The following is a 913,084-nucleotide window of genomic DNA, read 5'->3' on the forward strand; positions in this document are numbered from 1 at the left end:
CGGGCGGGCCGGGAGGCCCTGGCGCCCGGCGCGGCGTACCGTGACGTGGACCGTGCGGCACGGGTCGTGCTGGAGGCCGCGGGCCACGGTGAGCGGGTCGGACCCCGCATCGGCCACGGCGTGGGGCTCGAAAACGACGAGGACCCTCGGCTGGCACCGTCGGCAATGGGTAAACTGGACGCTTGCGTGCCGGTCACCGTAGATCCGGGAGTCCACCTCCCGGGACGGGGCGGCGTCCGGATCGATGACACGCTCGTCGTTCGCCCCGAGGCGGACGGCGGACCCGAGCTACTCACCATTACGACCAAAGAGCTGCTCGCGCTCTAGCGGGGCGCATCGCACTTTCTGGTTCCACCAGCCCAGGAGATACCGCAACCGTGGCATCCACGAACGACCTCAAGAACGGCATGGTGCTCAAGCTCGAAGGCGGCCAGCTCTGGTCCGTCGTCGAGTTCCAGCACGTCAAGCCCGGCAAGGGCCCCGCCTTCGTCCGTACGAAGCTGAAGAACGTGCTCTCCGGCAAGGTGGTCGACAAGACCTTCAACGCCGGCGTGAAGGTCGAGACGGCCACCGTCGACAAGCGGACGATGCAGTTCTCGTACATGGACGGCGAGTACTTCGTCTTCATGGACATGGGCACGTACGACCAGCTGATGGTCGACCGCAAGGCCGTCGGCGACGCCGCCAACTTCCTGCTCGAGGGCTTCGAGGCCACCGTCGCGCAGCACGAGGGCTCCGTCCTCTACGTCGAGCTCCCGGCCGCGGTCGAGCTGGTCATCGAGCACACCGACCCGGGTGTCCAGGGCGACCGCTCCACCGGCGGCACCAAGCCCGCGAAGCTCGAGACCGGCTACGAGATCCAGGTCCCGCTCTTCATCACCACGGGTGAGAAGATCAAGGTCGACACGCGCACCGGCGATTACCTCGGCCGGGTGAACAGCTAACCGTGTCCGCCCGCAGCAAGGCACGTAAGCGCGCCTTCCAGATCCTCTTCGAGGCCGACCAGCGCGGTGCCTCCGCGCAGAACGTCCTCGCGGACTGGATCCGGCATGCCCGGTCCGACGACCGTCAGCCGTCGGTCAATCCGTACACGATGCAGCTCGTCGAGGGCTACGCGCAGCACGTCGCGCGGATCGACGAACTGATCGCCACCTACGCGGTCGACTGGGACCTGGACCGGATGCCCGTCGCGGACCGGAACATCGTCCGGCTCGGCGCGTACGAGCTGATCTGGGAGGACGAGACCCCGGACGCGGTGGCGATCGACGAGGCGGTGCAACTCGCCAAGGAGTTCTCCACCGACGACTCGCCCGCCTTTGTCAACGGCCTTCTGGGCCGTTTCAAGGAGCTCAAGCCGAGCATTCGGCGCTCATAAGGCACAGACGCCGTAACGCACAACCGCCGTGGGGCGGGAAACCCGGCCGGGTTTCCCGCCCCACGGCGGTTTGTTATCGGCAAAAGTAAGGCCTGGCGGCCCTGGTGACCGCTACGCGTCCTCGTGCTGCACGGCACGACGCGCGTCGGCGTCCAGGACGCCCCAGCTGATCAGCTGCTCGGTGAGCACCGAGGGCGACTGGTCGTAGATCACGGCGAGGGTGCGCAGGTCGTCCTGACGGATCGAGAGGACCTTGCCGTTGTAGTCGCCGCGCTGGCTCTGGATGGTCGCGGCATAGCGCTGAAGCGGGCCCGCCTTCTCGGCCGGGACGTGGGCGAGCCGCTCCAGGTCCAGGACCAGCTTCGGCGGGGGCTCGGCGGCGCCGCCGGGCGTGGTGCCGGGCAGCAGCTCCTGCACGGGCACACCGTAGAAGTCGGCCAGCTCGGCCAGGCGCTGCACGGTCACGGCACGGTCGCCGCGCTCGTACGAACCCACCACGACGGCCTTCCAGCGCCCCTGGGACTTCTCCTCGACACCATGGAGGGAGAGGCCCTGCTGGGTGCGGATGGCGCGGAGCTTGGCCCCGAGCTGTTTGGCGTATTCGCTGGACATAAAGCTCCCCGGACGCTGTATCGACGTGCGACGGCGTCTTCTGCGACTGCCGCGTGTCTGGTAACTCACTGTGAGGTTACGCAGCGTAATCTCGGTTCGTCAAGCCGAATGCCGCCCGCTCTGGGCCGTCAGGGGGTGATGGCAAGAGGCGCCCGGCGGTGCTGGTACGGTGAAACATGTAAATCCGACGTCCTTTAAAGTCCGTCCCGTGAGGCGGAGAAGGAGGTCCGTTTCGTATGGACGCAATTCCTGCTGCGCGTCCCGTGCTGGAAGCACCGGACATCGCCCGGGTCCTGACCCGGATCGCTCATGAGATCGTCGAGCGCGCCAAGGGCGCCGACGACGTCGTACTCCTCGGCATTCCCACGCGTGGCGTCTTCCTCGCCCGGCGGCTGGCGGCCAAGCTCGAGGAGATCACCGGCGGCAAGATGCCCGTCGGCTCCCTCGACATCACCATGTACCGCGACGACCTGCGGCTGCGCCCGGCCCGTGCCCTCGCGCGCACCGAGATCCCCGGCGAGGGGCTCGACGGCCGTCTCGTGGTCCTCGTCGACGACGTGCTCTTCTCCGGCCGCACCATCCGCGCCGCGCTCGACGCCCTGAACGACATCGGTCGTCCGCGCGCCGTCCAGCTCGCGGTCCTCGTCGACCGCGGCCACCGCGAACTTCCCATCCGTGCCGACTACGTCGGCAAGAACCTCCCCACGTCGTTGCGGGAGACGGTCAAGGTCCAGCTCACCGAGGAGGACGGGCGCGACAGCGTGCTCCTCGGCATGGGCCCGACCGCCCCGGCCGACGGGCAGTAGTCCCCCGTCACGGACCCGGTGATCCCGGGGCCGTGCCGCGGCATGCCCGTCCGTACCCCCCGCATACCTCCTCAACCACGGAGCAACCGGATGCAGCGCCATCTCATCTCGGCCGCCGACCTCACCCGCGACGACGCCGTCCTGATCCTCGACACCGCCGAGGAAATGGCCCGGGTCGCCGACCGGCCCATCAAGAAGCTGCCGACCCTGCGCGGCCGCACCGTCGTCAACCTCTTCTTCGAGGACTCGACGCGGACCCGTATCTCCTTCGAGGCCGCCGCCAAGCGGCTGTCCGCCGACGTCATCAACTTCTCCGCCAAGGGCTCCTCGGTCTCCAAGGGCGAGTCGCTCAAGGACACCGCCCTGACCCTTGAGGCCATGGGCGCGGACGCGGTCGTCATCCGCCACCACGCCTCCGGCGCCCCCTACCGGCTGGCGAACTCCGGCTGGATCGACGGCGCCGTCGTCAACGCCGGCGACGGCACCCACGAGCACCCCACCCAGGCCCTGCTGGACGCCTTCACCATGCGCCGCCGCCTGGTCGGCCGGGACGCGGGCCTGGGCAAGGACCTGGCCGGGCGCCGCATCACGATCGTCGGCGACGTGCTGCACAGCCGCGTCGCCCGCTCCAACGTGCTCCTGCTGCACACCCTGGGCGCCGAGGTCACGCTGGTCGCGCCGCCCACGCTGGTGCCGGTGGGCGTCGAGAGCTGGCCGTGCGAGGTCTCCTACGACCTGGACGCGGTGCTGCCGAAGTCCGACGCCGTGATGATGCTGCGGGTGCAGCGCGAGCGGATGAACGCCGCGTTCTTCCCGACCGAGCGTGAGTACGCGCGCCGCTACGGCCTGGACGGCGACCGCATGGCGAAGATGCCGGAGCACTCCGTCGTCATGCACCCCGGCCCGATGAACCGCGGCATGGAGATCACCGCGGAGGTCGCCGACTCCCCGCGCTGCACGGCCGTCGAGCAGGTCGCCAACGGCGTCTCGATCCGCATGGCCGTCCTCTACCTGCTGCTCGGCGGCTCCGAGCCGGCCGTCACCACGAACACCGCCCGCACCGAGGAGAACAAGTAACCATGACGAAGATCCTGATCCGTGGTGCGAAGGTCCTCGGCGGCGAGCCGCAGGACGTCCTGATCGACGGCGAGACCATCGCCGAGGTCGGCACCGGCCTGAGCGCCGAGGGCGCCACCGTCGTCGAGGCCGAGGGCAAGATCCTGCTGCCCGGCCTGGTCGACCTCCACACCCACCTGCGCGAGCCCGGCCGCGAGGACTCCGAGACCGTCCTGACCGGCACCCGGGCGGCCGCGAGCGGCGGCTACACCGCCGTCTTCGCCATGGCCAACACCTTCCCCGTCGCCGACACCGCCGGCGTCGTCGAGCAGGTCTGGCGCCTGGGCAAGGAGTCCGGCTACTGCGACGTGCAGCCCATCGGCGCCGTCACGGTCGGCCTGGAGGGCAAGAAGCTCGCCGAGCTCGGCGCCATGCACGAGTCCGCCGCCGGGGTCACCGTCTTCTCCGACGACGGCAAGTGCGTCGACGACGCCGTGATCATGCGCCGTGCGCTGGAGTACGTGAAGGCCTTCGGTGGCGTCGTCGCCCAGCACGCCCAGGAGCCCCGGCTCACCGAGGGCGCCCAGATGAACGAGGGCGTCGTCTCCGCCGAGCTGGGCCTGGGCGGCTGGCCGGCCGTCGCCGAGGAGTCGGTGATCGCCCGCGACGTCCTGCTCGCCGAGCACGTCGGCTCCCGGGTGCACATCTGCCACCTGTCCACGGCCGGCTCGGTGGAGATCGTCCGCTGGGCCAAGTCGCGCGGCATCGACGTCACCGCCGAGGTCACCCCGCACCACCTGCTGCTGACCGACGAGCTCGTCCGCTCGTACAACCCCGTCTACAAGGTGAACCCGCCGCTGCGCACCGAGCGCGACGTGATGGCGCTGCGCGAGGCCCTGGCCGACGGCACGATCGACATCGTGGCCACCGACCACGCCCCGCACCCGCACGAGGACAAGGACTGCGAGTGGGCCGCGGCCGCCATGGGCATGGTGGGCCTGGAGACCGCGCTGGCGGTCGTCCAGCACACGATGGTCGAGACCGGGCTGCTGGACTGGGCCGGCGTCGCCGAGCGCATGTCGTTCAAGCCCGCTCGCATCGGAAGCCTCTCCGGTCACGGCCGCCCCATCGCCGCCGGGGAGCCCGCCAACCTCACCCTCGTCGATTCCGCTTACCGTGGTGTCGTGGACCCCGCGGGCTTCGCCTCCCGCAGCCGTAACACCCCCTACGAGGGTCGTGAGCTGCCGGGTCGCGTCACCCACACCTTCCTGCGGGGCCGGGCGACGGTCGTGGACGGGAATCTCGCGTGACATCTGCACTCATCAATCTGGCGGCCGAGCAGAAGTCTGCCGACGTCACCGACTGGGCCGCGCGCATCGGCTGGGTGGTCGGGCTGCTGCTCTTCATCGCGCTGGTCTACTGGCTGATGCGCGAGGGATGGAAGTGGCGCGGCACGCTCCAGGGCGGCCTGCCCGAGCTGCCCGCGGCCCCCGCCGAGGCGGGCGAGCCCACCCTCGTGACGACCGGCCGCTACCACGGCTCCACCACCGCCGGACAGTGGCTCGACCGCATCGTCGCGCACGGCCTGGGCACCCGTAGCAAGGCCGGGCTCACCCTGACGGAGCAGGGCGTGGCCGTCACGCGGCCCGGCGCCCAGGACTTCTTCATCCCGGCCGCCGCGCTGCGCGGCGCCCGGCTCGACAAGGGCATCGCGGGCAAGGTCCTCGCCGAGGGCGGCCTGCTCGTGATCACCTGGCAGCACGGCGACACCACGATCGACTCCGGCTTCCGCTTCGACCGGGCGGCCGAGCACACGGACTGGGCCGAGGCCCTGACCACCCTGCACAACCAGCACAGCACCGACATGGAAGGCGCACGATGACGACCTCCACCAGGGGGACCGGCAAGCTCCCCGCCGTACTTGTCCTGGAGGACGGACGTACGTTCCGCGGACGCGCCTACGGGGCCGTCGGGGAGACCTTCGGCGAGGCCGTGTTCTCCACCGGCATGACCGGCTATCAGGAGACCCTGACCGACCCCTCGTACCACCGCCAGGTCGTCGTCATGACGGCCCCGCACGTCGGCAACACCGGCGTCAACGACGAGGACCCCGAGTCCGCCCGCATCTGGGTCGCCGGCTACGTCGTCCGCGACCCCGCCCGCGTCCCGTCCAACTGGCGCTCGCGCCGCTCCCTGGACGAGGAGCTGGCCAAGCAGGGCGTCGTCGGCATCAGCGGCGTCGACACCCGCGCGCTCACCCGCCACCTGCGCGAGCGCGGCGCGATGCGCGTCGGCATCTTCTCCGGCCAGGCGCTGCCCGACGAGGGCATCATGCTCGCCAGGGTCCGCCAGGCCCCCGAGATGAAGGGCGCCGACCTCTCCGCCGAGGTCGCCACCAAGGAGACCTACGTCGTCCCCGCCATCGGTGAGAAGCGCTTCACCGTCGCCGCGGTCGACCTGGGCATCAAGGGCATGACCCCGCACCGCATGGCCGAGCGCGGCATCGAGGTGCACGTCCTGCCCGCGACCGCCACCGCCGAGGACGTCTACGCCGTGAACCCCGACGGCGTGTTCTTCTCCAACGGCCCCGGCGACCCCGCCACCGCCGACCACCCGGTCTCCGTGATGCGCGAGGTCCTCTCCCGGAAGACCCCGCTGTTCGGCATCTGCTTCGGCAACCAGATCCTCGGCCGCGCCCTCGGCTTCGGCACCTACAAGCTGAAGTACGGCCACCGGGGCATCAACCAGCCCGTGCAGGACCGTACGACCGGCAAGGTCGAGGTCACCGCCCACAACCACGGCTTCGCCGTCGACGCCCCGCTCGACGCCGCGACCGACACGCCCTACGGACGGGTCGAGGTCTCCCACGTCTGTCTCAACGACAACGTGGTCGAAGGCCTCCAGCTCCTCGACCAGCCGGCATTCAGCGTCCAGTACCACCCCGAGGCAGCCGCAGGACCGCACGACGCCGCGTACCTGTTCGACCGCTTCGTCTCCCTGATGGAGGGCCAGCGTGCCTAAGCGCACCGACATCCAGTCCGTTCTGGTCATCGGCTCCGGCCCGATCGTCATCGGCCAGGCCGCGGAGTTCGACTACTCCGGCACCCAGGCCTGCCGGGTGCTGAAGGCCGAGGGCCTGCGGGTCATCCTGGTCAACTCCAACCCGGCCACGATCATGACCGACCCGGAGATCGCCGACGCCACGTACGTCGAGCCGATCACCCCGGAGTTCGTGGAGAAGATCATCGCCAAGGAGCGCCCCGACGCGCTCCTGCCCACCCTCGGCGGCCAGACCGCGCTCAACACCGCGATCTCGATGCACGAGAACGGCGTCCTGGAGAAGTACGGCGTCGAGCTGATCGGCGCCAACGTCGAGGCCATCCACAAGGGCGAGGACCGCGACCTGTTCAAGGGCGTCGTCGAGGCGGTGCACGCCAAGATCGGCCACGGCGAGTCCGCCCGCTCGGTCATCTGCCACACCATGGACGAGGTCATCGCGGGCGTCGACGAGCTCGGCGGCTACCCCGTCGTCGTCCGCCCCTCCTTCACCATGGGCGGCGCCGGCTCCGGCTTCGCGCACGACGAGGAGGAGCTGCGCCGCATCGCCGGCCAGGGCCTCACGCTCTCCCCGACCACCGAGGTGCTCCTGGAGGAGTCCATCCTCGGCTGGAAGGAGTACGAGCTGGAGCTGATGCGCGACAAGCACGACAACGTCGTGGTCGTCTGCTCCATCGAGAACTTCGACCCGATGGGCGTGCACACCGGCGACTCCATCACCGTCGCCCCGGCGATGACGCTGACCGACCGCGAGTACCAGATCCTGCGGGACGTCGGCATCGCGATCATCCGCGAGGTCGGCGTCGACACCGGCGGCTGCAACATCCAGTTCGCGGTCAACCCCGAGGACGGCCGGGTCATCGTCATCGAGATGAACCCGCGCGTCTCGCGCTCCTCGGCGCTCGCCTCCAAGGCCACCGGCTTCCCGATCGCCAAGATCGCCGCCCGCCTGGCCGTCGGCTACACGCTGGACGAGATCCCCAACGACATCACCGAGAAGACCCCGGCGTCCTTCGAGCCCACGCTCGACTACGTCGTGGTCAAGGCGCCCCGCTTCGCGTTCGAGAAGTTCCCGGCCGCCGACGCCACCCTCACCACGACCATGAAGTCGGTCGGCGAGGCCATGGCCATCGGCCGTAACTTCACCGAGGCCCTGCAGAAGGCGCTGCGCTCGCTGGAGAAGAAGGGCTCGCAGTTCGACTTCGTCTCCGAGCCCGGCGACAAGGCCGAGCTGCTGGAGAAGGCGGTCCGTCCCACCGACGGCCGGATCAACACCGTCATGGCCGCCATCCGCGCCGGCGCCACCGCGGAGGAGGTCTTCGACGCGACGAAGATCGACCCGTGGTTCGTCGACCAGCTCTTCCTGATCAAGGAGATCGCCGACGAGCTGGCCGCCGCCGAGAAGCTGCAGCCCGAGCTCCTGGCCGAGGCCAAGCGCCACGGCTTCTCCGACGCCCAGATCGGCGCGATCCGCGGCCTGCGCGAGGACGTCGTCCGCGAGGTGCGTCAGGCCCTCGGCGTCCGCCCGGTCTACAAGACGGTCGACACCTGCGCCGCCGAGTTCGCCGCGAACACGCCGTACTTCTACTCCTCCTACGACGAGGAGACCGAGGTCGCGCCGCGCGAGAAGCCCGCCGTGATCATCCTGGGCTCGGGCCCGAACCGCATCGGCCAGGGCATCGAGTTCGACTACTCCTGCGTCCACGCCTCGTTCGCGCTCAGCGACGCCGGCTACGAGACCGTGATGGTCAACTGCAACCCCGAGACCGTCTCCACCGACTACGACACCTCCGACCGGCTCTACTTCGAGCCGCTCACCCTGGAGGACGTCCTGGAGATCGTCCACGCCGAGCGGCAGGCCGGCCCCGTCGCGGGCGTCATCGTCCAGCTCGGCGGCCAGACGCCGCTGGGCCTGGCCCAGGCGCTCAAGGACAACGGCGTGCCGATCGTCGGCACCTCGCCCGAGTCCATCGACCTCGCCGAGGAGCGCGGCGCCTTCGGCCGCGTGCTCACCGAGGCGGGCCTGCCCGCGCCCAAGTACGGCACGGCCTACTCCTTCGACGAGGCCAAGGGCATCGCCGCCGGCATCGGCTACCCGGTCATGGTCCGCCCGTCCTACGTGCTCGGCGGCCGCGGCATGGAGATCGTCTACGACGAGCCCTCGCTGGCCGGCTACCTCGAGCGCCACGCGGGCCTGATCTCCGAGCACCCGGTGCTCATCGACCGCTTCCTCGACGACGCCATCGAGATCGACGTCGACGCGCTCTACGACGGCCACGAGCTCTACCTCGGCGGCGTCATGGAGCACATCGAGGAGGCCGGCATCCACTCCGGCGACTCCGCCTGCGCGCTGCCCCCGATCACCCTCGGCGGCTTCGACATCAAGCGGCTGCGGTCCTCCACCGAGGCCATCGCCAAGGGCGTCGGCGTGCGCGGCCTGATCAACATCCAGTTCGCGATGGCCGGCGACATCCTCTACGTGCTCGAGGCCAACCCGCGCGCCTCCCGCACGGTCCCCTTCACCTCGAAGGCGACCGCCGTGCCGCTGGCGAAGGCCGCCGCCCGCATCTCCCTGGGCGCCACCATCGCCGAGCTGCGCGAGGAGGGCATGCTGCCCAGGACCGGCGACGGCGGCAGCCTGCCGCTGGACGCGCCGATCTCCGTCAAGGAGGCCGTGATGCCGTGGTCGCGCTTCCGCGACGCCTCCGGCCGCGGCGTGGACACCGTCCTCGGCCCGGAGATGCGCTCCACCGGCGAGGTCATGGGCATCGACAAGGTCTTCGGCACGGCCTACGCCAAGTCGCAGGCCGGCGCGTACGGCGCGCTGCCCACCAAGGGCCGCGCGTTCGTCTCCGTCGCCAACCGGGACAAGCGATCGATGATCTTCCCGGCCCGTGAGCTGGTCGCCCACGGCTTCGAGCTGCTCGCCACCTCCGGCACCGCCGAGGTCCTGCGGCGCAACGGCATCAACGCCACCGTCGTGCGCAAGCAGAGCGAGGGCGAGGGGCCGAACGGCGAGAAGACCATCGTCCAGCTCATCCACGACGGCCAGGTCGACCTGATCGTCAACACCCCCTACGGCACCGGCGGCCGCCTCGACGGCTACGAGATCCGCACCGCCGCCGTCGCCCGGGCGGTCCCCTGCCTGACCACGGTCCAGGCGCTGGCCGCCGCCGTCCAGGGCATCGAGGCGCTGAGCCGGGGCGAGGTCGGCGTCCGCTCCCTGCAGGAGCACGCGCGGCAGCTGACCGACGCCCGCGAGGCGTAAGGCTCCCGCATCGAGGGGGACACCGGAAGGTGTCCCCCTCGGCATGCGCCCCGTCCGCCCCTCCCGCCCCGGAAGGCCCGCCATGTACCGCCTCTTCTTCGACCTGATCTTCAAGCGCATGGACCCCGAGAAGGCCCACCACCTGGCCTTCGCCTGGATCCGCGCCGCCGCCCGCGTACCCGTCCTGCGCACGCTCGTCGCCGCGGTCCTCGCCCCCCGCCACAAGGCGCTGCGCACCGAGGCCCTGGGCCTGCGCATGCACGGCCCGTTCGGCCTCGCCGCCGGCTTCGACAAGAACGCCGCCGCCATCGACGGCATGAGCATGCTCGGCTTCGACCACATCGAGATCGGCACCGTCACCGCCCAGCCGCAGCCCGGCAACCCCAAGAAGCGCCTCTTCCGCCTCGTCGCGGACCGCGCGCTCATCAACCGCATGGGCTTCAACAACGACGGCTCCGCGGCCGTCGCGGAGCGCCTGGCGGCCCGCGAGGCGATCTTCAGGACGACGGTCGGCGTCAACATCGGCAAGACCAAGGTCGTTCCGGAGGAGGAGGCCGTCGCCGACTACGTCACCTCCACCGAGCGTCTGGCCGCCCACGCCGACTACCTCGTCGTCAACGTCTCCTCGCCCAACACGCCCGGCCTGCGGAACCTGCAGGCCACCGAGGCGCTGCGCCCGCTGCTCGCCGCCGTCCGCGAGGCCGCCGACCGCACCGTCACCTCGCGCCGGGTGCCGCTGCTGGTCAAGATCGCCCCGGACCTGGCCGACGAGGACGTCGACGCCGTCGCCGACCTCGCCGTCGAGCTGGGCCTGGACGGCATCATCGCCACCAACACCACGATCGCCCGCGACGGCCTGGGCCTGAGGACGCCGAAGGGCACCGTCGAGGCGATCGGGGCCGGCGGGCTGTCCGGCGCCCCCCTCAAGGAGCGCTCGCTGCAGGTCCTGAGCCGCCTGTACGCCCGTGTGGGCGACCGGATCACCCTGGTGGGTGTCGGGGGCATCGAGACCGCCGACGACGCCTGGGAGCGCATCCTGGCGGGCGCCACGCTGGTCCAGGGCTACAGCGCCTTCATCTACGAGGGCCCGTTCTGGTGCCGGAAGATCCACAAGGGCCTGGCCGAGCGCCTGGCCGCCAGCCCCTACGCCACCCTCGCCGAGGCCGTCGGCGCCGAGACCCGGAAGAAGGCAGCCGCATGACCTCCCCCGAGCCCTTCGGCGCCCGGCTGCGCCGCGCCATGGACGAGCGCGGTCCGCTGTGCGTCGGCATCGACCCGCACGCCTCCCTGCTCGCCGACTGGGGCCTGTCCGACGACATCGCGGGCCTGGAGCGCTTCACGTACACGGTCGTGGAGGCCCTGGCCGACCGGGTGGCCGTCCTCAAGCCGCAGTCGGCCTTCTTCGAGCGCTTCGGCTCGCGCGGCGTCGCCGTCCTGGAGCGGGCCGTGGCCGACTCCCGTGCCGCCGGCGCGCTCGTGCTGATGGACGCCAAGCGCGGCGACATCGGCTCGACCATGGCCGCGTACGCCGCGACCTACCTCGACCCCGCCTCCCCGCTGTTCTCCGACGCGGTCACCGTCAGCCCGTACCTGGGCTACGGCTCCCTGCGCCCGGCGCTGGACCTGGCGCGCGAGAGCGGCACCGGCGTCTTCGTCCTCGCCCTCACCTCCAACCCGGAGGGCGCCGAGGTGCAGCACGCGGTGCGGGCGGACGGCTCGAGCGTCGCGGCCACGATGCTGGACCACCTGCGGGCCGAGAACGCGGACGCCGCGCCCATGGGCTCGTACGGCGCCGTCGTCGGGGCCACGCTGAGTGACTCCCTGAGCGCCGCGGGTGCCGATCTGGCCATCAACGGCCCGCTGCTCGCCCCCGGCATCGGGGCGCAGGGCGCCACCGCCGCCGACCTGCCCAGGGTCTTCGGCGCGGCCGTGCGGGACGTTGTCCCGAATGTGAGCCGTGGAGTGCTCCGGCACGGGCCGGATACGGCCGCTCTGCGCGAGAGCGCGGCGCGTTTCGCCGCCGAGGTGCGCGAAGCGGTGGCCGGGTAGCGCGTCCCAGGCCGGAGGGAGCGGCGAGTTAACGCCAAAGACCAAGGAAAATTGTCGGTCATTATGTCCGGAAAAGTCCGGGTCGATCGAGGCTGACCAGGACTTTTCGCTTGTTCTCGCTGACTGGAGCGGGATCGGCCGCTAGTCTCCGACGAGAGCGAACGTGCAAGCGCGTTGCTCGTTGCTCCGCAGGTGTGGGCCGACTAGGTTCCTCACCGGTCCGTATCCGACAGTTCGACATCCGAGGTGACGTAGGCGTGGCTCTTCCGCCCCTTACCCCTGAACAGCGCGCAGCCGCGCTCGAAAAGGCCGCCGCGGCTCGCCGGGCCCGCGCCGAGGTCAAGAATCGACTCAAGCACTCCGGCGCCTCCCTGCACGAGGTCATCGAGCAGGGCCAGAAGGACGACGTCATCGGCAAGATGAAGGTCAGCGCCCTCCTGGAGAGCCTGCCGGGCGTGGGCAAGGTCCGCGCCAAGCAGATCATGGAACGGCTCGGGATCTCCGAGAGCCGCCGGGTGCGCGGCCTCGGCTCGAACCAGATCGCTTCCCTGGAGCGCGAGTTCGGCGGCAAGGCCGCCTGACGGGTGGCCCGCGGGCCACCCGGCGGCGGCCCGGCGTTCCCAGGCACTCCCGGGAACCGGGATAATCGCTGCATGAGTACTGCAGTCTCCCGGGGGACGTCCCCCGTCCCTCCGGCCGGACAACCGCGGCTGACCGTGCTCTCCGGCCCCTCCGGGGTCGGTAAGAGCACGGTCGTCGCCCACATGCGCAAGGCCCACCCCGAGGTATGGCTCTCGGTCTCCGCCACCACCCGTAAGCCGCGTCCCGGTGAGCGGGAGGGGGTCCAGTACTTCTTCGTCGAGGACGAGGAATTCGACAAGCTGGTCGCCAATGGCGAACTGCTGGAGTGGGCCGAGTTCGCGGGCAACCGCTACGGCACTCCGCGCAAGGCCGTGCTCGACCGCCTCGAGGCGGGCGAGCCGGTCCTGCTGGAGATCGACCTCCAGGGCGCCCGGCAGGTCCGCGAGACCATGCCGGAGGCCCAGCTGGTCTTCCTCGCGCCGCCGAGCTGGGACGAGCTGGTCCGCCGGCTCACCGGCCGGGGGACCGAGTCGCCCGAGGTCATCGAGCGCCGGCTGAAGGTCGCCAAGATCGAGCTGGCGGCGGAGTCGGAGTTCGACACCACGCTGGTCAACACCTCGGTCGAGGACGTCGCGCGCGAGCTGCTAGCCTTGCTGAGCTGAACATCTTTCTTCACCCCCCTTCGGAAGGCAGAGAGTGTCCTCTTCCATCACCGCGCCCGAGGGCATCATCAACCCGCCGATTGATGAGCTGCTCGAGGCGACCGACTCGAAGTACAGCCTGGTCATCTACGCCGCCAAGCGCGCGCGTCAGATCAACGCGTACTACTCGCAGCTCGGCGAGGGCCTGCTGGAGTACGTCGGCCCGCTGGTGGACACCCACGTCCACGAGAAGCCGCTCTCCATCGCGCTCCGCGAGATCAACGCGGGCCTGCTGACCTCCGAGGCCGTCGAGGCCCCGGCGCAGTAAGCGCAGATTTTTTCGGCATTTCGCCACCACGGGCCCGGCAGCGCCCCTGCCGGGCCTTTGGTGTGTCATAGACCCGTACACACGTGCGTGTGTACCGGGATCGTGGGGAGAAGCGAGAGCGATGGACAAGCCCAAGATCGTCCTGGGGGTCAGCGGCGGGATCGCCGCCTACAAGGCGTGCGAGCTGCTGCGCAGGCTCACCGAGTCGGGGCACGACGTACGGGTCGTACCGACCGAGTCGGCCCTGCACTTCGTCGGCGAGGCGACCTGGTCCGCGCTCTCCGGCCACCCCGCCGTCACCCAGGTGTGGGAGACCGTCCACGAGGTGCCGCACGTGCGGATCGGCCAGCAGGCCGACCTGGTCGTGGTGGCCCCCGCCACCGCCGACATGCTGGCCAAGGCCGCCCACGGCCTGGCCGACGACCTGCTGACGAACACCCTCCTGACCGCCCGCTGCCCCGTGGTCTTCGCGCCCGCCATGCACACCGAGATGTGGGAGAACGCGGCCACCCAGGAGAACGTGGCGACGCTGCGCCGCCGCGGCGCGGTCGTCCTCGAGCCCGCCGTCGGCCGGCTGACCGGCGTCGACACCGGCAAGGGGCGCTTCCCCGAGCCGGGCGAGATCTTCGAGGTCTGCCGCCGGGTGCTGGCCCGGGGCGCCCAGGCGCCCGACCTCGCGGGCCGGCACGTGGTCGTCAGCGCCGGCGGCACGCGCGAGCCCCTGGACCCCGTCCGGTACCTGGGCAACCGCTCCTCGGGCAAGCAGGGGTACGCCCTGGCCCGTACCGCCGTGGCCCGTGGGGCCAGGGTGACGCTCGTCGCAGCCAACAGCGAGCTGCCCGACCCCGCCGGCGTGGACGTGGTGCACGTGGGCACCGCCGTTCAACTGCGGGAGGCCGTGCTCAAGGCGGCGGCCGACGCGGACGCCGTGGTGATGGCCGCCGCCGTGGCCGACTTCCGGCCCGCCCGGTACGCCGAGGGCAAGATCAAGAAACGGGACGGCCAGGAGCCCGAGCCGGTCGCGCTCGTGCGCAACCCGGACGTCCTCGCGGAGCTCTCCGCGGACCGCGCGCGCCCCGGCCAGATCGTCGTGGGCTTCGCCGCGGAGACCGACGACGTCCTCGCCAACGGCCGCGCCAAGCTCGCCCGCAAGGGCTGTGACCTGCTCGTCGTCAACGAGGTGGGGGAGCGCAGGACCTTCGGTTCCGAGGAGAACGAGGCGGTCGTGCTGGCCCCCGACGGCACCGAGACCCCGGTCCCGCACGGCCCCAAGGAGGCCCTCGCGGACACGGTCTGGGACCTGGTCTCCCCGTGCCTGACCTGACCCGCGCAGGGGGTGACCTGTCGCGTTCTCGTGACGGGAGTCACAGGACGTGCCCCATGTCATGTGGGGCGGGATGTCCGAAGCCACAGAACGCCGGATAAACTGGCTCCGGATCCGGGTCGAGCGCAGCTCTCGGCAGGATCCGTCAAATGATCAGCCAGCAGCCGCTGCAACCCCAGGGAGCATTGTGTCCCGTCGCCTTTTCACCTCGGAGTCCGTGACCGAGGGGCACCCCGACAAGATCGCTGACCAGATCAGCGACTCCATTCTCGACGCCCTCCTCAAGGAGGACCCGACGTCCCGCGTCGCCGTCGAGACCCTGATCACCACCGGCCTGGTGCACGTGGCCGGCGAGGTGACCACCAAGGCGTACGCGCCGATCGCCTCCCTCGTGCGCAACAAGATCCTCGAGATCGGCTACGACTCGTCGAAGAAGGGCTTCGACGGCGCCTCCTGTGGCGTCTCGGTCTCCATCGGCGCCCAGTCCGCGGACATCGCGCAGGGTGTCGACGCGGCGTACGAGTCGCGCGTCGAGGGCGACGAGGACGAGCTCGACAAGCAGGGCGCCGGCGACCAGGGCCTGATGTTCGGCTACGCCTGCGACGAGACCCCCAACCTGATGCCGCTGCCGATCGAGCTGGCGCACCGGCTCTCGCGCCGCCTGTCGGAGGTCCGCAAGAACGGGACCATCCCCTACCTGCGCCCCGACGGCAAGACCCAGGTCACCATCGAGTACGACGGCAACAAGGCCGTGCGCCTGGACACCGTCGTGGTCTCCTCCCAGCACGCCTCGGACATCGACCTGGACTCGCTGCTGGCACCCGACATCCGCGAGTTCGTCGTCGAGCACGTCCTCAAGGAGCTCCTCGAGGACGGCATCAAGCTCGACACCGACGGCTACCGCCTCCTGGTGAACCCCACCGGCCGCTTCGAGATCGGCGGCCCGATGGGCGACGCCGGCCTCACCGGCCGCAAGATCATCATCGACACCTACGGCGGCATGGCCCGCCACGGCGGCGGCGCCTTCTCCGGCAAGGACCCGTCCAAGGTCGACCGCTCGGCCGCCTACGCCATGCGCTGGGTCGCCAAGAACGTCGTCGCCGCGGGCCTGGCCGCCCGCTGCGAGGTCCAGGTCGCCTACGCGATCGGCAAGGCCGAGCCGGTGGGTCTGTTCGTCGAGACCTTCGGCACCAACACGGTCGACACCGAGAAGATCGAGAACGCCATCGCCGAGGTCTTCGACCTCCGCCCGGCCGCGATCATCCGCGACCTCGACCTGCTCCGCCCGATCTACGCCCAGACCGCGGCCTACGGCCACTTCGGCCGTGAGCTCCCCGACTTCACCTGGGAGCGCACCGACCGCGTCGAGGCCCTGAAGAAGGCCGCGGGCCTGTAGGCCCGGCCGTTCCGGCTTGCGAAGGCGCCCCCGTTTCCGAGCGGGGGCGCCTTTCGTCGTCCGTGCTGGTTGTCAGTGCCCTCTGGTAGGACTGGAGCCGTGAGCAGCAAGAACGGGCGGTCCGAGCGGGAGGCTCCCGAGGTGGAGCAGCTCGCGCTCATCCGGGAGAGCGTGCGCAAGGCCAAGGTGCCGCGGGCCAAGCCGCGGACGTGGCGGGGGGCGGCGCTGGCGGCGGAGCTGCCGGTGGCGCGGGTGCTGGTGGACAAGGGGCCGGTGCACCTGGACCGGCTGTGGGACTACGCCGTGCCCGCCGAACTGGACGCCGACGCCCGGCCGGGGACGCGGGTGCGGGTGCGGTTCGGTGCGGGCGCGCGCAATGTGCGTGGAGGGCGGCGCGAGGGGGGCGGGCTGCTCGACGGGTTCATCGTGGAGCGGGTCGCCGAGTCCGACTACCAGGGGCCGCTGGCCGCCATCGCCCAGGTGCTCTCGCCCGAGCCCGTGCTCGGCCCGGCGCTGCTGGGGCTGTGCCGGTCCGTCGCCGACCGCTACGCCGGCTCGCTCGCGGACGTGCTGCAGCTGGCGGTGCCGCCCCGGCACGCCCGGATCGAGGCCGAGCCCTCGCCCGAGCCGCTGCCGCCGCCCGCCGTGCCGGAGGCGGGCAGCTGGGCGCGGTATCCGGCCGGGCCCGCCTATCTGGACGCCGTCGCCCGGGGCGACTGCCCGCGGGCGGTGTGGACCGCGCTCCCCGGGCCGCACTGGGCGGCCGAGCTGGCCCGGGCCGCCGCGGCCGCGCTGGCCTCGGGGCGCGGCGCGCTCGTCGTCGTGCCGGACGGCCGGACCGCCGCCCGTGTCGACGCGGCGCTCACCGCGCGGCTCGGCGAGGGGCGGCATGTGCTGCTGACCGCCGACACGGGTCCCGAGGAGCGGTACCGCCGCTGGCTGGCGGTCAGCCGGGGCGCCGTGCGGGCGGTGGTCGGCACCCGGGCCGCGATGTTCGCGCCCGTGCGGGACCTGGGGCTCGCCGCCATCTGGGACGACGGCGACTCCAGCCACAGCGAGCCGCACGCTCCCCAGCCGCACGCCCGCGAGGTGCTGCTGTCGCGCGCCGCGCACGAGAAGGCGGCGTTCCTGCTGGGCGGCTTCGGCTGCACCGTGGAGGCGGCCCAGCTGGTCGACACGGGCTGGGCCCTGCCGCTGGCCGCCGACCGGGAGCGGCTGCGGGCGCTCGCGCCCCGCGTGCGCACGGTGGGGGAGGCCGACGAGGCGCGGGACGCGGCCGCGCGGGCCGCCCGGCTGCCCACGGTCGCCTGGGAGGCCGCCCGCGAGGGCCTCAAGCACGGGCCGGTGCTGGTGCAGGTCCCGCGCCGGGGGTACGTACCCCGCCTGGCCTGCGAGCGGTGCCGGGAGCCGGCCCGCTGTGTGCGCTGCGCGGGGCCGCTGGAGGCGCGGGGCGAGGGCGGGGCGCTGCACTGCGGCTGGTGCGGCGAGGAGGCCCGTGACTGGCACTGCGGCGAGTGCGGAGGCTTCCGGCTGCGCGCGCAGGTGGTGGGGGCCCGGCGGACGGCCGAGGAGCTGGGGCGGGCGTTCCCGGCCGTGCCGGTACGGACCTCGGGGCGCGACCACGTCCTGGACACCGTTCCCGACCGGCCCGCGCTGGTCGTCTCCACGCCCGGCGCCGAGCCCGTCGCCGAGGGCGGCTACGCGGCCGCCCTGCTGCTGGACGGCTGGGCCCTGCTGGGCCGCCCGGACCTGCGGTCGGGAGAGGAGGCGCTGCGCCGCTGGCTGGGCGCGGCGGCGCTGGTGCGCGGCGCGGAGGCGGGCGGCACGGTGGTCGTCGTGGCCGATCCGACGCTGCGCCCCGTCCAGGCACTGGTCCGCTGGGATCCCGCCGGGCACGCGGTGCGCGAGCTGGCCGACCGGGCCGAGCTGGGCTTCCCGCCGGTGTCCCGGATGGCGGCCGTCTCCGGGCCGCCGGCCGCCGTCGCGGAGCTGATCGGGATGGCGGACCTGCCGGACGGGGCCGAGGTGCTCGGCCCCGTGCCTCTGCCGGAGCCCCTGCCGGGCCGGCCGCGGCGGGCGGGGGATCCTCCACCGGGGAGCGGTGGGAGCGCGCGCTGATCCGGGTGCGCCCGGGCCAGGGCGCGGCGCTCGCCACCGCGCTCAAGGCCGCCCAGGCGATACGGCTGGCTCGCCGCGACGGCGAGCCGGTGCGGCTGCGGGTGGATCCGCCGGACATCGGGTGACGCGATCCCGTCAGGGGTGCGGGCCGACCCGCCGGGTGCGTGCCTGGGGGCCGAGGACCGTCGCTCAGTGGCGCCGCCCCGGTGCCGGGCGGCTCAGCCGTTGCGCGGGCCGGGGAAGGCGGAGGCGGGGCGGGGCTCCTCGCGGTGCACGGGGGCACCGGGGCTGGTGCGGGCGGCCGGGACGACGGGGACGGTGGCGGGTTCCGCCGCGCGGACGGCCTCGGCCGGCTCGGGCGTGCCCTGCGCGCCCGCGCGGCGGGCGCCGTAGCGGCGGTGCACCGCCTGCTTGGTGACGCCGAGCGCCGAACCCACCGCGTCCCACGAGAAGCCCAGCGAGCGGTCGAAGTCCACCGCCGCGGTGACCAGCGTCTCGACGCTGTCCCGCAGCTCCTGCGCCAGCCGGACCGTCGGCGCGGGGGCGCGTCCGTAGACGACGAAGCCCGCCGACGGGCCGGTGCGGCGTGGGCGGTAGACATTGCCCAGCTGAGCGGTGAGAGTGCGCAGCGCGTCCACCTGACGGCGGACCCTCTCGATGTCCCGGACCAGAAGATGCAGGCTGGCCCGTGCCTGGGCGTCGTGGGTTGCGTGGTCGGGCATGAACAAGCCTCTCGGACCGGCGGTGAAGGGGACGGAAAAGGACGCAAGTTGACGCGTGGACAACCAACGCGGGGGAAGCGGGCCGCTGTTGCGGCCCGGTTCGGTCAATCTCTCTTGACCCAACGCGCCACAGGCCGCTGGGTCACGGTATGGGGGCGTACATCCGCCGGAATGGGGCGCGCGTCATCCCGCACGCCCCCTGAGGGTGTGGCCCCTCTAGACTTGGCCGTTGCCCCGCGAGAGAGGTTGTTCGCCACCCATGAGGCTCGTCTTCGCCGGTACCCCCGAGGTCGCCGTACCCGCCCTCGACGCCCTGATCGCCTCGGACCGTCACGAGGTCGTCGCCGTCGTCACCCGGCCCGACGCGCCCGCCGGGCGCGGCCGCCGGCTGGTCGCCAGTCCCGTCGCCGAGCGTGCCGAAGAGGCGGGGATCGAGGTGCTCAAGCCCGCCCGGCCGCGCGACGAGGACTTCCTCGCCCGGCTCCGCGAGATCGCCCCCGACTGCTGTCCGGTCGTCGCCTACGGCGCCCTGCTGCCCAAGGCCGCGCTGGAGATCCCCGCCCACGGCTGGGTGAACCTGCACTTCTCGCTGCTGCCCGCCTGGCGCGGCGCCGCCCCCGTTCAGCACGCGATCCTGGCCGGTGACGAGGTCACCGGCGCCTCCACCTTCCAGATCGAGGAGGGCCTGGACTCCGGGCCCGTCTACGGCGTGCTGACCGAGCTGGTGCGCCCCACCGACACCAGCGGCGACCTGCTGACGCGCCTCGCCTTCGCCGGGTCCGGGCTGCTCGCCGCGACCATGGACGGCATCGAGGACGGCACCCTCGAGGCCGTGCCGCAGCCCGCCGACGGCGTCTCGCTCGCCCCGAAGATCAGCGTCGAGGACGCCCGCGTCGACTGGGCCGCGCCGGCCCTGCGCGTGGACCGCGTCGTGCGCGGCTGCGCCCCGGCCCCGGGCGCCTGGACCACCTTCCGCGGCGAGCGCCTGAAGCTGATGTCGCTGGCCCTGACGCCGGACCGCGGTGACCTCGCCCCCGGCGAGATGGCCGTCGCCAAGAGCTCCGTGCACGTCGGCACCGGCTCGCACGCGGTGCAGCTGCAGTGGGTGCAGCCGCAGGGCAAGAAGCCGATGCAGGCGGCGGACTGGGCCCGCGGTGTCCGCATTTCCGCAGGCGAGCGGCTCGGCGCGACGGAACGGGCGTAGTCTGGAGCCCTTCGCCGTCACAGCTCCGGAGCACCTTTCGTGAACGATCAGGCCCCTCGCAAGCGCCCCGCAAAGCCCTACCGCCGGCCCAAGAAGGACCCGGTACGGATGCTCGCCTTCGAGGCGCTGCGGGCCGTGGACGAGCGGGACGCGTACGCGAACCTCGTGCTGCCGCCGCTGCTGCGCAAGGCCCGGGAGAAGGAGGGCTTCGAGACGCGCGACGCCGCGCTCGCCACGGAGCTGGTCTACGGCACGCTGCGCCGGCAGGGCACCTACGACGCGATCATCGCCTCCTGCGTCGACCGGCCGCTGCGCGAGGTCGACCCGCCGGTGCTGGACGTGCTCAGCCTGGGCGCCCACCAGCTGCTCGGCACCCGGATCCCCTCGCACGCGGCCGTCTCGGCCAGCGTCGAGCTGGCCCGGGTGGTGCTCGGCGACGGGCGCGCGAAGTTCGTCAACGCGGTGCTGCGCAAGATCACCGCCCATGACCTGGACGGCTGGCTGGAGCGGGTCGCGCCGCCCTACGAGGACGACCCCGAGGCCCACCTGGCCATCGTCCACTCCCACCCGCGCTGGATCGTCTCGGCGCTGTGGGACGCGCTCGGCGGCGGCCGGGCGGGCATCGAGGACCTGCTCGAGGCGGACAACGAACGCCCCGAGGTCACCCTCGTCGCCCGCCCCGGGCGGTCGACGCCCGAGGAGCTGCTTGCGGCGGTGGGGGAGGACTCCGGCCTGCCCGGCCGCTGGTCGCCGTACGCCGTCCGGCTCGCCGAGGGCGGCGAGCCCGGCGCGCTGGAGGCGGTGCGCGAGGGCCGCGCGGGCGTGCAGGACGAGGGCAGCCAGCTCGTGGCCCTCGCCCTGGCCGAGGTCCCGCTGGACGGGCCGGACGAGCGCTGGCTGGACGGCTGCGCCGGCCCCGGCGGCAAGGCGGCCCTGCTCGGCGCGCTCGCCGCGCAGCGCGGCGCCGCCCTGCTGGCGTCCGAGAAGCAGCCGCACCGCGCCCGCCTGGTCGAGCGCGCGCTGGCCGGCAACCCCGGCCCGTACCAGGTCATCGCCGCCGACGGCACGCGTCCGCCGTGGCGCGAGGGCTCCTTCGACCGGGTCCTGGTCGACGTGCCCTGTACGGGCCTGGGCGCCCTGCGCCGCCGCCCCGAGGCCCGCTGGCGCCGCCGTCCCGAGGACGTGCCCGGTTTCGCCCCCCTGCAGCGCGACCTGCTGCGCGAGGCGCTGCGCGCCGTGCGCGTCGGCGGCGTCGTCGGCTACGCCACGTGCTCGCCGCACCCGGCGGAGACCAAGGCGGTCGTCGACGACGTGCTCAAGCGCGAGGGCGTGAGCGCCGAGTGGATCGACGCCCGCCCGTACATGCAGGGCGTCCCGGTCCTGGGCGACGGCCCCGACGTGCAGCTGTGGCCCCACCTGCACGGCACGGACGCCATGTACCTGGCGCTGCTGCGACGCACGGCGTGAGCCGTGCCGGGCGGCCGGCGTCCGGTGGCGGGGGCCTCGCGGCCCCTCCCGTGTCACCGCCGCCCACGCGGCATGGCAGGCTTGGGGGCATGGCCGCGCAGATCAACCCCAGCATCCTGTCCGCTGACTTCGCCCGCCTCGCCGAGGAGGCGGAGGCCGTCAAGGGCGCCGACTGGCTTCACGTCGACGTCATGGACAACCACTTCGTGCCCAACCTCACGCTCGGCATGCCGATCGTGGAGTCGCTGCTCAAGGCCACGGACACGCCGCTGGACTGCCACCTGATGATCGAGGACCCGGACCGCTGGGCCCCGCAGTACGCCGAGGCGGGCGCGGGGTCGGTCACCTTCCACGCGGAGGCGGCCGCCGCCCCCGTGCGGCTGGCCCGGGAGATCCGGCGCCAGGGGGCCCGGGCGTCGATGGCGCTCAAGCCCGCGACGCCGATCGAGCCGTTCGAGGACCTGCTGCCCGAGCTGGACATGCTGCTCATCATGACCGTCGAGCCCGGCTTCGGCGGCCAGGCGTTCCTCGACATCATGCTGCCCAAGATCCGCCGTACCCGGGAGCTGATCTCCCGGCACAACCTGCAGCTGTGGCTCCAGGTCGACGGCGGGGTCTCCGAGTCCACCATCGAGCGGTGCGCCGAGGCCGGAGCGGACGTGTTCGTGGCCGGATCCGCCGTCTACGGTATGGACGACCCGGCGGCGGCCGTACGCTCGCTGCGCGCGCAGGCGGAGCGGGTCACCGCCGGAGCACCCTGGGCCTGCGCGCACTGACCGCCCGGCCGCTCGCCCGAATTGCCGAGGGCGAAGGTCAAGGCCTGATCAAGGGCCGTCGTATCTGACAGGATGACGGTCGAGTCCACAACTCCAGAGCTCTCCCCGGGACAGCTCTTGAACACATAGTGAGGAGACCGCGGTGTCGACGGGCCGTTCAGCCACGCCTATGGGGCCCGCCGAGCTGGTGCAGGCGGCGGCGATGGCGCGCCGCTTCTACCTCGAGGGCAAGTCGAAGATCCAGATCGCCGAGGAGTTCGGCGTGAGCCGCTTCAAGGTCGCCCGGGTGCTGGAGACGGCACTGGAGCGCGATCTGGTGCGGATCGAGATCCGGGTGCCGGCGGAGCTGGACGCGGAGCGCTCCGACGCACTGCGCGCCCGCTACGGCCTGCGGCACGCGGTCGTCGTGGAGTCCCCGGCCGACGCGGCCGACGACGCGCCCGACCCCGAGAACCTCGGCGAGGTGGCAGCTGACCTGCTCGGCGAGCTGGTCCACGAGGGCGACGTGCTCGGCCTCGCCTGGGGCCGCTCCACCATCCACATGGCCGCGGCCCTGCACCGGCTGCCGCCGTGCACGGTCGTCCAGCTCACCGGCGTCTACGACGCCGGCACCGCCGAGCGCGGCTCGGTGGAGGCCGTCCGCCGGGCGGCCCAGGTCTCGGGCGGCGAGGCCCACCCCATCTACGCCCCCATGCTGCTGCCCGACTCCGCCACCGCCGCGGCGCTGCGCGGCCAGACGGGCATCGCCCGGGCCTTCGACTACTTCGACAAGGTCACCGTCGCCGCGGTCTCCATCGGCTCGTGGGAGCCGGGCATCTCGACCGTCTACGACATGCTCACCGAGGAGGAGCGCGCCCACTACGCCTCCCTCGGCGCCGCGGCCGAGATGTCCGCGCACCTCTTCGACGCCGAGGGCCGGCGCATCGGCCGGGACTTGGGCGAGCGCTGCATCACGGTCGAGGCCGACCGGCTGCGCCGTATACCGGAGGTCGTCGCGATCGCCGGCGGGCAGCGCAAGGCGGCGGCGATCGGGGCGGTGCTGCGGTCCGGTCTGGTGACCAGCCTGGTCACGGACACGGCGGCGGCCGACTATCTGCTGCTGGAGACCGGCCCCGGTCCCCGCCCGGCGCTGGACCGTGCGGACCCGGACGGCTCGTAGCGGCACGTTCGTTCCACGATGTGAGGGCGGCTCCCCCGGAATCATTCCGGGGGAGCCGCCCTCGTCGCGTAGGGGGACCGGAAGTAAGAGGGGTCAGACGTAGGGGACCGGACGTAGGGGAACCGGAGGGGACCAACTGTTTTGAGCCAGCGCTATTTTGTCAATCGTTGACACTTTGTTGGTCAGAGCTTTACCGTCGGATCTCGCGGCACGGGGGCGCACCCGAGCCGCGCACTTCCCACCTTTCGGAGGTCCGTCATGGAACAGCTCATCAAGAAGATGGCCCAGGACACGGTCTGGCAGGGCTGGGTCGCCGCCAACTCGGCGAGCGCCGCCGCCAAGGACGGCTGCATCAGCGCCGCCCCCAAGGACGGCTGCATCAGCGCGGCGCCCAAGGCCGGTTGTATCTCGTAACGCCCGGTGCTCCACGCCTCGGAGCGGGCGCCGCGGACCGCCTCCGCACACCGGCCGCCCGCTCCGGGGCATCGCCCCGGGGTCCTCGCCCCGGGGTTCTCGTTGTCCGAGCTCACCTTGGGGGTGGCAGTGAACGGTCAGCCGGCCGCGGACGTCGTCGAACTGATCAGGGATGTGCCGATCTACCGGACCTCGATCGAGCGGGGCCACTTCCCGATCCTGGAGAAACCCGAGATAGCCCGCGGCTTCCCCGACAACTGGATGACGCCCGCCCTCGCCGCGGCGCTGGAGGGGGGCGAGGCGGAATTCGTGCTCTCCACGGGCACCAACCACGCCCGCATGCAGATCATCCGGCCCCCGTACTTCCTGCTCGACTCCTACTACCGGCTGTGGAGCGAGCACCCCGACATCCATGACACCTGGGACGAGGGATGCCGGCGCGTCTCCCTCACCACGGTGCTGGCCACCGAGCACGTGGCCCGCGTCAACGCGAAGAAGCGCGGGGCGGACCCGTCGCCCGTTCCCACGCCGGACGAGCGCCGGCTCGACGCCCGTACCGTCTACCTCAATCTCCGGCTGGACCCGGCGCTGTGGGAGCGCGAGGACGTCGAGCGCATGCTCGGCGAGATCAGGGCGGCCGCCGCGGCGCATCCCCGGGGCCGGTACCACCTCGACTGCTCCGGCTACCACCTGGCGCATCTGGTGCACAAGGTCGGCGAGTGGGGCCTGTGGGACGCCTTCCCGGCGCCCGCCAGCATCATCCACGCCTACGAGTACACGCCGGTGAACGTCCGCCGCTACCTGGGCCGGCACTTCGCCTGCCCCGTCGTCGACCTCTTCGGCAGCACGGAGCTGGGCTACCTCTACTACAGCGACCGCCGCGGCCGGTACCGGCCCTACCTCGACAAGATGAGCGTCGAACTGATCCCCGTCGCCCCCGGCAGCGAGATCTTCGGCCTCATCGTCACCAGCGTCCGCAACCCGCACATGCCGCTGATCCGGTACCGCTCGGGGGACTGCGCGCGCACGCTGGACGGCACCCCGGACCCGGCCCGCATCTCCCGCTTCTGCGGCCGGGAGAAGGAGCTGCTGGACACGCCGCGCGGGCCCGTCGCCCAGGCCGACCTCGACGACCGCATCGCCGACGCCTCCCACCGGGTCTTCCTCCACCGCCTCCACGTGGACGGCGGCGACCGGGCCCGACTGCTCGTCACCACCTTCGACGGCGCCCCCCTCGACGCGGCCGAGGCCGCGGTCCTCGCGGAGAGCACCGGCGACCTGACCGGCCGTCACTGCCGCGTCGAGCGCGTCCCGCACATCCCCATCGGGGCGTCCGGGAAGTACGCCTGGCTGGTGAAGGACCTGTGACCCCCCGGACGGAAGAAGCCATGAACCGACAGCCGCACGTCCGCGCCGACGACCTCACGGCCCTCCTCGGCGCGTCGCTCCACGAGGAGGTGGTGCGGCACTTCGAGCGGTCCACCGGGGCGGACCGCGCCCACGTCGAGCGCCAGGTCCTCGAATGCCTGCGGTACCTCTACCTCGTCTCCCGCCACCGCGAGCGGCTCGGCGGCCTGTTCCTGCCCGTGGAGCAGGAGATCGACGAGATATGGCACTACCTCATCCTGCAGACGCGCGAATACCGCGCGCTGTGCGAGGAGAGGCTGCCCGGCCGGTTCTTCATAGAGCACCGCAGCATCGCCTACGAGGAGTACGAGCAGGAGCCGGGCCGGGAGCAGGCGGCCGAGGAGGCCCTGCGCTGGATCCCGTTGTACTGCCGGGAGTTCGGCCCGTTCGACGAGGGGGCGCTGCCGCACTGGACGATCGTGCGCTTCCTGCACGAGCGGATGGAGATGACGCTGGAGGACATCTCGGCGCTCGAACCGCTGGGTTCATGAGCGCCGGCACCTCCGAAGTCCGGGGAGCGGCAGCGGACTTCGCACACGACGAGCCCCCCGAGCAGCGGCGGATCCTGACCGTGCTGGTGCTCGCCCAGCTGCTCAGCGGCGCGGGGCTGGCGGCGGGGATCACCGTCGGCGCGCTGCTCGGCGAGGAGATGCTGGGCTCCACCGGCCTCGCCGGCGTGCCCAGCGCCCTGTTCACCGCGGGCGCAGCCCTCGGGGCCGTCGGCGTGGGGCGGCTCTGCCAGCGGTGGGGCCGTCGCCCCGGGCTCGCCGTCGGCTACGCGACCGGCGCGGTCGGCAGCCTCGGGGTCGTCGCGGCGGCCGCCCTCGACAACGTGCCGCTGTTGTTCCTCTCGCTCCTGGTCTACGGGGCCGGGACCGCCACCAACCTGCTGGCCCGGTACGCGGGCGTGGACGTGGCCGCGCCAGCGCGCCGGGGCCGGGCCGCGGGCATGGTCCTGTTCGCCACCACGCTCGGCGCGGTCGTCGGCCCCACCCTGGTGACGGTCACCGGCGAGGTGGCGCACGACTGGGGCATCCCCCGCCTCGCCGGGCCGTTCCTGCTGGCGGTGGGGGCCTTCGCGGCGGCCACCGTCATCCTGGGGGTGTTCCTGCGCCCCGACCCGCTGCGGCTGGCCCGCGAGCGGGCCGCCGGCGCGGCGCCGCCCCCGGCCCCGGGCGAGGAGGAGAGCGCCCCGGCCGGGCGGGGACACGCGCGCGGCGTCGCCACCGGCACGGCGGTCATGATCCTCAGCCAGCTCGCGATGATCGCGATCATGACGATGACGCCCGTCCACATGCGGGCGCACGGCCACGACACCCAGGCCGCCGGGCTCGTCATCGCCCTCCACGTGGGGGCCATGTTCCTGCCCTCGCCCCTGACCGGCTACCTCGTCGACCGCCTCGGCCGGGCGCGCGTCGCCCTCGCCGCCGGCGTCACCCTGCTCGCCGCCGGGCTCCTCGCCGCCCTGGCCCCGCCGCACTCGACGGCCGCGCTCGCGGTGGCGCTCGTCGTGTTGGGCCTCGGCTGGAACCTCGGCTTCGTCAGCGGCACCGCCATCGTCACCGACTCCGTACCGCTGGCCACCCGCGCCTCGACGCAGGGCCTGGTGGACGTCGGCATCTCGCTGGCCGGCGCGACCGGCGGGATGGCATCGGGCCTGGTCGTCGCGCACGGCGGCTTCCCCGTGCTGGCTGCGGGCGGGGGAGTCCTCGCGCTCGCGATCCTGCCCGTCGTCGCCCTTATGAGCCGGCCGTCACGTCCCCTTGGCGAAAGCCACAAACGCCCTCCCGGCGACCCTGGGAGAAGTCACAGAATGTGACTCATATTGGCCAGAACGCAGGAGCATCATGGATGATGGGTTCAGGAACCTCAGCCCGATCCGGCGCTGGTTCGGTGCTGACTCCCCACCCGCTTAGTCGTCAAAACCGCAGGTGAGAGAGCCAGTATGCGTTTCCTTAACGATCAGAAGCCGCCGTACGACCTGACGTACGACGATGTGTTCATGGTGCCGAGCCGCTCCGCGGTCGGTTCCCGTCAGGGTGTGGACCTCTCCGCACCGGACGGCACGGGCACGACCATCCCGCTCGTCGTCGCCAACATGACCGCGATCGCCGGCCGCCGCATGGCCGAGACGATGGCCCGCCGCGGTGGCCTCGTGGTCATCCCCCAGGACATCCCGATCGAGGTCGTCACCGACGTCATCTCCTGGGTCAAGAGCCGCCACCTGGTGCTCGACACCCCCATCGTCCTCGCGCCGACCCAGACCGTCGCCGACGCGCTGTCGCTGCTGCCCAAGCGGGCCCACGGCGCAGGCGTCGTCGTCGACGACCAGCACCGCCCCGTCGGCGTCGTCACCGAGCACGACCTGACCGGCGTGGACCGCTTCACCCAGCTGTCCGAGGTCATGTCCACCGAGCTGCTGCTCCTGGACGCCGACATCGACCCGCGCGAGGCCTTCAACACCCTCGACGCCGCCCACCGCAAGCTGGCGCCCGCCGTCGACAAGGACGGCAAGCTGGCCGGCATCCTCACCCGCAAGGGCGCCCTGCGCGCCACGCTCTACACCCCCGCGACCGACGCGGACGGCAAGCTGCGCATCGCCGCCGCCGTCGGCATCAACGGCGACGTGGCCGGCAAGGCCAAGGCGCTGCTGGCGGCCGGTGCGGACACGATCGTCGTGGACACCGCGCACGGTCACCAGGAGTCGATGATCGCCGCGATCAAGGCCGTCCGGGCGCTCGACCCGCAGGTCCCGATCGTCGCGGGCAACATCGTCGCCGCCGAGGGCGTGCGCGACCTCATCGAGGCCGGCGCGGACATCATCAAGGTCGGTGTGGGCCCCGGCGCCATGTGCACCACCCGCATGATGACCGGCGTGGGCCGCCCGCAGTTCTCCGCGGTGCTCGAGTGCGCTGCCGAGGCCAAGAAGTACGGCAAGCACGTGTGGGCCGACGGTGGCGTCCGTCACCCGCGCGACGTCGCCATGGCCCTCGCGGCCGGCGCGTCCAACGTGATGGTCGGCTCCTGGTTCGCGGGCACCTACGAGTCCCCGGGCGACCTGCAGCAGACCGCCGACGGCCGGCTCTACAAGGAGTCCTTCGGCATGGCCTCCGCCCGTGCCGTGCGCAACCGCACCTCGGAGGAGTCCGCCTACGACCGGGCCCGCAAGGGTCTGTTCGAGGAGGGCATCTCCACCTCCCGCATGTTCCTCGACCCGGCCCGCCCGGGCGTCGAGGACCTGATCGACTCGATCATCGCGGGCGTCCGCTCCTCCTGCACCTACGCGGGCGCGGGCTCCCTCGAGGAGTTCGCCGAGCGTGCCGTCGTCGGCGTCCAGAGCGCCGCCGGCTACGCCGAGGGCAAGCCGCTGCACGCCAGCTGGCAGTAGATCTCCACCTGGCGGTAAGCCTCCCGGGCTCCCGAAAGGGGCGCGATCCGATTCCGGATCGCGCCCCTTTTTCGCGCTCGATGTACCGATTCATAACGCGACGAGCAACGATCGCCCGTTTCGACTCCCCGGACGCAATGATCCACCGGGCATACGCAAGAATGGTGCATTACGAGCGCAGCCCCTCACCTCGTAGGGTCTGCGCAGAACGTGGAGTGGCGGGTACCGCTTGCTCGGCGGTACCCCTCGCTACGGGTTTGCTCTGCCATGCCGGCGCGCCCTGGGTACCGCCGTCGGCCGTCGCTCCCGACCGGATCCCCCCGACCGGCAGTGATTGAACGGAGCGACCCCTGTGGGAGCGACCCCAGTGTTGGACAAAGGCGCAGCGTCAGCCGCCATCGGCGACGACCAGCGTGCCCCGCTGCCGACCACCGGCTTCGGCGCGCGCCTGATGCGTCGCAAGCCCGTCGAGCGCCTGGTCGCCGAGGGCGGCCAGGGCGAGGGCGGCAACCTGCGCCGCTCGCTCGGCATGTGGCAGCTGACGATGATCAGCATCGGTGCCACCCTGGGCACCGGCATCTTCGTCGTCCTGGGCTCGGCGGTTCCCCACGCCGGTCCGGCCGTCGTGATCTCGTTCGTGATCGCGGGCCTCACCGCGCTCTTCTCGGCCCTGTCCTACGCCGAGCTCGCCGGCACCATCCCGGTCTCCGGCTCCTCGTACTCGTACGCCTACGCCACCCTGGGCGAGATCGTCGCCTGGGTCTGCGGCTGGTGCCTGATCCTGGAGTACGGCGTCTCCGTCGCGGCCGTCGCCGTCGGCTGGGGCCAGTACCTCAACGAGCTCCTCGAGGGCACCATCGGCGTCACCATCCCGACGTGGATGGCCAACCCGCCCGGCGTGGACGGCGGCGTCTTCAACCTGCCGGCCCTGCTCGTCGTGCTGCTGTGCATGGCGTTCCTGATCGGCGGCGCCAAGGAGAGCGCCCGCGCCAACACCATCATGGTCTGCGTGAAGATCGCGGCCCTGCTGCTCTTCTGCGCCGTCGCCTTCACCGGCATCCGGGCCGGCAACTACAGCCCGTTCATGCCGCTCGGCCTCGGCGGCGTCAGCGCCGCGGGCGCCACGCTCTTCTTCTCGTACATCGGCTTCGACGCCGCCTCCACCGCGGGCGAGGAGGCCAAGGACCCCAAGCGGGACCTGCCCAAGGCCATCATGCTCTCGCTGCTGATCGTCACCGCGCTGTACGTGCTGGTCGCGGCGATCGCGGTCGGCGCCATGCCGTGGGACAAGTTCGAGGGCTCCGAGGCCGCGCTCGCCGGCATCATGAAGGACGTCACGGGCCACGGCTACTGGGCCGCCCTCCTGGCCGCCGGTGCCGTCATCGCCATCGCCAGCGTCGTGCTGACCGTGCTCTACGGCCAGACCCGCATCCTCTTCGCCATGTCCCGCGACGGACTGGTCCCCAAGTCCTTCGCCAAGGTCACCAAGAAGGGCGTGCCGCTCGCCAACACCGTGATCGTCTCGCTCTTCTGCGGCGTCCTGGCCGCGGCCGTCCCGCTCGCCAAGCTCGCCGACGCCACCAGCATCGGTACGCTCTTCGCCTTCGCGCTGGTCAACGTCGCCGTCATCGTGCTGCGGTTCACCCGCCCCGCCATGAACCGCACCTTCCGGGTACCGCTTTCGGGTGTGCGTGTTCCCTTCGGCGACACCACGGTGCCGCTGGCCCCGGTCTTCCCCGCCATCGGCTTCGGTCTGTGCGTCTACATGATGTTCAAGCTGGACGTCGTGACCTGGGAGGTCTTCGGCGGCTGGATGCTCCTCGGCCTGGCGATCTACTTCGCCTACGGCATGCGCAACTCCCGTCTGGCCCGTGAGGCCACGGGCGAGCAGGTCACGGCCGAGGTGGCCCAGGAGGCGGAGGCCGCGCAGAAGGCGCCCGAGGCCGCCGTGAAGGCGTCCGAGGCCCCCGCCAAGGCGTCCGCGACCGCCGAGAAGGCGACCCAGGCTCCCGCGAAGGCGAAGAAGGCCCCCGCGAGCCCCCGCAAGGCCGCCGGCAAGGCTCCTTCGAAGGCCCGGAAGACTTCTGTGAAGAAGTGATCTTCGCCCGCCGCGCCCTATGATCCCTGGCTGCCGGGTCCGCTCCTCGCGGACCCGGCAGCCATTCGGGCATTCGACGGCCCCGGCCCGGCCGACCGGGGCGCGGAAGGGATCACATCCGATGAGCAGCCCCCACCTCCTGCTGACCGGCGACCGCCTCGCCCTGGGCATGCCCCGGGACGCGATGCTCGCCGAATATCACAAATGGGAAACCGACCCCGGCACGATCCTCGGCCGGGGCAGCCGCTTCCCCCAGGCCTGGGAGGCCCACGCCGAGGAGTGGGACCGGCAGCTCGACGACCGCGACCACGCCCGGTTCGAGATCGTCCGCCTGAAGGACAAGCAGGCCATCGGGCTGACCGCGCTGCGCGTCGACCCCAGGGAACGCAGGGCCGAGTTCACGATCTTCCTGGCCCCGCACCAGCGCGGGAAGCGCTTCGCGGAGGAGGCCACCCGGCTCACCCTGGACTGGGGCTTCCACCTGGCGGGTCTGCGGGCGGTCTGGCTGAAGGTCCTCGAGCCCAACCGGGCCGGGATCACCGCCTTCGAGAAGGCCGGTTTCCGGCCCACCGGCCGCTTTCGCAAGTCGGGCCACTGGCTGGGCCAGTACGTCGACGAAGTGCTGATGGACGCCCTGGTCGAGGACTTCCCCGGACCCTCCGCCATGTGCACCGCACTGGGCACCTGACGTCCGGTATGCGCACCCGCCGGGCGGGATCACCCCCGGGCGCGTGATCTACTGCTGGTAACGACAGCAGGTTCCCGTAGAAATGTGATCCACCCGCCGTGCGATTGAATGAGCTCGACGAACGCATCGTGCATGCCCTGGCCGAGGACGCCAGGCGCTCCTACGCCGACATCGGCGCGGAGGTCGGCCTGTCGGCCCCAGCCGTCAAACGGCGCGTGGACAGGCTGCGCGCCGAGGGGGCCATCACGGGATTCACCGTCCGGGTGGACCCTGCGGCGCTCGGCTGGGAGACCGAGGGCTTCATCGAGCTCTACTGCCGCCGCAACACCTCGCCCGAGGCGATCCACCGCGGACTCAGCCGCTACCCGGAGGTGGCGTCCGCCTCCACCGTCACGGGCGAGGCCGACGCCATCGTCCAGATCTTCGCCTCCGACATGCGCCACTTCGAGCGGGTGCTGGAGCGCATCGCCGGCGAGCCCTTCGTGGAGCGCACCAAGTCGGTGCTGGTCCTCTCGCCGCTGCTGCGCCGCTTCAGCTCCGGCGCGCCGTCCTGACCGCTCCCCACGTGGCGGTCGGCTCGGCGGTCAGCCCCGCGGCAGCGGCTGCGGCTCCCACCGCGCCACCTGGAAGTCCCCGGTCTCCACGATCTCGTACGGAGCGGAGCTCAGGCACTTCGGTACCTCCTTCATGCCGACCGGGTCGTTGGTGGCCGCCCAGCTGTAGCCGAGGCGGTCGCGCCTGCCCTTGCCCTCGTCGGAGACGGTGAAGCCGACCCGCTTGCCCTTGAGGCCGGGTTTGTCGGTCTTCGTCACGATTCCGGTGGCCACGGCCACCTTGCCGCCCGATAGCAGGCAGTCGATCCTGCCCTCGGCCGAGGCGCCGCCGCCCTGGACGAAGCGGTGGCTGAAGCGGAACGTGCCCTGTGCCTTCTCGCCCGCGCCATGGGCGTCGAAGGCGAAGTGAACGGTGTCGCCGGAGTGGCGGTACATCTTGGCGGAGCCCGTGAGGGCGGGCTCCTTCGCGAGCGGGGCGTTGGCGGAGGAGTCCGCCGCGATCGCCGACCCGACGGCCGTGGCGCTGAGCAGCAGGGCGCCGGCGACGGCGGCGAGACGGGTGCGCGAGGGACGGTTCATGGCTGGCCCTTTCGGTGACGGGGCGTGGTGTCCGGCCGGTGATCACCGGCCGGACACCCAAGATCCCGCGCCACCCGCCGTGGGCACATCGGGCCGCCGGACGATCACCGCTCAGCCGCATGGCGGGCCGCCGGACGATCCCCCTCGGCCGTACGGCGGGCAGCGCGTGCGACCCCGGCTGTACGGGCCCCGGTCCCGGTCCGTGGAACGCCGCGCAACGAATCGCCGCACCGGGCCCCGAACGCGCAACGTTTTTGCCGTCGCCGCGCAACGTCCATGCCTTGTCCAGGTCAGAGCCGGAACCGTACCGTCGAGACGTTTACACGAAAGTGTGTTTGACCCGGCTCCGCCGAATGGACCCCCCGCGAAAACCCACCGCGAAAGAGGACGCATGACGCCGCTGCGCATCGCGCTGTACCAAGGCCCCAGCGGCGTTCCCACGTCCACCGCCGACAGCCTGACCGCGCTGGCCGACGCCGCCCGCCGGGCCGCGGCCGCCGGAGCCCGGCTGCTGCTCACCAATGAGCTGTACCTGACCGGCTATGCCCTCGGGTCCGCCGTCCGCGACCTCGCCGAGCCCGCCGACGGCCCCGCCGCGCGGGCGGTCGCCGCGATCGCCGCGGAGCACGGCCTGGCCGTCGGTTTCGGCTATCCCGAGCGCGACGGCGAGGCGGTCTTCAACTCGCTGCAGATCGTCGGCCCCGACGGCGGTCTCCTCGCGAACTACCGCAAGGCCCATCTCTTCGGCGACTACGAGACGACCTTCTTCACCCCCGGCGACCAGGCCGTCGTCCAGGCGGACCTCGACGGCGTCCGCCTGGGCCTGCTGATCTGCTACGACGTGGAGTTCCCCGAGGCCGTGCGCGCCCACGCGCTGGCCGGGACGGAGCTGCTGCTCGTGCCGACCGCCCTGATGCGCCCGTACGAGATCGTTCCGCAGACGATCGTGCCGGCCCGGGCGTGGGAGAGCCAGCTCTACATCGCGTATGCCAACCGCTGCGGCGACGAGGGCGACTTCGCCTTCGCCGGGCTGTCCTGCCTCGCCGCCCCCGACGGGACCGTACGGGCCCGGGCCGGCGCCGGCGAGGACCTGATCGTCGCCGACGTGGACCCGGGGCTGCTGAAGGCCTCGCGCGCGGAGAACACCTACCTGAGCGACCGCCGCCCCGAGCTCTACGGCTCGCTCACCTGAGACCACGGGCCCTGCCCGCCCCCTGCCCCACCCCCTTGCCAGTAGGAGAGTCCAGCCGATGACGTCCACGGTGCCCACCGCCGTCCACGACGAGCACGAGCAGGCGCAGCCCGTCGAGCCGCCGATCACCATGTTCGGCCCGGACTTCCCCTTCGCCTATGACGACTTCCTCGCCCACCCGGCGGGCCTCGGCCAGATCCCGGCCACCGAGCACGGCACCGAGGTCGCCGTCATCGGCGGTGGTCTGTCGGGCATCATCGCGGCGTACGAGCTGATGAAGATGGGCCTCAAGCCCGTCGTCTACGAGGCCGACCAGATCGGCGGCCGCCTGCGCACCGTCGGCTTCGAGGGCTGCGACGAGGAGCTGACCGCGGAGATGGGCGCGATGCGCTTCCCGCCGTCCTCCACCGCCTTCCAGCACTACATCGACCTGGTGGGCCTGGAGACCAAGCCGTTCCCCAACCCGCTCGCGCCCGAGACCCCCTCCACGGTCGTCGACCTCAAGGGCGAGTCGCACTACGCCGAGACGGTCGAGGACCTGCCGCAGGTCTACCGTGACGTGGCCCAGGCGTGGAACGCCTGCCTGGAGGAGGGCGCCGACTTCTCCGACATGAACCGCGCCATGCGCGAGCGCGACGTGCCGCGCATCCGGGAGATCTGGGCGAAGCTGGTCGAGAAGCTCGACAACCAGACCTTCTACGGCTTCCTCTGCGAGTCCGAGGCCTTCAAGTCCTTCCGGCACCGCGAGATCTTCGGCCAGGTCGGCTTCGGCACCGGCGGCTGGGACACCGACTTCCCCAACTCCATCCTGGAGATCCTGCGCGTCGTCTACACCGAGGCCGACGACCACCACCGCGGCATCGTCGGCGGCAGCCAGCAGCTTCCTCTGCGGCTGTGGGACCGCGAGCCCGCGAAGATCGTCCACTGGGCGCCGGGCACCTCGCTGTCCTCGCTGCACGGCGGCACCCCCCGCCCGGCCGTCACCCGTCTGCACCGCACGGCCGGCAACCGCATCACCGTCACCGACGCGAGCGGCGACATCCGCACCTTCAAGGCGGCCATCTTCACGGCGCAGTCCTGGATGCTGCTGTCGAAGATCTCCTGCGACGACTCGCTCTTCCCCATCGACCACTGGACGGCGATGGAGCGGACGCACTACATGGAGTCGTCCAAGCTCTTCGTGCCGGTGGACCGGCCGTTCTGGCTGGACAAGGACGAGGAGACCGGCCGGGACGTCATGTCGATGACGCTCACCGACCGCATGACGCGCGGCACCTACCTGCTGGACAACGGTCCGGACAAGCCGGCCGTCATCTGCCTCTCCTACACCTGGTGCGACGACAGCCTCAAGTGGCTGCCGCTGTCGGCGAACGAGCGCCTGGAGGTCATGCTCAAGTCGCTCGGCGAGATCTACCCCAAGGTCGACATCCGCAAGCACATCATCGGCAACCCGGTGACGGTCTCGTGGGAGAACGAGCCCTACTTCATGGGCGCGTTCAAGGCCAACCTGCCGGGGCACTACCGCTACCAGCGACGCCTGTACACCCACTTCATGCAGGACCGTCTGCCCGAGGACAAGCGCGGCATCTTCCTCGCGGGTGACGACATCTCCTGGACGGCCGGCTGGGCCGAGGGCGCCGTCCAGACCGCGCTGAACGCGGTGTGGGGCGTCATGCATCAGTTCGGCGGCGGCACGGACGCCACCAACCCCGGCCCGGGCGACGTCTTCGACGAGATCGCGCCCGTCGAGCTGCCGGAGGACTGAGGCACGGGGCCGGTGCGGGGAGGTCCGCCCCCGCACCGGCCGCCCGGCCGCTTCGGGCCGGGCGTTCAGCCCAGGGGAGTGAGCAGACATCGCCCCACCATCCCCACGCTCGCGTCGACGCGGTCGGTGAACTCCTCGGCCAGGTCGGGCAGCGTCCGCAGCGCCCACAGCGCGCGGAAGGAGGCCCAGGCGGCGTTCCGCGCGGCCTCGAGCGTCCAGGAGCCGACCAGATGCGTCAGCGGGTCGGCCACATCCAGCAGATCCGGGCCGGGCATCAGCTCCTCCCGGATCCGCTCCTCCATCATGACGAGCAGCTCGCCGATGCGGTGGAAGTCGCCCTCCAGCGCGCGCGGCTCCATGCCGAGCGCCCGGCAGGTGTCGGTCAGGGCCAGGGCCAGGTCGTGGCCGATGTGGGCGTTGATCCCCGCGAGCGCGAACTGCAGGGGCCGTACGGCCGGGTGCCCCCGCAGCTGGAACAGCGGCCGCCAGCAGGCCGGCGCCGGGCGTCCCGCGGCGACCTGGTCGACGGCGTGCAGATAACGCCCGGCGAAGCGCACGTCGAGCTCGGCCGCCGCCCGGTGGTCGCGGAAGGCGCCCGCTCTCACCCGGCGGCCGATCTCCTCCGTGACCGACAGATAGACGCGGTTGAAGACCGCCACCCCGTCCCCGGGCGGGAGCCCGGCCTCGAGCCCCCGCATTCTCGCCACCACCCCGTCGATGCCGACGGACACCGCCGGCCGCGCCCCCACCTTCGCCATGGACACAGAGTGACAGATGAACACGGAGCGTAGGCGATTCGGAGCTCTATTTAGCCCGAACGGGTGAACGGTTCTGGCGAAACGATTCCTTCAGACCTCGCCCCGCCCCTTCAGACCCCGCCCCGCCCGGGGCAGGGCCCGGCGGGGTCAGGCCCCGCGCGGTTCCGGGCCCTCGCCGGCCGTGCCGTCGGCCGCCCCGTCGTCGTAGCCGCTGGTGCCCGCGTCCAGCAGCGGTTCCTGCGTCTTGAGGTGGGCCGGGGCCAGGGCGCGCAGCGTGTGATAGCCGGTGATCACCACGATCGTGCCGAGGGCGATGCCGCTCAGCTCGAAGTTCTTGCTGATCTTCAGGCTGACGCCGCCGACGCCGATGATGACGCCCGCCGCGACCGGCACCAGGTTCAGCGGATTGCGCAGGTCGACCTTGTTGTGCACCCAGATCTGGGCGCCCAGCAGGCCGATCATGCCGTAGAGGATCACGGTGATGCCGCCCAGCACACCGCCCGGGATCGCGGCGACGACCGCGCCGAACTTCGGGCAGATGCCGAAGAGCAGGGCGAAGCCCGCCGCGGCCCAGTAGGCGGCGGTGGAGTAGACGCGGGTGGCCGCCATGACCCCGATGTTCTCGGAGTAGGTGGTGTTGGCCGGGCCGCCGACCGCCGTGGAGAGCACCGTGGCCGCTCCGTCCGCGGCGATCGCGGTGCCCAGCTGGTCGTCCAGCGGGTCGCCGGTCATCTCGCCGACGGCCTTGACGTGACCGGCGTTCTCCGCGATCAGCGCGATGACGACAGGCAGCGCCACCAGCGCCGCCGACCAGCCGAAGCTCGGCCCGTGCAGCGAGGGCAGGCCGATCCAGTCCGCCGTGCCGACGCCGGACAGGTCCAGCCGCCAGTGGTCGACGGCCTGCGTGCCGCCGTGCACCGAATGGATCTTCCCGAAGAGCTCGTCGAGGAGCCAGGAGAGGGCGTAGCCGAAGACCAGGCCGAGGAAGATCGCCACGCGGGACCAGAAGCCGCGCAGGCAGACCACGGCGAGCCCGGTGAAGAGCATCGTCAGCAGCGCGGTCCACTGGTCCTGGGGCCAGTAGACGGTCGCGGTCACCGGCGCCAGGTTGAAGCCGATGAGCATCACGACCGCGCCGGTGACCACCGGAGGCATCGCCGCGTGAATGATCCGGGCGCCGAACTTCCGTACCGCCAGCCCGCTCAGGAACAGCGCCACGCCGACCACGAGGATCGCGCCCGTGACCGCCGCGCTGTCCCCGCCCTGGGCCCGGATGATCGCCGCGACCCCCACGAAGGAGAGGCTGCAGCCGAGGTAGCTGGGCACCCGGCCGCGGGTCGCCAGCAGGAAGATGACCGTGGCGACGCCCGACATCATGATCGCGAGGTTCGGGTCGAGGCCCATCAGGACGGGCGCCACGAACGACGCGCCGAACATCGCGACCACATGCTGCGCGCCCAGGCCCGCGGTCCTCGGCCACGAGAGCCGCTCATCCGGTCTGACGACGGCTCCCGGGGCGGGGGTGCGCCCGTCTCCGTGCAGGGTCCAGCGCACGCCGAGGCCCATGGCTGCTCCATATGTCGCGTTGTGGTGATCCGGACCATGCTAAGCCGGGCCGCGCGGTGCTCCGTCTCGACGGTGGAGGGGGCGGGTGTTGCTGCGATCGGCGCAATTAGCCCCCCGTAGGACTGTACGACCAGGAACACCGGCTGTTTATCAGTTCATGGGAGGTATGCGTGTTGTGTCCGATTTCCTGCAATTCAGGAGACACACATGCGTAACCTCGTCGGCCGCACAGCGGCCGCCGCGTTCATCGCCGGCGCAACCATCATTCCGCTCGCCGGAGTGGCCCAGGCCGCGCCGCAGATCGCGTCGGGCGCCCAGTCCGCGAGCTGGGACGACGACCACGACCGAGGCCGGGACAAGGGCCGCGACCGGGACTGCGACCGAGACAAGGGCAACCGCCACGACCGCGACAAGGGTCGTGACAAGAACAAGGACCGCGACAAGGACCGCGACAAGGGCCGGGACAAGGGCCGCGACCGCGACCGCGACCGTGACCGGGACTGCGACCGTGACCGCGGGCGCGACCGCGACCGCGACCGTGACTGCGACCGCGACCGCGGGCGCGACCGCGACCGCGACCGGGACGACTGCGACCGCGGGCGTCACCACCGGGACAACGACCGGGACGACTGCGACCGCGGCCACCGCCACGGCGGCTGGAGCCACGACTACAGCTGGAGCCACAGCAGCCACAACAACTGGGGTGGCAACTGGGGTGGCATCTTCATCGGCAAGTGGAAGAACAACGGCTGGGGCGGCCACGGCGGTTGGGGCGGCCACGGCGGCCACAACGACTGCGACCACAACAACTGGGGTGGCGGCCACCACCGCAAGTCGGACGACTGCGACGACAAGTGGGGTGGCGGCCACCACGGCGGCCACGACCGCGGCCACGACGACTGCAACGGTCACGGCGGGCACGGCGGCCACTGGGGCGGCGGGCACGGCTGGGCCATTGTGATCTGACCCTTCCGCGCCTGACGGTTCCCCTCCACCGCGGGCCGTGACCGACCCTTCGGGGTCCGGTTCACGGCCCGCGGCGGCGTGTCGTACGGGCGAGGGCGGGGGACGGCCGGGCGGCGGGCGGCACGCGCAGGACGCCCGCCCCCGCGACCAGTCCCGCCGCCAGCACGGTCACCAGGGCGAAGGACACCACGAGCGACGTGGCGTTCGCGATCTGCCCGATGACGGCCGGCGCCACCAGCGCCGAGGAGTAGACGATGGTCGCCACTCCGGCGATGGCCTGGTCCGGCCGCGGCCCGCCGCGCCCGGCGGCCGCGAAGGCCAGCGGGACGACCACGGCGATCCCCACGCCCAGCAGGCCGAACCCGGCGATCACCGGCGCCGGCCCGGCCGAGGAGACCACCAGCGCCCCGCCGAGGACCGCCACGACGCCGCTCGCCCGTACGGTCCCCACCGGCCCGAACCGCCGTACGACGGCGTCGCCGGCGAAGCGGGCCAGCGCCATCGCGCAGGCGAACGCCGTGGTGCAGGCGGCGGCCGTGCCCGGATCGGAGCCGATGACATCGCGCAGGTAGACGGCCGACCAGTCCAGGCTCGCCCCTTCGGCGAAGACCGCGCAGAACCCGACCGCCCCGATGGCCAGCGCGGACCGCGGGGGCGGCGAGAACCGCGGCGGGGGCCGCTCGTCGCCGGCCGGGCGCAGGTCCAGCACCCCCTGGCAGGCGGCCACGCCGAGCAGGACGAGCCCACCGGACGCCAGGGCGAAGTGGGGCCGGGCGTCCGTCCCCGCGTGCGCGGCGAGCGTGCCCGCGGCGGAACCGGCGAGCGCGCCCGCGCTCCACATCCCGTGCAGCCCCGACATGATCGAGCGGCCCAGCCGCTCCTCGGTGCGCACGCCGAGCGCGTTCATGGCGACGTCCGCCATCCCGGACGTCGCCCCGTACACCGTGAGCGCGGCGCAGAGGGTGAGCAGGGAGGGGGCCAGGGCGGGCGGCACCAGCGAGACGCACCACAGGACGAGCAGCAGGCGCAGCCCGGCCCGGGTGCCGAGGCGATGGGCGACGCGCCCCGCGAGCGGCATGGCGACCGAGGCGCCGACCGCGGGGCAGACGAGCGCGAGGCCGAGCAGGCCGGATCCGATGCCCGTGTGCTCCTGGATCCAGGGGACGCGGGTGGCGAAGCTGCCGGTGACCGCTCCGTGGGCGGCGAAGACCGCCGCGATCGCGATCCGTGCCCGGCGCAGCCGGGGGTCCCCGGGTTCCGCAGGTGTGTGCATGCCGCTCCCGTTCGCCGTCGGCCCGCTCGTGCGCTCTCAGTGCATCAGCAGGAGCCCTGGTCCTGCCAGACCCCCCATGGGCCGGTGGTGCCGGGCTCCTCGCCCCGCGTCCACCACTTGGCCTTCCAGGAGCGGGACTTCCACGAGACGGTGGCGCCGCCGTTGTAGGCGGCCTCCCGGTCCCAGGCCGGCGCGGTGCAGGTGCCGCCGGTGGGAGTGCCGGTCGGGGTTGCCGTCGGGGTCGCGGTGGGGGTTCCCGTCGGGGTGCCGGTCGGGGTGCCGGTCGGCGTGGGCGTCGGTCCGCCGGGGTCGACCACGGTGGTGCCCCGGGCCAGGTCGCCGGCCAGGGCGTACGTCCTGCCGCCGAAGCTCACGGTCCAGTTGGAGGGCGTGGACGTCGGCAGGTAGTAGACGAAGTCGATGTCGGCCGAGGCACCCGGCGCGAGCGGCTGGGAGGCCGGGAGCTTCGCCGAGACCCGGTGGTAGTCGCCCTTGAGGCCGCCGACGTTGCCGGTCCCGGGGTGGTCGCTGCGGATGACCTTCAGGCCCCAGCCCGACTGGTCCTTGGCGTTGCCGGGCGCGGAGGTGGCGTAGTCGAACTGCAGCTCGGCACCGCCGGGGATGGTGGTCTTGGTGTTGTTGATGAGGTGGATCTTCGGATTGATCGGGTAGTTGGAGTCGCCCAGCGGGAAGCCGGTGACGTCGACGCCGAGGTCGATCGCCTGGCTCGGCAGGTCCGTCGTCGCGCGCCGCGCGCCGTAGCCGGGGGCGGTCCTGAACGCGTCGTACAGGGCCGTGGTGAGCGTGGAGCCGGGCTCGTACTGTCCCTTGCCGGCGTTCCAGCCGTAGTCGCCGGCGAGCTCCCAGATCATGGTGCCGCCGAGCCCCTTGTCCACGACGTACTGGGCCTTGGCCTTCACCGACTGCTCGTCCTCGGTGGAGAGGAAGACCTTCTTCTCGGCGTTCCACAGCCAGGGGGCGGTCAGCGTGGCGTCGTAGCGGCGGGCGTAGGTGCCGGTGAGCTTGGTGCCGGCCGGGAAGCCGTACGCGGGGGCGTAGTCGCCGACGACGCCCTTCTCCAGGTTCTTCGCGTGCCACATCGGGTTGGACCCGGCGGGCGACTCCTTGCCGTCGTCGTCCTTGTCGTGCCAGAGGTTGTCGATGCCCACCGCGCCGTCGCCGCAGGTGGTCAGGCCCGAACCGGCGGGACAGGAGGACGACTTCGCCGTTCCCCACAGGCCGTCGGTGCCGCCGGTGACGTTCTTCCAGCCGCGTGTGTAGTACGGCAGGCCGAGGTTGACGCGGCCCGGCGGGAGGGCGCCGCGGAAGTAGTGGTACGCCCAGTCGCCGTTGAGATAGCCGATGCCGCCGTACTGCCCGGCGGTGTAGACGCCCCACTTGGCGAGTTCGGCGTCCTTTCCGTCGTCGTACAGCACCGCGTTGGGGCCGACGAACTCGTTCCAGGCGCCGTGCAGGTCGTACGACATCACGTTGACGTAATCCAGGTACTGCGTGCTCCGGTACGTCTCCATGCCGCGCAGAAGATAGCCGGACGAGGGCGCGGCGACGGAGAGGAGATAGTGCTTTCCGTCGGTGGCGCCGGCCCGGTCGAGTTTCTCGCGCAGCGTTTTGAGAAGGGCCGCGTATCCCTTGTTGAGACCGCCGCGCCGGGCGTTGGCGAGGGCCCAGTCCTTCGGGTGCCCGGCGTCCTTCATCGAGGTCGGGTACTCGTAGTCGATGTCGACGCCGTTGAATCCGTATGTCTTGACGAACGCGACGGCGGAATCCGCGAAGGTGTCGATACCGGTCTGGTTGACCGAGCCGTCGGCGTTCGTCGCGGTCTTGTAGAAACCGCCGGAGTCGACGCGCTTGCCGTTCTCGTCGATATAGCCGCCGGTCTCCGCCCAGCCGCCCACGGAGATGAGCGTCTTCACCTGCGGGTGCCGTTTCTTGTACGTTTTCAGCAGGTTGAAGTGGCCCTTGTAGGGGAGGGCCGGGTCCATGTCGGCGCCGGGGACGCCGGGCCAGGTCATTCCGGTCGCCGGATTGTTCGCGCCGTCCGCGCCGACGGAGATCCTGTCGTCGGCGCCGACGTGCGCGAAGGCGTAATTGAGGTGGGTGACCTTGTCCCAGGGAATGTCCGGGGCGAGATAGGCGGGAGTGCCGTCCTTGCCGGTGCGCCAGCCGGTGAAGTAGCCGATGACGCGGCGCTGGTGGTCGACGCCCATCTTCTCGCGGCCGGCGGCGTCGTAGACCGAACAGTAGGGGACGTCGACGCCGGGTGTGGCGTACAGGCCGTCGGGGCGGCAGGCGGACTGGTCCTCGGCGTGCGAGGGCGTCGCGGAGAGCGTGCCGGCCAGGAGCGCGGCCACGGCGGTGGCCGCCGAGGCGAGGGCGACGCGCCCTCGGACGCGGATACCGGCCGATCGGTTTCCGGTGGGTCTGCCGGGGGTTCTCGTACGGGACAACACGTTCGGTTCCTCCAGTGGGGGGCTCGTGACCGAGCGATGCGGGGGGTGTGCGACGTGCTGTGGCCCGTGGTGCGCGCGCACCGGCGGGCCGTACTCCTCGGAGGTGTGGCAGAGGTTAAAAGGACTAGACCAGTGCGTCAATAGGTATGGACCAAGTGCGCGGCGATCCGGCGGGCCCCTCGGGGTGTGAGCCCGCGCACTCTGTCAAGTCCCCGTGGACACCGCGGCGCCGTCCGGCGTACGCTCGGACTCGTCGGAGCTGCGGCATTTGATGAATCCGCAGGTCAGACACCTTGTACTGTAAAATTGATCGAATTTACGCAGCGCACTCCGGGGTCGGTGAAAGTCCGAACCGGCGGTTATAGTCCGCGACCCGACCGCACGCCAGCGGCCGGTTGACCAGGTGGAATTCCTGGACCGACGGTTAAAGTCCGGATGGGAGGCAGTGCGCGGCGGGCACGCATCGGCACACCGTCACAGGTGGCGCGGAGCGGGCGCCCCTCGTGGCGTACCCGCATTCCCGTCCCCCCTGCCCGGTGATCATCCGCTGCGGCGTACCCGCTTCCTCGTCGTCCCGTACGACAGCCCCGGAGTCCGTGCCCGAAGAGGCAGGAGGACCCCGGTGGCCACCGCTACCGAAGCAGACGCGATGCGACGCGCCATCGTGCTCGCGGCCCGCGCCCTCGGCTCCACCAGCCCCAACCCCGTCGTCGGCTGTGTCCTCCTCGACGCGGAGGGCCGCACCCTCGGCGAAGGACTGCACCACCGCGCCGGCGAGCCGCACGCCGAGGTCAACGCCCTGCGCGCCGCCCGGGAGGCGGGCCACGACGTCCGCGGTGCCACCGCCGTCGTCACGCTGGAGCCCTGCGACCACACCGGCCGCACCGGCCCCTGCACCCGCGCCCTGATCGAGGCCGGCGTCGCTCGCGTCGTCTATGCCGTCTCCGACCCCACCTCCGACGCCCGCGGCGGCGCGGCCACGCTCGCCGCCGCCGGCGTCGACGTCGAGGGCGGCCTGCTGGCCGATCGGGCCGCGGCCGGCAACGCCGCCTGGCTCTCCTCCGTCCTGCACGGCCGCCCCTTCGTGGTGTGGAAGTACGCCGCCACCCTCGACGGCCGCAGCGCCGCCGCCGACGGCACCAGCCGCTGGATCACCTCCGCCGAGTCCCGCGCCGACGTCCACCGGCTGCGCGCCGAGGCCGACGCCGTCGTCGTCGGCTCCGGCACCCTGCGCGCCGACGACCCGCACCTGGCCGTCCGGGGCGCGCCGCCGCAGCGCCACGAGCCCGTCACCCAGCCGCTGCGCGTCGTCGTCGACACCAACGCCACCGTCAAGCCGGGCGCCCGGGTCCTGGACGACGCCGCCCCCACCCTGATCGCCGTCGCCGAGGACGCCGACACCACGCACCTGCCGGGCGTCGAGACCGTACGGCTCCCGCGCGCCGCGGGCGCCCCCGGCCTCGACGTGCGCGCCCTGCTCGGCGCCCTGCACGAGCGCGGCGTCTGCTCCGTCCTGCTCGAGGGGGGCTCCACCCTCGCCGGCGCCTTCCTGGCCGCCGGCGCCGTCGACCAGGTCATCGGCTACCTCGCCCCCGCGCTGCTGGGCGCCGGTCCGACCGCCCTCGGCGACGCCGGAATCGGCACCATCGCCCAGGCGTTGCGCCTGGACGTCACCGACGTCGCCCGGCTCGGCCCCGACCTGCGGATCACCGCCACCCCCCAGGCTTCTGCCTTCGCCACCGCCCCCGCCTTTGCCAACGCCACCGAGGAGAACTGAAGTGTTCACCGGAATCGTCGAAGAACTGGGAGAGGTCGTCACCGTCGAGAAGCTCGACGACGCCTCCCGTTTCCGGCTGCGCGGCCCCCTCGTCACCGAAGGCGCCAAGCACGGCGACTCGATCGCCGTCAACGGCGTCTGCCTCACCGTCGTCGACACCGAGGACGGCGAGTTCACCGCCGACGTGATGGCCGAGTCCCTGAACCGCTCCAGCCTCGGCGCCCTCGTCCCGGGCTCCCGCGTCAACCTCGAGCGCCCCATGGCGCTCGGCGGCCGCCTCGGCGGTCACCTCGTCCAGGGCCATGTGGACGGCACCGGAACCATCCTCGAGCGCATGCCCGCCGAGCACTGGGAGATCGTCAGGATCGGCCTGCCCGAGGGACTGGGCCGCTACGTGGTGGAGAAGGGCTCGATCACCGTCGACGGCATCAGCCTCACCGTCGTCGCGGCCGAGGCCGACTGGTTCACCGTCAGCCTCATCCCCACCACCCTCGCCCTGACCACCCTCGGCCTCAAGCAGGCGGGCGACCCGGTCAACCTCGAGGTGGACGTCCTCGCCAAGTACGTCGAGCGGCTGCTCGGCCACCGCGCCGGTCAGGAGGGTGCCGCGTGAGCGCCCTCGCCTGGCTCAACGGAGAGGCCTTCACGGCCTTCGGCCAGCATGTGATCTGGTCCGACATGATCGGCAACTCCGTCGGCCTCGCCGCCCTCGCCCTCGGCTGGCGCCGCTCGATATGGACCTGGCCCGCCCAGTTCCTCTCGGGCGTCATCCTCGTGGCCGCCTACGCCTCCGCCCACCTCAGCGGCGGCATCGGCAAGCAGCTGCTGGTCATCGGCGTCGCCACATGGGGCTGGCGGCAGTGGACGCGCGGCAGCCGCGGCGCCCAGGACGGCTCCATCGCCGTCCGCTTCGCCACCTGGCGCGAGCGCGCCGTGCTGCTCGCCGGCACCGCCGTCGGCACCCTCGCCGTCGGCTCCCTGTTCACCGCCGTGCCCGAGCTGTCCTGGAACCCCTGGCCGGACGCCTACATCTTCGTCGGCACCCTCGCCGCGATGGTGGCCCAGGCCCGCGGCCTGGTGGAGTTCTGGTTCGCCTGGCTACTCGTCGACGTGGTCGGCGTCCCGCTCGCCTTCGACAGCGGGCTCGCCTTCTCCGGCTTCGTCTACGTCGTCTATCTCGTCCTCGTCCTGTGGGGCATGCGCGACTGGTGGCTCCGGTCGCGCACGAGCCTCAAGGCAGCGTCCGTCGCGGAAGGAGCAACGGCATGACCGCCGTGCAGAGCTGGTACGAGACCGAAGGCGGGGACGCCGACGTGCTGGCCCTCGACCCCGTCGAGCGCGCCATCGCCGACATCGCCGCCGGCCGGCCCGTCGTCGTCGTGGACGACGCCGACCGTGAGAACGAGGGCGACCTCGTGGTGGCCGCGGAGAAGATCACCACGGAGATCGTGGCCTTCATGATGAGCGAGTGCCGCGGCCTGATCTGCGTGCCCCTGGAGGAGCCGGACATCGACCGGCTCGACCTGCCCCAGATGGTCACGCGCAACACCGAGTCCATGCGCACCGCCTTCACCGTCTCCGTGGACGCCTCCCGCGCCCACGGCACCGACACCGGCATCTCCGCCGCCGACCGCGCCACCACCATCCGGCTGCTGGCCGACCCGGCCGCCGTCCCCGGCGACTTCGTCCGCCCCGGACACGTCTTCCCCCTGCGCGCCAAGCGCGGCGGCGTCCTCGCCCGCAACGGCCACACCGAGGCGGGCGTCGACCTCGCCCGGCTGGCCGGGCTGCGCCCCGCCGCCGCCATCGTGGAGATCGCAGGGGAGGACGGCGCGATGCTGCGCCTGCCCGAGCTGGTGCCCTTCGCCCGCAAGCACGGCCTGTCGATCATCTCCATCGAGGACCTGATCTCCTACCGCAGGTCGGCCGAGCCCACCGTCCGCCGCGAGGCCGAGACCCGGCTGCCCACCGCCTTCGGCGACTTCCGCGCCTACGGCTACCGCTCCACCGTCGACGGCGTCGAGCACATCGCGCTCGTCGCCGGCGACCTCGGCGAGGGCGACGACGTCCTGGTCCGCGTCCACTCCGAATGCCTGACCGGCGACGTCTTCGCCTCGCTGCGCTGCGACTGCGGCCCCCAGCTGCACGCCTCCCTGGAGCGGATCGCCACCGAGGGCCGCGGCGTCGTCCTCTATCTGCGCGGCCACGAGGGCCGCGGCATCGGCCTGCTGCCGAAGCTGCGCGCCTACGAGCTCCAGGAGGACGGCCGCGACACGCTCGACGCCAACCTCGAACTGGGGCTGCCCGCCGACGCTCGCGACTACGCCGCCGGCGCGCGCATCCTCGCCGACCTCGGCGTGCGCTCGCTGCGCCTGCTGACCAACAACCCCGACAAGACCGCGGCCCTCGTGCGCCACGGGCTCAAGGTCACCGGCCGCGAGCCCATGCCCGTACAGGCCGGCGAGCACAACCTGCGCTACCTGCGGACCAAGCGGGACCGCATGGGGCACGACCTGCCCTGGCTGGACACCGAGCGCGTGTCCGCCTGCGGCAACCAGTGATCACACCACACCGACCGAGGAGTACAGACACGTGAGCGGCAAGGGCGCCCCCCAGCTGAGTGTGAAGAACTGCCAGGACCTGCGGGTGGCCGTGATCGCCGCGCAGTGGCACGAGAAGGTGATGGACGGACTCGTCGACGGCTCCCTGCGGGCCCTGCACGAGCTCGGCATCGACGAACCGACCGTCCTGCGCGTCCCCGGCAGCTGGGAGCTGCCCGTCGTGGCCAAGGTCCTCGCCGGCCGCGGCTACGACGCCATCGTCGCCCTCGGCGTCGTCATCCGCGGCGGCACGCCGCACTTCGAGTATGTGTGCCAGGGTGTGACCGAGGGCCTGACCAAGGTGTCCGTCGACACCGGCGTCCCCATCGGCTTCGGCGTACTGACCTGCGACACCGACGAGCAGGCCCTGGACCGGGCGGGGCTCGAGGGCTCGTCGGAGGACAAGGGCCACGAGGCGGTCACCGCGGCCGTCGCCACGGCGGTGATCCTCCGTTCGGTGTCCGAGCCCTGGCACTGACGGCGGGGCGGACCGGCGTAGGGTAGGACCACCATGTCCAAGAAGACGTTCGAGGAGCTCTTCGCCGAGCTCCAGCAGAAGGCCTCCGCCGACCCCGCCACCTCCCGTACCGCCGAGCTGGTGGGCAAGGGCGTCCATGCCATCGGCAAGAAGGTCGTCGAGGAGGCGGCCGAGGTGTGGATGGCCGCCGAGTACGAAGGCGCCGAAGCCACCGCCGAGGAGATTTCCCAGCTGCTGTACCACCTTCAGGTGATGATGGTGGCCCGGGGCATCTCCCTCGACGACGTATACGCTCATCTCTGACCGGTAGGACGTCGCACTTCCCGCCCTTCCGGCTCATCCGGCACAACAACCCCACGCACAAAGGAAACCGCCCTCATGCTGCGCATCGCCGTCCCGAACAAGGGTTCTCTCTCCGAGCCTGCGTCGGCGATGCTCCATGAGGCCGGCTACCGCCAGCGCAAGGACCGAAGGGAACTCGTCCTCGTCGACGCCGAGAACGAGGTCGAGTTCTTCTTCCTGCGCCCCCGCGACATCGCCGTCTACGTCGGCTCCGGCAAGCTCGACATCGGCATCACCGGCCGCGACCTGCTGCTCGACTCCGGCTCCCAGGCCGAGGAGATCATGCAGCTCGGCTTCGCCGGCTCGACGTTCCGCTACGCCACCCGGCCCGGCACCGCCAAGGACGTCGGCGACTTCGGCGGCATGACCATCGCCACCTCCTTCTCCGGCCTGGTCACCAAGCACCTCGCCGACAACGGCGTGGACGCCGACGTCGTGCACCTCGACGGCGCCGTCGAGACGGCCATCCAGCTCGGCGTCGCCGAGATCATCGCGGACGTCGTCGAGACCGGCACCACCCTGCGCAACGCCGGGCTCGAGGTCATCGGCGAGCCCATCCTCACCTCCGAGGCCGTGGTCATCCGCCGGCACGGCGCGCCGGTCGACGACCCCAAGGTCCAGCAGTTCCTCCGCCGCATGCAGGGCGTCCTCGTCGCCCGCCGCTACGTGATGATGGACTACGACATCCGGGTCGAGCAGGTGGACCGCGCGGTCGCCCTCACCCCGGGCCTGGAGTCGCCGACCGTCTCCCCGCTGCACCACGAGGGCTGGGTCGCGGTCCGCTCGATGGTCCCCTCCCGGGACGCCCAGCGCATCATGGACGAGCTCTACGACCTCGGCGCCCGGGCCATCCTCACCACGGGCATCCACGCCTGCCGCCTCTGACCGCGTCCCGCGCCCACCGAGACCACCGAGAGAGCACCGAGAAAGAACGTACGACGTGTCCACCCCCGTGCCCGTGAGCGGCCTTCCCCTGCTGCCCGTCACCTTCCGCCCGACCCGTACCCGGATCGTGCTGCTGAGCATCGGCACCGCCCTGCTGGTCGCGCTCACCGTGATGTCGCTGCTGCTGGAGACGCTCACCACGGGGGACCGGATCACGTTCATCTGCACCGGCCTGCTCGGCCTCGGCGTGCTCGCCCTGCTCAGCCGCCCCAAGGTCGTCGCCGCCGAGGACGGCGTCACCGTCACCAACCTGACGACCACCCGGCGGCTGGACTGGGCGCAGATCGTCCGCGTCAACCTGCGCTCGGGCGACGCCTGGGTCCACCTCGACCTCTCCGACGGCACCAGCCTGCCCGCCATGGGCATCCAGCCCGGCATCGCCCGGGACCGGGCCATCGCCGACGCGCGCGCCCTGCGCGCGCTGGTCGAGGCGCACGGCACAGGCCACTCCGCGACCTGAATCGCCGCCACTCCCACTTCCTTGATTACTCTGGTGCCACGGGCACACACGTGCCCCGCCCCACGACCGGGGCACCTGCGGACCAAGGAGTGACTCCCTCCGGCGATGGACGGATCGTCCTGTAGTACCTGCGCCGCCCCCCACGGCGAGGCGGCGTCATGAGTATCACCGTGTCCCTGCTGCTGCTCGCGGCAGCCCTGCTCCTCATCCTGGCGAACGGCTTCTTCGTCGCCGCCGAGTTCGGTCTGGTCACCGTCGAGAAGCCGGAGGCCGAACGGGCCGCGGCCGACGGCGACCGCCGCGCCGGTACCGTGGTCGCCTCCCTGCGGGAGCTGTCCTTCCAGCTCTCCGGCACCCAACTGGGCATCACCATCACCTCCTTGGTGGTCGGCATGCTCGCCGAGCCCGCGCTCGGCCGGCTGCTCACCGTCCCGCTGACCGCCGCCGGCCTGCCGGACGGCGCCGCCCCCGGCGTCGCCGTCGTGGCCGGCATGCTGCTGGCGTCCGCCGTGCAGATGGTCGTCGGCGAGCTGGTGCCCAAGAACTGGGCCGTCTCCCGGCCGCTGCAGGTCGCCCGGTTCGTCGCCGGCCCGCAGAGCGTCTTCGCCCACTTCTTCCGGCCCGTCATCACCCTGCTCAACACCGTCGCCAACCGCCTGGTGCGCGCCCTGGGCGTCGAGCCCGCCGAGGAGCTGGCCTCGGCCCGTACCCCCGGCGAACTCGTCTCGCTCGCCCGGCACTCCGCCCGGGCCGGCGCGCTCGAGCAGGACACCGCCGACCTGTTCGTCAGAACCCTCTCGCTCGGCGGCCTGACCGCCCAGCATGTGATGACCCCCCGGGTGAGGGTCAGCGCCCTGCAGTCCACCGCCACCGCGGAGGACGTCCTCAACCTCACCCGTGCCACCGGCCTCTCCCGTTTCCCGGTCTACCGGGAGCGCCTGGACGAGGTCATCGGCATGGTGCACCTCAAGGACGCCCTCGCCGTGCCCGGCCACGACCGGCTGCGCACCCCCGTCGGACGGATCGCCGTGGCCCCCCTCCTCGTCCCCGGCAGCCTGCCGGTGCAGCCGCTGCTCGAGCAGCTGCGCAGCAGGCAGCCGATAGCCGTGGTCGTCGACGAGTACGGCGGCACGGCCGGAGTGGTGACGCTGGAGGACATCGTCGAGGAGCTCGTCGGCGAGGTCCGCGACGAGCACGACGCCCTGGACGCCGGCCGGCCCGACCTGGCCGCCGTCCCCTGCGAGGACGGCCGCCCGGCCTGGGAGGCCGACGGCGCCTGCCGCGTCGACGCGCTGCGTCGCATCGGCCTGGAGGCGCCCGACGGGCCCTACGAGACCGTCGCCGGGCTCGTCGCCGGCCTGCTGGGACGCATCCCCGTTCCCGGGGACGGCGTCGAGCTGCCCGGCTGGCGGCTGTCGGTGCGCAGGGTCGGCCACCACCGGGCGGAGCGCGTGCGCTTCGTCCGGGCGGACGTCCCGGCGGGAGCGCGCCGATGAGCGTGCTGCAACTCCTCCTCGCCGTGCTCCTGGTGCTGGCCAACGGCTTCTTCGTGGGCGCGGAGTTCGCCCTGGTGTCCGTACGCCGCAGCCAGATCGAACCCCGGGCCGCCGAGGGCTCGGGCCGGGCCCGCACGGTCCTGACGGGCCTGGAGAACCTGCCGCAGATGATGGCGGCCGCGCAGTTCGGCATCACCGTCTGCTCGCTGACGCTGGGCGCGGTCGCCGAGCCGACCGTGGCGGAACTGCTGGAGCCCCTCTTCCACGCGGCCGGTCTGCCGCAGGGGCTCATCCACCCGCTGGGCTATGTGATCGCGCTGGCTCTGGTGATCTTCCTGCACCTGGTCATCGGCGAGATGGTGCCGAAGAACCTGGCCATGTCCGCGCCCGACCGGGCCGCGCTGTGGCTGGGCCCCGGGCTGGTCACCTTCGCCCGGCTCTGCCGGCCGGTCACCCGGTTGCTCGGCGCGTGCGCGCACGGCGTGCTGCGGCTGTTCAGGGTCGAGCCCAAGGACGAGGTCGAGGCCGTCTTCACCAGCGAGCAGCTCAACCGCCTGGTCGACGACTCCCGCCAGGCCGGGCTCCTGGAGCCGGAGCAGCAGGAGCGGCTCGAGGACGCGCTGGGACTGGGCAGCCGGCCGGTGACGGAGGTGCTGCTCGACCCGGCCACGCTGGTGACGGTCGACCCGTCCGTGACGCCCCGGCAGATCGAGGAGCTGACCGTGCGCACCGGCTACTCCCGCTTCCCGATATGCACCTCCCCGGGCGGTGCCTTCATGGGCTACCTGCACGTCAAGGACGTCCTGGACCTGGAGGACCGGGAGCGGGCGGTGCCGCAGCACATCTGGCGGCGCGTGCAGACCGTACGGGCCGAGCTGCCGCTCGACGACGCGCTGACCGTCATGCGCAGGGCCGCCGCCCACCTGGCGGCGGTGATCGACGCGTCCGGGCGGGTGCTGGGGCTCGTCGCGCTGGAGGACGTGCTGGAGATGCTCGTCGGCGAGGTCCGCGACCCGGCGCACCGGGAGGTCCCGGAGGCACGGGCCCCCGAGACGCAGGGCGCCATGGCGGGCTGAGGCGCGGGGTGAGGGGGCCGGATGCGGCCCCCTCACGGCGAGGGGTCCTGCGGGTCGCGCGCGTCGCCCTGGCGGCGGCGCGGAGCCCCCCAGCCCGGCCCCGAGAGGATCTCGCCGTACGCCTGCATGAGGTCGGGCAGGCGCAGGGTCGCGAGGTCGTCGCGGGTCGGCGTGCCCGGGTACGCCGACAGCCGCAGATCGCGGTACGCGCAGCTCTTCTCGTACAGGGTGCGCAGGAAGCGGCCGTTGCCCAGCTCGTCGATCCAGCCCTGGTCGACGACGTGGCCGCTGATGCTGCGGAGCTCCTCCAGGGCCTCCTCGTCCCACGCGTCGCCGTTCTCCGCGGCCAGCACCTCGCCGATCGAGGTGAGCTCGACGGGGCGGTAGCTCGGGAAGTCCACCCGGGTGGTGAAACGGGAGTGCAGTCCGGGGTTGGCGGCCAGCAGGCGGTCCATGCCCTCGGGGTAGCCGGCGAGGATGACCACCAGGCGGTCGCGGTTGTCCTCGGCGCGCTTGAGGAGCACCTGCAGCGCCTCGTCGCCGTAGGCGTCGCCCTTGCTGTAGCCGGAGTTGGAGAGGCTGTACGCCTCGTCGACGAAGAGCACCCCGCCGAGGGCGGAGTCGATCAGCTCGTTGGCCTTGACCGCCGTCTGGCCCAGGAACTCGCCGACCAGGTCCGCCCGCTGGGCCTCGACCAGATGGTCCCCGCCGAGCAGACCGAGGGCGTAGAACACCCGGCCGAGGATGCGGGCGACCGTGGTCTTGCCGGTGCCGGAGGGGCCGGAGAAGACGAAGTGACGCTTGGGCGGCTGGACGGGCAGGCCCTGGCCGGCCCGCAGCCGGGCCATGTGCAGCTGCGCGGAGAGCGCTCGCACCTGCCGCTTGACGGGCTCGAGGCCGACCATGCGCTCCAGCTCGGCGAGCGCCCTGGCCAGCAGCACCGGGTCCGACCGGCCCGGCAGCGGCGCCGGACCGCCCTGGGCCGGGACACGGAACTTCTCGCGCACGCCGTCCGCCTCGACGGGGGCGCTCCCGACGGGGTCGGTGTCCGGGCCGGTGCCCGTGAGGACGTCGAGGGCGTCGGGCACCCCCTGCGGCTCGCCGTCGGCGGCCGGATCGGCGGCCGGGCCGCCCAGCGGCACGGAGGCGAGGTCCAGGTGGTCGTCGTCGAGGCCGTCGCCGTCCGCGTCGGCGATGGCGGTCAGCCGGGCCGCGGTGTCCATGAAGGAGGGGTCGACGCGGTGCACGGCGCGGTAGAGGGGGAGGGCCGCGGCGCTGCGGCCGGTGCCCTCGTGGGCGCGGGCGAGCCAGTAGCGCAGCTCCTTGCGCTGCGGCTGCTCGCTGCGGCAGCGCATCAAGGCGGCGGCGAGCAGCGGCTCGGCGTGTCCGTACATCTCCAGCCGGACCCGGGCCATGCCGCCGAAGAGCCCCGCCTCGATGCCCAGCAGCGGGTCGTCGAGCAGGGGTTCGGTGTGCCGTACGAGCTGGTCCCAGTCCTTGACCAGGTAGGCCCGGCACGCGTGGAGGAAGCGCACCTGGGGGTCCGCCTCGACGGGCGGGCAGTCGGCCAGCGCCCGGTCCAGCTCGGGGACGTGCCGGCCGTCGAGCCAGTGCGAGGCGTGGGCCAGCAGCAGGTCGCGGCCGCTCTCCAGCACCGGCTGAACCCACCAGCCCAGCCAGTACCAGGAGTTGAGCGGGCGCCGGTGGCGGGCGCGCTGCTCGCCGAAGCGGTCGCGGTGCCGGTACATGCGCAGCAGCGCGGTGGTGGTCTCGGCGCGCAGCGCGTGCAGGCCGAGCCAGGCGTCCGCCATTCCGGGGTCGGCGCGCACCGCGGCCCGGAACTCCTGCTCGGCCTCGGTGTAGGCGCCCATGGTGTAGGCGTCGACGGCGCGCAGCCAGGCGAGATCGGCCGGGGCGGGCGGGCCCTGCATGCCGAGTTCCATCACGTCCCCCACAAACCTGCCCCCGTAGCGTGCAGTGCCGCCGGGCGAGTGCCTTGGCCGCGCCTTTCCGAACCATTGTGCTGTGGACGGGAGTTGACCATCACTGTCGAGGTGCCGGCGCGCCCGGACCGGCGGTGCCCGCCGACGGGTGCGCCGCCTCGCATCGTACCTGCGCGATCGGTGTCGGCCGAAGGGTGCGGGGGCGCGCTTGACAGCGGGAACGCGAGCCGGGGGCGGTCGTGGAAGCGCCCCGGAGAGTGGTCACGGTGGGTGACACGGGGGCGGACCGGACGGTGAGGCAAAGCGCTCAAATCATGACGCGGCGGGCAGTACGAAGCCCCCGATCACGGGGGAACAACCGGGGGCTTCGCGTCTGCAAGCGGCCTGGGTGGGCCGCACATTGAGAACGTAAGACCTGTACGGGCCCTGGGTCAAGCCGAGTTGGGGCAGTAGGCGGGGATCGTTCGCAGGGGCGGCACCGGCCGGCCGCCGACGGATCACGGACGGTGAGGGAGGGGGCCGGTCAGTCGGTTTTCCGAAGCCCCGGAAGCAACTCGTACCCCTCGTTGCCCTGCAGCACCAGGAGTTCGGCGTAGGGCCGCGAAGGGTCGGTAGTGAAATGGGCGCGCTCCGCTCGCTTCCAGCCGTCCCAGAATTCGGTCAGTTCGGGGCCGTCGCGAAGTTGACCCCTTTCCCAGGAGCCCTCGTTGGCCAACTCCATCCACAACAGACAGGCCAGATAAGGGCGGAGAGCCCTCCGGCCCGCGCCGACGCCCTCCACCAGCACCACCGGCGCCGCCGGCAGCTCCCGCTCCGCTCCGAAGCGCCGCGCCACCCAGTCGTACGCCCGGTACCGCGCGCTCTCCCCCCGGGCGAAGGGCGCGAGGACCCACTCGGTGAGCCGTCCGGTCCACTCGAACAGCTCCTCGTGCGTCGCGAGATCGTCCAGATGCAGGACCGGAGCGCCGCCCAGGGCCGCGGCCAGCCGCTCGCCGAAGGTGGTCTTCCCCGATCCCGCGTGCCCGTCGACGGCGACCAGGCGCACCGGGCCGACGGACGGCGGCAGAGCACGCAGCCGGTGGGCGAGCGCGGCGAGCGTGCCGGGGCCGGTCGGGCCCGTGGGGTCCGGGTGGTCCGAGGGATCGGACGGGTCCGAGGGGTCCGGGCGGTCCGAGGGGTCCAGGGGCCGGAATTGATCGTTCACCGGACCACCCTAGGACCGCCCCGCGCCCCGCACGGCATTCCCGCCGGTATCGGGGACGCGCCGCGCGGGCATCACTGGCCGTGGACCGCCGCAGCCGCGATAGTGGTCCGGCCGGTGCGGACCTCCACCGGGCCGGACCGCGCCCGCAGCCCCATCCACCGACGACTGGGGGACCACCGTCATGACCAGCAGACCCACGCCCCGCCGAGCCGTGCTCACCGCCGCCCTCGCCGTCGCGGCCGCCGCCTCGCCCTTCGCCTCGGCCACGCCCGCCTTCGCGGGCGCGTCCGGGAGCGGCCCCGGCCCCGCCGAAGGGGCCGTCGACCACCGCGCCTGGGCCACGTTCCCGCAGTGGTCCGCCGGCCGGGGCGCGGGCACCCGCGTCATCGGCGGCACCCGGCCCGGGCTGGTCATCGGCGACCCCATCGGCACCCACGAGTACCGCGACCCGCACACCGGGACGACGGCGGCATGGGAGTACGCCACCTGGCTCTCGCCCGTGCGCACCCTGCCCGCGCCCGCGACCGAGGTCGTCGTCTCCTTCAACGCCCGCACCCCCGCCGGCACCTGGCTCCAGACCGAACTGCGCGGCACGTACACCGACCGCACCCGCACACCCTGGTACGTGATGGGCCGCTGGACCTCCGGCGACGCGGCGGGCGACATCCGCAGGACCTCCGTCGACGGCCAGGGCGACGGAAAGAGCAGCGTCTCCACCGACACCCTCGCCGTCGACAACCCCGCGAGCGGGCTGCGCCTGGCCTCCTACGAGCTCCGGCTCACCCTCTACCGCCGGCCCGGCACCCGTCTGACGCCGACCGTCTGGCGGCTGGGCGCGATGGCCTCCGACATCCCCGACCGCTTCACCGTCCCCGCCTCCAGGCCGGGGGAGGGGGCCGGCCACCGGCTGCGGGTGCCGCGCTACTCGCAGGAGATCCACAAGGGGCAGTACCCCGAGTACGACAACGGCGGCGAGGCCTGGTGCAGTCCCACCTCCTCGCAGATGGTCATCGAGTACTGGGGCCACCGGCCGAGCCGGGAGGACCTCGCCTGGGTCGACCCCGCCTACGCCGACCCCCAGGTCTGCCACGCCGCCCGGCACACCTACGACAACCAGTACAAGGGCTGCGGCAACTGGCCCTTCAACGCCGCCTACGCCGCCACCTACCCCGACCTGCAGGCCGTGGTCACCCGGCTGCGCTCGCTGAACGACGCCGAGCGGCTCGTGCGCGCGGGCATCCCCCTCATCACCTCGCAGTCCTTCCTCGCCTCCGAGCTCGAGGGCGCCGGATACGGGACGGCCGGCCACCTGATGTGCGTGGTCGGTTTCACGGAGAGCGGCGACGTGGTGGCCAACGACCCGGCGAGCCCCTCGAACGCGGCCGTCGAGCGTGTCTACCGGCGCCGGCAGTTCGAGAACATCTGGCTGCGCACCAAGCGCCACAACGCCCAGGGGGAGGTCAGAAACGGCTCGGGCGGTATCTGCTACCTGTACTTCCCGCTGCGCCCGACGACACGTCAGGCGCGGGCGCTGGCCTCGGTCGGGGTGCGCTGAGCCGCGCCCGGGCGGCGGCCCGCCGGCCGCCGCCCGGCACCCCCGCACGTACGGTGCATAGCTCCTTCATGTGATCATTTGCTTCAGTGACCCGATGAAGCGATCAATGGTGTGACGTTCGGCGCGTTCCGGCGCCGGGCCGGCACGGCCCGGATTCCCCGGCGAAGGAGATGCATGTCACGCGGTCGGGTGGTTTCGAACCGCCCTGAATGACACACCCGCAGGAGGCGAAGGTGAGTGGTGGCCGAATGCGGATCGCCCATTTCCGCTTGCTACTTCCATTCGAACGGACGATCAGTAGCCTCTGCTCAACACCCCTGAGATGAGCTGGAGACACAGTCTGATGGAGCGTTCCACCCGGGCCCCCCAGGGCATCGACCCGTCCGTACCGAACGAGCCGGGCCCGGCGGTCCGCGCACGGGGGGAAGGATGGCGGGGTGCGGGCCGAGCGGTCGGTTCTGCATCGTTGATGGGCCCTCAAAAAGGCGGTACGCGCGGCGCCGCGGAGCGGCGGCCGGGGGCGGTCGCGGCGGCCCCGGCCGCGTATGCCGGACCGGCAGGGGTGGGGCGGAAGCCGTGAGCCGAGTGAGCAGTGGCAGAATGCTGCCCGTGAATCAAACCGCCTCCCCGGTTTCGTACGTCGCCATGGGTTCCTCCGGGACCGCCGTGGAGGCCGTCGGCTCCGATGCCCGGGACGACCGGCTGAGGCGCTTCGCCGCCATCTGGAGCCGCGCGGTCCACCCCGCCCTGACGGCACCGGCCATGGCCCGCGCCGAGTTCGAGCGCTACCTCGTCCCGCTCGCCCGCACGCTCAGCGACGCGCTGAGCGCCCGGCCGTTCGACCCCCGGCCCGCCGCCTCGGTCGGCGAGGCCCTGGTCCGGGCGCACTGCACCGACCCGGACGCCCTGCCCCTGATACTCGGCGTCATCGACGCCTACCTCGTGCTCTACTGCCCGCCCGACCGGCCCATGCCCGCCGAGGAGAGCCGGGCCCGCTGCTCGCGGCTGCAGCACGCCGTCGCCGCCGGCTTCGCCCGCGCCCTGCACGAGCGCACCCTCGTCGAGCAGGAGGCCGTCTGCGGCGCCGCCCTCGCCGCCCAGGCCGAGACCGAACAGGCCCTGCACCGCAGCGAGGCCCGCTTCCGCGCGGTCTTCGAGGGAGCGGCCGTCGGCGTCGGCATCGCGGACATCGAGGGCCGCATCATGGACGTCAACAAGGCGACCCTGCGGATGTTCGGCAACCTCCAGAGCACCCCCACCGGCCGCAACGTCGGAGAGCTCGTCCACCCCGACGACGCCCCCGACTTCTGGGCCCTCTACCACCAGCTGGTACGCGGCGAACGCGACCACTACCGCGTCGAGAAGCCGTACTACCGCAGCGACGGCAGCGTCCTGTGGACCGACCTGTCCGTCGCCCTGCTCCGCGACGCCTCCGGCCGGCCCCAGTACCAGCTCGCGCTCATGGAGGACATCACCGAGCGCCGGCAGCTGCACGAACGGCTGCGCTACGAGGCCACCCACGACGCCCTCACCGGCCTGCCCAACCGCACGCTCTTCTTCGAACGCCTCGACCACGCCCTCGAACCCCGCGCCGACGGCTCGCGCCGCGTCAGCCTCTGCTACCTCGACATAGACGGCTTCAAGGCCGTCAACGACAGCCTCGGCCACACCGTGGGCGACCAGCTGCTCGTCGCCGTCGCCGAACGGCTGCGGGCCTGCGTCACCGGCTCCGGCGAGCTCGTGGCCCGCCTGGGCGGCGACGAGTTCGTGGCCCTGATCACCGGCCCCGCCGCCCCGGGCGACGCCACCGCCCTCGCCCGCCGGATGCTGGCCGCCCTCGCCGAGCCCGTCCACCTCGACGGCCGCCACCTGTCCGTACGCGCCAGCATCGGCGTCGTCGACGGCGCGGCCGGCAAGCGCGGCGCGGCGGAGGTGCTGCGCAGCGCCGACATCACCATGTACCGCGCCAAGGCCGCCGGCGGGAACCGCTACGAGCTCGCCGACGCGGACTCCGACGCCCGCGCCATCGCCCGGCACAGCCTCACCAACTGCCTGCCCGCCGCGCTCGACAACGGCGAGTTCTTCATCGAGTACCAGCCGCTCGTGCGCCTGTCCGACGGCACCGTACGAGGCGCGGAGGCCCTGGTCCGCTGGCTGCACCCGGCCCACGGCGTGCTCGGCCCCGACCAGTTCATCCCGCTCGCCGAGAGCACCGGGCTGATCGTGCCGCTGGGGCGCTGGGTCCTCGAGGAGGCCGCCCGCCAGGCCCGCTCCTGGAAGTCCGCCGGCCAGTACGAGGGCCCGCTGCGCGTCAACGTCAACCTCTCGCCGTCCCAGCTGCGCTACCCCGGCCTGGTCGCCGACACCGTCGCCGTCCTCGACGACGCGGGCCTGGACCCCACCGCCCTGTGCCTGGAGGTCACCGAGAACGCCCTCATCGGCGCCGACGAGGACGAGCTCCGCCCGCTGCGCGAGCTCGCCGACCTCGGCGTCGACATCGCCCTCGACGACTTCGGCACCGGCTACTCCAACCTGTCGTACCTGCGCCGGCTGCCGGTCAGCACCCTCAAGCTCGACCGGTCCTTCACCCGCGGCATGCAGCGCGCGCCCGCCGACCCCGTCGACGTGAAGATCGTCGAGGGCATCGTCTCCCTCGCCCACACCCTCGACCTGTCGGTGACGGTCGAGGGCGTGGAAACGGGTACCCAGGCCGACCACCTGCGTTTACTGGGCTGCGACACCGCCCAGGGCTGGTACTACGCCCGGCCCGGCCCCCCGGAGCGCCTGCACACGCTCTCCCTCGCGGACGCGTCCTCGTCCTGAGGGAGGCCCGCCGCACCCGCGGCGGCGTTCCCGTCGCCGAGGACCCGCGCCTCGTGATCCGTCAGCAGCCGCGAACGGATCAGGAAGCGCACCCCCTCGGGGGCCTCGAGCGAGAAACCGCTGCCGCGCCCCGGCACCACATCCACCGTCAGGTGGGTGTGGCGCCACCGCTCGAACTGATCGGCCGACATCCAGAACCCGACCGGCTCGTCCACCTCCCCGACCACCAGCTCGGCCAGGAGCACGTCGGAGGCGCCCGTACGGAACTCGCCGCGCGGGTAGCACATCGGTGAGCTGCCGTCGCAACAGCCGCCTGACTGATGGAACATCAGGGGTCCGTGCCGGGCGGTCAGGTCGCGGACGAGCCGCGCCGCGGCGGGCGTCAGCGCGATCCGCGACACGTCGGGTAAGCGTGCGTTCATGGGCCATCCCTCCTTATTGCGTCTCGAATCGTGTCGAGAGAGGTCAGCCTGCCCCGTGCCGGTCCTGATCGCCAGAGCAGGGCCCGGGCCGCCCGGCACGGGAGAGAAAACCGCTGGTGGCAGGGGCCGCACCGGGCCGAGAATGACCCGCATGGCACAGCAGTGGGACCACCTGGTCGAACAACACTCCATCCTCACCGTGGTCGTGGGGTCGCGTGCCTTCGGGCTGGCGACCGCCGGATCCGACACCGACCGGCGCGGCGTGTACGTGGCCCCCACCGAGGACTTCTGGCGGCTGTCCAAGCCGCCCACCCACCTCGAGGGCCCCCTCCCGGAGCAGTTCGCCTGGGAGGTCGAACGCTTCTGCGAGCTCGCCCTGTCCGCCAACCCCAACCTGCTCGAGGTCCTGCACAGCCCGCTCGTCGAGCACCGCACACCGCTCGGTACGGAACTCCTCGAGCTCGCCCCGGCCTTCCTCTCCCGGAGCGTCCACCAGACCTTCGGCCGCTACGCCCAGACGCAGTTCGCCAAGGCCCGCTCCGCCCGGGAACGCGGCGGCGAGCCCCGCTGGAAGAACGTCGTCCATATGCTCCGCCTGCTGATCAGCGGCTCCGTCCTCCTCGAGACCGGCACCCTGCGGACGGACGTCGGGGACGACCGGGACCGCCTCCTCGCGGTGCGCCGGGGGGAGGTGCCCTGGGAGGAGGCCCAGGCCTGGCAGGAACGGCTCGCCGCACGCCTGGACCGGGCGCTGGAGCACAGCCCGCTGCCCGAGCGGCCGGACGCCGCGAGGGTGGAGGAGTGGCTGATCGCCGTACGGCGCCGGGCGCTGCGTACGGGGCTGGGCGAGTGACATCACCGGAGCACCACATACACGACCAGCACGACACGCATCGCGAGACTCGGAAGCATCAGATCCGCGCGTCGTACACGGACTCCACGGTCACCGTCTACCAGGCGTACGCCCCGGCCATCGGGCTGCCCGCGGCCCGCGACGGACGCTTCCCCGGCAGCTGGAAGCGCGACCGCATGACATGGATCAAGCCGTCGTTCCTGTGGATGATGTACCGCTGCGGCTGGGCCGCCAAGGAGGGCCAGGAGACGGTCCTGGCCGTCGAGATCAGCCGGGAGGGCTTCGAATGGGCCCTCCGCAACGCCTGCCTGTCCCACTATGAGCGCGCCCTGCACCCGGACGCGGCGGAGTGGAAGCGCCGGCTCAGGCAGGCGCCCACCCGCGTCCAGTGGGATCCGGAGCGCGACCTCCACCTTCAGGCCCTGCCGTACCGCTCCCTGCAACTGGGCCTCGCGGGCGAGGCGGCCCGCCGCTACGCGGACGAGTGGACCGTCTCGATCACCGACGTGACGCCGCTCGCGGCCGAGATCCGCCGCCACGTGCGCGAGGGCGCGCTGGACGACGCCGCCCGCCTGCTGCCCCACGAGCGCCCCTACCCGGCGGACGACGCCCTCCTCGGCCACCTGCGGGCCTGACCGGCCGGGCGGCCCCGACCGGCCGGGTGACGTCGGATCAGGACTGCCGTGGTTCTCCCGCCGCCACCGCGGTGCCGCTGCCGCTGCCCGTTCCGCTGCCGGAGCCACCGCCCGGTGCGACCGGGCCGGGGACGGCGTGCCCGGTCCCCGTCAGGTAGGCGGAGACCACCACGTTGGCCTTGTACTCGCGCTGCGCGCGGTCGTAGTCGCCGCCGCACGTGATCAGGCGGAGCTCGGCGCGCTTGGTGTCCGCCGGCCCGTAGACCTTGTCGACGTCGAACTTGTCGTTGGCGACGAGGGAGACGTCGTCGACGGTGAAGTTGGCGGTGCTGCCGTCGGAGCGTACGACGGTGATCGCCGTGCCGCGCTTGATGTTGCTGAGCTCGTAGAAGACCGCCGGTGAGCGCTTGGTGTCCACATGCCCGACAAGGACGGCCGCGCCCGGGCTACCGGGCTGGGGACCGTCCTGGTACCAGGCCACCGCGTTCGGCCGTTCATAGGGTGGCGCCTCGACCCCGCCCAGCTGATCGAGCCCATGGGCCTCGATCGGGGCCCGTAGGCCCAGGGCTTTGATGATCAGTGCTTGGGGGCCGGCCCCCGGCACGGGTACGTGTACCGGGGGCAGGCCGAGCGCGGGGGGGCGGTCTTCGGCGGCGACGACGTCACCGGTCTTCGGAGCCTTGGCTATCGGCTCCTCGACGGTGTCGTTGCCCACCAGCCACAGGGCCAGCATCATCGCCGCCCAGGCCACCCCTGTCAGCAGGCGGCTCCCGCCGCCTGTGCGCTTGTCTGACATCACTCCGATTCGCTCCCTGTTACTGCTTGGCCGCGTTGGCGCGACGGCGGTACCAGATCAGCCCACCGGTGGCGACACCCAGGGTCGCGCCCGCGAGGACCATGGCGGAGGTGTCGGGAGACTCCGACGCGGCCAGGGACGCGGTCGCGCCACCACCCGCGTGCGCGTGGTGGTGGGGCCGGCCGTGCTCGTGGTGGCCGCCCTCGTGGTCGCCTCCCTGGTCCCGGCCGTGCTCGTGGCCGCCTCCGTGCTCCTTGCCGTGGTCGCCACGTCCGTGCTCGTGGTCGCCTCCGTGGTCCCGGCCGTGCTCCTTGCCGTGGTCGTGGTCCCGACCGTGGTCGTCACGCCCGTGGTCGTGGTCGCGACCGTGATCGTCGTCCCGGCCCTCGTGGTCACGTCCGTGGTCGTTGTCCTTGCCGTGGTCGCGGTCCCTGCCGTGGTCGTCGTCGCAGTCGTCGTCGTCCCGGCCCTCGTGGTGCTTGCGACCGTGGTCGTCGCGGCCGTGGTCGTCGTCGCAGTCGTCGTCGTCCCGGCCGTCGTGGCCCTTGTGGTGGTCACGGCCGTGATGCCGGCCGTGGTCGTCGTCGCAGTCGTCGTCGTCGCCGTGCTGCCCGGCGGGTACGCCGGCCTTGACGGTGGAGAGATCGACGTGCGCGGCCTTGGCGGCCGGGTCGTTGAGAGCGTAGGCGGCGGGGGCCGCGCAGACGGCGAACGCCGTCAGGGTGCCGCAGACAGCGGTACGGATTGTTTTCACGGGTTGTACCTCCTTGGTCCGAGGTTCACCCGCCGCCTCCACAGGGGCATCCGCAGAGTAGCCGTATTGCTCCATTCGGTAGCCAATTCGCTTCGGCTTCAGCGAATCCGCAGCTCAGAGGGGGTATGGAGTGCCAGTCGACCCTTCACCCGCACGGCCGCGCCGACGAGGCGCCAGGGCGGGGGCAGGCGGTCGGCGGGGTGGCGGCGGCGACTCGATAAATGCCCCAAATTGCGATAACGCCCGGATCGGGCCTGGGCAAGGCGACAAGATCTGGCCCCGAGTTCTAGTGGATGCGTCGCTTCCGCGCACTCGTGATCCTCCCCGAGGATCGTGGGGCATCCGGAAGCACTCAGTCCGCTTCGTCGCCTCTGTACTCCGATGAGGACTCATGTTGGCCCCACTCGACCCCCATGCCGCTCCTTCTTCGTGGAGATCCGGTGAAGGTTCCGCCTTCGGTGCGCCTCGAGGGCGAGGTGCCGTGGGCGAGAACACGTGGCGGTACGCCCGGCAGGAGTCATGGCGCTCGGCGGACGGGGGAGCGCTGTCCCCTTGAGATTCCGGATCGGTCGTGCCAGCAGCACACCCGCGCACCTGCCTCCAGAGGAACCGGTACCCGTCCAGGCCGCCCAGGCCGTACGGGCGGCCGGAGAGCCGGAGGTCGTCGAACCGCCCCTGTCGGACCACGAGATAGGCCTCATCAGGGCGTCCCTGGCGGTGGTCGAGCCGCTCGCGGGGGAACTGACGGTCTACTTCTACGCGATCCTCTTCGCCCGCTACCCCGAAGTCCGTCCGATGTTCCCGCACGGGATGGACGCCCAGCGCGACCGCCTGCTGCGCTCGCTGTTGCGCATCGTGGACCTGGTCGACGACCCCGAGAACCTCGTCCGCTTCTGCGGACACCTGGGCCGTGACCACCGCAAGTTCGGCACCCTCCCCGCGCACTTCCCGGCCGTGGGCGAGTGCCTGCTCGCCTCGCTGGCCCGGTACGCCGGCCCCGCGTGGACCCGGGAGATCGCCGCCGCCTGGACGAAGGCGTACGGCACGGTCGCCCAGGTCATGATCAGCGCGGCCGAGGAGGACGAGGCGGTACGGCCCGCCGTGTGGCCCGCCACGGTCGTGCACCGCGTCCCGCGCGGTAACGGCATCGTCGAGATCACCGTGAGTCCCCACACCCCGTACGCGTACGCCGCCGGCCAGTACGTGAGCGTCGAAACCCCCTGGTGGCCGAAGCGGTGGCGCTACTACTCCGTCGCCAACGCGCCGCGCGAGGACGGCACCCTCACCTTTCACGTGCGCGCCGTGCCCGGCGGCTCGGTCAGCGAAGCGCTGGTGCACCGGGCGGCCGTGGGCGACGTGATCCGGCTGGGGCCCCCGATGGGCGACATGGTCCTGGACGCCGCCGACCACAGCGACCTGCTCTTCGTGGCCGGCGGCACCGGCCTCGCCCCGATCCGCGCACTCATCGAAGAGGTCGCCCGCCGCGGGGGGCGCCATCAGGTGGAACTCTTCATCGGCGCCCGGACCGGGGCCGAGCTGTACGGGGTCGACGAGATGCTCAGGATGGCCCAGAGGCACCACTGGCTGACCATCAGGGCCGCGGTCTCCCACGAGTACATCCCCGGAATCCGTGGATCCCTGCCGGAGGTACTGGCGGAGTACGGGCCGTGGTACGAGCACGACGTCTTTCTCAGCGGCCCCGTCCACATGATCGCCACGGCCAGAGAGACGCTCGCCCTCCAGGGCACCCCGCCCGGCCGCATCCATCACGACCCGTTCGAGACGCCCGTCCTGTCGACGCCCTGAGCCGCCTTGCGAACCACACCCGCGAGCCGCCCCGTGGCCGTCCCTCCGAGCCGTATCCCTGAGCCGTCCAGCGATTCGCATCCCCTGTCCGCCCTGCCAGGAGCCCCCTCCGTGACCTTGCCTTCGCCGCCTTTCGGATCAGCGGGCGAACACCATCTGCAGCAGCAACTCGGCACCGCCGACCGCGCCGCCCGGTTCTACGACCAGCAGGTGCGTCGCCACCTCACGCCCGAAATGCGGGAGTTCATCGGCCGCCAGGCCATGGTCTTCCTGGCCACCGCCGACTCTCGTGGCGAGTGCGACGCCAGCTTTCGGGCCGGGCCGCCGGGATTCGTCCACGTCATCGACGACCAGACGCTCGCCTACCCCGAATTCCGCGGCAACGGCGTGATGGCGAGCGCCGGCAACATGGTCGAGAACCCGCACCTCGGCATGCTCTTCGTGGACTTCACCCACCATCACGTGGGCCTGCACGTCAACGGCGTGGCCCATGTCTACCGCGACAGCGACCTGCGCCGCCTCCACCCCGGCCTCCCCACCGACGTCGCACCCGGGCGCAGTCCGGAGGTGTGGGTCCGTATCGCCGTCGAGGAGGCCTACATCCACTGCTCCAAGCACATACCCCACCTGGAACCGGCCCCCGCCCCGCCGGCCGCGAAGCGGGCCGCCCCCAGGACTCGGACTACTTCACCAAGCCCCGTACGGAACACTGGCCGAGCCTTCCGTGAACGTGAACAGGGGGGGGGGCGGCGCGGCGCCGTCCTCATCAGTGCCCGGCGCGTCCTTCCCCGGTGGGTTCCGCGGCGCCCTGGTTCTCCTCGTGCAGCCGGTGCGCCAGCAGCGAGTGGGCCATGGCACCTCCCGCGCTGACCGCCGAGGCGACGAAGGCGACCTCCGTCATCTCCTGGCGGGTCGCACCGGCCTCGGCGGCGCCACGGGTGTGGGTGTCGATGCAGTAGGCGCAGCGGGTCGACGTGGCGACAGCCAGCGCGATCAGCTCGCGGTACTTGAGCGGCACCGCCCCGCCCTCGCGGAAGACGGCCGCGTGGAAGTTCAGGAAGGCGTTCGCCTCGGTCTTCGCCAGCTCCCGGACAGCGGGAATACGGTGCAGGTCAGAGGGTTGTTGGTAGCTCATGAAGCGATGGAATCAGGAGGCCCGCGACCCGGTCCAAGACCGTTTCGGTCGCCCTGCCAACGCGTTCGATATCGTCTTGGGCGTGGACATGCGCAGGCTTCAGTACTTCGTCGCGGTAGCGGAGGAGGGCAACGTGGGCAGGGCCGCCCGTCGGCTGCTCATGTCCCAGCCGCCCCTCAGCCAGCGCATCCGCGAACTCGAGGCGGACCTCGGCTGCGCACTGTTCGTCCGTACTCCGCACGGCATGACGCTCACCCCGCCGGGCGAGGTGCTGCTGACGGAGGCGCGCCGGCTGCTCGAGGGCGTCGAGCGCGCCCGCGACCTGGTGCGCCGGGCAGCCGGCCGGCGAGTGCTGCGCGTGGGCGTCGTCGGCCCCGGCGAGGCGGCGCTGTCGGCCACCATGGCCCGCACCTTCGCACAACAGCATGAAGACGTGGAAGTCAGCCTGATACAGGGCGACCTGAGCGACCCGACCGTCGGCCTGGCGGCCCAGAACGTGGACGCGGCGATCACCTTCACCCCCTTCACCCGGACCGGCCTGGCCACACGCACCGTCCGACAGGACCGGTGCTACGTCGCCGTACCGTCCGCCGGCCCCCTGGCCGCCGCCCCCACCCTCTCCCGCGCCGACCTGCGCGGCCACCTCTCCATCCGCCTGGCCGACGACACCGACCCCCTCTTCCGCGCGCACTGGCAGCCCGACGCATCGTCGGAGGGCCCGGTGGTCCGCTCGCTGGACGAGTGCCTGCACGCCGTCCTGTGGCGCAAGGCCGTGGCACTGGTCCCCGAACAGGTAGTACGCGGCCACCGGATCGAGGGCATCACCTACGTCCCCGTCAGCGACCTCCCCCCGGTCGACCTCGTCCTCGCCTGGCGCCGCTCCGACCGCAACCCCCTCGTAGCCCACTACGTCGAAGCCTTCTGCGCGGCGGTCCGGTCGCGGCCCGGGACCTGAAGGAACTCACCCGATTGCGCGGCGGGCTTGTGCGGGGATTCGGCACCGTTCTCCTGAGCCGTGACAGTGACCGCTGTGGCGACAACTTGCGGTGGGATACGCAGGTGACCGAGGAATACGGAACACTCTGGTCGATCCGACGGACCTCGACGCCTTCCTGACACACAACGCGGGCCGACACCTCCTGCCCGAAGCCCCGCCCACGTGATCGAGCAGAGTCTCACTGTCGGCCGGTGGTCCACATGGGGCCGGGATCGCGAACTCCGAAGGCCCTCACCGATTGAGCCGGACTCCCGGCTCGATCTGCGTCCGCAGCCCCTACCCTGAACGGGTGCTGTCTTCCGCTGCGACGGCCGTTCCCACCCCGGCCGCAGCTTGCGGGCCGCCGTGCATGCGCCCTCTCCCTGGCCCCCCGGCCGCTAGCGGACGAAGGAGTACACCAGCACAACCAACACCAGGAGGCCCAGCCACAGCGGGACACCAGTCTTCGTGAATCGTCCCGGTTGTCCCTGGGTTGTGGCCGTCGACGCTCGGCAATGCCGGACCCCCCACGAGCTCGTAGCAGGATCTTGGTCAGCGTTGCTGGTCGAGCGTGACTCGTACGACGATTCGGCCGTTCGTGAGGGTGTGAGTACCAGGCCGTGGATCGTGGACGACGACTTGTGGGCGCTGATTGAGCCGGTCCTGCCGCCGCGGCCGAAGCGTTCGCCGGGTCCGCGCCCGGTGGATGACCGGCGGTGTCTGCAGGGCATCCTCTACGTGCTGCACTGCAACATCACCTGGCAGCAGCTTCCGTTGGAGCTGGGCTTCGGCTCCGGCCAGACCTGCTGGCGCCGGCTCGGACGCCGGCACGAGGCCGGCGTCTTCGACACACTGCACCGCCTGCTGCTGGCCGAGCTGAACGCGGCCGGAGAGCTGGACTGGACGCGTGTGTGCGTGGATGCCTCCCATCTGCGCGCGAAAATGAGGGCGAGGCGACGGGCCCCTCGCCGGTCGACCGCCGCAAGACCGGCAGCAAGCACCACGTGATCTGTGACGGCAACGACACCCCGTTCAAAGTGATCACCACGCCGCCAACGTCAACGACGTCACCCAGAACGACGGCGAATCACACTCCACGGGGCGATCCCACAGCTACGGCGGAGGTGATAGCGAGACGGGGGGATGGTCGACTAGTTGGCAAAATTCCGTCAACAGTTCGATTGGTAATTCTGTGACGCGCGGCGAGACAGTATCCCGGGTCTATGAATTCACGGTCGAGCCGACACAAATCCAATCGCTGCCGCCCACCGGACTCATTTTGATCGAGACGAGTCCGCAAAGCCGCCGCGTCGTGTTCGGCGACTGCAACCCTGCCATCACCCTCCTACCGCACGTGGCCGACGCCCCACGGCTACCCGAGTAGGGAGGCGATCGCTGTGACAGACTGCGGTGAGCCCGGCGCCTCTTCCAGCAAGGCATCGATGATCTTAGAGGGCTTCCGGTTTCACCGGCTGCTGGACATCCCCCGGCAGGCTCCCGAAGACCAAGGGCCGGACCGTACGCCGGCGGAGTTGTTCGCCGCACTCACCGCCGCACGGGCCGAGTTCAACGATCGTCCAGGGGCGGCACTGGCAGTGGTGTGGCATCGGGCCCCCGGCAGCCAGCAGCTCGATGTCCTGGTGGGAGGACGTCCCTTCGTACCGTTCGCAAGAGACCACGGCCAAGCTACCGGCACTCGCGGCTACCCCCTGCTCTACCCGCCAGGTGCGGTGGCCGTGCCCGCCCATGTCCCCGACTTGGCCAGCTTCACATCCTGGGCCCGCTGCCGGGGACAGGCCGATCCTTTGTGGACGCCGGCGGCGGACCGGCCGAAAGTCATGCGCGGCGGCTTCGATGACCACGTCGGCCACATGCGTGACCCGTTCGCCTGGATGGTGCTCGCGGAACCGCTCAGCGATGAGGCGCTGGAGAGGGAGCGCGTGGCCCTGACCGGGAGAATCCCGGGGCTCAGGCAGCGGGAGAACTCCGAACTGGACCGTGTCGCCCTCGAACGCGCCCAGGCCCGGTACCGGGAGCTGTCCAGGGCCCGCCCCAGCGGGATGTGGAACATCCACGTCCTGGTCGGCTCACCCGACGCGCCCACCACCCGCCGAGCGGCCGCACTCCTGTGCAGCTCCGCCGACCTGGACGAGCACCCCTACACCCTCATACCCGGACCGCCGGTCGGAGATCTGGCACAGGCATGGCACGCAGCAACAACCCCGGCCAGCGAACCAGCCTCCCCCTTCCCTGCGAGCACCGAGCTGCTGGCCGCGCTGGCTCGTCCACCGCGCAAGGAACTCCCCGGCGTCCGTCACGTCGAGCGCGCCGACTTCGATGTCACCCCCGAATCAACCGGAGACATTGTGCTCGGCTCGGTTCTTGACGAAGCCGACCAGCCGATCAGTGCCCTGGGAATCACCACGGACACCCTCAACCGGCATGCCTTCGTCACAGGCGCTACCGGCTCCGGAAAATCACAGACCGTACGGCACCTGTTGGAGTCCCTGCACGACATCGAGGTCCCTTGGCTGGTCATCGAGCCGGCCAAGGTCGAATACGCGAACATGGCAGGCCGACTGGCCGACCGCGCAGAAGTCACAGTGATCCGCCCCGGCGCCCCCGATGGTGTCCCCGTGGGCCTGAATCCGCTCGAACCGGAGCCCGGGTTCCCGCTGCAGACCCACCTCGACCTCGTCCGAGCCCTCTTCCTGGCCGCTTTCGAGGCCACGGACCCGTTTCCCCAGGTCCTCAGCCAGGCACTGACCAGGTGTTATCAGGAGATGGGCTGGAACCTGGCGTTGGGCACCCGCCGAGGCGTGCCAAGGGCACCGCGCTATCCCGGTCTGGCGGACGTGCAGAAAGCCGCCTTGGAGGTCGTGGACAACATCGGATACGGCAAGGAGGTCGCCGACAACGTACGCGGCTTCATCGACGTACGACTCGGATCGCTCAGGATGGGCACCCCCGGATGGTTCTTCGAAGCCCACCACCCCATCGACATGAGCAGCCTCCTGGACCGAAACGTAGTGCTGGAGATCGAAGACATCGGCAACGACCAGGACAAAGCGTTCTTCATCGGAGCCGTACTGATCCGCATCTACGAACACCTGCGAGTCCACCGCACCGACACCACCGGAGGCGGCGGGCTGCGTCATGTCACAGTGATCGAGGAGGCGCACCGGCTGCTCAAGAATGTCTCGCCGGGCAGCCCGGCCGCCCACGCAGTGGAACTCTTCGCCTCGCTGCTCGCCGAGATCCGCGCCTACGGCGAAGGCATCGTGGTCGCCGAGCAGATCCCGTCGAAGATCCTGCCAGACGTCGTCAAAAACACCGCACTGAAAATCGTCCACCGCCTCCCGGCAGCCGACGACCGCGAGGCCGTCGGCGCAACGATGAACCTCACCCCCCAGCAGTCCCGGCACATCGTCGCCCTCCCCCCAGGCCGCGCGGCCGCCTTCGCGGACGGTATGGACCGCCCCCTGCGTATCGCTGTACCGCTGGGACTGGCCCGCGAGAGCACAACACAAGCCACCCGATCCGTTCCCACCCTGACGAACCCGCACTCCGCACCGGGACATCTGGAGCGGCTCCGACCCCATACACTCCGCGAGATCAGCCTGGGCAAAGATCTGGCAGAGGACCCAGCCCTCACCCTCTGGATCGAACTGCTGACGATCGCGCATATTTGCGGCTTGCCCTCTCCGCGGCCCCACGCATCCTGGTTCGAAGAACTGCGGAACCGAGCGAACGAACGGATCCTTGAGTGCGCCATTGCTGCGCGCATCAACGCAGCCGTCGACGACCGGTCGGCAGGGCTATCGGACTTCTATCCACCGGAGAATCTCCTGGAGCACCTGACAGCCTCAGCGATGCGTGTCCTGGCCGGAGGCAGCGCCTGCTCACGCGGTGAAGTCGAGTGGCAGGCAGGCACCTGGCGCTGGGCAGACGTATACCGAGCACTCAAGGCGGCCGACACGTCGAGCGAAGCCCCCCACCCTGACACGACCGCATGGGCCGCCCGCGGGCTGCAGTTGCCGGGCCGCACAGTCGCAGAACAACTGGAAGCCTGGAAGGCACACCCTGACACCTGGCGCCCCTCAGAGACCACGGTGCGCGGCGTATCCATGGCCTGGAGCCAAGCGTGTGATGCCCTGCACAACGCGAGAGAGTCCCAAGAGCGGCTGAAGAAGGCAGCTTCCTTCCTCCAAGCGCCCTGGTGGCCACTGAAGTCGTTTGTACGGGCGGTAGCCACAACAGGCGGGGGGAGGACATGAGCGCGGACGGCCCCGCAAGGCCGGTTGAGCAGGAGATCCCGAGGGCACCCGACAACGGCTCCTCCCAGGGCGACGACGGACCCGACCACACCGCAATGGAGGATATTGATGCCACGGACTCCTTCCGTGGTGACGTCGAAGGCGACAGAGACAGCGACAGCGCGTCGCACGGCCCGGAAATGCCGGTCAATGAAGACGGAGAGACGGAGAAGCCGAAGGGGGAGGCCGACGGCGACGATGCGTCGGCGGAGCCGATCGACAGCGAGTATCCAGACCATGATGAAGCGGGGCACGTGGCGGCAGGGGATATGGATGCCTTAGGTGACGCTGATGATGACGCTCGCGACGGTGATGTGTGGGACCGTCCGCTGACATCAGAGGACCTGCTGTCCGCCCCTGCAGACGATGGATCCGCCATCGGGGGAGACCTGGATGAACAGGGCAGCCCTGGCAAGCCGTCTGTTGAAACCGCGGTTGCCGGTGAAGGGGCCTCTCCGCCGGAGACTGCGGGTGATGAGGAGCCGGCCGCGCAGGAAGAGGCGAGGGATACGACCCCTCGTGAGGAACCCGCAGAACATCCGGGGCCGGATGATGGCTTCGCAGATGTACGAGGCAGGGACGACTCTGCTGAAGATCCGCGGCCAGAGAAGACCCCCACCGCTGGCGAGCAGGAAGCACCTGGCGAGGCTCTTGAGGGACAGGGGGATTCTGCGGACACGTCCAGAAAGGCCGGGGAGCAAGCCGAACCCCCGCCATTGACACGGGTGGGCATCGCGACGACCTGACCGGCGGCCACGGTACAGGAGAGTACGAAGACCACACCGGCGATCATTCCGGTGCCCAGAAGGACGACGGCGAGGCAGAGGATGCGAACGAGCCTGACGCATCGTCGGAGGAGGACGGCGAGGCCGGCGATCCGAAGTCGGGGGATCAGTCGGAGAACCCGCTGGCCGACGTGGCGGAGGCCCTCGGCGAGCGGCATCCCGAGGTGGCTTCGGTGATCACCAAGCTCGGTGCGGACGATGCGAACAGGCTGAACGTGATCGAGAACCTGAAGGACCCTGAGGCCGGGGGCGAACGGACCCTGGAGATCATTCAGGAGCTCGCCGTGGGGGAGACCCTGGAGGGACGCTCCTTGGAGGAGTACAGGTCCGAGAACCCCGGGCGCGGCCCCCTGTTCGAGCCCGTGGAGCATGAGGTGAACCACGCTCCCGACGGGACGTTCCGCAAGAACGCTTACGTCGAGCAGACCAAGGTGGACGACCCGGTGCGAGCCCTTGGAGCCGCCATCGAGGACAGCGACCGCGCCGCCCTGGACGACTACGGCATGAGGCTGCAGAACGAGGTGGAGCCAGCCGTCTACGAAGACGTGACGAGTCTCCTTGAGGAGGCTGGCGACGCCGACGACGCCGAATTGAGCATCCGTACGAAATCCGCAGACGGCCTGGTCGACAAAGTGAAACGAATGACAGAGGGGAGCGAGGGCCGAAAAGCCCGCCCGGATTACGAGATCGGGGACGTCATCGATGCCGTGGGTGCAAGAATTACCGTCGATAATACCGCCCGGCTCGAAGCCGTTCTCGAAAAGGCCAAGGAGTACTTCGGTACCGGCGAGGGCGGGCGCCTGCTGGAGGTCGAGAACATGTACGCCGAGCCCAAGAGCGGCAATCCGAGCTACCGCGTCATTCCCATGGTCGCAGCCATCGAGGTCGGCGGAAAGCCGTACACGTACGAACTTCAGCTCACGACCAAGCGGGCTTCCGTGGCCGCTGACCTTGAGCACAACACCGTGTACAAGCCGCATATCGAAACGACTTCGAAGGAACGCGATGTGATGCGTAAAATGCAGGCAGAAGCAGCGGCGTTGGATCAGGAAGAAACTCGCAGGAGGTACCCGTGACAGATGAGGCAGGCCCGAAGTTCGTCATGATCTCGACGTTCCGCAGAAGGACTGCGGACGGATTCATGCTCGCGGCTTTCGTCATCGACGAGAGGGAGTGCGAGTCTCCTGCGGAAATGAAGTCGATCAGGAACGAAGCTCTCACCGAGATCCAGCGCCGACGCATCGTCGGAGAGTTCGAGACCCGCAGGGCGAAGGCCGACGAGCTGCCCTCGACCCTGCCTCGGTGGGCGGAATACAAGAGGCAGCTGGAAGCTGCGGATCAGGAGTCGTCTTGACCCATCGGGTGTTCGGCGCGTGGCACGACTGGGACACCGCCCGCCGGCAGTTGGCGGTGCTCGCTCCAGAGGTTTCGGCGCAGCGCCTCGGGGAGGCCGTCGCGTTCGCCGAAGAGGCCCATGGGGATCAGAAGAGGCCCGCCGGTGAGCCGTACGTGGAGCACCTCCTGGAGGTGGTGGAGATCCTCGTCTCGGGCGCGGGTTTCCGCGACGAGGACCTGCTGGTCGCGGCCATACTCCACGACGTCGTGGAGGACACCGACCGCACGGCCGGGGAGGTCAGTGAGCGGTTCGGCCCCCGGGTCGAGGAACTGGTGGGCTGGGTGACGAAGCCGCACCCCGAGGCCCACGAGGATCCTGCGGAGGTGCGTGACCGCTACCTTCTGAGCCTGCGTTCCGCCCCGCCGGAGGTCCTGCTGCTCAAGCTGGCGGACCGGTTCAGCAACGTGCAGCGGCTCGACACGCACCCGCGGCCCGAGAAGCGGCGTTCCTACTACCGCGAGACGTGCCGCCACCTGGTACCCCTCACCGCGGGGGTCCCGTGGTTCGAGGCGGCCTTCGAGGAGTGGCGGGAGTTCTACCGCCACCTGGAGGACGGGGCGCCCGCGGCGACGGCCTGACCCCGCCGTCGGCGCGGATGCCACTGGCGGGCCCGCAGCCATGCACGCTGCTCCGCCCGGGCACTGGCCATGAGGGTCGTCACCGCGGCGTCCGACCCGGCGCAGCGGCGGCTGTGCTTCTCGTGTGCCGGCGACTTCACCGACACCGAGTTCACCGGCCTGCCTCCGACCTGCTCCGCCGCAGGTCGGAGGCCCTACCCATCACCCCTAGAAGAACCCCCAGCTTCTTCGCCGAGTAGCTCACCAGCAGGTTCTTCGTCTACTCGGGGTGCTGACTTGTCACCTGTCTGACCTGCGGAGGGGTTACTGATAGAGGCACACCGTCGATGCTGGCCCGCACATGGTCCGAATCACGAATCATCCAGCGCATTGAGCAATGTTTCAGTCGCCATGCAACGGGAGTTGCGAGTAGTCGGGTTGTGAACTGCGGTAACCGTCCCGAGCTCAGCTCGGGACGGGCCGACAACGGTAGGTCGCACGCGTCTGTAGACACGACCCGATTTGCTTGCAGAAGTCCTACAGGCAGGGCCTCCGGCAGACGAGTATGCCGCCCAGGCAGGTGACACGAAACCCGCCCTCTGCCTGAATGACTTCATTGACCCGCTCTCGCGCGCGCTCGATCGTCTTCCGAAACGGAACGCCCATCTTGTCCGCCCAGGCTTCGTACGAGGCCAAGTGGGCGACGACCGGTTCAGCATCAGTCACCTCGATCACCCCCGGAAGGGGGATCGTACGGATGTCGGCGAAGACCGCGCCGAGGATCGCCGGGGCGTCCTCCAGGGTGAATCGGGCGGACAATTGCACTCGGGCCGGCCCCTCCGGAATGCCCAGCACATCGCCTGCGGCCTGGCGCCAGAGGTGCTCCAGTTCCCGCTTGTCGGTCTGGCTGTTGGTGGAGACGATCGCGATGCCGTCGGGCGCCAGGACGCGACCCAGCTCCCACACGGCCTGGTCCTGGTCCTCGACGTGGTACAGCATGTGCAGCGCAAGGACCGCGCCGAGGGCTCCATCTGCGATGGGCAGCTGTTGCACGTCCGCGACGACGGCTCCGGGGATGGTGCCGAGAATGCCGTGAGAGACGTCCATGGGGAGCACGGTCAGGTCGGGACGGTCCTCCCGCACCCGGGCGACGAACTTCCCGTTGCCGCAGCCCACATCCGCGACCGCGCCGCGTATGTCGGTCAGTTCGTTCACGACGATGCCCGGAAGATCGTGGCGCGGGGTCTGCCACTGATAGAGAGACTGGCGAGCGGCCAGGTGCTGACCCGTGCCATACGCCTTGGTGGAGAGGAGGCTGCGGTCGGTGACCAAATGATCAGGCGTGGGCTGGGCGGTCATCGTGGCTCCGTGGGGTTGCTGGCGAGATCGGGCCGGCGGGTCACCTCGTGGATGTGTGCGCGGAGGTCGACTGCCGACTGTGCGTCACGGTACGGCTCGCTGCCGAGGAGCGCGGCCAGATTGCGCAGCCTGATGGTGATGCTTGCCGTGTATGCCTCGGCAGCGAAAACCTGCGAGAGCTTCACGCCGGCTCCTTCGACCTCGCCGCTCGCGAGGTAGGCCGTGGCCAGGTCCAGATGCGCGGCCTGTAGATCGCCAGGGGATCGGTCTTCTTCCGGACCGGCCTGGTACAGCTCTACGGCGTGGTTGGAAGCGGTGATGGCCTGCTGGATCTGCTCGTTTCCCCCAACGGCCAGCAGGGTGGTACCGGTGTAGGCCCACTGCTTGGCCTCGGGAAACGAGAAGACCCCGGACAGCTCGTCGGGTCCCGCAGTGCTCCGTGCCTCATGGGCCAGAGCGAGGGTTCGCAGCGCGCCGCGGTTGTCTCCATCGGCTGCGCGGGCACGTGCCTCCAAGCTCAGCAGCCGGGCCTTGATCGTTCCTGTGCCGGGGCCTCGGTCTTCGTCATGCCCGGCCTGCGCAAGCTCTGCTGCCCGCCGGTAGTCCCCCGCCCAGTAGGCGGCCAGTGACTGGAACGACCGCGCCCAGGCCCGTAGCTCCAAGTGCCCAACGACCTCCGCGCACTGCACCACGGTCCGGACATGGGTGGAAGCGGCGGAGCGGTCACCGAGGTCGAGCGACACATGCGCCGCAAGACCGCACAGCCAGCCTGCGACCACGTACAGATGACGAGTCTGGCCGGGATGCTGGCGGCCCTCCAGCAATCGGAACACCTCCGCCCGAACGGTGCGGATCTCCGGGACCAGGAGAGGCAGAGGCCGGCTGACATAGTCCCGAGCGAGTCGCTCAACGTCAGCGTCGAACTGCTCCAGTACGAGGGAGTTGACGTTGGTCTCCGCTGCGTACCGGGCCAGCCGGGCAGACAGCTCCGTATCGGCGGCCAGGGATCGGACATCGTCTGTCGGAGCCTTTGGGGTGGGCTTTCCTCCTTGTGCGGCGGACCCCTTCGGGTAGAGGCCCAGTTCCACCTCGCTGGCTACCTGAAACACCGCGCACAGGGCTGCCCTGTAGTCGCCGGAAGGCCAGGTGATGGCTCCACGCTCAAGGCGGGAGATCCAGTTTGCATCGAGCTCCGGATCGCGTCCGGTGACGGCCTGGACCTGGGCGCACACGCGTTCCGCGGCCTGCTCCTGAGTCCACCGACGAGCGCGTCTGTGCTTGCGAAGAGCCTCGTTCGCCATCATCCCGCCGTCCACTGGTCGAGTTGGGCGCCGAAAGCGTAGCCGGGTTCTGCCTTCTGAGTGCCTACAACCTGCCTAGCGGAATGCCCTGTTCGGGGTCTGGCCAGCGGCGTTGACTGGTCACAGCCGCTCGGAGGGGCGGCCCAGCAGTGCAGTGCCCGACCCAGACCAAGGAGAGGTGCCGTGTCTCCTCAGAGCCGTAATCGTCAGCGTCAGACCATTCCCGGCTGGGTCAGCGAAGGCACCCTCATTCACGACCCGCTCAAACGCCGGACCGGCGTCGTGCAGTTCATCGGAGAGTTCGAGGACCCGAAGACCCGCGTGGTCATCCAGAACGCGGTCTTCGCCCGGCCCGAGGGCGGTGGGGTGGAGTGGGTGGTCGAGGACCCCTCCAGTCTGGAGCGCGGCTGAACGAGCGCGCCCCGTTGGGCCGGCGCCAACAGCTCGCCGTTCTTCTCCACGTCGCTGCTGTCAGCGTCTTGGTGGTCGCCTTGGCCCTCGCCGGCAACCCCAGCCGCTGACCCACTGATCTCCACCCCGCATTTCCCGAGTACGTCCCGGGGCGGTTGCACCACCCGCAAGACCCCCGGCCGGAACCCCGGTGGGACCCAGCAAGGTCAGGAAGGAGTACGTGATGAACGAGAACGCTCCCACCGAGCAGAACAGCGGTCTGCTGATCGGTGTCCGCCGCATCACCGCGGCCCGCTCGCGTGCCGAGGAAGCCTCGGACAACACCGGCGGCAAGTCGGACATGAACGACACCTGATCGACCGAGGAGACCCACGGTGATCGAATCCGCATCGTGGGCGGAGCGTCTGGGCGGGGACACGTTCCTCGCCCAGATGTGCTTCCGCGCCCACAAAGTGATCCGTTCCAACGGCATCACCTTCTCCGCGCCGCTGACCTGGGACGACCTCAACGAGATCGTGGCCGCTCACCGGCTCGAACCGCCTCGGATGCGGCTCTCCCGCGACGGGGGAGCCGTCCCTGCCGCGGCGTACTCGATCCTCCGCACGAACCGTCGTGGGGTGTCCTGGTACCAGCCCCAGCCCGCCGAGTTCCACGCCCGGCTCGCCGAAGGCGCGTCCCTCGTCATCGACGCGATCGACCAGATCCACCCGCCCGTCCGGGAAGCCGCCGCCGGCCTCGAACGGTTCTTCCGCACTCCCGTCCAGGTCAACGCGTACGCCTCATGGACCGCTGAGGAAGGCTTCGGCACCCACTGGGACGACCACGACGTGGTGGTCCTCCAGCTCGAAGGCTCCAAGCGGTGGAAGATCTACGGCCCCACCCGCCAGGCCCCTGCCTGGCGCGACGTCGAAGTGCCCGAGGCGCCGACGGGCGAGCCGATCACGGACATCGTCCTGACGCCCGGCGACATGCTCTACCTGCCGCGCGGCTGGTGGCACGCCGTGAGCGCCGACCAGGGTACCGCCTCGCTCCACCTCACCTTCGGACTCGCCGCACAGACCGGCGCCGAGTTCCTCGGCTGGCTGTGTGACGACCTTCGGGCCAGCACGACCGTCCGCGCCGACGTGCCCCGCTTCGGCACACCTGAGGAGCGGAGGGACTACCTGGCCGCCGTACGGAAGGAGGTGCTGGCCGCCCTGGAGGACCCGAGGGTTCTCGAACGCTGGGACAGGTCGCTGGACACCACCCACCCGGGTCTTCCGCGCTTGTCCCTGCCCTACCTCACCGCCGTTCCGCCCCAGCCGGGGATCACCGTCCAGCTCACCGCTCCCCGCGCTCGCATCGACCAGGACGACGACGCGGTGACGTTCTCCGGCGCCGGGAACGAATGGACCTTCGCCCTACCCGTCGCCCCGGCGCTCCGCCTCCTGGCCGACGGGAAGCCGATCACGCTCGAGGTACTGGCCGTCGAATCCGGCCTCAGCGTCGGGCAGACGGCCGAAGTCGTCACCGCCCTGGTCATGGGGCAAGCCGTCGCCGTCGTCGGGGGCTCCAGGTGACCGCTGCCCTCGGACTGGGGACGTACCGGGTGCGCGCTGTCGAGCAGGCGGCGCGCACCGCGTGCGCCGACGGATTGGTGTGGATCGACACCGCCCCCAACTACAAGGACGCCCACCAGCTGCTCGGACCCGTCATCTCCCATCACCCGCGCGCCATGGTCGCAACGAAGACGGGGTTCTTCAGCAAGGCTGAGGGCGAGGCCGCAGTACAGGCCGGACTCCTCACCCCGCAGCAGGTAACCGCCGGCCACACCCTCGGTCCTGCCTTCACCCGCTGGCAGACGGACCGCTCCCTTGCCGCACTCGGCCGCGCCGACCTCGTGTTCGTCCACAACCCCGAGCACTCCCACCTCGACCGCGCCGCACTCCACGAGCGGCTGCGTGCCTTGTTCGCCGTCCTGGAGGAGTTCGCCACCGCAGGCAGGATCGGCGGATACGGCGTGGCCACCTGGTCGGGATTCCAGCACGGTGCCTTCACCGTCCCCGAACTTCTGGGCCTGGCGAAGGAAGCCGCCGGATCGGGTGAACATCACCTGCGAGCCGTCCAGCAACCAGTCAGCCTCGTCATGGCCCGGCCGATCGCCCTCGCTCTCGACGGTCGGGGCCCCCTGGTCCAGGCCCGTGCCGCGGGCCTGATCACCTTTGGCTCCTCGCCCCTGCACGGCGGCGAACTCCCGGCCCTCACCACGCCCGAACTCGCCGGATTCATGCGCCCTGGGGCCTCGCCGGCCGCCGCCTGCCTCCTCGCTGCGGCCTCCTGCCCGAGCCTGGACGTGGTACTGCTATCCGCAAGCACTGGACAGCACTGGGACGCCGCGAAGGACGCCATCGCCTCCCCGCTCGACCCGGGCCAGCTCAGGAAGGTCACCGATGTACTCGCCCAAGGATGAGACCACCAGGGCACGCATGGAGGACGCCTTGGCGCACGCCGCTGGAAGGCTGTCCACCACGACGACCGGGACACCGGCGTGGGGCTGGCTGGGCCGTACCATCGGCAGCCGCACCGAGGGCGGCCACTGGCTCCGCGTCCACTGCGGCGAGGCGTCCAAGACCCCTGCCCAACGGAACGAGGGCATTGCGCTCGCCGAGGAACGGGTGTCCGACAAGGTCTCCCGCCCGCACCTCCACGACCTTCACCGCTGGGACGGAGGGGAGTACGTCTTCGAGGCGGAGCTGATCGACTACATCGCCCAGCCGGTCATCTCTCCGGAGACGCCCGACCTCACCGAGGACCCAGGGCTGCCGGACTCCTGGTGGACGACCCTGCGGGAGAGCCTGGACGCCCTGAGCACCGCCGAACCGCCCCGCGAGACCATCCGTCAGTCCTGGGCAGACCGGGTCTTCCCCGAGTTCCTGGGCATCCCCGCGCCGGCCATCACCGAACGCATCACCGGCCACGCCGATCTCCAGTGGGCCAACCTCACCCACGACCCCCTCGTCATCCTGGACTGGGAACGCTGGGGCGCCGTCCCCGTAGGCTACGACCCGGCCATGCTCTACGTGAACAGCCTCCGCGTCCCCGCCGTAGCCGACCGCATCCGTGTCGAGTTCGCCCATATCCTCGACACCCCGGCCGGCCGGATCGGCGAACAGATCGCCCTCGCAGAAATGCTCCAGGCCGTCGGTCGCGGCTGGTACGTCGAGCTGGCCCCGATCCTGCGACAGCGCGCGGAGGAATTGACCGGCGTCCGCCCTCCGGCCTCGGCTCCAGCCAAGGCAACCGCCTGATCTCCCCTCCCGCCCAGGCCCCGGACGCCTGGCGAAGCGCCCCCTGTGGCCAGCGCCATGGGGGCTTCCCTTTTAGCCCTACTTCGGCATCGGCCAACTGGGCGCGTCCGTCGTTTCGACCGGAGCGTCGAGGCGATGTTTCTGGTCTGCATCAAGGGGCCTCAGACCCGCTCCGCCGCAGGTCGGAGGCCCTCCCAACTCCCCTAGAAGAACCCCAGCTTCTTCGCTGAGTAGCTCACCAACAAGTTATTCGTCTCCTGGTGGTACAGCAGTGGCACCCATGCCGACCGGGGGAAGCGGTAGTTGGTGCGGCCTTCTGGCGGGGCTGGTCCGGAAATGCTCCGGATCTTGGTGCGTGCGGTGCTCGGCGACAGCGGTGATCGGGTGGATGGGCGCGCCCTGTGGGAAGGTCGACACGCGACTGACCGAGGGGATCCCGCTCGGCCGGCTGCCGATCGGTCGCGCCATTACGGCCGTACCATGACCGCGCCCGCTCTGCACACCCGCCGTCCGCCAACCCCGGGAGACGGCGCGGCGCGTCGAAGGGGGAGCGGCCAGGGTCACTAGGCGTTGCTCCACCCGGCTGTGCTGGAATACGAGTCAAGCAGGTCGACCACGAAGACCAGGGTCGAGCCCGGCGGGATCAACGGCGAGGGCGACTGTTTGCCGTAGCCGAGACGCGGGGGAACGATGATCTCGCGCCGACCGCCGACCTTCATCCCCCTCACCCCCCGGTCCCAGCCCTTGATGACCCTGCCACTGCCCAGGGCGAACTTGAACGGCTGGCCCCGGTCCCAGGAGGCATCGAACTCCTTCCCGGACTCGAAGGTCACCCCGACATAGTGGACCCTGACCACCATGCCCGGCTTCACCTCGGCCCCGTCCCCGACGACCAGGTCCCGGATGGTCAGCTCGGTGGGAGCGTCACCCTCCGGAACCTCGACCTCGGGCTTCGTCGGTTCACTCATTGCAGCCTCATCACTCTCCGTCGAAAGCCCCGGCACGGACCAGCCGGACACGTGGGCACCCCATGCAGCAGATGGTCACGCTACCGAGAATGCCGATTCCCGGTGCACACCGAATCCAGCGGCCACACATGATGACTTTCGCATAGCCGATGAACGCGACCTCGCGCGCACGGGTCACGCAGCAATCGCCCGAACCGAAACAAGGCGCAGACGGCTGCCGGCGCACTGCGAGATGTCTTGATTCGCTCGGTCGACAGTCCGGCGTCATGGCTGAGCACCTTATGTCGACCGCGTCGTGGATCAGCCCAACAATGACCGTCCAGGCATGGCGACGGCGCGTGCCTCGAGACCGCGTTGGTTGCGCAAGGCTGACATTGGTCCGTGACTGGTCCGGAAGCCTTGATCAGGCGGATGGGCAAACTGGGTTGAAGCATCTCAAATAGGCTAAGCGGCATGCTTACGCCTTGCTGGGCTGTGGGAGGAAGCTCGGCTCTCAACTCCGCCGTTTGGCAGCTTCGTTGCTCGCTTGCAAGCCATTTCGTTTGGTGTGATCTTGCGGGATCGTGGTGGGGTGACGACGAAGCTTGTTGAGAGGTTGGTGCCGGACGGGTTGTGGGAGTTGTTCCAGCGGGTCGTGCCGCCTGCGCCGGTACGCCCGCAGGGCGGGGGCCGGCGGCGGCACGGCGACCGTGAAGTGCTGGCCGCGATCGTGTTCGTTGCCACGTCAGGATGCTCATGGCAGCAGCTTCCGCCCGGGTTCGGGCCCTCTGGAGTCACCGCCTTCCGGCGGTTCACCGAGTGGTCGCAGGCCCGGGTCTGGGCCAAGCTCCACCGTCTGGTCCTCGATGAGCTGGGTGCCCGGGGCGAGCTGGACTGGTCGCGGTGCGCGATCGACTCGGTCAGCGTCCGGGCCCTCAAAGGGGGCGGCTGACGGGACCGAATCCGACCGACCGGGGCAAGAAAGGGTCCAAGATTCACCTCATCGTCGACCGCAACGGCCTGCCACTCTCGATCGGCATCTCCGCGGCCAACACCCACGACAGCCAGGGCTTCGAGCCCCTCGTACGCGGCATACTGCCCATCCGCTCCCGCCGCGGACCCCGGCGACGCCGACCCGCGAAACTGCACGGTGACAAGGGCTACGACTACCCCCACCTGCGGCGATGGCTCCGATCCCGGGGCATCACGCCCCGCATCGCCCGCCGGGGAGTCGAGAACTCGGAGCGTCTCGGCGACGGCGGCTACTTCAACATCCGCGCGCTGCTCGTCGTGCTGCTTGCCATGGTTTTCCTGCTGGGCGGAGTGAAGGAGAGCGCCAGGGCCAACACGGTCATGGTTGTCGTGAAGATTGCGACGCTCGTGCTCTTCTGCACGGTGGCTCTGATGGGTGTCCGCGCGGGCAACTTCTCGCCCTTCATACCGCTGGGCGTGGCTGGTGTCAGCGCTGCTGGCCGACCTTGTTCTTCTCCTACGTCGGATTCGACGCTGCGTCGACAGCGGGGGAGGAAGCGCGAGACGCGAAGCGTGACATGCCGCGGGCCATCATGCTCTCGCTTGGCATCGTCACTATCCTGTACTGCCTCGTTGCGGCGGCGGTGGGTGCCATGCCGTGGCAGGGCTTCGAGGGTTCGGCGGCTGCACTCGCCAGCATCATGAAGGACGTCACCGGACAGAGCTCCTGGGCTGTGCTGCTGGCGGCGGGCGCTGTGGTGGCGATCGCGAGCGTGGTCCTGACGGTGTTGTACGGACAGACGAGGATCCTGTTCGCGATGTCGAGGGACGGCCTGGTGCCGGCTGTGTTCTCCAAAGTCTGTCCCCGTACGGGTGCTCTGCGGGCGAATACGGTGATCGTGTCTGTGTTCTGCGGTGTCCTGGCGGCGGCCGTGCCCCTGAAGCAGCTTGCGGATGCGACGAGCATTGGCACTCTGTTTGCCTTCGCGCTTGTCAACGTCGCGGAAATCGTTCTCCGACGCAGGCGTCCGGAAATTCCGCGCGCCTTCCGGGCTCCCCTGTTTCCGTTCGACCCTGCCGTTGGGTTCATCCTCTGTGTGCGGAGGATGGGTGATCTGGGTGCCGTGACATGGCAGGTTTTCGGGATCTGGGCGGCCGTCGGTCTGGCCATCTACTTCGGCTATGGCAGGCAGCGCTCCCGATTGGCTATGGCAGAGATGGGGTCGGCCAGCCATGCCCAGGGCGAATGAGATCGATGAGGCCATAGTGTGTGCCCCGTCTGCGGACGCCCGCCGGTCGTACGCCGATATCGGCGCGGAGGTAGGCCGTTCAGCGCCAGCCATCAAGCGCCGTGCGACAAGCTGTGCGAGGAGGGCGCGATCCTGGGCTTCACTATCTGTTTCGACCCGGTCTTGCTTGACTGGCGGACCGAGGGAATCATCGAGCTTTACTGCTGCCGCAACACGGCAATGGGAATGATTCAGTGCGCCTTATCGCACTACCCTGAGATAGTTCTGCTTCGACTATCACGGGTGAGGTGGATGCCCTGGTACAGGTCTCTGCTTCAGACGCGAGGCATTTTTATCAAGTGCTGAAGCTCATAGCGGCCGAGCCTTTCGTTGAGCGCACAAAATCGTCGCTTGCCCTATCCCTTCTGATCTGCAGAACGCGTCGGAACTCAATCCGCTGATAGACCGCTTCGCAGTGAGGTGTACTCCGCTCAGCTCACCTCTTTTATTGAATGAGAAACAACCTCTCGTGGTGGCCGGGAAACCCGGCCACTATTTTTTGCAGCCCAGTCGCCGCAAGGGTGGATTTCGCGCCAGCGGTGCACGTTTCAGCCATATCGTCTTTTGTGCTCGTAGTGTGCTTCACGTCACAGCTTCAAGATCATCTCGGGCTGTAAGGTTTCAATCGCCGCCCGCGCAATCAGTGGCGGATATTTCTTGGTCGGCATGTACGTGCCGTTGCTTAAGGATGAAAGTTGATCAGAACTAAGCTCATTATTACGGGCGCCGCTGTTGCTGTTGGCGCCACGATCTTTGCTGCTACGGCGGCTTCTGCCGATCCCGTAGCATCTGCCTCTCAGGACGAGACCACCGCAATTGCTTTCCGAGAGGTCTCGGCCGAACCGGAAAAGGTTGTTGACGGCGAGGCGGCGCCGGCTGGATGGGGGTCTTTCGCTGCAAAGGCTGCTGGCGCTTTCATCGGTAACGCGGCTTGGGAAGGTGCGAAGCAGGTTGACTGGGGCGCACCCGCGCGCAAGGCAGGAGACAACGTGAACTTCCGACGGGGCGGTGCTGCTGCTCATCAGGAGACCAGCGGAAATGGTTTGTCCCGCGCCTTCGACTGACAGCAGTACATGAACATTTCTGTGCGGCGGGCGCCTCGATCTGGCCCGCCGCACAGGCGTTACCCCGGAAGGCAAGTAGCAGTGGATAGTTCGGATTCCCAAAGAGCATCGATCGTACAGTGGAGCAGAGCCAAGCGATCGGCCTTTGTTGCAGCCGGGGCCATGATGGTCCTGGCCCTGGCTTTTCATTTCTCGATGACGGCTCTTTACAACACCCCCTTTAATCCGATCAAAGAGAAGTATGGTGAGGAAATCAACTCCTATATGTCCCCGCACTTTAGTCAGGACTGGCATCTCTTCGCCCCGAATCCTGTCGACACGGACTCCGGAGTGCTCATCAGGGCGAAGAAGAAGAGCCCGGACGGATCGGTTGTGGTGACCAAATGGTCCGATGTCACTTCACCGAATCTCAAGAAGCTGTACGCGGAAAGGTTGTGGCCTTCGAGGGCCACACGCGTACCCAGTGGCGTGGTCCATCAGTTGGAGTCCTGGCAAGATCCGGAGCTTGAGAAGCTGCGGAGCAAAAAGGAGGAGGACGGCGCCGACGGCACAGGCTCCAAGATACAGGAGCGAAAGGATAGCGATCCTCCGCTTTCCCAGGCTGAGGAGAAAGCCCGGGACGAGGCGATTCGATTCACTCAGGGATTCGTCGGCACGGAAGCTGAGAAGCGGTGGGGAAAAGGCATCGAATATGTGCAGGTAAGGATTGTTCGAAACGAGTATCCGCGATTTTCCCAGCGGTACGCGCGGGAAACAAAGGGAAAGATCTCCTACTACGATCTGGCTTGGATGAAGCCGGTTAAGGTCAAGCGGTGAACAGCAGCATTAGCGGCACGGGGGCCGGGGCCCTGATCCTTGACGCCAAAATAAGGATCTACTCCTGGCTGGAATATTTCAGCGGTAGGCGGTATGGGCTTATCGGCGCTGCACTCGCGCGGGTTGTGCTCGGCGGTGTGGGTCTCTACTTTTATCTGCGGGATTACTTTGATCGCAGTTTTCTCTGGGGTCCGGAAGGCGTGTGGCCCTGGCGAAATTTCACGGCGCCCGAGAATGAAGCCTTCTCTCTTTATTCTGTCGCAAAAACTGACGCCTGGTTCGAGCTCGTATTCCACGTTGGCGTCATCGTCGCCCTGCTGTTTACGCTGGGCTGGAAGACGCGCATAACAACGGCGCTTCACTACGTCTTTCTGTGGTCATTGCAGCAGAGGAACCCGCTGATTCTGGATGGTGGAGACAATGTTACTGCCATAGTCCTAGTCTTCTTCATATTTATTGACTCAAGCGCATGCCTGTCTCTCGATGCCCGCATAAAAAGGCGGAAGGAGGTGAGTTCCGAAGGTATATCGATGCGGAAGAGGATTCTCTCTCCTGCACCATGTCGGCCTCCTTGCTGTAATTCTTCAAGTGTGCACCGTCTACCTAGTTTCGGGTATGTACAAAGTTCAAGGTGAGCGCTGGCAGAACGGCACAGCGATTTACTACATCCTTCGTGTCGGTGAGTTCGGGTGGCCTGGGGTAAATCGCTTTATCTATGAACACGCCACGCTTGTCGTTGCGGCCACGTATGCGACAGTGTTCTTCCAAATTGCATTCTCATTCCTCCTCCTGAAACGTTCACTGCGCCCCTTTGCTGTCGCCGGAGGGATCCTCTTGCATCTGGGCATCGGACTTTTCATGTCCGGTCTCGTGACTTTTTCTGCCACCATGATCGCCCTGGAGCTGGTCATCATGGGAGACGGTCACTACAAGCGGCTCGCCGACAGGGTCCGTAAGGCTTTGGGGAGCCGCAAAGACCTAGCGGCAACAGTTCTGGCTGAACCCGTTAAATCTTCCTAAGAAAGGTGACTAGTGTGCGGCCGACCCGATCGTGGAAAAAGCAATGGTGGCTCCGTATTTTTGCCTCACTGGGCGTGTCGGCCTCAATCACCTTGACGGCAGTCGCATTCCTCGCACCGCGTCCGGCTCACCTCAGTGGCAGGACTACAGGGGATCGTCAGCTCGCGGAGCGCGTTCGTACGGCTGTGGGGGCTTCTCCGGGTTACCGCGGGCTTTCGGTCGCGTTCCTCGACCGTGATCAAATCCGTCTTGCAGGCCTGGGGGACTCAGGTAATCCAGAACGACCGGATGTCGACGAGTCCACCGTATTTGAGGCAGGCTCGCTCGGGAAACCCATGACAGGGATGCTGCTCGCCGAGCTTTCAGAGCACGACGGTCTACCGCTTGACTCTCCGCTGGAGAGGCTCTTGCCCAGCATGCAATTCGATGACCCAGCGCTGAAGGCGGTCACCCTCAGAGACCTGGCCAGCCACCGGTCGGGGCTGGACCAGATGCCGTCGAATATCGACATGTTCCTTCGCGACACGAGCTCACGAATATTTGGCAATGATCCGTACCGAGGATTAACGGAGAAGCACGTCTTTGCTGCGGCAGAGAATGCTGCTGTCAGCAGTGTCGGAAGATTCCAGTACTCTAACCTTGGTATGGCTCTCGCAGGCCATACCGCTGCCCGTGTCGTGGGAAAGCCCTATGTCGAACTGCTGAAAAATAATGTGCTTACGCCATTGCAGATGAACAGCACCAGAATTGTGCAACGCGAGGCTGATATTCCAGCCAGAAGTGCGACGGGGCAGAAGGCTGCAGGGGCCACCATGCAGCACTGGATCGCCTCGGGCTACTCACCAGCCGGCGACATCTGGACCACCAGCAAGGATATGGCTCTCCTGCTGAGGTCCGTGGCACTCGGCGTCGGCCCGGGTGCAGACGCGGCCACGCCGCGGTTCGACGCCGGTCACGCCCGGCAGATCGGCCTGGGCTGGTACACCACCTCCATAGAAGGCCGGGACATCACCTGGCACGACGGCGCTACCGGCGGCTTCACCTCCTACATGGGCTTCGACCGGAACAGCAAACAGGGCGTGGTGGTTCTGTCGAACACGGACCAGCCGGTAGTGGCGATCGGCCAACGGCTCCTGGGACTCACTCCAGACGGCCCGCAGCCACGCTCGCCCCGCACGGCCGTCACCCTGCTGTGCATCGCCGGCGCCGCCCTTCCCGCCCTCTACGTCATGCTCCTCAGGCGCCCCACGGCTCTCTACCGGACATACCTCATGCTGAGTCTTGCCTTCGGAACGACGCTCCTCGTGCTGGTGCGCCGTCTCGGAGACTGGCTCACCGTCCCGCCGACATCGTGGGCTCTCGGGTGCGGTCTACTCGCACTCGCTGCATGCCAATCGGCCACGAAACAAACCTCGACAGCCAGCCACCCGCATGCCCCTTCTCCACTCAAGACAACGTTGCTCGGGAGCCGGTACGCGATGCTTCTGCTGGCCCTCCTCCTGCTCGCCACCGTCGCTGTTCTCTAAAACAGCGAATGGCCATACCCCCATGCTGCTCACAGCACCGCCCGACTCCCGTCACCACAACACGTCACCCGAGCAGCGAAAACGCCTCAGGAGCCCCTATGAGCCAAACAGACGTAGCGGTGGTAGGCACCGGTCCCAACGGCCTGGCCGCCGCAGCAACCCTGGCCCGCGCTGGACTCCGCGTCGATCTTTACGAGGCCAAGGAGTCCATCGGCGGCGGTCTGCGCACCGAGTCTCTCTTCGACACAGACGTCGTACACGATATCTGCGCAGCCGTACACCCCATGGCTGCGGCTTCCCGGTTCTTCCGCGAGTTCGACCTCTCCGCGCGCGGCGTGGAACTCCTGCAGCCCGAGATCAGCTACGCCCACCCCCTGGACGGCCGCCGCGCCGCCCTCGCGTTTCACGACCTGGACGCCACCTGTGAGCACCTGGGCCCAGACGGAGCCCGGTGGCGGGCCATGATGGAACCACTGATTCGTCACAGCGCCGGTGTTGTCGACCTGTTCCTCTCCGGGCAGCGCAGTATCCCCCGCGACCTCCTGGCTCCTCTGCTCTTGGCGCCCTGGGTCCTCGCCCACGGCAGCCCGCTCGCGCCCAGGCTGTTCCGTACAGAACAGGCACGTTCGTTGCTGACGGGCGTCGCCGCGCATGCCGTCGGGAGGCTGCCCAGCCTCGCCTCCGGCGCGGTCGCCCTGCTGCTGGGACACCTCGCGCACGGCACGGGCTGGCCCATACCGCAGGGCGGCAGCGCCCGCATCGCCCAGACACTGGCCGACGACATCACTGCACATGGCGGCAAGATTCACACCGGGCGACGCATCACCGATCTGAAGCAACTTGGCCACGCAAAGACCGTGCTGCTCGACACCAGCCCGAAGGGCTTTGTGCAGATCGCCGGCAACAGGCTACCCAGCCGCTATACGCGCAGCCTCGCGCGCTTTCGCTACGGGCCTGCTGCCGCCAAGGCCGACTTCCTCGTCTCTGACCCGATCCCCTGGAGCGATCCCGAGGTCGCCAAGGCAGGAACAGTCCACCTCGGCGGCACACAACGCGAGATGTTCCTCCAGGAGACCCTCACCTCGAAAGGCGTCGCCACCACCGAGCCCTTCGTGCTGGTGGTCGACTCCATGGCGACCGACCCCGGGCGAGGGCTACCCGGCAAGCGCCCCGTATGGGCGTACGCGCACGTACCCAACGGCGACACGCGCGACCCGCTCGAGATCGTGCGCGCCCGCATCGAGCGCTATGCCCCCGGTTTCACCGACACAGTGATTGCCCAGCGCGGCATCACCGCCTCCGCATACGAGTCGTACAACCCGAACTATGTCGGCGGGGACATCGGATCCGGTGCCCTCACACTCACCCAGAGCATCCTGCGGCCTATGCCTCAGATCGATCCATATCGCACGCCCCTGCCTGGCGTATACCTGTGCTCCGCTTCCACACCGCCCGGTCCCAGCGTGCACGGCATGTCCGGCTACCTCGCCGCCCTCTCTGCGCTGCGCCGCGAGTACGGAATCCGCACGCCTCCGTCCCTCTCGCCGCGCTCCCCCGCTTCCAGGTCATTTAGCGACAAAACCGAGCCAACACCCTGAAAAGGAATACGGTGATACGCACCCACGCGCAGGAACGCCCTTACGACCTGCGCCATGCAGGTATCTCGTTTTGGCTCCACTCCGGCGTCGATCCAGCGGAGTGCGCGCGGCGCGCTAGCCAGAGCGTCGAGGTCCTGTTCAGGGTGTACGTCAAGGTACTCGCGCATTCATAGGAGCGCGCTAACCAGCGCATCGAGGCCGCCATGCAGGCGTGGCGTGAGCGTTAGCTTTGAGCTTCCCGGCATGCTATTGGAGGCACAGTTAAATAGTCGTGAACAGCACTTTTTCGGCTGCCATGACCATGAGGATCAAGGCGCTTGCGAGAAGGTATCGCGTGGCGCGCTGGAGTTTGGCGGCTCTCAATTGATGGACGCATATACAGCGCCAGAGCTCGATAATTGCAGCATCCGTGACCTCTTCAACTCTCTGTGCAGTGAAGCAGACTTGGAAGTCTTCTGGCGAAGTGATTTCGTCTGTCGTGTCCCTGTAGCTGAAGGCGATCGATAGCGCAGATCCCGTGGGGCGGGACAGCGACGGCGTCGGGGGCTCGTGAGCACGCCGATGGCCTGAACAGTCGAGTATGCGCCTATTGTCAGGGCGATAAGCGCTGTTACTCCTATGGCGAACGCCCCAGGTGAGGATGAGGAGCCGGAGGTGAAGACAATTCCAGCGATCACAAGGGCGTTCGCGCTCAGTAAGGCGCTCGCGCGGGTTACCAGCCCGAGACGAAGCTGATCAGACCGGCTCAGGTGCCATTGGGCGAGATCGAGCATCTCCTTGGCGGACATGGTCTCGCTCACTGGCATCGCCGACCTTCCGGTTCTGCGCCGCATACGCTCGCCAACGATCTGACCGTGCCCGGAACTGTTGCTCGGTAACCATGTCCGGAAGTGTTCATGCGGCCACTAGTCGACGCTTGTCGAGCAGCTGACTGCGACTTGTCTCATCCGTGGATTCGGCGACCTGCAGCACCGTTCGAGTGTTTCTGGTGGACAGCTTGGCCCGTGACTGGCCCGCAGTCGCTGGTCAACCCTGGGATCTGGGTGAGACAGATCGGCATATAAGCCCTGAATCAACAATCCTGATTCATCGGCACCTTCCGCCGTGGCGAAGAGCCTCCGACTGCTTCCCTACAGGTCGGAGGCCCTTTTCCGTACTCCTAGAAGAACCCCAGCCGCTTCGCCGAGTAGCTCACCAGCAGGTTCTTCGTCTGCTGGTAGTGGTTCAGCATCATCTTGTGGGTTTCCCTGCCGATGCCCGACTGTTTGTAGCCGCCGAAGGCGGCGTGGGCCGGGTAGGCGTGGTAGCAGTTGGTCCAGACTCGGCCTGCCTGGATGGCTCGGCCGGCTCGGTAGGCGGTGGTGCCGTTGCGGGTCCAGACGCCGGCGCCCAGGCCGTAGAGGGTGTCGTTGGCCAGGGTGACGGCGTCGTCGAGGTCGGTGAAGGAGGTTACGGCGACGACGGGGCCGAAGATCTCCTCCTGGAAGATCCGCATGCGGTTGTTGCCCTCGAAGATGGTGGGCTGGACGTAGTAGCCGCCGGCGAGTTCGCCGTCGAGGTGGGCGCGGGCGCCGCCGGTGAGGGGGCGGGCGCCTTCCTGGCGGGCGATGTCGAGGTAGGAGAGGATTTTTTCCAGCTGGTCGTTGGAGGCCTGGGCGCCGATCATCGTGTCGGTGTCCAGGGGGTGGCCGGGGCGGATGAGTTCGGTGCGGGCGACGGCGGCGTCGAGGAAGGCGGCGTAGTGGCCGCGCTGGACGAGGGCCCGGGAGGGGCAGGTGCAGACCTCGCCCTGGTTGAGGGCGAACATGGTGAAGCCCTCGAGGGCCTTGTCGAGGAAGTCGTCGTCGGCGGCGGAGACGTCGTCGAAGAAGATGTTGGGGCTCTTGCCGCCCAGTTCGAGGGTGACCGGCTTGAGGTTCTCCGAGGCGTACTGCATGATCAGCCGGCCCGTGGTGGTCTCGCCGGTGAACGAGATCTTGGCCACCCGGGGGCTCGAGGCCAGCGGCTTGCCGGCCTCGACGCCGAAGCCGTTGACGACGTTCACCACGCCCGGCGGGAGCAGGTCCGCCACGAGGTCGAGCCAGATGTGGATGGAGGCGGGGGTCTGCTCGGCCGGCTTGAGGACGGCGGTGTTGCCGGCGGCCAGGGCGGGGGCCAGCTTCCAGGCGGCCATCAGGATGGGGAAGTTCCAGGGGATGATCTGCGCGACGACGCCCAGGGGCTCGTGGAAGTGGTACGCGACCGTGTCCTCGTCGAGTTCGGAGAGGCCGCCTTCCTGGGCGCGTATGGCGCCCGCGAAGTAGCGGAAGTGGTCGATGGCGAGCGGGATGTCCGCGGCGAGCGCCTCGCGGATCGGCTTGCCGTTCTCCCAGGTTTCGGCGACCGCCAGGATCTCGAGGTTCTGCTCCATGCGGTCGGCGATGCGGTGCAGGACGAGGGCGCGTTCGGCGGGGGAGGTGCGGCCCCAGGCGGGGGCGGCGGCGTGGGCGGCGTCCAGGGCGCGTTCGACGTCCTCGGCGGTGCCGCGCGCGATCTCGGTGAAGGGGAGGCCGGTCACCGGGGTGGGGTTCTCGAAGTACCGGCCCTGCTTGGGCGGTACGTACTCGCCGCCGATCCAGTGGTCGTAGCGCGGCCGGTAGCTGACGATGGCCTCGGGGGAGCCCGGGCTGGCGTAACGGGTCATGCCGCGGACGCTAGACCCGCGCGGGTTGCGCGAACGTTGCCCGCAAGCCCCGCGCACGCGCCGCCACCGCGCCGCGGTGCGGGGCGCTCTCCGGCAGCGCCGCCAGGAGCCGCTCCCACACCTCCAGGTCGTCCTCGCCCCACGGGCTGTCGGCCCACAGCTGGAGCGCCGCCGCGTCCCCGCTGCCCAGGACCGCCCGCCGCAGCCGGTCCTCCAGCAGCCGGCGCAGCCGGCACACGCCCGGCGCCTCCGACGCCGGCAGCAGCGGGCCGTCGTACGCCCGGACCGCCGCCCGCAGGTCGCCCTCCGCCAGCCGCCGCTCCACGTCCGCAGCGTCCGTCTCGACCCGTCCCGTCACCCGGTACGGACGGGAGGCCAGCAGGTCGCCGGCCAGCCGGCGCAGGCGCGAGATCTCCGCGCGCAGCGTCACCATGGGCACCGGGCGGTCCCCGTACAGCGCGTCGGACAGCCGTTCGCCGGTCAGGCCGTCGGGGTGCGCGGCCAGCAGGACCAGGATTTCGCTGTGCCGCCTGCCCAGCCGTACGCGCCGTCCGTCCGTCGTCAGCAGCGCCTCGTCCCGGCCCAGTGCCGACAGCGCGTTGCGGGGGACGGGGGCCTCGGCCGCCAGGTGGGCCTCGGCCGCGCGCGCGGTGGCCTGGACCAGGGCCAAACTGTGCGGGGCCGCCAGGTGGTCGCCGCCGGTGATGTCCACCGCGCCCAGCAGCCGGCCCGTGGCGGGGTCGTGGACGGGGGCGGCGGCGCAGGTCCAGGGCTGGGCCAGGCGGTTGTAGTGCTCGGTGGCGAAGATCTGCACGGCGTGGTCCAGGGCCAGCGCCGTGCCCGGCGCGTTGGTGCCGGCGTGCCGTTCGTCCCAGCGGGCGCCGGGGACGAAGTTCATCTGCTCGGCGCGGCCGCGAACGCCCGCGTGGCCCTCCACCCACAGCATCCGGCCCGAGGCGTCGCAGACCGCGAGGAGGTGGGCCCCGTCGTCGGCGATCGAGCCCAGGAGCTCGCGGAAGAGGGGCATCGCGCGGGCCAGTGGGTGTGCGCGGCGGTAGCCCTCCAGGTCGGCGTCGGTCAGCTCGAGCGGTGCCACGAACTCCGGCGCGGGCAGCGCCGCGGCCGAGCGGCGCCAGGAGTCGGCGACGACCGTACGCAGCGCCGGGTCGATCTCCCGGCCGGAGACGAACGCGCCGAGCTCCCCGCCGGAGACGAACGCCGCGTGCGCGGAACCGACCGCGCCCCTGCGCTCGGCGGGATCGACGCCGGACGCCATCGCCAGCCACGGGTTGACCACGTGGCCCTCCCCTCCCATGGAGTCGGCCGCCCGCCGAACGATACCGCTCAACTCCGGTGCCGTTGAGGGTCGTCGCGGGTACAACCACGTCAGGGAAAGCTTGCGGTGCACACGTCACAGCGGCGACGCTGCCCCCTGCAGCAACGGCAACTCCCTTACGTACGAGCAGAATCCAGCACTTCCGAATGTCAGCACTCCCGAATGGAAAGACAGCCATGCGCCAGGTCCTCGCCGACATAGTCGAACGCACCCTCGCCGCCTACGTGACCACATTCCTCGGTCTGATCATCGCCGACGGGTTCGACCTCACCGACGTCTCCGCGCTCAAGGCCGCGGCCATCGCCGCGCTGCCCGCCGCGCTGTCGGTGATCAAGGGCGCGATCGGCAGCCGCATCGGCGACAAGGGCAGCGCGGCCTGGCTCCCGCGGCGCGCCGACCGGGACGCCTCGTCCGGGGCGCGGTAGCGGAAGGGCGTCGTTCTAGTCGTTCTAGCGGTAGCGGAACGGCGTCGTTCACACGGGGTGTGCGCGGAGCACCCGCGCACACCCCCTCGCACACGCTCCCGCCCGGCGCCGGTACGCGGTTGACTCGATCTCGCGAGTCCCACTGGCGCGACGGGACCGGGTTGCCGGTCATTCCCCCCGAGCCGGCGGCCCACCGCCCCGTACCGCCGGGCGGACGGTACGGGGCGGAGCCATGCGCCCGGGCGGGGGGTCGTACGGGCATCTTCGCGCCCCCGGTGTCGGGCCGCGGGGGACGGGTGCAACGATGTCCCCGTCATGAAAGAAGGGCAGCAGACCGGACAGGGGCCGCGCACGCTGCGAGCCGGTGTGTTCGCAGCGGTCTGTGTGCTGCTCGCCGCCCTGGGCCACGCCGTCATGTCCGGGACGACCGTCCCGTGGTGGGCCATAGCCGTCGCGCTGACGGTGACGGGAAGCTGTGCGTGGTTCCTCGCGGGCCGCGAGCGCGGCCCGCTGCTGATCACGCTCGCGACGGTGGGCGCGCAGACGGGGCTGCACTCCTTCTTCTCACTCGCCCAGAACGTCGCCCGGAACGTCGTGCTCACCGCGGCCACCCCGGGCTCCGGCCCCCTCCCGCAGGTACCCGGTGACGCGACCTGCGGCGGCATTCCCCCGGCCGACCCGGCCTCCGGCATGGGCGTGCCGCCCGTGCCCCTGGACCCGGGCATGAGCATGGGCGGCATGCACGCCGGCCACGGCGCCTTCGGCATGTGGTCCGCGCACATCCTGGTCGCCCTCGTCTGCGGCCTGTGGCTCTCCGGCGGCGAACAGGCGGCCTTCCGCCTCGGCCGGACCCTCGGCGCGCGGCTCTTCGCGCCGCTGCTCTTCCTCTTCCACGACGTACCGGCCCGCCCGGGCCCGCCGCGCGTCCGCGCCTCCCAGGCGCGCGCCGCGCAACGGCTGCGGCAGCTGCTGTACGCCCACGTCCTCGCCCAGCGGGGTCCTCCGGCGGCCCTCGTCGCCGTCGCCTGACGGCGGCCGACAGGCCGTATCCACGTCACCGGGCCGGCCCGCCCATGAGGCCGGGCGCCCGGATTCCAGGAAGGACCCAGGGCGATGACCCCTGCCCTCATCCCGCCGGCGCCGCCGGAACCGTCACCTTCGCCGAGCCGTTCCCGCCGTTCGGACCGTTTCCGCCAGCCCTCGTCCGGCCGCTCACGCCAGGTCGAGAGCCGCCGCGAGGACTCTCAGCCGGCGCGCCCGTTCGCCCCAGCCGTGGCAGTCGGCGCATGCGTCCAGATGCGCGTCGAGCGCCTCGGGACGGACATCCGGCGGCAGCTCCTCGCCGTCGACGCGGGCGGATATGGCGGTACGGGCCTCACTGCAGTGCACCCCGCCATCGTCCCCGGCGGCCGCCGCGCCCCGCGCACCACCCCCCGTGCGGGAGGCCGACGTGCGTGACGACGAGAGTGTGACCGCCTGGGCGCTCGCCGCGCGCGGCGGCGACGCCGACGCGGTGGAACGTTTCATCCGCGCTACGCAGAACGACGTACGGCGCTACGTGGCCCGCCTGAGCAACGATCCGCAGGGCGCGGACGACCTCGTACAGGAGACGTACCTGCGGGCCCTGCGTTCGCTGCCGCGCTTCGAGGGCCGTTCCTCGGCCCGGACCTGGCTGCTGTCCATCGCCCGCCGGACGGTCGTGGACCGGCTGCGCTTCCAGGCCGCCCGCCCGCGGCTGTCCGACACGGACGACTGGCAGTCGGCCGCCGAGCGCGCCCAGTCCGCGGAGCTGCCGGGCTTCGACGAGGGCGTCGCGCTCTCGCAGCTGCTCGACCGGCTGCCCTACGAGCGGCGTGAGGCGTTCGTCCTCACCCAGATGCTGGGGCTGCCGTACGCGGAGGCCGCGATCGTCGCGGGCTGCCCGGTCGGTACGGTCCGCTCCCGCGTGGCGCGGGCGCGCGAGGCGCTGATCGTGCAGCTGGAGACGGCCGAGCGGGCGGTGAGCGCGTCCGCGCCGCCCGCGGTGCGGATGCCCGCCGTCCCTGCCGTCCGCGCCTCCGCGCGGGCGGCGCGCGTCCCGGCGCTCGCGGGGTAGCGGCCCGCCGCACCCATGACGAGGGGGGCCACGGTATACGGACGTACACCGTGGCCCCCCTCGCGCGTCCTCGGCGCCCTCAGCTGCCCGGGCGCACGACCACCGCCTCCGCCCGGACCACACCGCTCTCGCGGAAGCGCAGGACGAGCGGGAGCCGCTCGCCGACCTGCAGCTTGGGCGGCCGGTAGACCATGATGTCCAGGCCGTGCGGCGACATCTCCAGCGTGCCGCGCGCGGGGACGGTCGCGGAGCCGACCATCTTCATGGAGCCGGCGCCGTTCTTCACCACCGTCCGGCTGAGCATCGCCCCGCCCGCCGTCGGCACGTCGACGCCGACGAGCTCGTCGGCCACGTCGCCGGTGTTGCGCAGCCGGACCGTCGCCGCCGTGTTGTCCAGGCCGAAGGGGAGCAGGACGCGGGCGTCCTCGACCGTCACCGACGCCGGGCGGCCCGCCGCCCCGGACGCCGTCCAGGCGGTCAGCCCGCCCAGGGCCAGGGCGCACGCCGCCACCGGGACGAGGGCGGCCCGGGCGGTGCTGACGAGCGAAGCCGTCGAGTCGTTCATCGGATGCCACCTCGTGCCCGTGCCGGTGTCTGTTCCTGCGCCTGTACCTGTGCCGGAGTCTCCTCCGGTGCCTGTTCCCGCGCCGGAGTCCGCTGGGGCGCGTTCCGTGCGGGCCTGTTCCGCGCGGCGCCCGCGGGGCGCGGCTGCCAGCCGCGCAGCCGCAGGCTGTTGCCCACGACCAGCAGCGAGCTGGCGGACATCGCCGCCGCCGCGAGCATCGGGCTCAGCAGCCCGACCGCGGCGAGCGGCACGGTGACCAGGTTGTAGCCGAACGCCCAGAGGAGGTTGGACCGTACGGTCAGCGAGGTGCGCCGGGCGAGGCGGACCGCGTCGGCCAGGGCGCTCATGTCCTCGCGTACGAGCGTGACGTCCGCCGCCCCGATGGCCGCGTCGGTGCCGCCGCCCATCGCGATCCCGAGGTCCGCCCCGGCGAGCGCGGCGGTGTCGTTGACCCCGTCGCCGATGACCGCGACCCGGTGGCCGCGCTCGCGCAGGGTGCGGACGAGGTCCGCCTTGTCCTCGGGGGTGGCCCGGGCGTGGACCTCGGTGATGCCCAGCTCGGTGGCGACGGCCCGGGCGGCCGCCTCGCTGTCGCCGGTGGCCAGGACCGGGCGCAGCCCGAGGCGCTTGAGGTGGTCGACGGCGCGGTAGCCGCCGGGGCGGACGGTGTCGCCGAGGGCGATGACGGCCTGCGGGGTGCCGTCGATCGTGACGACGACGGCGGTACGGCCGTGCTCCTCGGCCCGGCGCAGGGCGTCGGCGAGCGGCGGCCGCAGGGCCGCCGGGCCCTCGGCGTCGCCGGCCCGTTTCCCCTCCGGCCGGACCACCTCCACCACGCGGCCGTCCACCACGGCCCGTACGCCCACGCCCGGGGTCGCCACGAAGTCCGTCGCCGCGGGGAGGGGGGCGGAGGCCGTCGCCGACGCGTGGGCGTGGATCGCCCGGCCGACGGGGTGTTCGGAGCCGGACTCGGCCGCGGCCGCGAGGCGCAGGATCTCCTCGTCGCCGACCGGAGCGGCGGCCGGCGTGCCCGGCGCCGTCTCGCCGGCGCCCATGACCTCCGCGCCCATGACCTCCGCGCCCGTGTCCCCGGCGGCCGTGACCTCGGTGACCGTCATCGACCCGGTCGTCAGCGTGCCGGTCTTGTCCAGCACGACGGTGTCCACGCGCCGCAGGCTCTCCAGCGCCTGCGGGCCGCTGACCAGGATGCCCAGGCCGGCGCCCCGGCCGGTGGCGGCCAGCAGGGCGGTCGGCGTGGCCAGGCCCAGGGCGCACGGGCAGGCCACCACGAGCACCGCGACGGCCGCGGTGACGGCCGCCTGCGGGGAGGCGCCCGCGCCCAGCCAGAAGCCGAGCACGGTGACGGCGACGGTCAGGACCGCCGGGACGAAGACGCCCGCGATCGCGTCCGCGACGCGCTGCACGCGGGCCTTGCCCGCCTGCGCCTCCTCCACCAGGCGGGCGATGCGGGCGAGTTGCGTGTCCGCGCCGACCGCCTCGGCCCGTACCTCCAGCAGGCCGCCGGAGTTCACCGCGCCGCCCACCACGGCCGAGCCCGGCCCGGCCTCCACCGGTGCGCTCTCGCCCGTGACCAGCGACAGGTCCAGCGCCGAGCTGCCGGCCACGACCACGCCGTCGGTCGCCACCCGCTCGCCGGGCCGGACGACGAACCGGTCGCCGACCCGCAGCCGCCCGATCGGCACGCGCTCCTCGGTGCCGTCGGCCGCGCGCACCACCACGTCCTTGGCCGCGAGCGAGGCGAGCGCCCGCAGCGCGGAGCCCGTGCCGCGCCGCGCCCGTGCCTCGAGGAGCCGGCCGGTCAGCACGAACAGCGGGACGCCGACCACCGCTTCGAGGTACACGTCCGCCGTGTCGCCCATCGCCGTCGGCACGAGCGTGAACGGCATCGTCATCCCCGGCTCCCCGGCGCCGCCGAGGAAGAGCGCGTACGCCGACCAGAGGTAGGAGGCCAGGACGCCGAGGGAGACGAGGGTGTCCATGGTGGCGGCCGAGTGCCGCAGCCCGCGCAGCGCCCGCTGGTGGAACGGCCACGACCCCCACACGGCGACCGGCGAGGCCAGCACGAAGCAGAGCCACTGCCAGTTGCGGAACTGCAGCGCGGGCACCATGGACAGCACCAGCACCGGAACGGACAGAGCGGCCGTGATCATCAGCCGGTTGCGGGCCGGGGCGTCCGGCCTGCCGCCGTCGTCCTCGGCCGGCGCGTCCGGGGCCGGCGGCTCGGGCAACGCGGCCGTGAAGCCCGCGCCCTCGATGACGGCCACCAGGTCGGCGACGGTCACGGACTCCGGGTGGCTGACGCGGGCCCGGCCGGTGGCGAGGTTGACGGTCGCGCTGACGCCCTCGAGGCGGCCGACCTTCTTCTCGATGCGCGCCACGCACGCCGCGCACGTCATCCCGCCGACGACCAGTTCGGTCGTGGTGACGGCGGGGTCGGTCGTCGTACTCATCAGTGCCTCATCCCCGGCATGCCGCCCATGTCCCCGCCGGATCCGTTCTGCGAGCCCCCGCCGGAGCCGGTTCCCGACCCGGTTCCGGACCCGGAGTCGCCACCGCCGGTGCGGTGCATACCCGGTGACACCGGGCCGGCCGCCGAGCCCGCCGCGTAGGACACGCCGAAGACGGCGGACAGCAGCAGGACGAAGCCGGTCAGGGTGGCGTACGGACGAAGAGGAGGGCGTGTTCGGCGTGCGGTCATCGCCGCATCGTGACACGCCGCGAGCCGCCCGCGTCCTTCCGCGCAGCCCGCTCGGCGCGTGAGGATTATCCCTTTCGCACCCGGGAACCAGCGGGCCCCCGCAGCCGACTACCCAGAGATTGCGGCAGGTGCTTCCGCTGCTTCCGCATACGCGTACGAACCCCCGGGAACTCGCCCCGCGTTCCGTACGACTTCCTTGGGGTCCACGACTTCGCGAGGAGATCCCCACCGTGTCCCTGCCCGACCCCGTACCTCTCTACGGCCCCGAGTACAAGCGCGATCCGTACCCGCTGTACGAGCGGATGCGCGCCGCCGGCCCCGTCCACCGGGTGCTCTTCCCCAGCGGGGTCACGGCCTGGCTCGTCACCGGGCACGCCGCCGCCCAGAGGACCCTCGCGGACCCCCGGCTGGGCAAGAACCACGCGCTCGGCAACGATCGCTGGCGCGAACGCGCCTCGATCATGCCGGAGCCCCAGCACTCCCAGCTCCAGGTCCACCTGCTCCACCAGGACGCGCCGAAGCACACCGCCATGCGCCGCCTGATCACCGACGCGTTCGCGCCGCGCCGCATGGAGGAGCTGCGGCCGCGCTTCCAGGAGATGGCCGACGCGCTCGTCGATGCCATGCTCGTCGACGCCATGCCCGCCGAGGAGGGGACGGCCGACCTCGTGCGCTGCTTCGCGGCCCGCTTCCCCTTCCAGGTCCTCGCCGAGGTCATCGGGCTGCCCCCGCACCTGGCCGCCCGCTTCCGCCGCGACTGGGGCAAGGTCGTGGCGCCCGTCGGCCCCACCGACCCCGGCCGCCCCGCCTACGAGGCGCTGCTGCGCGAACTGCAGGAGTACATCGCCGAGGTCGTCGCCGACCGCCGCGAGCACCCCGGGGACGGCCTGCTCAGCCGCCTGGTCACCGCCCGCGACGAGGGCGAGCTGAGCGCGGAGGAGCTGGACTCCATGATCTTCCAGCTGCTGGTGGCGGGTCAGGAACCCGTCACCAACCAGATCACCACCGCCCTGGTGTCCCTGATGCGCCATCCGCGGGCGATGGAGCGGCTGCGGGCCGAGCCCGACCTGATGCCGGGCGCCGTCGAGGAACTGATGCGCCTCGACAGCGCCTTCGAGCTCACCACCTGGCGCTTCCTCGCCGAGGACGCCGACCTGCACGGCACCCGCGTCCCGGCCGGCGACTCCGTGATCGTCTCGCTGTGCGCCGCCAACCGCGACCCCGAGCGCTTCCCCGACCCCGACACCCTCGACCTGGACCGGGCCCAGGGCCCGCACCTGGCCTTCGGGCACGGCGTTCACTTCTGCCCCGGCGCGGCCCTGGCCCGCATCGAGATGCAGGTCGCCCTCGGCACCCTCCTCGCCCGGCTGCCGGGCCTGCGCCTGGACGTCGACGACGACGAACTGCGCTGGATCCCCGCCGTCCTCGGCCGTGGCACCGCCGAACTCCCCGTCGCCTTCGAGGGGCCCGTGTGCCCCCGCTCCCGTGGATGACCGCCGCATGTCCCACACCACCCTGACCGCGAGCCCCGTGGCCTCCTTGGCCTCCACGACCACTCCGACCACGCCCTCCGTGGCCTCCGTCGAGACGCGCATCCTCGGTCTCCTCCTGCCGTACCACCGCACCACCACGGCGCCGGCCCCCGACCCGGCGGACCACCCCGAGCAGCTGCGCCAGATACGGCACTTCACCGACGCCGGCGAGCCCGTCCTCTTCACCCTCCCGGGCTTCCCCTGCAAGTCCCCCAACCCCGCCAAGGTCCTCGGGCACCTGCCCGACGAGGGCGAACGGCTCTCGCTCGCCTTCCTCGACCGGCTGTGCGCGCGCATCGGCGAGATATACGCGCCGGGGGCCCGCATGCTCATCTGCTCCGACGGCCACATCTTCGGCGACCTCATCAACGTCCCCGACGAGCACATCGACGCCTACGGCGACGCCCTGCACGCCCTGATCCACGATCAGGGCCTGCGCCACCTGGACACCTTCGACCTGCGCCACGTCCACGGCGACGCCGACTACGACACCAAGCGCGCCCTGGTCACCGAGGCCTACGCGCCCTCCCTCGAGGCGCTGCGCGCGACGGCCCGCACCGACGACGAGACGGCCCGCCTCTACCGCGGCATCACCCGCTTCCTGTTCGAGGACACCGCGGACTTCCCCGGCACGCGCTCCGCCCTGCAGCGCGAGTGCCGCAGCCGGGCGTACGGAGTCATCGCCCGCAGCCGGGCGTGGGGCGACCTCATCGCGGACCACCACCCCCGGTCGGTGCGGCTGTCGATCCACCCCCAGCGGCCGGGCGCCGAGAAGTTCGGCATCCGCCTCCTGGAGGCGGCCGACGCCTGGGCCACGCCCTGGCACGCCGCCGTGCTGCGGGAGGCAGGGGGAGCGGCACGGCTGATGCGCCGCTCGGACGCCGAAAGGCTGGGGCGCCTCGTCCTGCGGGACGGGCACCCCAGCCACTACGAAGCCGGCCACGACGCCGGCGCGGCGGTCAGCTGACCGCCACCGCCTCGACGGAGGCCGGCGCCCGGTGATCGAAGGCGATCAGCGGGTCGCCGGTCAGCGGGTGCTCGACCACGGCCGCCCGCACCCCGAACACCTCGGCCAGCAGCCCGGGGGTGAGCACCTCGCGCGGCGTCCCGGACGCCACCACGGCCCCGTCGTGCAGCACGTGCAGCCGGTCGCACACGGAGGCGGCGGCGTTGAGGTCGTGCAGCGCGAGCAGCGTCGTACGGCGCTGCTCGCGCAGCAGGGCCAGCAGCTCCACCTGGTGACGGACGTCCAGGTGGTTGGTCGGCTCGTCCAGCACCAGCACCTTCGGGTCCTGGGCCAGCGCCCGGGCCAGCAGCACCCGCTGCCGTTCGCCGCCGGACAGCGCCGAGAAGCGCCGCCGGGCCGCGTGCGCCATGCCCACGCGGGCCAGCGCGCCGGCCACGGTGTCCCGGTCGGCCGCGTCCTCGCCCGCGAAGGCGCGCTTGTAGGGCGTACGGCCCATGGCGACGACCTCGCGGACCGACAGCTCGAAGTCGGTGCCCCGCTCCTGCGGCAGGGCCGCGACCTGCCGCGCGGACTCCACGGGCGTCAGCCGCCGGATGTCCGTACCGCCGACGAGCACCCGCCCGGCGTGGGGCGCCAGGTGCCGGTAGACGGTGCGCAGCACGGTCGACTTGCCGCTGCCGTTGGGGCCCACGAGCCCGGCGATCTCGCCGTCCTCGGCGAGCAGGTCGACTCCGGAGACCACCGTCCGCCCGGACAGCCTCACCTCGAGTCCCTCGATGGCGATCCTCACGGCCGCTCCAGTCGTCGGTCCAGCAGATACAGCAGCGCCGGCGCGCCGATCAGCGAGGTGACCACGCCCACCGGCAGCTCCTGGTCGGGCAGCGCGGTGCGGGCCACCAGGTCGACGACGGTCAGCAGTACGGCGCCGAACAGCGCGGACACCGGCAGCAGCCGGCGGTGGTCGCCGCCCACCAGCATCCGGCAGGCGTGCGGCACCATCAGCCCCACGAACCCGATCGCCCCGGACACCGACACCAGAACGCCCGTCAGCAGACTGGTGACGACGAACAGTTCGCGCCGCAGCCGGGTGACGTCCACGCCCAGCCCGGCGGCGGTCTCGTCGCCCATGAGCATCGCGTTGAGCGGCCGCGCCCGGGCCAGCAGGACGGCGGTCGCCAGGACGGTCGCCGCGGCGGGCAGGGCGAGGGTGGACCACTGGGCGCCGCCGAGGGAGCCCATCAGCCAGAACAGCGCGCCGTGCGTCTGCTGCTCGTCCCCGGTCTGCAGCACCAGGTAGTGGGTGAAGCCGGACAGGAACTGCCCGATGCCCACGCCCGCCAGCACCAGCCGCAGCGGCCGGAAGCCGCCCCCGCGCCGGGCGAAGGTCCACACCAGCGTGAAGGACGCCAGCGCCCCCACGAACGCCGCCGAGGACAGCCCGAGCCCCAGCGCCCCGCCCGCGCTCGCCCCCAGCACGATCGCCGAGACCGCGCCCAGCGACGCCCCGCTGGAGATGCCCAGCAGGTAGGGGTCGGCCAGCGGATTGCGGACCAGTGCCTGGACGGCCGTGCCGACCAGGCCCAGCCCCGCCCCCACCACGGCCGCCAGCAGGGCCCGGGGCATGCGCAGCTGCCACACGATCAGGTCCTGGGTGCCCGGCGCGGGCTCGCTGCCGCTGATGCCGCGGGCCACCGCCGACCACACCTCTCCCAGCGGCACCGAGGTCGAGCCCAGGCACACCGAGGCGGTCAGCGCCACGAGCAGGGCGACGCCCAGCGCGGCGCCGGCCCAGCCGGCGCCCACCGTGCGAACGCCACGCTCCCGCTCCTCCTCCGCCTCCCCGGCGGTGGTGAGCGCCGTCATCTACTTGACCCGGTCCGGGTGCAGCGTGTGCGCGATCTCCCGCACCGTGTCCGCGCTGCGCACCCCGCCGATGGTGGTCTGCTCGGAGCGGATGCGCAGGAAGCGGCCGTCCTGGACGGCCTTGAGGTCCTTGGTGGCGGGGAAGGACTTGAGGAATTCGGCCGCCTCGTCGAAGGCCTTGGCGTTGGCCTCCTCGCTGCCGCGGTTGCGGACGGCCAGCTGGATGAAGTCGGGGTTCTTGGCGACGACGTCCTCCCAGCCGACGGGCTTGAAGTCGCCGTCGCAGTCGGCGAACACGTTGCGGCCGCCGGCCTGGGTGATCACGGCGTTGGCGACCTGGCGGTTGCAGACCGCCATCGGCTGCTTGGTGCCGGCGTCGAAGTCGAAGAGGAAATAGGTGGGCCGCTTGTCCTCGGGCACGTCCTTGAGCGCGTCGCGCACCTCGCCCGTCTTCCTGCGCATCCCCGCGACCAGCTCGCCGGCGCGCTTGGAGGTGCCGGTCACCTTGCCGAGCTCCTCGATGTCGGCCTCCACGCCCGACAGGTCGGTGCGCGGGGACTTGTTCATCGACGCGCAGGCGGAGGACTTCAGGAAGACGTGCCGGATGCCGGCGGCCTTGAACTCCTCGGCGGTCGGGGCGTCGCCCATCTTGCCCATGTTCTTCATGGACGAGAACGAGTCGACGTACAGGTCGGCGCCCGAGCCCAGCAGCTTCTCCTTGGAGATCACGGTCCTGCCCAGCACCGGCACCTTCGCGCCCGCGCCGGCGTACTCGCCGGGCAGCGCGCCCTTGCCGGGCGGGAAGCCCGTACCGACGACCTTGTCACCCGCCCCCAGCCACAGCAGCAGCTCCAGGCCCGCGGCATTGCTGGTGACGATCCGCCGGGGCGCCGACTCGAAGGTCGTCTTCGCCCCCATGCAGTCGCCGACGCTCACCGGGAAGCCGGCCCGGCCGGCCGCCGCCGCTCCCGCGTCGTCGGCCTTCTTCCCGTCACCGCCGCCACAGGCCGTCGCCGAAAGGGCCACAGCGGCCAGCACACCGCACCACGCACGAGGGCGCATCAGTAAACACTCCAGAGTCGGACGTCATCGCATTCACCGGGGCCGCCGTTACGGTCCCGGACCAGATAGTCGGACGGCGCGTCCGCCCGGTTCCCGCGTGTCGCGAAGAGGGGTGAGGAAAAGGGCACGGAAGGACGCATACGCTGGCCAGGGGCTCATCGGCCGGCTCGCCGGCCGGATCCGTCCACCGGCTCATCGCCCGCCTCGCCCGAGGAGTTCCCATGACCGAGCAGCTCGCCGAGATGCCCACCGACTGGCGGCGGGCCCTGGCGATCGTCGCCCACCCCGACGACCTCGAGTACGGCGGCTCGGCCGCCGTCGCCGCCTGGACCGACGAGGGCCGCGAGTGCGCCTACCTGCTGGCCTCGTTCGGCGAGGCGGGCATCGACACCATCGGCCCCGCCGAGGCCGCGCCGCTGCGCGAGCGCGAACAGCGGGACTCGGCGGCCGCCGTGGGGGTGACGAGCGTGGAGTTCCTCGGCCACCTCGACGGCGTCATCGAGTACGGGGTCCAGCTGCGTCGCGAGTTCGCCGCCGCCATCCGCCGGCACCGCCCCGAGCTGGTGATCACCCTCAACCACCACGACACCTGGCCCGGCGGCACCCACTGGAACACCCCCGACCACCGGGCCGTGGGCCGCGCCGTCCTGGACGCCGTCGCCGACGCGGGCAACCGCTGGATCTTCCCCGACCTCGTCGAGGACGGCCTGCCGCCGTGGCAGGGCGTGCGCTACGTGGCCGTCGCGGGCTCGCCCCACCCCACGCACGCCGTCGACGCCCGGGCCGGCCTCGAGCGGGCGGTGCGGTCCCTGCTCTGCCACCGCACCTACATCCAGGCGCTCACCCGGGACGACCCGGAGACCTACTGCCGCACCTTCCTCGAGGGCAGCATGGCGGCCGTCGCCGAGCGGTTCGGCGGGCGGCCGGGCGTGGCCTTCGAGCTGTTCGTCACCGGCTGACCCACAGCCCCCTCGTACGCGGGCGCGTCAGGCCCGGGAGCCGCCGGCGCGCGTTCCATCACCAGCACCGCCACGTCGTCCTGCAGCCTGCCGCCGGTGTGCGCGGCCAGGTCGGCCCGCAGCCGCCGCAGCAGCTCGGGGGTGGGCAGGGCGGCCCAGGCGTCCAGCCGCTCGGCCAGCGGATAGAAGCCGCCGTCCCCGTCGCGCGCCTCGGTCACCCCGTCCGTGCAGGCCAGCACCCGGCAGTCGGCGGGCAGCGCGATCCGCCGGGCGGGCCGGGGCGCCGCCGCGAGCTCGCCCAGCCCCAACGGCAGGCCGGGCTCGGGCGGTTCCAGCTCGCGCACGCCGCCGTCCGCGCCGATGAGGAACGGCGCCGGATGGCCGCAGTCGACGAAGACCACCGGCACCTTCCCCTCGGCGGTGGCCGGCCCGTCGCCGTCGTGCTCCGTCCCGATGACCAGCGCCGTCACGAACTCCTCCGCCGCGTGCGCCTCCGGCGTGCTCGACCGGTACTCGTGCGAGCGGTGGTAGCGGGACAGTCCCTGCTCCATCGCCACCACCCCGCTGTCCAGCTCACGCCGGTGGTACGCCGCCTCCCGGAACGCCGTCAGCACCGCCGCCCCCGCCCCCAGCGTGCCGAGCCCCTTGCCCCGCACGTCGCCGATCAGCACCCGCGTCCCGTACGGGGTGTCGAGGACCTCGTAGATGTCGCCGCCGACCAGGGCCTCGCGCTGGGAGGAGACGTAGAAGCCGTCCACGACCATGCCGTGCGTGCGCAGCGGCAGCGGCCGCAGCAGCGCCCGCTGCGCCGCCTCCCCGGTGGCCCGTACCCGCTCCAGCAGCTCGTCGCCGTCCCGCCGCAGCCGGGCCACGGCGATGCTCACGCCGACCATGAGGGCGTTGCCCACGAAGGAGCCCACGCGGTTGACGGCCGCAACGTCCCCGGGCAGGACGCCGTGGTGGGCCACCATCAGGGAGAAGTCGGCGATCCCGATGAACACCGTCTGCGGGTAGGTGCACAGGACGGAGGCCGTCACCGGTGCGAGGGCGGCGTAGACGTCGAACCGCAGGTCCGCAGGTGTCACCAGGTCGATGACGACGATGATCAGGAGATAGGTCAGGAGGAGCGCGAAGGGCAATCTGCCCGACATCGACAGCGTGCGCGACACCGCGGCAGGACCTCCGGCCGGAAGGGGAAGGGGAACGTGCGGAAACGGAACACGTCGACATTTCCAGACTTCGGCGGCGAATGCGTGGCGGCCGCCGCCGTGTCGGCGCTGTCTGTTCGGTTATTTCCGGACACCCTTGCTGACGCGGCGGCTTGACGCGGTGGCCTGACGCGGGGCGTCAGATCTTGCGGTACGTCCGCGCGTCGGCGGTCGCCGCGAGGACGGCGTCGAGGTCGCCGCCCGCCGACGCCGTCACCACCGCCGCCACCGCGCCCTCGACGAAAGGCGCGTCCGCGATGTGCGCCCCCTCGAACTCCTTCTCGGCCAGCAGCGTCCTGACGGTCAGCACCGCGCTGCCCATGTCGCACACCACCACCACGCCGGCCCGCTGGTCGGCTTCCTCGACCGCGCGGCGGATCAGTTCGGCGTTGGTGCCGATGGACCCGTCCGGCAGGCCGCCCGCCGGTACGGCCGGCGCCGGGTCGCCCGTGCCGACCAGGGCCCTGGCCAGCGCGGCGGTCGACTCGGCCACCTCGCGGCTGTGCGAGACGAGGACGACGCCGACCCGCCCGGCCGGCCGCTCCGGCGCGGCCCCGCTCGTCACCGAGGCTTCCGTCTCGGCTTCCGTCTCGGCCTCCGCCTCGGCTCGCGGCGCGGCGGCGCACAGCGCCGGGTCCGTGGCCTCGTGGAGCGCGGTGACCAGCAGCGCGGAGGAGGTGGCGCCCGGGTCCTGGTGGCCGATGCTGCGCTCGCCCAGATAGCTGGCCCGGCCGCGCCGGGCGCGCAGCGGGATCGTCGCCTCGGCGCCCGCGCGGGCCGCCCGCGCGGCGGCCTCGAGGGCCGCGGCCGCGTCGCCCTCGCCGAGGGCCTCGGCGTAGGCGTCGGCGGCCGGCTGCAGCGCGTCGACCATCGTCTTGTCGCCGGGGGCCGAGTCGCCGAGCCGTCGTACGCTCGCCACGGCGGCGGCCAGCGCGCGCCCCAGGACGGCGGGTTCGACGACGGGGTCCTCGCCCAGGATCTTGCCCATGCGGCGCAGGACCGTGCCGTACAGCGGCCCCGAGGCGCCGCCGACGGTGTTGGTCAGGTGGGCGCCCTGCTGACCGCCGTCAGCAGGGCGCCGGGGGTGGCGGGCGGGTCGGCGGCGAGGGCATCGGCGGCGGAGGTGAAGCCGCGCTTGAGGTTGGCGCCGTGGTCGGCGTCGCCGATGGCGGCGTCGAGTTCGGTCAGGCGAGCGGACTCGGCGACGATGACGCGCGTCGCACGGTCGAGGAAGCGCTGGAAGAAGGCCAGGTCGAGCGTGACGGTCATGGGCGGGCGGCTCCTTGTGCGGGCTCGGGTCCGCTCAGGGTAGTTGGGCCGGGCCGCCCATGACCGGATCGGAGGCGGGGGCCTCGGATCAGTTGATCGCCTTGATCAGTTCGCCGTTCGCGGTGTCGCCGCTGAGCTCCCAGAAGAACGTGCCGCCCAGGTTCTGCCGGTTCTTGTAGGCCATCTTCCCGGCGATGGTCGCGGGGGTGTCGTAACTCCACCAGTCCGCGCCGCACTTGGCGTAGGCAGTGCCGCCCACCGTGCCGTTGGCCGGGCAGGTGGACTTCAGGACCTTGTAGTCCTCGAAGCCGGCCTCGTAGGTGCCCTTCGCCGGGCCGGTGGCCGTTCCACCGGGGGCGGACTGGGTGACTCCGGTCCAGCCGCGGCCGTAGAAGCCCAGCCCCAGCAGGAGTTTGGAGGAGGGGATGCCCTGCGCGAGGAGCTTGGTGACGGTGGCGTCGGTGGAGAAGCCGGCCTTGGGGATGCCGCTGTAGGAGGTGAGGGGCGAGTGCGGGGCGGTGGGGCCCTTGGTCTCCCAGGCGCCGAAGTAGTCGTACGTCATGGGGTTGTACCAGTCGACGTAGCGCGCCGCGCCGGCGTAGTCGACGGCGTCGATCTTGCCGCCGGGGGAGGCGTCGGCGGTGATGGCGGCCGTGACCAGGTTCCTCGTGCCGAACTTCGCGCGCAGCGCCGCCATCATGTCGCGGAAGGCGGTGCGGCCGCTGGTGTCGCAGGTCAGGCCGCAGGCGTTGGGGTACTCCCAGTCGATGTCGATGCCGTCGAAGACGTCGGCCCAGCGCGGGTCCTTGACCAGGTCGTAACAGGACTCGGCGAACGCGGTGGGGTTCTTGGCCGCCTCTCCGAAGCCGCCGGACCAGGTCCAGCCGCCGAAGGACCAGACCACCTTGAGGTTCGGGTGCATCTTCTTGAGCTTGCGCAGCTGGTTGAAGTTGCCGCGCAGGGCGCCGTCGTCCCAGGTGTCGGCCTTGCCGTCGACGCTGCCGGCGGCGTCATAGGCCTTGTCGTAGTCGGCGTAGGCGTCGCCGATCGCGCACTTGCCGCCGCTGACGTTGCCGAAGGCGTAGTTGATGTGGGTGAGCTTCGCCGCGGAGCCGGAGGTCTCGATGTTCTTCACGTGGTAACCGCGTTCGTAGACGCCCCAGTTGGTGAAGTAGCCGACCACCCGGTGGCCGGCCGCGGTCTCGTCCGTGCCGCCGTCCGCCGTGGCCGGCGTCGCCACGAGGCTAGCCGCCAGAAGGGCAGCGCCGGCGGCGGTCGCGGTGATCAGGTTGCGGGGGTGATGTCCGTGCGTTCTGGGCATGGGGGGGTCTCCTCGATGGGGTGGGGAGAGCGCTCTTGACATGGACGCGTTGAACAGTGGGGAAACCGTAGAAGGACTAGACCAATACGGTCAATGGTTCGGACCAAAACACGGTCCGGCGCTGGTCATGATCGGCTGACCCGTGACGCCGGGGCCCCGATCGGGCATACTCCAACCCGCCACAGCCGCAGGTCACCGGATTCCGCGACCCGGGACGGGACCATCGGCCTGGGCACCCACCGGCGACGGCGCCGACACCCTTGCGCGCCCGCCGCCGTAGCGCCCGACAGGGAGGAGAGCCGCCGTCATGACCGATCACGGCCCGCAGCCGGTGGAGCGTCAGCTGCCCACCGAGGAAGCCCGCGACCTGATCTCGCTCGTGCGGGAACTGGTCCAACGGGAGATCGCACCCCACGCGGCCGAGGAGGAGGACGCCGGACGCTTCCCGCGCGACCTCTTCCGGCTGCTCTCCGGATCAGGCCTGCTGGCGCTGCCCTACGCCGAGGAGTCCGGCGGCGGCGACCAGCCCTACGAGGTCTACCTCCAGGTGCTGGAGGAACTCGCCGCGGCCCGGCTGACCGTGGGACTCGGCGTCAGCGTGCACACCCTCGCCTGCCACGCGCTCGCCGGCTACGGCACCAAGGAGCAGCGGGCCGAGCACCTTCCCGCCATGCTCGGCGGCGGACTGCTGGGCGCCTACTGCCTCTCCGAGCCGTCCTCCGGCTCCGACGCCGCCTCCCTGCGCACCCGCGCCACGCGCTCGGGCGACACCTGGACCATCGAGGGCACCAAGGCGTGGATCACCCACGGCGGCATCGCGGACTTCTACACCGTGCTGGCGCGCACGGGCGGCGAGGGGGCGCACGGCATCACCGCCTTCCTCGTGCCCGGGGACGCCCCCGGCCTGTCCGCCGCGCCCCCCGAGCGCAAGATGGGCCTGAAGGGCTCGCCCACGGCCCAACTGCACTTCGACGGGGTGCGGGTGGCCGACGCCCGCCGCATCGGCGAGGAGGGACAGGGCTTCGCCATCGCGCTGTCCGCCCTCGACTCCGGCCGGCTGGGCATCGCCGCCTGCGCGATCGGCGTCGCCCAGGCGGCGCTGAACGAGGCCCTCGCCTTCGTCGCCGGACGACGGCAGTTCGGGCGCCCGGTGGCCGACTTCCAGGGCCTGCGCTTCATGCTCGCGGACATGGCCACCCAGATCGAGGCCGGCCGCGCGCTGTACCTGGCGGCCGCCCGGCTGCGCGACGCGGGCCGGCCCTTCTCCAAGGAAGCGGCCATGGCCAAGCTCTTCTGCACCGACGCCGGGATGCGGATCACCACCGACGCCGTCCAGCTCATGGGCGGTTACGGCTACACCGCGGACTTCCCCGCCGAGCGGTACATGCGCGAGGCCAAGGTCCTGCAGATCGTCGAGGGCACCAACCAGATCCAGCGGATGGTCGTCGCCCGGCACCTCGCCGGTCCCGAGTCCCACTGACCCGGCCCCCACCGGTCCCGGCCCCGCCGGGGCCACCACGGCCCGGCGGCCGACGGCACCTCACGGTCCGCCGGCCCCGGGCCCGCGCCCGGCGCCCGGCCGCGCTACGACGCGCGGCGCATCCCGGGAACGCTGCGGGGCTGCGAGCCCGGGCCGCCGATGTGCGAGAAGGGCTGCGTCCGCCAGTCCAGGCTCTCCGGCAGCGTGAGCAGCCCGGCCGCGTCCAGGCCCTGGGCGTCCAGGGACTCGTCGGCCCACGTGGCGTCCTCCACGCCGCGCCCCGAGCCCGGGCAGACCGTGAGCCCGAAGGGGTTCCACGGCGACGGGCACAGCGCGTGCTCCGGGAGCACGTCCTCGTCCGCGAGCAGCGCGATGGGCCGCGCGCAGTCCGGGCACGTCACCCGGAACATGTCATAGGTGTCGGTCTCGAACAGGCCGCCTTCGCCGTCGTTGTCGAGGCGTTCCAGGCTGGGCATAGTGTTTCTCCCCCTCGGATGGGCCGGCCAGGCCTCCCGGCCTCGGCCACAGCAAGCACTTCCCTATTGGATGGCCGGGTAATCGCCGCACCCGACAGGACACGGGTGCGCGCATGTGGCATTTGTCACATGGGTTGTGCGCCTGTGGTACCGCCGACTGTGCCGGGCGCACCGGGACGCAGTAGGTTGATCCATGTGGAGGAGTTGGACAGAGAGATCGTGGAACTGCTCGTCAAGGACGGGCGGATGAGCTACACCGACCTGGGGAAGGCCACGGGCCTGTCCACCTCGGCGGTGCACCAGCGCGTGCGCCGGCTCGAACAGCGGGGCGTCATCCGCGGCTACGCCGCGGTCGTCGACCCCGAAGCCGTCGGGCTGCCCCTCACCGCGTTCATCTCGGTGAAGCCGTTCGACCCCAGCGCGCCGGACGACATCGCGGACCGGCTCGCCGAGATCCCCGAGATCGAGGCGTGCCACAGCGTGGCGGGCGACGAGAACTACATCCTCAAGGTGCGCGTGGCCACGCCCCTGGAGCTCGAGCATCTGCTGGCCCGCATCCGCTCGTTGGCGGGGGTGTCGACCCGCACCACCATCGTGCTGTCCACGCCCTACGAGGCGCGGCCGCCACGCGTGGGATGACGCGCCCGGGGCCGGGCCCCCGGTGACGGCGACGGGCGCCCGGAGCGGCAGACTGAGGGCCATGAGCGAGCGTCCCGAGAAGACCGTCCTGCTGCGAGGCGGCGACGTGCACAGCCCCGCCGACCCCTTCGCCACCGCCATGGTCGTCGAGCGCGGCCACGTCGCCTGGGTCGGCTCCGAGGGCGCGGCCGACTCCTTCGCCGACGGCGTCGACGAGGTCGTCGACCTGCGCGGCGCCCTGGTCACCCCCGCGTTCACCGACGCGCACGTGCACACCACCGCCACCGGGCTGGCCCTGACCGGCCTCGACCTCACCGGCGTGGACACCCTCGCCGGCGCCCTGGAGCGGGTGCGGGCGCACGCCGCCGCCCGGCCCGCCGACCGCGTGCTGCTGGGCCACGGCTGGGACGCCAGCGCCTGGCCCGAGCGGCGGCCGCCGTCCCGCCGGGAGCTCGACGAGGCCGCCGGCGGCCGGCCCCTCTACCTCACCCGGGCCGACGTGCACTCCGCCGTCGTCACCACCGCCCTGCTCGACCTCGTCCCGCACGCCCGGACCCTGTCCGGATACGCCCCCGACGCCCCCCTGACCGGCGCCGCCCACCACGCCGTGCGCGCCGCCGCGTACGACAGCGTCACCCCCGCCCAGCGCACCGAGGCGCAGCGCGCGGCGCTCGCCCGCGCGGCGTCCCTCGGCATCGGCTCCGTCCACGAGTGCGCCGGCCCCGAGATCTCCGGCGCCGACGACCTCACCGGCCTGCTGCGCCTGGCCGCCGAGGAGCCCGGCCTCCGGGTGACCGGCTACTGGGCCGAGGTGATCACCTCGCCCGCCGGCGCCGCCCGCGTCCGCGAGCTCGGCGCGACCGGCGCGGCCGGCGACCTCTTCGTCGACGGCTCCCTCGGCTCCCACACCGCCTGCCTCCACGAGCCCTACGCCGACGCCCCGGACGGCACCGGCTCCGCCCACCTCGACGCCGACGCCATCGCCGCCCACGTCACCGCCTGCACCGAGGCGGGCATCCAGGCCGGCTTCCACGCCATCGGCGACGCCGCGCTGAGCGCCGTCGTCGAGGGCGTACGGGCCGCCGCAGACCGGCTCGGCCTGGCGCGCGTGCGCGCCGCCCGGCACCGCGTCGAGCACGCGGAGATGCTCGGCCCCGAGCTGATCGCCGCCTTCGCCGAACTCGCCCTGACCGCCTCCGTCCAGCCCGCCTTCGACGCCGCCTGGGGCGGCGAGGAGGCGATGTACGCCCAGCGGCTGGGCCGGGAGCGCGCCCGCACCCTCAACCCCTACGCCGCCATGCTGCGGGCCGGCGTCCCGCTCGCCCTCGGCTCCGACAGCCCCGTCACCCCCCTCGACCCGTGGGGCACCGTCAGGGCCGCCGCCTTCCACCGCACCCCCGAGCACCGGATCTCGGTGCGCGCCGCCTTCACGGCCCACACCCGCGGCGGCTGGCGGGCCATCGGCCGGGACGACGCGGGCGTGCTGGTGCCGGGCGCTCCGGCCGACTACGCGGTGTGGGAGGCCGGCGACCTGGTGGTGCAGGTGCCCGACAACCGGGTCGCCAACTGGTCCACCGACCCCCGCTCCGGCACCCCCGGACTGCCCGACCTCACCCCCGGCGTCCCGCTGCCCGTCTGCCTGCGCACGGTCGTGGGCGGGCGCACGGTCCACGCGCGCCCGAACGGGTGACGCGGCAAGATCCGCGTACCGCCGAACGACGTGCCCCGGCCTGTCGCACCGCCCCGTCATCTGCCGTACTGACCTGCTGATTTGAACGAGGCGCGCAGGTCGGAAGGGTGTTGACACGGTGCGGGCGGCGGCCGGTAGGTTCTCCGCTGTCCACCACAGGACGTCCGGCCGGGGAACCTCCACGCAGTCGTCGAACGCCGCTGGGCCATGGGGCGGGGTGCCGAGCAGGCGCGCCGCCACTGGGAGCCAGGTCCAGCGCACGAGGGGCGGGGGAGGTTCGGCCAGGCCGGCAGGTGCGACCCGGGTGGGGCCCGGAAGTTCAGTAGACAACGGCTCTCGGGCGACCCGCAGCCAGCGGATCCCAGGCCGGCCCGAAGGACGCCGGGCCCCCATTCCGCCGTTCCGCGAGGGGCCGCCCGAAGCACACCCGGCGGGCCGCCGGGCGGCCGGAGCGAGGTACGGTCAGCTGATACTCCCGAAAGCTCCAGGAAGGCCGCCGACCGTGCCCTCGGGCCCCGAAACCACTCCAGAAGCCGCCGTGAGCCCCCCGGCGGCCGCCGGCGCGCCCCGCGACGCGGTCGCGGACGCCCGCCCCGGACGGGCCGCGCGTCTGGCCCGCCTCGTCCGCCGCGAGGCGCCCCGCACCGCCCTGGCCGCCGTCGGCGGACTGGGACTGGCGGCCGCCTTCCCGCCCTACGGCCTGTGGCCGCTGTCCGTCGCGGCCGTCGCGGCGCTGGCGCTGCTGACCCGGGGGCGCACGGCACGGCAGGGCGCCTGGACCGGTTTCGCCTTCGCCCTGCCGTTCTTCTTCGTCCTGCTGCGCTGGCTGCACGTGGTCGGCTACGACGCGGTGGTGGGCCTGTCGATCGCCGAGGCCCTGTTCGTGGCCGCGCTCGGCGCCGGGCTCGCGGTCACCTCGCGGCTGCCCGCGTGGCCGCTGTGGGGCGCCTGCCTGTGGATCGCCCAGGAGTGGGCCCGGGACCGGGTGCCGTTCGGCGGCTTCCCGTGGGGTCGCCTCGCCTTCGCCAACACCGGCTCGCCCTTCACCCCGCTCGCGGCCCTCGGCGGCGCCCCCGTGGTGACCTTCGGCGTGGCGCTCGCGGGCGGTCTGCTGGCGTACGCGCTGTCCGCCGCCCACCGGCTGCGGGCCGGCGGCCCCCGGACCGTGCGGGCGGCGCTGCCCGCCGTGGAGGCGGTGGCCCTCGCGGTGGCCGTGACCCTCGTGGGCTACGCCGTGCCCGTGCCCACCAAGGCCGACGACACCGCCGACATCGCGATCGTCCAGGGCAACGTGCAGAACCCCGGCATGAACTTCCTCGGCCGCCCGATGATGATCCTCGACAACCACGTCAACGCGACGCTGCAGCTGGCGCGGGACATCAAGGCGGGCAAGGTACGCAAGCCGGATCTGGTGATCTGGCCGGAGAACTCCTCCGACCTCGACCCCTTCCAGTACCCCGAGGCCTACGACCGGATCGAGGAGGCGGTCAAGGCCGTCGGCGTCCCCGTCCTCGTGGGCGCCCTCATCGACCACCCCGGCAAGCAGGGGTACATAGACAACAAGGGCATCGTCTGGGACCCGAGGACCGGCCCCGGCGCCTCCTACGCCAAGCAGCACCCGGTGCCGTTCGGCGAGTACGTGCCCTTCCGGGCGCAGCTGAGCAAGGTCATCACCCGCCTCCAGCGCGTCCCCCGCGACTTCTACCCCGGCGACCGCACCGGCGTGCTCCAGGTCGGCCCGGCCCGGCTCGGCGACGTCATCTGCTTCGAGGTCGCCTACGACGAGATCGTCCACGAGACCGTCAGGGCCGGTGCCCGCGCCCTCGTCGTGCAGACCAACAACGCCACCTACGGCCGTACCGGCCAGCCCGAGCAGCAGCTGGCGATGTCGCGGCTGCGGGCCGTCGAGCACGGCCGCGCGGTGGTCACCGCCGCGACGAGCGGCATCAGCGCCGTCGTCTCTCCCGACGGCCGGGTGCTCCAGCACAGCGAGGAATTCACCCGGGACGTGATCAGCGCGCGCATCCCGCTGCGGGACGGCACGACCCTGGCCGACCGCGTGGGTGCGGGCCCCGAATGGGCGCTCGCTATCGTGGGGCTTCTGTCCTGTGCGGCCGCTTTCCTGATCGGTCGTCGGGTCCGGCCGGAGGGAACCGAAGAGGATATGGACAAGAAGGGCCAGCTGTGAACGACGGTGGTCAGCGGAGATACGGTCCGCTCGGCACGACCTTGGTGATCATTCCGACCTACAACGAGGCGGAGAACATCAAGCCCATCGTCGCCCGGGTGCGCGAGGCCGTGCCCGAGGCGCACGTCCTCGTGGCCGACGACAACAGCCCCGACGGCACCGGCAAGCTCGCCGACGAGCTGGCGGCCGACGACGACCACGTCAAGGTGCTGCACCGCAAGGGCAAGGAGGGCCTGGGCGCCGCCTACCTGGCGGGCTTCCGCTGGGGCCTGGACAACGGCTACGGCGTGCTGGTGGAGATGGACGCCGACGGCTCCCACCAGCCCGAGGAGCTGCCCCGGCTGCTGACCGCGCTCAAGGGCGCCGACCTGGTGCTGGGATCCCGCTGGGTGCCCGGGGGCCGGGTCGTGAACTGGCCGAAGTCGCGGGAGATGCTCTCCCGGGGCGGCTCGACGTACTCCCGCCTCATGCTCGACGTGCCCATCCGCGACGTCACCGGCGGCTACCGGGCCTTCCGGCGGGAGACGCTGGAGGGGCTGGGCATGGACGACGTCGCCTCCCAGGGCTACTGCTTCCAGGTCGACCTGGCCTGGCGCGCGGTGAAGGCCGGCTTCCATGTGGTGGAGGTGCCCATCACCTTCGTCGAGCGGGAGCTGGGCGACAGCAAGATGAGCCGCGACATCGTCGCCGAGGCCCTGTGGCGCGTCACGTCCTGGGGGCTGGGCTCGCGGGCCGCGAAGGTGCTGGGCAAGGACCAGCAGGGCCCCCGGCCGTAAGGGCCTCATAAGGGCCCTCCGCCCGTTTTTCGGGCCTCCGGGCACACTTGAGGCATGACGTTCGGAGCGCAGCAGCAGACGGTGAACAGCGGGCCGCCCCGGCGGAGCCGGGCCCGCAGGATCGTTCCCCTCGTGGTGGCGGTCTGGGTGGTGCTGGAGGTGTGGCTGCTGACGCTCGTGGCCGGCGCGGCGGGCGGCTGGACCGTCTTCGCGCTGCTGGCCGGGGGAGTGATCGCCGGCTCGTATGTGATCAAGCGGGCCGGCCGCCGGGCCTGGCAGCGGCTGACGCAGTCCCTGCAGACCCCGGGCGCGGCTCCCGCGCCCGCGCCCGCGGAGGGCGGCGGCAACGCCCTGACGATGCTGGGCGGCCTGCTGCTGATGGTGCCGGGCCTGATCTCCGACGTGGCCGGGCTGCTGTGCCTCTTCCCGCCGACCCGGGCGCTCCTGCGCGGGTCGCTGGAGCGGCGGCTGCGGCGGTCGGGGACGCTGGGCGAGGCCTTCCAGCAGGCCCAGCAGGCGCAGCAGACACGGATGGGCGAGGGCAAAGTCGTGCAGGGCGAGGTGATCCGGGAGGACGCGCCGCCCGCACCCCGCCCGGGCGACCCGCAGCTGCCCCGCTGACCGGCGCCGGCCGCCACGCAAGGCGGCCACCGGGTACGGACAAGGGCCCGGGCCACTGCTCAGTGCAGTGGCCCGGGCCCTTGGTGGTGCTGTGGAGCGCGCGGTCCGTCGTCAGGCGGACTTGCGCGTGTCGCGCGGATGCACGGCGATGTTCATGGCGCCGGAGCGCAGGACGGCCAGCCGTTCGGCCAGCACCTCCTCCAGCTCCTCGCGGGTCCGTCGCTCCATGAGCATGTCCCAGTGCGTACGCGCGGGCTTGCCCTTCTTCTCCTCAGGACCGTCGCCGTCCACCAGGAGTGCCACGGCGCCGCACGCCTTGCACTCCCACTCCGGCGGAATCTCCGCCTCTACCGAGAACGGCATCTCGAATCGATGGCCGTTCGGGCATGCGTACTCCACCGCCTGGCGCGGTGCCAGATCGATGCCGCGGTCGGTCTCGTAGCTGGTCACCACGAGTCGCGTGCCGCGGAGAGCTCGCTCACTCATGAATTGTGCCTCCCGGGCTTTGTCGCCCACAGGACAGGTGTCGCTGTCGTCGTCATCCGGTCAACGTCCGGTCGGCGGTGAAGATTCCCCGTTGAGGGACATGCGTCGCCCGTCGTGCCGCCCCTTGTTGTACCCACCAACGCCCGTTTTGTCACATCCGGCAACAGATGTCACCCTGTGTTTCCGCTGCTTTAGCGCGCAGTAACGGTCCGTCCGGTGGGTCGAAGGCGTACACTACCGGGCTGCCGGTTTCCCACCTAAACCGGGTCCGGAACTCCGCGGGCCGCGCCCTCCTCGGCGGCCGTCGCGGGGGGTGCCGCCGAGGGCCCCGCCGCGACCACCGGGCTCGGCTCCGGCCCGGCGAACAGGCGCAGGAAGAACTGCGCCAGCGGGCCGATCGTCACCGCGAAGAGCACCGTGCCCACGCCCACCGAGCCGCCCAGCGCGAAGCCGGTCGCCAGCACGGTGACCTCGATGCAGGTCCGCACCAGCCGCACCGAGCGCCCCGTCCTGCGGTGCAGCCCCGTCATCAGCCCGTCGCGCGGGCCCGGGCCGAAGCGCGGGGTGATGTAGAGCCCCGTCGCGACCCCGCACAGCACCACCGCGAACAGCAGCAGCGGAATCCGCACCCACAGCGTGCCGGGCGGCGCCGGCACCACGCTCAGCGTCGCGTCCACCGCCAGGCCGATCACCAGGACGTTGGAGACCGTGCCGAGCCCGGGCCGCTGCCGCAGCGGGATCCACAGCAGCAGCACCAGCGCGCCGATGGCGATCGTGACCGTACCGATCGACAGGCCCGTGTGCCGGGAGACTCCCTGGTTCAGCGCGTCCCACGGCGACAGCCCCAGCCCCGCGCGCAGCTGCAGCGCGATGCTGATCCCGTACAGCATGAGCCCGCCGTACAGCTGGACGAGACGGCGGGCGAGCGCGGACCGTGGCCCTGATCCCTGTGGCGCGGACAAAGAATCCCCCTGTGGTGGTGCGAGTGGCTTGAGCCATGACAGTCTGTGGACTGTAGAGCAGAAAGATCCATGGCCAATCCCGGGAAGGTGGACCGCAAGCCATGACCCAGTGGACCTCTTCGGTCGGAGCGCCTCAGCTGGCGCGCCTCCTCGGCTCGCAGCACACGCGCGACACCGTCACCCCGCTCGGCGGCAGACGGCTGCCCGCCTACCGCTCGCTGGCCGACGGCATCCGGCTGCTCGTCCTCGAGGGGCGCGTCCCCGTGGCCGCCCGGCTGCCCGCCGAGCGCGAGCTGGCCGCCGCCCTGTCGGTGAGCCGCACCACCGTCGCCGCCGCCTACGAGGCGCTGCGCGGCGAGGGCTTCCTGGAGTCCCGCCGCGGCGCGGGCAGCTGGACCGCCGTCCCCGCCGGGAGCCCGCTGCCCACCCGGGCGCTGGACCCGCTGCCGCCGGAGGCCGCCGCCTCGGTGATCGACCTCGGCTGCGCGACGCTGACCGCCCCCGAGCCCTGGCTCACCCGCGGCCTGCAGGGCGCCCTCGAGGAGCTGCCGCCCTACGCCCACACCCACGGCGACTACCCCGCCGGCCTGCCCGCCCTGCGCCAGGCCGTCGCCGACCGCTACACCGCCCGCGGCGTGCCCACCATGCCCGAGCAGATCATGATCACCACCGGCGCGATGGGCGCCGTCGCCGCCATCTGCCGGCTGATGGCCGGGCGCGGCGAGCGGGTCGCCGTGGAGTCGCCCTCCTACGCCAACGTCCTGCAGCTCATGCGCGACGCCGGCGCCCGGCTGGTGCCCGTGGCCATGGCCGACCGGCTCGCCGGCTGGGACCTGCCCGCCTGGCGGCAGGTACTGCGCGACGCCGCGCCCCGTATGGCCTACGTCATCGCCGACTTCCACAACCCCACCGGCGCCCTGGCGCCCGAGGAACAGCGCCGGGAGCTGGTCGAGGCGGCCCGGGCCGCCGGCACGCTGCTCGTCGCCGACGAGACCATGTCCGAGCTCGCCCTGGAGGACGGCCTCGAACTTCCCCGGCCCGTCTGCGCCTTCGACCCCGCCGGCAACGCCGTCATCACCGTCGGCTCGGCCAGCAAGTCCTTCTGGGCCGGCCTGCGGATCGGCTGGGTGCGCGCCGCCCCGGACGTGATCCGCAGCCTGATCGCGGCCCGCGCCTACGCCGACCTCGGCACGCCCGTCATCGACCAGCTCGCCGTCACCTGGCTGCTGAACACCGGAGGCTGGGACGCGGCCCTGCAGATCCGGCGCGAGCAGACGCGCGAGAACAGGGACGCCGTCGTCGCGGCCGTCCGCCGGCACCTGCCCGAGTGGGAGTTCACCGTCCCGCGCGGCGGCCTCACGCTGTGGGCGCGCACCGGGGGGCTGTCCGGTTCCCGGATCGCCGAGGCGGCGGAGCGGCTGGGGGTGCGGGTGCCGTCGGGTCCGCGCTTCGGCGTCGACGGCGCCTTCGAGGGGTACGTGCGGCTGCCGTTCACCGTGGGCGCCCCGGTCGCCGAGCAGGCCGCGACGCGGCTGGCCGAGGCCACCCGCCTGGTGGCCAGCGGGGCCACCGCCGCCGTCGAGGTGCCCCGCACGTACGTGGCCTGAACCGGCAGCTACGTAGCCTGAAGCCGGGGGCCCGGCGGCTACACGCCCTGGACCGGCAGCATCCCGTCGCCCTCCGCCGCGCACCGGGAGGCCGCGGCGCCGGGCCACTCCGGCAGCAGTCGCAGCACCGCCTCCCGCTGGGCGTCGGCCGTCTCCTCGTCGTACGGGTCCGGGGTCGCCGGCACCTGCAGCCGGTGCACGGGCCCCGGGCCGAGCCGTGCGTAGCCGCGCCCGGGCGGCGTGTCCTCGGCGGGAGTGGTGTGCGGGGCCGTGCCCAGGGCCGCCGCCGCCTCCTGGGCGGTGGCCGGGCCCAGCGCCACCCGGGCCCCGGTGTGGGCGAACAGCGTCTCGCCGAGCAGCCCGGCCGCGTCCAGCCGCTCGCCGACGACGACGGTGACGCCCGCGGTCCGGCCGTGCTGCAGCGGCACCTCGAGCAGCTCCTGCGGATCCCGGCGCCCCTCGGCGGCGGCGAGCCGGCTGAGCGCGGCGGGCCGGTCGACGACGATCCACAGGGGGCGCCGGATGTCGTCGGGCGCCGGACGGCCGTTGCGGCGGGCGTAGGTGGCGGCCTTCAGCCGCCGTTCCGTCTCGTGGCAGGCCCACTCCAGGACGGCGAGCGCGTCCGGGGCCGTGCACTCCACGGCCAGCACGCCCTCGCGGCCGGCCAGGCAGGCGTAGCCGCCCGTGCCGCCGCCGTCGAGGATCACCGCGTCGCCGTGGTGCAGGGCCTGCAGGGCGACCGAGCGCAGCAGGGTGGTGACGCCGCTCCCGGGCCGGCCCAGGGCCAGCAGGTGGGGTTCGGTGGAGCGCGGTCCCGTGCGCCAGACGACCGGCGGCGCGTCGCGGGTGCTCTCGCCGACGGTCACCGGCAGCGTCCGCTGGACGGAGGCGGGGTCGGTGAAGCCCAGGACGGTCTCGCCGGGGGCGGTCACGAAGTACTGGGCCCCGATGCCGGTGGGCAGCGGGGAGAGCGCGCTCAGCTCGAGGTGGTTGGCGGCCTCGTCCCAGTCGAAGCGGTACTCCCGGCCCCGGCCGGCCTTGAGCTGCAGCAACTGCTCGATCCGGGTACGGGCCGGGCCCTCGCTGTCGGTGAAGTAGCCGGGGTAGCGCAGCCGCAGGGAGGTCAGCCGCCCCTGGTCGTCGAAGGCGTGCCCGTCGAAGACGGCGCCCCAGTCGCCGCCGTGCTCGTACAGCGGACTGGGGTCCTCCGGGGCGGTCAGGTAGGGCACCAGCGCCTCGTACAGCGCCTGCAACCGGGCGCTCTCCGCCTCGTCCGGCTCCTCCTGCTCCGGCGCCCGCTCACGGCCGGCCCAGGCGCCCGCGGCGACCATGACCGCCGCGGCCAGTGGCGGTCCGTAGGGCACGAGTGCCACGATGACCAGGGAGGACCCCAGCAGGAGCAGCGAGGGCCCGCGCCGGTCGGCGGGCATCCGCAGCCAGCCGCGTACGCCCGCAGCGGCCAGCCGGCGCAGCCCCCGCGCGACCACGAACAGCGGATGGAGGGTGTCCCGGGTGCTCTCGGCGGCTCCGCGCGCGAGCTCCCTGCCCCGGACGAGCGAGGTGCCGCCGCCGGTCGTCGGGATGCGGGGGAGCGAGCGCCGGCCCACGTCGGCCTCCTGGGTCGCTGCGGCGGGGTCGGACTAGAACTTGATGCCGCCCAGCAGGCTGGCGAGGCTCGCGCCGCCCGCGCGGATGCTCGGAGCGATGCCGGTGCTCGCGAGATAGAAGCCGAACAGGGCGCAGACCAGCCCGTGCGAGGCCTTGAGGTTGTCCTTGCGGAAGAAGAGGAAGACGACGACACCGAGGAGCACGACGCCCGAGATGGAGAGGATCATTGGGTATCTCCTGCGGAACTGGGGGGCGGTCACCATGAGTCCCTCCAGCTTCACAGAAAGTATTATTCCGGCAACTGGGGATACCCCCGTACGGAGGATGGCAGACCATGACCGGACCGAGGCCCGAGACCGAAGAGCCCGCCCACGACCCCGAGGTGCTGCAGCTCGCCGCCAAGGTCTTCGACCTGGCGCGGCACGGTGACACCGCCACCCTCGCGGCCTATGTGGACGCAGGCGTTCCTGCGAATTTGACCAACGACAGGGGCGACTCCCTCGTCATGCTCGCCGCCTACCACGGTCACATCGACGCCGTCATCGCACTGCTCGAGCGCGGCGCCGACCCCGACCGGCCCAACGACCGGGGCCAGACGCCGCTGGCGGGCGCCGTCTTCAAGGGCGAGACCGAGGTCGTCCGCGTGCTGGTGGCCCATGGCGCGGACCCCGCCGCCGGCATGCCGTCCGCGCTCGACACCGCCGCCATGTTCGCCCGCCAGGACCTGCTGGAGCTGCTCCAGGGCGAATGACCGCCGGGGCGCTGAGCGGCGCGACGGCGCGCCGCTCAGCGCCCCCGCCCGGCCGGCAGGGGCCGGGGCGGCACGAAGGCCTACGAGGGCCTGCCCGGCGGCTGCGTCGACGCGAAGCTCAAGGGGGACGAGAAGTCGCGGCGCCTGTGCCCCGCCACGGTGAACGTCAACCCGTAGCGCCCAGCGCCAGCACGGCCTCCACCGTGTCGGCCTCCGCCGCCGTCTTGTCCTCCCGGTACCGCACGACCCGCGCGAAGCGCAGGGTCACCCCCGCCGGATACCGGGAGGACCGCTGCAGACCGTCGAAGGCGATCTCCACCACCAGCTCCGGCCGCACCGTCACCACATGGCCGTCGTCGCCCACCGCCAGCTCCCGCAGCCGCTCGGTCTGCCAGGCCAGCACCGCGTCCGTCAGCCCCTTGAACGTCTTGCCGAGCATCGCGAACGAGCCGTCCGGCCGGCGCGCCCCCAGATGCAGGTTCGACAGCTTCCCCCGGCGCCGGCCGTGCCCCCACTCGGCGGCCAGCACCACCAGGTCCAGGGTGTGGACCGGCTTCACCTTCAGCCACGCCGCCCCGCGCCTGCCCGCGCTGTACGCCGCGTCCAGCGCCTTGACCATCACCCCCTCGTGCCCGCGCCGCAGCACCTCCTCGGAGAAGTCCTGCGCCGCCGCCCTCGCCCCCTCGGCCGACGGATCCGCCACCACCAGGCGCCGCACCCGCATCGGCTCCGGCACCACCCGGGCCAGCACCGCGTGCCGCTCGGCCGTCGGCATCGCCAGCAGCTCCCGGCCGTCGACCGCCAGCACGTCGAAGAACACCGGCGACAGCGGGAAGGCCGCCCCCGCCCCCGCCACGTCCAGCCGCGAACCCACCCGGCCGGCGATGTCCTGGAAGGCGTGCGGGCGCCCCGCCGCGTCCAGCGCGATCACCTCCCCGTCGAGCACCGCCGAGTCCACCGGCAGCGCCAGCGCCGCCACGGCCACCTCCGGCAGCCGCTCGGTGATCTCGTCCAGCGTCCGCGTGTAGACGCGTACGTCCCCGCCGTCCCGGTGCACCTGCACCCGGATCCCGTCCAGCTTCTCCTCCACCGCGCACGGCCCCAGCCGGTCCAGCGCCTCGTCGACGTCACCGGCGCTCTGCGCCAGCATCGGCAGCACCGGCCGTCCCACCCGCAGCCGGAACTCCGTCAGCGCCGCAGGGCCCCGCTCCAGCAGCACGCGGGCCACCGCGCCCAGCGAGCCGCCCAGCATCACCGCCCGCCGTACGTCCTCGGGCGCCGCGCCGGCCGCGGCCGCCAGGCCCTCGACCGCGAGCGCGTCCAGCGCGCCCTGGCGCAGCTCGCCGCCGATCAGACGGAAGAGGAAGTCCTGCTCCTCGGCGGTGGCCGCGCCCAGCAGCTCGCCGACCAGGCGCCGGCGCTCGGCCTGCGCGCCCGGGCCCGCCACGGCCGCGATCGCCGTGAACGCCCGGTCGACGTCGCCCACGGTCAGCGTGGGCGCGGCGGCCGGGGCGGGCGCGTGGCGCAGGGTGCTCCAGCCGACGCCGATCCTGCGCTGCGGCAGCCGGCCGGCGAGGTAGGGGATGACGAGGGGGGCCTCGTCGGGCTCGGCGTCGCGGAAGAGGCCGGCCAGCAGGGCGGTCTTCCGCGTACGGGCGCTCGTCGCCGCGACCTCCCCGGACACCCGTGCGACCTCGGCGAGCAGCATGACTCCATCGTGCGGCGGCCGCGAGCGGGCCGCAGGCCGGGGTGCTCGCGAGCGGGGCTCTGCTCAGCCACCGGCCCGCGCGGCCTCGTCCTCCGCCCGCCCCGCGCTGTCGCTGATCCTGATCAGCAGCGCCACCATCAGCCAGTTGGCCACCAGCGACGAGCCGCCCTTGGCCAGGAACGGCAGGGTCTTGCCGGTCAGCGGGATCAGGGCCAGCACACCGCCCGCCACCACGAACACCTGCAGCGCCAGCGCCGCCGCCAGGCCCACCGCCAACAGCTTGCCGAACGGGTCGGGCGTACGCAGGGCCACGCTGAGGCCGCGCTGGACCAGCAGCGCGTACAGCACCAGGACGGCCATCGTGCCGGCGAGCCCGAGTTCCTCGCCGACGGTGGTCAGGATGAAGTCGCTGCGGCCGGCGAAGCGGACGAGCTCGGGGTGGCCGCGGCCCAGGCCGCTGCCCGTGACGCCGCCGCTGCCGAAGCTGAAGAGGGCCTGCGCGGCCTGGTCGGAGACGCCGCTGCCCTCCTTGAAGGCGTCGAAGGGGTGCAGCCAGGCGTCGATGCGGCCCTTGACGTGCGGCTCCAGCGAACCCACCACCCCCGCCCCCACCACGGCCATCAGCAGGCCGCACACCACCCAGCCGGTGCGCTCGGTGGCCGCGTAGAGCATCACCACGAACAGCCCGAAGAAGATCAGCGAGGTGCCCAGGTCCCGCTCGAGGGCCAGCACCAGCAGGCTCAGCACCCACACCGTCACGATCGGTCCGAGCTGGCGCCCCGGGGGCAGCCGCATGCCGAGCGCCTTGCGGCCCGTCAGCGCCAGGGCGTCGCGATGGGTGACGAGATGGCCGGCGAAGAACACCGCGATCATGATCTTGACGAACTCGCCCGGCTGGAAGGACAGCGGGCCGATGAGGATCCACCGTTTGGCGCCGTAGAGGTCCCCGGGGAAGAACGCGGGCGCCATCAGCAGCACCAGCGCCACGGCCATCGTCAGATGGATGTACCGCCGCAGTCGGCGGTGGTCCGGCAGCAGCGCCACCACCACGACGCACAGCACCACCCCCAGGACCGTCCACACCAACTGCCCGTCGGCCGTCGGACCGGCGTCGTACCGCCTGGCATAGGCCGGGTCCAGGCGGTACAGCAGCACCAGCCCCAGCGCCGAGAGCAGCACGGCCAGCGGCAGGATCAGCGGGTCCGCGTGCGGCGCCCACTGACGCACCGCCAGATGCGGGAAGAGGGCCAGGCACGCCATGACCCCCGCGAAGGCGGGCAGCCCCGCGGGGACCTCGCCGGCGGTCGCCAGCCCGGTGTACGCGTACCCGGAGCAGCCGGTCAGGACCGCGAGGACCAGCAGCACCGCCTCGCCGAGGCGCCTGCCGGACCCCGGGGGGAAGGCCGCCGCGGGCACACCGCTGTCGCCGCCTCCCTCGACTCGTACGGTTTCCACGGTCACACCCGTCATGATGAGCGGCCGGACCGGAAGAAGCCCGCACGACCCGAAGAAGTCGCCGGAAACGCTCCACACGCGGACCACCCGTCAGAAGACCGCCAGGACACGTCGCACTGCGCGGCTCGTATGAACATGGGCGGGTGACGGTGCGTGATGTCGCGCACACTTAGTGGAATTGTCGTAACCGGCCGGAGCCGCGCCGAGTTGTGGCACCGGCACCGCAGGACCGACGACGCAGGACGGAGCAGTGGTTCAGCCATGAGCAAGCGCCAGAAGGGCCGCCGACACCGCAGGATCAACCGCACCCCACGCCCGGTGGGTGCCTCCCGACCGGCCACCGCGCGGCCGGAGCCGAAGCGCGACGCGCGCCACGAGCGGCCCGAGGCCGCCCCCACACCCGCCGCCCTCGGCCGCCACGAGGCCCGCACCTGGGACGGGCTGCGCGCCTTCGGCGACGACGGGGCCTCCCTGGACGAGCTGTGCGCCTCGGTCGGCTACCAGCCGCGCACGATCGCCAAGCACGTCAACGGGCTCGCCGGCCACGGCCTGGCGGTGCTGCGCGGCGACCGCTGGTACGCGAGGGCGGAAGAGCCCCTCGTGAGCCGGTGACGGCCGGCCCCGGGCCGCACGGGACGCGCCCGCGCCCCCGGCCCGGGGCCCCGCGCGGCTCAGCCGATCCTCGGCGCGCCCCCGCTCTCGCGGCGCTTGCGCGCCAGCGCGGCGAGCACGGCCTCGTGGCCCAGCAGCGATTCGGCCGCGCGCTCCAGCGACCGGGCGGCCGTCTCGGCCCGGTCCGCGTGGGTGAGGATCCGCTGCCGCAACACCGTGCCCTCCTCGCCCAGGAGCGTCACGGCGTCGGCGCTCGCGCGCAACCGCCCCGCCTGCTCGCGCAGGTTGTCGGCCTGCGCCCGCACCGACCTGGACCAGGGCACCCCGCCGGCCCCGTCGGGGGCCGTCACCGCGTCCTCGCCCAGGGCGCGAAGGCGTTGCGCACGCCCTCCAGGGCCGGGGCCAGCTCCGGGTGGTGCCGCAGCAGGACGTCGCGCATGGTCGTACGGTCGATCCACTCCATGCCCTCCGGGGTGTAGATCTCGGGCCGGTAGTCGGTGGTGAAGAAGCGGTCGCTCTTCAGCCGCCGGGACGCCATCAGGACGAACACCCGGAACGCCGTGTCGCTGAAGGCGAAGCCGCGCGGCCGGGGTTCGGCGTACATCCCCACCATGGTGTCGACCCGGTCCAGGCGCCCGTCGTAGACGTCCCGCAGCTCGGCGGCCAGGTGGGCGTTCCCGCCGGTCAGTTCCTCGAAGCCGGTCACCGGCGGCCGGTGCAGCGCGGCGCGGAAGGCGGTGTAGCGGGGCACGCCGCGCTCACGGTCGCGCAGCACGTCCACCGTGCCGAGGTCGACGTGCTCCCCGGAGACCCGCACCAGGTCGCGCAGGCAGTCGGGGTGGTTGTGCAGGGTGATGGCGCCGGGGTGCATGGTGCCGAAGGAGTACAGCAGGTCGGTCATGCCCCACCGGTCCACGGCCTTGCGGGTGGCCAGCGCCTGCAGCGGCTCGAAGCCGGTGACGTCGATCAGCGCGCCGTCACGATGCGAGCGGATCTCGTACTCGTCCCGGATCAGCGGGTGCAGTCGGTAGGAGGTGACGAACTCCTCGGTCATCGAGTACGGCGCCGCGTGGTGCGCGGTGGGGGAGCCGGGGATGCCGAAGAACGCCTCGCCCCGGCCCAGGCGCCCCACCCGGCGCCGCAGCCGCGCGGGAAGCACCCCGTACCAGTTGATGTGCATGGCCGCCCGCGTCACCGGACGGTCGATGACGGCGGGCGTCCACTCCACCGTATGGATCTTGGCCATCACGGCGGCGTTCACCAGCCTGGCCACCTGGAACAGACGCTCGTCGTCCCAGGTGGGATGGGCGGATTCCACCCGGGCGCAGATCGCGTTGTGCTCCTTGGCGAAGAGCGTGTGCAGCAGCGACAGGCCGACCCAGTAGTTGTCGTTGAAGCCGGTGGCGTCGATGCCGGCCAGCCCCGGGCGCGTCTCGTCCGGCAGCCTGCCGTCCACGACGGCCAGCCGGCCGCCCTCGCCCGTGCGCAGCGAACGGCACCGCTCCTCGTCGGACCCGTAGATCTGCGAGCCGTCCCACCAGTGGGAGACGGTGTTCTCGTACGTCGGAGGACGGCCGGGCCCGGTGTGGGCGACGGGGTCGGGCCGGCTGCGGCGGACCAGCATGGGGCAGCGCGACCAGTCGTCGTTCGCGGCCAGCGGGACGTCCAGGGGCGCCTCGGCCCTGTTGTCGCCGTGGCTGAACCAGCCGTGGTTCTGGAACTGGATCCAGGCCGCCGCCAGCAGGTTCAGCGACACGGCCGGGCGGAAGCCCCGCGAGCGGGCCAGCAGGCGCCGGCTCACCTCGCGCGGACCGGGCGAGAACAGACCGTGGTCCTCGGGCTCCGGGAAGGTCTGCGGCAGCGCGCAGTTGCGGTCGAAGCGGGTGCCCGCCCGGCCCATGTCCACGTCGTCCGGGTCGTACCCGGACCCGTCGTAGCTGCGGTACGGCAGCAGGACCGGGCTCGGGGTGCGGGGCCGTTCGCCGCCCGCGCCGAAGGTGTCGTGCAGATTGTGGGCGCGCAGCAGGTCCCGCTGCCGTTTGATCTCCAGCAGCGCCAGGGGGAAGGGCAGCGAGTGCCACTCGCGGCGGCGCCGCGGTGCCGGTGTCATCGATCGCTCTCCAACGGGGGGTAGGGGGCGGGACGGTTCAGCGGTCGTGGAGCCGGAGGACGACGGTCTCCTCCACCCGGCCCCGGTACGGCTCGAGCAGGGCGTCCACCCGGTCGCGCGCCTCGGGCACCACGTCGTCGAGGCTCTGCGCGTAGACGCCCGCGTTGTGGCACTGCGGGAAGTCGTGCGAGCGGTCCACCCAGGTGATCTCCAGCCAGTCGGCGGGCACCGGGAAGACGGAGACCGGGCTGCGCCCCTCGAGGTTGGGCACCACGTCGTGCTCGTTGACGAGGCTGACGACCCGGGTGGCCGGGTCGAGGGGGCGCTTGAAGTCGACGGGGGAGCCGACGGCGACGGCGTGGGTCAGCCGCCACCGCCGGTTGACGTCGGGCAGTTCGGTCAGGTTCAGGGCCGTGATGCCGCCCAGGCTGTGCCCGACCAGCGCGACCTCGGTGCCCTCGGGGACCACCCGGGCCAGGGCCTTGCGCACGGCCCGGGTGTACGGGGAGTCGTTGCGGCCCACCGCGGTGACCGCGCCCACCAGGTCCTGCGGGGTGGCGTTGCGGGGCCGGCCGAAGGCCATGCCCGGCAGCACCACCACATGCCGCGTGACGCCGTCCGGGCCGGTGACCCGGTGGATCAGCATCCGGCCGTCGGTGCCCAGGACCGCGATGTCACGCAGGTGGCCGCTGACGCTCGTACCGGGATCCAGCCGCGCCAGCAGGGCCGGGTCCGCCGGCAGTACCTCGGCCCGGCCGGCCCCCCGGTCCCAGCGCGCCCAGGCGCCGATGGACGTGCCCAGCAGGGGATCGCCGTCCGGCCGGGTGCCGGTGACGATGTGCCAGGCCGCCGCGTCGTTGAACGGGTTCTCGTCCACCAGCGCGTTCCACGCCATCACCTCGGTCAGCGACGGCGCGAGGCGTGCCAGGGCCCGCTCGCCGCCCTGCTCGCGCACGTTCTGCCGCAGCACCCGCAGGGCGCGCAGCTGGCGGTCCGCCGCGATGGCGTCCAGCAGCCGCCGCACCGGGCCGTCCTCGGCGAACTCCGGGTGCCGCACCGAGCACAGCCGGATGCGCAGCTCCAGCGAGGTCACCGCCACGGCGACCGCCAGGCTCTCGCGGCTGGTCAGTACCCCGCCCAGCCACGCCGCCCGGCCCAGCCGCCCGCCGTCGGGCGCGTAGCCCAGCCCGGTGGCCGAGGTCAGGGCGCCGGCCAGGGCCCGCACGGCCCGCAGTCCGGTGCGCGGCGAGCGGCCCAGCGAGGCCGCCAGCGCCGGGTCGGTGGCCACGGCCGTCAGCGCCCGGCCCGCCGCCCGGATCTCGCCCGCCGCCTTCCCCAGCGCCCGGGCCACCGGGGCCAGGGCGGCCACGTCCGGCCCGGCGGCGCGGATGCCGCCGCCGGACGTCATGACGCCCCCGGAGTGCGCTGGGCGCGGTAGCCGATGCGCAGGCGCGTCGCGTCGAAGGTGTACGGCAGCGGCCGGGCGGGCCCGAGCCGTACCCCGGCCACCGCCAGCTCCCCGCCGCGCAGGAACTCGGCGACGAAGCCGGTCGCCAGCAGCAGCCCCAGCTCCATGCCGCTGCACTGGGCCTCGCCCCGGCTGAACGGGCTGACGGCCCAGTCCTGCGAGGCCGTGCCGTCCAGCCACTTCTCGGGCGCGAAGCGGTGCGCGTAGTCGACGCGCTCCGCGTCGCGGGCGTGGAAGGCGGCGGGCACCAGGACGTTCATCCCGCCCGGCGCCACGGCCCCCCGCCAGCGGGTCTCCGCCGTCGTACGCCGCATCAGGCTCGGCACCGGCGGCCACAGCCGTGCCGCGTCCTGGACGCAGGCGCGCAGGTACGGCAGGGCCTCGAACCCCGCCACCGTGTGCGCCCCGTGCCGGCGGTCCGCCGCCGCGACCTCCTCCAGCGCCCGCCGGTAGTGCGCCGGATGCGTGGCGAGCAGGGCCAGGGTCTGCGTCACGGCCGCCTGCACGACCCCCAGCGCCATGAACCAGTGCGCGACCTGCCCCTCGGGAGCGGTCTCCGGACCCCGGGGGGCGGTACGGAACAGCCCGGTCAGGCTGCGCGGGTCGGCGTCGCACAGATACCGGGCCTGACGCTGCGTCATCTTCCGCCGGATCCGGCGGGTACGGGCCCTGCGCCAGCGCCGCGCCCCCATCCAGTTGGCCTCCGTGAGCAGCTCCTCCAGCAGCCGGGAGAACTCCGTGTCCTCGGCGGCCGCCTCGCCCAGGAAGCAACGCCGCCCCGCACGCTCGAGCCGCGCGCGGACGTCCCCCGCCGACAGCCCCGACTCCGCCCGGGGGCCCAGCAGCGCCCGGGCCTCCTCGCCCACCACCCGCAGGAAGTGCCCGGCCAGCCGGTGCACCGGGCACCCGGCGTCCAGGACCGCGTCGTTGAACGCCCGCCGCGCCGTGCGCTGCCGGCCGTGCGAGGCGACCAGCGCCTCGGGCTGCACGGCGGCGAAGCCGCTCACCTTCTCCCAGGTGTCGACCGCGTACACCTCGACCGGCCCGGCCAGCACCTGCCGGGCGTCCTCGGCGTCCAGCACGAGCAGCGTCGGGCCCGAGGTACCGCGCACCACCACGGGACCGCGGCCGTGCCGCCCCCGCAGGGAGCGCATCAGCTCCATGCCGCGCCGGTTGGGGTCGATCCGGGCGACCAGGCGGGCGGCCCGGGGCCGGGGACGGAAGACGCCCCGGAGGTAGTTGGGAAGGAAGTAGCCCAGCGTCAGGCGCAGGTTCTCGCTCCGGGTGGCCGTCGGCAGCGCCCCCTCCGGGAGGGCGTCCGAGCCGGCGTCCGTGCCGCTGCCGAAGGTCTCGCTCGTCCGGCTCATGCCAGCACCTTCCCCGGGTTGAGCAGACCGTCGGGGTCCAGCAGCCGTTTGATGTCCCGTTGCAGGCGCAGGCCGCGCGGCGGCAGCTCCCGGGCCAGCCACTCGCGCTTGAGCACGCCCACGCCGTGCTCGCCGGTGATGGTGCCGCCCAGCTCCAGGCCCGCGGCCATGATGGCGTCGTACGCCTCCCTGGCCCGCCGCACCGCCGAGCGGTCGGCGCGGTCGAAGAGGACCGTCGGGTGGAGGTTGCCGTCGCCGGCGTGGCCGACGGTGGCGATGTACAGGTCGTACTCCCCGGCGATCTCCTCCACGCGCTCGACGAGGTCGGCCAGCCGGTCGCGCGGCACGGCGACGTCCTCGACGAAGGCCGTCATCGCGCCCGGCAGCCCCTTGGCCACCGCGCCCAGCGCGGGCATCACCATGCGCCGGGCGTCCAGCACCTGCCGGCACCGCTCGTCGTCCTCGGCCACCGCGACGGACAACGCCTTGGCCTCCCGGCACAGCTCCGCCATCGCCCGCACCCGGGCCGCCGCGTCCGGGGCGTCGCTGGCCACGATCAGCGTGGCGCCGCCCGCGCCGGCCAGCAGCGGATGGCCCAGCGCCGCGACCGCCTCGGTCGTCGCACGGTCCATCAGCTCCAGGGCGGACGGCACATGCCCCTCCCGGATGATCGCCCCGGCGGCCGCGCCCGCGTCGCGGGCGCTCGCGAAGGAGGCCAGCAGCGCCAGCTCCGGAGGCCGCGGCGGCCGCAGGGCCAGCGTCGCCTCGACGATGACGCCGAGCGTCCCCTCGGAGCCCACGAACAGGCGGGTCAGGTCGTACCCGGCAACCCCCTTGACCGTGTCCCGCCCCACCCGCAGCACCTCGCCGTCGGCCAGGACGACCGTCAGGCCCAGGACGTAGTCGGCGGTGACGCCGTACTTCACACAGCACAGTCCGCCCGCGCCGGTGGCGATGTTGCCGCCGATCGTGCACGTCTCCCACGACGCCGGGTCCGGCGGGTAGCACAGGCCCTCGCCGGCGACGGCCGCCGCGAGATCGGCGGTGATCACCCCCGGCTCGCAGCGCACCAGGCGGTTCGCCCTGTCGATCTCCAGGATGCGGTTCATCCGGACCATGGAGAGCACCACACAGCCGTCCACGGCGTTGGCACCCCCCGCGAGCCCGGTACGGGCGCCCTGCGGCACCACGGGAACCCCCAGGGCGCGCGCGACGCGCAGCACGTGGCGCACCTGTTCCACGGTCTCGGGCCGGACCACCACGGCAGGTCTGCCCGCCTCGCTGAACGGGGCCGCGTCGTAACGGTGCAGGGCCAGCTCGACGTCCGCCGTGCCGAGGGCCTCCGGAGGCAGGGCCTCCGCGAGGGCCGCGAGCAGCGGATTGCCGACAGGAGGGGTCATGGGCAGCTCCATGCGATGGGGCCCGGAAAGGGCGAGTGGGAAAGGCGTGGAGAGAGCGTTCGACGGCGTGAAGGGACGACCGCACGGCGGTGGCCGCCGGGCGGGCGGAGAAGGGGTGGGGTGAGGTCAGAGCGTCGGCGGGACGGTCGTGACCGGGGCCTCGATCAGTACGGGCCCCTCGGCGCCGGCGGTGGCGGCGCCGACGAGCTCGGCGAGGTGCGCCGGATCCGTGGCACGGTGGGCGGGCACCCCGTAGCCGCGGGCGAGGGAGCACAGGTCCAGCCCGGGAAGATCCAGACCCGGCACGCCCGGCGTGTTTTCGAAGCGGCCGAACCACTTGAGGATGGCGTACTCGCGGTTGGCCGGCACCACGAACGTCACCGGCACCCGGTAGGCGGCCGCCGTCCACAGCGCGGTGATCGCGTACTGCGCGGAGCCGTCGCCGATCAGGGCCACCACCGGCCGCTCGGGACGCCCCAGCTGCGCCCCGACGGCCGCCGCGAGGCCGAAGCCCAGGCCGCCGCCGGTGGTCATCAGGAAGGAGTCCGGGCGGTCGACGCGGACGTGGTCGCGGAACAGCTGCAGATTGGAGGGCGACTCGTTGACCCACACCGTGTCCTCGGGCGCCGCGCTCGCCACGGCGGCCAGCGCGATGGCGGCCGACATCGGCTCGCCGTCGGCCTCCGGCACCTCCACCGCACAGCGGGCCGGCCGGGCGGGAACGGCGTCGCCGCGCTTGTCCACCAGCTCCGCGAGCAGCTCCAGCGTGGGGCGCAGCCCCGCGACCAGGGCGTCGCCGACGGGCGCCCGCGCGGCCTCGCCCGGGTCGCTGGTCAGCAGCACCAGCTCACAGCCCTCGGCCAGCAACGGACCCGGCACATAGGGGTAGTACCGGAAGACCGGCGCCCCGACCACGAGCACCAGGTCATGCCCCGCGAGCGTCCGGGCCAGCGGGCCGATCGCCGGGGGCAGCACGCCCTGGTACAGGGGGTGGTTCTCCGGGAAGCCCACCCGGCCCTCGACGGGCGACGCCCACACCGGCAGCTGCCGGCGCTCGGCCAGCGCCACGGCGGCGGACCAGGCCCCTTCGGCGTCCACCGAACCGCCCGTCACCAGCACCGGGTTGACCGCGGCCTCCAGCCGCCGGGCGAGCGCCTCCACGCACGGCCGGTCGGCCGCCGTCAGATCGTGGACCCGCCGCACGGCCGCGTGCCGCGCGGCCCGTTCCGCCGCCTCGTCCAGCTCCACGTCCCAGTCGTCCATCGGCAGGGAGAGGAACACCGGCCCTCGCGGCGCGGTCTCGGCGATATGGAAGGCGCGGGCGAGGGCGGCGGGCACGTCCTGGGCGCGCGGCGGCTCGTAGGCCCACTTCACGGCCGGGCGGGGCAGGGCGGTGGCGTCCGCGTTCGTCAGCAGCGCCTCCATGGTCATCATGGCCCGCACCTGCTGCCCCGCCGTCACCACCATCGGGGTGTGGTTGGCCGCGGCGGTCACGATGGCCCCCATGGCGTTGCCCACGCCAGGCGCGGTGTGCAGGTTGACCAGCGCGGTGGTGCCCGTGGCCTGGGCGTATCCGTCGGCCATGCCGACGACCACGGCCTCCTGCAGGCCCAGTACGTACCGGAAGTCCGCGGGGAAGTCCTGCAGGAAGGGCAGTTCGGTGGAGCCCGGGTTGCCGAACACGGTGGTCACTCCGCGGGACCGCAACAGCTCACGCGCCGCTGCGCGTACGGTCGTCATGCCTGGCACCTCTTGGGGTCGATGGGCCGTTCGGGGAGGGGGAGCATTGCCACTTCCCGACCGGCGAAGCCATGACGCCGGAAGATCACCTGAGTATTCATCCGCGCGAGTGAATGCCCCCTGGCCTGCGCGGTATTACCGCGCGGCGGGTTCTACCGTCGCCCGCATGCCTGACATGGATGAGATCATCCGACGTATCCGACGGGATATGGACACGGAGTTGCGCAAGCGTGCGAGGCGGGCCCTGGATCGCCCCGCCGGCTGGTCCGTCACGGGGGAGGCCGGCGCGGACGGCGGGGACGACGCGCCCGCCACCGCCGGCAATGCCGGGGCGGTGGCGAGGGAGTAGGAACGGCGACACCCCGCCGCGGGACGCGGCGGGGTGTCGCGGGCGGGTCGGCGGCCCTACCTCTCAGGACGGCCGGTCACCGACGGGCACCGGCCATGCCGCGGGTGCCGCGTACGACGCCGAACCCCGCCAGGGCGAGGGCGGTCAGGCAGCACACGATGCCGACCACGGCGTTGCTGACGTTGGCGGCGGTGATGAAGGCGTGGCCGGAGACGATCCAGGGAGCCATGATCGTCCAGGCGCCGAGGCCCAGCGCCGCCCAGCTCGAGGAGTGGGTGCGTTCATAGGCCGGACCGAAGCCGCCGACCAGGCAGGCGAAGGCGACACCGGTGATCAGATTGTTGATGGTCAGGGTAGTCGCGCCGTTGAAGCCCACAATCCATGGTGAGGCGGCCAAATAGACGCCACACAGAAGGGCGATTGCCTCGACGGCCTGGGCGGCGGGGGTCGCCGTCGTCTCCTCGGAGTGGGCGCGGAGCGCCAGGATGTCCGGGTGCTGATCGATCCCGGGCGACGTGCGGGGGACGGTCACGTCAGCCACCTTCTTTCCGTACCGGTGCGGACCTGGTTGCATTTTATCCCAATTGACCGCGAATTCACCCTATTGGCGGTAGGAAGTGACGCCTGGTCCGAAGAAGCTGCTTATCGGGCAGGCAGACGGGGAAGGCTTGTCCTTCGGGGGCGCAAGGGGCTGCGGAAGCAGCAGGAACGGTACTGCAGGGGGAGGAGTCACCATGGACGATCCCGAAATGACCGAAGAGCGCGTACAGGACGCCACCGGAACGGCCGCGGAGCGGCCCGCACGGTCGGCGGCGGACCCCGCACGGGCCCGCCACGAACCGCTCACGCCCGACGAGGACGACCCCGAGCCGCATATCGTGCGGGGCGTGGACTGACGCTCACGGGACGTTCCCCGGGCGGAAAGATCCACGTGGCCCGCGCCACGTGCCGATGGCCGACAACACCCGTATGCGTGTCGTCATCGTCACCGAATCGTTTCCGCCCGACGTCAACGGCGTCGCGCACTGCGCCTGGCAGACCGCCCGGCACCTCGCGCTGCGCGGCCACGAGCCGCTCGTCGTGACCCCCGCCGGGGCGCGCGGACGCCCCGGCGAGGACCACGACGCCGGGCCCTGCCCGGTCCTGCGCGTGCCCTCCCTGCCGCTGCCCGGATACCCGCAGGTCCGCGTCGCGCTGCCGAGCCGCCGCCCGGCCGCCGCCCTCGCCGCGCACCGGCCCGACATCGTCCACCTCGCCGGCCCCTTCGTCCTCGGGGCACGCGCGATGACCGCCGCCCGGCGAATGGGCCTGCCGGCCGTCGCCGTCTACCAGACCGACCTCGGCGGCTACGCCCGCACCTACCTCGGCACCGGCGAAGGCGCCGCCTGGCGCCGCATCCGCGCCGTCCACCGCGCCGCCGACCGCACCCTCGCGCCGTCCACGGCCGCCGTGCGCGACCTCGCGGCCCACGGCGTGCCCCGCGTCCGGCTGTGGCCGCGCGGCGTCGACTCCGAACGCTTCCACCCCGGCCGCCGCGACCTCGAACTGCGCCGAGCACTCGCCCCCGCAGGCGAGCTCATCGTCGGCTACGTCGGGCGCCTCGCCCCCGAGAAACGGGTGGAACTCCTCGCCCCCGTCTGCGCCCTCCCGGGCGTCCGCCTCGTCATCGCCGGCGACGGCCCGCACGCCGGCCGGCTCCGGGCCGCCCTGCCGGGCGCCCGCTTCCTCGGCACCCGCACCGGCGACGAACTCGCCCGCATCTTCGCCTCGCTGGACGTCTTCGTCCACCCCGGCCCCCAGGAGACCTTCTGCCAGACCGTCCAGGAGGCCCAGGCGAGCGGAGTCCCCGTCATCGCCCCCGCCGCCGGAGGCCCCCTCGACCTCGTCGACCACGCCCGCACCGGGCTTCTCGTCCCGCCGCACGACGCGGAGGCCCTGCGGGACGCGGTGCTGACGCTGGAGACCGCGTGGAGGGCCCGTACGGAGTATGGGCGGGCGGGGCGGGCGGCGGTTCTGGCGCGGACGTGGGCGGTGGTGGGGGACCAGTTGCTGGCGCACTACGCGGAGGTTCTGGCGGGGTGGGGCGGGGGGCGTCGGGCGCGGGTTCCGGTGCGGGTGCGGTTCGTTGTGGGGCGGGGCCGGGGCGGGAGGGGCCGGGCCCTTCCGGGGCTGGATTATTTACGGCCCGGAACCGTCCACCGCGCTGATCACCCCGCACCCGGGCCGCAAATAACCCTTACGCCCCTACCAGGTCCCGTCCCCTCCCACCCCGGCCCCTCACGCGACGCGGCCGGCGGCTCCCGCACCCGGGGGAGGGGGAGGTGGGGAGGGGCTGGGGTGGGTGGGTTCCCTCAGGTCACGGCGCCGGGTACGCGCCCGGGAGGGGAGGGGGGGTCCCCTCACGCCGCCGGGGCGGCACCCGGCAGGGGGAGGGTTCCCCTCAGGCCACAGCACCGGTCCGCATCCGGGAACGGGGAGGGGGCGGGAGCGTAGGTCCCCCTCAGGTCACGGGGCCGGGTGTGGCCCGTACATTCACCTCACCGCGCTGCTGCGCCCCGAAGGCCCGCCCACCCTGGGCACCGGCCCGCACCCGGAGGCCCGCCCACCTTGGGCACCGGTCCGCACCCTGGTGGCCGGCCCGCACCCCCTGGTGACTGGCCCGCCCACCCATCCGGAGGCCCGCCCACCCTGGGACCGGCCCGCCCACCCTGGGCACCGGCCCGCACCGTCTCGTCGACGTGACGGGAGGGGGTCGGGGGCGCAGGAGGGTGTTCCGGAATGCTGCCGGATATTTGTGGGCCCAATGTGAGGGCACGCATCACGTGAGACGGCGACGGGCCCGTAAATATCCGATTCCGGAACACCCTCCGGAGCCCCGGCCCCCGCACCACGACAACGGCGCTCAGCCCACGAACCCCGGCAACCCTCAGACCCGCACCGGAACGAACCGCACCGAAGCCCCGGCACCGCCTGCCCCGCCACCGCCAGCGAAGCCTCCGGCACCACCCCGATCACCGGGTAGCCCCCCGTCGTGGGGTGGTCGGCGAGGAAGACCACCGGACGCCCGTCCGGCGGGACCTGGACGGCGCCCAGCGGCATCCCCTCACTAGGGAGTTCGCAGGAGCCGGCAAGGGCGGCCCGGGCGAGGGCCGGCCCCTCCGTACGCAGCCCGATGCGGTTGCTGGCGGGCGAGACAACGAACCCGGGTCCGGCGAACGTCCGCAGGGCCTCAGGCGTGAACCAGTCGTCGCGCGGCCCGAGCACGACCGGTAGGACCAGCCCCCCCGGCGGCGGCGCCGACCAGAGCGTCACGTCGGCGGCGGAGCCGGCCGGCGGCCCGTACGGCTCGCCCAGCGGCAGGGACATGCCGTCGAACAGCGGCTCCGGCCCCAGGCAGGACAGCAGGTCCCGCGAGCGGCTGCCGAGCACCGCCGGCACGGCGATGCCGCCGGCGAAGGCGAGGTAGCTGCGCAGCCCGGCGCCGGCCGGCCCGGCCTCGAGGACGGCTCCGGCGGGGACGCGCACGGGCGCGCCCCAGGCGGCGGGGCGGCCGTCGACCCGTACGGGGCAGGGCGCGCCGGTCACGACGGCGGTGACGGCTGTTTCCGGGCGCACGGCGCAGCCGTTGACGGTGGTCTCGAGCGTGGCGCACTCCACGGGATTGCCTGCCAGCCGGTTGGCGAGCCGGTGGGCGGGCTCGTCCAGGGCTCCGGAGCGGGGTACGCCCAGATGGGCGTACCCGGCCCGGCCCAGGTCCTGGACGGTGGTCAGCGCTCCGGCCCGGACGACGGTCAGGGCGTTCACGGGCGCTCCTCGAAGCGGACCCGGGTGCCGGGGGAGAGCAGGGCGGCCGGGTCGCGGCCGGTGTCCCACAGGATGGCGTCGGTGCGGCCGATGAGCTGCCAGCCGCCGGGGGAGGAGCGCGGGTACACGCCGGTGTAGGGGCCGGCGAGGCCGACCGAGCCGGCCGGCACGGTGGTGCGCGGGGTGGCCCGGCGCGGCACGTGCAGCCGTTCGGGCAGCCCGGTGAGGTAGCCGAAGCCGGGGGCGAAGCCGCAGAAGGCGACGCGGAACTCGGTTCCGGAGTGGATGCGCGCGACCTCGTCCTCGCCGACGCCCCACAGGGCCGCGACCTCGGCGAGGTCGGCGCCGTCGTAGCGCACGGGGAGCACGACGGGCGGCGCCTCGGCGGCGGGCAGCGGAGGCACCGTCCAGTGGGCGAGGTCGGCGGCGAGGGCGCGGGGGTCGGCGAGGCCGTCGAGCAGGACGGTCCGCGCGGCGGGCACGATCTCCCGTACGGGCGGCAGGGTGCCGGCGTCGCGGCGCCGGAGCAGTTCGGCGTGCAGGGCCTGGGCCTCCCGCGTGCCGGCGACCTCCACGAGCAGGGCGTGCCGTCCGACGGGCAGGGCCCGCAGGGGGGTCGGCAGGGGGGCCGGCCCGGGCCCGGTCATGTGAACGCCTCCACGCGGACGCCCGCGGCCTCCAGGCCTTCGCGCACGCGGCGGGCGAGGAGCGCGGCTCCCGGGGTGTCGCCGTGGACGCACAGCGAGCGGGCGTGGACGGGGATCTCCTCGCCGGTGAGGGCGGTGACCGAGGAGAGGCAGGCCATGCGGACCGAGCGGGCGATGACGGAGTCGGGGTCGAGGACCACCGCGCCGGGTTCCCCGCGCGGCACGAGGGTGCCGGCGGCGGTGTAGGCGCGGTCCGCGAAGGCTTCGGAGATCACCGGCAGTCCGGCGTGCTCGGCGGCCTCGTGCAGGCGGGAGCCGCGCAGGCCGAGGACGGGCAGGTGGCCGCCGGCCCGCAGGATGCCGGAGACGACGGCCATGGCCTGTTCGGTGTCGGTCACGACCCGGTTGTACAGCGCGCCGTGCGGCTTGACGTAGGTGACGTCGGTCCCGGCGGCCTGTGCGAAGACGCGGAGCGCGCCGATCTGATAGGTGATCTCGTCGGCGAGTTCGTCGGGCGGCACGTCCATGGCGCGCCGGCCGAAGCCGGCGAGGTCGCGGTAGGAGACCTGTGCGCCGATGCGCACGCCGCGCTCGGCCGCCCGTTCGCACACCCATCTCATCGTGGAGGGGTCGCCGGCGTGGAAGCCGCAGGCGACGTTGGCGCTGGTGACGAGGGACAGCAGGGTGTCGTCGTCGGTCAGGCGCCAGCGGCCGAAGCCCTCGCCGAGGTCGGCGTTGAGATCGAGCACGGGTTCCATCAGGGGCGTCGTCATCGGCCGGCCTCCCGCATCGCGTCGAGGATGAGCCGGAGGGCGTCATCCAGATAAGTGGTCAACTCCGCCTCGGCGCGCCCGTACTCGCCCTGTTCCAGGAGGGCGGCGAGTGTGCGGTTGCGTGCCATGAACGGTTCGTGGAAGCGGCGCGGCGAGGGCATCTCGTGGAAGGCCAGGCGCAGTTCGGCCATCAGCCGGTCCATGGCCGCGTCGACGCGGGCGCTGCCCGCGAGGGCCGCCAGGGCCCGGTGGAAGCGCAGGTCGGCGGAGCCGACCTCCTGCCAGTCGCCCTCGCGGGCGGCCTGTTCGGCCCGGGTCACGGCCTCGGAGACGGCCTCGCGGGCCGCGTGGGGGGCGGTGGCGGCGGCCCGGACGCCCGCGGTCTCCAGGGCGCCGCGCATCCGGTAGATGTCGTGGACGTCGGCGGGGTCCAGGACCCGTACGAAGACGCCGCGGTTGAGCCGGTGGACCACCAGGCTCTCGTGGACGAGCAGCCGGAAGGCCTCGCGCAGCGTGTTGCGGGAGACCCCGAGGTCGCGTCCGAGGGCCTCCTCCGACAGCTGGGTGCCGGGCGGCAGGTCGCCGCCCTCGATGCGGTCGCGCAGCGTCGTGGCGACGCGCTGCGCGGTGGATCGGGCCATGGCGTCCCCCATGGGTGGCGGTGGCGGCCGGGCGGCGGGTGGCCCCGTGCCGGCGCGGGGAATTCCGGTGACAGCATTGCCTATTGAGGATTGTTGAACAATATCTTAGCCTCCTCGCCAGTCGCCTCACCTGATCGAGTGAGGTCCGAGAGCGCGGAAGGCGGACGCATGCTCGTACTGTTAGGCGTCCTCGTGGTCGTGGTGGGCTTCGCGACCAGGCGCAATCCCCTGCTGGTCGTGGGCGTCACGGGCGTCGCCACCGGCCTGCTCGGCGGCCTGTCGCCCCAGAAGGTGCTGGCCGCCTTCGGCACCGGCTTCGCCTCCAGCCGCGCGGTGACCATCTTCGCCATCACCCTGCCGGTCATCGGCCTCCTCGAGCGCTACGGGCTCCAGGAACAGGCCCGCCGCCTGATCACCCGCTTCGCCGGGCTCACCGCAGGCCGCTTCCTCGCCCTCTACCTCCTGCTGCGGCAGATCACCGCGGCCCTCGGCCTCAACGGCGTCTTCGGGCACGCCCAGACGGTACGGCCGCTGGCGGCGCCGATGGCCGAGGGCGCCGCCGAACGACGCCACGGGCCGCTCACCGAAAAGGCCCGGGAGAAGGTGCGCTCCTTCGCCGCCAGCGCCGACAACGTGGGCTTCTTCTTCGGCGAGGACGTCTTCCTGGCCGTCGGCTCGATCCTTCTGATCACCGGCTTCGTCAACACCACCTACCACACCCACCTGGAACCGCTGCGGCTCGCGCTGTGGGCAATCCCCACTGCCCTGTGCGCGCTCGCGGTGCACGGCTGCCGGCTGCTGCGCCTGGACCGCACCCTGGAACACGCGAAGCCGGACCTGGCGGGAGCGGCCAAGTGATCAAGGCGGAGTGGTTCTTCTGGCTCGTCGGCAGCCTCTTCCTGGCCATGGCCGCGCAGATGCTCGCCGACCGCACCAACCCCCGGCGCGTGGGCACCGCCGCCTTCTGGGGACTGCTGGGCGCCGGGTTCGTCTACAGCACCTGGGTCGTCGACAAGACGGCGCCCGCCGAACCGCTGGGCGCGGCGGTCCTGGTCATGGTCTGCCTCGCGGGCTTCGGCCTCACCGGCCGCGGCACGGCCCGTACCGTCACCCCCGAGCAGCGGGAGGCGAGCGCGCGGCGGCACGGCTCCCGGCTGTTCGTGCCCGCGCTCACCATCCCCGTCGTCGCCCTGATCTGCGCGGTCGGGGTGAAGAAGCTCCACGTCGGCGGGGAGCCGGTGCTGCAGAAGGGCAGCGAGACCGTCCTGGGGCTCGGCATCGGATCCGTCGTCGCGCTCGCCGTCGGCATGGTGATGCTGCGCGAGCGGCGCCCCTCGACGCCGCTGCACGCCGGGCGGTCGATGCTGGAGTCCATGGGGTGGGCCATGCTGCTGCCGCAGCTGCTCGCCACGCTCGGCGCCATCTTCTCCGTCGCCGGGGTGGGCGAGCAGGTCCGCCGGATCACCACGACGGTGCTCCCGGACGGGTCGGCCTTCCTCGGGGTCGTCGCCTACTGCTGCGGGATGTTCCTCTTCACCGTCGTCATGGGCAACGCCTTCGCCGCCTTCCCCGTGCTGACCGCCGCCGTCGGCTGGCCGGTGCTGGTCGAGCAGCACCACGGCAACGCCCCGGCGGTCCTCGCCGTCGGGATGCTCGCCGGCTTCTGCGGCACCCTGGTGACGCCCATGGCGGCCAACTACAACTTCGTGCCCGCCGCCCTGCTGGAGCTCAAGGACCCGTACGGGCCGATCAAGGCCCAGATGCCGACGGCCTTCATCCTGCTCGGCTGCAATATCGCCATCATGTCCGTTTTCGCCGTGTGAGGGGCGGCGGTCGCCGGGCGGGCCCCGCGGCCCGGCGAGCCCGTGCCGTTTCGTCCGTTGTCGGGGTGACCGCCTACTCTGTGCGACGTGACTTCTCCAGCCCCGGCGGCCGTTCCGCCCCAGCTCAACGGGCCCCTGCGCCCAGCCCCGGGCCCGGCCGCCGACGAGGGCCTGGCCCGCAGGCTGCGCGCGCTGGCCTGCACCGCGCCCCTGCACGACCTCGACGTGCGCAAGGCCAACCTCGCGGGCGAGTACGGCGTCTACGCCATGGCGGAGGTGGCCCTGGCCGCCATCGACCTCGTCACGCTCACCATGGACTTCGACACCGGGGCCGACCACGAGCAGATAGTGGCCAGGCTCCAGCCGCGCGTCGCCGCCCAGGCGCCCGGGCGGCCCCACGGCGAGCACGAGCGCGTCGCCCGCTGGGTCCTGGAGAACCTCATCAACGTCGGCAGCGTCGACCGCGGCTTCCGCGCGGTCTACGGCACCTTCGGGGCCGACGGCGCGTACGTACGCCGCGACTACGACTTCAAGCTCATCGAGGAGGTCCCCGGCCCCGGCGGCACGGTCTTCCTGCGCACCACCGACGAGGCCGTCAACGTCCTGGTCGGCGCCCTCGACACGGACGTCACCAGCGCGCAGATCGCCGCCGAGGTCAAGCTCGAGGTCCTCATCAGCCGAGGCCGTCTCGCCGACGCCCAGCTCGCCGCCGAGCAGGCCCGCTACCGCACGGTGCAGTACGCCGAGACGCTCCGCAAGACCCTCGACGCCACGCGGCGCAACGTCCGCGCGGTGGACTGGCTGCGCGCCGTCCCCGACATGATCGCCGAGGCGCTCGAGCACGTCGCCGACCGCTACCGCCACGAGAACGCGATCCTCACCAACATCCGCAAGGCGCGCGACGAGGCGGAGGAGCCCGAGAACAAGCGCCGGGCCGCCGAGCTCGTCGACATCGTCAAGGACTGCATCCGCCGCCACACCCAGCTGCAGTCCCGGCTGCTGGAGGCCGGACCGCTCTTCCGCGCCGAGCAGGACCGGCAGGCCTTCGCCACCCCCGCGGCCCGGGCCGGCCTCGACCTGTACGGACAGCTCCTGGCGCCGCTGCTGCCGCTGCCCCTCGAGCAGGCGGGCCGCGTCACGGACGCCTTCTTCGCGCGCGGCACGGGCCTGCGCACGCCGGTCTCGGTGCGCGTGGGCGACCTCGTCGAGATGCTGCTGAGCCCGCCCGCCGAGCGCGAGCACCTCGGCGCGGAGATGCCCGAGCCGGACCTCGTCGAGACGCCCGACGACAGCCGCTTCAGCGAGGAGCAGCTGGCCGTCGCCATGGAGCTGCTGTCCCTGCCGCCGGACGCGCCCCGCCGCCTCTCCGGCCTCCTGGCCGACGCCCGCCGCCAGGACCCCGAACTGCCCTACCTCGTCGCCCTGCTGGCCGTCCACGCCGCGAGCCCCTCGGTCGGCACGGCCTACCGCCAGGGCGAGCAGTCCCTGCTGTTCGCCGTCGACGACGGCACCGTCCTCGACGACCCGGAGTTCGGCGGCGCCGACCTGATCGTCGGCACGGCCCTGCTGGACGCGGTGGGCATGGCGGCGGACCGTTCGGAGGCGACGTGAGCCCCGTCGGCGCGCGACCACCCCTGTCCGGCCGGCGGTGCCGAACGAACCTCACCCCATGGACCCCCAGCAGGAGCACCAACCGTGACTGAGTACGACGCCGACCTCCCGGCGCAGCCGGACGCCGTCGGCGAGGCGGAGGCCCCCGCGGCGAGCGGCCCGGCGAGCGGCACCGCGCCGGTGACCCCGGCCGACGCGGCCGACGCCGCGCGTCTGATCGCCTTCGGGCTGCAGCCCAAGCTGCAGCCCGCCCGCGACGCCGAGTACGCCGAGCTGCTGCGCCGCCACCGCGACGACCCGGCGTTCGCCCGCCTGGCCGACGCCGTCGCCGCCGGGCTCGGCCTCGTCGTCCTCGAGGTGTCCACCCGCGCCGGCATGGCCGTCACCGCCGCCGAGGACTCCGTCTTCGCCGTCCGCATGGGCGACTACGCCCGCCGCGCCACCGCCGACTCCGGCGACCGCTTCCTGCACGGCGTGGCCCACCTCGCGGTGGCCGCGATGGCCTTCCCGCGCCCGGAGGACCTCGCCGACGACGGCTACATCGGCCGCGTCACGGTCAACGGCGTCGACGCGTTCGTACGCCAGGCCTGCCGCCGCCTGGAGGAGCAGGCCGCCGCCCAGGGCGAGAACACCGACCCCACCACCGACGCCCCCGGCCTCGAGGCCGCCTGGCGGGTCTACGCCCGCCGCAGCGCCACCGGCGCCACCAAGGACGCCCGCCGCCTGGCCGGCTCGACCACCGGCATCATCGCCAAGGCCGTCGCCTTCCTCGTCGACTCCGGCTTCCTCCAGCGCACCGGGGACGACGCCGGCGGCACGTACCGCACCACCGCCCGCTACCAGCTCCAGGTCCGCGACATGGCCGGCACCGCCGCCATGACCGAGCTGCTGGAGCTGGGCATCGTGCCGGTGGCCGACGGCAGCGCCACGCTGCTGCCGCCGGACGACGCCGACGACCTCGACCTGGTCGCCGACGCCGGTCTGCCCTTCCACTCCGCCTGACGGCCCCGCCCCCTCCGCCCGACCCACCGCTACACGAGAGTCCGCCGCCATGTACGAGCTGTCCCGGGTCCGCCTCTACTCCATCGGGCCGGCCGGTGCGCGCTACGCCGACACCGTGCTGGACCTGCGCGGAGTGGGCGCGCCCGTGCCCTCCCCCGCGCCCACGCAGGCGGAGTTCTTCGAGGACGAGCCCGTCGGCCCGCCGCGCCGCCCCGCGCCCGCGGGCGTGCTCTTCCTGGAGAACGGCGGCGGCAAGTCCGTACTGCTCAAGCTGATCTTCTCGGTGATGCTGCCCGGCCACCGCAACACCCTGGGCGGCGCCAGCTCCGGCGTGCTGCGCAAGTTCCTCCTCGCCGACGACTGCGGGCACGTCGCCCTGGAGTGGCAGCACGTCCTCACCGGCGAGTCCGTCGTGGTGGGCAAGGTCAGCGAGTGGCGCGGCCGCCAGGTCTCCAACGACCCGCGCAAGTTCGCCGAGGCCTGGTACTCCTTCCGCCCCGGCCCCGGGCTCAGCCTCGACTCGCTGCCGGTCGCCGAGTCCTCCGCGATGCGCCCCAGGGCGGACGGCGGCTCCGGAGCGCGCGGCCGCCGCCGCACCATGAAGGGCTTCCGCGACGCCCTCACCGAGGCCGGCAAGGCCTACCCCAACCTGGACGTGGTCTGGGAGGAGGTCCACGAGCGCTGGAACGAGCACCTCGGCGAGCTCGGCCTGGACCCCGAGCTCTTCCGCTACCAGCGCGAGATGAACGCCGACGAGGGCGAGGCCGCCGGCCTCTTCGCCGTCAAGAACGACTCCGACTTCACCGACCTGCTGCTGCGCGCGGTCACCGACACCCGTGACACCGACGGCCTCGCCGACCTCGTGCACGGCTTCGCCCACAAGCTGGGCCGCCGGGCCGAGCTGACCGCCGAGCGGGACTTCACCGCCGGCTCCCTCGAGCTGCTCTCGCGCATCGCCGAGTGCGCCGACCGGCGCGAGCAGGCGCGCGGCGTGCACGCGGGCGCCGAGCGCCGTACCCGCGTCCTGGCCCGCCGGCTCTCCGCGCGCGGCGCCGAGGAGCGCGGCCGCGCCGCCGAGCTGGCCGGGCAGGTCGCCGCCGCCGCGCACGCCGTCACCGACGCCGACGCCGAGCGCGACCGCACCTCCCTCGTGGCCGCCGAGATCGCCTACCGGCACGCCTCCCTCGCGCTCGCCGCCGCCGAGAAGGCCGCCGCCGCCCAGCGCCGCGAGCTCCTCGACGCCCGCACCCTGCACTCCGCGTGGCAGGCCGCCGAGACCGTGCTGCGCCACCGTGCCGCCGCCGACCGTTCCGCGCGCGTGGCCGCCGCCATCCACGAGGCCGAGCGCGACGCCGCCCCGGCGCTGGCCGCCCGCGCCCAGGCGGCCGCCGAGCTCGTCCGCGCCCTCAACGCCGCCGCCGAGAAGGGCGAGCAGCTCGCCAACGAGCAGGAGGAGCGCTCGGCGACGCTCCAGGAGACGAGCGAGGCCGCCCACCGCGACGCCACCGCCGCCGCCACCGAGGCCCAGCGCGCCCGCAGCGAGGCGGGCCACCTCCGCCAGCGCCTGACGGAGGTCGAGCAGGAGACCGCCGAGGCGGTCAGGGCCGGCTGGCTCGACGACACGGAACCCGACGCCGACCCCGCGCGCGCCGCGCTCGCCGCCAGCGACGCCGAGAAGCCCGCCGTCGCCGCGTACGAGACGGCCCGCGAGGCCGCCCGGCAGGCCGCCGACCGTGCCAAGGAGGCCTCGGCCGCCGAGAGCCGCGCCGAGCTGTCCGCGGCCCGCGCCGCCGACGCCGCGAGCGCCGCGGAGACCGCGTACGACGCCGAGCGCCGCGCCGCCGAGTCGATCGGCTCCGACCGGCGCCTGATCGAGCTGCTGGGCCTGCCGCAGCCGGCGGCCGCCGGCCGGGTGCCGGGGCAGCGCGCCGCCGGTGACGCGGACGCGCCGGCCGGGGAGGCGTCCCTGACCGCCGAGGAGCTGGACCGCAACGCCGACGCGCTGCGGGAGCTGCTCGACGACAACGTCGCCGCCGCCGAGCGGCAGCTGTTCGAGCTGCGGACCGCGGCCGCCGACGACTCCCGCATCCTGGGCGCGCTGGGCGACGGCGGCCTGCTGCCGCCCAGCGCCGACGTGCTGGCCGCCGTCGAGTTCCTCGGCGAGCACGGCATCCCCGCCCTGCCCGGCTGGCGCTACCTCGCCCAGTCCGTCGACCCCCCGGCACGCCGCCGTCCTGGCCGCCCGCCCCGAGCTCGTCGACGGCGTCGTCATCACCGACGCCGGCTCCCACGCCCGCGCCCGCGAGGTCCTCGGCGCGGCCTCCCTGCTGCCGCGCTCCGCCGTGGCCGTCGGCACCGCCGCCGCGCTGCTCGCCCCCGCCCCGGCCCGGGACGCGGGGAGACGGGCGTCTTCCTGGTGCCGCCGAACCCCGCCATGCACGACGAGCGCGCCGCCGACGAGGAGCGGCACGCCCGCGAGCGGGCCATGGCCCGCGACGAGGAGATCCGCGCGGTGGCGGCCCGGCTGACCGGCGACCGCACGCTCGCCGCCCGCCTCGCGTCCTGGCGGGCCGGCTGCCCGGCCGGCCGCCTCGCCGAGCTGGCGGACGCGGCCGGGCGGGCGCGTACGGCCGCCGACGCCGCGCGGGAGGTCCTCGCCGAGGCCCGTACCCTCCGCGCCGAGGCGGAGGAGAGTGCCGCCGAGACGGCCCGGGTGCGCGACGAGCGGCAGGAGACGGCCCAGCGCGCCCGCCGGGTCGCCGACGCTCTCGCCGGCCTCGCCTACCGGCTGCGCGAGCGCGCCAACTGGCAGAGCCGGGCGCGCGAACTCGCCGAGGAGGCCGCCGAGGCCGAGGAGCGCGCCGAGGCGTGCGTGGACCGCGCCCGCGCCGCGGACGAGGACCGCCGCGCCGCCCAGCGCGCCGCCGACGACGCGCGCCGCACGGCCCGCGCGCTGCGCGCCGAGCGCGCGGAGATCGCGGGCGCCCCCGACGAGATGGGCGACGGCGCACAGCCGCCCGCCATCTCCCTGCCCGCCCTGCGCGAGGCCTACCGCGCCGCCTCGCAGCTGTACGAGAAGGTCGGCGTCGGCGCCGACCTGCGCGCCGAGCAGGCCCGCGCCGAGAGCGACGAGAGCGCCGCCCGCGCCGAGCTCGACCGCCTGACCAACAAGGTGCGCACCCGCGCCGCCCAGCTCCTGGAGGGCACCGACGGCGCCGACGGGCCGTCCCGCCAGGCCGCGGCGGCCCGCGCCGAGTCGCTGGTGCAGATGCTGGAGACCCGCGCGTCCACCGCCAGCGAGCAGCTGGGCCGGCTGCGCGGCGAGGCCGAGCGGCTGGCCCCCGCCGACGGCGACGCCCACACCGAGCTTCCCGAGGAGCTCGTGCCCGCCGACGCCGAGCGGGCCAGGGAGCTGCTGCGCACCGCCACCGCCGAGCTCGCCGCCCGCACCGACGCGCTGCAGACCGCCCGTACCGTCCACGCCGACCTGCTGCGCGCCCACCGCTCGGCGGAGGACGCGGCCGGCGGCTTCGACGACACGGCGGCGCTGCTGCGCGACCTGCTGCGGGACAACTCCCCGGAGGAGGGCGCCGAGTCGCCCGAGCCGTACGCCGGATCCCTCGAGGAGGCCCGGCAGGCGGCGGCCGAGGCCCGGCGCTCGCTGCGCGGCTGCGCGGGCGACCTGTCGGCGGCCGAGGCCTCGGTCCGCGAGGCTGGCGACGTGCTCGTCCGCCACGCCAACTCCACCCGCTACGAGCAGGTGCGCACCCCGGCCCGCCAGCAGATCCGCGAGCTGCCCGCCGCGGCGCTGCCCGAGCACGCCGCCGCCTGGGCGGAGGCCTTCGCACCCCGTCTGCGCGTGCTGACCGACGAGCTGGAGCAGCTGGAGCGCAACCGCGACAGCATCGTCGACCGGCTGCGCGGCCTGGTGGAGTCCTCGCTGACCACGCTGCGTTCGGCGCAGCGCCTGTCCCGGCTGCCCGAGGGGCTGGGGGAGTGGTCGGGCCAGGAGTTCCTGCGCATCCGCTTCGAGGACCCCGACCAGGCCACGCTCACCGAGCGCCTGGGCGAGGTCATCGACGAGGCCACCCGCTCGGCGGTGAAGAAGAACTCCGACCTGCGCCGCGACGGCATGTCGCTGCTGCTGCGCGGCGTGCAGGCGGCGCTGCTGCCGCGCGGCGTGGCCGTGGAGATCCTCAAGCCGGACGCGGTGCTGCGCGCCGAGCGCGTGCCGGTCCGGCAGATGGGCGACGTGTTCTCCGGCGGCCAGCTGCTGACCGCCGCCATCGCGCTGTACTGCACCATGGCCGCGCTGCGCAGCAACGACCGGGGCCGCGACAAGCAGCGGCACGCGGGCACGCTGTTCCTGGACAACCCCATCGGCCGGGCCAACGCCACCTATCTGCTGGAGCTTCAGCGGGCCGTCGCGGACGCGCTGGGCGTCCAGCTGCTCTACACCACCGGTCTCTTCGACACCACGGCCCTGGCGGAGTTCCCGCTGGTCATCCGTCTGCGCAACGACGCGGACCTGCGGGCGGGCCTGAAGTACATCAGCGTCGAGGAGCACCTGCGGCCGGGGCTTCCCCAGCAGCGGGCCGGCGAGGACGGGGCGGCCGAGAAGGTGCACGGCGAGATCACGGCGACGCGGATGTTCCGCCGCCCCATGGAGGAGACGGCGCCGACCGGGGCGGTGCCGGCCGGGCGGTAGCGGGCCGCGCGGAGCCCGCGCCTCCCCGGCGGACGATCCGTCAGGGGAAGCGCGGGCTCCGTGTGCCGCGTACGGGCCGCGCGGTGCTGCTCGGCACGGACACCACGCCGTGCCGCTGGAGCCACACCTGACGCGTCACCCACACGTCGAGCACGGCCCAGGTCGCCGCCACCGTGCTGGCCACCGCGCACAGCACGGCCGGGAACGCGTACCAGGAGCCGGCGAGCGCGAACAGTATCGTCACCAGGGTCACCACGAGTGTCACCGCGATGATCAGACCCGCGCGCACGGCGGAGGACCGCACGGGATCGGGCATCCGCGGTCTGCGGGCCGGCTCCTCGACCCACAGCGGCCGGCGCGCACCGTACGACGGGACGTCGCGCGTGCGGTGATCGTGGTCCATCGGCGGCTCACCTCCCCCAGTGGCTGCCCCACCCGGGCGTTCCCCAAAAGCACCCGGAAACTATGAGCGAACGGCGGCGCCCGGAGGTTCCCGTGCCGGGACGAATTCCGGCGTGCGGGGGAATTCCGGCCAGACCACCGTCCGTCCGCCGCACTGGCCTTCGAGTCACGTACCCCGCAGTAGTAGGCTCACGCCGCATTACTGTCGGAACACCACCCCCGTGCGCCGGGGTTGACGTAGGGGAGGCCATGCGCTTTCGCGCGAAGTCGATCCGCCGGAAGATCGTGGCGCTGTTGCTGGTGCCCCTGGTGTCGCTCACCGGGCTGTGGGTCTTCGCCACGGTCATCACCGGCACCGAGGCCGCCCAGCTGCTCTCCGTCGCCGACGTGATGCGCAAGGTCGGTTACCCCGCCGAGGACATGGCCCGGGCCCTGCAGAAGGAGCGCCGCCAGACGCTCGTCCACCTCGCCGACCCCCGCCGCGCCGACGCCCTGGCCGAGCTGCGCTCCCTGCAGCGCGGCACCGACAGGACGGTCGCCTCCTTCCGCGCCGGCGTCGAGGGCGGCGTGCGCGACGACATGAGCGACGACTCGGCGAAGCGTTTCCGCGCCATCGAGAAGAGCCTCGACAGCATCGAGGGCCTGCGCCGCCGGGTCGAGGACGACACCATCACCCGCTACAGCGCCTTCCAGGCCTACAACGAGCTCATCGAGCCCTACTACGACTTCCTCGGCAGCCTCAGCGCCCTGCAGGACGCCGACATGGACAAGCAGGGCCGCGCCCTGGTCGGCCTGACCCGCGCCCGCGAGGCGGTCTCCCGCGAGGACGCCCTGCTCGCCTCCGCCCTCGCCGCCGGCAGCATGAGCCGCCAGGATCTGCGCGCCTTCTCCGACCGCGTCGCCGAGCGCCGCATCCTCTACAGCACCAACCTGGCGCTGCTGCCCGTCGCCGACCAGAAGACCTACGACGACTACTGGCGCGGCGGCGACGCCCAGACCCTGCGCGCGGCCGAGGACGCCGTGGTCCTCGCCGGCGCCTCGCGCGCGGTCCACATCATCGACGCCCAGCGCTGGCAGGCCGCCGTCACGCCCGTCCTCGAGGACCTCGGCCGGATGGGGACCGAGGCCAGCGACCGCTTCGGCGACCGCGTGGAGCCCGTCGCCATCGGCGTCCTGACCAAGGCCGCGGTGGCCGGCGTCCTCGGCCTCGCGGCCCTGGTCTGCTCGCTCGTCATCTCCCTGCGCGTCGGCCGCGGCCTGGTCCGGGACCTGCGCCGGCTGTGCAAGGAGGCCCACGAGGTCTCCGGGGTCCGGCTGCCCGCCGTGATGCGCCGCCTCGCCGCCGGCGAGCGGGTCGACGTGGAGACCGAGGCCCCCCGCCTGGCGTACGGCCCCGACGAGCTCGGCCAGGTCGGCCAGGCCCTCAACACCCTGCAGCGGGCCGCCGTGGAGGCCGCCGTCAAGCAGGCCGATATGCGCCGCGGCGTCTCCGCCGTCTTCGTCAACCTCGCCCGCCGCAGCCAGGTCCTGCTGCACCGTCAGCTGGCCCTGCTCGACGCCATGGAGCGCCGCACCGAGGACACCGACCACCTCGCCGATCTCTTCCGCCTCGACCACCTCACCACCCGCATGCGCCGCCACGCCGAGGGCCTGGTGATCCTCTCCGGCGCCACCCCCTCCCGGCAGTGGCGCAGGCCCGTGCGGCTCATGGACGTCGTCCGCGCCGCCGTCGGCGAGGTCGAGGCCTACGAGCGCATCGAGGTGCGCCGCCTGCCCCGGCTGGCCCTGAGCGGCCCGGCCGTCGCCGACCTCACCCACCTCCTGGCCGAACTCCTGGAGAACGCCACCGTCTTCTCCCCGCCGCACACCGCCGTCCAGGTGCACGGCGAGCGCGTCGCCAACGGCTTCACCCTCGAGATCCACGACCGCGGCCTGGGCATGAGCCCCGAGGCCCTCGGCGAGGCCAACCTCCGCCTCGCCGAGACGCCCGAGTTCGAGCTGTCCGACACCGACCGCCTCGGCCTGTTCGTGGTCAGCCGGCTCGCCCAGCGCCAGGGCGTGCGCGTCTCGCTGCAGACCTCCCCCTACGGCGGCACCACGGCCGTCGTGTTCCTCCCCGCCACGCTGCTCACCCAGACCGAGCCCGCCCGCACGGCGGCGCTCATCGACGAGGACACCGGCCCCCGCCCCGTCGCACGGCCGAGGGCCGGCGCCGAGCGCGCGGCGCCGGCCCTCCCCTACCGGGAGGAGCCCGGCCCGGTGAACGGACCGGCCCTCGACGGCCTCTTCGACATGGACGCCACGCCCTCCCCGTACGAGGCCGGGCCGGGCGACGGCACGGACGGCTCCGGCGGCGGCACGGTCGGCGGCATCCTGCGCCGCCTGGCCCAGGAGCCCCCGACCGGCGGCGAGCACCAGCAGGCGGACGACGGCCCCGCCCCGCTGCCGCGCCGCAGGCGCCGGCCGGCGGACGGCGCGGCACGGGAGGACACCCCGAGCGGCGGACTGCCCCGCCGCGTACGCCAGGCCAGCCTCGCTCCCCAGCTGAGGGAACCCGCCGCCCGGTCCCGGCCCGTGCCCGACCCGGCGGGCCCGGAGGACGACCGCGACGCCGACGAGGTACGGGCCAGGATGACGGCCCTGCAACGCGGCTGGCAGCGGGGCCGGGAGGACAATGGGGACACGAACCCGCCGAGCACACCAGCACCAGGAACGACAACTGAGGGGGACGGTCGATGACCGCACCGAAGGCCGCGATACGCAACGCTCCGTCAACAACCGGCCCGGACCGGCCGGCCACCGCCACGGGAGAGCTCAACTGGCTCCTCGACGACCTCGTCGAGCGGGTCGGCAGCATCCGCAAGGCGCTCGTCCTGTCCGGCGACGGCCTGGCCACCGGCACGTCGAAGGACCTCAGCCGTGAGGACGGCGAGCACCTGGCAGCCGTCGCCTCCGGCTTCCACAGCCTCGCCAAGGGCGTGGGCCGGCACTTCGACGCCGGCGACGTCCGCCAGACCGTGGTCGAACTCGACCAGGCCTTCCTCTTCGTCACCGCCGCCGGCGACGGCAGCTGTCTGGCCGTCCTCGCCGACGCCGACTCCGACATCGGGCTGGTCGCCTACGAGATGACGCTGCTCGTCAAGCGCGTGGGCGCGCACCTGGCCACCGCTCCGCGGGCCGGCGCCGCCGGCGAGTGACGGGCGGCATGACCGGAGACCATTGGTACGACGACGCGGCGGGCCCGGTGGTCCGCCCGTACACCATGACCCGGGGCCGCACCCGCGGCCCCGGGGAGGACCGGCTGGACCTCATCGCGCTCGTCGTGGCCGAGGACTTCCTCACCGACCACCCCGACGACGTGCACGCCGCCGCCGACCGGACCCTGTCGCCGGAACACCTCGACATCGCCGGTCTCGTCCGGCACGCCCCCCAGTCCGTCGCCGAACTCGCCACCGGGCTCGACCTCCCGGTCGGCGTGGTGCGCGTGCTGGTGGGCGACCTCATCGACGGCGGGTACGTGCGCGTCGCGCGCCCCGTCCCGCCGGCCGAACTGCCCGACGAGGGCGTCCTGCGCGAGGTCATCGAGGCCCTGCGCGCACTGTGACCCACCCGGCCGGCCTCGGGGCCGGCCGGGGGTTGTCCAGCGGCGGCCCTTACGGAACGATCACTACCGCGGGGGAGCGCGATGACGCACAGACCCTGAATCGGAGGAAGAACCCATGGTGTTCGGGCGCACTGACCGCCGCAAACAGAACGCGATCACTCCCGTGGCCCTCAAGCTCCTGGTCGCCGGCGGCTTCGGCGTGGGCAAGACCACCCTGGTCGGCGCCATCAGCGAGATCAAGCCGCTGCGCACCGAGGAACTGCTCACCGAGGCGAGCCGGCCGGTCGACGACACCTCCGGCGTCGAGGCCAAGCGCACCACCACCGTCGCCATGGACTTCGGCCGCATCACCCTCCGCGACGACCTGGTCCTCTACCTCTTCGGCACCCCCGGCCAGCACCGCTTCTGGTTCCTGTGGGACGAGCTGGCGCAGGGCGCGCTGGGCGCCGTCGTCCTCGCCGACACCCGGCGGCTGGAGGACTGCTTCGCCGCCGTCGACTACTTCGAGCGCCGCGGCATCGCCTTCACCCTCGCCGTCAACTGCTTCGACGGCGCCGAGCGCCACTCCGAGCAGGCCGTGCGCGAGGCGCTCGACCTCGACCCGCAGGTGCCGGTCATGATGTGCGACGCCCGCGAGCGAGAGTCGGTGAAGGAGGTCCTCGTCTCGGTCGTCGAGCACGCGCTGGCCGGCGGGGCGGCCCGCAGCCCCGCCGCGGTGTGAGGGCGCTCAGCGGACGGGGAAGTCGAAATACGTGCCGGGGTACGGCTCCCCGCGCAGGGTGTAGTGCCACCACTCCTCCGCGAGGTTGTTGAACCCGGCGTTCTCCATCGTGGACTTCAGCAGCATGCGGTTCGCCCGTCGCTGCCCCGTCACGCGCGGGTCGAGGGTGTGGGAGAGGGTGTCGAAGCAGTCGAAACCGGTGCCCATGTCGACGGAGTCGTCCGGGAAGCGCACCGCCTTCGGCGCGAAGCACGGCACCAGCGGCTCACCGGGCACGTACGGCCGCGTGGGCCAAGCGGGCAGCCGCACGATCGTCAGGTCCATCGTGCTGCCCCGGCTGTGCCCCGACTTCTCCGCGATGTAGCCGTCCTCGAACAGCCGCGACTTCTCCACGCGCGGATAGAACTCCGTCTTCATCCGCTCGTCCTCGAGGTCCTTCGCCCACGCCACGAAGTCGTTCACCGCGCGCTGCGGGCGGTAGCAGTCGTAGACCTTGAGCGTGTAGCCCTCGCGCAGCAGCACCCGCTGCGCCCGGTGCAGCGCCTCGGCGGCCGGGCGGGTGAGCAGGCAGCGGGGGCGCAGGTAGCCCTCGACGCGGTGGCCGGTGAAGTTGTGGACGGTGGCGTAGCGCATCTCCTGGAGGATCGTCGGGTCCACGTCCGCGAGCGCCACGAAGCCCGGCGGCGGGGCGGGGGCCCGCTCCCGCGCACCGGCGGCGGGAGCGGACGTCACGGTGGCCAGAAGAGCCGCCAGCGACAGGGTCATGACACGCCATACGGCGGAAGGACTCGGCATGACCCTCCACTTACCAGCCGCACCGCCCCGCACGGAAGAGGCCCGCCCCCACCTCGCCCCCGGCTCAGCCGCGCATCCGCACCCGGTACGCCACCTCCGGCACCCCCCTGCTCCACCGTCACCACCCCGCCCCGCGCCCGCGTGGTGAAGCGCACCACCTCCGGCCGCCCCCATCCCGCCCCCGCGTCCGTGATCAGCACCCCGCCGCCCGTACGCCCCGCGGCCGGCGCCCACACGTCCAGCTCCACCCGCCCGTCCTCACCCGCCACCGGCACCACCGAACCCGCCCGCGCCAGCACCGGGATGCGCGAGGGCGGCGCGTCCAGCAGCACCTGGCCGGGCCCCTCGTGCGCCTGGCCCGTCGCCGTGTCGTACCACCGCCCGCGCGGCAGCCGCACCGCCCGACGGTCCGCCCCCGCCTCCAGCACCGGAGCCACCAGCAGCGCGTCACCCAGCAGGAACTCGTCCTCGCAGTCGCGCAGCGCCCGGTCCTCCGGCGATCGCCACCACACCGGCCGCACATACGGCGCCCCCGTGCGCTGCGCCAGATGCGCCAGCGTCACGAAGTACGGCAGCAGCCGCGTCCGCTCCCGCATCGCCGCGCCCGCGTGCTCGAGCACCTCCGCGCCGAACTCCCACGGCTCCCGCCGCCCCGCCGTCATCGCCGCGTGGGTACGGAACAACGGCAGGTACGCTCCCAGCTGGAACCACCGCAGGAACAGCTCGGGAGAGGGAAACCCGGTGAACCCCCCGATGTCCGGCCCCGAATACGGCACTCCGCACAGCCCCAGCCCCAGCACCAGCGCCAGCGAGGCCCGCAGCCCCGGCCATCCCGTCGCCACGTCGCCCGACCATGTGCCGCCGTACCGCTGCATGCCCGCCCAGCCCGAGCGCGAGAAGAGGAAGGGCCGCTCGTCCGGCCGCAGCGCGCGCAGCCCCTCGTAGCCGGCCCGCGCCATCGTCAGCCCGTAGACGTTGTGCGCCTCACGGTGGTCGCCGCTCCGCCCCTCCAACGCGTGCCGGGACGACCGCGGCAGCGTCGGATCGCCGAACGCGGCGAAGGACACCGGCTCGTTCATGTCGTGCCAGAACCCGGCGAAGCCCTGCGCCAGCCGCTCCTGGTACAGCCCGCCCCACCAGCGGCGCACGCCGGGATCGGTGAAGTCGGGGAACACCGCCTCGCCCGGCCAGACCTCGCCGCGCACCAGGCGCCCGCGCGCGTCCTTCACGAACGCGTCCTCCGCCACCCCCTCGTCGTACACCGCAAGCCCCGGCTCCGCCTTGACCGCCGGATCCACGATCGACACCAGCCGCACCCCCCGCTCCCGCAGGTCGGCCGCCATCCCCGGCAGATCGGGAAACCGCTCCCGGTCCACGGTGAACACCCGGTGCCCCCGGTAGTGATCGATGTCCAGGTGCAGCGCCGACAGCGGAAGCCCGCGCTCCAGATACCCCTCCGCCACCCGCCGCACCTCCCGCTCGCTGCCGAAGCCCCAGCGGGCGTGCTGATACCCCAGCGCCCACGACGGCGGCAGCGCGGCCGCGCCCGTCAGCGCCGCCCAGCCGTGCAGCACCCGCGCCGGCGTGCCCACCAGCACCCAGTAGCGCAGCGGCCCCCGTCCATCCGGATCTCGCAGCGCCCCGGCCGGTCGTGCCCGGACCCCGCGCCCTCCTCGCCCTCCCACAGCGTCACGCGCCCGTCCCAGGTGTTGTCGTGGAACACCAGGTGCGTCCCCGCGTCCGCCACCACCAGCTGCACCGGCATCGTGATGTACAGCGGATCCTCCCCGGGCTCGAAGGCCCCCGGGTCGGTGTTCCACAGCCGGTACGAGCCGTCCCGCAGCCGCGGCCCCGCCGACCGGCCGCCCAGACCGAAGAACCGCCCGTCCGCCGCCACCTGCGACCGCTGCGTCCACCGCGGCCCGCCCGGATCCCGCGCCTCCGGCTCCCACCAGCGCGGCGGCAGATCACGGCGCAGCAGCAGCCCGCCCGGCGTGCGCACCTCCACCGCGCCGTGCCGCGACACCACCACCAGCACCCGCTCGGACACCACCCGCCAGCCACCGTCGGTGTCCGGCTCCAGCACCGCCCGGTCGTCGGCCTGCGGAAGGCGCCCCTCCAGCGCGTACGACGGCTCCGGCGCCGCGTCGTCCCAGCCGCAGAACACCGCGCCGCCCGCCGCCACCCGCACCCGCAGCGACGACCGCGCGAACCGCACCACCCCACCGCCCGGCTCCGCGTCCGCCCCCACCACCGCGCCCGGCACCCGCGCCCGCCCCGCCCCCGGCCGGGGCAGCCCCACCGCGTCCACGCGCTGCCTGCGCCACGCCGACCGCACGGACCGCAGCCCCTGAGCGCTCCCCACCACCCGCAACGCCGCCATCCACTTCTCCGACCGCACAAGGTCACCAGCGTCCATGCCGCTCACCCTGCCACCGGCCCCGACCGGCGCGCCCCCGTTCATACGCCGTTCACCCCCTCAGGGCCGCCCCCACCGACGTGATCTGCGGCGCCAACCCTGGTGCACGAGTCGATCACATGGCATCGTCCTGGTCAGTCACGCCCGCGCGCACACCCCGCCGTGCGCGCGGCGCCGCCCACGACGCGCAGAAGCCCGGGAGCAGCCATGACCACCGCACCGCAGCCCGCCGACCGGCCGGAGCCCCTGTGGACCCCCGGCGCGGACCGCATCGACCGCGCGCAGGTCACCCGCTTCCACGCCTGGGCCGCGGACCGGCACGGCGCGCCCGCCCCCGTCCCCGGCGACCCCGCGGCGAGCTACCGCGCACTGCACCGCTGGTCGGTGGAGGAGCTCGAGCGCTTCTGGCAGGCCGTCACCGAATGGTGCGACGTCCGCTTCGCCACCCCCTACGAGCGGGTGCTCGGCGACCGCGACATGCCCGGCGCCCAGTGGTTCCCCGGCGCCACCCTCAACTACGCCGAGCACGCCCTGCGCGCCTCCCAGGACCCCGCCCGGGCCGGCGAGGCCGCCCTGCTCCACGTCGACGAGACCCACGAGCCGCGCCCCGTCACCTGGAGCGAGCTCCGCCGCCAGGTCGGCTCGCTGACCGCCGAACTGCGCCGCCTCGGCGTACGCCCCGGCGACCGCGTCAGCGGCTACCTGCCCAACATCCCGCAGGCCGTCGTCGCCCTCCTCGCCACCGCCGCCGTCGGCGCCGTGTGGACCTCCTGCGCCCCCGACTTCGGCGCCCGCAGCGTCCTGGACCGCTTCCAGCAGGTCGAGCCCGTCGTCCTGTTCACCGTCGACGGCTACCACTACGGCGGCAAGCGCCACGAACGCGCCGACGTCGTCGCCGAGCTGCGCGCCGAACTGCCCACCCTGCGCGCGGTCGTCCACATCCCGCTGCTCGGCACCCCCGCCCCCGAGGGCACGCTGGAATGGGACGCCCTGACGGCCTCGGACACCGAACCGGTCTTCGAGCAGGTCCCCTTCGACCACCCCCTGTGGGTGCTCTACTCCTCCGGCACCACCGGCCTGCCCAAGGCCATCGTCCAGTCCCAGGGCGGCATCCTCCTCGAACACCTCAAGCAGCTCGCCCTGCACTGCGACCTCGGCCCCGGCGACCGCTTCTTCTGGTACACGTCCACCGGCTGGATGATGTGGAACTTCCTCGTGTCCGGCCTCCTGGTCGGCTCCACCGTCGTCCTCTACGACGGCAGCCCCGGCCACCCCGACACCGCCGCCCAGTGGCGCATCGCCGAACGCACCGGGGCCACCCTCTTCGGCACCTCCGCCGCCTACGTCATGGCCTGCCGCAAGGCCGGCGTCCACCCCGCCCGCGACTTCGACCTCTCCACCGTCCGCTGCGTCGCCACCACCGGCTCCCCGCTGCCGCCCGACGGCTTCCGCTGGATCCACGACGCCTTCCACGAGGACGGCGAGGACGGCCGCGACATGTGGATCGCCTCCGTCAGCGGCGGCACCGACGTCTGCAGCTGCTTCGCGGGCGCCGTCCCCACCCTCCCCGTGTATATCGGCGAGCTCCAGGCCCCCTGCCTGGGCACCGACCTGCAGGCCTGGGACGCGCACGGCAAGCCCGTCACCGACGAGGTCGGCGAGCTCGTCGTCACCAACCCCATGCCCTCGATGCCGGTCCGCTTCTGGAACGACCCCGACGGCAGCCGCTACCGCGAGAGCTACTTCGAGATGTTCCCCGGCGTCTGGCGGCACGGCGACTGGATCACCCTCACCTCACGCGGCACCGTCGTCATCCACGGCCGCTCCGACTCCACCCTCAACCGCCAGGGCGTCCGCATGGGCTCCGCCGACATCTACGAGGCCGTCGAACGCCTCCCCGAGATCCGCGAATCCCTCGTCATCGGCGTCGAACAGCCCGACGGCGGCTACTGGATGCCGCTCTTCGTCCACCTCGCACCCGGCGCCACCCTCGACGACGCGCTCCTCGACCGCATCAAGCACACCATCCGCGAGCAGCTCTCCCCGCGCCACGTCCCCGACGAGGTCATAGAGGTCCGCGGCATCCCCCACACCCTCACCGGCAAGCGCATCGAGGTCCCCGTCAAGCGCCTCCTCCAGGGCACCCCCCTGGAAAAGGCCGTCAACCCCGGGTCCGTGGACGACGTCACCCTCCTGGACTTCTACGAGCAGCTCGCACGCGAACGCCGCTGACCTGCACCGACGCGCCGCCGACCGGCCGTTGTCAGTACCCCCCGCTACGGTGAGTGAGCATCGATCACGCGCGCCGAGGGCAAGGGGGAGCTCATGCCGCACACCGACAACGGCCGGAACCGGAAGCGACCGGACCCACGCCGGCGACCGAACGCACGCCGCACGCTGCGCAGCGAAACACCCAGCACCGTGGCCGTCCTCGCCGACGAGAAGGACTTCGCCGCCATGCGGCGCTACGCCTCCTTCCTCTTCGACGACCACGCCACCTACCTGCGGCACGTGGAGGGACTGCTGCGCTCCCTGGCCGCCCAGGGCACGTACACCAGCGTCGCCCTCTTCGACCCCGACGACTACGAGCGCTACTGCACGGGCCGCCATCTGAACCCCGACACGGCCCTCAGCCGCACCCGCTACACCGCCGACGTCGCCGCGGCCGGCACCAGACTCCCCTACGAAGGCCAGCCCCTGGCCCGCCTGCTGCCCCGCCTCATCGACGAGGCCGAACAGCAGGCGACCTGGGAGTACGCCTCCGCTCTGCTCTCCGCCGGCGGCGACTGCGCCACCTGCGGCGAGGACATCGGCCGGGCCGCCTTCGCCCGGGCCTCCAGGGCCCTGCGCCTGATCCTCGAGGCCGTGGGGGAGGGGGCGCACCACCTCGTCTGCAGCGTCCCCGCCGACGAGGAGACGCCGCTGATCGCCGTGCTCCACGCCGAGTGCCGCGACGGCGCCCTCCACCTGGGCGAGGCCGCGGCCCTGGTGTTCTGCACGGTGCTCGCGGCCGGCCTCGCCACCGACCGGCCCGGCGGCATCGTCCTGCGCTCCACCCTCCCCGACCGGCCCGACACGGTCCGCGGCTGGGGCCTCAGGGGCGGCGGACTACGGCCCCTCACCGAGGCCGAGGTCTTCGCCGCCTACTGCACCGACGCCGAGACCGGCGAACCCGTGCCACCCGAGCACGGCGTCGAGTACCGCGCGGGCATCCCGCTCGACCTGGACGGAGACGCGTAAAGGGAAGGAGTGGGGGGCTGGAGGAGATAAAGAGGAAGGGGTGCCCCCACCACTGTGGGCGGGGGCACCCCTCACATCACGCGGACCGCACGCGCGGCCTCACACGCCGGTCATACGGCCCGGATCACTCGCCGGACAGCACGGCCTGAGCGGCCAGACGGGCCTCCTCGGCCGTGTCCGTGGCACGCGCGGCAGCGGCGGCCCGCTCGCACTGGGCGAGCGTGTGCTTGGCCAGCGTGGCACGGACATAGGGGATCGACGCGGCGCCCATGGACAGGCTCGTCACGCCCAGACCCGTCAGCACACAGGCCAGCAGCGGGTCGGAGGCGGCCTCACCGCACACGCCGCAGCTCTTGCCCTCGGCCTTGGCGGCCTCGGCCGACATGGCGATCAGGTCGAGCAGCGCCGGCTGCCACGGGTCCTGCAGACGCGAGACCGCGCCCACCTGACGGTCCGCGGCGAACGTGTACTGCGCGAGGTCGTTCGTGCCCAGCGAGAGGAACTCGACCTCCTGCAGGATCGAACGGGCCCGCAGCGCGGCGGAGGGAATCTCCACCATCGCCCCGAACTTCGCCCGCAGCCCCGCCTCGCGGCAGGCGTCGGCGAAGGCCCTGGCGTCCGTACGGTCCGCCACCATCGGGGCCATGACCTCGAGGTAGACCGGCAGCCCCTCGGCCGCCTTCGCCAGCGCCGTCAGCTGCGTCCGCAGCACCTGCGGGTGGTCCAGCAGCGTCCGCAGACCCCGCACACCCAGGGCCGGGTTCGGCTCGTCGGCCGGCGTCAGGAAGTCCAGCGGCTTGTCCGCGCCCGCGTCCAGCACCCGCACGACCACCCGGCCCTCGGGGAACGCCTCGAGCACCTTGCGGTACGCCTCGACCTGCTTGGCCTCCGACGGCGCCTTCGCGCTGTCGTCCAGGAAGAGGAACTCGGTACGGAACAGGCCCACGCCCTCCGCACCCGCCTCGACCGCGGCCGGCACGTCCGCCGGACCGCCGACGTTCGCCAGCAGCGGCACCTTGTGCCCGTCGGACGTCGCGCCCGGACCGGACGACGCGGCCAGGGCCGCCTTGCGCTCCTCGGCCGCCTTCGTCAGCTCGGCACGCTTCTCCTCGCTGGGGTCGACGAAGATGTCGCCCGTGCTGCCGTCCACGGCCACCACCGTGCCCTCGGCAAGCTCCCCGGCGCCCGGCAGCGCCACGACCGCCGGCACCCCGAGCGCACGCGCCAGGATGGCGGAGTGACTGGTCGGCCCGCCCTCCTCGGTCACGAAGCCCAGCACCAGCGTCGGGTCCAGCAGCGCGGTGTCGGCCGGCGCCAGGTCCCGCGCGATCAGCACATACGGCTCGTCGCTGTCCGGCACGCCCGGCATCGGCACGCCCAGCAGGCGCGCGACGATGCGGTTGCGCACGTCGTCCAGGTCGGCCACGCGGCCGGCCAGGTACTCGCCCGCGTTGGCGAGCAGCGCGCGGTAGGCGGCGAAGGCGTCGTACACCGCGCGCTCGGCGGTGCTGCCGACGGTGATGCGCCGTTCGACGTCGGCCATCAGCTCGGGGTCCTGGGCCATCATCGCCTGGGCCTCGAGCACGTGCTGGGCCTCGCCGCCGGCGAGGTTGCCGCGCGCGATCAGATCGGCGGCGACGGCCTCGACGGCCTGACGCGCCCGCCCCTGCTCACGCGGCGCCTCGTCCGTCGGAATCTGCTTGGCCGGCGGCTCCAGAACCGCCGTGCCCATGTGCCGCACCTCGCCGATCGCCACACCGTGGCTCACGCCGACGCCTCGCAGCGTTGTCTCCATTTCACCCGTCTCCGGTTGGATGCGGCGAACCGTGCCGCCGCAGTGGATGTCGTACGTGCCGTCGGCCGTCGGTGATGTCGTCACCAGAGACGTCGACGGCGTGGGGTCACTGCAGGTGAAACGTCACTGCCAGGTGAAGAGGGTGTCGCCGGCCTTGAGGTCGCCGTCCTCGCGGACGTCGGCCAGGGCGTCGGGCGTGGCCTCGAGCGCGACGATCGGGCAGACCGGGGACTTGCCGGCCTCCTCGACGGCGACCGGGTTCCAGCGCACGATGTCCTGGCCACGGGTCACGGTGTCGCCCTTGTTGACGAGCAGCTCGAAGCCCTCGCCGTTGAGCTGCACGGTGTCGATGCCGAGGTGGGTGAGCACGCCGTGCCCGTCCGCGTCGACGACGACGAACGCGTGCGGGTGCAGCGAGACGATGACGCCGTCGACCGGGGAGACCGCGGTGGCGGGCTCACGCACGGGGTCGATTGCGGTACCGGGTCCCACCATCGCGCCGGAGAAGACCGGGTCGGGCACTGCCGCGAGTCCGATGGCGCGTCCGGCGATCGGGGACGTCACGGTGGTCATGGGAAGCCTCCCAGAGGTGGAGATTCATCACGCGCCGTCACTACCTGTCCTGGACGGCGCACTGGTCGGAAGCCTAAGTCATAGGAACTGAGGATTCCGCACGAGCGTGCGCGCGGGAGCTCATGTGCGCTGAGTAATCGATTTGCCTCGCCTCTGGGAGGCATGTACTGTCAGATCCCTGCCCACGACCGAGGCCCGCAGTCACCTGCTGGCAAGGCGAGGGCGGCCTCCATTCGGATGAGATCCATTCCTGGATCCGCTGGTGTTTTCTGCATGCCTCCGTGCATGAAGAGAAACGGGCGGTGAACGGGCCGGAAAAGTCCTGATAGAGTGGTGGAACACCGAAGGGAAGCGCCCGGAGGAAAGCCCAGCGAATATCGCCAGGGTGAGTACAAAGGAAGCGTCCGTTCCTTGAGAACTCAACAGCGTGCCAAAAGTCAACGCCAGATATGTTGACACCCCGTCCATCTCGATGGATGAGGTTCCTTTAAAAGTCCTACCGGGTCCGATTACGGATCGGGTGGGCACACACAGCGAGGACGCTGTGAACGACCGGGCCTATTCCGCCTGGTTGTTCCGCTCAACGCGAGTGTGAACCGGATTACCGGTAAACATTCACGGAGAGTTTGATCCTGGCTCAGGACGAACGCTGGCGGCGTGCTTAACACATGCAAGTCGAACGATGAAGCCCTTCGGGGTGGATTAGTGGCGAACGGGTGAGTAACACGTGGGCAATCTGCCCTGCACTCTGGGACAAGCCCTGGAAACGGGGTCTAATACCGGATACGACCTTCGAGCGCATGCTTGAAGGTGGAAAGCTCCGGCGGTGCAGGATGAGCCCGCGGCCTATCAGCTTGTTGGTGGGGTAATGGCCTACCAAGGCGACGACGGGTAGCCGGCCTGAGAGGGCGACCGGCCACACTGGGACTGAGACACGGCCCAGACTCCTACGGGAGGCAGCAGTGGGGAATATTGCACAATGGGCGAAAGCCTGATGCAGCGACGCCGCGTGAGGGATGACGGCCTTCGGGTTGTAAACCTCTTTCAGCAGGGAAGAAGCGAGAGTGACGGTACCTGCAGAAGAAGCGCCGGCTAACTACGTGCCAGCAGCCGCGGTAATACGTAGGGCGCAAGCGTTGTCCGGAATTATTGGGCGTAAAGAGCTCGTAGGCGGCTTGTCACGTCGGATGTGAAAGCCCGGGGCTTAACCCCGGGTCTGCATTCGATACGGGCAGGCTAGAGTTCGGTAGGGGAGATCGGAATTCCTGGTGTAGCGGTGAAATGCGCAGATATCAGGAGGAACACCGGTGGCGAAGGCGGATCTCTGGGCCGATACTGACGCTGAGGAGCGAAAGCGTGGGGAGCGAACAGGATTAGATACCCTGGTAGTCCACGCCGTAAACGTTGGGAACTAGGTGTGGGCGACATTCCACGTCGTCCGTGCCGCAGCTAACGCATTAAGTTCCCCGCCTGGGGAGTACGGCCGCAAGGCTAAAACTCAAAGGAATTGACGGGGGCCCGCACAAGCAGCGGAGCATGTGGCTTAATTCGACGCAACGCGAAGAACCTTACCAAGGCTTGACATACACCGGAAACGGCCAGAGATGGTCGCCCCCTTGTGGTCGGTGTACAGGTGGTGCATGGCTGTCGTCAGCTCGTGTCGTGAGATGTTGGGTTAAGTCCCGCAACGAGCGCAACCCTTGTCCTGTGTTGCCAGCATGCCCTTCGGGGTGATGGGGACTCACAGGAGACTGCCGGGGTCAACTCGGAGGAAGGTGGGGACGACGTCAAGTCATCATGCCCCTTATGTCTTGGGCTGCACACGTGCTACAATGGCCGGTACAATGAGCTGCGATACCGCGAGGTGGAGCGAATCTCAAAAAGCCGGTCTCAGTTCGGATTGGGGTCTGCAACTCGACCCCATGAAGTTGGAGTTGCTAGTAATCGCAGATCAGCATTGCTGCGGTGAATACGTTCCCGGGCCTTGTACACACCGCCCGTCACGTCACGAAAGTCGGTAACACCCGAAGCCGGTGGCCCAACCCTTGTGGAGGGAGCCGTCGAAGGTGGGACTGGCGATTGGGACGAAGTCGTAACAAGGTAGCCGTACCGGAAGGTGCGGCTGGATCACCTCCTTTCTAAGGAGCACATAGCCGACTGCGAGCGAATGACTCGCACGGTTGCTCATGGGTGGAACGTTGACTATTCGGCACAGTTCTTGAGGGATCACTAGTACTGCTTCGGCGTGGAACGTGAATCTTGAAAGACTGGGCCGGGCACGCTGTTGGGTATCTGAGGGTACGGACTTCGGTCTGAACCTTCGCGATGCCGGCCCCGGTAAAGCTTTGCTTCGGCAGAGTGTGACGGGTGGCTGGTCGTTGCTTGAGAACTGCACAGTGGACGCGAGCATCTGTGGCCAAGTTTTTAAGGGCGCACGGTGGATGCCTTGGCACCAGGAACCGATGAAGGACGTGGGAGGCCGCGATAGGCCCCGGGGAGCTGTCAACCGAGCTTTGATCCGGGGGTGTCCGAATGGGGAAACCCGGCAGTCGTCATGGGCTGTCACCCGCTGCTGAACACATAGGCAGTGTGGAGGGAACGCGGGGAAGTGAAACATCTCAGTACCCGCAGGAAGAGAAAACAACCGTGATTCCGGGAGTAGTGGCGAGCGAAACTGGATGAGGCCAAACCGTATGTGTGTGATACCCGGCAGGGGTTGCGCATGCGGGGTTGTGGGATCTCTTTTTCATGGTCTGCCGGCCATGAGACGAGTCAGAAACCGTTGGTGTAGGCGAAGGACATGCGAAAGGTCCGGCGTAGAGGGTAAGACCCCCGTAGCTGAAACATCAACGGCTCGTTTAAGAGACACCCAAGTAGCACGGGGCCCGAGAAATCCCGTGTGAATCTGGCGGGACCACCCGCTAAGCCTAAATATTCCCTGGTGACCGATAGCGGATAGTACCGTGAGGGAATGGTGAAAAGTACCGCGGGAGCGGAGTGAAATAGTACCTGAAACCGTGTGCCTACAAGCCGTGGGAGCGTCGCGCATCAAGCTTGCTTGGTGCGTCGTGACTGCGTGCCTTTTGAAGAATGAGCCTGCGAGTTTGCGGTGTGTTGCGAGGTTAACCCGTGTGGGGAAGCCGTAGCGAAAGCGAGTCCGAATAGGGCGATTGAGTAGCGCGCCCAAGACCCGAAGCGGAGTGATCTAGCCATGGGCAGGTTGAAGCGGAGGTAAGACTTCGTGGAGGACCGAACCCACCAGGGTTGAAAACCTGGGGGATGACCTGTGGTTAGGGGTGAAAGGCCAATCAAACTCCGTGATAGCTGGTTCTCCCCGAAATGCATTTAGGTGCAGCGTCGTGTGTTTCTTGCCGGAGGTAGAGCACTGGATAGGCGATGGGCCCTACCGGGTTACTGACCTTAGCCAAACTCCGAATGCCGGTAAGTGAGAGCGCGGCAGTGAGACTGTGGGGGATAAGCTCCATGGTCGAGAGGGAAACAGCCCAGAGCATCGACTAAGGCCCCTAAGCGTACGCTAAGTGGGAAAGGATGTGGAGTCGCAGAGACAACCAGGAGGTTGGCTTAGAAGCAGCCACCCTTGAAAGAGTGCGTAATAGCTCACTGGTCAAGTGATTCCGCGCCGACAATGTAGCGGGGCTCAAGCGTACCGCCGAAGTCGTGTCATTCACACAATAACCCCAACGGGTGTGTGGATGGGTAGGGGAGCGTCGTGTGCCGGGTGAAGCAGCCGCGGAAGCGAGTTGTGGACGGTTCACGAGTGAGAATGCAGGCATGAGTAGCGATACACACGTGAGAAACGTGTGCGCCGATTGACTAAGGGTTCCTGGGTCAAGCTGATCTGCCCAGGGTAAGTCGGGACCTAAGGCGAGGCCGACAGGCGTAGTCGATGGACAACCGGTTGATATTCCGGTACCCGCTTTGAAACGCCCAATATCGAATCAGGCGATGCTAAGTCCGTGAAGCCGTCCTGGATCCTTCGGGTGAAGGGGAGTGGTGGAGCCGACGAACCAGACTTGTAGTAGGTAAGCGATGGGGTGACGCAGGAAGGTAGTCCAGCCCGGGCGGTGGTAGTCCCGGGGTAAGGGTGTAGGCCGTGTGATAGGCAAATCCGTCACACATTAAGGCTGAGACCTGATGCCGAGCCGATTGTGGTGAAGTGGATGATCCTATGCTGTCGAGAAAAGCCTCTAGCGAGTTTCATGGCGGCCCGTACCCTAAACCGACTCAGGTGGTCAGGTAGAGAATACCGAGGCGTTCGGGTGAACTATGGTTAAGGAACTCGGCAAAATGCCCCCGTAACTTCGGGAGAAGGGGGGCCATGTCCGGTGATGAGTCTTGCACTCTGAGCTGGGTGTGGCCGCAGAGACCAGCGAGAAGCGACTGTTTACTAAAAACACAGGTCCGTGCGAAGCCGTAAGGCGATGTATACGGACTGACGCCTGCCCGGTGCTGGAACGTTAAGGGGACCGGTTAGCTCTGTTTCGACAGGGCGAAGCTGAGAACTTAAGCGCCAGTAAACGGCGGTGGTAACTATAACCATCCTAAGGTAGCGAAATTCCTTGTCGGGTAAGTTCCGACCTGCACGAATGGCGTAACGACTTCTCGACTGTCTCAACCATAGGCCCGGTGAAATTGCACTACGAGTAAAGATGCTCGTTTCGCGCAGCAGGACGGAAAGACCCCGGGACCTTTACTATAGCTTGATATTGGTGTTCGGTTCGGCTTGTGTAGGATAGGTGGGAGACTGTGAAGTCATGGCGCCAGCCATGGTGGAGTCGTCGTTGAAATACCACTCTGGTCGTGCTGGATGTCTAACCTCGGTCCGTGATCCGGATCAGGGACAGTGTCTGGTGGGTAGTTTAACTGGGGCGGTTGCCTCCTAAAGAGTAACGGAGGCGCCCAAAGGTTCCCTCAGCCTGGTTGGCAATCAGGTGTTGAGTGTAAGTGCACAAGGGAGCTTGACTGTGAGACCGACGGGTCGAGCAGGGACGAAAGTCGGGACTAGTGATCCGGCGGTGGCTTGTGGAAGCGCCGTCGCTCAACGGATAAAAGGTACCCCGGGGATAACAGGCTGATCTTCCCCAAGAGTCCATATCGACGGGATGGTTTGGCACCTCGATGTCGGCTCGTCGCATCCTGGGGCTGGAGTCGGTCCCAAGGGTTGGGCTGTTCGCCCATTAAAGCGGTACGCGAGCTGGGTTTAGAACGTCGTGAGACAGTTCGGTCCCTATCCGCTGCGCGCGCAGGAGTCTTGAGAAGGGCTGTCCCTAGTACGAGAGGACCGGGACGGACGAACCTCTGGTGTGCCAGTTGTCCTGCCAAGGGCATGGCTGGTTGGCTACGTTCGGGAGGGATAACCGCTGAAAGCATCTAAGCGGGAAGCCTGCTTCGAGATGAGGACTCCCACCCACTTGATGGGGTAAGGCTCCCAGTAGACGACTGGGTTGATAGGCCAGGTGTGGAAGACCGGTAACGGTTGGAGCTGACTGGTACTAATAGGCCGAGGGCTTGTCCTCAGTTGCTCGCGTCCACTGTGTTAGTTCTGAAGTAACGAACTCGCCTTGCTGGCTGGAGTTCTAACTTTATAGTGTTTCGGTGGTCATAGCGTTAGGGAAACGCCCGGTTACATTCCGAACCCGGAAGCTAAGCCTTTCAGCGCCGATGGTACTGCAGGGGGGACCCTGTGGGAGAGTAGGACGCCGCCGAACTCCTTTTGAAGAAAGCCCTGGCAGGGTTACCCTGCCAGGGCTTTCTTGCGTTTCCGGCCATGTTTGCGGCCGGCCTCCCTCCCCCTCCGCACGGTCCCAACTCGGCTGGGGGTAAAGTCATGGGACATCGTTGGTACATATCCCCACAGGAGGCCCCCGGGTGGAGGTCCAGGAGACGCGCGTCCAGACCGACCGCGTCCTCACCATCCCGAACATCCTCAGCATGGCGCGCCTGGTCGGCGTACCCCTCTTCCTGTGGCTGATTCTTCAGAAGCACGACGGATGGGCACTGGTCGTCCTGGCCCTGAGCGGCGTCAGCGACTACCTCGACGGCATGCTGGCCCGGCGCTGGAACCAGATCAGCAACCTCGGCCGGCTGCTCGACCCGGCCGCCGACCGGCTATACATCCTCTCCACCCTCTTCGGCCTGACGTGGCGTGAGATCCTTCCGCTCTGGATCACGGTCGCACTGCTCGCCCGCGAGGCGATGCTGCTGGTCATGGTGTGGATCCTGAGGCGCCACGGCTATCCGCCGCCGCAGGTGAACTTCCTTGGGAAGGCCGCGACCTTCAACCTCATGTACGCCTTCCCGTTGCTGCTTCTCAGTGACGGAGAGGGCTGGTTGTCGTCGCTCGCCGCGATTTTCGGATGGGCGTTCGCCGGATGGGGTACAACCCTCTATTGGTGGGCAGGGATCCTCTATGTGGTTCAGGTCCGCCGGCTGGTCAAGGCGGACGCCACGGCCGACTGATCTCGCCGTGGCCCCGAGCGTTCCGGGGCCTGACCGAAGTCGAGGCGTGAAAGCCGGCAAAGACCGTCGTCTCTCAAGGAGGACGCTTCCGACATGAAGGCCGTCGTGATGGCCGGTGGCGAAGGAACCCGACTTCGCCCCATGACCTCGAGCATGCCCAAGCCGCTCCTGCCGGTGGCCAACCGGCCGATCATGGAACATGTGCTACGGCTGCTCAAGCGGCACGGGCTCACCGAGACCGTGGTCACCGTGCAGTTCCTCGCCTCCCTCGTGAAGAACTACTTCGGTGACGGCGAGGAACTCGGTATGGAGCTCTCCTATGCCAACGAGGAAAAGCCACTCGGCACCGCGGGGAGCGTCAAGAACGCGGAAGAGGCGCTCAAGGACGACGCCTTCCTGGTCATCTCCGGCGATGCCCTCACCGATTTCGATCTGACCGATCTGATCCGTTTCCACAAGGAAAAGGGCGCCCTCGTCACGGTCTGCCTCACCCGGGTGCCCAATCCGCTGGAATTCGGCATCACCATTGTCGACGACGAGGGCAAGGTCGAGCGGTTCCTGGAGAAGCCCACCTGGGGCCAGGTCTTCTCCGACACCGTGAACACCGGCATCTACGTCATGGAGCCGGAGGTCTTCGACTACGTCCGGCCCGACGTCCCCGTCGACTGGTCGGGCGATGTCTTCCCGCAGCTGATGAAGGAAGGCAAGCGTGTCTTCGGCTATATCGCCGAGGGCTACTGGGAGGACGTCGGCACTCACGAGAGCTACGTCAAGGCCCAGGCCGACGTGCTCGAGGGCAAGGTCGACGTCGATCTCGACGGCTTCGAGATCTCCCCGGGGGTCTGGGTCGCCGAGGGCGCCGAGGTGCACCCCGACGCCACCCTGCGCGGCCCGCTCTACATCGGCGACTACGCCAAGGTCGAGGCCGGCGCCGAGATCCGCGAGCACACCGTCGTCGGGTCCAACGTCGTCGTCAAGTCCGGCGCCTTCCTGCACAGGGCCGTGGTCCACGACAACGTCTACGTCGGCCAGCAGAGCAATCTGCGCGGCTGTGTCGTCGGCAAGAACACCGACATCATGCGGGCCGCCCGGATCGAGGACGGAGCCGTCATCGGGGACGAGTGCCTGATCGGCGAGGAATCGATTATTCAGGGGAACGTCCGCGTCTACCCGTTCAAGACGATCGAGGCGGGCGCCTTCGTCAACACGTCCGTCATCTGGGAGTCCCGGGGGCAGGCGCACCTCTTCGGTACCCGGGGCGTCTCCGGCATTCTCAATGTGGAGATCACCCCCGAACTCGCCGTGCGGCTCGCCGGCGCGTACGCCACCACGCTCAAGAAGGGCGCGACGGTCACCACGGCGCGTGATCACTCCCGTGGCGCGCGGGCGCTCAAGCGCGCGGTGATCTCCGCGCTGCAGGCGAGCGCGATCGAGGTGCGGGACCTGGAGAACGTACCGCTGCCCGTGGCCCGGCAGCAGACGGCGCGGGGCAGCGCCGGCGGGATCATGATCCGCACCTCGCCGGGCGTGCCGGACTCGGTGGACATCATGTTCCTCGACGAGCGCGGCGCCGACCTCTCCCAGGCGGGGCAGCGCAAGCTCGACCGGGTCTACGCCCGCCAGGAGTACCGGCGGGCCTTCCCCGGGGAGATCGGCGACCTGTCCTTCCCCTCCAGCGTCTACGACTCGTACACCGGCTCGCTGCTGCGGTCCGTGGACACCACCGGAGTCGCGGAGGCCGGGCTCAAGGTCGTCGTGGACGCCTCGAACGGCAGCGCCGGGCTCGTTCTGCCCAGCCTCCTCGGACGGCTGGGGGTGGACGCGCTCACCATCAATCCCGGGCTCGACGAGGCACGTCCGACCGAGACCGCGGACACGCGCCGTTCGGGGCTGGTGCGGCTCGGGGAGATCGTGGCGTCGGCGCGGGCGGCGTTCGGGGTGCGGTTCGACCCGGTGGGGGAGCGGATCTCGCTCGTCGACGAGCGCGGGCGCATCGTGGAGGACGACCGGGCCCTGCTGGTGCTGCTGGACCTGGTCGCGGCCGAGCGGCGCAGCGGGCGCGTGGCGCTGCCGGTGACGACGACACGTATCGCCGAGCAGGTGGCGGCGTACCACGGCACGCAGGTGGAGTGGACGACGACGTCGCCGGACGACCTGACGCGGGTGGGCCGGCAGGATTCGACGATCTTCGGCGGGGACGGCCGGGGCGGGTACATCATCCCGGAGTCCAGCAGCGTCTTCGACGGTACGGCCGCGTTCGTACGCCTCATCGGGCTGGTGGCGCGTACGCAGCTCACGCTCAGCCAGATAGACGCGCGGATTCCCAGGGCTCATGTCCTGCGCCGTGACCTGGCGACCCCTTGGGCGGTGAAGGGCCTCGTCATGCGGCATGTGGTGGAGGCGGCCGGGGATCGTTCGGTGGATACGACGGACGGTGTGCGCGTGGTGGAGGCCGACGGGCGCTGGGTGATGGTGCTGCCCGATCCCTCCGAGGCCGTGACGCACCTGTGGGCGGAGGGGCCTGATGACGCCTCCGCCCAGGCGCTGCTGGACGAGTGGTCGGCGGTCGTGGACGGCGCCGGGCGCTGACGGCGGGAAGGGCGTCGTCTCCTGAGGTTCGCGGAGTGTCCCGGATCTGTCCCGGATCCGGCACGCCGGTGGGGCCATTGGGAGACGACGGCCCCGACGTGCGACGATGTGCGGCATGTCGCAGCAGCCCCCCGTTCGGAGCACCTCCTCACCGCCGCCGCGTCCCGATGCGTCGATGTCGCTGCTGACGAATGCCATGCATCACAGCCTCGACGAGGGGTACGCGGAGGCGGCGGCCAGACGTGCCGAGGGTGGCAAGGGGCTTCCCGGCACCCTGCGGGCGAAGTTGGGTCTGGCCGGTGCCCTGTTGCTGGCCGCCGTGGTGGTGACGCTGGGTGCGGCGCAGGCGCAGATATCGGCACCGACGCTGGCCAAGGAACGCGAACAGCTGATCCAGCGGATCGAGAGGGAGACGTCGGCCGCCGACACGCTGCAGCGGAACGTCGACTCCCTGCGTTCGACGGTGGGCAGCAAGCAGCGCGACGCGCTGCGGAAACATGGTGGGGACAAGGCCGAGTTGGTGTCCCTGCTGGCCGGTGCGACTCCGGTGCACGGGCCGGGGGTCAAAGTGGTCGTCGACGACGCGAAACAGGCCAAATCCAGCGGTGGCGGCCCGCGTGAGAGCACCGGGTTCTCCGACACCGGACGGGTGCGCGACCGTGACATGCAGCGCATCGTCAACGGCCTGTGGCAGTCCGGCGCCGAGGCGATCGCGGTCAACGGGCAGCGCCTGACGTCGCTGTCGGCGATCAGGGCCGCGGGGGACGCCATACTGGTCGACAACAAACCGCTGGTGCCGCCGTACACGGTGCTGGCGGTGGGGAACGGGCAGCGGCTGAGCACCGCTTTCCAGGACAGCGTCGACGGACAGTATCTGCATGTGCTGCAGCAGAACTACGGGGTCCGCGCCAGCATTTCCGCTCAGGACGAGGTCCGGCTGCCGGCCGCGCCGAGTCTGATCGTACGCATCGCAAAACCAGGGAAGGGCACATCGTGATCGCCGTATTGGGCCTCATCGTGGGAGTCGTGGTCGGACTGGTCGTCCGCCCCGTGGTGCCGACGGCGGTCGAGCCCTACCTGCCCATCGCCGTCGTGGCGGCGCTGGACGCGGTGTTCGGGGGCCTGCGGGCGATGCTGGACGGGATCTTCGACGACAAGGTCTTCGTGGTGTCGTTCCTGTCCAATGTGGTGGTGGCCGCCCTGATCGTGTTCCTGGGCGACAAGCTCGGCGTCGGCGCGCAGCTGTCCACCGGTGTGGTGGTCGTCCTGGGCATCCGCATCTTCTCCAACGCGGCCGCCATCCGGCGGCACATCTTCCGGGCGTGAGACCGAATGAGCACTGACGACACCCCGGACACGTCCGGAGCGCAGGACCGGCCCGAGGGGCCGGAGGGGACGGAGAAGTCCCCGATGTCCGAGAGCGGCAAGAAGCCGGAGAAGCCGGCGGGGCGCGAGGAGCCCCGGCCGGTGGAACCCGCCGGCGAGTCCGGTGAGTCCGGCGGGACCGCCGGGAAACCCGGGCCGCGGCCGCGTCCGGAGCCCGCAGCGAAGCCGGAGCCCGAGGCGGAGCCCGAAACGGAATCCGAAGCGGAGCCCGGACCGGAACCCGAGAAGGAGCCGGAACCGGAGCCGGTGGCCGGTCCCGGCCTCGAGCCCGTCGAGCCGTCCGCGGGGGAGCCCGGGGCGGCGAGGCCGTTGACGGGACGTCAACGGCTGGCGAACGGGCTGTGGCCGCCTAGGCTGACGCGGGCCCAGCTGACCGTGGCGGTGCTGCTGTGCGTGCTCGGCCTCGGTCTGGCCATCCAGGTCCGGTCGACCAGCGACAACAGCGCGCTGCGCGGTGCCCGGCAGGAGGACCTCGTACGGATCCTGGACGAGCTGGACAACCGCACCAAGCGGCTCGAGGACGAGAAGCGCCGGCTGGAGAACCAGAAGACGGAGCTGGAGAGCAGCTCCAACCAGGCCGCCGAGGCCCGTAAGCAGACGGCGCAGAAGGAGGACCAGCTCGGCATCCTCGCCGGTACGGTGGCGGCCCAGGGGCCGGGCATCGAGCTCACGGTGAGCGACGGCAAGGGGGCCGTCGAGGCCGACAAGCTGCTGGACACCATCCAGGAGCTGCGGGCCGCGGGCGCGGAGGCGATCCAGATCAACGACGTCCGCGTCGTCGCCGACACCTACTTCTCGGGCTCCGCCGGAAAGGTGGAGATCGATGGCAAGAAGGTGTCGCAGCCCTATAAGTTCAAGGTCATCGGCAAGCCGCAAGACCTGGAGCCCGCACTGAACATCCCCGGCGGTGTGGTGCAGACTCTGGAGAAGGAGCAGGCCGGGGTCAGCGTCTCCCGGTCTGAGAAGATCATCGTGGACGCCTTGCGCCCGGCGAAGCGGCCTGACTACGCTCGGTCGTCATCGCAGTGAGACGGGCGCCCAGGCGGGGCCCATGGGGAGGGCGGGAGGTTGCGGGGGGTCGGCGCACCAAGTTCGGGGCGCGTCATGGAAACTGTCTGTTGACCTCGGACGTTGTAGAGATGTCCAGGTCGGATGGTGTGTGCAGCAAGGGTTTGTCCTGCCCCACGGGCGGGTCTGTAGCGGTCAAGGGGAATCGCCCGTGAAGTTGTTTGCGAAGTTGTTCGGCAAGAGCGCACGCCAGGACGGCGGCGGCGCACGGCATCGGGCGTCGGGCCCGGTGGACGGCGGCGAGGGGGCCCAGGAAGGGCGTCCGCTGTTCCGGGACCAGATGGATGCGCACGGCGCACCGGGTGGCGACATTCCGGGCGCTCAGGGCGCGTCCTCTGTTGACCCTGCCCAGGCGGGGCGCATAGGTTTCGGGGCACCAGCGACCTCGAGTGCGGGTGGAGGGTTTGCCTTGCCGGTCTGTACGAGGTGTGGCCACCGGAACGGCGAAGCCAGCCGGTTCTGTTCCAACTGCGGTGCGCCGCTGCGGCCGGGTGCCGTGGCCGAGCGCGCGTCGGAGACGACCTCGACCATCTCCATCTCCGGTCTCGAGGCGTACGACTCCGAGACCACCGGCCAGACGGCGATCCCGGCGCTCTCGCCCGAGGCGCAGGCCGCCGTCGACGCGCTGCCGCTGGGCTCCGCCCTGCTGGTGGTGCGCCGGGGTCCCAACTCCGGCAGCCGTTTCCTGCTGGACGCCGAGGTCACCACCGCGGGTCGTCACCCACAGAGCGATATCTTCCTCGACGACGTCACCGTCTCGCGCCGGCACGTGGAGTTCCGCCGGGAGCAGGACGGCTCGTTCACCGTCACCGACGTCGGCAGCCTCAACGGCACCTACGTCAACCGCGAGCAGATCGACTCGGTCGCGCTGTCCAACGGCGATGAGGTGCAGATCGGCAAGTACCGTCTGGTCTTCTTCGGTGGCCAGCGGGGCATCTGACCCTCCCCCGGACCGGGTCCGGGGGGATCTCCAGGGAAGGGCCACATGCTTCGAACACCGTCGGGCGGCACCGGGTCCTCCGGTGCCGTCGGCGCGGAAGGCCGGCTGATGAGCATCGGCACGGTGCTCAATGTGCTGCGCGAGGAGTTCCCCGAGGTCACCATCTCCAAGATCCGGTTCCTGGAGTCGGAGGGCCTGGTCGAGCCCCGGCGCACCCCGTCCGGCTACCGCAAGTTCTGCGCGGAGGACGTGGAGCGGCTGGGGTACGTGCTGCGGGTGCAGCGCGACCACTACCTCCCGCTCAAGGTCATCCGTGAGCAGTTGGACGCCCTGGCCCGTGGTGAGCGCGTGCAGCTGCCGGCTCCCGCCCAGCCGCGGGACGCGCTGGACCTCGTGGAGGGCCTGGAGGGGGTCGCGGCGCCCGACGGGGACCACAGTGGCCCCGAGGGCCCCACCCTCACCCGCGTCGGCCGTGCGGAGCTGCTGGCCACCGTGGGCGCCACCGAGGAGGAGCTGGCGGAGTGGGAGTCGTACGGCCTGGTCGTCCCTCATCCGGACGGCGGGTTCGACAGCGATTCCACGACGATCGCCCGGCTCGTGGCGGAGCTGGGGCGTTTCGGCCTGGAGCCCCGGCACCTGCGGGCCGTCAAGGCGGCCGCCGACCGTGAGGCCGGCCTGATCGAACAGGTGATCGCGCCACTGCGCAGGCACCGCAATCCGCAGACCAGGGCGCACGCCGAGGCGACCGCCCGTGAGCTGGCCGCCCTCTCCGTTCGACTGCACGCCGCCCTGGTGCGCGGGGCCCTGCACCTGCGGGGACAGTGACCGCGGACGGCCCGACTACCCAAACCTGCCGGGCACGGCCTAGGGTTGCTGTGTGAACGAGCTCGATGTCGTGGGCGTCCGGGTGGAAATGCCCTCCAACCAGCCGATCGTGCTCCTGCGGGAAGTGGGAGGCGACCGTTACCTCCCGATCTGGATCGGACCGGGGGAGGCGACGGCGATCGCCTTCGCCCAGCAGGGCATGGCGCCTGCCCGCCCGCTGACCCACGACCTGTTCAAGGACGTGCTGGAGGCGGTCGGACAGCAGCTCGCCGAGGTCCGGATCACGGACCTGCGCGAAGGCGTGTTCTACGCGGAGCTCGTCTTCGCCAGCGGGGTGGAGGTCAGCGCGAGGCCCTCCGACGCCATAGCGCTGGCGCTGCGCACCGGCACGCCGATCTACGGCAGCGACGGGGTGCTGGACGACGCGGGGATCGCCATCCCGGACGAGCAGGAGGACGAGGTGGAGAAGTTCCGCGAGTTCCTCGACCAGATCTCGCCGGAGGACTTCGGCAGCGGCAATCAGTGAGACCCCGGGCGGTCCTCGAGGACCGTCTCTCGACCGGGGCGTCGCCGGGCGATACGAGCCCATTCGAGTAGCTTTTCCCGCTACGCGGACACGTGAAACCACTCTCAGGGTGATTATCACTCGGCGTGCCGAGTGTGGCGATCGTTGACGCACCCCGAGCGACTGCCTACCGTCGAGAAGGCAGGTCAAGGACGGAGGTCGGCGTGAGAAGCACGGGCGACGGTACGGCGGTCGGCGGTCCGTATCCGCTGCATGGGGGAATGGTCGAACCAGTGCCCCGTTATTCCGCCACGCCAGCGGTCACCACTCCGCGGGGGCGGGACTCCGAAGGCGAGAGCGCCTCGCGTGGTCCGGACAGCATCGGATATCGGGGGCCGACCGCGTGCGCCGCGGCCGGCATCACCTACCGGCAGCTGGACTACTGGGCGCGTACGGGGCTCGTGGAGCCCAGCGTGCGGCCCGCGTACGGCTCGGGCAGTCAGCGGCTCTACAGCTTCCGGGACGTCGTGGTCCTGAAGATCGTGAAGCGGCTGCTGGACACCGGTGTCTCGCTGCAGAACATCCGCACCGCGGTGCAGCATCTGCGGGCCCGGGGCATGGACGACCTGGCGCAGATGACGCTCATGAGCGACGGCGCCACGGTCTACGAATGCACCTCGCCCGACGAGGTCGTCGACCTCCTCCAGGGCGGGCAGGGGGTCTTCGGGATCGCCGTGGGCGTGGTCTGGCGCGATGTCCAGAGCGCACTCGCGCAGCTGCACGGCGAGCGCGTGGACACGGGCGAGACGCTCGTGGGCCACAACCCCGCCGACGAGCTCGCCCGCCGCCGCAACCGGGCGGGATAGGGCTCTCCGAGCGACATCGAAGCGCCCCCGCCGGGTGCCGTGAGGCATCCGGCGCGGGGCGCTTCGTCGTGCTCCGGACCGGCGGAAAGCCCGATTGTCAGTGGTGTGCGGGAGCATCGGTCGTGTGAGGGGTGTGCCGACGATCCTGCATCTGGACATGGACGCTTTCTACGCTTCGGCGGAGCAGGCGGCCAAGCCGAGCCTGCGCGGAAAACCGGTGGTCGTCGGCGGCATCGGCCCGAGGGGCGTGGTGGCCACGGCGTCGTACGAGGCGCGGGTCTTCGGCGTGCGGTCGGCCATGGCCACGGCCCAGGCCCGCCGGCTCTGCCCGAACGCCGCCTACCTCACCCCGCGGTTCGGTCTCTACCAGCACATCAGCCAGATCGTCATGGAGCTGCTCCGCGAGCTGTCGCCCCTGGTGGAGCCGCTGAGCCTCGACGAGGCGTTCGTGGACCTCGAGGCGGGCGGCGTGGAGCCCACGCCCGCGGCCGTGCGGGCGGTGGGGGAGAAGCTGCGCCGCGACATCGCCAGGGCCACGGGACTCACGGGATCGGTGGGGCTCGCCGGTTCCAAGATGCTCGCGAAGATCGCCTCCGAGGAGGCCAAGCCCGACGGCCTGCTGCTCATCGCGCCCGGCACGGAGCTGGGGATCCTGGGCCCGATGTCCGTGCGCGCCATCCCGGGCGTCGGCCCCGCCACTGCCGAAACGTTGAGGCGGGCGGGGATCACCACGGTGGCCGAGACCGCCGAGGCGGGTGAGGACGAGCTGGTGCGGCTGCTGGGCCGGGCGCACGGCGGGGGCCTGTACGCCCTGGCCACCGGCCATGACGACCGGCCCGTCGTCGCCGACCGCGACGCCAAGTCCGTCTCCGTGGAGGACACCTTCGCCGAGGACCTCACCGACCGGACCCGGGTCGAGCTGGAGCTCGCCCGCCTCGCCGACCGGTGCGTACGGCGGCTGCGCGGCGCCGGGCGGTCCGGGCGCACGGTCGTCATCAAGGTGCGGAGCTACGACTTCTCGACGCTGACCCGCTCCGAGACCCTGCGCGGCCCCACCGACGACCCGGCGGTCATCCGCGAGGCGGCCGCCCGGCTGCTCGACGGCGTGGACACCACGGCGGGCGTGCGGTTGCTGGGCGTCGGCGTCTCCGGGCTCGCCGACTACACCCAGGAGGACCTCTTCGCCCAGGCGGCGAGCGCCCCCGACGAGACGCCGGAGGCGTCGGCGGACGAGGAGGGCGAGAGCGCCGGCGCCCAGCAGCCGGCGGATCCCGCCCCGCCCCGGCGGTGGCTGCCGGGCCTGGACGTCCGGCACGCGGAGTACGGGCCGGGATGGGTGCAGGGCAGCGGCCTGGGGCGGGTCACCGTCCGCTTCGAGACGCCCTGGTCGGCGCCCGGCCGGGTGCGGACCCTCGCCGTCGACGACCCGGCGCTGGAACCGGCGGAGCCGTTGCCGCTCGTACGGGACACCGACGGGCCGGACCCGGTGGATCACGGCGGACCGGCGGATCACGGTGGACCGGGGGGTCAGGACGGCCCGGAGGGCGTCCCCGGCTCCGGGGGTTCGCCGGAGTCCGCCGGCGCCGGGGCCTGCGGTGCGGGCAGCTCGAGACCGTAGTGCCGGTAGAGCCGCAGCTCCTGCTCGGGGGAGAGGTGGTGGCCGACGCCGAAGCCCGGCGCCCCCTTGATCAGCGCCCGTTCGTAGGGCACGTGCAGTGCGTCGTCCTCGACCCGGCTGGGCGCCAGCGGCACGAAAGCGTCCCGGCCGAACAGGCCGGTGCGCACCGCCGCCCACTCCGGCTCCCCGGTCGCGTCGTCGAGGTACACCTCGTCCACGGTGCCGATCTTCGCGCCCTCCCGGTCGAAGACCTTGCGCCCGATCAGGCTCCGCGGATCGATGTCGCTCCGCACGATTCCTCCCTTGGCTCCTCCGCCCCGGACATCGCCCTGACACCACGAAAGTGCACAAAACCGGAACCGGCCACTCGGGAGAACCGCCCGGAAAGACGCGCTGGTAGGCTGGCGAATGGCCGCAGACCCCGTGCGGGAGAGTCCTCCTCGAGGCCCGCAAGGGCACCGGTGAGGCGCCGAAGGAGCAAATCCTCCCCGGAATCTCTCAGGCACCCGGTACCGCACGGACGAGGTCACTCTGGAAAGCAGGGCGGGCCCAGGTCAGGCACCTCACCGAAGCCCCTCCTCACCGACGGTGAAAATCGGGTCGTCCGCCATGGCCCGGTGAAGCTCTCAGGTTGAGATGACAGAGGGGGAGGCCGTCCGGGTACCCGCGCCGTGGTACCCCTCGCAGGTCGTATTGACCAGGAGGCCTCCGCAGATGAACGCCCACCGCATCGCTCTCTCCGACCTTGAGCGTGGTACCCCCTTCGAGGCCCGCCACATAGGGCCCGACGGCGAGGCCCAGGCCAAGATGCTCGCCCAGGTCGGCTTCGGCTCGCTCGACGAACTCACCGCCGCCGCCGTGCCGGACGTGATCAAGAACGCCGAGGCGCTCGACCTGCCCGAGGCCCGCACCGAGGCCGAGGTCCTCGCCGAGCTGCGCTCCCTCGCGGACCGCAACGAGGTCCTCGCCCCCATGATCGGCCTCGGCTACCACGGCACGTTCACCCCGCCGGTGATCCTGCGCAACGTCATGGAGAACCCCGCCTGGTACACGGCCTACACGCCGTACCAGCCGGAGATCTCGCAGGGCCGCCTCGAGGCGCTGCTGAACTTCCAGACGGTCGTCGCCGATCTCACCGGCCTGCCCACCTCCGGCGCCTCCCTGCTCGACGAGGGCACGGCGGCCGCCGAGGCCATGTCGCTCGCCCGCCGGGTCGGCAAGGTCAAGGGCGGGGTCTTCCTCATCGACGCCGACGCCCTGCCGCAGACCATCGCCGTGATCGAGACCCGCGCCGAGCCCACCGGCGTCGAGGTCGTCGTCGCCGACCTCTCCGCGGGCATCCCCGACGAGATCGCCGAGCGCGGCGTCTTCGGCGTCCTGCTGCAGTACCCCGGCGCCTCCGGCGTCGTGCGCGACCTGCGCCCGGTCATCGACCGCGCCCACGAGCTCGGTGCGATCGTCACCGTCGCCGCCGACCTCCTGGCGCTGACCCTGCTCACCTCGCCCGGCGAGCTCGGCGCCGACATCGCGGTCGGCACCACCCAGCGCTTCGGCGTGCCCATGGGATTCGGCGGACCGCACGCCGGATTCATGGCCGTCCGCGAGAAGTTCGCCCGCAGCCTCCCCGGCCGCCTCGTCGGCGTCTCCGTCGACGCCGACGGCGACAAGGCCTACCGCCTGGCCCTGCAGACCCGCGAGCAGCACATCCGCCGCGAGAAGGCCACCAGCAACATCTGTACGGCCCAGGTGCTCCTCGCCGTCATGGCCGGCATGTACGCCGTCTACCACGGTCCCGAGGGCCTGGCGGGCATCGCCCGCCGCACCCACCGCTACGCCACGCTCCTCGCCGAGGGCCTGCGGGCCGGCGGCGTCGAGGTCGTGCACGGCAGCTACTTCGACACCCTCACCGCGCGCGTGCCCGGCCGGGCCGCCGAGGTCGTCGAGGCCGCCCGCGAGCGCGGCGTCAACCTCCGCCTGACCGACGCCGACCACGTCGGCATCGCCTGCGACGAGACCACCGACCGCGCCCGCCTGGCGTCGGTGTGGGCCGCGTTCGGCGTGGAGGCCGACGTCGAGGCGCTCGACGCGACGACCGCCGAGGCCCTGCCCGAGGGTCTGCTGCGCACCGACGAGTACCTCACCCACCCGGTCTTCCACCAGCACCGTTCCGAGACGGCGATGCTGCGCTACCTGCGCCGCCTGGCCGACCGCGACTACGCGCTGGACCGGGGCATGATCCCGCTCGGCTCGTGCACCATGAAGCTCAACGCCACCACCGAGATGGAGCCGGTGACCTGGCCCGAGTTCGGCGCGCTGCACCCCTTCGCGCCCGTCGAGCAGGCCGGGGGCTACCTCACCCTCATCACCGAGCTCGAGGAGCGCCTGGCCGAGGTCACCGGCTACGACAAGGTCTCCATCCAGCCCAACGCCGGTTCCCAGGGCGAGCTCGCGGGCCTGCTGGCCGTCCGGGCGTACCACCGGGCCAACGGCGACGAGCAGCGCACCGTCTGCCTGATCCCGTCCTCCGCGCACGGCACCAACGCCGCCAGCGCCGTGATGGCCGGCATGAAGGTCGTCGTCGTCAAGACCGCCGACGACGGCGAGGTCGACGTCGAGGACCTGCGCGCCAAGATCGAGCAGCACCGCGACGAGCTGTCCGTGCTGATGATCACCTACCCGTCCACCCACGGCGTCTTCGAGGAGCACGTCGCCGACATCTGCGCGGCCGTGCACGACGCGGGCGGCCAGGTGTACGTCGACGGCGCCAACCTCAACGCGCTGGTCGGCCTCGCCAAGCCGGGCCGGTTCGGCGGCGACGTCTCGCACCTGAACCTGCACAAGACCTTCTGCATCCCGCACGGCGGCGGCGGCCCGGGCGTCGGCCCGGTGGCCGTCCGCGCCCACCTCGCCCCGTACCTGCCCAACCACCCGCTGCAGCCCACCGCGGGCCCGGAGACGGGCGTCGGGCCGATCTCGGCCGCGCCGTGGGGCTCCGCGGGCATCCTGCCGATCTCCTGGGCGTACGTCCGTCTCATGGGCGGCGAGGGCCTCAAGCGCGCCACCCAGGTCGCCGTGCTGGGCGCCAACTACATCGCCAAGCGCCTCGAGCCGCACTACCCCGTGCTCTACACCGGCCCGAACGGGCTGGTCGCGCACGAGTGCATCGTGGACCTGCGGCCGCTGACCAAGGCGACCGGGGTGAGCGTGGACGACGTGGCCAAGCGCCTGATCGACTACGGCTTCCACGCGCCGACCATGTCGTTCCCCGTCGCCGGCACGCTGATGATCGAGCCGACGGAGAGCGAGGACCTCGCCGAGCTGGACCGGTTCTGCGACGCGATGATCGCCGTCCGCGCGGAGATCGAGAAGGTCGGCTCGGGCGAGTGGGACAAGGACGACAACCCGCTGCGCAACGCCCCGCACACCGCCGCCTCGGTGGCCGGGGCGTGGGAGCACCCCTACACCCGTGAGGAGGCCGTCTTCCCGGCCGGGGTGTCGGCGGCCGACAAGTACTGGCCGCCGGTGCGGCGCGTCGACGGCGCCTACGGCGACCGCAACCTGGTCTGCTCCTGCCCGCCGCTGGACGAGTACGACGGCTGATGACGACCGACGTCGGCCGCCACGGCTGACGTCACGGGCCCGGACACGGGTCGGGGCCGGTTCGGCGTTCGCGCCGGGCCGGCCCCTTTATGTGCTTTCTGCGCCTGTGGTGCTGCTCGTGCTGCCGTGGGTCATGCCGTGACGTGCCGCGTGGCGCGCCGCTAGGCGGCGGTCACCACGTGGTCGGTGCCCAGGGGCCGGTGCGGGGCGATGATCTGCCCGTCCGGCAGCAGCTCACCGGTGTCCTCGAAGCAGAGGACGCCGTTGCACAGCAGGCTCCATCCCTGCTCCGGGTAGGCGGCCACGAGATGGGCGGCCTCCCGGTCGGCGGAGTCGGCTGACGGGCACGTGGGCTGGTGCTGGCACATGGAAGGGATCTTTCGCTCTGTTGTGGTGGCTGTCCTGCGGCTCGATGCGGTGGTCATGCCGCCCCCCGTAGTGATTCGTCGGTCGGTCCCAGTGTTGCCCTACGGGCGTTGTTCCGCAGGCATTTCACCGTGACGCTCCTCACAGGAGGATGACGCATCACCCATGCGGGCGGTTGCTTCCAACTCCGCAGTCCCTTTGGGGGTTCGGCATGGCCGGGGTGGGCTAGTCCGGTGGGGTGAGGGCGGGGACAGAGATGCGCCCCGCGCCTCCTCGGACTGCGGGGGCGCGGGGCGGGTGGCCGGCGTCGGCTCAGGCGGTCGCCTTGAGTTGGGGTCCGGGGCCAGCCGGAGGGTGAGGACGGGCAGCAGATCGCTGACCCGGTGGGGGCGGTGCGCGGCGATGCCCGGCGGTGCGGGGGCGAGGGGTACGAGGAGGTCGCCCGGCGCGAAGAGTTCCGAGGCGGCGTCGGCCGTGATGTCGGCGTGCAGCCAGAGGGTGAGCATGTAGAGCTCGGGCACCGACAGCAGCCGCGGCTGGTACGGCGTCGTCAGCGCCTCGGCCTGCCGCAGGGCCAGTTGGGTGGAGGCGAGGTAGGGGCCCTCGAAGAAGTGGGAGAACGCCCAGCCGTCGGGCGTGGGCCGCGCCTCGCCGGCGGCCACCGCCCGGCCGTCCTCCGCGATGAGGAAGCGCCAGCCCGAGAGCCGGGTGCGGGGCGTCCCGCCGCGCGCGGTGACGCGCTCCAGCACATGGACGGGCAGCGGGAGTTCGGCGGTGAGCGGAGTACGGGCGGACCGCAGGGAAGGCGTGCGGGCCTCGCGGACGGCGGCGGGGGAACCGAGGGCCGTGAGGACGCTGCTGAGGGCAGGAGCGGGCGCAGGGGGGACATGCAGCGGCATGGTGAGTCGCCTCTCGCTTGGGAGACACACGGTGGAGCTGGGCAGGTGCGACGACGCTGTCGGCGAGCGGAACGGGGTCAGAGGGGGGCCGGACCGACTCCGGGGACGCCTGCTCTCTGCCTCATTACGGAGTTTATACGACACGTGTTCACACAGTGTTTCGCCTAGCTGTCCGCAGCATTTCCGGCAAGGGGAAAACAGGGCGCGTTCGGAGGGTGATTTCGGTGATTTTGCGGCCTATTTACGAGCGTGACCTCGGCGTCCCCGTCGCATACGGTAGGCCGGATCTCATCGGTGTTTATCACCAGCGCATTGCACCGTAGTCGGGTCTCCCCGTTATGCCGACGGAATGTGCCGGAGTGCGCTCGGGGGAAGCCTACCGGGTATGCGCTCGCCGCGAGGCGTTATGGATCGTCCCGTCTGGGCATCATCGACCGTGACAAGGCGGCCGGCGCCAGGGGCGACCCGGTTGAGGGAGGGACGCTTGAATGGGTGAGAAGGTCGCGGCCATGGGGTTCGACCTCGCCGACCGCCGGCGGTACCGGGACAAGCTCCGGCAGTGCCTGGAAGGGTTGGCGAGGCTGCTGGAGGAGAAGCGGTTCGATCGTCCCCGGAATCTCATGGGGCTGGAGATCGAACTGAATCTCGCGGGCTCCGACGGCATGCCGAGCATGGTGAATGCGGAGGTGCTCGAGCGTATCGCGAGCGGGGATTTCCAGACCGAACTCGGGCGGTTCAACCTGGAAGTGAACATCGTCCCGCACCGGCTGTCGGGCCGGGTTCTGGACCAGCTCGCGGAGGAGATGCGCACCGCCCTGTCGTACGCCGACCGCAGGGCCATGGAGGTCGATTCCGGAATCGTCATGATCGGGATCCTGCCGACGCTGACCGGCGCCGACCTGGTGTCCGCCAACCTCTCCGCGGCCGACCGCTATTTCCTCCTGAACGACCAGGTGGTGGCCGCCCGGGGCGAGGAATTCACCATCGACATCGCCGGGGTCGAGCACCTGACCTGCACCGCCCGCTCCATCACCCCCGAGGCCGCCTGCACCTCCGTCCAGCTCCACCTTCAGGTCACCCCCGGCCGGTTCGCCGCCGTGTGGAACGCCGCACAGGCCGTCGCCGCCGCGCAGATAGCCGTCGGCGCCAACTCGCCGTTCCTCTTCGGGCGGGAGGTGTGGCGCGAGTCCAGGCCCCCGCTGTTCGTCCAGTCCACCGACACCCGGCCGCCCGAGCTCCAGGTCCAGGGCGTACGGCCGCGCACCTGGTTCGGGGAGCGCTGGATCACCTCGGCGTACGAGCTGTTCGAGGAGAACCTGCGCTACTTCCCGCCGCTGCTGCCCATCTCCGCCGACGAGGACCCGCTGCGCGTGCTGGACGAGGGCGGGGTGCCCTGGCTGCACGAACTCACCCTGCACAACGGCACCGTCTACCGCTGGAACCGCCCGGTCTACGGCGTCGCCGACGGCGTCCCCCACCTGAGGGTGGAGAACAGGGTGCTGCCCGCCGGGCCCACCGTCACCGACGTCATCGCCAACACCGCCTTCTACTACGGCCTGGTCAGGGCGCTGGCCGAGGAGTCCCGGCCGGTGTGGACCCGGCTGCCGTTCGAGGTCGCCGCCGAGAACTTCGACCTCGCCTGCCGCCACGGCATCGACGCCGTGCTGCGCTGGCCCCGGCCCGGGCGCGGCGGCACCCCGGCGCGGGTTCCGGCCGTGCGGCTCGTACGGGACGAGCTGCTGCCGCTGGCCGCGGCCGGGCTCGACGCCTGGGGCGTCGAGCCCGCCGACCGCGACCACTACCTGGGCGTCATCGAGGAGCGCTGCCGGCGCGGGGTCAACGGCGCGTCCTGGCAGGCGGACACCTACCACCGGGCGCTGGAGCGCGGGCTGGACCGCCGGTCCGCCCTGGCCGCCACCACGCGCCGCTACTGCGAGCTGATGCGCACCGGGGAGCCGGTGCACACCTGGCCGACGGGCATCGCCTGACGCGGCCCGCCGCACCCCCTGTTCGTACCGGCCCAGGTCGTCGGGCAAGCTGTGACGACCGTGACCATGGGCAGGCGGGAGACGAGGGTGCGGCACAACGCTCCAGACGGTGAAGCGGGCGCCGGGACGACGGCGCCCGGCGAAGGGCCGTCCGGTGGCGGGCCGTCGGGCGGCACCGGGCTGTCCCGGCGGACCCTGCGCGCGGAGATACTGATCGTCCTCGCGCTCTCGCTCGGCGCCAGCGCGCTGTCGTCGCTGATCAGCTTTGTCGGCGCGGCCACCCGGCCCGGCGGGCTCAAGGACCAGGCCGCCACCCTCAACGCCTCGCACGCCCCCGGCCGGCCCTGGCTCGACCTCGCCTGGCAGGCCTTCGGCATCACGACCGCGCTGGTGCCCGTCCTGCTCGTCGTCCACCTCCTCGCGCGCGAGGTGCCCGAGGGCGGCGCCCTGCGGGCCATCGGCCTCGACCGCGGCCGGCCGGGCCTGGACCTGGCCCGCGGCGCGGGCCTCGCCGCGGCCGTCGGCGGCAGCGGGCTGCTGTTCTACCTCGCCGTACGCGCCGCGGGCTTCAACCTGACCGTGGTGCCGGAGAACCTGCCCGACGTGTGGTGGAAGCTGCCCGTGCTGGTCGCCTCGGCCCTGCAGAACGCCGTGCTCGAGGAGGTCGTGGTCGTCGGCTATCTGCTGCGCAGGCTCGGGCAGCTGGGCTGGACCCCGGCCGCGGCCCTGGCCGCGAGCGCGGTGCTGCGCGGCTCGTACCACCTCTACCAGGGCATCGGCGGCCTGGTCGGCAACATGGTGATGGGCGTGGTGTTCGTCCTGTGCTACCGCCGGTGGGGGCGGGTGGGACCGCTGGTCGCCGCGCACGCGCTCATCGACATCGTGGCGTTCGTCGGCTACGCGCTGCTCGCGGGCAAGGTGGCCTGGCTGCCCACCGCCTGACCCGCCACCGGTCGGCCCCGCCCCCGGTCCGGTCCGCTGTGGCCCGGTCCCGCTAGGCGAGCAGCTCGCCCTCGATGACGGTGACGGCCGAACCGGTCAGCAGCGTACGGTCGCCGCGCAGCGCGGTGCGGACGAGGCCGGTGCGGGCGGAGGCCTGCAGGCCCGTGAGGTCGTCGCGGCCCAGCCGGGCGGACCAGAAGGGGGCCAGCGCGGTGTGGGCGCTGCCGGTGACGGGGTCCTCGTCGATGCCCACGTTCGGGAAGAAGCAGCGCGAGACGTAGTCGTAGCCGCGCGCCGGGTCCTCGGCGCGGGCGGTGGCGATGACGCCCCGGCGGGAGGTGCGGGCCAGCGCCGGGAGGTCCGGGGCGAGGGCGCGGACGGTCTTCTCGTCGGCCAGCTCCACCAGCAGGTCGCCGATGTGCTCGCTGGTGTCGAGGACCCGCAGCGGCGTCGTGCCCAGCGCCTCGGCCAGCCCGGGGACGGTCATGGGGGTGAGTTGTGAGGTGGGGAAGTCCAGGGTGATCCGGCCGTCCTCGTGGGCGGTCGCGGTCAGGACGCCGCAGCGGGCGGCGAAGCGGACGGTTCCGGTGGCGAGGCCGGTGGCGTGCAGGACGTGTGCCGTGGCGAGCGTGGCGTGGCCGCACATGTCGACCTCGGTCGTGGGGGTGAACCAGCGCAGCGCCCAGTCGGCGTGCGGCGTGCCCTCGGGGAGGCGGTGGGCGAAGGCGGTCTCGGAGAGGTTGACCTCCGCGGCGATCTGCTGGAGCCGGTCGTCGGCGGGGAAGGCGCCGGTGTCGAAGAGCAGGACCCCGGCGGGATTGCCCGCGAAGGGACGGTCGGTGAAGGCGTCGACGATGCGGATCTTCATGGCTGGAGCGTAGAGGCCCGAAGGGGCCACCGGCCATGGCCAATCGCCGGGAACTGGACTGATATGTGGCCTGCCGGACGGATCCCCGCCGCTCCGCCGGGGTTCCTTGACCGACCGTCAGGACCTGCCAGACTCCGGAGGGGGCCGACAGAAACGGAGCCCGGTCATGGCCCCGCGCCCCCGCCTCGGACGCCCCGCCGCCGCACTCGCGGCCGTCGCCGTCTGCGCCGCCCCACTCACCGGCTTCCCGGCCGGGGCGGGCGGCGAGCCCCTCTACCGCGACGCGCGGGCCGGCGTGGACGACCGCGTCCGCGACCTGCTGGGCCGGATGACGCTCGAGGAGAAGATCGGGCAGATGACCCAGATCGCCGTCGTCCGGCTGCAGGGCGACTGCCGCGAGAGCGGCGGCGAGCTCACCGAGGCCTGCCTGCGGACCGTGCTCCGCGGCCACGCGGTCGGCTCGGTGCTCTCCGGCGGCGGCATGGGCCCGCCGGTGAACACGCCGCGCGCCTGGGCCCGCATGGTCAACGCCGTACAGAAGTACGCCCTGGACCACAGCCGGCTGCGCGTTCCCGTGCTCTACGGCATTGACGCCGTCCACGGCCACCACAGCGTCCTCGGCGCGACCGTCCTGCCCCACCAGCTCGGCCTCGCCGCGGCCTGGGATCCGGAGCTCGTGCGCGACTGCGCCGGGGCCACCGCCCGGGCCGTCGCCGCGACGGGCATCGACTGGAACTTCGCCCCCGTCGCCGACCTGGCCCGCGACCGGCGCTGGGGGCGCTACTACGAGACGTTCGGCGAGGACCCGCTGCTCGCGGGCGCCCTGGCCGCGGCGGCCGTGCGCGGGACCGAGGACGCGCACGGCGCCAAGGACGTCGCGTCCACCGTCAAGCACGTCGGCGGCTACTCCGAACCCGCCAACGGCCACGACCGGGTGCCCGCCGACGTCTCCCCGCGCTACCTCCAGGACACCCTCCTCGCCCCCTACCGCACGGCGGTCGAGGCCGGGGCGAAGAGCGTGATGGTCAACTCCGGCGCCGTCAACGGCGTGCCCGCGACCGCCTCCCACCACCTGCTGACCACGATCCTGCGGCAGCGGTGGGGGTTCACCGGGGTCACCGTCAGCGACTGGCAGGACGTCCGCGCGCTCTGGACGACGTACAAGGTCGCGGCGGACTACCCGCACGCGATCGCCCTCGCGGTCAACGCCGGGGTGGACATGGCGATGGAGCCCTACGAGGCCGGCGAGTTCACCGAGGGGCTGCGCTCCGCCGTCCAGGGCGGACTGGTCTCCCGGCGGCGGATCGACGAGGCGGCCGGACGCGTCCTGCGGCTGAAGTTCACGCTCGGGCTCTTCGAGCGGCCGTTCACCGACGCCGAGCGGGCGGACGGGGAGGTCCTGGGCGCCGCCCAGGACACGGCCCGCCGGGCCGCGGCGAGCTCACTGGTGCTGCTGCGCAACGAGAGGAACATCCTGCCGTTCGGGCCGTCGGCCAGGAGGATCGTCGTCGCCGGATCGTACGCGGACGACATCGCCGCCCAGACGGGCGGCTGGACCGTCGGCTGGCAGCGGGTGCCCGAGGACGTGAAGGTGCCCGGTACGACCGTGCTCGCGGGCATCGAGGCGGCCGCCCCCGCCGGAACCCGCGTGGTACGGGCCCGCGACGCCGCCGACGCGGTGCGGCAGGCCCGTACCGCGGACGCGACCGTGGTGGTCGTCGGCGAGCGGCCGGCCGCCGAGGGCGAGGCCGACAGCCCCCGGCCGGAACTCTCGCCGGACCAGCAGGAGCTGGTGAGGTCCCTGAAGGAGACCGGCCGGCCGGTCGTCGTGGTCGTGATCGCCGGGCGCCCCCTGGCGCTGGGCGAGGCGGCCGGCACCGACGGGCTGCTGATGTCCTGGCTGCCGGGCACCGAGGGCGGGCACGCCGTCGCCGGCGTGCTGTTCGGCGGCGTGAACCCCGGCGGGAGGCTGCCGGTGTCCTGGCCCCGCCGGACCGGCAACGAACCGCTGTACTACCAGCAACTGCCGGGCACCAACGCGGGCGCGGAGTCCACGCACGACGTGGCGTACGACTTCGGCGACGGCCTCTCCTACACCACCTACCGCTTCGAGGCCCTCGGGCTGGAGGCGGCCACCGTCCCCGCCGGACGGGACGCGCGCGTGACGGTGCGGGTCGCCAACACCGGCGGGCGCGACGGCGATCTGGTCGTACCGGTGTACGTCTCCCGGCCGGTGAGCCGGGTCCTGGCACCCCGGCGCCGGCTGGTGGCCTTCACCAGGACGCGCCTGAGGGCGGGGGAGTCGTGCACGCTGCGTCTCACCGTCCCCGCCCGGGCCCTGGAGGTGACCCCGGGCGACCTCGACGGGGCGGGGACGCCGCGCGTCGAACCCGGCACGTATACCGCCGCCGTGGGGGCGCGCACGGCCACGCTGACGATCACTTAGGGCGCACCGGGCGGCCCGTGCGCCCCTGAGACGGGCGTGGCAGCCCTCCTTCTGAAGGATGACGAGCCGGCCGGCACACCCAACCGGCGTCGGATGCCCGAATGCAACCCTCCGGGGATGCTCTCATCACACGGGACTGATGGGGTGGGAAGGTGCAAAGCCGTACACCAGCCGACACCGGACGGGCCGGGGCCGCGAGCGAGCTTCCGCTGAGCGCGGAGCTGGCCGCGGCGGTCTCCGGCGCCCGCAGGCGCGCCGCGCGCGACGGCGACCGCCAGGCCGACACCGCCCACCTGCTGCACACCCTCCTGGAGGCCGACCCCGAGACGCGCGGCGCCTTCCACGACGGGCCCGCCCAGGTCGCCCGGCTGCTCGGCTACCTGGTCCAGCGCACCATCGGCTACGGCCTGCGCTGGAGCGACGCCGTCGAGGACTCCGTGACCCCGCCCGGGCCGGCCGGCGCCGGGGTGCCCGGCTGGTCGCACGCCGCCGCAGGCGCCATGCGGAACGCCCGCGACCGGGCCCGCTCGCGCGGCGCCGGCCGGGTCGAGGGGCTCGACCTGCTCGCCGCACTGCTGCGCGACCCCCGCTGCCGGGCGGTCGACGTGCTGCGCCGGGCCGGCGTCGACACCGCCGCGCTGGCCGCCGGACTGGCGTGGTACACCTGCCAGGAGTGCCGCTGATCACGACAGGACCATCGCTAGTGACGGTCATGTCCATTGCTGCCATGATGCACCGATGCAAGCAACTCCTGGGAGAAGCACGGGTCTGGGCCTCGCCCTGACGTCCGCGCTGGCGTTCGGTGGATCGGGTGTGGCGGCCAAGCCGCTGATCGAGGCGGGGCTGGACCCGCTCCATGTGGTGTGGCTACGCGTGGCCGGCGCCGCCCTGGTGCTGCTGCCGGTCGCCTGGCGCCATCGCGCCCTCCTCATACGCCGGCCCGCGCTGCTCGCGGGCTTCGGGCTGCTGGCCGTCGCCGGCGTGCAGGCCTGCTACTTCGCCGCGATATCCCGGATCCCGGTGGGGGTCGCCCTGCTCCTGGAGTATCTCGGGCCGGCGTTGCTGCTCGGCTGGGTGCGGTTCGTCCAGCGGCGCCCGGTGAGCCGGGCCGCGGCGGTGGGCGTGATCCTCGCGGTGGCCGGCCTCGCCTGCGTCGTCGAGGTGTGGTCGGGGCTCGGCTTCGACGCCCTGGGCCTGGTGCTGGCCCTGGGCGCGGCCTGCTGCCAGGTCGGCTACTTCGTGCTGGCCGACCACGGCGCCGGCGGCGAGACCCCCGCCGACCCCTTCGGCGTGATCGCCTACGGCCTGCTCATCGGCGCCCTGTTGCTGACCGCCGTCGCGCGCCCCTGGGAGATGGACTGGACGGTGCTGGGCGGGGCCGCCGAGATGAACGGCACCGAGGTGCCGGCCGCGCTGCTGCTGAGCTGGGTGGTGCTCGTCGCGACGGTGGCCGCCTACCTCACCGGCGTGCTGGCGGTACGTCGCCTCTCCCCGCAGGTCGCCGGAGTCGTCGCCTGCCTGGAGGCCGTCGTCGCCACCGTGCTGGCCTGGGTGCTGCTGGGCGAGCACCTGTCCGGGCCGCAGCTCGTGGGCGGCGGACTGGTGCTGATGGGCGCCCTCATCGCCCAGAGCTCCACGCCCAAGGCGGCGTCGGCGGAGCCGGTGGCCGGGGGAGACGGGTTGGTCGTGGCCGGCGGGGACGAGGCGGTCGTGGCCGGCGGGGACGAGGCGGTCGCGGGGGTGCCCGCCCGGCGGGAGTTGTCCGGCGACACCCGCCCGGCCTAGTCTGACGATCATGCCGATGACTGTTCTGCCGCCTCCCGCCGCCTAGCGCGGGCGGCCGCTTCCAAAGGACCGGAGCCGGGGAGGACCACCTCCCCGGCCGATCGTCGCTGCCCGCAGACGGGATCACACGATCATCCACGTCTTCCGCGGGAGAACACTCATGCACGACTCCGCTCTTTCGGCCTGCCCTGAACGCGGCGGCCACCTCACCGGCCCGGGCTCGTCCGGCGACGACCGCCCCGGCGGCGCGCTGCCCGGCGGCCAGGCCCGGATGTCCGTCGGACGCGGCCTGGCCTGCGTCACCGTCGCGGCGGCCGGCTGGGGCACGGCGGGCGCGACCGCCGCGCTGGTCTTCGACTCGAGCGGTCTGGGCCCCATAGCGCTCACCTTCTGGAGGATGGCCGGCGGCCTCGTCCTGCTGCTGGCCGTCCGCGCCCTGCTGTCCCGGCGCACCGGCACGGCACGGCGGCGGGAGCCGGCGCGGAGCCGCGCGGCCCGCGTCCTGATCACCGGCCTTGCCCTGACCGTCTTTCAGGCCGCCTATTTCGGCGCCGTCGCCGGGACGGGGACGGCCGTCGGCACGGTCATCACGCAGGGTGCCGCGCCCGTGCTGGTGGCGCTGGGCGGCAGGCTCTTGATGGGGGAACGGCTGGGCGTGGGCGGCGGCGTGGCCGTCGCCGGGGCGCTGGCCGGGCTGGCGGTGCTGATGCTGGGCGGCGCCGGGACGGACGCGGTGCGTCCGCTGGGCGCCGCGATGGGGCTGCTGTCGGCCGCCGCCTACGCGGTCGTCACCCTCTACGGCCGGTCCCTGGGCCGGCATGGGCGGGGCACCGACGCGTTCACCACGACGCTGACGTCCTTCGCCGTGGGGACTGTGTCCCTGCTGCCCCTGGCCGCCGCCGAGGGCCTGTGGCCCCGGACGGAGGGGCTGGGCCGCACGCTGGGACTGATGGCCTATCTGGTGTCGGTCCCGACGGCGCTGTCGTACGGGCTGTTCTTCGCGGGGCTGGCGACCGTACGGGCGACCACGGTCACCGTGATCACCCTGCTGGAGCCGGTGACGGCGGCGGCCGTCGCGGTCGGCCTGCTCGGCGAGCGGCTGACCGCGCCGACCCTGCTCGGCACGGCCGTGCTGCTGGGGGCGGTGGCGGCGCTGGCCGTCGCGGAGACGCGCGGAGCGTCGGCTTCCGTGCCGCGTGAACCGGCCCCCGTGCCCGGGCCGGTGGGGCCTGAGGAGGACGCTCAGCCGCCGGTGAAGCCGGTGAGGTAGGCCGGCACGGGGATGCCGGGGGCGAGGTCGTCCGCCGGGACCGGGGCTCCGTAGGACCGGGCCACGGGGACGACACCGCTCCAGTGCGGCAGGGAGAGGTCCTCGGGATCGTCGTTCGGGCCGCCCTCGCGGACCTTGGCCGAGACCTCCTCGAGGTCGAGGCGCAGCACGGCCGTGGCGGCCAGCTCCTTGGGCGACGCCGGACGGGAGTCGGCCGCCCGGCCCGGCACGACCTGGTCCACCAGCGCGTCGAGGGCGGCGGTCAGCTCGGCCGGGTCGGTGACCTGCCGGGCCCGGCCGTGCACCACCACGGAGCGGTAGTTCAGGGAGTGGTGGAAGGCCGAGCGGGCCAGGACCAGGCCGTCGACGTGCGTGACCGTGACGCACACCGGCATCCCCTCCTCCCCGGCGCCGCCCGCGGCGCGCAGCGGCCGCGAGCCGGTCGAGCCGTGGACGTACAGGCGCTCGCCGATCCGGCCGTAGAGCGTGGGCAGGACGGCGGGAGCGCCGTCGCGGACGAAGCCGAGGTGGCAGACGTAGCCGGCGTCGAGTATCGCGTGGACGCGCGCACGGTCGTAGGAGGCGCGTTCGCGGGCACGGGTGGGGGTGGTGCGCTCGGTCTGCTCGTACTGCCCGGGAACCGTGGAAGAAGGCATTGCGCTCTCCATTGAACTAGTGCATAGTGTTGTTTGTGCTAGGAGAGTATCGGATCGAAGGGCGTCGCGCAGCGGACATTTCCGCGAGCGTGGAGCGGGCGGTCGGCGAAGGCAGACTGGCCCCGGGTGAACTGCTGCCTCCGCTGCGGGAGTTGGCGGTCGAGCTGGGCGTCAATCCCAACACCGTCGCGGCCGCGTATCGTGCGCTGCGCGACCGCGGGGTGATCGAGACGGCGGGCCGCCGGGGGAGCCGGGTGCGGCCGCGCCCTGCCAGCACGCCCCGCGAGATGCTGCGGGTGGAGGCGCCGGAGGGGGTCCGGGACGTCTCGAGCGGCAATCCCGACCCGGCCCTGCTGCCCCCGCTCGGCGAGGCGCTGGCCGCCGCGGCCGCCCGCTCCCGCACGGCTCCCGTGCTCTACGGCACCCCGGCCGTCGACAGCGAGCTGGAGCGGATGGCCCGCGAGGCCTTCACCGCGGACGGCGTCCCCGAGGGGCCGGTCGCGGTCACCTCGGGAGCGCTGGACGGCATCGAACGGGTGCTGAGCGCCCATCTGCGCCCCGGGGACGCCGTCGCCGTCGAGGACCCGGGCTGGGGCGGCCTGCTGGACCTCGTGCCGGCGCTCGGGCTGCGGCCCGTGCCCGTGGCCGTCGACGACGACGGCCCCCTTCCCGGGGAGACCGAGCGGGCGTTGCGCGCGGGCGCCCGGGCGCTGGTCGTCACCGACCGGGCGCAGAACCCCACGGGCGCGGCGATCGGTGCGGCGCGCGCCCGCGAGCTGCGCGCCGTGCTCTCGGGCCATCCCCAGGTCCTGCTCATCGAGGACGACCACGGCCACGGCTTCGTCGATCTGCCGCTGCACCCCCTGGCCGGCGCCACCACGCACTGGGCGCATATACGGTCGGTCGCCAAGGCCTACGGGCCCGACCTGCGGCTCGCGGTGCTCACCGGCGACGCGGTGACGGTGGACCGGGTGCTGGGGCGGCAGCGGCTGGGGCACGGCTGGGTGAGTCATCTGCTGCAGGACGCCGTGCTGCACCTGTGGCGCGCCGGGGCCGTGGACCCGCGCGTGGTGGCGGCCTCGTACGGGCGGCGCCGCGACGCCCTCCTGGCGGCGCTGCGGGAGCGGGGGATCGCGGCGCACGGGCGCAGCGGGGTGAACGTATGGCTGCCGGTGCCGGACGAGACGGGCGCGGTGGCGAGGCTGCTGCAGGCGGGCTGGGCGGTGGCGCCCGGGGCGCGCTTCCGCCTGGACTCCCCGCCCGGGGTGCGGATCACCGTCTCCTCGCTGTCCCCGGACGAGATAGGGACGGTCGCGGACGCGCTGGCGTCCGCGACCGTCCCGGTGCCCGCGGGGCGTTACGACTGAGGGGTGCGCTCGTCGGCGCGCTACGGCCGGGCGGCCTCGGCCTCCGGGGCGGCGGTCGGCTCCGGGGCGGCGGCGGCCTGGCCGTCCTCCGAGCGGGCCGCCGTGCGGGAGGCGCCCGCGCCGCCGCCCCGGCTCTGGGTGAGCGCCGCCCCGGCCAGGACGATCAGCGCTCCGACGGGCGTGTTCCAGGTCAGGTCCTCGCCGAGGAGGCTGACGCCCGCCGTCGTCGCGACGACGGGGATGAAGTAGGTGGTCATGGTGGCCGTCGTCGGCCCGACCTCGGCCACCAGCGCGTACTGCAGGAGGAAGGCGAGGCCGGTGCCCAGCGCGCCCAGCGCGAAGACGGCCAGCAGCGGCACGACGGGGAAGGAGGACGGCAGCGGGCTGACCAGCGGGGCGACGACGGCGAGCTGGGCGGCGCCCAGCAGCAGCTGGCTGCCGGACTTCGCCAGGTGGGAGTCGCCGGTGTCCGACAGGGTGCGCCGGACGTAGATCCAGCCGACCGCGTAGCTCAGCGACGCGATCAGGGCCAGCAGGGTGCCCTCGGCGTCCTGGCCCGAGAAGCCCTGCCAGGCGCCGAGCACCACGAGCACGCCGATGAAGCCCAGCCCCAGCCCGGCGAAGCGGCGCCGGGTCGGCCGGTCCTCGGAGAGGGCCACGAGGGAGAGGAGCATGCCCCACAGCGGGGTGGTGGCGTTGCAGATGCCCGCCAGGGTGGTGGAGATGGTCAGTTCCGCGTAGGCGAAGAGCGTGAACGGCAGGGCGTTGCACAGGAACGCCGCGACGGCCAGGTGCGCCCACGTCCGGCCCCGGCGCGGCAGCCGCTGCCGGGTGGCCGGCAGCGTCACCAGGAGCACCACGGCCCCGAAGAACATCCGGCCGAAGGAGACGTACATCGGGGCGAAGCCGTCGGTGCCGAGCTTGATGAACAGAAAGCTGAAGCCCCATATGACGGACAGGACGCCGAACCGTATGCGCCAGTCCACGGCGGGGCGGGCGGAGGGGTCGGCGGGGGATCGAGGCGGGGCGGCGGTGCTCATGATGACTACGATGCAGGCACATAACAATTAGAACAAGCAAATATTTTTGGATGAAACCGCGTAGCATCGCTTACATGTTGAACCTGGAGCGCCTGCGCACCCTCCATGCCCTCGCCCGCCACGGCTCCGTCAGCGCCGCGGCCGACGGACTGCATGTGACGACCTCGGCCGTCTCCCAGCAGCTGTCCAAGCTGGAGCGCGAGACCGGCCAGCGGCTGCTCGCCAAGAACGGCCGGGGTGTGCGCCTCACCGACGCCGGGCGGCTGCTCGCCGAGCACGCCTCGCGCATCCTCTCCCAGGTGGAGCTCGCCCAGGCCGACCTGGAGGCGCAGCAGGGCCAGGCCGTCGGGGAGCTCCTGCTGGGCGCCTTCCCCACCGCGGCCCGCGGCCTGTTCCCCACCGCCCTCGCGGGGCTGCGCCGCGACCACCCCCAGCTGCGGCTGCGGCTGGAGGAGATGGAGCAGGACGACGCCGTGCCGCGGGTGGTGCGCGGCGACATCGACCTCGCGGTGGTCCTCGACTGGTACAACAAGCCCCTGCCCGTCCCGGCCGAGCTGGCCAAGCAGTGGCTGCTCGACGACCCGGTCGACGTCGCCGTCCCCGTCGGCCACCCGCTCGCCGACCGGGAGCACGTCGCGCTGGAGGACTTCGCGGACGACGAGTGGATCTCCTGGCCCAAGGGCGAGTTCTGCCACGACTGGCTGATGCTCACCCTGCGCGGCAAGGGCGTCGAGCCCCGCATCTCGCACATGGCCGAGGAGCACCACACCCAGCTCGCCCTCGTCGCCGCCGGCCTGGGCGTCGCCGTCGCGCCGCGGCTGGGCCGGGGACCGGTGCCGGAGGGGGTGCGGGTGGTGCCCGTGCGGCACACGATGTGCCGCCATGTGTACGCGATCTGGCGGGCGGACGCGGGCCGCAGGCCCTCGGTCCGGGCCGCCGTCGACGCGCTGTGCGCGTCCGGCGCGGCCGTCGCCGGCCGCGAGCATGCCGGCTAGCCGCCCGCGAGCTTGCGGAAGTCCCACGAGGCGACCGTCCGCGGCACCAGCCGCAGCCAGGCGTGCCGGCCGTCGTGCGGCATGGCGGCCATGCCGAAGTACTTGCCGGCGAAGAGCCGCTCCGCCTCCTCGAGCTCCGGGCATGCCTCGCCCGAGCGCGGTGCCTCGCCGACCGGTACGACCGAGCCCGACAGCTCGGCCCCGCGCAGCTCGCCGTAGGCGTGGCCGTCGTCGACGAGCACGGCCACGCGCGGGTCGCGTCGAAGGTCGGCCCAGCGCCGGCTGCGGGTGAGGGAGTACAGCCACAGGGCCCGGCCGTCCCACGCGTACCAGAGGGCGCTGGCGTGCGGACGGCCGCCCGGGCCGGCCGTCGCCACCCGGCAGACGCGCTGCCCGGCGAGGAAGGCGTCCAGCTCCGCCGGCGTCATCATGATCCGGCGGCCGCGTCGCTGTGTGCCGGTCATCGCGCACCCCACCCTCCGCATAGCTGACTGAGCGTCAGAAAGCATGGGTGCACAGCATGGGCCCTCTTCCCCCGCCGCGCAATGCCCGCTAGCCTCACGCGCACCATGGCGCCGAAGGAACCGCCCGCCGACGAGAGCGACCCGGCGACCACCGTGCTGCTGACCGTCGAGTGCCAGCGCGGCGTCGTCGGCCCCGACAGCGCCATGCCCGAGCTGGCCGCCGTCGCCCGCGCCTCGGGCGCCCTGCTCAACGTAGCCCGCCTCGTCGCCGGGGCGCACGAGGCCGGCATACAGGTCGTGCACGCCCTCGCCGAGCGCCGCCCCGACGGCCGCGGCGCCGGGCGCAACGCCCCGCTCCTGCGCGCCGTCGAACGGCTGCCCGTACAGCAGCTGACCGGCACCCTGGCCGTCCGGGTCGCCGAGCCGATCCCCGTGGGGGACGGCGACCTGGTCCTGCGGCGGCTGCACGGCCTCTCGCCGCTGGCCGGCACCGGGCTGGACCCTCTCCTGCGCAACCTCGGCTGCCGCACCCTCGTCGTCACCGGCGTCTCGGCCAACGTCGCCGTGCCCAACGCCGTCTTCGACGCCGTCAACCTCGGCTACGCGGCCGTCGTCCCCTCCGACGCCATCGCAGGAGTGCCCGCCGACTACACCGGGGCGATGGTCCGCCACACCCTCGCGCACGTGGCCGCCCTCACCACCACCGACGCCCTGCTGCGCACCTGGCGGCAGCGGCGACGGCCGCCCGGCTGAAGGAAGCGGGCCGGCGAGGGCGCGGCGGACCGGCCGGCTCAGCCCAGGGTGAGGGAGTCCCCGTCGACCGACACCCGGCGCGCCGCCAGCGGCTGCCGCGCCGGCCCGCCGCGTACGCTGCCGTCCGTCACCGAGAACCTGCTCTCGTGGCAGGGGCAGTTGATGGTCCCGTTCGCGACCTCCTTCACCAGGCAGCCCTGGTGGGTGCACACCGCAGAGAACGCCTTGAACTCGCCCTTCGACGGCTGGGTGACCACCACCTTGCGGTCCGGGAAGACCTTCCCGCCGCCCTCGGGGATGTCCGCCGCCTTGCCCAGGGCCGCCCCGGCCCCCGGCCGCGCGGCCCCGCCGCCGCTCTCGCTCTCCTTGGCGTTCCCCTCCTTGGCGTTCCCCTCCTTGGCGTTCTCCTCCTTGCCGTCCGAGCCGCCGCAGGCGGCGAGCAGGGCGGCCAGGCCACAAACCCCGGCCGTGGCGACGACGGTGCGACGTGCCGGGCCGGCCTGGGCGGATGCGGGATGCGTCATGATCGATCCTTTGCTGTATCCGGTGGGGCAGCTGGGTCTTGAGGACTCATACGGATCGGCGGCCCCCGGCGTTCAGACGCCGAGTAACCTGGGACGATGCTCCCCCATGTCACGGCCACCCGCTATGTCGCGCCCCTGCGCGAGGGTGGCTCGCTCCCCGGCATCGTCGAGGCCGACGACCTCGGGACGTACGTCATGAAGTTCACCGGCGCCGGCCAGGGCCGCAAGACGCTGGTCGCCGAGGTCATCTGCGGACAGCTGGCCCGCCGGCTGGGCCTGCGCGTCCCCGAGCTGGCCGTCCTCGAGCTGGACCCGGTCATCGGCCGCGGCGAGCCCGACCCCGAGGTGCAGGCGCTGCTCAAGGCCAGCGGCGGGCCCAACCTCGGCATGGACTTCCTGCCCGGCGCCCTCGGCTTCGACCCGCTCGCCTTCGAGACCGACTCCGCCGAGGCCGGGCGCGTGGTGTGGTTCGACGCCCTGATCAACAACGTCGACCGCTCCTGGCGCAACCCCAACCTGCTGGTCTGGCACGGCCGGATGTGGCTCATCGACCACGGCGCCACCATGATCTGGCACCACAACTGGCCGGGCGCGGCCGCCGCGGCCGGCAAGGCGTACGACGCCTCCGACCACGTCCTCGCCACCTTCGCCCCGGACGTCGCCGGCGCCGCGGCCGAGCTGGCCCCCCGGGTCACCGAGGAGCTGCTGGCGGAGGCCGCCGCCGACGTGCCCGACGCGTGGCTGGCCGACGAGCCGGGCTTCGACAGCCCGGACGCCCTGCGCCGCGCCTACGTCGAGGTGCTGCTCGAACGCGCCGCCGTCATCGGCGACCGCATCACCGTCGGCGAGCGCTCCGCCGACAAACCCTCGCAGGCGCCCGAGTGGGTACGCGTGAGGCTGAACGGAAAGGCCCCGCAGTGACCCGGCACAACGGACGCGACGTCTTCGAGTACGCGCTGCTGCGCGTCGTCCCCCGCGTCGAGCGCGGCGAGCAGATCAACGCCGGGATCGTCGTCTACTGCCAGGCGAAGTCCTACGTCGCCGCCCGCGTCCACCTGGACGAGGCCCGCCTGCTGGCGCTCGACCCGGCGGCGGACGTCGCGGGCGTACGGGCGGCGCTGCACGCCGTGGAGGGCGTCTGCGCCGGCGGGGAACGGGCCGGACAGGCGGCCTGCGACGACGCGGGGCGGCGCTTTCGCTGGCTGATCGCGCCCCGCAGCACCGTCGTCCAGCCCGGCCCGGTGCACACCGGCCTGACCGCCGACCCCGAGAGCGAGTCCGAACGCCTCCTCGACCTGCTGGTGCGCTGACGCCGGGCGGGCGCGCCGCAGGCGTTGACAGTGGGTGGCGGGGCTTCTAGCGTCTGATCGTCGGACGTTACTAAGCGGTTGCTCACCTGCTGCCCCGGGCGGCCGGGGAGCCGCCTTCAGGTGAGGAGAACCCGCATGTCCACCACCGAGCAGCGCGTGGCCGTCGTCACGGGCGCGGCCCGCGGCATCGGCGCGGCGACCGCCGTGCGCCTGGCCGCCGAGGGCCGCGCGGTCGCCGTCCTCGACCTCGACGAGGCGGCCTGCGCGGACACCGTGGGGAAGATCACCGCGGCGGGCGGCCGGGCCCTGGCCGTCGGCTGCGACGTCTCCGACTCCACCCAGGTGGACGCCGCCGTCGCCCGCATCGCCGACGCCCTGGGCGCGCCCGTCATCCTCGTGAACAACGCGGGCGTCCTGCGCGACAACCTGCTGTTCAAGATGAGCGACAGCGACTGGGACACCGTCATGAACGTGCACCTGCGGGGCGCGTTCCTGATGTCGCGCGCCTGCCAGAAGCACATGGTGGACGCGCGCTTCGGCCGGATCGTCAACCTCTCCAGCAGCTCGGCCCTCGGCAACCGCGGCCAGGCCAACTACGCCGCCGCCAAGGCCGGGATGCAGGGCCTGACCAAGACCCTCGCCAAGGAGCTCGGAAAGTTCGGCATCACCGCCAACTCCGTCGCCCCCGGCTTCATCGCCACCGAGATGACCGCCGCCACCGCCGCGCGGGTCGGCATGAGCTTCGAGGACTTCAGCGCCGCGGCGGCCACCCAGATCCCGGTGCAGCGTGTCGGCGAGCCCGAGGACGTCGCCCACGCCATCGCCTTCTTCACCGGCGAGCAGGCCGGCTATGTCTCCGGCCAGGTCATGTACGTGGCCGGCGGCCCGCTCAACTGACGGAAGGGGCAGGACACATGAACGCTCAGGAGCGCGAGCTCGAAGGAAGAGTCGCCCTCGTCACCGGGGCCAGCCGCGGCATCGGCTTCGGCGTCGCCGAGGCCCTGGTGGCCCGTGGCGCCAAGGTCGTGATCACCGGCCGCGGCGAGGAGGCCCTCAAGGAGGCCGTCGAGCGGCTCGGTGACGGGCGGGCGGTCGGCGTACCCGGCAAGGCGCACGACGAGAGCCACCAGGCGGCGGCCGTCGAGCGGGCCATGGAGGCCTTCGGCCGCGTCGACTACCTGGTCAACAACGCCGGAACCAACCCCGTGTTCGGCCCGATCGCCGACCTCGACCTGGCCGTCGCCCGCAAGGTCTTCGAGACCAACGTCGTCTCGGCGCTCGGCTTCGCCCAGCGGACCTGGCACGCCTGGCAGAAGGACAACGGCGGGGCGATCGTCAACATCGCCTCCATCGCCGGGATCTCCGCCTCGCCGTTCATCGGCGCGTACGGCGTGAGCAAGGCCGCCATGATCAACCTCACCGCGCAGCTCGCGCACGAGTTCGCGCCGGGCGTGCGGGTCAACGCCATCGCCCCGGCCGTGGTGAAGACCAGGTTCGCGGCCGCCCTCTACGAGGGGCGCGAGGAGGAGGCCTCGGCCTCCTACCCGCTCGGACGGCTGGGCGTGCCGGAGGACATCGGGGGCGCGGCGGCCTTCCTGCTGTCCGACGCCGCCGGGTGGATCACCGGCCAGACGCTCGTCGTGGACGGCGGGCTCTTCCTCAACGCCGGGGTCTGAGCGCTCGACGCCGGGGTCCGAGCGGGCGGCGGACCTCCGGGGCGGGCGTTGTCAGTGGTCGCCGGTAAGTTCTCCTCCGAGAACGAAAGCGAACCCGGAGGTTGCCCCGTGACCGTCACCGACATGCTGCCCGAGTCCTGGCGCGGCGTCCTCGGCGAGGAGCTGGAGAAGCCCTACTTCAAGGAGCTCACCGACTTCGTCGAGGACGAGCGGACGAAGGCGCCGGTGTACCCGCCGCGCGGCGAGGTCTTCTCCGCTCTGGAGGCCACCCCGTACGACCGGGTGAAGGTCCTCATCCTCGGCCAGGACCCGTACCACGGCGCGGGCCAGGGGCACGGCCTGTGCTTCTCGGTGCGCCCGGGCGTCAAGACCCCGCCCTCCCTGCGCAACATCTACAAGGAGATGCGCGAGGAGCTCGGCTACGACGTCCCCGACAACGGCTATCTGATGCCGTGGGCCGAGCAGGGCGTCCTGCTGCTCAACGCCGTGCTCACGGTGCGCGGCGGAGAGCCCAACTCCCACAAGGGCAAGGGCTGGGAGAAGTTCACCGACGCGGTGATCCGCGCGGTGGCCGCCCGCCCCGACCCGGCCGTCTTCGTGCTCTGGGGCAACTACGCGCAGAAGAAGCTCCCCCTGATCGACGAGGAGCGCCACATCGTGGTCAAGGGCGCCCACCCCTCGCCGCTGTCGGCGAAGAAGTTCTTCGGCAGCCGCCCCTTCACGCAGATCAACGAGGCGGTCGCGGGCCAGGGCCACGAGCCGATCGACTGGCGGATCCCGGACCTCGCGATCTGATCGCGCCGGACGCGCGACTCCGCGCCGCAGGAGGTGCGGAGCCGCGCGCGGCCGGTCAGTTGCCGTACACCTGGTGGCAGATCCGCGACGCGTCCCCGCCCTGCTGCCACTTGCCGTAGGTGTCGCCCAGGGCGCAGACGTTACGGCCCTTGGGGCCCCGCCGGTCCGGGGCGGGAGCGGGCACCTCCTGGCGCGGGGCCTCCTGGTGCGGCGCCTCATGCTGCTCGCCGGGACGGGACCGGGGTTCCTCGCGCCGGGACTCGGGCGGCGGCGCATGGTGCCGTGGGGCGGCGGCGTCGGAGGCCTCCCGCGAGGCGGGGGCGGAGCCGGCGGCGGGCGGACGAGCGGGGAGTGGGGGAGCCGGCCGGGTGCTCCGCTCCCCGGGCGGGTTCACCGGCGGCGGCAGGGTCGGCCGGTCCGGCCGGACGGCGCGGCTCGGCGTCCGCGCTCCGGGCCGGATCCCGCCCCGGCAGCCATGGCGGATCCCACGGCCGGATCCGCCCCGGATCCCACGGCGCTCCCGGCGTCAGTGCCGGTGACGGCGCCCCCGGGTCCGTGGACCGGTCGCGCCCCGGGCCGCCCCCGACGGTGACCAGGGACTCACGGGCGGGGCCCGGCCCCACCTCCGGTGCGGCGCCGCGCGCGAGGCGGTGCGGACCGGTACGTTCGGCGGGCGGCGAGACGGAGACACAGCCGACGGCGGCCGACATCGCCACCGCCACCAGGACCGCCGCCGCGGGCATTCGCTGCACCCGCCCAACCCTGCAGGCGGCCGAGGGCGGTTGTGAACACCCCGCGGGAGTGGCGCGGGATCACGCCCCCTCGCGCGCCGCCCCTCACACCCTCACCCCCGTCCCGCCGCCCGCGCCCGAGCATGCCGTGCAGCAACTCCGCCATGCCCGCGCGCAGCTGGGCCTCGCCGGGCACCTCGGCGTGATAGGAGCCCGCGGCGCACGAGAACATCAGCCCCTCGCACCAGGCGATGAGGGACAGCGCGTGCCGTTCCGGCTCGGCCGATCCCGCCGCGGCCATCAACGCCACCAGCGGCTCCCGGAAGAAGCCCCGGCCCGTCGCGTCGTAGACCTCCCGCAGTCCGGGCCGCCGGGCGGCCTCCAGCGCCAGCTCGTAGCGGGCCAGCAGCAGCTCCCGCTGCCCGGTCAGCGAGCGGTGCAGGGCGCGGGCGAGCACCTCGGCCAGCGCGTCCGGGCCGCCCGCCGGGTCCGGCAGCTCCGCGGTGCCCAGCGCCGCCGCCTCGCGCACGGCCAGACGCCGCACCGCGGCCTCCAGCAGCGCCGCGCGGGTGCGGGCCCGGTTGGAGGTGGAGCCCGGCGGGAGGCCCGCCGCCTCGTCCACGGCGCGGTGGGTCAGGCCGCGCATGCCGCGTTCGGCGAGCAGGGCGAGGGCGGTGTCGGCGATGAGTTCGCTGCGGGAGGTGCCCGGGGAGGGGCGGGGCGTTCCGTGGTCATGGGTCCAACCTAGGCTCCACTACGGGCGTAGTAGCCTGCAACTACACCTGTAGTGGCGGGGGCTCGTGGGCGCCGCGCCTCGTGACGAGGAGGAGCCATGGAACACCCCCATGCCGTGATCGTCGGCGCCGGAATCGGCGGTCTCACCGCGGCGGTCGCCCTGCACCGCGCCGGCTGGCGGGTCACCGTCCTCGAACGCGCCGCCTCCCTCGAACCCGTCGGCGCCGCCATCTCCCTCGCCCCCAACGCCCAGCGCGCCCTCGACGTCATCGGCCTGGGCGACGAGGTCCGCGCCCTGGCCGCCTGGCAGGGCGACGGCGGGCTGCGGGCGCCCGGCGGCCGCTGGCTCTCCCGCACCGACAGCCAGGCCGCGGCGCGGCGCTTCGGCGGCCCCCTGGCCCTCCTGCACCGCGCCACCCTCGCCGGCCTGCTCTCCGCGCACCTGCCCGACGGGGCCCTCCGCACAGGACGGGCCGCCTCGCTGACGGACCCCGGCGCCGCCGACCGCCCCGCCCTCGTCGCCACCTCCGACGGCGAGATCGAGGCGGACCTCGTCGTCGGCGCCGACGGCATCCACTCCGCCGTCCGCCGCACCCTCTTCCCCGGCCACCCCGGCCCCGCCTACACCGGGTTCACCACCTGGCGGGTCGTCATCCCCGCCCTCGAGCAGCCCTTCGCACCCCACGAGACCTGGGGCCGGGGCCGGCTCTGGGGCACCCAGCCGCTGAAGGACGGACGGATCTACGCCTACGCAGCGGCCCTCGCCCCCGCCGGGAGCCGGGCGCCCGACGACGAGAAGGCCGAACTCCGGCGCCGCTTCGGCGACTGGCACGCCCCGGTCCCCGGCATCCTCGCCGCGATCACCCCCGAGGACGTCCTGCGTCACGACGTCCATCACATGACCGTCCCGCTGCCCGCCTACCACCGGGGGCGCACCGCCCTCCTCGGCGACGCCGCCCACGCCATGGCCCCCACCCTCGGCCAGGGCGGCAACCAGGCCGTCGAGGACGCCGTCGTCCTCGCCCATCACCTGACACAGGGCCGGCCCAACCCGTCGTCCGCGCTGGCCGCCTACACCCGCGACCGGCTGCCCCGCACCACCGGCATCGTGCGCCGCTCGGCCAGGACGGCCCGGCTGGCCATGCTCACCGGCGTCCCCGCGGTCGCCGCGCGCGACCTCGGGATCACCGCCGTCAGCCGCCTCGCCCCCTCGGCGCTGCTGCGCGGATTCGACGGCATCGCCGACTGGCGGCCGCCCGTTCGCACGTATGCTGCACAGACGGAACGGACGAATCACATGCCACGGGAGGCACAGTGAAGGTCGGCTGCATCGGTCTGGGCGACATCGCGCAGAAGGCGTACCTGCCCGTGCTCGCCGCCCACCCGGGCCTCGAGCCGCACCTGCAGACCCGCACGCCCGCCACCCTCCACCGGGTCGCCGACACCCACCGGGTGCCCGACGCCCACCGCCACACCGACCTCGACTCCTGCTCGCGGCCGGCATCGACGCCGCGTTCGTGCACGCCCCCACCGAGGCCCACCCCGAGATCGTCACCCGCCTCCTCGAAGCCGACGTCCCCGTCTACGTCGACAAGCCCCTGGCCTACTCCTACGCGGAGAGCGAGCGGCTGGTCCGCCTGGCCCGGGAGCGGAAGGTCTCGCTGACGGTCGGCTTCAACCGCCGATACGCGCCCGGGTACGCCCAGTGCCTGGAGCACCCGCGCGACCTGATCCTCATGCAGAAGAACCGGGTCGGCCTCCCCGAGGCGGCGCGCAGCCTGGTGTTCGACGACTTCATACACGTCGTCGACACCCTGCGCTTCCTCGCGCCGGGCCCCGTCGACCACGTCGACGTGCGGTCCAGGACGCGCGACGGCCTCCTCCACCACGTGGTGCTCCAGCTCTCCGGCGACGGCTTCACCGCCATCGGCACCATGAACCGCATGAGCGGCTCCACCGAGGAGATCCTGGAGGTCTCGGGCCAGGACTCCAAGCGGCAGGTCCTCAACCTCGCCGAGGTGATCGACCACAAGGGACAGCCGACCGTGCGCCGCCGCGGCGACTGGGTGCCCGTCGCCCGCCAGCGGGGCATCGAACAGGTCGTGCACGCCTTCCTCGACGCGGTCCGGGCGGGCGCGACCCTCGACGCCGAGGACGCGCTGCGCACCCACGAGCTGTGCGAACGCGTCGTCACTCTCGTTCGGGAGCAGGCTTCCTGACCCTCCGTCGGAGGAATCGGAGCCCCTCGACGGCACAGGTGACGGCCAGGACGGCGAGCGAGCCGTACAGGACCCAGTCGCCGGTCCGTACGTACGGGCTCGTGCCGCGCGCCAGCGGTACGTCGTAGACGGCGGCCGCCGAGCGGTCCGGGCCCAGCCGCTCGCCGATCAGGTGGCCGTGGGGGTCCGCGACCGTGCTCACGCCGGTCAGGGTCGCGTGCACCATCGGCCGCCAGGTCTCGGCCGCCCGCAGCGCGGCCAGCGAGGCGTGCTGGTACGGGGCCCAGCTGTGCTGGAAGGTCGAGGTCGCCGACTGGGCGACGAGCAGCTGGGCGCCGTCGCGCGCCAGCCGCCGGCTCATGTCGGGGAACGCCGACTCGAAGCACACCAGCGGCCCGATCCGCTGCCCGCCGTTCGCGTCCGGCAGGCGCATCACCACCGGTCCGTCCCCGCGCCTGCGGTCCTCGGTGGCCGCCTTCCCCACCGACGTGGCCCAGCCCAGGAGCGAGCGGGCCGGGATGTACTCGCCGAAGGGCACCAGCCGCATCTTGTCGTAACGGTCGCCGGTCGGGCCGTCGGGGCCGACCAGAACCGAGCTCTTGAAGATGCCCGGCCGGTCCGAGCGGCGGGCGTCGACGTTCACCAGGAGGTCCGCGCCGACCGTACGGGACAGCGCGGCCAGCCGCTCCCGCAGATCCGGCCGGCTGCCCAGGTCCTGGCCGACGCTGCTCTCGCCCCACACCACCAGGTCCACCCGCCGCCCCGCCAGCGTCCGTGTGAGCTCCTCCTCGCGGTCGAAGCGGCGCCCCACGCTGCCCGGCCCGTCGATCACGCCCGGCTGGACAATCGCGACGCGCATCGTGCCGGCCGGCTCCGGGACGGGCGCCCACGCCCACACCCAGCCCACCACCGCTCCGCAGGCCAGCACGCCGCCCAGCGCCGTCCGGCGGGCCCGGGGTGCCGAAATCAGCGCCGCCAGCGCCACGTTGACCGCCACCAGGAGGAAGCCGACCAGCCAGACGCCGCCCACCGAGGCCAGCCGCAGCGCCGGGGCGACCTGCCACTGGCCCGCGCCGAGCAGGCCCCACGGCCCGCCCAAGTACTCCCAGGAGCGCACCAGTTCGGCCAGCAGCCACCCGGACGGAAGGACCAGCAGGGCCGCCGCCACCCGCCCGGGCCCGGGCGAGCCGCCCAGCAGCCGGTACGCCAGCACCCCCCACGGCACCCACAACAGGCCCAGCAGGCCCGCGAGGACGAGAATGAAGACATGCAGACTCGGCAGCAGCCAGTGGTGCACCGCCAGCAGGAAGCCGGCGCCGCCCAGCCAGCCCAGGAGCGCGGCGCGGCGGGCGGTCGTGGCCGAACGCAGCAGAAGCAGCCAGGGCACGAGCGCCACGTACCCCAGCCACCACAACGACGGTGCCGGAAAGGTCAGGGCGGGCAGGGCGCCCGCGCCGATCGCGGCGGCCGCCCGCCACCACGACGAGGCGAGGAGCCGCTCGCGCCGCCCCGCAGTCACCGCCATGCGTGTCTCCCTCGTTCCGGCAGGTCACCAGTGTGCGCCAGTGAGGCGGCCGGACACAGGGGGCGCCCTGTGCGACACGCTGCGGTGCCGTTGCGGGGGGCGCGAATGGCACATGCCCAGCGCCCCTCCGATCGCCCGCACACCCGGCTCTTGAACGGGTTCCGGCCATGTGCCGGGCGGCCGGAATCTGGCCTACCGTGAGGCCAAAACCCCGACAACGGTGCGCAATTTTCAGTCTTTCTGGTCTTCAAGTAAGGCAAAAATGACTTGATTTGATCTAAAGTGAAGCGAAGTGATCGTAGGTGTGCACGTCAGAACGGCCCGCGCCGGTACGTACCGTGGGTTATCGCCGATGCGGCGTGGGCAGGTACCGGGCAAAACTGGACAGGAACGTTGGTCGTTGGTCGCTGGGGGGCGGCGTGACACGCACGCGTGATCGAATGAGCATCCCGCCGGAGGGGGCCGTCCCCCTTTCGCAGCCGACCGTTCCGTACGTCCATCCACCGACACTCGATGTCCCGGAGGGCCCCATGGACAATTTTGTTACTGAAGTGACCGCTGCTGCCGACGTGGTACGTGATGAGACCCTGGTGCCCTCGTACTACTCGCGCAAGACCACCGACATCCTGCACAAATACGGGCCCGGCCCGCGGGTGCACTTCCACGTCGGCCTCTTCGATACCGGATCCGCCCCCAACACCACGGTGTCCCAGAGCATGCTCAGGCGCCGCCTGTTCGACTCCCAGGAGACCGCGCTCGCGCACGCGGCCCAGGCCTGGAACGTGGCCGAGAACCCGCCCGCCCAGCTCTTCGACATCGGCTGCGGCCTCGGTGGAGGGTCCATCTACTGGGCCCAGGAGTACGGTTGCTCCGTCACCGCCATCACCGTCACCGCCAAGCACGTCCCCGTGATGGCCGAACTGGTCCGCCAGGCAGGCGTCGAGGACCTGGTCACCCCGGTCCTCGGCGACATCCACGACCTGCGCGAGGAGCAGACGTACGACGCGGCCGTCGCCATCGAGAGCTCGGGATACATGGACCGCGAGCGGCTCTTCTCGGTGGTCGCCAAGGCACTCAAGCCGGGCGGCTGGTTCGGCATCCAGGAGCACTTCCTGTGCCGCCCCGAGTGGACGACCTTCATCGACGGCTACTACAAGACCCGCCTCGGCACGCTCCCCGAGTACATCGCGGCCGCCCGCTCCGCCGGCTTCACCCTGGAGCAGGACGAGGACCTGACCGACCGCGTGGCCGAGTTCTGGGTGCAGTCCATGGCCTGGACCACGGCCGAACTCGACCGCGTGGAACACTCGGACGCGGCGTCCCCCATCTCGGCGGACCGGCTGCTGGAGTCGGCCCTCGCCCACAGCAAGCTCTTCCGCGTGTGGCGCGACCACGCCGTCGAGACCCGTCAACTGCTCTTCCGGCTCGAAGGAAGGTGACATGAGCGACGGCGCAGTACGCGCTTCGGCGATCGGCTGGCGGCTACCGCCCTTCTACTGCCCGATCGAATCGCCCGTCCACCCGCGCGTGGACGAGCTGGAACGACGGGCCATCGCCTGGCTGGACTCGACCGGCATCTTCCGCGACGAGACCGAACGGGCCTGGAGCATCGCCACCCACAGCACCGACTTCAGCTGCCGCATCATCCCCTACGGCCGGGACGAGCCGCTGCTGCTGTTCATCGAGTGGAACCACTGGGCGTTCGCCCTCGACGACGTCTGGCACGACACCGGCAGCGCCGACATCCGCACGGCCGCCATCGTGGACCTCAACGCGCGCATCTCCCGCTGTCTGGAGGCGCCGGGATCCGCCATGCTCGGCAGCGGCCCCTTCGACGCCGCCCTGGAGGACCTCGCGGCCCGCACCCGCGCCATGGCCACCCCGGTGCAGCTCCGGCGCGTGGCCGAGGGCATGCGGGACTGGCTGCTCGGCGCCGCCTGGCAGGTCAGCAACATCGAGCGCCGCGTCATGCCGACGCTCTCCGACTACGTCGCCCTGCGGCCGTCGATCAACGGAACCCGCTTCTCACTGTCCTGGAGCGAGATCGCCGGCGGCATCGAGGTGCCGGACAGCGACCTGTACTCCGCCCCGGTGCAGGCCCTCACCGAGGCCGCCGGCTTCATCGTCAGCTGCGACAACGACCTGTTCTCCTACGCCAAGGAGGACAATCAGGAGACCACGGACCAGAACATCGTCAACGTCCTCGTCCACCACGACGGCAGCTCCCCGGAGCGGGCGCTGCGCGACGCCCTGGCCATAAGGGACCGCGCCATGACGCTCTTCCTGCGGCTCCGCGAGCAGATCGCCCGCGAAGCCGACCCGGAGCTGCTGCGCTATCTCGAGGCGCTGGGGCACTACATCGCCGGCTGCATCCGGTGGATGAACGCCGCGCCGCGCTACGCCAGCCCGCGGAACCGCTACGACCTGCCGGTCCCCGGCGCGACCTACGGCGTGACGTGGCGCGACACCCCCAGCGACCCCGGCACCGGACCGCTGCCCATAGCGTCGGCGGCCTGGTGGTGGGATCAGCTCGACGCCACGTCTCAGCGGCGCCGGAACCACCGCGTCAGCGACGTCCACCAGGAGGCACGGGTGCCGGAGGCGCGGGCCGGCGGCGCCGGGATCGCCGTGGGCTGCTCAGGGGCGGAGTTCCGCTCGAGCTCGTGAGGCGTGGCGGGCGCGGCCGTGAGCGCCGGCTTGGTCTGTTCGGCGGGGAGCGGCTGCTGCGCGGTGAACTTCACGGGCAGGTCCACCAGATGACGTGACATCAGGGAGGAGAGCCAGCGCAGTTCGTCCTCCGGGACGGCCAGCTGGATGTCGGGCAGCCGGTTCAGCAGCGCCTCGATGCCGGTGTCCGCGATGGCCCGGCCGATGTCCTGGCCGGGGCACTCGTGCGCCCCGCCGCTGAAGGCGAGGTGGGAGCGGTTGCCGTGGACGGGCGTGGTCGGGTCGGGGCGGATCGCGGTGTCGACGTTGGCCGCGGCGAGGCCCAGCACGAGGGCGTCGCCGGCCTTGATCTTCTGTCCGGCGAGTTCCGTGTCCTGCGTCGCCCAGCGGCCGAGGATGGTGGTGAAGGGAGGCTCGTCCCAGAGGATCTGCTCGACGGCGTCGGGCAGCGTCATGTGCCCGCCGGCCAGGTTGGCACGGCAGCGGGGGTCGGTCAGCAGCATCCGCAGCGTGTTCGCGATCAGGTTGGCGGTGGTCTCGAACGCGGCGATGAGCACCAGCCGCAGATGCTGCTGCACCTCGTCGTCGGTGAGCTCGCTGGAGTGCTCCAGCAGCCAGCTGGTGAGGTCGGGGCCGGGGTCCGTGCGCTTGCGGGCGACCAGTTTGCGCAGGGCCTCCTGCACGTACTCGTTGCTGGCGACGGCGGTCTCGGTGCCCTTGATCATGTCGCGGGCGGCCTTGACCAGCCGGGGGCCGTACTCCTCGGGCATGCCCAGCAGCTGTGTCATCACCAGCATGGGCAGCGGTTCGGCGAACTCGTGCACGAGGTCGGTGCTGCTCTTGAGGCAGAAGGTGTCGACCAGCTGGTCGGCGAAGCGGGTGATGTGGCGCCGGACCCCACGCCGGTCGAAACGGCCGAGGGAGTCGTTGATGGCGCCGCGCCACCGCTCGTGGACCTGGCCGTCGGCGAACGCGCAGATGGGCTGCCAGGTCGAGATCGGTGCCAGGGGGTGATCGGGGGTCAGCTTGCCCTCGCGCATGTCCCGCCAGATGCGGGAGTCGCGCGAGAAGCGCGAGGGGGTGCGGGTGACGTCGAGGTTCTCGCGGTACCCCAGGATCAGCCAGGCGGGCAGATCACCGTGGAGCAGCACCGGGGCCACGGCGCCGTGCCGGTCGCGCAGCTGCTCGTACAACCCCATCGGGTCGGCCTCCGCGGTCGGGCCGTACAGGCGGGCGAGGCCTCCCGGGCCGTAGGCGTGGGCCGGGCACTGCGGCGGGGGAGCGGCGAGGGTGGTGTCCGCCTGGGAGTGCTCGTCGGGTGGGGTCACTGTGGCTCCGAGATCTCGTTCGTGAGGTGGTAGAGGTAGCGCATGAGCGCCATCAGCGTGTCCCGGCAGGACGCGCGGTCCCGCGCGTCACAGGTGAACATGGGGACCGACTCGGGCAGGTCCATGGCGGAGCGCAGTTCCGTCATGGGGTGGACGGGGGACCCGGGGAAGGTGTTGACGGCGACCACGAACGGGACGCCGCGTTCCTCCAGGAGCCCGATCACGTCGTAACTGACCTCCAGGCGACGGGTGTCGAGCAGGACCACCGCGCCCAGGGCGCCCTCGAAGAGGCCGTCCCAGAGGAACCAGAAGCGCTCCTGGCCCGGAGTGCCGAACAGATACAGCACCAGCTGCTCGTTGATGCTGATCCGGCCGAAGTCCATGGCCACGGTGGTTTCGATCTTGTGCTCGATGCCGGCGAGGTCGTCCACCCCCACGCCGGCCTGGGTCATCGTCTCCTCGGTGGTCAGCGGCCTGATCTCGCTGACCGTGCCCACCAGGGTCGTCTTGCCGACTCCGAACCCACCGACGATCACGACCTTGACGGCGGCCGCCGTCGAGGAGGGAAGGATGTCCTCCTTCCTGGGGCCGGCGTACGGGTCAGAGGTTTTGTAGTCCATGCATCACCGCCTCCAGGAGCTGGACATTGGGCAGGGCGGCGACCGGTACGGGGGGTCTGGCCTCCACCTGGTCTTCCTTGAGCAGATCGGTGACCAGGACGGTCACGGTGCTGACGGGTAACGTGAGGTACGCGGATATCTCGGCGATGGAGAGCGGGTAGTCGCACATCTGGACGATGGCGGAGTGCTCGGGCTGGAGCCCGGGGTCGGGGGCGGCCCGGGAGACGACCAGCGTCACCAGATCGAGCCTGGTCTGCTTGCCCGTACGGCTGCGGCCGCTGGTGATGATGTAGAGCCGGTCCGGATTGCCGGGGTCCCACGTTTTTCCGGCTTTGCTCATGCCACCGGCCCGCTGACGCGCGGCGGACTGGTGAGATGCTCGCCGATGCGGGCCACCAGGTCGCGCATCCGCTGCCCCATCAGCCCGGCGTCCACGTCGTCGTCCGCCAGCACCGCCAGATACGCCCCCGCGCCGGCCGCCATCAGATAGAAGAAGCCGCCGTCGACCTCGATGACGACCAGGCGCATCCGGCCGTCGCCGTTGGGGAACTCGGCTGCCACGGCCGTGGAGAGGCTCTGCAGTCCGGCACAGGCGGCTGCCAGGCGGTCCGCGGCATCCGTGTCCGAGCCGTGCTGAGCCATGCGCAGGCCGTCCGAGGACAGCACGATCACGTGGCGCGTCTGAGGGACGCTGGATGCCAGGTCCTTGAGCATCCAGTCCATGTTGAACCGCGGCTGCGTCACTTGGCTACTCTTTCTCGTCTGACGATTCATCACTGGTCGGTCCCCCGGAAACCGCCGGCAGAGCCTCGCCGTTGACGGCGCTCGTGAAGGCGGCCAGCCACATGCCCGGCTGCGGGGAGGATCGGCCGGGGCTGGTGGCGGGGCCCGGCCGCCGGGGCCGCCGCGGCGGCCCGCACGCCGCGCGCGGCCAGCCCCGGGCCCGCCTGCGACGCTGCGGCAGTCCGCCCGAGCTGTGCGAGGGGACGGCCTGAGCGTCGAAGGGGAGGTCCGGAAGCGGCCGGCCGGGCTTCTTCCTGATCTTGGGGGGCGGCAGGGTGGCCGCGCGGGCGATCTCGCCGCCGGGCGTCGCGCTCGGGGTGGTGAGGCCCTCCGGCACGATGAGGACCGCCCGCACCCCGCCGTAGGCCGAGGGGCGCAGGGAGACCCGGAAGGCGTAGGTCTTGGCGAGCCGGCTGACGACGGCCAGGCCGAGCCGGGGGGTCTCGCCGAGGTCGTTGAGGTCGAGCCCGCGGTCGGCGATCTCCAGCACGGCTTCGGCGCGCCGCCGGGCCTCGTCGGTCAGGCCCACGCCGGCGTCCTCGATCTCGACCGCGACGCCCGACTGGACCTCCACGGCGGTGAGGTGGACGCGGGTCTGCGGCGGGGAGTACCGGGTGGCGTTGTCCAGCAGCTCGGCCAGCGCGTGGATCAGCGGCTCCACCCCGGGGCCCACCACGGCGACGTCCGCCACCGAGTGGAGGTCGACCCGGCGGTAGTCCATGATCCGGGACATCGCGCCGCGCAGGACGTTGTAGAGGGGCACCGGGTTCTTCCACTGACGGCCCGGCCGGGAGCCGCCGAGCACCGCGATGCTGTCGGCGAGGCGGCCGATCAGCGCGGTCTCGTGGTCCAGGTGCAGCAGGTCGCCGAAGACCTCGGGGTTGTTGCCGTGCCGGTCCTCCATCTCGCGCAGGTCGGTGGCCTGTTGGTGCACGATCGCCTGGACCCGGCGGGCGATGTTGACGAACGCGCGGTGCGCCGACTCGCGCAGCCCCTCCTCGGCCTGGACCGCCTCCAGCACCGAACGGAGCACGGCGCGGTGGGCGGCCAGGAACGACGGGTCGAGCGGCGTGCGCGGCGCCACCTCGCGCAGGACCTCGTCGGTGGAGGCGCCCTGCTGCAGCATGCGGACGGCCGCGGGGAGCAGCTCGCGGGCCAACCGCTGGGTCTCGGCCTCCTGTTGGACGAGCTGGTGGCGCAGGACGGCCTCCTGCTCGGCGCACCGGCGGCGCAGCGCGGCGATCGCCCGTCCGCGGCGCGCGACCTCGGAGGAGGTGACGGTCACCGCGAGGGTCGCCGCGATGCCGCACCACGCGGCGAAGACGTGCGCCCCGTCGGGCACCAGGAGGGTCGCGGCGGCCGTACAGGCCGCGAGCACGACAGGTGGTACCAGCCATATGAGGGAGGAGGCGGGCCGCCTGCCTTGCTGTGACGATCCAGTACCAGCCATCGACGTCCTCGGGAGCTCTTGGGAAATGATGTGCGTGCGGCATGGGAAAAAGGGGGAGCGCCGCCCTGCCGCGAAATGCGCGGCGGCTTCTCCGGCTGCGCGGCGCAGCAGTGGACAGCAGCGTGCGGCGGTGGCCGCAACCCGCTGTGCGACATGGAGCGTAGCCTGTCGTGCGGTGTGACGACGTGAAGTTGTCATATTCGCAGAATGGGCTGACAAGCGAATTCGAAAGGGTTCACAATGCCCCCGCACCACGACCTTCGAATAAAACTTTGAATTAAGGGATGGGCGTTCGATTCGATGTCGGGGTCACGCTCCCGGGTGGTTCGGCTGGCGGAACCCTGTCCCCAAGCCCGGCCGGCGGGTCTAGGCTCGCTGCACCACACTCATACGGGAGACACTCTTATGACGGGGCAACAGCGTGAACGACGCCCGCACAACGCCCTGTTCGAGCGCGAGCAGGAGATCGCCACTACGCGGCAGGCCGTCGAGGGCCTGTGCACCCGCGTCGCCGAGGGCCGCCCGGCGCAGGGCGGCCTGCTGCTGTACAGCGGGGAAGCGGGAGCGGGAAAGACGGCGCTGCTGGGCGAGCTGCGGCGGATGGCCGCCGGGTACGAGGGCTGCACCGTCCTCCACGCCCGCTGCAGCGCGACGGCGGAGACCGTCCCCTTCCACATCGTCCGGCAGCTCCTGCAGCCCGCCCTCGCCGCCATGACGTCGGAGCAGCGCGAGGAGCTGCTCGGCGGCTGGTTCGACATCGCGGGGCCGGCCCTCGGCATCGCGCCGCCCGTCGGCCCGCCCGCCGACCCGCAGGGCGTGCGCGACGGCATCGACTGGCTGGTCACACAAATGGCCCTGACCCGCGCGCCGTTGATCCTGGCCGTCGACGACGCGCACTGGGGCGACGCGGAGTCCCTCGCCTGGCTCGCCTCGTTCGCGGTGCGGCTGGGCGACCTGCCGCTGCTGATGGTCGTCGCCTACCGGCCCGACGAACTTCCCGCCCACACCCCCGCCTTCCAGGAGCTGGTCGGCGCCCGCGGCCATCGTCCGGTCGTGCTGCACTCCCTCACGCCGCGCGCGGTGGCCGAGCTGGTCCGCGCCGCCCTGGGCGAGGAGGCCGACGACCCCTTCTGCCGCGAGGTGTGGGCCGTCACCGGCGGCAACCCCTACGAGACCACGGAGCTGATCGCCAAGGCGTGCGACCGGGGCCTGAAGCCGGCCGAGGAGTCCGCGGTCCTGCTGCGCGAGCTCGGCGCCGCCGCCCGGGGCAGCGGCCTGGTGACCCGGCTGGAGCGGTTGGGCACGTCAGCCACCCGGTTCGCCTGGGCGGCCGCCGTGCTCGCCAGCGAGGTCTCGCCGCGCCGGGCCGCCATGCTCGCCGGGATGAGCCCGGCGGAGGCCGACGACTGCGCGGACCGGCTGCGCGAGGCGCGCATCCTGACCGGCGTCGAGACGCTGGAATTCGTCCATCCGCTGATCGCCACCGCCGTCTACCAGGCCGTACCGCCCGCCACCCGCACCGCGATGCACGGCCTCGCGGCCTGGGCGCTCACCAACGCGGGGCTCGGCGCCGCCGCCGCCTCCCGGCACCTGCTGGAGGTTCACCCCGACGGCGACGCGGAGCTCGTGGAGTCCCTGCGCGAGGCCGCCCGCGAACACCTCGCCGTCGGCGCGCCCGAGGCGGCCAGCCGGTGCCTGGAGCGCGCGCTGGCCGAGCCGCCGCCGCCCGACGAGCGGGCCGCCGTCCTCTACGAACTCGGCTGCTCCGCGCTGCTGACGTCCCCGCCCACCACCATCAACCACCTGCGCTCGGCCCTGGCGCTGCCCGGTCTCCCCAAGGAGCTGCGCGTCGACGCCACCTACCGGCTCTCGCAGGCCTACGCCCACAACAGCCAGCTGGAAGAGGCGGCCCGGGTGGTCGCGGAGCAGGAGGAGAACACCCCGGACGGGCCGGGGCGCATGCGCCTGCAGGCCGCGCACTACCTGTGGAAGGGCATCCAGCTGGAGGAGGAGGGCGCGCACGAGCGCTCGCGGCGGCTCGCCCACCTCGCCGACCCCCTGCAGGGCCGGGACAACGCCGAGCGGGCCATGCTCGCCCTGCGCGCCTTCGACGCGATGATCCGCGGCGAGGACGCCGTGCGGGTGACCGAGCTCAACGACCGGGTGCTGCAGGACGGCCGGCTCCCCGCCGAGATGTCCTGGACCAACAGCGAGTGGGGCTTCGAGATCCCCAGCGTCGTCGGCATCACCTACGCCTACACCGACCGGCTCGACCAGGCCGAGGAGCTCTTCAACGAGGCCGTGCGGTCGTTCGAGATCTCCGGATGGCGCGGCGCCCACCTGGCGTTCGCCCATGAGTTCCTCGGCATGGTCCACCTGCGGCGCGGCAGGCTCGACCTCGCCGAGGGCTTCCTGCGCGAGGGGCTGCGCCTGGCCGACCGGCTGGGGCCGGGGCTGCCCATCCAGTGGGACGGGACCTGCCTGCTCGTCGACACGCTGCTCGCCCGCGGCCGGGTGGACGACGCCCGGGTCGTCGCCGAGACGTACTCCTTCGGGCCGCCCTATCCTCCGGCGATGGTCATGCCCGACGCCCCCAGCGTGGTCGGCCGTCTGCTGCTCGCGCTCGGCCGGCGCAAGGAGGCCGTCGCGGAGCTGGAGGCAGCCGGGCGCCGGCTCGAGGAGCGCGGCCGCAACAACACCCTCTGGGCGCCCTGGGCGCTGGACCTCGCCGCGGCCGTCGCGCCCGAGGAGCCCGAGCGGGCCCGGGCGCTGGCCGAACAGGCGGTGCGCAACGCGGCCCGCTTCGGTACGGACACCGCCATGGGCGAGGCGCTGCGGCGCTCCGCACGGGTGGTCGAGGAGGACGAGGTGCTGCCCCGGCTGGGGCAGGCGCTCGAGCACCTGCGCAGGTCACCGTGCCGTTCCGAGTACGCGGCCGCGCTGGTGGACCATGGCGTCGCGCTGCGCCGGGCCGGGCGGTCCGGGGAGGCGGAGGCGCAGCTGCGCGAGGGGCTGGTGCTCGCGGAGGAGTGCGGGGCGGAAGGTCTCGCGGCGACGGCCCGGGAGGAGTGCGCGTCGCTCGCCGGGGAGGAGGGGCAGCCGGTCCGGTAGGGATCCGGGTGTCCGGGGGCCGTGCGCGGGGCTTGTTCAGCCCGCGCGGCGGCCCGTTTTCTTCGTCGCGCTCTTCGCCGTCTTGGCCGCTCCCGTCGCCTTCGTGGTCTTGGCGGTGGTCTTCTTCGCCGTGGAGGAGGCGGCGGACTTCTTCGCGGTCGTGCGCTTCTTCGTCTCCGTGGTCTTCTTCGGGGCGGCCGGAGCCGTCCTCGCCGAGGCCTTCCCGGTCTCGGCGCCCTTCTTCCCCGCCGTGTCGATGGACGCCTGCAGGGCGGCCATCAGGTCGATGACGTTGTCGGGCGCGGCCGCGGTGGCCTTCTGGGGCACGGGCCGGTGTTCGAGATGGGCGTTGACGAGCTCGCCGAGGGCGACCTCGTACTCGTCCTCCAGCGACTCCAGGTCGAAGTCCTCGGAGAGGGTGTCCATCAGGCTCGTGGCCATCTTGAGCTCCTGCGGACGCACGGTGACCGAGGCGGGCGGGGCCAGGCCGGCGGGTTCGCGGATCTCGTCGGGCCAGTACATCGTGTGCAGGGTCAGCAGGTCTCCGTGAACGCGCAGCAGCGCCAGGGACTCCCGGGTACGCAGCGCGATCTTGGTGACGGCCACCCGTTCGGTCTGCTGGAGGGTCTCGCGCAGCAGGACGTACGGCTTGTCGGCGGCGGCGTTGTCCGGTGCGAGGTAGTAGGCGCCGGACAGCCGCAGGGGGTCGATGCGGTCGCCGTCGACGAAGGCCAGCACGTCGATGAGCTTCTTGCTGGGCAGGGGCAGGCCGGCCAGGTCGTCCTTGGTGAGGACGGCCGTGTTGCCCTCGTCGTCCTCGAAGCCCTTGGCGACGTGCTCGTAGTCGATCTCCTTGCCGCACGCGTCGCAGACGCGCTTGAGGTGGATCCGGCCGCCGTCCGCGTCGTGGACCTGGTGCAGCCTGGTGCCGTGCTCCTCGGTGGCGGCGTACAGCCGTACGGGGACGGAGACCAGCCCGAACCCGATCGCGCCCTTCCACATCGTCCGCATAGCTCGCATCCCTCCGTGGGAACTATCACCATATGTCCACTTCTTCGGAGCGGCAGTCCCCGGAACGGCAGGTGGTGGAGGTCGAGGGCCGCAGGCTGTCCCTCTCCCACCTGGACCGGGTCCTCTTCGCGGCCTCCGGGCACACCAAGGCCCAGATCCTGCGCTACTACGCCGCCGTCGCCCCCGCGATGCTGCCGCACGCCCGGGGCCGGGCCGCCTCGTTCGTCCGCGCCCCCGAGGGCACCGGCGGGGAGAGCTGGGTCGCCAAGACCCCGCCCAACGGATCACCCCGATGGGTGCCCCGGGTGCCCGTCCGGCACAAGGACGGGGTGGCCGAACAGGTGATGATCGACTCCATGGCGGCCCTGATCGCCATGGTGAACCTCGGCGCGTACGAGGTGCACGTCCCGCAGTGGACCGCCGAGGCCGGCCCCGACGGCCACGACCGCCTGGTCCTCGACCTCGACCCCGGCCCCGGCGCCGACCTCGTCGTCTGCTGCCGCGTCGCCCAGCGGCTGCGCCAGCTGCTCGCCGACGACGGGCTCACGGCCCATCCGGTGGTCTCCGGCGCCAAGGGGCTGCACCTGTACGCGCCCGTCGAGGCCGCCTCCGGCCGGGCGACCGGGCACTACGCCAAGCGCCTGGCCACCGCGATGACGAACGAACACCCCGGCCTGGTGGTCGTCTCCATGACCAAGGCCGAGCGCCGGGGCAAGGTGCTCATCGACTGGTCGCAGAACGCGAGCGCCAAGACCACCGCCGCCCCCTACACCGTGCGCCTGCTGCCCGACCGCCCGGGCGTGGCCGCCCCCGTCACCTGGGACGAGGTCGCCGCCTGCGCCGACCCCGGCGATCTCGCCTTCACCCCCGAGGAGGTCCTCGACCGCCTCGACGCCCACGGCGACCCGCTGGCCGCCCTCGCCGGGAACGACACCCGGGCGCCGCTGCCCTGAGGGCCCCTCACCCCAGCCGGGTCAGGTCCGGGCGCAGCCGGTGCCAGGTGGGGTGCCGCAGCCGCCCGGAGGCCGTCCAGCCGGAGAAGACGACCTCCGCGACCAGGCGCGGCTCGACCCAGTGGGCGCCCGGCACGTCGACCGGGCCGGTGAAGGGGGACCCGGCGCGCGGGATCACCCCCAGGTAGCGGGCCAGCTCCCCGCGTTCGTACTCGGAGAGCCCGGACCCGACGGAACCCGTGTAGCGCAGGCCGGAGGGCTCGGGCAGGCCGGTCAGCAGGGCGCCGGGGAGCCCGGAGAGGTGTCCCCGGCCCTCCGCCCAGCCACCGATGACCACGTCGAGGGTGATCACGTGTTTGGTCTTGCGCCAGTCGGGTGACCGGACGCCCGGCAGGTAGCGGGACGTCAGCCGCTTGGCCAGCACCCCCTCGAAGCCGCTCGCCAGCGTGGCGTCCCACGCCTGCCGGCCGTGCCCCTCCAGGTGCGCGGGCACCGACCAGTTGGGCCCCCCGAGGCCCAGCCCGTACAGCAGGGCGCGGCGCTCCCGGTAGGGAAGTTCGGTCAGCAGCGCGCCGTCGAGGTACATGACGTCGAAGAGCATCAGATGGACGGGACACTCCATCGCCAGATGCGCCGCGCGGCGCGGGTTGGTGACGCCCATCCTCCGCTGCAGCAGCCCGAAGTCGGGCCGCCCCTTCTCGTCCACCACCACGATCTCCCCGTCGAGCACCACCGGCCGGCCCGCCAGTCGCTCGCCGAGCCCCTGCAGCTCGGGGTAGGTCCGGGTGACGTCGTTGCCCGCCCGGGTGACCAGCCGCAGCGAGCCGTCGCCCGGCGCGCCGGCCACGCAGCGCACGCCGTCCCACTTGACCTCGAAGCCCCAGGACGCCTCGTCGTCCTCGGCGGGCAGCGGGGCCGGCGTGGCCAGCATGGGCCCGATCTCGGGGAGGCCGCGCTCCGGCGTCACGTCGCCCCGGCCCAGTCCAGCAGCTCGTCCGCCGTCCAGGTGGTGACGACGCGGTCGGCGGGCACGCCGCACTCCTCGGCCCGCGCGCAGCCGTGGATCTGCCAGTCGAGCTGGCCGGGGGCGTGGGCGTCGCTGTCGATGGAGAACAGCACGCCCGCGTCCAGCGCCTGGCGCAGCAGCCTGCGCGGGGGGTCGAGCCGCTCGGGCCGGCAGTTGATCTCCACTGCGGTGCCGAAGCGGGCGCACGCGGCGAAGACCATCGAGGCGTCGAACTCCGACTCCGGCCGGTGCCCCAGGATCCGCCCCGTGCAGTGCCCGAGCACGTCGACGAGGGGGTTGGCGACGGCGGCCACCATGCGGCGCGTCATGGACTCGGCGTCCATCCGCAGCTTGGAGTGCACCGAGGCGACCACCACGTCCAGCCGCTCGAGCAGTTCCGGTTCCTGGTCCAGCGAGCCGTCGGCCAGGATGTCGCACTCGATGCCCGTCAGCAGCCGGAAGCCGTCCCCGAGCAGGTCGTCGACCTCGGCGACCACCGCGAGCTGCTCGCGCAGCCGCTCCGGCGACAGGCCGCGGGCGATCGTCAGCCGGGGGGAGTGGTCGGTGAGCACGGCCCACTCGTGGCCCAGCGCCCGGGCGGCGCGGGCCATCTCCCCGATCGGGCTGCCGCCGTCGGACCAGTCCGAGTGCAGATGGCAGTCGCCGCGCAGCGCCGCCCGCAGCTCCAGCCCGCCCTCGGCGAGCGGCCCGGCCTCCTCCTCCAGGCGGGCCAGATAGCCGGGCACCTCCCCGCGTACGGCCTCGGCCACCGCCGCCGCGGTCTTGGGGCCGATCCCCTTCAGCTCCGTCAGGGATCCGTCGGTGACGCGGCGGCGCACCTCCTCGTCCGGCAGTTCCCCGACCACGGCGGCGGCCGTCCGGAACGCCTTCACCCGATAGGTGGGCGCCTGGGCGCGCTCGAGCAGGAACGCGATGCGCTCGAGCGCCTCCACCGGTTCCATGGCCTCTGCCTCCACACCACCACCGTGCGCCACCCCTCGCACGTTCGCACGCGTTCGGCCCGGCCCTGGCGTGGGCAGATCCCACCGGAGCGCCCTTCCCGTTCAGCGACCCTCGAGGAGGCGACGGTGACCGTCGAGGAGAGAACCGAGACGAGCGACCCGCGGCCCGGCCCGCCGGCCGCCGTACCCCGCCGGGCGGTGGTCCTCGGCGGGGGCCTGGCCGGCATGCTGGCCGCCTCCGTACTGGCCGGCCACGCCGACGAGGTGGTGGTGCTCGAGCGCGACCGGCTCCCGGCGACGGCCCTGCCGCGCAAGGGTCTGCCCCAGGCCCGGCACGCCCATCTGATGCTCTCCGGCGGGGCGCGGGCCGTGGAGTCGCTGCTGCCCGGGATCACCGACGCCTGGGTGGCCGCGGGGGCGCGGCGGATGGCGCTGCCCGCCGCTTTGGTGACGCTGTCGGCGCAGGGCTGGATCCCGCGCGCGGCCGGGCGGCAGTTCCTCATCTCCTGCAGCCGCGACCTGCTCGACCTGGTGGTCCGGCAGCGGGTCACGGCCCTGCCGCGGGTCACCGTGCGGGAGGGCGTCGAGGTCCTCGGCCTGACCGGCGACGCCCGGCGGGTCACCGGCGTGCGCCTGGCCGGCGCGGGGGGCGGCGAGCCGTGGACGCTGCCGGCCGACTTCGTCGTCGACGCCACCGGCCGGGGCTCGCGCGCCCCGCACTGGCTGACCGGCCTCGGCCTGCCCGCCGTCCGGGAGGAGACCGTCGACTCCGGCCTGGTCTACGCCAGCCGGCTCTTCCGGGCGCCGCCGGGCGCCGAGGACTTCCCCGTGGTGAGCGTCTCCCCCGCGCCGGGCGGGGACCTGCCGGGCCAGGGGATGACCATGCACCCCGTCGAGGGCGGCCGGTGGCTGGTGACCGTCTCCGGTACGCGCGGCGGCGAACCCTCCCGGGACGCCGCCGCGTTCGAGCCGTTCGCACGAGGTCTGCGTCATCCCCTCGCGGCCGACATCATCGCCCGCGCCGAGCCGCTGTCCGACGTCCACCTCAACCGCTCCACCGTCAACCGGCGCCGCTGTTTCGAGCGCCTGGACCCCTGGCCCGCGGGCTTCGTCGTCACCGGGGACGCCGTCGCCGCCTACAACCCCGTCTACGGGCACGGCATGTCGGTGGCCGCCCTCGCCGCCGTCGCGCTGCGCGAGGTCCTGGCCGGGGAGGTGCTCGCCGACCCCCGGGTGGGCCGCCGCGCCCAGCGCGCCATCACCCGTACGGCGGACGCGGCCTGGGCCATGGCGGCCGGCGAGGACATCCACTACCCGGGCGCCGTGGGCGAGCGGCCGCCGACCGCCGCGCGGCTGCTGCGGGGCTATCTGCAGCGCATGATGCGCACGGGGACGGTGGACCACGCGGTGACCCGGGCGCTGCTCGATGTGATGACGCTGTCGGCGCCGGTGTCGCGCCTGTTCGCGCCCGCCGTGGCGCTGCGCGTGGCGCGCGGACCGGGCCGTCGGCCGTCGCACGAGCCGCCGGTCACCGCCGCCGAGCTGGCCCGCGTGGGCCTCGCCGCCCGCTGACCGGGCCGACCGCCGGTGGCGGGCACGAGCCCCTCGGCGTCGCGGCCGGCGCGGCGACGGTGACCGGCATGCCGGTCAGCGCCGCGCCAGCCGGGTCGGCGGAAGGTACTCGCGCTCGAAGGTGCGGTGCCACCAGGCGCCGGTCTCCCGCAGCTCCCGCCAGGTGGTGAAGCGGTAGAGGTAGAGCCGGGCGCGGACGTGGGTGGGCGGGGCTGCGGGGAAGGGGTTGTGCCGCAGCAGGCGCAGGGTCGCCGGGTCGCCCGTCAGCAGCCGTTCGACGAAGGGGCCGAACCACTCCCGTGCGTAGGCCGGCGAGATCCCGGCGAACCACATCAGCCAGTCCAGCCGCAGGTGGTACGGGGCGTACTGGCGGGACAGCCGGCGCGGGTCGCCCGGCTTGCCCTTGAAGCCGTACTCCTTCCAGACCGTCTCCTCGGTGAGGGTCTCCTCGTCGGTGCCCTCGACGATCACCTCGTGCCGGCTGCGGTTGACGCTGCCGAAGGCGCCATAGGTGTTGACCAGGTGAAACGCATTGAAGGAGACGTTCATCCGCTGGTGCGGGGAGAGCAGATTGCGTGCGGGCCACCAGCTGAGCACCAGGACCAGCACCGTCACGGCGAGGACCACGGCCTCGTACCAGAGGGGCGCCGGGCCCAGCGGCGTGTGGTGCGCCACGGAGAAGACGTCCGCCAGCGCCTGCCCGTCGACGGCGGCGAGGGCCAGGACGATGGTCAGCCAGTTCAGCCAGGAGAAGTTGCCGGAGGCGACCAGCCAGAGCTGGGTGCAGATGATCACGCCGGCCGCGACGCTCGCCACCGGCTGCGGGACGAAGAGGCCGAGCGGCACCACCAGCTGGGCGACGTGGTTGGCGGCCGTCTCCACGCGGTGCAGCGGCCGCGGCAGCCGGTGGAAGAACCAGCTCAGCGGCCCCGGCATGGGCTGGGTCTCGTGGTGGAAGTACAGGCAGGTCAGGTTCCGCCAGCAGGGATCCCCGCGCAGCTTGATCAGCCCGGCGCCGAACTCCACGCGGAAGAGCAGCCACCGCATGAGCCACAGCACCAGCACGGGCGGGTCCGTCCGCGCGTTGCCCAGGAAGACCGCCAGGAACCCGGCCTCCAGCAGCAGCGACTCCCAGCCGAAGCCGTACCAGGTCTGGCCGACGTTCACGATGGACAGATACAGCGCCCACAGCGCCAGCCACATCAGCATCGACGCCCACAGCGGCACCGCGTCCGCCGCCCCCACCACCACCGCGGCCGACAGCAGCGCGCCGCCCCAGGCCCAGGCGGCGAAGAAACGGTCGGAGTAGTGGAGGTGGAAGACGCTGGGCGACCTGCGCAGCGGGACGTACGCGACGAAGCGGGGGACCGGCAGCATGCCCCGCGCGCCGATGAGCGCGCGGAACTGCAGGGCGGCCGAGAGGAAGGCCACCAGGTAGACGACGGCGAGGGCGCGCTGCAGGACGAGCCGGCTCAGCCAGTAGCCGGAGGCGGTGAACCACTCCATGCCGGTATCCGTACCACCGCTGCCCCGGGAGCGCGCAGCCACATCGAAGAAACCGACAAAAGGTGGCAGAGTGGCTCTATGGTTGATCGGGGAGCGACGGCCGCCGCCGCAGCGCCGCCGGACGACTGGCCCGCCCGCCCGGAGCTGATCCACGCCCTCCACCGCACGGGAAGCTTCGACTGGGACCTCGTCAGCGGACGGCTGCATCTCGACGCCGTGGCCCTCGACGTCCTGGACATGCCGGCGGAGGCCTTCCACGGCAACATCTCCGACCTCTCCGGCCGGCTGCCCCGCTCCGACGCCACCAGGCTCGACGCCCAGGTCGCCCGCGCCCTGAAGGAGGGCCGCGAGAGCTACGGCGCCTACTACCGCGTACGCGGCGAGACCGGCAGCCTGCGCTGGACGTACACCCAGGGCCTCATCCGGCGCGACGAGCAGGGACGCCCCTGCCGCATCATGGGCATCGTCCGGGACGCCGGCGAGGAGCTCGGCCAGGCCGGACCGCGCGAGCAGGAGCTCGAGCGCCGCCACCAGACCACCGTGGTGGAGACCATCACCGCCGCCCTCGCCCACGCCAGGACCGTCCAGGACGTCATCGACTTCTTCAAGGACGCCCAGGCCGTCGAGCACCTCGGCTCCGACCTGCTCGTCCTCGGCCTCGTCGAGTCCGGTCGGATCCACCTCGTCGCCGAGGGCCCCTCCGAGCACTTCATCCCGGGCACCCGCTACACCCGGGTGGACGACAACTTCCCCATGAGCGACGTCATCCGCACCCTCGCCCCGCGCTTCATCGAGTCCCGCGAGGAGTTCTCCACCTGCTACCCCTGGCTGTGGGACCGCATCAAGGACATCGGCATCGCCTCCGCCGCCTACCTCCCCCTGATCGCCCAGGCCCGCCCCATCGGCGCCCTCGGCCTCCTCTACCGCGAGGCGCGCGGCTTCACCCAGCACGAGCGCAACCTCTTCATCGCGCTGAGCAGCAGCCTCGCCCAGAGCATCGCCCGCGCCATGCTCTTCGACCAGGAACACGACCTCGCCGAGGGCCTGCAACAGGCCATGCTCCCGCGCCGCATCCCCGACATCCCCGGCGCCCAGATCGCCGTCCGCTACCGCTCCGCCCGCATGGGCCGGGACATCGGCGGCGACTGGTACGACGCCATCCCGCTGCCCGGCGGCCGGGTCGGGGCCGTCATCGGCGACGTCCAGGGCCACGACACCCACGCCGCGGCCGTCATGGGCCAGCTGCGCATCGTCCTGCGGGCCTACGCCACCGAGGGCCACGCGCCCGCCACCGTCATGGCCCGCGCCTCCTCCTTCCTCTACGAACTCGAGACCGACCGCTTCGCGACCTGCACCTACGCCGAGGCCGACCTCGCCACCGGCGTCGTCCAGCTGGTCCGCGCCGGCCACATAGACCCGCTGCTGCGCCACACCGACGGCACCGTCCGGCGCCTGCCCGTCTCCGGCGGCCTGCCGCTGGGCCTGTCCGCCGAGTTCGGACGCCTCGACTATCCCGTGACGACCGTGGAACTGGACCCGGGGGAGACCCTGATGATGTTCACCGACGGTCTGGTCGAGGTGCCCGGCTCCGACCTCGACGAGGGCATCCGCACACTCAGCGCCGCCGTCCGCGAGGGCCCCTACGACCTCCACAAGATGGCCGACCTGTTGTGCGACGCGATCGGCGAGCGGATCGGCGAGGACGACATGGCCGTCCTGCTGCTGCGCCGCCACGGCCCCGCGGTACGCGGCGGAGGACGGCTGCAGCAGCACATCGCCCCCGCCGACCCCGAGGCCCTCTCGGCCGGCCGGCACATGATCCGCGCGGCGGTACGGGCCTGGGGGGCCCGGGAACGCTCCGACGAGATCGAGCTGGTCGCCGACGAGTTGGTCACCAACGCCCTGCTGCACACCGACGGGGCTGCCGTGGTGACGATCCGTATGATGCCCGGCCCCGAACGGCGGGTGCGGGTCGAGGTCGAGGACAAGTCCAGCGTCCTCCCGCGCCGCCGCGAGCCGGGCGAGGCCGGGGTCTCGGGCCGGGGGCTGCTGCTGGTCGAGGAGCTGACCGACGACTGGGGCGTGGAGTCGCGCGGCACCGGAAAGTCGGTCTGGTGCGAATTCGTCGTGACCGACGGCCGGCACGCCGCCGACGACGCCGGCTGACCGGCTGATCGGAAGAGGCCAAGGTCACAGCGGTTGCCCCTGCTGCGGGGCGCGCCCGCTCCCCTAGCCTTCCCCCCATGACGGTCCTGCCCGACGACGGCTTCCACCTGGCCGCCGAGTTCCCGGACGCGACCCGCGAGCAATGGCAGCGCCTCGTCGAGGGCGTGCTGAGCAGAGCGGGCACCGCGGCCGAGGGACCGGCGGCCGAGGACGCGCTGACCACGGCGCTCGAGGACGGGCTCGCCACCCGCCCGCTGTACACCGCCGACGACGCCGGCACCCTGCCCGGCCCGCCCGGCTTCCCCCCGTTCGTCCGCGGCGGACGGCCGGAGGGCACCGCGCTCACCGGATGGGACGTACGCCAGCACCACGGCGGCGCCGACCCCCGGAAGGCCAACGAAGCCGTCCTCGCCGACCTCGAGAACGGTGCCACCTCCCTGTGGCTGACCGCCGGCGGCTCCGGACTGCCCGTCGAGGACCTCCCCGCCGTCCTGGACGGCGTCTACCTCGACCTGGCCCCGGTCGTCCTCGACGCCGGCGCGGAGTTCGAGCCCGCCGCGCGACGGCTGCTGAGCCTTTACGCCGAGCGCGACCTGCCGCCCGGCGCGGCCGCAGGCAACCTCGGCGCCGACCCGCTGGGCACCCTGGCCCGCACCGGCACCGACGCCGACCCCGCCGAGGCCCTGGACGCCGCCGCCGGCCTCGCCGCCCTGTGCGTCCGCGACCACCCGCGCCTGCGCGCCCTGACCGTCGACGCGCTGCCCTACCACGAGGCCGGCGGCACACCCGCCCAGGAGCTGGGCGCCTCGCTGGCCACCGGCGTCGCCTACCTCCGTACCCTCACCGCCGCCGGGCTCACCGTCGACGAGGCCTGCTCCCAGCTGGAGTTCCGCTACTCCGCCACCGCCGACCAGTTCCTGACCATCGCCACACTGCGCGCCGCGCGCCGGCTGTGGGCCCGGGTCGCCGAGGTCAGCGGTGCCGCGCCCGCCGCCCGCGCCCAGCGCCAACACGCCGTCACCTCCTCGGTGATGATGACCCGGCGCGACCCCTGGGTGAACATGCTGCGCACCACCATCGCCTGCCTCGGCGCCGGGGTCGGCGGCGCGGACTCCGTGACCGTGCTGCCCTTCGATCAAGCTCTCGGCCTCCCCGACGCCTTCGCCCGGCGCATCGCCCGCAACACCTCCACGATCCTTCTCGAGGAGTCGCACCTGGCCCGGGTGATCGACCCGGCCGGCGGCTCCTGGTACGTGGAGCGGCTGACGGACGAACTCGCCCACGCGGGCTGGGAGGTCTTCCAGGGGATCGAGCGCCTGGGCGGCCACGCGGCGGCCCTGCGCTCGGGACGCCTGGCCCAGGACCTGGCCGACAGCTGGCAGGCGCGCGGCGACAGGATCGCCAAGCGGCGCGAACCCATCACCGGCGTCAGCGAGTTCCCGCACCTCGGCGAGCAGCCCGTCCACCGCGAGCCCGCCCCCGCCGCACCCTCCGGCGGACTGCCGAGGGTCCGCCGCGACGAGGCGTACGAGGCCCTGCGCGCCCGCTCGGACGCCCACCTCGCCGCCACCGGCGCCCGGCCCCGCGTCCTCCTCGCGGCCCTCGGCCCCGCCGCCGCCCACACCGGCCGGGTCACCTTCGCCGCCAACCTCTTCCAGGCGGGCGGCATCGAGCCCGTGACCCGTCAGGTCACCGCCGAGGACGCCGCCGGCGCCCTCGCGGCCGACGGCGCCACGATCGCCTGCCTCTGTTCCAGCGACGCGCTCTACGCCGACCAGGCCGCGGCCGTGGCCTCGGCGCTCAAGGCCGCCGGCGCCACCACCGTCCTCCTCGCCGGAAAGCCCAAGGGCGAGCTGCGGGAGGACTGTCTGCGGGCCGGAGTCGACGAGTTCGTCTTCGCCGGCGGCGACGCCGTCGCCGTCCTCTCCTCCGTCCTCGACCAGATGGGAGTGGCGTGATGCCGATCCCCGACTTCTCCGGCATCGACCTGGGCCCGGCCGTCGCCCCCGCCGACCCCGGCGCCTGGCGGGCGGCCCTGAAGGAGAGCACCGGCAGGAGCGTCGAGGACCTGCTCTGGCAGACCCCGGAGGGCATCGGCGTCAAGCCGCTCTACACCTCCGAGGACCTCGACGGCCTGGACTTCCTGGGCACCTACCCGGGCATCGCGCCCTACCTGCGCGGCCCGTACCCCACCATGTACGTCAACCAGCCCTGGACCATCCGTCAGTACGCCGGATTCTCCACGGCCGAGGAGTCCAACGCCTTCTATCGCCGCAACCTGGCGGCCGGTCAGAAGGGGCTGTCCGTCGCCTTCGACCTGCCCACCCACCGCGGCTACGACAGCGACCACCCGCGCGTCACCGGTGACGTCGGCATGGCCGGCGTCGCCATCGACTCGATCTACGACATGCGGCAGCTCTTCGACGGCATCCCGCTCGACCGCATGAGCGTCTCCATGACGATGAACGGCGCGGTGCTGCCCGTGCTGGCGCTGTACATCGTCGCCGCCGAGGAGCAGGGCGTACCGCCCGAGAAGCTGGCCGGGACCATCCAGAACGACATCCTCAAGGAGTTCATGGTCCGCAACACCTACATCTATCCGCCCCGGCCCTCGATGCGGATCATCTCCGACATCTTCGCGTACACCTCGCAGAAGATGCCGCGCTACAACTCCATCTCCATCTCCGGCTACCACATCCAGGAGGCCGGGGCCACCGCCGACCTGGAGCTGGCCTACACCCTCGCCGACGGCGTGGAGTACCTGCGCGCAGGCCTCGGCGCGGGCCTCGACGTGGACGCCTTCGCGCCCCGCCTGTCCTTCTTCTGGGCCATCGGCATGAACTTCTTCATGGAGATCGCCAAGCTGCGGGCGGCCCGGCTGCTGTGGGCCCGCCTGGTCAAGCGCTTCGACCCCAAGAACACCAAGTCGCTGTCGCTGCGCACCCATTCGCAGACCTCGGGCTGGTCCCTGACCGCGCAGGACGTCTTCAACAACGTCGCCCGTACGTGCGTCGAGGCCATGGCCGCCACCCAGGGCCACACCCAGTCGCTGCACACCAACGCCCTCGACGAGGCCCTGGCGCTGCCCACCGACTTCTCCGCCCGCATCGCCCGCAACACCCAGCTGCTGCTCCAGCAGGAGTCCGGGACCTGCCGGGTCATCGACCCCTGGGGCGGCAGCGCCTACGTCGAGAAGCTCACCCACGACCTCGCCCGCCGCGCCTGGCAGCACATCGAGGAGGTCGAGGCGGCCGGCGGCATGGCCCAGGCCATCGACGCCGGCATCCCCAAGCTGCGCGTCGAGGAGGCCGCGGCCCGCACCCAGGCCCGCATCGACTCCGGCCGCCAGCCGGTGATCGGCGTCAACAAGTACCGGGTCGACAGCGACGAGCAGATCGAGGTCCTCAAGGTCGACAACTCCTCGGTGCGCGCCCAGCAGATCGACAAGCTGCGCCGGCTGCGCGCCGAACGCGACGAGAGCGCCTGCCAGGCGTCGCTGGAGGCGCTCACCCGGGCCGCCGCGGCGAACCCCGGCCCCGGGCTCGAGGGCAACCTGCTGGCGCTGGCGGTGGACGCGGCCCGCGCCAAGGCCACCGTGGGCGAGATCTCCGACGCCCTGGAGAAGGTGTACGGGCGGCACGCCGGCCAGATCCGTACGATCTCCGGTGTCTACCGGGAGGAGGCCGGCATGTCGTCCGGCGTGGAGCGCACCCGCGCGCTGGTCGAGGCGTTCGAGCGGGAGGACGGCCGCCGACCGCGCATCCTGGTCGCCAAGATGGGCCAGGACGGCCACGACCGCGGCCAGAAGGTGATCGCCACGGCCTTCGCCGACCTCGGCTTCGACGTGGACGTCGGCCCGCTGTTCCAGACCCCGGCCGAGGTCGCCCGGCAGGCGGTCGAGGCGGACGTGCACATCGTCGGCGTCTCCTCGCTGGCGGCCGGTCACCTCACGCTCGTCCCCGCGCTGCGCGAACAGCTCGAGGAACAGGGCCGCGAGGACATCATGATCGTCGTCGGCGGGGTCATCCCGCCGCAGGACGTCCCCACGCTGCTCGAGATGGGCGCCGCCGCGGTCTTCCCGCCCGGCACGGTCATCCCGGACGCCGCCCACGACCTGCTGAAGACCCTGTCCGGGGTCCTCGGCCACGAGCTGTGAGGCCGCATCCCTGATGGCCCGCGCGATCGACATCGACGCCTATGTGAAGGATGTGCTCGACGGGAAGCGGGCGGCCATCGCCCGCGCCATCACCCTCGTCGAGTCCACCCGCCCCGACCACCGCGCCCTCGCCCAGCGCATGCTGACCGCACTGCTCCCGCACGCGGGCGCGGCCCGGCGGATCGGCATCACCGGCGTGCCCGGCGTCGGCAAGTCCACCTTCATCGACGCCCTCGGCACGATGCTCACCGGACTCGGGCACCGCGTCGCCGTCCTCGCCGTCGACCCGTCCTCCAGCCGCACCGGCGGCAGCATCCTCGGCGACAAGACCCGCATGGAACGCCTCGCCGTCGACCCGGCCGCCTTCGTCCGCCCCTCGCCCACCGCGGGCACGCTCGGCGGGGTCGCCAAGGCCACCCGCGAGACCATCGTGGTGATGGAGGCCGCCGGCTACGACGTGGTGCTGGTGGAGACCGTCGGCGTCGGCCAGTCCGAGACGGCCGTCGCCAACATGGTCGACACCTTCCTGCTACTCACCCTCGCCCGCACCGGCGACCAGCTCCAGGGCATCAAGAAGGGCGTACTGGAACTGGCCGACCTCGTCGCCGTGAACAAAGCGGACGGACCGCACGAACGCGACGCCAAAGCCGCCGCCCGCGAGCTCGCCGGCGCCCTGCGTCTGATGCAGTCGCCGGACGCGGCCTGGAACCCGCCCGTCCTGACCTGCAGCGCCCGCGAGGGCACCGGACTGGATACGCTCTGGGAACGGATCGAGCAGCACCGGCGCGTTCTGGAGGCCACCGGCGAACTCGCCTCCCGCCGCCGCGAGCAGCAGGTGGACTGGACCTGGACCATGGTCCGCGAACAGCTCCTGACCGAGCTGCGCGCCCATCCCGAGGTGCGCCGCCTGGGCCCGGACCTGGAACAAAGGGTGCGAGAGGGCACCCTGACGGCGAGCCTGGCCGCCGAGCGGCTGCTGGAGGTGTTCCGCTCGCCCCCGTGACCGGTCGCGGCGGTGCTGTACGTTCCACCCACGCGCCCATGACATCCTGAGCCGTCAAGTTCCGCCGGGGCGGATCGGCGGATGTCCGGGATATCGAGGATGATGCAGCACATGAGACTCTGCTTCCTGGTGGAGGAGCAGTACCGGTACGACGGCATGCCGGTGGACGTGATCCGCCAACTGACCGCCTGGGGCCACCGGGTGGACGTGCTGCGACCGGGCGGTTCACCGCTGAGGCTCTCCGAGGCCGTACGCGCCGGGCGGCACGACGCCTGGGTGCTCAAGACGGTGTCGGGCGGTCCGGGGCTGACGCTGCTGGAGGGCGCGGCGGCCGTGGGCCTGACCACGGTCAACGACGCCCGTGCCATACGCGGCGTACGGGACAAGGCGCTGGCCGCGGTGATCGCCGAATCCCGCGGCCTTCCCGTGCCCGCCACGTACGCGGCGATGCGGGCCGAGGACTTCGCCGAGCTGCCCGCGAGCGCCTACCCCCTGGTGGTCAAGCCCGCCGACGGCAGCTCCGGGCGCGCGGTGCGGCTCGTACCGGACCCCGAGCGGCTGCCCGCGCCGGACGCCGGGTCCGCGGCGGACGGCATGCTGATAGCCCAGCCGTACGTGCCCAACACGGGCGTCGACCTGAAGGTGTACTGCGTCGACGGCGAGCTGTACGCCACCGAGCGCCGCAGCCCTCTGCACCCCGACCACCCGGCGCGCGAGCGCCAGGTGCCGCTGACCGGCGAGGTGGCGGCCATCGCCGCCGAGGTCGGCGCGGTCTTCGGCCTCGACCTGTACGGGGTGGACATCGTCTTCGGCCCCGACGGCCCGGTGGTCGTCGACGTCAACGACTTCCCCAGCTTCCGGCAGGTTCCCGACGCGGTGGCCAAGGTGGCCCGCGCGATCCTGCGGCTGGCCGGCGCGGACCGGACGGCCGCGGTCCCGCCGCCGACCACGCCCGTCGCCGCCGGAGGCCTGGGCGGCGGCGCATGAGGATCTGCCTGCTGACGCCCGCCCCCGACCACCCGCTCCTGGCCCGCACCACGGACCTGCTGACGTCCCAGCACACCGTGGAATGGCTGGACCCGGGCACCGCGGACGCCCTCCCCGACCCGGCGACGCTCGCCGACGTCTACCTGCTCAAGACGCGCACACCGCGCGCCCTGGCCTACGCGCGCCACCTCGAGGAGCACGGCGCACCCGTGCTGAACTCCGCCGCCGCCACCGAGCTCTGCCAGGACCGCACCGCCATGGCGGACGTCGCCCTGCGCGCCGGCCTGCCGTTCGTCGCCACCCGCACCGAGCCCTCGCTGCGGCTGCCGGGGACGGCGGGGGAGCCCGCCTGGCCCGTGGTGGTCAAGAGCCGCCACAGCCGCCGCCACGACCTCGTCGCCCGCGTCGACGACGCCGAGCGGCTGCGGGAGCTGGCCGCGCGCTGGCCGGACGAGCCGGTGGTGATCCAGCCCTTCACACCCAACAGCGGCTGGGACCACAAGATGTGGGTGGTCGGCGACGAGATCTTCGCCGGGCTCCGCCGCTCCGAACTGGCCGAGGGCGGTACGGACAAACGCACCCGCACGCTCGGCCTCGGCGACCTCCCGGACGAGTGGCTCGAGGTGGTCCGGCGCGTGGGCGAGATCTTCGCCCTGGACGTCTACGGCGTCGACCTGCTCGACGCGGGCGGCGGCGCGCCCGTGATCGTCGACATCAACGCCTTCCCCGGCATCCGGGGCCAGCACGGCGCCCCCGAGGCGCTGGCCGCCCTGGCCCTGCACACGGCGGCGGGCAGCCGGCGGCCGCGGGTGCCGGTGGGCCCGTAGGGGTGGGTCCGTAGGGCTGTGGGGTCGCACGGCCGTACGTTCGTACGGCCGTGGGAAAAACGTAGGGCCAAAGCTCTCGCTGGAGCGCCGGTTGGGACCGATACTGCGGACGCCCCGTCGTTCGTCCGCGGTACCGGAGGTGACCGGCATGCTCCACGGCATCGATGTCAGCAGCCACAACAGCGAGAACTATCCCGTCGAGGGCTACGACTTCGTCTTCGTCAAGGTGACGGAAGGAACGTCGTACACCAACCCGAAATGGGTCAAACAGCGCGACCGTGCCCGGCGGGAGGGCCTGGTCGTCGGCTACTACCACTACGTCACCCCCGGCTCGATGTCCGCGCAGGGCGACTACTTCCTCGGCAAAATAGCCTTACGCGAGGGCGACGTCCTCGCCCTCGACTGGGAACACGCCGACGTCTGGGGCCGCGACAAGGACCGCTGGCTGGACTACGTGCGCCAGGAGGCGAGCGGTCACAAAGTGGTCCTGTACTGCAACCGCGACTACTGGTTCAACCGGGACACCACCAGCGACGCCGGTGACGGACTGTGGATCGCCGACCCCGGACACGCCGCCGGCCACCCGGCCGTCCAGCACCCGTGGACGTTCCACCAGTACAGCTGGGCCGGGGGCCTGGACCGCAACGTCGGCCGCTTCGCCGACCGCGCGGCGCTCCGGGCGTGGGCGGGCGCCGCGCGCGAGGCTGAGTAGCGGCACGGCCGGGCGGCCGGACGTCAGCCCGCGAGGCCGAGCACCGGCCGCAGACCCTCCGGCCGCTCCTCCACCGGCAGATGCTCCACGAGGCGCACCGCGCACCCGATGCCCCCGGCGCCCCCGTCCGCGCGCCGGTTGTCACCGACCATGAGGACGTCGCCCGGCGGCAGCCCGAGCGCCTCGCACGCCACACGGAACAGCCGCGGGTCCGGCTTCTGCGCCCCGTGCTCGTACGACAGGACGTAGGCGTCCACCAGCTCGTCCAGGCCGTGCGCGCGGAAGACCGGCCGCAGGTCCCAGCCGATGTTGCTCACCACGGCCGTGCGCACACCCCGCCGGCGCAGCTCGCCGAGGACCTCGGCGGCGTCGGCGTACGGCCGCCAGGCGGCGGGCTCCATGTGCCGGGCGTAGAGCGCCTCGTAGAGGCTCTCCTCCGGCAGCGGGACCTCGCGGGCGAGACCCGTGTACGCGGCCCGGTGCCGCTCGGGGCCGAGATCGCGCTCGGCCCACACGTCCGCGAGGTGCGCCGGCACGCGGCTCGGGCGGGTGCCGCCGGGCTGCGCGCCCGCCTCCTCCAGCAGGGCCGTCAGACGTGCGACCTCGTCGTCGGCGGCCGCGACGCCGGCCCCGGCGAGGGCGGCACGCAGCCACGAGGCGGCGGGCTCGACCCGGAAGAGCGTGCCGGAGAAGTCGAAGAGAACCCCCCTGGCCCCCGTCACCGCACCCGCCCCCGGGGTTTGAGCGGCACCGGCGGCAGGGCGGGGGCGCCGGGCCGGTCGCCGTCGTAGCCGTGGACGTCGCCGAAGCGCGATCCCGCCGTCCACTCCTCCCGCGCCCGCGCGATCTCGTCGTTCGTCCGGGCGGCGAAGTTCCACCACATACCAGGCCTTTCGCGCCTTTGTACAGGTCAGAGACGTTCTGGGCCATTGGCGGTCAGCAAACCGTCAGCATCGGTCCAGAGGAGTCAGCATCACATGGCGGCCACGTCCTTGCCCCGGGTATGGGTAGGTTTTCAAGGAGTGTGAGCATCTTCGGTCGGGACTCGTTTGGGTGATGGCGGGTCGGAATCTCCTGTTCCGTAGTCACCGTGGGCAGATCGCGCAGGGCCGGATCCTTCTTCGCAGGAGAAGCTCATGACATCAATCGATCCCGACCGTCGTGCCACGCCCGTCACCCACGCCGACGGCACCCGGGCCGGAAGCGGCGCGGTCACCCTCACCCCGATCGCCGAGCAGGCATCCCCCCAGCTCCTGAGCATCGTCACTGGCCTGCTGGGCGGTCTCTCGGACCGCAATGCGAAGACCGACGTGACCCCGGTGCGCTGGGACCGTTGATCGCCACCTGGTGGCGTGCCGCCCGCACAGCGCGGGCGGCACGCCGTGATCCCCTGACCCGTGCGCAGGTCCTTGCCGGCCCGGCGGGTCTGGCCTCTGCCGCCACCGCGGCCACGACCGGCCCCGCCGAGGCCGTCAACGGCCACCAGGTCCTGGAGGATGTCCTCCGGCTGCCGGTCAGCACCTGGCGCTATCACTGGGACCCGCCGCATGTCCGGCACCTCGGCCCGATGGCGCAGGACTGGTACGCGGCCTTCGGGCTCGGCGACAACAACGTCACCATCTCCGCCACCGACACCAACGGCGTCGCCCTCGTCTGCATCCAGGCCCTCCACCGCCGCATCGAAGGCCTCACCGCGCAGGTCGATACGCTGCGGGAACAGGTCGCCCGCCTGGACCGGCCGTCCCCGGCCGAGGCGGCCGAGGGGCAGACAGGGCCGTAGAGACGGCCGATCCACCTGACCCTGCTCACTGTCATCCCGGCGCGAGGACCCGCTCCTCCGGGTTTCTCGCACCGGGAGCAGGGGTGGCCGTCGGCTTGGATGCGGGCGGCGCGTGCCGGGTCAGGCGGATCCGAGGAGCGAGCGTGCCGGGCCGCCGCGCAGCTTGGAGACGGCCTGGGCGGCCGTGCGACGCGTGGTCGCCACGATGGCGACTCCGAGGACGGATCCGACGATGGCCCCGACGAGGACGTCGTGCGGGTAATGAGCGCCGACGTAGACGCGTGATGCGGCCATCAAGATGGCGGCCGGCCAGGCGAGGGCGGCAAGGCGCCGGTTGACCAGGAGGAGACCGGCGGCCACGGCGAAGGCGACGGTGGTGTGGTTGCTCGGGAAGGCGTAGTCGTTGACGGGCGGGCAGGCTTCGATGAGGAAGTCGTGCGGCAGCGCGCGGCAGGGGCGTGCTTCCTGGAAGAGGGATTTGATGCCGTCGTTGACGAGGTAGGCGATGACGACGGCGACGGGGGTGACCAGCGCGGCGGCCATGATGCGCGCGTCGCGGGGGCGGGCGAGCCACCAGCCGGCCAGCAGGAGGAGGCCGAAGAGGGCGATGCCGTAGGTCGTGTAGAAGGACACCGCGCCGTTGAGCCAGTGCGTGTGGTGCGCGAAGTCGGTGACGTCGGTGTACAGGCCGCCGTCTATCGCGGATCCGTCGAGGCCGGGCGAGCCTGAAGCGGTCGTCATCGTCTGCGTGTTCCCATCGTGCGGAGGGTGCGCTCCCGCGCGGTTACGGTACGGGGGCATGCGTCGGCGTGCGGACACCCCGTGGAGTGACTACACGCCGGTAGACGATAACGGCAGTCCGGTGGTTCCGTGCGCCCGACCAGGCGGCGCCGATCAGCGAGCTGCTTCGCCCTGGGCGACTTCGACCCCGTGGTGGAAGTCGATCAGGCCCGTCGCCGAAGCGCCGACAGAGGTGATGGCGCAGGCGGCCAGGAGGAGGGCGCCCCATGGGGTGGTCCGGCTGTGGCGGGACTGGGGGCTTGCGAGGAGGGCGGCGACGCGGCGCGGGACGGGGCCGGTCGTCGCCGCCGGTGCGACCGCGGGCCGCTCGGTGGGGTGGGTGCCTGAGGCGAGGGCCGCGCGGGCGACGGCGCGGGCGGTCAGGCGTCGGTCACCGACAGCAGTGGCAGCGGCTTCGTCGGCCGCGCGCTCGACCGCGTACCGGATCGCGTCACCGACGGGGCGCAGGGCGGGGTGGCAGTGGGCGGCGACCTCGGCCGCGGCCAGGAAGTAATGGTGGTGACAGGTGTTGTGGGCGCGTTCGTGGGCGAAGAGGACCTCGCGTTCGGCCGCGTCGAGGCAGCGGATCATCGCGGTGGTGATCACGATGCGGCCGGGCCTGCCGGGCAGGGCGTAGGCGTCCGGGTGCGGTGAGTCGACGAGGCACAGATCCCCTGCCGTCGGGCGGCGGCCGGCCTCGGCGTGGGCGGCCCGTAGCCCCCTGATCTGGCGGACGGCCGTGCGGGTCAGCGCCCAGGCGCCGACGCCGAGCAGGCCGACCGCGGCCGTGGCCGACGGCACGGCGACGGCGTCCCACGGCGTGTACAGGGGGTGGACGAGCTCCCCGAGCGAGGTGAAGAAGGGTGGTTTCAGCAGGCCGGTCAGGACGAGGGCGCCCAGGGCGGTCAGCGAGCCGCCGGCCAGCGCGAGCGCGGTGAGCGTCAGCAGCCACACGGTGGGGACGGGGCGAGCCGCTGGACGGTGCGCTGTGCCAGTGGAGGCGCGAGGAAGGGGAGCGGCAGGGGGAGGAGCGGGAGGGCGGTCATCGCTCCTCCGGCTCCAGCAGGCCCCTCAGGAGGCGTTCGTCGTCGGGGCTGAGCCGGGCGACGAAGCGGGCCAGGACGGTTTCGCGGTCGGCGTCCCGTTCGAGTTCGCTGTGCATGCGCAGGGCCGTGAGGCCGGGAGCGTCCTGGACGGGAAGGTAGGAGTAGCCGCGGCCCTGTCGCCTGCGTCCGGCTATGCCCTTTTCGTGCAGGCGCGTCAAGGTCGTGGTCACGGTCGTGCGAGCCGGGTCGTGGGGAGGGTCGCCTGAACCTCGGCCGGGGTCAGGGGGCGCCGGCGGCCCACGGGATGGCCAGGACGCCGGCCTCGAGCTCGCCCGCCGACCGTCGTTCGTCCTTCGCGTTCGTCATGGGAACGTCCTTCACCCCGCCGTCGTCTACATACCAGTAGACCGTCTATATGCTTGTAGTCAGTCGGGGTGCCGTGCAGGCCGCCCGCTCCCTCATTGTGAAAGGGCACGCGACGATGTCCGCACCCCTGTTCGCGACGGCGTCCCCGCTCGCCGTCAACGTCCTGGACGCCCAGTCGCTTCTCGGAGCCTTCGGAGTGCTCGGGGTCGGCGTGGTGCTGTTCGCCGAGACGGGCCTGCCGGTCGTCGCGCTGATCGTCGGCGTGTCGTTGTCGCCGCTCCTGGCCGAGATCCTGCGCTCGCGCCGCGCCGCGGCCGGGCGGCGAAGCGGCGCGGGCGCGTGACCGGGCGCCGCACAGCGGCAGGCCTTGCGACCCTGGCCTGCTTCGCGCTCCTGGCCGCGATCGTCACCGCACGAAGCGGTGCTCCTCTGCCCGGGGACCGGGCCCTGCTCTACTGGGCCGTCGGTCACCGTCCGGCCACGGCGGTGAGCGCGATACGGACGCTGACCGATACCGGGACGGGCGCGGTCCCCTACGTCCTGGCGGCCTTGGCGGGTGTCATCGCCGGGCGCACGAAACGCCAGAAGGTGTACGTGGCCGCCGCGAGCCTGCTCTGCCTGGGCGTGGGGCAGCTCCTGCGGCGGGCGGTGCTGTACCTGATCGGTCGCCCACGCCCGCCGGCCGAGGAGTGGGCCACGCACGCGTCGGGGTGGTCGTTTCCGTCCGGCCACGCCACCACGGCGGCCCTCACGGCCGCACTGGTGATCACGGCAGTACTGCTGCGCTCGCCCCCCGGCCGCTTCCTCGCCGTCGCGCTCGTCGGCTGCTGGGGCGTCGCGGTCGGGCTGACGCGCGTCTACCTCGGGGTCCACTGGTTCAGCGACGTCATCGGCGCCTGGCTCTTCGCCCTCGCCTGGTACGCGGCGTGCGCCAGGGCGGCCGCCCGGTGGCTCCCCGCGCTCACCGCCCCCGCGCACAAGGACGATCCGGACCCGGGGAACGATGCGGCTCCCCGCCCGAACTCATAAAGGAGCCGGCGTGCACACCATCCTGGTCGTGGAGGACGACCATGCCCTGCGGGACGTGCTGCTACGCGGCCTGCGCGACGAGGGCTTCGCCACCGTGGCGGCCCAGGACGGTGCCGGCGCCCTGCGGCTGGCCGGTGACACCGTCGACGCTGTGGTCCTGGACGTCGGGCTGCCGGACGCGGACGGGCGCGACGTGTGCCAGGCGATGCGGGCCAACGGATTTGTCGACCCCGTCATCTTCCTGACCGCCCGCCACCGGCTGACGGACCGCCTCAGCGGGTTCTCCGCCGGCGGCGACGACTACCTGACCAAGCCGTTCCACCTTGCGGAACTGACCGCCCGGCTACGGGCCATGCTCAAGCGGGCAGGGCCGGCGGGCCCGGCCCCGGCCGGGGAGCTGACGCTCGACCCGGCGCGGTACACGGTGACCGTACGCGGCCGCGACATCGCCCTCACCCCTACGGAGTTCCGGCTCCTGGCCGCCCTGATGGCCTCTTGCGGGGACATCGTGTCAAGGCGCGGGCTGATCCGGGCGGGCTGGCCCGAGGGCGCCCATGTCAGCGAGAACACCCTCGACCAGTACCTGAGCCGGCTGCGGCGCAAGCTACGGCAGGCGGGCAGCGATCTGACGGTTCGTACCGCCAGGGGAGTCGGGCACCGGCTGGCATGAAGGCGATCCGGCGGGCCATGTGGCCTTGTACCTTGCGCGGCCGCCTCTCATTGGTGGCACTGGCGACGGCCACCCTGGTGATGGTGGTCCTCACCGTGGTGTTCAACGCTGTCGTCCGCGACCACCTGCAGCGGCAGGCCGACGACGAACTGCGCACCCGCGCCGAGGCCGTGGCCACGACCGTGGACACGAGAAGCGACCCGGTGCGGGTGCGCGAGACGGCGGACGACGCACTGCTCGACACGAACGTGTGGATCTATGCCGGCCCGCGGTTGCTCGAACGCCCAGTCTCGGCCCCGGCCGACGGCACCCTCACGACAGTGGCCGCCGGGCTCGCCGCGCGCGTGACCTCGCGGTGCACCACCTTCGAAGGCGACGGCCCTGTCCGCCTGTGCTCCCGGCCCGTCGGCGAGGTCCCTTCTCAAACCGCACCCGGCGCCGTCGTGGTCACCGCCCTGGACCTGGCCCCCTACCGGGCCTCGGCGGCCACCATGCTCCTCGCCTCCCTCGCCCTGGGTACGACGGTCCTCGCCTGCACCTACGTCCTCACCCGCCTCGCGGTCGGACGGGCCCTGCACCCGGTGCAGGTCATGACCGGCCAGGCCACCCGGTGGAGCGCCGCCGCCTCCGACGAACGCTTCGGCGCCACCGCCCGCCCCGCCGAGCTCGCGCAGCTGGGCGCCTCCCTGGACGGACTGCTGGACCGCATCCGCGCCGTGCTGCGACACGAACAACTGCTCACCGGGGAGCTGTCGCACGAACTGCGCACCCCGCTCACGCGCATCACCACCGAGCTGGACTGGTGGCGCGCCCGGCCGCGGTCGGCCGAGGAGACCCGGGCCATGCACGCCAGACTCACGGACGCCGCCCAGTGCATGCGGACGATCTGCGACACCCTGCTCGACGACGCACGGGACAGCACCCGGGCCGTCCCCGGCACCGCGAGCGTCCTGCCCGTCCTGCGGTATCTCACGGCCGGAGCCCCTGCCCACGGCACAGCCACGGTGACGGTCAGCTGCCCGGAGACGCTGACGGCGGGGGTTCCCGCCGCGTTGCTGGAACGGATCGTCAGCCCCCTCCTCGACAACGCGCTGCGCTACGCCCGCTCCCGTGTCCTCATCAGTGCCCGGCAACACCCCGACGGCAGCGTGCGCATCAAAGTCGTCGACGACGGCCCGGGCGTCCCGGACTCCTTCACCGGCGGGCTGTTCCAGCCGGGCCGGCGCGCCGACCCCGGCGACGGACACGGTGGAGCGGGCCTCGGGCTGCCCCTCGCGCGACGCCTTGCCCGCTCCGCCGACGGCGACGTGCGTCATGACGCCCAGCACACGCCGGGCGCCGCCTTCGTGATCAGCCTTCCCGCGGCGTGAGGTGATCCCGCTCGGTCACGTCCCGGCGCGTCACCGTCAAGAACACCACCAGGCCGGCGATGACCGCCAGGAACAGCCCGCTGGTGGCCACCGTGCCCAGCCCCAGGCCACCGTCGGCGGCCGGCTGGGACAGGTAGTCGCCGACCGAGGCACCGAGCGGGCGGGTCAGGACGTACGCGATCCAAAAGCTCCACACCGCGTCCAGGCCCAAGGCGAAGTGCGCCACCGCGACAGCCGCGATCGCCGAGGCGAACAGAGCGGCCGAGAGCCAGTAACCCAGATCCATGCGCTCCGCTACCAGGTCACCGGCCGCGGTGCCCAAGGCGAAGGTGAACAACACCGCCAACCAGTAGAAGCCCTCCCGCCGAACGCTGTCGACATGGTGGATGGACAAGGTCCGCTCACTGCGGTACCACACGGCGAACACCCCGACGAGCGCGACGGCGAACGCCCCGGTGCTGACCTGGAGCGGCACGCCCAGGTTGTCGGTCAGGTTGTCGGTGATCAGCGTGCCGACGACGCTGACGAGGGCCACGACGAGCCAGTAGAGCCCGGGACGGTAGGCCCGGGCCCGGAACTGCGCCGCCAGCGCCGCCGCCAGCAGCGCGCTCATCAGCAACGACACACCGGTCAGGCCCAGGCCGAGCCTGCCGTTGAGCAGGTCGGCGGCGGTTTCGCCGACCGTCGTGCACAACACCTTGATCACCCAGAAGTACAGGGTGACCTCGGGGACCTTGTTCCAGGGCAGACGACGGCCGACGGCCGTGGCCTGGACATCGGCCGCTTCCCGCGCCTCGGCGGCTTCGGAGATCTCAGGGGTCATGGCGCAGACGATGCCACCGCCAACCTGAACGCATCCTGACCACGTTCCCGCATCCTCCGCTCCAAGCCACCCCCGAGCCGGAACATCATGGCCATGAGCCACGACAGCCTCCAGCCGCCCGCCCGCTCCCCAGCGGCCCGCCTGACGGCGTGGCTGCGCCGCCGGCTGGGATGGGCCGTCACCGCCACCTATCTCACCGCCGTCGCCCTGCCCGGGCCCGGACTGTGGCTCCGCCACACCCGCACCGTGCCCCTGCCCCTGCCGACCGGACACCTCCCCCTGAGCGTCCCCTCTGCACTGCTGGCCCTGGTGCTGTTCTCAGCCGGCCTCCAAGTACCACTCCGCGACCTGGGCCGACTACTGCGGAGGCCCCTGGCCCTCCTCGCCGGCCTCGTCCTCCACCTGGTCACCCCACTGCTGGTCATCCCCGCCGTCGCGATCGCCCTGCGCACCTCGCCCGACAGCGACGGCGGCAGCGGACTCATCACCGCCATGATCACGATCGTCGCGATGCCCGTGGCGGCCGGCGCCACTGTCTGGACCGGCAAAGGCAACGCCGACCAGCCCGTCATGGTCGGGCTCGTCCTCGCCTCCACCCTGCTCAGTCCCTTCACGATCCCACTGACCCTGACCGCCCTGTCCCCCCTGCTCGGCGGCGACTACGCGGGAACACTGGACCGCGCGGCCCACACCTTCGGCCCCGGATTCGCACTCACCTCCGTCCTCCTGCCCTGCGGCGCCGGCATCCTGTGCAGGCTGTTCCTCCCCAGCCGTCCACTACGACCGCTGCTGCGCGCGACACCCCTGGCGGCGCTATGGGGATCCCTGCTCCTGACGTACGTCAACGCCAGTGGCGCACTCGGCTCCTTCTTCCACCAGCCCCGCCCCCTCCTGCTCATCGCAGCACTGACCGTGGCGTCGGCAGTATGTGCGCTCTCCTTCACCCTGGGCCGCATCACCGCCCGCCTGCTGCGCCTGGAACCGTCCACCGGGTCGTCCCTCACCCTCGCCTGCGGGATGAACAACAGCAGCGCGAGCGCCGTCCTCATCACCACCACATTGCCCGACAAGCCCTACCTCCTCCTGCCTGTGCTCGCCTACGGCCTGCTGCAAAAGCTCGCCGCCGGCCGAGTCGTCCGCGAACGCGCCCCCGGTTGACGCCATGCGCATCGGTACGCGGCCGTGCTCTCGGCCACGCCCGCCTGATCACCGACACGCGGGACGGAGGGGCGGGGGCCGGGGCCACCGGTGCGGCAATGGCGACATCCCCGACGGCCCCGGCGGGCACGCCGAGAACGGCCCGCTCGGCTACGGGGGTGCCGGTCACCACGTGCCGCCGCCACGGCCGCGAGTGCCCGGCGGCCGGGCGCCTGACGGCCGTTTCTTGTTAACCGTGCGCTAACCGTGCGCAGTGCGGGCGCTGGGCGTCGGGTCCCTAGCGTGATGGATGAAGGCGGAAAAGCAGGGGCGGCGGAGCTGCCGCCCGTACCGCTGTGGAGGTGCCGATCATGCGTCGTCCGCTCGCCGCCGTCGCGGCCGGTCTGGTACTCGTCGCCGGGGCCGGAGCCGCAGCCTGCTCCTCGTCCTCGCCCTCTCATCCGTCCGGGACCACGGCGCCGTCCACTTCGACGCCTGCTCCCTCCGATTCGAATCCGCCCGGTGACATCCCGGACACGCAGGTGTTCGTGCCCTGGTCGCCTCCTGGCGGTGGCTTCACGGTGAAGGTGCCGGAGGGATGGTCGCGTACGACCCAGGGGTCGGCGACAGTGTTCACCGACAAGTTCAACAGCGTGCGCGTCGAACGCATCCACGCCGTGACGGCCTCGACGGTGAACTCCGTGAAGGCCACCGCCATTCCCGCGATCAGCGCCGCGAGTACACGCTTCAGCCTGGTCAAGGTGACCACCGTGCAGCGCGCCGGCGGCAGGGCGGTGATGGCCGAGTACCACGCGGACTCCCCGCCGGATCAGGTGACCGGTAAGCGCGTCGCGCTGGACGTGCAGCGGTACGTCTTCTACAAGGCGGGCAAGGGCGAGGCCGTGCTGACGCTGTCCGGTGCCGTGGGTGCGGACAACGTCGACCCGTGGCGGGTCGTCACCGACTCCTTCCGGTGGTCGTGATGGCTGCGCCGGTGCTCAGCGCCTACTCGATGTACCGGTTCTTCCGGGCCGGGGAGGAGGAGACATTCGCGCTCCAGGGCGTCGGGCTGGAGGTCGAGCGCGGCGAGACGGTGGCGGTGACCGGGCCGTCCGGTTCGGGCAAGACCACGCTGCTGAACTGCCTCGCGGGCCTTGACGAGCCGGACGGCGGCACGGTGCATGTCGCGGGAGAGCGGATCAGTCATCGGACCGAGCGCGAACGGAGCGCTGTCCGGGCACGGCACATCGGGGTGCTGTTCCAGTCGGGCAATTTGCTGGACCACCTCACAGTGCGGGACAACATCGCCCTCGTGCAGCGGCTGGCGCCCGGGTCGGCCCGTACCCGTGTACCGCCGCAGGAGCTTCTTGAGCGGGTGGGCATCGCGCAGCGCGCGGGTTCTCTGCCGGGCCGGCTGTCCGGAGGGGAGGCTGCCCGGGCCGGCCTGGCCGTCGCCCTGGCGAACGCGCCCGACCTGCTGCTCGCCGACGAGCCGACCGGCGAGGTGGACGGGGAGACCGAGCGGCGGCTGCTGGCCCTGCTGGGCGAGCGTGCCGCCGCCGGGGCCGCGGTGGTCGTGGTCACCCACAGCCGCGCCGTGGCGGGAGCCGCCGACCGGGTGCTGCGACTGCGGGACGGGAGGTGGGCGTGATGAAACGGCGCGCGGACGCCATGTGCCTCACGGGGAGGAAGGACACCACCGGCGCACCCCTGGTCCGCTGCGAGAACGCGGCGCGTACGTATGGCAGCGGGCCGGGCGCGGTCGTCGCGGTGCACGGGCTGACCTGCTCGGTACCGCCCGGCGCCCGCATCTGTGTGGTCGGTCCGTCCGGCTCGGGCAAGTCGACTCTCCTGCACTTGATGGCCGGTCTGGACCGCCCCACCGCAGGCCGGGTGAGCCACCCGGGTCTCGACCGCGAAGGCACGGACGGACTCGCCCGGCGCATCGGAGTCGTCTTCCAGGGCCCGAGTCTGCTGCCACCGCTCACCGCCGCCGAGAACGTCGTACTGCCGCTGCGGATCGACGGCGTGGGAGAGGACGAGGCCGCATCCCGGGCGCGGGCCGCGCTGGAGAGCCTGGGGCTTCAGTCGCTGGCGGGTCGGATGCCGGACGAGCTGTCGGCCGGGCAGGCCCAGCGTGTCGCCGTCGCCAGGGTGCTGGCGCGGCGGCCCTGCCTGGTGCTGGCCGACGAGCCGACCGGGCAGCTGGACCGTGCGACCGGCTGCCAGGTGCTGAGGGTGCTGCTGGACGCGGCCGAGGAGCTGGGCGCGGCGGTGCTGGTGACCACCCATGACCCACGCGTCGCCCGCGAGCTGGAGACCCGCTGGTACATGGCCGATGGGCGGCTGGTCCAGCCGGAGACGGGCTCGGGGACGGGGCCGGGGCCGTCGACCGAGCGGAGCCCGCGATGAACAGCGCGGCGGACAGCGGCGTGGCACGTCGGCGTCCACGCCCGGGCGGGGCGGCCGACGGTGCCCGGCGGCCGGCGCCCCGGCGGGGCCGAGAAGGAGAATGGCCATGATCAGGATCTGGCTGGCCGGTCTGCTGCGGCGGCGTGGCGGACGGCTTCTCGCGGTGGCGGCCGGGGTGGCCACGGCGGTGGCGCTGCTGGCGGCGCTCGGCGGCTTCCTCGGCGCCACGCGGGCGACGATGACCGCGCAGTCCGTGCGCGGCGTCACTGTGGACTGGCAGGTGCAGGTGGCGAGCGGCGCCGACGCCCGGTCGGTGCTGACCACCGTGCGGAACGCCCCCGGGACGCGGGTGGCGCTGCCGGTCGGATACGCCGGCACCAGCGGTCTTTCCGCCACCGCCCAAGGCACCGCCCAGACCACCGGACCAGGCATGGTGCTGGGTGTGCCGGCCGGTTACCGCTCGGCGTTCCCGGGAGCGATCCGGGTGCTGGCCGGGCACGGGAACGGGGTGCTGCTGGCCCAGCAGACCGCCGCCAACCTGCACGCGGCCCCTGGGGACACGGTGGCCGTCGGACGGGCCGGGCTGCCGCCGCTCAAGGTCCGTGTGGACGGTGTGGTGGACCTTCCGCACGCCGACTCGCTTTTCCAGACGGTCGGCGCGCCGCCGCAGTCGCAGCCGACGGCCCCGCCGGACAATGTGGTGCTGCTGCCCGAGGGCCGCTGGCGCGCGGCCTTCGACCCGCTCGCCAAGGTACGCCCCGACCTCGTCCACGACCAGATCCACGTACGGCGCAGCCACGTTCTGCCGCACGACCCGGCCGCCGCCTACACGGCGGTGACGGGCAGCGCGCACAACACCGAGGTGCGCCTCGCCGGAGCAGGTCAGGTGGGCGACAACCTGGGTGCGGTACTGGATTCGGCCCGCTCGGACGCCCTTTACGCGCAAATGCTCTTCCTGTTCCTCGGGGTGCCCGGTGCGCTGCTGGCCGGGTCGCTCACCGCCGCGGTCGCCGGAGCGGGGGTGGCCCGACGGCGCAGGGAACAGGCCCTGCTGCGCGCCCGGGGTGCCACGGCGGGGCGGCTGCTGGGGCTGGCGGCCGTGGAGGCCGTGGTCGTGGCCACAGTGGGCGGGGCGGCCGGGCTGGGGGTCGCGGCGCTGCTGGGCCGTACGGCCTTCGGCACGGCCGGATCCTTCAATACCGGCTGGGCGCTGGCAGCGCTCGCCGTGGGCGCGGTCATCGCAGGCGCGGCCGTGCTGCTGCCCGCCCGCCGCGACCTCAAGACATCCACAGTCGTGGCCGGACGGACAGCGGTGGAGCACCGCCGGGTGCCGCGTGCCACGTGGTGGGCCCTGGCCGTCGGGCTGCTGGCCGTGTCGCTGCTGGTGTTCCGGATCACCAGCCGTACGAACTACGCCCTCGTCCTCGCCCCCGAAGGCACGCCCACCCTGTCGGTGGACTACTGGGCGTTCGCCGGACCGGCCCTGCTGTGGACGGGCGGGGCGCTGCTGACCTGGCTGCTGATGGACCTGGTGCTGCGGCGCGGCCGGCCGGTACTGGCGCGGCTGCTGCGGCCGGCGGCCGGACCCCTGTCCGGTACGGTCGCGGCGAGTCTGTCGCGGCAGCGGGGCACGGTCCTGCGGGCCGTGGTGCTGCTCGCACTGGCGACCGCGTTCGCTGCCTCGACCGCGGTGTTCAACTCCACCTACCGCCAGCAGGCCCAGGCCGATGCGGTGCTCACCAACGGCGCCGACGTCACCGTCACCGAGTCCCCCAGTGCCACCGCGGGTGCCTCCGACGCGGCACGGGTGGCGGCACTGCCCGGAGTACGGCGCGTGGAACCGCTCCAGCACCGCTTCGCCTACGTCGGCCCCGACCTCCAGGACCTGTACGGGGTCCGGCCCTCCACCATCGTGGACACAGGACGCCTTCAGAACGCGTACTTCTCCGGAGGAACCGCCCGGCAGCTGATGGACCGCCTCAACCAGCAGCAAGACGGCCTGCTGGTCAGCGCCGAGACCGCCAACGACTTCCAGCTCCACCCCGGCGACCGGATCCAGCTGCGCCTGCAGGACGGCCGCACCCACCAGCTGCGACCCGTCGCCTTCCACTTCGCAGGCGTCGTCAAGGAGTTCCCCACCGCCCCCAAGGACAGCTTCCTGGTGGCCAACGCCTCCTACGTGGCCCGCGCGACGGGTATCAGCGCGGTCGGCACGCTGCTGGTCGACACCGGCGGCACCGGCCAGCAGGCCGTGGCCCGGCACGTCCGGGCAGAGCTCGGCCCCGCCGCGCACGTCACCGACCTGCCGTCGGCCCGCATGGTGACCGGATCCAGCCTCACCGCCGTGGACCTGGGCGGGCTCACCCGCGTCGAGCTCGCCTTCGCCCTGGTCATCGGAGCGGCGGCGGGCGGCCTGGTGCTCGCCCTCGGCCTGACCGAGCGGCGGCGCACCCTGGCGCTGGCCTCCGTGCTGGGAGCCAGGGGACGGCAGCTGTCCGGCTTCGTGTGGAGCGAAGCCGCCCTGGTCGCCCTGGCGGGCGCGGCCGGCGGCATCGTGCTGGGCTGGGCCCTGTCCCAGATGCTGGTCAAGGTCCTGTCCAGGGTCTTCGACCCGCCCCCGGCGTCCCTCGCCGTACCGTGGGGCTACCTCGGCGCACTGGCCGCGGCCACCGCGGCTGCACTGGCCGCGGCCGCGTGGACAGCAGTACGCCACGCCCGGCGGCCACCTCTGACCGAGCTACGCGAACTGTGAGCGGGAAGCCCGCCGCCCGCCGCAGCGCGTCGCGGCGGGCGGTTCGTTCAGCGGACAACGCGGTGCGTCACTGTCCTGGCTCCTCGTAACGGCTGGCGATGAGCCAGGTGAAACGCGGGTGCGGCGATCGTCCGGAGAGCATCAGGCGCCCGCCCTCGGCCTCCGCCAGGGAGCGGGCGAGTGCGAGCCCGATCCCGTGGCCCGTGCCACCGTTCCGGCGCCTGGCGAACACGTCCTGGTCCTCGGGCAGGGCGGGGCCCTCGTCCTCGATGTCCACGGCGAGTACTCCGGCCGCGTCCCTCGCGGTGACGGTCACCGCGCCGCTGCCATGGACAACGGCGTTGGCCAGCAGGACATCCAGGACCTGCCGCCCGGCGCGCGCTGAGCCGACCGCCTCGGGCAGGTCCTCCTCGGCAATGACCAGCAGGGGCCGCCCGGCAGCGGCCAGTTCGCCGTGCCAGCGCCGTTCGGCCTCGGCGAGCAGCTCGCCGATGTCCAGCGACGCCCGCTCCGGCACATCCCGGGCCAGGGCCAGGAGGTCGCCCAGCGTGGTCTCCATGTGGGTCAAGGACGCCAGGGCGGTACGCATCGCGTCGTGCGGGTCCGTCGGCGCGGTCGCGGACAGCGCACCCTCCAGTTCCAGCCGCACCCGGGTCAGCGCGGTACGCAGCTGGTGCGAGGCGTCCGAGCTGAAGGCCCGCTCACGTCGCAGTAGCCGGTCGATATGTCCGGCGGCGCTGCCCAGCGCGTCGGCGACCTCGTCGGCCTCCGGTAGTCCGCTGGGGGCGGCGCGGGCCGTCAGGTCACCGCCCTCCAGCCGTGCGGCCGTCGCCGCCAGCGCCTCCAGAGGGCCGGCGAGGCGCCTGCTGGACCGCACCGACAGCGCGACGCCCACCCCGACCGCGACCGCCGCCAGCCCCAGCATGCCGGTCCAGGTGAGAGCCGCCCGGCGCAGTGGGCCATCGGCCGGGGAAGCGGCCCGCACCACCGCCCGTACCCGCTCCCCGGAGCCCACCGGGACCGCCGCCACCAGCTGGTCACCCAGCCGGCGCGACGCGGCCGAACCCGCGAGAGCCTCACGCACCGGACCGTCACCGCGCACGGGCCCTGCCCCGATGACCAGGCGCCCCGTGTCGTCGTACACACCGAGCCGGGTACCGGACTCGGTGGGCGGCAGTTCCATCGGGTCCCGCGTGTCGTGTACGTCCGCCGGGACGCTCACGGCCACCTGATCGGCCAGCTGCTGAAGCTCGCGCACCTCGTCCTGCCGGTACAGCCGCAGCACCACCACGGCCAGCGGCACGGAGAACAGCACCACCGCGCACACCACCGCCACCACAGTGGCCCGGAGGATGCGGCGGCGCACGGTCACCGCCCCCCGGGCGGTTCGAGGCGGTACCCGACGTGCCGCAAGGTGGTGATCCGCACCTGGTCACCGAGCTTGCGGCGCAGCGCCGCCACATGGACGTCGAGAGTCTTGGTGGGACCGAACCAGTTCTCGTCCCACACGTCGCTCATCAGATCCTCCCGGCTCACCGCCTGCCCCGCGGAGGCGGCCAGCCGGGCCAGCAAGTCGAATTCCTTGGGCCGCAGAGCCACCTCCCGCGTCGGCGTGAAGCAGCGCCGGGCCGCGCGGTCGATGAGCAGCGTGCCGTGGCGGATCCGCGCGGCGCCGCCGTTCCCTCCCGGTGACGCACGCCGCAGATGCGCCGCGATGCGTGCCTGGAGCTCGGCGAGCCGGAACGGCTTGGTCAGGTAGTCGTCCGCGCCCGATTCCAGGGCCTGGATCACGTCCATCTCGCCGGTGCGGGCGGTCAGCACCACCAGCACGGCATCGGGCAGACGTTCCCGCAACTGTCGGCACAGCTCGAACCCGTCGGCATCCGGCAGCCCCAGATCGAGCAGCACCAGCTCGGCGGGGCCCCGGGCGGCCCTGGCCAGCGCCGCCGCACCGTCGGGACACCACTCGCTGTCGTGGCCCAGGGCCCGCAGCGTCGCGGCGAGCCTGTCTCCGATGGTCTCGTCGTCCTCGACGATCACGATGCGTGCCACAGCCTCACGCTAACCGCAGCGAGAGGGCAGCATCCCGACGGCAGCTCGTGTGTTTCACGGGGGTCGGCCAGTTCCGGCAGCTTGTGGACATCGTGCACCGCTTCCAGCGCACACACCGTGGTGGCGGTCATCAGCACGCGGCCGCCCTCAGCCGCCCCGGGTGGCTTGCGCGGGGGCGGGGCCAGCAGGTGACGCATCACCACCGCCGTCCTACGGGACGCCACGCACTGGGACGAAGTCGTCGCCATGCTCGGCCACGAACACCTGCGCCGTCACGGACTGCGCCACACGGGCCTGACCTGGATGGCCGACGCCGGCAGCGGAGGGTGGCGTGGTTGCTGGGGAAGGACCAATCGCCGGGGGCGGGGCAGGCTTCCAGCGTGATCACGTGCAGCGACTGGCAGGGGCGGGCTTCGCGGACCAGCAGTTTGAGCAGGCTGCTGATGGCGAAGGCGCCAACCGTGATCACGGGCATGGCCAGAGCCTGCGCCGCCTGCTCGGGGTGGCGGTTTCGGGCCTGCCACCAGCCCAGCAGCATGAGGATGGCGAACAGGGCCAGGCCGTAGGCGGAGTAGTCGTCGATGAGGCGGTTGATCCAGGCCGGTGCCTGTTGTGCGGAGTGGACCACGCCGAGGTAGGTCGGACCGTCGATGCCGGCTCCATCGAAGATCCCGTTCGCCTGAGCGGCTGGTTCCGCTGTCATGCCATGCATCAGGCGCTTTTCTTCCGGTGCGCTCGCCGGGAGCGCAGAAGCTCGAACGCGACCGGGACGAGTGAGATGACGACGATGAGGGCGATGATCGGCAGGAGGTAGTGGTCGATATTGGGGATGGAGGCGCCGAGGGTGTATCCGGCCAGGACCAGGCCGATCGTCCACACCAGGCCGCCCAGGATCTGCCAGAGGGTGAAGGCGCGTACCGGGACGTCGAGGATGCCCGCGAGCGGGTTCAGCACGGTCCGTACGATCGGCAGGAACCGGGCCAGCACGATCGCCTTCGCGTACCCGTACTTCTGGAGGATCTCCGCCGCGCGGGCGGCGCCGTCACTGATCTTGCGGGACTTCGTACGGGCCAGGAACGCCGGGCCTGCCCGCCGGCCGAGCAAGTAGCCGGTCTGGGCGCCGGCAAGGGCGCCCACCGCCGCGGCGAGCAGCACCCAGGGCAGTGACAGGCGCCCGGGGGAGGCTGCCGAGCCGGCGCACAGCAGTCCGGCGGTGAACAGCAGCGAGTCACCGGGCAGGAAGAACCCGATGAGCAGGCCGGTCTCGGCGAACAGGATCACTGCGATCCCGATCGTCCCGAACGCCGCGAGCAGGGACTGCGCGTCGAGCGGGTTCACCGCGAAGTGCACCGGCGGTGGTGCAGCGAGCTGCGTGAGGATCATCGGCGCGGGAATCCCTTTCGATAGGGGGCTCACCGCCGCAGGCACGACAGAGTGCCGGGCGGCATCGGAGGCGCACGGACCACATACCCTGTGTCTACAGGACGGTAGTCCGTCTACTTCACTGTAGACGATCTCGGTGGGAGGATGGTTCGATGGCGCAGACCGACGGTGAGCGCAGGCCTGCGGGCGAGCTGGAGTCCAGTGTTCTGGCGGCGTTGTGGGCGGCGGGCAGACCGCAGTCGGCGGCCGAGGTCAGGGCGGCGATACCGCAGCCACTGGCCCGCACTACGGTGGCGACCCTGCTGGCACGCCTTCACGAGAAGGGGACGGTCGGCCGCCGCCCGGGCGGCCGGGGGTTCGTCTACTTCCCGGTGGAGGACTCCCACGGCCTGACCGCGCGCCGGATGCACCGCGAGCTGGACCAGGACGACGACCGGGGCATCGTGCTGGCCCGGTTCGTGGACGGACTCAGCCCCGAGGACGAGGCGGAGCTCAGGCGCCTGCTGGAGGGAGGCGGTCAGTGATCGCCCTGCTGCTCCTCCCCCTCGTACTGCCGTGGATGCTGCCACCCCTCGCGCGGCGGGCGGTCGAGCGGGTGCGGCCCGAGATCGCGCTGTGGACGGTGACCACCGCCACTGCCGCGCTGGCGGTCGGGGTTGTGGCGTGCCTGGGGGCCCTGCTCCTTCCGCTCGCCCTGGCGATTCCCCCGCTCGCCGCTCTCGCGGAGCTGATCCAACCGCTCCAGGCCGGGCCACGACTCGCGGTCCTCGGGGTCTCCGTGCTGGCTGCCGGACTCCTGGCGGTCACCGTCGTCACGGTGGTGCGGCACACCACGTCGGAGGCGAGGCGCCTGCGCGCCGCACACAGAGAGGTCTCCGGCCTTCCGCACGCCGGGGGCCTGTGCGTCCTGGAGGATCCCCGGCCGGACGCCTACGCCTTGCCACCCAGTCTGCGCCGCCCGGGCCGGATCGTGGTGACCACCGGCATGCTGCGCTCCCTGGACCCGCGCGAGCGCGAGGCCCTTCTCGCCCACGAGCGCGCCCACCTTGCCGGGCACCACCACGTCTTCCTCGCCGCAGCCCAGCTCGCCGGCTGGTGTCACCCGGCGCTGGCCGCCGTCGCCCCCCATGTGTCATTGGCCGCCGAACGCGCCGCGGACGAACGTGCGGCCCGGGCCGTGGATGATCGAACACTCACCGCACAAGCGGTGGGGCGCGCGGCACTGGCCGCCACCCGCGGACGCGAGCGGGGGCCGTCGGTGCTTGCCGCCCGCGCCGTCACCGGACCCGTCCCCGCCCGGGTCAAGGCCCTGCTCACCCAGGCACCCGCCCGCCGCCTCGCCCCCGCACTGCTGGCCATAGCCCTGCTGTGTACCGCGGCAGGCACCTCTTCCGTGGCAGGAACCGTCTTGCTGCACCGCGGCGTCGAGATCGCCCAGGGCGAGCAGCCTTCCGACTGACCCCACCCCGCGCCCCGCGCGGTAGCTACGCACCCCCTCCCACGTAATGGAGTTAGGGCAGCCTTCCTTTAGTGTCTACAGTTGAGTAGACTCCGCAGCGCCGGGCACCCCTGCCCGGCGCTTTCGTCTCTCTGCCCCTATGAAACGAGGCGTCCATGCCCGTCAGACCCCGTCACCTTCTGGTCGGCGCCAGCACCGTCATAGCGGCGGTCGTATCGCTGTCGGGATGCTCACAGAAGGCCACGGGCGGCGACGGCTCGATCAAGGTGACGGCCTCGGACTCCAAATGCGAAGTGTCCCGGGCCGAGTTCCCGGCCGGGCACCTCACCCTGGACGTGGATAACACCGGCTCCAAGGTCACCGAGGTGTACGTGCTGTTCCCGGACGGCCGGATCGCGGCGGAGCGCGAGAACATCGGCCCGGGCACGAAGGCTTCGATCACCGCCGAGATCAAGGCCGGTGACTACGAGATCGCCTGCAAGCCCGGCATGAAGGGCGACGGCATCCACCGGAAGGTCACCGCCACCGGTAAGAACACGGCTGCTGAGCGCAGCCCGGAGATCGACGCGGCGGTCGCCGGATACCGGTCCTACGTCCTCACTCAGGCCGAAGAGACGCTGCCGAAGGCGAAGGCGTTCGCCGACGCGGTCAAGGCGGGCGACATCGAGACGGCGAAGAAGCTCTACGCTCCCTCCAGGATCGGGTGGGAGCGCACCGAGCCGGTCGCCGAGTCCTTCGGCGACATCGACCCCAAGGTCGACATCCGGGAGGACGGCCTGGAGGCCGGCCAGGACCCGGAGAAGGACTGGACCGGCTGGCACCGCCTGGAGAAGGCGCTCTGGCAGGACAAGAAGATCGACGACCAGGAGAAGCGGCTCGCCGACCGGCTCGTGGCGGACCTCAACGACTGGGTGAAGAGGGTCGGCACCGCCGAGATCACCCCCACCTCGATGGCCAACGGAGCCAAGGAACTGCTCGACGAGGTCGCCCGCAACAAGATCACCGGCGAAGAGGACCGCTACTCCCACACCGACCTCGTGGACTTCAAGGGCAACCTCGAGGGCGCCCAGAAGTCCTACGAACTCCTCAAGCCCGTCGCCGCCAAGAACAACCCGGGGCTCACCCGGGAACTGGACGGCCAGTTCACCGCTCTGACCGGGCTGCTGGACAAGTACCGCATCGGTGCCGCCGGATACGAGTACACCTCCTACGACAAGGTCACCGAGCCGCAGCGCAAGGAGCTCTCGGACGGCGTGAACGCGCTGGCCGAACCGCTGTCCAAGCTCGCCGCCGCCGTCGTCAAGTAGCCCGGAAGGACAACTCCACCCCATGTTCGGCAACTTCCTGATCGGACTGCGCGAGGGCCTGGAGGCCAGCCTCGTCGTCTGCATCCTCGTCGCCTACCTCGTCAAGACCGGCAACCGCCGCCAGCTGCCACCCCTGTGGGCCGGTGTCGGAATCGCCGTCACCCTCAGCCTCGCATTCGGCGCGCTGCTGCAGTTCGGTTCCTCCACCCTCACCTTCCAGGCCAAGGAAGCCCTCGGCGGCACCCTTTCCATCCTGTCCGTCGGCCTGGTCACCTGGATGGTGTTCTGGATGCGGCGCACCGCCCGCCACCTCAAGAGCGAACTCCAGGACAAACTCGACGCCGCCCTCGCAGTCGGCACCGGCGCCCTCGTGGTGACCTCCTTCTTCGCCGTAGGCCGCGAAGGCCTGGAGACCTCCCTGTTCATCTGGACCGCCGCCCAGGCCACCGGCGACGGCATCCGCCCCCTCATCGGAGCCCTCCTGGGACTCGCCACCTCCGTGGTCCTCGGCTGGCTCTTCTACAAGGGCGCCCTGCGCATCAACCTGGCCAGGTTCTTCCGCTGGACCGGCGCCATGCTCGTCGTCGTCGCGGCCGGCGTCCTCGCCTACGGCATCCACGATCTCCAGGAGGCCGACCTTCTCCCCGGCCTGCACGACCTCGCCTTCGACATCAGCACCACCATCCCCCCGGACTCCTGGTACGGCACCCTCCTCAAGGGCGTCTTCAACTTCCAGCCCGACCCCACCGTCCTGCAGGTGATCGTCTGGGCGCTCTACCTGACCCCGGTCATGGGCTTCTTCCTGGCCCCCGAACGCCCCCGGCCCGCACCGAATACCCAGACGGCGGCCGGGGCACCGGCCGAGTAGCGGCTGCGCCGCGGACCGGTCCCGGTCGCACCGCCCGCGGGCGGGCCGGTTCTGCACTCCGGGGCGGACACGACGCCCGAACCGGAGCGCAGGCCCATCACGCCGGGGCCGGCGTCACCAGGAAATCGACCGCCACCCCGCAGCGAACGCCGACCCTACGGTGACCCCATGCGCGCATCCTCTGCCACCCTTCTCCCGGTCAACGCGACCCTCGGAACGGCAAACCCGCACCACGTCGGCAGGGACGCCGGCTACTGGCCTCCCTCCGATCACACGCCCCGGCACCCACCGACCACCGGCGCGGAGACTGACCGGCCGCCCGGATCACGCCCCGTCCACACCCTCCAATGCCCAAGGGCACCACGGCGGCCGGCATCACGCACACGCCGGATGCCGGACGACTGCGGATCGGGTCCTCGTCAGGTCATCGCCACGAGCGAGGCGGTGGGCCCGCTGTCGGTGATGCGTCCGGCGTCGAGAAGGTGGACGGTGTCGGTGTAGCGGGCGATGAGGTGGTGTTCGTGGGAGACGACGACCAGCGTCATGCCGTGCCGTTCGCGTAGGGCCGTGAGGAGACTCATGATGGCGGTGGCGGTGTCCGGGTCGAGGGCGGAGGTGACCTCGTCGCAGAGCAGGACGTCGGGGCCTGCGGCGAGCGCGCGGGCGATGGAGACGCGCTGGCGCTGACCACCGGAGAGCTCGGCGGGGTAGCGGCGGGCGAAGTCGGCAGGCAGTCCGACGTCGGCGAGGAGTCCGGTGACCCGGTCGGCCAGGTCCGCCTTCGCGGTGGCCTGGTGAAGCCTGAGGGGCCGGGCGAGGGTGGCGCCGACGGTCCGGGCGGGGTTGAGGGTGCCGAGCGGGTTCTGCGGGACCAGCTGGATGCGGCGCTGCCGGTCCCGGCCGCGTTTGCGGGCCAGGGCGGGCAGCACCTGATCGTCGAGGGTGAGGGTGCCGGCGTCCGGCCGCTGCAGTCCGGCGAGAACGCGGAGCAGGGTTGTCTTACCGGATCCGGAGGGGCCGACGATGCCGGTGGCGCTGCCCGGTGCGGCCGCGAAGTCCACTCCGTCCAGGGCCAGGCGGGCGCGTCCGTGCCGGGTGAATCCCACCGTGAGGCCGTGGGCGGTCAGCCCGTTCCCCGCCATGCCGTCGGGGTGGGAAACGGTGTCCTCCGGACGCGCCGGGAGCGTGGCAGGCCGTGGCGCCGGCCGGCAGGCCGTGGCGAGGTCGACGACGTCGTCGGCGCAGCGGTCGACGAGTTCGGGGTCGTGGCAGGCGAGGACGATCGCGAGGTCGCGAGTGGTGGCGAGGTGGCGCAGGAGGCCGGCGATCTCGTCGCGCAGTGCGGTGTCGAGTCCTGCGGTGGGTTCGTCCAGCAGGAGGATGCCGGGGCGGCGGGCGAGGGCTCGGGCGAGTGCCACTCTGCGCTGCTGCCCGCCGGAGAGGGCGCCTGGCCGGCGGTCGGGCAGCCCGTCGTCGACGGGCAGGCGGCACTCGGCGAGCAGGTCCCGCACCGCCTGCGGGGAGGGGTCCACGGCGGTCTCGGCTACGAGGCGACGGACGCGCATCCGGGGGTTGAGGGCGGAGCCGGGGTCCTGGCCGACATGGGCGACCTGGTGGCGGCGCAGGTGCCGCAGGCGGTCCGGGGCGAGAGCGAGGACGTCGTGGCCGAGGACCTCGACAGTTCCTGACGAGACGTGGGCACCGGCGGGCAGGTCACCGATGACGGCGCGCAGCAGGGTGGACTTGCCGGAGCCGGAGGGGCCGGTGAGGGCGGTGACGCGGCCGCGCCGGAGGGTGAGGCCGGCGCCGGACAGCAGCACCGGCCCGTCGGGTATCCGTATCTCCAGGCCGGTGACGCTGACCACGGTCTGGTTGTCGGTCATGGCCGCAGGGGGTTCCTCTGCTCGACGGGGCGGGGGTACGGACGCCTGCTGCCGGCGGGTGGGAGTCACCGGCCCACCGCCGATGTCCGGCGCGCGGAGGGCACGAGCGCGTCGGCGGCGAGGTTGACGCTGACGGCCAGGAGGCCGATGGCGAGGCTGGGTGCGACGACGGCCCAGGGGTTGAGGAGGGCGCCGGGGGCGTTCTCGCGGATCATCAGGGCCCAGTCGGCGGCGGGTGGCTGGGGGCCGAGCTGGAGGAAGCCGGCCATGGAGATGACATAGACGGCGGCGACGAAGCGCAGGCCGAACAGGGCCAGGACCGTGGCGCGCAGGTTGGGCAGGATCTCGCGCAGCGCCAGGTGCCACAGCCGTTCGCCGCTCGCGGTGGCGGCTTCGACGAAGCCGGACGCGGCGAGGGGCGCGGCCGCGCCGGCGATGACGCGGACCGCGTAGGGCACTCCGAGGACGGTGGCGGCGGCCATGACGGCGAGGCGTCCGCCGCCGGGCCAGGCCAGGGCGATCAGCATCATGCCCAGCACGGGCGGCAGCAGGATGGCGACGTCGGCGCTGCGCTCGACGAGTCGGCCCAGGGTGGGGGTGAGGACGGCGAAGCAGCCCAGCACGGCGGCCAGGGCGGTGACGAGCACGGCGACGACGAGCGCGCTGCCGATGAGGGCGCTGCCGCCGTGCAGCATCCGGCTCAGCACGTCCCGGCCGAGCTGGTCGCCGCCCAGAAGCGCGTCCTTGCCGGGCGGGGAGTAGGGGGCTGTGACGGGAGTGCCGATGGGGTGCGGGGCGAACAGCGGTCCGGCCAGGGCGAGCAGCGTCAGCAGGAGCCCGGGCGCCACCGGGAGGAGCACGCGAGCGAAAGGGCGCCGGGAGCGGATCGGGACGGATGCGGGGGCGCTCATGGACGGGCTCCCAAAGTGCGGGCACGGATGAGGTCGGCGCCCAGCAGGACGAGGCTGATGACGGCTCCGGTGCAGGCGACGACCCCGGCGATGACGGGGGTGTCGCGGTCGGCGACGGCTCCGGCCAGGACGGTGCCGAGGCCGGGGTAGTTGAAGAGGGTCTCCACGACGACCGCCCCGCCCAGCAGCATCCCGGTGGACGTCGCGGCCCCCGTGGCGATCGCGGGCCACGCGCCGGGCAGGGCGTGGCGCAGCAGCACGCGCCGGGGGGACAGCCCGTCCAGCCGGGCGGCCGTCACGTGCGGGGCCCCGGCCTGGTCGGCCAACGCACCGCGGACGATACGGGCGTTCCAGCCGATCTGAGGTACGGCGAGGGCCAGGACCGGCATGACGAGCATGGTCCAGGAGGCGGGCGAGCCGTCGGGGGCGGTGAGGGTGACGGCGGGCAGGAGGCCGGTCCACAGCGACAGGACCAGCAGCAGGCCGATGGAGACGACGAACTCCGGCAGGGCCAACGCGATGCCGGAGGCGAAGCCGACGATCCGGTCCACCGCCCCGCCGGGGCGCAGCGCCGCCCAGCAGCCCAGGGCGAGCGCCGCGGCGAGGGTCACGGCGAAGGCGGTGGCGCCGAGCAGGAGCGTGTTGGGGAAGGGGGCGGAGAGCAGATCGGTGACGCGCTCACCGCGCGCGGAGGTGCCCAGGTCACCGGTGGGCAATGCGGTCATCCAGTCCCCGAACCGCTCCCACACGGGCCGGTCCAGGCCGAGCAAGTGGCGCCGGGCCGCGGTGTCGGCCGCACTCTCGCCGCGCTCGGAGGTGGCCGAGGCCGCGTCGCCGGGCAGCAGCTCGATCGCGGCGAACACGACGGCGAGCAGCACGGCCAGCATCAGGGCACGTTTGGCGAGCACCACGCCGGCACGGCCGACCGCCCGGAGGGAACGGCGCAGGGCCGAGGGCGCCGCAGGTGCTGCGGCGGCCTCGGCCCCTTCTATCGCTGCCTCGCTCAACGCGCGAGCCAGACGTTCTCGAGCTGGACCCGCCCGTAGCCGGGGAGCTTGGGCAGGTTGCGGACCTTGGGCCCGGCCAGGTCGATGCCGTCGGCCATGCCCCAGAGCAGGTAACCGGACTTGTCGTACTCGATCTGCTGGAGCTCGCGCAGGGACGTGGCGCGCTCCTTCTTGTCGGCGGTGCCGATGACCTTGCGGTATGTGTCGTCGAAGTCCTTCTCGGACCAGCCGGCCTCGTTCTGCCCGGCGCCGGTGACCATGGTCTTGGAGGCGAAGAACACCACGGAGTCGTTGGTGCCCCAGTAGGTGGTGTAGAACTCGCCCTTGAGCCAGGTCTTGTCGTAGAAGGCGCCGGACTCCTGCTTGACGACCTCGACCTTGATGCCGGCCTCGCGGGCCTGGTGGGCGAACAGGGTCGCGGACTCGGCCAGGCCGGGGATGTCCTCGGTGGTGATGAGCTCGTAGGTCTTCGAGAAGTCGAAGTTCGCCTCTTCGAGGAGCTTCTTGGCCTTGGCGAGGTCCCGCTTGCGCTGGGGGATGTCCTTGGCGTAGGCGGGGTCGCCGGTGCCCAGGATGTCGTTGGCGACGGTTCCGTAGCCGGAGAGGACCTGCTTGACCATGGCCTCGCGGTCGACGACGAGCTTCATGGCCTCGCGGACCCGGACGTCGGCGAAGGGCCCGTCGGCAGTGCGCATGACGATGGGCATCGCCATGTCGTTGGGGCGGCGGACAACCTGGATGTCCTTGCGCGAGGCGGCGGTGCGGGCGGCGACGGCGCCGGCGTTGGAGGCGACGTCGATCTGGCCGCCCAGAAGGGCGTTGGCCATGGCCTGGGGGCTCTCGAACATGGTCACCTCGATGGCGTCGAGGTGGACCTGCCCGCCGTGCCACTTGTCGTTGCGCAGCAGACGGGCGTTGCCGCCGCGGAACCAGTCGAGCTTGAACGGGCCCGTGCCGGGAGCCTTGACGATGTCCTTGTCGGCGGTGTCCTTCTTGAGAACGAACGTGGACAGGCGGGTGAGCAGGGGCAGTTCGGCGTTGGCGTAGTCGGAGACCAGGACCACGGTGTCCTTGCCGTCGGCGGTGATGTTCTCCGCCTTGATGCCCGGCAGCCGGGCAGCACCCGCGGGGGTGTTGCGCAGCCGGCGCAGCGACCACACCACGTCATCGGCGGTGACCGGTGAACCGTCGTGGAATGTGGCGCCCTTGGCGATCGTGAACCGCCAGGTCTTCAGGTCGTCGGACGCCTTCCAGCCGGAGGCCAGGCGCCCGACGGTGTTGTCCTTCAGGCCCGGTGCGGTGAGCGTGTCGTAGACGAGGGCGATGATGAGGTAGTCGCTCTCGTTGCCCTGGTTCCCGTGCGGGTCGCGGGTGGTGGCTGAGGACCGGCCGAGCGCGCCGATACGGAGGGTGCCGCCCTTGCGGGGGGCGCCGCCGGCGGAGTCCGCCGGTGAGGAGGAAGCGTCCTTGCCGCCCCCACAAGCGGCGAGCAGCACGGCCGCGCCTATGCCCCCGCCGGCCCCCAGCGCCTGGCGCCTTGTCCAATTCACGTCGTCCTCGTTCCGCTGCGACCATCGGCTACTTAGGCTTGCCTACCCTAACTCGGTCATGATCGCAAGGGTGAGTGGGTCTTGAAGCGAAAGGCGAATCACCCTCAACTTCCGTTTCTCGTCCGCCAATCGGTCAAAATCGGGTGAAGCGGACTATTTTTTAGTAAGGTTTGCCTTACCTAATTTCAGTGGTACTTTCCTCGGCAGCCGCTGACGCCAACCGCCGGTTCCCGCCATCTGCCATTCCCCCCACAGGCCGCATTCCTGTGTACCGCCCCGCCTTGCGGCCGCCCCGAGGCATGCCCGGAACCCGCTCCTCCGCCCCACCGCACGGAAACGGATGACTTCGCCATGAGTACGGGAACCGCCCCCGTCCGCCTGCTCGACGCCGCCTCGGCCGCCGAGCTCCACCGGGCCGCCGGACAGATCCTCGCCGCATCCGGCACCTCCGCCACGTCCCCCGAACTCCTCGGACGGGTCGCCCAGTCGGCGGCCGCCCTCAGCGAAACGGTCCGGCAGCACCTGCGGCCCGTCGACACCGATGACGGCCTGTTCGTGCTGCGCGGCCTGACCGTCGACGACGCCGACATAGGCCCCACGCCCGGAAGCTGGGCCACCGCCGGGGACAGCGGCGCCGTCCACGACATCGTGATGCTGCTGCTCGCCACCGCCATGGGCACCCCCATCGCCTGGGAGGGCCAGCAGAACGGGCGGTTCGTCCACAACATCGTCCCTGCCCCGGGCCACGAGCAGGAGCAGACCGGCGCCAGCAGCTCCGTCCTCCTCAGCCCGCACACCGAGGACGCCTTCCACCCCGGCCGCGCCCACCTGCTGATGCTCGGATGCATGCGCAACCACGACAACATCGCCACCACCGCCGCGAGCATCCGCAAGGTGCGGCTGGACGAGGCCGACATCGCCGTCCTCTCGCGCCCCGAACTGCCCATCCTCCCCGACGACGCCTACGCGGAGGCGCAGGGCTTCGACGGGAGCCCGCCGGACGTTCCCGTCCTGTGGCACTCCGCGGACGGCCTCACCCTGCGCTTCGACCCCGCCTACACCCCGCTGGAGAACGCCACCCCCGCCTACCGGGCCGCGTACGAGCGATTGGAAGCCGAACTCGCCCGCGTCTCGGTCGCGGTGAGCCTGTGCCCCGGCGAGGTCCTCGTCGTCGACAACGACCTCGTCGTGCACGGCCGCGTCCCCTTCACGGCCCGCTACGACGGCACCGACCGCTGGCTCAAGCGCGCCTCGGTGCGCGTCCCCGGGCGCGCCACCCGCCCGCCGGCCGAGGCCGCCGAGCACGGCTACGGCCAGGCCGCCCTCGAGGCGTACGCCGCCTGATCACCGACCAGCAGACGAGGAGCCAACCATGACCAGCCCCACCACGGGCCCCTGCATACCCGCCGACGACACAACCCTGCGCCTGCTGTCGACCAGCGACCTCGCGGGCATCGACATCTCCCTCGCCGACGTCGTCGACACGGTGGAGGGGGCCTACCGCACCCTGGCCGCGGGCCTCTCGGACAACCCGCGCAAGCTCACCGTGAAGCCGTCCGACGGCCACTCCGTCTCGTACGCCATGCTCGGCCGTGACGGCTCCCGCGACGTCGTCGCCGTCAAGACCTCGTACAAGCACGGCCTGCACAAGGGCCGCGAGGAGCAGCACTACTACACCGCCCTCACGCTTTACGACGACGTCACCGGCCTGCCCGTGGCGATGATGGACTGCGGTCGCATCGGCTCCCTGCGCACCCCGGCCGTCTCCGCGCTCCTCGCCCGCGAGCTCGCCGCCCCGGGGGCGCGCGGCGCGCTGGTCATCGGCACCGGCACCCAAGGACGGCTGGCCCTGCCGTTCCTGCTCACCACACTGCCCGACCTGGACCGTCTGATGCTCTTCGGCACTCACGCGGAGGGCATCGAGGCGGTCCGGGCGCAGCTGCGCGCCCACTTCCCCGACCGGGACGTCGAGGTCGTCACCGACGCACGGGCCGCCGCGGCCGAGGCCGACATCGTCGTGGCCACGGCGGGCGCCCACACCCCTGCGGCGATCGAGGCCGACGACCTGAAGCCCGGCGCGCTGTCGATCCTGGTCGGCCACGGCCTGGCCCCCTCCGCCCTCCACCGCGCCGACCGCGTCGTGGCCACCAGCGAGGCCCAGATGAAGGTCACCGGCACCGACATGGCCGACGCCGACGGCAACTTCCCCGCCGTCGACGCCGAGTTCCCCCCGGTCCTCGCCGGCACGGCGACCGGCCGCACCACGCCGGACCAGCGGATCTTCGCCTACAACAGCGGACTGGTCGTCACCGACATCGCCCTCGGCCACCGCTTCGCCCAGCTCGCCATCGAGCAGGGCCTGGGGACGCAGGTGCCGCTGTGGCGGTGAACGGCATACCCCAGGCGCTCCCCACGCTCCCCACGCTCCCCGCGCACCCGGACCCCGAGACCGACGCGGTCCTCGACAGCGGCCTCCTCCACGAACTGGCCCACGCCTTCGGCGGCCCCTTCCACTTCCTCCTCCCGCACCGCTTCGACGCCAACCTCACCGCGTTCCGGACGGCGCTGGACGAGGCCGGGGTCGACGGACGCGTGTACTACGCGAAGAAGGCCAACAAGGCCGCCGCGTGGATCGAACGCTGCGCGGCTACCGGCGCCGGAGTGGACGTCGCGAGCCTCGGCGAACTCCGCGAGGCCCTCGCCCACGGAGTACGCGGCGAGAACATCGTGGTGACCGGCCCGGCCAAGAACGAGGAACTGCTGCGGATCGCCGTCCTCCAGGGCGCCCTGACCGCCGTCGACTCCCTCGACGAGCTGGACCGGATCATCGCGCTGGCGCGCACCGGCGCGGTCCGCCCCGCCCGGCTGCTGCTGCGCCGGCTCCCCCCGGCGCAGCCCCACAGCCGCTTCGGCCTGGACGAGGCCGAGCTCGAAGAGGCCCTGACGAGGTGCGTACGGGCGGGCGACGCCGTCCGGATGGAAGGCTTCAGCTTCCATCTGTCCGGCTACGCCGTCCAGCCCCGCGCCGACCTCGCCGGACAGCTCGTCGACCTCTGCCTCAAGGCCCGCGTCCTGGGGCTCCAGGCCGACCGGATCAGCATCGGCGGCGGCTTCGCCGTCGACTACGCGGCCGCCGACGACTGGCACGCCTTCCTCGCGACGCAGCAACCCGGGCACTACCACGCCCGCAAGACCTTCTCGGCCGACGGCTTCTACCCGTACCACTCGCCGGTCGCCGGGGCCGGCGCCCTCCGCGCCGTACTGGCCGCCGTTCCGGCGGCCGGCCGGGACAGCCTCGGCGCCAGACTTCGGGAGACCGGCACCATCTTGCTGATGGAGCCCGGCCGCGCACTGCTCGACCGGGCCGGCGCCTCCGTCTTCCGCGTCCAGGGAGTCAAGGACCGCGACGACTACGCCATTCTCACCGTCGACGGCACGAGCCTGAGCCTGTCCGAGCAGTGGTTCAACAGCGAATACCTCCCCGACCCCGTCCTGGTCACCCCGGCCGGGCGGGCCGTCGGCACCGGCGTCCACCCCGCGTGCGTGGGCGGTGCGACCTGCTTGGAGTCGGACATGCTCACCTGGCGCAAGATCCCCTTCCCGGCCCGTCCCTCGGCCGGCGACCTGCTGGTCTACCCCAACACGGCGGGATACCAGATGGATTCGAACGAGTCGCCGTTCCACGACCTGCCGCTGCCGCCCAAGGTCGTCCTGGAAACCACCGAAGGGCGGCCGCGCTGGCGCCTGGACCGCCGCCCCGCCTGCTGAAACCCTCCGTCCCACCTGTCACAGGAGCTCCCCCCCATGAACGAGGCACTGACGCGCCCCGCCGTGGTCTCCCGCATATCCGACCTCATCGGATACACCCCGCTGTTCGAGCTGTGCCGCTCCGAGAACGGCAGCCGCCTCCTCCTGAAGCTGGAGATGTACAATCCCACCGGCACCGCCAAGATCCGCATGGCCCGCGCCATGGTCGACGCCGCCGAAGCCGCGGGCGAGCTGCGCCCCGGCGGCCGGATCATCGAGTCCACCTCGGGCAACACCGGACTGGGCCTGTCGGTGATCGCCGCCGAGCGCGGTTACACCTTCACCGCCGTCGTCGACAACCACGCCTGCTCCGACAAACTGCGCGGCATGAAGGCGCTCGGCACCGAGCTCATCTATGTCGTCGACGACGGTACCGAGGAGCTCGCCACCGCGGCCCGCGAGGAACTCGCCGAGGACATGGCCCGCGGCCAGGACAACACCATCTTCACCGAACAGCACAACAACCCCGCCAACGGCGTCGGCTACTTCCCCGTCGCCCACGAGCTCCACCAGGCCCTCGACGGACGGATAGACATCTTGATCGGCGCCGTCGGCACCGGTGGCGCCCTGTGCGGCACCACCCGCGAGCTGCGCAAGCTCGTCCCCGGCCTGAAGACCGTCGGCGTCGAGCCCAAGGGCTCCGTGGCCTTCGGCGGCCCCGCCCACGACTACTACCAGTCCGGCACCGGTACCCCCGAGGGCGCCGGGATCGGTGCCCTGGTCGACTTCGACCTGATCGACGAAGGGGTCAAGGTCGGCGATGTGGAAGCGTTCGCCACCTGCCGGGCCGTCGCCCGCACCGGCCTGCTCATCGGCGGATCCGCCGGCGGCGTCGTCCACGAGGCCCTGACCCGCCTGCCCTCGCTGCCGCCGGGCACGACTATGGTCGCCCTCGTCAACGACGGCGGGGAAAAGTACATGGACACCGTCTTCAACGACGACTGGATGAACGACCGGAACCTCATCGACCCCGCCACGGAGCGCGAGATCGACGAAACCCTCACCAAGCTCCGCGAGAACTGATGCCCTCCATGCAACCGACCGCTCTCCTCCGCGACGGCCGCGCGCTGGCCGTCCTCGCCGTCCCCCTCGTCCTCACCCAGCTCGCCCAGGTGGCCCTGACCACCACCGACACGGTGATGATGGGCCTCCTCGGGACCCGGGACCTGGCGGCGGGCGGCCTGGCCATCGTCATCTTCAACCAGCTCCGCACCATGGGCGTCGGCCTCGTCACCTCCGTGGGCAACCGGATCGCCGCCGTCGCCGCCCACGCGGAGACAGCGGAAGGCGACTCTGCGGAGAGCGACGAGGGGGTTCGAAAGATCGTCCGCGCGAGCATGGCGGTGGCCACCCTCGCCGGACTGGCCGGGGCGATCCTCATGCTCCTCATCGGCCAGGCCCTCACCCTGCTCGGCCAGGACGACGCCGTCGCCGACCGCGCGCAGACGATGCTGCTGGCACTGGCCCCCGGCCTGCTGCCGTGCCTGTGGTTCCAGGCGATCCGTCAGTTCACCGTCGGCATGCGCCGCCCACAGGCCCTGCTGCAGATCACCATCGCCTCGGTCGCGGTCAACGCCGGACTCAACTGGCTGCTGATCCACGGCACCTGGGGCCTGCCCGAACTGGGCCTGCCGGGCATCGGCGTGGCCACCTCCACGGTCTACCTGCTCTCCTTCCTCGCCCTGTACGCCTCGGCGAAGAGGGATTCCGTCCTCGCCCCGCTGCTCAGCCTCAACGCGCTGCGGGCCGACCGCGCCACCGTGCGCGAGCTCATCGGGCTCGGCATTCCCATCGCCGCGACCTACGGGTCGGAGGCCGGCTTCTTCTCGGTCACCGCCCTGATGGCCGGCTCCTTCGGCAGCGCCGCCCTGGCCGCCCACACCGCCGTCAACCAGCTCGTCTACATCGTCTTCCAGGTCGCCGTCGGCCTCTCCCACGCCGCCTCCATCAACGTCAGCCGCGAACTCGCCCTCGGCCGCGTCGACGCCGCTCAGCGCATCAAGAACACCGCGCTCGCCTGCGCCGCCGTCGTCATGGCCGCCGTCGCCGTCGTCTACCTCACCCTGCCCCACCTGGTGCTGCGCCCGTTCCTCGACGCGGGTACCGCGGGCGACGACAAGGCCGTCTCCATCGCGACCCAACTGCTGCTCGTCATCGCCGTGCTGCAGTTCTTCGACTGCGCCCAGAACATCGGCGTCGGCCTCCTGCGCGGCCTCGACGACACCAAGAGCGGATTCCGCATCACCCTCATCGGCTACTGGGCCGTCGGCCTCCCCGCCGCCTGGCTCCTCGGCTACGCCGCGGGCCTCGACACCCTCGGCATCTGGCTCGGCCTCCTCACCGGCCTCGCCACCACCGCGGTCCTCCTCCTGCGCCGCTACAACACCGCACTCCATGCCCGCGCACCCCACCCGGCAGCAGTCGCCTGACCGGGGCCCGCGAAGACGAGCGCCATGCCCCCTCCCGGCCGCGGGCACCATGCCTGCAGGACCGCGGCAGCATGTTCGGGCATGGCGCCGGCGGCATGAGGCCAGGCAAAGATCTGCCAGGCTATGGACCTGGACCTTCACCTGCTGTCAGCTGCGCTTCCGGGGTCGGTTGAACGGTCTGCCCCAGGAATGTTCGCCCAGCTCAGCGTGCCCTTCCTCGCGGTTTGAGCGCTACCGGAGGCAGTTCGGGAGCGGACAGCCGGGTCCCTTCGTAGCCGTGCACCTCGCCGAAGCGGGAGCCGGTCATCCACTCCGAACGGGCCTGTGCGATCTCCTCGTGGGCACGACCGACGAAGTTCCACCACATGACGATCCGCTCCTCGAACGGCTCCCCGCCCAGCAGCAGGAACGAACTGTCCACGTCCGCCCGCAGCGGCAGCTCCGACCGCCCGCACCCCAGATACAGCATCGAGCCGGGCGCGAGCCGCACCCCGTCCACCTCGGCCTCTCCGGACATGGTGAGCGCGGCGTACTCGAAGTCCGGCCGCAGCGGCAGACGCGCCGACGCGCCCGCGGCCAGGACGACGTCCGCGCCGACGATGGGCGTGAACGCGGTGGCGGGGGAGGCGGCCCCGTCCAGCTCGCCCATGATGACCGTGGCGGTCAGCCCCCCGCCGGTCACCTCCGGCAGCGCGGCGTGATGCTCCCACGCCGGCGCCGTGTGCCGGTGCGCGTCCGGCAGCGCCACCCACAGCTGCGCGCCGTGCAGCACGGCCGCGTGCTCCCGCGGCGACTCCTCGGAGTGGCTGATGGCCCGCCCCGACGTCATCAGCCCCAACTGTCCCGGTCGCAACGTCTGCTCACTGCCGAGGCTGTCCCGGTGCAGCACCTCGCCGTCCTGCAGCCAGCTGACCGTCTGCAGCCCCATGTGAGGATGCGGCGGCACCTGCATCCCGGGCGCCCGCGCCACGTCGTCCGGCCCGTAATGATCGATGAAACACCACGCCCCGACCATGCGCCGCCCGAGCGTGGGCAGCAACCGCCGCACCATCGTGCTCTCCCCGAGCCGTACTTCCTTGCCCGCCGACAACTCCCGCACGGGCCCCGCGCCCACCCCGCCGCGCCCACCGCACTCGGTGGGCGCCGGGTGAAGATCAAGATTGCTCATGGGGCAACTCTGCCACCCGGGGCTCGCGAGGGAGGTCAACTTCCGGGGAAGGACTGAACACCCTTCCGGCATCCGCGTATCCAGTCGTCCGGATACCCGGTCCCGGCCTCCTCGGCCCGCTTCTCGCACCCGCCCCACACCGTCTCCCGGACGGCCGCACCCTTGCCGTGCTTCTCGAGCACCTCCTGGCCGGCCGCGAAGCCCTCCGCGAACGCCGACCGGGCCGTCCCCTCGCCCGGGTCCTCCTCGTCGTCCGCCGTTCCGCCGCCTCCCGCGCACGCGGCGAGAACGACGAGGCAGACGAGGGCGGACGCGGCCGACGACGCCTTGATCGTCCACCGAGAGGGCGAGGGCTTCGATGCCATGCGCCGTACGGTACGCGAACGCCCCCGCCGGCCGGAGCCGGCGGGGACGTGGGGCCCGGAGATCTGAACGGCTGAGGTGACGTTGGTGCTCTACCACCTGAGCTACGCCGACCCGAAGTCGGCGACGGGATTCGAACCCGCGACCTCCCCATTGGCAACGGAAGTAACCCCTGCCTGCGCACCCAGGCGAAGATCACCCCAACCGCCGCCGACGGCCCGGTCACGTCATTTGCGCGGTGCCCCACCCGCCGCCGGGCAGTGGGCAACCGCACGAGGCTGGTACGCCTCGATCGCATCCGGAACGGTTCCCCCGCATGCCTGCGGGGGAACGGTGCCCGCCCCCGCCGCGAGCCGGTCCGGGGGCGGACCCATGTGATGGGATCAGCGCATGACCACGCCTGTGCTCTACCTGCTGGGGACCGCTGCACCTCCGGTCCTGGACATTGGCGACGTAATCCGCAGGGCCCACTCGGATGGATGGGATGTCTGCCTCGGTTTGACTCCAACCGCCGCGGAATGGCTTGAGGACCGTCTGCCCGCACTGGAGTCACTGACCGGACGCCCCATCCGATCGCGCCACCGTCGGCCCACGGAGGTCGACGTGTGGCCCGCTGCCGACGTCGCATTGGTGGCGCCGGCCACCTTCAATACGGTCAATCACTGGGCTCTCGGGCTGACCAGCCATTTCGTCCCGGCCTTCGCCGCAGAGGCCATCGGCAAGGGCATCCCTCTGGTGACGATGCCGTGCGTGAACCAGGCGCTCGCCCAGCATCCGCAGTTCGAGCGCTCTCTGGCGACCCTGCGAGATGCCGGCGTCACCGTGCTGCGCGGTGCCCCCGACGTCGACTGGGACGCCGCTCTCTCCGAAGCGGGAAGGCGGATCGACTGACAGGCAGCTGCGCCCCCACACGATCAGGCAGCAGCCGTGAGCGCACGTCCTTCGGACGTGCCACTGCACTCGGCGCCCTCCTTCGACTGCCTTCCAGAAACCGTCGCAACGCCCTGCTCTGGGCCTTCGGGGCACGGTGGGGCGTGGAACGGCTACGCGATCTCTTAGCCAACCCGCCGGGCGAGACTTGCATGCCAGCGGCAGCGCCGGCTCTCCCGCTTGTGGTTGTCCGCGGCGCAAGGAGCTGGGCTCCCGCTGGCGCAAGCTCACCCCGGGCGCCCAGGCGGTCGCCGTACTCGCCGTGCTCCGCCACGACCAGCTCCTTTCCGACATGGCCGGTGGCAACGCCGTCGCCGCTTCCACTGTGCGTCGCTGGGTGAAGGAAGCGATCGAGCTCCTGACTGTGCGGACCCCGCGTCTGGACCGGGCGCTGAGGAAGATCGCCCGCAGCGGCGGAGTCGTGGTCTTGCTGGACGGCACCCTCATCCGCACTCGCCGTCGCACCGGGGCGGACAGCCGGAAGAACTTCTCCGACGAGCACAAAGCCCATGGCTTGCTGTTTCTCGCGCTGACCGACGAGAAGGGCAATCTGATCTGGCTCTCCGCGGCCAGGCCCGGCCGCACCAGCGAGATCACCGCCGCCCGCCACAATAAGATCACTGGCCATCTGCGCGAGGCCGGACTCGGAGCCCTGGCCGACCTCGGCTTCATCGGCCTGGACGACGCTCCCGACTACCCGGTGATCATCACCGGCCGAAAGGCCACCCGCAACCACCGCCTCACCGACTCCGAGAAGGAAGCGAACCGCCTGCTCAACCGCGAACGCGCCGCCGTCGAGCACGGCTTCGCGAACCTGAAGTCCTGGCGCTTCCTCACCAAGATCCGCATGAACGCCCGGCACGCACCGACTACAGCTTCCGCTACGTCCAACTGGGCACTCCGGACAGGCACCGTCGCCTGTCCAGCCTGGCGGCGGGCGAGGACATCGACTTCTTCTGCCTCACCGACGTGGACACACCCCCCGTCCGCCCGACCGTCAGCCCAGGCAGCCCTCCACACCCTCCGGGAACGCAAGTACCCGTTCCCGAGCCGCCTCGAGGCAACACTGAACCAGCAGACCACGATCGGCCCCCGCCTGGCTGCGGAGCGGACGACGAGTTGACCGCTTGGAGTGCCTCCGCCATGCGGCACCAGCGGCCTCCGCGTCGCCCTTCTTGTTAAAGTGACAGGAACCGAAGTACCGTAAGTGACATGCAAGTTGACGTGTGGTCGCCAACGCCCGTGCTGTTGACGGTCGATCTCGTGATCCTGACGCTGCGTGAGGGGCGACTGTGTGTCCTGCTCGTGGAGCGGGGCGAAGATCCTTTTCGGGGCATGCTGGCTTTGCCTGGCGGATTCCTCAATCACGCCGGTGAGGAGATTCTGGACGCCGCCCACCGTGAGTTGAGCGAGGAAACCGCTCTGGTTGCCGAGTGGGTGCATCTTGAACAGTTGGCCATCTACGGGGACGCGGGCCGTGATCCACGGGGACGAGTCGTTTCCGTGGCCCACTTGGCGATCGCGCCGGGACTCCCCGAACCGGTCGCGGGAACGGATGCCATGGATGCTGGGTGGGTTCCCGCGGAAGCCGTCCTGTCCGGTGAGGTGGAACTGGCCTTCGATCACCGACGGATCGTGACGGACGGAATCGAACGCGCGCGTACCAAGCTCGAATTCTCGGCGCTGGCCACGGCATTCTGTGGAGAACTCTTCACCATAGCCGAGTTGCAGCAGGTGTACGAGGCGGTTTGGGGCACCGAACTCGACACCCGTAATTTCTACCGGAAAGTCCAGGCCGTAAAGGGATTCATCATCCCCGCCGGCTCGGGACGTAGGGTCACGGGAGGACGGCCCGCGCGACTGTACCGGGCCGGACCGAAGACGGTGTTGTTCCCACCACTGATCCGGCCTGTGCCGTCCACGACGGAAGAGGACACGAAAGGGGAACGGGAATAGATGTCGAAAGACCTAGTGGTGATTCTCACCGCCCTCAATCTCGAGTACCAGGCCGTGCGCCGGAAACTGGCTGGTCCACAGGTGCACCGTCATGAGCGTGGGACGCGGTTCGAGGTGGGAACCGTGCAGGGCACTTCATGTCGTGTCGCGCTCGGTCTGACGAACAAAGGGAATCATTCCGCCGCGGTGATCGCTGAGCGCGCGATACAGGAGTTTTCGCCGGTGGCCGTGTTGTTCGTCGGCGTCGCCGGTGCCCTGTGGGACACGGCCAGGCTGGGCGACGTGGTGATGGCGACACATGTGTACGCCTACCACGGCGGGACCAGCGAGGACGACGGGCTCAAGGCCCGTCCCCGGGTGTGGGAGGCGGCGCACGGTATCAGCCAGCTCGGCTCGCATCTGGCTCGCGTGAACGACTGGGCAGACGACACGCCCGGTCATGGGCGCGCGCCACAGGTGCGCTTCGGTGCGATCGCCGCCGGCGAGGTCGTGCAGAACTCGAAGATCTCGGCTGAGGCGCGGTGGATCCGGCAGCACTACAACGACGCGCTCGCTATCGAGATGGAGGCCGCCGGTGTGGCGCAGGCCGGTCATCTCAACGGGGCACCGGTGGCCATCATCCGGGGAATCAGCGACCGAGCGGACGGTACGAAGAGCAGCGCGAAGGACCGTAACTGGCAACCACGGGCCGCGGCGAACGCGGCGGCATTCGCCACACGGCTGGCCGTGGAACTGGTGGGAGAACAGGAACAGATCGCAATGTCCCAGGCAGACAGGGCCCATACGGCCGACAGACTCAAAGAGCACGTCAGCAACACCGCCCATAACAGCACCGTTGGCATCATGGCCGGCTCAGTCAAGGAGAGCAGCGTCTACTTGAACGCGGACCCGAAGGTGACCAGTCCGGCGGACCTGGTTGCGGAACTGGACGGTTTCCGTGAGCACCTGAAGCGTCACCACGCCGAGGGCGCCCTCGACGACGACATCCACCGAGAGGCACTGGCCGAGCTGGGCTTTGCCCGCCGGGCGGCAAGGGAGAACACTCCCGAATCGTCCAAGAGGGCGACCATGGCACTCAAGAGGTTACGTGGTCTGATCGCAGAGTTTCCCGATCTGGTGGCCAGGCTGGCACCACTGGTTGTTGCGGCGGGTGACTTGTCATGAACGACGGCAGCAGTGTCACGCACAATTCGGCCGCATACGACTCCACCGTCGGAATCCAGGCCGAGACCGTACACAACTCCAACGTTTACTTCGTCCATCCGGATGCATCGCCTCAGGAAAAGTACAAGGTCGGTGTGCGGTTCCTGGAGGATGGTATCCCCAGCCGTGCTCGCGACATGATCAGTGACGCGATCGCTCACGGACACGACAACGCGGAGGTCCGTTTCCACTGGGTGCTTGCCATGCTCAGTGCACGTGCTTACCACGACCTCAGTACCGAAGAACTCCAGCGGCTGCACCATGCCTCCGGGCTCGTACGGACCTACGCCGAGGGAGAGTGGAAAGACGCTCTGCGCGTCGCTTTCGAACTGCTGGCGATGGTCAGCACCGCGGACGGCGAAACAGGACGCGTACTGGAGCGGTTGCGAGCCCTGTCGCCTCGCCAGCGTGACGCGATCCTCCACCACCTCGACCTCGTACTCACCGGAGGGCTGAAGGACAGCCTGTGGGCCGAGAACCGCGAGCGGGCCGAGACAGCTCGCTTCGGCAACGACCGGGTCCAACGGGTCTGGGCCTATTTCGAACCCGACCCCATCGGGCCACGGGCCCTGCCGCCCCGTCCGAGCACCGGTGCTGCCGCCCAGGCAGCCCTCCCAGTCCGAGCCGGCCTGTTCGTCGTCGTCACCGCAGTCCTCTGGATCTTGGCGCTGGTCGCGGATCCGGCTGCGGCAGTCATCGAGTTACTGGTGGCACTCGGTGCGGGCCTGACCGCGGCACACTTCGGCCGCCGATGGTGGTACCAGGAACATCAGCTGAAGGCCAAGAACCGTGAGTCCCACATCCCGCACACGGGTGATCCCGCCTCTACTGGGGACGGGTTCACCAATCGCGTCCGTCATTCATTCGATCACTACTTCAGTACCCGTGTGCCCCACGGATTCGCCCCGCACGAATGGCTCGGTCGTACCGTCCACATCCGCAACAGCCTCGTCGCCGAGATCGCGCTTCTCTACCGCGAGAGCCGAATCAGCGTGGACCGGGTCAACTGGCTGATCCGCTATCTCGCTGAGGATGCCCGAGACCGCCACAACAAAGGTACTCTGTTCGATCACCGCCACCAGAACCAGACGCTGGCGGTGGTGAAGGCGCTGTGCGTGGTCGCCCTCATCACTCTCGGCATCACGACTCTGGTCCTGCTCGGAACAGTGGCCTCAGGTGCCGGTGCGTCGCAGATGCTGCTGGCCATCCTGGCCGTAGTCGGTGCGGTCTGGTCCGGACGCGCGGCTGCGTCCTCGTGGCTGGAGGCCCGGGGTGAAGAGCACCGACTGGCCGAGGAATCCCAGGAATATCAAGAGCGGCTGACCGCGCGGCAAGTCGCCTACCAGAACTGGAAGTCGTTCCTGGACACCACGCGACCCAGTGAGCTGGAAATGGAGACCTGGCTCACCTGCGACAAGACGCTGTTCGTCGACGAAGCACTCCGCCACTACCAGCTCACCTGGCGCGACCTGATCACCCACACCATCCTGATGACACCCACACGCCCCTACAAGCGAGGGCGTGTGAAGGGCGGTCCTTGGCGATACTCGCGCTACAGCTTCCGTCTCTTCCTGGTCACACAGGATGGCGTTCGTGAAATCAGCACGGAATTCGATTTCACCGACGCGAAACGTGGGAACGAACAGCGAAGCAACTACCGGTTCGACGCGTTGTCCTCCGTACAGGTCACGGAACGCACCCATATCGGCTACGACCTGGAGCTCGTCCTCACCAACGGGCCGGCCAGGAACATTCGTGTCAAAGACGCCGACACCCATCAACTGGCGCCGGACGAAAACGCCCAGGAAATCGCCGAAATCAACCTCAATGCGGCTGGTTTCATCCACACCTTCCGCCTCCTGGAAGGAATCGCGGCGGAGGGAAAGGGGTGGATCGAACGAAACAACCCCAACAACCTGCCGTCCTTCCGCGCTGCCGACTGAGTCTTCCGGGCCTTCAGGGCGGGCAGGGGTCGGAGCCCTGCCCGCCCACTCATCAGCCCAGCCGGGACCCGAGCTTAGGAATGGCCGTGGCCGCCATAGAAGACGTCACCGAAAGCAGACTGCTGCTGGCCGAGTACGACCGCATCAAGGAGGAGCAAAAAACCCGGATAGGATTCCGTGACAACCTGCTCTACTTCACGCTCGCCGCGTCCACCGCGGTCCTGGCGATCACCGTCCAGAGCAGGCAGGCTCAACTGCTGCTCGCCGTCCCCGTGATCTGCCTGGTCCTGGGCTGGACCTACCTGGTCAACGACGAGAAGATCTCGGCAGTCGGCTGCTACATCCGCGACCAGCTGGGACCGCGGCTGGCCGAGCTCAGTGGCGCCCACGGCGCAGTGTTCGGCTGGGAGATCTTCCACCGCGACGATGCGAGCCGCATTACGCGCAAGCGACTACAGACCGCTGTGGATCTGTTCACGTACTTGGCCTTGCCGATGATCTGCGTGACCGCATTCTGGTGCTCTCCCGCCGTCCAGCCTTTACTCGTGATCGTCTCCCTCGCACAGACGCTTTCCCTGGCCGTACTGGGCTGGCAGTTCCTGCGCTATGCGGAGCGGTAGTGCGGCTCTGCCGCCCCGCTTCATATTCAATTCGCCGTCAACGCGCCCCTGACGGACGATCACGTGCTACCGATCTCCACCCTGGCCAGCACGAGCACCCCACCGAGACGACACGCCAGCCCCGCCGACCAGCAGAAATCAGGATGGCAGGCCCTCAAAGTCGCCGAGGCCGACACACGGCGAAACTGAGCAGGCCGACCAGTACAGCGACGGCGGGAAGCGGCCATCGGCCGCGCTCCGAGGTGGCGAGGCGCTCGTTGTCCCGCCGGACCGACCTGTCCCTGCGCTGCCGCCGATACCGGCGGTCGCGGCACCGGGATCTCCCGGCGGTCGGGCCTCAGCGCGCTCCGAGCACGCTCAGGCCCGGTACGAAGGTCACCAGCACCGGTACGAACGGCACCAGGGCCGCGACCGCCGTCAGGCGCAGGCGCCGGCCCGCCGTGAGGCGGGGGGCCGGGGCCAGCAGGCGCAGGACGCGGTCGGGGACGTGGGAGAGAGGGGTGGGACAGGGGCCGAACACGCCCCGGTCCTCGTTGAGTTCGACCAGGGCCAGGGCCAGGGCCGTGGCGAGGCGGCCGGAGCGACGGGAGGCGCTGTCGTCGGCGGCCAGTTCGACGAGGTGGTGGACCTGATCGCGGAACGCGGCGAAGACCGGCACCTGCGGGAAGCCGTTGGCCAGGGCCGCCGAGCAGTGCAGCAGCCAGTCGTGGCGGGCGCGGGCGTGGCCCTGCTCGTGGGCCAGGACCGCGTCCAGCTGGGAGTCGTTCAGGCGGCGCAGCGCGGCCGTGGTGATCACGAGCTGGGGCGCGGTGCCGGCCCGCAGCAGCCAGGCCTCGGGGTGGTCGCCCTCGAGGACCACGAGCCGCTCGGCGCCGCGGTCCTCGCCGGGCAGCCGGGGGGACCGTACGAGCAACTCGGCGCGGCGGCGCCGCCGGCGGGCGCGGGCGTCGCGGATCTCGCGGGTCAGCATCGCGGCCGTCCACACGGCGCCGGAGGCGAGGGCGACGGCCAGCGGGGCGGCCCAGGGGCCGTAGGCGGTGAGGGCGTAGGCCTCCACCACGCCGTGCGGGGCGGGCGCGAAGACGTTGCCGCGTACGGCCTCCCAGGCCGCGGCGGCGCTCAGCGCCATGGCGAGCGCACAGCACAACAGCACGCCGGCCACCACGCATTGCCAGACCCACAGGGCCAGGACGGGTTCGCGGTCGGGCCAGTCTGCGCGGGTCAGCACGCGCGGTGCCATCGACGCGGCCAGGCCGCCGAGGACCAGCAGCGCGAGCGGGACCATCATGCGGTCAGCCTACGAGGAGGCGGCGGGGCCCGGATACGCGTCGGCACGTTAAGTGACGCAGACCACGCGGGCCGTGGCGCGCTTACATGGTGAGCAGCATCGCCAGCATGCCGATGCCCATGGACAGCCGGCAGGCGTCGGTCAGCTCGGGGCCGCCCACCCGCCCGGGCCGGGGACCCGGCCAGGGGGCGTCCTGGGCGGCGACGGCCGTCACCGGGACCATCCCCGCCGCGGTGCGCACGACGTAGACCGCGAAGTAGACCAGCAGCAGCCCGGTGACCAGGGGGTTCCCCGCGGGTTCGCGGATGCCGTCGCCCGCGGTGTGCCCGGCGTGGCCGACGCCCGGGGAGCCGGCCATCGCGAGCGCCATGTAGACCATGGCGAAGGCGCCCACCGCGTGGTGCAGGTGGTGCATGCCCGCGCGGCCGCCGCGGCCCAGCACGAGGGCACGCAGCCCCACCGCCCCGAAGACCAGGGCGAAGGCCACGTGCCCCCACGCCCGGGTGTCCAGGGCCGCCGCCGGGACCGCCATGGCGGCCATGCCCAGCCCCATCAGTGCGTCGCCCCCCGCGGCCCGGCGCTCCCCCGCCGCGCCGGCCCGCATCCTGAAGAGGCAGTACGCGCCGATGGCGGCGCACAGTGCGACCAGCAACCACCCCACCAGCGGCGGTCCGTGCACGGCGCACCTCCCCGGGCCCCCGGACGCGACCCACTTCCGGAGAATGCCCACGGCGACCCCCGCGCATGGGAGCGCATGGGCGCACAGGGGGCGCGCAGCGCCCTCCCGCCGCGCGCCCGGTCAGCTCCGGGAGCCGGGGCCGGACGCTCCCGCGCCGGCCCGTGGGATGCCCGGCCCGTGGGATACCCGGCCTGTCCAATACCCGGCCTGTCGGATGCCCCGCGTCAGATGCCCGGCCGGAACCGCATCGGATGGTCCTCCGGCACCTCCACCACCGCGATGCGCACGCCGTCGGGGTCCGCGATCCACATCTCGATCAGCCCCCACGGTTTGCGCTCGGGGGGCTCGATCACCTCCACCCCGCGCAGCAGGAACTCCTTGTGGGCCGCCGCCGCGTCCGCGACCTGCATCCACAGCTCCAGCCCCGGCCCGGGCGGCGTCTGCGACCGCCCCGACACCTCCAGGAAGCCGCCGCCCAGGAAGTAGACGACCCCGCGTTCGGGGCCCGTGCCGAACTCGCGGTAGACCGCGAGCCCCAGAGCCCCGCCGTAGAACTCCCTCGACCGCTCGGGATCGGTCGGCCTCAGCAATACCCTGCTGCTCAGTACGTGCACCATGCCCGCGACTGTACGCACACCTCCTCCGTTAGGGTCGTACATGCGCCCGAAACCGCACGGAGAGGACCACGGGACACCATGGAGACCGCAAGGAGCCGTACCGCAGCGCCGATCTTCCGGGCCGCGACCGCCGTCGACGTGCCCGCGCTCGTCGCGCTCGTCGAGTCGGCCTACCGCGGGGACGCGAGCCGCGCCGGCTGGACCACCGAGGCCGACCTGCTCGAGGGCCAGCGCACCGACCCCGAGGGCGTCCTGGCCGTGGTCACGGACGAGAACAGCCGGCTGCTGGTCGCGGACGTCGACGGCGAGACCGTCGCCTGCTGCCACGTCGAACACCGCGGCACGCACGCGTACTTCGGCATGTTCGCGGTCCGCCCGGCCGCTCAGGGCGGCGGCCTGGGCAAGCTCGTCATGGCGGAGGCCGAGCGCCTCGCGCGCACCGAGTGGGGCGCCTCGGAGATGCACATGACCGTGATCCGGCAGCGCGACGAGCTGATCGCCTGGTACGAGCGCCGCGGCTACCGGCGCACGGGGCGGATGAGCCCGTTCCCGTACGGCGACGAGCGGTTCGGCATCCCGCAGCGCGACGACCTGGAGTTCGAGCTGCTGGTCAAGGACCTGGCGGCGTAGGGGCCCGGCCCCCTGGGGGGCGTGGCCGACCCGTCGGACACGCCCTGCATCGGGCACGCCCTACAGCCGCCCCGCCTCCGTCAGGCGCCGCAGGAAGCGCCTGGTGCGCTCCTCGCGCGGCGCGCCGAAGACCTCGTCGGGCGTGCCGCGCTCGAGCACGACTCCGCCGTCGAGGAAGCAGACCTGGTCGGCCACGTCCCGGGCGAAGCCCATCTCGTGCGTGGCCAGGACCATGGTCATCCCCTCGTCCTTGAGGTCGCGCACCACGCCCAGCACCTCGCCGACCAGCTCGGGGTCCAGCGCCGCCGTGATCTCGTCGAGCAGCAGCAGCCGGGGGCGGACCGCCAACGCCCGGGCGATCGCGACGCGTTGCTGCTGGCCGCCGCTGAGCCGGTCCGGGTACTCGCCGGCCCTGCCGCCCAGGCCCAGCCGTTCCAGCAGCTCGCGGGCCCGCTCCTCGGCCTGCGCGCGCGGCACGCGGTGGACGCGGCGCGGGGCGAGGGTGATGTTCTCCAGCACCGTCATGTGCGGGAAGAGGTTGTACGCCTGGAAGACCACGCCGATGCGGCGGCGCACGGTGTCGGGGTTCACGCGCGGGTCGGTGATGTCCTCGCCGTCGAGGAGGATGGCGCCGTCGTCGATCTCCTCGAGCAGGTTCGCGCACCGCAGCAGCGTCGACTTGCCCGAACCCGACGCGCCGATCAGCGCGGTGACGGTGTGCGGGGCGACGTCCAGGTCCACGTCGCGCAGGACGACCGTGCTCCCGAAGGTCTTGCGCACCGCTTCCAGGCGCAGCACCGGCTGTCCGTCCGGTGGCGCGGGCCGCTCGCTCATACGATCCCTCCCTGGGCCCGGCGGCGGTCCATCCGGGCGGTCACCGCGTCGGTGAACCGGGTCATCGGGATGGTGAGGGCCACGAAGATCAGCCCGGCGACCACGTACGGGGTGTAGTTGAAGCTCTTGCTCGCGCTGATCTGGGCCGCGTAGACGGCGTCGACCGCGCCCGCGACGGAGACCAGCCCGGTGTCCTTCTGCAGGGAGACCAGGTCGTTCAGGAGCGGCGGCACCACGCGCCGCACGGCCTGCGGGAGCACGACGTGGCGCAGCGTCTGTCCGCCGCCGAGCCCGAGCGAGCGGGCGGCGGCGCGCTGGCTGGGGTGGACCGACTCGATGCCGGCCCGGAAGACCTCGCCGACGTAGGCGGAGTACGTCAGGACCAGTGCCGTCCCGCCCAGCAGCACCGGGTCGGTCGTCACGCCCCGCAGGCGCAGCGCGGGGACGCCGAAGACGACCATCAGCAGGCAGATGATCAGCGGGAGGCCGCGGAAGAAGTCGGTGTAGGCGGTGGCCAGGGCCCGCAGCGGGAAGAAGACCGGGCCGCGCAGGGTGCGGGCGACGGCGAGCAGCATGCCGAGGGCGAGCACCGCGGCGCCGCAGACGGCCAGCAGCCGGACGTTGAGCCACAGGCCCTCGAGGACGTGCGGGAGGGCCTCGCGGGCGTAGTGGGCGTTGAAGAAGGTCTCGCGGGTGCGCGGCCAGCCGGGGGATTCGACGACGACGAGGAAGAGCACGGTGCCGGTGACGAGCGTGCTGACGGCCGCGACGGCCGCCGCCCGGCGGGTCCGGGCCCGCTTGAACCGCTCGCGTTCGAGACGGCGCGCGGACGGCACGTACGCGTCGTGCGGCTCTTCGGCCCGGTCCCCGGGGGTGCGTGCCGCCGGCACCGTGTCCTTCGGCGTCACTTGATCACCGGTGCGTCGGCGGCTTCGGACAGCCACTTCTTCTCCAGCCGTGCGAGGGTGCCGTCCCGGCGCAGGGAGTCGACGGCGTCGCTCACGCAGCCGGTGATGCGGCTGCCCTTGTCGAGGACCAGCCCGAAGCGTTCGGCGGCGGCGCCCTTCGCCTCGAACTGTCCGACGATCTTCGCGTCCGGCACCTAGGCCGAGGTGATGTAGAAGGCGGTGGGCAGGTCGACGACGATCGCGTCGACCTGTCCGTTCTTGAGCGCCGTCTTGGCGAAGTCGTTCTTCTGGAACACGGCGGCCCGGCGGTCCGGCTTGATGACGTCGTTCACGACGTCGAGGCTGGTGGTGCCCACCTGGGCGCCGAGGCGGGCGTGCCGGAGGCCCGCCACGTCCGTCGCCCCGGCGGCCGGGGAGTCCTTGAGCGCGACGACGGCCTGACGCACGTCGTAGTAGCCGGAGGAGAAGTCCACGGCGCGGCGGCGCTCGTCGCTGATGGAGACCTGGTTGATGTCGAAGTCGAACTTCTTCGCCCCGGGGGCGACGGCGCTGTTGAACGGCACGGTCTGCCAGAGGACGTCGGACCGGTCGTAGCCGAGCCGGTCGGCGACGGCGTAGGCCACGGCCGACTCGAAGCCCTTGCCGCCGGCCGGGTCGTCGTCCTGGAACCAGGGCGCGTAGGCGGGCTTGTCGGTGCCCACGGTCAGCTTTCCCGGGGCACGGGTGGCGAGCCGTCCCTTGGCGCAGGCGTGCGCCGAGGCGGCGGGGCCGCCGGTGGACTTCGCGGCGTCGATGTCGTCCTGCGGGGCGCAGCCGGCGGCCGCGGCGAGCAGCACGGCGAGGGCGGCGGCCAGGCGTCTGGGCTGGTTGGCGGCGGGCATGGCGCGAGACTGGCAGCGGCCGCCGCGATCTGTCCAGGTCAGGGCGGGGGATCGTCCGAATGGCGGAAGGTTGTTGCGGCTTCGTGAAATGCGGCCGGGCCGGGAAGGGGCTCGCCCTGCCCGGGCCCCGGGCGGCCCGTCATGGCTGGAAATCGACTAGGACGCCGCCCGTGACAGGAGTGCCGGGAGCGACGGACGGCCGCTTCCGTTCCCCCGGACGGGGGAAGGCTGCAGGAAAAACAGCGGTGCGACCCGGGGGTCGGCAGGATAATTTATGGCTCAACCCCTTGAGGTGGAGAAGCTGACACAGATACGGTGTCTTAACGCCAGGTTCTCTCGAGGAGGGTTAGTCGTGACGGAAATTATTGCGTCGGCCGCAGCAGAATCCGACATTCTGTCTGTGGATCGCGTAGTGGAGCACCCGGCCTGGGCCGCGCTCAAGGCCGCGGTGGAGACGATCCGGCCCTGGCAGTCCGCCGACGGCTCCATCGACCTCGCCGCGGAGGGCGCACCGCCGGGCCAGGCCGTGCGCGCCGAGTTCGACACCGTCATAGCCGCGATCGAGCAGCTCTCGCCGCTCCTGCCGCACGACGCCGCCTACCACTCCGCGCTCGTGGCCGATCTGCGCCGCTGGGCCGACACGGGCTTCGGCGTGCCGGACTTCCTCGACTCCCTGCTGGCCTTCCAGCCCGCCGCCCAGCGCGCCGACGGCCTGCAGCACCTGGTCGTCTTCCCGATGTACACCCAGAACGGCAACCCCGACCGCAACCTCGAGGCCGTCGTGCTGCGCATGGTGTGGCCGGAGTGGCTCGCCGAGCTGGAGCGCACCCGCTACGACAACCCCCTCTTCCTCGGGATCACCTTCGAGGACTTCACGGCCGGCTACGACACCAACTCCGCCGTGCTCTTCCCCGAGACCATCGCCGTGCGCGAGGCCCCCGAGCGCTTCACCTGGGGCGGCATCTTCTGCGACCGCGAGGCGGCCCGCTTCCGCCGCATCACCGAGGCCGCCGTCGAGACCCTGCGCCTGGAGCTGCCCGGCGACATCGCCGACATGATCGACGACCAGGAGCGCTGCCAGCAGGCGTTCGTCCTGTGGGACATGGTCCACGACCGCACCCACAGCCACGGCGACCTGCCGTTCGACCCGTTCATGATCAAGCAGCGCCAGCCGTTCTGGATGTACGGCCTGGAGGAGCTGCGCTGCGACCTCACGGCCTTCAAGGAGGCCGTCAAGCTCGAGGCCGATGGCTACGCCCAGGCCCGCGACGTGCAGTTCGCCGTCCTCTTCGACCGGATGTTCCGCTTCCCGATCACCGGCGACCGGGTCCGCAACTACGACGGCCTCGGCGGCCAGCTGCTCTTCGCGTACCTCCACAAGCACGACGTCGTACGCTGGACGGACAACACCCTGCACATCGACTGGGAGCGCGCCCCGCAGGTCACCAACCAGCTGTGCGGCGAGATCGAGAAGCTCTACCGCGACGGCATCGACCGCCCCAAGCTCGTCCACTGGTTCGCCGCCTACGACCTCGTGTCGTCCTACCTCTCCCCGCACCCCGGCTCCACCTGGGCCAAGGGCCCCGAGGCCCTCGACCTCTCGCTGCCGCCGCGCAAGCTGGTGGATGACGTGCTTCCGGACGAGTTCCCGCTCAGCATGTTCTACGAGGCCCTTGCCAAGAAGCTGCGTGACGTGATCGTCTCCACCAAGGGGATCACCGCTGCGGACATGGAGCGGGTGGCCGCGTGAGCGAGGAGCAGAAGGAGGCGACGACCATGAGCACTCCCGGCAACGGCAATGGCCCGCTGGAGGGCGCTGTCGTGGCGGTGGCGGGAGCGGCCGGCCCGGCGGGCCGTGCGGCGCTGCTGCGGCTGGCGGAGGCCGGGGCGACCGTCGTCGCCGCCGACGCGGACGCGGCCCGCCTCGCCGAGGCCGTGGACGCCGCCCGCTACGCCCACGGCGGTGCGACCGTCACCGGCGACACGGTGGACCTGCTGGACCTCGACGCCACCCGCGCCTGGGCCGACCGCACCGAGAAGGAATTCGGTCGCGTCGACGGCCTGGTCCACCTGGTCGGCGGCTGGCGCGGCTCGGCGACCTTCGCCGAGACCGACCCCGCGGACTGGGAGCTGCTGGAGAAGCTGCTCATCCGGACCGTCCAGCACACCTCGCTGGCCTTCGAGGGCCCCCTGGCCCGCAGCGGCAACGGCCGCTACGTCCTGATCAGCGCGGCCGGCGCCAGCAAGCCCACCGCGGGCAACGCCGCCTACGCCGCCTCCAAGGCCGCCGCCGAGGCGTGGACCCTCGCGCTCGCCGACTCCTTCCGCAAGGCGGGGGGCGACGACGCCCCGCCGGCCGCCGCCACCGTCCTGGTGATCAAGGCGCTGGTGCACGACGCGATGCGCGCAGAACGACCCAACGCGAAGTTCGCGGGCTTCACCGACGCCAAGGACCTCGCCGAGGCCATCGCCGGCGTCTGGGAGATGCCCGCCCAGGAAGTGAACGGAACCCGTCAGTGGCTCACCCCGCAACCGTGACCGAGACCCCCTCGGACCGGACCGACGCCATACGCCGCCATGACACGGCGGTGCGCGGCTTCGCCAGCGACAACTACGCCGGCGCGCACCCCGAGATCCTGGCCGCGCTCGCCGTCGCCAACGGCGGTCACCAGGTCGCGTACGGCGAGGACGACTACACCGCCCATCTCCAGGACGTGATGCGCGCCCACTTCGGGCCGACCGCCGAGGCGTTCCCGGTCTTCAACGGCACGGGCGCCAACGTCGTCGCCCTGCAGGCCGCGACCGAGCGGTGGGGCGCGGTCATCTGCGCCTCCTCCGCGCACATCAACGTCGACGAGTGCGGCGCGCCCGAGCGCGTCGGCGGGCTGAAGCTGCTGCACGTGCCCACCGAGCACGGCAAGCTCACCCCCGAGCTCATCGACCGCGAGGCGTTCGGCTGGGAGGACGAGCACCGCGCCCAGCCGCAGGTCGTCTCGATCACGCAGACCACCGAGCTGGGCACCTGCTACACGCCCGAGGAGATCCGCGAGATCTGCGACCACGCCCACGAGCGGGGCATGAAGGTCCACCTGGACGGCTCGCGCATCGCCAACGCCGCGGCCACGCTGGGCGTGCCGCTGCGGGCCTTCACCACCGACGCCGGGGTGGACCTGCTCTCCTTCGGCGGCACCAAGAACGGCATGGTCTTCGGCGAGTGCGTCGTCGTCCTGAACCCGGACGCGGTCAGGGCGATGAAGCACCTGCGCAAGATGTCGATGCAGCTCGCCTCCAAGATGCGCTTCGTCTCGGTGCAGTTCGAGGCGCTGCTCTCGGGCGACCTGTGGCTGCGCAGCGCCTCGCACGCCAACGCCATGGCGGCGCGGCTGGCCGAGCGCGTACGGACCGTGGAGGGCGTCGAGGTGCTGCACCCCGTGCAGTCCAACGCCGTCTTCGCCCGGCTCCCGCACGACGTGAGCGAGCGCCTGCAGAAGCGCTACCGCTTCTACTTCTGGGACGAGACGGCCGGCGACGTCCGCTGGATGTGCGCCTTCGACACCACCGAGGCCGACGTGGACGCGTTCGCGGAGGCCCTGGCGGAGGAGATGGCCAAGCCCTAGCCGGCCCTAGCCGGCCCTGGCCGGCTCGGCGACACCGACGCGAGAGAGCCCCCCTGCCACAGCACGTGGCAGGGGGGCTCTCTCGCGTCGCCTCCGGTGCTAGCGGCGGTCCAGGCCCCTCGCCTGGGCCGGGGTGGGCGCCGTGCCGCCGAGGTGCGCGGGGATCCACCAGCTGTCGGCCGGGCCCTCGGAGCGCACGGGGTAGGAGCGCTGCGCGGACTCGAGCAGGTCCTGGACGCGGCCGCGCACCCGCTCGGTGACGCTGTCCGCGCTCTCGTCCCGGCCGGCCGTGACGGGCTCGCCCACCCGGATCGACACGGGAATGTGCTGGCGGCTCAGATTGCGCTTCTGACCCTTGGTCCACAGCCGCTGCGTGCCCCACAGCGCCATCGGCACCAGCGGAACCCCGGCCTCCTGGGCCAGCCGCGCCGCGCCGGACTTGAAGTTCTTGAGCGTGAAGGACGTGGAGATCGTCGCCTCCGGGAAGACGCCGACGACCTCTCCCGAGCGCAGGGCGGTCAGCGCGTGCTTGTACGCGTCCATGCCGGCCGCGCGGTCGACGGGGATGTGCTTCATGGCGCGCATCAGCGGCCCGGACACCTTGTGCCGGAAGACCGACTCCTTGGCCATGAAACGCACCAGCCGCTTGGCGGGCCGGGCCGCCAGGCCGCAGAAGACGAAGTCGAGGTAGCCGATGTGGTTGCTCACCAGCACCGCCCCGCCACGCTGCGGTATGTGCTCGGTGCCCTCGACGTCGAAGCGCAGGTCCAGCGCCTTGAACAGGGTGTGGGCGAAACCGATCACCGGCGGGTAGACGAGCTCTGCCATGCGGGAAGGTCCTTCCGGGCGGGGCGGGGGAGGGTGCTCCCGGCTGAAGTGTTCATAAAGCCGCGACGCGCAGGTTACGCGAGCGTAGGATTCCGGCTTTCGCCAGATCGTGCCTGAATGCCCGCGCCGGGGGCCAGCCGGGACACCCCGGCGGCCGGGAGATCCTCATCACGTCGGGAAATTTCCCCGCTTCCCCGGGTGCTGCACCCTGGAAACCGGACAAGTGCGGGCTGAGCCGCGGAGAGGGACGAGCGTGCCGGATCAGGACGGGGAGACCGTGCGGCGTCAGCACGAGGAGACCGTGCGGCTGAGCGCCGCCGACATCGGCGCCGAGCTGGGCGCGCGGGCCACGCTCGTACAGTTCTCCAGCGCCTTCTGCCAGCCCTGCCGGGCGACGCGGCGCGTCCTGGGGGAGGTCGCCGCGATGGTCGACGGCGTCGCGCACGTGGAGATCGACGCCGAGGCCCGTCTGGAACTCGTCCGTGCCCTCGAGGTGCGCGCCACCCCCACCACGCTGGTCCTGGACGCCGGCGGCCGGGTGGTGCGCCGGGCCGCGGGACAGCCGCGCAGGGCCGACGTCATCGCGGCCCTCGGCGCCGCCGTCTGACACCCCGTGGCGCCCGGGGTCTCAACGGTTCACGGGGCCCGAGCGTCCCTTTCCGCCGCGTTGGGCAGATCACAGTCGACCGGCCTTGCGTTCGCCGCACACCCTCGATGTACTGACGAGTAACATTCCGGTGGGGGGCTCGGCCCGCACCCGCCGGAGTCCGCCCCCACAAGGCGCCTATGCTGCCTGCCAAGGCAGCTTTGATAGAGACGATGCAGTAGGAGAGCCGGCGTGAGCTTGAGGATCGTTGTCACTGTGAAGTACGTGCCCGACGCCACCGGCGACCGGCACTTCGCCGAGGACCTGACCGTCGACCGTGACGACGTGGACGGTCTGCTCTCGGAGCTCGACGAGTACGCGGTCGAGCAGGCGCTGCAGATCGCCGAGGAGGCGGACGACGCGGAGATCACCGTGCTGACCGTCGGTCCCGAGGACGCCAAGGACGCCCTGCGCAAGGCGCTGTCCATGGGCGCCGACAAGGCCGTCCACGTCGAGGACGACGACCTGCACGGCACCGACGCGCTGGGCACCTCCCTGGTGCTGGCCAAGGCCCTCGAGCACGTCGGCTACGACCTGGTGATCTCCGGCATGGCCTCCACCGACGGCGGCATGGGCGTCGTCCCGGCGATGCTCGCCGAGCGCCTGGGCGTGCCGCAGGTGACCCTGCTCTCCGAGGTCAAGGTCGAGGACGGCAAGGTCACCGGCCGCCGCGACGGCGACTCCGCCAGCGAGCAGCTCGAGGCGGCCCTGCCGGCCGTCGTGTCCGTCACGGACCAGTCCGGCGAGGCCCGCTACCCCTCCTTCAAGGGCATCATGGCCGCGAAGAAGAAGCCGGTGCAGTCCCTGGACCTGTCCGACCTCGGCATCGAGGCGGAAGAGGTCGGCCTCGAGGGCTCCTGGACCACGGTCGACGAGGCCGCCGAGCGCCCGGCCCGTACCGCCGGCACGGTCGTCAACGACGAGGGCGAGGGCGGCAAGAAGCTCGCCGAGTTCCTCGCGGGCCAGAAGTTCATCTGAGCTCCTGACACCCGATCCCTCAACCGCCCTCGCAATTCCCGCAGGAGAGCAGATCCATGGCTGAAGTCCTCGTCTACGTCGACCACGTGGACGGCGCCGTCCGCAAGCCCACCCTCGAGCTGCTGACCCTCGCCCGCCGCATCGGCGAGCCCGTCGCCGTGCACCTGGGTGCCGGCGCGGACACCGCCGCCGCGACGCTGGCCGAGTACGGCGCGGTGAAGGTGCTCGCCGCCGACGCCGCCGAGTTCGCCGACTACCTCGTCGTACCGAAGGTGGACGCGCTGGAGGCCGCGTACAACGCCGTCTCCCCGGCCGCCGTGCTCCTCCCCTCCTCCGCGGAGGGCAAGGAGATCGCGGCCCGCCTCGCGGTCCGCATCGGCTCCGGCATCATCACCGACGCCGTCGACCTCGAGGCCGGCGACGAGGGCCCGGTGGCCACGCAGTCCGTCTTCGCGGCCTCGTACTCCACCAAGTCCCGCGTCACCAAGGGCACCCCGGTCATCACCGTCAAGCCCAACTCCGCCGCCCCGGAGGCCGCCCCGGCCGCCGGCACGGTCGAGCAGCTGGCCGTCTCCTTCGGCGAGAAGTCCACCGGCACCAAGGTCGTCTCCCGCACCCCGCGCGAGTCCACCGGCCGCCCCGACCTGACCGAGGCCGCGATCGTGGTCTCCGGCGGCCGCGGCGTCAACGGCGCCGAGAACTTCGCGATCGTCGAGGCCCTCGCCGACTCCCTCGGCGCGGCCGTCGGCGCCTCCCGCGCCGCCGTCGACGCCGGCTGGTACCCGCACACCAACCAGGTCGGCCAGACCGGCAAGTCGGTCTCCCCGCAGCTGTACATCGCGGCGGGCATCTCCGGTGCCATCCAGCACCGCGCCGGCATGCAGACCTCGAAGACGATCGTCGCCATCAACAAGGATGCCGAGGCCCCGATCTTCGAGCTCGTCGACTACGGCGTCGTCGGCGACCTCTTCGAGGTCGTCCCGCAGCTGACGGAGGAGGTCAAGGCCCGCAAGGGCTGATCGATCCCTTCGGGATCCGATTACTTCTCAGGCCCCCGCTCCGGCTCACGCCGGGGCGGGGGTTCGTCGTTGGCCCTGCGACGCAGCCGCTGGACGGCTGACTCCAGCGCTTGGTGTAGATCGTCAGGGGCAGTAAGGGCGGCCGTCGGCACGTCAGCGTCCGACTCTGGAAGGACCCACACCCGCTCCCCGAGGCATTTATCGGGTGGCGGTACAAAGAGCTCGGCGCCGACCGGATAGAGGTGGAGTCCTGGTGCTCCGGTGAGGCGGTACCCGGTCCCCAGGGGAACCAGCGCGGTCCGGCCGGCGGCCCAGAGCATGGTGGTGAGGTCGGGGTCGGCCGCCGCCTGGTGCAACCAGGGAGCGAAGGGAGTCTTGATCCGCATGCTCAAAGGACACCGCTGATCACGGGCCGTGGCTAGGTCAGACATGCGGACGCCTGACCGGACACCTGGCAGGACATTTCCGGGTTGCCCGGTGAGTCGGCGGACTATCTTGAGGGCACAGCACTCACGGAGGTGACCGTGCCGGGGCAGACGGGGAATCCCGTGTTCGTACGGGCTCGTATCGAGGCAGGACTCCACACTCAAGAGGAGTTCGTCGAATCGTTCGACGACATGGCTGGTCAGCTTGGGATGAACGTGACCATCTCGGTCCGTCAAGTGCGCCGGTGGGAGTCCAAGCGCCCGGGGTGGCCTCACCCCGCGGCCCGCGCAGTCCTCCGGGCCCTTCTCCGCCGGGATGCCGAAGAACTCGGATTCAGTCGGCCCGTCCGGCTCCTTCGGCACACTGCATGCGCCGGGACATCGGACGATGGTCCTGTGAAGAGGCGCGAATTCGTCACGTACTCATTGGCGGCGATTACCGCCGTACGGGCCACGGCTCGGCCGGAGGAGCTTCTGGCGGAACCGGTGGTAGACCCGTTGGACCGGTTGCGAGACGTTCTGACCGGACAGGTAGTGCCCACCGGGCCTCCCGGTAGCCCTCAAGCCTTGGCTCGTGCCGCAGTTTCGGCGAAGAGACAAATTCAACGCTGCGACTACATGGGGTTGTCGCAGCGTCTACCGGGTCTCCTCGCACAGTTGGAGCCCGGCAGCAGACGAGGGCATGAACAGCAACTGGTCAACAGGATCGCGGTGGATGCCTACCACACTGCGGCATCACTGCTGTTGAAGAGTGGTGACGCACCTTCGGCCTGGATCTCGGCCGAACGCTCCATGGCAGCGGCCCGGCGAGTCGGAGACCCGGCAGCGATTGCTACGGCGTCACGCATTCTGACCCATGCGGTGGCGGCGGTCGGACACTGTCGTCAGGGCGTCGGAGTGGCTGTGCGAGGAGCGGACGAGGTGTCCGCGGCGGTAAACAGCTCCCAGCCTGACATGGTCGCGGTCTTCGGAGCATTGCTGCTGCGGGGCGCCTGGGCCGCCTCTGCCGCGAACGACAGGGATACGGCCTCGGCTCTCCTGGATGAGGCAGAACGCGCGGCAGCCCTGATGGAGGAGTCCAATCGCCGGTGGACTGCGTTCGGGCCGAACAACGTCCTTCTTCACAAGCTCACCATCGCCCTGACCTTGGGAGATGCCGGTAAGGCACTGGTGGAAGCGCGGAGGGTGAAGGTGAGGACATTGGCCGTGGCGGAGCGACGAGCCGTCTTCTGGACGGATGTAGCGCGCGCCCTTCACGCATGTGGGAGAACTCAGAAGGCCACGGCTGCGCTGCTGGCCGCGGAGCGGGAGGCACCGCAGGAGGTACGGTCTCGTCGCGTGGTCCGAGAGCTGATCGGCGAATTGCTGACGCGCGACCGAAGGGGACAAGCACCCTTGCTTCGGCCGCTGGCGTCGCGAGCAGGGATCCCGCTGTGACGGATACCCGAGTGCTCTACCTCATCGTCTGCGCTGCTGGACCCGCCTGCGATGCGGTGCGGTTGGTAACGGCTGCGAGGGATCGCGGCTGGGACGTCTGCGTCATCGCTACTCCAGCGGCCGTGGCGGGCGATTTCATCGATATCCCAGCCTTGGAGGCGGCTTCCGGGCGCCCGGTGCGGAGCGGCTGGCGCCGTGCGGGTGAGCAGAAGCGTAATCCTCCGGCAGATGCTGTCATCGTTGCGCCGATGACCATGAACACGGCCAACAAGTGGGCCGCCGGCATCGCCGACACCTACGCCCTGGGCGTCGTGGCAGAGGCCGTCGGGCTCGGGATCCCCGTGGTCGCGCTGCCCTTCTGGTCGACAGCTCTCGATACGCACCCGGCGACGCAACGGTCCTTGGAAGTGCTGCGAGGTACAGGAATCCGTGTGCTCTACGGCGACAGTGAGTGGAGGCCCCACGCCCCGGGCACAGGCGATGAACAATTGTTGATGTACCCGTGGCACCTGGCTATGAACGCGGCGGAGGCAGGTACAAATAAAAGCGAGCGAAACACTAATGTATTTCGCAGAGGCTGACCAGACCGCAGTAACGTGATTGAGTTCTGACCGCTCGGCTCATCGAATCACCGCCGCGGCCCCAAATGGGCGGCTGGCATCGCCGAAACCTACGCCCTGGGGGTCATCATGGAGGCCGTGGGGCTCGGGATACCGGTGGGGCGCTGCCGTTCTGGTCGACGACGCTTGATGGACACCCGGCGACAGGGCGCTCCGTGGAGGTGCTGCGGAGTACGGGGATCCAGGTGCTCTGCGGCGAAGGTGAGTGGACACCTCACCTCCCGGATACGGGTGGCAGACAACTTTGCACGTACCCTTGGCGCCTCGCTCTGGACACTATGGAGCAGGCTCCGGCTGAGAACCACTGAGTCACCGGAGAGTCCCCGTATGCAGCTGTAGCAACACGGAAGCCTCGTCGAAGCAATTGCTCCGACGAGGCTTCCCCACGTCTCAACGAGAGATGTTAACCAACCGGATCGAGCTCCGCGCCCTCAGCAACCGACTCCGACTCGAGAAAGAACCTGAGGTCCTTCTCTCGCTCAGGCCACTCGAAGGTCTGGGAGAGCTCCGGCCACATGTCTGGGGTCAGCTCCCAACGGCCAATATCACCGTCAGAGCCGCCCAAATCGAAAAGAGAACGGGCAACGGCCAGCTGCTTGCGGTTGGAAAGAATACGGCACTTCACGGCGCCGTCCTGACCGTACCCCACAAGAACGTAGCGTACCCCGCTTACCCTTACCATCCTATTTCTTCTCTCTCCTGCTGTTTCTACTGATCCACCTGATGTGGTCCAACGGGCTCTCGGCATTTGGATGCGGAGCACCCAAGCCTCCCTCTCGAAGTACGGACATGCAGTAGGTCAGGCAGTCATTCTGGTACATGACGTACGGGTTACCGGTCGATCCCAGTTCCTCTTGGTACCGCATCGCACCAGCCGCATCAGGAAGATCGAAGACACGAGTCTCCGTCGGCTGCTTGGATCCGCCACGAACCTTGATGATGGTGTCGGTTTCCGTCTTGTTCGGCACGAGATGGGTGTGGGAAGCGGAGCTTCCGTCCGTGACCTCGATGCTGAAGTGAGTGTCGTTGCCAGTGCCGTACCGATTAAGTCGCGCCGTGCCAGGTGTGCAGTTATGCACCAGAACCGACGTGTCTCCGGCCAGCACATAGTACGTGTGCAGTCCGTCGACCGTGAGGTCGTACGTGACGGCGTCCGCGTGGTACAGCCGGACCGTCTTGACCTCGACGTTGCCCGTCTCCGTCTGGAGAAGGTCGCCCTCGTGGAGGTCCTTGGCCTCGGCGAAGGAGGACTGCGTCTGGTCGTAGAAGGGGTGGTGGTAGGTGGTGGTGATGGTCGACGGGGAAGCCGGCGATGCGGTGGCCGTGGTCGGGGTCAGGACTGCCGCGGCTGCGGCCACGGCGGCGACACCGGCTGCGGCCTTCTTCAGGACTCGGGATCCCAGGCCACCGGTCTTGGTGGTCGGGGCGACCGTGACGTCCACGAAGTCGCGGTCGGTACGGGTGACGATGACCTTGTCGACCTTGTGGGTCTCCGTGGTCCCCGGCTTGCCCGGAACCGCGTTCTTGACCTGGTCGCCCGCCTTGATCTCGTCGATTCGCTTGGACGAGCCGTCGGCCATGGCCACACGGGTCTCACCGGTGAAGCTGTGCGGCCTCGGTGGGCAGGACGGCCCCGCCTCCGCCTCGGCGCGTCCGGCGCTCAGACGGCCCTTGGCTCGAGCCGCCGCTGCGAAGCCGACCGTGCCTACCGCACCGCCCACCGCACCTTCCGCCGCACCGCTGGCCGCTGCCCTGCCCGCACCCGACCAGGAGCAGCCCGCCCCGCTGTGGGAGCAACTGATGCCGTATTCCGTGGCACCGACCGAGCCGCCCGATATGCCGCCTACCGCAGCACCTTCAAGGGTGCTGGAGACGACCTTCGGCAGGATGCCGCCGAGCGCCGACTCCGCGAGCTTGCCGCCGAGTGCGCCGCCGAGTGCGCCGCCGAGTGCGCCGCCTGCGGCGCCCATGCCGACCGCGCCCGCGAAGGCGGTCACCGAGCAGGCGCCGGACTGGCCGGACATGCACTTCGCGCCCTGACTGATGGCTCCGCCGACCGCGCCGGCCAGTGCGCCACAACCCGCCGCGCCCACGATGGGGCCGATGCCCGTGGGGGCAAGCGCTGCCTCGCAGCCGGCGAAGACGACAGCCGAAGCCGCGAACGAGGCGATGGCCGCGGCGTGGTTCTTGACGAAGACCGCAGCGGTATTAACTGCCTTGGCGGTCGCGTGGTAAGCGGTCTTCACCGCTTGGACGGTGTGGTGGTACGCGTGGCTCACCACGTGTTTCGTCACGTGATAGGCGTGACTCGCGGTGCGTCTGACGTAGCGGTAGCCGTCGTGGACCGCCCGGCTCACCCGGGACACCTGCCGGTGCACGTAGCGCGACGCCGCGTGGTAGGTGTGCTTCACGTAGGACGAGGCGCGGTGGTACGAGCTGGAGACCCAGCTCGAGGCGTGCTCGTAGGCGCTGGTCGCCCAGGACGACACGGTGCTGGTGACGCTGCTCGTCCAGGACGAGAAGCTGTTCCAGCCGCTCGAGACGGCGGACGTCGTGCTGCTCCAGGCGCTGGACGCCTTCTTCTTGAGGTTGCCCCACCAGCCGTGGCCGGAGGGGTCGGTGCCCTTGAGGGGGTTGTCGTCGACGTATGCGAACGGGTTGGCGGTGACCGAGTTCGGGACCGGGTCGAAGGCCATCGTGTCGCGGTTCATGAACTGGCCGGTGGACGGGTTGTACCAGCGGGCGGCCATGTTGACCTTGCCCGAGGCGTTGTCCGTCCAGCCCGACTGGTAGCCGAGCCGGCCCAGCGGGGCGCCGGTCGTGCCCGTGGGGTTGCCCAGCGGGTCGTAGCCGACCGAGCCGCTCAGTTCCGTGCCCGCCGCCGTGAAGTTGCCGATCACGTCGTCGTGCTGGTCGGTCAGGGCGAGGACACCGCCGGCGGACGCGCCGGGCGTGCCGATGCCGATCAGGCCGCCGTCGGGGGTCCAGGTGTAGGTGTTGCCGCCGTCCGAGGCCACGGTGTTGCCGGTACCGGTGTAGGCGAAGGAGACCTTGGCCGCGTTCGCGCCGGTGGCGGTGACGACCCGGCCGAGGGCGTCGGTGACGTATGTCTGGGTGCCCTGGGTGAGCTGCTGGTCGAAGGCGTCCGAGGCGAAGGCGGTCGGCGTGCCGGTGGCCGTCGACTGCTGGGTCATGGTGCCCCGGGCGCTGTACCGGTAGGTGTTGGCTCCGTCGCTGGTGAGCTGGTCGCGGGCGTCGTACGTGTACACGTTGGAGCCGACCCGGACGCGGTTGCCCGAGTCGTCGTAGCCGTACGCGGTCGTGGTGGTGCCGTTGTTCCAGGAGGTGAGGCGGTCGGCCCAGTCGTAGGTGTAGGTGTTGTTCGACGGGCCGGCCAGGCCGTTGGCGGTCTTGCTGGTGAGGTTGCCGTTGGTGTCGTAGCCGTAGCCGATGGAGGCGACGGTGTTGCCCGCGGCGGTCTTGAGGGTGTCGTCGGTCAGCCGGTGCAGCTTGTCGTAGCCGAACCTGCGGACGTTGCCGTCCTTGTCGCCCTGCGCGTACTGGATGCGGGTCGGCTTGGAGAGGGCGTCGTAGGTGTAGGTGAGCCGGCTTCCGGTGACCGGGTCGGTCAGGGTGGACAGGCGGCCGGCGTTGTCGTAGCCGTAGCCGGTGGTGCCGGCGGCGTCGCTGCGGGCCGTGACCAGGCCGTCGCCGTTGTAGGCGAAGGAGCTGGAGCCGGAGGTTCCGGCAGCGGTCAGCAGCAGGCCCCGGTCGTTGTAGGTGAAGGTGTTGGACGTCGCCGGGACGGCGGCGCTCCCGGTGAGGGCGCTGGTCGCGGCGGAGGTCATGCGGCCCTCGGCGTCGTAGCCGAAGCTACGGGTCGCCGTGCCGATCTCGGCACCGCTGCCGGACTGCGTCGTCAGGTTGCCCAGGGCGTCGTACTCGGAGGTGACCTTCACCCCGCCGGGCGCGGTCTGCGTCACCGGACGGCCGGCCGCGTCGTAGGACGTGGTGAACGTCGAGTCGGCGGCGCTGGTGTAGCTGTAGGTGGACGTCGACACCGACGGCTCGACGACCGACTCGGGCAGGTTCCAGGAGTTGAACGTGTAGTAGCGGGCGTTGCCGCGGCCGTTGGTGAAACGGGTGCGGTGTCCGGCCGCGTCGTAGCCGAAGCCGGTCGTGATCGAGTGGGTCGCGTCGACCGGCTGGACCTGGCCGGTGACCTGGCCGAGCGCGTCGCGCGTGAAGGTGCTGGTGTGCTGGTTGGCGTCCGTGGAGGACAGCAGCTGACCGGCGGCGCTGTAGGTCGCCGACCGCGTCGAGAGCACCGTCTTCTTGTCGGTGTCCAGCGACTGCGTCCGGACCGGGTTGCCCAGCTGGTCGTAGGTGACGGTGTTCCACGTGCCGTCGGGCAGGCCGACGGCCGTCTTCTGGCCCTTCAGGTCGTAGGTGTTCTGCGTGGTGTTGCCCGCGGCGTCGGTGACCTGCGTGATCTCACCGACACGGTTGTAGCCGTAGCTGGTGCTCACACCGTTCTGCGAGGTGGTGGAGGCCAGGAAGGCGCCGCCCGGGTTGCTCGCGGAAGCCGCGTAGGAGTGGGTGGTCGTCGACGTGGTCGTGCTGGGGAAGCGCTCCAGGGCCGTCGTGGTGAGCTTGCGGCCCATGAAGTCGTACGTCGCCTGCGTCTGCGCGCCGGACGGTGACGTCACCGTCAGAGCCTCGCCGTTGGCGTCGTACACGGTGCGGGTGACGCCCTTGTTGGCGTCGGTGACCTGTGTGACGTCGCCGAGCTGGTCGTAGACGTAGCCGGTGGTGTGCTTCAGCGGGTCCGTGATCAGCGTGACGTTGCCGAGCGCGTCGTACGTCCAGTTGGTCGTGGCACCGGTGATGGGCGTGGCGGCGCCGGGCGGCGTGTAGCCGGGCAGGGTCTGGGCGGACTTGCGGCCCTCGGCGTCGTACGACGTGGTGACGGTGTTGCCGTTGGGGTCCTGCGTCTCCGTCTGGTCGCCGAAGGTGTCGTAGCCGGCCGTGGTGGTCGGGTGCACCAGGGCCGGCGCCCCGCCGTTGATCTCCGCGTTGACCGCCGGAGCGACGGTGACGGTCTGGTGACCGGCCTCGTCGTGGGCGTAGCTGGTGACGTTGCCGTCGGGGTCGGTCATGCTCACCGGCAGGCCCCGCTTGTCCAGCTTCCAGCTCGTCGTCGCCTGGTCGCTGGACGCCGTGGTGCCGCCGGAGCGGTCGGCGCCGTACAGACGGGTGACCTCGTCGCCGGACAGGGCGCGGGGATAGGCCTGGACGTTGTCGATCGCGCCGTTGACCTGGTTGTACAGGCCGCCGCCGGTGGTGTGGAGGGCGCCGAAGGTCGTCTGACCGGGGGCGTTCCAGGGGCTGGAGTTGGTCGCCGTGCCGGCCTGCCGGCCGTTGACGTAGAGCTTCATCGCGCCGGTGTCCGAGTCGAACGTCGCGGCGAGATGCGTCCAGGCTCCGGCGGCCGCGCTGCCGGCCGGCACGAAAGCGGCCGGGTAGGCGGCGGTGGGGCCGTCGTTGGTGCTGGTCGCGAAGGCCCAGGCCTTGGTGGCGGCGCTGTAGCCGAGGTAGAGGGACTGGTGATTGGCCCCGCCCTGACCGACAAAGGTCTGGTCGTTGGAGGTCTGGCTGTTCAGCTTGACCCAGGCGGAGACGGAGTACGACGACGCGGTGTTGAGCGCGGGACCGTTGGTGCCGATCACGCTGCTGCTGCCGTTGAGCGAGGCCGCTCCGTCGTTCCAGGCGACGTTCGTGGCGACGGCCGTGTTGCCGGTGCCGGAGGCGTCGGTGACCGTGCTGCCGGACGTCTGGTTCAGCTGCCACCATCCGGTCGGGCGGCCGACGCCGTCCTGCCGTATGGAGCGACCGGTCAGATTGCCCATCGGGTCATAGGTGGAGCTGGTGGTGTGGACGGTGTCGCCGCCGTCGCTCAGGGTGCTGGTGGCGACCCGGTCGTCGGGCGTGTACGACACCGTGGTCGTGCGGTTGACGCCGGTCGGATCGACTGTCGTCGCGGTCACGCGGTCGGCGGCGTCGACGGCGGATTTGGTCACCGTGGCGCCGTTGTTGGTGGCCTGCTCGATGAGGTTGCCGGCCGCGTCGTAGGTGTTGGCCTGCTGGACGAAGGTGTTCTTCCCCGCCGCGTCGGACTTGGCGATCGTCGCGGTGAGGTCGTTGTCGGTGTAGGTGTACGCGGTGGTGTTGCCCATCGCGTCGGTGATGGACTGCAGCCGCCCTGCCGGGTCGTAGGCGCGGGAGGACTGGACGAGGTCCTTCGCCGGCGAGGGGTTGGCCGGGTCACCCGTGTAGCCCTTGAGGGTCTGGGTGAGCAGGTGCCCGTTCGCGTCGTAGGCGTAGGCGAGGGTGGTGCCCAGCGCGTCGCGCTCGGTGGCCTTGTTGCCGTAGGCGTCGTAGGTGAAGGACGTGGTCGCCTTCGTCGCGTCGGTGTTCGTCTCCAGTTGGTTGTACTGGTTGTACGTGGAGGAGACGGTGCGCGGCGCGTCGCCGCCGGAGAGGTCGGCGACGGTCTGCGAGGTGACCAGTCCGTCCGCGTCGTAGACCGTGCTGGTCCTCGCCTGGTGGACGGCACCGGTGACGCGGTTGGTCACCGACGGATCGGTCTGCTCGACGACCTGCGACTCGGCGTCGTACTTGTACTGCGTGACCAGGCCGTCGGGGAAGGTGTCGGAGACGACCTTCTTGGTGACCGGCCGGCCGAGGTTGTCGTAGCCGAAGCTGGTGACCATCCCGTTGGGGTCGGTGGTGGAGGCGACGTCGCCGTTCTTGAAATAGCTGATCGTCGTCGTGGCACCGCCCGGCGAGACCGTCCTGTACGGCAGGCCCTTGGGCGCGTAGCCACCGTCGGCCGCCGCGATCGACGTGCCGTCGGTGTAGGCGACGGTGGTGCTCCGGCCCTTGGGCGAGCCCGGCACGGCCGGGGTCGTCACACCGGTCTTGTTGCCCGCCGCGTCATAGGAGAACGACGTCAGATACGTGTCGTCCGTCGCGGAGGACGAACGGCCGTCGCGCACGGTGGCCGGCAGGTCGTTCTGCGGGTTCGGCGTCAGCTGAGCGCTGGTGTCGTCCGGCAGGTACGTCATGTACGTCGTCGAACAGGCCTGCGCCGCCTGGTTCTGGCACGTGGTCCGGGCGACCTCGTTGCCGCGCACGTCATGGCCTGTGGTGACGACGTTGCCGTTGGGGTCGGTGACCGTGTGCTGGAAGCCGGCGGTGTCGTAGCCGTAGGTGGTCTTGGAGCCACGGCCGTCGATCTGTGCGACGGTGCGGTTGCCGTTCCACAGGTCGTACTGATACGTGACCGTCTTCGTCCCGGGGTCGGTGACCTTGACGACCTTCAGCGGGGACAGCCCGCTCGCGTTGCGCCCGGCGGACCAGTGGGCGGCGGCGTCGCCGCCGCTGAGCTCGGTCCGGTAGAAGGCGGCTTCCGCGATCGAGCCGGGGAAGTAGCCGAGGGCGTTGGTGGGACGGGCGGGCCAGCCGTTGGACTCACCGGCACCGATGTAGTTGTACCCGGCGGCCGAGCCCTTGAGCGCGGCCGTGGTGGAGCCGACCTGGACGCCGTCGAGGTACAGGTGCTGCCCCTTGCCGGATCCGGTCAGCAGGGTGTGGTGCCACTTGCCGTCGTTGACCTGCGCGGACGAGGTCATGCCACCGGAGACGCCGTTGGTGTCCCAGAACTTGCCGTGCAGCTTGCCGTCGGTACCGACGTAGAGCGCCGGCGTCCAGTCGCCGGCGGTCGGGTTCGGGCCGTTGACGGCAGCGCTCGACTGGCTGAACAGGACGCCGCCCGCGGTGTTCCCCTGCGGGGACCTGAACCACAACTCCACCGAGTTCGGTCCGGCCTGCACCTGCTGGCTCTCGGGCAGCCGGACGAACGAGGACGACCCGTTGAAGGCCGCGCCGGTGGAGTCGGTGAAGGGGCCCTCGGAGCCGAGCGTGACATTCGCGTAGGTCGCGGCGCCGGAGTTCACCTCATTGGTCGCCTGTCCGGCACCGGCCGAGTCGCCGAGCCGGTAGTAGGCGGCCGGGGCGGAACCGAGGACGGAGGAGCGGTAGACCTCGCTGGAGCCCTGCACCGTGGGCGCGCCCATGGCCCAGGTGCCGCCGTTGGAATCGGTCAGCCGTGTGACGTCCGCGGTGACGGGGTCGTAGGAGACCGAGGCGAAGGTCTTGCCCGAGGGACGCACGACCGAGCTCAGCAGTCCGGCCTGCCTGGTGGCGGCGCGGTACAGGTCGGTGACCTCGGGCTGGCCCAGCGGCTTCCCGTAGAAGGAGACGTTGGACAGGGAGCCCTTGAAGTAGCTGCCGTAGAACGTCGTCGAGTTGGGGTGCGGCTGGTCGGGCCAGGTCCAGCCGAGGTAGCCGGTGCCCAGGTAGACGTTGCGGGACAGCCAGGGCTGGGCGTTGCCGCTGTCGCCGATGGACTGGCGGCCGGGGGCCGTGCCGACCTTGTTGCCGTCCAGCCACATGGTCTGCGCGGTCCAGGAACCGGCCAGGACGACGTGGTGCCACTTGCCGTCGGTGACCGACGCCGAGGTGGTGATGGGCTTGGTCTGCGTGTCGTACCAGAACAGACCGTTGAGCTTGCCGGAGCCGCCGACGTAGAGCATCGGCATGAAGTTCCCCACCGTAAGGGTGTCCTTCACCGGCTTGTCGGAGGAGGAGAAGAGCACTCCGGCCGTGTTCGACGTGGTCTTGAACCACAGCGAGACGGACTGGGACGACGAGGCGTACAGCCCCAGGTTCGGCAGCTTGACGGACGAGGACGTGCCGTTGAACTCGGCCGCGGTCATGCCGCTGCCGGCCAGCGGTCCGGGCGCTCCGAGGGTGACGTTGCTGTAGGTGGCGTTGTCACCGCCGGCCTGGGAGAGGACGGCGCTGGCGGCCGTGGTTCCGGAGGTCTCGGCGAGCGGCCAGTACGACGTGGGGCCCTGGTCGAGGACCTGGTTGTGGTACTGGGAACCCGGGTTGTAGCCGTAGCGGGCGCAGCCGGTGGTGTCGACCGGTGAGCAGACCTGGGTCAGCTGGTCGCCGGTGTAGGAGTACGTCCAGGTGGCCGCGGTCTCCGGCTTGCCGGCGGTGGCGGGGTCGGTGACCACGGTCGCGACGTGCGCGGCGGTCGCGCCCGACGGCGTGGACCAGGTCAGGTTCAGGGACCGGCCGGAGACGGCCGAGGACATGGTCGTGATGCGGCCGGAGGACCAGACGAACTTCTGGGCGCGGCCGTTGGCGTCGGTGACGGACGTCAGACCGTACGCGCCCGAGCCGAGAGACTGGGTGAAGGCGTAGACCGTGGCGCTCTTGTCGGTGAGGGTGTAGCCGCCGCCGGAGACGGGCGCGAAGGTGGCGAAACGTCCCTGCGGTGGGGAGAACGAGCCGTCCGGGTTCTTGCCGTAGCCGACGGCTGATCCGTCGGGGTAGGTCACCTGGACGCTGGTCACCGCGCCGGAGGAGTCGTACTGCTCGGCTGCCCTGGAGTCGAAGATGCTCGACCAGCCCGCGCCGAAGGCGCCGGTGACCCGGGGGTCACGGGAGTTGTAGTCGCGGGTGACCGTCAGGGACGGACCGGGGGCCGAGACGTTGGCGTCGGTGGCCGAGGTGGTGTAGTTGCCGATGGCCGGGCTGTAGCCGTTGCCGTCCGTGTTCTGGGACAGGCTCGCGGTCACCGGTGGTTGTGGCACCTGCGTGGTCATCAGCTGCCAGTTCGGGCCCGCCGAGTAGTTGGTGCCGTCGAAGGACTGCACTTCCCAGTAGTAGGGCTTGCCCCATTTCAGCTTGCCGGCCGGCACGGTGTAGGAGTTGGAGGTGGTCAGGCCCGAGTCGGCGAGCTTGTTGCCGTCGGTGTCGTAGACCTGGAAGTTGAACTTCGGCAGACTGCCGAGGTTGGGGTCGGTGGAGCCGACCGCCGTCAGCTGCGGGGTCAGGGTGTTCACCGGGGCGTTGTTCGCCGGCGTCGTCCGGTGGATCTGGGGCAGGGTGGCCCCGGTGTAAGTGATCTGCAGCCAGGGGTAGGCGTCGATGTTGTTCATCGACCCGAACTGCTTCCAGTGCAGGTTGTCCGAGGTGGAGGCGTAGACGGCCAGGCCGTAGTCGTTGGTGGCCCCGGAGGCCGAGGCCCAGTTGTTGAAGACGCCCGTCGACAGCGGCACCGTCAGCCGGTCGCCCTTGGCCAGGTCCCCCTTGGTGTTGCCGCAGCTGTTGGGGACGTTCGGCGTCAGGTTGCCGATCGAGGAACCGTAGGACGGACCGGGCCAGCTGGTGACCTGCTGTGGCGTCCATGCCTTGGTGACCGGCGCGACGTCGAAGCGCTGCGGAGTGCAGGTGGAGGACCAGATGGCGAACAGGCTCAGCTGGGCCGAAGAGACCGTGACCCGGGAGTTGTCCAGGCCCAGGTTGGGGAACTGGAGGTACGACACCGCGGAGTGCGGACCCGAGTCGTATGAACCGACCTTCATGGTCAGTTCCATCGAGTGGTCACCGGGCTCGCCGGACTCCGCGAAGGTGGTGATGGGGCTCTCGTTGTTGACCGACGGGTCGACCACGACGGGGAAGACGCGCTTCTTGTCGTGCAGCCAGGAGGCGTCCAGCGTCATGCGCAGCGCCGTCTTGCCGCCGGACTGCACCAGGCGGTAGGTGACCGCGTGGGTGGTGGCGTGGTCGCCGGAGGCGCGGTCCACGTGGGAGTCGTAGGCGTAGGCGGGCGGGATGACCACCGAGGCCTTGCCCTTGGCGTCCAGCAGCTGGACGGAGCCGTTCTTGGTGAGGACGGGCCGCAGGCCATCGGCCTGAAGCGGGAACGTCCACTCGTTGCCGGCCTTGGCCGAGCGCAGGACCAGCGCCTCCTTCAGGCCGATGGGGCCCGAGTGGAGGTCGAGGTCGGTGTCCGGCAGGACGTTGCGGTAGTGGGCCGTGGATCCGGAGACCTCCGGCTCGACCGCCGCCGCGCCCTGCAGACCGTAGGCCAGCGCGTGCTTGCCGTCGGACGCGACGCGGGCCAGCGCGGAGTCCGTGGCGCGGGGGGCGAAGTCGACCGCGATGGAGTTCGCGCCCTGGTGCAGACGGCCGTCGGAACCCTTGCGCACCGTGGTGTCGATGCGCTGCCAGTCGCCCCGGTCGTCCCGGTAGTTGACCGGTGCCGGCGTGAGGTTACGGGTGTAGGACCCGTCCTCGTTCTGGTAGTAGTCGGAAGTGGCCGTGGACTTCGAGGCGACGCGCTTGCTGGTCCTGGCGTTGAAGCCCAGCCCGCCCTTGCTCGGGCCCTTGGCCACCTTGCGCGCGTAGGGCTCGTGGGCCGGCAGCTCGCCCTTGCCGTGCTGCGGCTTGGTGCCGGCGCCGCGGCCGGCGCGGGTCGAGGCCGCCGAGGCGTTGTGGCCACGGTCGGCGGCACTGCCGGACGCCTGCTGCGGCGTACGGCCCCAGTGCGGGGCCTTGCGGCCGGTCAACAGGGAGGTCAGTCCGGACAGACCGGACTGGGACAGCGGCTCGAGCCGCGCTCCCATGGCTACGGCCTGTTCGGAAATCAAAATCGTGGCGAGGGCCGTGAGAACGGCCATCGCCACGGTACGGAACAGACCCGGATGTCTGTGTCTCCACCGGCCTGGCCGGTGGAGAACTCGGGGACGCATGAAAATCGACTCCAGTGAAGATCAACTGCAAAACAGCTGACTTTCACTCATAAGGGTGGTTTCGCACCAGAGTCATGATCATGATCTTAAGATTTCTTTACTTCACGATACCCGAGGTGACCTGCGAAAATGTGCGACCGCACAGGGTTCGAGACAGGGTCCGAGCCGATCGGTCACCCCTTCGGTTCGCCCTGAACCGCCTCCTTCACCACCCGCGCGGCGGCGGCCCGGGTGCCTTCCGTCCGCGGAATCACCGTCACATTGCCCTCGGTCCTGCCGTCCCCGACGACCGCGAACCGCGTCTTCGGCGTCCGTCCGGCGACGTCGCGCGTCGCCGCCACCGGGGTTCCGCCCACCGCGATCACGACGTCGCACCGCCGCTGGACGAGGGTGTTCACATAGGGCACGGCGTTCGCCACGTTGTCCGGACCGAACACCGGGAGGTTCATCACCTTCGCCTTGGTGGCGAGGGAGGCGTCCTCCATCCCGGCCCAGACCGGGGCCGCCTCACGCCCCGTCACCCCCTGCGCGTCGGTCAGCAGGCAGGCGCTGTGGGCGCTGTACTGGCGGGCCCTGGGCGCGGGATCCCCGTCGTCGTCCCCGCTCAGCACGACGGCCGCGATCACCCCGCCCACCAGCACCACTGTTCCGGCCCCGGCGGCCAGCCATGACTTGCGACGCATCGCGCGTTCCTCTCCGTGGGACCGGGCCCGCTGCCCGGTCGTCGAACCGCGCGAGCATAGGCACAAAGGGGGCCATTCACGCCACGTCCCCCGTACGCGGCCGCGTACGGGGGTCCCGGAGTGCGCGCCTGACGGCAGGTCAGTAGCCCGCGGTGAAGCGGCGTCGGACGTGCCGAGGGGTCTCGATCTCGTCGAGCACGGCCACGGCGAGGTCCTGGGTGGAGATGTCGCCCGCTCCCTCCACGGGCGGCAGTACCTGGTCGCCGCCCACGCGGTAGCGGCCCGTGCGTTCGCCGGGCTCGATGCGACCGGCCGACGGGCTCAGGTACGTCCAGTTCCGGTCCGACAGCCGGCACAGGTCCAGTACCTCGGCGTGGGCGAGCGCGACCGCGCGGTAGGCGGCGGGAACGTGCAGAACATCCGTCAGGATGCGGGCGAAGCCCTCCTCGTCGTCCAGGACGCGTACGCCCGGCGCCGACTCCAGGCTGCCACCGCCGCCGATCACGACCAGCCGGGTGGCGGGGTGGAGCTCCAGCGCCTTCAGCAGCGCGCGGGCGGTGTCCGGCAGGACGTGGGCGTGCGTGATCTGGTCGGGGATGTCGCCCCCCGGGGCGATGGCGTTGACCATGACGTCCAGCCCGGCGACGGCCCGTGCCGCCCCCTCGACGTCGCCCGCGTCCGCGACCCGCCATGTCGCGCCGCCCCCCTGTGCCGGAACGCGCGCCGGATCCCGCGTGAGGGCGGTGACCCGGTGGCCGCGACGCAGCCCCTCCGCCACGACCGCCCGGCCGATGAGCCCGGTGGCGCCGAGAACCCCGATGTCCATGGAAAATCCCCTCCCGCATACACGGCGTGCATTCACTACACGCCGTTCAGTTTTTCTACGCCAGATAGTAACTCCGTGCCGTAAAGTGTCAACGGTGGTGAACGAGACGCTGAATCGCCGGGAACGACTGCGGGCCGAGACGGCCCGGGAGATCAGGACGATCGCGCTGAAGCTGATGGGCGAGGGCGGTCCGGACGCCATCACCCTGCGGGCGATCGCGCGGGAGATGGGCATGACGGCGGGGGCCATCTACGGCTACTACGCCACCCGCGACGACCTCATCACCACGCTCATCGGCGAGGTGTACACCGGCCTCGTCGACGCCGTGGAGGCGGCCCGCGACGCCCGGCCGGCCGACGACGCGGCAGGCCGCCTGCTGGCGTGGGCCGAGGCGCTGCGGACCTGGGCGCTCGCCAACCCCCAGGGCTTCCGCCTCGTCTACGGCGACGCGGTCCCCGGCTACCGGCCGCCGGAAGGCGGTCCCGCCGCCACGGCGCGCGGACGTGCCTGCGCCGGGCTGGTCGGTCTGATCGCCGACGCGTGGCCGCACGCCCGCCCCGCCCGCCGCCAGGCCTCCTACGGGTGGCCCGACTTCGGCGAGGAACTGGGCGCCCGCATCCGGGCCGAGCATCCCGGCCTGCCGCCCGCGGCGGTCGCGGTGGCGCTGCGCGCCTGGGGGCGCATGCACGGGCTGCTGGCGCTGGAGCTCTACGGGCATCTCTCGCCCATCGCCACCGACCCCGGCGCGCTCTACCGCGACGAGATGCTGGACCTGGTCGGCTCCCTGGGGCTCGAGCCGCCGGTCGCCTGACCGTCCGTCGGGAGCGGGCCGTACGCACCGTTGACCCTCGGCTCGGGCCCGGATAGCTTCGCCGGACGGACAGTTGATTCCGTGCAGCGGAAGTGCGGAGGGGTGTCGCATGGGGCGGGAACAGGGCATCGCCACGACGTTCACCAGCGCGGTCGGCGAGCGCGTCGCGGCGTCCCTGGCGCGGGTGGACGCCGAGCTCGCGCGCCGCTACCCGGGCGATCCCGGCAGCCGCCAGCCTGTGCACACGGTCTACGTCCCGGCCGACGTCTTCGACGCCACGACCGTACGGTCCTGGGGCGACCGGGCGCTCGCCGTGCTCGACGAGCACGCGCCGGGCGCGGGGGAGTTGGCCCGCGTTCTCGGACTGCCCGGCGAGCTCGCGGATCAGGTCCACGAGCGCGTACGGGCCAAGCTCGGGCGCGAGCCGGTCGAGGATCTGCGGATCGACTTCGAGGACGGGTACGGGACGCGTCCGGACGCCGAGGAGGACACGGCGGCGGCGCGGGCGGCGAAGCTCGTCGCGGCGGCGTTCGAGGACGGGACGGCAGCGCCCTGCATGGGCATCCGCCTGAAGTGCATGGAGGCGGCCGTGCGCGAGCGAGGGATACGGACCCTCGACATCTTCCTCACCGGGCTGATGGCCGCGGGCGGTCTCCCGGACGGGCTCGTCCTCACGCTGCCCAAGGTGACCTACCCCGAGCAGGTCGCCGCGATGGCCCATCTGGCGGGGGAGTTCGAGAAGGCGCGCGGGCTGGACGCCGGGCGGATCGGATTCGAGATCCAGATCGAGACCACCCAGGCGATCCTCGGCGCCGACGGGCGGGCGACGGTCGCCCGGCTGATCGACGCCGCCGGAGGCAGGGCCACCTCCCTGCACTACGGCACCTTCGACTACAGCGCCTCCTGCGGCATCGGCGCCGCGCACCAGTCGCCCGACCACCCGGTCGCCGACCACGCCAAGGCCGTCATGCAGGTCGCCGCCGCCGGCACCGGCGTCCGCCTCTCCGACGGCTCGACCAACGTGCTGCCCGTCGGGGACACCGCACAGGTCCACGCGGCGTGGCGGCTGCACCACCGGCTCGTACGGCGGGCGCTGACGCGGGGTTACCACCAGGGCTGGGACATGCACCCCGGCCATCTGCCGACCCGCTACGCCGCCGTCTACGCCTTCCACCGCGAGGGCCTCGAGCGGAACGCGGCCCGTCTCGCCGCGTACACCGAGGGGATCGCGGGCGGCGCGGTGCTGGACGAGCCCGCCACGGCCCGGGCGCTGAGCGGAAGCCTGTTGCGCGGGCTGGACTGCGGCGCGGTGGACGCGGACGAGGTCGCCGCGCTGACGGGGCTGGGGCGTGGGGAGCTCGAGGCGCTGGCGGGGCGCGGGGGCCCGGGTCAGTCGCCGGCGGGCGGTAGTTCGCCGGAGCCGCGGACGATGAGGCGGGTCGGCAGCTCCACGCGGCGCGGCGCCTCCCCGGCGCCCTCCAGCCGGCGGAACAGCAGCTCGGCGGCCGTACGGCCCAGCCGGGCCGCGTCCTGGGCGACCACGGTGACACCGGGCGAGAGCAGGTCGGCCAGCTCCAGGTCGTCGAAGCCGACCAGCGCCACGGAACGGGGCAGGCGGGCTATGACGCGCAGGGCGGTGACGGTCACCCGGTTGTTGCCCGTGAAGAGCGCGGTGACCGGGCGCGGCCCGGCGAGCATGCGTTCGGCCTCCGCCCGTACGCGCTCGGGGGCGGTCGGGCCCAGCGACACCCAGTTCTCGTCCACGGGCAGCGCGGCGTCCGCCATCGCGGCGCGGTAGCCGCGCAGTCGCTCGGCGGCGGTGTGGATGCGCGGCCGGTCGCCGATGAAGCCGATGCGGCGGTGGCCGTGGGCGATGAGGTGGGCGACGCCCTCGCGGGCGCCGCCGTAGCTGTCCGAGAGCACCGCGTCGGCGTCTATGAGCCCGGCGGGGCGGTCGACGAAGACGGTGGCGACGCCCGCCGCGATCTCGGGCTCCAGGTAGCGGTGGTCGCCGCCCGCCGGGATGACGATCAGGCCGTCGACGCGGCGGGCGCAGAAGGCGAGGGCCAGCTCCCGTTCCCGTTCGGGGTCCTCGGCGCTGGAGCCGTTGATGAGCAGGGCGCCGTGGCTGCGGGCCACCTCCTCGACGGCACGGTTGAGCGGGGCGTAGAAGGGGTCGGCGAGGTCCTCGAGGACGAGGCCGACGGAGGCGGTGCGGCCCTTGCGCAGGATGCGGGCGCTGTCGTTGCGGCGGAAGCCGAGGGCGGTGATGGCCTCCTGGACGCGCCGCTCGGTGTCGGGGGTGACGCCCGGTTCGCCGTTGACCACGCGGGAGACGGTCTTGAGGCCCACGCCCGCGCGGGCGGCGACGTCCTTCATGGTGGGACGGGTGCCGTAGCGGGGCGGCGGCCCGCCGCGGGCGTGCGTGCCACCGGCGGCGGCCGGCGCGGGAGAACCGGCGGCCCGGGGAGTATCGGCGGAGATGGCCATGGACGCCCGTCCTTCGCGCAGAGAGCCGTCTGGTGCCCGCGGGTGACGTCGCACGTACGGGGACGACGTCGGGCACCTCGGAGGTGACCTCGAGCATAGAGCCTGGACAACGTTGTCAAGCAGGGCCAGACTGACCTCCCGGACCGACCCCCACCGCCCGTGGACCAGGAGACAATCGCACCGTGCGCAACGACCAGGGCGACCTCGTCGCCGCTCTCGACTTCGGCGGCACCAAGATCGCCGGGGCGCTCGTGGACGCCGGCGGGCACCTGCTCGCGCGCGCCCGGCGGCCCACCCCGGCGACGGAGGACGCGGCGACGGTCATGGACGCGGTGGCCGGCGTGCTCGCCGAGCTGGGCCGGAGCGTGCACTGGTCGCGGGTACGGGCCGTGGGCATCGGCAGTGCGGGCCCCGTCGACGCCTCGCGCGGCACCGTCAGCCCCGTCAACGTGCCCGGCTGGCGAGGGTTTCCGCTGGTCGCCGAGGTGGCCCGGGCGGTGGGCGGGCTGCCGGTGACGCTGGTCGGCGACGGGGTGGCGATGACCGCGGCCGAGCACTGGCGCGGCGCGGCCCGGGGGCGGGCCAACGCCCTGTGCATGGTGGTCTCCACGGGAGTCGGCGGAGGGCTCGTCCTCGGCGGGCGGCTGAATCCCGGGCCCACGGGCAACGCCGGCCACATCGGCCACATCAGCGTCGCCCTGGACGGCGACCCCTGTCCCTGCGGCGGCCGGGGCTGCGTGGAACGCCTCGCCAGCGGACCGAACATCACGCGCCGCGCGCTCGCCGACGGCTGGCGGCCGGAGCCCGGCGAGGAGGCGAGCGCGGCGGCCGTGGCCGCCGCCGCCCGGGCGGGCGACGCCATCGCGCTCGCCTCCTTCGCGCGCGCGGCGCAGGCGCTGGCCGCGGGCATCGCCGCGACGGCGGCGCTCGTGGAGATCGAGGTCGCGGTGATAGGCGGCGGCGTCGCACAGGCCGGAGAGGTGCTCTTCGCCCCGCTGCGCGAACGCCTGCGCGACTACGCGGCGTTGTCCTTCACCTCGGCCGTCGAGGTGCTGCCCGCGCGGCTGGGCTCCGACGCGGGGCTGGTCGGGGCGGCGGCCGCGGCGGCCGAGCGGCGGGGACTGTGGGGGCCGGGCGCGGGTAGGTGACGGGCAGGTGACAGGGCGCTGTGGCCTCCGTCACCTGCCGCGTGGCCAGTCCGTGCCCCATGCCGCTCGTACACGTTTCCGTGGCAAGGTGTTGCGGGCACGTGTTCCGGCACGTATTCCCCCGCCGCGCGCGCCGCGATCCGGGGGCTGTGTTCCGCGCCAGGTGTTCCGCAGGCCACAGGGGGCTACGGAGAAGGGGGAACCGTGATCGTCTGGCTGAACGGTGCGTTCAGTGGGGGCAAGACCAGCACGGCGAAGCTGCTGACCGAGCTCCTTCCGGGCAGCACCCTCTACGACCCCGAGGTGACGGGCGGGGCGCTGCGCCATCTGCTGCCCCCCGGGAGACTCGGCGAGGTGGGGGACTATCAGGACCTGCCCATCTGGCGTCGGATGGTCGCGGACACGGCGGCGGCGCTGCTGGCGGAGCTGGGCGGGGTGCTCGTCGTGCCGATGACGCTGTTGCGCCAGGAGTACCGGGACGAGATCTTCGGGGCGCTGGCGTCCCGCCGGATACCGGTACGGCATGTGGTGCTCACCGTCGATGAAACGATCCTGCGGGAGCGCATCGAGAACCGCGTGGAGTTCCCCGGCGACGTGGAGCGGAGCGAGTCCGTCCGGCGGTGGTCGCGGGACCACGTCGTGCCGTACCGCCGGGCGCTGGCGTCCTGGCTCGGGGACGACGCCCTCGCCGTCGACACCGCCGGCCTGACCCCGCGCCAGGTGGCCGAGCGCGTCGCCGAGGCCGTGCGCGACGGCAGCGCCGCGTTCTGCCCGATCGTCCAGACCCCCGAGCCGCGGGCCGAGACGCTCGCCGCCGGGGTGCTGCTCTTCGACGAGTACGACCGGGTGCTGCTCGTGGACCCCACGTACAAGGCCGGCTGGGAGTTCCCGGGCGGAGTGGTGGAGCCCGGCGAGGCGCCCGCCCGCGCGGGCATGCGCGAGGTCGCCGAGGAGATCGGCATCGAGCTCTCGTCCGTGCCGCGGCTGCTGGTCGTCGACTGGGAGCCGCCCAAGCCGCCCGGGTACGGGGGCTTGCGCCTGCTCTTCGACGGGGGGCGGCTGGCCGAGGCCGACGCGCGGCGGCTGCTGCTGCCCGGGGCCGAGCTGCGGGGGTGGCGGTTCGTCACCGAGGAGGAGGCGGGGGCATGTTGCCGCCGGTGCGGCTGAACCGGCTGCGGTGGGCGTTGCGGGCGCGGGAGCAGGGGCGGGCGTTGAACCTTGAGGGCGGCGTGCCGGTGGGGTGACCGGCGGGTGTGGGTGCGTCCGTCTGTGGTGCGGGTGCGGGTGCGTCCGCCTGTGCTGCGGGTGCGGGCGCGGGCCGGGAAGGGCCCTTCCGGGGCTGCGATTTCGCGGGCCTCGCCGACGTTGCCTGTGAGTGCCCCGCACCTGCCCGCGAAACCGCTTTACGCCCCTGCCAGGTCCCTCCCCGGCCCGCGCCCGCCCCCTCCCGTTCGTTCCCGGGTGCCGGTTCGCCGGTTTTTAGCGCTTGCTCGCCGCGTAGTTCGTCAGGAACAGGGCCTCGGTGAGCGTGAGGCGCTCCAGTTCCTGCGGGCTCACGCTCTCGTTGACCGCGTGGATCTGCGCCTCCGGCTCGCTCAGACCGATCAGGAGGATCTCCGTGTCCGGGTAGAGCGTGGAGAGGGTGTTGCACAGCGGGATCGAGCCGCCCATGCCCGCCGTCTGCATCTCCTCGCCGGGGTACGCGACGCGCATGGCCTCCGCCATCGACGCGTACGCCGGGCTGGCGGTGTCCGCCTGGAAGGCCTGGCCCTGGCCCACCTGCTCCAGCGCGATCCGCGCGCCCCACGGCACGTGCTTCTCCAGGTGCGCCACGAGCAGCCGCGTGGCCTGCGCCGCGTCCTGGCCCGGCGGCACGCGCAGGCTGATCAGCGCCCGCGCGCTCGCGTGGACGGACGGGGTGGCGCCGACCACCGGCGGGCAGTCGATGCCCAGGACGGTGACGGCCGGGCGCGCCCAGAGGCGGTCGGCGACGGTGCCCGAGCCGATCAGCTCGACGCCGTCGAGGACCTTGGCGTCCTCGCGGAAGTGCTCCTCGGGGTACTGCAGACCGCTCCAGCTCTCGTCCGCCGCCAGCCCGTCCACCGTCGTCGAGCCGTCCTCGGCGCGCAGCGAGTCCAGCGCGCGGATCAGGGCCGCGAGGGCGTCGGGGGCCGCGCCGCCGAACTGGCCCGAGTGCAGGTTGCCCTCGAGCGTGTCCACCTGGACGCGGACGAGGGTCATGCCGCGCAGCGTCGCGGTGACCGTGGGCAGGCCGACACGGAAGTTGCCCGCGTCGCCGATGACGATGGCGTCGGCGGTCAGCAGCTCCGGGTGGGCCTCGGCGTACCGCTCGAGGCCGCCGGTGCCCTGCTCCTCGGAGCCCTCGACGATGACCTTGACGTTGACCGGGACGCCGCCGTGGGCCTTCAGCGCGCGCAGCGCGTTCAGGTGCATGATCACGCCGCCCTTGCAGTCGGCGGCGCCGCGGCCGTACCAGCGCCCGTCGCGCTCGGTCAGCTCGAAGGGCGGGGAGATCCACGCGGCCTCGTCGAGCGTGGGCTGCACGTCGTAGTGGGCGTACAGCAGCACGGTCGGGGCGTCCGCCGGGCCGGGAAGGCAGCCGTAGACGGACTGCGTGCCGTCCGGGGTGTCGAGCAGGGCGACGTCCTCGAAGCCCTCCGCGCGCAGCGCGTCGGCCACCCACTTCGCGGCCCCCTCGCACTCGCTCTTGGGGAACTGCGCCTCGTCGGCGACGGACTTGAAGGCGACCAGTTCGGCCAGCTCGGTCCGGGCACGGGACTGCAGGGAGGCGACAGTCGTCGCGAGCGCGGCCGGATCGGGCAGGCGGCTCGAGGACGTGTCCATGGAACGCTCCTTGGGGGCGCGACGTTGTGTCCGTACAGACGTGGTGTCCGCACATACGGGCGATTGCGCACCGATCCTCCCATGGCCGGTGCGCGCGTCCCCGGGGGCCTTCCCCCGAACGGGCCGCCGGACGGTGGGCCGTAGGATGCGCACGGTAGTCGTAGCCGGTGATCAAACGGGAGTAGAAGCACAGGTGAGCAGCGACAACGCAGCCCGGGAAGCGGGCTCGGACGGCACGGCGGCGAGCGAGCCGGTGTGGGACGTCGTGGTGGTGGGCGCCGGGCCCGCGGGGGCTTCGGCCGCCCGTGCGGCGGCGGCCGCGGGCCGCCGGGTGCTGCTCCTGGAGAAGGCCGAGCTCCCGCGCTACAAGACCTGCGGCGGCGGCATCATCGGCCCCTCGCGGGACGCGCTGCCGCCCGGTTTCCAACTGCCCCTGCGGGACCGCGTGCACGCCGTCACCTTCTCGCTCGACGGCAAGCTGACGCGCACCCGCCGCTCGAAGGGGATGCTCTTCGGGCTCATCAACCGGCCGGAGTTCGACGCCGCCCTCGTCGAGTCCGCCAAGGAGGCGGGCGCCGAGGTGCGCACGGGCGTGGCCCTCTCCAAGGTCGAGCAGCACGGCCCGGCCGTGCCCGACCGGCGCACCGTGGCCGTCGTCCTCTCCGACGGCGAGACCCTCCACGCCCGCGCGGTCGTGGGCGCGGACGGCAGCGCCGGGCGCATAGGAGCACACGTCGGGGTGAAGCTCGAGCAGGTGGACCTCGGCCTGGAGGTCGAGATCCCGGTGCCGGCGACGGTCGCCGAGGACTGGGCCGGCCGGGTGCACATCGACTGGGGCCCGATTCCGGGCAGTTACGGATGGGTCTTCCCCAAGGGCGACACCCTGACCGTCGGCGTGATCTCGGCGCGCGGCGAGGGCGCGGGCACCAAGCGCTATCTGGAGGACTTCATCGCCCGGCTGGGGCTGGCGGGCTTCGAGCCCAGCATCTCCTCGGGCCACCTGACCCGCTGCCGGACCGACGACTCGCCGCTCTCGCGCGGCCGGGTCATCGTCTGCGGCGACGCGGCCGGGCTGCTGGAGCCGTGGACCCGCGAGGGCATCTCCTTCGCCCTGCGCTCGGGTCGGCTCGCGGGTGAGTGGGCCGTGCGCATCGCCGAGGCGCAGGACGCCGTCGACGCCCGCCGCCAGGCGCTGAACTACGCCTTCGCCATCAAGGCCGGCCTGGGCGTGGAGATGGGCGTCGGCCGCCGCATGCTCACCCTCTTCGAGCGCCGCCCGGGCCTCGTCCACGCCGCCCTCACCGGCTTCCGCCCGGCGTGGCGCGCGTTCGCGCGCGTCGTGCGCGGCACGACCACGCTCGCCGAGATCGTACGGACGCACCCGCTGGCGCGGCGGACGCTGTCGGCGATGGACCGGGCTGACCGGACCCGCGAGCGGGAGGGGCGGGGCGGGAAGGGCCCTGGCAGGGGCGTCAGGGTTATTTGCGGCGAATGTCCGGCCGGCTGACCCGGTTGGGCCGGGCCGTAAATAATCCAGCCCCAGAAGGGCCCTTCCCGCCCCGCCCCCGCCCCCAATACAGCCGCGGGGCGTACGTCAGAACAGCGCGTCCGGCTCGGCCGGGCGCGCAGCGGTCCGTATCGACGCCGTCGTCGTCGCGTCCGGGGCCGCCGCCGTGAGTGCCCAGCCGGCCAGGTGCCGGGCGTCCAGCAGCAGCTGACCGCCCGGCGTGTCCACGTACACGTCGGGCCCGGCCACCGCCGCCACGCGGCCCGCCACCGTGCGGCCCGGGGCGAGTGCGACGGTGCCGGGGGACGGGCGGACGCGGCCGAGGTGGAACGCCGCGTCGTGGTGGACCGGCGCGAAGTCCCGTACCGCCAGGGACTCGGGGAGCCCCGGGAGCCCCAGCGCCCGCTCGTGCAGCTCCGCCAGCTCGGCCGCGCGGTCCGCCGGCGGGGCCGCCGGGTGTCGGGCGGCGCGCTTGGCCGCGTAGGGGAAGCGGTCCGGCACCGCGAGGGCGGCGCCGAGCACCGCCTCGGACCGGCGGGCGGCCATCAGGGGGCCGCGGCCGAGCAGGGCGTAGGAGAGCGCGGCCTGCTCGAGCAGGCGCGCGCCGTTCCGCTCGGCGGCCGTGATGCCGACCTTGATCAGACCGGGCGCGAACCAGGCGAGGTAGACGTCGTACGGGCGGGGGTCGTCGGCGATGGTGTCGGCCGCCACCGAACGGGACCGGTCGAGCCGGGCGCACTGCGGGCACTGCGCCGAGACCGCGGTCTCCGGCACCGCGGCCGCGTCCGGGCACGGCGTGTGCCGCCCGCCCCTGCGCACGCCGACGCAGTGCCGCCCGTCGCCCGTGGTGAACGCAAGCGGCCGCCCGGGCGGCAGCGGCGACAGGCGCTCCCCGTGCGCGGGATGCCGCCACACCAGCGCCGGCTCCGGGGCCGCGCCGGCCGTGCTCCAGCGCAGCCCGGCGCAGCGCCACCCGGCGCGGCTCCCGCCTTCCGTGTCCGCCATGCCCCCCATGGTGTCAGCGGCCACCGACAACGGGCCCGCGGCCCGGCTCCCGCGTCGTACGGGCGATCAGCGCCGACACGGCCGCGAGCGCGGCGACCGTGGTCAGCGCCACGGGCAGGGAGAACCAGTCCGTGAGGAAGCCGATGGCCGGCGGTCCCAGCAGCATGCCGCCGTAGCCGAACGTGGAGGCGGCGGCGACGCCGCCCGGGCCCGCCAGCTCGCCGGCCCGGCCGATCGCGACGGGGAAGATGTTGGCCAGGCCCAGGCCCGTGACGGCGAAGCCGGCGAGGGCCGCCCAGAGGCTGGGCGCCAGCGCGCCGAGCAGCATGCCCGCCGCGGCGGTCGCGCCGCCGGCGACCAGCAGCCGGGTCTGGCCCAGCCGTTCCAGGAGCGCGCTGCCGGTCAGCCGCCCGAGCGTCATGGCGAGCGCGAAGACGGAGTAGCCGATCGCCGCCACTCCGGGCCGGGCCGATAGGTCCTGCTGGAGGTGGAGCGCGCCCCAGTCGGCGAGCGCCCCTCGCCGTAGGCGGTGCACAGGGCGATCAGGCCGAGGACGGCGACCAGCCGGCGCTCGCGCCCGCCGGCCTGCGGGGCGTCGGACGCCGGGGTCGTGGCGCGCGGGGCGGGGCGGGGCGCCGGGTGGGCGAGGAGCGCCCGTCCCGCCACGCCGGAGACGAGGAGTCCGGTCGCGGCCAGCAGGAACAGGTGGCGGTCGGCCGGCAGATGCCCGGCGATCAGGGCGCCGATCCCGGCGCCGAGCATCCCGCCGACGCTGAAGGCGGCGTGGAAGCTGGGCATCACGGGCCTGCGCAGCGCGGCGACGAGGTCGACGGCGGCGCTGTTCATGGCGACGTTGATGCCGCCGTAGGCGGCCCCGAAGACGAGCAGGACCAGTCCGAGGGAGAGGGCGGAGCCGGCCAGCGCGGGCAGGGCGATGCCCAGGGACATCAGGACGGCGGCCAGCACCGTCATGGGGTGGCTGCCGAAGCGCCGGCACAGCCGGCCGGTCACCGTCATGGTGGCGACGGCGCCCGCCGACACGCCGAGCAGGGCCAGCCCGAGGTCGCCGGCGGAGGCGCCCGTGTGCTCCTTGATGGCGGGGATGCGGACCACCCAGCCGGCGAAGAGGAAGCCGTCGAGGGCGAAGAAAAGGGTCAGTGCGGTTCTCAGACGGGGGAGTACGGTCTCCTCGGGAGCCGGTCGCCGTTCCCCCAGAAGGGCCATCCGTATTTTGTTTAGCGTCGGCACAAAGTCAGAATAGGGGTGTGACCCAGACTCGGACAACACGTTTGGAGCGTGGCCGCGGCGCGCTCGGCCCGGCCTTGGAGCTCGTGCACACCGGCCGCGCCCCCACGCGCGCCGTCCTCACGGCCGAACTCGGCGTGACCCGCGCGACCGCCGGGGCCGTGGCCGCGGAGCTGGAGGCGCTCGGACTGATCCGGGTGGACGCGCGCCCGACGGCCCCCGCCGGCTCCCAGGGCCGGCCCTCGCACCGGCTGTCCGTCGCCCCCGACGGCCCCGTCGTCCTCGCCGCGCAGATCCACGCCGACGGCTACCGCGCGGCCCTCGTCGGCCTCGGCGGCACGGTGGTGGCGACCGCGCCGGGCTGCATGACGGTGCCCGCCGACCCCTCGCGCATCATCGACGCCGTCGTCGAGGCGGGTGCCGGGCTGCTGCGCTCGAGCGGCCGGCGCTGCCTGGGCGCCGGGCTCGCCGTGCCCTCGGCGGTCGCGGAGCCGGACGGTACGGCCCTCAACCCGCTGCACCTGTCCTGGCCCGCCGGCGCCCCCGTCCACGAGCTCTTCACCGAGGCGCTGGCCAAGTCCGGGGTCGACGACCCCGCGGGCGTCCCCGTGCCCGGCGTCGCGGGCAACGACGTCAACCTCGCCGCCCTCGCCGAACACCGCCACGGCGCGGGCCGGGGCGCCCGGCACCTGCTGTGCGTGGCCACGGGCCACCGGGGCGTGGGCGGGGCGCTCGTCCTCGACGGCCGTGTGCACAGCGGCAGTTCGGGCCTGGCGCTGGAGGTCGGTCACCTGACCGTCAATCCCGCGGGACTGCCCTGTCACTGCGGCAGCCGCGGCTGCCTCGACGTCGAGACCGACACCCTGGCCTTCCTCACCGCCGCCGGCCGCACGCCCGGCCCCGAGGTGTCACTGCTGCAGCAGTCCCGCGACCTGCTGCGCACGGAGTACGCGGACCCGTCCGTGCGGGCCGCCGCCGAGCTGATCGTCGACCGGCTGGGCCTCGGGCTCGCCGGGCTCGTCAACATCCTCAACCCCGACCGCATCCTGCTGGGAGGGCTCCACCGCGAGCTCCTGGAGGCGGACCCCGAACGGCTGCGCGCGGTCGTCGCCGACCGCAGCCTGTGGGGCCGCAGCGGGAGCGTGCCGATCCTCGCCTGCACCCTGGACTTCAACAGCCTCATCGGCGCCGCCGAAGCGGCCTGGCAGCCGGTCCTGGACGATCCCCTGGCGGCGCTCGCCTGACGCCGCGCGGGACTTCGCGGCTCCCTCGCCCGGGCCCCTCGCGAGCGGTACGCGCGCACGCGCACGCGTGCCCGTCGCCGACGGCCGGCCGGGAGCCGGTCGCCGGTCAGCCGGGGACGACGGACAGGGGGCGCCGCCGCGGTGCGGGCCGGCGCAGGCCGGCCGGGCTGCCCACGAACGCGGGCTCCTCCAGGGCCGACAGGGGAGCGGGCCGATCGAAGGCGAAGGCCTTGCGGTCGCCGCGTGCCGTGCGGGGCGCGGCGGGCCCGGGGGAGGGGACGGTCAGCGTGAACCAGACGACCTTCCCGCCGTCGTGGCGCTCGCGCACGCCCCAGCTCGAACTGACCGCCGCCACCAGCGCCAGCCCCCGGCCGTGGGTGCTGCCGGCGTCCACGTCCGCGACGCGCGGCAGCCGGGGATCGTGGTCGCTCACCGAGACGGTGAGGCGGTTCAACACGAGCTCGATCTCGACGGTGCAGCGCTTGTCGGGTTCGGCGTGCTGGTGGACGTTGGTGAGCAATTCGGTGACACCGAGCGCGGCGGGGTCGATGAGGGGATCGAGATGCCAGTAACGCAGCTGCGCAGATACGATTCTGCGGACCTGGCCGATCCGTTGGGGCAGAGCCTGGAGCTCCACGGTGCAGTGCTTGTTCACTCGGCTGATCACGGCTGCGACTCCCTGAAGAAGTAGGGCTAGCCTGATGCAGATGGCGTTGCGAAAGTCGTGCGGTACGCGCCTGTTGCGGTCCCGCGGCGCGGGCCACCGGACCGATCGGCGGTAACTGATCCCGAGCGTGACCGCCGAAAACCCTCAGTGATGCTGGTACGAGTCAAGGGTCGACTCTCGCGGCCACCTTCGCAACTCCTGCACCCTTCAGTGCTTCGCCGTGCTTCCGTGCGCCGACCGAACGACCTCCAGAAAGCGGTTGACCACCGCTTCGCCCTCGTCCTCGCGGGTCGCACCCCCGGGCGGGTGGTCCTCGGGCCGGCCCAGGGTGAGCCGGTAGCGGTGGCCGTTGACGGTGGCCCGCGCCTGGTCCGGGCCGGCGAACCACGGCTTGCCCGCCTGGACCGAGTCCACCGGAGCGCTGTCGATCTCCCGCCCGTAGCTGGTCAGCAGCTCCAGCCGGCCGTCCCGGATCCGCACCTGGCCGGCCCGCGTCAGGGAGCGATGGGAACGCTCGATCCGTACCCCTGTCGCGCTGAACTCCGGTTCCGCCACGGCGCACCGCCTCTCCTGCCGGATGTCGCTGTCCGTTGCGCAGTCTGCCCGTGCGCGGGCCCGGACACCAGTGCCCCTTTATGATCGGAACGCCCGAGTGGTCCGCCTGAGCCCGTACGGAACACCCCTTAGGAGCGGCGCGTGAACAGCACAGGGCACACGGGAGCGGCCGGTCCGGCCGTGCCCACCGTCGACGTCGACCACAGCGACCCGGCCTACCGGGCCTGGCTCAAAGAGGCCATCCGCAAGGTCCAGGCCGACGCCAACCGTTCGGCCGACACCCACCTGCTGCGCTTCCCGCTGCCCCCCGAATGGGGCATCGACCTCTACCTGAAGGACGAGTCCACCCACCCGACCGGCAGCCTCAAGCACCGCCTCGCCCGCTCCCTGTTCCTCTACGGCCTGTGCAACGGCTGGATCCGCCCCGAGGCCTGCGTCATCGAGGCCTCCAGCGGCTCCACCGCCGTCTCCGAGGCCTACTTCGCCCAGCTGATCGGCGTGCCCTTCGTCGCCGTCATGCCGCGCACGACCAGCCGCGAGAAGTGCCGCCTGATCGAGTTCCACGGCGGTCGGTGCCACTTCGTGGACGACCCCCGGACGATGTACGCGGAGGCGGCCGCCCTGGCCGAGCGGTCCGGAGGCCATTACATCGACCAGTTCACCTACGCAGAACGGGCCACCGACTGGCGCGGCAACAACAACATCGCCGAGTCCGTGTACAGCCAGCTGCGCCGGGAGCGGCACCCCGAGCCCGCGTGGATCGTCGCGACCGCGGGCACCGGCGGCACCTCGGCGACCATCGCCCGCTACACCCGCTACATGCAGTACGACACCCGCGTCTGCGTCGCCGACCCGGAGAACTCCTGCTTCTTCGACGGCTGGCGCGAGAACGACCCCACCGCGACCAGCGACCGGAGCTCGCGCATCGAGGGCATCGGCCGCCCGCGCATGGAACCGAGCTTCGTGCCCTGGGCGATCGACCGGATGATGAAGGTCCCCGATGCCGCGAGCGTCGCGGCCGTCCGCGCGCTCGAGGAGGCCATCGGCCGCAAGGCGGGCGGCTCCACCGGCACCGGCCTGTGGAGTTCGCTGAAGATCGTCGCGGAGATGGTCGGCGAGGGGCGCACGGGCAGCGTCGTCACCCTCATCTGCGACCCCGGCGAGCGCTACCTCGACACCTACTACTCCGACGCCTGGCTGGCCGAACAGGGCCTGGACATCCAGCCCTACGCCCTGGCGATCACCGGCTTCCTGGCGACCGGCCGCTGGCCCGACTGACGCGCCGGTCCACCCGAGGCCGAGCCCCTCCGAGCCCGTAGTCCGCCCGAGTCCCCGAGGCCCCGGCCCCCGCGCTCAGCCGACCGGCCGGAACCCGTCCGCGCCCCGCCCCGGGCTCCCCGGGTTCGCGCCGGCCACCACCAGCTCCGGCAGTCGCTCGGCGATCTCCGCGCGGGCCGTGGCGGGCAGGCCCGCGTCCGTCACCAGCGCGTCGACCTCGTCCAGCGTGGCGAACGAGCTCAGCCCGACCGTGCCCCACTTGGTGTGGTCCGCGAGGGCCACCACCCGCCGGGCGGAGCGCACGAAGTGCCGGTTCGTCTCGGCCTCGGCGAGGTTGGGCGTGGACAGGCCGGCCTCGGCGGATATGCCGTGCACCCCGATGAACAGCACGTCGAAGCGGAGCGAGCGGATCGCCGCGTCCGCGACCGGACCGACCAGCGTGTCCGAGGGCGTGCGCACACCGCCCGTCAGCACCACGGTCGCGGCGCCCGGACGGGCCGGCGTGCCGGGAGCCGCCCGCTGGGCGGTGTGGAACACCTCCGCCACCCGTACCGAGTTGGTGACGATCGTCAGATCGGGGACATCCACCAGCCGCTGGGCCAGCGCGTACGCCGTCGTCCCGCCCGCCAGCGCTATGGCGCTGCCCCGCACGGCCATCTCGGCGGCGGCCCGGGCGATGTCCTCCTTGGCGCTGAGCTCCAGCGCCGACTTGGCCTCGAAACCGGGCTCGTGCGTCGTCGCCTCCGCCACCGGCACCGCACCGCCGTGCACCTTCTCCACGACGCCCTGCCGGGCCAGCGCGTCCAGGTCGCGCCGGACCGTCATGTCCGAGACGTTCAGCCGCCGCGTCAGCTCGTTGACCCGCACCCCGCCGCGCCGCCTGACCTCGTCGAGGATCAGGGCGCGACGCTGCTCCGCCAGGAGATTCTGGTGGTCACTCACCCGAACCGTCCTTCCCGGTCGACCGCCGCCCGTCGTGCGCGCACATCCTCCCACGCGTGTACGACAACACCCGCTCGCTTCCCGGCGATCGGACGGCCACCTCAACGGCCACGGCCACGTCCATGGCCACCTCCACCCGCCGGCCGACACGTCGTCAGGGCAGCTCGGGCAGGTCCTCGGGATACAGCAGGGTGAGGTCCTCCGTGCTGGGCGCGGCCAGTTGCGCCACCCGGCCCGCGTGCCGCTCGACCATCGCCTCGAACGTCTGCCGGGCGGTACGGCCGTTGCCGAACGCCGGGCCCTTGGGGAGGGCCGTGAAGTACCGCAGCAGCGCCTCGGCCGCGCCCTCGCCGATCCGGTACTCGTGCTCGTCCGCCTGCTGCCGCACGATGCGCAGCAGCTCCTGCGGGGCGTAGTCGCCGAAGGTGATGGTGCGCGAGAAGCGCGACGCCACCCCGGGGTTGACGGTCAGGAAGCGGTCCATCTCGGCGGTGTACCCGGCGACGATGACCACCACCTCGTCGCGGTGGTCCTCCATCAGCTTCACCAGCGTGTCGATGGCCTCCCGCCCGAAGTCCCGCCCGGAGTCCTCCGGTGCCAGGGCGTACGCCTCGTCGATGAAGAGCACGCCGCCGCGGGCCCGGTCGAAGGCCTCCTGCGTACGGATGGCGGTGGAACCGATGTGCTCGCCCACCAGGTCCACCCGCGACACCTCCACCAGGTGCCCGCGCTCCAGCACCCCGAGGTCGGCCAGGATCTCGCCGTAGAGACGGGCGACGGTGGTCTTGCCCGTGCCGGGGGAGCCGGTGAAGACCAGGTGACGGCGGACGGACGCGGCCTTGAGGCCCGCCTGTCGCCGGCGCCGCCCCACCTCGATCATGTCGGTCAGGGCGCGGACCTCGCGTTTGACGCTGTCCAGGCCCACCAGGGCGTCCAGCGCTCCCAGCGCCGCCGGCGGACGGGCCCGTCCTCCGCGAATTCGTAGCCCCCGCGCGCGCACCGCTCGGTGTGACAGGCGGTCAGCGTCGCGCGGCAGCCGTCGATGACGTGGAAGCCGTAGCCGCCGCTGCCCGTCACCCGGCAGTCGTCGAACGTGCCCCGGCCCTCCGCCGAGACGTAGAAGCCCGCCTCGGCCGGCGAGGTCACCGTGCAGCGCTCGACGCGGGGGTCGGCGCCCTTGGCGACGATGACGCCGGTGGAGGTCGCGTCGATGGTGCAGCCGGCCAGCGTGCCACCGCTGCCGTGGCCGCGGAACCAGGCCCCCGTGGTCGCCTCCCGGATCCGGGAGTCCGTCAGATGGGCGGTCGCGCCGCCGCTCACCGACACGGCGGTGCCCCGCACCCGCGTCAGGTCGCTGTCGGTGACCTCCGCGCCGGAGCCACGGTCCAGCACGAACAGCGCGTCCGGCACGTCGTGCACCCGGCAGGAAGCGAGGCGGGCGCCTGCCCCGTCGCTGACCCACACCGCCGGATAGTCGCCGGTGCTGTCGTGGATCTCGCACTGCTCCGCCTCGACCCGCGTGCCCGGATCCCACACCGACAGGCCGTTGCGGCCGAAGCGGCGCACGGTCGAGCGGGTCATCGTCAGCACCGAACGCGAGCGCAGGTCCACGGCGTTCTCCGGGACGTCGTGGATGTCGCAGTCGGCCAGGGCCAGCACCGCACCGGTGTCCAGCGTCACGCCGTCGGCGGAGGTGCGGTGCACCCGGCAGTCCGTCATGCGCCCCGCGGCGCGCGCCGCGACCTGCACGCCGGTGCCCTTGATCTCGTAGACCTCGCAGCCCACCGCCTCCAGGGTGCTGCCCTCGCCCGTCAGCGACAGCCCGGCCCCCCGGGAGTGGTGGACCCGGCAGCGTTCCAGGCGCGGCTCGGCCCCGCCGCTCACGGCGACGCCGGACTGCCCCGCGGCCACCACCTCGCAGTCCTCGAAGACGCCGCCGGAGCCGTCCAGCACGCTGATGCCGACGCCCGAGGGGTTGTCGACCAGGCAGCGCCGTACGGTCGGCCGCGCCCCGCCGCGCACCTCGATGCCGGCCGCGGACCGCGTCACCACCCGCACGTCCGTCAGCTCCGGCGCCCCGCCCTCCACCAGAAGGGCGGGCTCGGCCGCGTCATGGCCCTCGATCAGCAGGTCCCCGAGCGTCGCGGAGGCCCGTACGGTCACGGCGACACCCTCGGTGGGGGCGATGCGCACCGCGCCGCGCGAGCCCTCGCTGCCCCGCAGGATGACGGCCCGGGCGACGATCACGTTCTCGCGGTAGGTGCCCGGCGCCACGGACAGCACGTCCCCGTCGCCCGCCGCCTCGAGCGCCGAGGCGAGGGAGTCGTACTCTCCCGTGCGCCGCCGCCAGCGCGCCGTGCCGGCGTGCGTCACCTGGACCACCGAGCCCTGTGCCATGGCGCTGCTGTGCCCCCGCCTCGAGTGTGTGTGCATCCGGGAAGGACGCGTACCGGCGGCACCACCGTAGCGCGCGCGGGGCACGGGGGTCGGCCGCTCGGTCCGTTGTCAACTTCCCGCGTCCGCGCGGCCCCAGGTGTGCCCGGCCCGCTCCCAGGCCCGGTCCCACTGGGCGAACCGCCGCCGGGCGAGGCGCCAGAGGACCAGCCGGCGCAGCCCCTCCACCAGGGCGGCCGTCGCGGCGGCAGCGCCGGTGCCGGCGAGCACGGCGTGGACGGCGGCCGTCGCGTCGTCCAGGGGGCGCGCCGCGACGCGGCCGAGGTCGTCGGTCCACAGCGGGAACCTCTTGCCGGGAACGGCGGTCTGACGGGCGGCCACCGTGCCCGTGCGCTCCCGGCCGTCCGGGCCCGGCCAGCGGGCCACGACGTGGTGGTACCCGTCGCGCCCCGCGCGTGCCTCCAGACCGGCGTCGTCCGTCGCCGGTACGGCCCGCACGGCCGTCGCGGTCACCAGATGCCGGTGCAGGTGCTGTTCGCGGACGGTCGCGCGCAGCGCCTGATGGGCGGCCGTGCCCGTCACCCAGCCGGCGACCGGGCCCGCCATGAGGACCAGCACCACGGCGGCCACCCCTGCCCACGCCTCCAGGACATCGCTGCGACGGCGCAGCGGGTTGCGCCGCCAGCGCCACACGAACGCCTTCGCACGCACAGTGCTCACCCCCTTACCCGTCCGTAGATACCTCACGGGGCGCGGCGCATGCGGGGGAAGGGGGAGCGGAGACCAAAATCACCCCCCGCGGAGGCCGACAATGGCGGCATGTTGACGACAGCCGCGACAAGAAGGGACGGGTCAGGACAAGAGGGGACTCATTCCAGTACTTCCACGGAATCCCCGACACGCACCACTCCGGTGTGCTCCGGGATGAGGTTCCTGCCGAACACCAGGCTGCCGTCGACGCGGTGGTGCCGCGCGAGGGTGCGCAGCGGCTCCTTGCCCCGCTCGGCGGTGCGCTGGTCGACGGTGGTGACCACGCAGCGGCCGCAGGGCTTGACGGCCCGGAAGGTCACCTCCCCGACGCGCACCCGCCGCCAGCCGTCCTCGGCCCGGGGCGCGGTGTTCCCGACGACCAGGTTGGGCCGGAAGCGGTCCATGGGCAGCGGGCCCTCGGCGGCGTGGTCGCCCGCGGCTATCAGGGAATTGAGCGCCTCGAGCGAGGCGGTGGTGGTCACCAGCAGGGGAAAGCCGTCGGCGAACGTGACCGTGTCGCCAGGACGGGAGTAATCGGGATCGACCGGGCGTCGCCGCGCGGGGTCGTCCATGTACGCGAGGCGGGCCTCGCCCCCCAGGAAGGCGCTCAGCCACGCGTCGGCGGCGGCGCCGGCGGGCACCGCCTCCACCTTGTCCTTGAAGACCTCCGCGACGATCGTGCCCACCCGGTCCGCCGGGCCGGGCACGGCCACCTCGATCGGGCCGGCCCCCGGGGCGCTCATCCGGACCCCGCCGCCCGGCAGGAGCTCGGCCGAGGCCAACGCCAGCCGCGGCTCCTGCCGTTGGGTGATGATCCGGCCGTCCGGCCCGACGACCGTCCACCGCCGGTCCCCGGCGAGCCCCCACGGCTCCACGGCCGCCTCGCCGGGCGCGCACCCCGCCATCGACTTGACCGGATAGAAGCGGATCGCTGTCAGTACAGGCTCAGGCTCGGACATGCGGTCATTTTGCCAGCCGGATATGACAGTTGGGCGGCCGGAGTCGCCGGACCCGCCGCGACGGCGGGCTCCCGGCGGGCGACGGTCAGTAACCGCCCTGGTCCGGCCAGGCGCGGCCGTTGTGCGGCTCCTCGTACTGCGCTCCGGCCGGGCGGGGCGCGACCGGGCGCATGGCGTCGAAGCCCCCCGGGTTCGGGGACGCCGCGGGGCGCTGCTGCTGGTACTGCTGCGGGCCGGTGTAGCCGCGCTGCGCCCCGGCCTGCTGCGGGATGTACGGCGCGGGCGCCTGCTGCAGTCCCCCGGGCTGCGCCGGGGCGGGGTTGCCGCCGCCGTACTGCGGCGCCTGCGGGGCGTAGCCGCCCTGCGGGGCCTGCGGGCCCGGGTGGGAGGACGGGCCGGAGGGCAGGGCAGGCAGCGCGGGCAGGTTGCTGCCGCCCCGGAAGTCGTACGGGGAGGACACCTGGATCGGCGCGATCTGCGGCGTACCGCGCTCGGCGACGAGGCTGTCGTAGATGGGGGTGTCCGGAAAAGACGAGGAGGCGTAGTAGCCGCCGCCGTAGGTGCTGCGGGGGGAGGTCATAGCCCATAAGTTAAGCCCATGGTGTGCCGGTTGGGGAGGGCGGTATGGGGGTTGATTGCGGTGCTCGGAGGGGCTGCGGATCACCAAAGCGATCGAACCCGGGAAAATCGGTCGCCAAGGTACGTTGGGATCATGTAAAGACCGGCCTCGGGAGGGGTGCAGCATGGGGATGCTCAAAGGCGCCAATGTCAGGATTCCTGCGCAGGTGGTACGGATCGAATTGGGCCGGGGCACCGGCCCGGGCGTGCCCGATGTCGACGCGTCGGCGCTGCTGCTGACGGGAGGCAGGGTCCGCTCCGACGCCGACTTCGTCTTCTACAACCAGCCCCGCCACGCCTCCGGCGCCGTGCGGCACGAGGGCAGGCGCCCCGCCGGCGACGCCGTGGCCGACACCCTCACCGTCGACCTCGGCGCGGTCGAGCCCGAGGTGGAGCGGGTGGTCCTCGCGGCCTCCGCCGACGGCGGCAGCTTCGCCCGGGTGCCCGGGCTCCACATCCGCGTCCTGGACGCGGCGGGCGGAGCGGAGCTGGCCCGGTTCGACAGCCAGGACGCCACCGTCGAGACCGCCCTCGTCCTGGGGGAGCTCTACCGGCGCCAGGGCGAGTGGAAGTTCCGCGCCGTGGGCCAGGGCTACAGCAGCGGCCTCGCGGGCCTCGCCACCGACTTCGGCATCACCGTCGACGCCCCGGGCCCCGCCCCGCGGGCCGCTCCGGCTCCCGTGGCGGCACCGGCTCCCGTGGCCCCGTCCGCTCCGGCGGCCGCCCCGGCCCCCGCGCGCACTCCCGCGCCCGCCGCCCCGCCCGCGCCCGTACGGCTCACCAAGGTCACGCTCACCAAGGATGCCCCGGCCGTCTCCCTGGCCAAGCAGGGCGGCACCTCCGGCACGATGCGCGTCAACCTCAACTGGCAGGTCAACAAGCAGTTCAAGGGCTGGGGCCGCAGGCTCGGCAAGGCCATGGCCGTGCACAGCGACCTGGACCTCGACCTGGGAGCCCTCTTCGAGCTCAGCGACGGCAGCAAGGGCGTGGTGCAGGCGCTGGGCAACTCCTTCGGAGCGCTCCGCCAGCCGCCCTACATCCACCTCGACGGCGACGACCGCACCGGCGCCGTGGAGACCGGCGAGAACCTCACCATCAACCTCGACCACATCGGTGCGCTCCGCCGCATCCTGGTCTTCGTCACCATCTACGAAGGCGCCCGCAGCTTCGCCGGCCTGCACGCCACCGTCACCCTCCACCCCCAGCACGGCGCGCCCATCGACTTCTCCCTGGACGAGTGCACCGTGCTCTCCAACGTCTGCGCCCTGGCCCTGATCACCAACACCGGCAAGGACCTCGTCGTCCAGCGCGAGGCCCGCTACCTGGTCCCCGACCGCGGCGTCAGCCCCCAGCGCACCCTCGACCGGGCCTACGGCTGGGGCATGAACTGGACACCCGGCCGCAAGTGACCCGGCCCCGCCGCACGGGGGAGCGGCCGGCCGGGACACGGGCCCGAGGCCGCTTCAGGGCGCGGCCTCCGGCCGCTCGGGACGGGCGTACGTACGCCCCTTCCAGGCCGCGCCCCGCCCCCGGTAGTGCTGCACCGCCGAGTCCACGGTCATCAGCAGGTAGAGCAGGGCCGTGAACGGCAGCAGCGGCGCGAGCCACGGCGGCTGCCGGTAGTAACGCAGCATCGGCAGGTACGTCCCCGCCATCACCGCCCAGGCGGCGGCCCCCAGCGCGAGCGGCCCGACGGCACCGCCCAGCGCCCCGGCGGCCACCGCCAGCGGCGGCACCAGATAGACCACCGCCAGCCCCATGACGGTCCCGGCCAGCAGCGCCGGACTGTGCAGCAGCTGCGCGTACGCGCTGCGGGAGACCATCCGCCACAGCGGCCGCAGGCCCGGGTAGGGCCGCACGCTGTCGACCCGCTCGGCGAGCCCCAGCCAGATCCGGCCGCCGGAGCGCTTGACCGCCCGGGCCAGCGCCACGTCGTCGATCACGGCCTGCCGGATGACGTCCGGGATCCCCGCCCGCTCGGCCGCCTCCCGGCGCAGCAGCACACACCCGCCGGCCGCGGCCGCCGTCCGCCCGCCCGCCCGGTTGACCCACCGGAAGGGGTAGAGCTGCGCGAAGAAGTAGACGAAGGCCGGCACGATCAGCCGCTCCCAGCCGGTCGCCACCCTCAGCCGGGCCATCTGCGACACCAGGTCCAGCCCCGAGGCCCGGGCGGCCGCCACCAGTTCCCGCAGGCTGTCCGGATCGTGCGCGATGTCCGCGTCCGTCAGCAGCAGGTACTCGGCGTCGGTACGGGCGCGGGCGAGGGAAACGCCGTGCCGCACCGCCCACAGCTTGCCGGTCCAGCCCGGCCCCGGCTCACCGGGCGAGTCCACGGTCAGCGGCAGCCCGCCGTGCTCCCGGCCCAGCGCCCGGGCCAGCTCGCCGGTGCCGTCCGTGCTCCCGTCGTCGACGAGGAAGATCTCCGCCCGTCCCGGGTAGTCCTGGGCCAGCAGCGACGGCAGGCTCGACGGCAGCACCTCCGCCTCGTCCCGCGCGGGCACCACCACCGCCACGTCCGGCCACCGGGCCGGGGGAGCGCGGTCCGGCAGCCGGACGTCCGTACGCCAGAAGAATCCCTGCCCCGCCAGCAGCCACGCCCACGCGGCCAGGGAGCCCGCGGTGATCCACGTCAGCACGCTCACCGGCCGCAGTCTGCCGCAGGACGACGGGGCCGGCGGCCGTATCGATTAAAGTGTCGGGGTGAAGATCGCGCTCATGGACTCCGGCAACGGCCTTCTGGCGGCGGCCGCCGCCGTGCACCGGCTGCGGCCCGACGCCGATCTCGTCCTCTCCTCGGACCCCGACGGCATGCCCTGGGGCCCCAGGACCACCGAGGGCATCATCGAACGTGCCCTGGCCTGCGCCCGCGCCGCGGCCGCGCATCAGCCCCAGGCGCTGATCGTCGCCTGCAACACCGCCTCCGTCCATGCCCTGGAGGCGATACGCGCGGAGCTGGAGCCCGGCCTGCCCGTCATCGGGACCGTCCCGGCGATCAAGCCCGCGGCCTCCGGCGGCGGCCCCATCGCCGTCTGGGCCACCCCGGCCACCACCGGCAGCCCCTACCAGCGCGGGCTGATCCGCGACTTCGCCTCCGGCGTCGAGGTGACCGAGGTGCCCTGCCCGGGCCTGGCCGACGCCGTGCAGCGCGCCGACGCCGACGCCGTCGAGATCGCCGTGAAGGCCGCTGCCGCCGCCACCCCCCGCGGGGTGCGCGCCGTCGTCCTGGGCTGCACCCACTACGAGCTCGTCGCCGAGCGCATCCGCGCCGCCCTGCAGGACCCCGCGGCCCCGCCCCTCGAGCTGTACGGCTCCGCCGACGCCGTCGCGGCCCAGGCGCTGCGCCGCGTGGGCGTGCCGCCCGTCCCCGACGCCGAGCCGTCCGGCAGCCTCACCGTGCTGTTCAGCGGCCGGGAGGGGGAGCTGGACGCGCCCTCGCTGACCTACCCCGAGGGCCGCTCGCTGCTGCCCGTCGGCGCCTCGCGCCCCTGACGCAACCCTTCCGGGTTGCCCGCGCGCACCCCTGCCACCGTGGCGGAACGTGGGTAGGCTGCCCAATATGAGGGACCACTCCCAGGACCCGCAGGGGCACGAGGGTTCGCACGGTGCCGGGAACGACGACCGGCAGGGGCCGGAGACACCCGCCGTCTGGACGGGCCGGGCGACCAACCGGGCCCAGTGGCTGATGGCCGCCGTCGGCGCCGCCTGTCTGGCGCTCGGCATCGAGCTCGCCGTCGACAGCGCGTGGACCGCGAGCCTCGCCCCGCTGGTGATGGCCGTCGTCGGCTGCGTCGCGGCGGGGCTGCTGATCCTCTACGGAACCCTCGCCTTCGTCCATGTCGCCGTACGGGTCGACAAGGACACCCTGGAGATCCGCTGCGGCCACATCGGCGTCCCCTGTACCCGCATCCCGCTCAGTCTCGTGGTCGGCGCCGACTTCGACCCGCGCGTCACCCCGCGTCAGTGGGGCGGCTGGGGTTACCGGTGGCGCCCGGAGAAGGGCATGGGGGTGGTGGTGCGGCGCGGCGAGGGGTTCGTGGTCCGGCTCGGCGACGGCCGGACGATCACGGTCACCGTCGACGACGCGGAGGCGGCGGTACGAGTGATCCGTGACCGCCTGCGCCCGCTCGGCGGCCGCCCGGCCTCGGCCTGAGGGCGCCGGCTCGTTCGCACAGCCCGGTCCTCGGCTCCCTCCATGCGCCCTGGCCTCGTGCTTTCCGCCCCGGGCGGTGCCGGGGGAGTCGGGTCGGGCCGTTAGGCTCGGCCCATGCCGATTCCCGACTTCCTTCGCGCCCTCCGCACCACCGCGGGCCACCAGCTGCTCTGGCTGCCCGGGGTCAGTGCCATCGTCCTCGACGACGACGGCCGGGTGCTGCTGGGCCGCCGCTCGGACACGGGCCAGTGGTCGATCATCGGCGGCATCCCCGACCCGGGCGAGCAGCCGGCCGCCGCGGTGGTGCGCGAGGTGTACGAGGAGACGGCCGTCCACTGTGTGCCGGAGCGCGTCCTGCTGGTCGAGGCGCTGGAGCCGTTCACGTACCCCAACGGCGACGTCTGCCAGTACATGGACACCTGCTTCCTCGCCCGCGCGGTGGGCGGTGAGGCGCAGGTCAACGACGACGAGTCGCTCGAGGTGGGCTGGTTCGAGCTGGACGCCCTGCCGCCGATGCAGAGGTTCGCGCTGACGCGGATCAAGCAGGCGGCGGCGGGCGGACCCACGTGGTTCGACGGCATCACGGAAGAGCGCTGACCCTCCGGCGGGCGTGCGCAAGGAAATTGAGTGCGCGTCAATTTACTTTCCCCTCATTTCCGAAGCGCCTGACGTATCGTCAATTCTGAATGGAGATCCATGCGCACCGCGCCGCTCGTGCGCCCTTCTCCGCGTCAGAATCGCCCGTAGGCCAGTTCGTAGGGCGGTCGTTCCAGCACTCGAAGAAAAAACCGGAAGCAATTCGGTGCCGATCCTTTGGCTCCGATGGTGATACCGGGCGCGCTCGCGCACTGTTGGGAAAGACGTTGCTTTGCTAAAGTGTCCTCTGCTCATCTTCCGAGAGCAGTCGGGGGTCAGTGAGGATGCACCGCAAAAGCATATGATCGACCGCCCACGCAAAAGTCAGCGAGTGCGCCGTTCCTGTGAACGGAAACGCGAGCCGACGAGCCGGATGCCGGGGCGCTCTGACCTTTGGTCAGGCCTCTGACCAGGTAGAAAGATCAGGTCGCTCCGTCCGTCGTCCCTGCCGCTCGGCGCACCGGCAACCCCCCCGGCCGTATGGCGCGCCCTTGGTTCAGGGTGTTCTCGCCTGCCCGGGCTGGAATCAGGAACGCGCATGAGAAACATTCGGGCGACCCGCGAGTTCCCCCTCGCATTGCGATTGCTATTGTTCAATCAGTTTGGCATCGACATCGGGTTCTACCTCCTGCTGCCGTTTCTCGCGGCATATTTGGAACAGGGCCTCGGCATGTCGGCCGCGCTCGTCGGATTCGTGCTCGGTGCGCGGAATCTCGGCCAACAGGGCCTGTTCATCCTCGGTGGTTCCGCCGCCGACAGACTGGGCCCACGAACGGTGATCATCACCGGGTGCGCGCTGCGGACCGTGGGCTTCGGCCTCTTCGCCTTCGGCAACTCGCTGTGGCTGCTGCTCGCCGCCTCCGTCCTCACGGGGCTCGCGGCGGCGCTGTTCTATCCCGCCGTACGCACCTACGTCGCACTGGAGTCGGGCGACCGCAAGGCCGAGGCGTTCGCGCTCCTCAACGTCTACGCCACCATCGGCTCGCTCCTCGGCCTGCTCCTGGGCAGCGTGCTGTTCCTGGCGGACTTCCGCCTGTGCGCGGTGGTGGTGGCGGGAGTGTTCGGCGTCCTGACGGTCGCCCAGGCGATGGTCCTGCCGACCAGCGGAGCCGCGCCCGCGGGCCCCTCGGCCTCGGTGCTGGGGGACTGGCGGGAGGCCTTCTGCAATCGCCGGTTCCTGCTGTTCTGCCTCGCCACCACCGGCATGTTCACCATGGAGAACCAGCTCTACCTCCTGCTGCCCGAGGGAGCGTTGCGGGCCTCCGGCTGGAAGGGCGCGGCGGGCGTGCTGCTGGCCGCCGGAGCGATCGCCAACATGCTGTTCCAGCTGCGGATCACCAGAGCGCTGGGACGCAACGGAGGCGGCACCCGGTGGGTGAGCTCCGGGCTCGTCGTCATGGGGGTCAGCTTTCTGCCCCCGCTGCTCGTCTGCGGCACCGAGCCGCCGGGGAGCACCCGTGAGGCGGTGGCGCGGATGGCCGTCATGGTGGCCAGCTCGGTCATGCTCTTCTTCGGCATCATGGTCGCCCACCCGACGGCGATGGAGATGATCCCCGGCTTCGGACGCGAGAGCCTGACCGGCACCTACTTCGGGCTCTTCTACGTCTTCTCCGGGATCGCGGCCACGGCCGGCAACGCGGTGGTCGGGCGGGCCATGGACCTCGGCGGACAGTTCGGCATGTACTGGCTGCCCTGGGTGTGCTGCCTGGCCTTCGGCCTGTCCTCGGCGGGCTCGGTGGCCCTGCTCTTCCGGGCCGGGATGCTCCCCGTGCTGCCCGCTCCGTCCGGAGCGCCGGTGGCCGAGGGCCCGGTGGTGGCCCAGCCGACGGCCGGCGGGTCGGGCGCGGCGATCGTCAAGCGGGCGGCGGGCCCGGTGGTTCCCATGGCCCCCACCGGCCCCACGTCCGGCCAGTCCCCCCAGGGCCCCACGGCGTCCCTGGACCCGACGGGCTCCGCCGGCGACGGCGTCCGGCAACAGGACGCGGCCCGGCTGCCCGGCCCGGCCCGGGCCTCCGACGACGCGGCGGACCAGCCGCCGCTGTGACGGAGGCGGCCGTCCGTGGTGAGGGAGGCGGTCCTCGGACCGCCTCCCTCACCTGTCCCGGAGGCGCCCGGCGCGCGCGTTCGGGTGACCGGGGGCGCCCCGGCGGGTACACGTCTTGCGCGGCGCGGCGGGGCGCCGCAGAGTCGAGGCATGCCCATCGCAACGGTGAATCCCGCGAACGGCGAGACGATCAAGAGGTTCGACGCACTGGGACCGGAGGAGACCGAGCGGCGCCTGGCCGCCGCCGACGCGGCCTTCCGCCAGTACCGCACCACCGGCTTCGCCGAGCGGGCACGGCTCCTCGAGCGTGCCGCCGGCCTCCTCGACGACGACCGCGAAGACATCGCCCGCACCATGACCACCGAGATGGGCAAGCCGCTGGCCGCCGCCCGGGCGGAGGCGGCCAAATGCGCCAAGGCCATGCGCTGGTACGCCGCGCACGCCGAGGAACTGCTGGCCGACGAGCTGCCCCCCGAGACCGATGTGCGCGACGCCGGGGCCGTACGCGCCCGGGTCCACTACCGTCCCCTGGGCGTGATCCTGGCCGTCATGCCGTGGAACTTCCCGCTCTGGCAGGTCATGCGCTTCGCCGCCCCCGCGCTGATGGCGGGCAACGTCGGGCTGCTCAAGCACGCTTCGAACGTCCCGCAGACGGCGCTCTACCTCGAGGACCTCTTCCGTCGCGCCGACTACCCGCAGGGGTGCTTCCAGACCCTGCTCGTGGGCTCCGGCGCGGTCGAGGCCGTCCTGCGCGACGGCCGGGTCGCCGCCGCGACGCTCACCGGCAGCGAACCCGCCGGCCGGGCCGTCGCCGCGGTCGCCGGCGACGAGGTGAAGAAGACCGTCCTGGAGCTCGGCGGCAGCGACCCGTACATCGTGATGCCGTCCGCCGACATCGCCCGCGCCATCCGCACGGCCGTCACCGCCCGCGTGCAGAACAACGGCCAGTCCTGCATCGCGGCCAAGCGCTTCATCGTCCACGCCGACGTCTACGACACCTTCGCCGAGCGCTTCACCGCCCTCATGGCGGGACTGACCGTCGGCGACCCCCTGGACGAGACCACGGACGTCGGCCCGCTGGCCACCGAACGCGGCCGCGCCGACCTGGAGGAGCTCGTCGACGACGCCGTGCGCCAGGGCGCGACGGTCCTGTGCGGCGGCCGGCGCCCGGAGGAGCAACCGAGGGGCTGGTTCTACGAACCCACCGTGCTCGCCGACATCACCCCCGGCATGCGCATCCACCGCGAGGAGGCCTTCGGCCCCGTCGCCACCCTCTACCGGGCCGACAGCATCGACGACGCCGTCGGCATCGCCAACGACACGCCCTTCGGCCTCAGTTCCAACGTCTGGACCCGCGACGAGGACGAACAGCACCGCTTCGTACGCGACATGGAGGCGGGCGGCGTCTTCTTCAACGGCATGACCGCCTCCCACCCCGCCCTGCCCTTCGGCGGAGTGAAGCGCTCCGGCTACGGACGCGAGCTGTCCGGCCACGGCATCCGCGAGTTCTGCAACGCCACCACCGTCTGGTACGGAGCGGAGCCCGGCGGCGGGGCGTGAGAACCGCCCCGCCGGCCACCACGCGTCAGCGGCCCCAGCGCAGCCCCGGGGTCTGCACCGGCGCGTCGTACAGCCGCAGCATCTCGTCGTCCACCAGGCACAGCGTCACCGTGGCACCGGCCATGTCCAGCGACGTGACGTAGTTGCCCACGAGCGTCCGGGCGACCGGCACGCCGCGCTCGCGCAGCGCCCGGTGCACCTCCGCGTTGAACCCGTAGAGCTCCAGCAGCGGCGTCCCGCCCGCGCCGTTGACCAGCACCAGGACCGGCCCGCCCGGCCGCAGGTCCTCCAGCACGGCCTGCACCGCGAAGTCGGCGATCTCGCCCGACGTCATCATCGCGCGCCGCTCCCGGCCCGGCTCGCCGTGGATGCCCACGCCCAGTTCCAGCTCGCCCGCGGGGAGATCGAAGGTGGGGCTGCCCTTGGCCGGGGTCGTACAGGCGGCGAGGGCGACCCCGAAGCTGCGCGAGGCCTCGTTCACCCGCCGCGCGATCGCCTCGACCCGCTCGAGCGGCGCGCCCTGCTCGGCCGCCGCCCCCGCGATCTTCTCCACGAACAGCGTCGCCCCGGTCCCGCGCCGCCCCGCCGTGTAGAGGCTGTCCGTGACCGCGACGTCGTCGTTGACGAGCACGCTGGCGACCTGGATGCCCTCGTCCTCGGCGAGTTCGGCGGCCATGTTGAAGTTGAGCACGTCACCGGTGTAGTTCTTCACGATGAACAGCACACCCGCACCGCTGTCCACGGCGGCCGCCGCCCGCACCATCTGATCGGGCACCGGCGAGGTGAAGATCTCCCCGGGGCACGCCGCATCGAGCATCCCCGGCCCCACGAACCCCCCGTGCAACGGCTCATGCCCGGAGCCGCCGCCCGACACCAGCCCCACCTTCCCCGCGACGGGCGCGTCCCGCCGCACGATGACGCGCCGCTCCACATCCACGGTCAGCTCGGGATGCGCGGCGGCCATGCCACGCAGCGCGTCGGGCACGACGGTCTCGGGGACGTTGATGAGCATTTTCACGGTGGGCTCCTTCAGTATCAGGCGGTCAGGTCGCTGACCCGCGTTTCCGCAGGCCAGTTGCAGTGAAGGGAGTAGGTGATCCTGGCGGGCTCCGGCGGGCTCCGGCGGGCGGTCGACGGTGGTCCCTGGCGGTACTGATGAATGACCTCATGCTGACTTCGCTGACCGTATATCAGCTCGGCGGGGGCTACTCGGCATGATGGCCCCAGGGTACTGAGACCGGTGCCCTGAGCTGCGATCGTTCGGGCCGGGCATCACCGGCAGTTCGGGGAAACGTCCTTGCCGCGTCCATAGTTGTAGCTTCGATCGTCGGCCCTGCACGTTCTCTGAAGGTCACGGTGCCAGGTAGGAGTGGAAGACGTTCTCCGGATCCCATGCGGCCTTGAGCTCCTGCAGGCGGTCCCAGTCGGCGGGTGCGTACGAGCGGCGGGCCCGGGAGACGTCCGCTTCCAGGTCCGTTTCGGCGATGTAGTGTCCGCCGTGGCCCGACGGATCGGCCGAGGTCATGGCAGCCTGCAGCCACTGCGCGTTGGTCCCGTCCGCGGCGGGCTCGTCCCAGACCGCGTAGCACACGAGGTAGGACGCGCCGAGCGGGGAGAAGGCCATGTTCCGCAGCAGAGCCGGGTCTTCGGAGACGGGCTGCACCGGCGCGAGGACGAGAGACCTGCCGGAAGGGGCGCGGGATATCGCGGCGGCCATACGGTTCAGCTGTGTCTCATAGTTCTCCCCCGACCACAGCGTGTCCGCCGCGTACCGGTGCGCCGAGGGCCATACCGCGTCGGCGCCCTGGTGCAGGCGGGCGAACGACGTCGGTTCGGGCGCCTGTAGGAGGACGGCGCTGTCGGCGAGGGGGCAGGACTTTGCCGGCGAGAGAGCGGCGAGTGCTTCCTCGTGTGTCGTGGCGAACGCGGTCATGCCGACCAGGACCCGCGGACCGGGCGGGGCGGTGGCGGTCGGTTCGCCGGAAGCCGTGAGGACCAGGGCCGTCTCGACGTTCGCCGGGAGTTCGCGCGCGACTCCTTCCGCCCAGGCTGCCACGGGGCCGGTCGCGGCCGGCGGGAAGGTGAGGCTCGTGGTCACGACGGCCCCCGGGTGGGGGTGCAGGCGGAGCCGGAAACGGGTGACGACGGCGAAGAATCCGGGCCCCGCGCCGCGGGCGGCCCAGAAGAGGTCGGCGTTCTCGGTCTCGCTGCACGTGACCGTCCGACCGTCGGCGGTGACGGCCCGGATCTCCAGGACGTCGGCGCATGACGGTCCCCACGCACGGGAGTTCCACCCGAGTCCGCCGCTGAGCAGGAATCCGCCGACCGCGACGGAAGGGCAGTGGCCCACGGGAAAGGCGAGGTCGTACGGGGCCAGTGCCTCGACCAGGTCCCCTCCGGTGGCGGCGGGCCCCACAGCGGCCGTCATCGCCCCCGGGGCGATGCTGCACTGCCGGAGCCCGGAGAGGTCGATGAGCAGGCTCCCGTCGCGGAGCTGGGAGCCGGACCAATTGTGCCCGCCGGAACGCGTCGAGACGCGGAACCCCTCGGAGCGTGCATAGGAGAGGGCCTCCGGAACGTCCCGCTCGGAGGCCGCCCGCACAATGGCCTCGGGGAAGCGCTCCGGCTTGCGTCCGTTCCAGACCGCGGCGGCCCTGGCGGTGTCGTACGCGGGGTCTCCCCGCCGGAGAAGGGCTCCTTCGAAGCGTGCTGCGGGAGAACGCCCGGGCATCGTGACCTCCTCCTCGACGGGCCGGTTGCGGCGGGTGGCGGGACCGGGGTCAGCGGGTGATCAGGCCGAAGACCACGATGAACAGGAGATAGCAGAGCGCCACGACCAGGGCGCCGGCCGCGTGGACGCGGAAGCCGCGCGCACGGCCGGGCACGAGCCAGAACGCGAGAGCCTTGTTCACCAGAGGCATCAGCAGCCAGGTCAGTGTGCTGACGCTCAGCACGTTGCCGATGAACAGGCCCACGTAACCCGGGACGCCGAACTCGTCCAGCTCGTAACCCACGGTCAGATTCAGCACCATGACGGTGGGATAGAGCGCCAGGACCACGGACATGGCCTGCTTCCAGTTCGGCGGAGCGGCGTCCTCTGCGCCCTTGCCGAAGCGGAACCAGCCGCTGAACGCGGAGCCGACTTTGCGTACGTCGTAGGAGGCGAAGTAGGTGCGCCCCTCCTCGAGCAGCTTGCTGCGGGCATCGGACCCGAGCCAGTCCTCGAGGTGCTCGCGGGAGTCGAACCGGAAGACGACGACCCAGCGGTCCTCCACCCCCTCGACCGGTCTGAACAACTCGGACCCCATGAATCCGGGAGCCTTCTCCTGCACTCTGAGGGTCTTCTCCTGCCAGCGCAGAAAGCCCTCTTCGCGTCCGGGCTTCACGTCGTGGGAGATGACGGCGGTGACGGTTTCGGGGGCCTGTTCGGCCAAGGAGCCGCCACGGAGCACCTCTTGCGTCGGAGCCTCTTCGATGAATCCCCGGCCTTCGGCGAGCAGTTCCCGCCGGCGGTCCGATTCCAGCCAGGCGGTCAGGTAGCCGATCCCGGAAAACCGGAAGACCGTCACCCATTCGTTCTCGGAGCCGGCGCCGGGCGGATACACCTCGGAGCCCTCGAACCCTTCGAATTCGCGGGCCGCGTCGTTCGTCCGGTTCTGCCAGCGCTGATACTCGTCGACGTGGCCCGGTCGCACTTTCTGCGAGGTCACAACGGTGGCGATTTCGGCCGCGGAGTCACGGCTTGCACGTGGACTCACGTGGAGTAGCCTAGTTCATATAGTATTTAAACGGCAAACCGGGCACTTGATTGCCTGCTCCGTGGGTCCCTCCGCAGCGGGAATCGACGCCGATGGGAGACTCCGTGATGGAACACAAAGAACTCATGACCGAGGCGGTACGCCTTGCCACCGAGTCCGTGGAGAACGGCTGGGGCGGCCCCTTCGGCGCAGTGATCGCCCGTGACGGAAAGATCATCGCGCGTGGCCAGAACCGGGTCCTCCTGACCGGCGACCCCACGGCCCATGCCGAGGTCGAGACCATCCGCAAGGCCGTGCAGTGCCTCAACCCCGAGGCGCCGTCGATCGCCGAGGAGCATCAGAACGAGAGCACCCTGGAATACGTCACCCGTCCCGAAGGCTCACCGGATCCCGTGCCCGAGCGAGCACGCATGCTCCAGGGCTGCTCCATCTACATCAGCGGCGCTCCGTGCCCGATGTGCATGAGCGCCATCTACTGGTCCCGGATCGATGCCGTCTACTTCAGCTGCGCCCTGGAGGACACCCGGCGCATCGGTTTCGACGATTCGTTCCAGTATGAGGACTTCGGGAAGCCGCTCGACGAGCGCAGGATCAAGATCGAGCAGCTGCATCCCGAAATCGGAGCCCACGCCTACGACGCGTGGACGAACAAGCCGAACCGGCACCCGTACTGAGCGTGTCGGTGCTTGGTGCCGGATTCCATCGGCCGGCGCGAGCACCGCACGAGTGAGAATCGCGGTCATGCCGGGTTCCGTTCTGAGGGGTGGAGGCTTCCGAGAGGCCCGAGCGCCGGTGGACGGCCCGTACGATGCCGGAGAAGTCCTGTCCCGCCGCGTCGCCGTTGATGAACTCCGCGTACATCTGCGCAGCCCGGTACCGGCCCGGGCACCGGACCACAGAGGTCGCGCAGATCGCGCAGGAGGAGATCACGATGACGGTGGGGCCCGATGAGGGCGACGCGCGACCGGAGCTGGTCGTGCTGGTGGGCCTTCAGGCGTCGGGGAAGTCGACGTTCTACGCCCACCGATTCTCCGGCACCCACGCGCTGGTCAGCAAGGATCTCTTCCGCCGGGCCCGGCACAGACAGCGCCGTCAGATGCGCCTGGTCGAGGAGGCCCTGACGGAGGGCGTGCCGGTGGTGGTCGACAACACCAACCCCTCACCGCACGAATGGGCGCCCCTCGTCGCGGCCGGCCGCGCGTACGACGCCCGCGTCGTCGCCTACTGGTTCCCGCCCGACGTCAAGGACGCGCTGGCCCGCAACGCCGCCCGGCAAGGCCCGGAGCGCGTGCCGGACATCGGCGTGTACGCGACGCTGAAGCGGCTCCGCAGACCTCGTCGGGCGGACGGCTTCGACGCGGTGTACGAGGTCCGCTTCGATGGTCACGGAGGGTTCCTGGTGGCCCCCGCGGAGGAGCGGCCGGCTACCGGCGTGATCCCCCGCGGGCCGGGGGCGTGACGCGGGTCATGGCCCGTGCCCGGATCCGACGGCGCTCGCCCAGCCGACCAGCTCGCGCAACGCGTCCGGGGCTGGAGCGACCACCTCGGAGAGCCTGGTGCCGTTGTGGAACACCATGAAGACGGGAACGGGGCCGACGCCCGCCTTCTGGGCGACGTCGGCCGCTTCGTCGAGGTCCACCCTGAAGAAGCCGACCGTGTCGGCGAACTCGGGCAGCTCCGAGAGCCTCTCGAAGACCGGAGTGATGGCCCGGCACCGAGGTGCCCAGGTCGCACAGAAGTTCACCACCACCGGTGTGTCCCTGGCGATGGCTTCCTCGTACTCCGTCAGGTTGGTCAGTGGCATGACGGCCATGGATCTCCGATCCCTCGGCGAACGACCAGACTTCCGCGGATCGCGGATTCGCGCCGCCGGCTGACCGCGGACGCACGGCCACCACCGTTCCACGAGTCCTCTCGCCACGCATGCCCACAGAGAGCACGCCTCGCCATGCGGTCACCCGTTCGAGTGCTTCCGGTACGCCGTGCCGCGGCGGCGACAGACGTGCGAAAGAGGTCCGCGCGGCGGACGAGCAGCCGCTCGTCCGCCGCGCGGAAAGGAGAGTTCCGAGTTTTCGCTCGTCCGTCCGGGGCAATTACTCCGGTCAGTCCTTGAGCGAGTCCTTGATCTTCTCCTTGGCTCCGCGAAGATCGCCCTTCGACTTCTCGGCCTGCCCCTCCGCGGTTTTGCTCTCATTGCCGACCGTGCGGCCCGCTTCCTTCTTGATCTTGCCCTTGACCTGCTCGGCTGAGGCCTTGGCCTTCTCGCTCGCGCTCATCGGGCAACCTTTCTCCTCGGTCATGGTGCGGTATCGCATCAGCTGCCCCGGCCATCGCCACGTAAACGAGAGCATTCGCGAACAACAGTCACGATGAAAAGCGCTGGTGTGCGTGCGGGAACGCGGGGAACACGTCATTTCGGAGGTTGATATCCATGGTTCCCCTGCTTCTCGTCCTGCTCCTCGCCCTGCTCCTCTTCGGCGCGGGATTCGCGCTCAAGGTCCTGTGGTGGGTCGCCGTCGCCGTCCTGGTGATCTGGCTCCTCGGCTTCGTCATGCGGTCCGCCGGCCCCGGAGGCGGCCGGGGACGCTGGTACCGATGGTGACCTGACCGCACTTCGTGACATCGAGGGCCCGGCGACGTGGTGGCGCCGGGCCCGCCTTCGTACCCCGGCCCGTCGCCCGGCGCCGAAGCTTGACCTGGAGCACGCTCCAAGTCCTACGGTCTTCTCATGGCCGGCGGAAACGCCCTCCCGCACAGGGAGCTACGAGCGGGGCCGACCTGATCGAACAGCTGCTGCCAGGGCAGCGAGGAACGGAGCAGACATGACCGCGAACGCCACCACCGCCGAGATCCGCCAGGCGCGCTTCGACCACGGCATGGACGTACTGACCCGCATCGACGGGGAGAGCGGGCAGAAGGTCATCGACTCCCTGGCCGACATCTCCCCGGAGCTCGGGCACCAGGTCGTCGCCTGGGCCTTCGGCGACATCTACGACCGTCCCGGCCTGGCCCCCCGTGACCGTCAGCTGGTCACCCTCGGCATGCTCACCGCCCTGGGCGGCTGCGAACCGCAGCTGGACGTCCACATCAACGCCGCCCTCAACGTCGGTCTCACCCCGGAGGAGATCACCGAAGCTCTCCTGCACTCCGCCGTCTACTGCGGCATGCCCCGCGCCCTCAACGCGACCTTCGTCGCCAAGAAGGTATTCGGCGAGCGCGGCCTCCTCCCCGTCACCTCGCGGTAACGCCGACCGGCCCCCCCGGCCGGCCAGGAACTCCTCGGCCTGCCACGGCTCGAGCGGGCGCAGCTCGGATCCGTCGTCGCCCGGCGATATCGCGTACATCGTCACCTTCCACGGTTGGGACCAGCGCACACGGCACAAAACGATCTCCTCACGGAGGCGTCAGGGCGCCGCGGGAGTTGGGGCACGCGGGGTATACGGTCTGTCGCGCGTCGGCGAAGAGGGACGCGCACCGCTTGGGGGTGCCTCTGCGCAGGTGATGCGGGTGCCGGAGCTTTGCTCCAGGCGTTTGTCTACGCGAATGCGATTTGCTATTTTTTGCATCTGCCCGTGCGCGCGCAAGCGGAACTGATATTTCGCCACAGGGGCCCTTCACTCACACGGGTGTACTTTTATGGCCCCTTCGCACTGTAGTTGATGGTTGATGCAGTCGAGGCCCACTCGACGGCTTCCGTGAATGATCGAACTTGATCGAGGTTGGGCAATCTGGTTTCGCCTATGGGGCGTTGGCGGTGGCCTCTGGGGCGGGATGGCGAAATCTTTTGATGTGATGGCGTCAACTCCCTTGACCCGGGCCCTGAGGCGTGCTCATTGGCTTGCATGGCTGCCACCGTTTGCATGGCGAGAACGATCTTCTCGTCCTTCTGTAAAGGTCGTGAACGCGAGGGCGCAGGTTGTATCGTCGGGATTACGGCCGTCATGAAACCTGTCGTCACATGAAACGACCCTGGGCTGCAACCCAGGGTCGTTTCTCGATGGCCGTTTCCCGAGGAAGGAAAGCAATGGCCATGCGAAATGACCGCGGACGTCGTACCACGTCCCCGGTCCTACCTCAGTCAAGCATGCCTCGCCCCGGTAGCGTGAAAACGCCCCCGTGGGCATGGGAGTTCAATCTGCCCGCGGACTTCGCCCTGATGCTGGTGGTTCTCGGCCTCTGGGCGGTCACCGGCGGACCCCTGCCGGAATGGTTACCGCAGGTGCTGGGCGGGGCGCACACGGGGGCGTCCGGTTCTGCCGTACCGCTGGTGAGCATCCGCCGCGGCTGACATGACCCGGGTGGGCGGTCGGCCGTCAGGCGTCCGCCCACCCACCGTGAGCGAGGACTGGTGGGGGAGGTGCGGATGGGGGCGTCGCAGGGACAGGGGCAGGGGCCGGAGCAGCGGACGTGCGGGGCGTGCGGCAAGGAGGTCGGCCGTCGGGCCGGTGCCGGCAGGCCGAGGGACTACTGCGACGTGACGTGCAGGCGGCGTGCCGAGCGCGACCGGGCTCGCGGCCGGCACCGGCCCCCGGCCGTGGACATGCTGCCCTCCGGGGCCTCAACGGCCCGCGAACTGCGCGACCTTGCATGGCGACTGGAGGCGGCGGAGGACTCCTTCGCCTCTCTGAGCACTCGCCTGATCCTGGCGGAACAGATCGTGGAGCTCGCCCGCTCCTACGCGGGTGCCGCAGTGCACGAGGCGCGACTCGAGGGCATGTCGTGGCGGGACATCGGCGCGGCCGGCGGCGTCAGCGAGGCGTCCGCACGGGCCCGTTGGAGCGAGATCCGACTCCTCCGCCTCGCGGCCGGGGTCGAGAAGGGGACTGCCAGCGAGGCGGCGGTCCTCCGCGAGCAGGAACAAGAAGAGGAAGAAGGGGAGTATGCGGTGCGCCCGCGTGCTCTCGGGCAGGCGTTGTCCGTGCTGCGGGAGCGCTCGGGGGTCGGCGTGCGGGAGGCCGCACGGCAGGCCGATCTCGCTCCGGCCGAGGTGCGCCGGATCCTCAGCGGGGACCACGTGCCCGTGTGGTCGATCGCGCACACGCTGACCACCATCTTCGGGGGCCGGCCCCAGGAGGCGCGCATCCTCTGGGAGGCCGCGCAGGGCATGCGGCGGGCCTCGAGGCTGTCCCCCGCGGACGCCGGCCGGAATCTCCGCCACGCGCTGCGGGGCCTGCACCTGGCGGCCGGCTGCCCCTCGTTCCCGGAGATCGCTCGCTCGACGGGGTTGTGCGCCGCGACCGCCGCCGGTGTCCTCACCGGCCGGGACCTGCCCGACTGGCCCACGACAGCCGCCTTGGCGGTGGGCCTGGGCGCCGGGCCCGAGCTCGTCCGGGGCCTGTGGGAGGATCTGGATTACGCCTGCATCGCCGCCGCCCGGTCCGCCGGAACGGCGGATGCCACCGCCGGTCTCCTCTAGGCGGGAACAAGCCACGTCATACGCCCGGCCGACGCCGGCCGGGACCGCCATGAACAGTGTCGTGCCCGCCCCATGCCCCGAGCCGGCGGTCGGTACGACCCGGCCGATCGCCCGGCGCCCCACCCCACATCGCTGACCTGCGGATTCATATCCGGCCCCGTCGGCCGCCACCCCCGTCCGGTATTTCTCCGCGCGTGGTCCGAAATCCACCCGGTGGGCCGTGAAGCCCTCTAACGGGGGACTACCCCCGGCAATGGGCCCTCTCTAGCATGAGCACTTCGATCGAAGCGGGACCGATCACGGTCGAAGGGGGACGGGGATGGTCCGCAGAGAGAAATACGAAGCTCCCGTTGTGGATGTGCACACACCGAGCGTCGCGCGTATGTACGACTGGTTATTGGGGGGAGTCGACAACTATCTTTCCGACCGGCAGGCGTGTGCCCAGCTCCTGGAGTTCGCGCCCAGCTCACAATCACTGGCCCGGCACAACCGGGCCTTTTTGCGTCGTATCGTCAGGGTGCTGGTCGAGCAATACGGTGTCGAGCAGTTCATCGATCACGGGTCGGGGCTGCCGACCCAGGACAATGTGCACCAGGTCGCCCAGCGCATCAACAAGGACTGTCGCGTGGTGTACGTCGACAACGACCCGATGGTCCTCGCGCACGGCCGCACGGCGCTGGAGGAGAATTCCAACACCGCCGTGATCCAGGCCGACATGCGGGACACCGGGCGCATCTTCGGCCATGCGGAGACGCGACGGCTCGTCCGGCCCGGTCGTCGCACCGCGGCACTGTTCGTCTCGGTCCTGCACTGCATCCCGGACACCGACGACGACCGCGACCCCGCTGCTCTCGTCCGCCGGGTGGCGGACGAACTCCGGGCCCTGGGGCCGGGGAACCTCGTGGTCATCTGTCAGCTCGTCAGCGACGACCCGGCCGTACGGGAGAACGTGACGCGGCTGATGGCGGAGAAGACGGGGGGCGCCTGGGGGCGCGTACGCGAGCGCGGCGAGGTCGAGGCGTACTTCCAGGGGCTCCAGGTCCTCGATCCGGGGCTCGTCGACGTCATCGACTGGCGCCCGGACTCCCCGCCTCCACCGGCTGAACTCCGCCCTCCGGACTGGGTGGAGTGGGGCGGCCTCGCCCGGGTCTGAACCGCGCGGAGCCTGGTGGGAGCCGGGTGGACGCGCGCACCGGGCGGACGCGCACCCGGCGGCGTCAGGGCCGGCGGCCCCGGCATCGCTCGATCGCCGAGGAGAGGAGTTCGTTGCTCGCGTCCCTGTGGGCGGCGGCTCCCATCAGCCGGTCGAGCACGTAGCGGTACTGGTCGATCTCCTTGGGCCGCGTCAGGTACTGGGCGCTGTCGATGTGCTCCACGTACACCAGCTCCGCCGGGCCGCCGTCGTCGAAGTGCAGATGCGTGATGGGATACGCCGGAGTCACGTCCACCCCGCTGTCGAAGGGCACGACGCGGATGTTGACGCGGTCGCGCGCGGCGAGCTCCTGGAGGTGTGCGAGCTGCTGCTCCATCACCTCGGGGCCGCCGACGCGGCGGTGGAGGACCGCCTCGTCGAGCAGGGCGACGATCGAGGGGCGGGATTCGTCGAGGATGCGCTGCCGGCCGACGCGCAGGCCGACCCGCCTCTTGATCTCTTCCTCCGTGGCATCCGGCATGGCGGCGGCGACCAGGACGCGGGCGTAGGCCTGTGTCTGCAGCAGGCCCGGCACCACGTGCGTCTCGTAGGTGCGGATCCGCGCCGCCGTGCCCTCGAGGCTGATGAGCCGCTTCAGGAAGCCCGGCGTGACGTCGAGGTACTGCTGCCACCACTCCTCGTTGCGCGTCTGCTGCACCAGGCCTTCGATCTCCCGCGCCAGCTCGGGCGATACGCCGTAGTACTGCAGGAGATCGTGGATGTCGCGGTCCTTGGGCGGGCTCTCTCCGCGCTCCAGCCGGCTCACCTTGGACACCGAGCCCCGGATGACGGGGGCCACGTCCTTCAGGCCCAGGCCGCGCTCCTGCCGCAGTCGCCGGAGCTGGTCGCCCAACAGGCGTGCCGCACCGGCCTGTTTCGGATCGCGCTTCAAGGCGATCACCGAACCGGCGGCGCTTTCCCCGGACTTGGGAACGGCGGACATCCAGACTCCCGCTGAGAGGCTGACACGAACGACAGTCCCAGTCTGGAGGCTGGATGCCCGCCCCACCAACCTTTGGCCTAAGCCTCAGGGCATCACACCGTCAAGTGATCGAACTCCGACCCCTTGGCGCCCTTCAGGAAGGCCACGATCTCCTCGCGGGTGTAGATCAGGGCCACGCCGTCGGGGTAGCGCGAGTTACGCATCGCCACCTCGCCGCCGGGCAGCTTCGCCAGCTCCACGCAGTTGCCCTGCCCCACGCTCGCACTGCTCTTGACCCACTGCACACCCTCGATACTTCCGGCGGGGACGCTGTTGTCGAACACCATGAAGTGACCTCGTTCCTTCGCTCTCGGGGCCCACGTCGGGCGACGTGATCCAGATGAGGGACGGTCGCCATGCAAGATCGCCGATTCTCATATGCGATCGCATGAGCGGCGATTGGTGAGAATGCTAGGGCAGGGGCCGTCGGCAGTGGTGTCCCCCGAAAGTGTGTGATTAAAGGACGTGCGGCGGTTTCTGGCGAGTGCCCTCCGGTGTCAGGGGCTGACTGCCGCGGCCGGCGATGCCGCTGCGGAGGACCGGGCGCGGAAGGCCCTTCGGCGCCGGCGGCAGGAGTACCGACGGTTCAAACAGGTGCACTGGGTGAAGAGCATTGGCTGGACTGGGGTGGTGACCGGCAGCGGGGCGGCGGGCGTGGCAGACCATCTCCGCTCAGCACCGGGAACTCGTAGAGGTGTTGACCGGGCTCCGCTCGCACCAGTTCCAGCGGCTGGTGCGAGCGGCCCGCCGTGCGGACGCCAAGGCACTCGGCCCGGACAGGCCGGGTCGGCCGTGGGTGCTGACGTTTGAGGACCGGGTGCTGCTGGTGGCGGTGTACTGCCGCACCAATCTCACGATGCGGCAGCCGGCGCCGTGGTTCGCGATCTCAACTGATAGGGCTCCTTGAAAATTGGTTCTGACCCGCGATTGCGTGAAGGCCATGATCAGGTGAGGATCCGGGTCCGGAGGAGCTCGAAGAAGGCCCGGCCATACATTGCTCTCTTGAGCGTTTTCACCCGGTTCACGTGGCCTTCGGCGACGCCTGAGCTGCAGGGCAGGGTGAGTCCGGCAGTGACGGCGTCGAGGTCGCGGCGGAGGAAGCCGGCGAAGCCGCTCATGGGTTTCGGGGCGTCCTGTTCGGCCTGGCGGATCCACTCCAGCAGGAAGTGTCCACGCTGGTGGCGGACGAGGTCGGCGAAGGTGCGGGCGAGGTCGCAGGCCCGGGCGATGTCCGGGCAGGCGAGCCGGACCTGAAGTAGTCGTTCCTCCTGGCTCTCGGTGAGTGTCTCGCGGGGCCGCATGATCCATGAGGTGATCTTGCGAGGGCTGGGGATGTCTGCGCGGATGGGTTCGGCGGTTCCTTCTCGGAGGGCGGCGAGGTGCCAGCGGACAACGACGCGGCTTCCGCGGTAACCGCGTTCTTGAATCTCCAGGAACAGTCGGCTGCCGCTGACCTCGCCTGATGTATCGGTGAAGCGAGCGTTGAGGTAGGGCTTGAACGGCTTCAGCACGTTCCTTGGGCGCCGGTAGTTGGCGGAGGCGAGGAGCTCGTCGAGGTCGGTGTCGCGGAAGCGCCGGACCGTCTTGCGGTCCAGGTGCAGGCGGCGGGTGATGGCGCTGATGGTCCAGCCTGCGTCGACAAGCCGGTGGATGTCTGTGTAACGGTGGCGGGTCCGCTCGATCATCTGCGTGCTGGGCAGCCCGGCCGGCGGCAGCTCGATGGGCTTCGGCTCCGGAGGCTTCTCCCCGGACTCCTCATCCGCCCGTTTACGCAGGCAGAGGCGGTGTTGGTGACAGGTCTTCTCCACCGCGGCCGAAAAATTCTGAAGCAGATGCCACCTGTCGGCGACCTCCAGGGCGCCGGGGGCGGCTTCCTTCCGCGCGGGTGTAGGCAGAGGCCCGGTCCCGGCAGATGATCTCGGCCCCGGGGTGCTGTCGCAGCCAGGTGGCGAACGTCTCCGAGGTGCGGTCGGGCAGCACGTCCACCACTGTCCCGGCTTCAACATCAACCAGGATCGTGCCGTAGGTGCAGCCTCTGCGGAACGCGAACTCGTCGACGCCCAGCACCCGCGGGGACCGTTCCGGCACTGGCGGTGCCTCGAGCAGGTCCAGCAGCCGAGTCCGGCCGGCTGCCAGCCGTAATCGTCGACAGAGCCGTTCGCCGGCACGGCCGCCGAGTTCGGCCGCGATGGACCGCAGCCACCCCTTCAGCCCGATGCTGGAGCGACGATATCGCTCGGTCAGGCCGTCGATCTGCTCGGCGAACGTCTTCCGCGAACAGTTCCTGCAGAAGTACCTCCGGACCCGGAGCCGCACGACGACGCGCTGGGACCCGACCGGCCGCTCGGAGAGCCGTCGTTGGTACGAGCTGTGCACCCGGCTCGCCCGGCGCCGGCAGTCCGGGCACCGGCCCGGACGGGCTCGTGGGCACCGCCTCCACCACAAGCCCGTCCGGAGCCGGACTGACGCGTTCCACTCGCACACCCAGCCCGGCGAACAGCACATCCTCGACCACGTTGACCGTCACGGAGGACAACACTCCGAAGAAACGATCTTGCGTTCCCGCCGCTGACCTGGGGATTCACGGAACTCCGGTCAGAACCAATTTCGCTGATCCCCATCACCACGGCGGCCGTCGGCCGAGTCATCAGCCGACACGGCCCGCTGCCGGCCCTGGCTACGGCCAGGCGCAAGCCAGGCCGTCAGCAAGGTCTCATCGTGGACGGCACCTTGGTGCCCACCCGGTACCGGCCGGAACAACACAAACACCACCCACCGGCGCGTCCGGGCTCGGGTCGAGCACGCCTTCGCCCGCATGAAGAACTGGAAGTTCCTGCGGGACTGCCGGCTGGAGGGCGAGGGCTTGTTCTGGGCCGCCAGCAGCATTGCCCACATGCACAACCTCGCCCTTGCCGGGACAGGTCGAAGCCCCGGACGCCGGACTCGGAGGCGGCCTACTTCTGCGCGACGATCCGGATGGCCGCGGCGGGATCAACGCTCGCAGTCTTTCTGTCTGCCGTGCCGGCCACCAGCTGTCGCAGTGCGTCCAGGCGGGCGGGGTCCAGGGACAGGTTGTACGGCACTCTCTCCCCGGACGCAGTATCCGCCGTCAGGGGGGTGAGCTCGCAGACGTCCCCAGGACTCATGAGGAGCAGGGTCACTTTCTCCCCGGCACTGACCTTCTCCAGCTGCGAGCCGTCGAGGGCCTGGCCCGGAAGCGCCAGGACTTCGGGCGCGAACCCCAGTGGTGTCACCTGGATGCGGTCCTTGTCGAACCGGCTGACGACGACCGGCCCTTCCTGTGAGCTGCCCGCCCAGTGCGTCATCCCAACCTGATCGGGGAGTGTGGTGCCCGGGAGGTGGGCGGCCTGCGCCGCCCACCCCCCACAACGACGGCTAGGTGCACAGACCATGATGGGTCCGACGCCGCAGACAGGCGGTCCTTCAGGCGGCGAAGCTCCCCGTGGACTGCGCGTCCGATTTGAAATGGAACCAGAAGCGGGTGCCGTTCGAGACGTTGGCCGAGATCACGGTCCACTCATCTCCGGTGGCTAGCGTGTAGGAACTCTGGCAGGTGGAACCTCCCGAACTCGGCAGGAAGCACACCTTGACGTAGCGGCTGGTGTTGGGTCTGATGCTGATGCCAGCGCAGTTGCTCGTGGTCGTGAGCACGCCGCTTCCGGTCGGGTAGGCGTATGACCCCGCCGGTTTGAAATATGCCTTCGCGCTGTCGTAGCAGGCCTGAACATCGGCCCCACCCTGCGCCGCGGTGGCCGCCGCGGCAGGGGTGGCACCGCCCGTAAGAGCACCGGCCGACAGCAGTAACCCGCACGCGGCCAAGGCGACCCGCTTGTTGCTCTTCTGCATGATCTCCCGTTTCCCTTCCGACCGGAGAAATCGATCCCTGATCGTTTTTCATGGCCGACCGCCAGGGCAGTATCGCCGTGGCGTGGTCCTCGGCCATTCCCATAATGTTCGTAACGCCGATGGCTATGCCCCTCCAGGGGCATGGCCGGTTTAAGAGTTCATCGTTCATCCCCTTTGCTTTTCGGCTCGTTTCCGCTATTCATTTTTGCCGGTGTCGGATGATCCGGGAAGAGTTCTTTGATGCAGGTGAGGGCGGGATTGATACCCTGGCCGTATGGGTGGGAAGTCCGCGCCTGGAAGGGGAACCTGTGACGACTGACCCGAGCACGCATCAGTTACGTCTGTTCCTTGTGCTGACCGAGGAGTTGCACTTCGGCCGCGCGGCCGAGCGCACGTTCATCAGCCAGCCCGCGTTCAGCCGCCAGATACGCGCGCTGGAGGAGCGCCTGGGCGTGGCGCTCGTCGAACGAACGACCCGCCACGTCGAACTCACCAAAGCAGGACGGGCGTTGCTGCCGCGGGTCCGGGCCGCCGTCGACGCCGTCACCGACCTGCGCGGGGCCGCCGAGGCGGAGGCCGCCTCGTCTGCGGGCAGCCTCGTACTCGGCTCGTACCTCTCCGCTCTGCCCGCTCTGCGAGTGCTCGTCGACTCGATGAGAACGCAGCGCTGCCCCGGCCCGGAAGTGGAGTGGCGCGAGATGGATTACGTCGACCATGCCAGCGGTGTCCTGGACGGCCAGTTGGACGCCGTCGTGTGCTACGAGCCCGTGGCGAAGGGCTTGCGCTCATTTCGGCTCGGCACCGAGTCGCGGTACGTGTGCTTGCCGGACACCCACCCGCTGGCGGACCGCGAAGCCGTGACCCTCGTGGAACTAGCCGACCTGCCCATCATCGGCTTCCCGCCGCACACACGCCCCGAGTGGCGCGCCTTCTGGGCCGCGGACCCGCGGCCCGACGGCACTCCGGTGCGCTATACGCCCCATGCGGCGGAAAGCTTGGAAGCCTGCGTCACCCTGGTCAGCCTGAGACAGGGAATCCGTTTCATCCCCGACAGCTCCAGGGAACTCGTGCCCCGGCCAGCGGTCCGCTACGTCATGGTCACAGACCTCTTCCCCTGCACCGCGGTGCTCGCCTGGTCCGCTGCCAGGCCGATGCCTCCTGCCCTGCGCTCGCTGCTGCACATGCTGCGCGAACACGCCCGCACCATGGATGCGCGCCTGCCCAGCGGCACCAGCCGTAGTCGGTGGAACGCACTCGACGACTCATCTTGACTCTGTCGGGGACCTTGATGGCTGCGGGTGTCAGCCGGCAGCTCGCCAGGAGCGCAGGTTCTTGCTGCTCGGTACGGTTGCGCGGCTGGCCTTCGAGCAGCTCGCGTGGCGGGAAGCCCACGGTGCGCGCGAAATCGCGGGCCGTGGTGCGCTTCGCCCGGACCGGGCAGGGCGGGTGGAGCTGACCGGCAGCGGTCCGACGAGGGCGATCCGGTGTTCGCGCCCGGCCTGTTCCAGGTGCGCCAGGGAGGTGTAGCCGCCGTCGACCAGGTGCATGGACACCACGAGAGTGGCTGCCGCGAGGTGGCGACGGGCGGCCCTGCAAGTTCGGGGGCATCCGCGCCGTCGCCTCTTACGACGGGGTGCCAGCGGAGTCGAAGGGGGGAGTGCTCTGCCTCCTTGGCAGGCGGTCGGAGAAGAGACGGCATAGAGTCTTGGGGTTATGGGATTTGCGTGCATAGTGTCATTTCAGCCACTGCCTTGATTCGGCGGACGCTCATCAAGCGCCGGTGTCTGTCGCGGAAGACGACGACTGCACGATCAAGGATGTTGTGGTGACCGCGCTGCACCGCGACCTGTCGGGCAGGTGGCAGCACCCTGCAGAGGCTGTGCGGGGCCGGTGGATGCGTTCCTGTCCGCGGTGGGCGACCTGGACCGCGACGCCTCGCTCGCGGCCCCGACGGGTCACGGTCGTGCCCCGGTCCATGCGGATCGGGGCACATCTCCATCCGTCAGCGCAGATCGGCAGTGAACCGCCATTTTCACCGGTCGAGGGGCGTGCGGGGGTGCGGGATCACGGCCTCGTCGCCCGGCAGCAGGGAGACGGTCCGCTCCGGGGCGGGGATCCGGATGCCCTCCCTGCGGTAGCGCTCGTGCAGGCGCTTGATGAACTCGTGCTTGATGCGGTACTTGTCGCTGTACTCGCCGACCCCGAGGATCACCGTGAAGCCGATCCGGGAGTCGCCGAAGGTGTGGAACCGGACGGCGGGCTCATGGTCGGGGACGGCGCCGCTGATGTCCTTCATCACGCGCTCGACGACCTCGTTGGTGACCCGCTCGACGTGGTCCAGGTCGCTGTCGTAGCTGACGCCCACCTGCACCGTGACCGACAGCTTCTGCTCGGGCCGGCTGAAGTTGGTCATGTTGGTGCCGGCGAGCTTGGCGTTCGGGATGATGACGAGGTTGTTGTTGAGCTGCTCCACCACCGTGATGCGCCAGTTGATGTCGCGGACGTAGCCCTCCTCGCCGCTGCTGAGCCGTATGTAGTCGCCGGGCTGGACCGTCTTGGAGACGAGGATGTGCACGCCGGCGAAGAGGTTGGCCAGCGTGTCCTTCAGGGCCAGGGCGATCGCCAGACCACCCACGCCGAGGGCGGTGAGCAGCGGGGCGATGGATATGCCGAGGGTCTGCAGGATGACGAGGAAGCCCATCGCCAGGATCGTCACGCGGGTGATGTTGACGAAGATCGTGGCCGACGCGGCCACGCCGGAGCGGGACTGGGCCACGGACCGCACCAGTCCGCTGACGACGCGGGCGACGGTGAACGACGCGGTCACCATGACGAAGGCGGTCAGCGTCTGACTCACCGTGTGCCCGACCTGGCTGGTCAGGGGCAGGGCCGCGGCCGCGGACGCCACTCCGCCCGCCACGGCGGCCCAGGGAACGATCGTGCGCAGCAGGTCGACGATGATGTCGTCGCCTTCCCACGCGGTGCGGGCGGCCCGCTCGCCGAGCCAGCGCAGGATCACCCGCAGCACCAGGGCCAGGGCCAGGCCGGCGGCCAGCGCGATGCCGGCGACGATGATGTCGTGTGCCGTCAGGTCCCGGTTCATCGGCGCCCTCCGTCCGTGGCGGAGAACGGCGCGAGGGCGTCGCACGCGGCCGGAAGCCCGGAGCCGTGACCGGAGCCACGACCGGGGCCGTGCCCGGCGTGCCGCCCGGGGCCGTGCCCGGGGCGATGACCGGAGTAATGAAGCGTCACCTTGTACCTGCCTGTCCCGACGGATCGTCATCGCGCCGGTAGAGGAGGGGATCCGGCGCGAGAAGTCATCCTGCACCACGCCCGTTTTGTTCTTGCGCGCCCGGGTCCCCCTGGGAGGTCCGGCGGCTGACCGGCCGTCGGGCGAGGCCGGAGGGCGCCGGCGCTCGCGCCCGGCCGGAATGTCCGGAGTCGCGCGTCCTCGCGGCCCATAAGTCTTTCTTGGTGTCGCCTCAAAAGGTTCACAAGGAAAGTGATCAAGGGTGATAGCGCCGCCACGCTGTGCCATTGCACACAAGTGGAGTGTTTTGTTCCGTGGTAACGATCTTATTAAGCAATGCCCTTGGAATCGCCGGTCATTGGAATAGACCTTTAGTGGCGACGTTCTCAAGTCCCTTGATTTCACGGCGAGTTGTGAAATCGATGCCTCGCGTTCACTCCTCCCCCTGGAACATGCACCTCATTGCGCCCCGTTAAACAACCCCTGTCTGACGAGTCGTCTGTTCTGGCACACTTCCCGCCACCCACAACTCCCCCACAGGAAATGAGGTGTGGCTTTGCCCGGTCGCAGAAGACAGGCGCGGCAGCGACGTCGAAAACCAGGCATGCTCATCGCCGCGGTCGCCGTGACGGCCGGAGCGCTCGTCGGCACGGCGGCGCTCGGTGGCGTCTTCGACCACGAGCGGTCCCGGCCGGAGACGTACGCCGCCCAGGCGACGGCCGACGGTCCGGCTCCGGCCCCCGCGCACGACAAGACGCCGGATCCGGTGACCCGAATACCCGGCGAGGACCGCACGCGGGGCCTGGTCTACAAGGGCCTCGAGCCCGCACCCAAGGGCGATCGCTGCGTCGGCGTCCTGCGGACCGCCGACGGCCGGTGCACCCACGGCCCCGACAAGCCGCCCAAGGGCGTGGACATCACCAAGGACACCCCGCCCGCCGCCAAGACCCACGACACGGCCGAGACCCCGGGTGGCGGCCCGGGCGACGGGAAGCCGGCCCAGGACCGGGCGCCGTCCGCCGGGACCACGGCCTCGGTCGACGCCCGCCAGGCGGGCACCGCCGCCGCCAAGACGCCGCCGCCCGCGGCGCCGAAGCCCGACGCCGCGAGCGGACGGACGGCGGCCGCCGGCCAAACCGTGCAGTGCGACGGCGACGGCACCACCGGCAACCGCGTCCAGGTCGTGTACGTGCACGGCCCGGGCGAGGACCGGTACGCCGAGTACCTGGCCTCGTTCCGCAAGTGGGCCGCCGACGCCGACACCATCTACTTCGCCAGCGCGCAGGAGACCGGCGGCGTACGGCACATCCGGTTCGTCACCGGCGCCGACTGCGCGCCGTCCGTGCTCAACGTCGAGGTGCCCCAGTCGGCGCTGTCCGAGTTCGGCGCGACGAACTCCGCGCTCGCGGCGAAGGGCTTCGACCGCCGCGACCGCAAGTACATGATCTTCGCGGACGCCAAGGTCTACTGCGGCATCGGCACCTTCAACGGCGACGAGCGCCCCGGCGCCGACAACCTCAGCAACTTCGGCCCGTCCTACGGCCGTACCGACGCCGGATGCTGGAACGGCTCCACCGCCGCGCACGAGCTCGGCCACAACCTCGGAGCGGTGAACAACAGCGCGCCCAACACCAGCCGCGCCGCGCACTGCACCGACGAGTGGGACGTCATGTGCTACTCGGACGCCCCCTATTACCCGGCGATGCGCACCGTCTGCCCCGAACGCGGCCACGACGAGCGGCTGGACTGCAACCACGACGACTACTACCACACCAATCCACGGCAGGGCAGCTACCTCGCCACCCACTGGAACGTCGCCAACAACCAGTTCCTGATGACGGGCGGCGGCACCCGGCCCGACCCCGACCCCACGCCCACGCCGACCCCGAACCCGACCGGCAGCACCGGACCGTCGACGGGCCCCGTCCCGGTCGTCGGCCAGCTGACGTCGGACTCGGCCGTGGTGAGCTGGCCCGCGGCACCCTCCGCCGCCTGGTACCAGCTGCTGCTGGACGGCCGTCACCTGGCCTGGGTCCAGCCGAACTCGGCGCGGATCCACAACCTGCGGCCCGACACCGACTACACGGTCGCCGTCGCGGTCCGCGACCGGTCCGGACGCGACTCCCGGCCCGGGCGTAGGGTGTCGTTCCACACCCCGCCCGTCGGCAGCACCACCGCCACGCCGGGCGCGCGGTACACGCTGACCAACGGTCACACCGGGCTCGCCGCCGAGATCTGGGGCGGCAAGAGCGCCGACGGCACCGTCCTGGTCGGCTCCCAGCCCAACGGCTTCGCCGCTCAGCAGTGGTACTTCGACGACGCGGGCGGCGGCAGCGTGCGGCTGCGCTCGGCCGCGTCCGGCAAGTGCCTGCAGCCGGGCGGGGATCCGGCACCGGGCCAGTGGGTCGCGCAACGGACCTGCTCCGGCGACGCCGCCCAGCAGTGGCGGCTGGCCAAGGCCGGTGACGCCCTGCGCCTGACCGCGCGGGACAGCTCCTTCGTCCTCGCCGTCGGCAAGCGGCCGTACTACGGGGCCTGGCTGCTCGAGCTCCAGAGCCCGGACAGCTCCGGCTACCAGGCCTGGACCGTCCGCAAGACCTCCTGACCCACCCCCCACCGGTGGCAGGGGCCCGTGCGGAGGGCCCCTGCCACCCCTCACCCCACCCGGAGCCACCCCCTCATGCCCGATCGCCGCTTCACGGCAGCGACCGCCGTGCTCACCGGCCTGCTCGTCCTGGGGACCGCCACCACGGCCCACGCCCACGGCGACACCATCCGTCTGACCGTCACGGGCGTCACCGCCGGCCACCCCGTCACCACGGCGACGTGGGAGGACGACGGCCACCCCGTGCGGGAGAAGGTCGCCGGGACGCTCACCGCCACCTCGGCCGACGGCACCACGCTCGGCCCCTGGCGGTTCGTGCCGGTGCCGGACAAGCCCGGCACCTTCACCACCGCCGAGGCACTGCCCGCCGGCCGCTGGACCGTCACGGCGCAGACCGCCTTCCCGGCCCTCGGACATGGCGAGGCGGAGACCGAGGTGACCGCCGCATCCCTGACCGCCGCCACCGGTGCGCCGGCCGGACCGCCCGCACCGTCGCGGGCGCCCTCGAGCGCGCCGCCGGCGGACGGCGGAGCCCCTTCCGCATCCGGCTCCGAGGACGGACCGGGGGTCGGCGCGGTGGCGTTCGGCGTCGCCGCCCTGGCCGTCGCCGCCCTCGGCGTATCCCTCGCGTTCCGGCTGCGCCGCCGCGGCCGCCGGAACGCCTGAACGAACAGAAGGAACCCCCCATATGCGCAGATTCCGTCTGCCGTCCCGTATACCGGGCCGCAGGAAGACCCTCCTGACCACCATGGCCGCCGTCCTGTCCGGCGGGCTCCTGATGGGCGTCGCCCCCCAGGCCCAGGCCGCCGTCACCGGCACGGTCGTCGGCGGGCAGGGCAACTTCAGCACCGTCAACCAGCGCTCCCAGCCGTCCCTGTCCGCCGGCATCACCGGCACCTCACGGGTCGGCGACCGCGTCTCGATGTCCTGCCGCACCACCGGCGAGGTCGTCGAGAACAACTCCCGCTGGATCTGGTCCGGCACCTTCTACATCGCCGACGCCTTCATCCGGGAGGACACCGGCGGACTGCCGGTCTGCGGCTCCACCCAGCCCGCCGGACAGAAGCTCCTCAACATCGGCATGCAGAAGCAGGTCCGGGACCAGTGGTGCTGGGACGCCTCCGGCCTGACCATCGCCAACTACTGGGGCTACACCAACTACAACCAGTACGACTTCTGCCGCCTGGCCGCCCAGGGCAACAGCGGGCTCGACTGCAACAACCAGCCCGCCACCCTCGGCGACATGGCCAACGGCCTGCGGAACATGGGTTTCCGTAACAGCGGCACCGACCTGTGGCGCAACGCCTCCTTCGCCGAGACCCAGAGCGAGATCGCGAACGGGCGTCCCTTCGCCGTCCGCATCGGCTGGACCTCCGGCGGCGGCCACATGAACGTCATCTACGGCTACGACAGCGCCAGCAACATGGTCGCGGTCGGCGACCCCTGGCCCAGCACGCAGACGTACACCTGGTGGAACTACTCCACCTACGCCGGAAACAACTCCTTCCGGTGGACCCATTCGCGCATCGGCATCCACAGCTAGAAGGAGACGACCCACCATGCACCGTACGACCGGACGCGCCGCCGCCCTGCTCGCGGCCGCCGCCGTCACCGTCCTCTGCGCGACCGCTCCCGCACAGGCCGCCGACGCACCCGCCACTCCCGGCCCGACCGACTACGCCGCCGCCCAGCAGGTGCTGAGATCCGGCCAGGTCCACGACACCGTCTCCCGCTTCCTGACGGCCACCGAACAGCGCACCCCGGCCACCGGCGCGGACGGCGGCACCGCCGCCGCGCCGCGCGGCCTCGCGAAGTCGCCCTCAGCGCCCGGCTTCGACCTCAAGAAGCCCGTCCCCTTCTACGAGCTCGCGCCCGAGTTCGTCACCGGCAAGGCCAAGCCCACCGCCGGGGGAGCCCTGCGCGTGTCCTACCTGGCCTCCCGCGTCTCGGCGACGGGCGGCCACCAGGCCGCCGTGCTGCTCGCTCCCGGCAAGGGCGGCGGCGACCAGGCCTGGCAGCTGGCCGGCATCCGCGACGGCGACGCGGACATCAGCGCCGCCGAACGCGGCACGGACCAGGCCCGGACCTTCATGGAGCCGCAGATCCACGCCTGGTACCGGCTGACCGGCGACGGCTCGGTCGAGCCGCTCAACAAGGAGGCCGGCGTGGCCCTCCAGGGCAAGCCGCGCGTCACCCTCGCCGCGTACCAGGGGCTCGTCTCCAAGCGCTACGGCGACAAGCTGCCCGGCTCGGCGTACGACCGCAAGGGCATGGCCGGCGGCTACGCCCTCGCCGAGGACCGGCCCGCCACCGCCCCCTCCCGCCCCTGGCTGCCCGCCGCCTCCGGCGCGGCCGCCCTGGCGGCGTCGGGCGCGGTGGTCGTGGGCCTGCGCCGCCGGCGTCACGCGGCCTGATCTCCTCACCCGGCCGGATCCCGCCCGGCGGTCCGCTCCCCTCGACGGGGAGCGGACCGCCGGGCCGCGTCGTGTTCCGGGCCCGGCGGATGCCGGTGTTCGCCCGCCGCCGCGAATCGGGGCGGGGCCACGGGGTAGGCGCCGAGAGCACGTCCGAACGCTCCGGCGAAGGGGAGGCACCGTGGCTGATCACGAGGCAGCGAAGAGGTCCGACGGCTCCGAGGGCTCCGGCGGTTCGCATGACGCCCTGGCCAATCCCGTGGTCGAACGGGGCACGCTGGCGCTGACGCAGTCGCCGGACGGCCTCCCGACGCTGACGGTGAGCGGGGGGAACGCCATAGCCAAGGGGATCCGTGTGGTGGACGGGTCCGGCAAGGTGGTCGCGGCCTATGTCGGGTTCTGCGTCGACGACCTGAGCGTGGCCAAGTCGATGCAGAGCGCGGTGGCGGGGGCCATCGCGTACTCCGTCGACGGCATATCCGAGGAGCAGACGGCGAAGGTCGAGGCGCCGTCGGGCGTCATCGTCGGGCACGTCGGCCCCGACGCCCCGGTGAAGCTCAGCCCCGACGAGTTCCGCGAACGGGTCGTCACCACCCTGGCGAAGGACCTCATCGACCTCTCGCGCGACCTGCGCCGCTGACGTCCGGTCGGCATGAGCCCTGGTCACAGGGCTCTCCCGCCGCAACTCGGGGCGCAGTGTGGTGGCCCCGTCACCCAGCGTCGTTTCAATGAATCTTCACACGATGCGCGCGGCGGGCTCGCCGGCTTCTCTCCGCCCCTCGTTATGCCGGGTATGCCCGACGCGCTTGATGGGCGTGTGTCCGTTTATGTTCCGTGAGCATGCAGGTCCCCTCGAATCTGTTACTCGATCTTGTGAAGAAGTTGTGATGGTTCGGTATAGGAGTCGGAAAAAGAGGCGCCTGATTCGCCGTCCGGAGTGCCGTATGGCGTCAACACGGTTGGCCGTGCCACCCGTTCCCGTGCTTGTATCTGCGCACCGCAGCGGTTCCACGAACGGCGGTCGATTTCGACCGGGATACGCCGCGGCTTGTCGATAACAGTCGGACAAATGAAAGGTGCGCCCATAATGCGTAACGACATCGAGACCCGTGAGATCGCCGACGCCGAGCTGGACGCCGTTTCCGGCGGTGTCAGCGTGTCCGGCGGCCTGCTCGGCGGCGTGACCGGCGACGTTCACACCGTCCTGGGCACCGTGACCAACCTGCAGACCGTCCAGGCCGTGCGCCCGACCGTCGGCGCGGTCGAGGGCATCGTCGGCGTTCACGTCGGCGTCGCCGGCCTCTGATCGACCTTTAGTCCATGAACCCCGGAACTCCCCTCGTTCCGGGGTTCATGGCTGCCCGGAACTACTGCGTCCGGTTGAAATGCCCGTGAATTCAGTACCCGTGTCACGAATGCAGTCGAAGGAATAGTTCGTGCAGTTCCGCCAAAAGGCGCTTTCCAAGCTGCAATCGCCCGAAGAGCTCGATGTGCCCGTACGCTTCGCGCGGCCGCAGGGCCGGCTCGCCCTCGCCGTCACGGTCGTCGTCATGGCCGCCGCGAGCTTCTGGGCGTTCACCGGCTCCGTCTCCTCCAAGCTGAGCGCACCCGGCCTCCTCACCCATGCCCAGGGCAGCTACCTGCTGCAGAGCCCGTACGCGGGACAGGTCACCCGGGTCCTCGCCGAGGAGGGCCGGCTGCTGTCCCCGGGCGCGCCCCTGGCCGAGGTCAGCACGGACCGGGGCGTCCGCATCGTGCGCGCGGTGGCCGGCGGGCGGTTGACGACCCTGCTCGCCAAGACGGGCTCGGTGGTCACGACCGGCGCGGACGTGGCGACCGTGGAACGCGTGAGCGATCCGGACGAGCCGCTGGTGGCCATGCTGTACGTGCCCGGCGACGAGGGCGGGTCGGTATCCGTGGGCGCCGCGGTCGACCTGAGCGTCCAGTCCGTCCCCCAGCAGCGGTTCGGCGTGCTGCGCGGCCGCGTCCAGGCGGTCGGCCGCGCCCCCCAGACCCAGGCCCAGGTCGCCGGCTTCCTCGGCGACACCCGGCTCGCCGAGGAGTTCACCCAGCGGGGCAAGCCCGTCGCGGTGCTCGTGCGCCTCGAGCGCTCCTCCGCCACCAGGTCCGGCTACCGGTGGTCCTCCGCGGACGGGCCGCCGTACGCCGTCGACTCCACGACGCCGGTCACCGGCGCCGTCCACCTCTCCGACCGCCACCCCGTCGACTGGCTGCTGCCATGAGCGCCCGTCGCCGCCGCCCGGAGGCCGGGGCAGGGGCGCGCCGCCGCGCACCCGCGCCCGAGCTCGGCCGGCAGAAGACCGTGCGCACCCCCACCGTCCTGCAGATGGAGGCGGTGGAGTGCGGCGCCGCCGCGCTGGCCATGGTGCTCGGCCACTTCGGCCGCTTCGTCCCCCTGGAGGAGCTGCGCATCGCGTGCGGCGTCTCCCGCGACGGCTCCCGCGCCAGCAACCTCCTCAAGGCCGCGCGCGCCTACGGGCTGACGGCCAAGGGCATGCAGATGGACCTGGCCGCCCTCGCCGGAGTGCGCCCGCCGGCCGTCCTGTTCTGGGAGTTCAACCACTACGTCGTCTACGAGGGCATGGGCCGCCGCCTCGGCCGCCGGGGCGTCCACATCAACGACCCGGCCAAGGGCCGGCGGTTCGTCCCCATGGAGGAGTTCGACACCGGCTTCACCGGCGTCGTGCTCACCTTCGAGCCCGGCGACGGCTTCCGCCGCACCGGCCGCAGGCCCGGCGTCATGGGCGCCCTGCCCGCCCGCCTGCGCGGCACCTCCGGCACCCTGCTCGCCGCCGTGCTCGCCAGCCTCCTGCTGGTGGTCGTCGGCGCGGTGGTGCCCGCGCTGAGCCGTACCTACATCGACATGTTCCTGATCGGGCAGCAGACGTCCTCGCTGGGCGTGCTGTTCGCTTCGATGGCGGCGACCTTGGTGCTCACCGCGACGCTGACCGCACTGCAGCAGGCCAACCTGCTGCGCGGACGCGTCATCTCCTCCACCCTGGGCAGCGCCCGCTTCCTGCGCCACCTGCTCAGGCTCCCGGTCACCTTCTTCGCCCAGCGCAACCCCGCCGACCTGGTCCAGCGCCTGCGGTCCAACGACGCGGTCGCCGAGACGCTCGCCAGGGACCTCGCCGCCGCCGGCGTGGACGCGGTGGTCGTGATCCTCTACGCCGTGCTGCTGTGGACGTACGACCCCCAGCTGACCGTCGTCGGCATCGGCATCGCGCTGCTCAACGTGGTCGCCATGCGGATCGTGATCCATGTGCGGGCCACCGGCACCCAGAAGCTGCGCGCCGAGAACGCCCGGCTCGTCAACACCTCCTACAGCGGCCTGACGCTCATCGAGACGATGAAGGCCACCGGCGGCGAGAACGGCTTCTTCCGCCGCTGGGCCGGTCAGCACGCCGTCACCCTCGACGTCCAGCAGCGGCTCGGCGTCCCCAGCGCGTGGCTGGCGGTCGTCGCACCCACCCTCGCCGCGGTCAACAGCGCGCTGATCCTGATGATCGGCGGCCTGCGGGCAGTCGAGGGACACCTCTCGGTCGGCCTGCTCGTCGCCTTCCAGGCCCTGGTGACCAGCTTCACCGCCCCCATCACCCGCCTCAACGGCGTGGCCGGACGGATCCAGGACTTCGCGGCCGACGTCGCCCGCCTCAGGGACGTCGAGAACTTCCCCGTCGACCCCCTCTACACGCGCCGCGAACCCTCCGCCGGCACCCGCCGCCTCAAGGGCCATGTGGAGCTGGACGCCGTCACCTTCGGCTACAGCCCCCTGGACGCCCCGCTGCTGAAGGACTTCTCGCTCTCGGTCGGCCCCGGCCGGCAGGTCGCGCTCGTCGGCGGCTCCGGCAGCGGCAAGTCCACCGTCTCCCGGCTGATATCCGGCCTCTACGCCCCCTGGGAGGGCATCATCCGCATCGACGGCATGCGGCTGGAGGACATCCCGCGCGGCGCGCTGGCCGCCTCCGTCTCCTTCGTCGACCAGGACGTCTTCCTCTTCGAGGGCACCGTCCGCGACAACGTCGCCCTGTGGGATCCCTCCATCCCGGACGAGGCCGTCGTCGCCGCCCTCGAGGACGCCGCCGTGTACGACGTCGTCTCCCGCCGCCCCGGCGGCATCCACAGCCGCGTCGAACAGGACGGCCGCAACTTCTCCGGCGGCCAGCGCCAGCGCCTGGAGATCGCCCGAGCGCTGGTGCGCCGCCCCAGCGTGCTGGTCCTGGACGAGGTGACCAGCGCCCTGGACGCGGCCACCGAACAGATCGTCATGGACAACCTGCGGCGCCGCGGCTGCGCCTGCGTGGTCATCGCCCACCGGCTGAGCACGGTCCGCGACAGCGACGAGATCGTCGTGCTCGACCGGGGCACGGTCGTCGAACGCGGACGGCACGAGGACCTGATCGCCGCGCGGGGCCCGTACGCCGACCTGGTCAAGGAGCACTGACGTGACGACCTCCCACCAGACCTACGTCGCCCCCGACCCGGTCGTCGCCGCCCTGGGCTCCCTCGGCTCGGCGGTCGACTGCACGGGCCTGCGCAGCCTGTCCCTGGAGGGCCCGCTCGTCCTGTGGCTCGTCGTGGACGGCGAGCTGGACCTGTTCGCCGTCGACGCCGCGCAGGAGGGCCACTGGCACTTCCTGGGCCGGCTCCAGGCGGGCACTTTGCTGCTCGGCCCGGCCGACGGCCCCGCGCACACGCTCGTCGGACGGCCCCTGCAGGGCTGCCTGCTGCGCCGCGTCGAGCTGCGCGAGCTGTACCGCCCGGAGCACGACGGCCAGTGGTACGCCGAGCAGGGGCAGTACGGGCCCGCCGGCGCGACGCTCAGCCCGCTGGAAGACGCCTTCGCGCTCGGCGTCGGCCGGGGCCTGCGCGTCCTCTACCAGGCGCCGCTGGACGGCCGTGCGGCCACCGGGCCGGGCGGGGCCGACGACGACGTCCTGTGGATGCAGATCACGCCGGGCAGCGTGCAGTACGGCGCCCTCTACGAGGGATACGGCGACCACACCGCCGGCACCCTGCTGATCGACGCGGCGATGTGGCAGGGCATGATCGACCAGCAGTACCGGCTGCTGTACGCCCTGGACGGCTGGATCGAGCAGCTGGAACGCGCCCACGAGGACCGCACGGCGGCCGGCATCGAGGCCGGCGAGGCCGCCCGGGACCGGGCGGACCGGACGCTGCTGGCCTCCATCGGCCGCCCCGGCGGCGGACCGCGCCGGGGCGCGGGCGACGACGCGACGTTCGCCGCCTTCCGCCTGGTCGCCGACGCGGCCGGCATCGCCGTGACCGAACCGGCCGACGCCGGTGCCGCCTCCGCGCGGACGGACCCCCTCGAGCGCATCGCGCTCGCCTCCCGGATCCGCACCCGTACCGTCGCCCTCGGCGGCCGCTGGTGGCGCGAGAACCTCGGGCCCCTGGTGGGCCGGCGCGAGGAGGACGGGGCGCCGGTCGCCCTGCTGTGGCGGCGCGGCCGGTACGAGGCCGTCGACCCCGCCACCGGCACCCGCGAGCGCGTCGGCAAGGCCAACGAGGCCGCCTTCGCGCCGCACGCCGTCATGCTCTACCGCCCGCTGCCCCCCGGGAACGTGGGCCTGCTGCGGCTGCTGCGCTTCAGCGCGCGCGGCACCGGAGGGGACCTGCGCGGCATCGCCGTGGGCGGACTCGTCGCCGTCGCCCTGGGCGCGCTCGTGCCCATCGCCACCGGCCGGGTGCTCGGCACGTACGTACCCCGTGCCGAGAACGGGCTCATCGTGCAGACCACCATGGCGCTCATCGCCACCGGCGTCGTCTCGGCCGCCTTCATGCTGCTGCAGAACATCTCCGTCCTGCGCGTCGAGGGCCGGATCGAGGCCACCGTGCAGCCCGCCGTGTGGGACCGGCTGCTGCGGCTGCCGACGTCGTTCTTCGCCGGCCGCTCCACCGGCGAGCTGGCGGCCGCGGCCATGGGCGTCAGCTCCATCCGCCACATGCTGTCCGGCATCGGCCCGGTGGTCCTCCAGGCGGGCGCGGTCGGCACGGTCAACCTCGTCCTGCTGCTCGTGTACAGCGTGCCGCTGGCGATGACGGCCCTTGCCATGCTGCTCGTCGTCGCCGTCGTCTTCCTCGGGCTCGGGCTGTGGCAGCTGCGCTGGCAGCGGCAGCTGATCACGCTCGGCAACAAGCTCGACAACCAGGCCTTCCAGACCCTGCGCGGGCTGCCCAAGCTGCGCGTGGCCGCGGCCGAGAGCTTCGCCTACGCGGCCTGGGCCCGGGAGTTCGCCCGCACCCGCGAGCTGCAGCAGCGCATCGGCCGGGTCAAGAACGCCGTCACCGTGCTCAACGCCGTCTATCTGCCGCTGTGCACGCTGGTGATGTTCATGCTGCTGGCCGGCCCCGCCCGGGGCAGCATGTCCGCCGACGCGTTCCTCACCTTCAGCACCGCCGTGACGATGATGCTGTCCTCGGTCACCCAGCTGACCGGCGCCCTCCTCTCGGCGGCCGCCGTGCAACCGATGTTCGAACAGATCAAGCCGGTCCTGCGGGAGCCCACCGAGGTCCCCGGCTCCAGCGTCCAGCCCGGCGAACTGAGCGGCGCCCTCGAGGCCAAGGGCCTGTCCTACCGCTACACCGACGACGGCCCCCTGGTGCTCGACGACGTGTCGTTCGAGATACGGCCGGGGGAGTTCGTGGCGATCGTCGGGGCCAGCGGCTGCGGCAAGTCGACCCTGCTGCGGCTGCTCATCGGCTTCGACAGGCCGGTCTCCGGCAGCGTCCTCTACGACGGCCAGGACCTGGCGGCGCTCGACCGGGCGGCCGTGCGCCGTCAGTGCGGCGTCGTCCTGCAGAACGCCCAGCCCTTCTCCGGCTCGATCCTCGACTGCATTCGCGGCGCCGGGACGTACTCGCTGGAGGAGGCGTGGGAGGCGGCCGCGATGGCGGGCCTGGCCGAGGACGTCAAGGCCATGCCCATGGGCATGCACACCGTGCTCTCCGACGGCGGGGGCACCGTCTCGGGCGGCCAGCGCCAGCGGCTGATGATCGCCCAGGCCCTCGTCCGCAAGCCGCGCGTCCTTTTCTTCGACGAGGCCACCAGCGCGCTGGACAACGAGGCCCAGCGCGTGGTCATCGAGTCCACCCGCGCCCTGCGCGCCACGCGCGTCGTGATCGCCCACCGGCTGTCCACGATCATGGACGCCGACCGGGTGATCGTCATGGCGGACGGACGGGTGGTCCAGCAGGGGCCGCCCGGCCGGCTGCTCGCCGAGCCGGGCGGCCTCTTCCACGAGCTGGTCCGGCGCCAGCTCGGCTGAACCGGACGGTGTGCCCGCATCACCCCTCGACGCCGTAGTACTGCGCGAGGAAGCCGATCACCTGATCCGCATGCGGAACCAGTTCCGGCAGGTGCGCGGCCAGGGCGGCGCGCACGGCGGCGGAGAGCTCGGCAGCCGAGGTGGCCGCGCCCTTGACGTAGGGGTCGAGGCGGCGGACGAGCTCGTAGTTGCTCTCCACGTCCAGCTGCCGCATCGCCTGCTCCAGGGGCGCGGCGCCGGCGGCGGCGAGCGGCGGCAGGAGCCGGCTGACGAAGGTGACGCGGTGCATCACCTGCCAGCACGGCGGCTTGCGGTCCGCCTGGCGGGCCTGGCGCAGGGCGGCGGCGTTGGGGCGGTGCCGTCCAGCCAGGCCGGGTCGACGACCTTGTGGAAGAAGGTGTCGAAGTGCTCGGTGTCCTCGCCGAGATAGAAGCTGAGGAACCGGTACGCGTCCACCTTGCCCGGGGCGTTGACCGGCTTGCCGTCGGCGTCGAAGACCGGCTTGCGGCCCGCGTCGTACTGCTGGACGTTGCCGGACGGCGCGCAGGTGACGTTCAGCCCGAAGGAGCGCGTCGCCTCCTTGCCCCGCGCGGTGTCGCCGCCGATCGCGCCGCCCAGGACGCGGCCCGCGCGCTCGGCGGTGGGGTCGGGCGTGTGGGTCTCGGTGGAGACGGACTCGTAGTAGCCCCGCAGCCGCTGCTGCTCGCGCTGGATGCGCCGCTTGATGGCGTAGGCCTCGCGCGGCTTGTAGTAGCTGTACTCGCCGTGGTCGCGGGCGCCGGCGTAGTCGGGGTCGAGGACCTTGCCGTGCTCGTCGTAGCCGACCGCGCCGTCGAGCGTGCCCTGCTTGGTATAGCGGGGGTTGAGGGGGAAGGGGATGACGTTCCAGTCCTTGGGGACGTCGGGGTTGGGCTGGATGCGATAGGCGACCAGGGCCCCGGAGTGCGCGATCCGCAGCGCGAAGACGTCGGCGGTCTGGGACTGGACGACGGCGAAGCCGGTGTTGACGGGCACATAGCGGCGCCCGAGGGACGGGTTGAGGGGCCTGAGCGGGTCCTCCCAGCTGCCCGAGAGGTCGACCTTCATGGCACGGGCGGTGTTCTCGCCCTGCGAGACGGCGGTCTCCTCGGCCCAGCTGTTGGAGAACTCCAGGCTGCCCCGGACGCCCGCCGACACCTTCGCCTTCACCATCGACTTGGCGACGCCGAAGCCGAGCGGTGCGCTGATCATCCACATGTCGACGTCGACCTCGTTGGAGAGGGCGAAGCCGAACGCCGCGTCGACGCTGCGTTCCTTGGCCGACGACAGCGAGTGGACGACCTCCTCCGCCTGCCTGAGCTCCACCGACGCGACGCTGTCGTACGTCGCGCGGTCCGGGTCGATCGTGTTGGGCGTGAGGTTCTCCGACGGCACCGGCGGCGCGCCCTCGACGTAGCCGACCAACTGCGGGTCGAACTGCACCTGGCTGACCCATTCGCTGACCAGATCACCGACCTTGTAGCCGGTGACCAGGTGCCAGCGCCCGTCCCGCAGGTAGCCGTACGCCCGCTTCAGGACGCCGAACGCCTCGCCCTTGGCGGTGTACTGCATGTCCGCGTACTCGGCGACGGCCGGCGAGCCCGTGACCGTCTCGTGGAAGGGGGTCCGCATCGCGGCGAGCGCCGAGCGGACCTGGGCGGTGTCGGTGGAGACCGGCGCGGTGGAGAGCACGGCGGCGGGGCGCGCGTCACCGTCCTTCAGCGTCAGGTGGTTGCCGCGCAGTCCCTCGTCCCGCACGAGATCGGCAGCCTCGTCGGTGGAGGCCCGGTCGAACGGCCAGTAGGCGATCAGATCCTCCTTCTCGCCCTTGAGCCGGCTGAAGAGGTTGTCGAGGACCTGCTCCTGGGTGCGGGCGGTGCGCCAGATCCGCACGTCCTCAAGGACGCCGTGGAAGACCTGGTCCGGCCGGCCGCCCTCCTTCGTCCGGGCGCCCAGGGAGAGCTGGGCGTCGCCGTAGTCGGCGAAGTCCGGTGAGTCCAGCGGGTCGCAGGCCACCGAGACGCCGTTGCGGTAGAGCCGGAAGGCGCTGCCGCGCGGGTCGGGGTTGCGGGTCCAGCGGGCGCCGCGCAGCCGCAGGGCGTGCGAGCCGGTGGTGTCGGCGGCGGTGTTGCCCGCGTTCTCCTCGAACCGCCAGTGCGCGGTCAGGCCCCGGTCGCGCGCCGAGACGGGTGCGCCGGGCTGGGCGGCGTCGCGCGCCGCGCCCCACAGCCGGACCTCGGCGATCACACCGGAGAAGCCGTGCGTCTCCAGGCCCTCGCGTGCGCGGCCGATGTCGAGGGTGCCGGTGTCGCCCTTGGGGCCCGGGCCCTCGTAGCGGGCGGTACCGGCCTCGCGGCCGTCGATGTGGAAGCGGATGTCCTGCCATTCCTGGACGGCGACGGACTCCACCAGCTCGACCGTCTGCTTGCCGGCCTTGCCGTCCGCCCCGACGGCGGTGATCTCCTTGTTGCCCTTGCGCTCCTGCATCGACCGGCCGCCCTTACGGACGACACCGATCCGGTGAAACGTTCCGGCGGTCAGGGCCTCGGTGGAGGCGAGGCGTACGAGCCGACCGTCCGGCTCCTCGAAGGCGAACTCCAGCTTGCCGTCGGGCAGGACGAGCAGCCGGTACGGGACGCTGCCGCCGGAGCCGTCGGCGGCACGGCCCTTGGACAGCAGGCCCTGGGTGCCGCCGAGGGCGTCGACGCGGCAGAAGACCTCGACCGTGAGGTCGTCGAGGATGTCGAGGGCGTCGTTGTCGGGCGCGTCGAGGTAGGCGCCGTCGGTGAGCGCGACGGCCCAGGATTGCTCGTAGGCGGCCGCGAGGTGCGCCCACTCGTGCGGGGGGAAGGAGTCGCGGGTGGCCACCAGCCGGTCGCCGACCCCGGCGACGACGCGGTACGCCGGTCCGCCGCCCGGTCGAGCGCGGCGGGCGCGGTCGCGGTGGTGACGCCACCGCGGAGGTAGACGTGCCGGCCCTGGCCCGAGCGGTCCAGGACGCCCGGCTTGCCGCCGACTCGGGCGGCCGGGTCGGTGTACGGCCAGTAGCCCATGAGCCCGGGCTCCTTGCCGGACAGCCGACGGTTCCTCAGCTCCCGGACCTCCGCGAGGGTGCGGGCGGTGCCCCAGAGCCTGACCTCGTCCATTTCGACCGCTGCGTAGTCGGCCACCCAGCCGGCGAAGGAGCTGCCGAAGCTGAAGAGGCCGTCTCCCTGGTAGGTGCCCGCCGCGACGCGCCTGGCCTCCTCGGCGCCGTCCTTGTAGATCACCTGTTCCCGGGTGGTCGCGTCGAAGGAACAGGCCCAGTGGTGCCAGTCGGTGTCGTCGTTGCCGTAGTTGGTGGTGACGTCGTCACCGTAGAACCCGAACCTGAAGGCACTGGTCTCGGTCAAACCGATGTGCAGGGCGTTCCTCGTGCTGCCGCGCGACGTCCCGTGGCCGACGACGTACTGCGCCCTGCCGTTCCACTTCGTGGTGCGGCGCGCCCAGAACTCCACAGTGAACGACTGGCCGGCGAGGCTGAAGCCGTTCTCGGTCATGGCCACGCCGCTCTTGCCGTCGAAGTCCAGGGCGGGCACGACGGGGGCGTCCGGGGCGAACAGCCCCAGCGTGTACGGGGCCTCGCCGGTGCCGGCGTGGACGATCCTGGCCGCGCCGGACACCTGCTCGGGGTTGATCCACGCCTCCAGGGTCAGGTCGCGGGTCACCGCGGCCCTGTCCAGCTGCTCCTTCGGCAGGGAGAGGACGTTCTGCTGCCCGTCGAAGGAGTAGGCCCGGCCCGGTTTGTCCGCGCGCCAGCGGCAGCCGTGCCCGGCGACCAGGCCGGACACCTCGCCGAGCGGGACCTCGTGTGCCGTACCCGGGTCGGCGAGCACCAGTCGCGAGCCCGCGGACAGCGGGACGCCGGGGCGGCTGGAGGCGGCCCGGCGGTGGTCGTAGCGCAGCCGCTGGACCGCCTCACCGGGCCGGGGCTCGGGTCCGCCCTCGCCGTCACCCAGGCGGAGCGAGGTGGCCCCCGGCGCGTGACCGGCCTCCGTGAGGTAGAGATGGCCGCCGACCGTGACGGGCGTACGGGCGGGAAGCGGAACCGTGAGGGCCTCGGCGAGCCGGAGGACGCCACCGACGACGTCGCCGGCCTTGCCCCCGGACAGGAGTCGCGTGGTCGCGTCGAACGACTTCACCGTACCCACCGTGACGGGCTCCTCCGGTGCCCCGTTGACGATCGCGGCGAAGTCGGCGGCGCCGCGCGGCAGCCCCTTCCAGGTCTCGCTCTCCTCGCCCCGCTCGACGGTCACATCGCACAGACCGGGCCCGTCGCCTTCCGTGACCCGGACCCGTACCGCGCCCAGGTCGGTGCCGGAGTCGCGGGCGGCGAAGGTGAGGCCCGTGCCGTCGCCCGCCGTCAGCCGCCGGGAGGAGCGCACGACGGAGGTGTCGTAGTAGGCGGCGAAGAACTGCCCGTTGGAGCCGCGGAAGTACAGCACGACGTTTCCGGTGGCGCTGTCCAGCAGGTACGGCCGGTCGGCCGAGCGGGCGAAGGCCAGCAGGGCGCCGGAGCAGCTCAGACCGGTGCGGTCGAGGAAGAGCTGCGGCATGGGCAGCGCGATGTCGTCCGCACCCTTGAGACCGCCGGTGAGGCGGGCGAGCTCGTCGCGCTTGGCCGCCAGTTCGGCCTGGTGGGCCGAGATCTCCCGCTGCCGCCGCTCCAGCAGCTCGCGCTGGGGGCGGAGTTCGGCGAGCTGGGCGTCGGGGGACTCGACGCGCCTGCCCGCATCGCGGATGTCGGAATGCCCGAACTCGTGGAGTGCGACCCGCTCGAGGACGATCAGTCCTTCGCCGGACTCGGTGACCGTGGCGGTGTCGTACTGGACGACGCGGTCGCCGAGCCGGTCGGGGGCGCAGACCGCCTTCCCGCTGTACCGGTTGACGACGGTGCTGTAGCCGTCGCTCCGCTCGGCTATGTGGAAGTGGGTGTTCCAGGCGCCGGCGTTCCGTGACCACACGATCAGGGGCGCGTCGTCGTCCCGGCGCTCACCGGCGACGTTCATGTCCTTGCCGGTGTGCGGATTGTGCAGGTGGTAGGGCGTGGGGCCGCTCCAGGACGCCCCCGGGGGAATCAGGACGGCCCACAGCGCCGACTTCGCCTCCTTGTCGGAGGTCCTGATCAGCGGTGGTTCGCTCCCGGCACCGTCGTCCTTCACGGCCAGGTACTGCGGCTTGCCGTCCCGGGTGTTCTTGAAGCGGAGTCGGCATGTCCAGCCGGCGATGTCCTGCCACCGGGTGTAGAAGCCCTCGCGCAGCCGCTCCAGCTCCGGTACGTCGGCGGTCTTCCGGGTGAGGTCGGCGACCTCGGCCTCCTTGGCCGTGATGTCCCCGACCAGCTCCCGGATCCGGCCGTCCAGCTCGCTGATCGCCTCGATGTCCGCGCTGCCCTCCGGCGCGGCGAGCACCGGCAGGTCCAGCTCGTCCGGCACCTGCGCGAGGCGCCCGTCGCGCCCGACGCCGAAGTCGACCGTGGCCAGGTACGACTCCTCGGTCCCCGCACCGGTCCTCGGGTCGGGCCCGGAGGCGGCGTACGACAGCAGGACGCGGGCCTGGCGCTTGGCGGGCCTGGGCTCCTTGTCGTAGCCCGTGGTGGTCGCTTCCTGCTGGTGGTAGAGGACGGCGGACAGGCCGGAGACGGCCTTCCGGCCGGCCACCGCGAAGCTGTCCCGGCGGACACCGGGGTGGTCGCCGATGGGTGCTTCGGAAATCACCCACTTCGGGCCGCCGACGAGTTCGCCATGGCGGGCGTGGTCGGTCTGGTCGTGCAGCCGGGTGCCGGCGCCCTGGTGGAGGGCGCGGCCCAGCAGCAGGGCGCCGGTGCCGGTGTAGTCGCCGCCGGTGGTGCGGCTGCCGGCCTCCTCGCCGTCGCGGTAGATGGTCTGCCTGCGGGCCTTGTGGTCGTGGACGCAGGCCCGGTGGTGCCAGGCGGTGTCCACGGCCGGGGCGTCGGCGTTGAGGTCGTCGGCGTAGAACGCGAAGGTGAAGCGGTCGTCCTCGCGGAAGCCGATGTGCAGGGACTTGAGGGGGGCGCCGCCCTCGTCGCCATGGCCGACGAGGAACTCCTGGCGGCCCGACGCCGTGCGCCGCGCCCAGAACTCGACGGTGAAGTCCCGGCCGGCGAGCTCCGGCCCCTCGGCGACGCGCACATGGGCATCGCCCTCGCCGAAGGCCAGCGCGGTCTCGGCGTGCCCCTCCGTGCTCACCACCGGTACGAGCGGCTGCCCGGTGAACGGACAGGTGCCGGGCCCACTCTCGTACACCGCGTCGCGGTACGCGGGATCGGGGCTGGTCCACGCCTGGGTGCCCTGGAGGTTGAACAGCCCGTCGCGGCCCTGCTCGACGTTGAAGGAGTCGATGCGGCCGGTGGCGTCGTTGTGCGCGAAGATCTGCCAGCGCTGCTGCCCGTGCACGGCGGTGGGGACGAGCAGCGCGGCGAAGCGCCCGCCGGAGAGGTTCCGTACGAACGACAGCTCCTGGGTCGGCTCGCGGAAGGGGCGGCCTTCCATGTCCGTCGTGCCCAGGCTGTCCTTGGCCGAGTCGGGGCGGTTCTTGTGCCGGCTGCGGCGGTAGCGGGCCTCGAGGACCGGCTTCAGCTCACCGCCCACCAGCAGGAAGCGGTCGCACAGCAGGGTGTCCGCGACGAGCGGCACCTTCGCGCCGGCGGCGTCCTGGGCGTAGTCGGTGCGGTCCGGGTCGCCGGAGGAGGCGCCGCCGGTCAGCTTGTGGACGGCGTCGGGGTGATCGGCGCCCACGGACTGGCGCAGCACCACGATGTGGGTGCCGTCGGACAGCGCGTGGAAGGGGGCGAGGGCGGTGAGCCGGGCCGCTGCCGCCGTGCTTGACGGTCGGCAGGGCGGTGGCGCCGACGGCCGCGAAGCCCACGTCGGTGATCTCGGAGGGGAAGCGGAGTGCGAGGGGGTTCTCCGACCAGTAGGCGGCGTCCAGTTCGCCCTTGCTCTCGTCGTGCCGCGCCGGATCGAGGACGGTGTAGACGAGCCGCCGCTGCTCGTCCATGGCCAGCGCCACCGTGGTGCCCTGGTGCCGCACGGTGGTGGTGTGGACATAGGGGCGGTCGCTGTACACCTTCAGTAAGTGCTGCTCGCCGGACAAAACCTCTCCTCTGGAACGACGTGCGGGAGCCGAGGGAAACCCCTCTGACCTGCGCCGCTCTCGCCCAGCGAGCGCGGCGATCACACGACTTACCGGTGCGAATTCCGCGTCAAGGAGCGGTTTTCGCCACCGGGTCCGGAAATAGGGAGCCCGTCGGCGGCGAGGGTGTCCCGCCCGGCCGCGCGGCCGGGAGGAGCGGCGCTCCTCCCGGGCCGCCGCGTGCCGCTCAGCCCTTGGCGGCCTCGACCAGCTCCGCCGTCGGGACGATCTCGGCGAACCCGCCGCCCTGGAGGTTGACCGCGGTGGCGTAGGCCAGCTCCCGGGCGGTGAGCCGGTACCCCTCCGGGCCCCGCAGGTCGAAGGTGTGGGTGGCGTCCAGCGCGAACAGCACCTCGTAGCCGAGGTTGCCGCCCATGCGGGCCGTGGTCTCCGCGCACATGTTGGTCTGGATGCCGGTGACGACGAACTGCCGTACGCCCTGCGCCTCGAACCACTCGCCCAGGTCCGGCGTGCCGTAGAAGGCCGAGTTGACCGTCTTCGTCACGAACAGCTCCGGGCCCTCGCCCCGGCCCCGGCGCTCCTCGACGAAGTCCTTGAGGTCGTTGCCCTCCTGGCCGGGGCGCAGCGGCGAGCCGGGCTTGGCGGAGTCATGGCGTACGAACACCACCGGCCGGCCGGTCGCCTGCCAGGCGTCGATCAGCGCCGCGATGTTCGCCTCCGCCTCGGGGTTGTCCCTGGGGCCCCAGTGCTCCGCCTCGTCGAAGCCCTTCTGTACGTCGATGACGATCAGTGCCGCGTTGCCGTGAATCTCTCGCTTGTTCATGACCACGATCCTGCCGTCGGCGGGAGCGCCCGGACAGTGGCAGGACTGCCGGGGTTCGATGGCTTTCTGCCACCCCGTCGGGGCATACTCCGTGCATGACGTCGATGCCGCCCTACCGCGTAGCCCTGCTCGCCTTCCCCAACATCCGGGCCTTCGACGTCTCGGTCATCACCGAGGTGTGGGGCACGGACCGCACCGACCGCGGCGTGCCGCCCTTCGAGCTGCGCCGCTGCGCCGCCGACCGCGCACCGGTCCCCATGCCCGGCGGCCTCAGCCTCGCCCCCGACCGCACGCTCGCCTGGCTCGACCGCGCCGACCTCGTGATCGTCCCCGGCCTGGTGGACCCGCTGCTGCCCGTCCCGCCCCCGGTGCTCGACGCCCTGCGGCGCGCCCACGCACGCGGCGTGCCGGTCGCCGCCCTGTGCGCCGGCGCGTTCGCCCTCGCCCAGGCCGGGCTCCTCGACGGCCACCGCGCGATCACCCACTGGACCCTCACGGACCTGCTGCGACGGCAGCACCCCAGGGTGAGCGTCGTGCCCGACGCCCTCTTCATCGACGCCTCGGCGGACGCAGGCGCCGACGCCGCGCCCGGAGCGCCTCTCTGGACGTCGGCCGGCACCGCCGCCGGCATCGACCTCTGCCTGCATCTCGTGCGCACCCACCACGGCGCCGAGACCGCCGCCACCATCGCCCGCTCGATGGTCACCGCGCCCTTCCGCACCGGCACCCAGGCGCAGTTCATCGAGCGCCCCGCCGCCGTCCGCGACCGCGACGCCGACGCCCTGGCCGGCGTGCGCGAGTACGCCCTGCGCCACCTCCACGAGCCGCTGACCGTTGGCGCGCTGGCGGCCCGGGCCGGCATGTCCGCCCGCTCCTTCGCCCGTCACTTCACCGCGACCACCGGCGTCACCCCCGCCCGCTGGCTCCTCGACCAGCGCCTGGCCGCCGCCCAGCGGCTCCTGGAGCGCACCGGCCTCGCCATGCCCGAGATCGCCCGGCGCGCGGGCTTCGGCAGCGAGGTGACCATGCGCCAGCACTTCGCCGCCCGGCTGTCCACCAGCCCGCGCGACTACCGCGCCGCGTTCTCCCCGTCGTACTCCGGCTCGTAGCCGGTTCAGGACGCGCCCGTCGACCATCACGGCCCGGCCGGACGCCGGTGCCCGACAATGACCCCATGGTCCACATCACCTTCGTCCAGGGCGACATCACCCGGCAGCAGGCCGACGCCATCGTCAACGCGGCGAACTCCTCGCTCCTCGGCGGCGGTGGCGTCGACGGCGCCATCCACCGCGCCGGCGGCCCCGCGATCCTCGACGCCTGCCGCGACCTGCGCGCCTCCCACTACGGCAAGGGCCTGCCGACCGGCCGCGCCGTCGTCACCCCCGCCGGCCGCCTCGCCGCCCGCTGGGTCGTCCACACCGTGGGCCCGGTGTACAGCGCGGACGAGGACCGCTCCGAGCTGCTGGCGTCCTGCTACCGCGAGTCGCTGCGGGTGGCGGACGAACTGGGGGCGAGGACCGTCGCGTTCCCGGCCATCTCCACCGGCATCTACCGCTGGCCGATGGACGACGCGGCGCGCATCGCGGTGGCGACGGTGCGGGAGGCGGAGACGGCGGTGGAGGAGGTCCGCTTCGTCCTCTTCGACGAGCGGGCGTACGAGGCCTTCGCGTCGCAGGCGAGCTGACGCACCTCTCCGCTGCGCGTCCTGCCGACCTCGGCGTGCAATCCGCTCGATCTACGGGCGCAGTCGACAATCGCCGCAACCAGCGATGAATCCCCCTTGAGTGCCTCTATCAATCCTGTGCGTCAACCTCAACCGCTGTTCCTGGAATTGGCTGGTTATGATCGGCATCCAGTGCGAGATGGCCGGCTGTGTTTGACGAGGACTGATGACTCCCACAGGATCCGAAGGCCCGGGCGAGCCGGTACGAAGAAGCCGACGACGGCCCGTGCGCCTGCGTACCTTGCTCGTCTGGCTCGCGGTGGTGCCCACCGTGGCGATGGGCGTCCAGGTTCTCATCAGCTCCGACCGTTCGGTGCAGGAGGCCCGGCACCTGCGCAAGGACGTGGTGGCCGGCCGGCAGACCGGCGTGCCCCTGTACCGGCTCATGACCACACTGCAGGCCGAGCGCGCGATCACCGCCGCGTGGTGGTCGGGCATGCCCGTCCCCGGCTCCGATCTGCGTGAGCGTCGGACCGACACCGACCGGGCCGTGGCCGTGTTCCTGAAGTCGCCGGACCCCGACCAGCTCCATTCCGACCGGGCGAAGGACCGCCTCCGCGACGTCGAGCGGCGACTGGCCGACCTGGGCGCCCAGCGCGAACGCGCCGACGCACGCCACGGCAGCCCGGACGAATCCGTCGACTACTACACCGACGTGATCAGCGGAACGATCCGTTGCTATGGAGACTTCAACCACGTCGACGACGGCGGGCTCAGGCAGGAGGCGACATCACTCGTGGCCCTGTTCTCGGCAGCGGAGGTGGTGGCGCGCGAGAACGCCATCCTCGCGCTGTCGGGCCCCTCCGGAAAGCTGACGTCCGCCAGGTTCGGTGAATTCGTCGAAGCTGTCGGCGCGAGCGACTACTTGTACGACACGGTCACCCTCGATCTGCCTCTTGACGACCAGGACGCCCTGCAGCGGATTCTCACCTCGAACGCCTGGCAGACCAAGTCCCGCATCGAGAACGTGATCGTCTCCGAGCACCGGGACGTCTCTTCCGGCGTCGTGCTGCCGTCGGACGTCAGTGACTGGCGGGCGGCCTACAGCACCTTTTCCGCCCAGTTGAACACCCTCGACGAGAGCGAGCTGAAGGAGCTGCTCGCCCACTCCGACGACCGGGCGGCGGAGCTGGAGAACCAGGTCGTCCTGCTGGTGGCCGCAAGCGGTGCCGCCCTCCTGCTGGTCGTCGCCGTCGTGGTCTTCACCACGCGTTCGGTCCTGCGCCGCCTGCGCTCTCTCCACGACCGCACGGTGGCGATCGCCGAGGAGACCCTCCCGGACGTCGTGGACCGCCTCCAGCGCGGAGAGACCGTCGGCACCGACGCACTGCCGCGGCCGCGGGGCGAGCAGGACGAGGTCGGACGGGTCAGCGACGCCTTCGCCCGCGTCGTCGCCGTATCCGTCGAGGGACACCGGAAGCTCGCCGACGAGCGACAGGGCTTCAGCGTGTTCGCCTCCGGTATCGCCGCACGGACCGGCAACCTGGTCAGCCGTCAGCTCGCCCTCACCGAGCACATCCAGGACACCTTCGGTCAGGACGAGGCACTCCTCGCCGAGCTCATGAGCTCCGATCAGCTCACGGTGGGCATGCGGCGGCAGATCGAGAACCTGCTCATCCTGGCGGGTGGCGAGATCTCCGACCCGCACATGGAGCCCATGCGCATCGCCGACCTGCTGCGGGAGGCGGCCGCCGAGGTCGAGGACTTCCGGCGCATCGACCGGCACGCCATGGACGAGACCAGCGTGGAGGCCGGCGTGATCAGTCAGCTCAGCCACCTCCTGGCAGAGCTGCTGGACAACGCCACGCGCTTCTCCCCGCCGACGGCGAGGGTCGCCATCCGGTCCGAACTGGTCGGTGACGGCCTCTGCATCGAGATCGAGGACCGTGGCCCGCGGGTGACCGCCGAGAAGTACGAGGAGATGAACGGCCGGCTGCACTCGGCCCCGCCGTACTCCGTGCTGGCCCGGAACGCGCAACGGCTCGGCCTCTTCGTGGTCGGCAACCTCGCCGACCAGCTCGGGGCGACGGTCACGCTGCGCCGGTCGGCGTTCGGTGGAACGTCCGCCGTAGTGATCGTCCCAGGCGAGCACCTCGTGCCGGCCCAGGAGAGCACCGCGGCGCCCCGGCCGGCGAAGGAGCCCTCGCCCGTACCGCAGCCCGCCGAGGAGCGGCGGCCGAAGCTCGTCGCGCGGCAGCCGACCGGTGATCCGGCCGACGACCCCGCCCCCGACGCGTCGGGACTGCCGCGCCGCCCGCGGAAGGAGCAGGTGCGGCAGGCCGCGAACACGGCGCCGGAGACACCGCCCCCGTCCGGCTCCGGGGACGCCCCCGGCCGCCCGGCTCTCCCCGAGCGCGTCCCCCAGACCCACATGACCCAGCGGCTCCGCGAGCCGCGTACGGCCGAACCCGTCGGCCAGGACGCCGCCACGCCCGAAGAGGTGGCCGACGCCTGGGCGGACTACGAAGACAGCACCAGGCAAGCGGAACTCGAGCTCCGACAGGACCAGTCATGACAACGACACAGAACGATGCGATCTACAGCATCCTGGACAACAACCTGAGCAGGATCGCGGGGATGCAGGGAGCCGTCCTGCTCTCCAACGACGGGATCAAGCTCAGCGCCTACATGCTGGAGCGGGACCAGGCCGAACGGGTGGCCGCGGCGGCCTCCGGTATCGCGTCCACCATGAAGGCCATCTCGCGGGAGATCGACGGCGGCGGAGTGATCCGCCAGCTCGTCGAGATGGACGACCGGTACCTGTGCATCGTGGGGTGCGGATCGGGCAGCACGCTGATCGTGGTGGCCTCCCGCAAGGCACGGCTCGGAGAGCTGGGCGGCGAGACGGTCCGCGCCGCGCAGGCGCTCGGAGAGTGGCTGGACACCCCCGAACGCTCCCAGGCGCCCACGTCGTAATGGCGGCCGCCCCCCAGCCCGGACGGCGGCGCCGGACGCGGCTGTACGCCCTCACCGATGGGCGCACGGCCGCATCCCGGCATGGTCTGACGATGGACACCCTGATCACGGCGACCGATGACGCCGGCCACGGTCACGGCAGCCTGCCCACGGAGTGGCAGGAGATCCTCGCCATGTGCCCGGCGCCGAACGGCCGGGCGGTCGCCGAGATCGCCGCCCGGATGCGGATGCGTCTGACTCCCATGGTGGTCCTGCTCGGCGAGCTGCTGGAGCGCGGCCTGATCCGCCACCGGCCGCCGCTGGACGCCTCCGAGACCTCCAATGTCCACCTGCTCATGAAAATCAGGGACAACCTTGCCCGCCTATGACACCGCCGCACCGGAAGCGTCCCCCGTCAAGATCCTCATAGCCGGGGGCTTCGGAGTCGGCAAGACGACTCTGGTCGAAGCGATCTCCGAGATCGATCCGCTGCGCACCGAGGAGCGGCTGACGTCCGCGGGCGTCGGGGTCGACGACCTCGACGGCATCGAGAGCAAGACGGCGACCACGGTCGCGCTGGACTTCGGCCGCATCACCCTCACCGACGCCGGAGTGGTCCTGTACCTCTTCGGCACACCGGGCCAGGAACGCTTCTGGTTCATGTGGGACGACCTGCTGCTCGGGGCGCTCGGGGCGATCGTCCTGGTCGACACCCGGAGGCTGGACCGCAGCTTCGCCGCCATCGACTTCTTCGAGAGCCGCGGCCTGCCGTTCATCGTCGGCGCGAACTGCTTCAACGGCGAGCAGTCGTACAGCACCGAGGAGATCAGGGCGGCCCTGCACCTGAGGGATCCGGAAACCCCCGTCCTCCTGCTCGACGTCCGCTCCCGGGAGGACGTCCGCGGCTGCCTGCTCGCGCTGCTGGACCGGCTCCTGGCCCAGGCGCGCGTCACCGCGCCCGTCTGACCGCGGACGGCGGGCCCGGTCGCACGAGCAGCCGACCGGCGAATGGCCCGCGTGGGGGAACCGGCTTACGATTCGTGTGGGTTTCTTCGGATTTCCTCCGATTTCTTCCTCAACGGTTGGAGTCAGCCCATGACGCATTCGTGCATACGGTTGCGCAGGGGGGCCGTGACCACCGTGGCGGTGGGGATGCTCGCGGGAGGGGCAGCGGCCGCGGCGCCGACGTCTGTTCCCGTCGCCGTCGGCACCGCCGCACCACCCGCGCCGCCCCCTTCCGCCCCGGCACCCGGGGGCGATTTCCGGGAGCTCACCCCCGCCGTGGTGCAGCAGCTCGACGAGGCCGTGCAGCGGGTCATGCGGGAAGCCGGCGTACCCGGGGTGAGCGTGGGGCTGTGGACGCCCGACAAGGGGCGCTACGTGCGGTCGTTCGGGGTCGCCGACAAGAGCAGTGGCCAGAGGATGACGCCGGACCTGTACACGCGGATCGGCAGCGAGACCAAGACGTTCACCGTGACCGCGCTCCTGAAGCTCGTCGACCAGGGCGTGGTGGGCCTGGACGACCCGATCGGCAAGTACGTCGAGGGCGTACCCAACGGGGACAGAATCACACTGCGCCAGCTGGCGGGGATGCGCAGCGGGCTCTTCAACTACTCCGAGGACGAGGACTTCTACAAGGCGCTGACGTCCGATCCACGGCGTCCGTTCACGCCCCGGCAGCTGCTCGACTACTCCTTCAAGCACCCCGTGCTGTTCTCGCCGGGCGAGAAGTTCTCCTACTGCAACACCAACCTCATCCTGCTCGGCCTGGTCATCGAGAAGGCCGGTGGCGCTCCGCTCGGGGAGTTCATCCGGAAGAACGTTCTCGCCCCCGCCGGTCTGAACGACACGCTCTTCCCGGTCGGCGCGGAGTTCCCGGCACCGCACGCGCGGGGGTACACCGACCAGACCGCGAGCGGGCAGGTCGAGGACGCCACCGACTGGAATCCCTCCTGGGGCTGGGCGGCCGGCGCGATGATCTCCGATCTGCAGGATCTGCGGACATGGGCGCCCACGGTCGCCACGGGCGTCCTCCCCAACGGCCGGACCCTGATCAGCCCCGCCACGCAGAAGCAGCGGCTCACCATGGAGTCCACAGCGCTCCCGGGCGTCGGGTACGGCCTCGGCATCTTCAACGTCCAGGGCTGGATCGGGCACAACGGTTCGCTGCCGGGCTACGAGTCGCTGACCGTCTACCTGCCGGCGACGCGGGCGACCCTCGTCGTGGTGCTGAACACCGACATCGACCATGACGGCGCGGAACCCAGCACGCTCTTCGGCGAGGCCATCACGAAGATCGTCACGCCGGGGCACGTCTTCGACCTGCCCGCGCAGCCCGCGGCGAGGTGACGTCGTTACGCTGCACTGATGCGCACAACAGACGACGTGGCCCCGTCCTTGACGTTCGAGCCGTGGCCGGATGACGAGGAGATGGCGAGCGCGGTGCTGGCCGCGCTGGGGCCCGCGGGCGACATGGCGGTGAGCCAGGGCCGGCTTCTCCTGCGAGGCGACCTGGACGGCGACGTCCCGTGCCGCGCACGAGTGGTCCGCGACAGCGCGACGGGGGAGCCGGCGGGGGTCGTGGGCTTCCGCCGCCTGCCCGGCCTCCTCGAGGAACGCCTGGTGTGGGCACACGTCGAGATCGTCCCGCGGCTGCGGGAGCGCGGCCTGGGCTCGGCCGCTCTGGCCCATCTGACGCGGATGATGAGCGACATGGGGCTGAGCCCGTGGGGCAAGGCCGTCACCGGCTCCCCGGCGCACCGCTGGATGACCGATCGCGGTTTCCACCACCAGCGCCGCATACGAACGTTCCGGGTCCGCCCGCAGGCGATCGCCCCCGTCGAGCACGGCTACGCGATCGAGTGGCACGAGGGACCCACCTGGGCACCGGACGACGTCATGCAGGCCTGGTGGGACTGGATCGACGCCCGGAACTGGCCGCATCCCACGCCGCCGACGCCGATGAGTCAGGAGCGCCGGGCCTTCCACTGCGAGAGCTACTCGCCTCTCGTGGCGGCCCGCCGCCCCGACGGCACCATCGCCGGCATCGGCTTCCTCGACGAATTCCCCGGCGACGACAGCGACCTCTCCGGTGGGCCCGTCGACCCTGCCGACCCCGACGGGCGCACCGTCGTCGCGGCCCTGCTGGCGGCGTGCGCGGAGCACCTGCCCGTACGGAGCCTCCTGCTCGAACTCGGCGACGACGAAGGCGACGACGTCGTCTCCTTCGTCGCGGACCACGCCGTGGACGTCCTGGACGACACGGTCGCCTGCGCGAGGCTCTGACCGGCGGGGCGCGGCCCGCCCGTCAGCCGCACTGCCAGGTGAACATCGCGCGGTCGAAGCGGCGTTCGGCGAGGTCCTGGGGGCGTATGAGCCAGTAGAGGGAACCGAGGTCGCCCCACATCATCCCGGCGTCGTCGTCCGAGCCGAACTGGGCGAGCAGCACCCAGCGCAGGGCCTCCTCCGGGATCCGCGGGTCGTTCCACGGCGGGCCGCCCAGCACGCCATGGGCGACCTCGGTCTCCACCTCGTCCTGGTCGGGGCTCGCGTGGCCGCCGATCTGGTGCAGGCACCCGGGGTGGTCCTCCATGGCCTCCTGGAAGTCCTCGCCCCACAGCGGGTGGTCGTCGGGCATCGGCTCGAACTCCCCGTAGACCACCGGATGCCAGGGATACGGCGCCGTCGTCTCCACCCATGTCGTCAGCGGCACGTGGCGGTAGGGCCGGAGCCCCTCCGGCGCCGCCCGCTCGGTGACGGGAACGCCCGCCGGTACGTACAGGACGCGCGCTCCCGCCCAGCTGTCGGGGTCACGGGGATGGACCATCGCGCGGCCGTCGTCCGGCTGCCCGTCGAAATAGAAGAAGGCCAGCGTGCCGTCCTTCGGCAGGGCGATGTCGAGGGCGTCGGAAGGGAGCAGGGCGCAGTCGACCGAGGCGATGAAGGAGAGCGGACCGTGCCCCTCCCACACCGGCCACTCCTGGTCCTCCGGCAGCTCCGGCAGGCCGCCGAGCCGGCCGACGACGGACCTCGGACCCGGCTGCGCGTCCGCGTCAGTGGCCGCCTCCGCCTCGGCGTCCGTGGCCGTGGCGTTGGCCAGGGCCAGGCCAGGCCGCAGCAGGCCGATCCACCGCGCGGCGATCTCGGCGGGCAGGTGCTCGTGGGCGAGCGTGTGGAGCGCGTCGGCGGTGTCCTGTGTCATGGCGACCATGATGCACGGGGCCACTGACAACGGGCCGCCCGCGTGGGCGTATCTGCCGGCTGGTACGTAACGCGGGAACCGGCCGTCACGTTATCCGCGCGGCGGGGGCGACCGGACCGGCCACCGGGCCCCCGGGCCGCCAGGCCCCGGACCACAGACATGGAGCAGGCATGCCCGTACCGCTGCAGCATGATCCCTGCCGCACCCGTGAAGCGATCACGCGTTGGCTGGCCGACCGGTTCCCCGGGGAAGGGACCCCCACGATCGGCTCCCTGAGCACCCCCGTAGAGACGGGGTTCAGCGGGCAGACGCTGCTGTGCGACGCGAGATGGGACCGGCAGGGCCGGAGCACGGTCCGGCCCCTCGCCATCAGGGTGGCTCCCGTCACCCACAGCCTGCTGCCGGAGTCCCCGTGGGGCCGTCAGGTCAGGCTTCAGGAACTGTTGGCCGGAACCGACGTACCGGTGGCCAGGGTTCACGGCAGCGAACCCTCCGGCGAACTCCTGGGCGCCCCCTTCGTCGTCATGGAACGGATCGACGGGCGGGTGCCGGGGGACATCCCCTCCTACCATCGGTCCGGCTGGCTGGCGGAACTCCGCCCGGCCGACCGCGCGCGGGTCTGGAACGGCGGTCTGCGGCTGATGGCGAGGCTCCACCGCCTGGAACCCGGCACCCTGGACCTGTCCTTCCTGGACGACCCCGCCCACGGCGGGGCCTACGGTCCCGTCGGCATTCGCCGCCAGTTCGGCGAATGCCTGGCGCATCTCGGGTTCTACGGCGTCCAGGACGACCCCGTCGTCGCGCGTGCCGCCGACTGGCTGCGGGAGAACCTCCCGGAGGAGCCCGACCCGCCGCGGCTGCTGTGGGGCGACGCCCGCATCGGCAACATCATCTACGCGGGGCAGACGCCGGCCGCCCTCCTGGACTGGGAGATGGCCACGCTCGGCGCACCGGAGAGCGACCTGGCCTGGTACCTCTTCACCGACCGCTACCTGAGCGAGGGCCTGGGCCTGCCACGGCTCCCCGGCCTGCCGGGCCGGCGGGAGACCGTCGCGACGTATGCCTCCCTCCTCGGCCGTCCACTGCGCGACCTCGCCTTCTACGACGTCTTCGCCGCCTTCCGGTTCGGCCTGCTCACGTCCCGGCTCACGCGCCTGATGACGAGCACGGGCATCCACTGGTCGGGCGGGCGGACGCCCTACCTGCGGTGTGCGGTCCTGCTCGCCAGGGTGCTGGACGAGGCCGGCGACGGGACCTCCTCACCCGTCGGCCCGGGGGCCGAGGACGAGGTGCAGGGTCGCCACGACCGCCGCCAGCACCCCGGCCACCACGGTGACCAGGACCGATGACGTCATCAGGTACGCGCCGCAGACGCTCGCCGTCATGCCGTCGACGAGCGCCACGACCTCCGTGGGGCTCGGCCGACGATTCGGGCCGGCAGTGGGGCCGGCGGGGTCGGAGTCGTCGGTGTGCCAGGTGCCGGTATCGCGCCTCATGAGGGCCTCACCTTCCTCGGGGCTTTAAGGAAGAAGGGGCGGAAGGCACCGTTCTCGTGCAACTTCCGTCCGAAGGACCGGTGCCGTCACCGGCCTTTGCACAATGCCGGCCCCTCGCGGCCCATAAGGGTGTGACCGACGCAGAGGAGGTGGCTGCGTGAGCCCCCAAGGAGATCACGGGGCCTTACCCGCCGAGTTGCCGGGATTCGCCGTCTTCTTTACGGCGGAGTATCCACGAGTCGTTCATAGCCTGATGAGAGCCGGGGCGACCTATGAGGAAGCCGAGGACGCCACACAGGACGCCATGCACGAACTCCTGCGCTCATGGCCGGACTGCAAGAATCCCGCGGGCTGGGTCCGCACGGTCGCCTGGCACGCGTACTGCAGGAAAGCCGAACGCAACCGCAAGCGACTGGCACTGGAATCGCGGAACGCCCGGCTCGCACGAGAGACGCCGGCCGGCCGTTCCGAACCGGGCGAGCACGAAAAGGTGGTGGAGATCCTGCGGGGTCTCCCCCCTCGGCAGGGACAGGTCCTGGCCCTGCATCTGGACGGTTACACCGCACAGGAAATCGCCGAGCTCATCAGCGTGAAGGCGAGCACCGTCCGCAGCAATCTGCGGCACGCCCTCGCCACGCTGCGCGGCTCACTGGAGAACTACGAGAAAAAAGAGGGAGGGTCGCATGTCAGCATGGGATGAGCGGGGTCTCGCAACGCGCAGGACCCAGCCGAAGGCCGCCAGAGATACCACCGCGTACGTACACCCGGCGTTCGAACGTTTTCTTCTGGCCGTCGAGACCGACGTCGAGAGCCGGCTCACCCCGGACGAAGTGGAGGACCGGCTGCGACGCCTCGTCGGGTCCGGGACGGCGGAGACGTCCGAGAGCCGCGCCCGGACGGCCGACGCGCCCGGCTTCGAGTCCCAGGCCGGCTGGGCCGCCTACGGCTACCGCGTCCTCCGGCTCTGGCTGTCGGCCGTCGCCACGACGGGCCGCCCCGGTGTGCGCCTCCAACGCGACGACATCGACGAGCTCGCGGTGGAGACGGTGGCGCGAGCACTGAACAGCTTCCGCGACCAGGCCCGGCAGCCGGTACCGGAACCGCAGGCGGCCGTCCCGGAACTGAAGGCGGCGTTCCTCACCGAGTGCGTACGGCACCTCCCCTACGTCAACCGGAGCCGTCACCTCACAGCCGAGCGGGGCTCCTTCGACGAGTTCGAGGACACGGACGAAGCCGATCTCGTCGGCGCGCTGTGGGACTGCGCGACCACCGAGCGGGCGGAGGAGCTGCGTCGCGTGGCCCGGGACGAGGACGGGGAGGGCGACGCCGACGAGCTCGTCACGCTGACGCCCATCGCCGTCCGTGCCGCGGTCCAGCGGTACCCGGAGGCGGTGGCCCCCGGATCGATAGCCTGACCCTCTCTCCTGAGCGCACCACCGGACGCAAGGTGGCACATGAACGTGAACGACGTGAAAGTGCGGCAGGTGCTGCGACGTTCGTACGAACTCGACCACGAGCGCTACGCGGTCGGCGTCGAACTCCAGCCGTACAAACTCACGGGGGTCGTCGTCGGGTCCGACGGAGTGGTGATGGCACGCGCCCGTCGGCATCTCACGGTCATGGAGGAGAAGGAGGTGGTCAAGCGCGTGGCGGAGCTGGCGGGCGATCTGGTCGACGACAGACTGGGCTGTGCCTTTCCCAGAAGCAGGGTGTGCGTGGGAGTCCAGGTGGGCGGCCCCGTCGATCCGGACACGGGCACGGTGCTCCACCTCGTCAACGGCCCCGACGACCACCGGCACGAGAAGCCGCCTCCGTACGAGTGGGTGGGCTACCCGCTCGGCGCGGAACTCGCCTCCATGATGGGCTGCGCGACGGCGGTGGAGAACGACGCGCACGCCTTCACGGCGTACGAGCAGAGCCTGGGGGTGGGCCGTACCAGCGCGACGTTCGGGGTCGTCCTCGTCCGCGACGGTGTGGGCGCCGGAATGGTCGTACGGGGCGAACGGATCTTCGCCCCGATGGAGTTCGGGCACCTCCAGGTGTGGCAGAGGGGCCGGATCTGCGACTGCGGGATGCGGGGGTGCATCGAAAGCCAGGTCGGGAACCGGGCGTTGACCGCCGTGGTCAAGGAACGGACCGGCCGGGAACTGGACGGGCTGGAGGCGGCGATCGCCCTCGCCGACGGCAACGACCCGCAGGCGGGCGATGCGGCGGCGGCCTTCCGCAAGGCCGGTACCTCGATCGCCCGCGGCATCGCGACGCTCCTCACCACGTTCGGGCCGACGCATGTGGTGGTCTACGCGGCGAAGGACCTCCTCGTCGGCGGCCCCGGGCACCGGGCGGCGAACTCCTTCCTCCAGGCCATGAGGAAGTTTCCCGCCCACACGTTTCACATCAGCAGGGACTGTCAGATCGTCACCAAACCGCTGGACGCCGTCCGTGGCGCGCACGGCGCCGCGCTGATCGCTCTGCAGAGTTGCTTCGACGTCCGGCTCCAACCCCGGTAGGAGTGTTCCCCATGCGCCCACGACCCCACGGTGACGGCCGGCTCTCGGTCGGACTCGACATCGGTGGCACGAAGATCGCGGCAGGAGTGGTCGACGCGGAGGGCCACGTCGTCGAACGGGTTCCGGCCGTGCCGAGCCCCACCGACCAGGCGGCCATCCTGAAGACCGTTTCCGTACTGGTCGAAGGCCTGCGCTCCCGCCATCCCGGGATCGTGGCCGTCGGCGTGGGAGCGGCGGGCCTGGTCCGCTGGCCCGAGGGCCGTATCCGGACCGCTCCCAACAACGCCTACCGCGATCTGCCGCTCCGGCGTCTGCTCCAGGAGTCCACCGGACTGCCGGCCGTCGTCGACAACGACGCCAACGCCGCCTGCTGGGCGGAGTACCGCGCGGGGCACAGCGCCTCGTACATGGCGTTCATCACCGTGGGCACCGGTGTCGGCGGCGGCCTCGTCCTGGACGATCGCCTCTTCCGGGGCCGTACCGGGATCGCCATGGAGGTCGGGCACATGATCGTCGACCCGTACGGCACCGAACGCTGCGGCTGCGGCACCGTCGGCTGTCTCGAGCCCCTGGCCTCCGGGCGGGCGCTCGGGCGCTACGGCGGCGTGGCGGCCGCGACGGATCCGGGCGGGACGCTGGCCACGCTCGCCGGCGGGCCCGACCGGGTGACCGGGGAGATGGTCTCCGCGGCCGCGCGCGCCGGAGACCCGGCCGCGTGTGCTCAGCTCGAGCGCCTCGGCCACTGGCTCGGCATCGGCGTCGCGACGCTCGTCAACCTCTTCGACATCGAGCTGGTGGTCGTCGGCGGCGGCGTCGCGGAGGCCGGCGACCTGCTGCTGGATCCCCTCCGCTCGAGCTTCGCCCGTTTCGTCACCGCCGCCGCCCACCGTGAGCTCCCGGACATCAGGCCCGCCCGCTTCGGGCCGGAGGCCGGGTGGGTGGGCGCGGCCCTCCTGGCCCTCGACCACGACCTCGACCTCGCCCACGACGAGGAGGACCCGGCCGGCGGGGCGTGAGGAACGACGAACCGCCGGACGGCCGTCACCTCGCACGAGGTGACGGCCGTCCGGCGGTTACCGGGCGCTCTTCAGGGCACCCGCAGCGGTCGGTCGGCCGCTGATCAGGCCCGCGGGGCCGGGAAGGTCGGGTACTCCACCCCGGAGACGTGCTGGACGACCCGGATGACCTGGCAGGAGTAGCCGAACTCGTTGTCGTACCACAGGTAGAGGATCGCGTTGTCGCCGTCGACCTTGGTGGCGCCGGCGTCGACGATCGAGGCGTGGCGCGAGCCGATGAAGTCGCTCGAGACCGCGTCGGGGGCGCTGATGAAGTCGATCTGGCGCTTGAGCGACGAGGTCAGCGAGACGTCGCGGAGGTAGTCGAGGACCTCCTCGCGGTTGGTCTCGCGACCGAGCCGCAGGCTGAGGATCGCGATCGAGACGTCCGGCACCGGGACGCGGATCGAGCTGCCGGTGATCGGCGCGTCGAGGTCGGGCAGCGCCTTGGCGACGGCGGAGGCGGCGCCGGTCTCGGTGATGACCATGTTGAGCGGCGCCGAGCGGCCGCGACGGTCGGAGCTGTGGTAGTTGTCCAGCAGGTTCTGGTCGTTGGTGAACGAGTGGACGGTCTCCACGTGGCCGCGCAGGACGCCGTACTCGTCCGCCATCGCCTTCAGCGGCGGGACGATCGCGTTGGTGGTGCAGGAGGCGCAGGAGATGATCTGCTCGTCCGGCTTGATCATGTCGTGGTTGACGCCGTGCACGATGTTGGGCACGTCACCCTTGCCGGGGGCGGTCAGGACGACCTTGTCGATGCCGGGGCGCAGGTGCTTGGACAGGCCCTCGCGGTCGCGCCACTTGCCGGTGTTGTCGATCAGGATGGCGTTCTTGATGCCGTACGCCGTGTAGTCGACCTTCGTCGGGTCGTCGGAGTAGATCACCGTGATCTCGTGACCATTGGCGATGATCTTGTTGTTCGCCTCGTCGACGGTGATCGTGCCCTGGAACTGCCCGTGGATGGAGTCACGGCGCAGCAGCGAGGCGCGCTTGACGATGTCCTGGCCCGCACCCTTGCGGACGACGATGGCGCGCAGTCGCAGGCCGTTGCCGGAGCCGGCCTTCTCGATGAGCAGGCGGGCGAGGAGGCGGCCGATGCGGCCGAAGCCGTAGAGGACGACGTCGCGCGGCTCGCGGCACTCGATCTTGTTCTCGCCGGTGGCGCCGGCGACGGCCTCGGCGGTGAACTCCGCAACCGACAGACCGCGGCCGTCGGCCTTGTAGGTCGCGGCGAGCATACCGATGTCGATCTGGGACGGGCCCAGGTCGAGCGTGGTGAGCGCCTGCAGGAACGGCAGGGTCTCGGTGACCGACAGCTCCTCACCGGCTATCTGGCGGGCGAATCGATGGGTCTTGAGGATGCTGACCACCGACTTGTTCACCAGGGAGCGGCTGTGGACCAGGACGGTGACGTCCTGCTCCCGGTGCAGCTTCCCGATGATCGGGATCATCGACTCCGCGATCTCCTCGCGGTTCTTCCAGTTTGTGAACGAGTCTTCGTTGACAGTCACAGGTCCATCTTTCGAGCTAGGCGGCGCTCATATGCTAACCCCACACTCTTTTGACCATTCAAGCGGTCAGCTCTGAGAGGGATGCCACACTCGGGCGGTATCTGCCTATTTGTCCCTGTCTGTCCCCGTAGTATTCCGCGTCAGCACCTCCTGGAGCACGGCCGCGGCGCTGATGTCGCTGTCCTTGGTCGCCGTCAGGAGGGTGAGGTTCCTGTGCCGGGCCAGCTCGCCGAGGTGCCGGAGGGCCTCCGTGTGGTCCGCGTCGCGCAGTTCCGCGCGATAGCGGCGGGAGAATTCGTCGAAGCGGGCGGGGTCGTGCCCGTACCAGGTGCGCAGCTCGGTGGAGGGTGCGACGTCCTTGCACCACTCGTCGAGCGCGGCCGCCTCCTTGCTCACGCCGCGCGGCCAGATGCGGTCGACGAGCACCCGGCCGCCGTCCGCCTTCTCGGGCGGGTCGTAGACCCTGCGCACCCGCACCCGCCGTGATCGTTCCACGGACCCATAGTCGGCCCGGGGCGGGCGGGACGCACCCCGGAGCGCACCCCGGGGCGGTCCTCGGGGCGGGATGGCCGAGCGTCCCGGCCATCAAGACGATGGGACATCTTTCGAAGACTCGGAGATATTCATCGGCTCGTTGGATCTTCCTAGTGTTGGGGACATCAACCACCGGGGACGCCACCCCGGACCACCAGCAGGGGAGAGACCACCATGCGCGCTGTCATCCAGAAGTCCTTCGGAGGCCCCGAGGTCCTGGAGGTCGTCGAGACCGACCGGCCCACCCCGCTCGGCGGCGAGGTCCTCGTCCGGGTCCACGCCAGCGGCGTGAACCCCGTGGACGTGGCGGTCAGGTCCGGCGCCTACCCGCTGCTCGGTGAGCCGCCCTTCGGCGTCGGCTGGGACATCTCCGGCGTCGTCGAGGAGGCCGGGCCCGGCGCCCGCTTCAAGCCGGGCGACGAGGTCTTCGGCATGCCGTTCTTCCCGCGCGCCGCCACGGGCTACGCGGAGTACGTCGCCGTCCCGTCCCGCCAGGTGGCCCGCAAGCCCGCCACCCTCGACCACGTGCACGCCGCGGCCGTCCCCCTGGCCGCGCTCACCGCCTGGCAGGGCCTGGTGGACGCGGCCGGACTCGCCGAAGGGCAGCGGGTGCTGATCCACCGCGCGGCCGGCGGCGTCGGTCACTTCGCCGTGCAGATCGCCAAGGCCCGCGGCGCCCACGTGATCGCCATGGCGAGCGCCCCCAAGCACGACTTCGTACGGAGCCTGGGCGCCGACGAGGTCATCGACTACCGCACCACCGACTTCACCGAGGCGGTCAAGGACGTCGACGTCGTCTTCGACTCCTCGTCCGAGGGCGTGCGTTCCCTCGCCGTCCTGCGCCCCGGCGGCACGCTCGTGAGCATCATGGAGCACTGGAACCAGGAGCTCGCCGCCCGGGTCGAGGCCGCCGGCCGCCGCTTCGCCGGCGTCAGCGTCGAACCCGACTACGCCTCGCTGGAGGCCATCGCCGCCCTCGTGGACGCCGGCCGCGTCCGGCCCCACGTCGCCGCGACGTTCCCGCTGGCCGAGGCCGCCAAGGCCCACGAGATGGTCGAGTCGGGCCGGACCCAGGGCAAGATCGCCCTGACCGTCGACTGACACGGACCGGGCCGAAGAGCGGCCGCCCGGCGACGGGGGAGCCATGAAGAGGAAAGAGGGGGAACGGCGTTGGACATCCTGACCGAGGCGCTGAGCTCGATGCGGACCGGGCGACCCACGTCCGTACGCACCCACGGCCGTGCGCCCTGGGGCCTGCGCCTTCCCCCGGTCGCCGGAGCCGGCTTCCACGTGGTGCTCTCCGGCACCTGCTGGATCGTGCCCCTCGGCGACGCGCCCCACCTGAAGCCGATCGCCCTCGGCCCGGGTGACGTGGTCTTCCTGCGCGACGGCCGCGGGCACATCCTCGCCGACCACCCCTCCACACCGGCCGAGGTGGAACGGCCCGAGCAGTTCCGGCCGGGATCACCCATCGGCACGGTCACGATCGGCGGCGACGGCCCCCGCACCAGCCTCCTGTGCGGCAACTACCACCTGGACCAGGGGCGCCCCCACCCCCTGGTGCGCCAGCTCCCCGAGATCGTCCACCTCCCCGCCGGCAACGGCCGCCACCCCGAACTGAGCGCCGCCGTCCAACTCCTCGGCGCCGAACTGGAGAACCCCCGCAGCGGCTCGCACGGCATCGTCCCCGCGCTGATCGACGCGCTGCTCCTCTACATCCTGCGCGCCTGGCTCGAGGACCGGCCGCCGACGGCGGCCAAGGGCTGGGCCGACGCACTCGGCGACCCGGCGGTCGCCCCGGCCCTGGCAGCCGTCCACGAGGACCCGGCCGCCCAGTGGACCGTCGAGTCGCTGGCCGAGCGCGCGGGGCTGTCCCGTGCGGCCTTCTCCCGCCGCTTCACCGCGCTCGTCGGCGAGCCGCCCATGGCCTATCTGACCCGCTGGCGCATGACGACCGCCGCCAAGTTGCTGCGCGAGTCCGACGCCCCGCTCACGACCGTCGCGGCCCGGACCGGCTACGGCTCCGAGTACGCCTTCGCCAAGGCCTTCAAGCGCGAGTACGGCCAGGCCCCCGGCGGCTACCGCCGCACGTCCGGCACCGCCGCCTGAGCCCGCCGCGCGCGTGCGGCCTTTTAGCCCACGGGGCAGGCTCCTGTCGAACCTGACGGATCGATATCAGCCGCCTCGATCGCCGGCCGCACTGCGGCAGGGGTGGCGCGAAAACCCCTGATCCGGCGCGGTCGAAAGAGAGGAATTCGCGCCAAAGCGGTCCTTGTCTCCGCCCCCGGTCCGGCGGGGCGTCGCCGAATCCGGGGTGGGGGGTGCGTGCCCCCGTCCGTTCGGTGGCGTGAACACGTTGTTGCCGCCCGGGCAATGTCGACCAACATCATTAAGCGCTGCTTCACTTGCGCGGCGGGAGCTCCTTGTCGCCCGATCGGGCGACTGCGAGGGGCTCCCTCTTGACGCATGCGCCCAGAGGGAAGGGACCACCGCCGATGGCGACCGCAGCGCACCGGCAGCAGCCGGAGCAGCCCGAACAGCAGGCGGCACGAGCCCAGCTCAGCCTGGGGATCGACGCCGCGCGGAACCTCGCGACCACCACCAAGAGCGTGCCCCAGATGCAGGGCCTCAGCTCGCGGTGGCTGCTGCGCATGCTGCCCTGGGTGGAGGTGAAGGGCGGCACGTACCGGGTCAACCGGCGCCTGGCGTACGAGGTCGGCGACGGCCGCGTCACCTTCGTCCAGGACGGGGCCGCGGTCAGGGTCGTCCCGGCGGAGCTGGGCGAACTGCCGCTGCTGCGCGGGTTCCACGACGGCGAGGCGCTGCGGGCGCTGGCCGAACGCTGCGGGCAGTACGAGTACGCGCCCGGCGAGGTCATCGCCGAGCGGGGCCGGCCCGTCGACCATGTCTACCTGATCGTGCGCGGCAAGGTGGAGAAGGCCGGCACCGGAAAGTACGGCGAGGAGATCCGGCGCGGCGTGCTGGCCGACGGCGGATTCTTCGGCGCCGAGGCGGTGGCCGACGAGCCGGGCGCATGGGAGTTCACGGCGCGCGCCATGACGGCGTGCACCGTCCTGGCCCTGCCCCGGGCCGCGTACGAGGAGGTCGCGGGCCGCCACCAGCGGCTGCGCGCCCACGTCCGGCAGCGTCAGGCCGAGCAGGCGCGGCCGCGCAACAGGAAGGGCGAGGCGAACATCGACCTCGCCGCCGGCCACACCGGCGAGCCGGTGCTGCCCGCCACCTTCGTCGACTACGAACTCGCCCCCCGGGAGTACGAACTGAGCGTCGCTCAGACCGTCCTGAGGGTGCACACCCGGGTCGCCGACCTCTACAACGACCCGATGGACCAGGTCGAGCAGCAGCTGCGGCTGACCATCGAGGCGCTGCGCGAGCGCCAGGAGTCCGAGCTGGTCAACAACCGCGAGTTCGGCCTGCTGCACAACGCCGACCACAGCCAGCGCATCTCCACCCACTCCGGGCCGCCCACCCCCGACGACATGGACGAGCTGCTGAGCATGCGGCGGGGGACCAAGGCCTTCTTCGCCCACCCCCGGGCCATCTCCGCTCTCGCCCGCGAGTGCAACAAGCGGGGGCTCTCCTTCGACAGCGCCGACATGGGCGGCCACCCCGTCCCCGCCTGGCGCGGCGTGCCGATCCTGCCGTGCGGCAAGATCCCCGTCTCCGACGAGGGCACGTCCTCCATCCTCGCGATGCGTCTGGGCGAGGATGCGCAGGGAGTGGTCGGCCTGCGGCAGACAGGCATCCCCGACGAGTACGAACCGGGCCTGAACGTACGGTTCATGGGCATCAACGATCAAGCCCTGATCTCCTACCTGGTGAGCACGTACTATTCGGCAGCCGTTCTCGTCCCGGACGCGCTCGGTGTCCTGGAGAACGTCGAGGTCTTCCACACCCCGTCCTGACGGGCACCACCCCCGGAACGGAGAGAAGTCACCTGTGTCATTGCTGTCCCGGATCACCGCGCCCACGGCCGGTCACGACGTGGCGCGGCTCGTGGCCACGCTGCTCACCCACCATCCCGGCGTGCACCGTTCCGCGCCGAAGGACCTGCCCGGAACCGTCCTCGACCCGGTGGGCGCCCGCCTGCCCACCGGGCCGACGGGGCTGGGCACCGCCGCCGCCCGCGTCACGGCCCGGAAACCGGCCGGAGGCGGCATCTCCGCTGTTCCGGCCGTCGGCAGCGCCTCCGGTGACCCGGCCGAAAGCGGCACCTCCGGCGTCCCCGAGCTGTACTGCCCGCCCGCGCTCCGGGACGACCCGGCGCTCGGCCGGGAGGTCAACGACCGGCTGGCGGCATGGGCCGGCGAGGTCGGTCTCTACGCCGGCCGCCTCGACCGCGTCCAGGCGGCCGACTTCGGGCGCCTGATGATGCTGGCCCACCCCGACACCGACGATCCGGACAGGCTGCTGGCGGCGGCCAAGTGCGCACTGGCGGAATGGGCCACGGACGATTACTACTGCGACGACGAGACCATGGGCTCCCGTCCCGAGCTCCTCGGCTCGCATCTCGGGCTCGCCTACCCGGTCGTCGACCCCGCGCACCTGCCGGCCCGTTACGTCGCCGCGTGGGAGCGGGAGGTGAGCGCCGACCCGGTCAGGGTCGCCCTGCGCTCGGGCCTCGAGCACCTGTCCCGCTACGCGGAGCCGTCCCAGATGGCCCGGCTGCGGCACGAGGTCGCCGTCCTCTTCGTCGGCTACGGCCAGGAGGGCTCCTGGCGCTCCCGTGGCCACATGCCCGGCGTCCACGAGTACCTGGCCCACCGTCAGATGAACAGCTTCCTGCCCTGCGTCGCCCTGACCGACGTGGTGGGCGGTTACGCGCTCACCGCCACCGAGTACGCCGACCCGCGCGTGCGCCGTGCCGTCACGATGGCCGCCACCGCCGCCACGCTCGTCAACGACCTGTACTCGATGGCCAAGGAACACGACTCCTCGGGCGTGGAGTTCAACCTCCCCACCGTGATCGCCGAGGAGGAGCGGTGCTCGCCGCGCGAGGCGATCGAGCGCAGCGCGGAGATCCATGACGAGCTGGTGCGCGCCTTCGAGGCGGAGGCGGCGGCCCTCGTCCTCACCGGCTCGCTCCCACTCCGCCGGTTCCTCGCGGGGGTGTGGGCCTGGCTCGGCGGCAACCGCGAATGGCACGCCGGCAGCCCCCGCTACAACGGCGCGTAACACCGCCTCTCTCCCTCTTCTTCGTCACCGCACACCTCCCCACGCATGCAGTAAGGAGCATTCCATGACGACCACGCCCGCCCCCGCCGGCGTCCTGCGCACCGCCTACCAGAAGTCGGTCGCGGAGTACTGGAACAACGAGAAGGACCCGGTCAACCTGCGTCTGGGCGACGTCGACGGCCTCTACCACCACCACTACGGGATCGGCGACTACGACCCCTCCGTCCTGGAGGGCCCCGAGGAGACCCGCGACGCCCGCATCATCGAGGAGCTGCACCGGCTGGAGTCGGCCCAGGCCGACGTCCTCCTCGACCACCTGGGCCCCGTCGCCCCCGACCAGCGCCTGCTGGACGCCGGCTGCGGCCGGGGCGGCACCAGCATCATGGCCAACGCCCGCTTCGGCTGCCAGGTCGACGGCGTGTCCATCTCCCAGTCCCAGGTCGACTTCGCCAACGGCCAGGCCGCCAAGCGCGGCGTGGACGACAAGGTCTGCTACCACTTCGCCAACATGCTGGACACCGGCTTCCCCACCGGCGCCTTCCAGGGCATCTGGAACAACGAGTCCACCATGTACGTGGACCTGCACGAGCTCTTCTCCGAGCACGCCCGCCAGCTCGCCTACGGCGGCCGCTACGTCACCATCACCGGCTGCTACAACGACGTGACGGGCGGTCGTTCCAAGGCGGTCAGCCGCATCGACGAGCACTACACCTGCAACATCCACCCGCGCAGCGCCTACTTCAAGGCCATGGCCGCCAACGGCCTCGTGCCCATCAACGTCGTCGACCTCACGGCGGCCACGATCCCCTACTGGGAGCTGCGCGCCCAGTCCTCCCTCGCCACCGGCGTCGAGGACCCCTTCCTGACCGCCTACCGCGAGGGCAGCTTCCACTACCTGCTCATCGCCGCCGACCGCGTCTGACCCAGGGCCCACGGCCCATGCCCCACGCGGATCCGCGGCGTCCGGTGCTCGCCGCGGATCCGTCAGACCATGGCCTGGTGGACGTAGCACCAGCGCCAGTCCTCGCCCGGTTCGAAGGACTGGGCGATGGGGTGGCCGGCTTCGTCGGCGTGGAGGCCGGCGTGCTTGTTCGGGGAGGAGTCGCAGCACCCCACGTGTCCGCAGGTCAGACACAGTCGCAGATGCACCCAGGGTGAGCCGATGCGCAGGCACTCCTCGCAGCCCTGGGGGGTGCGGGGGGTCACGGGGCGTACGAGCTCGAGGTGCGGGTCGGGTCGCGTCATGGCGGTTCCTTCTCCGAGGATCTCCAGCCTGACAGTGCGAGGTGCCCGCGGCAATCCGAGGACGGTCCGAGGGCGGTCCGAGGGGCCGTGAGCCGTGTGCGGGTGCACCGCCAGGTGTTCTGTGGATGGATGGGGGCAGGGGCGGGGAGACCGGCCGGTGCCGGTCGCGTACGACCGCGATCCGGGAGGAAGGGTTCCCATGCCGAAGGAGACGGTGGCCGAGCAGTTCGTCGGCATCCTGGCGCGCGCCGGGGTGCGCAGGCTCTACGGGGTCGTCGGGGACAGCCTCAACCCGGTCGTGGACGCCGTGCGCCGCAACGCCGGCATCGACTGGGTCCAGGTCCGCCACGAGGAGGCCGCCGCCTTCGCGGCGGGCGCGGAGGCCCAGCTGACCGGCAAGCTGGCCGCCTGCGCGGGCTCCTGCGGGCCGGGCAACCTGCACCTCATCAACGGCCTCTACGACGCCCACCGCTCCATGGCCCCCGTGCTCGCCCTGGCCTCGCACATCCCCAGCGGCGAGATCGGCACCGGCTTCTTCCAGGAGACCCACCCCGACCAGCTCTTCCGCGAGTGCAGCCACTACTGCGAGCTCGTCTCCAGCCCCCGGCAGATGCCGCGGGTGCTGCGGACCGGCATCCAGAACGCCATCGGCCGCGGCGGCGTCAGCGTCATCGTGCTGCCCGGCGACGTCGCGGGCGAGCAGGCCACGACGCCCGCGAGCGAGCACGCGCTGGTCACCGCCCGCCCCTCGGTACGGCCCGGCGACGCGGAGATCGACGCGCTCGCCCGGATGGTCGACGAGGCGGGAAAGGTGACGCTGTTCTGCGGCAGCGGCACGGCGGGCGCCCACGAGGAGGTCATGCGGTTCGCGGAGCGGGTGAAGGCCCCGGTCGGGCACGCGCTGCGCGGCAAGGAGTGGATCCAGTACGACAATCCGTACGACGTGGGCATGAGCGGCCTGCTCGGCTACGGGGCCGCCTACGAGGCCACCCACGCCTGCGACCTGCTGATCCTGCTGGGCACCGACTTCCCGTACAACGCCTTCCTGCCGGACGACGTGAAGATCGTCCAGGTGGACGTGCGGCCCGAGCACCTGGGCCGGCGGTCCGCGCTCGACCTCGCGGTGTGGGGCGACGTCCGCGAGACGCTGCGCTGCCTGACGCCCCGGGTGCGGGTCAAGAGCAGCCGGAAGTTCCTCGACAAGATGCTCGCCAAGCACGCCGACGCCCTCGAGGGGGTCGTCAAGGCGTACACGCGGAAGGTGGAGAAGCGCACGCCGATCCACCCGGAGTACGTGGCCTCCGTCCTGGACGAGGAGGCCGCCGACGACGCGGTCTTCACCGTGGACACCGGGATGAACAACGTGTGGGCCGCCCGCTACCTCACCCCCAACGGCCGACGCCGCGTCATCGGCTCCTTCACCCACGGCTCGATGGCGAACGCCCTTCCCCAGGCGATCGGGGCGCAGTTCCTCGACCCGGGCCGGCAGGTCGTCTCCATGTCCGGTGACGGCGGGTTCACCATGCTGATGGGCGACTTCCTGACGCTGGTCCAGTACGGCCTGCCGGTGAAGGTCGTGCTGTTCAACAACTCGTCGCTGGGCATGGTGGAGCTGGAGATGATGGTGGGCGGCCTGCCGTCGTACGGCACGTCCAACCACAACCCCGACTTCGCGGCCATCGCCACCGCGGCCGGCGCGTACGGGGTACGGGTGGAGAAGCCGAAGCAGGTGCGGGGCGCCCTGCGGGACGCCTTCCGGCACCGGGGACCGGCGCTGGTGGACATCGTGACCGACCCCAACGCCCTGTCGATCCCCCCGAAGATCACCGCGGACATGGTGAGCGGCTTCGCCCTCTCGGCGGGAAGGATGGTCCTGGAGGGCGGCGTGGGACGGATGGCCCAGATGGCGCGCTCCAACCTGCGCAACATCCCCCGCCCCTGAGCTCTGGTGACCCCCCGGGTTTGGCACGGGAGCCCGGTCACGTGGGGCGTCGGCCGTGGCACAGGGCCGCCGCGCCCTCGCGGTGGATGGGGGCGCCGGTGCCGGTGAGGGGGCGTCCGGTGCCGCCGTGGCGTGCGGCGACGATCTCGCTCGCGATGGACAGGGCGGTCTCCTCGGGGGTACGGGCGCCCAGGTCGAGGCCGATGGGCGACCGCAGACGCGCCAGTTCCGCCTCGGTCAGGCCCGCCGCGCGCAGGCGCCGCAGGCGCTCGTGGTGGGTGCGGTGCGAGCCCATCGCGCCCACGTAGGCGACGGGCAGCCGCAACGCCCGTTCCAGCAGCGGCACGTCGAACCTGGCGTCGTGGGTGAGCACGCACAGGACGGCGCGCTCGTCGAGGCGCTGGGAGTCGAGGTAGCGGTGGGGCCAGTCGACGACGACCTCGTCGGCCTGCGGGAAACGTTCCTTCGTGGCGAAGACGGCGCGGGCGTCGCACACCGTCACCCGGTGGCCGAGGAACGCGCCGACGCCCGCGAGCGCGGCGGCGAAGTCGACCGCACCGAAGACGATCATGCGGGGCGGCGGAACGGCGGTCTCGATCAGCAGCGTCCTCGCCGGCCCGTACCGCGAGCCGTCGTCGCCGACGCGGACCGTCGACGTGCCGCCGGAGGCGAGCATCGCGCGCGCCCGGACGGCGGCCGCGTCCTCCAGCAGCCCGTCGCCGCCGAGCGAGCCCGTCGGCGGGCCGTCGGGCCTGACCAGCAGGGCATGACCGGCGGGGCCGTCGAGGGCCCGGACGAGCGCCACCGCCTCGCCCCCGGCGGCGGCCGTCAGCGCGGCGGCGAGCGTGGTGGCGCCGGGCGCGCCCGCGCGGACCGGGGTGACGAGGACGTCGATCGCACCGCCGCAGGACAGGCCGACCGCGAAGGGGTCGTCCTCGTCGTAGCCGAAGCGCTCGAGCACGCTCTCGCCGGTGGTCAGCGCCTGGCGGCACAGGTCGTACACCGCCGCCTCCACGCATCCGCCGGAGACGGATCCGGCCGCCGTGCCGTCGGCGTCGACGGCGAGGGTGGCTCCGGGCCGCCGGGGGGTGCTGCCGTCGGCGGCCACCACGGTGGCGACGGCGAAGTCGCGCCCTCGCGCGCACCACCGGCTCAGCTCGGGGGCGATGTCCAGCACGGTTGACGCTCCTGGTGTCGACGCCTGCGGGCCGGGTCTAGAGCAACTGCTCGAGGGTGATGGGCAGCCGGCGGACGCGGATGCCGGTGGCGTGGAACACGGCGTTCGCGATGGCGGCCGGGGTGCCGGGGACGCCGAGTTCGCCGCACCCCTTGGTGCCGTTGGGGGAGGTGGGGTCCGGGCCGCCGACGAAGTGCACCTCCAGGTCGGGGATGTCGGCGTTGACGGCGACGAGGTAGTCGCCGAAGGTGCCGTTGGCGATGCGTCCGGTGCGGGTCTCGGTCACGGTGTGCTCGAAGAGGGCCATGCCGATGCCGCCGACGGTCCCGCCGACGATCTGGCCGCGCGCGGTCTTCTCGTTGAGGACGCGCCCGCAGTGCGCGGCGGTCACCAGCCGCGCCACCCGGACCGTGCCGAGGTCCTCGTCCACGTGCACCTCAGCGAACTTGGCGGCGTAAGGGCCGGTGGGGACCACGGGCAGGTCCTCCTTCGGCGCCTCGGCCGACCCTTCGGCGGTCAGCTCGTCCTGCCGGTGCCGGGTGAGGATCTCCGTATAGCTCTCACCGCGTCCGTCGTCCTCGCGCACGATGCGGCCGTCCTCGACCCGTACGTCGTCCACGTCCGCTCCCCGCAGGGGAGAGTCCGTGTCGTCGCGGACCAGGTCCAGGAAGGAGCGGATCAGGTTCCGCCGGGCGTCGTGGAGGGCCGAGCCCATGCTGCCGGTGAGCCCGGAGCCGCCGGCCGAGGGCGCCCGCGGCAGGGAGCTGTCGCCCAGGACGACGCGCACCCGCCCCAGCGGCAGGCCCAGCAGCTCAGCCGCCAGCTGGGTCATCACGGTGTACGTGCCGGTGCCCAGGTCCATGCCCGCGCTGCCCACCACCGCCTGGCCGTCCCGGGTGACCGTGATCCGTGCCGCGCACGAGGCCTGGTAGAAGAAGAACGACGTGCCGGCCATGCCGTAGCCCACCAGGGTCCGGCCCCGGCGCATGGAGCGCGGTTCGGGGTCGCGGCGCGACCAGCCGAACTTCTCGGCGCCGGTGCGGTAGCAGGCGCGCAGCTCGTTGCTCGACCAGCGCTGCCCCGTCACCGGGTGTACGTCGGCGTGGTTGCGCAGCCGCAGCTCGAGGGGGTCCATGCCCAGCTCGTGGGCGAGTTCGTCCAGGGCGCTCTCCAGCGCGAAGTTGCCCTGGGCGTCGCCGGGGGCACGCATCGAGCCGGGCGAGGGCACGTGCAGGCGGATCTGGACGTCGCGGGCGGAGATGTTGGGGCTGGCGTAGCCCGACAGCGAGCACCGGGAGACGTGCTCGTAGTTGGCGTCGTCGATCGAGAGGGTCTGCCACGCCTCGTGGTCGATCGCGGTGATCCGCCCGTCGCGGGTGGCACCGATCCTGAGGGTCTGCCGGGTGTCGGGGCGGTGCCCGACGGAGGTGAACATCTGCTTGCGGGTCAGCACCAGCTTCACCGGCCGCCCCACCTGGCGTGCGGCGACCGCGGCGAGGACCGTGTGCTGCCAGGTGCGCAGCCCCGCGCCGAAGCCGCCGCCGAGGTAGGGCGCCAGGACCCGGACGGAGTCCCGCGGTGCCTTGAGGACGTTCGCGAGGTCGCTTCGGGTACGGGAGGGGCCCTGGGTGCAGTCGTGGACGGTGAGCTCGTCGCCGTCCCAGGAGGCGACGGTGGCGAACGGGCCCATCGGGTTGTTGGTGTTCGCCGCCGTGCGGTACGTCCGCTCGACGCGTACGGGCGCCTCGGCCAGGGCCTTGTCGACGTCGCCGGTCGCGTCGTCGGTCCCGAACGGGTCGCGGACGTGCTCGGCGCGCGGATTCTCGATGTCCACGACGGGCTCGGCCCGCGCGTAGAGCACCGTGACCAGCCGGGCTGCTTCGGTCGCCTGCTCGAAGGTCTCGGCCACCACCACCGCGATGGTCTGGCCGTGGTGGACGATCCGGTCGCTCTGCAGCGGGGGCGGCGGCACCGGCCCCCCTTCGCCCTGTGCCGCGCACAGCTCGGGGGCGTTCTCGTGGGTGATCACCGCGAGCACGCCCGGGGCGGCCTCGGCCGCCGAGGTGTCGAGGGCGGCGACGCGCCCGGCCGCGATGGTGCTCTGCACCAGGACGGCGTGCGCGACGTCCGGAGGATCGTGGTCCGTGGGGTAGGCGGCGCGGCCGCTGACCTTGACCCGGGCGTCGACGCGGTCGACCCCCTCACCGACGACGGCACGGTCCATGGCGCTCAGCTCTCCTCCGACAGGATGCTCAGCATCCGTACGACGGCTCTCCTGCCGAGCTCGATCTTGAAACCGTTGCCGGGCAGGCCCACCGCCCCGCTCAGGGCCGCCTCGGCGGCCGCCGCGAAGACCTCCCGGTCCGGCGCCGCGCCCCGCAGCAGCTCCTCGGCACGGGGCACCCGCCAGGGGACGGTGCCCACACCGCCCAGCGCGAGGTGGGCGGCGCGGATCGTCCCGCCGTCGATCAGCAGGGCGGCCGCCACGGACGCCAGCGCGAACTCGTAGCTGGCGCGGTCGCGGACCTTCAGATACCCCGAGCGCGTTCCGCGGGGCAGCAGCGGAATCTCCAGATGCGTGATCATCTCCCCGTGCTCGAGGACGTTCTCCACCTGCGGGGTCTCGCCCGGAACGCGGTAGAACTCCGTCAGCGGCACCATGCGCTCCGCGCCCTGCCCCCGGATCCGCACCGAGGCCCCCAGAGCGGTCAGGGGCACCGCCACGTCCGAGGCGTGGGTGGCCACGCACCACGAACTGGCGCCCAGGACCGCGTGCATCCGGTGGAATCCGTCGAGGGCGGCGCATCCGGCACCCGGATCGCGCTTGTTGCAGGCCGTGCTCGGGTCGCGGAAGTAGCGGCAGCGCGTGCGCTGCAGGAGATTGCCGCCCACGGTGGCCATGTGCCGCAACTGCGGCGAGGCCCCCAGGAGCAGCGCCTGGCGCACCAGCGGCAGCCGCCGCGCCACGACGTCGTGCGCGGCGAGCTCCTCCATCGTGGTCAGCGCCCCGACGATCAGCGTGTCGTCGTCGCCGCTCACCTCGCGCAGGGGCAGCCGGGTGATGTCCACCACCTTCAGGGGCCGGAACACCTCGTCCTTCATCAGGTCCACCTGTGTGGTGCCCCCGGCGAGGAACGCGGCTTCCGGGTCCGCCGAGACCTCGGCGATCGCCTCGTCGACGCCGGTGGCCCGGACGTAGGTGAAGCTACGCATGGTCGCCCCGGGCCGCGACCTCGCGGATCGCCGCAACGATGTGGGGATAGGTGCCGCAGCGGCACAGGTTGCCGCTCATGAACTCCCTGATCTCCTCGTCGGAGCCCGCCCGGCCCTCCTCGAGGAGGGCCACGGCCGACATGATCTGGCCGGAGGTGCAGTAGCCGCACTGCAGGCCGTCGTGCCGGACGAACGCCTCCTGCATCGGATGCGGGGTGCCGTCCCGCTCGAGCCCCTCGATCGTGCGCACCTCGCGTCCGTCGGCGCTCGCGGCGAGCATCAGGCAGGACAGCATCCGCCGGCCGTCGACGTGCACCGTGCACGCCCCGCACTGTCCCTGGTCGCAGCCCTTCTTGGTGCCGGTGAGCTTCAGCCCGTCCCGCAAGGCGTCCAGGAGCGTGGTGCGGGTGTCCACCTCGAGCCGCCGCTCGGTGCCGTTCACCCGCAGGGACACCGGCACCCGGGCGACCCCCGGGGCCCGCTGCCCGGGCGCCGTGCGGGCCTGTGCCGCTGCCGATTCGTCCATGGTCACCGCCGGCCTCCGTGGGCCTGCCGGGGCAGGCTCCTCGACGAGCTGCCTGAAAGGTCGCATAAGCCGGAATTCGGCTGATGGGTCGGCGTGATCCTACGTCCGGCCGGCGCGCGGGCGGTGACGACACGTCGGCCCGGGGGGCCGGCGGCGTGAACAGTCCGTCCCGCCGGCCGGGACGTCACGCCGTCACCGTGCCTCACCCGCCCCAGACCTTCCGGTACGTCTCGCGGTAGCCGGGCGGATCCCAGGTGGTGAGCCCGCCGCTGTTGGCGGCCGTGGCGATGTGCACGGGGGCGACGTAGCCGCTGGGCGGCTCGCCGGAGAAGGCGCGGTTGAACTCGTCGACGATCTGCCAGCCCTGTTCGGAGAGCGCCTCGGGGACCGTGGCCGCCTGGAACTGCCCGCTGTTGATGCGCTGGAAGGCCGAGGGGTCGCCGTCGCCCGCGCCGATGTTGAAGGGGGCGGCGGCCCCCTTCCTGCGGGCCGCGCGCAGGGCCGGGGCGGCGTCGGCGAAGTAGACGTCGTTGATGGCGACGGAGTGGGTCCACTCCTCGGGGAAGCGGGAGAGCAGTGCGGAGACCTCTTGGGGCGTGCGGCTGCTGGTGTCCGAGAGCGGGATGTTCTCCTCCGCCAGGATCCTCGCCCCGGCGCAGGTCGCCAGCTCCTTCTTGATCAGGTCGGACTTGTTCCTGGCGAAGGGGATCGAGGCGTCGGTGAAGACCACCACTCCGGCGTCGCCGTGGGAGTGCGCGATGACCCAGTCGGCGCTGATCCGCGCGACGTCCTCCACTTCGGTGGTGACGTTGGTGAAGAGCTCGGGGTCCTCGCTCGGGCCGGGGGCGGCGACGGCGTGCCAGCCGATGAGCGGGATGTGCTCCGCCGTGGCCCGCGCGACCTGGGGGGACGTCAGAAGGGGGTCGAAGCCGGCGATGACGATGCCCGAGGGCCGCAGGGCGATCGCCTCGCTGAACGCCGCCTGGATCCCGGCGGGGGTGCCCTGGCCGTCGATCACCCGGACGTTCCAGCCGGTGGCCTTCGCGGCCTCCCGCAGGCCCTGGGCGACCCCCGCGACGCCGGGATTGGTCATGGTCTGCGCGACGAAGACGAGCGACTTGCCGGGGACGGCCCGGGGGCCGGACGCGGGTACGCCCCGGCCAGGGTCGGTCCGCTCGGCCTGCCGGACGGCCGCCTCGGCCCGGGCGAGGGCGGCGGGGCAGCCCGCCGTCGCCGTACGCGTGGGGGAGGGCGCGCCGCCGGTCGACGCGCCGCGCTCGCAGCCGGTGAGCACGGCGGCCGCCACCAGGAGGACCGCGACCCCCTGGGCACTCCTGCGGTTCGCGGGCACGGGCGCTCCTTGCTCGGGGACGGCGGGGCGGGCGGCGCTCAGCGCTGTCGGCGCAGGCGGTGGCGCAGCTGCCGGCGGGCGGCCCAGCCGGCCAGGCCGACGGCGATGAGCAGGGTGGTGCCGTTGAACAGCGGGGTGACCCAGAACCGGGCGCCGAGCTGGCCGATGCCCGCGAGGCCGATGGCGAGGACGGTCACGGCCACGAGGGTGCCCAGGGCGTTGGCGCGGCCGGGCCGGATGGCGGTGGAGCCGAGCAGCGCGCCGACGAAGGCGGGCAGCAGGTAGTCCATGCCGACGCTGGGGTTGCCGGTCCGCTGCTGCGCGGCGAGCAGGACCCCGGCCACGCCGACGACGAAGCCCGACCCGGTGAAGGCGAGGACGATGTAGCGCCGGGAGGGGATGCCCACCAGTTCGGCGGCGCGGGGGTTGGACCCGATGACGTACAGGTAGCGGCCCAGCGGCAGGCGCTCCAGCAGCAGCCACAGGACGGCGGTGAGGGCGAGGACGTAGAAGGCGGACACCGGCAGGCCCAGGAACCGGGAGTCGTAGAGGTCGGTGAAGCCGGCCGGCAGGCCCTGCGGGCCGGGGACGATCCGGGCCCCGTCGGTGATCCATCCGGTGAAGGCGTACATGATGCTGCCGGTGCCGAGGGTGGCGATGAAGGAGTCGATCCTGGCGAACTCCACGACGGCGCCGTTGACGGCGCCGACGGCCGCCCCGCCGAGGATCACCACGACGCAGGCGAGCGGCCAGGACCACCCGTCGCCGACGATCAGCTGCATCGTCAGGACGTGCGCGAGGCCGAGGCCGTAGCCGATGGACAGGTCGAACCTGCCGGTGGCGATGGGGATCGTCGCGCCGAGCGCCAGGAGGGCCGGGATGGACTGGCCGGACAGGACGGCGGAGATGTTGTCGAGGGTGGGGAAGGTGTCCGGCAGGGCGAGCGAGAAGGCGAGGAACAGCAAGGCGGTCAGGGCCAGGAGGCCGTAGGCGCCGACGAGATGTCCCAGGCGGTGGACCGGCGTGGTGCGGGGGGCGCTCACCCCGGCGTCCCGGTGAGGGGTGCCATGGCCGAGGCGGCGTGGGCGAGCGCGGTGACGGTGAGGTCCTCGCCGCTCAGCTCCCGTGTCACCGACCCGCGGACGAACACCACGGCCCGGTGGCACACGGTGGCGACCTCCTCGAAGTCGGTGGACAGCAGCAGGACGGCGAGCCCCTCGGCGAGCGCGTCCTGCAGGAGGCGGTGGATGGCCGCCTTGGCGCCGACGTCCACGCCGGCGGTCGGCTCCTCCAGGATCAGCAGGCTGCGGACCGGCCCGATCCACCGGCCGATCATGACCTTCTGCTGGTTCCCCCCGGACAGGGTGGCGATCGGCGCCTCGCTGTCGCGGGGGCGCACCGCGAACCGCTCGATCAGGGCGGCGGCCCGGGGGCGCTCGCGCGCGGGGCTGATCCAGTGCGGGCCCGGCGCCCCGCCCGCCCGGGGGTTGGCGAGGAAGTTCTCCCGTACGGTCAGGTCGGCGGCGCAGCCCTCCTCCTGACGGTCGCCGCTGACGAATCCGACGCCGGCGGCGACGGCCTCCGCGACCGAGCCCGGACGGTACGGCCGGCCGTGCAGCAGGACGCGGCCGGCGAGGATCGGCCGGGCGCCGGCGAGGGCGCGGCCCAGTTCCATGTGCCCGGCGCCGGTGAGGCCCACCATGCCCAGGATCTCGCCGGCGCGCAGCCGCAGGCCGACCGGCCCCGTGTGCTCCGTCCGTACGTCCTCCAGGCTCAGGACGGCGGCGCCCGCGGCGGGGGTGCCGAGGCGGTGGGCGTCCGGCTCGTAGCCCACGATGTCGTGCACCAGGCGGGCGGGGGAGCGGCCGGCGAGCGGGCCGTGGCCGACGACGCGCCCGTCGCGCAGGACGGCGAAGGAGTCGGCGACCTTGTACACCTCGTCGATCCGGTGGGTGACGAAGACGATGGCGTGGCCGCGGTCGCGCAGGGTGTGCAGGACGTCGAAGAGCCGCTCGCAGTCGGCGGCCGGGAGGCTGGCGGTCGGCTCGTCCAGGACGATGAGCGAGGCGCGCGTGCACAGGGCGCGCGCGATCGCCACCAGGGAGCGTTCGGCGCGGGAGAGGTCGGCGACGACGGTGTCCGCGTCGAGGTGCGCGGCGACGATGGAGAGGGCCTCGGCGCACTGCCGGCGGGTGCGGCGCCAGGAGACCAGTCCGGCGCGGCGCGGATAGCCGGTGCCCAGGGCGATGTTCTCGGCGACCGTCATCCAGCCGACCAGCCCCAGGTCCTGGTGGATGAAGGACATGGCCCGGGAGGCCGCCTCGGTGCCGAGCGGATGCCCGGCGACGGTCACCTCGCCCTCGTCCGCGTGGTGGACGCCGGCGAGCACCTTGATGAGCGTGGACTTCCCGGCGCCGTTGGCCCCGAGCAGGGCCAGGACGCTGCCGGGGCGGACGTCGAGGTCGACCGCGTCCAGCGCGAGCGTGCCGCCGAAGTACTTGGTGAGACCACGTATCCGGACGAGGGGCCGCGGGTCGCCGCCCGGGGAGGAGCGGATGTCGGGAGCGTCGTGCACGGCCTCCTCCAGGACCTTTCAGGACAACCCGGTCGATTCCGATACTCTACGGTCCGGTCGGCCCCGGCGCCGGACGGCCCGTCAGATCGCCGGAATGTCGTCGAGATCGATGTCGAACGCCATATGCTCCCCGTCCGCCCCGGACTTCCCTCCCGGCATCTCCAGAGCGCACTCCGCCCAGATCACCTTGCCGCCGGGGACGTAACGGGTGCCCCACGACTGGGAGAGCTGCGCCACGAGGAACAGGCCGCGCCCGCCCTCGTCCGTGGTGGCCGCCTGGCGCAGATGCGGGGACGTGCTGCTGGTGTCGGCGACCTCGCAGGTCAGCGTGCGGTCGTAGAGCAGGCGCACCGAAATGGGGCCGGTGCCGTAGCGGATGGCGTTGGTGACCAGCTCGCTGAGCAGCAGCTCGATGGAGAAGCCGAGCTCGTCCAGACCCCACTCCGACAGCCGGCCGGTGACGGCGGAACGGACGGACGAGACGAGCGAGGGGTCGGCGGGCAGGTCCCAGGTGGCGATCCGGTGCGGGTCCAGGGTGTGCGTACGGGCGACCAGCAGGGCGATGTCGTCGGCGGGATGCTCGGGCACCACGGTCGCCAGGACCTCCCGGCAGGTGTCCTCGGGCGGCCGGTCGGGGTGCGCCAGGGCGCTGCGCAGCTGCTCCAGGGCCGTGTCGAAGTCGCGCCGGCGGTCCTCGACGAGCCCGTCGGTGTAGAGGACCAGCTGGCTGCCCTCGGGGAGGTGGAACTCGGCGGTCTCGAACGGCAGGCCGCCCAGCCCCAGCGGCGGTCCGGCGGGCAGGTCGGGGAACTCGACGCTCCCGTCGGGGTGCACCAGCGCCGGCGGCGGATGACCGGCCCGCGCCATGACGCACTGCTGCGAGGTGGGGTCGTAGATGGCGTACAGGCAGGTGGCGCCGATGATGCCGGTGCTGTCGCCGGAGGGGTCGTCGCCGCCCTCCTCGCGGTCCAGGCGCCCCACCAGGTTGTCGAGGTGGGTGAGGACCTCGTCCGGCGGGAGGTCCAGCTCGGCGAAGTTGCGCGCGGCGGTGCGCAGCCGGCCCATGGTGGCGGCGGCGTGCAGCCCGTGGCCGACGACGTCCCCGACCACGAGGGCGACGCGGCTGCTGGAGAGGGGGATGACGTCGAACCAGTCCCCGCCCACCCCCGACTCGGCGGGCATGTAGCGGTGCGCGACCTCGACGGCGTTCTGCTCGGGGAAGCCCTGCGGCAGCAGGCTGCGCTGCAGGGCGAGGACCATGGTGTGTTCGCGGGTGTACCGGCGGGCGTTGTCGATGCAGATGGCGGCGCGCGTGGCCAGCTCCTGGGCCAGCGAACGGTCGTCGTCCCCGAAGGGGGCGGGATCCCGCGAGCGGTAGAAGCTCGCTATGCCCAGCACGATGCCGCGGGCCAGGAGCGGGACGGTGATCAGGGAGTGGACGCCGTGGGCGAGGAGGCGCTGGGCGCGCACGGGATTCTGGGCGACCCAGCCGGGGGCGGCCCGCAGCTCGGGCTCCAGCACCGTCTGCCCGCTGGTCAGGCAGCGCAGCTGGGGCGTGACCGGCTTGAGTTCGACCCGCTCGCCGGCGGGGTAGAAGGGGCAGTCGTCGCGAACGCCGTGGACCACCGCGCGGTGGAGGTCCTTGCAGGGGTCGGTCGGCTCCTCGCCGCGCAGCACCGCCTCGGGGAGGTCGATGGTGACGTAGTCGGCCAGGCGCGGTACGGCCATCTCGGCGAGCTCCTGGGCGGTACGGCTCACGTCCAGCGTGGTGCCGATGCGGGTGCTGGCCTCGGACAGCAGCTCCAGCCGGCGCCGGGCCGCCACGGCGTACTGGCCCACTCCCGGCTCGCCCACCAGCACCAGCCCGCCGGCCGCGCCGTCGGGGGCGTAGCCGTCGGGGGTGAGGCCGTCGGCGGTGAGGGGCCGGCCACGGCGAAGGCGTCGGGCTCGTGCGGGGTGGGACGCGGGGCGGCCTCGGGTGGCGGGCCGGGCGGACGGGCCGTCGCGGAGGCCGGGCCGGGTGCGGCGCCGCCGCTCAGCAGCCCGGACGCCGGGACGACGTGGACGAGGCCCTCGTGCGCCGGGAGGCCGGGGGTGCGGGGGCCTCGGTGGAGACGGCCAGGCGCTGGTGCCGGGAGGGCAGGAGCGCCTCGATGACGACGCCCTCGACTCCGGAGGCGCTCGTCACCGGGCGGCTGACCAGGGTGACGTGCCGGCCGCCGGGCAGGTGCACCTCGACGGCGGCCCGCTGGGCGGAGGAGATCAGCTCGGTGGCCTTCTCCTTGAGGATCATCTGGTCGCGCCAGTCCAGCCCGCTCGCGGCGAGCTCGCCGAGCTGCCCGTCGCCGGCCGGCATACGGCTCCTGGCGTCGAGGTACGCCTGCAGCAGGCCGCGCTCCCGCGCCGAGCTCTGCTCCAGCAGCCGCTGTTCGATGACGCCGGCCGCCCTGCGGATCACGGTGCCGAGGGCGGCGTCCGCCTCTTCGGGGAGATAACCGAGGCACAGGACGCCCTCGATGAGCCCGTTGAGCGGGTCCCGGACGGGTATCGCCGAGCACGCGTTGGACTGGGAGCGTTCGGCGAAGTGCTCGGCGCCGTAGATGCTGATCAGCCGCCGCTCCGTGAGGGCCAGCCCGATGCCGTTGGTCCCGCCGAACTTCTCGGCGAACACGAAGCCGGGGGTGCTCTGGATCGCGGGCAGCCGTCCGGCCATGGACGGGTCGCCGAAACGGCGGTGCAGCACCGCCCCGCGCCCGTCGGCGAGGCATATGTTCACCTTCCGGCCCGCGAACATGGCCTGCAGCCGATCCATGACAGGACCGGCCGCCCGGACGAGGCGGCCGTCCAGGTCGAGGTCCTCGACATAGGGGAGCTCGCAGCCGTCCGGGGAGAGCCCCAGCGACCGGCTGCGCTCCCACGAGCTCAGGATCGGGCCGCGCACGGAGCCCTCGACCGGCCCGCCGCGAAGGAATCGGTCACGCGCGAGCACGGGGCCGATGTCGTCCGCCACGAGCCCCATCCGGATCACTTCCCTCGTCGGTCCTCATCGGTCCTCGTCGGTGCGTACGGCCATGGCCACCTGTACGTCCTGTACGTCGAAGCGGCTGCATTGTTGTTCCATTTTAGAACTTCACGGACATAACGACGGAGGGAGCGGAGAGACCAATCCCGGAACCATCCGTGATCACCGCAGGTCGTACGGGGTGTCACAGCACCGCGACCGGCGTGACGGGCGAACCCGTGCCGCCCGGGACGTTCAGGGGGGCCACGACGAGGAGGAAGGCGTACCGGCCCGCCCCGGCGCAGGCCTCGGAGAGCGCCTCGAGGTCGAGGTTGTCCAGCAGCGGCACTCCCATCGCGGCGACGGCCAGCGCATGCACCGGGGAGTGCACGCCCTCGACCGGCGAGGGCCGCACGTCGTTGTCACCGTCACTGCCGAGCAGGGCGATGCCGCGCTCGGCCAGCGGTGGCACGGCGTCCACATGCAGGCCCGCGCAGGACGCGTCGGCGTCCCAGGCGCCCAGTTCCCGGCGGCGGCGGAAGCGGCCGACCCGCAGCAGCACCGCGTCGCCCTCGCCGATCTCCACGCCGAGCGCGTCCTGCGCCGCGACGACGTCCGCGGCGCGCACCGCGCGCCCGGGCTCCAGCCACGCGGCCCCCAGCACGGCGGGCAGGTCGAGGAGCACCCCCCTGGTCACCAGCGGCCCCAGCGCCGCGACGGCGCCGAAGCGGGCGCCGCCCGAGCCCACGAGCTCCCGCGCGCTTCCGCCGCCGTACAACCGCCCTCGGTAGGCGACGTGGGCGAGCGCGTCCAGGTGGCTGACGCTCTTGCCGTGGTAGTCGGCGCCGAGGAAGTCCTTGTGCGTGGACGGCTCGGGGGCCTCGACGTCCGCCTCGACGTCCGCCTCGACGTCGCCGAGGGCGGACATGTAGTGCAGGGCCGGTTTGCCGTTGTCCGGCCCGGCCACGGTGTCCCACGGCCGTGCCATCGGCACCACGGCCCCCGTCCGCACCAGCCCGACGGCCCGCCGCACGTGCTCCCCGGTCACCCGGTTCCACGCCCCGCGCCCGGCGTCGTCCCAGCGGCCCCAGGTACGGACCGCCTCGAAGAGCGCGTCGAACTCCCGCCGCGAGACGGCCGGCCCGTTGTCGGGGCCGTTGCCGGGGCCGGCGTCGTCCGGCGGGGGAGCGGACGCGTCGGCGGAATCGCTGCTCATGGTGGTGATGATGCGCCGCCGGCCGCCGTGTGCGGGGCCTTGCCGGGCGGGCATTCCGGTGACAAGGCTTCTCCGCACGTCAAGGGAGCCCGCGGCGCGGTCGCCCGGTGCCACCCTGGAAGGGGAGGACGGAGGTGGGGCCGGATGGCACCGATCACCGTGGCGCTGGCGGGCGACACCATGCTGGGGCGCGGAGTGGCGGAGCAGCTGAGCGAGGCGCCCGAGGCGGCGACGCTGCTGTCCGACGAGCTCCGGGCGGTGCTCGCGGGGGCCGACCTGGTCGTCCTCAACCTCGAGTGCTGCGTGTCGGACCGGGGCGAGCACTGGCCCGCGCCCGGGAAACCGTTCTTCTTCCGCGCCCCGCCGGCCGCCGCCGACGTCCTCGCGGAGCTCGGCGTGGACTGCGTGACCGTCGCCAACAACCACGCACTCGACTTCGGCTTCGACGCCCTGTCCGACACCCGTGCGCTGCTGGAACGCGCCGGCGTACGCGCGGTGGGCGCGGGGCCCGATGTGACGGCGGCCCGCGAGTTCGCCGTGCTGGAGGCGGCAGGGACGCGGCTGGCGGTCATCGGCGTCACCGACCACCCGGAGGACTTCGCCGCGACCGCCGACCGCCCCGGCGTGGCGCTCGCCGACCTGCGCCACGGCGTTCCCGGCTGGCTCACCGCCCTGGTCGCCCGCGCGGCCGCCGAGGCCGACGCCGTGCTGGTCACCCCGCACTGGGGGCCCAACATGACCCCCGGGCCGCCGCACTACGTACGGGACGCCGCGCCCGTCCTGCTGGAGGCCGGAGCGACGCTGGTCGCCGGGCACTCCGCCCACGTCTTCCACGGCGTCGGCGGCCGGGTCGTCCACGACATGGGCGATTTCGTCGACGACTACGCGATCGACGCCGTGCTCCGCAACGACCTGGGCCTGCTCTTCCTGGCGACCCTGGACGGCACCGCCCCCTCGCGCGTGCGGCCGGTGCGGCTGGAGGCGGTTCCGCTGTTCCTGGACTACTGCCGCACGACGGCGGCGCACGGCGCCCAGTGGGAGTGGATCCGCGACCGCTTCACCCGCGCCTGCGCGGCCTTCGGCACCACGGTGGCCGTGGAGGGGGAGCGGCTGGTGATCGAATGGGCCTGACCGCTGCCGGCTCCGCGACTGCCCGCGCCCCGCCCGGGAGCCTCACGTGGTGATCACGATCGGGTGACCTGATGATCACGGACGTATGACCGGCGCACGGCTCCTGACGGTCGCGGTCCGCCCTCCTGCGCGCCCCACCGGCTGCCGCACACCCCCACCGGCTCCCGTCCGTCCCCGCATGATCGCGGAACGTGAGTCCCGTCACGCCCCGGACGCCCGCCCTGCCCCGGCCTGGGGGTCCTCATCCGCCCGGTGCTCCCGTGCGACCGTGGGCGCCCGCCGAGCGCGGTCCCGCGCGCGTGTACTTTTTGACGTACAGCCGCGCTGAGACCGTGCGGCATGTACTCGTCACCAGACCGTACGCATACCGCGCTGCCGCCCTGGTACCGCCGTACCGATACGAAGGACGCCCCACCCATGCCCTACGTGCGCCACTGGCTGCGCTACTCCATCCTGCTGTTCGCGAGCGCGATCGTCCTCGGGATGACCGCCGCGCACACCAAGATCATCCAGCCGCACGACCTGGACCTGGACCGGACGATCCAGACCAACACGCGCACCGGCTGGCTGAACCACACGATGGAGGCCGTCAGCTACTGCGCCTCCCCGGTCGCCGGTGTGCTGATCATCGCGGTCTGGTGCGGATACCTGCTGTTCGTGCGGCGCCGGCCCATCGCCGCGAGCGCCACGTTCCTGGTGGTCGCGATCGGCTGGAACAGCACCCAGATCGCGAAGGCCATCGTCGCCCGGCCCCGGCCGCCCCGGGAGTTCATGCTGGACCCCGAGATCGGCTCCAACAGCTTCCCCAGCGGCCACACCGCCTTCACCGTCGCGGCCATGGTCGGCGTGTACTTCCTCCTGCGCGAGTCCCGGCACCGCCGCACGGTCGTGTTCCTCGGCGTCCTCGCCGTCCTGCTGGTGGCCTTCTCCCGGATGTACGTCGGCGCCCACTACCCGACCGACACCTTCGGCTCGGTGCTGATCGCCGGCTCCGCGATCTTCTTCGTGACCGGGGTGTGGCACGCCTGGCTGCTGCCGAACCTCGACCGCCTGCCGTTGATCGGGGCCCTGCTCACGCGCTTCGGCCTGGAGGAGGAGCGCGCCGAGCTCGAGGCGGACCGGGACGGCTACGGCCACCCGGCGGTGCCCGGCCCGGGCGGCGGCGGACGCCACCGCCGGCACGCGGGGCGCTGAGCCCCGCACCACCCTCCCGCGCACCCCATCGCGATGATCATGGCGGACTCCCTGCGGAGTCCGCCATGATCCGTTTTCGGCCCCGGCATCCGCCTTCCGAATGCCCGCGACCCGCTCTACCGTGTCCGCCGCATCCGAAAAGCGACCGGCAGCGACCGGAAGCACCGGCCGGCGACCACATGGAGGGGCCGTGGATCTCCAGTACACCCCGCAGCAGCAGCGGTTACGGGCCGAGCTGCGCGAGTACTTCGCGGACCTCGTGCCCGACGACGCCTACGAGCGCCACGCCGACCCCGCCGAGCGCAAGCGCTTCTACCGCCGGACCATCCGCCGCCTGGGCGCGGACGGCCGCCTGGGGGTCGGCTGGCCCCGGGAGTACGGCGGCAGCGGCATGACCCCGATGGAACAGTTCGTCTTCTTCGACGAGGCCGCGCAGGCGGGCGTCCCGCTCCCGCTGATGGCGCTCAACACCGTCGGCCCGACGCTGATGCGGTTCGGCACCGAGGAGCAGAAGGCGTACTTCCTGCCGGGCATCCTCTCCGGCGAACTGGACTTCGCGATCGGCTACAGCGAGCCCGGCGCCGGGACGGACCTCGCCGCCCTCACCACCCGCGCCGTCCGCGAGGGCGACGTGGACACCGGCCACTACACCGTCAACGGGCAGAAGATCTGGACCACCAACGGCGACACCGCCGACTGGGTCTGGCTCGCCGTCCGTACCGACCCCGACGCACCCCGCCACAAGGGCATCAGCATCCTCCTCGTGCCCACCAGCGACCCCGGCTACTCCTGCACCCTCATCAACACCCTGGCCTCCCACGACACCACGGCCAGCTACTACGACGGCGTCCGCGTCCCCGCCACCCGCCGCGTCGGCCGGGAGAACGAGGGCTGGCGGCTCATCACCACCCAGCTCAACCACGAGCGCGTCACCCTCGCCGCCCACGGCACCACCGCCGTACGCGCCCTGCACGACGTCCGGCGGTGGGCCGCCACCACCCGCCTGACCGACGGCCGCCGCGTCGCCGACCTCGGCTGGGTCCGCGGCCGCCTCGCCCGTACGCACATCCGGCTCGAGGCCATGAAGCTCCTCAACTGGCGCATGGTCGACGCCCTCCAGCGCGGCACCCTCACCCCCCAGGACGCCTCCGCCGTCAAGGTCTACGGCTCCGAGGCCCGCCGCGACGCGTACGCCTGGCTGATGGAGGTGCTCGCCGCGGCCGGCCCCCTCAAGGAGGGCTCGGCGGGCTGCGCCCTCCACGGCGAACTGGAACGCGGCTACCGCAGCGCGGTCATCTTCACCTTCGGCGGCGGCAACAACGAGATCCAGCGCGAGATCATCTCCTGGATAGGCCTGGGCATGCCCAGGGTGCGCCGCTGAGCCCCTGTGACCAGGCTTTTCAGCTGGGACGGCGCCCAGGCCGCGGCCGGCAGCACCCGCTCCAGCACCCCTCGCGGAACGGGCCGGTCGGTGAATTTGCGCTCCGCCCGGCGGGTCGTTACCGCTCTCATCTGCTAGAGCCAGTCGGCGTAGTGGGTGGGGGCGAGGCGGGCGTTCTTGTCGGTGAGGACGTCCCCCTTGACGGCGGCGAACATGCCGGCGGTGGGGTCGGTGACGACGGTACGGCTGTCGCCCTTGTGGGACAGGGTGATCCGGCCCAGCTCGTCCAGGGGGAAGACCTCGGGTCCCGCGATGTTGCGGACGCCGTTCAGCGGAGCCCCGGCGGCGACCTCCGCCACCGCGTCGGCCACGTCCTTGGAAGCGATGGGCTGGATGGGCGTGGCGGGCAGCCGGACGGTGTCGGCGTCGGCGGTCCAGGACAGGACTGCGTCCATGAAGTCCATGAACTGCGTGGCGCGCACGATCGAGTAGGGGATCGGCCCGGCCGCGAGGATCTTCTCCTGAAGCACCTTGGCGCGGTAGTAGTCCAGCTCCGGCACCTGGTCCGCGCCGACGATCGAGAGGATGACGAAGTGGCCGACGCCGCCCTTCCGGGCCGCGGCCAGGAGGTTGTCCATCGAGGTCTGGAAGAAGGCGAGCGAGGCCTCGTCGAAGGTCGGGGAGTTGGTCAGGTTGACGACGGCATCGGCTCCCGCCACCGCCTCGTCCAGCCCCTGGCCGCCGATGACGTCGACTCCGGTGGACTTCGAGTGCGGTACGGCCTCATGTCCGGCGGCGTTCAGGTTCTTGACGACCTGAGAACCGATCAGTCCGGTACCGCCGATGACTGCGATCTTCATGACGTGCCTTTCATCGGAATCGCTACGCAACGGCTCGCTGATGCCCGAAGGCCGGTCACCCGGAGGACTGGCCGGAGCCCGTCAAGCGGGCGCGGTTCTCCGCGAGGACGTCCTGCACCTTGCGTTCGACCTCCGCCGGGTCGACGCCCAGGGCGTGGCCCATGTGGATCGACCACACCTCAGAACGCACATTGGTCTCGAAGTCGAGGTCGGCGCGGATGTTCTCGCGAGCGGCCTGGCGGTTCTGGCTCACCATGACGAAGGTGGAGAGGAAGATCGCCTCCAGGCTGACGATCATCGTGAGCAGCCCGAAGGGAAAGGGATCCCAGACGGCCCCCTGACCGAACACGCCTTCGTTGCACACGATCCAGACCGTGAACCACGCCGCGTGGAGGTAGACGAACTGCATGGTGCCGGCGAAGGCGGTGATCGCGTCCGCGATCCGGTCCTCGGTCCCACGCATCCGCGCGAGCACGTCCTGCTCGCGCGGCAGCCGCACAGCCAGGCTGCCCGGACCCCTCGGACGGCCCTGACCACCGGGGCCGCTCGCCGCACCGTCCATGCCCACTCCCGACCACCGTCCATGTGCACCGGCCGACAGCGTAGGGGCCGGCGGGTGCGAACGTCGCGACGACCGTCCCTGGACACTTTCGAATACGTCGCATGGTCGAAGGGCACCGGGTCGGCGGAGGGCGGCGGTGTTCAGGCTGTGAGTCCTTCGATGGCGACGGGGAGGTGGCGCGGGCCGCGCAGGACCGCGTTGGCGCGGTAGGGCGGCGGGTCCTCGAGGAGCCGGGAGAACGTGACCCGGCGGAACAGTTCGGGCACCGCGGCATGGAGTTCGATGCGGGCGAGGGGTGCGCCGAAGCAGTAGTGGATGCCGGTGTAGAAGCCCAGGTGCTCGTTGTCCTTGCGGTCGGGATCGAACCGGTCGGGGTTCTCGAAGCGTTTGGGGTCGCGGTTGGCGGCGGCCAGCATGAGCCAGACCGGCGAGCCCTTGGGGATGGTGGTGCCGGCGATGTCGATGTCGTCCAGGGCGGTGGTCCACGGGACGAACTGGACCGGGGGCTCGTACGCAGTACCTCCTCGATGAGTGGGACGGCCAGGTCCGGGTCCTTCTGGAACCGGTCGAGGATGTCGGGGTGGCGCAGCAGGGTGAGGGTCGTGTTGGTGATGGCGTTGACGGTGGTCTCGTGGCCGGCGACCAGGAGCAGCACGGCGGTGGCCTCCAGGTCCGCCGGTGCCATGGTGGGGGCGAGCGCGCTGAGGATCCCGGGGCCGGGGTGGCGGCGTTTGGTCTCGATCAGGTCGGACAGGTAGGCGCCCATGTCCTGGCGTGCCCGCTGGCCCTTCTCCTGGGCGCTGTCGTCGCCGGGCCGGGGATCGATTGACGACGCCAGGGCGTCGGCCCAGGCGTGGAAGCGCGGTTCGTCCTCGCGTGGCACACCCAGGACCTTGCAGATGGCGGTGATGGGGAGGGGGTAGGAGAAGTCCTCGACGATGTCGACCTGGTCCTTGCCCTCGAAGGCGTCGAGCAGTTCGGTAACGGCCTGGGCCAGCTCGCCGCGCAGGCCGTCGAGGAATCGGGGGCTGTGCGGGGGGCCGAACGGCCGGTTGATGGTGTCGCGCAGCCGGTCGTGCACGGGTGGGTCGGTGAAGATGAAGCTGGGCGGCAGGCCGCTCTCCGGGTCGTTCTCGCCGGGTCGGGCGGCGCCGGACGGACGGTTGCTCGTGTCGTTGCTCAGCCGCGGGTCGTTGGCCAGGCTGCGCACCTCGTAGTAGGTGCTGACCAGGTAGGAGCCGTCGTCCTCCCGCCTGACCGGTTGCTTGCGCGGTTCCGCGTAGAGCGGGTACGGATCGGCCCGATTGGCGTAGTCGGCGATCTGCGCGACGATGCTGCCGGACGTCATGGCGACTCCTGAGGGCTCCGGGCGGTACAGGGCCGGTGATCACGCATGTGCCGGAACGAACGAGACACGCCGCTCGCTCGGCGAGTGACCCGTCAGCGTGACCGTGGGCCCGTGGGTGGGCAGATGGGGGTTGGGGAAGGCCGGGTCGATCGGCTGCAGTGTCTCGGTCCGGCGGTCGACTGTGCGGTACTCCGGCGGGAACGGCGCGCCGGACGCGATCTGGTGCTCGTAGAACCCCATCCACTTGGCTCCGTCGAATGCGGCCGCCGCGATGACGCGGCCCCGGTAGCCGTACACCGTCACGAACCGCTCCTCGGCGAGCGTCCCCTGGGCGACGACCAGCTGGTCGCCCAGCGAGGGAACACCCACCGACTTGATGTCGACACCGAACTGGGTGGACCAGAACATCGGCAGCCACAGGTGCGGGCGGCGGTCCGGACCCGCGCAGATCATGTTGTGGGCGGCGATCTCGGCCTGTTCGACCGCGTTGCCCCAGTGCTCCAGCGCCAGGAACTGGTAGTCGAACAGCGGGTGGGGGCTGCGGGCGACGTCACCGGCGGCGTAGATGTCGTCGGTGACGATGCCGTTGACGTCGAACACCCGGCACCCGGCGTCGCACGCCACCCCCTGGGGTCCCGCGGCGACCCCCGAGCCGGCGAGCCATTCCGTGTTGCGCAGGGCACCGAGCGAGACGACCGCCACCTCCACGTCGATCGCCGGGCCGTCGGACAGATGGGCTCGTCTCAGCCGTCCCACGTCGTCGCCCTCGAGGGCGGTGACGCTGACGCCGCAGCGCAGGTCGACTCCGTGCTTCCGCTGCAGCCGGTCCGCGACCGCGCCGATCACTCCGCCGAGCGCGCCCGCCAGTGCCGGGCCACGTTCGGCGACCGTGACCTGAAGCCCCAGCTCCCGGCAGGCGGAGGCGACCTCGGAGCCAGTGAAGCCGGCGCCGATCACCAGCACCCGCGACACGCCACCGGTCAGCTTCCGGCGCAGGCGTGCGGAGTCGTCGCGCGTCCGCAGCACGAACACCCCTCCCAGCGCGGCCTCTTCCGGGTGGAACCAGGGCCGCGCCCTGGTCCCGGTGGCGATCAGCAGGCGATCGTAGGGGACGGTGTCGCCGTTCGTCAGACGTACCTGTTTGGCGCCCCTGTCGAGGCTCTCGGCGGCGACGCCCAGCCGCCATTCGGCGTCGATGTGGCGCCGCCTCGGTAGAGCGGTGTCCTCGGGTCGTGCCCTCCCGAGCAGTGCCTGCTTCGACAGCGGCGGACGGTCGTAGGGCTCGTACGGCTCGTCGCCGATCATGGTCAGGGATCCGGTGAAGCCCTGCTCGCGCAGGGTCTCCGCCGCGCGCAGACCGGCCAGCGAGGCACCGACCACGACAATGCGGCCCTGGCGCCGCAGCACCTCGACGTCGGTGTCAGCCGGCCTGGACCGGGCAGGCGGCAGCTGCCTGCTCCACCCCTGGATCACGCTCTCTGCCGGGCCGCGGTCGCCTGTCGGCTCCGCAGTCCTTGCGGTCGGCTCACAGGATGGGTGGCATGCCTCATCTTCAGGATCGCCCCCTCTGAGGCCGACCTGCAAGGCGAGGGGTCCAGGGCGAGCCTCGGCCGGTCAACCGCCCGGTGTCCGCTCCTTGTGACCGGGGCGCCGCGTGAGCGAGTGGCTCCGATACCGGGACGACGTCACGGCAGCGGATCCCAGGGACCTCCGCAGCAACGGCCTCCTCCCCGCGAGGTGGGGAACCGGGTCTGTGGGTGTGCTGGCGAGAATGGTGATCTCGCCGCGTCAGGCGGACGCGGATGTCGGATCGGAGTGATGAGTCGTGTCCATAGCCGTACCCCCAGCTACCCGTGCTGTGGTGGAAGAGCTGTTACGCCGGATCGGCCAGGGCGATCCCGAACGCATCGCGGAGATGTATGCCGAGTGGGGCGATTGGAAGCTGGACTGGCCGGAGTCCGAGCACGGTCGGACTGCTACCCCGTGGATTCGCCACCGTTCCACCCGTGCGGATGCCGCCGCCCACTACCTGGAGCTCGCCGAGCACCATGTGCCCGGGCATACGGCGACCGAGATCGAGCGCATCCTCATCGACGGCGACGACGCGGTCGTACTCGGCGAATTCCGTCAGACGGCCCGCTCCACCGGACGTGCCTATCGCGCCCGGTTCGCTTTGCACCTCACCGTCGAAGACGGCCTTGTCACCCGGCACCATATCTACGAGGACAGCCTTGCCGTTGCCCAGGCGTTCGACACGAACGGGCCGCGGCACCCGGATGCGGCTCAGGACGGCCTCGAACCGCGGGGAGCAACCCCGCTGCCCGGCACTCCCCGCTGTTGCCCGCACCGGACCTGACCCGCCCCCGCCGCTTACCCCCGGTTAGGGAGAGCCCCCGGCCGGGGGAAAGATCCACCATGACTCCCGAAGAGCTCACCGCCCTCCAGCTGACCCGTCTGCGCGCGACCCTGCGGCACGTCTACGACAACGTGGCCTTCTACCGCGACGCCTTCGACGCGGCCGGGCTGCGGCCCGAGGACTGCCGTTCCCTCGGCGATCTCGCCCGATTCCCGTTCACCACGAAGGCCGATCTGCGCGCGGGGTACCCGTGGGGCATGTTCGCCGTCGACCGGTCCCGTCTCCGTCGTGTGCACGCGTCCAGCGGGACCACCGGCACGCCCACCGTCGTCGGCTACACCGAGGCCGACCTCGACGTCTGGGCGGACCTGGTGGCGCGTTCGCTGCGGGCGGCGGGGGCGCGGGCCGGTGACATGGTGCATGTGGCGTACGGGTACGGGTTGTTCACCGGCGGGCTGGGCGCGCACTACGGGGCCGAGCGGCTGGGCTGCACGGTGATTCCGGCGTCGGGCGGCATGACCGAGCGCCAGGTACGGCTCATCCACGACCTGCGACCGCGGGTCATCATGGCCACCCCCTCGTACATGCTCACGCTGCTCGACGAGTTCGAGCGCCAGGGCATCGATCCGCGCGCCACCTCGCTGCGGGTGGGCGTCTTCGGCGCGGAGCCGTGGACGGAGGGGATGCGCCGGGAGATCGAGGAGCGCTTCGCCCTCGACGCGGTCGACATATACGGGCTCTCCGAGGTCATGGGCCCCGGCGTCGCCCAGGAGTGGGCGCGGACGAAGGACGGGCCGCACATCTGGGAGGACCACTTCTATCCCGAGATCGTCGACCCGGTCACCGGCGAGGTCCTGCCCGACGGCGCCCACGGCGAGCTGGTGTTCACCTCGCTCACCAAGGAGGCCATGCCCGTCGTCCGCTACCGCACCCGCGACCTGACCCGGCTGCTGCCCGGCACGGCGGGCGGCCCCTTCCGCCGGATGGAACGGATCACCGGCCGCTCCGACGACCTGATCATCCTGCGCGGGGTGAACCTCTTCCCGTCCCAGGTCGAGGAGATCGTGCTGCGCACGCCGGGCGTCGCGCCCCACTTCCAGCTGGTGCTGACCCGCGAGGGGCGGCTGGACCGGCTGACCGTACGGGCGGAGGCGCGTCCGGAGGCGACGTCCGAGGGGCGTGCGGCCGCGGCCGCCGACCTCGCGCGGCGGGTCAAGGAGGGCGTCGGGGTGTCCGTGGCGGTCGAGCTCGTGGATCCGCGGACCCTCCAGCGGTCCGCCGGCAAGCTGCGGCGCGTCGTCGACGAGCGCGGCTGAACCCCGCGGCCTCCGGCTGCGTCCCCCCTGTCAACAAGTCTTCCCGCCCTTATCGCAGGAGGTCACTTTGCCCATTCGTCACCGCTTACGCGCGCTGACGGTCGCCGCTCTCGCCCTGGCGACCGGCGCGAGCGCCCTGCCCGCCGCGGCGGCGCCCCAGGCCCCGGCGGCCTTCGGGGACGGCGCGCTCAAGCCGTCCGGGGACGGCCTGTCCGCCGTCATCCGCTATACCGAGTACGGAATTCCGCACATCGTCGGCAAGGACTACGCGAGCCTGGGCTTCGGTTCGGGCTGGGCGCAGGCCAAGGACCAGGTGTGCGTCCTGGCCGACGGCTTCGTCACCCTGCGCGGCGAGCGCTCGCGCGCCTTCGGCCCCGACGGCCGGCCCGGCGGGTCGCTGTCGTCCGCCACCACCAACCTCTCCAGCGACCTGTTCTTCCGCGGGGTGCGGGACGCGCAGACCGTGGAGAAGCTCCTGGAGAGACCGGCCCCGGCCGGGCCCAGCCGCCAGGCCAAGGAGCTGATGCGCGGCTGGGCCGCCGGTTACAACGCCTGGCTCAAGCAGAACAAGATCTCCGACCCGGCCTGCCGCGGCGCCTCCTGGGTCACTCCCGTCACCGCCGTCGACGTGGCCCGGCGCGGCTACGCCATCACCGTGCTGGGCGGCCAGGGCCTGGCCGCGGACGGCCTCTCGGGCATCGGGCAGCAGCCGAAGAAGTCCGCCGCCCCCGCCAGGCCCACGGACCCGGCCGCGGCGGCCCGCAAGGTCTTCGACCGGCAGAACGCCGACATGGGCTCCAACGCCGTCGCCTTCGCCGGCTCCGCCACCGCGGACGGCCGCGGGCTGCTGCTGGGCAACCCCCACTACCCCTGGCAGGGCGGCCGCCGCTTCTGGCAGTCGCAGCAGACCATCCCCGGCGAGCTGAACGTCTCGGGCGGCTCCCTGCTGGGCATGCCCATCGTCGAGATCGGCCACAACCAGCACATCGCCTGGAGCCACACGGTCGCCACGGGCGTGCCGCTGAACCTCCACGAGCTCAAGACCGCCCCCGGCGACTCCCACAGCTACCTCGTCGACGGCAAACCCGAACGGATGACGAAGCGCACCGTCACCGTTCCCGTACGGGGCGCGGACGGGCGTACCTCCGATGTCACCCGCACCCAGTGGTGGACCCGCTTCGGTCCCGTGGTGACCTCCCTCGACGACATGCCGCTGCCCGCGGCGGACGGCACGGCCTACGCGCTCAACGACCCCAACGCCCAGAGCCTGCGGTTCCTCGACTCCTCGCTCGCGCTGAGCAGGTCCCGCAGCGTGCGCGACATCCAGCAGGGGCTGCGGCGTACGCAGGGCCTGCCCTGGGTGAACACCATCGCCGCCGACTCCGCCGGGCACAGCCTCTACACCCAGTCGCAGGTGCTGCCCCGCGTCACCGACGACCTCGCCGGGCGCTGCTCCACCGCGTTCGGGCGGCAGACGTTCCCGGCCGCGGGCCTGGCCGTGCTGGACGGCTCGCGCGGCGACTGCGCGCCGGGCCGGGACGCCGACGCCGTGCAGGACGGCATCTTCGGCCCGTCCGCGATGCCCACGCTCCTCGACGCCCCGTACGCCGAGAACTCCAACGACAGCGCCTGGCTGGCCAACGCGGACCGGCCGCTGACCGGCTACCCGCGGATCTTCGGCGACACCGCGACGTCCCGTTCGCTGCGCACGCGCGGCGGGCTCCAGGACGTCGCCGCCATGGCGAAGCGCGGCCGGCTGACCGTGGCCGACCTGGAGCGGCAGCAGTTCGCCAACCGGGCGCCGGCCGGCGCCCTGGCCGCCGCCGACGCGGCGAAGGGCTGTGCGGCGCTGCCCGGCGGCCGGGCCACGGGCAGCGACGGCACGAGCGTGGACGTCTCGGCGGCGTGCGGCGTCCTGTCCCGGTGGGACCGGACCGTCGCCAAGGACGGCAAGGGCGCGCTGCTCTTCGACCGCTTCTGGCGCAGGCTGGTGCGGACGGTCCCCGAGGACAAGCTGTGGCGGGTGCCCTTCTCCGCCGCCTCGCCCGTGACGACCCCGAACACGCTCGACACCTCGGCCGACGGCTTCCCCCGCGCACTGGCCGACACGGTCGCGGAGCTGCGGGCGGCGGGCATCGCGCTCGACGCGCCGCTGGGCGAGCACCAGTTCGTCGTGCGGAACGGCAAGCGGATCCCGCTGTCCGGCGGCGCGCACGCCCTGGGCATCTGGAACATGATCGAGGCCCGCTGGGACGCCTCCGCCGGCGGCTACACCGACGTGGCCCACGGCTCCAGCTACATCCAGGCCGTCGGCTTCGACGGCGGCGGCTGCCCGGTGGCCCGTACGCTCCTGACGTACGGGCAGTCCTCCGACCCCACCTCCCCCCACTACAGCGACCAGACCGAGCTGTTCTCGGCCGGCCGGATGGTGCGGGGACGGTTCTGCGAGAAGGACATCCTCTCCTCGCCGAAGCTGAAGGTGGTGCGGGTCGGCGAGCGCTGAGCGCCCGCCGGCCGTCGGCTGAGGACCGGCGTCCGGCCCCCGTGCACGGGGGCCGGACGCCGGTCCGTACGGCCTGTGTCACACCGTCCGCTCGCGGCCGCGCCAGTAGGGTTCGCGCAGGTGGCGCTTGTAGAGCTTGCCGTTGGGGTCGCGCGGCATGGCGGCGATGAAGTCGAGGGACCGGGGCCGCTTGTACCCCGCCAGGGCGCGGGCGCAGTGGTCGAGGAGTTCTGCGGCGAGCGCGTCGTCCGGCCGGTGGCCCTCGGCGGCCTCGACGACGGCCTTGACCTCCTCGCCCCGGTCGTCGTGCGGGATGCCGAAGACGGCGGCGTCGGCGACGGCGGGGTGGCGCAGCAGCACGGACTCGACCTCGGCGGGGTAGACGTTGACGCCGCCCGAGATGATCAGGTCGATCTTGCGGTCGTGCAGGAAGAGGTAGCCGTCCTCGTCGAGGTGGCCGAGGTCGCCGACGGTGAAGAAGTCGCCCACGCGGTTCTCGCGGGTCTTGTCCGCGTCCTTGTGGTACGCGAAGCCGCCGGTGGTCATCCGCAGGTAGACGGTGCCCGTCTCGCCGGCGGGCAGCGGCTTGCCGTCGTCGTCGAGGACGGCGATCTCGCTGATGGGCCAGGCCTTGCCGACCGTGCCGGGCCTGCGCAGCCATTCCGCCGCCGTGGCGAACGCTCCGCCGCCCTCGCTGGCCGCGTAGTACTCCTCGACGCACTCCCCCCACCAGTCGATCATGGCCCGCTTGACGTGGTCCGGGCAGGGGGCGGCGCCGTGGACGGCGTGCCGCATGGAGGAGACGTCGTAGGAGGCCCGTACCTCCGGCGGCAGGGCCAGCAGGCGATGGAACTGCGTGGGCACCATGTGGGTGTGGGTGCAGCGGTGGGTGTCGATCAGGCGCAGCGTCTCCTCCGGCGTCCAGGTGTCCATGAGCACCAGTTTGTGGCCGATGTGCAGGGACGCGGCCGCGAACTGCAGGACGGCGGTGTGGTAGAGCGGCGAGCAGACGAGATGGACGTTGTCGCCGAACGGCTCGATGCCGAAGAAGCCGAGGAAGCCGCCGAGATGGCTCTGCTCCGGCTCTCTTCCGGGCAGGGGGCGGCGGACGCCGCGCGGCCGGCCGGTGGTGCCGGAGGTGTAGTTCATGACCCACCCGAGGGTGCGGTCCGCGGGCGGGGTGCCGGGCCGGCCGTCGAGGAGGCCGGCGTACGGGCGGAAGCCGGCGATGGTGCCGACGGCGTGGCGGTGGTCGGCGGGCAGGCCCGCCTCGTCGGCTGCGGCGGTCGCTGCGGCGGCCCAGCGCTCGTGGGCGACGAGCGCCCTGGCGCCGGAGTCGGAGAGGATCCAGGCGATCTCCGGTGCGAGGAGATGGTGGTTGACGGGCACGAGGTAGAAGCCGGCCTGGGTGGCGGCGAGATGGGCGGTGAGGAATTCGGGGCCGTTGGGCAGCACGGTCGCGAAGGCGTCGCCCGCGCGGAGTCCGGCGGCGCGCAGGCCGTGGACGAGGCGGTTGGCGTCGGCGTGCAGCCGGCCGGCGGTCCAGGCCTCGCCCTCGGGGGTGATGAGGACGGTACGGCCGGGGTTCTCCGTGGCCTGGGCCCAGAAGCCCTTGCTCTCGCGCTTCATGACGTTGCCTTCATGACGTTACGTCCTCCTCCCGGGCGCCGCCCGCGATGCGGTTCAGGCGCTCCACCGCTCGTTCGAAGCCCCGCGTCAGGTCGTCGACCACGGCCCGTACGCTCCTGACGGTGTCCATCCGGCCGACGATCTGGCCCACGGGGGTGCCCAGCAGGGGCCCGACCTCGTAGCGCTGGATGCGTGTGAGGGCCTCGGCGACCAGCAGGCCCTGCAGGGGCATGGGCAGGGTGCCGGGGCCGGCCGGGTCGTCCCAGGCGTCGGTCCAGGCGGTGCGCAGCTGGCGGGCGGGCTTGCCGGTCAGGGCCCGGGAGCGCACGGTGTCGCCGGAGCCGGCGGCCAGGAGCTTGGCGGTGAGGGCGCCGGAGGTCAGGCCGGCCTCCTCGGTGGTGAGCCAGAGCGAGCCCAGCCAGACGCCCTGGGCGCCGAGGGCGAGTGCGGCGGCGGCCTGTTCGCCGCCGCCGATGCCCCCGGCGGCCAGCACGGGCAGCGGGTCGACGGCGCGGACGACCTCGGGGGTGAGCACCATGGTGGCGATCTCGCCGGTGTGGCCGCCGGCCTCGTAGCCCTGGGCGACGACGATGTCGACGCCCGCCTCCGCGTGCCGGACGGCGTGCCGGGCGCTGCCGGCGAGGGCGGCGACGAGGACGCCGCGCGCGTGGGCGCGGCGGACGACGTCCGGGGGCGGCGGGCCGAGGGCGTTGGCGAGGAGGGCGATGGGGTAGTCGAAGGCGACGTCGAGCTGGGTGCGGGCCACGTCGTCGAGCCAGCCGGTGACGCGCCAGCCGGAGGGCTCGCCGTCGGGGAGGGCCGGTACGCCGTGTTCGGCGAGGGTCGTACGGACGAAGTCCCGGTGGCCGGCCGGGATCATGGCCTCGACGTCGGCCTCGGTCACCCCCTCGACGCGCCGGGCGGGCATCACGACGTCGAGCCCGTACGGTCTGCCGTCGGTGTGCTCCTGCATCCAGTCCAGGTCGCGGGCGAGGTCGCCGGGGGCGGCGTAGCGCACCGCGCCCAGGACGCCGAGGCCGCCGGCCCGGCTGATGGCCGCGGCGACCGCGGGGAACGGTGTGAAGCCGAAGAGGGCGTGTTCGATGCCCAGCCGGCGGCTCAGCTCGGTCCGCATGGGCCGCAGGATGCCGCAGGGCGGCCAGCGAGGGAACCCGGCCGCACCAACTTTCTGACGACGCGTCAGTTCGGCGGGATCCGGTGGCCGCGCGTGCCCCGGGTCCGGCGTACGGCCGCGACCTGCCGGTAGAGCTCGACGGCCTCGGCGGAACGACCCAGCTGTTCCAGGCAGTGGGCCTCGTCGTGGCGGCTGGCCAGCGCGTCGGGGTGGTCGGCGCCCAGCACCCGCTGGCGGGCCTGGGCGACGTCGCGGTAGACGGCCAGGGCGTCGGTCCAGCGGCCGAGCCAGCCGAGCCCCACGGCCACCTCGCGGCGGCTGACGAGGGTGTCGGGGTGGTCGGCGCCCAGCACCCGGGCGCGGATGGCGCAGACGTCGCGCGCCTCGGCCAGCGCCTCCTCCCAGCGGCCCAGCCGGCCGAGGTTGACGCCCAGGCCGTGCCGGGCGCGCAGGGTGTCGGGATGGGCGGCCCCCTGCACACGGGTGCGGTCCCCGACGAGTTCGCGGTAGAGCTCGAGCGCCTCCGCGCTGCGGCCCAGCCGGCCGAGGCAGATCCCGGCCTCGTAGCGGGCGGCGAAGGTGTCGGGCTCGTCCGGGCCGAGCACCCGGGCCCGGGCGGCGGCCACCGCCTGGTACGTGCGCAGCGCCTCGGTCCACCGGCCGAGCTGGCCCAGCGCGTAGCCGACCTCGTAGCGGGTCACGAGCGTGTCGGGGTGCTCGGGGCCCAGGAGGCGGGTACGGGCCGCGGCGACGTCGCGGGCCATGTCGTACGACTCCTCCGGCCGGCCGAGCCTGCCGAGGTTGAACGCCAGGTTGTGGCGGCAGCGCAGGGTCTCGGGGTGGTCGGGGCCCATCACCCGCTCCCGGACGGCGAGCACCGCGGTGTACACCTGGTGGGCCTCGAAGTGGCGGCCGAGCCGCCCGAGGACGTACGCCGTCTCCTGGCGCGCGGCGAGCGTGTCGGGGTGCTCGGGGCCCATCACCCGCTCCCGGCCCGCCGCGGTCCGCGCGAACTCGCGCAGGGCGTCCCCGGGCCGGCCCAGGCGGGCGAGGGCGAAGGCGACCTCGTAGCGGCTGGCCAGGGTGTCGGGGTGGTCGGGGCCGAGGATCCGCTCGCGCTCGGCGACCACGGCCCGCTGCACCTCGCCGGCCTCCGCCCACCGGTCCAGGCGGGCCAGGCGCAGCCCCTCGCTGTGCCGGCCGGCCAGTTCGGCGACCAGCTCCGGCGGGGGAGGGCGTTCGGCCCCGGCGGTGCGCGGCACGGTCCGGCGCGGGCCCGCCCCGCCCGGGCCCACGGCCCAGGGCTCGGTCCAGGAGCCGGTGAGCGCGGCGGCGGGGTCCGGCGGCGGCTGCAGGGGGCCGGTGCCGGCCGCCTTGGAACCGGTGGTCATGTCGCGGGCCCAGCCGGGCAGCCGGGGCGGCCCGGACAGCCGCGCGGAGGCGCCCATGGGCGGCAGCCGCCCCTCGGGCGGGGTCCGGCGCGGCGGCTCGTCCGCCCGCAGCGGAGGCAGCGCGGCGATGCGCCGCACGAGCTCGGCCGCGTCCTCCGGCCGGTCCTCGGGATCCTTGGCGAGCAGGTCCAGAACCACCCGCTCGAAGGGCTCGGGGAGCTCCGGGCGCACCGGTCGCAGCGGCCGGGGCGGGGTGTCGCGGTGGCCGACGAGCACGGCCCAGGCGTCGTCCATGTCGAACGGCGGGGCGCCGGTGGCGATCTCGTACAGCACACAGCCCAGCGAGTACAGGTCGCTGCGGTGGTCGACGTTCTGGGCGCCGATCTGCTCGGGCGACATGTAGTGCGGGGTGCCCATGGCGATTCCCGTGCCGGTGAGCCGGGCGGAGAAACCGATGTCATGGGCGAGGCGCGCGATGCCGAAGTCGCATATCTTCACCGTGCCGTCGGCGACACGCACGATGTTGGCGGGCTTGAGGTCGCGGTGCACGATGCCCTGCCGGTGGGTGTAGGCCAGGGCGGCGGCGACCTGCTCGGCGATCTCGATGACCTCGGCGACGGGCAGCGGATGCTGCCTGTTGTCCTCCAGCAGCTGACTGAGGTTGCGCCCCTCGAGCAACTCCATCACCAGATACAGCACGCCCTCCGACTCGCCGAAGTCGTGCACCACGGTGATGCCGCGGTGCTGCAGCGAGGCCGCGACCCGCGCCTCGCGCCGGAACCGCTCGCGCAGCACCCGCAGATACGACTGCTCGTGCTGACGCCCCATGGGCTTGAGGCACTTGACGGCCACGTGCCGGCCCAGCGATTCGTCGCGGGCACGCCACACCTCGCCCATCCCGCCCCGCCCGATCAGGTCGAGCAGCTGGTACCGGCCCTGGATCAGCCTGGTGTCCGCCATGCTGTGCCGCCGCCCCCGTCGATTCGCTGTGCCTCCCCCGGCCCCTCAAGTATGGCGGCCCGTCGAAGCCGCCAGTAGGCCGACGGAGGCGGCGCGCGACGGCCGGCGGGCCTCCGGGCCGGGTGTGACGGGCGGGCGCCGCGGGGGCTTCCGCTGAAGATCGTGGATTCATGGCGTGGAACAGCAGGGCAGGCCCTACGGCGGAGAGGTCCCGTCCGCCACCGCCCGTGCCCACCGGTAGTCCGCTTTGCCGCTCGGTGAGCGTTCGATGTGCTGTGTCAGTACGACGCTGCGCGGCACTTTGTAGCCCGCCAGCCGCTCCCGGCAGTGTGCCTGCAGGGCGGGGAGGGTCGGCGGTTCCGCTCCCTCGCGGGGTTGGACGACGGCTGCCACGCGGTGGCCCCAGCGGGGGTCGGGGACGCCGGTGACCACGGCGTCGTACACCGCCGGGTGGGCCTTGAGGGTCTGCTCGACCTCCTCGGGGAAGACCTTCTCGCCGCCGGTGTTGATGCACTGCGAGCCGCGGCCGAGGACGGTGACCACGCCGTCGGCGTCGACCGTGGCCAGGTCGCCGAGCAGTACCCAGCGTTCGCCGTGCGCGGTGAAGAAGGTGGCGGCGGTCCGTTCGGGGTCGTTGTGGTAGCCGAGGGGCACATGGCCGTGCTGGGCGACGCGGCCCAACTCGCCGGGGGCGGTGGGCCGGTGGGTGACGGGGTCGACCACGGCCGTACGGGCGTTGACCCGCATCCGCAGTCCGGGGCCGGGGCCCTTCTCCTCGAGGGCCGTGCCGTTGAAGCCGGACTCGGAGGAGCCGAAGTTGTTGATCAGCCGTACTCCCGGCAGCAGGGCGGCGAACTGGGCACGCACCGTCTCCGACAGCACGGCCCCCGAGCTGCTGACGCTGCGCAGCGACGAGCAGTCGGTGCCCCGTAGCGGCCCGGCCAGCAGGTCGACCAGGGGTCGCAGCATGGCGTCGCCGACCAGTGACAGGCCGGTGACCCGCTCGCGGGCGAGGGTGCGCAGCGTCTCCTCGGGGGCGAACTTGGTGTGCAGGACGACCTTCTGGCCCTGGTGGAGGGCGATGAGGGCGGTGAGGGTGGCCGTGCCGTGCATCAGGGGCGCGGCGGGGAAGAGGACGAGGCCTTCGCGGCCCGCCGCCGCGCGCTCCGCGAGCTCGCCGGGCCGGGTGACCGGTTCGCCGGTGGGTGCGCCGCCGCCGAGGCCGGAGAAGAAGAGGTCCTCCTGCCGCCACACCACGCCCTTGGGCATGCCGGTGGTGCCGCCGGTGTAGATGACGAAGCGGTCGTCGCCGGAGCGGGGGGCGAAGTCGCGTACGGACGAGCCCGCGTTCTCGGCCTCGGTGAAGGGGACCGGGGCGAACGGGACCGGGGTGGCGCGCGGGGCCGTCGCGCCGTCGGGTGCGGGGCCCACGCGCACCAGGTGGCGCAGGCGCCGCGTCGAGGGCAGGGCGGCCGCCACGCGTTCGGTGAAGGCGCCGTCGAAGACGAGGGCCGCCAGGTCGGCGTCGCGGTAGAGGTAGGCCAGCTCGTCGGCGACGTAGCGGTAGTTGACGTTGACCGGCACCGCCCGGATCTTCAGGCAGGCCAGGAGGGTCTGGAGGTATTCCACGCCGTTGAGGAGGTGGAGTCCGACGTGTTCGCCGGGCCGGATCCCGCTGTCCAGCAGGTGGTGGGCGAGCCGGCAGGCGGCGGTGTCGAGCCCGGCGTACGTCAGGCGGCGTTCGGTGCCGTCGCCCGGGTGGTCGAGGTGGACGAGCGCCTCCCGGCCGGGTACCGCGTCGGCGATCGACTCGAAGAGATCGGCGAGGTTGTAGTCCACGGCCGTCATTAGAGCGCCGCGGCGGGGGAGGGGGAAGGGCCCGGACCAATGAATCTGACGATCTGTCAGAAAACTCTTGAACCCGCTCCCCGCCTCCTGCACGCTGGTGGCGGTCTTCACGACGGGAGGGCTTCCATGGGCGGAATCCCGGACGGCACCGAACACCTCACGCTCGAGCGCGTCGGCGCGACGCTCGTCCTCACCCTGAACCGGCCCGAGGCGCGCAACGCGCTCTCCCTGCCGATGCTGGCCGCGCTCCACGACGGCTGGCTGCTGGCCGACGCCGACGACGGCATCCGCTCGGTGGTGCTCACCGGCGCCGGCGGAGCCTTCTGCTCCGGAATGGACCTCAAGGCCCTCGCGGGCCGGCCGGCCACCGGCCCGGACGACCCCGTCCGCGAGCGCTTCCGGGCCGACCCCGACCTGCACTGGAAGGCCATGCTCCGCCACCACCGGCCGCGCAAGCCCGTCATCGCCGCCGTCGAGGGCCCGTGCGTGGCGGGCGGCACCGAGATCCTCCAGGGCACCGACATCCGCATCGCCGGCAGCGGCGCCACCTTCGGCCTCTACGAGGTGCGCCGCGGCCTGTTCCCCCTCGGCGGCTCCACGGTCCGCCTGCCCCGCCAGATCCCCCGCACCCACGCCCTGGAGATGCTGCTCACCGGGCGCCCCTACACCGCCGCCGAGGCCCACCGCATCGGGCTCGTCGGGCACGTCGTCCCGGACGGCACGGCGCTCGAGCGGGCCCTGGAGACCGCCGAACTCGTCAACGCCAACGCCCCGCTGGCCGTCGAGGCCGTCAAGGCCTGCGTCCTCGACACCGAAGGACTGCCCGAGACGGAGGCCCTCGCCCTCGAACTCGAGCGCGGCCACGCCGTCCTCGGCACCGCCGACGCCAAGGAGGGCGCCCTCGCCTTCGCCGAGAAGCGCCCGCCCGTCTACCGGCGCGCCTGAGGGAGGAGACAGACGGTGCCGGAGAACCTCACCGCCCCGCTCGTCGTCGAGTTCCCCTTCACCCGCTCCCTCGGCCCCGTGCAGAGCGCCTTCCTCACCGGGCTGCGCGAGCGCGTCGTCCTGGGCGTACGCGCCCGGGACGGGCGGGTGCTCGTGCCGCCCGCCGAGTACGACCCCGTCACCGCCGACGAGATCCGCGACCTCGTCGAGGTCGCCGCCACCGGAACGGTCACCACCTGGGCCTGGAACCCCGCCCCCGCCCGCACCAGCCCCTGCCCCGCCCCTTCGCCTGGGTGCTGGTCCGGCTCGACGGCGCCGACACCGCCCTGCTGCACGCGCTCGACGCGCCCCACGCCGGCGCCGTGCGCACCGGCATGCGGGTGCGCGTCCGCTGGGCCGACCGCCGCGAGGGGGCGATCACCGACATCGCCTGCTTCGAGCCGTACGACGGCCCGGTCACCCACGAGGCCGTCCCGCACGACGGCTCCTTCCCCGACCCCGTCACGTCCCTGGCCGCGCCCGCCCGCCTCGAGTACACCTACACCGCCGGCCGCGCCCAGACCCGCTACCTCGACGGGCTCGCCCGCCGAGAGGTCCTCGGCGAGCGCTGCCCCTCCTGCCGCAAGGTGTACGTACCGCCCCGCGGCGCCTGCCCCACCTGCGGCGTCGCCACCACCGAGCCCGCCGCCCCAGGGCCCCGCGGCACTGTCACCACCTTCTGCGTCGTCAACATCAAGGCCAAGGGGCTCGACATCGACGTGCCCTACGTCTACGCCCACATCGCCCTCGACGGCGCCGACCTCGCCCTCCATGCGCGCATCGGCGGCATCCCCTACGACCAGGTGCGCATGGGCATGCGGGTCGAGCCCGTCTGGACCGGCGACGGCCGCCACCCCGACCACTACCGCCCCACCGGCGAGCCGGACGCCGACTACGACACCTACCGGAGGCTGCTGTGACGCCGCCCCGCGACGTCGCCGTCGTCGCCTACGCGCGCACCGACCACCAGGGCCCCGCCGAGGGACTGTCCGAGGCCGAGACGCTGCTGCCCGTCCTGCACGAGGTCCTCGACCGGGCCGGGCTGGCCCCCGGGGAGGCGGACTTCACCTGCTCCGGCTCGAGCGACTACCTCGCCGGACGCCCCTTCTCCTTCACCCTCACCCTCGACGCCGTCGGCGCCTGGCCGCCCATCGCGGAGTCCCACGTCGAGATGGACGGGGCCTGGGCGCTCTACGAGGCCTGGGTGAAGATCCTCACCGGCCGTGCCGATACCGCCCTCGTCTACGCCCACGGAAAACCCTCCGCCGGCGACCCGAGGGACGTCCTCACCCGCACGCTCGACCCGTACTACCTCGCCCCCCTGTGGCCCGAGCCGGCCTCCCTGGCCGCCCTCCAGGCCCGGGCGCTCGCCGACGCCGGCCACACCGCCGGCCCCGACCCCGCGGCGGACCCCCTCGCCGGCCCGCCGGCCGTCGCCGACGGCGCCGCGGCCGTCGTCCTCGCCGCCGGCGACGCCGCCCGCCGCATGTGCGGCCGGCCCGCCTGGATCCGCGGCGCCGACCACCGCGTCGAACCGCACGCCCTCGGCCTGCGCGACCTCACCGACTCGCCCTCCACCCGCCTGGCCGCCGAACGCGCCGGAGCCTTCCGCGCACCCGTCGACACCGCCGAACTCCACGTCCCCTTCGCCGCCCAGGACGTCGTCCTGCGCCGCGCGCTGCGCCTGGACGACACCGTCACGGTCAACCCCTCCGGCGCCGCCGCCGGCCCCCTCATGGTCGCCGGCCTCATCCGCCTCGGCGAGGCGGCCGCCCGCATCCACCGCGGCGCCTCCGACCGGGCCCTGGCCCACGCCACGTCCGGTCCCTGCCTGCAGCACAACCTCGTCGCCGTGCTGGAGGGGGACGCATGAGCCGGGAACCCGTCGCCGTCACCGGCATCGGCCAGACCCACCACGCCGCCGCCCGCCGCGACGTCTCCCTCGCCGGACTCGTCCGCGAGGCCGCCCTGCGGGCGCTCGAGGACGCCGAGCTGACCTGGGCGGACGTCGAGGCCGTCGTCATCGGCAAGGCCCCCGACTTCTTCGAGGGCGTCATGACGCCCGAGCTCTACCTCGCCGATGCCCTCGGCACCGCCGGCAAGCCCCTGACGCGGGTGCACACCGCCGGCTCGGTCGGCGGCTCCACGGCCCTCGTCGCCGCCGACCTCGTCGCGGCCCGCGTCCACCGGACCGTCCTGGCCGTGGCCTTCGAGAAACAGTCCGAGTCCAACGCCATGTGGGGCCTGTCCCTGCCCGTCCCCTTCCAGCAGCCCCTGCTGGCCGGCGCCGGCGGCTTCTTCGCCCCGCACGTACGGGCCTACATCCGCCGCACCGGCGCACCCGGCACCACCGGCACCCTCGTCGCGTACAAGGACCGCCGCAACGCCCTGAAGAACCCCTACGCCCACCTGCACGAGCACGACATCACCCTGGAGACGGTGCGCTCGTCGCCCATGCTGTGGGACCCCGTCCGTTACTCCGAGACGTGCCCCTCCTCCGACGGCGCCTGCGCCATGGTCCTCACCGACCGCGCGGGCGCCGCCCGCGCCCCCGCCCCGCCCGCCTGGCTGCACGGCGGCGCCATGCGCAGCGAGCCGACGCTCTTCGCCGGCAAGGACTTCGTCTCGCCCCGGGCCGGCCGCGACTGCGCCGCCGACGTCTACCGCCAGGCGGGCGTCACCGACCCGCGCCGCGAGATCGACGTGGCGGAGCTGTACGTGCCCTTCAGCTGGTACGAGCCGATGTGGCTGGAGAACCTCGGCTTCGCCGCCGAGGGGGAGGGCTGGAAGCTCACCGAGGCCGGCGCCACCGAGCTCGACGGCGCGCTGCCCGTCAACCCCTCCGGCGGCGTGCTGTCCACCAACCCCATCGGCGCCTCCGGCATGCTGCGCTTCGCCGAGGCGGCGCTGCAGGTGCGGGGCCGGGCCGGCGAGCACCAGGTCCCGGACGCCCGCCGGGCGCTCGGCCACGCCTACGGCGGCGGCGCGCAGTTCTTCTCGATGTGGCTCGTGGCCGCCTCGCCGCCCGTCACCTGAGGCGCGTACGGGGCCTGTCCGGCGCCGCCGTCCCTCGCTAGTGTGGGCGGCGACGACGAGCCGGGAGGAGTGCGGACGTGGCGGACAGCACGACTGAACAACTGGCGGGCGACGTGAAGCCGGATCTCGACCTCGCCGGTGCCACCTGGCAGCCGAGCGGCGGCAGCCGGCGCGGCAACGTCCAGATCGCCTTCGTCGAGGGCTACATCGCCCTGCGGGACCGGCGCGACCCGGACGTCCCGGCCGTGATCTTCTCGCCGGCCGAGTGGCGGGCGTTCATGCTCAGCGCCCGGGACGGGGAATTCGACCTCACCTAGCCCCCCGGCCGGGCCGGGACGCCCGCCCGGGACCACGGCACGCCCCGGCTTCCCCGGCGGCACGGCGCGTGGGCGGGCACGTACGATGTGGGCATGTCCTTCCTCCGCCGCCGCAGCGCCGCCAACCCCGCCGGGCCGGACTTCGACGTCCTCGCCATGGATCCCGGGGACTGGCCCGGTGACCTCGGGGCCGGGCTGCTGCCCGCGCCCGACGGAAGTTGCCAGGGGGTCTTCCTCCGCTACGACCTGTTCGGCGGCCGCGGCCCCGCGATGATCATCGGCAACCTGCCCGAGGGCTCCCCGGCACGGGAGCTGGGCGAGGGCCAGGTGCCCTTCGAGGTCGCGCAGCTGCTCCTGGCGCTCGGCAACGACGAGCCGGTCGAGGTGCTGGAGAGCGAGGACGTGCCGGTCATGCACGAGGACAACCTCCTCATCGTGCGTCGGCTGAAGTGCTCGGAGAGCCGGATCTCCTGCACCCAGTTCGACCGCAGCGACGGCGTGCTCGTCACCATCGCCAGCTGGGACCGTCCGATCACCGACGACCTCTACCAGCTGCTCAAGCCGCTGCCCGCGGAGATGTTCCAGGCCGGCTAGGCCCGCTTTCCGCCCGGACCGCAAGGAGCCCGGCACGCCGACGGCGTGCCGGGCTCCTTCATGCTCGGCGACCTACCAGCCCGAGCGCCGGATCCGGACGTCGGAGGCCTTCACGAAGGCCACCCGGTGCCCGAACTGGATCTCGTAGTAGACGTCCTTGCCCCGGATGATCTTGTGCCCGGCGGGCTCGTACGTGGTCGCCCACAGATACTCGCTCGGGGACGTCGCCCCCAGGACGTACGCCTGCCCGGCGGCCAGCCTGTACGGCAGCGGGGTCACCGCCTGGACCGGGACGCCCTCCGGATAGGCCTCCTTCTCCGGGAAGGCGCGGCCGTACACCGGGATCTCCTTCAGGCCCTCCCTCGGCGTGATCACCCGGCCGTGCGCGCCGAGCGCCGTCGGATCCCACCAGGGGTCGCGGAACCACGCCTTCTGGCCGAGGTACCAGACCGCCGTCCACCCGGCGATGCGGTCGGCCACCGCGAACTGCTGTCCGGTGGAGGCGCGGGCACCCGTGTCGTTGACCCCCGGCGTCGAGGGGCTGCCGTCCGGGTGCAGGCCGATGTCCTGGACCAGCGGGGCGTCGTCGCGGGGGGCGGTGTACAGCCGCACCGCCCCGGAGCCGTGCGGGGTGCACGGCTCGCCGGGCTTGGCGCAGCCGGTGTAGACCGGCTTGCGGTCGGCGTAGACGGGGGCGATGGTGACCATCCCGCTGAACGGGCTCCCCGTAGCGGTGAAGGGCGCGCCCATCAGCTCGAAGTAGTGCGCCCAGTCCCAGTACGGGCCGGGGTCGGTGTGCATCCCCGGGATCGTCCCCGTGGTGGTGCCCGGGACGTTGTCGTGGCCGATGATGTGCTGCCGGTCGAGCGGGATGTTCAGTTTCCGCGCCAGGTGCCGCACCAGCCGGGCGGACGCGCGGTACATCGCCTCGGTGTACCAGGCGTCGGGCTGGGCCAGGAAGCCCTCGTGCTCGATGCCGACCGACTTGGCGTTCACGTACCAGTTGCCCGCGTGCCAGGCCACGTCCTTGGTCGGCACGTGCTGGGCGATGTGGCCGTCCGCGGAGCGGATGGTGTAGTTCCAGGAGACGTACGCCGGATCCTTGATCAGCTTGAGGGTCGTCTCCCAGGTTCCCTCGGTGTCATGGACGACGATGAAGTCGACCTTCTGGGAGGCGGGCCGGTCGGCGATGTCGTGGTTGCCGTAGTCCTTGCCCTCGAGCTTCTCGTACGGCGCCGGGACCGACTCGCAGGCCACCGTGGGCGGGCACTCGACGCCCGTGGTCGCGAGGGTGGGCAGCCCCAGCCGTCCCGCCTGGCCCGTGCGGGGGGCGAGGCCCGGGGCGGCGGGCAGGGTGACCTGCTGGCCGCCGTCGGTCCTGCGCCGCTCACCGCGCCGCAGCACGTCGTAGACGTCGCCCGCGAAGACGGCCGCCGTCGCGGTGTCGGTGGCGCCCGAGTAGGCGGCGACGGCTCCGTACCAGTCGGCGGGGTCCTTGCTCAGGGGCAGCCCCAGCCGCTTCTGCTCGGCGGCCAGCAGGGCGGCGCCGCCCCGCACGTTGGCGGCGGCGTCGCGGCGCAGCGAGGCGGCGGGCAGGCCCGTGAGCTCGGCGGCGCGGGCCAGGTGCGCAGCCGGGGCGGCAGAGCGGAGGGTGCGGGGGCGGCCGGGCGGGCGGCGGCGCGGGGGCGGGCGAGGTCGCCGCGGGCGTCCTCGCCGGGCTCGCTGTGGTGCCCGGCGGCGGCCAGGGCCGTGGCAGCGTCGGTCAGGTGCATCGGGCCGTAGCCGCCCGTGACGCTCGGGGTGCCGGCGTGGGCGTCCCAGCGGGACTCCAGATAGGAGACGGCGAGCAGTACGTTCTCCGGTACGTGGTACGCGGCCGCGGCGGCGGCGAACTCCCGCTGCAGGGCGCCGGATGCGGCCTGCTCGGCCGTGGCGGCCGGCCCGGCCGTGATCAGCGGCAGCAGCAGGGCGGCCGCGGCGGCCGGGACCGCGGCGCGCGACAGGCGGCGTCTTCTGCGGGCGTCTCTCCCCTCGTGTGCTTCTTCCGGCGGTGCGTTCCGTGATGGCGCTGGGGCGGATCCTCGCAATGCGGCCTCCTCGGGACGGGCAGTGCCGTGCGTCGTGGTGGTGCGCGGTCAAGCTGGTGACCGAACCTACCAAGAGGCCCCGGCCAAGCAGACGATCCGTCAATAAGACCGGTGGTGGCGGTTATCGGACCGGGCGGTGCCGCTACGCACGTCGACGCCCGCGCCGGGGAATTCCCGGCGCGGGCGTCGAGGCGCACCCGCGGATCACTCCTCCGGATGGGCGAGGAGCGACACGCCGTAAGTCGGCGGCACGGCGTGTCGGTGGTACGGCTCAGCGGGTGCCGACGGCGGCCCGGACCGCGCGACGAGCCATCGCGCAGTCGTCGTGCAGGCGGCGCAGCAGCAGTCGCTGCTCCTCTCCGGACTCCCCGGCCGCACCGGGTGCGGCGGGTTCGTGCATGGCGCGCTGCACGGCCGTCTCGTATGTCCTGATCTCCTGGGTGAGGACCAGCATCAGATTGACCAGGAAGGCGTCCCGGGACGTGGGCCCCGCGGCCTGGGCGTGCTGGCTGATCTGACGGCGGGCCACCGGGGCGTCCCCGAGGACCGCCCACAGCGTCGCCAGGTCGTACCCCGGGAGGTACCAGCCGGCGTGGTCCCAGTCGACCAGCACCGGCCCGGCGGGCGAGAGCAGGATGTTCGACAGCAGCGCGTCGCCGTGGCAGAACTGCCCCTGCACATGGGCCAGCCCGTGCAACAGCTTCTGCAGATCGCCCAGATCGCGGTCGGTGAGCAGGCCGAGCTCGTGATAGCGGGCGATGCGCTTGCCGTAGTCCAGCGGCATGTCGAACATCCCGGCGGGCGGTCGCCAGAGGTTGACCCGGCAGATCGCGCCGAGCGCCGCCCGGACGTCCGCGCGGGGGAGCGTGTCGACCGGATGCCGCTGGAGGGCGGCGGGACGGCCGGGCATGCGCTCGAGGACGAGCGTGCAGTTGTCGGGGTCGGCGGCGATCAGCCGGGGCACCCGCACCGGGGGGCGATGCCGGACAAACGCCCGATATGTGGCTATTTCATGACGGAACCGTTCGGCCCAGGCCGGTGAGTGGTCCAGTAAACACTTGGCCACCGCGGTGCTGCGCCCTGTCGTGCCGACCAGGAGGACGGAGCGTCCTCCCCGCCGGAGCACCTGGACGGGGTTGAACTCCGGGCAGATCCGGTGGACCGACGAGATCACCGTGCGCAGCTGGGCGCCCTGGGGGCCGGACAAGTCGATTCTCCCGCTCAGCGGTTGGGCACCGGCTCCCGGAGCCCTCCGTGCCCGTCCGCCCCCGAACGCGGCCCCCACGGCATGGGAGGGGTCCAGGTACGGCCCGCCGCCGCTCTGCTGGCTACGGAGCGGCCGGTGCGGAGCGGACACGGAGGTCGATGCTGCATACATGGGCTGAACAGATCCCTTCGTGTCGGCTGATGACCGCGCTCCCCCGACCGCCGGAACCTCCCGCACCCTGGGGAATGCGATCGGGCTCCGGATGGTCGGGGTTGCGCGTTCCTACATCACACCCGGCCGCGGGTGGCACACCATCTGGCGCACCCTGGCGAACCCTGGCGAATACTCGCTTGGCCCATGACGGCCCGAGTACCTTCAAGTCAGCCGAGGAACCTGGGGGCTTGACGTGACGAGGGAACCCAACACCCGCCTTGCGGACCTGTTCGGCCTGGCCGGCTGGTCCAAGGGGGAGCTCGCGAGACTTGTGAACCGGCAGGCGGCGGTCATGGGCCATCCGCAGCTGGCGACCGACACCTCGCGGGTGAGGCGCTGGATCGACATGGGGGAGTCCCCGCGCGATCCCGTGCCCCGGGTGCTGGCCGCCCTCTTCACCGAGCGACTCGGCCGTGTCGTGACCATCGAGGACCTCGGGTTCGGTCGGCGCGGGCGGGCAGGCAAGGGGCAGTCCCCGGACGGGCTGCCGTGGCCGCCCGAGCGGACCGCCGCGGTCCTCACCGAATTCACGGGAATGGACCTCATGCTCAACCGACGCGGCTTGGTGGGCGCGGGCGCCGCGCTCGCCGCAGGCTCAGCAATCAGCGGCGCGATGCACGACTGGCTGCACTCCGATCCGGTCCTCGCCTCCGACGCCCCTCACTTCGACGACCCGCTGCGCGCCAGGGCGACGCACGCCGACCCCGCCGGCTACGACCGCTACGAGGCGGCCCCCGTCGGCTCCCTGGAGATCGACGCCCTGGAGCACTCGGTCGAGGTCTTCCGCCTCTGGGACGCCTCCCGGGGCGGCGGCCTGCAGCGCAAGGCGGTCGTGGGCCAGCTCAACGAGGTGGGCGGGATGCTCTCCTACCACCACCCCGAGCATCTCCAGCGCAGGCTGTGGGGGGTCGCCGCCAACCTGGCGGTGCTCGCGGGCTGGATGTCCCACGACGTGGGACTGGAGCCCACCGCGCAGAAGTACTTCGTCATCGCCGCGCATGCGGCCCGCGAGGGCGGTGACCGGCCCCGGGCGGGGGAGGCGCTCTCCCGCGCCGCCCGCCAGATGGTCCACCTCGGCCGCCCCGACGACGCCCTGGACCTGATGAAGCTCGCCAAGTCCGGCGGCGGCGACGACACCCTGCCGCGCACCCGGGCCATGCTCTGCACCATCGAGGCCTGGGCGCAGGCGTCCATGGGCCGGGGCCAGGCCATGCGGCGCACGCTGGGCGAGGCGGAGGAGCTGTTCGTCTCGGACCGGAGCGACGTGCCCCCGCCGAGCTGGATGCAAATGTTCGACGAGGCGGACCTGCACGGCATGCAGGCGCTGGCCTACCGCACGCTCGCGGACCACGACCCGGCCGCGGCACCCATCGCCCAGCGGCACGCCAAGCGGGCGATGGAGCTGCGGGGGGACCAGCACAAGCGGTCCATGCTCTTCGACTACATCTCCATGGCGTCCGCGTGCTTCATCGGCAACGACCCCGAGCAGGCGGACACCTTCGCCCGCATGGCGCTCAACTCGATCGGCGAGATGTCCTCGCACCGCACCTGGGACCGGCTGCGCGAGATGTACCGGCTCACGGGGAAGTACGCGGACTACGCCAAGATCGAGCATCTGCGGGAGGACATCCAGCGGGCGCTGCCCAAGGGGCCTCCCAAGCCCGGCGCCAGGTCCGGCGTCAAGGCCGTGTGAGCGGCCGCCGGTCCCGGCGGGAAGAGGCGGGAGGCCCTCACGAGGCGGGAAGCCCTAGGAGCCGATGCGCGCGATCAGCACGCACGCGTCGTCCTCGCGCTCCGTGCCGCCGAACTCCTCCAGCACGGCCCGTAGGCACTCCTGGGCGCTGCCCGCCGCTGCGAAGCGCGGCGCGAGCCCGAGCAGGCGGGCGTCGGACGGCAGGGCCGCCAGCCCCTCGGTGTGCAGGACGAGCACGTCACCGGGGAGCAGGGTCTGTGCGTCCTGCTCGTAGGCGGCGTCGGAGACCGCTCCGAGGAGCACGCCCCGGGGCGGCCGGAGGGCCTGCCCCGTGCCGTCGCGGAAGAGCAGCGGGGCGGGGTGGCCGGCCTGGGCCCACAGCAGGGTGTGGGTGCCGGGGTCGTAGCGGCAGCACACCGCGCTGCCGAGCGCCGGCTGGGCCGAGGCGTCGAGCAGGTGGTTGAGCCAGCCCATCAGGGGCCCGGGCTCGGAGCCGGAGACGGCCATGCCGCGGACGGCGCCGAGCAGCATGGCCATGGTGGAGGTCGCGGTCACGCCGTGGCCGGTGAGGCCCCCGACGGTCAGCAGCGTCTGCCCGCCGGGCAGCTCCATGGCGTCGAACCAGTCGCCGCCGATCAGGGTGCTCGTCGCCGAGGGGAGGTAGTGGCCGGCGAGGTCGAGGGCGGCGCCGTCGTGCGGGGCGCCGGACGTGCCCGCAGTGTGCTGCGGGAAGCGCAGCGAGCCGCGCCACGGCGGCAGCACGGCCTCCTGCAGCTCGACCGCGAGCCGGTGCTCGGTCCGCGCGATGTGCTGCTGGAGGCCGGCGGACTCATGGGTCTCCCGCACCTCCCGACGGCACCGCCGCAGCTCGCTGACGTCCCGCAGCACGGCCCACATGGAGGCCGTGCAGCCGTCGGCGTCGAGCACGGGCTCGCCCATCATGTGCACGGTGCGCAGCTCTCCGTCGCCGCGCACGATGCGGAACTCGCCGTCGACGGGCTTTCCGTCCACCAGACAGTCGGTGACCATCGCGGTCAGTACGGGGGTGTCCTCCTCCGGCAGCCAGGAGGGGAGCTCGTCGAGGGTGAGCGCGCCGTCCTCGGGACGGCGGCCGAAGAGCTCGAAGAGCTCCTCGGACCAGGAGACCTCGTCGGTGAGGAAGTTCCACTCGGCGCTGCCGACCCGGGCGGCGCCGGGAGCCTCGGCGCGGGCGGCGGGCTCCGCCGCGCCGGGCCGCTCGGCGGTCAGGGTGGCGGTCGGGGCGGCGCCCCGCGCCAGGGCCGCGGCGTCGTCGGCGGGCAGTCCCGCGCGGAGCTGGCCCAGGTGCTCGCCGAGGGTGTCGGCGTGCTGGGCGGCCAGCTCGACCAGGGCGCGCTGCCAGCGCAGCCGGGGGTCGCCGGAGCGCTCGGCGTCCGCCGCCGTCTCGCGGCGGACCGCGTCGAGGCCGCCTCTGAGCCGCCGCGTCTGCGTGATGAGGGCGTCGACCGCACCGGGCTCGGCTGCCTCTGCGGCGGGTCGGTCCGCTGACTGCGGTGACGGCATCACGTACTCCGATACAAGCGGGGCGCGGCCCGGCTCGCGGTCCACGGACCCGGCCGGGCTGGGTGAGTGCTGTGACGACTCTTGCACAGTCGGCGACGGGCCGTCAGCGCTTTGGCAATACCCGATACGGTGGTGCTGGCGGCATATGCCCATGGCTTCTGTGCGACATATCCGACACCGCTCCGCGGAATGCGTTGTTCCAGGTAGGCTGCGGGCGCTCGGGCCCACCCGGGTTCCCACAGTTCACCAGGCATAGCGCCGGTGGACACCGGCAAGAATGGCGGACGACGGAAATCCCGTTGCCAGCCGACTCCCCGCACCGGATGCTGACCCCATGTTCGATCCAGACATAGCGCCCAGCGGCACCCTGCTCGGCCTCCTGCAGCGAGGCCGCGGCGACGGGACCCTGCATGCCCTCGCGGCGCCGCGCACCGAGGCGCTCGCGGCGCTGAACCACTGCGTGCTCCGCGACCCCCGGCGCGACTGGCAGCTCGAGAACCGCTCGCTCTACTACGCGCGCCTGTACGTGGACCTCGACGGCGGGCTCGGGGAGATCGAACAGCACCTCTTCCACCCGGACGACCTGCTCGAGACCGGCGAGGAGCGCACCGGCCTGGCCCTCGCCGTCCTCGGCCACCTCGCCTCCTACGGGCGCGAGGACGCCCTCGCGCTGCTGCGCCGCTACGCCGCCCGCGGCGGCAACTGGTCCTGGGCCCTGGACGAGCTCGCCCTGCGCGACGACGACGCCGGTCTCCTCGCCCTCGGCGAGGCGGTCCTCGCGCGGTTCCCGCACACCCCCGAGGGCGAGTCCGCGCTCGCCGCCGCGGTGCGCGACGCCTTCGAGCCCCGGCCCTGGAGGCTGTGGGAGGACGACCCGCACGCCCCCGCCCTCGGCGCCCGCGTGCGCGCCGCACGGGAGCAGGGCTCCTTCGACCGCTGGCAGCGCCAGCTGCGCCCCTCCGGGCCCCGGCCCGGCTGGAGCGTGCGCGAGGTCCTCGACTGGGCCCAGCAGGGCCTCGACCAGCACCCCACCCAGCACCGCCATGTCCCCGCCACCCGCTGCCTGACCGCCGTGGCCGGCCCCGAGGACCGCGGGGAGATCATCGAGGCCGCCGCCTTCGGCCAGGAGGCGGCGCGCGCCACCGCGCTGCGCTACCTCGCCGAGCACCACGACCCGCAGGCCCTCGACCTGATCGAGACGGCCGCCGGCGACCCCGCCGAGCTCGTCGCGGACGCCGCCGTCACCGCCTTCGAGCGCATGCGCAGCACGGCCGCCCTCGAGCGCGCCCGTGCCTGGCTGACGCGTACCGACGCCCTGGGCGCCGCGGCCGCCGCCATGCTGGCCTGCCGCGGCGGGGAGTACGACTCCCCGCTCGTGCTGGCCGCCCTGCGCGAGGCCGTGCGGGTCTCGGGCTGCGACGCGCCCGTCCTGTGGGACCTCGTCGACGGCGCCGGGCGGATGGCGATCACCTGCGCCGCCCCGGTACTGCGCCACGTCTACCGCGAGACGTCCTCCTCCCACCTGCGCGGCCGTGCCGCCCGGGCCCTCGCCGCGACGGACCCCTCGTTCGCCACGGGATTCGCCGTCGAGTGCCTGTGGGACTGCGAGGAGTCCACCCGGGAGCTCGCCGCCCACCACGCGACGACCGCCGACGCGCGCGTCGTGGAGCAGCTGCGCCGGCTGGCCGCCGACCCGGCCGAGGAGGCCGAGGTGCAGACGGCCGTCCGCAGCCGCTTCGAACCGGACGCGCCGGCGGTGTGAGCCACGACGGATGATCTTTAGGATGTCGGGGCCCCGCCCCGACGTCCTAGGAGTGCCGTGCCCGGCCGCCGCCCGTCCGCACCTGTCATATCCACCCTCTCCGCCGTGTCCGCCCCGGCGTCCCGCAGGGCGCTGCTCGCGGCCGCCGTGGCGCTGGCCCTGCGGCCCGCGGCCGCCGTCGCGGCCCCGGCCGCCCCGCCCGGCGCGGTCCGCGTCACCGAGGGGCAGGTCGCCGAGGCTGCTCCGGGCCTCCCGATCCTCTACCCCAGCGTGACCAGCTGCCTGACGATCACCCTCCGCCTGTGCGGCGGTGCCAAGGTCGGCGCGCACGCCAGCCTCTTCCAGGTGCCCGGCGAGCTGCGGTCGGACCGGATCCTGGCCGCCGCCCGGCGCGTGGCAGGCTCCCGCCGGATCACCGCCGTCGAGGTCAGGGGAGCCGTCGGCGCCTGGCACCCGGGCTACTTCACCAAGGCCATCGAGGCCTACGGGGAGGGCGAGGCCGTGCCGTACCCCACGCACCCCGACCCCGACGGGCTGGCGCGTGCCGTGGCCTCCGGCCTGGGGCTGCCCGCGCGGGTGAAGGTGACCGTTCAGGATCTCCCCGACGGCGACCAGACGGTCCGCTGACCACGCCACGGCGGACACCGCCTACGAGGCAGGGGAGTTGACCGGCCCGCTCACCCGACTCCCGCCGCCGGGCTGCCGACTTGGGGCCGGTGCGCACCGTAGCGGCGGCGGCGGCGGTCTTCTCCGGGCTGACGGTGTGACAGTGACGCTGGGCGCGGGCGCGGTCGCCCTGTCGGCCCGTTCCGCGCGGCCGGTCGTGCCCGGACTGTGCGAAGCTGTCCCGAACACCCCTATGACCAGGAGGTTTTTCATGGCAGAGGACACGGCGGGGCAGTCGTCCGACAGCGGCGAGGACGACGTGAAGCGTAAGTTCCGTGAAGCCCTGGACCGCAAGCGCGGCAAATCGGGAGACTCCGCCGCTAACGGACAGAACCGCGACGGATCCAAGGTCCATGGCACCCACGGCAAAGCGGGCGGACAGCGGTCGTTCCGCCGCAAGAGCGGCTGAACGCCGGTCCGACACGTACCCGGTGCATTCCCGGCACCGGGTACGCGCCCTGCCGACCGCCTCCGAGGGTGTGCCGATAATGGAGGCGCTTCGCGGCCCGCGGAGCACCCCGGACAACCACAGCACCAGACAACAGGGGGCGCGGATGAAGCGCGAGCAGCACCACACCGGACGACACCGAGGACGCCTGGCCCGTAGGGTCTCGGCCGTCATCTCCCTGGCCCTGGGCGCCGCCCTGCTGGCCACGCCGGCATCGGCCGTGAGCGCGCCCCCGTCGGCCCGGACCGTGACCCAGGCCGCGGCGGCCGACGCCGCGGGAGCGCGCACGGTGGGCACCGCGGACGCGGCCGCCGGCGGCTCGGAGTCGACGGTCCTGGCCTCGTCGAAGCACCGGAGCACCGACCACCGGACGCTGGCCAAGGGCAAGGACAAGGACAAGAAGAAGTCCAAGAAGAAGAAGGGCTTCCTGAAGAAGCTGGGCGTCGCCGCGCTCGTCGCGATGATCCTGGGCACCCTGCTGGTGGTCGCCCTGATCGTCCTGGCGATCTTCCTGGTCCGGCGGGCCTTCAAGCGTCGTCGGTCCTGATCCCCTGCGGCTCCGCCGTCGCGGCCGTCCCCGCCCGCCTCAGCTCGTCTTCGCCACCCAGGTCAGGGCGAGCCATGGCGTGGCGGCGGCCGCGACCGCCAGGGCCCAGCCCGTACCGGTCTCGGGGAACCCGATGAGCAGGGGGACGACGAGCCCGGCCCCGCACGCGAGCATCAGCGCGGCGGGCAGATGGACCCAGGGCTCGAATCGACGCGCGTAGCGCACGCCCGCTTCCCGGCGGTGCATCGCGATGGCGGTGACGAGCCCGGCCGCGAGGCCGGTGATCCAGATGGCCGGGAGCGCGAGGATGCGGCCGGCGAAGGAGCCGATGTCGTTGTCCGGAGCCTGACGCACCCCCAGGTCGGGGCGGTCCGGTGCGTAGAGCAGCTGGACGGTGCGGCCTTCCTCGGGGCGGCCGCTGGTGTGCACCCCCGCGAGGGTGACCCGCTGGTCGCCGGAGGCGAAGGGGATGGTGAAGGTGATCTCCGAGGCGAATTCGCCGGTGCCGTCGATCTCCCTGCCGGTGGCCCGCGGAGTGCCGACGATCCGCTCGACCAGTACCTCGTGCGTGGTGGCGCCGGCCCGTTCGGCTCTGGCGAGCCACTTGCCGTCCGCGCCGTCCGGCCCCACGCCCTGGCAGAGCGCGGCGGCGCTGGTGAGCGCCACGCCGAATCCCAGCACCCAGCACAGCGCGCGCGAGGGCCTCGGCTCGGGCCACGGCTCGTGCCTCCTGCGCCAGGCCTTCCTGCGCAGCGCCGCCCGGCGGCGGGCCCGCACCAGCAGGGAGACGAGGAGCCAGCACAGCGCGCACCCCGCGGTCGCGCCGAGCAGCTCCAGTTGGTGGCGCTTGGGCGGCAGTTCCCGGAACGGGATCACACCGAGCACCATGGTCGCGTAGCCCACGAGCAGCGTGGCCCACCCCGCCAGTCGCGTCCCCATCCGCATGCCGTACGTCCCCCACCACACCTAATTGATCTTGAGGTGGACAGGGTAATAGGGCGCCGCGCCCTTCCGTCCGGTGGGCCGGGAGAGGTCAGCCCGCCTGGCTGAGGAAGCGCCCCGGCTTGCACGCCTCGCAGAGCTGGACCTCGCGGGTGTCGAACAACTCGCGGGCCTCCGCGGTCGTCAGGGTCTGCTCGTCGCCCTTGGGCACCCAGCAGCCCAGGTGGTGCAGTTCGGGAAGCGGTCCGCCCGGGCGCGGATAGACCGTCACCGCCCAGATGGCGTCCTCGAAATCCTGCCGCCACTCGCCCCGCAGGCGTTGGAGTACGACTTCGCGTACCCAATCGCGGGAGGAATGGCCGACTTCACGCGCGGCGGATTCGATGCGGGCGAGTTCTACCTCGGTGAAGAGCTGCTCCATGACGCCGGACAGTAGCAGCGGGGGACCGTGCGTGACCGGGGTTCGGGACGATCGCGCACCGGGCTGACCTGCGACTTGACCGTGTACGGGTCAACCGCGGGAGGAACGCCCGGCTGACGCCGTTCATATGAAGAGCAGCTCCGGGCCCCCCTTTCGGGACTGGCATAGGACGACGGGATATACCGACAGGTCCTCGCCCCATGCCCCGAGCACGGCGCCCGTGGCCAATTCGTTATCACCCGACCTCGTGAACACGGCGGATTTTCCCGGCCGCTCCGCCGCGCACCACCACACCGGCCGTAACCCCGCAGGGGGGTACGGCCGTTTAACCACGCGTCCCGGAACCGACAGCGGAGGGAGCCCCGATGAGCCTGCTGCGCAAGATCCGCGACACCGGGCGGGTGGCGGAGGACGCCCCGCCCCGGCCGACCGGGACTCCGCCGCGCGCCGCGCGGGACCTGGGCGGCTCGGCGCAGGTGCGGTGCGTGGACGCCGGATCGTGCAACGGCTGCGAGATCGAGATCGCGGCCGCCTTCGGACCCGTGCACGACGCCGAGCGGTACGGAGCACGGCTTGTGGCCTCGCCCCGGCACGCCGACGTGGCCCTGGTGACCGGGCCGGTGACCCGCAACATGGCCGAACCGCTGCGACGCACCGTCGCCGCCATGCCCAGGCCCCGCCTCGTCGTGGCCGTCGGCGATTGTGCCATCGACTGCGGGGAGTTCGCAGGCGGATACGGCATCGAGGGCACGGTCGCCGACGTGGTCCCCACCGACCTTCAGGTGCCCGGCTGCCCGCCGGAACCCGAGGCGATCGTGGCCGCGCTGCGGACGGTGACCGGCAGATGAGCGGCGAGGCGGGCGGCCGTCCCCCCGATACCCCCGGGCGGCCGGCGGGCCACGCGGTGAGCGCACGGTGAACGCCATCGGGGCGGCCACGGCCGCCGCTGCCGCCCTCGCCGCCGCCGGAGGAATCCTGGGGGCCGCTCTCCCCGGCCGCGCCCGCGTCCTCGCCTCCGGCGTCTGCACCGCCGCCCTCGGGGCCGCGGGCCTCGCGGCGGGCGCCGCGGCACTGCGCGGCGGACGCTGGAGCGCCACCGCGCCCGCCCTCCTCCCGCTCTCCGGGGCGCACCTGGCCGTCGACGCCCTGTCCGGGCTGTTCATGGCCGTGGCGGGCGGCGTCGTCCTCGCGGTCGCCGTCTACGGCGTCGGATACGCCGCGGGGCACGGTCCGTACGGCACCGGCTCGCGCACGGCCCAGGCCACCCTGCCGGTGTTCGCCCTCACGCTGCTGCTCGTCCCGGCCGCCGCGTCCGTCTCCACCTTCCTGCTGCTGTGGGAACTGATGGCCCTCACCTCGCTGGTGCTCGTCCTCGCCCGCCACCGCGGCGGCGGCCCGGGCGAGCGTGCCGCCGTCCGTGAAGCCGGGCTCTGGTACGGGGTGATGACCCACTTCGCCTTCGTCCTGCTGCTCGCCGGCACCGGACTGTTCGCCGCCGGCGCGGGCGGCGAGACCTTCGCCGCCCTGCGCGCGGGCGCCCACGCCCTGTCGCCCGGCACCCGCGGCCTGGTGTTCGTCCTGACCGCCCTCGCCTTCGCCACCAAGGCGGGCGCCGTCCCGCTGCACCCCTGGCTGCCCCGGGCGCACCCCGAAGCCCCCAGCGCCGTCTCGGCGTTGATGAGCGCGGCGATGGTGAACCTCGGCGTCTACGGCGTCGTACGACTGGGCTTCGACCTGCTGGGCGGCGGACCGCGCTGGTGGTGGCTGCTGGTGCTGGGCCTGGGCGCCCTGTCCGCGGTCCACGGCATCCTGCAGGCCGCCATGGCCTCGGACCTCAAGCGGCTGCTCGCCTACTCCACCTCCGAGAACCTGGGACTGGCCCTCATCGGCGTGGGCGCGGCCGGGCTGCTGTCCGACGCCGGCAGGCGGGCGCCGGCCGCGCTCGCCCTGGCGGCGGCCCTGCTGCATCTGGTCAACCACGCCGCGTTCAAGGCCCTGTTGTTCTGCGCGGCGGGCTCGGTGCTGCGCGCCACCGGGCTGCGCGACCTGGACCGGATGGGCGGGCTGCGCGCCCGGATGCCGGCCACCTGCGCGTTCTTCGCGCTCGCCGCGCTCGGCGCCGTCGCGCTGCCCCCGGGCAACGGCTTCCTCGGCGAATGGCTCCTCCTGCAGTCCCTCGTCCACGGCCTCGCCGTCCCCGGGGTGGTCACCGCCCTCGTGCTGCCGCTCGCGGTCGCCGCGATCGCGCTGTCCGCCGGGCTCGCCGCCGCCGTCTTCGTCAAGGCGCTCGGCGTGGCCTTCTTCGCCCGGCCGCGCAGCGCGCCCGCCGGGGCCGCCGTGGAGAGCCCGCCGAGCATGCTGGCCGGCATGGGCCTGCTCGCGGCCGCCTGCACCGCCCTCGCGCTCGTGCCCGGCCTGCTGGGCGACGGGCTGTCACGGGCGGTCGCCGCGGCGGGCGCGGGGGACGGGCCGCCGCTGGCCGGAGGGGCGCTCGCCGTCCGGCTGGACCGGCTCGCCGCCACCATGTCCCCGCTGTGGGTGGCCTGCGCGCTGACGGCCGCCGTGGCCGTCGTGGCCGTGGCGGCCCGGCTGCTCGCACGCCGCCGGCGCCGGGACAACGCCCGGCTGTGGGACTGCGGCGGAGGCGCCCCGACGGCCCGCATGTCCTACACCGCCACCTCGTTCGCCGAACCCCTGCAGCGGGTGTTCGACGACGTGCTGGCCCCACAGCAGGACGTCGACGTCACCCCCGTCCGCGCCTCCGCCTATCTCGTGGAGCGGGTGCGCTTTCGGCGCAGCGTCCCCGACCGCGTCGAACACCGCCTGTACCGGCCGCTGCTGAGCGCCGTCTCCCAGGCCGGCCGGGCCGCCCGCCGCCTGGCCACCGGCAGCCTCCACCTCTACCTCGGCTACGGCTTCTCCGGCCTCGTCGCCCTCCTGCTCGCCCTGGCGGCCGCGCGGTGAGCGGGCACGGCGCGGCGGGAGCGGCGGCGGTGGCCGCCCAGGTCGCGGCGGTCTGCGCCGGGGCGCCGCTGCTGACCGGGATGATGCGGCAGGTACGGGCACGGCTCGAGGGCCGGGCCGGGGCCGGCGTCGGCCAGCCGTGGCGCGACCTGCGCAAGCTGATGCGCAAGGAGGCCGTCACCCCCCAGGGCACCGGCCCGGCGTTCCGGATGGCACCGCTGCTGCTCGTCGCCACGACCGCCGTGGTCGCCGCCCTCGTGCCGCTGGCCTCCACCGCCACCCCGGCCGGCGGCAGCTCCGACCTGATCCTGGTCGTGGCGCTGCTGGCGCTGGGCACGGTGGCCCTCGCCCTGGCCGGGCTCGACACCGGCACCGCCTTCGGCGGCATGGGGGCCTCCCGCGAGATGACGGTGGCCGCCCTTGTGGAGCCGACGATCCTCCTCGCCGTCTTCGCCCTGTCGATGCCCTCCGGCTCCACCAACCTGGCCGCCATCGTCTCCGGCGGCCTCCGCGACCCCGACCGCCTCGCCTCCCCGGCCGGGCTGCTGGCCACCGCCGCCCTGGCCGTGGCCGTGCTCGCCGAGACCGGGCGGCTGCCGGTGGACAACCCCACCACCCACCTGGAACTGACCATGGTCCACGAGGCGATGGTGCTGGAGTACGCCGGTCCCGACCTGGCGCTCGTCGAACTCGGCGCCCAGATGCGGCTCGCGGTGCTGCTCGGCCTGCTGGCCTCGCTCGCCGCCCCCTGGGGCATCGCCACCACCGCCCGTCCGGCGGCCGTCGCGCTCGCCCTGCTGCTGCTCGCGGTCAAGGTCGCCGTGCTCGGCGCCGTCCTCGCGGCCGCCGAGGTGTTCTGGGCCAAGCTGAGGCTGTTCCGGGTTCCCGAACTGCTCGCCGGCTCCTTCCTGCTGGCCCTGCTCGCCGTGACCGCCTCCTACTTCCTGACGGGGGAGTGAGGCCTTCGTGGGCGACACCCTCTACACCCAGCTGCTCGACCTGGCCTGCGGGGCCTTCCTGCTGGCCGCCGTGGTGGTGCTGTGGCTGCGCCAGCTCGCCTCCATCGTGCGGGTCTTCGCCCTGCAGGGCGTGGCGCTGGCCGCCGTCGCCGCCCTGCTCGGCGCCCACGAGGGCCGCTGGGAGCTGCTCGCCGTCGCCGTCGGCATCGGCCTGCTCCGGGCGGGGCTCCTGCCCCACCTGGTGCGGCGCGCCCTGTCCGCGCCCGCCGCGCCGGCCCACCCCGGCCACCACTACGAGGAGGACGTCAGCGAGGCGCGCGAGACCCGGCCGCTGGTCAACGTCGCGGCCTCCCTGCTGAGCGCGGCCCTGCTGACCCTGCTGTCCTACGCCGTGGCCCGGCCGCTGGTCGAGCTGCACCCCACCCCCGCCACCAGGGCCCTGCCGGTGGGCCTCGCCGTCGTCCTGACCGGGTTCTTCACCCTGGTCACCCGGCGCCGCGCGCTGGCGCAGGTGGTCGGCTTCCTGTTGATGGACAACGGCATCACCGCCGTCGCCTTCCTGGCCGCCTCCGGAGTACCGCTCATCGTCGAACTCGGCGTCTCCTTCGACGTCCTGCTCGCCGTGCTGGTGCTGCGGATCCTCACCACCCGGATGCGGGCCGCCTTCGGCGGAACGGGCATCGACGACCTGCGGGAGCTGCGCGAATGGTGACGCTGTCGCTGCTGACCGGGCCGGTCGCGGTGCCGCTGGCCCTCGCGGGCGCCCGTGCGCTGGGCGGCCTCGCCGTGCGGGTCCGGCCGCGCCGGCGCGCAGGCGAGCCGGCCGCGCCCCGCCCGGTCCCGGCGCTGACGGGCGCGGGCCCCGCCCCCGGGCCGCGTCCGCCCGTGGCGCCCCGGACGCCGGTCTCCCGGACGCCGCGCTCCCGGCCGTGCGCGGCGGCGGGGCGGGGCGCCGGGGCGGAGAGGAGGCGGCGCTCCTCCTCTCCGCCCTCACCGTGCTCGGCTGCGCCGCCGGCCTGGCCGTCGCCGTCACCCGGCACGGCCCCGTCACCGCGTACGGGCGGCTGCTGCGCGCGGACGCGCTGAGCGTGTGGATGCTGCTGGCCGTCGGCGCGGTCGCCACCCTCGCGCTGGCGGCAGGTCCGCGGGGCCCGGACCACGACGCGGCCGCCGCCCGCCGCTACGACGTCCTCGTGCACGCCCTCCTCGCGACGCTGAGCCTCGCGGTGCTGGCCGCCAACCTGGGGGTGGTGTGGATCGCCATCGAGGCCACCACGATCCTCACCGCCTTCCTGGTCGGCCACCGCCGCACCCGGGCCTGCGTCGAGGCCGCCTGGAAGTACATGGTCATCTGCTCAGCCGGCATCGCCCTGGCCCTGCTGGGCACCGTGCTCCTGTACTACGCCGCCCGGCAGGCGGGAATCCCCGAGGCCCTCGCCCTGGACTGGCCCACCCTGGCCGGGCGGGCCGGCCGGCTGGACCCGGCCGTCACCCGGCTCGGCACGGGCCTGGTCGTCCTCGGCTTCGGAGCCAAGGCCGGACTCGCGCCCCTGCACGCCTGGCTGCCCGACACCTACGGGCAGGCGCCCGCCCCGGTGTCCGCGCTGATGTCCGGGGTGCTGTCCTCGGTGGCCTTCGCCGGACTGCTGCGCTACAAGGTCATCGCGGACACCGCCCTCGGCCCCGCCTGGAGCCGCGCCCTGCTGACCGGCACCGCCCTGCTCACCCTCGCGCTCGCGGCGGCGCTGCTGATCGGCCAGCGCGACTACCGCCGGATGCTGGCCTATTCGAGCATGGAGCACATGAGCCTGATCGCTCTCGGCGCCGCCGTCGGCACCCCGCTCGCCGCCTCCGCCATGCTGCTGCACATGCTGGGCCACGGCCTCGCCAAGGCCGTCGCGTTCTGCGCCGCCGGGCACCTGGAGCGGCTGCGGGCGACGACCCGGACCGGGCGGGTACGGGGGCTGCTGGCCGAGGCGCCGGTGCTGGGCGCGGCCCTCGCCCTGGCCGTGCTCGCGCTGCTGGGGCTGCCGCCGTTCGGGCTCTTCGCGGCCGAACTGGGCCTGGTCCGCGCGGGCTTCGCGGCGGGCATGGGCTGGGCCGTGGGCGGCGCGCTGGTGCTGCTGCTGACCGCGTTCGCCGCGCTGGGCACGCTCACCGCACGGATGCTGCTGGGCGCCCCGCCCGCCCCGCGCCCGCCGGCGCGGCTCGGCGTACGGGCCGCCCTGCCCCTGCTCGCCGGGCTGCTGCTGTGCGCGGCGCTGGGCGTGAGCACCGGGCCGCTGACGGGCCTGCTGGCCTCGGCCGCCGAGATCGCCGGAGGACGCTAGCCGTGGAACATCACCCCGCCCTGAGGACGGTCACCGACATCGACGTCGCCGAACTCCCCGGCAGGGCCGTCGGCCTGCTGCGCGCGGGCCACCGGCTCGCGCTGGTCGCCGCCCACCACGACGCGGACGGCGCCCCCCTCGGCCGCGCCCTGCGGGTGGTCCACCTCTTCGTCTCCGGCCCGCCCGACACCCGTACGGAGCTGCACGTACGCCTCGACGCGGACGGCCCCGAGCTGCCGACGCTGGCGCATCTGTCCTTCCCCGGCGGCCGGTTCGAGCGCGAGATGCGCGACCTGTACGGCGTCGTCCCCGTCGGTCATCCGCTGCCGCACCGCCTGGTGCGGCACTTCCACTGGCCGCGCGGCTGGTACCCGATGAGCCGGAACGCGGGCGACGTGCCGCCCTTCGCCGAGCCCGAGGGCCCGTACCCCTTCCTGGAGGTCGAGGGCGACGGCGTGTACGAGATCCCCGTCGGCCCGGTGCACGCCGGGCTCATCGAGCCGGGGCACTTCCGCTTCTCCGTCGTCGGCGAGACCATCATCAAGCTCAAGGCCCGGCTGTGGTTCACGCACAAGGGCGTCGAGAAGCTCTTCGAGGGCCGCACGGCGGAGCGCGGCCTGCCGCTGGCCGAGCGGATCAGCGGGGACACCGCCGTCGGTCACGCCCTCGCCTACTGCCTGGCCGTCGAGGAGGCCACCGGCGTCCAGGTGCCCGAGGAGGCCCGCCGTGCCCGGGCGCTGCTCCTGGAGCTGGAGCGGCTGCACAACCACGTGGCCGACCTCGGCGCGCTGTGCACGGACGTCGGCCACGGCATCCTGGGCGCGCACGCCCAGCGGATCCGTGAGGGGCTGCTGCGGCTGAACCGGGAGGTCACCGGGCACCGGCTGCTGCGGGGCGGCGTCGTGCCGGGCGGAGCGCAGCTGCGCGCCGTGCCCGGCCGGGCACGGATGCGGGCCCTCGGCGACGACATCCGCTCCGTGGTGGGGCTCGCCCTCGGCCACACCACCGTCCGCGACCGCTTCACCGGCACGGCCGGGCTGCCGGCCGCCGCCGCGCGGGACCTGGGCTGCCTGGGGTACGTGGCGCGGGCCAGCGGCCTGGCCCTGGACGCCCGGCTGGCGCACCCGCTGTACGACTACGGGCCCGCCCTCGAGGTGCCGGTGCACACCGGCGGCGACGTGCTGGCCCGGTTCCTGGTGCGGGCGGAGGAGGCGGACACCTCGCTCGCCCTCGTCGAGCACCTCGCGGAGGGCCTGGACGCGGGGGCGTGGGCGGGCCGGCCGCAGGCCCCCGGCTCCCGGCGGGGCGCGGTCCGCGCGGGCGTGGGCATCGTGGAGGGCTGGCGCGGCACGATCACCACGCGCGTCGAGATCGCCGGGGGCGGGGAGCTGGCCCGGGTGAAGGTGGCCGATCCGTCGTTCTTCAACTGGCCGGCGCTGCCGGTGGCGCTGGCGGACACGATCGTCCCGGACTTCCCGCTGGCCAACAAGAGCTTCAATCTCTCCTACGCCGGCAACGACCTCTGAGCCGCCCGCCCCTCCGGCCTACTTCGCGTGCGCGCCGATGTAGAAGAGCAGCCAGATGAAGCCGGCCAGGACGTGGCCGAAGACCACGTAGATGAGCACCCGCCAGCCGACGGCCTTCTCGGCGTACTTCTCGTTGTCGGTCATCGGTTCTCGGCTCCGCTCCGGTCGCCCCGCAGCTCCGTCAGGAGCTCCTCCTGGCCGGTCAGTACGTCGGTCAGCAGGCGCCGGGCGGCCCCGAGCAGCTCCGTCACGTCGCCGCCGGCCAGGGCGTAGACGACGGTGGTGCCCTCGCGGGTGGCGGTGACGATGCCGGAGCGGCGCAGGACGGCGAGCTGCTGCGAGAGGCTGGACGGCTCGATGCCGATCGCGGTGAGGAGGTCGCGCACCGGCATCGGCCCGTCCTGGAGCAGCTCCAGGACCCGGATGCGCACCGGGTGCCCGAGCATCCGGAAGAACTCGGCCTTCGCCTGGTAGAGCGGCACCCGCACCCCGATCAACTCCTGCCCTGCCCGTCGTCCTCGTCCGTCGCCGCGTCCGTCACCACTCCGTGGGCGAGGGCCAGCCGGAGGGCGTCCTCGAGCTCGTCCTCCGCGACGGCCGCCGCGTAGGCGTCCCCGGCTGCCCGGGCCTCCGCCAGCGCGGCCCGGGCGGCGCGCACTCGTTCCCGCATCGCTTCGGCGAACGCACTCACGGTGTCCCCCTGCGTCGATCGTCGGCTGCCCGCACATCTGGTGAATTGAAGAATTCTGCAAGTCTAGGGCAGCATCGCCCGGCCGTGGACCGCGTGGGTGAGCCGTCGTGCCTTTCGGGTGTGTTTGTCGCATGATCGTAGGTCCATTTTGTTAACTTTTCACCGCTTGTCCCGTGTCCTTGTGCGGCTGGGGGTGTGTGGTGGCGATTTCGGCGAGTGGAGCCCGGCTGGTGACGGCCCGTGAATGCCCTGACTCCGCCGTGCCCGGCGAGCGGACCCTTGGCCTCCAGCCCGCCGCGGGCCCCCGGGCACCCCGCCGGCCCAGGCCCCCGCCGGCGGCAGAACGGGCTCCGGAGGCGGACCCGGCGGCCCCGGACCCGGCGGGCCCGGAGAGCCGGGGTCGGGCGGGACGGGCAGGAACGGGCCGGGCTCCGGCGGCCGGGGCGGCTCGGGCGGCCCGGACCTGGCCGAGCCGACCGGCAGCGGCGGCCCCACCGGCTACGACTACGCGGGCTTCAGCCGCCTGGCCGGGGAACTGACCGAGCCGCCCCCCGGCGTCTACAAGGTCGCCTACCGGCGACTGCTGAGCCGCGGCCCCGGCGGCGGGGCAGGGGTGATGCTCCTGGTCGCGGCCGCCCCCCTGGTCTCCGTGGCGCTCCTGGTCTGGCTGGTCTCGCCCGACCACTGGCTCTACCGCCCCTATGTGAGCGACTGGGAGCGCGGCGCCGACTCCGTGATGCTGGTCTCCATCGCCCTGATCGAGCTGTTCCGCGTCGTCAACGTCGTCTCCAACGCGCACGCCACCTGGGTGGCCAGGGATCCGGTGCCGGTACGCGCCCAGCCCGGCACCCGGGTGGCGTTCCTGACCAGCTTCGTCCCCGGCAAGGAGCCGCTGTCCATGGTGCGGGCCACGCTCGAGGGCGCGGTGCGCATCGAGCACCGCGGCCACCTGGACGTCTGGCTGCTGGACGAGGGCGACGACCCCGAGGTCAGGCGGCTGTGCGAGGGCCTGGGCGTACGCCACTTCTCCCGCAAGGACGTGGCGCGCTGGAACCAGCCCTCCGGCTGCTTCCGGGCCCGCACCAAACACGGCAACTACAACGCCTGGCTGGACGCCCACGGCGACGCCTACGACTTCATGGCCTGCGTCGACACCGACCATGTGCCGCTGTCCAACTTCCTCGAGCGCATGCTGGGCTACTTCCGCGACCCGGACGTGGCCTTCGTCGTCGGCCCCCAGGTCTACGGCAACTACACCACGGCCGTCACCAAGGCCGCCGAGAGCCAGCAGTTCCTCTTCCACGCCCTCATCCAGCGCGCCGGGAACGCCTACGGCTCACCCATGTTCGTCGGCACCAGCAACTGCGTCCGCATCAGCGTGCTGCGCCAGATCGGCGGCCTGTTCGACTCGATCACCGAGGACATGGCCACCGGCCTGGAGATCCACCGGCGGCGCAACCCCGCCACCGGCCGGCGCTGGAAGTCGGTCTACACCCCGGACGTGCTCGCGGTGGGGGAGGGGCCGTCGTCGTGGACGGACTTCTTCTCGCAGCAGCTGCGCTGGTCGCGCGGTACGTACGAGACGCTGCTGCGCCAGTTCTGGCGGGCGGTGTGGACGCTGCCGCCCGGACGGCTGCTCAACTACGCCTTCATGGTCGCCTATTACCCGATGGCCGCGCTCAACTGGATGCTGGGGTCCCTGACCTGCGCGCTGTTCCTGGGCCTGGGAGCCTCCGGCATCGCCGTGGAGTCGTCGCTGTGGCTGATGCTCTACTGCGACGCGGCCGCGCTGCAGGTGGGGCTGTACGTATGGAACCGGCGGCACAACGTCAGCCCCCACGAGCCGGCCGGCTCCTCGGGAGCCGCGGGCATGGTGATGTCCGCGCTCTCCGCCCCGCTGTACGCGCGCTCGCTCGGCGAGGCGCTGCTGCGGCGGCGCTCACGGTTCGTCGTCACCCCCAAGGGTGACTCGGCCAGCCCCGACCAGGTGGCGACCTTCCGCACCCACCTGGTGTGGGCGGCGGTGTTCGCGCTCTCGCTCGCCGCGTCCTGGGCGTTCGGCCACGCCCACACGGCGATGCGGATCTGGGCCGCCCTGGCCCTGGTCACCGCCCTCGGACCGGTGGCGGTGTGGCAGGGCGGCCTGTGGCGCGACCGCCGGCCCGCGGCCGCCGCCCCGGGGCCGCCGGTCCTCGCCGCCGAGCCGGAGGCGGCCGGCCCCTCGCGGACCGTGGGCCAGCGGCGTCCGATGTGAGCGGCGCCCCGCCCGGCCGGGGGCGAACGTCAGTACTCGTGTGATCGAGGGGATGTGAGTGCGGTGAGGTATCTGCCGAACCCGAGCCCGAAGGCGCGCAAGGCGGCCCTGAGCACCGGCTGCGTCCTGGCACTGCTCGCGGCCAACGGGCCGGCCGCCACCGGCTTCGCGGAACGCGCCTGGCACGAGTACGCCGTCAACCAGCCCGCGTACAAGGCCGGCTACGGCCACTGGGACGTCGTCGACGTCCCCGCGAGGTTCCGCGTCAACGCCATCCACGCCGCCCTGCTGCGCACCGGCAAGGTGCTGCTGATCGCGGGATCGGGCAACGACGAGAAGAACTTCAGGGCCGGCACCTTCCGCAGCGTGCTGTGGGATCCGGTGCGCAACACCTTCAAGACCGTCCCGACGCCCAAGGACATGTTCTGCGCCGGGCACGCCCAGCTCCCCGACGGCCGGCTGCTGGTGGCGGGCGGCACCGCCCGCTACGAGAAGCTGACCGGCGACGTCGACCGGGCCGGCGGCGCGATGCTGGTGAAGAACGAGAACCCCGACGCCCCCCGGGCCTTCCCCGCCGGCACCGTCTTCACCGGCTCCACCGGCAAGCGCTACCGCTCCCAGGTGCCGGTCCTCGTGCCCCGCGCCACGAAGGAGGTCAGCGAGCACGGCAAGGGCAGGAAAAAGAAGAAGAAGGTCCGGGTCACCGCCTCCCAGGCCCGCGTCTACGTCGAGGCCGTCACCGCCGGCGAGAGCGGCATCACCCACACCGCCGACCAGTACCGCATCCAGGGGCTCAGGGGGAAGGACGGCCACGACCTGTACGGCCTCGCGGCCAAGCTGGGCCTGGACAAGAAGGACTTCCAGGGGCTGAAGGACGCCTACGAGTTCGACCCGATCGCCGAGCGCTACGTCCCCGTCGACCCCATGTCCGAGGCCCGCTGGTACCCCACCCTGGTCACCCTCGAGGACGGCCGCGTCCTGGCCGTCTCCGGCCTCGACGACATGGGCGAGATCATCCCCGGCAAGAACGAGATCTACGACCCCCGCACCCACCGCTGGTCCGCCGGGCCCAACCGCTACTTCCCCACCTACCCCGCCCTCTTCCTCACCGGCGGCGGCCGCCTCTTCTACTCCGGCTCCAACGCCGGCTACGGCCCCGCCGACAAGGGCCGCGCCCCGGGACTGTGGAACGTGGAGACCAACTCCTTCGTCCCCGTCCCCGGCCTGCCCCGGCAGGACATGACCGAGACCTCCGCCTCGGTGCTGCTGCCCCCGGCCCAGGACCGCAAGGTGATGCTCATGGGCGGCGGCGGGGTGGGGAGTCCCACGAGTCCACCCCCGCACCGCCATCGCCGACCTCGGCGTGCCCTCCCCGCGCTTCGCCCCCGGCCCCGACCTGCCCCAGGGCACCCGCTATCTCAACGCCGTGCTGACCCCCGACGACCGGGTCTTCACCACCGGCGGCTCGCGCGACTACCGCGGCAAGCGCGGCTCCGACATCCTGCGCGCCCAGTTCTACGACCCCGCGCGCCGCGCCTTCCGCACCGCCGCGGCCCCCACCGTCGGCCGCGACTACCACACCGAGGCCCTGCTGCTGCCCGACGGGCGGATCGCGGTGTTCGGCTCCAACCCGCTGTTCGCCGACAAGGACGACACCCGCATGGGCGTCTTCGAGCAGCGCATCGAGGTCTACACCCCGCCCTACCTCTACCGCGACCGCCGGCCCGCGCTGCCCTCCGCCCCGCGCGAGGCCGAGCGGGGCGGGGTCGTACGCCTGCCCGGGACCGACCCCCGGCAGAAGGTCACCGCCCGGCTGATGCGCCCGAGCGCGGTCACCCACGCCACGGACGTCGAACAGCGCTCCATCGCCCTGACCGTCGGCGTCCGCGACGGCGCGCTCACCGTCACGGTCCCGGAGGACCCCTCGCTGGTGCCCGCCGGCTGGTACATGCTCTTCCTCACGGACCGGGCGGGAACGCCGTCGCGGGCCGCGTGGGTGCACGTGCGGTGAGACGCGCCGGCCGCCCGGGCGCCTCAGCCCGGCGGCGGGGGCGGTGGCGGAGGGGGAGGCGGTGGTGGAGGCAGTGGTGGCAGCGGTGGGGCGGGCGTGGGCGCCTCGGGCCGGGGCCTGAGGAGGGGCTGTCCGCCGGCCAGCCCCAGGGCGTACTCCGGCCACCAGCTGCCCGCCGGGGGAGCTCCCCGGCAGGAGCCGTCCGACTCGCCGGGACGCTTGACCCACACGAAGGCGTCGACACGGGCGTCGCCCGTCGCCGTGGTGGGCGGCGTGCCCAGCGCCCGGCCCGGCGGATTGCACCACGACTCGTCGTCGCCGCTGCCGGGCGGGGGCGGCGGCAGCGGGCCGTTGCCGTTGCGGCTGGTGTCGATGATGTAGTGGGCGCCGTCCAGCCGCCCGGACAGCTCGTCGCCGTAGGCGCGGGTGACCTGTGTGGTGTGGAAGTTGGAGACGTTCAGCGCGAACCCGTCGGCCTCGCCGACGCCGGCCCTGCGCAACGCCTCGGCCAGCAGCCCCTGGTCGGAGATCCAGCCGGCGTTCCCGGCGTCGATGTACACCGACGCGCCCCGCCGGGCCTTGAAGGCGCGGACCGCGTGGGCCAGCAGCTCCAGGCGCTCCTGCTTCGCCTCCTGCGGCAGGCAGGTCGCCCACTGGGCGATGGCGTCGGGCTCGAGCACCACCCACGCCCGGTGTTCGCCGATCCCGTCGGCGGCGCGCGCCACCCAGTCCCGGTAGGCGGCCGCGTCCCGCGCTCCGCCGGAGGAGTACTGGCCGCAGTCGCGGTGCGGGATGTTGTAGGCCACCAGCACGGGAATGCGGCCCGCGCGCTCCGCCTCCTCCGTCACGCGCGCGACCTCCGCGCGCGGGTCGTCGCCGGGCATCCACACCGCCGTCGGCTGCTCGGCGATGCGCCGCATGACCGCCGCGTCCTCCTCGCGGCCCCGTTCCTGCCAGACCAGCGACTGCTTGGCGGCGCGGGGGGTGGGCTCGGTCCAGAACGGCGAGTCGGGACCGCCGCCGGCCCCGGCGGCGGCCGAGGGGGCGGCGCCGGCCGCCACGCACGCGGCGCTCGCGCAGGCCAGTGCGACGGCCCGGCCGCGCACACCGGCCAGACGAGGGGTCGTACGCGCGCGTGGCATGAGCGGCACTTCTTCCTGCCGGTCCCGGTGGTCATACCAGCTTGAAATATGCCGAACCGTCGGCCGGGGATTTCGCGCGCCGCGCGGGGCGTCGTTGCTCCGGACGACTCAACCCGTGCCCAGCACGTCCGCCAGGTCGTACCCGACCGGCTCCTCCAGCTGCGCGTACGTGCACTGCCGCGGCTCCCGGTCCGGGCGCCAGCGGCGGAACTGGGCGGTGTGCCGGAAACGGTCGCCCTGCATGTGGTCGTAGGCGACCTCGAGCACCCGCTCCGGGCGCAGCGCGACCCACGACAGGTCCTTCTTGCCGGTCCAGCGGCTGGGGCCGCCCGGCAGCCGGCCGGCCGCCTGCGCCTCCGCGCTGGCCCACTCCTGCCACGGATGCCCCGTCACGTCCGGCATCCGCAGCGGCTCCAGCTCCGCCATCAGCTCCTGGCGGCGGCGCATGGGGAACGAGGCGCACACCCCCACGTGCTGCAGCCGTCCGGCGTCGTCGTACAGCCCCAGCAGCAGCGAGCCGACCACGGGCCCGCTCTTGTGCGGCCGCAGGCCGGCCAGCACGCAGTCGGCGGTGCGCTCGTGCTTGACCTTCACCATGACCCGCTCGCCCGGCCGGTAGGGCATTTCGGGCGGCTTGGCGATCACTCCGTCCAGGCCCGCGCCCTCGAACTGCTCGAACCACCCCTGGGCCTCGGCGAGGTCGTCGGTGACGGGGGCGACGAAGACGGGGTCGCGCACGCCGCGCAGGGCCTCGTCCAGCAGGTCCCGGCGCTCGTGCTGGGGCCGGGCCAGCAGCGACTCGTCGCCGAGGGCGAGCAGGTCGAAGGCGATCAGACTGGCCGGCGTCACCCCGGCCAGGTGGCGCACCCGGGAGTCGGCCGGGTGGATCCGCTCCAGCAGGGCGTCGAAGTCCAGGCGGGCGCCGCGCACGATGACGATCTCGCCGTCCAGCACGCAGCGTTCGGGCAGCTGTTCCAGCAGGGCGGCCACGAGCTCGGGGAAGTAGCGGGTGAGCGGCTTGCCCGTGCGGCTGCCGAGCTCGATCTCGTCGCCGTCGCGGAAGACGATCGCCCGGAAGCCGTCCCACTTGGCCTCGTACCGCATGCCGGGCGGAATCTTCGCCGCCGGCTTGGCGAGCATGGGCTGCAGGGGCGGCATCACCGGAAGGTCCATGGTCCGGATTGTGCGGGCGGTGCGGGCCCGCGCACCCGGCCCGCGCCGCCGACAGGCGCCGTCCGCCCGGGCGGCCTAGCGTGACACCCATGGCAGAGGCGCTGGAGCTCACCGTCGGCGAGCGCACGGTAAGGCTGTCCCACCCGGACAAGGTCTACTTCCCCCTGCGCGGGTTCACCAAGTACGACCTGGCCCGCTACTACCTGAGCGTCGGCGACGGCGTCCTGCGCGCCCTGCGCGACCGGCCCACGACGCTGGAGCGCTATCCCAACGGGGTCGAGGGCGAGTCGTTCTTCCAGAAGCGGGCGCCCAAGAACCTCCCCGAGTGGATCCCCACCGGCCGCATCGCCTTCCCCAGCGGGCGGTACGCCGACGAGATCTGCCCCTCCGAGACCGCGGCCGTGCTGTGGGCGGTGAACCTGGGGTGCCTGACGTTCCACCCCTGGCCGGTGCGGCGCGAGGACACCGACCACCCCGACGAGCTGCGCATCGACCTCGACCCGCAGCCGGGCACGGACTACGCCGACGCGGTGCGGGCCGCGCTCGAGCTGCGGGACGTCCTGGAGGGGCTCGGGCTGACCGGCTGGCCCAAGACCTCCGGCGGGCGCGGCCTGCACGTGTTCGTGCCCATCCGGCCGGACTGGACCTTCGTGCAGGTGCGCCGCTCCGCCATCGCGGTTGCCCGCGAGCTGGAGCGCCGGGCGCCGGAGCGGATCACCACCGCGTGGTGGAAGGAGCAGCGCGGCGAGAAGATCTTCGTCGACTACAACCAGACCGCCCGGGACCGCACCATCGCCAGCGCCTACTCCGTGCGCCCCCGCCCCCACGCGCCCGTCTCGGCGCCGCTGCGCTGGGAGGAGCTGGCCGACGCCGTGCCCGAGGACTTCGACCTGGCGACCATGCCCGCCCGCTTCGCCGAGGTCGGCGACCTGCACGCGGACATGGACGCCCGCCCCGGCACCCTGGAGGCGGCGCTCGACCTGGCCGCCCGCGACGAGCGCGAGCACGGCCTGGGCGACCTGCCCTACCCGCCGGAGCACCCCAAGATGAAGGGCGAGCCCAAGCGCGTCCAGCCCAGCAGGGCGAAGAAGACCGGAGGCAAGGCTGACGGCAAGTCCGAGGGCCGGACCGAAGGCTGACGCCCCCTTGGACCCGCCCCGGATCCGCGCCGCCCCCACCGAAGCGTCCGTACGCACCCCGCGCCTCGCGTACGGGCGCTTCGTTGTGCCATCCGGGTCTTCATCTTGATTTGTGTTTATGGCGACATTTCAGGTGGAACTCGGACAATGCGTGACCCACTTCGCATCGAGGGAGTTCCCATGTTCAGTACGCTCGCCGTCCGTTGCAGGAAGGCCTCGGCCGCTGTGCTGGCGGTGGCCGCGCTCGGCGGATCGCTGCTCGCCGTCGCCCCGGCCCAGGCCCTTCCGCCCGTCCGGCCCTACGGTGCGGTCGTCGCCTCCTCGGGCATCAACGAGCGCGTCTTCCCCACCACCGACTCCGCCGTCAAGGGTGTGCTCAAGTTCCACACCCAGATCGCGCTGCGCTGCAAGGCCAGGGCGCAGGACGTCTCCGGCAACGCCCTGTGGTACCTGCTGAAGGAGCGCAACACCTGGGTCTCGGCTCGCTATGTCGACAGCACCGGGGAGGTCCCGCTCTGCAGGACCCTCACCCGCAGCGTGCTGGACGAGAGCGCCGAGTCCCGCCGGGCCATGGGCTGAGGCCGCCGAGGGGGCCGCGGTGCGGCACTCGGGCGGCCCGGACGGGGCCGGGCCGCCCGAGTGCGACGAAGGCGCCCGGGTGCGGTGAAGGCGCTCGGCCGGCTCTCGCTCAGCCGGCCATGACCAGGCCGTCCCGGGCGGCGCCCCGGGAGAGCGCGGCCCGGCGGATCTGCTCCCGGGCCTCGGCGAGGTCCGCCCGGCCCGGCTCCATGACGACCGCCCGGCCCAGGTCCAGCACCCTGAACGGCCCCCGCAGATCCGTGAGCTGGGGCAGGAACTCCGCCCTCGTCACCCGCCAGCGCTGCCCCGCGCGGGCGGGCGGGGCGAAGGTGAAGCGGGCGATGGAGCTCTGGTTGCCCCGGCCGTCCTGAGCACCCTCGGGGTTGTACATCTCGCCCGCGAGCTGGTCGCCCATGCCGTAGACCACCCAGGTGCCGTTGACCTTCTCGTACGCCTGCGGCACGTGGTTGTGCGTGCCGAGGATCAGGTCGACGTCGGGGCGGCCTCCGGTGGTGGCGGCCGTCAGGCGCCGGGCCAGCGTCAGCTGCTGCTCGTCCGGCTCCTGCTGCCACTCGGTGCCCCAGTGCAGGCTCACCGCCACGACGTCCGCCCCGGCCTTGCGGGCGGCCCGCGCGTCGGCGAGGATCCGGTCCGCGTCGATGAGGTTGACCGTCCATGGGCGGCCCTCGGGGAGGGGGATGCCGTTGGTGGCGTAGGTGTAGGAGAGCTGGGCGACCTTCGCCGGGCCGGCCCGCAGCAGGTTCACCCGCGTCCCCTCGGCGGCGGAGCGCGCCGACCCCGTGTGCCGCAGGCCGGCCGCGTCCATCGCGTCGAGGGTGCGCCGTACGCCCGTACTTCCCGCGTCCAGCGTGTGGTTGGAGGCCGTCGAGCACGAGTCGTACCCTGTCTCCCGCAGCGCAAGGGCCACGTGCGGCGGGGAGACGAACGCCGGGTAGCCGCTGAAGGGCCCCTGCTCGTCGCCGTAGACCGTCTCCATGTGACAGATCGCCACGTCGGCGGCGGAGACGACCGGCTGGACCCCGGCGAGCATCGGCCGGAAGTCGTAGCCCGTACCGGACCTGCGGCCGTCCTCCCGCGCCTGCCGGATGACCGAGTCGTGGGGGAGTACGTCCCCCGTGGCCACCAGCGTGAAGCCGGCGGGCTCCGCCCTGCCCGCCGCCGGGGCCGCCCGCCGCTGCCGTTGCTGCTCGCCGGGCGGGGCGCAGCCCGCCCCCGCGAGGGCCAGTACGCCCAGTGCCGCCACCGCCATGGCCGTGCCCGTGTGTTTCCGCATCGTCCGGACTCCCGCTTCTCCGCCGAAAAAACGCACGCCTTATATGACTTATATGTGCGTGCATGTCGGATTTCGCGGAGAGGGGGGCCGGAAGTGGTGGAGAAAGCCGTCCGCCATCCGGTGACCGGCGCCTAGAGTTGCGTCACGTCACAGGCACTCGTACGGCCGGAAGGAAGAGCGCGTTGGACCACGCGATGCATGGCTGCGTCCTGCTGCTGGACGGCACCCCCGACCGGCGGCGGGGCGCTCTGCCCAACCCCACCGCGCACGCCATCGCCGGTGCGGGCCCGCGTGGTTTCCTCGCCGCCGCCTCGGCCGACGTGGTGCAGCTGCCCGCCATGGCCGGGCCGCAGAGCGTGCTGGCCTACCTGCGGGACGCCGTCCAGGTGCCCGGACCGCTGCTGATGTGGGTCACCGGCCATCTGATGGTCCCCGCCCGCCGCAGCACCGAGATCCACCTGGCGCTGCGCGAGAGTACCGGCGCCACCGTCCGCTACACCGGCCTGCCCTGGGAATGGCTCACCCGCACCCTGCGCGAGCACGCCGGCCCCACCCTGCTGCTCGTCGACGCCGAGGCCGACGCCCACGCCTGGCCGCACGTGGCCGCCGCCGCCCATGACGGACGGCTGGCCGCGGGCCTCGCGCTCGCCGGAGTGGTCACCCCCGCTCCCGACAAGCCGTCACTCGAGGCCGGCCCCTACACCCGGGCCTTCCTCACCGCGCTGACCGCCGGTCACCCCGCCGCCGGCCCCACCCTCGACCCCGGCCCGCTGCACCACCTCGCCCTCTCCCAGGCCGCACTGCCCGAAGGCACCCTCCCCCCCCTGTCCGGCGCCACCGGCCCCGTCCTCGCCAACCGCGCCGCCCCGCCGGCCGCCGCGCCGGCCCCGCGCCGCCCGCCGCGCCGCCCGCGCCCCGGATCGTCGCGGAGCGGCCCGCGCCCCCGGCGCCCGAGCCGCCCCCGCAGGAGGAGGCGACGGCCCCCTGCCCCGCATCCTGGCCGCCGCCCACGCCGGCCGGCACAACGAGGCGGCCGCCATGGCCGCCGCGTGGGAGCAGCAGACCCTGCGCCGCCACGGCCCGCGCAGCCCCGAGGCCGGGCTGTGGGTGGAGGTGCGCGCCGACCTCGCCCGGCTCGCAGGCGACCACCCGCGCGCCGCCGAACTGTGGATGTCGGCCGCCGCCCACCGCCTGGAGCACGGCGGAGCGTCCGACGCCGAGGCCCTCGCGGCGCTCCGCCGCGCCCACTACTGCTGGCAGCACAGCGGGGAACGGGCGCACGGCCTGGCCCCCGCGCTCCTCGCGCTGTGGGAGCGCGTGCCCGACGGCGCCGAGGCCGCGGCGGCCGTCCGCGCCCGCCTCCAGGAGGCGCCGCCGACGGTCCCGGGGCCGCGCTAGGCGTGTCCGACGGGCCGGCACGGGACTAGCCGCCGCGGTCCGCGCTCCACCAGCGGGCCTTGTACATCCCGCCGCGCAACAGCGTCCGCGTGCCGTCGGGCTGATAGAGCACCAGCGTGGTGGTGCACCACGCGCAGGCGTGCCCCGGCTCCGGGCGGCTGACCAGCACCCGGCCGGTGTCCGGGTCGTCGCCGACGCTCTTGACGTCCGGACCGTCGATCCGGGACCGCAGCGGGTAGGCCACGAAGGCCTCCTCGACGGTCGAGTACTGGTACACCGCCGAACGCGTCGTCACCCACAGCCGCCCCGGCGTGCTCAGCACCGGGGCCAGGTCGTGGCCACCGCGCGTGGGCAGCTCCACCCGCCGGTCCACCGACAGCTCGGGGTCGCCCGGCGTGCCGCCCACCCGCAGCGCGACCAGCTGACGACTGCCCAGCGCCCACAGCAGCCGCGTGCGCGGATCCCAGTGCACCCCGTGCGCCCCGGCCAGGGCCGCCTGGGCGTGCCGGGTGGCCCGCGGTCCGGCCGAGGCCGCGTACAGCCGCACGTAGCCGCCTGTGCTCGCCGCCACCGCCACGTTGCCGTCGGGCAGCAGCTCGATGCTGTGCGCGTTGCCCTCGCCGGTGTCCGCCGCCCAGTACACCTCGCGGTCCGGGTAGCCGACGACCGCGGCCAGTCCGCCGGAGGCGGCGGTCAGCAGATAGCGCCTGCCGTCCAGCCGGCGGAGCTTGACCTCGCTCGGGTTCGTCCACGTCGTCGCCGGATCCAGGTCCTCCAGGGACTGCCGCCCGTCGGCGCTCCACGACCACAGCACGCCCCGGTCGTCGCTCTCGGCGTCCCATTCCCGCCGGTCCGAGTCCAGTACGTACACCGACCGCGTCGCCTGGTCCGCCGCCACGATCGGGGTGCCCGCCGCCGCACCCGCCCGGCCGCGGCCCTTGGCCCCGGCCGTCGCGCCCGGGACGGCGGCCGCCAGCGACACCGCCAGCAGGGCGGCGATCCACAGCCGTCTCACCGCGTCACCCCCGGCCGTCGTGTGCTCCCCTTGCCCATGCGGAGCAGCATCGGCCGCGCGCCGCCGGGCGCGGCGGTGCCACGCCCGGCACTCAGCCACACGGCCCAGCGCCGGTCCGACCATCCCAGCAGTGCGCCGGACGGGTGGTTTTCCCGGTTCGCCCCGATGCGCGGGCGTGTTTGCGGGGAGGGTGAGTGGCAGCGACAGCCGTGCTCCCGACTGGGTGGGTGGACAACCGATGACGACGACCGAATCCGTGGCGGACGAGTTCCCCGTACGCTTCTGGAACGTCGAGGACCTGCGAGGGCTCGATTTCGACCCCTTCATGGCCCAGCAGCTGCACGAGGAACCCGTCTCGCGGGTCAAGCTGCCCAACGGCGAGGGCCACGCCTGGTTCGTGACCCGCTACGAGGACGTCAAGTTCGTCACCTCCGACCCCCGCTTCAGCCGGCAGGCCGTCGTCGGACGCCCCATCACCCGGCTCGCCCCGCACTTCATCCCGCTCGACGAGGCGGTGGGCTTCGCCGACCCGCCCGAGCACACCCGGCTGCGCAAGGCCGTCGCGAAGGCCTTCACCGCCCGCAGCCTCGAGCGGCTGCGCCCCGGCGCCCAGCGCGCCGCGAACGCGCTGCTGGACGAGATGGAGGACGAGGGCCCGCCCGCGGACCTGATGCGGCACCTGCACGGCCCGCTGCCGCTGGCCGTGATCAGCGACCTGATGGGCGTCCCCCAGGAGGACCGGCCGCGGATGGCCGAGTGGACGAACATCCAGCTGTCCGCCGCCTACGGCCGCGAGGCCAGCGAAAAGGCCAAGAGCGGCATGGCGTCCTACTTCACCGAGCTGCTGCGCTCGCGCCTGGAGGAGCCCCGCGACGACCTGGCCGGCGACCTGGCCGAGGCGACGCGGGAGGGCGACCTCAGCACCGAGGAGGCCGTCGCGATCGCGCTCCTCATCCAGGCGAGCGCCGCCCACGCCGTGCGCAACAACAGCGCCAACATGGTCTACGCCCTGCTCACCCACCCCGACCACCTGGCCCGGCTGCGCGCCGAACCCGCCCTGCTGCCCCAGGCGATCGAGGAGCTCCTGCGCTACATCCCGCACCGCAACGCCGTCGGCCTGGCCCGCGTCGCCACCGAGGACGTCGAGGTGGCGGGCGTGCGGATCCGCGCGGGCGAGGTGGTGCACTCCTCCTACCTCACCGCCAACCGCGACCCCGCCGTCTTCGACCACCCCGACGAGCTCGACTTCGACCGCGAGCACATCGCGCACCTGTCCTTCGGCCACGGACCGCACTTCTGCCTGGGCTCGATGCTGGCCCGGCTGGAGTCCGAGATCATCCTGTCCTCGCTGATCGCGCGCTTCCCGAAGCTGCGCCTGGCGGAGCCCCTGGCGGACATCCGCTGGCAGCGCAGCGCGCTCATCCGGGGCCCGGAGAACCTGCCCGTCACCTGGTGACCGCCGTCCGGCCACGTCCCGGCCGCACCGAAAGGCCCGCACCATGACGCTCATCACCGCCCCCGACGGACTGGTCGTGCCCCCCGGGGAGGGACGGACCCTGGCCACCGCCGCCCAGCAGGTGACGTTCAAGGTCACCGGCGAGCACTCCCGGGCGGCCTCGAGCTTCGAGGTCCTCGTCCCGCCGGGGTTCGACGTCGGGGCCCATCTGCACACCCGCAGCGAGGAGCTGTTCTACGTCCTCGAGGGCGAGCTCGACGTCCTGGCCTTCGAGCCACGCGTGCGCACCCGCGACAACTGGCGGGAGTGGGAGTCCGCGACGGGGCGGCGGAGCGTGCGGGCACGCCCCGGCACGATCATCGTCGTGCCGCCGGGCTGCCCGCACGCCTTCGCCAACGCGACGTCCGAACCGGTGCGGATGTTCTTCCAGGCGTCACCGCCCCCGGACCACGAGCGCTACTTCGAGGAGCTCTTCGAGATCCTCAACTCCGGCCCCCAGGTGGACCACGAGGCGGTCGCCGAGCTGCGCAAGCGCTACGACATCGAGCAGCTCACCCCGCTGACGATGCATCCGGTCCCGGCGTCAGACGCCGCTCCCGGGGCGTGATGGCCAGGTCGTTGATGCTGGCGTAGCGCCGGCGCATCAGGCCGTCGGGGGCGAACTCCCAGTTCTCGTTGCCGTGGCTGCGGTACCACTGCCCCGCCGCGTCGTGCCACTCGTACTCGAAGCGCACGGCGATGCGGTCGTCGGTGTGCGCCCACAGCTCCTTGCGCAGGCGGTAGTCGAGCTCGCGCTCCCACTTCTCGCGGAGGAAGGCCACGATCTGCTGGCGGCCGGTCAGGAACACGTCGCGGTTGCGCCACTGGCTGTCCTCGGTGTAGCCGAGGGCGACCCGCTCGGGGTCGCGGCTGTTCCAGGCGTCCTCGGCGGCCCTGACCTTGAGCAGGGCGGTCTCGGTGGTGAACGGCGGGAACGGCGGCCTGCTGTCGGACATGACTCTCCCCTGGTCCGTACGACGCGGAGAACGATCGTTCTCCGTGATGTGCGGTAGCGTAGGAGAACGATGGTTCTCGTGCAAGGGGAAGGCGGGTCGGGCATGACGGAGGCGCCGGCGGGGGAGGACGCCGAGGGCCGCGTCCTCGACGCGGCCGAGGAACTCTTCTACGCCCACGGCCTGCAGGCCGTGGGCATGGACGCCCTGCGCACGGCCTCGGGCGTCTCCCTCAAGCGCCTCTACCGGCTCTTCCCGTCCAAGGAGGTCCTGGTCGAGGCCTATCTGCGGCGCCGCGACGAACGCTGGCGCGCGGAGCTGGCCGCGTACGCCGGCGCCAGGCCCGCCGGCCGGGAGCGGCTGCTCGCGGTCTTCGACTGGCTCGGGACCTGGTTCGCCGAACCGGGCTTCCGCGGCTGCGCGTTCGTCAACTCCTTCGGCGAGCTGGGCGCCTCCTCGCCGGGCGTGGCCGCCGCGGCCCGCGCGCACAAGGACGCCTTCCGGCGCTACCTGGCCGGCCTGGTCGCCGAGACGGGCGCGCCCGCGCACCTGACGGACCATCTGCTGCTGCTCGCCGAGGGTGCCATCACCACGGCGGCCCTGTCGGGCGCCGCCGCCCCGGCCCACCAGGCCCGCCAGGCGGCGCTGGTGCTGCTGGACGCCGCCTAGCCGCCGCATGGGCGGTGCCCGGAACGGGAAGGTCTCGTCCCGAAAAGGATCTTGCAGCGTATGCAGCGTAAGGAGCCCTCCGTGCACCGCCTCACCTACGACGACGTCGAGCGGGCCGCCGGTCGCGTCGCCGGCCACGTCCGGCCGGTCATCGTCGGCCGGGCCGGCCCGAACCTGTGGCTGGCGCTGGAACACATGCAGCACACCGGCTCCTTCAAGGCCCGCGGCGCCCACAACTTCCTCGCCGCCCACCGCGAGGCCGGCACCCTGCCCGAGGCCGGCGTGACCATCGCCTCCGGCGGCAACGCCGGACTGGCCTGCGCCTGGGCCGCCCGCCAGGAGGGCATGCCGGCCACCGTCTTCCTGCCCGAGAACGTCCCGCACGTCAAGGTCGCGGGACTGCGCGGCTACGGCGCCGACGTCCGCCTGGTGGGCACCGAGTACGCGCAGACGCTCGCCGCCTGCGAGGAGTTCGCCGCCACGACCGGCGCCCTGGCCAGCCACGCCTACGACCACCCGCTCATCGCGGCCGGCGCGGGCACCCTCGTCGACGAGATCCGCGCGACGGTCCCCGGCCTGGACACCGTCGTCGTCGCGGTCGGCGGCGGCGGGCTCCTCGCGGGCGTCGCCGCCGCCACCCGCCACCACGGCCTGCGCACCGTCGCCGTCGAACCCGTCGACTGCCGCGCCCTGAGCGCAGCGCTCGAGGCCGGTCGCGTCGTCGACGTCGAGGTGGACTCCGTCGCCTCCGACGCGCTCGGCGCCCGCCGGGTGTCCCGGGACGCGCTGGCCGCGGCCCAGGGCGACGGCGTGCGCTGCGTGCTCGTCCCCGACGCCGAGATCGTCCGCGCCCGCCAGGCGCTGTGGGACGACCGGCGGCTCGCCGTCGAACACGCCGGTGCCACCGCGCTCGCCGCGCTCGGCACCGCCTACGTCCCGGCCGACGGCGAGCGGCTCGCGGTGGTGGTCTGCGGCGCCAACACCGACCCGAGCGACCTCGTACGGCGTTAGTCCCCCAGGCGCACGGCCGGCGGGGCGATACCCCTGAAGGTGAAGGGCTTTCGCGGCCCTTCACTCAAAGGGGACTCTCCGCTAGAAATGGGGGCAGTCGCAGACACGGGGGGTACCGGACATGAACGGCCGCCACGCAGTGCCCGCACCCGATCCCGGACCCGGGGCGGCGCCCCCGGACCACGCCGGGTTCGTCGCCGTCTCCGTACGCCTCACCGGCTTCGACGAGTTCGACCTGCGCGGCACCGGCCTGGTCCGGCTCTACCACGACACCACCGTCGAGCAGGTGGGCCGCCCCGCCGTGGGCCGCTTCCTCGCCGACCTGGACGCGGCCGGCGGCGACCCCGACGGCATCACCGACGAGACCTCGCGCGACATCGCCCGGGCCATCACCCACCTGTGGTACCTGGGCGTCTGGCCGCAACTCGCCCCCTCCACGCACGCCGCGCTGCGCCGCGAGCAGGCCAACACCGCGTTCGTGGCCTCGCCCGAGGCGTACACCGAGGGCCTGGTCTGGCGGACCTTCCACGGCCACCCGCCGGGCGCCAAGCCGCCCGGCCACGGCACCTGGGCCACCCCGCCGCCCGGCGCCCCCGTCCGGCCCGCCGCCCGGCGCCGGGAGGGAGCCGCGTGAGCGCCGCCCCCGCCGAGCGGGACGGGCGCCGCCACGACGTCATCGTCGTCGGCGCCGGAATGGCCGGCCCCTCCTCGCCGGGCAACTGTCCGACCAGGGCTGGCGCGTCCTCGTCCTGGAGGCCGGCACCCGCACCCTGGACACCTGGCCCGGCTACCTCGACGCCCTGGACACTTACTACGCCGCCCTGGCCAAGGTCCCCAACGCGCCCTACCGCCCCAACGCCGCCGCCCCCTCCCCGAGCGTCCTCGACCTCGAGGGCCTGCCCGCCGGCGGCTACCGCGCCCACGGCTACTTCGTCCAGAACGGCGCCCTGCCCTACTCCAGCGACTACCTGCGCGCCACCGGCGGCACCGCCCTGCACTGGATGGGCATCGTGCCGCGCATGCACCCCGAGGACTTCGCGGTCCACCGGCGGTACGGATACGGCCGCGACTGGCCCCTCGGCTACGACGACCTCGAGCCCCACTACCGCGCCGCCGAACGGGCCCTGGGCGTGGCGGGCGACGCCGACGAACAGCGCGAGGGGGCCGGCCTGCCGTTCCCGCCCGGCTACGCCTACCCCATGCGCCCCATCCCCCGCAGCTACCTCGACGCCGTGCTCGCCCACCGGCTCGACGGAGCCGTGGTCCGCGAGCGGCCCGACGGCCCGGACAACGTCCTGCGCGTCGTCGCCACCCCCACGCCCGCAACGCCACCCCCGACCCCGCTACGACGGCGGCCGCGGCCACCGCCCGCCGGGGCGGCGGGCCTGCCCAACTACGGCGAGCGCTGCGTCGGCAACGCCTCCTGCGTGCCCATCTGTCCCGTACAGGCCAAGTACAACCCCCTCAAGACGCAGGCCACCTGGAGCCCCCGCGTCACCCTCGTCGACAGGGCCGTCGTCAGCCGGGTGCTCACCGCCGGCGACGGCCGCGTCCGCGGCGTCGAGTACCAGCACTACGACGACCCCGCGAGCCCCGCGCACACCACCCGTACCGCCGAGGCGGACGTCGTCGTCCTCGCCGCCCACGCCATCGAGAACGCCAGGCTGCTGCTCGTCTCCCGGCTCGCCGAGAGCAGCGGACAGGTCGGCCGCAACCTCATGGACCACCCCATGCTGCTCGCCTGGGGACTGATGGACCAGCCCGTCGGGCCCTTCCGCGGGCCCGGGTCCACCTCCGGCCTGGAGAGCTTCCGCACCGGCCCCGCCCGGGGCGACCGCGCCCCCTTCCGCATCGAGATCGGCAACTGGGGCTGGAGCTGGCCCACCGGCTCCCCGGGCAGTGATGTGGCCCGACTGCTGGGCATCGACGGCGACCCGGGTCGGCCGCGCGGCAGGGGAGTGTTCGGGACCAGGCTGCGCGAGAGCCTGGGCCGGGACCTCGGCCGCCAGTTCACCCTGCAGTTCGCCTTCGAGCAGGGGGCCGAGAGCCGCAACCGCGTCACCGTCGACCCCTCCCACCGCGACCGGCTCGGCAACATGCGGCCCGTGCTCACCTACGACCTGTCCGAGCACGTCAAGCGCGGCATGGCCGCCGCCAGGTCCGTCTCCGGCCAGATCTTCCGGCTGCTCGGCGCCGAGGACCGCACCCGCTACGCCCCCGGCCCCCTGGCACCCGGCTGGTTCCGCCACGACGGCCACGACTTCGTCTTCAACGGCGCCGGCCACGGCGGCGGCACCCACATCATGGGCACCTCGCCCCGCACCTCCGTGGTCGACCAGTGGCAGCGCTGCTGGGACCACCCCAACCTCTACGCCGTCGGCTGCGGCAGCATGCCCTCGATGGGCACCTCCAACCCGTCGCTCACCATGGCCGCCCTCGCCCTGCGCAGCGGCGAACGCATCCACCGCGACCTGCGCGAGCTGCACCGGCCGGCGACCGTCGGCCGGCGGCGGGAAGGACGGCCGTGACCGCCACGACCAGGCCCCACGTCCTGCGCGAACCGCCGTTCCGGATCCCGGCCGACCGCGCCGACCTGCACCGCTTCCTGCGCGCCGCGCTCGCGCTGGAACACCTGACCGTCCCGCCCTACCTGACGGCGATGTACACGCTGCGCCCCGGCACCAACCGGCCCGCCTTCTACGCCGTCCGGGCCGTCGTGCTCGAGGAGATGCTGCACATGGCGCTCGTCGCCAACCTCCTCAACGCGGTCGGCGGCCGGGTGCTGACGGCCGACCCTCGCTTCGTCACCGGCTACCCCGCCCTGCTGCCCTACAGCCGGGACCGCATCACGGTGTCCCTGCGCCACTTCGGCGTCACGGCCCTGGAGACGTTCCTGCGCATCGAACAGCCCGAGTTCGTCAGCGGGCCGCCCGGCCACGCCCCGGCGCGCGAGGACCAGGGCTGGACGTCCATCGGCCAGTTCTACGGCACCATCCGCGAGGGCGTGCTGCGGCTGTCGGCCGAGCTGGGCGAGCGGCGGCTCTTCAGCGGCGACCCCGCCCTGCAGGTGGGCCCCGAGCACTTCTACAACTCCGGCGGCGAGATCTTCGCCGTCACGGACCTGGCCTCCGCGCTCAAGGCCCTGCAGGTGATCACCGAGCAGGGCGAGGGCGTGAGCATGTCCGTCTTCGACTCCGACGACCGGATCTTCGGCGAGGCCCGGGAGCCGGCGCACTACTTCCGCTTCAACGAGCTCCTGCAACAGCGCTCCTACGCGCCCCACGACACCCCGGCCGGCGGCCCCACCGGCCCCGCCGTCGACGTGACCTGGCACGACGTCCACCCCATCGACCCCGAGGCCAGGGTCGCCCACTACCCGCGCGGCAGCGCGGTGCGGCGGGCCGCCGAGGAGTTCAACGACGTGTACGCGCAGCTGCTGTGCGTCCTGGAGACCGCCTTCACGGGCGCGCCCCGGGCGCTCGGGGACGCGGCGCCGGTGATGCTGCGGATGCGGCTCCTCGCCGAGCGGCTGTACCGCAACCCTCACCCGGATCCCGCCAAGCGGGCCCGGGGGCTGTACGCCAGCGCCACCTACGAGGTGACGGAGCGGCACTTCGAGCGGGCCCGCCGGTTCGTCCCCCTGCGCCGGGCGGGCCGCTGACCTCCGGCCGGGCGGGCCGGAAGGCCGGCCCGGCGGCGGAGGCGGTCAGGTGTGGCCGGCGCCGGACGTCCCGGCCGGCGGTTCGGCGGGCGGTGCCACCGGCCGCTCCCGCGGTGACGTGGCCGGAGGCGCTGCGCTGCGCTCCACCGGAGCCGCCGCGGTGGTCCGGGCGGGCGGCGCGGCCGTCCTCTCCGGCGGAGCGGCCGCGGTCGTGTGCGCGGGCTGGGCGGGCGTCCTGTCCACCGGCGGCGGCACCGGAGTCCGTACCCCCGGCGTGTGCGGGGCGGTGGAGGCGCCGCCGCCCGTGGGCGTCCGGGGCGGCGGCAGCGAGGGAGTGGCCGTACGAGGCGGCGCCGAGGGCGCGGACGGCATGCCGGACGGCGGGCGGGACGTGCCGGACCCGCCGGACGACGGGGTGCCGGAAGGCGTGGGCTCCGTCGACGGCGAGGTGCCGTCGGAGGGCGATCCCGAGGGGCTCGGCGTCGGGGAGGCGGTCCCGCCCGGAGCCGTGGGCGGCTTGGGCGTCGGCACGGTCATGGGCTGGGAGTCCTTCGCGCCGTCCGTGCCCGCCGGGCGCTCGAAGCCCTTGTCCGGCTGCCGGGGGTCGACGAGCGTGATCTTCCGCATCGGCCCGTCGTCCTTGTCCCGGGGGACGACCACCGTGACCCGTACGTTCACGAAGCCCTCCCAGCGCGGGCCCTTGTACGTCGAGCCCTCGCGGTCGACGTTCCCCGGCTCCTTCAGCGGGTTGCCGCAGTTGCACTTGACCGCGGGCTGGCCGTACTCGTCGACCAGCACGGCGATGCCCGCCTGCAGGACGGAGAGGTACTCCACCGTCTTGCCGTCGCCCTGGTAGTTGTGGTTCCGCACGAGGGTGTCGCGCAGCAGCACCACCGACGTCAGGCTCTCGACGTGCTCCCGGAGCCTTTCGTAGACGATGCCCCGGGCCTCCGCCCACGCCCGCGCCTTGACCTCGTCACGCCCGAGCTCCGTCAGCAGCCGCGCCTTGTCGCACTGCGAGGCCTTGCGGGTGCCGCCGAACGCGCCTCGGGCATCGCCCTGCGTGGTGTCCCCGGCCTGGGGGACGGCCCTGACGCCGGAGAGGTCGACTCCGGGCGACTTCAGGAACGCGTTCTCGGCGATCACCCCGGTCGCCTCCAGGGCGATGTCCTTCACCGCCTTCGGCTCGTCCCCCTTCCCGCAGCCCACCACTCCCGCACCGGCGAGCAGTCCGGTGACCAGCAGCGCGACGACACGTATCCGTTGCACAGCGCACTCCCCCCATAGCCGATCTTCCGTTCCCGATGGATCCTGCTGTTCCCGCTGTTCCTGACGCTCCGTGCGATGGCCTCTAGCAGACCCAGCCGCCGCTGCACGTGCCGGTCGGGGCCGGTGTGTACGGGGTGGGTCCGGGGTCCGGGCCGGACGTCCCCCCGGCGGCGGGGTCCTTCGACTGTCCGACGGTGGCCGACGGCGTGGGGCCGGGGCCCGGCGTGTCCTTCCCCGTGCCGCCGGTGCCTGCCTGCTCGCGCAGGGCGATCAGCGCGACGGTCCCTCCCAGGACCAGCACCAGGGCGAGCACGGCGCCCACGATCAGCCACACCCTGCCGCCCCCGCCCCCGCCTCCGCCCGTGGGCGCCACGCGGGGGCGTGTCCCCGAATCCGCCCCGAGGGACGAGCCGGGGAACGAGCCGAGGGACGACCCGGCGGACGACCCGGCGGGGGACGGGACCGGCGCCGGGACCGGCGTGGGCACCGGCCGCGGCACGGGACGGGGCTCCGGCCGGGGCAGGGCGGAGGGGACCGTGCCGAGGGCGGTCGGCACGTACCCCACCGGGGTCTCGGTGAGCCGCCCGCTCGCGACGGCCTCCAGGAGCTGTTCGGCCTCGGCCGAGCCCATCCGCTCCTGCGGGTCCTTGCGCAGCAGCCCCTCCAGCAGCGGGGTGAGCGGTCCCGCCCGCCGCGGCGAAGGAGGCGGCTCGTCGACCACGGCCCGCAGCGTGCTGAGCGCGTCGCCGCGCCGGAAGGGCGACACGCCCTCGACCGCGACGTAGAGCATGGCGCCCAGCGACCACAGGTCCGAGGGGATGCCGGGGCGCTTGCCCGTCGCCCGCTCCGGGGCCAGGTACTCGGCGGACCCCACCAGGTCGCCGGTGCGGGTCAGCGTGCTCGCGCCCTCGATCAGCGCGATGCCGAAGTCGGTCAGCACCACCCGGCCGCCCGCCTCCAGCAGGACGTTCGCGGGCTTGACGTCGCGGTGCAGCACCCCGACCGCGTGGGCGGCGCGCAGCGCCTGCAGCACCAGGGCCCCGATCCGGGCGGCCTCCTTGGACTGGAGGGCGCCCTCGGCCGCCAGCACGTCGGCGAGGGCCTGCCCGCGCACGTACTCCATCACGATCCAGGGGCGGTCGCCCTGCTCCACCACGTCGTGCACGGTGATGACGTTGGGGTGGCTGATCCTGGCCGCCGCCCGGGCCTCCTGCTTCAGGCGGGCGTACAGCACCCGGACGTCGTCCTCGCCCATGTTCTCCGGGGCCCGCACCTCCTTGGCCGCGACCTCGCGGTCGAGGACCTCGTCGATGGCGAGCCAGACCACGCCCATGCCGCCGCGGCCCAGTTGTTCGATGAGCCGGTATCGTCCGGCCAGCAGTGGATGACGCCGTTCCGTGTCCATGCCGTACGCCCCCTCCCCGTACGTACGGCATACCAAGCCGTGCGCGTTCGGGCCACACTGGCTGAGACGTGGCCGTGGGCCATACCGTTCCCGTCCGCGGAACCCGGGGGAGAAGGCTCAGCGGCGGGCGGCGAGCTCCTTGTCGAGCCAGCGCAGCACCACGGGGTACTCGTCGCGCCAGGTGACGAAGTTGTGTCCGCCTTCCTCGCGGACCAGCTTCTCGATCTTGGTGGGGGCCTTGGCCTTCCCCGCGAACTTCCGCATCTGCGCGTAGTACTTCTCCTCGCCCTTCTCGCTGGCGGCCAGGAGCAGGGACACCGGCGGCGGAGGCATGTGCTCCAGGCGCCAGATGAGGTCGGACTCGTTCCTGAGCTGCTTGCTGCCGGCGTAGAGGTCCCCGGTGTCCCGGTCCTGGCGGGCGAAGAGGTCGGCGGACAGGCCCGCCGCCGCGCCGTAGCGGGCCGGGTTGGTCATGGCCATGTTGAGCGCGCAGTAGCCGCCGGTGGAGTTGCCCACCGCGCCCCAGGAGCCGCGCGTGTTGTCCACGCGGTAGGCGTCGTTGGCGGCGATGGGGACGTCCTGGTTGAAGAAGGTCAGCGCCTGCGGACCGCCGGGCACGTCCGTGCAGTTGGTGTCGCGGTCCGCCACCACCGAGGGCCGCAGCATGAGCACGATCGCCGGTCGCATCTCCTTGGCCATCATGGCCTTGGAGGCCGCCTGCGGGACCTTGGCCTTGGTGATGAGGTTGATGGACTGGCCGGGCTGACCGGTGATCGACACGATCACGGGGAACGTGTCCTTCTCGTGCTCCTTCTGGAAGTACTGGGGCGGGAGGTAGGCGAAGCCGTCCATGCTCAGCCCGGTCACCGGGCCGCGTATCTCGATCCGGTCCACCTGCCCGGCCTTCTCCTTCCGGCCCAGGCCGACGGGCTCCTGCCCCTTGACCGTCAGGGCCGGAGGCCGCTTGCCGTTCCCCGAGCCGGTCTGCAGCGTCTGCTTGCGGGAGTTCTGGCCGAGGAGTTCCTTCCAGGTGGAGTAGAAGCCGTACTCGCTGTTCGCCGCCACCAGCAGCACCGCCAGGATGCCGACCTGCGTCACCAGCAGCAGGCCGAGGCGGGAGGCGAACGCCAGGGGTCCCTTTCTCGCCACCCGTGGCCACAGCCACAGCACCAGCGCGATCACCGCCAGTGCGATGACCCCCAGGACCATCAGGAGTTCGGGAGACGTGAGACCCATGCGTTGTCGCTCCTCTTCGGCGGGAGATTTCTCCTGTAGAGAGGGATCACGACCACTCGAGGTTTCCCCTGGAGAGAGCAAATATCATCTTATGGGGATGCCCGGAGGGGCGCCCCCCGTGCGGCCTCAGGGCCCGGCGGGCTCCACCGGATACGGAACGAACGTCGTCCGGTTCTCGTCGACCGCCAGGCGCCGGCCCAGCGGCGGCACCGCGCGCTGCGGGCAGTCCAGCCGCTCGCAGACCTTGCAGCCCATGCCGATGGGGGTGGCCGCGGCCGCGTGCCGCGACAGCTCGTCCCCGAACTCCAGCAGCGCCAGCTGGGTGGCCATCCGGAAGGCCTGCCGACCGGGGCGCAGCCGGGGCGAGAGGTGCAGGACGCGGGTGGCGGGATCGTAGCGGTGCAGCTGCCCGGCGTCCGGGCCGTCGGCGAGGGCCTCGCGCAGCCGGCGCAGCCGGGCTCCCGCGTAGGCCTTGCTCATCCGGCGAGACTAGCATTGGCAACCTTCGCAAAGGCGCGTCAAATACTCCCCACTATTTGGCAGTTGGCCACGGTCGACGCCGGTCGCGGCCGAGCGCTTCGCCGCCACCACGCTGGGGCGCGACGTCGTGCGGGCGAGGGACCGGGCGGGCTTCGTGGTCAACGCCCTGCTGGTCCCCTACCTGTTGGCGGCCGTGAGGATGGCCGAGTCCGGCTTCGCCACGGCCGAGGAACCGCTCTACGCGCCGCCCCCGCTGCTGCGCCGCATGACCGACGCCGGGCTGCCGGGCCGCAAGAGCGGGCAGCGCTTCCACGCCTACCCGGCCCGGGGCGGCTGGCAAGATCGGGACAACCCCCGGCAACCCCTGTCGCCGGGGAGCCGGGTGTGTCTAGGCTGGGGGTGCAGTCGGTTCGCCCCGTCTTCGGACGGCGGCGTCGCAAGAGGGAACCCGGTGCGAATCCGGGACTGCCCCGCAGCGGTGAGTGGGAACGACCGCCGTCATACGCACTGGGCCCGAGGGCCCGGGAAGCGACGGCCAGTAGGTGTCGCGTCCGTCAGGACGCGGCGGGCCCACGAGTCCGAATACCTGCCACTGCCCGCGTGCGACCGCACGCGGTGTTCTCGGTGGTCTCGTGGGCGGACCGACGGGTACGGGCGGACGCGACGCGGCCCCGCCCCGTCCTGCCGTTCCTTCGCACCCCGTCGACCACCGGGAGCGTTCCGCGACTCGCGAAGGAGAGTTCCGTGGCAGCCGACCGTCCCCGCCCCGCCCCGCGTTCCCTGGCCACCGTCCACGGCTACCCCCGGCAGGGGGCCGGCCGGGAGCTGAAGAAGGCCGTCGAGGGTTACTGGTCCGGCCGCGTCAGCGCCGGCGAACTGCGCCGCACCGCCGCCGGCCTGCGCCGCGAGGCCTGGCGAGCGCTGGCGGACGCCGGCGTCCACGAGGTCCCCACCGGCGACTTCTCGCTCTACGACCACGTCCTGGACACCACCGTCATGGTCGGCGCCATCCCCGAGCGCCACCGCGCCCTCGTCGCCGAGGACGCCCTCGACGGCTACTTCGCCATGGCCCGCGGCACCCAGCAGGCACCGCCGCTGGAGATGACCAAGTGGTTCGACACCAACTACCACTACCTCGTCCCCGAACTGGGCCCCGGCACCGTCTTCACCGCCGACTCCGCCAAGCCCGTCGGCGAACTGCGCGAGGCCCTCGACGCCGGCCACGCCGCCCGGCCCGTGCTGGTGGGCCCCGTCACCTACCTCCTGCTCGCCAAACCCGCCCCCGGCACCGCCCCGGACTTCCAGCCGCTGACCCTCCTCGACCGGCTGCTGCCCGTCTACGCCGACGTGCTCGCCGACCTGCGCGCGGCCGGCGCCGCATGGGTGCAGCTCGACGAGCCCGCACTGGTCCAGGACCAGCCCCCGGCCGTACTGAACGCCGCCGCCCGCGCCTACCGCGAACTGGGCGCCCTCACCGACCGCCCCAAGCTGCTCGCCGCCGCCTACTTCGACCGGCTCGGCGACGCCCTGCCGGTGCTGGCCAAGGCGCCCGTCGACGGCCTGGCCCTGGACTTCACCGGGCCCGCCGCCGCCAACCTCGGCGACCTCGCGGCCGCCGGCGGCCTGCCCGGCAAACGGCTGATCGCCGGCGTCGTCGACGGACGCAACGTCTGGATCAACGACCTCGAGCGGTCCCTGGCCACCCTCGCCACCCTGCTCGGCCTCGCCGGCCGCGTCGACGTCGCCCCCTCCTGCCCCCTGTTGCACGTGCCCCTGGACGCCGCCGCCGAACGCGACGCCGACCCGCAGGTCGCCCGCTGGCTCGCCTTCGCCCGGCAGAAGACCGACGAGATCGTCACCCTCGCCCGCGGCCTGAACGAGGGCGGCGACACCATCGCCCCGCAGCTCGCCGCCAACCGCTGCGCCCGTGCCTCCCGCGCCGCCTCCGCCCTCACCCGCGACCCGGCCGTGCGCGCCCGCGCCACGGCCGTCACCCCAGCCGACACCCGCCGCCCACAGCCCTACGCCGAGCGCTCCGCCGCCCAGCGCGCACGCCTGGGCCTGCCGCTGCTGCCCACCACCACCATCGGCTCCTTCCCGCAGACCCGCGAACTGCGCACCGCCCGCGCCGACCTGCGCGCCGGACGCATCGACGCCGCCGCGTACGACGAGCGCATCGCCGCCGAGATCCGCGAGGTCCTCGCCTTCCAGGAGAAGGCCGGGCTCGACGTCCTCGTCCACGGCGAACCCGAACGCGACGACATGGTCCAGTACTTCGCCGAGCGCCTCACCGGCTACCTGGCCACCCGGCACGGCTGGGTGCAGTCCTACGGCACCCGCTATGTGCGGCCGCCCATCCTCGCCGGCGACATCTCCCGGCCCGGGCCCATGACCGTCGCCTGGACCGCCTACGCCCAGGAGCACACGGACCGCCCGGTCAAGGGCATGCTCACCGGCCCCGTCACCATGCTCGCCTGGTCCTTCGTCCGCGACGACCAGCCGCTCGCCGACACCGCCCGCCAGGTCGCCCTCGCCCTGCGGGACGAGGTCGCCGACCTGGAGGCCGCGGGCACCGCCGTCATCCAGGTCGACGAGCCGGCGCTGCGCGAGACCCTGCCGCTGCGCTCCGCCGACCGGGCCGGCTACCTCCGGTGGGCCACCGAGGCCTTCCGGCTGGCCACCGCCGGCGTGCGGGCGGACACCCAGATCCACACCCACATGTGCTACGCCGAGTTCGGCGACATCATCGCCGCCATCGAGGACCTGGACGCCGACGTCATCAGCCTCGAGGCCGCGCGCTCGCACATGCGGGTCGCCGGTGAACTCGCCCTGGCCGGCTACCCGCAGGAGGTCGGGCCCGGCGTCTACGACATCCACTCCCCGCGCGTGCCGGACGCCGCCGAGGTCGCGGCCCTGCTGCGCAAGGGGCTCGAGGCCGTCCCGGCCGAGCGCCTGTGGGGCAACCCCGACTGCGGGCTGAAGACCCGTGGCTGGGCTGAGGTGCGCGCGTCGCTGACGCACCTGGTCGAGGGGGCCCGCCAGGTGCGGGCGGAATGCGGCACCGCGGGGTAGCCCCCGCCCACCGAGCCGCCGCCGCGCCGGCCGGAACACCCGCTGAGGGGCGGGGAGTCCGGCCGGGCGCGGCGGCTTTCAGCCCGCCGGGGTGAGCGGGCGGCCGCAGCGCAGGTTCCAGCGCCCGGCCCGGCCGCTCAGCTCGGTCAGGGACAGGGGGGAGACGTCCAGGCGCCAGAACACCGGCGCCGGCAGCCCGAGCGCGTGCACCAGCGCCGCCCGGACGACGGCGGGTTCCACCACGGCCAGCACCCTCCCGCCGTCCCCGGCCAGGCCGTCCAGCCACGCGCCGACCCGTTCGGTGAGCGCCACGACCGACTCCCCGCCGTGGGGCGCGGCCCCGGGGTCCGCCAGCCATGCCGCCACCGCCTCCGGTTCGGCGGTCATCACCTCCTCCAGCGAACGGCCGCGCCAGCGGCCGACCTCCAGATCGCGCAGCGCGCCCACGGGTTCGGCGTCGTCCAGCCCGAGGGCGGCGGCCGTCCGGCGGCAGCGCGGCGCGGGGGCCGTCGCGGCCCGGTCCGTGCGCGGCAGCGCCCCGGCCGCCGCGCGGGCGGCGCGCTCGCCCGCCGCGTCGAGCGGGGAGCCGTCGTCGAAGCGCGCGGCCCGCAGCGCGGAGCCGGTCGCGGGCGAGATCAACATCACACGCGTCGTCATGATCCTCTCCTCCGGGGCGCTCGGGCCCACGCGCCCAGCAGACCACGGGCTTTGGCCGGGGAGTGCGCCGGGGGCGTGCATCCGTACGCCCGTAGCGCCGTGACGGACCAGGCGGTACGGTCGCGTGTACATGACGACGGTGCGTTCGGAAGCCGGTGCGAATCCGGCACGGTCGCGCCACTGTGTACCTGGCGGGCACCCCGGTCGGCTCCGGGGTTCGGCGGCAGGAAAGTCAGACCCGCCACCGTCGTCGAGCACCAACGACCGGGACGCGTGTTCCCCAGGAGGTTCTGTCATGGCCCAGTCCGTCGCCCCCGTTTCCAGCCGCCCCGCCCTGCCGGAGATCGCCCCCATCTCGCTCAAGGAGATAGCCCCCTGGCTGGCCTTCGGCGGGATCCTGATGCTGGTCCTGCTGTACTTCGTCGGCGCCGAGCAGGGCGCCACCTCCCTCATCGCGGGCAAGGACGTCCACGAGTGGGTGCACGACGGCCGCCACCTGCTCGGTTTCCCCTGCCACTGACCCGGCGGGAGCACGAGCCCATGAACTCCGTATCCGTAAGGGCCCTGCTCGTACGGGGCATGCTGGCCGGCCTGGCCACCGGCGTGCTGGCCCTGATCACCGCCTACCTGCTGGGTGAGCCCCATGTGGACTCGGCCATCGCGTTCGAGGAGGCGCACAGCCACGACCACGGCCACGACGAGGTGGAGCTGGTCAGCCGGACCATGCAGGCCACCGGCGGCCTCGCCACCGGCGTCCTGGTCTACGGCGTGGCGCTGGGCGGCATCGCCGCCCTGGCGTTCTGCGTGGCCCTGGGCCGCATCGGCCGCTTCGGCCCGCGCGCGACCGCGGGACTGGTCGCGCTGGGCGCGTTCGTGGCGGTCTTCCTGGTGCCGTTCCTGAAGTACCCGGCCAACCCGCCGGCCGTCGGCGACCCGGACACCCTGGACCAGCGCACCGCGCTGTTCTTCCTGATGATCGCGCTCAGCGTGCTGCTCGCCGTCGCCGCGGTCATCCTGGGCCGGCGCCTCGCGCCGCGCCTGGGCAACTGGAACGCCACCGTGGCGGCCTGCGCCGCCCTGGTCGTCGCGATCGGGCTCGCGTACGCGTTCCTGCCCTCCGGCGACAACGTCCCGGAGCACTTCCCGGCGACGCTGCTGTGGGAGTTCCGTATGTCCTCCCTCGCCATCGAGCTCGTGCTGTGGACCGGCTTCGGCCTGATCTTCGGTGAGTTCGCCGAGCGGCTCCTCGTGCCGAAGGCCGCGGAGCGGGACGAGCGGCAGCCGGAGACGGCAGCCGTGAGCTGAAAGTCGCGCGTCGTCACCGGACGCCGGGCGGGCCGCAGTCGGCCCGCCCGGCGTTCGCGTGTACGGCCAGCATCCGCTCCACCGTCCGGGCCCACGGGAACTCCTCCGCGCGCGCCCGCGCCGCCGCCCGCCGCACCTCCTCGGGCCGGGCGAGCACGCGCGTCACCGCGTCCGCCATCCCCGTCGCGCACCCGGCGGGCGCCACGGCCCCCGCCCCCGGCACCACCAGTTCGCGCGCCGCCCCCGATCGGCCGTCACCACCGGCGTCCCGCACGCCAGCGCCTCCAGCGCCGACAGCCCGAACGACTCCACCGCGCACGGCACCAGCGCCACATCCGCCCGTGCCAGCACCGCGGCCACGCCCCGGCGTTCGGCCACATGGCCGTGGAAGCGCACCGGCAGCCCGGCCGTCGCCGCCCACCGCTCCAGGCGCCCGCGCTCCGGCCCGTCGCCCAGCACGTCCAGGCGGGCGTCCACGCCGCGCCGACGCAGCACCGCCAGGGCCCCCAGCGGCAGATGAGGCCACTTCTCCGCCGACAGCCGCCCCGCGTACACCAGCCGGACCCCGTCGCCGCGCGCGCCGGCGGGGGCGAACACCTCCAGATCGACGCCCAACGGCACCCGGTGCAACGCCACCTGCCCGCCCAGCCGGGCGAACTCCGCGCCGGAGAAGGCGGACGCGGCGACCACGGCGTCGAACGCCCCGGCCAGGCACCGGTTCCAGGCGTCGACCGCCCGGACCGGCGGCAGGCGCCCCGGCAGCCGGGGCGCCAGGATCGCGTCCAGCCGCTCATGGGAGAGCAGCACCGTCCGTACGCCCCGCGCCCGCGCCCAACGGGCCGTACCCACCAGCGTCAGCTTGTCCGACACCTCCAGCACGTCGGGCGCGAACCACCCCAGCAGGCGCCGCAGCCCCAGCAGCACCCCCGGTGAGAGCACCATCCGGTACCCGCCGCCCACGCGCGGCCCCGGCACCGTCACCCGCACGCCGCCCGCCGCGTCGCGCACCCGGGCGTACCGGGCGCCCGGTACGACCAGCAGCCGGTCGTGGCCGGCGGCGACGTACCCCCGGCCGAGCGCGTCCAGCGTGGTGCGCAGACCGCCCGAGGCCGGGGCGTAGAAGTTGGCGAGCTGCGCGATCCTCATGCCGCGCCCCCGGCGGCCGGCCGCCGGGCACGGACCAGTTCGGCGTATGTGCACGGGCGCATCCCCGCCGCCAGGGCGCCGTCGATCGCCGCCAGGGTGCGCTCGCGCAGCCCCGGCCGCGCCAGGTCCGCGGGGTGCAGCGCGATGCGGAACGGCCGGCCGGCGGCGGACCGGCGCCGCGCCGCCGCCGTCATCAGCCGCGCGCCCGCTCGCTCGCCGAGCCCGCCCGGCCGGTGGGACAGCGCCGGCACGCGATGGGCGACCCCGGTCCGCAGGTCGCGCACCGTCAGATGGCCGGTGGTGTAGTCCAGGCCCAGGCCGCGCAGCGCCGTCAGCGTCCCCGGTGAGGCGAGCCAGCCGGGCGGGGTGAAGCCGCACGGTGCCATGCCCACCGAGGCGAGCGCGGCCAGACCCTTCTCCAGCCGTTCACGGGCGGCCCGTTCGCCGAGCGCCGCGAACTCGGCGCAGCCGCGCGCCGCCAGAAGGCCGGTCAGCCGCCGGGCCGGCGACCCGCCGGGTACGCCCCGGTGCTCCCAGCCGTGCAGCGCGAGCTCGTGCCCCCGCTCGCGGGCGGCGTGCGCCCACCGCACCAGGGCCGGGTCGCGGGCCGCCGGGACGCCGCGCCAGGGGCCGGGCACCAGCAGCAGCGTCGCGCGCACACCGCGCTCGTCGAGGCCCGCCAGCCACCGGCGGCACGGGTCGAGGGTCCAGGGGGCCACGTCGTGCACCGAGACCACGAAGACGGCGCTCACAGGACCGAGCGTGCCCCCGCCGCGCGGACGCGCGGTGTACGCGCGGTGAACGGTCCGCCTCCGGGAGACGCCCGGTACGGTGGTGCTCACCAGCACGAAAATACGGGGGAAGTGCCATGTCGTACCCGCTTGTTGAGGCCTGTCACGCCGCTCGCCGCCCCGCGCCGCCGGCCCCGCCGCCCTTTGCCCACCACGGCCCCGCCCTGCTCACCGAGGCCCTCGCACGGATACCCGAGGAGGCGGTGCGGGCGTTCACCGCGTCGTGGAACGACCTGCCCGCCGACGCCCACCTCGGCGCCGGCACGCCCTACCGCTTCCGCCGCTACGGCAGGTTCCGTATCGCCGGCGACGGCCTGGAGCGGCTGCCGCACGTCGCGTTCTTCCAGGACCGCGCCGTCAACAAGGTCAGCGGCGGCGTGGCGCGCATGTTCGCCCCGCTGGACGACACGGTGGCGTGCGGGCCGGTGCTGGGCGCGGTCGTCCGTACCCTCCGGGAGCACCTGCCGGGCCCGCGCACCGGCACCGACCTGTGCGGGGTCCATCAGATCCGGGTCACCGCCACGGACGCGACGGACGGTCACCCGGCGCCCGAGGGCGTCCACCGGGACGGGCACAACTACGTCGCCCAGGTGCTGATCCGGCGCGAGGGAGTCCTGGGCGCCGAGTCGTGCCTGTACGACCTGGCCGGGCGGGCCGTGCACCGGGCCTCGCTGAGCGCGCCGCTGGAGACGATCGTCCTGGACGACCGGCGCGTCCTGCACGGCGTCTCGCCGATGCGGCCGGCGCCGGGCGCGCGGCGGGGCGTACGGGACATGCTGCTCGTCGACTTCTTCCCGGGTCGGTGAGCCGGGGCGGGAACCGGGGGCGGTGCGGGCAACGCGCGGGGCCGCAGGCAGACTTGGCCCCATACAACCCGTACTGAGGAGATCGCATGCGTTACGCGGACGGCCCCACGGTCCACGAAGAGGTGCACATCCAGGCGGCGCCGCCCGAGGTCTGGAAGATGGTGACGGACATCGGGCTGCCCGCCCGGTTCAGCCCCGAGCTGCGGCGGGCCGAGTGGCTGGACGGTGCCACCGGGCCGGCGATGGGCGCGGCCTTCGCCGGCCACAACCACAACCCGGTGCTGGGCGAGTGGCGGACCGTCTCCCATGTGGTCGCGCTGGAGCCGGAGCGGGTGTTCGCCTGGGCGGTCACCGACCCCGACGGGCGGTACGGAGGCGGCCCCGCCGATCCGGCGCACCCGATGGCCACCTGGACGTTCGCTCTCGAGCCCGCGGCCGGCGGCACGCTGCTGCGGCTGTCCGCGCTGCTCGGACCGGCCCGCTCGGGGATCAGCCTGGCGGTCGACCGCATGCCGGAGAAGGAGGAGGCGATCATCGAGCACCGGCTCGGCGACCTCGCCGCCGGCATGCGGACCACCCTCCAGGGCGTCAAGGACCTCGTCGAGGGACGCGCCTGACGACTCGCCGAGCCCCCGCCGCGGGAGTGGGCGTACGGAGATCGGGCGCGGTATCCGTACGCGACGGCCAGTCTGACCGGGAAATGCCCGGCCTCCGGTGAAGCTGAGTCCATGACCAAGATCAAGGCCGTCGCCTTCAGCTCCTACGGCTCCGCCGATGTGCTCCGGCTCACCGACGTCGATCAGCCGGTCCCGGGGCCCGGGCAGGTGCGGATCGCCGTGCGCTGCGCCGGCGTCAACCCGCTCGACCACAAGATCCGCAGCGGTGCCATGGCCGGCATCGTTTCCGTCGACCTGCCGCACGTCCCCGGGGTGGAGGCCTCCGGGGTGGTGGAGGCGGTGGGGGAGGGAGTGGTGGGGGTGCAGGCGGGGACGCGGTCCTCGGCCGCACCGCCACCGGCGCCTACGCCGAGCAGGCCCTGGCCGTGGCCGAGGAGCTGATGATCAAGCCGCTCTCCCTGCCCTGGGAGGAGGCGGCCGGCCTGCCGTTGGCCGCCGAGACGGCCTGGCGGGCGCTGAACCTGCTGGCCCTGAACGAGGGCGAGACCCTGCTCGTGCACGGTGCGGCCGGGGGAGTGGGCACGCTGGCGGTGCAGTTCGCCCGCTCCCGGGACGTCCGGGTCATCGGCACGGCCAGCGAGTTCAACCACGAGTACCTGCGCGGGCTGGGCGCGATCCCGGTGACCTACGGCGAGGGCCTCGCCGAGCGCGTGCGCGAGGCCGCGCCGGGCGGGGTGGACGCCGCACTGGACGCCGTCGGCAAGGGCGACGCCGTGGGGATCTCGGTCGAGCTGACCGGCGACCCGGAGCGGGTGGTGAGCATCGCCGACCCCGAGGGCGCCCGCCGCACCGGCGCCCGCTTCAGCGCCGGCGGCCCGGCCTCCGGGGGCGGCCCGGCGCTCACCGCCGCCCTGGCCCTGCACGAGGCCGGCATCCTCCAGCTGCCCGTCCACCGCGTCTACCGCCTGCACGAGGCGGCCGAGGCCCACCGCGCCAGCGAGCACGGCCATCTGACGGGAAAGATCGTGCTGGCGGTGGCGTGAGGGCGTCCGGGTCGTGAAACAGGCAGGGCCCGGCACGCGCAACCGCGTGCCGGGCCCTGGACGTCGGACGGCTACTTGACGCGGCCGTACCAGACGCTGTTGCTCCAGATCTTCTCCAGCCGGACGGAGGTGCCGGGCTTGGGAGCGTGCCAGATCTTGTTGTTACCCGCGTAGATACCCACGTGGTAGACGTTGCTGCCGGAGTGGAAGAACACCAGGTCGCCGGTCTGGCGCGAGCCGCCGGAGATGTGGCGGGTCTTGTTGTACTGGTCGGCGGCGGTGCGCGGGAGCGACTTGCCGGCCTTCTTGAACGAGTAGAGCGTCAGGCCCGAGCAGTCGAACCGGTTCGGTCCGGTGGCACCCCACTGGTAGGGGGAGCCCTTCTTGGAGGCCGCGACCTTCAGAGCCTGCTCGCCGGCGGTGGCGGCCGACGCGTCCGGGGCGAGGCCCGGTACCAGCACCGTCGCCGCCAGGGTGGCGACGGTGAGGGCGGACGCGGTACCGGCCCGCTTGGCGAGCGCGGGTATTCGAGGCAACGCAGACATGCCTAAGCCCTTCGACATCCGCCTGCGAAAGATGACCTGTCGGGTTCGGGCTGCGAAGTTGCCCGGCCACCGTTGTGGCTTCACCCCCAGAACCACCGACCTCGTGGTTCGTACCGCTTGGGTCTCCCGCTCCTGCCGATCCATCAATTCGATTCCGCACCCGGTGCGGCGGCAGGACTCGGCGTCCGCCCGGGTCGCCCGCCTCGGTGACGGGATCTTGTGTTCGGTGAGAGATCCTGCACCATCAATCGCTCAGATTCGGTGCCCAAACGGTCATCTGTGAACTTCTTCACTTCGGATGCAAACCCGGAACCGTGGTATTCCCAGCCCCGCCGAACTGGCGGTAAACCCTTGTCCCCACTGGTTTCCGAAGCATTGGAATGAATGACTCCGCAGAGGGCGCCGGCGGGGGCGTCAGCAGGGGCGCCGCCACGCGTCGAGGTCCAGGTTCTTCTTCATCGAACTGAGCCCCAGCCGCTTGGCCGTGTCGCAGAAGTCCCCCGGCGGGAGCTCGTATTCGACATGGAAGACCGCTTTGTTCCGTTTGATGAAGGGCGTCAGCTTCTCGCACTCGTCGTACTGCGCGCACTGCTCGTTCACCGCGAAGTCGAAGTCGCGCACCAGCTGGGGGATCTGCTCCAGGTCGTTCTTCAGCCCCACGGCGAGCCCGCGCTCGTGCGCCAGCTCGGCCAGCATCCGGTTGAACGCCAACTGATGGTCGGCCGTCAGCGGAAATCCGGTGCGATTACGGAATCCCTCCGTCAGGTCCGGCTCGACCGCGTCGAATCCCTTCTGCCGGCACATGTCGATACGGGCCGCCATGATCGGCCGCAGTACGTCGAGACGGCGGATGTCCAGCCACTTCTCGCCGTCCCAGCCCTTGTTCTTCGCGCCCAGCACCGACGCGGGGAACTTCTCCTTGTCGGACCGGAAGTTCTCCCACGCCCCGGCGTTGATGTAACAGATCACCTTGCGGCCGCGGGCGTGCAACTCCGCCACCGTCTTCGCCGAGTTCTCGAAGCCGTCGATGTCGTAGACGGGCGCGTCCACCGAGGTGTCCACGCGCCCGCCGAGCTGCCACTGCCAGCGGGTGCCCGGCTTGGGCTGCCACCGCCCGGACGGCTGGGCCGGCGTGCTGCCAGGCGTGCCGCCGGGCGTCATCCGGTCCGTGGGCACCGGCTCCCGCGCCTCGCCGCCGCCGTCGTCCCCGTCGTCGGACGGGCTCGAGGACGAACACCCCGCGAGGACGAGGAGCACCACCCCGAGCACCCCGGCCCGCCGCGCCCCCTCACCGCGCACCCCCGCCGTGCCGGCCGCCGTCAGGGGCGCGCTCCGCCAGGGGTTGGCCCCCGTCCCCGGCACCGCGCAGTGCACCCCGGCACCCCGCCCGCCGGCCGTCCGGGCCACCAGCGCCGCGGCGTCCTCGGGCACCCCGTAGACCAGGTGGCAGAAGCGCGCCGGCGGGTGGTCGGCGGTCCACTGCGGCACCCGGGCCCGCCGGTACTCCTCCCACGTGCCCTCGAACGTCACCAGCAGATCGGCCAGCGCCGCGTAGCCCGGGTCGGGATGCGTCCCCGGGTTGAGCACCGCCGTCCGCGCGCCCAGCACCCGGGCCGCCGTCACCAGGCGGCGGTAGCGCGGCAGCGGCGCCGCGTGCGCCGGGACCTGGTCGAGGAAGACCCCGTCCACGCCGTACCACCTGCGGTGCCGGTGGACGTCGGCCACCACCGCGCGGGCCGCGCGGTGACCGTAGCCGGTGTCGACGTAGCCCAGCAGGGGAACCCCCGCGGCGCGCAGCCGGCCGGCGGCGGCCCGGAAGTCTTCGTCGGGCCGCCGGCCGGGGCCGTCGGCCACGTTGAGCACGACGGCGTGCAGACGGGGCGCCGCCTCCAGCAGCGCGTCCCACTCCCGGGGGTGCACCGCCGGATGGGCGTACAGCGGTACGAGCAGCCGTTGCCCGTCGTCCGGCGGCGCCTGGCGCGTGCTCTCGGTCATCGCGGGGACTCCGCGACGGTGCCGGCGTCGGCCCACAGGTCGGCGAGGGACTCCTCGAGGGAGCGGGCCGGGGCCCAGCCGAGGGCACGGCTCGCGGCCGTGATGTCCGCCCGGATCCAGGGCACGGCCGCCGAGCGCGGCGAGCCGTCGCCGTCCTCGTCGACGCGGTCCGCCACCCGGCCGCCGAAGCCCGCGGCCCGCAGCAGCCCTTCGGCGACGTCGCGGACCGGCCGGGCCGTACCACTGGCGATGTTCAGGACGCCGGGCAGCGGCCGGGGCGCGGTGACGGCGAGGGCGATCGCCTCGGCCACGTCCCGCGCGTCGACGAAGTCGCGGTGGGCGGAGAGGTCGCCGGTGCGCACCCGCCCGTCCGGGCCGGCCTTGCGCAGCTCGGCGGCCAGCCGCCCGGGCAGCGAGGCGGCCGGGGCGCCGGGGCCGACGGGGTTGAACACCCGCAGCACCGCGGCGTCCAGGCCGGAGGAGGTCACCGCGAGGGTGCCGGCCAGCTTGGTGGCGCCGTACAGGCCCAGCGGGCGGGCCGGGTGCGACTCGCCGACGGGCCGGCGGCCGTCGGCGGGGCCGTACTCCCCGGCGGAGCCCAGGTGGATCAGCCGGGCGTCCGGGGCCGCCCGGCGCAGGGCCTCGCACAGCACGGCGGGGCCGTGGGCGTTGAGGGCGGTCAGCGACAGGGCGTCGCCGCCGACCGCGCCCACGCAGTTGACGACGGCGTCGGGCGCGGCGTCGCGCAGCACGGCCGCGAGCGCGGCCGGGTCGGCGCCGTACAGGTCGACGGGCACGTCGGCGCCGGGGCTCCGGCCGCCGCCGAGCACCTGCACGCCCTCCAGGGCGTGCAGGCGGTCGGCGGCGTGCCGGCCCAGGAAGCCGGTGGTGCCCAGGACGAGAATGCGCATCGCGTCCGGTCACGCTCCCTTGATCAGCAGGTCGCGGCGTACGGAGAACTCGGCGTTGGCCCGGTCGTAGTCGTCGGGGCGGCCGATGTCGAGCCAGTAGCCGTCGAACTCGTAGGCGTTCGGCGGGGTGTCGGCCGCCAGCAGGTCGAGCACCAGTTCGTCGAAGCCGAGCGGCAGCCCGGGGGTGTAGCGCGCGAGGGCGCCGCGGGAGACACCGTAGACGCCCATGGAGACGCGGTAGTCCATGCTCGGCTTCTCCGCGAAGCCCACGACGCGGCCGGAGTCGGTGGTCAGCACCCCGAAGTCGATGTTCACGGTGCGGGCGTAGGTGGCGATGGTCAGCGGCGCGCCGGAGGCGATGTGGGCGCCGAGCACGTCGCCGAAGTCGAGGTCGGTGAGGATGTCGCCGTTCATGACCAGGAAGTGCTCGGGCAGCCGGTCGGTCATGGTCAGCAGGGGCCCCATGGTGCCCAGGGGGCTCTCCTCGGTGGTGTAGTCGACGTCGATGCCCCATTGGGAGCCGTCGCCGACGTAGGCGCGGATGATGTGGCCGAGGTGGCCGATGGCCAGGGTGCAGCTGGTGAACCCGGCGGAGGCCAGCTGGCGCATGACGATCTCGAGGATGGCGTGCTGGTCGCCGATGGGCACCAGCGGCTTGGGCAGTGCGGTGGTGTACGGGCGCAGCCGGACGCCCTTGCCTCCGGCCAGGATGACTACGTGCATGGGTGCCGTTCCTCTCTCTTAGCCACGTGGGATCGGGGGTGGAACGTCAGACGTTGTAGATGCCGGTCTTGTACCGGCCGAGGTTGACCGGGTCGCGGAAGAACGCGATGGCCTCGCTCAGTCCTTCCTCGAGGGTGTGGGCCGGGGCCCAGCCGGTGGCGGCCCGCAGCCGGGAGGCGTCGGCGACCAGCCGCATCACCTCGGAGTTGGCGGGGCGCACGCGCTGGGCGTCCTCGGTGACCTCGAGCTCGGCGTCCATGAGCTTGCCGATCAGGGTGACGAGGTCGCCGATGGAGATCTCCTCGCCGGTGCCGGAGTTGAAGGTGCGGCCGACGACGTCGTCGGCGGGCGCGGTGCCGACGGCCCGGAAGGCGGCGACGGTGTCCTTGACGTAGCTGAAGTCGCGGGTGGGGCGCAGGTCGCCGAGGGTGATGGCGCGCTGCCCGGCGGCGACCTGGCCGATGACGGTGGGGATCACCGCGCGCATGGACTGGCGCGGACCGAAGGTGTTGAAGGGGCGCAGGGTGACCACGGGCAGCCCGAAGCTGGCGTGGTAGCTGTCGGCCAGCCGGTCCCCGCCGGCCTTGGAGGCGGCGTAGGGCGACTGGGTGTTGATGGGGTGGTCCTCGGCGATCGGCACGGTCTGCGCGGTGCCGTAGGTCTCGCTCGTGGAGGTGTGCACCAGGCGCGGGATGCCCAGGTGCCGTACGGCCTCCAGGACGTTGAGGGTGCCGGTGACGTTGGTCTCGACGTAGCTGTGCGGGGCCCGGTAGGAGTACGGGATGGCGATCAGCGCGGCCAGGTGGTAGACGGTCTCGGCCCCGGTCACCAGACCGGTGACGGAGCCGGGGTCGCGGACGTCGCCGAGCACGACCTCGACGTGGTCCATCACCTCGGCGGGCAGGTCCTCGAGCCAGCCGAAGGACGAGAACGAGTTGTACTGCACCATCGCGCGCACCTGGTGGCCGTCGGCGACGAGCGCCTCGACCAGGTGCGATCCGATGAACCCTTCGGCTCCGGTGACGGCGACGCGTGCCGGTGCGGACATGAGCGGTCTCCTCTGGCGTGACGGGCGGAGCGGGAAATGCGGAGCGGAAACATGGAGCGGAAACGTGGAGCGGAAATGCCGTGCGGGACACGTGCCGTGATGCGGCGGTGCCGTGGTGCGGCGGTGCGTGGTTCAGCGGTGCCGTGGTTCAGCGGTGCGTGGTGATCCGTCCGAGCAGGACGGTGGCGGCGGCCAGCAGACCGGCGGCCGCGCCGGTACAGATCACCACCTGGTCGGTGGTCGGCACGGAGATCCGCAGCACGAGGGCGGCGGTCTCGGCGCCGGCGGCGCCGAGGCAGAGCAGGGCCGGCAGCCATCCGATGCCGTAGGCCTGGAGCAGCAGCCCGGTCCACAGCACCGCCCCGAGCGCCAGCAGAGCGGTCAGGCGCGGCGCGGACAGCGGCGGGTCGTCGGGCCACACGGCGGAGACGGCCAGCGTGAGCACCGTCAGCGCCGCGAGGTACCCGGCGACGCACAGCGTCAGCACACGGCCCACGCGCAACAGCAGTCCGCCGGTGCTCGTCGAGGCGGCGAGCGCGCCCAGGGCCAGCCCGCGGCAGCGGTAGAGCAGCCACTCCGCCACGCCCATGCTGAGGGTGAGGGCGAGGACGGCGGGTCCGCTCGCGCCGCCGTGGTGCCCGACGAGCACGTCGCCGAGCGCGGCGATGGTGGTCAGGGTGCCGCAGCCCAGGCCGAAGAGCCCGTACGGAATCGAGGCGGCCGGCGGCGGCGCCTGCCCGGTCCGCTCGCCGTCCGTGCGGCGGGCCCGGGTGATCTCGTAGACGGCCGCGAAGAGCGCGCCGCCGGCCGTGGCCAGCAGCAGGACGACGCCCACGACGGACGGCGGCCGGGCGAGCAGGACCACCGCGCCGCCGGTCGCGGTCGGCAGCAGGGCGAGCAGCAGGAGCCGCTCCCGGCCGAGCACCAGCAGGGCCGTGGCCGCCGCCAGGTAGAGCACCTGGCCGACGCCGAAGGCGAGCGCCCCGGGCGGCGCCGGGAGCGCGAGGGCCGCGCCGGTGGCGAGCAGGACGCCCAGCGGGGCCCCCACGGCCAGGCAGCGGGCCGCCGCGCCCCGCCCGCCGGCCGCGAGCCACAGGTACGCGCGGTGGGCGAGGGCCTGGTTGAAGGCCCAGGCCACCAAGGCCGAGGCGATGAGCGCCCCGGTCCCGGCGGGCAGCCCGAAACGATCCTGCCCGCCGTTCATCAGGGGTGACCCGAGCGTGTAGCCGAAGCCCGGGAGGGTGAACACCAGGGAGCGCAGCAGGAACTGGCCGGGCTTCACCTTCCAGGGGTCGGGCCGGGGTTCGGGCTCGGGATGACCTCGCGGGACGCGGGCGAAGAGCTCGGCCGCGAGCTCGAAGGCGTCGGCGCGCCCGTAGCGCTCGGCGATCTGTTCGCCGGTGAGCCCGTCGGCCTCCAGCACGGCGGCGATCTCGTCGGGGTGGACGGCCGCCGCGCAGACGGCGGCCAGTTCCTGGGCGAGTTCGTCGACCGGGTCGGCGGCCCACCCCGGCCGGTGGCGCACCGGGACCGGCGCGACCGCGAGGTCGTGGGCCGGCTCGGGCTCCTCCGGCAGCAGGCGCAGCAGTCCGCTCATCCGGCACCGCCCGCGGCCATGGCCATGACGGGTGCGGGACGGGCGAGGGGAGTGTGCGCGGGTACGGGCTGCCGCAGCCCGGCGAGGTCGTGGTAGATGTCGCGGAAGGCGCTGATGGTCTGCCGGAGGGTGAACTGCTCGATGACGCGCAGCCGCGCGGCCTCGCCCATCCGGGCCCGCAGGCCCGGATCCCGCAGCAGCGTCAGCGCCGCCCGCGCCATGCTCGGCGCGTCGCGGGGCGGTACGACCAGTCCGCTGTCGCCGACGGCCTCCCGGACCCCGCCCACGTCGGTGGAGACGGTGGCCCGTCCGCACGACATGGCCTCGATCAGGGTGAAGGGGAAGCCCTCGCTGATGCTGGAGAGCATCACCACGTTGCCGGCCGCGTAGGCGTCGCGGATGTCCTCGACCCGGCCCTCGAAGGTGACGGCGTCGCCCACGCCGAGCTCGGCGGCCAGGTTCTCGCAGGCGGTGCGGTAGCCCTCCCCGCCGCGCGGGGTGCCGCCGAAGAGCCGCAGCCGCGCGTCGGGGATCTCGGCCCGTACGAGCGCGAAGGCGCGGATCAGCGTCTCCAGGCCCTTGATGGGGTCGACCCGGCCCGCCCAGCTGAGCGTCGGCACCTCGGGCTCGGGCCCGGCGGGCGGGAACGCGGCGGGGTCGACGCCGTTGTAGACGGTGCGGATGCGGTCGGAGGGGGTGCCGCCGTGCTCCTCCCAGCGCCGGTTGTAGCGGTTGCCCGGGGTGACCAGGGCGGCGGTGCGGTAGCTCTCGACAGCGAGCATCCGGAACAGCCCGAGCATCAGCGCCTTGACCGGCCAGCGGTAGGGCTCGGCGCGGAAGCCGAGGTAGCGCTCGCGCAGGTAGATGCCGTGCTCGGTGAGCAGGAACGGGGTGCCGTGACGGTGGTGGGCGACCAGCCCGGGCAGGGTGGCCAGCCCCCCGCTCACCGCGTGGGTGATCCCCTCGGCGGGGGGCCGCGCGGCGAGCGGGCGCAGGGCGTGCTCGAGCAGGTCCGTGGCGGTCAGCGCGTCGTGGAGCGTGGGGCGCGCGTCGGCGGTGGCGAGCCCCGGCCGGTTCCAGACGCGGGCGAGCAGGCGGACGGCCTCCTCGCCGCGCAGGGCGGGGAAGAGCGTGCCCTCGGTGGCGTGGTCGGCGAGGCGGTGGAAGGCGCGGGAGAAGTGGTGCTCCTGCGCGGGGTCGAGGAGGGTCAGCAGGAAGAGTTCGTAAGCGGTGAGGAAGCGGCGCAGCGCCCTGCCGCGCGGGGCGCGCCCGGAGGGCGGCGGCCCCCACAGGGGGACGGCCTCCACCCCGCGGACGTGGCCGGGCGGCTGCCAGGCGAGCTGTTCGCGGCCGGTTCCGGTGACGGCGATGACGCGGAAGTCGACGTCGGGCATGCCCTGGACGAGCTGGTCGCACCACACGCTCACCCCGCCGTGGCTGTGCGGGTAGGTCCCCTCGGTGAGCAGGGTCACCGAGGGTGTGGCGGACGCCGGTTCGGCTGACGGTCCGTGCATGAAAGTCGGTTCTCTCCAGACAGACGGTGCGGTGAGGGTCGGGTCAGCACGAGCACGGTTCCTGTTCAGCGGCGCACGGTGTCGCCGGGGCCGTAGGGAACGCGGTGGCTGACGCCCTGGGGCACCACAAGCGCGGCCGCGGGGTTCTGCACCCGGGTCGCCTTGCCGGAGAGAGGGCGGGACGTGGTGGGGCCGTCGGCGGGCAGGACGAGGACGACGGTGTTCTGCCCCGTGTCCGGGGCGGCCCAGCCGGAGCGCAGTCCGGCGTAGGAGGTGCCGAAGGCGACGCGGCCGGTGCCGCGCACCTGGACGGTGCCCGACGGCAGGGTGGCGCTGACCTCCATGCCGGCGGGGGCGCTGACGGCGATGGCCGCGCCGACGCGGAAGGCGGTGACCTTGCCGGACTGCACGGCCGCGGTCCAGGCGGCGCGCTTGCGCAGCTCGCCGCCGATGTCGCGCATGCGCAGGTTGACCAGCGGGGTGTTGTCGGCGAACAGGGTGCGGTAGTCGGTCAGGAGCTTCTCCACCGGCTGGTAGCCGATGCGCTCCTCGGCGAGGTTGGACTGGTGGATGAAGTGCGGGCGCGGGTCGTTGGCGAGCACGTGGCTCATGGCGATCCGGCTCTCGAGCGGGACGATGTAGTCGGCGAACCCCGTGGTGCGCGAGAGGGGTTCGCGCAGGCAGGTCGTGGTGGAGGAGTTCTCACAGACCCCGCTGCCGCCGTCGGCCTTGCGCGTGTAGAGCCAGTTGTACTCGTCGACCTGCTCGGCGGCCTTGCCGGCGTTGTAGAAGACGTTCATCGGGTAGCGGGGCACGGTCAGCGAGGGCCCGACCTGGCGCTGCTCGTGCTCGCGCGAGGTGTCGCTGCCCAGCCAGGCCACCTGGGTCTGGGTGAGGGCGGGGGCCAGCTCGGGGTTGTCGTCCGGCTGCTGCGGCAGGGTCCGCAGGCCGGAGTGCTCGCCGGTGACCAGCTCGTCCTTGTCCAGGGCCAGGCCCTGGCGGGCCGCCCAGCCGCGGTTGTCGTTGATCTGGGCGGTGATGTCCGCCCGGCTGTACCAGCGGATCTTGCCCTGGGCGTCGGTGGCGCACTTCCACGGCACGGTGGAGGTGTCCTGGATGCAGCCCATGAACGGGTGGTTGTAGGTGTGGTTGACCCAGCGGAAGGAGCCCTGGTCGGCGATCAGTTGCTGGGCGAGCGGGTCGGTGCCGGCGTGGGCCTCCTTGTGGGCCTCGCTGCCGCCGCCGTTGAAGGCCAGGTCCAGGGTCAGGCCGTGGTCCTTCTCCCACTGCTTGGCGTGCTGGGCGTCGGCGGCGGTCATCCGGATCGGGTCGTTCTCGGGGCTGCCGGGCGGGCAGTCGATGTCACCGGGCGTGCAGTTGAGCACCGAGTCCCAGCGGTCGTCCGAGCCGAAGACGTCGTCGACGTGCAGGGCGAAGTAGTTGCGCGCCGCCCCCAGGTGGACGCCCTGGGTGAGCCACTCGACGATGCCGCGCGAGAGCAGCCGGAACTGGCTCTGGTAGTGGTTGTAGACGAAGGTGATCACCAGCTCGCTGCGGCCGTCGTGGGTGTACTGGCCGACCAGCGAGCCGCGCTGGGAGCCGCCGGGCACCGGCGCGTCGACGTAGCTGGTGTAGGTCGCGCCCTCGGCCTGCTTGTCGAGGGGCGTGGCGAGGTAGCCGTAGCTCTCGGGCACTCCGTTGTCGTTGTTCTCGAACGGAACGTTTTTCCGCAGGTAGCCGAAGGGGCCCGACGCCCCCGCCGTGGTCACCTGCGCGCTCTGCCCGTCCAGCGAACCGGCGTAGCCGGTGTTCAGGCCGACGGCCGGGCGGGCATAGGTGTAGGCGTCCACCTGCCGGATGCTGAATCGTTTCTCGTAGTCCGCCAGCGCCGCCATCTCGGCCGAACCCGCGCCGAAGGGGTTGTCGTTGGGCAGCACCACGCCCTGGAACTTCGCTCTCGGCCCGCCGCCCACGGTGTCGGCGAGGAACGCCGCGTCGACGCGGGCCCGCCCCGTGTCGCCCAGGTCGAGCCTGGTGTACGGCGTGCCGGCGGTGTCGAGTTCGTTGCGGATCGCGGCGACGGACGGTCCGCCGTCGTCGACCACGAGGACGCGCAGGTCGATGCGCGCCGTGGGTTCCGCCGCGGCGGCCCCGGCCGCCGGCAGGGTCACCGCCAGCAGAGCGGCCGCGGCCCATGCCGCGACCAGACGTGTCGTACGCCCCATTGCCTTCTCCCCCCAGGACGAACCGCGCGTGAGGCGCGCCGCCGTCCTCCACGAACGTGCGCGCGGCGTCGCGAAGACGCCCGCGCACATTGAGTGATCCCCATGTCGGCCCCGTGGCGGCCGGGCTCCCCACCCGGTCGCTACCGTTCCTCCCCTGCCACGGAAACGGACGCCGATTGTCCGGTCCCGAGCCGCACGGCCGGAGCCGTGGTCGCGCGACGATGACGCGGGCTCCGGGCACGGGCGTGCCACGGCCTCGGGAGACTCGCACCGCCTCCCGACCGCTCAGCCTTATAGTGCGGCATGCCCGAAGGCCGCGCCGTGCTCACCGGGGAGTCAGGCCATGACCGTTCGTGAAACCCTGGCCGAAACCCGTCGCGCCGCCCCATGGCCGGCGATCCGCCCCGGATCGGCCCCGTGAGCGGTCATCTCTGAGGTGACCTGTGGCAACTCCTGTATACGACGCCTCGGGAGTCGCATACTCCGAACACCCGTGCACCGCTGGGCGGTACACCCGGCCGCGATGAGATCGGCCTGATGACGGCTGTCCGATATGCCGGGGGTGGCCTGCATTCGGCCGAGGTGCCGCACGTTTCGGGTACGCAATCACCCTTCCGGGTTGGGGGTGTCGTGTGTCAACGGGATTGCAGGAAGGGGAGGTTGTTACAGCAATGCCGGAGGACGCGGGGGAACGGGGGCGGTCGGGTGGCTTCGCGCAGGACGGACGGGCTGTGCGTCGGCGCGGTCGTGGCCCGCACGGGCCGGTCGGCCCGGCCCGGGGAGCCGCTGGACTACGTACTGGACCGGCTGGCCCCCCACCTGGCACGCGGCACCGACGGCACGGGCCTACGGCCGGTCCGGCTGGCCCGGCGCGACAGCCGCTGCGAGGCCGACGGCGCCCGCCGCGCCGTCGCCGAACTCGTGCGTGACGAGGGCGCGTCCGTGGTGGTGGCGATGGGCGGCGGCGCGGTGCTGCCCGCCGTCGCCGAGGCCTGCGAGGTGCTGGGCATTCCGTGCGTGTCCACGGTGTTCCCCTGGCACGCGTACCTCTACGGCGGGGGTGCCGAGCCGCCCGTGCGGCCGCGCCGCTGGACGTATCACTTCGCCTGGGGGTTGGACGACATCGCGACGGTCTTCGCGGAGATGTGGGAACGCGTGGGTTCCGGCCGGACCGTCGGCGCCCTGTGGAACGACGGCCTCCAGGGGCGGCTGCTACGGCATCCGCGGCACGGCTTCCCGCCCGTGGCCGCCGCCCGCGGGCACACCCTGGTCGACCCGGGCGGCTACCGCGAGCCGGCCGCCTGCTTCGCCTCCCACATCCGGCGCTTCCAGGAGACCGGGGTGGAGATCGTCACCAGCGCGGCCACCGTGGAGGACCTGGCGCTCTTCCACCGGCAGGCGGGCGAGGCGGGGCTGCGGCCGCGACTGATCACCTGTTCGCGCCGGCTGACCTGTCCGCGCGCGAACGCCGCGACCGACGGCCTGCGGGGCACCCGCATCGCCACGCTCGTCTACTGGACGCCCCGCCACCCCTTTCGCTCCTCCCTCGACGGCACCACGGCGCAGCAACTGGCCCGCGACTACCGGCGCGCCACGGGCAGGCTCTGGCTCCAGCCGCTGGGCCCCGCCCACGCCCTCCTGGAGGTCGCCGCGCACGCCCTGGCCACCGCGCCCGATCCGACGGACCGCTACGCCGTCGCGGCGGCCGTCGCCCGCATGCGCCTGGACACGATCGCGGGCCCGCTCGACTTCACCGCCGGCCCCACCCCCAACGTCGCGCTGCTGCCCCTCGCCGGCGGCCAGTGGCGCCGGCGCCACGACCGGGCCCCCGAGCTGGCGCTGGTCACCACCACCCGGCTGCCGGGCCTCGCACCGGACGCCGACCTCACGGTCGGGCTCTGAGGGGCGGTCCGGGACGGACGGGCCGAGGGGAGGCGGGGCCGAGGGGAGGCCGGGGCCCTCTACGCCGCCCGCGGATACCCCGCTACCGTGGCCCCGGGCGGGGCCCCGGCTCCGAACGGCCGAACTCTGGGGGGTTACTCATGACCGGCGCCGGTGTGGAGGTGCGCACCGTCCAGGGGGCGGTGCGCGGTGAGTCGCTGGAGGGGCTCGCGGTGTTCCGCGGGATCCCCTACGCGCGACCTCCGGTGGGAGCCCTGCGGTTCGCCGCGCCCCAGGAGCCCGAGGCGTGGGACGGGGTGCGCGAGGCCGTGCGGTTCGGTCCGCCGCCCCCGCAGTCCGGGCCGTTCCGGGCGACCGAGGGCAGGGGGGAGACCGACTGGCTCACGCTCAACGTCTGGTCCCCCGACCCCGGCGGCTCCGGGGTGCCGGTGCTGGTGTGGATCCCGGGCGGCGCCTACGTCTCCGGCCACTCGGGCGACCCCATGTACGAGGCGACGTCGCTCGCCCGGCACAGCGGACTGGTCGTGGTCACGCTCAACTACCGGGTGGGCGCCGAGGGCTTCGCCGAACTCCCCGGCGCGCCCTCCAACCGCGGTCTGCTCGACCAGGTGGCCGCGCTGCGCTGGGTGCGGGAGAACATCGGCCGCTTCGGCGGCGACGCGGACCGCGTCACCGTCTGCGGCCAGTCCGCCGGGGCCGGTTCGATCGCCACGCTGATGGCGGCGCCCGCGGCCGAGGGGCTGTTCCGCCGGGCCGTCACCCAGTCCGTGCCCGGCCTCTACGCCACCCCCCGCCTCGCGGCCGGCATCACCGGCTCCCTCGCCGCGCGGACCGGCGCCGAGCCCACCGCCGCCGGGCTCGGCGCGGTCGACCCGTGGCAGCTGGCCGACGCGGTCGGGGCGCTCATGGAGGAGCTGCCCGGCCTGGGGGAGGTGTGGGGGGACGCGGCCCGCACGGGCATGCCGTTCAGCCCCGTCGTGGACGGCGACCTGGTGCCGGACGTGCCCTGGCGCACCCTGCGGGACGGCCGCGCGAGCGGGGTGGAGCTGCTGACCGGTCACACCCGGGACGAGTTCCGGCCGTTCCTGCTGCTGCCCGGCCGCCTGGAGAAGGTGACCGAGGAGGAGGCCGGGGCGGCCCTGCGCGCCCTCGGCCCCGGTCCCGACGGCGAGCACGCCTACCGGGCCGCGTACCCGGACGCGCCGGCCGCCCGGCTCTTCGAGCTCGTCCATTCCGACGTGCTCTTCCGGATCCCCTCCGTGCACCTGGCCGACGCGCAGTCCGCCGGCGGCGGCACGGCGTACCTGTACGAACTGTGCTGGCCCGCCCCCGCGCAGGGCGGTGCGCTGGGCTCCGGCCACGCACTCGACGTGTCCCTGCTCTTCGGCAACTACGCCGGCCCCGCCGCCGGACTGTACTTCCCCGACGGAGCGCCCACGGCCGAGGCGCTCGCGGTCGGGGACGCGATCCGCCGCTCGTGGGCGTCGTTCGCCGCGCACGGCGACCCCGGCTGGCCGCCCTACCGGGCCACCGAGGGCCGGCTCACCCGCCTGTTCGACGCCACGACCGGCACGGCGCCCTACCCGGAGGAGGCGTCCCGGAGGGTGTGGGAGGGCTACGGCGTCGAGCCGTACGACCTGCCCTAGCGCTGCCCTAGGCGGCCGCGTCCAGGTAGACCCACTCGCCGTCCTCGCGCACGAAGCGGCTGAGCTCGTGCTGGTCCTCGGCGTCGCCGTCGATGACGCAGTGGGCGCGGAACTCCACCGTGCCCTCGGTGTGGAAGGCGCTGCCGCCGGTCGTGGCGAGGATCTCCAGGCCCGTCCACCGGACGCCGGGGTCGAGCGCGAGGCGGGGCGGGCGGGTCGTGGAGTGCCACGTGCGCAGCAGATAGGCGGTGTCGCCGGCGGCGAAGGCGCTGTACCGGGAGCGCATCAGGCGCTCGGCGGTCGGTGCCGTCGCCCGGCCGGCGTGCAGGGCGCCGCAGCACTCCCCGTACGTGGCGTCGAGACCGCAGGGGCAGGGCGAGGCCGCGGTGATCGCCGGCTGCCGGCGCGTGCTTCGTGAGGGCATCCCCCGATTCTGCCTGGTCCGTCCGGCCGCCCCCGCCACCGGGTACGGCGCCGCCGCGACCGTTTCGGCCGCACGGCCGCGTCGCCAAGGCCTGCCTGCCGCACATGACGGCCGCCCAGGGGGTGCGACGGGGGCGGCAGTTCTCCTCGTAGGCTCCTTCAGTGGCGCGTGGGTGCCATGGGATGCGGTGAGACGCGGGAGAGGGGCGGTGCCAGGTGGCACACGAAGCGGAGATCGCGACGGCCGAGGAGGCGGCGAACGACGACCTCGTGCTGGCGTTCGGGCGGCTGCAGGGGGCCGCTAACCGGCTGGAGTACATCCTGGGCCGGGCCATCGAGCACGAGTGCGGGATCAGCCACCTGATGTTCGAGGTGCTGCTGATCCTGGGCCGCGCGGGCCACTCCGGGCTGCCCATGCGGGCGATCGCCCAGGAACGGGTCCTCAGCACCGGCGGCGTGACCCGGCTGGTGGACCGCATGGAGGCCGCGGGCCTGGTCGTCCGGGACGCCGACCCCGGGGACCGCAGGGGCCGGCTGGTGCGCCTGACCCCGACGGGCGAGGAGACGGTGGTGCGTGCCGCGCGCGTCCACCGGGAGAACATCCGGCGCTTCTTCCTCGAACCGCTGCCCGAGGACCACCGGGAGCGCTTCGCCCAGGACCTGAGGACCCTCAGCCACGCCGCCCGCGACGCCCTGCCCCGCCTGCGGTAGACGCCGCGACCGGCGGGTTCGCGTACCGTCGGAACCGATGACCACCGGATGGCGCGGGCGCCGGAGCGGCGGGCCGGCCGCGACCGCCGCCCGCCCCGGGGCCACGCCGTGACCACCGCCCTCGGCCGCCGCCTGCGGCAGCCGGACGGCCGCGAGGCCGTGCGCCGCGCCCTGTGGGTGACCCTCGCCGGATGCACGGGCTTCTACGCCTGCACCTACGGCCTCGACGACGCCGTCATGGGCCTGTACGCCATCTTCGGCTGCCTGCCGCTGGTGATGTTCACCCGCCTGCCCGGCGGCGTGGCCCAGCGCACCCGCACACTGCTCGCGGCCCTGCCGCCGGCCCTGCTGCTGGTCACCGCCGGCAGCCTGCTCGCCGTCCGCGACTGGTCCGCCGCCTGCGGGATGCTGGTCGTCGGCTTCGCCGTCTCCTTCGGCTCGGTGGGCGGCCCCCGCCTCGCCGCCCTCAGCGTCGCCTTCCAGCTCTTCTACGTCCTGCCCTGCTTCCCGCCCTACGCCCCGCAGGACCTGGACTCCCGGCTGGCCGGGCTCACCATCGGCTTCCTGCTCACCGTCCTCGTGGACCACCTGCTGCCCGCGCCGCCGCCCGCCGACCCCTACCGCCTGCGCCTCGCCGGGGCGACCGTGGCCGTGGCCGAGTGCTGCGCCGGAACCGCCGACGGGCCGGAGCGGGCCGGGCCGGACGACGGCCGGGCCGCCGCCGACCTGGCTCTGGACGCCGCCCGCCCCTCCCGCATCCCGCCCGAGGAGCGCCCCACCTCGCCCTCGGCACGCGACCGCGCCCTCAACCACACCCGCGCCGCCGTGCGGCACGTGCGCGACCAGCTCGAGCGGCTGCCCGGCCCCGGCGACGGCCCACGCCTTCGTCACCCGGAGGCCGCCGGGCTGCTGCGGCGCACCGCCGAGGCGCTGCGGCCCGTCGCGGCCGGGCTGTACGGCGGTGAACCGCCCCCGCCGGCCGACGGCCTGCACCGGCACCTGGCGTCCTTCGACGCCGTCCGGGTGCGCGAGATGCCCCGCGCCTCCGCCCCCCGGCTGCGGCAGGACGCCGTCGTCCGGGCGGCCGCCGAGGGCGCCCAGCTGGCCACCACGGCCTCCCGCATCGCGCTCGGCGCCCGCCCGGGCACCGGCTCCGCGCACCCCGGCGAACCGTTCTGGTACGCCGCCGCGCCCACGCCCCTGCTGTGGTGGTGGCGCCTGCGCGGACACCTGACGCCGCGCTCGGTCCACCTGCAGAACGCCGTCCGGCTCGCCCTGGCCCTGGCCGCCGCCCGGCTGATCGCCGGCGGGCTCGGCCTGGAGCACGGCTTCTGGGTCCTGCTGGCGACGCTCAGCCTCATGCGCACCTCCGCCGCCGACACCCGCACCGCCCTGCGCCCGGCCTTCGCCGGGACGGCCGCCGGGGCCGGCGCCGCCGCCCTCCTGCTGCTCGCCGTCGGCGACGTACCCCCCTTCTACGCGGCAGTGCTGCCCCTGGTCCTCCTCGTGGCGTTCACCGCCGGCCCCCTGCTCGGGCCCGCCTGGATCCAGGCGGCGTTCACGCTGGTCCTCGTGCTGATGTTCTCCCAGCTGGCCTCCCCGGACTGGCGACTGTCGGCCGTACGGCTGCTCGACGTGCTCATCGGCGGCACGATCGGCGCGCTGACCGGCCTGCTCGCCTGGCCGCGCGGCGGCCGCGGCGAGCTGCGCCGCACCCTCGCCGACGTCCTCGTCGAGGGCGCGGCCGTCTGCCGCGCGGTCACCGGCCTGCTGTGCGGCCGGCCCGCCCCCGCCGACCCCCTGCGGCCCGCCCGCCGCGCGGTGCTCCTGGCGGAGGCCTCCTACTGCCAGTACCAGACGGAACGCATGGGCGAGCGGGGCGTCGACCCGCCCTGGGAGGCCGCCCTCGTGGCCGGCTACCGCATGCTGCGCGGCGGCGAGCTGATGCTCATCCGGCACCGGGAACGGGCCGGCGGCGAGCCCCTGCCCGAGGACGCGGCCGCCGAACTCACCGCCCTGGCCGAGCGGGTGACGGCGGACTGCCTACGGGCGGCCGACGCCCTGCGCCGGAACGACGCCGCCCCGGAACCCACCCCCGACACCGCCCCGGACGCGTACCACGCCGACGACTCCGGCACGCTGCGGTGCGCCGCCCGGCGGGCGGCGGTCACGGACGCCGAACGGGTGCTGCTGACCGTGGACGCGGAGGCCTGGCTCACCGGCGTGGCGCAGGACGTGGCCCGGCTCCGGACGCCGGAACCCGTGTAGGGCGTGTCCGACGGGCCGGCCGGCGGGTGCCGGCGGCCGCGCGCGCCGCGTTCGACCCGTGCTGAGGACCGCGCGCCGGGACCCCGGCAGTGGCGCGGGCGGCCCGTCAGTGGCGGCCCGTCACCTTGAACGGCACAGGAACGGCAACGCCGCCGCCGAACCCGGCCGTACCGCGCGGTGCACCGCCAGGAGTACGCCCGCCGTGCCCGTGGCGAGGTCCATCGACAGCCTCAGCCGGCCGTCCATCGGAAACGCCAGCTCCCCCCGGAACCGCACCGCGTGCAGGCCCAGCCCGCGCAGTTCGGCCTCCCGCGCGCCGGCCGGGCCGCCGAGGTGCGCGAGGGCGTAGAGCCGCCCGGCGTGCCCGTCGAACAGCCCGGAGGACAGCTGCAGTTCGCTGCCCGGGGTGTCGCGCACCCGGTCCCGCAACAGGGCGAAGTGCGGGTCCTCGCGGTGGCGGAGGTACTCGTGCAGGGCGATGCCGAGGCCCGCGCCGCCCCGGCCCAGGGCCGCCGAGAGCCGCGGCCCGTCGCGGACCAGCACGTGCCGGGCGCCGGTCACCGCGCAGTGGCCGATGTCCCGCGCCAGCGCGTCGGCGGCGCGGCCCAGCCAGCACTCCTCGCCGGTGGCGGCGAAGAGACGGGTGAACAGCAGCGCGGGGCCCGACCAGCCGCGCATCAGCCCCACTCCGGCGCTCTCGTCCGGTCCCTCGCCCTCGAGCGCCCGCGCGAGCCGGCCGGCCAGCCGTGCGGCGCTCTCGCTCTCGCCGAACCGCAGGAAGGCCAGGGCGATGCCGGCGAGGCCGCCGAACAGCCCCACCCCGCAGCCCTTGAGGTCGAACCCGGCCAGCCGGGCCAGCGCCTCCCGCGCCTGCTGCGGACGCCCCAGCTCGTCCAGGACGTACGCCATCCCGGCGAGCCCGTCGTAGAGCCCGGGCCGGGGCCACCGGGTGCGCTCGGCCGCGCGGGCCAGCCAGTCCACCTGGTCGTCCGGGCAGGACTCGCCGGGGCCCGCCGTGCGGTGCAGGGCGTGCAGCACCCCCGCCGCGCCGAACGCCAGGCCCGCCGCCTGGCCGTCGAACTGCTTGACGTCGCCCGGGAACAGCCGGTCCTCGCGCTCCGGGGTCGCACTGCGCAGGATCGCCTCCCGCATCGACTCCATTGCCGCGGCCCACCCGTGGCCGCCCTCCCCGTCCCGCGCCCCGCCGGACCGGGGGCCCGGGGCGGCCGGCCACTCGGCCGATCTCGGGGTCGTGTCCGGCGGCGGGGCGAGCCCCTCGCGGAGCCGGGCGCCGAAGCCGGGCGGCAGCGGGAAGCGGTCCTCGGCCAGCCGGATCAGCTGCTCGTACTTGCGCGCGTCGAAGCGCATCAGCTCCGTCAGCGGGCAGAACAGCGCCAGCCGCAGGCAGTCCAGGGCGTACGTGTCGACGGCCGGACCCGAGCGTGCCCAAGGGGCGGTGAAGCCGGCCGTGCCCAGGACGGGGGTGAAGGCTTCCGCCCGGTCGAAGGCCGTCTCGAAGTCGACGAGGCACACGCTGCCGTCCGGCCGCACCAGCACGTTGCCGGGCTGCAGGTCGCCGTAGACCACGCCGCGCCGGTGCAGCGCGGCCGTGGCCTCCTCGATCCGGCCGAGGACCGCGCAGGCCCAGCGGGCGTACGCGGCGAGGTCCTCCGGCGACGCGGCGGGCCGCAGGAGCGGGTGGCGGCGGCCCATCGCCTCGTGCAGCCGTTCCCCCTCGACGAACTCCTCGACGAGGAAGTGGTGTTCCCAGTGCCGGGTCCGGGCGACCACGCCCGGCACACAGTCCAGCCCCTCCAGCCGGCGCAGCACGGCGTGCTCCCGCTCCAGCCGGGCCACCGCGTCCATGCCGTTGTCGTCGACGCCGGCGTAGGGGCGGGCCTCCTTCAGCACCACCCGCCGGCCGGTGCGGGGGTCGACGGCACGATAGACGCCGCCGCCGTTGGAGAACCGCAGCGCCTTCTCGACGCGGTAGGGCAGACCGCCGGAGGAGCGCGCGCGGGCAGCGCGGATGCGGGCGTCGACGAACGGCGGGATCCGCGCCCAGGAGGGGACCTTGAAGGCCGCCCCGCGCACGTCGGGCACCGCCTCGCCGTCGGGGCGCACGACGGCGGGCACGTACTCGCCCTCGCGCGAGAAGCAGAACCGCGGGGCGAAGCCGCCGTAGCGCAGGTACAGCGGCCCCTCGTCCCAGCGCAGGTCGCTGAGGATGTACGGCCCCTTGACCCCGCACAGCAGCGCCGACAGCTCCTCGAGCGTGCGCTCCAGCAGCTCCTCGCAGCGCGGATAGATGGTGATGAGCTTCCCGCCGGCCGACCGCGGCGCCCGCTTGCTGTTGACCAGGGCCAGCAGGGCGCGGCTGCGCAGGAACTTGAAGCTGATGCCGTGCTCGACGCAGTACTCCCACACCGCGTCGACCACGCGCGCGGCCTCCTCCGCCGTGGCCGAGGCGTGGATCTTCCAGCCCTGTTCCGGCAGCCGCGCGTCCCCGTGCCGCAGGACGACCCAGCCGCCGCGCTCGGCGCGCCGCCAGCCGGCCGGCGCCGGGTGCGCGGCGCGCGCGAAGCGGCTGGCGCTGTCCTCGACGCGCTCGAGCGTGTCCGCGAAGAAGGGGTCCGCGACGAGGTGTCCTTGAGCGAGCACGACGATCTCCTCCGGTTCTCCCCTAGGGCCCGGCCCCGGTCGATGCGGCGCGCCGGCCGCCGCCGTCCGGTGCGACGGCCGGCGCGCGCCTCCTCCGGACCGGTCAGACCTGCCCGAAGGTGCTGTGGTAGCTGTTGCTACACGGCCAGTGGGCCGGGGTCTCCTCCTCTTCCAGCTCCTGCAGCTCCAGGATCTCCGACACGTCGTTCACCTCCCTCCCGGTGCGGGCGGGGCGAGGGCCGCGGGTCCAGGAAGGGAAGGACCGGGCCGGTCCCGTCGAACACGCGGCCGAGAGCGAGCAGGATCCCCGCCGCGCCGGTCGCCAGGTCCGACGACAGGCGCAGCAGCCGGAATCCGGGGAACGCGAGGTTCCCGCGGTGGGTCCGGGCGTGCCAGGCCAGCCGGCGGACCTGCCGCAGCACGGCGGGGCTGTCCGGCCCCTCGCCCAGCGCCGCGAGCGTGGCGATCGACCCGGCGCGTCCGCGCAGCAGGCCGCAGTTGTGGACGTGGACGGGGTCGCAGGTGCGCCGCAGGGCCTCCGGGAGGGGGGCCAGGTCCGGCTCGGGGCGGTGGGTGAGGAAGTCCCGTACGGCGTAGGCGAGTCCGGCACTGCCGCCGTGCAGGTAGGGAAGGTGGGCGGTGCCGTCGAAGAGGGTGAGCGTGCCGTCGGGCAGGGCGGTGAGCCGGGCGGTGTCGTGGCGCAGCGCCCGGCCGGCGACGTCGAGGCAGGTGAGGTCGCCGGTCTCCTCGTACAGGCGCAGGTGCAGCACGGCGACGCCGGTCGCGCCGTGCAGCAGGCCGTACGGCGGGGGCGCGTCCGCGGTCGCGGGCGGCGGGCCGTCCTCGACGGCGCGGGCCGCGTGCCCGGCCGCGCGCAGCGCGCGGTCGTACAGGGCGCCGTCGCCGGTCAGGGCGGCGAACCGCAGCAGCGTCAGGGCGATGCCCGCGCTGCCGCCGGCCAGGCCGGCGCTTGCCACCCGCTCCTCCAGCGGCCGGCAGCGGTCGAGGACGGCCAGCGCCTCCTGGCGCCGGCCGAGCTGTTCGAGGGTCAGGGCGACGCCGTGCAGGCCGTCGTAGAGGCCGGGCAGGGGCCTCGGGTCGCGTTCGGCGGCGCGGAGCAGCCAGTCTGTGCAGTCGTCCGGGACGGCGGCGCCCACGCGGTGCAGGGCGTACAGGACGCCGGCGGCGCCGTAGCCGAAGGAGTGGCCGCCGAGGGACGAGGGGTCGGTGGGGGTGGCGGGGAAGAGCCGGTCCGGGCGGTCCGGGGTGGCGACGGCGTGGATCCCGCGCACCAGCGAGTCCCGGATCGCCGGCCAGTCGGGCCGCCGTGCCGCGAACAGGGCGCCGGCCCGGTCCTCCCCGGCCGGGTGGCCGGCGGGCCACAGCCCGCTCAGCAGCCGGGCGCCGAAGCCCGGCGGCACGGGGTAGTGCCGTTCGACGGCGGCGGTGAGGGTGTGCAGCTTCTCCGGGCCACGGTAGGGCAGCGGCAGGAACAGCCACAGCCGCAGCCGGTCCAGCAGATAGCGGGCGGCCGCGGCGCCCGTACGGCCGTCCGGCACACGGAAGTCGAAGCCCCCGGCGGCGGGCTCGTCGGAGGGCGCTGCGAGCGAGGCCGTGCGGGTGAGGGCGACGCGTCCGCCGGGCCGCAGGAGGATGTCGCGCGGCCGCAGTCCGCCCGGGCACAGCCCCCGGTCCGCGAGGGCCTCCAGCGCCGCCGCGACCTGTTCGACGACGCCGAGGGCCCACGCGGTGTACGGGCCGGCCTCGGCGGCCGCGCGGGGGCCGGAGGTGAGTGGGAAGGCGGCCGAGGCGGCCTCCTCGAGGCAGGTGCCCTCGAGGAACTCCTCGGCCAGGAAGTGGTGTTCGCCCCATGTTCGGTGTTCGATCAGTCGGGGTACGCACTCCAGGCCCGCCAGCCGCCGGCGCAGCGCCCACAGCCGGCCGAGCCGGGTGACGGCGTCCTCGCCCCGGCGGTCGATCCCGGCGTGCGGCCGGGCCTCGCGCAGCACCACGCGCCCGCCGGTGCGCCGGTCGGTGGCCAGATACGTGCCGCCGCCGGCCCGCAGGCCCAGGGCGCGCTCCACCCGGTAGGGGAACTCCCCGGCCGGGGGCGCGTGCAGGGCGGCCAGGTCCTCACGCAGCACCCCGGGCAGCGACAGCCAGTCGGGCGGGGTGAACACGGCCCGGCGGGAGGCGGGTTCGCGGGTGCCGTCGGGGCGCTCGAGCAGGTCCGTGCCGTGGGTGCCGTAGTGGACGTACAGCGGACCGGAGCGGTGCCGCAGGGCGCCGAGGACGTACGCCCCGGCGAGGCCGTCGAGCAGCACGCCGAGGTCGCCCAGGGCCCGCTCCAGGGCGCTGTCGTCGGCGGGGTACACGGTGACGAGCCGTCCGCCGGCCGGCCGTTCGGCCCGGTCGTCGCCCAGCTCGCGCGCGGTGGCCCGGCTGCGGACGAAGTCGAAGGGCAGCCCGGCCGCCACGCAGTGACCCCAGACGATCTCCACGGCCAGGGCCAGGTCCGGCAGCGCCACCGAGACGTGGATCCGCCAGCCCTGCCGGGGCGGTGCGGCCCCGCGCGGGCGCAGGGTGACCCACCAGCCCCACTCGTCCCGCTCCCAGCCCGGCGGCGCCGGCCGGCGGGCCGCGGCGAGGCGGTCGTGGTCGTCGGGGTAGCGCTCGGGCACCTCGTAGAAGTCGGGATCGGCGAGGCAGAAGCGGTCGTAGTCCTTGAGCGTCAGCACGGCGCGTCCCTTTCGGGCCGAGGACTGTCGGGTGGGCTCGGACACGCCCTACAGGGCGAGGGCGCTGAACTCCGGCGGGTTCGTCCGTACCGAGCGGCGCTCGATCCGGGAGCGCACCTCCTCGGAACCGAAGTGGTAGTCCATGCGCCGCACGGCCTCCGCCCAGTCCTGCAGGGTCCGCACCGCCGACAGCGTCTCCACGACGAAGGGGTCGCTCAGCCGGGACACCCCCCGGTACCACAGGTCGAGCGGGGACTCCTCGAGGATGTTGCCCACCGTGCCCTCGTAGACGGGCAACGCCCGTACGGCGCCGTCGGGTTCGATCTGCATCACGAGCGAGTCGACGCCGCTGGCGAAGCGGTCCGGGCGCATGACGAGGTTCTGGTTGTCGGTGGTGTAGACGCGCACCCCGGGCGGCGCGAGTTCCTGGAGCCGGGTGCGCTGCGGCTCGCTGGTCAGCCGGGTCACCTGTGCGTCGTCGAGGAGCTCGAAGTGGCCGAACTCCGGTCTGCTCGCCAGCCCTTCGGGCACGGCGGCGTTGAAGGTCAGGGTGCGCAGTTCCGGAAAGCGCGGGGCGATGGCGGTGCAGAACTCCTCCAGCTGCGGGAAGTTGCTGCGCACGACCACGCAGTCGATGCCGAACCACAGCGGCGTCCGCTTCTGGCGGCGGCGTTCCTTCGCGACGCCGTCGAGCAGGGTCAGGGCGCTCAGCGCCCGGTCGAAGGAGCCGCGGCGGCCCCGGATCCGGTCGTGGACCTGTGCCGTCGCCCCGTCGAGGCTGACGACGACCTCGTCGAACACCCTCGCGAGTTCGGTCGCCATCCAGGGCTCCATGATCCAGCCGCTGGTGTAGACGGCCGTCTTCACCCCGGCCCGGGACAGCCGCCCCGCGACCTCGAAGATGCCCTTGACGACGAGCGGTTCGCCGCCGGAGAGCGCGACCACCCGGGGGTTGAGGGAGATCAGCGCGTCGGCGACCTTCAGCATGTCCTCGTGGCCCAGTTGCCGCGACGCCCGCCTGCCGGACTCCGAATAGCAGTGCGAGCAACGCAGGGGGCAGGCATAGGTGGTGTCCCAGACGACCACCTCGGGACCGGAAGACATGCTCATGGTTCCCTTTCGGCATTCCTCGGTTCGCACAATCGAACCGAGTCTGGCGCGCCGCGCCCACGTTGCGTACCCCGGAATCCTCCGATCTGTCTGGAGGTTTTCCGCTATACACGGTTTGTGGGACATCGTCTGGACTGCCGCCTCGTCGCCCTCGATAATGTCGCGGGTGAGGCGTACGCGTTGAGGGGGAGCGGCCGGCCCATACGGATCGCCGCGCTGGCCGGCGGGCTCTGCCTGCTGTGGGCGGCGGCGACCGGAGCGTTCCTGCTGCGGAACAACACCGTCACCCTGCCCTGGATCCTCGGTTCGGTCCTGCCCTGTTACTGCGCCGGCCTGTTCGCCTGGTGGCACGCCCCGGCCAGCCGCGTCGCCCGCCGGCTGCTGCTGGTCGGCACCGCCCTGTCGGTCAGCATCGGCATCCGCTACACCTCGGCGCTGCTGACCGCCCGCCACGGCTGGGACCTGACCGCCCCCGAGAACGGCCTGCCGTCCCTCGAGGCCTCCCTGGTGGTCCTCCCGACCGAGTGGGTCAACCTCACCGTCAGCATCCTCGTCGCCCACCTCCTGGCCCTGCTCCCCGACGGGCGCTTCCACCTGCGCCACGAGCGCCTGGTGCTGCGCTCGCTGTGGGCCCTGCTGGTCCTGCCGCTCGCCCTGCCGCTGGCCCGGGTGCCCACCCGCGACGTCGAGTACGCGGTGTTCTACTACCCCGAGGCCTGGCTGCCGGGCATCGGCGCCGTGCTGCTGGTCGTCCGCTGCCTGCGCGCCCGCGCGGCCGGCCGCCGCGACATCGCCGCCCTGCTGCCCGTCGCCGTGGCCGCGGCGGTGCTGTTCCTGGCGCGCGCCGCCTCCCGCCTGTTCCGCCCCTGGCACGGCGAGGCCGGTGCCCTCTACCTGATCGGCGCGGTGCTCGGGGCCCTGCCCTACGTCCTGATCTCCCTGTCCGTCGTCTACGCCGCCTTCCGCTACCGCCTCCTGGGCGTCGACATCGTCATCCGGCGCTCGGTCGTCTACGGCACCCTGTGGCTGATCATCAGCGGCTGGTACCTGGGCATGGCGATGACGCTCGGGCTGACCGCCGGCCAGTACTTCCCCATCGGCCTGTCGGTCCTGGTCGCCGTCACCGCCACGGCCCTCTTCCAGCCGCTGCGCGCCCGGCTCAACCAGCTCGCCGAGCGACGCGTCTTCGGCGAACGCCTGAGCGGCTTCGAACTGCTCGTCCAGCTCGGCAGCTCCCTCGAGCACGCCTACGACCTCAGCCGGCTGGCGCCCCGGCTGGCCGCGGGACTGCAGGGCGGACTCGGCCTGAGCTGGGCGCGGGTACGGCTGGGCGGGGGCGGCGACATGCCCGTCCACCTGGGCACGGCCGGCCGGCGGCCGGCGGGCGGAACGCACGGGAAGCCGGCGGGCGGGATCCCGCTGCGCTACGGCGACGACGTCCTGGGCCTCATCGAGTACGGGCCCAAGACCGACGGCCGGTTCACCCCGGAGGACCACGACGTGGTGGAGACGCTCGCCCGGCAGGCCGCCCTGGCCGTGCACAACGTACGCCTCGCCGCCGAACTGTCCACCCGCGTGAACGAGGTGCAGCGCCAGGCCGGCGAGCTCGACGCCTCCCGGGCGAGGATCGTGCAGGCCCAGGACAGCGAGCGGCGGCGCATCGAACGCCGGCTGCACGACGGCATCCAGCAGGACCTCGTGGCCCTGGTCGCCAAGCTGCGCCTCGCCCGCAACCGGCTGGGCCGCGGCGGCGACATCGACGCCGTGCTCACCGAGGTCCAGGACGACGCCTACCGTGTCATCGACGAGCTGCGTGAGGTCGCCCACGGCATCCACCCCCCGGTCCTCACCGACCAGGGGCTGGTGGCCGCCGTCACCTCCCGCGCGCGCCGGATGCCGATCCCCGTCACCGTACGGATCGAGAAGTCCCTGGACCGGGTCCGGTTCGCCCTCGACATCGAGGAGTCGGCGTTCTACCTCGTCTCCGAGGCGCTGACGAACGTCCTCAAGCACGCCGAGGCCACCCATGTGACGATCCGGATAACGCGCGCCGGCGGATGGCTGGTGGTCGAGGTCAGCGACGACGGCGTCGGCTTCCCCACCGGCACCACCCGGGGCCTGGGGCTGACCGGGATGCGGGACAGGATCGAGGCCGTCGGCGGGGACCTGTGGATCACCAGCCGCTCCGGCGGCGGCACCACGATCCGAACGAGGCTGGCCGAGCGGGTACGGGAGGAGATCCATGACTGAGCGCCCCCTGCGCGTCGTCATCGCCGAGGACCACTACCTGGTGCGCGAGGGCACCCGGCGGCTGCTGGAGGACACCGGCGACGTCGCCGTCGTCTCCGCCGTGGGCGACGCCGCCGAACTGCTGGAGGCCGTCGAGGAGCTACGGCCCGAAGTGGTGATCGCCGACATCCGGATGCCGCCCGGCCACCACACCGAGGGCATCGCCGCCGCCCACGCCATCCGGGCCGGGCACCCCGGCATCGGCGTGGTCATGCTCTCCCAGCATGCCGACGAGAACTACGCCTTCGACCTCTTCCAGCGCGGCACCGACGGCCTGGCCTACCTGCTCAAGGAGCGCATCGGCGAACTGGACGAGCTGCTGCGGGCGCTGCGGGAGGTCGCCGCCGGACGCTCGGTCGTCGACCCCCGCATCGTCGAGGTCCTCATGGGCAGCCACACCCGGGCCGCCGACGCCCCGCTGGCGGCGCTGACGCGGCGGGAGCTGGACGTGCTGCGGCACATGGCGGAGGGCAAGACGAACCGGGCCATCGCCCAGGCGCTGGTGCTGTCCGAGTCGACGATCGAAAAGCACGTCAACTCCACCTTCGCCAAGCTCGGCCTGGCCGAGGAGCCCCAGCTGCACCGCCGAGTGAGCGCGGTCCTCGCCTACCTCCGGCACGCACCGCGTGGCCGGGGCTGACCGCCTCAGTCCCGCAGGTCCTCCCAGGTGATCACCGGGCTGCCGGCCCGCAGGGCGAAGTTCATGGCCGCGTCGCGCACCGGCCACTTCAGCCGCAGCCAGCTCGGCACCGTCGCCGGGATTCCGTCGTCCGCCGCCAGGTGCCAGAACGTGTTGGAGTCCTGCCGGGCGAAGTACGGGCAGAAGAAGGAGACCACCACCGTCACCCGCCGCCCGCGCGTCACGGGCGAGACGGAGTGGAAGATCCGGCTGCCGTGCAGGAACAGCGCCGCCCCCCGCTCCCCGCACGGGGCCTCCTTGATCCGGGGATCGCCCTTCCGGGCCCCCGTGAACTCGTCCACGCGGCCCTGGAAGTAGCTGAAGCGGCCCCCGTCGTAGTCCGCGTAGCTGTTGAGCTGCAGGGTCAGGACGTAGTCCATGCCGTCGTGGTGCCACTTGACGATGTCCGAGCGGCCGTCGGCCTCGAAGTAGTTGATCTGCACGGTGGGGATCCGCAGCGGATGCGGGATCAGCGGCACGCCCGCCAGCCGCGAGCAGGCCAGCAGGAAGCCCCGGTCGCGGATCATGTTGCTGATGAACGCCGACATCCCGTCGGCGCCGCGCACCCGCCGCGTGGTGATGAAACGGGCGGAGCCCGCCGAGCTCTCCAGCCGGTCGCACACCTCGGTCAGGCACTCCAGGCCCTCGGGGGTCAGGATCCGCACCGGGCCGACGAGGGCGGTGTCGTCCACCGTGCCGTAGCCGCGGTTCAGTTCGTGGGCGGCGTAGCCGAACTCCCGCAGGTCCACGCGCGGGCCCGTGACGTCCCGGGCCACGAACTCGCCGCGCCAGCACGGCTCGCCGGGCAGCGCGGCGGGCCGCCGGGGCGGCCTGGCGCGCAGGGCGTGGACGAACCGGTCGAACCCGGTGGCCATTCTCGGAAGGTCGAGGAGACCGCCGCCGGCTCCGTCGCGGGCTCCGTCGCGTCTGTGTCGGGTCGTCGTCATGAGCCGATTGCAGCGCCGGGCACGCCACCCGGCAAGGTACCGGTTCCCGCCATGAGCACCCGCGCCGGATTCGCCCGCGGCGCCGAGGGGCGCGGGGTCACTCCGGGGGCGCGGGCCAGGGGTAGTGGACGCGGGTGAGGGCCTCGGAGGTCTCCCAGAGCGTACGGGCCAGGCCGGCGTCCCCGGCGAGGTCGGGCAGCTCCACGGGGCCGGGGGTGCCACGCTGCTCGAAGCGGCCGGTGGGCCCGTAGAACCCGGCGGGCACGATGCCGGGCGCGGTCGCCGCGTACAGGGACGGCCCCGCCGCGTCGGCCACGCTCTGGCCCACCACGTGCCCGAGGACCAGCCGGGCCAGCACCCGCACCGGCCGCGAGGCGTACCGCTGCAGGCCGGTCGGGCTGCCGCCGGGATGAACGGCGACGCTGGTCAGCGCGGCGCCCGCGGCGTCCGCGCGGCGCTGGAGCTCCAGGGCGAACAGCACGTTGGCGAGCTTGGACTTGGCGTAGGCCGCCATCGGCCGGTACCTGTGGGTGCTCTGCGGGTCGGACAGCTCGGCGATCGGGCTGCGGCTGATGGCGGCGGAGACCGTGACCACGCGCGGGTCCGGCGCCCGCAGGAGCAGCGGCAGCAGCCGGCCGGTCAGCGCGAAGTGCCCCAGGTGGTTGGTGCCGAGGGTGAGCTCGAAGCCGTCCTTGGTGGTGCGGCGCTCCGGGACGCCCATCACCCCCGCGTTGTTGACCAGCAGGTCGACGGGACGGCCGACGTGCTCCATGCGGTGCGCGAAGCCGGTGAGGGAGGCGAGGTCGGCCAGGTCGAGCATGTCGGGCCGCACCCGTGCGCCGGGCAGCTCCCCGGCCAGGCGCTCGGCGGCGCGCCGCGCCTTGCCCGCGTCCCGGCCCGTCACCACGACCTCGGCGCCCGCCCGGGCCAGCTCGAGGGCGGTGACGTGGCCGATGCCGCCGGTGGCCCCCGTCACGACGGCCAGCCGGCCCTCCTGACGCGGCATGTCCGCGGTGGTCCAGCTGTCGTGCACGTGACTCCTCGGCGGCCGGGCGCTGGCGGGCAACCGTATTGTCCGTCATTGTCCGCCGTTCGCCCGGTCATGGGCCGGACGGCGCGCCCGGCCCCGTGCCCGCGATGGCTTCCGCGACCAGGTGGGCCTGGCGGACCACATTGCGCAGATGGTTGGCGAACGGGATCCGGACGTGCGTCCCGACCCCGGCCAGCCATACGGGCTCGGGCGGTGCGCCCGGATGCGGGCGCACCCGCAGGTCGGCGTCGAGCCGGTCGACGGCCGTGGCGCCGCCGGACAGGGAAAGGCTCACGCCGCCGGGGGAGCGGTGGAGGGCGGGCTGCTGGAAACCGGTGCCGTTGACGACGTGGTCGAAGCGCTCGGCCTCCTCCCCGCCCGGCCGCCACACCCGCCACCCGTCGTCGTCGACGGACACCGCACGGGGGTAGGAGCCGGCCAGGCGCAGGACCCCGCCGTCGAACAGCTCGAGCAGCCGACGGGCGTTGACGACCGTCATCGCCGTGGCATAGCGGCCGACGGCCGCCGCCGCGCTCCGACGCCGCGCGGATCAGGTGCAGGAAGACGCTGGTGCCCGCGAACCCCGCCCCCACGATCACCACGTGCCGCCCCATGGTCGTCATGGGGCGATGTTAAGCCCAGGGCGATTTCGCCGAGAGCGTGCGACGGTTCTCAAGGTGGTGTCCGACGTGCAGAGTTGTGGCATGCGAGTACTGATGCTGGGTGGAACGGAATTCGTGGGACGGGCCGTCACCGACGAGGCCCTGGCGCGCGGCTGGGACGTCACGGTCTTCCACCGGGGACGCCACGAGGCGCCCCCGGGCGTCACCGTGCTGCGGGGCGACCGCCTGGCCGAGGACGGCCTGGCCGAGCTGGCCGACGGCACGTGGGACATCGTCGTCGACACCTGGTCCGGCGCGCCCACGGCCGTACGGGACGCCGCCCGGCTGCTGGCCGACCGCGCCGGCCACTACGTCTACATCTCCAGCGGGTCCGTCTACGCCCCGCCGCGCCCCGCCGGCCTCGACGAGAGCGCGCCGGTCGTCGACGGCTCGCCCGACGCCGGGCAGGTGGCCTATGCCGAGGACAAGCGGGGCGGCGAACTGGCCGCGCTCGACGCCTTCGGCGACCGGGCCCTGCTCGTCCGCGCCGGGCTGATCCTCGGCCCCGGCGAGAACATCGGCCGCCTCCCGTGGTGGCTGCTGCGCACCGCCCGCGGCGGCCCCGTCCTGGCCCCCGGCCCCCGCGACCTCCCCTGCAATACATCGACGTCCGCGACCTGGCCATCTGGACCCTGGACGCCGCCGAACGCCGCCTGGGCGGCCCGTACAACATCATCAGCCGCTCCGGCCACGCCACCATGGGCGGCCTCCTGGAAGCCTGCGTACGCACCACCGGCGCCGACGCCGAACTCCGCTGGACCGACCCCGGCGCCATCCTCGAGGCCGGCATCGCCCCATGGGTCCAGCTCCCCGTCTGGGTGCCCCCGGGCGAACTCCACGAGGCCCTCCACCAGGGCGGCGTGGAGAAGGCCTTCGCGGCCGGCCTGCGCTGCCGCCCGGTGGAGGAGACCGTCGCGGACACCTGGACCTGGCTGCAATCCCTCGGCGGCATCGCCCCCCAACGCCCCGACCGCGACCCCGTAGGCCTGGACCCGGACACCGAGGCCAAGCTGCTGCGGGGCTGACCTCCGCGGCGGGGGCGTGCTCGTTTAGTGCGCGGCCGGTGCGGCGGATCGCCGACTACGGTCTTTCGGATGTGCTTCTACGGCTTCGTGTCCCACAAATGGCACTACGCGTGCGTCACATGCCGCGTCAGCTTCAAGCAGGAGCGCGGCCCCGAGCGTCGGCACGTGTGCCCTCGCTGCGCTCGGCCGCTCGTGTGTGCCGGGCCCGACTTCGCCCCGCCGCGGCGGCGTGACGTACGTGCGTGGTCCGTCGTGGCCGCCGTCCTGGCGGAAGGACTTCGCTACGACGGGAAGTCACCCTGCGGCTGCGACAGGGAACCGAAGTACCGCCCCCGCCGGCGCTCCGAACTCAGGGCACGCCTCATCGCGGCCACCCGCGCCGGCCTGCCGCCGGCGGAGACGCTCTCCCGTGCCGATCCGCTGACGCCGGCGAAGCGCTGACAGCGCGGCAGCCCGCCGGTCCCGCCGTCCGCCGGGCGCTCGAGCATTTCGTCGGCTGACGCGCGCCGGCCGCAGGAGACCCAGGTCACATTCGCCCATGTCACAGGGGGCCGGGCTGTCTCGTCTCAGGGGTGTAGCCACTGAACGAGCACGGAGGAGCACCCCATGGACGCGCGACTGAACTTCTTCGCCGGCCCGACCGCCGGCAAGGCCGTCAAGCACATGATGTCGCTGGGCAGGACGCTCAAGGACTCGCCGCTGCCGGCCGCGACGCAGGAGCTGGTGGCGCTGCGCGTGAGCCAGATCAACGGGTGCGCGGTGTGCATCGACATGCACACCAAGGAGGCTGACGCCGCCGGCGAGAGCTCGGTGCGGCTGAGCCTGGTGGCGGCGTGGCGGGAGGCCATGGTCTTCAGCGAGGCCGAGCGGGCCGCGCTGGAGCTGGCCGAGGAGGGGACGCGGGTCGCGGATGCGGCCGGTGGGGTCGGTGACGAGGTGTGGGCGAACGCCGCGAAGCACTACGACGAGGACCAGCTCGGCGCCCTGGTGATCCTGATCTCGATGATGAACATGGCGAACCGGCTGAACGTCATCACCCGGCAGCCGGCCGGCGACTACCAGCCCGGGCAGTTCCACTGAGCGCAGGGGGCGTTACCCTGGCCCGTCGGCGGCCCGGGTGATCATCGGGAGCCGCCTGCGCCGGCGAATACGGCCAGGTGGGAGGGGTTCAGGGGGAGAGGATTCGTCGTGAGCAAGGTCGAGGAGTTCGAGGAGCTGCGGCCGCTGCTGTTCTCGATCGCCTACCGGATTCTGGGCAGCGTGAGCGAGGCCGAGGACGCGGTGCAGGAGACGTGGCTGCGCTTCGACGGCTCGGCGACCCGGCCCACGTCGACCAAGGCCTTTCTGTCGGCCGCGGTGACGCGGATCTCGATCGATGTGCTGCGTTCGGCGCGGGTGCGGCGGGAGGAGTACGTCGGGCCGTGGTTTCCCGAGCCGCTGCTGAGCGATCCGTACCAGGATCCGGCGCGGTCGGTGGAGTTGGCGGACTCGGTGTCGATGGCGGCGCTGCTGTTGCTGGAGCGGCTCAGCCCGCTGGAGCGGGCGGTCTTCCTGCTGCGCGAGGTGTTCGCCTTCGGGTTCGACGAGATCGCCGAGGCGGTGGGGCGTTCGGAGCCGGCGTGCCGGCAGCTGCTGGTGCGGGCGCGGCGGCACATGGAGGACGGGCGGCCGCGGTTCGCGGCGGACCGTCAGGAGCGGCAGGAGCTGGCGACGCGGTTCTTCGACGCGCTGAAGGACGGCGACGTGGGCGGGCTGCGGAATCTGCTGGCCGCCGACGTGCAGTTCGTCGGGGACGGCGGCGGCAAGGCCCCGCAGCTGTCCAAGGCCGTCATGGGCGCGCAGAACGTGGCCCGGCTGCTGGGCACGGTCTTCCCCTGGCTGATCCGGATCGACGTGACGATCGAGTCGCACGAGGTCAACGGCCAGCCCGGCGCGATCTTCCGCGACCGGGACGGCAAGGTCCTGCAGACCCTGGTCCTGGAGGTGCTCGACGGGCGGATCCAGACCATCCGCGCGGTGATCAACCCCGACAAGCTCGGCCATCTGGGCCCGGTCGCCGACGCCTGGGCCATCCACCACCAGCTGAAGGAGGCCCGTCGGCAGGCGGACTGACCTCGGCGGAGGCGGCCGACGCCGTCATTCCTATGGCCCACCCCGGCTGCGCCCGCACCCCCGTGCGAGTGAACTGGCTCCGGGGCCCGGAAGGGGTGAGGCGATGCGCGGGTGGCGTGGGCGAGGCGTCGTGGCCGGCGTCGCGGCGGTGGCCCTGCTCGTGGGCGGGTGCGGCGGAGGCGAGAGGGGCCAGGGCCGTCAGGGGCGGCGTCGCCGTCCGGCGCCGCGGGGGCCGGGGCGCGTACGTCGCAGCCGGCGCGCGCCCTGCCCGGCCTGCCCGACCGTATCGCCCGGCAGCGGCTCATATGGGAGGGCTGCGTCCTGGACGACGCGGGGGAGGGGTTTCGACGTTGCGGCCGGACGCCGAGTGCGCCTGGCTCACCGTGCCCGTCGACTACGCCGCGCCCGGCGGGGACACGCTGGACGTGCGGGTGGCGCGGGTGCGGGCCGCCGATTCGGGCAGGCGGGCCGGGGCGCTGGTGTTCAACCCCGGGGGCCGGGGGAGGCGGGGGCCGGCATGGTGGCCAGCGGGGCGTTCGAGGCGACCTCGCGGGTCATGGAGCGCTACGACCTGGTGGGCTTCGACCCGCGGGGGACCGGGCGGTCGGAGCCGCTGCGGTGCCCGGAGGGGACGGGCGGCGACCTCATTCCCCGTACCCGGGAGCAGGCGGAGGCCGAGCTCCGGGCGGCGGCCGAGCAGGGCCGCAAGTGCCGTGAGGCGACGGGGCCGTTGCTGGCTCACATGGACACCGTCAGCGTCGCCCGTGACCTGGACGTGCTGCGGTCGGCTCTCGGCGAGCCCGTACTGCACTACCTCGGCATCTCCTACGGCACCTACATCGGCCAGCACTACGCCCATCTCTTCCCCGAGCACGTCGGGCGCTTCGTGCTGGACGGGGTCGTCGACCCCGGCACCGACCAGACCGGGACCGCCCGCGGCGACGTCGCCTCCCTCGACGCCAGCTTCGCCAGCTACGCGCGCGACTGCGTGGAGGTGAGGTGTCCGCTGGGCCGTACGCCCGAGGAGATCGTCCGGACCACGACCGAGTTCGTGCGCGGCCTCGACGCCCACCCCCTGCCCGGCCCGGAGGGCGGCAGGCTCACCACGGGCCTCGCCGCGCAGGGCATCAGGGAGCCCCTTTACCAGGCTGAACGCTGGCCCGATCTGACGCAGGCGCTCCTGGAGGCGATGGCCGGCAGGCCGGACGCGCTGATCGGCCTGGCCGTCGAACGCGTGCGGACGCAGGGGGCGGAGACGGCCGTCGACCCGACCATGGCCCGCAACGCCGTGGAGTGCCTGGACAAGCCCGGCCCCCGCAGCGCGGGGGAACTGCTCGCCCGCATGGGCGAGTTCGAGAAGGCCTCGCCGCTCTTCGGGGCGACCGTGGCCGCGGCCATGTTCCGCTGCGCCGCCTGGCCGCTGGCCGCGACGGGCAGGGCGGAGCCGCTGACGGCCCCGCGCGCGCCGGCCATGGTGCTGGTGTCGTACGCCGTCGACCCCGCGACACCGCTGGTCAACGCCCACGCCGTACAGCGGAACCTCGGCACGGCCTCCCTGATCGTCCGCGAGGGCACGGGCCACGCCGCGTACGCGAGCGGCTCGGAGTGCACGGACCGGGCGGTGGAGGCGTTCCTCGTCAAGGGCGGCATGCCGGCGGCCCAGGTGCGGTGCCCCGCGACCTGAGCCCGCCACCGGGCCCGCCGGAGCCGGCCCCGCCGCGGCCTCAGCGTTCGCGGCGTACGACCAGCAGCGCGGCGTCGTCGGAGAGGGCGCCGCCGGTGTAGGCGCGCAGGTCGGCGACGATGCGGTCCAGGAGCGGGTCGGGTGCCAGGTCGGGGAAGGTGGCCAGGCGCTCGGCGAGCGGGTAGAAGCGGCCGGTGGCGTCGCGGGCCTCGGTGACGCCGTCCGTGTAGAGCACCAGCGACGTGCCCGGGGCGAAGGCGAAGTGCTCGCGGCGGTACGGGCCGGGGACCATGTTGCGCAGGGCCAGCGGGGGGTCGGGGAGCGGGGCGTCCACCTCGGTGACCCGGCCCTCGTGCCACAGCAGCGGCGGCAGGTGGCCGCACTGGACCAGCTCGGCCGGCCCGCCGGACCGGGGCACGCCGATCAGGACGGCCGTCACGAACTCCTCGCCCGCCTGGCGCCGGCCCACCGCCGCGTCCAGCCGCCGGGCCACCGTGCCCAGCGCGGGCTCGACCTGCGCGGCCTCCCGGAAGGTGCCGAGGACGTCGGCGGCGGTCTCGATGGCCGACAGCCCCTTGCCCCGCACGTCGCCGACGATCAGCCGGATGCCGTACGGGGTGGACAGCACCTCGTACAGATCGCCGCCCACCCGCGCCTCGGCCGCCGCGGCGAGGTAGCGCACGGCCACCCGCAGGCCGTCGACGCGTTCGGGCAGGGGGCGCAGCAGGGTGCGCTGGGCGGCCTCGGCGACGGAGCGGGACTGCAGCAGCTCGCGTTCCCGGGTCGCGACGAGCACGACGTTGGCGGTGCTGACCAGGGTGATGGCGAGGACGGTGGCCCCGGCCGTCAGGTGGACGGCGAGGGCGACGTCGGGGTCGGCCAGGGCCAGCGGGGCGACGACGGCGAGGGCGAGCAGGCCGGTGATCAGGGGCACGCGGGCGCGCCGGGTGCCGATGCTGGCGAGGACGGGGGCCGTGGCGAGCACGGGGGAGAAGGTCAGCGTGGGGTTGGTCGCCAGGTCCATCGCGATGGCCACGGCGAGCAGGGCGTAGGCGGCCACGACGAGCGAGCGTGCGCTGCGGGGCAGCGGAGGCGGCGCCGCGTACGGGCTGTCGCGACCCGGGTCGCGCTTCATGACTGCTTCCACCCTAGGTGCGGGAGGCCGGGCCGCAACTCATGGGATCTTCGCCTGATCGGCTCGGGCCCGGAGCGGCCCGGGACCGGCTCCCGGGCCGCCCCGCCACCGGAATGGCATAAGTGGTCGTATGCCCAGAAAAAAGGACATTACTCCATAAAGGTGATCGCTGCCTCGTTGGGGTGTGCCGCCGGTACCGGTCGCCGATGATGGCCACTGTGAACGGCAAGGTGGTGACGCACGACGTGGTGATCGTCGTGTACGACGGAGTGCAACTGCTGGACGTCGCGGGGCCCTTGGACGTTTTCGACCGGGCCGCGGCCGAGGGAGGGGCCGGGTACCGGGTGCGGCTGGCCTCCCTGGGCGGCCGGCCCGTAGTCACCTCAGCGGAGGCGCAGTTGGGGGTGTCGGCGGATCTCGCGAGGATCCGCAAGCCGCCGGACACCCTGATGGTGGCGGGCGGCCGGGGGTACGCGGCCGCCGCTGCGGACCGCGAGCTCGTCCGGCATGTACGGCGGCTGGCGGGCGGCTCCCGGCGTACGGGATCGGTGTGCACGGGGGCGTTCGTGCTGGCCGCGGCCGGGCTGCTGGACGGGCGGCGGGCCACGACGCACTGGGCGTTCTGCTCCGAACTGGCCGTCTGCCACCCCGCCGTGTCGGTCGAGCCCGACGCCTTCTTCGTCCGCGACGGCACGGTCGTGACCTCGGCCGGGGTGACCGCCGGCATCGACCTCAGTCTCGCCCTGTTGGAGGACGACTTCGGGCCGGAACTGGCCCGTGCGGTGGCGAAGTTCCTGGTCGTCTTCATGCAGCGGCCCGGCGGCCAGTCCCAGTTCAGCACGTGGATGCGGCGCGAGCCGCTGCGCGGCGCCCTGAGCGAGCTCGTCGACAACATCGACTCCGATCCCTCCGGCGACCGTTCGGTGCCGGCGCTGGCCGCGCTGATGGGGATGAGCCGGCGGCACTTCAGCCGGCTGTTCACCCAGCAGGTGGGCACGAGCCCCGGCGCGTACGTCGAACGGGCCCGGGTCGCCGCGGCGCGGGCCCTGCTGGAGAGCTCCGCCGACGGCGTCGACGCGATCGCGGGCCGGTGCGGCTTCGGCACGGTCGAGACCATGCGGCGGGCGTTCGTCCGCGAGACGGGCGTCTCGCCGGCCGCCTACCGCGACCGGTTCCGCCGGGGCTGATGTCGCGCCTTCACCGGCTCCACGGCCGGGAGTGCGGGTGGCCGCCCCTGTGATGCAATTCCCGGATGACATCAGTGGTCAATCCGGCGGAAGACCCGCGTGACACCGGCCCCGGCAGCGATCTGCACCTGGAGCTGTCCGACGGCCCTGGCGGGCGGCGCGGCGCCCTGACCCGCGCCCTGCGCGACGCGGTGCGGACGGGCCGTCTCACCCCCGGCACCCGTCTGCCGCCCTACCGTTCGCTCGCCGCCGACCTGGGGCTGGCCCGCAACACCGTCGCCGAGGCCTACGCCGAACTGGTCGCCGAGGGCTGGCTGACCGCCCGCCAGGGCTCCGGCACCCGGGTCGCCCACCGCGCGGAGCCCCCGGAGGGTCGCCGCCGCGGCCCGGCCCCGGCGCCCCGGCCGGGGCGCCCGGCGTACGACCTCGTGCAGGGCACCCCGGACGCCGCCGCCTTCCCGCGCACCGCCTGGCTCGCCTCCGCCCGCCGCGCGCTGACCGCCGCGCCCAACGAGGCCTTCGGCCCCGGCGATCCGCGCGGCCGCGTCGAACTGCGCCGGGCCCTGTGCGACTACCTCGCACGGGCCCGCGGCGTGCGGGCCGACCCCGGCCGCGTCGTGATCTGCCCGGGCTTCGCGGGCGCGCTGCGCCTGCTGGGGCGGGTGCTGGACGGCACGATCGCCGTGGAGTCGTACGGGCTGGGCTTCCACCGCTCGCTGCTGACCGGCGCCGGCCTGGCCACCGTCGCCCTGACCGTCGACGAACACGGCGCACGCGTCGAGGAGTTGGCGGCGAGCGACGCGTCGGCGGTGCTGCTCACCGCCGCCCACCAGTTCCCCACGGGCGGCCCCCTGCACCCCGAGCGGCGGGCCGCGGTCGTCGACTGGGCGCGGGCGACGGGCGGGGTCGTCCTCGAGGACGACTACGACGGCGAGTTCCGCTACGACCGCAAGCCCGTCGGCGCCCTGCAGGGCCTCGACCCGGAGCGGGTGGTCTACATCGGCTCGGTCAGCAAGAGCCTGTCCCCGGCGCTGCGTCTGGGGTGGATGGTGCTGCCGGGGCACCTGGTGGACGCCGTGCTCGAGGCGAAGGGCGAACGGGAGTCGTGGTCCAGCACCCTGGACCAACTGACGCTCGCGGACTTCATCGCCTCCGGCTCGTACGACCGCCATGTGCGCCGCATGCGGCGCCACTACCGGCGCCGGCGCGACGCGCTCGTCGAGGCCCTGGCCCTGCGCGCCCCGCACATACGGGTCACCGGCGTCGCCGCCGGACTGCACGCGGTCCTGGAACTGCCGCCCGGCACCGAGCGGACCGTCGTCCGGGCCGCGGCCTGGCAGGGGGTCGCCGTCGAGGGGCTGTCCCTCTACCGGCACGGCGGGGCGGCCGGGGTGCCGGGCGACGGCCTGGTCGTGGGCTACGGCACCCCGCCCGAGCACGCCTTCGCCGGCGCGCTCGAGGCGCTGTGCGAGGCCCTGCCGCCGGCGCCCGGGGAGTGACCCGGCGCGCTTGGTACAGTCTGAATGACTTCCCAGTTCATTGGACTGATCCAAGGAGAGGGTATGGCAGCCGACACCGCCGACATCAAGGCCTGGCTCGACACCGTGGCCATCGGCCCCGCCGTGCGCACCCTGCGGCCCGACTACCGCGCCCTGGTCGTCGTGGCCGAAGGGCTGCTTCCCGGCCCGAGCGACGAGGCGAGCGAGAAGCTGCTCGCCTCGGCCGAGGAGACCGCCCGCGCCCGGCTCGCCGGCGCCGCCCCCGAGGACCACCCGCACCTGGCCGCCTGGCGCGAGGCGTTCCGCGCCTTCGGCGCCAAGCCGCAGCGCACCCGCCCCAGCGCGGAGGCGCTGCTGCGCCGCGTCCCCGCCGGGCTGCCGCGCGTGGACCGCCTCACCGACATCTACAACGCGATCTCCGTCGCCCACGTCCTGCCGCTCGGCGGCGAGGATCTCGACCACTACGCCGGCCCCGCACGGCTGATCCGGGCCACGGGCGAGGAGCCCTTCGCGACCACGGCCGGCGGCGAGACGGTGGTCGAGCACTGCCCGCCCGGCGAGGTCGTCTGGAGCGACGACGCCGGCGTGACCTGCCGCCGCTGGAACTGGCGCCAGTGCGCCCGTACCCGCCTGACGCTCACCACCACCCGCGCCGTCTTCATCCTCGACGCGCTCGGCCCGATGGACGACGACGCGCTCGACGCCGCCGGTCAGGCCCTGGTGGACGCGCTCATCGCGAGCAGCCCGGGCGCGACCGTGGCTTCACGCCTGGTGCGCTGACAGGCGGGGGAGTCCTCCGCCCGCCGGCTACGCCGACAGCGGGATCTCCGCCTCCGGATCGCCGAGGCCCTCCACGCAGGCCTCGGCCAGGACGTCCATGGACAGTCCGAGGGTGTTCGCGAGCGCCGAGATCGTGAAGAAGGCGGGGGTCGGCGCCCGGCCCGTCTCGATCTTGCGCAGCGTCTCGGCCGACAGCCCGGCCCGCGCGGCCACGTCCACCATGCTGCGCTCCCCGCGTGCCGTGCGCAGCAGCTCGCCGAGCCGCTCGCCGCGGTGCCGTTCCCAGGGGGTCAGAGGAGTTCTCACCATGACCGTGATACTAATACCGGTATAAGAATTGGTCGCCGTCGGCCCGCATACCGGCCGGCGGCAAGGGGTGGGGAGTCGTCGGCATGGTGGAGATCAAGACGGACGCGGCGCTGGAGGCCATGCGGGAGGCGGGCCGCGTCGTGGCGCACGCGCTGGCCGCCGTGCGGGAGGCGGCGGACGTCGGCGTCGGCCTGAAGGAACTGGACGGCGTGGCCCGTGACGTCCTGGAGAAGGCCGGTGCCCGCTCTCCCTTCCTCGGCTACCAGCCCTCCTTCGCGCCCGTCCCCTTCCCCGCGGTGATCTGCGCCTCCGTCAACGACGCCGTCGTGCACGGCATCCCCGGCGACTACCGGCTGCGCGACGGCGACCTGCTCAGCGTCGACTGCGGCGCCATGCTCGACGGCTGGGCCGGCGACGCCGCCATCAGCTTCACCGTCGGCACCGCGCGCCCCGCCGACGTCGCCCTCATCGAGGCCACCGGGCGCGCCCTGGAGGCGGGCATAGCCGCGGCGGTGACCGGCAACCGCATCGGCGACATCTCCCACGCCATTGGCGCGGTCGCCCGCGCGGGCCGCTACGGCATGCCGGCCGACTTCGGCGGTCACGGCATCGGGCGGCGGATGCACGAGGAGCCGGACGTCCCCAACCGCGGCCGGCCCCGGCGCGGTCTCCCCCTGCGCCACGGCCTGGTCCTGGCCATCGAGCCCATGCTGATGGCGGGCGGGCGCGACGGCTACCGCACGGACAGCGACGGCTGGACCCTGCGCACGGCCGACGGCAGCCGGGCCGCGCACATCGAGCACACCGTCGCCGTCACCGAGGACGGGCCGCGCATCCTCACCCTCCCCTGAGGCGAGGGTTCCCCTGAGGCGAGGCCCCCGCCCGAAGTGGGCCCCGCCCATGGATCTTTTTCCGCCGTATCGACGTTCGTACCGGATGAGAGCGCGAAGGCTTAGGGAGACGGACATGGGGCGCGTACGACGGCTGCTGACCAGGCCCATCGTCATGGGGATCGTGGGTGTCCTCGTGGTGGCGGTGGGGCTTGGCATCTATTGGTTCCAGCCATGGAAGCTGTGGGTGGACGAGACGGTGAAGGAATCGGTGCCCGTGGCGCCCGGAGCGCCGGGCGACGGGGCCGCCCGGACGCTGGCGAGCGGTGAGCTGATCAGTCACGAGCACACCACCCACGGCACGGTGCGCGTGCTGCAGCTGCCGGACGGCACCCGCACCGTGCGTCTGGAGAACCTCGACACCAGCAACGGCCCGGAGCTGAAGGTCCTGCTGTCCGACGCGCCGGTCAAGGAGGGCCGGGCCGGCTGGTACGTCTTCGACGACGGCGCCCACGTCAGCCTCGGCGCGCTCAAGGGCAACAAGGGTGATCAGAACTACGCCGTGCCCGCCGACGTCGACCTCGGTCGCTACCGGAGCGTGAGCATCTGGTGCGACCGCTTCGACGTCTCCTTCGGGGCGGCGGCCCTGAGCCGTCCGTGAGGCTTGGGCGCCCTACGCGCCGGTGACCTCGGTCGTCGCGGCGACGGGGGCGGTGCCGGAGACCGTGCAGGCGACGGTCACGCCGAAGACGTGGACGGCGGCCTCGCCGGGGGTGAAGGTCGCCGTGCCCGCGGTGTCGAGCTGGGCGGAGGCCGTGCCGCCGGTGAGCGTCACCGTGGAACCGCTGGGTATGGAGGCGGGGTTGGTGAAGCCGGTGGCCGTCACGCTGCCGGACGCCGCGCCGCCGAGCTCGAGGGTCATGTCTCCCGTGACGCTGTGCGCGGGCACGTTCAGCGGCACTCGCAGCTCCGTGGTGACCTCCAGCGCGAGCTCGGCCGTGCCGCCCTGCGGCACGCTCGCCGGGGCGGTCACGGTGACCTGCAGGGACTGCACGCCGTCGGGTGCGCCGGGGCCGGTGCAGGTGTAGCCGACGGAGACGGTGCCGGCCGTGGCGGAGGGTGCGCCGAGGCCGACGCCGGCGGCGGCGAGGGCGGTGACGAAGGCGGCGCTCGCCAGTGTCCGCCTGCGGCGCCGGGGGATCGAGGGGGTGGAGGGGGTGGTGTTCATCGCCGTGCTCCCTTCCGTCCGGGACCGGGCCCTGTGGGCCGGCCGGCCGGGTGCGAGGAGGTGGGGGTCTGATGTGAACACGACATGAGTGGCATGGGGTGCCGAAGAAGTCAACACACGCCCCGGGCACGGCCGTCGGCGCCCGGCGGTAACCGGCCACGGCCGCGGCGGCGGCGAGCGGCCCGCCGGCGGCCGGGCGGGCCCGCGACCTGCCTGTCGTAGAGTGCGGGCATGGATACCGACGAGGGGACGCCGGTACGGATCGACGCCTGGATCTGGTCCGTGCGGCTCACCAAGACCCGCTCGCTGGCCGCCGCGGCCTGCAAGGCCGGCCATGTGCGCCTCAACGGCGAGCGGGCCAAGCCCGCCCAGACGGTCAAGCCGGGGGACGAGGTGCGGCTGCGGTACGAGGGCCGCGAGCGGATCGTGGTCGTCAGGCGGCTCGTCCGCAAGCGGGTCGGACCGCCCGTCGCCGTCGAGTGCTTCGTCGACAACTCCCCGCCGCCCCCGCCGCGCGAGGCCGTGGCGCCGGCCGGTGTGCGCGACCGCGGCGCCGGGCGGCCGACCAAGCGCGAGCGGCGCGATATGGAACAGCTACGCGGCCGCTGACAGCGGCAGAGCGGCCCGGTCGTAGCGCCGCAGCACCAGTCGCGCCACCGCCTCGTGCGCGCCCAGCGGCTCGGAGACGACCGAGCCGCCCGCGCGGGCCGCGTGGCGCGCGAAGAAGCCGGGGCCCAGCAGGTAACGGGCCACCGCCACCCGCCGGTGGCCCCCCGCGCGCAGGGCGGACACCGCCTCGGCGGGCGTGGGCGAGCCGCCGCACAGATAGGCGGCGACCGCCGGGCGCCCCAGCCGGGCGGAGAGCAGGCCGGCCATCGACTCGGTCGCGGCGTTCGCCGCCGGTTCCGTGGAGCCCGCCGCGGCCAGCACCACGGGCCCGCCGCCCCCGCGCGGCTCCGCCTCGGCCAGCCGCCCCGCCAGCGCCTCGGCCAGCAGCGGGTCCGGCCCCAGGGCGGGGGCCACCCGGGCGCGCACCCGGGGAGCGGCGGCCAGGGCGCGGGGGATGTCGACCCGTACGTGATAGCCGTCCCCCAGCAGCAGCGGCACGACGACGACCGTGCCGCTCAGGCCCGCCAGGGCCTCGGTGAGGGAGGGCCGCGCGACGTCCACGCAGCCCAGGCGGACCGGCAGCCCCGGCCGCAGCGCCGCCACCCGCCCCAGCAGGGCCCCGATCGCGGCCATGCCCGCCGGGTCGCGGGTGCCGTGCGCCACGGCCAGCAAGGGCGGGGCCGTGCCCGGGGCGGTCACGGCGCGACCGCCAGCCGGTAGCCGCGCTTGGTCACCGTTCCCACCAGGTGCCCGTACGGGCCCAGGGCGGTGCGCAGCCGGGCCACGGCCGCCTCCACCGCGTGCTCGTCCGGCTGCCGGGCCACCGGCCCCTGCCACACCCTGCGCAGCAGCTCCGCGCGGCTGAGCACCGCGCCCGGCCGCTCGGCCAGGGCCCGCAGCACCGCCGCCGGCAGCGGCGGCAGCCACAGCGTCGTACCGCCCGCCAGGACGGCCGTGCCCTGCAGCACCAGGGGGCCGGCCTCGGTGGCCACCTCGCGCCGGTGAAGGGCGGTCAGTTCCCGTACGAGGGTGCGCACGAGCGCGCCCAGCCGGCCCCGTTCGGGCCATACGCAGGGAACGCCCTCGCGCATCAGCGGGCGGGCGCAGATCGGGCCGATGCACACCGGCAGGACGTCGTGGCGCAGCGCCTCGACGACCTCGGCCCGGCGGCCGGCCGCGTCGGCCGCCGCCAGGAACGCCTCGATGGCCGGTGCGCTGGTGAAGGGCAGGGCGTGGATCTCCCGGCGCGCGGTCTGCTCGACGAGCCGGCGCAGCGCCTCCGGGTCCTCGGGCGGCCCCCAGCGGTAGACCGGCACGGTGATGACGTCGGCGCCGCGCTCGCGCAGGGCGGCGGTGAACTCCGGCAGCGCCGCCCCGTGTTCCTGCACCGCGACCCGCCGCCCCCGCAGGTCGCGCTCCAGCAGCCAGGCCAGGACGTCGTCCAGGGCCTCCGACTCCGGCGCGTACGCCTCGCGCAGCCCGCAGGCGCGCAGCGCGCCCGCGGCCTTGGGGCCCCGGCTGACCAGCATCGCCTCCCGGCAGGCCGCGACCAGGCGGGCGCCCGTGCCCCAGCCCTCGGCCGCGCTCATCCAGCCCCGCCAGCCCACCCCGGTCGTGGCCACCACGTAGTCCAGCCCGCCGGACAGGCACGCCTCGGTCGCCTCGTGGAGCAGGGCGTCGTCGGACAGGGGCACGATGCGCAGGGCGGGCGCGCCGACGACGGTGGCACCCCGGCGGCCCAGCAGCGCGGTGAGCTCGTCGCGCCGCCGGTCCGCGGTGACGCCCACGGTGAGACCGACCAGTGGCCCCTCGGGCGGCGGCGGGCCACCGGGTAGTGCTGTCGTCATGTGCCGAGCGTGGCCGACGGTCGTTAAGGGGCCGTTGCGCGCGCATGACGGGGACGTTAGTGCGATGCCCGCTTCTCTACGCGCGTGTGTCGTGCCGCGCACATCACCACGTCGGCCGGGTGCGGGGCATGTGCGCCCACGGCAATACGTCCGTCGCACCGGCGTAACGCGGCAGGACGAGGCTTCGTGACATGACGGCAGCTCCCCCGCCCACCGACACCCACTGCCCGTACTGCTCGCTGCAGTGCGGCATGCGCCTGCGCCTCCTCGAGCGGCCCGCCCCGGGCGCCCCCGCCGTGGCGGTCGAGGAGCGCCCCGGCTTTCCCGTCAACCGGGGGGCGCTGTGCGGCAAGGGCGACAGCGCCGCCGAGGTCCTCGCCGACGCCGCCCGCCTGCACGCCCCGCTGGTGCGCGACCGCCGTACCGGCGCCCTGCGCGAGGCGAGCTGGACCGAGGCCCTCGACCGCGCCGCCGGGGGACTCGTCCGGGCCGCGGGGCGGTACGGGCGGGACGCGGTCGGCGTGTTCGGCGGCGGCGGCCTGACCAACGAGAAGGCCTACCTGCTCGGCAAGTTCGCGCGGGTTGCGCTGCGCACCGCCAACATCGACTACAACGGCCGCTTCTGCATGTCCTCCGCGGCCGCCGCCCAGCGCAGGGCGTTCGGCCTGGACCGGGGACTGCCCTTCCCCCTCGCGGACGTCGCCCGCACCGGCTGTCTGATCCTGGTCGGCGGCAACCCGGCCGACACCATGCCGCCGGCCCTGCGGTACCTGCGCGAACAGCGGGAGTCCGGCGGGCACCTGATCGTCGTCGACCCCCGGCGCACCCGCACCGCCGACCTCGCCGACCTGCACCTGCGCCCCGCCCCCGGCACCGATCTCGCGCTCGCCCTGGGTCTGCTGCACCTCGTGATCGCCGAAGGGCACGTCGACGAGGCGTTCGTGGCGGAGCGCACCACCGGCTACGAGCGCGCCCGCGCGGCGGCCATGGCGCACTGGCCCGAACGCGTCGAGGGCATCACCGGCGTCCCCGTGGCGCACATGCGCCGGGCCGTGGAGCTGTTCTGCGGCGCCTCCTCCGGCATGGTGCTGACCGCGCGCGGCGGCGAACAGCACAGCAAGGGCGTCGACACCGTCGGCGCCTGGATCGACCTGTGCCTGGCCACCGGCCGGGCCGGCCGCCCGTACAGCGGCTACGGCTGCCTGACCGGGCAGGGCAACGGCCAGGGCGGCCGCGAACACGGCCAGAAGGCCGACCAGCTGCCCGGCTACCGCTCGATCGACGACCCCGCGGCCCGGGCCCACGTCGCCGGCGTCTGGGGCGTGGACCCGGACGCCCTGCCGGGCCCGGGGCGCTCGGCGTACGAACTCCTCGACACCGCGGGCACCGACGACGGAATACGGGCCCTGCTCCTCATGGGCTCCAACCCGGTCGTCTCCGCCCCCCACGCCACCCACGTCACCGAACGGCTGCGCGCCCTGGACCACCTCGTGGTGTGCGACGTCGTGCTGTCCGAGACCGCCCGGCTCGCCGACGTCGTCCTGCCCTCGGCGCAGTGGGCCGAGGAGGAGGGGACCATGACCAACCTCGAGGGCCGGGTGATCCTGCGCCGCGCGGCCCTGACCCGGCCCGAGGGCGTCCGCACCGACCTGGAGATCCTGCACGGCCTCGCCGAACGGCTCGGCGTCACGAAGGGCTTCCCCATCGCCGCGGAGGAGGTCTTCGCCGAGCTCCGCCGGGCCTCGGCCGGAGGCCAGGCCGACTACTCCGGCATCACCTACCGGCGCATCGCGGCGGAGGACGGCGTCTTCTGGCCCTGCCCCGACCCCGGCGAGGGGCGGCCCGCCCACCCCGGCACGCCCCGGCTGTTCGCGGACCGCTTCGCCACCGACGACGGCCGGGCCCTTCGCCGCCGTCTCGCACCGGCCGGCGGCCGAGGAACCCGACCCCCGCTATCCGCTGCGCCTGACCACCGGCCGCGTGCTCGCCCAGTACCAGAGCGGCGCCCAGACCCGCCGCACCCCCGCCCTCAACCGGGCCGCGCCCGGCCCCTTCGTCGAACTCCACCCGCGCCTCGCGGACCGGCTCGGCGTCGCCGACGGCGACCTGCTGACCGTCACCAGCCGGCGCGGGCACACCGTCGCACCGGCCCGGGTGACCGCCGGCATCCGGCCCGACACGGTCTTCATGCCCTTCCACTGGCCCGGCGCCGGCAGCGCCAACAACCTCACCAACCCCGCCCTCGACCCCGTCTCGCGCATGCCCGAGTTCAAGGCGTGCGCCGTCCGGGTGGAGAAGGCGCCCGTCGAGCCCACCGGGACCACCGAGCCCGCCGACGCCGCCGGGCGGGCGTCATGACGCCCCGTCGGATCGCCGTCGCCGGGGCGGGCATGGCCGCCGCCCGCTTCGCCCACCAGGCGCTGGGCCTCGCCGGACCCGGCGAGCTGGAGATCACGCTCTACGGCCGCGAGCCGCACGCCCCGTACAACCGCGCCCTGCTCACCGGCGTGCTCGCCGGCCGCTACGGCCCCGCCGCACCGGGCCTGCCCACCGGCGGCGCCGTCGTGCGCGCGGGCACCGAGGTGACGGCCCTGGACCCGGCCGCCCGCACGCTGCGGACGGCCACCGGCGAGACGGCCCGCTACGACGCGCTCGTCCTGGCCACCGGCGCCGCGCCGCTGCCCCCGCCCGCATCCGCGGCGCCCGTAGCGGACCGGCGGGAGACGAACGGCCGGCCGGCGGCGGAGCGGCACACGCCGCGCCGCGGCGTCCACGTGCTGCGCTCCCTCGCCGACGCCGCGCGCCTGACCGGGGACGTACCGCTCGCCCGCCGGGCCACCGTCGTCGGCGGCGGCGCCCTGGGCGTCGACGCGGCCCGCGTCCTGGCCGAGCGGGGACTGCCGGTGCGTCTGGTGCACCGGGCACCACACCTGATGAACCGTCATCTCGACGCCGGGGCGGCCGCCGTCGTACGCCGCGGCCTGGAGGCGGCGGGCGTCACCGTGACGACCGGCCACGAGGTCACCGCCCTGCTCGGCGGCCGGCGCGTCACCGGCCTGGCGTTCGCCGACGGCGGCCGGCACACCACCGACCTGGTCGTGTTCGCCCAGGGCGTCCGCCCCCGCACCCGCCTCGCCCGGGCCGCGGGACTGACCGTGCGCGACGGCGTCGTCGTCGACGACACCCTGGCCGCCTCCGCGCCCGGCGTGTACGCCATCGGCGACTGCGCCGAGCACCGCGGCGTGGTCCACGGCCGCGCCGAGGCCGCCTGGGCCCAGGCCGACGTCCTGGCCGCCCGGCTGTCCGGCGCCCGCCCCGACGCCCGCTACGCCGGCTCGCCGCGGTACCTGCGGCTGAGCGCGGGCGGCCTCCAGATCGCCGCGATCGGCGACTGCACCGGTGACGCCGGCCCGCACACCGACTCCGTACACCTCGCCGACGCCACCCGCGGCACCTACAAGAAGCTCCTCCTGCGCGGCGACCGGCTCGTCGGCGCGGTCCTCGTCGGCGACCTCACGGGCGTCGCGGACCTCACCGCCGTCCACGAACGCAGCGAACCCCTGCCCCGCGACCCCCTGCACCTGCTCACCACGGAAGGAGCCCTTCAGTGACGGACACCCGACGACGGCTGGTGCTGATCGGCCACGGCATGGCCGGCCAGCGCCTGCTCGAGGCGCTCACCGACCGCGCCCCCGGCGCCTGGCGCATCACCGTCCTCGCCGAGGAACCCCGCCCCGCCTACGACCGGGTCCACCTCACCTCGTGGTTCTCCGGCACCACCGCCGCGGACCTCTCGCTGTGGCCCGCGGGCTTCGCCGACGAACACGGCATCGACCTGCGCCTGGGCGACCCCGCCACCGCCGTCGACCGCACCGCGCGGACCGTCACCACCCGCTCGGGGGCCACCGTCGCGTACGACGCGCTGGTCCTGGCCACCGGCTCCCGGCCCTTCGTGCCGCCCGTGCCCGGCCACGACACCCCCGGCTGCTTCGTCTACCGCACGATCGAGGACCTCCAGGCCATCCGGGACCGCGCCGGCCACACCCGCGTGGGCGCCGTCGTCGGCGGCGGACTGCTCGGCCTGGAGGCGGCGGGCGCCCTGCGGGAGATGGGAATGGAGACCCACGTCGTCGAGTTCGCCCCCCGCCTGATGGCGGTCCAGGTCGACGACGGCGGTGGCGCCGCGCTGCGCCGCAGGATCGAGGAGCTGGGCGTCGTCGTCCACACCGGCGTGGGCGCACAGGGCGTCGGCTCCGGAGCCGACGGCACCGTCGACTCCCTGACGCTCTCCGACGGCCGGACGCTCGCCGTCGGCATGGTGGTCTTCTCCGCCGGCGTCCGCCCCCGCGACGAGCTCGCCCGCGCCTGCGGGCTGCCCGTGGGCGAGCGCGGCGGCATCGTCGTCGACGCCGCCTGCCGCACCGCCGACCCGCACATCTGGGCCGTCGGCGAATGCGCGCGGGCCGCCGACGGCCGCGTCTACGGCCTCGTCGCCCCCGCCTACGCCATGGCCGAGGCCGCCGCACGGGGCATCACCGGCGGCGAGGGGTCCTTCACCGGAGCCGACCTCGCCACCAAGCTCAAGCTCCTCGGCGTAGACGTCGCCAGCTTCGGCGACGCCCACGGCACCGGCGACGGCGCCCTGGAGGTGCTCTACTCCAACACCCGCGAGGGCGTGTACAAGAAGCTGGTCGTCGCCCCCGACGGCCGGCTGCTCGGCGGCGTCCTCGTCGGCGACGCGGCCGCCTACGACCTGCTGCGCCCGCTCGCCGCCGCCGGCACCCCGCCCGCCACGCCCCCGGAGCAGCTCGTGCTGCCCACCCCGGAGGGCGGGCCCGCCGGTCCCGTGGCCCTGCCCGACGAGGCGGTCGTCTGCTCCTGCCACAACGTCTCCAAGGGCGCCGTGCGCGCCGCCGTGAGCGAGGGCGGCTGCGCGGACGTGGCCGCGGTGAAACGATGTACCAGGGCCGGCACCGGATGCGGCTCCTGCGTCAACATGCTCACCACCATCGTCCGCGACGAACTCGCCGCCGGCGGCACGCCGGTGAGCAGGGGGCTGTGCGAGCACTTCGCGCACACCAGGGCCGAGCTCTTCGAGATCGTACGGGTCAAGAACGTCACCACCTTCTCCCGCCTCATCGACGAGCACGGCACCGGCGGCGAGGGCTGCGACGTCTGCAAGCCGGTCGTCGCCTCCATCCTCGCCACCCTCAACCCCCGGCTCGGCAACTCCGTGCACATCCTCGACGGCGAGCAGGCCGCCCTGCAGGACACCAACGACCATTTCCTCGCCAACCTCCAGCGCAACGGCTCCTACTCCGTCGTCCCGCGCGTCCCGGGCGGCGAGATCACCCCCGAGGGCCTCATCACCATCGGCGAGATCGCCCGGGACTTCGGCCTCTACACCAAGATCACCGGCGGTCAGCGCATCGACCTGTTCGGCGCCACCGTCGACCAGCTGCCCCTGATCTGGCGCCGCCTCGTCGACGCCGGCTTCGAATCCGGCCACGCCTACGGCAAGGCCCTGCGCACCGTGAAGTCCTGCGTCGGCCAGACCTGGTGCCGCTACGGCGTCCAGGACTCCGTGGCGCTCGCCATCGAACTGGAGCTGCGCTACCGGGGCCTGCGCTCCCCGCACAAGGTCAAGGCGGCCGTCAGCGGCTGCGCCCGCGAATGCGCCGAGGCGCGCAGCAAGGACTTCGGCGTCATCGCCACCTCCGCCGGCTGGAACCTCTACGTCGGCGGCAACGGCGGCATGACCCCCCGCCACGCCGACCTCCTCCTCACCGACGCCGACCACGCCACCCTCCTGCGCACCATCGACCGCTTCCTGATGTTCTACGTGCGCACCGCCGACCGCCTGGAGCGCACCGCCCCCTGGATCGAGCGCATGGACGGCGGGCTGGAGCACCTGCGGGCCGTCGTCGTCGACGACGCGCTCGGCATCTGCGACGAGCTCGACGCGCTGATGGCCCGGCACACCGAGACCTACGAGGACGAGTGGCGGGCCACCCTGGAGGACCCCGAACGGCTGCGCCGCTTCGTCTCCTTCGCCAACGCGCCCGGCACCCCCGACCCCACGGTGCGCTTCCTGCCCGAGCGCGGCCAGATCCGCCCGGCCCTCGAGCACGAGGCGGTGGCGGCCGGATGACCGGATCCCTCGTCGAGATCGAGATCGAGCCCGGGGCCGGCGGCCCCTGGCGGGCCGTGTGCGCCTACCACGACCTGCTGCCCGGACGCGGCACGGCCGTGCTCGTCGACGGTCGGCAGATCGCGCTGTTCCGCGACCGCGGGGGAGAGGTGTACGCGGTGGGCAACCGCGACCCCTTCAGCGGGGCCCATGTGATCTCCCGGGGCCTGCTCGGCAGCCGGGGCGCCACGCCGGTGGTCGTCTCCCCGATGTACAAACAGGCCTTCGACCTCAGGACGGGAGCCTGCCTGGACGAGCCGGCCGGGCCCGGGGGCGAGCCGGCCGCGCTGCCCGTGTGGCGGGTCCGCCTCACACCGCCCGCGAGCGGGTGTGCGGGAGATGTTGCACCGCCGAACGGCGGCGCACACCGCCCGGAAACCACCCCTTCCTAGCCTTGGAGAGTGACCACGAACCCCGCTCTCCCCACCCTCGGGACACCCCCGCCGCCGGCCACGGCGGCGCGGCCCCGCACCCGCCACCTCGACGACTGGCGCCCGGAGGACCCGGCCTTCTGGGAGGCCACCGGCGCCCGCACCGCCCGCCGCAACCTCGTGTACTCCGTGCTCTGCGAGCACATCGGCTTCTCCGTGTGGAGCCTGTGGTCCGTCCTGGTGCTCTTCCTCGGGCCGGAGTACGGCATCGACCCGGCCGGCAAGTTCACGCTCACCGCGGTGCCGACCCTGGTCGGCGCCGCGCTGCGGCTGCCCTACACCGTCGCGGTGACGATCTTCGGCGGCCGCACCTGGACCCTCGTCAGCGCGCTCGCCCTGCTGATCCCCACCGGCCTGATCGCCTACGTCCTCGAGCCCGGGGTCTCCTACTCCACGCTCCTCGTCGTGGCGGCGGTCGCGGGACTGGGCGGCGGCAACTTCGCCTCGTCGATGGCCAACATCAACGCCTTCTACCCCCAGCGCCTCAAGGGCCGCGCCCTGGGCGTCAACGCGGGCGGCGGCAACCTCGGCGTACCGGCCGTGCAGCTCCTCGGCCTGCTGGTCCTGGCCACCGCCGGCGCCGCCCACCCCCGGCTCGTACCGCTGGTCTACATCCCCCTGATCGTGCTGGCGGCGCTCGGCGCGGCCCTGCGCATGGACGACCTGCCCCGGGCCCGCCAGCACGGCCGTCCGCTGCGCGAGGTCTCCCGCGACCCGCACGCCTGGACGATGTCCCTGCTCTACATCGGCACGTTCGGCTCGTTCATCGGCTTCGGCTTCGCGTTCGGGCAGGTGCTGCTGGTGCAGTTCCCCGCGGACTTCCCGACTCCGGTGCGGGCGGCGGCGCTGACGTTCCTCGGCCCGTTGCTGGGCTCGCTGGTGCGGCCCGTGGGCGGGATGCTGGCCGACCGCTGGGGCGGCGCCCGCGTCACGTTCTGGACGTTCATCGCCATGACGGCGGGCGCCGGCCTGGTGCTGCTGGCGTCCCACGACGGCTCGCTGCCGCTGTTCCTGACGGGATTCGTGCTGCTGTTCCTGCTCAGCGGCCTCGGCAACGGCTCGACGTACAAGATGATCCCCGGCATCTACCGCGCCGCCGCCCGCCGCTGGACGGCCGCCGGCATGGACCCCCGGGCCGCCGAACAGCGCTCCCACCAGCGGGCGAACGCGCTGATGGGACTCGCCGGGGCGGTCGGCGCCCTCGGCGGCGTGCTGATCAACACCGCCTTCCGCGAGGCGTTCGGGCACAGCGGCACGGGCGAGACGGCCTATGCCGCCTTCCTCGCCTACTACGTCCTGTGCCTCGTCGTCACCCGGGCCGTCTACCTGCGCGGCGGGGGCGAGGCCGCGGCGGGCTGAAGCGGGCCCCACGGGGGTTGCCGGGGCGGGATCCGCCCCCGGCAACCCCTAACGGTTTGTCACCGTCCGCGGGTGCGGACGAAATTCGTGGGATTTCCGTTCCCGGTGGGGAACCATCAGCTGTGGAAGGCGCTCTCTGAGGCCAGAGGCGTACGGACGTACGGAACATCCCACGTGCAGGGGCGGTAAATGACGCGAAATGTCGGACAGCAGCGGTCGTCGGTGGCTCGTAAGGCCGCCGGGAGGACCGCGGCGGCGCTGGCGGCCGGGCTGGCGCTGGTCATGGGAGCGGCGGGAGCGGCCCACGCGGCCCCCGCCGCCGGCGTGCGGGCGGAGACGGGCTGCGACACCTCCCCGGCGGCGGGCAGCGCCACGGCCGCCCGGACGGCCGCGCAGGAATCCGCCGAGGCGCCGGCGCCGGCCGCCACCGGCACCGCCGCGCAGAAGGTCTCCTACAGCGTGACCTCCCAGCTGCCCATCGGCCTGTGGTCGCCCTCGAGCGTCACCCTGCGAACCCCCGTCACCAAGGGCAAGGTCCGTCTCGACGTCACCAGCAAGGGCTTCAGCACCGACTCCCTGTCGGTGCAGCGCTTCGACTCGCGCACCAAGCGCTGGCTCGACCTGGACACCGCGCCGGGCGGCGGTAGCTGGCCCACCCGCGGCGTCTTCACCTTCCCCGTCACCGCCAAGGGCGCGAGCGCCGCGCACCCGCACACCGTCGCGCTGCGGCTGCAGGACCTCGACCGTCCCGGCACCCTGAGCGTCACCGCCTCCGTCGAGGACGGCCGCGGTCACACCTACCGCGCCCCCGCCCGCACGACCACCGCCACCCGCCCCCAGGTCACCGTCGGCGGCTGGAAGAACGGCACGGTGCTCGAGCGCGGCGGCGACGCCCGCGAGGTCACGGTCACGGTGAAGAACACCACCAACCGCGCCTACCCGTCCCTCGCCGCCTCCTACTTCGCCTACGGGGCCGGCGCGAGCCACGCCCTGACGCCCAAGGACCTGGTGCTGAGCCAGTACCGGACCGGCCAGGGCTGGGTCCGCGTCCCGCTGCTCGCGGGCGGCTGCGACCCGGGCATGAGCGCCCGGCTGCTGCCCGCCGTCAAGGGCCCCCTCGCCCCGGGTGCCGTGGCGGTCTACCGGCTGAAGGTGGCCGTCGCCGGCTCCGCCCCCCGTGACGTGACCACCGCCGACGCGGGTGTGACGGTCGCCAACGGCGACATGTCCTTCTTCTCGCAGGCGCTGCCGTTCACCGTCCGCGCGCCCAAGGCCGCGTAGCCCGGCAGGGCGAGTACGGAACGTCGAGAACGTCGAGAACATCGAAAAAGTCGAAAACGTCAAAGAAAGGGCCCTCGGCCCGCGGCGGAAGCCGCGGCCCGAGGGCCCTTCGCGTGAGGTCAGTGCTTCGCCGCGGCCTTGGCCTTCGGCGTGTTGGCCTCGGTGACGTTCACCGCGGACCAGGCGGCGTTCACCGTCTTGTACTCGGTGCTGTCCTTGCCGTACATGTCCGCGGCGGCCTGCAGCGTGGCGACGCGGGCCTCGTGGAAGTCGGTCGTGGAGACCATGTACCGGGTCAGGGCGCGGTAGAAGATCTGCTGGGCCTTGTCCCGGCCGATGCCGGTGACGGTCGAGCCGTCGTGGGTGGGGGAGTCGTAGGAGACGCCGCCGATCGTCTTCGCGCCGCTGCCCTCGGCCAGCAGGTAGAAGGCGTGCGAGGAGACGCCGGAGCCGGCGTGGACCTCGCGGTCGTAGGAGCCCTCGTCCCAGTAGTCGACCGTGCCCTCGAGGACGTCGAGGGAGGGCTTGTCCATGCGGCGCAGGAACTTCTGCTCCAGGCCGAGCTTCTCGCCGAGCAGGTAGTTCGGCTTGTTGGCGGCGTTGCCGGTGGTGAACTCGACGCCGACACCGAAGACGTCGGCGAGGGACTCGTTGAGGGAGCCTGCCTCGCCGAACTGGTTGCCGTTGGCGTCGACGCGCGTGGGCTGGAAGTCGGCCGTGGCCTCGATGACGCCGTGGCTGAGCTCGTGACCGGTGACGTCCAGGGCCACCAGCGGCTGCTTGAACGTTTCGCCGTCGCCGTCGCCGTAGAGCATGCAGGCGCAGTCGGGGGACCAGAAGGCGTTGCCGACCTTGTCGCCGAAGTGCACGAGGGCGTGCGGGCCGGTGCCGTCGTTCTTGATGCCGTTGCGGCCGAACGTCTTCTTGTAGAAGTCGAACGTGCTGGTGATGCCGTACTGCGCGTCCACCGCCGCGCTCGCGGAGTCGCGGGCGGTGCCGTTGCCCCACTTGTTGTCGGCGTCCGTGAACGCCTTGCCGGCGCCGAAGGACCCGAGCTCCTTGCGGCCCGCGTCGCGGGTCTCGCCGTCGCCGCGGCTGGGGTCCTTGAGGGTGAAGGAGCTCTTCGCGGTCTGCGTGGTGAGCAGCGGCACGTTGCCGGCGAAGATCGAGGCGCCGGTGCCGTTCGCGGGCGCCGGGAAGGCGCCGGCGGCCGGCTTGGCCACGCCGGACGTGGTGGGCTTGGCGGCGACGCGCGGGGCGGCCTGCTGGCCCTTCTGGCGCAGCGTGGACTTCAGCCGCGGCGAGATGAAGCCGTCGCTGAGCGGGGTGCTGCTGATGACCTTGCCGGAGGCCGCGTCGACGACGACGGCCTTGGAGACGCCGGTCTCGGCGTCGCCGCCCTTGACGGTCACCTGGTACGCCAGGACGGAGGATCCGCCGCGGGCGTCCACGACCAGCTCGGCCTTGCCGGCCGTGCCGCCCGCCGACTTGGCGGCCTTGGTCGCCGCCTCGTCGGCGCTGAGCTTCGGGGTGACGCTGGGCATGGCGACCTTGCGGCCGTTGGCCCGGGTCACGCCCAGGTACTGCTGCTTGGCGTCGAGGTGGACGACCATGTCGGCGCCGATCACGGTGACGCCGCGGTGGACCCGCTCGAAGCGGACGTGCCGCTTGCCCTCCGGGTCGACCAGGGTGTCCTTGACCTTCAGGGTGTCGTCCGCGCCGAGGCCGGTGTCCTTGGCGTTGGCGGCCGCCGCGGAGCGGGCCGCCTTGACGATCTCCGACTGCTTGGCGGCGCCGGCCGCGGACCGCGCGGAGGCGGCTGCGGGGTCCGAGGAGGCGCCGGGGGTGGCGATGGCCGTGCCGGCCATGGTCGCGGCGGCGACCACCGCGACACCGACGGCCACCAGACGTCTGCGGGACGAGGCCGATATGGAAGATGTGGGGGAATTACGCACTTTTCAGCGCCCTTTGCCATCAGGGCGGTTCGGGCATGCCCGACCGCTAGCGTGCGCGCGGTGCCGTCACCAGCGACACCACGGGGACCTGTGGTCCGTGAATGACTGTGCACGCATTGGCATGCTCATGAAAAGTGATAATAGGGTAAATGTCGAACAATTGACCAGTTGTTAACAAATGATCAACAGTCGGCGATCATGGGGTGACATCCCGTCGTCCCGGCGATGAAGAGGGGTCACGGGGTATGCAGGTTGCCGCAGTTGGCCGATCGCTCGTCATGTGAGACGACAAACGGGAGTTGATGAGGGCGAATCACCCCATCCAGTCGCCGCCCGGCACCCTTCGGCCCTCGGCCCGCAGTCGCCGCGCGAGCCGCTCCGCCGCGACGTAGACCCACCCGCGCACCGTGCCGCCGCCCTCCACCGTCACCTCGCACACCACGCGTTCGTAGAGATTGCGCGGGTCGCCCGGCCGGTGGCCCTCCAGCGCGTCGAGCGACGCCAGCACCTTGTCGTACACCGCCGGGGCCACGGTGATCAGCTCGCCCCGTACCTCGCCCGCCGCCCCCTCGACCGCGTAGGGGTAGCCCGGCCCCTCGTAGAGCACCGCGCCCGGCAGCCTCGCCGGCACCTCCGCCACCGTCCGGCCCCGCAGGAAACGGGCGTGATTGTGCCGCCCGGGGCGCAGCGTCCCGTAGACGAAGAAGGGCAGCCGCCCGTGAAACCCGCCGGTCACCGGTGCTCCCTTCCGCGCGGCCGCCGGAAGGCGGCCACGAGCCGTCGGCCGTACGATGAGGATTATGGGAGATCGGTCGGTCGCACCCTCCGCACCCTCCGCCCCCGAACTCGTCGTCGAAGCCGATGGCGGCTCGCAGGTGATGAGTCCGAGCCGGATCTACCACGTGGGGCGCGACCCTTCGAGCGACATCGTGCTGCAGGACGCGCGCGTCTCGTGGCACCACGCGGTGCTGCGCGCGGTCGAGGACCACTGGACGCTCGAGGACACCGGCAGCACCAACGGCACCTACACCGAGGGCCACCGCATCCGGTCCCTGGAGGTGCATCCCGGCAGCGTCGTGCGCTTCGGGAACCCCGCAGACGGCCCCGCCGCCGTCGTCACCGGCGTCCGGCCGCACCCGGCGGACCGGCCCTCGTCGGTCTCGCACCCCTCGGCCACCGGGACCTTCCGGCAGCCCACGTCCGTACGGCCGCTGCCCGAGCGGACCGTACGCATCGGCCGCAGCACCGACAACGACCTCATCGTCGACGACCTCGTCGTCTCCCGGCGCCACGCCGAACTGCGTGCCCTGCCCGGCGGCGGCCACGAGATCGTCGACCTCGGCAGCCACAACGGCACCTACCTCAACGGCGTCCGCGTCCAGCGCGGCCCCCTCGGCCCCGGCGACATCGTCGGCATCGGCCACTCGGCCTTCTGCCTGGTCGGCGACCAGCTGCAGGAGTTCGTCGACACCGGCGAGGTCTCCCTCGACGTCCAGGACCTGTCCGTCCACGTCGACGAGGGCCGCAAGACCCTGCTCGACGACGTCACCTTCCCCGTCGGCGCCCGGAGCCTGCTCGCCGTCGTGGGGCCCAGCGGCGCCGGCAAGTCCACCCTGCTCAACGCCCTCACCGGGCTCCGCCCGGCCGACCGCGGCACCGTGCTCTACGACGGGCGCGACCTGTACCGCGACTACGCCGAGCTGCGCGCCCGCATCGGACTCGTCCCGCAGGACGACATCCTGCACGCCCAGCTGACCGTGCGGCGCGCCCTGCGCTACGCCGCCGAGCTGCGCTTCCCCGGCGACACGGCCAAGGCCGAGCGGGACGCCCGCGTCGAGGAGGTCATCGCCGAACTCGGCCTCCAACAGCGCGCCGACCTGCCCATCCACAGCCTCTCCGGCGGCCAGCGCAAGCGCGTCAGCGTGGCGCTCGAGCTGCTGACGAAGCCGTCCCTGCTCTTCCTCGACGAGCCGACCTCCGGCCTCGACCCGGGCATGGACCGCTCCGTGATGACCATGCTGCGCGGCCTCGCCGACGACGGCCGCACCGTCATCGTCGTCACCCACAGCGTGCTCAGCCTCGACGTGTGCGACCGGCTGCTGGTCCTCGCCCCCGGCGGGCGCATCGCCTTCTACGGTCCGCCCGGGGACTCGCTGGAGTTCTTCGGCTTCGCCCAGTGGCCCGAGGCCTTCGAGGCGTTCGAGAACGACCGGGACCGGGACTGGGCCGGGCACTACCGCACCTCGCCCGAGCACCGCAAGTACATCGCCGCGGCCACCGACCAGCCCCGGCTGGGGGCGGTCGCCCCCGCCCCGGCCGCGGCCGAGGAGCCGCCGAAGGCGCAGAGCTGGGGCAGCCAGCTGTGGACGCTGATGCGCCGGTACGTGATGGCGCTGAGCGCCGACCGGACCTTCCTCGCCATCATGATCGCGCTGCCGTTCCTGACCGGCGGCATGGCACGGCTGTCCGCGGGCACCAAGTTCGCCTCGGCGGACAAGGCCAACACCGTCATGCTCATCCTGTGCGTCGGCGGCGTGTTGACGGGCGCCGCCAACGCCGTGCGCGAGCTGGTGAAGGAACGCGTCATCTACCGGCGGGAGCGCGCCGTCGGCCTGTCCAGATCCGCCTATGTGATGTCGAAGGTCGTCGTTCTTGGTGTGATCACGGTCGTGCAGGCGATCGTCCTGTCCCTGGTGGCGCTCGCCGGCGTGGACACCCGCGCCCCCGGCGGGCAGGGCGTGCTCATGCCGCCCCTGGTGGAGATGACGCTGGCCGAGGCCCTGCTGGCGTTCACCTCGATGATGCTGGGCCTCGTGGTGTCGGCACTGGTCCGCCGCGAAGAGGTCACCATGCCGCTGCTGGTGATGATCACCCTCGTTCAGGTCGTCTTCTGCGGAGGGATGATCGAACTCCACAACCGGCTGGTCCTGGAGCAACTGGCCTGGCTGGTCCCCGCCCGCTGGGCGCTGGCGGCCATGAGCAGCACCATCGACGTCACCCATATCCCGCCCGAGCCCGGCACGCCCACCCCGCCGCCCGGCGCCCAGAGCACCGACCCCCTCTTCGAACACGCCGTCGGCACCTGGATGCTGAGCATGAGCATGATGGTGGTGCTGTCCGTCGTCCTCGGCCTCCTGGTCGTGCGCCTGCTGCGCCGCCACGAGCCCGCCGTCATGCGGAAGTGAGGACGGGGCATGAACGCCGTCCCCTCCCCCTACGACGCCGCCCCCGACGTCCCCGGATTCGAGCCGACCCATGTGGTGCCCAAGGACGGGCTGTCCACCTGGGCCGCCCCGGACACGTCCGTGCCGACCGAGCCCATGGACCCGCTGCTGCCCGTCCGGCTGCTCACCCGGCGCGGCGACTGGGGACAGGTGCTCTGCTCGAACGGCTGGGCGGCGTGGGTCGACGCCCGGCTGCTGGTCACGCTCCCCGAGAGCCCGCCGCCGGCGGGCGCGCCCATGGCGCGCACGGCCGACGCGCGCAGGCTGCTGGCCCGCGTCGAGGAGACCCTGGGCCGCTACCGGGAAGCGGTGGAGGAGCTGGCGGCGGGCCGCATGGACGGGGAGACGTTCCAGCGCACCACCCACGGCCTGCGCATCGGGGCGGTGGTCGAGGGCGAGGCGGTCTGGCTCTACGACGCCGAGCACGACCGCTGGTGCTACTGCGACGGCACGACCATGACGACCTTCGCCGCGCCCGAGCCCGCCCCGCAGTCTCTCCCGCCCGAGCCCGCCCCGTCGTCCGTCCCGCCCGAGCCCACGCGCCTGGACAGCCCCGCCTCCGGCCCGCCGCCCACCCGGCTCGGTGACGCCTGATGGCGGGCGAGGACGACCGCCGCGCCCACCCGGACGCCACGCTGGCCCCCGGCCCGTCCGGGCTCATCGGCCGGCAGCTCGCCGGCTACCGCGTCGAGAGCGAGATCGGGCGCGGCGGCATGGCCGTCGTCTACCGCGCCACCGACCTGCGCCTGGGCCGCACCGTCGCCCTCAAGTTGCTGGCCCCCGAGCTCGCCCGCAACGACACCTTCCGCGACCGCTTCGCGCACGAGTCACGGGTGGCCGCCGCCATCGACCACCCGCACATCGTGCCGGTGTTCGAGGCCGGAGAGGTCGAGGGCGTGCTCTACATCGCCATGCGCTACGTCGCCGGGCTGGACCTGCGCGCCCTGCTGGACCGGGAGGGCCCGCTGCCGCTGCCCACCGCCGTGCGCATCGCCGGCCAGGTCGCCTCGGCCCTGGATGCCGCGCACGCGCACGACCTGGTCCACCGGGACGTCAAGCCGGGGAACATCCTGGTGGCCGAGGGCACCGACAGCGACCACCCCGAGCACGTCTACCTGACCGACTTCGGCCTGACGAAGAAGTCGCTGTCGCTGACCGGCTACACACGCGTCGGCCAGTTCGTCGGCACCCTGGACTATGTGGCGCCGGAGCAGATCTCCGGCAAGCCGGTGGACGGGCGCTGCGACGTCTACAGCCTGGCGTGCGTGGTGTTCGAGACCCTCACCGGGGCGCCGCCCTTCCAGCGCGACGACGACATGGCGTTGCTGTGGGCGCATCAGTACGATCCGCCGCCGCTGCTGTCCCAGCACGTGCGGGGGCTTCCGGCGCGGGTCGACGAGGTCCTCACCACGGCCCTGGCCAAGGCGCCGGACGACCGGTACGACAGCTGCCTGGAGTTCGTCACGGCCCTGCGGCTGGCCGGGCGCGAGCGCCCGGTCGCGCCGGAAGTGGTGCCGGACCATACGCCCGGGCACTCGGCCACCCGGGTGGAGACCGCGGGTCCGCCGCCGGACCCGCCGAAGTGGGCGGCACCGGTGTTCCCGTAGGCCGGTTCACCCGCTGGCCGGCTCACCCGCCGGGCGGCGCGCCCTCTCCCCGGCTTTCCCGGCTCTCTTCCCGGCGGAGCGCCCAGGACCCGGCCAGGCCGCCGATGAAGCCCGCCAACAGCCCCCACAGCAACCCGAACCCCACCAGCCGCAGCAGTCGCGCGTGCAGCGAGACCTCGCCGCCGAAGTCCCCGAGGTCGCCCAGGCCCAGCAGCGACAGGCCGAAGATCGCCGAGACCCGGGTGAGCAGACCGACGATCAGCAGCGTGACCGCCACCGCCACGGCCAGCCGTACGGCGAGCCGCCAGGGAGCGGTCCCCGCGGGCGAGCGCACGGCCAGCACGAAGCCGGCCGCCAGGAGCGCGAGCGCGGCCAGCAGGGCCAGCAGCCAGGCCCGCCCGTCGTAGGCGGACAGCGAGGAGAGGTCCACCGTGCGGCTCCCGCCGTCGGTCTCGCGCAGCACCGCCGCCAGCGGCTTGGGCACCGGCAGGCCGATGTCGCCCGGCACCCGGCCCTCCCAGGCGCCGCCCAGGCCGATGCCGAACGCCATCCAGGCGAGGTTGGGCAGGCCCAGCAGCAGCACGGCGAAGGTCTGGGCCGCGTGCCCCCGGGTGACGGCCGCGACCACTCCGGCGAGCAGACCCAGCACCACGTACGCCAGCAGCACCACCACCATCACGAACGCCGCCGGCCGGACGGAGTCCTGGAACCGCAGCAGCCGCGAGGGCAGCGGGGTCTTGCGGGACGCGGCCAGGGCCACCGCCAGCAGCACCAGCAGCCACAGCAGTCCGTAGCCGAGCGTGGGGCCCACGGCGGCGCGGAAGCCGACCGTCGGCGTCGCGCCCAGCGCCTCACCCAGCTCGTCGAGGAACTCCTCGCCCACCTGGATCCGGAAGGTGTGCCGCGCCGCCAGCGCGATCAGCAGCAGCGCCAGCAGCCACAGCACGGCCGTACGGGCGACACGGGCCAGCAGCGCGCGCCCGCTCGTCACCGCGTGGTGCCGCATCGGCAGCAGGAAGAGGACCGCGAGGGCCAGCGCCCCGGCCAGCGTCACCGACAGCGGCACCACGGCCAGCCCGCCGCCCGTCTGCGCGATGAAGCCCGCGTCGCCCGAGAGTTCGACCGTGCCGCCGACGGCCGTGACCATCACCGCCGCGACGACGGCGGCGAACGCCCCGTCCGGCAGGTCGGCGGCGCCCGCCGCCCACAGCCCGAGGGCGGCGACCACGGCCATCGCGGCCACCCCGGCGGCCACCGTCGCCAGCGCCTGCGCCCAGGCGCGCAGCTCACGCGTGGCCCCCAGTGGGGCACGGGACGTCGGTGGCTGGCTCACATCGTCCAACGTAGACCGGACCGCGCCGGGCCACCCGTCCGCGCGGGCGCCCGGGGGAATCCCGGCCACGCACCGTGGGGCCGCCCCGCACGCCCGCTTGCGGGGCGCACCGGTTTGGGACACACAATGTGCGCAGGGGCGGCGAAAGGGAACAAAGAGCCTCCAGCGTAGGAGAAGGGCCGTGTCGTCCGAACCACCGTCAGGAAAACGCCCCACCGGTCCTCCGTCCGGCCCGCTGTCCGGGCGGGGATCGCAGCCGCCCGGCCCCTCCGAGGAACCGGAGGCCACCCGTCAGGACTGGCCGTCCCAGCCCTCCGGCCCGTCCGTCCCCCAGGAGCCCCCCGGGCCGCCGGCCCCGCCCTCGGGCGGCCGCGGCACCCCGGCCGAACGGCCCGGCGGTGGCGCGCCGTGGTGGCGGTCCAAGGCCGCGCTGGCGGCGGCGGTCGCCGTCGTGGTGATCGCCGCGGCGCTCACGGTCTTCCTCATGAGGCAGAGCGGAACGCCCGCCGGGGAGGTCTTCCTGCAGGCCGCGTCGGCCGACGGCCGCGATCCCTTCACCCACTCCTCCGCGAAGGGCTCCAGCGCCGCCGCGGCCGCCGCCCCCGCCCACCCCCAGGGCACGGGCAACGGCCCCCGCACCGTCCAGGGCTCCACGCCCGGCCTCTACGGCGGCACCCGCAACGTCGCCAGCTGCGACGTCGAGCGCCAGATCGGCTATCTGAACCAGGACCAGTCCAAGGCCCGCGCCTTCGCGGGCGCCGCGGGCATCGAGGCGGGCGGCCTGGCCACCTACCTGCGCGGCCTGACGCCCCTGCAGCTGCGCACCGACACCCGGGTCACCAACCACGGCTACAAGGACGGCTCCGTCACCAGCTTCCAGTCCGTCCTGCAGGCCGGTACGGCCGTGCTCGTCGACGACCGGGGCGTGCCCAGGGTACGTTGCGCGTGCGGCAACCCCCTGAAGCCGCCGGTCGCCGTGAAGGGCACGCCCAAGGCCAAGGGCGACACCTGGCCGGCCTACCGGCCGGAGGACGTGGTGGTGGTCGACCCGGCCGACTCCGTCATGGAGGTCATCGTGGTCTACGACCCCGAGACCCGGGAGTGGTTCGAGCGCCCGGTGGGCACCGACGGCGAGGAGGACCGCCCCATCTCCGCCCCCAAGGGCGGGATGACCACGCAACCGCCGCGCCCGGCCACCTCCCCGGGCGGCCAGCAGCCCCAGCAGCCCCAGCAGCCTCCGCAGCCGCCCAAGCCCCAGCAGCCCACGTCCCCGCACCCCATGCCCCCCGCCACCACTCCGCACATGACGCCGCCGACCACCCCGGCGCCGCAGATGCCGCCCCCGCCGGCCTACGGGCCACCACCCGCGCGGCCGAACGGGTAAGGAGCCCGATGCGCGATTCCTCCACCGTCGTCCGCGGGGCCGCCGCCGGCCGGCTCCACGGCCGGCCGGCGGCGGCTGTGCGCGGCGGCCGTGCGTCCCTGCTGCTGGCCACGGCGGCGGTGGTCTACAACGACTGGCTGCTGGAATTCCTCCTGCCCACGGGCCTGGACGCCCGGCATTCCTACGTCAGCGAGCTGTACGCCGCCGACCAGCGCTTCCATGTCCTCTTCGGCGGCATCGAGATCATCGCCGCCGTGCTGGTGGTGACCGGCGCCCTGCTGGCCCGCGACCGCACGGCCGGCGGCCTGCCGTCGGCGGGCTGGTGGTCGCTGGTGGCCTTCGGGGCGTTCTCCGTGGCGGACGTCATCGTGCCCATGCACTGCGCGCCGTCCATCGAGCGCGGCTGTGAGGCCGTCAATCCCTGGCACACGACCACCAGCGCGCTCGTCCACGCCGCGCTGTTCGCCTCGATGGCGCTGCTCGTCCTCGCGTCCGGCCCCGGTCCCTGCCCGCGCCCGCTCATCCGCCGCCGGGGCCCGTGGGTGCTGGCCGGGGCCCTGCTGTCGGCCCTGGCCACGGTCGGCCCGCTGTTCGGCCGGCCGGGCTGGCACGGGGTTCCGCAGCGGGCCCATCTGGTGCTGGTGGGCGTGTGGTTCCTGCTGCTGGCCGGGGCCCTGCGCAAGACCCCCGAAACGGCGGACGCCCCCGTCGGCGCCCGTCGGGTGCCCGCCCCGGTCCGCTAGGGCGTGTCCTGGGGCGGACACCCTCCAGGCGGGGCGGAGTCCGTCCTGCCCGCGTGGTCGAGGGCGTCGAGCATGCTCCACAGCACGTCGCACTTGAACGTCAGGGCGGCGAGCGCCGCGTCCTGCAGCTGACGGGTCGTGCAGTACGACAGGACCAGGCCCAGGGCGTGCCGGGCGTCGTCGGCGACCGCCGCCGGACGGGTGGTGAAGTAGCCGTGGCCGGAGGGGTCGACCCAGGGGTAGTGGGTGCGCAGCGCGGCGAGCCGGTCGCGCATCAGGCCTGGCGCGAACAGCTCGGTCAGACAGGCGGCGACGGCCTCGATCCAGGGGCGCGTGCGGCAGAAGGTCACATAGGCGTCCGTGGCGAAGCGGACGCCGGGCAGGACGTGGCGTTCGTCCAGCACCTCGGCGCGGGTCAGTCCCGCGGCCTCGGCGAGGGCGAGCCACTGGGCGTTGCCGCCGTGCCCCTCGGCCGTGCCGTCCTGGTAGGTGATGCGCTCGGTCCAGCGGCGGCGCACCTCGGGCACGGGACAGTTGGCGACGATGGCCGCGTCCTTCTGCGGCAGCAGCTTCTGGTAGTACCAGCGGTTGGCGATCCAGCGCCGCAGCTCCGGCCCGGTCAGGCCCCCTTGGTGCAGCCGCAGGTGCACCGGGTGCCGGGACCAGTACTGATCGGCGTGGGCGTGCAGCGCGGTGGTGAACGCCGAGCGGGTCAGACACCCCTCGTGCCCGGCGTCCGCCCCCGGGCCGGGCGCCGTCACCACCGGGCGGCGAACGCGGTGACCTCGGCCGGGAGCGGGCCCGCCACGGCAGGAGCGGTCGTCAAGGACGTTCCCCTCTCTCGTCTCCCCGGCGCGGGCGGCACCGTGGCATCCACCGGGGCACGCGAGCCCCGCCGTCAAGGGTCGGTAATGCCGGCCACCGCCCGCAATCGCTGGAACGGGTGAACGAGCCGGACGCCCGGCGAGCGGGCCCTCGCCCGGACGAGGGAAGTCCGGTCACATCGGCCCCTTCCGTTTATGGCGCCGGGCCCTGGGTACCCGGCGCCGATGATGAAGAGAACGAAGCCGTCCGTCGTGGTGGTGACCGGTGCCAGCGGCGGCGTGGGGCGTGCCACGGCCAGGGCGTTCGCCCGGCAGGGCGCCTGCGTCGCGCTGCTGGCGCGCGGGCACAAGGGGCTGGAGGCCGCGGCCGCCGAGGTGCGCACGCGCGGCGGCCAGGCGCTGGTGGTGCCCGTGGACGTGGCCGACCACCGGCAGGTCACCGACGCGGCGAACCGCGTGGAAGAGGTGTTCGGGCCCGTCGACGTGTGGGTCAACAACGCCTTCACCGGCGTGTTCGCCCCCTTCGTCGAGATCGAGCCCGAGGAGTTCCGCCGCGTCACCGAGGTCACCTATCTGGGCTATGTGTACGGCACCCACGCCGCGCTCTCCCGCATGCTCCCGCGCGACCACGGCACCGTCGTCCAGGTGGGCTCGGCCCTCGCCTACCGCGGGCTGCCCCTGCAGTCCGCCTACAGCGGTGCCGAGCACGCCATCCAGGGCTGGCACGAGGCCCTGCGGTGCGAGCTGCTCCACCAGCGCAGCAAGGTCCGTACGACCATGGTGCAGCTGCCCGCCCTGAACACCCCGCAGTTCGGCTGGGTGCTCAACCGCATGCCGCGCCGTCCCCGTCCCGTACCGCCCGTCTACGAGCCGGAACTCGCCGCCCGCGCCATCGTGCACGCCGCCGCCCATCCGCGCCGCCGCGAGTACTGGGTCGGAGCCAGCACCGTCGCCACCCTCGTCGCCAACGCCGTCGCGCCCGGCCTGATGGACCGCTACCTCGCCCGGACGGCCTACGCCGCGCAGCAGCGCTCCGATCCCGCTCCGGTGACGTCGCCGGTGAACCTGTGGCATCCGGTCGACGGCGACGGCGGCCACGACTACGGCGCGCACGGCGACTTCGGCAGGGGCGCGCGGGTGCACGGGCCCCAGCTGTGGCTCTCGGAGCACCGGGGCGCCCTGGCCGGCGGGGCGGCGTTCGCCGCCGCCGCGCTGGCCGCGGCCCGGATGCGGACGGATCATGGGCACCATGACCGGTGACAAGAACCTGACCGACTCCCGGCGGCGCACCGTGCTCGCCCGGCACGCCGAGGCGCTCGACCTCTTCACCGACCGGGTGCACGCCATCCGCCCGGAGCAGTGGGACGCGCCCACGCCGTGCACCGAGTGGACCGTGCGCGATCTGGTGAACCACCTGGCCGTCGAGCAGATGTGGGTGCCGCCGATGCTGGCCGGCTCGACCGTGGAGGAGGTCGGCGACGCCTTCGACGGCGACCGGCTCGGCGAGGACCCCGTCGGCGTCTGGGACCGGGCGGCCGCCACGGCCCAGGAGGCCTTCGGCGCCCATGAGGCGCTGGACCGCACGGTGCAGCTGTCGTTCGGCAGCACGGCCGCCCACGCCTACTGCGCGCAGATGATCGCCGACCTGGTGGTGCACGCCTGGGACCTCTCGCGCGCGATCGGCGCCGAGGAACACCCCTCGAAGGAGCTCGTGGACTTCACCCTGCACGAGGTGGAGCCGTACGCCGACGACCTCTCGGGCTCGGGCCTGTTCGCGAAGCCGGTGCCGCCGCCCCCCGGCGCCGACACCTGGCAGAAGCTGCTCGCCAAGCTCGGCCGGCGACCCTGACGTCCTGACGCCCTGATGCCCTGACGTCAGGCCCCGCCACCCCCCTCGGCCTTGCGGAACTCGGCGGTGAACGCGTCGCAGAACGCCTTGAGGTCGTCCGGCTTACGGCTGGTGATCAGCGTGTTGGGCCCATGGGTGCACACCTTGACCTGCTCGTCGACCCAGGACCCGCCCGCGTTCTGGATGTCCGTGCGCAGGCTCGGCCACGACGTCAGGGTGCGGCCGCGCAGCACGTCGGCCTCGACCAGCGTCCACAGGCCGTGACAGATCGCGGCCACCGGCTTGCCGGACGTGAAGAAGCCACGGGCGAACGCCACCGCCCGCTCGTCCAGGCGCAGGAAGTCGGGGCTCGCGACCCCGCCCGGCAGCACCAGGGCGTCGTACTCCGCGGTGCCCGCCTCGGCCACCGTCCTGTCGACGGGGAAGGTGTCGCCCCGGTCGAGGTGGTGGAACGCCTGGATCCTCCCCGGCTTCGTCGAGACGAGGTGCGGGGTGCCGCCCGCCTCCTCGACCGCCTTCCAGGGGGTGGTGACCTCGACCTGTTCGGCGCCCTCCGGCGCCACCAGGAACGCGACCTTCATGACGGCTTCCCTTCTGTCGGGTACTCGGCGAGCCGAGCGCCCGTTCGCTCCGTAGCCCGGTTCTTCCTCCCCCTCCACGCCCCCCGGCCTCCGCGCTTCCTTCCCGCGCGCAGGCAGCGCACCAGCTCCTCCCCGTAGGGCAGGGCGATGAACGCCGCCACCCCGAGCCCGATCCCGGCCAGGTAGCCGCGCGGCAGCGGTGTGCGGCGCGGCACCAGCCGCCAGGCCGTCGGATCGCCCCCGCCGCCGCGCAGCAGTGAGCGGGCCTGCGCGGGGTGCAGGCATATCAGCGAGGCCAGGGCCGCGAACGGCAGCGTCTCCAGGAAGCTGTGGACGTGCTGCTCGACCGGCTTGACCGCGCGGTCGCCGCGCACCGCCGTGCGCACGTCCCACAGCGCGGTGGCCTCGTGCGCGGCCGTCGCCCCCAGCTGCACGGCGAGCAGCAGCGGATTGACCTCGCACACCAGGGTGAGCGCGATGGGCACGCCCACCTCGGTCATCATCAGCGCGTGGATGGCCGACTCGCGGGTGCCGGAGGTGTCCTCGATGTGGGTGCGCCGGTGCAACACCCAGTCGGCGACACCGGGGACGAACCAGCCGGGCAGCAGCCCGTACATCAGATAGCGGGTGGTGGCGGCCTCGACGGTGTCGGACGTCATGACGGTCCTCCCGGGGTGGCGGACTTCCCTCGGCCGCCGGGCAGGAACTCCTGGATCTTCGCCTTGATGCCCTGCCGCAGCACGCCCTTGCGGTCGGCGTCGCCCTTGAGCAGGGAGGCCGCCGTCGCCTCGATCTGGTCCCAGTCCGCGTGCGGGGGGATCGGCGGCACCGCCGGGTCGGTGACGAACTCCACCACGGCGGGCCCCGGCGCGGCCAGGGCCTCGCGCCAGGCGTCCTCGACCTCGTCCGGCTTCTCCACCCGGATCCCGGTCAGCCCGAGCAGCTCGGCGAATCGGGCGTAGGGGACGTCGGGCAGTTCCTGCGAGGGCAGGAACTCCGGGGAGCCGCCCATGGCGCGCAGCTCCCACGTCACCTGGTTGAGGTCCCGGTTGTTCCACACGCCCACCACGAGCCGTTGGTCCTCCCACTGGTGCCGGTACTTGGCCACCGTGATCAGCTCGGCCATGCCGTTCATCTGCATCGCCCCGTCCCCGACCAGCGCCACCACCGGCCGGTCCGGGTGGGCGAACTTCGCCCCGATCGCGTACGGCACCCCGCAGCCCATCGTCGCCAGCGTCCCCGACAGGGAGCCGCGCATCGTGCCGCGCAGGGTGATGTGCCGGGCGTACCAGTTCGCCACCGAACCGGAGTCCGAGGTCAGGATCGCGTCGTCCGGCAGCAGCGGCGACAGCGCCCGCGCCACGTGCTCGGGGTTCACCGGCTCGGCGCTCACCGCGGCCCGCCGCGCCATCACCTCCTTCCACCGCTGCGCGTTGGCGATCACCTGGCTCTGCCAGCCGCGCCGGTCCTGGCGCTCCAGCAGTGGGATCAGCGCCTCCAGCGTGGCCCGCGCGTCGCCGATCAGGTTGACCTCGTAGGGGTAGCGCAGCCCCGCCAGATGCGGGTCGATCTCGATCTGCACGCCCCGCGCCGCGCCGAACTCCGGCAGGAACTCCGCGTAGGGGAAGTTGGACCCGATCGTCAGCAGCGTGTCGCAGTCGCGCATCAGCTCGTAGGAGGGACGGGTGCCCAGCAGCCCGATCGAGCCGGTGACGTACGGCAGCTCGTCGCTGAGCACGTCCAGGCCCAGCAGCGCCTTCGCCACCCCCGCGCCCAGGATCTCGGCGACCCGCTCCACCTCGCCGCGGGCCCCGGCGGCGCCCTGGCCCACGAGGATCGCCACCTTCCGGCCGGCGTTGAGGACCTGCGCCGCGCGCTCGAGCGCGTCGGGCGAGGGCAGCGCCTGCCAGCCGCTGCGGTCCAGGCTGGAGGGCACCATCGTGTGGTCGTGGGTGGGCGGGGTGTACGGGAGGTCCTGCACGTCGGCGTGGACGATGACGGCCGTGGGGGCGCGGCGCGCGTAGGCGGTGCGGATGGCCCGGTCCAGGACGTTCGGCAGCTGCTCGGGGACCGTGACGGTCTCCAGGAACTCCGAGGCGACGTCCTTGAAGAGCGTGTGCAGGTCCACCTCCTGCTGGTACGCGCCGCCCATCGCGGAGCGGGCCGTCTGGCCCACGATCGCCAGCACCGGCACGTGGTCGAGCTTGGCGTCGTAGAGGCCGTTGAGCAGGTGGATCGCCCCCGGCCCCGACGTCGCCACGCACACCCCCAGTCGCCCGCTGAACTTGGCGTACCCCACGGCCTCGAGCGCCGCCGTCTCCTCGTGCCGGGCCTGGACGAACCTCGGCTGGTCCTCGGCCCGCCCCCAGGCCGTCAGCAGCCCGTTGATCCCATCCCCCGGGTAGCCGAAGACCCGTTCCACACCCCACTCGCGCAGGCGCGCCAGGATGCGGTCGGAAACCTGCTCGCTCATGCTGTTCCTCTCCACTGCCGCCCGGTGCGGGGCGGCCTCGCGTCGCCCCGGGACGTGCTCGTCGAGGGCCTCGCCGTACTCCGTCATCGCGGTGGGATCCCCCGGGGCCGCGCGGTGAGCTCAAACGCAACGGGTAACCCCCGGGCGCCGCGATGAAACCTCCCGGTTCGCGGTTCGCGGTGCGGCGGGGTGGCGTCCCGCCCTGGCCCGCCCGATGTCCGATACTCGGTCGCGAGTCCGGTTCGGCCCGATTGGGCAGGGAAGGTGGAGGAACGGTGCTGCGCAGGGCGGCCGCGGCCGCGGAGGTCCTCGGCTGGTGGGTGGTGCTCACCGCCGTGTGGACCGTACTGATCGGCTCGGTGGACCCGCTCGAGACGGCCGTCGGCGCCGCGGCCGCGCTCCTGGCCGCCTGCGCCGCCCGCGGCGCCCGGCGGGCGGCGGCCTGAGGTGAACGGGTGGCTCGTGGCCGCCGCCGTGCTCGTCGTCGCCGGCCTGGGCCCGAGCCTGTGGGGCGTCGCGCGCGGCGGGGCCGGCCGGCGCGTCGTCGCCCAGAACACGGCGACCCTGCTGCTGTGCCTGGTGTTCCTCCTGCTCTCCCAGGGGTACGGGCGGCCGTCGTACACCGACCTCGCGCTGGTGACCTCGGTGCTGGGACCGACCGGGACGCTCGTCTTCGTCCGGCTGCTCGGCGACGAGATCGACGCGCCCCCGCCGGGCCTGCACCTGCTCACCCCCTCGTCGCCGTCGGCACCCCGCCACCCTCGTCCCGCTGTGCGTCGCCACCGGCCCCGGCCGGGCCCTGCTCAAACTGCTCCTCATCGGCGCCCTGCTGATGGCCGGCGGGATCGTCACCTCCAAGGCCCTGCGCCATGCGTGAGGCCCTGGACGACACGCTCGTCGCCGCCTCGCTGCTGCTCGTCGCGGCCGCCGCCACCGCCGCCGCGCTCACCCGCGACCCCGCCCGGCAGGCGGTCGTGCTCTCCCTGCTCGCCCTCGCCCTCGCCCTCGCCCTGCTCTTCACCGTGCTGCAGGCGCCCGACGTGGCCCTGTCCCAGCTCGCGGTCGGCTCGGCGGTCACCCCGCTGATGATCCTGCTGACGGTCCGCCGGGTCCGCCGCCGGAGGCGGCGCGAGTGACGCGCCGGGCGCGGCTGTGGGTGCTGGCCGCCGGACTGCTCGGCACGGCGGCGCTGTTCGCGGCCGCCTGCCTGCGCATGCCGCCGTTCGGCGGCACCTGGCACCCCTACGGCGACCGGGCCGTCGCGGCCGCGATCGCGCAGCGCACCGCCAACACCGTCTCCTCCGTCAACTTCGACCAGCGCGCCCTCGACACCCTCGGCGAGGAGAGCATCCTCTTCGCCGCCGTCCTCGGCACGGTCGTCCTGCTGCGCCGCACGCCCGACGAACGCCGCGTCGCCCCGCAGCCCGCGTCCGTACCGCCCGCCCTGCGCCGCTACGCGATCACCGTGCTGCCCCTGGCCCTCCTCATCGGGCTGTACGTCGTCGCCCACGGCCAGCTCAGCCCGGGCGGCGGCTTCCAGGGCGGCGTGGTCGTCGCCACCGCCCTGCACCTGCTCTACATCGGCGTCGACCACCGCGCCCTGGAACGCGTCCGCCCGGTGGGCCTGTACGAACTCGCCGACGGCGTCGGCGAGGGGGCGTACGTCGTCCTCGGCGCCGCCGGGCTCCTCGCCGGCTCGGCCTACCTGGCCAACACCCTCCCGCACGGCACCTTCAACACCCTGGCCTCCGGCGGCACGGTCCCGCTGCTCAACGCCGCCGTGGGCATGGAGGTCGCCTCCGCCGTGGTCGTCCTGCTCGCCCGCTTCCTCGCCCAGGCCCTGGAGATCGTGGACGAGAAGACCGTGGACGAGAAGGAAGAGAAGGAGAAGGAGTGAGCGTCCTGCCCTACCTCGTCGCCGGGTGGATCTTCCTGGTGGGCGTCTACGGCCTCGCCACCAGCCGCCACCTCGTGCACGCGGTCGGCTGCCTGGCGGTGGCCCAGTCGTCCACCTACGTGCTGCTGCTGGCCGTCGGCTACCGCCGGGGCGCCACCGCGCCGGTCTTCTCCGACATCCCGCCGGGCACAACGGTCGTCGACCCCGTCGTCCAGGCCCTCGCCCTCACCGACGTCGTCGTGGGCGCCACGGTCACCGCGCTGCTGCTGGCCCTGGTGGTGCAGACCCGCAAGCGGCACGGCACCGTCGACCCCGACGAACTGTCCGGGCTGAAGGGCTGACCCGCGGTGGACCGGCTGCTCCCGCTGATCGTGGCGGTGCCCCTGCTCGGCGCCGCGGTGCTGGTGGGCGCGGGCCGCCGGATGCCGCGCCTCGCGGCGGAGACGGTGGCGTGCGCCTGCGCCGCCGCGTCCACCGCCCTCGCCTGCGCCGCGCTGGCGCGGGCCACGACCGTCGTCTCCTGGGCGGGGGGCTGGCGGCCGCGTCACGGCGTGAGCGGGGGCATCGTCCTGGTCGGCGACCGCATCGGACTGGGGCTCGCGGCGCTGGCCTCCGTCCTCGTCCTGGCCGTACTGGCCTACTCCTGGCGCTACTTCGAGGAGCCGCCGCGCGGCCACTCCGGCGCCTTCCCGGCCCTCGTCCTCCTCTTCCAGGCGGGGATGTGCGGTTTCGCGCTCACCGGGGACCTCTTCGACGCCTTCGTCTTCTTCGAACTGATGGGCGTCTGCGGCTACGCCCTCACCGGCTACCACGTCGAGGAGTCCCGACCGGTCCAGGGCGCCCTGGCCTTCGGCTTCGTCAACTCCCTCGGCAGCTACGCCACGCTCATGGGCATCGCTCTGCTGTACGCGCGCACCGGCGAACTGGGCATGGCGGCGATCGGCCGGCAGCTGGACGCGGCGCCGGAGCGCGACGCGCTGGTGGCCGCCGCGTTCGTCCTGGTGATGACCGGGCTGCTGGTCAAGGCCGCCGCCGTCCCCTTCCACTTCTGGCTGCCGGACGCGCACGCCGTCGCGCCCACGCCGGTGTGCCTGGTCCTCTCCGGCGTCATGGTCGAGACGGGCGTCTACGGCGTCGCCCGCGTCCACACGACCGTCTTCGGCGGCCCCGGCGGCATCCCCGCCGCCGGCACCCGGCGCGTGCTCGTCGTTCTGGGCGTGGTGAGCGCGGTGACCGGCGCCGTGATGTGCTGGCAGCAGCGGCACATCAAGCGGCTGCTGGCCTTCTCCACGGTCGGCCACACCGGCCTCTTCCTCGTCGGCGTCGGCCTGCTGACCGACGAGGGCCTGTCGGGCACATGCCTGTACGTCCTCGGCCATGCGGGCGCCAAGGCCGCCCTCTTCGCCTGCACCGGCATCCTCCTCGCGCGGCTCGGTAGCGTCGACGAGCACGAACTGCACGGCCGGGGCCGCGACATACGGGGCATCGGCCTGCTCTTCGCCCTCGGCGGCCTCGCCCTGGCGGGCCTGCCGCCCTTCGGCACCGGCCTGGGCAAGGCCGTCGTGGAGGAGGGGTCCGCCTGGCTGCCCGCGCTGTTCGGCCTGGTGTCGGCGCTGACCGGCGGCGCGGCGCTGAGGGTCGCGGCACGGGTCTTCCTCGGGACCGGCGAGCGCGGCCGCGAGGAGGAGCCGGAGACGGCGGGCGGTGAGGAGGAGCCCGAGACGGCGGGTGGCGAGGAGGAGCCGGAAACCGGCCGCCGGATCCGTCTTGCGCCCCCGCCGATGGTGTCGGTCGCCGTGGCGCTGCTGGCCGGCGCGCTCGCGGTGGGGACCGTGCCCGCGCTCGCCGAGGCGACGTACGCGGCCTCCTCCGCCTTCCTGGACCACGCCGGCTACGCCGCCACCGTCCTCGGCGGCCGGGCCGGCGGCGGGCAGCCGGGCCACGCGGCCGCGGCGCACGGCGGCGCGTGGTGGACCTGGACCGGCGCGGCCCTCGGCCTGCTCTCGGCAGCCCTCGCCGTCGTCCTCGCGGCGGCGGCCGTCGTCGGCCTGGTGCCCTCCCGCGGCTGGAGCGCGCCGCTGCGCCGGCTGCACTCCGGCCACATCGGCGACTACGTGGCCTGGACGACGGCCGGGATCGGCCTGCTGTCACTGCTGACGCTGTGGTGAGCTCACGGCTGCCGCCCGGCGGCCGCCGCGTACCGGAGGCCGTAGGGGATGTCCGGGAGCGGGCGCAACCAACGGGCGGGCCGGGCTGTCATATCGTTCATGACAAGTTCACCGAAGAGAACCCTCGCGCGCCGTTTCGGCGTCCTGCTGGGCGCGGCGGGACTGGCCGCGCCCCTCACCGTGGCGCTGGGCGCGGGCTCCGCCCAGGCGGCGACCTCCGCGTGCACCGCCGGCACCGGCCCGTACCAGGCGAAGGCGGAGCGCTTCCTCGGCCGGACGGCCGACGGCAAGCAGTCGGCCGCCGACTGCCGCGCGATACGCGACTTCCAGCGCGACCACGGCATCAGCCCGGCCATCGGCTACGCGGGCGCCGTCACCTGGGGCGTCATGGACCTCGTCACCCAGCAGCGGGCCGCCGGCTCCAACCCCAACGCCGCGGGCAAGTGCCCGACGAACAAGGGCCGCATAGCCTGCGTGGACCTCACCCGCCAGCTGAGCTGGGTCCAGGACGGCAAGAAGCTGAAGTTCGGCCCCGTCCCCATCCGCTCCGGCCGCGACGGCTACGAGACCCGCACGGGCCTGAAGAAGGTCTACTGGCGCAGCATCGACCACTGGTCCACGATCTACAAGGTCAGCATGCCGTACAGCCAGTTCTTCGACGGCGGGCAGGCCTTCCACTCCATCGACGGCAACGTCTGGTCGGCCCCCGGCTCGCACGGCTGCGTCAACATGCGGCGCGGTGACGCCAAGACGTACTGGTCGCTGCTGAAGAACGGCGACGACGTGTACGTCTACGGGCGCAAGCCCGGCACCTGAGGGCGGGCGCCACGACCCCGATGATCAAGATAGATTTCGGGTCGGGCGTCGCTTGAGGAGAATCAACTGTGGAGAACACCGGGGACGGTGCGGTGCGGTTACCGCACCTTCGGCTCGACGAGCTGCTGGAGGAGCTCCAGTCCAGGCTGGACGCCGCGCGCGGCACCCGTGACCGGGTGCACAGCCTGCTGGAGGCCGTGCTGTCGGTGGGACGCGAGCTGGATCTGGAGCATGTGCTGCGCCGCATCGTCGAGGCGGCCGTGGTGCTGGTGGACGCCGAGTACGGCGCGCTGGGGGTGATCGGCCCCGACGGGCGGACGCTGTCGCAGTTCCTGACCGTCGGGCTGAGCGAGGACCGCATCGCGGCCATCGGCCCCCACCCCAGCGGCCACGGCATCCTCGGCGAGCTCATCCGGCACCCCGAGCCGCTGCGGCTGCCCAGGATCTGCGAGCACGCCGCCTCGTACGGCTTCCCGGAGGGCCACCCGCCGATGCACAGCTTCCTGGGCGTGCCCATCCGGGTGCGCGACCAGGTGTTCGGCAACCTGTATCTGACCGAGAAGCACGGCGGCGCCCAGTTCGAGGCCGAGGACGAGTCCGTGCTGTCCACGCTCGCCGTCGCCGCCGGCGTCGCCATCGACAACGCCCGGCTGTACGAGGAGGCCACGCGCCGCGAGCAGTGGCTTCGGGCCGGCGCCGCCGTCACGAACCGCCTGATGTCCGGCAGCCCGCCGGACGACGTCATCGGCCTGATCGCCGAGCTCGCCCAGGAGATCACCGGCGCCGCCCTGGCCACGGTGGCCCTGCCGGTGCCCCAGGGCGACGCGCTGTCCGTCGAGGTGGCCGTCGGCGACCGCGCCGACGGGATCCGCGGCCGCGTCCTGCCGGTGGACGGCTCCCTGTCCGGAGCCGCCTACACCGGCGGCGGCCCGGTGCACGGCAGCGCCACCGAGTCCCTGCCGGGCCCGGCCGTCGCCGTGCCGGTGACCTCGGGCGACGCCGTACGGGGCGTGCTGCTGCTGGCCCGCGTCAAGGGGCAGGCGGAGTTCTCCCACGAGGAGACCGAGCACCTGGCCGGCTTCGCAGGACAGGCCGCCCTGGCCATGGAACTGGCCGAACGCCGCGCGGACGCCCAGCAGATCGCCCTCCTGGAGGACCGCGACCGCATCGCCCGCGACCTGCACGACCTGGCGATCCAGCGGCTGTTCGCCACCGGCATGACCCTGCAGAGCGCCGACCGCTTCATCGACCACCCCGAGGCCGTCGAGCGCGTCCACCGCGCGGTCGACGACCTGGACGAGACCATAAAGATCATCAGGTCGACCATCTTCGGCCTGCGCTCCCGGGAGGCCGCACCCCAGCACGGCCTGCGCACCCGCGTCGTCCAGACCGTCGGCGAGGCCGGCACCCTCCTCGGCTTCGCCCCGAGCCTGCGCATGGAGGGCCTCCTGGACACCCAGGTGCCGCGCCCGGTCGTCGACGACGTGGTGGCCGTCCTCGGCGAGGCCCTGGCCAACGTCGCCCGCCACGCCGGCGCCACCACCACCGACGTCTCCGTCGTCAACGACGGCCACCACCTCGCCCTGACCGTCACCGACGACGGCACCGGCATCCCCCACACCGGCCACCCCCGCCGCAGCGGCCTCCGCAACCTCGCCGAGCGCGCCTCCCACCACGGCGGAGAACTCCACCTGACCACACCGGAGGGCGGCGGCACGCGCCTGGTGTGGCGGATACCGGTGCGATGATGGCGCATTGTCGTTGTTCGTGAGACTCGGGTTGGTGCTGCTGACCGGGGCGTTACCAGATCGGGCGGCGGCGAGGTCCGCGGACTTCGCCGCACCGGGCAGGGCCTCGCCCGCCGTGTCCGCCCCGTCGGAGACCAACGCGCTGGCTCTGGCCAAGCGCTCGGGCCGGAACGTCGAGGTGGAATCCCTGCGCGCCGAGACCTCGGACGTGGTGGCCCGGGCCGATGGAAGGCTTGAGGCCAGGGAATACCTGCGCCCGGTCCGGGCGCGGATCGGCGGTGAGTGGAAGCCGGTAGACGCCACGTTGGAGAAGGGCGCCGACGGCGGCGTCTCGTGCACCGTGCCCTGAACAACCGCGACGTGTTCGCCGCTCCGTCGCACCGCTGGTCCAACCCGCGGGCTCGTCTGCTGGAGGGCTCCGAGTGGGAGGCGGTGTGCGAGGACGTCCTGGCGGCCCTGAGCCTGGACATGCCCGTCGAGGAGCACCTGGCGGAGCTGGTGCGGGGCCTGGACGCCGGTTGGAAGCAGCTCGCCGAGCGATTGGAGGAGGCGGGGCCGGCGGCGAAGGTCTCTGTCGAGGTGCAGGACGACGGGCGGGTGAAGCTGAACGTCGACAAGCTTGGCGCGCTCGGCGAGCCGAAGTTCCTGACCTGGCTGCGCAAGCGGGTCGAGAAGATGCTCCCGAAGATCGACCTGCCGGACCTTTTGTTCGAGGTGAACGCCTGGACCGGCTTCCTGGACGCCTTCGTGCACCTCGGCGATGGCACCACCCGGATGAAGGACCTGTCCACCCCGGTGGTCGCGCTGCTGGTCGGAGGCGTGCAACATCGGCCTGGCCCGGGTGGTGAACCCCGGTTACGAGGCCCTGACACGGGCCCGGATCGTGCACGTCGACCAGTACTACCTGCGCGCCGACGCCATCGCCGCGGCGAACGCGAGGCTCATCGCCGCCCAGGCGGAGGTGTCCATCGTGAGGTTCTGAGGCGAGGGCCTACTCGCCTCCGTGGACGGGCTGCGGTTCGTCGTCCCCGTGCGCACGGTCAGCGCGGCGGTTCTGGCGGGCCACGATGCCCGGCGTCGAGACCGGCAAGAGATCGGGTCCCTTCGCCTGGCCCGCGGTTTCGGAATCGGCCTTGCGGTACAGCGGTCAATGCCAAGCCGACGATCATGGACTTGAGGCCGGTCGTGGGGAGCGGCTATGCGGACAGTCGCTGGAGCCATTCCGTCAGAAGTTGCTGTTCGGCCTGGCTGAGGGCGTTCTGGCCAGGCAGTGCTGCGCGCAAGGCACGGGCAGCGCCGCCCGGCCCCGGTTCCTCCACAGCCGGTTCCTGGGTGGTGATGGTGGTGATCATCGATTCGCGCAGGGCGACAAGGAGCGCGGTGTCTCGCTCGGGCTCGGGGACGGACTGCCAGGTCAGGATCGCGCCGCTGGCGGTGGCATGGACGATCTGGGCCGCGAGTCCCTCTTCCGTGCGCAGGAGTCCCGCGGCGGCGATGCGCCGGATTCTGTCCATGAGGTGTTCGAGGCCGATCCGGAAGGCGGTCGTGGACCGGGCGGGTTCGCCGTACATCAGCGTGTACAGCGCGGGGTTGGCCAGCCCGAACTCGACCACGGTGTCCCAGCCGACGCGCAGTTCCTTGACCGGGTCGTCAGGCGAGGGTTCGAGCTGCTGCTTGGCTGCCAGGAACCGGGTGAAACCGTGCTCGGCCACCGCATCCAGCAGCCCCTCCTTGTCGCCGAACAGCCGGTAAAGGGCGGGCGGTTGCAGTCCGGCGGCGTCAGCGACCGCCCGGGTGGTGACCGAGTCGCGGCCCCCTTGCTCCAGCAGGCCGGTCGCGGCCTCGATGATCCGGCGGCGCGTCTGTTCTCGTGCGGCGGTGGTGGGCTCCGCGGCGCGCCGGGTGGGGGTCGGTTGGGTCGGTTCAACAGGCATGGAAGCAACGATAGCGTCGCCGGAACCTGGGTGCTATCACTGGTATCACCCTCGCGTTTCCATTGAAAGTATCGAAGGTACCGTTGAAGGAGTTCCAATGGAAACATCAGTACGAGGAGACCGTCATGTCCGACCGTTTGCGGATCATCGGGGTGGAAGAGACCGTCGTGGTACCGGCCGTCTATGACGCGTACCAGCGGGCCGGATCGCCGCAGATCCCCGCCCGCGGCTTCGGCGACAGCCCCATCGCCAAGAACCTGCACGAGGTCGGCGAGCGGCGGCTGGCCCACATGGACGACCAGGGCATCGACGTCGCCGTGCTCTCCCTGTCCTCCCCGGGTGTGCAGGATCTGCCCGAGGCCGACGCGGTCGCGGTGGCCCGCGAGGCCAACGACCAGCTTGCCGAGATCGTCGCCTCCCGGCCCGACCGCTTCCAGGCGTTCGCCGCGATTCCCACCCAGTCGCCGGCCGCGGCCACGGCCGAACTGGAGCGCGCCGTGTGCGAGCTGGGCTTTCCCGGCGCCATGCTGTACGGGCGTACGGGGGACAAGCTGGCCGACCACCCGGACAACGACGAGCTGTACGCCATGGCCGAGCGGCTGGCCGTGCCGCTGCACTTCCACCCGCAGACACCGGTCCAGCCCGTCATTGACGCCTACTACTCCAACCTCCCCGAGCCCATGGGCCCCGTTCTGGCCGGAGCCGGGCTCGGCTGGTACTACGACCTCGGTGTCCAGTACCTGCGCATGATCTTCTCAGGGGTCTTCGACCGGTTCCCCGACCTGCAGGTGATCGCCGGGCACTGGGGCGAGGTCGCGCTGTTCTACCTCGACCACACCGGCTTCTTCGGCGAAGCAGGCCGCCTGCGCCAGCCCCTGGCGGACTACTTCAAGCAGAACTTCTGGGTCGCTGGCAGCGGCACCAACAGCCCCCGCTACCTGCGCTGGACCGCCGAAGTGATGGGCACCGACCGAATGCTGTACTCCACCGACTACCCCTTCACCTACGGCTACCGCCCCGGCGGTTTCCCCTACGTCGACACCAGCAACGGTGAAGCCCGCTCCTTCCTGGAGAACTCGCCCTTCACCGACGAGCAGAAGGCCGACATCGGCCACCGCAACTGGGAACGCCTCACCGCCCGCGCCAAGCGCCCGACGGCCTGAAACCCCCAGGGCCGGCCGGAACGCCACCGAGCGCTCCGGCCGGCCCTCACGGCCCCACGGACCTCGGCGCACGCCGGATCTGTGGCGAACGCGGTCCTGCCCTCATCGCCTGACGGCCCCCGTGCGCAGGCGCCGGGACAGTCGACCCCCGCCTGTCGGCAAACGTTTGCCGACAGGTGGCTGACGCGTCCAATGAACCCGTGCAATCCGGGGGTTCGCGGCGGCGCGAATCCCATCAGATCCGATGGTGATTACTGACAGGGTTTGACGACCTTCCCCGAGGCCGTGGTGGCACAGTCCTTACCGGCACGTCGGCGGTCGTCGTGTACGGCCGCTGGTCGCCGTCCGGGCTTGTCATGGTCCCGCTGGCCGCTGGCCGCTGGGCAGGAGGGGCCCCAAGTCACCGATCCGGGTTCGCCTGGCGGGTGAGGGTCGCCGCGGCCAGGGCCATGGCCCCGATGAGCAAGGGCATATGGGAAGCGAGAGCTCCGGCCAGGGCCGGACCCGTGGCGCCGCCCAGCATGGCGAACGTGGTGGCCGTCGCCGTGGCCCGTGAAGCCGCGCGGCGGGAGCGGTCGCGGGTGACGGTGGCCATGGCGGAGCCGTTGGCCAGTCCCAGGCCGCAGCCGACCATGGCGCAGGAGACGCCGACGAGCCAAAGCGGCGCGGCCTGGGACCGACCGAGGCCGCTCGTGAGCAGTCCGGCAGCGACGCAGAGCAGGCCGGCGCGCATCAGGGGCGGTCCGTCACCGGGGCCCCGGGTGCGGCGGGCCGCCCAGCGGCCCGTGAACACCGCCGGCGTCACGGCCGGCAGGCCGACCAGCGCCGCCCCCAACGGGCTCAGCCCGTGCGCGCGGGTCAGTGCGAAGTACGTGAGGAACGTGAACATCGAGTTCGCGCAGAAGAGCACCAGCAGGACGAACAGGGCGGTGCGGGTCGAGGGGTTCCCGATCAGCCCGCTGTCGAGGACCGAATCCGCGCGGTGTCGGGCGCGGTGCAGGAGTACGGCAAGCAGCGTGACGGACACCGCGGCGGCGCCCGCCTCGGGGGCGGTCAGGGCGATCAGTGCCGTCGTGGCCGCCGCGGTGCACAGGGCGATGCCCACACCGTCGAGCCGCCGTTCCGGCCGGCCGTACCGCGCCGGCCGGCCGGGGAGCAGGATGAGGGCGCAGCCTGCCGTGACGGCGGCCAGGAGGGCGAGGGTGCCGAAGACCGCGCGCCACCCCAGTGCGCTGGTCAGCAGGCCACCGAGCAGCGGCCCCGCGCAGGTGGCCGTGGCCGCGGTGGCGACCCACGCGCCCACGGCGCGTCGTTCCTCGTCCTCCCCCCGGCTCAGGCCGAGCAGGAGCGACAGGCTGACGGGCGAGAGGGCGGAGCCGCCTGCGCCCTGGAGCAGGCGGGCGGCGAGCAGGCCAGGGCTTGCAGCGGCCCGCTGGTGAGTTGGTAGGCGGCGGCGAACCATTGGGTGAGGGCCGGGCCCATCCCGAGCGCGTCCGACACGGCGGGCACGGCCGCGGTGGGGGCCGCGACGGCCAGGGCGCCGCACAGCAGGGCGAGGTGGCACGTGCACCGGGCCCCGGACGTCACAGGAAGTGCCCGTCGGGGCGCACGACGTGTGCTTGCCGGTAGGCGTCGGTCCGTACCGTCAGCAGGGGCAGCGCCGACGTCGCGGCCCGGGGGTCCGGGGTGCCGCACACCGGCAGGAGGTGGACGTGGTGCCCGGTGCGCAGGGCCTCGAACAGCCGGCGGTGGGGGCTCCTGGGCGTGGGAAGCAGCGGTACGTCGGGGGCCCGCGCCCCGCTCCGTACCCGGGCGCCGGTGCTCGCGCCGCTTCCCGGCAGCCCGGCCAGCGCGGCGGCGAGGCGCCGGCGTACGGGCGGCAGCCGCGCGACCCCCAGTCCGGCGACGCGCAGGGCGTGGCCCCACAGCGCGGGGGTGGCGTTGAAGCGCAGCATGGCGCCCGTCAGCCGCATGACCCGGCAGGCGGCCCGCCGGCGTTCCTCGGCGTAGGCGTCGAGGAGCCGGTCGTGCGCGGGGTCGGCGACCGCCGCGGCCAGGCGCCATCCCAGGCTCATGGCGTCGGCGATCCCGGTGTTGAGGCCCTGGCCACCGGTTGGGGGGTGGACGTGGGCGGCGTCGCCCGCGAGCACCACGCGGTGGTGCCGGTAGCGGGCGGCGTGGCGGTGCTCGCAGCGGTAGTGGCTGATCCACTCCACTTCTCCCAGCGCGAGGTCCCGCCCGGTGATGCGGCGCAGCAGTTCTTCGGCCGGCCCGGTGTCGTCGGCGGCACCGGGCGTACCGCCCGTCGCGAGCTGCCGGTAGGGGTAGAGGACCAGGCGCCAGCGGCCGTCCCCGAACGGCAGGAGCAGCACCATGCCGTCGCGTCCCCAGTGGCTCCAGGGCTGCTGCGGCCCGGCATCGATCCGTGCGTCGACCGACAGGACGTCGTAGGGGTGGACCGTCCGGTGGGCGGATATGCCCGCGAGCCGCCGGACGGTGCTGTGCGCCCCGTCGCAGTGACCGAGGGGGCGACGTTCACCGGCTTCGCCCGTGACGCCTACACCACGACGCAGGTCTTCACCGACCGTGTCTTCGGGGCCCGCCTGGACGTGACCTGGCAGCACGCCGAACGGGACACGGACCACCGGGCCTGCCGGCAGCGAGCCGGGCGCGCGCTCACCGAAGCCTTCACCGGCCACACCAGCCGCTCCAGCCAGCACACTTTCTACCAGTTGGGCGCGGCGGTGCTGGACGCCTGCCCCGAGATCGCGCACGTCCGCGTCGAAGGAGCCCACCTGACGCGCGCCCTGGTGGACCTGCCCCCCTTCGGGGCCGAGAACGACGGACGCGTCTACACAGCGGCGGACCACCAGCGGAGCACGGTCGCAGTCGACGTGCACCGGACCTGAACAGCGACAGCAACAGCCATACGGGAAGGACACCGGCTTCGTGAACCTCACCCGACCGCACAAGACCCGTAGAGCAGCCCTGGCCGCCGCGCTCACCCTCGCCGCCCTCGCCCCCGTGGCGCCCACGGCCCGGGCGAACGACCACGAAGGCCGCCACGATGAAGGCGCGGTGCTCCTGGAGTGCGCCGGCACCGTCGCCGCCTCCTACTCGCCCGGCTTGACCCTCGCCCCCCGGCCCGTCTCCGAACGGGAGTTGCTGCGGGTCGGGCATTGCGACGTTGTGCCACCCCGGAGCGCTCGGTCACTCACACGGGTCTGAGTAGCCGCACTCGCGCACGTGTTACGCCGGGGGCTTCTGCAGCCAGTCTGCTTCGGTGGTCCAGAACATCTGGCGCGCACCGAGATAGTCGTGGGCGAAGTCCGTGAACCGTTCGCGGGTGAACGGCTTACCGGTCTTGGGGTCCTTGGCCTTGATGTCGGGTTCCTGGACGGCCATCGCGACGAGGGGAAGCGCATCCTTGTATGCGTGGAGGAACTTGTAGGAGTTCTCCATCTGGTACTTCCGGTCCGGCAGGGTGTCCGGTCCTCCGATGCCGATCTTCTTGTCCCTGGCGAGGTCGAACATCTCCTTCATGCGCTTGTGATCGTCGTCGTCCGGCAGGAAGTTGATGTACTGGATGAACTGCGTCTTGGTGAAGACCTTCTTGCCGTAGCGCATGTTGTCGATCTCGGCATCGATGTAGGACTTCGAGGTGTACTTGGTCTGGTCCGTCTTGGTGTCCACCTCGACCGCGGTCTCCGGAAGGTTCACCCCGGCGAGCTTTCCGTCGAACTTCTTAGCCATCGCCTTCAGCATGGCCTGGAAGTCTGCTCGCACCTCCTTGTTCCACTGCGCGACCATGGCCCCATGGGTGGTGGGGTTGTCAGGGTTCTCATCGACCGTCGGCGCGACCCCGCCCTCGTCCTTCACATATTGGGGAACTTTGGCGTCCTTCATGGCTACATCGAAGAACCGGTCCTGAATCTGGACGAACAGTTTCTTGTGGCGTTCCTGGAGATACTTCAGGGCATTGTCCAGCCGCGACCACGTGTACTCCCCCTTCTTCTCCTCAAGGGCCTTCCAGGGCACCACCACCTGTACGCCGCCGATGTCCGTACGGTCAATCATGGCCTTGACCTTCGGGTCCTCGCCGGACGTGGCATCCTCGAATGCGCCGAGCGACATGTACAGATTGTCCGTCACCTTGCCGTGGGGCACCGAGGGGGCGGCCTTGCCGGGGGCGGGAGCCGCGGCGACCACCCCGACGGTGGCCGTCAAGGCCACGGCCGTGAGGACAACTGATCCGACTGCACCACGTTGCATCATCATGAACGAGACGCTAGGGAAACGTTCTTAGTGAAAGATAAGAGCGTCCGTCGTCACTCCGGTGTCGGTACTCACCGCCACCGAATGTGTCAGTCCGTAACGAAGTGGCGGGTTTCTCGCGTATCACCTCCGCCCTTCTTAAGGCACGGGCCGCCGTCGGTACTGCTACGCCTGCGGCGCGTGCTCCCGAAGAACGCGACACGGCGGCGGCTGTACTGCGGCCCGGCCTGCCGGGCCCAGGCATACGACGTCGGCGCGAACCAAAGATCGATACCGGCGGGTAGGAGGGGTTGACGTCACGCAACGCCGGGGGCGCGCAGGCGGTGCGGGCGAGTGCGGGTGTCCACGGGATTCCGGACCGGTGCCGCCGCCGACTCCTTCGGCGAGCTGCCGGAGGCTGTGCAGGTCGACGGTGCGGGTGTGCACCAGGCCGTCCTCGCCATAGCGGGCATGGAGCCCGTACACCTGCTGGACCTCCAGGTGCTCGGTGGGCAGTCGTACGGCCCGCTGGAACCACCGGCCCCACTTCTCGTCCCCCACCGAGTACGCGTACTCGATTCACACCCACTCGCCGAGGTAGAGCGGGAAGCGGCCCTGGCCGTTCTCGAACAGCAGCCAGACCTCCTTGAAGGCGTCGCGGTCGTGCTTGGCCTCCCATCGCACCACCTCGCCGCGGCACGTCGCGCCCAGCGCCAGCTCCTCCCAGGTCAGGAGGTGGGTGCGGTAGTGCGCGTTGGCCCGCTCGGGCTCGCCGGGGTAGCGGTTTGACGCTGATGCGGATCAGGTAGCGAGTGACCGGCTCGGTGCCGGTGTTCCGCAAGCGCCGGCGCATCGTCAGCCGGTACAGACGGCCGTCGTAGTCCAGCCGGGCCGCGTCGTGCTCGACGACCAGCGCGGAGCCGGTCGCGTACGGCTGCTCGCCCACCGCCCGCGGTGCCGGCGGCGCTGCTGCCGTCCGGCCGCCTCGGTCGGCTTGTGTCGCCCGGACTCCACGTGGCTGACGTACGACGGATCGAAGCCCATCGCCGCCGCGAGCACCCGTTTGGCCCCGCACCTCGCGCCAGCTCAACCGGGGGCGCCGCTGCCGGGGAGCGGGGTTTGCTGCTGGTCCGGTGCCACGGTTTGCCATACCGGTCGCACGTGCGGCACTAGGGTCCGTCTTCAAATTGATCTTGCCCAGAGCAGGAGTGATGCGAGTGTGACTGCTGCTTCGTAGGAGGTGGCGGTCTTCTCGTAGCGGGTGGCGATGCCGCGGAAGCCTTTGAGTTGGTTGAAGCAGCGTTCGACGGTGTTGCGGCGGCGGTAGATCTCGCTGTTGAAGCTTGTCGGCCGGCCGCCTCGTCGGCCTCGGTTTCGGCGGTGCCGCTTCTGGTCGTTCTTCTCCGGGATCGTGTGTCCGATGCCGCGTTTACGCAGGTAGGCGCGGAAGCCGCGTGAACTGTAGGCCTTGTCTGCGATCACGTGATCTGGGCGGCAGCGGGGCCGGCCTGGTCCGGTACGGGGCACTCGGATGCGTTCGAGCAGGGGGCGTGCGCAGATGCCGTCGTGTCGTTGGCCCGGAGTGAGCAGGATGGCCAGGGGGCGGCCGCGGCCGTCGCAGGCGAGGTGGATTTTGCTGGTCAGGCCTCCCCGGGATCGGCCGAGGGCGTGATCGTCCGGTTCGTCCGTCCGGTGCCTCCCCCTTTTCGGCCGGTGGCGGCGGCGTGCTGGTGGGCGCGGACGATGGTGGAGTCGATCTGGACCAGCCAGTCGATGTCACCAGCGGCGTCGGCACGGGCCTGGATCCGTTGCAGGGCCCGGGTGAACACGCCGTCGATGGCATAGCGGCGGAAGCGAGTGTAGACCGTCTTCCACGGGCCGTAGCGTTCTGGCAGGTCACGCCAGGAGACCCCGGTCCGGATCTTGTAGACCATCCCGTTGATGACCCTGCGGTCCTCGGTCCGAGGCCGGCCTCTGCTGGCACTCGGTATCAGCGGAGCCAGTAACTCCCACTCGGAGTCGGTCAGTTCATGACGTCGAATCACGACACCATGATCCACCATCGAACGACCATTTGAAGACGGACCCTAGGGCGGCGGCCGGGCCCCATCTTCTTGCTCGGCTCGGCGGGGTACTCCGTCTTCTGGATCTTCGCGACAAGCTGAGGGGTAGCGCAGGCGTACGAGCGCGTTCCCCAGGCGCACCCAAGCCTCGCCCCTTCGTGCCTGTGTGAGACGGTGAGCGCCTAGCGCGCTGGATGCCTTCATTCAGTGCGCTGCTGCGATGCGGATGAAGGAGTTCGTGGTGGAGAAGGTGACGTTGTCGGCGTGGCCCACGCCGATGGAAGCGGCTCCAAGGCTGGCCCAGCTGATCGGCCTGGCGCCGGACGATCTGTGGATCAAGCGGGACGACCTGACCGGACTCGGCGGCGGGGGCAACAAGGTCCGCAAGCTGGAGTGGCTGGTCGCCGACGCCCTGCAGCGTGGCGCGGACACCCTGGTCACCACGGGTGGGCCGCAGAGCAACCACGCCCGGCTCACCGCGGCCGCAGGTGCCCGGGCGGGCCTGAACGTAGTGCTGGTGATGCCCGGCTCCGGCCGCCCGGATCAGCCCGGCGGGAACCTCCTCCTGGACGCTGCCTTCGCCGCCCGGATCGTGTGGGCCGGTGACGCCACGCCCGCCGAGCTGGCCGGGCAGGCTGAGAAGACCTGCGCCGAGCTGCGCGAAGAGGGCGCCGTGCCGTATCTGGTGCCGTTCGGCGGATCCGGCGCCCTGGGGGCCCGCGGCTACCGCGAGGCAGGCGAGGAGATCCTCACCCAGCAACCCGACGTCCGGCACGTCGTGACCGCCCTGGGCTCCGGCGGCACGATGGCCGGCTTGGTCGCCGCCCTGGGAACCGAACGCGTCCTGGGCGTCGACGTCGGCGCACTCCCCGAACCCGCCTCCGTCACCGCCACCTTCGCCTCGGAACTCACCGGCAGCCAGGTGACAGCCGAGCAGCTACGTTGCCGGGGCGACCAGGTGGGCGAGGCGTACGGCATCCTGTACGAACCCGTCCTGGAGGCCATCACCACCGTGGCGCGCACCGAGGGCATCATCCTGGACCCGGTCTACACCGGACGCGCCGCGGCGGGACTGATCGCCGCGGTGCGCGACGGCAGCATCCGGCCCGGAGAGCGCACGGTCCTGCTGCACACCGGCGGCCTGCCAGGACTGTTTGGCCACGCCGAAGCAGCACACCGCATCGGCCAGACCCTGCACACCTACCCGTGACATCGCCCCCGCCCCAGGTCGCCGAGATAGCGACCTGGTCCTCTCCCGCGCTGACGCCGCCGCCCTGCCGCCCCCGGTCGGAAGCGCACGCCGTACGAAGGGGGCGCGGGTGGCGACCTGTGCAGCGGCGCGTCTGTGGCCCCCGCAAGTAACCGTGCTGAGGAAGACGGCAGTCCCGACCGTTGGACCGAACCAGGAGGGCGGAGAATGAGCTTCTCTGTGTCATTCCATCCGGGCGCGCCATCCGGCGCTGAAGGTCCTGCTCCAGTGGGTCAAGAATGGGGCGACGACTACGAAGTCCTGGTCATGGAGGCGTGCAGTGCTCTCTCCGATGTCGGAGGCAACACGTTCCACATCGGCGGCTTCGGAAGTGACGAGTGGCCGCTCGACGTCGCGTATGACTTGTCTGCCTTCATGGAGCAACTCCCTTCGCTTCTGATGGGTGTGCGTGAGCATCGCGAAGTCGAAATGGATCTGTACTCGCAGGGTGTCGAGAGGACCTTGATATTTCGCCCAGCCGAGGATCGCGTGATGATTCATTGTGAGTCGCGGACCGATTGGGTTCCAAGTCCGAAGTCCGAAAGTCTCACGCAAGGCGAACTGGTTGCGATGCTCTCGAAATTGGCGGAGGACTTCGCTGGAGCGCTGAAGGCGATCGACTCTGAGCTGTCGAAGGTCTCGCCATTCGCGGAATGGCTGGAAGGTAAGGCGTAGTCTCGCTGCCCCGTGATCAGGCCAGTTGTGCTGGGATGGCGGTGGGAGACTTGAAGCTCCGTCAGGTTCTTTCCTGGCGGGGCTTCTGCGGGGGAGGCGACAGTAGTTGACGGCAACGTCAGCGGACGAGGGGGCAGGGCGGCGTCGTCGCCATCGGTGGCTCTGCAACCGCGCTGCCACTTTTCACGCCTCTATCTCCTCCAGGAGCATCCGCAGCGTCCCGCAGTGCTTTTCGCGGGGGAGCGCGTCCAGCGTGGCGCGGGCGTGGGCGTGGCCGCCGGCTTTGTCGCCGGAGCGGGTGAGCATCAGGGCTGTGTGCATGTCGAGGTGGGTGGCGAAGCGGGGGAGGCTCGCGGGGAGTTCGCGGCGGGCCGCCTCCTGGGCCCGTACGGCACGGTCCTCGTCGCCGAGGCGGGCGGAGAGCAGGGAGAGGAAGCCGTTCAGCCGCCAGTGGGCGACCGCGTAGTCGCTGACCTGGGTGCTGGGGCCGGAGGCGTCGAAGACGCGGCGGGCGCGGTCGGCGAGGTCGAGGGCGGTGGCCTTGTCGCCCTGCAGGGCGAGGGCGTAGGCCTTGCCGAGGGTGGCGTTGAGCAGGCCCGCGGAGGGTTTGTCGCTGATGGCCATGGCCTGGTCGGCGAGGACGGTGGCGTAGCCGAGGCCCTTGCCGCCGTAGCCGAGGGTGAGGGCGGCCCGGCCACGGGTCCAGACGCGGGTGCGTACGTCGTCCGAGCGGTCCGCCGCCTCGGCGGCCATGCGGAACCACGCGACGGCCTTGGCCTGGTCGGGCCAGGTGAACGTGGTGGCGTAGAGGGTCATCAGACGGGCCGCCACGGACCACATGCGGTCGTCGTCGAGCTGTTGCTGCACGACCATGAGGTCGTGGGCCGCGCGGCGCTGGATGTCGGCCGCTCCCAGGGACATGTAGTCGGCGCCGTAGGCGGTCAGCTTCTCCTCCCACTCCTGGGGGGAGGGTCCGCCCCGCAGCCGGGCGGTGAAGCCCACGGCGAGGAGGTCCGCCGCCAGCTGGGGTGCGACGGAGGCCGTGGCGACGCCGCCGGTCAGGCCCTGGAGCGCGAGGTCCTGACGGGCGGTCTCCTGTTCCAGGACCGCCGGGGGGACGTCGAGCACGCTCGACAGGCACCGGACGTAGAACGGGCCGGGGCGGACCTTGCCGCGCTCCCAGCCGCTCACGTACTCGCGGGTCAGGCTGGTGGCGAAGGCGTCGTTGATCTCGGAGGCCAGCCGGCCCTGACTCCATCCACGCGCCCTCCGCAGCTCCCTGACGACCTCACCGATTGCCACAGAGGTCATCTTCCCCCGGAAATCACCCTTCGAATGCCACTACGGATGCCACTACCGGGCGGCCGATCGCCCGGAGACAGTGAGAGCGACGGGTGATCATCAGGTCCGGACGTACCACGGGGGTGTCCGTCCGGGCTCGTGGCTCGGGCCATCGCGCCCGTCGCCGGTGCGATGCCCGGGCCACCGCCACAGGAGGGGAGGCGGTGGCCCGGGCACGGCTCGATCCGCTCGATCCGGGGTGTCACACCCCTACGGCCTCCTCCATCTCCTCTTCGGCGGCCCCGTCCCCGGCACCGGCACCGGGGACGATGGCCGCGGCGGGCCGCGTGGCGCGGCGCCTCTCGACGGCCCAGGCGGCGGCGACGGTCGCCACGCCCGCGGCGAGCCACACGGCGAGCGTCGTCACGTTCCGGCCGAGTCCCGCGTGGCCGAAGTAGACGAGGGAGCGTACGCCCTCGACGAACCCGGCGCCGTTCCAGAAGGAGTGCAGGGCGGCGAAGAAGCCGTTCTGCAGCTCGGGCCGGTAGACCCCGCCCGCGCTGGTGAAGTTGAGCATCACGAACAGCACCATCACGCCCAGCGTGGTCCAGCGCTTGAGGAAGGTGTGCAGGCCGGTGCCGACGAGCAGGATGCCCGCCGAGTACAGCCACGCCATGCCCCACAGCCCCCACAGCCCGTGGTCGACCAGGTGGAAGACGGGACCGGCGAAGGCGGCGCCGATCACGGCGACCACCAGCGACATGCCCGCCGCCAGCGCCGCCCGCAGCCGCATCGGCAGCGCCCCGCCCGCGCCGCCTATGACGGCCACGGAGGCGTACGAGCCGATGCTGAGCGCGACCAGCAGGAAGAAGACGCCCTGGCCGGTGGGGTCGCCCTCGGCCGGGGGCACGATGTCGGTGACCTTCAGGGGCGCGCCCTGCCGCGCGGCGACGGGGGTGAAGACCTTCTGCACCGCCATGGCGGTGGTGTCCGAGCCGGCGGAGGCCACCAGCAGCTCGGGGTGGTGCCGGTCCGGGACGTAGGCCCCGAAGACGTCCCGGGCCTCGAGCCGGCGGACGGCCTCGGCGCGGTCGGCGACGGTCCGTACGGCGAGGCGGCCGTCCGCCTTGTCGCCGATCGTCTGCGCCAGGACCCGGGCGGCGGGGGCCTCGCCGACGACCGCGACGGGCAGCTGGTGCGGCGAGGGGTGGGCGAACGCGCCCAGGTAGGCGAGACCCATCCCGACGCACATCAGCAGCGGGGTGAGCAGGTGGGTCAGCACGTGTCGCAGCGCGCCACCGGTGGCGGGTTTCATCGGCGCCCTTCCTCGAATGGTTGGCAAATACAACTCTCTCTTCAAGTTGTACTATACAACTACATGGCCGAAAGGAAACCCCGTGCCCCCTCGTGACGCGTCCGTGGAGACCATCCAGCGCGAGCTGACCGCCTTCGCGCGCCGTGCCCGGGCCACCGCCGCCCGGATGCACCCGGAGCTCTCGCTCGTCTCCTTCACCCTGCTCGCCCACCTCGAGGACCAGCAGGGCTGCCGGGCGACCGACCTCGCGGCGCACTACCTGCTCGACAAGTCGACGGTGAGCCGGCAGATCGCCACCCTCGAGCGCCTCGGGCTCGTCGAGCGCCGCCTCGACCCGGACGACCAGCGCGTGCAGGTGCTGCACCTGACCGACGCCGGTGCCGCGACCCTCGCCCAGGTCGCCACCAGCCGCCTGGCGGCCTTCCACGAACGCCTCGCCGACTGGGACGAGGACGACCTCGCCCGTTTCGCCGGCTATCTCCTGCGCTACAACGTGGGCTACCGGGTCTAATCGCAGTGCACCGGGCTTGAGCCCGGTGGTGAAGCGATTCTGAGAAGTGCTCTGACCCGCGCGTGAGCACGGGTCCGCACTGTTGACCTCAGCTCAGACGGGGCGGTTCTGCTGCTCGATGTACTGCCGCACGATCGACAGCGGAGCCCCGCCCACCGATCCGGCGAAGTGCGAGCCGGACCACAGCCGCTGTGCCCGCCAGTAGTGCCGGACCAGCTCGGGGTACTCCTGGCTGAGCCTTCGCGAACTGACGCCCTTCAAGCTGTTGACCAGCTTCGACAAGGCGACCTTGGGCGGGAAGTTCACCAGCAGATGCACGTGGTTGTTCTCGCCGTTGAACTCCACCAGCTCCACCTCGAAGTCCTCGCAGACGCTGCGCATGATCTCTTCAAGTCGCGTCAGGTGCTGGTCGCTGAAGACCTTGTGGCGGTACTTCGTCACGAAAACCAAGTGCGCGTGGAGGGCGAAAGTGCAGTGACGGCCAGTACGAATGTTCTGATATTCAGGTATAAACCAACCGTAGTACGGTGATCTGCATGCAGCTCCGGTACTCCTTCCGCCTCTACCCGAACGGTCCTCAGCGTTCAGCGCTGGCGAGGGCGTTCGGGTGCGCGCGGGTGGTCTACAACGACGCCCTCCGGGCGCGGGAGACCGCCCGCGCCGCAGGCAAGGCGTTCTTGAAGACCGGAGACCTGTCCAAGCTGCTGATCACCGAGGCGAAGAAGACCATGGAGCGCGCGTGGCTCGGCGACGTGTCCGCCGTCGTTCTGCAGCAGTCTCTCCGGGACCTGGACACCGCGTACCGGAACTTCTTCGACGGGCTGAAGGGCAAGCGCCCGCGCATGGGCGCACCCCGGTTCAAGTCCCGCAAGGACACCCGGCAGGCCGTACGGTTCACCGCGAACGCCCGATGGAAGATCACCACCGGCGGAGACCTGTCGCTGCCGAAGATCGGCGACGTACGGGTGAAGTGGTCCCGCAACCTGCCCTCGGTTCCGTCAACGGTCACCGTGATCAAGGATGCGGCCGGTAGGTACTTCGCCTCGTTCGTAGTCGAGACCGAGCCGGCCATGCTGCCCAGGACGGAACCCGTCATCGGCATCGACCTTGGGCTGGGACACTTCGCCGTCCTCTCCGACGGAACGAAGACCGACGCCCCGCGCTTCCTGTGCCGGGCAGAGAAGAAGCTCAAGCGCGCACAGCAGAACCTCAGCCGGAAGACGAAAGGCAGTAACAACCGGGACAAGGCCCGTGTCAAGGTCGCCCGCGCCCACGCGCAGGTGGCCGACGCGCGCCGCGAGTTCCACCACCAGCTCTCCACACGGATCATTCGCGACAACCAAGCGATTGCCGTGGAGGACCTGGCGGTCAAGGGACTCGCCCGCACGCGCCTGGCCAAGTCCGTGCACGACGCCGGATGGTCCGCGTTCGTGACCATGCTGGAATACAAGGCCGCCCGGTATGGGCGCACCTTCATCCGGATCGGCCGCTTCGAGCCGACCTCTCAGGTGTGCTCGGCGTGCGGCGTCAAGGACGGCCCCAAGCCCCTCCATGTCCGCGTCTGGACCTGCGGGGCCTGCGGAGCCGTCCTCGATCGGGACATCAACGCGGCGGTCAACGTCGCCAGGGCCGCCGGACTGGCGGTGTCAGCCTGTCGAGCGCAGCTAAGACCGAGACTCGTCCCGGCACAGCGCATTGAAGCAGGAACCCACCGAGACGGTCAGACGACTGTGGTAGGAATCCCCGGCCTTTAGGCCGGGGAGCGGAAGTCAAAACGCGGGCTACGAACCGCCCGCCGGGCGGTAGGGGCCCGCATGGGTGGCCAGGACGGCCGCCTGGATGCGCCGCTCGACGCCGAGCTTGGCGAGCATGCGGGAGATGTGGTTCTTGACCGTCTTCTCGGACAGGAACAGCCGCTGGGCGATCTGACGGTTGGTGAGGCCCTCCCCGATGAGGGCGAGGACGTCGTGCTCGCGCGGGGAGAGCACAGCCAGGCGCTCGTCCTCGGGCCCCGCGGCGTCCGCCTCCGCCTCGCCACCGCCGCCGCGCAGGCTGTTCATCAGCCGGGTGGTGGTCGCCGGGTCGAGCATGGACTGGCCGGCCGCGACCGTACGGATCGCGGCGACGAGGTCCGAGCCCTTGATCTGCTTGAGGACGTAGCCGGCCGCCCCGGCCATGATCGCGTCGAGGAGCGCATCGTCGTCGTCGAAGGAGGTCAGCATCAGGCACGCCAGGCCCGGCATGCGCGAGCGCAGCTCCCGGCAGACCGTGATGCCGTCGCCGTCGGGCAGTCGTACGTCCAGCACTGCCACGTCGGGCCGCAGGGCCGGGCCCCGGGTCAGGGCGTGTCCGGTGGTGCCGGCCTCGCCGACGACCGTGATGTCGTCCTCGCCGTCCAGCAGGTCATGGATGCCCCGCCGGACGACCTCGTGGTCGTCCAGCAGGAACACCCGGATCGGCCGTTCCTGGGAGAACGTCCTTGACTGGTCCACTACCGCTCCCTGTCGACGGTCCGCGCGGTCGACGATCCGCGCGCACGCGCTGCCACGCTTATTCGATCATGGTCCATCGGGAGGGCGTCACGCCATGGGCCGAACGGCCCCGGCTCGGCCCGGGCCTGCCCCGGCGGTGGGGCCTGCCCCGGCGGTGGGGGCAGGCCCGGCGGTGGGGGCAGGCCCGGGCGGCTGCGGGCGCCGGTCAGGCCGGCGCCGCGTGGTGCGCCTCGTAGCCGACCTTCAGCCGGCCGGACTTGACCTTGATGGAGCGGATGGCGACGTCGGCGAGGCAGCTCAGGTCGGTGACGTGGGTGCCGGCGCAGAACTCCGTCGCGAACCCCTCGATGGTGATGGTCCGCCGCCCCTCGCGCTCGCCGGAGATGACCGGCAGGGCCTGGGACATGGCCTTCGCCACCCCCTCCCGCAGGGAATCGGCCATACGTTCCTTGTCCACTTCCGCGCCGTCCAGCTCGTATTCCACCCGAGCCTGACCGGGAAAGTGATTACTGCCCACATGCCGCACCCCGAAGGGGTCGATCAGCGCGTCGACCAGGTGGCCCGCGGTGTGCAGGGCGGCGAACAGACGGCGTTGTTCGGCGTCGATGGCCGCGGTGACCGCTTGTCCTTCGGAGAACGCGCTCCGATCGTCCCCGGACTCGGGCGCCAGGTCGAGACAGACCCGTTCCGAGCCGGGCTCACGGACGGGTGAGGCGGGAATCCCGTCCACCCAGCCCCGGTCGCTCGGCTGCCCTCCGCCCTGCGGGTGGAAGATGTTGTCCACCAGGGCGAGCCGGATTCCGGCCGCGCTCGACGTGCTGCTCAGGATCGTGGTCCTGGCCTCGTAGGTGTACGTCTGCGTCAGATAGACGTTGTTCTGCGTGGCGTTCTGTGTGTCGTTCTGCGTGCCCAATGTCCTGGGTGCCTTCCATGCGGCTCATGGTGTGGTGCGGGAGAGTGCTCATGGTGCGTCACGGGAACAGGCGGGGGAGGGGAAACGGCGAATTATTCGAAGCCCGCCGACGGCCCTTTCCGCTCGGCCGGGTGTCCCGTTCCCTGACACGATGACGCGTCCATCCGGTCCCGCCCGTTCGCGTGCCCCGAATGGTCCGTCGCATGCCCGTTGGCGTGCCCGTTCGCATGGTCCGGACGGTCCGCCGAGTGCCCGTTCGCGTGCCCGTTCACGTGGCGCGGACGGTCCGTCGTGTGCCTGCCGGTCGCCTTGCCGGCGGCCTCGCCGCCGTCCGCCCGGCGCGGCCGGCGGTTGATGAGCGCGACACCCGCGATCCCGAGCACGCCGCCGACCAGGGCGAGCGGGGAGGGCACCTCGTCCAGCCACAGGTACGCGACGACAAGGGCCACCGGTGGTACGAGGTACAGGGCCGCGGTGGAGGAGGCCATGGACAGCCGGGCGACCGCGTACCCCCAGACGACGAAGCCCACGGCGGAGGGGAACAGTCCGAGGAACACGGTGGACAGGAGCGGCGCCGTCGACGCGGCCGCGAAGCCGTGCACCATCTGGGGGAGGAGCGGCAGCAGGAAGAACGTCCCCGCCCACATCGCGTAACAGGCGACCTCGAGGCCCGTGTACCGGACCAGGAGGGGCTTGGTCGCGAAGTGGTAGACGCCCTGGACGACGGCCGCCGCGAGGACGACCCACGCCGAGGTGGTGTATTCGGCGTGGCCTCCGGCCACCGCGATCACCGCGGCGCCGGCGATGGCCACCACGCTTCCGACGACCTTGAGCCGGGTGATCCGCTCGCCGAGGAAGGCCACCGCCAGCAGCACGCTGAACACCGGAGCCACGGCGATGAGCAGGCTCGCGGTGCCGGCGGGGACGTTGACCTCGCCCCAGTTGAGAAGGACCTGATAGGCGGACATGCCGGTCAGCCCGCACAGCACGATCATGGGCAGGTCCTGACGGCGCGGGATGCGCACGCCGAGGAAGGGTGCCGCGACGGCCAGGGCGACCGAGGCGACCATGAGGCGGGCCAGGGAGAGTCCGGCGACTCCGAAGCCCTCCAGGCCCACGCGGATGGCGGGGAAGGCCGAGGCCCACGCGAAGACAGTAAGAGCCAGAGCCCAGACGGCTTTCGAGAGCTTCACGTGCCGATCCTGTCACCGTCGCGTGTACGGATCAAATAACCCAGACGCAAATAAAGCGGAGATGGGTATTTTCGAGCCACATCCATTACATGAAACGCTCGCACTTATTTGCGAGAAGTCACCGGAATGTGTAATTCCGATACCGTTTTCCCTGGCGTGCTCGTAACCTCACCAGCAGCACCCTGAGCACCTGGTACCTACGGAACTGTGCGGTCCGTTCGCCACAACCCAGACAAGCGAGGCAGAGCGCTTCCTTATGGCTGATTTCGACTCCACTCGGATTTTGATCTACGCCTTCAACTACGCCGACCGGATACTGCAGGAGGTGCCGTATCTTCGGTTCTCGGCAGAGCGCAGCCTCTGTTTTCTGTGGGACCTCCGTGACCCGGCGGTGCGGGCTGTCGTCATCACGTCCGAGCCGGTCGATCCCTACACGCTCGAGTACCACTTCCGTGATGTCTTCCGGTTCGACGACCGCACGATCGAGAGCGTCCGTGAGCGGCTGACCCTGCTGACGCCGGACTCCCACCAGCTGCGCCCCCTCGACGACCTGGTCCTCAACGAGGACCGGATCGTGGACGTCCTGCGGAGCGCCGCTCAGGACAGCACCCGGACGACCATCGTCCACTTCATGGCCTCCGACTCCCTCGACGAGCTGGCCCGCAGGGTGGGCGCCGGCCTCGAGGAGGGCAGCCAGCCCTTCGTCACCCGCTGGGGCAGCAAGGGCGGGGGCAAGGAGATCCTCCTGCGCGCCGGCGTCGCGGTGCCCGACGGGTCCGCGGAGGAGCTGCGCAGCGAGGAGGGCGTGCTCCGGGAGATCGAGCGGCTCTCCTCGGGCCCGCGCCGGGCGCGGCGCGTCATGGTGAAGCTGAGCGCGAGCACCTACGCCGCGTCGATCGGCAATGTGCTGATCGACTGCGAGAAGCTCACCGACACCGGGAACCTCCTCGCCGCGGCCGAGGTGATCCGGATGCCCGCCGACGACTTCTACCAGGAGCTCGCCGAGGGCGGGGCGATCGTGGAGGAGTTCCTCGAGGAGGTCACCTCCTCCCCCAGCGGGCAGGGCTACATCCGCGCGGACGGCTCGGTCAAGGTGGTCGCCTGCCATGACCAGGTGCTGTCGGGCGGTCAGTACTGGGGGTGCCGGTTCCCGGCGGAGGAGCGGTGGCGGCCCGTCATCACCGACGCGGTCAGGCGGACGGGCGCGGTGCTGTCCGAGCTCGGTCACCGGGGCACGTTCGGCATCGACTTCGTGATCGCCGGAGAGCGCGGGCCGCTCGCGGTGGAGATCAACCTGCGCAAGGTCGGCCCCAGCCACGTGCTGCGGTACGCCGAGGCGCTCGTCGGCCGGGAGGTCGACGAGGACGGGCTGCTGCGGCATGCCGACGGACGGCCGGTGTGCTACGTGCACGGCCGGCTGCTCGAACCGGAGGCGCTCGGCAGGCTCGACCCGAAGGCCGCCGTCGAGCGGCTGAAGGCCGAGGGGCTGCTCTACCGTCCGGACAAGGGCGAGGGCGTGGTCCTGCACGTGCTGGGGGCCCTGCGGTCCTGCGGCTTCGTGGAGCTGACGGCCCTGGCGCCCGACTTCGAGGCCGCCGACGCGTACAGCAAAGCGGCGGAAGCGGCCCTGATGCGTGTCTGAGGACGCCTGAGCACGAGCGACCGCCTCCCTGGCATGGCAGGGAGGCGGTCCCTTGCGTTCAGGATCGGCGCAGGTGCGTTCAGGCCTGGCGCAGGGCCTCCTCGAAGGTCTCCACGATGAGCTCCGGCTCCTCGGTGCCGACGGAGATCCGCATCATGTCCCGGTGCAGCCCCCTGGCGTGCAGGGTGGCACGGCCCTCCGGCGTCGTCAGCAGGTCGTGGTGAGCGATGAAGACCTGGGGGGACACCATGGTGAACTCGGCCCCGAAACTGGGGCCCTTGGTGACCGCCAGGCGGTCGTACACCTGCTCCAGCGGAACCCTGAGGTCCACCATGAGCAGGCCCCCCGGCGCGTCGGGGCGGCGCGCGACCTTGCGGTAGTTCCCCTCGGAACCGGCGCCGTACGCCCAGTCGACGCTCCGGACGACCTTGTCGTGCCGTTCGAGGCAGGCGACGAGGGCGAGGGTGTTGGCGTTCACCCGGTCCATGCGGTCCGCGTAGCCCCGGATCCGGGCGGCCACGCGTGCCGTGTCGCGGTGGTAGGGCCCGTCGCCATGGCGCGGCAGCTCCCGGCGGAGATCCGGCGCGAGGGGAGAGTCCGGGTTGACCACGGCCGCGCCCAGCAGGACGTCGGCCGATCCGGTGGCGTACTTGGTGAGGCTCTCGCAGACCACGTCGGCGTGGCAGAGCACGTCGACGTTGTACGGCGTGGCGATCGTCGCGTCGACCACCAGTGCGCAGCCGGCCCGGTCGGCGATCTCCCTCAGGGCCGGGATGTCCGGGGTGCGCAGGCTCGGATTGCTCGGCACCTCCGCGATGATGCCGGCGAGCTGCCCCGCGTGGGCCTCGGCGACGCGGGCGACCTCCGCGAGGTCGAACGGGTCGCCGATCGTGACGTGTTCGACGTCGATGACTCGCTTCTCCAGCAGGCTCATGGTGTCGAAGAAGATCCAGCCGAGCTGGAGCCAGACGCGCCGGCCGTTCTCCCGCTGGATCCCGGAGACCGCGGAGATGGCCGCCGCCACGGCGTTCATGCCGCTGTTGTACAGCGAGACGTCCTCCGTGGGGGCTCCGTAGGCCTGGGCGAGGACCGTCCTGACGGCCTGGGAGGGCGCGTCCTCCACCGTGTCCTCGGCCTGCCTGCTCTCGATCAGGCCGGCGTCCAGCAGGACGTCCTCCGCCTCGCGCGAGGACAGGTGGCCGCCGGTGTGCTGGACGTAGGCACGCACCCGCGCGGCCGCGGAAGCGTCCGGGGAGAGGCGTACCCCGTGCAGGTCGTGTCCGGCGAACACGGCTTCCGGGGGAAGCCCGGCGTACGCCGCGGCGGCCCGCGCGGCGCGTGCCGAGCGGGTCGGGACGAGGCCTTCGCCCGGGCCGGTGCCGTCCTGGGCGAGGAGCTCCGCCACCCGGGTCACATACGGATGGGGGCGGAAGCGCGGGTAGCCCCAGGAGACGAGGCGCCGGGTGGCCGGGTCGTCCGACTCGTAGCCGATGACCGTCGCGACGTCGGGGAGGGAGACGGACACCGAGTGGATGGAGCCGGGGACGAGCCGGCCGACGGCCGTGTGCCGCAGGCCGCAGGCCGGCCGGCCGTCCCCGGACTCACCGGATGCCGCGAGGGTCATGCCTCGAGGCCCACGAGCCGCTGCACGCCGTCCCAATAGCGCTCCACGAGCCCGAGGAACTCGAAGGCGCCCTCCTCGAACTCCGCCCGTGCGGCCGGAGATCCCACATACGGGGCGATCGCGTTGAAGACGGAGTTGCTGTGCCCCACCTCGACGTCGATGTGCAGTTGCCAGAAGTGGCGCATGTCCTTGTCGTAGCCCTGGTTGCCCAGACCGTCATTGATCTTGGAGACCATGATGGACGACATGGTCTCGTCGGCGTACAGCGCGCCGAGGGCCTTGTTGATCGGGGATTCGGTGTAGAGGATCCGAATGCCGTCGTTCAGGCGTGTGGTCACCTCGAGCGGCTTGTAATGGTCGAGGTGTTCCTTGTCGATCCCGATCCGGGCGAGGAAGCGGGCGAAGAGGGTGGAATGCGTGGGGTCGCCGCCCACCTCGTCGGCGACATTGAGAATGATCTCCCGGAGGATCATCTCGTCCCGGGTCTTGATCGCCATCCCGGTGATGTAGAACGGGAGATAGCGGAAGAAGTAGTGGCACTCGCTGTACATGAGGCGTTCTTGCTCGGGGGTGAGCCGCGTGGTGCGGTAGGCGTTCAGATACGGGTGTTCGACACCGCGGTGCCCGGCGATGCGGGCGAGCATGCCGTCCAGGTATTCCTTGATCGCGGGGTCCTGGACGGCGATCCGACGGCGGATTCCCGGTTCGACGTGGTCGAAGTGGTCCCAGACGGCCTTGACGTCGGCGTCCGGAACGTTCAGCTCGGTCATGGGCGTCTCTCTTCGAGGACGGTTCTGGCGTCGGGCACTTTCACTTCTTGATCGAGGACGCCGCCGAGACGTCGGCGTTGTCCCACCACCGGTCATCCGCCTTGAGCTCACGCTTCAGGTCCCGGTCGCCCGCCCAGGTCATGTTCAGGATGATGCGGGTGGCGTCCTCGCGCAGCGGGATCGTGCGGTGCAGCGTGGTGTCGGTGCGCAGGAAGTACACGTCTCCGGAGGCGAAGTAGTAGGTGTCGATGGGGTTTTCCGCGAGGTAGTTGTTGATCCGCGGCGAGCTCTTGTCCCATTCGGTGTGGGGTACGCACTGGAGCAGGCCGCCGATGTCGATCGGCGGCGCCAGGAGTACCCAGATGAGGGCGAAACTGAAGTCGCCCCAGTGCCATCCGTGCGTGTCCCCCCGCTGTTCCTGGCGGGTGATCAGGAACTCCTCGTCCGCCTTCGGGCAGGCATGCAGCTTCTCACCGGCGATGGCCTCGAGAGCGCCCACCAGCTGGGGGTTCGCGTAGAGCGAGGTCACCAGCTCGCTGTTGCCCGCGATCACCTCGCTGGGCACCACGGACATGGAGCGCCGGGTGTAGCCGGTGGTCTCAAGGCGTAGGTCGCGCCGTTCCGCGTGCTTGTCGAGGAGACGTTCCGCTTCGGCGCGTACCGCCTGTCGGGTGTGCGCCTCTAACAGGTCCGTCACGGTGACGATGCCGCGCCGGTGATATTCATGCGACATGCGGCGGATTTCGCTGTTCTCCAGGTCGGTGCAGACGTTCTTGGGTCCAAGCCCGTTACCGCTCACGAGGGGTCTCCGATGTTCGGCCGGTGCATACGGGATCCGCTGCCTTGATCAAATGCGGTACCTGGTGGAACACACACGCCCAGGACCGTAAGTGCGCTTCCTGGACGCGATCAACCACGCGACGAACCGCGAGCGTGAGTTCCGGTCAACTCTGAAGGCGAACTCATCCTTGTTCTACAGCCGATCGGCGACGCCCGATAGACGTCGGACCGCACACCTCGAATGATCGGCTTCCGGGAATACGGGCAGGCGGGCGTCCGCGATGCGTCATGACCGATCTTCCGGGCCGCTCACAAGGCCATCCCGCGACCAACGTGGCGCGAATCGCATGGCGGCCGGTGTTTCCGTCCCCCCGCTCGGATGATCGCGTCATCGGGGGATCCGTCGCCGCACGGCCCCTACTCGCACGCATGCTCGGCGGGCATACTGAGGTGGCCCGACATCGACCGGGCCACCTCTTCCGCGCCTCGGTGACCACCCGTCATCGGCACCCCGATGCGCCACCCACGACAGGAGCCCGTGCGTCCTCGCGGGCGAAACCGCTGCTCCGCCTTGCCATTTCCAGCCCGCCACCCCCCAGTCCCGACCTTCGGATGTGGAGGCATGATGCCCAGCACAGCGCGCGGACCCAATTTCTCCGCCGTCGACGTGTCGGCCTTCTCCAGACAGCACATCCTCGACGTCGCGGAGGGCGGACTCGCCGCGGCCCGCATTCCCGGCTTCTTCGGCCGGGCGACCCTGGAGCGCATGACGGCCGCCCTCCACCGGCTGCCCACGGTCGACTACTACCCACAGCGGGTCGCCATGACGAGGTTCGGCCCGGCCCTCAACGATTACCGGACCCCCCAGGGAGTGCTGCAGGCGGACCGCTACTGGCCGGACGCCGAAGCCGCGGAGCGCACGTGGCGGGAGGCCGGCATGGAACCGGACCCGGTCCTGGAGTCGCTGGACATGCTGGGCAGGGCATGGGGCGAGAAGGTGACGACCGCCACCATCGGCGGGCGGCCCGCCTTCGTGGGGATGATGCGCGAGATCAACGCGGGCACGCTCCTGCACTACGACGACATCCACCTCGAATACCCGGACGGCCTCTTCGACCAGGAGATCGTCTCCGAGCTCACCTACAACGCCTACCTGGTGGTGCCGGAGGACGGCGGCGGGACGCGCCTGTGGCAGCACCGCTGGGAAGCGGCCGACGACGCCCACCGTCAGCGGTACGGGTACGACCCCCGGGTGGTGGACGGCTGCCGGAACCTCACGATCCGTCCGGGTCTCGGTGACGCCCTGCTGTTCAACCCGAACCACTACCACCGCGTGCTGCCCAACGGGCCCGGGGGCCCCGAGGGCCAGCGGCGGATCACCGTCACGTTCTTCCTCGGCCTCACCCCGGCGGGCGACCTGGTCGCCTGGTCCTGACCTCCGCCCCGCCCCACGACCCGGAAGGAACCCCAGGACCCATGGACGTCATGACCGCGATCACCACCCGCAGGAGCGAGAGGGTACTCACCGACCCGGCGCCGAGCGACGAGGAGTTCCACTACCTGCTGCGTGGCGCGGCCACCGCGCCCGATCACGGAAGGCTGCGCCCCTGGCGCTGGATCCTGGTGCGCGGCGAGGCGCGCGCCGCCCTGGCCCGCACGCTGACCCCCAAGGCACCGCAGGCCGCCGGGAAGGGGGTGCGCGGCCGTCAGGAGCCGCCGCTGCGGGCGCTGCTGGTCTTCGCCCCGCTTCCCGGGCACCGGATTCCCGATTGGGAACAGCTCGCCGCCAGTTGCTCCATGACGCACGCGCTGATGATGCTGCTCCACGCCCGCGGCTATGGCAGCATCTGGCGCACCGGCCGGCTGTGCACCAGCCCCGGCCTCCGCGGCCTGTTGCACATGGCCGACGGTGAACGATTACTGGGCTCCCTGGACATCGGTACGTCCCCCAAGGGCCCCCGGCAGCGCAGGCCGCTTCCCGACGTCTCGGACCGGGTCTCCGTCCTGGAGACCGTGACCGCGGCGGGGGCGGCGCGTGGTCTCCGGGAAGCCGTCGGCGCGGAATGAGCGGCGGACTCCTCGCCGAGGCGGGAACCCTGCTGGGTGCGGCCCTGGTCCTCGGGCGGCTGGCCGTACGCGTCGGGATGCCGCCCGTGGTCGGCGAACTGTGCGCGGGGATCCTGCTGGGGCCCTCGGTGCTCGGCCACATCGTCCCCTCCCTGTCGTCCTGGCTGCCGGACGCGGCCGCGCCCCAAGGCCCCCTGAACCCGCTCGGGCTGCTCGGCGTCGTGCTCCTGGTGGGCATGACGGGTATCGAGATCGACATCAAGGCGCTGCGTCGCAGGAGAGTGGCGACCCTGGCCGTGGGCACCACCGGACTGCTGGTGCCGCTGGGGCTCGGGGTGGCGGCGGGATTCATGCTGCCGTCGTCGCTGGTCGCGGCGGGAAGCAGGCAGCCGGTGTTCGCCGCGTTCCTCGGGGTGGCCCTGTGCGTCAGCGCCATCCCGGTCATCGCCAAGATCCTCGCCGACATGCGGCTGCTCCACCGCACCATGGGGCAGCTCATCCTCGGAGCCGGCATGGTCGACGACGCCATCGGCTGGCTCCTGCTGTCGGTGGTGTCGGCCATGGCCACCAGCCGGCCGCAGGCCGGTCATGTCCTCATGTCCGTGGGGGCCATGGCGGCCGTGGTGATCCTGGCGCTGGCCGTCGCCCGGCCCCTGGTGCGCCGTGCGCTGGACCTGGCGGGGCGGTCCCAGGAGGCCGCGCCGACGATCGCCGTGGCCACGGTGATCCTCATGCTGGGCGCCGCCGCCACGCAGGCGCTCGGCCTCGAGCCCATGCTCGGGGCGTTCATCGGCGGCGTCCTCATCGGTTCCGGGAGCAACGTCGACCTCAGGAGACTGGCCCCGCTCCGGGCGGTCGTCATGGCGGTCTTCGCCCCGCTGTTCTTCGCCACCGCGGGCCTGCACATCGACCTCGCCGCCCTGGCCCATCCGATCGTGGCGTCCGCCGCGCTGGTGGTGCTGGCGGTCGCCGTCGTCGGCAAGTTCGCCGGAGCGTTCCTCGGGGCGCTCGTCGCCAGGCTCGGCGTGTGGGAAGCGCTGGCCATGGGGGCGGGGATGAACGCGCGCGGCGTCATCCAGATCGTCGTCGCGACGGCGGGCCTGCGCCTGGGCGTGCTGACCCCGGCCACCTACACCATCATCGTCCTGGTGGCGGTGGTGACCTCGGTGATGGCCCCGCCCGTCCTGCGCGTCGCGATGCGCAGGATCGAACAGACCGAGGAGGAGGAACTGCGCCGCCGCGACCTCGCCGCGTTCTCCGAGCCGAGCCTGGAAGGCCGGCCTGAACCACGGCAGTGACCTCCCGGCCACCGCAGTCCCTGGCGTCAGTGGTCCGCCACCAGCACCGCCGCCCCCGTGACGTGGCCGCCCGCCAGATCCGCGAGGGCCTCGTCGGCCCGGCTCATGCGGTACGGCCGCACATGGACGACCGGGGGGTGCCGGGCCGCCTCCGCGAGGTAGGCCCGGCCGTCCGCCCGGGTGTTGGCGGTGACGCTGCGCACGGTGCGTTCCTGGAACAGATGCCGCCGGTACGTCAGGGCCGGGATGTCGGTGAGGTGGATGCCGGCCACCGCGAGGGTGCCGCCGCGGTCGAGTGCCTCGAGCGCCACCGGCACGAGGTCGCCGACGGGGGCGAAGAGGATGGCCGCGTCGAGGGGTTCGGGCGGTGCGTCGCGGGCGTCGCCCGCCGAGGCCGCGCCGAGTTCCAGGGCCAGGTGCCGGGCCCGCTCGCCGCGGGTGAGCACATGGACGGTGGCGCCCCGGGCCGTGGCCAGCTGGGCGGTCAGGTGGGCGGAGGCGCCGAAGCCGTAGAGGCCGAGCCTGCCGCCGGGCGGCAGCTGGGCCCGCTCCAGCGCCCGGTAGCCGATGATGCCCGCGCACAGCAGCGGCGCGAGTTCCTCGTCCGCCGGGCCCTCCGGCAGCCGGTAGACGAAGCGGGCGTCGGCCACCGTGTGGTCCGCGTAGCCGCCGTGGACGTCCCAGCCGGTGTAGCGGGAGGCGGGGCACAGGTTCTCCCGGCCGGCCAGGCAGTACCGGCAGCCGCCGCAGGTCGTCGCGAGCCAGGCGGCGCCGACCCGGTCGCCGGGCGCGAAGCCCTGGGCGTCGGGCCCGCACGCCACCACCCGGCCCACGATCTCGTGGCCCGGGGTGCAGCGCGGCAGGCGCGGCGGCAGGTCGCCCTCCGCGAGGTGCAGGTCCGTACGGCACACGCCGCACGCGCGCACCTCGAGCAGCAGTTCCGTGCCGGCCGGCGTGCCCGGGGCGCGGTGCACGCGGCGCAGCGGGTGCTCGGCGGCCGGAGCCGGGTGGTCGACCACCCAGGCCGTGCCGGCCTCACGCGTGGTCATCGCGCTCACCTCCGCTCGCTTTCTCCACCGTGCGCCGGGCGAGGGCGCGGGGCAACGCGCGGGGCCGCAGAGCACGGGTGCGACCCCAGGAGACGCACGTGGGGGAAGCGAGAAAGGGGCCGGGCGTCCCCCTACGGGAGACCGCCCGGCCCCTGCGCGGGCCGCCCGCCCGCCGTGAGACTGGGAGCAGCCCGGCCGGACACCCGTCCCGCGCCCGTCCCCGGCCGGGCTCCCGCCGGGCCGTCCGGGGCCGTGAGCGGCCGGAACGCCCGGGGTGCACTCCGGTGGCCCGGCGGGGTACGACGTGCCGGGCCGACACTGGAAGCATCACCTTCCCCGGCCCCGGCAGGGACCGGGCCCGGGGGAGGAGGGGCCGGCACGGACGGAGGCGGTCGCGATGGAGCCCGTACCCATCACCGCGGGGCTGGACGGCTCGGCCGAGAGCCTGGCCGCCGCCCACTGGGCCGCGGCGGAGGCGGCCCGGCGCGGGCTTCCCCTGAGCCTGCTCCACGCCTGGATCCTCCATGTCCCCGAGCCCGCGGACGTCCCGCCCGAGCGGGACCGCGACTACTGGGCGAAGCGCATCGTGCACGCCGCGCACGCCGAGGTCCGCGCCCGTTTCCCGGCCCTGGAGGTCACCGAGGACATCGTCGGGGACGAACCCGTCGCGGCCCTGCTGACGGCGGCGGAGGCCTCGGTCATGGTCGTCCTCGGCTCGCGCGGCCTGGACCGCCTCGAGAGCTTCTTCCTCGGCGACGTAGGCCTCCACGTCGCCGGGCGGGCCGAGCGGCCGGTGGTGCTCGTACGGAAGGGCATGGGATCGCGCGTCCCCCCGGCCGCCGACGGCGGGGGCGTCGTCCTGGGTCTGGGGCTGCGCCGCCCGGCGCACGACCTGCTCGACTTCGCGTTCGACGCCGCGGCGGCGCGCGGGGCGCCCCTGCGCGTGCTGCACGGCAGGCCGCTGCCCGTCCAGGCGTACGCGCCCTGGGGCGTCGACCCCGAGGTCGCCCAGGAGATCACCGAGCACGCGGAGCTGGAGATCGGGCAGGCGCTGCGGCCGTGGCGCGAGAGGCACCCGGACGTCACCGTGGTCGACGCCGTCAGCCTGGAGAGCCCCGCCAAGGCCGTCGTCCGCGCGGCGGAGGGCGCCGACCTCCTGGTCGTCGGCCGCCGCCGGCACCGCCCGGCGCTCGTCCCCCGCCTCAGCGCGGTGGCCCAGGCGTGCGTGCACCACGCCCCCTGCCCGGTCGCGGTGGTGCCGCACGACTGAGACGACCGTCGGCGGCCCGGCGGCTCGGCCCGTCGGTCAGTGGTGGAACGCCGTCGCCTGCCACTCCGGCCGGTCCAGCGGGCCTGACTGCTGCCGCAACTCGGGCAGCAGGGCCGTGAGATCGGCCAGCAGCAGGTCCGCGAGGTCGAGGGAGAAGCCGTTGCGGCAGACGATCCGCAGGACCGACAGGTCCTCCCGGTTCGGCGGGAAGGTGTAGGCGGGCACCAGCCAGCCGCGCTCGCGCAGCCGGCGCGAGACGTCGAAGACGTCGAAGCTCGTCACGCCCTCGGCCGTGGTGAAGGCGAACACCGGCAGCTGGTCGCCCTGCGTCAGCAGCCGGAAGTCGCCCAGGGCGCCGATGCGTTCGGAGAGGTGAAGGGCCACGTCGCGGGTGGTGCGCTGCACGGCCTTGAAGCCCTCGCGGCCCAGGCGCAGGAAGGTGTAGTACTGCGCCGCCACCTGGGCGCCGGGGCGCGAGAAGTTCAGGGCGAACGTCGGCATGTCGCCGCCCAGGTAGTTGACGCGGAAGACCAGCTCCTCCGGCAGCGCCGCCCGGTCCCGCCACAGCGCCCAGCCCACACCGGGGTAGACCAGGCCGTACTTGTGCCCGGAGGTGTTGATGGAGGCCACGCGCGGCAGCCGGAAGTCCCACACCAGGTCCTCGTCGAGGAACGGCGCGACCATCGCGCCGGAGGCGCCGTCCACATGGACCGGGACGTCCAGGCCGGTGCGCTCCTGAAGGGCGTCCAGGGCCGCGCAGACCTCGGCGACCGGCTCGTAGGACCCGTCGAAGGTGGAGCCGAGGACGGTGACGACGCCGATGGTGTTCTCGTCGCACAGGCCGGCGGCGGCCTCCGGGTCGAGGTGGAAGCGGTCGCCCTCCAGGGGGACCTGGCGCGCCTCGACCTCCCAGAAGTTGCAGAACTTCTCCCAGCAGACCTGGACGTTCGCGCCCATCACCAGGTTGGGCCGGACGCCGGCTGCGGGGTGGCGATCGGCGTTGGCGAGCGCCCAGCGGCGCTTGAGGGCCATGCCCGCCAGCATGCAGGCCTCGCTCGAGCCGGTGGTCGAACAGCCGACGGCGGCGGCCGGGTCGGGGGCGTGCCACAGGTCGGCGAGCATCGCCACGCAGCGCTGTTCCAGCTCGGCGGTGCGCGGGTACTCGTCCTTGTCGATCATGTTCTTGTCGGCGCACTCGGCCAGCAGCACCGCCGCCTGCGGTTCCATCCAGGTGGTGACGAACGTGGCGAGATTGAGCCGGGCGTTGCCGTCGAGCATCAGCTCGTCGTGGACGAACTGATAGGCGGTGCGCGGCGGCATCGGCCCGTCGGGCAGGCAATGCCGCGGCGGCTCGGCCGTCATGGCCCCCAGCGGATCGGCCTCGCCGTAGAAGGGATTGAGCGCGTAGCCGCGCCGGCCGGCCCCGCCGCGCTCGCCCGGGTGCAGTGCCATCACGAACCTCCTCGGGAGGGTGTGCTCCTCCGCCGCGCGTACGCACCACTGTGACCCAGGCCGCCGGGGGCGCCTGGCCAACACGCCGGTGCCGGCGGGGTGGGGCCAGGCGGGGTGGGGACCGCCCCACCCCCTGCCGGGGAGCGCCGGATGGCGGTCGCGGCTGTCCGGCCGGAACCATGAAGGGCATGGCACACAAGGCACCTCACCTCCGGCACCGACACCGCACCTCGTCGGCGCTGACCGCGCTCCTGCTGTGCGCGGGCATCTCCGCGGCCGCGCTCGCGCAACCGGCCGGCGCGCAACCGGCCGCCGCCTCCGGGGCCGACGCACGGCCGGCCGCGTCCGCGGCGGAGCGGGGCGCCACCGATCCGCTGCCGGCCCTCACCCGCGCCGCGCACCCGCTGCGCACCACCGAACCGGGCGGCGACCTGCGGGACCTGCGGCCGCTGGGGCGCATGGTCGGCGACGCCGGCGTGGTCGGCATGGGCGAGGCCACCCACAGCTCGCACGAGTTCTTCACCAACAAGCACCGCGTCCTGCGCTACCTCGTCGAGGAGAAGGGGTTCACCGCCTTCGCCCTCGAGGCGCCCTGGAGCACCGGTCTGCGCATCGACGACTACGTCGTGCACGGCAAGGGGGATCCGAAGCAGATCATGAAGGAGGAGTTCCAGCGCGACTACAACTTCTGGAACACCCGGGAGTACCTGGACCTCATCCAGTGGATGCGCCAGTACAACATCCATCACGAGAAGAAGGTCCACTTCATCGGCGACGACATCGGCTACGGCGGACCGCGGCTCTACGACGACGTCACCGGCTACGTCGCCCGCAACCACCCCGGCCTGCGGGCCCGCTTCGCGGAGCTCTACCGGGGGCTGCGCCCGGCGGACGGCACCGGCGTCGGGGAGCACATGCGCGGCTGTCTGCAAAAGCCCCTGGCCGAGCGGAAGGACATGGCCGACCGGGCCCGCCGGGCGCTCGAGCTGCTGAGCAAGCAGCGACCGGGCGCCGACCGGGCGGAGTTCGACCTCGTCGTCCAGAACGCCCGCAACATCGCGCAGGTCGCCGGCCAGTACGCGTACGACCTGAACGACACCGCCGACGTCACCCGCGCCATGCTCTACCGCGACGAGCAGATGGCCGCCAACGTCGCCTGGTGGCGGGAGCACACGGGCGGCAAGGTCCTGCTCTCCGCGCACAACGCGCACGTGGCCTACCGGAGCGACGACGAGAGGTACCCCAAGGTGCAGGGCGCCTTCCTGAGGGACCGGCTCGGCAAGGACTACGTCAACGTCCGGCTGACGTTCGACGCCGGTTCGTTCAACGCCACGACCGACCCGGAGGAGACGAAGATCGAGGTCTGCACGGTCGGCCCCGCCGACCCCGGCAGCAACGAACACACCCTGGACCGGGTGCCGTACCGCGACTACGTCCTCGACATGCGCACCGCCCCCGCCGCGGCCCGCGCCTGGCTGAACGTGGCCCGGCCGACCCGCAACATCGGCACGGCCTATCCCGAGCCGCTGTACACGACGGCGCTCGCGCCCTCGTACGACATCCTCATCCACCTGCACCGCGTCACGGCGGCCGAGCTGCTGCCCGCCGCGACCTCCTGACGTCGCGACGCCGCCCCGGCCCGGAGCCGGGGCGGCGTCGCGGCTCCTCGCACGGGGAGGAGCCGTCGGGGCCGAGGGAGCGTCAGCCCTCGGCGCCCTCCTCGGCGGGCGCCGCCTGCTCGCCCTCCGCGGGGGCCGCCTCCGCGCCTTCTTCCTCCTCTTCCGCCTCCTCCTCGACCGGTTCGGTCTGGGCGGTGACGACCTGCAGGAGGGCGGTGCTGCCGTCGACCGCGAGGGAGCAGCCGCGCGGCAGGTCGATGTCCTCGGCGCGTACGGTGTGACCGGCCTCGAGGCCCTCGATGGAGACGGTGAACCCCTCGGGGATGTGCGTCGCCTCGGCCTCGATGGGCACCGCGTTGAGCATGTGTTCGAGCAGGTTTCCGCCGGGTGCGAGTTCGCCCTCGGTGTGCACGGGCACCTCCACGGTGACCTTCTCGCCCTTCTTCACGGCGAGGAAGTCCACATGGATGAGGAAGCCCTTGAGCGGGTCGCGCTGGACGGCCTTGGGGATGACGAGCTCGCCCTTGCCCTCGATGTCCAGGCGGAGGAGGACGTTCGGCGTCTTGAGGGCCATCATCAGCGCGTGGCCGTCGAGCGCCACGTGTTTCGGCTCGGCGCCGTGGCCGTAGATGACGCCGGGAACCCTGTTCTCCCGGCGGGTGCGGCGCGCAGCACCCTTGCCGAAGTCGGTACGCTTACTGGCATTCAGCTTTACCTCGGCCATGACGGCACTCCTTCGGATGTCGGACGATTCCGCGTGAGTGTATCCAGCCCGGGAAGCCGGACAACCCGTCCGTACTCCGTTCGGCCCAGCCGTCATGTCGCGGGCGGCGCCCGGCCCTAGACCCTGTCGGCGGCGATGAGCAGGTACTGGAAGCCGCCCTCGGCGTACGCGGTCAGGAAGGCCTCCTCGATCCCGGTGCGTACGGGCGAGTGGGCGCGCAGCTCCCAGTAGGGGATCGCCTGCGGGGTGAGGTCGACGACCTCGGCGGGGGCGAGGCCGCTCGCGGCCAGCGCCTGGAAGTAGTCGCCGCGGGAGTGGACGCCGCAGATGTAGTGGTGGTCGATGCGGGCCACGGCGGGCGAGCGCCGGCCGTGGGCGTCGTTGGCGCAGCCGGTGACGCACACATAGCGGCCGCCGAGGGGCAGCAGCCGGGAGAACTCACTGAACAGCGCGGTCAGTTCGACGTACATCGTGGTCTCGTTGGTCCACACGGCCCGGTAGAAGCCGTCGGGAAAGCCGGTGTTGAGCATGTTGCGGTGGTGGAAGCACACCTGGCCCCGGCAACCCCGCTCTAGGGACTGGTGGTTGGAGAAGTCGACCTGGTGGTCGGAGAGGGACACGCCGTCCACGCGGCACCCGAAGCGCTCGTGGGCCATGAAGCTCGTGCCGCCGCGCCCCGATCCGGCGTCCAGCAGCCGGTCCTCGGGCCGGATGTCGCCGAGGCGGTCGAGCAGGGCGTCGGCCTGGGCCGTCTCCAGCCGGTGCAGTTCGTCCACGATGCGCTGGTCGCGGGTCTCGGGCGGCTCGTCGAGCACGGACGGGTCGTAGGGGCCGAGGCCGTAGTGGTGGTGGTAGAGGTCGCCGACCTCGCCGAGGAGCACGTCGGCGCGGCCGTCCCGGCCCGGGGCCCACCAGGGGGCGGCCGCCGGGCGTCCCGAGGGGACGCGCCGTTCCTTCCGGGGGATGTCCATGGTGCTGTCCGCTTTCTCTGCTGCGTCGATGAATTTCCGCTTCGCCCCGGTACCTCCTCCACTGCACACCACCCCGGTGATCCGACGGGAGGCGCACTGTGGGGTGAACAGGCGTACCCGGTGCATTCTGTGAGGACCCTGTGCGCCCGCACGCCCTGGCCGGCCGCCCCTCAGTGCGCGGCGTCGGCCTCGGGGCGCGGCGAGAGGAAGACGCGGAATCCGCCGGCCGCCCCGGGCAGCGGCGGCAGCGGCTGGGAGCGCCAGCCACGGGCGTACGCGGGTACGGGGCGGTCGCCGTCCACCAGCACCGCCACCGGCTGCCGGCGGGCCGTCCCCATCAGCTCCGGCACGGTGATGCTCCCGTCGTGCCCGCTCGTCTGACGGGAGGAGCAGCCCGCCCGGAAGGCGACGCGCACAGCCTCTGAGCCGGTGACGACGCACGGCGGGCGCACACCCTGGCGGCGCAGCGCGGCCACCACACGGTCGATGGCCTCGTGGGCGGCGCCGCTGTGGGCGACGGCTCGCCCGAGGACCTTGTACTGGACCGCGAGGTGCCCGAGCAGGGCCAGGGCGAGGGCCGCCGCGACCGGCACGCGCCACCTCCGGCGGGGGGTCGTGACCAGGGCGGACAGGCACAGCGCCACGGGCAGAGCCAGCAGCGCGTAGGCGGGCAGCAGGAAGCGGGGCGCGGCGTAGTCGATCAGCTGGTACGGGACGGCCAGGCTCAGCCCGACGAGGGCGGGCGGCAGGACGACGGCGAGGCGGCGGGTGCGGGCCGCCACCGCCAGCCCGCCGGCCGCGAGCACCGGCAGGGCGAACCACCAGGCGGCGGTGACGGGGTGACGCCACGGCACGTCGCAGGGCCGGCACAGCGACCGGCCCTCGAGCGCGCGGACGTGGTCGTCCAGGGCGAGGTGGGCTCCCATGCCGCCCTGGATCTCGGCCGCCCGGTGCAGCCGCGCCGCGAGGCCGTCGTAGCGGACGTACGCCTCGATCACCCACTCGGCGCCGCCGAGCGCCGCGCCCGCCACCAGGGCGGCCAGCACGGCGGGGCGCCGCCAGGCCCGTACGCACACCGCGGCGACGGCCAGGGGCGCGACCAGCGCTACCGCGTCGCCCGGCCGCATCAGGGCGGTGCCCGCCACGGCGGCCGCCAGTCCCGGCAGGGCGCGGCGGTCGCCGGGGTCGCGCACGGCGCGCAGGAAGCAGCCCGTGGCGCACAGGGCGCCATAGGCCACCCAGAGGTTGGGCATGGCCAGCGGCCCGTAGAAGAGGGTGATCCACAGGCCGGCGAACAGCGCGCCCGCAGTCGCGAGCACGTGCGGCGGGAGCAGCCGCCGCCAGGTCCACAGGGAGAGCAGCAGCCCGCAGCCGGAGAGCACGGCCAGCCAGATCCGAAGGGCCGTGGTGGAGGCGGTCAGCGCGGCCACCGGAGCGGCGAGGAGGGTGATGCCCCGGGCGCGGGGCGCGCTGAAGAACGCGGCCGGGGCGTGCGGGCCGACCTGGCTGACGTACACCGTCTCGTCCCAGCCGAGGCCCACGTCGGGCACGACCAGGACCAGCTGGGCGACGGTGAAGGCGGCGGCGACGGCCGCGAGCCACGGCAGGGCCGGGGTGTCCGGTCCGCGGCCCGCCGGGATCGCGTCCCGGCGGACCGGGGCGCCGGGAGCGAGGCGTGCTGACCTCATGGGGCCACGATCCGGCGGCCGGGCCCGGCCCGCGACACGGGCCGGGCAGTCGGCCGAACGACCGGGCGCACGCGGGCCGGACGGTCAGCCCAGCAGTGACTGGAGCAGGCCCGTCACCGTGTTGCCGAGGCCTCCGACGACGCTGCCCACCGTGCCGACGAGCGGGTTGACGAGGTTGGTCACGGTGCCGAGCAGGCCGAGCGCGCCGTTCTGGCCGCGGCCCGGGCCGTACTGGTCGCGGAAATGGCCACGGTCGTGCTCGTCGTCGTCGCGGTGGTGCCCGCGGGCGTGGTCGTCCTCGCGGCGGCGGCCGCGGTCGTGGTCGTCGCCGCGGTCGTGCTCCGCGCGGGCCTTGGCGAGGCGGGCCATGGCCGCGACGGCGTCGGTGGTCGCGGTGGCCATCGCGTCGGTGGACGGCCGCTCGGCGCCGGCCTGCCGGGCCAGGCCGGCGCGGGCCCCGCCCAGCTCGCCGAGGTGGCTCTCGACCTTGGCGCAGTACCCGTCCGCCCCCGCTTCCGGTGGCCGTGCGGCCCGGCACCGGGACAGGTCCGCAAGGGCCTGCTTGCCGATGACGTTGTCGTCGATGGCCTTGACGCCGTCACCGGCGGCCTTGCGCAACACCTCGGGGGCCGGCGCGCTGGCGACGCGGGAGCCGGACGAGCCGGGCGGGGGAGAGGCGGGCCCGGCCATGGCCGTGGGACCGGCCACGCCCAGGGCGAGCGCACCGCACACGGCGCCTGAGACGAGAAGGCGGGATCTTCGGGAGGCACTCATGACGTACTCCTTCGAGCGGGGCATCTTCACGATCACCCTGCGACGGGACTGGTGTCCCCGCAATCCGGAGGAGTCTGACCGGGCGCCAGTTGACGTGTAATCAGGTGACGATGCGTCCGGCGGGCGGTTTGTCGACAAGTCAATGATCCCGCCCGCCGGAACGGATTCACACCTCCAGTTCGCTCTCGATGCGCCGCAGCTGGTGGCGGGCCATCGCGAGGTTGGCGCGCTTGGCGTCGAGGGCGAGGTAGAGGAACAGGCCCTGTCCGCCGCGGCCGGTCAGCAGCCTGATCAGGTGGTACTGGCCGCCGAGGGTGATGAGGATGTCCTCGATGGTGTCCTGGATGTTGAGCATCTCCATGGCCCTCAACTTGGCCCGTACGACGTCGGTGTTGCCCGCGGCGGCGACGTTGAGGTCGAGCGACTGGGATCCCCCGAGGGTGCCGAGGGCCATGCCGCTGCCGTAGTCGACGAGGGCCACGCCGATCGCTCCGTCGATCGAGCCCATCGCGTCCTTGAGGGCCGCTTCGGTGTTCGCCATGAGAATTCCGCTTCCGTAGAGGGTTCGGTTTTGTGGTGGTATCGATGTGTCGACGGAATCCGGCCCGGCGGGCCGCCCGTCACAGCCGGCCCGGGCGCTCCAGCGCCGCCCCGGCCAGCTCGGCTATCCGGGCGCCCGTTCTGCGCGCCTCCAGGTTCAGCCGGCCCACGTTGGCGTCGGCCGAGGCCAGCAGGGTCAGCACGCAGGAGTTCCCGGCCGCGTAGGTGGCGACGTAGCCGCCCTCACCGCTGACGATCAGTTCGCGGAAGCCTCCGTGGCCCACGGCGTCCGTCAGCCGCGAGCCGACGCCCAGCGCGGCGGCGGTGAGCGCGGCCACCGGGTCCGCTTCCATGCCGGTGACGAGATGCGCGATCACCAGCCCGTCCGTGCTCGCCACCATCGCACCCGTCAGATGCGGTACCCGGACACGTAACCCCTGGAGCTCGGCGAGCACCTCGGGTGCGGCGGTCATGGACTGCCTCCTTCCGGCGAACTGTCTCAAAGCGCGCCTCATCATGAGATCGGTGGGACCTGACCGGTGCATGGCACGGTCCCGGGGCGGAGAGGGGTCACAGGGCCTCCAAGGCGTCACGGATCCGGTAGAGGAGCGAGACCTCCACGGTGGCGGCCGGTGTGCGGGCCGGCAGCGGCGTACGCGCCTGCGGGCCGGCCCCGGGTCCGGTGTCCGGCGGCGGGGTGCGGACCAGGCCGGCGGCCGCCAGCCGCCGGACGTCGAGGAGGGTGGTGAAGGCCGAGCGGCCCAGCGCGCGGGCGATCTGCACGGGCGTGCGCACCCCGTCGGCCGCCTGAAGGACCGCCCGCCGCCCGCACGTCGGCCCCGCGCCGGGCGCCCCGGCCGGCACGGCTCCGGGAACGGGCACCACCGGGGCGGTGTCCACCTCGGGCCAGGGCCAGGCCCGGCGCAGCAGGTCGCCGCGCCTGCGCAACTCCCGCTGGAGCAGCGGCACGGGCACCGGGCGCACCGGCCCCAGCCAGTGCCGGGCCTCCTTCAGGAAGCGTTCCGGGGCGCGCTGGGAGCTGTCCGGCGGGAACAGCACGAAGAACGCGGCGTCGAAGAGGGCGCTCAGGTGGCACAGCTCCAGCTCGCCGCGGCTGAGCCGGCCGTGCTCGACGAGGAAGCGGCCGGCCCGGTAGTCGGGTCCTCCCTCGGCGACCGCCTCCTCCCAGGCCTCCGCCGACAGCCGGCCGCCCGCCGTCAGCCGCCGGCCGACGTCGGGGACCACGGGGCTCTCGGCGTGCACCACGGCGCCGTCGGCGAGGTAGAGCGCCCCGGCGTGGCCGTGCAGCGCGCCCGTCGCCCCCTCGGCGGCCAGCCGGGCCAGCGGGCTGCTCGCGGGGCCCGTACCCGGGGCGGCGGCGGTCATGCCAGCACCAGCCGGGCCGTCAGATCCTTGAGCCGGAACAGCGCCATGGCGAGATTGGCCTCGGCGCGGTCCAGCCACAGATACAGGAAGACGCTGCTGTCGAAGCCGGTCTCCACGAAGCGCATCAGGTGGTAGCTGCCGCGCGCCGTGACGACCAGGTCCTCCACCGGCCCGGCGTCGCGGCCGGCGCGGGTGAACGCGCCGTTCTCGAAGGCGAGCCTGGCCAGCTCCGCCGCGTCGGCCGCCGCCGCCTCGTGGTCGCCCTCCGGTCCCTCGCCCACCGCCCCCAAGGTGAGCCCGCTGGTCCAGTCCACGAGGCACGCGCCCCGGGCGCCGGGAATGGTCATGGCCTCGGCTAAGCACCCGTCGATACCGGTCACACGATCCTCTCCAGTCGCGCGGCGACAGGGGAGTGCCGCGACGTACGTACGGGTGTCAATCACCGAATGGCGTGCCGTCTGCGACGGAAGGTAATCGAAAAAGGGAGCGTGTGGTGAGGGTTTGGCATTTTCTCCCGTCACATGTGGAGGTCCGCGGCGGCTCTGGATGGCTGAATTCCGCCTGCACTACATCGAAGGATGTAGGCCCGTTTCATCTCTGCATACGAGGTCTTATGCCCTATGCGCGATCGACGATGAAGGGAAACGACCACCAACGATCGCTTCGGAGGTTCTCATGTCGGACACGGTACGGTCGGCTTCCGGAAGCCCGGCCGAGACCCTGGCGAGGGCCGCCCCCGCCGCCCCGGCGGGCAGGCTTCCGCTCCTCGACGTCCTGCGCGGCGCGGCGATCCTCGGCACCCTCATGACCAACGTCTGGATCTTCGCCGGCCCGGGGGCGGAGTGGGGCGTCCTCGACGGCGCCACGGACGGCTCGTCGCTGCGCCATCTGATCTCCGACCCCTCCCTGCCGCGGGCCGCCGAAAGCGTCTTCCGCTTCCTCGCCGACGGCAAGTTCCTGGCCCTGCTCACGGTGCTCTTCGGGGTGGGCCTGGCCATCCAGTTCGGCTCCGCCGCCCGGCGCGGACAGCCCTGGCCCGGCCGCTACCGGTGGCGTGCGCTGTTCCTGTTCGCCGAGGGAACGCTCCACTTCGTCCTGGTCTTCGCCTGGGACGTCCTCATGGGGTACGCGGTCACCGCGCTCCTGGTGGCCTGGCTGCTCACCCGGACCGAACGGTTCCGGCGGGTGGCGATGTGGACGGCGGCCTCGCTGCACCTCGCGTTCATGTCCCTGCTCACGCTGGCGTCGACGGCCTCCTCCGGCTCCGGCGGGGGCGAGGGGACCGCCCGGAACGTGGTGGACCTCTACGCCGACGGCGGCTACCTGGACCAGGTCCTCTTCCGCCTGCGCAACGCCGGCGTCCTGCGCATGGAGCCGGTGCTCTCCTTCGGCCTGCTGGTCTTCCTCTTCCTGCTCGGCGTGCGGCTCTTCCGCGAGGGCGCCTTCGGCTCCGACGTCACCGGGCGGCGCATCCGCGCCCGCCTGCTCGGCTGGGGCCTGGGCCTCGGCCTGCCGCTGAACCTCGCCGCCTCCCTGGCCGGCCCCGACTTCTACCTCCTGAGCCGCTATGTGGCCGCCCCCGTGCTGGCCCTCGGCTACCTCGGGCTCGTCGGCGTGCTGACGGACCGTCTGCGCGGCGGCGGCCTCCTCACGACGGGCCTCACGTCGGTCGGCCGTACCGCGCTGTCCTGCTACGTCACCCAGAACGTGCTGTGCGTCCTCGCCTGCTACGGGCTGGGCCTGGGCCTGGCGGCCCGCCTCGAGGGCAGCGGACCGTGGTGGGTGATGGGCCTGTGGGCCGTGATCTGCCTGCTGCTCATGACCGCCTCGACCCTGTGGCTGCGCCGTTTCTCCACCGGCCCGCTGGAAGCGGTGCAGAAGAGGGTGCTGCGGAGGTGACGACGGTGCCCCGGGGCCCAAGGGGAACCGGAGGCCGGTCCGCTGATACTCAGAACTCTCTCAAATCACTTGTCCCCCTTCCCGACGCCCCTGCAGGATCTCTCCCGTGGGCCGGGAACCCCCAACAGCCCATGAAACACGACCTATTGGGGGACGGGGAGATGAAGTGAACCGTCGTACCGCTGTCAGAGCCATAGCCACCCTGGGTACCGCCGCCGTCCTCGCGGGAGGCACCGCCACCGCCGCCACCGCCGCCACGGGAGGCGGCTCCGCCCCCGCCCGCAGCGCGAAGACGGCCACGCCGGCCGCCTACGTCAAGTACCTCGGCGCCTCTCACGAGGAGGGCGCGGCGCAGACCCTGAAGGAGTTCAAGGGCCTGTCGACCGCCAAGCAGCAGAAGTACCTGGACTACCTCAACGACCCCAAGGCGCTCAAGGCGCTCCTGACGGAGACGTCCCGGCCCGGTGCCGCCGCCCGCTCGACCTCGCTGTACAAGGGTGACGTCGTCCTCGAGGGCAAGCACACGGCCACCTTCCGCCCCGACGCGGTGAACGAGCTGGCGGCCAAGGGCAAGCTGTCCAGGGGCACCTGGGAGACCACGTACACCGCCTCGCAGAAGATCTTCGGCATCACCGTGACCAAGCTGAAGGTGTGGGTGAACTACTACACCGACGGCAACCTGATCCGTCAGGTCAACTTCGCCGACGGTGCCAAGCGGAACTTCAACGCCGCCGTATCCATCTCCATGAGTGTGCCCAAGGCGTGGCAGTCGGGCCCGTACGCCCACGGTTCCGTCAACTGGGAAGGCAGCATCATCTACAAGGGCTTCGGCATCCAGATCGACAAGCGCCAGGAGGTCTGGGCCAATGAGTACGGTTACCAGGGCGGGTACCTGAAGAACATCTGACCTTGAGGGAGGCCGCATGACCCTGTCCGCCAAGACGGTCATCACCGCACTGACCGTGATCCTCGCAGCACTGGTGGCCCTCGCCATCGCCGGAATCGCCCTCTTCGCCTCCGGTGACGACGGCGGCAGCGGCGGCGACCGCAAGATAAGCGGTGCGCCGGTGGTCTCCGTCGTCGGGGAAGGAGCCGCGGCATGACGCAGCTGTCCGCCACTACGCGTCAGAAGGCGACGATCGCGGTGCTGGCCGTTCTGATCGTCCTCATCCTCAACGGCATGGCGCACAACATCACGTGGTGACCGCAGGCATGGCGCCGCGGTGACAGAAGGCCCCCCGCACGGTCGTGCGGGGGGCCTTCGTCGTCCGTACGGGCGGTACGGGCCGTCAGGCGGCGAACTCGTCCCGGACCTCGCGGAACGCGGCCACCGTGCGCAGGACGTCCTCACGGGAGTGCGCGGCGGAGAGCTGGACGCGGATGCGGGCCTTGCCCTGGGGCACGACGGGGTAGGAGAAGGCGATCACGTAGATGCCCTTCTCCAGCAGCGCCGCGGCCATGCGGCCGGCCAGCGCCGCGTCGCCGACCATGACCGGGCTGATCGGGTGCTCGCCGGGCAGGACGTCGAAGCCCGCGGCGGTCATCTCCTTGCGGAACAGCGCGGTGTTCTCCCGCAGCCGCGCCCGGCGGTCGCCGGACTCCGTCAGCAGGTCGAGGACGCGCAGCGAGGCGCCGACGATGGAGGGGGCCAGCGAGTTGGAGAACAGGTACGGGCGCGAGCGCTGGCGCAGCAGCTCGACGATCTCGGCGCGGGCGGCGACGTAGCCGCCGCTGGCGCCGCCGAGCGCCTTGCCGAGGGTGCCGGTGATGATGTCGACCCGCTCGGTCACGCCGAACAGCTCCGGGGTGCCGCGGCCCTCCTCGCCGACGAAGCCGACCGCGTGCGAGTCGTCGACCATCACCAGGGCGCCGTAGCGCTCGGCCAGGTCGCAGATCTCGTCCAGGGGGGCGATGTAGCCGTCCATGGAGAACACGCCGTCGGTGACGATCAGCTTGTGGCGGGCGCCGGAGGCCTCCTTGAGGCAGCGCTCCAGGTCGGCCATGTCGCGGTTGCGGTAGCGGAAGCGGGCCGCCTTCGACAGGCGGATGCCGTCGATGATGCTGGCGTGGTTGAGCTCGTCGGAGATCACCGCGTCCTCGGCGCCGAGCAGCGTCTCGAAGACGCCGCCGTTGGCGTCGAAGCAGGAGCTGTAGAGGATCGTGTCCTCGGTGCCCAGGAACTGCGAGATCCGCCGCTCGAGCTCCTTGTGCGGCGACTGGGTGCCGCAGATGAAGCGCACCGAGGCCATGCCGAAGCCCCACTCGTCCAGCGCCCGCTTGGCGGCGGCGATGACGTCGGGGTGGTCGGCGAGGTCCAGGTAGTTGTTGGAGCAGAAGTTGACGACCCGGCCGTCGCCGACGCTGATGGCGGCGGACTGGGGGCTGGTGATCACGCGCTCGGACTTGTACAGCCCGGCGTCGCGGATGCCCTGCAGCTCATTGCGCAGGTGCTCGCGCATGCTGTCGAACACGGGGACTCTCCTCGTCGTACGGTCGTGGGCGGCGTCAGGGGGCGGTCGGCCGGGTCCAGTCGATGACGACCTTCCCGCACTGGCCGGACCGGGCGGTGGCGAACGCCTCGGCGTGCTGCTCGAAGCCGAAGCGGTGCGTGATCACCGGGGAGATGTCGAGGCCGCTGCGCAGCAGGACGGACATCGCGTACCAGGTCTCGAACATCTCGCGGCCGTAGATGCCGCGCAGGGTCAGCATGCGGGTGACGACGGTGGCCATGTCGATGGTCACGTCGCCGGCGGGCAGGCCGAGGGCGGCGATGCGGCCGCCGGGCGACATGGTGGCGATCATGTCCTGCAGGGCGTCGGCGCGGCCGGACATCTCCATGCCGATGTCGAAGCCCTCGGTCATGTTCAGCTCCGGCATGACGTCGGCGATCCGGCGGCTGCTGACGTCGACGGCGAGGGTGGCGCCCATCTTCTCCGCCAGGGCCAGCCGGTAGGGGCTGACGTCGGTGATCACGGTGGAGCGGGCACCGGCGTGGTTGGCCACGGCCGCGGCCATCATGCCGATGGGGCCGGCGCCGGTGATCAGCACGTCCTCGTTGAGGACGGGGAAGGAGAGGGCGGTGTGCACCGCGTTGCCGAACGGGTCGAATATGGCGGCGACGTCGATGTCGATCTCGTGGCGGTGGACCCAGACGTTCGACTGGGGCAGCACCACGTACTCGGCGAAGGCGCCGTCGGTGTGCACGCCCAGGCCGACGGTGCGGATGCACAGGTGGCGGCGGCCGGCCATGCAGTTGCGGCAGGTGCCGCAGACCAGGTGGCCCTCGCCGCTGACGATGTCGCCCACCGCGACGCCGGTGACGCCGGGGCCGGTCTCGACGACCTCGCCGGCGAACTCGTGACCCAGCACGAGCGGGGCGCGGACCACGCGGGCCGCCCACTCGTCCCAGCTGTCGATGTGCAGGTCCGTACCGCAGATGCCCGTGCGCAGAACCTTGATCAGTACCTGGCCCGCGCCGGCCGTCGGCGTCGGTACCTCGGTCAGCTCAAGACCCGGTCCAGCGGTGGTCTTCACCAATGCCCTCATGAGGGATCACTGTGACGCCTCGGAACTGTGAAGTCCATCAACGTTTTGCGGTACTGCCTGTGAAGCTCCACTTCACGATCTGGGATAGTGGACAAATGATCGACCCCCGCCGGCTGAGGGTGCTGCGCGCCCTCGCCGACCACGGCACCGTCACCGCCGCCGCCCACGCCCTCTACCTCTCGCCCTCGGCGGTCTCCCAGCAGCTCACCGCCCTCGAGACGGAGACCGGGCACACCCTGCTGGAGCGCCGCGGCCGTACGGTCCGGCTCACCGCCGCCGGCAGCGTCCTGGCCCGGCACGCCACCGAGGTCGCCGCCCAGCTCGAGCGGGCCGAGGCCGATCTGGCCCGGTGCTCGACGGGCCTGGCCGGGGACGTGGCCATCGCGGCGTTCGCCACCTCCATCACCGAGGTCGTCGCCCCCGCCGTCGCCGCCCTGCGCGAGCGGGCGCCCCAGGTGCGCGTGCGGGTCAAGGACGCCGAGGGACACACCAGCGCCCGGCTGCTCATGGACGGCGAGGTCGACATCGCCGTGGCCGTGGAACACCGCGACTCCCTCGGCACCATGGACGGGCAACTGCTGCGCACCCCCCTCTACGCGGAGCCCTTCGACGCCGTCCTGCCGCCGGGCCACCGCCTCGCCGACGAGCCGGAGATCGGCCTCGCCGACCTGCGCGAGGAGCCGTGGATCACGCCGTGGCCCGGCAACCCCGTCCACGAGGCCGTCGTGCGCGCCTGCGAGGAGGCGCACTTCCAGCCGCGCGTGGAGTGCCTGTCGGACGACTTCTCCGCCGTGTGCGCCCTGGTGGCCGTCGGTGCGGGCGTCGCCCTGGTGCCCCGCTCCGCGCTGCACGGCATCCGCCCGGCGCTCACCCCGGCCGTCCGTCCGGTGCGCGGCCCCGGCCCCACCCGCCGCGTCTTCACCGCCGTGCGCCGGGGCAGCGAGGGCCACCCCCTCCTGCGGCTGGCGCTCGAGGGCTTGCGCGCCCAGGCCGCCCGGCTCACGACCTGAGGGGCCCGCGGCGTCAGGAGCCGGCCGGTTTTCCGGCAGGGCCGGAATGCGCGGCGCTTCCGCTCGCCCGCCCGGCGCACGGGCGGCAGCATGGTGCCGGTTCCGCCCGGAACACCCCGACCGACGACTCCTGGAGCGCCGCATGATCTTCATCGCCGTCAAGTTCACCATCCGCCCCGAGCGCAGCGCCCGGTGGCTGGAGGACGTCGCGGAGTTCACCCGGGCCACCCGCGAGGAGCCGGGCAACGTCTTCTACGAGTGGTCCAAGAGCGTGGACGACGAGCACCAGTACGTGCTGCTCGAGGCCTTCGAGTCCGCGGAGGCCGGCGCGGTGCACGTGAACTCCGAGCACTTCAAGACCGCCATCGCCTGGATGCCCGACGCCGTCGCCGAGACCCCGCAGATCATCAACGTCGAGGTGCCGGGCACCGGCTGGTCGGCGATGGCGGAGGTCCAGCCGCGCCGGTGACCGGCCGCCCGCGCCCGGCGCCGGGGGTCCCGACACCCACGGGTGAACGGTCCGCCTGTTCGGCCCGCGCGGGATGCCGGTCGCGGCCACGACCGGTAGATGTCGTTCATGAACATCGGACAGGCGGTGCCCCGGGTGGGCCCGGCGCCCCGGCGCACCGCCATCACGGCGGCCCTGCTCGTGGCCGCGTGCGCCGTCCTCGTCCTCCCGGCGACGGGTCACGCCCGCGCGGAGGCGGGATGCCGGGTGGAGACGGGCCCGTACCAGTGGGAGCTCGAGGCGTATCTGGGCCGGCCGCGGAACGGGCGGCAGTCGGCGGCGGACTGCGCCGCCATCGCCGCGTTCCAGCGCGCGGAGGACGTCCGGCCGGCCGACGGGTACGCGGGCCTGGCCACGTACCGCACGATGCTGGTGGCGCAGGCACGGGCGAACCCCAACGCGGCCGGCAGGTGCCCGGTGGACACCGGCCGGACGGCCTGCGTGGACCTCGACCGGCAGCTGATGTGGGTGCAGGAGGGACGCCGGGTCGCCTTCGGGCCCGTGGCCGTGCGCACCGGGCGGGCGGGGCAGACCACGCGCACGGGGCGGTACACGGTGTACGTGAGGAGCAAGGACCACGTCTCCACCCTCTACGCCAACTCCCCCATGCCGTACGCGCAGTTCTTCTCGGGCGGCCAGGCCTTCCACGGCCGGCTGGGCACCCTCTTCGACGGCGGCGGCTCGGCGGGCTGTGTGAACCTCGCCGTCCCCGACGCCCAGCGGCTGTGGGACGTGCTGCGGCTCGGCGACCCGGTGCAGGTGTGGGGCCGCAAACCCGGGACGTGACGTCGGCGGGCGCCGATCGGCTGTCCGGGGCAAGGCCCCGGCGCGTCGGAATATCGGACGAGATGCCCAACGCCATAGTCGGGATCGGTTCGGCGGAAACGTCGACATAGCGATGCGACCAGGCGAGGCACCGTGAACGCAAGCACGTCCGGCCACCCCGGCGCCGCCCCCGCCCGCCACAGCCGCCGAGGGCGGCGGTGAGCGTCGCCTCGGCCGTCGCCCTGGCCGGCGGCCCGGCCGTGCCGGCCGCGGCGGCGCACCTGCCCGGAGGTCTGGGGCCGTGCCGGCCCGGCAGCTGCCCCACCGCCTACCCCGCCGTCGGCGACGGGCCGTTCGCCGGCCGCGACAACAACGTCAACGTCTTCGTCGGCGGCGACTACCGGGTGCGCGGAGCGGCCGCCGGGGCCGAAGGACGCGTGGTCGCCCTCGGCCGCTTCGACGTGCACAAGTCCTCCGGCGGCCCCGGCTACGGCGTGGGCGTGCTGGCCACCGGCTCCCGCGTCCCCCCGGCCGACGGCACGGACTTCCTGACCGCCGGCGGCCCGGTCGCCGTCGCCCCCGGCCAGCACCTGGACGCCGAACGAGGCGTCGTACGGCACGCGGGCCCCGTCAGCGGAACCATCCTCCGGCGCGCCGTGAAGGACGCGGCCGCGGCCGGCCCGTACGCCGCCCTGCGTGACGAGCTGGCGGCCGCCAGCCGCTGCTACGCCCGGGGCCCCGACGGCCGGGGACGCCCGGCCACCGGCACCGCCCGCAACACCGGTTCGGAGACCGTCTTCACCGGCGACGGCACCTCCGCGCTGCAGGTCTTCGACGTCGACTTCGACCTCGTCGGCCCCGGCGGGGGGCCGCAGGGCATCCGCTTCGCCGGCATCCCCACGGCCGCCACCGTCCTGGTCAACCTCAACGGACCCGCCCGGGTCGTCAACACCCACAGCGGCGGCCTGACCGACGACGCCCCGCTCAACCGGCTGCGCGAGCGCCTGCTGTGGAACCTGCCCGACGCCCGGCGCGCCGACTTCCACGGCACGGGACAGTTCCAGGGCAGCGTGCTGGCCGGCGAGCGCTCCGGCGAGTCGACGGTCACCGTGCCGGGCGTCAACGGACGGTTCTTCACCGCCGGCTCGCTGACCCACACCTCCGCCCCGACCGGCGGAGGCGGGCAGGCGTTCCACGCCTACCCCTTCACCGGCGAGCTGCCCGAGTGCGCGAGCGGCCGCCTGGCGAGCCGGTCAGGGGCGAACAGCCCTGCGGACAGGTGAGCGTGACGCTGTGTCAGTCGACCCGTACCTCCTCCAGGCCCAGGTACATCACCGACGGCCGGGCGGGGTGGAAGGCGATGGAGGAGATGCCGTCGTGGGCGTTGTGGGTTTTGGTGACCTTCCCGGTGGCCGCGTCGAGGCGGTAGAGGTCGGTGCCGTAGCCGGAGAAGTACGTGCCGTACTCGAAGTAGAGGACGTTCGCGTCGGCCGGGCTCGGGGCCAGCAGCGTGCTGTTGGTGAGCTGGGTGTCCGCGGTGTCGTCGACGACCCGGGTGAACGTACGGCCGCCGTCCGCCGAGCGGTACAGGTGCCGGCCCTCGCCGGCCCGGCCCGGCCCGTTCTCGCCCAGGTCGAGGCCCAGGCCGTAGACCACCGAGGAGTCGGCGGGGGAGACGGCGACGTCGAAGAGGTTCGCCGAGCCGCCGGCGGCCAGGCCGGTGGACGGCTTCCAGGTGTTCCCGCCGTCGGTGGTCACCTCGCCGCCGCGCACCATGGCGCCCGCGACGGCGTGGTCGAGGTCGGCGCGGTCGAAGGTCACGGAGTACACGCTCGCCCCGCCGCCGAACGCCGCCGTGCCGACGGGACGCCAGTGGGCGCCCGCGTCGGCGGAGTGGTAGAGCCGGCCGTCGCGCCCGGCGACGCGCAGATGGTCCGGGCGGGCCCGGTCGGTGCCCACGCCGACGATGTCCGCGGTGGGCGACGGCAGGCGGGTGACGGTCCGGCCGTCGACGCGGGCCAGGTAGCCGCCGCCCATCTCCCAGGCGAAGGCCCGGCCCCCCTTGGCGGCCGCCAGGCGGGTGGACCCGCTGCCGAGCGCGGCCACCCGGTTCCAGGTGCAGCCGGCGTCGGTGGAGCGCTGGAGTTCGCCGTCGCGGGTGGCCAGCAGGGTGCCGGGGGTGTCCAGCGCGACCAGGCCATGGGTGTAGCTGGTCCGCTTCAGCGTTCCGGTGGTGGGCGCGAGGCTCGCGCCGTCGTCGGTGGTGAAGGTGACCCCGCCGTCGCCCACCACGCGGCCGCAGGACGGGACGGGCCACGCGGCGGTGTCCGCGCCGGCAGCCGGGGCGGCGGTCGGGGCGGCGAGGACGAGGGCGGCGGCTGCCGTGGTGACGGCGGCACCGAGGCGCTTCATGAGCTCTCCCTTGTGAGGCATGAGACGTGAGGCGGGGGGTGATGTCGGGTTCGACGATCACGTTCTATCCCGTCGATCCTCCGTCACAGAACGCGATGAAGCGTCAAAGTTCCTGGCGTGAAAGGCCCTTGCGAAAAAATCCGGGCTCCTGCGTGCGATGACGGACCTCGCTGCGCGATCTCCCCAGTCGCATATGAGTACGAGTACTCACGCCCGTCGCACCGCGCGGCACCGAAGCTGAACCCATGTCCAAGCACAGCGAGACCGGGGTCCGGCCCGGCGGCGGAGTCGGCATCACCGCCACCGGGTCGTACCTGCCCGAACACGTCCTGACCTCCGACCGACTGCAGGAGGAGGTCGCCCGCGCCGGCGGCCTCGCCCTGCCCCCGGGACTCTTCGAGCGGGCGACCGGCATCGCCACCCGGCGCGTCGCGGCGGACGACGAGTACGCCTCCACCCTCGCCATCGGCGCCGCCCGCAGTGCGCTCGCGTCGACCGGGCTGGACGCCCTCGACATCGACCTGCTGGTCTACGCCTCCGCCACCCGCGACGTGGCGGAGCCCGCCACCGCGCACATCGTCCAGGACGGGCTCGGCTCGAGGGCCCACGCCCTGGACGTCTCCAACGCCTGCAACAGCTTCGTCAACGGCATCGACACCGCCCGCGCCCTGATCCTCGCCGGCCGCGCCCGGCGGGCCCTCGTCGTCACCGGCGAGACGCCCAGCCGCGCGATACGCCGCGCCCCCGCAGGCCCCGCCCAGTTCCGCGACGGCTTCGCCGGCTACACCTTCGGCGACGCCGGCGCCGCCGTCGTGCTCGAGCCGGTCGCACGCGGCGGCATCCTGGACACCGGCACCGAGACCCACTCCGAACACTGGGCGGTCGGCGGCATCTTCGGCGGCGGCTCGCGCCACCCCCGCTCCGAGGAGCACACCTACTTCCACGGCGACGGCCGCACCCTGCGCGAGGTCTTCGAGAAGAGCGGCACCGCCGTCCTCGACCGCATGCGCCACCGCACCGGCCTGGACTGGGACGACTTCGCCCGGATCCTCGTCCACCAGGTGACCGTGCCCTATCTCGAACGCTTCGTCGAGCTCACCGGCGTCCCCGCGGACAAGCTCGTCCTGACCGTCCCCGAGCTGGGCAACATCGCCAGCGCCACGCTCGGCGTGCAACTGGACCGGATCCACCACGAACTCCTCCCCGGCGACCGCGTCCTGTTCGTCGGGCTCGGCGGCGGCACCAGCGTCATGACGCTCGTATGGGAGAAGTCATGACCGCTCCCGATCCCGCCCCCGCCCCCGCCGGACTGTGGGTCGTGGTCCCCGCCCACCAGGAGGAGGCCCGCATCGACGGCACGCTGCGCGCCCTCGCCGCCCAGCACGACCGCGACTTCACGCTCGTCGTCGTCGACAACGCCTCCACCGACGCCACCGCCCGCATCGCCCGCGCCTTCGCCGCCCGCGCCCCCTTCCCCGTCCACGTCATCGAGGAGAAGGAGAAGGGCGTCGGCTGCGCCGTCGACACCGCCTTCCGCTACGCCATCGAACGCGGCGCCGTCCACCTCGCCCGCACCGACGCCGACTGCCTGCCCCGCCCCGGCTGGACCGCCGCCGCGCGCGCCGCCCCCTCACCGCCGCCGGCCCCGGCGGGGCGCTGGTCTGCGGGCGCGTCGACGCCCGCCGCGACGAGCACGGGCCGCTGGGCCGCGCCGCGTTCCGCACCATGGTCCGGGCCGCCGCCCTCTTCGGCCGGCTCCGCCCCGCCCACGCCCGCCGCCACGGCTACCTCGCCCCCTACCGGATGCACGCGGGCAACAACATGGCCGTCACCTCCGGCCTGTACCTGCGCGTCGGCGGTATGCCCCGCCGCCCCTCGCCCACCGACCGGACCTTCCTCAACCGGGTGCGCCGCCACACCACCGCCATCACCCACTGCGGCGCCATGGTCGTCGAGAACTCCACCCGCCGCCTGAAGGCCTACGGCCTCCTCGGCACCGCCCGCTGGTACCTCGACAAGGGCTGCGGCCCCTGGGGAGGACCCCGCTGATGCTCGACCACCTGGACTCCACCCTGCGCCGCGACCCCACCGCCCCGCGGTGCTGACCACCACCCGCAGCGGCGCGGTGCGCGTACGCGCCACCCGGGGCGACCTCGCCGACCTCGCCGACGGCTGCGCCGCCGCCCTGCGCGCCCGCGGCCTGCGGCCGGGCGACACGCTCGGCGTCGCCGTACGGCCCGGCCCGCGCGCCCTCGCCGTCCTCCTCGCCGCCGACCGGCTGGGGCTGCGCGCCGCCGTCCTGGACCCCGGCGCCGGACCCGACGTGCTCCGCGCCCGCCTCGCCCTGGCCCGCCCCTCCCTCGTGCTCGCCGACGCCACCGCCCAGGCCGTCGCCGGCTGGGCCCGCCCGCTGGCCCGCCGCGCCCGCCTCGCCCTGCCCCACCTCGCCGAACTGGGCCCGGTGGCCACCCTCGGCCCCCGGCTGCCCGGCTGCGCCCCCGCCCTGGACCTGGGCGCACCGCGCACCGCCCTGCCCGCCCGGCCCACGGGCGACGCCGACGCCGCCGTCGTCTTCACCTCCGGCACCACCTCCCGGCCGCGCGCCGTGGTCCACACCCGCTCCTCCTTCGCGGCCGGCATGGCGGCCGTCGGCGCCCTCGTCGACCCCCGCCCCCACCGGCCCGTCCTGGGCGGCACCTTCTTCGTCCTCGTACCGTCCCTCGCCCAGGGCGCCCCGGTCGCCCTGCCCGCCCGCTCGCCCCGGGTGCTGGCCCGCCAGCTGGCGAGGCTGCGTCCCCAGGCCACCTACCTGACCCCGCCCCAGCTGCGCGCCGCCCTCGCGGCGGACGCCCGCTTCACCGGCGGCGTATGGACCGGCTCCGCGCCGGCCGGGGCCGAGCTGCTCACCCGCGTCAAGCGGGCGGGCGCCGCGCGGGCGTGGGGCGTGTACGCCCTGACCGAGCTGTTCCCCGCGGCCGCCGTGGAACAGGAGGAGAAGGCCGCCTTCGCGGGCGACGGCGACCTCGTCGGCGCCCCGCTGCCCGGCGTCCGGGCACGGACCGACGACACCGGCGAACTGCTCCTCGCCGGACCCGCCGCCCGGCACCGCTACCTCGGCGAGGACCCCGACCCCTGGGTGCGCACCGGCGACCGCGGCCGCCTCGAGGACGGCCGCGTCGTGCTCGCCGGCCGGTGCAAGGACATGGTGCTGCGCGGCGCCGAGAACATCTACCCCGGCCTGTACGAGCCCGCCCTGCACGTGCCCGGCGTCGAACTCGCCGTGCTCGTCGGCGTCCCCGCCGAGGACGGCGACGAGCGGCTGGTCGCCCTCGTCCAGCCGCGCCCCGGCACGGACCCCCGCACCCTGCGCGCCGCACTCGCCGCCCCCTGGCCCGCATGGGCACCGCCCGCCCCGACGCGGTGCTCCTGGCGGACATCCCCTGTCGGGCCGCTCCCGCAAACCGGACCGCGAGGCCGCCGCCCGTTGGGCGGCGTCCCGGCTGACGCCGCGACGGACGGGCGGGACCGGCGGCGGCCGGAGGGGAGGGGTGTGATGACGACGGACACCCGCTGTTCGCCGCCGGGTTCGGGCTGCCCCGTCGCGGCCGGCGCCGCGGCCGGCGCCGTGTCGGAGCGGCGGTGGACGGGGGCCGCCGCCGACCCCTCGGCCACCGCCGCCGCCCGGCGCCGCGACCGCCGGGTCTATCTGGCCGCGCACCCCGTCCTCTTCGCGCTGCTCGCGGCCTCCCGCCGTGGGCCCGTCGTCCGTGTCGGCCGGAGCGTGCTCGTCCACGATGCCGGCGCGTTCCGCGAGGCGCTGACGCGGGTGCCGCTGGACCGGGAGGCCGCCGGTACGACCGGCCGGGCGGCCCGGTCGGCCCTCGGCCGCGCCGACGCGCCCGCCGGCGGGGTGCTCTTCGACCAGCAGGGCGCGGGGCACCGGGCCGCGCGGCGGGCGCTCGCCGACGACCTGTCATCGGCGGGAGTGGAGCGCCTGCGGCCGGTGTGGACCGCCGTCCTCGCCAGGCGCCTCGCGCCCCTGGCGGCGGGCCGCCCGGTCGACCTCGTGCCGGTGGCCCGGGAGGTGGCCGGTGCCACCGCCGCCGCCCTGCTGGGCACGGACGCCGCCCCCCTGGCGCTCGCCGAGGCCGCCGGGGACGCGGCGTACGCGGCCGTACGGGACCACCTGCCCGGCCCGCCGTGGTTCCGGCGGCGTGCCACCGACGAGCCCGTGGCCCGGCTGCGGGCCCTGCTCGGCGACGGCGGCCCGGCCGGGGACGACGCGGCGCGGGCGATGCTCGCGGTGGCGGCGGTCACCACCGTCGTCGCGGCTCTGCCGCGCGCCGCGGCCTGGTGCGCCGACGCCGCCTGGTGGGACCGGGCCGCGGCCGAGGGCGGGCGGACCGTGCTGGTGGACGAGCTGCTGCGGGTCACCGCACCCTCCCCGCTGCTGCCGCGCGTCGCCGCCGGAAGCGGCGTGGTGGGCGGGCGCCCGGTGCGGGCCGGGGACCGGCTGCTGCTCGTCGCCCGCCACGCCGTGGGCGCCCACCGCGACGATCCCGACCCCTGGCGGCCGGCCGAACCGGCCGTCTCCCAGCTCGTCTTCGGCGCCGGGCCGCACGCCTGCCCCGGCGCCCGGCCGGCCCGCGCCCAGCTCCACGACGCGCTCGGCGCGCTGGCCCCGTACCGGCCCGTCGTGGTGCGCGCCCGCGCCGACCGGCGTGCCGCGCTGCCCGGCTGGCGTTCGCTCGTCGTCCGCGCGGGGGAGGGGTCATGACCGCGCCGCGCATCGCCGTGACGGGCGCGAGCGGATTCTGCGGCGGGCATATCGCCACCGCCGCCGCGGAGTTCGCCGACGTGGTCTGCGTGGGGCGCCGCCCGGGGCCCGTCGGGCGGCACGTTCCGTGGGACGCCGCGCGCGAGGCGCCCCACCTCGCGGGGGCCGACGTGGTGATCCACTGCGCGGCCGCCGTCGGCGACCCCGCCCCGGGCTCCCGCGCCGAGGCGCTCATGCGCGCGGTCAACGTCGACGGCACCGCCCGCCTGATGGAGGCCGCCGGGGGCCGCCCGGTCGTCTGGGTGAGCAGCGCCAGCATCTACGACCCGCGCCGGGACCGGTCCCTCGTCCGCGAGGACCACCCGGTCTCCGGTCACCTCAACGCCTACGGGCGTACGAAGGCCGAGGGCGAGCGCCTGGCGCTGGACGCCGGCGCGATGGTGCTCCGGCCCCGGGCCGTCTACGGCCCGGGCGATCCGCACCTGCTGCCCCGCCTGCGGGCCCGGGTGCGGGCCGGCCGTCTGCTGCTGCCCGGACCGGACGTACGGCTGAGCCTGACGGCGGTCGAGAACCTCGCCGACGCGGCTCTCGTCGCCGCCGGCTGGCCGCCGGGCGCCTACAACATCGCCGACGGCGAGGCGTACGCGCGCGACGCGACCCTGCGCGGCGTGCTGCGCGCCCACGGCGACAAGGTGACGATCCGTCACCTCCCGTACGGTGTCGCCCGCTTCGCGGCCCGCGCCGCCGAGGCGGCGGCGCGCCTGCGGCCGGGGGCCGAGGTCGCGCTGTCGCGCTACGCGGTCGACCAGCTCGCCCACCGGGTGGTCCTCGACATCACCAAGGCGCGCGGGTGCGGCTGGGCGCCGAGGCGGACGCTCGAGGACTTCCTGGCGGCCGTGCGCGCGGAGGCGCGGGGGCGCGGGTGAGGCCGGTCGGCCCACCCGGCGCCCCTCGACGTCCCGCGTCGCTCAGTCGTCGGCCTCGATCAGCCGTACGGCGTTGAGCGCTGCGGACAGGGCCCGGTCGTCGCCGTCCTTCGACGCGGCGGCCACGTCGAGCGCGGTGTCCGCGAACTTGATGACGTGTTCGTCGCCGTGCGCCACGGCCCGCTCGAAGACCTCCTCGGGGGTGAGGGAGGAGACGACGGGCGGGGGCAGGAGTTCGTCGGCCGCGTAGATGGAGGTGATCGCGGCGGTCGCCGCCCAGGCGACGGTGAGCGAGAGGCCCCACAGCTCCCGGGGGAGGGCGGGCAGGGTGCGCAGCACCGCGTTCGGGGCGGTGGCGGCGTGCACGAGCATGACGGGCCCGCCGTGACCGTGGGTGGCGTAGCTCAAGGTGGCGGCGCGGACCAGGTCGGCGAGCCGGTCCCGGACGGCGTCCGGGTTCTCGGGAACGTACAGCGACTCGGCGGCCCCGAGCCAGCCGGGGGTGGTGGGCAGCTGGTCGTAGCCGCGCTGGGGCAGCAGGTTCCGCTCGGCGACGCGGGGGAGGGCGGCGATCGCGTCGGCGGGGGTGTGGCGCGGCCGGAGGGGGTGACGGTGACGGGCAGGAGGGTGTGGCGGGCGGCCCAGTAGCCCAGGGCGCAGGCCAGTTCGGACAGGCGGGTCGCGTCCTCGCCGTCCCGCAGGAGCGCGCGCACGGCGTGGCCGACGCGGATGACGGGGTGGGTCGCGGCGCCGGCGATGCCGGGCAGCAGGCGGGGCCACCATTCGGTGAGGACCTCGCGCCAGGGCCGTTCGGCGATGCGCCGGGAGAAGTAGCCGGTCCAGTCGGTGACGCGGGCCGTGTCGCCGAGCGCCTCCCGCCAGTCGTCGTCGCCGATGGGGGTGCGGGCGGGGGGTAAGTCCTCGAGCCTGGTCTCGTAGGCGTCGAGCCAGCGGTGGACGGTGGGGGCGTGGCCGTTGCGGACGAGCGCCTCCACTGCCATGGGGCCGTGGTTGCTGAGGTAGCCCTGGAACTCGGGGCCCGACCGGTGGAGACGCTGCAGGGCTTCGTCGAGGGTGCCGTTCGTCGTGTCCATGGCCCGAGGCTAGGCTTCCGGCCGCCGCCCGCGTAACGGTCCTGGGCCCTACACCGCTGGTCGTACGGTCCGCGGCCCGGGTCGAAGGACGTAGGACCAGCCGTGCGTTCGCCCGCGCGGCGGGCGGGGCGTCCCCGGGCGGACGCCCGGCGCGGCCGGTGTGATCAACCTACGGATCGGCCCGTCGTGTCCCCGGTGGCAGGTGCGCGCCATCACCTACCGTTCCCGGCGTGAGAATTTCCGTGCTGGTCATGGACCGTGTCTTCGACTCCGGGCTCTGCGCCGTGCTCGACGTCCTGCGGACGGCCAACGAACTGCGCGGGGAACTGCCGCAGCCCCCGCCGCCGTGGCGGGTGAGCTGCGTCGGCGAGGGCGGCCCGGTCCGTACGGCCGCGGGCCATCTGGTGGAGGCGGTCGCACCCGGGGCGGCGGGCGGCCCCGACGCGGTGGTGGTGCCCGGCGTCGGACACACACGGGCCGAGCCGCTCGCCGCCTGGGTCGACTCCGCCGAGCGGCGGCCCGCGCTGGACGCCGTGCGGCAGGCCCACGCCGACGGCGTGCCGCTGGCGGCCGCGTGCACCGGGACGTACCTGCTCGCCGAGAGCGGGGTCCTCGAGGGGCTGCCGGCCACCACCAGCTGGTGGCTGGGGCCGCACTTCCGCCGGCGCTACCCCGGCGTGATCCTCGACGAGACCCGCCTGCTCACGCACGCGCCCGGCATCACCACCGCCGGGGCCGCCATGGCCCACCTGGACCTGGCGCTCGGCCTGGTCCGCGAGGCCAGCCCCGTCCTCGCCGACCTCACCGCCCGCTACCTCCTGATCGACAGCCGGACCGGCCAGGCCGCCTACGCCGTGCCCGGCCACCTGGCGCGCACCGACCCGACCGTCGGCGCGTTCGAGCGCTGGGTGCGCGAGCACCTCGAACAGCCGCTGCGGATCGCCGAGGCGGCCCGCGCGCTGGGCACCGGCGAACGCACCCTGCAGCGCGCGGTGGACCGCGTGCTGGGTGTCTCGCCCCTGCGCTTCGCCCAGCGCGTCCGCCTGGAGCAGGCCGTGCACCTGCTGCGGACCACCACCCTGCCGACGGACGCCGTCGCCCGCCGGGTCGGCTACGAGAACGCCACCACGCTCACCACGCTGCTCCGGGAGCGCCTGGACACCACCCCCGGCCGGGTGCGCCGGCGGCCGCTGTGAGCCCGGCCCTCACCCCTGCGGGTGTAATCCGCCGTCATCGGGACAAGCACCACCACAGCGGGAATACCCACCTTGTACGGGGCTGTCCGCTGTGCGGCCCATGACCGGTTCCGGCGGGACATGGCCGGCACGAGACGGGGAGCGACCCATGACCGAGGAAGCCTGTCCGGCCCGGCAGCGGACCGGTGAGGTGGTCCACGACTGGCCCGTGGACCACCTGCCCGGCCTGGAGTTCGACCCGCTCCTGCACCGCCTGCTGCGCGAGGAGCCCGTCGCCCGCATCAGGATGCGCTTCGGCGAAGGGGACGCCTGGCTGGTCACGCGGTACGAGGACGTCAAGACCGTCGCCGCCGACCCCCGGATGAGCCGCGCCCTCACCGTGGACCGGCCGGTCACCAGCATGACCCCGCACGTGGTGGCGCCCGCCGGCGGCATCGGCCGCACCGACCCGCCGGACCACACCCGGCTGCGCCGCCTGGTCGCCCAGACCTTCGGCCGCAAGCGGGTGGAGGCCCTGCGCCCCCGGGCCCAGGAGCTCGCCGAGCGCATGACCGGCCGGATGCTGGACCAGGGCCCGCCGGCCGACCTGGCGGAGCACCTCACCGGGCCGCTGCCCGCCCAGCTGATCGGGGATCTGCTCGGGGTGCCGTCCCACGACATCGACCGGCTCCAGGCCTGGCGGGGCGTCATCCTCTCCAGCAGTCACTCGCAGCAGCGCGGCGACGCGGTCAAGCGCGAGATCGCCGACTACTTCCGGGGGATGGCCCGGCACCGCACCGAGCACCCCGGCGACGACCTCTTCAGCGCCCTGGTGGCCGAACAGGCCGAGGGCGGCCTCAGCATGCCGGAGCTGATCTCGCTCGCCGTGATGCTGGTGCTCAACGGCATGGACGCCGTGCGCAACCAGGTCTCCAACATGGTCTACGCCCTGCTGACCCACCCCGAACAGCTCGAGAAGCTGCGGGCGGAGCCCGCGCTGCTGCCGCAGGCCGTCGAGGAACTGCTGCGCTTCATCCCGCACCGCAACGGCGTCGGCCTGCCGCGCATCGCCACCGGCGACCTGGAGATCGGCGAGAGCGTCATCCGCGACGGCGAAGTGGTCTACGTGTCCTACCTCGCGGCCAACCGGGACTCCACCGTCTTCACCGAGCCCGACCGGCTCGACCTCTCCCGCGACGAGGCCCCCAACCTGTCGTTCGGTCACGGCGCCCACTACTGCGTCGGCGCGATGCTGACGCGCATGGAGGCCGAGGTCATGCTCTCCACGCTGCTGGAGCGCTTCCCGCGCCTTCGCCTGACCGCCTCTCCCGATCAGATGAGATGGCGTCAGGGGTCGATCAACCGCGGTCCCGAGGAGCTGTGGGTGAGCTGGTGACGTACCCGGCGTAGCGGGAGTTGCCCGGAAGCGGATCTTCCCCCTATGGTCCGTGCGGTTTGCTTTTTGATCTTACTTTCGGGGGACTTGTGTCTGCTCAGCCGTCAGCGCCGGAACGGCGCTTCGGTGCGACCACCGCACTCAGCTGGATCGTGTCGATCGTCTTCAACGTCGTACTGCCGATCATCACGTACAACCAGCTGACCGACCACGGCTGGGGCGACTTCTCCGCCCTCGCCGTCTCCAGCCTGTGGCCGGTGGCCGACACCGTCGTGTACCTGCTCTGGCACCGCAGGCTCGACGAGTTCGCCATCATCACGATGATCTTCATGGCGCTGACGCTCGTCGTCACCGCCATCGGCCCGCACTCCACCCGGCTCCTGCTGGTCAAGGATTCCGCCATCACCGGCCTGTTCGGCGTGGTCTGCCTAGTCAGCCTGGCCACTCCGCGGCCGCTGATGTTCTTCATGGGCCGCAAGTTCGGCACCGACGGCACCAAGGAGGGCGTCGCCCACTGGAACGGGATGTTCGCTCGGTTCCCGGGCTTCCGGAAGACACTGAAGACGATCACGCTCGTGTGGGGTGTGGGCTACGTCGTCGAGGCGGCGGCGCGCATCGCCCTGTCCTACGCCCTGTCGACGGACGCCATGGTCGGCGTGAACTCCGTCCTGTCGTACGGCATGCCCGTCGTCCTGATCACCTGGACCATCACCTACTCCAAGCGCGCCCGCGCCAAGGGGGAGGCCGCGACGGCCGCCGCTGCCGCCGCCGAAGCGGAATCGGCGCCCGCGGCGGCGTGACCCCGCCGCGCCCGGGAGACCGGCGCCCCGGAGGACGGCATCAGCCGCCCGCCGGGGCGCCGGCGTTTTCTCATCCGGTTCTCATCTGGCTCTGTCGCTCCAGGCCAGCTGAATCGACTCCAGGATGCGCGCGTTGCACAACGTGGGGTCGTCGGTGAACCCGCTCAGCGCGGCCACGCGGTCGCGGATCTCCGTGGGCTTGACCCCGAGCGGCTTGGTACCGGGGTGCCGTGCGGCGAGATCCGCCGCAATCTGTTCGATGTCAGTCCATCGCATGGCCATGAGTGTGTCCGAACGGGCGTGCCAGGTCCAGGGTGCCGTCAGCCCTGCGACCCATGGCCGAAGCGGCCGAACGGCCGGTGTGTAATGGGGACATGCCCGTACGACTCCCGCCCGCCCCGGACGGCCCGGCCGCTGCGCGCCCCGCCGGTACCACCACTCTCGTCGTCGGCGCCGGCATGGCCGGGCTCTTCGCCGCCCGGGAACTGCACCGGGCCGGACACTCCGTCACCGTGCTGGAAGCACGGGAGCGCACCGGCGGCCGGCTGTGGAGCGAGGACTGGGAGGGCGTGCGCATCGACCTGGGCGCGTCCTGGATCCACGGCGTCGACGGCAACCCGGTCACGGAACTCGCCGAGGAGGCCGGCGCCCCCACCGTCGTCTACGACGTCGGCACCCTCGACTTCGACTACGACACCCCCCGGGGCGTCACCGCCTACGCCGCCGACGGGCGCCGCCTCACCCGCACGGAGGCGCTCGAGCGGGAAGCCGACGAGGAGGCCGCGGCGTACGAACTGGCCGCCCGCGCCGAACGCGCGGACCACCGCGCCTCCGCCGCCGACGCCCTGCGCGGCGTGCTGAAGGGCGGCGTGCTGAAGGGCGGCGGCCTCGCCCCCGAGCGCGCCGCGCGGGTGATCGAGGCGCGCGGCCGCATGGTGGAGGACGACTGGGGCGCCGGCCTCGAGGAACTCTCGCTCGCGTTCATGTTCGAGGGCCAGGACTTCACGGGCCACGAGGTCGTCTTCCCCCAGGGCTACGACCGCCTGGCCGCCCACCTCGCCCAGGGACTGGACGTGCGCCTCGGCCACCACGTCACCCACGTGGACCACAGCGGCCCCGGGGTGCGCGTCCACACCGCCGGCCACGGAACGTTCACCGCCGACCGCGTCCTGCTCACCCTGCCCCTCGGCGTGCTCAAGGCCGGCACCGTCACCTTCGCCCCCGCCCTCCCCGCCCCCAAGCGCCACGCCATCGAACGCCTCGGCATGGGCGTCTACGACAAGCTCTACCTGCGCTTCCCCGAAGCCTTCTGGGACGACACCGACCTGATCCGCCAGGAGGGCACCCGCCACGGCGCGTTCGCCAACTGGTTCGACCTCCGGCGCGTCCTCGGCGTCCCCGTCCTGGCCACCCTGGCCGGCGGACCGGTCGCCCGCCGCCTGGAGACCCTCGACGACGCGGCCCTCGTCCGCGAGGCGCTGGCGTCCCTGCGCGGCATCTACGGCGACGCGGTGACCGAGCCCGTCGCCCACCGCCGCACCCGCTGGGCCGCCGACCCCCACGCCCGAGGCTCCTACTCCTTCCCCGCCGTCGGCACGCTCCCCGGCGACCGCCCCGCCCTGGCCGCCCCCGTCGGCGACCGCCTCCACTTCGCGGGCGAGGCCACCACCGGCGACTTCCCCGGCACCGTCCACGGCGCCCTGATCTCCGGCCGCGAGGAGGCCCGCCGCATCCTGCGCGCCACTGCGTACGGGACGACGCGTGGGGCGAAGATCACAGGTCAGGGCGGGTAACGGGCGGCGGCGCGCTGAGTACGGTGAGCGGGTGCCGACACAGCAGAACCTGTTCTCCAGCCTCGCCGCCCTCAGGCGCCGAGCCGTCTCCCGGGCCGTTCACCGCGGCGCGCGCTGGGTACGCGAGGCCGGCGCCGTCAGCGCCGAGCGCCCCGGCCCGTACCGCTTCCGCGCCCTCGGCACCGGTACCCGGCTCGCCTTCCCGCAGGGCACCGTCTTCGGCGAGGCGTGGATCGAGCTGGGCGAGCACTGCATCATCGGCCAGGGCGTCACCCTCACCGCCGGCATGATGCCCGACCTCGACCTCGGGCAGGACACCGTCGTACGCCTGGGCAACGGCGTCGTCCTCGGCCGCGGCAGCCACGTCGTCGCCGAGGCGCCGCTGACCATCGGCGACGACTGCTTCTTCGGCCCCGGCGTGTACGTGACCACCACCAACCACAGCTACGACGACCCCGACGTGCCCATCGGCAAGCAGTGGCCCCGCAGCGCGCCCGTGGAGATCGGCCCCGGCAGCTGGATCGGCACGGGGGCGGTCATCCTGCCCGGCGCCCGGCTGGGCCGCAACGTCGTCGTCGCGGCCGGCGCGGTCGTACGCGGTGAGGTCCCCGACCACGCGGTGGTCGCCGGCGCCCCCGCCAGGATCGTCCGCACCTGGAACCGCGACACCGGCTGGCAGCCGCCCCTGCGCACCCCCGCCCCGGCCCCCTCCCGGAGGGCCTGACCGCCGAGCAGCTCAAGGGCCTCGCCCACCTCGAAGCGGCGACCCTCGACCACGACTGACGGCCGAGGGCCTGCTTGGCGGTCCTCAGGGAGGTCTCAGGGGGTTCTCAGGGGGCGATGGGCAGCTGACGCTTGTGGTCGGTGAGGCGGTAGCGGTTGACGATCGTCTCGAAGGCCCGCTCGTCCACCGGCTTGCCCTCGAGGAAGTCGTCGATGTCGTCGTAGGTGACCCCGAGCGCGTCCTCGTCGGCCTTGCCCGGGTCGAGGGTCTCCAGGTCGGCCGTCGGCGTCTTCCACACCAGCTCGGCGGGCGCGCCCAGCGCGTCCGCGACCGCGCGCACCCGGCGCTTGGTCAGGCCGGTCAGCGGCACCAGGTCGGCGGCGCCGTCACCGAACTTGGTGAAGAAGCCGGAGACCGCCTCGGCGGCGTGATCGGTGCCGACGACCAGACCGTTGTGCGCGCCGGCCACCGCGTACTGGGCGATCATGCGCTGCCGGGCCTTGATGTTGCCGTGCACGAAGTCCTCGTGACGGGCGTCGCGGAAGCTCACCCCGCCGGCCCGCGAGGCCTCGAGCGCGGCGTCGCTCGCGGGCTTGACGTCCACGGTCAGCACGTGGTCGGCCCGGATGAAGGAGAGCGCGAGCTGGGCGTCGTGCTCGTCGGCCTGGACCCCGTAGGGCAGCCGCATCGCGTAGAACCGCGCCTCGTGCCCGGCGGCCCGGGCCCGCTCGACGGCGAGCTGGCACAGCCGGCCGGCGGTGGTGGAGTCCACGCCGCCGCTGATGCCGAGCACGAGGGAGCGCAGACCGGTCGAGGTCAGCCGCTCGGCGAGGAAGGCCACCCGGCGCTCGATCTCCCGCTCGGCCTCGAAGATCTCGGCGACCTGGAGTTCCCGGGCGATCTCCTGCTGCAGGGCCATGGACGCCGGCTCGCTCACGTCTGCTCCTTGTTTCCGGTTCACGATGTGCTGTGGCACCACCCTACCCAGGCGGTGCGGGCGGGCCAGGGGCGGGCGGTGAACGTACGGGCGGCCGAGGGGCCGCCGAACCGGATGCCGGCGGACGACCGGCCGTGAAATGATTCGATCATGGTTTTCGGGGCCGGCACCGGGCGGGCCCCGTGTTCCGGGCAAAGGACGAGCCCACCGAACCTCGGGCGCCGTGGCATCGGCCGACAGCCGACCGGGGGCGTCGCCCACGCCACGGAAGCGGTGGACGCCGCGGTCCGCCCCCGGCGTACGACCTGGACAGCCCGTACGCCTGGCAGGACGGCTGGCGACGAGTGGAGTGGACCTCCTGGAACGGATCCTGTGTGCTTACCCTGACCGACTACACGACTCTGTCCGCCACCCGGATCGCCGTGGCCGTTCAGGCCGGCGAGCTGTCCGCGCGTGAGGTGGTGGACGCCGCCCTGGCCTGCGTCGAGGAACGCGACGGAGTCGTACGAGCCTTCCGCCGGACCTGGCCCTCCCATGCCCGGGAACGCGCCGCCGAGGTCGACGCGCAGATCCGCCGGGGCGTCCGGCTCCCGCTCGCCGGAGTGCCCCTCGGCGTCAAGGCCGGCGAAGGCCTTGACGCGTTCCAGAGCACCCGCCTGGCCTCTGCCGGGTGCGTGCCCATCGGCGCCACGTCGGTTCCGCACCGTGGCGGCGGCTGGCAGACGTACGGCCACACCGACCGAGGGCCCACCACCAACCCCCTCAACCCCGACTGGTCCCCGGGCGGTTCCTCGGCGGGGTCGGCGGCCGCCGTGGCCGCCGGCATGGTTCCGCTCGCCACGGGGTCGGACGGCGCCGGGTCCGTTCGTATCCCCGCCGCGTGGTGCGCCATCGTCGGGCTCAAGCCGACCAACGGCGTGCTCCCCGCCCGCGATCGCGCAGGCCTCAACACACCCGGCCCCCTGGCCCGCCACGCCCACGACGCCGCCGCGTACCTACGGGCCCTCACCGGGCACCAGGACCTCGCGCCGGCGTCGCCCCGCTCGGTGGGCTGGTCGTCGACGCTCGGGTTCGCGGACACCTCGCCCGCCGTCGCCGACACCGCACGCTCCGCCCTGCGGCGTCTCGTCGGGGCCGGTCTGCTCGCCCCCACCGACATCGCCGTGCGCCTGCGCGATCCCGCGCCCGCGTGGAGCGGCCTGCGGGACGCGTCGCACGGCGCGTCCCCGGCCGTGACAGAACTGATCAGCGATAACGACGGGCACCTGCGGGAGATCTTCGCCCGCGTCGACGTCCTCGCCACCCCGACGACGCCGCACCCACCCCACGGCCACGAAGGCCCCGGCCCCCGCATGAGCGTGGCTCTCACCTGGGCCTTCAACATCAGCGGACACCCGGCCGTCACCCTCCCCGCCGGCACGACACCCGCCGGGGAACCCGTCGGCCTCCAGCTCGTCACCCGCCACGGCGGCGAGCGTCTGCTTCTGCATCTGGCGGTCGAGGCCGAGAAGGTGTTCTTTCCGGCCCGTTCCGTCGGCCTTCGCTGAGCCGACAGCGCACGGACGGCCGGCGAGCCAGGGCCAGTGCGCCGTATTCGCAATCGTGATCGAGCAGTCCGCGCCGTAATGGACTTGGCGGCTTCTTGTCCTGTTCCCGGGGCGGACCGGCCATGAGGGTGGGTCCTGCGCCGCCGGTGGCCTGTCGGCGGCGGAAGCGCACCGCGAGAGAGGGAGTCCCGCACATGCCTCCGATCCCGGTCCGTCCTGGCATCTACAAGATCCACGCTCACATCATCGGCCCGTCCGCCGTGCTGACGGCCACGGAACACGCGACCAAGCACGGCGCCCCGGTCATCACCGACCGTCTGCAGCCCCTCCCGATCGAGCAGGAGTGGATCATAGAGCCCGCCGAGCCCGTCCCGGGTGCGCCCTATGTGATCCGCCTCGCTTATCACGAGGAGGCGGGCATCGTGAGTCCCGAGGACAGGCTCTGGGTCAACAGCGTTCCGCGCGCCGAGTTCGCGAAGTTCACGTTCGAGTCGGTCATCGGCGGGGTCAAGATCTTGTCGGACAAGGGACTCGCCCTCCGCGCCGGCCACCGCGGCGCGCAGATCGAGCTCGTCCCGCCGAAGCCCGAGTTCCAGGAGACGTGGACCCTGGAATTCGTGAGGCCGATCAGCGAGGACTAGCCGAGGAGTTCACGGGGCGACCGGGCGCAGCCGGCCCGGTCGCCCCATGCCCATGCGGGCGCACGGGGGCGCAGTCAGGCGCTGACCTCGGAGTGCACTGGGACGGGCGGGTGCACTCCGGTGAGGGCCTCCGCGCGGGCGACGAGTCGGGGCGCAAGGTCGGGGTACCAGCCACGGGCTACGGCTTGCAGCATCTCCGCCAGGGCCGCGAGCTCACCGATTCGGCCGGCGGGGGTGTCGAGGACCGCTGCGAACTCCTTTCGGATGCGAGCGGCTACGTCGGGAACGAGCAGGCTGCTGGCGTGGAGGAGTCCCGCGTCATAGCCGAAGGGCACCAGGCCCCACCGCTCCCAGTCCAGCAGGCACAGGGGCGCGGCGGTGAGGTTGCCCCAGTGCAGGTCACCGTGACCGGTTACCCGCTCCACCGTGATGGGGCCGGGATACCAAGGAACTGAGGGAAGGCCCGTTCGATCCACCCGTCCCGGACGGTCGTCTTCACACCCTCCGCTTCAGCGAGCAGGGCAAGGGCTTGGCGAAGGTCGGCCCACCACTCATCCGGCAGCTCCGGGTCGTGATCGATGTCGGCCCGGTCCGGGGACACGATGGGCTGCGTGAGGTAGTCGAGGACTTCGGCCTCGAAGGTCCACTCGCCGTCAGCCCAGTCGTTCGCTCGGCGTCCGAGGGTGACACCGAGAAATCCCCATGCCGGCGGCCCCGTGCAGGTGAGCCCAGTGCCTTGGCCGCCCGGCCGTGGGCGGCCACCATCAGGGCCTGTACCTCCTCATTCACAGGCGAGTTCATCCGATACCTTCCTGAGGTCCTGGGCTGTCAGAGGCGCAGCCAGAGCGTTGGCCGCATCGTCCCAGTGCTCGCGGGTGCTCGCGGAAGTCAGGACGACATCGAGGCCAGGGCACGAGCCGGCGGTCAGCAGAGCAGCCGCTGCGGCCGACAGGCCTGGGCGGATGAGGTTCACCAGTTCGGGTGTCATGGCATCGAGGAGTTCGCCGCCGTGCAGGGGAGCGGAGCCGAACGTGATCAGCCCCGCGTCCTTCGCCTGCACCAGCGGTCCGCCGCCGTTCAGGGCCTCCGTGATCGGGGCATCCATGATCAGGCTGACGGGCATCTGCAAGCCCGTGAAGTGGTGCTCGGCGGAACCTGCCGCCTGCCGGGCGAGAGCAAGTAACTCGGGAACGCTGAACGTTCCGGAAGTCAGGCCCGACCAGGTGGCGACCCCGTACCCGCGGATCCTGCGCGTATGGGCCAACTCTTCCAGCGCCGTGAAGGCTTCCCGTACACGCCGGTGCAGAGCGGCACGGTCAAGGCCGTGCCCGTGGTGCTCGGGGTTGTGCACGAAGACCAGGTCCACGCGGCCGAGCGCGGCCACCGACCGCTCCGTCTGCCAGCGGACGAAGCCCTGTTGAAGGCTGTGCCTACCGGCCGCCTCCTCTCGGGCGAGCACGCCGTCGGTCAGGGCTGTGCCGCCTTGTTCCTCCGTGGCTCGTCGCAACTCGGGTAGCTCGGGCGAGGGACTCGGGGGCGGCTGTGGAAGACAGCGGCCCTTTGACGAGTCTCGCGGGTCCTGCCCCTCGGCCTATCGGGCAGGGCCTAGTCCAAGTGTGCCAATGCTCTGGTGATGAGCGCTTTGGCGCGCTCGCCGTAGATAGCCGACCGCTTCAGGAGATCGAACGCTTTGGCGTACAGGGCAATTTCTCGGGGCTGGGTAACCGAGAACTCGGCAGAGTACGTCTCGACGAGCACAAGCTTGTCATCGAACATCGAGAAGGAGTTGCCGGGCCAGATGTGCATCACCGCGTCACGGGGGATGAAACCCAGGCTCAGGCGCGGCAGCCGCATGACTGCGAGAAGGCGGTCAAGCTGCCCACGCATGACGTCCTTCCCGCCGATGTTGGTGTACAAAGCCTGCTCGGACAGCAAGACGTTGAATATGCGGTCGCCCTGGTAGAGGTACTGCTGACGCTCCATCCGCTTGGCCACCGCGGCATCCGTGTCGTCGGGGATCTCGTAGAACCCGATCACCTGTTGAAAGGTCGCCGCAGCATATTCGGCTGTTTGGAGCGTGCCCCAGACCACCGTGGGGTGGAAGATGCGGAATACCCTGGTCTTGGAATAGACGGGCAGGGCCTTGCGTTGCCGCTGCTCGGCGCCGGTCTGAAGCTGGCGTCGCCACTCCAGCCACAGCTCCTCGATGTGCCGGACGGTGGCGATGAGGTCTTCGATCTGCTCCTCAGTGTTGGTCTTCTGGCACCAGAGCCGGATGTCGTCCTCGCCGGCGTTCTGCCGCCCGTTCTCAATGCGGGAGACCTTCGATTCCTGCCAACCCGTGGCTGCGGCGAATGCCCGGCCGCTGGAGAACCCCGCGTCCTTGCGGAATCCACGCAGCCGGGCGCCCAGGGCCTCGCGCGCCTCTTGTGCTCTGTTGCTCACAGTGGATCAGGGCTGGTATTGGCCGTGCGGGACGGCAAGTGACCAGAGCAGGTCCCGGACTTTGATGCACTCGGCGACCGTGGCGGGATCGTCCAGGAGTTCGGAGCCGAGGACTCGGCCGTCCTCACTGAAATGGCCGACGGCCAACAGCCGGTCGTCGTACAGCCACCAGTCGTTGCCGGTCAGGGGCAAGGTGGTGCTGTCGGGCACCGCGTGCCGGGGGAGCCACCGGATGTCCTCGCCGGCCTCGATGTTCAAGCGGGTCAGGGAATGCTCCCAGTGGACGTACTCCGAGTGCGGTTCGCTGATGACGCGGACCCGCCGCACGCTCTTGCCCTCACCCGTCACCCGCTTCATGAGCGCCATCCACGGGTCGAGCCAGGCGTAGTCGTCCGGCTCGCCGCGCTGCCAGCGCGCGTACGGGGTGTCCTCGACGGGAGAGCCGTAGTCGTCTCGTAGTTCGAGGTGGAAGGCGTCTCGCTCGAAGCTCTCGAAGAGCTTGTCGCGCTCAGCGCTGGTGATCAGGTCCACTGTTCTCCTCCAGCAGGGCCGTGATCGAGGACTTGGCGACCTCGATGCAGGTCTCGTAGTCGGGCATGCGCATCTGGCCCAGGGCCTCGGCGTCCGTCATGGCAGGTCCCTGAACGACGCATGTCCCCTGCTCGGTCACCAGCATGATCGGCGCTTCGAAGCGCCTGACCTTCCCTGAGGGATAACCATCCTTGGTCAGGTGCTCGAACAGCTCGGGTGGCACCTCCACGGCGGTGTGGCCCACGGGGACTTCCAGCTGTGTCAGCAGGTCGTGCGCGTAGACCTTCCAGCCCTGGACGACGTAGCTGTCCCGGTCGGTGGCGTACAGGGTGGGGCTGTCCCCAGGGGTGCTGTTCTTGCCGAGGAACCGTAGCTTCATCGTCGCTCTCCCGTCCGCTGCCTTGCGCCGGATTGCTCAGACAACCGATCGTCCGCGTGGCGAATCACCCCGTCAACCCATGTGCTGCAAACTCGCGCAATCTCTTGGGCGTTTGAGTCATGAGCTCCCTACGGTCGTCTGAGAACCCAAGCCCCCTCCCCGCTCGTCGTCGGCTCCGACAACGCCGCATCCGTCGGGCGGGGAGGGTTCCGCATGATCCGTTCGAGCTGGAGGTGCCCACGTGGGTACAGCAGTAGCGGTACGCGATCCGAAGGAAATTCTGGGAGAGGAAGTCTGGGACCGCGAGATCAAGCTCCTGGTCCGCGACAACCTCATGGACACGGTCATGGCCGGCCGACTTATGGGACAGGCCGTCGCCTACCTGATCACCGCCATGGAGACCATGGGCGAGGGTCTGGAGCTCGGCTGCGGAGAGCTCGTGGACACGGCAGTCCACGCGCTCATCCTCGACACGGCGAACTACGCCGAGTTCTGCAAGAAGTACAACAAGGGTGAGTTCCTCCACCACATCCCTGAGATCGAGCGCAAAGCCGACGGCACCGTCATGAGGACGGCGGCCGTGGTCGAGCGGCACGGGTTCGAGGTGGACTGGCCGCTGTGGGAGCGCGATGCCTCCACCTGCTCGCCTTGCACGCAGGGGACGAGCTGCCACTGACCAGTACGATCGCGTGAAGGCCGGCGGCACCCTCAGGGTGCCGCCGGTTCTCGTTCGAGGGAAGGCCGCGGAACCCCCATCCCTCACGAAGGCCCGGGAGTAGCGTGTGACCGTCGGAGCCTGACGGTACGGATGCTCACCAACAAGCCGCCAAGGAACGTTGCTGTATGAGCGTTGAGAGTTACTGGGACCGCTACGCAGCCGGAGCCGTCGAGAAGATCGGCCCGGTGGAAGTCTCCATCGAGAAGGGGTTCGGCTGGACGCAGTATGACCACCACGGCCCCGGCGAGGAACTGCTCTGTCAGCCGGAGAAGACGCTGGAGCTGGGATGCGGATGCGGTGACACCGTCGCCTACCTGGCGCGTAAGGGCATCGACGCAACGGGCCTGGATCTGTCGCCTGTGCAGATCAGGACCGCCGGCGAGCGCTGGGGTGATCTCGCCGGTGCCCGCTTCCTCCTCCGGGAGGCCGTGGACCATCTGAGGACCACGGAGGAGAGGTACGACGCGATCTACTCGATCTGGGGAGCCTTCTGGTTCACCGACCCCCGTCGGCTCCTGCCCGCCATCCGCGAACGGCTCAGTCCGCACGGCGTCCTCGTCTTCTCCCAAGCGCCGGCCGTCGACGGCTGCTACGGCGCGCAAGGGATGTACGGCAACGGCTTCAACGGCAAGATCCTTCCGGTGCAGCGCTGGGCGTACTCCGCAGAGATGTGGAAGGGCATCCTCATGCACCACGGCTTCCTCGACGTGGAGGCCCGGGTTCTGGAGGCCCCCGACCCTGAGAACCTGGGAACCCTGATCGTCACAGCCCGAATGGTCTGACCGTGCCGATGCGCTCCGCCCTCTTATGGAGCGGCGGAGCGCGAATCAGCGGGTTCTCGGCCGCAGGAATCGCCGCAGCTTCTGCAACGGCCAGGTGTTGATCACATCGTCCTTCGTCAGCCAGGCGCGCTGGGCCGTGCCCACGCCGTAGCGCATGTAGGGCAGGTGGGTGACCGAGTGGGCGTCGGTGTTCACGGCGAACTTCACGCCGTGGCGCTTGGCGCGCAGGATGTCCTCGTCGCCCAGGTCGAGGCGTTCCGGATGGGCGTTGACCTCCAGGGCCGTGCCGGTGCGGGCGCAGGCTGCGAAGACCGCGTCGAAGTCGGCGTCGATGCGGGGGCGTTTGCCGATGCGGCGGGTGGTGGGGTGGCCGATGATGCCCACGTAGGGGTTCTCGCAGGCGCGGACCAGGCGTCGGGTCAGCTCTTCGCGGCTCTGGTTGAAGTGGGAATGTACGGAGGCCACGCACAGGTCGAAGCCGGCGAGGAATTCGTCGGGCCAGTCCAGGCTTCCGTCCGGTCCGATGTTCAGTTCGGTGCCGTGGAGCAGGCGCATGCGGCGGTGTTTGGCGTCCAGGGCGCGCACGCGCTCGCGCTGGGCGAGCATCTTGGCGTCGGTCATGCGCTGCATGTAGAGGTCGGGGGCGTGGTCGGTGACGGCGTAGTAGGCGTATCCGCGGGCCGCCGCGGCGGTCACCATGTCCTCGAGGGAGGCGAGGCCGTCGGTGAGGTCGGTGTGGGTGTGCAGGTCGCCGCGGATGTCGCTCTCCTCGACCAGGTCGGGGAGTTCGTCGCGCAGGCCGGCGGCGATCTCGCCGCGGTCCTCGCGCAGCGTGGGCGCGATCCAGGGGAGGCCGAGCCGGGCGTAGATCTCCTCCTCGGTCTCGGAGACGATCTTCTTGCCGCTCTTGGCGTGGAAGAGGCCGTACTCGGAGAGCTTGAGCTTCTGCCGTACGGCGATCTCGCGGACGCGGATGTTGTGCGCCTTGGTGGCGGTAACACTCCGACACCTAGGATAGCCGCAGGTCAGGACGAGTCCTGCGTGCCCCATGCCCCGAGTCGCGGCCTGTGATCTGTCGCGCGATGCTGGAAGTAGGTCGGGAGCACTCCGAGGTTTGAGGAGGCGACGACCATGGCCAATGAACTCATCGCAGCCACAGTGGCCGGTGCTCTAGCGTTCGCAGGTCTATGGCACCTCGCCCTCGAAGGGCGCAGGGCCCACGTTCGCCAATCTGAGCAGTTCTACCTAGGCCGGTACTGGGGCCTACTCGATCAATTGCCACCGGAGGCATTGGCCGAAGTGTTGGCACCAACAGCTCCAGCGGCCGTCTTGCCCGAATTGCAACGTATCAGCCTTTTGTATCTGCGGGTCAGCGAAGACGCCTGTGAGATGCGTAAACGAGGAGCCATCTCTGACCGCACTTGGTGCATACGCGCCGCAGCCATGCGCAACCAAACCGGCCGGTGGCCGATACGGGAGACTTGGAGCCTGGTCGGTGACAGTGGACAGTTTCCTATACTGAAAGAGCTCAAGGCGTCAATCGAACCGTATGACCCATGCAAGCAATTGGCGCATCGCAGGTACTGGCGGGGACTCAGCCCCGTACTCTTCGGATGGAGAAGGAAGAAGATAGCTACCTGGCCTACCCCGCACGCCTAGAGTGCGTCTGGTGAGTCCATGAGGGCCAGGCTGCCGACTCTGCGTGTGGGGCCAGACATCGAGGCGGTGGGCACGAAAGAAGCCCCGCCCGCACGCCGTGGGAGAAGGGCACGCGATCGGGCAGCCGTGGTCAGCGAAGCCTCTTGCTGACTACGGCCTCTCCGGGGCGGCAGCTCCTACACCCGCTCCGGCGTGCATCCTCGTTTGTGCGCCCCACCTGTGCGCTGTCACTCCGGTACTGCTCGTTCCGTGTTACCGATTCCCTTGAGTGGATCTCCTGACACGCCCACACTCCGGCTTCAGGGGTCGGTGATATTGGCCGACATTCAGTGGGCGGGATGTGGGGGGATCATGGACATACGGCGGGTGTGGGCAGCTGTAGCAGTGTCGACCCTCACGCTGACGGGGGCTTCGTGCACGTCGCTGGATTCCGGCCCGGCCCAAAGCGATGGATCACCGAAGCCGGTGACGATGCCGCCGAAGGGAAAGTCGCCCCATCCGTCAAAAACGTCCCCGACACCGAAGAAGCCACCCAGCCCCTCCGTCACGACCGACGATGCCCCCGGCCAGGCTTCCAGCATCCGTATCAGCCCGCTCTACACGAACGGCAAGGGCCTCACTTTCGTGTCGTGCGGCGACATCCACGTCGACATTACGCTCCAAGCGCACTACGGGCGGGCCCGCTGGAAAGCCGTCGCTGTTGACTTCGAGCCGCGGGGAACCGAGAACGATAACCCGATCTCCCCCGATACCAGCGCCAACATCGCACGCGGGGTGAGGCTCGAACCATCCTCGGGCGTGCTGGAGTCGGGGCAGACCCAGGTGCTCCATATACGCGGCGCTTATGACCCATCCTTCCGCCCAGATTTCTGGGTCGCCATCGACTCCCGCAGCGGCAGGGCCCGGGAGTCGGGCGGCTTCGTCTGCCGGTAGCGCCAGAGCCGGACACCCCGCCCGCACGCCTCGGGGGAAGAGCGCGCAGGCGGGGCCGTCTCGGTCAGGTGCCCTTACAGCGCCGAGAACCGCTCTTCAAGATCCGCGATCAGCTCGGCCCTGCGCCCCATCAGATAGACCTTGGTGTTCGTGCGCTGGACCTCGTGCAGCAGTGCGAACCCCTGCGTCTTGTTGTACGTGACCAGCCCCGGGAAGTTGCAGCCACGGCGTACCCACGTCTTCCCTTCCTGCGCGGCCCGGTCCACGGCCCACAAGCCCATCACTGTTCCGGGCTTCTTCTCCCTGTGCGCCGGGTCGGTGACGGACGTGTACAGGTAGTGCGCCGGTTCGTTCAGTTCGTCTTCCGTCCAGCCCCACGGCGGCGTCGTCTCCTGCACGGTGGTGCAGCCGATGATCTTTCCGTTGTCCTGGTCGGCGAGGACCCATACGTCCCCGTCAGGGTTCTCGGCCTGTCGTGCGAGTTCGGCGGCGTTTTCCCGCCAGCTCGGCAGCCCCCGGTCTTCCAGCCATGTGGAGCGGGCGAGGATCATGGTTTCGACGGCGGGGATGTCGTCGACCGTGGCCGGGCGCATTGCGTACACGGGTGTCTCCTGGGGTTGGGGTTGGTTACAAGAAGGCTTGTGCGGCGAAGTGAAGGTCCAGCACTTCGAGGAGCTGGGCGTCGCCATCTTCGCGGTACGGCCCTTCGGACAGGCGCCGAACAGCCTGACGGAGTCCGTCCGGGTCCACCACCTGTTCCTCGAAGAGCGGCGAGCCGTCGTGGAGCATGCGGGCGAATAGGGGTCGGGCGTGGGTGGTGAGCGTGTGCTGGACGACCTCCGCGAAGGACTCGCGCTCGCGGGATTCGGTGACGTCTGGGCTCAGCCCCAGGGCGGCGAGCCGGCGGCGCTGGAGCTGTTTGAGCTCTCGCCAGTGCATCGGCAGCCACTCGCCGAGCTGGACCATGCCGGGGTCAGCGAAGGGGTGCACGGGCCAGATGCCCGCCCGCATGAGGACGGGGGCCGTCGTCTCCAGGGAGAGCAGCGTCATGCTGTTGACGGCGGCCGGCGGGGCGATGTTGTCGTCCGCGTACTCCAGCGCCGCCCGTGCGCGCGGCCCGATCCACGGCAGGGCATCGCTGATCTCGCCCATGGACTTGTGCGGGTACTCGTCCTGGGACAGGGCCACCATCTCGTCACCACCGAGGCCCGTGACGACCACACGGGCCCCGTGCTCGGCCAGGGTCTCGGTCAGGCGGGTGAAGGGGCGGTGCAAGGGTTCCTCGTACGGGCTGATGCGCGCGCCCCGAACTCGCCCGCACTCCGGGTTGAGCGGGGCGTGTTCCATCGCGTCGACCAGGTGGTCCGGCTCGGCGAAGGGAAGCGTCTTAAGGATCTCGGTGCGCCGCCGGATCTGGTGGGCGCGTCCGGGGCCGGCGATAAGGAGGGCGGCGGTCGGGAACCGTCCGGGGTAGCGCTCGGCGAGCCGGGTCCCGACGGTGCCGGAGTCGAAGCCGCCCGTCAGGTGGAGCACGGTTCCGCCCTCGTCCAGCGGGCGCAGATCCAAGGCGTCGTCCATGGCGGCGACGAAGGCCGCGAGGACGTCGGCATCCTGAGCGAGTTCGCGGGGACCGCTGTGCAGGACGGGTTCGGGGTAGTGCAAGTGCAGGTGGCCGCCGTAGATGGCGGTCGTGCGCTCGGTGACGCGGTGGATGCCGCGGAAGACGGTTTCGGTGCTGTAGCGCGGCCGGTAGATCAGGAGGCGTGCGACCTCGCGGGGCGACAGGCCGGCCGCGTGTTCGGCGAGGTCGGCCATGTCCCAGGAGCCGTACAGGCTGACGGCGTCGCACGCGACGTAGAGCGGCGCGATTCCTCCCGGGCCCGCCGTCACCCGGCAGGGGAAGCCGGGAGCCGTCTCCACCAGGACATAGTCGGTGGGCCACTGCCGAGCCAGTTCGGCCGCCTTGTCGAAGTCCCCGGGCGGGACGTCGACGGGACCGGGCTGAGCGAGCGGACGGCCCGCGACCCGTTCGCGCACGACGATCAGCGTGCGGGTGCCGTCGCTGACCGCAGTCTGTTCCACCATCGGGTGCTCGAACGGTTCGATCTCGCTCCTGTGGTCGGCCGTGACGAACCGGCGGCCGTCCCACGTCCATGTCGTGCTCGCGTACGGGGTGAGTCGCAACTTGATCAAGACGTGCTCTCCCTTCGAGGGCCCGAGGGGCACGGCGAACCGGCCCCTCGGGTGGTGGAGACGATCTGCGGATCAGGTGGCGGTGGTGTCGTACGTCTTCGCACCGTCGGAGGAACCCGAGGTCTTCTTGTACTCGTGGGTCTCCGCCGGCGTCTGGACCCGGCGGTGCGCCTTGGTGGTGAACAGCCTCTCGAAGCTGCGCGCGCGCCTGAGCGGCGGCTTGAATTCGTTCACGGTGTCACTCCTGGTAGTTCTCCCAGCGCGGGGGCCTTCCCCGCGTGGCGGTGCTCTTACGGACCCGCCCCGGCGGAATGGACCTCAACCAACAGCCGGGGCGGGAGTCGAAGGGGCGTTCCCTCACTGATCGTGACGGTGCCGGTGGCGGTGCTCGTGGGGCCGGTAGGCGGTTCGGGGCGGCGGTCGGCGACCCCGAGGGCCGCGCCGCCGAGCGCCCGGTAGCCGGGGAACATCCGGGCCCCGCAACGGCAGAGCGTCACATCGCTATCCGTGGTGCAGTTCTCCGGCGGGTGCGTGCAGCGCACCCCTCGCCGGGCATAAGACCCCGCGCCGACCGGGCTTCCCGAGGGAACGGGGAAGTCCTCGGGCCCTTTCGGCGGGCGCGGGGAGTCGGTGGTCACAGCGCTGCCACCGCCCGGAGACGGGGAAGCTCGGCGGCCTGGGGGTACAGCGGCGCGGCCGTCAGGAAGGCGTACGGGGCGACGATCAGTGCGTACGGTTCTCCATTGCGTAACTCGGCCATGGCCTGCTCGTGCGCCCGGACATTGGATTCCCAGGCTCGCAGGATCTGGGTCGGGTCCGGCCGTGTCGCCGAGTACCCGGCCCGGAGGAACCCGAGGTGGTGCGGGTCCTCGGGGGCGGGGTCGAGTCGGTTGGCCGCGTACAGGGCGTGCCACCGTAACCAGCGGACCGCTAGGCGCGGCGTCTTCGTCGGCTCCCCCGCCAACGGGAGAGACCGGGAGCCGTCCTTCGCCAAGCCGTGCAGCTCACACCAGAAGCGATAGCGCGGTCGACTCACCGTGGCACTCCGGAAGGCGGCTTGCGCTGCTCGACGTCGGCGTACGGGTTGCCTCGGCAGGGTTCGGTCCGCCAGAAGGTCTCAGCGTGCAGCTTGAAGACTCGGCACTGCGGGCTTCGGCCTGTGTGACTGAGCGACCAGTGCTGGGCCGGGCCGGCGTCGTTGTCGGTGGCACCCGACTCTGCACCGCAGGCCACGCATTCCATCGAGTAAATGGCGTCGGGTACGCCTTCGCCCGTCAACAACCGCAGCGCCCAACCGGCGACGGCGAGGAGAAGCCGAGGAGTCACCGGCAGACGCCCCCGTTCCGGCTGGCTCGGTTCGCCTCTGCTACACGGGCACTGAGCTGTACGGACACCGGGGCCGGCTCGATGTCGGACGGAGCCGCTTCCCATTCCTTCCCGCCGCGCAGCGGGCGCAACTGGTAGCGCGGGCCGCACTTGCCCATGACGACCCCCACCCTCTGGTCGCGCTTGTCGCGTACGACATCGTCCGGTTCGAAGGTGTTCTGCTGTGAGTCCGCGGATCTCACCGCAACCCCCTTGTGTTCGGCGGTTGGTGTGTGCGCTCCAGCGTCGGGGCTCCCGGCTGACATCTCGATGCCGCGGACTTGTCATCTCCGCTGTCTTCGGGTGACCTCGGGGAGGCCGCATGTCACGGCAGTGCCTTCTTGCCGCCGTCTTCACGGCAGGGGCCCGTTTGCGACTCCCCGGTGGTATCCCGGTCAGTAGGTGTGCTCACTCGACGATTGGAGAGCCCGGGGTGGACAGCGCTTCCGAAACCCTGTTGAGGCGCTTGGCGCGTGCACGCGGCATTGAGCCGTACGCCGCGTTCCGGCCGGAGTACGAACGTTCTGCTCGTGAGTTGAGCACTCAGGACAACGACCCCGACATCCGCCAGGCCACGTTGAGTCAGCGGCAGTACGCCCGGTGGCTGGCCGGGGACGTCAAGGAAGCTCCCTATCCCGTGGCCTGTCGGATCTTGCGCCACATGTTCAACCGCTCGGCCGGCGAACTCCTCGCCCTGGCACCGCCGGTCGAGCCGACGCCGCAGATCGTCCACATGGCCTCGGAACTCCCGACCATCACGGAAGACGAGCTACTCATGTCAGCACACGACGCCGCCTCTCACGCCGGCGACGCCGCATCGCAAGCGCTTTCCCCCGCAACCCTTGATCTCCTCCGCAACGAAGTCTTCACCCTCGCGCAGAAGTACCACGTGAAGCGGCCCGACGATGTTTTCCGAGCCGCGCGTGCCGTTCGCGAGAAGGTCGAGCGGCACATGCCGCTCACGCACCGGCCGGACCAGGAAACCGACCTGTACGTCATCGCGGCGCAGTCATGCGCCCTGATGGCCTCCGCCGCGTTCGACCTCGGCTCGCAAGAGGCGGCCCGCACGCTGACGTACGCCACGCTCGGCTATGCACGGCCGATCGATCACCATCCCCTCATGGCCTGGAGCAGCGGCAACCTAGGGCTTCTGGCCTACTGGGGGAATCGGCCGGCGGAAGCCGTCGGACACGTCCGGGCTGCCCAGGAGATAGCGACGTCAGGGAGCTGCCAGGCCCGGTTGCACAGCATCGCCGCCCGCGCGTACGCCTACCTGGGCGATGCCCAGTCCGTCGAACGCGAGACCCACAGCGCTGAAGAGGCCGACCGGGACCACCGGGACGAGCTGCATGACGACGTCGGTGGCGAGTTCGCGTTCCCCCTGGAGCGAGCGGCCATGTCGGCCGGGACGTCCTGGGTTCTCCTGGGCAACGGTCATCATGCGGTGGCCGCCTCCGCGAAGGCGATCACGCTGCTGCAAGGGATGCCCGCGCATCAACGCTCCACGAAGGTCGGTGCCGAAGCCGCTGCCGACCTAGCGCTCGGTCACCTGCTGAACCAAGACCTTGAGGCGGCCGCCCACGCCCTGGAGGAGGTGTTCCACCTTGCTCCTGAACAACGCGTCGACGGCCTGATGCTGCGCATGGCCGGGGTTCGGTCTCAGCTGCTGACGGCACCGTTCCGGCGTGCTCGTATCGCTTCCGATCTAGGCGAGCGCATCGAAGAGTTCAGCCTGAACTCGGCCCGGCTCCTGCTGCCTCCGCCGGCTCCCCGAGCGCTCACCTAGCTTCACCCACGGGTGGCTTGCCATTCCGCCAGAAGCGCCGATTCCTTCGCCGCGTCGAGGCCGATGGCAGCCGCCCGTTCATGCTCCACGGCGTTGTTCCCACCGGACAGCCACGCCCAAGTATCGGCAACCGTCTCGGTCAGAGACCGGCACACGAGACCCGCGTCCTGGGCCCGCATTCCCGAAACCTGCCACGTCCCGGGATAAGTCCGCCAGAGCGGAATCTCGGTCCACTGCTTCGCCCCACGCGACAGGAGGAAGTCGGCGTCCACCCACTTCAGTTCCACGTCGGAACGGCCGGTGACTTCGATGCAAGCGGCCAGGAAGTCCCCCATAGTGGAGTGCCCCATAGGTGCGACAGCATTGAAGACCGAGTTACCGCTGGCCTGACCAGCCTGGTCACAAGCGAATTTCGCAACGTCTCGAACGTCCACGGGCTGAATTGGCTGCTCTGGCCGCCCGGGGGCGAGTACCACGCCTCCCTTGGCGATGCGACGCAGCCACCACGGCAGCCGCCCCACATACTCGTGAGGCCCGAGAATCACACCGGGCCTCAGAATCGTCAGAGCTTCCCTGATGTTGGCCTTCGCGGCCTCTTCGCACTGCGCCTTGTCCTGGCCGTAAGGCACGTTGACGTCCGTCGGCATCCCTGCCGCCGGCTCGGCCTCCGCCAGGGTGGGCATGTCCTCAAAGAGCGGCAGCAACGGCCATCCCGCGTACACGGATACCGTGGACAGGTAGACGTACCGGCCCGCCACCGGCCCCAGCGCCCGGGTAGCGGCATCAACGGTGTCAGCCGTCATCCCGGACGTGTCGACTACTGCATCCCATCGGCCGTGCGCAGCCAGTTTCTTAAGGTCCTCCTCACTCGTCCTGTCCCCCCTCAGCGCAGTGACGCCTTCGGGGTTGACACCAGTGCGCCCTCGGTTGAAGACGGAGACCCGCCAACCTCGCCGCAGGCCCTCCTCCGCGACACAGCGCCCGAGGAAGTGCGACCCACCCATGATCAGAACGTCCATGCCGAAGATCCTGCCCGCTCGGGGGAGCTCTGCACCACCGCCTGGGGCGCGTCAACTCCAGGGCGCCCCCTAATGCTGCCGATGTGCGGGCGGCAGCGCAGTAGGACCACTGGTCACCCTCTCGCCCTTCGGGTATCACGCCGCTTGGGCCGGCTCCTCAATGGTGGGAGGGCCGTCGGGTCGTTGGTCACCCATTCCGCGGTCTTCTCGTACCGCCCCTCCTCTCCTCTGGCATACATCACCAACGCGAGGGGCTTACCTGTCCCCTTGGCGCAGCAGACCAGCCGGAACGCGGCAGGTCTCTCGAATGGGCTGTTTGGCCACCTGTACATTCGCTTGACGAATCGTGAGTAACGCAGAATGACTTGGCCGACCTCCTCCAGCGTGTGCGCCGCAGTGAGCAAGGCGACTGGCTCGTTGCCCGGGAGCGGTGGCTGGGCCCGCGCTGTCTGCCATTGACCACCGGGGTGGTCTATTTTTTGCAGTTCCAGATGGACGTTTGTGTCCCTTATCCGTGCGCTCACGCCTCCAACATTACTCGCTCTGCTCGGACTGGAAACTCGGGGAAGACCGTCCGTCAAATCTACTGGACAGTCATCTGCCGCTCTGGGGGCGGCCGCAATGCATTCTCGGAGGATGCACTTCGCAGGTGTAGCGATATTCTAGTCTCTCTTAACCTGTAACTTCGCAGGTCAGGGCGGTGCTGTTGATAACTAACAGGCCCTAGGGTTGACGCACGGTTGAGAGTGAGCGCCACAAGATCACGTTTCACGCGTGAAATTTTCCGCGTGATCCCGGGGTTACCGGTCAACTACGGCGGCGCGCTGCCTAACTGTTTTTTCGGCGAACGAGACAAGGCCCCCGCCGGTTCGGGCGGGGGCTAACTGACATACCTTGATTAAGTCAGTTGAGTCAGTAGTGGCTTTCCCACGGGCGGTCAGTACCCACCGGCCTGGTAGGCGATCTTCTCGAAGTTGCCGTAGGTCGCGTTCGCGTACCGGACGCCGGCGCAGATGCTCGCTACGGGGTCGTACGGGTCATTGGGGAGAGTCTTGATGCGGTAGGCGCGGAAGGTCGGGTCGATCACCTGAAGGAGGCCCTTCGACGGGGTGCCGGCCGCCGCGTTGCTGTCGGTTAGGTTGATGGCCTTCGGGTTGCCGCCAGACTCGATCATGACCCGCGCCTTGATCGCTGCGGCCGAGGGGACCAGATCGCCGTTCTTGCGCAGTTCCTCGCGCGCCTGCTCGATCCAGCCGTCCAGGGTGCCGATGACGGGAGCGCGAGCCCGATCCTTCTTCGATGCCGGCGGGGGCGTCGGTGCCTTCGCCTTCTCGGTCAGGGGCGGCGTCGACCTGGGGGCGGTGCTGTCCACGGTGAGGGATTGACCGGGGAAGATCAGGTCCGGGTCGGTGACCTTGTCGGCGTTGGCTCCGTAGAGGCGCTGCCAGTCCTCGCCGGAGCCGAGCTGCTGGGCGGCGATGTCCCAGAGAGTGTCGCCCTCGCGCACGGTGTGCGAGGTCTTCTTACTGATCTTGTTCTGGCCGGGGGCGTCGGCCGTATTCGACGGTGCCGGGGTGGTCGGCGTGGCCTTGTCGGGGTCGCCGGAGTACGTGGTGGCGGCAGCCTGGGGTACGGCGTGTGCGGTGCTGGCGAGTACACCGGGTATGGCGAGCCCGGTCACCAGGGCGACCGTCCGTTTGCGGTGGATCAACTGCTGTCCTTCATTGCGTACCGTCCGGCCGGGGCGGCCGGCGGTGTCTAGGCGGCCTCGGCGAGGTAGCGCGCGAGGTCGAGTACGGCGGCGTGCGTGAACGGTGTGTCGCCCTGGCGGAGGAGTTCACGGGCCCGCAGATAGGCCCGCTCGGCGTTGACGGTGGCCAGCTTGGGGAGCATGGCGTCCGCGAAGGTCCCCATGGCAGGTTCCGGCTGGTCCTGGTCGCGGCTTTCCTGCGCCGGGAGGGACGGTTCCGCTGTCTCCTCGACGGTGTCGTTGATGGGCGTTCCGGCCGTCTCGGACTTGACCCGCGCGGGTTCAGCTCCGAAGGGGAGTACCGGCTGGAGCAGGGGGAGCGAGAGGGTGTCGGACGGGCTGACCACCGCCGGTTCGACGGCCGGCTCGCCGGGGCTGGTGTCGCGTTCGAGGGCCAGCCCTTCGCGGTTCAGCGCCTCGGTGATCGTGTCCTTGCGGTCCTGCTGCTGTTCTTCCGGCCGGGCTGCGCGCTCGGCGAGGTCGTCGAGCACCTGGGTCAGGAGCCGGGTTTCCCCCGCGTCCAGGTACACCATGCGCGGGGTCTGTTCCTGCTCGTGAACGGCGAAGGCGATGTCGCCGTCCGTGTCCAGGGAGACGGCCATGTAGTCGCCGGGGGTGGAGTTGCAGTTGAAGCGGTAGATCATTTCTCTGCTCTGTGGTTGTCGAAGCCGGCGGAGGTCGGTCTACTGCTCGACTTCGGAGGTCGAGTCGCACCAGACCCAGGAGTCGTCCCATGTGGTCCAGTCCTGGCCGCCCAGGACGGACGCGCCGGCCAGGGCGGCGTCCTCGGGGGTGGCGTAGTAGCTCACCTGGTGATCGCTTTCGTTGGTCAGATGTGGCCTACTTCCCGGGCCTTGCGCAGCTTGGTGCGGGCCCGCTTGAGGGTCACGTTCACGGTGTTGTGGGTCTTGCCGAGCATCTGGGCGGTGGTGTGCAGGTCGGGGGCGCCCTTGGCGGTGGCCTCGTTGTAGACGTAGGCGGTGCCGTAGGCGACGGAGACGACTTCCCGTTCGGCCGGGGACAGCAATTCGGCGACGCGGCCGGCGATGACGTGGCCGACGGCTATGGAGCGCTCGCGCATCTCCCGGTCGGCGGCGTGGTCCGCCAGGGCCCCGACCTCGCGCCAGGTGGCCCCTCTGCCCTGGGCCGGCGACTGGCCGGCGTGGATGCGTTCGCGCCGCTTCGCGCCGACCTGCACTCCCTTGCCGGTGGTGGCCACGCCCTTGCAGCGGACCGCGTCGCGTGAGAGGTCGAGCGGGTGGCACATGTGGTCGGGGAGCTGGCCCTGGTCTTCGGCCCAGCGGTCGCCGCTGGTGTACGCGGAGGAGGACGCGGGCAGGGCTGCCACCCCGGCCGCGGTCGCGGAACTTCCTTCGATGGGTTCGGGGCCTTCGAAGGCGCTGCGGACCAGCGCGGCGAGCTGCGGTGACAGTCGGCGCTCGGGGTCTTCCAGCATGGTGACGATGCGTACGGCTTCGTCGAAGTTGCCGCCGCTCTGCCGCAGGGCGGCGGCGAAGGTGGCCCGCGCGAGGTCGCCGATTCCGGGGACCGTCCAGCGCAGGGCGGCGCGGTGGACGTCGTACTTCGCCCGCTGGAACGCGTAGGTGGTGAAGGCGGCGGCGTTGTCGGCGTCGACGTCCCAGTCCTGGAGGGCACGCCAGAAGGCCATCCGGGCCTCTTGCATGAGGTCGTCGCGCATCTGGGTGCCGCCGGCGGTACGGGTTGCCCGGTCGGCGGCGATCTTCACGGCGGCGCCCTCGAGGGCGGCCAGGATGTGGTCGGCAGCGGCGGCGTCGCCGTTCTGGGCGGCGGTGATCTGCTCGGCCGTGATGGTGGTGCGCAAGGGTGGTGCTCCTTGTTCGGTTCTCCGCCGGGCTTGAGTTCGGGTTGGGTACAAACCCGGAGAAAGCGCCCAGCGGAGGGCCGAAAAAGGGCATGGCGAAGCCCCCGGACGGCGGGTAGGCCGGGCGGGGGCGTGACTGGTTACAAAGGGGCCCCTGTGCCGTGATCAGCGCAGGGGTATGCGAACGGTGCCCTGCGGGTTAGGCGCAGGGCCCTTCGAGGGTGAGCAGCCGGGCGAAGACGCCGTCGGCGCGGCAGCGCTGTGCGGCCGCGATGTGGGCTGCGCGGGAGACGGCGCGATGCGCCCACACCTGGTGAAGGTGGAGGGTGTGGAACGCGAGGATCTGCCGGGTGATCACGCTCGCGCACAGGCCGGTCAGCCAGTGCAGCGCCACGCATCGCAGGCGCGTGATCAGGGTGCGGATGAACAGCTCGGGGGGCACCGACCGGCCGGCAGAACAGCTCTGGCAGGATGACACGGGGCGAATAGTTGAAAACCGCACGACCCTTCCCTTTCCTGCTAGTTACTCACTGGTGCGCAATTCGCACCGCAGTACTTAAACACGCGATAAGCGCTGATTAGCCGTGCCGTGACCCAAATCCGCCACCGGAACGAGACCGAGGCGACTTCCCCCTCCACTAGGCGGATGAAGGCGTGATCGTCGTGACGTCTGCGTGACCTTGGCCCGATGCTCCGGGCCTAATCATGGGTGGAGCACCCTGAATCCGTCCCTCCGGAGGCAGGTCAGCCCAGCACCTGGGCCCGCAGGTCGGCCGTCCGGGAGAGGTAGGCAGCGGCTCTCTCTAGCACCGCCGGGTCGTCGGCAAGCAGTCCCAGCGCGGCGTTGCACGTGGAGTGCAGGAGGCCGCGGGGCAGCCCGGAGACGTGATCGTGATCGACGACGAGACAGCGTCCGGAAGCCGGCCCCTCGCCGCAGACCGGGCAGCGCCAACCCTGGGCCGCCCCCATTGACCGGTAGTCGTCGCTCGTGATCCCGTAAACCCGCCGCAGTCGGCGATCCCGCTCGCGGGCAGGGTCACGGACCTGCTTCCTGCGGGCGGCGGTACACACCTGGCAGCGGGAGGCGCGGCCGTCACCACTCGAGCGGTGCCGAGGGAACCTGGCGAGCGGCAGGAGATCTCCGCAGTCGCAGCAGGGCTTGACGCTCACCCGTCTCGCCTCCTCAGTAGTCGCCGCCCTTGAGGCTGCCCCATGATCTTTTGCCGATGTCCGCGCTCGCGGTGATCGGCACGCCGTACAGGTCGAAGTTCATCGCCTTCTCGACGGCCCGCGCGATGTCCTGGGCGTCCTCGGCCGGCGCGGACACCAGGACCTCGTCGTGCACCGGTAGTCGGAGGTAGTCCAGGACGCCGGCGTCCTGCATGTCGCACAGCGCTTGGCCCAGACAGTCCCGGGCGGCGGACTGAACCTGGTAGTTCACGACCGCGTATGTGCGGTCGCGGTCGAGAGGGAGCCGGCGGCCGGTCACCGTCGTGGTGATCATGCCGTTGGCCATGGCCTCGCGCTGCCAGGCGTTCGAGGCCCGCTTGATCTCGGGGAAGACGCGGTCGTAGGTGCGCATGGCCGAGCGGACGGCGACCTCGTCGGCCCCGGTCATGCGGGCGACGCCGGAAGCCCCGCCGCCGAAGATCTTCCCGAAGCCGATGCCCTTGCACAGCGCCCGCAGGCGCCCGTCCGGGTCCGGGGCGTCGCCGTAGACCAGGGAGCGGGTGTAGCTGTGCAGGTCCTCGCCAGCGAGGATGGCGGCCTTCATGCGCTTGACGTCCGCGAGTGCGGCCATGACCCGCATCTCGACCGCGTCGAAGTCGCAGGAGATCATCACGTGGCCCTCGTCGGCCAGGATGGCGCGGCGGATCATCACGTCCCGGCCGGGCAGCGTCTGCACGGCTGGCCGGGTGATCGACATCCGGCCCGTCCGGGCGGCCAGGGAGTGGATGAAGGGGTGCACCCGCCCCTCGGCGTCCAGCGTTTGCAGGAACGTATCCGCGTACGCCGACTTCCACTTGCCCGCCCTCTTGGAGCGGATGACCGCATCGGCCAGCGGGTTCGGGATCCGGACCCCGAGGCGTTCCCATGAGCTGTTGAGGTCGGCCAGGGCCAGCAGGACGGCCTTGTCGACGCGCAGCGCGCCACCGGCGGTGCGCTCGGTCAGCATCTCACCCATGCCCAGGAGGGCGTCCGCCACCTGCTTGGACGAGTTGATCGATTCGACGCCGTAGCGGCGGGCCTTGTGCTCGAACTCCTCGGCCTGGGCATGCAGTCGCTCGGACAGGGCCTTGGTGTACTCGACGTCGCACAGCAGGCCCGTGCGCTGCATGTGGGCGCAGATGAAGGCGATGCGGTGTTCGTACTCCAGCAGCGCCGGCCGGATGCCGAGCTGGGCGTGGACACCAGTGAGTGTGCCCAGGAGCCGACTGGTGAGCAGGACGTCGAGTCCTGCGTAGGTCTCGTAGGTGGGGTGATCGAGCGGGATGCCGGCGAAGCCCGTGGCCTTGGTCAGGCCGAGGGACCGGAAGACGCGGGTCAGGTCTTCTTGAGTGTCGGGGGCGGCCGGGTCGATGTAGTGGGCGGAGAGCGGTTTGAGGCCGGTTCCCACCCCGCCTTCCTGAACCTGCCGGGGGTCGACCAGGGTGGCCATGATCTTGGTGTCAATGGTGCGCGGGTAGAGCTGTTCCAGCGGCACGGCGAGGTAGCGGTCCGCCACGAGCCAGTCGAAGGCGGCATGGTGGATGACGACGCGCGGCAGGTCGAGAAGGACTCGGCGGGCGGCGTCGGCGAACAGCCGGCCGCGTTCGACCGGCAGCACCCACGCGGTGCGCTGGTCGCCGAACTGCGCGAGGCGCAGCCGGTAGTCGGCGCTGAAGATGTCCAGACCGCTGGTCTCGGTGTCGAAGGCGACTGGGCGGCCGGCGGAGATGCGGCCGGCCGCCCAGTCCTGGAACGCGCGTACATCCTGGGCGTCCTCCACCACGTGGATGTCGACCGGCTCACCGGCGATGAGGTACCCGTACGTACGCAAGCGTTCGTTCCTTTAGTTATCGCCCCCGAAGATGCCGGGGCCCCGCTGTGCGGGTTTGGAGAGGTCCAGCAGGTTGCGGAAGCCGCGGGAGCCGTCGGAGCGCTGTCCTTCGACCACGCCGGGGAAGGTGCGCACGGCGTCGTAGAAGCGGTTGCGGCTCATGGGGTGCTTGATCCCGCATTCCTCGACCCAGGTGCGGTAGCGCTCCCAGGTATCCGGCCGGCGCGTGAAGGCGCCCGGTTCGACGGCGAACTCCTCGCCGATGAATCCGGAGAGCGGGTGCGAGGCGTCCCGATAGTGCGCGGTGCGCTTCTCGACCGACGGCGGAAAATCGAGCCCCTGGCCGGCCGTGTACTTGGCGAACCAGCGCACCGCGCCGGCCACCGCCCACGCGGCGATGCCTTCGCGTTCGCGGCGCAAGGTGGTCGACAGGTGCCGGTCCTCCCGGCCACGGAAGTCCTGTTCCCACGGAATGACGCGGACGCGCTGCCACAGTGCGGCGTCGGTGGCGTCCACGTCCGGGCAGTAATTCGTGTCTACCTGCACCAGGCAGGCCGGCCGGAAGGTGATGTCGTGGCGGGCGTAGACGCCGCGCGCGCTGATGGTCTGGTCGCCGGTGATGGCCTTCATCAGGGCTTGGTCGAGCTGCATCGAGGCTGGCCACTCGGAGCTGATCACCAGCCGCTTTCCGCGCAGGCCCACGATGTCCGCACGGGGCCCGCCGGACTCCCGCCGGCGTTGGAACAGCGAGGCGTCCACGCGGTGTGCGGCCGCGCCGAACACGTCCTCAATGGTGCCGGTGAACGTCGTCTTGCCGTTGGTGGTCGGGCCGACGTGCATCACAAAGCACCGCTCGACCGACAGCCCGGAAAGGCCGTATCCGACGAGTTCTTGGAGAAAGGCCGGCATGGCTTCGCTGTCCGGATGGCACTCGCGAAGGAAGCGTTCCCACCGAGGCGCGGGCGCCTCCGGGTTGAAGTCCACGTCCACGAAGAACGTGTTCATGTTCTCCGGCCGGTGCTCGCTCAAGGCGCCCGTGGACAGGTCGACCATGCCGTTGTGGAAGGCGAGTTGGCGGGGATCGGCATCGAACTGGTCGACGTTCGCGTAGACGCCAGGTATGGAGGACAGCATGTCCACCATGCCACGCACCCGCTGTGCGCTCTGGGAAAGGCTTACCCACTTCGCCAGGGCGTCCGGATTGGTGTGTCCGGACTCCGTGGCCATCTCTGCGACAACGGCCCGTACGTCGGCGTACAGGGCCTCCTCCGGCACCTGGGCCCATTTGCGGCCCTGCCATTTGAAAACACCGGCCCCGGGGATCATGCGGACGTTGCCGCCGAGCTTGCGGTAAAGCCGTTCGGCGTTGCCGAGGTCGGTCAGGGGCAGAGGCCCCGACTCCTCTGCCCCGGCCGGTGTGTCGACGGCCGGCTCGGGCTTGGCGGCCTTGACCGGCTGCGCCGCCCGGACGGCCCGGTGCAGCCGGCCGGCGAACCTTTCGCGGTCCTGCTCGCGCCACTCGGTCAGGTCCAGGCCGGCCGGGATGCCATCGAGGCGGCGCACCATGACGCCGGCCAGCAGCAGGGCGCGCCCCAGGTCGTCGGTGAAGGCGTCGCCGGCCCGGTCGCGGTCGCCAGCCAGGACCACGTCCCGGTCGCCCAGGCCCGCTGCCAGCTCGGCCACCAGCAGCTCGTTGCGGGACAGTCCCGCCCCGCGTACGGCCACTGAGTCGTAGCCGGCCGCTGCGGCGGTCAGGGCATCCGAGGGGCCCTCGGTGACGATGACCGTGTCGAAGCCGGCCCCGCCCCGGAAGACGCCGTACTTGGCCCAGGTGCCGCCGGCGTTGGCGAGGGAGACCCAGCGGGCCGGGCAGCGGCCGGAGATGTCCCGGCCCTGGGCGCCGCGTGCGACGCCGTCGAAGCCGATCAGGGGGACTACCAGGCGGGGGAAGCGGGCGAAGGTGTCGGAGATGAACTCCGGGTACTCCGCGGCCGGCTGCCACTCACCCAGCTCCAGGGTCTGGGCCTGCTGTGTGGTGAGCCCGAACCGCTCGGCGACGTAGTTGTAGACCGCCTCCCCGGCGGCCATCATCCGGTCGTCCAGCCACACCCGCAGCGCGGCGACCTGCGCCGGACCGACCGGCGACGGACGCTGTGCCGGAACGGTCAGGCCCTCCCCTTCGGCGTCGAAGAGGTCGGAGAACGTCAGGCCGGCCGCCTTCAGCACGTCAGCGGTCTGGCAGGCCGCCCGGCACACCATGCGCACCTTGCGGTCCTCGCCGCGCCAGATGCGCAGCGAGGGGTGGTGGTCGTCGTGGCCGGCACACCGGGCCAGATAGCCGCCGTCCGCGTGCTCCGAGACGTCCTCGAAGCGTGCCAGGATCGAACGGAACTCCACTTGCTTTCTCTCTCCTCAGTCGTCGGGGGCATCGACCCCCAGAAGCCGGGCCCGGACCCGGCGGAAGGTGCGTACGTCCATCACGGCGTAGCCGTCGCCCACGCCCTTGCGGGGGCGCTTGATCAGCGCCACCCCGAACGGCGAGCCGACGTTGCGCGCCTCGCGGTTGGCCTGTTCGACGAAGCCGGCGAGGTCGTACGCCTTGACGGCCTTGGCCTCGCCGGTGAAGGGGTAGGCGTCCAAGTCGCCGATATCGTTCACGCCTGTCTGCGCGTTGCGGCGCACCTGGGTGTTCCGGTCGGCCAGCCCCTCGTTGAGGTAGTCCCGCAGGGCCGATTCCCAGGCCGTGCCCCTGGCCTTGTGTACGTTGGCCACTACTGGACGTGCCGCCAGCTCGTGCCGTCGACGATGTGACGGGTGGCCCGCTCGGAGATGCCGAAGGCGTGGCCGAGGGTGGCCAGGTGGGCGCCGGCTGCGGCGGCCGACCGGATCGCGCGGACCTTGTCCTCGTTCAGCTTGGCCGAGCTGTTGCCCGTGCCCGTCGACGGGTGAACGTCGGGCAGGAGGGTGTCCTGGCGGAACGGCCATCGCATGATCTCCTCGGCGCTCAGCATGCGGCGGCCGGGGAGGGTGGTGCTGGTCAACCTGTCGATCTCCATGGGGTGTCGGTCGGTGGTCACGGGCCCGCCGCGGTGGTTCCTCGACGCAGCAGGCCCACGGAGTCACGTCCGGGTGCTAGGGTCCGTCTTCAAATTGATCTTGCCCAGAGCAGGAGTGATGCGAGTGTGACTGCTGCTTCGTAGGAGGTGGCGGTCTTCTCGTAGCGGGTGGCGATGCCGCGGAAGCCTTTGAGTTGGTTGAAGCAGCGTTCGACGGTGTTGCGGCGGCGGTAGATCTCGCTGTTGAAGCTTGTCGGCCGGCCGCCTCGTCGGCCTCGGTTTCGGCGGTGCCGCTTCTGGTCGTTCTTCTCCGGGATCGTGTGTCCGATGCCGCGTTTACGCAGGTAGGCGCGGAAGCCGCGTGAACTGTAGGCCTTGTCTGCGATCACGTGATCTGGGCGGCAGCGGGGCCGGCCTGGTCCGGTACGGGGCACTCGGATGCGTTCGAGCAGGGGGCGTGCGCAGATGCCGTCGTGTCGTTGGCCCGGAGTGAGCAGGATGGCCAGGGGGCGGCCGCGGCCGTCGCAGGCGAGGTGGATTTTGCTGGTCAGGCCTCCCCGGGATCGGCCGAGGGCGTGATCGTCCGGTTCGTCCGTCCGGTGCCTCCCCCTTTTCGGCCGGTGGCGGCGGCGTGCTGGTGGGCGCGGACGATGGTGGAGTCGATCTGGACCAGCCAGTCGATGTCACCAGCGGCGTCGGCACGGGCCTGGATCCGTTGCAGGGCCCGGGTGAACACGCCGTCGATGGCATAGCGGCGGAAGCGAGTGTAGACCGTCTTCCACGGGCCGTAGCGTTCTGGCAGGTCACGCCAGGAGACCCCGGTCCGGATCTTGTAGACCATCCCGTTGATGACCCTGCGGTCCTCGGTCCGAGGCCGGCCTCTGCTGGCACTCGGTATCAGCGGAGCCAGTAACTCCCACTCGGAGTCGGTCAGTTCATGACGTCGAATCACGACACCATGATCCACCATCGAACGACCATTTGAAGACGGACCCTAGAACGGGGCCTCGGCCGGCTGCACGGCCTTGTGGACGTCGATGACGGGCTTGCGATACCGCACGTCGATGCCGCTCTTGGTCTGGAACTCCACGAGTTCCAGGCGCAGCGTGCACAGCGCGGGACCGCCGACGGCTTCCAGCTTGTTCTCGACCTCGTGCAGAACCTTGACCAGCTCCCAGGAGCCGGACACGAAGCGGAAGCGGCCGAGGTCGGGCTGGTCGGCGAGGGAGAACGTCACCTCGACGGAGGGGGCCGGGCCCCGGCCGGTCTTGGCCGCGGCCTTGCGGTCGGCCAGCAGGGCAGGACAGCCGCACGGGGTGCCCTTGTCTTCCTCGGGGCTCAGGAACTCCACGCCGTCGCACTCGTGGATGGGGCCCTGCCGGCCCCACAGGACCATGCGGGAGCGGATGGCCTGCGGACCATCGATGATGATCTTCATGGCGTCGGCTTCGGTGAGGACTTCCAGCCGGTCCTCGGCCGATGTCTCCCACTCCTCCGGCCGGCCGCCGTACGTCTTGGCGACAGCGTCGGCGACCTCAGGGTCGCCGGTGGTCACGCGCCAAGCGCTCAACGATTCCGGCCTGTTGCCCGCCATACGGCCCGACCGGAACCGCCCTACCGTGTCGCTGCTGAATCGCGGCTTCGGCCGGCTCTCGGGGTCGGTCTCGAAAATGCGCAGGCTCAAGTAATTCTCCGTGCTCTGTGTGGCGTTGGTGAGCAGAGAGGGGCGCGCGGCCCCTCTCTCGGAGGGCTTGAGTTCGGGCGGGGTACAGCTGCGTTCAGCGACGGTCCCCGGTCGCCAGCCACAGCAAGCACGGCGACGACCAGGGCGAGCCCCACGACCGGTTCGAAGGTCACTGGGATGCCCGGCGCTGGGTGCCGGTGACGAGGGCGGAGCCGCCGGACATCACCGGCTTGCCGATGACCACCTTCGACCGCTCTCGCTCCCAGTCGAAGGTCTCGCGCAGGGCGAGGAAGTGGCCGAAGACCTCGTCGGATATCTCCACGGGCTTGAGCGCCCACTGGTCGGCGGTCACGTGCAGGACCGCGCCGGCCTCGCACCGGGGCATCGGATGCTTGAGCCCGTCGGCGTCGATGATGTGGTCCGCCCGTGCGTAGGCCGTCAGCTGGAGGGACACGTCCGCGTAGGTGTCCTTCGACGTCTTGTAGTCCAACATCACCGTCTCTCCGTCAATGCGGCAGATGGCATCGAAGGACCCGGCGTAGACATACCGGTCGCTCCAGGCGACGTCTTCCATCCGCAGGAACTCCGGCTGTGCCCGGTCCAGGAACTCGCAGAAATGGGCCCGGTACGGTTCGAGGTCGGGGTGGACCCGGCGGACGATCTCCCCGCGCGCCAGGCGTTCGAAGAGGTCGTGGGCGTCGGAGCCGAGGGCGGCGCGCTGCTGGGTGTACCTCCTCGCCGCCCCCTTGAGGTAGTCGACCGCCCCATCCGCATCGTTCAGCGCCAGGCCCACCACCGAGCCGAGGTTCTGCACCGCACACTCCGCCGTCATCTTCGCCTGCCAGAACGCCAGGAACGGCTTGGGCAGGCACGAGATGATCGAGGTGACTCCGGGGACCTTGATGCCGCTCTCGGGCTCCACGTAGAACCGTGAACCGCCCCGCATGATCGTGTTCGCGCCTGCCATCGCACCCTCTCCGCAGCCCCGCCAACGGCGGGGGTCGTCTCTTGCGGAGGGCTTGAGTTCAGGCGGGGTACAAGATCGGTGGCGACAGCAGGAAAATCGCTGTCGTCACCTTCTTTCCTTATATGCGGGTAGGGAAGAAGGTACGTGCAGCAGCTGTTTTGCTGCACCGCGCCCAGACCCTGGTGATCACTACTGAAGGTCGACGGACGGTCACTAGCGCGGGACGCGCGCTGATCCCCGCTCCTGACTACTGGATAGAGGGGCCGCTGGTGCGCTGGTCACCGCTTGAGCGGAGCCCGCTGCCTTGGACTCCCAATCGCGCCTGCTTCATACAGCGTCCGGCGTCGCCCCTGCCGAAGTCGCCCGCCGCGCGGGCCACAGCATCGCCGTCCTCTTTCGCTTCTACGCCAAGGTCATCCACGGCAGCCAACAGCACTTCAACGAAAAGATCGATAAGGCCCTGATGGAAACGAACAAACGGTAGTACCACCCAACTCCCAATAGCCCTACCCGACTCAAACACGGGTAGGGCTTTCTACTTCCTGCGGCCAGAAGGCAGACTCTAGTTGCCGGTTCCCTACTAGGCTTCAGTGGACGACCAGTTGCGAGAGTAGATCAACCACAGACCTGATCTGCAGCCCCCAAGGGGGCTGCCACTGATCGACGCCAGCATCAGCTGGCATGTATTGACAAAACCGCCATCTAGTCATCAACTAGAAGTAGACAGAGATAGTTGGCGTTCATACCGCAGCTAATTGGCTGTCGGGGTGCCGGAGAGGCCTCACCAACAAGCAGAGGCCTAACTCTTCAGTAAACGGCTTCTCGTTCCGCGAGACAATTCGCGCTTCCCATCCACTTTGCATGCGAGGGCGCCAGGCGCAGGGTTGTGGTTCAAGTGCACCCTATGAATGAACTCCCCACCCCCTTCTCTGAACTCTCCAGCGATAGCGTGGCTAACGTTGAGAGAGTAAGTGGGGCAGACCTACTCGCTCTTGCCAAAGGCGAGATCTTGGCGATCTCTGCCGATGAATACTGCGACCCAGACCTCGGGCGCTCCATCACGCAACATCTGCTGAATGATGAGCGTTACACCGGGTATCCAAACGTGCCAGATGTGCACAAATGGGGGCTAAATACGTACGACGGCTTTTCAAGCCCGGAGCGCGAAGAGCACTACTTCAACGACGCCCTTCCTGCAATCCAGTCACTGCGAGAGTACTGGTCCCCGAGCATCTCTCCAATCGACCGACTTAGATTGGAACTGCAGGAGGGGTGGCCTGCTGGAGCGAACTTGGAGTACCTCGACAACCGGGCACTGTTTGTGGGGCAAGCGCGAATATTCCACGAAGGCAAGGGGGCAATACCTCACCAAGACTTCCTGCCTTGGGAGTTGCGCGACCTCCGCAAGTCTGAGAGAACAGATCGGGCACCCGAACTCATCGGGCAGCTTACAGCAAACATATATCTGCAGACCCCTCAAAGCGGGGGTGAGCTTGAACTTTGGCTGCACGGCTACGACCATCCTGAATACAAAACCAAGCTAGACGCCCCCGACAGCTACGGACTAAGCCGCGACCTCATCCCTGACCCAGCGTTGGTACTCTCGCCACGCGATGGGATGCTAATCCTTTTTCACGCCACTCGGGTCCACGCGGTACGACCATCGGAAGCGTGCGACCGTGTAGCAATCAGCACCTTCATCGGAGTTCGCGGAATTGATCATCCTCTGACGTACTGGAGTTAGCGCACTTCATTCTGGCTCTCGGCTATTACAGCCACCGATTCTCGACCGCTGACGTCGCCGCCCCAGGCCCCCATCCGACCTTCACAAGGGCCGGCGCTTCTCGTAGCCCGCGGACGGAAGACAGCACTCCGTCAGTCGCGAGGGCTCGAACGCCTGGGCCACAGATGGGCCACACGCCCTGGTCAACCCCGGGAAACGGGCGGTACGAGGTGAGACAGACCCCCAACACCAAAGGGGCGCCCCGAACCGGGGCACCCCTTCTGACCTGCGCTAATTCTCACAAGGCGGAGACTGTGGGATTCGAACCCACGGTGACGTTGCCGCCACTACGGTTTTCAAGACCGTATTCCTCGGGGAACGCATGAAGGCCCCCGCAACCGATCCTGAGGACCGACCATGGGGGCCAGGAGGGCGGGGTCAGCGCGCCCGGTTGATGGACGGCACGCCGTCCCGGTAGCCAGGCACCTCAGCGTGCACTCGGGCGTCCGCCGCCCACTGCTCGCGCAGCTCGCGCGGCGTGACCGCCACCCGCGGACTCTCGTCCACGGTGTTCAGCACGTTCTCGGCGGGCACGGCCCGCAGGAGCTTGATCAGTAGGTGTCGCATCGGCTCTTCCTGGTCTGTTCCATGGCCGCGTCCACCTGACGGTGCAGCGCGGCAAGTGTTCTGTTGTTGTTGATCAGCAGCTCCCCGTGGTGGAGGGGCAGTCGCTCGGATTCATGCGCCACGTCCGGGAGCCCCGGCCGGTCGACGGACCACAGGGCGAAGCCGTGCGCGGCCAAGGCGTGCACCTCGTTCTCGAAGCGGACGTCCGGCACGACGACGGGGCGAGCGTCCCCCTCCCGGTGCACGGTGTCGGCGCCCCGGAGCAGCACGTCGACCCAGTGGTCCGCGTTGATGTGGTGACGTACGCCTTCTGTGCCGAGGCGTTGCAGGAAGCGCCGGGCCTCGGGGTAGCGCTCCTTGACCGTCTCCCAGCCGAAGAGGCGCACCGCCTCGGCGAGACGCAGGGCGCTGCCGTCCCGCGCAGCGGGGGCAATTACGGGGTCTATGCCGAGGGCCATGTCCTTGAGCGGGTCGGCCAGGGCCATGCGCCGGAATCCGTGTGCTTCGACGAGTCGTGCGGCCACGGTGTCCTTGCCGCTGCGTGCCCGTCCGATGATCCCGATTCCTCGCACCCTTACCCTTCCCTCGGCTGACGCGAGGGTTGAGTTCGGGAGGGGTACAGCTCAGCCGATCACTAACGGCACGCCTGTCGAACTGGGGCTGCCCTACCGCTACTTTTCCAGGCGGGCATCTCCCCAAACTCCATGAGAGTAGTTATCGTAATATTCGCCCCTCGTGAATTTAACTTTCAATTTAAGAGTCTGCATACCGGCTACCGCGAAACGTAGCTCCCGAGGGTCACCCTTAGAAAGCTGCTGCATATACAGAATGCGATTATCGCCGTTTAGTTCAAAAGTCAGCGATCCACCCGTTGGGGAGTCATCGCTCACCCCGATGGTGGCGACGAATCGCTTCCAGCTACCCCCCAAGCTGTACTCAACATCATTGGCAGGGAGGGTATCTCTATCGACTCTTAGCGAGACACTCTGAGGATACGTTCGACCGCGGAGGTCGACCGAACCCACGTCTGCATTATGGCTTGAAGACAGCGGAGTAAAGTCGGAAAGATATTGCGTTTCAGATTCCGTGCCGTCTACCCCTGAACTGGGTTTAGGGCTGCTGTTGACGCTTTCGCTCGCCGAAGGAGAATGCGTTGGCGTTGGCGTTGGCGTTGGCGTTGGCGTTGGCGTTGGCGTTGGTGGTGGCGGGGGCGGCTCATCACAGGAACGCAGAGTTAGGAACGTCAATAGAGCAACGGCAATCGTGCAGATCGCTGCACAATTTGCCAACCCTCCGTTTTCTCTGCGCCAATCGACCACTCGGCCAGTATCCATGCACCCTTGGGGAAGGTGCAGCATTACGCCAATCGTGGTGAACGCAGCCCACCTATCGACGCTCCATTGGCGGCACAGGGCTTACTTCTGCGATGAAGATGAATATGTGACCGCAGCTTCCCTCGATCCGATTGCCTGCCCAGGGATGGCCTCGACTTCCTCGCGGAGCACCGCGCGATGGTTGGGGGTGACGCGGGCTCGCGCGCCGTGGCCGAGGAACAGCGTCACGGCGGCCACGACGGCACCGACCATGGGTTCGGTGTGCTCGATGCCGGCGAGTGCGGGAACCCACGCTCCCAGCAGGGAGAGAGCGGCCACGACGATGGCGCGCACCATCACGGGGTTGTCTCGGATGTCGTCTCTGATGATCATGCCTTTCCGGTGACGCGGATGGCCTCGGCGACGATCGCGCCGAGGGCGGAGACCCCGGCCAGGGGTGCGGCGTAGCGCCACCGTTCGATGGCGCGTAGCCGGGTCTCGTGGTCGGCGAGTTCCGCGGCCGTGGTGGTCTGGGTCTGGGTCAGCCCTCGGACGTCATCGCGCAGGCCCACGATCTGGTCGTAGATCTCGCGGGCGGAGATGCTGACGCCGAGGGAGTCGCGTTCGTTCATGCCGCCGTCACCAGCTCGGGCACGGTGCGCGCCAGCTCGGCGCGCACGGCGTCCTTCTTCGAGGTCGGCTTGACCGGGCGGAAGGTGATCGAGCCGTCCGCGTTCTTCTCCATGGTCCACAGCCCCTCGCCCAGGGGATCGGCCGGCGCGGGCTTGGCCTTCTCCGGCGGATCGGCCGGCTTGGCGGGCTTCGGCTGTGCCGGCTTGGCCAGGGCCGGCTCCTGCGGCTGCGTCGGCTTCGTGGGGGCAGGGGCCAGGAGCTTGCGCAGGGAGACGGGTCCGGGGATGCCGTCGGCGTCCACGCCGGTGAAGCCGAGGGAGCGCTGGAAGTCGGCGTAGTTGCGCTGGTCGGCCTGCGACCATCGGGGGCCGGGACCTTCGGCGTAGTGGCGGCCGAAACCCTTGTCCACCAGGGCCTTGCCCAGGGCCGTGATGTGTGGTCCATACGCGCCGGGGCCGTACTCGTGGCCGCTGATGCTGACTCGGCCGACCGACGGCTCGTCCTGGTCCCGCCGGGGCGTGTCGGGTGCCGGTGAGGAGGGCTTGGCCGGAGCGGGCTTGGCGGTGGCCGGGACGGTCAGCTCCTGGCCTTCGGTGATCCGGTCAGGGTGGTCGATGCCGGGGTTCAGAGAGAGGAGAGCCGATACGGTGGTGCCGCACAGGGCGGCAATCGCGCTCAGTGTCTGCCCTCGTTTGATGGTCCACCGTCCCGGGCTGGCCGGGGCGGGAGTATCACCGGCGAGGGTGGCGAAGGCGGGGCGGCCGAAGCCGAGGATCATCGACCGGGGGCGGGTGCGGTAGTACACGCCGTCGCCGTTGTTCTGCGAGCCGGCCGTGCCGCTGGAGGTATTGCCCTCAACCGTCTTCACGCTCGTCCCGGGTTCGGCGTCGGCCAGGGCGATGCCGACGTGGTAGGCGACGCCGTCGCCGTTGTGGAAGAACACCACGTCGCCGGCCCTGGCCTGCGCCTGCGACCCGTACCACTGGCCGCGGCTCTTGAAGAACTCGACGTGCGAGGGGCAGTAGGCGAACTTCCCGACCGCCGCCGCGTTGCCGGTCCGCTCGGCGCAGTACGAGACGAACATGTCGCACCAGGGCTGCCAGTTCATCGGGTACCAGCGGCCGAAGGCGGTGTCGTTGTTGCGGCCTTCCTTGTACTTCTGGTCGGCCCACTTCCTCGCTTCGGCGAGGAAGGCGTTACGGGAACCCAGTGCGGGCTCCTCCTTTCGAGATGACGATGACTCGGCCAGGGCCCGCGTAATTCACAACGGAGCCCTGGCAGCCAAAAATTACCTGACCCTGCCTCCAAATAACGCCTTGAGTGCCAGCAACGCACGCTCTCTAATCCGGGGGTCCGGATGCATGACCGCCGTTAGTAGCACTGCGGTGACCGCCGCCAGAAACTCCGTGCCCGGTAGGGCAGTTGTCATCTCCATGGCAAGAACATAGCGCGACCGTTCCACTGTGCGCAAATGGCGACCTTATGTATACGGCTCCACCTTATGTATAAGGTCAGCATGGATTTCCGGAATACCGGAAACAGTAATCCGGAAATTGGTGGGCTAAACGAAAGTGGGCGCCCTGTCGACCTTCGCGAGCTCCTCGTCACTCAGGTCGTCCTCGCCGAGAGCTGTCACGGTAGGCACCCAGAACGAGGCCGAGGAGCTGTCAGTCGCGGGGGTGTTGCCGCGCAGGAAGAAGCGGTCCGCGCTGTCGCCCTCGGACCAGCCGGTACGTCCGGGCCAGCGCCAGAACCACCGCAGTGTGCGGTATTTGATCGTGCCCATGCCGGGGACGTCGTAGGACTGCATGTCCCCGGGGCGGACGACGGCGCAGGGGTATCCGCCGGTGTTGTGGGTGGTCTTGCCGGTGTTCGTCTTCAGTTCGACTTGCCAGTCCTGGGCGGAGAACAGGCGCGCTTCCACCCGCAGGATGGGCTTGTTCATGCCGGAGATCGGCACTTCGGCAAGATCCACCCAGCCGGGGCCCTGGAAGCGGTGGGCGGAGCCGGGGTAGACGGCCACCGACTGGAACCGGTCGGTGCGCCCGCCGCGCGGAGGTGTGCGTTCCAGGTCGCGCAGCCGACGTTCGAGGTCGGCGAGCTGGTCGACCAGGCTCGGCTCACGGACTAGTGAAGCTCTCCGCATCAAACAGTTCCTCTTGGCACAGGGACAGCTCGCACCGGTCCGAGCCGTCCGCGTTGACCGCGACGCGCACTTCGGTGAGCACGTACGAGCTGTCGATGCGCATGAATTCGTTGGCTGAGACGAGACGGAGTTTCTGGCCCATGTTCGGGTCGAAGTAGTGGGGGGCGTAGACGTCGGGGTAGGTCACCAGGCGCGGGGTGACGATGCCCGTGGCCCCGAAGTGCAGGGCGGTGTCCCCGTGGAGATCGAGGGTGCTCTGGTGCTTGATCGATCCCATGACGTTGACGACGTCGCGCTGCGGGAAGAGCCGGCGCAGCTGTGGGTTGTCGCGGCGGGACCAGACGCCGGCGGTCTTGTCGCTGCCGCTCGCGCCGATGGTGTACGCGGTCGTCGCGATGTTCTCGCCGTTGAGGAACAGTTCCTGCACTTCGCACGTGGTGCCGTCGACCAGGTCCGGCAACGGTACGCCAGCCGGGTCGGTGGCAGTGCGTGGCGTGCGGTCGACGGTGTTGCGGATGTCGTGGCGCAGCTCGGTGCCCTCGTGGGCCCGCCATGCCGCGCTGCGGAAGAAGAAGCCGCCGATGTTGTCGGCGAGGTCCTGCATCACGTCCAGCGAGGGCTTGAACTCGTTCTCCAGAAACGACAGCTCCCGCTTGCGGGGCATCGCGGTGATGGCCGCGGTGCTGGTCTGGATGCCCCACTCGGCGCGCAGGGCCATGCGCTTGAGGATGTCGGACTGGAAGTCACCGCCGGCCTTGGTGGACCATCCGCCGTAGGCGTGGTTGGTCTCGTAGTACGACAGGAAGTCGCGCGCGGCCAGCTCCAGCGTCCGCTCCTCTAGGTCCACGCGCAGGTTCCAGACGATGCCGCCCCAGACCATGTAGCCGTCGCGGACGATGCCCAGGACGGTACGGAACGGCTGGATCGCCGGGTACCGCAGGCGGGCGTCGTCCAGTGCAGCCAGCGGGATGGTCACGGTGGCCTCGGACGGCTTGTCCATGGTGCGCCGCCAACCGACGTTCACGAAGCGGGGCGAGGCCCGGTAGACGGCGCGCCAGCCCTTCTGGCGGAAGCTGTCGGGGTGCCACCCTGTACTGCCGGTTCCCCGAGTGAAGTCGAGCGCGGGGTCTCCGTCGGGGATGAATTCGTACAACCGGGCTTCGTAGCCCGATTCGGTGACCGCCAGGGCGGCCCCCTTTCGTGCGGGTGGCCAGTCGGAAGGAGGGTTGCCGGGGCCGGCCAAGCTGGTGGGTTGCATTTTTGTTGTGACCGTTGGCTTGTGTGCCGAGGTCCCGACCGCTTAAGTCGTTCATGCGTTCAAGAAGCTACCTCGGTACGTGACCGTCTACGTAAACTGACGGCGCCCGCCCGTACGCCACACGGCCGGAGGTGACCAGTCACAGCGCCCGTGAGTTTGTGAGAGGCGTCCCAGCACTCACACACTGGGTCGGTGACAGCCATATGGAGCGTGGTAGCCCCACCTGCCGCAGCGGTCTTGACCACACTCATCGGAGTCTTCACAGGCAGCGCGGTCAGCAAGCGGGCCCAAGATCGCAGTTGGAATCGCGATCAGCAAGTGGCAGCGTGCATACGCATGCTTCAGGAATCCTCCACCGCACTGGCCAGCCTGAGTGCTATGGAGGCCAGCCGTCCTGAATCTGATCCGCAAGGGACGGTAGTGCCTACCACGGTTGACTGGGATCCCTGGAACGAGGCGCTCAGCTTGGTCAACGTCGTAGCCGACCGTGAGATCGTGGAGGCCGCGCATGCTCTCGACGAGCAGTTGTGGCGTCTGCACATCATGGTCCGACGGGGCCTGACGCCCGAGGAGAACTGGCTAGACCTGCAAGCGCGGGTCACCGCTGCCCGGGCCGACCTCATTCTCACCGCGCGTCGTCGGCTGTCCATTGCAGGGGACTCACTCCCTCGCCTGTCGGGCCGCCCCGCGCCGGACGACCCGATCTGGCCTCCGTCGCATCCCGGACAGCGGTGAGCCCGAGGTGCCGGCAGAAGCCAGCTGTCGTGTGTGACGTGGTCGGTGGCGGGTTACCTCATCGTTTGGGATAGGCGACGGCGTGCAGGTAGGTGACCTGGTAGCCGGTGCGCAGGGTGGCGCGGGTCTTGTCGCCGGCGTGCAGGCCGGCCAGCGCGCGGACGACGACGGGCACGCCGGCGGGGGCCTCGAACTGCGTGGCGACGTCCGCCCCGCAGCCCTTCGGGGAGCGCTGAGGGCGGGAGGGGGCGCGGAAGACGGTGGCCAGCTTGGTCTCCGCCGCCGCGCCGAGCTGGACTCGGATCTCGACGTCCGCCGAGGCCGGGGGCTGGTCGGGGAAGTCGCCCCACCACGAAGCGGTGAGTTCGACCTGGCGGGCGTACGGCGTGGGCTCGAACCGGACCTCGCCGAAGAGGGTCCAGCGCAGGTGGCCGGTGACGGTCAGGCCGGGCTCAGCGTAGTCGCTGCGGAACTGTGCTCCCGGCGTGCCGGCCGGCACCCAGGTGCCAGCCGTGGTCCGGGCGTACTCGGTGCCGGTCGCGGTGTCCATGTAGAGGGTCCCCGGGACGGTCATCGGTTCTCCCTCGGGTGGAGGGCGACGCGCAGGTAGGTGTCGTGCGGCCGGTCGGGGCTGATCTTCAAGCGCATGCCGGCGGTGTCCTGGCCGGCCTCGGAACGGAAGGTGAAGTCCATCGCGTACGTGACGGTGGTGCCGGCCGGGACGGGGTGCATGGTGACGGTGTCGGTCCCGCCGGCACTGGCCCAGGCCGGGGCGCGGAACATCACGGCCAGCTCGTTGGCGCTGCCCTCGCGCACGCGCAGCGAGACCGACTCGGGGGTGTCGCCGGAGAACGCAGCCCAGGCCATGGCCTTGATGACCGCCACCCGGTCGTACGCGGCCGGGGCGATCGTCACGGAGGTGAGCGGCGTCCACCGGCCCTCGTCGGCCCCGGTAAACGTGACGGCAGCCGGGAACGCTTCGGTGTAGGTCATGCCCTGGCCGGCGCGCCGCCAGGTGCCCGTACAGTCGGCCCAATAGCGGTCGCCGGTGCGGGTGTCGGTGTACCGGGTTCCGAGGGTTGCTATGTCGTGCTCCCTTGATCGGGGTAGGCGGTGGCGCGCAGGAAGGTGCCCGGTTCGGTGTCCTCGACCTTCACGGTGCACACGCCGGTGCTGCGGGGTTCGATGCCGTTGCAATGCCCGATCAGGCGGTAGGTCGCCGACGCGCCGGCCGGTAGCCGGTCGTAGGTGGAGACGTCCGCTCCGCCGCCGTCCGGCCAGCACGGTTCGCGGGTGGCTTCGCCGACCCGGCCGGTCAGGGTCCGGCCGTCGGCGAGGCGGACGTCCCGCGTGATCGTCGTGGTGGTGCTGTTGACCCGCGTGGTCTTCCCGGCTCCGTCGGAGTGCCAGGCGATGGCAGCGTCCACCGACACGATCCGCGCGTACGGCGCGGGCGGGACGAGGAGCGAACCCAGCTCGACCTCCGGGGAGGCGTTGCCGGCGTACCCCATCCGGAAGGCGTAGCGGTCGTTGTCGACGCGGGCCTGCACACTCAACGGGCGGCGCTCCGCCGGCTGCCATGTTCCGTCGTCCAGGGCGGTGTAGACGGTGCCCGCTCGAGTGTCGACGTAGGTGGTGCCAGGGGTGATCGGGTCAGCCATTACCGCCGCCCCCGATGGTGGCCGGCGCGGCGGTGAAGCCGGGGGGCGGGCCTTCGCCGGCCATGACGAGATCGGCGGAGCCGACCTTGAACGGCTTGCCGGTGCTCCCGGACTCGGCGACCCACAGGGCCCCGTCTTTCGCGTACAGGACTGCGCCGTCCTGCGGACGGTCCGGGGCGGCCGCGCAGGGGCCGAGGGTGACGACGCCGGCCGGGGTGACCTTGAACCGCTCGGTGGTGATGTTCTGCTTCACGACCAGGTCGCCGCCGACCGTCGCGCCGGTGTTGGCCTCGACGGTGCCTGTCTCGCCCTTGGCGCCCTTGAGGCTGCCGAGGAACGCCCAGTCGCCGCCGGCCTTGTTGAACAGGCCCATGGTCGCGGTGTTGATCCACTGGTCCCCGTTCAGGCCCTCGGCCTTCGCCGGGTCCACCGTGGCGGCGTAGAACTTGTTGCCGTCGCGGTGCCAACCCTCCTCGGTGCGCACGAAGCGGTTGCCGGTGGAGAAGTTGGTGTACTGGGTGCCGAGGCGGAAGCGGGCCAGCTCGGCCGGCGCGGGGTCCTCGCCGCGCGCAGGGCCGGTGCGGGTGACGAGGTACTGCCCCCACCCGTAGGCGTACCGCTGGTCGTAGTCCGGGGGCAGGTTGAGGGTGCCGTCCGGGTAGCGTGCGAACTTCGCGACGACCAGCCGCCGGCCCTCGTCCGTGGCCGGCGGGACGTCGTCGGGCACCACCTGGGGCACCAGGGCGTTGCGCCAGTCGCCGTGGGCGATGTCCTCGACGTACAGCACGACGTAGCCGGACTGTACGGACGCCGGCACCGGGACTTGCAGGGCGGTGTCGGACTCCACCCAGTACACGCCGCCGGCCTCGTCGCCGTCCTTGACCCACGCCCTGCCCGGGGCGAGTGCGACGTAGCCGGGGCCGTGGAGGGCGGACAGGGACGGCTCAAAGCTCTCGCGGCTGTCGAAGCCGGCCACGAAGTCCTGCATGGAGCCGAACATCCTGCGGAAGGTCTGCGCCGGGTAGTCGGCCTCTTCCTGAAACGCGACTGTGATCACACGAACCTCCCGGGCTGCCACTCGACGAAGCCGCTGGCGGACCCGTCGTAACTCGTCTTGCTCTGCTCGATGGAGACCTCCACCGTCCGGCCGGCCTCCGCCCGCGCCCACTGGGTGAGGGTCGGCGCGACGGTCGTTCCCGCGCTCGCGCCGTCCGCGTAGTGCGTGAGCGCCGGGGGGCCGGTCACGGGGACGTCGAGCACCAGGCGCTCACCGGCGGTCAGCCGGAACGGTGTGCCGTCCGGCCACCGCTCGACGCCCATGCGCCCCACGACCTGGCTGGCCTCCTTGAACACCAGGACCGGCCCTTCAACGGGCCCGCGGATCTCCGCTCGCAGCGCGGCGGTGTCCATCGACCCGTTGGTGAGCAGCGCGGTGCGGGGCGGGCCCCAGCCGCCGTCACGCGGGATACGCAGCGGCATGCGCAGCGCCCGGTGCCGGCCGAAGCGGTAGCCGCCGCGTTTGAAGTCGGTGGAGGGGGCCAGTTCCTTGCGGATCGGGCGCACGGCCCGAATCCATGGCTCGGTGCATTCGAGCTGCACGTCGACGAGGGGGTGGAACTGTCCGTACGTCTCGTCGATGCTGGTCTCCCGTTTACGGACGCGGCCGGCGACCTGGGCCCAGGCGCCTTGGGCGACGCCGGGCAGGCAGAAGGAGAACGGCTGCTCGTTGCGGGAGTGGGTGAAGGCCGCGGCGACCTCGCCCATGAGGAGATCGAGGTGTTCGGAGTCGTCGGCCATCACCCGGAACGTGATGCTGACGACGCGGCCGCGCATGTAGTCGCGGCCGGGCAGCAGCCCGTCGTAGTTGACGAGTTCGAGGTCATGGGACTTCACGTCCGGCATGGCGGCGAGCCCGTCCACCTTCACCGGCAGGAGCGGGGAGTCCCCGCCCAGGAGCACGCCTCCGTACGCGAGCGTCCACGGCGTGCCCGTGAACGGGATGCGCGCCGACTTCATCGTTTACCGTCCAATCCGCAGCTGCCATGCGACCTCGCGGCCGATCTCGCGCGGGTCCGCGTTCGTGCTGGCGTTGATCGTGATCGGCCTCTCGGTCCGGTCCGTCTTGCCGCCCCGGTGCCGCTCCCGGTTGTCGTCCGCGCTGCGGCCGGCCTTGCGGCCGAAGTCGCCGACCAGGGAGCGGGAGACGATCTGCTGGAGGGGCTGGAGAGCGTCCGCGATCGGATCGCTGTACCCGACGGGCGACGGCCCGAAGTCGGGCAGGACGGGCAGGGCCATGAACGGCGAGGGGGCCGCGTAGCTCATGGGCATGGCGGCCAGGGACATGAAGCTGGAGAACGGCGACATGACCGCGTCCTTGATGCCGGAGATGACGCCGCCGACGGACACCGACTTCAGGCCGGAGATGAAGCCGTTGACGACGTCCTTGCCCTTCTGGACCAGCCACGATCCGGCGTCGCCGATCGCGCCGAGGACCTTGTCCTTCAGGCCCCGGCACCAGCTCACCAGGTCGCCGAGCTTCGAGACCGCGCCGTCCTTCGCCCGGCCGAACCAGTCGGCGAACTTGCCCGGCAGCTCGCCGAGCTTGGCGCAGGCGTCGCGCACCCAGCCGACTGCGCGGGAGACCGCGTCGGAGATGGCCTGCCAGATGTTTGCCGTGACGTTTCTGCACGCGTCCCAGGCGGACGAGACCTTGTCCTGTACCCACTGCGCGCCCTGCGACGTGGCGTTGGTGATCCACTGCCAGGCGGAGCTCACCTTGTCGGAGCACCACTGCCACGCCGCGCCCGTCTTGTCCTGCACCCACTGCCAGGCCGCCGGCACCTCCGTGCGCACCCAGTCCACCGCCGTGGCGATGGCCGAGCGCATGGCCTCCCAGGCTTGGGCGAAGAGGTTCAGGGCGCCCATGGTGGCCTGGAGCCCGGAGACGAACTGCATCAAGATCCACGATGCGAGGTCGACCAGGAGCTGCATGGCCTCCGGGTTGTCCGTCAGCGCCCGCATCACCCCGCGCAGGGCCTCGGCCAGGGTGTTCAGCGCCTGCGGCGCGAAGTCGGCCAGGGAGACCAGCAGATCGGCGAAGGCGCTGGTGACGACCGACAGGAAGTTGATGAAGGCGTCGAAGACCTTGGACAGGGTCGGCGCGTTCTGCGCGAGCTTGTCGAAGAAGTCCCCGACGATCCGGCCGAGTTCGGCGAACCCCGTCGAGACGTGCTCGACAAAGTCCTGCATGCCCGACTCGTTGAGCGCCTTCGTCAGGCGCGGCAGGAGCTTGTCCGCGAAGCCGGTCAGGCTGCGGACGAGGGGATCGACGTACTGGGTGCCGGCCTCGAAGAAGGACCGGAACATCCCCCGGGAGGAGCCGAGCCACCCGCGGATGTGGTCCAGGGCGGCCTTGACCGGCCGCTCCATCACCGAGGCGGCGTCCGCGAAAACGGACTTCGCCTCCTTGGCGACGGCGGAGAACGACGACTTGAGCTTGTCGGTCCCCAGCGCCAGAGCAGCGATGCCGGCGGCCATCGGCAGCAGCGGGACCGCTGCCAGGGCGGCGACGGCGACCAGGCCGGCACCCGCGACGACCGCGAGGGTCATCAGCGAGGCGACCGTGGCCATCACGGCCACCTGCACGCCGCTGCCGATCGCGCTGCTCGCGGCACCGGCCGCGCCGGCGATGCCGCTGAAGGTCTGACGGCCGCCGGCCAGCAGATCGGAGAAGCCGGCCCGTACGGAGGTGAACGCGGTGCCGAAGCCGGCCGCGATCATCTCTCCAGTGCCGGAGAGGAGCTGCCGGGCGCCGTCGACCGCGCGGCCGACGTTGCCGAGGAAGCCCCGGTCCACCCGTGCCTGAATGCGCACATCGCGCCGACGGGTGAGCGCCAACAGGCGTGCCTCGGCGCGCCCGGCGTCCACGTCCGGGCGGATGGTCGGGGTGATGCGACGCGCGCGGCGGGCCAGGGCGTCCAGCCGGCCCCGTGCCGTGGCGTCGTCGACGTCCACATGGACACGCACTCGCGCCTGCCGCTCGATGCGGTCGAGATACCGCTGGAGCGACTGGTGGAAGTTGCTGGTGTCCGGGAGGACCTTGATATGGACACGGCCGCCTTCGGGCCCGCCCGGCCCCCCACCTGCCAAATGGTGCTCCTTGCTAGTTGACGATGAAGGGGGGCGCCTCCGGCTGCTCCTTCGAGCGCTCGGCGACCACGGCCGGGATGGCGACCGACGCGCGGACGGGCGCGAGGTGCGGGGTGCGCGGCCGGTCGCCGGCCAACGCGGAGGCAAAGGGGTTCGAGGCCCGCTCGGTGGTGCCGGCCGCCTTGCCGGGGCGCGGGTAGGGCGTCGGTTTCTCCAGGGCCCCGAGCCGCTTCGCGCGCTGCGTGAGCGCCACGTAGGTGTTCCACTGCACCGCGTCCACCAGGTCCGCGAGGATGTGCGCGTGGACGTCCCAGCCGACGGCCTGCCGGCCGCCGAGGAGAGCGGCCATGACGGCCGCGTCGTCGGGAAGGTTCTCGACAAGCGCCAGAACGGCGCGGGCCGACATCTCGCCCCGGAAGTACGCCAGCAGATCTACCGAGTAGAACCGGTGCAAGTCCGCGTAGATGGCGGCCCCGTGCTCGTCCAGCAGCCTGACGAGACTCAGGCTTCCGGGACCTCCGCAGCCTCCATCCACGCCTCGAAGATCCGCGAACGGCCGTCCAGCGGCAGCTCGTCCAGAGCCGCCGCCATGGCCTTCTTGTCGGTCGCGACCGCGACCAGGGCCGCGTCCATGGCGTGGATCTTGGTAACGTCCGAGACCTTGTCGGAGCCGAGGGCGTCGATGTGCGCCAGCACGGCCTTGAGGTCACCGCCCGGCACGGTGGCCAGCGGACGCAGGTGGATCGTTTCGCCAGCGGGGCCGATGAAGGTCAGGCCGGCGGATGCCTTGCTCTCGGCCTCGGCCTTGAGATCAGCGAAGTTCAGGGTGGTCAAGCAGAGGTCTTTCTCAACGGGCCGCGAGGGCGGATTCCACCGCTGCGGCTACCGGCGACGACGCCGGCGGAACGCGGGAAGGTCAGAGCGGATAGCGCTCGGTCACGGTGCCGGTGGAGCCGCCGTAGCCGAGGATGGTGGCCTTCACGGGCACCTCGGACAGGGCGGCCGGGTCCAGGGTGATGGAGTCGCCGCCGATGATGGCCACCTTGGGGTAGTGCCAGGCGACGGCGTTGTCCCCGTCCGTACCGACGATCAGAAGCGCCTTTTCCGTGGCCGTGGGATTCAGCGGGATGTTGAAGCCGACCGGCTTGGAGGTGACGGGGTCGGTGATGACCGCCTCGTCCCCCGCCCCGTAGTAGAGCTTGTACGTCTCGACGGTGAAGTCCTCAAGATTCACCGTGAGCGCGTACGTCTTCTTGGGGTTGGTCTGCTTCAGGTTCGGGTTCTGCCAGGACCCCAGGGTCTCGGCGTCGTCGCCGTCCACCGACATCTCGATGCCGTTCTCCAACGACGTGTTGCCCACATCCCGCCAGGCCGTGGACTTCACACCGCCGACCTGCGGCATGGTGGCGTTCGGGTCCTTCGGAAGGATGGGAAGCGCCGGCATCGGTGTGCCGACTTCCGCCACGTACACGTACCCCTGTGAGGGGTTGATGACGGGTTCGATCTTCTCGGCCAAGGGCCGCCTTTCAAGCATGCCGACGGCCCGCCCGGGAATCCCGTGCGGGCCGTCAGTGATCGTTCATGTGCAGAGGCTTAAGAACCAGCCCACTGGTGGGCGACTCGTGTCGACCAAGCGTCCGTGCCCTTGACGGACACGTCGTATTCGTAGATCTGACCGACCACCGGGTACGGCTCGGGGGCCACGTGGACCTGCCGGTAGCCGTTCTCATTCGGGGGTCTGCCGGGGGCGGTGACGGTCCGCAGGAGCGTGCCGTTCTTGAAGATGCGGATGGTGTAGTCCTCCGCGCCTTCGACCGGCAGCCACATCACGTGTACCTCGTTAGGTGCGCCGCCGTCCCGCCAGACCTGCACGTCCTTGGGGGCCTCCGGGGCGGGGGCGGGCAGGGTCACGGTGAAGGCGAAGCGCCGCCCGGCCCGGTCCTCGAAGGAGCCGTCGAAGCGGGTGGCGGTGCCGGGGTAGGTGTGGTGGCAGGTCACCGCGGACTCGGTTCCGGGAATGTCCACGATCTCCGCCGCCATCAATCGCCCCAGGTGATTTGGCCCTTGCCCGCGACGGCGTTGCGGATGGTGGCGGACACCTTGCGCGGGTCGTCCTCGAAGTAGCCGAGCTGGACGTCCAGGTCGCGCGGGAGCCGCACGGTTACCGTGGCGGTGGCGGTGTGGCCCTCGAAGCCGGCGTCCTTCCAGGACGGAACGGTGACCGTGATGGTCTTCTCGCCGTCGGCGGTGAAGGCGTGCCGCTCGGTGAGCTTGCCGGCCGAGACGGCGGGGGTGGCCGGCGGGGAGCCGTCGCCCCAGTCCACCGTCACGCCAGGCTTGACGCCGGTGGCCGACAGCACGCCTTCGAAGTTCGAGCCGGCGTCCATGGCCCAGGAGATTTCCACGGGCAGGACGGGCGCGGTCGTGACGGTCTTGGTGTTGCCGTCGGCGTCGGTGACCGTGACCGTGTGCGCGCCGGGCGTCTTGTACTCGTGCTCGACCACGACCGGGTCGGATCCGATAGTGATGTCGGCCATGTGACCGTCTCCCCAATCCAGGCGCGCGGGGCCGGCGGCTGCGCCAGCCACCTGCGCGCGGTAGTACCTGCCGTCGTCCCGGTCCGCCGCGAGCGCCATCGTCAGCGGCGGGCGGGCGGGCGGTCAGGGGGCGGGCGTTGAGCTGATAGGTGGCCGTGAACCGGCAGGCCCCCGGGTGGCCGGCGGTCAGCGCGTCGCCCGTCATGAACGGGCCGGTGACCTCAGTGAAGCGGCTCAGGTAGCCGTCCGGTCCCCGATGCTGGTCCCGGCATGCGGCCAGCAGGGCACCCCGGGCCTGCCGGGCGAGGAGCGAGGCGGCCGGCCGCGAGGCGGCGAGGGCTTCGACGGTGAACATGCCGGAGTCGATGAAACGCGGGTCTCGGGCCTTGCCGCCCACCCGCCGGGCGACGACCAGCGGCAGGAGCCCGGCCCACTGCTGCGGCATCGCCACCCGCACCGCCGTGCCGGCGGGCAGGTAGGCGCGCAGCGCCTCCAGGACAAGCGCTTCGGTGTCGGGCAGGACGTACACGGTCACCTCCGGCTGCGGGGGCCGCTACCCGCGCCCACCACGTGCTCGATGGCGTGGATGCCCTCGACCCACTCGCCGGCCTTGGTGAAGTGGCCATAGTTGATCGAAGCGCTGTTGCGGTCCTCCAGGTTGACCGAGTAGCCCTTGCGATGCCGGCGGACCTTGATGCCGCGCTCGAACGCGCCGGTCTTGCGGTGCGGCGCGGCCGCGGCCTTGATCTCGCCCGCCACGACCGTGGCGTGGGCCTTGAGAACCTGCATGACGCCGGGCATCCCGGCAACGGTCTTATGGATGTTGGGCTTCACGTACGCCACCGCTGCCCCCTTCGATCACGGCGGACAGGTAGCGAGTACGACGTGAGGCCCCGTGCACGCGCGGCGGGTCCACCACGTGCCACAGCTCGCCGTCCATCTCGACCCGCGCCCACGCCTGCACCGCCTCGCACGGCCCGGTGAGCACCTTCCAGCGCACCGGTGCCGCCCAGCCCGTCGCCACCCCTTCCAGGGCGTCCAGGGGCTGCACGAAGGCCCGGATGGTCACAGGCCGGCCCAGGCCCGGGGCGGAGCCGCCGTACCCGTCGTCGGTCTCAGCCGGCGGGTACACCCGCAGCTCGACCGGGGCCCGGCGATCGAAGATCACACGAGCCCCCGCTGGTCGAACGGGTCCGGGTACGGGTAGCCGGCGCACCGGTCGGTAAGGAGGACGGCCCGGACGGTCTCCAGCGAGCGCATGGCGCTGCGGCCGGACAGCCGCTCGACCAACAGTTGCTCGCCCTTCGACAGGGAGCCGCCCACCGCGCCCTGCTCGGGCATGCGGTAGCTGTACTCACCGGCCGATTCGCTCACGAACCCTTCGGGGTTGCGCACGCGGCGTTCGGCCACCGCCAGGACGATGGCCTTGACCGCCGCCGGGACCGGCCGGGGCTGGCCGTCGACGACCGCGCCCCAGGACGGGTTCCCGTATGCCCGCACGATCGCCGAGGCGTCGTCCAGGGCGGCCTCGGCCTGCTCCCGGTCGGCCCCCGTGAAGGTGCCGCCGTAGCGGCGTTCCAGTTCGGCGAGGTCGGCGAGCCGGCCCGCGGACTGTATGTCCGTCACGCGGGGCCTGCCTTACTTACCGGTGCCGTTGCCCTTGAGGGTGATCGGCACGTACCGGCAGAACTCCGCGAGACCGGTGATCGGGTCGGGGCCCTCGAACAGCGGCTTGGCGCCCGCGAAGACGTCGCAGATCGACAGGTCGGAAAGGCCGGCGGTGTCCCAGTCCTGAATCCAGCGCATCGCGTAGCCCTGGTAGGACTCCGAGCCCGAGTGCTTGGCGCCCATGGACGCCTGCGGGGCCCGCACGACCAGGGCGAACGCCTCACGGGTCATCGCCAGCGCGCCGCCCTTGATGTAGTTCGACTTGAAGACCTGGAAGTTGAGGATGTCGCCGACGTTCGCGCTGCGCAGGGCCTCGGTGCTGCCGGACTGGTCGGCGCGGACGAACAGATCGTCCTTGAGCAGTTCACCGTAGAAGGCGGGCGAGACGACCAGGATGCGGCCGGTGTCCGGGACGTTGCCCTCGTCCATGGTGACGCCGGCCGCGATGATGGCCTCGCGCACCGCCTTGGCCTTGGACGGGTCGACCGTGGCCGTCTCCGGGACGGCCTTGATGGCGGCGTTCATCGGCTCCGCGATCGTGCCCTCGATGCGCTCGCCGATCTTACGGACCTGCGGGGCGAGGACCTGGGCGGCGAAGCTCTCGATGTCCAGCGTCAGCTCACGCGAGGTGACCTTGACCGGGTGAATGAAGTGGTGGTCCAGGCGGACCGGCACCGAGGACTCGCGGACGTCGAGATAGCCCTGGGTACCGCTGCCGATGTTCGGCGTGGCGGTGCCGGCGTCGTGCGCGTCCTGCGTCTGGCCCGGCTTCTTGATGTTGACGACGTTGCCCACGCCGCCGGTGAACTCGCTCTCGGCGTCCCGGTGGACCAGACGGCCCAGGACCAGCTCGGCGGCGAGGAGGGAGAGAGCCTGACGGGCGGCCTTGCCGCCCGCGTTCTCCATAGTGATGAAGCTATGAGCCAAGGGGTGGTGCAACTACTTTCGGTACGCGAAAGCCCCTGGGTGCAGGGGCCGGGGGAAGGCGCGCGGATCAGAAGCTGATGGCGCGGATGCGGCGGGTGATCGCCTCGGGGTCGTGCTCGGCCGGCGCGTCGGGCTCCAGCCCGCCCTTGCCGGTGACGGGCTTCGGGGCGACCAGTGCGGCGAGCTTGCGGGCGTCGGCGGCGATCTCCTCGGGCGTCTCGCCCCGGAGACGTGCCGCGAGGTCGGCGGGCAGGTTGACGCGGGCGGCTTCCTGGTGCCGGAGCACCGACACCTCCATCTCCGCCAGTCGGTTCTTGTAGTCGGCGGCTTCGGCGTCCGCCGCCTTGGCCGCGTCCGCGAGGGCGCGGGCCTCGGCCTGCGCCTTCTCGTACAGCGCGCGGTAGTCCACCGCGGCCTCGGCCGGCTCCCCCGTCGGGGCAGGGCCAGCGGCCGGCGGCTCGGCCGGTACCGCTGCGGGCTCCTTGCCGCCGAAGACTTCGGCTGGCGTCGGGGCCGGGGCGGCCTGCGGCTGCTCGGGGGCCTCCGACGGGGTCTGCTCGCTCACGTGGTGCTGCTCTCTTTCTCAAGTTCTCGACGCCATTCGGCCAGGGTCAGGCCGTCCTTGGACTTCTCCTGCCACAGCCGCATGTAGCGCTGGTTCGCTTCGGGGAGCGTGTGGGTGCGGGTGAAGATCGGGCGCGGCTGACAGTGACAGTCAGGGTGGTAACGCTGCCCGGCCGACAGGCCGGCCGTCGTGGCCGACTTGTAGACCGCGCCCCGGCTGGCGAGCATCGCGCACCAGGCGCACGGGTCGGCGTCGGTCTCCCGGTAGTAGCCCAGCGCCTTCGGGTCGCCGCGTACGGCCTCGGCCAGGGCTTCGCGGCCGCCGTCCTCGGCGATCTGCGATCCGGTGCGGGCGGCTTCCTGCCGGGCGGTCGTCATGACCTCGGCCAGTTCCTTCTCGAACTGCGGGTCATCGAGCCGGCCCCGCCGCTCGGCCGCGCCACGGGCCTTGTCCAGGCGGGCGGTCACCTCGCGGTGGAACGCGCCCTCGGCGCGCCGCTGCTCGGTGCGCTCGTCGTAGCCGGTCCACGGGGAGTCGTCCACCAGCAGGTGGCCACCGCGGCTCGCGGTGCCGGCCTGCGCTCCGGCCGCACGGTTGAACTCGCGCCACAGCCCTTCGAGGGTCGGCCCCTCGGCCGTGGGCGTGCCGGGCAGGTTGACGACCGTGCCGGTCTCCAGCGCGCGTAGCAGTCGGTAGAAGGCGACGGCCAGGCCGTAGGACTTCCGCCGGCCCCGGGCGACGATGGCCCGGTACTCGCGGCCCAGAGGCCCCGCACCGGTCCGTACGTCGTGTGCGGAGATGCCGGCCAGCCATGCGGTCAGGTCGGCGGCGGACTCAGCGGCTATGCGCTCCTGCGCCCGCCGGTACGCGGCTGTCGCCCGCTGTGCCGGCTCGTTCGTCGCCATCGTTCACCCCCTCGTCGGGGGCCTTCGCCTGCTGGCTCGCGGCGATCTCGCGCAGCCGCTGTTCCTGGGCAGCCTTCCACTCCTTGACCGCCTCGTCGATGTCCGACTGCGTGAAGCCGGGGACCTTGCGCAGGACGATGCCGAGCGGGACGCCGATCTGCGACAGCTTCAGGCCGGCGTCGGCGGCCTGGGCGAAGGAGCGGTTGCCCCGGTCGGCCCAGACGACTTCGGACTCTTCGTCCTCGAAGCCGGCCCGGTCGCCGGCTACCAGGGCACACAGCCTCATGACCGATTCCCAGCTCTCGCCGAACGCGGCCTGCACTTCGGCGACCTTGCGCATGAACGCGGACTCGGCCGCCGCAAGCGCGTCGGCCGCCATGTTGACCATGTCCGACATCACGTAGTGCGGCGGGGTCTCGGTGACCATGCAGGCGTGCTTGACCGCCATGGCTATGGAGTCCTGAAGATCCTTCGTGGACTGGGCGGGGAGCTGTCCGAACTCGGTTTCGGCGTTCGGGGAGACCAGCAGCGTGGAGGGGTCAAGGACCGGAGGGAGGAACGTCGGCTGCCCGTTCTCGTCGCGCACGGGGTCGCCGTACTCGTCCAGCACCTCCACCGGCGCGAGGCCGGTGGCGAAGCGGATCGCGAAGGCCCCGTAGTGCTGGGCGATTAGCATGTTGAGCGTCATCTGGTTGATGCGGTCCTGCGTGGTCATGACCCGTTCGACCAGTCCCTGAGTGCGGCCCTGCAAGTCGACCGCCGGCGCGAACCGCACGACCGGGCACACGCCCATGCCGTGCTGCTCGACCTTCGTGACCTTCGGGTCGCCGGCCTCGAAATCCAGGTGGTAGACGGCCTGGTCGTCGATCAGTCGGCCCGTGTGCGGCTCCTGGCCGCCGTCGCCCGGCGTGCGGTCCAGGTGCAGGGCGTACAAGGGGAAGGGGTCGAAGGTGGGGTCCTCGTAGACCGCCACGGTCTTGACCGCGTCGTACGCCCGCACCTGCGGCCGGTCCCGCTTCTCACCCGGCCGCATCCCGGGCAGGACGGTCACGTAACTGTGGCCGGCCGCGAGCGCGCCCCGGTGGACCTGGTGCTGCCGCTGGTCGAGCCGGTTGGCCTGCCACCACTTCCACTCGGGCGCGTTGGTGTCGCTGCCCGAGCGGCGGTAGCCGTCCACACCCATGGCGTTGGTCGGCGCGTCCACGATCAGCGGGACGATGTTGTCGAAGGACCGCTTCACCAGGGCCCGGAACTCCGGGTTGGCCTTCTTCGGAATGAACGGCGCGCGGTGGAAGCCCCGCAGGTACCGGTCGGCCAGGTTCAGCCGCTCGTAGTCCCGCTGGATCAGGCCACGGGCGTGGCGTGCGCGCTGCGTGAGCACGCTCGCGACCTCGGTCAAGCTGTCAATACCCTTCGTACGCGGTCAGCTGTGCCACCGCGCGCTGTGGCTTGAGCTTGCCGGACTCGATCAGTCGCCGGCGGGCGATCCAGCACAGCAGCAGGGCTGCGTACGCATCGACCTTGTGCCGGCTCTCGCGCGACTCCTTGCGGAAGCTGATGCCGTACTGATTCGGCCGCTTCCGGGCGTTCTCCACGTGCCTACGCAGTGTGAAGTGGCCTTGGTGCAGGAGCTGGTGGGCTTCGATGGCCCCCACCATGGCCATGTTCTCCGTGGTGATCTCGCGCTGATTGGCGCGCATGTCGTAGCCCACTGCGGACCGCGCGTTCGAGCGGATCAGCAGCTTCGGGCCGTACTTCTCGGACCACTGGGCGGTGTAGGTCTCCCAGTACGCGACGTCGGAGAGGAACGCCACCACGTTGTAGGTGGTGAAGGCGTTCGCGACGGCGTCGCTGACGACTTCCTTGTCCACCTGCCAGCCGGCCCCGGCGGGACCGTCGGGCTTTTCCCAGACGCCCAGCGGGACGCACAGCGCATCGCGCACGCGCATGGCCACCAAGGCCGTGCTGTCGTCGGCTTCGCCGCCGTCCAGGCCGAGGACGATGCGGTCGCCCGGCCGCAGGTCCCGGCCTTCGATCTCGCACCGGCCCCAGTCCTCGGGGTCGACCAGCGCGTCCTCGGCGACGGTCGTTTGGTTCAGGTACTTGCGGCGGGACTCGTCCTCGGTGGTGGACGCCGACCAGATCTCGGGCATGACCCGGTCCGGATTCACCCAGACCGCGTCGCCCCGGGCGCACAGCAGCGCGGCACGCAACTGCTCCTCGTCGCCCAGGTCGACGCCGGAGGGGGCTTCGACGCTGTCGTAATACAGGCCCGTGGCCCGGTTCTTGCCGTCGCGCTGCTTCTGGAAGTCGTACAGCGTGTTCTCGGCCACCGAGTCCTCGCCGACGACCGGGGCGTTGGTGATCTCCATGTATCGGCCGGAGACCTTGGCGGCGTTGGCCCGGATCGTGGCCGCCAGCTTGGGCCCCTGCGTGGCGGTCACCCAATGCCACGTCTCGTTCATCAGGGCGAAGCTCGGGCGCCCGCCTTCGGCTGCCCGGTAGCTCGACGCCTTGGCCTCCAGCCGGCACCGCCGGCCATCCGGCAGCGTCGCGTAACACTTCTCCTGGCCCAGATCGACCGCGTACAGCGCGATCGTCTCGTCCGTCAGCAGCCCCAGCAGGGCCGACATGGTGTTGGTGTTCTGCGTCGCCGAGGTGGCGAAGATCTGAACCCACGGCTCCTTCGCCGGCACTCCCTTGGGCGAGCCGTCCGCGCGCCAGCCGCCGAAGCGGCACGGGCCCATCAGCTCGACCCAGCACACCGACGCCATCATCGGGTCCTTGCCCCAGCCCTTGAGTCGCCTCAGCGTCCCCGAGGTGTACGTGAACTCGCCCTCGGCGTCGATGGCGTACCAGCGGGCCAGGATGCGCACCTGTTCCGGGGCGTACCGCCAGTCGGCCCGGAAGTGCCGTGCCGTCCACCGCAGGATGTCCCGGGCCAGGGTCAGCTCGGGAACGGTGTCCTCGACGGTCCGCACGGGGGCGAAGACCGGCGCGGGCAAGCGCCACCCCCGTTCGGTTCAGTCGGTCATGTACTGGCCTCCGCGTCGCGCCGGGCCTCGGCCTCCAGCCGGGCCAGCAGCGCCGGCGGGACGTCCGCCGGGCAGGAGGTGAAGGGCTGCGTCATGTCGTGCGCCCACAGGGCCCGCGCCTGCTCGTGCGTGACGCCGCGATCAAGGCACGCCCCGTAGTAGGCGATCGTCCGGGCGATGCGCAGGGCCTCGTTCGACGGGCCGTTCCCGGCCCTGTTCTTGCGGCGGGCCATCAGCGGCGACCCGCCCACCGGGCACCGGCCGCCGAGCGGGAGTTGTGCCCGCGCTCGGCACCGTCGCCTTCGCCGCGGACTTTCGCCAGCAGCGCGCCGGCGGCCTGCCGGAGCTGCCGGGCCTCGGTGATGCCGGGGTGCAGGACGAACATGCCGGCGCGGTTGCCGCCCGGCACCATCTGGCCCTCGCGGCGGACGAGGTCGTCCAGCGACGCGGCGCGGGCCAGCATGGGGGCGGCGATGTCGATCGCCGCCAGGTCCGCCGGCTCCAGCTCCAGCTCGACCTCGAACCCGTCGACGAGAGCGGCGCGGATCTTGTCCGCGTCCTTCAGCTTGGGATCGATGTGCAGGGCGTCGTCTCCTCGGGTCTCAGTACGTGGGGGAAGCGGCTCTCGGCCAGGTGGCGCAAGGGGCGAAGCGGGGAAAAGAGGCGGCCTCGGGATCGCACAGAAACCGAGCTGCTGTCACGCCCCGGTCAGGGAGAATCATGATCAGGGAGGCACCCCCCTGGGGTCGCGGCGCTCGCGACCACTCAGCGGCGACTGATCACGCGACGCGAACGACAAGTGATCAACAACGTTTAAGCGACAGCAAACGAGCGAGTCACACCACAAAGAGAGGTAACGCCTCGGCTCTGCCCGCCGAGGGCACGCCTCGATGGGCGCCATGCCCAAGCGACACCGGCAAGGCCCGCGCGCCAGCACTGTTCGAGAACACGTTGAGCAACGCAGCGCGCATCACCCAGCCCGGCCGTCCACACCACCGGCCACGCGCTCCGCGCGGGCCGCCCTTCCCGGTCGGCACCCAGGGGGTGCAGATGGGGCCCTGGTCGGGAACCACCCTGGGTGTCATCGCAGGCCAGAGGGGGCTTGCAGCGCCCCAGGGTGGGGCCTGCGGCTGTGGGGCATCTCTCGGGCCTCGCGGGCTCGCCGTCGGCCGGCTGCCGCTTCCTGTGCCGTCTTGCGGGCGTGGTGCCAGTGACACAGCGACCACAGCGCCTCGGGCCGGTGGTCGTGCGGGTCGAAGCGGTGGTCCACCTCGGACGCTTCCTCGAAGCATGGGAGACCGGTGTCGTACCGCACCCACTGACAGAGATTCGCGTCCCGCAGCAGGACGCCGGCCCGGACGCGTGGCCAGTTGCGCGGGAGCTGAGCACGGCGGGTGCTGGTGGACCAGTTGCCGGTCAGACATCCTCCTTGCTGGCACATGGGACGCTCAACGCCCCGCCCGGGGTCGAACCATGGGAGGAGAGTCACCACGGGACCGCGCCGGACGGGGCGGGTTGCAAGGCCGCGCTACGGGGCGTCGCTCCGTCTCCTGCGCACGCACGCGCGTGGCGCTCTCGGCCTTGCACCCTGATTAAGTTCGGGTGGGGTACAGCAGGTGGAGCGGTCGGCACGGTGCCCCGCTGGGCGAACTGAACATCACGCCCAGCAGAAAAGGCGCTGCCCGTTCCTTCTTCTCCTAGTGCGTATTAGGGAAAGAGGTACGGACAGCAGCCTTTTCGCTGTGCCCTCGATGCGAGGTCACGCGGCGGCAGCTCGCGTTCCGATCCCATCGTCGTGCTTACCATCGGGTTGGTGCGCCACCGGTTTTCCCGCCTTCGCCCACTTGATCGTCACCCGCTGGTTGCCGTCGAACCTTGTCCCCTTCTTCGGAGACTTCTTGACGGTCACGTAATCGATCGCCAAGCGGAGCAGGTCCCGTTGCATGGGCAGGGTGGCCGTATCCCAGAGCTCTTGGACCTGCTCCGGCTCGGTCAGGAATCCCACGGCGTCCAACGACGTTGTGGGGCCGTGCTCGGCGAGCAGCGCCCGGGCGTCCTTGAGGTCTTGGAGCGCTTCCCTCTCGTGCTCTTCGAAGAGGTCTTCCATCAGGTCGTAACGGCCCTTGTTCCGGTCCATCATGAGCCGCCGCATCCGCTTCTGAGCCGTTTCTACGGCCTCCAGGGCCTCTCGGTGAGCTTGGGTCTCTTCGGGCCGGGTGAGAAGTGCCCAGCGTTCCGCGACGGCCAGCAGCAACGGGTCTTTGGCATCCGAACCGCCGATGCGGTTGATCCAGCGAACAGCCGCGTACTCCTCAAGAGGCTTCTTGGACACGAACGCAGGAGCGGGGCAGGCAAGGCCCTGCTGGTGATGCCGGTAGCACCCGTAGGACTCTCGCGACACCGTGACCATAGGGCCCTTGCAGCCGTGACACCGTAGGGCGTCGGCGAGTAGCGATTGCGCTTTCCCTTGCTGGGGGAGCTGGTGACTGTTGGGTGCCGGGTCCCGCCGACTGAGGTGCTGCCTGGCCTTCTTGACGATCGCCGCGGGGATGGGTTCGAACCCCTCGGCGAACACGCCGACCCGGTGCCTCCGCGCGTTCTTGTAGACGAGATTCACGGGTGAGTTTCCAGCCGGGTTCCGAATGATCTGCCATCCCTCGTACACGGGATGGTTGACGATTCGGCTCAGTGTGGATACGGACCACGATTTGCCACCGGGGGACAACTCGCCCTCCCGGTTCATGTCGAGCACCAGCCCCCGGCCGGACACCTTCCCCTCGGCGAGGGTGTAGAAGATCCGTTCCACCACGGGCCACCGCTCGCCGTGCTCCAGCTTTCGGTCCCGGTTGGGCCTGAGTCCGAACGGGTGGACACCCAACCACTCGCCTCGCTCACGCTGTACCTGCTTGGTCTGCACCACGTTGTGTGAGAGGCGTTCGGAGTACTCGCGAGCCTGCTCGGCATAGTCGATGATCCGGCGTCGGTCCCCGGGCTCCATGGAGTCCAAGCGGTCGTACCAGAAGATGACGCGCACCTTGCCGATGACCCTTAGAAGATCTTCGGCGCCCTTGCGGCTGAACCGGTCCAGCCGATAGCACCACAGGACACTGATCTTTCCTGCGGCGAGTGCGGCTAGCGCCTCGTCGAAGTCCTCGCGTTCCCGATCTTTGTATGCGGAGCCCAGCTCTGCCCAGACGAATTCCGGGGGCACCTCGGCCCCGGCCTCTGCGGCCTCCCGATGGCCGGTCTCTATCTGCGCCTCGGTGCTCAGTTCCCGACGCCGGTCGCCCTTCCCGTAGACCTTCGACTTACGGGCCAGGATGCCCCAGCGGGGGCGCTCGGGTGGCGTGCCCATGTCTTCCATCTTCACTCTGACCTGCGGTTTTCGCTCGTTGAGGCAAGGTGTCAGAGTGCTTCCGCGCCCTTGGAGCCGGTGAAGTAGAGCAGGCCCGCGCCCCAGGAGTCGGGGGGCAGGACCCGTAGGTCGACCTGCAGGCCCTTGGTCGTGCGGATCGAGGTCTTCTTCTCGCCGTGGGCGATGACCTCGGCGGTGTGGGGGAGGGCGGTGAAGGCCTCCATGAAGGGGGCCGACCGTTCGGCGGCGACGAGGACGTCGACGTCGCCGATGGTCTCCCGCATGCGGCGCAGCGAGCCGGCGTACGCGCAGCCCTCGCAGCCGGGGACGGCGGAGAGCGCGGCGACGACGAGGTCGGCGACGTCCATGGCGCTGCTGAGGAGGATGCGGCCGCCGCCGGCGTGCTGCATGAGGGCGATGCCGTGCAGGATGTTGGCCTCGGTCTTCTCGCCGAAGCCCTTGAGGCCGCGCAGGCGTTCCTCGTGGATGGCGTCGAGGAGTTCCTCCACGGACGCGACGCCCAGTTCCTCGTGGAGGGTCATGGCCTTCTTGGGGCCGAGGGTGGGGATGGTGATGAGCTCGCGCACCCCGGCGGGAATGTCCGCCCTGGTCTCCTCGAGCGCGGTGACGTGGCCGGTGCGCAGGAATTCCAGGACCTTGTCGGCGATGGACCTGCCGACGTTGGGGATGTCGAGCAGGCCTTTCGCGTCGAGCGTGGAGACGTCGCCGGGGTGCCCGCCGATGGCGCGGGCGGCCTTTTCGTAGGCGCGCGCCTTGTAGGCGTCGCCGCCCGTGATCGCGATCAGGTCGGCGTACTCCTGCAGCAGCGCCTCGACCTCCTCGTTGGCCCGGGCCATGGGTCCAGCGTGCCATCGGGAGGTCCGCGGCGCATGGCGGGTCGCGTGGCGCGTGGCGGGTCACGTTCTGGGGCGGTTGTGCCAGGCGGTGTAGAGGCCGGTGAGGGCGGCCGCGTAGTCGGTGAGGGCGGCCGGGGAGGCGCGGCCTGCCAGGGCCAGGGCGAGGCAGGCGGCCATGGTGACGGTGAAGGCGTAGACCTCGTCGCGGTCCGCTCCGGGGGGCGTCGCGGCGGGGATGGCAGCGATGTGGTTCATGTCCGGGCTTCCTTCACATCGAGAGGGTGAGGGGGCGAGGGGGCGAGGAGCGAGTGGAGAGTGGCGCGGACCGGATATGTCCGACATTCAGAGCTTCGGCGGACGCGCGGGCCGGGCACAGGGGTTTCCCGTTGCCTCTGTACGAGAGGCCGTCGGGCAACCCCCTGCGACCTGCGGTGTCGTCCTCAGGAGCAGCCGGGCCCGTAGGGCACGTCGGGGAGCAGACGGCGCCACGCGGGCTCGTCGACGCGGCTCAGGGCGCGGCAGGTGGTGGCCAGGACGCCCGGTACGTCGAGCCGCCACCAGCGCACCGACCCGTCCTCCGAGACGGACACCACCGGGCCCTCGTCGGCGACGAAGGCCGCGGACCGGACCCGGTCGGTGTGCCCGGTCAGGGTGAGCAGCAGGCGCCCCTCGCGCGCGTCCCAGATCCGTACGGTGTTGTCGCGGCCGGCCGTGGCCAGGCGGGTGCCGTCGGGGCTGAAGGCGACCGAGGTGACCGGGCCGGTGTGGCCCGCCAGGGTGCGCAGGCTGCGCCCGTCGCGCGGGTTCCAGAGCTTGACCGTGTCGTCGCGGCTCGCCGTGGCGAGGATGCCGGTGGGGCCGACGGCCAGGCCGAGGACGGTGTCGGCGTGTTCGGTCAGCCGGTGGAGCACGCGGCCGTCGGACAGCCGCCAGATACGGGCGGTGTTGTCGAGGCTGCCCGTGACGAGTGTGGCGTCGTCGAGGAAGAGCACCCGGTAGACGGCGTCGGCGTGACCGGTGAACGTCCGCTCCGGCCGGGGGGTCTCCTCGGCGGCCCCGCCGGTGACGCGCCACACCTTGGCGGTGTGGTCCTCGCCGCCGGTGGCCAGCGAGCCGGCGTCGCCGGGCCGGAAGGCGAGGGAGGTGACGGCCCGGCCGTGCGCCCGCCAGCGGCCCATGGGCCGGTCCGGGCCGGAAGCGTGCCGTGCGTCGGCCGTCCGCGATCCGTCGGCCGTCGGCAAGACGTCGGCCGTCCGCCATACGGTGACGGTGCCCTGCTGGTCCCCGGCGGCGATCAGCGAGCCGTCGTGGCTGAAGGCCACCGCCCGTACGGGCTCCTGGGACACCCGCAGCGTCCGTGTCGTCCGGTGCCCGGCCTCGCCGGTCCGCCACAGGCGCAGCGTTCCGTCGTGCCCGGCGGCCGCCAGCAGCGACCGGTCCGGGCTGAGGGCCGCGTCCAGCCAGGCCGTACCGGGCAGCGGGGCGTTGACCGACGACTGCGGGGACCACAGACGCAGCGTGCCGTCCTCGCCGCAGGTCGCCAGCGACCGGCCGTCCGGGGAGAACGCGACGCCGTGCACGGGGCCGAGGTGGCTGGCCAGGAGGGCGATGCGGCGGTGCCCGGCGACGTCCCAGACGGCGGCGGTGTCGTCCTGGCTGGCTGCGGCCAGTCGGGTGCCGTCCGGGGAGAACGCGACGGCGAAGACCGAGTCCTGGGCGCCCTCGAGGGCCGCCTCCCGTGCGCCGGTCGCGGTGTTCCACAGCCCGACGGCGTCGTGCCATTCGCCGGTGGCCAGGCGGCTTCCGTCGGGGGAGAAGGCCAGGGCGTGGACCTGGCCGTGCTCGCGGGTGCCGATGACCCGGGCGCCGCCGTCGCGGACGTCCAGCAGCCACACCCTGCCGTCCAGCCCGGCCGCGGCCACCCGCCCGCCGTCGCCGGTGACGGCCACGGCGTACAGCTGCCCGAGCCCGGGGTCGTGCACCGTGACCCCGGCCGCGGCGTCGCCGGGGCGGGAGAGCCGGACCGTACCGTCCCTGCCCGCCGTCGCCAGCAGTCTCCCGTCGTCGGACAGGGCCACGGCCCGTACGGGCCCGCGGTGCCGCGCGCCCGCCGGCACCGGCACACGGCGGCCGCTGCCGGCGTCCCACACCGACACCGTGCCCGCGTCGTCGCCCCAGGCGGCCAGGGTGTTCCCGCGTGCCACGGCGAGCGCGCCGACCGGCGCGGTGCCGCGCGCCACCACGCGCGTACGCCGGGGGCGGGCCGTGTCCCACGCGCGTACGGTCCCGTCCGCGCCGGCCGACAGCGGCCCGCCGCCTCCGGGGCCCGACGGCCGCCAGGCGACGGCGAGGACCGGGCCGTGGTGGCCCGTCAGCCGTCCGGCGTACGACTGGGCTTGGGAGCTGAGCACGGCGCTGGCGGCGGCCGGGGTGTGCGCCTGCCGCCAGGCGGCGGTCGCCAGCAGTATCGACGCCTCCGGCCGGGAGGTGCTCAGCGCGGCGGCGCGGAAGGCCAGTTCGTCGGAGCGGGCCGCGGCGCGCTCGGCCATGGCCCGCCGGCCCTGGTGGAGGGCCACCGCGCCGCCGGTCAGGGTGAGCACGAGGAGTACGGCCAGGCAGGCCAGGAGCCGGCGCAGCCGCCGGGTGCGGCGGAGCTCGGCCTCCTGTTCGGCGGCGGCGTGCGCGGTCGCGGCGTCCAGGTAGGCCTGTTCGACGCCGGTCACGGTCGCGACGGGGTGGGCGGCCAGGTCGCGGGCGGCGGCGAGGCGGGCGCCGCGCGGCAGCAGCGCCGGGTCGCGGCCCTCCGCGTCCCACTGCTCGGCGGCGGCCCGCAGCCGCTGCCATCCGTGCAGCAGGGCGGCGTGGCTCTCGATCCACTCCCGCAGCCGGGGCCAGGCGTGCGGCACGGCGTCGTGGGCCAGGGCGACCCGGTCGGCGTCGACGGTCAGCAGCCGGGCGCGGGCGAAGGCCTCCACCGTCTCCGGCGCCAGCACCTCGCGCGGCACCCGGCGGCGGGCGGCCCGGCCGTCGGCGTCGACGCGGACCAGCTGCAGCAGCGCGGACCTGGCGGCGTCCTGACGGTCCGGGGGCAGCCGCGCGTAGGCGCGTTCCGCCGTGGCCGCCACCGCCCCGGCGATGCCGCCCGCCTCCTGGTAGCCCGCCACCGTCAGCGAACGGTCCCGGCGTCGTTGCCAGGTGGCCAGCAGCGCGTGGGACAACAGCGGCAGGGCGCCCGGCTCGTGGCCGGGCTCCCGCTCCTCGCCGCCTCCGGCGCCCAGGTCGCGCAGGATCAGCTCCACCAGTCCCGGCTCCAGGTCCAGGCCCACGGCGTGCGCGGGCCGCACCACGGCGTCGCGCAGCTCCGCCGCCCGCAGGGGCTCCAGGGGCAGCTGTCCGTCCCGCAGGGCGGCGGCCAGTTCGGGGAAGGCCAGGCACCGGCCGTAGAAGTCGGCCCGCAGGCCGATCACGACCAGCGCCGCCGGGACGCCCGGGCCGCCGGCGGACGCGCTCGCGGGGGTGCCGGTCGTCAGCGCGTGCGCGGCGCGGATGAACTCCGCCTGCTCGCGGGGGTCCGGGCAGAGGGTGAAGACCTCCTCGAACTGGTCGACGACGAGCACCAGGCGTACGGGCTCGTCCTCCCCGTCTCCTGTTCCCTCCCGCGTCCCGTCGAGCGCGGCGCGCACCGCCTCGGCGAAGGCCAGAGGGCCGTCGTCGGCCAGGACCTGTGCGAGCCGCGCGGGGTCGGCGCCGGCGGCGGAGGCGACGCTCGCCATGAGCTCCGCCACCGGTCGTTCTCCCGGCTGCAGGGTGACCACGGGCCAGCGGATCGAGCCGCGCACCGGCAGCACGCCCCGGCGCAGCTCGGGCACCAGCCCGGCCTGCAGCAGCGACGACTTGCCCGTGCCGGAGGCCGCCACCACGGCGGTCGGCCCGCAGCCGTCCAGCCGCTCGGTGAGCAGGCGCACGAGCGCCGCCGTCGCCCGTTCGCGGCCGAAGAACCAGTCCGCGTCGGCGCTCCCGTAGGCCGCGAGCCCCCGGTACGGGCACACTTCGAGCGGTGCCCCGCGCGCTCCGCGCCGCCCCGTCGGCGCGATGAGCCGGGTCAGCTCGCCGCCCGCCCGCAGGGCGCCCTCGCAGCGCCGGGCGACCTCCACGGTCATCGGCTTCTTCCCGGACTCGACCCGGCTGAGGTAGCTCTTGGTGTAGTGCACCAGATGGGACAGCCCCGCCAGCGACATCCCGCGCTCCTGCCGCAGCCGGCGCAGGTGTTCGCCCGGCTCGACGGTGGAGGCGGGCGCGCCGCCGCTCTCGCCGTCGTCTCCCCGTGGGGCCATGAAGGCGGCCTTTCTCCGCGAACGATCCGGTTTTCCCCGATCTCGTTCTCCCGATCCCTTTTCCGCAGTCTGTCCCCATGGGACGCTCGCAAGGACCGTACGGGGATGTGCCACCGGCAAAACCGGTCCTTCGAGTGACCGGACGGAACGGAGGTGACGGGGGAGACGGGCGGGGCCGGGGCCGCCCCCGCCCCGCCGCCGCTGCCGGTACCGTTGCCCGCACGGGCAGTTGGCAGCCCGGACGACCGGATGGGGTGGGCATGGAGAACACAGCGGACGTCACGGCGGGGGAGCACGGCCTGCGGGCCGTCGGCGGACGGGCGCCGCGCCACGCCGTCGTCATCGGGGGCGGCCTGGCGGGTCTCCTGGCGGCGCACGTGCTGAGCGGCCACGCCGACAAGGTGACGCTGGTGGAGCGGGACCGCTTCCCCGACGGCCCCGAGTCCCGCGCCGGCGTGCCGCAGGACCGGCACACGCACGTCATGCTGGAGAGCGGCCAGCGGGCGCTGGAGGACCTGCTGCCGGGGATCCTCGATGAGATGCGCGAGCACGGCGCGCCGAGCGTGGCCATGCCCACCGAGGTCGTGCAGTGGCAGGCGGGCCACTGGTACCGCCGCACGGCGCCGACCGCCCACATCCTCACCGGCTCCCGGCCGTTGACCGACTGGCTGGTACGCCGCCGCGTCCTGGCCCATGCCCGCATCGACACCGTCCAGGGCGCCGAGGTGACCGGCCTGCTGGGCGACGCCGCCCGCGTGCGCGGCGTCCGGCTGCGCGAGCGGGGTACGGCCGCGCGGGACACCCGCGACCTGCCGGCCGACCTCGTCGTGGACGCCTCCGGACGCTCCTCGCGCGCCCCCCAGTGGCTGACCGCGCTGGGCGCCGAGCCGCCGCACGAGGAGACCATCGAGACGGGACTCGCGTACGCCACCCGCTTCTACCGCTCCTCCGGCCGCGACGAGCAGCCCTTCCGGGGCGTCTTCGTCGTCCCCAACCCCTCCCAGCTGCGGGGCGGCATCCTCATGCCGCTGGAGAACGGCCGCTGGTCCGTCATCCTCTCCGGCCTGCGCGGCGCCGAACCGCCCACCGACGAGGCCGGGTTCCTCGAGTTCGCCTCCCGGCTGCCGCACCCGGTCCTGCACGACTGGCTGCTGAAGGCGGAACCGGACACGCCCATCCACGGGTACCGCAAGACCGGCAACGTCCGGCGCCGCTACGACCGTCCCGGCCGCCGGCCGGCCGGTTTCCTGGCCATCGGCGAGGCCCTGTGCTCCTTCAACCCCGTCTACGGGCAGGGCATGTCGGTGGCGGCGCTCAGCGCCGTCGTCCTCCGCGAGGCCCTGGCCGGCGGGCGCCGGGTGCCCACGACGCGGCGGGTGCAGAAGGCCCTGTTCGACGCCGTCCGGCAGGCGTGGGAGATATCGGCCGGGGCGGACAAGAACATGCCGGGCGCCACCGGCAGCGCGCTGCGCCCCCGCCTCGCCGACCGGCCCGCCGACTGGTACCTGCGGCGCGTGCAGCAGCGCGCCACCGGGGATCCGCGCGTCGGCGAGGTCTTCCGCGGCGTGCTGTCCCTGACCGCCCCGACCACCGCCCTGTTCGCACCGTCCGTCGTCCGGGCCGTCCTCCTCGGCCCCGCGCCGTGGGCGCCCACCGAGCCGCCGGCCCACCCCGAGGAACAGGGCTGACGGGCCGCTCCGCCCCGCGTCCCGGACGCGCCGACCCAGGAGAGCCGACGATGTCCCTCACCTCACCGACACGGACGGCCGCCGTCGTGCGGGGCGGCGCCCTCGGCGCCGCCCTGGCCGCCGCCGCCCTGCTCGCCGCCCCCACGGGGCGGGCGGCGGCCGCCCCGGAACCCACCCGGCTGCAGTTCACCAAGTACTCGCCCACCGACTCCCGGCTGAGCGTCCTGCGGAACGGCAGGACCGTCGTGGTCTACCGCGCCGGGTCGGGCGTCAACGACAAGGAGTGCGAACGCGGACGCGGCTGGCTGCCCAACGGCACCTATCCGCTCGGCCGGCACCACACCGCCTACGGCGGAAACCTCATCAAGGGCTACGCCATCGAACTGGGCAACAAGCTCTGCTACCAGGGAATCAACCGGACCGAGCTGTTCATCCACAGCGAGATGACCCGCTCCGGAGGCCAGGGCGGCCCGGAGGGTCAGCGCTGGGACGGCGTCGGCGACTACTCCTCCCACGGCTGCGTCAAACTCAGCCCGCAGGACATCAAGAGCCTCTTCCTCACCCTCGACCGAATTGGCTGGCCGACGACCCTTCGGGTCGTCAACGGCTGATCCACAGCCTGGCTTTCGGCCAGGCACCGATCCTACGATTGCCGTAACCGGGGGAGAGGTCGTGGGCCATGGCGCGCAGAACAGCTGAACTGGGACGCGGGATCGAGCACGCGGTCGCCTGGACCCTGCGGAATCTCGACGGCGTCGTCGCCATGGCCGCCGCCCTGATCATCGGCACCCTGGACATCCTCGACCAGAAGATCGACAGCAATGTCACCTCCGGTGCCATCCTGCTGGTCCTGGCCGCGCTGGTGTTCGGGACGCTGACCGAGCGTCGGCGCCGGATCGTCGACATCAGGGAGGCGATGAGCGGCACCCGGCACGCCCTGGAGGACCTCACCATGGTGCGCTCGCTCTCGGGCGCCGAGCTCGAGAGCGCCCTGGACCGGGCCCGCCAGAACACCGACCGCTGGGTGTTCAAGGGCGGCACGGGCACGTACCTGCGCGCGGTGACCCTGCCGGTGTGCGTGCGGGAGGCGCAGCGTCAGCGCCGCTCCCTCACCATGAAGATCGACATCGTCAATCCGGCCGACGAGCAGGCCTGCGCGGCCTACGCCCGCTTCCGGCAGACCTTCGCCCACCGGCTGCACGCGGTCCCGGCCGAGGCCTGGAGCGCCGAGCGCACCCGCAAGGAGTCCTTCGCCACGGTCCTGGCCGCCTGCTGGTACCGGCAGCGCCTGGACACCCTGGAGATCGACGTCTACCTCTCCTCGGTCGTCCCCACGCTCCGCTTCGACCTCTCCTCGTCCTGCCTGATCATCACTCAGGACGACCCGCAGCGCGTCAACCTGCTCGTGGAACGGGACCGGCCGCTGTACGACTACTACGTCACCGAGCTCCACCAGAGCCGCGAGCAGGCCCACACCCTCGACCTCAGCCGCACCGAGCCGCTGAGCGAGGAACCGACGGTCGACGAGGTGCTGCGGCTCTTCGACCGCCTCGCGCTGCCGCTCCCGGCGTCCTTCACCGACCGCGACGTCGGCGACATCATCGACAAGGCACTGCACGCGGAGAATCCCTACCGGAGGTGAACTCCCCCGTGCGACGTCCCCTGGAGTACGGACTGATCGAGGCGGCCATGACCCGGGCCCGCGACGGCACCGGGGGAACGGGTGCGCTGCTGGGCGCCGCCGCCTCGGCCCTCGAGGAGATCGCCTCCGGACGGCGCGAGCTGCGGGCCGTACGCCACCCGCTGGGCTTCCTGTGCCTGCCTGTGGAGCGGGAGGCCGAGCGGGGGGTCTGCGTCCATGTCTTCGGCGTCCGCGGCCCCGCAGCACGGCACGCCGCCGCCCTGACCACCTCGCCCGTCCACGCGCACAGCTGGGATCTGGCCAGTTGCGTGCTGTACGGGCAGGTCGGCAATCTGCGGGTGCGGGTGCGCGAGAGCCCCGAGCGGCCCACCCACCGCGTCTACGAAGTGCGCAGCGGCCCCGCGTCCGTGGACGAGATCCGGCCGACTCCACGCCTGGTGACCTACGAGGCCGGCCCCGAGGAGACCAGCGTGGGCGGCGAGATCTACACCCTGCCGGCCGGGCACTTCCACGCCACCGTGGTACCGCCCGGCACCTTCGCCGCCACCCTGCTGCTCGGCCGCTCGCTGCCCGGCCGGCACGACCTGAGCCTCGGTCCGGTGCATGGCGCCGTCCACCGGGTGGTACGACTGACATGCGGCGCCGAGCAGACCGCCCGGACGGCGCGCACCGTCCTCAGGAGGATCCATGGGCACCCTTCCGGATGACGACAGCCCCCGCTCCCCGGCCCCGTCGGCGGAGCCCTTCGCGGCGGAACGCCAGGTGGCCGTCGACGCCGCCCGGGAGGCCGGGGCGCTGCTGCGCTCGCGCTTCCAGGACGACTACGGCGTCCGCGCCAAGGGCGACGCGGGCGACGTGGTCACCGATCTCGACCTGATGGCCGAACGCCTGGTGGTGCGCCGGATCCGGGAGCGCTATCCGGACGACCGGATCCTCGCCGAGGAGGCGGGCGCGACGGGCGCGGCGGACGCCGCCACCCGCCGTACCTGGCTGGTGGACCCGCTCGACGGCAGCAACAACGTCGTCATCGGCCTGCCCGCCTACGTCGTCGGCGTCGCCCTGTGCGTCGACGACCGCCCCGTGGTGGGTGTGGTCCACGACCCCGTGACCGAGCGGACGTGGACGGCGTCGCGGGGCGGCGGCGCCTACGGTCCGCGCGGCCGGCTCACCGGCCCCCGCGCGCCGCTGGCGCCCTCCGGGCCGCTGCTCGCCTGGACCCAGGGCCACGCCGTCGGCCGCCGCGACCCCGTCGCCCTGGGGCTCAAGGACGCGCTGGAGGGGCGCTGCCGCCGTCTGCTGCAGCTGTGGGCGCCCCTGCTGGCCTGGGCGATGCTGGCCCGCGGCGACATCGACGGCTTCGTGGGCTACCGCGCCGAGGCCATCGACCTGCCGGCGGGCGCGCTGCTGGCGGCCGAGGCGGGGCTGGAGATCCGGGCGCTGGACGGCGGCGTCTTCCGGGGCGGCGTCAGCGGCCCGGACACCGACCGCAGTTTCGTCGCGGGACGGCCCGAGGACATGCCCTACCTCCTCGGCCTGCTCACGCGCCGGGCGGACAACGGCCGCCCGCCCGTGCTCACCTGGTGAGGGCCAGCGCGGCCACGGCCGCCGGCAGGGCGGTCGCCGCGAGCACCGCGCCCGTCGCCATGAACCGCCCGGGCGAGACCCGGACCCCCTGCGCGTGACAGCGTTCGAACCACAGCAGGGTCGCCAGCGACGCCCACGGCGTCACCACCGGGCCCACGTTGGTGCCGACCAGCAGCGCCAGCAGCTGATCGTGGTTGTCCACCGGGACCGCCGACTCCCCGGCCAGGTAGACCGGGAGGTTGTTGAGCAGGTTGGACAGCCCGCCGCCGACCGCCCCCGCCCGCAGCATCCCCGGCAGCCCGCCGTCCGTTCCCACCGCGGTCGCCAGCAGCCGGTGCAGGCCGTTGACGTCGACGGTCTGCACCACCAGGAACAGCCCCGGCACGAGCACCAGCAGCCGCCACGGCACCAGCGAGGGCCGCAGTACGGACCGTGCCCGCAGCGCGAAGGCCCCCACGGCGAGCGCGGCGGCCGCCGCCGACGCCGTCCACAGCGGCACGGCGTCGATCAGGATGGCCAGCAGGAACCCCGCGCAGGCCAGGGCGCACACCCGGAACAGCACCCGGTCCGCGGGCCGGTGCGGCGCGGGCGGCACGTAGACCTCGGCGCCCCGCACGCCGCGCCGCCAGTAGAACACCCACAGGCAGACCATCGTCACCGCCACGGAGGCCAGTTGCGGCGCCCACATGCGCGCCGCCAGGCCCGCCGGGGAGAGCGCCACCCGGTCGGCGGCCAGCAGGTTCGTCAGGTTGGACACCGGCAGCAGCAGGCTCGCGGTGTTGGCCAGCCATACCGTCGTCATCGCCAGCGGCACCGCGGCGATCCCCACCCGGGAGGCCAGGGCCAGCATCACCGGCGTCAGCAGCACCGCCGTCGTGTCGAGGTTGAGGGTCACCGTCGTCAGGGAGGCGAACGCCACGCACAGCACGAACAGCATCGCGTAACTGCCGCGCCCCGCCCGCGCCACCCACGAGGCGACCACGTCGAACACCTCGGCCCTGCTGGTGAGCTCGGCCAGCACGATCACCGTGCCGAGGAACGCCAGCAGCGGCGCGATGCGCGTCATCGCGTCCCCCGCCGACCGCGCCGGCAGCAGCCCCGTGGCAAGGCACAGCAGGCCGCAGGCCAACACCCCCCCGGCCAGCCAGTCCAGCACATGCAGACGTCGTAAGGCGTGCACGGGCAAGAGCATCGCACACCATTCGCGCGAACACAGTGACCGGGTGCGAGACCGTTCCTAGGATGGGGACCATGGTCGCACGCCAGGAAATCGCCGGGCAGAACCGGCTGTTGGACTTCTTCATCAGCTATTCCCCGGCCGACGAACGCTGGGCGGCCTGGATCGCCTGGACCCTCGAGGAGGCCGGCTACCGCACGGTCATCCAGGCCTGGGACTTCGTACCGGGAACGAACTTCGTCGACTTCATGGACCGCGGCGTCAGCGAGTCCGCCGCCGTCATCGCCGTCCTCTCCCGCAACTACGAACGCTCCCGCTACGGCCGCATGGAGTGGCAGGCCGCGCTGCGCGCCGACCCCGACGCCCCGGAACGCCGGCTGATCACCGTCCGCGTCGAGGACATCCCCGTCGAGGGCCTCCTCGCCACCATCACCTACGTCGACCTCGTCGGCGTCCAGGACACCGACGCCGCCCGCGAACTGCTGCTCACCCGCGTCGGACACGCGCTCGAGGGCCGGGCCCGCCCCGACAGCCACCCCCGCTTCCCCGGCTTCCCCAGCCGCCGGACCGGCCGGCCGCGGCGGCGAGCGTCCCGCCGCCCGGCCGGCAGCCGGGCAGCCCCGGCTGGGCGGGCCGCCGCCGTCCCGCGAGCCCGCCCGGCTACCCCCAGGCGCCCGAAGGAGGCCGGGGCAGGGAGTCCCTCTCCGTCCTCCACCTCGCCGGCCCCTCCTTCGGCCGCGGCGCCGACCCGGCCGAGCTGCAGGCCACCATCTGGGGCGACCTCGTCGAGCTCACCGACGCCGGCGCCCCCGCCCCCGACCTCCTCGTCGTCACCGGCGACCTCACCGCCTCCGGCAGCCCCGCGAGTGCGACCAGGCGCTGAACTTCCTCACCGGCCTGCGCTCCCGGCTCGGCCTCGCCGCCGACCGGCTCGTGGTCGTACCCGGCGGCCAGGACGTCAACCAGGCCGCCTGCCGCGCCTACTTCAGCACCTGCGAAGCCGACGAGATGCAGCCCCGGCCGCCCTACTGGCCCAAGTGGCGGCACTACGCACGGCTGTTCCAGGAGCTCTACCAGGGCCTCGACACCGTCTTCGACGGCGACCAGCCCTGGACCCTGTTCCCCGTCCCCGCCCTGCGCACGGTCGTCGCCGGCCTCAACTCCTCCATGGCCTACAGCCACCGGCCCGACGACCAGTACGGCTGGGTCGGCGCCGAGCAGGCCGCCTGGTTCGCCCAGGCCCTGCGCCCGTACGAGCAGGAGGGCTGGCTGCGCCTGGGCGCCCTGCGGCACGCCCCGGAGACCGGCCGCGCGCTCGACCCCGACGACGCCGGCGAGGGCCGCACCGGCACCACCGCCCGGCCCGCGCGCACCACCCTCGGCTACGACCCGGGCCGCACCCCCGGCCCCGGGCGGCGCACCACCACCCCGCGCCTGCGCGACACCGACGTCCTCACCCGCCTCACCGCACCACGCCTGCACCTGCTGCTGCACGGCCCCACGGGCGACGGACGGGCGGCCTCCGGCCCGGCGGACGCCTTCGCACTGCCGCTGACCAGCCGCGACCTGCCCGTCCTCGGCGCCGCCGGCCCGGGCCGGCACCGGCACCGGCTCTGAAGCTCACCCGCGACGGGTTCACCGCCTGGCCGGAGAGCCCCGAAGAGACACCCCGCCGCTACGCCGTCGCCTGGCACGGCACCCGCGCCCTCGAGCCGGACCCCGCCCCGGGCGAACCGGCCCCCGCGGACGACCCCATGCCCGGCGACGAACCCCCCGCGCCGGAGACCCGCACGCTCCAGGGCCCCCTCGAGGCGCTCGTCGACCGCGTCGCCGACGTCTGCCGCATCCGCCACGAAGGCGTCCAGCTGCGCCGCGTCCCCGGCGACCCGCCCAGCCTGCTGGTCACCTGGACCGAGTCCGGCTTCGTGCGCCAGCAGCGCGTCGGCGTCTGCTCCGGCACCCCGCGCGCCGAGGACATCGACCGCTTCATCGACCACGTGCACGCCTCCGACAGCGATCCCGACGCCGAACTCGTCCACGACGGACCGCCGCCCGAGCGCGCCCTGCGCGAACGCGCCCGCCGCCGCGGCGTCCTCGTGCGCAGCTTCACCGCCTTCCAGGGCCTGCTGGACCTGCGCGGCTACGTCGCCGGCCAGACCGAGCGGCTCACCGGCGACCCCCAGTACCAGCCCTCCCTCTACCTCCCCCAGCGCTACCGCGAACTCGAGCGCCCCGGCGGCGTCGAGCGCGACGGCCTCGTCGACGACGTCCTGCGCCTGCTCGACGCCGACCACGGCCGCTTCCTGCTGCTCCTCGGCGACTTCGGGCACGGCAAGACCTTCGCCCTGCGCGAGATCGCCCGCCGCATCCCCGAGGAGCTGCCCCACCTCGTCCCCGTGCTGATCCAGCTGAACGCCCTCGACAAGGCCCACACCCTCGACGGCCTCGTCGCCGCCCACCTGGCCGGCCACGGCGTCGACACCATCGACCTGCGCGCCTTCCGCTACATGCTCCGCCAGGGCCGCATCGTCCTGCTCTTCGACGGCTTCGACGAACTCGTCAACCAGGTCAGCTACGACCGCGCCGCCGACCACCTCCAGGTGCTGCTCGACGCCGCCGTGGACAGCGCGAAGATCATCGTCAGCAGCCGCACCCAGCACTTCCGCTCCCAGGCCCAGGTGCTCACCGCCCTCGGCGAACGGGTCGGGCTCCTCCCGCAGCGCCGCGTCCTCGCCGTCCAGGAGTTCACCCCGCGCCAGATCCGCTCCTACCTCGTCAACCGCTACGGCGACGAGCACGCCGCCGACCGCCGGATGCGGCTCCTGGAGGGCATCCCCGACCTCCTCGCCCTCTGCCGCAACCCCCGCCTCCTCAGCTTCGTCGCCGATCTCGACCACGAACGGCTGCGCGCGGTCGCCGGTGCCGGACGCGCCCTGAGCCCCGCCGGGCTGTACGAGGAGGTGTTCACCTCCTGGCTGCGCTTCGAGGAACGGCGCGGCCTGGGCGGCCCCGGCGGCACCCCCGGCCTCGGCCTGCGCCAGCTGTGGCAGGCCGTCACCACGCTGGCGCTGCGGCTGTGGGAGAGCGGCGAGAGCGCCCTGCGGCTGGACGAGCTCAACGACGTGGCCGAGACCCTGACCGAACTCGCCGACAGCAGGCTGTCCGTGCCCCAGGCCGCGCACGCCGTCGGCTCGGGCAGCCTGCTCGTCCGGACCGACGAGGGCCTGTTCCGGTTCATCCACGGCTCGGTGGCCGAATGGCTGGTGGCCCGGGAGGCCGCGGAGCGGCTCGGCCACGAGGGCCACGGCGAGGCCGCCCTGCTGGCCCGCCGCCACCTCAGCCGGCTGGCCGTCGAGTTCCTGTGCGACCTCGCCGACCACCGCACCTGCCAGCGGTGGGCCGAGGCGACGCTGGCCGCCGAGACGGGCGAGGCCGACGGAGGCGCCGGCGAGACCGCCAGAGCCAACGCCGTGAAGATCCTCAACCGCCTCCGGGTGCCCGCCCACACCGACCTGCGCGGCGCCGTCCTCGCCGGGGAGGACCTCTCCTACCGCGACTTCTCCGGCGTCGACCTCACCCGCGCCGACCTCACCGACGCCGGCCTGGTGGGCGCCGACTTCTCCGGCGCGATCCTGCGCGAGGCCCGCCTGGCCGGGGCCCGCCTGGACGACGCCGACCTCGGCCGGGCCGACCTGCGCGACGCCGACCTGCGCCGGGCCCGCCTCGTACGCACCGACCTGCGCGGCGCCCGGGTCACCGGCAGCAGCTGGCACCGCGCGGCCCTGATCAACGCCGTCGCCGACCGGGACGTCCTCGCCACCCCCGAACTGCGGGCCGCCGCCGTCGCCCCCGGCCTGCCCGCCGAACCGGGCTTCAGACCCTCCGCCGTCGGCGTCCCCTACGGCTTCGACATGCGCACCAGCCGCCTGCCCGAACCCGTCGCGTTCAGCCCCGGCGGCGAACTCCTCGCCCTCGGCAGCGAGGACGGCGGCGTGCTGGTGTGCGACGCCGCCACCGGCACCGCCCTGCGCACCCTCCAGGGGCACATGGGCCGCGTCTACGCCGTCAAGTTCCGCCCCGGCGTGCTCGCCACCGGAGGAGCCGACGGCACCGTACGGCTGTGGGACCCGGTCTCGGGAGCCTGCCTGCACCGGCTCGAGGTGCACCCCGACGGCGTCTGGCCGGTCTCGCTCGACCGCTCCGGCACCCGCCTGGCCACCGGCGACGCCGAGGGCACCGTCACCCTCTGGGACGTCGCCGGCGGCACGCCCCTGCACCGGCTGGCGGGACACCACGCCCCCGTCTACACCGCCGTGTTCAGCCCCGACGGCACGGTCCTGGCCACCGGCGACGCCGCGGCGGCCGTACGCCTGTGGGACACCCGCTCCGGCCGCCTCCTCGGCGAGCTGACCGGCCACCGGGGAGCGGTCTACCGCGCCTCCTTCAGCCCCGACGGAACGCTGCTGGCCACCGGCGACATGGGCGAGGCCGACCGCGGCACCGTACGGATCTGGGACGTGGCCGAACGGCGGCTGCGCCACACCTGCGCCGGCCACCCCGGCCGCGTCTACACCCTCGACTTCCACCCCTCGGGCACGCTGCTGGCCAGCGGCGACACCCAGGGCCACGTCCTGCTGTGGGATCCGCGCACCGGAAGCCCCGCGGGCGCCCCGCTCCTCGGGGGCGGGGCCGTCTACCAGGTGGTGTTCGACCCCGAGGGCGGCCTGCTGGCCGCGGGCGGCAGCGACGGCTCGGTCCGGCTCTGGCAGCTCGCCCCGGCCCCGGCCGGCGGCGTCGGCTGGTCGGCCACCGCGCTGCGCCGTCAGCCCGCCGACCACCAGGGCTCGGTGTGGGCCTGCCGGTTCCGGCCGCACGGCGGTGCGGCGGGTGCGCCGGACGCCGGGCCGCTGCTGGTCTCGGCGGGCAACGACGGAGCCGTGCGGCTGTGGGACACCGTCACCGGCCGCGGCAGGAGCATCCTGCGGGGCCACGGACGCAAGATCGTCAGCCTGGCGTTCGGCGACGGCGGCGCCCACCTGGCGGCCTGCGGGAACGACGGCGTGGTCCGCCTGTGGGAGCCGTCCACCGGGCGCAGGATCCGCGAGCTCACCGGGGACAACGACCGCCTGGTCTCCGCCGTGTTCGCCCCCGGCGCGCCCGTGCTCGCGACCCCCAGCAGCGACGGCGACGTCTATTTGTGGAACGCCGCCACGGGCGAGTACCAACGCGAGATCGACGCCGAGACCGACCACGTCTGGGCCGAGGCGTTCAGCGCCGACGGCGAGATCCTCGCCACCGCCAACGACGACGACACCGTGCGGCTGTGGTACCGCGGCACGGGCGCGCAGGTGACCACCCTCGACGGGCACCGCGGCCGGGTGCGTTCGATCGCCTTCACCGCCGACGGCTCGCGGCTGGTGACCGGCTGCGACGACAGCCACGTACGCCTGTGGGACCTGCCCGGCGGCGGCCTGGCCGCCGAGCTCGCCGGGCACGAGGGCCGGGTGTACGCGGTGGTGCACGGCCCGGGCGACGCCTGGCTGGCGAGCGCGTCCTGGGACGGGCAGGCCATCGTCTGGCGGGACGGCGGGATCCGGCACCGGCTGCGCGGGCACTCCGGCAGGATCTGGACCGCCGCCGCCCATCCCACGCGTTCGCTGCTGGCCACGGCGGGGGACGACCGGGTCGTCCGGCTGTGGGATCCCGAGTCCGGCCGGGAGACCGGCTGCCTCACCGGTCACACCGGTCGCGTCCTGTCCCTCGCCTTCAGCCCCGACGGCACGCTGCTGGCCAGCGGCGGCGAGGACGGCACGGTCCGGCTGTGGTCGGTGCCGGACGAGGGCACTCCCACCCCCAAGGCCACCCTGATCGGCGTCCCGGGCGGCTGGGCCGCGCTGAACCCCTCGGGCGGCTACAAGTTCGACGGCGACGTGGCGGGGGAGTTCTGGCACGTGGTGGGGATGTGCCGGTTCGAGCCCGGCGAGCTCGACGACCTCCTGCCGGGGGTCCGGCGCCTGCCGCAGGACGGCGCGATCTGACGGGGCGCGGGGCCGGGCGTCCCGGCGTGTGACCCCTGGTGAGCGCCCGGCCCATGATGTTCACTGGGGGGTATGCCTCTTGACGGTGAGTACGAGCCGAGTTCCGCCCAGTGGGTACGCGAGCAGGTCGAGCTCTACGAGAGTTCGGGCGGCACCCAAGGCACCACGATGCGCGGCATGCCGGTGATCATCCTGACGTCGGTCGGGGCGCGCTCGGGCAAGCTCCGCAAGACGCCCCTGATGCGGGTCGAGCACCAGGGCGAGTACGCCGTGGTCGCCTCCCTGGGCGGCGCCCCCAAGCACCCGGTGTGGTACTTCAACCTCAAGGCCCACCCGCGCGTCGAGCTGCGGGACGGCACGGTCAGGAGGGACATGGTCGCCCGGGAGGTCGAGGGCGAGGAGAAGGCCCTGTGGTGGGGGCGCGCGGTCGAGGCGTACCCCGACTACGACGACTACCAGGCCAAGACCGAGCGCGAGATCCCCGTGTTCGTCCTCGAGCCGGCACCGGCCGGCTGACGGCCGGCCACCCGGACACGCCCTAGCGGCCGGTGAACTCCACGGCCGCGACGCGCTCGCGCGACGCCCGGTCGAGCAGCACCACCGAGGCCGCCTCGGCGACGGCGTCCGGCAGCGGGGCACCCCGCTCCGGCCGCCCGTCGGGCCCGCCGAGGGCGGTCAGCAGTTGTTCGAGGCCGCGCCGGTGCCGGTCGAAGACGCGGGCCGGGGCCCAGCGGCCGCGGGCCTCCTGGCCGGCCAGCGCCTCCGCGGCCCCCACGTCCAGCAGCACCACGTGCAGCTCGCGCCCCTGACGCCCCGCGGTCCGGGCCAGCCAGCGGCGCATCCAGGGCCGGCTGCCGCAGTCGTGCACCAGCACCGGCCCGCCGCCGCGCGCCTCCGTGCGCAGCCACCGGACGTGCTCGAGCCGGGCCCAGGGCCGGTACACCGCGTACGGCAGGCGGGCCGGCATCACGGCCTCGCACGCGACATGGACGGTGCGGGGGTCGACGACGGCCGCCGCGCGGGACCAGCGGCGCAGCAGGGTGCTCTTGCCGCTGCCGGGCAGGCCGGAGACGACCACCACGGCGCCCGGCGGGTAGGACAGCACGGCCGGGACGGCGCCCGGCCCCCTGAGGTCCACCAGCCCGCGCGGCCTCAGCGCCGGCTCCGGCTCCCCGGCCGGTCCGGTCCTCGCGACCGTGCCGGCCGGCCCGCCTATATCGCTCACTGTGTCCCCTGTTCCGACCTGTGGTTCCCCCAGCCTCGCACGCGCTCGGCGGGCCCGGTAGAAGCCCCCGCCGGACCGGGCCGGGGACAGGGTGGGAGACGCCGGTGCGGGCCGGTCGGTTGCCCGCGCTCCCGGCTACCGGCCGGCGAAGACGCGGCCCTGGACGCCGGGCACAAGAGGGTGCTGCGACAGGGGAAGCAGAAAGGGAAGGAGGGATGCTGCGGCAGTGTCCGGAATACACCGTCATCGTTGAAGAAACCATGAAGAATCACATCATGACGCGCCGCGCGGCCGGATCGGTTCTCCTCGCCGCGTGCGGCCTCGCCCTCTCCGCGGGCACCGCGCAGGCGGCCGGCGAGGGCGGTGCCAAGGCCCCTTCCCTGACCGAGCGGGTCTCCCGGCTGGCGTCCGTGGACGCCGCCCCCGTGGGCCGGGCCGCCTCCCTGGTGAAGAACGAGATCCCCAAGGAGGCCACCGGGAAGATCTACCTCCGCTCACCCCTGGCCGGCGCCTGATCCGCCGGCGTCCGACGCGGGGGCCAGCGCCACGAAGTCGGCGCCGGAGGGGTCCTGGCACACGGCCAGCCGTCCGACCCCCTCCATGTCCTCCGGTCCCATCTGCACAGCGCCACCGTTGCCCGTGATCGCGGCGACGGTGGCGTCGCAGTCGGTCACGCCGAAGACCGGGTGCCAGTAGGGCCGGCCGTCGTTGAGGGCCAGGTGCTCCCGGGGGAGCTGCATGATGCCGCCCTGCATGCGCTCCTCGCCGCAACCGGCGGGGGTGACGAGGGTGTACGTACCGCCGCCGCCCGGCAGCGGAATGTCCGACGTCTGCCAGTCGAACAGGGAGCCGTAGAAGTCCCGCGCGGCCGTGGCGTCCGTGGTGTAGAGCTCGGTCCAGGCCAGCGTGCCGGGCATGTCGACCGCTTCCAGGCCCTGGCTCGTACCGGGCTGCCACACCGCGAACTGCCCGCCCAGCGGATCGGTGAGCTGGGCCATCATCCCCTCGCCGTCGGCGTCCACCGGGGCGACCCGCACCCGCCCGCCCGCGCGCTCGGTGGTCTGGGCCGCGGTGCGGGCGTCCGGGGTGTTGAAGTAGATCATCCAGGCCGAGCGGGCCCCCTCCTCGGTGAGCCGGCCCAGCCCGCCCACCGTCCTGCCATTCAGCTTGAAGATGCCGTAACCGGCCGTCTCGGGGCCGCCGGTCTCGAACTCCCAGCCGAAGACGGCCCGGTAGAAGCCGGCCGTCGCACCCAGGTCGGGGGTGCCCAGGTCGATCCAGCACGGAGAGCCGGGACGGAAATCGGTGGTGATCATGGGCTGCCCTTCGCCGGTCCTCGTCTGGTCCGCGCCGGAATCCCGGGGCGGTCTCCCTGTCGCACCCGCCCGGGCCCTCGCCCCGACAGCCTGTCACCGGGCACCCGCACCCGCCCCCCGGAACAGGGCCGTTCGGCCCTGTCGCCCCGGGCCGAACGGGCACTTTTGGGCGGTGTCATACTGCTTTGCCACCCCACCCCCTTCACCGGAGATCCGGCCTGTGAACACCAGCACCCAGGGCAACGACTACTACGCGCTGCTGGCGAGGCACGACGCGATGCGGCTGCGCAGGCAGCTGCTCTCGCCGGGCGCGTTATCCCCCCGGGACGACTCCCCGGCGCTTGCGCCGGGTCCCGACGACGCCGACCGGCGGCTGATCCGCCGTGAGCTCCCCCTGGTCACGCCCTTCGAGGACCTCATCACCCACCTGTACGAGGTGATGTTCCGGCGCTGGCCCTACCTGAGGTCCCTCTTCCCCGAGTCCATGGCCTTCCAGCGCGAGCACCTCGCCCGGATGTTCCATTACCTGACGGAGAATCTGGACCACCCCGACGAGGTGGCCGCCACGTTCACCCGGCTGGGCCGCGACCACCGCAAGCTCGGCGTCCGGCCGGCGCACTACGAGGCCTTCGAGGCCGCGCTCTGCGAGGCGCTGAAGATCCGGGCGGGCGAGCGGTGGAGCGCCGAGCTGGAGGGGGCCTGGCTACGCATGCTGCGGGCCGCCGTCGACGCCATGGTCGCCGGCGCGGACGCCGCCATCGGCGAACCGCCCTCCTGGCACGCCGTGGTCGTCGCCCACGAACTCCGCCGCCCCGGCCTCGCGGTGCTGCGCGTACGGACCCATGAGGCCTACCCCTACCGGGCCGGGCAGTACGCCGCGGTGGAGTCGCCGCTGCTGCCGCACGCCTGGCGGCACTACTCGATGGCCTGCGCGCCCCGGGCCGACAACGTCGTGGAGTTCCACGTCCGGCAGACCGGCACGGGAGGCGTCAGCGAGGCGCTCGTCCGCCGCACCGGCGTGGGCGACACGCTGCGGCTCGGCCCCGCGAAGGGGCAGATGACCCTGGGCGGCGAACTCACGCGCGACCTGCTGCTCGTGGCGGGCGGCACGGGACTCGCCCCCCTCAAGGCCCTGCTGCAGGAGGTGTCCGCCCGCCCCTCCGGGCACCGGCTGGTCCACCTCGCCGTCGGCGCCCGGAATCGCGCCGACCTGTACGACGGCGACTGGCTCGCCGACCTGGAGAGCCGGCGGCCGTGGCTGCGCGTGGTGCCCGTGCTCGGCGACGAGAGCACGATCCGCGGGGGCGGCACGGTCCTCGACGCCCTCCGGCGGCAGGACGGCGGCTGGTCGAACAGGACGGCCTACGTCAGCGGCCCGCCGGCGATGGTCGCCGCCACGGTCGCACGGCTGACGGAGATGGGCCTGCCCGCCGGGCGGATCCACCACGACCCCCTCCCGCACGCCCCCCGGCACGCCGCTGCGCCCGCCCACCGGCGGTGACTCAGGGCAGCAGCCGCCGCTCCTTGGCCACGGCCACCGCGCCCGCGCGGGTGTCCACGCCGAGCTTGGCGTAGATCCGGCCCAGATGGGTCTTGACCGTGGCCTCGCTGATGAACAGCGCCCGGGCGATCTCCCGGTTGCCCAGGCCGCGCGCCAGCTGGCCGAGGATGTCCTGCTCCCGCTCGGTGAGAGTGCCGGGAGCCGCCCCGCCGCGCATGTGCGCCATGACCCGGCCGACGACCGGCTGGGAGAAGGCGGTCCGGCCCCGGGCCGCCGCGTGGATCGCGGCGAACAACTCCTCGGGGCGCTCCGCCTTCAGCAGGTAGCCGGTCGCCCCGGCCTCGACCGCCCGCCGGACGTCCGCGTCGGTGTCATAGGTCGTCAGGACCAGGACGTACGGCGCGCCGGGCGCGGCGGTGATGCGGCGGGTGGCCTCCACGCCGTCGATGCCGCCCGCCGCGCCCGTGACCGGGCCGAGCTGCAGGTCCATCAGCACCACGTCCGGCCGCAGCCGTCCGGCCAGCGCGACGGCCTCCTCGCCGCTGCCGGTCTCGCCGACCACCTCGATGCCCGGCTCGCTGGCCAGCAGGGCCAGCAGACCGGCCCGGACGACGACGTGGTCGTCGCACAGCAGCAGGCGTACGGGGGCGTTCATGAGGACTCCGAGGGGAGGGCGCGGGGGTGTGCGGGGGAAGGGGGACGCGGGCGGAGACGACGGTGCCCTCGCCGGGCGCCGACTCCACGCTGAGCCGGCCGCCGACCTGCTCGGCGCGGGCGCGCATGCCGGGCAGGCCGTGCCCGCGGCCCCGGCCCGGCCGCCGCCGCTCCCCGCCGCGCGGGCCCAGGCCCCGCCCGTCGTCGGCCACGTCGAGGACCACCTGGTCGTCCAGGCAGGTGAGGGTCAGGGCCGCGTGGCGGGCGCCGGAGTGCTCGCGGACGTTGGCCAGCGCCCCCTGGGCGATGCGCAGCAGGGCCGACTCGACCCGCGCGGGCAGCTCTCCCGGCTCGCCCTCGAGGTGGAAGCGCACCGTGAGGGCGTCGTCCGACTCCCGCTCGGCCAGGCCGCGCAGGGCCCTGGCCAGCGGCACGCCGCGCTCGAGGTCGGGCGGCGCGAGGTCGTGGACGAAGCGGCGGGCCTCGGCCAGACCGCGGGCGGCGATCCGGGTGGCCGTCCGCACGTGGGCGCGTGCCGTGGCCGGGTCGGCGTCCCAGACCCGGTCCGCCGCCTGGAGCAGCATCCCCTGGCTGGACAGGCCCTGCGCGAGGGTGTCGTGGATCTCCATCGACAGCCGCTGCCGCTCCGCCAGGGTGCCCTCGCGCCGCTCGGTGGCGGCCAGCTCGCGGCGGGTGCGCAGCAGGTCGTCGATCAGCGCCCGCTGCCGGGCCGCCTGCCGCTCCATGTGGACGAAGACGGCGGTCGCCATCGCGGCGACGACCGGCGGGGCGACCACCAGGGCGGGGTCGAAGCCGAAGAGGCTGATCTGCGCGGCCGTCACGAAGACCGTCAGGACGGCGATCAGAATCAGGGCGGCGCGGGCGGGCAGCACCCGCAGGCTCGTGTAGACCAGCGGGATCGCGCACCACGCGAAGCTGGGGGCGAGCACGACGAGCACGGCCCACACCGCGACGAGCGCGCCGAGCCACAGCCGCCGCTTCGCGGTGGCGCGGTCGTCGTCGCGGCCGATCCCGTACAGCAGGGCGAGCACCGCGCTCAGGGCCACGACCCAGGCGGTGCGCGGGTCGCCGGGGTGGCGGATCAGGAAGCGGACGAGGGAGGCGCCCAGCAGGAGGAGGAACGCGCTGTGCCTGACCATGGCGAGCCACCAGGCGTCGGGCTCCCGGTCCGGCTTCCGGTCCGGCTCCCGTTCCGGGGTGTGCGCTGGGTCGGCGTGCACGTATTTCGTCTCCTTCTCGCGTGGCTCGTCGTGCCGCGCCTCTGCGCGCGGCGGGGATCTCCCTTCTCCTGTCCTAAACCGTGCGGGGCCGCCGCGCATCATCCGATCGGTTGACACGGGGTCGTCCGTACCGCCCCGGCGGAGCAGCCGGAACGGCGATCCCCGGGGGCGGGCCCGGATTCGAGGATGAGGTCGTCGCACCAGCCCGTCCCCTTTTACCGAGGAGTCACCGTGCCGAACACCGAGAAGCCCTCCCGCCGTCCGTCCACCCGCGCCCGGGTGCTGACCGGCGTCGCCGCCGCGGCCGCCGTCGGCGCCGCCACCTTCGGCGCCGTCTCCGCGACCGCCTCCCCGGCCGCGGGCCAGGCGGCCCCCGTCCAGGCGGCCGGCGGCGGCCTCACCCGGTCGTCCCACCTGTCGGTGGACTCGGCGACCAAGGCGGCGCAGGCCGCGCTGGCGGCCGCGCGCAAGGACGGGCAGAAGGTGACCGTCGCCGTCGTCGACCGCAACGGCAACACCGTCGTCGTCCTGCGCGGCGACGGCGCGGGCCCGCAGTCCTACGAGTCCGCCCAGCGCAAGGCGTACACCGCCGTGTCCTGGAACGCCCCCACGTCCGAGCTGGTCAAGCGCCTCGAGCAGACGCCGAACCTCAAGGACATCCCCGGCACCCTCTTCCTGCCGGGCGGCACCCCGGTCCAGGCGGACGGCGCCCCGGTCGCGGGCATCGGCGTCGCGGGCGCCCCGAGCGGGGACCTGGACGAGAAGTACGCCCGGGCGGGCGCGGCCGGGCTCGGCGCGGTCAAGTAGCGGGCGCGAGTGTGATGCGCAGGAACCGCGGCCGGTAGATGGCCGCGCGGCGGATGACGTCGCGCGGCTCCAGGCTGTTGACGTTGTAGGAGACGACGAGTTCCCGGCGGCCCCGGCGCTCGAGCTCGGGATGCTCGTGCGGGTTGTAGGCGATGACGTCCGCGTCGTGGTACGTGCCGTGGGGTCCGGCCTCCGGCGCGGTGTGGACCGTCCGGGGCCGGGTGAAGGGGCCGCCGGGATCCCGGGCCCAGGCGAGCTGCGTCTCGGCGCTGAACGGCTGGTCGGCGCGCTGGGTCACCAGCGCGTACCAGTCGCCGTGCCGGACCACGCTGAGCTCGTCGGAGGTGAGCAGCGCGGCGCCGCCGGGGCCGGTCAGCCGGGCGGCGTCCGCCTCGCGGGCGGACCAGCCGCCGCGGGCGGTGCGGTAGCGCCACGGCCGCCGCAGGTCGCTCCCCTCGACGCGGGCCAGCCGCAGGTGGTGGGCGCCCGACGCGGCGGGTTCGGTGCCGTAGACATAGGTGTACGCCCCCCGGCGCTCGAGCCACGCGCCCCAGGAGACGCCGGACGAGGACGGCAGCGGGGTCGGCGAGGCGGGCCGGGACAGCGCCGTGGTGCGGAAGCGGGCCAGGACGTTGCCGCGCCAGGCCAGGTCCAGCGGGCCGCTGCCGGTGCGGGCGTAGCGCGCGTAGACGACGCTCACGTCGTTTCCGTCGCGGAGTGCGGCCCGTGCCCAGTACCACTGGCCGGGGTCGGTTCCGGCGACGAGCGGGGCGGGACGCCCGGACGCGTCCCGGCCGGTGACGGTGCGGGGCCCGCCCGCGTTCCAGAGCACGAAGCTGTTGTGGACGAAGGGGGTCGTGCCGCCCTCGCCGATGACGGGGGAGCGGGAGCCGTCGGGCCGTACCGTGCCGAGGAAGGTGTCGGAGAACACCCACAGTTCGCCGGCGGGCGTCGGCACGGAGTACGTGCTGTCGCCGCCCGTCCAGTGACGCGGCGAACGCCCGTGGTCGGCGTACCGGCCGAACGCCTCGTCGAGGGCGCGCAGCGGCCGTACGTCCGTCACGCGCGGCGGCCCGGCGGGGGCCGGTTGCGGGGGCAGGAAGGCGCACAGGGCGGCGAGCGCGGCGAGGACGGCGACCGGCACGGGCATCTTCATGACCCAAGGATCGGCGAGCCGGGCCCGGCCGGGGAGGGTGCCGCGACGGACGGCGGTTCGCGCCGTAGCGCGGGCGCCGCCGTGTGGGTGAGGATGGGCCTGGGCACGGTCCCCGACCCGAACGTGGGTCTCAGCCAGCCGAGCTCGGTCACCCAACTGCCCGACGGCTGCCTGCGCCTGGTCGTCCGCGAGTGGAACCGCAACCGGTTCTGGCAGATCACCGAGCGCGAGCGCTTCGTGTCGTGGGAACCCTGGCGGCTGTGCGCCACCCAGGACTGCGCCTGACGCCGGCTCAGCCGAACGAGATGTTGCCCCGTCCCGCGACGGCCCGCAGCCCGCTGAGGGCGCAGCCGGTCACGTCGGTGGTGGGCACCGCCCAGCCGTGGACGTGGCGCCGCGCCATCCGCCCCGAGACGACGCCGCCGCTGAGGAAGGCGTCGGCCGGGGTGTAGCCGCCGCCCCGGGCGGCGGGTCTGAGGTGGGAGACTCCGGCCCGGTAGCCGCGCTGGGCCCAGCCGTGGTACCAGGTGACGGTGCCGGATCCCTCGATCCGGTCGGCCGTCAGGCAGTTGGCCATGGCGGAGCCGCGCAGGACCAGCCGTCCGGAGCGCACGCCGCGCTGGCTGCCGTCGGGGGACGTGCAGCGGTCGAGCAGGACGGTGCCCGTCGCCGAGACCTGGCGCATGCGGCCCGTCAGGCTCGGCCGGAAGACGACGGGCTCGCCCGGCGCCGTCTGCAGGGCGCAGTTCAGGGCGGCCGCCGGAGCGCTCCGCGCGGGCACGGCGGTGGCGGGCGGCGCGGTGGGGCCGGCCGCCGTGGTGAGGGCGCCGAGCAGCAGGGCGACGGCGGTCGCGCGGGCGGCCGCGGTGCGGGAGCGTCGGGTGAGGGTCATGTCCGGATCTTCTTCCTCAGGGTCTGTTTCTGCTGGGCCGGCACGGCGCCGGCCGGCGCCGACGGCAGGAAGGCGGTGTGCAGCCCCAGGCGGCGGTGGAGGCGCGGCAGCGGTGCGGGCGCCCACCAGTTGGCCCGGCCGGCCAGCCGCATGAAGGCGGGCACGAGGATCCCGCGCACGACGGTGGCGTCCACGAGGACGGCGAGCGCGATGCCGCACCCGAACATCTTCAGCAGGACGACGTGCGAGGTCAGCAGGGGCAGCACGGCGAGGGCGACGAGCACCGACGCCGTGGTGATCACGCGTCCGGTACGGGCGATGCCGCCGACGACGGCGTCCCGGCAGTCGGCGCCGGCGCGGTACTCCTCCTGGATGCGGGCGATGAGGAACAGCTCGTAGTCCACGGACACCCCGAACGCGAAGCAGAACATCACCACCGGCATGGAGGTCTCCAGCTCGCCGGTCACCGTGAACGGCCCGAGGAGCCCGCGCAGATGGCCCTCCTGGAAGACGAGGACCATCGCCCCGAAGCTCGCGCTCAGGCTCAGCGCGGCCAGGACGACCGCCTTGAGCGGGATGACCACGGACCCGGTGAACAGGAAGAGCAGGACCAGCACACAGCCGATGAGCAGCGCCCCGATGAACGGCACGGAGTGCGCCAGCGCCGACTTGGTGTCCAGCACGCGGGCCGGGGTGCCGGTGACCAGGTGCGGGCCCGGTGAGGGCAGTGCGCGCAGGGTCCGTACCAGCGCGGGGTCCTGGGACGTCGGCCCCGATCCGGTGACGGCCAGCCAGGTGCCGCCGTCGGTGATCTGCAGCAGTGATCCGGGCGTGGGGCCGGCGACCTCGCGTCCGTGGGCGTAGGTGCCCAGTCCCGTCACCACGCGGGAGACGTCGGGGCGCGCGGAGAGCCGGCGGGCGTAGCCGGTCACCTCCGCCTCCTGCTCGACGGCGTCGGTGGCGGGCAGCAGCACGGTGACGGCCCGGTCCCACGGGAGCGCGAAGTCGCGCCCGATGCCCGCGGCGACCGCGTGCGACTCCAGCTCGGGAGGCAGGACGCGGTAGTCGGTGACGCCGAAGCGGACGTGGGTGAACGGCAGCGCGGAGGCGGCGAGCAGCAGCACGCAGCTGCCGCCGGCCAGCAGCGGCCGGGCGGTGGCGGCGCGGGCGACGCGCCGCCACAGCGGGCTCTCGTCGGACCGTTCCCGGCGCCACCGGGCGAACGGGTCGCCGCGGTCGATCCACCGGCCGAGGAGCACCAGCAGCGCGGGCAGCAGCGCGGTGGCGAGCCCCGAGCACATCACGACCGCGATGCCCGCGCAGGCCAGCGACCGCAGGAACGGCACGGGGAGCAGCAGCATCGGCGTCAGGCAGACCGCGATCGTGCCGCTGGAGAAGAAGACCGTACGACCGGCGGTGCGCATGGTGCGCAGCGTGGCCTCGCGGTTGTCGCCGCCCGTCGCGGCGAGCTCCTGGCGGTGGCGGCTGACGAGAAACAGGCCGTAGTCGACGGCCAGCCCGAAGCCGAGGGCCGTCACGAGGTTCGTGGCCAGCGCGGACACCGGCATCGCGGTGGCGAGCGCGCACAGCAGCGGATAGGCGCCCAGCACCGCGAACAGCCCCGTCAGCACGGGCAGCAGCGCCGCGACGGGCGAGCCGAAGGCCAGCAGCAGGGCCAGCCCGGTCAGCGGCACGCCCAGCATCTCCGCCCGCAGCAGCTCGTGCCGGCTGACGGAGGTGGCCTGGGCGGAGACGTAGGAGGTGCCGGTGGCCGAGACCCGCAGCGGTCCGTGCCGGCCGGTGAAGCGCGGCACCAGGCGCTCGGCGGCCCGTGCGGTGGTCGCGTCGTCCCCGGCGAGGTCGACGACGAGCAGCGCGCCGCGCCGGTCCGCGCCGAGCAGTTCGGCGGCGCCGGTGTTCCAGTAGGAGTAGACGCGCTCGACGCCCGGCTGCCGGGCCAGGCCGGCGGTCAGTCCGAGGCCGGCGCGGGCGACCGGTTCGTCCGTGACGGGGGAGCGGGCGTCCGCCCGCAGCACCAGGTCCGGCAGGCCCGCGTGGAACCGCTCGGCCAGCACGGCGTCGGCCCGGGCGGCCTCGGTGCCGGTGGCCAGATAGCCGCCGCCGCTGAACTGCGGGTGCGCCCCCATGAGCCACAGCCCCAGCACCGCGCCCAGCAGCGCCGCCCCGGTCAGCACCCGCCAGGGACGGGAGATCACCCACCGCGTCACCATGCTCGTCCACCGTTCCCGTCCGCCTCGGGGGTCGTGTCCCGGGTATACGGGGGCCACCGGGCGCGCCCACGGGCGGCGCGCTGCGTCCTCACCTGGATGGCCGGTCGACGAAGCGTCAATCGCCAGGCGATCAGCATTCGATCGAGTGATGACGCGTGACCGAGTTGACGACTCCGCGGTTACGGCCAGTACGCGTTCCGTACCGCAGGAACCTCCTCCTTGGGACTCCCGTGAACAAGCACTTCGCTCAGGATCCGCCCCACCCGGACCGCGCCGTGGAGCGGTGGTGCGTCAACGCCCGCGTACGGACGGCCGAGGGGAACGAACACGGCCTGTCCGTCCTCTTCCTGTGCCACCGTCAGGATCCCGGCGGCACGCCGGCCCGGCCGTCCGCCCACACCCTCATCTGGTCGCACACCGACCACACCAGGAACGGCCACACCTTCGAGTCCTGGCTGGACGACGCCGCCTTCGCCCGCGCCCGATCGGCGATCCAGGACGGCGGCGGGGCCTGGGACCCCCACGTCCGCCGGGCCGTCCTGGACATCCTGGCCGACGGCCGGCCCCTGCTCCCCGACCGGCTGCTGCCGGCGCCCGTACGCGTCGACGCGCACCGGCTGGACCTGGACTTCGGGGGCGTCGCCACCCTGCGGCGGAACCCCGACGGCTCCTACGCGCTGACGGTGACCGGCCAGGAGGAGGGCTTCGCGCTGACCGTCCGGCCCCGCAGGGCCCCGCTGCCGCTGAGCGCCGGCGAAGGACCCGACGGCCTCGTCGTCTCCTGCCTGCCCCGCATGGCGGCCGACGGCACGCTGACCGCACCCGGCCGCGCCCCCGCGCCCGTCACCGGCGAGGCGTGGCTGGAGCGCTCCTTCGCGGGGGTGCCCGGCCGGGCACCCGGCCCCGACGACGCGCCGAGCGCCCGGATGTGGGCGCAGGTGCGGCTGGACAACGGCTGGGACGCGACGGTCCTGCGTACCAGCCTCGTCGAGGAGACGGCCGACGCGCCGCCGCCGGACGCCGCCGGACCGGACCGGCCCATGGCCACCCACACCGCGACGGAACAGCACACGGTGTGTGCCCTGGCAGGCCCCGGCGGCCCCGCCCGCCCCGTGACGGCCGACCTGCGCACCGTCCGGCGCTGGGACTCCTCACTCACCCTCAACTCCTATCCCGTCGGCACCCGGCTGCGGATCCCCGAGGCCGGCCTGGACGTGCGCCTGACCGCCGCGCCGCGCGACCAGGAGGTCCTGTCGATGTCCGTGGGACGCGCCTTCTGGCAGGGCGAGTGCGAGGTCGAGGGCACCATGGCCGGGCGGCCCGTGCGCGGCCACGCACGCGTGGAGTTCGTCCCGCCCCATGTCATCGGCGACCTCGAGGACTTCATGCGCCGCGTCGGCCGCCTCACCCGCGCGGAAGTACACCGCTACTACCCCGACGCCGCGGACGGCGCCGTGCTGCGCGGCCTGGCCGGCCTCGAGGGCCACACGCCGCTCGACGACCCCTCGGCCGCAGAGGTGCACGCCCAACTCGTCCTGCCCGTACGCCACCTGACGGACCTGGGGGGAAAGACCTGGCGTTCGTTCGCGTCGGCCTGCGTCATGGCCCTCTTCTGCCGTCACGCCGACCGCTACCGCCCTCTGATGGCCGTCACCGAGCTGCTGCACGCCGGATCCCTGATCGTCGACGACGTCGAGGACGACTCCCCACTGCGCCGCGGCGGGCCCACCGTCCACGAGGTCTTCGGCGTGCCGACCGCCATCAACGCGGGCACGGCGGCCTACTTCGTGTTCGACCGGGTGGCGGACGACGTCCTGCCCGAGGACCCCGTGCTGCGCCTGCGCGTGTACCGGGCCTTCCTGCGCGCCCTGCGGGCCGGCCACGCCGGGCAGGCGCTCGACATCGCCGGACACGGCCCGGCCATGGACGCCGCCGTGGCCACCGGCGACCCTTCGGCGCTGCTCGAGCGGCTGCACTCCACCCACCGGCTCAAGTCCGGCCTGCCGGTACGGATGTTCGCCGAGGCCAGCGCCCTGATGACCGGCGCGCGGGAGGAGCAGATCGCCGCCGTCGGCGCGTATTTCGAGGCCGTCGGGGTCGCCTACCAGATCAGCGACGACGTCGCGGACCTGCGCGGCATCGGCACCGTCAGGCACCAGGGGCGCCGCCGCGCGGCCAAGCGCGTGGCGGAGGACCTGCTGAACGGCAAGGTCACCGTGCCCCTGGCGCACGCCGTGCCGCTGCTGTCGCCCGAGCGCCGGCGCTCCGTATGGGCCGCCGTGCGCGGCGGGCGGGCCACGCCCGCGGTCGCGGCGGCCGTGGCCGCCGTGCTCACCGAGTGCGGCGCGGTGGACGCCGCCCGCGCCCACGCGGTCCGGCTGCTCGACGAGGCGTGGCCCGCCGTCGACGCGGCGCTGCCGCCGACGATGCCCAAGGCGCTCCTGCGCGGCCTGGGCCGCTACGCCGCGCAGCGCGAGGACGACGTCCCCGACGTCGTCGCGCCCGCCCAGCCGCCGGCCCCCCGCAAGCCGCTGCGGCTGACCGGGGACCGGGTTTGACATCCAGCCACACAGGCTCTTAGGTAAGCCTCACCTAAAAACGGGAGGTTGCCGTGAGTGCCGTGAGTCCCATATCGCCCATATCCATATGTTCCGCGGTGAACCCTGCGGTGAGCCTCCGCGCTGCCCGCCTCACGCGTGCCCCCGGGGCCAGACCATGACGCTCCTCGCCCCGCACGCTCCCGCCCCCGCCGGTCCTGCACTGGCCGAATCCGAGCGCCTGATCCCCCGTGGCGTCGTCCACCTGCTCGCGGCCGGCGCCGCCTGCGCGGTGTGGGCCGCGGCCGTCTGGGCCGCGCCGCACGTGCACGCCGACCCCCTCCTGCACCGGGTGGCGCTCTTCGCCCACCTGGCCTGCCTGCTCGTCGGCTTCGGCGCCGTACTGACCGTCGACTGGATCGGGGCGCTGTGGCTTATGGGCCGGCGCAGCCTCGGCGACGTCCTCTCCGCCGCCGGCGCGGTGCACGCGCCGATATGGGGCGGCCTGGTGGGCCTGACCGCCAGCGGCGTCTTCCTGCACCCGGACACCGGCTCCACCCTCACCCGGGTCAAGCTCTGCCTGGTCCTCCTCGTCGCCCTCAACGGCGTCCACGCCATGGCCCTGCACCGGCGCCTCCTCGGCCACCGCGCCTCGCGCCCGCTGCTCGCCCGCTGCGCCGCGAGCGTGCTCCTCTCTCAGGCCGGCTGGTGGGGCGCGACCGGCATCGGCTTCCTCAACAGCAGCGCCTGACGGTCCCTCGCGCCATCCGCCGGCTGCCCGTCGGCCATCCGTCGTGAATGCTCCAAGAACCTTCTGACCTGGGCCGATTGTCAGTGCCCCGCAGTAAAATCGAAGAGTCGAGGAAGAGCGCACGACCACGTCAGGAGGATGCCGATGGCTGTCGCCGCAACGTCCCTTACCGAGCTGCCGAGCCTTGCGACCCTGCCCAGGAAGAGGCTGCCCGCCGGGCGCCCGCGCGAGTGGTACGAGTCGCACAACCGCCGGCTGAAGGCCATGCGCCTGGCCATCGCCCTGCTCCACTCCGGCGTCTACCGCCCGAGGACGGCGAGCAACCGCAGGATACGGAGGGTGGCCATCGAGATCGGGGTGCACCGCCCCTCCGACGTCACCTGCCGGATGGTGCGCACCCTCATCCGCGACGAGAACGGCCGCTGACGCGCGCCTAGTCGCCCGGACGCCGGTCCTTCGCCTCCGCGCCGGGGGCGAGGGGCCGGCCGGACCGGCCGTACGGCGCACGGGCCGCCGGGATGCCGGGCACGCGGCCGGCCCTGCCCGGCGCGGCGACCGGACCGCCCAGCAGACCGAGCACGGCGGCGGTTCCGAGGGTCATGACGGCGGGACGGCGCATGAAGTACCTCTTATCCGGTCATCGGTTTTGACATAGCAGTGCCTGCCCTCACCCCTGGTCGCACAAGCACCATGTCGCCCGTACGGGGCAAGGGGAATCGTCACCTCGGTCGTGCGTACGCACCGGAAGGTGGTCATCCGGTTAGCGTGAAGCCGGATCATCCACCGATCGGAAGGGGCGAACGCCATGGCCGCACCACCGGAAGGCGTGCCGTGCTGGGCCGACGCGATGTTCGCCGACCTCGAGAGCGCCAAGAGGTTCTACGGCGACGTGCTGGGCTGGACCTTCGGTGAGAGCGCGGCGGAGTACGGCAACTACACCCAGGCCTACTCCGACGGCAAGGCCGTCGCCGCCGTCGTCCCCCCGATGCCGGGGCAGGAGGGCCAGTCCGCCTGGTGCCTGTACTTCTCCTCGCCGGACGCCGCCGCCACGGCCGAGAAGATCCGGGCCAACGGCGGCACCGTACTGCTGGAGCCCATGAAGGTGGGCGACTTCGGCTCCATGCTGCTCGCGCAGGACCCGGGCGGCGTCGCCTTCGGCGTGTGGCAGGCGGGCACCCACCAGGGCTTCGAGAAGCGCGGCGTCCCGGGCGCGTACTGCTGGGCCGAGGTCTTCACACGCGAGCCGGGCAAGGCCGACGCCTTCTTCCCCGCCGTCTTCCCCTACACGGTGAAGCGGATGGAGGACGAGGCGGTCGACTTCAAGGTCTTCAGCGTGGGCGACGAGATCGTCCTGGGCCGGATGCGGATGACGGACGACTTCCCGCCCGAGGTCCCGCCCTACATCAACGTGTTCTTCGCCGTCGGGGACTGCGACGCGACCGTCACGAAGGCGCTCGAGCGCGGCGGGCGGCTGCATTTCGGCCCGGTGGACAGCCCCTTCGGCCGGTTCGCCGCACTCAGCGACCCGCAGGGCGCGGCCTTCGCCGTCATCGACACGGGAACGACGAAGGGCGAGATGCCCAGGCTCACCGCGGATTCCTAGACGCGGGTGTTTCTTCGGGCCTTCGGAGCCGCTGCGGGCCGGGGAAGTGACCGGGAGTAACTCCGGCTACCCGCCGGGGAAGTGACCCGGAGTAACTCCGGCCGCCCACCGAACTTCCGGACGCTCACTCATTCGCTCCACGTTTCCTGCCGGGAATTTCATCACCACGCCATTTAATAGGACGAGTTAATACGACGAGATAACCCGCCAGGTGACGCGGCGAAGGGCGCGATGCGTGATGCTCCTCCACCAGCCCCGCCGCCCGCCCTGGACGCGTACGGCCTACGGAACCCGGCGGCGAGCCGCCGTCCTGCTCGTCCTGCTGGGTCTGGTGGCCCTCGCGGCCGCCGTGGCCGGACACGGCGTCGGCGAACGGCTCGCACCGGGCGGCTGGACGCCGGCCACCGCGCAGTCCACCCGGGCCGACGCCTTCCTGGCCGCCCGCTTCGGCGCCGGCCAGCCCCACCTGATGCTGCTCGCCACCTCGAAGGAACCGGTCGACTCGCCCGAGGCCGCCCGGGCGGGCCGCGCGCTGACCGACCGTCTCACCGCCGACCCCCGGACCGCCTGGGTGCACGGCTACTGGCCGCGGGCCACACCCGAACTGCGCGGCCGCGACGGACACACCGCCGTCGTCGCCGTGCGTTTCAAGGGCGACGAGCGGGCCGTCCTGGCCGCCGGGCGGGCCGTCGCCGCGAGCGAGACCGGGCGCGCCGGGCCGCTGCGGGTCTCCGTCGCCGGCGAGGCCGCGCTGTTCTCCGAGATGGAACGCCTGAGCACCAAGGGCGCGCTGATCGCCGAGATCGTCGTCGCGCCGGTGGTCCTGCTGATCCTGCTGTGGGTCTTCGGCAGCGTGGTGGCCGCCCTGCTGCCCGTGGCCGTCGGCGCGTTCGCCGTCCTCACCACCACCGCGCTGCTGCGCGCGCTGAGCGAGGTGATGACGGTCTCGGTGTTCGTCCTGAACATCGCCACCGCCCTCGGCTTCGGGCTGGCCGTCGACTACTGCCTGCTGCTCGTCAGCCGCTGCCGCGAGGAACTCGCCGACGGTACCTCACCGGTCAGGGCCGTCGAGCGGGCCGTACGCACCGCGGGGCGGGCCGTGCTCTTCTCCGCGACCACCATCGCGGCGGTCCTGGGCACTCTGATGGTCTTCCCGCTCACCCTGACCCGCTCCCTCGCCGTCGGCGGCGCGGCCGTCGCCCTGTGCTCGGCGGCGGGCGCACTGCTGGTGCTGCCGGCGCTGTTGGTGCTGCTGGGGGAGAAGGTCAACGCCTGGGACGCCTTCGCCCGCTGGCGCACCGGCCCCGGCCGGCCGGTCGCCGAAGGGCGCTGGTACCGGCTGGCCATGTGGGTGACCCGGCGGCCGGTCCTCGTCACCCTCGGCACCCTGCTGCTGCTCGGGCTGCTGGCCGCCCCCGGCGCCGGCGCGCGGTTCGGCATGTACGACGACCGCGTCCTGCCCGCCTCCTCACCCGTGGCCCAGGCCTCCCAGCGGCTGCGCCAGGACTTCGCAGGCGGAAGCGGCGCCGCGGCCACCGTCGTGCTCCCGCACCTCCGCGTCCCGCCCGTGAGCGACGCGTCGGCGGGCACCGCGGCCGTCGGCGACGCGTCCGCGAGCGACGCGTCGGGAGGCACCGCACCCGCCGGCGACACGGCAGCGGACGGCACGCCAGGGGGCACCGCACCCGCCGGCGACACGGCAGCGAACGGCACGCCGGGGGGCACCACATCCGCCGGCACCACACCCGCCGGCGACGGGTCCGCCGCCGGCGAGCCCGCCCCGGCGGCACGCGCGGGTGCCGCCGCCGCGACCCGGGTGCACACCTACGCCGCCCGCCTGTCCGGCCTGCCCGGCGTCCGCCAGGTCCGGACCGCGACCGGCGTCTACCACCACGGCCGGCGCATCGCCGCCGCCGGCCCCTGGGCCGCCGGCTTCACCGGGCCGGCCGGCACCTGGCTGGACGTCACCCCCACCTCCGACTCCCCGCTCTCTCCCGACGGCCGCCTGCTGACCGAGCGGCTGCGGGAGGAACCCGCCCCCGCCCGGGCGCTGGTGGGTGGTCCGGGAGCCCGGCTGACCGACACGGAACAGGCCCTCACCGGCCCGCTGCCGCTGGCCATGCTGCTCACTGTGGTCGCCACGCTCGTACTGCTGTTCCTCTACACGCGCAGCCTGCTCGTCCCCGTCAAGGCGGTGCTGCTGAACGCCCTGAGCCTCGCCGCGACGTTCGGCATCATCGTCGCCGTCTTCCAGCAGGGACGCCTGGAGGTCCTGCTCGGCCACGCCCACGGCCCGGCCACCACCGATGTGGTCATTCCGGCGGTGATGTTCTGCACGGCTTTCGGCCTGTCCATGGACTACGAGGTCTTCCTGCTCTCCCGCATCCTCGAGGAACACCGCCGGGGCACGCCCACCGGACTCGCCGTCGCCGTGGGCCTGCAGCGCACGGGGCGGCTGTTCACCTCCGCCGCGCTGATCTTCGCCGTGGTCATGGCGTCGCTGGCCGCCTGCGACCTGATCATGCTTCAGTTCATCGGCTTCGGCCTGGCCGTGGCCGTCGTCATCGACTGCACCCTGGTACGCGCCCTGCTCGTACCCGCGATCATGTCGCTGGCCGGCCGGGCCAACTGGTGGCCCGCCAAGCGGTTGCGCAGAGTGGCCGAATAGACACTCTCCCCATGATCCCGCCCTCCGGCTAGCGTGCCTCGGCGCGGGGGTCAGGTCGCTCGGACAAGGGGCTTGTCGAACAATGTTCTACTACTTCTTCAAGAACATCGTGCTCATACCGCTGTTGCGGTGGGTCTTCCGGCCGAAGGTCGAGGGCATGGAGCACCTGCCGACGTCCGGGGCCGCCATCATCGCGGGCAACCACCTGTCGTTCTCCGACCACTTCATGATGCCGGTGATGGTCAAGCGCCGGATCACCTTCCTCGCCAAGATGGAGTACTTCACCGGTACGGGCCTGAAGGGCCGGCTCACGGCGGCGTTCTTCCGCGGCATCGGCGGGATCCCGGTGGACCGCTCGGGCAAGGAGGCGGCGCAGGCGGCGGTCGACACGGCGCTGGGCGTCCTGGAGCGGGGCGAGCTGCTCGGCATCTACCCGGAGGGGACGCGCTCGCACGACGGGCGGCTGTACAAGGGCAAGGTCGGCGTCGCCGCCATGGCGCTCAGGTCGGGGGCCCCGGTCATTCCCTGCGCCATGATCGGCACCTTCGAGGCGCAGCCGACCGGACGGCGGCTGCCGCGCCTGGTGCCCATCACCATCCGCTTCGGCGAGCCGCTCGACTTCTCCCGCTACGCGGGGATGGAGGACCAGCGTGCGGTGCTGCGCGCGGTCACCGACGAGATCATGTACGCGATCCTCAAGCTCTCGCGGCAGGAGTACGTCGACACCTACGCCACCGAGGCCCGGGCGGCGCTGCGCCTTGCGCCCCCGCCCGCCGGTCATGACGTCGCCGCGCCGGCCCGGCCGACCGGCCGGTCCGCCGCGGCCTGACCGTACGTCATCCCGCTTCCGTCCTGGGCACGCCGCCGGCGCGCCCAGGACGTGCGGGAGTTCCTACCGGCGGCGCCGGCGCCAGAGCACCGCGGGCACGGCCGCGGTGAGGGCCAGCGCCCCCGGTGCCACGGTCGCCGCGGCGCTCAGGCCCCGCTGGTCGAAGGTGTCCGGAACGGGCAGCGTGTCCCAGCGATTGAGCGGCCAGGCGATCACCACGGCACGCCCGACGACGTCGTCGACGGGCACGAAGCCCTGGCCCGGACTGTCCTGGTGGTAGCGGGAGTCGGCCGAGTCCTGCCGGTGGTCGCCCATCACCCAGATCTTGCCCTTGGGCACGGTCACCTTGAACTGGCCGCCCCGGCCGTTCTGCTCCTCGGTGCTGCAGGGGGTGTTCCCGGCGAAGACGTAGGGCTCGTCGAGCGCCTTGCCGTTGACCTTCAGCGGGCCGGTGCCCACACACTCCACCGTGTCGCCGGCGACTCCGACGACCCGCTTGATGAGGTCCTTCTCGTCGGCGGACGGCATGAGCCCGACGAAGCTGAGGGCCTTCTGCAGGGCGTTCGGCTCGGCCGTCGGCTCGTCCCGCAGCCAGTTGTCGGGGTCGCGGAAGACGACGACCTCGCCCCGCTCGGGCTCGGAGCCGAACCACGGCGTCAGCTTGTCGACCAGAACGCGATCGCCTATCTGCAGCGTGTTCTGCATCGAGTTCGACGGGATGGAGAACGCCTGCAGCAGGAACGTCTTGATGAGCAGCGCCAGCAGCAGGGCGATGCCGATGAGGAAGGGGAACTCCTTCCAGAAGGAGCGCTGCTGCCTTGCCTGCCTCCGGCCTCGCGTGCCGTCCGTCCGATCCCCGTCGTCCGGCGGGCTGCCGCCCCCGGCGACGGGATCGTCGGTCTGTGCTGGATTCCCCACGTGCTACTCCTCAGTCTGTGCTGCGGCCCGCCCCCGTCCGCGGCGCAGGCCCACCACTTACTCAACGAGCGGGAGTTCCGGGCCGCACGAGCCGGCGCCGGCCGGCCCGGGGAAATTGTCGCCGATGCCGGTACGCCCGCGATCATCGGGGGCTCCGCAGGAGCACCGTACGACCCCGCGAGGCCGCCGCCGTACGCCCTTACCGGCCGTCAGCCGGTGGCCGTCTCCCACAGGATCCCGGCGAACGTCGCGACGACGGCGACGGCCACCGCGCCGGCGCCGCCGCGGAGGAGCAGGGGCCGCCACAGGCTCGGCCGGCCCAGTGCCGTGCGCTGAGAGGAGAGGCAGGCCGTCATGCCCGCCGGAGCGATCAGCACCGTGATCGCGAACCACCACCACGCGTAGACCACGGGCGCGCCGACATGCCCGCCGAACACCGCCGCCCCCAGCCCCGTGGCGCCCACGGCCGCGGCGGACGTCACGGCGGACGTGGCCGGGGTCCACCACAGGGCGTCGCCGCCCCACCGGCGGCCCACCCGGTGGGCGAGGGTGACGGTGGGCATGACGAGCGCGAGGGTGACGACCGAGCACACCACCGTCAGCAACGCCGTCAGGATCGGCACGCCGAACACGAGGAAGAAGGCGGGGCTGTCGGCCTCCGGGTCGGGATCGGGACGGGTGAGGCCCCAGCCGAACAGAGCGGCTCCCACGATCCAGATCTCGACAAGCTGCGCTGCCGTCGAGGTGGCGATCGCCGACCACGTCCACACCCTGCGGCCTGCGGTTTTCGTGTTCACGCCCCCATGATCCGCTCTGCTTCGAAGCGGTGGACCGCGGGGGTCGGGTTTCCGTGACCGGCGGCGGAATCAGCCCTTCCGGCGTTTGGCGAGGGTGGTGGCGATGACGGGGAGCAGCAGCTCGAGGGCCCGGCTGACGGTCGCGACGGGGATCCCGGTCCGCGCGGCGACGGACTCGGCCACGGGAGCGGAGATCCGGGCCAGGACTCCGGACATCAGCCCGCCGCCGGGCCGCTCGCCGAAGTCGGCGGGAAGCGCGGAGACGGTGGCCGCCACGACCTGCCTCGCCCCCTCGGAGTCGGTGCCGAGCTCCCCGGCGAGTTCCTGGATCCGGTCCTCGCCCAGCTCCTCGAGGACGTCATCGCGCAGCGCGTCATCTCCCATGCGCCCGACATTACGCGGAGGCGACCGCCGGCGTACGGAACGTAGCGCGGCACACCGCCGGGCCGCGCTGAACAAATGTTTCTTTCTTCGTGCAACCGTACAAGCTTGTCGATCATCTCTAGGAGTGTGGTGGGGGGTGCCGTCGACCGCAGGTAGGACGGCAAAGCAGGGCCCGCCGCGTCACTTTCGTCGCTGTAGAGAAAGGTCGACTCACGTGCACGTCGCAACGGGCCGTCGCTCCGTCCTGTTGGCATCCGCGCTCATGGGCTCCCTGGCGCTCTCCGCCTGTTCGTCGGGCTCCGGCGGTTCGGGCTCCGACGCCTCGGCCGAGGTCCGCGTCAGCGTCACTCCGGGCGGCGGCCAGGACGTCGCGCTCGGCGCGCCGATATCGGTGAAGGCCGACGGCGGCCGCCTGACGGGGGTGGAGGTCAAGGACGACAAGGGGCAGAAGGTCGAGGGGCGGATGGCCGGTGACGGCGCCACCTGGACCTCGGAGAGCAAGGTCGGCCCCAAGACCACCTACACCGTGCGCACCACCGCGAAGGGCGGCAAGGACGGCAAGGGCAAGGAGTCCTCCGCCACGACCACCTTCACCACCAAGTCGGCGCCGAGCGTCAACAAGCTCACCAACACGCCGGGCAACGGGGAGACCGTCGGTACGGGCATGCCGGTGTCCATCCTCTTCGACCACCCCGTCGACAAGAGCAAGCGCGCCGAGATCGAGAAGTCCCTGACGGTCACCACGCAGCCGAAGGTGGAGGGCGCCTGGGGCTGGGTGAAGGACTGGTCGGGGCAGGACCGCGTCGACTGGCGGCCCAAGACCTACTGGCCGTCGGGGACCAAGGTCGCCGTGAAGGGGAACCTGACGGGCGTCGACTCCGGCGAGGGCGGCTGGTTCGCCCGGAACTACGACTTCGGCTTCACCATAGGCGCCGACCACAAGGCCGTCATCGACGTCCCCTCGCACACCCTGACCATGTACGAGGACGGCAAGCCGGTCGGCACCATCAAGGGCTCCGCGGGCTCGCCCGTCGACCCCACGCGGGGCGGCATCCACACCGTCCGCAGCAAGAACGCCGCCGAGACGATGGACTCCGCGACCATCGGCCACGGCAACGAGTGGATGCTCGACTCCAAGTGGGTCACCCACCTCACCGCCTCCGGCACGTTCCTGCACTCCGCGCCGTGGAACAACTCGGTCGGCGTGGAGAACAACAGCCACGGCTGCTTCGGCATGACCACCTCCGACGCCAAGAGGGCCTACGACTTCCTGTCCATCGGCTCCACCGTCGAGGTCAAGAACACCACCAGCACCAAGGTGACCGACGTCGGCAACGGTCTCGAGGTCTGGCAGGAGAACTGGGAGCAGTGGCAGAAGCGCAGCGCGCTGAAGTAACCCGGCTTCCTTCGTCCGCGGGAGAGCGACCTGCTCTCCCGCGGATTTTTTATTCCAAAAATAGGTGCCCCCGACATTCACTCCCCACGGTTATGGAGGTGTCACGGACGGCGATGCCCGCTGTTATCGCCGCCACATAGCGGGGTCGGTTGTCTTTTCGTTACACAGCATTCCTCGGGCCGCTCGTTTCCTGGGTTCCGGCGCGGCTAGCGTATGTAATTCATAAAATCAACTCTCCGTAAACTCTTGACGGCGTACAGGCGCGCCTCACACCATTCACCTCATGGACTGGATCGGGCCACGGTGTCCGATAGTCGATGACCACCGGTCCACACCTTCCGAACAACCTCGGGCTCCGGCGTCGCCAGCCGGTATCCGGGCATGCTGTTCCCCCCTCCAGTGAAGGCGAAGACATATATGAGTGACCGCACCCTCACTGCGGCCGACCCCCAGCCCGGCGTTGCCGCGCCGGCGACGACGTCCCCACACGTCGACGCCGGTGACGCGGGCTACAGCAAGGACCTCAAGTCCCGCCACGTGAACATGATCGCGATCGGCGGTGCCATCGGTACCGGTCTGTTCCTCGGCGCCGGTGGCCGTCTCCACAACGCCGGCCCGTCCCTCTTCATCGCGTACGCGGTCTGTGGGCTCTTCGCCTTCTTCGTCGTCCGTGCGCTCGGCGAGCTGGTGCTCTACCGTCCCTCCTCCGGTGCGTTCGTCTCGTACGCCCGTGAGTTCATGGGGGAGAAGGGCGCCTACACCGCCGGCTGGCTCTACTTCCTGAACTGGGCCACGACCGGCATCGCGGACATCACGGCCGTCGCCACCTATACCCACTACTGGAGCATGTTCAGCGACATCCCGCAGTGGGTGCTCGCCCTGATCGCTCTCGCCGTCGTCCTCACTGTGAACCTGATCTCGGTGAAGTACTTCGGTGAGATGGAGTTCTGGTTCGCGATCATCAAGGTCGCCGCCATCTCCATCTTCATGGTCGTCGGCATCTTCCTGCTGGCCAGCCAGCACAAGGTCGGTACCACCACCCCGGGTCTGGACAACATCCTCGACCACGGTGGCATCTTCCCGACCGGTGTCGTGCCGATGCTGATGGTCATCCAGGGTGTCGTCTTCGCCTACGCCTCCGTCGAGCTGTGCGGCGTCGCCGCGGGTGAGACCGAGAACCCCGAGAAGATCATGCCGAAGGCGATCAACTCGATCATGTGGCGTGTGGGCCTCTTCTACGTCGGCTCGGTCATCCTGCTGGCGCTGCTGCTGCCGTACACCTCCTACATCGTCGGCGAGAGCCCGTTCGTCACCGTCCTGGGGAAGATCGGCGTGCCGTACATGGCCGGCGTGATGAACCTCGTCGTCCTGACCGCGGCGCTGTCCAGCCTGAACTCGGGTCTGTACTCCACCGGCCGCATCCTGCGCTCGATGGCCATGTCCGGCTCCGCGCCGAAGTTCACCGGCCTGATGAACAAGGGCCAGGTGCCCTACGGCGGCATCCTGCTCACCGCGTTCTTCTGTGTCCTCGGTGTCGGTCTGAACTTCGTGGTCCCGGCGGACGCCTTCGAGATCGTCCTGAACTTCGCGGCGATCGGCATCATCGGCACCTGGGGCATGATCATGGTCTGCTCCCTGCTGTTCTGGAAGCGCTCGCAGGACGGACGGGTCACCCGCCCCGGCTACAAGCTGCCCTGGGCCCCGTACACCCAGATCGTCACCCTGGTCTTCCTGGCCGGTGTCCTGGGCATCATGGCCTCCGACGAGGGCGCCAGCCGCACCACCGTCATGTGCCTGCCCATCATCGTGGCGGCCCTGGTCGGCGGCTGGTTCCTGGTGCGCGGTCGCGTCGCCCGGGTCCAGCGCGAGGCCGAGCTCGAGCGGGCCGGTGCCGAGCAGTCGTAACCCCCATATCGGCTGACCGGAACCGGTCGTAAACGGAGGCGTCCCCCACGGCATCGGCCGTGGGGGACGCCTCCGGCGTTGTGCCGCCGGAACCCCCGTGTGTCCCGGTGACACCGCGGTGCGAGGAGCGCGGCGTCCCCCGGACGTCCGGACCCGGACGTCCCGCCGCGCGTCCTCCTAGGGGAGGAAGGTCACCTCCGGGTAGGCCGCGGACGGCCCGTCGAGCAGCGGGCCGCGCGCGCCCCGCAGGTGCCGGTCGAAGAAGGCGCTCACATAGGCCCGGGTCAGGGCGGTCGCCCGGTCCTGCTTGAGCGTGCCGAAGGCGAAGGGGAGGGACTCCGGCGGGATGCGGTCCCCGAGGCCGAACCGGTCGACGAGCCACGGCGCGTCGGTGAAGGTCATGTGCCCGCCGTCGGGGACGTCGAGCCAGCGCTTCCAGCCGGTGAGCCGGTCCCAGGTGTGCTCCCAGTTCGCCCGGGGCTCGGGCATCTTCCCCCGCTGGGCGCCGAGCAGCAGCACCGGGCGCGCGAGGCCCTCGGCGGGCGGCTCGGTGAGGAAATTGCCGTCCATGTTGACCGCCGCCTTCACCCGCGGGTCCTCGCGCATGACCTCGACCGCGCTCGCCCCGCCGATCGAGTGCCCGGCCACGCCGACGCGCTTGCGGTCGATCACCAGGCCGCTGCCGGGGGCCGTCAGCCGGTCGAGCACGAAGCTGATGTCCTTCGCCCGGTTCGGCACGACGGGAAGGTCCGGCCTGTCGCAGATCAGGCAGTCCTCGATGCGGCCGCCGGGGAACTCCACCGGCGCCTCGTAGGTGTGGTCGACCGCGGCCACGGCGTAGCCGCGGGAGGCCAGGTCCTCGCCCAGACCGGTCAGCGTGGCGCGGCTCATCCCGAAGCCGGGGGAGAGGACGACTAGCGGTCGCTTCCCCGGCGCGGGCAGCGCGTTGACGAGGCCGTGCGTGCGGACGCCGGCGACGGCCTCGGTGCCCAGGACCTTCTTCGCCAGCTCCTTCGAGACGTACGGCGCCCGCACGCCGTGCCGCACCGCCGCCGGATACCAGAGGGAGACCATCAGCTCGCGGTGGCCCGCGGCCGGCTTCCACGGGTCGGGCCGGGAGGAGTCGACCAGGTGCAGGGTCCGGGTGCCGATCGGCGCTCGTGTCGCCGGCGCCGGCAGCTCGGCCGGGGCGGGCGCGGGACGCGCCGCCGCGGCCGCCGGTATCTGCGGCGCGGCGAGGGCCGTCAGGAGTGCGGCGACGGTGAAGGACCGCCGTGACGTCGTGCTCATCATGATCGACACGCTAGGCGGCCCGCGCCGCACCCGGCATCCGACTCAGGACGGAGAGCGGCCGCCCCGGCTCCTCCGCCCGGAGGAGCGCGGCGGTGTGACATGACGTCAGAGGGCGGCCCGGGGGCCCTGTGCGGGCGGTGGCCGCCTGAGCGACGATGGCCTCAAGAAGATCGTCCCCGATCGACGGGTCCACCGGACCCCGGAAGGAACGAACGAGAACATGCGCCTCGATGTCGCCCTCGGGCCGGCGGGACCACACGCCCTGCGAGGACCGGGAGCCCCGCGATGACCGACGACTCCGTACTGGTACGCACCGAAGGGCGCGCCGGACACCTCACCCTCAACCGCCCCAGGGCCCTCAACGCCCTCGACCACGCCATGGTGCGCCGCATCGACGAGGCGCTCACCGCCTGGGAGCACGACGACGCGGTCACGACCGTGGTGATCAGCGGCGCCGGCGAGCGCGGGCTGTGCGCGGGCGGCGACATCCGCTCGATCCACGACGACGTCCGCTCCGGCGGGGGAGCGGCGTCGGCGGCGTTCTGGCGCGACGAGTACCGGCTCAACGCCCGCATCGCCCGCTACCCCAAGCCCTACGTCGCGATCATGGACGGCATCGTGATGGGCGGCGGCGTCGGCGTCTCGGCCCACGGCGACGTCCGCGTCGTCACCGAACGGTCCCGCGTGGCCATGCCCGAGACCGGCATCGGCTTCGTACCGGACGTCGGCGGCACCTACCTGCTGGCCCGGGCCCCCGGCGAGCTCGGCACCCACCTGGCGCTCACCGGCGCCGCGGTGGGCGCGGCGGACGCCCTGCTGTGCGGGCTCGCCGACCACTTCGTCCCGGCGGACGCGGTGCCGGCCCTCGTCGCGGACCTCGCCCACGAGGGGGCCGCGGACGTCCTGCCCCGCCATGCCCGTCCGGCGCCGGACGGTGAACTCGCCGGCCACCGCGAATGGATCGACGCCTGCTACGCGGCCGGAACCGTCGAGGAGATCGTGGAACGGCTCCTCGACCACGGCACGCCCGACGCCAAGGAGGCCGCCACCACGATCCTCGCGAAGTCCCCGACCGCGCTCAAGGTCACGCTCGCCGCGCTGCGCCGGGCCCGGGGCCCTCTCTCGCTGGAGCGCGTGCTGGAGCAGGAATACCGCGTGTCGTGCGCGGCCCTTTCCACGCCCGATCTGGTGGAGGGCATCCGCGCGCAGGTCATCGACAAGGACCGCAGCCCGCGATGGTCCCCCGCCACCCTCGCCGAGGTCACGGACGAGGCCGTGGCCCGCTTCTTCGCCCCGTCCGGCGAAGGGGAACCCTCCCTCGTCGCCCCGGAGTTCACGAACGGCTGAGCGCATCACGGCCGCCCCGCGCGCCCCGTCATAGCCCCGTCACAAGAAAGAAACACCCCGGCCGTATTGACGGCCGGGGTATTTCTCTGCGTATATTGGGGGTTTCCATGCCTAACTGAAATCAGAGCATGGAGAAGCTTTATGAGGCCATCATATCCGGGCGGGAGTCGAATTGTCAAACGAGGAATTGCGACACGAGCAGGAATTCATCGATCTGCTCCATGATCGCCTCACCGAGCTGCGCGCCTCGGCCGAGGACTCGGTCCGGGCCGCCCTCGTGCCGACGGGCACCACCCACCAGGCGCGGCTCGAACGCGACGTCCTGGTCGCCGAACAGTCCGGCCTGCTGGCCGCCTTCAACGCGGGGGAGCGCGGCCTGTGCTTCGGCCGGCTCGCCTTCCGCGACGGCCGCGACCACCACATCGGCCGCATCGGCATCCGCCGCGACGACGCGGACCGCACCCCGCTGGTCATCGACTGGCGGGCCGAGGTAGCGCGCCCGTTCTACCTCGCCACCGGGCACACCCCCATGGGGTTGCGCCGCAGGCGCCACATCACCACCGAGAACCACCGAGTCACCGCGCTGCACGACGAGATCCTGGACCTCACCGACGCCGAACGCACCGGCCACGAGGGCACCGACGCCGACGCCGTGCTCTTCGCCGCGCTCGACTCGGCCCGTACCGGCCGCATGCACGACATCGTGCAGACCATCCAGGCCGAACAGGACCGCATCATCCGCGCCCCCCACCACGGCGTCCTCGTCGTCGAGGGCGGCCCGGGCACCGGAAAGACCGTCGTCGCCCTGCACCGCGCCGCCTACCTGCTCTACGCTCACCGCGAGCAGCTGGCCCGCCGCGCCGTGCTGATCGTCGGGCCCAACCCGGCGTTCCTCGGCTACATCGCCGAGGTCCTGCCCTCGCTCGGCGAGACGGGCGTCCTGCTCGCCACGCCCGGCGAACTCTTCCCCGGCGTGACGGCCGACGGCACCGACACCCCCCGCGCCGCCGAGGTCAAGGGCTCCGCCGCCATGGCCGACGCCCTGGCCGCGTTCGTCCGCGACCGGCAGACCCTGCCCGACCCGGTCACCGTCATCGACCACGAGGACGGCGAACTGCTGCTGGACGCCGGCCTGGCCGACGAGGCCCGCCGCCACGCGCGCGCCACCCGGCTGCCCCACAACCTCGCCCGCCCCTACTTCGCCTTCCACGTCATCGACGCCCTCACCGCCCAGCTGGCCGACCGGCTCGGCGCCGACCCCTACGGCGGACCCAACTTCCTCGGCCCCGACGACATCGCCCAGCTCGGCAAGGGCGTCGCCGCCAGCCCCGGCGTGCACGCCGCGATCGACGAACTGTGGCCCCTGCTCACCCCGCAGCAACTGGTCGCCGACTTCCTCGCCGACCCCGTCCACCTGCCCGGCGCCGACGCGGACGCCGTCCGCCGCGGCGACGGCGCCTGGACGCCCGCCGACGTGCCGCTCCTCGACGAGGCCGCCGAACTCCTCGGCGAGGACGACTCGGCGGCCCGCGCGGCCGCCGAGGCCGAGCGGCAGGAACGCATCGCCTACGCGCAGGGCGTCCTCAACCTCTCCTACGGCTCCCGCACCCAGGAGTTCGAGGACCGGGAGGACGAGGACTCGGAGGTGCTCGCCGCCCACGACCTCGTCGACGCCGAACGGCTCGCCGAACGCCACGAGGAGGCCGACCACCGCAGCGCCGCCGAACGCGCGGCCGCCGACCGCACCTGGGCGTTCGGCCACGTCATCGTGGACGAGGCGCAGGAGCTGTCCGCGATGATGTGGCGGCTGCTGATGCGCCGCTGCCCCTCCCGCTCGATGACCCTGGTCGGCGACCCGGCGCAGACCGCCGAGCCGGGCGGGTGCGGCGCGTGGGAGACGATCCTCGCCCCGTACGTCGGCGACCGCTGGCGGCACGTCAGGCTGGGCGTCAACTACCGCACCCCGCAGGAGATCATGGAGGTCGCGGCAAACGTGGCCCGGTCCGCGGACCCCTCGTTCGCACCGCCGGAGTCGATCCGCTCCACGGGCGTACGGCCCTGGGCGCACCGCACCGGCGACCTTCCCGGCGCCGTCGCCGAGGCCGTGGCCCGCGAGACGCGGGAGGAGGGCCGGCTGGCGGTGATCGCCGCACGGGAGCACCACGCGGCCCTGGCCGCCGCCCTCCCGGCCGCCTCCACCGGCCCGTCCCCCGACCTGACCAGCCCGGTGGTGCTGCTCGACCCCCGGCAGGCCAAGGGCCTGGAGTTCGACACGGTGATCGTGGCGGAGCCGGGGGACTTCGGGGTGAGCGACCTCTACGTCGCGCTCACCCGGGCCACCCAGCGGCTGGGCGTGACGTACACCGGCCCGCTGCCGGCGGGCCTTCGGATGCCGGCCGCCTCCTGACCGCCCACCGGGTGCCCGTACCGGCCCGCCGCGCTCCGGCGGGCCGGGCATGGCTCGGCCGCCGGCGGCCACCCGGACGGGCCGGGCCGGAACGAAAAATCGATCGGATCGCAGCTTTTTTGTTATGCGTCCGTACTCCCCAGGTCTCCCAAGTGCCGGGACGCCACAGCGGCGCGGCGGGAACGAGGAGGGCGGAGCGTGACGGGAACGAACGTGGCCGACATGGTCGAGGCGGCACAGGCAGGGGAGACTGCCGCGCGCGAGGAGCTCGTCGCGGCCTGCCTCCCGTTGGTCTACAACATCGTCGGGCGCGCGCTGAACGGGCACGCGGACGTCGACGACGTCGTGCAGGAGACCATGATCCGGATGGTCAGCGGCCTGGACGGGCTGCGCGATCCGGGCCGCTTCCGTTCGTGGCTCGTGGCGATCACCGTCAACCAGATACGCCGGCACTGGCGGAGCGAGCGTCAGGAGGCGCCCGTGACCGGGCTGCAGGACGCGGGCGACGTCCACGACCCCGACGCGGACTTCGTGGGCCTGACCATCGTGCGGCTGAGCCTGGAGGGCGAGCGCAGAGAGGCGGCGGAGGCCACGCGCTGGCTGGACGACGACGAGCGGGCGGTGCTGTCGCTGTGGTGGCTGGAGGCCACCGGCGAACTGACCCGCGCCGAGGTCGCCGCCGCGTTGGAACTGTCGCCCCAGCACACCGCCGTACGCGTCCAGCGCATCAAGGGCCAGCTGGAGACCGCGCGCGCCGTCGTGCGGGTCCTGTCCGCCGCCCCGCGCTGCCCGGAGCTGGCAGGAGTCCTCGGCCCGTGGGACGGCGTGCCCTCCCCGCTGTGGCGCAAGCGCATCGCCCGGCACACGCGCGGCTGCGCCGAGTGCGGCGGCCACCGGTCCGCTCTGGTGCCTGCCGAGGGATTGCTCGCCGGCCTCGGCCTGGTGCCCGTCGCCGCGGCTCTGGCCGACCGGGTCGCCGAGGCGCTGCCCGCCGCTCCCGTGGCGGGCGCCGCGCCCCTGGGGCCGGACGGCGCGGAGGATACCGGCGGGGGCGCGGACGACGCCCCCGGGCAGGACGGCACCGCCGGCGGTCCGCGCAGGGTCGCCCGGCCCGCCCTGGCCGTCGCCGCGCTCGCCGTCGTCGCCGGCGGTGTGCTCGGCGGCTGCGAGTACTTCTCCGCCTCCCCGGAGCAGGCCGCCCCGACGGAGCTGAGCGCCCCCGGCCGTGACGTTCCGTCCGCCGTGCCCCTCGCGACCGTTGCCCCGGAGGCGTCCGAGCGCGCCGGCGAGGCCCCGCCCGCCGACCGTTCCTCGCCCGGCGGCCGTCGCCCCGTGGAGCCGGCCGCCCGCACCACCGCGCCGGTGACCCCGCCGACGACGCCGGCCCCCGCTCCCGCCCGTACGGCGTCCCGCCGCCCGGCGCCCCCGCCGGGCCCGCGCAAGGACGCCCCGCGCCCGCGGGGCCCGCGCGAGGACCTCGAGCGGGAGGTCGTACGCCTGGTCAACGCGGAGCGCGCCCGGGCCGGTTGCTGCCCGCTGCGGCAGGACGCCGAGCTGGCGGCCACCGCGCGGGAGCGCTCCGCCGGGGCGGCCCGCACGGCCGGCGGCCGGTGGACCTTCTCCGGCGTGACCACGGTCGGCGGCCGGCCCGACGCGGCCGCGGTCGTGTCCGTCTGGATGAAGACGCCGGGCCGGCGCGAGGCCGTCCTCGACTGCTCGCGCACCCGCATGGGCGTCGGGGTCACCGCCGACGCCGGTGCCCGCCGCTGGAACCAGGCCTTCGCCACCCGCTGAAGCGCCCCCACCGCCCCCGAAAGACCCCTGAGCCACCGCCGGGCCCGCCCGGATCGTCCCGCCGCGCGCTGTCACGGCGCCGGACGAACCCCCCACGCACCGTCAAGGGCGGGCCCGGCGGTTCCGGGGCCTGACAGGCCCCCGCAGTACTGACCCTCCACCACCGATGGGACTCGCACGATGCGCACCACGCACTCCCGCAAGAAACCCAGCACGCACCGCCGGAGCAGAACCCGGCGCCGGGTGATCGTCGCGGCCGCCGCGACGGCCGCGGCCGCCGCCCTGGCCGTCGGCGTCATCGGCATCGGGTCGGCGACGACGCCGGACGACGCGACGACCGAGGCCAAGGGCGTTCCCGCCGCCGCCCAGCCGGTGCACAAGGCCCCGCCCGCGCCGCTGACCAAGACCCCCAAGGCCGACACGGGCCGCGGCCTGGTCTACAAGGGCCTCGACCCGGCGCCCAAGGGCGACCCCTGTGTCGGCGTCTACCGCGTCTCCGACGCCCGGCTGTGCACCCACGGACCCGACGCGCCGCCCAAGGGCATCGACATCACCAAGGACACCCCGCCCGTGGCCAAGGCCGCGTCCGCGCCGGACCTGAAGGGCGACGGCAAGCAGGCCCCCGCGGCGGCCGAGGCCCTGCAGGGCTCGACGGCCGCCCTCGACGCCCGCACCGGCAGCGTCGCCGCCGGCGGCCCCGCCCCGGCCGCCCCCGGCGCTCCCGGCGGCTCGAAGACCGTCTGCGAGGGCGACGGCTCCACCGGCAACCGGGTCCAGGTGCTGTACGTCCACGGCCCCGGCCGCGACCGGTTCGGGCAGTACGCCGCCTCGTTCAAGCAGTGGGCGGCGGAGACCGACGTCATCTACAACGCGAGCGCCAAGGAGACCGGCGGCGAGCGGCACGTCCGCTACGTCACCGAGGCCGACTGCTCCCCGTCCGTCCTGAACGTCGAGATCCCCGACGGCTCCCTGGCCGAGTTCGGCGCGACGAACAACGCCCTGGCCGCCAAGGGCTTCAACCGCCGCGACCGCAAGTACATGATCTTCGCCGACGCCCAGGTGTACTGCGGCATCGGCACCTTCAACGGCGACGAGCGCCCCGGCGCCGACAACCTCAGCAACTTCGGCCCCTCCTACGGCCGTACGGACAACGGCTGCTGGGGCGGCAGCACCCCCGCCCACGAACTCGGCCACAACCTCGGCGCCGTCAACAACAGCGCCCCGCACACCAGCAAGGCCGCGCACTGCGTCGACGAGTGGGACATCATGTGCTACTCCGACGCGCCGTACTACCCCGCGATGCAGACCATCTGCCCCGACCGCTCGAACGACGAGCGCCTGGACTGCGGCCACGACGACTACTTCCACACCAACCCGCGCCCGGGCAGCTACCTGGCCACCCACTGGAACATCGCCAACAACCGCTTCCTCATAGCCGGCGGCGGCAGCACCGACCCCAACCCCAACCCCAGCCCCACCCCGAACCCCACCGGGACCTCCACCCCCGACCCGTCCACCGGGCCCGCCGCGCAGGTCACCCAGATCGCCCCGGACTCCGCCCTGGTCAGCTGGCCGAAGGCCGCCTCGGCCGCCGGCTACGACCTGCTGCTCAACGGCAAGAAGTACGCGGACGTCAAGGAGACCTCCGTCCGGCTCGTCAGCCTCACCCCCGACACGGCCTACAAGGTCGCCGTCGCCGCGCGCGGCGCGGACGGCAAGGTCTCCGCGCCCGGCCGCACCGCCTCCTTCCGCACCCTGCCCTCCGGCAACGGCCCGACCAAGCCGGGCGGTAAGTTCCTGCTGCTCAACAGCCTCACCGGCCAGGCCGCCGACCTGTGGAGCGGCTCCACCGCGAACGGCACGGTCGCCATCGCCTACCAGCGCCACGGCTACGCCAACCAGCAGTGGACGTTCGAGGACGCGGGCAGCGGCGCCGTGCGCGTGAAGTCCGTCCAGTCCGGCAAGTGCCTCCAGCCCGGCACCGACGGGCGTGCGGTGGCCGGCCAGTACGTCGCCCAGCAGCCCTGCGGCGGCTCCTCGGCCCAGAAGTGGAAGCTGACCGCCAACGGCTCCGGCTCCTACGTCCTCCAGCCGCAGGGCTCCACCCTGGCGCTGGGCATCAGCAAGCGCTGGTACTACGGCGGATGGCTGCTCGAGCTGCAGCAGCAGAACAAGCAGGGCTACCAGAACTGGACGCTCTCCAAGGCGTCCTGACGGGCGAAAGCCCCGGCATCCCCTGAACCGGGCCGGCGACCGCGACCCACCCCACCCCCACCGCGGTCGCCGGCCCTTACCCTTTCCGTCCTTCGCCGTCCCCCACCAGGAGTACCCGATGACCTTCCGTCCCGCAGCCCTCGCCCCGGCGGCCGGACTGCTCGGCGCCCTGATCGTGCTGGGCGCCGCCCCACCGGCCGCCGCGCACGGCGACACCATCCACTTCACCGTCTCCGGCGACCGGCCGGACGGCCACGTACGGGCCGTCGCCCTCTGGGACAACGACGACGACCCGGTGGACGAGCCGGTCGCGGGCACCCTGACCGCACAGGACCCCAACGGCACCACGCGCGGGCCCTGGCAGCTCGTCCGCGTCGAGGGCGAGAAGGCCACGTACACCACCCACGAGGTGCTGACCCCGGGCACCTGGAAGATCACCGTCCACTGCGGTTTCCCCGACCTCGGCCACGGTGAGGCGACCGTGAACGTACCGGCCCTCGCCCAGGGCCCCGTGGCCTCCCCGTCCTCCGCTCCGCCGTCGTCGCCCGCCGCGCGCTCCGCCGCCTCGCCGACCCGGCAGGCCGATGCCGCCGACGCCTCCGACGACGCGGACAAGAGCGTCACCGCGACGGTGGTCACCGCGGCCGCCGTTCTCGCCGCCGCCCTCACGGCCGGGGTGCTCGTCCTGCGCGCCCGGCGCTCGAGGAACCGGGCCTGACCGATGGGCGACCCCTGACGATCGTCAGGGGTACGACGCTGTCGTTCGGGTCGGGCGCCGACGGTTCGCCGTCCGTAGGTTCGACGGCATGGAACGCAGAACCGAACAAGAACGCGCCGGTCACGCCCGGAAGCCCGGGGCGCGGCCCCTGGCCGCCGCCGGGGTGCTGGCGGTGGCCGCCGGGCTGCTGGCCTGGCTCGCACCCTCCGGAGCGGACGCGTCCGGGGCGGTACGGGTCACCGGCGGCCCGTCCGTCTCCGCCTACCGGTCGCTGGCCGGCGCGGCGGCGGACGCCCCGGCCTGGGTGGGCTCGCTGCTCGGCGCGGCCACCGAGGGCACGCTGGTGGTGCTGGGGCTGCTGCTGGTGTGGGCCGGCCTGACCGCCCTGCGCCGGCACGACGTCCGGGCCGTCGCCGGGATCCTCCTGGCCGGCGCGGCGACCGTGCTGGCGTACGCGACCAGCGAGCTCCTGAAGACGATGCTGGACGAGGAACGCCCCTGCCGCGCGCTGGCGGGCGTCAACCCCGTCGATCCGTGTCCGGAGCCCGGCGACTGGTCGTTCCCCAGCAACCACTCCACCCTCGCCGCGGCGCTCGCCGTCGGCCTGGCCGTCGTGCGACCGCGGCTCGCCGCCGTGACGCTGCCGCTGGCCGCGCTCGCCGCGCTGCTGCGCGTGGCCGTCGGCGTCCACTACCCCCACGACGTCATGGCCGGAGCGCTGCTCGGCGGCGCCGTGGCCGCGGCCGCGATGCTGGCGCTGCGACCGCTCGCCGAGGCCGTGGTGTCACGGACCGGCTGGGCCCGGCGTCGGGATGACGCCCGCTTCGTGGGCCACGACGGCCGCGGCGGCGCGGTTGTCCACGCCCAGCCGCGCCAGGATGGAGCTGACGTGCGCCTTCACGGTGCCTTCCACCACGTGCAGCCGCCGGGCGATCTGACCGTTGGACAGGCCGGCGCCCAGGTGGGACAGCACGTCGCGTTCGCGGGCGGTGAGGGCGGCGACACGTTCCCGGGCGGTGGCGCGGCGCCCGGCCGCGCCGGCGGCGCCGGTGGCGGTCAGATGGGCGACCACCCGGGCGGCCACCGGAGGTGAGAGCCAGGCCGCGCCGCCGGCCACCGCGCGGACACCGGCGATCAGTTCCTCGGGCGGCCCCGACTTCACCAGGAAGCCGGCGGCCCCGCCGGACAGGGCCCGCAGGATGTAGTCGTCCTCGCCGAACGTCGTCAGCATCACGACCTTGGTGTCCGGGGCGTCGGCGCGGATGCGCGCCGCCGCCTCGATGCCGCTCACGCGCGGCATCCGGATGTCGAGCACTGCCACGTCGGGACGGTGACGGCGGACCAGGTCCACGGCCTCGTCCCCGTCGCCGGCCTCCGCGACGACGTCCAGCTCGGGATCGGCGGCGAGCACGGCCCGTACGCCGGCGCGGATCATCGGCTCGTCGTCGGCGACCACAACCCGGATCACGGGGCGCTCACTCGCGCAGGACGGCAAGGGCCACCAGCGTGCCGTGCCGGAAGCAGAGCTGATAGGCGTCGCCGGCGGCGTCCACGAACCGGTCGGTCGTGACCGCGTAGTACTCGCACCGGACTCCCGGTCCCTTCGGTTCCGCCGCCCGGGGCCGGTACGGCAATTGACGCTCGGGCAGCACGGCCGCCACCTCGGCGCGATTCTGCCCGACGCGCAGGGCGGCGTAGGCGGCGGGGTCCAGGACCGTGTGGGACAGCGTCAGCGACGCCCACGTCACCAGCGCGGCGCTCAGCGCCACCGTGGCGGCCAGCGGCACGACAACCGCCGCGACGAGGGCGCGGCCCGCGCGCCGGCGGGCCCGGCGGTGCTCGGGCGGCAGGGCGGCCGGTGCGCCGGAGGCCGGGGGCGAGGGCGGGCGCGGCGGGGGACGTGCGGCAGGCCGGCCGTGACGGCGAAGCCGCCGTCGTGCGGACCGTGCGAGAGCGACCCGCCCGCCAGCCGCACCCGCTCGTCCAGCCCGATCAGCCCCGGCCGCCGCCGGACAGCGCGGCGACGGCGGCCGGGCGTGGGGCGGTGTTGCGCACCGAGACCGTGGTCCGGCCCGGCGCGTGGACGACGCGCACCGTCGCCCGCGAACCGGGCGCGTGCTTGGCGACGTTGGTCAGCGCCTCCTGGACGACCCGGTGGGCGGCCCGCTCGACCACCCCGGGCACCTCGGCCGGCGTGCCCTCGACGCGCAGGGTGACATCGAGGCCGGAGGCCGCGGCCCCCTCGACCAGCGGCCCGATGGCAAAGTCCGCCGGAGCGGCCGGGGCCGCCTCGGCGTCCTCGCGCAGGATGCCGATCACCTCGGCCAGCCGCTCCACGGCCCCGGCGGCCCGGGCCCGCAGCTCGTCGGCGGCCGCGCGATGACGCTCCGGCAGGCCGGGCGCCAGCTTCAGCGCCCCCGCCGACAACGCGATCAGGCTCAGGTCGTGGCCGAGCGCGTCGTGCATGTCCTGCGCGATCCGGGCCCGTTCGCGCAGCCGGGCCTGCTCGGCGATCAGCCGCTGCTCGCGCTCGAGCTGCTCCGCCCGGCTCCAGCCGGCCCGCACCAGCTCCTGGTACTGGCGCAGGACGCGGCCCGCGCACCAGGGCAGCAGCAGCGCGCCGACCACCGTCGCCACGAAGACGCCCCCCAGCGCCAGCAGCGCCGGCACGGTCACCACGGCGGTCGCCGCCGCGACGACCAGTACGCTCACCGCCACGGCCATGGTCCGCGTCCGCCCCGAGCGGTGGCCCGCCGAGAACGCCGCGGCCGCGGCGACCACCGCCCACCACGGACTCGTCACGGCGCTCAGCCCGGTGGCCGCCACCGCGGCCGCCGCGAGCACCACCGCGGGGTCGCGCCTGTTCACTGTCGTTCCTCGCACGTCACGAACGGTACGGAAGGCGCCGGCGCGAGAACATTCGCCGAAAGTCCCATGGACGTTCGCCCGGCACCGGGCGGCCGGATGTGCCGCCGTCTTCCCCCATGACGTAGATTCTGATCTTCGGCATGAACGCATCACCTCGGGGGTGGGACCCATCAGTGGGAACTACGGCGGCGCACTGCGCCCGCTGGCGGCGACCGATCCGCGCGAGATCGCCGGCTACCGGCTGCTCGCCAGGATCGGCGAGGGCGGCATGGGATCCGTCTACCTCTCGCACACGCGCGGCAACCAGCCGGTCGCCCTCAAGATGATCCGCCGGGAGTACGCCGGTGACGGCGAGTTCCGCCGGCGCTTCCAGCACGAGGTGCGCGCCGCCCAGCAGGTGCGGGGCTACCACCTCGTGCCCGTCGTGGACCACGACTCCGACGGCGAACAGCCCTGGCTGGCCACGGCGTACGTGCCGGGACTGCCGCTGGACGAGGCGCTGCGGACCTACGGCCCGCTGCCGCTGCCCGCGGCGCTGCAGCTCGTCGGCTGCGTGGCCCGGGCCCTGGAGTCCGTGCACGCCGCCGGCGTCATCCACCGCGACCTCAAGCCCGGCAACATCCTGCTGGCCGCCGACGGCCCCTGGGTGATCGACTTCGGCATCGCACGCGCCGCCGAGGCCACCCAGCTCACCCGCAGCGGCGGGTTCATCGGCACCCCGCAGTTCATGTCGCCCGAGCACGGCACCGGGGCCGACCTCACCCCCGCCGCCGACCTCTTCTCCCTCGGCCTCATCGCCGCCGTCACCGCCACCGGCAACCACCCCTACGGCTCCGGCAGCGCCCTGACCGTGGCCACGCAGATCGCCAACACCGCACAGCGGCCGCCGGACCTGTCCGGCTACCCGGACGATCTGCGCCCCCTGCTGGAGAGCACCCTCGCCGCCGACCCCGCCGCCCGGCCCACGCCCCGCGAACTGGCGGACCTGTGCGAGCGGGCCTCGTGCCGCCCGCCGCGCGCCTTCGACGGCTGGCTCCCGGCCCCGCTCGCGGCCGCCGTCGGCGAACGGGAGCGCCGGATGCGGCTGCTGCTGGCGGGCGAGGGCGAGCAGCCGCCGCCGGGCCCGGACCAGGAGGGGCCGCGCCGTACGGCCACCTACGTCCCCACCCAGGTGCCGGGACACGACCAGGGCGCGCCCTCCGGCGACGCGGCCGTGCACGCCGCACCCACGCAGGCCGCGAGCGCGGCCCCGGCCACGCCCCCGCCGCCCGCGTACACACCCTCCGCTCCGGCGACCACCCCGACGCCGCCGTCCCGCGGCCGGCGGACGCCGCTGGCCATCGGACTCGTGGTGGCCCTGGCCGTCGTGGCCGGTACGGCGTGGGCGATGTCCGGCGACGACGAGAAGTCCGACGCGCACGCGGACGCGAAGCCGTCCGCGAGCGCCCCGCCCGCCGCCGGGCCGAGCAAGAAGGCGAAGGAGGAGGCGAAACAGGAGGCCAAGCCCGCCAAGCGCGACTACGAGACCGTCTTCGCCGACCGCCCCCTGACCATCGGCGCGCCCGCCAACTCGCTGGAGACCGTGGACTTCGACGCCCCCAGGGTGTCGCCGCAGGACGACATCCCGGGCCACGACACCGAACTGTCGTACATGGCCCAGTGGATGAACTTCAAGAAGGCGACCGCCAAGAGCAGGGGGACCACGCCCCAGGAGTGCCGCCAGGCGGTGGACACCGCACCGCTGCCCGCCGAGCTCACCCGCGCGGACCTGATGGACAAGAACATCCTGCAGAAGGACGACGTGCTGTGCACGGTGACCTCGAAGGGCAACCTCGCGATGCTCAAGATCACCGAAGTGTCGCCGACGGGCAAGCCCTTCGACCCGCCCGGCTACTCCGGCCTCCTCACCCTCTGGAAGCAGCCCTCCTGACGGGCCGCCGGGCTGACGGGCCGCCAGGTAGCTAGGAACCCGGGGCCACCAGGCCGCTCTCCCACGCCCACGCCGCGATCCCGACCCGGTTGCCTGCCTTCAGCTTCGCCTGGATGTTGGCCACATGGGTCTTCGCGGTCCCCGGAGAGATGAACAGCTCCGCGCCGATCTCCGCGTTGGTGAGCCCACGCGCGATCAGGCGGACGATCTCCCGCTCCCGGTCGGTCAGGGGATCCACGACGGCGGCGGCCGGGGCGGCGGACACCGGAGGAGCGGGCGGAGCGGGCGGCGTGGCGGACAGCCGCCGCAGCAGCCGCACGGTGATCTGCGGGCTGATCAGCGCGTCCCCGGCCATGGCCGCCCTGACGCCCTCGATGAGCAGGGCGGGGCCCGAGCGCTTGAGCAGGAAACCGCAGGCGCCGTGGCGCAGCGCCGTGTGCACGTAGTCGTCGAGGTCGAAGGTCGTCACCACGACCACCCGCGTCGGGTGCGCCGCCCCGGGCCCGGCGAGGAGACGCGTCAGCTCCAGGCCGTCGAGCCGCGGCATGCGGATGTCGGCCAGCACCACGTCGGGCCGCAGCCGCCGGGCCAGCTCGAGTGCGGTGGCCCCGTCGGCGGCCTCGCCGACGACGGTCATGTCCGGCTGCGAGTCCAGGACGAGACGGAAGCCGCTGCGTACGTCGTCCTGGTCGTCGGCCAGCAGGATGCGGGTCGGCGCGCCGCTCATGACGCCCGCTCCACGGTGCGCTCCACGGCGACGGCCGTGGCCGCCGGCAGCAGGGCGACGACCTGCCAGCCGTCCTCGTACGGCCCGTAGTCCAAGGTCCCGCCCGTCGACCGCACGCGTTCCCGCAGGCCGCTCAGGCCGCGCCCGCCGAGGCCCTCCCGCTCCCGGCGCGCGGCCGCACGGGAACGCGTTCCGGGCCCGCCCCCGCCGTCGTCGGCCACGCGCACCTCGACGCGGGGCGTGCCGTCGGCGCCCCGCACGCGACCGAGCGTCACGTCGACGCGCGGGGTGCCGGGTGCGTGACGGCGCACGTTGGTCAGGGCCTCGACGACGACCCGGTAGGCCGTGGAGCCCGTGTCACGGGAGAGGTCCCCGGCCGCCTCCGGGGCCATGGAGAGCCGGGCCTCGCCCGGACCGGCGGCGGTGAACCGCTCGACGAGGCCGGGCAGTTGGTCAACGCCGGGCAGCGGCTCGATCGCCTCGTCGCCCGTACCGGCCCCCGCGCCCCGCCGGTCCCGTCCGCCCCGTCCGTGTCGTGCAGCATCCGGACCATGCGGTCCATCGACGCCAGCGCGTTCAGGCCCGCCTTCTCGATGCGCTCCAGAGCCGGCACGGCCTGTCCCGGGTCGGCCGCCGCGACGAACCGCGCGGCCTGCGCCTGGGCCACGATGCCGCTGACGTCATGAGCGACGAAGTCGTGCAGGTCGCGGGCCAGTTCCAGCTGCTGGGAGCGGCGCGTCCCGGCGACCAGCCGGTCCCTGCGGTACTCCATCAGCCGCGGATAGCCGCCGACGACGGCCGCCCCGCACACGGGCAGCCACCAGAACGCCGCCGCGCCGGCCATCACCAGCACCGACGGGTGGGGCAACAGCGGGAGCGTCCACACCGCCACCGCCGTGCCCGCCACCGCACCCGCCGCCACCGCGTGCCGCAGCGGCGCCCAGCGGGCCACGACGACGAGCAGGACGAGCAGCGTCGCCGTCTCCACGAGCCGCGGCCACGCGCCCCCGGAGACCGTCGGCGGAACGCCGGCCACCGTGGTCGCCAGCGACAGCACACCCACCAGCGCAACGGGCAGGGCGAGACGGCCCCGCGCCCGGCGCCACCGGCACAGGCACCACACGAGCAGCGCCACGGCGGCGACGGCGGGCACGACCCCGTACGGCGCCACCCGCGCGCCGTACGCGCCGACGGCCCCCGCCCCGCCACACCCCACCGCGATCACGGCCGGCCCCACATCCCGGTGTCCCATGCGCCCCGTCGTCCGTTCCATCGTCCCCACACCCCTGATCCTACGAGCGGGCGTTCGACTCTCTCCTCTCCCGATCGGCAGAGCGCACAGGCCCGTTCGCACCGGATCTCTGCCGATCGGCCGATGGCCCGGGCCCCCGGCCACCGACGAGATTGGAGCCCGTCAACCGATCCACCCCGAACACCAGGGAGCCCGACATGAGCGTCTTCTCCACGCCCCGCCGCAGGACCACCGCCGCGGCCCTCGCCACCGCCACCGTCTTCGCCGCGCTGGCCACGGTGGCCTCCTCCGCCTCCGCATCCTCCTCCGCCTCGGGCACGGATACGGCTCACGAGGCGGTCCACGCGAAGAAGCCGGCGGCGGTCGCCCAGGTGAGCGGGAAGGCCCGCATCTCCTACGCCTACTCGCCCAAGGACGAGATCCGCTTCTCCGTGGAGGCCCAGTCCGCGCCCTTCAGCCGCCCCGTCGGCGAGTTCCCGATGGGGATGCCCACCGACGCGCGGGGCAAGGTCACCATCTACCACTGGTCGCCCGAGAAGAAGGAGGCGCGGCGCGGCGAGGCCGCGGTGGACTGCCTGGTCACCGGCGGCGACACCGCGACGCTCACCGCCGTCGTCACCAAGTCGCAGGACCCGGGCGAGATCGGCACGCGCATGGGCTTCAGCGTCAGGACCGGAGGCCCGGGCAAGGGCCGGTTCGGATTCCACTGGGGCGTCAGCAACCTCGACGTCGTCGACGGCAAGGTGGTCATGCCGCACGTCGGCACCTGCATGGCACCCGCCCCCTTCGCCCCCGTGGCCGAGGGCGGCTTCACGGTGAAGCACGCGGAGCTGCCGCCTCTGCCCGCCGGCTGGCCCGGCCGCGAGCACTGACGGCCACCGACGACCCCTGCGACGAGGAGGACACCCCCATGTCCCATTCCCTGACGGCCGCGCCCCGCGCGACGGCCGGCCCCCGGCCGGCGAACGAGAGCCCCGCGGTCTCCCGCCCGGTCCGCTGGGCCGCCCACGCGGCCGCGCTCACCCTCCTGCCCTCGGGCCTGTGGCGGATCGCCGTCGCCTTCGGCATGCCGTCCGGATTCGCCGAAGGCAATCCCCTGCACAGGAGCAACTTTCCGGGCCCGACGTCCCTCTATCTCATCGCCCTGAGCGTGTTCGCCGAGTGCCTGGGCCTGCTCACCCTCGGCCTGGTCCAGTCGTGGGGCGAGAGAGTGCCCGGTTGGGTGCCCTGGCTCGGCAGCCGGCGCATCCCCACCCTCGCCGCCGCCGTGCCCGCCCTGCTCGGCGCCGCAGTGGTCACGGCCATCGCGTTCACGGCGGCGTGCGGCGGCTGGGAAGGGCAGATGGCCGCGCCCGACGCCCCCAAGGGCGCGCTCGCCTGGCTGATGACGGTCTGCTGCGCACCGCTACTGGCCTGGGGCCCGCTGCTGGCGGTGGTGACGGTCGCCTACTGCCGGCGCCGTCGCGGCGACCGAATTCGCTGACGCTCCGCGTGCGCACGCTCGCGCGGAGAAGCGCTGCTGTGAGGCCCCTCATGGGGCGTGGCTCACATACGAAAGAGGGCCGTATTCAGGTCCCCTTACAGGACGCGATAAAACCGTGTCCGGCCTCACGGCATGCGGCCTGAGGCCGTAGGTCACACCTTTGCCAGGGGGTTTTCGGGCCGCTAACAATTGCTGAGTCGCACGGCGCCGTCGACCGAGAAACGGCGCTCTTTTTGCGCCATTGACGGCCATTGCGACGTAAGCGATTGGAAGGGTTCAGCTCGTTATGCGCTCCACCGTCTCCGGTTATTCCGCTCTGTCCAAGGCTCATAAGTTCTCCGCTGCGGGTCTGGTGACCGCTGCTGGTGCCGCCGCTCTGACGTTCGCCCTGGTGCCGCAGGCTCAGGCTGCGGATGCTCACTCGGTCGGTGTGAAGACCGTGTCGCTGAGTGCTCAGGAGTTCGGTGTGACGCAGGATGCGGACCTGGCGAAGGCCGCGGACGGTGCCGCCGTGAAGGCGGGCGTGGATGCGAAGGCCGCGGTGAAGGCGAAGGCGGACGCCGAGGCGAAGGCCAAGGCCGACCGCGAGCGCGCCAGCCGCTCCACCGAGCGCAAGGCCCTCAAGCCCGCTGCGAAGCCGGCCCCGGCCAAGCCCGCTGCCAAGCCCGCTCCGGTGAAGAAGGCCTACGCGGACAACCTGGACGGCTGGATCAACGAGTCGCTGGACATCCTGCGTGCCAAGGGCATCCCGGCCTCCTACGACGGTATTAAGCGCAACATCATGCGTGAGTCGACGGGTAACCCCCAGGCGATCAATGACTGGGATGTGAACGCGGTGAACGGTGTGCCGTCGAAGGGTCTGCTGCAGATCATCGACCCCACGTTCAAGGCGTATCACGTCGAGGGCACGTCCTGGGACATCTATAACCCGGTCGCCAACATCACCGCGTCCTGCAACTACGCGGCCGACAAGTACGGCTCCATGGACAACGTCAACTCCGCTTATTGATCGAACCGAGCGGTGGAAAAGCACCCCCCAAGGCCCCCGGGACATGCTCCCGGGGGCCTTGAGTTTCGTCGGGCCCTCTCCACAACCCGGCCGCCCGGCTAGCATCCGTCCCATGGACGCGAGCGCCGACTTCGACCCGTGGAACCCCCGTTTCGTCGCCGACCCCTATCCCGGTTACGCCCGGCTGCGCGCCTCCGGGCGCGTCCACTGGTTCGCCCCCAGCCGGCAGTGGCTGGTGCCGCACGACGCGGACGTACGGGCGCTGCTGCGGGACCGGCGGCTGGGGCGTACGTATCTCCACCGCTTCACGCACGAGGAGTTCGGCCGGACCCCGCCGCCGGCCGGTCATGAGCCCTTCCACGTCCTCAACGGCAACGGCCTGCTCGACCTGGAGGCCCCCGACCACACACGGATCCGGCGCCTGGTGTCGCAGGCCTTCACCCCCCGCACGGTCGAGGGGCTCGAGCCGACCGTGCGCCGGCTGGCCCGCGAGCTGGTCGACGGCCTCGTCGCGGAGGGCGGCGGCGATCTGATCGCCACGGTGGCCGAACCGCTGCCGGTGGCCGTCATCGCCGAGATGCTCGGCATCCCCGCGGCGGACCGGGGGCTGCTGCGGCCCTGGTCGGCGGACATCTGCGGGATGTACGAGCTGAACCCGGACGAGGAGACGGCACGCCGCGCGGTCCGCGCGTCCGAGGACTTCTCCGCCTACCTGCGGGACCTGATCGCCCACCGGCGCACGCGGCCGGCCGACGATCTCATCAGCGCGCTCATCGCCGCGCACGACGCCGGGGACCGGCTCACCGAGCAGGAAATGGTCTCCACCTGCGTCCTGCTCCTCAACGCCGGCCACGAGGCCACCGTGAACACCACCGGCAACGGCTGGTGGGCCCTGTTCCGTCACCCCGGCCAACTCGCCGCGCTCCGAGCCGACCACCGGCTGCTGCCCACGGCGGTCGAGGAACTGATCCGCTACGACTCGCCGTTGCAGCTCTTCGAGCGCTGGGTGCTCGACGACATCGAGATCGGCGGCACCGTGATCCCGCGCGGCGCCGAGGTCGCCCTTCTCTTCGGCTCGGCCCACCACGACCCGGCCCGCTTCCACGACCCCGGCCGGCTGGACATCACCCGCTCCGACAATCCCCACCTCGGCTTCGGGGCCGGCATCCACTACTGCCTGGGAGCCCCCCTCGCGCGCCGCGAACTCATCGCCGTGTTCGGCGAACTGCTGCGCCAGGCACCGGGGATGCGGCTCGTGGCCGAGCCGGAGTGGAAGCCCGGGTTCGTCATCCGTGGCCTGCACGAGCTGCTCGTCGCCTGCTGACCGGCGGCCGGCCCGTCGAGCGCGTGAGCGAGTTTCCCCCGGCCTCGCCCCTCCCACGGGTGGTTCCGTCGTTCCCTCGCCACCTGCCCGCCCTCTCCTGACGAGACTGAACGCTCAGCAGAGTGATGATCACAAGAGGCATGGCGGGGGAACATGGGGGGCGACATGGCCGTCGGCACCGTTCTGTTCGCGTTGCGGGAGGACCCGCACGCGCCGGATTCCGGGGCGGAGCAGCTGCGCAGGATCCGTAAGGCCGTGGAGGACCACGGCCTGGAGGTGCGCTGGGCCCGCACCGAGGCCGACGCGCGGGCGGTGCTGCGCACGGAGGCGGGCATCGCCGCCGCGGTGGTGGCCTGGGACCTCGCTCCCGGCGACAGCAGCAAGGACGAGCCGGGCGGCGCAGCGGTGTTGCGTCAGATCGGCCGGCGCTTCAAGGACCTGCCGGTGCTGCTCGTCATGGCCGACGGGGCCGACGAGGACCTCGACCACCTGCCGCTGTGGGTGTCCGAGGCCGTGGTCGGCTACGTCTGGCCGCTGGAGGACACTCCGGCGTTCATCGCCGGGCGGATCGCCGGCGCGGCGCGCGCCTACCGGGAGACCGTGCTCCCGCCGTTCTTCAAGGCGCTGCGCCACTTCGACGGCGCCCACGAGTACTCCTGGCACACCCCGGCCCACGCGGGCGGCGTCGCCTTCCTGAAGTCGTCGGTCGGGCGCGCCTTCTTCGACTACTACGGCGAACGGCTCTTCCGCAGCGACCTGTCCATCTCGGTCGAGGAACTCGGCTCCCTCTTCGAGCACACGGGCCCGATCGGGGACGCCGAGCGCAACGCCGCACGCGTCTTCGGCGCCGACCGCACGTACTTCGTCCTCCACGGCAACTCCACCGCCGACCGCATGGTGGGTCACTACTGCGTCTCCCACGACGAGATCGCCCTGGTCGACCGCAACTGTCACAAGTCCGTCCTGCACGGCCTGATCCTGTCCGGCGCCCGTCCCGTCTACCTCGTCCCCACCCGCAACGGCTACGGACTGGCCGGCCCGCTGCCCCCGGCCGAGATCGGCGCGGCGGCCGTGCGCGAGCGCGTCGCCGGCAACCCGCTGGCCCGTGCGGCGCGTTCGCCCGGGGCCGAGTACGCGGTGGTCACCAACTCCACGTACGACGGGCTGTGTTACGACGCCGTCGAGGTCGCCCGGGAGCTCGCCGCGAGCACGCCGCGCGTGCACTTCGACGAGGCCTGGTTCGCCTACGCGCGCTTCCACCCGCTCTACGACCGGCGCTACGGAATGGCGGTGGGGCCCGACACCTTCGCCGGCCCCGAACGTCCCACGGTCTTCACCACGCAGTCCACGCACAAGCTACTGGCCGCGCTCTCCCAGAGCGCGATGGTGCATGTGAAGTCCTCGCCCCGGGCGCCGGTGGAGCACGACCGGTTCAACGAGGCCTTCATGATGCACGGCACCACCTCGCCGCTCTATCCCGCCATCGCCTCCCTCGACGTGGCCGCCGGAATGATGGACGGGCCGCAGGGGCAGTGGCTCGTCGACGAGGCGGTCACCGAGGCCGTCCGCTTCCGCCAGGCCGTGGTCCGCACGGGCAGGCGCGTGGCGGCGGCGGGGGACCGGCCCGCCTGGTTCTTCGGCGTCTGGCAGCCCCGTACGGTCACCGACCCGGCCACCGGCGAACAGCACGACTTCGCCGACGCCCCCGCCGAGCTGCTGCGCACCCAGCCGTCCTGCTGGCAGCTCGAGCCGGGCGCCGACTGGCACGGCTTCGCCGGCCTCGGCGAGGGGTACGCGATGCTCGACCCGGTCAAGGTGACGCTCACCTGCCCGGGCATCGACGCCACCGGACGGTGGGCCGACCACGGCGTGCCCGCCCGCGTCCTGACCGCCTATCTGGCCACCCGGAACATCATGGTGGAGAAGACCGACAGCTACACCACGCTCATCCTCTTCTCCATGGGCATCACCAAGGGCAAATGGGGAACGCTCCTCGACGCCCTGATGGACTTCAAGGCGCTCCACGACGCCGACACCTCCCTCGACCGCGTCCTGCCCGACCTCGTCGCGCAGTACCCGCGGCGCTACGCCGGCACGACGCTGAGCGAGCTGTGTCGGAGCATGCACGACCACCTGCGCCGGGCCGATCTGGTCACCCTGCTGGACACGGCCTTCCAGGACCTGCCCGAGCCGGTCACCCCGCCCCAGTGGTGCTACCAGCAGCTGATCCGGGAGGGTACCGAGCGGGTCACGCTCGCGGACGCTCCCGGGCGGGTGGCGGCCGCCATGGTCACCGTCACGCCGCCGGGCATCCCCGTCCTCATGCCCGGCGAGTCCACCGGCACCGCCGACGGGCCGCTGCTGCGCTACCTCGGCGCCCTGGAGGCCTTCGACCGCGAGTTCCCCGGCTTCCGCAGCGAGACCCACGGCGTCACCGTGGACCCCGACACCGGCGACTACATGATCGAGTGCGTACGCGCGGACCGGGTGACCGGCGCACGGCCCTGACCGGACAGCGGCGCTGACCGGCCCGCCGCCCTGACCGGGGCGGGCGCGCCGAGGAGGGATCTGCGCAGCTCCTTCGCGGCCGGGCGGTTACGGTGCGTCCATGGTGTTCGGCGTCGTCATGGCCTTCTGTGCCGCCGTCTGCATGGGCACGGCCACCGTGCTCCAGGCGATGGGCGCGCGCACGGCGCAGGCCGGCGGAACACCGGCGGCGGGCCTGGCGACGCTGGCGCTGACCCTGCGCCGGTGGCCGTTCCTGGCCGGCATCGCCCTGGACACCCTCGGCTTCGCGGCGGAACTGGTGTCCCTGCGCTCGGTTCCCCTGTTCCTGGTCGAGGCGGCCCTCGCCTCGTCGCTGGCCGTCACCGCCGTCGTCGCCGCGGCCGCCCTGGGCATCCGGCTGCGTTACGCGGAGTGGGCCGCCGTCGGCGGGGTGTGCTGCGGCCTGGCCCTGCTGGCCGTCGCGGCCGGGCACGAGGGCACCGGCGCCGGGGACGCCCGCATGCGGTGGGTGATCCTCGGCGTCACGCCGGCGCTGGTCGTCGCCGGCCGGGTGGTTGCCCGGCGCGTCCGGCGCGGGCGGGCCGCGGTGCTGGGCGGCATCGCGGGCCTGTGCTTCGGCCTGGTCGCCGTCGCCGTGCGCCTGCTGCCGGACCTCGGCGTCCAGCGCCTGCTCACCGCGCCGTCGGCCTACGCCGTGGCCGTCGCCGGCCTCGGCGGCTACCTCCTGCTGATCGAGGCGCTGAGCTCCGGGGCGGTCACCGCGGCCACGGCGGCCATGGTGATCGGCGAGACCGTCTGGCCCGCCGCCTACGGGGTGCTCTGGCTCGGCGACTCCACGCGCCACGGCTTCAGGCTGCTGGCCCTCGCCGGTTTCGCCGTCTCGATCGCCGGCGCCCTGGTCCTGGCGCGGTTCGGCGACGCGGAACAGTACGCGTCGCCGCGCTGAGCCGGCCCGCGCCGGACGGGGCCGGAGCTCAGGCGACGGCGGCGGTACGGGTGGCGCCGCGCATCCCGGCGAGCGCGTCCCGCAGCGCGGCGTTGAACGCGCGGGGCGACTCCTGATGCGGCATGTGGCCCGCCCCGGGGATGACGGTCACCCCGGCGCCGGGCGTCAGCGCGGCGCACGTCCGCGCGACCTCGGGCGGAATCTGGCTGTCGAGCTCGCCGTGGAGGTAGTGGACCGGGACGCCGAGCCCGGGCAGGGATGGCCGAGGGTCGTAGCCGGCGAGCCCGGCGATCAGCTCGTCGATGGACACGGCCGCGTCGAGGACCTGCCGCACCGTCTCGTCGCTCAGGGCCGGGTCCGCTCCCGGCGCGAACCACTCGGGCACCCATCCGACCACGGTGCCGGTCCGGTCGCGGCGAAGGTCCTCCAGCAGATCGTCGATGGGGACGGCCTGGGCCGCCCAGTAGGCGGGACCGTCCACCGAGACGACGCCGCCGACGAGCGCGGGGTACCGCAGGCCCAGCTCGGTGGCGAACATGCCGCCCATCGACGAGCCGACGACGACCGGCCGCTCGAGGCCCAGGGCGCCGATGAGGCCGACGAGGTCGGTCACGACCGTGTCGAGCGTGTTGCCCCCGAGCGGCCTGTCCGAGCGGCCGCAGCCGCGCCAGTCGACCGTGACCACGCGATGATCATCGGCGAACGCCGGCACCTGGGCGTTCCAGACCTGCCCGCTGGTTCCCCAGCCGTGCAGGAACAGCAGCGACCCCACGGCGGTCCCGTCCCCGCCCGTGTACGCGTCCTCGTAGTAGTAGGACGTGTCGTCGACCTTCAGATACGGCATGGCCCGGCTCCTTCGCCGCCTCGATTTCCTTGATCGCTTGCGGGATCCATCCCACCGCGGACCGGGCCCGCGACCAACCGGCGAAGCGCGCCTACACTCATCACGAGAAGTGATCAATGGGGTGGGCATGGAGATCCGGCAGCTGCGCTACTTCCTGACCGTGGCGGAGGAACTGCACTTCGGGCGGGCGGCCGACCGGCTGCACATCGTCCAGTCGGCCGTCAGCCAGCAGGTACGCCGCCTCGAGCACGAGCTGGGCGCCGAGCTCTTCGACCGCACCACCCGGACCGTCGCCCTCACCGAGGCGGGCCGGCAGCTGCTGCCCCACGCCAGGACGTCCTCGCCGCGGAGGCACGCGCCCGCGCCGCGATCGACCGGCTGCGCACCGAGCGGGCGGTCACGCTGCGCCTGGGCACCAGCTCGGGGCTGGGCACACGGCTGGAGGGCATCCTCGCCGCGTTCGCCCGGCTCGCCCCGGACGCGCAGCTGGAACTCGTGACCGCGGCCACCGACACCAGGCTGAAGGACGTCCGCTCCGGGGAGCTCACGGCGACCCTGCTGCGGGGCGAGCGGGAGGACACGGGCCTGGAGCTGCTGCCCCTGTGGCAGGACCCGCTCATGGTGGCCCTGCCCGCAGGGCACGACCTCGCCGCACGGGACGGGATCGACATGGCCGACCTCGCCGGCCTGCCGCTACGGCTCACCCCGCAGACCCGCAACCCCGCGCTGTTCGACCTGGTGACGCGCTCCTGCCGGGCGGCCGGCTTCGAGCCGGTCCTCGGCCCGGAATTCACCACCGTCCAGGACACTCTGGCCACCATCGCCTACGGCAAGCCCTCCTGGACCGTCTTCTACGCCCCGCACGCCGACCAGCTGCCGGTACCGGGCGTGGCCTTCCGCCCCCTGCGCAACCCCGCCCCCGCGATGCGCACGTATCTCGCCGTACGACCCGACCCGCCGGGGGCCGGGCTGCGCGCGCTCATCGAGGCCTGCCACGCCGTGTGCGAACAGTCGCACTGAGCGAGCGAAGAGGGCCGGGGATGTGAGGGCGCTCATGGGGCGTGGCTCACATACGAAAGAGGGCCGTATTCAGGTCCCCTTACGGGACGCGATAAAACCGTGTCCGGCCTCACGGCATGCGGCCTGAGGCCGTAGGTCACACCTTTGCCAGGGGGTTTTCGGGCCGCTAACAATTGCTGAGTCGCACGGCGCCGTCGACCGAGAAACGGCGCTCTTTTTGCGCCATTGACGGCCATTGCGACTAAGCGATTGGAAGGGTTCAGCTCGTTATGCGCTCCACCGTCTCCGGTTATTCCGCTCTGTCCAAGGCTCATAAGTTCTCCGCTGCGGGTCTGGTGACCGCTGCTGGTGCCGCCGCTCTGACGTTCGCCCTGGTGCCGCAGGCTCAGGCTGCGGATGCTCACTCGGTCGGTGTGAAGACCGTGTCGCTGAGTGCTCAGGAGTTCGGTGTGACGCAGGACGCGGACCTGGCGAAGGCCGCGGACGCTGCTGCCGGTCAGGCGCAGGTCAAGGCCGCTGCCGCGGTGAAGGCCGAGGCGAAGGCGAAGGCCGACCGTGAGCGTGCGAGCCGTTCCGAGGCCCGTAAGCCGATGAAGCCCGCCGCCAAGCCCGCCGCGAAGCCGGCTCCGGCCAAGCCCGCCGCGAAGCCCGCTCCGGTGAAGAAGGCCTACGCGGACAACCTGGACGGCTGGATCAACGAGTCGCTGGACATCCTGCGTGCCAAGGGCATCCCGGCCTCCTATGACGGCATCAAGCGCAACATCATGCGTGAGTCGACCGGTAACCCCCGTGCGATCAATGACTGGGATGTCAATGCGGTGAACGGTGTGCCGTCGAAGGGTCTGCTGCAGATCATCGACCCGACGTTCAAGGCGTATCACGTCGAGGGCACGTCCTGGGACATCTATAACCCGGTCGCCAACATCACCGCGTCCTGCAACTACGCGGCCGACAAGTACGGCTCCATGGACAACGTCAACTCCGCGTACTGATCCGGACGCGACCCGCATGACGCCGCAGGGCGGCCGCACCTCGCACGAGGTCGCGGCCGCCCTGTCGTTCGTCGCCCGTACCGGCGCGTCTACTGCGTCGCCCACTTCAGGGGCTCCTTGTAGAAGCCCCGGGCGTAGGTCACGTAGGTGACCTTCTTGCCGTCCGGCACGATGAAGGGGGTGCAGAACGTCTGCTCGTCGCCCTGCTTCCACGTGCCGTCGGTGGTGTCCTTGCAGTCGGCGGGCTTGCTGCTGAGGCTGCCGATGAGGATGAGTCGCGTGCCGCGCTGCTCTCCCTCGGAGACGGTGCCGACGTCGGTCGACAGCATCGGGCCCTTCATCTCCGGGTCGCCGCCGGCGAGCTTGGCCTTCACATAGACCCAGGCGAGGGTCTTCCCCTGGTACTTGCTCGCGTCCAGCTCGGTGAGGTCGGACGCCTTCCCCATGACGACGCGCTGCGGCGTGATGATGAATTCGCCCTTTTTGCCGTAGCGCTCGTCCTCCTGCTTCTCGGGGCTGGGCTGCCCGAGCTTCAGCGGCTTCGACGCCTCGGCGGAGGCCTTTTTGTCATTTCCGCTCTTCGCGCCGGACTTGGTCCCGTCGGAGTCGTCGCAGGCGGTCAGCGCGACCGCGGCGAGCACGGCCCCGGCCAGGGCGAGCGCGGATCGGCGGCGTGTCCCGGAATTCATGTGCGTCAGCAAGGTGTCCCCGTTATTGATGGTGCTTTTCCGGTAGCGGAACCCGGAATTGGCCCATGAGTGTACGTGCACCCCTGCGACGCACCGGCGCGCGGGGCCGGCCCCGGTGCGGACCCCGCGCGCCGGTCACCGGTCAGCGGCCGGAGGCGATGACCCGCTTGCCGCTCTGGCTGAGCGGAACGGGGATGGTCCGGACGGGCGCGACGCCGCGCTTCGGCTTTCCGTCCAGCGTCTTCTGGACGGCGTTGATGTTCAGCGAGACGCCCTGGCCGCCGGTGAACGTGCCGCTCGCGAAGGCGTTCACGCCGTCCGCGGTGACCTCATAGCCGGTGGTGTCGATGATTCCGTTGGCCCGGCAGTCGCGGAAGACCTCCTCGATCGGCACGAACCACAGCCAGTGGTTGTCCCCGTCGTGGTTGAGGTCGACCTTCTCGTTGAACCAGATCGCCACGTTCCCCGACATGGTGACGGTGGCGGTCCAGTCGATGTCGTACTTCTGGGTGCCGACCACCAGGGACGCCTCGACGAGGGACTTCGCCGGGATCCTCAGCGGCAGGTCGACGCTCCAGTTCTGGGTCTCCCTGTGCGCGAACTCCTGCGTCGAGGACAGGCTCGCCTCGATCGACGTGGTCTCGCTGACCTTGGCGACCGCCGGTATCTCGGCCGAGACCTCCATCGTGACGCCGATCTTCAGCGACTCCGTCACCGAGATCCGCAGGTCCTGCTCGGTCGTCTTGCTCTGCTTGTACGTGACCTGCTGCTCGACGTCGGTGCCGTTGCGGTAGTTGGTGACCACGGAGGTGACCTGACCGGGAACGGGGGAGGGGGCGCTGGGGTCGTAGACGATCCCGGTGTACTTCGTGCGCACCTGGTGCTGGTGGTAGTCGCCGAGCGAGCTCTGCTTGCCGTACTCCGTGGACGCGGTGTAGCGGCAGCCGTTGGACTGGGGGAAGCGCTCCCTGGCCATCCACCGGCCCCACTCGTCGGTGATTTCCTGGAGCGAGCGGGCGGCGCCCTTTCCCTTTCCGGCGCTCTGCGGCCGGGGGGCGGCGGCCGCGGAGCCCGCGGTCGCGACGGCGACGGGAAGGGCCGCGGCGACCCCGACGGCGGGGGCGAACGTCAGCAGACGCCGCCTGGAGACATGACTCATTGAATTCCGTACTTTCTTGCGGGTGTTGACGGCAGAACGGACGAAGTTCCCTGATATGCAGGGCGATCCGTGGTCATCCATGCTGCAGGGGGACTTTGGTCACGAGAGTCCCAAACGCATCATGACGTGACTCTCGCCCCATGTCTACCGCCGGTAACAGAACATGGCGTACCGTCAGGCGACGAAATCCGCAGCACAGATGTGCTCGCCGCCGCCGCCACCGCCTACGCGACGCGACGAGGCCCCCACGCCGTTCACGCCGGCGCGAGGGCCTCGATGAGGAAGCGGTACGTACTCGCCAGGGGATTCAGTGGCCGGTCGGCCCCAGGGTCGTCCCACCGGGCGGAGCCGAGTTCGGCTTCACCACGCACAGGGCCCAGATGACGAACGCGCACAGGGCGATGACCACGATCGACCAGAGCGGGTAGTAGGGGATGGACAGGAAGTTGGCGAGAAGCAACAGGGCCGCCAGCGACACGCCGACGATCCTGGACCACAGCGAGAGCTTGAACAGGCTCACGCCCACCATGATCGCCAGAATTCCCAGGAGGAGATGGATCCAGCCCCAGCTCGTCAGATTGAAATGGAAGACGTAGTTGGGCGTCGTGACGAAGATGTTGTCATGGACCAGGGCCATCACGCCCCGGAACACATCCAGGAACCCCAGGACCAGCATCATCACGGCGGCGAAGACCGCCAGCCCCTCTGCCGCGGCCTGGGACCCGCCGGGACGCGGGTTGAGCGAGGACGACATGATCCACCTCCGGCGTATGCATCGGGACACTCTCAGCTTCGCCACCCCGGCGGGCCGCCCGCATCGCCCGTAACGGGTGAGTCGTCAGAGGATGTGCAGCTCCTTGCCGCGTTCGACGGCGGCGCGGCGGCGCGAGACGCAGAGCTTGTGGTAGATGCTGCGCAGGTGCGTCTTGACGGTGTTGGCCGACAGGTGCAGTTCCGCCGCGATCTCGTCCGTGGACAGCATCCGCGCCACACAGGCGAGCACCTCCCGCTCACGGCCGCTGAGCGGCTCCACGAGCGCCGGTACGGGCGCGGGGGCGCGCACCTCGTGGCCGTCGGCCCGTGGCGGGGGCCAGGGCGCGGCCGAGGCCCCGTCGTGGCCGGAGGTCCCGTCGAGCAGCGGCGGCAGCCAGGCACCGGCCTCGGCGAAGGGCCTGCGCAGCCCCTCGGGCCGGGCGTCCTCCAGGGCCCGGCCGAGCAGGCGGCGGGCGTCGGCCGGGTCGCCCTCGAGGGCCGCGGCGTGGGCGCGCAGCAGCGCGACGCGGACCCGGTCCGGCAGGTCCAGCCGGTACGAGCGGTCGGCGTGCCCGGCCAGCCGCAGCGCCCGCCCGGTGCGTCCCGCGGCGAGGTGGGCGGAGGCCAGGGCGACGACGAGTGCGGGCCCGTCCGTCCCCGCCTCGTGCAGGGCGTCGGCGGCGCCCTCGGCGTCGCCGTGGGCCAGGAGGACGGCGGAGCGTTCCAGGGCGAGACGCTCGGCGGCCCACGCCCCCCGGGGCGGGCCGTGTGCGTCGAGGGCGGCCAGGGCCGCCTCCGCCCTTCCGCGGGCGGCCTCCGCCCGGCAGTGCAGGACGGCGCTCCAGGCCGCCGTCACCGGGTCGTCGTCGCCTCCGGGGCAGGTCTCGGCCTCCTCCAGGTGGCGGCGTGCGGTGCCGTGGTCGTCGCGCTCCCAGGCCACCATGGCGAGGGCCAGGTGGCCGGCCGCGCGGCGGCGGCCGGGAGGCACGCCGTGCCGGTCGCCGAGCTCCAGGGAACGCGAGGCGTGGTCCTGTGCGGCGCCGAGCGCGCCCTCGGCGCTCTCGGTGAGCGCGAGCATCCCGAGGGCCTCGTGCCGGATCAGGGCCGTGGTCTCGGCGGAGCAGGCCTCGACGGCGGCGGCGAAGTGCCGGCGCGCCTCGTCGACGCGGCCGGCGCACAGCAGCGCGCGGGCGAGCCCCAGGCACCGCAGCGCCTCGAGCTCGGGGTGCGCCTCGATCAGTGCGGGGTGCGCCTGACCCGCGAGCTCCTGGACGGCGCGGGAGGCCTCCAGGGCGTCCGCGCAGGCCTCGTCCGGCCCGCTCAGGAGCCGTAGCAGCGCGTGGGAGAGCCTCACCTCCACCGCCGGGCGCCCGCGCCCGTCCCGCAGGTGGCGTTCGGCCTCCGCGAGCCACCGGCGGCAGGCGGCGACGTCGTGCCGCGCCAGGCGGCGGCCGGCGGCCAGCAGGGCGGCTTCGGCGCCCGGGAGGTCCGCGGGCAGGTGGCGGAGCACGTCGTCGAGCCGCTCCGCCTCGGGCCCGGCGAGCAGGGCCGTGACCGGCGAGTGGCGGACGGCCTCCCGCGCGCAGAACCGCCAGTCCCCGGCGGCCGCCGCGTGTTCCAGGGCCTCGGCGACCTGCCCGGACCCGGCCAGCCGGCGCGCGGCGCGGGCGTGCAGCCGCGGCGCGAGCCCGGGCCGCTCGGTCTCCAGGTACGTCCGCAGGACCGCCGCGTACAGAGGATGCAGGCGGTACCACGAGGCCCCGGTGTCCGGTCCGGGTGAGGGGCCGGCCTCGACGAAGGCGTTGACGCGGGCGAGCCCGGACAGGATCCGCTCGGCGTCCCGGCGCCCCGTCAGCGCGTTCGCCAGGCCCGGGGTGACGGGGTCGAGGATGCTGGCCCGTATCAGCAGTTCCCGCGCGTCGGGGTGGCGTGGGCCGAGGGCCTCGGCGAGCAGGTAGCCGGTGACGGCGTGTTCGGGCGCGGCGGGGGAGCGTGCGAAGCCGTCCGGGTCGTCGGACCGCCGCATGGCGAGGGCGCACAGCCTCAGGCCCGCGGCCCAGCCCTCGGTGCGGCCGGTCAGGGTGCGCACGGCGTCCTCGCCCGGCGTCAGGCCGTGCCGCCGCAGGAGCTCCGCCGCCTCGCGTGGGGTGAAGACCAGGTCGGCGCCCCGGATCTCGGTCAGCCGGTCCTCCGCGCGGTAGCGGTGCAACGGCAGCGGCGGGTCGGACCTGCCGGTCAGCACCAGCCGGAGCCGTGGCCCGGCGTGGGCGAGGAGGAACTCCAGGCCGGCCGGCACGTCCCGTCCGGGCAGCTTCTCGAAGCCGTCGAGGACGAGCACCACCGGCTCGGGCAGCCGTTCCACGGCCTCCGCGAGCGCGTCCGGCAGGGACCGGCCGGCGCTCCGGAGGCGGGTCGCGGCGACCGGGTCGAGGGGCAGGGCGGGCAGAGCCCGCCGCAGGGCCTCGGCCACACCGGACCAGAAGACTCCGGGGGCGTTGTCGTGCGTGTCCAGCGTCAGCCAGGCCACCGGCCCGGGCCGGCGGCAGGTCTCCGAGCGGGCCCAGGCGGCCACGAGCGTCGTCTTGCCGGACCCGGCGGGGCCCGTGACGAGGGTCAGGGGCCCGTTCGCACCGTCGGTGAGCCGGTCCAGGAGCCGCTGTCTGCGGACGTGGGCGCGGGGAAGGGCCGGGGCCGAGAACCGCGCGGCAGGCAGCGGATCCCCGCGTTCGTCCCGGGAGTCCGGGAATACGGTCGGGAGCATTCGATCACCACCGTGAGGGGGAGCGCGAGCGCGGTCTCGACCTGCCGTGACCATCTTCGCCCGCCGCCGCCGGTGATCGCCAGGCGAGGGGAGCGCGCGCGGTCAGCGGCGGCGCCCACCGCCGCCGCCGGAGCGCGGCCGCAGCATGGCGGCCGCCAGGACGGCCGGTGCGGTGATCATCAGCGTGAGCGTGACCATCGACGTGCCGCGGACCGGCGGCTTCCCCAGCGCCGCGACGTAGTGGCGGCGCACACGGTGAGGAGCGAGCCGCACGCGCGCGGGCGATACGACCTTCGCCGCCACCGGCGGGGCGGACGGCGGCGGCGGAGGCTCCGCGACGAGGGCCGCCGCTTCGGGCGCGGCGGGGACGGGCGCGGGCGCGGGGCGTACGGGCGTGACACGGGGCGGAGGCGGCTGCGGGGGAGCGGGCGCGGGCGGCGGGGCCACCGGCGGTGCCGGGAGCCGGCGCACCGGCAGGGCCGGGCGCGGCCTTCCGCACGCGGGCCACCATCCGATGTCGGCGGCGACCAGGCGCGTGGTGACGCTCAGACACCCCGCACCACCGTCGGTGACCCGCGCGCGCACGGCGCCGCCCGGCACGGCGACCTCCAGCACGCCCACGTCCGGACGGGACGGTGCGAGCGCCGGCAGCGCGCGCGGCAGGCTCCCGGCGACGGCGCTCAGCGACACGCCGCCGGCCTCCGCCCGTAGCCCCGCCTCGCCCGCGACCGCCGCGCCGGCCGGGGCGAGCCCGGCCGTAACCGTCAAGACCACAACGCCAGTTCTCAGCCATCCCCTCACCCGGAACAGCTTGCACATCCCCGGGCGCCCGCGGCCGCGATCGGCCGATGATTCCTCCGATGGGCGGAAGATCGGCCCGGCGTGCTGCCGCGCGAAGGCCCCGTACGCGGTCGTCCCCCGCCGGCCGGGCACGCGGCGGGGACGCGGCGCGCGGCCGAGCAACCCCGCTGCTATCCCGGGGAAGTTACGGGCGGCCACCGCCGGGCCCAAGGGGTGGCGGACGCGCCGGGACTCAACCGCGCGGGTGACAAATCACCGCCATTGCGCTGTCAACAAACAGCGGACGGCCCCGGTCGCGCGACGATACCCGGGACCGAGGCTCATCAGCCCCTCGGACCATGTCTCTGTACGGAGGACCCATGTACGCTGCCGAGCTGGCTGCCAAGCTTGTCGAGCCCAGTGCCGAGGAAGAGCGCCTGGCCGAGGACTACGTCACGATCCTCGGCACGGTGTCCGCCATGGACCAGGCGATCCGCGAGGGCGACTGGAGGCGGGCGCGGGAGGAGGCCGACCAGCTCATGAGCGCCGCCGAGGAGATGTGGTCGGCCCTCTCCGAGCCCGACGCCTACGACGGGACGGACGACTCGCCCGTCGAGGCCGACCCCCTGAAGGTCCGCCAGCTCGTCGCCGTCTACGCCCGCCCCCACGAGGTCGGCCGCGCCCTCTACCCCGCCGACCTGATCGCGGACCCGGAGCTGCGCACCGCGGTGGAGACCGAGGACCTGGCCCCCTGCTGACCGCGGGCCGGCGCGCCGGCGGCCGGTCAGAGCTCGACGAGCGCCTGGACGGGGAGGTGGTCGCTGGGGAAGCGGCCGTCCTCGGAGAACGTGTTGATGCCGGCCCTGAGCGTGCGGGCCGAGGGGGACACCAGGATCCAGTCGACGCGGTCCCCGTCCGGTACCAGCGGCCGGTAGCCGTGGAACGTGGCGTACTGCCGGCCGCGCTCGGCGGCGTCGTCCCAGGTGTCCTTCAGCGTGCCGTGGTCCAGCATCGTGTCGTAGACGGGATTGCGGTGGGCGGCGACGTTGAAGTCGCCGGTCACGACGCGGGGGAGGGACGGATCGAGCCCCCGCAGCCTGCTGCTGATCAGTTCCGCGCCGCGTTCGCGGGCGTACTGGTGGGCGTGGTCGAGATGGGTGTTGAGCGCGTAGAACCGCCCCCCGGTGCGCCGGTCGGCGAAGCGGACCCAGCTCGCCATGCGGACGACGGTGTTGCCCCAGGTGGCCGAGCCGATCAGGGCCGGGGTGTCGGAGAGCCAGAAGTGGTCGTACTCCTCGGGCGTGAGCCGGTCGGTGTCGTAGAGGACGGCCGTGAACTCGTCGTGACTGCCGCCGGCCCGGCCCAGTCCGATCCAGGCGTAGCGCGCGCCGAGGTCGTCGACGATGTCCCGCAGCTGCCCGTGGAGCCCCTCCTGCGTCCCCAGCAGGTGGGGCTTCTCGCGTCGCAGGAGGCGGCGCATGACGGGCCGGCGCTCGGACCAGGGGTGCGGGCCCGTCTCGGAGGCGTAGCGCAGGTTGAAGCTCATCACCCGCAGCGCCCGCCGGCGGTCCGGCGACGGGGTGGCGGAGGCGGAGGCGACGGCGGTGGCCTGGGTGGCGGCCACCGCCGCGGCCGCCGCGTGCAGGGCGGTACGACGGCTGAACGGCGGTCTCGGCACGGATACGGGCACGGTGCCCTCCCGGTGCGGGCTCGGCAGCAGGCGTAACCTTCCTTCCCGGAAGGCGGGTTCCCGTAATCACGCCCTGGGCGGCCGGCCCACGATGGCCGGAAACCACCGTCGCGGTCACGCGAACGGTGCGGAGTTCACCTGTGCGATTGCCGGGTTACCGCCCGTTACCTAGCCTCCCCGCGTGACCATTCCCACCGAGCCCATCGGCAGCATCCCCCGCCCCGCGGAGCTGCTGGCCGCCATGGCGGCCCACGCCTCCGGCGAGATCGGCGACGCCGAGCTCGCCGCCGCCCAGGACCAAGCGGTCCGCGACACCATCCACCGCCTGGAGGAGACCGGCTCGCCGGTCGTCACCGACGGCGAGCAGGCCAAGCCGAGCTTCGCGACCTATCCCGTCGCGGGGCTCGACCGGCTGTCGCCCGACGGCGTCGTCATCCCCTTCGCCGACGGCCACCAGCGGCAGCTGCCCCGGCTGACGGGCGGGCCGTTCCGTTACGCCGTCCACGCCGACGGGTATCTGCGGGCCGCTCTGCGGCACGCGGGCGTGCCGGTCAAGCAGGCCGTCATCGCCCCCTCGGCGCTGAGCCTGCTCTACCCCGCCGACGGCATCGAGGGCTACCCCCGCGAGAGGTTCCTGGACGACCTGGCGACCGAGGCTGAGACGGACATCCGCCGCTGCCTGGAGGCCGGCGCGCACGTCGTCCAGCTCGACTTCACCGAGGGACGGCTCTCGCTCAAGCTGGACCCGTCCGGCGGCGTGCTCGAGCAGTTCGTCGCGCTCAACAACCGGGTCCTGGAGCGGTTCTCCGACGCCGAGCGGGCGCGGATCGGGGTGCACACCTGCCCGGGCGGCGACCAGGACTCCACCCACAGCGCCGACGTCGACTACGCGGCGCTCCTGCCCAGGCTGCTGCAGCTCAAGGCCGGCGCCTTCTACGTCCAGCTCGCGAGTGAACCCGAACCGGACAAGGTGCTCGGGGTCATCGCCGAGCACCTGCCGGCCGCCGCGCGGGTGTTCGTCGGCGTGACCGACCCGATCGACCCGCGTGTCGAGACGCCGGAGGAGGTGCGCGACCGGGTCCTCGCCGCGGCCCGGCACCTGCCCGTGGAGCGCCTGGGCACGTGCGACGACTGCGGGTTCTCCCCCTTCGCCGACGACACCTCCACCTCGCGCGACACCGCGTTCGCCAAGATCAGGGCTCGCGTCGAGGGAACCGCCCTGGCCGCGCAGGACCTGGGACTCTGACGGCCGCAGCGGCCCGCATGCCGGACGTCCGCCCCGGCGGCTCTCGTCGCCGGGGCGGACGCCGAGCGGGCGCGGGCCGGCTCCCGGGCGTCACCGACGACGTCTGGAATCCACGGTTGAAGGCCCGATTCCGGGTGACATCACATAGCTGCCTACGCTGAATCCTCTTGGAACGCAAGCCGGTTGGCGCGCCCACTCTTCCTGTGCCATAAAGGGTGACATGGCGGATACGTTCAGGAACGCGGAGGCCGAAGTAAAGATCATCGTTTCCGGTGGAACGGCCGAGCGGGCGCGCCGGGCGCTCGGGCTGGACGCCGCGGACGGAAAGCGTCTGACCGTCTACTTCTGGGACAGGCCATGGGCTGACGGCGACGACATCCGCCTCCCCCTCTCGGAGGGCGGGGCCATCATCCGGCTCCGCCGGCCCGCGAAGGGCGACAAGGGCGACCTCACGGCGAAACTGCGCCCGTGCGATCCGGACGCCCTTCCCTCCTGCTGGCGCGAGAACCGCGACGGCAAGGGGTGGGAGTTCAAGATCGAGGAGGACTGGAGCGGTCGCGACCGCGTCTGGGCGGCCTCACTGAAGGTGGACGGCGACTTCGAGCGCCCCCTGGACGACGACGGCGGGAAGAAGCGCTCGCGCGGGCCCCGGCTGACCCCGGAGCAGCGGGACCTGCTGGCGAGCGCCGAGATCAGCGACGGCGACCTCGAGGACCTCGTGGCGCTCGGCCCGGTCCGGGCCATCAAGTGGAAGCCCAGCCGCCGGGACCTGATCCACCCGCTCATCGCGGAGTTCTGGAGCGTCGGCGACGACCTGCGCTTCCTGGAGCTGTCCCTGCGCACCCGGCACTCGGAGGCCCCCCAGGCCCAGGAGCTGCTGGAGCGCACCATGCTGGAGCGCGGCCTGCGGCCGTCCTCGCGGCAGGCCCCCAAGACCCAGACCGTCCTGACCGCACTCGCCCGGGACCACCTGAACCGCTAGGGCGCGTCCGAAGGACCGGTACCGCTCAGCACCGAGTGCCGTCCATGACGCGCACCTTCAGTACGTCCTTGTCGCAGTGGACGATCTCGAGAGCGCGGCCCGGCCGGTCCGTCCCGGGGAAGGAGACGACGAGCGTGCGCCCGTCCTCGGACGCCCACCGGCCGACCACCTCGCCGGGCACGTCGCGGCTGCCGATGGGCCGGTCGACGAAGGTGCCGTCGGGGACGATCTCCATGCCCCGGCGGCCGCGCGCGGGCGGCAGGGGGTGGCCGCCGGGGCGGTAGACGGTCACACCCTCGGCGTCCTCCTCGTAGGAGTGCACCCACCGCCGGAAGAGTTCGGGAGGCAGCTCGCTCATGCCTCCACCATCGCACGCGGCCGCCTTCCGCCCCGGGCGCCGAGCCGTGCCGCCGGCCGGGTGCGACATGATTCCGTCATGCGATACGACGACGCCCTCATCGGCCACTGGAGCAGCGCCCCCTTCGACTACGGCGTGATGGAGGGCAGCGACCTCGCCTTCCTGCCCGACGGCCGCGGCTGGTCGGTCCTCGCCAACCTGGCCGGGATGTCCGTCACCCGCTTCCGCTGGCACTGCCCGGCCCCCGGGCGGCTGGAGATACGGGGGGAATGGTCCGCCGGCGGAGAGTGGGAGGCGTCCACCGGAGGATTCTCCTCGGTGGACGAACAGGGTCCCCGTCAGTTCGTCACCGTCACCGGCTACACCATCGGCCAGGAGGAGACCGCCGTGGGCGAGCCGGTGCCGGTGACGGCCGTGCACTTCGACGAACCGGTGGAGTTCACCACCCTCTACGCCCGGGGCGCCCGCGACATCGCGCCCGCCCAGGACCCGTCGTACGCCCTGCGCCCGTACGCCTGACGGGTCACCGGGCGCTCGTGTAGTCCGCCCAGATGCGGGCAGGGAAGACGTTGCCGCGCTGCGTCGTGTCGCCGCCCACGTCCGACATGGGCAGCAGCCGCGGCTCGTCGGGCGAGGTACGGAACATCATCACGGCGGTGGAGAGCTCGTCCGTGGCGCCCACGAACCACGCCGACCTCAGCCGGTCCTGATCGCCCGTCCGGCCGGCCGCGAAGGAGCCGATCCGTTCGGCCGCGTCGGCGTCCATGTCGGCCGCGCTCTTCGTGCCGGCCTCGCGCAGGGTGTCCGCGACCCGGTCCGCCACGTCCTTCTCCAGCGCACGCCGGGGCTTCGCCCTGCTCTCGAACCCGCCGATGGACGTGCCGTCCTTGAGGAGCCTGGTCACGGAGTAGGGGTCGTTCTGCAGGCCGTGGCGGACGAAGGTGCCGTACGCGTCCGCCATGCGGATCGCGCTCGGCGTCGAGGTGCCGACGGGGAAGGTCTGCTCCAGCTCGGCCATGCTCTCCTTGAGCAGGCCGGTGTTGACGGCGGTCTCCCGCACCTTCTCCAGGCCGACGTCCCGGCCCAGCGTGACGTAGGTGGCGTTGCCGCCGGTCGTCAGGGCCTGGCGCAGCGTGGGGTGGGAGTCGTCGGGCCCGGCTCCGTCCGAGGCGGTGCGCAGTGCGCCGTCGTCCCCGTAGTAGGTGTCGGGCGACACGTCCTGCCGGTCGCCGCCGCGGGGGCGTGCGCCGTTCTCGAGGGCGGAGGCCAGCACGAAGGGCTTGAAGGCGGAGCCCACCGGTACGCCGGACGTGTCGGCGTTGTTGGTGAAGTGCTTGGTGGCGTCGGGGCCGCCGTAGAGGGCGAGGATCGCCCCGTCGGAGGGGCGCACCGAGGCGGCTCCGACCTGGACGCCCTTGTCGGCCTCACGCTTGCCGGGGTCGATGTTCTTGCTGAGCACGCCCTCCACCGCCGTGCTCAGTTTGCGCATGCGGTTCTTGTCGAAGGTCGTGTAGATCTTGTAGCCGCCGTGGGCGAGTTCCTGGTCGGTGAGCAGGGTGCGCTGCTTGATGTATTTGTTGGCGACGTCGACGAGGTATCCGGTCTGGCCGCCGAGGTTGGTGGACGTGGACTGCTTGCGCGGCTCGGGGAACGTCCGGTAGGCGTCCCGGTCCGCCCGGGACATCAGGCCCACCTTGACCTGCCGGTCGAGGATCCACTTCCAGCGGTCCACCGCCCGGTCGTGGTTGCTCGCGCTGGTGGAGGGGTCGTAGAGCTCGGCGCCCTTGAGGAGCGCGGCGAGCATGGCGCCCTGGCTCGGGTCGAGCTTCTTGGCGGGTATGCCGTAGTAGGCCTGTGCGGCGGCCTCGATTCCGTAGGCGCCGCGCCCGAACCAGCTGGTGTTGAGGTACCCCTGGAGGATCTCCTGCTTGCTCTTGGTCCGGTCGACCTTCAGGGAGATGACGAATTCCTTCACCTTCCGGGAGACGGTCTGCTCCTGGGAGAGGTAGGTGTTCTTCACGTACTGCTGTGTGATGGTCGATCCGCCCTGGGTCTCCTCGCCCTGGACCGCGCTGGCGGCGGCCCGGACGATGCCCTGGAACGAGACGCCGGAATCCCGGTAGAAGCTCTCGTTCTCGGCGGCTATCACCGCGTTCTCGACGGAGTCCGGCACGTCCGACAGGCGGACGATATTGCGGTTGAGCGCTCCCAGGCTCACCATCTGGCTGCCGTCCGACCAGTAGTAGGTGTTGGCCTCCTGGCGGGCCGCCGCGTTCTCGTCGGGGATGTCGAACGCGGCGTAGGCCCACGCGAACAGGCCGGCCAGGCAGCCCACGCACAGCGTCACGACGCACAGGACCTGCCGCCAGGAGGGAAGCCAGCGCCGTAGCCGGCCTCGGCCGCGGCGTGGGTAGTCGATGAACCGTTTGCGGGTCGTGGCGTCCTTCGTGCGGTGCCGGCGGGGGCGGGGGGTGTTCCGGTGCTTGCTCAAGTGTCAGTCGCTCCTCGACGAGGGGGGCTCACGCGGGAAATCGGTGACATCGAGTAAGACGATCTTGAACGGGTTACCGGTTGGCCGGTTTAGATGATCGTTGTGTGACGGCTCCGGTCACCCCGCGGGCCCCCGGCCGGCGCACGGCCGGGGGCCCGCGGGGTGACTCTTCTCACCTCCCGGACGTGGTGAGGGAGCAGGTGGCCTTGGCGGTGCGGTTCGGGTCGCTCTCCGAGCGCGCGGTGAGCGTGACCTTGCCGCTGCGGTCGGCGCCCGCCTTCGCGCTCACGGCGACGTCGACCGGGACCGAGGTGCCGGCGGCCGCGGTGGTGAGGCGGTTGGGCAGCCAGGCCGACCAGCCGCGCCCGGAGGCCTCGGTGGACAGGCGGTAGACGTCGGAGGAGGCGAGGGCGTCGCCCTGAGGGGCGGGCCTGCCGGTGTTGGCGAGCGCGAAGGTGCACAGGGCGCGGCCGTCCGCCGGCCTGCCCTTCGCCGAGCCCGGGCGGAGCGCGACCCCGCGCTCCTGCGGTCCCGCGCCGTCCAGCGACTTGACGCCGATGTCGTAGGAGAGGACGCCGGCGGCGTCGCGGCGCACGTTGAGGACGTAGAAGCGCAGCCGGTTGGCCTCGTCGACGTACTCGTAGGAGCTGCCGGAGTCGGCCCCGGCGTGGAAGAGGGCGTCGCTGAGCTGGCGGTAGTCACCCATGGTGATCTTCTGCCGGGTGCCGTCGGGGCGGGTGAAGTCGACCAGGCCGATGTCCTCCGGATGCGCGTCGATGACCCAGGCGAACGGGGCCCGGTCCGCGTTCTTGGTCTTGCTCAGCAGGACCCCGTGGTCGGGGGTGAAGGAGTCCATGCCCATGCGGTCGACGACCTCGACGGTGTAGTTGTCGTAGCCGCCGCCGTCGCACAGGGGGTCGGTGGTGCGGTCGCAGGCGGGGGACAGGTCGCGGCCCATGCCGACGTTGACGCCGGCGAGGCCCTGCTGCCCGGGCGGCGCGGAGCGGGCGGTGACGCGGGCGACGACGAGGCCGGAGGTCTTGAGGGCGTCGCGGTCGAGCCGCAGCACGTTCTTGTCGTCGACGATGCCCAGCTTCATCTTGTCCCGCAGGACGTGCTGGGAGCCCATGGAGCCGCCGGCCGCGGCGGGGATTTGCCAGCGGGTGTGGGGGCCGCCGGGGCCGTTGAAGGAGCCGCGCGAGAGCATGCTCCAGATGCCGGTGTAGGCGCGGCTGAGGGGCGTGCCGTAGGGGTTGTTGTAGTTGTCGCCGATGCCCAGGATGTGGCTGAGCTCGTGGGCGAACGTGGCCATGCCGGAGCTCTCGGCCTGGGTGGACGAGCCGTTCGCGGCGTTGGGCCAGATGCGGGCGGCCGCCTGCCAGGAGGTCCATGGCACGTAGCGCGTGGCGGCGGCGTTGCCCCCGGAGGGGATGGGGGAGGGCGGCCCCCACGCGGCCGGTACGTCCTGTGGGGAGGCGAACTTCATCTGCCCGAACTCCTGCCAGGCCGAGGACTCGTCCACGCCGGCGGTGAGGTAGAAGACGAAGTCGAACTCGCCGGTCTTGCCGGCGCCCACGTCGGCGACCCACGCGCGCTTGCCGTCGGCGCGGATGTCCTTGCCGCAGGTGTCGCCGCGCGGGCAGGCGCCGGGGTTCATGCCGGGCTCGATGCCGTATTGGTACGACTTCCACGGCATGCGGTAGACGCCGAAGGCCGTCAGGTCGACGCCGAGGCGGCCGCCGGAATCCTCCATCCAGTACTCGTTGATGGTGTGGCCGTGGTTGAGCGGGCCGGGCTTGTTGAGGAAGTCCCGGTAGAAGCCGGGCAGGCGCTCGCGGGGCACGTTCGAGGCGGCGGGCAGCGGATTGCCGAACCGGGCGGAGCCGGCCGGTTTGCTGACCGAGAACTCCTCGTCGGGGTAGTCCAGGAGGACCAGCGCGCCCTTGAACGTGCGGCGGGTGGGCTTGACGTCGGGGTTCGCCCAGTCGGTGCCGGGCACCGCGCGGTACTCGGCCCAGGTCATGTCGTCCGGACTGCGCCAGTGCTGAGGGTCGATCGGCTGGACGAGGGGCGGCCGGACCCGGGGGGCGACGTCCGGTGCGGCCCCGGCGGGGCCGGCCGCGACGGCGGCCAGGGTGCCGAAGAGCGCGGCGAGGACGCCCGTTCGGCGTAATCGGCGGGTGCCTCTGTGGCGGATGGACAAGGCTCACCTCTTGCCGGGAGTGGACGGATGGGGACATGACAAGCAAGGTGACGGCTGTGGCCCTCGCGGTCAAGGTAGGGCGGGGAGGGGGGTGACGCCAGAGTGCCTGCGGGACATTCCTGAGGCGGCGTGAACCCGGCCCGCCGCCGCCCCTTCACCCACCCCGACACTCTTCGCAAATCACGCATGCTGCGGCTGAAAGGGTGGAAGATGGGCCACGGCGTCAGAAATGGCGGTTTTCCCTAAATTCGCTAAGAAGGGGCAGGCAGGCAGATGCCGCCCATCAGGGTCCGGGAGCGCAGCGCATGACCAACACCCCACACACCACTGCGGCCGGACGGGGTTCCACCGCCCAGGCGTCGAGGGGGGAGAGGCTCGCGACCTGGGCCGACGGCCGCGTCGGCCTCTTCTCGCTCGCCAAGTCGAACCTGCGCAAGATCTTTCCCGACCACTGGTCCTTCATGCTGGGAGAGGTCGCCCTCTACTCGTTCCTCATCATCATCCTGACCGGTGTCTACCTGACGCTGTTCTTCAAGCCGAGCATGGACGAGGTCGTCTACCACGGTCAGTACGCCCCGCTGGACGGCGTCATGATGTCCCAGGCGTACAAGTCGACGGTCGACATCAGCTTCGACATCCGGGGCGGCCTGCTCCTGCGGCAGTTGCACCACTGGGCGGCGCTCGTCTTCATCATGGCGATGCTGGTGCACATGATGCGCGTCTTCTTCACCGGCGCGTTCCGCAAGCCCCGCGAGCTCAACTGGCTGATCGGAGCGGGCCTGTTGATCCTCGGCATGTTCGACGGATTCATGGGCTACTCGCTCCCGGACGACCTGCTGTCCGGCACCGGCATCCGCTTCATGGAGGGCGCGATCCTCTCCCTGCCGATCGTGGGCACCTATCTGGTGTTCTTCATCTTCGGCGGCCAGTTCCCCGGCACCATCTGGGTGCCGCGCATGTTCACCGTCCATGTGCTGCTGATCCCCGGCATCATGCTGGGCCTGCTCGTCGCCCACCTGATCCTGGTCTTCTTCCACAAGCACACCCAGGGCTACGGGCCGGGCAGGACCAACAAGAACGTCGTCGGCATGCCCCTGATGCCGGTCTACATGGCCAAGGCGGGCGGCTTCTTCTTCCTCGTCACCGGCGTACTGGCCGTCTTCTCCGCCATCGCGCAGGTCAACCCGATCTGGTCGTACGGCCCCTACCGCCCGGACCAGGTCACCACCGACGCGCAGCCCGACTGGTATATGGGCTACTCCGAGGGCCTCATCCGCGTCATGCCCGGCTGGGAGATCAACTTCCTTGGACACACCCTGGTGCTGGGCGTGCTCATCCCGCTGATGGTCTTCCCCCTGATCCTGCTCGCGCTGTGGCTCTATCCCTTCTTCGAGGCCTGGCTCACCGGCGACCAGCGCGAGCACCACATCACCGAGCGGCCCCGCAACAACCCCAACCGCACCGCCTTCGGCGCGGCCTGGATCTCGGAGTACGCGCTCCTCCTGGTCGGAGGCGGCAACGACCTCTTCGCCACGCACTTCCACCTCTCGCTGAACGCCATCACCTGGACCGTGCGGGTCGGCTTCTTCGTCCTGCCCGTCCTCGTCTTCGTCATCACCAAGAGGTGGTGCCTGGGGCTGCAACGCCGCGACCACGAGAAGGTGTTGCACGGGCGCGAGTCGGGAATCATCGTGCGCAAGCCCCACGGCGAGTTCGTGGAGGTCCACGAGCCGCTGACGCAGTCGAGCCTGTACTCGCTGACCGCCCACGAGCAGTACCAGCCCCTCGAGCTTCCGCCCGAGGTGGACGAGAACGGCATCCGCCGCAAGATCGGCTGGCCGCAGCGGATGCGGGCCGTCCTGTCCAGGGCCTACTTCGGCGAGGGCGGGCAGTACCCGAAGCCCACACCCGCGGAGTACAGGGAGGCCCTGGAGGCCCACGGAGGCCACGGCGCCGAGCACGAACCGGTCACCGAGCGCAGTCACTGACCCGCGACCCCCACTCCCCAGGGCGGTGATCCGTGAGACGTCTGCCGCGAGCCGGCCTGCGCCCGCCGGCGTTCGCACGGCGCCGGCCCTACCCGTACGGACTGCTGGTGCCGGTGGCCAACGTGGCGACGGTGACCGCCGCCGACGAGATCCGCCGGTTCCTCGGCGCCTGGCGGATCCGCTCCACGGTCGCCCCGTACACGCCCCGGCGTCGGCGGCGCGCCCCCGCCCCCTGGACGCTGCAGGTGCTGGTCTTCGCCGACGACGCGGGGCGCGCCAGGCGCCTGGTCAACGACTGGACCCTGCCGGCCGACGCGCCCGACCCGCGGCCGGAGCCCTGAGCCGGCGGGGAATCCCGGCCGGGCGAGCGGCGGTGCGGGGCCGGTCGGACGCGCCGGAGGGGCAGCGGGAGGGCCGGGGCGGTAAGCAGGAGGGGTGAGCCTTCCGGAACCTCTCCCTCGCCCCCGCGGGGTGGTGCGCTACCGCCCCGCCCTGATCGGGGTGCCCCTCGGGCTCATCGCGGTGATCGTGGCACTCGACCTGGTGACCGGCCCGGACATCCACCTGGGGCCGCTGCTCGTGGCCGCGCCGGCGCTCACCGCGGCGTTCGCGGGCCCCCGGCCGACCGCCGCGGTCGGCGCGCTCGCCGTCACGGCCCAGATCATGCTCAGCATCGTCTTCGGCCGCCTGACGGTGCCGGACAACGAGGCGCAGACCGTCGCCCTCTTCCTGGCCACCCTCTTCATCGTGGTCTTCCGCGCCGTCCACGCACGGCACGAGCAGGCGCTCGACCAGGTGCGGTCGGTGGCCGACGTCGCCCAGAAGGTCCTGCTCAGGCCGCTCCCCCCGCACATCGGCCCGCTGACCATCGCCTCGGTGTACGTGGCCGCGGAGGCGGAGGCCCAGATCGGCGGCGACCTCTACGCGGCCGTACGCACCCGGGACGGAACCCGGGTCCTGATCGGCGACGTGCGCGGCAAGGGGCTGACGGCCGTCGGCGACGCCGCCCTGCTGCTGGGCGCCTTCCGCGCGGCGGCGCATCGCTTCCCGCCGTTCCCCCGGCTGGTCGCCCACCTGCAGAACACCGTCTACTGGGACCTGGAGGGGCTGGTCGACGACGACGCGGCGGGGGAGAGCTTCGTGACCGCCCTGGTCCTGGAGATCCCGGACGACGACCCCTCGGTCATTCTGATCAACTGCGGCCACCCGCCGCCCCTGCGCCTGCGCGACGGCGAGGTCGTTCCGCTGATGGTGCGCGAGACCGCCCTCCCGCTGGGCCTGGCCGGCGACATCACGGAGAGCGACTACGAGGCCGAGGCCTTCCCCTACCGGGAGGACGACCTGCTCCTGCTGTACACGGACGGAGTCATCGAGGCCCGCGACTACCGAGGCGTCTTCTATCCGCTCACCGAGCGCCTCGCCGCATGGCGGGAGACCGACCCCCAGCGGCTGGTGAACCGCATCCACACGGACCTGCTCGCGCACACCGGCGGCGCGCTCGACGACGACGTCGCGCTGGTCGCCCTCAAGCGCCGGCCGTGACCGCCGGCCGGCGGGCCGCGCCGGCGGGTGGGCTATGTTGATCGGAATATGCGGGAAGGGGGCACAGCGGTGCCATCAGGGCAGCAACGGGCGCGGGCGCGGGCCTCCGCGATCACACCGGGAAAGCGGCGGTCCACGCAGGTCGAGCAGCTTCCCGCGGACAAGGTCCGGGCCCTGCTCGGCGGCCACCGGCCGTCCCCCGCACAGCGGCGCATCGCGCAGTACATCACCGACCACCTCACCGAGGCCGCCTTCCTGTCGATCACCGATCTCGCGGAGCGCGTGGGGGTCAGCCAGCCGTCGGTGACCCGTTTCGCGACCTCGCTGGGGTTCAGCGGCTATCCCGCGCTGCGGGAGGCGCTGCAGCCCATCGCGCTGAGCGCGGTCGCCGGCTCACCGGAGAGCGTCGCGCAGGAGGACCGCCGCAACGAGCTCCAGGCGGCCGTCGACGCCGAGATCGCGAACCTCGAGAGCCTGCGCCGCGTCTTCGCCGACCCCGACCAGGTCCTCGGCACCGGCCGGGAGCTGGCCCGCTCGGTCCCGCTGACGGTCCTGGGCCTGCGGATCTCGGTCTCGCTCGCGGAGTACTTCGCCTACGCGGCGAGCCGCATCCACCCGGATGTGCGCCTGGTCTCCCGGGGCGGCAGCGTGGCCTACGACGCGCTGCTGCAGTCGCGCGAGGCGGGCGGCACATGGGTGCTGGCGTTCGCCATGCCCCGGCACTCCAAGGAGACCCTGGCCGCCATGCGGGCCGCGCGCAGCACGGGGCTGCGGGTCGCGCTGATCACGGACGTGACGCACGGGCCGCTGGTGGAGGAGGCCGACGTGGCCTTCACGGCCGGGACCGGCTCGCGCCTGGTCTTCGACTCGTACGCGGCGCCCGGGGTGATCTCCGCGGCGATCCTCCAGGCGATGGCCGACGCCGACCCCGAGCGGACCCAGCTGCGGCTGGAGAAGTACGAGCAGGCGGCGGAGCAGCACGACTTCTTCCTCGGCCTCTGAGGGCCCGGGCGGCTCGCGGGCCTTCCCGGGTCCGCAGGTTTTCATGCCACCGGTTCGAATGAAATTTTTCATGCTCTTGCATACTCGGCAGTAAATATATTTACTGCATGTGGCGCCTGGGCCTGATGGGCTGAACCGGAATTGAGCGCTCGCGACGGCGAGCCCCGGTGCCGAGTGGCGAACGCCATGGGACGACCACCCTCCTCGTCGTCCCGGCGGTGTTCTCTTCGGGTCGTCCGCTCCCCTCGGACACCCCCCGGCGGCCCCGGTCTACCCCTGGACCGGGACCGCCGGTTGCCACATCCTCAGCGGCGGGTGCTGCCCTGGCGGGGTGCGGTCATGCCCTCGGGCGTCTCGTCCGCCGCCGGCGACTCGGCGTCCTGCCACTCCTGGGTGTGCGTCGGTCGTCCCGACCGCATCAGCTCCGCCACCTCCCTCTTGAGCTCGTCGTCCCGCTTGGCCCCGTGCTTGCTGTTCGCTCGCTCCATCGAACCTCCTTGTGCGACGCACCCCCGCATGCCTGTGGAGACGGGAGTGAGCACCCGAGTGCCCTCCCTCCGCCCACCCAAACCGGCGGGACGCCACTTCCGTGCGGGCGTCTCGACGCGTGCGCCCGCGCACCGGGCCGTGGTGTTCGTCACGGCGACCGTATTCCTTCACTCGGACGACACCACCCCTTCCCCGGCACTGGCTCCTCTTGGAACGCTTGCCTGGCGCTACGCCAGTCAGTTCGGTCCCCGTCCCCCTGACTCCAAGAGGTCTCCAGACTCATGGTTGAACTCAACCGTCGGCGCTTCCTTCAGATCGCCGGAGCGACCGCGGGCTTCGCGGCCCTGTCGAACAGCATCGAGCGCGCCGCGGCCATCCCCGCCCGGCGCCGCTCCGGCGGCATCGACGACGTCGAGCACATCGTCGTCCTGATGCAGGAGAACCGCTCCTTCGACCACTACTTCGGCTCGCTCAAGGGGGTCCGCGGCTTCGGCGACCCCCGCCCGGTGACCCTGGGCAGCGGCAAGCCGGTCTGGCACCAGTCGGACGGCACCCGGGACGTGCTGCCCTACCGCCCCGACGCCGAGGACCTCGGCATGCGGTTCATCGCAGGCCTCAACCACGACTGGGCCGGCGGGCACAAGGCCTGGAACCAGGGCAAGTACGACAACTGGATCCCCGCCAAGTCGGCCGGCACCATGGCCTACCTGACGCGCGAGGACATCCCCTTCCACTACGCGCTCGCCGACGCCTTCACCGTCTGCGACGCCTACCACTGCTCCTTCATCGGTGCCACCGACCCCAACCGCTACTACCTGTGGACGGGCCACACCGGCAACGACGGCAAGGGCGGCGGCCCCGTGCTGGGCAACGAGGAGGCCGGGTACGACTGGACGACGTACCCGGAGCGGCTGGAGAAGGCCGGGATCTCCTGGAAGATCTACCAGGACGAGGGCGACGGCCTGGACCAGGCCGGATCCTGGGGCTGGATCAAGGACGCCTACCGCGGCAACTACGGCGACAACTCCCTCCTCTACTTCAACAACTTCCGCAACGCCAAGCCCGGTGACCCCCTCCACGACAAGGCGCGCACCGGCACGAACGTCAAGAAGGGCGACGGCTACTTCGACATCCTCAAGGCCGACGTCATGGCCGGCCGGCTCCCGAAGATCTCCTGGATCGCCGCCCCCGAGGCCTTCTCCGAGCACCCCAACTGGCCGGTGAACTACGGCGCCTGGTACATCTCCCAGGTCCTGGACGCCCTCACCGCCAACCCCGAGGTGTGGAGCAGGACCGCGCTGTTCATCACCTACGACGAGAACGACGGCTACTTCGACCACGTACTGCCGCCCTTCCCGCCGGCCTCGGCCGCGCAGGGCCTGTCCACCGTCGACACCACCCTCGACGTCTTCGGCGGCAACGGCCACTACTCCGCGGGCCCCTACGGGCTCGGCCAGCGCGTCCCCATGATCGTGGTCTCGCCCTGGAGCACCGGCGGCTTCGTCTGTTCCGAGGTCTTCGACCACACCTCGGTCATCCGCTTCATGGAGCGCCGCTTCGGCGTGCGCGAACCCAACATCTCGCCCTGGCGGCGTGCCGTCTGCGGCGACCTCACCTCGGCGTTCGACTTCCGCCTGCGCGATCCGGAGCCCGCCGAGCTGCCGGACACCGCGTCCTACGAGCCCAAGGACCGCGAGCGCCACCCCGACTACGTGCCGAAGCCGCCCGCCACCCCCTCCCTCCCCAAGCAGGAGAAGGGCACCAAGCGCACCCGGCCGCTGCGCTACGCGCCGCTGGTCGACGGCGCGGCGACGCCACGGGCAGGGCGCTTCACGCTCACCTTCAGCGGCGGCGACCAGGCCGGAGCCTGCTTCACCGTCACCTCCGCCAACCGCACGGACGGCCCGTGGACGTACACCGCCGAGGCCGGCAAGAAGATCTCGGACACCTGGAACTCGGCGTACTCGAAGGGGCGGTACGACCTCTCGGCGCACGGCCCGAACGGCTTCCTGCGCGTGTTCCGGGGGACCGGTGACGCGGTCGGACCGGAGGTGACGGCCCGCCATCTGACGGCGAGCGGACGCCTGGAGCTGACCATGACCAACGCGGGACGCGCCGCCTGCCACCTGACGGTCACCGACGCGTACGGCGCGAAGAAGGAAACCTTCACCGTCCCCGCGGGCGGACGCGTGGTGCGGGAGCTGGATCTGCGCCGCGGCAAGCGCTGGTACGACGTGTCGGTGGTGTCCGACGGGGACAGTGCGTTCCTGCGCCGCTTCGCCGGACATGTCGAGAACGGCGAGCCAGGGGTGAGCGACCCCGCGATCGTCACGCACTGACGGGCGGGGCGCGGTTCGGAGGGAGAGATTCCGGCCAGACCGGCTGGATCTCAACTCCCTTGTGAGGAAAGGGGCTTGGCGCGCTCGTCCGCTTTGCCGTCGTTCATTGGTGTTTGCATTTACGCAGGAGCGTTGCGTATGTCACACCTCCGGACGGGAGTTGAACTGAGCGCGTCAAGACTGACAGGGTTTTGAACACCCGGAACGGACCCCTTCGCTCCGGGTGCGTTGTGCGACAACGCGCAATTCCCCCCCCACAACTTCGCATGGAGGAAACCTCCTTATGCCGACTCACCAGCGCACCGGAAAGCGGCGGATCGTCCTGGCCATTTCCGCCGCGGCGGCCGTCACCGCCGGAGCCACTCTGCTGGCTCTGCCCGCCGGTGCCGCGGCGCCCGCCGAAGGAACCGTTTACGGTGCCGACGCCAAGGGCGCCATCGATGGCAGCTACATCGTCCTGCTGAAGGACGGCAAGAAGGGCGCCACCGCGTCCATCACCACGCAGGGAAAGGACCTCGCAGAACGGTACGGCGGCAAGCTGAACCGTACGTACAGCTCCGCCCTCAACGGGTTCTCCGCCAGCGGTCTCGACCGTGACGAGGCCAAGCGGCTCGCCGCCGACCCGGCCGTGGACAAGGTCGTCCAGAACCACCGGTTCAGCATCAACGCCAGCCAGGAGGCCCCACCCTCCTGGGGGCTGGACCGGATCGACCAGGCCGAGACCAAGGGCGACGGTAAGTACGCCTACCCCGACGGCGCCGGAGAGGGCGTCACCGCGTACGTCATCGACACCGGCGTGCGCATCAGCCACAAGGACTTCGGCGGCCGCGCCGCGTACGGCTTCAACGCCGTCGACAACAACGACAAGGCCGAAGACGGCAACGGCCACGGCACCCACGTGGCCGGCACCATCGCCGGCACGGCGCACGGCGTGGCCAAGAAGGCCAAGATCGTGGCCGTCCGGGTGCTGGACGCCCAGGGCTCGGGCACCACGGAGCAGGTCGTCGCCGGCATCGACTGGGTGACCAAGAACCACAAGGGTCCCTCCGTCGCCAACATGAGCCTCGGCGGCGGGGCGGACGAGGCGCTCGACGCGGCCGTGCAGAAGGCCATCGCCTCGGGCGTCACCTTCGCCGTCGCGGCGGGCAACGAGTCCACCGACGCCGGCAAGGGCTCCCCGGCCCGGGTGAAGGAGGCGATCACCGTCGCCTCCACCACCAAGGACGACCAGCAGTCGGACTTCTCCAACTACGGTTCCGTCGTGGACCTCTACGCCCCCGGCTCGGAGATAACCTCCGACTGGAACGATGGCGACTCCGGCACCAAGACCATCTCCGGCACGTCCATGGCCACCCCGCACGTCACGGGTGCCGCCGCGCTCTACCTCGGCGGTCACAAGGACGCCACCCCGGAGCAGGTCGCGGGCGCGCTGACGCAGGGCGCCACCGACGGCAAGGTCTCGAACCCGGGCGCGGGAACGCCCAACAAGCTGCTCAAGGTCGTGCCGTAGGCACACGGCAGTACGTTCGCGCCGGCCGCCGGCCCCGCTTCGGCGGGGACCGGCGGCCGGTCGCGTGCCCGGCGCGGGCGGCACCTCGCCCGCCGATAGGATCGGGCCCGCCGAATCATCACTGCAGGGGGTCCTCACCGACATGCGCACCTGGGGCGGAACGCTCACCATCGCGGGCATCGACACCCCGTCGCTGCGCGCCGACTACACACGCCAGCGCGCCCTGGTCGCGTCGTACCGGCGGCACGCCTACCTCGCCGTGCGGCTCCTGCTGCCCCCGTCGCTGGCCCCGCACGTCATCGCGGCCACCGCCTTCATGCACCACACCGACACCCTCCTGGACCAGGGGAGCGACGCCGCCGCGGCGAGCGGCGAGGACGCGTGCGGGGCGTGGGAGAAGGAGGTCCGCGACGCCCTGGCCACCGGGGACAGCGAACATCCGGTGCTCCGCCCGCTGCTGCACACCCTCACCCGCCACCCCCGCCTGCGCTCCCACGTCGAGGACTTCCTCGCGGGCGCGCCCGTGGACAGGGACTTCAGCGGCTTCGCCGACGAGGCCGGCTACCAGCGCTACGTCGACGCGTACTCGCTTCCCGCCTTCATGCTCATCGCCTGCCTGCTCGTGGAACCCGACGCCGACGCCACCGCCGTGCGGGAGCTGTGCCGCGCGTACATCGACGGCAGCCAGCGCCTCGACTTCGTCAACGACCTCGCCGAAGACCTCCGGGACGGCCGGCTGACCATCCCGGAGGAGACACTGACGCGGCACGGCGTCACGCGCGCCGACCTCGAGCAGGGACGGGACACCCCCGGGACGCGCGAGCTGATCCGGACCCTCCTCGGACAGGCACGCCGTGACCTGCTCGCCGCCCGCGGCCTGCCCGGCCTCGCGCCGCCCGCCCACCGGGCCTTCGTGCGCGCCGTCATCACCCTGGAGGTGCTCACCGCCGACGCGGCGCTCGCCAAGGGCCCGGCCCTGTCCCACGGATCGGCCCGCCCGCCGCTGGACGCCCTGCTGAGGGTCCTGGTCCGGGCCCTGCGCTGACGGACACGCTCCTCCGGCGACGGCGACGGCGTCAGTGGCCGGGGCGGCGGCCGAAGTGGACGGTCTTCGCGGTCAGGAGGAAGAGGTCCGCGCGCCGGTCGACGCCCTCCGGGGCGGCCGGGTCGAGGAGCCGGTCCAGGGTCGCGAGGTCCTCGGCGTCCAGGAGCTCGTTCAGCACCGTGCGCTGGCGCTCCAGCGTCCGGCGCACGGACCGGCGGGGCCCCTCGGCCAGCGGGGCCGGGTGGTCCACCAGGAAGGTCCTGCTCCGTACGTCGGTGAGGCCCGCGGCGCGCAGCATGCCAGGCCAGTCCTCGACCACCGCCACCGAGCCCGGCAGCTCGGCTCGCATACGGGCGAAGCGCCTCGCCATCGCGGCGTCCAGCCGGGCCTCCAGCCCCGGACGCCCGAGGCCCAGGTCACGCGGCAGCCGCCGCTCCGGCAGGCCGCCCTCGACGATCGCCAGCACGCCGCCGGGGGCGAGCAGCCCGGCCAGCCGCTCCAGCGCCCCCTGCTGGTCGCCGACATGGTGCACCACCTGTCCCGACCACACCAGGTCGGCCTGCCCGAGGCCGGCGAGCCCCGCCGGGAACTCCGCGACCCGCGTCCGCAGCTTGACGCCGAGCCGCCCGGCCCGCTCCTCGGCCCGGGCCAGCAGCTCCGGCGCCCCGTCCACCGCGGTCACCTCGGCCTGCGGGAAGGTGGCCGCCAGCCGGCAGGCCGCCACGCCGGGACCGCTGCCGACGTCCAGGATCCGGCGCGGCGCCAGGTGCCTCAGCTCCTCGAACGCCTGCCGCACATACGGGCTGTGGGTCTCGCCCTCGAGCTCCAGCAGGTCGGCCATCGCGGCCCAGTCGAAGTCGTTCATCACACGTCTCCGTCACGTCTCGTCGGGTCGCGGCCGGCCCGGCGCCGACCACATCGCCGACCCTGCTCCCGGGCCCGGCCGGTTGACAAACCTTGTTGCCGTTTCTGCAATATGGGAATGGAAGACGTTCTCGCCGCCGTCGGGCCGCGGCTCAAGCACATCCGCCGGCAGCGGGCCTGCACCCTCGCCGCGCTCTCGAAGGCCACCGGCATCTCGGTCAGCACGCTGTCCCGGCTGGAGGCCGGGCAGCGCAAGCCGAGCCTGGAGTTGCTGCTGCCCATCGCGCACGCCCACCAGGTGCCGCTGGACGAGCTGGTCGGCGCGCCACCGGTGGGCGACCCGCGGGTGCGCCTGAGGCCGGTCAAGCACCGGGACGACTGCACGGTGGTGCCGCTGACCCGGCAGCCCGGCGGCCCGCAGGCGTTCAAGATGGTCATCGGCACCGCGCGCAGCACCCCCGAGCCGCGGACGCACGAGGGCTACGAATGGCTGTACGTCCTCGCCGGGGAGCTGCGCCTGGTGCTCGCCGAGCGCGACATGGTGCTGGGGGCGGGGGAGGCCGCCGAGTTCGACACCCGGCTGCCGCACTGGTTCGGCAGCACGGGCCGGGGGCCCGTCGAGGTCCTCAGCCTCTTCGGGCCGCAGGGCGAACGCATGCACGTCCGCGCGCGGCCCGTCCCGGAGGGCGCGGCCCGGCGGCCCGGGGCCAGCTGCCGCCCCGGGGACTGACAGGCGCCGAGGTCGCCCACCCCTCACTGTGGAAGGAGAACGTTCCGTCCCCGTGGGTCCGGCGGAAGGAGGCCGGCGTGATGGACGACCCGACGACGTTCTTCCACGAGAGCCCGGAGGACCCGTTCTCGGTCGCGAGCGCCGCCGCGGCCGTGCTCGACCACCGCGGCGGCATCGTGGGCTGGAGCCCCCGGGCCGAGGCGCTCCTGGGCCACCGGGCCGCCGACGTCATCGGCCGGCCCGCGCTCGACGCCCTGGTCGCCCCGGAGGACCGGGACCGGGTCGCGGAGACCGCGGCGGCCTGCCGGCGGACCGCCGGCTGCTTCGGCGTCCTCCCCGTCGTCCACCGCGACGGCGGCCGGCACCTGCTGGGCGTACGAGCCCGCCGCCTCACCCGCGAGAGCTCCCGGGAGGAATGGTTCCTGGTCGGCGCCCCGGCGCAGGACGTCATCCAGTGGGAGACGGACCGGTCGGTCCTGGACGGGTTGTTCCGGCGGTCGCCCATCGGCCTCGCCGTCCACGCGCCCGACCTGGGCATCCTGCGTATCAACCGCGCCCTCTCCCGCACCGGCGGCGTCACGGCGGAACAGACCAGGGGCCGGCGCATCGGCGACTTCCTGGTGGACCAGGACGCGCAGACCGTCGAGCGCCGGCTGCGGGAGGTGCTGGAGACCGGCCGACCGATGATCTTCACCGAGCAGCCCTGCAGACTGCGCTCCGACCCCGCGTACACGCGCTACGTCTCCGTCTCCGCCTTCCGCATGGAGGACTCGGCCGGCGACATCCTCGGCGTCACCCAGCTGGTCGAGGACGTCACCGAACGCCACCGGGCCAGACTCCGGCTCGCGCTGCTCAACGAGGCCGGGGCCCGCATCGGGACCACTCTCGACGTGGAGACCACCGCCCGCGAACTGGCCGAGGTCATCGTTCCCGAGCTCGCCGACTGCGCCACGGTCGACCTCCTCGACCCCGTCAGCCGCGGCGAGGAGCCCTACCCCGACGGCCTCGGGCCCGTCCGCAGGACGGCCGTGCGATCCGTCGTCCCCGGCGCGGAGGACGCGATCAACCCGCTCGGCGCGCTCATCCACTTCCCGCCCGGAACCCCCCAGGCCGACTGCCTGGCCGACCAGGCCCCCCTCCTCGTCCCCCACATCCGTACGACCGCCGACTTCGCGGCGGTCGCGCAGGACCGCGCGGCCCACGCACGGAACCAGGGCGTCCACTCCGCCATGATGCTCCCCCTCGCCGCGCGCGGACTCGTCCTGGGCCTGGTCACCCTGTGGCGCTCCCGCAGCCCCGACCCGTTCGAGGCCGACGACCTCACCCTCGCCGGGGAGTTCGCCGCCCGCGCCGCCGTCTGCATCGACAACGCCCGCCGCTACACCCGCCAGCACCAGGCCGCGCTCACCCTGCAGTGCCGACTGCTGCCCGGAGAGCTCCCCGACCTGCCGGCGGCCGAGGTCGCGCACCAGTACATCCCCGCGGGCGCGGCGGAGGGCGTCGGCGGGGACTGGTTCGACGTCATCCCCCTGTCCGGGGCGCGCGTCGCCCTCGTCGTCGGCGACGTCCTCGGGCACGGCATCGACGCCGCGGCCACCATGGGCCGCCTGCGCACCGCCGTCCACACCCTGGCCGAACTCGACCTCGACCCGGAGGAGGTCCTCTCCCACCTGGACGACCTCGTGCACCGGCTCGCCACCGAACAGGAGGCCGACACCAGCGACTTCCCGCTGGACCAGGTGACCGGGGCCAGCTGCCTGTACGCCGTCTACGACCCCGTCTCCCGCTGCTGTTCCGTGGCGCGGGCGGGCCACCCGCCCCCCGCCGTGGTGACCCCCGGCGGGCAGGTGAGCTTCCCCGACCTGCCCGCCGGGCCGCCGCTCGGGCTCGGCGGCCTGCCCTTCGAGGAGGCCGAGTTCGAACTCGCGGAGGGAAGCGTCCTCGCCCTCTACACCAACGGCCTCATCCACACCCCCGCCCGCGACGTCGACGACATGCTCGCCCGCCTCTCCCAGGAACTCGCGGGCCCGGCCCGGCCGTTGCCGGAGACGGCCAAGTCGGTCGTGGAGGCGCTGCTGCCCGCGCAGCCCCCCGACGACGTCGCCCTGCTCCTCGCCCGCACCCGGGTGCTCGGGGACGACCGCGTGGCCACCTGGACCCTGCCGGCCGAAGCCGCCGCCGCGTCCCGGGCCCGCACCCTCGTCGGCGAGCGGCTCACCGCATGGCAGCTGGACGAACTCGTCTTCACGACCGAGCTCGTCGTCAGCGAGCTCGTCACCAACGCCTACCGCTACGGCGGCGGGCCCGTGACCCTGCGGCTCATCCTCGGCTCCTCCCTCATCTGCGAGGTCTCCGACACCAGCAACACCTCCCCGCACCTGCGCCGGGCGCGCACCACCGACGAGGGCGGCCGCGGCCTGTACCTGGTGGCCCAGCTCACCGAACGCTGGGGCACCCGCTACGCACGCGAGGGAAAGGCGGTCTGGATCGAACAGCGCCTGCCCTGACCGGCCCGCCGGCCGCCCCGGGCGCCGGACGCGCGCCCGTTGCCGGATCACCCGCTTTCAGGCGATCATGCACGTCATGCACAGCGACCTCTTCGCCCACGAGAACATGGCCAAGCCCGCCACCGCGCCCGGCATGTCCGTCCACAACGCCAAGTCCATCGTCTACGCCGTCAACGGCGAGTGCTACGCCCGCCAGGGCGCCATGGTGGCCTACCGCGGCGACCTGCGGTTCGAGAAGCAGGGCCAGGGCGTGGGGAACTTCCTCAAGCGCGCCGTGACCGGCGAGGGCCTGGCGCTGATGACCGTCCAGGGCCAGGGCGAGGTGTGGTTCGCGCACGAGGCGGCCAACTGCTTCATCGTCGAGATAGCCCCCGGCGACAGCCTGACCATCAACGGCCGCAACGTCCTGTGCTTCGACCCGACGCTCTCCTACGACATCCAGACGGTCAAGGGCGCGGGCATCACCGGCGGCGGCCTGTTCAACAGCGTCTTCACCGGCCACGGCAAGCTCGGCGTGATCTGCGAGGGCAACCCCATCGTCATCCCCGTCTCCCCGCAGTCCCCGGTCTTCGTGGACACCGACGCCGTCGTCGGGTGGTCCACCGCCCTGCACACCTCCCTGCACCGCTCGCAGAGCCTCGGCTCCATGCTGCGCGGAGGCTCCGGCGAGGCCGTCCAGCTCAAGCTGGAGGGCGAGGGCTTCGTGATCGTGCGGCCGAGCGAGGTGAAGCCGCAGAAGCAGCAGAACGGCTGAGCGCGCGCCGTTCAGCGCACCTGCGGGGTGACGGTGGCGACGAAGTCCCGCAGCCGCTGCCGGGACACGGCACGGAGCTCGGCGAGCTGTTCCCGGTCCCCGGCCCGCTCCATGTCGGCCAGGGACTCCAGCACATGCTCGGTGAGCTCCACCAACGCCGGGTCGTCGGACACCATCTGGGCGCGGAACATCGCCTCCTGGGCGGCGTACCGCAGCTTGTAGACGGTCTCCCGCAGCTCGGGGGTGTCCTCGTCCCGCCGGTTCTCGTGGGTGACGAACCACCGGTGCACGATCACCCGCCGGTAGTCCAGGAACGCCCCGGCGTACGCGCAGTAGGCATCGATGCGCTCCTGCCGCAGCCTCTCGCCCCGGGTGAAGTGCGCGCTGCGCTCGTCGGACCGCCGCTGGAAGAGATGCGTGGCGCCGGACCCCAGCAGCGTGCCGAGCACGGCGATGACACTCGCGAGAACAGCCTCCATGAGGAGTAGTCGATCACAATGCGCGCATGCCGTGGCCAAAGATCGGAAGGATGCTCGCGGCGGACCGGGCAGGATGGGCTCCCATGACGGATGGCGGAGACGAACGCGCGGACGTGCTCGAGCGTGCCGGGCTGGAGCCGACGGGGGACGGACGGCTCGAGGAGGTGCTGCCGCCGTGGGCCGCCTGGCGGCCGGTCGCGTCGTGGGAGGCCGAGCCGGCCGTGGCCGTACGGGAGGACCACCCCGGCCTGGTCGCGGAGGTCAACGCCCGGTGGCACCGGCTCGCGCTCGAGCTCGGAGTGATCGGTGAGGACGGGGAGTTCCTCGTCGACGCCGCCGGCACGGGCCGTGGCCCGAGGCGGTGGAGACGGGTGCGGCTCGCCGGGACGTGGGACCTCGCGGGGGTGCTGGGGGACCGGCCGGGACGGCCGGAGTTCCTCACGCTCTCGACGGACGGGGAGACCCTGCTCGGGGTGACGTCCGAGGAGTACGAGATCTGGCTCGTCGCGGTGGACCGGATCACACGGCGGCAGGAGGAGGCCGCCCGGGCCGCCGCCGAGGAGACCGACGAAGAGCGCGAGGCCGCCTGGCGGCGGCTCGTCCGGGGCCCCGTCACGGCCGGGCTGCGCCGGGCCTGGGCGGAAGGGCTCCGCTGGAACCCGGCCGCCCCCGAGGACGTACGCGTGCGCCTGGGAGCTGTCGCGTCTTCCCCGGCCCCGGATGCAGGGCCCGGCGCGACGTCCGAACGGGCCGAGCGTGCCGCCAGGGACGCCGACGCGGAGGCGCGCCTGCCGGCCGCGACGGATCCGTGCTTGTCGGCGGCGTCGGCGGTGCTCCTCCTCGACGACCCCCGGGAGGCGGTGCGAGCGGCCGCGGCCCGGCACCCACGGCTGCCCGGACGGGTGCTGGTGACGCTGCTGCGGCGGGCGGACGCGATGGGCGACGCGGCCCGTAACCCGGCGCTGCCCGAGGACGTCATGCGGTGGATGGCCGGGTGACCGGCGCTGCCGCCGGGGCCGGGCGGGGCGGTTTCTCCCGCCGTGCCGTCCGGGCGAACGGTCATATGATGGTTCTGTTGCAAAGGTCCGGTTAGCGGGACATTCCTGGAACCTCCGGCCCCGGATTCCTCATCAGCAGGGACGGAACTGACCGTCTTGTCCTCAGGGGCAGCACCCGCCGGAGCAACACGATGACGCACACAACCACCGGGGCCTACCGCTCCCGGGGCAGCCGCCGAGCGTCCCGCGCTCGACGATGGATCCTCGCGGTGGCATCCATAGCCGTGCTCGGTCTGATCGCCTGGCCGGTCATGAGCTACTTCGAGATACCGCCCTTCACGGACAAGGGCGACCCGGTCAGCTACGACCGGGCCGGCGGCGCGACCGGGGCGACGGCGGGGAACACCGGAACCCTGATGCCCACGGGCCCCAAGGCCGGCTTCACGAACGTCAAGACTCTCTCCGACGGTACGCATGTCAGCGTCGTCACCCTGGACGGCAAGAAGTCCGGGTTCAAGGGCAAGGTGTGGGTGTGGGCGCCCAAGGAGTACACGGACGACCCGAAGTTCGCCTCGAGCGGGTTCCCCGTCCTCGTCGCCCTGCCCGGCGGGCCCGGCCACGACGGCAACTACTGGTCCCTGGGCGAGTTCGGCAAGCAGAAGCTCTCGCTCGAGAAGAGCATCTCCACGTGGTACCAGGAGGGCAAGAGCAAGCCCTTCCTGCTGGCCATGCCGATCCTCAACCCCGGGCCGGACGACAAGGGCATCTACTGGGACGGCAGCGACATCCCCGGTCAGGCCAAGATGGGCACGTGGCTGACCGAGGACGTCCCGGACCTGATGAAGGCCAACTTCCGTACGATCAAGTCCCGTGACGGCTGGGGCTACATGGGCTCCTCCACCGGTGGCTTCGCGAGCCTGAAGTCCGTGCTCAAGCACCCCGACAAGTTCAAGGCCGCCGTCGCCAACGGCCCGGACATCGTCCCCGACTCCCCGCTGTGGAGGGGCCACGAGAAGGAGAAGGCCCAGAACAACCCCGAGGTGCTGGCGAAGAACCTGATCGCCGCCAAGGGCCCGGACGTCTACGTCGCCTTCCAGGTCGGCACGAAGGAGAACCCGGCGACCATGTCCGCCGTCAAGAAGTTCATGGCCTCCTACGGCAAGGGCCCGGTCCACACGCGGCTGTGGGAGATCCCCGGCGGCGACCACAACGGCGCCACCTACCTCGCGAACATGGAGGGCCCCATGCAGTGGGTCAGCGAGCAGCTGGCGGGCCCGACGCCCTCCTCCTGACGCCGGGTCGCTACCGCATCGTGTACGTCAGGCAGTCGGCCGTGTCCTGCAGCGCGGCCACCGTGATGCCGGGGGCCTGGCATTCGAGCCCGACGTTGTGCAGGCAGCCGGACACCTTGCACGCGCCGACCCGGCCGGTGGCGGCGGCGTCGCCGCCCTTCGACGGGAAGGTGAAGAACGTGTCGCAACGGGCGTGCGTCCCGTCGCCGACCGTGATCGCCAGGGCGTGGCAGGTGCTGTCCTGGTTGTACGCGCAGTCGGCGACCTGGCACACGGCCACCTGAGGCATCTCCACGGCGTTCTCCTCGGTGCGACGTCACGGCTACCCGCACAGGCCGCGCCGCGCTCCCGGCCCGACGGCCGCCACCTGTCCCCCGATGCCTTCCTCCGGGAAGGAACGGTGACACCGACGGCCGCGCGTGTTCACCCGGAAGCCGGGGCGGTCCCGGAGCCGACAGGGCGAACGAACCGCCGGTCCCGCGACACGACGGCGCCGGCCGGGCCCGCGGCCCGCAGAATGACGTCGAGAGCGTGCTCCGGGTCGGCGGTGTACAGGCCGCTCGCCCAGGCGGCGTTCGCCTCGATCACCGCCCAGCGGCCGTCGACCACGCCCACGTCCACGACGATCGCGCTCGGCAGCGTCGGCGCGAGAGCGGCCAGCAGGTCCTGGCCGAAGGCCACGGCGTCGTCCGACAGCGGCCCCGGCGCCAGGCGACCGCCTTCGGCGTACCGGCCGCCCGTACGGACCGCGCCGTCCAGGACGTGCAGCCGGTACTCGGCGGTGAACTCCACCACGTCGCTGACCAGCACGGGCGTGTGCCGGTCCACGGCGTCTGGCCCCGGCAGCCGCGAGCCGTCGGCGTAGACCATCGCCCGTATCCCCTTGTCGTTGGGGGACTTGACGAACGCCGGGCGGCGCAGGGCGTAGGCCTCGCCGATCGGCACGAGGCGGACATCGCGCCGGGTGTACGCGCGCGGCAGGCCGGCCAGCCAGTCCTGCGGCGCCTCCAGCGGCGCGATGCCGCAGACGGGCGCGACGGCGTCGGCGAAGCCCGGGCCGGCATGGAGGTGCGCGGCGCGCATCCCGTCCGGGACCGTGAACGTCGGCAGCTGTACCGCGTGCAGGCCGCGCCTCAGGGCCGTGTCGCGCACGGATTCGGCCGAGGCCGTCAGACGGGGAGGAAAGAGCATGATCACAGTTGTCGATCATGGCTCACCCCGCGCACGCGGCGCACACGTTTTCGCCCCTCCCGCCGTCAGCCGCGGATCTCCACACAGGTGCGCCCGCGCGGGACGACCTTCTTGTCGACGTGCTCCCAGCCCTCGACGCAGATCTTCGTGTGGTCGGGGAGCCTACGGCCCAGGGCGAGTGTGTACCGGGAGCCCTCGTGCCAGTGCTGGGTCGAGCTGATGCCGTTCAGGCCGCCGCCGTACATGTGGAAGTGCCCGAAGAACTCGGAGTCCGGCGTGGTGGTGGCCGTCGCCTTGGCCACGTACAGGCCCGTGCCCTCGACCGTGAGGCAGGCCTGGCCGGCGCAGCTCCGGCCGCCCGCCGACGCGGAGGGGGCGGCGGTGACGAGCAGGGCCGTCGCCGCTGTCACCGCCGTCACGCACGCGGCGGCGCGCGGGAGCCGGCGTGTGCGGGCGGGGGCACGGTGCGGGGCACGCTTCATGAGGTCCGTCCTTCGGTCCGATCACAGGGCGTACGAGTGCATGCCCAGCCACCCGGCGACGATCCGGCGTGTCACCCGTACGGGTCAGCCGGAAGCCGGGCGGCGGGGGAGCGGAACCGATTTGGCGGACGGGCGGGATGTCCGTGTAATGTTCTCCGTGCCGCCAGGGACGCCCGGCGGACAACAGAACATGGGGCTATAGCTCAGTTGGTAGAGCGCCTGCATGGCATGCAGGAGGTCAGGAGTTCAATTCTCCTTAGCTCCACAGGAACGTGCTTGACGAGCACACAAGGGAGAGGCCGCCGGATTCGGCGGCCTCTCCCTTTTCCTTTGCCTTTCCCTTTCCGGTCCGGGGCCGTCGATCCCGTCGCCGCTTGACCCTCCCCCTACGTCAGGCTCCACCCTGAGGCGGAACGAAGGGTGGTTGCATGAGTTATTCGGTCGGGCAGGTGTCGGGATTCGCCGGAGTCACGGTCCGCACCCTGCACCACTACGACAAGGCGGGGCTGCTGTCCCCGAGTGACCGGAGCCCGGCGGGCTACCGGCTCTACAGCGACGCGGACCTGGCGCGACTGCAGCAGATCCTCTTCTACCGCGAGCTCGGATTCCCGCTCGACGAGATCGCCGCCATCATGGCGGACCCCGACGCCGACGCGCTCGGTCACCTGCGGCGGCGGCACCGGCTGCTCAAGGAGCAGATCACCCGGCTGAACCGGCTGGTCGAGGTCGCCGAGCAGGCCATGGAGGTGAGCGGCACGGGCGTCGAGCTGACCCCGCAGGAGCGCTTCGACGTGTTCGGCGAGGTCGCCTTCGACCTCAGCTACGCGACGGACGCCCACCTCAAATGGGGGCACAGCGAGGGCCACCGGCAGTCGATGGCCCGGGCGGCCGCCCACACCAAGGAGGACTGGCGGCAGATCATGTCCGAGGCCGCCGAGTGGCGGCGGCGCCTGATCGCCGCGTACGACGCGGACGAGGCGTGCGACGGGGAACGCGCCATGGCCCTCGCCGAGGAGCACCGCGGCCACATCGGCCGCTGGTTCACGCCGTGCCCTCCGGAGATGCACTGCCGCATCGCCGACGACTACGTGGAGGACGCCCGCGCCTTCGCGCTCGTCGTACCGCCCTCCGAGCAGCGCACCGGCCTGGCCGCCTTTCTCCGGGCGGCCGTCCACGCCAACGCAGAGAGGACGCGGGAGCGATGAGAGTCCTCATCATGACGGCCGGTTCCCGGGGCGACGTCGCCCCCTACACGGGCATCGGCGCCCGGCTGCGGGAGGCCGGCCACCACATCGCCGTCGCCGCGCCCGAGTCCTTCGCCGGACTGGTGGCCGACAGCGGCCTGGACTTCCAGGGCCTGCCCGTCGACCCCCGCGGCCGGAAACCGCCCGCCGACGGCTCCGGGGGCTCCGGTGGCGCACCAAACGGCACAAGAGAGCTCATCCGCGCGGCGGCGGCCTTCGTCCGCGACCTGGGCCGGGGCCTCACCGACGCGGCCGAGGCCCACGACGCCCAGCTGCTGCTGCTCTCGACCACCACGGCCCCGCTGGGCTGGCACGTCGCGGAGGCCATGGGGATCCCCACCCTCGGCGCCTACCTCCAGCCCGTCGCCCCCACCGCCGACTTCCCGTCGGTGGTCGGCGGAGGCCGGTCGCTGGGCCGCTGGGGCAACCGGGCCGCCGGGCGGCTGGCGCTGCGCGTCGTCGACCGCGTGCACGCGGCCGCGGTGAAGGACCTGCGCGACCGGCTGGGCCTGCCGCCCGTCCCGCCCCGCGCGGTACGCCGAGGGCTCGAGCAGGCCGACTGGCCGGTCCTGCACGGCTTCAGCCCACCCTCGTACCCCGCCCGGCCGACTGGCGCGAAGGACTGCGGGTCGTCGGCAACTGGTGGCCCCACACCGACGCCGGCCGGCGCCTGCCGGGTGCCGTCGAGGACTTCTTGCGGGCCGGCCCGCCCCCGGTCTTCGTCGGCTTCGGCAGCATGGGGGCGGGCGAGGGGGAGCGCCTGAGCGAGCTCGCCGTCCGCGCGCTGCGCCGGGCCGGGGCGCGCGGCGTGGTCCAGGCCGGCTCGGCCGGCCTGTCGGTCGCCACCGACGACGTCCTGACCGTCGGCGACGTGCCGCACGCACTGCTCTTTCCCCGCATGGCCGCCGTGGTCCACCACGCCGGTGCGGGCACGACGGCGGCCGCGCTGCGGGCGGGCGTACCGGCCGTACCGGTGCCGGTCACCGCCGACCAGCCCTTCTGGGCCCGGCGCGTCGCCGCCCTCGGCGCGGCGACCGGCCCCGTGCCCTTCGCCGAACTGTCCGCCGACCGCCTCGCCGACGCGATACGGCGGGCCCTCGACGAGCCCTCCCACCGCGACCGCGCCCGAAGCGCCGCCACGGCGCTCAAGGCGCAGGACGGCGCGGGCGAGGTCGTCAGGGCGATCGAGGACATGGCGCGGCAGGGGTCGCGCCCATAACCGCCGCAACGTTTCGCGGACGGGGGCGTTGTGCACGGCGATGAGCGACGACCCCGGTGCGCGACGGTGCGCGTGGACCCGGCTGAGCAGCCGGCCCGTGCACCGCGGCGAGCATCTCACCCTGCACCACGACCGCGTACTGCAGCCTGATGGTACGGAGGGGACGTACGACCGGATCACCCTCGCGGACGGCGCCAGGGCCGTGGCGATCGACGCCGACGACAGGGTCGCCCTCGTGGAGGACGCCTTCTACCCGCTGGGCGAGCGCCTCCTCCACGTGCCGGGCGGCGCGGTCGCGGCAGGCGAGCGCCCCGAGGACGCGGCCGCGCGCGAGTGCGAGGAGGAGACCGGCCTGCGCCCCGGCACGCTGCGCCCGCTGACCGCCTACCACCCGCTCCCGGCCCGGACGTCCGCCGTGACCCACCTCTTCCTCGCCACCGACCTGCGGCGCGGTGCCCTGCGCAGGGATCCGACCGAGGCCACGATGACCGTGCGCTGGGTGCCGCTCGGCGAGGCGGTGGCCGCGGTGGCCTCGGGGGCCGTCTCGGAGGCGGGCAGCGCGATCGGCCTGCTGCTCGCGGCGTCGGTGCTCGCGCCTGCCGAGGCGGGCGCGGTCCGGCTCCCCGGCCGATAGTGGCCTCGACGCCGTGCCGGGGCGGACCCACACTGCCCCTGGAGCCATGGCCGCCATCGAGGGGAGTCAGCGTGATCCGTCTGAGCGAGACCCTGGCACTGCAGAGCGTCGAGGACTTCCTGACCGCGGACGAGCTCGGCCGGCTCGGGAAGATCATGGACGCCGAGCTCGAGGTCACCGGATGGCGGCCCGCCCACCAGGCGGACGTGGTGGCGGCCCCGGGCCAGGCGCAGGAGATCCTGCGCGCCGCCACCGACCGCGCCCTGCCGGTGCTGCGGCGGGTGCTGCCCTCCGTCGCCGGCGCCGACGTCTGGCACTACACGGAGCTGACGGCGGGGCAGGAGGTCCCCGCGCACATCGACGGCATCCCCCGCCCGGACGTCGCACCGCGCCGGATCGGCAGGATCGGCGTGGTCCTCGAACTGCCCGAGTCCGGCGGCCAGTTCTACGTCGACACGACCTCCGGTCCGTCGGTGTGGAGCGGCGTGGTCGTCGGCGGGGCGGAGGGATACGCCGAGGGAACGGCGCTGACGCACCGGCTGCCGCACGACCGCGCGCACCAGCACCAGGGCGAACCGGAGTGGCTGCGCGCCGCCGCGCGCACCCGCTGGATCACCGACGCCCCGGCCGGGGTCGCCCTCGCCTACGGCGCCCAGCTCATCCATGGCGTGCTGCCGGTACGGGCGGGGCGGATGCGCAAGTTCGTCACGGATCTGCTGGACGCCCCGCGCGGCTGACGTCCGGCCGGGCCCGCGCCGGCCCGCGCCGCCGGACCAGCAGGCTGCCCAGAGCGGTGCGCCGGTGCAGGACCGCCCGGCCGGCGCGTTCCGTGGTGATCAGGCCCGCGCCGCGCAACGCGGCGGCGTGGGCCGAGGCGGTGGCGTCGCTGACGCCCAGCCTGCGCGCGAGGTCGCCGGTGGTGTGCTCCTCGGCGAGCAGGACCAGGGCGCCGAGGCGGGTGCGGCCGAGCACCGCCGCCAGCGCCTCCTCCGTGCCGGGGGCCCCGGACGCGGAGAGCGGCAGGCCGGGACCGGCGGGGTAGGTCAGGTACAAGGGGCCGTCGGGCGGGTCGGCGACGACCGGATGGCCGGTCCAGTGGAAGGTGGGGACGAGCACCAGCCCCCGCCCTTGCGGCCTGACGTCCCGGGGGCCGGGGCCGTCGAACTCCCAGACACTCTCGCGCAGTCGTGAGCCGGGGAGGAGCGCGGTGAGCGCGGCGCCGACGCCGTGCTCGGCCACGGTCAGGGCGTGGCGGGTGAACTCCGCCTGATGCAGGTCCTGCACCAGCGGCCACACGGGCCCCAGGGCCGTCTCGAAGGCGGCGTGCTGGGCGCGGCGCAGCACCTGCCAGGCGTCGGCGTCACCCCGGTGCAGGTCGCGGACCCACAGGGGAACGGGGGCGTCGTGACCGGCGTAGGCGCGCTCGATCCCGGAGCGGACGAGGTCCGGGTGCGAGGCCCGGGCGGTGTCCAGCCCTTCCCGGAGGTCCGTGCTGAAGACGTCGAGGAAGGCGGGGGCCCGCCCCGCGGGGACCAGGTCCGCCAGCGGCTCGACGGCGGCCGGCAGGGACCGGAGCAGGCGCCGCCGCCAGCGGCCGTAGAGCAGTTCCTCCCGGTGGCCGCTCACGAGCATCATCAGCGTCGCGTTCAACTCCTGCAGCGGGGCCGGTCGGGACGCGAAACGGACCCGGGCGACGTCGGCGGCCGTGAGATGGATCCGGATCACTACACTCCCCGGCGACGCCGCGCCATCGTTTCGGTCAAGGCCTCAACCCTCGCCCGCGCCCCGGGCCGGGCGCCAGCATTCGGTCATGCCCCCGCCATTCACGCAGGGGGCCGCCGCAAGGCGCAAGGACCGAGGTCACAGGAGTGAGGGGACGTCATGTTCCGCAAGGATGCCGTCGCGAACGCCACTACGAACACCGGTGGTAGCAGGGGTGCAGGCGTGCCCGGAGTGAGCCGGCGGGCCGTCACCGCGTCGGCCGTCGCGGCGGCCGCGCTGCTGGTCACGGGAGGGGGCGGAGGCGGGAGCGCGGTCGCTCGGCCGGGGGAGCGGCAGGCGGCCGGGCCGACCCTCCGACTTCCGGCGCCGACCGGCCCGTACCCGATCGGTACGACCGAGCTCCACCTGGTCGACCGCGCCAGAAAGGATCCGTGGGATCCGGCGATCCCGGTCCGGGAAGTGATGGTCACGGTGTTCTACCCGGCCCGTACCGTCCACGGGTACCCGCGCGCACCGCAGATGAGCGTGGGCGCGGCCCGGGAGATCATCGACCCTCTGCTGCATCCGGAGCTGCCGAAGGCGGGGGTGGACTGGGCGGCCACGCCGACGCACGCGCACACGGGCGCGCCCGCGCGGGCCGGGCGGCGGCCGGTGCTGCTGTACAGCCCCGGAGGCGGCGACCCGCGCACCATGGGCACCACCACCGCCGAGGAACTGGCGAGCCACGGCTATGCGGTGGTGACCGTCGACCATCCCGGCGACGCCTCCGAGGTCGCCTTCCCCTGCCGGGCGCCGTGGCGGCCGCAGGTCCGGCACACCGTGCTGAGAGGGGATCCCCGGAAGGACCCGGCCTTCTTCCGGGCCCTGATCGCCACCAGGATCGCGGACGTCCGCTTCGTGCTGGACCGGCTTGGGGCGCTGGCCGCCGGCCGGAACCCGGACGCGGAGGGGCGCCGGCTGCCGGAGGGCCTCGGCCGCGCGCTGGACCCGCGGCGGGTCGGCGTGTACGGGCACTCGGCAGGCGGGACCACCGCCGCCGAGGCGATGTACGAGGACCGGCGCATCGGCGCCGCCGTCGACCTGGAGGGCTATCTCAACCATCCGCCGCAGGCGCCGGGCGAGGAAGGGGAGTTGTTCCCGGTGGCGCGCGACGGGGTGGACCGGCCGCTGCTCCTGCTGGGCACCGACGGCTTCCGCGACGGGGACATCGACCGTTCCTGGGGCGCCATGCTCGCCCACCCGGGCGGCCGCACCCGCCGCCTGCGGATCGACGACGCCGCGCACTGGGTGTTCACCGACTACGCGGCCATGGCGCCCCAGTTGCAGGCCGCCGGGCTGATGACGGCGCGGGACCGGGTCAAGCTGGTCGGCGGCGTCGACCCGGCGGTGAGCGTGCCCGCGGTGCGCGGCCATCTGCTCTCCTTCTTCGCACGTCACCTGCCGGTCCGGGCCGCCGGCTGAGGGGCGGGCCCCGGCGGGCCGGGCCCGAGGTGCACCGGGAAGGTCGTTCCCCTAGCGTGGACGGGAGCGGCCTTTCTGCCCGTATTCGGGGTATTCGCCGGTGCTTCCGCCGCCGTAGAAGCCACCGCACCCTCAGGGAGACACCATGGCCAAGCACACTGCCGGCCGCCGCCCCGCCTCGGTGTACGCGTTGGCAGGGGTCCGGCTCTTCAACGGGGTCAGCGGCCTGCTCATGCCCGCCACGCTCATCCGGCGCCTCGAGCCCGGCAGCCGGCTCAGTCCGGCGGCCGTCTACGCCTTCCGGCTCTTCGGGATCCGTACGATCCTGCTCGGCCTCGACCTGCTCACCCATCGGGGCGAGCGGCTGCGCGAGGACCTGCGCGAGGGCGTCGTGATCCACGGCAGCGACACCGCGACGGCGGCCCTGCTCGGCGTCACCGGACGGGTGGCACCCCGCACCGCCGCCCTGACCACGCTCATCTCGGCCACGAACACGGTCCTGGCGGCCACCGCGACGGACCGCGTCGAAGGGTGCGGCGCCCCCTCCCACCGCTGCTGCGGGAAGCGGGCGGGGAAGAGGAAGCGGACGTGACCGCGGAGCCCGGCGCCCCCGCCACCGAGACCGGCTTCGACTACGTCGTCGTCGGCGCGGGCGCCGGCGGCGGCCCCCTGGCGGCCAACCTCGCCGCCGCCGGCACGCGCGTCCTGCTGATCGACGCCGGCCGCGCCGAGGACAACGACAACTACGCGGTGCCCGCCTTCCACGCGGACGCCTCGGAGGACCCCGTCCAGCGCTGGGACTACTTCGTGCGGCACTACGCCGACGAACAGCAGCACCAGCGCGACAGCAAGCTCGTCCCCGGCAAGGGCATCCTCTACCCGCGCGCCGGGACGGTCGGCGGCTGCACCGCCCACCACGCCCTGATCACCGTCTACCCGTACAACCGTGACTGGGACGCGATCGCGGAGGAGACCGGCGACGCCTCCTGGCGCAGCAGCGTCATGCGCCGCTACTTCGAGCGCCTGGAGCGCTGCACCTACCGGTCCGCGCCCAGGAAGCCGCCCGCGAATCCTCTGCTGGCCGCACTCCTGCGGCATCTGCCCTTCATCGCCGCCACATACCGCAACGACTCGCGGCACGGATTCGACGGCTGGCTCTCGACCGCTCTCGCCGATCCCGAGCTCATCGTCCAGGACAAGCAGCTGCTGAAGGTCATCCTCTCCGCCGCCGAGGAGACCCTCGCCGACTTCCTCGGCCGGCCGCTGTCCCCGGCGGAGAGCCTGCGCTCCTTCGTCGACCCCAACGACTGGCGGGTCCAGACCCAGGGGCTGCAGGGCCTGTGGCAGATCCCGCTGTCCACGGCGAACGGGCGGCGCGGCGCCGCGCGCGAGCGCGTCCTCGCGGCCGCGGCCGGCCACCCGGACCACCTGACCGTCCGCACGGACACGCTGGTCACCCGAGTCCTGCTGGACGAGTCGGGAAGGGCCGTCGGCGTCGAGTGCGTCGAGCGTCCGCACGCCTACCGGGCCGACCCCCGCGGCGGGGACGCGACCGGGCCGCCGCCCGTACGCCGCACGATCCTGGCCTCCCGGGAGGTGATCCTGGCGGCCGGCGCCTTCAACACCCCCCAGCTGCTGATGCTCTCGGGCATCGGCCCGGCCGAGGAGCTGCGCCGGCACGGCATCCCCGTACGCGTCGACCTCCCGGGCGTGGGCGCCAACCTGCAGGACCGCTACGAGGTCGGCGTGGTCAGCGAGATGGACCGCGAGTTCCCCGTCGTCAAGGACTGCGACTTCCACGCGCCACGGCCCGGGGCCGAACCCGACCGCTGCTACCGCGCCTGGCGGCGCGGCGAGGGCCTGTACACCACCAACGGCGCCGTCGTCGGCATCACCCGCAAGTCCCGCCCGGACCTCGACGCCCCGGACCTGTTCGTCTTCGGCGGCCCCTTCGACTTCCGCGGCTACCGCCCCGGCTACTCCCTCGACCTGACGCGCCACCGGGACCGCTTCACCTGGGCGATCCTCAAGAGCCGCACGCACAACACCGGCGGCCGGGTGCGGCTGCGCTCCGACGACCCGCGCGACACACCCGACGTCGACTTCCACTACTTCACCGAGGGCACGGACACCGACGGCCGGGACCTGGAGGCGATGGCCGACGCCGTGGAGTTCGTCCGCCGGATGAACCGCAGGGCCGACTCGGTGATCGTCAAGGAGCTGTGGCCCGGCCCGCAGGTCCGCGACCGCGAGGAGATCCGCCGCTTCGTCCAGGACGAGGCGTGGGGCCACCACGCGTCCTGCAGCTGCCGGATGGGCCGGGCCGACGACCCGTCGGCCGTCGTCGACAGCCGGTTCCGGGTCCGCGGGGTGTCCGGCCTGCGGATCGTGGACGCCTCCGTCTTCCCCCGCATCCCCGGGTTCTTCATCGTCACGCCGGTCTACATGATCAGCGAGAAGGCGAGCGACGTGATCCTCGCCGACGCGGCCCGCAGCGACAGGACCCCCTCACCGCCCCCGACGACCTGACCAGGGACAGCCAGAGGAGTACGACCATGAGCACGCGACGATGCACCCCCCGGGGCTCCGGCTACCGCTCCAGCCTTCCGTGGCGGCTCCTGGCCGGCCTCGCGGGCTACGTCGACCGGCGCGTCGGCTGGGACAAACTGGCCGTCATCCCCGGGCTGCTGACCATCCTCGGGCTGCGCGTCAGGTACCGCCGGGAGAACCTCCACGACACCACCCACCTGCCCTCCGTCAACCTCCCCGACCCCGCGCCCCCGTCCGCGAAGCACCGGGTCGCCCGTACCGCGGACGGCAGCCACAACGACCTCGACGAGCCGCGCATGGGCATGGCCGGAACCCGCTTCGGCCGCAACGTCCCGCTGGACCGGATCGCCCCGGCCAAGCCCGAGGACGTCCTGTCGAGCCCGAACCCGCGCGAGGTCAGCCGCGCCCTGTTCACCCGCCACGAGCTCGTCCCGGCCACTACGGTCAACTCCCTGGTCGCCGCCTGGCTGCAGTTCATGATCCGCGACTGGTTCAGCCACGGCACGAGCCCCACGGACCGGCCCTGGGAGGTCCCCCTCATGGCCGACGACCGCTGGCCGGAACGCCCCATGCGCATCATGCGCACCCCGGACGACCCGACCCGCGACCCCAACGCGCCCGCCGGCACCCCCGACACCCGCGTCAACGCCTTCTCCCACTGGTGGGACGCCTCCCAGATCTACGGCGCCGACGCGGACGAACAGCGCCGGCTGCGCACCGGAACCCTGGGCAAGCTCTACCTCTGGGACGACGAGCGCCCCACGCCGGGCCCCGCCACCGACCCCTCGAGCATCCCCGGCTTCTGGCTCGGCCTGGCCATGATGCACGACCTGTTCACCCGGGAGCACAACGCGATCTGCGACCAGCTGCACGCCGCGTACCCGGCCTGGGACGACGAGGAGCTCTTCCAGCGGGCCCGCCTCGTCAACGCCGCCCTCCTCGCCAAGATCCACACCACGGAGTGGACCCCGGCCGTCATCAGCCACCCCACCACCGTCAAGGCACTGCGGACCAACTGGTGGGGCCTGGCGGGCGAGCGCGTCCACGACCTCTTCGGCCGTGTCAGCGACAGCGAGATCATCAGCGGCATCCCGGGCGGCGAGACCGACCACTACGGCATCCCGTACGCCCTCACCGAGGAGTTCGTGGCCGTCTACCGCATGCACCCCCTCATCCGCGACGACTGGCACCTGCGCTCGGCCGCGGACAACGCCACGCTGCGCGAATGCACCTTCCGCGAGATCGCCGGCCCCAAGGCGCTCCAGGTCCTGCAGACCGTGGACGCCGCCGACCTGCTCTACAGCTTCGGCACGCTCCCCCCGGGCCTGGTCACCCTCCACAACTTCCCGCGGTTCCTGCAGGAGTACGAGCGCCCGGACGGGCATCTGCAGGACCTCGCCGCCACCGACATCCTGCGCAACCGCGAAATGGGCGTCCCCCGCTACAACGAGTTCCGGCGGCTGCTGCGCATGAAGCCCGCCGAGTGCTTCGAGGAGCTGACGGACAACCCGGCATGGGCCAAGGAGATCAAGCGGCTCTACGCGGGCGACGTGGAGAAGGTCGACCTCACCGTCGGGATGTTCGCCGAGACGCTGCCGGCCGGATTCGCCTTCAGCGACACGGCGTTCCGCATCTTCATCCTGATGGCCTCGCGCCGCCTGAACAGCGACCGCTTCTTCACCGAGTACTACACCCCGGCCGTGTACTCCAAGGCCGGCATGGCGTGGATCGACGACAACACGATGCTCACCGTCCTGCTGCGCCATCACCCGGAACTGCGCCCCGCCCTGGCGGGCCTGAGCAACGCGTTCGCGCCATGGAACACGGCGCCGCGCACCGTCTGAGCACCGTCTGAACCCGGCGCGCAGCCCGGCGCGCACCCGGACCGGCGGCACGGCCGCGCGGGGGATCGCGGATTCCGGCCCGGATGCGCGTAGGCCATGGTGAACAATTGCGCCATGGACCAGATCGACAGAAATATCTTGCGCGAGCTGCAGAACGACGGTCGGCTGACCATCCAGGAACTGGCCCAGCGAGTGGGCCTCACCTCCTCGCCCTGCATGCGCCGCGTCCGGCAGCTCGAGCAGGACGGGGTGATCCAGGGCTACCGGGCGGTCATCGACCCCGAAGCCGTCGGGCGCGGCTTCGAGGTCCTCGTCTCCATCGAGGTCAAACGCGACCGGGAGGCGGTCGAGGCCTTCGAGGCCGCACTCCAGGACATCCCGGACGTCATCGAGGCCTACCGCCTCTTCGGCAGCCCCGGCTGCCTGCTGCGCATCGCGGTCGCCGACATCACCGCCTACGAACGGCTGTGGATCGAACGCCTCACCACGCTGTCCGGCATCACCGAGGTCAACTCGCAGATCATCATGAAGCGGATCAAGGAATCCCGGGGCCTGCCGGTCGGCGGCTGAGACCGAGTGCCGTCCTGCGTGATCATGTGCCGTGCGACGATCTTGTCGTGATCGACTTCGACGGCGGGGATTCCGCGCTCGCGGTGCTGGGGGCGCTGCTGGATCGCTCGCTGACGCAGATCGGCGAGGCCTCGGCGGACGCCCGCCGCTTCGACCGGGAGCTCATCCGCTCGACGGCCGACGTGTGGGACAGCAACTCCCTGCCCTTCTTCCGGGCGGCGACGGCCGACACGCCCAGTGAGCGGGAGCACCGGGCGCTGGCGGCGCTGGAGTGGATGGCCGGCCTCGGAGAGGAGCGTCGGGCCTGGGTGCTGGGGCAGGCCGCGGCCGCCGGACACCCGGTCGACGGGCTGCTCCCGCCCGCGAAGCCGCGACTACCAAGGGCGGGCCATGGCCCCGGTGATGGCGATGACGCCGCGGACCGCGCAGAGCCTGGCCGCCGACTACGACCTGCCGTCGGCGGAGGTCCGCTCCCTCCACGTCGAGCGGGCCGGCAGCCGTCTGACCGGCTGTCTCGAACTGGCCGTCAGCCGGTCCTATCCCGTCGACGACGAGACCTCTCCGGACGACTCTCCCGAGAGCGCGACGCTGGCCATACGGCTGCGCGACATCACGGAGGTCCGCTTCGACTCCCGCGACGCCCGGGGCGTCGCCTTCCGGCCGGACGCGGAAGGGACGTCGATCGGTATCGGAGCCCGCGGCGCGCTCCGCGCGGCGACGGCCGATGTCAGCCCCGACGACCGCTGCTGGCACCTGTCCTCTGCCGGACGCCGGGCCGACGCGACCACACCGCCCCGCGAAAGCCGGCCCGCTCCCGCCGGTCCTCCGCGGGAGGGAGACCTGGGCGACTACGCCATGGCCGCCGCGACCCTCCTCCACCACGCCATGCTGGAGATCCGCACGGTCCGCTACCACCAGCACGCGCACCAGGCTCCGGTGCGCGTGCTGCAGCGGGTCTTCGCCGGTGCGGGGCAGGCGGTCCTCGCCGCGGGCGGGCACCGCCCGCACCTCCGCCGTGAAGCCGCCTTCCGCCGGCTGATCGAGACCTGGGCCCGGCGCGGCGGACCGGCCCTGACCGAATGGATCGCCGAGGTGCTGGATGTGACCTGCCGTCAACCGGACTTCGTCGCCGACCTCCGCGAACAGGCCCGGGCGGCCCGGGCCGTGGGTGCGCCCCGGCGGTCCGCTCCCACCCCCTGGGCGCTTCCCGGTCCGCCGGAGTCCGAGCTCCGGCTGGCCATGTACACCGCGGCGCACACCCGCTACGGCACCCACCACGACTCCTCGGCCCTCGTGCACCTGGCCGTGCCGCCTCACCCCGAAGACGCCGCAGGGACTCCGTGGCGCCTGCGGTCCGCGCGGAGCACCGGTCTCGCCCGGTTCCAGCTGCGGACCGAGGCGTTCCAGGGCGCCGGCCATGCGCGCGTCACCGTCGACGACGATGCGCTCCGCCACGTACTCCTACGCGACGGAGCTCTCCACATCACCAGCGGGGAGGACGGCGACCACGATCCGTCGTGAGCGCGTCGGCGTGTACGGGCCGGAGCACGCCCGCGGCTGCCCAGGAGCTACTCACCGGGTTCGCCGGGAACGTCCCGGTAGGCGTGGAAGCACTGGAGGGCGTCGGCCTGACAGGCCGTCTGCCGCAGCCGGCCGCCGTCGGCCCCGGTCCCGGCCCGGCCTCCGGCAGCCTCCGTCAGGTTCTGCTTCAGCCCGATCCAGATCATGATGCCCAGCACGACCACGGCGAGGATCAGGAGGATCCCCAGGCAGCCGAACGCGGCCTTGACGGTCGCGCGGGCCTCGGCGCGGCGGGTCAGCTCCTGCGGCGTCGTGGCCGGCCCGAAGGCGTGCCACAGCGCGCGCACGGACCAGTACGGGCTCATCACGATCGCGTAGACCGTCCACCCCGCGTAGTAGAGGAGCTCGAGGAACTGCGCGAGGAAGGCGACGACGACCAGGAAGGGGAACAGGAGCAGGCCGAGCAGCAGGCCCTTGTTCGCGAAGAGGGCGTCGAAGTCGGGCTTGGGCACCCGGAAGCGCCGCCGTCGGCCCGTCGGCGCGGAGGCGGGCTCCGGCACGGGTGCGGGTGGGGGTGCGTAGGGCATGCCCGGCGGTGCCGGGTAGGTGGGGCGGTGATCCATGAGCGGGGAGCCTAACCGGGCTGCTCGGCGGGCTCCCGACCGGGCCGGAAGTCGCCTCCGGTTATGGCCGCGTCGCTGTCAGTTCGTCTGCAGAGTGCATGGGATGAGCACATCTGACCAGGTCTCGGATGCACATTCCGAGAATGTGTCCACAGATACGCATCCGTGTGCGAGGATTCCGTTTCCCTGGCCCGTGGGGGGCCGGGGTGAAAGGGAACCCTTCGTGAGAAAAGCGATAGTGAGATCCGCCGTGGGGGTGGGTCTGGCGGTGGCCGCTTCGGCGGCGTTGCTGCCTTCCTGGTCCGCCGGTGCGTCGCAGAAGAACTCCGTGGACGACGGGACGGTGGACTCGTTCGGCCGCATCGCCCAGACGGTGCTCTCCGAGCGCACGGCGGCCCTCGTGGACGACCCGCGCGCGGCCGAGCGAATAGCCGGCCCGAAGGCCGGCCGTAACGTCCGCGTCTCGGCGGGTCTGACGCACAGCGAGGACACCGCGGTGACCTCGCTGCGTGCGCGCAAGAAGCTCCTCGCCAAGCTGGGCGAGGCGTACTCCGCCGCCAGGACCGAGGTCTCGGTCGACGACACCAAGGTCAAGGACGGCCGGGCGACGGTGGAGGTCACCGAGACCACCACCTTCACCTACAAGCGGGTCAAGGGCGACGAGCCGTCGACGACGGGCTTCAAGGCCCGTCACGAGCTCAGCTTCACCGCCTCCAAGGGCGGGAAGTGGGAGCTGACCGGCATCCGCTCCACGGACAACGGCCTGCGGGCCGTCAACGCGCCGGTCGCGAAGCCGGTCGCCTCCGCCGGCTCCACGCCGAGCGCGACGCGCGCCGCCACCTCGTGGCCGGCCCGCGCGGTGCCGAAGAAGCAGACGACCTCCGGCTACGACTACGCGGCCATGGCGGCCTACGCGGAGAAGTACTGGCGGAACTACAACCCCTCCTACCGCAAGTTCAACGCGGACGGCGGGGACTGCACCAACTTCATCAGCCAGGCCCTCAAGGCCGGCGGCTGGAAGAACGAGACCGGCCCGGCCTCGGACTACCGCACGTGGTGGTACGACCCCAAGGCCCAGTCGGACTCCTGGGTGGGCGCCAACGAGTGGTCCTGGTACGCGCTGAACTCCAAGCGCGTCACCACCCTCTCGAACGTCTACCAGCTCGAGGTGGGCGACATCCTGCAGATGGACTTCGACCGTGACGGTTCGAAGGACCACTCCATGATCACGACCTACCGCAGCCGCATGGGCGTGCCGTACGTCACGTACCACTCCACCAACACGTACCGGAAGTCGGTGGCGAGCATCGTCGCCTCCTACCCGGACGCGGTGTACTACGCCTACCGCACCTGACCGGTGCCGTCTGGGGCGTCGTTCGCGCGGCGCCCCCGACGCGGGCCGACGACCGGGACGCGTCGGCGCGAACGCCCGCCCGGCCACCGGCCGGCTGGCTAGTCTCACAGGCGTGACCTACAGGCTGCGCATCGATCCGGGCCTCCACGCGGCCTACCGGGACCTGCCCGACGCGGCACGTCGTGACCTCGCCGTCTGCCTCCTCGACGCCCTCGCCGACCCGCTCGCCCACTCCGCCGTCTACGGCGTCGACGACGGCGTGCTGCGCACGATAGCCCACGGCCGTACGGCGGGCGTCATCCTCATCGGCGACGGCACCGTCACGCTCGTACAGATCACTTTCGTGGGCTGACCCGCTCCCTCCTCCCGGCGGGCGAGTGGCGTACGAAGGGCCCTTGACATGAACTCTCCGATTATGGGCGGATCGTTCCTGCGGTTCTTCGTACCCGACCACTCCACGAGGAGACCACGATGCGATTACCGTTACCACCGCCCCGCGCCAGGGCCCGCTCCGGACCACGCCGATCGCGGCTGACGGCGGCCCTCACCTCCGCCCTGCTGGCGACCGGATTGCTGGTCGGCGCCGCACCCGGGCCGGGCGGCTCCACGGCGCGGGCGGACGACCTGCCGACGAAGACGGCGGCCTCGCCGAACGACGGCAGCCTGCCGTTCGCCGGCTACAACATGCAGGGCTCCGACAACGGGCTGCGCTGGAACGGCGAGGTCGGCCCACTGACGATGCATCACGAGGTCGTCGCCCTCCAGGAGGCCGGCAACGGGCCGCCTCCCGCCGCGCACCAGCGCCACGGCGTCGGCGAGTCGATCCGCATTCCCGGCCCGTTCCCGGCGGGCCTGCCGGACCACGTGAACCACACGGTGTGGCGGTACCGCCACCACAGCCGCCAGGTGTACTTCCTCCAGACCGACCCGCAGCGCGACAGCACCACGGGACGGGACCGCTGGCGAGGCGGCCGGGTCAACCTGGCGGTGGTCACCCACACCCGCGCGGACGAGGTCCGCATCATCGAGAACCCGCTGTACAACCGCGACGAGCCCCGCAACGAGTACCGCTACCGCCGCGCCCTCGGCGTACGGATCGGCAACACCGTCTATTACAACGTCCACGCGCGCGGCGCGGACGTCGCCCCCCTGCTCAGGCGCATCCGTGCCGCCACCCGGGCGGGCGAGAACTGGGTCATGGTCGGCGACTTCAATCTCGACATCCGCAACCGCACCGACCGGCAGGCCCGGGAGAGCCTCCACCTGCGGCCCGACGAGCAGCTGGCCCGGCCCCGCCGCTCCACCCACCAGCGGGGCGGCGAACTCGACTACGCCATCACGCGCGGCACGCCCCGGTTCAACGCGGACATCCCCGCGGGGCGCAGCTCGGACCACTACCCCGTCCAGTTCGAACCGGCCCCCACCCCCGTACCGGCCGCGCCCGACGGCCCGGTGCACAACTTCTCCTCCGCCTTGGAGAACGCCCGGACCGGGCTGGTCCTCGACGTGGACAACAACAACCGTGTGACCACCCGCCTGCAGGCGTACAACGCCCGGCAGCGGTTCCGTATGGACACCACGCGGGGACACTGGTACCGCTTCGCCCGCGGCAACAGTCCCCGAGCCGCGTCCGGCGCCCTCGCCGCCGACGAGACGTGCCCCGGAGTCAATCCGTTCTTTCCGATGTCCCCGATCCTCATGCTGTCGTGCGAGTCGCCCGGGGCCCAGTGGCACCCCGAGGACCCGGGCGCGCCCGGCGGCCCGCTGCGCTGGCACAACTCCCTCTACCCGGACCTGTGCCTGACCGGTACGGGGAACGAGCAGCCGGTCGTGGCCTACCAGTGCAGTGACATGCCCGCCCAGCAGTGGTGGGACAACTCCCGCGCCGTACCCGAGCGCGCGTGGGAGGACAAAGAGGAGCGGATCCGGCTGCGTGCGTGGAACGGCCTCTACCTGGACAACTTCAGCGGGAGCGGCGGAGACGGCACCCCGCTGACCACCCGCCGGCGCAACGAGGTCAGCTCCCAGCGATGGGACATCCAGTACGCCGGCAGCGGCGACAGCCTCGTCCGGATCAAGGGACGCGGCAGCGGAAGGTGCATCGACGTCGTGGACAGCGTCCAGCCCCATCCCGGCGGGCGTTCCGTGCTGCACGACTGCACCGGCCGCGGCAGTAAGACGGACGGCACGGGACATCGCTGGCAGGCGGAGATGTACGGCGACGGCACCCTCCGCTTCCGCAACGAGGCCGCGCACCTGTGCCTGGTGCCGTCGGCGCGGGAGACGGGCTATGTGACGATCGGCACCTGCAGCGACGACGCCCGTCAGCGCTGGACGATCGTGCCGTGACGTTCTGACCGGAGCGCCGACGGGGGCGTACGCGACGGCCCGAGGTCGCCGCGTACGCCGCTTCGTCGCATCCGGTGATCTCAAGACCTGACGACTTCATGACAAAATCCGAACAAATGCTTGGTTGACTCGTTCCCGAACCACTGAAGCACCATCACGAACGGGGCGGGGCGGCCACATGAACGCAGCACGATTCGCGGAGTGGACCGAGCACTTCATCGCGGAGGCCGAGCACCGCGAGCGGGTCGGCGACCCCGACTGGGCGGCGGGCGCAGACCTGCCGGGGCCGGTGTGGCGGAGCCTGCAGCGCTTCCAGTTCGGCGAGGACGGCGACGGGGCGAACCTCATCGGCAAGGCGGATCGTGCGGGGGACGCCGACTACGCCGCGGCCGTCCGTCTGTTCGTCGCCGAGGAGCGCAACCACGCGCGGCTGCTGGCGCTCCTGCTGGCGGCCGGCGGTCAGGGCGCCATCGACTCGTGCTGGAGCGACAAGGTCTTCGTGCGCATGCGCCGCCTGCTCGGCCTGCGCATGGAGCTGCTGACCCTGATGGTCGCCGAACTCGTGGCCGTGCGGTACTACCGCGCGGTCCGGGACGGCGCCGGGGACGCCCTGACGTCCGAGGTGGCGGCCCGCATCCTGGCCGACGAGGAGCGCCACATCCCGTTCCACTGCAGGCGCCTGCGCGCTTCCGTGGCCGAGCTGCCCGCGCGCCCGCTGCGGTCGCTGACGATGGCGGGCTGGCGTGGGCTGACGCTCGGCGCCGCGCTGTTCGTGGCGGCGGACCACGGTGCGGCCCTGGGGCGGCTGGGGGTGGGGCGCGGACGCTTCGTCGCGGACGTCATGGCGTCGGCGGGTGGGGTCGTCGCGGACGTCCTGGACGGCAGCCGGCGCCTCGAGATCCCGACCGGCGGCCGGTAGCTCACGGGCCGGTTCCGGTCGTACGCCCGGGCCTGCGTCCGGGCATACGACAGCCCCCGGTGCTCGCCCCGACTCTCGAGCCTTCCAGTCGTCGCTGACCAGCTCGGATATCGCTGCGTGCCCTCCGGGGGCCTAGCCAGTTTGCCGAGATGGGGGTCACTCGGGCCGATGGACGTCTCCACCGACGGTGCGGCTCTCACCGGTTGTCTGGTGTAATCGCCAGTTTCCTCCTTATTTGTCCAAAGTCAAGGGGTCAGAGACAACCCGCGCTTGAACGCGTTCAAAAACAGGTCTACAGTCGCTGTTGTCAGAGTTTTGAACGCGTTCAAAGGAGTGGGGACGTGGACCTCACAGTCGTCGCGTATGTCATCTACCTGCTGTGCAGCCTGGGGCTCACGGTCTGGGTCGCGCGCACGCTCAGCCGCAACGGGCGGATCTTCCTCGCCGACGTGCTGCGCGGGAACGAGAAACTCGCCGACGCCGTCAATCACCTGCTGGTGGTCGGGTTCTACCTGGTGAACCTGGGGTTCATCGCCTTGTACCTGCGCGACGACACCACCGTCGCCGACGCCCGGGGCGTGTTCGAGGCCCTGTCGCAGAAGCTCGGCGTCGTGCTGCTCGTCCTCGGCGTCATGCACCTGGGCAACGTGTTCGCGCTCGGCAGGTTCCGCCGCCGCGGCATGCTCGAGCGGGAGCAGGTCCCGCCGGTCCCGCCCGCGGGGTACACGGGCGGCCAGGACGCGTGGGCCGCGCCGACCGGCGGGCTCTGAGACCGATGACGGCCGTCGCCGCCGCCGGCCGGGGCGCCCACCGCGCCCCGGTCCGCCGGCTCACCGTGCTCTACGACGCGCAGTGCCCGCTGTGCGCCTTCGTACGCGACTGGCTCACCGGGCAGCGGCAGCTGGTGCCGCTCGACACGGTGCCGGCCGGGTCGCCCGAGGCCCGGCGCCGCTTCCCGGCCCTGGACCACGCCGCCACCCTCGAGGAGATCACCGTGGTCGGCGACGGCGGCCAGATCCACCGGGGGCCCGGCGCCTGGATCGCGTGCCTGTGGGCCCTCGCCGAGCACCGGCCGCTCGCGTACCGGCTCAGCACCCCCTCCGGCCTCCGCGTCGCGCGCGGCGCGGTGCTCGCCGCGGCCAAGTACCGCGGGGCGCGGTGGCGGCGGGGCGCCGCGAAGCCCGGCCACGACGTGTACGGCGGGCGGAGCGGCTGGGCCTACGATCCGGCGAACGGCTGGATCCACCTGGGCGCCCCGGCCTGCGACAGTGGCTGCGCGGTGCCCGATTAGGCTCTGATCGTGCCCACAGAGAACGAGCCCCGGCCGGCCAAGAGCGAGCAGACCCGCACCCTGATCCTGGAGACCGCCATGCGGCTCTTCCAGGAGCTGGGCTACGACAAGACCACGATGCGGGCCATCGCCAAGGAGGCCGGGGTCTCCGTCGGCAACGCGTACTACTACTTCGCCGGCAAGGAACACCTGATCCAGGGCTTCTACGACCGGATCGCCGCCGAGCACCAGGCGGCGGTCCGCGAGGTGCTGGACCGGGAGACCGACCTGGAGGCGCGGCTGGCCGGGGTGCTGCGGGCGTGGCTGGACATCGCCGCGCCGTACCACGAGTTCGCGGCCCAGTTCTTCAAGAACGCCGCCGACCCGGAGAGCCCCCTCAGCCCCTTCTCGCCCGAATCCGAGCACGCGCGCGAGGCGGCCATCGCCGTGCACCGGGAGGTGCTCGCGGGCTCCAAGGCCAAGGTGCCGTCCGAACTCGCCGACATACTGCCCGAGTTGATGTGGCTGTCCCAGATGGGCCTCGTCCTGTACTGGGTCTTCGACCGCTCACCCGGCCTCGAGCGCAGCCGCCGGCTGGCCGAGCGCGGCGCGCGGCTGACCACGCGCGGCGTGGCCCTGGCACGCTTCCGCGTCCTGCGGCCGCTCGTCCACGAGGTGCACGAGCTGTTCACGGACTTCCTGCCGGGGATGGCCCAGACGGTCACGGCGAGCAAGCGGCGGGCGGAGTAGCGCCGCCGGCCGGCGGCACCCCCGCCTCGTCGAGCAGCCGGCGCATCACCGCCGGCGGCAACGACGATCGCGTCGGTGACCTCGCCGGGAAGGTCCGCACGCCCGGCGCGAGGCGGGTCACGGCTTCACATCGTGGCACTCCTGTCACTCGTCGCTCCCGGCCGTAGCCGCCCCCGCCCGTGGGGAACCGCCCCGGTCCGGGCCGCGTTGCTCCTCCCGAGGGGCCCGGCGCGGGCGAACGGGAGGACGGGGGAGCGGTGATGAACGAGCTGGTGGCCGGGGGGAACCGTGCGTTGCCCACGGGGGCGGTCACGATCCGTGTGCCCGGTCCGTTCGACGTCTCCCTGATCGTCACCGGAACGGACGGCAGGACGTCGGGGGACGGCGACTTCGTGTTCTTCAACCAACCCTCGGCACCCGGCGCGCGCCTGGACGGCGACACCGTCACCGTGGACCCGGCCCTGCTGCGGCCCGGTGCCGTGCGGGTCACGGTCGTCCTCAGCCCGGCCGACGCCCACACCCCGCTGGCCTCGCTGCCCCCGCCCGTCATGACCGTTACGGGTGATGGGCGCCGGCCGCTGGCCCGGTTCGCCCCTCCCCGGCCGGCCGCCGAGACCGTCCTGCTGCTCGCCGAGCTTTACGCGCGCGACGGCGGATGGAAGATACGGGCGCTGGGGCAGGGCTACGCGGACGGACTGGCCGGGATCGCCCGCGACTTCGGCATCGACGTCGTCGAGGACGAGGACGAGGCCGGGGCCGACGAGGCCGACGAGGCCGGCGGATCCGCCGGATCGGTCGGGCTCCTGGCCCTGGTCAACTCCGAGCGGTCCCGGGCGGGCGTGCGCCCGCTGGCGGTGGACGCCCGGCTCGCCGCGGCCGCCCGTGTCCACGCCGCGGACATGGCCGCGCACGGCCGCCTCTCCGCCGAGAGCCCCGGCGGGGACTCGCTCTTCCAGCGCGTGACCGGCGCCGGCTACACCTACCTCGTCCTCGCCGAACACCTGGTCTCGGGCCCGCGCACGGCCGCCGAGTTCGTGGACTACTGCCGGGCGGGGCACGAACGCCGTGCCCCCTTCGGCGACGGGGCGTTCACGCACCTTGGCGCCGGCCACGCGGTGGACGCCAGGAGCGGACTCATGTACTGGACGGTGCTGTGGGCGCGGCCGTACTCCGCCGCCGGCCTGCAGCAGGCGACGGACGAGGTGCTCGCCCTCACCAACGCCGAACGGGCCGCCGCCGGCCTGCCCCCGCTGGCCGCCGACCCCCGCCTGGCCGCCGCGGCCCGGGACCACAGCACGGACATGGTCCGCCGGGACTTCTACTCCCACACCACCCCGGAGGGACGCGAACCCTGGGACCGCGCGCGGGCCGCGGGCGCCGCGCACCGGGCGATCGGGGAGAACATCGCCTGCGGCCAGCGCACGCCCGCCGAGGTCGTCCGCGGCTGGATGAACAGCCCCGGCCACCGCGCCAACATCCTCACGCCGGGCTTCTCCCACCTGGGAGTGGGGTACGCGCCCGGCGGCCGCGCCGGCACGTACTGGACCCAGCTCTTCGGAGGAACCTCCTGAGAACCGAGGGACCGTTCGGGCCCGGACCGCCGTGCCGCAGAATGGCCGCCGACGAAGGCAGTGAAGGCGAAGGCAGTGAAGGGCAAGGCGATGACGGCGTCGTGGGAGCAGTACGGCTGGGGGCCGTGGAGTGCGGACGAAGACATTCCGCATGATGTGCCGGACGAGGCGACCCTCACCGGCCGAGGGCTCCCCGGCACGCTCAAGCCCGTCAAGGGTGACGGAGTGACACAGTCCGCCGTCTTCGACCCCTCCATGAAGCACCACGCCCGGGCCGTGCGGCCGAGCGAGCCCCGGTTCGCGGACGCCACGACGGGCGAGCGCTGGTACGGGGCACGCCGGATCGCCCTCGACCATGTCCTCGCCGCCGTCGCGGGCGGCGAGTGGGCCGCCCACCTGGTGCTGCGCGGCAGCGTTCTGCTCCGGGCCCGGTACGGGCAGGCCGCGCGGGAGCCGGGCGACGTGGACTTCGTCGTCACGCCCGCCACATGGCAGGCGACGGACGCCCGTACCGAGCGCATGCTCACCGGCATCGCACGGGCCGCCGAGGAACTGTCACTGCGCGGCGGCCCGGTCCGGTTCGACGCCCGCGGCGCCGTCAGCGACGAGATCTGGACGTACGACCGGGTGCCCGGCCGCCGCGTGGTGATCCCGTGGACGGCCGACGGGCTGCCGGGCGGAACGGTCCAGGTGGACTTCGTCTTCAACGAGCCGCTGCCCGTCCCCGCCGTCCCCACCTCCCTGCCCCCGCCCCGACGGCGCCGGAGAGCCGCTGACCCTCCTCGCCGCCACGCCCGGACTCTCCCTCGCCTGGAAGGTCCTGTGGCTGCTCTCCGACATGTACCCCCAGGGCAAGGACCTCTACGACGCCCTGCTGCTGGCCGAGGACACCTCCACCGCCCTCCCCTTCGACCTGCTGCGCACCGTGTTCGTGAGCGCGGACGGCTACTACGACCGCAACCCCGTCCTCCCGAAGACCGTCGCGTCCTGCGGGTCGCACGCGGACTGGTACGAGTTCGCCAAGGACTGCCCCCATCTGGCGGGCGCCCCCGGCCGGCCCGGCGACGGCCCGTCGGCGGACCTCGTACGCAGGCTCACCGCGGCCCTCGCCCCCACCTTCGCCCTCGACGACGGCAGCGGCGAGCCCCCCGCCTACCAGCTGCGCGTCGCGTGGCTCGCGACGACGATGGCTCCCTTCCGGGAGGCCCTGAGGACGGGCGGCATGGACGGGCTCCAGGAGGTGCTGATGACCCGGTACCACCACGCCGCACAGGCGATCGTGATCACCCGCGAGCTGCTCGGCCGCGAGGCGTGCGACATCGCACGGGCGGCCGGGATCGTCGCGGAATACCGCGCCTCCGACCGCCACCCGCGCGCTGACGACCTGCGCGACCTCCTCGGCGATGCCGGCACGGCCGCCGCCGAGCTCAGCGGGCGGTCCCTTTCCGGGTGATCCGGTGGAGCCTTCCGGCACGGTGGCCTGAATCGGACCCTCGTCCCGCCGTGAACGGAGCCACTACAGTGGACCGCCGGTTCCAGCGGTCGTGCGGGATGACCATGACGCGTCGGGAGTCGTAATGGCCTCATTCGTACCGCCTCATGCCCTGATCGGGGACGGACCGCACAAGGTCGTCGCCGTGCACGGATGGTTCGCCGACCGCTCGGCCTACGACGCGGTGGCGCCGGACCTCGACGGGGACGCCTTCCAGTACGCGCTGGCCGACCTGCGGGGCTACGGCGAGGCGATGGACGCCGCCGGTACGTACACCACGGGTGAGGGCGCGGCCGACGTGCTGGCACTCGCCGACCGGCTGGGCTGGCAGCGGTTCTCGCTGATAGGGCATTCGATGGGCGGCGGTGTCGTCCAGCGCGTGGCGGCCATGGCGCCCGGGCGCGTGCGCAGGATCGTCGGCGTCTCCCCGGTCCCCGCCTCGGGGCTCCCCCTGCCGCCGGAACAGTGGGAGCTGTTCGCGGCGGCGGATCAACGACCGGACAACCGGCGGCTCATCATCGACCTCACCACCGGCGGACAGCGCCCCGCCCGCTGGCTGGACCGGATGGTGCGGCGGTCGCTGGAGCGCAGCGACCCCAAGGCGTTCCGGTCCTGGCTGGACTCCTGGGCCGGCGAGGACTTCCACGCCGAGGTCGAGGGCTCCTCCGTCCCCGCGCTGGCGGTCGTCGGGGCCCTGGACCCGGCGCTGACGGCCGAGTTGACCCGTGACACATGGATGCGGTGGTACACGGACGGCCGGATCCGCGAACTGCCGTCCGCCGGGCACTACGCCATGGACGAGACCCCCTTGGAACTCATCCGGGTCGTGGAGGACTTCCTGCGCGAGGACGGCCGCTGAGGCGGGTCGGATCTCGTACGCCCGTACCGCCGTCCTCCTGGTGCTGGTCCCATCGGTGTCATGCCGGGACGAATCCCGGGCGGCCCGCCTCCGAGACCAGGCTGCAGGCCGTGGAGGCGGGGGCGCCGGGGCGTGTGACGTAGGGCAGGGTGCGGTAGTCGGCCCGGGCGTGTGACGGCGTGAGTGTGAGGATCACGTATCCGCGGCGTTTGGCGTAGTACCTCATGTGCGGGTTGACGCGCAGGAGGCTCTCCTCGTCGGCGGGCTTCTCGACGCCGTCCTCGTCGCTGGAGACGGACGTCGTGAGGACCTCGACGCCCAGGGTGGGCGAGCGCGGATCGTCGAAGTCCTTCTTGATGTCCATGGCGAGGTGGCTGTGGGAGTCACCCGACAGGACGACGAGATTGGTGATTCCGGCCGCGCGGGCTCCGCCGAGGATCCGGCCGCGGGACGCGGGATAGCCGTCCCAGGCGTCCATCGACAGGCGGGACCGGCCGGGGTTGAGGGCGCGGCGGCAGAAGGCCACCTGCTGGGGGATGACGTTCCACAGGGCCGTGGAGGTGCGGAAACCGTCGAGGAGCCAGCTTTCCTGCGCGGGGCCGATGAGGCTGCGGGCGGGGTCGTCGGACTCGGGCCCGGGGTACTGCCAGCCGTCGCCGTACGCCTGGTCGGAGCGGTACTGCCGGGTGTCGAGGATGTCGAACTGGGCGAGCCGGCCGTGCTGGAAGCGCCGGTAGAGCCGCATCTCCGGGCCGGCCGGGCTCCAGGGCGCGCGCAACGGCATGTTCTCCCAGAACGCGCGGTAGGCCGCGGCCCGGCGCAGCAGGAACTCTCCGGTGGGGTCGCGGTTCTGCGAGACGTCCGCCGCGTAGTTGTTCTCGACCTCGTGGTCGTCCCAGGTGACGTACCAAGGGTGGGCGGCGTGTGCGGCCTGCAGGTCGGGGTCGGTCTTCCCCAGGGAGTACCGCAGGCGGTAGTCCGTCAGCGTCACCGTCTCGTGGTGGAAGACGTCCGGGAGCCTGCTGCCGGCGGGAAGCCGGCGGGCGCCGCCGTAGGTGTCGATGGCGTTCTCGTAGATGTAGTCGCCGAGGAAGAACACCGCGTCCAGTTCCTCGCGGGCCACATGGGCCAGGGCGGTGTAGTAGCCGTCGTCGTACTGCTGGCAGGTGATGAGGGCGAGCCGCGCCCGGCTGACGGGCGAGTCGGGAGCGGGGGAGGTACGGGTCCGGCCGGCGGGGCTGAGCCAGGAACCCGCCCGGAAGCGGTACCAGTACGTGCGGCCCGGCTCCAGCCCCCGTACGTCGACGTGGACGCTGTAGTCCTGCTCGGCGCGGGCGCTCGCCACCCCGCTGCCCCGGACGCGCGCGAAGCGCTCGTCGTCCGCGATCTCCCAGCTCACCGGGACCACGGCCGACGGCGGAAGCCCGCCTCCCGGTTCGAAGGGACGCGGGGCCAGCCGCGTCCAGAGCACCACCGCGTCCGGCAGCGGGTCTCCCGAGGCCACCCCCAAGGTGAAGGGATTCTCGGTGAGCCTTCCGAGCCGCCTCTCCTCGGCGCGGGCCCGTGGAGAGGTGTGGGTGAACGCCAGGGCGGTGGCGGCGGCGGTCAGAGTGAGGAATCGGCGTCTGACATGCGTCGCCGCCGGGTCGGCCCATCCGGGCCCCGCATTGCTCGCCATGAGACCTCTGCTCCCTCCGCACTCCCGTACACGTCAGGACAACGCCACGTGAATCGACCGGCTGGAACCGGCGTTTCTGTGACTTTCCGACCGGGAGTTCACCCGTGAGGGGGAGGTGTGCCGCTGATCGGCCGATGGCCTACGGGCGGGGTGTCCGATTGTCTGCTCGGCCCCGCATGCACTCACTCTGCGTAGCCGTTTTGCCGCGTACGGCCGCCGTGCGGTCCTGATTGCCGGACTCGGCCCAGGGGGAGATAGTGGATATCGAGCAATAAGACATGAGATCGGAGGACACCGTGATCGTTCTCGGAGTCATCCTGCTCATCATCGGTTTTCTGACCGGAATCGCGATCCTGTGGACCATCGGCATCGTGCTCGTGATCATCGGGCTGGTCCTGTGGATCCTCGGCGCCGTCGGGCACGCTGTGGGCGGGCGGAAGCACTATTGGTAGGGAACGGTCAGCGCAGTGCGCTGCGGGCCTGTTCCCCGCCCTGCCGTCCCGTGTGACCGGGCCCGGGAACGGGCCGGTGTGTGATCCGGTACGGCCGTGATCCCGTACGGCCACCGTGAGATCGCCATGAGATCCCGCGCGGCCTGAGAGCGTCAGGCCGCGCGTTCTTCCCGTCCGCCGGCATCACGGCCGCGCCGGCGCCGGTGGACGGGAAGGCGACGGACACCGTCAGGAGGGTCGGGGACGGCTCGCACATGTCGTTTTCCGGCGGCGTGGCGAGGGACGCGTGGCCTGATGAGCATGCGTTCCTCGTATTGCGCGAGCGCGAGCACCAGGCCCAGCAGCAGGGGCGGCACGGACAGGGCGGCGAAGAGCACGAGAACTCCTTCTGAGGGGTCCGTTCTCGATTCGCGTTACCTCACCCCTATGCCGGAAACGTTTCCGCTCCACGGAATTCCGTGGAGCGGTACGGGCGGTACAGGCGATACGGGCGTGCGGGCTAGGAGGGCGGCATGGGCATGGGCAGGAGGTCGGTGACCGGGGTGAGCAGCCCCAGCGCGGGGGTCAGGGGGTTGAACGGCGGCTCCGCCATCTCGCCGCCGCCCGGCGCGGGAGCGGGGGCCTGGGGTGCCACGGCGGGCTGAGCGGTGACGGGCGCCGGCATGGGCGCGGCGGAGGTGATACCGGCGCTCAGGGCGAGCGCGGCACCGGTGACGGACATGGCGAGAGTCAGGCGCTTGATCATGCCGTGACAACGACGCCCTGGCGCACGGGTCACCCCCGCTGTCGTCCGTGCGGTCTTCCCCGCTGTCGTCGCGGTCCGTGCCGCCGGAGTACAGGGTGAGCCCGAGGTCGCCCGTGCCCTCCCCTTTCCGGCGGAGGCGGTCCCGCCCGTGGGAGGACGTGGCCGGTGCGGCCCACCGCTCCCTCCGGGCCCAACGCGCCTACCTGGCCGGGCGGCCGCCCGGACCGCGGCCTCTTCGACGGCCCTTCGCCCGCCCACCAGGACGTGTCGTTCGTCGACCAGGGACGGTCGGGGCCGGCCGTCGGACCGGTCAAGGGTGCCGGCGCGTCGTCACCCGGCGGGTGCCTCGAAGACGAGACGGATCTCGGTGGTGCGGTAGCCGGCGCGGTCGAAGGCGGCCGCCATGGGGACGTTGACCGTGTCCGTGGTGGCGGTGATCCGCTGGGCGCCGCGGGCCGCGTGGAAGCGCGTGATCTCCGCGAGGATCTCGTCGATGTGTCCCCGGCCGCGGAATTCCGGCACCACTCCCAGGTATCCGACGTTGGGGTGGTACGGCGTGCGAGAGGGCAGGGCCATGCCGACGACGGTGCCGTCGGGGGTACGCGCCAGGCGCCACCAGTCCCTCTCGCCCGGGCAGTTGCGGTAGAAGTCCAGGTCGTCGCGCGCCTGGCGGTCGGCGCCCAGCGCGGCGACGTCCCGCCGCGTGGCGATGTCGAGGCTCCCCCTGGCGATGCTCCGGAAGACCGCCACGAACGCCTCGTCGTCCGGCTCCGGGGAGAAGACGAGCCGGCCGGTGCGCGGCGGCACCCCGGCGGCGGGGATCCACTCGTAGCGGAGCCGCTCGACCTCCTCGCCGAGGCCGGCCGAGGCGGCGGCGGCCTTCCGCCAGGCCACGGCGGCCGCGAGGGCGGGATCCTGCCGCCAGCCGCCCGGCAGCGAGAGGTTGTACTGCGGGTCCTGCGTCGCGCCTGCCGTGCGGAAGGCCCGCTGGCCGGCGGCGATGAGCCCGGCGGCCAGCCCGGCGCGGTCCTCGACCGAGCGGCTGACGTGCAGGCAGTCCAGGGCCACCGGGTGCTCGCTGTCGCTTCGGCCCCACCAGACGGCACGGGCCAGGATCTCGCCGTCCCGTTCCGCGACCCAGGTCCACTCGGGGCGGAACCGCCGCTCCGCCAGCTCCGCGCGGTAGCGGTCCTCGGCGATCCCGCTCACGGGGTCGTCGACGGCATGGACGGCGTAGGCGGCCGTACGGTCGAGATCGTGGACGGTCGTGGGACGGAAGAGCATGCGGCCTCCGGGGCGGGTGAACAACCCCGCGATGATCACCCTTCTCCGCGCGAAGCGGCCACCGATTTTCACCATCGCGAGCCGTCGCGCACGCCGGCGGCCGGGCGCGCCCCCGGGCGCCGTCGGCCGAGCCCGGCCGACGGTTGACCGACCCCTGTGCGCCACCTACGTTCCCCATGAGGCCCCGTCCACGAGAACGGGGCCAGCCGCGGCTCTTGGGGGCGCAGGTGCACTGGTACGTGGATGTGCTCAAGAAATACGCGACATTCAGCGGGCGCGCGGGCCGCCCAGAATTCTGGATGTTCACCCTGATCAGTTTCGTCATCAGCATCGTGCTGGCCGTCATCGACTCCGCGCTCGGCACGGCCCCCGTCATCGGCCTGGTGTACAGCCTGGCCGTGCTCCTCCCCGGCCTCGCCGTCGGCACGCGTCGCCTGCACGACATCGACCGGTCGGGCTGGTGGCTGCTGCTGGCCCTGATCCCGCTCCTGGGCTCGATCGTCCTGCTGGTGTTCTTCGCCCTCCCGGGTACGCCGGGGGAGAATTCCTACGGTCCGAAGCCGCTGGAGGCCGCAGCGTACTGACGACAGGTCAATTCCGGTCGTGCGGCGGTCGTCGGCCACGCCCGGGTAAGCGTTTTCCGGCATTCGCGGTCAGTTGAGGACGACGACCCGTGCGTACCCCGCTCCGGTGGGACAGTTCTGCCCTTCAAGTAACACTGCGTAAGTGGGGGGCGGGATGAACGGGATTCCACCGCTGGACGGCGTGAAAGACCTCGTGACCGTACTGGACGAGCTGGTGGGACGGCCCGTGGGCAAACGCGAGCTCCCCGCCGTCACCTTAGAGGGCGAGGAGGGGCAGGGAGCGGCGTTCGTCACCGGCTACGGCGACCGGCTGCGCGCCGTCGGCGGGCCCGCCCTCGTCCCCCACGCACTGCTCGACGGCGAACTCCTCGACCGGGCGGGGAGATCCGCCGAACCCGACGTCGTCCTGCTCGACGGCCTCACCGCCCAGCTGGAGCGCACGACGCCCGGAGCCGCGGGCGGACTCGGGCTGCCCACCTACTGGACGTGCCGCAGAGTCCTGGACATCGACGCGGGCGCCGGGTCGGAGCGCGCGCAGCGCCGCACCCTGGCCGAGAAGCTGTGCGTGGCCTGGCAGCAGGACACGACCGGCCTGAAGGCGCTGCGCTCCTTCATCGACACCGGCGGAGCCGGCCAGATCAGCGCACGCCTGGGCGCGCTCGCGGCGGTTCTGATCGCCTGGCCGCTCGAGTGGGGCTACCGCACGTGGCTGAACCACACCCGGCGCCTGCGCTGGTACGCCCCCAAGGTGAGCAGCGCCGGAGGCGCGGCCGCCACCCGGTTCCTGCCCGCCGCCGTCTCGCTGAGCCGCCGCGGTGACTTGCGCGACCGCGCGGCCCTGCGCCAGTCCCTGCTCCTCGAAGCGCTGGCCGTGGACCTGCTCCGGGCCTGCCGCAGGGGCGTGTTCCTTCCCTGGCGACGCCGCCGCGTCTGGCCGTTCGTCGTCCTCCTGCCGCGCGTCCACGGCCCCCGTACGGCCACCCGGCGCCTGCTGGACGGCCTGGTGAAGCTGCAGCGGCGCGGCCTGCCGCTGCTGGTCCTGGCGGCCCCCGCCGCACCCGGCGCGCTCCGTGACGAACAGGAACCCGGCGGCGGCGTCCGCACCCCGGCCGAGGCTGCCGCCTGCCTGCGGCCGCTGCTGGAGCGGCGCGTGCGCTCCGCCGGACCCGGCGCCGAGAAGGGGCGGCTGCACGTCCGCCTGGCCGGGGAGGAACGGCAGGAGGTGATCGACTGGCTGGACACCAATGTGGCCGTACGTCCCTTCGCCGTGCCGTGGCCGTCCGCCTACCTGGGCGGCATCCTCGCCGTCGTCCTGCTGGCCGGCGCCGTGCCGGCGGTCGACTGGCTGCGCCAGGACCCCTGCCACGACACCTGGCAGGCACAGGGCGTCAGGGTCGGCGTCGACACCGCCCCGCACGGCTGCTACTTCACGGACGGCGGCAGCCAGAAGCTGCTGCGCACACTCCAGGACCGCATCCGCGCCCAGAACGACGCCGCCCGGCGCGGCGCGTACCGCACGGTGGTCTTCTTCGCACCACTGACCGCCGACCCCCAGAGCCGGAGCGAACAGCTCACTCCCGCCGGCGTCCTCCAGCTCGAGGGCGCCGCCGACGCCCAGCGCGAGTTCAACAAGCAGACCGTGGGCGACGCCGAACGACCCTACCTGCGGCTGCTGGTCGCCAACGCCGGCTACGCCTTCGCCCAGGGCACGGACGTCGCCGACCGGCTGAACGTCCTGGCCGGCGACGGCACGAGCATCTCCGCCGTGATCGGCATCTCCCAGAGCCGCGACGCCTCCGTCAAGGCCATCCAACGCCTCTCCCCGGACCTGCCGGTCATCGGGGCGGCGGTCACCGGCGACTTCATGGCCACCGAGACCGACACCTACTTCCAGACCCAGCCCACCAACCGCCACCTCGCCCGGGCCCTGACCCGGCGCATCACCTCCCTGCGGCGCAAGAAGGCCCTGATCATCTACGACGACAAGGACCGCTACAGCATCAACCTGCGGGAGGACCTCCGCGACGAACTCACCGGACAGGGCATCGAGGTCCTGGAGCCCTCGATCGTCCGCACGCCGGACTTCGGACAGCCCGGCGTGGCGAGCGCCCTGCCGGAGCTCGCCAAGAGGATCTGCGGACAGAACCACAACGAGGCCATCACCGTGTTCGCCGCCCGTGGCGGCCAACTCCCCAAGATCCTCAACGAGGTCCAGGCCGAGTGCGGCTCCGCCCAGGGAACGCCGTTCCCGCTGCTGGCCTCCGACGTCGACACCCTCATCGAGTACCCGGAGCTCCCCGAGTTCGCCGAACTCGAGCGCTACACGGCGGTCGACCTGACCTACATCGCCTTCTCGGCCGACCGCCACAGCGACCACGCCGCCGGAAGCGACTCCTTCCGCGCCGCCGCGGCGGCCATCAACCGGACCTGGACGGGCACGAAGATCCCCCTGCGCGCGTCCAACGTCTTCCAGCAACTGCGCAACGGCGTGGACGTGAAGGACACCGTCGCCCAGGACCGCCCCTTCCACCTCCCCGCCGACGACCGCTCCCTGTCCACCCGCCCCTCTTCCTGTGCACCGCCCCCACTCCGCCGGCGCCACCCCCTCCTGCCAACCGGCGGACGGCAGGCCCCTGAGCTGAGCGGGAGCCGGACGCCCGGCCGCCGGGACCGGGCTGGGCCTGAACGGCCCGGTCCGGCGGACTTTTAATCCATTGGTTGTGGGTTCGAGTCCCACACGGCCTATCGCTGGAGCCCAGGTCAGAGCACATCTGGCCTGGGCTCCGTGGCGCTTCTGGGGCCTTGGAGGCGAAAGGGGGCAACCAACCGGGGAGCCGTCATGCTCGTGGGGCTACCTACCCGTGTGATCGCTCTAGCCCCCACCAAGGCGTCGGCTGGGCCAGGGCGGAGCTGACGGCGCTCAAGGCCATCGTCCGAGACCGCATCGGGGACTCCGCGGAAGCCGAGGCGGCCTCGCACCGCGCGCTGTCGTCCATCCCGCGCCAGTTCCACCGCAACCGAGCCCTGGCCACCACACGCCTCGCCGTCGCGCGGCTGCACCAGCGCGAGATCGAAGAGGCGTGCGCCACCGCTTCCAGCGTCTTCGACCTGATGACCGGATACCCGATCCCGGGACGGATGCGGTCCCTGCTGGGCGACTTCTACCGGGACCTCATCACCCTGGCCCCGGACGCCACCGTCGCGGGAGAGTGGGGCGACCGCTTCCGCAGCGAATGGAGCCGAGCTTGACCACCATCGACGTCCGGCACTTCACCCACGACGACGCGGCCGAGATCCGTCAGACCCTCCTCGACGTACACGCCGATGCCTACGCCGACCGCGCCGACGACCCGTTCGTCCAGCGCTTCCCCTGGTTCGTGGACCACTGGTCCAGCCATCCGGGCTTCTCGTGCGTCATCGGCTACGACGGCTCCGAGCCGGTCGGCTACGCCTACGGGGCCGCCGCCAACCCGGACCGTGAATGGTGGCGGGAGCACCTGACCCCAGCGCCGGCGAAGACGAGGACGTTCCACGTGTCCGAGCTGATGGTGCGACCGAAGTGGCGCAAGCACGGGCACTCCGAGCGGCTGCACCGGGCCCTACTGGGCGTCCGGGACGATGACCTCGCCGCGCTACTGGTGGACGTGACGCACCCCAAGGTTCAGGCCTTGTACGAATCCTGGGGGTACCGGAAGGTCGGCGAGCGGCAGCCGTTCCCCGACTCCCCGGTATACGCCGTCATGCTCGCCGATCTGCCTCTCCACTTGATCAGGTAGACCCGAGCCCCGGCCGAGACGTTCCGCGGCCGGGGCTCTGCTGTGTGTTCGATGGGTGTTCAGGGAACGCGATCAGGTGGATGGGTTTCGAGGAGCCCGTGCGTACTGGCGGCGTGCCCCGGCGACGTTGTGACGGTCCAGGCGTTGGACGGGTGCGAGTCTTCCCCCGGTTCCCCTCGTGCTCGCGCGCGCGTGCCGGCCTCTCTGAGATCGGGGAAGGCAGGCCCACCGTGCGCCTCCTGTGTCTCTCGGTGCGTCGCCGGAGCGGGTCACCAGCCGTGCAGAGACTCACCAGCCGTGCAGATACAGCGTCTTCCCCGCGCGGATCTCGGTCAACACGTTCGCCACGTACGGGATCGTCTTGTCGGGAAGGTCTGCCAGGTCGACCCAGTGCAGGCCGGCGCAGAGATCGGGCTCGCGGTTGACCGGTTCGCCCTTCCAGGCGTCCGCCTCGAAGAAGAAGCCGAGCCGCGCGCCCCATTCCTCGCCGTAGTGGTGAGCGACGTGCACGAATGTCAACGAGTCAGGGTCGACCTGAACGCCGACTTCCTCGGCCAGCTCCCGCGCCGCGCCCGCTGTGAGGGACTCGCCGGCTTCCAGCCGCCCACCGGGGATGCCGAACAGACCGTCGGAGAAGCGTGTGTTCGCTCGCTCGGAGAACAACACCCGGCCGTCAGCCCGGCGGAGCATCACACAGACGTCGACAACGGAGGTGTAGCGGTCCGGATGCTGCCCCACGATCTGCTCCCTCGCGACGGAATCCTGTCCCGTCAGCGTAGAGGGAGCCGTGCTGGTGGCCTACCGGCTCTATGCCCGCCCCGGAGGAGATCGGGGGTGATCGCCGGACGGCTCACCCTCCGCCGCCCCCTCCGCCGTGTGGCCAGGGGGGTTCTCGCGGTTCTGGCCGGTGGCCGGCCCGGATGCCCGTGCTACCGCCTGGTCGGCTTGGGCCTGGGCGTGTGCCTGGGCGGTGTTGGTGGCGGCTCGGATGCCGAAGTAGGCCGTGGTCATGGTGCTGACCGCGGTGAAGGCGCTTGTGAGGATGGCCGTGGCGGCGGCGCCGTCGGCGTTGTGGACGCCCCAGATCGCGGCGAGCGTGATCGCCGCGTCGCCGAGGACCACCACCGCGAGGCCGGCCCATGCACGGGTTTTCTGCAATCCGACGTCGGAAGCGTTTCGCTGGTGACCCATACGAACCTCCATGCCGTCGCCGCGTCCGGCTGTGTGAACATGCAGACTCCGGCCGGCCCGCCTAGCATACAATTATGAGAGTCGAGGACACTTTTTATGTCGTCGTGACGGGTGACACGCTCTTCAAAATCGCCACCCGGTTCAACACCACCGTCGAGCAGCTTCAGGCGTGGAATCACATTCCCGACCCGAACCATATCGAGGTAGGGCAGCAGCTGCTCGTCGCCAAGTCCCCTTCCGGGTTCGTTCCGTTCCCCGGGGCCGCATGGTTCAAGGCGAAGCCCAACCACCCGATCATCAGCCTGATGGCTGTTCGTCTGGTCGAAGAGGGCTGCTCCGCCTACGGTCCGAACGGTGGCCAGACGCAGTGGGACGACGAGGACCGCAGGTCCTATTCGCTGTGGCAGCAGAAGCTCGGCTTCAAGGGAGACGACGCGGACGGCTGGCCGGGGGAGAAGTCCTGGGACAAACTGCAGGTTCCCTTCCCGCAATTCGAGTAGCGCCGGAAGCCGACTCGGGGGAGGAAGGTGAAGGTTCGTCATGGCAACGGAAATCACGGAAATCTGCAGTCACACCAATACCCGGCCCACTATCAAGCGCGGCTCGCAGGGTACGGCCGTCAAGCAGGCCCAGTGTTACCTCAACAATTCCCTGACGAACACCGATCTCGCGGTGGACGGGGACTTCGGGCCCCTCACGGAGACGGCGACACGGCGTTTCCAGGGCTGCGCCGACATCACCGTCGACGGTGTCATCGGATCGCAGACCTGGTCGCATCTGGCGTTCTTCGCCAACAGCCCGGGCTTCGCCTGCTGAGCGGCGTGCCGCGCGGTGCGCGATGCGCGCCGGAGGGCTGCGACGGTCCGGGCGGCACGGGCGGTCTCCGGGCGGTCCGGGCGGTCTCCGGGCGCGGACCCGGAGACCGCCGGCCCCGTGTCAGCCGACCGTCACCTTGACGATGCGGCCGGAGGCCTCGACGACGAAGAGGTCGCGCCGGGGGTCGTTGTCGCCGAACGCCCGGGCGACGCGGACGCTGCTGGGCATCCGCAGGCCGCTCACCAGGAGGCAGGACCGGCCGGTCTCCGGGTTCACCCGGATCAGCTCGCCGTCGCGGAAGCTCGCGACCACCAGGTCGCCGTTGAAGGCGGTGAGGTCGTCGAGGAGCTTGATGCCCAGGGGGCCCTTGCTGAGCTTGACGACCGTCGTGTGCCGCGCCGGGTCGTTCAGGGGGATGCGCACGACCGGGGACGAGGTGTCGGTGATGACGCTCGCGTACAGCTGATCGCCGACGATCTCCAGGCCGTTGGTGCCGAAGACGTTCGCCTTCTTCGTCCACTCCTCGTCCTTGGTGCCGTCCGGCCGGATCTTGAGGATGCCGGTGGACAGCTCGCGGCTGAGGTAGAAGTTGCCCTCGGTGTCGATGGCGAGGCCGTTGATGCCGGATATACCGCTGACGACCTTCTCCGGCTTCGGATGGGCGGCAGTCGGGTCGAACCGTACGATGCCGCCGACGGGAGTCAGCGGATTCACGCCGAAGTTGACGTACATCATCCCGTCCGGACCGCGCCGGATGCCGCCCGCCCCGCTCACCGGAAAGCTGGTCTTGAGCGTCCCGTCGGGGGTGTACCCCTCGACCCGGCCCTTGGTGATGTGCGCGACCCAGAGCGTGCCGCGCCCGTCGAACTCGAGGTTCTCCCGCCAGTCCAGCAGCGGTATGCCGCCCTCGTGGAACACCTTTACGCTCGCCCGCTCCTGGCAGGCATCAAGGGCCGGGGTAACCGCCGACCGTCCGGATGCCGCCTGCGACACCGCCGGCATGCCAACCGCCAGCGTCGCCAGCAGACTTCCTATGACCGCTAATGATCGAATACGCATGTCCTCCGTTGTACCGGCCCACCTCCACTCCCACCAGTCACTCGCCTGCCAACCGTTACTCGCTGGCGACCGGGGTGAGAACCGAGGTGAGAAAGGTCTATGCCTCCTCTTCATGACGATTCGATGAGCGTTTGCCGAACTTGATCACAGTCGTCCGCTCCGTGTCAGTGACTGCCTTTAGCCTGTGGCACATGTCCGTCATCCAGACCTGCGAGCAGGCACGCCCCGAGGTGATCAACGCGAAGATCCGTACGTTCCTGAGCGCCCGCGAGGGGCGACTGCTCACCCGCGACGAGAGTCTCGAGTACCAGCGGCTCACCGTGCAGTGGCTGGCGGCGAAGCGGGTGTGCGGGCCGGGCGGCCCGCGCCGCGCGGAGGAACAGCTCCCGGGGTGACCGGGCGTCACCCGGTCGCGGCCGCCCGGGGCCCTGCCGCCCCGGGCTCCGGCAGCGCGTAGGGGCGGTCGCGCCGTGCCCACCGTACGGCCGGGCCCATCGCGTGGCCGGCGGTGAGGAAGACGGCGCCCAGCAGGAGCCAGCCCGGCACTCCCCAGGACACGACCGTCGTGGTGAGCAACAGCGGGCCGAGGGTGCGCGCGGCGGCCACGCTCGTGGCGAAGAAGCCCTGGTACTGGCCCATGCGGTCGTCGGGCGCGAGGTCGAAGCCGATCTGCCAGGAACCGGCGGACTGCTTCATCTCGCCGATGAGCAGAAGGACCGAGGCCGCCACCAGAACCGTCGCCGTGGCCCACAGCGGCAGGTCCGCGGCCGACAGGGCGAACACCGCGCAGGACGCCAGCAGAACGGCGCCGGCGACGCGCACGGCGCGCGCGGCGGAGCGCAGACCGGTGACGGAACGCGCCGTACGGACCTGGAACAGCGCCACCCCGAGCGTGTTGAGGACGAACAGCGCCGACGCGAGCCACGTGAGCTGGGGCACCCGGCGGACGATCCACAGCGGAACGGCGAGGCTGAGCAGTGGCATCCGCAGCAGCAGGACCGCGTTGAGGAGCGTGACGAGGGCGTACGGCCGGTCCCGCAGCACCGCCAGCGCGGGCCCGTCGTCCACGGGTCTCGCGACGGGCGCCACCGCCGGCAGCCGCAGCGTGAGCGCGGCGCAGACCACGAAGCTCAGCGCGTCGACGGCGAACACGGCGAGGTACCCGCCCCGGCTTCCGTGCGCCAGGGCCAGGCCGCCCAGGGCCGCGCCGACGGCCAGTCCCGCGTTGAGCGCCGCCTGCAGGTGGGCGAGGACGCCGGTGCGTTCGGCGGGTGCGACCAGGCCGGCGAGCAGCGCCTGGCGGGCCGCCGCGAGCCCCGACTGCGCGGTGGCGTACAGGCAGACGGCGATCAGGAACGGCGCGTAGGAACGGATGACGAGGAACGAGGCGACGGCCACCGCCGTGGCCAGCGCCAGCAGCACCGCCGTGCCGCGCGGACCACGACGGTCGGCGAGATGGCCCAGCGGGACGCCCGCCAGCGAACCGACGGCCCACGCCACCGTGAGCCCCGCCCCGAGCCGGGCGGGGGACAGGCCGACGACCTGGGTGAAGTACAGCGCCGAGCACGTGTAGTACGCGCCGTCACCGACGGAGTTGCTCAACTGGGCGACGGTCAGAACGCGGGGCGCTCCGGCGCGCGGCATCATCGGTATCGGCACGACTCTCCTGGGTGCGAGCGGCTCGGAAGCCGCGTCCTCCTCGCTGGCCCTGCCACGCTACGGCCGCAAGTGGCCGGCCCGGCAGGTCCAATGACGGGCCGTTCTCGTGGGCCACTTCGCGCGGCGTGGCGAACACCGCGGCGCACGCGGTGTCCGACGACGCGGAAGAGCGGAGGCCGGGTGGCGCCCCGGCACCCGGAGCACGCCCGGCCCGCGATCAGCCCCGGTCGGCGGGCTCTTCCGGCACGGTCAGGGGAGGTACGGGGCGGGGGCGCCCCCCGGCGTCGACGGCGACGAAGGTCAGGCCGGCGTTGGCGACCTCGGCCGTGGGGCCGGAGGCGTTCCAGCGTTCGGCGGTGACGCGGACCGCTACGGTCATCGACGTGCGGCCGGCTCGGCGCAGTTCGGCGTGAGCGCTCAGCAGGTCGCCGGCGCGGACCGGGGCGAGGAAGGACATGCGGTCCACGGAGACGGTCACGGCCGGCCCGTCGGCATGACGCCCGGCGGCCGCGGCGGCCGCGTCGTCGATCAGCTTCATCACCACGCCGCCGTGGATGGTGCCGTACAGATTGGTGTCGTGCTCGCTCATGATGTGGGCGAGCGTCACCCGGGAGTCCGCCGGGGTCTTGGGCGCGCGGGCCGGGGCGGCGTCGGTGTCCTGGGGGCTGATCGTCACGTCAACTCTCCTTCGCGAGTCGAGGATCGGCCTCGGCGGCCCGCCGGGACGCGAAGGACACGGCGCGATCGGCCGTGTCGCCGACCCGCCCTCGAGGTCACCGAGTGGTCCGCGTGCGACCGCCGCACACGGGCAGCGGCAGGTCTTCGGACTCGCGGACACGCCTCGTCCGGCGGGACCGGACGGGGCTCCTACTGGCCGTCGCTTCCCGGACCCGCGGCCCCGAGGGCCGCTGAGGTCCAGTGCGTATGACGGCGGTCGTTCCCGCTCACCGCTGCGGGGCAGTCCCGGAATCGCACCGGGTTCCCTCTTACGACGCCTCCCGCCTGGCGGACGGGGCGAACCAGCTGCGCGATCAGCCTAACGGCCCCGCCTGCGCGGTCCTTCATGATTCCTCCCGTGACGGGAGACACGTTCTTCCGTCACGAGGACACGTTTCCCGTGACAGGGGAGGCGTCCGGCTGCCCGGGTGGTTCGCGCGGCCCCCGCGTTATTGGTGCGCCGGGACGGGGAGGCGTGTGCTGAAGGCCGCCCTGCCCGGGCCCACCCAGGAGGTACGGTGACGAACGGTCCCGGTGACCTTGCCACCCTGCACAGCCTGGAGGAGGTGGCCGACCGGATCAGGCGTGAACGGCGCCTGTACGTGCGCTGGTCCCTGGGCCCCGGGGTCGATCTGTCCGCCACCTCCAGCAGGGACGAACTGACCGGCGTCCCCCTGCCCGGGCTGTCCGCCAGCCCCCTGGACGTCGAGTCGTGGTGGGAGGACCGGCCGCTGCGGATCTGGGCCGCCCGCCGTCTGTACGACTACTGCCACCTGCCCCGGACCAGGAGCGGCGACGTACGCCCGTGGCTGCTGCGGGGCCGCGAGTGCGGCCGCGGCCCGGACAACGAGCCCCTGGTCAACGACGTCGAGCCGCTGGCCTGGATCGACCCGCGGGTGATCGACGAGGCCACCCGGGAGATCGAGAGACAGCCGGGTCCGTGGGGGCCGGTGAGGCGCAAGCCGTGACTCCCGCGAGCCGAGGGACGACGGCCGGGCGCCTCCGCCCGGCGCCCGCCCCCGCGCGGGCCGTTTCGTCCCCGCGTCCGGGGGCAGCCGATCCTCCCCATGACAGGGCGACGGAGCGCGCGACGCGAGAGGCGGCGTGATGGGTCAGTGGGCTAACGACAGCGACGCGCGGGCGGCCCGTGGGAAGGGCACGGCCGTGGCGGCGCGCGCCGGACTGGCGGCACGCGGCGTGATCTACCTCCTCGTCGGGGTGCTGGCGCTGCGCATCGCGCACAACGGCGGCGACGGCGGTGAGCAGGCCGACCGCGGAGGAGCGGTGCAGGAACTGGCCGAGAAGCCGTTCGGACAGGTGCTGGTCTGGGCCGTGGGCATCGGCCTGATCGGCATGGCCCTGTGGCGGCTGTCGGAGGCGGTCTTCGGGGCGGCGGGCCCCGACGGCCGGAAGGCCCGTGCGCGGCTGCTGTCGGCCGTGCGCTTCGTGTTCTACTCCGTCGTCGCCGGCTCGGTGATCGCCTTCGCGGCGGGCGAGCGCGGCAGCGGTGCCGGCTCGACCGACGAGCAGTCCAAGGACATCACCGCCCGGGTGCTGGGCTGGCCCGCCGGCCAGGCGCTGGTGATCTGCGCCGGGGCCGCCCTGGCCGGCGCCGGCGTATGGATCGCCGTACGAGCCGCCCTGCGCACGTACCGCCGGCAGCTGAACCTGTGGGACATGTCCGAGGGCACGCGGCGGACGGTGGACGTCCTGGGGGTGGCCGGCGGCGTCTGCCGGGGGTTGCTCTTCGCCACGGCGGGCGGCTTCGCCATCCAGGCGGCCGTCGCCTACGACCCCGACCGGGCCAAGGGGCTGGACGACACCCTGCGCACCTTCGCGGGAACGCCGGCCGGCCCCTGGCTCCTCACGGTGGTGGCCGTGGGGCTCGTCCTGTTCGGGCTGTTCTCCTTCGCGATGGCCAGATGGCGGAACGTGTGAGGTCGCCGCGACGGGGCCGGGAGCACCGGGCGCCGGGCGTCGGTCGCCGTCAAGAGGGCGGGCGCCGGAAAGCAGCAGGAAGGGCGGACCACCGAAAGGGGCGTAGCACATGCGGAGTGTCGGCGTGGAAGAGGAACTGCTCCTGGTGGACCCGGGGACCGGGAATCCGCGTGCCGTCGCCGGGACGGTTCTCGCCCGGGCGGAGGCGGCGGACGACGGCGGGGCGGGCCCGGGCCTGGAGAAGGAACTGCAGCGGGAACAGCTCGAGATCGCGACGCGGCCGACGACGGCGATGACGGATCTCGCGGCCGAGGTGCGCGAGCGCCGCGCCATGGCCGCGGAGCAGGCCCGGTCCGCCGGGGCCGAGGTGGCGGCGCTGGCCACGTCACCGCTTCCCGTCGACCCGTTCCTGAGCGACGGGCGGCGCTATCGGAAGGTGGCCGCGGAGTTCGGTCTCACCGCGCAGGAGCAGCTCACCTGTGGCTGCCATGTGCATGTGGGCGTGGCCTCGGACGAGGAAGGGGTGGCGGTCCTGGACCGGATCCGGCCGTGGCTGGCTACCCTGCTGGCGCTCAGCGCGAACTCCCCTTTCTGGCAGGGGCAGGACAGCGGTTACAACAGTTACCGGAGTCTGGTCTGGGGCCGATGGCCCTCGGCGGGCGCGGTGGAGGTGTTCGGTTCGGCGAAGGAGTACCACGCTCAGGTCCAGGCGATGCTGGAGACCGACACGCTCCTCGACACCGGCATGATCTATTTCGACGCCCGGCTTTCCCGCAACTACCCCACCGTCGAGATCAGGGTGGCCGACGTCTGCCTGGAGGCCGGGGACACGGTACTGATCGCGGCGCTGGCCAGGGGGCTGGTGGAGACGGCGGCCCGCGCCTGGCGCGCCGGGGAGCCGCCGGCGCCGGCCACGGTGGGCATGCTCCGGCTGGCCGCCTGGCGAGCGGCGAAGTCCGGTGTGTCGGACCGGCTCGTCCATCCGCTGCGGTGGAAGCCCGCCCCGGCCCCGGTGGTGGTGGGGGCCTTGGTGGCCCACGTCCATGACGCGCTGTCGGACGCCGGCGATCTCGCCCTGGTCCGTGCGTCCCTTGACCGGCTGCTGAGCCGGGGCGGCGGAGCCGGCAGGCAGCGCGAGACGCTCGCGCGCGGTGGCGGACTGCGGGCCGTCGTCGCGGACGCCGTCGAGCGCACCGTCTCCTGACGGGTTCCCCCGGCGGGCTTCAGGACTTTCAGGGGCGCCGGTTGTGGGTGCCGGGGGTGTATCCGAAGGAGCGGAGGAAGAGGCGGCTGAGGGTGTGCTCGCCGGCCCCGGCCCCGGCCGCGGCGCCGAGAGCGGCGAGGGGGCGGGGGTCCGCCGGGTCGTCGTGGAGGATCGAGCAGACGGCCGCCAGGCGGGAGTCAGCGGGGGCGGGCAGCCGCAGGGGCTGCTGGGGAGTACGACCCTCCGGACCGCGCTCGCCCTGCCCGCCCTCGGCTGGCTCCCCCTGCGTACCCTCCGCGAACCCGCCGCCGCACCACCGGCCCCAGACCCGCCTCCGCCCCCACCCCGGACCCTGGGCCGGCTGGCGCCACGGAGACTGCCTGAGCGCATTCAAACCGGTCGTTCACGCTTGTGTCTTAAAAGCCCTTTGTTATCCATGTGCCGGTCTGGGCAGTCTTGCTCCTGCACCAATCGGAAATCTTTTCGTCCGTCAAGAGGAGAGAGCTCATGAAGCTCACCGTCCGGACCGGGATCGCCGCAGTGGTCGCTGCGGGAGCCCTTGCCGTGGCCGTCGCCCCGGCTTCCGCCGCCGTCGCCGGCGACGTGGCCACGGGTACGCACGCGGTGGTTCCCAACCCCAAGTCGATCAAGCCGGCCGCGTACAACCAGGCGCGGAGCATCCTGGCCAAAGCCGGCAGCCAGACGGCGGCCAAGTCGCACCCCATTCACGGGAAGGACGACGTGCCGGTCGGCTACGGAACGAGCCTGCTGGCCGCGGCACGCGACGAGTTCCGGAACACCGACAAGAAGCTGCCGGCCAAGCAGAAGAAGTCCGGCATGTCCATACCGCACTACAACGCGATCCACAGCGCGGCCAAGGTGATGGGCATCGACCGGTGGTGACGCGATAGCCGCCGGCACACGCACGGTCCCGCCCCGGTGACACGGGAGCGGGGCCGGGTACGTCCCGCCGGGAGGTCCGTACGCCGCGCCGCGCAGGACTGCCGTGCGCCCGCACGGGACGCCTCAGGCGCGACGGCCGCGGCCCATGACCTGTGCCACCCAGCCGTACGGCAGCTCCTGCCCGTCGACCGTCAATTTCTCGACCGCACGCGTCTCGGGATCGATCTCCGCCTGCACGCCGTCCCCCTCGTAGCGCGGAAAGCCGGAGACGCCCATCTCGCCGGTGGCCTCGACGGTCGCGGAGCGCAGCGGGGCACCGTGCCGGGGGCGGTTGTCCTCGTCGGTGAGCTGGGGCCTGAGGACGACGGTGTAGCGGTCGGGATGGGCGTTCATGGTCCGCCAGGCTATCCGCGCCGTGGGGCGGCGGCCGGGGCGACCGGGCCGGGCCGTGTCCGAATGGGCGAAAGGCTCCGCCGGCCCCTGCGCCGGGCGGGTGACCGGCCGCGTGGCCCCGACGCCGTGATCACGGCGAGCAGGGCTCCGAAGGCGCCGCCCGGTCGCTCAGGCAGCCGTCCACTCGTGGGGCAGGCTTCCCGTCCACTCGACGACCTCGGGGTCGTCGAGCAGCTCCTCGGCGTCGGGCAGGCCGGCGCGGCGGAGGAATTCCACGACGTCGGCGTCGTTGTAGGCCAGACCGAGGCTGTGGTCGACCCCCTGCCGGCGGACGACCACATGGCGGCCGCCTCCGGCGTCGAGCTTGTGGACGGATACGGGCGCGGCCATGGCACCAGGGTGCGTTCCCGGGGCGCTGTGCGCACCTGGGCCCGCGGGGGAGCGCGGGCCGCGCGCCGGCGTCGTGGGTCAGGCCTTCCGGACCACGCTGGACTTCAGCTGCATGGCGCCGAACCCGTCGATCTTGCAGTCGATGTCGTGGCCGTCCACGCCCTGCACGAGGCGGATGTTGCGCACCTTGGTGCCCGCCTTGATGCCGCTCGGGCTGCCCTTGACCTTCAGGCTCTTGATCACCGTGACGCTGTCGCCGTCGGCGAGGACGTTGCCGACCGAATCCCTGATCACCCCGTCCTCAGCCGCATCACCGGCAGGCTCCGCGGACGCGGGCGACCACTCGTGCCCGCATTCCGGGCAGATCAGGAGCACGCCCATCTCATAGGCGTACGCACTGGAGCATTCGGGGCACGGCGGAAGGTTCTCGGTCATCCGGAGAGTGTATTTCAGGCCCGGGGCGGCACGCCCCACCCACCGCTTCCGGCCGCGATGAGGCCGCCGTGGGCCCGGCCCCGGCCGGCCCGCCCGCCCGCTTTCCCGGCCATTTTCACCGTAACCGAACCGGGGGCCGGAATACATCGGCCCGCAGGCGGATGTCCATGCGACCGCCGGATCCCTAATCTCTGGATCCGACGCGGCCCTGTGCGATGTGCGATGGGGAGGGGATATGGACGACCTGGAGAACAAAGTCGCCGTGATCACCGGCGCGGCGAGCGGAATCGGCCGTGGAATGGCCGAGGCGTTCGTCGACGTGGGAATGCGCGTGGTGCTGAGTGACATCGAGGAGGCGGCGCTTCTCTCCACCGCGGCCGATCTGCGCGACGGGGGCGCGGACGTGCACGCCGTGGTGGCCGACGTGTCGAAGGCGGAGGACGTCACCGCGCTCGCCGCGTCCACGCTCGGGAAATACGGCGCCGTGCACGTGGTGTGCAACAACGCGGGCGTCCACACCGGCAGCAGGCCGAGCTGGGAGAGCACGCTCGACGACTGGGCCTGGATCCTCGGGGTGAACCTGATGGGCGTCGTGCACGGAATCCGGGCCTTCCTGCCCGTCATGATCGAGCAGGACGAGGACGCGCACATCGTGAACACCGCGTCGCTGGCCGGCCTGGTGACGGGCGGCTCGCTTTATGGCGCGACGAAGTCGGCCGTCGTGGCCCTGTCGGAGACCGTGCACATCGAACTCGTCGGCGGAGGTCTCAAGCCACGGGTATCCGTGCTGTGTCCCGGCCTGGTCGACACGAACATCTTCCATTCCCAGCGCAACCGCCCCGACCGTTTCCCTGACGCGGGCCCGTTTCCGAGCGGCTGGGACACCGAAGCCGCCCGGAAGGCTTTTCAGCGCGGCACCAGCCCGCGCACCATCGGCGAGCACGTGGTGCGGGCGATGCGCGAGCAGCGCTTCTACGTCCTGACGCACCCGGAATGGGCGGAGCACATCAGGCACCGGACGGCGCGGATCCTCAGCGGCGACGAACCGACGATGCTGCCCCCGCCGGGCAGCTGACCGGATGATCGCCGGCCCGGCGGGAGGCGGCTTGCTCAGCCCGCCGTCGCCGTGGCGCAGGCGAGGTGTCCCCAGCCGTCGGGGTTCTTCGCGATCGTCTCGCCCTTGTCGTACGACCGTCCGCAGCGGCAGCGGCCGGGGAACTTCGCCTTGAGCGAGCCCCGGGTACGCCCGCTCTGCGGCCGTCGCTCCCCCGAGGCGTTCGACGGCTTACGGGCACGAGCGCCCGCACCGGCTCCGGTCGCGGACCCGGGCTCCGGTTCCGGCAGCGGGGAGCCGAGCGAGGTGCCCGCGGCGATCTGCGCACGGGCGGTGTGGCTGGCGGCGGCGTCGGCGGCGGCGTTGAGGGGGTCGCCGTCGACCTGGTGGGCCGGAACGTAGACGAAGTCGACCGTCCGGCCGGTCAGCAGTTCATCGATCCGCATCACCAGGGGCCGGTTGGCCACCGGGGTGCCCGAAGCGGTCTTCCACCCCTTCCGCTTCCAGCCCGGCAGCCATGTCGTCACGGCCTTCATCGCGTACTGGGAGTCCATCCGCACCTCCAGGGGCACGGCCGGGTCGGTGGCCTCCAGCAGCTCCTGGAGCGCGGTGAGTTCGGCGACGTTGTTCGTCGCGGTGCCCAGGGGGCCGGCCTCCCAGCGGTGGATCCCGCCCGTGGCGTCCCCGATGACCCAGGCCCAGGCGGCGGGCCCGGGGTTCCCCTTCGACGCGCCGTCACACGCGGCGATGATCTTCTCGTGCATCCCTCTATGGTGCCAGCCCGCCAAGGGCGGTCAGACCGTCTTCACACGCAGCACCGCGAGGAAGATCAGGATCACGGGCGGCAGGAGCCACCACAGCCCCAGCGTGCGGCGCGCGGAACGGGTGAGGGTGAGGAGCAGCGCGAGGCCGCTGACGTGCAGCGCGATGAAGCAGACCACCGAGATGCCGGCATAGGCGTTGTCGTCCCAGATGCCGTCGGGGTGGACCATGTACGCGGAGCCGACCAGGAACGCCGACAGCAGGTGCAGCAGGACCAGCGGCCCGCCGATCACCATGCGGAGACAGCCCAGCTCTCCCGGCTCGCCGCTGTCGTTCGGGCCGTAGGGCGGGGGCAGGTCCGCGGGCCTCTGGGGCTCGGTGGGCACGGGGGCATCGCCGGGTGTTCCTCACGCTCTCGGGGCCGTGATCGGCCCCGGTCGCGATCACCGTACAGAGGCCGATGGCCGCCGCGGTGCCCGGGTGCGGCGGCCGCCGTTCAGCGTTCGCCCCTCTCCTCCCGGCGGCGGGCCACCGCCTGGTGCAGGGCTTTGTCGACGGCGGTCAGGGCGCCGGCGACGTCGGTGTGGAGCACGTACTCGACCGTGGCCACGGTGTGCAGGCCCTGGACGAGGAAGGTGTAGTCCCGGCCCCTCTCCAGGAGCAGAACGATCGGTTTGCCGAAGGCGCTGGCCCAGCCGATCTCGATGTGGGTGCCGGGAGAGGCGGGGGAGCCCGGGAGGGCGACGAAGGCGTCGGCCTTGCGGATCTCCTCCTGGTCGATCCGGGTGCACACCTCCGGGCGCATCAGGTCCGCCCCCCACGCCTCGCGGCGGTGCGCGTTGTGGACGGAGAGGCCCTGCGCCTCGAAGTGCTTGATCAGGGTGTCGAAGGGGGAGCGGGCGCTCTCGGGCATCTCTCCGGTGGCCGGGTCCAGGAGCTGGAGGAAGGGGCCGGCGAGGAAGACCGAGCGAATGCCCGGGGGTGGGTCACGGCGTCGGCGGCGGGGCGGGGCGCGGATGTCATCGAAGCCTCCAAGGCGGGTGTCGTCAGTCCTTGCGGAAGCACTGGATGTAGGCGTCGCCGCTGGTCCCGTAGGTGTACTCGGTCGTGTCGTACGCCACGTAGGGGTGGCGCTCGACGCGGATGGTGCGGAAGTGCGGCAGGTACTGCCAGCGGAGCTCCGGCTTGGTGCTGAAGAACGGGATGAACACCCCGCCGGGGCGCAGGACGCGGACGACCTCCGGCATGGTCCGGTCCCACAGCTCCTTGTCGGTCCAGACGTCCATGTCGAGGGCCGGGTCGAAGAACATGCCGTCGACGCTCTCCGACGGCAGCTCGAAGACGCGCCGGAAGAAGTCGCCGCGCTCGATGGCGAGGTTGCCGGGCAGCCGCGGGTGCCGGGCGCGGAAGAGGTCCTCGACCTTGTCGAAGAGCTCGAGGACGGTGTGGCTGCGGGTGGCGGGGTTGTTCGCGATGCGCAGGGCGGACAGGCCGAGGCCCAGGCCCACCTCGTAGAAGTCGTGGCCGTACTCGCACAGCATGTCGGCGCTCGCCCACATGAGGTCGCGTTCCCACGCCTGCATGGCCTGCTCGCCGTCGATGCTCAAGGTCACCTCGCCGTCGCGTTCGACGAGTTCGATCGCGGGCGTGGCCTGGTTCTTCATGACAACCGTCCTTCGTCCGTCGGGGCCGGCCAGTGGTGGTTCCGTGGGGCGTGCGCGGGCCGTCTCACGCGCGGCGCGGTACGACGCCGAAGTGGCGCCGGGCGGTGGAGACGGCGAGGTCCTGCACGGCGAAGACCGTGAAGTAGTAGGCCTGGGGCGCGGTGGCCTCGGCGAACCGCACCCGGAAGAGCACGTCCCGGGGCTGCTCGTGCGAGGCCCGCACCTTGACCGTGGCGGGCTCGACCGTGGTGTCCTCGCGCAGGTACGTCGGTACGAACAGGCCGAGCCGTACGGGGCCGGGCCGGGACGCCGTGAGCGCGGCGCGCACCTCCAGCACGCCGCCCTGCCCGACCTCGTCGTCCGCGTACGCCAGCAGCGCGGGCGCGTCGGGCACCCGGAAGGTGACGTCGCCGCAGCGCATGCAGACCGCGCAGGCGGTGTCGAGGACGTGCGGGAGCAGGCCGCGCCGGGTGAACTCCTGGGCGGGGCGGCCGCAGTGGCAGGTCACCTCCCGTACGTGCGGGTCGAGGGAGCTGCGGTCGCCGAAGTGCGCCGGGTAGTTCATGATCTCGTTCTCGGGGTTCTCGGCGACCTGCTCGGCGATCACGTGGTCGAGCGACTGCAGGTCGGCGGTGAGCGAGGCCCGGATCTCCTGCGGCGACCGGTCGGCGGAGTGGGTGGGGCGGGCCACCCACTGGTCCACCTTGCGGGCGAGTCTGGCCAGCCGGGGGCGCAGGGCGTGGTGGTGCGGCAGCAGCTCGGAGGCCAGCAGGGCGGTGAGCCGGCGGCCCGTGGTGAGGACCAGGGGATCGGGCCGGTGGTCGGAGGGCGCCGGCGCGGGGGGCGCGTCGTCCGGATCGCCCGGCATGCCGAAGCGCATGAACGCCGGATAGGGGTGCGAGCCCGCCAGGCTGGCGTTGAGGGTGTCGACCGAGTCCGCGCCGGAGAGGGCGGCGCGCATCCACGCCACGTTCTCGGGCCGGTCCGAGTCGTGCACGGAGACGGCGGAGACGACGGTGCGTGCGGGGCCGTCGAGGGCGTTGAGCAGCAGCTGGTACTTGGGGTCGTAGAGCGCGAGGTCGGCGAGCGGGCCGCTGTTGCAGGCGCTGAGCACCAGCTCCACCGCCTCCACGCGGTGGAGGGGCACGAGCTTGTCCTCCGGCTTGTAGCACGGCAGCCCGTAGGCGCACCGGGGGCCCAGCAGGCCGGGGACGGCGGGAACGGCAGGGTTCAGGCCGCAGATGGTGAACTCGCCGAGGTTGACGCTGTCGTCCTTGCCATGGCCCTGGAAGACGACCCTGCGCCACCGGGTGCCGAGGATCTCCGCCTGGATGTCGGCCCGTTCGAAGTCACGGTCGTCGAAGACCTTGACGCCCGGCAGGTGCGGGGGCCGGTCGGTGTCGGTGAACAGGCCCAGCGCCTTGACGCCGGCGTCCGGGCGGGCGTACTGCTTGGCCACGTTCCAGGCCACGGACGCGCCGTCGCGGCCGCTGAGCAGGGTCAGCGCGTGCTCGGGCCCCCGGTAGGTGGCCAGGAGCAGGGCCCGTACGGGGGAGAGGTTCATGCGGTCGTAGCAGCCGACCACCACCAGCGTGCCCGGGTAGCGGTCGTGGAAGCCGGCGCCGTCGTCGAGCTCCTTCTCGTCGAGCCACTCGCGGGCGAGCGGACGGGCCAGCTCCGCCACCCCGACGGGCAGGTCGCCGGACCCGAGCACCACACCGAAGTCCAGGGGCGCGGGCGGGCGGACGGCACCGTACAGGCCGTTGGCCGCGGCCACGCCGTCGGCCAGATCGGCACGGCCGTCGACCGGTACGGGCACGGGCGCCCGGCCGGGCGCCGCCAGGAACTCCCCGACGGCCGCGGGGAACCGGTCGAGGGCGACCGTACGGAACGGGCCGCTGTCCGGCGAGGCGGACGGCTGCTCGGGCCGCCGGCCGTTGACGGCAGGGTTCATGGGACGTTACCTCGTGTTCTCGGCTGACCTGGACGAGCTGGAAGGACGCTGGAAGAAGGGGGATCGGGCGGGCGGCGGCCGGGCGGGGCCGGCCCCGCTCACGCGGCGCATCGCGCGGGCACGGTCGTACGGCTGCCGAGCAGCCCCCGGCAGGCGAACGCCAGGGCCGCCCCCGCCAGGGCCACGCCCGTCGCCGCCGCGAACACCCCGTGCGGTCCGACCGGTTCCATCAGCAGTCCGCCGGCCTGCTGGCCCACGGCGTCGCCCACGACGGTCGCCAGGGACGCCCAGGTGAACGCCTCCGTCAGCAGCCTGCCGTCCGCGACCGTGCTGACCAGCGTCATCTCGCTCGCCGACACCAGGGCGAGGGGAGCGCTGCCCACCGCGAGGGCCACCCCCAGCGTCAGCTCGGAGACGGCCAGCAGCGGCAGGGCCGTGCCGACGGCGTAGGCGAGCACCAGGCGCGGGAAGCGCCGGTGCACCGCCACCTCCGACTGCGAACGCCCCAGCCACAGCGCACCGACCGCACTGCCGACCCCCCAGCACGCGTACACCACGCCCGTGCTGCCCGGCGACCCGTGCGCGTCGACGAAGGCGGGAATCGCCAGCGTCATCAGACCGATGGGCACCGCGCACACGGCCATGACGCCCGTCAGCGCCAGCATTGCCGGCTCCCTGAGCGGCCCCAGCAGGCTGTGCGGCACCCCGTCCGGGCGGGGGCTCGCCGCCGCCGTGCCGGCGGGCAGCCGCGTGAGGGCCAGCCCCAGGGCGCCGACGCCGCCGATGGTGGCCACCGTCGTCAGCGCCAGGGACGCCGATCCCGTGATCATCAGCGCGGCCAGCATCAGCGGCGCCCCGATGACCAGCACTTCGGTGAGCAGCGCCTCCCACAGGTAGGCGATCTCCCGTTCGTCGTCCCGGAGCGGAAGCCGCGCCCACAGCGAGCGCATGCAGGCGTTGGCGGGCGGCAGGGCCACACCGGCGACGGCCGCCACGACGGGCTGCGCCCCGTCATCCGGACCGGTGGCCCACACCAGCACGGCGAGGGCCGACGGGTAGAGCAGGCCGGTGGCGACGAGCACCGGGCGCCGCCCCCTGCGGTCGACGTACCGGGCGATGAGGGGCCCGCCCACCGCCATGCCGACGGTGTAGAGGGCGGCCACCAGCCCGGCCCGCGCATAGCTGCCGCCCTGCTCGCGGACGACCAGCACCATCGCCAGCGACATCAGGTACACCGGCATCCGGGCGACCACGCTCCACCAGGCCGGGCCCGCGACATGGCGGCGCGTCAGCAGCTCGAGGAACCGGCGGGGCAAGCCGTTCGACACTGTCTCGGTCTCCGTTCGGTGGCCGCGCGGGGCGGGCGGGGTCGGGGCCGGCCGGGGGTCAGGGGTGCGGGGCGGGGGCCTCCCGCGCCCCGGCGGCGGGGGCCACGTCGATCGTGAAGACGCCCAGGACCTCGCGCATGCGCTGCTCCACCTCGCCGATCGACGTGCCGGTCACATGGACGTACCCGGACGCGTTGTGCGAGGCACGGCGTGCCGCCACCGCGTCGCCGACGCCCACCCTGAGAACGGCGTCGACGACCCCGGGGATGCGCAACAACTCCTCCCGGGGAGTGACGGCCCGCACGACGCCCGAGCCCGGCAGCGGCAGCAGCAGGTCGCCCGCGCAGCGCCGCTCGCCGTACCGCAGCGCGGGGCGCCGGCCCAGGTAGACGTCCAGCGTGGCGCCGAAGACGTCGAAACCGTAGGCGTGTCCGTGGTTGGCGGTGATCTCGCAGCCCGCCAGCCGCACGCCGATCTCGCCGGCGTAGGCCTCCCCGTCGACGGCGAAGAACTCCATGTGGAGGTAGCCGTGGTCGAGGTCCATGCCGGTGACGATCCGCTGCAGCAGGGCCCTCAGGTCCAGGGGCGGCCCCTCGCCGGTGGCGACGCTGATGTTGGCGTTCATCGCGCCGTCGACGATGTCCAGCGGGCGGCACGGCATCGCGCTCGGCCAGGCGTCCAGCACCCGCCCGTCGTGGACGAGGCCGCACACCTCCCACTCGGTGCCGCCGAGGTACTCCTCCACCATCCACTCCCGCGCGCCGAAGTCGATCCCGGCGAGCGAGGACGGCCCGGCCAGCCGGAAGGTGTCCACGCAGGCGAAGGAGTCGGTGGGCTTGAGCACCAGCGGCCAGCCGCACTCCGCCGCGAACCGCTCGGCGTCGGCCGCGCACGCCACGCGCGCGTACCGGGCCGTACGCAGCCCCAGTTCCCGGAAGCGGTCCTTCATGGCGGCCTTGTCCCGCACCCACGTCACCTGCCGTTCCGACAGGTGCGGCAGGCCCGCCAGCCGCGCGAACCGCTGGGCCACCGCCTGCCGGGGCTCCGAGGGGTTGCAGAAGCGGCCGGGCGGTACGGGCAGGCCGGCGGCCCACTCCCCGTAGCGCCGGACCTCCTCCTCCAGCGGCACCCCCTCGAGCACCCAGAACGCCGGCAGGTGCGCGGTCTCGCGCAGATAGTCCTCCGACAGGTCGCGGCGGACCTCGGCGAAGCGCAGCAGCACCAGCCGCCCGGCCAGGTGCCGGGCCGCGTACCGGGTGAAGGAGGTGGCGCGGTCGTCCGCCATCAGCAGCACCGGGCCGTCCTCCGGGCCGGCTCCCGTCGCGGGGCCGCCGTTCACACCGCCTCCAGCGCCTGGCGCAGGGCCTTGACCGCGAGGACCTGGTCCTGCTCGGAGAGCTCCGGCGACAGCGGCACGCACAGGGTGCGGTCCAGCAGGTCGCGGGTGCGGGCGAAGCGGTCGCGGCTGAGCAGCAGCGGGTGGTCCGGGGCCAGGCTCCAGGGGAAGCCGTCGGCGTAGAGGGACCGCCGGCCGGTGAACACCGGGTGCTCCGGCAGCAGGTACTTGTTCAGCGTCCAGCTGGCGATGCCGCGCCCGGTGAGCGAGGCCACGGCCGCGTCGCGCAGTTCCCGGCTCTCCCACCGGAACCGCAGGCTGATCTTCACGTCGCCCGTGGCCCGGGGCAGGACCCGCAGGTCCGTGCGGTCCGGCAGCGCGTCCATGGCGATCGCGTGGTGGCGCTCGAGCCCGGCGAGCACCTCGTCGAGGTGGCGGAACTGCTGGAACTGGATGGCGGCCACCCCCTCGCTGGTGACGAAGTTCTCGCCGTAGTGGGCGTCGGGGTCCCACGTCGGGTAGCGGCCGGGCACCCGGGCCGAGCCGTGGTCGTGGTAGCGGCGCATGGTCGCCCACGCGGCGGGGTCGCACGTCGCGATCAGGCCGCCCTCGCCGGAGGTGAGCACCTTGTTGTGATGGAAGCTGAACGTGCCGGCGTAGCCGGCGGTCCCGGTGTGCCGGCCGTCGGGGAAGACCGCGCCGAGCGCCTGGGCGCAGTCCTCGACGACGTAGGGCACACCCTCCGGCAGCGGCGCGACCGTTCCCTCCATATGGGCGACGATCACCCGCTCGGTGCCCGGCGGCAGCAGGGCGGTGTCCAGGGACAGGGAGTCGTCGACGTCGACGAGCACGGGGATCAGCCCGCTGGAGAGCACCGCGCCCGCGACGGCCACGAACGTGACCGCCGGGATGTGGACGAGGTCGCCGGTGCGGGGGCGGGTGGAGATCAGGGCCAGCCGCAGGGCCTCGGTGCAGTTGTGCACCGCCAGGACGTGCGGTGCGCCCAGGCGTTCGGCGACGCGGCGCTCCAGGCGGGAGGCGACGCTCTCGCCCTCCGTCTGGTAGCGGAACAGCACGCCCTGCTCGATCGCCTCGCGCAGCTCCCGCATGTCCGACCAGTCGAGGTAGTTGGCCCCGTAGGGCAGGAAACGCTGTCCGAGTCGCTTGCCGAGGCTCATCGCGCATCACGCTCCGTGATCGGGTACGCGGCGGTGTCGACGGCCATCTCCTCGCCCCGGTGATTGCGCAGGCTCAGCCCGTCGGGGGTGCGGGTGAAGTACGGCCGGGCGAGGGGGACCTTGCCGATCCTGGTGGTCAGGACGTACTGCGGCACTCCGAAGCCGGTGATGTGGCCCTGCAGGCCCTCCATGATCTCCCAGCCCTTCTCCACGGAGGTCATGAAGTGGGCGACACCGGTGACGTTGTCGCAGTGGTAGAGGTAGTAAGGACGCACGCGGATGCGCAGCAGCTCGGTCATCAGCGTGCGCATCGTGGCGACGTCGTCGTTGATCCCGCGCAGCAGTACGGTCTGGTTGCCCACCGGAACGCCGTGGCGCAGCAGCCGGTCGACGGCGGCGGCGGACTCCTCGGTGATCTCCTTGGGGTGGTTGAAGTGCGTGTTGAGCCACACCGGATGGTGGCGGGCGAGCATCTCGCACAGGCCGTCGGTGATGCGCTGCGGCAGCAGCACGGGGAACCGGCTGCCGATGCGGATGATCTCCACGCTGGGGATCGCCCGCAGCCCCGAGACGATCTCCTCGAGCTTGCCGTCCTGGTACGACAGCGGGTCGCCGCCCGTCAGCAGGACGTCGCGGATCTCGGGATGCTCGGCGATGTAGCGCAGGTCCTCGTCGAACGAGCCGCCCTCGTCGTCGCGGAAGTAGGTGCCGCTGACGTCGGTGGTGTGGAACTTGCGGGTGCAGTGCCGGCAGTAGACCGGGCACGCCTCGGTGACCAGCAGGATCACCCGGTCCCGGTACTTGTGCACCACCCGGTTGGTCTTTCGGTAGTAGGTGTCGCCGACCGGGTCGACGTCGCTGCCGGGAAACCGCTCGAATTCGCCCGGCGCGGGCACGGCCTGCAGGCGGATGGGGCAGGCGGGGTCGTCGGGGTCCATCAGGGACGCGTAGTACGGGGTGATGCTCCAGCGGTACCTGCCGGCGGAGTCGGCGATGGCCTTCTCCTCGTCGGGCGTCAGGCGCAGCCACCGGCGCGCCTTCTCGGTGGTGTTGACGCGCTTGCGCATGTGCCAGCGCCAGTCGTCCCACTCCGCGGCGGGGATGCGGGGCCGGAAGCCGGGGTCTGCTGTCGCGTCGTGTTCGCCGTGCGTGCCGGGCATGGCGGCTCCAGTGTCGACGGGCGGTCGGTGACTCATGTCGAGACTCGTGTCGATGGCTCATGACGTGCGAGGCCCCGCGTCGCCGCGGAACGGCTGGTCACGGAGGTGCGAACGTGAGCTGGCGCAGCCCGCGGGCGACCCGCTGGGCCCCCCGCAGGTCGTCCGGCGCCGGATCGAGCGCGCTCCACGGCGCCGCGCCCCCGGAGGGCGTCCACGGGGACGGGTCGCCCGGGTCGCCGGCCACGGGAACGGGGAGCGCGCGGGCCACCCGCCCGGCCAGGTCCCGCTGCGCGGGCCCCAGCGGGGGCAGCAGGGTCAGGGGCGCGCACCGGGCGTGGGCGAGCACCAGCGCCCCCAGCGTCGGCGAGGCCACGAAGGCCCCGGCGGCGGCGTGCAGCGCGTCCACGTCCACGTCGGCGGCACGGCTCAGCCGCACCCGCCCGGCCTCGCCGGCTTCCTCGAGCGCGGAACGCAGCAGGCCGAGCCGGGTGTCGCCGACCACCTCGCACCGCCCGCCGATGTCCGTCGCCGCCCGGACCAGCGCCCGCAGCGGCCCCTTCGCGAACGCCTCGGCCTCGGCGTCCGGTACGCCCCAGAGGGACAGCAGGAGCAGCGCCCCCGCACGCACCCGGTCCCTGGCGGTACGGGCCGGGGCCAGACTCCCCGTGGGCCGGGCGCCGCCCCCGGGCGGCCAGGGGCCGGGCAGCCACCCGGGCCGGTGCAGCCGTGACAGCGCCCCGTCCGGGGAGCACGCGGCGGTCGTCCCCGGGTGTCCCGAGCGCAGGTGGACCACCGGTACGCCGCGCTCCAGCAGGCGGCGGGCGGCCGTCTCGTCGTCGCAGACCAGCGCCGCGTCCGGCGGCGCCCCGCCGGCGTCCGCCGTCGTGGCGACCCCGCCGAGGTGCGCGGCGACGCGCCGGCAGGCCAGCACCGAGTCGAGTTCCTCGTCCCGCGAGACCAGCAGCACGCGGCGGCGCGGTCCGGCGGCCGGTGCGGGGTTCAGAGGTGAACTGCCGTACCGCGGGAGCGGGGTCGTGCCGCCGGGGTTCAGTACGTCCATGGCGGCACCGACCCGAGCCGGGCGACGTCGTCGCTGTAGCCGGCGGCCGTGGTGGAGCAGCCCCCGCACAGGGCGGGGCCGTTCTCGCGGAAGTAGTCGGCGTGCGCCCGGAAGACGGGGGTGTCCAGCAGGACCGTGCCGTTCTCGCGCAGGGGGGCGCCGCCGGCCGGGGTGTCGCCGTCCTCGCGGTGCGGCAGGCAGCTGCAGGCGTACATCCGCCCGAACCGTCCGTCGACGTAGATGACGTCGTCCACCACGTGGCACAGCGGCCGGGAGGCGCGCGGGGTCAGGGAGCGGGTGAAGTACCGCTGCTGTTCCTCGGCGGTGTCCCCGTAGAACCGCTTGCCCAGCGGAACCAGCAGGGAGCGCGGGTCGGCCTCGTAGACCGGGTCGCACACCTCGCGCACGTGGCCGGGGTCGGGGTAGGTGATGGCGCGTTCCAGCTTCAGCGCGGACAGCTCCCACTGGCGTACGCCCGCCTCGGTGAGGACCTGCTGCAGCAGGGGCACCTCGGTGTAGTTGTGCGGCCCGACCACCGTGTTGACCCGCGTCAGCACGCCGAGTCCGGCGGCGGCGCGCAGGCCGCGCAGACCGTTGTCGAACATGCCGGGGGAGCGGCGGTAGACGTCGTGGGTCGCGCCCGAGCCGCCGTCCAGGCTGACGATCACCTGGGCCAGGCCCGCCGCCGCGAGCCGTCCGGCCATCCTGGGCAGCATCATCCCGTTGGTGATGAGCGACATCCGCATGCCCGCCGCCGTGCCCGCGGCCACCAGGTCCACGACGTCCTGGTGCATCAGGGGCTCGCCGCCGGTGAAGCGTACGTACCCCACCCCGGCGGCCAGGGCCTTGGGCAGCAGGTCGTCGAAGTCGGCGGGGGAGAAGCGGTAGGCGTCGCGGGAGAGGGCGAACTCGCACATGAAGCAGTCGGCGTTGCAGGCTTCCAGGATCCTGATGAAGAGGTAGCGCTGACGCTCACGCATCGGGACGAGGCCTTTCGGGCGGCGAGGACGTGGGTGGCGACGGCCGGGTTCGAGAACTCGGCGACGAGGGCCGGGTTCAGGAGCTCGGCGGCGACTGCCCCGCCGCCGCCAGCACGGCGTCGGCCACCTGCGCGGCGCCCCCGGTGCCGACGGCCGTGGCGAGCGCCCCCCAGTCGGCGGGTTCGGCGGTGTGCCGCAGGGCGGCCAGGATGCGGTCGCTGAGGGCCGCCACCACGCGCTCGGCGTCCGCTCGCGCGGCCGCCCGGCCGATCGCTTCGTAGATCAGTTCCAGTGCGTGGTCCTCGCCCTTCGCGCGCATGGCCAGGACGTCGTCCTCGCGCAGGACGTCCGCGGGCCAGGTGACCTGGACGTCGGCGCCGACCGCTTGGCGTTGGAACCGGGCGTTGAAGATCTGGCTGAGGTTCTGCGGGGGCAGGCAGAGGGTGGGCACGCCCAGGCTGCCGGCCTCCAGCAGCGTGGTGAGCCCCGGGGAGGTGAGGAGCGCGTCGCAGCCGGCCAGTTCGGCGAGGAACGCGGCGTGGGGGAGCGCCCCGGCGGTCACCCGCAGGGGCAAGGGGGACCGGCCGACGAAGTCGGCGAGGAGTCCGGCCGAGAGGTTGCCCGTCAGCCGGACGTCGCGCACGCCGTGGGCGGCGAGCGCCTCGAGGACGGCGGGGACGACCAGGCGCGGGTAGCTCGTCCAGTCGGCGAGCCGTGGCGCGCGCAGACCGCCCAGGCTGACGACGACCTTGCGGCAGGGCCGCCCGGTGCTCCCGCCCGCGCGGGGCACGGGAGGCGTGCCGACGATCGCCTCGACCCAGCGCAGCCGGGGGATGGACGCCAGGATCCCCTGGCACTCGGGCGGGAGCTCGGGGGAGCGCTGGGCGCAGTAGACGGTCGCGTCGAGCGGCAGAGAGGGGCGGTCGCCCTCGGTCCACAGGAACGGCAGGCTGTCCACGAACACGGTCGGCACGCCGGCCGCCTCCAGCGCCGCCGCGACCGGCCCGTCCAGCACCACCAGGGCCACCTCGACCCCTTGGGAGCGTACGACCTCCTCGAGCGCGGCCCGTGCGGCCGGCCCGGACTCCGGCAGGTCGTACCAGCGTTCGACGGGGTGTTCGGTCAGCAGGGGGCGGCCGAGGCCGGAGCCGAGTCCGACGAACCGCAGCGGCACCGGTGACCTCTCGCACAGCGCGGACAGCACCGCGCTCAGCTTTCCCGAGCTGCCCCAGCCGAACTCGGCCCCCGACAGGGCGATGGTGAGGGCCTCCCGGCCCGGTGCGGGACCGGGGGTGGGGGCGCTGGGGGAGGTGCGGCGGACGGACTTCGGGATCTCGACGCATCAGTGATCTTCCGGCTTCCTCGGGGGATAGGTGCCGGGGCCAACTTTCGCGCAGGGTCGTTGGAGGCACAAGGACGGGCATCGTTGGATTTCGGTCACGCGATGATGAATCAGGTGACAATAGATAAGTAGGTTAAATCCTCTTTTTATTGTCCCTGTGCCCCACGAGGTGCTCCGGCATGCCCACTGTGGCCCCTGAGGTGAACCCGGCAGTGCCCGGCTCGCCGACGAGGGGCGTACGCCCCGACGCGCACGGCCGGGCGGAAGACAACGGCGTGGCCTTAATGAGCCGGAGACCGAGCGCACCCGCGGCTACGCTTCCCGCATGGGCTACCTCGAGGCCGGCGCCCTCGCCCACACCCTGGCCGACGGGCGCGAACTCTTCCGCGATGTGTCGTTCCGGCTGCCCGGCGGCGAGACCGTCGCCCTGATCGGCGACAACGGCGCCGGCAAGACCACCCTCCTGCGGATACTGTCCGGGGCGCTGCCCGCCGGGCAGGGGACGGTACGCAGCCAGGGGGCCGTCGCCGTGATGCCGCAGTTCATCGGCAGCCTCCGCGACGGCCGCACCGTACGCGACCTGCTGCTGTCCGTCGCACCCCCGCGTCAGCGGGCCGCCGCGGCCGCCGTCGACGCCGCCGAACTCGCGCTCATGGACCACGACGACGAGCCCGCCCAGCTGCGCTACGCCGAAGCCCTCACCGCCTGGGGCGAGGCCGGCGGCTACGAGGCCGAGGTCCTCTGGGACACCGTCACCGTCGCGGCCCTCGGCCTGCCCTTCTCCACCGCCCAGTTCCGCGACGTCTCCACCCTCTCCGGAGGAGAGCAGAAACGCCTCGTCCTGGAGGCCCTCCTGCGCGGCACGGCGGACCTGCTCCTGCTCGACGAGCCGGACAACTACCTCGACGTCCCCGGCAAGCGCTGGCTCGAGGAACAGCTCCGGCGCACCCGCAAGGGCGTCCTGCTCGTCACCCACGACCGCGAGGTCCTCAGCCGGACGGCCACCCAGGTGGTCACCCTGGAGGGCGGCTCGGCCTGGACGCACGGAGGCGGCTTCGCCACCTGGCACGCCGCCCGCGAGGCCCGCTGGGAACGGATCGCGGAACTGCGCCGCCGGTGGAGCGAGAAACACGAGCAGCTCGAGGACCTCGTCCGCACCCTGCGCCGGCAGGCGTCCATCAGCGACGAGATGGCCTCCCGCTACCACGCCGCCCAGACCCGGCTGGCGAGGTTCGAGGCCGAAGGCCCCCGCCGGCCCCGCCCCGCACGCAGCGCGTCGCCCCCGCCCTGCGCGGCGGCCGCACCGCGCTCAGGGCCGTCACCTGCCGGGACCTCGAACTCACCGGCCTCATGCGCCCCTTCGACCTGGAGGTCTTCTTCGGCGACCGCGTCTGCGTCCTGGGCTCGAACGGCTCGGGCAAGAGCCACTTCCTGCGCCTGCTGGACGAGAGCGGCGCCGACGCCCCGCCCACCGTCGGCCACTCCGGCACCTGCCGCCTGGGCGCACGCGTACGGCCGGGCCTGTTCGCCCAGACCCACCGGCACCCCGAATGGGCGGGCCGCACCCCCGCCGACATCCTCGGCCGCGGCGACGGCGACCGGCAGGGCGTCGACCTGATCTTTGGACATACTGTGACCTGCGACGATACAGATACCGGGACATTTCGATGCGGTTTGATGTCGCTCGATGTTGCTGAACGCGCCCTAGATCCGGAACGGGGTACCCACGGGAACACGCACAGGGCGACTCGCCCTTCCGCCGCCAGAGGTGACTGGAAAAAACCCGTACCGCAGGGCGGCAGAGGTGAGCCCCTGGTCACGAGGGCCAGGGGCTCAGACCCCCGCACATCCGCCTGGGGAGCAGGACAGTGCAGGGGTCGGCTTCAAGGGGGGAGCGGGCGAGGGCACATCAGGTCGTCGTGAGGTATGCCTTGCGCCCGCTGCAGCGGGTGGTAGGAGAGTGCTGCGGCTGTTGCCATGGCCAATTACTTGAAACTGGCCCTATCTGCAGCATGCCCCTACTCGCGCTCCTAACGGAACCGCTGCTGCGGCTCGTCGGCCTCGCGCTGCTCGTCGAGCGAGAGGAGCCGGCGCTGCTCCTTGCACAGCCAGCAGACGACGATGTCGCTGGGCTGGCCCTCATGGTGGACCCTGGCGACCGTGATCGGCCGGATCGTCGACCGCCCGCACGCGCAGCACTTGCGCTCTGCTGGCATGCGGCTCACGGCTCCTCCTGGTGCCCGGGCCGGCCCAGCTCGGCTGGCTTCAGCAGCGCGCGTAGCGCGGTGGGATCGCACAGCATGTCCTCGCTGTTGGGCGGCGCCATCAGCCAGTAGGTGCCCGGTCCGTCCCAGTAGTGCGGGGGCGGTATACCGAGGCAGGTGTCCCGGCCGAGAACCTCGAGCCCATTGGTGGAGTGCGCTACAGCGCCCGGCGGCACGAGCGCGTAATGCCAGCGGTGCGTGTTGTCCACGATTACCGCGCTTCTGATTCCGCGGTAGCGCAGTGCCCACTCGAGGGACTCGCGGCCGGCGGATTCGGTGACTCCCTGAATGGTGGAGGCCGGTAGCCGGATGACATCGAAGCATCGACCGACCTGGAGCAGGGCAGGTCTGCCCTGCTTCCACTCCTCCCAGGCTGGCCCAGGGTTGTCGTCACGTGAGACGAGCCATGCCCCAGCCTTGTGACACCTGCTGAGCATGGTCAGCCACTGCCTTGCTCGTTGCTGGGCATGCGACGGGGGAAGCTCCGCCGGGGTCACCACTGGGCTTCCGGGTGGAACTTGAGCAGGGAGCTGCAGGCCTTGGCCAGGGCCAGGGCGTGGCCGACGGCTGCCTTTTGCCCGGTGCCGGGGAGACGGGTGATCACTTTCATTGCGCGGCCGAGGGTGTCCAGCCGAGCCGTGTGCTCATGGGCGAACGACGACTCGAGCTGACCCTGCACCATGCACGTGAGCCGTCGCGAGTGCTCACGCAGACGGGCGGCAGCCGAGGCCAGCCCTTTGTCTACCGGACCGTGAAGGTCAGCGAATCCCTTGAGGACAGCATCGATGTCCGATGCAACCTGCGAGAAGTCTGGAAGACATTCGGGCCCTCTGTCGCACTCTCGGCTGTTCTTGTCGTTGTGCCATGGTGTGTCCACGGAGGCCCCCGGGCTTTGACTGCTGGTTGGGCCGCTGACCATAGGCGCGCCGGGGGAAGGGAAGGGGCAGGAATCCTGCCCCTCGCTCAAGCGTTCGCCGCTAGGCTGCCAGCGTCCCCAGCTTGACGGCCAGCTCGCTGGCCCGTCGTCGCCGCCCCGGGCTCTTCGACTCCGTCTCCTCCAGCACGATCCGCCGCGCGTACCCGTTGTACGCGATCGTTTCCGGCGCACATTCGTGGGCCTTCGCCAGGGCTGCTAGCGCCGCGTCTGGCTGTCCGTCCAGCTGGAGGGCGCGGGCTTCCTCGATGCGGTGCCTGGACCTGCGCGGCAGCGAGGGGATGGTGTCGGCGTCCGCCCGTGCCGCCTGCCGCACCGACTCGCCCCCGGAATGCAGCTCGACGGCGACAGTGACAGCGTGAGCCGACATCACCGCATGGGAGAAGGACGTGATGGGGTGGTAGTAGCTCTTGGGCAGCCCTTGGGCCGTCGCATGTGCCTTCTTCCACCAGCTCCACGCGGTACCAGATGTGCCCCTTCGGGCCGCGGTGTACCCCGCCTCAAACTGCAGCGCGCCGGCAACTGCCCGGACATCGTCGCTCGCGTCCGGGAGGAACTGCTCCAGGAACTCGAGAGTGGTCCGGTTGACCGAGTCCGCGGCATCGAAGTGCGCGGCATCGCGGTGCGCCTGGACGGTGAGCCACGCGGCCACGCCGATGGCGTGGAGGTCCTCGGACTCCTGGGCTGCGACCATGCCCCGCTCAGCCACCCGCCATAGCAGCGCAGAGTCTGGCTGGTAGGCCACGAAGAACTGTCCGAGCGAGTAGACCTCGGACAGGATCGCTTGCGCTGCGCGTCGATCGGCCGCTGCCTCGGCCTGCCTCACGGCCAGCTGCGCGTCACGGATCAGGTCGGGGAGCAGTCCACCGATGACCTCGCGGTGATTGCGCGCTTCATGGCGAGCAGCCCATGCGCGGTCGAGGCGCAGCCGCAGATGCGCCGTGGACGGTGCTTGTCGATCTGAGGCCAGTGGGTAGGCGTTGACGGCTGCCTGGACGGCTGGCAGAAGGGGATGGCCAGGCCCGATGAATAGATCAACGGGCAGGGTCTGGTCACCGGTTAGGTCGGCGAGGTCGCGCACACGAAGCACTTCGGCAATGCGGAGAATCATGGGCAAGGATGGCGTGTGGATGGCGCCGTTCTCGACCTGCTTCACCCACGAGGGTGAACGCCCGAGCAGGCCGCCGAGGACTGGTCGGCTCATCCCGCGTCGTGTGCGGAGAACTTGCATGCGCTGACCGAAGACAAGCGGGTTTGTGTACGGGTCCGGGGTAGCATCAACTGGCATGGCCTTGCCCCTCTCTGTGCAGCTCGACACTGTCAGGGTATGGGGCAAGGCCGATTTCGTGTGAGTGAGTCCACATCGCAAGCGATGTGCAGGACGGCAGAGGAACGCCCCGCCCCCTGCGTCGTGGGGCGGGGCGGTGAGCAGCAGCCAGCAGCTCCAATAGATGACTCCAGGCTACCGGCCACCACTGACACCAGCGCCGGCGAACGCGCCCTCGAGAACCTGGGCAATGGACTCGTCATGACGTTCCCTTAAGCGCCAGGATTCGGAGCCCCGGAAGGCCCATCCACGACCCCTCGCTCGCGACGCCGACGGGTCACGTACCGATGCAGGTCCCCGAGGATCACATCGGTTATCAGCGGTGCTTGCGCCAGAGGGCAGCCTCTGAGAGGGATGGAGCTGTACCCACATTCGGGTGATGATCCATGGCTTCCGCCCCGACTCGGCAGCTACGGCGGCTATCAAGAATCTGGCGGAGCCGATCACCAGGCTCTGCGACATCCCCGATCCGGAAAGGGTCATGTATGACCGTCCAACGCTCGTTAGTGTCGTCCTTAGGGGCAGTCACCCTCGCGGTGATGGCGCTGCTTGGTCCCGCCACCGCGGCCGAGGCAGCTGGCTGTGCTGGGAACACGTGCACCGGCAAGAACCCGCACTCGCAGGGTTGCGACCAGGGCGCCGACGTCCTCGATCGTGCGATCCCCTCAGGAGGAGGGCCTCGGGTCGAGCTGCGCCGCTCGAAGCGGTGCAGCGCTGCATGGGCCCGCTTCGATGGCCCTGCCAACGAGAACTGGCGCGCGAAGCTGGATATTCAGGGGCGCAAACCGGTCATCATTCACGCTTCGCAGAGCTACGCGGCCTACACCACCATGGTCGGCACCAGCAGCCGCTACCGGGCCTGTATCGAGGAGTACGGTGGCGGCTGGACCTGCACGAAGTGGCATTAACGCCCCACACACTGGCGGTGTATCCCGCGCTACATGGTTCGTCGGAGCCTGAAGTGTGGTTCTCAGCCAGAACGTGACGACGCCCCGCTGTCCCTGAGGACAGCGGGGCGTTCTCATGCGGTGGTGTCGTAGCCGTCGAGCGGCGGTGGTGGCGGTTCGGGACTGGGCTCGGGCTGTGGTTCGGCGAGGCCGAGGTCCTCGAGCGTGCCCATGTCGACAGCCGGTGTCATCCGCGGCTGCACGGGTACCGGGGCGGGTTGCTCGGGCATGCTCCTCCGTTCCTGCACAGCGCACGGAGCGGGGGCGTAGGGGCCGCGAGGTTAGCGACCTCGGCGGCGTTGGGGTTCCAGAGTGGGGTTCTGCTGTTGTGGGGGCGGGGCTGGTGAGGGTTCCGGTGCCGGAGTACATGTGTAGTGGGTTGAACTGGCCGGCTCGGGAGTGCACGTGTGCGTCTTGCCGGTGCCGTCGGTGAAGGTCCAGCCCGCTGGTGGCGGTCCTACTGGGCCGCGCTCGCCGGGGTCTCCTTTCGGGCCCTGTGGGCCGGGGACGGTGGAGTCCGCTCCGGGTTTGCCGGGCGGGCCGCTTGGCCCTGGCACGGTGGAGTCCGCGCCTGGTTTTCCCGGGGCCCCGGAGGGCCCGGGCGGGCCGGATGCCGTGGATGCCGGGCCGGGCGGCCCTGGCGGCCCTGGCGGCCCTGATGGGCCGGGAGGGCCGGACTTCGATGGGCCGGTCTCTCCCCGGCTCCCGGGAGGGCCGGCTATCGGCTTCTCGCCAAGACCTTGGACCTGGCGCGCCAGCGCATCCCGTGCCTCGTTGGCGGTGGTGAGATCGTCGGTGAGGCTTTGGATGCTGAAGATGATCCAGGCCAGGGCCGCGCTCACCACAAGCGCGCCTGTGATGGCGAGGAGGTCGCCTCTGCGCCATCGCCGTTCTTCTACCCGCAGTTTGGACGGCGTCATCCTGGCCCCCGGGTGAGCATGATGATGACGGGCAGGAGCACACCGATCAGCGGCACGATGACGGCACCGATCAGCCAGCGGCGTGTGGCGACGAGCTTCTCGGCGTCCTTCTCCCGCAGCGTCTCAAGTGTCGCCACCCGGGCGGACAAGGCTTCATGCCGTAGGTCGTAGACCTCCTGGCTGACCTTGCTGTCGATGCGCCGCCCAAGTTGCTGGATGTCATCGCGCACATCCGTAAGCCGGTCCTCAAAGCGGCGTGCAAGCTCACCGAGGGTCGGCTCCTCGGACACGCGCACCTCCGGTCAGAGGCTCGATACCGGGCGAGACGGCCGGCTGGCTGCGGCCGGGACCGGGGCCGTGACCTGGGTGCGGTCGAACATGCCGACGATGGCGGTGGCGAAGGCGAGAACCACTGCCTGCTGCTCGGCGGACCAGTGGAGGCCGAAGCCGACCGCGAGGGCGAGAACGGCCTGCACCGCGCCCAGGACGGCCGCGCCGATCCCGTCGTGCGCGACGACAGCGAGAATCAGACCGACCAGTGCGGCCGCGGCGGCGTTGATCCACGTCTGCTGTTCGTCGGTCACCTCGATCGCGAACGCGGAGACGACCTTGACGGTGATGGCGATGAGAGCCAGCCACAGGGCGGGCTCACGCTTGAAGATGAGCACAGGAGTCTCCTTGGATCAGACGTTGGGGACGCGGAGTTTGGCCCAGCTGGTGGGGCCGGGGATGCCGTCGGCGTCGTCGCCGGAGTAGCCGAGCTTGCGCTGCCACGCGGCGTAGGACTGCCGGTCGGCCTCCGACCAGTCCGGGCCGGGGCCGACGCGGTAGCGGCTGCAGCCCTCGGCGACGAGGCGCTTGCCCATCTCGGTGATGATCCGGCTGTGTTGGCCGAGGTGGAAGAAGCCGGCGCCGGGGAACGGCTCGTAGGTAGGGGGCGGGGTGCCACCGGGCCGAGGGGCGCCCTTCTGCACCCATGCGTACAGCGGGCCGCCGGGGCATTCGGTGGGGTACCCGTCGCGGTGGCCGCGGATCTCGCTGCCGGCGCCGTGCTGGCGGAGAAGCTCGATGCCGTCGCGGATGGCGTGGAGCATGGCGTCGGTGGGCTCGGTGAGGCCGGAGGATCCGACGAGGCCGCAGATCGCGTAGTGGGCCCTGTTCAGGGCCTGGTTGCCGTTGGCGCCGGTGCGCTTGCCGAGGCCCCGGCCTTCGAGCAAGTAGCCGTGCGGGCAGGCGCCGAAGTTGTAGGCGATATCGCTGTAGTTCTCGGCGGTGTTGGCCAGGTGGGAAGTGCGGATGTCCTTCCACTCCTGGACGCACGCGTCGTGGTCTTCGAGCAGGGTGCGGCTGACGGGAGAGCCTTCGTAGTGGACCTTGACGCCGAGCGTGGTGGCCTGGTCCGGGGCGGCTGAGGTGGGCCAGCCGAGTTGGCTGCGGGTGATGAGCCTCATGCGTGCCTGCCTTTGGTTGGCGGTCCGGCCCTTACCAGGACCCCACCTTTGAATCGTAGACTCTCGCGCCCGGATAGCCTACGAATCCAAGGTGACGCGCTACGCTGATCTCGGGTCACGGTCCGACCCGGCGGCGGGGCCCTACGGCCGTGCGGGTCCGCGCCCCGCCGCCCCAACCCGCACACAAACGAACACACCCGCACAGAGGTACCCGCATGAATCCCCAAGCTCTGTCGTGCCCCGTCTGCAACGGGGAGTTCACCCCTCGCCGCGGCGGCCAGCAGCAGGTTTACTGCGGGCCACCGTGCCGTTCGCGCGCCAACTACCTCCGCAACGGCACACCAGCGGCTCGCGGAAGCCGCTCGGCCTACTTCGGCCAGCGATGGCGAAAGGACCCCGACTTCCGACAGAAGCGGCTCGAAGCGTCACGTTGGCAGCACATCAAGCGCAAGTACGGCCTCGACCCCGAGAGCTACCGCTTCCTCCTGGCCTCGCAGGGCAACTGCTGCGCGATATGCGGCACGAACAGCCCTGACGATGTCGGCCTGGAATGGAACGTCGACCACGATCACGCCACAGGCAAGGTCAGAGGCTTGCTCTGCCGCCGGCGCAATGGCGGCCTCGGATGGTTCAAAGACAACCCGACAGCGCTGCGCGCAGCAGCCAACTACGTGGAGAGAAACCGATGAAGGTAGCTGTCACCGGAGGCCAGGGTTTCATCGGCTCCTGGATCCGCAACGAACTCCTCGCCCGCGGGCACGAGGTCGTCGTCTTCGACCGCCACCTCCATAGCGAGATGGCCAACGGAGAAGAGTTCTTCCTCGGCGACATCCGAGATGAGACCGCCGTCGTCGAACTCGCCGCGCACGTCCAGGGCATCGTCCACCTCGCCGCTGTCCTCGGCACCCAGGAAACCATCGGCAACCCCCGGCCTTCAGCCGACACCAACATCCGCGGCTCTCTCAACGTCTTCGAAGCCGCGGACCAATACGCCATCCCCGTCGCCTACGCAGGCGTCGGCAACTACTTCATGCGCGAACAGGGCACCGGCTCGTACACGATCAGCAAGACCGCCGCCGAGGACTACGCCCGCATGTTCAACGCCTACCGCGGCGGCCAGATCGCGATCGTGCGCCCCGTGAACGCCTACGGCCCCGGGCAGAGCGTCGCCGCCCCGTACGGCACCAGCCGCGTCCGTAAGATCCTGCCGGCCTTCACCTGCCGGGCCCTCACCGGGACGCCCATCGAGGTCTACGGCGACGGCACCCAGATCTCCGACTGCGTGTACGTCGGTGACGTCGCCCGCGTCTTCGTAGCCGCCCTGGAGCACACAGCCCGGCAAGGCCCCCCGGCCGAGCCCATCGGCGTCGGCCCTGACAGCAGCTGCACCGTCCTCGACGTTGCCCGGCTCGTCGCGGCCGAGGTCGCCCGCGTCACCGGCCATGCCCCTGTCACCGTCGAACACCTGCCGATGCGTCCCGGAGAGGTCCCCAACGCCGTCGTACGCGCCGACACCAAGACGCTCCAGCAGCTGGGGCCCGAGTACACCGCTGACACGTTCGTGCCGCTCGATGAGGGCATTCGCCGCACCGTGGGGTGGTTCGCCGAGAACTGGCTTCCCGGCTATCGGGCCGCGTAATGCGCATCCACATGTGGACCGCCGACACCGCGGGCTCCGGCTGGTACCGCGGCCACCTCGTCGGCATGTCCCTCGCCTGGCTCGGCCACCAAGTCACCGTCGGCGTACGCCTGCCGGGCGACTGGGAACAGCTCGACGCGGTCGTCGGCTGCCGCGTCGCCATCCCCGGCGCGTCGAAGGCATGGCGGCAGATGAAGGCCGCCGGCGTCCGCCTCGTGCTCGACCTCGACGACGACTACTTCCACCTCGATCCGGCCAACACCACCGCTTGCGCCACGTGGACGCCAGCGCTTCAGGCCGCGCTCGCCGAGAACCTCTGCATCGCCCACGTCGTCACCTGCTGCTCCGAACCCCTCGCCAAGGTCCTGCGCGCCTACCACCACGACGTCCGCGTCATCGGTAACGGCCTGCCCGCCCAGTACCTGGGCACCCCCCGCGACTACGACCCCGAGACCCTCCGCGTCGGCTGGGCCGGCAGCAGCTCCACCTTGGCCGAACTCCCCATCGCGGCAAGGGCCCTGAACCGGATCTCCGTGTACGAGCGGCCCGCCCTGGTCCGGCTCGTCGGCGTCACCCCCGAGCAGGCCATGGCCGCCGGCTTGCGCGGTGGACGCGTCGGCGCCCTCGGCTGGGTACCGGACCAGAACCACTACCTCCAGGCTGCCGACGAGTTCGACATCTGGGTGGCGCCGTACCGCGACATCCCCTTCAACCGAGCGAAGTTCGCGACGAAGGCGTTGGAGGCCGGGTTCCTCGGAATCCCGCTGATCGCCTCCGATATCGAGCCGTACCGGCAGGCCGTCGACCACGGCGTGACCGGGTTCCTCGTCCGGCGTGACCATGAGTGGGGCCGCTACCTCAAGCAGCTCGCCGACGACCCCGAGCTGCGCCAGTCCATGGGCATGGCCGCGCGTGCCCGGGCCTCCGGCTCGATCCTCCAGGCACTCAACCAGCAGTGGGAGAAGGCGCTCACCGCTCCGGACCGCCCGCCGCCCATCAGCGCTGCCCAGGCGGTGGCCGCATGAGAGTCCTCGTGACTGGAGCCGCCGGATTCATCGGCCGCCACCTCGCCGGCCACCTCCAGCACCTCGGTCACACCGTCCGGTGGATCGACAAGCGCAACGGCCTGCCCACCTCCGACCTCCAGCGTCTGACCATCGCCGTCCATGACGCCGCGCCCGACGTCATCGTCCACCTCGGCGCCAGCTGCTCCACCGCCGTCTCACTACGCGACCCGGTCGCCGACTTCACCGACAACGTCGTCGGCACCTTCAACGTCTGCGAGGCCGCCCGCCGCAAACGGACGCCCGTGCTCTTCGTGTCCTCGGTGAAAGTCCAGCCCGGCGCCGACGGGCTGATCGCCCCCCTCGGCCAGTCCAAGCGCACCGGCGAGGACTACCTTCGCCTCTACCACCAGCTCTACGGCGTGCCCTACATCATCAACCGGCCTTCCACCGTCTACGGCCCCGGCCAGCAGGGCAGCGCGGAAGCCGGCTGGGTGACCTGGTTCCTGCGAGCAGCGCTGGAGGAGCACCCTGTCACCGTCCACGGCGACGGCACCCAGTCCCGCGACATCCTATTCGTCAGCGACTTCGTAGCCCTGCTCGTCGACCAGGTCGAGCACTTCGCCGACTATGCAGGGCAGACCTACGACGTCGGCGGAGGCCCCGATAACGAGGTGTCCCTGAATGAGCTCTTGGCCGCCCTCGCGCACACCGACGTCAGCCACGACGAACGGCTCCCTGGTGACCTTCAGCGGGTCGTCATGGACAACACCAAGGTGACCGCCGTCCGGGGCTGGCAGCCCACGACCAGCTGGCGCGAGGGCGTACGCGCCACCCTCGAGCACATGGAGCGCCACGCATGAGAGTCGGAATCGCCGTCCCGGCACGGAACGCCCTGCCGTGGATCGAGACGCTGCTCACCACGGTCAACGCGCAGACCTACCCCTGCGCGGCGTACATCGTCGACGACGCTAGCGACGACGGCATGACCCAGTTCTTGCGGGACCGGCCCGGCTGGTACCGGGACATGGAGCGCAGCGAGCAGCGCCTGGGCTGGCCGCGCGCCCTCAACGCCGCCGCGGAACTGGCCTTCGGCGACGGGTGCGACGCAGTATTCGTCGCGGCCGCCGATGACTTCCTGCGCCTGGACTGCATCGAGCAGTGCGTACGGGCCCTGCAACGCCACGACTGGGTCGTCCCCTACTCCCAGCAGATCGGCGGCGAGAACGTGGTCCAGGCGAGCCAGGAGCACATCACGCTGGCCGACTTCGCCGTGTGGCCGCCGCTCACCGACAAGGCCATGTTCCGTCGCGAGGTGTGGGAGAGCGTCGGGGGCTACTCCACGGACGTCATGGTCCCCGGTTCCTGGGGCGCGGCCGAAGACTGGGAATTCTGGATCAAGGTCTGGAAGGCCGGCTACACCGACTACGCCGTGATCAAGGAACCCCTCTACTACTACCGGATGCATGAGCAGCAGCTGGGCCTTGAGCGCGCTGCCATCCACGACGAGACCGTAGCGCTGATCCGGGCCAAACACCTGGACGTCTGGGCGCTCCACGCGGAAAGGACCAACCAATGATCAACGGCAAGCGTGTGGTCGCCTGGACCCCCTACGGCCGCACCCTCACCTACTCAATCCTCATCGAGTACCTGCGGCGCGACGTCGAGCGCGGCCTCATCGACGAGGTCTGGGCCTACATGAACACCGACCCCGTGGGCCAGGAAGACGACATCCAGTACGCCCACGAGCTCGCCGATCGCTACCCCGACTGGTTCCGGATCAAGGAGCGCCCCGCCGGCGTCGAGCGCCACCCCGGCCCGAAGCAGCGCAACACCGGCTACGCCTACCGGTACATGACCGACCCGGACACGGTGTATCTGCGATTCGACGACGACATCGTCTACCTCCACGAGGACGCGATCTCGAATCTCGTCGAGAAGCGACTGGAGATGCCCCACGCGACCGCGATCTTCGCGACCGCCTGGAACAACGCCATCGTCTCCTGGTACGCCCAGATGGCCGGCGTCATCCCGGAGACCTTCGGACGCCTGGGCGCCGAACCGTTCTGCATGGACCCGATGGGCTGGGCGAACGGCCAGTTCGCCGTGGACATCCACCACCTGCTGCTCGACAAGATCGAGACGGGCCGGGTCGAGGACCTGTACCTCTACCAGGACTTCCCGATCAAGCCCGGCACCCAGTTCTCCGTGTCCTGCTTCGCCAGCCTCGGCACCCTGTACGCCAGCCTCCCCGACGGGCCCGGCGTCCTGGTCCCCGACGAGGAGGAGCACTGGCACACCGTCCACCAGCCCACCGTCACCGGGCAGCCGAACATCCTCATCGGCAACGCCATCGTCTCCCACTTCACGTTCTTCCCGCAGCGCGCCATCGTCCTCGCCTCCGACGTCCTGGACCGCTACCGGGCCCTCGCTGAGAAGGTGGCGGCGTAATGGCACGGCAGATCAGTATGGAGGCGGCCCTAGTCGCATATCGGCGTAAGCTGGCCGAGCTGGTGGATGCGAATGTGCTGCTGGAAGCACGTGTCGAACAACTGGAATTGGAGCTTACGCAAGCGCAAGCGGAGAATGGACGGTCGGATTCCGAAGCATCGGCATAGCAATACCGGGCACCTCGAACTGTAGGCCGAAATTCATCTGGCCCTTGCTTGGTATGCCGAACAATCATTGCCGGGCACAACAAGCCAGGCCATCAACAGGCAATGAGAGGTACCGCATGCCCGCGTTAAGACGCGCCGCGCTCGCCGTCGCAGGGGCCACCGCCCTGCTGCCCTTCGCCGCTGGAACGAGCGCAGCCGCCGAACCCATCCCGTCCCCGGAACCGCCCCCCGGGAGCACCCAGTACATCAGCGAAAAGGAACTTGCCGACCTGACTGGCGGCACCACCTTCGGAGTCACGGTCGAGGCTCGCACGACCGACAGTGGCGCTATCGGTGGACGAGCACACTGGATCGCAGACGGCGACAAGGTAGCTGCCTGTGATACTCAGGCGGACGGCAAACGGGTCCGGGCCACGATCTACTGGAACGACTCGACAGGCAGTCACTACGCCTGGGTCGAGGACGCCAATGGCGCTAATGGCGACTGCATGATCAGAAACGACCTGGACCTTCCCGAGGGAACGAAGGTCGGCCTCGAAGTCTGCCTGAAGAGCGGATCCGAAGGCCGCAAGGAATACTGCGGAACCGCAACCGGCGTAGCCTAGGTCATCTGCGCGGCAGTCCGCTTCACGGACCGAAATCTGTCATTGCAGGCTGCCGCGCTCCCGCAACGCCGACCGGAGCTTGAAAAGTAGCGTTACGACTCGCACGACAAAGCCCACTGCCGCCACGACCGCAGCGGACCTAAATAGTCCCGATTCAAGAGCCGCGCTCAAGTCGAATAACAGAGCTGGACCTGCTACGACGAAGAACAGTAGCGCTGCGACAACCGAGCCGGCGACAACAGAAAACGAGATCTCGACGGTGATCGCATCCCGAATTTGCTGACGGTGTGGTCCGGCTGCGCCTGGGGCATCCTCAAGGTGGCTCATGCCCGTAGTCTGCCACCCGACAGTCAGGCGCAACCGGGCATGATGCTAGGCGACGCGTTCGGCGATGTAGCCGTCCATGGTCAGCGTGTTGGAGGCGGACGCCGCGGACCACAGGCCGGTGATCACGAGGTCGTTGGACGTGGTCGTGTCGCGCACAGCGCCGGCGGTTCCGTCGGCCAGCACGGTGCAGTCCGTGGTGGTGCTGGAGCCCGAAGTCGGGATACTGGACTGCGACACGATGCTCGACGCCCACGTACCGGACGCGCCCGTCGCGGTGCAGGTCACCAGGAGCGAGGACCGCCACCGCTTCGAGGTGACGCCGCTGGCGAAAGTGAAGGTGTTCGGGCTCAGCGAAGTGCCGCTGACCCCACCGATCCGCCCCCGGAAGGTAATCGTGGGTGTGCCGGTGCACCCGGCCTGTCCCCACATCTCGATGCGGTAGCAGGCCCCAACGACGGCGTCACCGGCGGGGATCGTGAACGACGCGAGTACGGTCTCGGTCGTCGAGTTCGCAAGGGTGACCGCCCCGCCGAAAACCTTCGGCCGGTAGACCAGAGTCCCGTTGACGAGCTTCAGATCGCCGCCAACCGTCACGTTGCCGACGGTCACGAGCGCGTCGTCCGTCTTCAGCGTGTTGGCAGCCGAGCGGTAGAGGTTGGTGTCCGGCGTTGCGCTTCCCGAGCCCCAGTTGAGGGTGCCGTCGGTGTCCACGAGGAAGCGGTCCTGGGTGTCGCCACTGACCCGTCCGGAGATTAGGTCCGTGCCTGCGGCCGAGTTGAGGGCCGCGAACGTCGCAGAGGACCCGGAGGCGTTGACGTTGACCTGTTTGCCAGACGCGATCTTCAGGTTCTGGCTGAAGGTCGCCGAGCTGTTCGGGATCTCCACCCACGAGGCGCTGGCCGGGCTCGTGCCATTCGAGAAATACGTCCGGTAGCTCGTGTCGCTCTCGAAGATCGGCTTGCCGGAGTACGGCGATGAGGGCCGGGTCGATGAGGTGCACGACTGGAAGCCGACGGCCGCATCGATCTTGTCCAGATTCTGCCCGATGTCCTGGGTGTACGAGACGAGCTCGGAGCCGTCCGACTTGGACTTATACATCGCCAGGCGGGTCGTGGACGGGTCAGGCACGGGGAACCTCCTCGATCGGCACGGGCAGGCCCCCGTACAGGTGCTTCCAGCGGTTGATGTCTACGGCCATGGCCTTCGCCCGCCGTCCCTCCGGCGTGATGCCGTGGCGCGCGCGGATCACATCCAGCGGATCCGGCCCCTTGGCCGGAGCTTCGATGCGCACGTGCTCGGCTTTTACCTGGCTGATGAGCTCGCGGTGCGCGTCACGGGCCTGGCCGGTCGTCGTCGCCGTGTACAGCGTCACCCGCGGCTTGGCCGCTACAGCCCGCGCCGTCGTACTGGTCAAAGAGACCGGGGCCCCTGCTGGCTCGCGCGGTACGTGGGGTTCGTGAAGGATCACCTCGAGGATCTCGGCCGGGTCGTCGAGGCCGTACTCAGCCGCCCGCCATTCCAGGGTCGCCTTCGGGAAGTGGTGGGCGTGCCTCTGCCCATCGGCGGTCTCGTAGGTGACCTGCCACAGCTCCCGTTGCGTGTCCTCGGCAACGTCGATGACGGTGTACTTGATAGTCATAATCACACCCTGAAGCACCAGAAGTTGACATCCCAGAAGCCGGAGCCGGCCGGGTTGATGGTGACTGTGAAGCCCGTGGTGGACTCTGCGGAGAGCCGGACCTGGTGGTCGATGTCGTCGTACACGGTCACCACCGGGCGAGGAGTCGACGTCATGGTCGGCCCGTAGGAGAGCGATACTCCCGTGCCGCCGTTTGTACTCACATGCCCGGTGAAGATTCCCTCGTCGGCGGAGGCTGAGACGTAGTCGCGCCAGACACCGATGTGCCTGGTGGCCCCACCGCTCTCGTACTGGTGGTAATTGGTGCTGGAGCTGCCGTTGTTCCAGCCGATGGTCGTGAGTGTGGCCGAGGCGGTGATGTAGCCACCGGTCACGCCACCACTCTCGTAGCCGGCAAAGAGAGTCCCGCCCGTACCTGCCGTAGCGATGACGAAGGCGCCGCGTGCCGCTTCAGTGTCGGCACGAATCGTCTCCAGACGTGCGCCCCCAGAGGTCGCGAGGAAGGCACGGGAAACTACCTGGACGCCGGTTCCGTCATCGAACGGGCTGGAGTTGATGCCGACAGCCACGTCGGAGCCGCTGCTCACCCCGTTGATGAACCCGAAGTCAGAACCGCTGTTCGGGTAGAAACGGATCTCCGGTAGGAACGTTGCCGTGGGGTTGATCTCCAGCCGCTTGCCCGAGGTGCCGGATACGAGCTGGCCGATGATGGACACGTCCCCCGTGGAGGCGTCAGCGAAGAAGGTCCGGGTGCCGGCAGAGTTGTACGCCGAGATCCCGGAGGACGACATCTCTGCCCGGGCCCCGGTGTCGGCGGTCTTGATCCGAGCGCCGACAATCGAGTCCGCGCTGATCGTCCCGGCCGTGACCTTGGTGACCGTAAGGTCCGAGATATGCGCATCATCGATGAGGAGCGCCGTGGTGGTCGCCGCGTCGGACGGGCCGCTCTTGTTGCCCGTGATGTCCACGGCCACCACCCGCACGTAGCGCGCCGAGGTCTCCTCGACCGGCACCGTGACGACGACCGGGATCTGCGCCTGGATCATCCCGGCCGTCGCTGAGGCCTTGCCCTTGAGCGTGGACTCGGACGGCGTGAAGGTGGGCTCGTAGTCGACGTGGATCTCCAGGTGATGGAGGTCCGACTCCAAGTTGTATGTACCGCCTGATGATGCCTTCCCGAGCGTGTGCGTGACCTGGACCGCGATCCGGGACGCGGCCACCGTCGGGGCAGCCGGCGTCGAGGGCGGGATGTTGTCCGCGCTCGCCACGAACGTCGTCGTCCCCGACCAGGCGCCGGTGTTCCCGGCCTTGTCCACGGCCCGGATCTGCACGTCGTACCCGACCCCGGGGGAGAGATCCTGCAGCTGTGCGGTGGTCTGGTCCCACGCCACCACCATGGTCTGCCACTGCCCGTCCGGCGCGGCGAACGGCTGCGCCCAGGTCTGCATGTCGGCCCAGCGGATCTGCGAGACCTGCGTCCACGTGGCCGGGTAGATCATGTCGGTGTCGACGGCCCACCGGAGCTCGTAGTGATCGCCGTCGATGATCGTGGAGTTGTCGGTGTTGAGTGGGGCGTTCCAGGAGACGATGACCCGCGCTCGAGTAAATCCTCGGCTGTCGAGGTAGGCCATGCCCGTGAACGGCTCGATCAGCGTCGGCACGCCCGGGACGCTGGTGTCCGCGTTCGGCCGGGAGCCGACCGGTTCGGTGCCGGACGCGCTGAGCTGGCGGGAGAAGTCGCCCACGGTCACGCTGACGCTGCCCGCGCCCTCGAACGCGACGTAGTCCGTAAGGTCCATCCACGTACCGTCAGTGGCCCGGTAGGCAACGGTGTAGCCCGAGGTGACGGGCCTGCTGGTCTCGGTCACCTGGAGCTTCATGGGGTTCAGGCGCTGGCCGCGGAAGACGATCTCGTTCGCGGTGTCGACGATCCCCGCCTCCGGGCTGTACACCCACACGCGGTCTCCGACGGAGAACGTGCCGTGGATGTCGTAGTCGGACGTCGACAGGCGCAGTTCGTTGCGGGTGGAGGTGAACCGATTGAGCTGGAGCTGGGCGCGTGTGGAGGCGTTACTGGTGGAGGTGTCTGACTCGGACACCAGCCTGGTCAGCCGGACCGCGTTGCCGTGGATGTCCTTGTAGGAGGTGGCCGGCGAGATGTCCGCCGCGCCAGTGGCGATGCTCGTGCCGTCGCCCTCGGCGAGGAGGACGACGCGCGTGGTGTAGTCCTCGGCGTCCCGGGTTACGTCGAAGCTGCCGGGCAGGGCCCGCATGCTCATGTCCTCGCCCGTGCCCTTGCCGGTGATCAGGCACTGGGGGGTCGTCACGAAGAGGTTCGACTCGGGGCCGGCGTCCAGGGTGCCGTTGCCGTTGACGCGCCACGACACCGGTACAGAGGTTGTCGACATCGTGTCGCACACGTACGTGATGGCCTGGCGGGGAGACTCGTACTGGTGGCGTCCGGTGTAGGTCCCCGACCTGCGGGACGCCATGTCCGCCCTGAGCCGCTACGGCCTCGCCGGCGCCGGCCGGCAGAGCTTCGAGACGCTCTCCGGCGGCCAGCAGGCACGGTTCCAGATCCTCCTGCTGGAACTGGCCGGGGCCACCCTGCTGCTCCTCGACGAGCCCACCGACAACCTCGACCTCATCTCCGCCGAGGCCCTGGAAGCGGCCCTGAACACCTTCACCGGCACCGTCGTCGCGGTCACCCACGACCGCTGGTTCGCCCGCGCCTTCGGCCGCTTCCTCGTCTTCCGCGAGGACGGCCGGGTGGTGGAGAGCGACGAACCGGTCTGGGACGAGGGACGCGTGGCCCGCGCCCGGCGATGAACCCGCGGACGGAGAAACAGGCCGCGACGGCGCGTTCGCCCCGCCTCCGGCACGGCTACGCCTGCCCCTTCCCGGCCCGTGCCCGCGCTCCCTCCCGGACGGTGTTCTCGGCCGCCGACATGTCCTGGGTGCCGATGACGGACAGCAGCTCCAGCTGGGCGGCGGCTCGGGTGCCGGGCGGGGCGGTGAACCACTGCAGGCGCTGGTGCCCGTCCTCGCTGAACAGGGTGTGACAGTCCAGCTCGATGACGCCCAGCGCGGCATGGACGATGCGCTTGCGGTCGACGCGGCGCAGGCCGACGTCGCGGGTCTCCCACAGGGCGGTGAACTCCGTGCTGCGCCGCCGCAGCGCCGTCACCAGAGCGGTGATCTCGCCGTCGCAGCCCCGCCGGGCGCCGACCGCCCGGAGATCGGCGACGAAGACCCGAGAGTGGTGCGCGTGCTCGTCGGCCGGATAGAGGGCGCGGGCGGCGGGGTCGGTGAACCAGCGGTAGACGAAGCTCGCCGCCGGGCCGCGTACGGCCGGATGCCGGCCGACCAGGGCCGCGGCCAGGTCGTTCTGGGCGAGCGTCTCGTGCAGGTCGGTGATGACCTGGGCGGGAGTGGTGGTGAGCCGGTCCAGCAGGCCGAGCAGGGCCGGCTGGACGTGCGCCGTGGGGCCGTGCGCCGCCTGGGGAAGGGGGCGGCCGGCGAGGTGGAACAGGTGGTCGCGTTCGTCGCCGCTCAGCCGCAGCGCCCGGGCCAGGGCGGTCAGGGCGTGTTCCGAGGGCTGGGAGCCGCGCCCGCGCTCCAGTTCGGTGTAGTAGTCCGACGACAGGGCTGCCAGCTGCGCGACCTCCTCGCGCCGCAGGCCGGGCACCCGGCGCCTGGGTCCGGTGGGCAGTCCCACGTCGGCCGGACGGATACGGGCGCGGCGGGACTTGAGGAACGCGGCGAGTTCGGAGAGGTTCACGCCGCCCATCGTCACCCGCACCGCGAGGGCCGATCCAGGGGGTGGCATCCCCTGGGTGGACACAACCCTGGCTGGCGGCGGGGCACCCGGCCGATCGTGGGGCACGGAACGGCGACGCCGCCGTTGCCCGACGGCCTGACCGCGGGCGGTTCCGCACACCTCGTCGCAGAAGGAGAACGCACATGCTGTTCGCGAACTTCAAGGTTCCCGCGCACACCCTCAGCGAGGAGCAGAAGCAGCAGATCATCGCCCGCACCACCGACCTGTACGCCGAGCTCTACGGCGAACGCGCCCGCACCACCACCATGGTGCTGGTCGAGGAGGTCGCCGACGGCGGCTGGGGCATCGGCGGCGACGTCCTGACCCTCGCCAAGCTGTGGGAGATGCCCCAGCCCTGACCGACCGGACCGGCCTCGAGGCGCCCGGGGCTTCACGGCCGGAGGCGGGGGAGCCCCTCCGATAAGAATTGGGCGGGAGGCGAGGCGTCGGCGAGAATCCCGGCATGATCCAGAAGCCCGTGGCCGCGCTCGTCGACGAACTGCTCGCCGCCGACGCACCGATGTCGTACCGCCGCCGCCTGACCCACACCGCCCTCCGCGCGAAGGGACTGCGCGGCAGCGGCGAACTGCGCGCGATGGTCGACGAGCTGGCGGGGCGCGGGGCGTACGAGCGGGGGCTCGCGGCGCTGGCCGCCGAGGCCGGCCGCGACTTCGCCTGGCTGGAGACCCGCCTGACCGACCCCGATCCGGTCGTCCGGCTCCACGCCGTCTCCGCCGTCCGGCGGGGGCACATACCGGACGCCGCTGTTATGGCGGCGATGGACGACGCCCCCGCCGTCGTCCGGCACGAGCTGACGCGCGCCGTCGTCACCGGCAGGCGCACCGGCCTCGCCGACGCGCTCATCGGGCCCCTCCGCGCCCGCTGGGGGGACGCGGAGGCCGTCAGGCTGCTGCCCGGCTGCGGCCCGGCCACCGTCGCCGAACTGCTGCCCGGCCTCTTCCACGCCGTCATCGGCTGGACGGCCCTCGCCCGCCACCACGCCGCGCTCATCGTCGACGAGGCCGAGCGCCAGCTCACCGCCCTGCCGGAGGCCGCGCGGCGCGCCTGGTGGCAGGCGAACGGGGCGAGCGTGGCGGCCGCGGCCGAGACCGAACCCCTGCGCGTGCTCGACCTGCTGGAACGCCTGTGCCACGGGGAGCTGACCTGGCGCATCGAGCACCGGATCGGCAGGCTGGCGGCCGCGGACCCGGGCCGTACCCTCCGCCTGCTGCTCGCGCCCGAACGCGGCACCGCGCACCTCCACCGGCTCGGCACACCCCTGCTGCGCACCCTGGTGCGCCTCGACCCGCCCGAACTCCCCGACCTGGCCCGCGCCCTGGCCCCCGAGCCCCGCCAGCTGACGCGCCTGCTGCGCGTCATGGCCCCGTCCCGGCGCGCCGCCTGCTACGACACCGCCATGACCGGGCGCTCCGGCCGCGCCGGCCTGCCCGACGACCTCCTCGAGGTGCTGCCGCGGGCGCGGCGCGAGGCCGAGGCGCGGCGGATGGCCGCGCAGGCCCGGGAGTACGGGGGCTCCTGGCAGCTGATCCTCGCCGCCGTCTCGTTCCTGCCGGTGGCCGAGGCACGGCCGGAACTGCTCGCCGCGACCCGCCGTTCCGCGGCCGAGGACCGCGCGTACGCCTACCCCCTGCTGCTGCGCAACGCCGCGCGCACACGCGAGCCGGCCGTCCTCACCGAACTCCTCGCGGAGCACCTGGGACGGCTGCGCAACGAACAGGACCCCGTGCGCTCCCCGGCGCTCGCCGCGCTCGCCGCCGTCCACCCGGCCCTGTTCACCGACGCGGCCGCCCCCCACCTCGAGCGCGTCACCACGGACGCGCTCGAGGCCCGCGACCTCTCCTGGAACGGCGTCTCCGCCCTCGGCAAGCTGGCCGAGGCCGTGCTGCGCGAACACGCCGGCACCGGCGAGAAGGAGCTGACGGCCTGGGCGCTGCGCACCCTCGTCCGGCTCTTCGCCACCAGCCGCCCGCGCCTCACGGGACTGCGGCGCGGGCAGGAGCGCGAGGTCGTCGACGCGCTGCTCCCCTCCCTCGAAGCGGCCGTGTCCAGGGCCGAGTACGCGCCGGCGCTCGACCTGATCCGCAGGCTCGAGCGGCGCGCCCACGCCGTGCCCGAGCTGCAGGACATCCTGTGGCGGGTGATCCGGGACGGCGACGAGAACATGGCGACCCAGGCCGTGTGGCTGTGGCTGGACGACATCACCACCCGCGACGAACGCCTGCCCCGGCTCCTCGCCCTGGACCCCTCGTTCGCCACCCACCCCCTCGTCACGCCGACACTCGCCGGCCGCCGCATGGACCTGCTGGACGTCGTGCTGGGCGACACCCCGCCGTACGGACGTCTGCTGGCCGAGAACCGCCACTGGGTGCCGCACGTCGGCCCCTCCACCCGCCACTGGCCGCCGCGACACCAGGCCGCCGCGGCACGGCTGCTGGCCCGCGCCGCGGACGACACCACACTCCACATGCACTGGCGCGTATCGGCCATCTGGTCGGCCGCCTGGATCCCCGGGCACGGCACCGAGCTGCTGCGGCGCTTCGCCGACAGCACGGAGGTGCCGCTGGCCGAGGCCGCGCTCGCGGCGATGGCGCACACGGACCGGCCGGAAGAACACCTGACGACGCTGCTCGCCCACGCCGGCGGGGACCGCGCCCGGGTGGCGATCTACGCCGCGACCCGCGTGAGCCGCTTCGTCGCCCCCTCCCGCCTGGCCGGGGAGCTACGCGCCCTGCTGCTCGCCGACAGCGGGGTGAAGGTGACCAGCCGCAAGGAAGCGGCCAGGCTCGCCGCCGGCTCGCTGCCGGTACGGGAAGCGGCCGCCCTCCTCGCCGAGGCCTGCGCGCACCCGGGCCAGCACCACGACGTGCGGGCCGCCTGCGTGGCCGTCACGACGGGACTGCTGGACCACGCGGAGGCCTGGGCGCTGCTGGAGGACGCCGTGACCGGCCGGCGCGAGCTGCGCCAGGCGGTGCTCGGCACCTCGCCCTACCAGCTGCCGGAGCGGCACCGCCCGCGCTACGCACGGCTGGTCCACGCCCTGTGCCGCACGGACGACCCCGAGGTCGCGGTGGCCGCGTACACGGCGCTCGGACAGTGGTCGCGCTGGGTGCCGGAGGCGGCCGACACGCTCGTGGACGTCGTCACCGACCTGGACGACCGCACCGGCTGGCGGGCCGCGGCCCTCGCGCTGTGCCACCTCGTCACCACGGGCGGCCCGTCCGGCACCCCGGACCCCGCGCCCCTGACTCGCGCCCTCGCCGCGCTGATCGCCGCCGACGCGGGCGGCGGTACGCCCGACGCGGAGCCCGACCGCGACCGGCCCGCCCGCCGCCGCGTCCGGTACGTCGTCACCGACGCCCAGGGCTGCCGGTGGAACCACCACGCCACCCTGCCCGTGACACACGCCGTCATCGAACTCCTCGGCGGCTCACCGGACTTCGTCGCCGACGCGGTGGACCTGGCGGTCCGGGCCCTCGACCTGGACGCGGCACCGGACACGCTGGCGACGGAGCTGACACGCCTGGCCCGGCGGCACGAGGGCAGGCCCGCCCTCGCCGTCCGTACCGCAACCGCGCTCGAGGCGCGGCTGCGGACCGAGCGGGGCGGCGACGACGAGGCGTTCGCCCACGCCGCATGGGTCCTGTCCGAGGAAGGCGGCCATGCCGCCGGGCTGTTCGCGGTGGGTCTCACGGCCGCCCGCGGCCGTCGCACCGACTGGGCGGAGCGCTGGCGCGAGCGACTGTGCGCGCTGCGCCGCCACCCGCACCCGGACGTCCGCGACGCCGCCCTCGCGCCGGCCACCGCCGAGGAATAGCGGTCGCCGGCCCTCGGCAGGTGCGGGCGCGTCAGCTGCGCGAGCGTCAGCTCTCCACCGTCTGCACCTGCGGCGGATGGCCGTTCCAGGTGACGAACACCGACGTGGTCCGCAGGCCGGCCACGAAGTCCACCCGGATCCAGGCGCTCTGCTTCCACACCCGCATCCGCCAGCCCTCGTCCGGCGTGGCCGAGACGAGCGTGGCCGAGCTCTCCCCGAGATCGAAGACAGCCCGCCCGCCCCGGACCGGATAGCTCTTCACCGCACCGCCGCCCGACGCCGGCCGTTCCTCGGGGTGCGGCGCCGCCCCCGCCTCGTCCTCCGGCGTGGGCGTGGGTGTGACGTGCCGCGCGGACGGCCCCGCGGTGCTCGCCGACGCGGACGGGGACGGGGGTGGCGACGGTGGCAGCGGGGCACGGGCCGAGGGGGCCGGACCGCCCGTCTCCGGCGCCGCGCCGCCGGAGATCGGCAGCGCGCGCGGCGGCTCGTAGGCCGTGCCCGCCAGCACGGTCCGCACCCCGTACCAGGACACCGCCATGGCTGCCGCGGTCGCCAGAACCCACACCAGGGCCTGCATGATTCCTCGCCTCACCTGGCTCATGGTGCCTCACTCGAATGGCGTACGGTGCCGCCCATGGCAAGACTGCTCGTAGTCGAGGACGATCCGTTCGTGCGCTCGGCCCTCATCCGTCAGCTGACCGAGGCCTCGCACACCGTACGCAGCGTCGGCACCGCCCTCGAGGCGCTGCGCGAGGTGGCGCAGGTCGGCTTCGACCTGGTCATCCTCGACCTCGGACTGCCGGATCTCGACGGGGCGCAGGCACTGAAGATGCTGCGCGGCATCACCGACGTGCCGGTCATCGTGGCCACCGCACGGGACGACGAGGCGGAGATCATCCGCCTGCTCACCGACGGCGCCGACGACTACCTGGTCAAGCCGTTCTCCGTGGCGCACCTGACCGCGCGCATGGCCGCCGTCATGCGCCGGACGGGCCGCGGTGCGGCCGCGGCGGGCGAACCGGCGCCGTCCGGGGCGCTGCGCGTCGCCGGCCTGTCCGTCGATCCGCTGCGCCGGCTGGCCGAACTGGACGGTCTTGCCCTGGACCTGACCCGCCGTGAGTTCGACCTGCTCGCCTACCTGGCCGCCCGCCCGGGCGTCGTCGTGCCGCGCAAGGAGCTCCTCGCCGAGGTCTGGCAGCAGTCCTACGGCGACGACCAGACCATCGACGTCCACCTGTCCTGGTTACGCCGCAAGCTGGGCGAGACCGCCGCCAGACCGCGCTACCTGCACACCGTCCGCGGGGTCGGCGTCAAGCTCGAGCCGCCGCAGGGGCCGCCCCCGGTGCCTCCGGAGGCACTCATGGAGCAGACGTGAGATGGGCGCTCGTCAGGGTGTCGCTGGCCGTCACGGTCATGGTGGTGCTGGCCTTCGCCGTCCCCCTCGGACTGGTGGTCAAGGAACTGGCCCGGGACCGCGCCTTCGCCGACGCCGAACGGCAGGCGGCCCAGATACGGCCCGCGCTCGCCATCACCACCGACCGCGCACAGCTGGAGCGGGCGGTCGCCAGCTCGCAGGCCGGCGGCGACGGCCGCATGGCCGTCCACGTACCGGGCGGTGACGGCACCCGGCAGAACCCGCCGAGCACCGACCCGCGCGACGCCCACGAGGTCTTCGACATCGGACGCTGCCGCGCCCGGGCACGGGACGTGGAGACCGCCCGCCGCGGCCGCTCCGCCATCACCTCCGTGCCCGGCGGCTACGCCCTGCTCCAGCCGACGGCCCTGAGCACCGGTGAGTTCGCGGTGGTCGAGGTCTACGTGCCGCACCGCGCGGTCGGCAACGGCGTCACCACCTCCTGGGTGATCCTCGCCGGCGTCGGCCTCGGCCTGATCGCCGGCTCCCTCGCCACCGCCGACCGCCTCGGCCTGCGCCTCGTCCGCCCGGCCGAGCGGCTCGCCAAGGCCGCGGCCGAGCTGGGGGAGGGCAGGCTCGGCGTGCGCGTCCGCGAGGACGGCCCCGCCGAACTGCGCGCCGCCGCCGTCGCCTTCAACTCCATGGCCGACAAGATCGTGCAGCTGCTCTCCAACGAACGCGAACTCGCCGCCGACCTCTCCCACCGGCTGCGCACCCCGCTCACCGTCCTCCGCCTCAACGCCGCCTCGCTCGGCGAAGGCCCCGCCGCCGACCAGACCCGCGCCGCCGTCGCCCAGCTGGAACGCGAGGTCGACCAGCTGATCCGCGCCGCCCGCGAACAGGGCGAGCGCACGGAACGGCCCACCCTCGGTTGCGACGCCTGCGAAGTGATCCACGACCGCATGGACTTCTGGTCCGCCCTCGCCGAGGACGAGGGCCGCACCGTACGGCTCGCGGGCGTCGACGCGACCGTACGCGTCCCCGTCGCCCGCCCCGAACTCGTCGCCGCCCTGGACGCGATGCTCGGCAACGTCTTCCGGCACACCCCCGAGGGCACCGCCTTCGCCGTGGACGTGCACCACAGCGAGGACGCCGTGATCGTGCTCGTCTCCGACGCGGGCCCCGGCATCGCCGACCCGGACGCCGCGCTGCGCCGCGGCCACGGCGCGGGAGGCCCCGGCTCCACCGGCCTCGGCCTGGACATCGTGCGCCGGGTCGCCGAGTCCACCGGCGGGGACGTACGGGTCGGGCGATCGGTCCTCGGCGGTACGGAGGTACGGGTGTGGCTCTCGCTCGACGGGGGCGGCACCCGGCGGCGCCGCGAGCGCCGCCGCCGGGTACGGCGCGGCCGGGCACGTCCTTAACACCCACCGATGCGTTCCTTAAACGAGCCATAAGAACCCGCCCCCGCAGCACGATTCGGCGATTTGCACCGTTCGCGCCCGCTAGCGTGCCGCCCGTACCTACCCCCCAGTCAGAACAGGCAGGCACGCGATGGGTTCCTCCGCACACCGCCGACGACCGAGCCGCAAGGCGAAGGCGGCCGGCATCGTCGCCGCCGCGGCGATCGCGACCGGCGCCGCGTTCACCCTCACCGGCACCGCCCAGGCCGCCTCGGTCGGCGCGGCCTTCTCCACGACCGGCTCCTGGTCGGGCGGCTTCACCGGGCAGTACGTCCTCACCAACGCGACGAGCAAGCAACTGTCGCACTGGAAGCTGACGTTCGACCTCCCGGCCGGGGCGAAGATCACCTCCCTGTGGAACGGCAAGCACACCGTCAGCGGCCGCAGCGTCACCGTCGAGCCGGAGAGCTGGAACGCGACCATCGCCCCCGGCGCGACCGTCACCGTCGGATTCGTCGCCACCGGCGGCAGCGGGTCCACCGCTCCGGCCAACTGCCGCGTCAACGGCGCCAAGTGCTCCGTGGACAAGGACCCCGAGCCGCGCCCCACCGAGCCCACGTCCACCCCGACGAAGCCGCAGCCCACCCCGACCACGCCGGCCCCCGGCGGCGCGAACGCCGCCTTCGCCCCGTACGTCGACACCTCCCTCTACCCCGCCTACGACCTGCTGGGCACCGCCGAGAAGACCGGCGTGAAGCACTTCAACCTGGCCTTCATCACCTCCGGCGGCGGCTGCACCCCCAAGTGGGGCGGCGTCACCGACCTCGGCGGCGACGCCGTCGCCCAGCAGATCGGGAAGCTGCGCCAGGCGGGCGGCGACGTACGGGTCTCCTTCGGCGGGGCCGCCGGATCCGAACTGGGCCTGGCCTGCTCCTCCACCGACGCGCTCGCCGCCGCCTACGGCAAGGTCGTGGACACGTACAAGCTCACCAAGGTCGACTTCGACATCGAGGGCGCCGCGCTGCCCAACACGGTCGCCAACACCCGCCGCGCCCAGGCCATAGCCCGGCTCCAGAAGAGCCACCCCGGCCTCGACGTCTCCTTCACCCTGCCGGTGATGCCCAGCGGACTCACCCAGGACGGCGTCAACCTGATCGAGAACGCCCGGAAGAACGGCGTCGCCGTCTCCACGGTCAACGTCATGGCCATGGACTACGGCTCGTCCTTCAACGGCGACATGGGTCAGTACGCCATCGACGCGGCCACCGCCACGCAGGCGCAGGTCAAGGGCGTACTGGGGCTGAGCGACGCGGCGGCGTGGAAGGCCGTCGCGGTCACCCCGATGATCGGCGTCAACGACGTGGCCGCCGAGGTCTTCACGGTCGACGACGCGACGCAGCTGGCGCGCTTCGCCCGGGCCAAGCGGATGGGGTGGCTGTCGATGTGGTCGGCGGCCCGCGACAAGCCGTGCCCCGGCGGCCCGCAGAACTCCGCGTCCGCGACCTGCAGCTCGATCCGGCAGGACCCGCTCGCCTTCACCAAGGCGTTCGCGGCCCCGCAGGGCTGAGGACCGTCCCCCTCACGTCCCCCACCTCCCCCACACCGCCCCGCATGCCGGCACCCCCACCGAACGGCCGGCGTGCGGGGCACCCCCTCACCCACAAGGAGACCCCCATGCGCACGCGTCACACGGCCCTGCGGATATCCCTGCTCGGCCTCGCCCCGCTCACGCTCACCGCGCTGACCACCGGCCCGGCGGAGGCGCACGGCTCCATGACGGACCCGGTCAGCCGGGTGTCCGCGTGTTTCGCCGAGGGGCCCGAACATCCGCGCTCGGCGGCCTGCAAGGCGATGGTCGCGGCCGGCGGCACCCAGCCGCTCTACGACTGGAACGAGGTCAACATCGGCGACGCCGCCGGCCGCCACCGCCGGATCATCCCCGACGGCAAGCTGTGCAGCGCCGGACGCGACAAGTACAAGGGCCTGGACGCGCCGCGCGCCGACTGGCCGGGATCGAAGCTCGCCCCGGGCAGGCACACCTTCCGGTACCGGGCCACCGCCCCCCACCGCGGCACGTTCGAGCTGTACATCACCAAGGACGGCTACGACCCCAAGAAGCCGCTGAAGTGGTCGGACCTGGAGGCCAAGCCGTTCGCCAAGGTCACCAACCCCACACTGAACGCCGGAAGCTACGTCTTCGAGGGCACGGTCCCCAAGCGGTCCGGCCGGCACTTGATCTACAGCATCTGGCAGCGCTCGGACAGCCCCGAGGCCTTCTACACCTGCTCCGACGTGGACTTCTCCGGCAAGGCGCCGGCGGCCAAGGCGCTGGCGCCGGTCGCGTCCGCTCCCAGTGACGCGCAGATCGCGGAAGACGCCGCCAAGTCGACGGTCGACCACAACGGACACGGCGGCGACGACCCCGGCGAGGCCGGACACGGTGAGAGTGTGCACGTCAAGAACGGCCACGAGCCCCACTCCGCGGCGAAGGCGGCCAACGCCCCGGCCGCCCAGGGCGGCCGCCTCGCCGAGACCGGCGGCGACAGCCGCACGGCGGCGCTGGCCGTCGGGGGCGTCGCGGTCCTGTCGGCCGGCTGCGCCACCCTCTTCCTGGCCCTGCGCCGCCGCGCCGCCCGTCGCGGCGCCTGACCGCAGTCTCCCCACCGCCGGGGCCGCGTCCACCGGGACGACGGCCCCGGCCGCGCGCGGGTACGAGTGCTCACACTCCGTGAGTCGGAGGGGGTCCGGCTGTGAGGCCCCTCATGGGGCCTGGATCACATACGAATCCGGGTAGTGGAGGCCGAGGCCTGAATAGGCCACTTCGGCGCGTATTTCGTTCGGTGAATACGGCGTTCTGCCGTAGGTCACACCTTTGCCAGGGGGTTTTTGTGCCGCTAACAATTGCTGAGTCGCACGGCGCCGTCGACCGAGAAACGGCGCTCTTTTTGCGCCATTGACGGCCATTGCGACTAAGCGATTGGAAGGGTTCAGCTCGTTATGCGCTCCACCGTCTCCGGTTATTCCGCTCTGTCCAAGGCTCATAAGTTCTCCGCTGCGGGTCTGGTGACCGCTGCTGGTGCCGCCGCTCTGACGTTCGCCCTGGTGCCGCAGGCTCAGGCTGCGGATGCTCACTCGGTCGGTGTGAAGCCGGTGTCGCTGAGTGCTCAGGAGTTCGGTGTGACGCAGGACGCGGACCTGGCGAAGGCCGCGGACGATGCCGCCGTGAAGGCGGGCGTGGACGCGAAGGCCGCGGTGAAGGCGAAGGCAAACGCCGAGGTGAAGGCCAAGGCCGACCGCGAGCGCGCCAGCCGCTCCACCGAGCGCAAGGCCCTCAAGCCCGCCGCGAAGCCGGCCCCGGCCAAGCCCGCTGCCAAGCCCGCTCCGGCGAAGAAGGCCTACGCGGACAACCTGGACGGCTGGATCAACGAGTCCCTGGACATCCTGCGTGCCAAGGGCATCCCGGCCTCCTACGACGGTATTAAGCGCAACATCATGCGTGAGTCGACGGGTAACCCCCAGGCGATCAATGACTGGGATGTGAACGCGGTGAACGGTGTGCCGTCGAAGGGTCTGCTGCAGATCATCGACCCGACGTTCAAGGCGTATCACGTCGAGGGCACGTCCTGGGACATTTATGACCCGGTCGCCAACATCACCGCGTCCTGCAACTACGCGGCCGACAAGTACGGCTCGATGGACAACGTCAACTCCGCATACTGATAGCAGCACGTAGCGCAGCGCATCGCCCGAGGGGCGCGGCACCCGCAAGGGAGCCGCGCCCCTCGGGCGATGTGGCACCCGGCGATTCCCTCTTGTGAATCAAGAAACCTTAGGCTTTGGATCATGCACATCACGTTGACCGAGCACGCCCGGTGCCTCTACGACGACGCGTACCAGCCGGTGCCGGGCTGTGGCCGCGCCCACCACGAGCGGAACTTCGTCGAAGAGCTGACGTTCGCCGACGCCGACGCGATCCTCGCCATGCTGCGTGGACTGGGCCCGCACGTGGTCGAGGGGCGTCTCCCCGTGTGGATCCGCAATCTCGCCTACCGGCTGCTCCTGCTCCAGCGCCCCGACGAGCCGGCGCTGATGCGCGAGGCGGCGGACAGCCTCCACCTGCACGGCCCCGACTGGGACGAGATCGCCGCCGAGCTCCGCCTGAGGGCCGATGCCCTGGAGGCCGGAGCGCTGGAGTCCGCGGCGTAGGGCGTGGCCGTGTCCTGGCCGGCCCGGGTGAGCCGCGTCTCACCCGGGCCGTACCTCTTGTCTATGCAACAAGTTGCATAGAAAGATCCGGGGTCATGGCGCTCGAGCACGCGATCCTCGTCTCTCTGCTGGAGAAGCCGGGTTCCGGCTATGAGCTGGCCCGGCGTTTCGAGCGGTCCATCGGCTACTTCTGGACCGCGACCCACCAGCAGATCTACCGCGTCCTCAAGCGGATGGAGGGCGACGGCTGGGTCACCGTCCGGGAGATCCCGCAGCAGGGCAGGCCGGACAAGAAGGAGTACTCCGTGCCCGCCCTCGGCCAGGCCGCCCTCTCCCGGTGGCTGCACGAGCCGATCGAACCCGAGAGCGTGCGGCACGATCTCGCCGTGAAGATCCGCGGCGCGGCCTTCGACGACCCGGCCGCGCTGATCCGCGAGGTCGAGCGGCACCACCAGGTGCACACCGACCGGCTCGCGCACTACCTGGTGGGGGAACGGCGTGATTTCACCGGGCCCGAGGCTCCGGTGACGCCCGACGATGTCGGGCGGGAGCTCCAGCACGTCGTGCTGCGCGGCGGCATCGCGTACGAGCGGATGACGCTCGCCTGGCTCGACGACGTCCTCGCCACCCTCCACCGGCTCCGCGCCGAGCGCTGAAACCCCAGGCAACCGCCACCTTCGACCGTCAAGCCGGAAAGGCGAACTTCCATGGCCGACCCGCTGCTGTTCAACCCTCGCACCTACGACCCCGCGCACTTCGACCCCGAGACCCGCAGGCTGCTGCGCGCCACCGTCGACTGGTTCGAGGAGCGCGGCAAGCGCAAGCTGATAGAGGACTACCGCTCTCGTGCCTGGCTGGCGGACTTCCTCGCGTTCTCGGCGAAGGAGGGTCTGTTCGCGACGTTCCTGACCCCCGCGGCGGCCGCCGACGGAGCCGAGGACAAGCGCTGGGACACCGCCCGGATCGCCGCCCTCAACGAGATCTTCGGCTTCTACGGGCTCGACTACTGGTACGCGTGGCAGGTCACCATCCTCGGCCTCGGCCCGGTCTGGCAGAGCGACAACGCCGCCGCCCGCGCCCGCGCCGCGGAACTCCTCTCCCAGGGCGAGGTGTTCGCCTTCGGCCTGTCGGAGAAGACCCACGGCGCCGACATCTACTCCACCGACATGCTGCTGGAGCCCGACGGCGACGGCGGCTTCCGCGCCAGCGGCTCCAAGTACTACATCGGCAACGGCAACGCCGCCGGCCTCGTCTCCGTCTTCGGTCGCCGCACCGACGTCGAGGGCCCCGACGGCTACGTCTTCTTCGCCGCCGACAGCCGCCACCCGGCGTACCACCTGGTGAAGAACGTCGTCGACTCCTCGAAGTACGTCAGCGAGTTCCGCCTCGAGGACTACCCCGTCGCGGCCGGCGACATCCTGCACACCGGTCGCGCCGCCTTCGACGCCGCCCTGAACACCGTCAACGTCGGCAAGTTCAACCTCTGCACCGGCGCGATCGGCATCTGCGAGCACGCGATGTACGAGGCCGTCACCCACGCGCACAACCGCATCCTCTACGGCCGCCCCGTCACCGCGTTCCCGCACGTGCGCCGCGAGCTGACCGACGCCTACGTCCGCCTCGTCGGCATGAAGCTCTTCAGCGACCGCGCCGTCGACTACTTCCGCTCCGCCGGCCCCGACGACCGCCGCTACCTCCTCTTCAACCCCATGACGAAGATGAAGGTGACCACCGAGGGCGAGAAGGTCATCGACCTCATGTGGGACGTCATCGCGGCCAAGGGCTTCGAGAAGGACACCTACTTCGCCCAGGCCGCCACCGAGATCCGCGGCCTGCCGAAGCTGGAGGGCACGGTCCACGTCAACCTCGCGCTGATCCTCAAGTTCATGGGCAACCACCTGCTGAACCCCGCCGAGTACGCGCCCGTGCCGACCCGCCTCGACGCGGCCGACGACGAGTTCCTCTTCCGGCAGGGCCCGGCCCGGGGCCTCGGCTCCATCCGCTTCCACGACTGGCGCGGCGCCTACGACGCGTACGCCCACGTGCCCAACGTCGGCCGCTTCCGCGAGCAGGCCGACGCGCTGTGCGAGTTCGTCACCACCGCCGCCCCCGACGAGGAGCAGAGCCGCGACCTCGACCTCCTCCTCGCCATCGGCCAGCTGTTCGCGCTCGTCGTGCACGGCCAGCTGATCCTGGAGCAGGCGCGCCTGACCGGCCTCGAGGAGGACGTGCTCGACGAGCTGTTCGCCGTCCTCGTCCGCGACTTCTCCGCGCACGCCGTCGAGCTGCACGGCAAGGACTCCGCCACCGAGGCCCAGCAGAGCTGGGCGCTCGGCGCGGTCCGCCGCCCGGTCGTCGACGACGCCCGCTCGGCACGCGTCTGGGAGCGCGTCGAGGCACTGTCCGGGGCGTACGAGATGGCCCCGTAACCAACACCGCTGTACCCGGGCCGGCCCTGCGAACGACGGGGGCCGGCCCGGGCTTTTTTGTTCAGCGAGGAACGGGCTCACCCGTCGATCAGCGCGGTCAGTCCGTCGAGCATCGAGGTGAGGCCGAGCTCGAACACCTCGTCGAGGCGCAGCTCGTAGCCGCCGTCGTCGAACGATCCGGTCACCTTGGCGAACGTCGGGTACGCGCCGGAGGCCACGAGGGCGTCGAAGGCGGCGGCCTGGGATTCCATCCACTGGTCCTCGGACATCCCGGTGGCGCCGGCCGCCTGGGCCTCCCGTTCGAGGTGGACGGCGGTGCCCTGGACGTAGCTGTAGATCAGTACGTTCAGGTTGAACATGGTCGCCGGGGTCAGGCCGTGGCCGTCGAGCGCGCCGAGCATCCACTCGGAGTAGGCGATCAGGTGCGGCAGGGCCAGCGGGCGGGTCAGGGGGGTGACCTGTGCGAGCCAGGGATGGGCACGGTGCACCGCCCAGAGCGAGCGGGCGCCGGCCTCCAGGCGGGGGCGCCAGTGCGACGGCGCGTCGGCGGGGTAGTGCGCCTCGGCCAGGACGGCGTCGGCCATGAGGAAGACCAGGTCGTCCTTGCTGTTCACATACCGGTAGGGCGACATGGCGGCGACGCCCAGCCGTGCGGCGACCCCCCGCATGGAGAGCGCGGCGAGCCCTTCCGCGTCGGCGATGTCGACGGCCGCGCGGACGACGCGCTCCCGCGTCAGTTCGCCGTCGGACGCGGCCGGCGCCGCCGCCGCGCGGGGCGGCCGGGGCGGGTGAGGCAGGCGCTCCGGGGCGTCCGCGACCACCGTGCCGACCCGCGGCTGGGCCCGTACGAGGCCCTCCTGGCGCAGGGTGGTGAGCACCTTGGTGGCCGTGGCGAGTGCGACGTTCCACTCCTTGGCGATCTGCCGGGTGGACGGGACGCGGTCGCCCGGGGCGAGCTCGCCCTCGGCGATGCGCCGTCGCAGCTCGGCGGCGATGCGCAGATACGGCGGAGCGTTTTTCTCGGTCACGGCCGGTCCCTTCTTGCTGTCCTAGTACAGAGACTAGCAGCGAAAACGTGCTCGAGGTCGGCAACTGTACTGCTACAGCCAGCAAAAACGGCGCTTTGCAAGGCTGTATGTACGCTGTACATTCAGTGGCGTACAGCGTCTCAGAAGGAGAGCCTCATGCAGAACGTCCTCGTGTCCGGCGCCAGCGTCGCGGGCCTCACCCTCGCCTACTGGCTGCGCCGCAACGGCTTCGCCGCCACCGTCGTCGAGCGCTCCCCCGCCGTGCGCCCCGGTGGCCAGGCCATCGACGTACGAGGCGTCGCCCTCGACGTCCTCGACCGGACCGGCATCCTGGACGAGGCGCGCGAGGTCCGTACCCGGATGCGCGGCATGGCGATGCTCGACGGCCAGGGCGAGGAGCTGTGGCGTTCCACCGAGATGACGTACAGCAGCGGCCGCCTGGAGAGCGCGGACATCGAGCTCCTGCGCGAGGACCTCGCCATGCTGCTGTACCGCCAGGCACGCGACGCGGGCGTGGAGTTCCTCTTCGACGACTCCCTCACCACCCTCGACGAGGGGGCCGAGGGAGTTCGGGCCGGCTTCGAGCGGGGCCAGGACCGCACGTTCGACCTCGTGCTGGGCGCGGACGGCCTGCACTCGAAGGTCCGGCAGCTGGCCTTCGGCCCCGAGGAGCGGTTCATCCGGCACCTCGGCGCCTACGTGACCGTCTTCAGCACCCGCAACTTCCTCGACCTCGACAACTGGCAGCTCTGGCTCAACGACGACTCCGCGACCTACTGCCTCTACCCGGTGCGCGACAACAGCGAGCTGAGGGCCACGCTGGGCTTCCGGTCCGAGCCGATCGCCTACGACCACCGCGACACCGAGCAGCAGAAGGCGCTCATGACCGCCGGCCTGGCCCACATGGGCTGGGAGACCCCGCGGCTGTTGGACGCCATGCGGCAGGCGCCCGACTTCTACTTCGACTCGATGGCCCAGATCCACATGGACCGGTGGTCCACCGGCAGGGTGGCGTTGGCCGGCGACGCGGGCTACTGCGCCTCGCCGCTCTCCGGTCAGGGCACGAGCCTGGCCCTGGTCGGCGCGTACGTCCTGGCCGCCGAGCTCGGCGGGGCGGACGGCGACCACCCGGCCGCCTTCGCCCGCTACGAGGCGCGCATGCGCCCGTTCGTCGAGCTCAACCAGGCCCTCGCCACGGCGAACCAGGGCGGCATGCCCTCCGACGAGGCGCTGGAAGAGGCCAAGAACGGCCTCGCACTCGACGCGCCCGCCGGCTGACGCACCGAAAGACGCACGGCCTGAGCGGTGGGGCGGACGGCCGGCGCCGGGTTCAGGGCGCCGCGGCGTAGCGGCGGGCCAGTGCGGCCACGGCTTCGGCCATGGCCTGCCGCAGGTCGGCGGGGCCCAGTACCTCCGCTTCCGCGCCGAGCCTGAGGAGGTCGCCGACCGCGACGGCCCGGGCCTCGACCTGCATGTCCACACGCACCCATCCCTCCTCGTCCGGCGGCCCGGCGCTCTCGAGGGCCCGGGTGCCCGCCGTGCCGAACTGTGCGGGCAGCAGCCGCTGGGCCACGGGCGAGATCCGTAGTCGTGCCGTTCCCTGACGAAGGGCGCTCTCCAGGCGCCGGGAGGACTCCTCCCAGTAGGCGGCCACATCGAAGCCGGCCGGCCGCTCGAACGTCTCCTCCGCGACGTCCACGGTCACGAACCGCGATACCCGGTAGGTGCGTACCTCCCTGTCCCCGAGCGCCACCAGGTACCAGATGCCGCCCTTGAGGACGAGGGCGAGCGGGCGCAGCTCCCGGTGCACCTCGCCGTTCCAGCGCCGGTAATGGGCGCGCAGCACCCGCTGCTCCCACACCGCCCGCGCGACCGGTGCCAGATACGTGACCGGGTCGGCGTCCCGGAACCACGCGGGCGCGTCCAGGTGGAACCGGTCCTGTACGCGCCGCGAGCGCTCCGCCAGTTCGGCCGGAAGCGCGGCCCGCAGCTTCAGCTGGGCGGTGGCCAGCACCGCCTCGAGACCCAGATCGCGCGCCGGCCCGGGTGCTCCGGCGAGGAACAGCGCGCCGGCCTCGGCGTCGGTCAGCCCGGTCAGCCGCGTGCGGTACCCCTCCATCAGGCGGTAGCCGCCGGCGGGGCCGCGGTCGGCGAGGACCGGGATCCCCGACGCGCCGAGCGCCTCGATGTCCCGGTAGACCGTACGGACCGACACCTCCAACTCCTCGGCGAGCTCGGGAGCGGTCATCCGCCCCCGGTTCTGGAGCAGCAGGAGCAGGGACAGAAGCCGGTCGGCGCGCATGGCGCCATTGTTCCCCGTACCTGACAGGAGGTGTCAGGTACGGCGGCGAGGCTGTCACCACACCGCACGCGAAAGCCCGTGCGGTCGACCGAGAGGACAGCCATGCCCGTACAGACGACCACCGGCCACTTCACCTTCGCCGCCTGGGAGGAGCGCACGGTCGGGGCGGGGGAGGCGAGCCCGAAGCTCGCCCACGCCTCCGTCGTCAACACCTTCTCCGGCGGCATCGAGGCCGCCGACACCACCTGCGAGTACTCCATCGTCTACGTCACGGAGAAGACCGGCACGTTCACGGGCATGCAGGTGCTGACCGGCCGGGTGGACGGCCGCGACGGCACCTTCGCCGTCGAGGAGCGCGGCTCGTTCGACGACGACGGCGCCGTGCGCTGCGCCTTCGAGGTCGTTCCGGGGTCGGGAACGGGCGAGCTGACCGGGCTGAGCGGCACCGGCGGCTACACCGCCCGGCACGGCGAACCGTCCGTCCCCTACACCTTCGACTACGACCTGGGCTGACCCCGGTCCTTGACCGTGCCCGCCGCACCCCGGGGGAGCGTCAGCTCCGAGTCCGCGTGGACCGTGATGCGCACCGGCAGGAACTCGGTGGCGTCGACCGGCGATGCGCCGGTGCCGGGGTTGCGGGCGTAGCGGGGGTGGGCGCCTCCGCTGATCTGCCAGCGGATGCGGTGACCGGCGGCGAAGCGGTGGGCGGTGGAGCTCATCGGCACGGTCACCCGCGTGGGCGCCTGGCCGGTGGTGCGCAGCCGGACCAGCCCGTCGCAGACGTTGGTGGAGCGGCCTTGGGCGTCCACGTCGCACAGGCGGGCGAAGACGTCGGCGTATCCGGTGTCCGTGGAGACGCTCAGCCGCGCGGAGACCGGGCCGAGGACGTCCACCGGCTCGGTCAACGGCGGGCCGGTGAACGTCAGGACGTCCTCGCGGGCCTCCAGGGCGCCGTTGTCGCGGGGGCCGGCTCCCCGGGAGAGCAGGGGGCCGCCGACGGACGGGGTGGGGTCGGCCGGGTCGTAGCGGAATGACGCCAGCGGCTCGGCGTCGGTGGGGGCCTGCTGCAGGAGCTGCCCGTCCGGCGCGGGGAACCACGATGTGACGGCCGGGGACGACGGCCAGTCGTCGAGGTCCCGCCACGATTCGTCGCCGCCGGTGTGCACGCGCACACGGGTGGGGCGCAGGCCGGAGGGGTCGTCGCACAGGTGCGCGCGCAGCCAGGCGAGGCTCTCGGCGAACACTTCGGGCCACCCCCGCTGGAACGCGGAGGTGTGGGTCCAGGGGCCGACGAGCAGGGCGGTGTCGCATCCGGCCCGGCGCAGCCGGCCGTACTGCTCGAGGGTCTGGTCGAGCAGCGCGTCGTGCCATCCGGTGATCAGACCGGTGGGCACGTCCAGCCGCTCGGCCGCCTGCCCCATGGACGTGCCGAGCCAGTGCGGGTCGTCGGCGTCCGCGTGGGTCATCGCGTCGTCCAGCCAGGGCACGTCGCCGACGACGGAGGCCTGGGCTCCGCGCAGCGGCCGCGCGGTGGTGATCTCGCGCAGGCGGCGTTGCAGGCGCAGCGTCGCCTTCACCATCGGTGCCAGGCCCTGGTGCTGGTACGCCATGCCGACGCCGGAGACGAGGGCGTTCTCCAGGTTGAGCGCGCCGTTCGCGTGGAAGAAGGCGTGGGGATCGTGCAGGCCCACCTGCACCACCATCGCCTTCAGCTCCGGCGGCGGGTCCATGGCGAGCGCCCACTGCACGTAGCCCAGGTAGCTGGCGCCGATCGTGCCCAGTGTCCCGTCGAACCAGGGCTGTTCACGCAGCCAGGACACCGTGGCCCGGCCGTCGGCGGCCTCGTTGCGCCACAGGCCGAAGCGGCCGCCCGAGCCGCCGGTGCCGCGGCAGCTCTGCAGGATCACGTGGAAGCCCTGTTCGGCGAAGAGCAGGCCGTACATGGGGGACCACGGCACACCCCGGCCGTAGGGCGAGCGCACGAGGAGGGTGGGGAAGTCGCCCGCCGCGCGGGGGAAGTAGTGGTCCGTGATCAGCGGGCTGCCGTCGGGGGCCGGAACCACCAGCCCCGGTTCCCATCCGACGTCGTACCGCCTGGCCGGGAGGCCGCGCCAGGCCGCCCGCATCATGCGCGAGGACAGCGGCGGCTTCGTGTTTCCGGCGGGCGGCGTCCAGGCGGGCGTGCGCAGAGCGTCGTGCGTGGGTGACGGCATCGTTCCCCTCCATTATTCTCGTACTGTGTACGAGAATAATGGATGCTTGGATGACGGATGCAAGGGCCGCCGTGCGAAAGCCGCGGCGGCGAGGAAAGGAGCCCGAAGACCGTGACCCGTGCCGGCGGGCCCGGCGCCCCCGGCGTCGACCCCCAAGAGCTCTGGCTCGCCCGAGCCCAGCCCCGCAGAGGACGCAGACCCGCCTTCAGCCGCGAGGCGATCACCGTGGCGGCCGTGACCCTGGCGGACGCCGAGGGGCTCGAGGCGGTCACCATGCGGCGGGTCGCCTCGGAGGTCGGAGCCGGCGTCATGTCGCTCTACAGCTACGCCCGCGACAAGGAGACGCTGCTGGACCTGATGATCGACCACGTCAGCGGCGAACTGCCGGCCGACGCCCCCCTCACCGGCGACTGGCGCACCGACCTCAAGGCCGTCGGCCACCTCCAGCGCGCCCTCATGCTCCGCCACCCCTGGCTGCCCGCCGCCGTGTCCGCCCGCCGGACGCTCGGCCCCAACGTCCTGGCCTTCCTCGAGCACGCCCTCGCCGCCCTGCGGCCCACCGGGCTGGACGGCGCGGCGAGGCTGGAGGTCTTCTCCCAGCTCACCGCGTTCGTGTCCGGGCATGTCGGCTACGAGATCGCGCAGGCCGCGGCCGCGCGGTCACCCGACCGTCTCGCGGCCGAGGCCCGCTACCTCGCCGCCGTCGCCGCCGACGGGCGCCACCCGGAGCTCGCCGAGGCCCTCTCCGCGCCCGGACGCCCGGTGACTCCCGAGGCCACCTTCACCCGGTTCCTCAACCGCCTGATCGACGGCCTCGACACCGACTGATGCTCAGGTGTTCGGCCGCTTGCCGTGGTTGGCGCTCTTCTTCTTGCGGGCGCGTCGCTTGTTGCCTCGCTTGGACATGATGCCGACTCCCTACGTTGTGGCGTCTAGCGGACTGAATGAGTCTATATCCGTAATGTCCACTTTGCAGTGAGTCGTATCGTGTCTCTGTCGTCGTCGCGAGCGTGCCCGGCGGGTCGGAACCCGCCGGGCACGTCGTGGATCGTCGGTACGGGCGGCTCAGAAGTTCCAGTAGTGGTCCGCCCATGTGCCGCAGGGCCACTGGATGGCCTTCTCGCCCTGTGCGCGGCTGGCGCCGGGGATGGCGAGGCACTGGCCGCTGTTCCAGTTCACCAGGCGCGTGCCGTTGCCGGTGTAGTCGATGCCCCAGTAGTGGTCCGGCCAGGTGCTGCAGGGCCACTGGATGACCTGCGTGCCCGGTGTGGTGCTGGCGCCCGGCACGGCCAGGCACTGCTGGCTGTTGAGGTTTCTTATGCGGTAGTAGTTGCGGCCACCGCTGTTGAAGGCGTACTCGAACTGCCAGAAATGGTCCCGCCAGCCGCCGCAGCCCCACTGGATGAGCCCGATGCCGTTCTCGGTGCTGCCACCGGGGACGGCGAGGCAGTGGGCGCTGTTGGCGTTGCGGATCCACCCGTAGGAGGTGGTGCCGCTCGGGCCGGGCTTGCTGTCGGTGCTCGTGGCGGAGGCCTCGGCGACGCCGGAGGTGAACAGCAGGGCTGCGGCGGCCGCCAGCACTCCCGGGAGGCGATAGCGCGACATCATGTGTCCCTTCCTTGTTCCTCGAACGACGGAAGTGCATGGATCATGAGTCGTACATGCCGTGCGGATCTCGGCCCGGCGCCCGCGTCGGGGCCCGGCCAGGGCGCAGGTTATAAGCGGCCGTCACGGAACGACAGGCATGGGATGGGATCCCCGGACATTGGCGGGAAGACGACGCGCGGCGGCGCCGGGCGGCCCCGATCCCTCAGCCGGCCGGCGCCGGTCTCTCAGCCGGCCAACCCGGCGACGACCTCGGCGTTCGGCAGCTGGGCCAGGAACGGGCCGGGGAGGATCAGCTTGCCCCGGCGCCTGCCGCTGCCGATCAGGACGTACGGCGAGGAGGCGACCGCCTCGTCGATCAGGAGGGGCCACCCGTCGGGCAGTCCGACGGGGCAGATCCCGCCGTACTCCATGCCGGTCAGCGCCACGGCGGTCTCCATCGGGGCGAACGACGCCTTGCGGGCGCCCAGATGCTTGCGCACCGCCTTGTTGACGTCGACGCGGGTCGTCGCCAGGGCGACGCACGCGGCGTAGGAGACGTCCTGGCCGCGCCTGGCGGCGATGACCACGCAGTTCGCGGAGACCTCGAGGGAAACGTCGTAGGCCGCGCAGAAGGCGGCGGTGTCGGCCACCTCGGGGTCGGTGTCGACGACCAGGACGGACTCGACGGGCTCGGTGCCGCTGTACCGCTCCAGGGCCGAGGCCACGGGGTCGGCGAGGAGTTCGGGGCGGTGCACGGCCCGCCAGGTCTCCTCGAAGCGGCCGAAGGGGGAGGTGACCGGAGAGCTGATCATGCGGCCATGGTAGTCACCGGGACGCCGGGGATCCGGGTGAACGGGCGACCGCCTCCGGGGTCGTTGCGAAGGCGGCCCTCCGTTTGATGTGGGCATGATCGGCTAGGGTGTCGGGCGTTCCCGCGCGACAGGCGCACGGGAAGTGACGCCACCCCGAAGGAAAAGCACGTGAGCACAGGTCGGCAAAGAATGATCGCGTCGATCCGTTCCGTGCCGAGTCCGATCGCCGTCGCCTCGGCCCTGACCGATCCGGCCCGGACCGACCGCATCCAGGACCCCGTCGTCACCCGGCTCCAGAGCGCCCGTACGGCGCTCGGCCTGATGGCCACCGTGGGGCTGCTCATGGTCTACCCCCTGAAGAAGGGGCGGGAGCAGTTCGTCTTCGGCAAGCTCGAGGACCTGGCGCTGGGCTGCGCCATCCTGCTGGCCGCCGTGGCCGTCGGCGTCACCGCCTTCATCCTCACGGCACGCCCCCCGCTGGGGCGCGTGTACGCGAGCCGTCTCGGCGGCCCGCTGCGCGCGCTGGGCGCGATACCCCTCGGGGCGGGAGTGTGCTGGCTGATGTCCGCCGCGCTGAGCGGCGACATCATCTCCACCGCCGACGTCGGTCCGCACGACATCCTCTTCGGGTTCCTGGGCGAGATGCTGGGGCGGATCATCACCGGCCTGCTGATCGTGCTGCTGTTCATCGCGGCCGGCATCGCCTGCGCCATCGTCCTGGTCCTCGCGGTGCTCTTCACCCTGGTGGCGGCGATCAAGGCCCTGAACTCGTGCTTCCGCACGGGCGACGTGCACGAGCTGCTTCCGGCGCTTCTGTCACCCCTGCTGGTCTGGTCGCTGTTCGTCCTCGGTCTCCTCGACGACCCCGATGTGGCGGCCCCGCCCGAGGTGCTGTACTCGTTCCTGCTCGGCGGGCCGCTGTCGGTGACGGCGATGTCCGTGTGGGAGATACGGCGTCTGCGCGTCCGGCACGGGGTGACCATGCGGTCGGCGCTGGGCCGCGGCCGCTGACCACGCCCGACCGGCCACGCCCGATTGACTACGCCCGGCGCCGGTGATCGCCCGCCAGGGCCGCGCAGGCGACGACCGCCACGGCGCCGGCGGCCAGGAAGCCCCGGTGGGACCGCCAGGACAGCACGGACCACCGCGAATGGGCGGACAGCAGCGAGCCGGTGCTCAGCCATGAGCCGGCCGAGGCGAACGAGAGCGCGGAGCCGATCGAGCCGAACGACAGGACGCTGCCGACCGAGCCGACGGACAGCACGGATCCGACGGAGCCGATCGAGAGCGTCGAGCCCACCGAGCCGATCGACAGAACGGAGTGCTGGGACCAGAGGGACAGCGGTGAGTCCGCGGAATGCTTGGCCATGCGCCGATCGTAAGGCAGCACCGGGCCGTTGACACGGTCGGGCCGGTGACGCGGGAACGCCTGCCTGCGGAGGGCCCTGACGGTCCGTCACCTGTTCGCTCCGCCCTGCCGCACCTCCGCCCGTCAGCACAAGCGGGTGTGGTGGCAGACGCTCCGGCCGCCGCCGTGGGAACTGCCCGACGAGCCGTCGGAGCCGTCGGAATCGCCCAGGTGGGGAATCCCGTCGGGAAAACGGGTGTTGCGGTCGCGATCGCCGGGGAAGGGGTCGCGGTAGTCCGGATCGCCGTCGTCGTCCCGGTCCGGCAGGTCCACGGCGGTACCGGTCCCCCGATCCGGCTCCGGGCAGCCGTTGTCCTGGGACGACAGGTAGAGCGTCACGCGCGTGTCGGCCGGCACCGTCGCGCCCTCGGCCGGATCGTGCGCGCACACCCGCCAGTCGTCGTACTCGCCCTCACCGGGCAGCGTGTCGTTGCGGTACGCCGCCCGCGCCTCGACGTGATCGGAGCGCACGCCCAGGGCGACGACCTGCGGACGAGCCGTGCGCCACGTCTTCCACACCAGCTCGGGCATCGTCGGCCACGGGATGGGCTCGCCGTCCTTCTTCGGGCACGGGGCGCCGCTGCGCACGACGGCGAAGTCGAGCGTCGGCCGCACGCCGCCCCGGCCCTGCTCCTGGAAGCAGACCGTCCACAGCGAGCGGCTCCGGACGAACGTGTTCTTCTCGGACGCGTCGTGGGAGCTGACGACGAACCCGGCCTTCGTGGCCTGCCCGTACGCCACGTCCAGCTTCTTGCCGCGGTAGTCGGGGGCCGGGGGTGTCGTCGCCTTCGGGGTCGTCTTCGGGGTTCGTGGCGCCACCGGGGTCTTCGTGCCGGCCGCCTTCGTGCCGGCGGCCTTCGGCGGGGCGGGCACGACCGCGCCCAGAAGGGCCATGGCGGCGATCGTCGCCGCGACCTTCCCGGCCCTCGGCCAGGGGTTGTCCCGCCACAGCACGACCAGCGCCGCGATCAGCGCGACCCCGCCCAGCCGGGGCTCCATCAGGCCGAGCACCGGAACGGCGGCGACGAACCCGACCCGTACGGGATTCGTCCGCGACCAGCGTCGCCGCGCCATGTCGCCCGGGTCGCGGGCGGGTTCGGACGACGCCGGGACGGAAGGCGGGACCGGGGTGGTGTGCGGGCCAGGCATGACGGCCCCCTTCGAGTTCGTTCGATGGTGCGGGCGCATCGTACCCAGGCCTTTTCGCCGGGCCCCGCCCGGATCACCTCTTCCGATTTCCAGCCCGTTCACAGCCGGCGATCGCGATGGCGAGCGCGACGACGATGAGGACCCCCGCGACCGCGAACGTGACGTGCGTACCGGTGGCGACGGCGTCGGAGCGTGCCGTCGTGACGTCCTTCGTCGCCGACGCGAACGCGAACACAGCCCCCATGACGGACGTTCCGGTGATCAGGCCGAGATTGCGGGAGAGGTTGAGCATGCCGGACGTGACACCGCGCTGGTCCGGGCGTATGCCGGTCATGACGACGGTGTTGTTGGCCGTCTGGAACACCGCGTAGCCGGCGGTGACGACGACGATGGGGGCGATGTAGCCGAGGACGCCGAGCGTCGCCGGTGCCAGGGACAGCAGGAAGGAACCGGCCGCCATCCCGATGAGCCCGGCGACGGTCATGCGGGGTGCGCCGAAACGGTCCGCGACGCGGCCTGCCGGCACACCGCTCAGCGCGGCGACGAGCGGACCGACCGACAGGACGAGCCCGACACGAGCCTCGTCGAGCCCGAGCGTACGGGCGAGATGGAACGGTCCGACGACGAGGGTCGCCATCATCACCGTCGAGACGAGCGCGCTCATCGCGAGGCTCGAGCTCAGCACCGGATCGCGGAACATGGCCGGTCGGATCAGAGGCGATGCCGCCCTCGCCTCGGCGCGTACGAAGAGGCCGACCCCCAAGGCCGCGGTCAGCAGCAGAACCACGTTGAGCGAACCGAATCCGCCGTGCCCGAGTGTCATGGCGAGCGCGTACGCCGCGAGCGTCAGAGCGAGCAGCGAGGTCCCCACAGGGTCGAAGCCGGCTCGGCCGGTCCTGGGCTCCCGCCGGTCGACGGGCAGGTGGCGGCGTGCGAGAAGGAAGGCCAGGACACCCAGCGGTGCGTTGACGAGGAAGATCGCGCGCCAGCCGGGACCGGAGAGCAGAGCCCCGCCCAGCGAGGGACCGAGAGCGGTGCCGATCGCGGACATCGTTCCCAGCAGCCCCATGGCCCTGCCGGTCCTCGCCTTCGGAACCGTCTCACCCACGAACGCCATGGTGAGCGCCATCATCACGGCCGCTCCGAGGCCCTGCGCCGCCCGGGCGGCGATCAGCAGCCACAGCGTGGGCGCCAGGCCGCACAGCACCGAGGCCACCGTGAACAGGGAGATTCCGGCCAGGAGCAGCCGCCGGCGGCCGACGATGTCACCGAGTCGTCCGACGCTGACGATGAGGGTGGTGATGGCGAGAAGATAGGCCAGGACGATCCACTGGACTTCCTGGAAAGAGGCGCTGAACGCCTGGGCCAGCGTCGGCAGGCCGACGTTGGCGATGCTGGTGCCGAGGGAGGACAGCAACACGGAGAGCGACAGGCAGGCGAGCGCCCACCGAACCGAAGGCGCCCGCCCCGCGCCTTCGGCCGCTGTCTCGTCTTCTCCTGGTTCTCTTCGTTCTCCTGGACCGACGTCCGTGTGGTCGTGTCCGCGTCCGGAATCGTTGTGCGTGCTCATGCCGGGGAGCGTGCATCGGCCAGGAGGAGGCGGCAAAGTCCTGTTGCCGGTTCAGGGAATTCAACGAGCGCCGGGCGGGGCGGTACGCACCCGGCGGCCGCCTCGTATAACTGGTCACATGGCATTGAACTGGAAGCTGGCCATCGACAGCACGAACGCGCCCGCCCTCGCGGACTTCTGGGCCTCGGCCCTGGAGTACGAGGTGGAAGACCCCGGTCCGCTCATCGAGCAGCTGCTGGCCGCCGGCCACATCGGCGAGGAGGCGGCCACCGAGCACCGTGGCCGCAAGGTCTTCCGCGGCTACGCGGCGATCCGCCACCCCGAGGACCCGTTCGACGCGACCAGCGGCGTCGGCCGCGGCCGACGACTGCTCTTCCAGGACGTCCCCGAGGAGAAGTCCGGCAAGAACCGCCTGCACCTCGACGTCCACAGCGAGCCCGGCGGCCTCGACGACCTGGTGGCCCGGCTGGAAGGCCTTGGGGCGACCCGCGTCCGCGAGGTCGACAGGGGGCCTGCCGGGCACTGGTGGGTCATGCAGGACCCGGAGGGCAACGAATTCTGCGCCGCGTGAACCGTTACGCGCCGCCGAGCAGGCCGACCGTGCCCGCCAGGCCCTCGTCCCCGTGGCCCTGGGCCACGCGGCGGCGCATCAGCTCCATGTAGGGGGCGATGAGCCGGGGATCGGTGGCCTGTTCCTCCGCCGTGGCCAGGAGCGTGTCGTTGGCGGCCGTCATCATGGCGAGGTTGGAGGTGACGCCCTCGGTGTAGTCGCCGCTCACCAGCTGGGCGGCCATGCCGTGGGCGGCGCCGGCCATGGCGCCGAGCCAGTCCGCGAGCAGGGTGGCGAACCGGATCCGGTCCAGGTCCTTCTCCGGGCCCACGAGCGCGAAGGCGTGGGTGATGCCCGCGAACATGCCCGTCATCGCGCTGAGCAGGGCGACGTCGTGCAGCGCCGCGTGGCCGGGTTCCTCGCCGACGAACGTCGCCCCGGCGGGAGCCTCCAGGACCGCGCGATGGTCTTCGAACAGCTCGCGGTCGCCGCTGTAGAAGACGTAGCCGCCGGTCTCCGGCCGGCCGATCATCGGGGGAATGGCCATGATCCCGCCGTCGAGGAAGCGGGCCCCGCGATCGGCGGCCCAGCGGGCGCGCTCCCGGGCCTGGGACGGGGTGTTCGTGGTCAGGTTGACCACGTCCTTGCCGTTCAGGTCGACGCCGTCCAGCACCTCACCCACGGAGGCGTCGTCCAGCAGGCACAGGACGACCGGGCCGGTGGCCGAGGCCACCGCCTCGGCCGGGGTGGCCGCGACGCGGGCGCCCTCGTCCGCCGGCGGCCGGGTCCTCCCCGGCGTGCGGTTCCAGACGGTCAGCGGATGCCCCGCCGCGAGCCAGGCGCGGGCGAGCGCGGTGCCCATGTCGCCGAGTCCGAGAAGGGTGATGGGGGTCTTGGAAGTGGTGTGGGTGTTCATACGGACCAGGCTCGTACGGGCCCGGACCATGATCAAGTACGCACTGTTTTGTGGGTGCTTACCTTAAAGTGAGCACATGACCAGGCGGGACACCTACGTGTGCGGTATCGACGCGGCGATCGACGTGGTCGGCGGCAAGTGGAAGGTGCTCATCCTGTGGGCGCTGGACGGCGGGCCGTGCCGGTTCGGTGAACTGCGGCGCGGGATCCCCGGCGTCACCGAGAAGGTCCTCACCTCCCACCTGCGGGAGTTGGAGGACGACGGCGTCGTCCTCCGGGAGGAGGCCTTCGAGGGAGCGGTACGCCGCGTCAGCTACGCCCTCACCCCGCTCGGCGTCTCCCTCAACGAGGCGCTCGGCCCCCTCGGCGCCTGGGGCAGGAAGCACCTCCTCGGCGGGCGGAGCGGGCACGACGAGGCGCTCGACCGCTCGTGAGCGGCCGGCCTCAGCGGGCGGCCGCCCGTACGAGCCTCAGATACCGGTCCCAGTCCCAGTGCGGTCCGGGGTCCGTGTGGTCCGTGCCCGGCACCTCGGAATGGGCGACGATGTGGGTCCGGTCCACGGGGATCGCGTAGCGGTCGCAGATCCCGGCCGTGAGGCGGGCCGAGGCGGTGTACATCGCGTCCGTGAACCCGTCGGGCCGGTCCACGTACCCCTCGTGCTCGATTCCGACACTGCGCTCATTGAAGGCGCGGTTTCCGGAGTGGAAGGCCACGTCCAGCTCGCGGACGGTCTGCGCGACGAGCCCGTCCTTGCGCACCACGTAGTGCGCGGCCGCCTTGTGCAGGGGGTCGCGGAAGACCCGGAGGGCGTCGTCGTAACTGCCCTGGACCACGTGCACGACCACCCGGTCGACGGCGAAATCGAGCGGCCGGTCCGCCCGCCGCCAGTTCGCCGACGACGCGGCGACCCATGTGGCGCCCGGGTGATCGAGCACGCCGTCCTTGCGCGGTCTCTCCCGCCCGGACGTACGCCACCACCACCGCTGGATCCCGTCCCGTCCCGTGTACCCCGCCACCCCCGCCGCCACCACGGCGGCACCCCCGAGCAGCACCCGGCGCCGCCCGATGCCCCGCCGTTCTTCCCGTTCCGATTCCGGTTCCGCTTCCACCCGTGCCCCCAGACTCCCGGTGTGCCCGCCTCCTGATCGACAACGCGCCGGGCGGCCCTGCCGGTTCCGGCCGCCCTGGGGGCGGCCCCGGCAGGGTATTCCTCCCCGCACCCTGAGTAGACCTACTCAGTCCTCATTGAGCACATGAGCACCTTCCGGTGCGCCCGCGTCATGAGGTGAGATCGCCTCATGGAGAAACACCCGCCCCAGGAGCCGACTCTCGTACCGGACGCCACCCCGACCCCCGGGGTGAGCCGCAAGGTGGTCGTGCGGCGTTGGGTCATCGGTATCGCCACGGCCGGAGTCGTCGGGTGGGGGCTCTGGGCCGTGTCCGACTTCCTCGAGAACCTCGGGGGCGGACCCGTGCGGTCGGCGGCGGACTTCCGCAAGCAGGACATCAGGACCCGGGAGGCGGGACGGCAGACCATCGGCGATCTGCGGCCGGGCGTCGGCAGGGCCGATTGGATGCGGGAAGTGGGCAGCACTTCGTGCGTCGACGACCTGGGGTTCGACGGTGACGGGGTGACCAGGAAGCAGCCCGGCTACACGTGGGAGCTCCGCTACGCCACCGAGGCCGAGTACCGGGCGGATCTGGACAAGCTTCGCGCCGCCTGGGAGCACCGCGGCTGGAAGACCGACGACAAGCCGCCGCACGAGCCCCTGAACTCCCAGGACCGGACCCCGCGCTGGCCGGGCATCACCACCACCGACGACCATGGCGTCACGATCACCATGGGCGTCGACGAGTACACGGGCAAGCCCGGTCTGTGGACCGACGGGGGCTGCGTCCGTTACAACACCGAGGACCGGGTCAGCGGGCGCAAGCACACGGGCGCCGCGGCCGGCGGTGGCCCGGGGCGCGAGGGCACCATCACCTACGACGACGGTGTCCGGGTCTCCATCGGCCCCGTCGAGTCCATCAAGCCCACCCCGGAGATGACGGGTGGCGCCGCACCGGCCGCGTACACCTACCGCGTGCCCGTCACCGTGACGAACCGCAGCGGCGCCCCGGTGGAACTGCGCAGCCACGACATCGGCGGCTACGAGGGAGCGAACCCGGGCGTCGAACGACTCACCAGTTACCCCAGTGAGCTGGCCGGGAGCGAACCGCACCTGGTGTCGGAAGGCGACACGACGCGCCTGGAGTTCGTGTACACGGCGCGTACCAAGCCCTCCCACCTGGAGCTCGTGTACGCCCCCGGCGGTCTCCACGCGTCGTACACGTGGAAGCTGTCCATTCCCTAGCCGCATGGGCCGTATGCGCCGTATGGGCTGTATGAACAGTGCTGTCGGCGGAGAGGGCAGGATTCGAACCTGCGTGGGCAAAACCCGACCGTGAGCTGTGCTCTGGTCCCCGATAAACCACTCCGGGCACCTCTCCGTGTTCGGCGCCGGTTCTTCCCGGCCCCGCTCACACAGAGAATATTGCCAGCCGTCCCTGACGCGGCGCTGACACGGCCCTGACACCGTCCTGGCGTCACGCGCGGGGCTCGACGACCAGGTGGCGAGGCCCGCGGAGCACGGGATTGGTCCGGTACGGGGGCGGGTCCTCCACCAGGCGGAGGTCGCCGAGGCGGTGCAGCAGCGTGGTCAGCGCGATCTGTGTCTCGATGCGGGCGAGCGGGGCGCCGAAGCAGCTGTGGACGCCGCTGCCGAAGCCCAGGTGCTGGTTGTCGGGGCGGGTGATGTCGAAGCGGTCGGGCTCGGCGAAGCGCAGGGGGTCGCGGTTGCCGGCGGCGAGGACGAGGATCAGGGGCGCGCCCTGGGGGACGGTCACGCCGGAGACCTCGACGTCGGCCAGTGGGGTGCGCTGGGGCAGCATCTGGACGGGTGGTTCGTAGCGCAGCAGCTCCTCGACGGCCTGGGGCATCAGCGCGGGATCGTCGCGCAGCCGGGCGAGCGCGTCGGGGTGGCGCAGCAGGGTGAGGACGCCGTTGGTGATGAGGTTGACGGTCGTCTCGTGCCCGGCGATGAGGAGGAGCACCGACGTGGTCATCAGCTCGATCCGGTTCATGCGTCCCTCGGGGGCCTCGTCGTTGACGAGGGCGGAGAGCATGTCGTCGGACGGGTGGCCGCGCCTGCTCTCGGCGAGTTCGCCGAGGTACAGCGCCATCGCCCGGCGGGCCTCCGTGGCGGAGCGCACGCGCTGTTCGGGGTCTTCGCCCGGTGTGGAGTCGAAGCCGGCGACGATGGTGTCCGACCAGGCGCGGAAGCGTGGTTCGTCCTCGGTCGGCACGCCCAGCAGCCGGCAGATCACGGTGACGGGGAGCGGGTAGGCGAAGTCGTCGACGATGTCGATCCGTTTTCCGTCGCCGCCGAAGCCGTCGGCCAGTTCGCCGGCGATCCGGGAGATCTCGTCCCGTAGGGCGTCGATGCGGCCGGGGGAGTGGGGTGGGCCGAAGGGGCGCATCGTCAGCCGGCGCAGCCGGTCGTGTTCGGGGTCGTCGAGTCCGATGAACGCCGGGGGGACGTCGTCCTGTCCGGGGCCCAGGGGGTCCGGCACGGTGCGCAGGCGGCGGTCCGAGCTGATCCTCGGGTCGTGGAGCAGGGCGGCGATCTCGTCGTACGTGCCGACCAGGTAGCTGCCGTCGTCCTGGCGCACGACGCCGTGTTCGCGCAGTTCGGCGTAGAGGGGGTAGGGGTCGGGGCGACTGGCGTAGTCGGCGATCCGGTGGAACAGCGTCTCCGTGGACATGCGCGCGAGCTCCTCGTCGGGGGGTCCTGCTGTCAGCCGCCGGGCCGCACCAGGGTCAGGCGCCGGTCCGGAAGATGCCCGGTGAGGGCGACGGTGGGTCCGTGCGAGAGGACCTTCGGATCCGGTACGTCGGAGGGGACGGGTTCGGCCGACTCGGGCCGGTCGGCGGCGCCGGGTCCGGGCGGGAAGGGCGCCGCCGTCTCGATCAGGCGCCGGTAGTGCTCCAGCCACTTGGCCCGGTTGACGCTGACGGCGGCGGTGACGCGGCCGCGGTAGCCGTAGACCGCGACCAGCCTTCCCTCCTCCGGTGATCCCTGGGCGACGACCACCTGGTCGGAGAAGGTCGGTACCCCGATCGACTTGATGTTGAGGCCGAACTGGCTGGACCAGAAGGCGGGCACCGTCAGGTGCGGGCGCCGGTGCGGGCCGGAGCTGATCATGTTGTGGGCCGCGACCTCGGCCTGGGCGACCGCGTTGCCCCAGTGCTCCAGGGACAGCATCTGGTACTCGAACAGCGGATGCGGGAAGCGGGCCACGTCGCCGGCGACGAAGATGTCGTCGGTGACGATGCCGTACATGTCGAAGGCCCGGCATCCCGCGTCGCACGCCACACCCCGTGGCCCCGCGGCGAGCCCCGAGCCCGCCAGCCACTCGGTGTTACGGACCGCGCCCAGCGCGATCACGGCGATGTCGGCGTCGATCCGGCCGCCGTCGGAGAGCTCGGCGCCGGTGAGCCGGCCGTCGGCGCCCTTCAGCCCGGTGACCGTCACGCCGCAGCGCAGGTCGACGCCGTGGGCCCGCTGCATTCTCGCCGCGAAGGCGCCGAGCGTCCCGCCCAGCGCGCCCACGAGCGGTGCCGGGCCGCGTTCGGCGACGGTCACCTCGATGCCGCGCTCCCGGCAGGCGGAGGCGATCTCCGAGCCGGTGAATCCGGCCCCGATCACCAGGACCCGCCGCGGCCCGGCGGCGAACCGTTCGGCGAGGCGGCCGGCGTCGTCGCGTGTCCGGACCGTGAACACCCCGTCCAGACGGGCCGCGTCGGGGTCCGGCCAGGGCCGGGCCCGCGTCCCGGTGGCGATCAGCAGCCGGTCGAACGGCAGCTGTTCGCCGTTCGCCAGCAGCACCTTCTTGCCGTACAGGTCCAGGCCGCTGGCCCGTACGCCGAGCTTCCAGCGCGCCTCCACCGCGCGCCGCCGCGGCAGCCCGACGTCGTCCGCCCGTACCCGGCCGAGGAGGACCTGCTTGGTCAAGGGCGGCCTGTCGTACGGAGGGTGGGGCTCCTCCCCGACCAGGGTCAGCTCGCCGGAGAACCCCTCGTCGCGCAGCGTCTCCGCCGCGCGGAGCCCGGCCAGCGACGCGCCGACGATGACGATCCGGCCGTCGGAACGCGCTTCAGCCGGCATCGGCGCCCGCCTGCTCGCCGGCGAGGATGGCCTGAACGGGGCATGCCGTCGCCGCCCCGCGGACCCGCTCCAGCTGGTCGTCGGGAACGGCCGGCGCGTACGTCAGCGCCTCCTCGCCGTGCAGCTGGAACACCTGGGGAGCGAGGAACGCGCACTGGGCGTAGCCCTGGCAGCGATTGAGGTCGACAACGATCTGCATCCCGGCCCTGTCCGCTCCTCGCTCCGCACCACCCGTCATCACCGTCCTATGACGTACGGGGGTGGGCGCGAGCGGGGTTGCTCCGGCGGGGTGAACGGGAAGGGGTGCCGGGGCGCGTCGGAATCCGTGTCGGCGGGTGTCCTCCTGCGCCCCGGCCCGGCTCATCCGACCGGCGCGGAGCGCGTGGGGGCCGGACCGGAGAGGCGGTCGGCGCCCTGCGGGACGGGGACGGCGGCGAAGATCGCGTCCTGCTGTTCCTGGAGCTCCTTGGCGCGCTCCGGGGTGGTACCGGGCAGTCGCTGCTCCTCGTACAGCTTGTGCGTGACCTCCTGGGCGTTCTTGCTCGCCGGGGTGTGGAACTGGACCTCGAAGAGGTGCTCGGAGCGCGGCGCCCGCCAGCCGGAGTTGATGGCCCGGTAGCCCTTGGCGCGGCCCCAGGTGTTGGACCACTTGGTGCTGTCGTTGCCCCATGCGGACAGCAGGTGCGAGGCGACGGTGACGCCGGCGGTGTAGCGGGCGTCGGGCCACTGCAGGGTGTAGCGCACGGAGTCCTTGATGTCCGCCAGCGCCTCGTTCACGTTCTGGCCGGGGTGTTCCTTCATGGCCGTGGCGACCTTGCGCTTGAGCGAGTCCGGCGACTTCAGCCGGTGGTCGAACCCGACCAGCTCCGCCGAGCTCAGCCGCGCCGCGGCCCGCACCTGCGGGCTGATGGAACGCTCGGCCCTCTTCGCCCGGTCGGCGAACGCGTCCACGCGCGCGTTGTCCGCCGCGTTCAGTGTCAGCCCGCCCTCACCCTGCCAGCCGCCCCCGTCATCCCCTCTGACGGCCTGGGCCGCCACGCCGACGGTGGGCGCGGCCTGGGCGCCGGGAGCGGCTCCCAGCCCGAGTGCCAGGGCCAGCGCGGCCGCGGCCGCCGTGCGGGACGTGATGGTGGCGATGTCCATGGGTGTCCGTGATTCCTCTCTCCAGGGGGGCGGATGCCGAACAGCCGGCATCCGTCGCACCACACCAACGAGGGAGGACGCGCCCGGTGATCACGAGGTCCTTCGGGCGACGGGTATTGACCTGATCATGTCGCTGGATGACCGGATGTTTCCCGGGAAGTGGGAGCGAGAGCAGGCGTTTGCCCACTGCGATGGACCCCGCCCTAGCGTTCTTCCGGCGCGTCCGGTCCGAGCGGGGGGACGACGTCGAGCTGCTGGAGGAAGGACAGGAGGTCCTTGTCCGACCACTTCTCCGCGAGCTTGCCGTTCTCGATGCGGTGGATCACCGTCGCCGTCATCGTCAGCTGGTGGCCGGTGGCGGGGATGCCGGGCAGGTCGCCCTCGTGGACGCCGCGGCAGAGCAGTCTCGTGACCACCTTGTCGCCTTCCGCGACCTGGTCCTGGACCTCGTGCGTGCCGGGTGTCGCGTCCCAGAAGAGCCGGAAGACCTGCCGCAGGCCTTCGAGACCGGGCGCGAAGCCCGGGAACGGCGGCGGCGAGTGGTCGAGGTAGTCCTCGGCCACGAGCTCGTCCAGGGCGTCCACGTTGCCCTTGTCGATCTCCTCGTAGAAGCGGCGGACGAGCTTCTTGTTCTCTTCGATGGACATGGGCAGGACACCGACCCTTCTCCGCGCTCCGACGGCATGCCGGGCGCTTCGAACGGCACGCCCGGACGACGCGAAGTCTGCCGGGCGGGAGCGCCGGCGGGCGGCGGCGCGCGCGGGCGGGCGGCGGGATCACCCGCCCGGCGCGACCGGCCGGACGAGCGATCCCGCCACGGGCACGCGGCCCGTCGGGACGGCTCCTAGCGGGCCTGCTGCTCGTAGCCCACGAGGCGGACGCAGACGGTGAGGCCCTCGATCGCCTGCTCCAGCTCCTCGAGGCGCGGGTAGCTGGGGGCGATCCGGATGACCGTGTCGCGCGGGTCGTCGCCGTACGGGTGCGTGGCGCCGGCCGGGGTGAGCACGATGCCGGCCTCGGCGGCGCGGCGCACGACCTCCTTGGCGCAGCCCTCCGGCACCTCGAGGGTCACGAAGTAGCCGCCCTTGGGCGAGGTCCAGGTGGCGAGGCCGGTGCCGCCGAGCCCGGCGTCCAGGATCCGCGCGACGGCCTCGAACTTGGGCTGCAGGAGGGCGCGCTGGCGCTCCATGTGGGCGCGCAGCCCGTCGGTGTCCCGCAGGAACAGGACGTGCCGCAGCTGGTTGACCTTGTCCGGGCCGATGGACCGCTTGGCGCTGTTGCCCAGCAGCCACTGGACGTTCGCGGGCGAGGAGCCGAAGAAGGCGACGCCCGCGCCCGCCGCGGTGATCTTCGACGTGGAGCCGAACACGAACACCCGGTCCGGGTTCCCGGCCCCGGCGCAGGCGGCGAGCAGGTCGGCGACCTCGACGGGCTCGTCGGTGAGGTGGTGGACGGCGTAGGCGTTGTCCCAGAAGATCCGGAAGTCGGGCGCGGCGGTGCTCATCGACGCGAGCCGCGCCACGGTCGCGTCGCTGTAGCAGACGCCGTCCGGGTTGCTGTACTTCGGTACGCACCAGATGCCCTTGATCGCCGGGTCCTCGGCGACGAGGCGCTCCACGACGTCCATGTCGGGGCCGTCTGTGGTCATCGGCACCGGGATCATGTCGATCCCGAACCGCTCGCAGAGGGCGAAGTGCCGGTCGTAGCCGGGCACCGGGCACAGGAACGCTATCCGCTCCTGCTCCACCCAGCGCGACTCGGCGCCCGGCAGCACGCTCAGCAGGGCGTGCACCAGGCAGTCATGCATCAGCTCGAGGCTGGAGTTGCCGGCCGCGAGGAGCTGGCCGGCCGGGACCTGGAGCGCCTCGGCGAAGATCTCCCGGAGCTCGGGCAGGCCCTGCAGGCCGCCGTAGTTGCGCACGTCGGTGCCGTCGGCGGAGGTGTACCGCCCGCCGGGCAGGCTCAGCAGCTCCTCGGAGAGGTCGAGCTGCTCCGGTGCCGGCTTGCCCCGGGTGAGGTCGAGCGAGAGCCCGCGTCCGGCGAGGTCCCGGTAGTCCTGGCGGGCTCGCTCGAGGAGCTCGGTCAGGGCGTCGGGGCTCAGCTCGGTGGTCATGGTGTTTCCTCCCGCGGGTACGGCATCGGTGGAGTGGCGCCTGCCGAGAATACAAAGCGGCGTGCGGGGCGGGCCGGAGCGCCCCCCGGGGAAAAGTTGACTGGCTCAACCATTGAGGTTTACCTTCACCTCATTGCTTAAGGGTATGAACCATCTAAGCCTTTAACTACTTGGCTTCACCCCCGCCGTCACCTGGAGCACCGCCATGACCTCCGTATTGTTCGTCGTCACCGGCGCCGGCCACTGGACGCTGGCCGACGGCACGTCGCACCCGACCGGATTCTGGGCCGAGGAGCTCGCCGAACCCCACCGGATCCTCCGCGAGGCGGGTCACCGCATCACGATCGCGACGCCCGGCGGCGTCGCGGCCCCGGTCGACCTGGCGAGCCTGGCCGCCGAGGCCAACGGCGGCCAGGACCGGGCCGACCGCCTCGCCTCCTACCTCGAGGCCATTCGGGCCGAGCTCGAGGCCCCCGCCGCGCTGGAGAAGGTGGACCCGGACGACTACGACCTGGTCTTCTACCCCGGCGGCCACGGCCCCATGGAGGACCTCGCCCACGATCCCGTCTCCGGCCGGATCCTCACCCGCACCCTCGAGTCGGGCAAGCCGCTCGCCCTGGTCTGCCACGCGCCCGCCGCGCTGCTCGCCGCCCGCCATGAGGACGCCCACCGCGAGGACGCCCACCGCGAGGACGCCCACCGCGAGGACGCCCACCGCGAGGACGCCCACCGCGAGGAAGGCGGCCGCGAGGACGGCGCCCGGCCGTTCGCCGGCTACCGGATGACCGCGTTCAGCAACGCCGAGGAGACCGCCGCCGGGTTCGCCGACCGCGCCGCCTGGCTGCTCGCCGACCGGCTGACCGAGCTCGGGGCCGACGTCGTCGCCGCCGAGCCGTTCACGCCGCACATCGTCGTCGACCGCAACCTCTACACCGGCCAGAACCCCGCCTCCTCCGCGCCCCTGGCCCACGCCCTGGTCGCCGCGCTGGCCCGGACCACCGAGACCGCCGCGGCCACCGACACCGACCCGGCCGCCGTCGTGGCCCGGCTGCGGGCGGAGTTCGCGACCGGCCGCACCAAGCCGCTCGACTGGCGGCTCCGCCAGCTGCGCGCCCTGCGCACCCTGCTCACCGAGCGGTCCGAGGAGCTGCTGGCCGCCCTGCACGCCGACCTGGGCAAGGGGCCGAAGGAGGCGTACCGCACCGAGATCGCCTTCGCCCTGAACGAGCTGGACCACACCGTCGCGCACCTGACGGAGTGGCTCCGCCCGCGGGCCGTCGCCCTCCCGGAGGCCCTCCGGCCGGCCGAGGCGCGGGTGGTGCGCGACCCGCTGGGCGTCGTGCTGGTCATCGCGCCGTGGAACTACCCGCTCCAGCTCGCCCTGACCCCGCTGGTGGGGGCCCTGGCGGCGGGCAACGCGGCCGTGGTCAAGCCCAGCGAGCTGGCACCGGCCACCTCGGCGGCGCTCGCCCGGCTCCTGCCCCGCTACCTCGACCCGCGGGCCGTCGCGGTCGTGGAGGGAGCCGTGGCCGAGACCACCGCGCTGCTGGAGCAGCGGTTCGACCACATCTTCTACACCGGCAACGGCACGGTCGCGCGCATCATCATGGCCGCCGCCGCCCGCAACCTGACCCCCGTCACGCTGGAGCTCGGCGGCAAGAGCCCGGTGCTGGTCGAGCCCGGCGCCGACCTGGCGGTCACGGCCGAGCGGATCGTCCGCGGCAAGTTCCTCAACGCCGGCCAGACCTGCGTCGCACCGGACTACGTCCTCGCCATCGGCGATACCGCCGCCGCGCTCGAGGAGCACCTGGCCGCCGCCGTCCGGGCGGCATACGGCGAGGACCCGTCGGCCGACGAGGAGTACGGGCGGATCGTCAACGACCGGCACTTCGACCGGCTCACCGGCCTCCTGGACGAGGGGCGCGTCGTCACCGGCGGCGCGCACGACCGGGCCACCCGCTACCTCGCCCCGACCGTCCTCGCCGACGTCTCCCCGGACGCCCCGGTGATGCGCGAGGAGATCTTCGGGCCGATCCTGCCGGTGATCGGCGTGCCCGACCTGGACGCGGCGATCGCGTTCGTGAACGAGCGCGACAAGCCGCTCGCCCTGTACGCCTTCACCGAATCCCCGGCCACCAAGGCGCGACTGGCCGAGGAGACGTCCTCCGGCGCGCTCGCCTTCGGCCTGCCCGTCGCTCATCTGACCGTGCCCGACCTGCCGTTCGGCGGTGTCGGCGAGAGCGGCATGGGCCGCTACCACGGCCCGTACTCCATCGACACGTTCAGCCACACCAAGGCCGTTCTCGACAAGCCCCTCGGCTGACCGGTCCGCCACCACCGGCGGACACCACCCCACCATGCGCCCCCGGCCCGGCACGACGACCCGTGCCGGGCCGGGGAGCGCCGACGAGAAGGACACCGGACATGAATCCAGACGCCCACGCCTCGGCCGTCGCGACGGAGACGGCGGCGTTCGTCGCCCTCGTCAAGGGCGCCGACCTCTCCACCCCGGTCCCGTCCTGCCCGGACTGGACCCTCGCCGACCTGACCCGGCACGTCGGCAGCGTCCACCGCTGGTTCGCGGCCCTGTTGCGACAGCGCGTCCAGCAGGCGCCGACCAGCCGCGACATGGACCTGCGCCTGCCGGAGCGGTCCGAGGACTACCCGGACTGGCTGGCCGAGAGCGCCGCCGAGGCCGCCGAGGTCTTCGCGGCCATGGACCCGGACGCCCCGATGTGGGCCTGGGGCGTCGACCAGCACGCCCGGTTCTGGGTCCGCCGCATGCTCTGCGAGACGCTCGTCCACCGGGCCGACGCCGAACACGCCCTCGGGCTCACCCCGCACATCGACCGCGAACTGGCGGTGGACGGCGTCGACGAGTTCCTGACCAACCTGCCCTTCGCCACCCCCTTCGCGCCCCGCACGGCCGAACTGCGCGCCCCCGACCGGACCATCCGGTTCAGCTGCACGGACGCCGACGAGAGCGGCGAGGGCGACGGTGGCGGCGACTGGCTGATCCGCCTGCGCCCCGACGGCTTCGGACCGGTGCCCGCCGACGCCGCGCCGCGCACCGCGGACGCGACGGTCCGCGGCACGGCCGCGGACCTGCTCCTGCTCCTCTACGGCCGCCTCGACCGCGACAGCGACGCCTTCGAGCTCCTGGGCGACCGGGACCTGCTCGCCCACTGGTTCGCCCACTCGGCGTTCTGAGCACGGCTGCCGGCCGGGCCCGCCGGTCGTACGCTCAGGCCTTAAGCCGGGCGTTCGACCGGGCGGTCACGGCCGACAGGCCCGCCGCGATGACGCCCAGGCCCGCCGTGACGGCGACGAACGCCGGGCCCGCCGGCTGCCAGGGGCTCAGCACCGTGGTGCCCACGGCGACGCCCAGGTGGTCCAGGGTGCCGTTCCACGAGACCACGCTCGCCCTCCGGCGGGGGCTGGCGCTGCCGAGATAGGTCTGCTGCGTGGTGTAGAAGGCGCCCCCGGCCGCGAACCAGACGAACAGCGCTGCCAGAGTCACCGCGAGCTGGGTGACGGACAGCGCGACGACGGCGGCCGCCACGAACACCAGCGCGAGAACGGCCGACAGGCCGTTCTCGTCGCGGCCGCGCTCGCGCACCCGGTCGATCACCCGCCCGGCCAGCACCGACCCCGCCAGGGATCCCGCCCCCACCAACAGCCCGACCAGCCCCAGCCGCCCCACGTCGAACCCGAACCGCTCGGTGAACAGCGCGCCGACGAACGTATACGCACCCAGCCGGCCCGCCTGCAGGAACCCCGTCGACAGCAGAGGCAGCGCCAGCCGCCGGTCCCGCCAGATCCCGAACCCGCCCAGCACCGAACCCCGGCGGGCCGGGCGAGGGCCGCGCAGCAGCCAGAGGACGAGGACCACCACCGGCACCAGCCCGGCGGCCAGCGCCGCGAAGGCCCAGGACCAGTCGGCGGTCCGCGCGAGCAGCCCGCCCAGCGGCACGCCCAGGACCTGGCCGAGGGCGTAGCAGGCCACCCCGCCGGCCACCGCCCGGCCGCGCTGCCGCGGCGCCGCGGCCTCGGCGAAGTAGGCCCACATGGCCGGTGCGGCCATCGCACCGCCCAGCCCGGTCAGCGCGCGGGCGGCGGTCAGCGCGCCCAGGCTGCCGGCCATGGCGCACAGCAGGTTGCCGCACAGGAACAGCAGTCCGCCGCCGGCGACGAACACCCGGCGCGGAAACCGGTCGGAGACGCCGCCGAGCAGGGGAGCGGCGACGGCGTACGTCAGCACGTAGGCGGTCACGATCCGGGCCGCGGCACCCGTGCCGACGTTCAGGTCGTCGGCGATCGTCGGCAGCAGCGGCGACACCAGGAAGGTCTCGCACCCCATGAGGAAGAGGAAGGCGTACAGCACGGCGCAGCGGCCCCACGGCGTGGCCCGCCGGTCGTCCTCCGCCGCCTCCGGGCGGGGGACGACCAGCGGCCCGGGTCCGGGGCCGCTCACGCCGGTTCCGCGTAGGCGGGCGCCGGCGTGCGGGGCAGGCCGAGCTCGTCCCAGGTGCGGTCCAGGACGTCCGCGAAGTGATGGACGTCCTCCGGCCGGTGGACGGGCGAGGGGTTGATGCGCAGCCGCTCGCTGCCCCGGGCGACGCTCGGGAAGTTGATGGGCTGCGCGTACAGCGCGTGGCGGTCCAGCAGGATGCCCGCCAGCCGCCGGCACTTGTCCACGTCGCCCACCAGCACCGGCACGATGTGGCTCTCGTCGCTCACCAGCGGGATTCCCGAACGGCGCAGCAGCGACTTCAGCAGCCCGGCGCGCTCGTGCAGCAGCTCGCGCTCGGTGTCGCCGGCGCGCAGGTGCCGAACGCTGGCCAGGGCGCCGGCGGCCAGCGCCGGCGGCATGGACAGGGTGAAGATGAACGCCGGGGCCAGGCTGCGCACCGCGTCGATCACCGGGTCGGGCCCGGCCAGGTATCCGCCCGCGGTGCCGAAGCCCTTGGCGAACGTGCCCATCAGGACGGTGACCCCGTCGGCGACGCCGAGCTGCGCGGCCAGGCCCGCGCCCTGGGGGCCGTACATGCCGACGGTGTGCGCCTCGTCGACGTACACCAGGGCGTCGTGCCGCTCGGCGACCGCGCACAGGTCGGCCATGGGGGCCATGTCGCCGTCCATGGAGTAGACGGACTCGAACGCGACCACCTTCGGCCGGCCGCGACGGACGGTGCTCAGCCGCCGGTCGAGGTCGGCGGGGTCGTTGTGGGCGAAGACGTGCCGCTCGGCGCCGCTCGCCCGCATCGCCAGGATCATCGAGGCGTGGTTGAGCCGGTCGGAGAAGAACGCGCAGTCCGGCAGCGTCCTGCCCAGGACGTACAGCGCGGCGTCGTTGGCGGCGTAGCCGGTGATGAAGCTGAGCGCCCTCTCCTTGCCGTGCAGGTCGGCCATCTCACGCTCCAGCGCGACATGGTGCGGCGTGGTGCCGGAGATGTTCCGCGACCCACCGGCCGCGGCGCCCGAGGCGTCCAGCGTGGCGCGCATCGCGGCCAGGACGGCGGGGTGCTGACCCATGCCCAGATGGTCGTTGCTGCACCAGACGGTGACCTCCCGGGGCCCCGAGGGCCGGTGGTGCAGAGCGCGCGGGAAGCGCCCGGCGAGCCGTTCGATCTCGACGAACGTGCGGTACTGCCCGGTCTTGCGGAGACTGTCCATACGATCGGCGAAGAAGCCTGAGTAATCGAACATCGGTGGAAATCCCCCCGTGGTGGGGCGCGTCCCCCCGCGCCCTCGCACCTTAAGCATGCGGCGGAAGGGATATCTTTCGCATCACCGACGAGGACGGTGTCATCTCCATCAAACGTGGCATTCACGGCACGGGGATCGCTACTCCCACCGAGTACGGGACGACCCCGAGCCCCTACCTCAGGAGGATGGCGCGCCGCCACTCCAGGGGTCAGCGCGCGTCGCTCAGCGGGTGATCTCCACGCGCACGTCCAGCCGGATCCTCGCCGTGGTGTCGGCCGCCTGCTCCAGCGAGGGGTCCTGATGGAGCAGGATCGTCGTGGCGTCGGCCGAGGAGACGACGCCGACGGTGCTGCTGTCGGCCCAGATGCACACGGGCACCGTGAAGGACTGCGCGCCCAGGGACGGATCAGTCGTCTTCATCTTCTGGCACTTCATCACCGCGTTGCCGTCCAGCCGGCTCGGCCTGAACGCCTTGGGACTGCCCTCGAGCTCCGGCTTGCCCGTGGGGTCCGCCTGAATGCCGAGGATCAAGGTGCGGAACATGTTGTCCACCGTCGCCTCGGGATCCTTCACCCCACCCCACAGGCCGCCGAAATTGGCCAGCTTGAGAGAGGGTGCCGTGGTGTCGGACCTGTACGCGCCCCCGACGCTCTGCGCGTCGGTGACGCCGACGATCGCGAGCGTCTGCTTGTCCACCTCGCGGAACGGATCCCGGCTCGTGACCGGGTCCTTCCGGTACGTGCCGGCCAGGATCGTGTCCGGAGCGGTGAGCCGATAGCGCTTGCCGTCTCCGGTGCCGGACGGCGTGGAGCCGGGCGCCGCCTCGACGGCGTCCCTGAGGCCGCCGGGGCCCGCCGCCCCGGACGGGCCGTCCGTCCCCGGGGCCCGCGAAGGCTCCTGCCGGTCGCTTCCCTGCGTTCCGCGCGTGAGGACGACGGCCCCGGCAGCGACCGCCCCCGCGAGGACGAACACCCCCACCACGAGGGCGACCGTCCTCCCCTGCCCCGCCCGCCCGGTGGCCGCGGCGGTGGGGGCGGGTACGGATACGGGGCCGGGGCGGTGGGCGGTTGCGGCGGCTGGTGCGGCGGTATGCCATACGGGCCCGGCTGGTCCTGACTCATCGACTGCCTCTGCGTTCTCTCCCCGTGCCGGACACGGCGGAGCGTTGGTCGCGCACGACGTCCTCATCGATGGCATACCGGCCGCGTCGCGCGCAGGCGGCAACGATTCCGGGCGAACGCCCCCGCCCACTGCTCCTTCACACCCGCCCGACCGCCCCTCCGCCCCCGTATCACCTCACCGAACGGCGGCGCGCCGCGTCCGGCGACCCCGGTCAGCCGTCGTCCCCGTCCTCGCGGTCCTTGTCCGGCCAGGCGTGGGTGTCGCGGGGCTGGACGTAGGGCTCCTCGCCCGGGGGGTGTCCGCCGATGATCGCCCGTTGCCGGGACAGTTCCGCGTCGAACTCCAGGCCGAGCAGGATCGCCAGGTTCGTGATCCACAGCCACACCAGGAAGATGATCACCCCGGCGAGGGTGCCGTACGTCTTGTTGTAGGAACCGAAGTGCGCCACGTACAGCGCGAAGCCGGCCGAGGCGGCCATCCAGATCGCCAGGGCCAGGAAACTGCCCGGGGTGACCCACCTGAAGCCGCGGCCCCGCGCGTTCGGCGCCGCCCAGTACAGGATTGCGATCATGATCGTGACCAGCAGGATCAGCACCGGCCACTTGGCGATCGACCACACCGTGAGCGCCACCTCGCCCACACCCAGCGCCTTGCCCATCTGCCGCGCCAGAGCCCCGGTGAACACCACCAGCAACGCACTGACGCACGCCAGGATCATCAGCACCAGCGTCAGGGCGAGGCGCAACGGCGTCACCTTCCACACCGGGCGCCCCTCGCGGATGTCGTAGACGGCATTGGCGGAGCGGATGAACGCCGCCACATACCCCGACGCCGACCACAGCGCGGCCAGCAGACCGACCACCGCCAGAATCGATCCGAGACCACTGGCGGCCCGCAGTTGCTCGATCGCGTGGGTGACGATGTCGCGGGCCGCGCCGGGCGTGAACGTCTTCAGGTTCTCCAGAATGCTCTTCGTCGCCGACTCGCCCGCGACACCCAGCAGTGACACCAGCACCAACAGCGCGGGGAACAGCGCCAGCACCGCGTAGTAGGTCAGGGCCGCCGCCCGGTCGGCGAGCTCGTCCTCCTTGAACTCCGCCGCCGTGCGGCGCAGCACCGCCCACCACGACTTCCTGCCCATGTCGGTCGGTTGGCCGGGCGCCTCCCGCGTACCCCGGCGCCCGGGCCCCTCGCCCTCGCCGTCGTGCCGCCTGTCCCGTGTCATGACAGCACGGATATCCGTACACACTCCCCGCCAACCCTACGGCCCGCTCGACCCCGCCCCACCGTCATTCCGACGGCCCACGCCCACGCCGCGCCCGGACGATCCGATGGGCCGCCCTCCGAAAGCGTGACGCGCGGCCCACCGCACCCCACGGGCCGCCCCCGCGCACCACACTCGCGCTGACGCACCGCTCGACCGAGCGGACAAACCGAGCGGACAAGCCGAAGGAAGGGATTCCGTGCTCCCCGTGCTCCACCACGCCGCCACGCGCCGGCCCCACCGTCTTCTCGTTCTCCTCGCCGTTCTGGCGGCCGTCCTGTGTCACGCCGCCGCCCCGGCCGGCGCCGCCGTGAGCGGCCCCGTCATCGACCGTGAATTCGCGGATCCCGACGTGGTGAAGGCGGGCGGCACCTACCACGCCTACGCGACCAACGGCGAGGGAAAGAACATCCAGCACGCCACCTCGCGCGACCTCGTCCACTGGACGGTCGTGGGAGCGGACGCGCTGCCCTCCCTCGGTGCCTGGGCGGTGCCGGACCGCGGGAAGGTGTGGGCCCCTGAAGTGTTCGACAACGGCACCGGCTTCACCATGCACTACACCGCCCTGGACCGGGCAGGCGGCAAGCAGTGCATCGGCGCCGCCCTGTCGCCCTCGCCCGACGGCCCGTTCCGGCCGGTCGGTGACGGCCCCCTGGTCTGCCCGGTGGCGGAGGGCGGAGCCATCGACGCCTCCAGCTACACGGAGAACGGCCATCGCTACATGCTCTGGAAGAACGACGGCAACTGCTGCGAGATGGACACCTGGCTCCACCTCCAGCCCGTCTCCCGGGACGGAACCCGCACGACGGGCCCGGCCGTCCGGCTGATCAAGCAGGACCGGCCCTGGGAGGGCAAGGTCGTCGAGGCGCCCACCCTCGTCAAGCGCGCCGGCCGCTACGTGCTGTTCTACTCGGCCGGCTTCTACGGCGAGGACGCCTACAAGACGGGCTACGCCCTGGCGAGCCGCCTCAACGGCCCGTACACCAAGGCCGAGGCGCCGCTGATGAGCACCGAGTCCTTCGCCGGCGCGGTCCACAGCCCCGGCGGCCAGGACGTGGTGACCGGCCCGGACGGCCGTGACCGCATCGTCTTCCACGGCAGGCGCGCCCTCGGTTCACCCCGGGCCATGTACATCGCCGGCCTCGGCTTCGAGAACGGCCGTCCCGTGGTGCGGGGCGGCGCTGCAGGGGCCTGACCGCGGTATGAACGCGGTCAGCCCCACTTCTGGTGACCGGAGCGGTCGCAGGGGCGGGCCCGCAGTCCGGCATTCCCGTCGTCGTCCAGGCAGGCCCCCGTCGCCTTGCTCCTGAGCTCCACCGACTCGTCGGGCCATGTGGTCACCGTCCACGACTGCGCGGCCGCGGCGGAGGAGGACGCCGAGCAGGGAGCCGCCCGCAGTTCCGCCTCGCCGTCGGCCAGACACGCGCCCGTGGCGTGGTTCCGCAGCTGACGCGTGCCGTCCGGGAAGGGATGAACCGTCCACCGCTGGTAGCTCATCCCGTTGCAGTCGTAGGAACGCAGCCTCTTGTCGAGGCTGTCGTCCAGACAGCGCCCGGTCGCCCGGCTGACGAAGATCCGTACGGACTCGGACAGCCCCGTCGCGTGCTGCGGCGCGCGTTCCTTGCCCGCCGCCTGCGTGGTGCGGGAGCCGGCAGTGGACGCCGGGTCGGCTTGCAGGGTGAGCGACGTGAGCGCGGCACCGAGCAGGAGGCCGGCGACGGTTCCCGCCGTGGCGTACGCCCAGCGGCCGCGCAGCGCGGTACGGAGTGAGCCGAGCCGACGGCGGGCTCGAGGTGCCGGTCCGTCAGCCGGTTCGTCAGCCGGTGCGTGAGCGGGGATGCCAGTCGGCGCGTCAGCCGGCCCTTCGATTGGCCCTTCAGCCGGCTCGGGGTCCGCGGGTGGCCTGCCCTGGCTACGGTCGGCCGCTTCCCACAGGGCCCGGTACTCCGTGTGGTCGGCGCCCAGCACCCGGCACAGTTCACGGACCGTGGACCAGGGCGGGACCGTGGTCCCGAGGAAGTACCGGGAGAGCGACGAGTCGCTGCTCTGCACTTCGGTCTCCAGGGAGCGCAGCGTGCGGCCGGACCGCCGCTGCAACGCACGTAACGCGTTCCCCAGTTGCCGCGCCGGGCTGCTGGCACGCCTGTCACCGCCGGCCATGCGAACTCCCTTCCGCACATCCGACGACGCCTGTCCCAACAGGTCTCGCCGGTCCCGGGACGAGCACGTCCCAGCAGGTCAGAACCCTAGGGATCCCGACCTCACTGAAGCAAACGGGACATTCTTGCGGTGGGTGACACGCCGCCACAGACTCGGATCACCGGCTCGGCAGCCGGACCGGGAACAACCGGGTCCGTCGCCGCGCCGACGGGGCGCCACATGAGCAGGCGCAGAAGCGCTGTGCCGCGGCCCCGAACCATCCGAGCGACGAGGCGCACAGCGCACTGCCGCGCCGATCGCCGCATCACCCTTTCACCCACACGGGAGACACCCATGTCCAACACGTCCACCACCCCGTCCACGACCGTGGTCAAGCGATGGGGAATGGCGGCGCTCACCGCCCTGGTGTGCGCGGGTTCCACGGCCCTGTCGGCTCCTTCGGCACCCGCGGCACAGCCCACCGCGCCGACGACCGCGGCCCACGCCGCCGCCCACCACGCCCCGGTCACCCGGGTCGCGGCGCCCGGCATCAGCCGCGCCCAGATGCTGCAGCGGGCGAAGACCTGGCTGACCGCCAACAACGGCCGACCCGTCCCGTACAGCCAGGTCAAGCACTGGAAGGACGGCTACCGGCAGGACTGCTCCGGCTACGTCTCCATGGCCCTGCGCCTGGGGGTTCCCGCCCCCAACACCGTCAAGCTCAAGAGCAGCCGCTACACCCGCCCGATCGCCATGAACCAGCTCGCCCCCGGCGACCTCGTCATCAAGGCGGACAGCGACAGCGCCGACTTCCGCCACGTCGTCATCTTCGACGGCTGGGCCGACAGCGCCCACACCGCGTACAAGTCCTACGAGCAGGCCGGCGGCGTCGGCACCCGTTGGAAGCAGCACTCCTACGGCGTGAACGGCCGCGACGGCTACCACGCCTACCGCCCGGTCAATATCACCGGCTGACCCCCCACCGGCAGGTTCCGGGCCCTGGTGCGCGGCCGTCGGCGATGACGCCGCGCACCAGGGCCCGCGAAGCGGGCCGGCCCCCTTCCCGGCGCTCCGTGCCGGAAGGACCGGCCCGCACCCTGCCCCACCGCCACGACGGCCTTCTGGAGCCGACATGCTGTTCGAACGGTCCCGCACGCGGACCTTGGCCCTCCTGTCCGCCGGTGCCGCGGTCGCGCTGTTGCTGACGGCGGCGTGGTGGGCGCGATGGCCGCACCCCGCCCACGACCCGACGGGCGCGCGTGCCCCTAGCGGCGCCCCCACCGCCCAGCTCCAGCGGTTGCTGCACGACGCGGAGCAACTGCTCCTGCGGTCCTGCATGCGCGGCGCGGGCTTCGACTACCACCTCGTACCCAGCGCTTCACTCACGGACGACCGTTCCTTTCCCTACGTGCTCGACGATCCCGTCCGGGCGAGGGAGCAGGGCTACGGCCGCGACATGTGGCGGGACTTGCGTGAGCTCGCCCGGCGCGACCCCAACCGCCGGTACTTCCAGTCGCTGCCCGCGCCGCGCCGGGCCCAGGCCCTCGTCGCCGCGAACGGCCCCAGCCCCGACGGGCTGCGCGCCACCCTTCCCACCGGCGGCGTGGTGCGGCGCAGCGACCGCGGGTGCGTCTCGGCCGCCCAGCGCCGGTTGTACGGCGACGTCAGCGCGTGGTTCCAGCTGTCGAACACCGTGCGGGCCCTGGACTCCCTGCGCAGGGCCCGGGTCATGGCCGACCCCCGCTACACCCGCGGCGTCACCGCATGGGCGCAGTGCATGCGCCGCGCCGGCCATCCGTACGACACCCCGGGCCAGGCCCGCGCCGCCGCCCTTTCCACCACCGATCCCATGCCGCGCGGACAGGAGACCGCACTCGCCCTGGCAGAGGCGCGGTGCGCGACACGGACCGGGCTCGCCGGACTCGCCCGGCGGCTCGACGACCACCACGGCTCGGCGCTGCGCCGCCAGTACCGCCGTGACATCGATCGGAAGGTCCGCCTGCAGAACCAGGCGCTACCAGGGGCGCGCGGTCGTCGCCGCCCTGGGCGAGCGCTGACGGGCCCACCGGACCGACAAAAGCCCCCGCCGGATGCCGCACCGGGCGGCACGGCCGTGACAGAAAGCGAAGGACAACGCATGACGACACACAAGATTCGTACGCGTGCTCTGCTGGCCGGGCTGCCGGAACAAGATCTCCGACGTCTGGAACAACGGCTTCCCCGGCCGTCTCGCGAACGTCCGCCTCTACTACGGTCTGGCCATGACCGGCTCATGGGTCTGCCTCCAGCAGGGCCAGTCGATTCCAGACCTGAACGCCGCGGGGACCGTGTTCACCGCCCCCGGCCGAGGCCAGGGCGAGAAGGTGAACGACAACATCTCCTCGGACGACTGGGTCGACGCCTGCTGACCCACCCGGCCACCGCCCGGGAGCGGCGGGCCGGCAGCCGTAGCGGCTGTCGGCCCGCCGCGGCTCAGATGCCGTTCGCCCAGGTGCTGTACGCGCACAGGCCGAGGAACCCCGCCACGCACACGATCACGATCCACGAGGTGAGCCCGGTGTGAGGGCTGCGCCCGTCGCGCCGCGACCGGGGCTTGCGTCGCTGCCGGGGTCCGCGGGGCGTAGGCGTCGTGGCGTCGTCGGTGGTCTCGGCGAGCAGCCGGCGGCAGGCCGCGGCCAGGGCGGCCGTCCCGGCGGAGAGGGGGACCACGGCTTCCGCGCGCGCCGGTGCGGTGGTGCCGCCGTCGAGAATGCGACCTGCCCGCAGGAGGGCCTCGTCGCTGCCGCCCGTGGACGCGAGGCTGATCCAGCGCTGTACGTGCTCGCCTCGGATGACCACCTGGCCGGCCCGGTCGCGGTAGACGGTGTGCTCCTGCCACAGCACGCCGGCCAGCTCGCTCGCGACTTCCCTCAGTTCCGCTCGTCTCACTCTGGTCCCCACCCTTGGTGTCGAACAAACGTCTCATTCTAGCGTCCGTCTGCGAGTGGTGCCGCAGACCGTGCCCGTTTGCTCACGCCGAGCGATTGGAGGGGGCCGGGGATGTGAGGGCGCTCATGGGGCGTGGCTCACATACGAAAGAGGGCCGTACCGGAGTGGCGGCGGAATTCCGGCATTTGATCTCCTGTCGGGGGTGTGGGGGTACGGCGTTTCGCCGTAGGTCACACCTTTGCCAGGGGGTTTTCGGGCCGCTAACAATTGCTGAGTCGCACGGCGCCGTCGACCGAGAAACGGCGCTCTTTTTGCGCCATTGACGGCCATTGCGACGTAAGCGATTGGAAGGGTTCAGCTCGTTATGCGCTCCACCGTCTCCGGTTATTCCGCTCTGTCCAAGGCTCATAAGTTCTCCGCTGCCGGTCTGGTGACCGCTGCTGGTGCCGCCGCTCTGACGTTCGCCCTGGTGCCGCAGGCTCAGGCTGCGGATGCTCACTCGGTCGGTGTGAAGCCGGTGTCGCTGAGTGCTCAGGAGTTCGGTGTGACGCAGGACGCGGACCTGGCGAAGGCCGCGGACGCTGCTGCCGGTCAGGCGCAGGTCAAGGCCGCTGCCGCGGTGAAGGCCGAGGCGAAGGCGAAGGCCGATGCCGCCGCGAAGGCGAAGGCCGACCGTGAGCGTGCGAGCCGTTCCGAGGCCCGTAAGCCGATGAAGCCCGCCGCCAAGCCCGCCGCGAAGCCGGCTCCGGCCAAGCCGGCCGCCAAGCCCGCTCCGGTGAAGAAGGCCTACGCGGACAACCTGGACGGCTGGATCAACGAGTCGCTGGACATCCTGCGTGCCAAGGGCATCCCGGCCTCCTATGACGGCATCAAGCGCAACATCATGCGTGAGTCGACGGGTAACCCCCGTGCGATCAATGACTGGGATGTCAATGCGGTGAACGGTGTGCCGTCGAAGGGTCTGCTGCAGATCATCGACCCCACCTTCAAGGCGTATCACGTCGAGGGCACGTCCTGGGACATCTATAACCCGGTCGCCAACATCACCGCGTCCTGCAACTACGCGGCCGACAAGTACGGCTCCATGGACAACGTCAACTCCGCATACTGATAGCAGCACGTAGCGCATCGCATCGCCCGAGGGGCGCGGCACCCGCAAGGGAGCCGCGCCCCTCGCGCGTGCCCGCTCAGCCGGAGTACCTCCAGAGGGTGAGCAGCGTGTCGAACGAGGGCAGCTCGTTCTGGCCGACGACGTCCTTGATCTCGATCATCGCCAGGTTGTGCTCCGTGGTGATGGTGCAGAGCACCATGCCCTTGTGGAGCGTGGTGTGGTCGACCAGGTCCTTCTTGTTGACGTCCGCCGGCAGGACATTGGTCTGCGCGCCGGCCAGACACTGCTGGTACGTGGTGCCGCTGCTCACGCCCGTCGTCGTGTTGAAGTGCACCCTCTGGAAGAGGTCGGAGCCCCCGTCCACGGCCTCGTACCGCAGTTCCGCGCTCGTCGACTTGGTGTTGTCGGTGCTGCTCTGCGGCGTGTCGAGGTCGGCGAAGAGGGAACCGTTGCTCGGCGGCCGGAGCGTCAGCTGTCTGCCCGAGAAGACGAGTGCGCCCGGGGTGCCTCCGGTGTCCGCGGCCGCGCCCGCTGCGGGGCTCGCGAGGACGGCGGCGCCCGGCGAGGGGGTCGGGGACGACCTCTGGGCGGGCGGGGTCTGGGCGGGCGGTGAGGCCGACGCGGCCGCGCCCGTCACGGTCTTGTGCGACGAGGACGGCGCGTCGTGGCCGTCCGGCCACCAGTGCACGACCGCGCTCACGCAGGCGACGGCGGTCAGGGTGGCCGCGGCGAGCAGTGGGAGACGGCGGCGGCGTGACGTCGGTGCGGGCGAAGCGTCGGCGGGGTGGCCCGGCCCGGTGCCGGTCGGGGGGTGTGCTGCGGCGTTCCCGGAGTTCTGGCCGGGGAAGCCGCCGGTGTACGGCGGCTGGGTCGGGCCGTCGGGCCCGAAGGCGTCCGGTCCCGCCGCCGCCCCGTGGCCGGAGTGCCCGTAGCCGGTATGCCCGTAGCCGGTCTGCGCGGACCCGGTCTGTGAGGGCTCGCCTTCCGGCGTGAGCGGCGCGTCGGGGAGCGCCCCGACCGCCTGTTCCCTGCGGGTCGTCTCGGCGGCGATCGGGGCGGGTAGCCAGCCGTCGAAGTCGCGGAGCCTGCGGCCGCACGCCTCCTCGCACATCGCCGCCAGCTCCTCGGGCCCCGGCCGCTGTTCGGGGTCGCCGTCGAGACAGCGGTCCAGGAGCGGGCGCAGTTCACGGGGGTAGCGGCTCAGGTCGGGCGGGTGGGAGACGGTGTTGCCGATCCGGTGGGCCAGCGTGGTCGCCTGCCCTTCGCCGAACGGGTGGTGACCGGTGGCGGCGACGGCCGCCACCAGCCCCAGCGAGAACAGGTCGGCGGCCGGCGTGAGGGGGAGCCCGGCGACCTGCTCGGGGGACATGTACTGCGGGGTGCCGACGACACCGCCGCTGCGGGTGAGCTGGGTGGAGTCGGCGGCTCGGGCGATGCCGAAGTCGATCACCCACGGTCCCTCCGACCCGAGCAGGATGTTGCTCGGCTTCAGGTCGCGGTGGATGATCCCGGCCGCGTGGACCGCGCGCAGCGCCTCCGC

The 913,084-nt window shown here is 72.4% G+C and carries 800 protein-coding genes, 2 tRNA genes, 3 rRNA genes, 55 pseudogenes and 5 riboswitches (2 of these 865 cut by a window edge); of the genes and pseudogenes, 469 read left to right on the plus strand and 391 right to left on the minus strand.

Annotation, left to right across the window (positions count from 1 at the left end):
* The 3 genes in view from J1792_RS12140 to nusB are tightly spaced (at most 50 nt apart) and all read left to right on the plus strand, a layout consistent with a single transcriptional unit that may run on beyond the window.
* A protein-coding gene (locus tag J1792_RS12140; RefSeq protein ID WP_086566708.1) for an aminopeptidase P family protein crosses the window boundary here: on the plus strand, positions 1-327 show its end. 783 nt of this gene lie to the left of the window's left edge; the window shows 327 of its 1,110 coding nt (coding positions 784-1,110); its start codon lies off the left edge, out of view; its stop codon occupies positions 325-327.
* 50 nt (positions 328-377) lie between these two features.
* Positions 378-944: an elongation factor P gene (efp, locus tag J1792_RS12145; protein WP_086566707.1), complete on the plus strand. Its 567-nt coding sequence runs from the start codon at positions 378-380 to the stop codon at positions 942-944.
* A gap of 2 nt (positions 945-946) precedes the next feature.
* Positions 947-1,375: a transcription antitermination factor NusB gene (gene nusB / locus J1792_RS12150; RefSeq protein WP_086566705.1), complete on the plus strand. Its 429-nt coding sequence runs from the start codon at positions 947-949 to the stop codon at positions 1,373-1,375.
* 111 nt (positions 1,376-1,486) lie between these two features.
* Here the strand turns inward: nusB and bldD are convergent, their stop codons facing one another.
* Positions 1,487-1,987 carry a transcriptional regulator BldD gene (bldD, locus tag J1792_RS12155; protein ID WP_004948690.1) on the minus strand — a complete coding sequence of 167 codons (501 nt, stop codon included), beginning with the start codon at positions 1,985-1,987 and terminating at the stop codon, positions 1,487-1,489.
* Between the two features lie 236 nt (positions 1,988-2,223).
* On the opposite strand from bldD, the gene pyrR reads away from it, so the two are divergent.
* From pyrR to J1792_RS12225, 14 genes and pseudogenes are all read left to right on the plus strand, one after another.
* Positions 2,224-2,793, plus strand: coding sequence for a bifunctional pyr operon transcriptional regulator/uracil phosphoribosyltransferase PyrR (gene pyrR / locus J1792_RS12160; protein ID WP_086566704.1), 570 nt, complete (start codon positions 2,224-2,226; stop codon positions 2,791-2,793).
* Positions 2,794-2,883: 90 nt separating this feature from the next.
* Positions 2,884-3,870 (plus strand): aspartate carbamoyltransferase catalytic subunit, encoded by a 987-nt coding sequence (locus J1792_RS12165; RefSeq protein ID WP_086566702.1) that lies wholly within the window; start codon positions 2,884-2,886, stop codon positions 3,868-3,870.
* A 2-nt stretch (positions 3,871-3,872) separates the two neighbouring features.
* Positions 3,873-5,159 carry a dihydroorotase gene (locus J1792_RS12170; RefSeq protein WP_086566700.1) on the plus strand — a complete coding sequence of 429 codons (1,287 nt, stop codon included), beginning with the start codon at positions 3,873-3,875 and terminating at the stop codon, positions 5,157-5,159.
* A complete protein-coding gene (locus J1792_RS12175) occupies positions 5,156-5,731 on the plus strand; it encodes a PH-like domain-containing protein (RefSeq protein ID WP_086566698.1) in 576 nt (191 codons plus the stop codon). The genes J1792_RS12170 and J1792_RS12175 overlap by 4 nt, the downstream gene beginning before the upstream one ends.
* Positions 5,728-6,870, plus strand: a complete 1,143-nt coding sequence (gene carA, locus J1792_RS12180; protein ID WP_086566696.1) for a glutamine-hydrolyzing carbamoyl-phosphate synthase small subunit — start codon at positions 5,728-5,730, stop codon at positions 6,868-6,870. Before J1792_RS12175 ends, carA begins: the two co-directional genes overlap by 4 nt.
* Entirely contained in the window at positions 6,863-10,174 is a 3,312-nt protein-coding gene (gene carB / locus J1792_RS12185) for a carbamoyl-phosphate synthase large subunit (protein WP_086566695.1), read from the plus strand. Before carA ends, carB begins: the two co-directional genes overlap by 8 nt.
* A gap of 82 nt (positions 10,175-10,256) precedes the next feature.
* Complete coding sequence (locus J1792_RS12190) at positions 10,257-11,375, plus strand: quinone-dependent dihydroorotate dehydrogenase (protein ID WP_086566693.1); 1,119 nt, start codon at positions 10,257-10,259, stop codon at positions 11,373-11,375.
* The gene (gene pyrF, locus J1792_RS12195; protein ID WP_086566692.1) at positions 11,372-12,223 is read left to right on the plus strand and encodes an orotidine-5'-phosphate decarboxylase; all 852 of its coding nucleotides are present in this window, start codon (positions 11,372-11,374) and stop codon (positions 12,221-12,223) included. Before J1792_RS12190 ends, pyrF begins: the two co-directional genes overlap by 4 nt.
* Positions 12,224-12,480: 257 nt before the next feature.
* The gene (locus tag J1792_RS12200; RefSeq protein ID WP_086566690.1) at positions 12,481-12,804 is read left to right on the plus strand and encodes an integration host factor; all 324 of its coding nucleotides are present in this window, start codon (positions 12,481-12,483) and stop codon (positions 12,802-12,804) included.
* 72 nt (positions 12,805-12,876) lie between these two features.
* A complete protein-coding gene (gene gmk, locus J1792_RS12205) occupies positions 12,877-13,467 on the plus strand; it encodes a guanylate kinase (RefSeq protein ID WP_086566688.1) in 591 nt (196 codons plus the stop codon).
* A gap of 34 nt (positions 13,468-13,501) precedes the next feature.
* On the plus strand, positions 13,502-13,774 hold the full coding sequence (gene rpoZ / locus J1792_RS12210; RefSeq protein ID WP_030360466.1) for a DNA-directed RNA polymerase subunit omega: 273 nt from the start codon (positions 13,502-13,504) through the stop codon (positions 13,772-13,774).
* Positions 13,775-13,895: 121 nt separating this feature from the next.
* Positions 13,896-15,098, plus strand: coding sequence for a bifunctional phosphopantothenoylcysteine decarboxylase/phosphopantothenate--cysteine ligase CoaBC (gene coaBC / locus J1792_RS12215; protein ID WP_207247216.1), 1,203 nt, complete (start codon positions 13,896-13,898; stop codon positions 15,096-15,098).
* Between the two features lie 187 nt (positions 15,099-15,285).
* Complete coding sequence (metK, locus tag J1792_RS12220) at positions 15,286-16,494, plus strand: methionine adenosyltransferase (RefSeq protein WP_086566685.1); 1,209 nt, start codon at positions 15,286-15,288, stop codon at positions 16,492-16,494.
* 99 nt (positions 16,495-16,593) lie between these two features.
* Positions 16,594-18,737 (plus strand): annotated as a pseudogene (locus J1792_RS12225) (primosomal protein N').
* A 93-nt stretch (positions 18,738-18,830) separates the two neighbouring features.
* Here J1792_RS12225 and J1792_RS12230 read toward each other — a convergent pair.
* Positions 18,831-19,334 (minus strand): hypothetical protein, encoded by a 504-nt coding sequence (locus J1792_RS12230; protein WP_207247217.1) that lies wholly within the window; start codon positions 19,332-19,334, stop codon positions 18,831-18,833.
* Between the two features lie 259 nt (positions 19,335-19,593).
* On the opposite strand from J1792_RS12230, the gene fmt reads away from it, so the two are divergent.
* The 12 genes from fmt (at position 19,594) to J1792_RS12290 (ending at position 32,489) form a co-directional block, all read left to right on the plus strand.
* Complete coding sequence (gene fmt / locus J1792_RS12235) at positions 19,594-20,538, plus strand: methionyl-tRNA formyltransferase (protein WP_086572794.1); 945 nt, start codon at positions 19,594-19,596, stop codon at positions 20,536-20,538.
* Positions 20,539-20,577: 39 nt separating this feature from the next.
* A complete protein-coding gene (locus tag J1792_RS12240; protein WP_307842965.1) occupies positions 20,578-22,005 on the plus strand; it encodes an RsmB/NOP family class I SAM-dependent RNA methyltransferase in 1,428 nt (475 codons plus the stop codon).
* 89 nt (positions 22,006-22,094) lie between these two features.
* Positions 22,095-22,781 (plus strand): ribulose-phosphate 3-epimerase, encoded by a 687-nt coding sequence (rpe, locus tag J1792_RS12245; protein WP_086572791.1) that lies wholly within the window; start codon positions 22,095-22,097, stop codon positions 22,779-22,781.
* Between the two features lie 169 nt (positions 22,782-22,950).
* Positions 22,951-23,940 (plus strand): sugar-binding transcriptional regulator, encoded by a 990-nt coding sequence (locus tag J1792_RS12250; RefSeq protein WP_179199007.1) that lies wholly within the window; start codon positions 22,951-22,953, stop codon positions 23,938-23,940.
* Between the two features lie 258 nt (positions 23,941-24,198).
* A complete protein-coding gene (locus J1792_RS12255; RefSeq protein ID WP_179199006.1) occupies positions 24,199-24,354 on the plus strand; it encodes a hypothetical protein in 156 nt (51 codons plus the stop codon).
* 129 nt (positions 24,355-24,483) lie between these two features.
* Positions 24,484-25,722 (plus strand): phenylacetate--CoA ligase family protein, encoded by a 1,239-nt coding sequence (locus J1792_RS12260; protein WP_207247775.1) that lies wholly within the window; start codon positions 24,484-24,486, stop codon positions 25,720-25,722.
* A gap of 20 nt (positions 25,723-25,742) precedes the next feature.
* Positions 25,743-26,252 (plus strand): glycine-rich domain-containing protein, encoded by a 510-nt coding sequence (locus J1792_RS12265; RefSeq protein ID WP_086572787.1) that lies wholly within the window; start codon positions 25,743-25,745, stop codon positions 26,250-26,252.
* A complete protein-coding gene (locus tag J1792_RS12270) occupies positions 26,249-27,580 on the plus strand; it encodes an MFS transporter (protein WP_207247218.1) in 1,332 nt (443 codons plus the stop codon). The genes J1792_RS12265 and J1792_RS12270 overlap by 4 nt, the downstream gene beginning before the upstream one ends.
* Before the next feature lie 126 nt (positions 27,581-27,706).
* Positions 27,707-29,149, plus strand: coding sequence for a GuaB1 family IMP dehydrogenase-related protein (locus J1792_RS12275; RefSeq protein WP_086572784.1), 1,443 nt, complete (start codon positions 27,707-27,709; stop codon positions 29,147-29,149).
* Positions 29,150-29,516: 367 nt separating this feature from the next.
* A complete protein-coding gene (locus tag J1792_RS12280; RefSeq protein ID WP_372446101.1) occupies positions 29,517-31,247 on the plus strand; it encodes an amino acid permease in 1,731 nt (576 codons plus the stop codon).
* A 121-nt stretch (positions 31,248-31,368) separates the two neighbouring features.
* Positions 31,369-31,935 carry a GNAT family N-acetyltransferase gene (locus tag J1792_RS12285; protein WP_086572782.1) on the plus strand — a complete coding sequence of 189 codons (567 nt, stop codon included), beginning with the start codon at positions 31,369-31,371 and terminating at the stop codon, positions 31,933-31,935.
* A gap of 98 nt (positions 31,936-32,033) precedes the next feature.
* Positions 32,034-32,489, plus strand: coding sequence for an Lrp/AsnC family transcriptional regulator (locus tag J1792_RS12290; RefSeq protein ID WP_086572781.1), 456 nt, complete (start codon positions 32,034-32,036; stop codon positions 32,487-32,489).
* Positions 32,490-32,519: 30 nt separating this feature from the next.
* On the opposite strand, the gene J1792_RS12295 is transcribed toward J1792_RS12290, so the two are convergent.
* Positions 32,520-33,068: a hypothetical protein gene (locus J1792_RS12295; RefSeq protein WP_086572779.1), complete on the minus strand. Its 549-nt coding sequence runs from the start codon at positions 33,066-33,068 to the stop codon at positions 32,520-32,522.
* 391 nt (positions 33,069-33,459) lie between these two features.
* On the opposite strand from J1792_RS12295, the gene J1792_RS12300 reads away from it, so the two are divergent.
* Complete coding sequence (locus tag J1792_RS12300) at positions 33,460-34,260, plus strand: carbon-nitrogen hydrolase family protein (protein WP_207247219.1); 801 nt, start codon at positions 33,460-33,462, stop codon at positions 34,258-34,260.
* 58 nt (positions 34,261-34,318) lie between these two features.
* Entirely contained in the window at positions 34,319-36,025 is a 1,707-nt protein-coding gene (locus J1792_RS12305) for a flavin monoamine oxidase family protein (protein WP_086573740.1), read from the plus strand.
* Between the two features lie 65 nt (positions 36,026-36,090).
* On the opposite strand, the gene J1792_RS12310 is transcribed toward J1792_RS12305, so the two are convergent.
* A complete protein-coding gene (locus J1792_RS12310) occupies positions 36,091-36,783 on the minus strand; it encodes a DUF5995 family protein (RefSeq protein ID WP_207247220.1) in 693 nt (230 codons plus the stop codon).
* A gap of 147 nt (positions 36,784-36,930) precedes the next feature.
* Positions 36,931-38,349 carry a uracil-xanthine permease family protein gene (locus J1792_RS12315; protein WP_086573738.1) on the minus strand — a complete coding sequence of 473 codons (1,419 nt, stop codon included), beginning with the start codon at positions 38,347-38,349 and terminating at the stop codon, positions 36,931-36,933.
* 207 nt (positions 38,350-38,556) lie between these two features.
* Here J1792_RS12315 and J1792_RS12320 point away from each other — a divergent pair, with 207 nt between their 5' ends.
* On the plus strand, positions 38,557-39,315 hold the full coding sequence (locus J1792_RS12320; RefSeq protein WP_207247221.1) for a hypothetical protein: 759 nt from the start codon (positions 38,557-38,559) through the stop codon (positions 39,313-39,315).
* 61 nt (positions 39,316-39,376) lie between these two features.
* On the opposite strand, the gene J1792_RS12325 is transcribed toward J1792_RS12320, so the two are convergent.
* Both J1792_RS12325 and J1792_RS12330 read right to left on the minus strand, forming a co-directional pair.
* Positions 39,377-40,588 carry an MFS transporter gene (locus tag J1792_RS12325; protein WP_086574944.1) on the minus strand — a complete coding sequence of 404 codons (1,212 nt, stop codon included), beginning with the start codon at positions 40,586-40,588 and terminating at the stop codon, positions 39,377-39,379.
* A 44-nt stretch (positions 40,589-40,632) separates the two neighbouring features.
* Positions 40,633-43,005 (minus strand): chitinase C-terminal domain-containing protein, encoded by a 2,373-nt coding sequence (locus tag J1792_RS12330; RefSeq protein ID WP_086574948.1) that lies wholly within the window; start codon positions 43,003-43,005, stop codon positions 40,633-40,635.
* Between the two features lie 375 nt (positions 43,006-43,380).
* Positions 43,381-43,512, plus strand: a riboswitch (FMN riboswitch).
* A 169-nt stretch (positions 43,513-43,681) separates the two neighbouring features.
* On the opposite strand from J1792_RS12330, the gene ribD reads away from it, so the two are divergent.
* From ribD to J1792_RS12380, 10 genes are all read left to right on the plus strand, one after another.
* Positions 43,682-44,836, plus strand: coding sequence for a bifunctional diaminohydroxyphosphoribosylaminopyrimidine deaminase/5-amino-6-(5-phosphoribosylamino)uracil reductase RibD (ribD, locus tag J1792_RS12335; protein WP_086574942.1), 1,155 nt, complete (start codon positions 43,682-43,684; stop codon positions 44,834-44,836).
* 1 nt (position 44,837) lies between these two features.
* Positions 44,838-45,449 carry a riboflavin synthase gene (locus J1792_RS12340; protein WP_086574940.1) on the plus strand — a complete coding sequence of 204 codons (612 nt, stop codon included), beginning with the start codon at positions 44,838-44,840 and terminating at the stop codon, positions 45,447-45,449.
* Positions 45,446-46,105 (plus strand): nicotinamide mononucleotide transporter family protein, encoded by a 660-nt coding sequence (locus J1792_RS12345; RefSeq protein WP_207247222.1) that lies wholly within the window; start codon positions 45,446-45,448, stop codon positions 46,103-46,105. Before J1792_RS12340 ends, J1792_RS12345 begins: the two co-directional genes overlap by 4 nt.
* On the plus strand, positions 46,102-47,397 hold the full coding sequence (locus J1792_RS12350) for a bifunctional 3,4-dihydroxy-2-butanone-4-phosphate synthase/GTP cyclohydrolase II (RefSeq protein WP_086574936.1): 1,296 nt from the start codon (positions 46,102-46,104) through the stop codon (positions 47,395-47,397). Before J1792_RS12345 ends, J1792_RS12350 begins: the two co-directional genes overlap by 4 nt.
* Before the next feature lie 31 nt (positions 47,398-47,428).
* Complete coding sequence (gene ribH / locus J1792_RS12355; protein WP_086574934.1) at positions 47,429-47,914, plus strand: 6,7-dimethyl-8-ribityllumazine synthase; 486 nt, start codon at positions 47,429-47,431, stop codon at positions 47,912-47,914.
* Positions 47,915-47,947: 33 nt separating this feature from the next.
* Positions 47,948-48,217 carry a phosphoribosyl-ATP diphosphatase gene (locus J1792_RS12360; protein WP_086574932.1) on the plus strand — a complete coding sequence of 90 codons (270 nt, stop codon included), beginning with the start codon at positions 47,948-47,950 and terminating at the stop codon, positions 48,215-48,217.
* A gap of 75 nt (positions 48,218-48,292) precedes the next feature.
* Positions 48,293-49,141, plus strand: a complete 849-nt coding sequence (gene hisG / locus J1792_RS12365; RefSeq protein WP_086574931.1) for an ATP phosphoribosyltransferase — start codon at positions 48,293-48,295, stop codon at positions 49,139-49,141.
* A 55-nt stretch (positions 49,142-49,196) separates the two neighbouring features.
* A complete protein-coding gene (locus tag J1792_RS12370; RefSeq protein ID WP_242705082.1) occupies positions 49,197-49,661 on the plus strand; it encodes a PH domain-containing protein in 465 nt (154 codons plus the stop codon).
* Positions 49,662-49,825: 164 nt separating this feature from the next.
* On the plus strand, positions 49,826-51,157 hold the full coding sequence (locus J1792_RS12375; protein ID WP_207247777.1) for a hemolysin family protein: 1,332 nt from the start codon (positions 49,826-49,828) through the stop codon (positions 51,155-51,157).
* Positions 51,154-52,233 (plus strand): hemolysin family protein, encoded by a 1,080-nt coding sequence (locus J1792_RS12380; protein ID WP_086573458.1) that lies wholly within the window; start codon positions 51,154-51,156, stop codon positions 52,231-52,233. Before J1792_RS12375 ends, J1792_RS12380 begins: the two co-directional genes overlap by 4 nt.
* 32 nt (positions 52,234-52,265) lie before the next feature.
* On the opposite strand, the gene J1792_RS12385 is transcribed toward J1792_RS12380, so the two are convergent.
* Positions 52,266-54,176, minus strand: coding sequence for an AAA family ATPase (locus J1792_RS12385; RefSeq protein ID WP_086573459.1), 1,911 nt, complete (start codon positions 54,174-54,176; stop codon positions 52,266-52,268).
* A 523-nt stretch (positions 54,177-54,699) separates the two neighbouring features.
* Positions 54,700-55,251: a uridine kinase family protein gene (locus tag J1792_RS12390; protein WP_207247778.1), complete on the minus strand. Its 552-nt coding sequence runs from the start codon at positions 55,249-55,251 to the stop codon at positions 54,700-54,702.
* 310 nt (positions 55,252-55,561) lie between these two features.
* On the opposite strand from J1792_RS12390, the gene J1792_RS12395 reads away from it, so the two are divergent.
* Positions 55,562-56,935, plus strand: coding sequence for a C39 family peptidase (locus J1792_RS12395; RefSeq protein WP_207247223.1), 1,374 nt, complete (start codon positions 55,562-55,564; stop codon positions 56,933-56,935).
* Between the two features lie 645 nt (positions 56,936-57,580).
* Entirely contained in the window at positions 57,581-59,758 is a 2,178-nt protein-coding gene (locus J1792_RS12400) for a putative bifunctional diguanylate cyclase/phosphodiesterase (RefSeq protein ID WP_086573475.1), read from the plus strand.
* Here the strand turns inward: J1792_RS12400 and J1792_RS12405 are convergent.
* Positions 59,692-60,180 (minus strand): DUF779 domain-containing protein, encoded by a 489-nt coding sequence (locus J1792_RS12405; RefSeq protein WP_086573463.1) that lies wholly within the window; start codon positions 60,178-60,180, stop codon positions 59,692-59,694. The two genes, J1792_RS12400 and J1792_RS12405, sit on opposite strands and share 67 nt — an antisense overlap.
* A 151-nt stretch (positions 60,181-60,331) precedes the next feature.
* Between J1792_RS12405 and J1792_RS12410 the strand changes: the two genes are divergently transcribed.
* The gene (locus tag J1792_RS12410; RefSeq protein WP_086573464.1) at positions 60,332-61,033 is read left to right on the plus strand and encodes a nucleotidyltransferase domain-containing protein; all 702 of its coding nucleotides are present in this window, start codon (positions 60,332-60,334) and stop codon (positions 61,031-61,033) included.
* Positions 61,030-61,668: a DUF4291 domain-containing protein gene (locus tag J1792_RS12415; protein ID WP_242705083.1), complete on the plus strand. Its 639-nt coding sequence runs from the start codon at positions 61,030-61,032 to the stop codon at positions 61,666-61,668. The genes J1792_RS12410 and J1792_RS12415 overlap by 4 nt, the downstream gene beginning before the upstream one ends.
* A gap of 37 nt (positions 61,669-61,705) precedes the next feature.
* On the opposite strand, the gene J1792_RS12420 is transcribed toward J1792_RS12415, so the two are convergent.
* Positions 61,706-62,464, minus strand: coding sequence for a class F sortase (locus J1792_RS12420; protein WP_086573466.1), 759 nt, complete (start codon positions 62,462-62,464; stop codon positions 61,706-61,708).
* Positions 62,465-62,483: 19 nt separating this feature from the next.
* On the minus strand, positions 62,484-63,218 hold the full coding sequence (locus tag J1792_RS12425; protein ID WP_179199038.1) for a hypothetical protein: 735 nt from the start codon (positions 63,216-63,218) through the stop codon (positions 62,484-62,486).
* Positions 63,219-63,770: 552 nt separating this feature from the next.
* Here J1792_RS12425 and J1792_RS12430 point away from each other — a divergent pair.
* Positions 63,771-65,024 carry a globin domain-containing protein gene (locus J1792_RS12430; RefSeq protein ID WP_242645887.1) on the plus strand — a complete coding sequence of 418 codons (1,254 nt, stop codon included), beginning with the start codon at positions 63,771-63,773 and terminating at the stop codon, positions 65,022-65,024.
* A 111-nt stretch (positions 65,025-65,135) separates the two neighbouring features.
* Positions 65,136-65,752: pseudogene (locus J1792_RS12435) on the plus strand (pyridoxamine 5'-phosphate oxidase family protein).
* A 38-nt stretch (positions 65,753-65,790) separates the two neighbouring features.
* Here the strand turns inward: J1792_RS12435 and J1792_RS12440 are convergent.
* On the minus strand, positions 65,791-66,159 hold the full coding sequence (locus J1792_RS12440) for a carboxymuconolactone decarboxylase family protein (protein ID WP_086573471.1): 369 nt from the start codon (positions 66,157-66,159) through the stop codon (positions 65,791-65,793).
* 88 nt (positions 66,160-66,247) lie between these two features.
* On the opposite strand from J1792_RS12440, the gene J1792_RS12445 reads away from it, so the two are divergent.
* The 7 genes from J1792_RS12445 (at position 66,248) to J1792_RS12475 (ending at position 74,210) form a co-directional block, all read left to right on the plus strand.
* Positions 66,248-67,114 (plus strand): LysR family transcriptional regulator, encoded by an 867-nt coding sequence (locus tag J1792_RS12445; RefSeq protein ID WP_207247225.1) that lies wholly within the window; start codon positions 66,248-66,250, stop codon positions 67,112-67,114.
* 579 nt (positions 67,115-67,693) lie between these two features.
* Positions 67,694-68,143, plus strand: a complete 450-nt coding sequence (locus J1792_RS12450) for a transposase (RefSeq protein ID WP_207247226.1) — start codon at positions 67,694-67,696, stop codon at positions 68,141-68,143.
* Between the two features lie 389 nt (positions 68,144-68,532).
* On the plus strand, positions 68,533-71,412 hold the full coding sequence (locus J1792_RS12455; RefSeq protein ID WP_307842968.1) for an ATP-binding protein: 2,880 nt from the start codon (positions 68,533-68,535) through the stop codon (positions 71,410-71,412).
* Complete coding sequence (locus J1792_RS12460) at positions 71,409-72,197, plus strand: hypothetical protein (protein ID WP_242645888.1); 789 nt, start codon at positions 71,409-71,411, stop codon at positions 72,195-72,197. The genes J1792_RS12455 and J1792_RS12460 overlap by 4 nt, the downstream gene beginning before the upstream one ends.
* 170 nt (positions 72,198-72,367) lie before the next feature.
* A complete protein-coding gene (locus tag J1792_RS12465; protein WP_307842969.1) occupies positions 72,368-73,312 on the plus strand; it encodes a hypothetical protein in 945 nt (314 codons plus the stop codon).
* Entirely contained in the window at positions 73,309-73,590 is a 282-nt protein-coding gene (locus J1792_RS12470; RefSeq protein ID WP_207247227.1) for a hypothetical protein, read from the plus strand. The genes J1792_RS12465 and J1792_RS12470 overlap by 4 nt, the downstream gene beginning before the upstream one ends.
* Positions 73,587-74,210, plus strand: a complete 624-nt coding sequence (locus J1792_RS12475) for an HD domain-containing protein (protein WP_242645889.1) — start codon at positions 73,587-73,589, stop codon at positions 74,208-74,210. The genes J1792_RS12470 and J1792_RS12475 overlap by 4 nt, the downstream gene beginning before the upstream one ends.
* 516 nt (positions 74,211-74,726) lie before the next feature.
* Here J1792_RS12475 and J1792_RS12480 read toward each other — a convergent pair.
* Positions 74,727-75,548: a class I SAM-dependent methyltransferase gene (locus tag J1792_RS12480; RefSeq protein WP_207247228.1), complete on the minus strand. Its 822-nt coding sequence runs from the start codon at positions 75,546-75,548 to the stop codon at positions 74,727-74,729.
* Positions 75,545-76,852: a helix-turn-helix domain-containing protein gene (locus J1792_RS12485; RefSeq protein WP_207247229.1), complete on the minus strand. Its 1,308-nt coding sequence runs from the start codon at positions 76,850-76,852 to the stop codon at positions 75,545-75,547. The genes J1792_RS12480 and J1792_RS12485 overlap by 4 nt, the downstream gene beginning before the upstream one ends.
* Positions 76,853-77,032: 180 nt before the next feature.
* Between J1792_RS12485 and J1792_RS12490 the strand changes: the two genes are divergently transcribed.
* The 5 genes from J1792_RS12490 to J1792_RS12505 all read left to right on the plus strand — a co-directional run bounded on the left by J1792_RS12490 (position 77,033) and on the right by J1792_RS12505 (position 80,547).
* Entirely contained in the window at positions 77,033-77,260 is a 228-nt protein-coding gene (locus tag J1792_RS12490) for a hypothetical protein (RefSeq protein ID WP_207247230.1), read from the plus strand.
* 223 nt (positions 77,261-77,483) lie between these two features.
* Positions 77,484-77,615, plus strand: coding sequence for a hypothetical protein (locus tag J1792_RS35040; protein ID WP_278186254.1), 132 nt, complete (start codon positions 77,484-77,486; stop codon positions 77,613-77,615).
* Positions 77,616-77,634: 19 nt separating this feature from the next.
* The gene (locus tag J1792_RS12495) at positions 77,635-78,819 is read left to right on the plus strand and encodes a JmjC domain-containing protein (RefSeq protein WP_207247231.1); all 1,185 of its coding nucleotides are present in this window, start codon (positions 77,635-77,637) and stop codon (positions 78,817-78,819) included.
* Entirely contained in the window at positions 78,816-79,709 is an 894-nt protein-coding gene (locus tag J1792_RS12500; RefSeq protein ID WP_207247232.1) for an aldo/keto reductase, read from the plus strand. The genes J1792_RS12495 and J1792_RS12500 overlap by 4 nt, the downstream gene beginning before the upstream one ends.
* Entirely contained in the window at positions 79,690-80,547 is an 858-nt protein-coding gene (locus tag J1792_RS12505; RefSeq protein ID WP_207247233.1) for a hypothetical protein, read from the plus strand. The genes J1792_RS12500 and J1792_RS12505 overlap by 20 nt, the downstream gene beginning before the upstream one ends.
* Positions 80,548-81,110: 563 nt before the next feature.
* On the opposite strand, the gene J1792_RS12510 is transcribed toward J1792_RS12505, so the two are convergent.
* Positions 81,111-81,515, minus strand: coding sequence for an FKBP-type peptidyl-prolyl cis-trans isomerase (locus J1792_RS12510; protein ID WP_207247234.1), 405 nt, complete (start codon positions 81,513-81,515; stop codon positions 81,111-81,113).
* Positions 81,516-82,086: 571 nt separating this feature from the next.
* Here J1792_RS12510 and J1792_RS12515 point away from each other — a divergent pair.
* The 9 genes and pseudogenes from J1792_RS12515 to J1792_RS12555 all read left to right on the plus strand — a co-directional run.
* Positions 82,087-82,748, plus strand: a pseudogene (locus tag J1792_RS12515) (IS5 family transposase); the annotation flags it as partial.
* Positions 82,746-83,716 (plus strand): annotated as a pseudogene (locus tag J1792_RS12520) (amino acid permease); the annotation flags it as partial. The pseudogenes J1792_RS12515 and J1792_RS12520, both read left to right, overlap by 3 nt.
* A pseudogene (locus J1792_RS12525) lies at positions 83,700-84,156 on the plus strand (Lrp/AsnC family transcriptional regulator). The pseudogenes J1792_RS12520 and J1792_RS12525, both read left to right, overlap by 17 nt.
* A 294-nt stretch (positions 84,157-84,450) precedes the next feature.
* Positions 84,451-84,819: a hypothetical protein gene (locus J1792_RS12530; protein WP_207247235.1), complete on the plus strand. Its 369-nt coding sequence runs from the start codon at positions 84,451-84,453 to the stop codon at positions 84,817-84,819.
* 162 nt (positions 84,820-84,981) lie between these two features.
* A complete protein-coding gene (locus tag J1792_RS12535; protein WP_207247236.1) occupies positions 84,982-85,635 on the plus strand; it encodes a DUF5819 family protein in 654 nt (217 codons plus the stop codon).
* On the plus strand, positions 85,632-86,270 hold the full coding sequence (locus J1792_RS12540) for an HTTM domain-containing protein (RefSeq protein ID WP_207247237.1): 639 nt from the start codon (positions 85,632-85,634) through the stop codon (positions 86,268-86,270). The genes J1792_RS12535 and J1792_RS12540 overlap by 4 nt, the downstream gene beginning before the upstream one ends.
* Positions 86,251-86,655 carry an HTTM domain-containing protein gene (locus tag J1792_RS12545; RefSeq protein ID WP_242645890.1) on the plus strand — a complete coding sequence of 135 codons (405 nt, stop codon included), beginning with the start codon at positions 86,251-86,253 and terminating at the stop codon, positions 86,653-86,655. The genes J1792_RS12540 and J1792_RS12545 overlap by 20 nt, the downstream gene beginning before the upstream one ends.
* A gap of 185 nt (positions 86,656-86,840) precedes the next feature.
* On the plus strand, positions 86,841-88,181 hold the full coding sequence (locus tag J1792_RS12550) for a serine hydrolase domain-containing protein (RefSeq protein WP_307843032.1): 1,341 nt from the start codon (positions 86,841-86,843) through the stop codon (positions 88,179-88,181).
* Positions 88,182-88,279: 98 nt separating this feature from the next.
* Entirely contained in the window at positions 88,280-89,779 is a 1,500-nt protein-coding gene (locus tag J1792_RS12555; protein WP_207247240.1) for a phytoene desaturase family protein, read from the plus strand.
* 1,159 nt (positions 89,780-90,938) lie between these two features.
* Here J1792_RS12555 and exaC read toward each other — a convergent pair.
* Positions 90,939-92,462 carry an acetaldehyde dehydrogenase ExaC gene (exaC, locus tag J1792_RS12560; RefSeq protein WP_207247241.1) on the minus strand — a complete coding sequence of 508 codons (1,524 nt, stop codon included), beginning with the start codon at positions 92,460-92,462 and terminating at the stop codon, positions 90,939-90,941.
* Between the two features lie 10 nt (positions 92,463-92,472).
* Positions 92,473-93,759 carry a helix-turn-helix domain-containing protein gene (locus J1792_RS12565; RefSeq protein WP_086573221.1) on the minus strand — a complete coding sequence of 429 codons (1,287 nt, stop codon included), beginning with the start codon at positions 93,757-93,759 and terminating at the stop codon, positions 92,473-92,475.
* A 215-nt stretch (positions 93,760-93,974) separates the two neighbouring features.
* On the opposite strand from J1792_RS12565, the gene J1792_RS12570 reads away from it, so the two are divergent.
* Together J1792_RS12570 and J1792_RS12575 are read left to right on the plus strand one after the other, a co-directional pair.
* A complete protein-coding gene (locus tag J1792_RS12570) occupies positions 93,975-94,223 on the plus strand; it encodes a holin (RefSeq protein WP_179199028.1) in 249 nt (82 codons plus the stop codon).
* Between the two features lie 315 nt (positions 94,224-94,538).
* A complete protein-coding gene (locus J1792_RS12575) occupies positions 94,539-95,252 on the plus strand; it encodes a hypothetical protein (RefSeq protein WP_086573199.1) in 714 nt (237 codons plus the stop codon).
* Positions 95,253-95,435: 183 nt separating this feature from the next.
* Here the strand turns inward: J1792_RS12575 and J1792_RS12580 are convergent, their stop codons facing one another.
* Positions 95,436-95,612: a zf-HC2 domain-containing protein gene (locus J1792_RS12580; protein ID WP_086573201.1), complete on the minus strand. Its 177-nt coding sequence runs from the start codon at positions 95,610-95,612 to the stop codon at positions 95,436-95,438.
* A gap of 61 nt (positions 95,613-95,673) precedes the next feature.
* Here J1792_RS12580 and J1792_RS12585 point away from each other — a divergent pair, with 61 nt between their 5' ends.
* Positions 95,674-96,318 carry a sigma-70 family RNA polymerase sigma factor gene (locus J1792_RS12585; RefSeq protein WP_242705086.1) on the plus strand — a complete coding sequence of 215 codons (645 nt, stop codon included), beginning with the start codon at positions 95,674-95,676 and terminating at the stop codon, positions 96,316-96,318.
* 79 nt (positions 96,319-96,397) lie between these two features.
* Here the strand turns inward: J1792_RS12585 and J1792_RS12590 are convergent, their stop codons facing one another.
* The 3 genes from J1792_RS12590 to J1792_RS12600 are packed head-to-tail and all read right to left on the minus strand — an operon-like array spanning position 96,398 to position 99,602.
* Positions 96,398-96,883 (minus strand): copper chaperone PCu(A)C, encoded by a 486-nt coding sequence (locus J1792_RS12590; protein WP_086573202.1) that lies wholly within the window; start codon positions 96,881-96,883, stop codon positions 96,398-96,400.
* The gene (locus J1792_RS12595) at positions 96,880-99,354 is read right to left on the minus strand and encodes a heavy metal translocating P-type ATPase (protein WP_086573204.1); all 2,475 of its coding nucleotides are present in this window, start codon (positions 99,352-99,354) and stop codon (positions 96,880-96,882) included. The genes J1792_RS12590 and J1792_RS12595 overlap by 4 nt, the downstream gene beginning before the upstream one ends.
* Positions 99,354-99,602: a hypothetical protein gene (locus J1792_RS12600; RefSeq protein ID WP_086573206.1), complete on the minus strand. Its 249-nt coding sequence runs from the start codon at positions 99,600-99,602 to the stop codon at positions 99,354-99,356. Before J1792_RS12600 ends, J1792_RS12595 begins: the two co-directional genes overlap by 1 nt.
* Before the next feature lie 221 nt (positions 99,603-99,823).
* Between J1792_RS12600 and J1792_RS12605 the strand changes: the two genes are divergently transcribed.
* Positions 99,824-101,095 (plus strand): cytochrome P450 family protein, encoded by a 1,272-nt coding sequence (locus J1792_RS12605; RefSeq protein WP_086573222.1) that lies wholly within the window; start codon positions 99,824-99,826, stop codon positions 101,093-101,095.
* A gap of 7 nt (positions 101,096-101,102) precedes the next feature.
* A complete protein-coding gene (locus J1792_RS12610; protein ID WP_207247242.1) occupies positions 101,103-102,101 on the plus strand; it encodes an L-tyrosine/L-tryptophan isonitrile synthase family protein in 999 nt (332 codons plus the stop codon).
* Here the strand turns inward: J1792_RS12610 and J1792_RS12615 are convergent.
* The 3 genes from J1792_RS12615 to J1792_RS12625 are packed head-to-tail and all read right to left on the minus strand — an operon-like array spanning position 102,094 to position 105,026.
* Positions 102,094-102,891, minus strand: a complete 798-nt coding sequence (locus tag J1792_RS12615) for an ABC transporter ATP-binding protein (RefSeq protein ID WP_207247243.1) — start codon at positions 102,889-102,891, stop codon at positions 102,094-102,096. The genes J1792_RS12610 and J1792_RS12615 overlap by 8 nt on opposite strands.
* Complete coding sequence (locus J1792_RS12620) at positions 102,888-103,964, minus strand: FecCD family ABC transporter permease (protein WP_086573211.1); 1,077 nt, start codon at positions 103,962-103,964, stop codon at positions 102,888-102,890. Before J1792_RS12620 ends, J1792_RS12615 begins: the two co-directional genes overlap by 4 nt.
* Complete coding sequence (locus J1792_RS12625) at positions 103,965-105,026, minus strand: ABC transporter substrate-binding protein (RefSeq protein ID WP_086573213.1); 1,062 nt, start codon at positions 105,024-105,026, stop codon at positions 103,965-103,967.
* A 221-nt stretch (positions 105,027-105,247) separates the two neighbouring features.
* Between J1792_RS12625 and J1792_RS12630 the strand changes: the two genes are divergently transcribed.
* The gene (locus J1792_RS12630; RefSeq protein WP_086573215.1) at positions 105,248-105,985 is read left to right on the plus strand and encodes a PIG-L deacetylase family protein; all 738 of its coding nucleotides are present in this window, start codon (positions 105,248-105,250) and stop codon (positions 105,983-105,985) included.
* Here J1792_RS12630 and J1792_RS12635 read toward each other — a convergent pair.
* The 4 genes and pseudogenes from J1792_RS12635 to J1792_RS12650 form a co-directional block, all read right to left on the minus strand.
* A complete protein-coding gene (locus tag J1792_RS12635; protein ID WP_207247244.1) occupies positions 105,889-107,136 on the minus strand; it encodes a PP2C family protein-serine/threonine phosphatase in 1,248 nt (415 codons plus the stop codon). The two genes, J1792_RS12630 and J1792_RS12635, sit on opposite strands and share 97 nt — an antisense overlap.
* Positions 107,137-107,332: 196 nt before the next feature.
* Positions 107,333-107,758, minus strand: a complete 426-nt coding sequence (gene dhaM, locus J1792_RS12640; RefSeq protein ID WP_207247782.1) for a dihydroxyacetone kinase phosphoryl donor subunit DhaM — start codon at positions 107,756-107,758, stop codon at positions 107,333-107,335.
* Positions 107,759-107,833: 75 nt separating this feature from the next.
* Positions 107,834-108,462: pseudogene (gene dhaL / locus J1792_RS12645) on the minus strand (dihydroxyacetone kinase subunit DhaL); the annotation flags it as partial.
* Between the two features lie 88 nt (positions 108,463-108,550).
* Positions 108,551-109,783: a glycoside hydrolase family 18 protein gene (locus tag J1792_RS12650; protein ID WP_086566212.1), complete on the minus strand. Its 1,233-nt coding sequence runs from the start codon at positions 109,781-109,783 to the stop codon at positions 108,551-108,553.
* A gap of 307 nt (positions 109,784-110,090) precedes the next feature.
* Here J1792_RS12650 and J1792_RS12655 point away from each other — a divergent pair, with 307 nt between their 5' ends.
* The gene (locus J1792_RS12655; protein WP_086566213.1) at positions 110,091-111,263 is read left to right on the plus strand and encodes an acyl-CoA dehydrogenase family protein; all 1,173 of its coding nucleotides are present in this window, start codon (positions 110,091-110,093) and stop codon (positions 111,261-111,263) included.
* A 104-nt stretch (positions 111,264-111,367) separates the two neighbouring features.
* On the opposite strand, the gene J1792_RS12660 is transcribed toward J1792_RS12655, so the two are convergent.
* Positions 111,368-111,739 carry a hypothetical protein gene (locus J1792_RS12660; protein WP_086566214.1) on the minus strand — a complete coding sequence of 124 codons (372 nt, stop codon included), beginning with the start codon at positions 111,737-111,739 and terminating at the stop codon, positions 111,368-111,370.
* A 195-nt stretch (positions 111,740-111,934) separates the two neighbouring features.
* On the opposite strand from J1792_RS12660, the gene J1792_RS12665 reads away from it, so the two are divergent.
* The 5 genes from J1792_RS12665 (at position 111,935) to fxsA (ending at position 117,653) form a co-directional block, all read left to right on the plus strand.
* Positions 111,935-112,378: an Lrp/AsnC family transcriptional regulator gene (locus J1792_RS12665; RefSeq protein ID WP_030365423.1), complete on the plus strand. Its 444-nt coding sequence runs from the start codon at positions 111,935-111,937 to the stop codon at positions 112,376-112,378.
* Between the two features lie 61 nt (positions 112,379-112,439).
* The gene (locus J1792_RS12670) at positions 112,440-114,068 is read left to right on the plus strand and encodes an amidohydrolase (RefSeq protein WP_086566215.1); all 1,629 of its coding nucleotides are present in this window, start codon (positions 112,440-112,442) and stop codon (positions 114,066-114,068) included.
* Between the two features lie 538 nt (positions 114,069-114,606).
* Entirely contained in the window at positions 114,607-116,256 is a 1,650-nt protein-coding gene (gene lnt, locus J1792_RS12675; RefSeq protein ID WP_242705087.1) for an apolipoprotein N-acyltransferase, read from the plus strand.
* Positions 116,253-117,032: a polyprenol monophosphomannose synthase gene (locus J1792_RS12680; protein ID WP_086566217.1), complete on the plus strand. Its 780-nt coding sequence runs from the start codon at positions 116,253-116,255 to the stop codon at positions 117,030-117,032. Before lnt (J1792_RS12675) ends, J1792_RS12680 begins: the two co-directional genes overlap by 4 nt.
* 54 nt (positions 117,033-117,086) lie before the next feature.
* Positions 117,087-117,653, plus strand: a complete 567-nt coding sequence (gene fxsA, locus J1792_RS12685; RefSeq protein ID WP_086566218.1) for an FxsA family membrane protein — start codon at positions 117,087-117,089, stop codon at positions 117,651-117,653.
* Between the two features lie 111 nt (positions 117,654-117,764).
* Here the strand turns inward: fxsA and J1792_RS12690 are convergent, their stop codons facing one another.
* Positions 117,765-118,139 (minus strand): RNA polymerase-binding protein RbpA, encoded by a 375-nt coding sequence (locus J1792_RS12690; RefSeq protein WP_004948858.1) that lies wholly within the window; start codon positions 118,137-118,139, stop codon positions 117,765-117,767.
* A 257-nt stretch (positions 118,140-118,396) separates the two neighbouring features.
* On the minus strand, positions 118,397-119,029 hold the full coding sequence (gene yczE, locus J1792_RS12695; protein WP_242645892.1) for a membrane protein YczE: 633 nt from the start codon (positions 119,027-119,029) through the stop codon (positions 118,397-118,399).
* A gap of 173 nt (positions 119,030-119,202) precedes the next feature.
* Between yczE and J1792_RS12700 the strand changes: the two genes are divergently transcribed.
* Entirely contained in the window at positions 119,203-120,708 is a 1,506-nt protein-coding gene (locus J1792_RS12700; protein ID WP_086566220.1) for an SCO1417 family PLP biosynthesis transcription factor, read from the plus strand.
* Between the two features lie 38 nt (positions 120,709-120,746).
* Here J1792_RS12700 and J1792_RS12705 read toward each other — a convergent pair whose 3' ends face one another.
* Positions 120,747-122,315, minus strand: a complete 1,569-nt coding sequence (locus J1792_RS12705) for a hypothetical protein (RefSeq protein WP_179198728.1) — start codon at positions 122,313-122,315, stop codon at positions 120,747-120,749.
* Positions 122,316-122,348: 33 nt separating this feature from the next.
* On the minus strand, positions 122,349-122,543 hold the full coding sequence (locus J1792_RS12710; RefSeq protein WP_086566221.1) for a hypothetical protein: 195 nt from the start codon (positions 122,541-122,543) through the stop codon (positions 122,349-122,351).
* 107 nt (positions 122,544-122,650) lie between these two features.
* On the opposite strand from J1792_RS12710, the gene J1792_RS12715 reads away from it, so the two are divergent.
* Entirely contained in the window at positions 122,651-123,067 is a 417-nt protein-coding gene (locus J1792_RS12715; RefSeq protein ID WP_086566222.1) for an ankyrin repeat domain-containing protein, read from the plus strand.
* Between the two features lie 166 nt (positions 123,068-123,233).
* Here the strand turns inward: J1792_RS12715 and J1792_RS12720 are convergent, their stop codons facing one another.
* Both J1792_RS12720 and J1792_RS12725 read right to left on the minus strand, forming a co-directional pair.
* The gene (locus tag J1792_RS12720; RefSeq protein WP_207247245.1) at positions 123,234-124,775 is read right to left on the minus strand and encodes an ATP-dependent DNA ligase; all 1,542 of its coding nucleotides are present in this window, start codon (positions 124,773-124,775) and stop codon (positions 123,234-123,236) included.
* Positions 124,776-124,838: 63 nt separating this feature from the next.
* Positions 124,839-126,191 (minus strand): FtsW/RodA/SpoVE family cell cycle protein, encoded by a 1,353-nt coding sequence (locus tag J1792_RS12725; protein WP_307843033.1) that lies wholly within the window; start codon positions 126,189-126,191, stop codon positions 124,839-124,841.
* 300 nt (positions 126,192-126,491) lie between these two features.
* Here J1792_RS12725 and J1792_RS12730 point away from each other — a divergent pair, with 300 nt between their 5' ends.
* Positions 126,492-126,842 carry a hypothetical protein gene (locus J1792_RS12730; protein WP_086567492.1) on the plus strand — a complete coding sequence of 117 codons (351 nt, stop codon included), beginning with the start codon at positions 126,492-126,494 and terminating at the stop codon, positions 126,840-126,842.
* 59 nt (positions 126,843-126,901) lie between these two features.
* Here J1792_RS12730 and J1792_RS12735 read toward each other — a convergent pair whose 3' ends face one another.
* The 6 genes from J1792_RS12735 to mdlC all read right to left on the minus strand — a co-directional run bounded on the left by J1792_RS12735 (position 126,902) and on the right by mdlC (position 134,927).
* Complete coding sequence (locus J1792_RS12735; protein WP_086567491.1) at positions 126,902-127,192, minus strand: hypothetical protein; 291 nt, start codon at positions 127,190-127,192, stop codon at positions 126,902-126,904.
* Complete coding sequence (locus J1792_RS12740) at positions 127,189-128,952, minus strand: peroxidase family protein (RefSeq protein WP_207247247.1); 1,764 nt, start codon at positions 128,950-128,952, stop codon at positions 127,189-127,191. Before J1792_RS12740 ends, J1792_RS12735 begins: the two co-directional genes overlap by 4 nt.
* A 37-nt stretch (positions 128,953-128,989) precedes the next feature.
* Positions 128,990-130,360, minus strand: a complete 1,371-nt coding sequence (locus J1792_RS12745; RefSeq protein ID WP_086567488.1) for an alpha/beta fold hydrolase — start codon at positions 130,358-130,360, stop codon at positions 128,990-128,992.
* The gene (locus J1792_RS35045) at positions 130,357-131,787 is read right to left on the minus strand and encodes a cytochrome P450 (protein ID WP_086567486.1); all 1,431 of its coding nucleotides are present in this window, start codon (positions 131,785-131,787) and stop codon (positions 130,357-130,359) included. Before J1792_RS35045 ends, J1792_RS12745 begins: the two co-directional genes overlap by 4 nt.
* Positions 131,784-133,187, minus strand: a complete 1,404-nt coding sequence (locus tag J1792_RS12755; protein WP_207247248.1) for an FAD-binding oxidoreductase — start codon at positions 133,185-133,187, stop codon at positions 131,784-131,786. The genes J1792_RS35045 and J1792_RS12755 overlap by 4 nt, the downstream gene beginning before the upstream one ends.
* A gap of 126 nt (positions 133,188-133,313) precedes the next feature.
* Positions 133,314-134,927 carry a benzoylformate decarboxylase gene (gene mdlC / locus J1792_RS12760; protein WP_086567483.1) on the minus strand — a complete coding sequence of 538 codons (1,614 nt, stop codon included), beginning with the start codon at positions 134,925-134,927 and terminating at the stop codon, positions 133,314-133,316.
* 166 nt (positions 134,928-135,093) lie between these two features.
* Between mdlC and J1792_RS12765 the strand changes: the two genes are divergently transcribed.
* Positions 135,094-135,276, plus strand: a complete 183-nt coding sequence (locus tag J1792_RS12765; protein ID WP_143587584.1) for a hypothetical protein — start codon at positions 135,094-135,096, stop codon at positions 135,274-135,276.
* Between the two features lie 76 nt (positions 135,277-135,352).
* Here J1792_RS12765 and J1792_RS12770 read toward each other — a convergent pair whose 3' ends face one another.
* Entirely contained in the window at positions 135,353-135,808 is a 456-nt protein-coding gene (locus J1792_RS12770; protein ID WP_207247249.1) for an SPW repeat protein, read from the minus strand.
* Positions 135,809-136,010: 202 nt separating this feature from the next.
* On the opposite strand from J1792_RS12770, the gene J1792_RS12775 reads away from it, so the two are divergent.
* Positions 136,011-136,172, plus strand: a complete 162-nt coding sequence (locus tag J1792_RS12775; RefSeq protein WP_179198795.1) for a hypothetical protein — start codon at positions 136,011-136,013, stop codon at positions 136,170-136,172.
* Positions 136,173-136,245: 73 nt separating this feature from the next.
* A pseudogene (locus tag J1792_RS12780) lies at positions 136,246-137,349 on the plus strand (glycosyltransferase family 4 protein); the annotation flags it as partial.
* 853 nt (positions 137,350-138,202) lie between these two features.
* On the opposite strand, the pseudogene J1792_RS12785 reads toward J1792_RS12780, so the two are convergent.
* From J1792_RS12785 to J1792_RS12800, 4 genes and pseudogenes are all read right to left on the minus strand, one after another.
* A pseudogene (locus J1792_RS12785) lies at positions 138,203-139,080 on the minus strand (5-oxoprolinase subunit C family protein).
* On the minus strand, positions 139,077-139,727 hold the full coding sequence (gene pxpB / locus J1792_RS12790) for a 5-oxoprolinase subunit PxpB (RefSeq protein WP_086573781.1): 651 nt from the start codon (positions 139,725-139,727) through the stop codon (positions 139,077-139,079). The pseudogene J1792_RS12785 and the gene pxpB overlap by 4 nt, the downstream one beginning before the upstream one ends.
* Complete coding sequence (locus tag J1792_RS12795) at positions 139,724-140,500, minus strand: LamB/YcsF family protein (protein ID WP_086573779.1); 777 nt, start codon at positions 140,498-140,500, stop codon at positions 139,724-139,726. Before J1792_RS12795 ends, pxpB begins: the two co-directional genes overlap by 4 nt.
* Positions 140,497-141,141 carry a GntR family transcriptional regulator gene (locus J1792_RS12800; protein WP_086573784.1) on the minus strand — a complete coding sequence of 215 codons (645 nt, stop codon included), beginning with the start codon at positions 141,139-141,141 and terminating at the stop codon, positions 140,497-140,499. The genes J1792_RS12795 and J1792_RS12800 overlap by 4 nt, the downstream gene beginning before the upstream one ends.
* A 168-nt stretch (positions 141,142-141,309) precedes the next feature.
* Between J1792_RS12800 and J1792_RS12805 the strand changes: the two genes are divergently transcribed.
* From J1792_RS12805 to J1792_RS12825, 5 genes and pseudogenes are all read left to right on the plus strand, one after another.
* Entirely contained in the window at positions 141,310-141,999 is a 690-nt protein-coding gene (locus J1792_RS12805; RefSeq protein WP_207247251.1) for a DUF969 domain-containing protein, read from the plus strand.
* Complete coding sequence (locus J1792_RS12810; protein ID WP_086573776.1) at positions 141,996-142,964, plus strand: DUF979 domain-containing protein; 969 nt, start codon at positions 141,996-141,998, stop codon at positions 142,962-142,964. Before J1792_RS12805 ends, J1792_RS12810 begins: the two co-directional genes overlap by 4 nt.
* Positions 142,965-143,051: 87 nt before the next feature.
* Positions 143,052-144,575 (plus strand): hypothetical protein, encoded by a 1,524-nt coding sequence (locus J1792_RS12815; protein WP_086573775.1) that lies wholly within the window; start codon positions 143,052-143,054, stop codon positions 144,573-144,575.
* 84 nt (positions 144,576-144,659) lie between these two features.
* Positions 144,660-145,577 (plus strand): hypothetical protein, encoded by a 918-nt coding sequence (locus J1792_RS12820; RefSeq protein WP_372446102.1) that lies wholly within the window; start codon positions 144,660-144,662, stop codon positions 145,575-145,577.
* Between the two features lie 49 nt (positions 145,578-145,626).
* Positions 145,627-150,285: pseudogene (locus J1792_RS12825) on the plus strand (hypothetical protein).
* A gap of 40 nt (positions 150,286-150,325) precedes the next feature.
* Here J1792_RS12825 and J1792_RS12830 read toward each other — a convergent pair.
* Positions 150,326-150,688, minus strand: coding sequence for a hypothetical protein (locus tag J1792_RS12830; protein ID WP_086574118.1), 363 nt, complete (start codon positions 150,686-150,688; stop codon positions 150,326-150,328).
* A gap of 248 nt (positions 150,689-150,936) precedes the next feature.
* On the opposite strand from J1792_RS12830, the gene J1792_RS12835 reads away from it, so the two are divergent.
* The 4 genes from J1792_RS12835 (at position 150,937) to J1792_RS12850 (ending at position 155,012) form a co-directional block, all read left to right on the plus strand.
* Positions 150,937-153,426: a nitrate- and nitrite sensing domain-containing protein gene (locus J1792_RS12835; RefSeq protein ID WP_207247252.1), complete on the plus strand. Its 2,490-nt coding sequence runs from the start codon at positions 150,937-150,939 to the stop codon at positions 153,424-153,426.
* Entirely contained in the window at positions 153,423-153,884 is a 462-nt protein-coding gene (locus tag J1792_RS12840) for a roadblock/LC7 domain-containing protein (protein ID WP_086574115.1), read from the plus strand. Before J1792_RS12835 ends, J1792_RS12840 begins: the two co-directional genes overlap by 4 nt.
* An 8-nt stretch (positions 153,885-153,892) precedes the next feature.
* On the plus strand, positions 153,893-154,291 hold the full coding sequence (locus tag J1792_RS12845) for a DUF742 domain-containing protein (RefSeq protein ID WP_086574113.1): 399 nt from the start codon (positions 153,893-153,895) through the stop codon (positions 154,289-154,291).
* A gap of 115 nt (positions 154,292-154,406) precedes the next feature.
* Positions 154,407-155,012, plus strand: coding sequence for a GTP-binding protein (locus tag J1792_RS12850; protein WP_086574112.1), 606 nt, complete (start codon positions 154,407-154,409; stop codon positions 155,010-155,012).
* Between the two features lie 6 nt (positions 155,013-155,018).
* On the opposite strand, the gene J1792_RS12855 is transcribed toward J1792_RS12850, so the two are convergent.
* Positions 155,019-155,807 carry a M15 family metallopeptidase gene (locus J1792_RS12855; protein ID WP_242645893.1) on the minus strand — a complete coding sequence of 263 codons (789 nt, stop codon included), beginning with the start codon at positions 155,805-155,807 and terminating at the stop codon, positions 155,019-155,021.
* Positions 155,774-158,226: pseudogene (locus J1792_RS12860) on the minus strand (glycoside hydrolase family 31 protein). Before J1792_RS12860 ends, J1792_RS12855 begins: the two are co-directional and overlap by 34 nt.
* Positions 158,227-158,433: 207 nt before the next feature.
* On the opposite strand from J1792_RS12860, the gene J1792_RS12865 reads away from it, so the two are divergent.
* Complete coding sequence (locus J1792_RS12865; protein WP_207247253.1) at positions 158,434-160,458, plus strand: acetoacetate--CoA ligase; 2,025 nt, start codon at positions 158,434-158,436, stop codon at positions 160,456-160,458.
* A 93-nt stretch (positions 160,459-160,551) separates the two neighbouring features.
* On the plus strand, positions 160,552-161,466 hold the full coding sequence (locus J1792_RS12870) for a DUF8829 domain-containing protein (protein WP_207247254.1): 915 nt from the start codon (positions 160,552-160,554) through the stop codon (positions 161,464-161,466).
* Between the two features lie 124 nt (positions 161,467-161,590).
* On the opposite strand, the gene ptsP is transcribed toward J1792_RS12870, so the two are convergent.
* Positions 161,591-163,261: a phosphoenolpyruvate--protein phosphotransferase gene (ptsP, locus tag J1792_RS12875; protein WP_207247785.1), complete on the minus strand. Its 1,671-nt coding sequence runs from the start codon at positions 163,259-163,261 to the stop codon at positions 161,591-161,593.
* Positions 163,262-163,384: 123 nt separating this feature from the next.
* On the minus strand, positions 163,385-163,834 hold the full coding sequence (locus J1792_RS12880; RefSeq protein WP_086574210.1) for a PTS sugar transporter subunit IIA: 450 nt from the start codon (positions 163,832-163,834) through the stop codon (positions 163,385-163,387).
* Positions 163,835-164,448: 614 nt separating this feature from the next.
* Between J1792_RS12880 and J1792_RS12885 the strand changes: the two genes are divergently transcribed.
* The 13 genes from J1792_RS12885 (at position 164,449) to J1792_RS12945 (ending at position 180,111) form a co-directional block, all read left to right on the plus strand.
* Positions 164,449-165,972, plus strand: a 16S ribosomal RNA gene (locus J1792_RS12885).
* A gap of 276 nt (positions 165,973-166,248) precedes the next feature.
* Positions 166,249-169,371: ribosomal RNA gene (locus J1792_RS12890) — 23S ribosomal RNA — on the plus strand.
* Between the two features lie 75 nt (positions 169,372-169,446).
* Positions 169,447-169,563: ribosomal RNA gene (rrf, locus tag J1792_RS12895) — 5S ribosomal RNA — on the plus strand.
* Together the 16S, 23S and 5S rRNA genes form the textbook arrangement of a ribosomal RNA operon.
* 160 nt (positions 169,564-169,723) lie before the next feature.
* Positions 169,724-170,314: a cardiolipin synthase ClsA gene (clsA, locus tag J1792_RS12900; protein WP_179199015.1), complete on the plus strand. Its 591-nt coding sequence runs from the start codon at positions 169,724-169,726 to the stop codon at positions 170,312-170,314.
* 93 nt (positions 170,315-170,407) lie between these two features.
* Positions 170,408-172,903: a mannose-1-phosphate guanyltransferase gene (locus J1792_RS12905; RefSeq protein ID WP_086573028.1), complete on the plus strand. Its 2,496-nt coding sequence runs from the start codon at positions 170,408-170,410 to the stop codon at positions 172,901-172,903.
* Between the two features lie 106 nt (positions 172,904-173,009).
* Positions 173,010-173,900: a DUF881 domain-containing protein gene (locus J1792_RS12910; RefSeq protein WP_207247255.1), complete on the plus strand. Its 891-nt coding sequence runs from the start codon at positions 173,010-173,012 to the stop codon at positions 173,898-173,900.
* Entirely contained in the window at positions 173,897-174,229 is a 333-nt protein-coding gene (locus J1792_RS12915; RefSeq protein WP_071964751.1) for a small basic family protein, read from the plus strand. The genes J1792_RS12910 and J1792_RS12915 overlap by 4 nt, the downstream gene beginning before the upstream one ends.
* 84 nt (positions 174,230-174,313) lie before the next feature.
* The gene (locus J1792_RS12920; protein ID WP_207247786.1) at positions 174,314-175,318 is read left to right on the plus strand and encodes a DUF881 domain-containing protein; all 1,005 of its coding nucleotides are present in this window, start codon (positions 174,314-174,316) and stop codon (positions 175,316-175,318) included.
* 148 nt (positions 175,319-175,466) lie between these two features.
* Positions 175,467-176,297, plus strand: coding sequence for an FHA domain-containing protein (locus J1792_RS12925; RefSeq protein ID WP_242646093.1), 831 nt, complete (start codon positions 175,467-175,469; stop codon positions 176,295-176,297).
* A gap of 45 nt (positions 176,298-176,342) precedes the next feature.
* Positions 176,343-177,122 (plus strand): transcriptional regulator FtsR, encoded by a 780-nt coding sequence (gene ftsR / locus J1792_RS12930; protein ID WP_207247257.1) that lies wholly within the window; start codon positions 176,343-176,345, stop codon positions 177,120-177,122.
* 52 nt (positions 177,123-177,174) lie between these two features.
* Positions 177,175-177,648, plus strand: a complete 474-nt coding sequence (locus J1792_RS12935; RefSeq protein ID WP_086574146.1) for a bifunctional nuclease family protein — start codon at positions 177,175-177,177, stop codon at positions 177,646-177,648.
* Positions 177,649-177,851: 203 nt separating this feature from the next.
* Positions 177,852-178,493, plus strand: a complete 642-nt coding sequence (locus J1792_RS12940) for a MerR family transcriptional regulator (RefSeq protein WP_086574148.1) — start codon at positions 177,852-177,854, stop codon at positions 178,491-178,493.
* A 124-nt stretch (positions 178,494-178,617) separates the two neighbouring features.
* A complete protein-coding gene (locus J1792_RS12945) occupies positions 178,618-180,111 on the plus strand; it encodes a DNA polymerase IV (RefSeq protein WP_086574150.1) in 1,494 nt (497 codons plus the stop codon).
* Here J1792_RS12945 and J1792_RS12950 read toward each other — a convergent pair.
* A complete protein-coding gene (locus tag J1792_RS12950) occupies positions 180,021-180,404 on the minus strand; it encodes a PRC-barrel domain-containing protein (RefSeq protein ID WP_086574152.1) in 384 nt (127 codons plus the stop codon). The genes J1792_RS12945 and J1792_RS12950 overlap by 91 nt on opposite strands.
* 123 nt (positions 180,405-180,527) lie before the next feature.
* Positions 180,528-180,636: riboswitch (glycine riboswitch) on the plus strand.
* Between the two features lie 189 nt (positions 180,637-180,825).
* Between J1792_RS12950 and gcvP the strand changes: the two genes are divergently transcribed.
* Positions 180,826-183,711, plus strand: a complete 2,886-nt coding sequence (gene gcvP, locus J1792_RS12955) for an aminomethyl-transferring glycine dehydrogenase (RefSeq protein WP_086574154.1) — start codon at positions 180,826-180,828, stop codon at positions 183,709-183,711.
* 161 nt (positions 183,712-183,872) lie between these two features.
* Here the strand turns inward: gcvP and J1792_RS12960 are convergent, their stop codons facing one another.
* Both J1792_RS12960 and J1792_RS12965 read right to left on the minus strand, forming a co-directional pair.
* Entirely contained in the window at positions 183,873-184,079 is a 207-nt protein-coding gene (locus J1792_RS12960; RefSeq protein ID WP_179199082.1) for a DUF5999 family protein, read from the minus strand.
* A 330-nt stretch (positions 184,080-184,409) separates the two neighbouring features.
* Positions 184,410-184,976 (minus strand): annotated as a pseudogene (locus J1792_RS12965) (hypothetical protein); the annotation flags it as partial.
* 488 nt (positions 184,977-185,464) lie between these two features.
* On the opposite strand from J1792_RS12965, the gene J1792_RS12970 reads away from it, so the two are divergent.
* Both J1792_RS12970 and J1792_RS12975 read left to right on the plus strand, forming a co-directional pair.
* Positions 185,465-186,964 carry a glutamate-cysteine ligase family protein gene (locus tag J1792_RS12970; protein WP_086571116.1) on the plus strand — a complete coding sequence of 500 codons (1,500 nt, stop codon included), beginning with the start codon at positions 185,465-185,467 and terminating at the stop codon, positions 186,962-186,964.
* 66 nt (positions 186,965-187,030) lie between these two features.
* Complete coding sequence (locus J1792_RS12975) at positions 187,031-187,906, plus strand: CPBP family intramembrane glutamic endopeptidase (protein WP_086571114.1); 876 nt, start codon at positions 187,031-187,033, stop codon at positions 187,904-187,906.
* A 52-nt stretch (positions 187,907-187,958) separates the two neighbouring features.
* On the opposite strand, the gene J1792_RS12980 is transcribed toward J1792_RS12975, so the two are convergent.
* Positions 187,959-188,774 carry a PhzF family phenazine biosynthesis protein gene (locus J1792_RS12980; RefSeq protein WP_207247258.1) on the minus strand — a complete coding sequence of 272 codons (816 nt, stop codon included), beginning with the start codon at positions 188,772-188,774 and terminating at the stop codon, positions 187,959-187,961.
* 166 nt (positions 188,775-188,940) lie between these two features.
* On the opposite strand from J1792_RS12980, the gene J1792_RS12985 reads away from it, so the two are divergent.
* The 4 genes from J1792_RS12985 (at position 188,941) to J1792_RS13000 (ending at position 194,275) form a co-directional block, all read left to right on the plus strand.
* Complete coding sequence (locus J1792_RS12985) at positions 188,941-191,220, plus strand: glycoside hydrolase family 3 N-terminal domain-containing protein (protein ID WP_207247259.1); 2,280 nt, start codon at positions 188,941-188,943, stop codon at positions 191,218-191,220.
* Positions 191,221-191,372: 152 nt separating this feature from the next.
* Positions 191,373-191,903 carry a Clp protease N-terminal domain-containing protein gene (locus tag J1792_RS12990; protein WP_086571109.1) on the plus strand — a complete coding sequence of 177 codons (531 nt, stop codon included), beginning with the start codon at positions 191,373-191,375 and terminating at the stop codon, positions 191,901-191,903.
* Between the two features lie 55 nt (positions 191,904-191,958).
* Positions 191,959-193,005: an EamA family transporter gene (locus J1792_RS12995; RefSeq protein ID WP_086571107.1), complete on the plus strand. Its 1,047-nt coding sequence runs from the start codon at positions 191,959-191,961 to the stop codon at positions 193,003-193,005.
* Between the two features lie 271 nt (positions 193,006-193,276).
* Positions 193,277-194,275 (plus strand): DMT family transporter, encoded by a 999-nt coding sequence (locus J1792_RS13000; RefSeq protein WP_086571120.1) that lies wholly within the window; start codon positions 193,277-193,279, stop codon positions 194,273-194,275.
* Here the strand turns inward: J1792_RS13000 and J1792_RS13005 are convergent.
* Positions 194,248-194,931 (minus strand): pyridoxamine 5'-phosphate oxidase family protein, encoded by a 684-nt coding sequence (locus J1792_RS13005; RefSeq protein ID WP_242645896.1) that lies wholly within the window; start codon positions 194,929-194,931, stop codon positions 194,248-194,250. The two genes, J1792_RS13000 and J1792_RS13005, sit on opposite strands and share 28 nt — an antisense overlap.
* Before the next feature lie 35 nt (positions 194,932-194,966).
* On the opposite strand from J1792_RS13005, the gene J1792_RS13010 reads away from it, so the two are divergent.
* Complete coding sequence (locus tag J1792_RS13010) at positions 194,967-196,298, plus strand: aminotransferase class I/II-fold pyridoxal phosphate-dependent enzyme (protein WP_086571103.1); 1,332 nt, start codon at positions 194,967-194,969, stop codon at positions 196,296-196,298.
* A gap of 20 nt (positions 196,299-196,318) precedes the next feature.
* Here the strand turns inward: J1792_RS13010 and J1792_RS13015 are convergent, their stop codons facing one another.
* The gene (locus tag J1792_RS13015) at positions 196,319-197,338 is read right to left on the minus strand and encodes a DMT family transporter (protein ID WP_207247260.1); all 1,020 of its coding nucleotides are present in this window, start codon (positions 197,336-197,338) and stop codon (positions 196,319-196,321) included.
* Between the two features lie 74 nt (positions 197,339-197,412).
* Here J1792_RS13015 and J1792_RS13020 point away from each other — a divergent pair, with 74 nt between their 5' ends.
* A complete protein-coding gene (locus J1792_RS13020) occupies positions 197,413-198,333 on the plus strand; it encodes a LysR family transcriptional regulator (protein WP_207247261.1) in 921 nt (306 codons plus the stop codon).
* Here the strand turns inward: J1792_RS13020 and J1792_RS13025 are convergent.
* Complete coding sequence (locus tag J1792_RS13025; RefSeq protein ID WP_086574901.1) at positions 198,330-198,797, minus strand: pyridoxamine 5'-phosphate oxidase family protein; 468 nt, start codon at positions 198,795-198,797, stop codon at positions 198,330-198,332. The genes J1792_RS13020 and J1792_RS13025 overlap by 4 nt on opposite strands.
* Positions 198,798-198,902: 105 nt before the next feature.
* Between J1792_RS13025 and J1792_RS13030 the strand changes: the two genes are divergently transcribed.
* A complete protein-coding gene (locus J1792_RS13030) occupies positions 198,903-199,550 on the plus strand; it encodes a cysteine hydrolase family protein (protein WP_086574898.1) in 648 nt (215 codons plus the stop codon).
* A 38-nt stretch (positions 199,551-199,588) separates the two neighbouring features.
* Here the strand turns inward: J1792_RS13030 and J1792_RS13035 are convergent, their stop codons facing one another.
* The gene (locus J1792_RS13035; RefSeq protein ID WP_207247262.1) at positions 199,589-200,074 is read right to left on the minus strand and encodes a Rieske (2Fe-2S) protein; all 486 of its coding nucleotides are present in this window, start codon (positions 200,072-200,074) and stop codon (positions 199,589-199,591) included.
* A gap of 96 nt (positions 200,075-200,170) precedes the next feature.
* Here J1792_RS13035 and J1792_RS13040 point away from each other — a divergent pair, with 96 nt between their 5' ends.
* The 5 genes from J1792_RS13040 (at position 200,171) to J1792_RS13060 (ending at position 203,855) form a co-directional block, all read left to right on the plus strand.
* A complete protein-coding gene (locus J1792_RS13040) occupies positions 200,171-200,995 on the plus strand; it encodes a HipA family kinase (RefSeq protein WP_086574894.1) in 825 nt (274 codons plus the stop codon).
* Complete coding sequence (locus J1792_RS13045) at positions 200,992-201,384, plus strand: DUF3037 domain-containing protein (protein WP_086574892.1); 393 nt, start codon at positions 200,992-200,994, stop codon at positions 201,382-201,384. Before J1792_RS13040 ends, J1792_RS13045 begins: the two co-directional genes overlap by 4 nt.
* A gap of 135 nt (positions 201,385-201,519) precedes the next feature.
* On the plus strand, positions 201,520-202,281 hold the full coding sequence (fabG, locus tag J1792_RS13050; protein ID WP_086574890.1) for a 3-oxoacyl-ACP reductase FabG: 762 nt from the start codon (positions 201,520-201,522) through the stop codon (positions 202,279-202,281).
* A gap of 17 nt (positions 202,282-202,298) precedes the next feature.
* A complete protein-coding gene (locus tag J1792_RS13055) occupies positions 202,299-203,060 on the plus strand; it encodes an SDR family oxidoreductase (RefSeq protein WP_086574888.1) in 762 nt (253 codons plus the stop codon).
* Positions 203,061-203,168: 108 nt separating this feature from the next.
* On the plus strand, positions 203,169-203,855 hold the full coding sequence (locus tag J1792_RS13060; protein WP_207247263.1) for a uracil-DNA glycosylase: 687 nt from the start codon (positions 203,169-203,171) through the stop codon (positions 203,853-203,855).
* A 55-nt stretch (positions 203,856-203,910) separates the two neighbouring features.
* On the opposite strand, the gene J1792_RS13065 is transcribed toward J1792_RS13060, so the two are convergent.
* Both J1792_RS13065 and J1792_RS13070 read right to left on the minus strand, forming a co-directional pair.
* Positions 203,911-204,249, minus strand: coding sequence for a hypothetical protein (locus tag J1792_RS13065; RefSeq protein WP_207247264.1), 339 nt, complete (start codon positions 204,247-204,249; stop codon positions 203,911-203,913).
* Between the two features lie 470 nt (positions 204,250-204,719).
* Positions 204,720-205,271 (minus strand): annotated as a pseudogene (locus J1792_RS13070) (TetR/AcrR family transcriptional regulator); the annotation flags it as partial.
* A gap of 147 nt (positions 205,272-205,418) precedes the next feature.
* Here J1792_RS13070 and J1792_RS13075 point away from each other — a divergent pair.
* Both J1792_RS13075 and J1792_RS13080 read left to right on the plus strand, forming a co-directional pair.
* Positions 205,419-206,639, plus strand: a complete 1,221-nt coding sequence (locus tag J1792_RS13075) for an FAD-dependent monooxygenase (RefSeq protein WP_207247266.1) — start codon at positions 205,419-205,421, stop codon at positions 206,637-206,639.
* Positions 206,636-207,540: pseudogene (locus J1792_RS13080) on the plus strand (Gfo/Idh/MocA family protein). The gene J1792_RS13075 and the pseudogene J1792_RS13080 overlap by 4 nt, the downstream one beginning before the upstream one ends.
* Here the strand turns inward: J1792_RS13080 and lnt (J1792_RS13085) are convergent.
* Entirely contained in the window at positions 207,512-209,065 is a 1,554-nt protein-coding gene (lnt, locus tag J1792_RS13085; protein ID WP_086571080.1) for an apolipoprotein N-acyltransferase, read from the minus strand. The pseudogene J1792_RS13080 and the gene lnt (J1792_RS13085) overlap by 29 nt on opposite strands.
* 530 nt (positions 209,066-209,595) lie before the next feature.
* Here lnt (J1792_RS13085) and J1792_RS13090 point away from each other — a divergent pair.
* Both J1792_RS13090 and J1792_RS33990 read left to right on the plus strand, forming a co-directional pair.
* Complete coding sequence (locus tag J1792_RS13090) at positions 209,596-210,504, plus strand: class I SAM-dependent methyltransferase (protein WP_179198937.1); 909 nt, start codon at positions 209,596-209,598, stop codon at positions 210,502-210,504.
* A 1-nt stretch (position 210,505) separates the two neighbouring features.
* Positions 210,506-211,324: pseudogene (locus J1792_RS33990) on the plus strand (terpene synthase family protein); the annotation flags it as partial.
* 284 nt (positions 211,325-211,608) lie between these two features.
* Here the strand turns inward: J1792_RS33990 and J1792_RS13095 are convergent.
* The 5 genes from J1792_RS13095 to J1792_RS13115 are packed head-to-tail and all read right to left on the minus strand — an operon-like array spanning position 211,609 to position 215,913.
* Positions 211,609-213,060: a cytochrome P450 gene (locus tag J1792_RS13095; protein WP_207247267.1), complete on the minus strand. Its 1,452-nt coding sequence runs from the start codon at positions 213,058-213,060 to the stop codon at positions 211,609-211,611.
* The gene (locus tag J1792_RS13100) at positions 213,057-213,680 is read right to left on the minus strand and encodes a GTP-binding protein (RefSeq protein ID WP_207247268.1); all 624 of its coding nucleotides are present in this window, start codon (positions 213,678-213,680) and stop codon (positions 213,057-213,059) included. The genes J1792_RS13095 and J1792_RS13100 overlap by 4 nt, the downstream gene beginning before the upstream one ends.
* Complete coding sequence (locus tag J1792_RS13105) at positions 213,661-214,020, minus strand: DUF742 domain-containing protein (protein ID WP_207247269.1); 360 nt, start codon at positions 214,018-214,020, stop codon at positions 213,661-213,663. Before J1792_RS13105 ends, J1792_RS13100 begins: the two co-directional genes overlap by 20 nt.
* The gene (locus J1792_RS13110) at positions 214,017-214,403 is read right to left on the minus strand and encodes a roadblock/LC7 domain-containing protein (protein WP_086571098.1); all 387 of its coding nucleotides are present in this window, start codon (positions 214,401-214,403) and stop codon (positions 214,017-214,019) included. The genes J1792_RS13105 and J1792_RS13110 overlap by 4 nt, the downstream gene beginning before the upstream one ends.
* Before the next feature lie 25 nt (positions 214,404-214,428).
* Positions 214,429-215,913: a sensor histidine kinase gene (locus J1792_RS13115; RefSeq protein WP_207247270.1), complete on the minus strand. Its 1,485-nt coding sequence runs from the start codon at positions 215,911-215,913 to the stop codon at positions 214,429-214,431.
* Positions 215,914-216,318: 405 nt separating this feature from the next.
* On the opposite strand from J1792_RS13115, the gene J1792_RS13120 reads away from it, so the two are divergent.
* Positions 216,319-219,024 carry an ATP-binding protein gene (locus J1792_RS13120; RefSeq protein ID WP_207247271.1) on the plus strand — a complete coding sequence of 902 codons (2,706 nt, stop codon included), beginning with the start codon at positions 216,319-216,321 and terminating at the stop codon, positions 219,022-219,024.
* A 36-nt stretch (positions 219,025-219,060) separates the two neighbouring features.
* Here J1792_RS13120 and ku read toward each other — a convergent pair whose 3' ends face one another.
* Positions 219,061-220,035 carry a non-homologous end joining protein Ku gene (ku, locus tag J1792_RS13125; protein WP_207247272.1) on the minus strand — a complete coding sequence of 325 codons (975 nt, stop codon included), beginning with the start codon at positions 220,033-220,035 and terminating at the stop codon, positions 219,061-219,063.
* Positions 220,036-220,067: 32 nt separating this feature from the next.
* Here ku and ligD (J1792_RS13130) point away from each other — a divergent pair, with 32 nt between their 5' ends.
* The gene (ligD, locus tag J1792_RS13130; protein WP_207247273.1) at positions 220,068-220,988 is read left to right on the plus strand and encodes a non-homologous end-joining DNA ligase; all 921 of its coding nucleotides are present in this window, start codon (positions 220,068-220,070) and stop codon (positions 220,986-220,988) included.
* Positions 220,989-220,995: 7 nt separating this feature from the next.
* On the opposite strand, the gene ligD (J1792_RS13135) is transcribed toward ligD (J1792_RS13130), so the two are convergent.
* Both ligD (J1792_RS13135) and J1792_RS13140 read right to left on the minus strand, forming a co-directional pair.
* On the minus strand, positions 220,996-221,919 hold the full coding sequence (gene ligD, locus J1792_RS13135; protein WP_207247274.1) for a non-homologous end-joining DNA ligase: 924 nt from the start codon (positions 221,917-221,919) through the stop codon (positions 220,996-220,998).
* Positions 221,920-221,951: 32 nt separating this feature from the next.
* The gene (locus J1792_RS13140) at positions 221,952-222,956 is read right to left on the minus strand and encodes a PHP domain-containing protein (protein WP_207247787.1); all 1,005 of its coding nucleotides are present in this window, start codon (positions 222,954-222,956) and stop codon (positions 221,952-221,954) included.
* Between the two features lie 126 nt (positions 222,957-223,082).
* Here J1792_RS13140 and J1792_RS13145 point away from each other — a divergent pair, with 126 nt between their 5' ends.
* Complete coding sequence (locus J1792_RS13145; protein WP_242705090.1) at positions 223,083-224,528, plus strand: FAD-dependent monooxygenase; 1,446 nt, start codon at positions 223,083-223,085, stop codon at positions 224,526-224,528.
* Between the two features lie 75 nt (positions 224,529-224,603).
* On the opposite strand, the gene J1792_RS13150 is transcribed toward J1792_RS13145, so the two are convergent.
* Positions 224,604-226,034, minus strand: a complete 1,431-nt coding sequence (locus tag J1792_RS13150; protein ID WP_207247275.1) for a lipase maturation factor family protein — start codon at positions 226,032-226,034, stop codon at positions 224,604-224,606.
* A 78-nt stretch (positions 226,035-226,112) separates the two neighbouring features.
* Here J1792_RS13150 and J1792_RS13155 point away from each other — a divergent pair, with 78 nt between their 5' ends.
* The 7 genes from J1792_RS13155 (at position 226,113) to J1792_RS13185 (ending at position 235,885) form a co-directional block, all read left to right on the plus strand.
* Entirely contained in the window at positions 226,113-228,200 is a 2,088-nt protein-coding gene (locus tag J1792_RS13155; RefSeq protein WP_086570085.1) for a SpoIIE family protein phosphatase, read from the plus strand.
* Positions 228,201-228,277: 77 nt separating this feature from the next.
* Positions 228,278-230,158 (plus strand): methylmalonyl-CoA mutase small subunit, encoded by a 1,881-nt coding sequence (gene mutA / locus J1792_RS13160; protein WP_086570083.1) that lies wholly within the window; start codon positions 228,278-228,280, stop codon positions 230,156-230,158.
* Positions 230,158-232,356 (plus strand): methylmalonyl-CoA mutase, encoded by a 2,199-nt coding sequence (scpA, locus tag J1792_RS13165; protein WP_086570082.1) that lies wholly within the window; start codon positions 230,158-230,160, stop codon positions 232,354-232,356. The genes mutA and scpA overlap by 1 nt, the downstream gene beginning before the upstream one ends.
* Positions 232,357-232,369: 13 nt before the next feature.
* The gene (gene meaB, locus J1792_RS13170) at positions 232,370-233,359 is read left to right on the plus strand and encodes a methylmalonyl Co-A mutase-associated GTPase MeaB (RefSeq protein ID WP_086570080.1); all 990 of its coding nucleotides are present in this window, start codon (positions 232,370-232,372) and stop codon (positions 233,357-233,359) included.
* A gap of 111 nt (positions 233,360-233,470) precedes the next feature.
* A complete protein-coding gene (locus J1792_RS13175) occupies positions 233,471-234,346 on the plus strand; it encodes an ATP-grasp domain-containing protein (protein WP_086570108.1) in 876 nt (291 codons plus the stop codon).
* The gene (locus tag J1792_RS13180; protein WP_207247276.1) at positions 234,343-235,173 is read left to right on the plus strand and encodes an ATP-grasp domain-containing protein; all 831 of its coding nucleotides are present in this window, start codon (positions 234,343-234,345) and stop codon (positions 235,171-235,173) included. The genes J1792_RS13175 and J1792_RS13180 overlap by 4 nt, the downstream gene beginning before the upstream one ends.
* 148 nt (positions 235,174-235,321) lie before the next feature.
* Positions 235,322-235,885, plus strand: coding sequence for a glycoside hydrolase family 25 protein (locus tag J1792_RS13185; RefSeq protein ID WP_086570076.1), 564 nt, complete (start codon positions 235,322-235,324; stop codon positions 235,883-235,885).
* Between the two features lie 23 nt (positions 235,886-235,908).
* Here the strand turns inward: J1792_RS13185 and J1792_RS13190 are convergent, their stop codons facing one another.
* Both J1792_RS13190 and J1792_RS13195 read right to left on the minus strand, forming a co-directional pair.
* Positions 235,909-236,607, minus strand: a complete 699-nt coding sequence (locus J1792_RS13190) for an HAD family hydrolase (protein ID WP_207247277.1) — start codon at positions 236,605-236,607, stop codon at positions 235,909-235,911.
* Positions 236,604-236,768: pseudogene (locus J1792_RS13195) on the minus strand (pirin family protein); the annotation flags it as partial. The gene J1792_RS13190 and the pseudogene J1792_RS13195, both read right to left, overlap by 4 nt.
* A 253-nt stretch (positions 236,769-237,021) precedes the next feature.
* Here J1792_RS13195 and J1792_RS13200 point away from each other — a divergent pair.
* Positions 237,022-237,222, plus strand: a complete 201-nt coding sequence (locus J1792_RS13200; RefSeq protein ID WP_207247278.1) for a hypothetical protein — start codon at positions 237,022-237,024, stop codon at positions 237,220-237,222.
* The gene (locus J1792_RS13205) at positions 237,219-237,665 is read left to right on the plus strand and encodes a tail fiber domain-containing protein (RefSeq protein WP_207247279.1); all 447 of its coding nucleotides are present in this window, start codon (positions 237,219-237,221) and stop codon (positions 237,663-237,665) included. The genes J1792_RS13200 and J1792_RS13205 overlap by 4 nt, the downstream gene beginning before the upstream one ends.
* 120 nt (positions 237,666-237,785) lie before the next feature.
* Here J1792_RS13205 and J1792_RS13210 read toward each other — a convergent pair whose 3' ends face one another.
* From J1792_RS13210 to J1792_RS13220, 3 genes and pseudogenes are all read right to left on the minus strand, one after another.
* Positions 237,786-238,406, minus strand: coding sequence for a phosphatase PAP2 family protein (locus J1792_RS13210; RefSeq protein WP_086570069.1), 621 nt, complete (start codon positions 238,404-238,406; stop codon positions 237,786-237,788).
* Positions 238,407-238,559: 153 nt separating this feature from the next.
* Positions 238,560-239,491: pseudogene (locus J1792_RS13215) on the minus strand (M48 family metalloprotease).
* Positions 239,488-239,857, minus strand: a pseudogene (locus tag J1792_RS13220) (BlaI/MecI/CopY family transcriptional regulator). Before J1792_RS13220 ends, J1792_RS13215 begins: the two co-directional pseudogenes overlap by 4 nt.
* A gap of 115 nt (positions 239,858-239,972) precedes the next feature.
* Between J1792_RS13220 and J1792_RS13225 the strand changes: the two are divergent.
* From J1792_RS13225 to J1792_RS13240, 4 genes and pseudogenes are all read left to right on the plus strand, one after another.
* Positions 239,973-240,128 (plus strand): annotated as a pseudogene (locus J1792_RS13225) (DedA family protein); the annotation flags it as partial.
* Between the two features lie 68 nt (positions 240,129-240,196).
* Positions 240,197-240,886 carry a phosphatase PAP2 family protein gene (locus tag J1792_RS13230; RefSeq protein ID WP_207247280.1) on the plus strand — a complete coding sequence of 230 codons (690 nt, stop codon included), beginning with the start codon at positions 240,197-240,199 and terminating at the stop codon, positions 240,884-240,886.
* A gap of 10 nt (positions 240,887-240,896) precedes the next feature.
* A complete protein-coding gene (locus J1792_RS13235) occupies positions 240,897-241,556 on the plus strand; it encodes a response regulator transcription factor (RefSeq protein WP_307842970.1) in 660 nt (219 codons plus the stop codon).
* A complete protein-coding gene (locus tag J1792_RS13240) occupies positions 241,553-242,926 on the plus strand; it encodes a sensor histidine kinase (RefSeq protein WP_207247282.1) in 1,374 nt (457 codons plus the stop codon). Before J1792_RS13235 ends, J1792_RS13240 begins: the two co-directional genes overlap by 4 nt.
* Here the strand turns inward: J1792_RS13240 and J1792_RS13245 are convergent.
* Complete coding sequence (locus J1792_RS13245; RefSeq protein WP_086570057.1) at positions 242,907-243,749, minus strand: COG4705 family protein; 843 nt, start codon at positions 243,747-243,749, stop codon at positions 242,907-242,909. The genes J1792_RS13240 and J1792_RS13245 overlap by 20 nt on opposite strands.
* A gap of 93 nt (positions 243,750-243,842) precedes the next feature.
* Between J1792_RS13245 and J1792_RS13250 the strand changes: the two genes are divergently transcribed.
* From J1792_RS13250 to J1792_RS13270, 5 genes are all read left to right on the plus strand, one after another.
* Complete coding sequence (locus J1792_RS13250) at positions 243,843-244,907, plus strand: bile acid:sodium symporter family protein (protein ID WP_086570106.1); 1,065 nt, start codon at positions 243,843-243,845, stop codon at positions 244,905-244,907.
* A gap of 608 nt (positions 244,908-245,515) precedes the next feature.
* The gene (locus tag J1792_RS33995; protein ID WP_242645898.1) at positions 245,516-245,869 is read left to right on the plus strand and encodes a hypothetical protein; all 354 of its coding nucleotides are present in this window, start codon (positions 245,516-245,518) and stop codon (positions 245,867-245,869) included.
* Entirely contained in the window at positions 245,869-246,537 is a 669-nt protein-coding gene (locus J1792_RS13260; RefSeq protein WP_207247283.1) for an ABC transporter ATP-binding protein, read from the plus strand. Before J1792_RS33995 ends, J1792_RS13260 begins: the two co-directional genes overlap by 1 nt.
* On the plus strand, positions 246,537-247,298 hold the full coding sequence (locus tag J1792_RS13265) for an ABC transporter ATP-binding protein (protein WP_242645899.1): 762 nt from the start codon (positions 246,537-246,539) through the stop codon (positions 247,296-247,298). Before J1792_RS13260 ends, J1792_RS13265 begins: the two co-directional genes overlap by 1 nt.
* Before the next feature lie 106 nt (positions 247,299-247,404).
* A complete protein-coding gene (locus tag J1792_RS13270) occupies positions 247,405-250,050 on the plus strand; it encodes an FtsX-like permease family protein (protein ID WP_207247285.1) in 2,646 nt (881 codons plus the stop codon).
* Between the two features lie 67 nt (positions 250,051-250,117).
* Here the strand turns inward: J1792_RS13270 and J1792_RS35355 are convergent, their stop codons facing one another.
* Positions 250,118-251,416 carry a sensor histidine kinase gene (locus tag J1792_RS35355; RefSeq protein WP_143587655.1) on the minus strand — a complete coding sequence of 433 codons (1,299 nt, stop codon included), beginning with the start codon at positions 251,414-251,416 and terminating at the stop codon, positions 250,118-250,120.
* A 2-nt stretch (positions 251,417-251,418) separates the two neighbouring features.
* Positions 251,419-252,102 (minus strand): response regulator transcription factor, encoded by a 684-nt coding sequence (locus J1792_RS35360; RefSeq protein ID WP_086570054.1) that lies wholly within the window; start codon positions 252,100-252,102, stop codon positions 251,419-251,421.
* Between the two features lie 192 nt (positions 252,103-252,294).
* Here J1792_RS35360 and J1792_RS35760 point away from each other — a divergent pair.
* A pseudogene (locus J1792_RS35760) lies at positions 252,295-252,420 on the plus strand (integrase); the annotation flags it as partial.
* A 393-nt stretch (positions 252,421-252,813) separates the two neighbouring features.
* Here the strand turns inward: J1792_RS35760 and J1792_RS13290 are convergent.
* Positions 252,814-253,485, minus strand: coding sequence for a DedA family protein (locus J1792_RS13290; RefSeq protein WP_086570051.1), 672 nt, complete (start codon positions 253,483-253,485; stop codon positions 252,814-252,816).
* A 152-nt stretch (positions 253,486-253,637) separates the two neighbouring features.
* Between J1792_RS13290 and J1792_RS13295 the strand changes: the two genes are divergently transcribed.
* From J1792_RS13295 to efeU, 4 genes are all read left to right on the plus strand, one after another.
* Entirely contained in the window at positions 253,638-254,009 is a 372-nt protein-coding gene (locus tag J1792_RS13295) for a BlaI/MecI/CopY family transcriptional regulator (RefSeq protein ID WP_086570049.1), read from the plus strand.
* On the plus strand, positions 254,006-254,944 hold the full coding sequence (locus J1792_RS13300) for a M56 family metallopeptidase (RefSeq protein ID WP_086570047.1): 939 nt from the start codon (positions 254,006-254,008) through the stop codon (positions 254,942-254,944). The genes J1792_RS13295 and J1792_RS13300 overlap by 4 nt, the downstream gene beginning before the upstream one ends.
* A gap of 155 nt (positions 254,945-255,099) precedes the next feature.
* Positions 255,100-256,251 carry an iron uptake system protein EfeO gene (gene efeO / locus J1792_RS13305; protein WP_207247288.1) on the plus strand — a complete coding sequence of 384 codons (1,152 nt, stop codon included), beginning with the start codon at positions 255,100-255,102 and terminating at the stop codon, positions 256,249-256,251.
* A 22-nt stretch (positions 256,252-256,273) separates the two neighbouring features.
* Positions 256,274-257,119 (plus strand): iron uptake transporter permease EfeU, encoded by an 846-nt coding sequence (gene efeU, locus J1792_RS13310; RefSeq protein ID WP_086570043.1) that lies wholly within the window; start codon positions 256,274-256,276, stop codon positions 257,117-257,119.
* A 419-nt stretch (positions 257,120-257,538) separates the two neighbouring features.
* On the opposite strand, the gene J1792_RS13315 is transcribed toward efeU, so the two are convergent.
* The 4 genes from J1792_RS13315 to J1792_RS13330 all read right to left on the minus strand — a co-directional run bounded on the left by J1792_RS13315 (position 257,539) and on the right by J1792_RS13330 (position 262,470).
* Positions 257,539-259,002 carry an ABC transporter ATP-binding protein gene (locus tag J1792_RS13315; RefSeq protein ID WP_207247289.1) on the minus strand — a complete coding sequence of 488 codons (1,464 nt, stop codon included), beginning with the start codon at positions 259,000-259,002 and terminating at the stop codon, positions 257,539-257,541.
* A gap of 65 nt (positions 259,003-259,067) precedes the next feature.
* On the minus strand, positions 259,068-259,913 hold the full coding sequence (locus tag J1792_RS13320) for an ABC transporter permease (protein ID WP_086570040.1): 846 nt from the start codon (positions 259,911-259,913) through the stop codon (positions 259,068-259,070).
* Complete coding sequence (locus tag J1792_RS13325; protein ID WP_372446126.1) at positions 259,910-260,932, minus strand: ABC transporter permease; 1,023 nt, start codon at positions 260,930-260,932, stop codon at positions 259,910-259,912. Before J1792_RS13325 ends, J1792_RS13320 begins: the two co-directional genes overlap by 4 nt.
* On the minus strand, positions 260,917-262,470 hold the full coding sequence (locus tag J1792_RS13330) for an ABC transporter substrate-binding protein (RefSeq protein ID WP_086570039.1): 1,554 nt from the start codon (positions 262,468-262,470) through the stop codon (positions 260,917-260,919). Before J1792_RS13330 ends, J1792_RS13325 begins: the two co-directional genes overlap by 16 nt.
* A 351-nt stretch (positions 262,471-262,821) precedes the next feature.
* Here J1792_RS13330 and J1792_RS13335 point away from each other — a divergent pair, with 351 nt between their 5' ends.
* From J1792_RS13335 to J1792_RS13355, 5 genes are read left to right on the plus strand one after another with little or no spacing between them, the layout of a single operon-like run.
* Positions 262,822-263,814, plus strand: coding sequence for a TauD/TfdA family dioxygenase (locus J1792_RS13335; protein WP_207247292.1), 993 nt, complete (start codon positions 262,822-262,824; stop codon positions 263,812-263,814).
* Positions 263,815-263,842: 28 nt separating this feature from the next.
* Complete coding sequence (locus tag J1792_RS13340; RefSeq protein ID WP_086570036.1) at positions 263,843-264,859, plus strand: ornithine cyclodeaminase; 1,017 nt, start codon at positions 263,843-263,845, stop codon at positions 264,857-264,859.
* Positions 264,856-266,238: a type III PLP-dependent enzyme domain-containing protein gene (locus J1792_RS13345; protein ID WP_307842971.1), complete on the plus strand. Its 1,383-nt coding sequence runs from the start codon at positions 264,856-264,858 to the stop codon at positions 266,236-266,238. The genes J1792_RS13340 and J1792_RS13345 overlap by 4 nt, the downstream gene beginning before the upstream one ends.
* A 36-nt stretch (positions 266,239-266,274) precedes the next feature.
* Positions 266,275-267,300, plus strand: coding sequence for a cysteine synthase family protein (locus J1792_RS13350; protein ID WP_086570034.1), 1,026 nt, complete (start codon positions 266,275-266,277; stop codon positions 267,298-267,300).
* Positions 267,301-267,308: 8 nt separating this feature from the next.
* The gene (locus J1792_RS13355) at positions 267,309-268,706 is read left to right on the plus strand and encodes an MATE family efflux transporter (RefSeq protein WP_207247293.1); all 1,398 of its coding nucleotides are present in this window, start codon (positions 267,309-267,311) and stop codon (positions 268,704-268,706) included.
* 202 nt (positions 268,707-268,908) lie between these two features.
* Here the strand turns inward: J1792_RS13355 and J1792_RS13360 are convergent, their stop codons facing one another.
* Positions 268,909-269,874 (minus strand): pirin family protein, encoded by a 966-nt coding sequence (locus J1792_RS13360; protein WP_086570093.1) that lies wholly within the window; start codon positions 269,872-269,874, stop codon positions 268,909-268,911.
* Positions 269,875-269,909: 35 nt separating this feature from the next.
* A complete protein-coding gene (locus J1792_RS13365) occupies positions 269,910-270,239 on the minus strand; it encodes a hypothetical protein (RefSeq protein WP_207247295.1) in 330 nt (109 codons plus the stop codon).
* 388 nt (positions 270,240-270,627) lie between these two features.
* Between J1792_RS13365 and J1792_RS13370 the strand changes: the two genes are divergently transcribed.
* From J1792_RS13370 to J1792_RS13395, 6 genes are all read left to right on the plus strand, one after another.
* Positions 270,628-271,128, plus strand: coding sequence for a flavoprotein (locus J1792_RS13370; protein WP_207247296.1), 501 nt, complete (start codon positions 270,628-270,630; stop codon positions 271,126-271,128).
* Positions 271,129-271,429: 301 nt separating this feature from the next.
* Positions 271,430-272,290, plus strand: a complete 861-nt coding sequence (locus J1792_RS13375; RefSeq protein WP_207247299.1) for a transposase family protein — start codon at positions 271,430-271,432, stop codon at positions 272,288-272,290.
* Positions 272,291-272,379: 89 nt separating this feature from the next.
* On the plus strand, positions 272,380-273,123 hold the full coding sequence (locus J1792_RS13380) for an NUDIX hydrolase (RefSeq protein WP_207247300.1): 744 nt from the start codon (positions 272,380-272,382) through the stop codon (positions 273,121-273,123).
* The gene (locus J1792_RS13385) at positions 273,124-274,287 is read left to right on the plus strand and encodes a 5'-methylthioadenosine/S-adenosylhomocysteine nucleosidase family protein (protein WP_207247302.1); all 1,164 of its coding nucleotides are present in this window, start codon (positions 273,124-273,126) and stop codon (positions 274,285-274,287) included.
* Entirely contained in the window at positions 274,284-276,269 is a 1,986-nt protein-coding gene (locus J1792_RS13390; RefSeq protein WP_207247304.1) for a hypothetical protein, read from the plus strand. Before J1792_RS13385 ends, J1792_RS13390 begins: the two co-directional genes overlap by 4 nt.
* Positions 276,270-276,349: 80 nt before the next feature.
* Positions 276,350-276,889: a hypothetical protein gene (locus tag J1792_RS13395; protein ID WP_207247308.1), complete on the plus strand. Its 540-nt coding sequence runs from the start codon at positions 276,350-276,352 to the stop codon at positions 276,887-276,889.
* A 337-nt stretch (positions 276,890-277,226) separates the two neighbouring features.
* Here the strand turns inward: J1792_RS13395 and J1792_RS13400 are convergent, their stop codons facing one another.
* From J1792_RS13400 to J1792_RS13410, 3 genes are all read right to left on the minus strand, one after another.
* The gene (locus J1792_RS13400; protein WP_207247310.1) at positions 277,227-278,177 is read right to left on the minus strand and encodes a M56 family metallopeptidase; all 951 of its coding nucleotides are present in this window, start codon (positions 278,175-278,177) and stop codon (positions 277,227-277,229) included.
* A gap of 82 nt (positions 278,178-278,259) precedes the next feature.
* On the minus strand, positions 278,260-278,856 hold the full coding sequence (locus tag J1792_RS13405; RefSeq protein ID WP_207247311.1) for a DUF5134 domain-containing protein: 597 nt from the start codon (positions 278,854-278,856) through the stop codon (positions 278,260-278,262).
* Positions 278,857-279,080: 224 nt separating this feature from the next.
* Positions 279,081-279,473, minus strand: coding sequence for a VOC family protein (locus J1792_RS13410; protein WP_207247317.1), 393 nt, complete (start codon positions 279,471-279,473; stop codon positions 279,081-279,083).
* Positions 279,474-279,551: 78 nt separating this feature from the next.
* Between J1792_RS13410 and J1792_RS13415 the strand changes: the two genes are divergently transcribed.
* Positions 279,552-280,103 carry a GNAT family N-acetyltransferase gene (locus tag J1792_RS13415; RefSeq protein WP_086570025.1) on the plus strand — a complete coding sequence of 184 codons (552 nt, stop codon included), beginning with the start codon at positions 279,552-279,554 and terminating at the stop codon, positions 280,101-280,103.
* 60 nt (positions 280,104-280,163) lie between these two features.
* Here J1792_RS13415 and J1792_RS13420 read toward each other — a convergent pair whose 3' ends face one another.
* The 3 genes and pseudogenes from J1792_RS13420 to J1792_RS13430 all read right to left on the minus strand — a co-directional run bounded on the left by J1792_RS13420 (position 280,164) and on the right by J1792_RS13430 (position 282,726).
* On the minus strand, positions 280,164-280,937 hold the full coding sequence (locus tag J1792_RS13420) for an amino acid ABC transporter ATP-binding protein (RefSeq protein ID WP_242645900.1): 774 nt from the start codon (positions 280,935-280,937) through the stop codon (positions 280,164-280,166).
* Positions 280,934-281,827 carry an amino acid ABC transporter permease gene (locus J1792_RS13425; protein WP_307843034.1) on the minus strand — a complete coding sequence of 298 codons (894 nt, stop codon included), beginning with the start codon at positions 281,825-281,827 and terminating at the stop codon, positions 280,934-280,936. Before J1792_RS13425 ends, J1792_RS13420 begins: the two co-directional genes overlap by 4 nt.
* Positions 281,828-281,841: 14 nt before the next feature.
* Positions 281,842-282,726: pseudogene (locus J1792_RS13430) on the minus strand (ABC transporter substrate-binding protein).
* A 352-nt stretch (positions 282,727-283,078) separates the two neighbouring features.
* Between J1792_RS13430 and J1792_RS13435 the strand changes: the two are divergent.
* From J1792_RS13435 to J1792_RS13445, 3 genes are read left to right on the plus strand one after another with little or no spacing between them, the layout of a single operon-like run.
* Positions 283,079-284,476: a DUF6421 family protein gene (locus J1792_RS13435; RefSeq protein WP_086570020.1), complete on the plus strand. Its 1,398-nt coding sequence runs from the start codon at positions 283,079-283,081 to the stop codon at positions 284,474-284,476.
* A 26-nt stretch (positions 284,477-284,502) separates the two neighbouring features.
* A complete protein-coding gene (locus J1792_RS13440; protein ID WP_086570089.1) occupies positions 284,503-285,264 on the plus strand; it encodes an SDR family NAD(P)-dependent oxidoreductase in 762 nt (253 codons plus the stop codon).
* Complete coding sequence (locus J1792_RS13445; RefSeq protein WP_372446103.1) at positions 285,243-286,343, plus strand: threonine aldolase family protein; 1,101 nt, start codon at positions 285,243-285,245, stop codon at positions 286,341-286,343. The genes J1792_RS13440 and J1792_RS13445 overlap by 22 nt, the downstream gene beginning before the upstream one ends.
* Positions 286,344-286,442: 99 nt before the next feature.
* Here J1792_RS13445 and J1792_RS13450 read toward each other — a convergent pair whose 3' ends face one another.
* A complete protein-coding gene (locus tag J1792_RS13450) occupies positions 286,443-287,171 on the minus strand; it encodes a lysophospholipid acyltransferase family protein (RefSeq protein WP_086570016.1) in 729 nt (242 codons plus the stop codon).
* A 253-nt stretch (positions 287,172-287,424) separates the two neighbouring features.
* Between J1792_RS13450 and J1792_RS13455 the strand changes: the two genes are divergently transcribed.
* From J1792_RS13455 to J1792_RS13470, 5 genes are all read left to right on the plus strand, one after another.
* Positions 287,425-287,778: a TlpA family protein disulfide reductase gene (locus J1792_RS13455; protein ID WP_086570014.1), complete on the plus strand. Its 354-nt coding sequence runs from the start codon at positions 287,425-287,427 to the stop codon at positions 287,776-287,778.
* A gap of 231 nt (positions 287,779-288,009) precedes the next feature.
* A complete protein-coding gene (locus tag J1792_RS13460) occupies positions 288,010-288,795 on the plus strand; it encodes an electron transfer flavoprotein subunit beta/FixA family protein (RefSeq protein ID WP_086570012.1) in 786 nt (261 codons plus the stop codon).
* 56 nt (positions 288,796-288,851) lie between these two features.
* Positions 288,852-289,814, plus strand: a complete 963-nt coding sequence (locus J1792_RS13465; RefSeq protein ID WP_207247319.1) for an electron transfer flavoprotein subunit alpha/FixB family protein — start codon at positions 288,852-288,854, stop codon at positions 289,812-289,814.
* A gap of 1,082 nt (positions 289,815-290,896) precedes the next feature.
* Positions 290,897-291,676, plus strand: a complete 780-nt coding sequence (locus J1792_RS34005) for a heavy metal transporter CzcB (protein ID WP_242645901.1) — start codon at positions 290,897-290,899, stop codon at positions 291,674-291,676.
* Complete coding sequence (locus J1792_RS13470) at positions 291,673-292,257, plus strand: flavoprotein (protein ID WP_242705093.1); 585 nt, start codon at positions 291,673-291,675, stop codon at positions 292,255-292,257. Before J1792_RS34005 ends, J1792_RS13470 begins: the two co-directional genes overlap by 4 nt.
* A gap of 722 nt (positions 292,258-292,979) precedes the next feature.
* Here the strand turns inward: J1792_RS13470 and J1792_RS13475 are convergent.
* The 3 genes from J1792_RS13475 to J1792_RS13485 form a co-directional block, all read right to left on the minus strand.
* A complete protein-coding gene (locus J1792_RS13475; RefSeq protein ID WP_207247320.1) occupies positions 292,980-303,896 on the minus strand; it encodes a LamG-like jellyroll fold domain-containing protein in 10,917 nt (3,638 codons plus the stop codon).
* A gap of 245 nt (positions 303,897-304,141) precedes the next feature.
* Positions 304,142-304,651 carry a type 1 periplasmic-binding domain-containing protein gene (locus tag J1792_RS13480; RefSeq protein ID WP_207247321.1) on the minus strand — a complete coding sequence of 170 codons (510 nt, stop codon included), beginning with the start codon at positions 304,649-304,651 and terminating at the stop codon, positions 304,142-304,144.
* A gap of 139 nt (positions 304,652-304,790) precedes the next feature.
* Positions 304,791-305,477 carry an NAD(P)-dependent oxidoreductase gene (locus J1792_RS13485; RefSeq protein WP_207247322.1) on the minus strand — a complete coding sequence of 229 codons (687 nt, stop codon included), beginning with the start codon at positions 305,475-305,477 and terminating at the stop codon, positions 304,791-304,793.
* Between the two features lie 97 nt (positions 305,478-305,574).
* Here J1792_RS13485 and J1792_RS13490 point away from each other — a divergent pair, with 97 nt between their 5' ends.
* Positions 305,575-306,288, plus strand: coding sequence for a TetR/AcrR family transcriptional regulator (locus J1792_RS13490; RefSeq protein WP_307842972.1), 714 nt, complete (start codon positions 305,575-305,577; stop codon positions 306,286-306,288).
* Positions 306,289-306,397: 109 nt separating this feature from the next.
* A pseudogene (locus J1792_RS13495) lies at positions 306,398-307,666 on the plus strand (DUF6986 family protein); the annotation flags it as partial.
* A gap of 11 nt (positions 307,667-307,677) precedes the next feature.
* Here the strand turns inward: J1792_RS13495 and J1792_RS13500 are convergent.
* Entirely contained in the window at positions 307,678-308,667 is a 990-nt protein-coding gene (locus J1792_RS13500) for a LacI family DNA-binding transcriptional regulator (protein WP_242646114.1), read from the minus strand.
* 293 nt (positions 308,668-308,960) lie between these two features.
* Here J1792_RS13500 and J1792_RS13505 point away from each other — a divergent pair, with 293 nt between their 5' ends.
* Both J1792_RS13505 and J1792_RS13510 read left to right on the plus strand, forming a co-directional pair.
* The gene (locus J1792_RS13505; RefSeq protein WP_086569798.1) at positions 308,961-309,926 is read left to right on the plus strand and encodes an ROK family protein; all 966 of its coding nucleotides are present in this window, start codon (positions 308,961-308,963) and stop codon (positions 309,924-309,926) included.
* Between the two features lie 204 nt (positions 309,927-310,130).
* Positions 310,131-311,170, plus strand: a pseudogene (locus tag J1792_RS13510) (NUDIX hydrolase).
* 235 nt (positions 311,171-311,405) lie between these two features.
* On the opposite strand, the gene J1792_RS13515 reads toward J1792_RS13510, so the two are convergent.
* Positions 311,406-312,791: a dipeptidase gene (locus J1792_RS13515; protein WP_207247325.1), complete on the minus strand. Its 1,386-nt coding sequence runs from the start codon at positions 312,789-312,791 to the stop codon at positions 311,406-311,408.
* 193 nt (positions 312,792-312,984) lie between these two features.
* Here J1792_RS13515 and J1792_RS13520 point away from each other — a divergent pair, with 193 nt between their 5' ends.
* On the plus strand, positions 312,985-314,298 hold the full coding sequence (locus J1792_RS13520) for a geranylgeranyl reductase family protein (protein WP_307842973.1): 1,314 nt from the start codon (positions 312,985-312,987) through the stop codon (positions 314,296-314,298).
* A gap of 87 nt (positions 314,299-314,385) precedes the next feature.
* Here the strand turns inward: J1792_RS13520 and J1792_RS13525 are convergent, their stop codons facing one another.
* Both J1792_RS13525 and J1792_RS13530 read right to left on the minus strand, forming a co-directional pair.
* Positions 314,386-315,303 (minus strand): DUF2797 domain-containing protein, encoded by a 918-nt coding sequence (locus tag J1792_RS13525; RefSeq protein WP_207247327.1) that lies wholly within the window; start codon positions 315,301-315,303, stop codon positions 314,386-314,388.
* 13 nt (positions 315,304-315,316) lie between these two features.
* A pseudogene (locus J1792_RS13530) lies at positions 315,317-316,551 on the minus strand (MFS transporter).
* Positions 316,552-316,568: 17 nt separating this feature from the next.
* Between J1792_RS13530 and J1792_RS13535 the strand changes: the two are divergent.
* Positions 316,569-317,792, plus strand: a complete 1,224-nt coding sequence (locus tag J1792_RS13535) for an ROK family protein (RefSeq protein ID WP_086570292.1) — start codon at positions 316,569-316,571, stop codon at positions 317,790-317,792.
* 106 nt (positions 317,793-317,898) lie between these two features.
* On the opposite strand, the gene J1792_RS13540 is transcribed toward J1792_RS13535, so the two are convergent.
* On the minus strand, positions 317,899-318,459 hold the full coding sequence (locus tag J1792_RS13540; RefSeq protein WP_086570293.1) for an ATP-binding protein: 561 nt from the start codon (positions 318,457-318,459) through the stop codon (positions 317,899-317,901).
* Between the two features lie 207 nt (positions 318,460-318,666).
* On the minus strand, positions 318,667-319,014 hold the full coding sequence (locus J1792_RS13545; RefSeq protein WP_086570296.1) for a hypothetical protein: 348 nt from the start codon (positions 319,012-319,014) through the stop codon (positions 318,667-318,669).
* A 141-nt stretch (positions 319,015-319,155) separates the two neighbouring features.
* On the opposite strand from J1792_RS13545, the gene cds1 reads away from it, so the two are divergent.
* Positions 319,156-320,292 (plus strand): L-cysteine desulfhydrase Cds1, encoded by a 1,137-nt coding sequence (cds1, locus tag J1792_RS13550; protein ID WP_086570298.1) that lies wholly within the window; start codon positions 319,156-319,158, stop codon positions 320,290-320,292.
* A 75-nt stretch (positions 320,293-320,367) separates the two neighbouring features.
* Here the strand turns inward: cds1 and J1792_RS13555 are convergent, their stop codons facing one another.
* From J1792_RS13555 to J1792_RS13575, 5 genes and pseudogenes are all read right to left on the minus strand, one after another.
* Positions 320,368-321,234: a DeoR/GlpR family DNA-binding transcription regulator gene (locus tag J1792_RS13555; RefSeq protein WP_086570299.1), complete on the minus strand. Its 867-nt coding sequence runs from the start codon at positions 321,232-321,234 to the stop codon at positions 320,368-320,370.
* 154 nt (positions 321,235-321,388) lie between these two features.
* A pseudogene (locus J1792_RS13560) lies at positions 321,389-323,631 on the minus strand (right-handed parallel beta-helix repeat-containing protein).
* 108 nt (positions 323,632-323,739) lie between these two features.
* Entirely contained in the window at positions 323,740-324,348 is a 609-nt protein-coding gene (locus tag J1792_RS13565; protein WP_307842974.1) for an Rv1733c family protein, read from the minus strand.
* A gap of 149 nt (positions 324,349-324,497) precedes the next feature.
* Positions 324,498-325,337, minus strand: coding sequence for an MOSC domain-containing protein (locus J1792_RS13570; RefSeq protein WP_207247328.1), 840 nt, complete (start codon positions 325,335-325,337; stop codon positions 324,498-324,500).
* Positions 325,338-325,422: 85 nt separating this feature from the next.
* Positions 325,423-325,917, minus strand: coding sequence for a DUF6643 family protein (locus J1792_RS13575; RefSeq protein WP_207247329.1), 495 nt, complete (start codon positions 325,915-325,917; stop codon positions 325,423-325,425).
* A gap of 163 nt (positions 325,918-326,080) precedes the next feature.
* Between J1792_RS13575 and J1792_RS13580 the strand changes: the two genes are divergently transcribed.
* On the plus strand, positions 326,081-327,364 hold the full coding sequence (locus J1792_RS13580) for a TerD family protein (RefSeq protein WP_207247330.1): 1,284 nt from the start codon (positions 326,081-326,083) through the stop codon (positions 327,362-327,364).
* Positions 327,365-327,418: 54 nt separating this feature from the next.
* On the opposite strand, the gene J1792_RS13585 is transcribed toward J1792_RS13580, so the two are convergent.
* A complete protein-coding gene (locus J1792_RS13585; RefSeq protein ID WP_179198964.1) occupies positions 327,419-328,588 on the minus strand; it encodes a glycosyltransferase in 1,170 nt (389 codons plus the stop codon).
* A gap of 67 nt (positions 328,589-328,655) precedes the next feature.
* On the opposite strand from J1792_RS13585, the gene J1792_RS13590 reads away from it, so the two are divergent.
* The 5 genes from J1792_RS13590 to J1792_RS13610 all read left to right on the plus strand — a co-directional run bounded on the left by J1792_RS13590 (position 328,656) and on the right by J1792_RS13610 (position 334,345).
* Positions 328,656-329,444 carry a glutamate racemase gene (locus tag J1792_RS13590; RefSeq protein WP_086571738.1) on the plus strand — a complete coding sequence of 263 codons (789 nt, stop codon included), beginning with the start codon at positions 328,656-328,658 and terminating at the stop codon, positions 329,442-329,444.
* Positions 329,445-329,511: 67 nt separating this feature from the next.
* Positions 329,512-330,105 (plus strand): hypothetical protein, encoded by a 594-nt coding sequence (locus tag J1792_RS13595; RefSeq protein WP_086571736.1) that lies wholly within the window; start codon positions 329,512-329,514, stop codon positions 330,103-330,105.
* Between the two features lie 114 nt (positions 330,106-330,219).
* Entirely contained in the window at positions 330,220-330,702 is a 483-nt protein-coding gene (locus J1792_RS13600) for an NUDIX hydrolase (protein ID WP_086571735.1), read from the plus strand.
* Between the two features lie 628 nt (positions 330,703-331,330).
* Entirely contained in the window at positions 331,331-332,785 is a 1,455-nt protein-coding gene (locus tag J1792_RS13605; RefSeq protein WP_307842977.1) for an MFS transporter, read from the plus strand.
* A 150-nt stretch (positions 332,786-332,935) separates the two neighbouring features.
* Complete coding sequence (locus J1792_RS13610; protein WP_086571731.1) at positions 332,936-334,345, plus strand: NADP-dependent succinic semialdehyde dehydrogenase; 1,410 nt, start codon at positions 332,936-332,938, stop codon at positions 334,343-334,345.
* 25 nt (positions 334,346-334,370) lie between these two features.
* Here J1792_RS13610 and dhaK read toward each other — a convergent pair whose 3' ends face one another.
* The 3 genes from dhaK to J1792_RS13625 form a co-directional block, all read right to left on the minus strand.
* Positions 334,371-335,363 (minus strand): dihydroxyacetone kinase subunit DhaK, encoded by a 993-nt coding sequence (gene dhaK / locus J1792_RS13615; protein ID WP_207247331.1) that lies wholly within the window; start codon positions 335,361-335,363, stop codon positions 334,371-334,373.
* A 333-nt stretch (positions 335,364-335,696) separates the two neighbouring features.
* The gene (locus J1792_RS13620; RefSeq protein ID WP_086571728.1) at positions 335,697-337,076 is read right to left on the minus strand and encodes an FAD-binding oxidoreductase; all 1,380 of its coding nucleotides are present in this window, start codon (positions 337,074-337,076) and stop codon (positions 335,697-335,699) included.
* A 49-nt stretch (positions 337,077-337,125) separates the two neighbouring features.
* Positions 337,126-338,103, minus strand: a complete 978-nt coding sequence (locus J1792_RS13625; RefSeq protein WP_307842978.1) for an antibiotic biosynthesis monooxygenase — start codon at positions 338,101-338,103, stop codon at positions 337,126-337,128.
* A gap of 107 nt (positions 338,104-338,210) precedes the next feature.
* Here J1792_RS13625 and J1792_RS13630 point away from each other — a divergent pair, with 107 nt between their 5' ends.
* Both J1792_RS13630 and J1792_RS13635 read left to right on the plus strand, forming a co-directional pair.
* Positions 338,211-338,777: a nucleoside deaminase gene (locus J1792_RS13630; RefSeq protein ID WP_086571748.1), complete on the plus strand. Its 567-nt coding sequence runs from the start codon at positions 338,211-338,213 to the stop codon at positions 338,775-338,777.
* An 89-nt stretch (positions 338,778-338,866) separates the two neighbouring features.
* A complete protein-coding gene (locus J1792_RS13635) occupies positions 338,867-339,562 on the plus strand; it encodes an AAA family ATPase (protein WP_307842979.1) in 696 nt (231 codons plus the stop codon).
* A gap of 6 nt (positions 339,563-339,568) precedes the next feature.
* Here J1792_RS13635 and J1792_RS13640 read toward each other — a convergent pair whose 3' ends face one another.
* Positions 339,569-339,916, minus strand: a complete 348-nt coding sequence (locus J1792_RS13640) for a thioredoxin family protein (RefSeq protein WP_086571723.1) — start codon at positions 339,914-339,916, stop codon at positions 339,569-339,571.
* 289 nt (positions 339,917-340,205) lie between these two features.
* The gene (locus tag J1792_RS13645; protein WP_086571721.1) at positions 340,206-340,379 is read right to left on the minus strand and encodes a CsbD family protein; all 174 of its coding nucleotides are present in this window, start codon (positions 340,377-340,379) and stop codon (positions 340,206-340,208) included.
* 155 nt (positions 340,380-340,534) lie between these two features.
* On the opposite strand from J1792_RS13645, the gene J1792_RS13650 reads away from it, so the two are divergent.
* Together J1792_RS13650 and J1792_RS13655 are read left to right on the plus strand one after the other, a co-directional pair.
* Positions 340,535-340,705: a hydrophobic protein gene (locus J1792_RS13650; protein ID WP_086571720.1), complete on the plus strand. Its 171-nt coding sequence runs from the start codon at positions 340,535-340,537 to the stop codon at positions 340,703-340,705.
* A gap of 220 nt (positions 340,706-340,925) precedes the next feature.
* Positions 340,926-341,348 carry a carboxymuconolactone decarboxylase family protein gene (locus tag J1792_RS13655; protein ID WP_179198963.1) on the plus strand — a complete coding sequence of 141 codons (423 nt, stop codon included), beginning with the start codon at positions 340,926-340,928 and terminating at the stop codon, positions 341,346-341,348.
* Positions 341,349-341,369: 21 nt separating this feature from the next.
* On the opposite strand, the pseudogene J1792_RS34010 reads toward J1792_RS13655, so the two are convergent.
* Positions 341,370-341,447: pseudogene (locus tag J1792_RS34010) on the minus strand (GNAT family N-acetyltransferase); the annotation flags it as partial.
* A 758-nt stretch (positions 341,448-342,205) separates the two neighbouring features.
* Between J1792_RS34010 and J1792_RS13660 the strand changes: the two are divergent.
* The 3 genes from J1792_RS13660 to J1792_RS13670 all read left to right on the plus strand — a co-directional run bounded on the left by J1792_RS13660 (position 342,206) and on the right by J1792_RS13670 (position 344,672).
* Positions 342,206-342,391, plus strand: coding sequence for a hypothetical protein (locus J1792_RS13660; protein ID WP_143587725.1), 186 nt, complete (start codon positions 342,206-342,208; stop codon positions 342,389-342,391).
* 75 nt (positions 342,392-342,466) lie between these two features.
* The gene (locus J1792_RS13665; RefSeq protein ID WP_207247332.1) at positions 342,467-343,519 is read left to right on the plus strand and encodes a helix-turn-helix domain-containing protein; all 1,053 of its coding nucleotides are present in this window, start codon (positions 342,467-342,469) and stop codon (positions 343,517-343,519) included.
* Between the two features lie 319 nt (positions 343,520-343,838).
* The gene (locus J1792_RS13670; protein ID WP_086571716.1) at positions 343,839-344,672 is read left to right on the plus strand and encodes an SAM-dependent methyltransferase; all 834 of its coding nucleotides are present in this window, start codon (positions 343,839-343,841) and stop codon (positions 344,670-344,672) included.
* Between the two features lie 64 nt (positions 344,673-344,736).
* Here the strand turns inward: J1792_RS13670 and J1792_RS13675 are convergent, their stop codons facing one another.
* Positions 344,737-345,654 carry a helix-turn-helix domain-containing protein gene (locus J1792_RS13675; RefSeq protein ID WP_086571714.1) on the minus strand — a complete coding sequence of 306 codons (918 nt, stop codon included), beginning with the start codon at positions 345,652-345,654 and terminating at the stop codon, positions 344,737-344,739.
* A 92-nt stretch (positions 345,655-345,746) separates the two neighbouring features.
* A complete protein-coding gene (locus J1792_RS13680) occupies positions 345,747-345,980 on the minus strand; it encodes a DUF397 domain-containing protein (protein ID WP_086571713.1) in 234 nt (77 codons plus the stop codon).
* Between the two features lie 377 nt (positions 345,981-346,357).
* On the opposite strand from J1792_RS13680, the pseudogene J1792_RS13685 reads away from it, so the two are divergent.
* Positions 346,358-346,582, plus strand: a pseudogene (locus J1792_RS13685) (transposase family protein); the annotation flags it as partial.
* Between the two features lie 55 nt (positions 346,583-346,637).
* On the opposite strand, the gene J1792_RS13690 reads toward J1792_RS13685, so the two are convergent.
* Together J1792_RS13690 and J1792_RS13695 are read right to left on the minus strand one after the other, a co-directional pair.
* Positions 346,638-347,501: a transposase gene (locus J1792_RS13690; protein ID WP_207247333.1), complete on the minus strand. Its 864-nt coding sequence runs from the start codon at positions 347,499-347,501 to the stop codon at positions 346,638-346,640.
* A complete protein-coding gene (locus tag J1792_RS13695; RefSeq protein ID WP_242645902.1) occupies positions 347,461-348,198 on the minus strand; it encodes a transposase family protein in 738 nt (245 codons plus the stop codon). Before J1792_RS13695 ends, J1792_RS13690 begins: the two co-directional genes overlap by 41 nt.
* A 259-nt stretch (positions 348,199-348,457) precedes the next feature.
* On the opposite strand from J1792_RS13695, the pseudogene J1792_RS34015 reads away from it, so the two are divergent.
* Positions 348,458-348,610: pseudogene (locus J1792_RS34015) on the plus strand (IS5/IS1182 family transposase); the annotation flags it as partial.
* 37 nt (positions 348,611-348,647) lie between these two features.
* Here the strand turns inward: J1792_RS34015 and J1792_RS13700 are convergent.
* Both J1792_RS13700 and J1792_RS13705 read right to left on the minus strand, forming a co-directional pair.
* Positions 348,648-349,019, minus strand: a complete 372-nt coding sequence (locus J1792_RS13700; protein WP_207247335.1) for a hypothetical protein — start codon at positions 349,017-349,019, stop codon at positions 348,648-348,650.
* 118 nt (positions 349,020-349,137) lie between these two features.
* Positions 349,138-349,560, minus strand: coding sequence for a hypothetical protein (locus J1792_RS13705; RefSeq protein WP_207247336.1), 423 nt, complete (start codon positions 349,558-349,560; stop codon positions 349,138-349,140).
* A 50-nt stretch (positions 349,561-349,610) separates the two neighbouring features.
* Here J1792_RS13705 and J1792_RS13710 point away from each other — a divergent pair, with 50 nt between their 5' ends.
* Positions 349,611-350,831, plus strand: coding sequence for a LysR family transcriptional regulator (locus J1792_RS13710; RefSeq protein WP_242645903.1), 1,221 nt, complete (start codon positions 349,611-349,613; stop codon positions 350,829-350,831).
* A gap of 761 nt (positions 350,832-351,592) precedes the next feature.
* On the opposite strand, the gene J1792_RS13715 is transcribed toward J1792_RS13710, so the two are convergent.
* The gene (locus tag J1792_RS13715) at positions 351,593-352,663 is read right to left on the minus strand and encodes a mechanosensitive ion channel family protein (protein ID WP_207247337.1); all 1,071 of its coding nucleotides are present in this window, start codon (positions 352,661-352,663) and stop codon (positions 351,593-351,595) included.
* A 751-nt stretch (positions 352,664-353,414) separates the two neighbouring features.
* Here J1792_RS13715 and J1792_RS13720 point away from each other — a divergent pair.
* The 9 genes from J1792_RS13720 (at position 353,415) to J1792_RS13760 (ending at position 365,139) form a co-directional block, all read left to right on the plus strand.
* The gene (locus J1792_RS13720; protein ID WP_242645904.1) at positions 353,415-355,415 is read left to right on the plus strand and encodes an RICIN domain-containing protein; all 2,001 of its coding nucleotides are present in this window, start codon (positions 353,415-353,417) and stop codon (positions 355,413-355,415) included.
* Between the two features lie 75 nt (positions 355,416-355,490).
* Positions 355,491-356,081 carry a hypothetical protein gene (locus J1792_RS13725; protein ID WP_086575036.1) on the plus strand — a complete coding sequence of 197 codons (591 nt, stop codon included), beginning with the start codon at positions 355,491-355,493 and terminating at the stop codon, positions 356,079-356,081.
* 22 nt (positions 356,082-356,103) lie between these two features.
* A complete protein-coding gene (locus J1792_RS13730; RefSeq protein WP_086575034.1) occupies positions 356,104-356,958 on the plus strand; it encodes a papain-like cysteine protease family protein in 855 nt (284 codons plus the stop codon).
* 16 nt (positions 356,959-356,974) lie between these two features.
* Positions 356,975-357,829, plus strand: coding sequence for a hypothetical protein (locus tag J1792_RS13735; RefSeq protein ID WP_207247338.1), 855 nt, complete (start codon positions 356,975-356,977; stop codon positions 357,827-357,829).
* A gap of 181 nt (positions 357,830-358,010) precedes the next feature.
* Positions 358,011-358,469: a hypothetical protein gene (locus J1792_RS13740; RefSeq protein WP_086575094.1), complete on the plus strand. Its 459-nt coding sequence runs from the start codon at positions 358,011-358,013 to the stop codon at positions 358,467-358,469.
* 447 nt (positions 358,470-358,916) lie between these two features.
* Positions 358,917-359,135, plus strand: coding sequence for a hypothetical protein (locus tag J1792_RS13745; protein ID WP_086575092.1), 219 nt, complete (start codon positions 358,917-358,919; stop codon positions 359,133-359,135).
* A 130-nt stretch (positions 359,136-359,265) separates the two neighbouring features.
* A complete protein-coding gene (locus tag J1792_RS13750; protein ID WP_086575090.1) occupies positions 359,266-360,072 on the plus strand; it encodes a biotin/lipoyl-containing protein in 807 nt (268 codons plus the stop codon).
* Complete coding sequence (locus tag J1792_RS13755) at positions 360,069-362,294, plus strand: NHLP family bacteriocin export ABC transporter peptidase/permease/ATPase subunit (protein WP_086575088.1); 2,226 nt, start codon at positions 360,069-360,071, stop codon at positions 362,292-362,294. The genes J1792_RS13750 and J1792_RS13755 overlap by 4 nt, the downstream gene beginning before the upstream one ends.
* A gap of 1 nt (position 362,295) precedes the next feature.
* On the plus strand, positions 362,296-365,139 hold the full coding sequence (locus tag J1792_RS13760; RefSeq protein ID WP_207247339.1) for an NHLP bacteriocin export ABC transporter permease/ATPase subunit: 2,844 nt from the start codon (positions 362,296-362,298) through the stop codon (positions 365,137-365,139).
* 19 nt (positions 365,140-365,158) lie between these two features.
* Here the strand turns inward: J1792_RS13760 and J1792_RS13765 are convergent, their stop codons facing one another.
* The 4 genes from J1792_RS13765 to J1792_RS13775 form a co-directional block, all read right to left on the minus strand.
* On the minus strand, positions 365,159-365,428 hold the full coding sequence (locus tag J1792_RS13765) for a hypothetical protein (protein ID WP_207247340.1): 270 nt from the start codon (positions 365,426-365,428) through the stop codon (positions 365,159-365,161).
* On the minus strand, positions 365,428-367,644 hold the full coding sequence (locus J1792_RS34020) for a LamG-like jellyroll fold domain-containing protein (protein WP_242646126.1): 2,217 nt from the start codon (positions 367,642-367,644) through the stop codon (positions 365,428-365,430). Before J1792_RS34020 ends, J1792_RS13765 begins: the two co-directional genes overlap by 1 nt.
* Positions 367,645-367,694: 50 nt before the next feature.
* A complete protein-coding gene (locus J1792_RS13770; protein ID WP_207247341.1) occupies positions 367,695-371,969 on the minus strand; it encodes a LamG-like jellyroll fold domain-containing protein in 4,275 nt (1,424 codons plus the stop codon).
* A 569-nt stretch (positions 371,970-372,538) separates the two neighbouring features.
* Entirely contained in the window at positions 372,539-373,135 is a 597-nt protein-coding gene (locus tag J1792_RS13775; protein WP_086572262.1) for a cysteine hydrolase family protein, read from the minus strand.
* 95 nt (positions 373,136-373,230) lie between these two features.
* Here J1792_RS13775 and J1792_RS13780 point away from each other — a divergent pair, with 95 nt between their 5' ends.
* From J1792_RS13780 to J1792_RS13815, 8 genes are all read left to right on the plus strand, one after another.
* Positions 373,231-374,244 (plus strand): GlxA family transcriptional regulator, encoded by a 1,014-nt coding sequence (locus J1792_RS13780; RefSeq protein WP_207247342.1) that lies wholly within the window; start codon positions 373,231-373,233, stop codon positions 374,242-374,244.
* 65 nt (positions 374,245-374,309) lie between these two features.
* Positions 374,310-374,819: an O-acetyl-ADP-ribose deacetylase gene (locus J1792_RS13785; protein ID WP_086572258.1), complete on the plus strand. Its 510-nt coding sequence runs from the start codon at positions 374,310-374,312 to the stop codon at positions 374,817-374,819.
* A 265-nt stretch (positions 374,820-375,084) separates the two neighbouring features.
* Positions 375,085-377,373, plus strand: a complete 2,289-nt coding sequence (locus J1792_RS13790; RefSeq protein ID WP_242705100.1) for a sensor histidine kinase — start codon at positions 375,085-375,087, stop codon at positions 377,371-377,373.
* Positions 377,370-377,774, plus strand: a complete 405-nt coding sequence (locus tag J1792_RS13795) for a roadblock/LC7 domain-containing protein (RefSeq protein WP_086572254.1) — start codon at positions 377,370-377,372, stop codon at positions 377,772-377,774. Before J1792_RS13790 ends, J1792_RS13795 begins: the two co-directional genes overlap by 4 nt.
* Positions 377,774-378,142 carry a DUF742 domain-containing protein gene (locus J1792_RS13800; RefSeq protein ID WP_086572252.1) on the plus strand — a complete coding sequence of 123 codons (369 nt, stop codon included), beginning with the start codon at positions 377,774-377,776 and terminating at the stop codon, positions 378,140-378,142. The genes J1792_RS13795 and J1792_RS13800 overlap by 1 nt, the downstream gene beginning before the upstream one ends.
* Positions 378,129-378,719, plus strand: coding sequence for a GTP-binding protein (locus tag J1792_RS13805; RefSeq protein ID WP_086572250.1), 591 nt, complete (start codon positions 378,129-378,131; stop codon positions 378,717-378,719). Before J1792_RS13800 ends, J1792_RS13805 begins: the two co-directional genes overlap by 14 nt.
* Positions 378,720-378,848: 129 nt before the next feature.
* Complete coding sequence (locus J1792_RS13810) at positions 378,849-380,102, plus strand: serine hydrolase domain-containing protein (RefSeq protein WP_086572248.1); 1,254 nt, start codon at positions 378,849-378,851, stop codon at positions 380,100-380,102.
* A gap of 18 nt (positions 380,103-380,120) precedes the next feature.
* Positions 380,121-381,038 carry a GNAT family N-acetyltransferase gene (locus J1792_RS13815; protein WP_143587751.1) on the plus strand — a complete coding sequence of 306 codons (918 nt, stop codon included), beginning with the start codon at positions 380,121-380,123 and terminating at the stop codon, positions 381,036-381,038.
* A gap of 22 nt (positions 381,039-381,060) precedes the next feature.
* Here the strand turns inward: J1792_RS13815 and J1792_RS13820 are convergent, their stop codons facing one another.
* Positions 381,061-381,954, minus strand: coding sequence for a YwqG family protein (locus J1792_RS13820; protein ID WP_207247343.1), 894 nt, complete (start codon positions 381,952-381,954; stop codon positions 381,061-381,063).
* Positions 381,955-382,124: 170 nt separating this feature from the next.
* Here J1792_RS13820 and J1792_RS13825 point away from each other — a divergent pair, with 170 nt between their 5' ends.
* Positions 382,125-383,303, plus strand: coding sequence for a phosphotransferase family protein (locus J1792_RS13825; protein ID WP_086572242.1), 1,179 nt, complete (start codon positions 382,125-382,127; stop codon positions 383,301-383,303).
* On the opposite strand, the gene J1792_RS13830 is transcribed toward J1792_RS13825, so the two are convergent.
* The gene (locus J1792_RS13830) at positions 383,214-383,450 is read right to left on the minus strand and encodes a hypothetical protein (protein WP_086572240.1); all 237 of its coding nucleotides are present in this window, start codon (positions 383,448-383,450) and stop codon (positions 383,214-383,216) included. The two genes, J1792_RS13825 and J1792_RS13830, sit on opposite strands and share 90 nt — an antisense overlap.
* A gap of 157 nt (positions 383,451-383,607) precedes the next feature.
* Between J1792_RS13830 and J1792_RS13835 the strand changes: the two genes are divergently transcribed.
* From J1792_RS13835 to J1792_RS13850, 4 genes are read left to right on the plus strand one after another with little or no spacing between them, the layout of a single operon-like run.
* A complete protein-coding gene (locus J1792_RS13835) occupies positions 383,608-384,150 on the plus strand; it encodes an RNA polymerase sigma factor (RefSeq protein ID WP_143587750.1) in 543 nt (180 codons plus the stop codon).
* Positions 384,134-384,865 carry a hypothetical protein gene (locus tag J1792_RS13840; RefSeq protein ID WP_143587749.1) on the plus strand — a complete coding sequence of 244 codons (732 nt, stop codon included), beginning with the start codon at positions 384,134-384,136 and terminating at the stop codon, positions 384,863-384,865. The genes J1792_RS13835 and J1792_RS13840 overlap by 17 nt, the downstream gene beginning before the upstream one ends.
* A gap of 45 nt (positions 384,866-384,910) precedes the next feature.
* Positions 384,911-385,957, plus strand: coding sequence for an ROK family protein (locus tag J1792_RS13845; RefSeq protein ID WP_207247344.1), 1,047 nt, complete (start codon positions 384,911-384,913; stop codon positions 385,955-385,957).
* 11 nt (positions 385,958-385,968) lie between these two features.
* On the plus strand, positions 385,969-386,973 hold the full coding sequence (locus tag J1792_RS13850; RefSeq protein WP_086572232.1) for an ROK family protein: 1,005 nt from the start codon (positions 385,969-385,971) through the stop codon (positions 386,971-386,973).
* Between the two features lie 104 nt (positions 386,974-387,077).
* Here the strand turns inward: J1792_RS13850 and J1792_RS13855 are convergent, their stop codons facing one another.
* Together J1792_RS13855 and J1792_RS13860 are read right to left on the minus strand one after the other, a co-directional pair.
* Complete coding sequence (locus J1792_RS13855; RefSeq protein WP_086570592.1) at positions 387,078-388,523, minus strand: glyceraldehyde-3-phosphate dehydrogenase; 1,446 nt, start codon at positions 388,521-388,523, stop codon at positions 387,078-387,080.
* Between the two features lie 105 nt (positions 388,524-388,628).
* Complete coding sequence (locus J1792_RS13860) at positions 388,629-389,018, minus strand: DUF488 domain-containing protein (RefSeq protein WP_086570590.1); 390 nt, start codon at positions 389,016-389,018, stop codon at positions 388,629-388,631.
* A 213-nt stretch (positions 389,019-389,231) separates the two neighbouring features.
* Between J1792_RS13860 and J1792_RS13865 the strand changes: the two genes are divergently transcribed.
* The 5 genes from J1792_RS13865 to J1792_RS13885 all read left to right on the plus strand — a co-directional run bounded on the left by J1792_RS13865 (position 389,232) and on the right by J1792_RS13885 (position 395,172).
* Positions 389,232-390,158: an NADP-dependent oxidoreductase gene (locus J1792_RS13865; protein ID WP_207247345.1), complete on the plus strand. Its 927-nt coding sequence runs from the start codon at positions 389,232-389,234 to the stop codon at positions 390,156-390,158.
* Positions 390,159-390,227: 69 nt separating this feature from the next.
* Entirely contained in the window at positions 390,228-391,166 is a 939-nt protein-coding gene (locus J1792_RS13870) for an AraC family transcriptional regulator (protein WP_086570585.1), read from the plus strand.
* 386 nt (positions 391,167-391,552) lie between these two features.
* Positions 391,553-392,980, plus strand: a complete 1,428-nt coding sequence (locus tag J1792_RS13875) for a family 2B encapsulin nanocompartment shell protein (RefSeq protein ID WP_086570583.1) — start codon at positions 391,553-391,555, stop codon at positions 392,978-392,980.
* 34 nt (positions 392,981-393,014) lie between these two features.
* On the plus strand, positions 393,015-394,250 hold the full coding sequence (locus J1792_RS13880; protein WP_307842980.1) for a family 2 encapsulin nanocompartment cargo protein terpene cyclase: 1,236 nt from the start codon (positions 393,015-393,017) through the stop codon (positions 394,248-394,250).
* 64 nt (positions 394,251-394,314) lie between these two features.
* Positions 394,315-395,172, plus strand: coding sequence for a geranyl diphosphate 2-C-methyltransferase (locus J1792_RS13885; RefSeq protein WP_086570579.1), 858 nt, complete (start codon positions 394,315-394,317; stop codon positions 395,170-395,172).
* Between the two features lie 62 nt (positions 395,173-395,234).
* On the opposite strand, the gene J1792_RS13890 is transcribed toward J1792_RS13885, so the two are convergent.
* On the minus strand, positions 395,235-395,495 hold the full coding sequence (locus J1792_RS13890; RefSeq protein ID WP_086570577.1) for a UBP-type zinc finger domain-containing protein: 261 nt from the start codon (positions 395,493-395,495) through the stop codon (positions 395,235-395,237).
* A 199-nt stretch (positions 395,496-395,694) separates the two neighbouring features.
* Here J1792_RS13890 and J1792_RS13895 point away from each other — a divergent pair, with 199 nt between their 5' ends.
* Positions 395,695-397,437 (plus strand): pyruvate dehydrogenase, encoded by a 1,743-nt coding sequence (locus J1792_RS13895; protein WP_086570575.1) that lies wholly within the window; start codon positions 395,695-395,697, stop codon positions 397,435-397,437.
* A 37-nt stretch (positions 397,438-397,474) separates the two neighbouring features.
* Here the strand turns inward: J1792_RS13895 and J1792_RS13900 are convergent, their stop codons facing one another.
* The 9 genes and pseudogenes from J1792_RS13900 to J1792_RS13945 form a co-directional block, all read right to left on the minus strand.
* Positions 397,475-398,614 carry an XdhC family protein gene (locus J1792_RS13900; RefSeq protein ID WP_207247346.1) on the minus strand — a complete coding sequence of 380 codons (1,140 nt, stop codon included), beginning with the start codon at positions 398,612-398,614 and terminating at the stop codon, positions 397,475-397,477.
* Between the two features lie 37 nt (positions 398,615-398,651).
* A complete protein-coding gene (locus tag J1792_RS13905) occupies positions 398,652-400,838 on the minus strand; it encodes a xanthine dehydrogenase family protein molybdopterin-binding subunit (protein WP_207247347.1) in 2,187 nt (728 codons plus the stop codon).
* 5 nt (positions 400,839-400,843) lie between these two features.
* Complete coding sequence (locus J1792_RS13910; protein ID WP_207247348.1) at positions 400,844-401,827, minus strand: FAD binding domain-containing protein; 984 nt, start codon at positions 401,825-401,827, stop codon at positions 400,844-400,846.
* Positions 401,820-402,353 carry a (2Fe-2S)-binding protein gene (locus tag J1792_RS13915; protein WP_207247795.1) on the minus strand — a complete coding sequence of 178 codons (534 nt, stop codon included), beginning with the start codon at positions 402,351-402,353 and terminating at the stop codon, positions 401,820-401,822. Before J1792_RS13915 ends, J1792_RS13910 begins: the two co-directional genes overlap by 8 nt.
* A gap of 202 nt (positions 402,354-402,555) precedes the next feature.
* Entirely contained in the window at positions 402,556-403,704 is a 1,149-nt protein-coding gene (locus J1792_RS13920; protein WP_207247349.1) for a substrate-binding domain-containing protein, read from the minus strand.
* A 38-nt stretch (positions 403,705-403,742) separates the two neighbouring features.
* Positions 403,743-404,747, minus strand: a complete 1,005-nt coding sequence (locus J1792_RS13925; RefSeq protein ID WP_086570565.1) for an ABC transporter permease — start codon at positions 404,745-404,747, stop codon at positions 403,743-403,745.
* On the minus strand, positions 404,744-406,279 hold the full coding sequence (locus tag J1792_RS13930) for a sugar ABC transporter ATP-binding protein (RefSeq protein WP_086570564.1): 1,536 nt from the start codon (positions 406,277-406,279) through the stop codon (positions 404,744-404,746). The genes J1792_RS13925 and J1792_RS13930 overlap by 4 nt, the downstream gene beginning before the upstream one ends.
* Before the next feature lie 81 nt (positions 406,280-406,360).
* Positions 406,361-409,298: pseudogene (locus J1792_RS34025) on the minus strand (SpoIIE family protein phosphatase).
* 187 nt (positions 409,299-409,485) lie between these two features.
* The gene (locus J1792_RS13945; RefSeq protein ID WP_207247351.1) at positions 409,486-410,496 is read right to left on the minus strand and encodes a cyclase family protein; all 1,011 of its coding nucleotides are present in this window, start codon (positions 410,494-410,496) and stop codon (positions 409,486-409,488) included.
* Positions 410,497-410,640: 144 nt separating this feature from the next.
* On the opposite strand from J1792_RS13945, the gene J1792_RS13950 reads away from it, so the two are divergent.
* The 3 genes from J1792_RS13950 to J1792_RS13960 all read left to right on the plus strand — a co-directional run bounded on the left by J1792_RS13950 (position 410,641) and on the right by J1792_RS13960 (position 414,202).
* A complete protein-coding gene (locus J1792_RS13950) occupies positions 410,641-411,627 on the plus strand; it encodes a CapA family protein (protein WP_086571234.1) in 987 nt (328 codons plus the stop codon).
* Positions 411,628-412,044: 417 nt separating this feature from the next.
* Positions 412,045-412,821 (plus strand): phosphatase PAP2 family protein, encoded by a 777-nt coding sequence (locus J1792_RS13955; protein WP_086571236.1) that lies wholly within the window; start codon positions 412,045-412,047, stop codon positions 412,819-412,821.
* Positions 412,822-413,011: 190 nt separating this feature from the next.
* Positions 413,012-414,202, plus strand: a complete 1,191-nt coding sequence (locus tag J1792_RS13960) for an acyl-CoA dehydrogenase family protein (protein WP_207247352.1) — start codon at positions 413,012-413,014, stop codon at positions 414,200-414,202.
* On the opposite strand, the gene J1792_RS35765 is transcribed toward J1792_RS13960, so the two are convergent.
* The 5 genes and pseudogenes from J1792_RS35765 to J1792_RS13985 form a co-directional block, all read right to left on the minus strand.
* Positions 414,100-414,333: a nitroreductase family protein gene (locus tag J1792_RS35765; protein ID WP_207247353.1), complete on the minus strand. Its 234-nt coding sequence runs from the start codon at positions 414,331-414,333 to the stop codon at positions 414,100-414,102. The genes J1792_RS13960 and J1792_RS35765 overlap by 103 nt on opposite strands.
* A gap of 3 nt (positions 414,334-414,336) precedes the next feature.
* Positions 414,337-415,062: an SDR family oxidoreductase gene (locus J1792_RS13970; RefSeq protein WP_086571240.1), complete on the minus strand. Its 726-nt coding sequence runs from the start codon at positions 415,060-415,062 to the stop codon at positions 414,337-414,339.
* A 55-nt stretch (positions 415,063-415,117) separates the two neighbouring features.
* Positions 415,118-415,624: a DUF1003 domain-containing protein gene (locus J1792_RS13975; RefSeq protein ID WP_086571243.1), complete on the minus strand. Its 507-nt coding sequence runs from the start codon at positions 415,622-415,624 to the stop codon at positions 415,118-415,120.
* 140 nt (positions 415,625-415,764) lie between these two features.
* Positions 415,765-416,972 (minus strand): annotated as a pseudogene (locus tag J1792_RS13980) (cytochrome P450).
* A 39-nt stretch (positions 416,973-417,011) separates the two neighbouring features.
* On the minus strand, positions 417,012-418,379 hold the full coding sequence (locus tag J1792_RS13985; RefSeq protein ID WP_307842982.1) for an NAD(P)/FAD-dependent oxidoreductase: 1,368 nt from the start codon (positions 418,377-418,379) through the stop codon (positions 417,012-417,014).
* Between the two features lie 418 nt (positions 418,380-418,797).
* On the opposite strand from J1792_RS13985, the pseudogene J1792_RS34035 reads away from it, so the two are divergent.
* The 3 genes and pseudogenes from J1792_RS34035 to J1792_RS14000 all read left to right on the plus strand — a co-directional run.
* Positions 418,798-419,226, plus strand: a pseudogene (locus J1792_RS34035) (nuclear transport factor 2 family protein); the annotation flags it as partial.
* Between the two features lie 161 nt (positions 419,227-419,387).
* Positions 419,388-420,644 carry a phenylacetate--CoA ligase PaaK gene (gene paaK, locus J1792_RS13995; RefSeq protein ID WP_207247354.1) on the plus strand — a complete coding sequence of 419 codons (1,257 nt, stop codon included), beginning with the start codon at positions 419,388-419,390 and terminating at the stop codon, positions 420,642-420,644.
* Positions 420,645-420,711: 67 nt separating this feature from the next.
* Entirely contained in the window at positions 420,712-423,147 is a 2,436-nt protein-coding gene (locus J1792_RS14000) for a penicillin acylase family protein (protein ID WP_207247355.1), read from the plus strand.
* A 78-nt stretch (positions 423,148-423,225) separates the two neighbouring features.
* Here J1792_RS14000 and J1792_RS14005 read toward each other — a convergent pair whose 3' ends face one another.
* The 4 genes from J1792_RS14005 to J1792_RS14020 form a co-directional block, all read right to left on the minus strand.
* A complete protein-coding gene (locus tag J1792_RS14005) occupies positions 423,226-424,776 on the minus strand; it encodes an acyl-CoA synthetase (RefSeq protein ID WP_086567688.1) in 1,551 nt (516 codons plus the stop codon).
* Between the two features lie 10 nt (positions 424,777-424,786).
* Positions 424,787-425,911, minus strand: coding sequence for an NAD(P)H-dependent flavin oxidoreductase (locus J1792_RS14010; RefSeq protein ID WP_086567686.1), 1,125 nt, complete (start codon positions 425,909-425,911; stop codon positions 424,787-424,789).
* Positions 425,912-425,976: 65 nt separating this feature from the next.
* A complete protein-coding gene (locus J1792_RS14015; RefSeq protein ID WP_207247356.1) occupies positions 425,977-428,262 on the minus strand; it encodes a serine/threonine-protein kinase in 2,286 nt (761 codons plus the stop codon).
* A gap of 195 nt (positions 428,263-428,457) precedes the next feature.
* Positions 428,458-430,101, minus strand: coding sequence for an acyl-CoA synthetase (locus J1792_RS14020; RefSeq protein ID WP_086567683.1), 1,644 nt, complete (start codon positions 430,099-430,101; stop codon positions 428,458-428,460).
* A gap of 135 nt (positions 430,102-430,236) precedes the next feature.
* On the opposite strand from J1792_RS14020, the gene J1792_RS14025 reads away from it, so the two are divergent.
* The 6 genes and pseudogenes from J1792_RS14025 (at position 430,237) to J1792_RS14050 (ending at position 435,041) form a co-directional block, all read left to right on the plus strand.
* On the plus strand, positions 430,237-431,055 hold the full coding sequence (locus tag J1792_RS14025) for a crotonase/enoyl-CoA hydratase family protein (protein ID WP_086567681.1): 819 nt from the start codon (positions 430,237-430,239) through the stop codon (positions 431,053-431,055).
* A gap of 15 nt (positions 431,056-431,070) precedes the next feature.
* A pseudogene (locus J1792_RS14030) lies at positions 431,071-432,014 on the plus strand (Zn-ribbon domain-containing OB-fold protein).
* The gene (locus J1792_RS14035; RefSeq protein ID WP_086574238.1) at positions 432,011-432,967 is read left to right on the plus strand and encodes a thiolase family protein; all 957 of its coding nucleotides are present in this window, start codon (positions 432,011-432,013) and stop codon (positions 432,965-432,967) included. Before J1792_RS14030 ends, J1792_RS14035 begins: the two are co-directional and overlap by 4 nt.
* Entirely contained in the window at positions 432,964-434,130 is a 1,167-nt protein-coding gene (locus tag J1792_RS14040; protein WP_086574236.1) for a thiolase family protein, read from the plus strand. The genes J1792_RS14035 and J1792_RS14040 overlap by 4 nt, the downstream gene beginning before the upstream one ends.
* A gap of 77 nt (positions 434,131-434,207) precedes the next feature.
* The gene (locus J1792_RS14045) at positions 434,208-434,447 is read left to right on the plus strand and encodes a DUF397 domain-containing protein (RefSeq protein ID WP_086574234.1); all 240 of its coding nucleotides are present in this window, start codon (positions 434,208-434,210) and stop codon (positions 434,445-434,447) included.
* A 93-nt stretch (positions 434,448-434,540) separates the two neighbouring features.
* Positions 434,541-435,041 carry a hypothetical protein gene (locus J1792_RS14050; protein WP_086574233.1) on the plus strand — a complete coding sequence of 167 codons (501 nt, stop codon included), beginning with the start codon at positions 434,541-434,543 and terminating at the stop codon, positions 435,039-435,041.
* A 72-nt stretch (positions 435,042-435,113) separates the two neighbouring features.
* Here J1792_RS14050 and J1792_RS14055 read toward each other — a convergent pair.
* A pseudogene (locus tag J1792_RS14055) lies at positions 435,114-437,128 on the minus strand (N-acetylmuramoyl-L-alanine amidase).
* Between the two features lie 271 nt (positions 437,129-437,399).
* Positions 437,400-438,506, minus strand: a complete 1,107-nt coding sequence (locus tag J1792_RS14060) for an aminoglycoside phosphotransferase family protein (RefSeq protein ID WP_207247357.1) — start codon at positions 438,504-438,506, stop codon at positions 437,400-437,402.
* A gap of 235 nt (positions 438,507-438,741) precedes the next feature.
* Between J1792_RS14060 and J1792_RS14065 the strand changes: the two genes are divergently transcribed.
* A complete protein-coding gene (locus tag J1792_RS14065; RefSeq protein WP_086571124.1) occupies positions 438,742-440,241 on the plus strand; it encodes a DNA-binding protein NsdB in 1,500 nt (499 codons plus the stop codon).
* Positions 440,242-440,295: 54 nt separating this feature from the next.
* Here the strand turns inward: J1792_RS14065 and J1792_RS14070 are convergent, their stop codons facing one another.
* On the minus strand, positions 440,296-441,783 hold the full coding sequence (locus J1792_RS14070) for a PP2C family protein-serine/threonine phosphatase (RefSeq protein ID WP_086571142.1): 1,488 nt from the start codon (positions 441,781-441,783) through the stop codon (positions 440,296-440,298).
* A gap of 334 nt (positions 441,784-442,117) precedes the next feature.
* Between J1792_RS14070 and J1792_RS14075 the strand changes: the two genes are divergently transcribed.
* The 4 genes from J1792_RS14075 to J1792_RS14090 all read left to right on the plus strand — a co-directional run bounded on the left by J1792_RS14075 (position 442,118) and on the right by J1792_RS14090 (position 445,206).
* Positions 442,118-443,545, plus strand: a complete 1,428-nt coding sequence (locus J1792_RS14075) for a HEAT repeat domain-containing protein (protein WP_086571127.1) — start codon at positions 442,118-442,120, stop codon at positions 443,543-443,545.
* Between the two features lie 105 nt (positions 443,546-443,650).
* Positions 443,651-444,172 carry a hypothetical protein gene (locus tag J1792_RS14080; RefSeq protein ID WP_242705103.1) on the plus strand — a complete coding sequence of 174 codons (522 nt, stop codon included), beginning with the start codon at positions 443,651-443,653 and terminating at the stop codon, positions 444,170-444,172.
* Between the two features lie 250 nt (positions 444,173-444,422).
* Complete coding sequence (locus tag J1792_RS14085; protein ID WP_242645905.1) at positions 444,423-444,620, plus strand: DUF5302 domain-containing protein; 198 nt, start codon at positions 444,423-444,425, stop codon at positions 444,618-444,620.
* Positions 444,621-444,765: 145 nt separating this feature from the next.
* Positions 444,766-445,206 (plus strand): hypothetical protein, encoded by a 441-nt coding sequence (locus J1792_RS14090; protein ID WP_207247358.1) that lies wholly within the window; start codon positions 444,766-444,768, stop codon positions 445,204-445,206.
* 39 nt (positions 445,207-445,245) lie between these two features.
* Here the strand turns inward: J1792_RS14090 and J1792_RS14095 are convergent, their stop codons facing one another.
* Together J1792_RS14095 and J1792_RS14100 are read right to left on the minus strand one after the other, a co-directional pair.
* Positions 445,246-446,145, minus strand: coding sequence for a hypothetical protein (locus tag J1792_RS14095; protein WP_086571132.1), 900 nt, complete (start codon positions 446,143-446,145; stop codon positions 445,246-445,248).
* A 94-nt stretch (positions 446,146-446,239) separates the two neighbouring features.
* Positions 446,240-446,569: a DUF6233 domain-containing protein gene (locus J1792_RS14100; protein ID WP_086571134.1), complete on the minus strand. Its 330-nt coding sequence runs from the start codon at positions 446,567-446,569 to the stop codon at positions 446,240-446,242.
* A gap of 365 nt (positions 446,570-446,934) precedes the next feature.
* On the opposite strand from J1792_RS14100, the gene J1792_RS14105 reads away from it, so the two are divergent.
* The 6 genes from J1792_RS14105 to J1792_RS14130 all read left to right on the plus strand — a co-directional run bounded on the left by J1792_RS14105 (position 446,935) and on the right by J1792_RS14130 (position 454,348).
* Positions 446,935-447,417 carry an NADH-quinone oxidoreductase subunit B family protein gene (locus J1792_RS14105; protein WP_086571136.1) on the plus strand — a complete coding sequence of 161 codons (483 nt, stop codon included), beginning with the start codon at positions 446,935-446,937 and terminating at the stop codon, positions 447,415-447,417.
* 67 nt (positions 447,418-447,484) lie between these two features.
* Positions 447,485-449,533, plus strand: a complete 2,049-nt coding sequence (locus J1792_RS14110) for a proton-conducting transporter transmembrane domain-containing protein (protein WP_207247359.1) — start codon at positions 447,485-447,487, stop codon at positions 449,531-449,533.
* Positions 449,530-450,492 carry a respiratory chain complex I subunit 1 family protein gene (locus tag J1792_RS14115; RefSeq protein ID WP_242705104.1) on the plus strand — a complete coding sequence of 321 codons (963 nt, stop codon included), beginning with the start codon at positions 449,530-449,532 and terminating at the stop codon, positions 450,490-450,492. Before J1792_RS14110 ends, J1792_RS14115 begins: the two co-directional genes overlap by 4 nt.
* Positions 450,493-450,499: 7 nt before the next feature.
* Positions 450,500-451,204, plus strand: a complete 705-nt coding sequence (locus J1792_RS14120; protein WP_207247360.1) for a hypothetical protein — start codon at positions 450,500-450,502, stop codon at positions 451,202-451,204.
* A gap of 217 nt (positions 451,205-451,421) precedes the next feature.
* Positions 451,422-452,822, plus strand: a complete 1,401-nt coding sequence (locus J1792_RS14125) for a proton-conducting transporter transmembrane domain-containing protein (protein ID WP_207247361.1) — start codon at positions 451,422-451,424, stop codon at positions 452,820-452,822.
* A 2-nt stretch (positions 452,823-452,824) separates the two neighbouring features.
* Complete coding sequence (locus tag J1792_RS14130; RefSeq protein WP_245872327.1) at positions 452,825-454,348, plus strand: hydrogenase large subunit; 1,524 nt, start codon at positions 452,825-452,827, stop codon at positions 454,346-454,348.
* An 18-nt stretch (positions 454,349-454,366) separates the two neighbouring features.
* On the opposite strand, the gene J1792_RS34040 is transcribed toward J1792_RS14130, so the two are convergent.
* The 3 genes from J1792_RS34040 to J1792_RS14140 are packed head-to-tail and all read right to left on the minus strand — an operon-like array spanning position 454,367 to position 455,039.
* Positions 454,367-454,492: a DUF6126 family protein gene (locus tag J1792_RS34040; protein ID WP_242645906.1), complete on the minus strand. Its 126-nt coding sequence runs from the start codon at positions 454,490-454,492 to the stop codon at positions 454,367-454,369.
* On the minus strand, positions 454,489-454,836 hold the full coding sequence (locus J1792_RS14135) for an ArsR/SmtB family transcription factor (RefSeq protein WP_086575328.1): 348 nt from the start codon (positions 454,834-454,836) through the stop codon (positions 454,489-454,491). The genes J1792_RS34040 and J1792_RS14135 overlap by 4 nt, the downstream gene beginning before the upstream one ends.
* A gap of 5 nt (positions 454,837-454,841) precedes the next feature.
* A complete protein-coding gene (locus tag J1792_RS14140; protein ID WP_207247362.1) occupies positions 454,842-455,039 on the minus strand; it encodes a hypothetical protein in 198 nt (65 codons plus the stop codon).
* 616 nt (positions 455,040-455,655) lie between these two features.
* Here J1792_RS14140 and J1792_RS14145 point away from each other — a divergent pair.
* Both J1792_RS14145 and glxA read left to right on the plus strand, forming a co-directional pair.
* Entirely contained in the window at positions 455,656-457,293 is a 1,638-nt protein-coding gene (locus tag J1792_RS14145) for a glycosyltransferase (RefSeq protein WP_278186262.1), read from the plus strand.
* Positions 457,294-457,356: 63 nt separating this feature from the next.
* Positions 457,357-459,304, plus strand: a pseudogene (glxA, locus tag J1792_RS14150) (radical copper oxidase GlxA).
* A gap of 23 nt (positions 459,305-459,327) precedes the next feature.
* Here the strand turns inward: glxA and J1792_RS14155 are convergent.
* Both J1792_RS14155 and J1792_RS14160 read right to left on the minus strand, forming a co-directional pair.
* Positions 459,328-460,446: a glycoside hydrolase family 6 protein gene (locus tag J1792_RS14155; protein ID WP_207247363.1), complete on the minus strand. Its 1,119-nt coding sequence runs from the start codon at positions 460,444-460,446 to the stop codon at positions 459,328-459,330.
* Positions 460,447-460,554: 108 nt separating this feature from the next.
* Positions 460,555-461,619: an ATP-dependent DNA ligase gene (locus tag J1792_RS14160; protein WP_207247364.1), complete on the minus strand. Its 1,065-nt coding sequence runs from the start codon at positions 461,617-461,619 to the stop codon at positions 460,555-460,557.
* An 89-nt stretch (positions 461,620-461,708) separates the two neighbouring features.
* On the opposite strand from J1792_RS14160, the gene ligD (J1792_RS14165) reads away from it, so the two are divergent.
* Together ligD (J1792_RS14165) and J1792_RS14170 are read left to right on the plus strand one after the other, a co-directional pair.
* Positions 461,709-462,758: a non-homologous end-joining DNA ligase gene (gene ligD, locus J1792_RS14165; RefSeq protein ID WP_207247365.1), complete on the plus strand. Its 1,050-nt coding sequence runs from the start codon at positions 461,709-461,711 to the stop codon at positions 462,756-462,758.
* Between the two features lie 180 nt (positions 462,759-462,938).
* Positions 462,939-463,337 carry an SH3 domain-containing protein gene (locus J1792_RS14170; protein ID WP_179198714.1) on the plus strand — a complete coding sequence of 133 codons (399 nt, stop codon included), beginning with the start codon at positions 462,939-462,941 and terminating at the stop codon, positions 463,335-463,337.
* A gap of 109 nt (positions 463,338-463,446) precedes the next feature.
* Here J1792_RS14170 and J1792_RS14175 read toward each other — a convergent pair whose 3' ends face one another.
* Entirely contained in the window at positions 463,447-464,631 is a 1,185-nt protein-coding gene (locus tag J1792_RS14175; RefSeq protein ID WP_242645907.1) for a CapA family protein, read from the minus strand.
* A gap of 1,038 nt (positions 464,632-465,669) precedes the next feature.
* Between J1792_RS14175 and J1792_RS14180 the strand changes: the two genes are divergently transcribed.
* Entirely contained in the window at positions 465,670-466,029 is a 360-nt protein-coding gene (locus tag J1792_RS14180) for a hypothetical protein (RefSeq protein ID WP_207247844.1), read from the plus strand.
* 25 nt (positions 466,030-466,054) lie between these two features.
* On the opposite strand, the gene J1792_RS14185 is transcribed toward J1792_RS14180, so the two are convergent.
* Positions 466,055-467,044, minus strand: coding sequence for a DUF6528 family protein (locus J1792_RS14185; protein ID WP_307842983.1), 990 nt, complete (start codon positions 467,042-467,044; stop codon positions 466,055-466,057).
* Between the two features lie 238 nt (positions 467,045-467,282).
* Here J1792_RS14185 and J1792_RS14190 point away from each other — a divergent pair, with 238 nt between their 5' ends.
* Together J1792_RS14190 and J1792_RS14195 are read left to right on the plus strand one after the other, a co-directional pair.
* Positions 467,283-468,500, plus strand: coding sequence for a cytochrome P450 (locus J1792_RS14190; protein WP_086574743.1), 1,218 nt, complete (start codon positions 467,283-467,285; stop codon positions 468,498-468,500).
* 43 nt (positions 468,501-468,543) lie between these two features.
* Positions 468,544-469,107, plus strand: coding sequence for a cupin domain-containing protein (locus J1792_RS14195; protein WP_207247366.1), 564 nt, complete (start codon positions 468,544-468,546; stop codon positions 469,105-469,107).
* Here J1792_RS14195 and J1792_RS14200 read toward each other — a convergent pair.
* The gene (locus J1792_RS14200; protein ID WP_207247367.1) at positions 469,052-469,495 is read right to left on the minus strand and encodes a nuclear transport factor 2 family protein; all 444 of its coding nucleotides are present in this window, start codon (positions 469,493-469,495) and stop codon (positions 469,052-469,054) included. The two genes, J1792_RS14195 and J1792_RS14200, sit on opposite strands and share 56 nt — an antisense overlap.
* A 102-nt stretch (positions 469,496-469,597) precedes the next feature.
* Between J1792_RS14200 and J1792_RS14205 the strand changes: the two genes are divergently transcribed.
* From J1792_RS14205 to J1792_RS14225, 5 genes are all read left to right on the plus strand, one after another.
* On the plus strand, positions 469,598-470,161 hold the full coding sequence (locus tag J1792_RS14205; RefSeq protein ID WP_207247368.1) for a TetR/AcrR family transcriptional regulator: 564 nt from the start codon (positions 469,598-469,600) through the stop codon (positions 470,159-470,161).
* Between the two features lie 81 nt (positions 470,162-470,242).
* A complete protein-coding gene (locus J1792_RS14210; protein WP_207247802.1) occupies positions 470,243-471,172 on the plus strand; it encodes a serine/threonine dehydratase in 930 nt (309 codons plus the stop codon).
* Positions 471,173-471,293: 121 nt separating this feature from the next.
* Positions 471,294-471,806: a hypothetical protein gene (locus J1792_RS14215; protein WP_207247369.1), complete on the plus strand. Its 513-nt coding sequence runs from the start codon at positions 471,294-471,296 to the stop codon at positions 471,804-471,806.
* Positions 471,807-472,173: 367 nt separating this feature from the next.
* Complete coding sequence (locus J1792_RS14220) at positions 472,174-473,700, plus strand: GMC oxidoreductase (protein WP_242645909.1); 1,527 nt, start codon at positions 472,174-472,176, stop codon at positions 473,698-473,700.
* Positions 473,697-474,833, plus strand: coding sequence for a ferritin-like domain-containing protein (locus J1792_RS14225; RefSeq protein ID WP_207247370.1), 1,137 nt, complete (start codon positions 473,697-473,699; stop codon positions 474,831-474,833). Before J1792_RS14220 ends, J1792_RS14225 begins: the two co-directional genes overlap by 4 nt.
* A gap of 45 nt (positions 474,834-474,878) precedes the next feature.
* Here the strand turns inward: J1792_RS14225 and J1792_RS14230 are convergent, their stop codons facing one another.
* From J1792_RS14230 to J1792_RS35770, 4 genes are all read right to left on the minus strand, one after another.
* Complete coding sequence (locus J1792_RS14230; protein ID WP_207247371.1) at positions 474,879-476,102, minus strand: DUF6777 domain-containing protein; 1,224 nt, start codon at positions 476,100-476,102, stop codon at positions 474,879-474,881.
* Between the two features lie 82 nt (positions 476,103-476,184).
* Positions 476,185-477,507 (minus strand): serine/threonine-protein kinase, encoded by a 1,323-nt coding sequence (locus tag J1792_RS14235; RefSeq protein WP_207247372.1) that lies wholly within the window; start codon positions 477,505-477,507, stop codon positions 476,185-476,187.
* 117 nt (positions 477,508-477,624) lie between these two features.
* Positions 477,625-478,743: an alpha/beta hydrolase gene (locus J1792_RS14240; RefSeq protein WP_086571450.1), complete on the minus strand. Its 1,119-nt coding sequence runs from the start codon at positions 478,741-478,743 to the stop codon at positions 477,625-477,627.
* Between the two features lie 126 nt (positions 478,744-478,869).
* Complete coding sequence (locus tag J1792_RS35770; RefSeq protein WP_086571448.1) at positions 478,870-479,223, minus strand: short-chain fatty acyl-CoA regulator family protein; 354 nt, start codon at positions 479,221-479,223, stop codon at positions 478,870-478,872.
* 73 nt (positions 479,224-479,296) lie between these two features.
* On the opposite strand from J1792_RS35770, the pseudogene J1792_RS34055 reads away from it, so the two are divergent.
* Positions 479,297-479,542 (plus strand): annotated as a pseudogene (locus J1792_RS34055) (3-hydroxybutyryl-CoA dehydrogenase); the annotation flags it as partial.
* A 69-nt stretch (positions 479,543-479,611) separates the two neighbouring features.
* Positions 479,612-479,831: riboswitch (cobalamin riboswitch) on the plus strand.
* Positions 479,832-479,967: 136 nt separating this feature from the next.
* Positions 479,968-482,295: a 5-methyltetrahydropteroyltriglutamate--homocysteine S-methyltransferase gene (metE, locus tag J1792_RS14250; RefSeq protein ID WP_207247373.1), complete on the plus strand. Its 2,328-nt coding sequence runs from the start codon at positions 479,968-479,970 to the stop codon at positions 482,293-482,295.
* 78 nt (positions 482,296-482,373) lie between these two features.
* Here the strand turns inward: metE and J1792_RS14255 are convergent, their stop codons facing one another.
* Positions 482,374-482,952: a histidine phosphatase family protein gene (locus J1792_RS14255; protein WP_086571445.1), complete on the minus strand. Its 579-nt coding sequence runs from the start codon at positions 482,950-482,952 to the stop codon at positions 482,374-482,376.
* Positions 482,953-483,247: 295 nt separating this feature from the next.
* Between J1792_RS14255 and J1792_RS14260 the strand changes: the two genes are divergently transcribed.
* Positions 483,248-483,472, plus strand: a complete 225-nt coding sequence (locus J1792_RS14260; protein WP_207247374.1) for a CbtB domain-containing protein — start codon at positions 483,248-483,250, stop codon at positions 483,470-483,472.
* A gap of 20 nt (positions 483,473-483,492) precedes the next feature.
* The gene (locus J1792_RS14265) at positions 483,493-484,257 is read left to right on the plus strand and encodes a CbtA family protein (RefSeq protein ID WP_086574183.1); all 765 of its coding nucleotides are present in this window, start codon (positions 483,493-483,495) and stop codon (positions 484,255-484,257) included.
* Between the two features lie 13 nt (positions 484,258-484,270).
* On the opposite strand, the gene J1792_RS34060 is transcribed toward J1792_RS14265, so the two are convergent.
* From J1792_RS34060 to J1792_RS34065, 3 genes are read right to left on the minus strand one after another with little or no spacing between them, the layout of a single operon-like run.
* Positions 484,271-484,435, minus strand: coding sequence for a hypothetical protein (locus tag J1792_RS34060; RefSeq protein WP_242645910.1), 165 nt, complete (start codon positions 484,433-484,435; stop codon positions 484,271-484,273).
* The gene (locus J1792_RS14270) at positions 484,420-485,403 is read right to left on the minus strand and encodes a glycosyltransferase (protein WP_242645911.1); all 984 of its coding nucleotides are present in this window, start codon (positions 485,401-485,403) and stop codon (positions 484,420-484,422) included. The genes J1792_RS34060 and J1792_RS14270 overlap by 16 nt, the downstream gene beginning before the upstream one ends.
* Positions 485,400-486,245, minus strand: a complete 846-nt coding sequence (locus tag J1792_RS34065; protein WP_245872228.1) for a DUF2334 domain-containing protein — start codon at positions 486,243-486,245, stop codon at positions 485,400-485,402. Before J1792_RS34065 ends, J1792_RS14270 begins: the two co-directional genes overlap by 4 nt.
* A 26-nt stretch (positions 486,246-486,271) precedes the next feature.
* Between J1792_RS34065 and J1792_RS14280 the strand changes: the two genes are divergently transcribed.
* The 3 genes and pseudogenes from J1792_RS14280 (at position 486,272) to J1792_RS14290 (ending at position 488,660) form a co-directional block, all read left to right on the plus strand.
* The gene (locus tag J1792_RS14280) at positions 486,272-487,000 is read left to right on the plus strand and encodes a 2OG-Fe dioxygenase family protein (protein ID WP_086574177.1); all 729 of its coding nucleotides are present in this window, start codon (positions 486,272-486,274) and stop codon (positions 486,998-487,000) included.
* 86 nt (positions 487,001-487,086) lie between these two features.
* Complete coding sequence (locus J1792_RS14285; RefSeq protein WP_086574175.1) at positions 487,087-487,617, plus strand: SRPBCC family protein; 531 nt, start codon at positions 487,087-487,089, stop codon at positions 487,615-487,617.
* Between the two features lie 120 nt (positions 487,618-487,737).
* Positions 487,738-488,660 (plus strand): annotated as a pseudogene (locus J1792_RS14290) (NADP-dependent oxidoreductase).
* A 71-nt stretch (positions 488,661-488,731) separates the two neighbouring features.
* Here J1792_RS14290 and J1792_RS14295 read toward each other — a convergent pair.
* From J1792_RS14295 to J1792_RS14335, 8 genes are all read right to left on the minus strand, one after another.
* Complete coding sequence (locus tag J1792_RS14295; RefSeq protein WP_086574629.1) at positions 488,732-489,205, minus strand: C40 family peptidase; 474 nt, start codon at positions 489,203-489,205, stop codon at positions 488,732-488,734.
* A 3-nt stretch (positions 489,206-489,208) separates the two neighbouring features.
* A riboswitch (cyclic di-AMP (ydaO/yuaA leader) is annotated at positions 489,209-489,374 on the minus strand.
* 245 nt (positions 489,375-489,619) lie between these two features.
* Entirely contained in the window at positions 489,620-491,200 is a 1,581-nt protein-coding gene (locus J1792_RS36085; RefSeq protein WP_431607858.1) for an endo alpha-1,4 polygalactosaminidase, read from the minus strand.
* Positions 491,197-492,111 carry an NAD-dependent epimerase/dehydratase family protein gene (locus J1792_RS14310; RefSeq protein ID WP_207247375.1) on the minus strand — a complete coding sequence of 305 codons (915 nt, stop codon included), beginning with the start codon at positions 492,109-492,111 and terminating at the stop codon, positions 491,197-491,199. Before J1792_RS14310 ends, J1792_RS36085 begins: the two co-directional genes overlap by 4 nt.
* 9 nt (positions 492,112-492,120) lie before the next feature.
* The gene (locus tag J1792_RS14315) at positions 492,121-492,834 is read right to left on the minus strand and encodes a sugar phosphate nucleotidyltransferase (RefSeq protein ID WP_086570146.1); all 714 of its coding nucleotides are present in this window, start codon (positions 492,832-492,834) and stop codon (positions 492,121-492,123) included.
* Between the two features lie 46 nt (positions 492,835-492,880).
* On the minus strand, positions 492,881-493,882 hold the full coding sequence (locus J1792_RS14320; protein WP_207247376.1) for an SDR family NAD(P)-dependent oxidoreductase: 1,002 nt from the start codon (positions 493,880-493,882) through the stop codon (positions 492,881-492,883).
* Positions 493,883-494,030: 148 nt separating this feature from the next.
* On the minus strand, positions 494,031-495,479 hold the full coding sequence (locus J1792_RS14325) for a hypothetical protein (protein WP_179198900.1): 1,449 nt from the start codon (positions 495,477-495,479) through the stop codon (positions 494,031-494,033).
* Positions 495,476-496,993, minus strand: coding sequence for a GT4 family glycosyltransferase PelF (gene pelF / locus J1792_RS14330; RefSeq protein WP_207247377.1), 1,518 nt, complete (start codon positions 496,991-496,993; stop codon positions 495,476-495,478). Before pelF ends, J1792_RS14325 begins: the two co-directional genes overlap by 4 nt.
* A 65-nt stretch (positions 496,994-497,058) precedes the next feature.
* Positions 497,059-499,218 (minus strand): hypothetical protein, encoded by a 2,160-nt coding sequence (locus J1792_RS14335; protein WP_207247378.1) that lies wholly within the window; start codon positions 499,216-499,218, stop codon positions 497,059-497,061.
* Between the two features lie 705 nt (positions 499,219-499,923).
* On the opposite strand from J1792_RS14335, the gene J1792_RS14340 reads away from it, so the two are divergent.
* Together J1792_RS14340 and J1792_RS14345 are read left to right on the plus strand one after the other, a co-directional pair.
* Positions 499,924-501,120, plus strand: a complete 1,197-nt coding sequence (locus J1792_RS14340; RefSeq protein WP_307842985.1) for an ABC transporter substrate-binding protein — start codon at positions 499,924-499,926, stop codon at positions 501,118-501,120.
* Positions 501,121-501,260: 140 nt separating this feature from the next.
* A complete protein-coding gene (locus tag J1792_RS14345; protein ID WP_086573706.1) occupies positions 501,261-502,766 on the plus strand; it encodes a carboxylesterase/lipase family protein in 1,506 nt (501 codons plus the stop codon).
* A 7-nt stretch (positions 502,767-502,773) separates the two neighbouring features.
* Here J1792_RS14345 and J1792_RS14350 read toward each other — a convergent pair whose 3' ends face one another.
* The gene (locus J1792_RS14350; protein ID WP_086573708.1) at positions 502,774-503,190 is read right to left on the minus strand and encodes a YchJ family protein; all 417 of its coding nucleotides are present in this window, start codon (positions 503,188-503,190) and stop codon (positions 502,774-502,776) included.
* Positions 503,191-503,405: 215 nt separating this feature from the next.
* Between J1792_RS14350 and J1792_RS14355 the strand changes: the two genes are divergently transcribed.
* Entirely contained in the window at positions 503,406-503,900 is a 495-nt protein-coding gene (locus J1792_RS14355) for a MarR family winged helix-turn-helix transcriptional regulator (protein ID WP_086573710.1), read from the plus strand.
* A 48-nt stretch (positions 503,901-503,948) separates the two neighbouring features.
* On the plus strand, positions 503,949-506,168 hold the full coding sequence (locus J1792_RS14360; RefSeq protein ID WP_207247380.1) for an FUSC family protein: 2,220 nt from the start codon (positions 503,949-503,951) through the stop codon (positions 506,166-506,168).
* Positions 506,169-506,288: 120 nt separating this feature from the next.
* On the opposite strand, the gene lanKC (J1792_RS14365) is transcribed toward J1792_RS14360, so the two are convergent.
* The 3 genes from lanKC (J1792_RS14365) to J1792_RS14375 form a co-directional block, all read right to left on the minus strand.
* The gene (gene lanKC, locus J1792_RS14365; protein WP_207247381.1) at positions 506,289-508,829 is read right to left on the minus strand and encodes a class III lanthionine synthetase LanKC; all 2,541 of its coding nucleotides are present in this window, start codon (positions 508,827-508,829) and stop codon (positions 506,289-506,291) included.
* Between the two features lie 137 nt (positions 508,830-508,966).
* Positions 508,967-511,612 (minus strand): class III lanthionine synthetase LanKC, encoded by a 2,646-nt coding sequence (gene lanKC / locus J1792_RS14370; RefSeq protein WP_207247382.1) that lies wholly within the window; start codon positions 511,610-511,612, stop codon positions 508,967-508,969.
* A 3-nt stretch (positions 511,613-511,615) separates the two neighbouring features.
* Positions 511,616-512,671 (minus strand): radical SAM protein, encoded by a 1,056-nt coding sequence (locus J1792_RS14375; RefSeq protein ID WP_207247383.1) that lies wholly within the window; start codon positions 512,669-512,671, stop codon positions 511,616-511,618.
* A gap of 123 nt (positions 512,672-512,794) precedes the next feature.
* Between J1792_RS14375 and J1792_RS35365 the strand changes: the two genes are divergently transcribed.
* Both J1792_RS35365 and J1792_RS14385 read left to right on the plus strand, forming a co-directional pair.
* Entirely contained in the window at positions 512,795-514,927 is a 2,133-nt protein-coding gene (locus tag J1792_RS35365) for a GAF domain-containing sensor histidine kinase (RefSeq protein WP_143587896.1), read from the plus strand.
* The gene (locus J1792_RS14385; RefSeq protein ID WP_086575213.1) at positions 514,920-515,606 is read left to right on the plus strand and encodes a response regulator; all 687 of its coding nucleotides are present in this window, start codon (positions 514,920-514,922) and stop codon (positions 515,604-515,606) included. Before J1792_RS35365 ends, J1792_RS14385 begins: the two co-directional genes overlap by 8 nt.
* 5 nt (positions 515,607-515,611) lie before the next feature.
* Here the strand turns inward: J1792_RS14385 and J1792_RS14390 are convergent, their stop codons facing one another.
* The 3 genes from J1792_RS14390 to J1792_RS14400 all read right to left on the minus strand — a co-directional run bounded on the left by J1792_RS14390 (position 515,612) and on the right by J1792_RS14400 (position 518,121).
* Positions 515,612-516,592 (minus strand): 2OG-Fe(II) oxygenase, encoded by a 981-nt coding sequence (locus J1792_RS14390; protein WP_143587895.1) that lies wholly within the window; start codon positions 516,590-516,592, stop codon positions 515,612-515,614.
* A gap of 97 nt (positions 516,593-516,689) precedes the next feature.
* A complete protein-coding gene (locus J1792_RS14395) occupies positions 516,690-517,625 on the minus strand; it encodes an oxidoreductase (RefSeq protein WP_242705112.1) in 936 nt (311 codons plus the stop codon).
* Positions 517,626-517,692: 67 nt separating this feature from the next.
* Positions 517,693-518,121, minus strand: coding sequence for an FAD/NAD(P)-binding protein (locus J1792_RS14400; RefSeq protein WP_086575209.1), 429 nt, complete (start codon positions 518,119-518,121; stop codon positions 517,693-517,695).
* A 217-nt stretch (positions 518,122-518,338) separates the two neighbouring features.
* On the opposite strand from J1792_RS14400, the pseudogene J1792_RS14405 reads away from it, so the two are divergent.
* The 4 genes and pseudogenes from J1792_RS14405 (at position 518,339) to J1792_RS14420 (ending at position 523,105) form a co-directional block, all read left to right on the plus strand.
* A pseudogene (locus J1792_RS14405) lies at positions 518,339-519,309 on the plus strand (NAD-dependent epimerase/dehydratase family protein).
* Positions 519,310-519,915: 606 nt separating this feature from the next.
* Positions 519,916-520,389 carry a carboxymuconolactone decarboxylase family protein gene (locus J1792_RS14410; RefSeq protein WP_086574674.1) on the plus strand — a complete coding sequence of 158 codons (474 nt, stop codon included), beginning with the start codon at positions 519,916-519,918 and terminating at the stop codon, positions 520,387-520,389.
* A gap of 108 nt (positions 520,390-520,497) precedes the next feature.
* Complete coding sequence (locus J1792_RS14415; RefSeq protein WP_086574672.1) at positions 520,498-521,421, plus strand: RNA polymerase sigma-70 factor; 924 nt, start codon at positions 520,498-520,500, stop codon at positions 521,419-521,421.
* A 517-nt stretch (positions 521,422-521,938) separates the two neighbouring features.
* On the plus strand, positions 521,939-523,105 hold the full coding sequence (locus J1792_RS14420; protein WP_207247384.1) for an alpha/beta hydrolase: 1,167 nt from the start codon (positions 521,939-521,941) through the stop codon (positions 523,103-523,105).
* 40 nt (positions 523,106-523,145) lie between these two features.
* On the opposite strand, the gene J1792_RS14425 is transcribed toward J1792_RS14420, so the two are convergent.
* Positions 523,146-524,240, minus strand: coding sequence for a PP2C family protein-serine/threonine phosphatase (locus J1792_RS14425; protein ID WP_086572486.1), 1,095 nt, complete (start codon positions 524,238-524,240; stop codon positions 523,146-523,148).
* 230 nt (positions 524,241-524,470) lie between these two features.
* Between J1792_RS14425 and J1792_RS14430 the strand changes: the two genes are divergently transcribed.
* From J1792_RS14430 to J1792_RS14440, 3 genes are all read left to right on the plus strand, one after another.
* Positions 524,471-525,427: a GlxA family transcriptional regulator gene (locus tag J1792_RS14430; RefSeq protein ID WP_425444531.1), complete on the plus strand. Its 957-nt coding sequence runs from the start codon at positions 524,471-524,473 to the stop codon at positions 525,425-525,427.
* A 65-nt stretch (positions 525,428-525,492) separates the two neighbouring features.
* A complete protein-coding gene (gene pdxR, locus J1792_RS14435) occupies positions 525,493-526,926 on the plus strand; it encodes a MocR-like pyridoxine biosynthesis transcription factor PdxR (protein ID WP_207247385.1) in 1,434 nt (477 codons plus the stop codon).
* 63 nt (positions 526,927-526,989) lie between these two features.
* Complete coding sequence (locus J1792_RS14440; protein WP_207247386.1) at positions 526,990-527,706, plus strand: B3/B4 domain-containing protein; 717 nt, start codon at positions 526,990-526,992, stop codon at positions 527,704-527,706.
* Between the two features lie 27 nt (positions 527,707-527,733).
* Here the strand turns inward: J1792_RS14440 and J1792_RS14445 are convergent, their stop codons facing one another.
* Positions 527,734-528,015 (minus strand): helix-turn-helix domain-containing protein, encoded by a 282-nt coding sequence (locus J1792_RS14445; protein WP_086572491.1) that lies wholly within the window; start codon positions 528,013-528,015, stop codon positions 527,734-527,736.
* 83 nt (positions 528,016-528,098) lie between these two features.
* On the opposite strand from J1792_RS14445, the gene map reads away from it, so the two are divergent.
* Together map and J1792_RS14455 are read left to right on the plus strand one after the other, a co-directional pair.
* On the plus strand, positions 528,099-528,866 hold the full coding sequence (map, locus tag J1792_RS14450; protein WP_086572493.1) for a type I methionyl aminopeptidase: 768 nt from the start codon (positions 528,099-528,101) through the stop codon (positions 528,864-528,866).
* A gap of 115 nt (positions 528,867-528,981) precedes the next feature.
* Positions 528,982-529,506: a DM13 domain-containing protein gene (locus J1792_RS14455; RefSeq protein ID WP_207247387.1), complete on the plus strand. Its 525-nt coding sequence runs from the start codon at positions 528,982-528,984 to the stop codon at positions 529,504-529,506.
* A 12-nt stretch (positions 529,507-529,518) separates the two neighbouring features.
* On the opposite strand, the gene J1792_RS14460 is transcribed toward J1792_RS14455, so the two are convergent.
* Positions 529,519-530,073: a hypothetical protein gene (locus J1792_RS14460; RefSeq protein ID WP_207247388.1), complete on the minus strand. Its 555-nt coding sequence runs from the start codon at positions 530,071-530,073 to the stop codon at positions 529,519-529,521.
* Between the two features lie 231 nt (positions 530,074-530,304).
* Between J1792_RS14460 and J1792_RS14465 the strand changes: the two genes are divergently transcribed.
* The gene (locus tag J1792_RS14465; protein WP_207247389.1) at positions 530,305-530,682 is read left to right on the plus strand and encodes an RNA-binding S4 domain-containing protein; all 378 of its coding nucleotides are present in this window, start codon (positions 530,305-530,307) and stop codon (positions 530,680-530,682) included.
* On the opposite strand, the gene J1792_RS14470 is transcribed toward J1792_RS14465, so the two are convergent.
* Complete coding sequence (locus tag J1792_RS14470; protein WP_207247390.1) at positions 530,668-531,381, minus strand: sirohydrochlorin chelatase; 714 nt, start codon at positions 531,379-531,381, stop codon at positions 530,668-530,670. The two genes, J1792_RS14465 and J1792_RS14470, sit on opposite strands and share 15 nt — an antisense overlap.
* Positions 531,378-532,529 (minus strand): uroporphyrinogen-III synthase, encoded by a 1,152-nt coding sequence (locus J1792_RS14475; RefSeq protein WP_086572171.1) that lies wholly within the window; start codon positions 532,527-532,529, stop codon positions 531,378-531,380. The genes J1792_RS14470 and J1792_RS14475 overlap by 4 nt, the downstream gene beginning before the upstream one ends.
* Before the next feature lie 191 nt (positions 532,530-532,720).
* Here J1792_RS14475 and J1792_RS14480 point away from each other — a divergent pair.
* From J1792_RS14480 to J1792_RS14505, 6 genes and pseudogenes are all read left to right on the plus strand, one after another.
* A pseudogene (locus J1792_RS14480) lies at positions 532,721-534,887 on the plus strand (molybdopterin oxidoreductase family protein).
* A gap of 20 nt (positions 534,888-534,907) precedes the next feature.
* Positions 534,908-536,140: pseudogene (locus J1792_RS14485) on the plus strand (NAD(P)/FAD-dependent oxidoreductase); the annotation flags it as partial.
* Between the two features lie 38 nt (positions 536,141-536,178).
* Entirely contained in the window at positions 536,179-538,680 is a 2,502-nt protein-coding gene (gene nirB / locus J1792_RS14490) for a nitrite reductase large subunit NirB (RefSeq protein ID WP_207247803.1), read from the plus strand.
* Positions 538,677-539,111: a nitrite reductase small subunit NirD gene (nirD, locus tag J1792_RS14495; protein WP_207247392.1), complete on the plus strand. Its 435-nt coding sequence runs from the start codon at positions 538,677-538,679 to the stop codon at positions 539,109-539,111. Before nirB ends, nirD begins: the two co-directional genes overlap by 4 nt.
* A gap of 9 nt (positions 539,112-539,120) precedes the next feature.
* Positions 539,121-540,509, plus strand: coding sequence for a nitrate/nitrite transporter (locus J1792_RS14500; RefSeq protein WP_207247393.1), 1,389 nt, complete (start codon positions 539,121-539,123; stop codon positions 540,507-540,509).
* 189 nt (positions 540,510-540,698) lie between these two features.
* Positions 540,699-541,790 (plus strand): hypothetical protein, encoded by a 1,092-nt coding sequence (locus tag J1792_RS14505; RefSeq protein WP_207247394.1) that lies wholly within the window; start codon positions 540,699-540,701, stop codon positions 541,788-541,790.
* Between the two features lie 119 nt (positions 541,791-541,909).
* Here J1792_RS14505 and J1792_RS14510 read toward each other — a convergent pair whose 3' ends face one another.
* Complete coding sequence (locus tag J1792_RS14510; protein WP_086572966.1) at positions 541,910-543,658, minus strand: M4 family metallopeptidase; 1,749 nt, start codon at positions 543,656-543,658, stop codon at positions 541,910-541,912.
* A gap of 400 nt (positions 543,659-544,058) precedes the next feature.
* Complete coding sequence (locus J1792_RS14515) at positions 544,059-544,481, minus strand: gamma-glutamylcyclotransferase family protein (protein ID WP_086572958.1); 423 nt, start codon at positions 544,479-544,481, stop codon at positions 544,059-544,061.
* 64 nt (positions 544,482-544,545) lie between these two features.
* On the opposite strand from J1792_RS14515, the gene J1792_RS14520 reads away from it, so the two are divergent.
* The 3 genes from J1792_RS14520 to J1792_RS14530 are packed head-to-tail and all read left to right on the plus strand — an operon-like array spanning position 544,546 to position 548,576.
* Positions 544,546-546,930 carry an FHA domain-containing protein gene (locus J1792_RS14520; RefSeq protein WP_207247395.1) on the plus strand — a complete coding sequence of 795 codons (2,385 nt, stop codon included), beginning with the start codon at positions 544,546-544,548 and terminating at the stop codon, positions 546,928-546,930.
* Positions 546,931-546,939: 9 nt separating this feature from the next.
* Complete coding sequence (locus J1792_RS14525; RefSeq protein WP_207247396.1) at positions 546,940-547,563, plus strand: hypothetical protein; 624 nt, start codon at positions 546,940-546,942, stop codon at positions 547,561-547,563.
* Positions 547,563-548,576 (plus strand): serine/threonine-protein kinase, encoded by a 1,014-nt coding sequence (locus tag J1792_RS14530; RefSeq protein WP_207247397.1) that lies wholly within the window; start codon positions 547,563-547,565, stop codon positions 548,574-548,576. The genes J1792_RS14525 and J1792_RS14530 overlap by 1 nt, the downstream gene beginning before the upstream one ends.
* Positions 548,577-548,598: 22 nt before the next feature.
* Here the strand turns inward: J1792_RS14530 and J1792_RS14535 are convergent, their stop codons facing one another.
* Positions 548,599-549,909, minus strand: a complete 1,311-nt coding sequence (locus J1792_RS14535; RefSeq protein ID WP_307842986.1) for a streptophobe family protein — start codon at positions 549,907-549,909, stop codon at positions 548,599-548,601.
* A gap of 181 nt (positions 549,910-550,090) precedes the next feature.
* Between J1792_RS14535 and J1792_RS14540 the strand changes: the two genes are divergently transcribed.
* Complete coding sequence (locus tag J1792_RS14540; RefSeq protein ID WP_207247398.1) at positions 550,091-551,293, plus strand: DUF6777 domain-containing protein; 1,203 nt, start codon at positions 550,091-550,093, stop codon at positions 551,291-551,293.
* A gap of 8 nt (positions 551,294-551,301) precedes the next feature.
* Complete coding sequence (locus J1792_RS14545; protein WP_207247399.1) at positions 551,302-552,036, plus strand: DUF998 domain-containing protein; 735 nt, start codon at positions 551,302-551,304, stop codon at positions 552,034-552,036.
* On the opposite strand, the gene pqqC is transcribed toward J1792_RS14545, so the two are convergent.
* Positions 552,033-552,797, minus strand: coding sequence for a pyrroloquinoline-quinone synthase PqqC (pqqC, locus tag J1792_RS14550; RefSeq protein ID WP_242705114.1), 765 nt, complete (start codon positions 552,795-552,797; stop codon positions 552,033-552,035). The genes J1792_RS14545 and pqqC overlap by 4 nt on opposite strands.
* Before the next feature lie 291 nt (positions 552,798-553,088).
* Between pqqC and J1792_RS14555 the strand changes: the two genes are divergently transcribed.
* The gene (locus tag J1792_RS14555) at positions 553,089-554,120 is read left to right on the plus strand and encodes an SDR family oxidoreductase (protein ID WP_086569418.1); all 1,032 of its coding nucleotides are present in this window, start codon (positions 553,089-553,091) and stop codon (positions 554,118-554,120) included.
* Positions 554,110-554,709 (plus strand): TIGR03086 family metal-binding protein, encoded by a 600-nt coding sequence (locus J1792_RS14560; RefSeq protein WP_086569367.1) that lies wholly within the window; start codon positions 554,110-554,112, stop codon positions 554,707-554,709. Before J1792_RS14555 ends, J1792_RS14560 begins: the two co-directional genes overlap by 11 nt.
* Before the next feature lie 26 nt (positions 554,710-554,735).
* Here the strand turns inward: J1792_RS14560 and J1792_RS14565 are convergent, their stop codons facing one another.
* The 3 genes from J1792_RS14565 to J1792_RS14575 are packed head-to-tail and all read right to left on the minus strand — an operon-like array spanning position 554,736 to position 557,763.
* Positions 554,736-555,290, minus strand: coding sequence for a type 1 glutamine amidotransferase domain-containing protein (locus tag J1792_RS14565; RefSeq protein ID WP_086569369.1), 555 nt, complete (start codon positions 555,288-555,290; stop codon positions 554,736-554,738).
* Positions 555,287-555,949, minus strand: coding sequence for a diguanylate cyclase (locus tag J1792_RS14570; protein ID WP_242645913.1), 663 nt, complete (start codon positions 555,947-555,949; stop codon positions 555,287-555,289). Before J1792_RS14570 ends, J1792_RS14565 begins: the two co-directional genes overlap by 4 nt.
* Positions 555,946-557,763, minus strand: coding sequence for a thiamine pyrophosphate-requiring protein (locus J1792_RS14575; RefSeq protein ID WP_086569420.1), 1,818 nt, complete (start codon positions 557,761-557,763; stop codon positions 555,946-555,948). The genes J1792_RS14570 and J1792_RS14575 overlap by 4 nt, the downstream gene beginning before the upstream one ends.
* Before the next feature lie 275 nt (positions 557,764-558,038).
* Between J1792_RS14575 and J1792_RS14580 the strand changes: the two genes are divergently transcribed.
* The 10 genes and pseudogenes from J1792_RS14580 to J1792_RS35775 form a co-directional block, all read left to right on the plus strand.
* The gene (locus J1792_RS14580) at positions 558,039-558,209 is read left to right on the plus strand and encodes a hypothetical protein (RefSeq protein ID WP_179198869.1); all 171 of its coding nucleotides are present in this window, start codon (positions 558,039-558,041) and stop codon (positions 558,207-558,209) included.
* 133 nt (positions 558,210-558,342) lie between these two features.
* A pseudogene (locus J1792_RS35370) lies at positions 558,343-558,390 on the plus strand (hypothetical protein); the annotation flags it as partial.
* 242 nt (positions 558,391-558,632) lie between these two features.
* Positions 558,633-558,899, plus strand: coding sequence for a hydrogenase subunit MbhD domain-containing protein (locus J1792_RS14590; RefSeq protein ID WP_372446105.1), 267 nt, complete (start codon positions 558,633-558,635; stop codon positions 558,897-558,899).
* Positions 558,896-559,660, plus strand: coding sequence for an MnhB domain-containing protein (locus J1792_RS14595; RefSeq protein WP_086569373.1), 765 nt, complete (start codon positions 558,896-558,898; stop codon positions 559,658-559,660). Before J1792_RS14590 ends, J1792_RS14595 begins: the two co-directional genes overlap by 4 nt.
* The gene (locus J1792_RS14600) at positions 559,657-560,001 is read left to right on the plus strand and encodes a sodium:proton antiporter (RefSeq protein ID WP_207247400.1); all 345 of its coding nucleotides are present in this window, start codon (positions 559,657-559,659) and stop codon (positions 559,999-560,001) included. Before J1792_RS14595 ends, J1792_RS14600 begins: the two co-directional genes overlap by 4 nt.
* A 6-nt stretch (positions 560,002-560,007) precedes the next feature.
* On the plus strand, positions 560,008-561,828 hold the full coding sequence (locus J1792_RS14605; protein WP_307842988.1) for a complex I subunit 5 family protein: 1,821 nt from the start codon (positions 560,008-560,010) through the stop codon (positions 561,826-561,828).
* 99 nt (positions 561,829-561,927) lie between these two features.
* Positions 561,928-562,644: a L,D-transpeptidase family protein gene (locus J1792_RS14610; protein ID WP_086569424.1), complete on the plus strand. Its 717-nt coding sequence runs from the start codon at positions 561,928-561,930 to the stop codon at positions 562,642-562,644.
* A gap of 68 nt (positions 562,645-562,712) precedes the next feature.
* Entirely contained in the window at positions 562,713-564,392 is a 1,680-nt protein-coding gene (locus J1792_RS14615) for a sensor histidine kinase (RefSeq protein WP_086569379.1), read from the plus strand.
* 19 nt (positions 564,393-564,411) lie between these two features.
* Positions 564,412-564,741 carry a hypothetical protein gene (locus tag J1792_RS14620; protein WP_207247401.1) on the plus strand — a complete coding sequence of 110 codons (330 nt, stop codon included), beginning with the start codon at positions 564,412-564,414 and terminating at the stop codon, positions 564,739-564,741.
* Positions 564,726-565,443: pseudogene (locus J1792_RS35775) on the plus strand (Tn3 family transposase); the annotation flags it as partial. The gene J1792_RS14620 and the pseudogene J1792_RS35775, both read left to right, overlap by 16 nt.
* A gap of 145 nt (positions 565,444-565,588) precedes the next feature.
* On the opposite strand, the gene J1792_RS14630 reads toward J1792_RS35775, so the two are convergent.
* Positions 565,589-566,326 (minus strand): TetR/AcrR family transcriptional regulator, encoded by a 738-nt coding sequence (locus tag J1792_RS14630; protein ID WP_207247403.1) that lies wholly within the window; start codon positions 566,324-566,326, stop codon positions 565,589-565,591.
* 125 nt (positions 566,327-566,451) lie between these two features.
* Between J1792_RS14630 and J1792_RS14635 the strand changes: the two genes are divergently transcribed.
* Complete coding sequence (locus J1792_RS14635; protein ID WP_086569426.1) at positions 566,452-567,489, plus strand: amidohydrolase family protein; 1,038 nt, start codon at positions 566,452-566,454, stop codon at positions 567,487-567,489.
* Positions 567,490-567,889: 400 nt separating this feature from the next.
* On the opposite strand, the gene J1792_RS14640 is transcribed toward J1792_RS14635, so the two are convergent.
* Complete coding sequence (locus J1792_RS14640; protein ID WP_086569385.1) at positions 567,890-568,951, minus strand: MFS transporter; 1,062 nt, start codon at positions 568,949-568,951, stop codon at positions 567,890-567,892.
* 121 nt (positions 568,952-569,072) lie between these two features.
* Positions 569,073-570,110, minus strand: a complete 1,038-nt coding sequence (locus J1792_RS14645) for an FAD-dependent monooxygenase (protein WP_307843035.1) — start codon at positions 570,108-570,110, stop codon at positions 569,073-569,075.
* Between J1792_RS14645 and J1792_RS35375 the strand changes: the two genes are divergently transcribed.
* Positions 569,991-570,398, plus strand: a complete 408-nt coding sequence (locus J1792_RS35375; RefSeq protein WP_307843041.1) for a tunnelling fold family protein — start codon at positions 569,991-569,993, stop codon at positions 570,396-570,398. The genes J1792_RS14645 and J1792_RS35375 overlap by 120 nt on opposite strands.
* 40 nt (positions 570,399-570,438) lie before the next feature.
* Positions 570,439-570,717 carry a hypothetical protein gene (locus J1792_RS14655; RefSeq protein ID WP_086569388.1) on the plus strand — a complete coding sequence of 93 codons (279 nt, stop codon included), beginning with the start codon at positions 570,439-570,441 and terminating at the stop codon, positions 570,715-570,717.
* A gap of 21 nt (positions 570,718-570,738) precedes the next feature.
* Here J1792_RS14655 and J1792_RS14660 read toward each other — a convergent pair whose 3' ends face one another.
* Complete coding sequence (locus J1792_RS14660; RefSeq protein WP_242645915.1) at positions 570,739-571,767, minus strand: hypothetical protein; 1,029 nt, start codon at positions 571,765-571,767, stop codon at positions 570,739-570,741.
* A 1,158-nt stretch (positions 571,768-572,925) separates the two neighbouring features.
* Positions 572,926-573,806 (minus strand): IS5 family transposase gene (locus tag J1792_RS14665; protein WP_242645916.1). Its coding sequence is split into 2 segments (ribosomal slippage): positions 572,926-573,429 and positions 573,432-573,806, totalling 879 coding nucleotides; the frame shifts between segments, so codons are not numbered across the junction.
* 220 nt (positions 573,807-574,026) lie between these two features.
* Between J1792_RS14665 and J1792_RS14670 the strand changes: the two genes are divergently transcribed.
* Positions 574,027-575,016 (plus strand): D-cysteine desulfhydrase family protein, encoded by a 990-nt coding sequence (locus J1792_RS14670; protein WP_086569390.1) that lies wholly within the window; start codon positions 574,027-574,029, stop codon positions 575,014-575,016.
* Positions 575,017-575,223: 207 nt separating this feature from the next.
* Positions 575,224-575,730 (plus strand): hypothetical protein, encoded by a 507-nt coding sequence (locus tag J1792_RS14675; protein WP_207247406.1) that lies wholly within the window; start codon positions 575,224-575,226, stop codon positions 575,728-575,730.
* Between the two features lie 183 nt (positions 575,731-575,913).
* On the opposite strand, the gene J1792_RS14680 is transcribed toward J1792_RS14675, so the two are convergent.
* Together J1792_RS14680 and J1792_RS14685 are read right to left on the minus strand one after the other, a co-directional pair.
* On the minus strand, positions 575,914-577,032 hold the full coding sequence (locus J1792_RS14680) for a helix-turn-helix domain-containing protein (protein ID WP_307843036.1): 1,119 nt from the start codon (positions 577,030-577,032) through the stop codon (positions 575,914-575,916).
* A gap of 241 nt (positions 577,033-577,273) precedes the next feature.
* Positions 577,274-578,326, minus strand: coding sequence for a hypothetical protein (locus tag J1792_RS14685; RefSeq protein ID WP_207247408.1), 1,053 nt, complete (start codon positions 578,324-578,326; stop codon positions 577,274-577,276).
* Positions 578,327-578,408: 82 nt separating this feature from the next.
* Between J1792_RS14685 and J1792_RS14690 the strand changes: the two genes are divergently transcribed.
* The gene (locus J1792_RS14690; RefSeq protein WP_086569397.1) at positions 578,409-578,837 is read left to right on the plus strand and encodes a MarR family winged helix-turn-helix transcriptional regulator; all 429 of its coding nucleotides are present in this window, start codon (positions 578,409-578,411) and stop codon (positions 578,835-578,837) included.
* 93 nt (positions 578,838-578,930) lie between these two features.
* Here J1792_RS14690 and tnpA read toward each other — a convergent pair whose 3' ends face one another.
* Positions 578,931-579,347: an IS200/IS605 family transposase gene (gene tnpA / locus J1792_RS14695; protein ID WP_207247809.1), complete on the minus strand. Its 417-nt coding sequence runs from the start codon at positions 579,345-579,347 to the stop codon at positions 578,931-578,933.
* Between the two features lie 26 nt (positions 579,348-579,373).
* Here tnpA and J1792_RS14700 point away from each other — a divergent pair, with 26 nt between their 5' ends.
* Complete coding sequence (locus J1792_RS14700; protein WP_086569432.1) at positions 579,374-580,591, plus strand: RNA-guided endonuclease InsQ/TnpB family protein; 1,218 nt, start codon at positions 579,374-579,376, stop codon at positions 580,589-580,591.
* A 27-nt stretch (positions 580,592-580,618) separates the two neighbouring features.
* Here J1792_RS14700 and J1792_RS14705 read toward each other — a convergent pair whose 3' ends face one another.
* The 3 genes from J1792_RS14705 to J1792_RS14715 all read right to left on the minus strand — a co-directional run bounded on the left by J1792_RS14705 (position 580,619) and on the right by J1792_RS14715 (position 583,435).
* A complete protein-coding gene (locus J1792_RS14705) occupies positions 580,619-581,329 on the minus strand; it encodes a response regulator (RefSeq protein WP_086569400.1) in 711 nt (236 codons plus the stop codon).
* A gap of 205 nt (positions 581,330-581,534) precedes the next feature.
* The gene (locus tag J1792_RS14710) at positions 581,535-582,242 is read right to left on the minus strand and encodes an alanyl-tRNA editing protein (protein ID WP_086569402.1); all 708 of its coding nucleotides are present in this window, start codon (positions 582,240-582,242) and stop codon (positions 581,535-581,537) included.
* Between the two features lie 92 nt (positions 582,243-582,334).
* Positions 582,335-583,435, minus strand: coding sequence for a DMT family transporter (locus J1792_RS14715; protein WP_242705116.1), 1,101 nt, complete (start codon positions 583,433-583,435; stop codon positions 582,335-582,337).
* Positions 583,436-583,691: 256 nt separating this feature from the next.
* Here J1792_RS14715 and besA point away from each other — a divergent pair, with 256 nt between their 5' ends.
* On the plus strand, positions 583,692-585,077 hold the full coding sequence (besA, locus tag J1792_RS14720; protein WP_086569404.1) for an L-propargylglycine--L-glutamate ligase BesA: 1,386 nt from the start codon (positions 583,692-583,694) through the stop codon (positions 585,075-585,077).
* A 79-nt stretch (positions 585,078-585,156) separates the two neighbouring features.
* Here besA and besB read toward each other — a convergent pair whose 3' ends face one another.
* Genes besB through besD form a run of 3 tightly spaced genes read right to left on the minus strand, consistent with a single transcriptional unit; the run spans position 585,157 to position 588,270 of the window.
* Entirely contained in the window at positions 585,157-586,701 is a 1,545-nt protein-coding gene (gene besB / locus J1792_RS14725) for an L-2-amino-4-chloropent-4-enoate dechlorinase/desaturase BesB (RefSeq protein ID WP_207247409.1), read from the minus strand.
* Positions 586,698-587,471 (minus strand): 4-chloro-allylglycine synthase BesC, encoded by a 774-nt coding sequence (besC, locus tag J1792_RS14730; protein ID WP_086569408.1) that lies wholly within the window; start codon positions 587,469-587,471, stop codon positions 586,698-586,700. Before besC ends, besB begins: the two co-directional genes overlap by 4 nt.
* A 40-nt stretch (positions 587,472-587,511) precedes the next feature.
* A complete protein-coding gene (gene besD / locus J1792_RS14735; RefSeq protein ID WP_086569410.1) occupies positions 587,512-588,270 on the minus strand; it encodes an L-lysine 4-chlorinase BesD in 759 nt (252 codons plus the stop codon).
* A gap of 606 nt (positions 588,271-588,876) precedes the next feature.
* Here besD and J1792_RS14740 point away from each other — a divergent pair.
* From J1792_RS14740 to J1792_RS14750, 3 genes are read left to right on the plus strand one after another with little or no spacing between them, the layout of a single operon-like run.
* Positions 588,877-589,686 (plus strand): 2OG-Fe(II) oxygenase family protein, encoded by an 810-nt coding sequence (locus J1792_RS14740; RefSeq protein WP_242645918.1) that lies wholly within the window; start codon positions 588,877-588,879, stop codon positions 589,684-589,686.
* 41 nt (positions 589,687-589,727) lie between these two features.
* A complete protein-coding gene (locus tag J1792_RS14745) occupies positions 589,728-590,318 on the plus strand; it encodes a nitroreductase family protein (protein ID WP_207247411.1) in 591 nt (196 codons plus the stop codon).
* Positions 590,315-591,616 (plus strand): cation:proton antiporter, encoded by a 1,302-nt coding sequence (locus tag J1792_RS14750; protein WP_207247412.1) that lies wholly within the window; start codon positions 590,315-590,317, stop codon positions 591,614-591,616. Before J1792_RS14745 ends, J1792_RS14750 begins: the two co-directional genes overlap by 4 nt.
* Before the next feature lie 26 nt (positions 591,617-591,642).
* Here the strand turns inward: J1792_RS14750 and J1792_RS14755 are convergent, their stop codons facing one another.
* Positions 591,643-592,665: a zinc-dependent alcohol dehydrogenase family protein gene (locus J1792_RS14755; RefSeq protein ID WP_086570715.1), complete on the minus strand. Its 1,023-nt coding sequence runs from the start codon at positions 592,663-592,665 to the stop codon at positions 591,643-591,645.
* A gap of 397 nt (positions 592,666-593,062) precedes the next feature.
* Between J1792_RS14755 and J1792_RS14760 the strand changes: the two genes are divergently transcribed.
* On the plus strand, positions 593,063-593,935 hold the full coding sequence (locus J1792_RS14760) for a universal stress protein (RefSeq protein ID WP_086570717.1): 873 nt from the start codon (positions 593,063-593,065) through the stop codon (positions 593,933-593,935).
* 36 nt (positions 593,936-593,971) lie between these two features.
* On the opposite strand, the gene gad is transcribed toward J1792_RS14760, so the two are convergent.
* On the minus strand, positions 593,972-595,387 hold the full coding sequence (gad, locus tag J1792_RS14765) for a glutamate decarboxylase (protein WP_086570718.1): 1,416 nt from the start codon (positions 595,385-595,387) through the stop codon (positions 593,972-593,974).
* A 188-nt stretch (positions 595,388-595,575) separates the two neighbouring features.
* On the opposite strand from gad, the gene J1792_RS14770 reads away from it, so the two are divergent.
* Entirely contained in the window at positions 595,576-597,006 is a 1,431-nt protein-coding gene (locus J1792_RS14770; protein ID WP_086570751.1) for an erythromycin esterase family protein, read from the plus strand.
* Between the two features lie 82 nt (positions 597,007-597,088).
* Here the strand turns inward: J1792_RS14770 and J1792_RS14775 are convergent, their stop codons facing one another.
* The 8 genes from J1792_RS14775 to J1792_RS14810 form a co-directional block, all read right to left on the minus strand.
* Positions 597,089-597,730 carry a 50S ribosomal protein L25/general stress protein Ctc gene (locus tag J1792_RS14775; RefSeq protein WP_207247413.1) on the minus strand — a complete coding sequence of 214 codons (642 nt, stop codon included), beginning with the start codon at positions 597,728-597,730 and terminating at the stop codon, positions 597,089-597,091.
* Between the two features lie 116 nt (positions 597,731-597,846).
* Positions 597,847-598,701: a geranyl diphosphate 2-C-methyltransferase gene (locus J1792_RS14780; protein WP_086570722.1), complete on the minus strand. Its 855-nt coding sequence runs from the start codon at positions 598,699-598,701 to the stop codon at positions 597,847-597,849.
* 170 nt (positions 598,702-598,871) lie between these two features.
* A complete protein-coding gene (locus J1792_RS14785) occupies positions 598,872-600,389 on the minus strand; it encodes a hypothetical protein (RefSeq protein ID WP_242645919.1) in 1,518 nt (505 codons plus the stop codon).
* 84 nt (positions 600,390-600,473) lie between these two features.
* The gene (locus J1792_RS14790; RefSeq protein ID WP_207247414.1) at positions 600,474-601,163 is read right to left on the minus strand and encodes a hypothetical protein; all 690 of its coding nucleotides are present in this window, start codon (positions 601,161-601,163) and stop codon (positions 600,474-600,476) included.
* 166 nt (positions 601,164-601,329) lie between these two features.
* A complete protein-coding gene (locus J1792_RS14795; RefSeq protein ID WP_086570725.1) occupies positions 601,330-601,704 on the minus strand; it encodes a hypothetical protein in 375 nt (124 codons plus the stop codon).
* A gap of 79 nt (positions 601,705-601,783) precedes the next feature.
* The gene (locus J1792_RS14800) at positions 601,784-602,176 is read right to left on the minus strand and encodes a roadblock/LC7 domain-containing protein (protein WP_372446107.1); all 393 of its coding nucleotides are present in this window, start codon (positions 602,174-602,176) and stop codon (positions 601,784-601,786) included.
* A gap of 97 nt (positions 602,177-602,273) precedes the next feature.
* Positions 602,274-603,089, minus strand: coding sequence for a transcriptional regulator (locus J1792_RS14805; protein WP_207247415.1), 816 nt, complete (start codon positions 603,087-603,089; stop codon positions 602,274-602,276).
* Entirely contained in the window at positions 603,086-603,436 is a 351-nt protein-coding gene (locus tag J1792_RS14810) for a hypothetical protein (protein ID WP_242645920.1), read from the minus strand. Before J1792_RS14810 ends, J1792_RS14805 begins: the two co-directional genes overlap by 4 nt.
* Before the next feature lie 328 nt (positions 603,437-603,764).
* On the opposite strand from J1792_RS14810, the gene J1792_RS14815 reads away from it, so the two are divergent.
* The 3 genes from J1792_RS14815 to J1792_RS14825 all read left to right on the plus strand — a co-directional run bounded on the left by J1792_RS14815 (position 603,765) and on the right by J1792_RS14825 (position 606,091).
* Complete coding sequence (locus tag J1792_RS14815; protein WP_086570732.1) at positions 603,765-604,988, plus strand: DUF418 domain-containing protein; 1,224 nt, start codon at positions 603,765-603,767, stop codon at positions 604,986-604,988.
* Between the two features lie 166 nt (positions 604,989-605,154).
* On the plus strand, positions 605,155-605,895 hold the full coding sequence (locus tag J1792_RS14820) for a hypothetical protein (protein WP_086570734.1): 741 nt from the start codon (positions 605,155-605,157) through the stop codon (positions 605,893-605,895).
* A gap of 16 nt (positions 605,896-605,911) precedes the next feature.
* Positions 605,912-606,091 (plus strand): hypothetical protein, encoded by a 180-nt coding sequence (locus J1792_RS14825; RefSeq protein ID WP_086570736.1) that lies wholly within the window; start codon positions 605,912-605,914, stop codon positions 606,089-606,091.
* A gap of 186 nt (positions 606,092-606,277) precedes the next feature.
* On the opposite strand, the gene J1792_RS14830 is transcribed toward J1792_RS14825, so the two are convergent.
* The gene (locus J1792_RS14830; RefSeq protein WP_086570738.1) at positions 606,278-607,459 is read right to left on the minus strand and encodes a glycine C-acetyltransferase; all 1,182 of its coding nucleotides are present in this window, start codon (positions 607,457-607,459) and stop codon (positions 606,278-606,280) included.
* A 34-nt stretch (positions 607,460-607,493) separates the two neighbouring features.
* The gene (tdh, locus tag J1792_RS14835) at positions 607,494-608,534 is read right to left on the minus strand and encodes an L-threonine 3-dehydrogenase (protein ID WP_086570740.1); all 1,041 of its coding nucleotides are present in this window, start codon (positions 608,532-608,534) and stop codon (positions 607,494-607,496) included.
* 95 nt (positions 608,535-608,629) lie between these two features.
* Between tdh and J1792_RS14840 the strand changes: the two genes are divergently transcribed.
* The 4 genes from J1792_RS14840 to J1792_RS14855 all read left to right on the plus strand — a co-directional run bounded on the left by J1792_RS14840 (position 608,630) and on the right by J1792_RS14855 (position 612,100).
* A complete protein-coding gene (locus J1792_RS14840) occupies positions 608,630-609,544 on the plus strand; it encodes a LysR family transcriptional regulator (RefSeq protein WP_086570742.1) in 915 nt (304 codons plus the stop codon).
* Between the two features lie 142 nt (positions 609,545-609,686).
* A complete protein-coding gene (locus tag J1792_RS14845) occupies positions 609,687-610,013 on the plus strand; it encodes a putative quinol monooxygenase (RefSeq protein WP_086570744.1) in 327 nt (108 codons plus the stop codon).
* A gap of 108 nt (positions 610,014-610,121) precedes the next feature.
* Complete coding sequence (locus tag J1792_RS14850; protein WP_207247417.1) at positions 610,122-610,838, plus strand: L,D-transpeptidase; 717 nt, start codon at positions 610,122-610,124, stop codon at positions 610,836-610,838.
* 197 nt (positions 610,839-611,035) lie between these two features.
* Positions 611,036-612,100: a choice-of-anchor A family protein gene (locus J1792_RS14855; protein WP_086570745.1), complete on the plus strand. Its 1,065-nt coding sequence runs from the start codon at positions 611,036-611,038 to the stop codon at positions 612,098-612,100.
* Between the two features lie 13 nt (positions 612,101-612,113).
* Here the strand turns inward: J1792_RS14855 and J1792_RS14860 are convergent, their stop codons facing one another.
* Entirely contained in the window at positions 612,114-613,229 is a 1,116-nt protein-coding gene (locus tag J1792_RS14860; protein ID WP_086570747.1) for a WD40/YVTN/BNR-like repeat-containing protein, read from the minus strand.
* A gap of 245 nt (positions 613,230-613,474) precedes the next feature.
* Between J1792_RS14860 and J1792_RS14865 the strand changes: the two genes are divergently transcribed.
* The 5 genes and pseudogenes from J1792_RS14865 (at position 613,475) to J1792_RS14885 (ending at position 618,932) form a co-directional block, all read left to right on the plus strand.
* Positions 613,475-614,506 carry a 3-oxoacyl-ACP synthase III family protein gene (locus tag J1792_RS14865; protein ID WP_207247418.1) on the plus strand — a complete coding sequence of 344 codons (1,032 nt, stop codon included), beginning with the start codon at positions 613,475-613,477 and terminating at the stop codon, positions 614,504-614,506.
* Positions 614,503-614,775 (plus strand): annotated as a pseudogene (locus J1792_RS34075) (glycosyltransferase family A protein); the annotation flags it as partial. The gene J1792_RS14865 and the pseudogene J1792_RS34075, both read left to right, overlap by 4 nt.
* A 179-nt stretch (positions 614,776-614,954) precedes the next feature.
* Positions 614,955-615,278, plus strand: a complete 324-nt coding sequence (locus J1792_RS34080; RefSeq protein ID WP_242646298.1) for a hypothetical protein — start codon at positions 614,955-614,957, stop codon at positions 615,276-615,278.
* A gap of 49 nt (positions 615,279-615,327) precedes the next feature.
* A complete protein-coding gene (locus J1792_RS34085; RefSeq protein ID WP_307842991.1) occupies positions 615,328-618,006 on the plus strand; it encodes an AMP-binding protein in 2,679 nt (892 codons plus the stop codon).
* A complete protein-coding gene (locus tag J1792_RS14885) occupies positions 618,003-618,932 on the plus strand; it encodes an NAD-dependent epimerase/dehydratase family protein (protein WP_207247420.1) in 930 nt (309 codons plus the stop codon). Before J1792_RS34085 ends, J1792_RS14885 begins: the two co-directional genes overlap by 4 nt.
* Positions 618,933-618,974: 42 nt before the next feature.
* Here the strand turns inward: J1792_RS14885 and J1792_RS35780 are convergent, their stop codons facing one another.
* Both J1792_RS35780 and J1792_RS14890 read right to left on the minus strand, forming a co-directional pair.
* Complete coding sequence (locus J1792_RS35780) at positions 618,975-619,340, minus strand: hypothetical protein (protein WP_372446108.1); 366 nt, start codon at positions 619,338-619,340, stop codon at positions 618,975-618,977.
* Positions 619,337-620,026 carry a questin oxidase family protein gene (locus J1792_RS14890; protein ID WP_372446109.1) on the minus strand — a complete coding sequence of 230 codons (690 nt, stop codon included), beginning with the start codon at positions 620,024-620,026 and terminating at the stop codon, positions 619,337-619,339. Before J1792_RS14890 ends, J1792_RS35780 begins: the two co-directional genes overlap by 4 nt.
* Before the next feature lie 230 nt (positions 620,027-620,256).
* Between J1792_RS14890 and J1792_RS14895 the strand changes: the two genes are divergently transcribed.
* The 3 genes from J1792_RS14895 to J1792_RS14905 all read left to right on the plus strand — a co-directional run bounded on the left by J1792_RS14895 (position 620,257) and on the right by J1792_RS14905 (position 623,397).
* Positions 620,257-621,222, plus strand: a complete 966-nt coding sequence (locus tag J1792_RS14895; protein WP_307842993.1) for a GlxA family transcriptional regulator — start codon at positions 620,257-620,259, stop codon at positions 621,220-621,222.
* A gap of 148 nt (positions 621,223-621,370) precedes the next feature.
* Entirely contained in the window at positions 621,371-622,597 is a 1,227-nt protein-coding gene (locus tag J1792_RS14900; RefSeq protein WP_207247421.1) for a cytochrome P450, read from the plus strand.
* A 152-nt stretch (positions 622,598-622,749) separates the two neighbouring features.
* Entirely contained in the window at positions 622,750-623,397 is a 648-nt protein-coding gene (locus J1792_RS14905; protein ID WP_242646299.1) for a VC0807 family protein, read from the plus strand.
* An 81-nt stretch (positions 623,398-623,478) separates the two neighbouring features.
* Here the strand turns inward: J1792_RS14905 and iscX are convergent, their stop codons facing one another.
* Positions 623,479-623,673, minus strand: coding sequence for a Fe-S cluster assembly protein IscX (gene iscX / locus J1792_RS14910; RefSeq protein WP_086573971.1), 195 nt, complete (start codon positions 623,671-623,673; stop codon positions 623,479-623,481).
* A gap of 98 nt (positions 623,674-623,771) precedes the next feature.
* On the opposite strand from iscX, the gene J1792_RS14915 reads away from it, so the two are divergent.
* Positions 623,772-625,190 carry a flavin monoamine oxidase family protein gene (locus J1792_RS14915; protein WP_179199071.1) on the plus strand — a complete coding sequence of 473 codons (1,419 nt, stop codon included), beginning with the start codon at positions 623,772-623,774 and terminating at the stop codon, positions 625,188-625,190.
* A gap of 31 nt (positions 625,191-625,221) precedes the next feature.
* A pseudogene (locus J1792_RS14920) lies at positions 625,222-625,973 on the plus strand (acyltransferase).
* Between the two features lie 47 nt (positions 625,974-626,020).
* Here the strand turns inward: J1792_RS14920 and nadE are convergent.
* Positions 626,021-626,851 carry an NAD(+) synthase gene (gene nadE, locus J1792_RS14925; RefSeq protein ID WP_086569219.1) on the minus strand — a complete coding sequence of 277 codons (831 nt, stop codon included), beginning with the start codon at positions 626,849-626,851 and terminating at the stop codon, positions 626,021-626,023.
* 374 nt (positions 626,852-627,225) lie between these two features.
* On the opposite strand from nadE, the gene J1792_RS14930 reads away from it, so the two are divergent.
* Entirely contained in the window at positions 627,226-628,398 is a 1,173-nt protein-coding gene (locus tag J1792_RS14930) for an amidase (protein ID WP_207247422.1), read from the plus strand.
* A 194-nt stretch (positions 628,399-628,592) separates the two neighbouring features.
* Positions 628,593-629,039, plus strand: coding sequence for a hypothetical protein (locus tag J1792_RS14935; protein ID WP_086569221.1), 447 nt, complete (start codon positions 628,593-628,595; stop codon positions 629,037-629,039).
* A gap of 74 nt (positions 629,040-629,113) precedes the next feature.
* Here the strand turns inward: J1792_RS14935 and J1792_RS34090 are convergent, their stop codons facing one another.
* The 5 genes from J1792_RS34090 to J1792_RS14960 form a co-directional block, all read right to left on the minus strand.
* Positions 629,114-629,464, minus strand: coding sequence for a hypothetical protein (locus J1792_RS34090; RefSeq protein ID WP_242645921.1), 351 nt, complete (start codon positions 629,462-629,464; stop codon positions 629,114-629,116).
* A gap of 356 nt (positions 629,465-629,820) precedes the next feature.
* Positions 629,821-630,423, minus strand: coding sequence for an aldo-keto reductase family protein (locus J1792_RS14945; protein WP_207247423.1), 603 nt, complete (start codon positions 630,421-630,423; stop codon positions 629,821-629,823).
* Between the two features lie 221 nt (positions 630,424-630,644).
* On the minus strand, positions 630,645-631,484 hold the full coding sequence (locus J1792_RS14950; RefSeq protein WP_207247424.1) for a helix-turn-helix domain-containing protein: 840 nt from the start codon (positions 631,482-631,484) through the stop codon (positions 630,645-630,647).
* Positions 631,485-631,490: 6 nt separating this feature from the next.
* A complete protein-coding gene (locus J1792_RS14955; protein WP_086569225.1) occupies positions 631,491-632,015 on the minus strand; it encodes a DUF6879 family protein in 525 nt (174 codons plus the stop codon).
* Complete coding sequence (locus J1792_RS14960) at positions 631,993-632,394, minus strand: hypothetical protein (protein WP_086569227.1); 402 nt, start codon at positions 632,392-632,394, stop codon at positions 631,993-631,995. The genes J1792_RS14955 and J1792_RS14960 overlap by 23 nt, the downstream gene beginning before the upstream one ends.
* Before the next feature lie 241 nt (positions 632,395-632,635).
* Between J1792_RS14960 and J1792_RS14965 the strand changes: the two genes are divergently transcribed.
* Both J1792_RS14965 and J1792_RS14970 read left to right on the plus strand, forming a co-directional pair.
* Positions 632,636-633,070 (plus strand): glycine-rich domain-containing protein, encoded by a 435-nt coding sequence (locus J1792_RS14965; protein WP_086569229.1) that lies wholly within the window; start codon positions 632,636-632,638, stop codon positions 633,068-633,070.
* A gap of 167 nt (positions 633,071-633,237) precedes the next feature.
* Positions 633,238-633,894 carry a class I SAM-dependent methyltransferase gene (locus J1792_RS14970; RefSeq protein ID WP_086569231.1) on the plus strand — a complete coding sequence of 219 codons (657 nt, stop codon included), beginning with the start codon at positions 633,238-633,240 and terminating at the stop codon, positions 633,892-633,894.
* Positions 633,895-633,939: 45 nt separating this feature from the next.
* Here the strand turns inward: J1792_RS14970 and J1792_RS14975 are convergent.
* Positions 633,940-634,890, minus strand: a pseudogene (locus tag J1792_RS14975) (PHP domain-containing protein); the annotation flags it as partial.
* 1,047 nt (positions 634,891-635,937) lie between these two features.
* Here J1792_RS14975 and J1792_RS14980 point away from each other — a divergent pair.
* A complete protein-coding gene (locus tag J1792_RS14980; RefSeq protein ID WP_207247425.1) occupies positions 635,938-636,486 on the plus strand; it encodes a hypothetical protein in 549 nt (182 codons plus the stop codon).
* Positions 636,487-636,560: 74 nt separating this feature from the next.
* On the opposite strand, the gene J1792_RS14985 is transcribed toward J1792_RS14980, so the two are convergent.
* The 6 genes from J1792_RS14985 to J1792_RS15005 all read right to left on the minus strand — a co-directional run bounded on the left by J1792_RS14985 (position 636,561) and on the right by J1792_RS15005 (position 640,247).
* Entirely contained in the window at positions 636,561-637,079 is a 519-nt protein-coding gene (locus J1792_RS14985; protein ID WP_207247811.1) for a GNAT family N-acetyltransferase, read from the minus strand.
* A 34-nt stretch (positions 637,080-637,113) separates the two neighbouring features.
* Positions 637,114-638,679: an asparagine synthase-related protein gene (locus J1792_RS14990; RefSeq protein WP_207247426.1), complete on the minus strand. Its 1,566-nt coding sequence runs from the start codon at positions 638,677-638,679 to the stop codon at positions 637,114-637,116.
* Positions 638,680-638,751: 72 nt separating this feature from the next.
* Complete coding sequence (locus J1792_RS14995; protein WP_207247427.1) at positions 638,752-638,913, minus strand: hypothetical protein; 162 nt, start codon at positions 638,911-638,913, stop codon at positions 638,752-638,754.
* A 400-nt stretch (positions 638,914-639,313) separates the two neighbouring features.
* Entirely contained in the window at positions 639,314-639,715 is a 402-nt protein-coding gene (locus J1792_RS15000; RefSeq protein WP_207247428.1) for a hypothetical protein, read from the minus strand.
* On the minus strand, positions 639,712-640,110 hold the full coding sequence (locus tag J1792_RS36090) for a DUF7848 domain-containing protein (RefSeq protein ID WP_443742776.1): 399 nt from the start codon (positions 640,108-640,110) through the stop codon (positions 639,712-639,714). Before J1792_RS36090 ends, J1792_RS15000 begins: the two co-directional genes overlap by 4 nt.
* Positions 640,002-640,247 carry a hypothetical protein gene (locus J1792_RS15005; RefSeq protein WP_207247429.1) on the minus strand — a complete coding sequence of 82 codons (246 nt, stop codon included), beginning with the start codon at positions 640,245-640,247 and terminating at the stop codon, positions 640,002-640,004. Before J1792_RS15005 ends, J1792_RS36090 begins: the two co-directional genes overlap by 109 nt.
* 230 nt (positions 640,248-640,477) lie before the next feature.
* Here J1792_RS15005 and J1792_RS15010 point away from each other — a divergent pair, with 230 nt between their 5' ends.
* Positions 640,478-641,830, plus strand: coding sequence for an NsdA family TPR-like regulatory protein (locus tag J1792_RS15010; protein ID WP_207247430.1), 1,353 nt, complete (start codon positions 640,478-640,480; stop codon positions 641,828-641,830).
* Positions 641,831-641,832: 2 nt separating this feature from the next.
* Here J1792_RS15010 and J1792_RS15015 read toward each other — a convergent pair whose 3' ends face one another.
* The 14 genes from J1792_RS15015 to J1792_RS15075 all read right to left on the minus strand — a co-directional run bounded on the left by J1792_RS15015 (position 641,833) and on the right by J1792_RS15075 (position 655,189).
* Positions 641,833-642,849, minus strand: a complete 1,017-nt coding sequence (locus tag J1792_RS15015) for an NAD-dependent epimerase/dehydratase family protein (protein WP_242645923.1) — start codon at positions 642,847-642,849, stop codon at positions 641,833-641,835.
* 937 nt (positions 642,850-643,786) lie between these two features.
* The gene (locus J1792_RS15020) at positions 643,787-644,560 is read right to left on the minus strand and encodes a LysM peptidoglycan-binding domain-containing protein (protein WP_207247431.1); all 774 of its coding nucleotides are present in this window, start codon (positions 644,558-644,560) and stop codon (positions 643,787-643,789) included.
* A 47-nt stretch (positions 644,561-644,607) separates the two neighbouring features.
* Entirely contained in the window at positions 644,608-645,243 is a 636-nt protein-coding gene (locus J1792_RS15025; protein ID WP_207247432.1) for a hypothetical protein, read from the minus strand.
* A gap of 39 nt (positions 645,244-645,282) precedes the next feature.
* Positions 645,283-645,408: a hypothetical protein gene (locus tag J1792_RS35060; RefSeq protein WP_278186268.1), complete on the minus strand. Its 126-nt coding sequence runs from the start codon at positions 645,406-645,408 to the stop codon at positions 645,283-645,285.
* Between the two features lie 20 nt (positions 645,409-645,428).
* Positions 645,429-646,442: a sigma-70 family RNA polymerase sigma factor gene (locus J1792_RS15030; protein ID WP_207247433.1), complete on the minus strand. Its 1,014-nt coding sequence runs from the start codon at positions 646,440-646,442 to the stop codon at positions 645,429-645,431.
* Positions 646,443-646,641: 199 nt separating this feature from the next.
* Entirely contained in the window at positions 646,642-646,920 is a 279-nt protein-coding gene (locus tag J1792_RS15035) for a hypothetical protein (RefSeq protein ID WP_207247434.1), read from the minus strand.
* 266 nt (positions 646,921-647,186) lie between these two features.
* Positions 647,187-647,612, minus strand: a complete 426-nt coding sequence (locus tag J1792_RS35785; protein WP_207247435.1) for an endonuclease VII domain-containing protein — start codon at positions 647,610-647,612, stop codon at positions 647,187-647,189.
* Positions 647,613-647,625: 13 nt separating this feature from the next.
* Positions 647,626-649,482, minus strand: coding sequence for a DNA polymerase (locus J1792_RS15045; RefSeq protein ID WP_207247436.1), 1,857 nt, complete (start codon positions 649,480-649,482; stop codon positions 647,626-647,628).
* A 12-nt stretch (positions 649,483-649,494) separates the two neighbouring features.
* Positions 649,495-651,879 carry a phage/plasmid primase, P4 family gene (locus J1792_RS15050; protein WP_307842994.1) on the minus strand — a complete coding sequence of 795 codons (2,385 nt, stop codon included), beginning with the start codon at positions 651,877-651,879 and terminating at the stop codon, positions 649,495-649,497.
* 15 nt (positions 651,880-651,894) lie between these two features.
* The gene (locus tag J1792_RS15055; protein WP_207247437.1) at positions 651,895-652,254 is read right to left on the minus strand and encodes a hypothetical protein; all 360 of its coding nucleotides are present in this window, start codon (positions 652,252-652,254) and stop codon (positions 651,895-651,897) included.
* Positions 652,254-652,559: a hypothetical protein gene (locus J1792_RS15060; RefSeq protein ID WP_207247438.1), complete on the minus strand. Its 306-nt coding sequence runs from the start codon at positions 652,557-652,559 to the stop codon at positions 652,254-652,256. Before J1792_RS15060 ends, J1792_RS15055 begins: the two co-directional genes overlap by 1 nt.
* Before the next feature lie 68 nt (positions 652,560-652,627).
* Positions 652,628-653,508, minus strand: a protein-coding gene (locus J1792_RS15065; RefSeq protein ID WP_242645916.1) for an IS5 family transposase whose coding sequence is annotated in 2 segments (ribosomal slippage) — positions 652,628-653,131 and positions 653,134-653,508 — 879 coding nt in all. Because the reading frame shifts where the segments join, the coding sequence is not laid out codon by codon here.
* 24 nt (positions 653,509-653,532) lie between these two features.
* Entirely contained in the window at positions 653,533-654,222 is a 690-nt protein-coding gene (locus J1792_RS15070) for a recombination directionality factor (RefSeq protein WP_207247439.1), read from the minus strand.
* A 169-nt stretch (positions 654,223-654,391) separates the two neighbouring features.
* A complete protein-coding gene (locus J1792_RS15075; protein WP_207247440.1) occupies positions 654,392-655,189 on the minus strand; it encodes a hypothetical protein in 798 nt (265 codons plus the stop codon).
* A 304-nt stretch (positions 655,190-655,493) separates the two neighbouring features.
* On the opposite strand from J1792_RS15075, the gene J1792_RS15080 reads away from it, so the two are divergent.
* Positions 655,494-655,673 carry a hypothetical protein gene (locus J1792_RS15080; protein ID WP_207247441.1) on the plus strand — a complete coding sequence of 60 codons (180 nt, stop codon included), beginning with the start codon at positions 655,494-655,496 and terminating at the stop codon, positions 655,671-655,673.
* Positions 655,674-656,093: 420 nt separating this feature from the next.
* Positions 656,094-656,933: a 2OG-Fe(II) oxygenase gene (locus tag J1792_RS15085; protein WP_207247442.1), complete on the plus strand. Its 840-nt coding sequence runs from the start codon at positions 656,094-656,096 to the stop codon at positions 656,931-656,933.
* Positions 656,934-657,218: 285 nt separating this feature from the next.
* Here the strand turns inward: J1792_RS15085 and J1792_RS15090 are convergent.
* The 9 genes from J1792_RS15090 to J1792_RS15130 form a co-directional block, all read right to left on the minus strand.
* Positions 657,219-657,305, minus strand: a tRNA-OTHER gene (locus tag J1792_RS15090).
* A 45-nt stretch (positions 657,306-657,350) separates the two neighbouring features.
* Positions 657,351-657,539 (minus strand): hypothetical protein, encoded by a 189-nt coding sequence (locus J1792_RS15095; protein WP_207247443.1) that lies wholly within the window; start codon positions 657,537-657,539, stop codon positions 657,351-657,353.
* Positions 657,524-658,111: a deoxynucleotide monophosphate kinase family protein gene (locus tag J1792_RS15100; protein ID WP_207247444.1), complete on the minus strand. Its 588-nt coding sequence runs from the start codon at positions 658,109-658,111 to the stop codon at positions 657,524-657,526. Before J1792_RS15100 ends, J1792_RS15095 begins: the two co-directional genes overlap by 16 nt.
* A gap of 99 nt (positions 658,112-658,210) precedes the next feature.
* Positions 658,211-658,897 (minus strand): NPCBM/NEW2 domain-containing protein, encoded by a 687-nt coding sequence (locus J1792_RS35790; protein ID WP_372446110.1) that lies wholly within the window; start codon positions 658,895-658,897, stop codon positions 658,211-658,213.
* 57 nt (positions 658,898-658,954) lie between these two features.
* Positions 658,955-659,245, minus strand: coding sequence for a hypothetical protein (locus tag J1792_RS15110; protein WP_207247446.1), 291 nt, complete (start codon positions 659,243-659,245; stop codon positions 658,955-658,957).
* Entirely contained in the window at positions 659,242-659,484 is a 243-nt protein-coding gene (locus J1792_RS15115; protein WP_207247447.1) for a hypothetical protein, read from the minus strand. Before J1792_RS15115 ends, J1792_RS15110 begins: the two co-directional genes overlap by 4 nt.
* Positions 659,481-660,593: a peptidoglycan-binding protein gene (locus tag J1792_RS34095; RefSeq protein WP_242645925.1), complete on the minus strand. Its 1,113-nt coding sequence runs from the start codon at positions 660,591-660,593 to the stop codon at positions 659,481-659,483. The genes J1792_RS15115 and J1792_RS34095 overlap by 4 nt, the downstream gene beginning before the upstream one ends.
* A gap of 453 nt (positions 660,594-661,046) precedes the next feature.
* Positions 661,047-661,631 (minus strand): hypothetical protein, encoded by a 585-nt coding sequence (locus tag J1792_RS15125; protein WP_207247448.1) that lies wholly within the window; start codon positions 661,629-661,631, stop codon positions 661,047-661,049.
* On the minus strand, positions 661,606-662,784 hold the full coding sequence (locus tag J1792_RS15130; protein ID WP_207247449.1) for a hypothetical protein: 1,179 nt from the start codon (positions 662,782-662,784) through the stop codon (positions 661,606-661,608). The genes J1792_RS15125 and J1792_RS15130 overlap by 26 nt, the downstream gene beginning before the upstream one ends.
* 441 nt (positions 662,785-663,225) lie before the next feature.
* On the opposite strand from J1792_RS15130, the gene J1792_RS15135 reads away from it, so the two are divergent.
* Positions 663,226-663,624, plus strand: a complete 399-nt coding sequence (locus J1792_RS15135) for a TolC family protein (RefSeq protein ID WP_207247450.1) — start codon at positions 663,226-663,228, stop codon at positions 663,622-663,624.
* 58 nt (positions 663,625-663,682) lie between these two features.
* Here the strand turns inward: J1792_RS15135 and J1792_RS15140 are convergent, their stop codons facing one another.
* From J1792_RS15140 to J1792_RS15260, 26 genes and pseudogenes are all read right to left on the minus strand, one after another.
* Positions 663,683-664,198: a hypothetical protein gene (locus tag J1792_RS15140; RefSeq protein ID WP_207247451.1), complete on the minus strand. Its 516-nt coding sequence runs from the start codon at positions 664,196-664,198 to the stop codon at positions 663,683-663,685.
* Positions 664,195-664,617, minus strand: coding sequence for a hypothetical protein (locus tag J1792_RS15145; protein WP_207247452.1), 423 nt, complete (start codon positions 664,615-664,617; stop codon positions 664,195-664,197). The genes J1792_RS15140 and J1792_RS15145 overlap by 4 nt, the downstream gene beginning before the upstream one ends.
* 89 nt (positions 664,618-664,706) lie before the next feature.
* Positions 664,707-665,285, minus strand: a complete 579-nt coding sequence (locus J1792_RS15150) for a hypothetical protein (RefSeq protein ID WP_207247453.1) — start codon at positions 665,283-665,285, stop codon at positions 664,707-664,709.
* The gene (locus J1792_RS15155) at positions 665,278-666,342 is read right to left on the minus strand and encodes a hypothetical protein (RefSeq protein WP_207247454.1); all 1,065 of its coding nucleotides are present in this window, start codon (positions 666,340-666,342) and stop codon (positions 665,278-665,280) included. Before J1792_RS15155 ends, J1792_RS15150 begins: the two co-directional genes overlap by 8 nt.
* Positions 666,339-667,301, minus strand: a complete 963-nt coding sequence (locus J1792_RS15160; RefSeq protein ID WP_207247455.1) for a hypothetical protein — start codon at positions 667,299-667,301, stop codon at positions 666,339-666,341. The genes J1792_RS15155 and J1792_RS15160 overlap by 4 nt, the downstream gene beginning before the upstream one ends.
* Before the next feature lie 3 nt (positions 667,302-667,304).
* Positions 667,305-669,434 (minus strand): phage tail protein, encoded by a 2,130-nt coding sequence (locus J1792_RS15165; RefSeq protein WP_207247456.1) that lies wholly within the window; start codon positions 669,432-669,434, stop codon positions 667,305-667,307.
* Positions 669,435-669,447: 13 nt separating this feature from the next.
* A complete protein-coding gene (locus J1792_RS15170; RefSeq protein ID WP_207247457.1) occupies positions 669,448-669,888 on the minus strand; it encodes a hypothetical protein in 441 nt (146 codons plus the stop codon).
* Positions 669,889-669,935: 47 nt separating this feature from the next.
* The gene (locus tag J1792_RS15175) at positions 669,936-670,268 is read right to left on the minus strand and encodes a hypothetical protein (RefSeq protein WP_126912863.1); all 333 of its coding nucleotides are present in this window, start codon (positions 670,266-670,268) and stop codon (positions 669,936-669,938) included.
* Positions 670,269-670,350: 82 nt separating this feature from the next.
* Positions 670,351-670,950 (minus strand): phage tail tube protein, encoded by a 600-nt coding sequence (locus J1792_RS15180; RefSeq protein ID WP_207247458.1) that lies wholly within the window; start codon positions 670,948-670,950, stop codon positions 670,351-670,353.
* 77 nt (positions 670,951-671,027) lie between these two features.
* Positions 671,028-671,474: a hypothetical protein gene (locus J1792_RS15185; protein WP_207247459.1), complete on the minus strand. Its 447-nt coding sequence runs from the start codon at positions 671,472-671,474 to the stop codon at positions 671,028-671,030.
* Positions 671,474-671,971 carry a hypothetical protein gene (locus tag J1792_RS15190; RefSeq protein WP_207247460.1) on the minus strand — a complete coding sequence of 166 codons (498 nt, stop codon included), beginning with the start codon at positions 671,969-671,971 and terminating at the stop codon, positions 671,474-671,476. Before J1792_RS15190 ends, J1792_RS15185 begins: the two co-directional genes overlap by 1 nt.
* Before the next feature lie 124 nt (positions 671,972-672,095).
* A pseudogene (locus tag J1792_RS36095) lies at positions 672,096-672,506 on the minus strand (phage tail termination protein); the annotation flags it as partial.
* A complete protein-coding gene (locus J1792_RS15195; RefSeq protein WP_207247461.1) occupies positions 672,503-672,814 on the minus strand; it encodes a DUF5403 family protein in 312 nt (103 codons plus the stop codon). The pseudogene J1792_RS36095 and the gene J1792_RS15195, both read right to left, overlap by 4 nt.
* Complete coding sequence (locus J1792_RS15200) at positions 672,786-673,139, minus strand: hypothetical protein (protein WP_207247462.1); 354 nt, start codon at positions 673,137-673,139, stop codon at positions 672,786-672,788. The genes J1792_RS15195 and J1792_RS15200 overlap by 29 nt, the downstream gene beginning before the upstream one ends.
* Complete coding sequence (locus J1792_RS15205) at positions 673,136-673,597, minus strand: hypothetical protein (RefSeq protein WP_207247463.1); 462 nt, start codon at positions 673,595-673,597, stop codon at positions 673,136-673,138. The genes J1792_RS15200 and J1792_RS15205 overlap by 4 nt, the downstream gene beginning before the upstream one ends.
* A gap of 12 nt (positions 673,598-673,609) precedes the next feature.
* Positions 673,610-674,545 (minus strand): phage major capsid protein, encoded by a 936-nt coding sequence (locus J1792_RS15210; RefSeq protein WP_207247464.1) that lies wholly within the window; start codon positions 674,543-674,545, stop codon positions 673,610-673,612.
* Positions 674,546-674,633: 88 nt separating this feature from the next.
* Positions 674,634-675,131, minus strand: coding sequence for a hypothetical protein (locus J1792_RS15215; RefSeq protein WP_207247465.1), 498 nt, complete (start codon positions 675,129-675,131; stop codon positions 674,634-674,636).
* Positions 675,128-676,036, minus strand: a complete 909-nt coding sequence (locus J1792_RS15220) for a VG15 protein (RefSeq protein ID WP_207247466.1) — start codon at positions 676,034-676,036, stop codon at positions 675,128-675,130. Before J1792_RS15220 ends, J1792_RS15215 begins: the two co-directional genes overlap by 4 nt.
* Entirely contained in the window at positions 675,966-677,435 is a 1,470-nt protein-coding gene (locus J1792_RS15225; RefSeq protein WP_207247467.1) for a phage portal protein, read from the minus strand. Before J1792_RS15225 ends, J1792_RS15220 begins: the two co-directional genes overlap by 71 nt.
* A 4-nt stretch (positions 677,436-677,439) precedes the next feature.
* Positions 677,440-679,041: a terminase large subunit domain-containing protein gene (locus J1792_RS15230; protein WP_207247468.1), complete on the minus strand. Its 1,602-nt coding sequence runs from the start codon at positions 679,039-679,041 to the stop codon at positions 677,440-677,442.
* Between the two features lie 26 nt (positions 679,042-679,067).
* On the minus strand, positions 679,068-679,304 hold the full coding sequence (locus J1792_RS15235) for a hypothetical protein (RefSeq protein WP_207247469.1): 237 nt from the start codon (positions 679,302-679,304) through the stop codon (positions 679,068-679,070).
* Positions 679,304-679,534: a hypothetical protein gene (locus tag J1792_RS15240; protein ID WP_207247470.1), complete on the minus strand. Its 231-nt coding sequence runs from the start codon at positions 679,532-679,534 to the stop codon at positions 679,304-679,306. Before J1792_RS15240 ends, J1792_RS15235 begins: the two co-directional genes overlap by 1 nt.
* Before the next feature lie 1,296 nt (positions 679,535-680,830).
* A complete protein-coding gene (locus J1792_RS15245) occupies positions 680,831-682,435 on the minus strand; it encodes a recombinase family protein (protein WP_242646180.1) in 1,605 nt (534 codons plus the stop codon).
* 59 nt (positions 682,436-682,494) lie between these two features.
* Positions 682,495-683,283: pseudogene (locus tag J1792_RS15250) on the minus strand (helix-hairpin-helix domain-containing protein); the annotation flags it as partial.
* A 60-nt stretch (positions 683,284-683,343) separates the two neighbouring features.
* Positions 683,344-683,538 carry a hypothetical protein gene (locus tag J1792_RS15255; protein ID WP_086569235.1) on the minus strand — a complete coding sequence of 65 codons (195 nt, stop codon included), beginning with the start codon at positions 683,536-683,538 and terminating at the stop codon, positions 683,344-683,346.
* A gap of 185 nt (positions 683,539-683,723) precedes the next feature.
* Entirely contained in the window at positions 683,724-687,617 is a 3,894-nt protein-coding gene (locus tag J1792_RS15260) for an nSTAND1 domain-containing NTPase (protein ID WP_207247473.1), read from the minus strand.
* Positions 687,618-687,877: 260 nt separating this feature from the next.
* On the opposite strand from J1792_RS15260, the gene J1792_RS15265 reads away from it, so the two are divergent.
* The 5 genes from J1792_RS15265 to J1792_RS15285 all read left to right on the plus strand — a co-directional run bounded on the left by J1792_RS15265 (position 687,878) and on the right by J1792_RS15285 (position 692,531).
* A complete protein-coding gene (locus tag J1792_RS15265) occupies positions 687,878-689,305 on the plus strand; it encodes an NAD(P)/FAD-dependent oxidoreductase (protein ID WP_107431046.1) in 1,428 nt (475 codons plus the stop codon).
* Between the two features lie 50 nt (positions 689,306-689,355).
* On the plus strand, positions 689,356-689,916 hold the full coding sequence (locus J1792_RS15270) for a L,D-transpeptidase family protein (protein WP_207247474.1): 561 nt from the start codon (positions 689,356-689,358) through the stop codon (positions 689,914-689,916).
* A gap of 68 nt (positions 689,917-689,984) precedes the next feature.
* A complete protein-coding gene (locus tag J1792_RS15275) occupies positions 689,985-690,947 on the plus strand; it encodes a hypothetical protein (protein WP_086569242.1) in 963 nt (320 codons plus the stop codon).
* Positions 690,948-690,955: 8 nt separating this feature from the next.
* Positions 690,956-691,654 (plus strand): hypothetical protein, encoded by a 699-nt coding sequence (locus J1792_RS15280; protein ID WP_207247475.1) that lies wholly within the window; start codon positions 690,956-690,958, stop codon positions 691,652-691,654.
* Positions 691,635-692,531 carry an inositol monophosphatase family protein gene (locus J1792_RS15285; RefSeq protein ID WP_086569244.1) on the plus strand — a complete coding sequence of 299 codons (897 nt, stop codon included), beginning with the start codon at positions 691,635-691,637 and terminating at the stop codon, positions 692,529-692,531. Before J1792_RS15280 ends, J1792_RS15285 begins: the two co-directional genes overlap by 20 nt.
* Here the strand turns inward: J1792_RS15285 and J1792_RS15290 are convergent.
* A complete protein-coding gene (locus tag J1792_RS15290; protein WP_307842995.1) occupies positions 692,521-693,711 on the minus strand; it encodes an ArsB/NhaD family transporter in 1,191 nt (396 codons plus the stop codon). The genes J1792_RS15285 and J1792_RS15290 overlap by 11 nt on opposite strands.
* A 71-nt stretch (positions 693,712-693,782) precedes the next feature.
* Here J1792_RS15290 and J1792_RS34100 point away from each other — a divergent pair.
* The 4 genes and pseudogenes from J1792_RS34100 to J1792_RS15300 form a co-directional block, all read left to right on the plus strand.
* Positions 693,783-694,133 (plus strand): annotated as a pseudogene (locus J1792_RS34100) (toll/interleukin-1 receptor domain-containing protein); the annotation flags it as partial.
* A 508-nt stretch (positions 694,134-694,641) separates the two neighbouring features.
* Positions 694,642-695,325 (plus strand): hypothetical protein, encoded by a 684-nt coding sequence (locus J1792_RS34105; RefSeq protein WP_242646300.1) that lies wholly within the window; start codon positions 694,642-694,644, stop codon positions 695,323-695,325.
* Between the two features lie 137 nt (positions 695,326-695,462).
* A complete protein-coding gene (locus tag J1792_RS15295; protein WP_242646183.1) occupies positions 695,463-699,746 on the plus strand; it encodes an NACHT and WD40 repeat domain-containing protein in 4,284 nt (1,427 codons plus the stop codon).
* Positions 699,747-699,818: 72 nt separating this feature from the next.
* Positions 699,819-700,262, plus strand: coding sequence for a nitroreductase family deazaflavin-dependent oxidoreductase (locus J1792_RS15300; protein ID WP_086571808.1), 444 nt, complete (start codon positions 699,819-699,821; stop codon positions 700,260-700,262).
* A 22-nt stretch (positions 700,263-700,284) separates the two neighbouring features.
* Here J1792_RS15300 and J1792_RS15305 read toward each other — a convergent pair whose 3' ends face one another.
* On the minus strand, positions 700,285-700,971 hold the full coding sequence (locus tag J1792_RS15305; protein ID WP_086571806.1) for an AAA family ATPase: 687 nt from the start codon (positions 700,969-700,971) through the stop codon (positions 700,285-700,287).
* Between the two features lie 260 nt (positions 700,972-701,231).
* Between J1792_RS15305 and J1792_RS15310 the strand changes: the two genes are divergently transcribed.
* Positions 701,232-701,486, plus strand: coding sequence for a hypothetical protein (locus J1792_RS15310; RefSeq protein WP_143587727.1), 255 nt, complete (start codon positions 701,232-701,234; stop codon positions 701,484-701,486).
* Here the strand turns inward: J1792_RS15310 and J1792_RS15315 are convergent.
* On the minus strand, positions 701,466-702,287 hold the full coding sequence (locus J1792_RS15315; protein WP_207247477.1) for a VOC family protein: 822 nt from the start codon (positions 702,285-702,287) through the stop codon (positions 701,466-701,468). The two genes, J1792_RS15310 and J1792_RS15315, sit on opposite strands and share 21 nt — an antisense overlap.
* Before the next feature lie 220 nt (positions 702,288-702,507).
* Here J1792_RS15315 and J1792_RS15320 point away from each other — a divergent pair, with 220 nt between their 5' ends.
* Positions 702,508-703,788 carry a globin domain-containing protein gene (locus J1792_RS15320; protein WP_242705125.1) on the plus strand — a complete coding sequence of 427 codons (1,281 nt, stop codon included), beginning with the start codon at positions 702,508-702,510 and terminating at the stop codon, positions 703,786-703,788.
* Between the two features lies 1 nt (position 703,789).
* Here the strand turns inward: J1792_RS15320 and J1792_RS15325 are convergent, their stop codons facing one another.
* Together J1792_RS15325 and J1792_RS15330 are read right to left on the minus strand one after the other, a co-directional pair.
* The gene (locus J1792_RS15325) at positions 703,790-704,443 is read right to left on the minus strand and encodes a response regulator (RefSeq protein ID WP_207247479.1); all 654 of its coding nucleotides are present in this window, start codon (positions 704,441-704,443) and stop codon (positions 703,790-703,792) included.
* Positions 704,444-704,459: 16 nt separating this feature from the next.
* Positions 704,460-705,602 (minus strand): annotated as a pseudogene (locus J1792_RS15330) (sensor histidine kinase); the annotation flags it as partial.
* 312 nt (positions 705,603-705,914) lie between these two features.
* Here J1792_RS15330 and J1792_RS15335 point away from each other — a divergent pair.
* Positions 705,915-706,490 carry a GlcG/HbpS family heme-binding protein gene (locus J1792_RS15335; protein ID WP_242705126.1) on the plus strand — a complete coding sequence of 192 codons (576 nt, stop codon included), beginning with the start codon at positions 705,915-705,917 and terminating at the stop codon, positions 706,488-706,490.
* Here J1792_RS15335 and J1792_RS15340 read toward each other — a convergent pair.
* Positions 706,483-707,646 carry a DUF5005 domain-containing protein gene (locus tag J1792_RS15340; RefSeq protein ID WP_086567525.1) on the minus strand — a complete coding sequence of 388 codons (1,164 nt, stop codon included), beginning with the start codon at positions 707,644-707,646 and terminating at the stop codon, positions 706,483-706,485. The two genes, J1792_RS15335 and J1792_RS15340, sit on opposite strands and share 8 nt — an antisense overlap.
* Positions 707,647-707,769: 123 nt before the next feature.
* Between J1792_RS15340 and J1792_RS15345 the strand changes: the two genes are divergently transcribed.
* Positions 707,770-707,931, plus strand: a complete 162-nt coding sequence (locus tag J1792_RS15345; RefSeq protein ID WP_207247480.1) for a hypothetical protein — start codon at positions 707,770-707,772, stop codon at positions 707,929-707,931.
* Between the two features lie 7 nt (positions 707,932-707,938).
* On the opposite strand, the gene J1792_RS15350 is transcribed toward J1792_RS15345, so the two are convergent.
* Together J1792_RS15350 and J1792_RS15355 are read right to left on the minus strand one after the other, a co-directional pair.
* A complete protein-coding gene (locus J1792_RS15350; RefSeq protein ID WP_086567522.1) occupies positions 707,939-708,538 on the minus strand; it encodes a hypothetical protein in 600 nt (199 codons plus the stop codon).
* On the minus strand, positions 708,535-710,754 hold the full coding sequence (locus tag J1792_RS15355; protein WP_207247481.1) for an MMPL family transporter: 2,220 nt from the start codon (positions 710,752-710,754) through the stop codon (positions 708,535-708,537). The genes J1792_RS15350 and J1792_RS15355 overlap by 4 nt, the downstream gene beginning before the upstream one ends.
* Positions 710,755-710,999: 245 nt before the next feature.
* Between J1792_RS15355 and J1792_RS15360 the strand changes: the two genes are divergently transcribed.
* From J1792_RS15360 to J1792_RS15370, 3 genes are all read left to right on the plus strand, one after another.
* Positions 711,000-713,327, plus strand: a complete 2,328-nt coding sequence (locus tag J1792_RS15360; protein WP_207247482.1) for a polyprenyl synthetase family protein — start codon at positions 711,000-711,002, stop codon at positions 713,325-713,327.
* Positions 713,328-713,484: 157 nt separating this feature from the next.
* Positions 713,485-714,057, plus strand: coding sequence for a hypothetical protein (locus tag J1792_RS15365; protein ID WP_207247483.1), 573 nt, complete (start codon positions 713,485-713,487; stop codon positions 714,055-714,057).
* 144 nt (positions 714,058-714,201) lie between these two features.
* Positions 714,202-714,483 (plus strand): hypothetical protein, encoded by a 282-nt coding sequence (locus tag J1792_RS15370; protein WP_086567531.1) that lies wholly within the window; start codon positions 714,202-714,204, stop codon positions 714,481-714,483.
* A gap of 7 nt (positions 714,484-714,490) precedes the next feature.
* Here the strand turns inward: J1792_RS15370 and J1792_RS15375 are convergent, their stop codons facing one another.
* Positions 714,491-714,676: a hypothetical protein gene (locus J1792_RS15375; protein WP_086567515.1), complete on the minus strand. Its 186-nt coding sequence runs from the start codon at positions 714,674-714,676 to the stop codon at positions 714,491-714,493.
* 186 nt (positions 714,677-714,862) lie between these two features.
* On the opposite strand from J1792_RS15375, the gene J1792_RS15380 reads away from it, so the two are divergent.
* The 3 genes from J1792_RS15380 to J1792_RS15390 all read left to right on the plus strand — a co-directional run bounded on the left by J1792_RS15380 (position 714,863) and on the right by J1792_RS15390 (position 719,157).
* On the plus strand, positions 714,863-715,660 hold the full coding sequence (locus J1792_RS15380) for a VOC family protein (RefSeq protein WP_086567514.1): 798 nt from the start codon (positions 714,863-714,865) through the stop codon (positions 715,658-715,660).
* A gap of 238 nt (positions 715,661-715,898) precedes the next feature.
* Entirely contained in the window at positions 715,899-718,328 is a 2,430-nt protein-coding gene (locus J1792_RS15385) for an MMPL family transporter (RefSeq protein ID WP_207247484.1), read from the plus strand.
* Between the two features lie 82 nt (positions 718,329-718,410).
* Entirely contained in the window at positions 718,411-719,157 is a 747-nt protein-coding gene (locus J1792_RS15390; RefSeq protein ID WP_086567511.1) for a lysophospholipid acyltransferase family protein, read from the plus strand.
* A 63-nt stretch (positions 719,158-719,220) separates the two neighbouring features.
* On the opposite strand, the gene lepB is transcribed toward J1792_RS15390, so the two are convergent.
* The 3 genes from lepB to J1792_RS15405 all read right to left on the minus strand — a co-directional run bounded on the left by lepB (position 719,221) and on the right by J1792_RS15405 (position 721,256).
* On the minus strand, positions 719,221-720,075 hold the full coding sequence (gene lepB / locus J1792_RS15395) for a signal peptidase I (RefSeq protein WP_086567509.1): 855 nt from the start codon (positions 720,073-720,075) through the stop codon (positions 719,221-719,223).
* Between the two features lie 209 nt (positions 720,076-720,284).
* Positions 720,285-720,872, minus strand: coding sequence for a hypothetical protein (locus tag J1792_RS15400; protein ID WP_143587586.1), 588 nt, complete (start codon positions 720,870-720,872; stop codon positions 720,285-720,287).
* Positions 720,873-720,941: 69 nt separating this feature from the next.
* Positions 720,942-721,256 (minus strand): DUF937 domain-containing protein, encoded by a 315-nt coding sequence (locus tag J1792_RS15405; RefSeq protein ID WP_086567506.1) that lies wholly within the window; start codon positions 721,254-721,256, stop codon positions 720,942-720,944.
* Between the two features lie 214 nt (positions 721,257-721,470).
* Here J1792_RS15405 and J1792_RS15410 point away from each other — a divergent pair, with 214 nt between their 5' ends.
* Both J1792_RS15410 and J1792_RS15415 read left to right on the plus strand, forming a co-directional pair.
* Entirely contained in the window at positions 721,471-722,652 is a 1,182-nt protein-coding gene (locus J1792_RS15410) for a L,D-transpeptidase family protein (RefSeq protein WP_242705127.1), read from the plus strand.
* A 417-nt stretch (positions 722,653-723,069) separates the two neighbouring features.
* Complete coding sequence (locus J1792_RS15415) at positions 723,070-724,557, plus strand: amino acid permease (protein WP_086567503.1); 1,488 nt, start codon at positions 723,070-723,072, stop codon at positions 724,555-724,557.
* Positions 724,558-724,734: 177 nt separating this feature from the next.
* Here the strand turns inward: J1792_RS15415 and J1792_RS15420 are convergent, their stop codons facing one another.
* The gene (locus J1792_RS15420) at positions 724,735-725,850 is read right to left on the minus strand and encodes an alpha/beta hydrolase family protein (RefSeq protein WP_207247485.1); all 1,116 of its coding nucleotides are present in this window, start codon (positions 725,848-725,850) and stop codon (positions 724,735-724,737) included.
* A gap of 285 nt (positions 725,851-726,135) precedes the next feature.
* Between J1792_RS15420 and J1792_RS15425 the strand changes: the two genes are divergently transcribed.
* The 6 genes and pseudogenes from J1792_RS15425 to J1792_RS35065 form a co-directional block, all read left to right on the plus strand.
* Positions 726,136-727,197, plus strand: a complete 1,062-nt coding sequence (locus J1792_RS15425) for an enoyl-CoA hydratase/isomerase family protein (RefSeq protein WP_207247486.1) — start codon at positions 726,136-726,138, stop codon at positions 727,195-727,197.
* 172 nt (positions 727,198-727,369) lie between these two features.
* Positions 727,370-729,604 carry a HelD family protein gene (locus J1792_RS15430; RefSeq protein ID WP_242645926.1) on the plus strand — a complete coding sequence of 745 codons (2,235 nt, stop codon included), beginning with the start codon at positions 727,370-727,372 and terminating at the stop codon, positions 729,602-729,604.
* A gap of 198 nt (positions 729,605-729,802) precedes the next feature.
* Positions 729,803-731,398 carry a sigma-70 family RNA polymerase sigma factor gene (locus J1792_RS15435; RefSeq protein WP_307842996.1) on the plus strand — a complete coding sequence of 532 codons (1,596 nt, stop codon included), beginning with the start codon at positions 729,803-729,805 and terminating at the stop codon, positions 731,396-731,398.
* 180 nt (positions 731,399-731,578) lie between these two features.
* Positions 731,579-733,612, plus strand: a complete 2,034-nt coding sequence (locus tag J1792_RS15440) for an RICIN domain-containing protein (RefSeq protein WP_242645927.1) — start codon at positions 731,579-731,581, stop codon at positions 733,610-733,612.
* A 118-nt stretch (positions 733,613-733,730) separates the two neighbouring features.
* On the plus strand, positions 733,731-734,330 hold the full coding sequence (locus tag J1792_RS15445; RefSeq protein WP_207247487.1) for a hypothetical protein: 600 nt from the start codon (positions 733,731-733,733) through the stop codon (positions 734,328-734,330).
* A gap of 88 nt (positions 734,331-734,418) precedes the next feature.
* Positions 734,419-735,075 (plus strand): annotated as a pseudogene (locus J1792_RS35065) (phosphatase PAP2 family protein); the annotation flags it as partial.
* A gap of 39 nt (positions 735,076-735,114) precedes the next feature.
* Here the strand turns inward: J1792_RS35065 and J1792_RS15455 are convergent.
* The 3 genes from J1792_RS15455 to J1792_RS35380 form a co-directional block, all read right to left on the minus strand.
* Positions 735,115-735,798 carry a response regulator transcription factor gene (locus tag J1792_RS15455; RefSeq protein WP_086575023.1) on the minus strand — a complete coding sequence of 228 codons (684 nt, stop codon included), beginning with the start codon at positions 735,796-735,798 and terminating at the stop codon, positions 735,115-735,117.
* A gap of 7 nt (positions 735,799-735,805) precedes the next feature.
* Complete coding sequence (locus tag J1792_RS34115) at positions 735,806-736,117, minus strand: hypothetical protein (RefSeq protein ID WP_242645928.1); 312 nt, start codon at positions 736,115-736,117, stop codon at positions 735,806-735,808.
* Between the two features lie 205 nt (positions 736,118-736,322).
* Positions 736,323-737,198 (minus strand): sensor histidine kinase, encoded by an 876-nt coding sequence (locus J1792_RS35380; protein WP_307842997.1) that lies wholly within the window; start codon positions 737,196-737,198, stop codon positions 736,323-736,325.
* A gap of 160 nt (positions 737,199-737,358) precedes the next feature.
* Here J1792_RS35380 and J1792_RS15465 point away from each other — a divergent pair, with 160 nt between their 5' ends.
* Complete coding sequence (locus J1792_RS15465; RefSeq protein ID WP_245872123.1) at positions 737,359-739,128, plus strand: serine/threonine-protein kinase; 1,770 nt, start codon at positions 737,359-737,361, stop codon at positions 739,126-739,128.
* A gap of 31 nt (positions 739,129-739,159) precedes the next feature.
* Here J1792_RS15465 and J1792_RS15470 read toward each other — a convergent pair whose 3' ends face one another.
* From J1792_RS15470 to J1792_RS15475, 3 genes are read right to left on the minus strand one after another with little or no spacing between them, the layout of a single operon-like run.
* Positions 739,160-739,855, minus strand: a complete 696-nt coding sequence (locus J1792_RS15470) for a response regulator (RefSeq protein WP_086568139.1) — start codon at positions 739,853-739,855, stop codon at positions 739,160-739,162.
* Positions 739,852-740,166: a hypothetical protein gene (locus J1792_RS34125; protein WP_242645929.1), complete on the minus strand. Its 315-nt coding sequence runs from the start codon at positions 740,164-740,166 to the stop codon at positions 739,852-739,854. The genes J1792_RS15470 and J1792_RS34125 overlap by 4 nt, the downstream gene beginning before the upstream one ends.
* Before the next feature lie 5 nt (positions 740,167-740,171).
* A complete protein-coding gene (locus J1792_RS15475) occupies positions 740,172-741,107 on the minus strand; it encodes a histidine kinase (RefSeq protein WP_242645930.1) in 936 nt (311 codons plus the stop codon).
* A 197-nt stretch (positions 741,108-741,304) separates the two neighbouring features.
* Here J1792_RS15475 and J1792_RS15480 point away from each other — a divergent pair, with 197 nt between their 5' ends.
* The 6 genes from J1792_RS15480 (at position 741,305) to J1792_RS15505 (ending at position 748,377) form a co-directional block, all read left to right on the plus strand.
* A complete protein-coding gene (locus tag J1792_RS15480) occupies positions 741,305-741,979 on the plus strand; it encodes a hypothetical protein (RefSeq protein WP_207247488.1) in 675 nt (224 codons plus the stop codon).
* 38 nt (positions 741,980-742,017) lie between these two features.
* Positions 742,018-742,590, plus strand: a complete 573-nt coding sequence (locus tag J1792_RS15485) for a hypothetical protein (RefSeq protein ID WP_207247489.1) — start codon at positions 742,018-742,020, stop codon at positions 742,588-742,590.
* A gap of 286 nt (positions 742,591-742,876) precedes the next feature.
* Positions 742,877-743,599 (plus strand): transglycosylase SLT domain-containing protein, encoded by a 723-nt coding sequence (locus tag J1792_RS15490; protein WP_207247490.1) that lies wholly within the window; start codon positions 742,877-742,879, stop codon positions 743,597-743,599.
* Between the two features lie 112 nt (positions 743,600-743,711).
* Positions 743,712-744,923, plus strand: coding sequence for a cytochrome P450 (locus J1792_RS15495; protein ID WP_207247491.1), 1,212 nt, complete (start codon positions 743,712-743,714; stop codon positions 744,921-744,923).
* A gap of 165 nt (positions 744,924-745,088) precedes the next feature.
* Positions 745,089-747,431, plus strand: a complete 2,343-nt coding sequence (locus J1792_RS15500) for an Orn/Lys/Arg family decarboxylase (protein ID WP_207247492.1) — start codon at positions 745,089-745,091, stop codon at positions 747,429-747,431.
* Positions 747,432-747,531: 100 nt separating this feature from the next.
* Positions 747,532-748,377 carry a hypothetical protein gene (locus J1792_RS15505; RefSeq protein ID WP_086566966.1) on the plus strand — a complete coding sequence of 282 codons (846 nt, stop codon included), beginning with the start codon at positions 747,532-747,534 and terminating at the stop codon, positions 748,375-748,377.
* A gap of 28 nt (positions 748,378-748,405) precedes the next feature.
* On the opposite strand, the gene J1792_RS15510 is transcribed toward J1792_RS15505, so the two are convergent.
* Positions 748,406-749,221, minus strand: a complete 816-nt coding sequence (locus tag J1792_RS15510) for an alpha/beta fold hydrolase (protein WP_086566964.1) — start codon at positions 749,219-749,221, stop codon at positions 748,406-748,408.
* A gap of 127 nt (positions 749,222-749,348) precedes the next feature.
* Here J1792_RS15510 and J1792_RS15515 point away from each other — a divergent pair.
* Both J1792_RS15515 and J1792_RS15520 read left to right on the plus strand, forming a co-directional pair.
* Positions 749,349-750,241: pseudogene (locus J1792_RS15515) on the plus strand (LysR family transcriptional regulator).
* 269 nt (positions 750,242-750,510) lie between these two features.
* On the plus strand, positions 750,511-751,233 hold the full coding sequence (locus J1792_RS15520; RefSeq protein WP_207247493.1) for a transglycosylase SLT domain-containing protein: 723 nt from the start codon (positions 750,511-750,513) through the stop codon (positions 751,231-751,233).
* A gap of 89 nt (positions 751,234-751,322) precedes the next feature.
* On the opposite strand, the gene J1792_RS15525 is transcribed toward J1792_RS15520, so the two are convergent.
* The 5 genes from J1792_RS15525 to J1792_RS15545 form a co-directional block, all read right to left on the minus strand.
* Positions 751,323-751,922 carry a hypothetical protein gene (locus J1792_RS15525; protein ID WP_207247494.1) on the minus strand — a complete coding sequence of 200 codons (600 nt, stop codon included), beginning with the start codon at positions 751,920-751,922 and terminating at the stop codon, positions 751,323-751,325.
* A gap of 142 nt (positions 751,923-752,064) precedes the next feature.
* Positions 752,065-753,081 (minus strand): ETX/MTX2 family pore-forming toxin, encoded by a 1,017-nt coding sequence (locus J1792_RS15530; RefSeq protein WP_207247495.1) that lies wholly within the window; start codon positions 753,079-753,081, stop codon positions 752,065-752,067.
* A 307-nt stretch (positions 753,082-753,388) separates the two neighbouring features.
* Positions 753,389-753,835, minus strand: a complete 447-nt coding sequence (locus J1792_RS15535; protein WP_207247496.1) for a DUF7144 family membrane protein — start codon at positions 753,833-753,835, stop codon at positions 753,389-753,391.
* A gap of 84 nt (positions 753,836-753,919) precedes the next feature.
* Entirely contained in the window at positions 753,920-756,595 is a 2,676-nt protein-coding gene (locus tag J1792_RS15540; protein WP_207247497.1) for a winged helix-turn-helix domain-containing protein, read from the minus strand.
* A gap of 102 nt (positions 756,596-756,697) precedes the next feature.
* Positions 756,698-757,369: a hypothetical protein gene (locus J1792_RS15545; protein ID WP_207247845.1), complete on the minus strand. Its 672-nt coding sequence runs from the start codon at positions 757,367-757,369 to the stop codon at positions 756,698-756,700.
* A 386-nt stretch (positions 757,370-757,755) separates the two neighbouring features.
* Between J1792_RS15545 and J1792_RS15550 the strand changes: the two genes are divergently transcribed.
* On the plus strand, positions 757,756-758,133 hold the full coding sequence (locus J1792_RS15550; RefSeq protein ID WP_086566743.1) for a hypothetical protein: 378 nt from the start codon (positions 757,756-757,758) through the stop codon (positions 758,131-758,133).
* Positions 758,134-758,159: 26 nt separating this feature from the next.
* On the opposite strand, the gene J1792_RS15555 is transcribed toward J1792_RS15550, so the two are convergent.
* The gene (locus tag J1792_RS15555) at positions 758,160-759,053 is read right to left on the minus strand and encodes an endonuclease/exonuclease/phosphatase family protein (protein ID WP_086566812.1); all 894 of its coding nucleotides are present in this window, start codon (positions 759,051-759,053) and stop codon (positions 758,160-758,162) included.
* 193 nt (positions 759,054-759,246) lie between these two features.
* On the opposite strand from J1792_RS15555, the gene J1792_RS15560 reads away from it, so the two are divergent.
* Positions 759,247-760,311 carry a cobalamin-independent methionine synthase II family protein gene (locus J1792_RS15560; protein WP_086566744.1) on the plus strand — a complete coding sequence of 355 codons (1,065 nt, stop codon included), beginning with the start codon at positions 759,247-759,249 and terminating at the stop codon, positions 760,309-760,311.
* A 220-nt stretch (positions 760,312-760,531) separates the two neighbouring features.
* A complete protein-coding gene (locus J1792_RS15565) occupies positions 760,532-761,293 on the plus strand; it encodes a hypothetical protein (protein ID WP_086566746.1) in 762 nt (253 codons plus the stop codon).
* Between the two features lie 25 nt (positions 761,294-761,318).
* Here the strand turns inward: J1792_RS15565 and J1792_RS15570 are convergent, their stop codons facing one another.
* The gene (locus tag J1792_RS15570; RefSeq protein ID WP_086566748.1) at positions 761,319-761,651 is read right to left on the minus strand and encodes a hypothetical protein; all 333 of its coding nucleotides are present in this window, start codon (positions 761,649-761,651) and stop codon (positions 761,319-761,321) included.
* 78 nt (positions 761,652-761,729) lie between these two features.
* Between J1792_RS15570 and J1792_RS15575 the strand changes: the two genes are divergently transcribed.
* Positions 761,730-762,170 carry a hypothetical protein gene (locus J1792_RS15575; protein WP_207247498.1) on the plus strand — a complete coding sequence of 147 codons (441 nt, stop codon included), beginning with the start codon at positions 761,730-761,732 and terminating at the stop codon, positions 762,168-762,170.
* Between the two features lie 4 nt (positions 762,171-762,174).
* Here J1792_RS15575 and J1792_RS15580 read toward each other — a convergent pair whose 3' ends face one another.
* Together J1792_RS15580 and J1792_RS15585 are read right to left on the minus strand one after the other, a co-directional pair.
* Positions 762,175-764,142 (minus strand): transglycosylase domain-containing protein, encoded by a 1,968-nt coding sequence (locus J1792_RS15580; RefSeq protein WP_207247499.1) that lies wholly within the window; start codon positions 764,140-764,142, stop codon positions 762,175-762,177.
* 172 nt (positions 764,143-764,314) lie between these two features.
* On the minus strand, positions 764,315-766,345 hold the full coding sequence (locus tag J1792_RS15585; RefSeq protein WP_207247500.1) for a M6 family metalloprotease domain-containing protein: 2,031 nt from the start codon (positions 766,343-766,345) through the stop codon (positions 764,315-764,317).
* A 305-nt stretch (positions 766,346-766,650) separates the two neighbouring features.
* Here J1792_RS15585 and qcrB point away from each other — a divergent pair, with 305 nt between their 5' ends.
* From qcrB to J1792_RS15605, 4 genes are all read left to right on the plus strand, one after another.
* On the plus strand, positions 766,651-768,333 hold the full coding sequence (qcrB, locus tag J1792_RS15590) for a cytochrome bc1 complex cytochrome b subunit (protein ID WP_086566754.1): 1,683 nt from the start codon (positions 766,651-766,653) through the stop codon (positions 768,331-768,333).
* A gap of 32 nt (positions 768,334-768,365) precedes the next feature.
* Positions 768,366-768,674, plus strand: coding sequence for a hypothetical protein (locus tag J1792_RS15595; protein ID WP_143587569.1), 309 nt, complete (start codon positions 768,366-768,368; stop codon positions 768,672-768,674).
* A gap of 94 nt (positions 768,675-768,768) precedes the next feature.
* On the plus strand, positions 768,769-769,875 hold the full coding sequence (locus J1792_RS15600; protein WP_245872104.1) for a PP2C family protein-serine/threonine phosphatase: 1,107 nt from the start codon (positions 768,769-768,771) through the stop codon (positions 769,873-769,875).
* A gap of 69 nt (positions 769,876-769,944) precedes the next feature.
* Positions 769,945-770,877, plus strand: a complete 933-nt coding sequence (locus tag J1792_RS15605; RefSeq protein WP_179198760.1) for a MurR/RpiR family transcriptional regulator — start codon at positions 769,945-769,947, stop codon at positions 770,875-770,877.
* A 305-nt stretch (positions 770,878-771,182) separates the two neighbouring features.
* Here J1792_RS15605 and J1792_RS15610 read toward each other — a convergent pair whose 3' ends face one another.
* Positions 771,183-771,365: a hypothetical protein gene (locus J1792_RS15610; RefSeq protein WP_086566758.1), complete on the minus strand. Its 183-nt coding sequence runs from the start codon at positions 771,363-771,365 to the stop codon at positions 771,183-771,185.
* Positions 771,366-771,647: 282 nt separating this feature from the next.
* Here J1792_RS15610 and J1792_RS15615 point away from each other — a divergent pair, with 282 nt between their 5' ends.
* From J1792_RS15615 to J1792_RS15625, 3 genes are all read left to right on the plus strand, one after another.
* Positions 771,648-773,705, plus strand: a complete 2,058-nt coding sequence (locus tag J1792_RS15615; protein ID WP_086566760.1) for a phosphocholine-specific phospholipase C — start codon at positions 771,648-771,650, stop codon at positions 773,703-773,705.
* 283 nt (positions 773,706-773,988) lie between these two features.
* A complete protein-coding gene (locus tag J1792_RS15620; protein WP_207247501.1) occupies positions 773,989-775,215 on the plus strand; it encodes a S8 family peptidase in 1,227 nt (408 codons plus the stop codon).
* A 142-nt stretch (positions 775,216-775,357) separates the two neighbouring features.
* On the plus strand, positions 775,358-776,260 hold the full coding sequence (locus J1792_RS15625; RefSeq protein WP_207247502.1) for a phytoene/squalene synthase family protein: 903 nt from the start codon (positions 775,358-775,360) through the stop codon (positions 776,258-776,260).
* 31 nt (positions 776,261-776,291) lie between these two features.
* Here J1792_RS15625 and J1792_RS15630 read toward each other — a convergent pair whose 3' ends face one another.
* Positions 776,292-777,125: a class I SAM-dependent methyltransferase gene (locus tag J1792_RS15630; RefSeq protein WP_086566764.1), complete on the minus strand. Its 834-nt coding sequence runs from the start codon at positions 777,123-777,125 to the stop codon at positions 776,292-776,294.
* Between the two features lie 111 nt (positions 777,126-777,236).
* Here J1792_RS15630 and J1792_RS15635 point away from each other — a divergent pair, with 111 nt between their 5' ends.
* From J1792_RS15635 to J1792_RS15645, 3 genes are all read left to right on the plus strand, one after another.
* On the plus strand, positions 777,237-777,854 hold the full coding sequence (locus J1792_RS15635; RefSeq protein WP_207247503.1) for a helix-turn-helix domain-containing protein: 618 nt from the start codon (positions 777,237-777,239) through the stop codon (positions 777,852-777,854).
* 80 nt (positions 777,855-777,934) lie between these two features.
* Complete coding sequence (locus J1792_RS15640; RefSeq protein WP_207247504.1) at positions 777,935-780,361, plus strand: SpoIIE family protein phosphatase; 2,427 nt, start codon at positions 777,935-777,937, stop codon at positions 780,359-780,361.
* A 76-nt stretch (positions 780,362-780,437) separates the two neighbouring features.
* Positions 780,438-781,115 carry an AIM24 family protein gene (locus J1792_RS15645; RefSeq protein ID WP_086566815.1) on the plus strand — a complete coding sequence of 226 codons (678 nt, stop codon included), beginning with the start codon at positions 780,438-780,440 and terminating at the stop codon, positions 781,113-781,115.
* An 11-nt stretch (positions 781,116-781,126) separates the two neighbouring features.
* Here J1792_RS15645 and kilB read toward each other — a convergent pair whose 3' ends face one another.
* Positions 781,127-781,594 (minus strand): plasmid transfer protein KilB, encoded by a 468-nt coding sequence (kilB, locus tag J1792_RS15650; RefSeq protein ID WP_086566769.1) that lies wholly within the window; start codon positions 781,592-781,594, stop codon positions 781,127-781,129.
* 83 nt (positions 781,595-781,677) lie between these two features.
* Here kilB and J1792_RS15655 point away from each other — a divergent pair, with 83 nt between their 5' ends.
* Together J1792_RS15655 and J1792_RS15660 are read left to right on the plus strand one after the other, a co-directional pair.
* Positions 781,678-782,592 (plus strand): hypothetical protein, encoded by a 915-nt coding sequence (locus tag J1792_RS15655; RefSeq protein ID WP_207247505.1) that lies wholly within the window; start codon positions 781,678-781,680, stop codon positions 782,590-782,592.
* Between the two features lie 278 nt (positions 782,593-782,870).
* Positions 782,871-783,884, plus strand: a complete 1,014-nt coding sequence (locus J1792_RS15660) for an alpha/beta hydrolase (protein WP_372446128.1) — start codon at positions 782,871-782,873, stop codon at positions 783,882-783,884.
* Positions 783,885-783,894: 10 nt separating this feature from the next.
* Here the strand turns inward: J1792_RS15660 and J1792_RS15665 are convergent, their stop codons facing one another.
* From J1792_RS15665 to J1792_RS15675, 3 genes are all read right to left on the minus strand, one after another.
* Complete coding sequence (locus J1792_RS15665) at positions 783,895-784,173, minus strand: DUF1540 domain-containing protein (protein WP_207247817.1); 279 nt, start codon at positions 784,171-784,173, stop codon at positions 783,895-783,897.
* A 134-nt stretch (positions 784,174-784,307) separates the two neighbouring features.
* Positions 784,308-785,075: an ATP-grasp domain-containing protein gene (locus tag J1792_RS15670; protein WP_207247507.1), complete on the minus strand. Its 768-nt coding sequence runs from the start codon at positions 785,073-785,075 to the stop codon at positions 784,308-784,310.
* 65 nt (positions 785,076-785,140) lie between these two features.
* On the minus strand, positions 785,141-785,557 hold the full coding sequence (locus J1792_RS15675) for a hypothetical protein (RefSeq protein WP_207247508.1): 417 nt from the start codon (positions 785,555-785,557) through the stop codon (positions 785,141-785,143).
* A 192-nt stretch (positions 785,558-785,749) separates the two neighbouring features.
* Here J1792_RS15675 and J1792_RS15680 point away from each other — a divergent pair.
* The 5 genes and pseudogenes from J1792_RS15680 (at position 785,750) to J1792_RS15700 (ending at position 789,391) form a co-directional block, all read left to right on the plus strand.
* Positions 785,750-785,822, plus strand: a tRNA-Ala gene (locus J1792_RS15680).
* Positions 785,823-785,985: 163 nt separating this feature from the next.
* Positions 785,986-786,762 (plus strand): MerR family transcriptional regulator, encoded by a 777-nt coding sequence (locus J1792_RS15685; RefSeq protein WP_086566775.1) that lies wholly within the window; start codon positions 785,986-785,988, stop codon positions 786,760-786,762.
* Positions 786,759-788,020, plus strand: a pseudogene (locus tag J1792_RS15690) (glycosyltransferase). Before J1792_RS15685 ends, J1792_RS15690 begins: the two are co-directional and overlap by 4 nt.
* A gap of 40 nt (positions 788,021-788,060) precedes the next feature.
* A complete protein-coding gene (locus tag J1792_RS15695; protein WP_086566778.1) occupies positions 788,061-788,654 on the plus strand; it encodes an NUDIX domain-containing protein in 594 nt (197 codons plus the stop codon).
* Between the two features lie 71 nt (positions 788,655-788,725).
* Complete coding sequence (locus J1792_RS15700; protein WP_086566780.1) at positions 788,726-789,391, plus strand: hypothetical protein; 666 nt, start codon at positions 788,726-788,728, stop codon at positions 789,389-789,391.
* On the opposite strand, the gene J1792_RS15705 is transcribed toward J1792_RS15700, so the two are convergent.
* Positions 789,360-790,379 (minus strand): winged helix-turn-helix domain-containing protein, encoded by a 1,020-nt coding sequence (locus J1792_RS15705; RefSeq protein WP_207247509.1) that lies wholly within the window; start codon positions 790,377-790,379, stop codon positions 789,360-789,362. The two genes, J1792_RS15700 and J1792_RS15705, sit on opposite strands and share 32 nt — an antisense overlap.
* Positions 790,380-790,598: 219 nt before the next feature.
* Here J1792_RS15705 and J1792_RS15710 point away from each other — a divergent pair, with 219 nt between their 5' ends.
* The 6 genes from J1792_RS15710 (at position 790,599) to J1792_RS15735 (ending at position 798,322) form a co-directional block, all read left to right on the plus strand.
* Positions 790,599-791,837: an alpha/beta hydrolase family protein gene (locus tag J1792_RS15710; protein WP_086566783.1), complete on the plus strand. Its 1,239-nt coding sequence runs from the start codon at positions 790,599-790,601 to the stop codon at positions 791,835-791,837.
* A 145-nt stretch (positions 791,838-791,982) separates the two neighbouring features.
* Positions 791,983-792,429 (plus strand): hypothetical protein, encoded by a 447-nt coding sequence (locus J1792_RS15715; RefSeq protein ID WP_086566785.1) that lies wholly within the window; start codon positions 791,983-791,985, stop codon positions 792,427-792,429.
* Positions 792,426-794,366 (plus strand): GMC family oxidoreductase, encoded by a 1,941-nt coding sequence (locus J1792_RS15720; protein WP_207247510.1) that lies wholly within the window; start codon positions 792,426-792,428, stop codon positions 794,364-794,366. Before J1792_RS15715 ends, J1792_RS15720 begins: the two co-directional genes overlap by 4 nt.
* 26 nt (positions 794,367-794,392) lie before the next feature.
* A complete protein-coding gene (locus tag J1792_RS15725) occupies positions 794,393-796,231 on the plus strand; it encodes a peroxidase family protein (RefSeq protein WP_086566788.1) in 1,839 nt (612 codons plus the stop codon).
* A gap of 114 nt (positions 796,232-796,345) precedes the next feature.
* A complete protein-coding gene (locus tag J1792_RS15730) occupies positions 796,346-796,801 on the plus strand; it encodes an Lrp/AsnC family transcriptional regulator (RefSeq protein WP_086566790.1) in 456 nt (151 codons plus the stop codon).
* Positions 796,802-797,203: 402 nt separating this feature from the next.
* Positions 797,204-798,322 carry a hypothetical protein gene (locus J1792_RS15735; RefSeq protein WP_207247511.1) on the plus strand — a complete coding sequence of 373 codons (1,119 nt, stop codon included), beginning with the start codon at positions 797,204-797,206 and terminating at the stop codon, positions 798,320-798,322.
* A 47-nt stretch (positions 798,323-798,369) separates the two neighbouring features.
* Here the strand turns inward: J1792_RS15735 and J1792_RS15740 are convergent, their stop codons facing one another.
* Complete coding sequence (locus tag J1792_RS15740) at positions 798,370-798,945, minus strand: hypothetical protein (RefSeq protein ID WP_086566793.1); 576 nt, start codon at positions 798,943-798,945, stop codon at positions 798,370-798,372.
* A 223-nt stretch (positions 798,946-799,168) separates the two neighbouring features.
* Between J1792_RS15740 and J1792_RS15745 the strand changes: the two genes are divergently transcribed.
* The 11 genes and pseudogenes from J1792_RS15745 to J1792_RS15790 all read left to right on the plus strand — a co-directional run bounded on the left by J1792_RS15745 (position 799,169) and on the right by J1792_RS15790 (position 809,509).
* On the plus strand, positions 799,169-800,299 hold the full coding sequence (locus tag J1792_RS15745) for an amidase domain-containing protein (RefSeq protein ID WP_242705132.1): 1,131 nt from the start codon (positions 799,169-799,171) through the stop codon (positions 800,297-800,299).
* Between the two features lie 112 nt (positions 800,300-800,411).
* Positions 800,412-800,651, plus strand: a complete 240-nt coding sequence (locus J1792_RS15750) for a hypothetical protein (RefSeq protein ID WP_086566796.1) — start codon at positions 800,412-800,414, stop codon at positions 800,649-800,651.
* Positions 800,652-800,770: 119 nt separating this feature from the next.
* On the plus strand, positions 800,771-802,648 hold the full coding sequence (locus tag J1792_RS15755; RefSeq protein ID WP_207247513.1) for a ricin-type beta-trefoil lectin domain protein: 1,878 nt from the start codon (positions 800,771-800,773) through the stop codon (positions 802,646-802,648).
* 178 nt (positions 802,649-802,826) lie between these two features.
* Positions 802,827-803,567 carry a ferritin-like domain-containing protein gene (locus J1792_RS15760; RefSeq protein ID WP_086566799.1) on the plus strand — a complete coding sequence of 247 codons (741 nt, stop codon included), beginning with the start codon at positions 802,827-802,829 and terminating at the stop codon, positions 803,565-803,567.
* A 341-nt stretch (positions 803,568-803,908) separates the two neighbouring features.
* The gene (locus J1792_RS15765; protein ID WP_086566800.1) at positions 803,909-804,337 is read left to right on the plus strand and encodes a hypothetical protein; all 429 of its coding nucleotides are present in this window, start codon (positions 803,909-803,911) and stop codon (positions 804,335-804,337) included.
* A gap of 5 nt (positions 804,338-804,342) precedes the next feature.
* Positions 804,343-804,858: a thiol-disulfide oxidoreductase DCC family protein gene (locus tag J1792_RS15770; RefSeq protein WP_086566818.1), complete on the plus strand. Its 516-nt coding sequence runs from the start codon at positions 804,343-804,345 to the stop codon at positions 804,856-804,858.
* 78 nt (positions 804,859-804,936) lie between these two features.
* Positions 804,937-805,587: a TetR family transcriptional regulator gene (locus J1792_RS15775; protein ID WP_242646200.1), complete on the plus strand. Its 651-nt coding sequence runs from the start codon at positions 804,937-804,939 to the stop codon at positions 805,585-805,587.
* A 260-nt stretch (positions 805,588-805,847) separates the two neighbouring features.
* Complete coding sequence (locus tag J1792_RS15780; RefSeq protein ID WP_086566803.1) at positions 805,848-807,158, plus strand: CAP domain-containing protein; 1,311 nt, start codon at positions 805,848-805,850, stop codon at positions 807,156-807,158.
* A 255-nt stretch (positions 807,159-807,413) separates the two neighbouring features.
* Positions 807,414-807,848 (plus strand): annotated as a pseudogene (locus tag J1792_RS34130) (nucleotidyl transferase AbiEii/AbiGii toxin family protein); the annotation flags it as partial.
* Between the two features lie 148 nt (positions 807,849-807,996).
* Positions 807,997-808,611 carry a hypothetical protein gene (locus J1792_RS34135; protein ID WP_242645931.1) on the plus strand — a complete coding sequence of 205 codons (615 nt, stop codon included), beginning with the start codon at positions 807,997-807,999 and terminating at the stop codon, positions 808,609-808,611.
* Positions 808,612-808,735: 124 nt separating this feature from the next.
* A complete protein-coding gene (locus J1792_RS15790) occupies positions 808,736-809,509 on the plus strand; it encodes an alpha/beta fold hydrolase (protein WP_207247515.1) in 774 nt (257 codons plus the stop codon).
* 58 nt (positions 809,510-809,567) lie between these two features.
* On the opposite strand, the gene J1792_RS15795 is transcribed toward J1792_RS15790, so the two are convergent.
* Entirely contained in the window at positions 809,568-811,187 is a 1,620-nt protein-coding gene (locus J1792_RS15795) for an alkaline phosphatase D family protein (RefSeq protein ID WP_207247516.1), read from the minus strand.
* A gap of 296 nt (positions 811,188-811,483) precedes the next feature.
* On the opposite strand from J1792_RS15795, the gene J1792_RS15800 reads away from it, so the two are divergent.
* Positions 811,484-811,639, plus strand: coding sequence for a DUF6131 family protein (locus J1792_RS15800; protein ID WP_086566821.1), 156 nt, complete (start codon positions 811,484-811,486; stop codon positions 811,637-811,639).
* Between the two features lie 152 nt (positions 811,640-811,791).
* Here J1792_RS15800 and J1792_RS15805 read toward each other — a convergent pair whose 3' ends face one another.
* The 3 genes from J1792_RS15805 to J1792_RS15815 form a co-directional block, all read right to left on the minus strand.
* The gene (locus J1792_RS15805) at positions 811,792-812,016 is read right to left on the minus strand and encodes a hypothetical protein (protein ID WP_143587571.1); all 225 of its coding nucleotides are present in this window, start codon (positions 812,014-812,016) and stop codon (positions 811,792-811,794) included.
* A 122-nt stretch (positions 812,017-812,138) separates the two neighbouring features.
* Positions 812,139-812,384 (minus strand): hypothetical protein, encoded by a 246-nt coding sequence (locus J1792_RS15810; protein ID WP_086566809.1) that lies wholly within the window; start codon positions 812,382-812,384, stop codon positions 812,139-812,141.
* Between the two features lie 330 nt (positions 812,385-812,714).
* On the minus strand, positions 812,715-813,668 hold the full coding sequence (locus J1792_RS15815; protein WP_207247517.1) for a GNAT family N-acetyltransferase: 954 nt from the start codon (positions 813,666-813,668) through the stop codon (positions 812,715-812,717).
* 227 nt (positions 813,669-813,895) lie between these two features.
* Here J1792_RS15815 and J1792_RS15820 point away from each other — a divergent pair, with 227 nt between their 5' ends.
* The 4 genes from J1792_RS15820 to J1792_RS15835 all read left to right on the plus strand — a co-directional run bounded on the left by J1792_RS15820 (position 813,896) and on the right by J1792_RS15835 (position 818,028).
* A complete protein-coding gene (locus J1792_RS15820) occupies positions 813,896-814,252 on the plus strand; it encodes a DUF805 domain-containing protein (protein ID WP_086566810.1) in 357 nt (118 codons plus the stop codon).
* A gap of 154 nt (positions 814,253-814,406) precedes the next feature.
* Positions 814,407-816,962 carry an ABC transporter substrate-binding protein gene (locus J1792_RS15825; protein ID WP_207247518.1) on the plus strand — a complete coding sequence of 852 codons (2,556 nt, stop codon included), beginning with the start codon at positions 814,407-814,409 and terminating at the stop codon, positions 816,960-816,962.
* Positions 816,963-817,054: 92 nt separating this feature from the next.
* A complete protein-coding gene (locus tag J1792_RS15830; protein WP_307843000.1) occupies positions 817,055-817,501 on the plus strand; it encodes an NsdA family TPR-like regulatory protein in 447 nt (148 codons plus the stop codon).
* Entirely contained in the window at positions 817,486-818,028 is a 543-nt protein-coding gene (locus J1792_RS15835; RefSeq protein WP_086575183.1) for a GNAT family N-acetyltransferase, read from the plus strand. The genes J1792_RS15830 and J1792_RS15835 overlap by 16 nt, the downstream gene beginning before the upstream one ends.
* 288 nt (positions 818,029-818,316) lie before the next feature.
* Here the strand turns inward: J1792_RS15835 and J1792_RS15840 are convergent, their stop codons facing one another.
* Both J1792_RS15840 and J1792_RS15845 read right to left on the minus strand, forming a co-directional pair.
* Positions 818,317-818,766, minus strand: a complete 450-nt coding sequence (locus tag J1792_RS15840) for an NUDIX hydrolase (protein ID WP_207247519.1) — start codon at positions 818,764-818,766, stop codon at positions 818,317-818,319.
* Positions 818,767-818,835: 69 nt separating this feature from the next.
* Entirely contained in the window at positions 818,836-819,219 is a 384-nt protein-coding gene (locus J1792_RS15845; RefSeq protein ID WP_179199135.1) for a hypothetical protein, read from the minus strand.
* A gap of 74 nt (positions 819,220-819,293) precedes the next feature.
* Here J1792_RS15845 and J1792_RS15850 point away from each other — a divergent pair, with 74 nt between their 5' ends.
* Together J1792_RS15850 and J1792_RS15855 are read left to right on the plus strand one after the other, a co-directional pair.
* Complete coding sequence (locus J1792_RS15850) at positions 819,294-819,719, plus strand: peptidoglycan-binding protein (RefSeq protein ID WP_086575185.1); 426 nt, start codon at positions 819,294-819,296, stop codon at positions 819,717-819,719.
* Positions 819,720-819,759: 40 nt separating this feature from the next.
* Positions 819,760-820,035, plus strand: a complete 276-nt coding sequence (locus tag J1792_RS15855; RefSeq protein WP_086575187.1) for a peptidoglycan-binding domain-containing protein — start codon at positions 819,760-819,762, stop codon at positions 820,033-820,035.
* Between the two features lie 120 nt (positions 820,036-820,155).
* Here J1792_RS15855 and J1792_RS15860 read toward each other — a convergent pair whose 3' ends face one another.
* Entirely contained in the window at positions 820,156-820,953 is a 798-nt protein-coding gene (locus J1792_RS15860) for an SMP-30/gluconolactonase/LRE family protein (RefSeq protein WP_207247520.1), read from the minus strand.
* A 332-nt stretch (positions 820,954-821,285) separates the two neighbouring features.
* On the opposite strand from J1792_RS15860, the gene J1792_RS15865 reads away from it, so the two are divergent.
* Positions 821,286-821,489 (plus strand): hypothetical protein, encoded by a 204-nt coding sequence (locus tag J1792_RS15865; RefSeq protein ID WP_086575191.1) that lies wholly within the window; start codon positions 821,286-821,288, stop codon positions 821,487-821,489.
* Between the two features lie 7 nt (positions 821,490-821,496).
* Here J1792_RS15865 and J1792_RS15870 read toward each other — a convergent pair whose 3' ends face one another.
* Both J1792_RS15870 and J1792_RS15875 read right to left on the minus strand, forming a co-directional pair.
* Entirely contained in the window at positions 821,497-822,738 is a 1,242-nt protein-coding gene (locus J1792_RS15870) for an MFS transporter (protein ID WP_278186322.1), read from the minus strand.
* 232 nt (positions 822,739-822,970) lie between these two features.
* Positions 822,971-823,429 (minus strand): acyl-CoA thioesterase, encoded by a 459-nt coding sequence (locus J1792_RS15875; RefSeq protein WP_307843002.1) that lies wholly within the window; start codon positions 823,427-823,429, stop codon positions 822,971-822,973.
* A 120-nt stretch (positions 823,430-823,549) separates the two neighbouring features.
* Positions 823,550-823,793: riboswitch (cobalamin riboswitch) on the minus strand.
* Positions 823,794-823,988: 195 nt separating this feature from the next.
* Between J1792_RS15875 and J1792_RS15880 the strand changes: the two genes are divergently transcribed.
* From J1792_RS15880 to J1792_RS15890, 3 genes are all read left to right on the plus strand, one after another.
* A complete protein-coding gene (locus J1792_RS15880; protein ID WP_086575192.1) occupies positions 823,989-824,438 on the plus strand; it encodes a DUF6098 family protein in 450 nt (149 codons plus the stop codon).
* Positions 824,439-824,577: 139 nt separating this feature from the next.
* Entirely contained in the window at positions 824,578-825,408 is an 831-nt protein-coding gene (locus J1792_RS15885; protein WP_207247521.1) for a DUF1206 domain-containing protein, read from the plus strand.
* 109 nt (positions 825,409-825,517) lie between these two features.
* Positions 825,518-826,612 carry a glutamate--cysteine ligase 2 gene (locus tag J1792_RS15890; RefSeq protein WP_207247522.1) on the plus strand — a complete coding sequence of 365 codons (1,095 nt, stop codon included), beginning with the start codon at positions 825,518-825,520 and terminating at the stop codon, positions 826,610-826,612.
* Between the two features lie 28 nt (positions 826,613-826,640).
* Here J1792_RS15890 and J1792_RS35795 read toward each other — a convergent pair whose 3' ends face one another.
* Positions 826,641-827,006: a hypothetical protein gene (locus tag J1792_RS35795; RefSeq protein ID WP_372446111.1), complete on the minus strand. Its 366-nt coding sequence runs from the start codon at positions 827,004-827,006 to the stop codon at positions 826,641-826,643.
* 113 nt (positions 827,007-827,119) lie between these two features.
* On the opposite strand from J1792_RS35795, the gene J1792_RS15900 reads away from it, so the two are divergent.
* A complete protein-coding gene (locus J1792_RS15900; RefSeq protein ID WP_207247523.1) occupies positions 827,120-827,515 on the plus strand; it encodes a hypothetical protein in 396 nt (131 codons plus the stop codon).
* 123 nt (positions 827,516-827,638) lie between these two features.
* Here the strand turns inward: J1792_RS15900 and J1792_RS15905 are convergent, their stop codons facing one another.
* The 3 genes from J1792_RS15905 to J1792_RS15915 form a co-directional block, all read right to left on the minus strand.
* A complete protein-coding gene (locus J1792_RS15905) occupies positions 827,639-827,908 on the minus strand; it encodes a DUF6296 family protein (RefSeq protein WP_086569876.1) in 270 nt (89 codons plus the stop codon).
* 168 nt (positions 827,909-828,076) lie between these two features.
* On the minus strand, positions 828,077-828,298 hold the full coding sequence (locus J1792_RS15910) for a hypothetical protein (protein ID WP_086569874.1): 222 nt from the start codon (positions 828,296-828,298) through the stop codon (positions 828,077-828,079).
* Positions 828,299-828,376: 78 nt separating this feature from the next.
* Positions 828,377-828,733, minus strand: a complete 357-nt coding sequence (locus J1792_RS15915) for a zinc ribbon domain-containing protein YjdM (RefSeq protein WP_086569872.1) — start codon at positions 828,731-828,733, stop codon at positions 828,377-828,379.
* Between the two features lie 235 nt (positions 828,734-828,968).
* On the opposite strand from J1792_RS15915, the gene J1792_RS15920 reads away from it, so the two are divergent.
* A complete protein-coding gene (locus J1792_RS15920; protein WP_179198886.1) occupies positions 828,969-829,808 on the plus strand; it encodes an SDR family NAD(P)-dependent oxidoreductase in 840 nt (279 codons plus the stop codon).
* A gap of 35 nt (positions 829,809-829,843) precedes the next feature.
* Here the strand turns inward: J1792_RS15920 and J1792_RS15925 are convergent, their stop codons facing one another.
* The 12 genes from J1792_RS15925 to J1792_RS15980 all read right to left on the minus strand — a co-directional run bounded on the left by J1792_RS15925 (position 829,844) and on the right by J1792_RS15980 (position 842,413).
* Complete coding sequence (locus J1792_RS15925; RefSeq protein WP_086569869.1) at positions 829,844-830,551, minus strand: ribonuclease H family protein; 708 nt, start codon at positions 830,549-830,551, stop codon at positions 829,844-829,846.
* Between the two features lie 30 nt (positions 830,552-830,581).
* Positions 830,582-830,935, minus strand: a complete 354-nt coding sequence (locus J1792_RS15930) for a hypothetical protein (RefSeq protein WP_207247524.1) — start codon at positions 830,933-830,935, stop codon at positions 830,582-830,584.
* Between the two features lie 110 nt (positions 830,936-831,045).
* Entirely contained in the window at positions 831,046-831,462 is a 417-nt protein-coding gene (locus tag J1792_RS15935; protein ID WP_242645933.1) for a nucleoside 2-deoxyribosyltransferase, read from the minus strand.
* 133 nt (positions 831,463-831,595) lie between these two features.
* Entirely contained in the window at positions 831,596-832,213 is a 618-nt protein-coding gene (locus tag J1792_RS15940; protein ID WP_086573694.1) for a class I SAM-dependent methyltransferase, read from the minus strand.
* Positions 832,214-832,277: 64 nt separating this feature from the next.
* Entirely contained in the window at positions 832,278-834,167 is a 1,890-nt protein-coding gene (locus J1792_RS15945; RefSeq protein ID WP_086573692.1) for a hypothetical protein, read from the minus strand.
* Between the two features lie 98 nt (positions 834,168-834,265).
* A complete protein-coding gene (locus J1792_RS15950) occupies positions 834,266-835,495 on the minus strand; it encodes an MFS transporter (RefSeq protein WP_207247525.1) in 1,230 nt (409 codons plus the stop codon).
* A gap of 58 nt (positions 835,496-835,553) precedes the next feature.
* Entirely contained in the window at positions 835,554-836,834 is a 1,281-nt protein-coding gene (locus tag J1792_RS15955; protein ID WP_307843005.1) for an ATP-grasp domain-containing protein, read from the minus strand.
* Entirely contained in the window at positions 836,831-838,009 is a 1,179-nt protein-coding gene (locus J1792_RS15960) for a DegT/DnrJ/EryC1/StrS family aminotransferase (RefSeq protein ID WP_207247526.1), read from the minus strand. Before J1792_RS15960 ends, J1792_RS15955 begins: the two co-directional genes overlap by 4 nt.
* Positions 838,006-839,169: an arginine 2,3-aminomutase gene (blsG, locus tag J1792_RS15965; protein ID WP_086571596.1), complete on the minus strand. Its 1,164-nt coding sequence runs from the start codon at positions 839,167-839,169 to the stop codon at positions 838,006-838,008. The genes J1792_RS15960 and blsG overlap by 4 nt, the downstream gene beginning before the upstream one ends.
* Before the next feature lie 97 nt (positions 839,170-839,266).
* A complete protein-coding gene (blsF, locus tag J1792_RS15970) occupies positions 839,267-840,229 on the minus strand; it encodes a CGA synthase-related protein (RefSeq protein WP_086571594.1) in 963 nt (320 codons plus the stop codon).
* Complete coding sequence (blsE, locus tag J1792_RS15975; protein WP_086571592.1) at positions 840,217-841,209, minus strand: cytosylglucuronate decarboxylase; 993 nt, start codon at positions 841,207-841,209, stop codon at positions 840,217-840,219. The genes blsF and blsE overlap by 13 nt, the downstream gene beginning before the upstream one ends.
* 76 nt (positions 841,210-841,285) lie before the next feature.
* Positions 841,286-842,413, minus strand: coding sequence for a hydroxymethylcytosylglucuronate/cytosylglucuronate synthase (locus J1792_RS15980; protein ID WP_372446112.1), 1,128 nt, complete (start codon positions 842,411-842,413; stop codon positions 841,286-841,288).
* A gap of 463 nt (positions 842,414-842,876) precedes the next feature.
* Between J1792_RS15980 and J1792_RS15985 the strand changes: the two are divergent.
* Positions 842,877-844,159: pseudogene (locus J1792_RS15985) on the plus strand (ATP-binding cassette domain-containing protein); the annotation flags it as partial.
* Positions 844,160-844,581: 422 nt separating this feature from the next.
* On the opposite strand, the gene J1792_RS15990 reads toward J1792_RS15985, so the two are convergent.
* From J1792_RS15990 to J1792_RS16000, 4 genes are all read right to left on the minus strand, one after another.
* Positions 844,582-844,767 carry a hypothetical protein gene (locus tag J1792_RS15990; protein ID WP_207247527.1) on the minus strand — a complete coding sequence of 62 codons (186 nt, stop codon included), beginning with the start codon at positions 844,765-844,767 and terminating at the stop codon, positions 844,582-844,584.
* Between the two features lie 5 nt (positions 844,768-844,772).
* Positions 844,773-845,024, minus strand: a complete 252-nt coding sequence (locus tag J1792_RS15995) for a hypothetical protein (protein ID WP_207247528.1) — start codon at positions 845,022-845,024, stop codon at positions 844,773-844,775.
* Between the two features lie 284 nt (positions 845,025-845,308).
* On the minus strand, positions 845,309-845,734 hold the full coding sequence (locus J1792_RS34140) for a DUF6415 family natural product biosynthesis protein (RefSeq protein WP_242646204.1): 426 nt from the start codon (positions 845,732-845,734) through the stop codon (positions 845,309-845,311).
* 58 nt (positions 845,735-845,792) lie between these two features.
* On the minus strand, positions 845,793-847,037 hold the full coding sequence (locus J1792_RS16000) for a helix-turn-helix domain-containing protein (RefSeq protein ID WP_207247529.1): 1,245 nt from the start codon (positions 847,035-847,037) through the stop codon (positions 845,793-845,795).
* A gap of 578 nt (positions 847,038-847,615) precedes the next feature.
* On the opposite strand from J1792_RS16000, the gene J1792_RS16005 reads away from it, so the two are divergent.
* Positions 847,616-847,984, plus strand: a complete 369-nt coding sequence (locus J1792_RS16005; protein ID WP_242645934.1) for a DUF2690 domain-containing protein — start codon at positions 847,616-847,618, stop codon at positions 847,982-847,984.
* 113 nt (positions 847,985-848,097) lie between these two features.
* Here the strand turns inward: J1792_RS16005 and J1792_RS16010 are convergent, their stop codons facing one another.
* The 4 genes from J1792_RS16010 to J1792_RS16025 all read right to left on the minus strand — a co-directional run bounded on the left by J1792_RS16010 (position 848,098) and on the right by J1792_RS16025 (position 850,394).
* Complete coding sequence (locus J1792_RS16010) at positions 848,098-848,253, minus strand: hypothetical protein (RefSeq protein ID WP_207247531.1); 156 nt, start codon at positions 848,251-848,253, stop codon at positions 848,098-848,100.
* 686 nt (positions 848,254-848,939) lie between these two features.
* Positions 848,940-849,233: a hypothetical protein gene (locus J1792_RS16015; protein WP_207247532.1), complete on the minus strand. Its 294-nt coding sequence runs from the start codon at positions 849,231-849,233 to the stop codon at positions 848,940-848,942.
* Between the two features lie 12 nt (positions 849,234-849,245).
* Positions 849,246-849,611 carry a hypothetical protein gene (locus J1792_RS16020; RefSeq protein ID WP_207247533.1) on the minus strand — a complete coding sequence of 122 codons (366 nt, stop codon included), beginning with the start codon at positions 849,609-849,611 and terminating at the stop codon, positions 849,246-849,248.
* 15 nt (positions 849,612-849,626) lie between these two features.
* Entirely contained in the window at positions 849,627-850,394 is a 768-nt protein-coding gene (locus J1792_RS16025) for a peptidoglycan-binding protein (protein ID WP_207247534.1), read from the minus strand.
* Positions 850,395-850,609: 215 nt separating this feature from the next.
* Here J1792_RS16025 and J1792_RS16030 point away from each other — a divergent pair, with 215 nt between their 5' ends.
* The 8 genes from J1792_RS16030 (at position 850,610) to J1792_RS16065 (ending at position 856,260) form a co-directional block, all read left to right on the plus strand.
* A complete protein-coding gene (locus tag J1792_RS16030) occupies positions 850,610-851,083 on the plus strand; it encodes an endonuclease VII domain-containing protein (protein ID WP_207247535.1) in 474 nt (157 codons plus the stop codon).
* Positions 851,080-852,033: an NAD-dependent epimerase/dehydratase family protein gene (locus tag J1792_RS16035; protein WP_207247536.1), complete on the plus strand. Its 954-nt coding sequence runs from the start codon at positions 851,080-851,082 to the stop codon at positions 852,031-852,033. The genes J1792_RS16030 and J1792_RS16035 overlap by 4 nt, the downstream gene beginning before the upstream one ends.
* Positions 852,033-853,058 (plus strand): glycosyltransferase family 4 protein, encoded by a 1,026-nt coding sequence (locus J1792_RS16040; RefSeq protein WP_207247537.1) that lies wholly within the window; start codon positions 852,033-852,035, stop codon positions 853,056-853,058. The genes J1792_RS16035 and J1792_RS16040 overlap by 1 nt, the downstream gene beginning before the upstream one ends.
* Complete coding sequence (locus tag J1792_RS16045; RefSeq protein WP_207247538.1) at positions 853,055-853,900, plus strand: NAD-dependent epimerase/dehydratase family protein; 846 nt, start codon at positions 853,055-853,057, stop codon at positions 853,898-853,900. The genes J1792_RS16040 and J1792_RS16045 overlap by 4 nt, the downstream gene beginning before the upstream one ends.
* Entirely contained in the window at positions 853,897-854,616 is a 720-nt protein-coding gene (locus J1792_RS16050) for a glycosyltransferase family 2 protein (protein ID WP_207247539.1), read from the plus strand. Before J1792_RS16045 ends, J1792_RS16050 begins: the two co-directional genes overlap by 4 nt.
* Complete coding sequence (locus tag J1792_RS16055; protein ID WP_207247540.1) at positions 854,613-855,488, plus strand: hypothetical protein; 876 nt, start codon at positions 854,613-854,615, stop codon at positions 855,486-855,488. The genes J1792_RS16050 and J1792_RS16055 overlap by 4 nt, the downstream gene beginning before the upstream one ends.
* On the plus strand, positions 855,488-855,655 hold the full coding sequence (locus J1792_RS16060; protein WP_207247541.1) for a hypothetical protein: 168 nt from the start codon (positions 855,488-855,490) through the stop codon (positions 855,653-855,655). The genes J1792_RS16055 and J1792_RS16060 overlap by 1 nt, the downstream gene beginning before the upstream one ends.
* 116 nt (positions 855,656-855,771) lie before the next feature.
* Complete coding sequence (locus J1792_RS16065) at positions 855,772-856,260, plus strand: hypothetical protein (protein WP_207247542.1); 489 nt, start codon at positions 855,772-855,774, stop codon at positions 856,258-856,260.
* 39 nt (positions 856,261-856,299) lie between these two features.
* On the opposite strand, the gene J1792_RS16070 is transcribed toward J1792_RS16065, so the two are convergent.
* The 4 genes from J1792_RS16070 to J1792_RS16085 are packed head-to-tail and all read right to left on the minus strand — an operon-like array spanning position 856,300 to position 860,718.
* Positions 856,300-856,587, minus strand: a complete 288-nt coding sequence (locus tag J1792_RS16070; protein ID WP_207247543.1) for a DUF6332 family protein — start codon at positions 856,585-856,587, stop codon at positions 856,300-856,302.
* A gap of 45 nt (positions 856,588-856,632) precedes the next feature.
* A complete protein-coding gene (locus J1792_RS16075; protein ID WP_207247544.1) occupies positions 856,633-857,715 on the minus strand; it encodes a hypothetical protein in 1,083 nt (360 codons plus the stop codon).
* On the minus strand, positions 857,708-858,244 hold the full coding sequence (locus J1792_RS16080) for a hypothetical protein (RefSeq protein ID WP_207247545.1): 537 nt from the start codon (positions 858,242-858,244) through the stop codon (positions 857,708-857,710). Before J1792_RS16080 ends, J1792_RS16075 begins: the two co-directional genes overlap by 8 nt.
* Positions 858,229-860,718, minus strand: a complete 2,490-nt coding sequence (locus J1792_RS16085) for a fibronectin type III domain-containing protein (RefSeq protein ID WP_207247546.1) — start codon at positions 860,716-860,718, stop codon at positions 858,229-858,231. Before J1792_RS16085 ends, J1792_RS16080 begins: the two co-directional genes overlap by 16 nt.
* On the opposite strand from J1792_RS16085, the pseudogene J1792_RS16090 reads away from it, so the two are divergent.
* Positions 860,714-861,055, plus strand: a pseudogene (locus J1792_RS16090) (ATP-binding cassette domain-containing protein); the annotation flags it as partial. The gene J1792_RS16085 and the pseudogene J1792_RS16090 overlap by 5 nt on opposite strands.
* A gap of 55 nt (positions 861,056-861,110) precedes the next feature.
* On the opposite strand, the gene J1792_RS16095 reads toward J1792_RS16090, so the two are convergent.
* Positions 861,111-862,007, minus strand: coding sequence for a helix-turn-helix transcriptional regulator (locus tag J1792_RS16095; RefSeq protein WP_086575350.1), 897 nt, complete (start codon positions 862,005-862,007; stop codon positions 861,111-861,113).
* A 182-nt stretch (positions 862,008-862,189) separates the two neighbouring features.
* On the opposite strand from J1792_RS16095, the gene J1792_RS16100 reads away from it, so the two are divergent.
* Entirely contained in the window at positions 862,190-862,405 is a 216-nt protein-coding gene (locus tag J1792_RS16100) for a tautomerase family protein (protein WP_086575347.1), read from the plus strand.
* A 104-nt stretch (positions 862,406-862,509) separates the two neighbouring features.
* Entirely contained in the window at positions 862,510-865,881 is a 3,372-nt protein-coding gene (locus tag J1792_RS16105) for a hypothetical protein (RefSeq protein ID WP_207247548.1), read from the plus strand.
* Between the two features lie 46 nt (positions 865,882-865,927).
* Here J1792_RS16105 and J1792_RS16110 read toward each other — a convergent pair whose 3' ends face one another.
* Positions 865,928-866,473 (minus strand): hypothetical protein, encoded by a 546-nt coding sequence (locus J1792_RS16110; protein ID WP_086574688.1) that lies wholly within the window; start codon positions 866,471-866,473, stop codon positions 865,928-865,930.
* Between the two features lie 42 nt (positions 866,474-866,515).
* On the opposite strand from J1792_RS16110, the gene J1792_RS16115 reads away from it, so the two are divergent.
* The 8 genes from J1792_RS16115 (at position 866,516) to J1792_RS16150 (ending at position 875,273) form a co-directional block, all read left to right on the plus strand.
* Entirely contained in the window at positions 866,516-867,256 is a 741-nt protein-coding gene (locus J1792_RS16115) for a response regulator transcription factor (protein ID WP_207247549.1), read from the plus strand.
* Positions 867,253-868,659 (plus strand): sensor histidine kinase, encoded by a 1,407-nt coding sequence (locus J1792_RS16120; protein WP_086575325.1) that lies wholly within the window; start codon positions 867,253-867,255, stop codon positions 868,657-868,659. Before J1792_RS16115 ends, J1792_RS16120 begins: the two co-directional genes overlap by 4 nt.
* A 130-nt stretch (positions 868,660-868,789) precedes the next feature.
* A complete protein-coding gene (locus J1792_RS16125) occupies positions 868,790-870,205 on the plus strand; it encodes a glycoside hydrolase family 18 protein (protein ID WP_086575326.1) in 1,416 nt (471 codons plus the stop codon).
* A 107-nt stretch (positions 870,206-870,312) separates the two neighbouring features.
* Positions 870,313-871,287, plus strand: coding sequence for a lytic polysaccharide monooxygenase auxiliary activity family 9 protein (locus tag J1792_RS16130; protein WP_207247550.1), 975 nt, complete (start codon positions 870,313-870,315; stop codon positions 871,285-871,287).
* A gap of 348 nt (positions 871,288-871,635) precedes the next feature.
* On the plus strand, positions 871,636-872,358 hold the full coding sequence (locus tag J1792_RS16135) for a transglycosylase SLT domain-containing protein (RefSeq protein WP_207247551.1): 723 nt from the start codon (positions 871,636-871,638) through the stop codon (positions 872,356-872,358).
* A gap of 123 nt (positions 872,359-872,481) precedes the next feature.
* Positions 872,482-872,844: a hypothetical protein gene (locus tag J1792_RS16140; RefSeq protein ID WP_086566961.1), complete on the plus strand. Its 363-nt coding sequence runs from the start codon at positions 872,482-872,484 to the stop codon at positions 872,842-872,844.
* 95 nt (positions 872,845-872,939) lie between these two features.
* Positions 872,940-873,500, plus strand: a complete 561-nt coding sequence (locus J1792_RS16145; RefSeq protein ID WP_086566960.1) for a PadR family transcriptional regulator — start codon at positions 872,940-872,942, stop codon at positions 873,498-873,500.
* Positions 873,501-873,551: 51 nt separating this feature from the next.
* Positions 873,552-875,273: an acyl-CoA dehydrogenase family protein gene (locus tag J1792_RS16150; RefSeq protein ID WP_086566958.1), complete on the plus strand. Its 1,722-nt coding sequence runs from the start codon at positions 873,552-873,554 to the stop codon at positions 875,271-875,273.
* A gap of 77 nt (positions 875,274-875,350) precedes the next feature.
* Here the strand turns inward: J1792_RS16150 and J1792_RS16155 are convergent, their stop codons facing one another.
* Positions 875,351-876,301 carry a TetR/AcrR family transcriptional regulator C-terminal domain-containing protein gene (locus tag J1792_RS16155; protein WP_086566957.1) on the minus strand — a complete coding sequence of 317 codons (951 nt, stop codon included), beginning with the start codon at positions 876,299-876,301 and terminating at the stop codon, positions 875,351-875,353.
* Between the two features lie 156 nt (positions 876,302-876,457).
* Here J1792_RS16155 and J1792_RS16160 point away from each other — a divergent pair, with 156 nt between their 5' ends.
* Positions 876,458-877,579 (plus strand): FAD-dependent monooxygenase, encoded by a 1,122-nt coding sequence (locus J1792_RS16160; RefSeq protein WP_086566955.1) that lies wholly within the window; start codon positions 876,458-876,460, stop codon positions 877,577-877,579.
* A 52-nt stretch (positions 877,580-877,631) separates the two neighbouring features.
* Here the strand turns inward: J1792_RS16160 and J1792_RS16165 are convergent, their stop codons facing one another.
* Complete coding sequence (locus J1792_RS16165; protein WP_207247552.1) at positions 877,632-878,603, minus strand: helix-turn-helix transcriptional regulator; 972 nt, start codon at positions 878,601-878,603, stop codon at positions 877,632-877,634.
* A 102-nt stretch (positions 878,604-878,705) separates the two neighbouring features.
* Here J1792_RS16165 and J1792_RS16170 point away from each other — a divergent pair, with 102 nt between their 5' ends.
* Positions 878,706-879,116 (plus strand): DUF3224 domain-containing protein, encoded by a 411-nt coding sequence (locus tag J1792_RS16170; RefSeq protein ID WP_086566952.1) that lies wholly within the window; start codon positions 878,706-878,708, stop codon positions 879,114-879,116.
* On the opposite strand, the gene J1792_RS16175 is transcribed toward J1792_RS16170, so the two are convergent.
* Positions 879,101-880,816, minus strand: a complete 1,716-nt coding sequence (locus J1792_RS16175; RefSeq protein WP_086566951.1) for a CocE/NonD family hydrolase — start codon at positions 880,814-880,816, stop codon at positions 879,101-879,103. The genes J1792_RS16170 and J1792_RS16175 overlap by 16 nt on opposite strands.
* Before the next feature lie 111 nt (positions 880,817-880,927).
* Here J1792_RS16175 and J1792_RS16180 point away from each other — a divergent pair, with 111 nt between their 5' ends.
* Positions 880,928-881,644 (plus strand): TetR/AcrR family transcriptional regulator, encoded by a 717-nt coding sequence (locus J1792_RS16180; protein ID WP_242705137.1) that lies wholly within the window; start codon positions 880,928-880,930, stop codon positions 881,642-881,644.
* A 3-nt stretch (positions 881,645-881,647) separates the two neighbouring features.
* Here the strand turns inward: J1792_RS16180 and J1792_RS35800 are convergent, their stop codons facing one another.
* From J1792_RS35800 to J1792_RS16190, 3 genes are all read right to left on the minus strand, one after another.
* Positions 881,648-881,722, minus strand: a complete 75-nt coding sequence (locus J1792_RS35800; RefSeq protein WP_371657075.1) for a 50S ribosomal protein bL37 — start codon at positions 881,720-881,722, stop codon at positions 881,648-881,650.
* Between the two features lie 159 nt (positions 881,723-881,881).
* The gene (locus J1792_RS16185) at positions 881,882-882,424 is read right to left on the minus strand and encodes an RICIN domain-containing protein (protein WP_207247553.1); all 543 of its coding nucleotides are present in this window, start codon (positions 882,422-882,424) and stop codon (positions 881,882-881,884) included.
* 224 nt (positions 882,425-882,648) lie between these two features.
* Positions 882,649-883,215, minus strand: coding sequence for a YbaK/EbsC family protein (locus J1792_RS16190; protein ID WP_086566946.1), 567 nt, complete (start codon positions 883,213-883,215; stop codon positions 882,649-882,651).
* Positions 883,216-883,383: 168 nt separating this feature from the next.
* Between J1792_RS16190 and J1792_RS16195 the strand changes: the two genes are divergently transcribed.
* The gene (locus J1792_RS16195) at positions 883,384-884,226 is read left to right on the plus strand and encodes a hypothetical protein (RefSeq protein ID WP_207247554.1); all 843 of its coding nucleotides are present in this window, start codon (positions 883,384-883,386) and stop codon (positions 884,224-884,226) included.
* 28 nt (positions 884,227-884,254) lie between these two features.
* On the opposite strand, the gene J1792_RS16200 is transcribed toward J1792_RS16195, so the two are convergent.
* The 3 genes from J1792_RS16200 to J1792_RS16210 form a co-directional block, all read right to left on the minus strand.
* The gene (locus J1792_RS16200) at positions 884,255-884,584 is read right to left on the minus strand and encodes a hypothetical protein (protein ID WP_086566942.1); all 330 of its coding nucleotides are present in this window, start codon (positions 884,582-884,584) and stop codon (positions 884,255-884,257) included.
* Between the two features lie 123 nt (positions 884,585-884,707).
* Positions 884,708-885,772, minus strand: a complete 1,065-nt coding sequence (locus J1792_RS16205; protein WP_207247555.1) for a PASTA domain-containing protein — start codon at positions 885,770-885,772, stop codon at positions 884,708-884,710.
* A gap of 73 nt (positions 885,773-885,845) precedes the next feature.
* Positions 885,846-887,342 carry an MFS transporter gene (locus tag J1792_RS16210; RefSeq protein WP_207247556.1) on the minus strand — a complete coding sequence of 499 codons (1,497 nt, stop codon included), beginning with the start codon at positions 887,340-887,342 and terminating at the stop codon, positions 885,846-885,848.
* Between the two features lie 118 nt (positions 887,343-887,460).
* Between J1792_RS16210 and J1792_RS16215 the strand changes: the two genes are divergently transcribed.
* Positions 887,461-887,913 carry a VOC family protein gene (locus J1792_RS16215; protein ID WP_207247557.1) on the plus strand — a complete coding sequence of 151 codons (453 nt, stop codon included), beginning with the start codon at positions 887,461-887,463 and terminating at the stop codon, positions 887,911-887,913.
* 4 nt (positions 887,914-887,917) lie between these two features.
* On the opposite strand, the gene J1792_RS16220 is transcribed toward J1792_RS16215, so the two are convergent.
* A complete protein-coding gene (locus J1792_RS16220) occupies positions 887,918-888,808 on the minus strand; it encodes an NAD(P)-dependent oxidoreductase (RefSeq protein WP_086574916.1) in 891 nt (296 codons plus the stop codon).
* Between the two features lie 76 nt (positions 888,809-888,884).
* Between J1792_RS16220 and J1792_RS16225 the strand changes: the two genes are divergently transcribed.
* On the plus strand, positions 888,885-889,241 hold the full coding sequence (locus J1792_RS16225; protein ID WP_207247558.1) for a winged helix-turn-helix transcriptional regulator: 357 nt from the start codon (positions 888,885-888,887) through the stop codon (positions 889,239-889,241).
* Between the two features lie 10 nt (positions 889,242-889,251).
* Here the strand turns inward: J1792_RS16225 and J1792_RS16230 are convergent, their stop codons facing one another.
* Positions 889,252-889,917, minus strand: coding sequence for an N-acetylmuramoyl-L-alanine amidase (locus tag J1792_RS16230; RefSeq protein WP_242705138.1), 666 nt, complete (start codon positions 889,915-889,917; stop codon positions 889,252-889,254).
* Positions 889,918-890,106: 189 nt separating this feature from the next.
* Between J1792_RS16230 and J1792_RS16235 the strand changes: the two genes are divergently transcribed.
* Positions 890,107-891,162 (plus strand): hypothetical protein, encoded by a 1,056-nt coding sequence (locus tag J1792_RS16235; protein WP_207247559.1) that lies wholly within the window; start codon positions 890,107-890,109, stop codon positions 891,160-891,162.
* Between the two features lie 48 nt (positions 891,163-891,210).
* Here the strand turns inward: J1792_RS16235 and J1792_RS16240 are convergent.
* From J1792_RS16240 to J1792_RS16270, 7 genes and pseudogenes are all read right to left on the minus strand, one after another.
* Positions 891,211-891,298: pseudogene (locus J1792_RS16240) on the minus strand.
* 96 nt (positions 891,299-891,394) lie between these two features.
* Entirely contained in the window at positions 891,395-892,612 is a 1,218-nt protein-coding gene (locus J1792_RS16245) for a cytochrome P450 (RefSeq protein ID WP_086573432.1), read from the minus strand.
* A 32-nt stretch (positions 892,613-892,644) separates the two neighbouring features.
* Complete coding sequence (locus tag J1792_RS16250) at positions 892,645-894,015, minus strand: NAD(P)/FAD-dependent oxidoreductase (RefSeq protein ID WP_086573434.1); 1,371 nt, start codon at positions 894,013-894,015, stop codon at positions 892,645-892,647.
* Positions 894,005-894,214, minus strand: a complete 210-nt coding sequence (locus J1792_RS16255; RefSeq protein WP_086573435.1) for a ferredoxin — start codon at positions 894,212-894,214, stop codon at positions 894,005-894,007. The genes J1792_RS16250 and J1792_RS16255 overlap by 11 nt, the downstream gene beginning before the upstream one ends.
* A 161-nt stretch (positions 894,215-894,375) precedes the next feature.
* Positions 894,376-895,158 (minus strand): ATP nucleotide 3'-pyrophosphokinase, encoded by a 783-nt coding sequence (locus tag J1792_RS16260; protein ID WP_086573437.1) that lies wholly within the window; start codon positions 895,156-895,158, stop codon positions 894,376-894,378.
* Between the two features lie 203 nt (positions 895,159-895,361).
* Positions 895,362-895,805 carry an ester cyclase gene (locus J1792_RS16265; protein ID WP_086573438.1) on the minus strand — a complete coding sequence of 148 codons (444 nt, stop codon included), beginning with the start codon at positions 895,803-895,805 and terminating at the stop codon, positions 895,362-895,364.
* 197 nt (positions 895,806-896,002) lie between these two features.
* Positions 896,003-897,271 carry an aspartate aminotransferase type Ic gene (locus tag J1792_RS16270; RefSeq protein ID WP_086573440.1) on the minus strand — a complete coding sequence of 423 codons (1,269 nt, stop codon included), beginning with the start codon at positions 897,269-897,271 and terminating at the stop codon, positions 896,003-896,005.
* Positions 897,272-897,476: 205 nt separating this feature from the next.
* Here J1792_RS16270 and J1792_RS16275 point away from each other — a divergent pair.
* The 3 genes and pseudogenes from J1792_RS16275 to J1792_RS16285 form a co-directional block, all read left to right on the plus strand.
* Positions 897,477-898,259: pseudogene (locus tag J1792_RS16275) on the plus strand (type 1 glutamine amidotransferase domain-containing protein); the annotation flags it as partial.
* A complete protein-coding gene (locus J1792_RS16280; protein ID WP_207247823.1) occupies positions 898,257-899,594 on the plus strand; it encodes an aldehyde dehydrogenase family protein in 1,338 nt (445 codons plus the stop codon). The pseudogene J1792_RS16275 and the gene J1792_RS16280, both read left to right, overlap by 3 nt.
* 101 nt (positions 899,595-899,695) lie before the next feature.
* On the plus strand, positions 899,696-900,481 hold the full coding sequence (locus tag J1792_RS16285; protein WP_086573443.1) for a maleylpyruvate isomerase family mycothiol-dependent enzyme: 786 nt from the start codon (positions 899,696-899,698) through the stop codon (positions 900,479-900,481).
* Positions 900,482-900,515: 34 nt separating this feature from the next.
* Here the strand turns inward: J1792_RS16285 and J1792_RS16290 are convergent, their stop codons facing one another.
* The 4 genes from J1792_RS16290 to J1792_RS16305 form a co-directional block, all read right to left on the minus strand.
* Positions 900,516-901,745: an MFS transporter gene (locus J1792_RS16290; RefSeq protein WP_207247560.1), complete on the minus strand. Its 1,230-nt coding sequence runs from the start codon at positions 901,743-901,745 to the stop codon at positions 900,516-900,518.
* Entirely contained in the window at positions 901,742-902,980 is a 1,239-nt protein-coding gene (gene hemA, locus J1792_RS16295; protein WP_207247561.1) for a 5-aminolevulinate synthase, read from the minus strand. Before hemA ends, J1792_RS16290 begins: the two co-directional genes overlap by 4 nt.
* 222 nt (positions 902,981-903,202) lie before the next feature.
* On the minus strand, positions 903,203-903,961 hold the full coding sequence (locus tag J1792_RS16300) for a hypothetical protein (RefSeq protein ID WP_207247562.1): 759 nt from the start codon (positions 903,959-903,961) through the stop codon (positions 903,203-903,205).
* A 352-nt stretch (positions 903,962-904,313) separates the two neighbouring features.
* Complete coding sequence (locus tag J1792_RS16305; RefSeq protein WP_207247563.1) at positions 904,314-905,327, minus strand: YihY/virulence factor BrkB family protein; 1,014 nt, start codon at positions 905,325-905,327, stop codon at positions 904,314-904,316.
* Between the two features lie 238 nt (positions 905,328-905,565).
* On the opposite strand from J1792_RS16305, the gene J1792_RS16310 reads away from it, so the two are divergent.
* Positions 905,566-906,561 carry a glycoside hydrolase family 43 protein gene (locus tag J1792_RS16310; RefSeq protein WP_307843007.1) on the plus strand — a complete coding sequence of 332 codons (996 nt, stop codon included), beginning with the start codon at positions 905,566-905,568 and terminating at the stop codon, positions 906,559-906,561.
* Between the two features lie 17 nt (positions 906,562-906,578).
* Here J1792_RS16310 and J1792_RS16315 read toward each other — a convergent pair whose 3' ends face one another.
* Entirely contained in the window at positions 906,579-907,526 is a 948-nt protein-coding gene (locus tag J1792_RS16315) for a helix-turn-helix domain-containing protein (RefSeq protein WP_207247564.1), read from the minus strand.
* 333 nt (positions 907,527-907,859) lie between these two features.
* Here J1792_RS16315 and J1792_RS16320 point away from each other — a divergent pair, with 333 nt between their 5' ends.
* The gene (locus J1792_RS16320; protein ID WP_086567542.1) at positions 907,860-908,480 is read left to right on the plus strand and encodes an NlpC/P60 family protein; all 621 of its coding nucleotides are present in this window, start codon (positions 907,860-907,862) and stop codon (positions 908,478-908,480) included.
* A 468-nt stretch (positions 908,481-908,948) separates the two neighbouring features.
* On the opposite strand, the gene J1792_RS16325 is transcribed toward J1792_RS16320, so the two are convergent.
* Entirely contained in the window at positions 908,949-909,236 is a 288-nt protein-coding gene (locus J1792_RS16325; RefSeq protein WP_207247565.1) for a hypothetical protein, read from the minus strand.
* A gap of 431 nt (positions 909,237-909,667) precedes the next feature.
* On the opposite strand from J1792_RS16325, the gene J1792_RS16330 reads away from it, so the two are divergent.
* On the plus strand, positions 909,668-909,913 hold the full coding sequence (locus J1792_RS16330; RefSeq protein ID WP_086567545.1) for a hypothetical protein: 246 nt from the start codon (positions 909,668-909,670) through the stop codon (positions 909,911-909,913).
* Between the two features lie 64 nt (positions 909,914-909,977).
* On the opposite strand, the gene J1792_RS16335 is transcribed toward J1792_RS16330, so the two are convergent.
* Positions 909,978-910,433 (minus strand): hypothetical protein, encoded by a 456-nt coding sequence (locus tag J1792_RS16335; protein ID WP_242705140.1) that lies wholly within the window; start codon positions 910,431-910,433, stop codon positions 909,978-909,980.
* 364 nt (positions 910,434-910,797) lie between these two features.
* Between J1792_RS16335 and J1792_RS16340 the strand changes: the two genes are divergently transcribed.
* Positions 910,798-911,544 carry a transglycosylase SLT domain-containing protein gene (locus J1792_RS16340; RefSeq protein WP_207247566.1) on the plus strand — a complete coding sequence of 249 codons (747 nt, stop codon included), beginning with the start codon at positions 910,798-910,800 and terminating at the stop codon, positions 911,542-911,544.
* A gap of 76 nt (positions 911,545-911,620) precedes the next feature.
* Here the strand turns inward: J1792_RS16340 and J1792_RS16345 are convergent, their stop codons facing one another.
* Positions 911,621-913,084: the 3' portion of a serine/threonine-protein kinase gene (locus J1792_RS16345; RefSeq protein WP_207247567.1), read on the minus strand. 330 nt of this gene lie beyond the right edge of the window; 1,464 of the gene's 1,794 nt are visible here — the last part of the coding sequence; its start codon lies off the right edge, out of view; it ends in the stop codon at positions 911,621-911,623.

The sequence above is a fragment of the Streptomyces triculaminicus genome (assembly GCF_017349075.1).
GTDB lineage: Bacteria > Actinomycetota > Actinomycetes > Streptomycetales > Streptomycetaceae > Streptomyces > Streptomyces triculaminicus.

Excerpts from the sequence above, each read along its gene's own strand:
- J1792_RS14530 (WP_207247397.1), top strand. The coding sequence starts at position 547,563 with ATGGCGGGCGAGGACGACCGCCGCGCCCACCCGGACGCCACGCTGGCC.
- efeO (WP_207247288.1), top strand. The coding sequence starts at position 255,100 with ATGCCCGTCAGACCCCGTCACCTTCTGGTCGGCGCCAGCACCGTCATA.
- J1792_RS14280 (WP_086574177.1), top strand. The coding sequence starts at position 486,272 with ATGTCGTACCCGCTTGTTGAGGCCTGTCACGCCGCTCGCCGCCCCGCG.
- J1792_RS13395 (WP_207247308.1), top strand. The coding sequence starts at position 276,350 with ATGGCCGTGGCCGCCATAGAAGACGTCACCGAAAGCAGACTGCTGCTG.
- J1792_RS13580 (WP_207247330.1), top strand. The coding sequence starts at position 326,081 with ATGGGGATGCTCAAAGGCGCCAATGTCAGGATTCCTGCGCAGGTGGTA.
- J1792_RS13765 (WP_207247340.1), bottom strand. The coding sequence starts at position 365,428 with ATGCACCGCGTCACCTTCGTCAGCCGGCTCCTGCCGCCGCTCGCCGCC.
- J1792_RS15315 (WP_207247477.1), bottom strand. The coding sequence starts at position 702,287 with ATGATCACCACCGATTTCCGTCCCGGCTCTCCGTGCTGGATCGACCTG.
- J1792_RS14295 (WP_086574629.1), bottom strand. The coding sequence starts at position 489,205 with ATGTCTGCGTTGCCTCGAATACCCGCGCTCGCCAAGCGGGCCGGTACC.
- J1792_RS14425 (WP_086572486.1), bottom strand. The coding sequence starts at position 524,240 with ATGAAGCGCGACCCGGGTCGCGACAGCCCGTACGCGGCGCCGCCTCCG.
- J1792_RS12270 (WP_207247218.1), top strand. The coding sequence starts at position 26,249 with ATGAGCGCCGGCACCTCCGAAGTCCGGGGAGCGGCAGCGGACTTCGCA.
- J1792_RS16255 (WP_086573435.1), bottom strand. The coding sequence starts at position 894,214 with ATGCAGATCGTTGTCGACCTCAATCGCTGCCAGGGCTACGCCCAGTGC.
- J1792_RS15865 (WP_086575191.1), top strand. The coding sequence starts at position 821,286 with ATGTCCGTCATCCAGACCTGCGAGCAGGCACGCCCCGAGGTGATCAAC.
- iscX (WP_086573971.1), bottom strand. The coding sequence starts at position 623,673 with ATGCGATGGACTGACATCGAACAGATTGCGGCGGATCTCGCCGCACGG.
- J1792_RS12755 (WP_207247248.1), bottom strand. The coding sequence starts at position 133,187 with ATGACCCCTCCTGTCGGCAATCCGCTGCTCGCGGCCCTCGCGGAGGCC.
- J1792_RS13780 (WP_207247342.1), top strand. The coding sequence starts at position 373,231 with ATGACGTCGATGCCGCCCTACCGCGTAGCCCTGCTCGCCTTCCCCAAC.
- J1792_RS16270 (WP_086573440.1), bottom strand. The coding sequence starts at position 897,271 with ATGACCACCGAGCTGAGCCCCGACGCCCTGACCGAGCTCCTCGAGCGA.
- J1792_RS16130 (WP_207247550.1), top strand. The coding sequence starts at position 870,313 with ATGCGCACGCGTCACACGGCCCTGCGGATATCCCTGCTCGGCCTCGCC.
- J1792_RS14220 (WP_242645909.1), top strand. The coding sequence starts at position 472,174 with ATGGGCATCGTGCCGCGCATGCACCCCGAGGACTTCGCGGTCCACCGG.
- J1792_RS13795 (WP_086572254.1), top strand. The coding sequence starts at position 377,370 with ATGACAACGACACAGAACGATGCGATCTACAGCATCCTGGACAACAAC.
- J1792_RS15325 (WP_207247479.1), bottom strand. The coding sequence starts at position 704,443 with ATGAACGCCCCCGTACGCCTGCTGCTGTGCGACGACCACGTCGTCGTC.
- pxpB (WP_086573781.1), bottom strand. The coding sequence starts at position 139,727 with ATGACCGGGCCCGGGCCGGCCCCCCTGCCGACCCCCCTGCGGGCCCTG.
- J1792_RS12295 (WP_086572779.1), bottom strand. The coding sequence starts at position 33,068 with ATGAACCGTCCCTCGCGCACCCGTCTCGCCGCCGTCGCCGGCGCCCTG.
- J1792_RS14390 (WP_143587895.1), bottom strand. The coding sequence starts at position 516,592 with ATGACGACGACCCGACACAGACGCGACGGAGCCCGCGACGGAGCCGGC.
- J1792_RS14780 (WP_086570722.1), bottom strand. The coding sequence starts at position 598,701 with ATGGACATCCCCCGGAAGGAACGGCGCGTCCCCTCGGGACGCCCGGCG.
- J1792_RS13360 (WP_086570093.1), bottom strand. The coding sequence starts at position 269,874 with ATGAGCAATCTTGATCTTCACCCGGCGCCCACCGAGTGCGGTGGGCGC.
- J1792_RS15775 (WP_242646200.1), top strand. The coding sequence starts at position 804,937 with ATGCGGCTCTTCCAGGAGCTGGGCTACGACAAGACCACGATGCGGGCC.
- J1792_RS13680 (WP_086571713.1), bottom strand. The coding sequence starts at position 345,980 with ATGGTGTTCGACAACAGCGTCCCCGCCGGAAGTATCGAGGGTGTGCAG.
- J1792_RS15480 (WP_207247488.1), top strand. The coding sequence starts at position 741,305 with ATGAGCGTCTTCTCCACGCCCCGCCGCAGGACCACCGCCGCGGCCCTC.
- J1792_RS14235 (WP_207247372.1), bottom strand. The coding sequence starts at position 477,507 with ATGGACACGGAACGGCGTCATCCACTGCTGGCCGGACGATACCGGCTC.
- J1792_RS12360 (WP_086574932.1), top strand. The coding sequence starts at position 47,948 with ATGTCCAAGAAGACGTTCGAGGAGCTCTTCGCCGAGCTCCAGCAGAAG.
- blsG (WP_086571596.1), bottom strand. The coding sequence starts at position 839,169 with ATGCCCGGCACGCACGGCGAACACGACGCGACAGCAGACCCCGGCTTC.
- J1792_RS12380 (WP_086573458.1), top strand. The coding sequence starts at position 51,154 with ATGAGCGTGCTGCAACTCCTCCTCGCCGTGCTCCTGGTGCTGGCCAAC.
- J1792_RS15670 (WP_207247507.1), bottom strand. The coding sequence starts at position 785,075 with ATGCTCTTTCCTCCCCGTCTGACGGCCTCGGCCGAATCCGTGCGCGAC.
- J1792_RS16210 (WP_207247556.1), bottom strand. The coding sequence starts at position 887,342 with ATGAGCACGCACAACGATTCCGGACGCGGACACGACCACACGGACGTC.
- J1792_RS14005 (WP_086567688.1), bottom strand. The coding sequence starts at position 424,776 with ATGAAGCGCGAGAGCAAGGGCTTCTGGGCCCAGGCCACGGAGAACCCC.
- J1792_RS12850 (WP_086574112.1), top strand. The coding sequence starts at position 154,407 with ATGGTGTTCGGGCGCACTGACCGCCGCAAACAGAACGCGATCACTCCC.
- J1792_RS14845 (WP_086570744.1), top strand. The coding sequence starts at position 609,687 with ATGATCTTCATCGCCGTCAAGTTCACCATCCGCCCCGAGCGCAGCGCC.
- J1792_RS14525 (WP_207247396.1), top strand. The coding sequence starts at position 546,940 with ATGAACGCCGTCCCCTCCCCCTACGACGCCGCCCCCGACGTCCCCGGA.
- J1792_RS12745 (WP_086567488.1), bottom strand. The coding sequence starts at position 130,360 with ATGACGTCCGGCGGCGGCATCCGCGCCGCCGGGCCGGACGTGGCCGCC.
- J1792_RS15525 (WP_207247494.1), bottom strand. The coding sequence starts at position 751,922 with ATGAATTCCGGGACACGCCGCCGATCCGCGCTCGCCCTGGCCGGGGCC.
- J1792_RS15540 (WP_207247497.1), bottom strand. The coding sequence starts at position 756,595 with ATGCTCCCGACCGTATTCCCGGACTCCCGGGACGAACGCGGGGATCCG.
- J1792_RS15960 (WP_207247526.1), bottom strand. The coding sequence starts at position 838,009 with ATGAGCCTCGGCAAGCGACTCGGACAGCGTTTCCTGCCCTACGGGGCC.
- J1792_RS15620 (WP_207247501.1), top strand. The coding sequence starts at position 773,989 with ATGCCGACTCACCAGCGCACCGGAAAGCGGCGGATCGTCCTGGCCATT.
- J1792_RS15240 (WP_207247470.1), bottom strand. The coding sequence starts at position 679,534 with ATGCTGGCCCGCGCCGCGTCGCTGGACGACCTCGTCCGCCGCGAGGGC.
- J1792_RS13500 (WP_242646114.1), bottom strand. The coding sequence starts at position 308,667 with ATGAAGGACGTCGCCGCCCGCGCGGGCGTGGGCCTCAAGACCGTCTCC.
- J1792_RS12165 (WP_086566702.1), top strand. The coding sequence starts at position 2,884 with ATGCAGCGCCATCTCATCTCGGCCGCCGACCTCACCCGCGACGACGCC.
- J1792_RS15485 (WP_207247489.1), top strand. The coding sequence starts at position 742,018 with ATGTCCCATTCCCTGACGGCCGCGCCCCGCGCGACGGCCGGCCCCCGG.
- qcrB (WP_086566754.1), top strand. The coding sequence starts at position 766,651 with ATGACCAACACCCCACACACCACTGCGGCCGGACGGGGTTCCACCGCC.
- J1792_RS14265 (WP_086574183.1), top strand. The coding sequence starts at position 483,493 with ATGAACTCCGTATCCGTAAGGGCCCTGCTCGTACGGGGCATGCTGGCC.
- J1792_RS14440 (WP_207247386.1), top strand. The coding sequence starts at position 526,990 with ATGGCAGCCGACACCGCCGACATCAAGGCCTGGCTCGACACCGTGGCC.
- J1792_RS14785 (WP_242645919.1), bottom strand. The coding sequence starts at position 600,389 with ATGAGGTCAGCACGCCTCGCTCCCGGCGCCCCGGTCCGCCGGGACGCG.
- J1792_RS14400 (WP_086575209.1), bottom strand. The coding sequence starts at position 518,121 with ATGACGGTCGTCAACGCCCGTCGGCTGCTCGAGCTGTTCGACGGCGGG.
- J1792_RS14740 (WP_242645918.1), top strand. The coding sequence starts at position 588,877 with ATGCCCAGCACAGCGCGCGGACCCAATTTCTCCGCCGTCGACGTGTCG.
- J1792_RS14865 (WP_207247418.1), top strand. The coding sequence starts at position 613,475 with ATGTCCAAGCACAGCGAGACCGGGGTCCGGCCCGGCGGCGGAGTCGGC.
- J1792_RS14180 (WP_207247844.1), top strand. The coding sequence starts at position 465,670 with ATGGCCGCCGCGTGGGAGCAGCAGACCCTGCGCCGCCACGGCCCGCGC.
- J1792_RS13320 (WP_086570040.1), bottom strand. The coding sequence starts at position 259,913 with ATGAGCGCCCCCGCATCCGTCCCGATCCGCTCCCGGCGCCCTTTCGCT.
- J1792_RS13600 (WP_086571735.1), top strand. The coding sequence starts at position 330,220 with ATGCCGATTCCCGACTTCCTTCGCGCCCTCCGCACCACCGCGGGCCAC.
- map (WP_086572493.1), top strand. The coding sequence starts at position 528,099 with ATGGTGGAGATCAAGACGGACGCGGCGCTGGAGGCCATGCGGGAGGCG.
- J1792_RS12600 (WP_086573206.1), bottom strand. The coding sequence starts at position 99,602 with ATGACCGCACGCCGAACACGCCCTCCTCTTCGTCCGTACGCCACCCTG.
- J1792_RS15420 (WP_207247485.1), bottom strand. The coding sequence starts at position 725,850 with ATGATGAGCACGACGTCACGGCGGTCCTTCACCGTCGCCGCACTCCTG.
- J1792_RS13415 (WP_086570025.1), top strand. The coding sequence starts at position 279,552 with ATGGAGACCGCAAGGAGCCGTACCGCAGCGCCGATCTTCCGGGCCGCG.
- J1792_RS14555 (WP_086569418.1), top strand. The coding sequence starts at position 553,089 with ATGAAGAGAACGAAGCCGTCCGTCGTGGTGGTGACCGGTGCCAGCGGC.
- J1792_RS15490 (WP_207247490.1), top strand. The coding sequence starts at position 742,877 with ATGCGCTCCACCGTCTCCGGTTATTCCGCTCTGTCCAAGGCTCATAAG.
- coaBC (WP_207247216.1), top strand. The coding sequence starts at position 13,896 with ATGGACAAGCCCAAGATCGTCCTGGGGGTCAGCGGCGGGATCGCCGCC.
- J1792_RS13035 (WP_207247262.1), bottom strand. The coding sequence starts at position 200,074 with ATGACGCATCCCGCATCCGCCCAGGCCGGCCCGGCACGTCGCACCGTC.
- J1792_RS12460 (WP_242645888.1), top strand. The coding sequence starts at position 71,409 with ATGAGCGCGGACGGCCCCGCAAGGCCGGTTGAGCAGGAGATCCCGAGG.
- J1792_RS12880 (WP_086574210.1), bottom strand. The coding sequence starts at position 163,834 with ATGACCACCGTGACGTCCCCGATCGCCGGACGCGCCATCGGACTCGCG.
- hemA (WP_207247561.1), bottom strand. The coding sequence starts at position 902,980 with ATGTTCGATTACTCAGGCTTCTTCGCCGATCGTATGGACAGTCTCCGC.
- J1792_RS16145 (WP_086566960.1), top strand. The coding sequence starts at position 872,940 with ATGGCGCTCGAGCACGCGATCCTCGTCTCTCTGCTGGAGAAGCCGGGT.
- J1792_RS15085 (WP_207247442.1), top strand. The coding sequence starts at position 656,094 with ATGAATGAACTCCCCACCCCCTTCTCTGAACTCTCCAGCGATAGCGTG.
- yczE (WP_242645892.1), bottom strand. The coding sequence starts at position 119,029 with ATGCTGTACGGGATCAGCATCGCGCTGCAGCTGCGCGCGGGGCTGGGG.
- pdxR (WP_207247385.1), top strand. The coding sequence starts at position 525,493 with ATGACATCAGTGGTCAATCCGGCGGAAGACCCGCGTGACACCGGCCCC.
- J1792_RS16070 (WP_207247543.1), bottom strand. The coding sequence starts at position 856,587 with ATGAGCCACCTTGAGGATGCCCCAGGCGCAGCCGGACCACACCGTCAG.
- mdlC (WP_086567483.1), bottom strand. The coding sequence starts at position 134,927 with ATGACGACCGTACGCGCAGCGGCGCGTGAGCTGTTGCGGTCCCGCGGA.
- J1792_RS14985 (WP_207247811.1), bottom strand. The coding sequence starts at position 637,079 with ATGCGCCCGGCCACGGTCGACGACATCCCCGCCGTCGAAACCATGATC.
- J1792_RS14070 (WP_086571142.1), bottom strand. The coding sequence starts at position 441,783 with ATGCCGTCACCGCAGTCAGCGGACCGACCCGCCGCAGAGGCAGCCGAG.
- J1792_RS15310 (WP_143587727.1), top strand. The coding sequence starts at position 701,232 with ATGAAGAATCACATCATGACGCGCCGCGCGGCCGGATCGGTTCTCCTC.
- J1792_RS13950 (WP_086571234.1), top strand. The coding sequence starts at position 410,641 with ATGGCACCGATCACCGTGGCGCTGGCGGGCGACACCATGCTGGGGCGC.
- J1792_RS15235 (WP_207247469.1), bottom strand. The coding sequence starts at position 679,304 with ATGGCCCGCCGCAAGAACAGGGCCGGGAACGGCCCGTCGAACGAGGCC.
- J1792_RS16285 (WP_086573443.1), top strand. The coding sequence starts at position 899,696 with ATGAATCCAGACGCCCACGCCTCGGCCGTCGCGACGGAGACGGCGGCG.
- J1792_RS14090 (WP_207247358.1), top strand. The coding sequence starts at position 444,766 with ATGAAGCGCGAGCAGCACCACACCGGACGACACCGAGGACGCCTGGCC.
- J1792_RS13975 (WP_086571243.1), bottom strand. The coding sequence starts at position 415,624 with ATGGACGGTGCGGCGAGCGGCCCCGGTGGTCAGGGCCGTCCGAGGGGT.
- J1792_RS15385 (WP_207247484.1), top strand. The coding sequence starts at position 715,899 with ATGCTCCTCCACCAGCCCCGCCGCCCGCCCTGGACGCGTACGGCCTAC.
- J1792_RS35040 (WP_278186254.1), top strand. The coding sequence starts at position 77,484 with ATGAACGAGAACGCTCCCACCGAGCAGAACAGCGGTCTGCTGATCGGT.
- J1792_RS12485 (WP_207247229.1), bottom strand. The coding sequence starts at position 76,852 with ATGATGGCGAACGAGGCTCTTCGCAAGCACAGACGCGCTCGTCGGTGG.
- J1792_RS14850 (WP_207247417.1), top strand. The coding sequence starts at position 610,122 with ATGAACATCGGACAGGCGGTGCCCCGGGTGGGCCCGGCGCCCCGGCGC.
- J1792_RS16115 (WP_207247549.1), top strand. The coding sequence starts at position 866,516 with ATGGCAAGACTGCTCGTAGTCGAGGACGATCCGTTCGTGCGCTCGGCC.
- kilB (WP_086566769.1), bottom strand. The coding sequence starts at position 781,594 with ATGGAGGCTGTTCTCGCGAGTGTCATCGCCGTGCTCGGCACGCTGCTG.
- J1792_RS14885 (WP_207247420.1), top strand. The coding sequence starts at position 618,003 with ATGACCGCGCCGCGCATCGCCGTGACGGGCGCGAGCGGATTCTGCGGC.
- J1792_RS15520 (WP_207247493.1), top strand. The coding sequence starts at position 750,511 with ATGCGCTCCACCGTCTCCGGTTATTCCGCTCTGTCCAAGGCTCATAAG.
- J1792_RS16220 (WP_086574916.1), bottom strand. The coding sequence starts at position 888,808 with ATGAACACCCACACCACTTCCAAGACCCCCATCACCCTTCTCGGACTC.
- J1792_RS13955 (WP_086571236.1), top strand. The coding sequence starts at position 412,045 with ATGCCCTACGTGCGCCACTGGCTGCGCTACTCCATCCTGCTGTTCGCG.
- J1792_RS13115 (WP_207247270.1), bottom strand. The coding sequence starts at position 215,913 with ATGGCTGGTACTGGATCGTCACAGCAAGGCAGGCGGCCCGCCTCCTCC.
- J1792_RS15350 (WP_086567522.1), bottom strand. The coding sequence starts at position 708,538 with ATGACCCTCACCCGACGCTCCCGCACCGCGGCCGCCCGCGCGACCGCC.
- J1792_RS15575 (WP_207247498.1), top strand. The coding sequence starts at position 761,730 with ATGCGATACGACGACGCCCTCATCGGCCACTGGAGCAGCGCCCCCTTC.
- J1792_RS15850 (WP_086575185.1), top strand. The coding sequence starts at position 819,294 with ATGAGAGTCGAGGACACTTTTTATGTCGTCGTGACGGGTGACACGCTC.
- J1792_RS15075 (WP_207247440.1), bottom strand. The coding sequence starts at position 655,189 with ATGGCAGGCGCGAACACGATCATGCGGGGCGGTTCACGGTTCTACGTG.
- J1792_RS14360 (WP_207247380.1), top strand. The coding sequence starts at position 503,949 with ATGGCGCGGGCGCCGGAGCGGCGGGCCGGCCGCGACCGCCGCCCGCCC.
- J1792_RS14810 (WP_242645920.1), bottom strand. The coding sequence starts at position 603,436 with ATGACCATTCCCGGCGCCCGGGGCGCGTGCCTCGTGGACTGGACCAGC.
- J1792_RS13610 (WP_086571731.1), top strand. The coding sequence starts at position 332,936 with ATGCCCATCGCAACGGTGAATCCCGCGAACGGCGAGACGATCAAGAGG.
- J1792_RS13745 (WP_086575092.1), top strand. The coding sequence starts at position 358,917 with ATGCGTAACGACATCGAGACCCGTGAGATCGCCGACGCCGAGCTGGAC.
- J1792_RS13735 (WP_207247338.1), top strand. The coding sequence starts at position 356,975 with ATGCACCGTACGACCGGACGCGCCGCCGCCCTGCTCGCGGCCGCCGCC.
- J1792_RS35045 (WP_086567486.1), bottom strand. The coding sequence starts at position 131,787 with ATGAGCCGGACGAGCGAGACCTTCGGCAGCGGCACGGACGCCGGCTCG.
- J1792_RS15110 (WP_207247446.1), bottom strand. The coding sequence starts at position 659,245 with ATGATCATCAGAGACGACATCCGAGACAACCCCGTGATGGTGCGCGCC.
- J1792_RS15935 (WP_242645933.1), bottom strand. The coding sequence starts at position 831,462 with ATGCCCGAGAGCGCCCGCTCCCCCTTCGACACCCTGATCAAGCACTTC.
- J1792_RS16040 (WP_207247537.1), top strand. The coding sequence starts at position 852,033 with ATGCGCATCCACATGTGGACCGCCGACACCGCGGGCTCCGGCTGGTAC.
- J1792_RS16045 (WP_207247538.1), top strand. The coding sequence starts at position 853,055 with ATGAGAGTCCTCGTGACTGGAGCCGCCGGATTCATCGGCCGCCACCTC.
- J1792_RS12445 (WP_207247225.1), top strand. The coding sequence starts at position 66,248 with ATGCGCAGGCTTCAGTACTTCGTCGCGGTAGCGGAGGAGGGCAACGTG.
- J1792_RS12650 (WP_086566212.1), bottom strand. The coding sequence starts at position 109,783 with ATGCCCAGAACGCACGGACATCACCCCCGCAACCTGATCACCGCGACC.
- J1792_RS14010 (WP_086567686.1), bottom strand. The coding sequence starts at position 425,911 with ATGCGGACCGAGCTGAGCCGCCGGCTGGGCATCGAACACGCCCTCTTC.
- J1792_RS13105 (WP_207247269.1), bottom strand. The coding sequence starts at position 214,020 with ATGAGCAAAGCCGGAAAAACGTGGGACCCCGGCAATCCGGACCGGCTC.
- J1792_RS35770 (WP_086571448.1), bottom strand. The coding sequence starts at position 479,223 with ATGAGCAAGGCCTACGCGGGAGCCCGGCTGCGCCGGCTGCGCGAGGCC.
- J1792_RS16305 (WP_207247563.1), bottom strand. The coding sequence starts at position 905,327 with ATGACACGGGACAGGCGGCACGACGGCGAGGGCGAGGGGCCCGGGCGC.
- J1792_RS15470 (WP_086568139.1), bottom strand. The coding sequence starts at position 739,855 with ATGAGCGGCGCGCCGACCCGCATCCTGCTGGCCGACGACCAGGACGAC.
- J1792_RS15810 (WP_086566809.1), bottom strand. The coding sequence starts at position 812,384 with ATGATCAAGCGCCTGACTCTCGCCATGTCCGTCACCGGTGCCGCGCTC.
- J1792_RS12970 (WP_086571116.1), top strand. The coding sequence starts at position 185,465 with ATGGGTGAGAAGGTCGCGGCCATGGGGTTCGACCTCGCCGACCGCCGG.
- J1792_RS15610 (WP_086566758.1), bottom strand. The coding sequence starts at position 771,365 with ATGGAGCGAGCGAACAGCAAGCACGGGGCCAAGCGGGACGACGAGCTC.
- J1792_RS14385 (WP_086575213.1), top strand. The coding sequence starts at position 514,920 with ATGACTGAGCGCCCCCTGCGCGTCGTCATCGCCGAGGACCACTACCTG.
- J1792_RS12905 (WP_086573028.1), top strand. The coding sequence starts at position 170,408 with ATGAAGGCCGTCGTGATGGCCGGTGGCGAAGGAACCCGACTTCGCCCC.
- J1792_RS15740 (WP_086566793.1), bottom strand. The coding sequence starts at position 798,945 with ATGGATCACCGCCCCACCTACCCGGCACCGCCGGGCATGCCCTACGCA.
- J1792_RS16105 (WP_207247548.1), top strand. The coding sequence starts at position 862,510 with ATGATCCAGAAGCCCGTGGCCGCGCTCGTCGACGAACTGCTCGCCGCC.
- J1792_RS12830 (WP_086574118.1), bottom strand. The coding sequence starts at position 150,688 with ATGGACCACGATCACCGCACGCGCGACGTCCCGTCGTACGGTGCGCGC.
- J1792_RS14325 (WP_179198900.1), bottom strand. The coding sequence starts at position 495,479 with ATGAGCGGACTGCTGCGCCTGCTGCCGGAGGAGCCCGAGCCGGCCCAC.
- J1792_RS15735 (WP_207247511.1), top strand. The coding sequence starts at position 797,204 with ATGGCGATGACGCCGCGGACCGCGCAGAGCCTGGCCGCCGACTACGAC.
- J1792_RS12510 (WP_207247234.1), bottom strand. The coding sequence starts at position 81,515 with ATGAGTGAACCGACGAAGCCCGAGGTCGAGGTTCCGGAGGGTGACGCT.
- J1792_RS13715 (WP_207247337.1), bottom strand. The coding sequence starts at position 352,663 with ATGAACCGGGACCTGACGGCACACGACATCATCGTCGCCGGCATCGCG.
- J1792_RS14960 (WP_086569227.1), bottom strand. The coding sequence starts at position 632,394 with ATGAAGCTACGGTTCCTCGGCAAGAACAGCACCCCTGGGGACAGCCCC.
- J1792_RS14420 (WP_207247384.1), top strand. The coding sequence starts at position 521,939 with ATGGTGGCCAGCGGGGCGTTCGAGGCGACCTCGCGGGTCATGGAGCGC.
- J1792_RS13570 (WP_207247328.1), bottom strand. The coding sequence starts at position 325,337 with ATGTCCGAGCCTGAGCCTGTACTGACAGCGATCCGCTTCTATCCGGTC.
- J1792_RS13850 (WP_086572232.1), top strand. The coding sequence starts at position 385,969 with ATGCGCCCACGACCCCACGGTGACGGCCGGCTCTCGGTCGGACTCGAC.
- J1792_RS12535 (WP_207247236.1), top strand. The coding sequence starts at position 84,982 with ATGATGGTCCTGGCCCTGGCTTTTCATTTCTCGATGACGGCTCTTTAC.
- J1792_RS15940 (WP_086573694.1), bottom strand. The coding sequence starts at position 832,213 with ATGAAGAACCAGGCCACGCCCGCGATCGAACTCGTCGAACGCGACGGC.
- J1792_RS13355 (WP_207247293.1), top strand. The coding sequence starts at position 267,309 with ATGCAACCGACCGCTCTCCTCCGCGACGGCCGCGCGCTGGCCGTCCTC.
- J1792_RS14685 (WP_207247408.1), bottom strand. The coding sequence starts at position 578,326 with ATGAAACCCGCCACCGGTGGCGCGCTGCGACACGTGCTGACCCACCTG.
- J1792_RS13200 (WP_207247278.1), top strand. The coding sequence starts at position 237,022 with ATGACATCAATCGATCCCGACCGTCGTGCCACGCCCGTCACCCACGCC.
- J1792_RS15630 (WP_086566764.1), bottom strand. The coding sequence starts at position 777,125 with ATGAACGACTTCGACTGGGCCGCGATGGCCGACCTGCTGGAGCTCGAG.
- J1792_RS12995 (WP_086571107.1), top strand. The coding sequence starts at position 191,959 with ATGCAAGCAACTCCTGGGAGAAGCACGGGTCTGGGCCTCGCCCTGACG.
- J1792_RS12660 (WP_086566214.1), bottom strand. The coding sequence starts at position 111,739 with ATGCCCAGCCTGGAACGCCTCGACAACGACGGCGAAGGCGGCCTGTTC.
- J1792_RS15760 (WP_086566799.1), top strand. The coding sequence starts at position 802,827 with ATGAACGCAGCACGATTCGCGGAGTGGACCGAGCACTTCATCGCGGAG.
- J1792_RS15405 (WP_086567506.1), bottom strand. The coding sequence starts at position 721,256 with ATGGGAGATGACGCGCTGCGCGATGACGTCCTCGAGGAGCTGGGCGAG.
- J1792_RS14915 (WP_179199071.1), top strand. The coding sequence starts at position 623,772 with ATGCCCGTACGACTCCCGCCCGCCCCGGACGGCCCGGCCGCTGCGCGC.
- J1792_RS12575 (WP_086573199.1), top strand. The coding sequence starts at position 94,539 with ATGAAAGAAGGGCAGCAGACCGGACAGGGGCCGCGCACGCTGCGAGCC.
- J1792_RS15375 (WP_086567515.1), bottom strand. The coding sequence starts at position 714,676 with ATGCGCCGTCCCGCCGTCATGACCCTCGGAACCGCCGCCGTGCTCGGT.
- J1792_RS13630 (WP_086571748.1), top strand. The coding sequence starts at position 338,211 with ATGGAACACAAAGAACTCATGACCGAGGCGGTACGCCTTGCCACCGAG.
- J1792_RS13670 (WP_086571716.1), top strand. The coding sequence starts at position 343,839 with ATGGTCCGCAGAGAGAAATACGAAGCTCCCGTTGTGGATGTGCACACA.
- J1792_RS14455 (WP_207247387.1), top strand. The coding sequence starts at position 528,982 with ATGGGGCGCGTACGACGGCTGCTGACCAGGCCCATCGTCATGGGGATC.
- J1792_RS15425 (WP_207247486.1), top strand. The coding sequence starts at position 726,136 with ATGACCGACGACTCCGTACTGGTACGCACCGAAGGGCGCGCCGGACAC.
- J1792_RS16235 (WP_207247559.1), top strand. The coding sequence starts at position 890,107 with ATGGAGAAACACCCGCCCCAGGAGCCGACTCTCGTACCGGACGCCACC.
- J1792_RS16175 (WP_086566951.1), bottom strand. The coding sequence starts at position 880,816 with ATGCCGTCACCCACGCACGACGCTCTGCGCACGCCCGCCTGGACGCCG.
- J1792_RS15685 (WP_086566775.1), top strand. The coding sequence starts at position 785,986 with ATGAGTTATTCGGTCGGGCAGGTGTCGGGATTCGCCGGAGTCACGGTC.
- J1792_RS15550 (WP_086566743.1), top strand. The coding sequence starts at position 757,756 with ATGTACGCTGCCGAGCTGGCTGCCAAGCTTGTCGAGCCCAGTGCCGAG.
- J1792_RS13675 (WP_086571714.1), bottom strand. The coding sequence starts at position 345,654 with ATGTCCGCCGTTCCCAAGTCCGGGGAAAGCGCCGCCGGTTCGGTGATC.
- J1792_RS15870 (WP_278186322.1), bottom strand. The coding sequence starts at position 822,738 with ATGCCGCGCGCCGGAGCGCCCCGCGTTCTGACCGTCGCCCAGTTGAGC.
- J1792_RS13875 (WP_086570583.1), top strand. The coding sequence starts at position 391,553 with ATGGCGACCGCAGCGCACCGGCAGCAGCCGGAGCAGCCCGAACAGCAG.
- J1792_RS13655 (WP_179198963.1), top strand. The coding sequence starts at position 340,926 with ATGACCGCGAACGCCACCACCGCCGAGATCCGCCAGGCGCGCTTCGAC.
- J1792_RS15300 (WP_086571808.1), top strand. The coding sequence starts at position 699,819 with ATGCCTCTTGACGGTGAGTACGAGCCGAGTTCCGCCCAGTGGGTACGC.
- J1792_RS14040 (WP_086574236.1), top strand. The coding sequence starts at position 432,964 with ATGAGCCGGGAACCCGTCGCCGTCACCGGCATCGGCCAGACCCACCAC.
- J1792_RS13825 (WP_086572242.1), top strand. The coding sequence starts at position 382,125 with ATGCCCGTACCGCTGCAGCATGATCCCTGCCGCACCCGTGAAGCGATC.
- J1792_RS15220 (WP_207247466.1), bottom strand. The coding sequence starts at position 676,036 with ATGGCGACGAACGAGCCGGCACAGCGGGCGACAGCCGCGTACCGGCGG.
- J1792_RS35765 (WP_207247353.1), bottom strand. The coding sequence starts at position 414,333 with ATGAGAGCGGTAACGACCCGCCGGGCGGAGCGCAAATTCACCGACCGG.
- J1792_RS14575 (WP_086569420.1), bottom strand. The coding sequence starts at position 557,763 with ATGAGCGAGCAGGTTTCCGACCGCATCCTGGCGCGCCTGCGCGAGTGG.
- J1792_RS14050 (WP_086574233.1), top strand. The coding sequence starts at position 434,541 with ATGTCCTTCCTCCGCCGCCGCAGCGCCGCCAACCCCGCCGGGCCGGAC.
- J1792_RS14345 (WP_086573706.1), top strand. The coding sequence starts at position 501,261 with ATGACCGGCGCCGGTGTGGAGGTGCGCACCGTCCAGGGGGCGGTGCGC.
- J1792_RS13390 (WP_207247304.1), top strand. The coding sequence starts at position 274,284 with ATGAACGACGGCAGCAGTGTCACGCACAATTCGGCCGCATACGACTCC.
- J1792_RS13885 (WP_086570579.1), top strand. The coding sequence starts at position 394,315 with ATGACGACCACGCCCGCCCCCGCCGGCGTCCTGCGCACCGCCTACCAG.
- J1792_RS12855 (WP_242645893.1), bottom strand. The coding sequence starts at position 155,807 with ATGCCGAGTCCTTCCGCCGTATGGCGTGTCATGACCCTGTCGCTGGCG.
- J1792_RS13315 (WP_207247289.1), bottom strand. The coding sequence starts at position 259,002 with ATGACCGACAACCAGACCGTGGTCAGCGTCACCGGCCTGGAGATACGG.
- J1792_RS15695 (WP_086566778.1), top strand. The coding sequence starts at position 788,061 with ATGAGCGACGACCCCGGTGCGCGACGGTGCGCGTGGACCCGGCTGAGC.
- J1792_RS14890 (WP_372446109.1), bottom strand. The coding sequence starts at position 620,026 with ATGGACACGACGAACGGCACCCTCGACGAAGCCCTGCAGCGTCTCCAC.
- J1792_RS16250 (WP_086573434.1), bottom strand. The coding sequence starts at position 894,015 with ATGCCGGCTGAAGCGCGTTCCGACGGCCGGATCGTCATCGTCGGCGCG.
- J1792_RS15900 (WP_207247523.1), top strand. The coding sequence starts at position 827,120 with ATGAAGCTCACCGTCCGGACCGGGATCGCCGCAGTGGTCGCTGCGGGA.
- J1792_RS13895 (WP_086570575.1), top strand. The coding sequence starts at position 395,695 with ATGCCGAAGGAGACGGTGGCCGAGCAGTTCGTCGGCATCCTGGCGCGC.
- J1792_RS16030 (WP_207247535.1), top strand. The coding sequence starts at position 850,610 with ATGAATCCCCAAGCTCTGTCGTGCCCCGTCTGCAACGGGGAGTTCACC.
- pelF (WP_207247377.1), bottom strand. The coding sequence starts at position 496,993 with ATGCACGGACCGTCAGCCGAACCGGCGTCCGCCACACCCTCGGTGACC.
- J1792_RS16185 (WP_207247553.1), bottom strand. The coding sequence starts at position 882,424 with ATGATGTCGCGCTATCGCCTCCCGGGAGTGCTGGCGGCCGCCGCAGCC.
- J1792_RS13905 (WP_207247347.1), bottom strand. The coding sequence starts at position 400,838 with ATGGACCGTGCCGTCGTCGGTGAGGGGGTCGACCGCGTCGACGCCCGG.
- J1792_RS14170 (WP_179198714.1), top strand. The coding sequence starts at position 462,939 with ATGTTCAGTACGCTCGCCGTCCGTTGCAGGAAGGCCTCGGCCGCTGTG.
- J1792_RS12700 (WP_086566220.1), top strand. The coding sequence starts at position 119,203 with ATGACCCAGTGGACCTCTTCGGTCGGAGCGCCTCAGCTGGCGCGCCTC.
- J1792_RS15415 (WP_086567503.1), top strand. The coding sequence starts at position 723,070 with ATGAGTGACCGCACCCTCACTGCGGCCGACCCCCAGCCCGGCGTTGCC.
- J1792_RS14175 (WP_242645907.1), bottom strand. The coding sequence starts at position 464,631 with ATGCGGAAACACACGGGCACGGCCATGGCGGTGGCGGCACTGGGCGTA.
- J1792_RS14375 (WP_207247383.1), bottom strand. The coding sequence starts at position 512,671 with ATGTCTTCCGGTCCCGAGGTGGTCGTCTGGGACACCACCTATGCCTGC.
- J1792_RS12350 (WP_086574936.1), top strand. The coding sequence starts at position 46,102 with ATGACCGCCGTGCAGAGCTGGTACGAGACCGAAGGCGGGGACGCCGAC.
- blsE (WP_086571592.1), bottom strand. The coding sequence starts at position 841,209 with ATGCGTGAGCGTCAGCGCTACCTCTTCATCAGGATCCTGGAAGCCTGC.
- J1792_RS12630 (WP_086573215.1), top strand. The coding sequence starts at position 105,248 with ATGACCGAGCAGCTCGCCGAGATGCCCACCGACTGGCGGCGGGCCCTG.
- J1792_RS14565 (WP_086569369.1), bottom strand. The coding sequence starts at position 555,290 with ATGAAGGTCGCGTTCCTGGTGGCGCCGGAGGGCGCCGAACAGGTCGAG.
- J1792_RS15925 (WP_086569869.1), bottom strand. The coding sequence starts at position 830,551 with ATGCACGAGAAGATCATCGCCGCGTGTGACGGCGCGTCGAAGGGGAAC.
- J1792_RS12400 (WP_086573475.1), top strand. The coding sequence starts at position 57,581 with ATGGGTTCCTCCGGGACCGCCGTGGAGGCCGTCGGCTCCGATGCCCGG.
- paaK (WP_207247354.1), top strand. The coding sequence starts at position 419,388 with ATGACTCCCGAAGAGCTCACCGCCCTCCAGCTGACCCGTCTGCGCGCG.
- J1792_RS12545 (WP_242645890.1), top strand. The coding sequence starts at position 86,251 with ATGTACAAAGTTCAAGGTGAGCGCTGGCAGAACGGCACAGCGATTTAC.
- J1792_RS34060 (WP_242645910.1), bottom strand. The coding sequence starts at position 484,435 with ATGGCGGACGCGGTGACGCGCGTGCTCGCCCGGCCCGAGGAGGTGCGG.
- J1792_RS16245 (WP_086573432.1), bottom strand. The coding sequence starts at position 892,612 with ATGTCCACGGAGACGCTGTTCCACCGGATCGCCGACTACGCCAGTCGC.
- J1792_RS16000 (WP_207247529.1), bottom strand. The coding sequence starts at position 847,037 with ATGCCAGTTGATGCTACCCCGGACCCGTACACAAACCCGCTTGTCTTC.
- ligD (WP_207247274.1), bottom strand. The coding sequence starts at position 221,919 with ATGCTGGCCACGCCGGCCCCGCTGCCCGCCGAGGACGACGAGGCGTCC.
- J1792_RS14635 (WP_086569426.1), top strand. The coding sequence starts at position 566,452 with ATGTCCGACCGTTTGCGGATCATCGGGGTGGAAGAGACCGTCGTGGTA.
- fxsA (WP_086566218.1), top strand. The coding sequence starts at position 117,087 with ATGACGTTCGGAGCGCAGCAGCAGACGGTGAACAGCGGGCCGCCCCGG.
- J1792_RS34135 (WP_242645931.1), top strand. The coding sequence starts at position 807,997 with ATGTACCCCCAGGGCAAGGACCTCTACGACGCCCTGCTGCTGGCCGAG.
- J1792_RS15790 (WP_207247515.1), top strand. The coding sequence starts at position 808,736 with ATGGCCTCATTCGTACCGCCTCATGCCCTGATCGGGGACGGACCGCAC.
- J1792_RS12765 (WP_143587584.1), top strand. The coding sequence starts at position 135,094 with ATGCCTGACATGGATGAGATCATCCGACGTATCCGACGGGATATGGAC.
- J1792_RS14800 (WP_372446107.1), bottom strand. The coding sequence starts at position 602,176 with ATGACCGCCGCACCCGAGGTGCTCGCCGAGCTCCAGGGGTTACGTGTC.
- hisG (WP_086574931.1), top strand. The coding sequence starts at position 48,293 with ATGCTGCGCATCGCCGTCCCGAACAAGGGTTCTCTCTCCGAGCCTGCG.
- J1792_RS14775 (WP_207247413.1), bottom strand. The coding sequence starts at position 597,730 with ATGGCCGAGGTAAAGCTGAATGCCAGTAAGCGTACCGACTTCGGCAAG.
- J1792_RS15905 (WP_086569876.1), bottom strand. The coding sequence starts at position 827,908 with ATGAACGCCCATCCCGACCGCTACACCGTCGTCCTCAGGCCCCAGCTC.
- J1792_RS14270 (WP_242645911.1), bottom strand. The coding sequence starts at position 485,403 with ATGAGGATCGCGCAGCTCGCCAACTTCTACGCCCCGGCCTCGGGCGGT.
- J1792_RS14195 (WP_207247366.1), top strand. The coding sequence starts at position 468,544 with ATGACGCTCATCACCGCCCCCGACGGACTGGTCGTGCCCCCCGGGGAG.
- J1792_RS15920 (WP_179198886.1), top strand. The coding sequence starts at position 828,969 with ATGGACGACCTGGAGAACAAAGTCGCCGTGATCACCGGCGCGGCGAGC.
- J1792_RS13000 (WP_086571120.1), top strand. The coding sequence starts at position 193,277 with ATGTCCGTCGGACGCGGCCTGGCCTGCGTCACCGTCGCGGCGGCCGGC.
- J1792_RS12620 (WP_086573211.1), bottom strand. The coding sequence starts at position 103,964 with ATGACGGCGCTCACCACCGCCGGGGAGGCGGAGGAGGAGCGGGAGCGT.
- J1792_RS13040 (WP_086574894.1), top strand. The coding sequence starts at position 200,171 with ATGCTCCCCCATGTCACGGCCACCCGCTATGTCGCGCCCCTGCGCGAG.
- J1792_RS12385 (WP_086573459.1), bottom strand. The coding sequence starts at position 54,176 with ATGGAACTCGGCATGCAGGGCCCGCCCGCCCCGGCCGATCTCGCCTGG.
- J1792_RS12610 (WP_207247242.1), top strand. The coding sequence starts at position 101,103 with ATGTCCCACACCACCCTGACCGCGAGCCCCGTGGCCTCCTTGGCCTCC.
- J1792_RS34095 (WP_242645925.1), bottom strand. The coding sequence starts at position 660,593 with ATGAACTGGCAGCCCTGGTGCGACATGTTCGTCTCGTACTGCGCCGAG.
- J1792_RS15495 (WP_207247491.1), top strand. The coding sequence starts at position 743,712 with ATGGACGCGAGCGCCGACTTCGACCCGTGGAACCCCCGTTTCGTCGCC.
- J1792_RS15015 (WP_242645923.1), bottom strand. The coding sequence starts at position 642,849 with ATGGACGTTCTGATCATGGGTGGGTCGCACTTCCTCGGGCGCTGTGTC.
- J1792_RS12740 (WP_207247247.1), bottom strand. The coding sequence starts at position 128,952 with ATGACACCGGCACCGCGGCGCCGCCGCGAGTGGCACTCGCTGCCCTTC.
- J1792_RS15025 (WP_207247432.1), bottom strand. The coding sequence starts at position 645,243 with ATGATCTACCGCTTCAACTGCAACTCCACCCCCGGCGACTACATGGCC.
- besB (WP_207247409.1), bottom strand. The coding sequence starts at position 586,701 with ATGACCCTCGCGGCATCCGGTGAGTCCGGGGACGGCCGGCCGGCCTGC.
- J1792_RS15825 (WP_207247518.1), top strand. The coding sequence starts at position 814,407 with ATGAACGGGATTCCACCGCTGGACGGCGTGAAAGACCTCGTGACCGTA.
- J1792_RS16085 (WP_207247546.1), bottom strand. The coding sequence starts at position 860,718 with ATGGCGTCCCGCAGGTCGGGGACCTACACCGGACGCCACCAGTACGAG.
- gcvP (WP_086574154.1), top strand. The coding sequence starts at position 180,826 with ATGAACGCCCACCGCATCGCTCTCTCCGACCTTGAGCGTGGTACCCCC.
- J1792_RS12255 (WP_179199006.1), top strand. The coding sequence starts at position 24,199 with ATGGAACAGCTCATCAAGAAGATGGCCCAGGACACGGTCTGGCAGGGC.
- J1792_RS15625 (WP_207247502.1), top strand. The coding sequence starts at position 775,358 with ATGCGCACCTGGGGCGGAACGCTCACCATCGCGGGCATCGACACCCCG.
- J1792_RS15255 (WP_086569235.1), bottom strand. The coding sequence starts at position 683,538 with ATGAACCACATCGCTGCCATCCCCGCCGCGACGCCCCCCGGAGCGGAC.
- J1792_RS12670 (WP_086566215.1), top strand. The coding sequence starts at position 112,440 with ATGAGCGAGCGTCCCGAGAAGACCGTCCTGCTGCGAGGCGGCGACGTG.
- J1792_RS16055 (WP_207247540.1), top strand. The coding sequence starts at position 854,613 with ATGATCAACGGCAAGCGTGTGGTCGCCTGGACCCCCTACGGCCGCACC.
- J1792_RS14670 (WP_086569390.1), top strand. The coding sequence starts at position 574,027 with ATGCGGATGAAGGAGTTCGTGGTGGAGAAGGTGACGTTGTCGGCGTGG.
- J1792_RS14745 (WP_207247411.1), top strand. The coding sequence starts at position 589,728 with ATGGACGTCATGACCGCGATCACCACCCGCAGGAGCGAGAGGGTACTC.
- J1792_RS14015 (WP_207247356.1), bottom strand. The coding sequence starts at position 428,262 with ATGGCGGACACCAGGCTGATCCAGGGCCGGTACCAGCTGCTCGACCTG.
- J1792_RS15150 (WP_207247453.1), bottom strand. The coding sequence starts at position 665,285 with ATGGCTGACCCGATCACCCCTGGCACCACCTACGTCGACACTCGAGCG.
- J1792_RS13450 (WP_086570016.1), bottom strand. The coding sequence starts at position 287,171 with ATGGCAGAGCTCGTCTACCCGCCGGTGATCGGTTTCGCCCACACCCTG.
- J1792_RS14025 (WP_086567681.1), top strand. The coding sequence starts at position 430,237 with ATGGGCGGAATCCCGGACGGCACCGAACACCTCACGCTCGAGCGCGTC.
- J1792_RS15295 (WP_242646183.1), top strand. The coding sequence starts at position 695,463 with ATGCCCGGCGACGAACCCCCCGCGCCGGAGACCCGCACGCTCCAGGGC.
- J1792_RS16215 (WP_207247557.1), top strand. The coding sequence starts at position 887,461 with ATGGCATTGAACTGGAAGCTGGCCATCGACAGCACGAACGCGCCCGCC.
- J1792_RS16325 (WP_207247565.1), bottom strand. The coding sequence starts at position 909,236 with ATGACCCGGGCCCTGCGCAGGGAGTCCAGGGCCCGCACGGTGTTCGAC.
- J1792_RS13645 (WP_086571721.1), bottom strand. The coding sequence starts at position 340,379 with ATGAGCGCGAGCGAGAAGGCCAAGGCCTCAGCCGAGCAGGTCAAGGGC.
- J1792_RS15645 (WP_086566815.1), top strand. The coding sequence starts at position 780,438 with ATGCACAGCGACCTCTTCGCCCACGAGAACATGGCCAAGCCCGCCACC.
- J1792_RS12720 (WP_207247245.1), bottom strand. The coding sequence starts at position 124,775 with ATGCTGCTCGCCGAGGTCGCACGGGTGTCCGGGGAGGTCGCGGCGACG.
- J1792_RS13575 (WP_207247329.1), bottom strand. The coding sequence starts at position 325,917 with ATGACCTCCCCCCGCAGCACCTACGGCGGCGGCTACTACGCCTCCTCG.
- J1792_RS13515 (WP_207247325.1), bottom strand. The coding sequence starts at position 312,791 with ATGGACACGTCCTCGAGCCGCCTGCCCGATCCGGCCGCGCTCGCGACG.
- gad (WP_086570718.1), bottom strand. The coding sequence starts at position 595,387 with ATGGCACTGCACCCGGGCGAGCGCGGCGGGGCCGGCCGGCGCGGCTAC.
- J1792_RS13595 (WP_086571736.1), top strand. The coding sequence starts at position 329,512 with ATGAGGGACCACTCCCAGGACCCGCAGGGGCACGAGGGTTCGCACGGT.
- J1792_RS12655 (WP_086566213.1), top strand. The coding sequence starts at position 110,091 with ATGACCGATCACGGCCCGCAGCCGGTGGAGCGTCAGCTGCCCACCGAG.
- J1792_RS13340 (WP_086570036.1), top strand. The coding sequence starts at position 263,843 with ATGACCAGCCCCACCACGGGCCCCTGCATACCCGCCGACGACACAACC.
- J1792_RS13830 (WP_086572240.1), bottom strand. The coding sequence starts at position 383,450 with ATGAGGCGCGATACCGGCACCTGGCACACCGACGACTCCGACCCCGCC.
- J1792_RS15855 (WP_086575187.1), top strand. The coding sequence starts at position 819,760 with ATGGCAACGGAAATCACGGAAATCTGCAGTCACACCAATACCCGGCCC.
- J1792_RS13260 (WP_207247283.1), top strand. The coding sequence starts at position 245,869 with ATGGCTGCGCCGGTGCTCAGCGCCTACTCGATGTACCGGTTCTTCCGG.
- J1792_RS12805 (WP_207247251.1), top strand. The coding sequence starts at position 141,310 with ATGCTCGTACTGTTAGGCGTCCTCGTGGTCGTGGTGGGCTTCGCGACC.
- J1792_RS13525 (WP_207247327.1), bottom strand. The coding sequence starts at position 315,303 with ATGGCGGACACGGAAGGCGGGAGCCGCGCCGGGTGGCGCTGCGCCGGG.
- J1792_RS16135 (WP_207247551.1), top strand. The coding sequence starts at position 871,636 with ATGCGCTCCACCGTCTCCGGTTATTCCGCTCTGTCCAAGGCTCATAAG.
- J1792_RS16170 (WP_086566952.1), top strand. The coding sequence starts at position 878,706 with ATGCCCGTACAGACGACCACCGGCCACTTCACCTTCGCCGCCTGGGAG.
- tdh (WP_086570740.1), bottom strand. The coding sequence starts at position 608,534 with ATGAGGGCATTGGTGAAGACCACCGCTGGACCGGGTCTTGAGCTGACC.
- J1792_RS13265 (WP_242645899.1), top strand. The coding sequence starts at position 246,537 with ATGAAACGGCGCGCGGACGCCATGTGCCTCACGGGGAGGAAGGACACC.
- J1792_RS16315 (WP_207247564.1), bottom strand. The coding sequence starts at position 907,526 with ATGGCCGGCGGTGACAGGCGTGCCAGCAGCCCGGCGCGGCAACTGGGG.
- J1792_RS15915 (WP_086569872.1), bottom strand. The coding sequence starts at position 828,733 with ATGACCGAGAACCTTCCGCCGTGCCCCGAATGCTCCAGTGCGTACGCC.
- J1792_RS12570 (WP_179199028.1), top strand. The coding sequence starts at position 93,975 with ATGCGCCAGGTCCTCGCCGACATAGTCGAACGCACCCTCGCCGCCTAC.
- J1792_RS12480 (WP_207247228.1), bottom strand. The coding sequence starts at position 75,548 with ATGACCGCCCAGCCCACGCCTGATCATTTGGTCACCGACCGCAGCCTC.
- J1792_RS13385 (WP_207247302.1), top strand. The coding sequence starts at position 273,124 with ATGTCGAAAGACCTAGTGGTGATTCTCACCGCCCTCAATCTCGAGTAC.
- J1792_RS15210 (WP_207247464.1), bottom strand. The coding sequence starts at position 674,545 with ATGGAGAACGCGGGCGGCAAGGCCGCCCGTCAGGCTCTCTCCCTCCTC.
- J1792_RS14520 (WP_207247395.1), top strand. The coding sequence starts at position 544,546 with ATGGGAGATCGGTCGGTCGCACCCTCCGCACCCTCCGCCCCCGAACTC.
- J1792_RS12625 (WP_086573213.1), bottom strand. The coding sequence starts at position 105,026 with ATGCGCCCTCGTGCGTGGTGCGGTGTGCTGGCCGCTGTGGCCCTTTCG.
- J1792_RS15570 (WP_086566748.1), bottom strand. The coding sequence starts at position 761,651 with ATGAGCGAGCTGCCTCCCGAACTCTTCCGGCGGTGGGTGCACTCCTAC.
- J1792_RS13810 (WP_086572248.1), top strand. The coding sequence starts at position 378,849 with ATGACGCATTCGTGCATACGGTTGCGCAGGGGGGCCGTGACCACCGTG.
- J1792_RS36090 (WP_443742776.1), bottom strand. The coding sequence starts at position 640,110 with ATGGGAAGCGGCTCCGTCCGACATCGAGCCGGCCCCGGTGTCCGTACA.
- J1792_RS36085 (WP_431607858.1), bottom strand. The coding sequence starts at position 491,200 with ATGACCGAGAGCACGCGCCAGGCGCCGCCGGACGACGGGCAACGGCTG.
- J1792_RS12275 (WP_086572784.1), top strand. The coding sequence starts at position 27,707 with ATGCGTTTCCTTAACGATCAGAAGCCGCCGTACGACCTGACGTACGAC.
- J1792_RS13440 (WP_086570089.1), top strand. The coding sequence starts at position 284,503 with ATGAGCACTCCCGGCAACGGCAATGGCCCGCTGGAGGGCGCTGTCGTG.
- J1792_RS15890 (WP_207247522.1), top strand. The coding sequence starts at position 825,518 with ATGCGGAGTGTCGGCGTGGAAGAGGAACTGCTCCTGGTGGACCCGGGG.
- J1792_RS14335 (WP_207247378.1), bottom strand. The coding sequence starts at position 499,218 with ATGGGGCGTACGACACGTCTGGTCGCGGCATGGGCCGCGGCCGCTCTG.
- J1792_RS15665 (WP_207247817.1), bottom strand. The coding sequence starts at position 784,173 with ATGCCTCAGGTGGCCGTGTGCCAGGTCGCCGACTGCGCGTACAACCAG.
- J1792_RS14155 (WP_207247363.1), bottom strand. The coding sequence starts at position 460,446 with ATGCCACGCGCGCGTACGACCCCTCGTCTGGCCGGTGTGCGCGGCCGG.
- J1792_RS14445 (WP_086572491.1), bottom strand. The coding sequence starts at position 528,015 with ATGGTGAGAACTCCTCTGACCCCCTGGGAACGGCACCGCGGCGAGCGG.
- J1792_RS16165 (WP_207247552.1), bottom strand. The coding sequence starts at position 878,603 with ATGCGCGCCGACCGGCTTCTGTCCCTGCTCCTGCTGCTCCAGAACCGG.
- J1792_RS13350 (WP_086570034.1), top strand. The coding sequence starts at position 266,275 with ATGAACGAGGCACTGACGCGCCCCGCCGTGGTCTCCCGCATATCCGAC.
- J1792_RS13075 (WP_207247266.1), top strand. The coding sequence starts at position 205,419 with ATGGAACACCCCCATGCCGTGATCGTCGGCGCCGGAATCGGCGGTCTC.
- J1792_RS15145 (WP_207247452.1), bottom strand. The coding sequence starts at position 664,617 with ATGACCTACACCGAAGCGTTCCCGGCTGCCGTCACGTTTACCGGGGCC.
- efeU (WP_086570043.1), top strand. The coding sequence starts at position 256,274 with ATGTTCGGCAACTTCCTGATCGGACTGCGCGAGGGCCTGGAGGCCAGC.
- J1792_RS15365 (WP_207247483.1), top strand. The coding sequence starts at position 713,485 with ATGACGCTCCTCGCCCCGCACGCTCCCGCCCCCGCCGGTCCTGCACTG.
- J1792_RS15945 (WP_086573692.1), bottom strand. The coding sequence starts at position 834,167 with ATGAACCCTGCCGTCAACGGCCGGCGGCCCGAGCAGCCGTCCGCCTCG.
- J1792_RS15640 (WP_207247504.1), top strand. The coding sequence starts at position 777,935 with ATGGACGACCCGACGACGTTCTTCCACGAGAGCCCGGAGGACCCGTTC.
- J1792_RS13055 (WP_086574888.1), top strand. The coding sequence starts at position 202,299 with ATGAACGCTCAGGAGCGCGAGCTCGAAGGAAGAGTCGCCCTCGTCACC.
- J1792_RS35790 (WP_372446110.1), bottom strand. The coding sequence starts at position 658,897 with ATGCTGCACCTTCCCCAAGGGTGCATGGATACTGGCCGAGTGGTCGAT.
- J1792_RS13665 (WP_207247332.1), top strand. The coding sequence starts at position 342,467 with ATGGGGGCGTCGCAGGGACAGGGGCAGGGGCCGGAGCAGCGGACGTGC.
- J1792_RS12590 (WP_086573202.1), bottom strand. The coding sequence starts at position 96,883 with ATGAACGACTCGACGGCTTCGCTCGTCAGCACCGCCCGGGCCGCCCTC.
- J1792_RS13140 (WP_207247787.1), bottom strand. The coding sequence starts at position 222,956 with ATGGAACCGGTGGAGGCGCTCGAGCGCATCGCGTTCCTGCTCGAGCGC.
- J1792_RS16160 (WP_086566955.1), top strand. The coding sequence starts at position 876,458 with ATGCAGAACGTCCTCGTGTCCGGCGCCAGCGTCGCGGGCCTCACCCTC.
- nirD (WP_207247392.1), top strand. The coding sequence starts at position 538,677 with ATGACCGGATCCCTCGTCGAGATCGAGATCGAGCCCGGGGCCGGCGGC.
- J1792_RS13290 (WP_086570051.1), bottom strand. The coding sequence starts at position 253,485 with ATGATCCTCACGCAGCTCGCTGCACCACCGCCGGTGCACTTCGCGGTG.
- J1792_RS12775 (WP_179198795.1), top strand. The coding sequence starts at position 136,011 with ATGGACGATCCCGAAATGACCGAAGAGCGCGTACAGGACGCCACCGGA.
- J1792_RS12715 (WP_086566222.1), top strand. The coding sequence starts at position 122,651 with ATGACCGGACCGAGGCCCGAGACCGAAGAGCCCGCCCACGACCCCGAG.
- J1792_RS13465 (WP_207247319.1), top strand. The coding sequence starts at position 288,852 with ATGGCTGAAGTCCTCGTCTACGTCGACCACGTGGACGGCGCCGTCCGC.
- J1792_RS14610 (WP_086569424.1), top strand. The coding sequence starts at position 561,928 with ATGACAAGTTCACCGAAGAGAACCCTCGCGCGCCGTTTCGGCGTCCTG.
- J1792_RS13335 (WP_207247292.1), top strand. The coding sequence starts at position 262,822 with ATGAGTACGGGAACCGCCCCCGTCCGCCTGCTCGACGCCGCCTCGGCC.
- J1792_RS12315 (WP_086573738.1), bottom strand. The coding sequence starts at position 38,349 with ATGGGCCTCGGCGTGCGCTGGACCCTGCACGGAGACGGGCGCACCCCC.
- J1792_RS15140 (WP_207247451.1), bottom strand. The coding sequence starts at position 664,198 with ATGACCGTCCCGGGGACCCTCTACATGGACACCGCGACCGGCACCGAG.
- J1792_RS12265 (WP_086572787.1), top strand. The coding sequence starts at position 25,743 with ATGAACCGACAGCCGCACGTCCGCGCCGACGACCTCACGGCCCTCCTC.
- J1792_RS13910 (WP_207247348.1), bottom strand. The coding sequence starts at position 401,827 with ATGCGTAGCTTCACCTACGTCCGGGCCACCGGCGTCGACGAGGCGATC.
- J1792_RS12975 (WP_086571114.1), top strand. The coding sequence starts at position 187,031 with ATGGGCAGGCGGGAGACGAGGGTGCGGCACAACGCTCCAGACGGTGAA.
- J1792_RS12325 (WP_086574944.1), bottom strand. The coding sequence starts at position 40,588 with ATGCACACACCTGCGGAACCCGGGGACCCCCGGCTGCGCCGGGCACGG.
- J1792_RS14545 (WP_207247399.1), top strand. The coding sequence starts at position 551,302 with ATGCGCGATTCCTCCACCGTCGTCCGCGGGGCCGCCGCCGGCCGGCTC.
- J1792_RS13650 (WP_086571720.1), top strand. The coding sequence starts at position 340,535 with ATGGTTCCCCTGCTTCTCGTCCTGCTCCTCGCCCTGCTCCTCTTCGGC.
- J1792_RS15910 (WP_086569874.1), bottom strand. The coding sequence starts at position 828,298 with ATGGCCGCGCCCGTATCCGTCCACAAGCTCGACGCCGGAGGCGGCCGC.
- J1792_RS12980 (WP_207247258.1), bottom strand. The coding sequence starts at position 188,774 with ATGAAGATCCGCATCGTCGACGCCTTCACCGACCGTCCCTTCGCGGGC.
- J1792_RS14255 (WP_086571445.1), bottom strand. The coding sequence starts at position 482,952 with ATGACGACGCGTGTGATGTTGATCTCGCCCGCGACCGGCTCCGCGCTG.
- J1792_RS13090 (WP_179198937.1), top strand. The coding sequence starts at position 209,596 with ATGGACAATTTTGTTACTGAAGTGACCGCTGCTGCCGACGTGGTACGT.
- J1792_RS15725 (WP_086566788.1), top strand. The coding sequence starts at position 794,393 with ATGAGCACGCGACGATGCACCCCCCGGGGCTCCGGCTACCGCTCCAGC.
- J1792_RS13250 (WP_086570106.1), top strand. The coding sequence starts at position 243,843 with ATGAGCCACGACAGCCTCCAGCCGCCCGCCCGCTCCCCAGCGGCCCGC.
- J1792_RS14085 (WP_242645905.1), top strand. The coding sequence starts at position 444,423 with ATGGCAGAGGACACGGCGGGGCAGTCGTCCGACAGCGGCGAGGACGAC.
- J1792_RS13155 (WP_086570085.1), top strand. The coding sequence starts at position 226,113 with ATGGTTGATCGGGGAGCGACGGCCGCCGCCGCAGCGCCGCCGGACGAC.
- J1792_RS14675 (WP_207247406.1), top strand. The coding sequence starts at position 575,224 with ATGAGCTTCTCTGTGTCATTCCATCCGGGCGCGCCATCCGGCGCTGAA.
- J1792_RS13380 (WP_207247300.1), top strand. The coding sequence starts at position 272,380 with ATGCAAGTTGACGTGTGGTCGCCAACGCCCGTGCTGTTGACGGTCGAT.
- J1792_RS13705 (WP_207247336.1), bottom strand. The coding sequence starts at position 349,560 with ATGCAGAAGAGCAACAAGCGGGTCGCCTTGGCCGCGTGCGGGTTACTG.
- J1792_RS15270 (WP_207247474.1), top strand. The coding sequence starts at position 689,356 with ATGTCCCTCACCTCACCGACACGGACGGCCGCCGTCGTGCGGGGCGGC.
- J1792_RS16065 (WP_207247542.1), top strand. The coding sequence starts at position 855,772 with ATGCCCGCGTTAAGACGCGCCGCGCTCGCCGTCGCAGGGGCCACCGCC.
- J1792_RS15845 (WP_179199135.1), bottom strand. The coding sequence starts at position 819,219 with ATGGGTCACCAGCGAAACGCTTCCGACGTCGGATTGCAGAAAACCCGT.
- J1792_RS14970 (WP_086569231.1), top strand. The coding sequence starts at position 633,238 with ATGAGCGTTGAGAGTTACTGGGACCGCTACGCAGCCGGAGCCGTCGAG.
- J1792_RS15340 (WP_086567525.1), bottom strand. The coding sequence starts at position 707,646 with ATGAAGATGCCCGTGCCGGTCGCCGTCCTCGCCGCGCTCGCCGCCCTG.
- J1792_RS15285 (WP_086569244.1), top strand. The coding sequence starts at position 691,635 with ATGGGCACCCTTCCGGATGACGACAGCCCCCGCTCCCCGGCCCCGTCG.
- J1792_RS16205 (WP_207247555.1), bottom strand. The coding sequence starts at position 885,772 with ATGCCTGGCCCGCACACCACCCCGGTCCCGCCTTCCGTCCCGGCGTCG.
- J1792_RS13175 (WP_086570108.1), top strand. The coding sequence starts at position 233,471 with ATGAGACTCTGCTTCCTGGTGGAGGAGCAGTACCGGTACGACGGCATG.
- J1792_RS13030 (WP_086574898.1), top strand. The coding sequence starts at position 198,903 with ATGGCGCCGAAGGAACCGCCCGCCGACGAGAGCGACCCGGCGACCACC.
- J1792_RS12835 (WP_207247252.1), top strand. The coding sequence starts at position 150,937 with ATGCGCTTTCGCGCGAAGTCGATCCGCCGGAAGATCGTGGCGCTGTTG.
- J1792_RS16125 (WP_086575326.1), top strand. The coding sequence starts at position 868,790 with ATGGGTTCCTCCGCACACCGCCGACGACCGAGCCGCAAGGCGAAGGCG.
- J1792_RS15755 (WP_207247513.1), top strand. The coding sequence starts at position 800,771 with ATGCGATTACCGTTACCACCGCCCCGCGCCAGGGCCCGCTCCGGACCA.
- J1792_RS13410 (WP_207247317.1), bottom strand. The coding sequence starts at position 279,473 with ATGGTGCACGTACTGAGCAGCAGGGTATTGCTGAGGCCGACCGATCCC.
- J1792_RS13725 (WP_086575036.1), top strand. The coding sequence starts at position 355,491 with ATGCCCGATCGCCGCTTCACGGCAGCGACCGCCGTGCTCACCGGCCTG.
- J1792_RS14320 (WP_207247376.1), bottom strand. The coding sequence starts at position 493,882 with ATGTCCGCACCGGCACGCGTCGCCGTCACCGGAGCCGAAGGGTTCATC.
- J1792_RS13815 (WP_143587751.1), top strand. The coding sequence starts at position 380,121 with ATGCGCACAACAGACGACGTGGCCCCGTCCTTGACGTTCGAGCCGTGG.
- J1792_RS14460 (WP_207247388.1), bottom strand. The coding sequence starts at position 530,073 with ATGAACACCACCCCCTCCACCCCCTCGATCCCCCGGCGCCGCAGGCGG.
- J1792_RS15505 (WP_086566966.1), top strand. The coding sequence starts at position 747,532 with ATGGTGTTCGGCGTCGTCATGGCCTTCTGTGCCGCCGTCTGCATGGGC.
- J1792_RS13730 (WP_086575034.1), top strand. The coding sequence starts at position 356,104 with ATGCGCAGATTCCGTCTGCCGTCCCGTATACCGGGCCGCAGGAAGACC.
- J1792_RS13180 (WP_207247276.1), top strand. The coding sequence starts at position 234,343 with ATGAGGATCTGCCTGCTGACGCCCGCCCCCGACCACCCGCTCCTGGCC.
- J1792_RS14075 (WP_086571127.1), top strand. The coding sequence starts at position 442,118 with ATGTTCGATCCAGACATAGCGCCCAGCGGCACCCTGCTCGGCCTCCTG.
- J1792_RS14100 (WP_086571134.1), bottom strand. The coding sequence starts at position 446,569 with ATGGAGCAGCTCTTCACCGAGGTAGAACTCGCCCGCATCGAATCCGCC.
- J1792_RS14660 (WP_242645915.1), bottom strand. The coding sequence starts at position 571,767 with ATGATGATGCAACGTGGTGCAGTCGGATCAGTTGTCCTCACGGCCGTG.
- nirB (WP_207247803.1), top strand. The coding sequence starts at position 536,179 with ATGGCCGGCCAGCGCCTGCTCGAGGCGCTCACCGACCGCGCCCCCGGC.
- J1792_RS12910 (WP_207247255.1), top strand. The coding sequence starts at position 173,010 with ATGTGCGGCATGTCGCAGCAGCCCCCCGTTCGGAGCACCTCCTCACCG.
- J1792_RS12595 (WP_086573204.1), bottom strand. The coding sequence starts at position 99,354 with ATGAGTACGACGACCGACCCCGCCGTCACCACGACCGAACTGGTCGTC.
- J1792_RS13915 (WP_207247795.1), bottom strand. The coding sequence starts at position 402,353 with ATGGACGAATCGGCAGCGGCACAGGCCCGCACGGCGCCCGGGCAGCGG.
- J1792_RS15635 (WP_207247503.1), top strand. The coding sequence starts at position 777,237 with ATGGGAATGGAAGACGTTCTCGCCGCCGTCGGGCCGCGGCTCAAGCAC.
- J1792_RS16140 (WP_086566961.1), top strand. The coding sequence starts at position 872,482 with ATGCACATCACGTTGACCGAGCACGCCCGGTGCCTCTACGACGACGCG.
- J1792_RS14510 (WP_086572966.1), bottom strand. The coding sequence starts at position 543,658 with ATGGCCGGCACGGCCATCGCCACCCCCGGCGCCTCCTCGGACCCCGCA.
- J1792_RS16340 (WP_207247566.1), top strand. The coding sequence starts at position 910,798 with ATGCGCTCCACCGTCTCCGGTTATTCCGCTCTGTCCAAGGCTCATAAG.
- J1792_RS14840 (WP_086570742.1), top strand. The coding sequence starts at position 608,630 with ATGATCGACCCCCGCCGGCTGAGGGTGCTGCGCGCCCTCGCCGACCAC.
- J1792_RS14060 (WP_207247357.1), bottom strand. The coding sequence starts at position 438,506 with ATGTATGCAGCATCGACCTCCGTGTCCGCTCCGCACCGGCCGCTCCGT.
- J1792_RS34040 (WP_242645906.1), bottom strand. The coding sequence starts at position 454,492 with ATGACCGACAACGAGAAGTACGCCGAGAAGGCCGTCGGCTGGCGGGTG.
- J1792_RS14560 (WP_086569367.1), top strand. The coding sequence starts at position 554,110 with ATGACCGGTGACAAGAACCTGACCGACTCCCGGCGGCGCACCGTGCTC.
- J1792_RS12300 (WP_207247219.1), top strand. The coding sequence starts at position 33,460 with ATGACGCCGCTGCGCATCGCGCTGTACCAAGGCCCCAGCGGCGTTCCC.
- J1792_RS15565 (WP_086566746.1), top strand. The coding sequence starts at position 760,532 with ATGGCGGATACGTTCAGGAACGCGGAGGCCGAAGTAAAGATCATCGTT.
- J1792_RS15160 (WP_207247455.1), bottom strand. The coding sequence starts at position 667,301 with ATGAAGTCGGCGCGCATCCCGTTCACGGGCACGCCGTGGACGCTCGCG.
- J1792_RS12730 (WP_086567492.1), top strand. The coding sequence starts at position 126,492 with ATGAGCAAGCGCCAGAAGGGCCGCCGACACCGCAGGATCAACCGCACC.
- pyrR (WP_086566704.1), top strand. The coding sequence starts at position 2,224 with ATGGACGCAATTCCTGCTGCGCGTCCCGTGCTGGAAGCACCGGACATC.
- J1792_RS16005 (WP_242645934.1), top strand. The coding sequence starts at position 847,616 with ATGGCGCTGCTTGGTCCCGCCACCGCGGCCGAGGCAGCTGGCTGTGCT.
- pyrF (WP_086566692.1), top strand. The coding sequence starts at position 11,372 with ATGACCTCCCCCGAGCCCTTCGGCGCCCGGCTGCGCCGCGCCATGGAC.
- J1792_RS15380 (WP_086567514.1), top strand. The coding sequence starts at position 714,863 with ATGGCCGCACCACCGGAAGGCGTGCCGTGCTGGGCCGACGCGATGTTC.
- J1792_RS15655 (WP_207247505.1), top strand. The coding sequence starts at position 781,678 with ATGACGGATGGCGGAGACGAACGCGCGGACGTGCTCGAGCGTGCCGGG.
- J1792_RS12960 (WP_179199082.1), bottom strand. The coding sequence starts at position 184,079 with ATGTGCCAGCACCAGCCCACGTGCCCGTCAGCCGACTCCGCCGACCGG.
- J1792_RS15990 (WP_207247527.1), bottom strand. The coding sequence starts at position 844,767 with ATGCCAGCAGAGCGCAAGTGCTGCGCGTGCGGGCGGTCGACGATCCGG.
- J1792_RS16100 (WP_086575347.1), top strand. The coding sequence starts at position 862,190 with ATGCTGTTCGCGAACTTCAAGGTTCCCGCGCACACCCTCAGCGAGGAG.
- gmk (WP_086566688.1), top strand. The coding sequence starts at position 12,877 with ATGAGTACTGCAGTCTCCCGGGGGACGTCCCCCGTCCCTCCGGCCGGA.
- J1792_RS13710 (WP_242645903.1), top strand. The coding sequence starts at position 349,611 with ATGGCCGACCGCCAGGGCAGTATCGCCGTGGCGTGGTCCTCGGCCATT.
- rpe (WP_086572791.1), top strand. The coding sequence starts at position 22,095 with ATGGCCGCGCAGATCAACCCCAGCATCCTGTCCGCTGACTTCGCCCGC.
- J1792_RS12635 (WP_207247244.1), bottom strand. The coding sequence starts at position 107,136 with ATGTCGGGCAGATTGCCCTTCGCGCTCCTCCTGACCTATCTCCTGATC.
- J1792_RS13890 (WP_086570577.1), bottom strand. The coding sequence starts at position 395,495 with ATGACGCGACCCGACCCGCACCTCGAGCTCGTACGCCCCGTGACCCCC.
- J1792_RS12285 (WP_086572782.1), top strand. The coding sequence starts at position 31,369 with ATGAGCAGCCCCCACCTCCTGCTGACCGGCGACCGCCTCGCCCTGGGC.
- J1792_RS13420 (WP_242645900.1), bottom strand. The coding sequence starts at position 280,937 with ATGAGCGAGCGGCCCGCGCCACCGGACGGACAGCCGGTGCTGCGCCTG.
- J1792_RS16035 (WP_207247536.1), top strand. The coding sequence starts at position 851,080 with ATGAAGGTAGCTGTCACCGGAGGCCAGGGTTTCATCGGCTCCTGGATC.
- J1792_RS15260 (WP_207247473.1), bottom strand. The coding sequence starts at position 687,617 with ATGGCCCCACGGGGAGACGACGGCGAGAGCGGCGGCGCGCCCGCCTCC.
- J1792_RS13245 (WP_086570057.1), bottom strand. The coding sequence starts at position 243,749 with ATGACCCCTGAGATCTCCGAAGCCGCCGAGGCGCGGGAAGCGGCCGAT.
- J1792_RS13110 (WP_086571098.1), bottom strand. The coding sequence starts at position 214,403 with ATGGACTGGATGCTCAAGGACCTGGCATCCAGCGTCCCTCAGACGCGC.
- J1792_RS13785 (WP_086572258.1), top strand. The coding sequence starts at position 374,310 with ATGGTCCACATCACCTTCGTCCAGGGCGACATCACCCGGCAGCAGGCC.
- J1792_RS15125 (WP_207247448.1), bottom strand. The coding sequence starts at position 661,631 with ATGCGGAGAGCTTCACTAGTCCGTGAGCCGAGCCTGGTCGACCAGCTC.
- J1792_RS13100 (WP_207247268.1), bottom strand. The coding sequence starts at position 213,680 with ATGGACTACAAAACCTCTGACCCGTACGCCGGCCCCAGGAAGGAGGAC.
- J1792_RS12320 (WP_207247221.1), top strand. The coding sequence starts at position 38,557 with ATGCGTAACCTCGTCGGCCGCACAGCGGCCGCCGCGTTCATCGCCGGC.
- J1792_RS14285 (WP_086574175.1), top strand. The coding sequence starts at position 487,087 with ATGCGTTACGCGGACGGCCCCACGGTCCACGAAGAGGTGCACATCCAG.
- J1792_RS12845 (WP_086574113.1), top strand. The coding sequence starts at position 153,893 with ATGACCGGAGACCATTGGTACGACGACGCGGCGGGCCCGGTGGTCCGC.
- J1792_RS13210 (WP_086570069.1), bottom strand. The coding sequence starts at position 238,406 with ATGACGACCGCTTCAGGCTCGCCCGGCCTCGACGGATCCGCGATAGAC.
- J1792_RS12840 (WP_086574115.1), top strand. The coding sequence starts at position 153,423 with ATGACCGCACCGAAGGCCGCGATACGCAACGCTCCGTCAACAACCGGC.
- J1792_RS14215 (WP_207247369.1), top strand. The coding sequence starts at position 471,294 with ATGAACGGCCGCCACGCAGTGCCCGCACCCGATCCCGGACCCGGGGCG.
- J1792_RS14095 (WP_086571132.1), bottom strand. The coding sequence starts at position 446,145 with ATGGGGACGCGACTGGCGGGGTGGGCCACGCTGCTCGTGGGCTACGCG.
- J1792_RS13240 (WP_207247282.1), top strand. The coding sequence starts at position 241,553 with ATGAAGGCGATCCGGCGGGCCATGTGGCCTTGTACCTTGCGCGGCCGC.
- J1792_RS14790 (WP_207247414.1), bottom strand. The coding sequence starts at position 601,163 with ATGAGTGCCTCCCGAAGATCCCGCCTTCTCGTCTCAGGCGCCGTGTGC.
- J1792_RS16050 (WP_207247539.1), top strand. The coding sequence starts at position 853,897 with ATGAGAGTCGGAATCGCCGTCCCGGCACGGAACGCCCTGCCGTGGATC.
- J1792_RS13720 (WP_242645904.1), top strand. The coding sequence starts at position 353,415 with ATGCTCATCGCCGCGGTCGCCGTGACGGCCGGAGCGCTCGTCGGCACG.
- J1792_RS16025 (WP_207247534.1), bottom strand. The coding sequence starts at position 850,394 with ATGAGGCTCATCACCCGCAGCCAACTCGGCTGGCCCACCTCAGCCGCC.
- J1792_RS15795 (WP_207247516.1), bottom strand. The coding sequence starts at position 811,187 with ATGGCGAGCAATGCGGGGCCCGGATGGGCCGACCCGGCGGCGACGCAT.
- J1792_RS12710 (WP_086566221.1), bottom strand. The coding sequence starts at position 122,543 with ATGATCCTCTCCATCTCGGGCGTCGTGCTCCTCGGTGTCGTCGTCTTC.
- J1792_RS15530 (WP_207247495.1), bottom strand. The coding sequence starts at position 753,081 with ATGAGTCATGTCTCCAGGCGGCGTCTGCTGACGTTCGCCCCCGCCGTC.
- blsF (WP_086571594.1), bottom strand. The coding sequence starts at position 840,229 with ATGGACGTACTGAACCCCGGCGGCACGACCCCGCTCCCGCGGTACGGC.
- J1792_RS14190 (WP_086574743.1), top strand. The coding sequence starts at position 467,283 with ATGACGACGACCGAATCCGTGGCGGACGAGTTCCCCGTACGCTTCTGG.
- J1792_RS12690 (WP_004948858.1), bottom strand. The coding sequence starts at position 118,139 with ATGAGTGAGCGAGCTCTCCGCGGCACGCGACTCGTGGTGACCAGCTAC.
- J1792_RS13755 (WP_086575088.1), top strand. The coding sequence starts at position 360,069 with ATGAGCGCCCGTCGCCGCCGCCCGGAGGCCGGGGCAGGGGCGCGCCGC.
- J1792_RS12405 (WP_086573463.1), bottom strand. The coding sequence starts at position 60,180 with ATGAACGCACGCTTACCCGACGTGTCGCGGATCGCGCTGACGCCCGCC.
- J1792_RS15500 (WP_207247492.1), top strand. The coding sequence starts at position 745,089 with ATGGCCGTCGGCACCGTTCTGTTCGCGTTGCGGGAGGACCCGCACGCG.
- J1792_RS14825 (WP_086570736.1), top strand. The coding sequence starts at position 605,912 with ATGACCCTGTCCGCCAAGACGGTCATCACCGCACTGACCGTGATCCTC.
- J1792_RS15780 (WP_086566803.1), top strand. The coding sequence starts at position 805,848 with ATGAACGAGCTGGTGGCCGGGGGGAACCGTGCGTTGCCCACGGGGGCG.
- J1792_RS14630 (WP_207247403.1), bottom strand. The coding sequence starts at position 566,326 with ATGCCTGTTGAACCGACCCAACCGACCCCCACCCGGCGCGCCGCGGAG.
- J1792_RS13150 (WP_207247275.1), bottom strand. The coding sequence starts at position 226,034 with ATGGAGTGGTTCACCGCCTCCGGCTACTGGCTGAGCCGGCTCGTCCTG.
- J1792_RS14795 (WP_086570725.1), bottom strand. The coding sequence starts at position 601,704 with ATGGCGAACACCGAAGCGGCCCTCAAGGACGCGATGGGCTCGATCGAC.
- J1792_RS15445 (WP_207247487.1), top strand. The coding sequence starts at position 733,731 with ATGACCTTCCGTCCCGCAGCCCTCGCCCCGGCGGCCGGACTGCTCGGC.
- J1792_RS12170 (WP_086566700.1), top strand. The coding sequence starts at position 3,873 with ATGACGAAGATCCTGATCCGTGGTGCGAAGGTCCTCGGCGGCGAGCCG.
- J1792_RS15675 (WP_207247508.1), bottom strand. The coding sequence starts at position 785,557 with ATGAAGCGTGCCCCGCACCGTGCCCCCGCCCGCACACGCCGGCTCCCG.
- J1792_RS13945 (WP_207247351.1), bottom strand. The coding sequence starts at position 410,496 with ATGAGCAGCGATTCCGCCGACGCGTCCGCTCCCCCGCCGGACGACGCC.
- J1792_RS15115 (WP_207247447.1), bottom strand. The coding sequence starts at position 659,484 with ATGAACGAACGCGACTCCCTCGGCGTCAGCATCTCCGCCCGCGAGATC.
- J1792_RS12190 (WP_086566693.1), top strand. The coding sequence starts at position 10,257 with ATGTACCGCCTCTTCTTCGACCTGATCTTCAAGCGCATGGACCCCGAG.
- besA (WP_086569404.1), top strand. The coding sequence starts at position 583,692 with ATGGCTGATTTCGACTCCACTCGGATTTTGATCTACGCCTTCAACTAC.
- J1792_RS14200 (WP_207247367.1), bottom strand. The coding sequence starts at position 469,495 with ATGTCCGACAGCAGGCCGCCGTTCCCGCCGTTCACCACCGAGACCGCC.
- J1792_RS14160 (WP_207247364.1), bottom strand. The coding sequence starts at position 461,619 with ATGGACCTTCCGGTGATGCCGCCCCTGCAGCCCATGCTCGCCAAGCCG.
- J1792_RS14570 (WP_242645913.1), bottom strand. The coding sequence starts at position 555,949 with ATGACGTCCGACACCGTCGAGGCCGCCACCACCCGCTATCTGATGTAC.
- J1792_RS15185 (WP_207247459.1), bottom strand. The coding sequence starts at position 671,474 with ATGGCGGCGGAGATCGTGGACATTCCCGGAACCGAGTCCGCGGTGACC.
- J1792_RS14260 (WP_207247374.1), top strand. The coding sequence starts at position 483,248 with ATGGCCCAGTCCGTCGCCCCCGTTTCCAGCCGCCCCGCCCTGCCGGAG.
- J1792_RS13270 (WP_207247285.1), top strand. The coding sequence starts at position 247,405 with ATGATCAGGATCTGGCTGGCCGGTCTGCTGCGGCGGCGTGGCGGACGG.
- J1792_RS13370 (WP_207247296.1), top strand. The coding sequence starts at position 270,628 with ATGACCACGCCTGTGCTCTACCTGCTGGGGACCGCTGCACCTCCGGTC.
- J1792_RS16320 (WP_086567542.1), top strand. The coding sequence starts at position 907,860 with ATGTCCAACACGTCCACCACCCCGTCCACGACCGTGGTCAAGCGATGG.
- J1792_RS13695 (WP_242645902.1), bottom strand. The coding sequence starts at position 348,198 with ATGTGCTGTTCGCCGGGCTGGGTGTGCGAGTGGAACGCGTCAGTCCGG.
- bldD (WP_004948690.1), bottom strand. The coding sequence starts at position 1,987 with ATGTCCAGCGAATACGCCAAACAGCTCGGGGCCAAGCTCCGCGCCATC.
- J1792_RS14505 (WP_207247394.1), top strand. The coding sequence starts at position 540,699 with ATGACGCGAAATGTCGGACAGCAGCGGTCGTCGGTGGCTCGTAAGGCC.
- J1792_RS12920 (WP_207247786.1), top strand. The coding sequence starts at position 174,314 with ATGTCCGAGAGCGGCAAGAAGCCGGAGAAGCCGGCGGGGCGCGAGGAG.
- J1792_RS15730 (WP_086566790.1), top strand. The coding sequence starts at position 796,346 with ATGGACCAGATCGACAGAAATATCTTGCGCGAGCTGCAGAACGACGGT.
- J1792_RS14935 (WP_086569221.1), top strand. The coding sequence starts at position 628,593 with ATGCCTCCGATCCCGGTCCGTCCTGGCATCTACAAGATCCACGCTCAC.
- J1792_RS16260 (WP_086573437.1), bottom strand. The coding sequence starts at position 895,158 with ATGGACATCGCCACCATCACGTCCCGCACGGCGGCCGCGGCCGCGCTG.
- J1792_RS15190 (WP_207247460.1), bottom strand. The coding sequence starts at position 671,971 with ATGGCCGACATCACTATCGGATCCGACCCGGTCGTGGTCGAGCACGAG.
- J1792_RS15390 (WP_086567511.1), top strand. The coding sequence starts at position 718,411 with ATGTTCTACTACTTCTTCAAGAACATCGTGCTCATACCGCTGTTGCGG.
- J1792_RS13020 (WP_207247261.1), top strand. The coding sequence starts at position 197,413 with ATGTTGAACCTGGAGCGCCTGCGCACCCTCCATGCCCTCGCCCGCCAC.
- J1792_RS14700 (WP_086569432.1), top strand. The coding sequence starts at position 579,374 with ATGCAGCTCCGGTACTCCTTCCGCCTCTACCCGAACGGTCCTCAGCGT.
- J1792_RS15475 (WP_242645930.1), bottom strand. The coding sequence starts at position 741,107 with ATGGGACACCGGGATGTGGGGCCGGCCGTGATCGCGGTGGGGTGTGGC.
- mutA (WP_086570083.1), top strand. The coding sequence starts at position 228,278 with ATGACGGTCCTGCCCGACGACGGCTTCCACCTGGCCGCCGAGTTCCCG.
- J1792_RS13865 (WP_207247345.1), top strand. The coding sequence starts at position 389,232 with ATGCGCGCTGTCATCCAGAAGTCCTTCGGAGGCCCCGAGGTCCTGGAG.
- fmt (WP_086572794.1), top strand. The coding sequence starts at position 19,594 with ATGAGGCTCGTCTTCGCCGGTACCCCCGAGGTCGCCGTACCCGCCCTC.
- ftsR (WP_207247257.1), top strand. The coding sequence starts at position 176,343 with ATGCTTCGAACACCGTCGGGCGGCACCGGGTCCTCCGGTGCCGTCGGC.
- J1792_RS14105 (WP_086571136.1), top strand. The coding sequence starts at position 446,935 with ATGAGCCTGCTGCGCAAGATCCGCGACACCGGGCGGGTGGCGGAGGAC.
- J1792_RS16060 (WP_207247541.1), top strand. The coding sequence starts at position 855,488 with ATGGCACGGCAGATCAGTATGGAGGCGGCCCTAGTCGCATATCGGCGT.
- J1792_RS13185 (WP_086570076.1), top strand. The coding sequence starts at position 235,322 with ATGCTCCACGGCATCGATGTCAGCAGCCACAACAGCGAGAACTATCCC.
- J1792_RS12440 (WP_086573471.1), bottom strand. The coding sequence starts at position 66,159 with ATGAGCTACCAACAACCCTCTGACCTGCACCGTATTCCCGCTGTCCGG.
- J1792_RS12555 (WP_207247240.1), top strand. The coding sequence starts at position 88,280 with ATGAGCCAAACAGACGTAGCGGTGGTAGGCACCGGTCCCAACGGCCTG.
- J1792_RS13400 (WP_207247310.1), bottom strand. The coding sequence starts at position 278,177 with ATGATGGTCCCGCTCGCGCTGCTGGTCCTCGGCGGCCTGGCCGCGTCG.
- J1792_RS15245 (WP_242646180.1), bottom strand. The coding sequence starts at position 682,435 with ATGGAAGACATGGGCACGCCACCCGAGCGCCCCCGCTGGGGCATCCTG.
- meaB (WP_086570080.1), top strand. The coding sequence starts at position 232,370 with ATGGCCCGCGCGATCGACATCGACGCCTATGTGAAGGATGTGCTCGAC.
- J1792_RS12395 (WP_207247223.1), top strand. The coding sequence starts at position 55,562 with ATGACCAGCAGACCCACGCCCCGCCGAGCCGTGCTCACCGCCGCCCTC.
- J1792_RS14145 (WP_278186262.1), top strand. The coding sequence starts at position 455,656 with ATGCTCCTGGTCGCGGCCGCCCCCCTGGTCTCCGTGGCGCTCCTGGTC.
- J1792_RS13365 (WP_207247295.1), bottom strand. The coding sequence starts at position 270,239 with ATGGCATCGAAGCCCTCGCCCTCTCGGTGGACGATCAAGGCGTCGTCG.
- J1792_RS14750 (WP_207247412.1), top strand. The coding sequence starts at position 590,315 with ATGAGCGGCGGACTCCTCGCCGAGGCGGGAACCCTGCTGGGTGCGGCC.
- besC (WP_086569408.1), bottom strand. The coding sequence starts at position 587,471 with ATGACCGAGCTGAACGTTCCGGACGCCGACGTCAAGGCCGTCTGGGAC.
- J1792_RS15615 (WP_086566760.1), top strand. The coding sequence starts at position 771,648 with ATGGTTGAACTCAACCGTCGGCGCTTCCTTCAGATCGCCGGAGCGACC.
- J1792_RS16200 (WP_086566942.1), bottom strand. The coding sequence starts at position 884,584 with ATGGCCAAGCATTCCGCGGACTCACCGCTGTCCCTCTGGTCCCAGCAC.
- J1792_RS12985 (WP_207247259.1), top strand. The coding sequence starts at position 188,941 with ATGGCCCCGCGCCCCCGCCTCGGACGCCCCGCCGCCGCACTCGCGGCC.
- scpA (WP_086570082.1), top strand. The coding sequence starts at position 230,158 with ATGCCGATCCCCGACTTCTCCGGCATCGACCTGGGCCCGGCCGTCGCC.
- J1792_RS13005 (WP_242645896.1), bottom strand. The coding sequence starts at position 194,931 with ATGCCTTCTTCCACGGTTCCCGGGCAGTACGAGCAGACCGAGCGCACC.
- J1792_RS13775 (WP_086572262.1), bottom strand. The coding sequence starts at position 373,135 with ATGAACAAGCGAGAGATTCACGGCAACGCGGCACTGATCGTCATCGAC.
- J1792_RS15095 (WP_207247443.1), bottom strand. The coding sequence starts at position 657,539 with ATGCGACACCTACTGATCAAGCTCCTGCGGGCCGTGCCCGCCGAGAAC.
- J1792_RS13800 (WP_086572252.1), top strand. The coding sequence starts at position 377,774 with ATGGCGGCCGCCCCCCAGCCCGGACGGCGGCGCCGGACGCGGCTGTAC.
- J1792_RS14315 (WP_086570146.1), bottom strand. The coding sequence starts at position 492,834 with ATGCACGTAGTCATCCTGGCCGGAGGCAAGGGCGTCCGGCTGCGCCCG.
- J1792_RS14350 (WP_086573708.1), bottom strand. The coding sequence starts at position 503,190 with ATGCCCTCACGAAGCACGCGCCGGCAGCCGGCGATCACCGCGGCCTCG.
- carA (WP_086566696.1), top strand. The coding sequence starts at position 5,728 with ATGACGACCTCCACCAGGGGGACCGGCAAGCTCCCCGCCGTACTTGTC.
- J1792_RS15265 (WP_107431046.1), top strand. The coding sequence starts at position 687,878 with ATGGAGAACACAGCGGACGTCACGGCGGGGGAGCACGGCCTGCGGGCC.
- J1792_RS14900 (WP_207247421.1), top strand. The coding sequence starts at position 621,371 with ATGACCGAGGAAGCCTGTCCGGCCCGGCAGCGGACCGGTGAGGTGGTC.
- ptsP (WP_207247785.1), bottom strand. The coding sequence starts at position 163,261 with ATGGAGACAACGCTGCGAGGCGTCGGCGTGAGCCACGGTGTGGCGATC.
- J1792_RS14240 (WP_086571450.1), bottom strand. The coding sequence starts at position 478,743 with ATGGGTCTCACGTCTCCCGAACTCCTGATGGTCCTGGGGGTCATCGCA.
- J1792_RS12250 (WP_179199007.1), top strand. The coding sequence starts at position 22,951 with ATGGGGCCCGCCGAGCTGGTGCAGGCGGCGGCGATGGCGCGCCGCTTC.
- fabG (WP_086574890.1), top strand. The coding sequence starts at position 201,520 with ATGTCCACCACCGAGCAGCGCGTGGCCGTCGTCACGGGCGCGGCCCGC.
- J1792_RS12310 (WP_207247220.1), bottom strand. The coding sequence starts at position 36,783 with ATGGCGAAGGTGGGGGCGCGGCCGGCGGTGTCCGTCGGCATCGACGGG.
- J1792_RS14410 (WP_086574674.1), top strand. The coding sequence starts at position 519,916 with ATGGACGCGCGACTGAACTTCTTCGCCGGCCCGACCGCCGGCAAGGCC.
- J1792_RS14755 (WP_086570715.1), bottom strand. The coding sequence starts at position 592,665 with ATGACCACGCGTGAGGCCGGCACGGCCTGGGTGGTCGACCACCCGGCT.
- J1792_RS13620 (WP_086571728.1), bottom strand. The coding sequence starts at position 337,076 with ATGCCCGGGCGTTCTCCCGCAGCACGCTTCGAAGGAGCCCTTCTCCGG.
- J1792_RS12800 (WP_086573784.1), bottom strand. The coding sequence starts at position 141,141 with ATGGCCCGATCCACCGCGCAGCGCGTCGCCACGACGCTGCGCGACCGC.
- J1792_RS13820 (WP_207247343.1), bottom strand. The coding sequence starts at position 381,954 with ATGACACAGGACACCGCCGACGCGCTCCACACGCTCGCCCACGAGCAC.
- J1792_RS13485 (WP_207247322.1), bottom strand. The coding sequence starts at position 305,477 with ATGGACATCGGGGTTCTCGGCGCCACCGGGCTCATCGGCCGGGCGGTC.
- J1792_RS15535 (WP_207247496.1), bottom strand. The coding sequence starts at position 753,835 with ATGTCGTCCTCGCTCAACCCGCGTCCCGGCGGGTCCCAGGCCGCGGCA.
- J1792_RS34080 (WP_242646298.1), top strand. The coding sequence starts at position 614,955 with ATGGTCCGGGCCGCCGCCCTCTTCGGCCGGCTCCGCCCCGCCCACGCC.
- J1792_RS15135 (WP_207247450.1), top strand. The coding sequence starts at position 663,226 with ATGCTTCAGGAATCCTCCACCGCACTGGCCAGCCTGAGTGCTATGGAG.
- J1792_RS14805 (WP_207247415.1), bottom strand. The coding sequence starts at position 603,089 with ATGACCGCCGCCGCCCCGGGTACGGGCCCCGCGAGCAGCCCGCTGGCC.
- J1792_RS15885 (WP_207247521.1), top strand. The coding sequence starts at position 824,578 with ATGGGTCAGTGGGCTAACGACAGCGACGCGCGGGCGGCCCGTGGGAAG.
- J1792_RS13700 (WP_207247335.1), bottom strand. The coding sequence starts at position 349,019 with ATGACGCACTGGGCGGGCAGCTCACAGGAAGGGCCGGTCGTCGTCAGC.
- J1792_RS15715 (WP_086566785.1), top strand. The coding sequence starts at position 791,983 with ATGGCCAAGCACACTGCCGGCCGCCGCCCCGCCTCGGTGTACGCGTTG.
- J1792_RS12795 (WP_086573779.1), bottom strand. The coding sequence starts at position 140,500 with ATGACGACGCCCCTGATGGAACCCGTGCTCGATCTCAACGCCGACCTC.
- J1792_RS14465 (WP_207247389.1), top strand. The coding sequence starts at position 530,305 with ATGGATACCGACGAGGGGACGCCGGTACGGATCGACGCCTGGATCTGG.
- J1792_RS12505 (WP_207247233.1), top strand. The coding sequence starts at position 79,690 with ATGTACTCGCCCAAGGATGAGACCACCAGGGCACGCATGGAGGACGCC.
- J1792_RS14205 (WP_207247368.1), top strand. The coding sequence starts at position 469,598 with ATGACGGAGGCGCCGGCGGGGGAGGACGCCGAGGGCCGCGTCCTCGAC.
- J1792_RS16265 (WP_086573438.1), bottom strand. The coding sequence starts at position 895,805 with ATGTCCATCGAAGAGAACAAGAAGCTCGTCCGCCGCTTCTACGAGGAG.
- exaC (WP_207247241.1), bottom strand. The coding sequence starts at position 92,462 with ATGACCCGTTACGCCAGCCCGGGCTCCCCCGAGGCCATCGTCAGCTAC.
- J1792_RS14640 (WP_086569385.1), bottom strand. The coding sequence starts at position 568,951 with ATGGTTCGCCGCCGCCTACCAACTCACCAGCGGGCCGCTGCAAGCCCT.
- J1792_RS16190 (WP_086566946.1), bottom strand. The coding sequence starts at position 883,215 with ATGATCAGCTCTCCGGTCACCTCCCCCTTCGGCCGCTTCGAGGAGACC.
- J1792_RS16225 (WP_207247558.1), top strand. The coding sequence starts at position 888,885 with ATGACCAGGCGGGACACCTACGTGTGCGGTATCGACGCGGCGATCGAC.
- J1792_RS14760 (WP_086570717.1), top strand. The coding sequence starts at position 593,063 with ATGGAGCCCGTACCCATCACCGCGGGGCTGGACGGCTCGGCCGAGAGC.
- J1792_RS13640 (WP_086571723.1), bottom strand. The coding sequence starts at position 339,916 with ATGGCCGTCATGCCACTGACCAACCTGACGGAGTACGAGGAAGCCATC.
- J1792_RS15275 (WP_086569242.1), top strand. The coding sequence starts at position 689,985 with ATGGCGCGCAGAACAGCTGAACTGGGACGCGGGATCGAGCACGCGGTC.
- J1792_RS14770 (WP_086570751.1), top strand. The coding sequence starts at position 595,576 with ATGGCACACAAGGCACCTCACCTCCGGCACCGACACCGCACCTCGTCG.
- lnt (WP_086571080.1), bottom strand. The coding sequence starts at position 209,065 with ATGGCGGTGACTGCGGGGCGGCGCGAGCGGCTCCTCGCCTCGTCGTGG.
- J1792_RS13475 (WP_207247320.1), bottom strand. The coding sequence starts at position 303,896 with ATGGCCGTTCTCACGGCCCTCGCCACGATTTTGATTTCCGAACAGGCC.
- J1792_RS12230 (WP_207247217.1), bottom strand. The coding sequence starts at position 19,334 with ATGCCCGACCACGCAACCCACGACGCCCAGGCACGGGCCAGCCTGCAT.
- ku (WP_207247272.1), bottom strand. The coding sequence starts at position 220,035 with ATGCGGACGATGTGGAAGGGCGCGATCGGGTTCGGGCTGGTCTCCGTC.
- J1792_RS15510 (WP_086566964.1), bottom strand. The coding sequence starts at position 749,221 with ATGCCGTATCTGAAGGTCGACGACACGTCCTACTACTACGAGGACGCG.
- J1792_RS13480 (WP_207247321.1), bottom strand. The coding sequence starts at position 304,651 with ATGCGTCGCAAGTCATGGCTGGCCGCCGGGGCCGGAACAGTGGTGCTG.
- J1792_RS15835 (WP_086575183.1), top strand. The coding sequence starts at position 817,486 with ATGGAGCCGAGCTTGACCACCATCGACGTCCGGCACTTCACCCACGAC.
- J1792_RS14590 (WP_372446105.1), top strand. The coding sequence starts at position 558,633 with ATGCGTGAGGCCCTGGACGACACGCTCGTCGCCGCCTCGCTGCTGCTC.
- J1792_RS15440 (WP_242645927.1), top strand. The coding sequence starts at position 731,579 with ATGCGCACCACGCACTCCCGCAAGAAACCCAGCACGCACCGCCGGAGC.
- J1792_RS34020 (WP_242646126.1), bottom strand. The coding sequence starts at position 367,644 with ATGCAGGAGCGCAAGGGCAACAAGGAGATCACCGCCGTCGGGGCGGAC.
- J1792_RS13120 (WP_207247271.1), top strand. The coding sequence starts at position 216,319 with ATGACGGGGCAACAGCGTGAACGACGCCCGCACAACGCCCTGTTCGAG.
- J1792_RS12870 (WP_207247254.1), top strand. The coding sequence starts at position 160,552 with ATGCCGCACACCGACAACGGCCGGAACCGGAAGCGACCGGACCCACGC.
- J1792_RS12420 (WP_086573466.1), bottom strand. The coding sequence starts at position 62,464 with ATGTCAGACAAGCGCACAGGCGGCGGGAGCCGCCTGCTGACAGGGGTG.
- J1792_RS34140 (WP_242646204.1), bottom strand. The coding sequence starts at position 845,734 with ATGGTCAGCGGCCCAACCAGCAGTCAAAGCCCGGGGGCCTCCGTGGAC.
- ligD (WP_207247365.1), top strand. The coding sequence starts at position 461,709 with ATGGCAGAGGCGCTGGAGCTCACCGTCGGCGAGCGCACGGTAAGGCTG.
- J1792_RS14815 (WP_086570732.1), top strand. The coding sequence starts at position 603,765 with ATGTCGGACACGGTACGGTCGGCTTCCGGAAGCCCGGCCGAGACCCTG.
- J1792_RS16150 (WP_086566958.1), top strand. The coding sequence starts at position 873,552 with ATGGCCGACCCGCTGCTGTTCAACCCTCGCACCTACGACCCCGCGCAC.
- J1792_RS15770 (WP_086566818.1), top strand. The coding sequence starts at position 804,343 with ATGACGGCCGTCGCCGCCGCCGGCCGGGGCGCCCACCGCGCCCCGGTC.
- J1792_RS12410 (WP_086573464.1), top strand. The coding sequence starts at position 60,332 with ATGGCACAGCAGTGGGACCACCTGGTCGAACAACACTCCATCCTCACC.
- J1792_RS16010 (WP_207247531.1), bottom strand. The coding sequence starts at position 848,253 with ATGCCCGAGCAACCCGCCCCGGTACCCGTGCAGCCGCGGATGACACCG.
- J1792_RS14475 (WP_086572171.1), bottom strand. The coding sequence starts at position 532,529 with ATGACGACAGCACTACCCGGTGGCCCGCCGCCGCCCGAGGGGCCACTG.
- J1792_RS13970 (WP_086571240.1), bottom strand. The coding sequence starts at position 415,062 with ATGAAGATCGCAGTCATCGGCGGTACCGGACTGATCGGTTCTCAGGTC.
- J1792_RS15370 (WP_086567531.1), top strand. The coding sequence starts at position 714,202 with ATGGCTGTCGCCGCAACGTCCCTTACCGAGCTGCCGAGCCTTGCGACC.
- ligD (WP_207247273.1), top strand. The coding sequence starts at position 220,068 with ATGTCCACTTCTTCGGAGCGGCAGTCCCCGGAACGGCAGGTGGTGGAG.
- J1792_RS12865 (WP_207247253.1), top strand. The coding sequence starts at position 158,434 with ATGACCACCGCACCGCAGCCCGCCGACCGGCCGGAGCCCCTGTGGACC.
- J1792_RS12305 (WP_086573740.1), top strand. The coding sequence starts at position 34,319 with ATGACGTCCACGGTGCCCACCGCCGTCCACGACGAGCACGAGCAGGCG.
- J1792_RS14310 (WP_207247375.1), bottom strand. The coding sequence starts at position 492,111 with ATGCGCATTCTCGTCCTGGGCACCACCGGCTTCCTGGGCCGGCACGCC.
- J1792_RS13015 (WP_207247260.1), bottom strand. The coding sequence starts at position 197,338 with ATGAGCACCGCCGCCCCGCCTCGATCCCCCGCCGACCCCTCCGCCCGC.
- J1792_RS13025 (WP_086574901.1), bottom strand. The coding sequence starts at position 198,797 with ATGACCGGCACACAGCGACGCGGCCGCCGGATCATGATGACGCCGGCG.
- J1792_RS13840 (WP_143587749.1), top strand. The coding sequence starts at position 384,134 with ATGTCAGCATGGGATGAGCGGGGTCTCGCAACGCGCAGGACCCAGCCG.
- J1792_RS14860 (WP_086570747.1), bottom strand. The coding sequence starts at position 613,229 with ATGAAGCGCCTCGGTGCCGCCGTCACCACGGCAGCCGCCGCCCTCGTC.
- J1792_RS13295 (WP_086570049.1), top strand. The coding sequence starts at position 253,638 with ATGGCGCAGACCGACGGTGAGCGCAGGCCTGCGGGCGAGCTGGAGTCC.
- J1792_RS15815 (WP_207247517.1), bottom strand. The coding sequence starts at position 813,668 with ATGCTCTTCCGTCCCACGACCGTCCACGATCTCGACCGTACGGCCGCC.